The sequence below is a fragment of the Paenibacillus sp. PAMC21692 genome, assembly GCF_014303795.1.
Taxonomy (GTDB): Bacteria; Bacillota; Bacilli; order Paenibacillales; family Paenibacillaceae; genus Pristimantibacillus; species Pristimantibacillus agaridevorans.
In genome coordinates, this window is the sequence record NZ_CP060293.1 from 6472501 (window position 1) to 7395246 (window position 922746).

Consider the following 922746-nt stretch of genomic DNA (forward strand, 5'->3'; position numbering starts at 1 on the left):
GTCGGCTACGCATCGTCGCCTTGGTGAGCCGTTACCTCACCAACTAGCTAATGCGCCGCAGGTCCATCCAACAGTGACAGATTGCTCCGTCTTTCCCGATTCGGCCATGCGACCAAATCGCGTATCCGGTATTAGCATTCGTTTCCGAATGTTATCCCGGTCTGTCGGGCAGGTTACCTACGTGTTACTCACCCGTCCGCCGCTAAGCATCAGAGGTGCAAGCACCTCATCAACTCCGCTCGACTTGCATGTATTAGGCACGCCGCCAGCGTTCGTCCTGAGCCAGGATCAAACTCTCCATTAAGGTGTTTGACTTGCTCATTACGTTGTTGCTATCCAAACTTCCTCATTGGACAAGCCAATTTCGAAAGTTTGTTATTCGATTCAATCTTGCGATTGTATCGGGCAGTTTCGCTCGTTGTTCAGTTTTCAAAGAACAATCTTTTCTTTCGCTCCAACCAAGTTATCTCGGCCGGAATTAGAATATACCATGACACTGATAGATTGGTCAAGCCTTTTGCTAAACTTTTTTTTCAAAAAGATTAAATAACTCTTCGGCTGCCCATCTGTTCGATGTCGCATCGGACCGGATATAATAAAAACAACTATATAAAGGTGGTGTGCTTTATGAAGCTTACTGTAATGACTTTCAACCTGAGAGTGAATGTGCCCTCCGACGGGGACAATGCTTGGCCTAACCGCAAGCAGCAAGTCGCCGATACTATCTTGTCGTATAACCCGGCGATCATCGGCACCCAAGAAGGAAGATACGATATGCTCGAGGATCTAGACGGCCTGCTGCCGGCATATACCCGCATCGGCGAAGGCCGAGCAGGCTATAGAAGCGGCGACGAAAGTCTGGACGAATGCTGCGCGATCTATTACGACAAACGTCAGCTCGCCTTGCTTGAAGAAGGACAATTCTGGCTGTCGGAGACACCGGAGCGGCCTTCCGGGAAAGCTTGGGACGCCGATTACCCCCGATTCTGCACCTGGGCTCGGCTGGAATCCGTTCATCATTCCGGAAATCAACTTTATCTCTTTAATACCCACTTCGACCATATCGGCGAGCTGGCCCGCGCCCGAAGCGCGCAGTTGATTCTGGACAAGATCGTTGACATCATCCAACCTTCCGAAGCCCCTTGCATCCTGACCGGCGATCTGAATTGTCACCCCAATGATGCCGCTATCCGCTTGTTGGCCGAACAATTAACCGACGCTTATAGCGCCATTATCGAACCCTTGGGACGGACCTTCCACGCATTCGAGGGGGGGACCCCGGGCGAGCCGATCGATTATATTTTTACAAGCCCTAATGTGTCGGTAGAGGAGAGCAGCATCATAAGAAGCAACATAAACGGTCGATATCCTTCCGACCATTACCCTGTCGTCGCGAAGCTCTCGCTGTAATTCATTAGCGACTGCAACCCATTAACAAGGAGGCTCCATTTTTATGAGTAGTACGAACTTACCACATCAAAGCGAGGAGCTCGAACGACTTCGCGCTTTGTTGCCGGGCTGGGTGAAAACAAGCAAAACGATGTGCCAGGCCGGCAAAGTAGCCTCCTATATCCCGGAGCTGTCCAAAGCTCCGGCGGATGCGCTTGGCATTCATGTCATCGACTTTTCCGGCAATTCCGTAACTGCTGGCGATTGCGGACTGTCATTTACGATGCAAAGCATATCCAAAGTATTTACCCTGCTGCTTGCCTTGATCGACCGGGGTCCGGAGATCGTATTCGACAAGGTGGGGATGGAGCCGACGGGCGACAACTTTAATTCCATGCTGAAGCTCGAGCTGGTGCAGCCGAGCATTCCTTTTAATCCGCTTATTAACGCTGGAGCGATTGCCATATCGTCTCTGATCGGGGGTGACGGTCCCGAAGAGAAGTCCGAACGCGTTCTGCGGTTTTTCCGTCGGTTAGCCGGCAACCCGGAACTTGCTTACGATCTCGACGTCTACCGCTCAGAGGCGCTCAGTGCCGATTTAAATCGCTCCATGGCCTATTTCCTCAAAGATAAAGGCGTCTTGAAGGGAAAGGTCGACGACGTCCTCGACGTTTACTTCCGCCATTGCTCCATAGCCGTTACCTGCAGCGATCTGTCTCGAATGGCGCTAGTGCTCGCTAACGACGGAACGGACCCCCTGTCCGGCGAGGCGCTGATCCCTCGCAGATACGTCCAGATCGCCAAAACCTTCATGGTGACTTGCGGCATGTACAACGCCTCCGGACAATTCGCGATCGAGGTGGGCCTGCCTGCCAAGAGCGGCGTCGCCGGCGGCATTTTAACCCTCGTTCCGGGTCGATATGGCATTGGCATCGTCGGGCCATCGTTAAATCCGAAGGGCAACAGCATCGCGGGCGTCCATCTGCTGGAGACCATTTCCCAGTCCCTTGACTGGAGCCTGTTCTAGAATACAAAAACCTCTCGCCCAAACAAATCGGGATGAGAGGTTTTTTGCATTATTGTTCGAAGATGGCGTAAACCTTCCAGGAGCCGTCTTCGGTTTTTTTCATGTAATAATGGCCATCGCTTGATACGGTCTCCGCCTGTTGCTGTCCATCGTATGCATACTTGAACAACCATGAGCCTCCCGTCGACTTTACGATGGCATAACGGTCGGAGGCGGATACCAGCTCGATGCTGCGTTCCCCCGTCTCCTCGACGCTGATGGCAATGCCGTCGCCGACTAGCTCCTTCATGCCTTCAATATATTGCTCCAGCGAGGTGAGCTGGAATGCCGTATATTGTTTCCCCAGCAAGGACGACAGTCCCTCCAGTTCGCCTTGATTAATGGCTGCAAGCTCTGCTTCGTCCGCAGTCAGAATAACGGATTCCAGCTGCTCGACGCTTGGCAGATCGCCGTCCTGCTGATTCAATGTTCTCTGAAGCATGACGACGGCCTCCGCTCGCTTCGCATGTTGAAAGGGCTTGAATTCAAGCTCCGTTATGCCGTTTACGATGCCTGCCCGGTTCGCTGATGCAATGGCATCGGCTGCGAAATAACCGCTGGCGGGAACGTCCTCGAATGGCGCAGCCTCCGATTCCGTTCCATCCTCTGTCTCCATCACGTCCGTGAAAGCGCGAACGACCATTGCCGCAATTTCGCCGCGTTCAATGAGCTGATGTGGTTTAAATTCTGTCGTTGTTATGCCGTTTACGATGCCTAGCGAGCTCGCGATTTGCACAGAATCGGCGTACCACTCTCCCGACGGCACATCCTGGAAAGCAGCCTGCTCTTTTTCGCTCTTAAGTCCCAGCGAGCGTACGAGCAGCGTCACGAATTCAGCTCGGGAGATGCTCTGCTCCGGCCTGATCTCTACCTCGCCTTCGTCCGTGCGATATCCTTTCAGAAGATCGGCCACGACGAAGTTGTCGAGCTCCTGGTAAGCCCAATGGTTTTCTATATCCACGGGAAAATACATTTCAAAGGAATGCTCTGAAGCCGCGCTTGCAGCCGCAGGCAGTATCGAAGCAGCAATAAGCATCCCTGCCGCCAAAGCGACTGCGCCTTGCTTCATTGATTTTTTCATATCGAAGTCCCCCTTCAACTGCAGGATTATTGATTCCTTAATTGCGAGTTCAAAAAGTTCGGTTTTCAGCACCGAGAAGATGGAATGAAAGTAGAAACTGAGGAGCGGAGCGTAGTGGAAGCTACGTGAGCACCGGAAGTTTCGCTTGCGTTCCATATTCGATGTCGAGTATGCTTCTTGGCATACTTCGTGATCAAAAGCGGACTTTTTGAACAACCTCTAAAGAAGGATATCAGAATCCGCAAGGCAGGACTACAGGGAAATACAGGTCGTTTATTCCGAATAGAACACTTTGAAAATAATATCCTGATTGTAATTGCCAAAGCCGCTTCCGAATAAAGTAACGCCGCCAACATGCTCGGCATCGGGTTGAACGCCGATACGGACCGTCCATTGGTTCCGATGAAGGGCGATCTCTCCCAGCGTCACGTTCGACATTCGCTGCCCGTCGATGTAAGTCCCGTCCTCCTGTATCCGAATCAGCTTTAGCAGTCCATATTGATTGACGGATTCCGGCCACCAGCTGGGCGAGAACTTCCCTCGTTTGTTCCCATAGTCGCCAGGGCTCGTCCATGTGCCAAGCTCGCATGCATTCAGTTGGAAGCTAATATCGGAAGGCCAATGCTCATTGACGCCCGGCGCCTCGGAGCCGATCTCGAGCATAATCTCAAGTGCCTCCGGATGTTGGGAGGTCAGCAAATAATTCGGTATTTTGTATTCCACAAAGCCATGTCCGAACCATAAGATGCCCGCGTTCATTCGTTCGGGATCCAGGAAGTATCTTGGATCGTCGAATTGGCCGATAAAGTTCTCTCTCGTGGCGATGCCGCATGTCGGATGAATGTCGCATTCCGTATAATGGCCGATCGGAATCATGGTCTCATGCGATTTCATCGCTTGATCACGCTTGTGCGGGAGCTCGATTCGAATGTTTTGCTCCGCCAGCTCGCACATCTTGTGGGTGCCGCCATCCTTGCGCACCATACGCGTATGCAATAATCCGGCAGCCTCGAGCTTCCGGATGTGCATCGTGACAATCGCGCTGCTCAGGCCGAGCGCAGCGGCTATATCTTTGACGTTCATGGCCTCCGCCGAGAGCAAATTCAATATCGCAAGCCGCACTTCGGAAGCCAGCGCTTCGTATAACGGCAGCCACTTCGCATCCGTATTCGCCTGTATCATCTATCCAATCCCATCCTTCCGCATGCTACTATCATACAACAAAAGAGGACGGATAAGCAGCATCCCGGCTCCTTCTCCGTCCCCGTGAGAGTCGGCATTCAATTAGGATTGCAGTTTCAGGCGAATAACGTTCCATGACGCTTTGTTCAAAATGCTCTCCAGCTTGCCGCTTGCGTCCATTGTCGACCGTCCATCGGCATGGGGCCGCACTTGGTCAGGACGATGCTCCGTATTCGTCGCAAGCAGATCGTCGTTCTCGAGGACGATATGCTCTACGATTGATGCCGCGCCGAAGCTTCTCAGATCGATTTCGAACGGAATCGCTTCCTCCAGCGAACGGTTTACGGCAAACACAGTCACTTCGCTCTTTTCTTCGTTGTAGACGGCGACGGATTCTACGTACGGCACATCCGTGAAGTCTGCGCTGTCATACTTCGGCGATTGAATGAGCGGCACAAGCACTTGACCGCGTCCAAACACGCTCGCATGCATGTAAGGATAATAGATCGTCTGCTTCCATGCGGGACCGCCATTACGCGTCATAATAGGCGCAATGACGTTGACGAGCTGCGCCATGCAGGCCATCTTGACGCGATCCGCGCGCTTTAACAGGCTAATCAGCATACAACCGACAACAAGCGCGTCTTCGTGCGTGTAGACATCCTCGAGCTGCGGCGGAGCGATCGACCATGGGTCCAGCTTTCTGTCGTGATCGTGAGAATGGAACCATACATTCCATTCGTCGAAGGAGAGATGAATCTTTTTCTTGCTCCGCTTCTTCGCTTGCACGTAGTCGGCCGTAGAAATGACCGTATGGATGAACTGATCCATGCCGACGGACTGGGCCAGGAAGTTTTTCGCGTCGCCCTTCTGATTGCCGAAATATTGATGGATCGATAAATAATCGACCGTATCGTAAGTGAGATCCAGTACCGTAGCTTCCCATTCCGGGAACGTCGACATCGTCCGGCTGGAGCTTCCGCAAGCGACCAGCTCGATGCTTGGATCGACAAGCCTCATCGTCTTGCCCGCTTCGTTGGCGAGACGTCCGTATTCTACCGCCGTCTTGCTGCCGATCTGCCAAGGTCCGTCCATCTCGTTGCCCAGACACCAGGTCTTTACGGCATGCGGCGTTTCATAACCGTGCGAACGTCTCAGATCGCTCCAGTAAGAACCCGATGCATGGTTGGAGTATTCCACCAGATTGCGGGCATCGTCGATGCCGCGCGTCCCGAGGTTGACCGCCATCATGGCTTCCGTACCCGCCTTGCCGCACCAGTCCATGAATTCGTTGAAGCCGATCCAGTTCGGCTCGATCGTCCTCCATGCCAGCTCCAGCCGTCTAGGACGATCCGCTACGGGACCGACTCCGTCTTCCCAATTGTAGCCTGATACGAAATTGCCCCCCGGATAACGGACGATCGGCACCTGCAGTCCCTTCACCAGCTCAAGCACGTCCTTCCGGAAGCCCTGCTCGTCCGCGTCGGGATGTCCCTCTTCATATATGCCTCCGTATACGGCTCTGCCCAAGTGTTCGATAAACGAACCGTATATCCGATCGTCAACCTGTCCGATTATAAAGTCTTTGTCCACTATCATCTTCGCCCGTTGAGTCATACCTTTTCCCTCTCCTTTGTTCAAGTTCAAGTTCTAGTGAGTTGATAGCTCTATTAAACAACATCACATGAATTAATTCAACACCTAATTTTAACTATAATGAATTCATATTTTAGTTAATTTATTGGAATGTTAATTGCACATTCTCCTCGCAAAAAAAACCATCAACCTTATGGTCAATGGTTATAGGCATAGCGGCGGAACCGCTTCAACCGATTATATGATAGCCGGCATCGACGTGAAGAACTTCGCCGGTAACCGCTCTGGACAATGGACTGAGCAAAAACAGGGTGGCATCGCCAACCTCGTCCTGATCGATATTCCGTCTGAGCGGAGCCTTCTGCTGGATCGTCGACATTATATCGTTGAAGCCCGATACACCCTTGGCTGCGAGCGTTCGAATCGGTCCCGCGGATACCGCGTTCACACGAATGCCGAATTGGCCCAGATCCTCTGCCAAGTAGCGAACGCTGGCTTCCAGCGACGCCTTCGCCACGCCCATGACATTGTAATTGCGCACGACCCTTTCAGCTCCAATATAGGATTGAGTCACGATGCTGCCGCCTTCGCTCATCCACTTCCTCGCTTCGCGGGCCACGGCAACGAGCGAATAAGCGCTGGCGTCCTGGGCAAGAAGGAAACCTTCGCGAGACGTATTGGCATATTCCCCCTTTAACTCATCCTTGTCCGCGAATGCAATAGAATGCGCGACTCCATGGATGATCCCAACGCGCGCCCCTATTGCGTCGAAGGCAGCCTGTATGCTGGCGTCCTCCGAAATATCACAGCTTACGGTCATAAGCGGCTCAATGCCCTTCTCCTCCAGCAGCTGGGACAGCTTCTGAAAAGAACGTTCCTTCCGGTAGGTAAAGATGAGGCTCGCTCCTGCTTTATAAAGCGATTTGGCGATGCCCCATGCGATGCTTCTTTCGTTTGCTACGCCCATAACTACTATATTTTTGCCCGTCATCCAATTGCTCAATGCGATCACCTCGGATAAGTTATATACTTGAATTTAGTACCTGGATTTAGTACCAGATACCAATTTATAAATATTGAACTTATCTTATCAATCTTTAACGTTTGGTGTCAATCCGCACTTTGTCAACAAACCGGAGGACGAAGGTGATAGAATAGGTGCATCCATTCATTATAAACAGCTGAGGAGATTGCTCATGAAGATTCATCCGATTACCATTCTGCGCACGACGGGCCTGCTCGACGGGATATCGCTGCTCTTGCTGCTTGCCGTTGCCATGCCATTAAAATATGTATGGGGACATGACCAAGCCGTAACCATCATGGGTAGCGTGCATGGCGGCATATTCGTCTTGTACGGACTCTCTATTTTGTATGCCGCCCTGAAAGTGAGATGGAGCTTGTTATGGCCTCTTGCCGCATTCGCCGCTGCCTTCGTTCCGCTCGGCAACTTTGTATTGGACTGGCAGCTCAAAAAAGCTCAGTCGAAATATGCCGTGGGGTCGATCAACGTTACGCTGCTCGTATACAGCATCGTGTTCTTCTCGTTCTTCGACTTGTTTGCGCAGTTGCCCGTCATGAGTACGTTCGCCACTTCAGTAGGAGCCAGCGCCTTCGTAGCCGGGTTCGTCATCGGCTTGTATTCTTTGTCCAATACAATCGGCAACATTCTGTCCGGCTTTTTGACGGACAAGCTCGGCCCCTTCCGAATGCTCATGGTCGGCTTGCTCTTGTCCAGCGGCGCGCTGCTGCTCTACCATATCGTCGACAGTCCTGCTCTGCTCATCGCCGTCCGCATCATACACGGCTTCGTCGCCGGTTTGATCGTCCCTGCCGCCTTTACCTTTTCCGCCAATACGACGGCTGGCAACGAACAAGGCAAGAAGGTCGCTCTTACCGGCACCTTCGTCGGCCTGGCGGCCATTGTCGGCCCCGCTTTCAGCGGGATTACGGCAAGCAAGACGTCCGTGCCGTTCGTGTTTGCTTGCGTCGCGGCGCTTGGCCTGCTGCTTACCGTGCTATCCGCGCTGTTCCTCAACCATTTAAAGGCGGCGCCGAACAAACAAAGCGATGGCGCTCTAACGCCTCAAGCAAGACCGTTTATAAACGCAGGCATCGCGAAGGCTTATGCCGGCGCCTTCTTCCTCATGTTTTCCCAAGGCGTAATCGCCTACCTGCTGCCGCTCCATGTCCAATCGCTGGGGTACGACTCGAGGTTAAGCGGAACGCTGATGAGCGTGTTCGGCATCGTTGCCGTACTCGTGTTTGTCCTGCCAACCAATCGAATCTTCGACCGGGTCTCTCCTGCCATTACGATGGCTGTCGGAGTGGGACTGATGGGCGTCAGCCAGCTGCTCATCGGGCCATCCTCTTCTTCGCTTGCCCTGTATGGCGTTATGGCATTGTACGGCATTGGTTTCGGTTTCTTGTTCCCGTCCATTAACACGATGCTGATCCGCTCGACGCCGTCCGGACGAAGAGGAAGAGCCTACGGCTACTTCTACGCCTTTTTCTCGCTCGGCGTCGTGGCGGGCTCCTCTACGCTAGGATGGTTGTCCCTGGGCATACAGCAAGGGTTTTTGCTGACCGGATTCATTTTATTGGCGGTAGCCGTTATATCAGCCGTTGGCAAACGGAGCGAGCAGGCGCTCGGTTCCTAGAATCGCTTCATAACTTCTCCCCCGTCCACATAAGTATGGTATGAACCGTATTTCGGAATCCGGAGGGATATTTCATGAAACAAGAGGAGATTCGCGAGCTCGAACGAGCCATCGATGAAATAACGGAGATCGCCCAAGGTTTCGGTCTCGATTTTTATCAGATGAGGTACGAGATTTGTCCGGCCGACATCATCTATACGTTCGGAGCGTACGGCATGCCGACCCGCTTTAGCCACTGGAGCTTCGGCAAAACATTTAACAAGATGAAGATGCAATACGATTTTGGTCTTAGCAAAATATACGAGCTCGTCATTAACTCCAATCCTTGTTACGCCTTCCTGTTGGACGGCAACTCTCTCATCCAGAACAAGCTGATCGTCGCCCACGTGCTGGCGCACTGCGATTTCTTCAAGAACAATGCCAGATTCGGAGTCTCCAACCGCAACATGGTCGAGAGCATGTCCGCGACGGCCGATCGGATCCATCAATACGAGATGCAATACGGCTCGGAAGCGGTGGAGAAATTCATCGACGCGATCCTCGCGATTCAAGAGCATGTCGACCCAACCCTCATCAAGCCATATCAACTGGACAAAAAAAGGTACATCGAGATGAGCAGCAAGGAGTTGGATTCTCCCCCTGCCAAAGCTTCCGCTTCCGCAAGCGGGGGATCCTTCGACGATCTGTGGGACCTCGATACGGAAGCAGTCGCGGCTGCAGCGGCGCAGGCGGAAGCGAGAGCCCTGGAGGCAAAGCGCTTCCCTCCGCGGCCGGAGAAGGACATCGTCTGGTTCATCGAGGAATATTCGACCGTTCTGGAGGATTGGCAGCGCGATATTCTGACCATGCTGAGGGACGAAATGCTGTACTTCTGGCCCCAGCTCGAAACAAAGATCATGAATGAAGGCTGGGCTTCCTACTGGCATCAACGCATTATCCGCGAGATGGATCTGACAAGCGAGGAGACGATCGAATTCGCCAAGCTTAATTCTTCCGTCGTCGTGCCGTCCCGCCATAGCCTGAATCCGTATTATCTCGGCCTGAAAATATTCGAGGACATCGAGCGCCGTTGGGATAAGCCGACGAAGGAGGAACAAGAGCGGTTCGGCCGCGTGCCCGGCAAGGGCAGGGAGAAGATGTTCGAGGTGCGCGAGCTCGACTCCGACATCTCCTTTCTGCGCAATTACTTGACCAAGGAACTGGTCGATGAGCTGGACCTGTATATTTTTGAAAAGAAGGGGCCGGAGTGGAAAATTACGGATAAATCCTGGGAAAACATCCGCGAACAGCTCGTTTACTCCAAGGTGAACGGCGGTTTCCCCTCCCTTATGGTGAAAGACGGCGACTTCAACCGCGTCGGAGAATTGTACCTCACTCATCAGTACGAGGGGACGGAGCTGGATCTCAAATACGTGGAGCGCACGCTTCCTTACGTCGTGCAGCTGTGGGGCAAAAACGTTCACTTGGAGACGTTTGTGGAGGACAAAAAAATCGTGTTCAGTTGCGACGGAAAAAAAACGAGCCGAAAATTCGTTTAATGCGAAAGGAGCAATCTCGCGGGTCGACAATCGACCTTTGAGGCTGCTCCTTTTATTTGCCGTCTATTGAACCTCGACCGGCTTTTTCTTCGTAACGTGAAGATCGCCGGTATATAGATGGACGAACACTTCGTTAATGCCCGTACGGGTAAATGTGTAGTCTGTCTTAAAAGTGTTGTCTCCGGCAAACTCGGCATCTACGATTTCGGTCTCATCGCCGACGCGGATCTCGAAGGAAACGGTCGCCGACTTATCCAGCTCGATGCCCGTGAATTGTCCGGCCAGCTTTACAGCTTCGTTCCCTTTGGCAGGCGCCGGATCCGTCGTGACCGTAACGTCCACCGAGGCGGGATCGACGGAAGATGCCGAGCCTCCCGAAGAACATGCGGTCAGCGCAACAAACAGCACGAGAGCCAACAGTACAGGAGTAATTCTAGAGATGGGATTCGATGTCATCATGCACCAGCTTTCCAAATTAAAGTTCTGCTCCTATCTTACCATCCCCGCCGGCCGCTTCGCATGCCTACTACGGGCTATAGCTATGAACAACGGGTGAACATTGTCCGAATCGCCGCATTATGCCATGGATAAGCAAGGTCCGGCCGCAAATACTTCCCATGGCAGAAGTGCTCCAATCGCGGGATAGCGGCAGCGACTTTCGCCCAAGCTACTCATGAACCAATACTCCCATTTAGAAAGGATGTTTACGTTCATGAAGAAAGCAGGCCTGTTCGCAGCATTATTGACATGTTTCACATTGGCTTTCACGGCGCCGACCGCGGATGCCAATCGCTACGAGGGTATCGAGCCAAGCGGTAACGCCAATATGAACGCCACTCGCTACAATGGCACAGAAACGATCGGGGAAGAAATGCGGGAAGGCTACAACAACATGAAAACCGGCATGCAGCGTGCGACGAACCGGGTTGAATACGACGTCGAACGCGCCGCTAACAGCGTGGGGAACGGCATGAATCGCGCCATGAACCGTGCCGAGACGGGCGTGAACCGCGCAACCAATCGGGTCGAGAACGGCGTCCGCACCTATGATACACGAAATGACAATGGAACGGTCAACAATCGTTACCGCGCCATGAACACGACAAACAATGGCTACCGCGCTACCGCGACGACGACAAACAATAATCGCGGCTGGAGCTGGGGCTGGCTAGGTCTGCTGGGCTTGTTTGGCCTTGCCGGCATGAGAAGCCGTGATCGGGAACGCGATCGGGCGTAATTAACGAAACGAAAAGCCTCCATAACCGCGCAGCCGCGGTTATAGAGGCTTTCTTCCTTCATAATGCGTGGTTGTTATCGCTTGATGTGCTGCGGCTTAATCATCGTGCGGGCGATCTCGTCGGCGATCGCGGAAATTTCGTCGTTCATTGCGACCGACTGCATCCCGTATTGGCCGCCGTTCCGATTCGCGTTTCGCACCCGTTCCACCAGCGAATCATCCGAGGTTACATAATAATCGTATTCCGGATATTGCCACAACAGCTGGGACATCACCTGCTTTTCGACGATACGGCGCTTGCCGTAATCGTCCACCGATACGCCGACCACAACCGTGTCGCCATTTAACGCGACGATTGCTCCCTCGACACCCGGCACCTGCTCGGCGATCCGCGTCAATTGTTCGCTCCCAACCCTTGCCGTACCGTTCTGCGAACGTACGCCGAGCGGACCTATTCCTTTCGTTGCTCCCGGGCTCCTGGCCTCATAGCCGTCCCTCCGCTCCGGCGCCGTATCGCCGCAGCCGCTTTGCAGCGCGAGAATACCGGATAGGAGCAAGACGTACATCCCGTTTCTCCAAGGCATCATGGATTCATCCACCTCCGTCGTATGCTCTTAACATTCGCAGAGAGGGATGGAAATTATACATGACTTTCCTTACATCCTAAACGGCTGCTTCTAATCCGCCCTAAGGCTTTTTAAATCCTGCGTAACTTTATCCACCATATGAACGAAGGAAGCAAGCTCCTCCGACAACGCCGCTTGATTGCGCGCTTGCTCCGAGGTCTGCTCCGACTCCCGCCGGACCTCTTTCAGCTTCTTGTCGATTTCCTCCAGCTTCTGCCCAATCCCCTCCATAGCGTTACGGGACGAAGCGGCCAGCTTGCGCACCTCGTTCGCAACGACTTCGAATCCGCGTCCGTGCTCGCCGGCCCGCGCCGCTTCGATCGCCGCATTTAGACCAAGCAGATGTGTCTGGTCCGACAAGCCGCGGATAAGAATCCCCATCTCGCTAATGCCGTCAAGCTCGCCGCGCAGCTCTTCGAGCAAGATATGCGATTTATCTTGAGATTGCGAAGTCGATATCGCGGTTGTCGCAATTTGATTAGCGCCTTCGTCGAGCTCTGTTATCAATGATGCCAGCTCCTGCACGGCTCCCGTAACTGTCGTTAGCATGGAGGCACGGTCGTCTGCAAGGTCCTGGATTTTGACCTGCTCGTGCATATTGTAGGCTTCGAGTACGAATTGCGAATCCAGATTGAACATCTTGGTCAGTGCGAACACGACCTGCTGCCACCGATCTGGCAAGGCTTGTCTCATCACATCGGTCGCGATATCCAAATATATCATGTAAGTACCCAAATACCAGTCCGTCGTAAGTCCAATTCGCGAGTGCACGGCTCCGATCCGGATCCGATTTTCGATGTAAGCGTCGTCAATCCCGCCGTCGGCAAGCGACAGCCAATAAACGCGCTGCGTTTCTTTTAATCTATCTACAGTGCTGACCCTTTCGATTATGGCAACCAGTTCCGGCTCTTTCCCAATCCTGTCGTAGAAGCGGTCGACGACTTGCTTGACGACTTCCTCGAAGATTGGCCGACAGCCCTTCAACAATTGCAGATCCAACTCCGTAATTCCGGTAAAATCCAATTGTTTGCGACGTACAGCATTTACTTGTATCAATATACACGGCTCCTCTAATGTAGTGCGATCACTCCTATTATATCGGCATCCGGCAAATTTCTGTAGAGAATATTTGAGATTAAGTTCAACTTTCTTGACGACGGGCAGCCTCTACCCTCGCTTATGGAGAAGGTAAAGGCTGCGTATATGGACTATTAAATCGGAGAGGACTACTTATCGATTCAACAGGCTTCCCACATAGCGCAAGAGCTCATTCGCGCAGACCGGGCAATAGGAATGTTCGTCGATAAGCCGCTTCGATACCTCGTTAATGCGCTTAAGCTGGCTTTCATCCGGCGTTTTCGTCGATGTCGTAATCTTTACAATATCCTTCAGATCGGTAAACAGCTTCTTCTCCACCGCTTCGCGGAGGCGCTCGTGACTTGTAAAGTCAAACTTCCTTCCCTTTCGGGAATAGGATGAGATACGAATAAGAATTTCCTCGCGGAACGCCTTCTTCGCGTTCTCCGATACGCCGATTTGCTCCTCGATGGAACGCATGAGACGTTCGTCGGGATCAAGCTCCTCCCCAGTAAGGGGATCCTTGATCTTCGCCCAATTGCAATATGCTTCGATATTGTCGAGATAATTCTCGAACAAGGTACGGGCGGATTCCTCGAACGAATAGACAAACGCCTTCTGAATCTCCTTCTTGGCGAGACCGTCGTACTCCTTGCGCGCGATTGAGATAAAGTTTAAGTAACGCTCGCGTTCTTCCTTCGTTATGGATGGATGCTGATCCAGTCCTTCCTTTAAGGCGCGCAGCACGTCGAGCGCGTTAATGCACTGCATATCCTGCTTGATCAAGGCACTCGATATCCGGTTGATGACATAGCGGGGATCGATACCCGACATGCCTTCTTCGGCATACTCGTTTTGCATTTCCTTCAAATCCGCTTCCTTAAAACCCTCGACCTCCTGGCCGTCGTACATCCGCATCTTTTTGACGATATCCATTCCCTGCTTCTTCGTTTCCTTCAGCCGCGTCATAATGGAGAAGATCGCGGCCGATTTCAGAGCGTGGGGCGCGATGTGGATATGTCTCATGTCGCTCTGCGAGATCAGCTTGTCGTATATCTTTTCTTCCTCCGACACCTTGAGATTGTAAGGAATCGGCATGACGATCATCCGGGATTGAAGCGCTTCGTTTTTCTTATTGCTGATAAACGCCTTGTACTCCGATTCGTTCGTATGAGCGATGATAAGCTCGTCGGCGCTGATGAGGGCGAAGCGGCCGGCTTTGAAGTTGCCTTCCTGGGTCAGGGAGAGCAGGTTCCACAGAAACTTCTCATCGCATTTCAGCATCTCCTGGAACTCCATCAGGCCCCGGTTCGCTTTGTTAAGCTCTCCGTCGAAACGGTAGGCTCGCGGATCGGATTCCGACCCGTACTCCGTTATGGTGGAGAAGTCGATGCTGCCCGTAAGGTCCGCGATATCCTGCGATTTGGGATCCGACGGGCTAAATGTACCTATACCGACCCTGTTGTCTTCCGATATAAAGACGCGTTCCACCATAACGTTTTCGATATGTCCGCTGTATTCCGTTTGGAGCCTCATTTGGCAGGACGGGCATAGATTGCCTTCGATCCTTACGCCAAGCTCCTTTTCGATCTCCTGCCTCAGCTCATGGGGAATGAGATGAAGCGGATCCTCGTGCATCGGACATCCTTTAATCGCATAGACGGCGCCACGCTGCGTTCGCGAGTAACGTTCCAGACCTTTTTTAAGCATGGTCACGATCGTCGACTTGCCGCCGCTGACCGGTCCCATCAAGAGAAGAATCCGCTTGCGTACATCGAGCCTCCTTGCGGCAGAATGGAAGTACTCCTCCACCAGCTTCTCTACCGCTCGGTCCAGACCGAATATTTCCTGTTCAAAAAATTTATAAGTCTTGCGCCCTCCAGCGTCCTCGACCCCGTACGATTCGATCATTTCATACACGCGCGAATGCGCGGTCATTGCCGGGGAGGGATCCTGCCTGAGAAGTTCAACGTATTCTTTGAAGCTCCCAGTCCATGCCAACCTCTCGCTCTCCGCCTGGTATTCGGATATTCGTTTGAAAATGTCCATGCCGTGTCTCCTCCCATCGCTTCCAATCTCCGCTATTCCTTCTCCGCTCGGGAAACATTTCCGCGCCAGCCGCCTTGTAGTCCAACTTTTTGTGAAGTATTAAATACCTATGCTTATTTCACCTGGAAATTGACCATTATTTTGTTCGCTGCTCCGCAAATAATCGACAAGTTGCCGCAAGCCCCTGTTATAATAAGGAGATATGCAGATGCCGGAGCCTGCCGGAAGGAGTTGGGTAATAATGGCAGTTATAAAGGAAGAGGAATTGTACCCTCCTATTAAACGTTATTACGAAGCGAGGGGTTATACGGTAAAAAGCGAGGTGATGCATTGCGACCTGGTCGCCAATCATCCCGAGCGCGACGACACAGTCATCGTCGAAATGAAAAAGACGTTCAACCTCGCCTTGCTTCTGCAAGGGGTTGAACGTCTTCGGCTCCACGCCGACGTCGTGCTGGCCGTAGAACGCAATCGCAAAAAAAGCGGTGCCGTCAATCAACGATTCGGCGACTTGACGGAGCTGTGCCGGATGCTTGGTCTCGGTCTGATGACCGTCACTTTCTATAAGACAAAAGCTCCGGTCATTGAAATGTTATGCGAGCCTGGCGATCCTCCTGTTCGAGGAGCAAGGCATCGCAAGCGGGATCGGCTGCTCACGGAATTCAGGGAACGCAGCGGCGACTACAACGTTGGAGGTTCCACAGGCCGCAAGCTTGTGACGGCCTACCGCGAGAAAGCTCTGCGCTGCGCATACGTACTGCAAGCGCGAGGTCCGTCGGCGCCGAAGGCCGTAGCCGCCGCGACAGGCTTCAGCCGCAGCGGCCAGCTCATGCGCGAGAATCATTACGGCTGGTTCCGCAAGATCGATCGCGGCGTGTACGCCCTGCAGCCGCAAGGAGCGGAAGCGCTGACGCATTATGGCGACGTGCTGTCGCGCTGGATCGCCGAGACTAGCTTCGAACCGTGAATTCCCCGATCGCCTCGACCAGGCGTTCTACCCCTTGAACCGTCCGGGCTCCCTTGTTATGCGTGAAATTCAGCCGCGCCGTATTGCGCTTCGGCTCGCCGGCATAGAAGGAGATGCCCGGCACGAATGCCACGCCTTTCCCTACCGCGCATCGCAGCAGAGCCTCGGCATCCATCCCCTCCGGAAGATCTACCCACAGGAACATGCCGCCCTTCGGTTTTACCCATGTCAGATCAGACAACCCGCTCTGCTCCAACAGAGAGTGCATTTCCAGCATACGATCGCCGTATTCCCTGGAGATCAGCGCGATGTGCGCGTCGAGATCAAAGCTTCGCAGCAGTTGACTTAGAATTTGTTGATCCATCGTGCTGGAGTGCAGATCTGCCGCTTGTTTCGCTTTGGCCATCATCCTGATGACCCGGCTGTCGCCGATTGCCCAGCCCGTCCGAAGCGCCGGTGCTACCGTCTTGGAGAAGGTGCTCGTATAGATGACGGGATTGTTCTCTGCCGGGCCTGCAATGGAGAACATCGAAGGATAGTTCTCCTCGGACTTGAACTTGATGTCGCCATAAGGATCGTCTTCAATAACGAGAAGACCGTATTGCTTGCATAAAGCAACCATACGCTTGCGGCGCTCCTCGCTCCAAACTTTGCCTGTAGGATTGCTGAATGTAGGAACAGCATACAGCAGCTTGGGTCCGTACTGCTTGATCAATGCTTCAGCCGCCTCGGGGATGATGCCTTCCTCGTCGGAATCGGCGGCGACAACCTGGAGACCATGCAGAGCGAACACCTGCAGGCTGGCGAGATAGGTCGGTTTCTCTACTAAAACGATATCTCCCGGTTCCGTCAGTACGCCGATCAACAAATCGATGGCCTGCTGGGATCCCGTCGTCAAAATCATTTCGTCAGGCGTAGCCGCCATGCCTTTGGCTGCCATACGGCCGCACAGCTGCTCGCGAAGCGGAAGATAACCTTCCGTTAGTCCGTACTGAAGCGCCCCCGTTCCTGCCGTAAATACGCGATCAGCAGCTTCTCGAACGGCTTGTACGGGGAACAACTCTTCTGCCGGAAGCCCGCCCGCGAATGAAATCATGTCTTTCCCTTGAGTCAGCTTCAGAATGTCGCGAACGGCAGATGATTTTAAGTTCGCTACATTTGTCGAAAATCGGTAATCCATCGATTGTGCCCCTCTCCTGCATCTTTCGATAATTTTCTACATTACATTACTCATATCCTCTATGTTAACAATGTGTTCACAACTTTTAAAGTTTTCTTTTTCTCCACACTTGGTTATAATATCTATAGTTAACTGGAGGTGTCGATGGAATGCTTGGTTTGAACTTTTGGATCGTTATCACCGTGTTCGTGTTGTTTATAGCCGCAATCTTGACGAGCTCATACAACGACGACAAAACCAGCGGGCTATAATGCGCTTTTTTTCCGCAAGTACGAATGAAGCTTCTGAACCAAGATCAACTTGGCGCAGAAGCTTCATTTCGTTTGCGGGCATCGACCGGCAAACTTGCCGTTAGCGGCTATCGCTTGAGAAAGCCCATCTCTCCCATGCATCCTCCGCAAACATATCTTTCTTTAAACTCTTGAACTTCGTTCATGGAACCGCAGAACACGCATTTTGGGCGGTACCGCTCCAGAATGATGTGATCTCCTTGAACGAATATTTCCACGGGATCGCCTTCGTTCATCAGATACCGCTTGCGCAACGACTTCGGAAGAACGATGCGTCCAAGCTGATCTACTTTCCTTACCACTCCTGCTGGTTTCATCAGTTTCACCTCTTTATGCCTGAATTTATAGTTTTGCGAAACTTTTGCGGACCACCACAATTAATTAATACGTTCGCTATTTGTACAGATTCGACGACAGAAACAAATTTCCTTCCCCGCAAATTAAGTTGGAATTTTCGAAAAATTAATCCAAACCAATGAAATTGTTTTGTCGCAAAGCTTCATATATGACAATTGCAACTGAATTTGACAAATTTAGGGATCTCACATGATCGGTCCTCATCGGCATCTTCATGCAAGTTTCCAAGTTTTCGTCGATCAATGCTTGAGGCAGACCTTTCGTTTCCTTGCCGAACACAAAGAAGTCGCCATCCCGGTATTCGAAGTCCGTATAATATCGGGTGGCACGCGTGCTCGCGAAATAGAAACGTCCTTCGGGATACAGCTCTCTAACCTCCTGGAAGGAATCATGGTACATAATTTGTACGGAATGCCAGTAATCAAGCCCCGCGCGTTTTAGCGTTCTATCGTCCGTATCGAAGCCCAGCGGCCTGACCAGATGGAGGATCGTTCCCGTCGCCGCGCAGGTCCGTGATATATTGCCCGTATTCGCGGGAATTTCCGGTTCAACCAACACAATGTGAAATGCCATATGAATTGTTGCTCCCGTCTTCATGCTAGGGCGTGTCTGAGAACTCTGAGGAGAGCAAATTTTGCCGAATTTTCGTTCCATGCAAGGCGCGTTTGTGAAGGCGTACCGGGGGTACGTCAAGCAAACGGAACGAAGCAGGGGGCGAAAAGGCGGTGAAAGGTGCCACTGAACGGGTTTTCAGACACGCCCTAATCTGGTTAATTTAACATTCGCTTAACGTACCGTTAATCTTAAGCGAAATGTCGTCTCCCATAATGGTACTATAATTGGTGGCAAAGGAGACAAATTGATGCGAAAAAAAGTATTGGTCGTAGATGACGAACCATCTATCTCCATGTTGATCGAGTTCAACTTAAAGCTTGCCGGCTATGACGTCAGATGCGTCGGCGACGGAGAGGCGGTATTCGATTTGCTCAAGCCTTTCCGCCCTGATCTGATCGTATTGGATCTTATGCTGCCCAAGATGGACGGCATTCAGGTATGCAGAGAGCTTCGCAAGCAAAATAACGCGGTACCGATCATAATGTTAACCGCATTGCAAGACGTCACTGACAAAATCGCAGGCCTCGACAACGGAGCCGATGATTATATGACCAAGCCATTTAGCCCTCAGGAGCTCATCTCCCGGATCGGAGCCTTGTTCCGCCGTCTGCAGACGCTGCCTGGAGCAACGGAAGAGACCATCTATTCCATCGGCAGGCTTAATGTGCTTGCCGATCAACGCGAAGTCATGCTGGACGGCAAGCCGATCGAGCTGACGCCCAAGGAGTTCGAGCTGTTGCTGTTCCTCTGCAAGCACAAGGGAAAAGTACTCAGCCGCCAACAGCTTCTGCACGGCGTATGGGATTACCACTTCCTCGGCGATACTCGTATCGTGGACGTCCATATCAGCCATCTGCGGGACAAAATCGAGAAAAACGCAAGGACGCCGGAATATATTACGACCGTCCGCAACGTCGGCTACAAGCTCAACGGCCCTGCCATTACCGAAACCTCTTCGTTGGCCTGAGCAATGCACCGCATACGCGCCGAGACAAGGAAGCGCCCTCTCCTCGAATATTCGAGAGAGGGCGTTTCTTTTTGTTTTTAGCCGTTGCGCTTCTGGAAGTCGGCCATGAACTGAGCCAGCGCCTGGCAGCTTTCCAGCGGTACGGCATTATAAGTCGAAGCACGCAGACCGCCAACATCGCGATGCCCCTTAAGTCCAACGAAACCTTCCGCTTCCGATTGCTTAACGAACAGTTTCTCCAGCTCCTCGCTGCCCAAACGGAACGTAATGTTCATGAACGAACGGCTTCCCGTCTGAGCCGCGCCGCGATAGAAACCGCCGCTTTGGTCGATCGCGTCGTAGATCAGCTTTGTTTTGTCGCGGTTGTATTGCTCCAGTTGGCCAACTCCGCCCATGCCTTTAATCCAATTCAGCACAAGACCTACCATATAAACGGAGAAGGATGGCGGCGTATTGTAGAGCGAGCTTGCCTTGGCATGCGTATTGTATCTGAACATGGCAGGAATATCCTTTGGACTTTGTTCAATGAGATCGTCGCGAATGATGACAACTGTAACGCCCGATGGCCCCAAATTCTTTTGAGCTCCCGCATAAATGACGCCGAATTTGCTGACATCAATCGGTCTGCTCAGGATGTCGCTCGACATATCCGCAATCAGCGGGATATCGCCCGTATCGGGAAATTCATGGAATTGCACGCCACCGATCGTTTCGTTCGAGGTCAAGTGCAAATAGGAAGCATCGCTAGGAACGACAATTTCCGACAAGCTTGGCATTCTCATGTATTTGTCGGCTTCCGTCGAAGCCGCGACTACCGTCTCGCCAATGAGCTGCGCTTCCTTCATGGCCTTGTCCGCCCATGCGCCAGTCTTCACATATGCAGCAGGACGCCCCGCCTTCAACAAGTTCATCGGCAGCATCGCGAATTGCGTGCTTGCGCCGCCTTGCAGGAAGAGCACCTGGTAATTGTCCGGAATGCCGATCAATTCCTTCAACAGCGCCTGCGCTTCGTTGTTGACACCCTCGAACAGCGCGCTCCGGTGGGACATCTCCATAATCGACATTCCCGCGCCTTGGTAGTCAACGAATTGCTCTGCAGCCTGCTGCAGCACTTCCAGCGGAATTGCCGCCGGCCCTGCATTAAAGTTAAATGCTCTTGCCATCTTTCTCTCCACCCTTCAGCTTTGTACACGATATGGCTATAATAGCAAGTTTGAACCGCTCCTTCAAGTAAAAATGTCATGAACGAACCTCAAAGTCGAACAAAAACGATAAAAACGTCAAACATTATTCGGATTTGCACAAAACCTAACACCAAAAAACGAGCCCGACCGGGCTCGTTTTTGGTGTTGCGAATATTAGCAGCCGAAGTACAGGCTGTACTCGTGTGGATGAACGCGAATAGATACAGCTTTTGCTTCTGCGCGTTTTAATGCAACGTAGTTGTCGATGAAGTCTTGGGAGAATACGCCGCTTTCTGTAAGGAAGCCGGAATCGGCTTCAAGCGCGTCAAGCGCTTCGTCCAATGTGCCTGGAACGCTGCGGATTTCTTTTTTCTCTGCTTCTGGCAGATCGTAAATATTTTTGTCGAATGGTCCGTAGCCCAGAGCAACCGGGTCAAGGCCTTTTTTGATGCCGTCCAAACCGGCAAGCAGCATAGCCGCAAACGCGAGGTATGGATTGGCCGTGGAGTCCGGCGTACGGAACTCGATACGGCAGCCTTTAGGCGTTACCGCAGCAATCGGGATACGAACGGCCGCGGAACGGTTTCCTTTGGAGAATACCAGGTTAACCGGCGCTTCGTAACCAGGAACCAAACGTTTGAAGGAGTTCGTGCTCGGGTTCGTAATTGCGATCAGAGCCGGAGCGTGGTACAAAACACCTGCGATGTAGCTCATAGCGAGCTTGCTCAGGTTCGCATATTCTTTGTTGTCGTAGAACAGCGGCTCGTCGCCATTGAAGATCGACGTATGAACGTGCATGCCGCTGCCGTTGTCGCCGAACAGCGGTTTCGGCATGAATGTTGCCACTTTGCCCCACTGGCGGGCTACGTTGTGAACGATATATTTGTATTTCATCAGGTTGTCTGCTGTTTTGGTCAGCGTATCGAAGCGGAAGTTGATCTCGGCTTGGCCGGCAGTAGCAACTTCGTGGTGATGACGCTCAACGCGAAGACCCGTTTCTTGCATCAGGCGAACCATCTCGCTGCGGATATCTTGCTGGGAGTCCACTGGAGCGACAGGAACGTAACCACCTTTAACAGGAATCTTGAAGCCCAGGTTTCCGCCCTCTTCTTTGCGTGCCGTGTTCCAAGCCCCTTCCTCGGAATCAACCGAGAAGAAGGAAGTGTTCATGGAGCTTTCGTAACGTACATCGTCGAAGATAAAGAATTCGGATTCAGGCGCGAAGAACGCTGTTGTACCGATACCCGTTGTTTGCAGGTATTCTTCAGCTTTCTGAGCGATGCTGCGCGGATCGCGCTCATAACGCTTGCCGTCTGGAGTGTAGATATCGCACATCACATTCAAAGTTGGATGGCTGGTGAATGGATCAACAAATACGGATTCCGGGTCAGGCATCATAACCATATCGGATTCTTCGATACCGCGAAAACCAGGGATCGAGGAACCGTCGAAAGCTACGCCGTTTACGAACGTATCTGCGTCCACCTCTGTAGAAGGCAACGTAATATGATGCGCGCCACCGGCAAGGCTGATAAAGCGGAAATCGACAAACTGGATGTTATTTTCTTTAATTTGATCCAAAACCTTTTGAACTGACATCTAAACTTCCTCCATTTCCGAACATTAACTTGTGTTTTAAAGACGAACGTTCAACAATCGCTCCAAACCATGTCGTAATTATAAAACTACCTTTTCTCTCCGTCAATACTTATGTCAGGTATTTTTTATCGCAATGTGAGGAATACTCACAAGTTTAAATTTCTGTTCACAAAACGGCTTTTAAATGCAAAAAAAAGAACGCATGGACATGTCTGCCATACGTTCCGAATCCTTCTATTTGATCCATTCTACAAAAGCGTCTGCGGGAGCTTTATCCGTTGCGAACTCTTTGCCCACAAGGGGAGCCAGTTGCTCCAGCTCCTTTAACAGCTTCGCGAATTGATCCGGGAACAGCGACTGAACGCCATCGCCCGTCATGGAGTTATCGGGATCCGTGTGCATCTCGATAATAAGCCCGTTCGCTCCCGCGGCAACGGAGGCTTTGGACATCGGCTCTACCAATTCGCGTCGGCCCGTGCCATGGCTCGGGTCGGAAATGACGGGAAGATGGCTAAGCGATTGCAAGACAGGGATTGCGGACAGATCCAGCGTGTTGCGGGTATAAGTCTCAAACGTTCGGATTCCCCGCTCGCACAACATGACGTTAGGATTGCCGCCGGCAAGAATGTATTCCGCCGCGTTCAGGAACTCGTCGTACGTGGAGCTGAAGCCCCGCTTGAGCAGCACCGGCGTTTGAATCGTGCCCAGCTTGCGAAGCAGATCGAAGTTTTGCATATTGCGCGTGCCAACCTGCAGGATGTCGGCGTATTCTGCGCAGACGTCCACGTATTCCGGTGTCATGACCTCGGTAATCGTCAGGAGACCGTGTTTCTTGCCCGCCTCAGCCATCATGATGAGTCCTTCTACGCCAACGCCCTGGAAGCTGTATGGCCCTGTTCTGGGCTTGAAGGCGCCGCCCCGCAGTACTTGGCCGCCTGCGGCCTTGACCAATCTTGCGATCTCGTCGATCTGCTCCGGCGACTCCACCGCGCACGGACCGCCCATGATGACAAGATTGCTGCCCCCGATCTTGACGCCTTTTATATCGATGATCGTATCGTCCGGATGGAAGTCACGGCTAGCCAGCTTATACGACTTGGAAATTTTGATGACGTTCTCTACTCCCTGCATGGAGCGCAGATGCTCTGCAAGCGTAGGCATCGCATTGCCGATGATTCCGATAACCGTACGATCCGTCCCTTTGGATACATGAGCCTGAACGCCTGTATTCTCGATATAATGAACGATCTCACCAATTCTTTCGTCCGATACGCTGTTTTTAGTAATAACTATCATCGCTCTCTCTCCTTTTTTAAAGGAAATTCAAAAATTCCGATTTCCATCACGAAGTTTTTCATAAAGCATATCCGACATCGAATCTTGAATTCAGCCGAACCTTCCGTTTCTCACGTAGCTCTGCTACGCTCCGATACTCAGTTTCTAGCTTCATCCAATCTTCTCGGTGCTGAAAACCGGACTTTTTGAACTCTCATTTAAATTTTTTTTAAACAATCCATGAAACCAACTTTTCGCTTTCGCACTTAAAAGCTTTTAGGCTTTTAAGCTTTTATGCTTTTAATCGCTAAAGTAAATATACATGATGGGACGACGTTTCGTCAACCCCTGTCGTAAATCTTATTTTTGCAAAAAAAGCGGCAAGCGACACCGTAGTGCCCTTGCCGCCTCTCTCTCATCCCGTTATTTCGCCACCGAAGCGGATTCCGAGCTGCCGCCGCTTTCGTTGCTCGACTTGACGCGCACGTTCGGAAGCAGCTTGTTCATATTCACCGTCCGGTTGATCTCCCATGTGGATGGATCGCGATAATCGAACTGCTCCAGATAAGCGATCACTTCCTTCGTAATCGGAGTAGGCGTGGACGCTCCCGAAGTAACGGCTACTCGATCCAGGCCGTCCAGCCACTCGCGCTTGATCTCGCTGACGTCGGATACGCGATAGGCCTTGACGCCCGCAATCTCCTCCGACACTTGCGCAAGGCGGTTGGAGTTGTTGCTGCGCGGATCGCCGACGACGATACATAGCTGGGCTTCGCCCGCCTGTCCGGCCACCGCTTCCTGCCGAACCTGAGTAGCAAGGCAAATCTCGTTATGAATCTCTGCATGGGGATACTTCTCCTGCAGCCTCTTCATAATATGGCGAATATCCCACTGCGACATCGTCGTCTGGTTCGTAATAATGACTTTTCCTGCGGGCACTACCAATGATTCGATCTCCTCTTCGCGCTCGATGAGATGGACTAGGTCCGGAGCGACGCCGATAGCGCCTTCCGGCTCGGGATGACCCTTCTTGCCGATATAAATAATATGATAACCTTCCGCCGTCTTCGCGCGAATCAGATCATGGGTCCTGGTTACGTCGGGACATGTCGCGTCCACTAAGGTCAGACCTTTCGCTCTCGCGCGCTCGCGTACTTCGGGAGAGACTCCGTGCGCCGTAAAGATGACGGTTCCTTTCTCGATCTGCTCCAATATTTCCAGTCGGTTCGCGCCGTCAAGGGTGATGACGCCCTCCCGCTCGAATGCTTCCGTTACATGCGCATTATGCACGATCATGCCAAGAATATAGATGGGTCTGGGCATCTCCAAATTTTTGACCGTCTGCAAGGCGATGACCATCGCGTCGACGACGCCGTAACAATAGCCGCGAGGCGAGATTTTCACAATTTCCATGCTGCACCTGCTTTCTGCGGACCCCTCTGGCCAACCTCGCTCTAGTTTCTGAGGCTAATCCTCGTCAAGGTCCGTTCCTTCCATTATAGACGAATCAGACCTTGGGGAAAAGTCTATCGGCAGCCAAATGATAAACGTTGTGCCGGCCTGCTCCAAAGTAGTGACTTCAACAGATCCGCCATGCTCATCGAGAATCCATTTGGCGATCGACAGACCCAGGCCCGTGCCTACCGTCACCCCGCGAGATTCGTCCGCGCGATAGAAACGATCGAAGATATGCGGTATCTCATCCGGATTCATCCCGATGCCGGTATCGCGAATCATCCAGCCCACATGCCCTTCTCTACGAACCGAGCTCAGCTCCACATGGCCGGACGGCGTATACTTAAACGCATTTTCGATAAATATAAACAGCAGTTGCTGCACATAATCGTGATTTCCGTGAACGGCGACATGATCCAGCTTCGACAGATCGCCGACCTTCCACTCCGCATGGCGGGGCAAGAGCGCTGCACGGCGAGCGACATCCTCGGTCAGCGACCTCAACTGCAGCTGTTCCTTCTCCATGACATAACCGGCATCCGCTCTCGCCAGCGCAAGCAGATCATTAACGAGCGTGCTCATGCGCTTTGTCTCCGCAGAGATGTCCGATATGGCTTCGGTGGAGATGCCGAAGTGCTCCGACGAAAGCGGCAGTGCAGAAGCTGCCGCGGCTCCGCTGCCGTTCTCCGGCTTCGCCTGGCTCCACATCTTCTCCAGCAGGTCGATATTGCCGCGAATCGTCGTCAGCGGCGTACGAAGCTCATGCGACGCATCGGATACGAACCGGCGCTGCACCTTATAGGCATCGTCAAGCTCGTTGTAAGCCCGCTCCAGACGGGATAACATTTTATTAAGCGTATCCACCAGCGTTCCGATCTCATCCTGAGGACCGCCTTCCGGTATTCGGACGCTTAAGTCGGAGCCCTTCTCGATCTGGCGAGTGGCCGTAATGACCCTTTCGATCGGCCGCAGCGCCTGTCTGGCGATTAGCAGTCCTACGGTGAAGGCGATAAGCACGACGGCGACGGACAGGAAGATCAGTATCGTGCGCAGCCCGCTCATTTGTTTGTCTTCGTTGAAGGTGAACGCTCCTACTTGAAGTAGACCGAGTAGCTTACCTTTTACCAATGTCTTTTGATAAGTAATCATTTTATACTTATTCTTGCCAATGGTTACATGGGTCACCACAAACCCGTCCTGCGGACTGGATTGAACCTCTGGATAGGGAATAGAAACATTACCGAGCTGTCTGAGATTGCTAGAAGCGGTAATAACTCCTTCCTCATAATTAACAAGCTGAAGGTACATACTTTTCTCTAAAATGTTAGGCAATTCTGATATAGATTGATAGTTCAAATCCAAGGATAATCTCCCTTGCGTAATCGTTCCGTGAACGCCCAGTCTTTCCGCAGTCGATTTCAACTGATTCTTCACGTCCGCGTACGTATTCCAGTTCATAAAGACGTACAAGCTGATTCCGAACACAAGCAGCGTCGCCGCCAGAAGTCCCGAATACCATAATGTCAGGCGAAGCCGAATGGACATGCGTTACCCCGCCTCTCCTCTCAGCACGTAGCCCGTGCCCCGAACGGTTTGGATAATTCGTCTCCCTCCGCCTTCCTCCACTTTCTGGCGAAGCATGGCGATATAAACCTCCAGGACATTGGATTCTCCGCTGAAGTCAAAGCCCCATATTTTCTCCATGATGGCGTCTCTCGTCAGCACCCTGCGAGGATTCTGCATGAAAAACAGCAGCAAGTCGTATTCCTTGCTTGTCAGTTCAATCCGTCTGTCACCGCGAATGGCCTCGCGCGCGTCCATGTCGAGCACCAGGTCCTCGAAGCTGAGACGGCTTCCCGCATCCTCCAGCTTGTCGGACTTCCTGCGAAGCAACGCGCGCACTCGCGCCAGAAGCTCCTCCAGCGCAAACGGCTTAACCAGATAATCGTCGGCGCCGATATCCAGCCCCTTGACCCGATCCGTAATATCATCCTTGGCGGTCAACATCAGAATCGGCACGGCGCTGCCGCCCTCCCGCACTCGCCGACAAACTTCCCAGCCGTCAATCTGCGGCATCATTACATCCAGTATCAGCAGATCCGGATCGATGCCGAGCAACGTCTTTAGCCCTTCGGCGCCATTTGCCGCCGTCGTTACCTCATATCCTTCGAATGCCAGGCTTCTGCGCAGCATCGATATAATTCTTTCGTCGTCATCCACAACCATAATATGATGTCTCATCTTTCTCCATCCCCCTTCCCCCGTATTGCAGCAAAAAACGCAGAGAATTCATGCTCTGCGCTTCATGCCTGCAAATCAAAGCTTCGTTGCTGCCGTGGATTACTGCGTAACTCCGAACTTGTTTTTATCGCCAATCGTAATCTCGAGATCCAGCTTCTGGCCTTGGCGGATAATATTGAACTGTACCTTCTCGCCGACTTCGCGTTTCTTAATCTCTTCGATGAGCGAGGTAGTCGTCGAATATTTCTTGCCTTCAACGCCCACGATCAAATCATATTGCTTCAGATCGCCGAGATAAGCCGGAGAATTGTAATAAACGCTTTGGACCAGCGAACCTTCCGACTCCTCGATCCCCAGTTGTTTCGCATAGTCTTCCGTCATGTCTCTCAGCTCAGCACCGATGAACGGAACCGGCTCCTTCGGAATTTCCGTATTGTTCTTCAGGTTATCCAACACTTCGTTGATCGTGCTTGTCGGAATCGCGAAGCCGATGCCTTGCGCCTGCGAGCTGACGGCCGTATTGATGCCGATAACCTCGCCCTTTACGTTGAGCAGCGGACCGCCGGAGTTGCCGGGGTTGATCGATGCATCCGTCTGGAGCAAATGCTTGTAATTGCGTTCGCCCTGTTGATCCTGAATGTCGATCGGTCTTTCCTTGGCACTGAGCACGCCTACCGTTACCGTATGATCGAAGCCGTACGGATTGCCGATCGCCACGACCCAATCGCCGATGTTGATGTCGTCGGAGCTTCCCATCGGCAGTGTCGGGAACGCTTTTTCTCCTTCCACCTTAATGACCGCCAGGTCCAGATCATAACTGGAGCCGAGCAACTTCGCCGTAAACGGTTTGTCGTATCCCTGCACCGTAACCCGAATTTCATCCGACTCGCCGATTACATGCTGATTCGTGAGAATGTACCCCGTTGAATCGAAAAAGAAACCCGTGCCGATGCCCGTCTGCTGCATCTGGCTGTCTTGTCCGTTCTGCTCCTCCTTTTGCTGCGGCGATGTGTAATTGTCGCCGAAGAACTGGCGGAAAAACGGATCGTCCAGCAGGCTGCCGCCGCCGCCGCGCGATTGCACTTTCGTGAACGTCTCGATCTTCACGACAGCCGGACTCGCCGTCTCAAACAATTGTGCGATATCGTCGGGGCGAGCAGCAGCGGTGGAAAGTCCCGAGCCTGCTCCAGCCTGGGCGGACTGGCTCGCGCCGTTGCTCTCCGTTTGCGTCGACATCGTCTCGTTCGACGTAAACCAATTGCGGACGTCCGCCGTATACATCAAGCCTCCGACCAAAATGACGCCCGCGAGGAAGGAAGCGAACACAGCCTTGAACGAAGTTCCGGCCTTCTTCTCCTTCTTGGCCTGCCACCCGTGTTTGCCCCCGCCATGAGATGGCGTGAACGGTCTGAGCTGCGTTGGCTGCGGAGGTTGTGCAGCAGCCGGCCCGCTATCCATTGAGGAACCGTATCGATCGGAATCCGCTGTGCCGCTGTCTCTAGGCTCGTAATCATAAGACGAAGCCGAAGTAGAAGAAGCAGAAGCGCCGGAGTCGTTAGACATTGGCCCGTAAGAGTAATAATATGCCGGCTTTGATTCGCGGGGGGCCTCCGGTTCTACCTTAGGACTGTGATCCGCCCCTACCCCTGAGTCTGAATCGTTTTTGCTATAAGTGTCGCCGGGCTCATCGCTGCGTCCCCGGTTGTCGGAAGAAAAAAACTCATCATACCCTTTTTTGTTTTGATCATCCATTGTCGTTCTCCTCCATCCCGTTACTAGGTACTTGTTATAAAATGAATATTCGTTTTGTTATTTCTATCATGCACATTCTACCTTAAAACAAACTTAAAAACACCTGAATTCTAGATAATTTTCGTTTTGGAAAACCATTATAATTAAAGTTTTCGCGAAGGATAAGCATAATCGCAAATGCGGATAATCGCTTTAATCGAGGTTGAAATTAAAAAACTCTCTATCGAATCGAATCCGACTCGATAGAGAGCTCTGCTTTAGAAGGGAATAGCGCCCTCCACCTCGCGCATGACAGCTTTGCCGCGTTCCACCCAGCGAGGCTCGATATCGGCATCCGGGTCGATCGGCGATTGGAATTGGTCGAATACGGCCCCTACGACGCGTACGGATGCTTCCGGATCATTGCCTTCATTGTAGAGATGCCTCAAGACGTAAGGCTGTTGAAACTGTATCTGCGCGTTGTTCTCCGACAGCTCGCTGTCGATATTTCCATCGATCACCTGGAACGGGATTCGCAGCCAGACCTTATTCTCGCCGTCGAGAGCGCGGTCGAACGAGCCATGATCGTAGTCCCAGTTGCCGCCGAGCGTAAATTGTCTATCCGTAAGCAGCGCCTGAATTTCCGTAAATTTTTTCTCCTGGCCTTCTACGGTGGAAGAGATTGGTATCATGACATTACCCTCCATCATTTGGTTCCTGCTAGTGGGTAGTATGTCCAGGCAAGCTTGCCGTTATGTGCTTTTGGCCCAGCCTTTGCGGTGAGCGAGGACGGCAAGCTGCGTCCGATCCTCCAGCTCGCATTTCATCAGCAGATTGCTGACATGGGTTTTCACCGTCTTGATGCTGATATGAAGCTCTTCCGCAATCTCCTTGTTGGATTGCCCATCCGCGATAAGAAGCAGCACTTCTTTTTCGCGCTCCGTCAGCTCCTCGTCGCCAGTCTGCGCATGGCGTTGGCGAAGTCCTCTTGTCAGCGCCTGGGAGACGTCCGCGGTCATGACCGGCATTCCTTTAAAGGCTCCGTTAATGGCGTAGATCAGCTCTTCGGCGGATACCGTCTTGAGCACATAACTGACCGCTCCCGCTTCGATGGCTCCATATACCTTGTCATCCTCCAGGAAGCTGGTAAGCATGACGATCTTCATCGAAGGGTAAGTCGCCATAATGCTCCTGGTCGCTTCGATTCCATCCATCTCCGGCATCATGAGGTCCATTAAAATAATATGAGGGCGATCTTCTTCGCTCATGGTCTTGAGTTGGTTGATAGCACCAACGCCGCTTCCCGCCTCTGCAATCACTTCAAACTTCGGCTCCAGCATCAAATACGTGCGAAGGCCGATTCGAACCATATCGTGGTCGTCTACAATCATAACTTTAATGTTTTCCGCCGCGCTCATCGAATTTGCTCACCTCGGTATATTTTCGGTATCGTAACCCGGACTCTTGTTCCGCTTCCCAGCTTGCTGATGATTTCCGCCGCTCCGCCGAGCTTCTGCGCACGTTCTTGCATGGTAGAAAGGCCGTAAGAGCCTCGCCTTACTTCATCCGCCTTAAAGCCGGCGCCGTCGTCGGATAACATCATGACGACCTGCCGCTCCGTATCGCTTAGCGTCAATGTGCAATTATTCGCCTTGGCATGTTTGACGACATTGGCCATCGCTTCCTGCACAATAAGGAACAGCTGATGCTCCTTCGCCTCGCTAAGCTGATCGTTGAGCCTCCATTCCAGCAAGCCTTGCAGCTTGTTCTGCCTGCAATAGTCGGGAAACCACTTATCGAGCGCCTCTTGCAGCGTCTTGCCTTCCAGCTCCATAGGGCGAAGCTGAGCGATGAAGTTGCGCATCTGCTTCTGGGCAAGATTAGACATCTCGATCAATTGCTCCAGCACGGACGCCGCCCGCGCAGCATCCGCCTCCAGCAGCTTGGGCAGAGAGGAAGCGCACATATGGATGGCAAACAGCTGCTGGCTGACCGTATCGTGAAGATCGCGCGCCATCCGCTTCCGCTCTTCCAATACGGCCGCCTCGTTGGAAGCCGATTCCGTCAATACCTTTTCTTCACCGAGCTGTTGAAGCAGCTTCATCTTTTCTTCCATATTTTTGGAAAGTTCATTAAACTCCCTGTACAGTTGGACGAAGGAGTTCGATCCATTTTCGGGTATGCGAACCTCGTAATTGCCGTTAACCGCTTGCTTGATCGCCAGGAATAATATATCCAGACGCCCGCCGAAGCGCTGCGCGGCCCAATAGCCAAACGCAGCGCTCACAAGAATGACAATGATGATTACCCCGATCTTCAGTTCCGCATGACCAAAATAATCTCCCATGAGATTCCAGAATAGAACAGCCGCCAGCAATGAAACGGAGGAAGCCAGGACGAACATGCCGACCAGCTCCCACTTCCCGCTTCGTAAGAATCGAACCATCATCTCGTTGTCTTCACCCCACCTTAATAACGCGGGTATCGCCGATGAAAGTGCTGACGACCAGCTTAATCTTTTTGTCCGACTCGGAATATTTAGGGGACTTCACGTTCACGTTCGTGAACAAGCCGCCTTCCTTCTGTCCAAGCACCTTTACGTCACCGATGAATGCAGAGGAGACAACCTGAATGCCAAGCTCGTAATCATTGGGCACATATACCTTGACATCGCCGATAAAGGAGGAGATGTTGACTTTCGTCTCGCCGTAAGGAATATCAGCCTTCGTCAAATCCAGTACCGTGTCGCCGATAAAGTGGGAAATATTGAGCGGCTTGAGCTCCCAATAATCCTGGCCCATATGGATGTCGCCGATGAAACCGGATCGATTCATCACATTGGGGTCGCTGTGATTCCACCACTCCACATGATCCCGCTGTCCTTGATTCCAGCAATCCTTCTTTCTGCCCTTCTTATTGTCATATCCGTCGTATTGGCTATGACGCTCGTCATCGCGATAGCTGCCCGACGCGCGTTGCTCGCGAGCATGCTCGCCACGGTGCGGAACACTCTGATCTTCCGACGGGCGAAATCCCTTCTCCTCCGCTTGGGGCGGGGGAACGACCGTTGGATCGGGATGCAGCGGGGGCGCAGGCGGGACATCCTCCGGATTTTTGCCGTATGGACGAAAAGAGGTCCAGTCGCTCTCGGGAGGAGCCTTCCGCTTCGGCTTTTCCGGCTTCCAGATCATGCGGAAACCTACGATGATGACGATGATGGGAACCAGGAACGGTACAATGTCGCCAATCGACCAAGTGAACCATTGCAGGTTGTTGCCCAGGAAGACGAATCCGATGAGCAGCATGACCGCCCCCCACCAGCCGGAGCCTCCGTGGAAGCGGCCGCTAAGCAGTTGGGCCACCCCGAAATACATCAAGATGCAAGGCCAATAAGTAGAAAACAGCTCGCCTATACTAATACTCTCGAAAGGGGCTACCCCCAATTGGCGAAGCAGGAAGAACAATCCAACCGCAACTACGATCAAGCCGGTAAACAGCCGGCCGGCGAAATTACCGTTCATTCCGCACAACTCCTTATGCATGTAACATAGTTTAATCATTTGTAAACCCAGTATAACGCATCCTTCGACGATCAAGTAGGGACGACCGGTTGAATTTCATCTCCGTCTCCAGACCGAGAGACTGTCACTCAATGGGAAAGGGCCGTTATACGGGGAGACAGCCGCCGGAGCACATAGGCTGCGGCGGCTGCAATAAATGAAGCTTGAACTAGATGAGTTATCGTTACCGGACCGACATATCCGCTCCGATCACGCCGACAACTTGTCCGCCGCCATCGCGGATCGGCACGGCTACCGTCACGCACAACTGCTTGGATATAGCGGAGACATAAACTTCGGAATGGAACGGCTGACCGGCTATCGCCCGCCTCCACCATTCTCTGTTTTTCGCGTTAAGCAGTCCAGCCTCCGGAAGCGAGAAGATAAAGGAGCCGTCCCCGCGGTTGGACCAGATGGCCTCGACGTCTGTTCGCGAAGCCAGCATCGCGGTCAGCTTGCGTTCATGCGCTGCTTCGTCCAGCGCGGCGAGCTCCGGATCCGCCGCCGCACCGCTTAGCCATTGCTGTACGCCCGATATATTAACAGCTTCCGCGCTTCCGGAGCGCTTGATACCGATCCTTTCCACGGCTGTCGACAGGGCGGCGGAAGAGCGGCCGAGATTTACCCTCACCCGATCGAGCTTGCGCACCTGCTCTCGCTGTTTGTTCGCAAGCGCCAGCGTCTCGTCGACGCTGTTAATCGTTTCATTGACGGAGTTCACAACGTCCTTCAGCATTGCAGTAGAGCCGTTCATATGTATGGTCTGCTCGCTGCTGGCGGTGGCTGTTCGGCTAACCAGCTCGTCCACTTCCGTAATCTTCATAAAGATGGCGTCCATCCGCTGCTTGTTGACAGCCATCTCCGAGACGCTGCGCTCCACGGACTGCTTCTCGCGGTCGACGGCTTCGACGACCTGCTTGACCCCGCCTTCGATCTGCTCCACCATGCCGGCGGACCGTTTGACCGCATCCGCGCTTTGTTCGGCCAGCTTCTTGATCTGTGAGGCAACGACCGAGAAACCTCTGCCGTACTCCCCGGCATGCGCGGCTTCGATGGAGGCGTTAAGGGCTAGCAGGGAGGTTTGGGACACGATCTCGTGTATGAGGGCGTTGATCTCGTTAATCTGTGACGTATGCTGAATCAGCTCCAGGATATGTTGCCCCATCGTTGCATTTTGTCGCTTTAGCTCATTCATGGCATCATCGGTGTCAAGGAGCGAGCGGCAAACGTCCAGCACAACTTCCTTCGTCTCCTTGCTCTTTTCGTTTAGATGCAAGGAAGCGCCGCTGATCTGCCCCGCTGCGGAAGCGACCTCCTGCAAGGAGGAGAAAGCCTCCTCGATCCTGCTCATCGCGACGGAACTGGATAATCTGAGCTTTTGCTCCTGCGATTGCGAAGCGTCGGCAATAGACGTCAGTTGATCGATTGCGCCGTCTACCTCGTCAACCGCTGCCGTCAGTTGATCGGATATGACTACCGATTCATGGAGCAGTTTATTCATTTGGTCCTGCTTGGCATCTTGCGAGTTAACGGTTGAACCCTTGGTGAACCAGCTTGCCGTTCGCATCCTTTTTCACCGCGCTTTCGTCGAATTATTGGGTAGAGAAATAACTGATGTAAGGTTTCCCTACATTATATCCCTGTTTTCGACAATTGAAAAGAAAAAAGAGGCGCCGCAGGGGCTCCTCTTTCGTTTCTTTCATCATGTGCGCGGCCGGTAACGGCCAATCGCATGTTATTGGTTTTGTTGATTTTGCTGATTTTGTTGATTTACTTTTTGGTTTGCCGCTTTGCTGTTGGCAGCTTTAGCCTGATTTAACTCTTCAGCGAATTCAGCATCGAACTGATTGTTTTGAACTTGACCTTGACCTTGAGCGGCATTATTGTTTTTGTTTTTAGCCATTGTATTCACCTCCCCGTCCAAGTTTAGTATGGCTTCGCCACCGCAAACTATGCAGTCGTTAAGACTCCAAATACGCTTGCGGAATCGGCTTGCCGACTTGAACGGCTTGGTTGATGCTGTGCAGCCAGGACTCCGTCAACTTGCCATTGCCCCGCCTCAGCACCTGTACGCTGACACTCCGCTTCCCCCACTGTTCGTACACTTCCTTGATGGTCTCGAAATACAGATCGATACGCTTGCCCTTGATTGCCGAGCCCGTATCCGCCACGACGCCGTAGCCGTAGCCCGGAATATAAAGCAGCGTGCCAATCGGGAACAGTTTGGGATCCGCCGCGATGGTAGATACCTGGTCCCTTCGCACCTTCACGCCTGAATATGTGATGCCATAGCCGGGGTGGCCCGGACGTTTGCCCGTCGATTCCACGCCTGCCGTGTAGCCTGTCGCAACCACTTCGATCTCGGCCGGCGCCGCGCTTGCCGGTAGAGCAGCAATGGTCGAAGTCCAGACAACAACGACGGCGAGCCATACGAGAACGTTCCTTTGAGCCCATCTTAACCATAACAAAAAGCTTGTAGCCATCGGGATACTTTCCTCCTCAGAGGTAAGATTGCCCCAATGGCACAAGCTTTATTCGCTCATGTTCGGTTATTCCTTGGACGAAATTTGACCTTTTAGCAATGCGACGAGCTCGGATGTCGGCATCGACCCGATATCGCCTTCTCCTCGTTTCCGTACCGATACGGCTTCGGCTTGCATTTCGTTATCGCCGACAACGAGCATATAAGGAATTTTCTCCAGCTGCGCTTCCCGAATTTTGTAGCCCAGCTTCTCGTTGCGCAAATCGCTTTCGACGCGAATGCCGCCAAGTTGAAGCTGTTCTTCCACCTTGCGAGCATACTCCTCGTAAGCCTGCGATACCGGGATCACCTTCGCTTGAACAGGCGACAGCCAAAGCGGCAGCGCGCCAGCGAAGTTCTCGAGCAGGAACGCTGTCATACGCTCCATCGTACTGATAATACCCCGGTGAATAACGACCGGACGGTGTTTCTTGCCGTCATCGCCGACGTATTCCAGCTCGAACCGCTCAGGCAGCAGGAAGTCCAGCTGCGCCGTGGACAACGTCTCTTCCTTGCCCAGCGCCGTCTTGATCTGAACGTCAAGCTTCGGACCATAAAACGCCGCTTCGCCTTCCGCCTCAAAGAACGGAAGCTCAAGCTCTTCTACGACCTCGCGCAGCATACGCTGAGACATCTCCCACATTTCGTCGTTCTGGAAGTACTTCTCGGTATCTTGAGGATCGCGGTAAGAGAGACGGAAGCGGTATTCTTTGATGCCGAAGTCCTCGTACACCTTGCGAATCAGACCGACAACGCGCGCGAACTCTTCCTTGATTTGGTCGGGTCGGCAGAAGATGTGGGCGTCGTTTAGCGTCATCGCGCGAACGCGGTGCAGGCCAGTCAAAGCGCCCGACATCTCGTAGCGATGCATCGTGCCCATCTCGGCGATCCGGATCGGCAGATCGCGGTAGCTGCGCATGTCGCTTTTAAAGACCATCATATGATGCGGACAGTTCATAGGCCGAAGGACAAGTTCCTCGTTGTCCAGCGCCATCAGCGGGAACATGTCCTCGCTGTAGTGCTCCCAGTGACCGGAGATCTTGTACAATTCCACGTTGGCAAGTACAGGCGTGTACACATGCTGGTAGCCCAGGCTTTCCTCGAGATCGACGATATACCGCTCCATCGTTCTGCGTACCTTGGCGCCATTAGGGAGCCACAGCGGCAAGCCTTGACCTACTTCGCGAGAAAAGGTGAACATCTTCAACTCGCGGCCCAGCTTGCGGTGATCGCGTTTTTTCGCTTCCTCCAGGAAATGGAGATGCTCGTCAAGCTGAGCTTTCTTAGGGAACGCCGTGCCGTAGATACGTTGCAGCATCTTGTTCTTGGAGTCGCCGCGCCAGTAAGCGCCTGCGATGCTCAGCAGCTTGAACGCCTTGATGCGTCCTGTAGACGGTAGGTGCGGACCACGGCACAAGTCGAAAAATTCGCCCTGATCATACAGCGTAATCTCGGCCTCCTCCGGCAGGTCGCGGATCAGTTCCAGCTTCAGATTATCTTCCAGTTTTGTAAAGATCGCCAGCGCTTCCTCGCGGCTGACGACACGGCGGCGGATATCCAGGTTTTCGTTTGCGATTTTGTTCATTTCCTTCTCGATACCAGCCAGATCCTCCGACGACAGAGTCTGCTCCATGTCGATATCGTAGTAGAAGCCGTCCTCGATCACCGGTCCGATGCCAAGCTTCACGGCTTTCTCGCCGTAGATGCGCTTTAACGCTTGCGCCAGGAGATGCGCCGTGCTGTGACGGTACACTTCAAGGCCGTCCGCGCCGTCAAGCGTCACGATCTCAATCGCGGCATCCTGCTCCAGCTTCGTATAGATGTCGACGACTTTGCCGTCGAGCTTGCCCGCTACGGCGTTTTTCTTCAGTCCAGGGCTAATGGAGCCCGCGATGTCTTCGATGGAGGAGCCTGCTTCGTATTCGCGCACGGCCCCGTCCGGGAACGTTACTTTAATGCTCATGTTCAACTTCCTTCCGGGTTCTGATAGGTATCAAGCATGGCAGTACGCCGGCGCGCACAAAAAAAGCACCGCATCCCGCATAAGGGACGAGTGCTTGCGCTCGTGGTTCCACCCTACTTCGACCATTCGGCTCCACGCTGCAAGGTGCAGGCGGACGGACAGTCCTCGTATGATCTGGTAACGGAGATAACCGGTACGGCTTACTGGCCACAAGGGCGGTTCAACCGTACAGCTATAGATGGGGTATATCCGACCGCGTCAGGAAGAAGCTTGCAGCCCAGGGCTTCTCTCTCTGCACAGGCGCCATGACGGATACTTGTCATCTGTCGTCGCTGTTAGACGTAAACTATATGTCGTCATTATAGAACGTGCAGTCGGTCCCGGTCAAGCGGACAATTCAAATCGAAGTAATATTCGACGTCGAATAAGCTTCTCGAGATGCTTCGTCATGGAAAGCGGACAATTCAAATCGAAGTTTAAAAAGTCCGGTTTTCAGGACCGAGAAGATTGGACGAAGCTAGAAACTGAGGAGCGGAGCATAGCAGCGCTATGTGAGCACCTGCAATGTTTCCGGAGGAAACATACTTCGTAAGCATATGCTTAGGTTCGGCTGAGTTCAATATTCGACGTCGAATAAGCTTCTCGAGATGCTTCGTCATGGAAAGCGGACTTTTTAAACATCCTTTTAAGGTTGGATCCATTCGTCGAGGGTGCTGGCGCAGGAAGAACATTGCACGCATACGTTGACCTTGCCGTCGAAGATCGTCTCGATCGTGCGGATGACCTGCAGCTCCGGATGCCTCGTATGGACCGTAATCTTTTTGGGAGACACGGAGATTAGCGAGCTGATCACCATGTCCTCGATGTTCATCTCCGTCTCCAGCATCTCAGCGACGATGCGGTCGGCCGGCGGCTTATGTTCCAGCGTCCGGAAGCTTTCGTCGTACATCGAGAAATCGTGACCGCCCTTATGCAGTAGATGAACAAGCGGCACCTTGGAATCCTGCATCTGGACAAAATACTTCAGAAGCGAGATAAACTCCTGATATTGCTTGTCGAGCACGTATTCATCCAGAGCGTATTCCGCGATCTCGGCCAGCTCCGTACGATAGGCATGCAATCGGAAAGTCGTGAAGCCCTGCAGTTGAAGCAGCGTCTGATCCTGCAAATAAAGCTCCAGTTCCTCCGCGATTTTGCCTCTCCGGCGCAGTCTGTCGGCTTCGTGAAACTTTCCGCCGAGCCCGTCCCAATCTTTCCCTTGCAGCAGCTCATGGCAATACCGTTCGATGATGGCCGTGTCCATGGCTGGATTGTTGCGATGCTTGTGTCCTATAATGTCCGAGAGCATGGCAGGCTCCAACTGCTCGATAATGTAATCCGCAATGGCCCGAGAGGCGGATCTGTAGACGAATTGTCCGTGCAGCTTTAATTGAAACGCAGGCAGTACAGCCCGGCAGGTAATAATGCCGTTTTCCAGCTCATACCGGGCAATTCCTCCCGACGCAGGATCTGCTTCCGTGTAATTATGTAATTCATCGTTCGTATGCTCCGTCATCAAGTCCAGCAACCGCTCGGCGGAATTATGCAGACTTGCCGGCAATGCCACTGTGAACAAGTCCATTCGCACTCACCCCTTTCCTTCCGTTACAGTATATGGTCCCGAGAGTCCGTATATACAAAGAAGAGATTGGCAGCCTGGATCATTCGCAAATCTTGATTGGCATTCGGACTAATACTTTGTTATATTAATTAGTAAGTGATCAACCACATATTAATAAACGAGGTGAATCATCGATGGCGAGACCGCGCGAATACAGCGACGAACGAATACTGGGAGGCATATACTCCGCTTTAGGCAAGTATGGTTACGCCAAGCTGACGCTTGACAATATCGCCAAGGAAATCGAGATTTCCCCAGCTGCGCTTTCCAAGCGATTCGGATCCAAAAAATCAATGATCCTGTTTTATCTCGAGGCAGTTAATGAAGGGATGTCTGCAAAGTTCGCCGAATTACGCCATTCGCGGAACAGCAGCCTTCAGTCGCTGCGAACGATGTTCGAAGACTCCGTCATGAAAGTGGACGATCCCGTCATGCTCGCTAACTTGACATCCGTCTATATCGAAAGCGTGTCGGATCCCGAACTGCTGGACCGTTCTAGGCGGAGGCTGCGGATTATCGACGAGACGGTCCATTATTTTATCGGTCAAGCGTTGGATCGCGGCGAATTGCGATCGGATAACCCAGAGGCACTGGCAAGAGTATTGCAATCGGCTATTGCGGGCTCGCTCTTGATTAGACTTAACGACGATACGCAGCCGCTTAAAAATTGGGTGGAGGAATGTTTCACTGTCGTGCTGAAGTCCACACCCGCTGCCGCTCCGACCGGAAAGGAGGATCCGCATGCCCGTTACCCGCATTAACGGTACCGATATCTATTTCGAAGTGAAAGGCACAGGGACGCCAATCGTGTTCACGCATGGGCACTCCATGTATCGCAAGCAATGGGAGCCTCAAGTAACGGCCTTATCGTCCCGCTATCAGACGATTGTTTGGGATGTGCGCGGCCATGGCGACTCCGGCTTGCCGCCTGGAGAGGTCGACCCCGAGGATTTCAGCCGGGACCTGAAGGGACTGCTTGATCACCTGGAGCTACGATCCGCCGTTCTGTGCGGCTTATCCATGGGCGGACATATTTCGCTGCAAACAGCCGTACGATATCCGGATTACGTGCAGGGACTTATTCTCATCGGCACGCCATTTACGAATAAGTTTAACCGTTTCGAACGATATGCCGCTCCGTTCAGCCAATTTTCTCTTCGTTATCTCCCCTTCGGACAAACGGCGAAATGGACGGCAAGCGCCATGTCTAGCCATAATCCATCCAATCGCGACTTCGTGCTCGAGTCTTTCGGCAAGATGACGAAGGATGGATTCCTGCGGCATTGGAGCGGCAATTTGCGCATGGAAAGCAGGGACGATCTTCATCGAGTAGCTTGCCTGACATTGATTCTGCATGGAGAGCATGACAACATGGTCGGCAGGCAGCAGCATTATTTGCGGGAGCACATACGTAGAGCCGTCTTTCATTCGATTCCGCACGCCCACCATCTGACGAACCGGGATAATCCGGAAGCCGTCAATCGTCACATCGAGGAGTTTATGATGCGGCTAACGAAAGTCTAATGAAATATCCAAGCACGCAAAGAAACACCGCTTAGGAAGCGGTGTTTCTTTTAAGCTTTCGCCTGAAATTCTTATGTCGCTACTTTTTAAATTTAGATTTCAAAACCACGATTAAACCGCCGATACAAATGCCAACTATGGCCCAACCTGCAATAAACAATACCGACTCCATGGTTCATGCCCCTCACTTGGCCCAATATTAGTTTTGCATGATAAAGTCCTTATCGGCCTTGTCGGCCTCGTGGAACATGCGCAAAATATTGTATTTGGTATCGCGCTGCGCCGGGATTTTGCCGGATTCGCGGATCAGTTGCAGAATCAGCTCGATGTTTACCTTATGTGTCGTGCCTGCAGCCGATACAACATTCTCCTCGATCATCGTGCTTCCGAAGTCGTTGCATCCGTAAGATAACGACAGCTTGCCCATCTCCGGTCCCATCGTGACCCAAGAGGATTGGAAGTTCTGAATGTTGTCGAGCATAATGCGGCTTACCGCCACTATACGGAGATATTCCTCCGGCTTCGCCTTCTCGAGCTTGAGATTCGTATTATCCGGCTGAAACGGCCAGGAGATGAAAGCCAGGAAGCCCGGCGAAGGATAACCCATCGCCTTTACTTTATCCTGCTCGTCCCGGATTCGCATCATATGAAGCGCACGTTCTTCGATCGTCTCGCCAAGGCCGTACACCATCGTCGCGGTTGTATTCATGCCATGTCGATGGGCGGAGTTCATCACGTCCATCCAATCCGTCCAAGAGCCCTTCATCCGGCTGATCTTTCTGCGCGTGCGATCATCCAGAATTTCGGCGCCGCCTCCGGGCAGCGAGTCCAGTCCAGCCGCATGCAGCTGAGCTACGACCTCGTCGAGAGACAGCCCTTCGGACACCACCTTCATCTTTTGAATCTCCGCCGGCGAAAAGGAATGCATCGTAATGTCAGGGAACCTCGCCTTGATTTTGCGAAGCAGGTCGGTGTAATAAGTGAACGGCAGGTTAGGATTCGTGCCGCCTTGCATCAAAATTTCCGTGCCGCCGACGTCGATCGTCTCCTGAATTTTGCTCAGGATGACCTCATCGTCAAGCACGTAGCCTTCCTTGGAGTTCGGTGCGCGGTAGAACGCGCAGAACCGGCAATAAACATCGCATACATTCGTATAGTTAACGTTCCGACCGACCACGAAGGTCGTTATCGGCTCGGGGTGGCGTCTCTTCATTATTTCGTTCGCAACGCGGCCCATCTTCTCGATCTGATCGGAGGCAAGCAGCTCCATGCCTTCCTCCTGACCGATACGCTCTCCGCGCAAGGCTTTATCTAATATTCGGTCGATTGTGCTCATTCGCCTTCATCTCCCCCATCCGTGATAGTCATAATACTTAATCCTACCATACATTCGCGGGGCTAGCTATCATTCTGGGCGAAGGCAATCGTGACAAATTAGAGACAGAAATCAATAGAATTGATTAGTTGCCCTCCGCAAAACAGCTATGGATGCCGAACGGCTTCCGCGGAACGAATGAGTCGAAACGTCTCTCCGACCGCCAGCTTTAACAGAGGCCCGGCTTGCTCTATGCATTGCGCCAGCTTCGAGGGCTCCTTCACGATGGAGAAGCAACCCGCGAAATGCGGAGCCAAATCCGTAATACCGTCCCCCAGGCTGCCCGACATGAGAATACAGCGTGCTCCGGACTGTCGCGCGGCTTCGGCAACTCGCATGGGCAGCTTGCCATGCAGCGTCTGCCTATCGCTCCTGCCTTCGCCAGTTACAATCCAGTCGGCGCCGCTCGCCCTGTCCGCGAACCCCGCTCGAGACATCATCCAATCCGCGCCGCTTGCCGCTTCTCCCCCGAGTGCCATGAGGGCGAAGCCAAGACCTCCGGCGGCGCCGGCGCCGGGCCTGTCCCGGAGGAGCGTTCGCGAATGCGAGCTTGATTGCGATTGCGAAGCCGCTTGCAGCTGCATCTTTGCCACATGCCGACTTCGATAGGACGGCAGTTCCTCTAGCTCCTCTTCCAGCAAAGAGCCGTACAACAACATCGCTTGATCCAGCGGAGCCGCCAGCTCTTCCGTAACGCCTTTCTGCCTGCCGTATATGTACGTGGCGCCAAGCTCGCCGCATAACGGATTATCCACGTCGGTCGCGATCGTAATCCGGCATTCGGATAACCGTTCGTCCAGTCCCGCCAGCGACATGGACGCCAGCTTCAGCAGATCGCCTCCGGAGCCGTTCAATCTGTTCCCGTCAGCATCGAGAAACTCGGCGCCAAGCGCGGCAAGCATACCCATGCCGCCATCATTGACGGCGCTGCCTCCCAGCCCTATCGCGAAGCGACGCATGCCCAGGTCCAGCAGTTCCGTAATAACTTCGCCGATTCCGGTCGAAGTGGCCGCAAGCGGGTCCAGCCTGCCTGCGGGCATCATCGTAAGTCCGCATATCGAAGCTGATTCCAGCACTGCCGTCCTTTCCCCGTCCCTATCGGGAATCAACGCGACAGGACTACTGACGGACTCTCTCAGCGGACCGGATGTCCGCAAGTTGATGAGCTCGCCCTTTGAGGCATACGCGACGGCCTCAACCGTGCCTTCGCCGCCATCCGCTAATGGAATGACGTCGCATTCCGCGTCGGGATTGATCTCCCGAATGGCTTCGGCCGCGATGGTTCCCGCATCCAGCGAGCTTAAGCTCCCCTTGAACGAATCAAAAGCCAGCAGTACCTTCATCTCAACACTCTCCCGTTTCTTATGCTCCTTGCCTGACGAGCAACACCGCAAGTTCACCTTTGCTTGACGCTTGGCGCTTTCGATCGCAGTCAGTATCAATCATCGCCACGCTATAGTTGTTGTCTCGAATATCCGTCTTCGCAGCTTCCTCATCATAACATGGGCGCCCAGTTCCGTGGCAATCACCGCGTTCGATTCCCCTTTGATTAAAGCGCGTATCGGCAGCTGCTTCTTCCCGTTTCCCCCTAGTTTGTCAGTCCCAAGCCAGGTACAAAGCATGCGTCCCCTTGTCCGCAAGTCCGGCATCCGCCAGACGTCCATAGAGTTCCTTTGCCAGCGACAATCCCGGAAGTTCGATGCCCATCTCCGCCGCAGCGTCCAGCGCGATCCCCATATCCTTAATAAAATGTTTTACAAAGAAACCCGGCTCGAAATTGCCGGCAATGACGCGCGGGGCCAAATTCGAGAGCGACCAGCTGCCCGCCGCTCCGGATTCGATGCTGCGAAGCACGCTCTCCAAATTCAGGCCCGCGTGTTTGGCGTATACAAGCGCCTCGCAGACGCCGATCATATTGGAAGCGATCGCGATCTGATTGACCATCTTCGTATGCTGACCCGCTCCGGGGCCTCCTTGCAGCACGATGTTTTTGCCCATGAGCGACAGAAGCGGCTGCACCTCCGTGAAGGTGGCCTCGTCCCCCCCTACCATGATCGACAGCGCCGCGTTGCGCGCGCCGATATCGCCGCCCGAAACGGGAGCGTCTAGGGAATGTTGACCTGCAGCGGCCGCAGCTTCATGAATGCGAACGGCAAGCGCGGGACTGGAGGTCGTCATATCGATCAAGTAGGTGCCCGGCTTGGCCGATCCGATTATGCCGCTTTTGCTCAAGTAGATGTCCTCAACGTCGCTCGGATAACCGACGATCGTAATAATGGCGCCGCAGACCGAAGCCAGCTCGCCCTGCGAATCATGCCAGACCATGCCCAGCTCCAGCAGCTCTGCCGCCTTTTCCTTCGTTCTCGTATAAATATGAACCTCGTAACCTCCGTTCAGCAGATGTTTCGCCATGCTGCTGCCCATAACGCCCGTTCCGACAAAACCAACCTTGGTCGCGGCAGGACTGATCGCCATCGCTATCCTCTCCTTTATCCAATTCTTCTCGAAAATCGGTTCGTTTTTCTGCCAACCTCATCATTGCTAACTTGCGTCTATTATCAGGCTAGCTTGACCGCTCCCCATACGTCAAGTCGTTTCACTGAAACTCAGAAAGGTGATTCAAAACCCTAAAACGTCCATTCGCTCATTGCGTTACGGACATGTATGACGATATCTTTCATTTTTTTAGGCTTTTGAAAATCTAACGGGCACACGCGCCCCTATTTGTACTATCCGAGCAACTTTTAGTTATATTTCGGCCATATAGCGGCGCTCATGTCCGTTAGAATTTGATCCTTGCGTAAAACGGGCTAATCGTGTTATATGGGAAACTGTCAATTATTGTGGACGGGAGCGCAGTTAAGAATAGGCTTAAATCGGACACCACAGTCGCTATTTCGCAAAAATGGGGCCTGATCAAATGGTAACGGACAAGACAACCTTACTTCCGTCAAAACCGCATAGAATGGGCGGAAATGCATCAAATAACGTTATCAGAGATTTTCAATATCGCGAAAATGCTGCAAATAAAGGCTCTGAGGAGGCCGTCGATTCATTGTGTGTAAAACTGGAAAAGAAGCTGCAATTCATCATCGCCAACGTGTTAACGGAAGTGAGGGCCCTTATTTGGATCTTTTAGCGTGATTTTAAAATCTAACGGAACTCTGCGACGTTATTCGTGAGAAAACCAGGCAAACCGAGGACTTTTGCCCATTATAAGGGTTGTCAGTTCCGTTAGATTTGCGAAGTACTGCTTTTGCTGAAATAACGCCTTTCATTTCCGTTACAGTTGCTCCCGTTCATTTCTTGCCGGACACTTGCCCGCAATTTCACCTTTGCACAATGAATAGACAGCCTCCTGAGGTCCGTTAGCGAAAGCAGAACGTTTCAGCTCAGTTACTCACAATGAATCGGCAGCCTCTATGGGTCCTTTAGATTATGAACCAGTCCATATTCTATGGTTGTAATACCGTTCGTTATCCACTTCCGAAAAGTTGCATCATTTCCTTAACGATAACAAAAGCCGCCCGGAAGGGCGGCTGCATCTACTTGTTGTTCATATAAATGAGCTTGTCTTGTAGCTCATATCTTGCACTTGCTCCATTATGGCTCTCTATTGCCCACTATTGCTCCTCTGCAGCTCCACTTTGGCTTCCACTATTGCTACTCTGTGGCTACACTGTGGCTCCTTTGTTACTCCGTTGTTGCTCCTCTGTTGCGCCTATTACTCCTCTGTGGCTCCACTTTCGCTCCTCTATTGCTCCTCGATCTCCAGCTTCGCCGCGTCGAGCGCCTGCGACAGATCGGCAATGAGATCCTCGACGTGTTCGATGCCGACGGAGAAACGAAGGAGTCTGTCGTCAACGCCGACAGCCTTGCGAATTTCTTCGGGAATGTCCGCATGCGTCTGCATAGCCGGGTACGTCATCAGCGATTCCACGCCGCCCAGGCTCTCGGCGAACGCGATCAGCTTGATATGGCGAAGGATCGGCTCGACATAACGGGCATCCTTCAGACGGAACGAGAAGATGCCGGTGTTGCCGGAGGACTGGCGATTTTGAACGTCATGTCCGGGATGATGCTTCAATGCCGGATAATACACTTCCTCGATAGCCGGGTGCTCCATCAGATATTCAGAAATTTTCGTCGCATTGAATTGATGGCGCTCCATCCGCAGAGCGAGCGTCTTCATGCCTCTCATAAGCAGCCAGGAATCCTGCGGTCCCAGTACGGCTCCGATGGAGTTGTGCAGAATGGCCATCTCCTTCGACAGCTCCTCGCCTTTCGTCACGATCAGTCCGGCCAAAACGTCGTTATGTCCGCCGAGATATTTGGTCGCGCTATGTATGACGATGTCAGCGCCAAGCTCGATTGGGCGTTGCAAGTAAGGCGTTAGCAGCGTATTGTCCACAATGGTCAACAGCCCTTTTGACTTCGCCCAGCCGCACACGCGCTCTAGATCCGTAATCATCATGAGCGGATTGGTCGGCGTCTCGATCAAGACCGCCTTCGTGTTTTCTTGCTGCAGAGAAGACATGCCGTCGATATCGTTCGTATCGACATAGGATGCCGTGACGCCAAATCGCTTCATAACCCTCTCGAGAAGGCGGTACGTTCCGCCATACAGGTCTAGGGATACGATCAGATGATCGCCCTGACTAAAGTAAGCGAAGATCGTCTGCAAAGCCGCCATGCCGGAGCTGCAGGCGAATGCTGCATCTCCGGATTCCAGCTGAGCTGCCGCTTCCTCCAGCACCGAACGAGTTGGGTTTTTCGTGCGGGAATAGTCGAAGCCCGTGCTTTGCCCCAATTGCGGATGGCGAAATGCTGTGGATTGATAGACGGGATAGCTGACCGCTCCCGTTACAGGCTCCTTGATGGAGCCGATTTGCGCCAATTGACTTTCGATTTTCATCTGTACCTCGCAACTCCCTTACATATCGAATTAAGATACCTCTACCCCAGCCTCTCTGAGATGAGCGGCTTAGCTTTGCAAAGCTAAGCCGCTTCGGAAGCAAGGTTGTTTTTATCGCCAAAAAGAAGGATCTTCTTCTTAGATGCCCGCGCCCAGCTCGTAAGGCGTCTGCTGGTATACGTAATAGTTCAACCAGTTGGAGAAGAGAAGATTCGCGTGAGCCCTCCATGTCGACAAAGGCACCCGTTCCGGATTATCGCCCGGGAAATAATTGCGCGGCAGCTCGATGTCCATGCCCTTTGCCACGTCGCGATCGTATTCGAATTTGAGCGAATCCGGATCGTATTCGGAGTGACCCGTTACGAAGATTTGGCGGCCGTCGCGCGAAGCGACGATATAGATGCCGGACTCCTCGGATTCCGACAGAATCTCCAGCTTCTCGACGGCTTCGATATCTTCGCGGCGAACCTCCGTATGGCGCGATTGCGGAACGTAGAACAGTTCGTCAAACCCTCGTAACAGCGACACGTTGCGTTTCTCGACGGTGTGCGGGAAGACGCCGAATATTTTGGCATCCAGATTGTACTTCGGCACTCCGAAGTGATGGTACAAGCCCGCCTGCGAGGCCCAACAGATATGAAATGTCGATGTGACATGGGTTTTGGTCCACTCCATGATTTCCTTTAATTCTTCCCAGTAGTTCACTTCCTCGAACGGCAGATGCTCTACCGGAGCGCCCGTGATGATCATGCCGTCGAAATAATAATGCGCAATTTCGTCGAACGTTTTGTAGAACGACTGCAGATGCTCTGCCGACGTGTTCTTCGAAGTATGCGTACGGGGATGGAGAAGCACGACCTCGACTTGAAGCGGCGTGTTGCCGATTAGGCGAAGCAGCTGCGTCTCTGTCGTTTCCTTTGTCGGCATGAGGTTCAATATCGCGATTCGAAGTGGACGAATATCCTGGTGGTAAGCCACGCTCTCGTCCATGACGAAGATGTTCTCGTTGTTTAGTATTTCCTTTGCTGGCAAGTGATCCGGCACTTTAATCGGCATATTGATTCCTCCTTGGTGTGCGAGCAACAAAAAAGACCCCTTCTGCGTGAGAAAAGGTCGTCTGCTCGGTAAAGAAGCCGTCTCCCTTTCTCATCTCTCAGAAACATTAAGTCTCCGCAAGAATTAGCACCGTGCTATTACGCCGGTTGCCGGGCTTCATCGGGCTGGTCCCTCCGCCTGCTCTTGATAAGAAAGTAGTCTATTCAATTGTTGCTTGCTTAATTAACTTACACTTTAATGCATTCCGTTATTCCCGTCAAGAGCCTCTTTTGCATATGCTGGTATTCGGTATGTCTTCCCCCGGCATAGGCGCTATTGTTAAGGCATTATTAATCCTTGAATGTTGTCTTCCCGCCGGAGTATACTAGACAAGGATTGGACCCGCATTCGACAAAATAAAGGAGTGAATGGCGATTATGGAAGGCGATAGACCAGAGCCCGAACCGAATCCCGGCATGGAGCCGGTTGGATCTCCAAGCGAAGCAATGTCCCTTCGATTACCCATACGCTCCGACTTCGATCTTATGCAACCCGGAATGTAAGGCTTAACGAAGCGCCGCTCCCTTCTCCTGGGCGCCAGCCTGTCTCCTGCCACACGAGAGGAGTAACAGACGATGAAAATCAGACATGTAAAAAACGGCGTGTTCACAACCGTCGACAATATTGAAGAAACGCTCGTCGCGCCTTCAGAAGGATTTTTCTGGATCGACGCCGACGTGGAGGATCTTGCCGTTCTGCAGCCTCTGTTCGGCATGCACGACCTCGCTGTAGAGGATTGCCTGCAGGAAGAGGAGCAGCGTCCCAAGATCGAAATATACGAAGCTCATTATTTTATCGTTATTAATAGCATCCGATTCGACGATGAAGAAATTTTTCTGCGCGCGCTCAACATCTTCCTGGGCCGGCATTACATCATTACCGTCACGAAGCAGAAGATCAACGAGCTCCGTACCGTAAAGCCGATTCTGTGGGAGCAGGAGGTCTGCCGCCCCGACCAATTCCTTTATTATCTGGTCGACCTTGTCGTCGACAGCTATTTCTCCGTCGGGGACCGGATCGATACCCGGATCGAAACGTTAGAGGAAGATATTTTGATGCATACCAAGAAATCGCATCTTAACGAAATCATCGGTCTGCGCGGCGAAATCCTTTGGGTAAAGAAGGTGCTGGGCCCTCAGCGCGAGGTCATCTTTACGCTCAACAAGAAGGAATTGAAGCTGATCGACGATCAACTGCAGAAGTACTTCAGCGACGTGTACGAGAATTCGCTAAAGATCGCGGAGTCGTTCGAAACCTACCGCGACCTGATGGGCAACTTGCGAGAGGCGTATCAATCCAGTCTATCCAGCAGGGCGAACGAGATCATGCGCGTGTTCACCGCGATTACGACCATCTTTATGCCGCTTACTTTCCTGACGGGCATCTACGGGATGAACTTCGACGCGATACCGGGCATCCATTATCGTTACGGCGCCTATGTCCTTCTCGGCATTATGCTTCTGCTGGGATGCAGCATGTACTTCATCTTCCGCAAAAAAGAATGGCTCTAGCAGCGCTGCTGCTGGAGCTTTTTTACCACATAAGAATATAAGTTTTCGGTCCTCGAAAACGGATTTCTTATTGGCGATAAAACCTTCCTGTGAACGCGGTCGCTCATCGTCGAAAGGCCTCGATAGAGGTTTTCTCATTTTTGTCCGAAATTAAACGAACTGCGCCACCGCCAAGGATAACGACGGACGTTTCACCTTGGTTTAAGGATCATTTCCCCTTTTGCCGAAATCTGCGGTTGTAAGTTATAATAGATAATTATGCCCAGTGACATTCGGCAATGTCGAAAGGGGGAATCAACTGGACATGAACATGAGTCAGCTGGAAACCTTGCTAACCATATCCAAGACAATGAGCTTTCGCAAGGCAGGGGAACTGCTTAATTTGACTCAGCCTGCAGTATCAGCGCAAATCAAAAGTCTGGAGGACGAATTCAAGACGATTTTGATCGACCGTAATCAGCCCGTAACGCTTACGGATCACGGACAAGTATTCCTGGAGCATGCCGAGCGCATACTGGACATCGTCGAGGAGCTTAAACAGAAGCTCGATGATCTCAATCAGACGCCTCAGGGCCATATTACGTTAGGCACCACATCATCCATCGCCATTCAAATATTGCCACGCGTCTTATCGTACTTCCAGAACCAATATCCGCAGATCAAGACAACCATTCATACAATGCCTTCCTCACAGGTTATGGCCAGCGTGGAGAACGGATCCGTTGACGTAGGAATTACTTATCTGACGGAGAAAACGCCAAGTATTGCTTCCTCCGTTCTTTATTACGACACTTTCGAGCTAGTCGTATCGCCTGATCATCCCATGAGCACTCTAACTCATACAACGGTCGACAAGCTTAAGGACATACCTATGATTATGCTGGCGCCGGATACGCTCGGACGGCGGTTCGTTGATGCAATCTTCCGTAAGTACAACATCGTGCCCAACATTGTCATGGAGCTGTCGAGCAGCGAAGAGATCAAGCGAATGGTCGAGATCGATCTCGGCGCCGCGATCGTATCGAAGCTGTCCATCCCGTCGGAACTGAAGCGCGGCACGCTCAAGCTCATCAAGGTTCACGAGCTCGAGACAACCCATCCGGTAGGCGTCGTCTACAAGTCGGGCAAATATTTAAATACCGCCATGATGCAATTCCTGAGCGATCTGAGAGGCATGCCGGAACATCAATTCATCAGCAGCGAGTAGGAGTGATATCCGTGAAATTCGATCTACATACCCATCATATTAGATGCGGACACGCAGACGGCAATATCGAGGACTATATTCTGGCCGGCATCGACGCCGGCTTGCAGGTAATCGGCATATCGGATCATTCTCCTTACTTCTATCACGAAGAAGACCAGCCGTCTCCCGGCATTGCAATGGCCCGAAGCGACTTCGCGAATTATGTGGACGAAGTGCTGCGGCTCAAGCATAAATACGAGGGGCGGATCGAAGTGCTGCTCGGGATGGAATCTGACTTCTTCCCGGAATTCGCGGACGATTATCGAAGAGCGTACGACGGAGTCCCCTTCGACTACTTGATCGGCTCGGTACATCAGGTCGGCGGCGTCAGCATCTTCAACCGCAATCGCTGGAACAACCTCCGCCAGTCCAAGCACGTCGAGGAAAAAACAAGCTATTACGAGCTGATCAGCCAATCCGCCCGAAGCGGCATGTTCGACATTTTGGGCCATATTGACGCAATGAAGGGATATTACCCCGACTTCTCCCATATCCCCGCTCACGATGCCATCGATGATTGCTTGCGAACGATCGGAGAATGCGGCGTATCCATCGAGATCAATACATCGGGCAGCACCAAGGATGTCGGCGGATGGTACCCTTCCGACGAAATCCTGGAGCGTGCGCTGCACTTCGGCGTAGGCGTAACGTTCGGCTCCGATGCTCACGTACCAAGCCGGGTCGGCGACGAATGGGATCTTGTGGCAAAGCGGCTGAAGGAGATCGGTTTCAAGCAGTGGCTGTTCTACAGAAAACGCAAGCCCGTCGCGGTTCCTCTTTAATAAAGGAATGGACGATTAACAAGCCGGATGCAAGGGCATTGCCTTGTGCATTCGGCTTATTCGCGAGCATGGGATGGCTCGCATATGGGCAAAAAAAAGCGGACCCGCCAGCGGCAGGTCCAAATTGATATATGAAAAGGGGGTCTTGCAACTATAATACCCCCGGCATGTAATGGGCGTGTCACAGCAACATTTCAATTGTGTAACAAATTCGGAAGCGTGGATCCTGCCATCGTTATGGACCGCTAACGGCGGCGGAATTTGATGGCACTTACTTTTTGTTCGTATATATGATACAATAGGAGTTACAAAAAGCGGGGTGATTTCGGTGGATTATTCGACAATGTGCCCAAGATACGAAGCAGCGGCCGATTTGTTAGGCAAGAAGTGGACAGGACGAATTATACGGGTATTGCTGGGCGGTCCAAAACGATTCAAGGACATGAAAGAGCAAATTCCCGAGATGAGCGATAAAATGTTGACCGATCGAATGAAAGAGCTGGAAACGCTTGGCATCGTAAACCGCCATGTGTATCCGGAGATGCCGGTAAGGATCGAATACGAGCTGACGGCCAAGGGTCGCGACCTGCAGCCCGTCATCGAATCGATTCAAGCTTGGGGCGAGCAATGGATGTAAATTCTTTGTACGCTTTAACCGCCAAGGACAATGTCCCCGGCGGTTTTTTCGTTTTTATTCCGGTCAGGAATCCGGGCTTGGAGGCTTCGGCTCGAATAGCCTGCCATTCTTGGCCTCTGCAATAACCTCCTCCAGCCATTCCTTCTCGGCCAGACTTAACTTCAGAATACCTCGAAGCAGATGGACAGAACCGCGCGGCAGCGCCCCGGCCTTGAGCTGCTGAACGGCCTCCATCATCGAAATTCTTTCTTTACACGCCCCCAGCTGCGTCTCCAAGCAACGAAGCGCTTCTGTATGATCGCTGTGCCGTATAAACGGCAGTGCCGAGAGTACTGGATGCTGCGGGAAGGCCGTCTCCCCCAACTGCTTGTTAAGCAGCTTCACCAGAGTCTCACGGCCTTTGGCGGTAATACGGTAAATCGTTTTGTCCGGTCTGTTTTGGCCGGGAGCTTGCACGATCTCCACCGCTTCGATATTGCCCTCTTCGCATAACTGGTCGACGGCATAATACAACGATCCGTCGCGCACGTTAAAGGTGACATGCCAATTCCGCGCTTTGATCGTCTGTCGAATATCGTAGGGATGACGATCCCGTTCCATCATTAGTCCCAGCACGAGCAGCTTTACCGACATGCCCTTACCCTCTGCGCAGCGATGGTTTCGGCGGACGTCCGCCGCCCTCTTGGCCGGATGTGGATGGAGACGGCGCGGCTTGCGACCTGGCGCTTCCCATTAAAATCGCGAATACCAGCGCGGCGAAAGGCAAAATAACAGACCATTGGAACACATGGACGATGGAATCGGCGAGCTTGCCAAGCAAGGAGGCCACGATCTCTTGGCTAAGCCCCATCTGGCTCTGAACCACAGGATCCAGCAGCGCTTGACCGCCTTTGATCTGTTCGGCGATCTCGGGGCTAATATTCGGCACCTCTTGCAAACCCGATTGGAAGCTCAACTTCTGGATAACGCCGAATACGGTGATGCCAAGAGCAGAGCCGATCGTCCGGAAGAAGGTAATCAGGGAGGTTGCAGATCCTTTAGATTGCGGCGGCACGGAGCTTAACGCCGATATATTGAGCAGCGAGAAAGAAACGCCCATGCCCAGACCTACGACGATCATATACATGGTGATAACGCCTCTGCTCGTTCCTGCATCCATTCCGTACCCGAGCAACAACGTGCCTGCGAGAAGCGTCAAGCCGGAGATGACCATCACGTTGCGAAACTTGAATTTGTCCGCCACGCGCCCGCCGATCTGGCTGCTCAAGACGACCGCCAGCATCATCGGAATCAGGACGGTGCTTGTTTCCGTAGCAGACTTGTTAAAGACCCCTTGAATAAAGATCGGGATATACGTCGCCCCTGCGATCATGACACCGCCATAGAGCAAGCTGATCATCATGCTGCTGGTAAATACCCGCCTTCCGAACAAGCCAAGGTTGACGATGGGATCCTTCGCCTTGGTCTCCGCGTACAGGAACAGCGCAAGCAACACGCCAGCGCCCGCGAACAATCCGATCGTTTGCAACGATCCCCAAGCCCAGCCTTCCGTCCCTCCGAGCTCCAGTCCGAACATGAGCAGCAGAATGGATACGGTGAGCAGGATCGCTCCCGCCCAGTCGATATGCTGTTTCTTCGTGGATTTGGTTTCGTGGTACGCCTTAAGTATAAATGCGAACGCAAGCAGGCCGATAGGCACGTTAATGTAGAAAATCCAGCGCCAGCTGAAGTTATCCGTTATCGCCCCGCCCATAATGGGACCGAATACGCTCGATATGCCAAACACGGCGCCGAATAACCCCATCATTTTGCCGCGTTTCTCCGCGGGGAACATCTCGAAAATAATCGTAAACACGATCGGCATGACCGCTCCGCCGCCGATCCCTTGAATCGCGCGGAAAATAATGAGCTGCTCCATGTTTACCGCCATTCCGCACAGAATGGAGCCTGCCACGAACAGTCCCAGGCCAAGCAGGAAGAACTTGCGCCGCCCGTACATATCCGACAACTTTCCGAAGATCGGCGTCGCCACGACCATCGCGATCATATAAGCCGAATAGACCCATATAAAATATTCAAAGCCACCTAGCTGCTTGATAATCGTCGCCATCGCGGTCGAGACGATCGTCTGGTCCAGCGACGCCATGAACAGGCCTAACATCAGGCCGGCTACGACCAGTTTCGTATTGCTTTTGTTTGCGTCCATCCTCTCACCTTTCTTTCATCGTTATCTCTTGTTTATCCTTTCGTAATTATACTCAAATTCGAGTTGTTTTCAACCTCAAATTTGAGTAAACAGTTTGTAAACCTTCGGTTCCCGATTGACAACAGGGTCGGTTTTTATTATGATGAAATCAATAATTGATAATAGTTATCAATATCAAATAGAGGAATCGTTTCATCCAAAAAAGCCCCGCAGCGGGTATCCGCATGCGAGGCTTGTGATTCGGCAGCTCCTTACGAGAGCGCCGCTTTTGTATGAAGGCTGGATTACATGCCGAGCCATTTCTTAAAGAGATGCGTCGTGGTGTCTTTGTTCATCGCCGCGATGGAAGTCGTAAGCGGGATGCCCTTCGGACAGGAGCGCACGCAGTTCTGCGAGTTGCCGCAGCCTTCGATGCCTCCGTCCGTCATCAACGCGTCCAAACGTTCGTGCTTGTTCATCTCGCCCGTCGGGTGAGCGTTGAACAGTCGAACCTGCGAGATGGCTGCCGGACCGATAAAGCTGTTCCGATCATTGACGTTCGGGCAAGACTCCAGGCAGACGCCGCAAGTCATGCACTTCGACAGCTCGTACGCCCATTGGCGCTTCGATTCCGCCATACGCGGACCGGGACCCAGATCGTACGTTCCGTCGATCGGAATCCATGCTTTTACCTTCTTCAAGGCGTTGAACATACGTTCACGGTTGATGACGAGGTCTCGTACAACCGGGAACGTGCGCATAGGCTCCAGACGAACGGGCTGTTCCAGCTGATCGATCAAGGCGCTGCACGCTTGGCGCGGTTTGCCGTTGATGACCATGGAGCAAGCGCCGCACACTTCTTCCAGACAGTTGGATTCCCAGCATACCGGCGAAGTTTTGACGCCGTCCGCAGTCGTAGGATTACGTTGAATCTCCATCAAGCCGCTGATGACGTTCATGTTCGGGCGATATGGCAGCTCGAACTCTTGCGTGTACGGCTTGGATTCCGGCGTATCCTGGCGGGAAATAATAAACTTGACGGTTTTGGATGCTACAGTCGTTTCGGCCATCGTTATTCTCCTTTCTTCTTATCAGTCTTTTTTCTTATCGGTCGAATAGTCGCGTTTGCGCGGTGCAATCAGGCTGACGTCAATGTCCTCGTAGGAGATCTTCGGTCCGTCCGGCGTCCAGTCTGCGATCGTGGACTTCATGAACTGATCGTCGTCGCGGTCCGGGAAGTCCGGCTTGTAATGGGCTCCGCGGCTTTCGTTCCGCATAAGCGCTCCAAGCGTCATCGCTTCGGACAGCTCGATCATATTCCACAGCTGACGCGTAAACGCCACGCCCGCGTTGTTCCATTGCGCCGTATCGTTAATGTTGATGTTCTGGTAGCGCTGCTTGAGTTCCTTGATTTTGCCGATCGTCGCTTCCAGCTTGTCGTTGAAGCGAACAACCGTCATATTGTTCGTCATCCATTCGCCCAGCTCTTTGTGGATGACATATGCGTTCTCCGTGCCGCTCATGCCGAGAATGCGATTGTACTTGTCGGCATGAAGTTTCGTGTCCCGATCGAATACGGAAGAGGAAATGTCTTCAGCCGATTTCTTGAGGCCTTTGATGTATTCCACCGCTTTCGGTCCGGCCACCATGCCGCCAAAGATCGCGGACAACAAGGAGTTCGCGCCGAGACGGTTCGCGCCGTGGTATTGATAGTCGCACTCGCCGGCTGCGAACAGACCGGGAATGTTCGTCATTTGGTTGTAGTCGACCCACATGCCACCCATGGAGTAGTGAACCGCAGGGAAGATCTTCATCGGAATTTTGCGCGGGTCGTCGCCCATAAACTTCTCGTAAATTTCGATGATGCCGCCCAGCTTTACGTCCAGCTCCTTCGGATCCTTGTGAGACAGATCCAGATAGACCATGTTCTCGCCGTTAATGCCGAGCTTCTGATCTACGCAAACCGAGAAAATTTCGCGAGTCGCGATATCGCGCGGTACCAGGTTGCCGTACGCCGGATATTTGTCTTCAAGGAAATACCAAGGTTTGCCGTCCTTATACGTCCAGATCCGTCCGCCTTCGCCGCGCGCGGATTCCGACATGAGACGAAGCTTGTCGTCGCCGGGAATAGCCGTAGGGTGAATTTGGATGAATTCGCCGTTCGCATACTTGACGCCTTGTTGATAGACGGCACTTGCGGCCGTACCCGTGTTGATAACGGAGTTCGTCGTCTTGCCAAAGATGATGCCCGGACCGCCGGATGCGAGAATAACCGCGTCTGCGCGTACCGTTACAATATCCATCGAACGGAGGTCCTGAGCGGATACGCCGCGGCATACGCCATCGTCGTCAAGCACGGCGCCGAGGAACTCGAAGTGTTCGAACTTGTTGACCAGTCCCGCGGCTTCCCAGCGGCGCACTTGCTCGTCGAGCGCGTAGAGCAGCTGTTGTCCCGTTGTAGCACCGGCAAATGCCGTACGGTGATATTGCGTGCCGCCGAAGCGACGGAAATCGAGAAGGCCTTCGGATGTTCGGCTAAACATAACGCCCATCCGGTCCATCAAGTGGATAATGCCGGGCGCTGCTTCGCACATCGCCTTAACGGGAGGCTGGTTCGCCAGAAAGTCGCCGCCGTATACGGTATCGTCGAAGTGCTCCCATGGAGAGTCGCCTTCGCCCTTGGTGTTAACGGCGCCGTTAATGCCGCCTTGCGCGCACACGGAGTGGGAACGCTTGACCGGCACAAGGGAGAACAGGTCTACGTGAATGCCCGCTTCCGCCGCTTTGATCGTTGCCATCAAGCCGGCCAGGCCGCCGCCGACAACGATGATTTTATTTTTTGCCATTACGCTTCGCTCCTTGTCTTCGATACTAACCGATATTCGTCCATGTCAGAGCCGCATTAGCAGCTTCTTTGAACTCGTCGCCCATGAACGCTACCAGCGAAAGAATGAACAGGGCAGATACGACTACGAACACGCCCATGCAAATGTAGGAAGAAATGCGCTGCGCCTTCGGTCCGATCGTAATGCCCCAGCTGATCAGAAATGCCCACAGGCCGTTGCTGAAGTGGAATACGGCAGCAAGAACGCCGATCAGATACAGCACGAAATAAGTAGGATCCGTTGCAATCTTATTCATGGTGGAGCCAAGCTCCTCGTGCGTGATATTGCCGAGATACACTTGCATGCGGGTCTGATAGACGTGCCAGAAAACGAATACAAACGTGATCACGCCCGTTACGCGCTGAGCCGTGAACGCCCAGTTGCGGCCATACTTGAAACGTCCCGTGTTGGAGTTCGACTGGTAGGCAACGTACAAACCGTAGATACCATGGAACAACAACGGTAGATAGATCACGAATATCTCAAGCAACGGCAGCAAAGGCAAGCTGTTGATCAGTGTAACGCCTTTGTCAAAGCCCTCCGGTCCACGCTCGAACGCTTGATAATTCGTGAGTCCGTGCACAACAATGAACCCGCCCAGCGGAATGATGCCGAGTAGCGAGTGCAGCTTGCGCGAGAAATACGAATTTCCTTTCATGTTTCCTTCTCCTTTCAAAACTTTAAGAGGTTGTTGAACTCTTACTTAAACAAACCATTCTACATTGTAACGCCCGCTCGTACCCCCGTCAACAAAAGTCGACACACATTTGCCACACTTCCATCCTACTCCTTTTCAACTTATAATGGAATTGCATATTTATTATAAACTCTTATAACCTAACGACATAAGAGGTATTCCTCAAAGGGGGCCTTACGCGTGTACGAAGAAATAGACGTGTTCCGTGTCATCGTGGAGCATTCCAGCATGAACAAAGCATCCGCGCAGCTCAATTTGTCGCAGCCCGCGCTCTCCCGCAAGATAGCCAAGATGGAGGATGAGATCGGAGCCAAGCTTTTCCGCCGCATCGGCAAGCGGCTCGAATTAACTCGAATCGGACAGCTGACGTACGAATACGCGCTGGAGCTGCAGCAGCTTCACCGCACTTATCTGCACAACGTGTCCGAATATACGGCGACGGGCCGAACCTCGCTAACGATCGGCGCAAGCTTGACCACCTTGCAGACGACGCTGCCGGACCTGATCCAGCGGCTGACATCCACGCATCCCGAATTCGACATTAAAGCCATTACCGGCAAGACTCACGAGATTGTGTCCTACGTCCGCGAACATAAGGTCGATATCGGAATCGTCGCTTCGCGAATCGACGATCCATCCATTCGCTGCGTCTCGCTATTCGACGATCATCTGCTGCTCGTGCTCCCCCGCAATCATGTCATCACGGACAAAGGCGAGCTCGGCATGGATGATTTAAACGGATTGCCCATGATTCTGTTCTCGAAAGGCACCTGGTATCGTATATTAACGGATGAGCTGTTCGAATCCCACCGGATATCCCCGGATGTACGCATGGAAATCGATTCGTTCGAAGCGATCCTTCGGCTCCTCCATACTTGCCGCGCTGCTACTCTGCTTCCGAAGTCGTACATGAGGCAGCAGCTGCTGGAGGATAACGATCTGATCGTCATGCCAATCAGGGAGCTGGAGGAGGCGAAGCGGACAACCTCGCTCATCCATGTCGATCCCGGCGTACTAAGTCCGTCGGTCAAGCTGTGCATTAACGAAATCTCGGCCGTATACGCCCAGCATCCTTCCATTTAGTTATTTCCATATGAGTGAAGGTTCATAAGGCGTCTGCCGCCAATCTTATGATGAGATCGACAGGAACGTGCGTCGTTGGAACTAATGCCCATAGATATGATATGGTAATGAAAGAATGGAATCATAATCCTACCAGAGGTGAAGCATGACTGAAATGATTACTCGCAAAGAGTGGAAGCGTTACGGAATCGCCGCTATTATATGCGGAATCCTGTTTACGCTGCTGGAAATCGTCCCTATGATCGTCTCGGTCCAGGATCATCCCTACGGAGGCAAGGTTGTCGATAAGGAAATCGTGCTCGAGAGGGCGGTCTCGTTCGCCGAAGAGTCCTCCGGTTATGTTGTTCGCGACGAAAAGGCCGTCCATCAATCCGATAAGCTGTTTAGCGGTTATCTGTCCAAAGAAAAGCTGTCTCAGAAATTCGAAAAAGAATACGGCGTCAACTTCCCGACCGACACGTTCCAGGTTAACTTGCGTTTCGAGGATCGTAAGGGTTCCGGGTTTGTGTATCTCAATATGTACACCGGCAGTGTAGTCGCCTGGAATTTTAATCTCAGGGATGGCGATACCGTTGCCGAACAGGAGCAACGCGAGTTGCTGCAACAGTATTTGCAAAACAAACCATTGCCGGGGAGCCCCCCATCCGACTTAACCTTAAACAATAAAGGCGAATGGAGCTTAACGGCGAGCGGCGATCCTTCCATCGTAGGCGAAGCCGATCTACACGTGTCGTTTAAGGTGCAGTCCGTCGACGGAGAGCCGATCATCACGAAATATAAACCAACCTTCGAAGTTCCGGCAAGCTATAAGTCTTATGTGAGCGGCCAAGATAAACTTGCCGGCTGGCTGACGGGGATCGGCTACGCGCTGATGAGCGTCATTCTCGGCATACTGGCAATCGTATACGCCATTCTGTACCGCAAATTCACCTCGTTCAAATATGGCTGGGTGCTTACCATCATCTTTACCATTGCTTACGTGATTATGAATGTAGGCGTCATTGACGGATTAATCGCGTCACAAGGCGAAGCGCCGTTCGATGACAGCATCCTGCTGGTCACAATGGTCATTACCGTGCTCGTCTCCATCCCGATGGCGGCTTCCGTTTATCTGTCCATCGTCGCCGGCGACGGACTATGGAAGGCGCAAGGACGGCAGCTTTGGCCGCGACTCGGCCAGCCGGGTTATGGCGACTACGTATGGAAGAGCATGGGATTGTCTTACTTGTTCGCGATTATTCTGCTCGGCATACAGCCGCTCCTTTTCCGTTTGCTGGAGGTTCTCATCGGGACATGGGGCACAAGCGACGTCACGATGTCTCCCTACAACTTCAGCGTGCTCTGGCTTATGCCCGTGCTGGCCTGGGCTGCGGCAATATCCGAAGAAGCCGTGTTCCGATTCTTTGGCATCGGCCTGTTCCGCAAGTGGTTCCGAAACACGTTCGCGGCTGCGATACTTCCGACTTTGTTCTGGTCGCTGGGGCATGTCCTGTATCCGTTCTACCCTTCCACGACCCGCCTGTTCGAGCTTATGGTCGTCGGACTTCTGTTCAGCTTTATTTTCGTCCGTTACGGCTTTATTACGGCGATGTTCACGCATGCCATCTTCAACAGCATAGCCGTCGGCAGCTCGCTCATCATGGTGGGCGGGGCGGCGAATATAACATCCGCGATCTTCTTTGTTCTGCTGCCGGTATTGATCGCTTACGTGCTGCGGTACTGGGATAGGCGGCGCAAGGCGAAAAGTCTACCTCGTCCTTTGGCGGAGTAGCGCGTTTCTTTCCGAGAAATTCAAAAAAAGGACGAATCCGCCGATTATGTCGACGGTTCGTCCCTTAGAGCCGCAATAATGTCTCCGGCGAGCTTGTCGCCGATCGAGAGAGGCCTGAAGTCTTCGACTGAGGCCTCTTTTATTTTTTTGAGCGAGCCAAAGTGCTTTAGAAGCTGCTTCCTGCGTTTCTCCCCGATGCCCGGGATGGCGTCCAAACGCGACTCGACCATGGACTTCGCGCGCTGCTCGCGGTGGAACGTAATCGCGAATCGATGCACTTCGTCCTGAATCCGCTGCAGTAGGTAAAATTCCTGGCTGTCGCGGGGCAGCGGCACAATCTCTGCGGGATCTCCCGTCATCAGCTGCGCCGTCTTATGTTTGGCATCCTTTACAAGGCCGCATACGGGGATGTACAAACCCAGTTCGTTTTCCAGCACGTCTAGCGCCGCCGAGATCTGCCCCTTGCCGCCGTCCACTACAATGAGATCCGGCTGCGTTAACCCTTCCTTAAGCACTCGTTCGTACCTGCGTCGAATTACCTCCCGCATCGTCTCGTAATCGTCCGAGCCGACGACGGTCTTTACCTTGTATTTGCGGTACTCCTTGCGGTCCGGCTTGCCGTCCGTAAACACAACCATCGCGGAGACGGGATTCGTCCCTTGAATGTTGGAGTTATCGAACGCTTCGATCCGGCGAATCTCATCCAGGCCAAGCCAACCGCCAAGCGATTGGGACGCCTTGACGCTTCGCTCCTCGTCGCGTTCAATAAGCCGGAATTTCTCGTCGAGACTCATACGCGCGTTGTCCTGAGCCATGCCCACGACTTCGCTTTTCTTGCCCCGCTGCGGCATAAGCACTTTCACCTTCAGCCAGCTTCCCAGGGAGGAGATAACCAGTTCCTCTCCCTCCTTGTCGGTCTCCGGCGGCAGCGGCAGCAGAATTTGCTTCGGCAATGCGGGATTGTCGCTGTAATATTGCGTAACGAACGTCATAAAATCGTCGTATTCTTCCCCATAATAAGGGAAGGTCGTACCATGCCGCTCGATCAGCTTGCCATTGCGCATGTACAAAATCTGAACAGCCATCCAGCCTTTGTCCACGGCATATCCAAAGATGTCGCGGTCCATGGAATCGGACATCGTAATTTTCTGTTTTTCCATAACCGCTTCTATTGCGATGAGCTGATCCCGGTATTCTTTGGCGCGCTCGAATTCCAGCGCCTCCGCAGCCTCCGCCATCTTGCGCTGCAGCTCTTCTTTGACGGCATCATGCCCGCCACCCAAAAAGCGTGTAATCTCGCCGATCATCGTTTCGTACGTCGCCTTCTCGATTTTATACTCGCAAGGGGCTATGCATTGCCCTAAATGGTAGTACAGACATACTTTGTCTGGAAGCGTCTTGCATTTGCGAAGCGGATACAGCCGATCCAGCAGCTTCTTGGTCTGCTGGGCCGCGAACGCATTGGGATATGGGCCAAAATATTTGCCTTTATCCTTAACGATGCGCCTCGTCACTTCCAGCTTCGGGTGCGCTTCGTTCGTAATTTTGATATAAGGAAACGTCTTGTCGTCCTTGAGCAGGACGTTATAACGCGGATGATGCTGCTTGATCAGGTTGCACTCCAGAATGAGCGCCTCCATGTTGCTGCCCGTAATAATAAATTCGAAATCGTAAATCTCGGATACGAGCCGCTGCGTCTTGCCGTTATGGCTCCCGATAAAGTAGGAGCGGACCCTGTTCTTTAGCACCTTGGCCTTGCCTACGTAAATGATGACGCCGTCTCTGTTCTTCATCAGGTAACAGCCGGGTTTGTCGGGCAACAGCGCCAGCTTGTTGCGAATGGCCTCCAATACTGCCTCGGGCCTGACCGAATTTTGTTCTCCTGTTATATCCATGCTTGTATCCTCCTCCCGCCAACCGAACACCTGTACACATTTTAGCATATTTCCGGGCAAATTTGCGTTATTATTGTCGCGGATGTCCTTTACAATCATTCGAAGTTTTGGGTATACTATTATCAGTATGTAGTCATAAGCGGAGTCTTACGACGATAAGTGGGACGTGCAGCTTTGAAGGGGGACGTTACGGATGGAAAATGTCAGAGATCCGCGCGAGCATGTTAATGAAGAACCGCGTGACGATTTGATGGATGTAGTGTTTGGATTCGGCGGTATGCTTGGTTTCATGGTCGTTGTTTTCGCCGTTGCCGTTATTGTGAAATTCGTCATTTCCTAATTTCGGATGACGTCATGGGGAGCCGTATCCGCCTATGCAGGCGGTTACGGCTCTTGTCGTTATTTCCTTATATAGAGTTAAGGAGGCTTGAACTGCGCTTATGCGAACCACGCTTGAGATGATGCAGATCTTCGTCGATTTCGCCCGCAACGATTCCCGCATTCGGCTGGCCGTACTGGAAGGTTCCAGGACGAACGTCAACATCGCGCCGGACGTTTACCAGGATTACGACATCTCTTATTTCGTAACGGACATGGATGCTTACAAATCCAGCGATGACTGGCTGGATGCTTTCGGCAAGCGCTCCATGATGCAAAAGCCGGAAGCCATGGAGCTGTTTCCCTCCGAGCTTGGCACATGGTTTTCCTACATCATTCTGATGGAAGATGGCAACAAAGTAGACCTGACGCTAATACCCGTAAACGAAGCAGATCGTTATTTTGAGGAAAGCGACGGGTTAGTGGAAATACTGCTTGACAAAGATGGGATAGGTCCGCCCGGGCTAGCCGCAACCGACCGGCAATATTGGCTTCGCCAGCCGACGGCAAGGGAGTTTGTCGACTGCTGCAATGAATTTTGGATGGTTTCGACCTATGTGGCAAAGGGGCTCGCAAGAGGGGAATTGCTGTTCTCGATCGACCATCTAAACGAGATTGCCCGTCCCAACCTGCTGAGGATGATGTCATGGGAAATCGGCGCGGAGCACGGGTACGGATTCAGCGTGGGGAAAAACTACAAGTTCATCGACCGTTATCTCCCGAACGAACATTGGCATATTCTTTTATCGACTTATCGGCTGGACGATGCGGAGAGCGTGCGGCGTTCCTTGCATAGCTGCTTCGACTTGTTCCGGTCATATTCCGCGACGCTGTCCAGGCGATTCGGCTACCCTTATCCGAATTACGACAACGTCGTAAGCACTTATGTGGAACGAATCTTGCAAGGCCGCTAACGAATAAACACGCCTCCGGGGAGGCGTGTTTGCTTGCTTGCTTGCGTTATGATGCTATTGAACGGCTCTTAACGTTTCGCCGGGCTTGCCGGATTTGCCGCGCGTTCTGTTTCCCGCAGCCAGTTGATCCTGGCCGCCGGCTTCCGCAACGGTTCCCCTTGGAGCCGGAGCGTCGTACCTTTTCCTCTCCGTACGGTCGATCTGAACGATTTTTCCGTCATGGACCGTAATAACCACCTGACCGTACTCGAGACCGTTTACCTGCTCCAAGATTCTTTCTTGCCACACCTCATCCACTTCAAGCGGCTTTGCCATTACAATCCCCTCCATCATTGATTTTCCTGCCACAATTTGGGCGTTAACATTCAACTTTAATGGTTGCCGGCATGCGATGCCCCCGACTTCCACTCGACAATTCCTTTCACGATCAGCGTAATGACGGCAAGCATGACGAGCAGCGATGCGACCGCGAACGATGCGGAGAATTGATACTCGTTGTACAGAATCTCCACATGCAGCGGCAGCGTGTTCGTCTGTCCCCGGATATGTCCCGATACGACGGAGACGGCTCCGAACTCTCCCATTGCCCTGGCATTACAGAGGATAATGCCGTAGATCAAACCCCACTTAATATTCGGCAACGTCACCCGCCAAAAGATGGAGCCTCCCTTCGCGCCCAGGCTTGCCGCCGCCTCTTCCTGCTGTACGCCTTGGGCCTGCATAAGCGGTATTAGCTCTCTAGCGACGAAAGGCACAGTCACGAAAATGGTGGCAAGCACGATGCCCGGTACGGCGAATACGATCTGTATACCGCGATCATCGAGCCAAGGACCGAAATAACCCTGCGCTCCGAACATGAGCACGTAGATTAGGCCGGCAATAACGGGAGACACCGCGAACGGCAGATCGATCAGAGTGATCAAGAAGTTTTTCCCCTTGAACTGGAACTTGCTGATCGCCCACGCCGCCGCAACGCCGAACACCGTATTTAGAGGTACCGCTATGGCGGCTACGATAAGCGTCAGCTTAAGCGCCGCAAGCGTATCGGGCTCCGTCAGTCCTTTGAAATACAAGTCCGCGCCTTTTCTAAAACCTTCCACGAAGACGGATACGAGCGGCAGCAGGACGACGAGTCCCAAAAATAGCAGCGCGATCGCGATCAGAATCCACTGCACATATTTGGGTTCTGTTATGTGTTTCGGCCTTTGGGCCGTTTCTTTGTTTCCATAGACGGTAATGGCGCCAGCCACCCGAATCAGCTCCTTTGCATCTCATTTCTTAATGATGTTCGAGCAATAACTGCACGCAGGCGTACAGCTTAATCCGGTATGGCGCGTCTGCTCATCCGCCATTGCAGCAGATTGATGATAAGCAGCAGGATAAAGGATACGGTCAGCATAACCGCCGCGATGGCGGTGGCGCCCGCGTAGTCGTATTGCTCCAGCTTGGTCATGATAAGAAGCGGAGCAATCTCCGTCCTCATCGGCATGTTGCCGGAGATGAAAACGACCGAGCCGTATTCGCCGATTCCCCTCGCGAAGGCGAGAGCGAATCCGGTCAGGAGCGCCGGCATAAGCTCAGGCAGCACGACTTTGAAGAACGTGCGCCGTCTATAGGCGCCCAGCATAACCGCCGCTTCCTCCGTTTCCTTCTCCAGGTCCTGGAGCACCGGCTGAACCGTTCGGACGACAAACGGCAAGCCGATGAACACAAGCGCGATAATGATGCCTAGCTGAGTGTAAGCGACTTTGATGCCCAGCGGCTCAAGCAGCGATCCTACCCAACCCGTTTTGGCGTAAATCGTAGTGAGCGCGATGCCCGCTACCGCCGTCGGCAGAGCGAACGGGATATCGACGAGACTGTCGATAAACTTTTTGCCCGGGAACGGATACCGCACGAGCACCCATGCGACCAAAAGGCCGAACACCGCGTTGATCAATCCCGCCCACAGCGCCGTCGTAAAGCTGATCCGATACGATGCCAGAACCCTTGGATTCGTAATCGTGTTCCACAGTTCAGCCCAGGAGAGCTCGAACGTCTTGAAGAATACCGCCGCGAGCGGGATAAGAACGATAAGACTAATGTAAAAGAGCGTGAAGCCCAGCGACAGTCCGAACCCTGGAAGCGCCCTGCGGGCTTTGGAACCTTTCATGAGAAATCAGCTCCGATCTTATGAGAGAAAACGTTCATGCCTTAAGAACCTGGCGTATAAATTTGGTCGAAGATGCCGCCGTCGGAGAAATGTTTCGTCTGCGCTTCCTGCCAGCCTCCGAAATCGGCGATCGTCAGCAGCTCAAGGCTTGGGAATTGCTCGCTAAACTCCTTCGCGATCTCCGGATCCGTCGGACGGTAGTAGTGTTTGCCCGCCAGCTTCTGCCCCTCTTCCGAATACAAGTATTGCAGATAAGCTTCCGCCACTTCCCTTGTGCCGTGATTGTCAACGACTTTGTCTACGATCGCCACGGGAGGTTCCGCAAGAATGCTGAGCGAAGGATATACAATGTCGAATTTGTCCGGACCCAGCTCGTTGATCGACAGATACGCTTCGTTCTCCCATGCCAGCAGCACGTCGCCGATTCCGCGTTCTACAAACGTCGTTGTGGAACCGCGAGCGCCGGTATCCAGAACCGGCACATTCTTGAACAGATCCGATACGAATTGCTGTGCTGCCGCTTCATCGTTATTGTTCTGTTTCAGCGCATAACCCCAGGCTGCGAGGTAGTTCCAGCGCGCGCCGCCGGATGTCTTGGGGTTCGGCGTAATAACCTCGACGCCTTCCTTCAGCAAGTCGCTCCACTCTTTGATGCCTTTCGGATTGCCTTTGCGAACGAGGAATACGATCGTCGATGTGTACGGCGAGCTGTTGAGATCGAATTGCTTCTGCCATTCTTCGTCCAATAATTTTCCTTCTTCTACGATCGCATCAATGTCGTAGCCCAGCGCCAGCGTCACAACGTCCGCTTTCAAACCGTCGATGACCGCTCTTGCTTGTTTGCCGGAACCGCCATGCGATTGGTCGATTTCGACTTTTTGATTTTTTTCGGCCAGCCAATGCGCCGCGAATGCTTTGTTGTATTCCACATAGAATTCACGAGTCGGATCGTAGGATACGTTCAATAATTTAACCGGAGGAAGAGGTTCTTTGCTTGCTTCCGGTGCTGCAGTCGCTCCGTTCGATGGAGATTCCGTCGGCGACGGGCTTGCCCCGCTGTTCCCCTTATTGTTTTGTGCGCCGCATGCGGCAAGTAAAGTGGAAATGACCAAGATAAGGACGATAGAACTGACGCGCGAAAATTTGTTTTTCATAGACGAACACCCCTATTCATTTAGTTTGCGTAGGGAAGTGTAAACTCCGGTTCGTCCGGTCATTTATCCATTATTCCTACCCGTTTAGTTGGTTATGAAAGAATATTACCAGCCGTCTCCGTACACTGTCAACCATTTATTTGCAAAAAATACAAGCTTCATAAGAGATGCTTATAATTCCGAAATCCCTTGATACATAAGGGTTTGAATCGCTTACATAACATTTTCGGACTTTATTCCAATATGAGAAAATGTGCAAACATGTCCCTTTCGACGTTCCCCCTCCATTAAACGAACCGAGAAAAATTTCTTTTTCAACGATACCGAAAAGAAAGTGCTTCATGTCAGGTTACATCGAGATTAGCGAAAAAAAAAGCATTTTCCGCAGGCTGCAGCCCTCGAAAGATGCTTTTTGCAAAAACAGGTGCTCCTTAAACAACATCATATCCATTATCGGAACAAGGAGAATGGATTCGCCGACAGCCGCGCGAAGTCCAGCAGAGCCGACTGCTCCGAATCATCGATAAGATCGATCACGAGCTTGCTATATTTCCGGGCTTCCCCCTCCCTGCCCGCCAGCAGCAGAAGGGCGACCATCTTTGCGTGCAGCCTCTCGTCGAGCGGCTGAAGTTGCACCAGCCGCTGCATGGGGTTAAGCGCGATCTCGTAACGAGACTGGGATACGTATACGTCCGCCAGCGCTTCCAGGAGCGTCGCGAAGCCGAGCTCAAGCTCGGTTTGCCTGGGGGCGGCCCAATCATACCCGCTGCCTGCCAGGAAACCTTCTCCGTAGAGTCCGATGGCGCGAACGAGCGGCGGCAAGGATCGGGTCTCCTTGTATTCCCGACATGCCTGCTCATAGAGAACGACATCGTCTTCGATAGCCTCCGGCCATTGCAGGCAGTAGCTGCCCCCGGATGTTTTCGCCAGCCCGATTGCGCCCTCCAGCCCGCAAGCTTCAAGATCTTTTCGCAGCTGGTAGACGGTGGTATGAAGGTTCACCTGCGTCCGCTCCACGTCCTGCCCGTACCAGAGACTATCCAGGATCTGCGACTTGCTCAGCGTCCTTCCTCTGGCATGATGCAAATGCGCCAGAAGCTCCCGTCCCTTGGAATTGCGGAACCTCACCCGCTCCCCCTTCTCCGTCGTCACGGAGAAAGGACCGAAGCTGCGTACGGCGAGACTCGGCCGCTCCGGCGAAGCGCTATCGGCCCGGCGTCCTTGCATCCGTTTCCCGGCCCGCTTAAGCGTTCTGTCCAAATCGGCTTCCGTAATCGGCTTGAGCAAATAATCGAGCGCCTCGACGTCGATAGCATCCCTCGCATATTCCTCGTACGCGGTCAGAAACGCGACGTGAATGTCCGGGCTGATGTCTCGCAGCCTCCTGGCGAGCTCCACCCCGCTGAGCTCCGGCATCTCGATATCGAGCAGCGCCAAGTCGACGGTGTCCGGCGACGCCAGCACATAATCAAGGAACGGCACAGAGCCCGCGAACAAGCCCGCCACTTGCACATCCGCCCTTCCCTCCAGCAATTGTCCTACTCTTCGCAAAGCAGGCTGTTCGTCATCTACGGCAATTACCCGGATCAACGCGGCCCCTCCTCAAATACGTCTATTATCTTTGCTGACCGTCGGTACACGAAGCGTTACCTTTGTGCCCGCTCCCTCTCTGCTTTCGATATCGAGTCCTCTGCCGTACAACTGAAGCAGCCGCTTATGAATGTTGCGCAAGCCGACGCCGCTCTCTCCTTCCGGTTCTTTGGCGAGCAGAACCGAAGACGCCTTGGAATCGGCCATCCCGATCCCGTCGTCTTCGACGGTAATGACCGTTTCCTCTCCTTCGGCCTTGACCGCAACGGCAATCGTGCCGCCCGCCGCCCGTTTCGTGACGCCGTGCCGGACGGCGTTCTCGACAAGCGGCTGCAAGGTCGTCGGAGGGAGCAGGCATGCCGCTTCGTCTTCTACATCGTAAACGACATTAAGCCTTTCGCCGAATCTCGCCCGTTCGATCTGCAGGTAGGCTTCCGTCAGCTCCAGCTCCTTCCGGAGGGGCACAAGCTTTTGTTTGTTTCGGAAGTCGAAGCTGCCTCGCAAGTAACGGCTAAGATGAATCAGCAAATTTTGTGACGTCCGCGGTTCGTCCAGCGACAAAGAGATGATCGTGTTGAGCGCGTTATATAGAAAATGGGGTTTGATCTGCGCTTGCAAAAATGCCATCTCCGAATGGATCGCCTCTTCCGCCGAACGTCTCATCTCCAGCAGGGTACGCGCCCTGGCCCGCAATTCATGCGGGTGGAAGGGCTTCGGCAAAAAGTCGTTCGCCCCCGCTTCGAAGCCGCACATGAGATCTTCCGGGTCGTTCCTTACCGTCGTTAACAAAATCGGAAGCTCGGACAACGCAAATGTCTCCCTGATGCGGCGGCAGGTTTCGTAACCGGATAATCCCGGCATCATAACGTCCAGGATGACGAGACGAATCCGCCTCCCCATCTTCTCCAGGAGTTCCAATGCCGCCGGTCCGTTCTCCGCCGTCAACACCTCGTAGGGTTCATCCGCCAGCAACGTCCGCAACACTTTGAGGTTCACCGGATCGTCGTCGACGGCAAGAATAGCCTCTGCGGAATGGCGACCGCTTTCGCTCACGCTCGGCGCCTCTCCCTCGGCGCGAACGGAGAGACGCGCCGCCCCCGATAACGCCGGCGCGCGCGACGCTTCGGAAGGCGAAGCGGAAGCCGCCGCGACTTCGGCCGAGCCCGCATGCAATCGCGGGCTCCCGCCGGTATCGGAAGCGCGGTGGGCTGCCTCGGTTGCCGAAACTTTTGCGTTTCTGTCCGCGATCGGGAGGGTGAACGCAAAGACGGAGCCTTCGCCGACGCGGGACGTGACCGAAATGCGGCCTCCGTGCAGCTCGACCAGCCGCTTGGCAATGCCGAGCCCGAGTCCGGTTCCGCCGTATTCCTTGGCAACGGAAGTGCCCACCTGCTCAAAGGAGCGGAAGATCGTCTCCAGCTTATCCGCCGGAATGCCGATTCCCGAGTCGGCGACGGCGATGTGAAGCATCCCTCCGTCCGCCCATCCGGATACGACCACTTCGCCTTCTTTCGTAAATTTAATGGCGTTTCCAATCAGATTGTACACGATCTGCAGAAGGCGGTTCTCGTCCGCAAATGCATCGGGAAGCGAATTCGGCCATTCGAGCCTTAGCCAGACGGGCTTCTGCCCGATGTAATGGCGAAATACCTCCTCTTGGGCGGACACCGCCGCGCGAACGTCGACAGCTCTCCTCGACAAGCGGATGCCGTTATTTTTGAGCAAGGACAGATCCAAAATATCATTAATTAAATTGGACATTCTGCGGGCGACCGACACGATCACCTCCAGTTGTTCTTGCTGGACGGCGTTAATCGCCCCCGATTTGCCTTCCGACAACGCTTGGGACAAGTTCAAAATGCCGTGAAGCGGCGTCTTGAGTTCATGCGAGGTGTTGGCCAAAAATTCATCCTTCATGCGATCCGTCGCGATCAGCTCGTCCGACATCATCCCGATCGTCCTATAAGCGTTTGTAAATCGTCTGGCCAGCTCCAGCGCCTCGATAAATACCAGCAGGATGAACCCGTAAGGTACGAGCTGCATATCGGTCCAGATGATCAGGCCGTTGCTGTACAAAATATCATGCGCCGCCGCCGCGACGAAGACGAGCCAGCCCGTCAACTGCAGCAGCGCTCCCGCCCGCCCCCGCCATAATGCCAGCGCGAAGCCAAAAAGAATGGAGGCAAGAGCGAATAACGAGAACGCTTTGAAATATCCGATCAAGCCTGTGTACGTCTCTGCGGGGAGCAGGATCACCGTCCCGATGAACCCTGCGCCGATCCAGGCAAGCAGCTTGATCAGCCTGCCGCCGAACTCCCGGGGATACAACTCTCTCACGAACCATAGAGCCATCGTAACCCCGCCGTAATAAGTCAAATACTCCAATTGAATAATCATCCGAATGGGGATATCCGGAAACAACTCGACCAAGTACATGCCCCCGACCGCCCCTTGCCGGATCGCGCCGAGCAGGCAGCATATGCCGAAGTATAACGTCGAACGCTCCGAACGGCGCAGAAGGAACACGGAGATTTGATACAAGCCGAGCAAGGCGCATCCACCGAATACGGCCATATCCACGAAGTAGCTTTGTTTCTCCCGGCTCAACATTTCCCGCTCCGTGCCGAGCGTCATGCTGTACCAGATGCCTCCTTCGGGGTAAATCACATTGGCGACTTGGATCGTCAGCTCAAACGTCTCGGACGGAGGAGAAAAGATTACAGTCTGCGGTTTGTAAGCGGAACGCGTCTCCGCCTTATCCGTCGCTACCGCTCCGGCATGGGCAATCTCCAAGTCGTCCACAAAGATCCGGTACGCCGGAGCGATGGCCGGAATATGCAAGCCGAGAGAACCCTGCATGCCTGCAGCCGCCACCTGAAGCCGGTATGTCGCATAACCGCGGCCCGGCAGGCCGTATGCCGTCCATTCCCCCGGCACTTTCGCCAACAAGCCGTTATTAGCCTCGGTTATTCCGCTTTCCTTCGTCTCGAGCCGTTCCCGGAACAAGGACCACTCGCCGTTCAGACGAACCGATCCATCCCGCTCCAGGCTCCATTCGCTCAAATCCAGCACGCCATCTATCGCCCTCGGTTCTGCCACGCCGATTGCCACCCCGGAGAGTGGGAGCGCGATCGAGGCCATCAGTGCGAGAACAATCGCAATCAGCGCCGCCAGCCTGACGGGCCGCTTCTGTAACATCGTGAATTTCACCGTCCAATACGATTACTCGAAGAAACCAAAAAACGGAAACACCCAAAGCAGCGGTATCGCGCCGATCCATGCGGCCTTCGTGAATCGACGTTTGTGGTAAAATATCCAGCTGGCGATAGGCGCTCCGATCGAAGCCACTGGGAATAGATACATCATGATCATGGACAATATCTGAATCGTATTGATATCATCCGCCTGGTCCATCATCAACAACGTCATAAGCACGAAAATCGCCCAAAATATAGTGCCGAATACGTACAAAAATTGTGTGGCAAGTAAAAAGAGCGCTGTTTTGACATTTTTCATAAAGTAGCTGAACCTCGATTCATTAATTTAGATATCAGCGGAACCGATCGCAATAGGCGACGAACGCCGGAAAGCTGGTCGCATACATGTTAACGGGGCCGTAGGCCGTATCTCTTGTCTCTATTTTATCGGCAATTTTGCTATAAAGTTTATTTGTATACCGGTTCTCGGCCAATGCCGGAATACGTACTTCCTGGACGCCGTCGCTCGACGCGCCGATCTGCTCGGCCAGCACCTGCAAGCCGCGGATAAATGTACGGGTGCTCCGATGCCGCTCCACGAAAAAACAATTTCCGAGCACCGCAATTTCTTTGCGGTCAAATTTCCGATCCTCGAGCCCGAGCACAAAGCTTCCAATCCCGATGATTTCATCCGGCTCCTCCAGAAGAATCGCTCCTCTGCCGTGCCTGATGAAATGTTTGACGTCGAGCATCGCGTTGCTCACTGTGTATCCAGCAATAATATCATGTCTATTCATTAAATAAAACTCCGTATATCGACTCCAGTCTGTATTATTTTCACATATTTTTATTTTCATCCGAAAACCTCCTGCATTATTTATAAAAATATTGGAATACGTATTGCATACTTTAATATAATAGTATATATTTCTATTAATTACTTTATAAGGTGGTGAACGATATGGGAGCTCCGGCTTGCAACGCGCCTATGGCAGGCACGATAGAACGCGACGAAGCACAGTATTAAAAACCTGCTTCAGGGTGAAACGGGCTGCGCCGCCAATGGACGGCGCAGCCGTTTCACCTCGCTTTACGCATAATCGAGCTTAAGCATACGGTCGAACGCGACTGTATAAAAGTCCAGCCTTCCGCATGGTGGTTCAGTCGTTTTGGTTAATTCCGCGCTTCCGCCGAACCTCCGCCTGTTATTTTCCGTGGCGGGCGCGAAGAACACGATCTCGCTCACCTCCGCCGGCTGCTCAAGCAGCTTTCGGGTTAATAAGCGGACAGCAGGCAGTACCGCCGCGCCTTTTCTCCGTCCTCCTTCAACAAACAGAAGATGAACCTCGATCCGGCTTCGATCCTTATAGCCGTCCTCCAAAGTTCCGACGGTATGCGCCAAGACGCCTATGATGCCGCCGTCCTGTCCCCTGCCGATCAGCAGGCCGTTATCTTCGATACAATAAACCAACGAATTCATTATGGTGCACCAGTTGTATCGCAGACCGAGCCCGGCGCTATGCTTGCAAATAAATAAAGCTGCCTCTTCCCTTTCCTCTTCCGTCACTGCAATCGTCCAAGTTGACACGCGGTTCACTCCCCTAATTTTTGCAGATCGTTTAAGCCAAAACGTGCTCTCGCGACTCCGTGCCGCGATTCCCTTCCTCCTTCTGAAGCTCCCACACGCGCCGGTAAAGCCCCATATTTGCCATAAGAGTTTCGTGTGTTCCCGTCTCCGCCACGCGGCCATGTTCCAGCACGATGATACGGTCGGCGCTAACGGCATGGGTCAACCGATGCGTAACGGATACGACGGCGCCGTACCGCGCATACGCACGGATTGCGGCCCGAACGGCTTGCTCGGTCTCTGCATCAAGAGCCGACGTCGCTTCGTCCAGCAGCAACACGGCCGGCTGCCGGATTAACGCCCTGGCCAACGCGATTCGTTGCTTCTGTCCGCCGGACAGATTCCCGCCTTGTTCGTGCACGTTTGTGTCGTAGCCATCCCGGAATCCGGCAATTGTATCGTGGATGCCCGCCGCGCGGGCAGCGTCCTCGACCTCCGATTGAACCGCCTCCGGTTTGCCGATACGGATATTGTCGCGGATCGTTCCGTCAAACAGCAGCGAATCCTGGAACACAACGCCGACTTGCCGCAGCAGCGAAGACTCGTCGCAATCCCGAATATCCACGCCGTCAAACAGAACGCGACCGATCGAGGGCTCCTCGAACCGAAGCAGCAATTGCAGGATCGTGCTTTTGCCGGAGCCGCTGGCGCCAACGATGGCCGTATACCCCTTTGCCGGAATGGCAAGATCCATGTTTCGCAATACGGGTTCGCCGGGGACATAACCAAACGTAACGCCGCTCAGCGTAAGCTCCCGGCTAATCGGCGCAAGCTTCCTCGCGCCTCGAGGAATCGCGCCCGGATCCGCGTCCATAACCTCCTGCAACCTCCGAAAACTTGTTTGGGAAGAGAGGAGATACGGAATGATCGCGGCAAGGCCGAACAAGGACTGCCCGACCGTAATAAAGATCGAATTATATGCGATAAAGGAGCCGATCGAGATTTGGTCCGCGAACGTCAGATATCCGCCATAGCTAAGCACGACCGCGCCCAGAAGCGACACCGCGAGCAGCGGAAGCCGCTTCAGGTTCGCATGGATGAAGCTTCTCCTCACGCCAATAGCTAACATAGCGCGCAGATTATCCTCTACTTTCTCTCTCATTGACTCTCTCAAATCAAACCCCTTAATGACGTTATGAAGCTTGAAATTTTCGTCGATAGCCCCGTTGAAGCGTCCTAACCTCTCCGAATAAGCGGTATTGAGACGCAGCGAACGGGATTTCAACAGCCGATAAGGGAGAACCAGCAGCACGGAACCGACGATTACGGCGAGAGTCAGCCTCCATTCGATCCCGAACAGAATTGCAAGACCGGCTGCAACGCTAAACGCCGATACGAAACCGGTCGAGACCGTCTGCATGACGGCATTATGGATGTTCGGGATGTCGTCCGTGTACCGGGCTATCAGATCTCCGACCGGGAACCGCTGGTAGAAGCGGGCGGTCCCCTTCTGAATATGCCGAAATAACCGTAATCGGTAATCGAATATCAATCGGCTGCCAAGCTTCGCTTTCGCGTAATCGCCTGTTAACCCGAGCACGACATTAAGCAGTCCAAGCAAGAGCAGCGTGCCGACGATAACCGTAAGCACCGATACGTCCTTCGGCAACAGCGCTTTGTCGATCAAATATTTGTAGCTGAGCGCGGACAAGTAGTGGAACGTTAGCTCGAACAGTCCCCCTGCGGCAATGCCAGCGAACAGGAATGGTGCCGAACGCATGTATGAAGCTATGACTTTAAACAGCATCGACTCGCCTCCTTCGACAAAAACCAGATCGCTATCTCCTCCATATTACCTATACACACTGATGGCAAACTGAAAAGAAAGCGCTTCATGTCAGGTTTAGTCAAAAATCTTTTTATTTCGAGCATTATGGACATAAATGACGCTATTCTTCGATTTTATAGGTTTTCGAAAATCTAACGGACACACACGACCTTATTCTCATCATAATCGCATAAATTGGCTCCATTACGACCAAATAGTGTTTTTCCTGTCGGTTAGATTTTTTTGAGGGGTAGCGTCAAGAAGTTTGTGTAAGTAGGTTTTTCCATCGGGACGATGGCATTCTTTTAATGGTGAGCGTAGCCCAAGCGAAGGCGCGGGAGGCTATTGGTTTCCATAACGCTCGTTGTACATTTTCTCGAAAGCAGCTTTCGTATCGACATCGACAAAGCCACGGATCGCTCGACCACACCATTTTTCGTTGTAGTCGGTGGCTTGTAGATAAATGATCTTCTCCGCCGCTTCAATGTTCGTTAAACTGTTCATCGGTTTGAGGCGCTTACGCAGTTCTTTGTTCATTCGTTCAATCGGATTTGTGGTGTAGATGGCGGGCCAAGTCAACGTCGGGTACTTGTAAAAGGTTAAGAGCGTCGAGAGTTGTTCCTCCCAGGACGCGACTTCCTTTGGATACTGCTTACGCCATCTATCCTTAAATCCGTCGAATACAGCGCGTGCCACGTCTCCATCGATGGCGGTATACACCAGCTTCAAGTCATCCAAGAACTCTGTTTTATCCGCTACACGGATCTTTGGAAAGGTCGCACGTACTTTGTGAACAACGCAATGCTGAACATCGGCCATGGGGTAGATTTCACGGAAGGCCTCTTCAAGCCCTGGCAAGCCGTCGAAGACACCTAGCAAGATGTCGGTAGCTCCGCGATTCTTGAGATCCTTAAGAACCTCGCGCCATCCATTTGAGCTCTCGTGGCCGCCTACGTAGAAGCCGAGGATTTGGCGAATGCCTTTCTCGTCGATGCCCATGGCCAAATAAACCGCCTCACTGTTTACGGTGTTGCGCTTCAGCTTCACATAAAGGCCATCGAGGTAAATGACAGAGTAGCGTTTCTCAAGCGGACGTTTCTGCCACTGCTCAATATCCTCCATAACCGTATGGGTAATGTTGCTGACGGTTGTAGGCGAGTACTGTGAGCCAAACATGCTCTCTACGAATTTTGCGACTTCCCGTGTGCTCATTCCGCCTTTGTACATGTGAATAATGGCTTCCTCAAGCCAGCCTTCACGGCGCTGGTAGGGCTGGAACAGTCGAGTTTGAAAAAATCCTTTGCGGTCTCGAGGCACTTGAAGCTCGTTGATGGCGCCGTAGCGTGTTTGATAAGTGCGCTTGTAGTTGCCATTTAACGTCGTACGCGGTCCCTTGTGTTCGTTACTAATGTAATTTTTAATTTCTTCACGCAGGAGTAACTCCAACTTCTCCTGCACAAGCTTAGTTACAGCATTTTCAAGTAGATCATTGAACGCATTTTCGGGTATAGTAGTCATCGAGTAGGGCTCCTTCTTGGTGATCTCAGCAATCCCGAGAATACCCTACTTTTTTGTTGCCTGTGAAGGCTCCAAATGTTGGTACACAAACTACTTTACTTCATCTTTTGAGGTTAAAAATCGGACAAATAGCGTCGCTGGTGTCTGTTAGATTTTTTAACCTTTTGTTCACTAGTCCGGGATTTGCATATTTTCCTGCACAAAAAAACGCGAGCTACTTGCGCCCGCGTTTGTTCTCTCCCGTCACCATGACCACTTCCACATAAGGACGAACGCGATCCATCAGCCGCTGTCCCTTGTGTAGCTCGTCTCCGTCCTTGCTCGTGAAGCTGAAATGCCGCTCCAAAGCGTCCAAATCATAGTTAGACGTATAGAAGGTCGGCTTCCGTTCCATCCGGTAATTTAATATCGCGCCTAACACATGATCGCGCACCCATGGATTCAAATTCTCCGCGCCAATGTCGTCGAAGATAAGCAGATCGGTCTCCTTCATCATCTCCACCGTTTCCTTCAGCTTGCCCGGCTCATGCATTAAAGCCTTCAAGTCCTCCACGAAATCCGGCATATAGACGATAACGCCGGAATACCCCGCTTTCGCCAGCTCCTGCAGCAGGTAACACATCAGGAATGTCTTGCCGGTGCCGAACCGTCCGGCGAGATACAACCCCTGCTCCTGCAGGCCGCTCTCCTTTGTCCGGTCGATATAACGCAGAACCTGGCCGACCGCCTTGGCGCGCTCCAGATCCGTCGTCAGAATTTCATCGGATGAGTAGCCTCTCCGCAGCGCCGAATCATCTACGTAGAAGCTGCGAATCCGGCTGCGAATAGCATCCTCTGTTTGGCGGGCCAAATATTTTTTGCAGGATACCTTGCGATCGTAAAGCTGGGTAAGCCCGTTCACCGTCTCCGAGCTAAGAAGCGTGTAATGGCCCTCGTAGTCGTTCGGACATTGGTCAAGTCCCGGACAGTTCGAGCAATTCCGGTATTCCGTCACGTATTGGTAGACGCGGTTCAGGTTCAGCCGGAGAACATCCTCGTTCAAATCGGGATACTTGTCCAGCAGCTTGCCGATGAGCGGCTCGCGCATCAGCTCCGCCAGCTTGCGCTCCGCTTGCTCCGTCAAGGATTGACCCGCCGGCCACGACTTCAGCAATTCGCCTAACGATTCCATCTTCCTCTCCCCCTTCGTGTCGCCCGTTCAACAAACAACAAGCTTTCAATCAACCCTTGCCGTCCAGCTTGCGAGCCAGCTTGCGCAGTTCCTCCAGCTCCGCGGCCGAAACGGACGACGTCTCCGCTTCTCCCACGATAGGAATAGACGGCTTGCGCGAGATGCCGGGCCTTCCGGAACCTCCGCGATTGCCGGCAGCCCTTCCGCCTCCGTAACCCCCGCCCGAACCAGCGCTTGCTTCCTTGCGTTTCTCCTTGTCCTGCTCCAGTTGGGCCTGCAGACGCACGTACTGAACGGCCTTTTCGAAGGAATCCACGCCCTTCATCAGCATATTGGACGCGACATGATCGAGAAATGCCTTCGTAATCCGGCTGTCGTCCGTTCCACCGATAACATAATGGATAAGGACATTAATGACGGGCTCCGCCAGCCGATAATTCAGATCGATTCGCTCCATCACTTGCTCCAGCCAGCCGGGAATGGCGCCGGGGAAGAAGCGGCGGATAAAGCGGGTGTGCGGCTCGTTGCGCATCAGCATATTGTACTGCTGAATATCGCAGCGGCCCGCAAGCGCGTTCGGCACGGGCAAATAATCCTGCTCAGCCACCGCCACTTCCTCCGCCTCTTCTTCCACCTGCTCAGGCTCCTCGAACACCTTCGTCTTGGCCAGCACGCGCTGGCGGTCATCCTCGCGCTTCCGATCCTGGCGGTACATACTGCTCGCCTTGAGCTGCAGCTCGTCCACGTTCAGCTTGCCCGCGGCATCGAAAACGCCGGATTCATCCAGCAGACGGCATACATTTACGACCGTCAGCGCATACTTGTAGGCAACGTAGTTCACTTGGGACATGGCATCCGCATCTCCGCGAAGCCGCTCCACGTAAGCGCGATTGCCGGAAGAGCGGGGGAAGTGGAGAATAAGCTCGCCATAAGGTATGCCTGCCGTGGCAGTCGGGTCCGACCTAACCGCCTGCCGCGTAGGCGCCACCTCCGTCAGCGCTTGTTCCAGCTCCGTATCGAACGACTGCATATTCAGCTTGAACAGTTCGTAGAAAGGCACCGATATATTTTCCTTTGTTAACTCCGCGCCGGCCAGCTCGTCGGGTTCGTTCGCTCCGAACGACTCCCTGAGCTCGATAACGGCATATTTGCCGATTTTGTCCCTTAGCAGCATCGCGAGATGCATATTCCGGAAAAATTCGATCGGCGACAACGGCTGCTCCAGCTCGTATTCGTAGACAACCTCCGCCAACTCGGAGCCGCCTAGCCTGGATGTCTGAAGCAAGCCGACCGCTTCCAGCTTGGACGTCTGTTCGACCACGAATTTACGGCTCTGCTCGTTCATCTCGAGACCGAGTCCAAGAAACAGTCGCCGCTGAGGCTCCAGGCGGGAGTACCCGGTTCGGTCTTCCGGAACGCCGTGATAAAGCTGTCTATACAAGGCGATTGCGAAGGCGCCGACCATAGGCTGATAGATGAGAGACAACATTTTGTCATCTGTGCTGCTGAGCGTGAAGCCGCGAAATATGTAATAGCGATGATGTTCCGTAAACTGCAATATATTCTGGATGCGCATTGCATCGACTCCATCCCTTGCGTACTACCTATCATTCTAGCATAAATGTCGATTCTTAGGACGGCTTTGAAAAATAGAAAAATCCCCCGGATGAGGGATTTTGTCGTCAAAACATTTTGTAGCCGCCTTTGCGCAGGGCCCGAATCGCCCAGCCGCTTACATAAGCGCCAATGAGCGCTCCCGTTATTGGAATATAATAGACAAGCGTGTAAGTGCCGATGTTGGCAAACGTCGGATTGTCCGCATCCGGCCACGGAGCCCAGATCGCAAGTCCGATCAGGACGACGACAAAAAGTCCGATTGGAAACCACGTCGTCTTGAGAAGCATATTCAGAATAAATCCGATGCCGAACATCATAACGAAAAACAGCACCGTCGCGATAATAATTTGGATGGCTTCGATCATTGCCTTACGACCCCTTTCAATCATTCCTTACAATACGAGTTCAAAAAGTTCGGTTATCAGCACCGAGAAGATTGGATGAAGGTAGAATCTGAGGAGCGGAGCGTAGTGGAAGCTACGTGAGCACCGGAAGGTTCGCCTGAATTCAATATTCGACGTCGAGTAAGCTTCCTGGCTTACTTCGTGATCATAGGCGGACTTTTTGAACAACCTCTTACAGTTTAATGAATGCTAAATATGAAGTCAATTGGCGCCCGCCAAATGTCACAAGTCCGTCATTTGCTCGCATGCCGCGGGTTACGTTACAATAGGGGCAACCAAATACAAGCAATCCGAGAGGAGCAATACGCAAGATGAGCGAAGCCGCACAAACATTAGAGGGCTGGTACGCCCTTCATGACTTCCGCAGCGTCGACTGGACCGCATGGCGCCTCGCGACGGAACAAGAACGAGCCACGGCCTTGGACGAGCTACATGGATTCCTCGCGCAATGGGCGGAGGTCGAAGCTCAGAAGAACGGCAGCACGGCTGTTTATTCCATCGTCGGCCAGAAGGCGGATTTTATGATCATGCATCTTCGCGAGACGCTGGAGGAGTTGAACGAGCTCGAGACGGCTTTCAATAAAACAACGTTCGCAAGCTTCACTTATCCCGTTCACTCTTACGTGAGCATCGTGGAGCTTAGCAATTATATGGCTCAGCCGGGCAGCGACCCTCTGGAGAATCCGGAAATCGTCGCTCGCCTTAAGCCGATCCTTCCGAAGTGGAAACATATCTGCTTCTATCCGATGAACAAGCGCCGCGATGGCAATGATAACTGGTATATGCTCGGCATGGACGACCGCAAGACGATGATGCGCAGCCACGGCATGATCGGCCGCAAATACGCGGGCAAAGTAAAGCAGATCATCACGGGCTCCGTCGGCTTCGACAACTGGGAGTGGGGCGTCACGCTATTCTCGGACGACGCGCTGCAATTCAAGAAACTGATCTATGAAATGCGCTTCGACGAAGTTAGCGCGCGATTCGCCGATTTCGGAGACTTCTACGTGGGCAACTTTCTGGATAGCGAGAAATTCGCTCATTTGTTGAAGATCTAGGCTCCTTTTGTCCTTCAATCGAAGGGGCGTTTTCGCCCAATAAAAAGCGACAGTCCGACCACCGTCAGACTGTCGTTTTTGTCGTTCCGGGCGGTGCCGAGGTAGACTCCCGGATGACCAGCTTCGCGGGAAGGGATACGCGCAGCCGCGGCGCCCCCGGATTATCGATCAGCCGGAGAACCATGGAGGCCGCTTCCCGGCCGATGGCTTCCGGCTGCTGCACGACGCAGCTCGGCGGGATTCGGAACCACTCCGAATTTTCGAAGTCGTCGAAGAACAGGATCGAAAGTCCCTCCGGTATGTTCCTCCCCGCTCTCTCCGCAGCCTTAATGACCCGCAATCCGATGTCGTTGTTGCAAGCGAACACGGCCGTAATACGGGGCTGCTCCTTGAGCAAGCGCTCCATCTTCTTCTCATCGAAGGGTTCGACGATCAGACTCCGGTCCACGGGGATCAGATGCTCCGACAACGCCTTCTCGTAACCCGTCAACCGATCCTCCAGACTGGTAGTGCCTTCAACGGGAGAGGAAACGAAAGCGATGGACCGATGCCCTAGCTCCAGCAAATACTTAACAGCCTCGTATGAGCTCTGCACGTTGTCCGTGCACACGCAATTCGTCTCAACCCCGCGCAGATAACGGTCGATAATGACGACCGGGAACGGGGACAACGCCATCCGAAGGATGTCCTCGTTATAGGCTTCCCCCACCGCGGGATAGACGATAACACCGCTGACGCCGAGCTCCGAGGCTTCGGCCAGCAGCTCTTTCTCTTTCTCCGGGGAATCATCCGTGCTGCTGAACATCAGCTTGCAGCCCGCTTCGTCCAAGGTACGCTCGACCCCTCTTAGAATGCTGCTCGTAAACAAGTTGTTTACCCTCGGCATAAGCAGCCAAACGAAGGATTTGCGATGCTGCAGTCTCTCGGATGCATACAGCCGGGGTTTGCCGTTTTCGGAAACGAAGGAGCCTTTGCCTTGAATCCGATAGACGATGCCTTCTTCGACAAGCCCGTCAAGCGCCTTTTTGATCGTGATGCGGCTGACCCCGAATTTCTCGGCAAGCTCGTTCTCGGAGGGCAGCTTCTCCTCCCCGCTCCATGTCCCGCCCTCGATTCCATCCAATAGATATTCCCGAATCTGCGCATACATCGGCATGCTTTTGCCATTTCTGCTCATGGTCTCTCCCCTTTACATTACAAGTATACAAGTGTTTGTAACATGCATCAACATTTTTATTTACAATGACGTCTTTATGAACTATTATAAAGCTTAAGTTGTCATATATTCAACATCCATTTAGTTGTATACTTGTATATTAAGGGGCGTAAAATCATGAAAAAGAAAATTCATATTATTTCGCATACGCACTGGGACCGGGAATGGTACATGTCGTACGAAAGGCATCACTTGAAGCTTATCCGGCTGATGGACAGCTTGCTGGAGCTTCTGGACCGCGATCCCGAGTTCAAGAGCTTCCATCTCGACGGGCAAACGATCATCATGGACGATTACTTGCAAGTCAGGCCGGAGCTTCGCGAAAAGGTCGAGCATTATATTCGGGAAGGCCGGCTCATTCAAGGCCCTTGGTACATTTTGCAGGACGAGTTCCTGACGAGCAGCGAAGCGAACGTGCGGAATCTTCTGATCGGGCATAGAGATGCGGCAACGTACGGTCCCGTGTCCAAAATCGGCTATTTTCCGGATTCCTTCGGCAATATGGGCCAGGCTCCCCAGCTTCTGCTGCAGGCCGGCATCGACAACGCCGTCTTCGGTCGCGGGGTAAAGCCGACCGGCTTTAACAATTCCGTCGGCGAAGCCGCCTATGAGTCGCCTTTCTCCGAAATGTACTGGGAATCGCCGGACGGCTCGCGGGTGCTCGGCATCTTGTTCGCGAACTGGTATCATAACGGCATGGAAATTCCGGTGGAACCGGAAGAAGCGGCTCCGTATTGGGAAAGCCGCATTCGGAATGTGGAGCAATATGCGTCCACGCCCCATCTGCTGTTTATGAACGGCTGCGATCATCAACCGGTTCAGATGGATTTGGCCGCTGCGCTGCGGACAGCCAGGGATCTTAATAAAGAATACGACTTTATTCATTCGAATTTTAACGATTACATCGAATCTGTCCGGGAAACGGCCCCCGACTCTCTGGCTACCGTGCGCGGAGAGCTTCGGAGCCAGCAGACGGACGGCTGGGGAACGCTGGTCAATACCGCTTCCGCCCGCGTGTATATCAAACAAGCCAATCAGCACTGCCAAGCTCTGTTGGAGAAAGCCGTCGAGCCTCTAGCCGTGATGGCCCAATCCGTCGGCGCCCGGTACCCCCATCATTTGCTCACCTACAATTGGAAGACGCTCATGCAGAACCATCCGCATGATAGCATCTGCGGCTGCAGCGTGGACGAGGTGCATGACGAGATGATGGCCCGGTTCGCCAAAAGCCGTCATATGTCCGAAGGTCTTGCGGAAGAAAGCGCGATGGCCGTCGCCGATGCCATCGATACATCGGCGTTCGCGAACGAAGAGGATGCCGTTCCTTTCGTCGTCTTCAACACCTCCGGCTGGGAGCGCTCCGGCCTTGTCAGCGTCGAGCTAGAGATTCTGAGGGAGGCGCTGTACGAGCCGTCGCCGGCGGAGATCGCAAAACGTCTGGAAACCGTCCGACTCCCTCTCGGCTCCGTAATAGACGCAAGCGGCAACGCGGTGGACGCGAGCATCGAAGACCTTGGCGTCCGTTTCGGCTACGATTTGCCGGAGAATCGTTTTCGCCAGCCTTATATGGCGCGTTGTTTCCGTATTACATTGGAGGCAAAGGATATCCCCGCTCTGGGCTACGGCACCTTTGCATGGATCAAGAAGGAACGGCAGCCAACCGCTTATGCGACGGTCTCCGCGGCTTCCGAACCGGCGGCGAACACGATGGACAACGATCATTTGAAAATCACGATCCAGGAGGACGGCACTTTCGAGCTGCTCGACAAAGAGACCGGGAAAGTATACCGGGATCTGGGCATATTCGAGAACGTCGGGGATATCGGCAACGAATATATTTTCAGGCAGCCTCAGAACGAAATCCCTCTGACGACCAAAGGGCTCCGGGCGGATATCGTAAGACTGGAGCATTCTTCCTTGCGTACGGTATACGAGATCGTGCATCGCTGGGCGATTCCGGCCGGCGCCGACGACTTGCTGTCCCGCGAGACGGCGACGATGGTTCTGATTCAGGAACGCCAAGCGCAACGTACTGCCGCGAAAGTCCCGCTTGTTATCGCAACGAAGCTGACGCTGGACAAAGGCGCCAAAGGGCTGTCCATCCAGGTCAGCTATAACAACCAGGCGCGCGACCATCGCCTTCGTATGTTGTTCCCGACCGATCTGACGTCCGAGGTGCATCATGCGGATTCCATCTACGAAACGGCCGTGCGCGACAACGAACCTTCGGCGATATGGAGCAATCCGAGCAATTGCCAGCATAACCAAGCCTTTGTCGCGTTCGACGAGCCGGAGGCAGGGCTCGCGGTTGCCCACAAAGGGTTAAACGAATACGAGCTGCTGCGGGACGGCCGCAACACGATTGCCATGACGCTGCTTCGCTCGGTTGGCGAGCTTGGCGACTGGGGCGTATTCCCGACACCGGGCGCGCAATGCCTGGGTGAACAAAGCGCGGAGCTGCTGCTGATTCCTTATGCGGGTGGCAAGAACCGGCATGTAGCCGCCATCGAAGCCGCCATGCTCCATACCCCGTGGACGGTGAGGCAAGCTGCCGTGCAAGCCGGCCAATTGCCTGCCGAGCACTCCTGGCTGGACTGGTCGGGCGAGACGTTGGTGCTGACCGCCTTCAAAGCCAACGAAGAGCGCGGCGATACGATCGCCAGATGGTACAATCCGACGCTTCAACCGCAGACGCTCGTTATCCAAGCTGCCGACGCCGAAGACTGGTACCGGAGCAACGTCCTGGAGGAGCGGCTGGAAGGACTCGATGCCGCGGATGGCATCATTACGGTCCCTGTCAAACCCGCCGAGATTTTGACGTTGGGCTTCAAGGCGACGACGAAGTAGCGACTGTACGGTACGGCTTGACATACTTCAATGCTTTTCGGTATGCAGTATGCGGTATGGTGGTATGCGATATTGGCAGTACGAAAAACGTGCTGCCTCCAGTCTAACGGACATAAACAACGCTAATCTTCGATTTTATAAGGTTTCTAAAAGCTAACGGACAAACGCGACGTTATTCGCCTCATCACCGTGCTGATTAGCTTGCTTACGGCAAAATAATGTCGTCCATGTCCGTTAAAGTTCGTTCCAGTCAAAAAACGGGCAAATAGTGTCGCTGGTGTCTGTTAGAGCTTGTTCAACCGAACCATTTTTACGAAACTCGCTACAGTTCAGGTTTGACCATGAGAAAGGACCACAGTCTCCAAGTGAGATAGGGGTCCTTTTATCCGTTACAGGGGAAGTTCCCCTGTCATACGTAAGGGGACATGTGCGCTGACGATGCCCGTTTTGCATCATTCCAGTAAACGCCCACGGCGTACGTTTGCATCATCATTCCAGTAAACGCCAACGGCGCACGTTTGCATCATTCCAGTAAACGCCCACGGCGCACGTTTGCATCAATCCAATAGACGCTCCCAGCACACATTTACGCCAATCCTGTTGACGCTCACGGCGCACGTTTGCATCAAACCAGTAGACGGCTATCAGCGCACGTTTGCATTAATCCAGCAGACGCTCACGGCGTCCGTTTGTATGAATCCAGGTTCCTCAGCCGCCCGAGGCCAACAATCGCAAAATCATCGTAACCGCTTCCGCTCGGGTCGTCGTGGCCGCCGGGTTCAAGAGGCCGTCCCCTTGTCCCTGCAGTATGCCGCGCTCCACCGCCAGCGCCGTTGGACCCGCGGCCCAAGGCGCCAGCAGGTGGCGGTCCCCGAAAGCGGACAACACGGCGGCATTGCCCGTTGCGGAAGCATTCATCGCGCGGGCGATGATCGTAGCGAATTCCTGTCTCGCGATCGGCTTGGCGCCGCGGAACGTCTCGTCATCATAGCCGTTCAGCCATCCGGCCCGAACGGCTTCCGCCACGTAGGGGAGCCCCCACAGCGGAATGGCTTCGACATCCGTGAAGGATAACGCCGGAACCTTCCCTCCCAAAGCCAGCAGCGCCTTCCCCAGCAATACCGTAGCTTCCAGCCTTGTCACCGGTTCGTCGGGCCGGAAGGTGCCGTCACCGAAACCCGTCACGAACCCAAGCTCCATCGCTTCGCGAACCGCCTCCTCCGACCAATGACCGGCGACATCGGCAGGAAGCTTCGCCACCACGCTCGACCTCAATATCATGTTTGAATTAGGCGCCAGATCCTCCTTTTCCAGCTTGCTGTCTACAAGCCTGACCGATTCCAGCTTCACATATGTATCGCCGCCTCTAATACGCTGAAATCCTACCACCGCCAGCTCGAGCATTCCGTTCCTGCCGGGCGTCTCGCCGACGCGGGTATGGGCAAGCCGCAGCTCGCCGCGGGACAACTTCGGTTTCACGGCAAAGCCGGGAAGCGATAACTTTGCATCTTCGTAAGCCAGCCTTACATGATCAAACTTCAGGACAAGGTCGTAAGCATACATGTCCTTGGCATTGTTTAACGTAACGGTAACGTCTATCCGATCCCCGACTTCGGCGACGGACAGCTCGAAGCCGTCCGCCTCCTTTGCCGATGTCTGCTGCCCCGGCGCGATAGCCAAGCAGAGGATCAAGAACACCACGATTAACAAACTACTTTTCCGAGCCATAGACCTGTTCACTCCTGTTTTATTGTCCATGGAACCAATCCGATAGAATCATACGGGCAACGGCCGCCAACGATTGAATCGTGATTTCCCCTTGATCCAGCATGTCTGCCGCCTCTATGTCGCTCCAGCCTTCATCCGAAGCGGTTAACCCGAAGTACCCCGCGACGATCGACAATGTCTTTAGCGTTACGTTCGACTCTCCCGCTACAAGCGTAATCCGGCTGCCGCGGAAGACGGATGCCGCTTGCTCCAGCTGTGCGGCAGCTTCGTTTACCGCGTGCTGGGACTGGCCGTCGTTGTATGTCGAATCGGCGGTCGCAATCGCCGCGCCCAGCGCATCAGCCGCAGCTTGCGGATATTGGCCGACCTTTGTCCCCGTCGACGAGCGTTCCATCAGCGAACGGGCCTCGTCCAGAACGGAACGCAGGTCCTCTTTGTTGACGGACGGCTGCTGAACGACGGCGTTTTTAAACAATTGAACTGCAGCCGACAACGACGCCAATGCTTCATTTACGGCAAGCTGGGTGGCATCCGTCTGCGCGTGGACGGCTTCGGCAGCCATAACGGCTTGCAGCAATGCGCCTTTCGAGCCGCTTGGATATTGTCCCGGCGAGGAACCCTCGACGGCTCCTTCATGTAAATCACGGGCAGCCGCGATCGCGCTTCCCAGCGCGGAACGATCTGCTGCCGTAACTTCGACAGCCGCATCTGCCGAATCAATCGGGATCGCATGAGACTCTCCGCCGCCATCGCCGATGATTTCGAATTTCGTCAATGACACATTTGTAGTACCGACGAGGGCATTCTCCGCCACTCTGCCATGCAGCTGGAACAACTCGCCTTCTGCCGCAAGAGAACCGCCGGTTCCGCTAAGCAATATATTGATCAAACCTTCCGCAGGCTTGACGGCCGTTCCTAGCACGGTCAGCCCCGTTCGGGTTGAAGTAATCGCCGTGCCGGCCAGCTCGAGCAAGCCGTCCTCCGCTTCGAACGTATCGAACACGAACACCTGAGGATCGTATGCCGCGATTGCGTTAATCGTCGAGTAGTCAAAGCCGCTCTCCGAAACAGAGACGGACAAATTAATCGTTTGACCGGCATAGGCTTCCGCAGGAGCACTCAACTGAACAGCCGGAAGCAAGTCCGGTTCCTCGGAAGCCGCTGCTCCGTAAACCTCGATTTCGAACAATCTTGCACGTTCATCAGTGGCCGGATTGCCTTTTGTAATCGCCAGTCTCAGTCGGCTCGTCTCCACGGGAGCAAAGCGGAGATCGGCATACTCGCCGACGTAATTATCCTCTTCATTGCCGACAACCGACTTAACCGTCACCCAATCCGTACCGTTCCATGACTGAATCTCGAAATCGGCGAGCTGCATGCCTTGAGAGTCGATCTGACCGCTCCAGAGCCTGACCCCGTTCACCTTCTGCTTCGTATCCCACGCCAGCTCGAGCCAGTGCGGGCCTTCCGCGCCGGATACCCAGCGATCGGCCCCTCCGTGTTTAATGCCGTTTACGGCAAGCGTTGGCGGGAAATTGCCGCTTTCGTGGCTGGAGCTCGCGGTCACGACCGCATTTGTCGCAATGTTGGAATTGGGCTGCGGCTCCGTGATGCGAATAATCGCCTCGCCTTTAACGCCGGAACCGTCATTGGCTTCGGCCACAACCTTGACGGCGCCAGGCGACATGGCCGTCAACAAGCCGTTTCCGTCGATGGAGGCAAGCGTCGTTGTCGTGCCGTCCAAACCGTTGACTCGCCAAGCTACCGTCCGGTCATCCGCGTTTAACGGCTTTACGTCCGCCGACATAAGGAGCGTTGCCCCTGCATCGAGCATGGTTCTCCGATTCTCGGAACCAACCTGCACGTCAAAGACGTATACGGGTGAGACTTCCGGTTCAACCGGGTTCGGCTCATGCTCCCATACCTGAATCTCGAACACGCGGGCTCCGTTATCGTTCGACTGCGCGGTTGTCGTGCCTTTCGTTACCCAAAGTCTGATCTTGTCGGTATGGATAACGGGAAACGCCAGGTCGTTGTGGGCGCCGGTGCGGCCATCCTTCGTATTACCCGTCACCGATGCGGCCACTTTCCATGCTCCGTCTTCCCAGTACTGAATCTGGTAATCGCGGATTTGCCATCCCTCGGATCCGGCTCCGGCGCCGCTCCAGAGACGGACGCGGTCGATATCGTAGCTTTCCTCCCAGCTCAACTCCAGCCAATGCGGAGCCTGACTCCCGCCTAGCGTAATCCATCTGCTGCTTCCGTCCATCGAGCCGTCCACGGCCAGCGCCGGCGGATAGAGTTGATTGCTGGAGCTCGCGGTCAACGCAGCGAAGCGAGAAAGATCTTGTTTGCCCGGAAGCGGCTCCGGCGGCAATGCCGGCGGCACGGCGGGCGGCGACACCGTCCCGTATTCGTACAGCAGCATGTCATCAAAAATCACGCTGCCCGTTCCGCCTTGTTTGTAAAGATAGACAATGGCCGTCGTATTGGAGCCGCCGGTCGTAAAGACGACTTCTCTTCCCGTGAACCCGGCACCGCTGACATGGACGTCCTTGGCGGGATTGCCGTAGCTCTTTACGCCGATGACCGCGGAGCCGCCGCCTTCGCTTCTCGCGAAGCCCGACAGCTTATAGATCGTATTCGGCTTGACGCTCACCGTCTGCTCGATGCCCGATACGGCGTTGCTCAGGACGGCGGCATATTCGCCGCTGCGAGCTCCGTCACCCACGATGGCCGCGCCGCCAAACGTATTGCTCCAGCCGCCGAACTCCCCGTCTTCGAAGCCGGGATTGGCTAGCAGATTCTCGATCTCCGCCCCGGGCGGGATCTCTCCGACGGGAATGCCCGGTCCCTCGTAAGCGCCGATGTTCGGGTTTCCGACGGCCGGAACCGGATTGCCGTAGAAATCGAGTCCGCCGTTGCCCTCGATGAATTTGCCCGCGCCGATAGCGGGGGAACCTTGCAGCAGCTGATAACCCGCCAGCGTATCCCTGCCGATTCGGCCCGTGCCCGGAGCCGCAAGCAGCGGATCGCCCACAATCTTGTTGGCATCGGCATTAAGCACGTTCTGCGGATGATTGCCGTAGAACAGATTGTTGTCGAACACGTTATTTGTGCTGGAGCCGAAGTTGTAGCCGCCTGATCCCAGATTAACGATCAGATTGTTGTTGTACGTCGTATTTTTCGCCCAGCCGCCCCAGTTCAGCGTGTCGACGACCTTGGTGCCGGAGTTCGGCGGGATGTAAACGGTATTGTTGTATATATGCGTATTCTCCGGCGTTCCGCTGAAGTTGAACACGGCGCCCAGATCGTTCTGGCTAATATTGTAGCGAATGACGGTATTCCGATTGAAGTTCGCGGGCTGCGTGCCGTCATTGACCGCAAGCGACATGCCCCCGGCGTTGTTGTGGCTGTAGTTGTACTGAATGATCGTTCCTTCGCTTTTGTAATCCGAATCGTACGCCATCGCGTCGCCGCCCGGATACGTATTGAACACCTCGTTGTTCTGAATAACGGAATCCCTGGATTCGAAAAACCAGAGCGGCACATGATAACTCGTCGATCGCTTATGCGTATCGTATACGACGTTTCGTTCGATAAGGCCGTTCGTCGTGTTCAAGATAAAAGCGCCGTCGCCGCCGATGTCATAGATGACATTGTCGGCAACCGTGTTGTTGAAGGAGAACGGCCTGCTGCCGCCGTTTAGATAGATGCCCACGCTGTCCAGCGAATAGATCCGGTTGTTGCGGATCGTGACGTCCGTGACGACGTAATTCCAGCTTGGATCCCAGATGATGATGCCTCCGTTATGGGCGTAATCCATGGCCAGGCTGCCTTTGACGCTATGAATGTCCAAATATTCGAACACGAAGTGGCGGTACACCTTGGGATTGTTCCAACCGCCGCTATGGCCGGCTACATGGATGCCCCGGCGTTCTCCGGCTGTATTCGCATAATTCGTAATTTCCAGATTGCGCACTTCCCAATATTCCTGACTGTAGAAGTAGACTGCGGCGTCCGCGCCGTCCCCGGCAATTAGAGGTTTCGGCCCTTCTCCGTATTTGTCTATCGCGATCGGATTGCCGGAAGCTCCCGAACCTTTGGGATGCAGCGTTCCTTTCCAGACGCCGCCGGCTTTGAACAGGATGCGGTCTCCCGGCTGGAATACCGTGGCATTTACCTTGTTCAGCGACTTCCAAGCAGTCCCTTCGCTGGTGCCCGCCGCCCCGTCATCGCCTCCTGCAGCATCCACGTAATACACATTCCCCGTTTCAGCCGCCGCAACTATTCCGGCATCTCCTGCAGGTATCGCGAATGCCAAGAATAAGACCGCCGCAAGCAGCAGATTCAACCATCCAAGCTTTTTTATTCGCAACATTATCCGTCCTCCTATGTCATAGAGCCTGCCTTATCGGCTCAAATTAGTAACCGCTTTCATTTTGTGGAATCCTCGTTTACTCCACGCCTAACTTTGATTCGTAATAGGCAGGCAGCAGATGTACGGCAGCCGCTTCTACCTTGGATTGCATATAAGCCGAATACCGCTCCTCCACATATAGTTTCCTGACAACGTCCCGCGCCTCCTCGAACTTGGGGACCTCTGCAGCTTGCCAATCTGTCACGCGTGCAATCACATATTGGCCCGCTATTGGATCGTCGATGACGGAAGTAATCGGCTGCCCCTCCGAGGCCGCTTGCAGCGCAGTATACAGCGAGTTGTTCGACTTGAACATTCGCGACGCATTGGATTCGTTCAGCTCCAACTTCTCCTCATAGGCTGCCGCCATCCCCGCCGGATAAGCTGCCTCCGCCAACACTGCCTCCGTTGCTGCTTCCCCTGTCAATAGTCGCTCTCGAATAACCGTTGCCATCCGGAACGCCTCTTCCATTCGTTTATCGCCGTCTTTCCCTTCATAACGATACGTAATGGCGATTTTGTCATACGTCAAACTGTTTGCCATTGGCGACAACATCGTGCTTATCCTTTCGTAAAAGGAAACCAGCTCCCTCTCGTCCATTGGCGCGAACTCGCTCTCCGCCAAACTTTCCTTCGACAATGTCGCCAGCTTGCCGCGGTAAAAATCAATGAACGTCCGCTCCTCGAACTTGGCCGGGCCATAAATCGGCTCACCGTTTGCGAAGGCTTTCGCCCTGCGCGCGTTCTCCTTTTCCATCGCCTCAAGCAGGGAGGCATAGGAAACGCCGCTTGTCAGTCCCAGCTCATGCGCCAACTGCAGCTCCGCCTTCATCGCAACCGCATCCTCCAAAGCCAGCTCTCTCAACTTCTCGATCGGCGAAACTCCCCTGATGTCACGCTGCCAGAATCGTTTATCCATCACCACTCCCTCCTCTGCCAAAAAATTTTCAATGACAGAAGCGCGATGAAGCCCCGCGAAGTAAGCTAGCTCCTCGGCGGTAATGTCGTCGCCATTGACCGTCGCCACGACGATTTCCGCGGCAGGCGCCGCGAATAACGACTTTACCAGCAGCGCGGCGCTAGCTAAAACGGCCATGGCAAGCAAGGCGATCGTTGACAGCTTAACGAACGTAAGGCGTCCTTCCATGGCGTTTTCCCCTTCCTTGTAGTTCGAATATTCAGTCTATTGATTTCAATAGTGGACCAGTCTCTCAGAAGGGGCCCACCGCTTCGCGCGGCGGGCCTTCCTTTTATTTTGTCTTTTGATACCACTCGTTGGCTTCCTTCGTAATGTCTTCGCCGCCGATGCTCTTCCACTCCTTGACGAAATTGTCGAAGTCGCCGATCGGCTTTTTGCCGTAGATCATGCTGATGAACGTGTCTCCCTCGAGCTTGACGAGAATGCCGCTCTTCGACTGCATAGCCGGCGTCGGAGATCCCGTAAATTGTTGAGCGATGGCATAGCCGTTTTTCCAGCCGTCATCTACGATTTCCGCCGCTTTCAGCGTGCTTGGATTCGACATGGCCGCGCGTTTCTCCGCCGATGTCTTCGGCTCTTCGCCTCTGCTGATATTCGCCAGCATTTCCAGATTCTTAAACGGATTTTTTAGATCGATCAGCACGTATTTCGCCACGCCGACCTTGCCGCCCTGAATATCCTCTTCGGCAACGGACACGCTTCCGTCGGCCAAGATCGTATAGTCGTAATCCTTCGCCCAGCCGTTCTCGAATTCGCCGCCAGGCTCTTGCGAGACGCGTCCGAAGATGCGGTTCAAGTACAGGAACAGGGCATCCACATGGTCGAAATCCTCTTTCACGAGCAGTCCGCCGCGCAGGAACGTCGTATCGCGGGCCGCGGATTTTCCGTTCATCGTCGGCAGCGGGTAAGGCAGCATATCCGCGCCTTCCACGTTTTTCTTTAGATCCGGAATCGGCCAGTTCGGCAGCCAATATGGAGCGACGACTATGCCTACTCGGCCTTGTCCGATCAGTTCGGCCAGCTTGTTCTCGTCATGCAGTCCCGCTTCCTGCGAAATATAACCTTTGTTGTACCAATCGTTTAACCGGGTAAGACCGTCCTTCATCTCCGGCAGCGTGGAGCCGTGAACGAGCTTTCCTTCTTTCTCCAGCCACTGATAAGGGATTGTTCCATAAGGACCGAATACCCAGGTGCTCTCGCCGAGCCAGCCCGCGAACGGGTTCGGGTTGTTGCCGCCGGATCCCAGGCTCAGTCCCAATGGAATCAAGTTATTGGTACCGCCAGGTTTTTTGTCGAGGAAGGTCTGCATAACCGTCTCCAGCTCCTCGAACGTCGTCGGCGCCTGCAGTCCCAACTCGTCGAGCCAGTCCTGACGAACCCACATGACCGCGTTATCGTTGCCGGCATGCGCGAAGTTCGGCAGCGCCATCTTTTTGCCTTCGTGCGTCACTTGGCTCCACATGAGCGGATGAGAGCTATACAGCTCTTTCATGCCATCGGAGGCGTACTTCTCGAAATCATCCGTAATATCGCGGTAATGCCCCGACTGGATAAGCTCGTTAATAAGCGCCATATCCTCTGTCATCAGCACGTCCGGCAGCGTCTCCTTGGACGTGAGCATAAGGCGAACCTTCGTTGCAAATTGGTCGCCGGGCGACTCCCAGAGGTTTTTGAGCTGAATGCCCAGTTCCTCCAACGCCCACTTCGTGTGAACGTTGTTTTCCAGATTCTCTCCGTTCTTGAACTTGAAGGTACCGTCCGTCGCTTTGACTGTCGTGATCGTAACGGGCGGATCGAACTTGTGCGTCCCGTTGCGGATCGCCTCGGCGTTGGAGTCCTCCGATGGGGCAGGCGATTGCGTAGCCTCCGCGCTTCCAGTCGGACTGCTCGCAGCGCCGCTTCCTTGTCCCCCGTTGTTCGAGTTCGACGAGCAAGCCGCCAGCAGGGTAATCACCATGATTGCCGCGAGCGTAAGTAACAATGATTTTTTGGCCATGTGTCTGCCTGAACCTCCCTTGAATCTGCTGTATTGAGATGCAACCTAATCTTATTACAGCGTTTTCAGCCGGGTAAGAGATAAAGTTTTAAGATCGTATAACAAATTGTTAAGGTTCACGTCCCATTGCGCTCGCGGTAATCCTGGGGCGTTACGCCGTAATAATATTTAAACAGCTTGCTGAAGTAAGGCGGATTCTGGAAGCCCAGCTGACCCGACAGCTCGTAGATTCGAATGTCCGTCGTGCGGAGCAGCACGCTTGCTTTCTCCATCCGGTATCGCATAATAAAGTCGCTGATATTCTCCTTTGTCTCTTGCTTGTAGAGCGAGGACAAGTAAGCCGGGTGAAGGCCGACATGATCGGCAATCGCCTGCAGGGACACGTCGCCCGCAATGCGGCTTTCGATAAAGCGGTGAATATTCGGAATAAGCATGCCCTTGCCGTCTTTGACTTCTTTTACGGTGGCGGTCTCCAAGCTTCGAAGCGCCATGTCCGCCCATTCCATCACCCCGTCGAGACGGGTGAACAGGCCCTGCTCCGAGAGAATGTCGGCCTCGAAGCCGGTCAGCTCCAAGAGCGTCTTCCCTTGCAAGTGGGCCGTATACAAAAAGGCGTTCATGAGCGCGTACGCGACCTCCGTCACATGCTCCTCCGTATCCAGCTTTTTCTCGCGCATCTCCTTCTCCAGTTCGGCAAGCTTCGAGCGCGCGTCTTGCCAACGGCCCGCCTCGAACAGCCCCTGAAAGCCTGGCGGCGCATAGAGGGAATCCAGAGAACGGTATTGCGAGCGACTGTCTCTCTCCAAAATAACGATACCTTGTTCGCTGCGGGGAACCTTTCGAAACCCGTTTAACGATTTGCGGTACTGGTCCACGATCTCCAACGGGAACAGACGGGGCTCGCCTACCAGCGCGGTGACGGTCCCGCGAAGGAATCTCCCCACTTTGGCTACCAGCTGTCCGGCTATATTTTCCAATCTCATGGCAGCATCTTTATCCCATGTACCGTCCGGTTTCTCCTGAAGCAGATAACACAGATACCCGAAGGAATCCTTGGTTCCCCAAACCTCGAATTCCGCTTCGAGAATTTCGCTTGCAATGTTGCGCACGGCATATTCGAGCAACGACGGATCGGGGATCGCGGATTCCGATTCGTCGATCCGAACCATCAGCATGGAGGTATGTCTACCTGTTAAGAAGCCCAGCCCGTATTCGTTCATCCGCTCGGCGAGAAGCGCGTTCGGCAGCCGAATGCCCGACAACAGATCGTTTAGCAGATTGGTCCTCAGCATAGGCAGATGGACTCGCAGCGTATGTCGCGCCCGCTGAACGGAATCCATCTCCTCCCATTCCCGCTCCAGCAGCTCTCTTAGGCGCCCCACCTCGTCCATTAACTCCTCATCCTTCACCGGCTTGAGCAAGTAGTTGGCCGTCCCGTAGGCGATCGCCTTCCGTGCGTATTCGAACTCGCCGTATCCCGACAGCAAAATGCATTTGGTCCGGGGGTAATGCTCTTGAATATGCTTGCATAGCTGCAAACCGTCCATGCCGGGCATCCGAATGTCCGTCACGACAATGTCGATCGGAGTGGAGGCCAGTATTCCGATAGCCTCCAGCCCGGATCCCGCCTTATGAACACCCTCAATGCCAATGCTTGCCCAGTCGTTCGCCACCATGCTGCCTACAATCATCGGCTCGTCATCCACTAACAACAACTGACTCATAACCCACTCTCCTCTTCCCCGTCTCCCATTCTTCGCTTCGCCACTTCAAGGACACCCGGAGTCCTGTAAGCGCGTCCGAATACGTAAGCGACACGCCGGCTCCTGTGCCGTATCGATGCTTGAGCCGCTGATGCACGTTCCACATCCCGCAGCCCGAAGCGTCGTCCATTGGGAGCTCCAGCCGTCCCGCAAGCGCCTTCATTTCGTCGTCGGACATGCCGTCTCCGCTGTCTTCCACGGTCAATTCGTTCCAGCCGTCCGCCATTATTCCCGTTATTCGCACAAATCCTTGCCCCGGTTTCGGTTCCACGCCGTGCATAATGGCATTCTCGACGACGGGCTGAAGAATTAGCCGCATCACATTCTCGTTAAGCATCTCGTCCGGGATGTCGATTTCGTAAGCGATTCTTTCCAGCCGGTATGTATAAATTTGCAAATAATGCCGAACCAAATCCACCTCTTCCTTGAGGGTGGCCTTCTGATTCTCGACGCGGGTGGTATACCTGTAATAACCGCCCAGATGATAGGCCATCTCCTTGATAACGGCCGTCTGGCCCGCTTTGGCGCTAGCCGCGATAAACGACAGGCAATTGTACAAAAAATGGGGATTGATCTGCGATTGCAGCTGCTTGAGCGTCGCGAGGCGCGAACGGTTTTGCTCTTCGTAGACGTTATGGACCAAATGCTGAATCTCGCGTCCCATATCGTTGAACCGATGCATCATGTAGTCGAATTCGTTATGGAATTTCTGACCGATCCGGAAGCCGTAGTCGCCGATCTCGAACTGCTTCAAACCCCGAATGAGGAGCGACAACGGTTTCTGCACATGCAAATATAGCAGATAAGACGCGGCTAACCCGAGAGCGATTAACAGAAGCATGCTGACGTAAAACAGATTGCGGCTGTCGATGACCGGCGCGTGAAATTGTTCGAGCGGAACGTAATCGACCAACCAGGCGTCCAACTGGGGCAAATACGCATAACTCAAATAAGTACGCTTGCCGTCCACCGTCCGATCGGCGTTGCCGATGTCGTTTAGCCCTTCCGCAAGCAAGCTCGCGCCAAGCTCCGCGTACATCGCATCGCCGCCTTTGTCGACCGAAAACGTCTGGCCGGACGCGGTCAACAGGAAGTTGTGGCCGGCGCTTTCCGCATTGTAGTGCTCGAGCATCTCCCGCACGTTGTCGAGATCGAAACGCACCTCGAACACGGCGTTGACGGAATCGGGATCGCTCTTCGACAGGTAGGGATCCCAGATCAGCATTTGATAATAGGCTGATCTGGGATCGCCGCCGTCATGGAAGCGCCACACGCCGTTCTCCGACAGCTCCAGCAGCTTGGGATCGTAGGCGCCGTTCGGACTCGTGGAGATTCGGCTTTCGGAGCTCGGCAAATAGACGGACAGCTCGTTCGACCAGTGGCTGGAGAAACTTTGGAGATACAGCTTCTCTTTGACCAGCGACTGGTATTCGATCATGCGGTAATAATCCTTCGTCAGCATGCTGATATGCAGATCCAGAATCGAGGAATCCCGCGCCAGCACGTTCGAGGATAACGACAACCGTTCGACGTTGGACTCGATCTGACTCTTGAGGAAGAGCAGTTGGCTCTCCTTGTACGCTTTCATCTGCTTGTCGATGACCTGAATGCTTGTCGTGCTGAAGTAGGTGTAAAGAATGACGGCCGGTATTAGCAGAATAAGTATGACGCCGGTCATCTTGATAAAGATCGGCCTGCTCCGTTTCACGCGGGGTCCCCCTTAATATATTGACAGCCACCTTTAAGATGTGTTCTATACATCGATTGGCGGATGCCATACAATTTTCCCAGACAGACGGCCAACATCCGCCAATGCCAGGCACGGTATTACGCTGCGTTCGCCTTCCCTACCATCACATTCAGGAGGAAGCCTTATGAAGAATAACGACATTATAGCATCAACCGGCCGATCGTCAACCGCGCTGCGTTCAAAAATGCCATTCCGCAAAACCTGGAGGCTGCATCTGCTGCTGCTTCCCGCCGTCTTAATCGCGCTTGTGTTCAAATACGCGCCAATGCCGGGCATCATCATGGCCTTTCAGGACTTCAAGCCTTGGCTCGGCATAGGCGGTTCGCCGTGGATTGGCTGGGACAACTTCGAGCTTATGTTCACCTTAAACGGCACCGTCCAGGTTATCTGGAACACGCTGATCATCTCCGTGCTGAAAATAATTTTCGGCTTGGCCGTGCCGGTCCTGTTCGCCCTGCTGCTAAACGAGGTTCGCAATATGGGGCTGAAACGCTCCATCCAAACGATGGTTTATTTGCCTCACTTTATGTCTTGGGTTATTTTGGGCGGTATTTTGCTCGATTTGTTATCGCTCGACGGTATCGTAAATCGTCTGCTTACAACGTTGAACATAAAGCCCGTAATGTTCCTTGGCGACGGAGACTGGTTCCGCGTTACGGTTATCGTAAGCGATCTGTGGAAGGAATTCGGCTTCTCGGCCATCGTGTTCCTAGCGGCGTTATCCGGCATCAACCCGGATCTGTACGAAGCGGCCGAGATCGATGGCGCTGGAAGGCTGCAGCAGACGATTAACATCACCCTGCCGTCGCTCCTGCCCATCATGGTCGTCGTGTTCACGCTTTCGCTGGGCAGCATGCTTAGCGCCAACTTCGACCAAATCTATAATCTGATCAATCCGCTCGTGCTCGGCAAAGGCGACATTATCGACACGTTTGTGTTCCGCTCCTTCCAGGACGGACAATACAGTCTCGCCACCACTGTCGGCTTGTTCAAATCGCTGGTCGGCTTCATTCTTATCAGCGGCGGCTATTATGTCGCTTACAAGTGGGCCAATTACCGCATTTTCTAAAATCGCAGCCGGACTGTTCGTACAACCTCGTTAAGTCCGTGTTCAAAAAGTTCGGTTTTCAGCACCGAGAAGATTGGATGAAGGTAGAAACTGAGGAGCGGAGCGTAGTGGAAGCTACGTGAGCACCGGAAGTTTCGCCTGAATTCAATATTCGATGTCGAATACGCTTCTTGGCATACTTCGTGATGGGAAGCGGACTTTTTGAACAACCTCTTTAACAACCCAACGACGGAGGTAGACCCGCCATGTATTACAAAGATCCATCGTACAGAGTGTTTTATTACATCAATCTGGCTCTGCTCATCGGGATTTCGATTCTGTGCATCCTGCCGATGATCCATATCTTCGCCGTATCCCTGAGCGGGAAATCCGCGGCCGAAGCAAATCTGGTCACCTTCTTCCCGATCGACTTCAACTTCGAGAGTTACACCAAAACATTCGAAAACGATAACTTCGGCAACGCCATTGTCACGTCGATTTGGCGCGCGATAACGGGTACCGTGCTTGGCATGATCGTGACGATCATGGCCGCCTTCTCTCTATCCCGGAGCTCCGCGGAGTTCCGAGTCCGCGCGCTTTATGTCTGGTTTTTCCTGTTCATAATGATTTTTGACGCAGGTCTCGTGCCCAACTACTTGCTTGTACAGAAGGTCGGACTCGTCAATTCGTTCTGGGTGCTCATTCTGCCTGGACTCGTCAACGTATGGAATATGATTCTGATGATGAATTTCTTCCGGGCGCTGCCCAAGGAATTGGATGAGGCGGCCATCGTGGACGGAGCGACCTCGTTCCGCATTCTGTTCTCGGTGTATCTGCCCATCTCGCTGCCCGCGATTGCGACAATCTCGCTCTTCACCATGGTGGGTCACTGGAACAGCTGGTTTGACGGCATGCTCTATATGAGGTCGCAAGAGCAATGGCCGCTCGCCACGCTGCTGCAGACGATCGTCGTCGTACAGGACTTCAGCAAAACCGGCATTACGCCGGAAGATCTGGAGATGATGTCCAACCGCAGCGTCAAAGCGGCGCAAATCTTCATCGCCATGCTGCCGATTCTCGCGGTATATCCGCTGCTGCAACGATTCTTCGTAAAGGGGATCGTGTTGGGGGCGGTGAAGGAGTAGGGGGTTTTGTCCCAAAAATAAAGACTGCCCCGAGGTCCGCATTGACCTATGGCAGCCTTGAGCTGCTTTCGTTATCCATTTTTGTTGATATTGATTTGCGGTCATGGATGAATTCAGCGGTTCGAACGGATCTGCACATGAACCGAACCTGCTATTCAAACGGAACTTGTTATTGATTCACCGGCTCTTTCATGATGAATGGCTTCATCGGCGCATGACTCGGATACCTTTATCGTCAGCGTTTGTTTGACGAAAATCTTAGTTATCGTCCCGATCATCGTCATACTGGTCGTCATCATCCCAGTCATCATCGTCGTCGTCATCCCAGTCATCATCGTCATCGTCGTCGTCGTCGTCCCAATCGTCGCGGTCATTGTCGTAATCGATGTCCAGCACTTTTCCGCTTGATGCGGCAATCTCCACCTCGACCGTGCCATTCGACGTTTTTAACTTAACTTCATATTCCAGTCTGCCGTCGTCGCGTTCCGTCTCCACTCGAATCAGCTCGCCCTTAACGGCTTGCTTGGCGATCTCCACTGCACGCTCGGCAGTAATGATATTGGCGGCAGTTGCTGCAGAGCCGCTGTTTGCTGCGCCTGCAGCCGTCTTCGAATCGGATGCCGCCGTCGATTGTGCTGGCTTGGTTGTCGTCGCAGGTTTCGAAGTCGCTGACGCGGAGGAGCTACCAGTTGCCGGCGCCGAAGGCTTCACTGTTGTTGCCGCCGACTGTCCCGCGCCGTTAGTCCCTTGTGCGGCTTGCGCGCCAATGCCTGCTCCGGATACAGATTCGGAACGGTGGTCATCGTCGTCGTCATCCTCTACAATGCGCAGCACTTTGCCGCTAATCGCATCGATATACACGTCCGCCTCCCGGAAGTCTTCCTTGCGGTCGATGTCGACCTCGTAGTAGACCGTTCCGCTATGGCGCTCCAGATCGACGTCGGTTACCGTGCCGGGCACCGCCTGCAGAGCAATCTGTTTTGCCTTAGCCTTGCCAATGTAGTCTCCCGCCGGTGCCCCAGCCGCGAATGCGGCGCCAGCTCCTCCCAGAACCGCCACCAGTCCGGCTCCGATTATCCAGCTTTTTTTGATCATCATGTTCCTCTCCTTCACCCATTATCGCTTCTGATGTCTCTCTTGTTGCTTACTTACACTTTAACCGGGCAATCTGAGGGGATCATTACAACAACATTAGAATTTGATGAGAGGATCATAGGCGAGCGTTTGAAAATGAAAAGAGGCTGTCGCATACGACACCCCCTTGACTGCTGTATGAAATTTCATACTCATGTGCCTCGAACGCACCATTCCAGCGACATTGTATATGAAATTTCATACTCTTGTGCCGCGAATGCAACACTCCAGCGCTATTGTGTATGAAATTTCATACTCATGTGCCTCGAACGCACCTCTCCAGCGACATTGTATATGAAATTTCATACACATGAGCCTCGAACGCACCTCTCCAGCGACATTGTATATGAAATTTCATACACATGAGCCTCGAACGCACCTCTCCAGCGACATTGTATATGAAATTTCATACACATGAGCCTCGAACGCACCTCTCCAGCGACATTGTATATGAAATTTCATACTCATGTGCCTCGAACGGACCTGTCCCGTGCCATTATGCGACCTGGCGGAGTCGCTATCGGCGTACATGGAGACGCGTCCTAGTCATCATCGTCATCGTCGTCCCAAGCTACGGATACGATGGCGCCGGACGCCGCGTTAAGCTGGACCTCGGCCTCCCGGCCGTCGTTCGTCTCGATTTCGACGTAATAGTACCAGACGCCGTTGTCATCGTCCTTATCTACGTCCGTCACGGTTCCCGCGATCTTCGCCAGTGCCAGCGACGCTGCCCGCTCCTCGGTGATATGGACGGACGAAGTCGACGAAGGCTTGCCTCCCGGCGTCCGGGTCGGAGGTTTCCCCGTGGCGCCAATGCCGTTCGGTGACGGTGTCGGCTTAACGTTCGGCGTAGCAGCAGGCGTCGACGTAGGCTCAGGCGAAACCTCGCTGCCCGAGTCCGAAGGTTTTGCCGTCTCCGACGGTGCGGTACCTGTTGGCCCTGGCTCTACTCCCGTACCTTCATCGCCTGTGAAGCGCTCCAGCAAACGAATACTGTCAACGCTGCCCTTTGCTCCACCTACCGTTACTTCGTATATCCCCTGCTCCGTTCTTAGTTCCACCAGATATCCGCCGTCTTGCGCCGAGCTGCCAATAATCTCTCCGCCATACTGCTTCAGCACCTCGCTCCTAGCTTCCTCCATCGTAAGCCCCGCAGCGCGGCCTTCTCTCGTTGAGAACAGCAGTACAGCGCCAATGAGAAGACAGAGTGCGACGCATGCGGCCGCGACTGTCGTTCCGGTTCGCCATTTGCCAGAAGACATTGCCATCATCCCTTTCCTCTATCTGCTGTACATTGTAAAACCTCAATATTACAATTTCATGAGAAAACGGGTCGCATCACATCATCTCCAATAGAAAACGCGACATACCTCATCATTTTCATGAGAAATCGCAGCGAATCTCAAAATTAGATTCTTTTAAGTGGCCGGAAGCCAAATCGTCGCGGTCGTTCCTTCCCCTTGAACGCTTGCCAGCGTCAGCTCCGCTCCAAGCGCCTTGGCCAGCTCCTTGGCCAAAGAGAGTCCGAGTCCCGCTCCGCCGGTCGTTTCGCCGTCGCGGCTCCGCGCCTTGTCTACCCGGTAAAACCGCTCGAATACATGCGGCAATTCGTTCTCAGGAATGCCAATGCCATTGTCGCGAACAGCCATATAGAAACGTTCCCCTTCACTGCCCAAGCAAAGCTCGATAGGACCATCGCTGTATTTGCGCGCATTGTCCAGCAAAATCAGAAGGAGCTGCTTCAGCATATCGGGATCCGTTTGAGTCGGCATGCCATCCTCCCGATCGACAACATCGCCCATCCGCTCAGCTTTCCCTTGCCGATCCGGCCCCGTCCCCCGCAACTCAACCGTCACTTCCCGCTCGTATACCTTGCCGAAAGTGGCAGCTGCCTGCCTCGCGAACGGCAGGAGATCCACCTTCTCCGTCTCCGCTTGCCACGCCCGTCTGGCGGTGGCGAGAAGCAACAGTTGCTCCGTCATTCCCTTGAGCCGTACGGCTTCGGAATGAATGGCTTCCACGGATTCTTCCAGCAGCTCGGGCCGATCCGCTCCCCTTCTCTTGAGCAGGCTCGCATAGCTCTCTATGATGGTAAGCGGCGTCTTCAGTTCATGCGAAGCGTTGGACACGAACTGCTCCTGGCGCACGAAGCTCTCTTCGAGCAAGCCGATCATCTCGTTAAACGTATCCCCCATGCCCGCGAGTTCGTCCTTAGACTTGCCCTTCCGATTCAGCCTCGCGAATTCGCCGCTCCCGATAATGCGGCGCATCGTGCGCGTCATATCCGATATTGGCCGCATCAACACCCTGCCGAGCACGCCGCTGGAGATAACAACGGGCACAAGTACGGCGGCGGAGACGCTAAGCAGGACAAGCCGAAGCAAACCCAGCAGCTCCATCAGCTCTTCCATGCTCGCCGTAGCTTGCACGTTCACGATCGATCCGTCTGCCGCAATAACCGGGAGCGAGACGAAGCCATAGTTCCGCGATCCGATAACAAGCTTGTCTTCCCTTCGTTCGGGATAAAAAACCGCCCCTTCGCGGCTTAACTCCGTCTCTTCCGCCGAGGTTACAAGATATTCGCCGCCTCGTCCGTCTCCGCTTACCAAGCGCAGCATCCCTTCCAGCGGGACGTAGGCGCGCATCAGCTCTCGGATCGCCGCAGGCTCTGCTGCATTACGCAAAGAGGCAGACGCGATTTCGGTCTCCGCGGCAAGCTTGCCGATCTCCCGGTCGACCATCATGCCAGAGAAGACGTAATAGACAGTCGTATTGGCCGCGATCAACAGAACCGCAAACAAGACGGAGGAGTAGAGATGGATTTTGCTCCCCAGCTTCATGTCGCATCACGGATGACGTATCCGATTCCTCTGATCGTATGGATCAACTCTGCCCCGAACCCTTCGTCGACCTTCTTGCGGACGTAACGGATGTACACATCCACCACGTTTGTATTGCCGGCATAGTCATACCCCCAGACTTCCTCCAGCAATTGGTCGCGGCTTAACACAAGCCGTTTGTTCCGAAGCAGGCAAGCCAGCAGGTCGAATTCCCGCTGCGTCATCGCGATCGGCACACCTGCCCTTTCCACCTCGCGCGTGCTTTCGTTCAGCCTCAGATCGGAGGCGCTCAGCCATTCGCCAGGCTCCTCATCTTGAACGTGCAGCGCCGCAACTTGAGCCGCAAGCGGTGCCGTCTGTCTGAGAAACGCTCGTATGCGCGCCAACAGCTCTTCCATCTCGAAAGGCTTCGTGACGTAATCATTAGCGCCAAGATCCAGCCCTGCCACCTTTTCCTTCACCGCGCTTTTGGCCGTCAGCATCAGGACCGGCGTCGCGCAATCCACTTCCCGAATGCGCCGCAGCAGCTCCAGACCGTCGATGCCGGGCAGCATGACGTCCAGCAAAATGAGGGCAACGCCTCCAGCTTTGTAGGCCGCCCAACCTTCCACTCCATCCGGTGCCAGCCTCACCTCATAACCTTCGCTCTCCAGCTCGATTTGCAGCAGGCGCGCTATTTTGCGCTCGTCCTCTACTACCAGTATCGTTTCGCTCACCGCATATTCCCCCCGCCTCGCAGCTTATCTTCCCCCAGCATATCGCAAAAAGCCCTGCTGCGTCTAATCGGCACTCTCAAAAGCTGAGCGCGGAGTAAAGTTAGGAATAAACGGAAATTTCTGTTTCAAGGAATGCGAGGATGGTTCATATCTATATCGCTTCATTGATAGTTCTACCGTGAACCCATACCGCTTGAAGCTCTAAATCCGGCGAAAGAAGGAGAACGTTAGCTTTTTTTCCATAGGCAAGGCTCCCCAACTCGGATTCAAGCCCAAGTAATTTGGCCGGATTCCCGCTTGCGAATCGACTTACCTGTGCGATAGTCAGTCCGACTTCTTGCACCATATATCGAAATGCTTCGATCATTGTCAATGTTGAACCTGAAAGATTGCCCCCCTCCTTTAATCTGGAAATTCCGTTCTGCACGTTCACGTCAAGTCCAGCGATATGATAACTCCCATCACTTAACCCGGCTGCAGAGATTGCGTCTGTAATAAGAATGACCTGATCACTGCGTTTCAACTTCGTTAGTAGCCGAATACAGACCGGGTGAACATGATGCCCGTCAGCAATGATTTCTGCACTAATCCCGTTATGGCTTAAAACAGCACCTACAGTTCCAGGATTGCGATGGTGAAACCCCCTCATCGCATTAAATGTATGTACCGCATGAGTAAGGCCGTAATTAGCTGCTTCATTGATACATTCATAGGTTGCATCCGTATGACCACATGCAGGTACAATTTTCTGCTCTTTTAACCAAGTGATTAGAGCAGTGGCTCCTTCTATCTCTGGCGCAAGTGTAAGTATTCGAATCAGTCCCGGATAATCACTAACCCATTTTTCTAACCATTCCATCTTTGGCGTAACGATATGTCTAGGATCCTGTGCCCCTGACCACCTTGAGCTTATAAAAGGCCCTTCAAGATGAACCCCAAGCAGCCTGGCATACGGCATCCCCCCTTTCTGATAGGCAGCTACAGCACGAATGACCTTTCCAATAGCGTCGTGTGAACCGGTTACTGTCGTAGCTAGCATCGTAGTTGTTCCCCGTTGTCCATGAAAGTGCGTTATCGCATCATAAGCTTCCGTCGTGGCATCCATGAAATCATGACCATAGCCGCCATGTACATGTACATCGATAAACCCCGGCAGCACCCAGCCTCCATGTGCATCAATTTCCTCAACATATGTCCCTTTCGCAGCAATAACCTCTGCCGCTCCTTCTCTAGACCCGATATAAACAATACGCTCATCTTGCCAAGCAATGGTGCCTGCTTTAATCGTGTTATTATCCATTATGATCGTACCGTTATTTACGACCGTCATAACCCCTGGATTCGTGTTCATAGCGCATCCCTCCCCCTGATAGCATCGATTTTCATTTAATGGTAAATTATTACATCATATCCGAATGTCTTAAATTATTGTATATATGAACTACGGAGCTAAACAGATATCCAATAAGCCCCCTACAGATAGAGCCCTGACTACAAACGTCAGGGCTTTGGGAACGAAACTTATTCAATCAAGTCAGACTTTTGAAGTAATCGCTTAACAATGACCGCAACCTCTGCCCTGGTAATGTTTGCTTTCGGAGCCAACTCCGAACCGTTTCTCCCCGTAATAATTCCCGTCCTTAGACTATCTGCAATACCTTCCTTCGCCCAAACCGAGGCCTCACCCGAATCTGTAAAGGAATCTAACGGTCGTCCCGCTTCTACCTCTTCAAGCTTCGCTTTCAGCCTAGTGATGGTCATCGCTTTAGCGATGATCGCCATTGCCTGTTCACGGGTTATCTTGTCCAATGGACGGAAGCTGCCATCTTCGTATCCGTTGATCAGGTTATAGGCGTAAGCGGTATTAATAACAGGGCTGAACCAATCCTTTTCCCTTACATCCGAGAATGGAGCCGGGCCGCTCATTGGCTTCAGTCCCAGCCCCCGAACGATAATAGCTGCGAACTCCGCACGCGTAATATCTTGATCGGGATTAAAGTTGTAGTCGCCAATGCCGCTTATGACCATTCTGGAACCCAAATCATTTACGGCTTCCTTGGCCCAGTGATTTGCGACATCCGTAAACGCAACAGGGTTTGAGATCACCGCGTAAGTGCTGTTCGTCAAACTGTTCACTTGCGCATAATATTTGCCCTCTGCATAAACGATCTTCGTCGGCACGTGACGGATGGAGCCGTCTGGATCAACCACTATGCCTGTAGTGATTTGCTTAGGATCTATGCCTACTGGAATCGCGATCATTCTTTCGATGTACGTATTAAACTCCGACAATTCGGTTAGGATATCCCCGTAGATGACTCTCACTGTAAAGTTGATCGGCGGGGTCACAATAGTGAACGTATTGTCAGCAGCCGCATTCTCGAAAATCCGAATCATTTCTGCAGTCGGCATACCGATTTCAATCTGGACTCTAAAGTCCTGTAGAGCTGCATGAACACCTAGCTGTTCCGATATGGAATCCATATTGATTTGTAGAGCTGGCAGCTTAAAGTTACCATTCTTCGTTTGAATTTCAATAATAGCTCCCTTGCGCTCCATGCTCTTAACCATCTGCCCATTAAACTCAACGATAGCGACGTCGGAATTCATCGTCATTGGAATCAGAATGACCGGATGCTCTCCTTCCGCCGAGAGCTTCTCTTCCAGTTGGTTTTGATCGACCGTTACCGTTGTGATCATTTGGCCATTCACTTTGGCAGTTTTTGCTTTTCCGGCAATTTCCGCCTTGCCGTTAACCAGGATTTTTATGCCATTATTCTCTACAGATGTAACAGGCGGCGTGATGATCGTACCGCTATTTTGCATGTAATATGCCGTATACGTGATATTGCCCGTCACCGCCTGGGCAGCTAAGGCCTCCGCCGATAACTTGGTTATGCCTCCGTCGCTGCTCCATCCAATGAACGTATAGCCGCTTTCGGCTGTCACAGTCGGCACTGCAGCCGGTTTGCCTCCAGCCGTTACAGTCTCGCTAGTTCCGCTAATCGTGCCATGCAACCCGGCTGTATAAGTCACTGTGTAGCTAATTACCGGTTCCTCAGTGGTAAAGATGACTTCATAACGTTCAGTCGTCGTTCCATCCTCAGCTGTTACGGTAATAACCGCTGTCCCGGGAATCGTGGCAGCTTGTTCGATCGACACCGCGGCAAGATCATCCGCTGCCGTGGCCCCAACAACAGGAACCTCCGTCGCGTCCTTATCCAATACAACCGTGTACTCCTTCAAGTCCATCGCGAATCCATCTACTATGCTGCCATCTACTGTAATATCATTTAATCTTGCATCGTGTGAAACAGCATCATGATAAACCTCAATGCTGTCAATACGAGTTATGCCAGCTATATCTCCTACGTAGCAGATTACTCTAATTTTCGATGTCATAATATCAGCGAACATGATATTAATAACCGATTTCGTGTTATCCTTTACCGAATAAAGATTTACCCACTGTCCGTCCCTCCAATATTGAACATCGAAATCCCTCATCTTGAAATAGGATTCCGTTGTATAGACATCGATATGGTTCAATACCGTAGGCTGGGCAAATTCAACCTGCAACCACTGTGGGTTGTTATAGGAGGTTCCTCCCACTGCATCAGAGCTCCACCCCGCGAAAGATCCATGCTTGCTAAGAATCGCTTTTACAGGGGTATAATCATTGCCGTAATCCGATGACGACGCTGTTGCTGTTGCTCCTACAAATAAAGGATTCGCGATTGTAAACTGAATATTGTAATCATAGGAACCCGTTACACCAGATCCATCCAGCGCAGTCGCAACAATTTTCACATGGCCTTCCTTCAATAACGTAAGAACGCCAAATGGACTAATCAGCGCCTTGTCTGTAGGCGTAACGCCATCCTGCTCAAAGACCGCCCATTCCACTCTTTGATCCCAGGTGTTGTTTGGAGTAAATACCGGCAGCATCTGTTGATTGCCAAGGAATTCGTTTCCGCCATCAATAACGGTCAGACTTTGCGCTTTGGCTGGAGGGGCAACCTTATCTTGCCTGGTAATGATAACCGTTTTGAAAGCCGACAGTTGGCCATCAGCGTTCTGTGTCGCCGTCACTCGGACAACTCCGTTTTTCAAAGCAGTCAATAAGCCATTTTGATCAATCGTCGCCGCATCCGTGGAAGAGCCATCCACGTTACTCACTTCCCAATCCACCGATGCGGCTGTATGCTCCACATTTACGGCAGCCAACAACTGCAGCGTACCATGCTGCACATTAATCGTTGTGGATTGATTCGCACTGGATACAACTAACTTCGGCGCAAGTGCCGATTGGCTTGATGTGACCAAGAGTACCCAGTCCAAGTTGTCGGGCTTTGGCGGGATCGCCCACTGCCCGTTAACCGGCGTTACCTGCTCCGATATCAACGTGTACTCGCCCGTTCTTGTGTTGTACCACTCCGCTTTGTACACCGTACTCGCCATCTGTTTAAGCGTACCCGTTGCTGTATTAGGCTCGGCGAAATAAGCGATATACGTTTTATTGCTATCATGCAACAGATAGGAGAAATCTTTCCCCGTGAAATCGGCATAGGTCGTATCCCGGAAAGCAGGCGTTAGCTTCCACCACTGCAAGCTTTCATAGAAGTTCTTGAAATGCGTCATCTGTGAGCCGCCCGCCGCATTTAACCCATCAAACCAGCGATAGTAGGGACCATAGGGGAACCAACTATCTGTCGAATCATTGATGGCCCAGACGCCTTGTACGCCATATCCAAAACCGAAGGCCCCGTTAGAGATGGCCCTGTACGGAGTGGAACGCGCTTCATCTGTTGTAATCCGATTAAATTCATAGCCTGTTTCATAGGCAACATAGGGTTTTGTTGCGTTATACTCCCAGAAGGTTTGATAGCCATCTTTTTGTAGATTGGATGGCTGCACAGCAAACCAAGAATGATAGTCCTTGTCTCCCCATCCTGTATTCCCCGCATCGCCGCCCTCCATATGGGCGGTTAACGGCTGATGATAAGCGTCATTATCATAGATGGCCTTTGCAATCCTATGCCAATAATCATTGAATTCATGGCCTGGATCCACTTCCTGCGCAGTCGTCCACAGTACGGGATAGGCTCCAAATCTTGCTTGCCAGTATTTACCTAGTTTCTCGAGTAATACAGGATCGGTTACATTCAGTATGGATCTGAAGGTAAAAGCAGCATTCGCATGAACAAGTCCGGCATCCGCGACATATTGAAACTTCCGGTCCAGATCCTGAAGTCGCCCCAGATGCCCGGATCCTATCCCCTTGGAGACATCGAGGTAATTGCCGGTCATATATAACGGCTGGGATTGATAGACTGTAAATCCTTGACTGACACGATGATCGACCGCATATTTGAATTGCGAATCGATTCCTTCTACGTTCGATCCTTCAAAACGCTCGGAAGGCATGAACCAATGGGTATCGCCAAGATAGAAAAACGGAGTTCCATCGTTGTAATTAAAGTGGCGATCATTGTCTCCGACTTGCAGAAAACCTCGCTTATACAAATCTAATGGACCGGAATAGGGGGTAGCATTAAAAGATAGGGCCTCGCTCCTGTTAAGTCCAGTGTCATCGGCAGATGGATTAGCTGCTACCGTCATACTCCATGTTCCCGTAACAGTAGGAGCAAATCTAACCTTCCATATGCGTCCCCCATCCCAAAATGCGGGGCGAGTGATTTGAATGCCGCCCGGTCCCGTAAAAGTTGCAACGACATCCACATCTGCAAAGGGATCATTGTACGTTTTCGAACTCATCAAGGACAGCTCCATGCTGCGCCACTGCTCAATCGCCTCACGTATCACGATATCTGTGGTTGCTACAACACCCGAGCCATCCAATGCCTCGGCTGTTACGGTGACCATTCCTGCTGAAATCGCAGTCAGGAAACCTGTAGCGGCATCGATTTCTGCCATTCCCGAAGATCCCGGTTTCGGATCGACACTCCACGTTACGGACTGATTCGTCGCATTGCTTGGTTGTGCCTCGGCTTTCATCTGTACCGAGAAGCCAGGGAGAACTTCCATTGAGACCCCGCCAGTTATATTAAACTGCTCCACTTCAATCTTGTATGAAGAATAGATTTGAAATTCAAAGAGGTCTGCCCAAGCCTTCGTAACAAAGCGGACGTATCTCCCCTCCGATCCCTCCGGCAAAAGCGCTCCAAATTCATTGAATCCAGCAGCGTTTCCAGAAGTAGTATTTTTGATATATTCATACTTGTTCATCCCGCCATCGCCAACTACAACAGGTGTCCAATCCTGGGCATTGTCTGAAATATAAACGATGTTGACCCCATCCCAAAATCTGCTAAAACTCGCTTTGACGTAATTTAATGGATAGCTCCGGCCCAAGTCAATATAGAAGTCAACCGATCCATTGGGATACCCGCCGCCCGCCATCGTGCCTGAATTGCCATCCGTTAAGTTTTCTTTTTCACCTGAACCAGGGTTAAACACCATATCGCCATATGCGAATACAGGTTTGCCTTGTGAGACTAAGGTTAGCCCGCTCGGTACATCCACGTATTCCTTACTAACAGCCGCTGGAGCGTCCATCGAATACAACTGGATTTCATTGATATTTACGTAAACCTGTTCCGCTCTGATTCTTACGTAACGTCCCTCTGTATTCGCTGGAAGCAATGCTCCGAATACATTGCGATCTGTGATTGAGGTTGTCGTCGTATTTTGCAAATACTCATATTTGCCTATGCTGCCGTCTCCGGTGACTACTTCCGTCCAATTCGTGGCATCATCCGATACATAAACCGTGTTTGTATGGTTCCAATGCCGGGCAAAATGGATGGCTACATAGTTCAACTTTTTTTTCTGCCCAAGATCCAAGTACAGATCTATAAATTCCGTTCCTCCTGATATAGTGTCCAGATCGCTATCCGTTAGATTGCTCTGCACGCCATCATGAACAACCATCCCGTTGTAGGGGGTAACCGGTGCTCCATGCGAGATCAAATGCATCTCCGATGGCAGTTCAGCATACTCCTTATTTACAGCCGCTGGAACACCCGGCGAATACACCTGGATTTCATTAATGTTCACATAATCCTGGTCCGCACTGATTCTGACATAGCGACCTTCTGTATGTGCCGGAAACATCGCTCCGAATACATTGTGATCCGTGATGACGGTAGTTGTCTTGTTCTGCAAATATTCGTACTTGCCAATGCTGCCATCTCCGGAGACCACTTCCGTCCAAGTCACGGCGTCGTCTGATACATAGACCTTGTTTGTTTTGTTCCAATGCCGGTTAAAGTCGATCTTCACATAATTCAACTCTTTTTTCTGACCGAGATCTAAATACATATCTATAAATCCCGGCCCTCCTCCTGACATCGTGCCCAAATCTCCATCCGTTAAGTTGCTTTGTACGCCATCATTAATGACCATTCCATTGTAAGGTGTGACCGTGGCTCCTTGTGAAACAAGAGACGAATCTGAAGGTACCTCTGTGTACGATTTAGCTATATTTGCTGATGCTTTGCCCATGGGTATAGTTGACAGGAACAATGCGACAGCAAGGAAGCAGATGTAAATGCGTTGTTTACTTGTACTGGTATTCATTCGCAAGTTACTTAACATAAGAATTTCACTCTCCTTAGAGTTATCCGGCATCCTTCGAATAGACCTGAATTTCATAAATGTTGACATAAACCTGGTCCGCACTGATTCTTACATAACGGCCCTTTGTATTCGCTGGAAGCAACGCTCCGAATACATTTTGATCTGTGATTGAGGTTGTCGCCGTATTCTGCAAATACTCATATTTGCCTATGCTGCCGTCTCCGGAGACCACTTCCGTCCAATTCGCGGCATCGTCGGATACATACACCTTATTTGTTTTGTTCCAATGCCGGGCGTAATGGATGGCTACGTAGTCCAACGTTTTTGTTCGTCCCAAATCCAGATACAGGTCTATAAATCCTGTCGATGCTCCCGAGAGCGTACCCAGATCGCCATCGGTCAGGTTGCTTTGCACGCCATCATGAATGACCATACCGTTATAGGGGGTAACGGGTGCCCCTTGCGATACAATTACGGAGCCTGGAGGAGCCTCCGCATATAGTTTCGAACCATCTGCAGATGTAATAGCCAGCGGTGCAGTTGACATCAGCAGGGTGACGCCAAGAAACCAAATGAACAATCGTTTGAAAAAACTTACTTGAATAACATCCGTAAGCGTTAACATAACTGGTTCATCCTCCCATGGCTGTGCCAATTAAAACTCAACCTTTCAAAGAACCAACAATAAGCCCTTTAATCATGTATTTCTGTGTGAATATAAACAGGAGTATGAGCGGTAATACAGCCAAAGCAGAAAGAGCGAATACTGGACCATAGTCCATCGAATGTTTATTGGCATAAAATTGTACGATCTGCGGCATCAACGTCATCTTCGACTCCGACTTCAAATACAGCAATGGCCCCATAAAGTCGTTATATATGGCCGTCACATTGGTAATCAAGATCGTCCCTGTGGCAGGCAATAACAGCGGCAGCACGATACGGGCAAAAGATTGCAATGGCCCACACCCGTCAATGAAAGCCGATTCCTCGATTTCCTTAGGGATCGACTTCATAAAACCTACATAAATAAACGTCGCGATCGGAATTGCGCCAGCGGCATAGAGCAGTACCATAAAGGTGCGGGTATCTATTAATTGAATGCTTACTCCCATTTTGAAGATGGTCACCATTGTCGTCTGCAGGGGTACGATCATCCCGGACAAGAATAAATAATAGATAGCTTGAAACCAGCGATTCTTGACCCTGGCGATGGCATACCCCGCCATAGAACATATGACCACAATGCTAACGAGCGAGAAAGACATGATGACAAGTGTATTAAAGAAGCCGTCAAGCAGCTTAACCTTCTCAAACACAATCGCAAAGCTGCCCCAATATAACTCTTTTGGAAAAGCGAAAGGATCGTAGAAGATAGCCGGCGACTTAAAGCTCCCTACATATAAAAAGTAAATGGGATATAACAATAAGCAGGCGAACAGGAACAGGCCGACTTCAATGGCAATATCTGTGGGGTTCCGGCGTTTCCTGACCATTACATCTCTACCTCCCTGCGTCTCGTAATCTGCAATTGTATGAAAGTAATGACCATAATAATGAGCATGAGCACGACACCTGCCGCAATGGAATACCCAGCGTTGTTTTCTCTGAAGGCCGCATTATAGATAGCCAGCGCCAATGTATAAGATGCGGTTCCCGGTCCTCCCGAAGTTAAGATGTAGGGAATATCAAAGAGTTTGAGTCCTCCGACGATAATGAGAAAGGTCACAATCGTAATCGTCGGCATGAGCAGTGGAAAGGTGATTTTCAGAAATCGCTGGATTGCCCCTGCGCCATCTATACGAGAAGCCTCATAAAGATCCGCCGGAATGGATTGCAATCCCGCAAGGTAGAAGATCACGCAATACCCTAACCCCTGCCATTGCGTCAGCAAGATGATGGTAACAAACACCGTTTTCGTCTCGCCAAGCCAATCTCTGATCCAGCCACTGAGGCCAAGCTGGTTCAGCACGAGGTTCAACGTACCTTCATAGCTAAGAATTTGGCTCCACACAACCGATAACACAACCAGGCTGATAATAACCGGAAAAAAAACAGCTGCTCGCAAGAAGTAACCGGTCGCAAACTTGCGATTAAGCAATACTGCAATCCAGATCGCTAACGGATTCTGAATGAACAAACCGAACAAAGCCATCTTAAATGTATTCATGGCGGCGGCAATCATCTTACGATCTTCAAAAAGAAATGTATAATTGTCCAATCCGATAAATACCGGCTTACGTATAGAATCCCATGTTGTAAACGAGTAATAGAGGCTTCGGATAAATGGATAATAGGTAAACGTAATGAATAACAGCAGAGCAGGAAGCACAAACAAAGCGGCCGTCCTTATCCATTTTCTTTCCAAATGCGTGGCACTTCCCTTCTAACCTTATAGATAAGGGATAACCCCCCACTTATAGCGTGTGAAGGTTATCCCCGAATGTAATTGTCATTTATTCTGGAGGCAAGACGCGTGTTGCTTTGTCCTTCTCATGTTTGGTTTGAGCATCCTTCAAATCAGCAGGGCTATATTTAGCGCCCGACACGATCTTGGTCATGGTCTCAATTAAAGAGGTTTCTGCAGAAGAACTAATAAAGGCCTCAAATCCGTACATTGTTTTCCCCTTGTTAACTGCTGCTAGAAATTCGTTCATCGCCGTATTCGAATAGGTTACGTTCATACCTTCCAGAGGTGGCAATGATCCATTACCTACGCTATACGGACCCAAAATATCTTCATTCATAATGACAGCGATGAGATCCTTGCCTTGTTGTTGCAGCTTGGACTTTGCATTAAGCGATAAAGTCTCGCTTGGAGATAAGTTAATGCTGTAAAATCCATTGTCGTCAGGGAATTCAAAGTATCCGATATCAAACCTGGAATGACCTTTTTTCGTGAAATTCTCCTCTGCCGCGCCTGGCAACCACGCTCCCTGTACGATCATCGCGGCATTGCCGCTAGTAAATTCATCGGACGATTGCGGCCAGTCGATGCTAAGCGCCGTTTTGTTGAAATAACCTTTTTCCGTCAAGTTCTGCACTTTGTTCAAGATAGCTTGAATTTCTTCCCCTTCCAGACTCTTTTCACCATCGTACAATTGTTTGTTGAAAGTAGGATCAATACCGTTCAATACACTTGAGAAGAAATTGGACATAAACAACCCGACTGTCCACGTATCCTTAAAACCGAGTACGATTGGCGTCTTGTCCGCCGCTTTAATTTGTTCGCAAAGGGCCAGAAATTCAGCATATGTTGCAGGAGCAGCCAGTCCAAGATCATTAAAAATCTGTTTGTTGTACCATACTCCTCCACCATTGAGACCTAAAGTACCCCCAAATATTTTTCCGTTAACCGTAGTCGCCGGTCTTGTTCCAGGGGATAACTGGCTGACCCACGCTTGATCCGATAAATCTACTAAATAATCAACTTCTGCATATTGATTAACTGTATTCTGATGAAAGAATACATCCGGAGCCGTATTGGAAGCCAACTCAGCTTTCAAACGATCGAAGTAGGTAGCACCCAGCAAGATATCCCATTGAATTGTCGCGTTTGGATATTTTTCTTTGTACTTCTTTTCGACGTTTGCTTTGAATTCTTGCATAAACGTGCGATCATCAATGAACCATCCGCCAAGTCGAATCGTAAATGCTTCATCGCTTCCCTCAGTGACTTTTGCCGTAGGCTCGGCATTACTCGTAGCTTGACTTGTTTCCTTTGCATTGCCAGAACCGTTATTGTTGTTACTCGAACATCCTGCCATAATCACTGCAACAATCAGCATCAGCGAAATGAGCAGCCTTTTTTGTTTAACCATTCTATGAAACCTCCTTTATGTGTCTGTTCTCATTATAGATTTGGAGGCTGAGGTTTTCATTGCGTACAGATGACTTGAATTTTCGTGTATATGACCAACTATTTTTTTACTCCTTATTTATTCCGGACATCCGATACTCTTTGGGACTGACGCCCACTGTCTTTTTGAACAGATGGCTAAAGTGCGCTGCATCTTTAAATCCTGTACTGTATGCCACCTCGCTCATCTTGACATCACCGGCTAACAATTTTATTTTGGCTCTATCGATTCTGTAACTCCATAGAACGTCGCTGAAGGTTTGGCCGGTTACTCGCCTGATTAGCCGACTGAGATACGAGGGATTCAAATGCAAATGATCCGCCAATGTATTGAGAGAAATCTCGTCCGTATAATGATCTGCGATATACTGCTTCATCTTGCGAATGACGATGCTGCCGTTATCTTGACCTGAGGCTCTGATCAACTCCGTCACCTCAAGCAGGAAGGATTCCAAAAACTTCATGAGATCAGCCAAAACATCGAATGCAAGGAGCTTCATGCGGATACTGTTAAAGTCCGGATAATGCTCCTTAACCGATAACTCGCCTAGCACCTTCTCTGCACGGCTAATAATTTCCATCATGTAATGCTGAATGAATGCTTTGTTTAATTGTTTGGACAGCAGTTCTCTATAGACTTCACGCATTTGAGGTGCAATCGCGTTCTTGTCAGCTCGCCGAATCAGTTCTTCAAGGCCAGCCAGCCGCTCCTGATCCCAATCCATTGTGTCATTGCTCAGCGAAGCAATTGCGCTGTAAGAGATAATGGATTGTTTCCCCAGCAACATGCGATAATCAAAACATTTCCGCACCTCTTCCCACCCTTGCGGAAGCTGAAGAAGCGACGGCAGCAGACTGCTGATCCCGATAGATACGCTGAACTCGAAAGCCTGACGTGACGCTTCCAATACTTCCTTCGCAATCTTCATGCTATCTCCGATTAATTCCCACTCCCCGTCCAACGGTTCGAACAATAGGACAAACAGCCCGCGATGGTCCATGTAAGTCCAAAAGAGATAAGGATATTTCCGAACCGCACAAGATATAACCTCCCTCAAGGAAAGCTGCGATAGCGGCTTACCCATCGTATGCAATAAGTCCACATTATCGATTTCCACAGAGAGAACGACAAGTCTGCGAGTAGTTCGATCTTCCCGATCGAGCCATTCTCTTTTACTATCAAGATTCATCTCCTCCGACAGCATGACATTAATGGTATTCTCCTGTTCCAGCGAATCCGCCTGATCGTTATGTCGTGCATCCTGCATAACCATTTCAACCACACTAAACAATTCTTCCATATGAACCGGTTTGGTAATGAAATCGATTACGCCAAGCTTAAACGCCTGCTTCGCATACATAAAATCATTGTAGGCAGACAAAAAAATAACCGGAAGATTGAGGTTTCTCTCCTTCAACTTCTCTGTAAATTCAATACCATCCATAACCGGCATTCTAATATCCGTAATAATCAGTTCCGGCTTCAACTCCGCTACCCGACTCAACGCCTCGAATCCGTTTTGTGCCGTACCTACAATTTCACAGCCCATATCCGCCCATTCGTCAAGTCCTGCCAGATGATTCCGCAGCATATCCTCGTCTTCTACAATCATGATTCTCATGGTGTTCATCAGCCCTCCGTAAATGTCATTGGCAGCAAGATACGGATAACTGCTCCTTCTCCTGCTGTATCTATGATTTCCAATCCATATCGTGCTCCGTATAGCAGTTTAATTCTGGTTTCCAATTGATTGAGTCCTGTTCCTAATCCCTTTTTCTCATTCATTGCTTCTGTTTGAGTGAAATCTTTTGTTTCCACAATCGATCCCGGTTCTTCTTGTTTTGTAACGCCGCCTCCGTTATCGCGCACTTCAAGAATCAAATCGTAGTCCAATTCATAGGCCAATACCTCAATATGGCCCGTAGTCATGATTTGACTGATGCCATGGATAACAGCATTTTCCACTAAAGGCTGCAAAATGAGCTTAGGCACTTTAACGGACAACAGTTCTTCAGGAACTTGTACAGTAAAGGTTAACCTCTCTCCGAGTCGATATTGATGCAGTTGCATATACCACTGCACAAATTGCACTTCCGTTTTTAGCGTTATAAAGTCATTGCCTGGCGTTATTGAAAATCTAAGTATGCGAGATAGGGTTTGCACCATTTCGGGCACTACTTTAATTCCCTCTGGACTCTTTGCAATGATTCCGACGATCTCCAGCGTGTTGTATAAAAAATGGGGAGACATATACATTTTTATCGCTTTAATCTCAGCATCTTTTTTATAGAGCTCCGCTTTATAAACCTTATCGATTAAGTCTCTGACCTCTGCGATCAGACTATTAAAACTTTCGCTCAGCATCCCGATTTCATCGTAAGATCTAATGCCTTTTATCGGCACAAAAACTTCTTTTTCCGCTTTGCGCATCAGCATCGTCAACTTGCGAAGCGGCCCTGTTACACGCTTGAGCAGGATAAAGGTAAGCAGCAATACCACTCCAAGCGAAGCAATGGTTGTCCAAGCTGCAAACCTGCCCAATTGAATGATTTCATAATACAGTTCAGATCGACTCACTACGTTGAAGTACACGAAACCTGAATAAAGGGAAACTCGTTTGTTTACAACAATCTGTTTGGACGTACGAGCCTGGAATAACTCTCCGACGGATTCGGGATCTCCGGCCGACAAAATAACATTTCTGTTGTTGGTAATGAAAAAGGAGCCCTCCGGATAAGAAGCATATAGTTCTTTTATGGCTTTAGGCTTGAGCATGACAGAGAGATATCCCAGCTTCGTATTCGTTGTATAATCGATAATTTGAATGGAACAGACAAGGCGGGAATGATCAACAAAAAATGCCCATTCCGGTTTATCCCGTTGAGAGAACGGAAGAACGGTCAACGCCAAATGGAATTCGGGATCCGATGCATTCTCCGTCTTATAGATTTTCCCCGCTTCGTTATATAAGTAGATAGCGTCGATATAATTAATGCCAAGATCGGTGTTCGTCAGCACGAAGTTTAGAAATGCAATTAAATTGCTTTCTAGAGACTTTCTCTCTGCAAGATTAATCGCTCCTGTCGATGGGACCTTATCATTTTTCAGAACACTGATCATGACTCTGTCGTCTGCATAACCTTCCAAATTCTCTGCAACCGCTTTCAAAATAATATCGATTTTATCCGAGGTCTCCACGAGCGTATGGCTTCTCGATTCGAGAAGCCTTGTTTCAAATATGCTCTTGGAACGCAGGTAAAAGGTCGTGCTGACAAGCGCAAGCGGTATAACAGTAAGCAACGAATATAGAATGACCATTTTATAGAATAGTTTGGAATTAATTTTTCGCCATACCGTACGAAAAAGTGATATTGGATTGGTTCGCAATTGGTTTCTCCTTTCTATCGATGTTCCCACGCTTGAACTAATTTTATTTTAGCAGGTTTATTCGTAATTACGTAAAGGTTATTTGACGTCGTTTGCAAATGGCTTTATCTATGAAAAAGCATGCTCTCGGCGGAATGCCGAAAGAGCATGCAGGGAACTTTCAAGTCTATCAACGACCTCTCTCTTCCATTATTGCTCCAACAAAGCCACCTCGGAAATCGTACCTTCGATTGGATTCAGCCGCAACGTCTTCACTTCAAATCCGGATAAGGTTACGGGAATGGACTTCCCGCTTCTTCCCAGGATGATCGCCGTTTCGCGAGCTTGTCCCGTAGGTTCAAAGAGACGCAAGATGTACCCATCGCCACGCTCTTCGCGTTTAAATGTCGTTAATTGCACGACTTCATCTTCAAGCTCGAACGGACAACCGGGCAACTCGCCAAGGCCTGACGGGAAAAAGGATAATACGAATGGTTTCTCGCCATGTGCAAGCGCTTCGCGGTCGACGGCCTCCAACCGTTCCTTCTTGTTCCCTGCATTGAGCCAAAACGTGAATTGGCGTTCTCCTTGATCCATTCGCGGCAAAAAACGATCCTGAACGACAAGCGGTCTATCCAGTATAGGATGCGCGCAATAAGCAGGGGATCGCAACAACGTCATCCTGATTTCCCCGTCCTTGAAATCCGAACCATACACACCGTCATTAACGACCGTAAAAGCTGAATGATCGTCCACCGCCGCAACCCATTTCTGAGCGACCGCTTCATGGCCATCATTCGGCAATTCGGCTACTCCGAACATCGTCTGTCCGCGATATGCAGCATGGTCGCCGATCGAAGTTGGAATCGACCACTTCAGTAATTTGTCCTTTTCGTTCCAGAAAACTCTGACATGAATCTCGATTTCGCTTCCTTGTTTCGGTAGTTTATAGGTTTGTACAATTTGAGAATCCCGATAGAAAAACAAAGCTTCGATGACCGTGCGCACTTCTCCATCCTCGATTACTCGAACCGATGGAAGCAGCCCTGCGTCCACCCCCGAGAAATCCGTTCCTTGACCCGATGGCATCAATTGAAAACGCCCAAGGACATCTCTAAACGCGTTGACGTCCATTCTCCACGGGTCTCCGTTATCGTTAACGACAAGGGGGACGCAAGCTCCCGGAGCTATTCTATTTATACCATCTACAGCATACTCGTCGATCAGTCCCGTCAAAGCATTAATGACGACGTGCAGATCGTCGGTCTGGAATACGAACTTCCCTTGTTCCGCCGTGAGCGCAGGACTCGGCTTCTCGGCAAGCAGCTCCATTCGGCATTCGAATCGGTTCATGGACATCGGCGGCAGCTCGGCTTCGAAAACCACTTTTTTTCTCCAATCCAGATTAAGGTTGCTATCCTCCTTCTCCGGTTGGGAAGGAACGCGCACTCCGTCCTTATAGACGATCGGCATAGAATATTCTTCTTTCCAGTTCTGATCTTCGAGCATGAATTCACATTCCCATACGCCGCGAACCGGATACGGATGAGGATTATAAACAAGGATAGGATATTCTCCTTGTTCAGCGGCCGGCTGCCCGGCAGCGAGCGCAAAGAAGGCGCGCGCCTTCAGCTTGCTTAAGATCTCCAGACCGTGATCAAGCCCTCTTAGCGAAGTTTCCTCGACGCTTTGTACCGACGAGCCCGGCAAAATGTCGTGAAACTCGCTCGTAAGCAAATCCCGAAGCGCGGCTTGCAGATCATCATAAGGATAGGAAAGCCCTGCTTCCAATGCGGCCGTCGACAGCATTTTTTCCGTCATAAATAATTCGTTCTCGAGCTTCCGGTGTTTTTGTTTGATCCGAATTTGCGAGGTGTAGCAGCCTACGAATCGCGGATTCAAATCCCCTTCGAACGCCGGCAAATCTTTGACTTGCGCGAGCTCCGCAAAATAAGTTTCGGGCGTCGAGTGCACGATCTCGAAATCCTTTCTTTCTCCCTGCAGCTCAGCTATTAGCTTCAGGTCTACTCTTGATGGTCCGCCGCCATGGTTGCCGACACCCCATAAGACGAGACCAATCGGCGCATCCGCATTCTCATCCATCCATTTAACGATTTTATCAACCGATTTGCCCAGTTGACAATTATATCCCCCCCAGACCTTATGCGCCATGACCGAGCTTCCATTAAAGCCTTTCCAAATAAAATCTTGTGCCGGTAAAGTCATCTCGTCCGGCCGCATGAAGATATAAGAATCGAAACCGGCCAGATTCAATATTTGCACAAGACCTTGGGAATGGCCAAACGGATCGAAGTTGATCGCCGTCGTCGGATCATGCCCTTCTCCAAATTTTTCACGGAAATAGGTACGCCCTGCGAGAATTTGACGCACCATCGATTCGCCGGAAGGCATATTGCAATCCGGTTGCAGATACCATCCCCCCATGATGTGCCATTTGCCGGAGGCAACCAGTTTGCGGATCCGCTCGAACAACTCTGGTTCATATTCTTCGATCCATTGGTATAGTATCGCTTCATTATGATTGAAGACATAACCTTCAAATTGCTCGCAGAAGTCGGCCGCTGCGCGGAAAGTGGACACCGCTGCGGCGGCGCCTTCTTCCCACTGCCATTGCCAGACGGGGTCCAGGTGCGCGTTGCTGAGCAAATGCAATTTTTTCATTTGTACACGTCATCCTCTCTTGTTGAACTCCCCCTATTGTGTCACAGCCAAACGTGCTGTGAGAATTGCGAGAAATGACTTCGATTTGCACTAAAATGATGTGGTTAGCAGGACTCCGAAGCTTTCGTAGCGAACTCTTTCTTTACGATAGGGGGTTTCATCCAATGGGGATACTCGAACGAAAATCGCAAACGCAATTTTTGACCCATCACGCATGTCGAACAATTACCTTAAATGATGTCGTCATCGAATGGATCGATATTTTATTCGAGGACTCTTCCGGAGTTTCATACTGCGCTCCCCATTCCCATGATTGGTACGAATTCAACTATGTCGTGCAAGGGACCATGCATACCGCCCTGGAGGACGGAATCATGCATCGGATGGATCAAGGTACATTCGTGCTCATCCCGCCGGGTTTCGTACATTCCCATCGTTACGAAGCATCCTCTCCTCATGAAGGTTTATGCCTAAGATGGCGGATGTTCCAAAGGACGGCAGATGCGGATACAGAATCGAAATTAGATGCGATCGCCATCTATGACAAATTGATGCGGTTAACCATTGGAGTAACTCCTCCCAAGACAGACGAGTTCGGCATCGGAAAATATCTCGAAACCCTGCTTGCGCAGTCGGAAGCTGGCGAGCAAGCTATCTTTTTGCAGATGTCTTTTGTACGGCTTTTGCTGCGCTTAACCGAATCGCTTCCTGCTGCCGCCCTTGCCTTTTCTCCTGTCAAACCGACGAATCGGCTTGTCCGCAAAGTCGATATTTTTTTGGGAGACCTGCAAGATAGGGAGTTGGACGTAAAAAGCCTCGCAGCCTCGTTGCATCACAGCTATGCCCATGTTGCTCGGGAGTTTAAGCGTCACACAGGCCGAACCATTATCGAGCGTATGACGGAAATCCGGCTTTACAAAGCGGAAGACTTATTGAAGCATACCGATCTGTCGATCAAAGAAATTGCCGACCGTGCCGGGTTTTCGAGCGCCTTTTACTTCAGCCGCGTGTTCAAATCGGCTTACGGGATTAGTCCTACTGCATATCGCAAAGGCTGTTTTTCCGATTAAACGGCCTTTATTTGGCATACACAAAAGGCCAGAGCCGAGAGACAGATAACCTCTCCGCGCCAGCCTTTATAGAATCCTTATTATCCCTCTAGCGAAGCGGTAGCCGATAACACGCTACCCCTTTACAGCCCCGATCATGACGCCTTTAACAAAATACTTTTGCAAGAACGGATACGCGCATAGAATCGGCAGCGTGGCCACGATGATCGTCGCGTATTTGATCGTTTCGCCGATCGGCATCTGGTCTCCCGAGCTAATATCGGTCATCATGCTGCTCGTATCGTTGACGATCAGTATTTCGCGCAGGATGAGCTGCAGCGGGAACAAAGCCCGATCCTGCAAGTAAATCATCGCCGAGAACCAGGAGTTCCAATGCGACACGCCATAAAATAGCAGCATAACCGCGATAACCGGCATCGACAGCGGGAAGACGACCGACCAGCAGATGCGAAAATCACTCGCCCCGTCCAGCCGTGCGGATTCCTCCAGCTCGACCGGCACCGCCTGAAAGGCCGTTCTCATAATAATGAGATTAAATGCGCTGATCGCCGTCGGGATGATGATGGCCATTCGCGTATCCAGCAGCCCCAGCTCGTTAATGAGCAAAAACGTCGGAATCAGACCGCCCTCGAAAAACATCGTAAACGTAATCATAAACATAATGGGATTTTTCCATAACACATCCCGTCTCGATAACCCGTAAGCCGCCATGGACGAGAGGAAAATATTAAGCGCCGTACCCGCGATCACGTAGAACAGCGTATTTAGATAAGCCGTGCCGATCGACGGATTCATAAATACCATCCGGTAGGCGTCAAACGTAAAACCTTTGGGGAACAAAAGAAGCCCTCTCGTCTGAACCAGCTGACCGGGATCGCTAAACGACGCGAACAATACGAATATGAGCGGATACAGAGCAGCCAAGGAAAGCCCGAATAAAAAGGTGATATTAAATACTCCGAATACCTTCTCGCCAGTCGTCGCCCTCATCTTACACACTCCTTACCATAGTTTGGTCTCGCTCGTCTTGCGAGAGACGGCGTTGGCGATGATGAGCAGCGTGAAGCTGATAATCGCATTGAACATGCCGACTGCGGCGGCATAGCTGTAGTTCGTCTCCAAGATGCCTTTCCGGTACGTATAGGTGCCGATAACGTCGGCCGTCGAATACGTAATCGGATTGTACATAAGCAGTATTTTTTCGCTGCCGACCGCGAGCAATTGACCAATATTGAGAATGAGCAAAATAATGATCGTCGGAGCGATGCCGGGAAGCGTCACGTGCAGCGTCTGCTTCCAGCGGCTGGCGCCGTCGATTCGGGCGGCTTCGTAGATGGAAGGATCGATCGTAGCGATCGCCGCCAGGAATATGATGGAGCTCCATCCGACGTTCTGCCAGATCCCGGAGCCGATATACAACGTTCGGAACCAGTCCGCTTCCCTCATGAAAGCGATCGGTTCAATGCCAAGCAGCGAATTCAGCACATTGTTAACCAGCCCGTCCCGCGCCAGGAAATCGAACATAATGCCGACTACGACGACGAGCGAGATGAAATGCGGCATATACGTAATCGTCTGAACGGTCCGCTTGAACCAGCTTTTGCGCACTTCGTTCAGCAGCAGGGCAAGCACGATCCCTGCCGGGAACGCGAAAATCAGACTATATAAGCTGAGCAGAATCGTATTCACGAGTATTCTTCCGAAATAAAAGCTGGAAAAAAAATCTGCGAAGTTATCGAAGCCCGTCCACGGACTTCCGTTAATGCCCAGTTTGATCGCAAAATCCTTAAACGCGATTTGCATGCCGTACATGGGACCATAATGAAACAACAGGAAATACGCGACCGCCGGACTTAACATCAAATAAATCAACTTGTTTTTCGCAAAATCCTTCCGGACACGTTGTCCGAAGCTTATACGGGAGCCGGATCCGCCGATCCCAGCCGATGATCCATTGGATTTCTCTATGACCGCCATAACGTTGCTCCTCCCTATCCCCCGTTAAATCGTCCGTGCCTGAAGAATGGACAAGACCATCTCTCCAGGCACGGACTGCCTGCTATCTCTTCAAGAACCGCTCCAGCGCCGCCTGCTCCAGCTTGATGACTTCTTCGATGCCCATCGCTTTAAGCGTCTCCACATATTCCTCGAACTTCTCAAGCGGTTCCGTGCCCATGATGAATTTCAGCATCATTTCCTCGTGATATACATTAAGGTCGGTCATGACGGAAGCCTTCTTGCGCCCTTCCTCGGCTGTAAGCGTCGTAAGCGGCATCTGCATTTTCGTCGTTGCTTTCTCCCAGTTCACAAGCGCTTCCTGCTGGGAAGGCAGCTCCAAATATTGTTCGATGTAACCGGGGTCCTGCACAAATGGACCGTTGTAGCTCGCACGGAAGTATTGCGCCATCGCCTGCGTAATCGGCAGATCGTCGGGATTTTTCATAATGACGTCCGTATATTTTTGTTTGCCGTCCACCATGGTAAAGCTTTCGCCTTCAATGCCGAAGTTGAACAGGTTGTGACCGTCCGGACCATAAGCATAATCCAGCCACTTCACGATTTGCTCCGGATTTTTGGCTGCAGTCGTAATAGCCGCTCCAATACCCGTGTAGGCGAAGTCGCGCTGTCCCCATACGGCGTTTTCGCCTTTGTTGAGCGTCGGATAAGGAGTCGATACGAGCTCGAAGGTTGGATCATCCTTCATGAGTCCCATATACTTGCCGATGCCGCTGCCGGTATAGCCCACAAATGCCGAGGTCTTGCCGGTCGTTATCTTGGAGTCCATCAGCTTTGTATCCATGGCAGCAAAGTCGGGATCCAGCAGCCCTTTTTTGTACCAGCGATTCATCACGGTCAAAAATTCTTTATATTCCGGCTGCATCGAACCGTATTTGACCGTACCGTTATCATTGTAAAATTCTAGCGGTATGCCGAAAGCGCCGATAAATCCATGACCAACTTTGATGTCGGAGATGCGCTGCAAAAATTGAGCTTCGCCGCCCGTCTGTTCCTTGATCGCTTCCAGCACGGTCTCCCACTCGTCGATCGTCTCGGGAATCGGCAGACCGGTCTTGTCCAGGAGATCCTTGCGGATGATAGGACCAAAAAATACCATCAGCTTCTCATGGCCGCGAATGAACGGAAAGGAATAAATATTGCCTTCGTCGGTCATAATCATTTTTTTAATTTCGGGATGTTCATTAAGATAAGCCGTCAAATTCGGCGCATGTTCTTCGATAAGTTCGTTCAGTCTCACAATGGTTCCGGATTTGATGGCATCATCCGGTCCCCGGGAGACGGTCAACCAGTTGCGTTCGATGACGTCCGGCAGCTTTTTGGAAGCCAACATCAGATTGAATTGCTCCTCGATCTGTGCGCCTTCTCCGGATGGATGCGTCCAGGTCACCTTTGTGCCCGTAACCTTTTCCAATTGTTGATAAATTTTACTGTCGCCGAGAGTTGCCATTGTCGCAGTCGCATTGGGGTTCATATGAATCCAATAGGAAAGTCCCTCCGGATACTCAACTGCAGCAGCCTCCTCAGGCGCTTTGGTTGAGTCCGGCTTGTTCGTAGCGCCGGTATTGTTTCCTTCGCCGTTGTTGCCGCCTGAGCATCCCGCCAGCATGACGGCCGCAGCCAAGACGGCCATGAACAAGGTCAACCATTTGTTTCTTCTTAACATAAGCGATTCAATCCCCTCTCGAATGTAATGAATGAATCTTTGCAATCGTATTGCCGCAGCAACTCCTGCTGCTGAATTCATCGTAGTTCTGGAGAGGTGATTACGAATACGGTCAATCTGTTAGAATCGCTATTCAATGTTCAGATCACGCATTATCTTCTTTCTAGATGGACCTCTATTCTTATAGAACAGCCTCGTTGTCAGGCCCGCTCCCGCCAGCGATTTCACGGTATTTGCCCGGTGTTATGCCCTCCGTCTTCTTGAACAGGCGGATCAATCCAATGTCGTTTGCGAAGCCGACCTTGACTGCGATGGCCGCGACCGTGAGCTCCGTCTCCGCGAGCAGCGTCTTCGCTTCTTTCATCCGCAGCGAAGTGATGTATTCCGTCACGTTATGGCCCGTCTGCTTCTTGTAGAAGGTCGACAGATACGAAGGGTTAAGGCCGACATGGTCGGCAATCGTCGTCAAGCTTAATTCGTTGCTGTCGTAATGGCTTTCAATATAACATCTGATCCGGGAAGCCAGCAGATCGCTGTGATCGCTTCTGTCTCCCGTCACCTTCGCGCAGATAGCATGATACAGCCGCTTGAGCGCCGCGTTCATCTCCTCTGCCGTGCCGATCTTTGCCAAATATTTAAACGACTCGCCTTCGCCGCCGAAAAACGTTTCATCGTCGATATTCAGAGCGCTTAGCAGCTTGATCACCGTGCTCATAAGCTCCGAGGACAAATATTTGGCCATCTCGGGGGAAATCGACCGCGATTGGAAGTTGATCTCGAACAATTGATCGAGCACCTTCTCGACGTTGCCGTAATCACCGCTCTTGGCGTAGTTCATCAGTTGCGCTTCCATCTCGAGCGAATAATAGAAGTAATGCCGCTCCATGCCTCGGATCGCATCGTAATAGATAATGCTCCCCTGCTCTTGCATCGACTTGTGCTCCATAGCCGTCACCGCTTCGCCGTATGCGACGGCAATGCCGTGTATGCCCGATTTCATGTTGCTTACGGCAATCGTGACCGACGTACGGAATTTCCCCTCCATCTGCGACTTGATGCTCTGCAGCAGCCTGTCCAGCTCGTTGCCTTTCTCCGCGATCGACTCGGTCGAATTGAGCAGGATGCCGACGCGGTCACGATCAAGCTCGATGGCATATCCATTGCCAGCCAGCAGCTCATTGCTCAGATTAATGAGAATAAAGCGGACCAGAGTCCATTCCCGCTCCGATTCTTCTTGCACGAATCGCCTGCAATCGTCGATTTGCAATAATACAACGCCATAATAGGGATGTGGAAGCGACACGTTCATGAAGGAAAAGTCGCTTTCCTTCAGACTAGACGTATCCACGAATCCCTTCATGAGACGGGAGATAAAGTCTGCCTGAATAACAGGCTTTTGCTGCGACAGCACGCCTCGCATTTGCTTCTCTTCGACGATGGAGGACAGCAGCTCATTGCGGATAAAAGCAAATTCGTTGCGGATAGCTACTCCGCTCATATTTTTGCCTTGCAGGATGGTATGAATCAGCTCCCGGATCGGCCGATGGTTTTTGTATGCGAGATAATACGACACCGCGAAGCCTCCTGCCATGCATAACAGAAGAAGCAGCAGCGCGAGAGACTTCGTTTCGTTTACTTTGGACAGAATGATCGTCTTGGGAATGACGGAAACATAGGTCCAATCATTTTGACTGGAAGTCGTATAGGAGATAAGCATGTCCGTACCGCCTATGGTTGCCGCGAGGTTGCCGTAGCCAAGGCCCATGCTGCTTCTCAAATCTTCCACCGCGCCGGAACGGTCCGACGTCGTGCTGATCACCTGTCCGTCCGCGCCGAAGATGTAATAATCGGTCTCGCGATGATCGGATTTGCGCAGTTGTCCGAGCAGTTGGGTCTCGTCGATGGTGACGACAAGGGAACCTCTCACCTCGGTATTGTCGCCCATGGGAAGCGAGGAGATCGTCGTAATCATACTTCTTTGCTTTTGATCATATTGGATAGGTTCGGCGGGCAGATAGGTTCTCAGATGATAGCTGTTAAGAAGCGATCTGATTTCATCGAGACTGCGGTTCTGATATTCGTTGATATAACGATAGAAGGTATCCGTATCCGTGCGAATCGTCGTTGTGACAATTCGGTCGGATTGCTTGAAGTAGACATAATAATCGTCGATGAAAGGGGATAAGGTGCGGTAACGTTTTAGATTGCGGATCAGTTCGATATAGGTGTAATCGTTAATGCTTGCGCGGTTGTTCTCCTCGTACAGGAACAGCTGGAGCATGGGGTCGAAGGCAATCTGGGCTGCCAGCTGATCCACCTCGTTCATCCGGCTGTCTACAGCGAGCCGCGTCTGCTGAAGCAGCGTTTGGTTGGAATCGTAGGCGTTTTCAATCAGCGCCTGCTCCATCCGGCCGTACAGCAGCGCTCCGATCACGAACGGTATCATCAGAATCGCCATGAACGACAGCAGCAGCTTGAAGAATACGGATCGACGGAACGTTTCCCCTTCTTTTCCGGAACGCCATTTTTGGATCATGGTTTTCTCCCTCCCGCATCCACCAAAGAATGCGCTTTCAACTTTTAAGGACGGCAATCGGTTGTTTTTTCCTTCTCTTACATATTACATGGAATTCGATTGTCGCATTTGTCGTATCATTGGCAGGCCTTGTGTTTTTTTTAGGTATGAGGGGGGAATCCCCCACCCCGCTGTGGCTTGCATCCTTCTCGTGCCTTAGCAACCCATCTCGGATGATTTCCATTTTTGTCGATACTTCTGCGGACTGAGATGGAAATGTTTTTTGAATATGCGGCTAAATTCCGCAGGATCTTTGTAGCCAACCTGTTCGCCGACAACGCTTATCGGAGCCGCCCCGGATAACAGCAGCTCCTGCGCTTTGCGAAGCCTTCTGTGCCTGACATAATCAACCGGCGACAAGCGCAGATCACGCTGGAACAGCGTTCTCAAATAATTGGGTGACAGATGGACGGATGCGGCTATGGAGGCGGTAGACAAGTCCTCGTGAAAATGAGCTTCTATAAAGCGGCAAGCCTCATCGACTTTGCCGTCATAAATTGATGAAGCTGTTGACAGCTGAATGGGCAGCTGGCTTAGTAATTGGTTTAGCCAGGCATACTGCTGGGACAATACTTGCAATTGCTCCGGAACTACGGCTTCGCCGGGTTCCAGAGACAGCAGGTAGTCGAGCTGACGAATCAGCTTGCGCCAGATTTGCTGCAGGTTTGCGGAATCAGCCAGCATATGATGAATCGGAAGCTGCAGCCAGGAGGCCAGTGAAGTGCCGAGCACGTCGGCTTCATAGCCGATAGACAGAAAAGCGATGGGCCGCTCGCTTGAGCCTTGCACCTGAAGCGGCAAATAAGCTTCTGCGCAGAATAAGCTGCCGGCTTCGAGCCGATACGCGCGATTGTCATAGATCACGTCCATCGTCCCTTCTGTGACAAGCCAGAAGAAGGGATATCGGTTTATTCGTTCAAACCGCCAGTCCGGGGGCATCTTCCATTCGTAGCCCCATTTCAAATAAAATCGCAAATGATCGATCGAGCTGAAGTGCAGCTTGTCCGCCATGGTGTCACCTCCACATCATCGTTACTATTCACAAGTATATCGTTATCTCGCGCCTAACGGCAATATGCCTGATTTTGCTAAGATATATGTAGTTCCAAGAAGAAAACTTTGGCTGCAACGATCATAAAATTGTGCAAATTCACAAAAATGAAATCATCGTAGCCGCATCTGATCGCACCAAATCCGTAAGATGGAGGAGATTGTTGTCTATGAAAACAGTTGTTGAAGCTTCAAGAGAAATACCGGTCATTGCCGAGCCGGATGTGCTGATCGTCGGAGGCGGTCCGGCAGGAATCGGAGCAGCGGTTGCTGCGGCCAGATCGGGAGCCAGAACCATGCTGATCGAGCGTTACGGCTTTGTAGGGGGCAACCTGACGATCGCAATGGTCAACCCCATGTTTACATTCCATGATGTCCACGGCAAGCAAGTCATTCGCGGCGTGGCCGGCGAAGTGGTGGATCGTTTGGTCAAATTAACCGCATCGCCCGGCCATGTTACCGATCTTACATTTGACAATGCCTCCATGACCCCGTTTGACCCTGAAGGGATGAAACTGATCTTGCTTGACATGCTGGATGAAGCCGGAGTCGAGTTGCTCCTGCACTGCGCTTTCTCCGACGTGTTGGTGGAGAACGGCAGGATCACGACTGTACTGGTCGAAAGCAAAAGCGGCCGTCAGGCGATTTGCCCGAAGTATGTGATAGACTGTTCGGCGGATGCCGATGTCATTGCCCGCGCCGGTGCACCGTTTGTTAAAGGCAGGGAATCGGACGGAGCGATGCAGCCGGTAACTCTTTTTTATCGGATCGGAGGCATAGATATTCCGGGGTTGAAATCGTGGATGAAGGCGAACCGCCACTTGCTCAAGGATTCCCCTACCGATGCAGAGATTGATGAACAAAGCGCATTAGCGTTTCTGGGCATGAAAGAAGTGATTAAAGATGCGATGGAAAAGGGCGAATATCCGCAAGATGCAGCACCGCGCATCCTGATGTATGAACTGCCGCGAGAAGGCCAATTCGCAGTGAATTGCACCCGTTTGCAAGGTATCGACGGTACGGATGTACGCGATTTGACCAGGGCCGAGACAGAAACGCGCCGTCAAGCATGGAAGGTTGCGGAATTTTTGAAAAACCGGGTTGGCGGATTCGAAGACTCGTACGTGCTGGATACCGGCGTGCAAGTAGGCGTTCGGGAAACGCGGCATATCATCGGCGATTATACGATGACCGAAGAAGATGTCCTGAACAGTCGAAAGTTCGAGGATGGCATTGCCTGCGGTACCTTCGCGATCGATATTCATCCGCCCGAAGGGGAACAACAAGTATTTACCGGCTCAGGCAAAGCGGTCTACGAAATCCCTTACCGCAGCTTGCTGCCGCAAGGGCTCGATAATGCGTGGGCGGCCGGGCGATGCATCTCGGCAAGCCACCACGCGTTCGGCTCCGTACGCGTCATGGCTACCGCAATGGGCATCGGACAAGGCGCAGGAACGGCAGCGGCGCTTGCGGCTGCCGAGGGCGCTATAAATCGTCAAGTTAATGTCAAACAGGTGCGTGCCATGCTTCTGGCACAAGGGCAATACTTGCTGGGAGAGGAGATTGACGATGCATTAGATGAAACGCTTAAACTTCACCGTCATGGAGGTTCTGGAAGCAGCGCCTCCCATCATAATCCATTTAGAGAGGTTGTTCAAAAAGCCCACTTTTGATTGCGAAGCAGTTCAGGTAGCCTATTCGACATCGAATATGGAATTCAGCCGAAACTTCCGGTACTCACGTAGCTTCCACTACGCTCCGTTCCTCAGTTTCTAGCTTCATTCCATCTTCTCGGCACTGAAAACCGGACTTTTTGAACTCTCACTTATATTAAAATCATAGCTAATTATGAGAAAAGAGCTCGCAGACATGCGAGCTCTTGACAATTCCGCTTCAACCCTTGATCGAGCCCAGCAATACTCCTTTGACAAAATATTTCTGCAGAAACGGATAAAGGCACAAAATCGGCAAGACGGTAATGATAATGGCAGCAGCCTTCATACCTTCCGGAGGCACAAAGCTCAGATCGGAACTGTCCAGAAGATTGCTGTCAGGCAGTTGGATCATCTGATAGAGCTTTACGGTAAGCGGCATTAAGGAGGAATCCGTAATAAAGTACAGGGCTGGCGCGTACACATTCCACAGTCCCACCGCATAAAAGAGGGAAATGGCGGCAAGCACCGGCTTTGACAGCGGGATGACAATCCGGGTAAAGATGGTCAGGTCGCTGGCGCCGTCAATGGTGGCCGATTCCTCCAACTCGCCGGGCAGCCCCTCGAAGGATGACTTCATGACAAAGAGGTTGTAGGCGCTGATCAATCCCGGCAGCCAGATCGCCCAGAAGGTATTGAGAATATGCAAGTTTTTTAACAGCAGAAACATCGGGATCAGACCGCTGCCGAACATCATGGTGAACAAAATCAGCAGCAGTGCTATTCGCCTGCCCTTAAGCCGGGTTTTGGACAAGGAGTAAGCGGCCAGCGTTGTGGCCGTCATCTGCATGATTGTTCCGGCAACCGTAATGATCACGGTATTTTTCATGGCATTCATCAACTGCCCGTCCTTGAACAGGTTGGAGAAGGCAGTCATGGTCCAATCCACAGGCCAAAGAAAGACCTCGCCGGACAAAATAGCCGTGCTTCCGCTAAAAGAGGTAGCCAGCACATTCAGCAGAGGGAAGGTGGTGGCAGCGGCGCACAGGATGAGAATCAGCCCGTTTAGACTCCGCAGACATTTGGTTACCATAATCCATTCTCTCCCATCGCCTTGGTGATCTTATTGACGGCAAACATTAGAATAAGGGCAATAACCCCCTGAAACAGCCCCACAGCCGTGGAATAGCTGTATTGTGCGGCTTGCAAGCCCATCCGGTATACATAGGTGCTGATGACGTCGGATACGCCGAATACCGCTTCGTTTTGCAAATTGTATACCTGTTCGAAACCGACATCCGTGATTTGGCCCATCTGTAGAATCAGCAGAATCGCGATGGTTGGACGGATGCCCGGCAAAGTCACATGCCAAATCTGACGCAGCTTGGAGGCACCGTCTATTTTGGCGGCTTCATATAATTGGGGATCAATGGTGGCCATGGCCGCCAGATACAATATTGTTCCCCAGCCGGCGCTCTGCCAGATGGAAGAGAAGGTGAACACCACCGGCCACCAGCCGGAATGGGCCATAAAGTAAACGGGTTCTATGCCGAACCCCTTCTCCAACAAGGTGTTGATAATTCCGGTGCTGGGGGACAAGACGGCCACGATGACGCCGCCCAGCACAACCCAGGAAATGAAGTGGGGCAGGTACAGCAGATTTTGGATCAACCGTTTAAAGCCGTTGAACCGAACCTCATTAAGCATTAACGCCAAAATGATAGGCGCCGGAAATACAAATACAAGCTTGTACACATTCAACAGCATCGTATTGCGGAATACCTGCCAGAAATCCTGGCTGGACAGCAGGTCATTGAAATGTTTCAGACCCACCCAGGGACTGTTCCAGATTCCCTTCATGATTTGAAAGTCCTTGAATGCGATCAGTTCCCCGTAAAGGGGAGAATATTTGAAAACTAGATAAAAGACCAGCGCCGGCAGCAGAAACAGGTACAAATACCGGTCCCGACCGAGATAATACAGCAGACGGTTTCTTTTCTTCCTGCCGGGAGCTCCCCCACCGGCAACCGTCTCCACAGTTGCAAGATCCTCCATTTTACCCCTCTTCCCCATATAAAATCGCTCCGGAAAGCGCCATCATGCCAAGCCCCTGGGTGAACGGGGAATAGGCATAGCCGATGGCATTGTAATCGGCAGCCGCAGGCATGACGCAGGTGCCGCCGGAGCCTTCCGCAAGTCGACCAAACGCGTCGATCCTGTGGAGCAGGGCAGATACGGCTTGGAATGCATTGGCCCGATGTGACCCGGCAAGTACTCCCGTGGAATTCCCCTTCAGAAAGGCATAGGCAAAAGCGGCGGTGCAGGAAGCTTCCGGATAGGACGCGGGATGATCCATTACCGTATGCCACATTCCCCCTCGGTCCTGGGTAGAGAGCACGCCTGCCATATGGCTAAGGAAGTCTTCGGCGATGGAGGAAGCGGCGGCAGAGTCCTGGACCAGCTCCAGCATATCGGCAGAAGCGGCCGCAAACCAGCCGTTGCCTCTGCCCCAGAGTACTCCCATCTGGGAATGGGTGTTTCCGTTGTAACCATGCACAATCAGTCCTGTAGCTGGATCGCGCAAAAATTTGTAATGAAGCGCAAACTGTCTGACAGCTTCATCGATATAACGTCTCTCGCCGGTAAGGGTACCCCATTCGGCCAGGAACAGGCAGCCCATAAACAAGGTATCCGCCCATATTTCTCCCGGATAGCGGTTCTCCGTACAAGAATGCTCGAATGCCCCGTCCACAGTGCGCGGCGCTTCGTGAAGACACCAGTCGGCGAATTCAGAGCAGACAGCGGTGTATTTGTTCGTTCGACGCTCTTTGATCAGCTTTACGGCTCCCAGGAGCGGCGCCGTCGTATTAATGCTTTTGCCGGGAGGATTTCCCGGCAGAAAGCTGTTCAGCCATTCCTCCATATAGTCGAGATAATGGGTATCTCCCAAAGCGTCGTATGTTTTGCCCAGGCCGTAAAGCGCCACCCCCTGGCCCCATTGCCACACCTTCATATGGGCGCTGTCCCGCTCCTGCGGACGCATGGTGTACCGGGCCAGCTTGGCCAATTGCTCCTTCGCGGTTGAGATTTGCAGATTCAACATGATCCATCATCCTTTGTCGGGCTGCCATCGCGGCAGCCGTTAGTTTATGCTGTGCAGCCTTCCGCTTTACCGCAGCGAATGCTGACTTTTGTCTCCACAGGGGTCAAATAGTTGGCTACTGCGCTTTTGACGCCGGGGTCCAGCCGATCATTGCGAAGAGCCTCGAAGCCGTGCTGGAAGGCGCCTCCGTCGACGGTAATCCAGTCCTCTCCGCAGCGGTAAATCAATTGCCCGGATTTCAGCCACGACGCATGGGCGTTTATTGGTTCCAGAGCCGTTCCTTCCAGCGAGCCTTCCGGAGCGAAGGAGTATACCGTTTGGGCAAAGAGGGGCGGAGCGCTGGCGTCTACCCGGTAATGAAGATCGATGCCCGCCGGGTCAAGGCGGATGCCTACACGGACAGGCAGGACGGTCACATTGGTTTTGGCGCGCAACGGAATGGTCTCGGCAAAGTGCAGGGGATCTGTCCGGACGACCGAATTCCCGTCAAGGGCATCCCGGTAGCTGCCCTCCAGATCCATGGACAGTTCATATTCATGGTCTCCGGTTTGACGGATGGCGGCAAAGGGAGTCCCTGCCACGCCAAACCAGCCCAAGGCTAGCCGAACGCCAAGCAGTCGCGCTTGCCCGAATTGCAGATACAAAAATTCCGGTTGCCCGGCGATCACCGTTACGCTCAGTTCGCCTTGCCTGAAGCGGATTAGCGGGGATCCGGCATGGAAAGCCGTTCGCTGGTAAGGGATGGTTCCCGCCACAGGCGCAATTCGCTCCCGGTTCAGGAACACCTCGTACCGGTCGGGCAGCGGTTGAAGGGGCAGCTCGGCACTCATTTCGTTTCGGAGAAACATCCGGTACAGCAGAGCTTCTCCTCCTGTGCGAAGAGATAGAAGCGCCTCCCGGGCAAAGCTATGGAACAGCGGATCAGCATTCCGGTCGGCCATAAGGCGGAATGCCACATAATAGCCGGCATTCAGCTTCATGATCTCGCCCCGGTCCTGACGGCTGGAATATTCCGTGGCAATTTCCGAACGGGGGTGGAGCATGTACTGCATCATGCGCAAATTTCGGGTAATGGGTTCATATAGATGTGTATATCCGAACACCCGAGCCGTTTGATACAGAAAGATGGAGCAAACAGCGTTATAAATCGCATTGCTTCGTTCCGTCCATTCCCCGTCCGGGTTGATATCCAGCCCTTCGGCCAGAAATTGGTCGACACGCGCCCGCAACCGTTCATCTTCGAACAGCTCATACAGGAGAGCAAGGGCTCCGCACAATACCCATCGATGATTGGGAGTATGGATTCCACCGGCCAGAAGGCCGGGAATCGTTTGTCTCAGAAATAGCCGCAGTTCTTGGCACAATTGCGCCGGTTCGTCACCATCCATTTTATCTAATATATGGTAACACAATGTAGTGAAATGGACGGCGAATCCCGTATCCGGGGGCGAGTCGATATTGCAGTTATGCAGGGAAATACAGCCGGAAGGCAGTTGGACTCTCAATAAAAAGCGAATTTGCTGGCGGATCGTTTCCAGCATGCTGGAGCTCCGGTAATAACGGGACTCGGGATGCGCATACAGCGGCACGCTCAAGTTCAGCATAGCGTCGCTGCTTGTCAGCCCTTCAAACGGCTTGCCGTTTCCGTTCTCGGTGAAGGCGCCATGCCAGTAACTGGACGAATCCCGTACCTGGCTATGCTTGATCTTTCGCCAATGCCGTTCCATCAATTCCAGCAATACAGCATCCTCGTTCAGCAGGTTTTGCTCCACTTCTCTCTCTCCTGTCCTTATTGTCTTTTCGGCGAATCGGGATAGAGGGACAGCCGGTTCCGGCCGTGCCTCCTCCCCATCCTGCCGTAGCCGGAAATTGGTTTATTTAAAATCCGCCTTGTTGCTTTCGTACCATTCCTGTACCTTGGCTTCGATGTCTTCGCCGTTTAGCTTTTGCCACTCGCTCCTGATTTGGCTTACGCCCCACTCGGCATCCAGGTCGGCGGTCATGGTAACTTTGGTGATAATCTCATCCCATTTCTTTTGGAATTGGCCGGATATATCCGTAAATTCATCCACCGCCGGCGTGTAAGGCAAGTCCTTCCGGAATTCGACGCTTTGCGCCACGGTTATGGCTTCCCCGATGGCCTTTTGCACCTTTTGGTCATTGGGATCGCTGCCAGCCCGGGCCAGCAGGAATTCCGGAGTCAGAGTCTGCTGGTGGACAATCCGATATTCGCTGGCATAGCTTACTTCCTTTTTCAGCTTATCCGCATCCAGAGTCACGGGAATATTGTCCTTTAACTGATAATGGGTGCCCTCCGTACCGTAGCTCAGGTCGTACCAGCCCTCATCCAGCATCCAGTCCACGAACTGCATGGCCGCCTGGGGATTTTTTATGTCCTTGTTAAAAATGGTGAGCAAGTAATTGGGAACTTCCTTTTGATAGCCGTTCTTCCCGAATTTTGTGGACAGGGGAGGAAGGGGAGTCAGTTTGGCATCCGGCTGGCTCTTGTAGAAGTCCGCTGTAGGCCCGCCGTTATAGGTATCGAACAAAATGCCCGCCTTGCCGGTAATCCAAAGTTGTTTTTGACGGGCCCAGTTTTTATCCGTCACGTACTCCTTGTCCACCAGTCCTTCGGAGTACAGTGTTTTGCGCAGCGTCAAGGCTTCCTTATAGCGGTCGGTAAAAAAGGACATCGTGGCTTTGCCGTCTTCAATGAACCAATCTCCGCCCCGGGCCATGAACAGGTCGTCCAATACAGCGGAGTAGGCATTGGACATGGCGATCGCGGTCGTATCCTTTTGGCCGTTGCCGTCGGGGTCTCCGTCCCGGAATGCCTTGGCTACCTCCACCAGTTCATCCACCGTGGCGGGCTGCTTAAGCCCCAGCTTGTCAAGCCAGTCCTGACGAATCCAAATCATGGTCGCGGCCTGGGTGTTCCGCATGCTGGCAATGGCGTACGTTTGGCCGTTAAAGGTAACGAAGGGCTTCAATTCCGGATGCTTCTGGATATATTCCTTATAACTAGTGCTGTACTTCTCGATATACTCGTCGATGGGCTGTGCTACTCCCTGGCTGACAAAACGCGACAACAGGTTACGGTCGTAGGAGGTAATCAGCTCCGGCGCCTGCCCGGATGCCACCAGCACATTAAACTTGTCCGCCTCCTGATTGCGGGGGACTGGGGTCCATTTGACCTCTACTCCTGATTGCTCGTTCATCCATTTGGTCCAGCGGTTGCTTTCGTAGGTGCCTTCCTCTGCCGGAACTGTCCCCCTGTCATAGATGGACGCGGTGATGGCCATGGGCAGGTTGTTGGAATTGGGATTGGGGCTGCCGCTTGTTGCCGGCTCCCCTTCCTTGTTGCTTCCGCAGCCCGCAATCAGCAAGATGCCGCTCAGCATCAGGACAGCCGTTGCTTTGGCGCCAATTGCTTTTGAATGTGATTCGGCGTGCTTTGTTCTCAAACTCGTGTGCCTCCCTTATAATGTTTATTCCCTCTTCGGGAAGAGGGGGGGCAGCTGTTGACCAACTGACCGCTCCTCTTTGTTCCCTACGGCATAATCGTACTGCAGACCACTGCGGAGGGGTAGTTACATGATTGTTGATCAGCTTGCAGTATTAGAGTTTTCCTCCCAAAACGTAAATGTGCAAGCTTTCGGCTAATCGGCAAGCGTACGGGCATTAGTGAGTCGCAGCAGAACAACCACCGCTTCTGCCCTGGTGACGGCTCTTACCGGTTCAAACCGGTTCCCGGAGCCGCCCTCCAAAAGCTGATCTTGCACAGCTTTGTAAACCGCAGGTTTTGCCCAGGCGGCAATCAGGCTGTCGTCGGCGAAGGTGCGAGAGTCTGCACGACTTTCTACGGATGCCGTTTTGCGAGGGAGTCGCGTAAGCAGTACCGCCAATTCCGTCCGGGTCATCAAGTCCCGAGGCCGGATCGTCCCGTTCTTGTATCCTTTCACCCAACCCGCCTGCGCCGCCAGGGTCACAGCCTGCTTCGCCCATTCGCTGATCTCGTTTGCATCGGCAAACGCAGCGGCCTCGGCCTCATCCGATTGCTCCGGTTGTACAGCCCGCGCCAGCAAAACCAAAAACTCCTCCCGGGTTACGGGGCGGTCAGGGCGAAAGGTAAAGTCTTCATATCCGCGCACCAGGCCCTCCGCTACAGCTTTATGGATGCTGTCCTCCGCCCAGTGGCCCTGGATATCGCTCAAACGGAAGACTTCCTGCCCGAGAATGGGGGGCGAAGGCTCTTCGGCGCTTTCGGTCTCGCCGTTCCCCTCGGCGGCAAGGGACTGCCCGTCAGTCACAGGCGGGGTTGAGGGAGGCAATGAGCTGCCCGGGGGTTCTTCTTCCAGAGGCAGAGCTCCCAGATCGAACAAATAAATTCCGTAAGGCGCCAGCTCCAGATGAGAGGCATCAACTGCCGCTCCCGTAATCAGTTCGTTGACGCTTCCGGCGGGCTGCCCGTTATAAACCGTCTGAATCTGCTTGGCTTCCCCTGTGTAGTTAACCACATTTAGCAAAAGCCTTCCATTATGTTCCGCGATCTGCCAACCCGCATCCCACACCAGTTGGCCCGTGGAAAGGTCCGTTAATGCAACCGGCAAAGCGTTCATTTGTCCCAGCAGTGGAAGCAGCGCGGAGCGGATATCGCCGCTTCCGGCCGAGGCGGACAGGATGACGGAGCGGCTGGCAAGTTGCCCGTGCAAGTTCATGTCCAGGGGCTGGTTATGCTCATCCTTCGTCAAAGACTCTCCACCGATAAGCACCACCTTGCCTCCCGCCCGGCTAAAGCTTTCTACGGCGGTCAGTGTTGCTGCGCTGACATGAGCGGCTGCCGGCACCACCAGCAGCTCATAATCGGTCAGCTTGCCGGCGGCAGCCTGCTTCTCCGTTACAAAGCCGATTCGTTGGCCGCTGTAGGCCAACGCCTGATAAGCCCGGCGGAGTGTTTCATCGTAATGGGTGTCGTACACCCCCGAGGCGAGGGAATACAAGATGGCCGTCCGCGGGACCACATTCTGCAGGGCCGTTACTTCTTTAGCCAGACGGTTGAGGTCGTGGTTGGTCCTGCCGATATCCACTACCACATCCGGTCGGTGAAGGAGACTCCCCTCGAAATCGCTTGTGGAATCATAGGTTCGCTCCCATACCCATCCGGTGGATGCGCTTCTGCCGTGGACCGCTCCCTGCCACAGCACGGCCCTTACCCGTTTGGCTTGATCTGGCATGTACTGGTCGTCCCCGTCTTTGATAAAATGATGCTCCGAGTTAAAAATCGGCGCCTTCTTAAAGGAACGCTGCAGATCATAGAAGCTCAGCTCTTTAATGAAGCCCTCCGGTCCATCTCCGATGAGATTGTAGGCATCGTTGCCGTTAATATCGCTTAGCTCGGAGAACTGCTCGTAGTCTACACCCCAGTTCAGACTGGACTCCAGATTGGCCATCACCTTGGCCTGCACCGGAAGATCGGGAGCCATGTCATGGATGATATCCGCCATCCATCGGTGCCAATCGGCAAACAGCCGGTTATTAAACGTCACCCAGTCATACACGGCTGGGGACGGCGCGATGGCGGACGGCATCAGCACTTCTCCAAAGGAAGCATAGGCAGTATCGTAGATCCGATTAAGCTCCTCTATGCTGCCATCGTACAATTCCTCTAGATAGGCTTGCCAGAATGGCAGATAATACGGATTACGATTGGACTGGTACACTGGCTCGTTGGTCAGCGTTATACTGTGCAAGGAGCTGTAGTCCTTTACCAGGGGAATCAAGGCTCGCAAATAATCCTCGATAATCTGCCTGGACAGCGGCTGGTCAATATTAAACTTAAGGAAACCAGTATGGGTGGCCGCCGTTTCCGGATGCTTCTTAAGCACCCAATCGGGAAAATAATGGGGAGACAAGAGCAGATTGACGGCAATATGGTTGTCCCTGGCGTTCTCTAGCACTCTGCCAATATCGTTTGCCACATTGGAGACAGACACCACGTAATCCTTGTCCGGGTCCGCTCCAGGCACCTCCGGAGACTGCTCAAACCCCGGATTGCGCACCAGATTCTCCACGCTTCCTTGCTCCGTAACACGCAGGTCGTCCAGCCAAAGGGTCTGCTCGTTTTCGGAAACCAGCATCAAGGTGAAGGATAACTCCGACGGGCCGGTCTTATAGGTGTAGGCGACTTCCTGCCAGTCATAAGTTCCCGTGGGCATGGCTTTCCTCAGCGCCCATCCCGGACCTCCCGGGAACCAGGCATTTTGTACATTCTCCCCTTTGACCCAAACCTTAAACTCGTATGTGGTATTAGGCTTGACCGGAATAGTTTGGCTGGCCATAAGATATATATTGGATTGCTTCGGAGACTCGTTTACCATCCTGAGGGACTGGTTCCCGCTGCGGCTGATCGATTCATCCAGGGCGATGCTCCCCTGGGCGCTACCGCTTGTTGTGAACTCGGGGATATAACCTTCCTTTGGAAAAATCATATGCCGCGGACCGGTTTCCACCTGAATCACGTTGGCGCCGTAGTCCTGAAGCTTGCCTATATCCAGCCTGGCTTGGTTAAAACCCAGGTACCCATTCAAGAAAATCGGCTGTTCTCCGGTCTCCCCGGTGCTGCGCACTTGGGCCGTCCCTGCAAAGCCATGCCCGGATTGCTCCAGCGGGCCCGTGACATAGCGGGGCGCCGTCTGAGGAGTTTTGGTTCCGTCCAGATAACCCTGCAATTGGGTCTCCGCCTCCAGATACAGCGCCTCCAGCGTTTCCGCCACATAGAGGGAGCGGGTCAGCCTGCCTTTGGCGGCATCCTCCTTGCCATAGACAACAAAATCCCGCAAAGCCGCATAGATGACCCGCTCGTAATCCGTGGACAGACCCTGAGCCTCTGCCTGCTCGAGTAAAGCCAGCAGTTGCGGCAATCTGGCCGACAATGCGTTCAGACGAACGGTCAGTTCGGCTTCGCTTGTTACTACCACCACCTTCTTCCTGCTTATTCTCTCCATACCCGTATCCCGGTCCGTCACCGTGGTTTCCGCCCAATACGCGCCTTGGACAGGAACAACATACGTGCCTTCTTTGGTAAATGCCATACCTGCGGGAACCGTCACATCCCGGTCAAGATCAAGCAACTGGGAGTAAATCGAAACGTTCCGCGGCTCGCCGCTGTAATTGACGAGATGAAGCTTGTAGGGAATTAGACTGCCGGTTTGTCCCTCGGCGGGGGTTTCCACCCAAAAGCTCCAGGGGTCCCCGACCGGTATCGGATACAGGTTTCCCAAGAGCTTTCCGTCCTTTACCTTACCGATGCCGCTGGTCCATTCCAGCCAGCCCCTGCGGCCGCCGCCGTCGTTGTCATTAATCAGAATGGAGAATGCGATCGGCCCTTCCGACGGCATGCCGGACGCAAAGATCGCCTGCCAGGGAAGCCGGGCTTCATAATACGTGTCATTGCCTGTCCTGACCGTATTGGCGACAACCGTTTCCTTGCCAAAGGAAGCGCTGCCGTTCCTCCAGCGCCACACCTGCGTTTGACCGTCTATCAGGTTAATACCGTATTCCGCGCCGTACACTCCATTTTCCCCGAAGGCAAATTGTATGCTGTCCCCGCTCCACATATCAATGCCGGCTGCGGCAAAATGGGTATTGTCCCTTACCTTTGCGGACAAATAAAAGTATTCCTGATCATATGCAAATTTTACATTGGCGGACAGATCCTCCGCTCCGCTCCATCCGGCCACCTGGTTCTGGTTGGTACCGGAATTTGGCAGCGCGATTCCGATGTTGCTGTCCCATTCCTCCAGGCTGCCGTCAACGACAATCCCCTCGGCCTGAAACAAGGGGGCATGGGCTCCAGCGCCCAGCCGCCCGAGGAAAAGGCTCCGCTCCTCCATGAGTTCGCCTTCTTCGCCCGTGCCTTCCTCCGTCTGCTTCATTCGGACGACGTTTATTTGATCCGCCAGATAATCAATGGATGCCCGTCCGTCCCACCCGGCAATCCCCGCTCCGGTTTTGGCATAGAGGGCAATCTGCACAATCCCGCTTCTTGTAGCGGATGCCGCAAATTCCAGCTTCACTCCGTTCCACTGCCCGGCCAGCAGCTTGGGCAGTTGCACCTCGTGCACCGAACCCGAGACATCCGTCAGCTTCAAAAAGATGGGCTCATTGCCCGAAACCGTTTGGGATAAAGGATAAACATCCATTGTAACCGTTGTCATTTTTGTCAAATTCAAAGGTTGAGTCAGGTTCAATATCATGCTCGCTTGGGTAGTTGGAACCCCTTCATTGGTGAAAGTAAGCTTGGCGGACTGCTCTCCCTCCGTTCTGGCATCATAAACCGTTTCCGCTGCCGTCATACCTGCAGGCGTCCATGCCGACAACTCTTCAAAACCGTCGAGGGGCATAATTTCCGCGATGCTGTCGAAGTCTCCGTTTTGGAGAAGATTCGCGTCTGCGTTCGCTTCCTTCAAGGAGATTTCATCAAGCCAAACTGTCGATTTGTCGTCCACAATAAGGCGGACCGTAAGCGTAGTTTCGTTGGGTCCTGTAGTGTAGGTTTGCGAGACATGCTTCCAGTCGAAAGTTCCCGTTCCCAGGCTGGTCCTCGCTCCCCAGTTCACCATCATGCTGACGCCTTTGACCCCGGCGCCTTTGCCCCATAAACTCAATTCGTAGACAGTACCGGGCTTGACCGCAACCGTCTGGGTCATGTTGAGATAGACCTCGGCAGCTTTTGCCGAGTTGTACGCTATCCGCAGCGAGTGCTCTCCCTCATGGGCTTCCATAGAATCCAACCCGAAGCTTGCAGCCGGCAGTCCCTTATAGGCGAAGGACCATGCCGGAATTATACGGCTTGTGTCTACTTGAGTATTTGCGTGGACAACGGCGGCGGCCCATTGCCCCGCTTGACCTGCCGTCCCCATTAGTAGCACTAGGGCCAAGAACCATATCATTGTTTTTTTACCCATTTTTTCGCCCTCCCGAGTTGATTTTGATTGAAACCTGTTTACCGGAATGCCGAAGCCCCCTTTCTTATAGCGATGGATAACACCTCCGAGGGAAGAACGAATGCGAACAATTCCCCCATACTCAATGTAGGGCAACCCGTTGGAACCGAGTAGTCGCAGTTTGTTGTCAAAGCTTGCCGGATGTTGGATTTGCCGTGAAGCATCAAAAATGCAAGCCCTGGCGTAAAATGCAAGTTGCCTTGTTCAGGCTCGCAAATTATGATGGATGGAGCGATTACAACCAAGGGAGGCGACAGCGGGTGAAGCGGAATATGGCATACAAGATCCAGATGATTTACGCTTCCCTCTTCATCCTGATTATTGCGAGCACGGTGCTGATTTCATATATAAGCGGAACGGAGCGCCTGGAGCGCGAGGTCATCGATTCCAACTTGCAGATGCTGAACCAGATCAATAAACGAATGGAGAGCACCCTTGAGGAGATCGACCGGGCGATCATCCAGATGCTGCAAACGGGGGATGCGGCATTTTTCTTTAATACGCCCCGCACAGGCGACCCCGAGTATCTGATCCGGCTGGACGGCATCCAATCCCAGATCAGCGGGCTCAAGCGCTCCTACCCCGTCATCCAGTCCATGTATCTGTATTCCCGGGCCAACGAAATGCTGCTGTCCGAAGAGCTGTATAACCCCACTTCCGAGGAAACGGATAAACATTGGATCAGTACGTTTTATACGGAAAACTTTTATTACAAATGGACGGCAAATCCTCTCTTTATGGAGAAAAACGTAAATCGCCACACGGTTACGCTAATCCGATTTTATCCCATGGCGGATAAGCCGAAGAACCGCAAGGGCGTTATCGCCGTCAACCTGCCCGAAACCATTCTGTCGGACATGTTCTCCGATTTGCAGTTCGGCAATAGCGGCAATGTGCTGATCACGGACGAGCAGGGGACCATCCTGTCCCACGCAGACAAATCCCGGATCGGCCGAAATATCGCCGAATACAAGCTGGGCGGGCAGGTGTTGTTCGAAAAAGACAGCGGCTTCACCAGGCACAAGAACGGCAAGGCTTCCGAGTGGGTATTCTATTCCTCTTCCGCCTATACGGGGTGGAAGCTGGTTTATGTGGTGTCTCAAGGCCAAATGAGCGGCCTGTTCCTCGCCATCCGCAATATTCTCTTGGCTTTAGCGGGCATAATGGTGCTGTTGTCGGTGGGATCCGTCGTGTTGGTCAACAAGACCTGGTTCACTCCCATGGAGCGGTTCATCAATAAGGTGGAGAGCCTGTTCAGCAAGCGCGACGGGGGGACGGCGACAGGGGCAGGCAGTTTGCGGCCGGATTTCAACCGCCTGGAGGGCACAATCCGAGATGTGTTGACCGGCTATTCCGATGCGGTGCGCCAGCTTCAGGAGAGCAAACCTGCTCTGAAACTTCAGATTTTGTTTGATATCGTCACGGGCCATCGGACCCGATATGATCTGGCCAAGCCCTACTTTGACCATATCGGCCTGGAGCTGTACCTCGGTCATTACATAGTAATGATTGCCGAATTGGACAACAAGGTCCTTCTGGAGAAAATATCCGACCTGAACCCGTATCTCTACGCAGTCGGCAATGTTGCGGAAGAGCTGATGAAGGAAAGAGGCGAGGCGCTTAAAGGCGGGGCTGTGCAAATCAACGAGTATCAGGCGGTGATTTTGATCAGCTTCCTGGAGGAAGATTCGGCTGCGAACATGGAGCAGGCCGTGACATTCGCCCATTCGCTGCTGGACGCTGTCCAGACGTATATCAAACATTCCGTAAGCATCGGCATCGGCAGCTACAGCCGCCGCTTCGCAGACATTAAAGACTCGTACCAGGCAGCCCAGCAATGCATCCATTACAAGCTGGTGGCCGGACCGGGCACGATTATTACCGGAAATGACATATCCGCGCTGGACGGGGCGGGTTTGATGGAGTTGTTCGATTTGGCAGACCAATTGCAGGAAGCGGTTTGGCAGACCAATCCGGACAAGGTGGCCGAGCTGCTGTCCGCAATATTCGTTATGGCCGCACAGTGCCGCTTCGCCGACAAAACCATGGTTCAGTTCGCCCTCCAGCTCATATACCGAACCGGCAAAAAAGTAGCCGACCCGGCTCTTTTGGAACGCCTCCAGTCCGGCCATACGGAAATCGAGGGGCGGTTGGCCCGAACCGGGAGCCTCTCCGACATGCGGGAGTATTTGCTTGAGCTGATGGAGAATATGGTAGAAGCCTTGGTCGAAAAGCGCAACTCCAAAACCAAAACGGATGAGCTGATAGCCCGGATCACGGCTTATATTTCCCTGCATTACGGTCAAAGCGGGCTGTCTCTGAACCTGCTGTCCGAGGAATTTGCCATCAGTTCCAACCATCTGAGCAAAATATTCAAACAAAGCACCGGCATCAATTTTGTGGACTATGTGATTGCCATACGGATGCAGGAGGCTCAAAGGCTGCTATTAGAAGGCCCTTCCACCGTTAACCAGATTGCGGAACAGGTAGGCTATACCAATGTGACAAGTTTCATGCGGAGCTTCAAAAAGTTTTCCGGCATGACGCCCTCGGAATACCGGCAGGCGGAGCGGGCGTAGCGGAGTCGCATAATATCCTAACATTAAAAAAGGGCTGTCGTCGGTAGTGTACCGACGACAGCTTCAGCGCACGCTTTTTTAATGTCTCCAAAAAATGGAGCTTGACCAGTGAGTAGCCTGGTTATGGGGTGATTGTTTATCTGGCTTGCAGCATCCGGTAGATCAGCGCTGCCGCTTCGGCTCGCGTGGCCGCCGCCTGCGGCTTCAGCTTGCCGCCGTTGCCGTTCACCAGCCCTAGCTCCGTCAATGCGATGATACTCTCCTTCGCATAGTCGGATACTTCCGCGGCGTCCGCGAACCCGGCGAGATTGCCCGCAGCGGAGGTTGCAGCTTCTATTCTCGCCGCATTCATAGCTCTTGCCGCTATCACTATCATTTCCTCTCGGGTGATGGCAGATTCGGGACGGAAGCTGCCGCCGGGCATGCCTTGTACGATGCCAAGGCGTTCCGCTATGCCGACTTCGCCGTAATAATAGGCTTTGTCGCTGACATCCGGGAACGACGCCTCCCCTCTTGCCGACAGTCCCAGCGCTCGGACGATCATTGTGACGAAGTCGGCCCGCTTCACGCTCGCGGATGGCTGGAAGGTTGACGCCGTCGTCCCCTTGATTATTCCTCTGGCTGCCAGAACTCCAATCTCGTCGCTAGCCCAGCTGTAGCCGTTTAAATCCCGGAAAACATGCTCACTCAGAACGGGCGCATACCGGCCGATATGCGTCGTCCGGAAGACGAAGGCAGCGAGCTCCGGGTCATAATAGGCATTGGAAATCGGCTGCGTGACCCCCGACTCATCCAGATGCCAGATCGTCAGCTTCTCCAGCAGTCCAGGATCGGAAAGCTCGGCGGCGCTTGGTTTGTATGGCAACTTAACAGTAACGGGAGAATCCGGATTGCTCCACTTCAGCGTCTGGCCGTCCGAAAGCACCTTTATATCCAGGATTGGACGATCGCCGATAGCGCGACGCGCCTCATTACTCAGACCATTCACATGTTCCGCCTTCAACAGCTCGAACTGAAATGTCGCCTTCCCGCTCTCGCCGAGCTCGCCGCTGGCAAACATATCTCCTGCAGCTTCAATGCTCGCCACCTCCGACATAATTATTACAGGTTTGTTCGTCCCGTCAAAGGTGGCTTCGACCGCAGCTGTAACAGGCGTGGGAGACGGACTTATCGTAGCCTTTGGAGTTGGCGTCGGCTGTATGATCGTGGACGGCGATGTTGGCGTCGGAGAAGCTGTTGGCCCCGGCACATCAGCAGGATGGAACCGAATCTCGCTTATGCTGTTCCATGCATTCGCCGAGTTCCCATAACCGACATACTTCACGAATCTTGCGTTCATTGGCGCTGCAAGCTCGAACAATTCGAACGTGCTTGTCGTTCCGTTGGAATTGCCGGCCGGATTGAGAGAGTAACCGGTCGTCCATTGCATTCCGTCCAGAGAGAAAGCCAGCTCAAACTTCGATTTGCGGGTATGCCCGTTGTAGAACGCGATACTGACTGCTCCTACATGATGAACAGCGCCCAAGTCTGCCATCATCCATTGCCCTTCGCCGCTGGCAGACCAGCGTGTATCGTAGTCGCCGTCGAGCACGTTCTCCACGACGTTGCCATCGTCACCGCTTGAACTGACCAGGGAGACGGGCAGTACCTCCTCATCCGTATGGACCGGCACTGCCGACACAACCGCGATCGTTCTTGTCAGTGTAACGGCTCCAAGCGTGACGCTGACCGTCACATTGGCCGTTCCGGGAGTGATCGCTTCTAAGGATCCGTCCACTCCTGCCGTGAGAACTTCTGGCTGGGAAGACGAGTACGAAATCGCCGCTTCATCCATATCCGCTTCTGTCCCGTCAGACATCAGCCCCGTAACGGACAAAAAGGCTTCCGTGCCTGCATCCAGCTTTAAGCCGCTTTTCCAGCCCGGTCTCGTCCTGTCCGGCTGAAGCGCGATTTCTGCCAATACGGCCGGCGAATCCGCTGCTCGGAGATGCAGGGCATACAGCGCCGTCGCTGCTCCGTCCGCCGAAGTGACTTGTAGGGTCGCCGTTCCGGGAAGCGAATCCGGAAGCGCGAGCTCTACTGCAGCCCCTGCCACGGAAGTCGTTGCCTGGATCGCGGGTACATTTACAGTGCCAAAAGGCAGTTCTATGTCGTAGACGCGTTTGCCAGGCTGAAAGCCTGTAAGCGGATTGCCGCCTAGCTTGATCGACTGCAGCTCCGTCGGCATCCGTTCCATGCGCCTGGCAAGCTGGTCCTCGTACAACGAGGAAGGAAACAGCCGGTCGCCTTGCCCGATGCCTTCGGCGAAATCGATTGGCGCCGTTATTTTACCGGAGTGAATATCCGGGGTTATGCGGATTTCGGCATCGTTGCCGCTTGTTCCGATGATGTATCCGTAGCCGTGCTGCCTGGAGTCGACGATAATGCCGGTGCCGTCCATCGCTTCATATCCTAGCGTATTCCAGATGACCGTCTGCGAAGTCGTATGTCCGTGCTTGTAATTGGGCTGCGAGGATGGATATGGCCTTACGCTGGCTTCGATCCGGTCTCCGTACAGCTGCATGCCGTCAAGCAGGTTGGAAGCGCTCAAATATTGATGAAAGTCGATGACATGCGTCGGTTCGACCGATATAGAATTTCGTATGACGTTGCCATTCGTCCGCATATGGGAGAACGTGTAGTTGTGGCGTCCTTCCACCGCTTTGGCATTCAGAATGAGATTGTCGTTGCCGACCAGCTCGAAGAGATAGCCATTGCCGCCAGCGCCGCGGAACAACGGCTTCTGCATGACGCAATCCACAATCGTCACGTTGCGCGTATTCGACGTATGAATGCCGCTGGACAGCAGATGGTAGTCATAGTCCTCATTGTTGGAAGCCGGTCTGTAGGAATGTACGTTCCGCGCCCAAGCATCGGCAACTCTCACGAAGTTGACCGCATTGGTGCCCGCCACTTGGAAACCGGCCGTTCCTTCCTTCGTATCGTCGCTCTCTCCGATGCCTGGCGTCAGGTTCTGCACATTGCCGATGGACAGATGCTCGACTCCGACGTCCGTGACGGGCGGATTCAGCTTATACACTCTCGCGGAGTCCCGCACCTTAAGCGGATATCGCGTCGGAATATCGATCGTCAGCGTATGCGTCTCGGCATCAATCGCCACGACTTGACGATAAAACGTAATCCCTTCGTTGCCGATATACGTCGCCCACCAGTCGGCCATATCATGCTCTGCGATAAAATCGGTCGTATACCGATTGCTAATCGTCACCCAATCGCCTGTCCGATAAGCCGATGAATCCTGAACGGGAATCGTGACCGTCGGCTCCGGCAGATCGGTACGAATATTCGTTTCCGTTCCAGGTACCGCCTGGAAGCCAGCGCCTTCCGAGATGACGGTAATAATATCTTTGCCCCTCATGACCGGCTCGTCGTTGAACAGAAATGTTTCCTTTGGGCCGGCTCCCCGAAGAACGACGCCGCTTCGGTTCAGCTTCAGCGATTGGTTGTTTGTGCCTTGCGGCTTTATTCTATAGGTGCCGGCAGGCAAGAATACGACACCTCCTCCGGCTTCGCCTATATCGTCAATCGCAGCTTGAATCGCAGCCGTTGCATCCGTCGTTCCCGTCTTGTCGGCGTTATACGGCGCCTCCGTGACATCAACGATATCTCCGGGCACAACATCCGGAATAGGTTCCAGCCCTTTGCGATACCCTGCATACGAGAAGTCGTGCAAGAATCGACCTTCCCCGTCCTTATAGCCGGGATACCAATCCTCTGGATACAAGCTGCTGCGCCCGTTCTCCTCCAGCTCCTTATAGACAGGATCCGCAGGCGGCTCAAGCTCGTCTGCGCTTAATACGAGCTGCGGCGGATAGGCGCCGCCCTCGTATTCTTTGCTGGCGAACGAAGTGAAGCCATCGCTTTGCACGACAAGGCCAAGCTCTGTCTGGCCAGCCGCGGCCTTCACGTATTCCGTTACATCCAGCTCGTAATATTTGGCGCCAAGCAGCCGGTCATCCGCATTGCCCGTTGCCGCGGTAGAGAACGTTACGGGACTGCCGTTCCGCTGGATCTCCCCTCCAATAGGAGGCGCGTTGTTCCAGGTTAGCGTCGATTCACTCCATGACGTGTCGCTCAGCTCATGAGCCGATACGACCCGATTATACCGCGTATCGTTGTTGAACAAGCGAAGCGTTGCAGATCCGATATCGGCGACCTCTTCGTCCTCCAAGTCGAATTTCAGGTAAATAATCCGTTCGTTAGCGTTGTTCGAGGCAACCTGAACGGAGGTGCTTGCTCCGTTGATCTTGTCTCTTCGCGCCTCGTCTTGTCCTTCGATGAACGAGTCATCCGTCGGGATCAATATGACGTTCTCTTGAACATCTGTAACGAGCGTGTTAAGTACAGGCACCTCTGTGCCGAGTCCGTAACTCGGAGCCTCCGATCCTGCTTGACTTGTTGCAGCTTCCGGGTCGACCTCGTTCGCATGAACCGGCACTGCGATACTTGCCAGCAGTGCGAGCGACAATATCGCTGCGGTCCCTTTCCTCCGCCACATACGGGTAGTTCGGCTTCCCTTGCTTCTCATCCCCAGTTCCCCTTTCGCCCATGCCAAGTTTTGGTTGACGGGGTTTATGGTAACGGATGGGCCACGGTAACGATACTATCAATTTGTTAGATTGGGGGTCAGCGGCTCGTAATCCTCACTATCTATTTTCTAGACGAACACTACGTTTTCCATATTGCTGGAATCAACACAAGCCAATCTGGAAAAAACACAAGTCTTCATAATTGGAAATCCCCCCCCAGAAGCTCAAACGCTCCACTGCAGCCACTTCCCATGTTCCAAGTCGGTCCCAGCGACTGGTTCCTTTACAAGAAAAAAGCCCCGAACAGCCCAATCAGGCTGTCCGAAGCTTTTGGTTAGCAGTATGGTCATGCGGTCTAGCGAACGTTAATCCTCGTCCTCGTCATCCGACAACGATTCGCCGCGTTCCTTCGCTTCCAGATATTCCTGGGTGGCGCGATCGCGTGCACGGCTCTTCTCCTTAAGGCGCTCGATGGCCGGAAGGATCAGAATGTCGATCTCCTTCTGCACCGTATAAGCCAGATCGTAACGGGTCTGCGACTCCAGGTAGGAGCCAACCTCGATCAAGGCGTTATAACGATCGAGCTCGTCTCTCGTTAACAAGCCGCGGACTTGTACGCTGCAGTGGCGCATTACAGGAATTTGCCTTTACGCAGGACAAGCGGAATGCCGCCGATAATGAACAGGTAACGAAGGTCGATTGCCTTTTTCAGCCAAGCAGCTACGCGGCCTTTGTATTTCTTGCCGAACGCGATGCCAATCGCTTCGCCTTTGCCCAGGGATGCAACCGTTCCTTTGTTGGAGAACGAGAACGTCTTAAGCGGCTGATTGCGAATGGAAGCTACCAGGTTGTTCGCGCAAATAACGCCTTGCTGCATGGCGATCTGTGCAGTCGGCGGATATGGACGGCCTTCTGGGTTGAACATCAGCGAGTTGTCGCCTACGATATAAACGTTCTCGGAGCCAGGGCTGCGCAGGAATTCGTCGACCTTGACGCGTCCGCGCATCGTTTCGAAGCCCGCTTCCTCGATCAAGCGGTTGCCGCGGATGCCGCCGGTCCAGATAACCGTCTGCGACTTGATTTCTTCGCCTTCGCCAACGATAACGCCATCCGGCGAACATTCTTTGATGGCCGTGCCGATGCGGAATGTAACGCCCTTCTTCGTCAGAACGTCCATCGCATATTCAACCAGCTCCGGATCGAAGCCTGGAAGAGCCGTAGGAGCGGCTTCAACGTTGTAGATCTTGACAAGCGTCGGATCAACGTCGAATTGTTTGCACAGCTCTGGAATGCGGTCGGAGAGCTCTCCGATAAACTCGATGCCGGTAAAGCCCGCTCCGCCGACAACGAAAGTCAGGTAATCGGTGCGATGCGGCTCGCGCTTGTAACGCGCGAATTGATATTCGATATGTTCGCGGATCAAGCGAACGGAGTTAATGCTGCGGATGTTCATGGCATGTTCGCCCAAGCCAGGGATACCGAAAGTTTCCGGTTCGCCGCCAAGACCGATTACAAGGTAATCGTAAGACAGCGTTCCGTCTTCCAGTATAACCTTTTTGTCTTGCGGACGAATTTGGACGACTGTCGATTTAACGAAGTCGATCTTAAATTCATCGATCAGCTTGGAGATGCTGACGCGCGCGTTTTCCGGATTGTCCGTGCCGGCTGCAGGCATGTGCAGATGCGTCGTGATATAGTGATAATCGTGTTTGTTGACCAGTGTGACGTCGGCTTCATTATAATTCAGCTCTTTTTGCAGACGAAGCGCAGTCAGCACGCCTCCGTAGCCAGCGCCAAGAATTACAATTTTCGGTATGTTGCTCATTGTGGGATCCCATCCATTCGTTTTTTTCTTTTCAATTTAGATAAACTTGTGAAAAATTACACAAACATAATCGAAAAAGTAAGATAACTTTCAGTAGTTTGTGTCCTCATAACCATTATCATGCAAAGGAGCCAAAAACGTTTTTGGAAATTTCGACGGCGTTTGCCGTTTTTCTCCTTAGACCATCTCACATATACATCAGACATATTACAGACTTTTGAACAAAGTTTCAAGGGTATTTTATACGAAAATGTTTAGAACACTGTACAAATGAAAAATCCCTTCTAAATAATGTTCTTGCCGATCATATCATTTGACTCCTGGCCTCGACCTCACAAATTTTATAATTGCAGAAAAGTTATATATATCATACTCTCAGGCAAAGGCTTATAATGATAACCGTAACACTCAATTTACGGAGGTGCAGACAGTTGTCGGAGCAAGTAAATGAAAACGCTGTGGTTGATATTCTCATTATCGGAGGAGGACCTGCGGGGATGTTCGCCGCGTTCTATGGCGGCATGCGCCAGGCATCCGTAAAAATAATCGAAAGCATGCCTCAGCTAGGCGGTCAGCTAGCCGCTCTTTATCCTGAAAAATATATATACGATGTAGCAGGGTTCCCTAAAGTGACTGCACAAGAGCTCGTCGATCGGCTTAAGGAGCAAATCGATCTGTTCAAACCCGAGATATGTTTGGAAGAAAAAGTCGTAGCCGTAGTAAAAAAAGATGAACGTTTATTCGAGGTGACGACGGATCGGACCGTCCATTATGCCAAAGCGGTTATTATTACGGCAGGCGTAGGCGCATTCGAGCCTCGTCGTTTGGATCTTCCGGAAGCGGCCAGGTTCGAGGGCAGGAACCTCCATTACTTTGTAGGGGACTTGCAGCGCTTCAAGGACAAGCGCGTTCTGATCAGCGGAGGCGGAGATTCCGCCGTGGACTGGTCTCTCATGCTGGAGCCGATCGCAAAGAGCGTCACACTCATTCATCGCCGCGACAAATTCCGCGCCCACGAGCACAGCGTGGAGAACTTGATGAACTCCAGCGTAAACGTCGTTACGCCCAAAGAAATTACGGCTTTGCACGGTGAGGATGTCATTACGAAGGTCACGCTCACAGACGTCAAATCGAACGAAACCTCCGATCTTGATGTAGATGCCGTCATCGTCAACTTCGGCTTTGTCTCGTCTCTGGGACCAATCGCAGAATGGGGCATCAACATTCAAGGCGGCTCTATCGTCGTCGATACGCGGATGGAGACGAACATTGCAGGCCTCTTCGCGGCAGGCGATATTACGACCTACCCCGGCAAGCTTAAGCTCATTGCCGTCGGCTTTGGCGAAGCCCCGACCGCCATCAACAACGCAAAGGTATATATCGATCCAAGCGCGAAGCTCTCGCCGGGCCATAGCAGCAATATGAAACTGTAGGTTGGCCCGCGCGGCCAACTCTGGCGCAACATACATTACAAGGTTAAGGGTATCCTAAACTTGGCGATACGGGAGCGCGGTACGGCATCAGCCGTCCGAACGCGAAACGTGTAAGAGGGGCAATTGCTGCCTTTTCGTCCGAGGAGGGTACCCTTATGTTATGTCCGTTATGCAACGGAATTGTTGATACTATACAACTATGCGATATATGCGGAGGCGTGCTTACGGAATGCGGCAGATTAACGGATTGGACAGGACCTTACGAGCCTTACGGCCCACTGTCTGCCGGTCCCGAGACCGGGAGACCTTATGATGCCTCTGGAGCTACATGCATCCATATTGTCTACTGTGAAAGCTGCGGGCATCTTGGCGAGGTCATGGTGGCCGGCTGGCCTGTAGGTTGATTGTCAGGTCCGGCATGGGAAGTCAGAATTCCCGGGAAATCAGGCCGGCTGTCTGCGATTCGCGTGAGCGGCGATATCCACGCCTCTGCGCTTTACTTCAATAGCAAGCATTCGTATGAAATCGGGCTCCAGCTTATATTCAATAGCGGCAAAATAGGTGTCAATAAGCAGGTCGTCGGATAATAATTCCATCATGAAACCTCCTTTTTTCCATCTCTTCCCTTTACAATTTTTAGTGTAGCATGCGACGAAATTCGGGACAACACGCCTTATTATGCACATAGGGATGTGGATACACTGTTAATGAAGTGTGAATAGATATCATAAAATGAGCAAAATCAGATGGTACAATGTGGATAGACTTATCCACATCCCAAATAAGCTTCTATTCAATAAAAAACTTTAATCACCTTTTATAGTTCTATTAACGAAACTATTAGCATAGCTGCTAATTTAGACTTGGAAAGACGAGAAAAAGACGGAGCCTCCTCCGTCTTCCGTTAATGCGGCCTCGTATTGACTTCAAAGATCCATATTTTCCCGTTTCTATCGATCCCGTAATCGAAACCTAATTGCCCGATTCCAGGATACTTCCGCTCCAGCACCCGGGTCGATATAACCGTCAGAGCACGCATCTTTGCTTTTTTCCCCTTCACCTGCGATGCGCCGAGCGAAGCACGAATGCCTTGTCCGGCAGTCACCATGTCTCCTCCCTGGCTGAGGTTGGTCACGAACAATCCCCGTCTCGCGATACGGCCGACAAGCGAGCGATACTCCCAACCCGAACGAGTCTTCACGTATTTGACACGATAATCGATCGGTCTGCCGTTTACGGTAGCCAGTTGAATGCCCTTTTGAATCAAATAGCCCCTTTTCCCCGTTCGGCTGCCAAGCGCATGGACAAGTCCATCAAACGTCTGGAAACGCTGTGTGCGATCGCGGTACGTATGCGTAAATCCTCCGAGGTCCCTCGTTACCTTGATGACACCGCCTCCGCCGGATCCGACGATCGGCTTGACGACCACCATGCCATGCTGCTGGAGCATGCTCATTAGAGCATAAGGGCTATATTTCCGCGTTGGCGGAATATGCTGCACGAGCGACGGCTCGGCGAGCAGCGCTTCCGTCTTCGCCCACTTGCTTGCGAGCTGCCTGCCTCCATGATTATGAATAATCATTTTAAGAGCTCCTTCCCTGCTAGAGGTTGTTCAAAAAGTCCAATTTTGATTACGAAGTAACTCGGGAAGTATCTCGACATCGAATCTTGCATTCAGCCGGGCCTTCCGGTGCTCACGTAGCTTCCACTACGCTCCGCTCCTCAGTCCCTAATCTTCTTGCAACCTTCTCGGTACTGAAAATCGAACTTTTTGAACACGCATTGCTACTCTTTCTCTCTAGTATATGGCAGGAATGTCCTCCTCTCGTGGATGATCGCCTTTAGCAGAAGCCCGAATTCCATAGAGAAAAGCGCCGCGACTGAACGTATCCGTTCCATTCGCGGCGCTTTATTATCATTCCGTTTCGCAGAAAGCTATTTGTTTTGCTTTGCTTCCAACGCGGCCTTCAGTTTATCCGCCAGGCTGTTGCCAAGCGGCGCGCTCTCGCTGTACTGCTCGACGAGCCGCTGCTGCTCCCGCTTGTTTATGCGGCTCCCGTCCTTGTCGCCAAGCATCTCAATGACGTTGCAAGGCTTACATTGCGCGTATTTGCCGGCCTTGCCGTCGTGAAGCTCCATCTTCTTGCGGCATTGCGGGCAGCGCTTGTTGAGCAAAACCGGCTCCGAATGTCTGCGGTAACCGCATTCCCGATCCGAACATGCCAGCGACTTGCCGCGTTTTCCTTTGATCTCGACCATCGGCTTGCCGCATTCGGGACAGAACGACCCCGTTGCGTTATGAGGCTTGTACTCCTTCGTCTCCCGCTTCACCTCCGCAACCCAGCTTGCGGCCTGCGTGCGGATTCCTGCCATAAACTTCGCGGGATCTCCCTTTCCCTTCGCGATCCGCTCCAGCTCGCTCTCCCATGCCGCCGTCAGCTCGGGACTGCGCAATTGCTCGACGACAAGCTCGATCAGTTGCTTGCCCTTAGCCGTAGGAGCCAACGTGCTGCGGATCCGTTCGATCGTGTCGGTGGAGAGCAGCTTCTCGATAATATCCGCGCGTGTCGCCGGCGTACCCAGCCCGTGCTTCTCCATATGGGTCAGCAAGGTCGCTTCCGTATACCGCGCAGGAGGAAGCGTGCGAAGCTCCTTGGCTGCAACGGTTTTAAGCGGCAGTGAACCGCCAACGGACAACGAAGGCAACGTTTGGGACGGCTGTCGATCGCGCGCGCTCCCGCCATCCCCTTCTTCGCTGTCATCGTCGTCTTGCAGCGGCTCGCTTCCGCCGGCGTATACTTCTTTCCAGCCAGCCGCCTTCTCTATACGGCCCTTCGCGTGGAAGGACATGCCTCCGGCTACGATCACAACGCCGGTCTCGTCGTAACGGTATGGCGGGTAGAACAGAGCTATGAACCTGCGCACGATAAGGTCGTAGAGTCGCCGTTCCTCGTTCGTAAGAGCGCCTAACTGCACGTACTGCTCTGTCGGAATGATGGCATGGTGGTCGCTGACCTTGCTGTCGTCCACGATCCGCTTGGTTACCTGCAGCGGAGCTCGCAGAAGTTTGCGCGCTAAAGCCGTGTACGGCCCGGTTGCGACGCTTTCAAGCCGTCCCTTGAGCGTTGCCGTCATATCGCTCGACAGATAACGGGAATCCGTCCGCGGGTACGTAACAAGCTTGTGCGTCTCGTACAGCCTTTGCAGAACGTTCGAAGTCTGCTTGGCCGAAAAGCCCAGCTTTCTGTTCGCGTCGCGCTGCAGCTCCGTCAAGTCGTAGGCCTGCGGATGCGGCTCGGAGCGCTCTGCGGTGCGCATTCTCTCCACCTTCGCCGTTCCAGCCTTCTTGGCCCGTTCGACAACGGCCTCCGCAGCTTCGCGCGTCCATAACCTTCCATCATGGGAATCGCTTTCGCGCCATTGTCCGCCAAAGCTGCCGAAGTTCGCCGATACGGTCCAATACGGCTTCGACTGGAATTCGGCAATTTCCCGTTCGCGCTCCATCATGATGGACAGCGTCGGCGTCTGAACCCGACCCGCGGCAAGCTGCGCGTTGTACTTGGTCGTCAATGCGCGCGTCATATTTAGGCCAATCAGCCAGTCCGCTTCGGCACGGCATACCGCCGACGCGTATAACGAGTTATAATCCTTGCCGGGCTTCAGAGCGGCGAAGCCGTCCTTAATCGCCTTGTCCGTCTGCGACGAAATCCACAGCCGCTTAAACGGTTTGCGCCAATGGACGAGCTCCATAATCCAGCGAGCCACCAACTCGCCTTCGCGCCCCGCGTCGGTAGCGATAATCAGTTCATTCAGATCGTTTCTTTTGCACAGATGCGCCACCGTCTTAAATTGATGGGATGTTTCTTTAATGACCTTCAGATTCATCTTATTCGGCAGCAGCGGCAAGTCCTCCAGATTCCATGTTCGGAACTTGACATCGTATTCTTCCGGCTCGGCCAGCGTAACCAGATGTCCAAGCGCCCATGTCACCACGTATTTCGGTCCCTCGAAGTATCCTTTCTGCTTCCCGCCGCAGCCGAGCACCCGCGCGATTTCTTTCGCTACGCTAGGTTTCTCGGCCAGCACCAACGATTTCATATGTCGCTTCCCCCATCTCTTACTATCATGGTGACAAGATACCACAAGGCACGCCGAAGACGCAACGAAAGTGCAGGAATATCGTTCTCGAGAGCCAATGTCGACAGCTGCCCCAGCCTTCTCCGCGAGCCGGATTGGAAGCCCCCTCTCGTGCTGTGCTATAGTATTCAACAGCTTCAACTCTACTTCTATTCATTTATCAGATTCGCAAAGGAGCCTGATCATTCATGAAAGCTCGCACTTTGTTTACGATTATCGTCTTTCTCGCGATCTATTCCGCCATTGCCGTCTATATCGGCTGGAACGGCTGGCTGCTCATGTCCGAGCTCACCGGCTGGAGCGCTTGGCCCGCTTACGCAATAGTCGTCGCATTGATCGCGTTCGCGTATATTATCGGACGGCTTGGTCAGTCCACGCCGCTGCGGTTTCTAGCCGAACCCGCCAAATTAATCGGCTCGTACTGGCTCGCCTTGCTGCAATACGGCCTGCTACTTCTGCCGATCACGGACGCAGCCGCTCTGGCGCTAAAGCTCGCGGGAGCGGACAGAAATGTCTATGTCGTCGGCGTAGGCAGCGTCGCCGCTCTACTGCTGCTGCTCATTCTGGCGGTAGGCACGCGCAACGCGTGGAGCCCCGTCATCAGGCGATTCGACATTGCCATCGAGAAAAGCGCCGGCGACAGAAGCCGATTAACCATCGCCGTCGCGTCCGATCTTCATCTTGGCTCTGTCATCGGTCATCGCCATCTTAATCGGCTGATCGCCAAAGTAAACGAGATTAAACCCGACATCATCCTTCTGCCGGGCGATGTGCTGGACGATGATCTGGAGCCGTTCGTGAGAAAAGGAATGGGAGCGACGTTTGGCAAGCTGAAGGCGCCGCTCGGCGTCTACGCCGTTACCGGCAATCACGAATACTTCGGAGGAAAGGTTCCGGAATATGTGAACGAGATGCGCAAAATCGGCGTACATGTCCTTATGGACGAAACGGTGGTCATCGAAGACAGCTTCGTCCTGATCGGCCGCAAAGACAAAGCTTCGGAAGGCCGCAGCCGGGAGCGACGCCGATCCATCGCCGAGCTGGTAGAGCCGCTGGATGCCGCCAAGCCGCTCATTCTGCTGGATCATCAGCCGCTGGAACTGCGCGAGGCCGAGGCAAGCGGCATCGATCTCAGCCTATCCGGCCATACCCATCGCGGCCAGATGTTTCCGAATCATCTCATCACGCGGAGAATGTTCGAGCTGGACTGGGGCTACAAGCGCAAGGGCAAGCTGCACGCGATCGTATCTTCGGGGTTCGGCTTCTGGGGGCCGCCTGTCCGAACGGGCAGCCGCTCGGAGGTGCTTCATATCGAGGTCAGCTTCTTATGAACATCGGCTCAGCACGGAGGCTGATTTCAATCATACGGCTCGTCCATTGTTAGTTCAAAGGAACCGCGGCGGGCAATCGCCGAGACCTCTTGCGGGAGACGGCTGTATATTATACATGAGAACCCTCTGCCGACAGGCGAGTACGTGATTTTCGGGATCTCTCCCGACTCCGCATCCATGTACAAGTACGAGGACGAAAGGTAGTCGATCGCAAGTGATCCATCAGTCATCCATAATCGCGGAAACACGATTGCTCGTCATATCCGACATACACGGACACAAGGATGGCTGCCAGAGACTGCTGGAGGCTGCCGCGTACGACCCGATCGTCGACACGTTAATGCTGTTAGGCGATTATATCGACGCGGATCAGCCCGCAAGCTGGAGCACGCTTGACTTTGTGCAGAAGCTTGTAGAAGGAGGCGCCAAGGCCATCCCGGGCAATCAGGAGCTAAAGCTAGCCTCGATGCTGAGGCGCAGAGGCTCAGCCTATCGCAGATATGCGAGTTGGATTGGGAGCTTGCCGCTGTACATTAAAGCGCCTCCCTATTTGTTCGTTCATGCTGGCGTAAGGCCCGGCCGTACGCTGCGATCTCAGACCGTAAGCGATTTGACGGAAATCCGCGAGGAATTTTATCTTCAGCCGGAGAGTAGGCTGCCAGGCAAATACCGTATCGTATTTGGCCATACGCCAACCTTTAAGCTGGGAGCTCCGTCAGGCCTGCCATGGGCGGATTCGAGAAGGATCGGCATCGATACGGGCGCGAAACACGGCTGTCGTCTGACGCTGCTCGACCTGTCCATGAGCATCGCTTATTCTTGCCAGACCTTTGGCGGATACGTCAGCGGCAGCGAGGTGCGGATGGAATCCGTAGCCTCGCTGCTCGCGTGAGAAAACCTCTATCGAGGCCTCTCGACGATGAGCGACCTCCAGCTTTGCAAAGCAAAGCCGCTTCGGAAGCATAAGGTAGGTTTTATCGCCAATAAGAAAGTCGTTTTCGAGAATCGAAAACTAACACTTTCTTATGTGGTAACAAAACCGGCCCGCCGCCACCCTCTAGGGGAAGCAGCGGACCGGTTTTCGTTGTCGGCATAACCTTTGTTCGGTTGCTTAAACCGCCGTTACGCGAGTCAAGCTGCGCATATAGCTGCCGCTTGCCAGCAAGAAGTACAGCGTCTGCATCACGATATAGGCGCCGATCACGACAAAGGAGTACAGCCAATTTGACGAACCCATCATATTGTCGAGCGATTTCATCGCGAACAGCGCGTGCACGATGCCGACAGCGCAAGGAACGTAGAACACGATCGCGATCTGGCTGACAACGATGCGCCGAATTTCCTTGCGCGTCATGCCGATGCGCGCCAGTCCCTTATATTGGGACTGATCCTCCTGCAGCTCCGTAAACAGCTTGAAGTAGATCATGCTGCCTGCCGCGATAAAGAACAATAAGCTAATGAACAGACCGATGAACAAGATCAGCGATGTCTCCGCCTTCATGTCGACAAAACGTTCGGAACGCGTGAAGTCCTTTTCGCCCCTCATCGTCTCGGGAACGAGCTCCGACAGCTTCGCGACAGTAGGCGCCGCCTTCTCCCAGTTTTTTAGCTCAATGCCATAGAAGACGCGCTGCTCCTCCTCCGGTATGCCGGAGATTAGATCTACGAAACTCAGGTCATCCATTACCATCGTATAGAAATTGGAATCAATCCAGTTGTTCGCGACGTTGACGTTCGCGGAATCCGCGACCGGCATCTCGAATCGTTTTCCATTCAATACGCCGACAGCCTTACCGGGGCCTAACGTCGTGCCGAAATTATCGGAATACAGCAAAGTCAACTTACCGCTTTCGACCTTAATGGCCGGTTCCCCTTGCTGCTTCGCAAGTTTGTTGTAATCCGTTGCGGATATGATGAAGAGGGATAAATCAGGTCTGGACTCCTCCCAGTTCTCCCATCCGATCTCCCGACTGGAGTTTTCAAAGGTGAGATGGTATTGTTCCAAAGCTAAACCGACCGTCTTCGTTTCTCTCGATATGGAGTAACCATCCGACTTCAAAATTTCGCGAAGCTGCTTCTGATCGATGACCTCCTGCGAATGGAGTCCTTTTTCAACGTAAGCAAGCGAATAAGGCGAGCTTTCCAGCATTTGCTCCCTGCTCTGAATCTGCATAATATAGACGGTTCCCATGGCGGTTAGAATAACGGCGCTCAGTATGGAGACGACGAACAGAATTCGCGCGTTGTCTCTGATCTTGTAGCCGAGCTGGGCAAAGATCAGCATGTTCGTGCGGCCATAGTAGATGCCCTTACGATTTTGAATCCATCCGATAAACAGGACGCTGAGCTGCGTAAACAGGAAGTAGGTGCCAACGACGACCGTCACGAGAATCGGCAGCGACAGCACGACGAACGAATTGGAGTCCATCATGTATGCCATTGCATATCCCGATAGCAGGCAAGCTGCGGCAAGCGTAACAAGCCAGCGCGAGTAGACGAGTTTGCCCTTCGGCTTTCTGGCCGCCTTAAGCATATCAATAATCTCCGTGCGGCCCATACGAACCACCGTCCAGAGCGAGATGGCAAGGAACAGGGCGAAGAACCCGCCGGCGGTTAACCATACGGCTTTCAGCGGAACGGCGAAGGCGATGCTCTCCTGCATATCCAGCAGCGCCCCCAGCGCCATAAAAAACAGCTTGCTGAACAATACGCCGAGCAGAATGCCCATGCCGATCGCGAATATCGCGATGACCATGTTTTCGTACACGACGAGCTTGCGCAATTGCTTCTTTGTCATGCCGAATAACGAGAATAGACCGAACTCCTGCTTTCTCGTCTTTAGAAACGCCGAATTGGAGTAGAGAATGAACATGAACGAGAAGATGATAATCAAGTACAGGCAGAACGTCATGCCGGAACGGACCTTGTCCGCTTGCAAAATATGTCCGCTTACTACATCGGGATGATAGATGAATGCCGCATAGATATAGAAGATCATGACCGAGAATACGCTGCTGAGGAAGAACGCTCCGTACGCTCTCCAATTGCCCTTTACATTGCTAAGCGCGAGCGAACGGAACGTCATCGAAATTCCCTCCCAACACGCTTAAAGCATCCAATATTTGCTGAAAGAACGCCTGACGGTTGCCGCCCTTGCGAATCTCGGAGAAAAGCTTGCCGTCTTTAATGAACACGATCCGCTCGCAATAGCTCGCGGAGAACGGATCATGCGTGACCATGAGCACCGTAGCCTTCAGCTTCTCATTCATCTCTTTCAGCGCATCCATAACATCCTTGGCCGACTTGGAATCGAGATTCCCCGTCAGCTCGTCCGCCAGCACGAGCGAAGGCTGATGAATGATGGCCCGCGCGATAGCCGCGCGCTGTTTCTGTCCGCCGGACACCTCGTAGGTGCGCTTGTTCAGAATGGCGGAGATGCCCAACATTTCCGCGATCGGGGATAATCGCTGCAAGATCGACGCCGGCCTCATGCCTTCCAGCACTAGCGGCAATATAATATTTTCCTGAATGGACAACGTATCCAGCAGATTGAAGTCCTGGAACACGAAACCGAGCTCCCGGCGGCGGAACAGCGCCAGCTTGTTCTCCATGAGCTTTACGGGATTGACGCCGTTAATCTCGATTGTTCCCGAAGTAGGACGGTCGATCGTCGCAAGCAGATTCAATAGCGTCGTCTTGCCGCTCCCCGACGGTCCCATAACGCCTACGAACTCCCCTGCTTCTACCTGGAGGTCGATATCCTCCAATGCCTTGTATACGACATTGCCTTTGCTGCTATATATTTTGCCAAGACCCTGCGCTCTTAGTACGCTCATCGCTTTCTTGCTCCTCCTCTAATGCCTCTTATTGATTTCCATACCGTTAGTATAGACCCATACCGGAGGAGCAACCCATCGATTTGCCTTTCAAAATAGTCCCCGCAACCTTACAGTGTTGTCACGTTCGAACTCGCCGCATGGTCTCCTTACGCCATCACGTGAATGCCAGCCGGCCGGAAAGTCAATATGACCGTCGTACCCAATCCCAGCTCCGATTGAATCTTTACTCCATGGCCGAGTTTATCAAGCACCTTCTTCGTCAAATAAAGCCCCATCCCCGTCGAATCGCCCGTCGTCCGTCCGTTCTCTCCGGTAAAGAAGGCGTCGAAAACGCGACTGATATCCTGCGGCGCGATGCCAATGCCCTCGTCGGCTATGGCTAGCTCAGCCTTGCCATTATCCAGCTCGCGCAGACGGAAGGCAAGCGTCATCGAGCCCGGCTTATGTTTGCTGTATTTAATAGAGTTGCTCACCAGCTGCTGAAGAACAAAAGCCATCCACTTCTCGTCGGATTCCACCCATAGTTCTCCCTCTACCTTGGGATAGATGGAGTGGCGGATGAGCAGCCGCTTGTGATTATTTATCGTCGTCCGTACAAGCTCATGCAGCGGCAGCCTTCGAATATGCGTATCCAGCTCGAACTTGTCCAGCCTGGCCGTATGCAGCATCATCTCCAGCCCTCGCGTCAGCCGCTCCGTCTCCTCCAGCACGCTGGCTGCCATCGCCCTCTGCTCCTCCTCCGTGCTCCAGCCCCGCTCTGCTCCTTCTTGCATGTGCAAGTGAATCACGGAGAGGGGAGTCTTCATATGGTGCACCCATTGGAGGGAAAAATGGTTATGCAGCTCCTGGCTGCGACGGTGCCGGCTAAGCTCGCCAAGGAATGCGCGGTGCTGCTCCTGCAGCAGCTCCATGACAAGTCTCTGTTCGCCCGTGACGCCGGCCGTTACGATCGCGCTGGCCTGCAAATCGTTCGTACGCGCAAGTGCTTCCTTCACTTGCTTAAGGAAGTATCTTTGACGGTAGTAATCCGCCGCGAGCCAGGCAATAAGCGCGACGAGGGCCAATAATAAAAAATAATAGACGGTCCCAGGCTCCACCATGCCGGGATATCGTGCCATCTCCAGCATCAACAAAGATACGGCGAGCAGGACAATGACGATTATACATACGATATAGAGCAGCCTGTCCTTTAAGAACACCCACAGCATATTTCCTTCGCGTCCGGTAACGTAAGTATCGGAGGATGCTCCGTCATGCCTCATGCCCGTCATCCTCCAGTTGTTCCATCGACAGCTTGTAGCCTTGCCCCCGAACCGTCTCGATGAACTTCGGCAGCCCCAGCTCCTCCAGCTTCTTGCGAAGGCGGGTGACGTTTACGGTCAATGTGTTGTCGTCGACGAACTGCACGTCATCCCATAACGCTTCCAGCAGTTGCTCCCGCGGAATAATATGTCCCGGCTTGCCCAAAAGGCATTCCGCCAGCAGGCACTCGTTTTTCGTCAGTTCGACGCGTTTCTTTCTCCACTCCAGCTCGTTGCGGCTGGGATACAGCTTCAATCCTCCCGCCGAAAGCCCTGCTACGCCGGATACCGCGATGCCGGCATTGACGCCCAATGCCGCTTCGCTTTGAAAGGGACCTGCGTGCTGCTGCGTTGGCGTCGCGTATTCCCCGTAAACCCGCCTGAGCGCGCCTCTCACCTTTGCCATCAACAGTTCCAGCGCGATCGGCTTCGTAATGTAATCGTCGCCTCCGTTCTCGATCGCCATCACCTGATCCATCTCTCCCGCCCGTGCGGAGATAAAGATGATCGGCACGCTGGAGCGCGTCCGAATTTGCCTGCACCAATAATAACCGTCGAAGTACGGCAAGTTAATGTCAAGCAATACAAGCTGGGGACCAAATGCCTCAAGTTGCGGCAGCAGGTCCCTGAAGTCCGTCGCGGCTGAGGCTTCGTAGCCGTATTGCTCCATTCTGCCCCTTAGAATAGCGGCAATCTTTACGTCATCCTCCACGATAAATATTTTGTACACGGCATCCCGGCCTCCTTGCCTCATTATTCGCTCTCCCGTCAGAGGTCAAGCTCCACCATGGTCTGCGCCCGCGCCGGATAGTCCGTAATAATGCCGTCGATCCGATATTTGAGCACTTCCTTCATATTGCGGCTGCTGTTGACCGTCCATACCCACACCTCGCGGCCATGACGATGCGCCTCGTCGACCAGCTTGTCGGTCAACATGACCTGCTCGATCGTATAGAAGTCAACATCCAGAGTCGTTAAATCTCCTAACGCGAAGTAAAGAATCTGCCCGATGCGGATGTCGGGGTTCAGCGCGCGGATGAGCGACAACGACTTGCTATCGAACGACTGGATGTAGACGTCCTCCTCCATCTCGAACGCGGTCACCAGCGCCACAACCTCGCGGACTAGCGATTCTCCGTCCCCGTATGGCTTAAGGTCCAGCAGCACTTTGATGTTTCCCTTGGCTTCCGCCAGCACCTCCGAGAGCAGCGGGATCCTCACAATCTCGATCTCGCCCTGCTTCTCTTCTCCGGCCTCCTCGCCTTCCGCGAGCTCCGGCGGAATTTCGTAGGTGCCGATGGTCAGCTTGGACAGTTCATCGTACGTAAGCTCGCTGACCCGCTTTTTGAGGCCCGCCATGCGAAGCAACTGATAGTCGTGATGCAGCACGACCGTTCCGTCCGCAGTCAGTTGAACGTCCAGTTCCACCGACTGGTAGCCCTTTTGAATCGCGGTGCGGACGGATTGCAAAGAATTTTCCGGCGCCGATTCGAAGTCGCCGCGATGCGCGGACACGAGGACGTTCCACTTCGCATAGACGAGACTGTCGTTCGCCTTGTAGCTGACGAGCAGCGCAAGGCAAAGATAGACAAGAGCCAGCGATGCATACACAATCCGCTTCCGCTTTACCCTGGACAGCAGCTTCGTAATACGCCGCTCCAGCCTTCCTAACAGCAAGCTGCGCGACATCTGCAGCCGATCCTCCACATCTATGCCGAAGCGCAGACCATATTCGTAATAGAGCCTTGTCAGATAGATCAGGTTAAACGGCATCACCAGCAGTGTCAGCATATAAGCAAGCAGCGTCGACAGCGTCAGCGTATAGTGGTCCGTAAACAGTTTAAGCACATTATTGTCCAGCCATGCAGGCAAATAAGATACCGTTGTAATCAGCACGAAGCCGATGCCGAGCACGAGCCCGTTGAACACGAACAGGGCGAAAAACAAATGGAGACGCTTGCCCTTCGTCATCGCCGAACTGCTGCGGATCGCCTCGGTAATGCTCTGACCTTCCAGCACGATAAAGTGCAGGACGAATATCCAGCGCAGCACAATGTACAATGTAACCGCCACGATCAGAATATAGATGGCAATCATCAGCTGCGATCCGTTAAACACTCGCGTATTCAGAAAGATCGGTACATTAAACAGCCGGTAAAACGCTTCCGATAACGGCGAATCGACGAACGGGATAAGGACCAGCAGCAAGAAGAGAAGCTGGACCAGACCGAAGCCGAACAACCTCGGCGTTCTGCGCAGCGTCGTCCAGAGCGAATCCGCGATAAGCACGTTTTGGCCAAAATAATGCTTCTGGGCAATCGTAATGACGACGCCCAGCTCGATAAACAGCACGAACGAAGCGATCACTCCGATCGCAAGCAGGCCGGCAACGCCTTCGTAGCTGTATCCCAGCCTGTAGATGTCGTTATTAAGCAACGATCCGGTGCCGACCACCCACATCACTTTGTTGAATATATAATTAAGCAGCGGAAGAATCGCGAAGCTTGTCAGCAGCATAAACAAATATTCGAAGACAAGCAACTTCTTGTAGATAAGGCGGAAATCGCGAATGCTCCTGCCAAGCGGTGTAATCATCGGCATTCATCCTGTTCTGAAGTAGAGTCTCCTATTATTATACGCTTACAAAGGTTGTTCAAAAAAGTCCAATTTTGAATCCTTAATAACAACAAACCTCCCTCGCCGCCCGGGAGGAACAACCCGGGACAGCTGGGAGGCTGGGGCGAAAAGTCCGCCAATCAATCTTGAGCTCCGATGCTTAGCACTCGCCTTCGGCAGCCGGCTTGCCCGCGTCCTTCGCCGTGCGGAAGCTGGAGCCGCAGCCGCATGTAACGCTGGCGTTCGGATTATCCATTGTAAAGCCGCCGCCCATGGCGGACTCTTGGAAATCGATGACGAGACCGTTCAAATATTTGATGCTGTCCGAATCTACGACCACCGGAATACCGCTCGACTCCAGCTTGTGATCGCCGTCGTTCACTTCATCGTCGAAGCCCATGCCGTACGAGAAACCGCTGCAGCCGCCCTCCTTGACACCGACGCGCAGGGACAATCCCGGCGTAGCTTCCTGCTCCAGCATTTCTTTTATTTTCTCAGATGCAAGCTCACTGATTGTGATCATGCTTCATCCCTCCATTCACTTACTTATCCATAGTATACTCCAGCGGGACGCGATGCTCAAGACGCAACGCGTTTTCCTGGCCTCTAATAGACGCTGGACGAGCCTCCTAGACAACTCCCATACTTTTTTAGGTTGCCCCTGCTACGTGTGAGGTTTATAATGGTTACAGAAAATCGAATGATTTTTTTTTCGAAATGAAACGCGCTGCGCCGCCCAATTACGGCATGGCCGTTTCATCTTGTGTTATTTTTTTCACAAACCAATAATAACAGTAACTATCGTGAATCCCAAGCCTTATGCGGATGGACCGCATAATCGGGCACGGGATCAAGGAGGCGTCGCCATGAACGTAATCGTACCTACGCAAGAGAAACAAATGATGTCTATTGTCGACAAAGTGCGTCATGGAGAGCGCTTGTCGCTTGAAGACGGCGTTTTCTTATATCAATCGGATGATCTGCTTACAATCGGACAACTTGCCAACGAGGTTGCGATTCGCAAGAACGGGAAAAAGGTATATTTTATCGAGAACATGAGCCTCTACTTCACCAACGTATGCGAAGCGCATTGCGCGTTCTGCAACTTCCGCAAGGACGAAGGAGATCCGGGAGCTTATACGCTTAGCGGCGAGGAAATGATCGCCTATGTGGAGCAGCACTTCCACCCGGGCGTGCGCGAATTCCATATCGTTGGCGGCCATAACACGCATGTGCCTTTCCAATATTATGTGGATTCGCTCAAGGCGCTTAAGGCTCGTTTCCCGGAAGTTACGCTGAAGGCATATACGGCTGCCGAGATCGACTTCTTCTCGCGGATCAGCGGCTTGTCTTACAAGGAGGTCCTGCAGGAGCTAATGAAGGCGGGACTGGAGTCGCTGACAGGCGGCGGCGCAGAGATTCTGTCCGATCATTATCGCAAGAAGATGCGCGTGGACAAAGCGGATGTATCGCAGTACCTCGACGTCCATCGCACGGCGCATAACCTCGGACTGCGCACTCACACGACCATGTTGTACGGATCCATCGAGTCGAAGGAAGACCGAGTCCGCCATCTTATCCATCTGCGCGAGCTGCAAGACGAGACGAACGGCTTCCTCGTGTTCATCCCGCTCTCGATGCAGCCAATCAATCCAAAAGCAGGCATTCGCCGCCGTAATTCGGCGTTCGAGGATCTTAAGACGATTGCGATCAGCCGTTTGATGCTGGACAACTTCCAGCATATCAAAGCTTATTTTATCAACATCGGCGTTCAGTTGACCCAGGTTGCTCTTACGATGGGCGCTTCCGATGCGCATGGCACGATCGTAAAGGAGAAGATCAGCCACGCTGCCGGTGCTCTGACACCCGAAGGCATTACACGCGAGGATCTGATCTGGTTAATCAAGGGAGCGGGTCGCATCCCGGTCGAACGTGACACTTTCTACAACGAAATCAAGATTTATGAATGAGTAATCCCTATCTCTCAGGCGCAACCTACTATCACACATCACGAACTCTTGGAGTTGGAAAACGAAATGAGAAATGTAGTTATATTAGGCGGCGGCTATGGCGGCGCTGCTATCGTGAACGAATTGATTGAACATGGGCTGCCGCATGACGTTTTCATTACGCTTGTGGATCGAATGCCATTCCAGGGATTGAAGACGGAATATTACGCGCTTGCGGCAGGAACGGTCTCGGATCTCGAGCTGCGCGTGAAATTCCCGGTCGACTCCAGGGTCCAATACGCTTACGGCGAGATTACGGATATCGACATGGAGAACGAACTTGTTTACGTGGAAGGCCATGAGCCTCTTTCCTATGACTGGCTCGTCATCGGTCTCGGATGCACGGACAAATATCACGGCATCGAAGGCGCCGAGGAGTTCTCGACAAGCATCCAGACATTTTCGGCATGCAGGAAAACTTATGCGCAATTAAATGATGTTAAGCCCTATGGGCAAGTGACGATTGTCGGAGGCGGATTAAGCGGAGTGGAAGTTGCTGCCGAGCTGCGCGAGAGCCGGCCCGATCTTAACATTCGCATTCTGGATCGCGGACCAAAGGTGTTGTCGGCATTCCCCGGCAGATTGCAGAACTTCGTCGCCGACTGGTTTATGGAGCACGGAGTCGAGATGCGCGGCCATGTGGGGCTGACCCGTCTCGAACAAGGCATCCTTTACGACGCCAATTCAACGGGGCCCATCTATACGGATGTTACCGTATGGACGGCAGGCATTCAGCCAGTGGAGCTTGTACAGCGCATGGACTTGCCTAAGGACAATCAGGGTAGGCTAATTCTGAATCCTTATCACCAACTGCCCGATCATAACAATGTGTACGTCGTAGGCGACTGTGCGGCGCTGCCGCTCTCTCCGAGCGGTCAAGCCGCCGGCGCTCAGGGCAAGCAGATCGCGGAGGTGCTGCACGCGATCTGGCACGACAAGACGCCGCGGCTTGGCAAGATTAAGCTGAAGGGCGTTCTTGGCTCGCTCGGCAAGAAAAGCGGCTTCGGCATTATGGGCGGCACGCCGATTCTTGGCCGCGTCCCCCGTCTTGTCAAGAGCGGCGTGCTCTGGCGTTCCAAGCGCCATCTTGGTTAATCGAGGTCGTCCAGCAGCTTGTCCAGCGCTTCGCGATCGGCTTGCTGCTGCTTGAGCGACTCGATTATCGCCTCGTATAATTGATCCACTTCGTCGACGGCTACGATTGTTCCGTCCACCAGCGCGTAAGGACTAAGATAACATTCGCCGCAATTGCCCAGACAGCCATATTCGGTCGTTTCATAATCGTCGTCTTCTTCGAAACGGCGCATAACCTCGTCCGTGCCATGGTGCATATTGCTGGCGCAAAATTCAATTAACGGTTTTATCATCGGTATCACCTGACTTTTAGGAGTGCGGATTGCGAACCATTTTCATTTGTTTCGCTTTGTACTATAATAGGGTAGAAAGGAGTGATTTGCAATGAGTGAACAAGTTCAAGAAACAATGTACGACGAAGTGCTGGACGTACTGGATAAACTTCGCCCCTTCCTGCAACGCGACGGAGGCGACGTAGAATTGGTCGACGTGGAGGACGGTATCGTAAAGCTCCGCCTGATGGGCGCTTGCGGCAGCTGCCCTAGCTCGACGATTACGCTTAAGGCCGGTATCGAACGCGCTTTGCTGGAAGAAGTAGACGGCGTCGTAGAAGTCGTTCAAGTATTCTAAGACGCAAAGAGTCTTATCCCCGGGGTATTGCCCTTGGCGGATAAGACTCTTTTTTTCGTTACTAACAAGAATTCACAGATCCTTAATATTCGCCCGGATCGGATCGAAGCCGCCCGTGACGTCTATGACGTTGCCCGTCAGGAAGCTCGACTTGCGCTCGCAGAGGAACAAAATGACGCGCGCGACGTCTTCGCCCGTGCCCGGTCGTCCCAGAGGCGATTCCGGATCATGTTCGGTCTCCGCTTCCTCGATGGAACGCTCCTTGTTGACGCCGCGAATATCGCCGGGGCCAATCAAGTTTACGGTAATGCCGAATGGAGCTTCCTCCACCGCAAGCGACTTCGTAAACGATACCAGACCGGTCTTCGCCGCCGCATATACCGCGCGATGCGGCCATGCCCGCGCTTCGTTGGCATGGCCGAAGCCGAAGTGTACGATACGTCCCCATCTTTGCTTCCGCATATGAGGAAGGAGACGATGATCCAGCAGCATGACGCTCAGCAGATTGCCGTGCAGCAATCGAATGATCGTCTCTTCGTCGTAATCGCTAAAGAGCCTGCGCTTGCGTACGAACGGGCCCGCGTTGTTGACGAGAATATCGACGCCTCCCGCCCAAGCCTCCGCTTCGTCCGCCAGCTTGTTCGCGCCTTCGATCGTAGCGATATCCGCCTGTACGGTAATGGCTCGACGCCCCATCTTCTCGATCAATCGTTTCACTTCCAGAGCTTCCTGTTCGGATTCCAAATAATTGATGATGACATCGCAGCCTTGCCCGGCAAGCTCAAGCGCCGTTCGTTTCCCCAAACCTTTGGCGCTGCCGGTCACGAGCGCCGTTTTGCCTTTCAGCTCCACGCATATTCACCCTCTCCCGGGATTATAAGCTCTTGCTCTTGAGCAGCGAATTGCCATAGCGGAAGGTCAGCCGTAACGATTCGATGACCATATGCAAACATACAGCCAGATCATCGCCTTGCTGACCGAGATTCTCCAGCTTGATCTCCTCGCCATACATGCGTTGACTTTGGATGAGATCGTCGTGCATCTCCGAATTCATATAATGAATTTCCGTATTGCGCCGCTTGCGCAGCCGATTAGTCGCATCTTTGGTTTGTTCTTTAACCTCGTTCAGCTTCCAGGTCAGCTTCGGGTGCGCGTTGCGTTCCCTCATATGCCGTAGAACAGTGAAGTAGGAGAAATGCGGCTTGATACGTTCCGTCTTCATCTCAAGCAATTCATTGAGCAGCGTGCCCAGCTTGTCCAGAAGCGAGAAGACGCGAATGAAAGCATTTTTGTCGAAATAGACATATCGATCGTAATTCAACCGTTCCTCGGGCGACATTTCCTTGACCGAATCGGAGCTGATCCTATTCTTGAGTACGCTGGCCGCGTATTGGCTCTGTTCCAGCTCCGCAAGCGAGGATCGCAGCCCTCTCGCCCATATCTCCAGCTTGCGCAGCCTCTCGCCATTACCAGCTCCCGACTTAATGCGCGAAGAAGCAAGAGAGGCGAACTCCTCCAGCAGCTCGTACGTCTCCCGCAAGCCTCCTGCCGGCTCTCTCTCCGTCTCGCCGAACATAAATCGAAGCATGTCGCTCGCGCCTCCTTACAGCTTGTATTCGCTCCAGCGGCTGTCCACCAGCTTCACGATGTCTTCGCGCGGGAATAATTCGTCAGGGTAACCCGGCTTCATCCGCGCGTCGATAACGATCGGCAGTTGATATCCGAAGTGGTGCCGCTTGATTTCCGCTTTGGCATATATATCGTCCGCAGGATTAAATCTTGTGAATACGGTCCACAGGAAGGATGTCTGTCCCTCTGCGATATCGGCATCGTCGGCCAATATAATAAGCGGCCATTCCGTTCCTCGTGCCGACAGACGCTCCAGCAGACGTTCTGCCAGAGCAGGCTCGCGTTCGTAAGATGCCCCGGAGACAACCAGACATCCCTTGCAATATGGTTTCGCGTTCGTAATTTCTTCAATAGCGCCTTCCGTATATTGCGAAGGCAGCTTGCGGATCGGTTCTCCGACGCCAAGCATGACGGCCTTGCTTCCGTGATTAAGTTTGCCGCTTGTGTAGTCGAGCGTATCATGCGACGTTTCGTCGAAGACGAACAAATCGCTTCCCGGCCGGAAGCGCTCCAGGACCGTCTCCATAAGGACGTCGAACCGAGACAGATCGATTGGTTGATCCGTCAGCATCAGGAACTTCGTAAGCGTAAGCTGTCCTTGACCCAGGATGCTAAACGCTGTGGACAGCGCTTCGCGGGAATACGACTCCCGCACAACGGCGGCAGCAAGCGCATGTACGCCTGCCTCCGCGTAAGCCCACAGCTCTCTGACGCCCGGCATGACCATCGGGAATGCCGGAGCCAGCAAGCGCTGCAGGAATTCGCCCAGATAATAATCCTCTTGCCGCGGTTTGCCTACGATAGTGGCCGGATAGATGGCATCCTTACGATGCCACATATGGCTCACCTGGAATACAGGGAAATCATGGACTAGCGAATAATAGCCGAAGTGGTCGCCGAACGGTCCTTCGGGTCTGCGAAGATGCGGAGGCACCTTGCCGCTGATGACAAACTCCGCTTCGGCAGGCATTCGATGGCCGCCTTGCGGATCATTAACGACCGGCAGCTTCTCTCCCAGTATAAGCGACGCCATCAGGAGCTCGGGAAGATGCTCTGGCAGCGGCGCGATAGCCGATGCGATCAATGCCGGGGGGCCGCCCAGGAACACGGATACGGGCAGCGCTTCGCCGCGCTGCTCCGCTTCGTAATAGTGGAAGCCGCCGCCTTTATGTATTTGCCAGTGCATCCCCGTCGTGGAATCGTCGAAAATTTGCATCCGGTACATGCCAAGATTATGTTTTTTGCGCGATTTGAGACTTTCCGTGTACACAAGCGGCAGCGTGACGAACGGACCGCCATCCTCTTGCCAGCTTGTTATAGCCGGCAGACCGGCAAGCGGCTTCGACTTCTTTAATTCGCCAAGGATAGGAGCGTTGCTGTTCGGCACCGTTTTCATTCCGACTTTCATCATATCCCAGATAAGTCCGCGCTCTCCCCAGATCGCCTTCGGCGTCGGAGGCATAATCCGTTCCGTCGCGCCGATAATGGTCTTCATCAACGCCTCCGGCTTGGGACCGAAAGCAAGATCGACGCGGCGATCCGTGCCGAACAGATTAGTAACGACAGGGAAAGGACTGCCCTTCACGTTCGTGAAGAGCAGCGCCTTGCCTTCTTGCTCTATTACTCTGCGATGAATCTCTGCAAGCTCCAGATAAGGATCCACCGGCGCCTCGATAATAGCCAGATCTCCGTCGCGTTTCAATACTTCTATAAATTCGCGCAAGTTCGCGAAAGTCATGCTTGTCCACGTCCTTCCCTCAGCCGCCAGGAACGAATGAGAATATCCATTAATAGTCCGAATAATGCTACGATAATCAAGTTATGAACAAGACTCGTGAAGATAAACCAGTTATCATTGCCTACCGTCGCGGTCAACCATGAGCCGCTCATAATTTGGGCGACTAGCAGCAGCGTTACCCAGCCGGCGGTTTTTGACAGGGACGAGTCCTCTCCAGTCGTTTTGCGAATGTACAGGTACAATCCGGCTACCATTAAGCCGAAAAGGATAGCTCCTACTCTGTGGATAAAGACGATACCAGTCGCGCCAGACAGCTCGGGGATCACTTCCCCGTTGCACAACGGCCAGCCCACGCAGCCGCCGGCTGATTCCGTATGACGGATATAAGCGCCCAAATAAATAATAACATAACAGAAAACCGACGTCGCCAGCGCCCACTTGTACACCGTTCCGGGAACGCGCAGTGGTTTCTCCCGTGCGGGCCGGTTCGCTCGATAGGTCCAAATGACGAGCAGCATGGTAGCGGCGAAAGCGATGATCGAAATGCCGAAGTGAATTGCCATGACCGGAGGCGATTGATACCATTTTACGGCTGCCGCGCCCATCAGTGCTTGAATAACGGTAAATAGAAGCGCTCCGTTTGCATAAAACATCGGCTCTTTGTAAGCCTCGCGGTTGCTGCGGTATTTGCGATACACCGCAATGGTCACTCCTAGCACGAGGATGCCTTCCAAGGCGCTTACGACTCTGTGGGATAATTCGATAGCGGTCTCAAGCGTATAGGCGGGGATAAATTTGCCGTGACACAGCGGCCAATCATCGCCACATCCGCGGCCCGAGTCGGTATTCGTTACTAAAGCTCCGGCTAACAGTACAAGAAGCATTCCGATGCACGATGCAATCGCAAACGCGCGAAAACGGCCGGTTACCATCATTCATCACCTGTTTCCATAAAAGTCCGTATAGATCAGTTCAATTATAGCCATTGGCACGGGCAAAAGCCATGTTGAAAATGTGAACTTGCCGCTTCCGGCAAGGACAGTCACGGGATTGACACAAGCTTGAAGAGCCTTCTTTAAATCACCGCTAAGCTGCCGTGCTTGGCGCGACATATCACGCTATTCGCAAGGAAAGTCCGCATCGGATAACCATGAAGCTCATGGCAAGTTCCGAACGGACTTCCTTTACGCGCGTTTCACATATCGTTAATCGCGATTTACCGACGCGCTAACCTCAATGGCCCTGTCCACGAACTGCTGTATTTCGTCGCGTGACTTGCGAAGCTTGCTGACGAACCGTATCAGCTCTTGTCCCGAATGAAAGGCGATGAAGCTGGGGATGCCCAGTATATTCAGCTCCGAGCACAGATCGGGCAGATCATCGCGGTCAATCTCCACGAACCGCGCGCGGCCTTCATAAAAAGCAATCAGTTCCGGCATGAAAGGATCGATGAAATGGCAATCCTTGCACCACGTCGTCTTGAATACGGCAATGGTCAGCTCCTTGCCCGAGACGGCTTCGCGGAATTCGGAGTCCGTCGTTAGTTTCTGCATGTCGTTTCCTCCTTACTCGCGTGTAATCGTTAATTCCTTCCAATCCTCATACAACGTATTCCACTCGATATCCGCGCCCAGAGCCTCCGCAAGCTTGCGGGCAGGCACATACGTAACGCTGTCGATCGTCATGACGGGGTAAGGCCATACTTCGTCCACGCCGTTTACCTTCACCTTATCGCTGCCAATCTGCATAATGATGCGGGTGTCTGTCAGCTCGTCGTATACGGATACCTGGCGAGTGAGCGAATTGTAGGAGACCGTTGCTCCAAAGGCTTCCGCTACATCTCGGACCGCCACAACCGTGACGTAACCTGGCATAATAATCGGCGGGTTGTAGTAATCATCGGCGAATGCATTATAGGTTTGACGCGTAATATGCAATCTGTTCTTGAGCAGCTCATACAGGTCGGAATCTTCATCTACGTATTGCAAAGCTTCATAACCTTCCATCAACTCCATATCCAGAATGGACAGTGAGTCTTCCGTCACGACAGGGTCAGCTGCCGTAACGGTTCCGTTCACATTCCATTGTTCGGATGATGACTTGACTGTAAAGCCCGTTACAACGGATTCGTAATATTCATCATTTAACGCTTCGCCCAGCTCGTAGTTTAATTCCCACGCCTGCTTGCGAATGTCGAGCTTTGCATCTACATACACATCGGCTTTCAATACTAGCGACTCGTTCAATAATTCGTTCAAGAACTCCTCGTCCTCGGACTCCGTCCATTCCATCTCTTCGCGGGCGGATTCCAGTAGCGTGATGATCTCTTCGACCGCTTCCTCCGCCATCTCGTCGGAGGTTGGCGCATCCAGAACATCGCCTTCGAACGGATTGATCTCTCCCAGCGCTTCCCAGAAGACCGGATTCTCCTCAAGCAGCTTCAGAATGCTGCTGACAGCGTTAGTCAGACCTTCGCGATCATCGATCAGCGCATTCACGTAGGTTTTGGCCCATTCCCAGATGCTCGGTCCGTCCATCGTGAATTGCAGCTTCATCATCGAGACAGGGCTGCCGCCAACCGTCTCTACAACTGGCGCCGCGGTCAGGTTGCTTGGATTCGGCAAGTTATCGATGGCATACCCGCTAACAAAATCCATGATCTGACGACCGACCTCAGTCAACGCCCCCTCTTGCTCCGCGGAGATCCCATTACCCGGATCAGTTTCGATGTCAAACATCGAACCGATTGCTTCGTCAGACAGGTCGAATACGATTGGCGCTGTCACGCCCTCGAGCTCCAGCACCATTGCCGTCTCCGACAGGCGCAGCTTAAATGGAACGTTCAAATCGCTTAAAGATACTTTACCTTCTACCGACATATTGGATTCATCCTCAACAGCGGCGTGGTCAATTGTCAGCTTCACATGAGATAATAAACGATATAAGTCCGCTTCGTCCTCGTCGTATTCCGCAAGCGCTTCTTCATTCAGCCTGAGCTGAAGCTCCAACGACGATTTGCTTTCGCCGGAAGTTACCTTAACCGCATTTTTCAGCACCGCATTCAAATCCAGCCCCGCAATCGCCTGGCAGCCCGTAACGATCATGACCGCCAGAGCAAGAGCGGCAACTGCCGCCCTCTTAAGCAGCTTGTTCTTCATCCCGCTTCTCCCCTTAACTCCATATTGGCATCCCTATAAAACTCTTATTCTCCCATGATTATTCAAGAACAAATCACCCGAAGGTGATCCAAAAACCCAATAATGTCCAGTCGCTCACTGCCTAACGGACATAAAAAGGCCGTCGATTCATTGTGAGTAACTGAGCTGAAACGTTCTGCTTTCGCTAACGGACCTCAGAGCCTCTATTTGCAGCATTTTCGCGGTATTGAAAATCTAACGGACTCAGATGGCGCTATTTGGTGCATTTCCGCCCATTCTATGCGGTTTTGACGTAAGTAAGGTCGTCTGTGTCCGTTACAATTTGAACAGGGCCCATTTTTGCGAAATAGCGACTGTGGTGTCCGTTACGCTCAACCTTTGCTTAACTGCGCTGCCGTCCACAATGAATCGACAGCCTCATAAATGGCGCTATTCTTCGATTGTGAATCTCCTGTCTGATAGGTTTATTCGAGGTTAAAAATCGGACAAACATCAAGAAAATTAATACTATTGTACTAGACTTGGTAAATGCTTGTAAATGATTGGAAAGGGGTTATCGCCAAATTATAATGTCCTGATTAAGCACGAGAAACGATTCGAAGTACTTTCAGGAACGGTTTACGCAGTCGAGCCGGCAATGAAGCTGCATCTTCCGCTGTCACTACCTTAAGAATGACCAGCATCGCGCCATACAACGCCACCACGGCAATGGAAGCGGCAGCAGCTGCGAAGAAGTAGGACAGCTTCGGAATCCAGCTGTCGGTTAAGGACAGCATTCCCGTCTCCGCGCCCCAGCCGCCAAGCGCGGCAACAGCGATGGAGACGAGGTACGGCATCCAGCGTTTGCCGAGTACTTTCAACTTGACTATTCCGTTAATAAAGCGCAGATTCATCATCGTCGTCACGACGAAGCAGACCGTAGAGCCGATGATGAGACCATATACGCCGAGGAACGGCGCAAGCGCGACGCTGACGACTACCTTCAATACTAATCCGATCAGCGTATGCCGCATGGAGATTCGTTGCTTGCCCATCCCGTAAAGAATGGAGTTCGTTGTCATCATCGTAATCTGCAGAATTGTTCCGGCCGCAAGCGCGGCTACCGCGCCGCTGCCCGTAGGGCCGGATCCGTCTTCCGGCAGCGGAAAGAGCACTCCGATGATGGAGTATGCCGCTACCGTGAACAAAAGCGCGAGCGGTACGCCCGTGAAACATACAACCCGCATAACGACGGATGCCTGCCGCTGCACCTCGCCCATATTCTTAAGCTTGTAGGCAGCGGCAATGACGGGAATAAGCGAAGAACCGAGTGCGATTGCCAAAATAGGCGGAATGCCCGCAAGCGATATTGCCTTGGCTCCGAAGTCGGCTAACGCTTCGATTCCTGCTTCGGCCGAATAGAACTCCCCCGTCAGTCTAAGGAATAACGTCTGGTCGAATGCAAAAATCAGATTGATCGCTGTGGAAGTTACCAAGGCGGGCAAAGACATCTTGAAAATTTCAGCGTATATCGACCGGAAGCGAAGATCGGAGGATACGCTCGAAACACTTCTGGAGCGCATGAGCGCAGCGGCTGCCTCGCCATTGAACCGAGGCGTCGTCGATGCATCTTGCACCTTCAGCTTCCGCGCGAATCTCAACATAACCGCAAAGGCGCCGATTGCTCCGAACACGCTGCCGAACGTAACCGTAGCGGCCACCCAATTGTCGCCCCAGTCGAGCGCCAATACGATAAGGCCGAGACCGATGCCGAGACCGACGCGAAGCAATTGTTCCACGATCTGCGAAGTCCCGCCTGCCGTCATGAATTGCCTGCCTTGGAAGTAGCCCCTCATCATCGCGATAACGGGAAAAACTAACAATGCGGGAGCGATAGCGCGTACGGAAAGCATGGTGTATTCTTCTTTCGAGACCACCGCAAAAACGGGGGCAAGCGCAAACAGCGCCACGGCAAGAATAAGCCCGGATACGGCTCCGAACACAAGCGCGGCATGATAGATTCTTCTGGCCTCGCCTTCCTTGCCGAGCGCATATCGCTCCGATACCATCTTGCTGATGGCGCTCGGGAAGCCTGCAGTAGCAACAAGCAGAAGCACGAGGTAGATGGAATTGGCGGCATTGAAGGCAACCATGCCTTTGTGGTCTAACATGTAGGCCAATGGTATTTTTTGGAACAGCCCCAGGAATCGAGCTATCAGCGCAGCTGCCGCAAGGATAATCGTGCCTTTGATTAATGTGTCTTTTTTTACCATGCTTTTCTTTCCATTCTCCTTAACCCTGGTTAGGCGTCTTGCCGCCGATTGGTTCTAGCGGCTGATGGTTGCCTCGTACTGGCGCGGCAGCGCGCGATGGAGCCGCCCAACGGATGCCATTCTGAATGACTTGCAGAATTTGCGGATTATAATAGGTCGGGAATGTCTCGTGTCCAGGGCGGAAGTAAAAAATTTTGCCTTGACCCCTGCTGAACGTGCAGCCGCTACGGAATACCTCGCCGCCCTCGAACCAGCTTACGAAGATCAACTCGTCCGGAGCCGGAATATCGAAGTGCTCGCCGTACATTTCTTCATGGTCCAGCGTTATGTACTCCGGCAAACCTGCGGCGATGGGATGCGCCGGATTTACGACCCAGATCCGTTCCTTCTCGTTCGCTTCGCGCCACTTCAGATCGCAGCCGGTCCCCATCAGCTTCTTGAATATCTTGGAGAAGTATTCCGAATGGAGAACGATCAGCCCCATGCCTTCCAATACGCGCTGCTGAACACGGTCGACGATGGCGTCTTCGACCTTGTCGTGGCCCATATGGCCCCACCAGATCAATACGTCCGTATTGTTCAGACGTTCTTCCGTCAGGCCATGCTCCGGCTCTTCCAGCGTAGCAGTAGCAAGCTCGATGTCCGCTGCCGCAAGCCCCTTCGCCAGTGCCTCATGAATGCCGTCCGGGTACACGGTCTTCACTTCATCATGAATCTTCTCGTGCAGGAATTCATTCCATACCGTAACTTTAACCATGTCTCTAACCGCCTTCTATGTGGGGTTGAACTACCTTATTAGAATACTAGCCAAAGGATGAACAGGATGATCATAACCGCTTGCAGGATGACCTTCACTACGACGCTTGTAAATAAACCTACTAGCGCTCCCCAGCCTGCTTTGAGCGACTGCTCGACGTTTTTGCCCGCGATCAGCTCGCCGATGACCGCTCCCGCGAACGGCCCGATGATAAGTCCGAACGCCGGGATGACGAACGGACCTGCGATAATGCCGATCGTACTGCCGATGACGGACGCCTTCGTCCCTCCAAACCGTTTGACTCCCCATGCCGAGACCGCGTAATCCGCAACGAACAAGACGACGACAATCAGCGTCTGGATCGTCCAGAAGATCCAATCGAAGTCTCCGAACGAGAAGAACCAGCCGTAGACGAAGAAAGCCGCATAGATCGCAAGAACTCCCGGAAGCACGGGGTAGATTGCCCCCGCCATGCCAACGACAAAGAGCAGAACGATTAGCGACCAGCCTAGAATATCCATTACGATTCGCCTCCGAATATGTACTTCTTGATTATTTCGGCGACTCCGTTCTCATCGTTCGTCAGCGTAACGGCATCCGCCGCCTCCTTCACGACCTGCTGTGCGTTGCCCATCGCCACGCCTAATCCGGCTTCGCGTATGGCCGCGATATCGTTTAGACTGTCTCCCGCAGCGATAACCTGGCCCATTTCGATGCCGAGCAGAGCGCATAATTCTCGCAGGGCGCTGGCCTTGGATACGCCCAGTGGATTAAGCTCGATATTATGGGGAGAAGAGTTGGTAATCTCGAAAGCTCCCCATGTGTTCGTCTCTGCCAATATGGCTTCCCTTGCCCGGTCGTCCTCGGTGTAATAGCCAAACTTGAGCCAGTGGAAATCCTCGTACTTTTCGTCTAGCCCGAACCAGCGCTCCTTGTTGTAGATCCGCTGGGTCGTATACGCCCAGTACCATACCTCGGGATACTGGAGCGCCAGCTCATGCAGCCGCTGCACGTAGATGGAGCTTAGCTCCGTGCGTTTATGCAGCACATGCGGACGCGACCACACCTCGCCTCCGTTGACCGTTATCATCGGCGTAGTCAGGCCTAGCTGCTCGGCAAAAGGCAGCGCGCTCTCGAAGCCCCGACCCGTCGAAAAGCTGACGATGACGCCGGCATCCAGCGCCTTACCAATCCATTTCGCGTTCTCTGCGCTAATCTCGGAAAGCTCATTAAGCAGCGTTCCGTCCATATCCAGCGCAAGCAATTTATAATTCGTCATGATGTCAACTCCTTCATTCGCACACCTGCCTATTTTATCACAAATCGGGGAGAAACCAAATGCTGGGGAAGATAAAAAGAGATGTTCCGCCCTTGCTCGATAACAAGGATGAAACATCTCTGCAAATTATGATAGGTCCCGTATTTAGACCGCTCCCGCCCCGTTGGCAGTCGTCTCGGCCGCCAGCTTGCGCTGTCGAAGTCTTCGGCTGATCAAGCCGTGCGATGGAGACAGCAGGAACGCCGCCACAAATAATAGTCCAGCCGCGCATACGATGCAACCCGCAATGGAGGCGTCCAGAATAATGGATGCGCCATAACCTGCGAACGTGCTGGCAACGCCAACCGCTATGCTAAGCGCGATCATCATGCCCAACCGATCCGTCAGCAGGTATGCGGTGGAAGCCGGGATGATGAGCATGCCCACGACAAGGATGGCGCCGACGCTCTCGAAGGAGCTTACCGTTGCCATGGAGACGAGCCCCATCAGGATGTAGTGGAACAGAGCAACCGGAATGCCGATGGCCGCGGCCAGCGCCGGATCGAATGCGCACAGCTTGAACTGCTTGTAAAACAAACCGATAACGGCAGCGATCGCGATCAGCGTAACTCCCAGCAGCCAAACGGCCTTCGGTCCCATGCTGACGCCGCCGACCTCCCATAGATTCCAGTGCACGAACGCAATTTCGCCATACAAAATAGCATCCTGATCGAGATGCACCTGTCTGGCGAACAAGCTCACCAGAATAACGCCGATGGCGAACAGTGCCGTGAACACGACGCCGATAGAAGCGTCGGATTGAATGCCGCTTCGCTGGAACAGTCCGATCAGGAACGTCGTCAGCAATCCGAACAGCAGCGCCGCGAACATCATGACCAGCGAATCTCGCGTACCGCTGATAAGAAACGCGATCACGATGCCGGGCATTACCGAATGGCTGATGGCATCGCCGATCATCGCCATCTTGCGGAGTACGAGGAATACGCCGACGATGCCGCAGCACGCCGCTACAAGGCTGCCCGTTAGCAAAATCCAGAAGTCGCTCATCCTGCCGTCTCCCCTTTCATTCGGTCCCCGGACGCCGTATGAAGAACTTCATTCTCCTTCAGGAAACTTCGCTTTACTCTCGCCTGTAAGATGCGTTTCGCAAGAAGTCCCCGCTCCGGCCCGAGCAGCACGGACAGGACGAACACCGCTGTCGCAGCCAGCACCGTGACGGGGCCGGTCGGGAGGTTCGACACGGAGGAGCTGATCCAGGTACCAAGCGCTCCGCTCAGGGCGCCGAAAGCGCCAGACAGAATGATCATCGTGCCCAGCCGGTTCGTCCAGTAACGAGCGGATACGGCTGGCGTTATCAACAGCGCGGCGATCAATACGACTCCCACAGCCTGAACGCCGGCCACGACCGCGACCACGACCAGCAGCATAAGAAGCTGCTCCAGCAGACCAACGTTATACCCGAGTCCCTTCGCGAAGCCGGGATCGAACGAGATAAGCTTGAATTGCTTAAACAATAGCGCGCATATCGTCACGAGAAAGGCGGACATAACCGACATCGTCATGACGTCGGAGCCAACCATGGCTGCCGCCTGGCCGAATAAAAACTTGTCGAGGCCGGCCTGATTGCCATAATCGCCATGCTGGATAAAGGTCAGCAGCACGATTCCCAGACCGAAAAACGAGCTAAGGACGATACCGAGAGCGGCATCCTGCTTCAGCCGGGAGTGACGGGTAATGTAGCCGATGCCAAACGTCGCTACGATGCCGGCGAGGGTTGCACCGATCAGGAAGATGCCGATGGACTTGACGCCGGTCAGCATGAAGGCGATGCAGATGCCTGGAAGCGCCGCATGGGCAAGCGTATCGCCGACCAGACTTTGTTTCCGCAAATAAGTGAAGCTGCCGATCACGCCAGAGCTTAATCCAAGCAGCATGCAGCCGAAGAAGATCCAACGCATGTTGGGATCGGCCAGCATCGTAAAGAAATTGCTCATGACCGCCCACCCCCGCCGCCTGCGCCAGAGACGGCAAGCGATCCGGGATCGAGGAACGAGAGTCGCCCTCCGTAAGTGTGCTGGAGCTGTTCCTGCGTAAATGTCGTTTCGGTCGGTCCGAATGCTTGCAGCTCCACGTTGAGCAACAGCACGGAATCAAAATATTGTTTTACGGTCGCCAAGTCGTGATGGACCACAATAACCGTCTTGCCTTGCCGCTTCAATTCCTGCAACAAGGTAATAATCGCCTTCTCCGTCGCTGCGTCGACTCCCGCGAACGGCTCATCCATGAAGTACAGCTTGGCGTCCTGCACCAGCGCCCGTGCCAGGAAGACACGCTGCTGCTGACCGCCGGACAGCTGGCTGATCTGCCGATCGGCGAAATCAGCCATGCCGACCTTGCTCAGGCAATCGAGCGCGAACGCCTTCTCCTTCGCGCCGGGACGTCGAAACCATCCCAACCTGCCGTATGTGCCCATTAAGACGACATCAAGCGCATTGGTAGGGAAATCCCAATCGACCGATTCGCGCTGCGGCACGTAACCGATCAGTTTGCGCTGGCTCTTCAGGCTTTTGCCATACACAAGCACTTCTCCGCCGATCGCAGGAATGAGCCCCAGTGCCGCCTTGATCATGGTCGATTTGCCCGCGCCGTTAGGTCCGATAACGCCGATCAGCTCGCCTTCGTTCACCTCGAAGGTGACGCCCCGCAGCACCGGCTTCTTCTGATAGGCTACGCTTAGCCCGTTTATCGCAAGCGGCGAGGCGCCCTGCGTCGCCGCCGCGGATGCTCTTGGAATCGCATTAGATATGCTCATCGCACTCGTTCCTTTCGTCTGTCGCCAGCGCCTCGCCTTCAAGCTACTTCAATGCGCTGACAATCGTATCTACGTTATGTCTAACCATTCCGATATAAGTACCTTCCACGGTGCCGGGATCACCCATGGCGTCAGAATACAGCTGGCCGCCGATCTTCACCTCGTGTCCCAGCTCCTTCGCGCCTTCGATCACGGATTCGATCGACTTGGAGGAGACGCTGGATTCGATAAATACAGCATTGATTTCGTTCTCCACCAGGAAATCCCGCAGCTTGCTTACATCCTTGGAGCCGTATTCCGACATCGTGTTCATGCCTTGCAGTCCCTTCACCTGCAATCCATATGCTTCGCCGAAGTAGCCGAAAGCGTCATGGGCGGTTACCAGTATACGGCTTTTCTCCGGAATTTGTGCAATCTGCTGGATCGCGTAAGCGTCCAGCTCCTCAAGCTCCGCGAGATAGGCCGCTGCCTGAGTCTCGTAATAATCGGCGCCTGCAGCATCCTTCTCCTTAAACGTATCTCTGACCACCTCAACAGCCGACATCCACAGCTTGACGTCAAACCAAATATGCGGATCATGCGTCCCGCCGCCGGCAACGCTGGAGTCGCCATGAAGCAAGGACTCGTCGATGTATTTCGATACGGCTACAACCGGCTTGCTGTTTTCCAGCTTCTCGAAAATTTCTCCCATCTTTCCTTCCAGGTGTAGTCCGTTATAAAAGATGATGTCGGCTCCATCCAGCTTCTTAACGTCGCCTTGCGATGCCTTGTATAGATGGGGATCGATTCCCGGACCCATCAGCCCCGTTACGGAGACACGATCGCCGCCTACCTCAGCCGCAATATCCGCAATCATGCCTGTCGTTGCGGTAACAACAATTTTGCCGTCTCCGCCCGTCATCGTGTTTCCTTCGCTTCCGCAAGCAGCTAATGCAATAGCCGACACCGTCAAGAACAGCAGCGTCATTATAAACCTTCTCATCGCGGAATTTGTTTTTGCCGTTTTCTTCATTCCGATTCCTCCACCTTTATCGTTTTTTACCCGGGACAATCTTCTTTCCCTCAGTAATAAGATTTTATTCAGCGCCTCTTTTTTTATAATACACAAAATTGTTTCCGTAGTGCAACATTTATTTTTAAAAGGGACATCAGCGGGATAATAAAGAACAGAAAAAACGGCTGCAAATCGGCATCGTTATACCGTTTGCAGCCGTCTCTCGTATTCTCGATATTACTGTTCGTTGCCCGCAGGCTGGTCCGTGCCCGCGACATTTGTTTCTTCTCCGCCCGTGCCAGTTGCGGCATTGCCGCCGGCAGCTGCGCCGAACAACTTCGCAGCCAGAGCCTTGTTAGGCGTGCCCGCGAGGCCAAACTCCGCGTCATAAGCATCGAAGATTTGGCGTGCGATTGGAGCCGCGCCGTAGCCGCCAAAGCCCCCGTCAGGTATAACGACGGCTACCGCCAGCTTCGGATTGTCGGCAGGCGCGTACGCGATAAACACCGCGTTCTCCGCGCGGCGCTTGGATACATCCTGCTCGGATGTTCCCGTCTTCCGCCGGAACTCGTGACCGAAGTCTTCGAAACCTTGTACGCTAACCTTTTCCATTCCCGTCTCGATTTCCTTCCAATAAGCCTCCGGAATATCGATCGAATTAAGTACGACAGGCGTATACCCCTCAACCAGATTGCCGTCGGAATCTTTGATTTCGTTAACGAATTGCGGCTTCATCCGATTCCCCCTGTTCGCAAGCATAGCCGTATATTGAACAAGCTGAAGCGCCGTATAACGCCCCTGCTGCCCAAACGAAGCTTGAATCAGAGCGGATTGGGGGCTGCCCACCTCCGCCTCATGGAAATACTCGATAACGCCGCGAATTTCGTTAGGCAATCCGCTTTCCGTCGAAACGCCCAAGCCGAACTGCTTCATGTAGTCGTCCCAAATCTCTACGCTGGACTTCCCGTTTACTGAACCTCGTCTAAATAATTTGTCTCCCACCATGGCCGCCATGAACGGGTTGGAGGAATGGGCGATGGCGCGGGACCCGTCGATAGGGCCGTAAGATTTGTTCTGGGAATTTCGGATATACGTTTCATAACCCTTCTTGCCGTACGTGAACAATCCATTGTCGTTGAACACTGTCGATGGAGTGAACAATCCTTCATTAAGACCGATGAGCACCGATAGCGGCTTCAACGTCGAGCCTGGCGGCAGAATCGAAGAAGGATGCTGGTCGCGTTCCGCCTTTGTTTCATAAGGACCATACACCGTCCGGATGGTGCCGTTAGGAAGCACGTTGCCGAAGTTCTCGTAATCCTCCGGACTTATCCGACCGCCGGCCCAGATGTTGGGGTCGTAATCGGGCATGCTCGCCATCGCGACAACCTTGCCCGTATCGACCTCCATCGCTACAGCGAAACCCGTTTGGGCGTACGGCGCCCGTTCGTATTTGTTGGGTGACGTCCGGATTTTCTCCAGATGCGACATGATCGACTTCTCGGTATGAAGCTGTACGTTTTTGTTGATGGTCAGGAACAGATCGGAGCCCTTCTCGGGATTGGTAATTTGCATGGGACCGATAATCTGCTCCTGGTTGTTGACGGGATACGATTTTAAGCCGTTTTTACCGCGAAGCACGTCTTGGTACATAAACTCCAGGCCATCGAGCCCGACTTCTTCTTCCTCCAAGTACTTGAGCTGAGGATCCTTCTCTTCCATCTTCTTGGTATAGAACTCGTTATTGACCCGCACACCTTTATATTTCTTTAAATATCCGACCAGTTGCACCGCAATCGAGCTCGTATCGTAATTGCGGACGCTCTCCTCCATAATATCGACGCCGGTAAAGGTCGTTCGATTCTCCATAAAGTAGGCGACTTCTTCCTTGCTCAGGCCAGACTTGATCCGGCGCGGCGTGGAGATGATGTTCCTGGTGAAGCCGAGGTCCATCTGCCAGATAATGTCGTCGAACGTCATCGTTTTCTCGGGATCGCCGAGTTCTTTAAAGATGGCCTCCAGCTGCTTGGCCGTTTCCTCAGCCTTGACATCGAAACCTTTGCCGGGCTGAATGCTGTAATAAAGCGATTGGGTTGATGTGGAATATGCGATGGGATATCCTGTCGAATCGTAGATATTGCCGCGGATCGGCGCAATAGCGTCATTGCGCGTACTCTTTCGCAGACCTTCCGCGCTGAGCGTCGGTCCTTCGACGAATTGCAGCACCGCCAGCCTGACGATCAGCAGACTGAATAAGGCGAACGTAATGAAAAAAAAGAAGTTCAGGCGGAACGAGAAGTTGCGCCGATTGTCGATCTCCCGCTTTTGCGGATCGTCTTGCATGAATGCCCACTCCCTTCATGCAGACCTGCCAGCCTGCATGTTAACCTTTTTGTTTCGCTTGCTCGATAAATGTTCGAATCGTCTCGTCCACTTGAAGTGTAATGGAAGGCGTTCCTTTGACGGATACCTTGACTTCGTTATCTCCGGCTTTGCCCGTCAGCTCCACATTCGTCGTCTTAATCGTAAACGTGCCGTCCGCGTTCGTTTTGTACTCCGCATTCTCCGCTTCGCCGATCATCAACGATACAGCTTCTTGCTTGACCGTGTCCACCACTTTCGTGCCTATCTCTTTAACATCATCCAGCGAATAGCCGCTGTACAGCACGACCCCGATAATGATGACGGCGGCCAGCGCCCACTTCACCATTGTCTTTACAACGCGAATGACAATGAGAAGAACGACTAGAGCGATAACGAGCACAAGCCAATTTTCTTGAAAAAAGGTCGTCCATGTCTCGGTATCATACGAAGAAAAATCCAAAAAATTCATAGGGAACCCTCCTTATTATATCTCTACCACATATGCGCTACCAAATATTATAGCCTACGGAGGAGGGGGGCGTAAACGGCATTGCCCGAAACGGGAGACATATCTTGTCCGGGCAGGGCGTACAAGTAGTTAAAGTGATAGCAAGGAGGAGCCGCCTTTGAAAACCGCTTTGTGGCTGTATTTATTTCTGTTCGTCGCTTTCTTCGACTTGCATGCCCAATATCCGATCCTGACGCCGTTTGCCATCTCAATCGGAGCTGCCCCGTCATTTATCGGTCTCATGATGGGCATGTATTCCATCACGCATTTGCCGGGCAATGTATTAGCCAGCTACGGCGTGGACCGTTACGGCAGCCGGTTGTTCATCGTCTTCAGTCTGCTTGGAGCCGGGGTCATCCTTCTGTTCCAGGCCTACGTGACGGATCCGTGGCAGCTGCTATTGCTGCGTTCCGTCAGCGGCTTTGTACTTGCGTTCCTCTCTCCCGCCTGCCTCTCCTTGCTGGCGAGACTGACCAATGATATTACGGAGCAAGGCAAGCTGATGGCAGGCAACGGACTTGTCCATACGCTCGCCTCCGTCGTCTCGCCCGCAGCGGGAGCATACCTCGTCGCCAAGATCGGGTTCTCCACCGCCTTCACGATTTTGGGTTGGGTGCTGATCGGCACGGCGATCTGCGCGCTCGTGTTCATTAAGGAGATTAACGGCAAGCTGAACAGGGTGCCGCCTCCGGAAGCAAATTCTATCGGTACAGCTGCATCTCCCGCGCAATCCTTGCCGATTCCTTGGCTCATCTATTTGCTTCCGGTTGCCTTTAGCTGCGCTCAGGGCATCCTCTCTTTCGAGCTGCCGCTGCTCGCTAAGAACCGCGAGGCAATGATGACGACCGGTCTGTTGTTCTCCGTTGTCAGCATTGGAGCGCTTATTACGCTCAGCATGCTGTTTCTTAATCGTCTGTCCGCCTTTCAACGAACGTTATGGGGCGCTTTAAGCCTGGCGCTTATTTATTTTGGCATGGCTGCAGACGTGCCGCTTCCGTTAGCGGTCATGCTGCTGTTCGTCGGAATGGCGAAGGGCGTTATTTTGCCGGCATTGTCTACGCTGTTGATCGAATTGAGCGGCGGGACGAAATACGGCAGAACTTTTTCGGTGCTTTCCATCGCCTTTTCAGTCGGAGCCTTTCTCGGCCCTATGCTGGCAGGGCAACTTCGCGATCAGGTATCGCCGTATTACATCGCCTTTATAGCACTCATGCTGGCACTGGCGCTGCTGCCGTTCTACCGGTTTCGCGTAATTGTGCCGAACACCCATTTTTCCAAGACTGGGTAATCGCACAGGGCATTCGTCTCCTCCGCTCATAGGATGGGAGTATCAGGCGGCAATCGACCAGAGGCTCCGGCTCACTCAACAAGCCGTCCGATGTTAACGCTAGCGTAGAGGGGTGACTCCATAATGACAGGCGCAGGCAGAGGTTTGGGGGGCTACGGTAACAACAACGTAGGCACTATTCTAGTATTGTTTATCTTGCTCGTAATCATCGTATGTGCCGGATTCTGGTAATCCGCATCTAACGGAGTGTTCACGCGATAAGGCCGCCGCAGCGCATAATGTTTGCGTCGCGGGCGGCCTTGTATCTTTGAAGCGGCATCTAGGAAACGGCATCTTAGAAAAACTTACGAACTCTTATGTGGTAAACTGGAGCTAATATTTCGTGTTCAAAATGTTCGTCTGAAAGGGGATTAACTATGGATCCGTACATAGCCATCGTGGTTGAGGGCAAAAACGACAGAAGCAAGCTGCGCCGCGTGCTCGATGAGCGCGTGCCGATTCTGTGCACATACGGGACGCCCGGCACCTCTCAGCTGGAGAACCTGCGCAAAGAAGCCGGCGACCGACATATCTTCGTCTTTACGGACAACGATTCGTCCGGCCGGCGCATACGCGGCATTTTAAGCGATCTGTTCCCCGATGCCGAACACATCTATACTCGGCGCGGATATTACGGAGTTGAGAATACGCCCGAAGAATATTTGATCGAACAACTGGAAAAGGCGGGACTAGACGCATACATCCTGTATCCTGCGTCCAATCCCGCCCCGAACTGGGACAAATTCTGATATGGAAGTTCCTTTTTGATATTCCAGTCAACTTCAATTACTTAAGCAGTCTGTCGACCTGGTCTACGATATCATTTGCGGTTAGATTTTCGTCGCTGCCTTTAATCAGTTGACGGATTTGGTCATTTTGGTCGATTAGAGCGATGAGGTTCATATGGGAGAACGTTTCGCCGCCTGGATCCTTCATAACCGATATCCTCATCTCGCTGGCCAGCTTAATTGTTTCATCCCCGTCGCCCCTTAGAAAGTGCCAGCCGTCGCCCAACTCGGCCGAGGTGCGTTCCGCGAAATTGCGAATGACTTCCGGCGTGTCCCTCTCCGGATCGAACGTGATGGAGATGAGCTCGACATCCGTTCCGAGTTTGCCTTGCTCACGAAGTTTCTCCTGAGCTTCCGCCAACAGGAATGTCGTAGGCGGGCACACATCCGGGCAGTTCGCGAAGTAGTAGTACACGAGCCGTACTTTCCCACTCGTCGATGCTAGAGATACAGGTTTGCCGTCGATATCGTTTATCTCGAAAGCCGGAGCTTGCTTGATTACGGGCAACGGCGCTTCCGGCTTCCAAACATAAGTAAATAATAAATAGATGCCCATCACCGCGCATAATGCCAGTACGGCGATCTTGAAAGCATGTTTGCGTAAAAATGCCACTTCCAGTCCACCTTCCATGAGGCTTTGCCTGTCCTTAAATTACTTCACCGTATTCGCAATCATCGCGACAAAGACGATCATCAAATAATTGACCGAGATCAAGAAATTGATCTTAGCCCACTTCTCCGTATCCTTCGTCATCAGTCCGCTGATGGTATGTACAAGCCATACGACGCTCAGCGCCGCGGAAATAATCAAGAAATAAATGCCGGCGTATCCATACGTGTATAACAATACAACAGTTGGCAGCAGAAGCAGTACGTAAGGAATCATCTGAAGCTTTGTCCTCTTGATGCCTTTGACAACCGGCAGCAGCGGGAAGCCCGCTTCCCGATATTCTTCAACCCTTCGAATAGCTAGCGACCAGAAATGCGCCGGCTGCCACAGGAACAACAGGGCGAACAGCAGCCACGCCCCTGCATCCAATTCATTTGTTACCGCGCAGTAACCGATAACAGGGGGCATTGCTCCGGAGACTCCGCCGATCGATGTGCTCCACGTCGAGCTACGCTTTAGCCACATTGTGTAGATGACAATATAGACAAACCAGCCCAACAATCCGAGCAGACCGGTTAATACATCCAATGCAAACAGAGTGGCGAGCCCCGCGATGCCAAGTATAATGCCGTAAGAAAGTACGGCCGTTGGCGACATTCGGCCCATGGGAAGCGTACGATTGCGCGTGCGCTCCATCTTTTGATCCAGCTCGCGATCCCAATAATTGTTTACGACCGTCGCCGAGGCCATTGTCAGCGTCGAGCCGACCAACATCCATAACATGAGCAGGATGTCGAGATCCCATTTGGAAGCTACCCAGAATCCGCCAATCGCAGCGAACATATTTAACCGGAGAAGCCGGGGTTTCGTTAAAGCAATCAAATCCTTAAGCACAGAAGCTAGCCTCCCGAGTTTTACGACAAGACGCCTGCAGCGTCTCTCTATCATTAATGCACCGTTTCTAATCATACCGAAAAATATGGGCGGTGACAATGTTCGCCATCTTTATTCATGAATTCGACACTTGGATGACAATTCCACCCAAATTCGATTTTGTCACCAATTCGCCCATCCTTCCATACATTAACCATGTAGTGTAACGCCTACTCCAAACCAAATCCCAATCAGCATGAACACGCATGAAAGCGAGGACGATTAGAAATGAGTACGTTCGGATACAAGCAACAAGTGAGCACCTCCGACGCAAGCATCGGCTTGACGTCGGCTCCATATGGTTATCAGCCATACGGTTATGGTTACGGATACGTAAACCGTGGCATACAACAAACGCCTTACGGCATGTCCCAGGGAACGATGATGCCGACCAGCGCTATGATGCCTCCCAGCTCCGTTCCCAGCGGATCGTATATGACGCCAGGCGGCGGCAACATGGTTACGTTGCCGGCTATGGAAGAATCCTATGTCGAAAACATTCTTCGCTTGAATCGCGGCAAGCTCGCGACGTTCTACATGACTTACGAGAACAATTCCGAATGGAATGCCAAGATATTTAAAGGAATTATCGAAGCTGCCGGCCGCGATCATATTATTATCAGCGATCCTTCAACAGGTATGCGTTACCTGCTTCTCATGCTTAACCTGGATTACGTCACGTTCGACGGACCAATCAATTACGAGTACCCGTTCCATGGTTCTGTTGTAACACCCAGCACTCCGCTGACGGACACAACCGGCATGAACGGACAATAATCCTTTATCTATCCAGCTCTCTAAGCCAACTGTCAATCGCATGGTTCGTTACCCCTGGACGACGTTGCGCGATGTCTCAGGAAGGCGAATGAGCAGGCTGGAACGTCCATACATGAAGTTTGGCTGAACCGCCAAGTATCATCGGTGTCAATACAGCCCAAGAAGAACGCTCGCTGCAGCGTTCTTTTTTGATTCGCTCTGCCTGTGCAACATCGGCTGCTCTCCAGATTTCGACGAACAAGCCCGGCTGATCCGTCCCCTCGTACAGCTCGACGCCCTCCGTTTCCGTCAATAATAATTTCGTTGCCGCCTCATATTGCTCCTGAAATTCAGGGCTGATCCGATATTCCGCGAAAGTAATAAACATCTGGCGCAAGTCTCCTTTCGATCGTGATAAAGTTATCCCACTTCGGGCGATACTATGCTTAATCGCACATCATGAAGGAGGTTGGCATACCGCCAATGGATACAGGAACACATTTGGTAATGGGTATCGGCTTGGCCGGTCTCGCCGCGGTTGATCCCGTTGTCGCCGCAAGTCCAGTCGTTCACACTGCCGTGCTGCTCGGCACGGTCGCGGGCTCCCAAGCTCCCGATCTCGACAATCTGCTCAGACTCAAGGGGAACGCATGCTACATTCGCAACCATCGGGGACTTTCGCACTCCATTCCGGCCATTCTGATATGGTCGGCAGCGATCACCCTTATTTTGCAGCTGTTTTACAGAGGGAGCCTGCCTTGGCTGCACGTCGGAGGATGGGTACTGCTGTCGGTCGTTCTTCATGTATTCACCGATTTGTTTAATGCATACGGCACCCAAGCCATGCGTCCCTTTAATGAGAAATGGATTTCCTGGAACATTATCCATATCTTCGACCCGCTCATTTTTTCGGCTCACCTAATAGCTATTTTACTGTGGGCAACGGGGCTCGTAAATCCCGCAATTCTGTTTCCGGTCATGTACCTGTTCCTTGCCGGTTATTTCGTCTGGCGGACGTTCGCCGCTAAAGCAACGGTCCGCAGAATTCGCAAGCTTGATGCGAGCCATCGGCCGAAAGATTCGTATTTCGCCATTCCGACCATCTCGATGTCAATCTGGAATATCGTCAAGCAAAGCGAGGACGGCACGTTCTACGTCGGCAATTTAAGGGGGAGCAAGCTTAGTTGGGTCGACAAAGTACGGTGCTCCAGCCATCCTGCAGTCGAGAAGTCCAAGAACGATGCGGCCATCCGTTCTTTCCTTTACTTTACAAGCTTTGCTTGCGCCGATGTCAAGGAGCACTCCTGGGGGTATGAAGTCCGATGGTGCGATGTCAGGTACCGTCACCGCAAGCAATATCCTTTCGTCGCCGTACTTCTTATGAACAAGCAATACGAGACGGTAGGCTCTTATGTGGGCTGGCTGAGCGAGGAGCGGTTGATGAAGCGGCTGCGCATGGATACGTATTAACGTATTAACGTCTTACGTCTTCGGCATGAGCGAAGACGGGGTGATTGACTTAAGCAGGCCCCTTCCCCCACAATGGTAAGGGGCTTTTATTTGGGGGGCTTTCCAAGTCGCTTCCGCCTATCGGACATAAATGACGCTATTCTTCGTTTATTTAGGTTTTAAAAAATCTAACGGACAAACACGACCTTATTGACACCTTCAAAGCACCATTTGGCTTCAATACGACCCAATAGTGTTTTTCCTGTCCGTTAGATTTTGTTTGTTGTTAAAATCGGACAAATAGCGTTGCTGGTGTCTGTTAGATTTTTTAATCCTTTGTTCACAAGTGGACAAGTCTGGGAATCGCATAATTCCCACAATAAAAAAACCCAAGGTTTCCCTTGGGTCTCTGACGATCGCTTGTGTATAATAGTCGCTTAACGGTATCCACCGGACAATTGTTGCTCGGCGATTTGGACAAGCTTCTTCGTGATATAACCGCCAAGCGAACCTGCATCGCGGCTGGTTACATTACCATAATAGCCATCTGCCGGAATTTGAACGCCCAATTCCTGTGCTGCCTCAAGTTTTAATTGCTCCAGTGCTTGCGATGCTTGTGGGACAATAAGTTGGTTGCTACGTGACATCAGGTATTCTCCTTTCGTCCTCTGCACTTGTTTGTGTGTTGCAAGCTTGCAAACTTATTATGTGCACATCTCTGCAAACTATGCTGCAAGCTTCAAAAATATTTTACGCTGTTTCAAAGCGTCAAGGAGAGTTTCTATTATGTCCAAAACATTGTCCATGTTTTTTGCCGTATTGTCCATTTTGTTCATGAGCGCGACGGCGATATCCATCAGTTATAACGGTTGGTTCGTCCTGTTGTTCGGCATGCTGTCGCTCTTTAGCATAGGGGCAGGTTTTATCGTAAAAGCAAAACTTCGACGCAAGGCGGAGAAGGCCCGTAACGGGGAATAAGCCTTCTCCTTTTTTTCTTTTACCGAATAGTTGTCCTATCGACAGACTTTTTCGCATAGGTTATAGTATGAGTACCGATCCATATCGTAATTATTACTAATTAGTCGCGAAGAGGAAGGATGTACATATGCGAACCGCGTTATTCCGGATAGGCACGCCTGCTCTAGCAATCGGCTGTTTGATCATGATTTTCCTAATTGCGACGAATCGCGAGCTGCCTGCCGTTGCATGGGACGTCATATTGAATCCTGCCCATTTTCAATCCTTCAAAATTTTATTTATCAGCATTATTTTGGAAGCATTCCCGTTCATCTTGCTCGGTATCTTGTTCTCCGCGCTGCTTCAAGTATTCGTTACGGATGAGATGATTCGCCGTATGATGCCTCGCAACCCCGTTGCCGGCGTCCTGGTCGGAGGACTGTTGGGAATCTTCTTTCCCTTATGCGAATGCGGGATGATCCCTGTCGTCAGACGATTGATTCGCAAGGGGATGCCGGCTTACATAGGAATCGTATATCTGCTTGCGGGACCCATCGTAAATCCCATTGTGTTCTCGTCTACCTTCATGGCTTTTCGTACAAGCCCGGAGATCGCATACGCCCGTATGATCGCGGCGTTTGTCATCGCCGTTTTGATTGGACTGCTGCTGTCCAGGTTTATGAAACAAAGCCCATTGCGGACCGATGGCAGACATGCCGCTCAAGGCGTCGCCCGCTTTCACCATGATGATAACGTTCATGCGCATGATCATGTTCAGTCTAATCCCCATCCACATAACACCACTGACGTTAAGAAGGGGCGGATCAGAAGCAAAATTTCCGCTACGATGTCGCATGCTTCCGAAGAATTTTTTGAGATGGGACAGTATCTGCTTATCGGCGCGTTGCTAACAGCCATGATTCAGACGGTCGTAGGCAGAGACGTATTGGTCGGCTTCGCGGGCGAGCCCATGTTTGCTTATCCGTTCATGATGGCTTTTGCATTTATTCTTTCCATTTGCTCTACATCCGACGCCTTTATCGCTGCTTCGTTCAACGGCATCTTCCAGCCGGGACCGCTTCTTGCCTTCCTGGTATTCGGTCCCATGGTCGATTTCAAAAATACGCTAATGCTGATGTCCACTTTCAAGCTCCGGATCGTCGCCTTGCTTATAGCGCTGACCGCTGTACTGACCGTAGCCGCAACTCTCATAGCCGAGGTGATTCTATGACGACGACCCAGCATCTTATCCGCTTCCTGCTTCTTGCGGGCTTTGCCATGTTAATCGTCTATTTGTTCCGCACGGGCGACATGACGCTTTTTATCGCTCCGAAAATGGAGCTGCTCGTGAAGCTATCCGCAATAGGATTATATGCGGCCGCCATCTACCAGCTGTACGCAGCGCTCAAAGCGCGCAGAAAATCGCATGCCGCGGATTGCGATTGCGATCATCAACATTCTTCGTCGAGGACAAAGAACATCTTCGTTTACAGTCTTTTTATCCTTCCTTTGGCTCTTGGCTTCCTGACCCCTACCGGTACTTTGGGCAGCGCACTGGCCGCGAAGAAGGGAATGAGCTTCACGGGCAACGAAACGATATCGCGGTCTGCGACAGAGACAAGCTCGGATCCTGTTTCGTTGTCAACGAAAGGCAGCCCGGGCAATAATAACGACAATACCCTGGACGAGTTGTTCCCCTATGACGAATATACGGTCGATCACGCCAGGCTCGCCAAGCAGCTGTACGAACAGCCCCTCATCGAGGTCCCGGAGAGCCTATTCATCGAAACGTTGACCGCGCTTGATTTGTATCGCGACGCGTTTATGGGCAAAGAAATCGAAATAAGCGGCTTCATCTATCGCGAGGAAGATATGGGAGAGGATCGAATGGCGATCAGCCGGTTCGCCATGAATTGCTGCTCGGCCGACGCGCTTCCTTACGGTCTGATGACGACATGGCCTAAGGCTAACGAGTACGTCGAAGACGACTGGGTCAAGGGCACGGGAAAGCTTTCTATCTCGAATTATATGGGGAACGATATACTTACGGTTGAATTGACCAAAATCGAACGAATTCCGGCTCCTGCTTCTCCATATGTGTATCCCGATCTGGAATTCGGATTCTAAGGGAACATAGCTTCAGCGACGGCTGGTTCCGCACCGCAACCTTGCGGTTAATTCCGCCCGCAGGGTTCAATGATGTTAGGCCAGCCGTCCTACTCGGATTCCATCCAAAAATACCGTCAAGCCAATCTTTGAGGGGTGTAGCGGCTGTTCCATGCAGCCATATTGTAATTGGATTCATACAAGACGCTTGCCGACCACGTATTGCTGCTGGGCTTCACTGCAAAATCATATAAAATTTCGCCATGCGTCCAGTCCCTCCTGTATTTCAAAGCTTCGATTGCCAGTTGACGGAATGCTTGTACCTGCTCCTGCGTTAACCCCCTGTCCTTGCCTTCAAGCTTGCCGTCCCTGCTTTCGATAGGATGATGTTTCATCCCGAACTTCCCCACTGCATTATTGCGAATGCAGATCTGCACGGTACCGGCTGCCGCATTCGTCAGCTCACCCTCCAACTGCCTGAATACGAAGTCTACTTGTCTTGCCAAAGATACCATTTCCATACCCGATTACCTCCTTTAGTGTTTCGACATTCTCACCTGCTGCTTCGACACCATCTGACGAAATCAAACATCGAATTGTCATTAATGGTAACATTGTCCATTATTTTCATCACCGAAAAAATACTTGGTAATTTCCGAAATTTCAATTGCGCTGAACGTCCTATATAGCTGAGCATAAAGTATCATACTTGCATTTCATTTATTAGGTCGACAATTATAGACCAAATTCGGGTCCAATGTTATAATGTGGTTATTCTAATAAAAGGAGCGCTTACATAATGATCCAATGGTACTACTCGCTTTCGGTGCGCAATAAACTAGTAATAACGACGTATTTCAATTTAGCGCTATTTGCCATTATTGCGATTCTTACGACAGCGCTCGCAGGCGGCCCGTTGCTTGCCATGATCCTGATTTCAATCGTGCTTGCAATTGCCGCATACCCTACCATTGTGTTCGTGGACAAGGCCATTACGGGATCTTACGACGAGATCTCCGGCGCGGCTTATCGGATTGCAAAGGGAGATTTCACCCAAAAGATCGATATGTCAGCCAACTCCGGAGCTGGAGAACTGGGCCACTCCTTTAACAGCATGGTTGACAAGCTTCGCGATATTCTTACAGAGACTTCCAACATCATTCGTCACGTAGCCGAAACAAGTCGTGGCATATTCGATAAAAACAACAGCATTCAGACCGCCATGGAACAAGTTGCCGCATCTGCAGGGGAGCTCGCTACAGGAGCAAACGAAATTTCCGAGGACGTATCGGATATGAGCAATTCCATTAACGAGATTGAGGAAAAGGTTGGAGCCTACGCCCATTCCACCAAAGAAATGAATGCGCGCTCCGATCAAACGATCGCCATCGTTGGACGAGGCAGGGAAGCATTGGAGATTCAAGCGGAAGGCATGCAGCGCAACATTGACGCCACTGCGCAAGTATCCGCTACGATTGAAGAGCTTGCTCGCAAGGCGCAAGGCATATCCGCCATTACGACTACGATCTCCGATATCGCCGAACAAACCAATCTGCTGTCCCTAAACGCTTCCATCGAGGCGGCACGGGCAGGCGAGCATGGCCGCGGCTTTGCTGTTGTAGCTCAAGAGGTTCGCAAGCTGGCCGAAGAATCGACGTCTTCGACGAAGCAGGTATTCACGCTCGTAAAGAGCATTGATGAAGGCATTCGACTCGCCATCAACAATATGAAGGTTAACGAAGATGTCGTTAAGCTGCAGAGCGAGCACATTCGCCAGTCCGAACAGATATTTCAGGAGATCGAGCAAAGCATTCAATTTATTACGAATCAAATTTACGCGTTCTCGCAAGAGAGCGATGCCATGCTGGAGAGCGCTCGCCAAATCTCCGGAGCGATCCAAAACATCTCGGCGATTACGCAGCAGTCCGCTGCCGGCACAGAACAAGTATCCGCTTCCATGAACGAGCAGATCGCATCCGTTCAAGCCGTCGTACAAGAGACCGAACGCATGTTGTCCATGGCGACACAGCTGCAGCGCACGATTCAAGTATTCAAGATGAAATAATACGGCTTGCTCATCCTATTCAGCACCCAGACCGGGTGCTTTTTCTTTTGCCAAATAATCGCTTGCGGGACGTATGAAGGAACCGTCCTGCGGGGAACCTACCCCATACACCATGCAAACAAGCTGCAAACAACACAGAAGAACGGATGAACCTGATTGATTATCAAATTTGGGAAACTCGCAGTAGCAGCCGCAACAATCATCGCGCTTCTATTTTCAGCCGTGCCTTCCAGGTCAGCTGTCGAAGCTGCTGCGCCACAACAGCAGAGCAAACAAAACGCTGCAGTGAAAGCGAAGCAAAAGAGCAGACCGCAGCAGAAGCGGCGCCAGAAACAAAAACAAAGGCAACGAAAACGGCCTGCGGCCCAGAAAGTGGATATGTCATGGGTCTCTTTGCATAAGCAGTACCCGAACGCCTTTTTGTTAAACGGTCCACGCAACCTCAAACGTGTAGCGCTGACGTTCGACGATGCGCCGGATCCACGGGTTACGCCTCAGATTTTGGATGTGTTGTCCCGCTATCGGATTTGCGCCACCTTCTTTGTTGTAGGAGAGAGAGCATCCAAACACCCGGATTTGGTCCGTCGAATCATTAGCGAAGGCCACGTCATCGGCAATCACTCCTACAATCATCCCGTCTTCTCCAAGCTGCCGCTGAGCAAAGTCCAGCATCAAATCTGGCAGACGGATGGCGTCATTAAACGGATCGCCGGCGTAACGCCGCTCTTGATCCGCCCGCCTTACGGCGAGCTGCTCCCGCAACAGATTCGTTGGAGTAAAGGCTCCGGTTATACAATCGTGAACTGGGATGTCGATTCCGAGGATTGGAGACGGAATCCTTCCAGCGCAAGGGTGCTTGCAAATATCCGCAAAACGTTGCAGCCCGGTTCGATTATTTTACAGCATGCAGGCGGGGGAGAGGGACAGAGCCTGGATGGAACAATCCATGCACTGCCTGTTCTGATCGAATCTCTGCAAGGCAAAGGGTATGAAATGGTGACGTTGCCCGAGCTGTTAGGCAAGCGGGCATATCGTTAATTCAGGATGCTCGCAAAGAACAAAAGCGCTCCCTCAAAGGAGCGCTCATTCATTATTGCAGGATATATACCGTTACATCTTGGAATCCGAACTTTTTGGCTTGCTGAGTCGTTCCGGGAACAAAGATATCGATCCGGTTGCCCTTGATGGAACCTCCTATATCCGTTGCGGTAGCGATCATGCCGCCTGCTGGCAAGCCATTGTAGCTGTACCCTTTTACGAACAATTTCGTTCCAAGCGGAATCATCTTAGGGTCAACGGCAATGGTACCAACCTTGAGCTTATTGCCGAAGTAATCCACCGCGCCCCATTTGCCATTTTCCGATGCTGCCGCCGTATAGGCCGTCGCTTTTACCTGCAATTCTTTTTTGTAGCTATGCGTCGTGCCGCCTGGCGCCGTTACCGTCATCGCAGCAGGCGCTGCTTCCTTTTTTTGAGCAGGTACGGGAGCGGCCTCTTTGCTTAAGGCAACAATTTCCTGACCGGGAATGACCATCTCGGATCCGATTTGCAGTTGATCCGCAACCATAGTATCGTTTGCACTCATTAGTTTCTTAAGAGGCACCTTGTATTGTAGCGAAATTTGCCAAAATGTATCATTGGGTTCAATCTTATGTGTTTGTTCCGCAGCTTGCGCGTTGCCTGCGAATAGGGCTGTAGCACAAGTTAATGCAACTGTAGTCAAAGTAGTCAACATCCATTTGTTCAAAACGTTGTACCTCCAAAAAATGATTTGCTGCCGAAGGAGAGAGGCCGCTATCAATGGCCAGTCTCTCCTTCAAGCCGCATGGAATCACATCACGAAAAACGAAACTTAAAGACTAGCCAGTAAACATTTGCACCCATTCGCCATTTACATATCCCACGCCAATCTTCGTAAAGCTCGCATTCAGGATATTAGCTCTATGACCAGGGCTGTTCATCCAATCCTGCATAACCCGTGCCGGAGTTGGCTGACCGGAAGCAATGTTCTCACCCGCGGATCTGTAAGTGACGCCAAAGGATCTCATCATGTCGAATGGCGAGCCGTAAGTCGGCGAAGTATGGCTGAAGTAGTTATTTACGTCCATGTCTCTTGCCTTCTCCGTTGCGACCTTGTTCAACAATGCGTCAGTCTGTAATGCTTTAAGACCAACCTTCGCGCGCTCCTGGTTGACTAATGTGACAACCTGCGTTTGAAACTCTCCCATTCCTGTGCCGGTTGTCGGCGCTGGAGTCGGCTTCACCGTAGGTGCAGGCGTCTTCGTCGGCGCTTTCGTAGGAGCAACGGTCGGAGCCGGAGTCGGCTTAGCTGTAGGAGCCGGCGTTACGGTCGGCTTTGGCGCGGTAGTCGGATTAGCCGTTGGAGCCGGCTTCGTTGCATCACCTGGCCACTTAATTACGATCCCGTTGTACGAAAAGTTGATTTTGCTAAGGTCGATGCCATATTTGGACGCTATATCGTTAATTAGAGTGTAATTGATGTAGTTCAATTGCATCTTGAAGCCGTTATCTCCGGCTGCAGCGTCCGCCTTCGGCACGGCTAAACCTGTACCGATCATCGTAGCCGCCAACAGGCTTGCTACCCCGATCCGAATGGATTGCTTTCTCATAAATCAATTCCTCCTAATTCTGCTAGAATTGTTCGGATATCCTTCCGACGTCCCTTATCTTAGCATGAGGGGTTAACCACTTCATGACACAATAATTGCCATTCGACACAAAAAAGGGAGCAATCCATTGTCCCGCCTGCTTTATTAGAATCTACTCATTGCGCAACAAATCTCGTATTTGTGATTTAAACACAAAAGAAGACCTCCGAAACATGCCACGGAGGACATGCGGAGATCTTCAGCTATACCGAAAACTAGTTGTTTACTTTAATGAATTGACCCGTTGCTTGGGATTCGAACGCGCACAGGATTACCTTAAGCGATTTGCGTCCGTCTTCTCCGGAAACAGCAGGCGTCGATTTCGTCAGAATGCTCGTCAGGAACGCATCTACAACACCGCTTGACTCTTGTTTATCGTTCGTAGAGATAGCGCCTACTTTATGTTTCTCGACTGAACCGTTGCGCAGCTCAACGATAACTTGATCGTCCGGATGCGTACCGATTTTCATAACGCCGTTCTCGCACCAGAGGATCGTGCTGTTGTCTTCGCCTCTGTAGTATGTCCAGCTGGCTACGAGCGTCCCGATCACGCCGCTCTCCATACGGAGCACACACGAAGCGTTGTCGTCGACTGCCGTACCCTTCTTGTCAAGCGTGCCTACGAGAGCCGCGATTTCCGCCACTTCGTCATTTAGCAGCCAACGGATCAAGTCGGATTTGTGTACGCCGAGATCGCCCATGGCGCCCATAATCGCTTCATCCTTGCGGAAAAACCAGCTGCTCGCGCCATCGATGCTCCAAGCGTCAGGACCCGGATGGCCGAACGAAGTACGGAACGTCAGCACTTTGCCCAGAATGCCGGATTCAAGAATTTGTTTAGCCTTCACATGCGGAGGCATGAACCGTTGGTTGTGCCCAACCATCAGATTGACGCCATTGCTTTTAGCCGCTTGAATCATCGCTTCCGCTTCGGCGTCCGTTGCAGCCATCGGCTTTTCCACAAGCACGTGAGCTCCGGCATTGGCAGCCGCGATCGACATCGGCGCGTGGAACGCGTTAGGCGTACATACGCTGACAGCGTCCGGCTTTATTTCAGCCAGCATCGTCTCATAATCGGAGAAAGCTTTGCCGCCATGTTTGGCTGCGTACTCTTCTGCACGTTCGATAATGGGATCGACGAAAGCGACAAGCTCTACGTCGGCGTGTGCAGCATATTCGGGAATATGACGATATTTGGAGATGGAACCACAGCCAATGACGGCTACTCGAACTCTAGACAATGATTTCCCCTGCTTTCTATAAGTGGTGGTTCAAAAAGTCCAATTTTGATTACGAAGTAACTCGAGAAGTATGTCGACATCGAATCTTGAATTCAGCCGGCACTTCCGGTGCTCACGTAGCTTCCACTACGCTCCGCTCCTCAGTCCCTACTCTTCATCCAACCTTCTCGGTACTGAAAATCGGACTTTTTGAACTCGATCTAATAATAGCTTTCTAATTAGAATTGGTTCAGATAATTATTTTTCAGCCACTCCATGCTTTCCGCAACGGATTCCAGCGGCGGATTCGCGCAAGTGTCCTGCTCGACGATGAGCCATTCGACGTTGGCTTCAGATGCTGCGCCGATAATCGGCACAAGCGGCAAGTCGCCCCGTCCCAGCTCCACGGTGTCGATGCCTTTACCCTTCTCGCCCGCACGGAAGTCCTTTAGATGAAGAAGCGGCAGACGGTCGGTATACTTCTTAATATAAGCAAGCGGATCCTTGCCGGAATATTGTACCCAGCCAATGTCCATCTCTACTTGCAGGTGCTCGGGGGCAATACGCGCATAAAGGGCGTCGAATACGATCTCGCCGTCGATCTCCACTTCGAATTCGAAATCGTGATTATGATAAGCGAACGTAATTCCTTCCTCGCGGAATCGTTTGCCGAACTGTTCGAATTTCACGAGATGGCCCCGCCAAGACTCCGAGTCGCGTTCCTCGAGCGGCAACCATGGGCAGATTGCGTAATTCGCGCCAATCGTTTTCAGGAAAGCGATTTCATTCTCCAGATTCGTATCCAGCGCCTGCAAACCGATGTGGCTTCCGATTGCCGTAAGCTTCAGCTCTTGCAGCAGATCACGCAAAGTCTCCGCCTCAATCCCGCCGTAGCCGGCGAATTCTACGCCTTCATATCCCATTGCAGCAACCTTGCGGAGCGTTCCCTCGAAATCTGTGGCCGTTACGTCGCGAAGTGTGTACATTTGCAAGCCAATGCCCATCCGTTTCATCATACCGCTCTCCTTTTATATGGATTTGTCATCACTTAACTTTGTGCTTGTACAACCTCTATCATTATATACATCTTATGGAACAAAAAACAGTTGGCATATTAGCTTATTTTTATGCGATTTTGCCTTCTCTCTCGCTTCGTATCCATGTATTATGGCTGCCGGGCGAGAACATATGCAAGTTTTTCCTCCATCCTATTGCAAAATGTAATGATTACGTTATACTGTAAACACATTGGTTACGGTCATTTACCGAATTATGAGAAGATTGTAACCATTTCATCACTTTTTTTTAATAAACATTTAAGAATTGTCCTTTACACTAGGAAAAACGATAGCCATTTCGACTTTTTTCCGCTAATGGCTAATATATCCGTCATAGGATGGAGGTTGTCCATAATGAAAACCATGCTGTTATTTCAGAATAAAACCATACCCGTTTACTTAACCGATACGAATAGGCAAGCAATCGACAAATTGTCTACTGTACTTAACAGGAAGCTGACCACCGGAAAAAACGCACTTAAAAAATGTATCAGCTCGCTGATAAGCGTCGAAATTATCGGCAGCGAAGCAACGCTGCATTCCTTGTACGAGCGGGATACGCTTACGATATCGTTGTATTGATGTCCGTCGGCGTTCATATGACAAATGAGAAAGAGACGAAACAGGCTCCAGTGCCCGCTTCGTCTCTTTTTTCGTCTCCATCTCCATCTAGATCAAACTATGCGCCTTGCCCCGGTTACCCCACACGAACAATAAGGTTCCGATCCAGCCGCAGATCGACGCCGCTATAAGCAGCGTGCTCATGGACACGCTTGAAGTCAGACCAGTGCCCAGAAGCGGTCCAAGCGACCCCCTGATTCCGAATGACATCAGATGTATGCCGAATATCATGGCCTCGCGGCCAGGAGCCAACCGGAAAACAAAAGCGAGAATGCCTATATCCCATATGGCATCTCCAATCCCTTGAATCGCGTTGCCCGCCAATACGGCCGAATAGGTTCCCCATACGCCATATAACATCGGGACGATAGCATAAGCGCTTATGCCAACCATTAACGTATATTTGATAGGAAATCGGTCGATCATCATTCCCGCAATAAAAAATGTCAGCAGCAGAGCCGTAAAATAGGCAACTCTCGCATAACCGATCTGGATATTGGACAGCTCCAGCACGTTCACCTGAATGATCTGGTACAGCGGAATGGCAAACATATTCCCGAACCCTGCGAACGTGGTAGCTAACAGGAATACACCGAGCGTTCGGTTATTGCTGACAAGCTTCCATTGCTCCTTAATGTCGAAGCTCGGCCTTTTCTTTCGATTATCCGTCTCCGGAGCAGGTGCATCCCTCTCTCGATCCTCGCCCGATAGGATTGGTTTCCGTTTCTTCGATAGCTTGAGCGTATTAAACAATCCCATCGACAGAACACCCATAAGCGAAGCTGCAATAAGCGGACCGCTAGGACCGTATGCTTCCGCCCAGTTGCCAACCAGATAGGCAAGCGGAATCATCAGCACTCCCATGGAGACTCGGACGTAACCCATAAGCCGTCCCCTGATTTCATTGGGGTACATCCGGGACACCAGCGATGCGTAAGCCGGCGCCTGAATGCCCATCAACAGCTGGAACATCATGGCCGCAGCTACATATACGCCGGGTTCGGGGAGAAAAGCGGGAAGCAGCAGCAGCAATCGCCCGATGGCGTTGGGAATGATGACGAACGGCTTGGGATTATCCGCTTTTTCGATCCAACTGGCCCATAACGGAGAGAAAATGAGTCCGACGGCGGGGGCAGCCGCAAGTAGTCCAACCTGCAATTTATCCGCTCCCTGTTGAAGCGCAAACGCAATGTAGAATTGATTCATGACAACGTTGAACATGCTGTATAACAAGGTTGCGCCTACGTCGACGCGCAGATTGCGCCAGACCCTTGCCGTCATGGGCATGCCGAGCCTTATCGTCTGATACTCTTTCCTCTGGATCCGTGCCATATCTGATCGATACCTTCTTCGCATAGTTGTCGGAACGGACGGAGGACCCTCTGCGCGGGCAAAGGATCCTCTACTCAAAATGTCTCATTCGACCCGATCTTACTACACTACCGATTCTTTGTACAGAAGAACTTTGCACGTCTGGGCATCGCTTTTTCGCGCCAATGATTTCCCCGTTCCTGCCGATATGATAGACTGGTGATTATAGTGTTTGAGCTCGCGCTTTTAGCATTTTTGTATTCGCAATCTTAGTTGGGGGAATTGAACATGAACAACATTGCAGTAGGAATTGACATCGGAGGCACCAAGATCGCAATCGGTCTCATTGCCGAGAATGGTGAAGTTATCGCCAAAAGTTCGCTGAAAACCGATCTCTCGCTGGAGCCGGGAGAGATGCTGGGCCAAGTGGCAGACGTCGTAAATAAGCTTGCCAATGAACAAGGTTTAGCCCTTAACCAGTTGAAAGGGATAGGAGTCGGCGCCCCTGGACCGCTTAATACGAAGACAGGCCGTCTGACCTGTCCTCCCAATCTTAAGAGCTGGTGGGATTTTCCCGTCGTCGAACGGCTAGCCGAGCTGCTGCCCCTCCCTATCCGCATGGAGAACGACGCGACCGCCGCAACGCTCGCCGAGAAGTGGGTCGGCGCCGCTCAAGACGCCGATCACTTCATCTTTATTACGATCAGCACGGGCATTGGGGCTGGCATCTACTTGCACGGGAAACTGATTACGGGTTCGACGGGCAACGCCGGGGATGCCGGATTTTTGATCGTACATCCGCAAGGACCAATCGCCAAGGACCAAGCTTCCGGTTTTTGGGAGCTGCTGGCTTCAGGCACCGCTATTGCGAAGCAAGCCAGCGAGCTGCTTGGCAAAGAGATTACTTCCAAGGAAGCCTTTGACCTCGCGGCGCAAGGCGATCCGGTTATATCTCCGCTGATCGAGAAAGTATACACTTATATCGGTATGGGCTGCGTGTCGCTAATCAACCTGCTTGATCCTTCCAAGATCGTTATCGGAGGAGGCGTCTCTCAAGTAGGCGAACCTCTATTTACCGCCGTGCGCTCATACGTTGCCGCCCATGCCTTAAATCCCAGCGGCAGAGAGACCGTCATCGTACCGGCCAAGCTCCGGCAGGATGCAGGTCTAATCGGTGCGGCTGCTCTCGTTCACTGCAACTACTAAACCTCGAATATAGCTGTTTAATACGAAGTGGATGCTGGCTTTCACATCTACCGGCATCCCGAATCCGCCCTTCTGTCCGATACTTGCAAAGCCGTGCAGAAGGCTGCGGAATCCCCTCACCGCATGGATCGCTTCTTCTCCGCCGATGCCCAAAGTTTGCATCGCCTCGATCATTTTTGCAACAAGGCTGCTCGCCAATTCCTGCTGCAAGTCCGTACCTCCCGCAGGCGACTTCAACGTCAATTCGTACATTCCCGGACATTCTTCGGCGAAAGCAAGATAAGCATCTGCATAAGCGAGCAATCGCTCCCCCTTCGGTGCTCCCTTTTCCGTTGCGGCGAACCTATCGTTTAACAACTTCAGCCCTCTCGTCGCAAGCAATTCCTTCAGCTCCGGCAATCCATTGACATGATTGTAGAGCGAAGGCGATCGAACGCCCAGTTCTGCCGCCACCGAAGCAAGCGTAACCTGCTCCAAACCTTTTGCGTCTGCTATGGCAGCAGCCGTGTTCACGATCGTCTCCAGCTGCAGTCCTTTTCTCGGCGTCATATTATGCTCCCTTCCCCTTCCGTATCCAGGTTTGCTCGGCATCGGCAATTGCCGCAAGCATCGCATCCACAGGATGTTCAAGGAGATTGCCGTGTCCTGCCGCCAGAATGGCAGGCTTACGATCCGCAAGCCGCTTCGCGGAAGCAAGACTAGCCTCGGCATTCCAAGTTGCCAGAGCGGGAAACGGGAAAGACCATCGCATGCGGCTAGTTACCGTTACCCCGCCTCGTGTATGGAATGCGTCTCCCGCGATAAGCAATCCCGTTCGTTCGTCGAGAAAGGCCATCGAGCCCGGCGTATGTCCCCCTGCTGCTATTGCAAGCAGGGAACCGATCTTGTCGCCGTCTTGCAGCAGCACATCGGGTCTAGTTTTCACGGCCTTCGGAACGCCGCCCCGGATTGGCGTTTGAGGTTCGCCGGCCGCAAGCGACCTGTCTCCGGCCAGAAGACGCGAATCCCTCTCTGAGATATATACGTCGATGGTTCCATTGCTCGCTTTGATCGCATCCAGCGCGCCGACATGATCATCATGCGCATGAGTGAGCACAATACGTTTGATTGGTTTACCCAGTTGATCCGCCGCATGAAGGATAGCCTTCGCATTGTTCGGCAATGCTGCGTCCACTAGTGTAAATCCGTCGTCTTCCTCAACCAGATAACAGTTCACAGGGAACAAGTTTGGCAAGTAAGTCAGCTGTACGAATCCGTTTCCTTTAGTTATTCTCATAGGTTTCCCCTCCAATAAAACTAATGATATTAGTTTTATGATAAACTAATGACATTAGTTTATCAACTCTTATTTTTCCTATCACGATAAAAACCGCGAACCTCCAGGTCCGCGGTTGTCAGCTTATATTCACTTAGCGTCATATCTGCCGTATGATGCGGCATATTCTTTCATTCGATCGTAGGCCGTTCGGTCGATCGCCTTCAAAGGGTGGAACTGCGGATGGTTGGAGTTGACCTCCAGTATCCACAACTTTCCGCCTCGATCTCTTGCGAAATCGATGCCCATCTCCCGCATGCCGGATTGTCTCGCGCTTAACGTCTTTGCGATCGTGATCGCCTCGGAGCGCAATTGCTCCTCCCGATAGTTGCTTTCTTGCGCATTCAGCCCAAGCCGCCTATGAAGCTTCCGAAGCTTCCAGACAGCGCCGCCTTGATAATAGTTGGTGACGATCTTGCCTTTGCCGCCTACTTTCACAATAAAGCCGGTACATGTCCATGCGCCTCCCGGCTTCCGCTGCACCATCGCCCGTATATCGTACGGCTTGCCATCCACTTTATCCAGCTTGATTGCCTGCTGGACGATCAGCTTTCCGCGACCTTTAGCCTTTAGATGGCGGTAAGCGGCTTCCAGCGTCCCTAAGCTTCTCGACCTCTGCGACTTGTTCCACGATTCCTTAAGCAAATACCCGCCGTTCTGCCGCGAGAGTTTAGATATCCCGATTCCAAGCGAACCTACATCCGGCTTGATATACAAGGAGTTATAACGTTTGGCCAGTTTACGCATATTCGCAAGACTATACGATTCCGTATCGGGTACCATGCGCCGGGTCGCGCCATTGTTCTCCAGATATCGGCATACTTTAAGTTTGCCCCTGATTCTACGACTAGCATATCTCTTAACAGACAATAGATTCACCTCATTATTACTGTATGAGGTGAATCTATGTTGGACTGTACGATGAACTATACGGATTTAACTATTTTCGCTAGTGTTGCTCTTATTGTCCCAGCAGGATCTTCGCATAAGGCGAATCGATTGGCATCATAATAACCGGCTGATTCTTCATGGTCACGATGTAGCTCTCCAGCGTTCTGTACAAATTGTAGAATTGCGGATCCTTGCCATACGCTTTGTTGTAGATAACCGCTGCTTCTTTTTCGCCTTCCGCAACGATTTTTTTGGCATCCGCCTCAGCCTGCGCCAATAGCTCGTTCGCGGTACGATCCGCCTTGGACGTCATTTTGCGCGACTCCTCGTCGCCCTCCGACAAGTATCTGGCCGCCATGGATTCGCGGTCCGAAATCATGCGGTTATATACGCTTTGTTTGTTTCCTTCGGGCAAATCCGTCCGTTTGATGCGTACGTCAACGATCTGTATGCCATAATCGTCGCGCTGCAATGTCGTAATCACATCGTTTGTGATTTCATCATTAATATTGCCTCTTTCGGTGTTCTCGCTTATGATGGCATCGTAATTCACTTCGGACAGCTTACGTCTGACGGAGTTGTAGACCGCCTCGTCGATGCGCTGCGTTCCGCCGCTGACATTATGAACAGTCTTGATAAACTTCTCCGGATCCACGATACGCCAGATCGTATAGTTATCGACGATAATCGGCTTTTTGTCCTTCGTCAATATTTGGCCCGGGCTGCTTTCCATTGTCATCTGGTATTTGGGCAGCGCGGTCGTATTCTCGATAAACGGTAGCTTGAAGTTAAGACCAGGAGACTTCACCGTTCGGATCGCTTCGCCGAATCGGAGCACCACCTTGTATTCGCCTTCTTTGACGATAAACATTGAGCCTGCTCCGACGATAAGCAGCAGGATGACCGCCGCGATTATACTCCAATGTTTAGTTTTCATCCTCTGTAGCCTCCTTGCGAAGCAGTTCGTTCAGCGGCAAGTAATTAACCGTGTCGCCGTCGCCGTTTGTAATGAAAATTTGCGCGTTTGGCAATATTTTCTCCAGCGTCTCCAAAATAAGACGGTTTTGCGTAACGCTAGGATTGCTTACATATTCGCTAAAAATCGCGTTAAATTTGGCCACGTCGCCTTCCGCGTTAAGAACGCGGGATTTTTTCTCCGCTTCCGCCTGCTCGATCAAAGCCTGCGCCTCGCCGCGAGCTTTCGGAATCCGTTCGTTCTCATATTTCATCGCAACGTTGATTTTTGTGTTTTTTTCCTCCCTAGCGTTGGTTACGGCCCGGAACGCCTCTTCCACTTCGCCGCCTGGAGGTTCGATATCCTGGAATTTCAAGTCGATAATCTGGATGCCCGTCTCGTATTTATTTTGTAATTCGATCAGCTTCTCGCGCACAAGATCCTGAATCGCCGTCTTGCCGTCGGTGATCGCGTAATCCAGCTTCTGCGAGCCTATGACCGAACGGATCGATGCGCTTGCGGAATTGCGAAGGAACTGCTCGGGATCGCTAATATTATGCAAATAATTGCGGATGTTGTGAATCTTCCAAGTGACTACGGCGTCGGCGGATACGATGTTCTCGTCTCCGGTAATCATCATGGCTTCGTCTTCGACCGGTGTAACCGTATTGCCTTTCTCCCGGTAGCCGATCGTAATACGCTGAGTCAGCTCGGCCGGCACAATGCGCACCTCCTGGATCGGACTCGGCCACTTAAAGTGCAGTCCGGACCCCGTCTCGTGCGTATATTTGCCAAACGTCAGCACGGCAGCCCGCTCTTGCTCCTGGACGGTATAAAAAGATGATGATCCCAAATAAAACAATACGATAACCGCCACGATGCCGATTACAATATTTCTTACGGTTCCCGGCTTTATCTCCGGCGGCTTTCGATTCGGATTGGGAACCGGCGTCGGTCCCGCGGCACCGCCGCCGGGTTCCTGATTCATGAAGTTCATTCACTTTTCTCCCCTCGTATCTTAAAGTCATACAAACTAGTACGGTTAAAACCTGAAATGGTCACAGTTTTTTAAGCTTATTTTAAGGTTTGTACCGATACAACTCTCAAGCAAACGTCAAGAAGCCGCTTCTCCAAGCCGTATAATTGCTCCGGCCTATCGAAACGGCTGCAGTCGGTACAACTTGATTATTGCTTCTTGGTCTCCTTGAGCATCTCGCCGATTGCGCCAATGCTGCCCAGCGTCTCGACGGCTCTTGTCGGGATGAATACTTTGTTAGCAGGGCCTTTGGCGATTTCGCCAAGCGCTTCAAGTGAACGGTACGTCAAGACCTGTTCGTCCAGGCCTGCCGAACGAATCATCTCGATCCGGCTTTTCTCGGCTTCGGCAATGGATTGAATCGCTTTCGCTTCGCCCATCGCTTCCAGCTCCTGCGCTTGACGTTGGCCTTCCGCTTGACGGATACGGGCTTCCTTCTCGCCTTCCGCCTTCAGAATTTTACTTTGCTTGTCGCCCTCCGCGCGCAAAATCATATCCTGCTTGGCCGCTTCGGCTTCCAAGACCATGGCGCGCTTGCTGCGCTCCGCCTTCATCTGTTTGTCCATCGCATCCTGAATATCGGCCGGCGGCTGGATGTCGATCACTTCTACGCGTTCGATCCGCACGCCCCACTTCTCGGTCGCTTCGTCCAGCGCGACGCGGATATCCGTCGAAATTTTTTCCCGTCCGGACAAAGTCTCGTCGAGCTCCATCTTGCCGATGATTTGACGCATCGTCGCCGTGCTGATGTTTCGTACGCCATAGACATAATCGGAGATGCCGTAAGTCGCTTGTTCCGGTCCGGTTACCTGGTAGAAGATAATCGTATCGATCTTAACCTGTACGTTATCTTTTGTAATAACGGTCTGCGGCGGCACGTTCGCCTGTTGAATGCGAAGATCGTGATACGTGCGCACGTGGTCGATGATCGGGATTAGAATATTGATGCCCGGCGTAAGCAGTCTGCTGAATTTACCGAGACGCTCCACGACGCCAACTCTTTGTTGCGGTATGATTTTAACGGATAATGCAATAAATACGACGGCCAATACGATTACAATTAAGGTTATTATCCATTCCATAATGATTCACTAACCTCCCCATTTGTTTACTTGCAGAAAAGCGCTTCCCCTATGGACCACGATAACCGTCTCGCCCTTGCCGATCTCTTCTTCCGACTTCGCGCTCCATGTCTCGCTGCCAACCTTTACGATGCCTGGCGCATCAGGATGGATATCCTCGACAACGGTCCCCTGCAAGCCGACTAAATCGTCCACCGCGTCCTTAAAGCCCTTGCCGTTGTGAAAACGCCGGGTCAGCGGCTTCGTGAACACGGTTAACACCAATGCAACTACGCTTCCGACAATAACCTGCAGCAATATCGCCTCAGGAGCTGCGATAGCTACTACGGCGGCAGCAAGCGTCCCGATGCCAAGCCACAGCAGATAGAACGTTAATGTCAACATCTCAATCACGATCAGAGCACCCGCAGCGATTAACCAAATTAACCACCAATCCATCTCCGGTCCCCCCTCTTCAGAGCTAATGTATTCGTTATCGATGGTGCTAATTCCTCTTGTATCAAGCAAAAATGTCGAAAACGGTTCGTACCTTCTTCTTCTACGTCTCAAAACTCCGCAAGTTCCAGTTGTCGCGCAAGCGGAAAAGGCCATCCTGCAGCTGCTGTCTGCCGGCTCCAGCTTTTTTTCACTCTTGCACCTGCTCCAGCTCCTCCAGCTTGCGCAGGAACAGTCCGCGAAGCGGCTCATCCGCTCTCTCGGCAAGTCCTCTTAGACAATGTGCCGCCTCATCCCGCATCTTCTGGCGTCTTGCGATCGCCCACCCGTAATATTCCGTATCCAGGTAGTCGCCTCGATACAACGAGAGAATTTTCTCTCCCTGCTCCAACGTAATGAATTGAACGCGGTTGAAGATCGCCATCAGCTCCGCATAATCGCTGCCGATGCGGTCGTCCGTCAGGAGCCAATATCTTTCGTCTCCGAAGCGGACGCAATCCTCGAATCCGATTTGCTTAAGAATCCTGCGCAAATTATAGATCGTCGTATGAAGCAGCGTTTGAGCGCGCTCCACCGGTACCTCCGGCCACAAATCATCCATGAGTCGAAGGCGGTATACCGGCTCTCCGCCCGCATGCCATAGATAGGCAAACAATTCTTTTGTTTTGCGCGTCCTCCAGGTAATCAACTGTCCGAGCGGGCCGTACAGCTCCATGCTGCCCATCACCTTAAGAACAAGCGAAGCGCCCCCGGCTTCGTCCAGCCTGGCGCCACCCCCTTCGGATCCGGACTCCTCCGCATGATCCGGGTACAGGCTCTCAGAGCCGAATTTTTTCTTAAATCTCTCCAGCGTCTGCGACAATCGGACGGCCGACACCGGCTTTAGCAAATATCCGAACGCCCCCGTCTCGAATGCGTCTATCGCATACTCCTGATGGGCCGTAACGAATATGATTTGGGCAGTCGGGCAACGTTCGGCGATGGCGGCGGCAGCGCTCAACCCGCTAAGCCCCGGCATCTCGATATCCAGAAAAATAATATCGGGTCCTTGATCCTGCACGTATTCGAGCGCCTCCAGCACATTTAAAAACTTGCCTGAGACCGTTACACCGCCCGCCTGTTCAAGCAATATTTCCATAACGTCAATCGCGATCTGTTCGTCATCAATCAGCATCGCTTTCAGCATCGAATCCCTCCGGTATGAGTAGCTCCATCTCCGTACCGATTCCCAGCTCGCTTCTCATCACGATGGGTTGACCGAAGATTGTTTTCATTCTGTAATTTACGCTGGCAACGCCTACGCCGCCGAGCGAGCCTGCCCGCAGCCGCTCCAAGTCGTCCTTTTCGATGCCGACTCCATTGTCGGCAACCGTTATCCGCACGCCTTCGTCCGAAGTCGCCGAGCTGATGCGAATCGTTCCTCCTTCGGGCTTGGGACCGATTCCATGTCTTACGGCATTCTCGACAATGGGTTGAAGCGACAACGGCGGAAGCCATACATTTTTATGCCCCTGCAATTCGTATTGAACCTCCAGCCTGCTGCCGAAACGCAGCTGTTCGATCTCCAGATAAGCTCTTACCAGCTCCAGCTCATGCTCCAACGGGATCAGCTTCTTTTTGAAAACGAATGTAAACTTGGCTCGAAGATAGGTCGTTAAGTGATGAATGGTTTCGCGCAGCTTGTCCGTATCCTTATAGCTTAATCCTACCAAAGCGTTCATGCTATTGTACAGAAAATGTGGCGTAATCTGGGCCTGCAAAAAGTCCATCTCGCGCTTCACCGCTTGCTCCGAGGATTTCTTCATGGCGAGCAAGGATTGAATTCTCGCCTTCAGCACGGAGGGCTCGAACGGCTTATGAATAATATCGTTGGCTCCTTCGCGAAGCGCCGCGATGATGTCTTCCCGATGCCCGAGCGACGTCATCATGAGCACCGGGAGCTCGGCGAGACTATATCTGCCCCGAATCGCGGAGCACAGATCCAGTCCCGACACGACAGGCATGAGCAGATCAATGACGGCCAGATCCGGGCGTTTGGAGCCGCTCAGCCAGTTTACGGCTTCCTCGCTGCTCCGCATCGCGACATGCGCGTAACCGAGCGATTGGACGACGTCGATCATCATTTTGAGGCTCGCGCCGTCATCATCGACGATAAGGATGGTAAACGGCGATTCCAGCCCCTCTTTGCCAAGCGGCATAAAAAACAACTCTTCTTCCGCAGCCGCGCTTTCCGACTCATAGAGCTGCTGCAATTCCATCTCCGGAGCCGCGACGTTAAGCGTAAAGGAGAATACGGTGCCCTCCCCGGGGGCGGAGATGGCCTGCAGTTCGCTGCCATGCAGCTCGACCAGCTGCTTGACAAGGCGGACGCCCAGTCCGAAGCCGTCCGTTTCGTACAGCTCCCGCTCCTCCTGCGACAGCTTCGTGCCGAACAAGCGGTCGATATAAGCTTTCGGCATGCCGGAGCCCGTATCCTCGATCGAGATAACGATAACGTCTTCTTGCGCGACGGCCCTGATGACGACATAACCCTCGGCCGTATATTTAAGCCCATTTTCGATCAGCGTATATAAAATTTGGCGAAGCCTGTTTTCGTCAGCCATTACGAATGGCAGCATATTGGGCAGCTCATTGCGGATTTCCACTCGATCGTTGATCGGGACGATTGCCAGTGAATTCAGCACGAAACGGACCATCATTGCTACGTCGACAGGTGCAAGCTTGAGATGGGTCTCCCCGTATTTGATCCGATTAAAATCCATCATATCGTCTACAAGCGTCGATAATCGGCGTCCGACCGCATGCAGCAGCTGAATATTTTCCCTATGGGGATCGAGCAGCGGATTTTTTTTGTCCTCTAGCAGCGATTGGGATAGATGAATAATGCCATTTAGCGGCGTATGCAGCTCGCGCGACGTTTTTGCCAGGAACTCGTCCTTTTGCCGATTTTGCGCCATGAGACGTTTCGTTTGGCCTTCGCTCTTCTGGAAAGCCTGCTGGAAGCGGTCGCTCATCAGAAACGACTGGGAAAACACGAGCAGCAGCGGCGCTATGAGCATGGAAAAAGGATTATCCAACGCGAATTGATATCTGATTTGCCCGATGATCCAGGCGAGAACGAAGTAGGATCCGCCTAACACGATATAGATCAAGCCTTTGCGGTTCTCCCGCCTTCCAAGCAGAAGCTCGCCCGCCACCACGCAGAATATGATGGCCTGCAGCACGATGTTGATATAGAACAGCATGGAAACGAAGGAGTTTGGCAACACAGCCTGCAGGCAGATGTAACTCACGCCGAATATTCGGAGTCCGCGGAACCATCTGGATTCTCGAATCCCCAGATACCGATAGGCGTACATGGAGAACGAGAGAAATGATATAAAAGGAAGCATGATGAGCAGCTTCTGCAGCCATGCGAACGGGAAGTCCGGCCAGAATGAGCCGAGAACGATTTCGTTATCGATCAAAGTAAACAAGCCGATCGCCAAGCAAAAAATGCTGAAATGCATAATATACGGTTCCTTGCGCCATCGCTTGGCCATTCCCGCATAATACAGCCCGAACACCAGCATCGTGGATATGAGCAAAATATCGACTAAACGAGAGTTGTCTCTGCGCGCGATAACATCTTCCGTCAGACCGAATTCCGGCGGCTGCACAAGTCCGCCACGCAAATTATTGTAGCTCGCGACCTGGATCAGAATATCCATATAGCCCGATTTCGAAGCCGCCGTCGCGAAGACCGGCATATTGCTCGGCATGTATGTAGCCGCTTGATCGGAGGGCTGGCCGCTGCCCCCGGAGTCGTCGCCGCCGAGGTAAACATGATTGGACAACCTGATTTTTTTGCCTCGCAGGCTGAACACGTCATCTTTGCCGATCTTTACGACCAGCCTGTACGTTCCGTATCCCGCGCCATCCCTGCCTCCGCTGGACATGATCCCTTTCCAGTCTCCGGGCACCGCCATATATTTTCGCTGCCTACTCAGCTCCTCCGGCCGTTCGCTAAAGTCCGCAGGCGTCAACAGCATTCCTTGATAGAACTCCCATTCTCCGCGCAGCAAAATAACGCCTCTCTCAGTAAAATCCCAATGAGAAGCGTCTAGTGCTCCTTTCTCGGCCACCGGCATGGCTTCCGGGTCTTGAAACCAGTTATAGACCGTCAACAATGATCCCACTGTCAACGTGATAATTAATATAAGTATGCTCAGTACGCGTATGTTCATAGTAAAGATTATAGCATATTGACGAGTTCCATAGCCGATGTCTGTTAGATTTTTCAACCTTTTGTTCACAAGTCTGGAGTCGCATAATTTCCTATGTGCAACAAAAACAAAAAGAAAGAAGCCCTTGCTTCGCAAGGACTTCTTGTTGGATGCGGTAGAGAGGACTCGAACCTCCACGGGTATACACCCACTACCCCCTCAAGATAGCGTGTCTGCCATTCCACCACTACCGCATATTATAATTGATGACCGACCCCGACATGCCAGCGTTCTCCGAGGGATGAAGAAACTGGTGAGCCATGTAGGACTCGAACCTACGACACCCTGATTAAAAGTCAGGTGCTCTACCAACTGAGCTAATGGCTCTCATGAACGGAAACGACTCCACGCAAGAGCGCCTTCGTAAAAGGTTGATGGTGACCCGTAGGGGATTCGAACCCCTGTTACCTCCGTGAAAGGGAGGTGTCTTAACCCCTTGACCAACGGGCCACATGCTGCAATAATGCATACATTCGCTTTTTTGCGACAAGAATTATTGTATCACCTTGTCTGCTCAATTGCAAGATTTAATTTCTTAATTCCTCAGTCCGCAAGTACTTGAACAAAATAAAAAGACCGATTACGTCTCGGCCTCTCGATGCCATGCGATGAGTCCTTCGGCAAAAAGAATGTGGCGGAGAAGGAGGGATTCGAACCCTCGCACCACTTACGCAGTCTAACCCCTTAGCAGAGGGTCCCCTTGAGCCACTTGGGTACTTCTCCATGAACTGGCTCCCCGAACAGGACTCGAACCTGTGACAACTCGATTAACAGTCGAGTGCTCTACCGACTGAGCTATCAGGGAACATCAAAAATTAACAGTGACAAGTAATAATTTATCATGGCGTCCTGGACTTGTCAAGCGCTATCAATTTTAATTTTCCACGGCATTTGCCGCAGGCGTAACGGTCGGGATCCAGCTTTCTTTTGCGCATGTATTCCATTCCGCAGCTGCCGCAGATCAGCTTGTACTTAAACGCGGCCGGCCCTACCCTTTTCCGCTCCGGCAAAGCCTGACAGTACCTGGAGCCGCCGACATGGGCGAGCAGCGTACGGAAGTCATGGTCGCGATGCCGGTAACCACGCTTCATCAGGTGCAGATGATAATGACAAAGCTCGTGCTTGATGATGCGCTCCGTCTCTTCCTCCCCGTACGCGGCAAGTTGATGCGGACTGATCTCAATATGATGGGTAAGGGTGAAGTAACGTCCTCCCGTTGCCTTTAGCCGTCCATTAAACGTCGCCTTGTGCAGGAACGGCCTGCCGAAGCACTCCAGCGAGACGCGCTCTACCCATTGCTGCAACGTATTGTTATCCATGCATACAACCTCCTTGACTACTTGAATTTTAACGCGGCTATAGGCTACACTGTCAAGTAGGAACGCCGTGCGAACGGCAACTGAACGAGGGGAGATCACGGAACTTATGGCTATCATGAGATATGTGTTATTGAAACAGGAACAGAACATCAGCTTTGTCGAGATGCCGGCATCGCATGCTTATCAACTTAGCGCGCTGAATTTGCGCCTGCATAAAGAGATCGACAAGCTGACGGCCGACCAGGTGCCCGTCCTGCCTTATGCGGTAGCGGAATGCGATAATGTGGAGCTGCATGATTCCTCCATCAAGATCGTATCCGGACTGGACTATCTTAATAGTCTGGAAAAGGAGTTTGCCGGCGTACAGGAGAAGTCCTACCCGCTGATTTCGCTTCTGACCGAAATACGCGCGCTGCAAGCTCAGCTCGAGCAATGGTACGAGGAGTACGAAGAAGAGCAGCTTGGCTAACCTGACTCGATATCGGTTGGACCTGCACGGATATTCGCCTATTGCCATATGTTTATAGAACAACAGGCGATACCGGGAGGAGGGCGATGCGCATGCCACAGTGGCTGTGCAACCAACTGATGCGCGCATTTCAACAGAAGGACCGCAGGCAGATCAAGCTGCTGAACGATTGTTGGTATTTCTACCGAACCAAACAAGGACATAAAGAACATGGCAGCGGTACCGTTATCCAATGAATCTGCCTGTCGTCCATAATTCGAGAAAACCCGGCTCTCCCTTATTGGGCGGCCGGGTTTATTCGTCGTGGAGCAGTTATAAAGAGATTAGTCCATCTTTCCGCCGTTAAAGTACGCGATGTTCTCAATCGGCAGACGCGTGGACGGGTGGCCCGGCGACGCCGCTTTGCCGATCGGAAGCATCAGTGTTGGCAGGTAACGATCCGATATGCCGAGCAGTTCCTTTACGCCGTCGCGGTTGTAGCCGCCCATCGGCACCGTATCGTAGCCTTTGGCGCGCGCTGTCAGCATAAGCTGCATGGCGACAAGCCCCGTATCGAACGCGACCAACTCGCGCAGACGGTCGGCAGGCAGCGACGAATACATCTTGGTATAGTTCGCGATCATATTTGTTTTCACTTCTTCCGACATATAACCTGCCTTAACGGAAGCGCCATAGATGTCTTCGGCCAGCGTGTACATCTCCAGATCGGCCATCACGATGATAACGGCCGAAGCTTCGGCAACCTGACTTTGGTTAAACGCGATCGGAACCAGCTTAGCTTTCAGCTCTTCGTCCGTGATGACCATGAACCGCCAAGGCTGCATGTTCGCCGAGGACGGCGCCTTCGCCGCGATCGTCAGCATCTCCAGCAGCTCCTCGTCTGCAATGCGAACGCTGTTGTCATATTTGCGCACGGAGCGTCGCTCCCCTACCACCTGGAAAAACGGAATATTATTATGTCCTGTAATCGACGTCTGGACTTTTACTTGAGAATCGATCAATTGAGTCATGTTTTGTCCTCCTCATTACTGCAACTGTAATCACATAATGTACAGTATAAATACCAGACGAACAATTGTCAATCAACTAACTTTTGGTTACTTGGTTATTTATTATGGGCCAATGAGATTCAAAAAAAAATGGCGGTGCCTGGGAGTTGCTCCCTGCACCGCCGCAACGCGGAAGGTTAATCCGGTTTTCTCATCGTCAGGCTGACTCTGCCCTTCTTGAGGTCGACACTCAGCACCCACACCGTAACGGTGTCTCCAACCGAGACGACATCCATAGGATGTTTTACGAATTTGTTGCTGAGCTGGGAAATATGGACGAGTCCATCGTTCTTGATGCCAATGTCTACAAATGCGCCGAAATCGATAACGTTCCGGACCGTTCCCTGCAGCTCCATACCCGCGCTCAAGTCCTCGATCTGCAGCACATCCGTGTGGAAGATCGGCGGCGGCAGCTCCTCGCGGGGATCGCGACCGGGCCTCAGAAGGCTCTCCACGATGTCTCTCAGCGTCGGAGCGCCTACGCCGAGCTTAACGGCCAGCGAAGCAGCGTCGACGTTCTGAAGGGCATTTCTGACCTCTTCGCTGCCAATGCGCTTCAAGTCCAGTCCAAGCTCGGCGAACAGCCCGTCCACAACGGCATACGACTCCGGATGGATCGGGGTCTGATCCAGCGGATTCGACGCGTCGGGGATGCGCAAAAAGCCGATGCACTGCTCGTAGGACTTCGCCCCGAGCCGCGGCACCTTTTGAAGCTGCGTCCTCTTCGAGAAACGGCCGATCTCTTCGCGGTACTTCACGATATTTTTGGCGATGGTGCCATTGACGCCGGCTACGTACGACAGCAGCGACGCAGACGCCGTATTGACATCGACGCCGACATGGTTAACCGCCGATTCCACTACGCCGCCAAGCGTCTCGTCGAGCCGCTTCTGGCTGACGTCGTGCTGGTATTGCCCAACGCCGATCGCCTTTGGTTCGATCTTTACCAGCTCCGCTAGCGGATCCTGCAGTCTGCGCGCTATGGATACGGCGCTGCGTTCCGCGACGTCCAGAGAAGGGAACTCTTCGGCCGCCAGCTTGGATGCCGAATAGACGCTCGCCCCCGCTTCGCTCACGATAATGTAGCGCAGATCGGGTCCGCTCCCGCCCTTCCGCTTGCCGATCAACGAGGCGATGAACTGTTCGGTCTCGCGCGAAGCCGTACCATTGCCGATGACAATAAGCTCCACCTTATATTTATCGATGAGTCCGTTAATCAGCTTCTCCGCTTCCGCTACCTTGTTGTTCGGCGGCGTCGGATACGATACCGCTACCTCCAGCAGTTTGCCGGTATCGTCGACAACGGCAAGTTTGCAGCCCGTCCGGAACGCCGGATCCACTCCGAGAACGATATGGCCGCGAACTGGCGGCTGGAGCAGCAGATTTCTCAAATTCGCGGAGAAGATCGTAATGGCGTGTTCCTCCGCCGTCTCCGTCAATTCGCCGCGGACTTCGCGTTCGATCGACGGTGCAATAAGACGCTTGTAGGCGTCCTCGATTACGCTATTGAGAACCGCCGATATTGCGGGAGCCGTGCCGCCGCGCAGCAGCTTGCGCTTCATCTGCTCATGAATGCGGTCCACCGGCGTATCCAGCGATATACGAAGCACTTCCTCCCGCTCGCCGCGATTAATGGCAAGCACCCGATGCGGAGGCAGCTTTTTGACCGGCTCTTGGTAGTCGTAATACATCTCGTAGACGGACTCCTCATCGGCCTTCTTTACCTCGGATCGAAGAAGCGATTGATCGAACGTAAACTTGCGGATCCACGAACGGATCCAGGCATCGTCCGCTATATTTTCCGCAACGATGTCCATGGCTCCTTGCAGCGCCTCTTCGGGCGTCGATACGCCTTTGTCCGCGTTCACGTATCGCACGGCTTCAGTAAGCGGATCTCCTTGCCGCGGCTGCGACCACAGCCAATCCGCCAGAGGTTCAAGTCCGCGCTCCTTCGCGACGCTGGCTCTGGTCTTGCGCTTCTGCCTGTAAGGTCGGTATAAGTCCTCCACTTCCTGCAGCTTCGCAGCCGCCTCGATAGACGACTTAAGCGCGCCCGTGAGCTTCCCTTGCTCGTCGATGAGACGAATAACTTCGCGCTTGCGCTCCTCCAGATTCCGCATGTACTGCAGCTTCTCTTCGATCGTTCGCAGCTCGTTCTCGTCCAGCTCGCCCGTCATCTCTTTCCGGTAACGCGCGATAAACGGAATCGTGTTGCCTTCGTCCAAAAGACTTACCGCCGCTTTCACCTTGCTGACCGGCAAAGCAGCCGCCGCGGATATCGCTGCTATAATTCTCCCGTTCTCCGCTTCCTTTTGCTCGTCCGTAAGCTTGATTTTTGTTCCAGCTTCTTCTATATCCACTCCTGATGCACCTTTCGACCATTCTGCCACTATCGCACGCACCGTCCTTGTTATCGTTACCCTGTATAAGGATTATTCGCCTTCTCGAATCCGATCGTCGTACGCCCGCCATGCCCTGGATAAACAATGACTTCCGGATTAAGCTTGTACAGCTTCGTCCGTATGGAATCGTACAGATCGGCCTCACGCCCGCCGGGCAGGTCCGTACGGCCAACCGACAGCTTAAACAGCACATCTCCCGAGAACAGATGGTTTCCGCATAAGAAGCTTACGCTGCCTGGCGAATGACCCGGCGTATGCATCACTTGAAACTTGTGGCCGATCATCGCTAACGTCTGTCCTTCATCCAGCGCAAATTCGGCCGGATCCGTCGATAATGGCGGCGTAACGTCCTGCCAACGCATCGATCCGTTCTTGCGCGGGTCCGTTAACCAGTCTGCTTCGAGATCATGGATGTAAACCGGACATCCGGCGGCTTTGCGAACCTCATCAACCCCGCCCATATGATCGAAGTGGGCATGCGTCAGCAGAATCGCTTCGATTTTCGTATTTGCAATGCGATCAAGCAGCCGCTTGGGATTCATGCCGGGATCGACAATGATGCCTCGTTCCTGCTCGCCATCGGTTACCGTTACCAGATAACAATTCGTCTGGATGGGTCCAAGCGAAAACGTCTCGACTTTAAACTCGGTTCCCATCGCTCTAGAAGCTCTCCAGAAGCTCGCGGAGCTCCTTAATGACTTCCGCCTGGTAGCCTGGCCCATCACCGTAACGCTTCATGATCTCCGCTCTTGCAATCGCCAGATTGTCCTGGTAGTCGGCAGCTTCCCGATCCGTATTGTCGCGTTTAAACGCCACCATTGGCTCCTGAATCCGAGTTGGCCTTGGACCCCATTGCCCAAGTACGGCGCCGCCTGTGTCCGCAAAAATCACGATAGGAATGGAGCGCCCGCCCATTGTCAGGAATTGATCCATCGTATCCAGATTTTCTTCCATGATGAGCACCTCGGTCGGGATGCCCGTTACTTCCAGCGCGCCGAATACGGCCGGCACGTTGCGAACGACATCCCCGCACCAGTCGGCCATTAAGATGAGACAACGCAGATCGTCCCGGTTGTTCATGGATTCGAACAGCTCCCGGTCCTCGTCGGAGGGCCAGCTGAACTGCTCCATCCAGCCAATAAACGTCTCCTTGTTTTTGGTCATCCCATCCACGAATTGCTGTGGGCTAATCCCCTTGCCCAGCTTGTCTGCCACACTTTTACTCATATGTAATCCGCTCCTTCATTTAATGTACCAAACTAAAATTTCCTGGCCCTGCGAATGTAAAGGAAGAGAACAACAAGCACCGCCAGCGCAATAATCGCATACACGATATAGGAATATACGTCCATAAATTCTACGATTTCATGCCAGTTTCCTCCAACCGCCGTACCGACAGAGACAAGAATCGTGTTCCAGATCAACGTGCCGACCGTCGTAAAGAACAGAAATGGAACCAGTTTCATACCAGACATGCCGGCCGGCAATGAGATCAGGCTTCGAATAAGGGGCACCATCCTGCACAGCAGCACGGCCCAATAACCATACTTGTCGAACCAGGCATCGGCTTTGCGCACATCTTCCTTCTTTACTCGCAGCACGCGTCCCCAGCGGTCGATAATTCGCTCCAGCCGTTCAACGCCAAGCAGCCTTCCGATTAAGTACAAAATAATGGCCCCGATCAGCGAACCCAGCGTCGCAAAGAGGATGACGCCTATTGGCGTTAGATTCGTGTACGTCGTCATAAATCCGCCAAAGGTCAAAATGATTTCCGACGGAATCGGCGGGAACAGGTTCTCGACCGCGATCATGAGCAATATGCCCATATACCCGTATTGCTCCATAAAATCGGTTATCCAGCTTTCCATCTTCACCCTCCACTTCGAATATCGCGGTTCCTCCTCCTCTAGCCGGGAAGCCGCCTCTGTTATTCTATCATATCGCAAGAGAAGCCTTCCACTCTAACCCTATCCTATGGTCCTGTCCATTCGGATATGTTCGGTTAAAAAGGGAGAAATACGGGCAGGACGGACAGTCCGAGTCATAGCGGTGACCACTGGACGAATGCCCGCATATTTTGGAGGGAGAGGAGTCGGTTCTATATGAAACCCCACGAGCAAAAGCACGCAGCCGGCTTGCCGTCCGCGCGCAAAATTCGCAGGTCATGCAGCAATGAGCTGTACCGCACGGCGAAGCGATTGAAGCTGTACGTGTCCAAGGAGAAGATGGAAAAAGCCGAGTCGCTGTACTTTCGTCAAGTGGCGCAGAACCTGCTGTGGATCGTCGATCATAAAAACAATCGCAAGGCTCAAGCAGACTGGTGGACGGATAATGTCAGCGAGGAAATAGCCGCTCTATGGGAAGTCGATCGCAAGAAGCTGTGCGAAGCATTCCGCGAAGCGTACGGGGGATAAACAGACAGCCCGCCGTGGAGCTTGTCGCTCCGCAGCGGGCTTCTCCCTCAAGCTTTACTTGCTTTCCTGCAGTCGATCAACCGACACCGTCACCGTATTAACCGGATTATTGCCAACGGTTACCGTCGCCATCCCGTTTGCTTCATCCACGTTCTCGATCCAGACGGAGTCGCCTTCCAGCTTTACGCCAATCGTATCCTTCGATTGGTATATTTGTTTCGCGCGCGTCGCATCCACGTTTTAATTAACCCCTTCCCATTCCGATGTCATCGTATCGGTCGTCGATTCGTCGATTTTTCCGTTGTGAATAGTTACGTTTCCGCCGCCCAGGCCTTCATTTACCATCCGGTCAATGTCCATATCGTAGACCTCGCGTCCTTCATTATTCGGCTCGACCGCTCCGCCATCGATACCTGATATTTGCTTGTCCTCATACATCGCAGCTTCCTCCTTAACATGGTGAGATGGTGGCGAGACGCCTTGACAGAAATATGCCCGAACGGCACGAAATTCATACCGCGGCCACAGTCATATTCGCTCTTCACAGGAGCGGCGACAACAGATGCAGCAGCGATTCCGCCGTTTTCTGTTTGGCTGGCCGACGCGAGAACTCGCCCGCATCAACAGCAACGCTGTCACGTAGATCATTCATGAAATCTTTCGTCAATCGACCTACGGGATCCGCCCCTTCAATTAAAGCCAGCAGCTCGTAATTGCTGTACAAGCTGCGCATATCCAGGTTCGCCGAGCCGATGGACGCGAGCCGTCCGTCAATAATCAAAACTTTGGCATGAATGAAACCTTTGCCATATCTGTACACCCGAACACCGGCTTCAAGCATGTCTTGGACGTACGAGAGCGTAGCCAGCAATACGAGCTTGGAATCGCTGATTCCGGGAATAATTAATTTGACGTCTACTCCGCTTCTAGCGGCGATTCTCAAGCTTGCCGCAATGGACGGATCCGGAATGAAATAGGGCGTAACCGCGTAAATCGTTTCCTTTGCTTCCGACATCGCCGCAAACAGGGCTTCCGAAATAACGGCATCGTGAATACCGGGCTTGCCAGGCACCAATACGATCCTGTCATTCCATTCGGCCTCCGGAGCAGGAACTACATCCCTTGACGTACTTCCTGCATCCACCCTTATGTTTTCTCCCGTCGCTCTTAACCAATTCTCTTGAAATATGGCCTGCAATTGACGGACGCATTCCCCCTCAAGCTTGAGATGCGTGTCTCGCCAAAACCCAAGCCGGGGGTCCAAACCCAAATATTCATCGCCGATATTAATGCCGCCCATAAAGCCGACGGAACTGTCGATAACTACGATTTTGCGGTGATTGCGAAAATTCAACCGTTTCTTTAGCAAAAACTCGCGGGGAGGAGAGAAACAAGCCGACTGTGCGCCGGAACTATGGAGTTTCTGCAGAAAATGTTCAGAGAGATGCAGACTCCCGATTCCGTCATATAATAACTTCACATCAACGCCTTCTCGCGCCTTGCTCGTTAAAACTTCCAGAAATCTGTTGCCGATCCCGTCGCACCTGATCGTGTAATAATCCAGATGGATGGAATTGCAGGCATGCTCTATTGCATTAAGTATGGTTTGAAATGTCGTTTCGCCATCCTGAAGCACTGTAGCCCGATTGCGATTTGTCGCCGGATAAGGAAGATGCTGCTCCATAAACGCATGAAATCGATTCATGCTGGCGCTGTTTCCAATTTTTGAAGCGGCGTGGCACTCCGACTTCAATGACGTTAAGGGCTTGACTCTCTTCAACCTTCGGCCAAGCAGCCAATAAGCAGCAAAACCTAAGTATGGACAAACCAAACATAAAAAAATCCATGCCGCAAGATGACTCTGTCTTCGATGTTCCAGCCATGTTATCGCGCCGATCTGGGCAATGTAGATGATGAGTGCTGCAATGGCCAGCATAAGCCAAACATACACGCGGCTCCCCCTTCTTTCCCTCGCTCTGCCGTAACGTTTAGTGTGCCTCCGGAAGCGAGATTTATGTGAGAAAGGATAACTTTGCAGGCATGTTTTATAGCTTCCGGGAATAAATAGTCATAGAACGTTCTGCAAAATGATTACGACGGCCGGAAGGAGTAAACCAGTGACAAGAACGCGGAAGCCAGCATGGTCCTTTGTTGTGATGCGCGGCCCGGACAAGACGGTAAGACAGTTCAAGGTATCCAAACGATCAGTCGTAGCAGCGCCAATGGCCGCAGCCCTTGCCGTGGCAGGTACGGTCGCGGGCTTGCAGTTGAAGGCGGCGTACGAGCTGAGACAATTGGAGTCCGAGCTATCTAATCAGTCTGCCGCATTCACTCAAACGATTGCCGGAATGGATGCCGTCATCGCCGGGAAGGATGAAGCGATCGTCACCTTGCAGCAAGAGATTTTGAAATTGTCGCGACAAACAGAAGATATGAAAATAAAGATGCAAGAGCTGGGCGAGCTCGAAGAGAAGCTGAAGCTTTTCATGGAGAAATACGGCGGCTCTGTGCCGAACACAGCTTCTCCTACAGCCTCAGACAGCAGTAAAACAAGCGCGTCGGGGAAGGATGCCGCCTCATTCCTCCCTTCGTTTTCCGCTTATTCTTCACTTTCAGACAAAGTTGCGCGATCGCCCATCAGATATCCCGTCATAGGAAATTTAGACGGGATCGTTCACCTTGCCAAGAACACCTCCATCGACCTCAAAGCTCTAAGCCGCATGGTCGACGCCATGGAAGAGTCCATGGCGCATACTTTGAAGCAGGCTCAGAATAGACGCATGACAGTGGATGCCTACCCATCTTCCTGGCCCACCCGTTCCAAGCAATTGACGTCCGGCTTCGGATACCGCCGCGATCCGTTTACCGGCCATGCGACTTTCCATGCCGGGATCGACATTGACGGCAAATCCGGCGATACCGTCTTTAGCGCGGCGGAAGGAACCGTATCGGAGACGGGATACGATTCGCAATACGGCAACTACATTATCATCGATCATCTGGGTCATCTCCAGACCGCTTATATGCATCTTTTGGCCATTGACGCGCGTGAGGGCGATACAGTCGTGCGAGGAGAGAAAATCGGACAGCTTGGCTCAAGCGGCAGAAGTACGGGGCCTCACCTGCATTTTCAGATTATGCAGCGAAGCGAGCCAGTGAACCCGCTCAAGTACCTAGCCTCCCGTACGTAACCGTGAGCAGCGGATTCAGGCAGCTTCCATCAATGACGAATGCCGAGGAGGTAATACTTATGTTTAAGGAGAACAAGCGTGTCGTCGCTACGGATACGTTAATCGGACAAGGAACAATCGTCGAAGGCAAGTTGATCAGCGAAGCCAATCTCAGAATCGAAGGCGAATATCGTGGCGATATCGAATGCAAGGGCGATATCATTATCGGGGAGTGCGGAATCGTTCGCTCCAATATTGAAGCTCGAGATATTACGCTTGCGGGAAAGCTCTATGGCGATATCGTGACCAAAGGCCGCTTGATCATTACGGGCACCGGCCAATTGAGCGGAAGCGTTGCGGCACATGCGTTAATTATTCAGGAGGGCGGCCAACTGAGCGGACAGTGCCGAATGGAGCAGCCAGCAGAATCCAAACCACGCTCGGGCGCGGCTGAATCCTCCGAAGCAGCCAATGCCAAAAAAGATGAGCTCAAAAACAGCGAATCGCAAGCCAAATCCCGCCAAGCGGGCTAATTCATAGCGGGATATTAAAAGCCGTCTCTCGGCGGGTTCAACTAAGTGAACTCGTTGAGGACGGCTTTTTCATTGGTTCCCGGATTAATTGTTTTTTTACGCGGCCACGTCCCGCTTGTTAAATACGTACCAGGTCAACGCGATAAAAATGATATAGTACACGGCTAGTACCGCAAGGGAAAATCCTAACGTCATCCCTTCCCTCATAGAGAAATCACCCAAATATTGCGTAAGATTCAAGTGGATAAAGAGGATGTAGTCGACCCACTTATAGTCCAGCAACGCCAACAATTGCATAAAGTTATTGACGACGAGCAGAAGAAACAATGCCATGCCGATGGCAAGACCGCTGCTGCGGAATATGGTCGACAACATAAAGGACAACGTCACCGTCACGATCGAAGTAATTAACGTAAGTCCGTAATACTTCAGCAAGTACACGAATGGCGAGTCATCGCTTCCCATCGGCAGAATGCCTCCGCCGGCATCCGCCGAATCGTTGCCAATACCGAACATGACCCAATTGACAAGCAATGTACTGCCGAATAACACGATAGCAAGCGTGACAGCGAACAACATGACCGCTATGTATTTCGATAACAATATTTTGGAGCGCGACCATGGCCTGATGAGCAGAAGTTTGATGGTGCCGGATGTAAATTCCTCGGCCACTGCCCCCGCTGCAACTACAACCGTAAAGATCGTGACCAGGAAGAACAGAATGGAGGACTCCATGAACGCGACTTCCCACATCGATGTTGACGACCGCTCGCCGAAGGCCAACCACAGGGCGGATATAATAATCGTTAAGCCGATAAGGATGCCGAACATAACGTAGGTTCGTACGCGCAAATAAATTTTCATGTTTTCATTGCGAATCAATCCGCCGAAATCACCCAATTTTTTCGCCTCCAGTCACTTCCAAGAATTGATCCTCGAGAGACTTCACGTCCTCTCGAATGCCGTAGACCCGAATACCCGCTTGAACCAATGCGGCGTTAGCGGTAGCAATGCCGTCCCTGTCTCCATAGATGATGACGACACCGGAATCCGCTTCTTGAGCCTTTTCCGCCAATTCGGCACTCTGTCCCGCTGTCTGAAGCGCCTGAACGGCTTCAGCCGGCCGATCTACCTGGAACAATACGCGGCGAGCGCTAAGCGCTTGCTCCCCATCCTGAAGCGAACGTACATCGATCAGCCTGCCGTTTTGAATAATGGCGACCCGGTCGCACATGAGCTCCATCTCGGACAGCAAGTGGCTCGATACAAACACGGCGATGCCTTCGTCCTTGGCTAGCTTGCGCAAATAATCGCGAAGCTCTCTTATGCCGGCAGGATCAAGACCGTTCGTCGGTTCATCCAATATTAGCAGCTTAGGCCTGTGCAGCATCGCTTGCGCAACGCCCAAACGCTGCCTCATGCCAAGCGAATACGTCTTCACCTTGTCGTGAATGCGAGCTTCGAGCCCAACCAGCGCCACTACTTCCCTGACCCGGTGCTCCGTTACGCCCGGCATCATCCTGGCATAATGGACCAGGTTCTGATACCCCGTCAAATATTTGTACATCTCCGGGTTTTCTACGATCGCTCCTACATGTTTAATGGCTCCCTCGAATTCCTTCTCGATGCTTTTGCCGTCGATCAGAATTTCGCCAGACGTAAGCGACATTAGCCCCACCATCATGCGGATCGTTGTTGTTTTACCTGCGCCGTTCGGCCCCAGGAAGCCGAATACTTCGCCGCGCGGCAGGTCCAGCGTCAAGTTGTCGATAATCGTACGTGTTCCAATGCGCTTCGTTACGCCCCGCATCTGGACAATGGTTTCCATCACCGTTATTCGTCCTCCTCTTCATCGCAATCTTGTTTCAATAGTTAGCTTGTTCCAACCATTCCAGTATATACGAAGCAGAAAACGTTTGGTAGCGCCCCCCTTTATCCAAGCGGGTACAAAAAAACTCGCGGTCAGGTAAATACCCGCCGCAAGCTTCATTCTCTTATTTGCCGCCGGTACGAGCAAGCTCTCGTTTGTTCGCTTCGAAGGCTGCCATGAGTGCTTCTCCGCCTTGAAGACCGGAATCTTCGGCTTTTTGAATTTGCTGAAGCATACGTTTGTAGTCTTTCGGAATAACCTTAACGAACTTCTCGAGGGAAGCTTCCCAATCTCCCAGCACCTTCTCGCCGATTGCGCTGCTAGTGTAACGTACATGGTTCTCGATCAAGCCGCGAAGCTCCGCGACATCCTGATTTTCCTCAACACGCTCCAGCAGCACCATCTCTACGTTGCAGTTGCTAAAGAATTCGCCTTTGTCGTCATACACATAAGCTACGCCGCCAGACATGCCGGCGCCGAAGTTGCGGCCCGTGCCGCCCAGAATGACGACTCGACCGCCCGTCATATATTCGCAACCATGGTCGCCCACGCCTTCGACAACAACGTCGGCTCCACTGTTCCGTACCGCGAAGCGTTCGCCTGCAATGCCGCGGATATACGCTTGACCACCCGTCGAGCCATACAATGCGGTATTGCCCGTAACGACGTTATCTTCTGCCGCAAATGTCGCTTTCGGCGATGGAGCCACAATGATCTTCCCTCCGGAGAGACCTTTGCCGAAGTAGTCGTTCGTGTCGCCTTCAACCGATAGCGTAATGCCTTTCGGGACGAATGCGCCGAAGCTCTGTCCGGCCGTACCAACGAAGTGGTACCAGATCGTATCTTCCGGCAATCCTTTCGCTCCGTAACGCCTTGTGACCTCGGAGCCCAAAATCGTGCCAACGACACGGTTCGTATTAAGAATCGGGAACGTGCCGCGTACAAGCTCGCCGTTCTCCAGCGCCGGCGCCGCGTTCGGAACGAGTTGCTGCATATCAAGCGACAGCTCGAGACCGTGGTTCTGTTCCTGAACATTGTAACGGAACGCCCCTTCCGGGATATCCGCTTCGTACAGGATGCCCGACAAGTCAAGGCCCTTCGCCTTGTAGTGTTCAAGCAGTTGCTTCGTCTCCAGGCGGTCTACGCGGCCGACCATCTCCTGGATAGTGCGGAAGCCAAGCTCGGCCATGATCTCGCGCAGTTCCTCTGCGATGAAACGCAGATAATTGACGACATGGGACGGATCGCCCATGAACTTCGCGCGAAGCTCCGGATTTTGGGTCGCCACGCCCACAGGACAAGTATCCAGTTGGCAGACGCGCATCATGATGCAGCCCAATACGATAAGCGGAGCTGTGGAGAAGCCGTATTCCTCGGCGCCCAGCAGCACGGCAATCGCAACGTCGCGCCCGTTCATCATCTTGCCGTCGGTCTCGATGACGACGCGGTCGCGCAGCTTGTTCAGCATAAGCGTCTGATGCGTCTCGGCGAGGCCAAGTTCCCACGGAAGACCCGCATGACGGATGGAACCCATTGGCGAAGCGCCCGTGCCGCCATCATAACCGCTGACCATGATTACGTCCGCGCGGCCCTTGGCAACGCCTGCAGCAATCGTGCCGACTCCGACTTCGGATACGAGCTTAACGTTGATTCGGGCACGCGGATTCGCGTTCTTAAGGTCGTGGATCAGCTCGGCGAGATCCTCGATGGAGTAGATATCGTGATGCGGCGGTGGCGAGATGAGGCCTACGCCTGGCGTAGAGCCGCGAACCTCGGCTACCCAAGGATATACCTTAAGGCCGGGCAGCTGCCCGCCTTCGCCAGGCTTCGCGCCTTGCGCCATCTTGATCTGAATCTCGTCCGCGTTAACCAGATAGTTGCTCGTTACGCCGAAACGACCGGAAGCGACCTGCTTGATGGCGCTGCGACGGGAATCGCCGTTGGCGTCCTTTACGAAACGTGCGGGATCTTCGCCGCCTTCGCCCGTATTGGACTTGCCGCCCAAACGGTTCATCGCGATGGCGAGACTCTCGTGCGCTTCTTTGCTGATGGAACCGAACGACATCGCGCCCGTCTTGAACCGTTTAACGATGGACTCTACGGATTCGACTTCCTCAAGCGGCACGGGCTTGCCGTCCTTTCTGAATTCCAGAAGCGAGCGAAGCGTCAGATGTTTTTTATTCTCGCCTTGGACAAGCGCCGAGAACTTCTTGTAGAGCTTGTAGTCGTTCGCGCGGGATGCCATCTGCAGCGTGTGGATCGTCTGAGGCGTAAAGAGATGATCCTCGCCGTCCTTGCGCCATTGATAGTCGCCGCCGGAATCCAGTTCCTTCTCGGAGCCTTCCTGTTCCGCGAACGCGCGGTTATGATGCTTGAGCGTCTCTTCCGCGATGACATCGAGGCCGATGCCTCCGATGCGGGAAGGCGTCCAGGTGAAGTACTCGTTAATGACGTCCTCGCGCAGGCCAAGCGCTTCGAAGATCTGGGCGCCGCGGTACGACTGGATCGTCGAGATGCCCATCTTGGACAATACTTTAACAACGCCTTTGGTCGCAGCTTTAATGAAGTTCTTTACCGCTTTCTCATGCGATACGCTTCTCAGCATGCCTTGACGGATCATATCGTCCAGCGATTCGAACGCCAGATACGGGTTCACGACATTAACGCCGTAGCCCAGCAGCAGAGCGAAGTGATGCACTTCGCGAGGTTCGCCGGATTCCAGCAAAATCGCAACCTTCGTACGGGTGCCTTGGCGGATCAAGTGATGATGCAGACCCGATACGGCAAGCAGCGCCGGGATAGCCGCATTCTCCTTGTCGACGCCGCGGTCGGACAAAATAAGGACATTATGGCCTTTGTCGATGACGCGATCCGCCGCTTCGCACAACGTATTCATCGCGGAACGAAGGCCCTCTTCTCCCTCGCTGGCGGTAAAGAAAATCGGAAGCGTGATAGACTTGAAACCTGGGCGGCGCACATGGCGCAGCTTGGCAAATTGCTCGTTGGACAAAATCGGAGTGTCCAGCTTGATATGACGGCAGCTCTCCGGCTCCGGATTCAGCAGGTTGCGCTCCGGTCCGATCGTCGTGCTCGTCGAAGTGATGATCTCTTCGCGGATGGCGTCGATCGGCGGGTTCGTGACTTGCGCGAACAACTGCTTGAAGTAGTTATACAGGCGCTGCGGACGTTCCGACAGTACAGCCAGCGGAGCGTCATAACCCATGGAAGCAATCGGCTCCTGGCCGCTGCCCGCCATCGGCTCCAGCACTTTGCGAATATCCTCGAACGTATAGCCGAATGCCTGTTGACGTTGCTGGACCGTATCATGGCTCGGCTCCGGAACCTCGGGCGCTTCCGGCAGATCGTCCAAGCCCACAAGATGCTCATCCAGCCATTCGCGATAGGGATGCTCCGCCACGATGGATGCCTTGACTTCTTCGTCGGAAATAATGCGGCCTTGCTCCGTGTCGACAAGCAGCATCCGGCCCGGGCGCAAGCGATCCTTGTAAAGGATATCCTCCGCCGGAATTTCTACGACTCCGGCTTCGGAGCCCAAAATGATATGGTCGTCCTTCGTTACGTAATAACGCGCAGGACGAAGACCGTTGCGGTCGAGTACGGCGCCGATTTGCGTGCCATCCGTGAATCCCATCGCCGCCGGCCCGTCCCATGGCTCCATAAGCGTGCTGTGGTATTCGTAGAACGCCTTGCGGTCAGGGTCCATGCTTTCGTTGCCGGACCAAGGCTCCGGCACCATCATCATCGCGACATGCGGCAGCGAGCGGCCGGACAGATGCAGAAATTCCAGCGTATTGTCGAACATGGCCGTGTCGGATCCGTCCGGGTTGATGATTGGTTTGATCTTCTCCAGATCGTCGCCGAACAGCTCGCTCGCGAACAGCGTCTGGCGGGCATGCATCCAGTTGACGTTGCCGCGAAGCGTATTGATCTCGCCGTTGTGGATGAGGTAATGGAACGGATGCGCCCGCTCCCAGCTCGGAAATGTATTCGTACTAAAACGGGAATGCACTAAAGCCATGGCGGAAACAACCGATTCGTCATTTAATTCCATGTAGAACGAACGGACCTGCTCCGTTGTCAACATCCCTTTGTATACGATCTTCTTGGAGGAGAGGCTGGAGAAATAGAACATGTTGCCCCCGTCCTTGCCCGCATAACGGATCGCGAGCTCAGCCCGCTTACGGATCACGTAGAGCTTGCGCTCGAAAGCAAGCGTCTCGGAGAGAGAAGCATTTTTGCCGATGAACAGTTGACGGACAAACGGCTTGACGGCCAGCGCGGATTCGCCCAGCTTTTCGTCATTTGTAGGAACCGTGCGCCATCCGATCAGCGTCTGGCCTTCCTCGGCGATAATGCCTTCCACTTCTCTCTCGATAGCGGCGCGTTCCGTCTCGTCATGCGGCATAAAGATCATGCCTACGGCATAGTCGCCTTCCGCTGGAAGGGCGACGCCCTGCTTCTCAAGCTCGGCGGAGAAGAATGCATGCGGGATTTGAAGCAGGATGCCCGCTCCGTCCCCCGTGTTCGGTTCGCTTCCCTGACCTCCGCGATGCTCCATGTTCTCGAGCAGATGCAGCGCCTGGCGAATGACCCTATGCGATTTGACCCCTTTGATGCTGGCTACGAAGCCCATTCCGCATGCGTCTTTCTCGAATTGCGGGTCATATAATCCTTGCTTAGGCGGCAATCCCAAAGTACTTTCTTTCATTGTAGTCTGCAACCTCTCTATCAGAAGATTTTTGGATAAGCGTATAATGGAGAGAAAAAACGCGGTTCGATCACTTATTAGCTTCATTTTTGGCTTGGATTATCATAGAATGGTAGGGGACGAGGCTCAACCGCCTGCTCCTTTCCATCCGGTTGCCATATACCGTTACTAAGCGATTATTCTATGATTTTAACATCAGGGCAAATGGGAAGCAATTTAATAATTCTATTAGTACAAAGAAGTTATCAGTTAGTGCAAGTTCAAAAAAAGTCCGGTTTTCAGACCTTTTGAACAAGCTCAGTCAGGACGGCTTTCGTCGAATTCCATTTTATCAAAAGGACGTGGACGGATTGTATAGTAAATTCAGGAACAAGCTCAAAATGACCGCGCTTGGCGCGGCATCCGCAGCATTGCTGGTGCAGGCGGGTTCGGCGTTAGCCGCTCCGGCATCGGTAGGCAGCACAGTCTCGTACGACATCGTCGTGCTTGGGGATTCCATCGCCGCAGGATACCAGGCGGGCTTCACGGAGCAGTCCGTGCCTTACGGCTTTGCCGAGCATGTTTTCGAACAGGCGCTGTTTCAGGGCTTGCGGGCCGAGTATGTCAATTACGGCGTTTTGGGTCTGAGGACGGAGGGATTGGCCAATTGGCTGGAAGCCGCGATCGCGGGAGAGAAAGTAACGGAAGCGGATGTGCAGGCGGGTTTGAGCGACAAGGATCCCAGGGCTAAACAGATGTTAGCCGAAATGACTGACACGCTTGCCGAGGATATTCGGGATGCCGAGACGGTGCTGATCTCGATTGGCGGGAACGATTTTCTTGGCCTCGTGTCGGAGTTGGGGACAAGCACGAACATAGACAATCTGTCCGCCGACAAGAAGGGAGCGATTCAATCGCAGCTGCAGGCGTTGATCGACAATTTCGAAGAGAAGCTGGACACTATTCTCGCGATGATCGGCAACATTCAGCCGAATGCCGATATCATCATTGCCAATCAATACTTGCCTCTCCCGTCTATAACGATTAAAGGCGAGACGTCCTACGTGAAAGTACCTTCCTCTACGGCGTTGTTCCTTAAGGGCGGACAAACGGAAGTGAACGTAGGGCTGGATCGACTTGTCGACACCTACCGGGACAAGGGCTTGAGCATCAAGATATCTGATGCTGCCACAGCCATCGAGAAGAGCATACTATCGAACATTTCCTTCGAGGAAGTGAACGTTGACGGAGTAATAAAGACGGACATCCATCCTACCAACCAAGGCTACGCCGCGCTCGGCAAGGCTTATTCCGAGCAGCTGTGGGGCGAATACAAGACGGTGCTCCCTCGCGCTGCCGGCGTCCCGATATCGGTCGTCGTAAACGGCGAGGAAATCGTCTCGAAATACGCTCCGGTTATCCAAAAAGGACGGACCTATCTTGCTGTCCGCGACATTACGGACGCCATGGGCGCCGAGCTCGAGTGGGACGCCGCTACTGCGACTGCAACCGTATCGCTGGATGGACGCACGGTCGATATTACGGTCGGCGCCGCGACAATCCGCGTAAACGGGGAAACCGTTCCGCTAAATGCCGAGCCCGCCTATCTGCAGCAATTCCCGGGCGAGAAGAAGACGTATCTCCCGCTCGCCGCGCTGTCCGAAGGACTCGGCTTCCAGGTGGAATACCGCCACGAACAGAAAATCGCATTTATCAACAAATAAAAATAAGCGTTCTGGGCAATAAAAAGTTCGAAAACAATGGTGCGGAACTCAGCGATCTTATTTCTGCGATTCGTAGCCTTCTCGGGAGGCTAACGGAACTCAGCGCCGCTATTCAACCAAATTGAATCCCGTTTCATGTGAAATGACGGCAATAGGGTCTCTTAGTTCCGTTACCGTCCAAAAATGGCGATATTTCGGCGAATAGCGTCTCGCAGTTCTGTTAAGCGCTGAATATGAAGCCAACGCATCAGTCCAGCCTGGGAGTGTTGCCTCACCTAAGCAGTTTGGAGCAACCCCGATCCGGTCCAAGCAAGCACCCCATCTACTTCAAGCAGGATTCGCCTTTGCCGAAGAGGTATTGGCCCTGTATCATTAAAGCTTGTAATCCTTTTCGAGCTGCCGGATCGATTCCAGCGCCTTGGCCGTCCAGCGATTAAGACGGTCAAGGTTTTGGATCGACCGCGCTACCGCCGCTTTCAACGATTCGGCATAATCCGGCACTTCGCCGGAGAACGGCTCGAGATCGCGAAGCAGCACCTTTGTCTTCTCCGTGTAACTTAGAGCGCGGCGCTCGTGAAACATGGCGACGTCGGGATTATACGGCTGGTGCAGATCTCCTTGATCGGGATGCTCCAATACCGCCAGTACCTTAACCAGCGCTCGCGGACCGTCCAGCTCCAGCAGCTCGGCCGCGTAACGCCCGGATCTAACCTCCGCCTTTACGATATCTCCAACATGATATTCCTTTGCTTCTTTGTTCATCATCATGTTCTCCCCACTCCTTTCACCTTGTATGGTAAAATAACTTGTATTTTTAAACAAGCTTCATATCCATGCTTGTATTAACCTGACACCAGAAGTAATATGGAAATAGAAAAGTGGGTGAGGATATGCGCAAGAAGAGAGTGCTTCTGCTTTCGGAAGGCTTTGGGTCAGGCCATACGCAAGCAGCATATGCGCTCGCTGTTGGGCTAAAACAGCTATGCCCTAGCATCTCCGCCAGGGTAATCGAATTAGGGAAATTTTTAAATCCCGTCATAGGGCCATGGATCGTTTCTGCCTATCGCAAGACGGTAAGCAGCCAGCCCAAGATGGTTGGGCTCATGTATCGCAGCAATTACAAGAAGCCGACGAACCGCTTCGCTCAGCTTGCTCTGCATCGCATGTTTTATACGCAGACCTCGCAAGTCATCGCACAGTTGAAGCCCGACTTGATTATATGCACCCATCCCGTGCCGAACACTGTCGTAGCTAGACTTAAGCGCTTAGGGCTCGACATGCCGCTATATACGCTCATTACGGATTACGATGCCCACGGCTCCTGGGTCAACCGGGAAGTGAACCAGTATCTTGTATCCACGTCCCAAGTGAAGCAAAGGTTGATCGAGAAGGGGGTCGAGCCGGAGCGTGTCAACGTAACGGGAATACCCGTGCACCCGAGCTTTTGGAAGCAGCATGATCGAGCGGAGGTAAGACGCGAATTCGACCTGCGCGACATGCCGACCGTACTGATCATGGGCGGAGGCTGGGGAATTCTCTACGAGGACAACGCCCTCTCCTATATGACCAAGTGGCGCGAAACGACACAGCTTATTTTTTGCGTCGGCTCCAACGAGAAGATGAAGGAGAAAATGCTTGCGGACCCTATGTTCCAGCATCCCAACATCCGGATTACGGGCTTCACGCGCGAAGTGAGCAAGCTGATGGACGCAGCCGATCTGCTTGTCACCAAGCCGGGAGGCATGACATGCACCGAAGGAATGAGCAAGGCGCTGCCGATGCTGTTCTACGAGCCGATCCCGGGACAGGAAGAGGAAAACTGCGAATATTTCATTAATAACGGATTCGGCGAAATGCTGGACTCCAACGATACCGTCGACAGATGGTTCAAGCTGATCCACGACCGCGAGCAATCCAGCCGCTTCCGCAAGCTTCTGATCGAGAAGCGCGATGAACAATACGATGCCATAAAATGTCCAAATGCCGTTCTGCAACAGATGCAGTAACGGCATTATTTTTCCATAAGCAAGGGCAGATTAAGATGCAAGAGACCAATCCGAAGAGGAGTTGATGGAACATGCATACGCCAATGACCGACGGGAAAACCATTATTCTAAGACTGGAAATCGATACGGACGTCGCGCAGTTCGGCAAAGCCGCCACCGCGATCGAGCAAGTCAACGGCGACATCGTCGCAATCGACGTCATACATACCGACAGGAACAAAAGCGTGCGCGACCTCACCGTAAAAATAACGGAGCAAGGCGCATCCGAACGGCTGACGGAGGCTCTGCAGCATGTAAAAGGAGTACGTCTGCTTCATGTCTCCGACCGTACGTTCCTGCTTCATCTGGGCGGCAAAATAACGATACAGCCCAAGACGCCGATTCAGAACCGCGACGATCTGTCCCGCGTCTATACGCCGGATGTTGCCCGCGTGTGCGAAGCGATCCGGCAGGAGCCTTCCAAGGCGCATACGCTAACGATAAAGCGCAATACGGTAGCCGTCGTCTCCGACGGGAGCGCCGTTCTGGGGCTGGGCAATATCGGTCCCTACGCGGCTATGCCGGTCATGGAAGGCAAGGCGATGCTGTTCAAGCAGTTCGCCGATGTGGATGCCTTTCCCATCTGCCTTGACACGCAGGATACGGAAGCTGTCATCGCCGCGGTCAAGGCGCTTGCCCCGGCTTTTGGCGGCATTAATCTGGAGGATATCTCCGCTCCGCGCTGCTTTGAGATCGAACAGAGGCTGCGCGATGAGCTGGATATTCCTGTCTTTCACGACGATCAGCACGGCACCGCCGTTGTCTTGTACGCGGGACTGCTGAATGCGCTCAAGCTGACAGGCCGATCGTTGTCCGAGGCGAGGATCGTTGTCTGCGGCATCGGCGCGGCGGGCACCGCCTGCACAAAGATGCTGTTAGCCGGCGGGGCCCGTCATGTCGTCGGGGTTGACCGGGCCGGCATTTTGAATGCGGACGAGCAATATGACAACGCGACATGGCAATGGTACGCGGAAAACACGAATGCCGAACGCTGCAAAGGCGGGCTGGCAGAAGCGCTTGCGGGAGCGGACGTGTTTATCGGCGTCTCCGCAGGCAAGCTTTTGAGCAGGGAGCATATTTTGAGCATGGCGCCGGAGCCTATCGTCTTTGCTATGGCCAATCCGGAGCCCGAGATCAGACCGGAGCTAGTCGAAGATATCGTTGGCGTATTCGCGACGGGGAGATCGGATTATCCTAACCAGATCAACAACGTGCTGTGTTTTCCCGGCATCTTCCGCGGAGCGCTGGACAGCCGTTCGACGGTCATCAACGAAGAGATGAAGCTCGCTGCCGCGGAAGCGATTGCCTCCGTCATCGGCGAAGACGAGCTTAACCGGCTATATATCATTCCGAGCGTATTCAACAACAAGGTTGTCGAAGAGGTTCGCCGCCGGGTAAGCACAGCGGCCCGAAAGAGCGGCGTCTCGCGACGCAATCTCCGCGATTAGCTCACCGAGCTCGGCGCGTAGAGCTTGGCGCGTAAAGCTCGGTGTGTAGTGCTCGGTGCGTAATGCTCGGCACGTATGCTCTACGCGTTAAGCTGGCGCATAGAGCTTGGCGCGTAATGCTCGGCACGTATGCTCGGTGCGTAAATCTGGCGCATAGAGCTCGGCGCGTAGTTGGGCTGCCATTCACCCCTACGGGCGAATGGCAGCTTCTAAAGCATACGGTCTCCCGTCCCGTCTAATGGACAAACAAGTCGCTAAACTTCGATTTCGTAAGGTTTTTAAAATCTAACGGACACAAGCGACTTTATTTGCATCCTTCCAACGCCAAATTAACTGATATCGACCAAATAAAGTCTCTCCTGTCTGTTAAAGTTTGTTTGGGACAAAAAACGGACAAATACGTCGCAGGTGAGATGTCGATTCATTTGTGAGTAACTAAGCTGAAACGTTCTGCTTTCGCTAACGGACCGCAGAAACTCTATTTGCAGCATTTTCGCGATAATGAAAATCTAACGGACTCAGATGACGCTATTTGGTGCATTTCCGCCCATTCTATGCGGTTTTGACATAAGTAAGGTCGTCTGTGTCCGTTACAATTTGAACAGGCCCCATTTTTGCGAAATTGCGACTGTGGTGTCCGTTACGGTCAGCCTTTACTTAACTGCGCTGCCGTCCACAATGAATCGACAGTCCCCTGGTGTCTGTTAGATTTTTCGAAAAAGGCCAAAAGTGTCGCTCATCACTCATCACTCATCGCGCTGTCTGTTCTATCACCTTACTCTCGATTAAGTGGAAAAACGCCCTCTAGTGTCCCCGTCTACGTCTTTGCTTACGCTTTAGAGGGAAATCCTACCTCTAATCCAGGTCGAATCGCTGGATTCGGGCAGAATTCACTAAAAGAAAGGGAGTTTTTACCTTTAAATCGAATGGACAGCCCGTTTTATTCAGATTAAAGGGAGTTTTTCCCTCTAGTTTCCGATGCAGGTATATGACTGACCACCCTTCACACTTGCTGCGACAGTGCGGATAACCCGATCGAATTCTCTCGTGGAAGAGCAATCGCGCTGTGATCAAACCTCTAACCGTGTTATTCAAGGATGAGCAACCTCCAGCTTTGCAATGCAAAGCCGCTTCGGAAGCATGAGGCAGGGTTTAATCGTCAATAAGAAATCCGTTTTCGAGAACCGAAAACTTTACTTTCTGATGACGTGGAAAAAAGGGGCCCCTCCAAAAGCCAATTTGTGATTTTTCGAGCCCCACGTCAATTCGTTTTTTTTCAAGAAAAAGGACCTCACCACTTTACAGTGGAATTCGAGGTCCTTTTACATATAAATCGGAACGTTCCCCTATCATTCGAACACTTTTTGGGACAACCCCTTAATAATCGCTATCTAGCTGCTGCGTATAGGCGACTTGATGCTTTCCGTTCTTCTGCGGCTTAACATGATGGCCAGACCGGCAAACATCATAATCACGCCTGTAGCGACGAAGATCCAGTTCAATCCCAGGAATAACCCCAGCAGACCTCCCAGCAGCGGCCCAAGCATGGAACCGAATTGGTTCGCGCTCGCCGTCAGGCCGAAGGAACGACCGCGGAATTGTTCGTCGGTGTTCTGCACCATAAGCGTATTGACGATAGGCACGACGCCCGCCATAAAGAGGCCGAACAGAAATTGCACAGCGGCGAATACCCACAGCACTTCCACGAAATACTGCATGCAGACGACCGTGCCCGCCGTGAGCAAACAGAACACGAGAATGCGATAATAGCCCTTTCTCTCGCCTAATCTGCCCCATACGGGAGAAGCGATAATACCCGCTACACCGATCAAGGACAAGACCAGACCGGCAGACAACATGGCTCCCTTTTCTCCGCCAAGATCCGCGATATGAAGGGCAAGCTGAGGCTGTATCATATTAATGGACAACTGGAACACGACAAGCACGAGCAGCATGCCCATAAGTCCCTTGTTCCGGAACGCCATCCGATAAGTGTAAGGCTCCAGTTTCTTAACCCCTGAGCCCTCCGAAGGTTTAGCCGCAGGCGAGTTGCCTTCCTTAACCCAAAAGATGACCGCGACGCTCGCTGCCAAAATAATGAGGGATGCCGCAATAAAAGAGTGGCGAATGCCGAACAACTCCGCCAGCGTACCGCCGAACAGCGGCCCTAAAATGCCGCCTGTCATCGTTCCTGCCTGCATCAGGCCAAGGCTTGAGCCAAGTTTCTCCTTTGGCGCGATCGATGCGACAATCGACATGGACGCCGGCACGAAACCGCCCACGAAACCTTGCAACATCCGAACGCCGACCAATTGCCATGGCGTCTCCACAAAGGCGAACAACGCATAAATGGCCGCCAGACTGACGCCCGCCCGAATAACCATTTTGCGCTTGCCGTATTTGTCGGCCATCATTCCCCACAGCGGCGCCATCACGGCCCCCATCAGGAAGGCCGAGGAGTGAACGATACCCGCCCACAAGTTGACCGAGCTCTTGTCTACTCCGAGATCGTAGAGGAACAACGGCAAAAAAGGGATCGACATCGTATAGCTGGAGCTGCAGAACAAAACGCCAAACCACAAAATCCACATCGTACGTTTCCACGGTTCTAAAGTCATATGCTGTTATTGTTCTCCTCTCTCCACGCGTGAAATCAAATAAAACTTGTCCGCAGCCGATTTACAATACTTCAACTATACGCGTGTCGACGCCTTACTTCAAAGCCGAATTAAGCAGGAATTGCAAGAAAAACCCGCTTCCATAGCCGAAGAAGGCTGATTATCGAAGTATTCGCATAAAATAAATTGAAACCAACTGCCAGTGTTCCACGTATCACCGAAGTGTTCCTGTGTGTTATACTGAACAGGCAGCCCAAGGTGAAACGACGTCGCCGAAGCGATGCGTTTCAATCCATACAAAGGAGCCTACTTCATGTTTCAAGCCGTCATTGATTTTCTGGAAGACTACGGCCCCTGGGGATTATTCGTTCATTCCTTTCTGGATGCGGTGATCTTTCCGATCCCTGCCTTTTTCCTTCAAGTATCTTTAAGCATTCTTAATCCTTCCAACGCATTGTGGCTCGCTACCTTCGGATACATCGCATGTCTGCTCGGTACGCCGGTTGGTTATCTTATCGGCAAGGTCATGGGCAAATCCGTTCTGTATCGCTTCCTGAAAACGGAGTGGATCGACGCTGCAACTTCCCGGTTTCAAAAAAACGGAGAAGCTGCCATCCTTATCGGTTCATTTACCCCGATTCCGTTTAAAGTATTCACGATTTTATCGGGATGCCTGAACTTCCCGTTATGGCGTCTGATCGGATATGCTGCCCTGGGAAGAGCCGTCAAGTTCTATGCCGTTGGCGCGTTGTTCTACTTTTACGGCCGTGCAGCGGAGTCAATGGTTAAGGATGTATCGTTGTATATCTTCATCGGCGGCGTTCCGCTGATTGCTCTCTTTCTGTTTATTCGAAGCCGTATCCGCAAGCGGAAGGAAGCAGCAACTGCTGCCGCGGAACCATCCGAGCAAGCAACCGCTAAGACCAAGGCCGTCGCAAGCACATCCGACAGTACCGATCTGGGAAGCCAATTGTAATGGCAAAAAGCTATCCGTATTCCGCTCTCAATATCGAGCGGAATCGCGAATAGCTTTTTTTAAGCAAAATTTATGATTTACTGCTGCTGCTTGCAGAAGCTTGTCCCTTTACAGGGCGCTTCCGCCATACAGGAACCGATATTCCCAATGCGTGCCCGTGATATCGTTCGTTCTGACGCCGCCGCTTTCTTTGGAATAGGTATGCAGAACTTTGCCGTTGCCGAGGTAGATGGCTACGTGCGTGATTCTCTGACTCGACTTGTTTACGCCGCTGTACGACGATTTGCTGCTGCCCTTGTAGGACATGAAGAACATAAGATCTCCACGTTTAAGCTGGCTGATGCTGGTGACGGCATTGCCTTTGTTTTTCACGTACGTGCCTTGCTGACGCGAATCGGCTGGAAGCGTTACGCCGAGAGCTTGCTTGAAAATATGCTTCGTGAAGTCCGAGCAGTCGAACGTTGCCGTCGTATTGCGATTAGAGCCAAATTCATATGGCGTTCCCAGATATTTCATCCCCGTCGCGATCATCTTCTCGACGGAAGTATTGGTTGCTCCTTCCTGGGAAACCGAATCGCCTCCCGTAGAGCCTCCGCTGCTGCCAGTTTCCTTGTCGGAACCCGAACCCGTGCTTGGTTTGCCATTAAGCGTAATATATTGCGACTGCGAGGAGACATAGCCTCTCACGCCATTAGAGTCCATAACCTCGTACCAATTGCTGCTTGGCTGGGAGATAACCTTTACTTCCTCGCCAGTCTTCAGATAGCGGACTCGCGTATACGAAGTTCCCGGTCCTTTGCGGAACGATACCGATTTTTGGATAACCCCTGTCAGCGTAGCAAGCGCCGGAGTATCCGTTCCCGATTCTGTACCTCCGCTCGGCGCTTTCGAGCCAAGTTCCGTATATTTCGAGGATGATGAAATGTAACCCGTCTTGCCATTCGTATCGCTGACTTTGTACCAGCTGCCAGACTCCTCCAGTATGGATACTTGTTCGCCTTTCTTCAGCATCCGAATGACCGAAGCCGTGCTGGATGGGCCGGACCGCAAGTTGACTCCCCATATCACTTCTGCAGATTGCGCTGCATGCGCGACTGGTGCCGGCAACGCAGCCACAGACCCGAATAACAACGCGGCGGACAATGTTGCAGTAACTACTTTATATTTGACTGATGTGTTCAAAATTGTTTACGCCTCCTCTGGTTTCTTGGTTGAACAATGCCTTGTTTGGCGCCCACAATCATTGTAAGTTGGCGCTCGCAGGACAGGCATCGTCCCAAGTTCCTAAAAGGCGGGGTCCCGGCATGGGTGCAGCGCATTACCCTTTTTTGCTAAGAAAAAATTAATAAAAGGCATCCCCGCCCATGGGGATGCCTTCCTTGGAAATGGATGTATAACGTCTCGCCCTTACAGCCGCTTCAAGGGCGGCACTGTGAATAACCTAATAAAACATTAGGACCTTCTCATAAGGTTGCTGGGACTTTAGAATCATTTTTCGCCGTTTGACCAGAGGCATGGTCTTAATTACCAATAGGACTCTCGAGCGGCTCGACATGGACATGCACGCTTAGAATGTTGTGCTTTCGTCCCAGCCTGTGCTCGATCTCGTCGCAAATACGGTGGCTTTCGATGAGCGTCAGCTCCGGATCCACCTGTACAATGACGTCGACAAGCACGTTGCTGCCATGAATGCGCGCCTTGATGTCCTTAATGGTCTGGACGCCCTTCGTGCGGGCTATCGTCGTCCGCAAGGTATGCAGCTCCTTCTCGTCGAAGCCGTCCGTCAGCGCATGCGTAGAGCTGTAGAAGATGCCCCAGGCCGTCTTGCAAATGATTAGTCCCACGGCAATCGCTGCGACCGGATCCATCCAAGGCATGCCGAACTGCGATGCAATGATGCCGACGGCCGCCCCGATACTTACGAGGGCATCGGACAAGTTATCCTTGGAGGCAGCAAGCAGCGCCATATTGTTGATCCGCTTCGCGAGCCTGCTGTTGTACATGTAAACCGCGCCCATGCATACGGCAGAGAACAAGGCTACCCATGCCGTTATCAGATTCGGCGTCTCCTCATGCCCTTCGAACAACGATTGGCCCGCCGTTATAAGCACCTGCAAGCCTACGCTTGCCATAATAAACGAGGCGACCAGCGCCGCGATCGTCTCCGCCCGGAAGTGTCCGTATGGATGATCTTTGTCCGGCGGCTTCTGCGAGATCCGCAGGCCGATCAGGACCGCCACCGATGCCACGATGTCCGTCAGGTTGTTAAACCCGTCCGCGACAAGGGCGCCGGATATGTACCAATAACCCGCTCCAAGCTTCAATGCCGTCAGAGCAAGATAAGCGCCGATACTGACCCAAGCACCTTTCTCGCCTTGTTTGATTTCATCATACTGATTCAACTTTCAAGCCCTCCTGCCACTCTGCTATCGCTTGTTACCATTATCTCTCTAGGGCGTGTCTGAAAACCCGCTCTGGGGCATCTTTCACCGCCTTTCCGCCCCCTGCTTCGTCACTTTTGCTTGACGTACCCCCGGTACGCCTTCACAAAAGTTCCTTGCATGGAACGAAAATTCGGTAAAATCTGCTCCCCTCGGAGTATTCAGACACGCCTAATATCTAACGGTTATCATACCCGACGTATATCGTGTGGGTCTAGAGAAACAGTGTTGACCAGATGCGCGCTTTTATGCACGAGGGCAACACACTTGGCTTGGACCACATGGCTTTCGACAAACAACAAGCCGCCCGGAGATCGCTCCGAAGCGGCTTGGTCGAAACCTATTTTTTTAGACCGAATACATACGCTCGCGCAGTTCTTTGATTTCCGCGCTCTCGAGATACTCGTCATACGTTGTCATTCTGTCAATGATGCCGTTAGGCGTAATCTCGATAATGCGGTTGGCTACCGTCTGAACGAACTGATGGTCATGGGACGTGAACAGAATCGTGCAGTCCGTATCGATCAGGCCGTTATTGAGCGCCGTGATGGATTCCAAGTCCAAGTGGTTGGTAGGCTCGTCGAGAATAAAGACGTTGGCGCCTTCCAGCATCATCTTGGACAACATGCAGCGAACCTTCTCGCCTCCTGACAATACGCTGGCTTTCTTCATGGCTTCGTCGCCGGAAAACAGCATGCGGCCCAGGAAGCCGCGGAGGAACGTCTCGTCCGGATCCTTGGAATATTGGCGAAGCCATTCGACCAGGTTCATGTCCACGCCCTCGAAATACTTCGAGTTGTCCTTAGGGAAGTAGGCGCGGGTCGTCGTTACGCCCCACGAGTAAGAGCCTGCATCCGGCTCCAGCTCGCCAGCGATCAATTGGAAGAACGTCGTCTTCGGCGTGCCGTTAGGCCCTACGAATGCGATTTTGTCGCCCTTGTTGATCGCAATCGTCATGTTGTCGATGACCTTTTCGCCATCGATCGTTTTGGTCAATCCGTCCACGAGCAGCAGTTGCTTGCCTGCTTCGCGCTCGCCCTTGAACAGGATGAACGGATATTTCCGATTCGACGGGCGAATGTCGTCGAGCGTGATCTTGTCTAGCAATTTTTTACGGGAAGTCGCTTGCTTCGACTTGGATTTGTTGGCGCTGAAGCGTTGAACGAACGCCTGCAGTTCCTTGATCTTGTCTTCCTTCTTTTTGTTCTCGGAACGCTGCAAGGCAAGAGCCAATTGGCTGGACTCGTACCAGAAGTCGTAGTTGCCGACGTACATGACGATCTTGCCGAAGTCGATGTCCGCGATATGCGTACATACCGTGTTCAGGAAGTGACGGTCATGGCTGACTACGATAACAGTGCCTTCGTAGCGCGAGAGGAAATCTTCCAGCCAGCGAATGGATTCGATGTCGAGATGGTTGGTAGGCTCATCGAGCAGCAGAATCTGCGGCGATCCAAACAATGCTTGCGCCAGCAAGACACGGACCTTCTCGCTGCCGTCCAGCTCCGACATCAGCTTGTCGTGCAGCTCCGTCGTAATGCCGAGGCCGTTAAGCATCTCGGCGGCTTCCGATTCCGCTTCCCAACCGTTCATCTCCGCGAATTCGGCTTCCAGCTCGCCTGCGCGCATGCCGTCTTCGTCCGTGAAGTCCGCTTTGGCATAAAGGGCGTCTTTCTCCTTCATGACTTCATAGAGCTTCTTATGGCCCATGATGACCGTCTCAAGCACTTTGAAGCCATCGTATTCGTAATGGTTCTGCTTGAGGACGGCCAGCCGCTCGCCTGGCGTAATATGAACTTCGCCGGAGGACTGTTCCACTTCGCCCGACAGAATCTTCAGGAAAGTCGACTTGCCCGCGCCGTTAGCGCCGATCAAGCCATAGCAGTTGCCCGGCGTAAACTTAATATTAACGTCTTCAAAAAGCGGTCGCTTCCCGAAACGAAGCGTAATGCCACTTGTACTAATCATTTCTCCAATCCCATCCTTTACACATTATGCTCGCACTATTATAGCATAGTCTGTACTGGAAACGAACGCACAAATGACAGAAACCTCCCCGCCGTACGAAGTTTACTTCCGCTCGCCGTTCCCGGCAAGCTTCCATGTCTCTCCGTGCGGAAGGACGATGATGCGGTTTTCCTCCAGCTTGCGTCTGCAGCGCTCCGCCTCCAGCCGCTCCAGCGCTTCCAGCGGCGTATCGTCCGCGAGCTTGAACGCGCCGTAATGCATGGGTACGAACCAGCGGGCTCCGGTATCCTCGAAGGCTTGCAGCGCTTCCTCCGGCGTAACATGCTGCGGTCCCATAAACCATTCCGGCTCGTACGCGCCGATTGGCATCAAGGCCACGTCGATGTCAAAGCGGCGGCCGATTTCCTTAAAGCCGGCAAAGTAGCCGCTGTCGCCTGCAAAGTAGATCGTCGGCGCATCGCACACCATCGGTCTGCCGTCGCAAACCGTCATCTCATCCGCCGAATAACCCGCGGCGATCTCACGCCGCATGATCTCCGACTCGCTAGACGACGTTCCGCCTGTGCCATGAAGCGACACTTTCCTGGAAGTTCCATCCGGCCTCAACAAGCCCGGTCCCGAATCCGCCCCGCTTTTCTGAATAATCCAGCCGCCCCAATGCGAGCTGTTCGTATCCCATGGGTTGCGGCGGGTCCAGTGCTGGGACGGAACGAACGTAAAAGTCGTTTCGCCGATTCTCGCCGACTCCCACCAATGCAGCTCCTTTACGCGCGAGAACCCCTTGAACCGCAGCTTGGAGCTGAGTCCGGCAGGAACAATAATTTGTTTGGCCCCGCTCAGTCTGCGAATCGAGCCGATATTAAGATGATCGTAATGGGAATGCGAGATCAAGATAACGTCGATAGGCGGCACCTGATCGATGGGGATGCCCGGCGGGGCAAGACGTTTCTGGAACGCCATTTTCCCAGCCCATACGGGATCCGTCATAATATTAAGACCTTCGATTTGGATAAGGAAGGTGGAATGTCCGATCCAGGTAATCGAGGGCAGCTCCGTATTTCCTTTCAGAAACTCGATATCGGGTTCCACGTTCGGCACTTGATACGAATAATCCTTGTTCTTTATCTTCCTGACTCTTTCCTGTCTCCACCTGTTGAATTGCTTATATGAGTTTTGCTGCACGACTTTATTCTGATTAGAGAAACGCCTGATACGCACACTGCCGCCTCCTCCCTTGCTTCTGTCTTACCAATAAGATACCAAGGGCAGGGCATGGTTTGCAAATAAAGCTTTCTTCATAACAAGCCCAATTTGAGTCGGTATTCCATGCCATTTTTAGAAAATCGATGCCATGCGTGGTATAGTAGGAGGAAAGGAGGTACGCGTTTATGAAACTATTGTCGATAGAACCGACGCCAAGCCCAAACTCCATGAAGCTCAATGTAGACGAGTCGCTGGCGCGCGGAAGAAGATTAACATATACCGTCAAGGAGGCGGATGCCGCGCCTCATCCCTATAACGAACTGTTGCGGATTGACGGGGTGCGCAGCGTGTTCCGCACGGCCGACTTTATTGCGCTCGACAGGAAGCCGGGCGCCGACTGGGCCCGAATATTAGGCGAAGCCCGCGAGCTGTTGCAAGGCGACGGCATCCCGGCCGACGGTACCGACACAGGCAAAGGCATGGGCTCCGGGTACGGTGAAGCTCAAGTGCTGGTTCAGATGTACAGAGGCATTCCTATGCAAGTGCGAGTGCGGATGAACGACGGAGAGACGCGTTCGGCGCTGCCCGATAAATTCGGAGAAGCGGTAGGCCGGGCGGCGGGCTCCTCCATGATTCGCGAACGGATGCTGGAGGAATTCGGCGTCAGGTACGGCGAGCCCGAAGAGATAGCCGCGGAGATTGTGCGCGAGTTGGACGCGTCTTATACCGATGACAGGCTGGACGCTCTGGTAGAAGCAGCGCGAACAGCCGGCACGGACGGACAAGAATCGGCGCCCGTCGCTCCCCGTCCTGCTCCGCTCAGCCTGGAGGAAGCGACTGAGGCGTTTGGCGCTCCGGACTGGCAAAGCCGCTATGCCGCTCTGGACCGTTATGTCAGCGCTCCGGAAGGGCTGCCGCTGCTGGACCGGGCGATACGCGACGAAAATGCGTCCGTGCGCAGGCTGGCCGTCATCTACCTCGGCGATCTTAAGTCGCCGGAGGCGATGCCGCTCCTGTTCGAAGCGCTACAGGACGCTTCTGCTTCCGTTCGCCGCACCGCAGGCGACACCTTGTCCGATCTCGGAGATCCCGCCGCGATTGGACCTATGATCAAGGCGCTCGGCGACAAAAACAAGCTCGTGCGCTGGCGCGCGGCCCGCTTCTTGTACGAGGCAGGCGACGAGACGGCCGTGGAGGCTCTCAAGGAGGCGGCGAAGGATCCCGAATTCGAGATCCAGCTGCAGGCGCAGATTGCGCTGGAGCGCATCCTGCGCGGCGAAGAGGCTGCCGGTTCCGTATGGCAGCAAATGACGGCAGCGCGAGGCGGTCAGGGTTAAACTCCTGAAGTTTTTAGACACAAAACCGTCTGCCGGAGTCGGCAGACGGTTTTGTTGCTGTTGCCTGTCAGTTAAGTTCGAATCGCCGACGTCCATCCCCAAAAAAACGCGTCCCGATCCCAAGCCGCTTTGCCGCCATGCAGCTTCTTGAACGCCTTCTTGACTTCCTTGTCGATGGAAGCATGACCATTGTCGTTTACGTAAATATACTGTTCGCCATAACGAGACGTAATGTGCTCAACGGCAGCTGCTTGATACAAGATCCCCGCATTTTTTAGTTCATTGAACATCCATAACGCAATTTCGTCCGCCACCGCGTGATTATCGCTCATGTCTATTCCTGCCTCTCAAGGGTATTCCAGTTGGATATTGACAATTAAGGAATCATCGCCGGCGTAAGGCTCGTAGCTCGCCCGATAGCCGACAGCCACCGGGGCATCATCGAAAGCTTCCTTTAGCGCTGCGGGAAAGCCGTCCGCATCCGTATAACGGAATTGCAGGCTGCCTGCCCCGTCGTGGATGGCGCCGGCGATCGTCGTCTTAAGCGCGTCCTTGCCGCGCACCGTATTTTTCTCTTCCAGCCAGTGAAGTCCGATAGCAAGCTTAAGCTTCGCCGCTAGACGGGCTTGCTCGCCGTTGCCGCCGTTCTCCATCGCCTGCAAGGCGTCCGCATAAACGTTTTCAGCCGCCGGATATTCGCGCGTCCACCCATGGTCGAGGCGAAGCTCTTCATCCGTTTTCAAATAATAGCTGTAACGAATCGGAGAACCCGGCTCGGCTCCAACCGGATCGTCCCAAGTCAAGTCGAGGTGGTACCAGATCCCGTCGAGCTTGACCATGTTCCAGGCATGTTCTCCCGTATTGACGGTCCCTTCGGCGATCCGCACTTCCAATCCCGCCTTCTCCAGCATCCTGTACCCCAGAAGCGAATAACCTTGACAGACAGCCGTACCAAGCGTAATCGCCTCATATGCGGTGTAATAAGAGAGCGACTGATCGTATTCTACATGCGTAACGATCCAGTCATGGATCACCTTGACCTTCTCATGATCGTTCATGCCCGGAGTTATCAGCTTCGCCAGCGTAGCTTCAACATGGGCGTCGACCTCGGCCGACTGCTCCTTCGTCTCGCGGAACTTCGCTTCTATGGCAATCGTCGACTTGTTGCCCCAGCTCCTGATCGTATACAGATAGGACTCCAGAATATAGGCGGAATAATCGTCATGCATAAGCGCTGACCGAATAATGTCCGTCATATTATCCGACAGTTGCTTCCGATTGCCCGTGTAGGTGACGGAGAATTGCCCGGAACGGGCTTGAAATCCCGCGGCCAATTCCAGCTCCAGCTTGTCGTAAGGGCCTTCCCCGGCGACGGACGACTCCTTGACCGTTCCGTCCAGCGTATTCAACTTCACTTGTTGCTTGCTTACGGCCGCGACCGGCTCGTCCGGATCCGATATGGAGGGAAACAGATCCAGCTTCAGCTCCAGACTATAAGCCGCCAGTATAATTATGGCCAACACCAGAAGTCTCGACGTTACGTTTCGCATACCCGCCTCCTTGCTCTTGCTCTCTTCCTTCCATCATATGGCTTGTATGACCGTTTCATACTCGGAAGGGTTCAATTGATCGAGATTCGCAAGCCATGGCTTTGGTAAGTGGCGGCAGTATTCATAAGTCCCGTACAGCCTCGGTGAACTGACGAGCCCGCTCCGTCACGAGATCCAATTTGCCTTCCTTCACCCAATCCAGCGAGATCAGCTTGCCGCCCATCCCGACCGCATTCGCTCCCGCCGCGAAATAATCTCTAATGTTGCTCAAGTCCACGCCGCCCGTTGCCATAATCGGAACGGCGTCTAGCGGGCCTCTGATCTCCTTTAGATAACCAATGCCCAGCGTGCCCATAGGAAACAGCTTGACTGCGCGAGCTCCGGCCTTCAGCGCCTTTACGATTTCCGTCGGGGTCATAACTCCCGGCCAAACCGCGACTCCGCGTTCATGACCGTAGGCGATCACCTCTTCGTCGAGGTTTGGCGAGATGAGAAATTGCGCCCCCGCATCGATTGCACGCTTTGCATAGTCGACATCCAGAACGGTTCCCGCTCCGATGGATGCGGCATTTCCATATTTCGTGCGCCAGCGTTCGATAATGGTCGTCGCTCCGGCGGTATTCATCGTAACTTCCATTAGCCGTATTCCGCCCTCTATAAGCGCCTCGGCAGCTCCATCGGCCGTGTCGTCCTCAATTCCGCGCAAAATAGCTACAATCTTGTGCTCCAGCAGCTTCTCCAGCATCTCGTTTATTGATGTTGCATTTCCCATCATTCATTCCCCCATTCGTTATAATCCTTTAAACTCCCCAATATTGTCCAAGAATGCGAATGAAAACATTCGGGAACGGCAGCTTTTCCATATCGGCCTTACCGATCCATCGGTATGTCATGCCATCCTGACCAGCGAACGTTGGCTCCACGCTCTCCGTCATAGTACTCGTCGTTGTCGACGTTGTATAGGCGGATAAGGACTCAGCCGCAATATCTCCGCCGCCTCCGCGGCTATCCATTGAACCCGGGAATCCGATTAGCCCCAGATCTGCTCCGAACACCCTCAGCCGCCAATGAATATGACTGAACACATGCTCGGCATCCATTACCCATTCTTGCGGTCGAATGAACAATCCGGAAGCTTCTTCCGTCTCCCGTACCAGTGCCTCCGCCATGTATGGCTGCTTCTTCGGTGCATCAGCGGCGAACATCGCCTTAGCCGTGTCTGGCAGCAGCACATGCGGGAGTTCCCACATCTGGGCCAGCAGCCCCGTGCGGGGACGCTGCCTTACGAGCACCTTGCCCTCTTGCTCCACGATCGCGACGACCCGGTATTCGTCGCGTGGAGGCTTTGCTTTCGTCTTGATCGGCAGCACCGTCTCCTTGCCCGCAATCCGGCCCGCGCAATGCTCCATGACCGGGCAGGTCAGACAGCCTGGCGACTTGGGCGTACAGACTAACGCGCCAAGCTCCATTAGCGCCTGGTTGAAATCACCCGCGGCTCCTTCTGGTATGAGAGTGACCGCAAGCTTTTCAATTCCGACTCGCGTAGCCGGCTTGGCGATATCGTCATCGAGACAGAAGTATCTGGACAAGACGCGCATTACGTTGCCGTCAACCGCCGGATACGGACGGTTGAACGCGATGCTCATGATGGCCCCGCTCGTATACGGGCCAACGCCTCTCAAGCCGGATACGGCTTCATGGCTGTCCGGAATAACGCCGCCGTACTGCTCCATCACCATCTTCGCGCCAGCTTGCAAGTTGCGGGCGCGCGAATAATAACCGAGCCCCTCCCAGCGCTTGAGCACTTCTTCTTCCGGCGCCTCGGCAAGAGCCTGCACGGTCGGGAATTGCGCCATGAATGCCTGATAATAAGGAATGACGGTATCCACCCTTGTCTGCTGAAGCATAATTTCGGACACCCATATCCGGTAGGGATCCTGGTTCTGTCTCCAAGGCAAGTCTCGCTTCTGAAGCCTGTACCAGGCTAGCAGTTCTGTGCTGAAATATGTTTTTGCATCCTGTAATTCGGTTTGAGTCATAGCTGTGCCGTTCCTTCCTAATGCCCCGTCTGTTATACGCAGGGGTTGTTTCATCCATTCGTCTTTGACTATACTCTATTAGAGGTTGGCCGAAAAGTCCACTTTTCCAATATGCTAGATGTCGAAGGAGGGGCCGAGATGAAACCCGGTCTGGGAAATAAACAAATAATTGCAGTGTCGTCATGCGTAATGCTGCTTGCTATATTAGCCGGTTGCGGCGGCCCGATGCAGGGCTCGAAGACAAGCAAAGCATTAAGCGACGCCCCGCCCGAGACGGCGGCGCTGTTCCAATCGCGCTGTCTTTCTTGTCATGGGAGCGAGCTGCAGGGACGTGTAGGCGAGAAGACGAATTTGCAGCAAATAGGAGCAAAACTCTCCGTTGCTGATATTGCTTCGCGAATCAGGGACGGGAGCGATGACGGCATGATGCCTGCATTCGGCAAGCAGTTAACGGAAGAAGAGATCGAGGGGCTCGCCGGATGGCTGGCCGGGAAACAGTAACGGGTTGGCAACTGGAGTGGCCAACTCCGTAAGCGCAAAGACTTCTTGAGGGTTACATCATTTCTCAAAACACAAAAAAAGCCGGCCTCCCTTAGTCCAGGAAACCGGCTCTTCGCGCAGCGGTATGCCGACCGCTTCGATTCGAAGCTTTCTCTAATCGCGCGGACGGTGCATATGTCCTTTTGTAGGTCCAGCAAGTATGTCCCATATGCGGATGCATTGGGAACACATCGCCTGGCAGCAGCAGCAATGACCCGCCCCACTCATCGTGGTATATGCCTTCGAACTGAACCCTTTGTCCGGATTTATATCTGCGTTTCGTCTCGGGACCAAGGTTGCCGATCTTCTGACCGTTAGTCATAAGCATAAGCAACTCCTTCCGCATCATACTTGTAACATTACATTCCAAGTATGGGCGGAAGGTTACCGCTTTATCCTCTCCACGACGACAAATGCCGAAGCAATGGCGCGCTCATGCGTAATCGTGACGTGAATCTCGATATATTCGGGATTAAGCCCAAGCCTTGTCCAGGCTTCCTCCGACAATCCGCATATCGGTTTGCCGTCCTCGTTTCGGTAAATATCAATGTCATGGAAGCCAAGGAGTTCGCCGATTCCGCAGCCGAATGCTTTGGAGATGGCTTCCTTCGCCGCGAATCTGCCCGCCGTGAATTGATGCAGGCGGGCCCCTGCGTATGACTTCGCCAGCTCCCGCTCGCCATCCGTCAACACGCGCTTTAGAAATCGTTCGCCACGTTCACCGTCCAGCAGCGATTCGACGCGCAGCACATCCGTCAGGTCGTGTCCGATTCCAATAATCAAGGCAACACCCCCGAATGTATGTGCACCTAAATACCCGGAATTCCGGACCTCTTGTGCTCCGTCTTCAAATATTGCTTTTCCAGCTTCTCCCGGACTTCCTGGGAGATTTGCTTGCCTTCGAGATACGCGCTGTTGTCGTCGTATAAAATACCAAGCTCGCCTTCATCCGTCTGACCGTCCCATAGACCGGCGGTAGGCGCTTTGTCCAGCACGCTTTTCGGTACGCCGATATGAGCGGCGATCTGGCGAACCTGACGCTTGTTGAGCGAGCTGAGCGGAGTAATGTCGACCGCACCATCGCCCCACTTCGTATAGAAGCCCGTAATGGCTTCGGAAGCGTGATCGGTGCCCACGACCAACAAATTCAGATCGAATGCGAGGGCGTACTGCATGACCATTCGCGTTCTCGCTTTCACGTTGCCTTTGCCGCCTCGGCTAATATGCCGCGGAATGCCTAGCTGCTTGAAGCTGTGTTCGACCTCCAGGGCAATCTCGTCAACAGCTTCTTCGATATTGGTCTCGGCCTTATAACGAAGATCAAATGCAGCCGCTACGGCATAGCTGTCCGCAATGTCGGATTGGTCACCGTAAGGCTGAAAGACGCCTAACGTCAAATATTCCTTGCCCGACTCTTCGCTCAATTCGTCCGTCGCGATCTTGCACAATCCCGCAGCGACAGCGCTATCGAGGCCGCCGCTAATCGCGATCAGCAGTCCGGACGTGCCGGATTTCAACACGTATTGCTTCAGGAAGTCGACGCGCTTACGCACTTCGGCTGCTGGATCAATAGTCGGCTTAACGCCGAATCGTTCGATGATTTGTTGTTGTAGGCTCATCATTTAGCTCCTATTTCGTGCAGTATTTGTCGAAGGCATCCGTCAGATCTGCCGCGATATCCGCAGCGGAACGATTTTCAATTTGGTGACGTTCGATAAAGTGCACCAGTTCTCCGTCTTTCATCAAGGCGATGGAAGGCGAGGATGGCGGATACGGCGCAAAATATTCGCGGGCTTTAGCCGTCGCTTCTTTGTCCTGACCGGCGAATACCGTGAACAGATGATCCGGCGTCACTTCATGATTCAGCGCATCAGCCACGCCGGGACGGCATTGTCCCGCCGCACAGCCGCATACGGAGTTAATGACGATCAGCGCCGTACCGCTTGCGCCCGGAACGTTCTCTTCGACCTCTTCGGGCGTGCGAAGCTCCTTGATACCCAATTTCGTTAAGTCGTCCCGCATCGGTTGAACCATATCCAGCATGTATCGTTCGAATGACATAGACATAATGAACACTCCTTTATATTGTGGTGATTTTTGCTACTATTATAACGCTCCTTACGAAAATAAAGCAACCGGAGCACTTGCTCCGGTTGCCAGCTTCATGATGAGCGGCTGAGACTATTCTAAATGGGAGGCCGGTTAGGACCGCTAAGCTACTTAGCATGTCCGCCTGAGCTTTCCCTTATGTCGAAGGAGACGACAAACGTCGTTCCTTCTCCTTCCCGGGTCTGTATCTCTATGCGACCGTTATGTCGTTCTGCAATGCTCAGGCATAAAGGCAAGCCTAAACCGGTTCCGCGCGTCTTGGTCGTATAGAAAGGCTCAAACAGATGGTCAAGCTTGTCCTGGGGAATACCGACCCCTTCATCAGCAATATGAATTCTAACCTCCTCGGCCGTCCAGGCCGTATGTATGCGCAAAACTCCTTTGTCTCCCATCGCCTCCATCCCGTTGCGTGCAAGATTAAGCAACAGTTGCTTCATTTCTCGGTCATTAAGCAGCATATCGGGCATATCTTCGCATAAGTCAATTTCCAGCGTCTGACCGCGCAGATTGGCATCGGCGCTAATCAGCGGGACTAGATCGTTGATAGTGTGATGCAGATTCGCCCTCTCCATCTTGAGCTCCCGGTTTTGCGCAAGCGATAGAAAGTCGCTGATAATGAGATTAGCGCGATCAAGCTCCTCCATAATAATTCGGAAATATTCGAATTGACTCTGGGGGCTGCGCTCTTGAATCAACTGAACGAAGCCCCGAATAACCGCCATCGGATTGCGGATTTCATGCGTAATGCTGGCTGCCATTTGACCAACCAGGCTGAGGCGCTCCATCCTGCCCCGTTCGTCGCGCAATTGTCTAAGCTCTGTAATATCGCTGGCAATTAGCGCTGCTCCCGTAATCCGATTGTCTTCCATCTCCCTTAGCGTAAGGGTCGTCAGAATAAGCGTCCAACCTTCGTCATCGATCGACAAAGTGGGCGTATCCATGCCATCCAGCGCCTTGTGCAGCAGATCGGCGCCTTCTTTCATTCGCTGCGGATCGAAAGCTTCCGGAAACGGCGTATTTTTGAGCCTGGCCACCTCTCGGAATTCCTCCTTGAAGCCAAGCAGCTTGATCGATTCCTCATTGGCATGGGTTATAAAGCCGTTTCCGTCCACGATGAGTACAGCCAGAGGCGCGTTATCGATAAATTGCTGCAGCTTCTGCACCTCGTTTCCGTAGCTGACAGACAGCTGACCTACTTCGTCGTAGAGCTGCTGCTTCTCCTTGATGCTCTCGATCATATAGATCGACAGCCAAAATGCGAGCAGCAAGCCTACTATCGACAATGCTACTTCGAAGCCTGCCAACAAGGTCCATTCCATCTGATACGCGTCCGAATAATATTTGGTCAGCACGATACGAACCAGCGCCACGATTCCTACCATGACGAGGCCCATCCGCTCCTTGCTAACGCTGGAGGCGTTCTCAAATTTCCGAATGACCGTCAGCAGCATGATGGAAAATACGAGCAGCGAAATAATAAAACCGCCGAATTCGTAATAATTGTCCAGCGTCGGCAGCCTCAACAGCACGCAGAGGACAAAAAGCGCCCCGAAAGCTCTGTAGCCTCCGTACAGGGATCCCACCAGAAACGGAACCGTGCGATAATCGACGTCATAGTCAAAAACAAGCGAAGTTGTAAGCGCGCACATCACCATGGCTACGCCGCTTGCAATCGCGATGAATGGCTTGAAGCCCTTCCAGCCCCGCTCCTTGTCGTGCCAGAGCAGAAACGCGAAGATAGGAAGGACCGATAAGAAGAATTGCAGCAATAAGTCCTTCAGCAAAGATGGCAGGCCTCCTTATCGACGACGTATAATGCTTTCTATAATTTGTCGTTCATCCATGCCTTAATACAGGCGATGGCCTCTCCGCCTTGAAGATCGTTATGCAGTTCATGAAGTCCATCCTGCCACGAGTTCCAGTCGCAGCCCTCCCTCATTCCATCCGCCAGCTCCTTGCTTGCGGCGTACGAGGTTACCCTGTCTGCCGTTCCGTGCAGAAGTAGAAGGGGTACATGAAGCTCGTTGCCGTGCTTGATCGCCCACTCGCCGGCATCCTGAATTTCGGTGAATGCCCTTGGCGTAATAGTGGTATGACTCAGCGGATCCCCCTTCATGGATCGGGATCTGGACGCTTCCGTACCGTTCTGTCGGAACAGGTCTTCCTCCTTCAGTCCAGTGGACATCGGCAGCGCGGGCCAGAACGTCGCCAACCTGCGCCCGAGCCATTCTTTTACTGCAGGAGGTTTGAAGGCGAGTCTTAGCCATGGGCTTGTCAGCACAAGCCCTGCAAGGTCAGGTTTAGTCCGGATCGCGCAATTTAACGCGATATTTCCCCCCATGCTGTGACCGTACAAGAAGATCGGGATCTCGACATGGCGTTTCGCGCATTGCTCTAGCATCAACGTAAGATCGGCGATCGCCGCCTCCATAGACAGCATATGCCCCCGCTTTCCTTGCGATCTGCCGTGGCCGTAATGATCGTAGGCGATAATGGCGTATCCGTCTGCCGCCAGCTCCTTTGCAACATGCGCATACCGTTCGCCATGCTCGCCGTGCCCATGGGCCAAACAGATGACTGCTTTAGGCTTGCCTGCGGCAGGCAGCCATTCGCGCACAAATAAATCGTTTACGCCGGTACCGAGCACTCTCCACTCCGTTCGACGAACCTTATCCGAAGCTTCGATTTCATCATCTGTTATGCCTTGCTGCACATCATCCCTATCGTTATAGCTGCCACGTTGACTCATCCTGTTACAGCCCCTCGCATTCATGTATAATAATTAAATTATACTGTAAACGGCCGTCGTGAATAGAGCCTTTTTTGGTTATTATGAATAATCGTTAGGAGAATAGATATGAGTTACGATGTAATCATTGTGGGCGCGGGTTCGTCGGGATTAATGGCTGCCGTATCCGCCGGAGAATCGGGCGCGAAAACCCTGCTTCTGGACAAAGGGGACAGGCTTGGCAGGAAGCTCGGCATTTCCGGCGGGGGGCGATGCAACGTGACGAACGCCAAAGAGCTGGACGAATTAATAAAGCATATCCCCGGGAACGGCAAATATTTGCACAGTGCGCTTGCCGTTTTCAGCAATCGGCATATTATGGACTTTTTCGAGAGACTGGGCATTGCTCTTAAAGAAGAAGACAACGGCCGCATGTTCCCCATTACCGATAAAGCCAAGACGGTTGTCGATGCGTTAGTAAACAAAGTTCGATCGCTAGGCGTAGATATCCGGGTCAATAGTCCGGTAGAACGCGTGTTATACGAGGGCGGCAGAACAGTCGGGGTGCAATTGAAAACCAAGGAGATTATTAAAGCAGGCAGCGTCATTGTCGCCGTGGGAGGCAAGTCCGTTCCTCACACGGGTTCGACGGGAGATGGATACGCGTGGGCGGAGGAAGCCGGACACACCGTTACGGAGCTGTTCCCGACCGAGGTGCCGCTTACGTCGAGATCCTCTTTCATTCTCGGCAAAGAGCTGCAGGGGCTCTCTCTTCGCAACGTCGCACTGACGATCTTAAACGCCAAGGAAAAACCCATTATCAGGCATGAAGGCGATATGATCTTCACCCACTTCGGCCTGTCGGGTCCAATCGCGCTTCGGTGCAGCGGATTCGTCGTCAAGGAACTGCGAAAAAACGGCGGCGGCGAAGTAAAAGCTATTATCGATCTCATGCCCGAGCGGACAGCAGATGAGCTGTTCTCCGAGACGTTGGCCCTGTGCAAGGCCGATAGCCGCAAAACGATAAAAAACGTCCTGAAGGGTTATTACCCGGAGCGGATGCTGCCTATTATGTTCCTCAAGTCCGGGCTGCGGGACGATATCACGTACGATAACATTCCCAAGGGAGCTTGGCTTGCGCTGGCGCGGGTTGCCAAGGCATTTCCGGTACGCATCAACGGGACGTTGTCGATCGAAGAAGCGTTCGTGACGGGCGGAGGCGTGCATCTAAAGGAGATCGATCCAAGGTCGATGCAGTCCAAGCTGATGCCCGGACTGTACTTCTGCGGCGAGGTGCTGGACATCCACGGTTATACGGGCGGCTACAATATAACAGCCGCGTTCACGACCGGGTATAACGCCGGAAGGCACGCGGCCGAGAGGGCCATGGAGCTGGCACGGTAAAGATCGACATGCACGAGCGAGGGCTCTCCTCGACCTTGGAACCAAGGTTAAGGGGAGCCCTCTTCTTTCGCCGCATATGAGCGGGACGGCATGCCGGCCTAGATGTGGACGTCGCCCGAAAAATGATTGTAGCTTCCGTCGTCAGGCAGCAGTTCTTCGCTCGTCATAACGCTGTCTTGATCCCTGTTGCGAGCCCCCTCCGCGTCTATCCAATCCTCATTGACGACATGGGCGGGAATAGTGATTGCATCCAGCGCGTAGGCAGAGCTGGTCACGGCTTCTTCGGCAATATGAGCTTGTTCTACGAGTTGCCCGCCATGCGCCTGCGCAATTTCGAGAGCCGACGTCAAGTCGCCTCCCTCCACATGAATATGCATGCGGCTTTCATGATGCATAACGGGATCGTAGCCAAGCTCCAGCAGCAATTCGCGAGCCATCGCGGCGCTGCTGCTATCGCTGAAGTCGAACATTATCGCCGATAAGTGGGACAACCTGCATCTTCCTTCCGAGTGTAGCTGTAATTGGTCATTTCCTTCTTTTAGAATGCCAAATCACGTGTAAATCATGCCTGCCTGATGCTCGGAAAACGCGAATAAGCCGTTGGTTCCCTGATCGCAGGGAATCAAACGGCTTATTGCTTATCATTCGTCGGGGCTTTCCTCGGCTCTTACGCCCGGTATGCAGCGAGCGTTTCGTTAAGCTCGCGCGTCGCGCCGTAAACTTGCTGATAGGCACGGAACAGGCCAACGTATGCATTCGTTGCCTCTTGGTTCGGAACGTATTCCGATGCGTACTTCACGAACGCCGCGGAACATGCCTCCAGGCTGTCAAACCAGCCGCATCCATAAGCTGCGAGCATGGCCGCTCCAAGTCCCGGTCCCTGCTCATTTTCCAGCGATACAACCGTCGCGCCAAAGATGTCGGCCTGCATCTGGAGCCAGACGGGATTCTGCGCTCCGCCCCCGATGGAGACGATGCGTTCCACCTTCTTGCCGGCGCTGCGGAACATATCTACGGACTCGTTTAGCGAGAAGGTGATGCCCTCCATAACCGCCCTGGCAAAATGCTTGCGCTCATGCGAGCCGTCGATGCCCACGAAGCTTGCGCGGATCAACGAGTCCGCATGGGGCGTCCGTTCGCCGACCAGATACGGCGTGAAAAGCAGACCGCCGGCTCCCGGCGGCAGCTCGCCAACCTCGGCCAGCAGCTCGTCGTAGGACTCTCCAGGCGCGAACGTTTTCTTGAACCAGCTGAGGCTGTAGCCCGCCGCAAGAGTTACGCCCATGGCATAAAAAGAGTCTTCCTTCCCGTGGTTGAAGAAGTGGACCTTGCCTCCGAAGTCCTTCGACTTGTCATCCTCGTAAGAGAGAATGACGCCCGACGTACCAATGCTGCACAGCGTCAGACCTTCCGACAGAATGCCGGACCCGATCGCGCCGCAAGCATTGTCCGCCCCGCCTGCGAATACTTTGGTGTCTGCGTTTAAACCGGAACGCTCTGCTGCTTCCGGCAGCAGCGTGCCCGTCAGCTCATGAGATTCCACAAGAGGAGGCGGAAAGCTTGTCGGCAAGCCGAAAGCCTTCAGCACCTCATCGCTCCAGCGTTTCTCCGCTACTTCAAGCAGCAGCGTGCCCGCCGCGTCGGAATAATCCATATGGCGATGTCCGGTCAGCCGATACCGTACATAATCCTTCGGCAAGAGGAATGACTCGGCCGATTGGAACAAAGCTGGCTCGTTCTCTCGAACCCACAATATTTTGGGCAGCGTGAACCCTTCCAATGCGGGATTGCGAGTCAATCGAAGCAGCTTGTCGCCAAGCACCCGCTCGATCTCCCGGCACTGTTCCGTCGTGCGTGTATCGTTCCACAAAATGGCGTTGCGAACAGGCTTGCCTTCGCCATCCAGCAGCACCAATCCATGCATCTGTCCCGAGAAGCTGATGCCTTCGATAGCGCCGGCATCGATGTTTTCATTGGCAGCAAGCTCGCGCAGCGCTTCATACGTCGCGTCCACCCAATCCTCGGGCCGCTGCTCGCTCCAGCCGGAGCGCTCATGATAGAGCGGGTAACTGCGCGAAGCTTCCGCGACAACCGTCCCCTCCTTGTTCACAAGAAGCGCTTTGACCGCGCTGGTGCCGAGGTCGATTCCGATCACGTAACTCATATTCAGAGCCTCCCGTTTATACGCTAAAAATAACTTCGCTTAACATAAGACGAATACGCTCTTGACGGCCGGACTCGTTTACGATCGGGTTGTTTTGCAGCGCATATTGCTCAAGCGACTTCAACGTAGCGCGGCCGGCTACAATGTCGGCGCCAATGCCTTCCTTGAAGCTGCGGTAACGGTGATCTACGATGCTGTCCAGCGTGCGGTTCTCGATCAGCTTGGCAGCTGCTTTCAGTCCCCAAGCAAAGCTGTCCATGCCCGCGATATGTGCAAGGAACAGATCCTCGTCTTCGAAGGAGCCGCGGCGCACCTTAGCGTCAAAGTTAACCCCGCCGCGGCCCAGGCCGCCGGCTTTCAGCACCTCGTACATCGTCAGTGTCGTGGAGTACAGATCCGTAGGGAATTCGTCCGTATCCCAGCCCAGCAGCAGGTCGCCTTGGTTTGCGTCAAGCGATCCCAGCATGCCGTTGATAGCCGCCGTGCGGATCTCATGCTCGAATGTGTGGCCGGCAAGCGTAGCGTGATTCGCTTCCAGGTTCAACTTGAACTTGTCTTGCAGACCGTACTTCTGCAAGAACGAGATTGTCGTTGCCGCGTCAAAGTCGTATTGATGTTTCGTTGGCTCTTTCGGCTTCGGTTCAATCAGGAATTGAGCATCGAATCCGATCTCGTTCGCATAGTCGATCGCCATATTGTACAAGCGGGCAAGGTTATCAAGCTCGAAGCCCATATCCGTGTTCAGCAGCGTTTCGTAGCCTTCGCGGCCGCCCCAGAATACGTAGTTCTCCGCACCAAGCTCCTTGCCTACTTCCAATCCCTTCTTCAACTGCGCGCCAGCGTATGCGTACACGTCGGCGTTGCAAGTCGTGCCTGCGCCATGAACAAAGCGAGGATTCGTGAACATGTTAACCGTGTTCCAAAGCAGCTTTTTGCCGGAAGCGTTCATAGCTTCCTTCAGCAACGCCACGATGACATCGAGGTTTTTGTTCGTTTCTTGCAGCGTTGCGCCTTCCGGAGCGATGTCGATATCATGGAAGCAGTAGTAAGGAATGTTCAGCTTCTCCATGAATTCGAAGTTCGCTTCTACGCGGGCTTTGGAACGATCCAGACCGTCGAATTGATCCCAGCCGCGCACCATTGTGCCGGAACCGAACGGATCCGTGCCGTTAGCGTTGAACGTGTGCCAGTAAGCAACCGCGTAACGAAGATGTTCTTCCATCGTTTTGCCAAGCACGACCTGGGACGGATCATAATGTTTAAATGCAAGCGGATTGTCGGAGCCTTTCCCTTCGAATGCGATTGCCGGAATGTTTTTGAAGTAACTCATAAGCAATAACTCCTCCTTTGGGATGAATGCGTTTTCCTTCTACATGAAGAATAACACAAACATACTTTGTTTGTCTATTAAACAAACTAAGTATTATGGTATACTTTCCGTACGAGAACCATCGACTACGGATAATCATAGACAGGAGAACGTTACACGTGCCAACGAAACCGACAGGCGACCTAGCCCTCATCAAAAAAATGAACACTTCTATCGTGCTCGATGCCGTGCTTAAGCATGCGCCGCTATCGCGTGCAGCCATATCGGAGCGGACTGGGCTAAACAAGGCTACCGTATCCAGCCTTGTACTGGACTTAATCGATGCCAATCTTGTCTACGAGATCGGACCGGGAGAGTCCAGCGGCGGACGCAAACCCGTCATGCTTTTATTTAATGCGAAAGCAGGCTATGCGGTGGGCATTGATCTCGGCGTCAACTATATAAGAGGCATTCTGACCGATCTGGCGGGAGGAGTCATTGCCGACACTCATCTCGAGCTTGGACGAGCCAATCAGGAATTACCGCTGGAGCAGTTGACCGGCTGCATCGACGGCCTTATGAAGCAAGCGCCGGATAGTCCCTATGGCATCGTAGGCATCGGCGTCGGCGTGCCGGGCATCGTGGATGATCAAGGCGTCATCCTGTTCGCTCCGAATATGAAGCTAAAGCAGGTTGCCTTGAAGCAAATGCTGGAGAGCCGCTACAGCCTCTCCGTCACGATCGACAACGAAGCGAACGCAGGCGCGCAAGGCGAGCAAACCTATGGAGCCGGTCGCGGGATTCGCAATCAGATCTACGTGAGCGTCGGAATCGGGATCGGCACCGGCATCATTTTAAACAAAGAATTGTTTAAAGGCGCTTCCGGCTTCTCCGGCGAACTTGGCCATCTGTCCATTCAGTATGACGGCAAGCCCTGCAGTTGCGGCAACCAAGGCTGCTGGGAGCTGTACGCCTCCGAGAACGCCTTGCTCGAGCAGGCTTCATCGCTTGGTTACGCAAGTCTCGGTCAACTGCTCAAAGCCGCGGAGCAAGGGGATGAGCGAGTACGGCAATTATTTAGCGACATCGGGTCCTATCTGGGTGTCGGCATCGCCAACATCGTTAACGTGTTTAATCCCGATGTTGTCATCGTCGGCAATCGCATGAGCAGCGCCGCGACATGGATCGGCCCCGCTATGCGCGAAGCCGTCGCCGCCCGGTCGCTTCCCTACCATCGGGCGCAGCTAAATATATTATTCGCGGAATTGCAGGAGCAGTCCGCCGTAAGAGGCGCCGCTTATTATGCCATTAGCGATTTTTTCGCCAAAGTGCGAAGCGTGTAGTTTCGTTTAAATTCCGTTTACATGAGGGATGTATTCTTCTAACATAAAGACCAACTATAACAGGGAGAAAGCTCACTGTTTGGAGGTGCGTTAATTGGGATACATTTTGGTCGCTGACGATGACCCTCATATACGCGAGCTTGTAAGGCTCATCCTGGAAAAAGAAGGGTATTCGGTCAGCGAGACGAGTGATGGAGCAGAGGCTATGGCGCTGATGGAAGCTTCGCCGGCCGATATGGCCATCATCGATCTGATGATGCCGAATATGGACGGATGGGAGTTATGCCGCCGCTTGCGCAAGGATCATGACCTCCCTATCCTGATGCTTACGGCCAAGGGAGAACTGAACGACAAGCTTCGCGGCTTTCATATCGGAGCGGACGATTATCTCGTGAAACCTTTCGACCCAGCCGAATTAGCCGTGCGGGTAAGAGCTCTACTTAAGAGATATCGTATTGCCTCTTCTCAGCAAATAGCGGCTGGCGGGATAATGATGGATCGCGGAACCTATCAATTGAAAGTGAATGGCGAACCTCATAACATACCTCCCAAGGAATTCGAGCTTTTGTTCATGCTGATGAGCCATACCGGCAGAACGCTGTCGCGGGGTTCTTTGATCGAATCGGTGTGGGGCTACGACTTCGATGGCAACGAACGTACGCTTGACGTGCATGTTAACCGCCTGCGCGAACGATTCGCCGACTGGAATGCCTCGATCAAGATCAGTACGATTCGCGGACTCGGCTACCGGCTGGAGACGGAGGCGGCGGGATGAGAAGAACGGACAAGACGAATCGCAAACCGTCGCTTGGCCTCTTCATTTGGAAGGGCGCAATTGCAATCATCGCAGTCATCTTGTTCTGTGCCGCCGTCTACACGAGCGCTTACTTCCTGTTCATGTGGTTCTATGATTACCGAGGACTAAACTGGAACGATTATTACGTTCATTTGGCAGTATGGGGGCTCGGCGTTCTCTTGTTCGTCATCACGGCGCTGCTTATTAACTTTATTACACGCCCGAAGCAGATGATTGTTTGGAACGAGATGCTTATCGCTTTTCGCAAAATCGCCAAAGGCGACTTTAGCGTCATCGTCGACCAGGAAGGCAAATTCCGCAATCACTCCCAGCTTGGAGAGTTCGTCGACTCCATTAACGAGATGACGCAGGAGCTGAAGCAGGTGGAGCAGCTCAGGCAGCAGTTTATTTCCAACGTGTCGCATGAGATCCAATCGCCGCTCACCTCTATTCGCGGATTTGCAAGCATGCTGCAACAAGACGGGCTGACGCGCGAAGAACAACAACATTATTTGTCCATCATCGAAAAGGAGACGATTCGCCTCTCCGGGCTTAGCGACAACTTAATGAAGCTGACTTCGCTCGAGTCGGACCATATCCAATGGGACATGGCGCCGTTTAGTCTCGACAAGCAGCTAACGGATATCGTCCTGGCTAGCGAACCACAATGGCTGGAGAAGGAGCAGGACATCGAGCTCGAGCTGGCGGAAGTTATCATGCACGGGAATGCGGAGTTGCTTAGCCAGGTTTGGCTGAATCTGCTGCATAACGCTATCAAGTTTACGCCTCCCCATGGACGAATCACCATCCAATCGGTAAAGAACGAAGGTACGATTACCGTACGGATCAGCGATACGGGAATCGGTATACCGCGCGAGGATCAGGCCCGCATTTTCGAACGATTTTACAAGGGGGACAAGCAACGCACGCGAACCATGGAAGGCAACGGGCTCGGCTTATCGATCGTCAAGCGAATCGTTGAGCTCCATCAAGGGTCGATTCGAGTGGAGAGCGTCCCCGGCGAGGGAACGACTCTCGATGTCAAGCTTCCGCTGCAGCCATTATTGCCGGCTAAATCCGTTATTTGACCCGATGAACGCCAACCGTATCGGATATATTCCCTTCGAAAATAATGGAGACGTTGGTTGTCTTGGTCGTGCCATTGCTATAATAGGCGACGAATGTAATCGTTGCGGGACCGTCCGGGAGCTCCTCCATCGCATCGTCCCACATCTCCCCTCTCCAAATGCTGCTCGTTGATCCTACTGAGCTAAGAGTTGTCTTCCGATTGCCGAACGTCGCCTCCACCCTGATCGCTTTCGTTGCGGTCGGGGTCGCTGTCGTAGCCGCCTGCAGCATCAGTCTCTCGCCTGCCCAGAACACATTGTATCCTCTAGGCGACTCCAGCTTCCCGCTTTCCTTCAAGTTATAAGCCTGCCTTCGCTCATTCCATGCATCCGTATGTCCTACGTTCCCTGACACCGTCAGAGGAAGCACTTGAATAGTTTGATTAAGCGTAACAGGCGCGGAGCGCCCGTCCGTCACGGTCTGCCGCATTCTCCATGCTCCCGTTTCAGTCATTCGACTAACCGGAGCAGCAGTCGAATAAGGATAGGTCAAATTATAGCTATAGCTTTGACGAACACCGGTTGGGCTCGTCAATTCATAGGCCACTGTAATCGGATCACGATCCGGATCGCTCGCCAGGCTGCGGAATGTCGCCGTATCTCCCTCGTAGACTGGATTCGGCGACCAACTAAACCCCGGCGTCGGCGGACGGTTATTCATTACAACGACAGTCTTCGCAACCGTCTGCACATTGCCATTCGGCGTTCTTGATGTCCATTCGAACGTATAGGAGCCGTCAGGTATCGCCGCAATTGTCAATTGATTGCTCCAGCTCTTGCTTCCGATCCCCGTCGTGGAGTTCGTCGTCGAGGTTAATGTGATCGTCCGTTGGTATGGCGTGCCTTTGAAAGCTGTAACCGTCGCCGCGTTGCCGTTCACTGCGGAATCCGGATATTTGGTGGTGGAAGCCGCGAGCCTATACGATTCTCCAACGGTTAAGGTAAGAAGATTGCGGCTTAAGCCATTAAGCGAATCGATACTGCCGTTAAGATTAATCGGAGTACTTACGCGAACGTTATACGTATTCTCCGCATAAGAACCTGCCACGGACCCGTTAGCCCGTATCTTGAAGCTGTACAAACCATCCGGCGTCGTATTAGGAATAACGAGCGTCTCATCATTCCAGGCAATATCGTTGCCGCTCCTGCTTCCCGTAAAATACGGAACGGACTTATTAATATAACCTCCCATAGAAAGAGAGAGGGCGACGGAATAGGGGAATCTGGTCCATAGTTCGTGAGCTACAAGCTTCTCGCTTGCAGGAATGTTATTCAGCGAAAAACCTTCATCTTGCGTCCGCAGGTTAGACTTCAGCTGAACGGGAACCGTCTCTGGCAGTACATAGGTCCGCACAATCGGATCCGACCATTCTCCTTCGATATCCTGGACTCTATAGTCCAAGATGTAAGTCCCCGAAGACAGCTCGGAAGGAATTCGCGTCAATACTTCGCCGCTTCCTTGCTTCGTAAGCTTGATCGATCGCACTTGAATGCCCCGATCAGTCGCCGCTCGCGTTATATTATGATCCAGATCATAACTGGCATCGATCCATGTCGTCTTGTACATATTCGATGCAGGCACGTAGTCGAAATCCAGGATGACATCTGGGATGGGCTTGCGATGCACGATCACTTCAACGACGGATTCGTTGGAAAAATAGCCGTATTCGCTGAAATTCGGATCGGTCGTCGGTCTATCCTTTACGCGCCGAATGAACTGATATTTGCCCGGTCTGCTTAACGTAACCTTGGACTGATACGCAAACCAATTGTTATTGTTTTTGACGGCGATGAGTTGCTTTCCGTTAATGGTTTCAAAGCCCATGCTGTTGTCATAATATTGAGGATCCTGAATGATTTGAAGCTGGTCGCTAACCGTCGGTATAGGGTCGGACTCATAGTCGAATGTCGCTGTTCTCGTTTCGATTTCATCTCCAACCAGCTTTAGAACTTTAGGTACGGCAGGATTGCTTTCAGCTATGTAACTGATGACGGAAGCTACAACATCTTCTATCGTCCCCGTATTAGAGATAAAATGGTCATGCGATATCTGCGATCGGAAAACATTCGAACCCACGATGATGAGTTTCGCATCGTTTTTGTTAATCACATTTTGCAAATCCGAGAGCTGCGACGCCTGGTTGTCAGAGATGTAGATCACATATTTGGCTGGCACGGATCTCATAAATGAATTGTCGTACCGTTGTCGAATAGCCTTGGATATGCTCCCGCTATAGAAGCCAGTATAGCTATCGTACGATACTTCTCTAGGTTCCCACACATCATGAGTCCAATAAACCGTCCCGCTATAGTAGGCTGTCCACCCCCGTGAACACGAACCATTCGGAGTGCCTGTTGGTCCGCAGCTCGGACCATTTGGCGACTCGCCAGACCGGCTGATAGTACCTGAGTATTTACCGTCGCTATAATACTGAGAAGATCCGCAATTATTCCATGAACTCGAATCTAGGTAATTGCCTTTAGAATCATAGTAGGTCGTTACTGTACTCGGACAAGTTCCTGTACCGGTTTTGGAGTCCGTCACTGAGACGAATTTACCCTCATCTCTCGTATAAGGACTGTTGGATGTGCTGTATAGCGACAACGTGCCTGAATAACCATTCGATGAATAGTAATAAGTGCTGCTGGGGTAAGAAGTGCCAGTACCATTGCTTGTACTAGCAGATATAGTATCTGTATAGGTCTTCATATCCCAAATGCTTAGATTCGCTAGCATGTTCGCTTGGGTGAAGGCATTCGTAAGAGTGACGCCGTTTCCTCGAATATAATCTGTCGATGATTGCTTTAAGTTGGAATCCAACATGAAATAAATGTCCAAATCGGGCTTTTGCGTTGGAATGTCCAAGTATAAGTCGCTTGAAGGAGAATAATTGTCGACAAAGAAATACGATTCTATTGTTTTCGTTTTGTTGTCACCAGGCGCAATAAATTCCATTAGCCGGTCTTGGTTTGTACTTTCTTTTGCATAACCGACGATTTTATACTGACCAAGCTTCTCGAATACGGGAAGTTCCGAAAGATCACCATTGGACTGGAAGACGATTTCGTCCATGGCACCATCGTTGTTTGAATCGTAGTGGACCTCTAATCGTTTCTCCGCAATAAAGTCGCCATCCGTGCTAACCGCTTCATAAAAGAGCTTGAGTTGATCCAAACGGCTAATTTGGGTTTCGTAAGCATGAGCTATTACTGCTGGTTCATGGTCGGGCAATATTTCATAGTCGACCACATATGGGTCAGAATAACGAGTAATGGATTTTCCATTGCCATACGGAATGACCCGTTTTGCTGCTATGCTGATTTGATAACTGCCCGTTTCCTTATACATATATTGTTTTTCCGATGTGTTGGATTCACAAAAGCCTACTCGGCATTTTAAATTCAGATCATTTGGTTTGACGAAACTAAACGATGTGATTTCAAGAGGCGCGTTCTGCTCCACCCATTGATCGTTGCTTGCTTTTGACTGGTCAAGTGCGATCATTGTTCTGTTTTGCTTATAAAGTCCTTCGAGTTTAATAGCAACGTTTGGTTTCGACTTATGAACAACCACATGTTGAATCTTAAAAGATTCGCTTCCGTCCGGTGCTGTAAAAGTTGTCTTAACCTCGCGTATTCCAAGCTTGTTTTCTCCGAAAATATAATCCCCTCGGTAAAAGGCAGTTGCGTTGATCTCAGAACCATCTATAAACACGCGTTTTGTAAACTCATCATAACCTGCAGGATCTTCGCAACCTCGATGAGGAATTATATTTGGTTCGCCATCAGTCACGGGAAATGGAACTACATCATACCAATCAAGCGGCCAGTCCGCTTCTGGCGTAATAAACTGTGGCGGTGCCGGCCAAGCTTCCTGCTCACAGCTGTACACATATGGTACTTGTGTAATGACAACAGTACGAATCCTTTCAGATGATTGATTAACGGCAGCATCCTTATCTACAATCTTTTGTTTGATTTCAAACGACTTTTTTACAGGCTCCGTTACCATATCTGCAACGAATTTCGATGCCATAAAGTTGTAGAGCCATTGTTCGACAGCCTTTTGATCCAAATGCCCTGCTTTTGGCGCTTTTACTTCGGGTATGGCAGGATCGTATTTACGAGATACTGTTGTTCCATCATCTTTATTTTTAATTTCGAACTCGTAGTAATCTGCATCAGTACCATAAGAAAAATCTTCATAACCTACCATTAGGCCAGTGAATTGGGATTTTCGATCAAATTGAATCTCAGGGATGACGCCAAAATCGCTGAGCATTGGCTGTTTTTCCGTGGGTTCGAATTCAATTTGAAAATTGCAATATTGTCCTGCGGTAGACGGTGTATTGTATGTATGGTTCGTGTAGACGATGAAGGCTCCTGCGTGGGATTTGTACAACCAAACGTCATCGCTGGTTTTATCGAGCTTCGAAGTATCTACTTCAATCGTGAAGGTCGCACTTGATTGATTGCTCTTCAATACAACCCCATCGCTGTAATTGTTTGAAGCTTTCTGAATATATTTACTTGCATTTGGATCTTTCATGTCAATCCGCCAGTAATCAATGTCCTTGCGGGTATAATACTCCGCTTCAGTAGCACGACCTCCAAAATACATGTCATCTTGAAGCGTGCCGGTTACTATCATTTCTACTTTAACGGTTTTGCTTTTGCCGATCGGTATGGGATCTTTGCTCACTGGCTTTGCCGTACAAAGTGCTGGTGTTTGCTTTTTTTGTTCAGGTGCAAGTTTGGGTAAAGCGTATGTATGATACCACGTAGAGTGCGATTCCCAGCTATAATGATACATATTCCCGAACCCGCCCGCTCTTGCGGATGGCTCTTGGTCGATGGACATGTAGTTTCGGGGGTCGGTGTTCTTCGCATCTTGAGTAGACAAGACTCTGTATCGATCGACATATTTTACGCCTTGTGTGATGTCAAAACCAATACCGGCCCTAATAAATTCCGCAATATAATCAAAGTTTCCTAGTAGTATCTCATCTTCTCGACCTTCGTAAATCGCGCCCGGTGTGTTTGGTCTGTATTTATAATCAGCGGGTAACTCCGCCCAAGGTCTATAAACCCAATGTTTAGAAGCAAGTGCATTCCCAGAATCCGAATCAACAATGAAATGTATATTCGAAAACAAGTTCCCGTCTCTCGTGTAACCTAAATACCGATATTCTCCCCGAACATTCTTGCCTGTCTTGGGATCTATACCCACGAAGTGTCCATTATTATAATTAATTGTAGAAGGCCCACTTGGTTGATATCCTTTTTTGAACTCTTGCATCTTTGCAGGTACTGATGAAATATTGCCGTATAGCTCCAATCTACGTTGTCCAGCCACGGGATTTGTGCTTCCAGAGGGCCACTCAGTTTGATAATAGTATTGAGCGTTAAATTTGTATCCATCTTCGTTACACGGCGGTACTCCTAAAGGAATATATCCATCAACACTTGGTATTGGGTTATATCCGCAACGATTGGAAAAACCATTTATGGTGGCAGGGGGAGGGGTGTCGGCAGCAGAAGCTGTTTCGACTGTCCACTCCGTAAAATTAAATAAGGAGAAGAAACATATAATTGCCATTGTTGCAAATATAGTTCTCTTTAATTTACGCAAAGATAGCCCTCCTATAATTAGTATTTAAGCTTGAGTTCATAACGTGATCCAATCTCACGATACGAAAAGATCTTTCCGTTAAAAGTAAAGTCTTTTTTTGCTGTATCAATGATGTAAGCCTCAACTATTTTTCGCAGTTCCTTTCCTTTACCATCTCCCGCAAGTAATTCGTAAAGTGCATTTAAATAGTCGTTACTAGTTTTAAATGACGAAGTAATAGGATAATTAAATCCCATTTCTCGGCTACCATCTCTTTTCACAAAAGCTACAAGTTCATCTTTTGGTCGCAAATCAAATTGTCCTGTTTTAGAGTAGTAATCATACTTATCAAAATCATCTTTATTTGAAAACACCTCAATTGTGCTTCCACCCAAACGATTTACATAACCTTTTATAACATGTTTTTGGGCTAGTTCTAACATCTTGTTATACGTGTCCAAGGACTGCTTATCATTGTACAAATATATTTTTCCGTCATTAGTTGTATAGTGCTTGCCTGATAAATTAAGCTGAATGGGTTTTCGTAGCGTTTCATCCCTTAACCTTAAAACCATAGTTAATGCTTCTGCCCTTGTAACAAAACGTTGAGGATAGAAATAGCCACCGGGATACCCATTTATTAAACCGGAAATTAGAACTGTCCCTCTATGGATTCCTGTATGTTGTGTGAAGTTTTCAAGATCACTAAGCCCACTGTTTTGAACAACATATTGTGAGTACTCATGATCGTAACTGTCTACCAATTTATCGAACCACGATCCTAGTAAATAGGATGCTGCATCACGCTTAAGTTGTTTTTGATACATATCAAATTTTTTTGAAAATACAAGTTCAGATGGAATGACATTAATATTAAAAAGGAAATTCAAATATGGGGCTGCCCAGTATCCAGAGGAATCGTTTTGAAACTGGAATTTTGTAGTGTTCATAGCGTTTCTAATGTGATTAGAATAGAGAGGGTTGTTTTTTTCCAAGAAAGCCAACCACTCCGGATCAAACTCCGTCTTTCCATTTTTCGTCACGCTATGAGCGCGCAAAATCATTACGATAAACTGGTCAGCTTTTACAATATCGTTCGGCCGGAACGTCCCGTCCTCGAATCCCTCAACAAAGCCAGCTTGATACGCTTGCAATATAGCATCCTTCGCCCAATGCTCCGCTATATCCGAAAAAGGAAGTGCAGCCCCCCCGGCTGCATCCTCGGCTGCGCCATCCTGCTCTGCACTAGCTGCTCCTGTTCCTCCAAACGTCAGAGAAAATACCAAACTGATCGTTAACATCCATTTCATACGCTGCATTCCTTGCTTCCCCTCTCAACTGGTCAAATAAGATTCTAATCGCGATAACACCTTTACCGCTTCCGCGCGGGTTACTGCTCTTGCTGGCTGGAACGTTCCATTAGGATAGCCGCCAAATATCGCAAAATGACTCGCCAGCGATATCGCATCCTGCGACTCACGCGATAATGACGACGTGTCTTTGTAGGTATGCTCTTTGGGATGTTTATCATCTATAAGCCTCATAACGTCCGCAATCATCAACGCTACATCTTGCCTTGACATAGGCTCCTTTAAGCTGATAGGCATATGTACGCCAAGATCATCAATCGCCGCTACATAAGGCTTGGACCATACAACACCATGATCTGCGGCAAAATCATACTCCTGCTGCCCTAATAGGTTTGCTCTCTCTTCGTTTGTCATTCTCCAACGAAATTCTCGTCTCCATTGCCGCTTCCCATTCGGTAGTTCATCGGTAAGCGTCATGACGAGCAGTTTCGCCAGCTCTTCGCCCGTCACGGCTGAATCAGGTCGAAACGTGCCGTCTCCATAACCACTTACAATTCCTCTGCGTACATAATCGGATACTTCCTCACGGCCCCAATGCCCCACCATATCCCGAAACAGGGGAATATCCACGGACAAATTGTAATAGCCGCTTTGCGGGGCTGTAATCGTAAAGGTATATCTGCCCGACGCCGCCTTTTCCATTCCCCAGCTAACGCGCCAGTTTTCCTGGCTGTCTAATGTCGTCCTCTTCCCCTCCAGGTTGTCCACGCGATGACCGTCCGGCAGTTGAACCGTCACCACAAATTCGCCCTGACTGCCTTCGATCATGAATTCGACATAGTCGACTTTATTCGTCAATTCGTATTCCTTCACGATTGTGACAGTCTCGGATACTTCGGCAGAAGCCTTCCTGATACCGTTACTCATGCCTACACAGGCCCCGAGCAGCAGTGCAGCCAACCCAAAATATACAATATGTCTATGTTTTAACATGTTTTTACACTCCCTGCCAATTGTTTTTTCTTGCATAACGACAAAAAAGCACGCCTCTCCCTGAGTTTTCAAGGAGAAAGCGTGCTTCGCTTCCTGTAAAAGTTCTCTCTATTTCGACGAATATCTACTTCGATGGTACGTCATTGGCTCAGCTTTTGTCAATCATTTCCTCAAAGTAAATTTGCGATTGCCGCGTTTATACTTCTCTGCGGTCCTTAGGGAGCATTATGGCCAGCAGTCCGATGACAGGCAGGAAGCTTGCGAGCGTCATAACAAACGCCATCCCTTGAGCATCGGCCACATTGCCAAGCACAACCGACCCCAACGCCCCCATACCGAAGGCAAGTCCGGTAATCATGCCGGATGCCATACCGACTCTGCCCGGCATAAGCTCCTGGGCATATACGACGCTGACGGAGAAGCCGGATTGCAGAATGAAACCCATAATCGCCATGACCGGATAAACCCAGAACAAAGTTAGATGAGGCAGCAGCAACGCGAACGGAGCGGCTCCGAGAATAGAGATGAGCATCATTTTTTTGCGGCCGATCCTATCCGCCATCAATCCGCCCGTAAACGTGCCAAGCACGCCGAAGATCATGAACAGGAACAGCGGAATTTGTGCAGCCTGAATCGTCAGGCCGTATTCGTCCCTTGCATAAAATTGATAGAAATTGCCGATTGCGGCCGCATACCAGGATCTTGCGAATACGACAAGCAGGAGAATGGATAAAGCTATAACGATGACTTTGCTTCCCGTACCCGCTCCCGCTCCTGCTGTACCAGCGGATGCTGCTTTTTTCTTCGGCACCCTCCCGCCATGCTCCGCCAGCCGAGCCGTATACCACGGCACAACCTTAAAGCATATTGCAATGGCTACCGCCGCAAGAAGCATGCCCCAAGCCGCACCACGCTGGCCAAGCGGTACAAAGATCGCCGCCGTCATGATGGGACCCAGCGATTGCCCGAAGTTGCCGCCGACCTGGAAAATCGACTGAGAGAAGCCCCGGCGATTGCCTGCCGCAAGATGCACGACGCGCGAGCCCTCGGGATGGAAGACGGCGGAACCGATGCCGACAAAGACGACAGAGAGCAGCAGCAACGCATAATTCGGCGCGATTGCTAGCCCCGCCATGCCTGCCATGCTGCATAACATCCCTGCAGGCAGCATCCATGGAGTCGGGCGTTTATCCGAGAAGATGCCAACGACCGGCTGCATGATGGAGGAGGTCATATTTAACGTGAAGGCAATCCACCCGATCTGGCCGTAAGAGAGCTTCAGCGTATCCTCAAAAATAGGGAACAGCGCAACGACGACCGTCTGCATCGCATCGTTAAGCAGATGGATAGAGCTGATCGCGAACAACATGGTGTAGATGGTCGCCTTCTTTACCGCGCTTGCGGTTCCGTCGGCTCCCATAGATCTTGATGACAAGGAACAGGACCTGCCTTTCTTGATAGATGATTGTTGTGTTGTGTTGATTAAGCGAAGCGAATGCACACGGGAGATGGAAGCTCCAACTGCTGCCCCGCTGGGGCAAGCTTTCCGCTCACCGGATCCCTACGGAATACGACGATGGTTCCGCTCCTCTGATTTGCGACCAGCACATAGGCTCCGTCCGGCGTAATGCCGAAATTCCGCGGCTGCTCTCCTCCACCGCCGATATGCTGTATATTTGCCAGCTCTCCGCTCGTCTCATCCACGCGAAAAACGGCAATACTTTGATGGCCGCGGTTGGAGCAGTATAGAAACTTGCCATCCGGCGACAAATGGAGATCCGCCGAATCATTATAACCGTCGTAATCAGCTGGAATAGAAGAATAGGTCGCCCCTTGCGCCAGCGTTCCGTTTTCTTTGTCGATATGCATCAAGGTTACGCTCGACGCCAGCTCGTTCGTCACATAACCGACGGGAAGGTCTGGATGGAAGACGATGTGGCGAGGCCCGTAGCCGCCTGTCAGCTTGCACTCATGACGCTTGCTCAGCGTCCCGTCCGATTCTCGATAGGCATAAGTTATAATGGCATCCATGCCAAGATCAACGGCGCACACATAGTTCGTTCCGGGCATAGGGGCGATACAATGCGCATGCGGCTTCTCCTGTCGATCCGCGACGGGTCCCGGCTCGCAATCGTGCTGCATCAGCGAGCTAATCTGGCCGATGTCGCCTGCATCATTCAACTGCAACGCCGCAATATTGCCGCCGGTATAATTGGCCGCGAAAACCGCCGTTCCGCCCGCATCGACGCTTACATAACAAGGATGCTCGCCGGCCGTGGACGCGCTGCTTGATACGCTGCCCAGCAAACCCGTAGTGGAATCAATCGCAATTGCCGCCACGACGCCTCCTCCGACTCCGCCTGACTCTGCAACCTCCTGAACGGCGTACAGCTTCGTCCCATTGGGATGAAGCGCGAGGAAGGATGCATTGTCGAAGCCATCCATCTTCTGAAGAATCGTCAGCCTTCCGTTCGACGGATCCAATCGACATACATGAATAGTAGGCTCATGGCTCTCTCCGTAGGAACCTACGTACAGTATTCCGTTATCCCGTACGTATCCTTTAGAACTCATTTCGTTCATCCCTTCCCCAGTTACATCGATTCATTAACAACTAAAGTGAACATAGCACAAATGTCACTTCCAGAACAAACACTTTTTTTGTCAATACCTCTTCACTTTTATTGGGAGATATGTTATGATGTAAGCGCTAACATTTCATGAGTTCAATTCTTATAAGGGGGATTTGGGATGATGAGTGTGGCGCTTAGCGAGAGGAACGTATACGAGAATTTTGATCAAGAGTCGGATGTCCTGTACTTTAAGTTGGGCAGTCAAGGTCTCGTAAGCTTCCATGGCAGAAACTACAATAAAAAGAAGAGTATGTCTGTAGAAGAAGTTCGCAGCTTAATGAAAGAAAAGAACTATTTTCAGATCAGTTCGGATTGTTTCATTAATCTGAGCAAGATTAGATCCGTAGCGGACGGAACGGTATTTTTCGGATCGCAGCATACCGATTGCAAAAAGCTTCATGTGAACCGTCGCAAGCAATATGCAATCGAGCAGGTTTACCGGCAGTTCTCGCATAATTAATCCACAATTTCATGCAGCATCGGCATGGACAAACAACCGCTCCCTTCCAACTTGGAAGTGGGCGGTTGTTTGCTTCGTCCGGCGCTGGTATGCTAGAGAAGTGAACTTATATAATTACCTCATAACCGCGTAATTGAAATCAAGGAGGATAATAGGCAATGACGAAGCAAGGACAAACATACGAAGGGCAATTCCATGATGAAGGCGCCATCTGGCTGAAGTGGGGCTCCTACGAGGCGGCGGTGCTGCCGAAGGTAGGCGCGAATTTGATCGCATTCCGCGACACGGCCAAAGGATATAACCTACTTAGAGAACCTTCGCATGAAGAAATGAATGAATTCCGTGCCCGCCCTATCGTGCATGGCATCCCGGTTTTATTCCCTCCGAACCGATATGAGGATGGTACTTTCACATGGAACGGCCGCACCTATACGTTCCCGGTGAACGAAGAGAACACGGGCAATCATCTGCACGGCTTCCTGCATGATGCCGCTTGGAATGTCGATGACTTCGGCGTAAACGGAACCGAAAGTTATGTACAGTGCAGCATTACGGTTGACGAATCGCACGCCATTTATCAATTCCTGCCGCATCGCTTCACCCTTCGCCTGCGTTATTCGCTGAGCGACAACGGCTTGCTTCAGCATGTTATGGTGATCAACAACGGCGAAGAAGCGATGCCTTCGATGATTGCATTCCATACAACGATTAACGCGCCGTTCGTGCCAGGCAGCACGTCTGATGACTATACCTTTACGATGACGACAGGCAAACGTTGGGAGCTAAATGAGCGTATGCTGCCAACCGGCGGTCATCAAGAGCTTCTCGAGGAAGAAGTCGCGATGCAGACAACCGGCATCTCTCCGTTCTGGCAGCCGATGGACAACCATTACACAAGCGCTACACGCGACGGACGCAACAAAATGGAGCTTACGGACAATCGCGCCGGCGTTACGCTGGTATATGACGTCGGCTCGGCCTACAAGCAATGGATGATCTGGAACAACAAAGCGACGCCGGGCTTCTTCTGCCCAGAGCCGCAGCTTAACCTCGTGAATGCGCCAAACGTTAATCTGCCGGCGGAAGAGATCGGTCTCGTAACGCTTGCGCCAGGCGCCATCTGGGAATCCACCAGCCGTCTTTACTTGCGCTAAACAGCCAAGTACGGAGGCGCTCTACCGCGCTGTCGTCCCGGGGCTTTATGGAACGCTAACGCGAGCTGCAATGCCAATAAGGACCGAACCTCAGCTGAGGTTCGGTCCTATTTACGTGCTATTGCTTCAGAAAGTCGCTCCGTGGCGCCTCGTAACCCGATTTTTCGGGCTGCAGCTCCGAAAGTTGCTTCGCAGCGACCTGTAACCCGATTTTTTCGGGCTACAGCTCCAAAAGTCGCTCCGCATCGCACTGTAACCCGATTTTTTCGGGCTACAGCTCCAAAAGTAGCTCCGCATCGACCTGTAACCCGATTTTTTCGGGCTACAGCTCCGAAAGTTGCTACGCTGCGACCTGTAACCCGACTTTTTCGGGCTACAGCTCCGAAAGTCGCTACGCGGCGACTCGTAACCCGATTTTTTCGGGTTACAGCTCCAAAAGTCGCTACGCAACCGTCATCCTTCGTAGACGCGGATTTCGACGATCTGGGCATACGGACAGCCGTTGGTCGACTCCGCCACGACCCTCAGCTTATCCGTTGCAACCGTCTCAGGCAAGACGTGGACGCGCTTGCGGCGGCGGTTGTCGGTCTCCCTATGCAGCACTTGCCAGTCGCCATCAACCCAGGCTTCGATGCGATAGTCCTTGACGAGCTCCGGCATGGTCTCGAAAGGCGTCGTATGGTGATGCAGATTGATCAAATCCTCGTTCACATCGTCGTTAAAAGTGAGATGCACCTCGACAGCGCCGACCGGCTCCGACCAGCTCAGCTCCAGCCATGGCTGACGGCCGTCCGTGATGATGTCCGACGACCAAAGATGCGGACCGCCGTACGGTCTGACGTAGCCGTCCGTCGCCTTCTCCGCCCCGTAAGCAGAGGTTTCGGCGTTTAACCTGATGCAGAACGGCTGTCTGACGATGCCGCCCATACGCCATTCGACGATCGGCTGGAGCTTCTCGTCCGTGTCGAAATCCTTCATCGCTTGCTGCTTATATTCGAAGCCCAGCACTCCGAATAAGGGCTCCTCGGATAATCGCAGACTTACGAAGTCGTTCTCGCGGACAATAACAAACGCATTTTCCGGCTGCGACGGTCGCCATGACAGCGGGATGTCCACCCATTGAGCCTCTCCTGCTTCTAGCGCCACTTCTATAACATCGATCCGCTCGGCGGGAATGTAATTCTCGAGGCGTCCGGTTCCCCACAGCTCCACCGTCAAGCTTGTGTTCGCGGATGCGTCCAGCAGCAGCGAGAACCCTTCTAGCGCCGGCTCGACCGGGAACAACATGCCGACCTGAGACTGGAGCGGATACGCCGTTGACGGACGCTCAACAGCGATTCGCCGCAAAGTGTCGGAAGCACGCACGGCGGCATTGCGGGCACGATCAAGGGAATCCTCGTTGCGAAGACCAATGATGGAGGCATCCTGCTTCAATAATTGCTGCTGCACCGCGCTCCAGGCAAGCTCTCGCGGCGCTACGCCTTGACTTGCGGCCAGCGCCGCGCCCGTTCCCGCCGCTTCGCCGATGACGGCGCAGGTCGCCATGACCCGCGTCGTGCCGAACGCGATATGGGATGCGCTGATGTTCCTGCCCGCCATCATCATGTTCGTCACGTTGCGCGAATAGAGCGAGCGGAACGGAATATGGTAGATGCCGTCCATATGGAAGTGTTTCGACCCTTTGCTCTCCGCGTACATGCCTTGGGGCGGATGCAAGTCGATCGACCAGCCGCCGAACGCGACTCTGTCCTCGAACGGAAGCTGCGCTACCACGTCGTTCTGGTTCAAAATGTAATCGCCCTCGAAACGTCGGTACTCCCGTTTGCCCGGCAATGCCCCGACCCATTCCAGCGTAAGCGTCTCGGCTTCGAACTTGCCCGAATTTTTAATGTAATCCCAGATGCCGTAAATAACCGCCCACAGCTCGTCCCGGATCTCTTCGTTGTCGTGGACCGTGTCCTTCTCTCCGCCCCACTCGATCCACCAGTAATGGCATCCGGAATCGCCGCTGCGGATGACGCGTTTTAGCGGAATGGAAGTCTGAGTAATGTCTTTGGCAAAAGAAGGGGCCAAATACCGAACCGGTCGTCCCGTATCCTTGGTGTAAAAAAGTATCGTGCTGCCCAGCGTAATATTGTCCCCTTGCTCCGGCGCCCATGCTTCGCCGAATTCCGCATGCGCCTCTCGTCCGATTCGGAACGCCGCGCCCGCCAGGAAGCCAAGCAAGCCGTCGCCCGTACAATCCAGGAACATAGGGCTTATGAACGTAATGCGACGTTCGGATCCCGCCATCCAGCCGGTAACGGACTTAATGATCCGATTTTCCCCTCCGCCCGCAATCGCCTCGGCGTCAACCTCATGAACATCCGTGTTCAAATACAAGTCAAGCGTTGGTTCCGCTTTCACCTTCTCCAGCAGCAGCGCGTCCCAAAGATAAGGATTGCCTTCCGGATTACGATACTGATTCTCCACGAACAGCTCGCCCATAATTCCGCTCTCGCGGGCATATCGGTTGACGCCATGCCCCGTGGCGCCGCATACCCATACGCGCACCTCGCTGCTGGAATTGCCCCCTAGAACCGGTCTATTCTGTACGAGCGCTACTCGCTGCCCCAGCCTGGCTGCCGCGATCGCCGCGCATATTCCGGCAAGCCCGCCGCCGACTACCGTAATATCATATGTTTTCGTTTCTGTTCTCATCTCTTGCACCCTCCATTTCTGCGTATCCTTAATTTCATGTTATACTAAGATCGACACGTATAAAATAGACTTTATTTCATAATGAATATCCAAAATTTCGAGATAGGAGGATCATGCCTTGACATCCTCATTCCGCATGCCGGCGCTAAGCGAGCATACCTTCTGGAAATCCAAAAGCCAATTTCTTCTGGACGTCGATACGTACGAGGATTGGGCGCTGTTTCTTGTCGAACATGGCTCTTTCCGTTATCTTGTAGGCGAATCAAGCGGCGTAGCTTCCGGAGGAGACTGGATTCTGTGTGCTCCGAACACGCCTTTTCAACGCGAAGCGCTGACAACGCTCGACTTTCACTTTATTACATTCGCGTTAGAGCCTTCGTACGAAGTGCAATCCGAGCCTCCATTGCCGTCGGGCCGTTATCGTCCGGAAGAAACGCCGCGCCTCAGGGATACGCTGAACCAGCTTCGAGCCGGCATCCATGCCATCCATCCCGCCTATGCCCAGACGCTAAGGCAACATTGGATAAATGAGCTCTGGCTACATCTGTACGCCTCCGTCCACGAAACGTCGACCGGACTTCTGCGGCAAACCGCCGACCCGCTCATGAGCCGGGCGTCGGAGCGAATCCGGGAGCAGTCGAACAGCCCTTTCGCTTTAAAAGAGCTGGCCGCCGAGCTCGGATTGACGCCCGTTCAATTCACGCGCCGCTTTCGCGCTGCATACGGTCTCAACCCGCTTCAATTCGCAACCGATATCCGGATGCGAATCGCGAAAAAGCTGCTCGCCGAGACGAATCTGACGCTCGACGCCATCGCCGAGCGTTGCGGCTACGAGAACGGCTTCTACTTGAGCCGGATATTCCGGAAACAAACGCAGACAACCCCTTCCGAATACCGGAAGGAGTCGCTGAAGGCCAGGCCGATTTTGTTGTAGTTCTTTTATTTTCATCTGTTCTCGCAGCCCAACTCGGATTTTTTTAGTTCTCCTCTTCTTCGCCTTCGGGAGGCAAAAGCATGATGCGCCCTTCGCTTAATTCGACGCGAACTTTGTTGGTGTTTTTTACGCCGATGGATTCCAGGTAACCAGCCGGCACCTGAAGCCTGCCGGCTTTGTCCAGTATCGCATATTCCACATGCGACTCCTCTTCGGCCGCTTGCTCCAGCGCCAGCTCCGCCATTTCTTCGACGTAGGAGCGCCTGCGCAGCATCTCCGAAGAAATCTTGCCATCGCGTATCGCCGCGACGCGGTCCACTTTCTTAGCCAGCTCCGGATCATGCGTGACGATAACGATCGTAATGCCGATGGAACGATTAAGCTCGCGGAACAGGTCCAAAATCTGATTCGACATCTTGGAATCGACGGAGCCCGTCGGTTCGTCGGCCAAAAGCAGCTTGGGATGATTCGCGAGCGCGATGGCAATAGCGACCCGCTGCTGCTCCCCTCCGGAGAGCTGATACAGCTTGTTCTTCTCGCGGTGGCTCAGTCCTACGGCCTCGAGCAGTTCCTTCGCTCTCCACCGTCTGCGCCGTCCCGTTAACAGGATGGGGAGCTCTACATTTTCGAGCGCGGTGAGATACGGAATGAGGTTGCGGGCATTATTTTGCCAGACGAAGCCGACGCTCTCCCGCTTGTAGCGCACAAGATCGCGTTCGGTGAACTTGAGCATATCCTTGCCGTCGACGGTCAGCTTGCCCGCCGTCGGCCGATCGAGTCCGCCCAGCATATTGAGCAGCGTCGATTTGCCGCTTCCGCTGTTGCCGATAATGGCCATCAGCTCCCCAGATTCGATGCGGAGATCGAGACCTTGCAGGGCGAATACCTCGAGATCGGCTGTTTTGTATATTTTCACAAGTCCTTCGCAATGGATCATCGATTAGTCCTCCCCCAGCTTAAGCGCTTGATGCACGCGCAAGCGCGACAGCATATACGCGAGAATGCCCAGCCCGATCAGCAGCATGAGTCCTACAAGTATATAGATGCGGATATAGTCCGCAGTTTCGAACTTGACCATGAACGGCGGCACCAGACTGCCGGGATTGAAAGCGATCTGGAAGTTAGGCACATACAACCTGCTCGCCAGATTGCCCACGAGAACGCCGAGAAGCACGGCCACGCCCGATGTGAGGAGCTGCTCTACAGCCAACATGGAAATCAGGTTCCGGACCGATAAACCGATAGCTCGCAGAATGCCGTTTTGCAACGTTCGGCCCCTCAGCGACAACACCCAATAGAGCAGGAAACCTACGAAACTGACCAGAATCGCCAGGACGAAACCAAGCGTAAGCACGCCGTTTAGCGCGAGCAGGAATGGATCGTTTTTGGCCTGGACCAAATCTTCCCGCGTATTGACAATACGGGAGACCGACAGTCCGCCCTCCTCGATTCCCTCATAAACCTCCGATGTCGATACATCTTCGAGAAGCTTGAGCCACACATCGTATGGCTCCAGCGCCAGCTGCACCTGGATGCGCGGCAGATGCCCAACGATCAGCATAGGAGCGTTGTCGGCTGCCTTGTCGCTGACGTTGACGGAACCTAGCGGCGGGTTGGGATTAAATGTCGGGAAATAATCAATGACGCCGTATACCTTGAAAGGCTGCTGGGAAACCTCCTGCCAGCCAATCCAGATCGTGTCGCCGGGCTGGATGTCCTTCTGTTCGGCAAGCGTGCGGGAGATCAGGACGGAGCTCGTATCCGGGGCGATCAGATTCAAATAATCATTTAGCGTATAATCCAGCAAACCGTCGCGGAACCAGGTCGTCATTCCGAATTCGTCGGTATCGATGCCGATAAGCGTTGCCGTGCCGGACACTTCGTTGGCGTAAAAGCCCGCATCCTTTTTCGTAAATACCTTGGCCGCATGCTCCACGCCGGGGAGCTCGCGAAACGGCTCGAACGCCGGCTCCAAGTAATGGATCTGGGCCGGCGGCGTTGCGGGGGCGCCGCCCGGAGGCCCGCCCGGGCCTTCCGGCGGGGGCGCATCGTTTACCCAATTGACGCTCAGCACCATGTCGGCGCCGTTGCCGTAACGAATCCGGTCTTCCGTATTGGAGTTGATCGTCCGGGCCGCGGAAGCGCTGAATACTCCAGTCGCAATCGTCATAATCAGGAAAATCATAAGGAATTGATACTGGCTGCTGGAGCGTCCAACCTGGATGAGCGTCGCGTATAACGACGGCGGCCACCACTTCTTGCCGATCCAGTAGATCCCTTTAAGAATCCATGGATACAGTCTTAGCAGAAGCAAACCAGCCCCCATAATGAAAAGCGCCGGCACGATAAATTGCAACGGGTCGATCGCCAGATCCTTTGCGCTCAGCCCAAGCGTCTGCAGATCCTCCTGCCGCTTGCGGAAAGTGTACAAGCCATAGATCGCCAGTCCCAACGTAATGACGTCCAGAAACATTTTGTGCCATAGCGGGCTGCCCGTCAGCCTTGCGGATTGTTGTTTATGATTGACGATGCTGACTCGCGTCGCTAGCACGATCGGAATGATGACGATGACGAGACAAGAGGCGGCTGCCATCGCGGCAAACCGATATGCCTCTTCCGTAATCCGAACGGGCAGACCAACCCTTTGCACAAAGGCCAGAAAACCGTTCGAAGCGCCCAACATTTCCGTTAACACCGCGCCTAGCAGCGGTCCAAGACCGAATGCCGCGCCGCATAACAGCAGCCCCTCGGTCAAATAAGCACCGATCACTTGCCATCTCGAGGCGCCGCGGCTGCGGAGTACGGCAATCTCGTTTTTTTGCCTTCCGGCGATCAGATTGGACACCATGAACATATAGAAAGCCAACATGAGCAGAATCGGCACGTTCAGCGCCCACATAAGCGTACGCAGCTGCTCCGCCCTCTCTAGATAAACGCTGATCGTATTCAGCGCACGCGTCTCCGAGCCCATCTGGTACAACGCGAAGCCCTTCATGATCTCTGTTCTCATGGATTCGTGCGCCGTTACAAACGGCTCAACCGTCTGCAGCTCCATTTTCGTATAGTCCATGACGATATACCATCCAGCCGCGCTTAAAGGCAATTGTCCCTCGCGCAGCAGCAGGCGCTCCCCCGTCTCGAACGGCATGAGGAAGGCGCTGTTCATGTCGCTCAGATTACCGTAGCGGAAGTAAGGATCGTCATCCTCCGTCTTCCGGATAACGCCAACCGGCTTCAGTTGAATGTTGGCCGCCGCTTTCTTGTCTTCGATGACGAATACTTTGTCCAGCACTGTCTTGTAGTGGCTAAGTCCGTTTTCTGTCAGAAGCACCTCGTAGACACCGTCGACCGGCATCTTCGAGGGCAGTCTACCGTCCTTAAGCGTCACATGCTCCTCCAGCCCCTCGTATGACTTGATGGTCACCCATTGCTGGTTGTCATCGGAGAGTGGATTGGGATCATCCGCTCGCTTCATGCGGAGCGACATGGATTGGAAACTCCCCACAAGCTCCTGCACGGGCAGCCCGAACGAGCTTGCGCCCGTCGTGCGCACGTAACCGTCGATTCTATCGTACTTATTGTTAATCTGCTCCGGAGTCTCCTTCGTAGCAAATACATTGGAGTAGTGCGTCCCCGGATACTGTCCCGAGTTGGTCTGCAATTTTTCCAGATCCTTGACCAACATGCGGGACAGTACGGCCTCGGAGTAGATCGGCATGCTGCTGACGAGCGCCACGGAGATCAGGATGCCCATGAACAGGCTGCCGAGCAGCCACTTGTTCTGCACCATCTTGCGTATAATCATGACGAATAATGCCATAGACAAGTCACCAAGGCGTCCGGCAATACGAATTCGCCGATATTCGCGGCGATCCGCATGCTGCCGCAGCTCGCGCTACGGTAGCACGATCTGCATGCCTTCCTCCAGCCCTTTCGTAATTTCGATATCCGTCGATCCTTTAATTCCCGTCTCTACGTCAACCTCGCGGATCTTGTCGCCTTCCTCCAAAATCCGCACGAACGTGCGTCCCAGATAGCTGCGAAGACCGCTGCGCGGAATAATGATAACGTCGCTGCGTTCCTGCAGCAGCACCTTTACATCCGCGCGAGTGCCGATTTCCGCATCATCAGGCAGCTTCTCGAGTTCGACGAAAATCATCTTGGCGTTGCGATCCTTAGTGATCGGGTCGTCCGAATACGGAGCCGACGACGGCGTCTGAGTCACTTTGCCCTCCAGCAGAACATTGCCCGCGAACGTCAGCTCCGCCTTGGAGCCGACGTTGACGAGGCTGACGTCCGGCGAACCGTCCGTCTGGAAGGCGATGCGCAGCTTGCCGGGATCCGCTACGACGACCAGCGTCTCGAATTCGCGGACGGCATCTCCCTCCTTAAGCTCGGCTACATATGTCACTTGACCATCCATCTCGGCAGTCAGCAGCTTGCCAGTAAGCGCTGCAGCCAGCCTCTCGTGTCTCAGCTTGTCGATATCGTACTGAAGCTGGGCAACTCGAATCCCGTCCTTGTCACCTGCATCCTTGGCCGACTTTAGCGCTTGACCGGAGCGAACCAGATTCAGCTCCATCTGCTTTAGCTCAATGTCCATATTGCCGGTATCCAGCCGTATGAGCGGGTCGCCATTCTTGACGATGTCACCTGCCTTGACAAGCACTTCCTTGACTACGCCGCCTCCAGCCTTGAATTGTACCGAATCGGTGAAAAAGGACTCCAGCGTGCCGTTCCCGCGAATTTCCTGCGTAATTCTACCCTTTACAACCTCGACGGTCCGGTAGTTTTCCTGCGGCGGCTTGACGAGCGGAGGCTTGAGCGGCGCCTCTTCGGCAGGCAGCAGCGAACAGCCTGCAAGCGACAATGCCGCAGCCATCGCAGCCGTCAGGACGACGATTTTGCTTTTACGTTTAGCTCGAAACGACAATGACACCATCCTCCAATTCGTACACGCGGTCTACGATCTCCATAATGGCGGGGTCATGCGTCGTCATGATGATCGTCATTCCCGCCGTCTCAACCAAATCGCGAAAAATTTTCATAATTTGCAGCCCCGTCCGGCTGTCCAGCTCCGCCGTCGGCTCATCCGCCAGCAAAAGCCTCGGCTTGTGGGCAATCGCCCTCGCGATCGCCGTTCGCTGCTGCTCGCCCCCCGACATCTCGAACGGTCGATGGGACATGCGGCTCTTGAGCCCAACCTGCTCCAAAGCTCCCTCTGCCGCCGACTTTCGCTCCTGAGCCGGATACCCGGACACTCGCAGCACGAACTCAACATTTTCATAGGCAGACATTAATGGGATAAGGGCGAACGACTGAAAAATAAGCCCCATCCGCGTTCTACGGACGCCGTCCCGCTCCTTGTCCGACATCCCCGTCAGGTCATGACCCTCGAACAACACTTGACCGCTATCGGGCCGGTCTAGCGCGCTAAGCAGATTAATGAGCGTCGTCTTGCCGGAGCCGGAGCGCCCCTTGAAGGCGATCAGCGCCCCCGAAGGGATGGCGATGTCGACTCCTTTCAACACTTGCACGGCCGCTGATCCGCGCCCGAACGACTTCGTGATACCGCTTCCAATTACAATATCGGATACCGCGGGTACGCTCTCTATCGGTGCCCCCTCCAATCCTATGTTGCATTATCATCTTTTTCCATTTTATATCCGTGCTGGGACTTACACAATATCAAAAACTTCAGAAATGGTGTGTAATTTATCGATGGTAAAGACTTGATCGGTGGCAGCGACTTAAAGCCCGGAAAATATGCTACTGGTGAGAATTAGATCGGTGACAACGACTAATAACTCTGAAAACGTGCTGCCGGGAAGGATTAGATCGGTGCGAGCGACTTAAAGCTCGGAAAATGTGCTACTGGTGAGAATTAGATCGATGTCAGCGACTTAAAGCTTGGAAAATGTGCTACTGGTGGGAATTAGATCGGTGACAGCGACTTATAACTCGGAAAATGTGCTACTGGTGGGAATTAGATCGGTGGCAGCGACTTAAAGCTCGGAAAACGTGCTACTGGTGGGAATTAGAACTGTGGCAGCGACTTAAAGCTCGGAAAACGTGCTACTGGTGGGAATTAGAACTGTGGCAGCGACTTAAAGCTCGAAAAATGTGCCGACAGAGGGAATTAAGTCGATGTCAACGACTTATAACTCGGAAAATGTGCAACTGGTGGGAATTAGATCGGTGACAGCGACTTAAAGCTCGGAAAACGTGCTACTGGCGGAAATTAGATCGGGTGCGAGCGGCTAATAGTTCGGAAAATATGCCGACAGAGGGAGTTAAGTCGATGTCAGCGACTTGAAGCCCGGAATTGCTCGAAGTTCAGTGCCCCTTTCTCAATAGAAAAAGCATCTCCGGCCAGACAGAACCGGAAATGCCCTCTACTTATCTATGGAATTTGAATGTTTAAGAAGAAAATGACGACCGTAATCGTGAGAATGCTGAGCAACGTCGATAAAAATACCGCTTGCGAGGCAAACTCCTTCTCGTTGTCGAATTCCACCGCGAGCAGCACGCTGCTCAGCGACGTTGGCACCGCCGACGAAACGATAAGCGCGGCAGCCGTAAGTTTGTCGAGCGGCATAATTCCAACGGTGTTCCATAGCGTTATGATGCCCCAGGCAAGCAGCGGACCCGCCACCAGCCGTAACACGACAGCTATGGAGACGTCGACGGCAAGCGTCCGCTTGATGCGCCACTCCATGCTTCCCAGCTGAACGCCGAGCGTAATGAGCGCCGTTCCGAAAAACGCGTCCGCCAAGTAGGTTACCGGCATTTGCAGTGCATCCGGAATCGGAACGTTTAGCCATCTGAGCGCCAACGCACCCGGAATTACATAGATGACCGGCATGGACAGAATGGTTCGCCATACTTGCTTCATATCCGCCTTGTGCGCGTTCACATTGTAGATGCCCCATGTATTCGGTATGAGCGACTGGACGACCATGACGATTATTTGAACCGCCAGCGTGTGACTTAACCCGCCGAACGCCAATTGATTAAGCGGTATACCGTAGTTCGCGCTGTTGTAGAAAAGCACGCTGTTCTTCATGGCGCTTCTCATGCTTGCCTTGTAGCCCTTTACGCGAATAACGATCTCGACGATGGCATACTGCGCGAACATGAAGATCAACAGAAACAGGAACACTTTGCCGATTAGCGATAACTCTAGTTTCTGATTGTACAGCAAGTTAAACATGAGCGCGGGTGAAAACAGATAAAAGTTCAGCTTGGACAGCGTCTTGATATCGAGCTTGAATGCCCGCATCAGCACGATGCCGAGTCCGATCATCACGCCCATCGGAAGTACGTTATTCGTTAGAATGTGCATAAAAACCGTCATGATGATCTCTTCTTTCCAAGTCGGTGATGCGCTAAGCATGTCAGCGTGATGAATGGGCCAGCCGTGCAATTGCCGCTATCGGCCTTAGTTCCCCTCCAACTTCGAGGCAAACCCTTCCCCGCGAGCCTTCCTCCCTCTACGACGGAAGATCCCCAATAAAGTCTACCAGCATAAACGACTCCTGACTATACTTTTGGCCAAATTCGCTTGCGAAAAAAACATCCTGGCCGCTCATGCTCTGCATTCCCTTTCCTTGCCAAACATAGTCTGACAGATTTGCTGCGTTCAATATTCGATGCTCGTCCTCATAAAGCTAGCTCTACGTCTACCTTCCTCCCCCGGACAGAACCCGCCTTCTGATCCGCGGCAACGCTCTACTCCAGACTTGCCCCAGTCTCGTAGCCAGCACCGGCTCCTGCCTCCGCTTGCGGGAATTGCAACTCGTACAGTCGGCTATATCGTCCTTGCCTGCGAAGCAACTCTTCATGCGATCCGCTCTCGAGAATGCGGCCTTGCTCCAGCACGTAAATGCGGTCGGCCTGCTGGATGGTCGACAGTCGATGGGCGATGACGAGACAAGTGCGGCCCTTCAGCAGAACGGCGAGCGCATCCTGAATATGCTGCTCCGATTCCGAATCCAGCGATGCCGTCGCTTCGTCGAGGATAATAATGCGCGGATTTTTCAGAATGGCTCTCGCAATGGAGATACGCTGCTTCTGTCCCCCCGACAGCTTGACTCCGCGCTCTCCTATTCCCGTATCGTAGCCGTCCGGGAACGCGCTGATAAATGTATCCGCATTCGCGGCTCTCGCAGCCGCGATAACCTCCTCATCCGAGGCGTTCGCGTTGCCGTAACGGATATTTTCGCCGATTGTTCCGTTGAACAAGACGATGTCCTGAGACACGATGCCAATCTGTTCTCTTAACGAATCCAGCTTAACATCCTTCAAGGAGTGGCCGTCTATAGTGATGTCGCCCGACCTCGGATCGTAGAAACGCGGAATCAGATGCGCGATCGTCGTTTTGCCGGAGCCTGACGAACCGACCAGAGCCGTAATGCGTCCCGCTTCCAGCTCCAGATTGAAGCCGCTCAGCACCTTCGCATCTCCCGAATAAATAAAATCCACATCGCGGAAAACGATATGTCCGCGTACCGGCGGAAGCACAACCGCATCCGCCTTCTCCACGATATCCGCTTTCGTGTTCATCACTTCCATGATGCGTTCGTAGGCGGCTGCGGATTGTTGAACCGAATTAATAATGCGGCTGAAGTGGCGAATCGGATTCTGCAGCAGCCGCAAATACGCGATAAACGCCACGATCGTGCCGACGGACATATCGCCCCGCATCGCCAGCCAAGCTCCGAACACGAGAACGATAGCCAGGCCGACGAAGTTAAGAAAGTCGATGATCGGCTCGTAAGCGGCCCTCAATCGGACAACCTGGATGTTGGCGTCCATATTGATGCGCGTCCTTTCGGAGAACCGTTCGGACTCGTATTCCTCCTTCGTAAAAGATTTGATCAGCCGAATGCCGGTCAACGAATTCTGAAGATGATCGCTGACGTCCGCCACCGACTCCTGCACCTTGCGGAACGATGACCGCATCCGCCTGCCGAACAGGCGCGTCGTCATAATCATAAGCGGGAACGTCGCGAGCAGCAGCAGCGTCAGCCGCCAATCGATCCACAGCATATAGACGGCGATCGCCGTAAAAGTGAAAAAATCGGTAAATAGCTGCATCATGCTCGAGGAGATAAGCTGCTGAAGGATGCCAACGTCGTTCGTGACCCTCGACATCAGATCCCCGGTTCGGTTGCGGTCGAAAAAAGCAATGTCCAGATTCTGCATATGGCGATAAAGATCGTTGCGGAATTTGTAAAGCACCGTCTGCCCTATGGTCGCCATTAGCGACGTGCTCAAGTACCGCAACAAGCCAAGCGCCAGAGCGGAGCCGAGCACGCCTGCTCCGATGTAGAACAGCTTGTCGTACTGCTTGCCGGGGATAACCTGATCGATCGTATACCTCGTAAGCTGCGGAACGATAAATTCCAGAAGCGACACGCCGATGACGCATACGACGGCCAAAGCAATCGCGCGCCACTCCTGACGCGCATGCGAATAGATCCGGGCGAACATGCCATAGATGCTGGCGGGCTTCGCCTTCTCGCCGGTGCCGAACCTGCCCATGCCCATACCTCTGCCGGGACGGTAGGCGCCTGTCGGATTGGCATTGCCGCTCATTCCGCTACCTCCCCGGGATCTCTTCCCGCCTCATCGCTTACAGATTCAACAACTGCTCCCACGATCTCGGAATCCGTCTCCCCCGTAATCCCCCGCAGTTCGCTCCTCAATGCCGCGAGCGTCTCGCGAAGCCGCGTTGCAAGGGCCGCGTCAGCAAGCGCCGCCCGCTCCGCCGCTTTAAGCAAATGGATCAGCTCCTTGCCGGCAGGCGTCAGCCTGCGATTGCGTCGCACACCGCCCGGCTCCTGCGATTCGCTCTCCTCTTCCTGTCCCTCTCGTTCTCTCTCCCTGGTCTCCCATTCTCCCGATGCGCCGGCTTCGGACGTTTCGGCGCGGCTCAGCTCCTCTTGTAAGTAGCTTCTGCCTTCTTCCGTAATTTGAAAAACGCGTTTGCCATCCTTTTTGAAAGGATCGATCAAGCCTTGATCACGCAGCATCTGCAGCGTCGGATAGATGGAACCCGCGCTGGGCTTATACGTGCCGCCGGACTGATCTTCAAGCGCCTTCATCATTTGATAGCCGTGCATATTCTCTTGCGTAAGCAGCTCCAACAGCGCATATTTCACGCCGCCTCTGGTGAAGTAGCGCCTGCCGGAACCGCTCGTGTCGCGTTCGTTGCCCAGATGGAGAAACAATCGTTCCTCCGGTTGCCAATGCTCGCCCATATCGCGAACACCTCCAATGCGATATATCGTATTATTTAAAATTCTATACGATATATCGTATTATGGCAATGAAATTTCTTATTTCAAAATAGATAAAATATTTTTCAATTCTTGACGGGCAACCTCGTCTAATCCTTGCAGTGGCAATGGAAGATTGGGAGTGTCGGTTAGTCCCTGCATTCCTGCTATTGTTGCAACTACGCGCAGACTTCCATACTTTTGAAACATCTGCCACAGTGGTTCAAGTCGTTTAGATTGATTGTCTGCATACTCGGATAACCCAGCTAGAGCCGCTCGTGTAATTCCTAAGCATATATCGGGATACAAACCACCAAGAACAGAGTACCAAGCATCACATCCGGCATTAAGGCCCATCGCACCAAAAGGATCTCCGCTAACACCAATTGTTACATCCCTTGGAAGAAGGGTACGTAATTGTTTCACTCTGTCCTTAGCCTTATCTAATTCATTGGGAACTCCAGGTATCTTGATTGAACGGACTTGTTGTAAACTTGCTATTTTACCATGAAGTTCATCACTGAACCGAAAGTGAGTAGTAGTTGGATTATCGTACACACACAACGGCACAGACAGTGATTTCGATACCATTTCATATAGCGAATACACCTCAATATCGGTTAATTGCTGATAGGAAACCGGAGCAAGAAGCACGCCGCTCGCTCCTGCCTTTTGAGCGTCTTCCGCTAATTGGAGTACATCGCGGGTTCGCAAAGCGCTAATTCCAATAACGATAGGGATTCCTTCGGAATATTCGACCGCAAGTCGAGTAACACGTAAACGTTCTTCGCGACTGAGATAAACATAGCTGCCAGTCGAGCCTAATACTCCGATCGAATCTACTTTTGCCGAGGTTAGACGTTTTAAAAGACGAGTAAAAGCCGCTTCATCTATTCCTGTTTCATTCATAGGCGTTAAAGGAAATGCAGATAACCCGGTAAACATAATAATCACCCTCCCTTTTTTACCTCGTAAATCAAGACAGTAGAATACTAATATGGAAAAAAGTTAGTTGAGTGTTTTAGTCATTATAAAATCTAATTGTTCTTCATCGCCCATAAAGAAAGAGTGGCTTCCTGATTGAACAAACCCCATTTTCTTATAAAAAGCAATTGCATTTTCATTTACTTCCCAAACACCTAACCAGATTTTCTTTTTGTAACGTTCGATTGCGGTTTCTATCGCCTTATCCAGCATGTTCTCTTATTATAAAGGCTACATGCCATGTGATACAGAGTTACTGGCTTGCATAGCCGATACTTACAAATTCGATGCACGATTCAATAACTACTTTAACGGTCTCCAAAATGGAACGGAGGCCCTCTGGCGAGGACCTCCGCAAGTTCCGTTTCTTACCCTTCTACCTTGATTGAACGCTCTCCTTCGCGGCAGCGTCATGCTCCCCCTGGGAATGACGATAAAGCTCCTCGTAATAGCCGGCCGCGTCCAGAAGCTCTTGATGCGTCCCCTGCTCTACGATCTCGCCCTTGCTCATGACCAGAATGCGGTCCGCCCCCATAATCGTCGACAGTCTGTGGGCGATGACAAGCGTCGTGCGGCCGACGGCAACCAGATTCAGGGCATTCTGAATCAGCTGCTCGGTATGGGAATCGAGATTGGCGGTCGCTTCGTCGAGAATCAGAATTTTCGGCTTGAACACGATGATCCGCGCGAAGGAGATCAACTGCCTCTCCCCGGCGGACAACCCGCTGCCGCGTTCGGACAGCCGCGTGTCGTAGCCATCCTTCATCCGCCCGATGATCTCGCCCGCTCCGATAAATTCGCAAGCCTCGATGACCTCTTCGCGGGATATGCCGGGATCGAACAAACGCACATTGTCGAGCACGGTGCCCGAATACAGGTAAGGCTCCTGCTGCACAAGCCCGACGATTCGATGAAGATCCCGCTGCGGCATCTCCCTCACGTCGTGGCCGTCAATGAGGACGCTCCCCGCGCTCACGTCATAGAATCGGCATAACAGACTGATCAGCGAGCTTTTGCCCGCGCCGGTCGTGCCGACAATGCCGACAAGTTCTCCTGCGCTCACATGAAGATCGAGGCCCTTGATAACGGGAGCTCCGTCGCCATATGCGAACGTGACCCCGTTGAAATCGATTCTCCCTTTTATCTCTTCCCTCTTAAAGGGAACGGTCTCCGCCTTATCGTCTACTTCCGGCTTAATGGCGAAGATGCTCCAGACCCGATTGATCGCCACCGTGGCGGACTGCAGCGTATTCCATTGCTGCGTAATCGTATTGATCGGCTGGAAGAACATGCGAATGTACGTGATGAAAGCATACAACACGCCAAACTCCAGCTCCTGACCGAGCACGGCCCGGCCTCCGAGCCAGACGACGAAGGCGATCGCGATGTTGTTCAAGATCTCGAACGTGCGGTTGAATACGACATTGGTCCGGATTTCCCTTACGTTCGCGCGGAAATAGGAATCGTTCCGCTCCCGGAACTGCCGCTTCTGCTCCTCCTGCTGATGAAAGACCTGGATCAGGTTCATCCCGGACAAGTTCTCCGCCACGAAAGCTACAAGCCGGGACAGCCGGGTTCGGGCCATCTGGTACGTTTCGCGCATGAAGGAACGAAAGGCGACCGCGATGCCCGCTATAATCGGAACGAGAATGAGGCAATACAGCGTCAGCTGCGGGTCGAGCTGGAACATGAGCACCAAAATGAACAACAACGTCAATCCGTCGCGGAACAAGCTCAGCACGACCTGGTTAAAGAATTGGTTGATCGCCTCCGTATCGCTGGATACGTGGGTAATAAGGCTGCCGCTCGGGACGCGGTCGAAGTAGGACATCGACAGCTTCCCGATATGCGCGAACAACCGCTTCCGTATGCTGGCGACGATGCTTTGGCCGGCCTTCTGGAGCAGGTTATTTTGCAAATAAGAGAAAATCAGGCTTAATATCGACAACCCCATATAAATGCCGCAAACAAGCAGCAGCCCCTTGTAATCGTTCCTTCCCGACATCAAATTATCGTCGATCGCGACCTTGACCAAGTATGGCTGAAGCAGCTCCGCCGTAATGGCGATAAGCGTACAGACGATAAATCCCGCGAACGTCAGCCGATGTTCTTTGATATAACCGGATAACGCCTTGAACGTCGAGATGTACTTCGGCTTGACCTGAGGCGCGGACAGATCGGCCTTCTGGTCCATCTGCCAATTGTTAATGGCCTGCGCCATTCCGCATCGTCCCCTCTTCCTGTATGTCGTGCAGCGTCCGGTACAAGCCGTTCCTGGCGAGCAATTCCTCATGGGTGCCGCGCTCCACGATTGCGCCTCCGTCCATGACGACAATGGCGTCCGCATGCTTCAGAGCGCTGATCCGGTGGGCGATGACGATCGTCGTCTTGCCCCGGCGAATCTCGCGGATCGTCTCCATGATCTCGGTCTCGGTCACGGCGTCCACCGCGCTGACGCTATCGTCCAATACGAGAATCGGCGCGTCCTTAATGATCCCCCGGGCCAGGCTGGTACGCTGGCGCTGTCCGCCGGACAACGTGACGCCGCGCTCGCCGAGCCGGGTCTCGAACTTCTCGGGGAACTCGATAATATTGTCATAGACCCGCGCAAGCTTCGCCGCCCGCTCCACTTCGGCCAGCTCCGAGTCGCGCTTGTAGAACGCGATATTCTCCCGAATGGTAGAGCTGAACAGGAAGCCGTCCTGCGGCACATAGGCAATGCCTTCCCGCAAACTCTTGAGACTGAGACGGCGAACGTCCTCCCCGCCGATCCATATCGTGCCCGGAGGCGGATCATAGGTGCGGAGCAACAGCTTCATGAGCGTCGTCTTACCGCTGCCGGTTCTGCCAATGATGCCTAGAGTGGTGCCAGGAGCCACGCTCAGGTTAATGTCGCGCAACACCTCCCGCGAAGCCAATTCGCCGCTCAAGTCATTGCCGCCCGGGCCGAACTTCCGATTGCTATCCGCCACCACGGCACTCCGGCCCTTCTTGTCACCGGTACCCGAGACACTGTCCGCCTTCATGTCCCTCTCACCTTCGACAGTCGTCTCGGGCTCTCCGTAAGCGAAGGTCAGCCCCCTTACCTCGATGCCCGCACTGGAAGAATCCAGCCCCAGCGCCTCGTCGTCCTCGGTGATGTCCGGCCTCTGCGACAGCAGATTGTTAAGCCGCTCCAGCGAAGCGCGGGCCCGCTGCACGACGTTGATAACATTGCCGATCTGCTGCAGCGGGTTCATCAGCATGCGGATATACAGCGTAAGGGCGACGAAACCGCCAAGGGTTATCGTCCCATTGATCGTCAGGTACCCGCCGAACGCCAACGCGATGATCAGCGACGTCGCCCCGAGGAAAGGGACAAGCGACTGGAAGAAGGAGGAGACGCGCACCAGGCTGAGCTGCCTGCTCCGAATGCGGTCCACCGTCACCCCGAACCGCGCCCCCATCACTTCCTCGACCGCAAACTTCTTCGTCACGCGTATGCCGCCGAATTGCTCCTCCGCCGATTCCGTCATCGCCCCGAGCGCTTCCTGCACACCCATCGAACGTTTTTTGATCATGGGTCCGAACCAGGCCACCACGACCGGGATGAGAAGCAGGGGGAAGATGCTGGCCGCGACCAGATAAAGCGGAACATCCGTCAAAAGCAGCATAACGACGGTCGAGATAAGAAGCATCGACGCCCCTGCCGTCTGATTGACGCCCATGGAGATCGACTCCCTCACGGCCGTGACGTCGTTCATGAAGTAGCTGAGCAGCTTCCCGACACCGTTGCGGGAGTAGAACCGTTCGCTAAGCCCCGCGAAATGAATAAACAGCTTGCGGCGGTTCATGAATTCGAAGAATCGGCCCGTGTACATGACCAGATATTGCGCGAAGCCTCCGATAATCGCGTACCCCGCCCCGATCGCGAGCAGAATCCAGCTGTACTGGATGACAGAATCCAGAGTCAAGACTCCTTCCTTCAACTCGTCGGTGAAATTCCCCAGTACGCGCGGGAAATTGACATGCACGATGCTGGCAATCAGATGGAGACTGATGGACAAGACGTAATACAACCAGGTTTTACGGAAAAAATCGGCCAAAATGCGTTGTGAATCCAACCTCTGTTCACTTCCCGTCTCAAGGGCGTGCATGCATACACGCCCTAAAAAATTATTCTACCAGCCCCGTTCGCTCCACGCCCTCCACGAACCACCGCTGAGTGAATGCATACAGCACGAGCAGCGGCAGAATGATGAGGAACGCCGCTCCCATTTTGACTGGTTCAAGGAAAGCTCTGAGCCCTCCCTCCTGCGCTTCCATCGCCAATTGGGCATTTAGCTTGGATAAACCGACGGACAGCGGAACATCGGATGCGCCGAACATGTACATGGATGGGAAGTAGGCATCGTTCCACGCCCATACGAACGAAAACAAAAAAACGACGATGATCGCCGAACGCGAAATGGGAAGCATGACCCGAAAGAAGATGCGGAGCGCGCCGGCTCCGTCGATGCGGGCCGCCTCCTCCATCTCCTTCGGCAGCGTGGAGAAAAACTGGCGGAAAATCAAAACGAACAATGCGCCCTTAAGCCCGTGTCCGAATAACGCCGGCACGATAAGCGGCCAGAACGTGTTGATCCAGCCCAGCTCCTTGAACAACAGGATGGACGGCAGGATCGTCACCTGCGGCGGCATAATGAACGTGAACAACAGCGCGGCGAACCAGAACTTTTTGAACGGAAAATCAAGACGCGCGAACGCGTAGCCGGCTACGGCGCACGAGAATACTTGCAGCACTGCGGACAACGTCGATACGGTTAAGCTTACGCCAAAACTCTTCGCATAGTCCAGCATTTCTATCGCTTCCGACAGATGTCCCCCGTACACGCCCGTTGGCACCCAGATGACGGCGGGGTCCAGCAAATCCGGTGCTCCCTTAATCATCGTGGTGACCATATAGAAGACGGGCTTCAAATAAATAAAAGCCACGTCGATCAGCAGCAGGTACATAAGAAGGCGAAACAGCAGTCCTTTGTCCGCCTCCCTGCCTAGCAGCTTAAACTTCAGCCCGGCGAGAATCCCCTTTCTGCCAAACCCGGCTGGAGAGGACCTGCGCCTTGTCTTGATCCACGGTATACTTTCAAGCGACAGCTTGGCCATAATGCCCTCCTCTCTATTGACGTCTAGGCGATAACGAAGCGTTGATTCGCGAGTAGATCAGCAGCGCAAGCGCGACGAACAGCAGCACGATCATGAAGTAGATCCAGGCAAGCGCGCTGGACAGGCCATAGTTCTCCGTCGTCACCTTGCTGATGATGGGGTTGGACGGATACGTAAACAGATCCACGATGGTAAAGATCACGTTCAGGAAAATAAAGGGCACCATGCCCGGAAGCGTGATCTTCCAGAAGGTGCTCCATGGATCGGCGCCGTCGATGCGCGCAGCTTCGTACACGGTTCGCGCGATGGTCTGGCGGCCGGCGAGGAAGATCAGAATCTGGACGCCGGAGTACCAGAGCACGAGCACGAAGGAGCCGATGACATTGCCGATCGGTCCCGCCCAGGAAGGCGGCAAATAGCGGGCCAGCATATAATCGATCCGAAGCGACGAAATAATGCCGAGGGACCCTTCGCCCTGCGCGATGAATTCGCCGATGATCTGCCCCGACGCGAAGATGACCGGCAGGAAGAAGATGACGCGGAACGCCGTTCTTCCCGCGAATTTCAGATTAAGCAGGATCGCGATCATCAAGGAGAATACGATAATGATCGGGATCATGACGAGCGCTTCCCTTAGGAACGGCACCAGATCGTCATACAGCAATCCTCCGTCGGCGAACAGAATCTCGCGATAATATTGCACACCGATGGGAGTCGTCTGCACGCCCGTCACCGTAATCCGCACCTGATGGAAGCTCATGTACAGCGAATAGAAGAGAGGGAACGCCACGAACGCGAGGAAGCCTAGGATCCACGGCGCGATAAACATCGAGCCTTCCAGCTTGCGTTGCACCGTCTTCTTATTCATAGACCTTTCCCTCCTTCCTGATGTCTTCCTTCCTGATAGCGAAATCGGAAGCGCCTACGACGTAGCCGTCTCCTTGATATGGCTCCGCGTTGTAATTGACGATAACGGCATGACCGTTCTCATAGACCGTTTCCTTGACGCCTGGCGCGAGCGTCGCGTGATCGACGATGAACGCGTCTTGGACATCGCGCAGCGCCTCGTTCAACCTCTCGTACTGTTCGGCCGCCACGTCGATCCAGTCCTTGTAGTTCATACTGTAATACCAGACGGAATAAGCCTTCTTGAACGCTCCGGACGCTGCCGCCGTGAACACGTAAGCCGGGTATGCACCGTACTCCACGCTCTTTAAGTAATCGCTTTTGTATTCGTCGCGCAGATTCCCCCACTCCGATGTATACGTCACAAGTCCATGCAGGGCGATCTGGGCGAAAGGAACGGCTTCGTCTACGAAAATATCGTAGGAGTAGTCGTCGGCTATACGATGAATATGGGAAATGCCGGGCAGCGAATAGAACGAAGCGTTCTCCGCCGCGGCATATCCGATCGTCTCCGCCGTTGCGGCGAGCACGGCTTGCTGGCCGTCCAGCACCTCCGACCTCGTCGCCTGGTTGCGGCTGTTGAAGTCGGTATTCAGCGAGCTTCCAATGCCGCCAGTGAACAAAATTCCGTCCACGCCCAGCTTCTCGTACTCCGGCAGATCGCCCAGCGCCTTGCGGAACGAATACAACGGGCTGACGATCGGCACATCTTCTTCCTTGGCCGGCAGCGGCTGATAGAGCAGCGTGCCCGCCAAATTCCGAAGGCCGTCGTTCAAGCTCCAGAAGCCGCCCCGCCCGCTGTTGTTGAGCGAGTAATTAGCGGCCAGGAGCAGCTTGCCGCCGAGCTCGCCTGCCGTATTCGCCAGCGACTCCAGCCCCTTGTTGCCGCCGATTCTCCGATCGGCCGGGAGCACTCCGCCATGCGAGCTGTAGCCGTAACGCTGCCAGCCGTGATAGATGGCCGTAATGCTGCCAATGCCCGCATCCGTCAGCTCGCGCAGCATCCTCTCCGCTTCTCCCGTCGTCGTGCCCACGATGTAATCGTCCCATAGCGGACCTTGCTTCAGATCCGCCGCCACGATGTCGGCGAAGAACGGAATGTCGCCGTCCCCGGAAGGCAGGCGCTGCAAACCGCGTTCCTGAATCAAATAATCGCGGAATTTCGCGGCCATGGCGGGATAGCCGACGTCTTCTCCCTCCAGCAAGTAATAACGGACGCTCCGCTCCGCGGCTTCGAACCGCTCCTTGCTGAACGTGTAGAAACCTTCGACGCCGCGGCGGTCGGTGCTTTGGAAAAATTTGATTCGGTACTGCCACTCCGCCGTGATCCAGTTGCCGTTGCCAAGAGAGCCCGCCGGCGCCGCGAACAGCTTGGCGTATTCCTCGCCTTCCGTCAGCACGCCGAGGAACGATTGTTTGCCCGACTTTAAGCCAAAGACGGGCATCTTGACTTCGCTTCTGTTCGTCACCTCGTTGTAGAAGGCCAGATCGGAGCCGTATACCGGCTCCCGATAGACGGACTTGTCGTTGCTCCGGTTCTCTTCGAAGCGGGCAAGCGCGCCCGATCCGTCCGGCAGCAGCAAGTAACCTTCCTTGTCGATCGACGGCTGCGAGCCGAACATCGGATAAGCCTTCAGGTTAAGGAGACTTAGCGCTCCTTCCGTAATTCCGCCGTCTATGATTCTCACCTCGACGTAATCCTCCCGAAGCGTCACCTCGACGGGAATCTTGAAGCCCGTAGAGTTAAAATGGTAGGTCGCGCGGAAACCGTCCTCCATCTCCTCGAACGCCAGGACGCCGCGCTCTTCCATCCAGTTCGTCAGCTTCGTCTGCGACTTGGAACTGGAAGCGTCGATATATTCCAGCATGACCGGCGACAGCAGATTGCTGCGCCAGACGCCGCTTGTCGCTTCATCCTCCCAATAGGCCGGCTCCGGGTAGGAACGCCAGAAGTTGCCGCTGTCCTTGCTCTCCGCCTTGAAGTGTCCCGTCTCCGCGTCGGCCCATAGAATTAGGGAATCCGACTCGGCTACCCTCGCGAAGCTTCCCTCGTTCGGCAGCCTGGGTTCGATTGGAGAAGACAGATTCGTCGAAGCGGAAGCCTCGTCTTGGACAGCTTCCCCGGCTGCCGTTGTCGCGTTGCCCTGCTCGCCAGCTGTTCCATCGCGCTGAATCAGCCAGAACATGGCACCGAGAAGGAGGATGATAGCGACGCCAACCGAAGCCAATGCCAGAACCCTCCGTTTCATCGAATGGCCACCTCCTGATAGATGGAATAGATAAAGCCGATGAGTTCGCTGGTCAGGCTGAACGTGATGAAGATGAGAATAGCCATAATGAACATGGTGAGCACGGTCAGGAACAAATTTTTGACGGTCTCCCCGACGCTGTAATTCTGAACGCCCTGCACTTGCCAGAACAGCAGCAGTCCCGCCCAACCGTACAAGCCATATTCCAGAAATCCGTAAATAGACGCTTCGTTAAGCGTCATGACTCCGGACAAAACGGTGAGCGGCACGCCGACGATCGCGAAGGGAAACATCGCATACGCGCTCGCCGTGTAGACGTCCCGGAATCGTCCTTCCCCTTGATTAAGCGAGCTGACCAGGTAGCTGGCGACGACGAAGCCCAGCCAGACGACCGCGAATTGCAGCAGCGGCGTCAAGACGCTGGCATCTACTATAATAGAAGGATTATAGATGAAGTTCGTGCCGGAGCGAATGAAACCGTACGAGGCAAGCGCGATCAGCAGCACCGCGCTCCCGCCGGCCACGCTCCCCTTGCCCTCGTGCCTGATGCCGTAGAAGCCGTCAAGCGGGTGGCGAATCAGATACGACACAATGCCTAGCTGCGTCGACATCGCCTTCCATCCTCGCCAGAATTCTCTCCGCTTCCGGACACGCTCCTTCCCGTATCGCCGTCCCAGCTTCTTGGCCAGCAGGAAGATCAGGAAGAAGACGATGGCGGCGTTCATGAACAGCCCGAATTGGCTTTGGAACCACAGCAGTCTGTTCTGCCAGAAGGAATCGGAGTAGCCCTGCGCGAGGCCGATATCCTTGAACAGCCTTTGCGCCTCGGCGTAATCTCCGCGCTTGTAAGCGGCCTTTGCCAATCCCAGCACGGCCGGGGCGTAATAGGCATTCTGGCGATATACTTCCCGCCATAACGGCTCGCTGTCTTCATAACGTCCGTCCTGCGTCAAGCCGTTGGCCTGGTGCACCAGTGCTCCGAATTCCGTCAACTCATACTTCTGAATGACGTTGTTCTCGCTGTCAAGAATGTACAGATTGTTGGCGGAGTCGTTCGCGACGGCCGCCGGGGTCTTTACGAGGCCCAGCTTCGTCGTCGTGTCTCCCGCGGCGCCGCCCCAGAAGAACAGCAGATTGCCGTTGCCGTCGTATTGGCTGACGACGTTCAGCCGGGAATCGACCACCGTCATGTTGCCGTCGGCGTCCACGGTCAGATCGTTTAATTGCGGAGCCGTCTGCCGTACGGCGTTCGGGTCCCGTATCGTTTCTCCAAAGCGGCCATCCGACAACGAATCGGCGAACTCCCCCTTGCCGGACAACTGATCGAGACCGGCGATGTTCAGCTTTTTGAGCTGACCCTGCCCTACTTCCTTGGTGACCGTATAGATGAAGCCTTCTCCGTTCTGATCGACGCTCGTAATGGATCCCGGCAGCTTGCTAATCTCGCGCTCGTACATCTCCCGCGTATACAAAAGCCGCTTCACGCTATCGACGAAGGAGAAGCTTGTGCGGTTGGCGCCGAAGAAACCTTGAAATTCGCCCTTGGGATCCAACTGAAGCAATCCTTGATAACCGCCAAGCGTGGCGATGTACAGAAATCCGCGTTTGTCGACGACGAGCTTGACTGGGTCGAACTTAAACGAATCCGGGAGCAGCTTGGAGTCCGGCCTGCCGTATTCCGCGAGCACTTCTCCTTCCGCGCTGACGCGGAGCACGCGATTATTGCCCGTATCGGCAATGTACATATCGCCGTTCTCATGCACGAACAGCCCTTGCGGACGATTTAGCGGATTATCGGGAAAGGTCAACATGCGCACGAGTTCTCCGCCGCTGTCCAGATGTACGATCCGATTGTTGTTCGTATCCGCGATATAGAGCTCATCCTGAGCATCGATAAACAAATCCTGCGGCTGATTAAGCGGAGAGTGCTTCAGCCCCCCCTCGCTTTCGGGGTCTGCGATGAACAGCTCCCGGCCAAGCGCGCCTTCGGGGCGATATGCCGTCTGAATGCGATATTGCTGATGATATTGGTCTTTGTAGTACGTCTGGTATGGCACATCCGCATGAGCCTTGCCCGGATAAACCGCAAGAAATGCGATCGTCGCCGCTGCGGTCAGCTGCAACGCGCGCAGCGCTAGCCGTCTCTTCATCTCTTCTCCCTCCGCTCTTATTTGATTCCGGAATGCGCCATCGTGGCGATCACCTTGCTCTGAAGAATGACGAACACGATGAGATTCGGCACGAACATAATAAGGGAAGCCACGGCGGCCGCGCCTTGCATCGCTACGTTGTTCGCGAGATTATTCGTCAAAGTCGACAGGAAAAACGCGAAGCTCTTCATCTCGTCGTCCAGCATGAACAGCGCCGAGGTTTCGATATTGCCCCACGAATTCTGGAAGGCCAGAATGGCGACCGTCGCGATGGCAGGCATGCAGACCGGCACGACGATGCGAAGGAAAACGACGAATTCGCTCGCCCCGTCGATCCTGGCCGCTTCCAAAAGCGAATCCGGTATTTGGTCCACGAACTGCTTCAGCAGGAAAACGCCGATCGGCATCGCCATTAGAGGCAGCAAATGTGCGAAATAGGTGTTCATGATGCCGATCTCGCTGACGACCAGATAACGCGGAATCTGCACGACCTCCGGCGCGAACATCAGCGTCAGAAGAATGGCGGCGAACACGAAGCCCGCTCCCGGGAAGCGGTGCTTGGAGAGCGGGAAGGCGCACAGCGCGCTGACGCCCGTCACGAGCAGCACCGCGAGCGCCGATACGAACACGCTGTTGAACAGGTACCGTATCATAGGGACGGTGGAGCGCGCCGTCACGGCGAGCAGCTCGTTCACATTCTGCAGCGAAGGCTCCTGAACGAAGAACGTCGGCGGATACAGGAACAGCTCGTGGTAGGGCTTGAAGGCATGGTTAAAAATATAGACGATCGGCAGCAGCATAAATACCGACAACACAATAAGCAATAACGTGAGCAGCTTCTGGAACCCGTCCATCGCCGACAGGCGGGGACGTCTCCGTAGCTTCAGCAGCGAGCGCAGAGCGTTCATCTATTCATCTCCCTTCGAGCCGAACAAGCCCCAGCTTAATTTGTTGGACGCGTACATTAATAGAAGCAGGAAAACCGAGATAGCCGCCGCATATCCCATCTCGAACCGGATGAAACCAAAGTCGTCGATATGGTTAATGATGAGATGGCCGGAATAGGCGGGCGTCGGATTGACGCCGGACAGCTCCACGCCGATTGCGCCAGTCTTAAAGGTCGTCACGATCGCCATGACGGCGCCGAACAGCATCTGCGGCTTCATGGACGGAATCGTGATATACCAAATTTCCTGGAGACGGCTCTTCATGCCGTCGATGCGGGCGGCCTCGTAATAATCCTTGTTCACGTTCAGTATGCCGGCCAGCATCGCGAGGAAACCAACTCCCATGCTGGACCATAACGTCACGCCGATCATGGCATTCATCAGATAGCTGGGATCGGTGACCCACAGCTGCGGCGTGTCGATCCAGCCGAGCCTGAGCAGCACGCTGTTGAGATAGCCGATCCTATCTCCCGTCAGCAAGGGCAGCCAGACGATGGACATAGCGATGCCGATCGTAAGCGACGGCGTATACATCGCCAGCGCGAACCACTTGCGCGTGACCGCAGGAAGCTGCGAGATGAGCCAGGCGAGCAGGAAGGCCGCGATGTAGCCGCCCGGACCTACGATAATGGCGAACTTGAACGTATTGGGCAGCGCGTGCTTCAGGAACAGCAAATCCTGCGAGATGAGATATTGAAAGTTCTGCCAGCCAATGAAACGCGGCGGTTCGATGGCATTGAAGTAAGTAAAGCTTAACGCGATCGCGGCAAGGACGGGAACGACGATAAATGCGACGAAACAAAGCATGAACGGCGCGATAAACAGATAGCTCAGGCGATAATGCCACATTTCGTTCAGCAAGGTTCTGAAGCGGCCGGCGGAACGCATTGAGATAGGCTCCGCATGCGATTCTGGCAGTGCGCCTTGCCGGGCGGGAGCCAACGCAGCCGCCAGCTCCCCCGCCCCATCGCGGCTTCTCTGCAGATGATCTCGGCGCTCTCCACCTCCGGGCTGGCTGCTCTCGGCTGCGCGAGCTCCCGGTCTCGTCTCGCTCAGGGCGGCCGCGCCTCCCCCTCCGGTCTTACTTGACATATCGATTCACCTCGTTCCATGGCTCCTTCACGATTGGGAAGTCCAACGTCTTGAGGGAGTTGCCCTCCGCGTCTACGAAACCGAACTCTTGCTGCTTCCGCAGCAGCTCCCGGTTGATGTCCAGAATGGACGCCTCCAGCGACGCCCTGTAGTTCATGCCGTCGATGACGGAGCGCACCCACGCGTTGTTGAGCTCGCGCCCCATAAAGTATCCCCCGGGCGGATTCTCCTTCTCCTTGTACCAGGCCCACTGCCGCAGAATAACGTTGGCGTCCTCCCGCTTCCAGGGCAGCTGGACGAAAGCTTCGATATTGGCAGTGTTCCAGCGGAAAGACACGCCGTTGATCGCCTCCAGGTCGGAGCCGTAACGCACTTGCGTCTCCGTGGACACCCACCATTTCAGAAACTCCCAGGCTTCATCCTTCTTCTGCGATTCCTGAAAGACGACGCCGGTCGTCTGCTGGCCACCCGCCCAACGCTTAATGGAGCCGTCCCCCTGTTCGACGCCCGGAATGAGCGCGATGCCCCAACGACCGTTCAGCTCCGGCGCCGCCGCGGAGAGCTGCACGTACATGTTGTAATCAGAGATGCCGATGGGCATCTTGCCGCTCCGGAAGTGCTGATAGAAGCTCGGCACTTGCTTCTCCAAGGCATACATATTAAACAAGTCGGTCCACTGCTTGAAGGCGGCGAAGCCCCCCGGCGTATCCAGTCCCGTCGCGAAGCCGTCCGGCGTATAAAATTCCACGTCGTTCTGCGAGATGAACGGGAGGAATTCCCCCGGATCGATATAGAAATTCATGAAGTGCTGCTGCAGCGTCGGCAGCAGATCGTATACATCCTGCCACGTCTCCGGTATGTCCAGCCCAAGCTCCCTCATAATATCCTTGCGATAATAAAGCACCTGGAAGGATTGCGTCTCGGGCACCGCGTAGTACCCCTTATCGTAGTAAAGCGCCTGCCAGGAGCCTGGGCTATACTGATCGTAGATGTCCCCGAAGTCATCGAACTGGGACAAATCGTACACGCTGCCCCGTATCGCATAGTCGACGGGCAAATCCTGGTTAAGGCCGAGCGCCACATCCGGCTGCAAGCCGGCCGCGTTCGACATGACGAGGAGCTGCGGGTTCGGCAGCAGATTGACCTTTACTTTGATGCCGGTGAGCGGCGTAAACGTCTCATCCGCAAGATCCTGCAGTTGAGTCACGTAATCGCGGCCGCGCAGCACCCAGACGTTAAGCTCCCTGTCGTCCATCTCGCCAAGACTTTGACGCGTGTTAAAGGAATAAAAGAAGTTCGCAGCTACTCCAGCCGCCTTATCCGCCCACGATGCGGTCATATTCGGAAAGCTCTTGTCGCTCGGAGCGATAAAGATCTCGTCAAGCTGCAAAGGCTGCTTGTGCATATTGACCACGAAATTGTTGATCTTCTCCGTAATGGAGGATATTTCGTCGATATGGTACGGAATTTCGTCCGGAATACGCAGCAGGCTGCGGATATCGCCGGCCGAAGAGCGGAAGCCTTCGCTTGCGCTGTCCTTGCGGCCGTTCACTTCTTCCATGCCCGCCGCCAGCGCATCCAGATTGGAAGCCGCCTGCTCCAGCTGCTCCCGCAGCCCCGGCAGATCGCGATCGATCTTCCAGGTCCGGTTGCGGTCGGTCTGGCCGCTGGTCATGGAGCTGAGATCCTGCTCGATGTCCCGCAGCAGGGCGCTCAAATTTTCGATGCCCCGCACGATAGGGCTTACCGCTGCATGCGTCAGCGCGATCGACAACGTGTGCTTGCCCTGCTCCAAATATACGAGGAAGGGTTCCCCCGCATCGTCGGACAAGACGACTTCCTGCCAATCGGAGTGATACGGGAATCGATACGTCAGCCATTCCCGGAACGGCACTTCGCCGTCGATCCGGATCGTGCGGAACGAAGCCTTCTGGGAGAAGCGGTTCTGCAACGCCCTCAGCCCGATCTTGTAATAGCCGCTCTCCGAGACGTCGAACTCCCAGCCTACCTCCTGGTTCGGCCAGTCCCAGCGCACGCCGCCCATCGTGTTATAGGTGATGCGTCCCTCGGCTCTGGGAATGGTGCGCCAGTCGCGATCCCACATCATGACGACGGACGGATCGTTTTTCCATGTCATTCGCTCGGCTTGAATCGTCAGCACTTCGGCGTCCCCCGATGCGGCTGCGCTATACGCCGCGGCAACCTCCCCGTACGAAAGAGGAGTACGCGGCGGCTCAAGCGTCAGCTCGGAGATCGCGATGGGCTCGTAGCCCTCCAGCCGGATCGTATGCGTGCCCGGAGTGAAGTGCCAGCGGAACGGTTCGGCGTAATTCGCTCCCGAATCGGCAAGCGGATGGGTTGACCATCCCGTTATATCCTCGGCTACGGGGCGGATTTCATCCCCGTCTTCGTTTTTTTTCAGCTCGTCCTTGTCCCTCCACAATCTGTACAGCGTAATGGAAGAGGCCTCGCGGAACGGGCGAGCGCCGTCTATCGTGACATCCAATACGATTGGACGGGTGTAGCCATTTCCCATTAGCGGATGATAGGACGCGTAAATTTCATATAAGCCCTCCTCCGCCACAGTCACCTCGTACTCCACCCAGTTCGTATCCTTGGATTCCCATATCAGGACGCCGCTCTTTCCCTCGTATTCGCCTAAGGTCAGCGCGCTGTCGCTTGATCTGGCGGATGGCGTACCGGCAGGGATCGTTATGCGAGACTCGGCGTTCTGTATGCCTTCCGACTTAAACCCCGCCAGCACCTTGGCATAGTAGGGCTCCAGCTCCGCTTCCGCGATGGAGCGGTCGTCCCATTGCCGGAAACCCGCGAGCTCGCCGGTCGGCTCGTAAGTCCCCGACAATCCCTTTGCTCCATTCGCCGGCGCCATAAACGCGGCCAGCAGCAGCAGCAGCAGCACGGCGACCGCCAGCGCGATCAGAATCCCGTAAAATACCCTTTTGCCGCCATATGTTCTCGTCATTCGTTATCTCTCCTTTCCGCCATGACTTCGCCGTCTTCAATAGAACTTTTCGAACGACCTCATTTAGTGCGTCAGCCTTTGTCCGCTGTCAGCATCGAAGAACAACGCCTTCGACATGTCCATGACGATTCTCAGCTTCTCGTTCTCTTCGCAGCGATAGTAAGCCTCAACGCGGACCACCAGCGGCTTATCTTGACCGATATCCAGATGCAGGAACCGATCGGCCCCCATCAGCTCGCTGACTTTGTAGATGCCCGTCAAGACGGAGTCCGAATACAGCCCCTCGGGGCCGATATGCTCCGGACGTATGCCAAGCGTAATCCGGCGGCCGATCTTGTTATGCTTGCGCAGCAGATCGGCGGAATCCTTCGGAATCCGAAGTCCGAACCGCGAGGTGTTGAAGAGCAGGTTGCCGCCGGGCTCCTCAACAACTTTTCCTTCCACGAAGTTGATCTGGGGAGAACCGATAAAGCTGGCGACAAACGTATTGCTCGGCGTCTGATAGACGGCCTCCGGCGTATCGATCTGTTGAATGATGCCGTCCTTCATGACGACGATCCGGTCCGCCATCGTCATCGCTTCGATCTGGTCATGCGTCACGTAGATGAAGGTCGCGCCCAGCGACTTGTGCAGCTTGATCAGCTCCATCCGCATCTGAACGCGCAGCTTCGCGTCCAAATTGGATAAAGGCTCATCCATCAGGAACACCTTGGGATCGCGCACGATCGCCCTGCCCAGCGCGACGCGCTGGCGCTGGCCGCCCGATAGTTCCTTCGGCTTGCGATTCAAGTAAGGCTCTATCTCCAGCACCCGGGCCGCGCGGCGCACCGCAAGATCGATTTCGTGGCGCGGCTGCTTTCGCAGGCGCAGGCCGAATGCAATATTTTCGTAGACGCTCATGTTGGGGTATAACGCGTAATTCTGGAATACCATGGCGATGTCGCGGTCCTTTGGCGGCAGATCGTTGACGAGTTGCTCGCCGATGTAGACCTCGCCCTCCGTAATGTCCTCCAGTCCCGCTATCATCCGCAGCGTCGTCGATTTGCCGCAGCCGGAGGGGCCGACGAAGACAAGGAATTCCTTATCCCTGATGTCGAGATGGAAGTCGTCCACGACGTTCTGCTTATCCTTGCCGTATCGCTTATACAAGTGCTGAATCGATATGCTTGCCATCCCGCCCGCCTCCTATGAGATGCAAAGGGACCGCCGCTTGCTTGGCGACGATCCCGCTTCGCTTGCTTACTTGCTCGTATTGTTCAACGTCTCCAGTTCCTTCTCGATTCCTTCCTGGGCCACGCGCAGCGCCGTATTGACGTCCATGCCGTCGACGGCGATACTGCGTTCCGCCTCCGTCAGGAATTTGCGCACTTTGCTTTCGAATTTGTGAGGTTTGATCGCGTTGCGCGGCGGCGCTTTGAAAATATTCTCGACCGTCTTGCCTTCCAGCACCGGAATATCCTGTCCGTACACTTCCTCGAATTGCTTTCCTTCCACCGTTGGCACTCGTCCCGCCTTCGCAAGGGCAAGCTGCGATTCATCCGTCAGCAGATTCGAGATGACTTGGAAGGCCAAGTCTTTATGTTTGCTGGCTTTCGTCACGACGAGCGAATGGACGTTGACCGCTTTGCCCGTGCCGAGGTTCTCCTCGAAATTCGGGAACGGCGCGAAATCCCAGTTCAGCTCGATTCCCTGCTGGCGCAGCTCCTCGAGAGGTCCCAGCAAGTGGGCGATATTGTAAGCGACAATGGCCAGATTCTGTTCATTAAAGAAAATATCGTCGTCGTTCGCATATTGGTATCGACCGTCGGGACCGATATATCCTTGCACCTCATAGCTCTTCTTCAGTTGCTCGAACACTTTGCGCCATTGCGGCGTCGTCACGTCGGCTTTGCCCGTCTCCGGGTCGATAATGAACAGATCAAGTCCGGTCGCGATGTTGCTGGAGCCGAATAGATCGATGCCGACATAGTCCACGCCATTGTCGCTGCGCGTTACCGTTTTGCCGACCTCGATCGCTTGATTCCAGCTCATTTGCTCATTCGGCGGATACGAGGCCCCGAACTTGTCGAAGATGTCCTTGTTATAGAAAATAACGGGCAGGTTCACGGAGAACGGGATAGCCGCCACTCCCTCTTCCGGCGAATACTTCTGAACGACGTCCAGCACGACCGGCTTAAGTCGGCTTAGATCCACGTTATGTTTCTCGATATAAGGCGCCAGATTCTCCACAAGATCCAGGTCCTTTAGCGTCGTGGCAATTGAAGTCGTCGACACGAACATAATGTCGGGAACCTCGCCCGACGTAATGAGCGGTTCAAGCTCAACATCCTCAGGCGCGTCCACCCACTCCAAGGTGACATGCGGGAATTTCTCCTTCGTCTGCTGCAGCAGCGTCTTCTCGAATTCCGCTTGCGTGACGGTAATGCCCGCCCGAAGCACCTTCAGCGTGACGGGCTCCTGATTGTCTTCCCCCTTCTCCGTGGCCGTCGGCGTCGTGCCGCCGCTTGTATCGGCTCCCGAACCGTTTTTGGTTCCGCCGCTGCATGCCGCAAGCATCGTGATCATCATGATTAACAACATTAGAATAAGTCCAGCCCTTTTCATCTTTCATTCTCCTCTTGTGGGTCGATTTTATATATTAATAATTCGCATTGAAATAGTTGGAATTAGTTAAATGAAAAAAGGACACGCGAGCGAGGCCTGCTTCGCTCCGCTCGCGAATGTCCTTATGTCTCGTATTGATCCGTTATTTAATTAAGCACCAAATCGCAAGCTTCTTCCGGCATCCACCGTTTATCCTTGCCCTCCCATTTCACATTGCAGCCGACCGGGTTGGTCAGCGGTACGGCAACTTCCCGCCCTGCCAGATAGTCGTCAAGCGCGTTCTCCAAATCGTGTGATGTAATTTTCTCCGCATCCTTGGGAGAGTCGACCGCACGGCCCGTATAGATCAGCTTGCGCTCGGCATCGAACACATAGAAATGCGGCGTGCGAAGCGCTCCGTAGGCCAGTGCCGCTTCCTGCCGCGCGTCGTGAAGATAAGTCCACGGGAACTTATGCTCATCGATGCGTTCAATCATCTTCTCGTAGGAATCATCCGGGTTAGTTGTTGCGCTGTTCGCATTAATCGCGACGAAGGCGACGCCCTCCGGTCCGTACTTTAATGCCGTCGTCCGAGTCACCTCGTCCGAACCTTTGACGAAGGGGCAATGATTGCACGTGAACCATACGACAAGCGCCTTCGCATCCGCGAAATCGTTTAAGGTATAATGTTTCCCGTCGGTCGCAAGCAATTTAAACTCCGGTGCGTTCTCACCAATTTGTACTGTGTATGCCATTAAAATCATCCCTTCTCCATTTCAATGTTGTATAGCCGCTTCCGCCATTAGGGGGAAACAAAAAGAGACATGACTGCCCGATTCGGGAAGCCGTGTCTCTGGTTGACCAGTCGAACGCTTCTTTTATATTTGTGAGAGTTCAATTCAATATTCGATGTCGAATACGCTACTTGGGTTACTTCGTGATGGAAGCGGACTTTTTGAACTACCTCCATCAAGCTTGTTGTTCCTCCGCATATAGCACCGTCGACAAATAACGTTCTCCGTTGCTCGGCACGACGGCGATGACACGTTTGCCGGCGCCCAGTCTCTCAGCCAACTGCAGCGCTGCATAGATCGCGGCTCCCGACGAGATGCCGCCCAGAATCCCTTCCTTCTTCGCTGCCAGCCGCGCCGTCTCGAAGGCTTGCTCGTTCGTCACCTGAATCACTTCGTTGTAGATGTCGGTGTCCAGAATAGAAGGAACAAAACCCGCTCCGATGCCCTGAATTTTGTGCGGGCTTGGGCTTCCGCCCGACAACACCGGCGATGCGGCCGGCTCCACCGCGGCGATAATAATATCCGGGAACGCGGTGCGAAGCACTTCTCCGGCTCCCGTGATCGTGCCCCCGGTACCGATGCCGGCGATGAAACCGTCCAGCTTGCCGTCCAGGGAGTTGATCGCCTCCACGATCTCCGGCCCCGTCGTCTCCCGGTGAATCTTCACATTGGCGAGATTGTCGAATTGCTGAGCAGGGAAGTAGTCGGGATTTCGGTCTAAAATTTCTTTGGCGGTCCGAATGGCGCCCTTCATCCCTTCGGTACCGGGCGTAAGCACCAGCTCCGCTCCGTAGGCTCGCAGCAGATTGCGCCGCTCGAGACTCATCGTCTCAGGCATGACGAGTATGGCTCGGTAGCCTCTCGAAGCCGCCACGAGGGCGATGCCGATTCCCGTATTGCCGCTCGTCGCCTCGATAATCGTAGCGCCGGGCTTCAGTTTTCCTTCGCGCTCCGCTTCCTCGATGATGCTGATGGCGATCCGGTCCTTCACGCTGCTGCCGGGGTTAAAAAATTCAAGCTTCAAATAAATTTCCGCGCTGCCCTCGGGAACGATTTTGTTCAAACGAACGAGCGGCGTATCTCCGATCAAATCGGTGATATGATTGACGATGCGTGCCATTAGAGCTTCCCCCTTCATGGTTTCGAAAATAAAAATGCGCCTCCTTAATAAAAGGAAGCGCATCTCCGTTTGAACGGTTGATTGCTTAATACCCACTATTCCAAGTGACTTTGTAAACTTTTTTATTACTATAACATGAGTCGTCTTTGTTGACAATACGTAATTATTTATTTGTTTGGAGAGACGATACGCCTATTGATAGCCCTTAACAGTCATGATACCTTATTACCAAAATATCCGACTACACCCGTAAGAATAGTGTGTATGTCGAATGGACCAGTCATCTGGACGTCTGCCGCAAGCGCGGCGAATGTCCGGATGGCTTATTTTATTGTCAGGAGAGGTGGAGATGGTTATGAGCGAATCACTGCAAAGTTCCGGAGGAATGTCGCTGTCTGCCGACGTACTTATTATCGGGGGAGGTCCTGCCGGCACTTGGGCAGCCTTGTCCGCGGCAAATGAAGGCGCCAAGGTCGTGCTTGCCGACAAGGGTTATTGCGGTTCCAGCGGCGCAACCGCGCCGTCCGGAACGGGGGTCTGGTATATCCAGCCCGATGCCGAGGCCCGATTGGAAGCGAAGATGAGCCGCTACGAGCTTGGCGGCCAGTTGGCCGAGAACGCCTGGATGAACCGCGTGCTGGACAAAGCCTACGAACGCATGCACCATCTGGCGGAGCTGGGTTATCCCTTCCCGCTGGACGTAAGCGGCAAGAGCGTTGTCCGAGGACTGCAGGGGCCGGAATACATGAAGCTGATGCGCCAGCTTGTTCTGAAGGCCGGCGTGAAAATACTGGATCATAGCCCCGCGCTCGAATTGCTTGCCGACGAGCATGGCGTAGGAGGAGCGCGCGGCATCCGTACGCAAACCAGCGAAAACTGGGAGGTTCGTGCCGGCGCCGTCGTGATCGCGACGGGCGGCTGCGCCTTTCTAAGCAGGGCGCTTGGCTGCAACGTATTGACCGGCGACGGCTACTTGCTGGCCGCCGAGGCTGGAGCGGAGATGTCCGGCATGGAGTTCTCCAATGCCTACGCGATCTCTCCGAGCTTTGCGTCGATTACCAAAACCGCTTATTACCGTTACGCCTCCTTCTATTACGAAGACGGCAGCATCGTGGAAGGCGCAGGCTCGCAGCGCGGCCGTTCCGTCATCGCCCGCAATCTCCTTCAGGGCCGCCAGGTGTTCGCGAGATTGGATCAAGCGCCGGAGGAGATCCGGCCTCGGCTTCGCGTCGGCCAGACCAACTTCTTTCTGCCGTTCGACCGTCTCGGCATCGATCCGTTCCGGGACATGTTCCCCGTCACGTTAAGGCTGGAAGGAACCGTGCGCGGGACCGGCGGCATCCATATCGTGAACGAGGATTGCGGCACGGCCGTACCCGGATTGTATGCCGCGGGCGATGCCGCAACGCGGGAGCTTATCTGCGGGGGCTTCACGGGAGGAGGCAGCCATAACGCCGCATGGGCGATGTCCTCGGGCTCCTTCTCCGGCAAAGGCGCCGCCGCTTATGCAAAATCGCTGGGAGCGAGATCCTCGGACCGCGCCTTAAAGGGATTATCCACCTCGCAACTGACCCGACAAGAAACGTCGACTGGAGGCAAGACAGGCGACATTGTCGAAGCCGTCAAAGTCGAGGTGCATCCGTACGATCGCAATCTGTTTCGGACCGAACAAGGACTGGTCTCTTCATTGGAGAGACTGGATCAACTATGGAAGGAAGTCCGGGCAACGCCGGTTACGCTCGATAACCGCGCCTACAAGTTCCGCGAAGCCGCGGCCATGACCGCAACCGCCCGCTGGATGTATCGTTCCGCCCGCTTCCGCACCGAAACGCGCGGCATGCACAAGAGGGTCGATTATCCTTCGCTGGACGGCAGCCAGCGGCACCGGCTCATTAGCGGCGGACTGGACGAGGTCAACGTTAGAACCGAAGAGGTTTCCAAGGAGGTCGTGCTGGCTTGATCGAGATCGTAAGCGAGTCGAAGTGCATTCAGTGCAACCTGTGCGTATCCGTGTGCCCCACCAATGTGTTTGATAAGGTGGACGGAGATATCCCCGTTATCGCTAGACAAAGCGATTGCCAGACCTGCTTTATGTGCGAGCTTTACTGCCCTGTCGACGCTCTGTATGTATCGCCGAATTCGGAAGGCGGCGATCTGGTAGAGGAAGAGCTGTTAGAAGAGAACGGCCTCCTGGGCAGCTATCGGGAAAAGATCGGCTGGGGATCGGGCAGAACGCCGATTACCCGCCATCCGCTCATGCTGGAGGGCCGCAACTGATCCTTTTGCGTAACCGACCGTTAAATCGGAGGCGTGCTTCGTTCCTGGAAGCGCGCCTCTTTTATTATGATAGCAATAATCCAGAGCCATCCATTACGACGAGGAGCGTGTTGCCATGCGAATATCCAAGCCATCCCTGATTACGTCCATCTTCCTGTCCTTTCTGATGATCGCCGCCTGCTCGCAAGGAACGGGAACGAACCCCCTCGAGAACGTCGAGCAAGGGAAGGCGGACGATCCGGAGCCTGTAACGCTAAAATTTTACGTTAACGGAATCAATTTGTCCGACACCGAATTTCGGCTAATGGTGGAGGAACCAACCAAAAAGAAATATCCGCACATTACGGTCGAACGCATCGTTCCGCCGCAAGGAACCGGCTTGCCCGAGCTCATCGCATCCGGCGAGATCCCGGACATCATTTATGCCAGCGTCGGTACCTATTATCAGCTGCGGGATTTAAATCTCGATTATTTGCTGGATGATCTGATAGCCAAACACAAATTCGACGTCAACCGCATTAAGCCCCACATATTGGCATCGATTACCGACTACAGCGAGGACGGCACCAGTCTCCACGCGCTTCCCTTTAATGACAACGACACGATTCTCTACTATAACAAGGACATTTTCGATAAATTCGGTGTTCCCTATCCTCCTGATGAACAGATGACTTGGGAAGAAGGGCTTGAACTGGGCAGGCAATTGACTCGCAACGATAACGGCGTTCAATACATCGGACTCGAGGTCGCATCGGGCCCCGCGCATCTCCAAAGCAGCCTGGCACTCGGGGCGCTTGACCCCGATACGGGGCAAGCCGTCGTCAACACGCCGGAGTGGAAGGAGGTATTCGAATTTCAGAAAAAGGTGTTCGAGGTACCCGGCACCGTACAGGGAGAAACTTATCTGTACAATAAAGATGCCTTTATAACGGATCGAATATTGGCGATGAGGCCGAGCTACATCGCCAACATGGTGGGCACGCTGGAGGAGCTGAGGCAAGCGGGAGATCCCATCAACTGGGACATAGCGCCGGTGCCGAATTTCCCCGATGCGCTCGGAACGAGCAAGGAGGTCAACATTCACTCGCTATACATTTCCAGCCAAAGCAAACATAAGGACGAGGCCTTCCAGGTCATCGCAAACATTCTGTCGGACGAGGTGCAAACGATCTTGTCGCGGAACGGTCGGCTGCCTTCCATCGCCAATGACGAGATCGACCGCCAGTTCGGAGCCGACGTCCCCGATCTGCAAGGCAAAAAGATCGACAACCTCTTCAAGGCGCGAGGCGTTCAGCTTCACAAGCCGCACGAATACGAATCCAAGGTGGCCAAGTTCGTCACGGAGGCATATCAATCGCTCGCGTTGGACGGCGTCGACATCAATACGGCATTGCGGACGCTCGAGGAGAACATTAACGCCGAGGTCGCTAGGCTAAAGGCTACCTCCAACAATTGAGGATGCAATCGACCATCGCCAACCTGTTAACGGAAATAAGAGACCTTATCGAGACCGTTTGGCGTGATTTTAAAATCTAACGGAACTCTGCGGCGCTATTTGTGACAAATCCAGCCAAAACGCGGACTTTGGCCCAGCATAAGAGCTGTCAGTTCCGTTAGATTTGTAAAATGGTGCTTTTGGCTTAAATAATGCCTTTCAGTTCCGTTACTGTTACTCCCGTTCATTGCTTGCCCTTATCGCGGCTGTATGCGTACGTAATAAATAAAGGCCAGCATCGCGGGGTGTCTCAAGTCCCGAGCCTGGCCTTTTTTTTCATTTTGAATCATCAAAATTCATCCCCTGTCATCATTACGGCGTTTCATTCATTTCCCTCAACTCATCAAGCAGAGCCAGCCAAATAGAGGCATCTCGCTCTTCTTCAATCGTTCGCTCCGTCTTGTCCCTAATGGTCATTTTGTAAGTGCCGCGATACTTCGTGGTAATGGCTTAGAGCAGCATGTTGTTAGCAGGTATTATTTTCTATACATAGGCCTAACGGCATGGTATAGTCGATTTGCAAGGATTGGTATTTTATCCAGTCGCAGTGGCGAAGTTCGTAGATAAAACGTTATACGACAGGATGAAATTTATGTTTGATAACTATTTTTCAGGGAGATGAAATATGAAAAAAAGACCACTACCAGTTACTATTATTTCAATTCTAATCATGCTAGTAGGAGTTTTTGCTATCATTTCTTACACATTAGCTTTATCAAAAGGGGCACAAATAAATGAAGGACTTAATCTAAAAGTTCCTGGCATTATCAACATAACTATAAAGTACATTGGAGCGGTACTGTTAATAATCGGATCGACTCTAATTCTCAGGGGCAATAATTGGGGGAGATCGCTTGTAATAGGCTGGTGTGTCTTATCATTAATATTATTCGGAGATTATGTGGGGCCGAGAATTATTTACATAATAATTATGTATCTTATGCTATTTAATAAACGAGCAAATGCCTTTTTTTATTCTAACCCCGATTTAAAAAATAAAGAAATGTAAGTGTCTCGGAGTCCCGTGGCTCTTAAGACTGCCGCGCTCAGCGTATCCTGCGCTTGGCGCGGCCGTCTCTGCAAATCCAATTAAACATCTCATCTTTTCCCGTAATAACCTGATACTTTCCGTATACCTGCCGCCATATCTTCTATGTCTTGATCGGTGAAAAACTCGTTAATCGGCAGGCGAATTGCAGTTTCCAAAATTTGTTCGGCAACCATACAGTCGCCCTCTTTATATTCTGCAGACGACAGTTCGAAAGGAAAATGGCTGCCAGGATAGGCTTGTCTTTTTTGGAATAAGGGCTGCATATAAACAACCTGCGGAATATATCCCGCGGAGCATGATATCCCTTCCTCCGCGAGCGCTTCCACGAACTCATCCCTCGTGCAGTCGAATTGCGCCTCGTCGATACGCAGCATGTAGAACCAGTATGAACACCAGCCCCCATTCGTCACTTGATGCGGATGAATCCCCGGCAAATCACTAATTAATTTCGTCAACCAATCGCCGTAACGATTACGCTGCTCACATATCCAATGCAGTTTTCTAAGCTGGGCAACGCCAACTGCGCCCTGCAACTCAGTCATTCTATAATTTGGAGCGACTTGATGCAAATCCCTAATCACGCTGCCCTCGAAACGTAGATAGTTTTTGTCGGCAAACGCATGTGTCTTCTGATAATCTTCCTTATTACCGGAATTTACCGTCACGATGCCTCCGTCCCCTGTAGATATATGTTTGAAGTCATTCGTGCTGAAGCACCCGTAATGACCAATCGTACCAACCCGTTTACCTTTGTAAAGGGTCAAGTAGCTCTGGGCGCAGTCCTCGATCACCTTTAATCCCCTACGCTCCGCGATGTCCATAATCGCATCCATATCACACGGATTTCCCGCAAGATGGACAACGATAATCGCTTTTGTCCGGGAGGTAATACTCGCTTCAATCGACTGCGGGTCCAAATTGTATGTGTGAGGATCCAGATCGGCAAAAACCGGGATCGCATTCTGATATAAAATTCCGACCAACGTCCCTTGATCCGTAATCGGACTCGTAATCACCTCATCGCCAACAGTAATGCCGCAGGCGCCAAGCGCCACGTGAATCGCCGCTGTCCCTGACGATGCCGCTACGCTATATTGCACACCGTAAATCGCATTAAAGTCGTTTAAAAACTGTTTGACCTTGTTTCCATTATGATAAAACAGCGTATTTTGCTCCAGAGCTTCCACCAGTTCCGCAACTTCGTCCAAACCGAATCTTTTACCGCTGCCAAACTGGATCTTCTTTACCTTTTCTCCGCCGAATATTGCCAACTTGCTCGTATCCATCCTCTTTCCACTCTCCTATAAATTCGCACCTTCAAATTTTGATCAGTCTCTTATCCAGCTTAAACAAGATGGATTTCCAAGCGAAATACAATTCACCGGTATTCGTCAACACAGCCGCTTCGGCAAGTCCCGGCAACGGACATATTCGTTCCGTCAACCCTGTTCGAACATTTAGTATCATTAGTTGTTCGCTGCCGAAGACCGCAGCCCGATCACCCTCCAGCATGACCAGAGCGCCAATTGGCTGTCCTATCCCGATCCGATTAACAAAGGTCATGGAGGTCGTATCGAATACATAGATATCATGACTTGCCGGTACGAGGACACGGGCTCCGACAGCAAGCACGACCCCCAGCTTAATCCCTTGCGGGAACGAATGCTTGTAGACGATACGTCCTTCCGGCGACCAGACAGCAAAATGGCAGTTTATTTTTTCATTGTAAGGCAGCCCACTGGCGTATCCATTCGTCACAAAATACAAATATTGGTCGTCGGCTGCCAATCCGCACACTTGCTGACCGGGAATGGGATCATACCAGTCCAGCACTTCATGCGTACCTGGATCGATACGAGATAAACCGCCGCCGTACTTTCCGTATTTCGCTGACCAACCCGTCCATATGCCGCCATCCGGTCCGACAATCGTCCGGCCTGTCGGTCGGACCAGCTCTGGAGCAATCGAACGGAGCGTCTTGGGATTAAGATTATTAATCTGGTCCCACGGCTGTAAAGGATCGTATACGATATGATCTCCACCGGAATAGGCGGACATATACAACTTTCCCCCGGCAAACTGCATCCCGTACACTTCTCCAGATCCATTGCAAACGATTGAGGAATTCCAGCAGCTGCCTTCTTCCTGGTCATAGCTAAATATCGTCTGACCGAAAGCGGTCGCCCCCATATCCGCCCATCTTCGTCTGAGGTAAGTTCATGGATGGTTGTCGGCGGGGCAGGCACAGGAATGCGGCGCAAATCCGTCTGTCCGGTACCCGGGTCGAATACAAAATACTCCTGTCCGCGAACCCCTGCCAATTTCCCGCTCGCCAGCTTGACTGTCTCACGCATGATATTGTCCGCAAGCGCAACCTTATGCAGCTCTAATTGTTCAATAAACCTTTCACCGGAAATCCGGGCAAAAGTGCCCGGATCAAAAAACTCAAAATCCCCGTGAAATTCCGTGCAAATAAATTCATCCGTAATCTGCCTGATCTCAGCCTCCTGATTGCCGAATTCGAACAAAGAACCACTATCGATGTTGTAAGCCCGCAAGAACGGGGTGTCATATCCGCCTTTAATGACAATATGGCCCGGAACTTCGCCATACACCGTTCTACTGTACTGATCGAGCGGATTGTCGGATACGCGCCCCAGATTTTCCAACGTATGATGTTCCGGATCATAACGCAGCAGAACACAGCCGGGATACGTTCCCCCATACACCATTCCATCCGAACCAAGCGTTATATTCCATATATACAGTTCGTTTTCGTCTTTTAACGGCTTCGCCCATGTCCGTGTTTTCAAGTCGAGACTAAGAAGGTAGCCGTAACTCTCGCAGGTGCTGACCTGCAGCCGCTCGTAGCGGTCCAAATACAAGATTCCCCATGCTCCGGAATCTCCGGGAAACCGCAGTTCTTCTCCCTCTCCCGTCTCCGTGTCGATGATCACCAGATTACCGGTAGAACCTTCGACATAATTGGATAAAATAAACTTCTCGCGTCCGTCCATAGGATCGATGATTACGATCATACCCAGAATGTTGAAATTACGGCATGGCTCTGCCACAGCAGAGTACAGCCCAGTTGGCGCATTTATCATCTAAATAACCACCTTCTCTTTTTACAGTCACACACCTTATACGCCCTGTTCCTCTACAACAACGGTATGTCTGCCGATCGGAATAACAAAGCTGAGCAGCTGCTCACCGGAATTGTAGGATACATCGCCGACTCCCAACGGTTGACCGTCTATTGTCACTTCGACCCCAGCCGTTGCGGAATGAATGTCGAATATCAACTGCGTGTCGGTTTCAACTGTCCCGGTCCATACTGCGCCTTGTGCGCCATATTCGAACACAGCGTTAAATGGCGCTTGGGCCTGCAGGAAGGTCACGCTGTCATACTTGACAAACTTCCCCTGCGTTAAGGATATTCCCGCCAGAGTTCCACCCGATTCCTTGGTCACAACCGCCTGGTCAGCGTCGCTTTCGACGTCAAGCGCTTGATAGCTGCCAGTCCCCGTCTTGAACAGTACAAGATCGAGGAGGGGATTGCTCCCGCTGCGAGCCACCGAAGCTCCGATCACACCTGTTCCCTGAATCAGTTCGGCATCAAGTTCCTTCTCAAATTCCGGTGCCGGCAATTCGGTTTCCCCAAACTCAATCAACTTGATTGCATCTATTCCCATAAAGTAGTTACCGGAAGCCGCATTCTTGCCGACAATTTCATACCGAATCGTATGCGTTCCTGCCTGGAGCGTTACATCACCATGGCGGAACGGTGCTGCCGCCTGAACTTCTTCATCGTATCCGTCAAACACGCTGCCGATCAGTACATCGTCGAGGTATGCTTGAACCTTTCCATACAACGGCGATTGGATAAACAACGTATCAAGGGAATACGTCCCCGCCGTCTCGACATCAAATTCGAACGTCATGTAATCCCCGATTTCTTCCGCACGATAAAATACAAGCTGCGTATCCACAGCTTCTACCACCTTCAAAACTTTGCCGCTTGATTCGAATTCAGGCAGCAGATTCGTCGCCCGGTACAAACCCGGAATATGAATGGGTGCGGCCTTAATAACGGTCATATACTTGTAGTCAGTCGCTGGAGCCTGGCTCGTTATTTTTGAGAAGTAGCCGTAGCTTTCCGCACCTGTATACTGCTGAGTCGTAATCGGCAATGTGCCGGAACTAAGGAACTTCGCCGTTAGCGACGCCCGGTCATTGTGTATAAACAGGTTATTGCCTTGCGTTGTCTGCCCAGGCGCCGCAGCCTCCCCGTCCACGGCAAATTCCGAAAGCCTGCCGCTGTACAAAATCCAATCGAACGTTCGTGGAACATTCGCTTTCAAGTCGTCAAAAATGACGAAGTACTCCGAATTTACATACACGACATGACGATCAAAGCGCTCCAACTTCGGATTTCCGTATGCGTCCGCCGCCGAGCCTTTGATGTAATCGTATGAGGGCGATAACATCCCCTTCGCAAGACTTCCCCCGCCCAACTCCGATTGTCCCTGGCCATCTACCAAAATCGTGCTGTGGCCCATACGGGTAGTAAATTCATTTATGGGACCGGGAGAAAAGTCTTGATAGCCGGGATCGGCCGCTATCCATGACCGGTTTGTCGCAATCTGGAAGCTGTTCTGATCATAATGGTTATGTCCGAGCTTGGAATTATTGCTTACGAACGCAAACAATGTATCTTTTTTGTCCCAGCCGGAGCGAAGCGCGGCCCATCCAATTTCATCAAGTACGGTTGAAGAGGGCATATCGCTTGGTTCGGTAATCGTCGACTGAGGATTGAAATACAGAAAACGCATGAACGGCGTGGATTCGGGCCGCGTTTCATTGAGATACCATCCGGAATGGCCGTTGTCTAACCAATTGTTGATAATGCTCATTGTTGGTCCGAAGTAGTTGTCATACTGGGAATCAGAAAATGCAGCAAGACCGCCGCCCCCAGGCGCAAGGAAATAATTGGCCCAACGGACAATAAAATCATTTAGCAGCGGATGATTGATAAATTCGGTTAATCCCGTCGTCCGTGAAATGCTGTCGATCGCCATCAGCATATTATCCATGGAGTAGCTTGAATATAATAGTCCTTCCGACTTTCCGGAATTCATCCGTTCATCCATATACCAATTCATGTAATTAGTCGCTCGCGTCAAATACTTCTTGGCATTCGGCAGCTTGCCAAGCATAACCGTCGCTCCTACGCCTAACGCGGAAGCGCGCAGCATCTCTATATTATTATCAAGTCTATAAGTCGAATCTACATATAGCGGGATTAATCCGTTTGTTTCAAGCGCCGTCTCGACCTGGGTCCGTTCAGTGCTTGTGAGTTGATTGTACAATACGTCATAAGCCATGCTGACTCCCAGTGTGATATGCGCCGTGTCCAGGCATGTATAGCCCGCATCGCATTCTGTAGTACTGTCATTCCAGGATTCCCATCCCGCCATTGCCAACATATACGCCTTCGCCTTGTCGGCGAAATCCTGATCCTGCGTTACGGCATACGCCAAGCTGAGTGTTTCCAACCGGACCTCGATCGCCCGGCTCAACGCCGTCCAATATGGATATTGACCTGCGTTGTAACCAGGGGGATTTGCGAGCGGCCCGGGCTCTTGCGGCGGCAGCGGGAAAGTAAGCGAATAATCATTGTAATAATCTATCGTAACACTCGTTTCATTTAAGTAGACTTGAGCTTGTTTCTCTAATATTTCCCACAATTGATTGCCGGTAAGTCCATAGACCTTATTAACTGTATCGTTCGCTTTAGCTCGAAGGTCACTAAGCTCGCTGCTTGTGAAATATAACCGAGGATGATCATTTACGACCAAAGAAAATTCACGAACCGGCTCAAACGCCGCGAGTCCGAACTTTGCTTCGTCGAAGTAAACCGTTCCTTGGTTAACGCCATGAAGATAAATGAGAATCGTCGCATATGCAGCATCCGGCGGCGCCACCCGATTAAGTTTGATCTCCTGCCATGAACCGATCGTTGCATTTGTTCCAATTACGACATCGATTCGCTCGTTCTCGCTATTCCAATATTCCAGGTACAATTGCGATACCCCGGAAACGTTATAGGCCATGACGGAGGCTTCGTATTCCTCCCATGGCGTTACCGGTTGCTGCATGGAGCGCAGGCCAGTCGCATTTACGGCAGATGGATCAACCAGTTTGACACTGTGTGTTCCCGAATAGACGGTGCCGGACTCCGCTTGATACAGACCGTTTCCTTCAAAATCGATCCAATTCGTTGGTTTGTCGGCAAGAACTTCCTCAAACCCGAAGTTCGAGCCTTGTGCGTTAACAAATCCGAACGCAGCTTCATCGAAGTATGCAGTTCCGACGTTGACACCGTGCAAATAGATAAGTATTGTCGCGTAAGCTGCATCCGGCGGCGCCACCCGATCAACAACGAGCTTCTGCCAAATTTCGGTCGTTGAATTCGTTCCAATCCCTACATCGATCCGTTCATCCTCGCTGTTCCAGTATTCAAGGTACAATTGCGAAACGCCGGCAACATTATAAGCCATGACGGAAGCTCTATACTCTTGGTTTGGCATGACCGGCAGCTGCTTGCTGCGCAGACCCGTCGAATGGATAGATGATGGATCATCGAGCTTCACGCTGTATTCGCCCGAGTAGACGATGCCCGTCTCGGATTCATAGCGGCCATTGCCTTCAAAGTCGCTCCAATTCAACGGTTTTCCATCGAATTCTTCTTCAAATCCCAGGTTCGGACCGAGTGACGATGGAACTGCCTGCAACGATGAACTATCAAAATAGGATGTGCCTACGTTCGTCTGGTGCAAATAGAGCAATACAGTCGCATATGCTGTGCCGCTCGGCGCTTCCCGCATAATGTCGAGTCGATTCCACTGGTTCTGCGACGGATTGCTAACATATTGAACATCGATGCGTACATCAGAGCTGTTCCAGTACTCCAGATAGAAGTGAGACGTCCCCCCCACATCGAAAGCGTATACGCTTGCGCGGTAAGTCGTCCCAGGCGTAACCGGAATATGGGAGCTCTGCAATTCCATCGACGTGACTGCGCTCGGATCGTCCAGCCTGACGCTGTAGCTGCCGCTTCGCACAAATGCACCATTGGATATGGACTCGATAGAGCCAGTCCCTCTTCCTGTCCACTGCTCCGGCAAATCATTTGAAACAACCTCGAAATCAGGGTTCGGCATAAGCTCGCCATCTGCATCAACTTTCAAAGGTCCCGTCGTCAAAACAAGCGAATTGCAAACGATTAACATAATCAAGAGTTGATAGATAAACTTCTTTTTCATCATTTTTCTACTCCCCTTATGAATGATCTGCTTGCGTTAACTGTATTGCTTACCCTTTTACTGCCCCCAGCGTGGCGCCTTCCATAATTCTGCGTTGGAATGCCATATATAAAACTAGCGAGGGTATCATCGTAATTGTTACACCTGCAAATAAAGTGACCCAATCCGCGTTGAACTGCAATTTCATATTGGCTTGATACATGGTGACAGCAATCGTATATTTCGATGGATCGGTTAAATAAATGAAAGGCCCCAGGAAATTGTTATACAACCCCAGAAATTTAAAAATCGCAATTGTCACGATTCCGGGGGTAGACAATGGCACAATCACTCTTAAAAAAGCTTGAAAAAAAGATGCCCCGTCAATTATAGCGCTTTCCTCCAATTCTTTTGGAAGCGATGCCATAAATCCACCCAGCAACATGAGTAAAAATACGTTCTCGCCGAAACTGTCCAGGATGACCAACCCGGTTAAGCTGTTGATCAGATGCAAATCCTTCATCAGTAGATATTGTGGAATCAACGCGTTGATTCCCGGAAGAAACAATGAAAACATAATCGATGCCCAGATGAGCTTCTGAAAGCGGAACTTCAGCCGAGTCAATGCGTAAGCATTCAACGTTGTCATGAACGTGCCCAGCAGCAAGCTTGCCCCGACATAATAAACGGTATTGAGCAACGTTGTGCTTAACTCATACGAGGTCCAGGCCCTAACATAATTTCCCCAATTCATTTGCTTCGGAAATGCCCATACATCCTGAAAAAACTCGACATTCGTCTTGAGTGACTGGTACAACACCCATATTAGCGGAAATAAAATAGTCGATGCACAAACGAGAAGAATGAAGCGCCAGACGTAATCCATCGATGAGGCTTTCTGTTCCATATGATCTAGTCCTTTCATCCAATCTAATATTCAACGTCATCTTTCGGCATAAATTTATCAAGCAACAGCTTGGCAACAACCAGAATAACGAATAAGAACATGCCGATTGCCGAAGCATAACCATAATTGTGATAACCCTTGCCAAAGGCAAGATTAAACATATACAAGCCGATAACATCCGTTGAACCAGCTGGACCGCCGTTAGTTAAAATGAGTATCATCTCGAAACCTTTGAATACTCCGAGAATCGTAAATAATACCCCGACCCGGACTACTCCCCTAATGAGCGGAATCGTAATTTTAAACAGCCGCACATAATGGCTTGCGCCTTCAAGAATGGCTGCTTCATACATGGATTTGGGCACAGCGCTCATCGCATTCATGAATATGATGATATACAAACCTATGCCAGACCAGACCGATGGCGGAATAAGCGCCCACAGCGCCAAACTTTCTTCTCCCAGCCAATATAATTCACCGACATTAATGCCGATTGCTTTCAATATCCCGTTTAACAAACCGAAACTACCATCGTAGATGAACGCCCATAATAGAGAAATTACTATAATAGACAGTACATTGGGTAAAAAAAACAGCACTTTATAAAACTTGTACTCTGCAAATGAGTTTTTGGATAACAAATAAGCGATAATAAGTGAAATAACAATAACCAAAAATGGAATTGTCAGCATCAAGAGGATATTATGATATAATGCCCTCCATACGAATTCATCTTTGAACATATTGATGAAATTATTAAAACCTATATACACGGGCTCATTGAACCCGCTCCAATTTAAGGTAGAATAATAAACACCCAGGGCATTCGGGTATAGGCCAAATAGCAAATAACCAATATAACTCGGCGCAATGGCTATTATAATAAATAGCATTTTTTGAAATGCTGTTTTTTGATACCACGACTGCTTGTATGCAATCCCGATTCCGGATGTCAATTTAGCCTTCAATGAACCTTCCTCCTCGTTGATGAACCTGCCCGGAGATTATCGTCTCCGAGCAGGCCCCATATATATGCTGTTCCTATTGCTGTTCTTTCCAAGCTTGCTTCATATACTCATCGGCTTTCTCCAATTCGGGAAAAGGTTCTTTCTTTCCTGTGACAATTCCCGTAGTTGCCTCCGCTATGACCTTAACAGCTTGACTGACAGCAGAACTGCTCATGGTAGTCCGACGTAGCGGCTCATAAAAGACGACATTATTATTGGCCGCGTAACTCGCAACAGCACCGGGTACGGTATCCAAAGAAGCTATACGAGCCGGATCATCCCCAAAATCCAGACGTGTCGGATATATACCCGCTTTAGCCAGTTCCGTGAGAACCTCGAAATCATAAAGGAATAACAAAAATTCTTTCGACCATTTCTTGGATAGTTCAGGTTTATTCTTCCAAACGATCATTGAGTTGGTGGAAGCTGCGGATTGAATGTAAATTTGAGCGTTCGGATCATTGCTCACCGGCAACCCCATGAATCCCCAGGAGAATCCTTCCGGCGTAGACTCTTTCATTTCATTGCCGATCCAATCCCCAGATGCTACCATCGCCGCTTTGCCCTGCAGCACTTGCATTTGCGATTGCGTATGATTAAGAGCTGCTACTCCTGCCGGGAAATAGCCTTTCTTCCCTAATTCAAACATCCGGTTGTATTCCTTTTTAACCAAATCATGCGTATATACCGGTAAGCTTAAGCTGCCATAATGCTCCTCGTATTCCTTAAATGTACCTTGTTCAGCGGCCAACGCCCACGGAATCATGTCGAAGACAAAGCCTGTCAAGTACTCCGGATAAATTCCCGGGAAAGTAATAGGTATGATCCCGTCTTGTTTGATCGTCTCCAACAAAGCGACGAATTCATCCCATGTTTTCGGATTTTTATTCCAGCCCTTCTCGTTGAACAAATTTTCATTGAAGAACAATCCCGCCGTATAAGATCCCATCGGCAGGCTGTACGTATGTCCGTCAGGCGCCGCCCCAATAACGCTCTCAGACAATACGGATCTTAATGTTTTACCCGGTTCGCCGATTAATTCGCGATCAAACAAATCTTCAACGGGTTCAATTTTCCCTGCATTTCTTATCTCCTTCATGGTTTCGGCGCCTGAAAACGCCGGATAGAACAAGTCATACATTTCGTCGTCGTCATTCGCTGCGATTTTGGGCTCCAATATTTGGGCAAGTGCCGGTGACGATGTAATATCGAACTTCACATTCGGGTACCTCTCACTGAACTTCTGTACGGCAAATTCGAACCATTCCTTACCATAGCCGCTTTCCCAGAACCCGACTTTGAGCGTTACTTCCTCATCTATCGAAAGTCCGTTTTCAGGATATACCCTCGGCTCTGCAGACTTATTCTCTTCTTGTGTTGCAGTATCCGTGGTCGGCTGACTCTCCGGGCTTGATTGTGTTTTTGTCGCCCCGTTGTTCCCATTGCTACTGCATGCAAACATAACCATCGACAAGGTCAAAACAATTGCAAGAACAGCTGACAATCTAATTCCTTTTTTCAAGAATAATCTCCCCTTTTCCGATTCTGAAATTTGAATTCATACGAGTACTATCATGATTCAGAGAATTGTCGGCAAAGTTGTCTCTTGGCGAAATATCGCTTTTTTGCATTTCACGCCAAAGCGTATCTCCGCATCGGGATACGTCGTGCAATCTCCATGCGGGATGGGCAGCCAAACCACTGGTTCAAAATTCGATTTGAGATCGTCGGTTTGAATTTCATAGCAAACTTCAAATATGTTCGTATTAAGCGCTTTCAAAACAAGTTTTCTTTTATATCGCTCCCACTGTTGAATCTCGTCGCCCGTCCAAAAAGCAAATCCCCTCTTTCTGGCTTCCGTCACGACCTTCCGCAAAGCGCTTCGCACTTCCTCGGAATGATGAATATGCCTTTGATGAAAGAGAAAATGAGCTACGCCTTTAACCAACGCTACTTGATCCAGAAAAGGAATAATGACAGAACTATCCGCTAATGACGGCTCTTCTAAATCTTGAGTCAAGAAGCTGATTTCAACAACATCATAGAGACGGTTCTGCTCATCGACCCACGCGATAGGAAAATAAGGATGACAGGTGCCAAACAAAAAGCCTATATTCCCTCGTTTGCTTGGACCTCTTGTTTGATCGGATGCAATGCCGAACTCCTCGCACCACGAAAAAAGCTCACCCCAGCCTTCTATTCGGGTATAATGATTTTTATTGCTGGCAACGTCAGTCGAGGATATGGATTGATGCAACCAGCTAATCTGTCTGCGGAACTCCTCCTTAGACCACACCCCATTATCCAGATCGAGCGAGTTGTAGTGAAATGCCAGCTCATGTCCGTCGGCCTTTACTTTCTCATAGACGGCTTGGCTGTAACCCGGCTCCATCATGCACCAAGTCGATGTAATTCCCAACTCTTCAAGAACGGATAACGCAGTGATGGCATGATCGTCCATATTCTCATCGCTGTCATGGGAAATTAGCGCAACGGAGGGAATCCCTTCAGGCCAGTAATCCATAAAGGGCAACACTCCTCCCTGCTCAACTGCTCGTTGAAGCAAGTGGGAAATGATGACCTCCCTCCATAAATCTGCATAGGGATATGCAAAATAGGGAGCGCCCGTTTCCGTCTGAAGTCTGTCGTTACTCCAATCCATCTCGTAAACGTCATCGGCCTTCAATATTCCGTCATTAACCGAGGCGCTTCCATCCTCTGCAGGAATACCATCCGCAATAACCGGCTTGCTTCCTTGCTGGAACTGTACAATCATCGTGATTGGATCTACAGCCCAACGATCGATCCTGCCACTGCCCACTTGTGCATGTATCAGTGCGGCTCCGCTATGTTCCCCATTGGGGCCTCCTATGTGCAGACTTCCAACGCCAGTGACTGCTCCAGCATAATCGGACTTGATCTTCCATGGACTAGCTTGCAAATATCTCATTGCATGCTGTTTATTAAAAAGCGGAGCAAGTTTCGCATATCCCGCCCCTGTCTCTCCCGATTCTTCGCAGCCTATTCGATCCTTAAGACCGGCTAAACCGCCGTAAGCAATAACCGTACCTCCCTTCTCTGCAAAATTCCAAATAGCCTCTTCTGTTTCTTCCTCTTCCGAGGCTACAGCTACAATCAGAATGTCCAGATCATTTAGTATCTTGTCCGCACAATGATGAACGGTAAGGAAAGGAATGCCTAAATGCTCGAAAACCTCCCTTATATAAAGCTGAAAAACATTGTGACCTCCTTCCCATAGAGCTCTGACTGCCTTCTCTTCAATAAATACACCTACTCTTGTTAAACTCATTGCAAATTCTCCCCCATTTGGTTACCTGTATCATACTTGTTATGTTATACGAAAAAATCCGTTTCGTCAACTAAATAACACCGTTGCTGTGGGGGAAATTCACATACAACGGTGTTATTATTTATTCATCCCTAATTAGATCCATCATTCTTGACAATAATCGTTTTGAGCCGTTCAACTACCGTCTCCGGCCTTTCCATTCCAGCCCAATACATGCGCATCTCTTCATTGACTTCATTGACTATCTCCATATTTTCAAACACATCGTTTATAAACAGGTATCGATCCATTCTGTCATCATGTAATTGCAGGGCTTCGATTTCGTTCGCGTCCCTCGTTTGACGGTTAACACTGTTATAGATTGATAAAAGCCCGGTTTCTTGGGCCAAACTTAACTGAACCTTCGGCTCCAAAGTAAATTGGATGAAAAGTTTGGCCAGTTCCGGATTAGTGCTGGACCTGCTCATAAGCATCCCATTAGCTATCATTAACCCGCAGCTATTGCTGTTATCGGGGAAGTGAGCCACTTGCGGTTTAAAAACATAGTTAGGGGAAGATAAAGAAAGCGTAGTCGTTAAAATCATTCCTATCCGGCCTTCCTCAAATAAACGTTGCGCAAAATCCTGATCGCTAAGAGCGTAGATCGGACTTACTTTATCACGGTAAAACAGGTTCTGGAAAAAGCTAAGGAAACGTACCAATAAATCCGTATTAAATCCGCCAGGATCATCCGTGGAAAAGCGGACACCTTGATTCAATGCGAGCGCCAACCATCTATTAATAGATGAAGACAAGGCTAATCCGTAAATATCAACCAATCCGTCATCGTCATTGTCCTTGGTAAGTCGCTTCGCTGCTTCTACAAGCTCAGCAAGAGACCATGTCGATTTAGGACACTCAACGCCGTTCTGTCTGAATAATTCAGGGTTATAGGCAAGAAAAATGGGAGAATACGTAAGCGGTGCTGCGTATACTTGTTGTTGATGTGTAAATGCTTGCAAAAGCTTCCTCGGGATATCTATATTTTCAAATATTTTTTCCTCCAGGGGGTAAAAATCATCAAGGTAAATTGCCGGAAAGGAGCTGTCAAGAATAATCATCAGGTCAACTTCAACTCCGAGTCCCCTAATATCCTCCAACACCGTATTTGCACCGAGCGGTACGGACAATACCCTGATCGTAACGCCGGGATAACGTTCCTGAAACATTTGAATTAATCGGGGCAGAGCTCTGTCCGAATATGCAGATGGAAACGGCGAAGCAATAAGCAGAGTCTGCTCTTCGCCTTCCGGAACAACCAGATTTGGGGACACGATCGTTCCTTTGCCCGCCATCTTCACGATTAACCCTTCGCCCAGCAGTTCGTTCAATGATTTCCTCACAGACGTTCTACTCATCCCATACTTTTGACACAAATCATTTTCCGATAATAAGTACTCGCCTGACTTAATAAAACCTGATAAAATTTGAGAACGCAATATGCCAGCTAATTCCATATAGCGAAATTCATTTTCCCTTTTCACACTCACCCTCCTAATCAACCGCTCCTACCAGTATAATACTTGTATTGTTTCTGGGAAGCAAGTGTCCTGGCAATTCTGGAATATGACCTTATATAATAGTAGGTTCGTGCTGTTCCATGCACGCTAACAGCCCGACTTGTGATCACGTCACAAGCCGGGCCGTATTGTAATTGACATCAGTCGTGCCGATCATCCCTCAGGAAATAATTTTACCGTTGCGCCGCTCTGCCGGCTTTCGTTCGCGCATTCCAGGAATCGTATGATTTCGATCGTCTCTTCCGCTTCTACATCCGGCTTCCCAGTCTGGAATGAATGCATAATCCTGCTCAGCAGTCCGGCGTAGATCGAGTTGCCTTCAAGGCGAATATCGACTAAGCTCGCGGTGGATTGCCGATGTATCAACGCGCCGTACTGCCAGTTTCCTTGGCGATTGCCCCTAACCGTTCCGATCCGTCCGTCCTGCCATACGCCAACCATGCAGTCGTACCCTTCATTGCTTGTAACGGTAACCGATACGCAACCCTTCCCCATAATCCGGTAAAGCATCTCAACGGTATGAATTCCGTACCAGTAATACCCCGGCAGTGGAGGTTCGAACTCGATCGGACCGTAACAATCGGCTCCCAGAATAGCCTCGGTATCATCCCGCTGCAATTCGGCAACCAACTCATCCGTATAACGAAGCGATGAGCAGCTCATGAGGGGCACTTGGTAGCGAGCGGCAATTTCGAACATTTCCGCAGCCTCCGAGCTGCTGACCGCAAACGGTTTATCGATAAACACGGGCTTGCCGTACGGGGCAATCCGCTTGAATAATTCCAGATGAACTCTTCCGTCCACAGACAGAATCATCACAGCATCGCATTGCTCCGCGACTGCTTCGGCTGAATCGACAATCGGCACGCCGAACCGATGCTTCAGTTCATCTGTAATCCGTTCCACTCTTCCATAGCTTACAGCCAGGTCAGCGGATGGCTCGCCTGGATACGCAGCGACGATACTTCCGCCTGGCACGTGTCCCGGCAGGAGCGAGTCACTCAGCAGAGCGGCAAATTCAGGGGCATGTGAGGTGTCTAGTCCGATCATGCCAAGTTTAAGAGAATGGGACACGAATCAGGCCTCCTTCTTCTTCAATTTGGCAAACATGTTCCATCCGCCCAGAAGGGAGGGATTCCCCTGATCGGACTCCAACAACCTCTCGTAATTCAAGGCCGCTTTGCGGTAAGCGTTTGCGTATTGCTCGATTTCCGATTTCCGAAAATGCTTGAACCAGGGAATCGTAAATAATCGGGCGGATATCCCTTCCGTCACCGGCAATCTCGAGTCCAACTGTCTGACGTCGCGATGGCTGGTCGCTATCCGTGTCGGTTTTCCGTGACTGTATACGTCTGCGGTTTTGTTCAACAGGTGAGTGTGCAGGGGAATATTGCAGCCGGGATAGCAGTCTTCCACACCTTCCGCTCGCACGGCTTCGGTAAATCGCGTAATAGACAATCCCCCGAGTTCTTCGGGAACGTAATGACCCCGAGCGGCGTACCAACCGCCCATATAGATGCCGGATCCCTTCTCCGGACGATGCGCTCGCAAGCCCGGCACATCCTCGAGCAGGTCCCAGAAGTAATTCATTGCCAGGCTGATCTGCTCATGCCTGGCATCGTAATGGCGAAGCTGAACACGCCCGACTGCCGAGCTAAGCTGGTGCATGCGGAATTTATATCCCCCGAGCGGAAGCTCGATAAAGGGCTGCAAGCTTTTCGTCTCGATTCGTTGGTCGTAGCGCTCATAATGCCCCAGCGCAATCGCACGCTCATAAATTTCGCGATCACGCGTCACAAGCATGCCTGCTTCGCCAACTGCAAGCGCTTTGCCCGACATCATCGACATGCCGGCGACATGACCGATCGTGCCTAATTTCTTCCCCTTATAAATACCGCCGTGCGCGTGCGAAACGTCCTCGATTACCTTTACTTGATACTTGTTCGCGATAGCCATAATTTCATCCATAGCGGCTGGATGGCCTACGTAATGGACAACGACAATAGCCTTCGTGCGTTCGCTTATACAGCGTTCGATGTCCTTCGGATCCATACAGAGCGTAACAGGGTCGATGTCTGCGAATACGACAGTCGCGCCAAGCGAGTATGCAGACGTGCACGACGCCCAATACGTAATACTAGGACATATAATTTCATCGCCGACTCCGACGCCGCAGCCATACATAGCGGCAAGCAGCGCATTCGTTCCGTTATTGAACCCTAGCGCATAGTCCATGCCGAGCCAGTCGCGAAAATCCGCTTCAAACTGCTCCGTCACCTCTATACCGGACATCGCGCCTTTGCGTAGAACGTCCAACGCCGCTTCCTCATCCTCCTGCGTAATAATCGGCCATGTAAACAAATCGCCTTGTTCGGTAGCTACGGCTTTCGTACCCCCAAATAACGCCAACTCTTCGCTGCTCATGCTGCTCATCCTCTCCAAATGCTAATCGATTTTGCCCGTATGATCCGTTCAGAATCGCAAGCGAGCAAGTCAACTTAAGTGTACGTGACCCCGAACCCGAAATTCTTTACCTTTCTTCTCATTGACTTACCGTATCCGACAAATTAGCGGGCAAACTCCTCAATCCCTATCCCGGCATCATATATCTCGCATTACCCTTTGACAGCCCCGACTGTCGTTCCCGAAATCAGTTGTTTCTGGAACACGGCATAGAACACAATAACCGGGACCAGCGTAATTATAGAGGCGGCAAACAAGGTCACCCAATCGGCCTTATACATCATCTGAATATGCAAGTTGCTGATTCCTACCGCTATCGGATATTTCTTCTCGCTTGTTATGAAGAGCAGAGGCGCCAAGTAGCTGTTATACACGCCCAAGAAATTAAAAATATTGATCGCAATCAAGCCAGGCTTACACATCGGCAGCAACACACTGACGAACGTTCGGGTATAGGAGCTGCCGTCGATATACGCGCTTTCCTCCACTTCCTTCGGAATGGTCTTCATGAACCCTGTCAACAGAAAGACAGAGAAAGGAATTGCCGTCGCTGTTAAGTAGATGCTCAATCCCCATAGGCTATCGGTTAAATGCAATTGCTTCATTAAAATGTACTGTGTAGTGATGGCATTGATCCCGGGCAACATCATGCTGATCGTAATCAGCCAGAAAATCGGGCGGTTCATCGTAAATTTAAATCGGGCAAGGATATAGGATGCCATTGCGGCCAGGGCCGTCGCCAGTAGGAGAGATACGGCGAGGATAAACAACGTATTGCCCATGTACGTCATAATGCCAGCGCTCTTCCAAGCCTTAACATAATTGCTAAACTGCAGCTTGTTCGGCAGAGCCCATATATCCGCATAGAACTCCTGATTCGTCTTCAGCGACTCATATAGAAACCAGAATAGTGGAAGTATGATCAGTATCGCCCAGATCAACAGGCCGATTCTGATGAGAATATCCCAGTAATTCAACTTGTTTTTCATCTGTTTATCCCTTTCTATGCTCTGCGATGGCTAATACTGAACAGAATCTCTTTTCATCACTCTCGTCAATATAATCGTCACAATCAAGCTGATAAAGAACGTAGCGACGCCGATCGCGGAAGCGTAACCGTAAGCAGGAACAAATGCGCCAGTTGCGCCAATCAGCCGCGGCATCATATAACTCATCATATATGAACCGAGTAGCTCGGTCGAACCAAGCGGACCTCCCCCGGTTGTAACCAAGATTAGCTGGAAAGAACCGAATACATTAATGATTGCAAAAATAAACGACACCTGAATCATGTCCCATACGAGCGGAAGCGTGATTCGGAACGTTTGAACCCACTTACCCGCACCGTCCATAGCGGCTGCTTCATACAACGTTTTCGGAATTCCGTTGATCGCTGCAATCATTAATACCATATAGAAGCCTACGCCGACCCATACTTGCGGCACGATCAGCGCCCAAAGCGCTGTATCCACATTGCCTAGCCAAGGGAAAGACTCCAGTTGACGGATGCCGATCATTTCAAAAATACTGTTCAGTATGCCGTTTCGCGGACTATAAATGAACACCCACAGCACACCGACCAAGGAAACCGCCATAATGTTGGGAAAGTAGAACAACACTTTATAAAATCCGGCTTCTTTAAAATTCCGTTGACTTAATACAATCGCGAAGAAAGTTGCGATCGCGAACGTCAGGATGGGAATGGTAACGAGGTAAATCAGGTTGTTCCATAGCGCGTTGTGAAAATAGGCGTCATGATACAGATCGTTAAAATTTTTGAAGCCGACAAATTCCTTGACGGTAGACAATCCGTCCCATTGGAGCAAGGAGTAATAGAAGCTAAGTACGTTCGGGTACAAAATAAACAAAAAAAAGAGCACGAGAGCGGGCAACAAATAAAAGCTGATGGTTAAGTTTTTTCTTCGCTTGATCGTTAGAAATTCACTACGCTTCTCCATTCAGATCCTCCCGGGAAACGGTAATAAAAATAGAGGGTCGTGCATAACGCCCTCTATTTTTTCACACCGTTATTGTTGCATCTTGTTGCGATTGCCAGCTTATCGCCCGCCGACTTCCGCCCACACCTTCTCGATTTCGGCATCCGCCGCAGCTCCGACTTGTTCAGGCGTCTTGATTCCCATATACACTTCGAGAAAACCATTGTTCATGACCTTTAGATCCGCATCCGTATATTTGGGATTGGCAGCGAGCTTATCCGGCGGCAGTTTCGAGTAAGCAAGGTTTAATTCTACATTGCCCGTCAGCAGCTTCATCACCTCTTGATTGAAAGGACTGGCGAATTGGGTCAGAGATTCATCCTTCTGAACAGACTTCACGACCGGGATCCCCCCGCTTTTGATGAACTCTGCTTGTACTTCCTTGCTGTAATAAAATCTCAAGAATTCCTTTGTCCAAGTTTTGTTCAATTCCGGTTTCTTTGCCCACGCCCATATCGAGTCGCTATATCCCATAATATACCGGGGATCGACCGACTGATCGTTGGTCGGCTGAATCATAATGCCATATTCGAAATCCGCGGGCGCCGCATTCTTCATCTCATTCTCAATCCAGCTGCCCGAAGGAATCATAGCGGCATTACCTTGCAGGAACTCCATCTGGCTTTGCGTATGGTCCAGCGCTTCAGTCCCATTCAGGAAATACCCTTTATCCTTCAATTCATTTAATTTAACTAGCGGCGCGATATTGGCCGGATCGGAATAAATGCCCTGCTCCCGCTTTACATACCTCTCTTCCCAACCATTGTGATAGATGGATGCCATGTTGGTCAGCCAAGGCAGATAGCCTACCGTCCCGGCAAATGCGATTGGCGCCGTTTTGCCTGAAGCCTTAATTGTATCGAGCAATTGCAGAAATTCTCCCCACGTCTGCGGATTCTCATTCCAACCATTCTCCGTGAACATCTTCTTGTTATAAATAATCGATATCAACGAGATATCGGCAGGCAACAGTCGAAGCTTCCCGTCGTAGACAAACAGCTCTCTTGACGATTCCATCATATCCTGGCCCATGGTCATATTCGGATCGTCCCAGGTCGGCTTGCTCATCAAATCCGACAAATCCTCGACAACGCCGCTTTTGATCAGGTTGGGGTTAAATCCGGCTCTGCCGAGCATCAGGTCAAACATATCGTCATCATCGTTTGCTGCCACCTTGGCGCCGACAATCTCCGTAATCTTCGGGCTGGTCGTCAGCTCAATCTTCACATTCGGGTAGATCTCCATAAATCTACCAACCGCAAGTTCGAACATTGCGGTGCCGAACCCTTGATCCGGGGCAGCCATCTTTAATGTGATCTTATCGTCCGGGGATAAACCTTCCGGATAATCGGATGATTGGGTTGATTGCGGCAATGAAGACGCACTGTTACCCGGCGAAGCAGACTGACCTTCCTTGTTCTCATTGCTCCCGCAACCTGCCAGCACAGTCGTTAACAGCAAGCAAATGACAGCGAGCAAGGTAGACGTTTTTTTGATTTTTTTCATACCTGGACCTCCCTCAGTTTCTCCAAAGCACTTGTAAGCGATTTCATTATAGCACTCATTCGACTGTGGATTCTTTACCTATTATACGTTTGACTTAACGTATTCGACGAAACCTGGCCACGATAATCCTCCGAGAGTGCTTGAGCAAGCTGGCCGATGATGATGTCCTCGATCTCTGGCACAAAATTGCCGTGCAATCCGAAAAAATAGTTGCACTCCGCTTCGTACCCGCCTTCCCGGAGCATCTTGCGAGTCGGCACATAACTAAACACGCCATTCGTGTAGCCGAGTACGATCATGCCGTCCTTCCCGCGGCCAAACAACCGCTTGATCAATAGGGAGTATTCAGTGGATACCTCGCCCTCCAAGCTAATTAAGCGTGTCTTATCATCAAGCTGCCATATTGAAATGTAGTATGGAATCCGATCCTTGATCGTTCCTTCCTTTATCGCTTGGATGGAACGCATGCCAGCACTTGCTTCGAAAGTCCCATTCTGAGGATCGTCTATAATAGCCCGGAAATGCGCTTCTGCGAAACGCTCCGTATAAAGCAAAGGCGACCGCAGATCCGCCTGGAAATGGCAATCAACCTTTCTGAATTGCCCGCTGTGCATGAGTTCGCCGACTTCTTCCGCCAAGACGGTCCCTACTTGCCGAATCTCCCGGCTGTCGCTACCGGTGAAGCCGTGCTCCGTCGTGTTCATCCGGGGCTTCAATTCTCCTGCGCAGCCTTGCAGGAACATAGCGACTGCACCCGGATGGTTCATCTCCAGAATCTCGGAGGTATACCCGGCAAAGTCGTTCGACAGCAAATAATTATTCGAGCTCATCGCCGTTGTATGGCACCCATAGCTGTATAAAATCCCTTGGACCGCGCCGGCACGGTCAACCAACTTCAGCACGAACAAGTCCCGGTCGAGCTCTCCCTCAAAGTATGGAGCCCAATCTACACCCCCTTGCGCGTTTGGCCTTCTTCGACTAACCGCAAAGTCGGACTCCGCGCACCCGATCCAAAGCTCTCCCTCTTGCATACGATCGTAGCAATCGCTCACCATGCGCAGCAGCGTATCCCGCAACGTATGGAATAGCGCCTCATCCTCCGTATAATCCAGTTCGCTTTCTTCCTCGGCCCAGCGGTTCTGGGCAATGCTGTATCCTCCTCTGCGAAGCGCAGGGTCAACTCCCGTCAAGAAGAAGGAATGATGCGTGTGGGAGAAATTAATCAGTACCTCTTCATGCTTGAGACCAAAGCGCTCCCGCAACCCCTCCTTGATGCCGACAATAAAGCTATGATCTGATCCGAGCGCGTCGATCGTCACGATTAGCAGCGGGCGATTCGCCACCAGAAGCGCCGTCTTCATGTACAGGGGGTCAAGTACACCTTCAGACTTGCGCGTTCTGTCGCCGAAGCCATGCATAACGATCGGCTTGTCAGGCGTAATATCTTCTTTAGCCAGGCTAAATTGCATCGCTTTTCCTCTTTTCCCCAAGCTGGCCGCATACGGCCTATTCGGCCGCCGACGTCACTTTCGTGTTATTCTTGAAACGGCAAATTTGCTTATATTCATTCGGGGTCATCGACGTCAACTGCTTGAACATGCGGTTGAAATGGGTAACGTTGTCAAAACCCGTCCGGATGCTGATGTCAATCACCTTGTTGTCCGTTTTCTTCAAATATTCCTTCGCTTTGGACACTCTAAACTCATTCAAATAACGAATGAACGACTTGTTTGTCATACGCTTAAATACCGAGCAAAAATAAGAATGGCTCATCAATGATACGCGAACGGCATCCTCCAAACCTATTTTTTCGGCATAATGCGATTCTATAAATTCGATGACCCGGCGTACCGACTCCCGATGCTTGTCAGCAAGTTCTTCCTTCGGCGGTGCTTGGAGAGCAGCTTCCCGGCTCACCAAAACAAGCAGACGCAGCATGATCGATTTGACCATCAGCTCGAACCCGCTTTTCTTCTCGCGGAACTCCTGCATAAACTCATTCAGCAAGTTCTCGATATCGATTTCCACTTTGCCGGATAAGCTAAGCCGCGGCTGCACGACCATGAACGGCTCGATATACATAAAGTCCATGAATGATCCGGCATCTACATCGGAACTGAATTGCTGATTAATAAGTTCCGGCAAAAATTCGATTTCATACGCTTCGCAGCCCGCGCTGCCGCTTGCGACAACGCTGTGGGGAACATAAGGCGGGATCGCAAACATATCCCCTTTGATCAACTCGAACTCCTGACCGTTGATGCGATGCTTAAGCTTGCCTTTCGTAATGTAATACAACTGAAAATACTTGTGCCGATGAAGGACGCCTTCGGAATAGTCCAGCGTTACGGTTTGAATAAAGAAAGGATAACTGCCGTGAGCGTTCTCCTCAATCGTATAGAGCAATATATCCCGATATTCCTCGATATCAAACTGATCGAATCGCATAATATCACCACTCCTTACTTATGACCTCCAGACCGGAGTCATCCGGCCGATTGCATCCGTGCCCGTTCCCCATCATTTCTCTGCCTTCGCGAAGACAATTTCACCCGTTCCCTGTCTCACGTCAAGAACAAACTCCATGTATGCACAGCCAAACCGGCTCACAAGCCGGATGCCGTTGACCGAACATCCTTGCGATTGACGAATCGCCAATTCCTCGCTCTTCCCTACCGACAGCAGCACAGTTAAGCCGCAGACGTCTTCCTCCGACGCAATCGTTACCGTCAGCGCATCGTCGGCGTTCCTGCGTACTTCCATCCGCACTTGGTTTCTTGTTTGACGCCAACGCCATATTTCCTCGCTCGTCCACCATTCCATGCCGCAGTTGCGACCATGCTCCGCCAGCTTGACCAACACTTCCCCCATCGCGCCCTCCGTCATCAAGCCCATTGCGGCCGGATGCAGAAGAAAGTGGGTGACGCCGTATACATCCCGGCAGCGTTCCAGCAATGCGAACGCCTCGAGCTCCGTGCAACGGTCCGCATCAGGCGGATCCCAAGCCAGCGTCGGCATGCTGATCAGATCGAAGCAGCGGTTACCGTCTCCGGCGCCGCTCATCGGCGCATACGGATGACAGGTTCCTGCAAGAAATCCTTTGTTGCCCCGCTTCGTGCCGCCTTTGCTTTGCTCCACCTTGATGCCCGCGCGCTCGCACCAATGATAGAACTGGACATCGCCCTCCCATCGCAAATAGTGGTTCTTGTTCGAGACGATCGGCCGGCCGGGAAATTGCGCCTGCAGCATCGTGTGCTGAACCTGAAAATGCGCTTCCGACCAGCAGCTTTCGGCAATCTCCTCGCCCATTGCATTGTAATGCAAAGCAACCTCGTGTCCGTCAGCGACAATTCGATCGTTAATCTTCTGTTCATACCCGGGCATGATGATGCACCATGTCGATCGAACATCGGCCCGTTTAAGCCAATTCAGCATCATCTCAGCCTGTCCTGCATCATTCCCGTCGGTGTCGTGGGAGATATGGCCGATCGCTGTTATCCCGCTCGGCCAGAACCACTTCTGAACTATCCGCTCTCCCGCATGATGCGTCAGATGAACGAGAAGCCGGTTTAACAGACAGCGCATCTCGTCAATAATCGGGTACAAATAAAACGGAGTCTGTTCCACTGCCGCGCGGTCTCGAACCCAATCCAGCACGCTGCCGTCGTCCGTCTTCAGAATGCCTTCGTCAATGCCTCCGGTGCCGTCCGGGGCGACGACGCCGTCCACAATCACGGGCATACCCTGTTGAATCAAAGTAACCGTTTTCATAAGATCGAAATTAAGCATAGCCGCAAGACCTTGGCCCCGTTGCACCAGCGTCAACGCCGGTGATGTCGTTCGTACGCCGTTCCTGCGCGTCAACGTTCCGTACTGCCGAATATCGGAGTCGACGCCTTCAAGAAACTGAGCGCCGAAACAATGAAAGGAGCTGCTTAAACTTTCCGCTATCGGCGCATCGCCCCATTCGATCCAGCCTTCCGTTATGCAGCCCTCCGTCTTGACGCCCAGCAGCTTCTCGAGACCGTACGTCCCTCCAATCGTCAACAGGCTATTGCCGGATTCTACATAAGCACGACAAGCGCCGCCCCATCCGTCATGTTCAATGCCGCCAATGACGATTGACACTCCCTGCGGACGGACATCGATCCAATCTACGCAATTCCACAGCTGATATCCAATGCCCATATCGTTTAATATTTCTTTCAAATAAGGGGCGTAGCAGTCCCGCCCTTCCCGGTTCAGCCGTTCTTTATCTTCCGGATTCCAGATCACATGCAGCATTTCCGTTCAACCTCCGCTGTCCCTAATTATTGCCTGTACAATTCCAGATTTCCGGCCATCACGTTGCACAAACGTTCTCTCACCCAAACTATATATACCCTATTTTGTATTGTCAATAATTAACTGCAGAGACTGCTCCAGCGAAATTCATGATTTCGGAGCAGTCCCTTTTAGTTAGGTCATTTGGCTAGCATCAGGTTATAAATCGTTTGAGCTGCTTCGGCCCTGTTAGCCAATCCTTTCGGAACAAACGCATTTCCGCCTCTGCCATTGATCAGCCCTAAAGCCGTTGCCGCATCCAAGGATTCCATTGCCCACCCACTTGTTTGATCCCGATCCTTGAATCCGGCGATCTGCTTAGGCAACAAGAGTTGGCCGCTGTGTTTCAACCCATAAGCCCGTACGAGCATAACGACCATTTCTTCACGGGTTATGCTCCACTCAGGCGCGAAACGATAGTCTCCTTTTCCATTGACAAGTCCCGTGGCGGCAGCGGTGGATACCGCATCGGCATACCAAGTCGATGGATCGACATCCGAGAATGTTTGCCCTTCTACCGCTTCAAGTCCGAGCATGCGGATGAGCATAGCAGTATACTCGGCTCGCGTCACCTCCCGGTACGGCTCATACTTCGTTGGACTTACCCCATTAATCATGTGCTTAGCCGCTATTTCCTTCAGCATGCGGTAAGCCCAATGGTTTGTTTCAACATCGTCGAACTCCTTGTCGTATGACAGCACGATCAATTTCCCCGGGGCTGACAACTGCAGTTCTATCGTACTTCCCGATATCGTACCGCCCAAATATTCCAGTTCTCCATTCTCGCCGAACCTGTAGACGCCGAGCAGTCCCGTATCCGCTTGCGGATCGAAAGCAAGGCTAACCGTAACCAGAGATGCAAACGACTCTCCTGCCGATCCGGCCGGCATTTGAATGTCATACACCTTGCTTACTGCCGTCAATAAGGCATTGGCTCGATCGCCTGCCTGCGCAATTGCCTGCATCTGGGCATTTCCCGGATCGGATTGTACGATTGTTGCATCAGGATTCGAACCATCGTCCGAGCCATTCGAATCTTTCGGATCGCCCGGATCTACCGGCACTACTGGATCGACCGGCAAAGGACTAACAACCTTCTCATGCGACAAAGGAATACGGAAATTAGCATTCTCTGCGATATCGTACTTAAATCCTTTGCCGTAATCATTGTCATCCACGTAACTGCGTATCAGAGTCGTATCGTCGATAGAGAGCGCATATCGGCCGTCGCCCATGTCCGTAATGCCTTTGATCGTGTACACCGCATTGCGCTCCCCATCATTTTCAACATAGATGGTGCGATTAACAAGATCACTTAACGTAAAGCCCTGGACATCCATGTCTACAATGATTTCATTATGAACGTTCAGTTGTTTCGTAAAATCTATGACCGTTCCCTGTATACTTCCGATCGTTTGATTGATTTCCGGCAAAGCAATCTTGCCGATCACAGTGCCGTCATTCACGTAGCTATACACGGTTTGACCTTCCTGTTCGGCATACATGCCGAACGTGCCTTTGAATTGCAGCTTGTCGTCAATCGTGTACACAATATCCGGATCAAGCGCACTGATGATATAATCAACCCTGCCGTTAGCAAGAGTTACTTTTACTGCCCTGACATCCATATCCTCCACAACCGTACTTCCAGACTTAACTTCTACAGATGTGATCGCGCTAATAAATTGTTCGTCCTTGTACGGCTGAATAACAGAAGTAAACGTGCTGCTCAAATTTTCTCCTGTCCGCTTGGCTATCATATAGCGCAAGCTGTCCGGATTATTACGATCGGTTCGACTTGGGATCCCATCGGCTAAAGCGACTTCATCCGTCGACGTTAGCATTGTTAAGCGAAGATGAATATCCTCTGGTTCGGCTAACAGTTTCCAGGTGTCCTTGATGTCCCAATCTACGCTGAATTGATCAGCCGGGCTCGAGTCCCGTTCAACACGCTGCAAATAATGGAAGCCGGAACCGCGATACTGATAACCGCTTCCTTTCGTATCATCCGGGCGAATGCCGTACTCCGTATCGTCCCCTTCATATGTGCCCGTCTCTTGAGCGGTCAGGGACAACCCTTCTACCGTCACATCCCCTTCTGCTGCATGGAAACTGAAGTGATGCTCGCTGCCGCCTTGAACACGGAAAAAGTCAACGACATACGAGTTCGCTTCATCCACCCGAATCATCGCCGAAGTACGTTTGTACAGATCGGTCTGCGGATACACTTCCGGCGCTTCAACATCCATCATTTTAACCATTGAGCCCTCATCAAACTGTCGCGGTTCACCAACCCAGTGAGCGGTTTGCATGGACTGGTCGACCATAACCGTATTATGCGAAATCGTATTGCGTATCCACTCCGTAAAATGCGTGTCCGTATCCAACGTCGATTCGGGGTACCCCAGATCCGGCATCAAATCCAACCCAAATGCTGTCAGGCCCAAGTTAAGCGTATCTCCATGTCCATGACCGTAGTTACGACCATAATACATCCACAGATCGCGCAACGTATTGCGGTCAAGCTGTTGCTCGTACTCTGTGTAATCGTCTGCTCCTAACAATCTTATCTCATGCAATGCCATATGATATCGGTTTACAAACGATTGCTTGCCAATTGCTTTAAATGTAATGGTGTGCGTGCCGGCCTGCAGCTGATGCTTGCCTAACGACTCTAGATTTTGGCTGTTGCCATAAAAATCAAGCTGTTTAATCGGTTGATCGTCAAGCGAAATTTCGTAAATCCCCATGCCGCCGTACCAAATCGTCCTGGCAGGTTGTATCAGCACATCATATTCACCTGCACTCGACACATCAAACCTAAAAGTGATTTGGTCACCCACATTCGCAGCCGCGTATTCAAGCAGACTATTTTGAACCTTCACACTCGTGCCAGGAGACATCTCTATTACAGGAAGTTCGACGAAACTCTTGCCTAAGCCCGCTGTCAAGGGCGGGTTGTCGCCATCGCGCAAGATTGTTGTCCCGTAGCCGGACAACATCTGACTATCTAATCGCAAAGTGCCGTGCTCGGCAATCACTGATTCAATATCACGCTTCAATTTCTCCGGATCTTCGGAGAAGATGCTGTCATGAATACCCGTTGTTCGGTTGCTATTTAGAAAATAGATAAGCTGGGCAAAGATGGGGTCGCCGTAGTTTTTGAAGGCTTCAATCATCTCCTTCATTGAAAACGCAAACCAAGGGTTGCCTGTGCTGCTGGCATCTCCTATATTGGCCGTAAATCGCTGGCTCAGCATAAGCGGATACAAACCCGAAAACATCTTGCGAAATTTGACATTATCGTACAGATCTGCGCCGATGAATCCGTCATACCCCTTTAGTATATCTGCAATCTCCAGATAAGCGCCTAACCAAAGCTGATTGTATCCAGGCGAGGATTCGTGTCCAACCCCATCGCGATCGACAGCATTGACAAAGGTAACCCCCATATTTCCCCCAGTCACCTGATGAGGCGGACCGACCTGATAACCGGATTTGTAGTTGAAATCCATCCATTCCTGTGTCTCAGGCAACTTGTCATAAACGACGGCGGCCATTGCCAGCGCTCCCTGGTGGATCCCATTATTGCTAGCAATCTGCGCCCGTCTTATACCAGGATAGATTTGCCTGATGATGCCGTCCTCAATGTTTTTTCGGATGCCCGAGGCAGAGCTTTTATAAGGTCCTAATTGAAACGTCTCTGATTTAGCCGATAAAAATTGAATTAATTCCGGATCATCCATCGCAGGGAAAAATGCATCATAGGAACTGATAAAATCTTTTGCTAAGATCGGTTCCCATATGTTCCCTACTGCTTTTCCCAGTCCTGTAAAACCGTCCGAGTTGATATAATGCTCTCTGCCGTGTTCGGATATGTCCAGACTCGGATATACATCCGCTATTCGATCGATCAGAACCGTACCTGCGCGCGCATACTTTACATCACCGGTATACAGATAAGCATCCCGAAACGAGCTCAGCGCCTGCTGGATGAAACTGCGGCCATTATAGCCCCAGAGTGCCCAATGCACATAATAAGCAATGAAAGTGTAATAGTTCCCATCCTCATCCACCCAACCGTAACCATCATCGACGCCCCACAGATGGAGGGGGTCATCCGGATCCGGATGATCGGTATTGAACAGCAGCGTTCGATCGGCAAGCTCCGGATCAAACAACCCATTCATATCCAGGCCGCTATTATAGTAGCTTTCAAAATCATTGGTAGGAAAATACTGGCCGCTGCTAGGGTCCAACACTTTCCACGGATGGTTGACCGGATCAAACTGATAAGGATAGATGCCATATGCATCAATGTCTCTGCCAGTCAGAGGGCTCCCTTGCTCCTGGTTGACAAAAATACTTCTCGGCAAGCTTTGGGGAGGTACGATCGACCATAAGTAGTCAAGCCCTTGATCAAGATAATAGTCGGCCTTGTCTACGGCATCTTGGTGCATGCTCGCGGCCCATTCATAGGTTTGGATATTGGTTCTGGCCGCCAGTCTCTCTTGTTCGGTATACAGCGTCACTCTCTGTTTGGCAGGAGCAATCGATTCAACAACCAAGTTGAAGGAATCCGTATAGCTTCGCCCTTCATACTCGATTTCGGCACTTAAAGTCGTCGATCCGACTTGCAGCGCTTTCAATAATCCGCTAACCGGTTCCAGCACAGCGACCGTCTCGTCGGAAGAAGATTGTGTGACCGTAGCGCCGATTGCAGGAAGCTTTTGTCCGTTTGTCAACTCTACTTCCAGCTCCAACTGAACAGATTCGCCTGGCATCAGACGTTCCGGCTTGTTTTTCCACTGGATCCGAGCAACGTCAAGCGGCTCGGTTCTTGGTTCAAGCACAAGCGTTAAAGGAAACATATTGCGGCGTGTATGCCCGGTCTCATGACCCTTGGCCCGGATCGTCAAGTCGTGCATACCGCTGCTCAAGTATACGATACCGATATCTCTGATCTCGCTGGCCTTCCATTGCCCCCATTCATACGGACCATAAAAGTTAAAGTCTCCTACTGCCTCCCCATCCACGATCAATTCGCCAATTCCGCCAAATGGCTCCATCAAGATCCCCTGAAACTTCATGTCATAGAACCCGGCTTCATGCACATAAAACCGGAAAGATCGAGCATGTCCGTCAGCATAGGCTTCTATATTAGCCGATCCATCTGAAAAATTGACGCCAATCTCATACTCCCCATAAGGAGCGCCTACCAGATGCCATTTATCCGTTCCCGGCACCAGATCGTCACGGCCAAAGGAATAGACATGCCCAGGACTCACCGCCAGATCCAAGTTCGCGACATATTGCTGACCGTAGTATTCGATCGTTGCCTGGATAGTTGCCTCCCCAGTACCGACTGCTTCGAAACGACCAGTGGCCGCGTCAATCTGAATGACATTCTCATCCGTGCTGACGTATACGGCTGTCGTTTCCGGCAAGCTTAACTCCGGCCCGCTCTCAAGAGCGGCAATCACTCCCACGGTGCCGTATGAGCCGACATAAAGCTTCTCTGAGGCATACTTCAGCAGAAACTCTTCTACGTCCAGTTCGCCTTCATTGAAGAAATAAGTCACGCTTTCGAGCTGATCCACGGCCTGGTTCCCCGTCGCATCCGCCGAAGCTGCCGGGTATGCAGGAGTAATAAGCAGCAGTATGAGAAACCAAATGATACAAACGTTAATCTTGCGTTTAGTAGATGGAATTAACATGTTGTTGTTCCCTCCGCTCTCATATTTAGTTCCCTTAATACAGTATTTTACAAGCTTTGCGCCATCAATTCTTAACCTATCGTTTATCAGGGTTAACAAAATGTACATTTCATCGGGGACAACCGGAAACTATACAGGGGTAAAAATGAGCAAAAAAAATCCACAGACATAGAGCTGTGGACAATAGGAGGAGCTGTAAATCATATAACTAGCGGTTATCTTCCCTATACTCTTTGGGAGTCATGTACATGAGTTGTTTAAATGTTCTATTAAAGTGAACGACATTGTCAAACCCGGCCTTACTGGATACGTCAATAATTTTGACATCCGGCTTTTTCAAATATTCCTTGGCTTTAGATACTCTCAACTCATTTAAATATCTGGTAAACGACTTGTTTGTCACACTTTTGAAAGCAGTGCAAAAAGCAGTGTGAGAAAGCAATGCAACTTTTACAACGTCTTTCAGGTAGATTTTCTCCGAATAATGCTCCTCTAAATACTTGATGGCCTTCAGTATGGATTCCTTGTGCCGATTGACAAGCAGATTCTTCTCCGAAGCATTATATTCGTGTGCCATGACTCTGCCGACAAGGGCAAGCAATCGCAAAATCAAGGATTTGAATATGAGTTCAAACCCTGGCTCTTTCCTGCTTAATTCGCAAATTAATTCATTCATAATGCTTTCTACATCCGTCTCAATTTTATCGGCAAGATTGAACCTTGGCCTTACCTTGCTCTCGTTAACCATAAATGGCTGAATATACATAAAATCCATAAACGATTGCAACTCCGCTTCGCTTGCGAAGCTTTGATTGATCAATTCCGGCTTGAACTCGAGCTCGATTGCCTCGTAGTTCACTTTCTCATACGCGGCAATGCTGTGAGGGACATAGGGAGGGATAACGAACAAATCTCCTTTAATTAATTCATATTCTTTATTATTTATGAGGTGCTTCAGTTTGCCTTGCGAAACATAATAAATTTGGAAATAATCGTGTCTGTGCGGAACATAATGAGGGACGTAATAATGCATGTCATAAGACACTTGCTGGATAAAGAACGGATAATCGCCATGGCCATTCTGGTCGATTGTATACATTTCTATACCCTGATATTCCTCTTTATCGAGTTGCTTGAATCGCATACAAACACCTCTTACGTATAGATTTCAATTGTTAATGACTCTGAGCTATTTTCCCCTCACTCATAAGCTGTTCGAGCACATAATGGCAGTTCATTGCCTTTTCCTTCAAATCCTGGGCTGTATAAAAATAATGATTGGACGCCTCGAAGCCGATTCGCGAATCCTGTTTAACCAGTGCATACAACGCCAACGCATTATCTAATTCCGTTTGGGCGATATCGATAAGAACGACGCCAAGCTTAGATTTCTTTTCCCAGTCGGTTGCGGCAAGATAGCGTTTCCTGTTTTTCACGAATAAAATTTGCATGTAAGCGCTGTAGAAATGCAAGTAAGAGGCGCTGGCAATCCGGTACAAATCGTCGAAATCCGCTTCGGTGCTAGCTGTAATATGCTTCCTTGCCTTATCGAGCAGCTTCAATCCTTTTTTCCAGCCGGTTGACAGCTTTTTGAACTGATTGGCAAACACGGTTTCCGAATATTGCGCACGCCACCGATCAAGATCATCATAAGGAATGCCTACCATCGTAGCTTTATAGTTAGTAGGTTCCATATAAAGCAGATTCGCCGGCCCTATATTTTGAGGCGCCAAATAAAGCACTGAGACATCAAACGGAAATTGCCGGAACGCTTCGCTGAAAGCAAGAGATGCCTGCGTAATTATTTTTCCTGTGGCGGTTCCAAATTGATCCTCGAGCAATTCGTCAATGCCTCTCGCTTGATCACCCTCCGCTGACCAATAATGCTCCGCGGCTAGTCTCAATGTGAGGGAAGGATAGCCGCCCAGCGTCCAGCTTAGCATTAGCCCGCTTACCCCCGATGCATTCAACCGCCGTAGATGCTCTTCAATCAATTGAAATACCGGCAAGTAAGGAACAGCCGACAGCTCCCATGAATTATTGAATTGCACCTTTGCCGCCGTCTTTAATCCGTTATCCTTTGCCATCTGCCAGACACGCGCTGTTTTTTCGCTCGGACCGACAACAGAAATGGAATAATCGATTACTTTGCCTGGTGTGTTCCCAATATTCGTTTCTTTTTCATCCTCGCTGACGGAGAGAATCGTAACATTGCTTGGCAACTGCTTAATCGCCGACAATATCTCATTATCGTCCCAACCCAGAGATGCGGTCCATGCCCATGTGTAGCAAAGCACCCGGGCAGCAGGAGCTTCCTTGGCGACGGCATTAGCTACCAAATGGATGACTTCTGAAATAACGGCGCTCGGACTGCGCTTGCTGCAGCGCGGACAATTCGTCTTGCCGCCATAAGCTTTCGAGTAGCAGTTCGTCAAGTTCTCAGACATCGTTATAGCGAATATACCGCCAAGTCCGGGAACCTCTCTGAATAAGGCGGACACAGATTCGCTCAGAATAGCTTGCACCTCCGGAACGGATGTGCATAGCGCGGCATAACCTTCCTCCTCATGCCCTTTCCAATCTGGTTTATTCTTGAAATAGGAAAGCGGCATGGAGCGTGGTTCATTGAAATACAGATAAACGCGAATACCGTATTTCAACGCTTTTTCAACCAACTTCCTTAGTCCTTCTATCCTTTGTTCCCAATTGACCGACAGCTCCGGAGCCGCCCGCCAAGGAGCGAGCTGATAAAGAACGCTCTGCATCCAAATCCCGTTTACGCCTACTTCCGATAAACGCTCCAACTGTTCATCCGGGTAAGGATCCAACTCCGTCTCGAGCAACGGATCGCCATACACCGCGCTATAGGAATAAATATAGCGGAGATCGAACTTGTTGGTCCGCTCATATTGTCCCTTCTCAAAGTAAGGCAACTCCGACTTTTGGATCGTTTGCTCGATCCATTGCAGACCGCGCATTATACCGTCTTCATCGGACGCCTGAAGGACAATTTCATCGTCCGAAACGATGAGCGTATAGCTTTCCTTCGCTAATTGAGCGGCAGAATCAAGCTTTAATTGAAGAACCGGACTCTCCGTATGCGAGGCTGCAACAGACCACTCGACTCCCCAAAGCTTTGCATGCTTGTCGACAAATCGCTGCGCGTAGATATTTATATTGCCTTCACCCTTGTTCTCGTCATGAAGAATCTGAATCGTCCATGGCACATCCAGTCTGACTTCGCTTGCCAGCGGCCCCCTTCTTGGAGAAATCCTTGGCAAATCAGGCTGCTTGAATCGTTCCAAGAAATCAAACGGCTTCTCCTGAAAAGTAGAATCAAGTTGTTGCTCAATGGGATCGAAAGTTTCCGACACACGCTGTTTCCACTCAAGAGTGAGCTTCTTCTCTTGGGGGCTTAAAGGCTTGTAGCGTAAAGGCGTTACAAACGGCTTTAAATAGCCCAGCTTTACCCACAAAAAGTCATCCTCTTTTAGCGTGAATTCCAGCTTTTCCTCAGTCCAATCCAGAAGGATTAAGATCTGCTCGTATGTAAGCAAATGCCAATTGGCCCGTATGATCGTGATGTAACCCCTGGAGAGCCACTGTGAATCTACATTCTGAGGCACCTTCAGTCCCATATGACCGGCCGCTTCTTCGATTTGATGAACGGTTGCTCCCAGTACAACGGCGATGCGTTCCGTAGGCACCAAGCCGTAATTTCTCCAAATGACTGCCTGCATGCGCGTTGGAAAATGTGGAAGCGGGATCGGAATCATTTGCGGATTTGCTTCAAATTCATGTATCATGGTTCAATTTGCTCCCCTCACATCAATATAATCAACAATGAAATAACCCCCAACAAATATTTGATTTTGTTGAGGATTATTCAAGAGATATTACAATCCGAAAAACTTCACGGCATTCTCTCGGGAAATCTTGTTAAATACGGTTTCGCTTATTTTTTTCGTATCGCGCCATTGAATCAGCGTATCCACCAAAGGCACAGGCATCGTCTTCGTACAAATATCGGTTCCGAAAAATAACCGGTCCTGGAATTCGGTCAGAAACTTCGGGCCATATTCGGGATCGCGAGCAATTGCGTTATGAGCCGTAAAATCGGATAAGTCGCCGTACAAATTCGGATACCTGCGGAACAGAATGGGTACGACACCTTCTTCCTCGATCGGTCCGCTAGGCACTCTTCCCACTTGCCCGCCTTTCAAGTCGAAAATATACGAGCGTTCTCCCGGGGTCCGAAGTCGGCCAATTTCCGCCCAGAACACCGGCCCATGCCCGAACATGATCAAGTCGGGAAATCTTTGCAGCGTATGCTCGAGCTGCGGCAAGCCTGGATCGTCATATAAGCCGAAATCGCCTGTCTTCTGATCGGAACCGTCAAATACGACCGGGAGCCCTACCCGCTCTGCATGCCGGAACAGATTTTGCACCAGCGGATCCATCAACGGCACATTAATCATGATCTCCCCAATCCCCTTGCAGCCCTTCTCCTTATAGTAGGAAAGAACGCTGTCGAGCGGCGCATCAGCCGAATTGGTTAAGATGCGCGGATCGATGTTGCAGTACGGGATGAACCTGTCGGGATATTTTTCGGCCATGTCCAGAATGTCCTCGTTTGCTTGCGGGAAATAGATTTCGGGACTGACGATCGGGAGCAGTACCCCCTTCTCAATTCCGAGCTCGTCATAGCGCTGAATCAGTTCCTCCGCCGTGCAGAACTCGACGACGAAAGGCACCGGCTTTCGGTAAGCATGGGCATGAATGTCGATAAACATAAAATTCCTCCTTGAGCATTCGTTTTACAAGCTATAAAACATCATTCTTCAACCATGCAAGAAATTCGTCGTTGAACCATTGACCCGGATTTTCCTTAAATGCCGCCAGTACATTGTCGACATACTCGTCGGCCTTGATGCTCGTGAACAGCGAATTGCCACACCGGGCATAACGAATGAGGCCAAGTTTGTCCAGCATCGCTTGCGTCTTGACGGCATCATGGAACGGCCATACTCCCGGAACGTTATGCCTCGCTACCTTCGACATGGCTATGCACTTCTTTCCGGGATCGTCGATCGAGCTGCAGTAATGCTCCACAAGCGCATATTCTGCAAAATGCTTGAACGTATTGTACACCGTATCAATGCCGATAAAGACAATTTTCGCTTTATGTACATACATCTTCTGCCACGGTGACGAATAGGAGAAACAATAGTCTCCGAAAACGCCCATTCGCGGACCATAGGCGGAATGCTCGCCGGTAATCTCGGCGGCATTGCTCCCCCATGCGGCAACCGAATGCGTCGCCTGATCGCTTCGGATACTGTCAGGAAGCAGTCGGAATGTTTCGCTAATGTGTCCAACATCGGAAGGTGACGTATGGATATTCCAATTGCGATAAGCATTGGCGAAGTCCTGCTGCACAAGCGTCGGAAACACGACGGTTCCGCTTTCCGTTACCGCTTCTTTTATGGCATCGATGACGCTAAGGGAGCCGCCGGCCACTTGGCCGAAGCTTCTCAGCGAAGAGTGAATGATAACAATATCTGACGGGACAAGGCCAACTTCTTGAAAAGCGCGGACGATATCCGCTTTGGAAACTCGAGGCATCAATTCGGAACTCATATCCCTACCTCTTCCTTATGAAATTCTGGCTGGACTCGTTAATGATCAGCGTCGGTTCCAGCACAACTTTTTCAAACATTTTGAGATCCTTTTTTTTCTCTTTCCGCATAATGATTTCGGCGGCTATTGATCCGATCTTATAGGCCGGCTGGATGATCGAAGTAATTTGCGGCTTGACGAGGCCGGTGTCGTCGCTCGCATCGAAGCAGGCGGCCGCGATGTCGTGAGGCACGCTTAAACCTTTTTCCATAATCGCTTCTATCGCGCCGTAAAGCAGATAATCATTCGCGGCGAATATCGCCGTTGGAAGCTCATCCTGCAGAAGCCAGTCTTTCATGATCGTATAGCCGCTTTCCCGCTTGAACTCGCCGATTCCGATCCATTGGTCGCGAACCGGAAAGCCGCTTTCTTCCAAGGATTTACGAAAGCCCTGCAGACGTTCCGCAGCCGTCGATTGATTTTGCGGACCTGTAATGATCGCCAGCTTCTCGTGGCCTTGATCGATCAGATGTTTGGCCAGATTGTAGCCGGCTTTCACGTTATCGATCGTGACAACGTCGAAATCATCTTGCGTTTGCGGCAAATTATCGATGAATACGAAAGGAATTCCCGACTTATTGTATTGCTCGAACAATTCCATGTTTCCGCCGACTGTGGCGACTACCAGACCGGTTACCTGTTTTTGAAGAAGAAGCTGAACGTACTCCTCTTCCTTCTGAATATCCTCGTCGCTGTTGCAGACGATAACGGAATGATCATTTTCTCTGGCGATCTTCTCGACGCCCTTAATGACTTTTGCATAAAAGCGGTTCGAAAGATCGGGCACGATAACGCCAAGGATGTTCGCGCTTTTGCGCTTCAGGCTGCGGGCGATTTCGTTTGGCTGGTAGCCTAATTCCTTAACCGCCTTCAGGATGCGTTCCCTCGTATCCTTGTTTACTCTTCCTGTATTGTTCAGCACTCTGGAGACGGTGGAAATGGAAATGTTCAAATGCTTGGCGACATCTTTAAGCTGGACTGACAAGAAAATCCCTACCTTTTTGAGAAAACGTTCTCGCAAAATTCATAAAAAAAAGATACCGATGAGATGTTTTTGATCAAAACAATTGGAATACTGCTGATAGCGTTTTCATCACTTAATAAATAATAATTCTCTATTGAATTTCGACTTGCTTCAGCGTGGTTTGTAATCGCTTTCTCAAAAGCGATTTGTTCAGCGAGAACAGATTAGGTGATTCAAGTTGCACAAACGTTCTCTCAACTTGAATATTACATGATCGAGATTTTCTTTGTCAATACCATTTTGCATGGAATTACCCTGCTTCTAATCGAACAACCTTCTCCGCAGCTTCTTGGTGAATTATATTGCCTATTTCTTATCTATTCTTAATGTAAACGTCAAATAGCCCCCATCCCCGTTGTCGCCGGATGGAGGTTATTTGCGTTGCCTTTACTCTGAATTATACGGCTTTGCCCAACCATTCGTTCAGGAAAGCAGCCGTTTCCTCGAATGCGGCGTTCAGCTGCTCCGTCGCCCCTTCGTACGGATGCGTCACGCCAAACGTATGGTTGGCGCCTGGAATGGACACGTACTTCTGTCCCGGAGCCAGCTCTTTCAGCCGCTCCACGAAGTCGAGCAGCCGCTGGCTGTCGGCATCTCCTTGCACGATAAGAGCAGGCTGCTTCAGACCGACAAAATGGTTCGTCACTTTGAAACGTTCCGAATTCTTCTCCTGATCCAGTGCTACTGCGCGCTGAACGGCCGTTAGATCGGGATCCGTGGAAACGTTGACGGGTGAAGCGCCGCCGTTCCATACAATAACCGCCGACACCGCTTCGGGATGTTCGCCGGCATGGATAATGCTGCTGCCGCCCGACCGGCTGTGGCCGAGCAGCGCAACCTTCCCGGCATCCGCCTCCTCTCGCAGCGGCAGCCCTTCATTCTTGATTTCTCCCAGCAGCGCCTCAAGATCCCTTAATTCTTGGCTTACGGTGCTCGCTTCCGCTACCTGCGTTTCGTCAAGCCCCTCTTCTTTCGCCGTAATCCGGGAGAAGTCGAAGCTTACGGCGTAATACCCCAGACCGGCCAACCTCTCGGCGACTTCCGGCCAGAACGCCCAATCCTGGAAACCTCTGAATCCGTGGGCAACGACCACGACGGGTTTGCGGACGCCGTCCGGAATTGTCCTAACTCGCCCTCTTACTTTCAATCCTTCGCCCAACCCAATTTCGAATGTTTCAGATGCAATCGCTTGCTTCGACATTTCTCCTCGCTCCTCTTCTTAAAATAAAAAAAACAGAAGTTTCGTCTTGCTGGCAAGACAACCTCCGTTTGAACGGTCAATTCCATTTTCAATTACAACAATACCAATTATATTACTTGGTTATTTGATAATATGCTATCAGCATGCTTTTCCTTTGTCAACCCGTCTCTTCCCACATTTTTCCCCTTAGGCCTACCCTTATAATTTGTTCTTGACCTCATCAGAATGGGAATGTATGATACCGATATATCCAAGTAAACTAATATGAATAATGTATATCGGTTTGCCTATCAACCGTTTGAGCGGAGATGCCTACAGTCGTAGCGCATCTTTTTTTATTTGCGCCTAAGCCTGTAGTGGCGTCATACACCATGCATACCCTTATACGCACAAAGGAGGCAGAAAGGAAATTGATCGAGCTGGTTAGCGAGGAGAAATGCATTACCTGCGGGATATGCGTCAAGGTGTGTCCGACCTTCGTGTTCGATGCCGACGATAGCGGCCTTCCCGTTATCGCGCGCCAAGAGGATTGTCAGACTTGCTTCGTCTGCGAAGCCCATTGTCCCGCCGATGCGCTGTACGTTGCGCCCTACGCCGATACTCCCGTATCGGTAGACGAAGCCGAGCTTGCCGCTTCGGGAGTTCTGGGAAGCTGGCGCGCAACGATAGGATGGGGACCCGGCCGCACCAAGCTGGCGTCTATTGATTCTACCGAATTCATTAATCGTATTCTTCCGCCGCGTCCGCAGCAACGGACATATTGACCGGCTTGTTCGTTCTTGGAGCGACAAACTTGAGATTTCAATTCCCATATGAAGAGAGGGGTATTACCCATGAAAAGAAAATCAAAGACAACCGCGCTAACTATGGCACTTATATCCGCATTCGCTTTATCGGCTTGCGGGAGCGGATCCGACAACGCTCCGTCATCCACTGCAGGGGCAAGGCAACGGATCAGCCAAGCGAGACAAAAGCTTCGGAAGCTCCCGTTACCGAAGCCGCGCCGGAGCCCGTTACGCTCAAATTTTACGTCGGCGGCGGAACGCTGACCGATACGGAATTCAAATTATTTTTCGAAGAACCGACCAAGGAAAAATTCCCGCATATTACGCTCGAGAAGATTGTTCCCGCCGATGGGGTAAAGCCGGCCGAGGTATTAACCTCGAACGATGTGCCAGACATTATCTATCAGACTAGCGGATCCTACTATACGTTCCAGGAGCTTGGCGTATTCGCCGACCTGACTCCCCTGGCGGAGAAACACGGGTTCGATACCGAGCGGCTAAAGCCGGTATTGCTGGACTCCGTCCTGAATTTCTCCAAGGAGGGAGAACTGTTCACGCTCCCCTTCTCATCCAACGTCGCCGCGCTATTTTATAACAAGGACATCTTCGACAAATTCGGCGTTGCCTATCTGCCCGATGAACAGATCACATGGGATGCCTTGCTCGACATCTCCCAGAAGCTGACGCGTTCCGATGGCGGCGTCAACTACGTCGGCACCGATCTGAACAACGGCCCTGCCACTCTGCAAGGAAGTTATGGCATCTTCGCTCTTGATCCGGAGAGCGGCGAGCCGACGCTTCAATCCGAGCAATGGCGGCGGGTGTTCGAGACCGTGCAGAAGAACGCGCAGCTCCCCGGGTTCGTCCAAGGCGAACAATATCAATATGACCGTGACTCCTTTATCGTCGATCAGAATCTTGCCATTCGACCGACGCTGCTCGCTAATCTGATCGGCCCTCTGGAAGAGCTTCGCGCCCAAGGCAAGCCATTGAACTGGGATCTGGCTCCAATCCCGAACTTCGAGGATAATCTGGGGCAGGGCAAAGTCGCCAACGTGCATTCGGTATCCATCTCCAGCGTCAGCAAGCACAAGGACGAGGCGTTCCAGGTGCTCGCCCATATTTTGTCGGACGACGTGCAGCGGATTCTGTCCCGAAACGGCCGTGTGCCCGCCATCGACAATCCGGAGCTGGAGAAGGAGTTCGGCGCCGATATCGAGGTGCTGAAGGGCAAGAAGATCGAAAATATATTCAAAACGACGCCTCCCGTTTTGGATCAACACCGTTTGGAGGGTGATATCTCCAAACATGTAACACAAGCGTTCGCGGATATCGCGCTCAAAGGAACCGACGTCAATACGGCGATCCGAGCGGCCGAAGAGGCCATTCGCAAAGACTTGGAAACGTTAAAGATTACGAAACCTTAATGCAGAGAGGAGAGGAAAACATGAGCGAACTGGGACGTAAATTGACCACGGACGTTCTCGTGCTGGGAGGCGGCCCCGCGGCCGCTTGGGCGGCGTGGAGCGCTGCCTCCCAAGGCGCGAAAGTCGTACTTGCGGACAAAGGGTATTTGGGGACAAGCGGCGCGACCGCACCCGGGGGCACGAATCTGCTTTATTTGCCGCCCGATCGGGAATTGAGAGACAAAGCCGTGGAGCAACGATACGTCGGCGGAGGTTATTTGTCCGAGCGCTCATGGACTTATCGCGTATTGGATCAGGTCTATATCAATCTGGAGCGCATTGAGCAATGGGGCTACCCGTTCGTGCGCGACGAGCATGGCGTTCCGCAGCGCGGGCATCTGCAGGGACTCGAATATATGAATTTGATGCGAAAGGTCGTTCTGAAAGCCGGGGTCAAGGTACTCGATCAGCATCCGGCGCTCGAGCTGCTGGCGGATGAGCACGGGGTCGGCGGAGCCCGAGGCGTATGCCGGCCGGACGGGACCGACTGGGAGGTCAGAGCGAACGCCGTCGTCGTCGCCACCGGCGGATGCGCCTTCCTGAGCAAGGGACTCGGCTGCAACGTGCTTACGGGCGACGGATTATTGATGGCCTCCGAGCTTGGCGCGGAGCTGTCCGGTATGGAATTCAGCCGAGCCTATGCGCCAAGCGCGGCGTTCGGCACCGTCACGCGCGGACGATTGCTCGGTTGGGCGACGTATTACGACGAGGCCGGCAACGTGCTCAATTCGGACGGCAACCGCGGCCAAATTCTGCACAAGGCGGTTAGCGAAGGCCGGACGGTCTATGCCATGCTCAACAAAGCCGACACCCCGGAGAAGCAAGCCATTCTAAGAAGATCACACGCGATCTTCTTCCTTCCTTACGATCGGGCCGGCATCGACGTGTTCACGCAGAAGTTCCCGCTTACGGTCAGGGGAGAAGGAACCGTCCGCGGCACGGGAGGCATTCGGCTCGTCGGCGAAGATTGTTCGACTACGGTTGCCGGCCTGTATGCAGCGGGAGACGCGGCTTCGCGCGAGCGACTGATGGGCGGCATGTCCGGGGGCGGGGCATTCAACGCTTCGTGGGCCATATGCTCGGGCACATGGTCCGGCGAGGCGGCGGCTGCTTACGCGGCGGCGCAGCCTGGCCACGCAGGTCAACGCAATCTGCGGCCCGTAGGCCGATTCGGACTGCAGCCCAAGTCGGGCAGCGGCGACAGCGAAGCCGCCGCGATCGCAGACATCCAGCGTCCGAATAACGCCGAGCTCCTTAAAGCGGTTCAGCACGAAGTATCGCTCAAGATCAACTACTTCCGCCGGGAGTCGACTATTCGGGAATCGTTGCAACGTCTGAACGCGTTATGGCCGATCGCCGGCAGCGCCGCCGGTTACGAGGGCTTCCAGCAGCGAATTAGAGCGCGAGAGATCGCGGCCATGACGGCTACCGCGCGATGGATGCACACCGCCTCCCTTCAGCGAAAGGAGACTCGGGCCATGCATACGCTTGCCGAATATCCCGAGCAAGATCCCTCGCAGCTGCACCGCATCGCCCTATGGGGGCTGGATCACATCTCCGTGCGATATGACAAAGTACCTGTCTAAACGCGAATCAAGAACTCAGTTTGTTACAAAAAAAGACGCAGGCATCATCCCTGCGTCTTACGATCTCCCTGCATCTTTTAGTCTTCCCACTCCCCCCGCTCATTCGCTACTTCGTCTTTCCCAGCGTCTCCAGGTCTTTGTTTATTTTGTCTGCCGCCGTGCGAAGCGCCGTGTTGACATCCACGCCGCGAATGGCGAGATCCGCCGCGGCTTCGCCGATGTATTTTGTAATTTTGCGTTCGTTCGCATTTTCCGCATTCAACTCGCGCGGGTCGGCTTTGAAAATATTTTCGATCGTCTTTCCTTTCAGCACTTCAATATCCGCGCCGTATTCCAGCTCAAGCTCCGGATTATTTAGTACGGAGACGCGGCCGTTCCGGCTGACGAGCCGTTGTACTTCATCGGACAACAATTCGTTCAAGACCTGATAAGCCTCGTCCTGATATTGACCGCCTTTCGTTATCGCGAATCGATGCACGTTAATCTCCACGCTGGTGCCGAGCGCTTCTTCGAAGTTCGGATGCGGCGCGAAATCCCAATTAAGCGTGACCCCCTGCTGCCGAAGCTCCTCCAGCGGACCGACAAGCTGGGCCAGGTTGTGAGTATAGAGCGCCAAATTCTGATCCGCGTAGAACACGTCATCCTTGTCGTCGTGACGGTAATCCTCCCCTTGCACGAATCCCGGAATGGCATACAGCTGCTCCAGCGTCTTAAAAACCTTGGTCCATTGCTCGTTAGTTACCGCAGCTTGCCCCGTGACCGGGTCGATAATATCGAGCGACAAGCCGCTACCTAGCCGCGTAGGAGAGAGATCGATGCCGACATATTGAACGCCTCCTTCGGACCTGGTCAAGCGGCTAGCTATTCCGATAATCTCGTCCCATGTTTTTACTTCATTAATATACGGTTCGTTGAATCGATCGAAGATGTCTTTATTGACGTACAAGACGGGCAAGTTGATCGAGAACGGGAATTGATTGCCTTCGGAGGACTGATTGATCGCGCTGACGACTTCCGGTTTCAACCGGCTTTCATCGTATCCGTACTTTTCCTTTAATGGCGCGAGATCCGCGATCAGATCCTTTTCCTTCAACTCCGCGTAACCGCCGCCGAATATAAGATCGGGAATCGTCCCCGCCGTTATAAGCGGTTCAATGGGATCGCCCTCCGGAATGTCGAGAAGCTTGATCTTGATGTGAGGAAATTTTTTCTCCACCGGCTTGAAATACGTCTCGACCTCCGTGTTCGTCAAGGTAACTCCGCCGTATTTGAATATCGTCAGCTCGATTTCCTCCTGCGTGGTCTCGGTTGCTTTCTCTGTCGGCGATGCAGAGACCGGAGCGTCTTCGTTCGTGCTTCCTGCGGCCGTCTTGCCGCCTGTTCCGGAAGCGCATGCCGATACGACGAATAACGTCAACACGATTAATCCAATCCATGATCGCTTCATACATATCCACCTTTTCATATAATTATAGTTGGTTTTAATTGAATAAAAAAAGGAGACAGCGTCCCGTCAAGGTACGCCTATCTCCTCCGTTTACACGGTCGTGATCCATTTCTCGCTATGCAATTGCAGCATGACTCTTTCATTGTCCGTTCATTGCGCTCTGCCGATCCCGGACCTCATCCTTCTTAGAATAGGCGTCGTATCCGCTGCAGCCATCGATACTTTGCCGCCGCTGCCGAATCCGATCACGGCCCGCCAACTGCCAAGCAGACCGCGCTCGATCAAATCTTGTTCGTTCACTTCCACCTTCTCGTCGGCATGATGGGCAACATAAAGCGCGTCGGCGGGACAATGGGCTTCGCACATAAAGCAGGTCTGGCAGTCCTCCTGCCTGGCAATGACCGGCAAGCCTGAATCATCGCTGTCGAAGACGTTCGTTGGACATACTTTCACGCATAACCCGCATTGAATGCAGCGGTCCTCGCTCACCAGCTCGATCATACGGATTGCCGCTCCTTTACGATGACCGGCGGGATATGACGGCCTTGATGCCCGGGAACTTGCTCCGCGCGAAACGTGATGGTATCGGTCCCGGACAATAACAACCGGTGATTCAACCGGTCGTCCAGCTCAGGGTATTCCTGCATCGTATGCATCCCCCTTGTTTCCTTTCTAAGCAGAGCGGCGGTATACATCCATCTGGCATTCGCGACCAGCGCGGCTGCTTCCCGGGACTGCACGCGATTGGTCGCGGTAGGCCCGACTTCTCCTTGCACGAGCGGCCATAGTAGATTCAGCCTCTCCAAGGACGCCTTCAACACCGGCTCGCTCCGGAAGTAATTAATGCGAAGCGGAAACATCTCCCGCTGCACGCGCTCAATCACCTCGCGAACCGGAATTTCGACGGTTGCGGATGCGGTATGGGCAAGTCCATGCCTGCCTGCAGCCTGCAGATTGCGCTGTCGCGCTTCCTTGGCTTGCTCCAGCGCGTATTCCGCTGCCCCTTGGCCCGACCAGGTTCCCGACGCAATCGCCCACGAAGCGTTATAGGCGCCTCCGCCGGAGCGCGCTCCCGCCGTCTTCTCCCGCGAAGCCGCATCGCCGGCGGCATACAGACCTTGAACCGTCGTCGAACAATCCTCGCCCGTAATCCGAATGCCTCCGGTTCCGCGAATCGTCCCCTCGTATCTCATCGCAATCGGGAACTTCTGGGTGAAGGGGTCGATGCCCGCACGATCGAACGGGACGAACCACAGGGGCGTGGAAGCTCTCAGAATATCCCTTTTCTCTTGCGTGTCGGCCTGGGTAAGCATGGCGTACACCGGACCCTTGTCGAGCTGCACCGCAAAAAAATGGTCTCCGCGCGGGCCGCCCTCGTGAATGATCCGACCCTCCTCGTCGTAGAAGGACGCGAATCCCAGCAGACGGTTGCGCGTAATCGTGCCGAACGCTGCCGTGGTCGCGTACTGCCGGCTGAACTCCATGCCTGACATCTCCACGCCAAGCTCGGCTGCCATTAACTGTCCGTCGCCGGTCTGAACATTGCAGCCCAGCCCTTTGCTAAGGAACGCGCAGCCGCCGGTCGCGATAATGACTGCGTTTGCCCGCACTTCCCAGGAACGGCCGTTCAGCCGGTTGACGCCGCGAGCTCCTCCTACACCGTGCTCGTCGGCAAGCAGCTCCAGCGCCGGGTGTTGATCCAGAATTCGAACGCCGGCTCTCCGAACAACCCTCCGCATTAACTCCATGTACTCCGGCCCTTGCATATGCGCCTTGTATAAGTTGCCGTTATCGTCCAGCGGGAAACGATAGCCCCACTTCTCCACCAGCTGTATATTGATATACGCCTGCTCCATCAATCGATAGATCCATGGCCCCTCGGAGAGAAAACCGCCCGATGCAAGCCGCTCTTCCACCGCCTGCTCCCGCTTTCTCTCGTCCGGCTCCACGTACAGGAAGTTCGTGCCGCCTGGCGCCGTCGCACCGCTCGTTCCCAGATATCCCTTGTCCGCCAGAATCGTTTTGGCGCCGTGCGAAGCCGCGCTCCATGCCGCCCATGCGCCTGCAGGACCGCCGCCGATAACCAGCACGTCGGCGGTTAACGTCTCTCCTTCGCGGCCGCTCACTTCCTTCTCGTTCCGCCGACCTGCGATTTGGGAACATCGAATCTGCTGCGCTCCGTCCGGTCGATCTGGACGATTTGTCCGTCATGCACCGTTATTTGCACCACGCCGTAAGCAAGACCTTGCACTTGCTCCAATATTTTTTTCAACCACTCATCCGTCACTTCTACTGAACGTCCCATCCACGTTCTCCCCTCTCGCATTGGAATTAATCGATTAGTCCATCCGTCTTCACCGGAAGGATGCTGTCGGCCAAGGGACGCCTTCCGTTCGGTTTCTCCTGCTCGCGAAAGGCATCGTCCAGGCTGCCCGCTTCCCCCTTGTAACCAAGCGCGATTACCGCATGCAGCGCAAGATCATCAGACGTCTGCAACGTCTCTCTGGCGATATCGTGATCAAACCCTCCGATGGCTCTGGTAGACAATCCCAGCAATCTGGCCTGAAAGGCCAGCGTAGCCCATGCCGCGCCGGCGTCAAAGGCATGTGCGCCGTTCGGATCTCCGTTGTCCCGGACCTTGACGGATGCAAGCAGCAGCAATACGGGCGCCTTTGTAGCCCACTGACGGTTGCGCGGCTTCAGGAACTTGTCGAATGCGGCATGCTCCTCGGCCGTCCGGGCTACATAAAATCGCCAAGGCTGTACATTGCCGGAAGAAGGCGCCCAGCGGGCAGCTTCAAGCACCGTGAACAGCACTTCGTCGCTAATAGAGCGATCCTCGTACGATCGCGGAGACCAGCGGTTAAGAATAAGCGGATGTACCGGATGATCGGGCCGGCGCGCCTCGGCGACCTCGGCGTTATAGGCAAGTTCGGATAATGATGCGTAACCTTCCAATGGGTTGGCGGATATACTCATGCTTCACTCTTCCTCTCGATTATATGGAATGATAAATAACAAGCGGCTCTACCCCGTAGTCGGAGATCCGACATCGGAGATGCCGGCAGCCCTGATCGGCCTGGCCGGCAAAATTCGATTAATGAACGGCGTCTTGTCGACGGCAGCCAGCTTCGTCCTGCCCGGTCCCCAGCCAATCGTCGCCCGCCAGCTTCCCAGTATGCCGTCGGCGGCAAGCCCCTCTTCGTCCACGGGAACCGCCTCGTCCGCATACGGCGACACATACAGGGCGTCCACCGGACAGTAGGCTTCGCAGATAAAGCAGGTCTGGCAATCCTCCTGCCGCTTTATGACAGGCGCATGATCCGTCTTGTCGAATACGTTCGTCGGGCATACTTTAACGCAAATGTTGCAGCCGATGCATCGTTCGGCGCTTACTAGCTCAATCATCCGATTCCCGCCTTTCTCTCCGACGGCTCGCTCGACGACGCCGGCCTTGCCGCCGTCAGGAATGATCGGTCTCTTTTTACTTCAATATGCTCCAGACCCGAGACTAGCAGCCTGTGATGTTGATGAGGGTCCAGCTCCGGATATTCCTTCAACAAATGAAGACCGCCTCCCCTCGTTTCCTTCCGCGCCAATCCCGCCGTATAAATCCATCTGGCCGTCGCCGCCATTGCCGCCGCTTCCCTCGCATGAACCCGCTCATGAACATCGCCGGGCGCCTGCCCGTTCACATGTTTCCATAAACCGTCCAGCTTCTGCAGCGCCGCGGTCAATCCCGTCTCGGTGCGGAAATAATTGATTTCCAGCGGCAGCACTTGATCCTGGATCGCCTTGACGAACTCCCTCGTTGCGACAGGCTCGGCTCCCGATGATGCTTTATTGGAGGAAGCACCAAGCCCGTATCGCCCTGCGGCTCGCAATTCGCGGCCCGCAGCGGTCTCCCGATGAGATAAGGCATGCTTGGCCGCGCCCTCTCCAGCCCATGTGCCGGAGCAGATCGCCCAAGAAGCGTTAAAGGCTCCGCCCCCGGAGGCCGCGCCGGTTATTCGCTCTCTCGTGGCGGCATCGCCGGCTGCATACAAGCCCGCGACGGTCGTGCCGCAATCGTCGGTAACGATGCGGAGGCCTCCCGTCCCTCGAACCGTCCCTTCATAACGAAGCGTGAGCGGGAACGGCTGAGTAAATGCATCGATTCCCGCTCTATCGTAAGGAAGGAAGAAGATAGTGTGCGACGAGCGTAAGATGGCTTGCTTTTCTGGCGTATCCGCCTTGTTCATGATGGCATATACCGGCCCCTGGAGGAGCCGCTTCGCCAGGAAATCCCCGTCCCGCTGCCCTTGCAGTTCATTGCCGTATTCATCGTAATACGTCGCCCAGCTAAGCAGACGCGAACGCGTATTGGAGCTGAAGGCCGGCGCCGGCGCGTATCTTCGCGAGAACTCCATGCCGGACAATTCCGCTCCGACTTCCGCGCCCATCAAATATCCGTCGCCGGTCAGCACGTTGCAGCCTAATCCTTTGCTTAAGAAGGCACAACCTCCCGTAGCGATAACGACCGCGTTAGCCCTTATTTCCCAATCCTTGCCGTCCTGACGAAGCACGCCTCTCGCGCCGCCCACGCCATGATCGTCTACCAGCAGCTCCAGCGCCGGCGCATGATCCAATACTTTGACGCCGGCCTTCTTGACCACCTTGCGCATAAGCGCCATATATTCCGGTCCCTGCAAGTGATTGCGCTGGGGAACGCCATCTTCATCCCTGACGAACGGATATCCCCACTTCTCGACCAGCTCCAGATTGATGTACACCTGATCCAGTACTCTATGAATCCAGGCAGCCTCGGACAAATATCCGCCGGACTTCATTCGTTGCTGCACAGCTTGCTCCCGCAGTTCCTCATCCGGAGGCAGATAAAGCAGATTGGTCCCGCCCGGTGCGGTCGCTCCGCTGGATCCGAGATAACCTTTGTCGACCAGCGCCACCTTGGCGCCTTGCGATGCCGCGCTCCATGCCGCCCAAGCGCCAGCCGGCCCCCCTCCGATCACAAGCACATCCGTTGTCAGCTTCAAAGCCGTTTCCCCGCTCATTGCAACGCCTCCATGTTCGTGTTGTCGCAGCGTTCGTCGCTGCGTTATGGCCTTGTTTTCTCCCAAGCTTCAATGATCCGATTGCTCTCCTCCTCCGCGCCCCGCAGAGCGGAATTGACATCCTTGCCATTAAGCGCGATCTCCTCCGCAGCCTGGCTTAGCACCTCCCCGAGTTGATTATCCAAAGGATGCGGCGGATTGTTGGGTTTGGCCTCCAGTTTAAACACATTCTCGATCTTTTTGCCCTGCAAAACGGAGACATCCGCGCCAAATTCCTTCTCCAGCTCAGGATTGACGATAGAAGGCACGCGGCCATTGCGCGCGACCAGCCTTTGCGTCTCGTCCGACAAAATATTGGCGATAACAAGAAATGCATCGTCCAGATGTTTGCTCTGATTGGACAAAATGACGGAATGAATGCTTCCGCCGACCTTGTTGTCGCCAAAATGCGGGGCAGGCGCGATGTCCCAATCCAGATCGATGCCCTCCGCCTTAAGCTCCTCCAGCGGTCCGACCATGTTCGCTAGAAACGCGGGCCTGATCGCAAGCCGGCGGTCCTGCATGAAAGTAACGCGGTCGTAGCCGATCTCGTTGTTCGATCCGATGAAGCCCGGAATTTCATACTGTTTCTTCAGCAGCTCGTAGATCCCGTTCCATTCCTCGCTCGCGAGCGTCGATTTTCCAGTAGCGGAATCGACATTGCCGATGTCCAGGCTTCTCACGATATTGCCGGGTCCGCCAAGATCAACGCCCACATACTGTACTCCGTTATCCTGAATCGTCAGCTTTCGCCCAAGCTCCAGCCATTGTTCCCAGGTTTGCGGTTCGTCGGAGGGGTACGGTATATTGAACTTATCGAATATCTCCTTGTTGTAGTACGTAATCAACAGATTGAAGGAGAGCGGGATGGCGATCAGCTTGCCCTCCTGCGTAAAGCCTCTGATCGATTCCAGAATGGCCGGCTTGATGCGGGTTGTGTCGACATTATGTTTCGCGATCAGCTCATCCAGATCCTGAATAATGCCGATATCAAGGAAACGGTAGTACGAGGGTCCGCTGCTTGTATAGATAATGTCCGGCACTTGTCCCATGGACAACAAATCCTCCGGCGTCGTATCGGCTTCCGTCTTGATTCTCTCTAGCGTAATATGCGGATATTTAGCCTTGGTCGGCTCGACGATCAGTTTATTGAACTCCGTATCCGTAATCGTGTTCCCATAGTTCCAGAACGTAATCGTCACGGGCTCCTTGCGGGTCTGCTCCCCGACCTGCCCTTTCGCACCCCCGCCGTTCCCCGTCGTTTCCCCGGATGGAGGCGTCGACTCAGCGGCGTTTCGCGTAATGCTCGTATTGCCCGTTCCTCCGCAAGCCGCCAGCATCACCATCATGATCGCTAGCAGCAGCGCCAAACCTCTTCGTTTCTTCATCCTCCAGCCTCCTCGTCCAGTCGTAGCCGCGCTCCCGCACAGCATATCAAATAAAAAAAGATGCACGCCGCACGGCTTCCCGTCCCTCTTCGAACCTAGGGGCAGAATGCTATGCAAGCATACATCTCCATTTGTATGGTCAATGCCATCGATATAACCTATAAAGCCAATTGATTTACTTTGAATTATATAAAACCAATCTTAGCACCCTCGAAAGAAACTGTCAACAGGTGAAAATACACGGATGAAAATGCCGATTCTCGAAGATTCGCCGCGCTATTCCCAATGAATAAACGAACTTAATCAACGCAGTTTGAGGATGATGCTTGCATGTGCTTCTTAACAGCTGAAGATCGTTATCCACAGTCCGGTATGTCGCATAATTTACTAAACAAGGCAAAAAAAATCCCGCTGCACGCGCCGCAGCAGGATTCCCTAAGCCGTTCTCAAGCCGGTTCGATATCGCACACTTGCCGTTCTCATACTGTTCTTACGCCATTTCGATATTACACTCTTGCGCCGTTCTAATATCGTTCTTATGCCGTTTTTTTGCCGCCAGCGCCCGACACGCGTTCTAACTCGGATACGAGCGTATCCAGCTTGGCGTATTCGTCGACCATCTCGTTAATTTTGGCATGCTGCGTCTCCATACTCGCCTGCACCTCTTGAACGGACGCCATGTTCTGCTGCGTCGTGGCTGCGATGCTGTCGAGCTCCTCCGCCAGAGAACCGTAACGAAGATGCAGGCCGCTCGTGCTGTCGCCTACCTGAAGCGCCTGCTCCTTGGCTAACCTGGCGTTATCGTTAATGGTGCCGAACGTATCAAGCGCGCCTCTCGCCGCCGCATCGCCCCGCACCACTGCTTCCTGCCCGCGTTCTACATGGCCATACACATCATTAATGCCTGTGCGGATCGTCGTCAAAATTGCGCCGATCTCCTCGGCGGAGCGGCGGGAATGATCCGCCAGCTTCCGCACCTCGCCGGATACGACCGCGAAGCCCCGGCCATGCTCGCCGGCGCGCGCCGCTTCAATCGCGGCGTTCAACGCAAGCAGGTTCGTTTGCTCGGATATGTCCCGGATCGTATCGACGATATCGGTCACTCGATCGTTCTGCTCCTGAAGCGTGCCCATCTTGTCGACCGTGCTCATAATCATGACGCGAAGCCCTTCCATCTCGAAGGACAGAGCTTCCAGCTGCGCCTTGTTGCGCTCCGCCAGCTCCGCATTGGAATCCGAATATCCGCGAAGCAGATTCGCTCCGTCCAGCAATCGTTGGATGGCCTGCTCGATTTCTTGAGCGGATTCGTTAATGGACAAGACGCTGCCCGTCTGCTTTTCGATCGCTGCCGCCATCTCGACGAAGGTGCCTGTTACTTCGCGGGAGATAACGCCTGTGGAGATCACATGCCCTTGCTGGCCGGCGCTGAACGATGTCAGCATCCCAATGGATCCGCGCAGCTGCGACAATACGCCTTCCGCCAGCTCCTTCGACGCCAAGGCTTCGCTTTGGCGGGCGCCGACTTCGCGCTGCAGCTTCTGGCTGTAATGCGCGGCTACGGACAAGCCGGCCGTGGCAAACGCCAGGTACAGGAACAACAGCACAAGCGAATCCGAAGGGAATAAACGCTCCTGGAAAAATGGATCCGCGAACAGATATGACGAAAGCGCAGCGCCCAATACCCCGGTTACGATGATAGGGCGATAATCCGAATAAAGAGCGATGATCGCCATATTGACGTAGACGAGAAAGTAGGTGCTGACAATGGGGTTAGGATCCATCAGAATCAGCATCGCTACGATAATCGTCAAATTGCAAGGCATGATGTACTTAACGAGGCCGCTGCCGACTTCCCGATACGTCATGAACGTTACGACGGTGCCAAGCGCGGCGCCAACGCCCGCCAGAAGCAGGATCATGTCGGCGCCAAGACCAATCATGATATCCGTCAAAATGCCTAACAGAAGCATGCCCCAATATATTTTGACCAAAAGTCTATTGCGCTTGTCCAGTTCCGATAGCTGCTTCATGAGCCTGCTTTCACCTCTATTGTTGTATTCATAACTTCGGGATTAGACAGCCACTCGTAGCGTTGTTTGTTTAGATACATTTCCGACATGTCAAACAAGACGGGCACGACATAATCCCCTTTGTAGAACAGTCTTTCTCCCAGACGCTCGACCGGTACTTTGAACGAGATCTTGAGCGCGCGAAGAAATACAGGCTCCAGCAGGGAAACAAAGTAGTCCATTTCATGCTGTTCGGCGCTGTACACGGCGGAGGACAATATCCAGGGCAGCATGTTACCTTTGCCGCGGTATGAGCCTAATATGGCAATCTTGTCGATCTCCGCGACACGTCCCTCCGAAGCGATCACTTTGGGATGATCCCGGAAAGGGGCGATTTCGTTAATGGGACTGCTATCCCTGTCGTACGGCTTAATCTCCGAGGTGCCAACGCAGTAGCCTTCTTCATTCATCACAACGAACCGATCCAGGACATGGTCCGCGAATTCAAGTTCATATCCCTTTTCCCGCCAAACCGTCGTCCAAATGCCGTTAAACATGGCCAATTCCAGCTCATTCTCCACACGTTTAATCATCGATACGATACGTTCTCCTTATCCAATTATATTGATCTCTATTTGGAATGATATGTATATCGTATCGGATTACTTAACAAAAATCATTAGTTCCAAAGCATGGTTTACAAAAATTTCAAATTATCCACCATCCTCGTTATCCCCCGAAAAGCCGCATGAGCAAAATGCCTGCGAGCGACATAAAGATGCCTGCGAGCTCCGTTTTGCTAAACCTCTCCTTAACGACGAATCTAGTATAGAGCAGCACAAGCGGCACGTTTAGAGCGACGACCGCAGAAACAAGACCCGCTTTGCCGAGATCGAACGCGGGCACGATCAGCAGCATGCCGGCCGTATTCGTCAGGCCGACCGCAAGTCCGGTCACGAAAGTGCGTCGGATGCTCCAGCCCGCAACAGCCCGGTTAGCGGTAGATGCCGCTGCCTGCTGCCCATCCGCTGCCTCGACGGAGGCAACCGCCGCCGGCGTTGGCATCGACGAAGACACCGTCGCCACAGAATCGGAAGCTCCGCTGGATGGGGATGACAGCGCCCTGCCGGCAGTCTCGGAGGCTGCAGCTTGAGCACGGGCGTGCATCATGGCCGCTTCCCGGCGGAGATCCGCCAGCCACCACAGGCCGAAGCAGAGCATCCCCGTCGAGAACATAAAGAACAACGTCGGCATGAGATCGGCTCCCAACAGCGTCGACCATTTGCCCGAAAGATCGTTGCACGCGAACAGCAGCATAGCCAACAGTCCCCACTGGGCTCCCTGCAGATTGCGTAGCGACAGCTCATTAGAGTATCGGACAAGCAACACGCCTCCCACGATAACGGCAAAGGCCGCAAGCTGGGCTCCGTTAATCCGTTCATCCCAAAGCAAGTAGGCGGCAAGGACAACGACGACCGACGGCAGAGCGGTAAGAATCGCGACGAGCGATGCCTTGCCGACGGCAAAACCTTTGAACATGCTGGCGTTCGCCCCGAAGGAGAACAATCCCATCTGAATGCCGACCAGCGTGCTGACCGTCCAGTCCGCGGACGTCGCCAATGCGCCTCCAAGATTGATGATGGCCCCGATGGCGAATACGCCGCACAGCATCAAATTCCGATTGACCGGCTTTTGGCTGGTCCAATGATAGAGAATCCCTCGCAATCCGAATGCAATGGCGGCAAGCAGAGATAATGTAAGCCACATCATGATGTAATAAAGCTCCTTCCTTGATTTCACAATAATATTCGCTGCTGGATCGACATCCCCGTAAATGCGAGTTCAAAAAGTTCGGTTTTCAGCAGCTGCGGTATGAGACGAGACTTCATCCCTCGTCCTGAGAAACGCTGGCATGCAATTGCCGGTAAGCTTGGGGAGTGAGACCTTCTGCCGTCCGGAACTGCTTTATGAAATAACTGGCTTGGCCGTAACCGCATCGCTCTCCCACTTCTCCGACCGGAAGCTCGGTCGTCGCTAGAAGCAGCTTCGCGCGTACCATGCTGCTTTCCGTCAGGAACACATTAGGCGTCCTTCCTGTCGCGAGCCGGAACAGCCTCAGGAAATGATATCGGCTATAGCCTGCCAGAGCCGCCATCTCGCCAAGGCTCCAGCTCTCCTCGCAGCGGTCGCGAATCCCGTCGGCGGCCACCCGGATGGCGTCGCGCTTCCGAAGCTGGGATGGAGCCTCCAGCCGCTCCGTCTGAACCGCAAGCAGCGACAGCGTCTCGTAGAGCAGCGCGGACAACGCCGGCTCGTCTGCGAGCGTTATTTTGCGGCCCAGCCCGTACATGCGCTCCGACAACTCGACGAACCGTTCCCGCGCCGAGAAGGAGAACAGCCACATACCGTATTCATCCGCTTCCCTGAGCAAAGGCAGCGGCAACCCGGCCGCGAAGTGGATCCACCGGATATCCCAGGGCTCAGAAGGATGAGCGGCATATCGCTGATACGCCTCCTTGCCGTACAGGAAGCCATCCCCCGCCCCCAACTCGATCCGTTCTCCCGTCTCAAGCACAAAGGAGCCGCGCCCGCCGAGCACAAGATGCAGATTGTACTCCTTGAGCGCTCCTCGCTCTCTGTGCTCGGCGTGCTCCGGTATGCCGGCATATCTGCCGAACATATCCGGATAACAAGCATAATGCAGGTATGATGGTTTCGGCACAATATAATGCTGCCTCACCTTCTGCCCTCCCTCTCCGCGATACTGGAAAAATGCGCAATTTTCTCATATGAAAAGCAATATGTTGTCATATACCGTTCATGATCAATAAACTTAAAATTAACATGAGACGTAGAATACCGCAATATCCTCATATTTTTCCCGCAGGGAGGTTCTTATTGATGAGCAAGCTTACCCCACTGGACCAACTTAAGCTAGGCGTCTGCTACTATCCAGAACATTGGCCGGAGCAGCTCTGGGAAGACGATTACCGCAGGATGCGCGAGCTTGGCATATCCGTCGTACGCGTAGGCGAATTCGCCTGGTCGATCTTCGAGCCTGAGGAAGGCGTCTTCTCCTTCGATCTGTTCGACCGCGCGCTTGACCTCGCCCATAAGCACGGCTTGAAGATTATACTCGGAACGCCTACGGCGACGCCGCCTGCCTGGCTTACGCAGCGTTATCCCGAGGTGCTCAACGCAACCTTTGACGGCGTGACCATCCAGCACGGGCTGCGCCGCCACTATAACTATAGCAGCACGAAATACCGCGAGTTATGCGCAATCATTACGCGTACGATGGCGGAACATTACAAGGATCATCCCGCGCTCATCGGCTGGCAGATCGACAACGAGTTCAACTGCGAGACCAGCGAATTTTATGCCGATGCGGATCATGCCGCATTTCGTCAATGGCTAAAAAAGAAATACGGCACGCTCGACGCGCTTAACGCAGCCTGGGGCACCGTCTTCTGGAGCCAGACCTACTCCGACTGGGAGCAAGTCCATCTGCCCCGCCAGACAACGGGAGGCAAGCAGCCGAATCCGCATCTTGCGCTTGACGAGAAACGATTTATTTCCGATAACACAATCTCCTTCGCGGCCGTGCAAGGCAATATTCTGCGCGAAGTTGCGCCGAATCACTGGATTACGACCAACGGACTGTTCGGCCATCTCGACAACCATCGCATGACCGACGAGCTGCTGGACTTCTTCAGCTACGATTCCTATCCGCAGTTCTCGACCATCTATTACGACGAGAAGGAGGAGAACCGGCTTGCCGACCGGGGCTGGAGCCAGTCGCTTGGCGCAGTCCGCTCCATCTCGCGGAACTTCTGCATCATGGAACAGCAGGCAGGTCCGGGAGGCTGGGTGAACAAGATGGACATGCCGTCGCCCAAGCCGGGCCAGATGCGGTTATGGACCTACCAATCGATCGCACACGGAGCGAACATGGTCGTCTATTTCCGCTGGAGGACGGCAACGTTCGGCCAGGAAATCTACTGGCACGGCCTTAACGATTATCATAACCGGGAAAATCGCCGCATTCGCGAAGCGCGGCAGATCGGCGGCGAGCTGACCGCCTTCGGCGAGCGCGTTGCCGGCACGACCTATGCGGCAGAAGTCGCGATCGTGCGCGATTACGACAACGAGTGGGACGGCGAATACGATGTCTGGCACGGAACTTTCCGCTGGAAGAGCAACACGGAATGGTTCAAGGCGATGACGCGCCGCCATATTCCCAGCGATATTCTCTTTATGCGGGCGACGACTTCAATCGAAGACTTGCGTCAATACCGCATGCTCGTTTACACGCATCCTGCCATCATGACCGACGAAACGGCCGCGCTGCTGGAGCAGTACGTTAACGAGGGCGGCATTGTCGTCTTTGGCTGCCGGACCGGCTACAAGGACATGCGCGGTCACTGCTATATGCGTCCGTTCCCTGGCGCCGCGGCCAATCTGTGCGGCATCTCCATCGAGGAATTTACGATGGTAAAGGGATCGCGCGCTCCGATGTTTATGGCTTGGAGCAAAGCCGGCATGTCCGGAGAACCGGTCGTCACAGCCGCGAACGCGTTCAACGACGTTCTGTTGCCGGAGTCGGAGAACGTGCAGGTGATGGCAACGTACACGAGCGAGCATTACGCCGGCAAACCTGCCGTGACTCGCCATTCGTTCGGCAGCGGCGAAGCCTGGTATTACGGCGCCGTATTCGATGAAGCCGCGGCCGCTCTCGTCCTGGATGCCGCAGGCATCTCATCGCCCGTGAGCGACTGGCTAGAGCTTCCGCCGCAGGTGGAGCTTTCCATCCGGCAAGACGAGAGAGGCCCTCTTTACTTCCTGCTCAACTACGGCGAGGAGCCTGCCGCCATCGCGGTTAAAGGGCTCAAACGCGACCTCATTAGCGGCTCCGAATTGCATGGCGATGCCGTGATCGAGCCGTTTGGCGTCATGATCCTGGAGTAGCGGCAGGCACAGCGCACCTCACATAGACAAGGGACTGTCCTGACGGGACGGTCCCACTTCTACTTTCCCGACTATATGCATCGGATTATATTTAAATATACATTGACGCGGCAGCCGACTGCCCTTAAAATGTAACATGGCGTAGAAGTTTTAGCCCCACAATCATTCGAAAGAAGGTTACGCATTCATGCTTCGCTTCAAAACATATGCGATCTGCGTATATCTCGTCTTGATCTATTGGATTTCACTCCATATTCCACATATGAATGCCTTGTTCTTTCCGACGCTGGGCGCGTTCAGTCTTTTGTTCATCTCCCGACCATTCGGCAAAGCCGAGGTTGGAAGAATCGCCTTGGGGGCTGTCTCCGCTTCGCTCGTCGGTTCCCTGCTGGGCTATTGGAGTGCCGGAGCGCTCTCCCTGCTGGCTACGCTGTTGATCGTCCTTGCGCTTATCAACATCTTTAAATGGAACGCCCCGCCCATTCTTGCCGTGGCGCTTATTCCTTACTTCACCCAGCCGCCGGTCTTTTGGGCCATCCCCTTGTCCGTGTGCGGAGCGCTTGCAGGCTTACTGTTGACTTTATCCGTCGCCGACTATTGCGAACAGCTTATCGTGGAGTCCCGCTGGCTTGGCGCCAAGCAGTCCAAAACCGAGTCCGACACGGCGGCCTAAGATTTGTAGTAACTCTCGATCAGCTTGTCCATGACGACGTTCGTGCGAATGCCGCTCGTCCCGTCGCTAGGGCTGGCCGGGCCTCCTCGCAGCTCATCAACGATCATTCCAATAAGACCCTGCTGTATATGCGGCGGTTTCTCGAAAGTGAACTGCTCGCTGCCTTCCGCCGTCTCCAGCGTAATGATCTCGTTGCCGAAGGTGTCGAACAAAATGCTCCCCTTCTCGCCGACGATCTCGTTTACGTCGACAGGTTTGTACGCGCTGAAGCACCAGACTCCGACGCCGCGCACGCCCGACTGAAATTCGAAGCTGCCCGTCACGATATCCTCCGCCTCGTACAACCCCGCTTGATTACCCGCTCCCCCTGCCGCCTCGGCGATAGGACCAAGCAAATAATCCATTATATCCAGCGTATGGCTGGCCAAATCGACGAACAAACCGCCTCCGGATTCCTCGGGGTTAAGCCGCCAAGGCAGCTGCTCTCCCTCATTTACTCTGGCAGGCTGGTATTGCTTCATGGAGACGAAGCAGACACGGCCGATAGCCCCACTATCCAGCAGCTCCTTGATTTTGCGGAAATAATCCAGCCCTCTCCTATAATAAGCCACAAATAGCGGTACGCCCGCTTCGCGGCATGCGTCAATCATTGCCTTGCATTCCGCCGAGCTGCGCGCCATCGGCTTCTCTACATAAACAGGCTTGCCTGCCGCCGCGCATTGCAGCACGTATTCCATATGAGAAGAAGGAGGCGTGGCTACGTAAACCGCGTCCACCTCGGGATCGTTAATTAGATCATCCGCATTGTCATACCACTTGGGCACGCCATGCCTTGCCGCATAGTCCGCCGCGAGCTCGCCGTTGCGCCGCATGACCGCCGCTAGCTCGGAGCCCTCCGTCTTCTGGAAGCCCGGACCGCTCTTTACCTCCGTCACATTGCCGCACCCGATGATCCCCCATCTTACTTTATCAAGCATTGCCGCACACTGCCCCTCTCGATTACAACGTTAGAATTTTTCTAATAGAATACTCATTCGCTGTCTCTTCCCTTTTCCCTTCTTATCGGTCTCCAGACGGAGGAGAAAAAGGTTCCTTGGACGGTTTAGCAGCCTTCCTGTTCCTTATACAATCAGAATAGATGTGGGGTTCAGGCGACGCCTGACACAATACCTGAAGGAGTGATATTGCGATGCCCGTATTGGAAGTTTCGCATTTAAAGAAGTCGTTCGGCGCCGTGCATGCCGTCGAAGACATCAGCTTTACAGTGGAAGCCGGCGAAATATTTACGATCATCGGCCCTAACGGCGCCGGCAAAACGACAACTTTGGAGATGATCGAAGGTCTACTCCCTCCGGATGAAGGCGACATCGCGTTCGGCGCGATGAAGTGGTCGCGCAACGAAGAAGCGATCAAAAATGACATAGGCGTGCAACCGCAGTCCAGCGCTCTGTTCGATCTGCTCACCGTGGAGGAAAATCTGAAGCTGTTCGCCACCTTTTACGACAAATCCCGGCCGGTCGCGGACATTTTGGAGATGATTAACCTGACGGAACATAAAAACAGACATGTTAAGAAGCTTTCCGGCGGACAAAAGCAACGGCTGGCGATCGGTCTCGCGATGGTCAATGATCCGGACATTATTTTCCTGGACGAACCGACAACGGGTCTAGACCCGCAGGCCAGACGCAATATTTGGGATATTATTCTGAGACTGAAGCAACTAGGCAAAACAACGATTTTGACGACGCACTACATGGAGGAAGCGGAGAAGCTCAGCGACCGGGTGTGCATCGTGGATCAAGGCAAGGTGGTGACACTCGACACGCCGAGCGCCCTGATCGACCGACTCACGAAGGAACGCGAGGTGCGTCTGTCTTTTCTGGACGGCGAAAAAGCCGCCATCGAGACGGAAGCGATCGTGCAGCGGCATCCTGCCGTTGTTCGTACGGTGCGGGAAGGTGCCGCGCTTCAGATATGGACGACCCAGCCGGAGGATACGCTGTATGAGCTGTTCGGCTATACGAAGGATTGTGGTTATCGAGTCGAACAGATTTCGATCCGAGAGCTAAGCCTCGAGGATGTATTCATCGCCTTCACGGGCAAGGAATGGAGGGACTAAGCATGGCGGCCAAGCAATTCGGTGCAATGTTCGGAGCGCATCTCAAGATGATGTTCCGCGAGAAGCAGGTGTGGTTCTGGAGCGTATTTTTTCCCGTTATTTTAATGGTGTTGTTTATGATTATTTTCGGCGGAGGGGGCGGCAGCTCGGAGTTCAAGGCGAAGATCGCCGTCGTCGACGCGTCGCCGAACGTTTCCTCCGGCATGCTTCTGGAGCAGATCAAGTCTATTCCGATTTTCGAGCTAACGGAAGGGGAGCCTGTAACGCTGGAAGCGGGCCAGACGCTGGTCGAGGAGAAGGAGATCGACGCGTTGATCGTCTTGCCGGAGGTGGAAGGGACATCCGAGGTTGGACTCATCGTCAACCGCGAGAACGAAGGCGGCGCCACCACGCAAGCCATCTCGAGCATCATGAGCAACTTCGTCCAGCAAGCTAATTTAGCAATTGCGGGCGTCCCTCCGACTTATACGCTGGAGCTAGAATCCATCACGACCGCATCCGAAGATACGAGCTACTCCGACTTCCTGTTGACCGGCATGATCGGGTTGTCCATTGCGCAAGGCGGCTTGTTCGGCATGGGCGATCTCGTCGATATGCGCAAGCGCGGACTGCTCAAGCGGCTTCGCATGACTCCCGCTCGCATGGGGTTGTTCGGACTATCCAGCATGCTGGTTCGTCTTATGCTCGGCATCATACAAATCACGATTCTCGCGCTTGTCGGCGTCTACGGCTTCGGCGCCACGCTGCATATTAACTTGCTGAGCCTGTCCGTGGCGTTTTTCGCCGGCGCTCTCGTCTTCAACGCAATGGGCTACTTGTTCTCCTCCTTCAGCAAAACGATGGAAGCGTACATGGGCATGGCCAACATTACCAGCATGCTGATGATGTTCCTGAGCGGCATCTTCTTCCCGGTCGCCAACTTGCCGGAATGGCTGCAGGTTGTGCCGAAGGTGCTGCCGCTGTCCTACTTCGTCGAAGGCATGCGGGACGGCCTGATTTATGCGGAAGGCATCGCCTCGTCCAGCTTCTGGATAGGCATGTCGATTATGGCGGCTTGGGGCATTGTCTGCTTCCTGATCGCCTCGCGGCTGTACAAATCGCAATCGATCGCGGCAACCAGGTAAACTGAAAAGGGCAGTCCCGAGTCTTTGGTGACTTAAGGGACTGCCCTTTCTTGCTATGACTACGATTTCATCTTTTTAACTCTTTCAATGATTTCCGATATGGCGCTCATGCTGACCGGCTTGCTGATATAAGCATCCATACCTTCGGATAGATATTTTTCGCTGTCTCCTTTGATTGCGTGGGCCGTAACCGCCACAATATAGGGACTTTTCTTGCCGTGTGTCATTTCATTGATTATCTTAGTGGCCGTCAATCCATCCATCGAGGGCATTTGAATATCCATAAAAATGATATCGTAAGGATAATGTTTAACAGCTTCCACCGTTTCATTTCCGTTTTGTACGATAGTCGTTTTGTGTCCGAGTTTCTCTATCATCTTTTTTAACACAAGTTGATTCACTTCATTGTCTTCTGCGATTAGAATTTTCAAGGACGGTTCGGCTGCATGATCGACAACGTCAACTTGTTGGAGCCACATATCATTTTGTGACGAGTCGGAAATATTGAATTGGGCCCGAAAGTTGGCTGTAAACAAAAATGTTGATCCTGGTTGATCTTTGGAAGCTTCATGCCAGATTTGACCGTCCATGAGCTCAACAAGCTTTTTGCAGATCGCTAATCCTAAACCCGTTCCCACCGTTTTCCTGGTCATAAAATGATCCGCTTGATAAAAGGGTTCAAATAAATGAGCGACCTGTTCCTTCGAAACGCCAATACCTGTATCCCGGATCGCAAATTGAAGGCGTACCGTCCCCTGCTCCCGCGACACGGTATCAACGACGATCGAAATCGAACCTTCAGGCGTAAATTTTATGGCATTGCTAAGTAAATTAATAAGAACTTGTCTTAACTTCGTACTATCTCCATAAACCATGTTAGGAACCTTAGGGCAGACGGATGTAGTAATCTCCAAATTTTTCTCAAGAGCCTTGGACATGACGATATAAAGCGTTTCCGATAATATCGTTCTCACGTTCAAAGGTTCTTCGATTAATTCGGTCTTGCCGGATTCAATTTTGGAGAAATCCAAAATATCGTTGATAATGGCAAGTAGCGTATCGCCGCTTTTTTTAATAATGTGTACATATTCAAGCTGCTCTTCATCCAGCTTCGTTTCCAAGAGCACATCCGTCATGCCGATAACTCCGTTCATGGGCGTACGGATTTCATGACTCATCATGGCAAGAAACTCGCTTTTGGCTTTATTCGTTTTTTCAGCGGCTTCCTTCTCGATGATCAGCTTCTTTTGTTCTGTCATGTCTTTCGCTATGAGGTAAAAGCCCATGGTATGAGTCTGGATAATGATTGGAGCGAGCGTCACCAGCACTTCAACGGAACGACCATCCTTGTGATCGATGAAAGTGATGTCTTTTTCAACTTTTTCGATTTCTTCATGATCGTTTAAAGCCAGAAGCAAACTGGATAATTTTTTTTCGCCAATTAATATGGACATTTTTTTGCCGATTAACTCTTCGATGAGATATCCGGTCATCTGCTGCACCATATTATTGCCATTCATAATGATGCCGTCTAATCCAAAAGAAATAATCGCATCGTGATTGTATTTTTTTAACGACGTGTATCGTTCGATGCTTTCCTGCAGCTTTAGTTCCGCCAGCTTGTTTTTGGTTACGTCGATAAATTGGGTAATGTAATACAAAGGTTTCCCGTCATGATCACGGACTAATGAAACATGTACGGAGGTCCAAACGATGTTTCCATTTTTATTAAAATACCGATTTTCCAATTCAAATGACGGAATGGCGCCATCCAATAATTCGATTAATAAATCGCTGCTGTTGCCGCTATCATCAGGATGTCGGATATCATCTATGGTAAAGGACTTAAATTCTTCTTCTTCGTAGCCGAAAATTCTGCAAACCGCAAGATTAACATTCATCCATTTTCGATCCAGAGAAATTAAAGCGATCCCAATGGGAGCATTTGTATAAATATGTTCGAATAAAACCTGGGAATTAAATACCTTTATATCCTGCATCCACGCATCCCTCCATTTGAAATAACGCGTTAGCAGCCTCATGTTTTCACCTTGGCAGCTAATCCTATATTAACATAGTTTAAGCTGCCAATTTAATTTAGCTGGCACAAACACTCGATTCTTCAACATTGCTATAAGTTAAAAAACGCATGAAGTCCACGCTCAAACGCGAGCAATGGTCTTCATGCGTCCAGGACCGGAGCCATAAGAGGCCGGCAAACCGCTGGTTATTCGTGCCGCAGATGCTGCAGCGTCAAGACGAACAACTGCTCGACATGATCGTCGTCGAGCGAATAAAACACCGTCTTGCCTACCTTGCGCCGCTTGACGAAGCGCATATTGCGCAGCAGCCGCAGCTGGTGCGAGACGGCGGATTGCCCCATCTCCAGCACTTGCGTCAGATCGTGTACGCACAGCTCGGATTGCAGCAGCGCATGAATAATTTTTACGCGCGTCGGATCGCCGAGCGCCTTAAACAAGTCTGCCAATTCCGACGCCGACGTATCGTCGACCAGCTTGGCCTTAACTTCAGTAATATCCGCTTCCGTGCCGGCGCATGTATCGTCGCATGCAGCCGTTGACGTTACATTGTCCATTCGGGCATCCCACCATATCGTTCTTCGATTATGCCCCATTATACCATGAGTGCGGCCAATGTCACACGTTGCGGCTACCTGTACGCCGGCACCAGAATCACCGACTCGCCTGCGCTTAGCGTCAGCCTGAGTTCGCGGGATGCCATTGCCTCCCTTCTTATTGCTTGCTCTGCTGCGGCATTGTCTTCACCGCCCGCTCTCATGCGCGATTCATCATCGACTGCAAGCTCCGCACCTTCATACCGGATCAAATAATTGCCGCCTTTCTCCGAACGAAGCACCGCTCTTGCAAGCGCCCCGCCGCTCCATTCCAAATCGACGACACAACCGCCTCTACCCCGCAGTCCCGATATTCTCCCATCCGGCCAAGCCTGCGGCAGCGCCGGGAGCAGCAGGATCTCTCCGCGATGCGACTGAAGCAGCATCTCTGCTAGGGCGGCCGTGCCGCCGAAGTTCGCGTCGATCTGGAATGGCGGATGATCGCCGAACAGATTAGGGTGCACCGACTTTGAGAGTAGGGCGGACAGATGCTGGAGCGCAGCCTCTCCATCGCCGAGCCTTGCCCAGAATTCGACGATCCAGGCACGACTCCAGCCCGTATGTCCTCCGCCATTAGCCAGTCTGCGTTCCAATGTTGTACGAGCGGCCGCCGCCAGTTCCGGTTCGCCGCGCGGCGTAATTTGTTCGCCCGGGTGCAGCGCGAATAGATGCGAGATATGACGATGACCCGGCTCCACTTCCTCATAGTCCTCCGACCATTCCATCAAGCCGCCGGCACGGCCAATCGCCGGCTTCGGGAGCCTGACGATCGCGTCGGCAACCTCCGTCCGGAAGTCGCGCTCCCGCGTGTCGCTGCTGAAATCCAGCACATCGATCGCTTCCAGGCATGCAGTAAACAACGCATGCGCGATCTGGGAGTCCATCGACGGACCGACGCATAATCTTCCTGTCTGACCGCTCGGCAGACGGTACGTATTCTCAGGAGACAAGGACGGAGCTGTCACAAGTCTGCCGTCAGCATCTTCCACGAGGAAATCCAGCAAGAACAGCGCCGCTTCCTTAAGCGTCGGATAGGCCCGCTCGCGCAGGAACGTCTCGTCCATGTTATAGCGGTAATGCTCCCATAGATGCAGCGCGAGCCAAGCCCCGCCCATTGGCCAAATAACGGCTGGCATGTGTAAGCCGATAACATTCGTCTCGGCCCACAAGTCGGTCGCATGATGTGCCGTGAAACCTCTTGCGCCATAAATCTCTTTGGCCGTGACGCTTCCTCTCTCCCTCAGTCGATCCAGCAAGTCGAATACGGGCTCGTGGCATTCCGCCAGATTGCAGCTCTCGGCCGGCCAATAATTCATCTGAAGATTGATATTCAGATGATAATCGCTTTCCCATGGCGGCGTATGACTGTCATTCCACACTCCTTGCAGATTGGCAGGCAGCGAGCCCCGCCTTGAGCTGGCGATAAGCAAATATCGGCCGTATTGATAGAAAAGCGCGAGCAAGCCGGGATCGGCGCCTCCTTCCCGGAATCTTGCTAGCCGCTCGTTCGTCGGCAGCCTCTCCGCTTCCTCTTCTGCGCCCAGCTCCAGCGATACCCGCCCGAACAGCTCGCCGTAATCCCGGATATGATCACGGCGTATGTCCTCATAACCTTTGTTTGCTGCCGCGTCCAGCGCATTGATGCAGGTGTCGACGGGATCCTTGCAGCGAAACGTTGTAGCAGCCGCAATATACAGCGTCGCCGCATCCGCGCCGTTAACGGAGAGAAAATCGCCAACGACGCAAGCCTCTCCTCCTTCGGCAACGACTCGTGCCGCCATGCAATACCGGACGCCATTCGGACCGCATTGCCCGGTCATATAGACCGTTGGCGACTGCTCCAATCTCCCGGCTTCGCCTTCGAATGGCCTGCGAATAAGATTGGCGTCGAACGTTAATGCGCCCGGCGTCCCGGCTGTCAGGCGAATGGCAATAACGCCATCTACATGACTGGCCAGCACTTCCCTACGATAATCGCGGCCATTCAGCTCGTAACCGACGGTAACGATTCCTTGATCCAGGTCAAGCTCTCTTGCGTACTCGCTTGTCTCGCTAATCGACGAATGGAAGCTGAGCTTGAGATCTCCCAATGTCTGATAAGGCGCGATATGCTTCGGCGTTGACGTTAGCGACAGCCTGGCCTTCCGCTCCGCCTCATCCAGCTTTCCTTCGAACAGCAGCCCCCGAATCTCGGCGAGCGCCTTCCCCGCTTCCGGATTAGCCCGCTCCATAGGGCCGCCGTACCATAACGAATCCTCGTTAAGCTGAATGCGCTCCTCGAGAACGCCGCCGAATACCATTGCCCCAAGCTTGCCTGATCCGATCGGAAGCGCCTCTATCCATTCGCGGGCAGGCTTTGTATACCATAATCGATTACGTGTCGTCGACAAGTCCAACATCTCCTCGTTTTGTGATTTCTCTCATTATATAAACTTTGCGAATGGACAAGGAGTGTTTTACAGGACTTTGACGGGTAAATTATTGACTTTTATAATGATAGTATCAGGAAGGACAGAAGGAGGGGCGGAGATGTTTACATTAAAAGAGAAAATATACCTGCTCAAGCTGCTGCAAACGCAGAAACGCAAATCATGGCTGGGAATCGGGCGGAAGGATCCCGTGCACGACAGGCTGGTGGAGAAGCTCGAGCAGATGGTCCGCAACGAGCAGGTCAATAAGGAGCATCTGTAAGCCGGCTGTAACCTGCAAACCAGATCATCCGCGACATGTAGCCAAAGTCAGTTAGTCAGTCACAAGAAGGGACAAATAGAATCATGACAGGGAAGACTCATCTCATCATCGGGGCGGCCATTGGCGCCCTCGCGTTTGTCGTACATTCGCCGGACATGGAGGACAGCCTCCTGTATATAGGCGTCGCGGCATTTTCCGCCTTGGCCCCGGATCTTGACGGTCCAAGCATGCTTAGCAGCAAGCTGACCAAACTAAGCAAACGAATTCGGGAGCTCGCCCTATGGGGCGGCATCCTGTATCTGGCGATTACGGCCTACTTGTATTTCAGCGGTCAGCCGCTGTCTCCCATTTGGGCTGGGGGCAGCATCGCCGCTATTTTGGCGGGTCTCGTTATGAAGCAAGGAGCGATACGAAATGCCCTTGTCAGCGCCGTCGGCATTTATTTGATCTATCATGGTTACATCCACGAAATGATATGGTTGATCGGATTGGGCGCCTTCGTCGTATGGGCGCCATGGCTCAAGCATCGCGGGATGACGCATACCGTCTGGATGCTTCCCGTCTGGTTGTGGTTAGGCTGGGGATTGGAGGAGCAACTGAAAGCGCCCGGACTTGGCATAACCGCCATGCTGGGTTACCTCTCCCATCTCGTCGCCGACACTCTGACGCCAAGCGGCGTCAAATGGCTATCCCCGCTGGTCAAGAAGTCGTTCAAGTTCCGTTGGTAATAAAGCTGCAGGCAAGCCCCGGTTCAAACCCGTCTTACGAAAGACGCGCTTGAACCGGGGCTTTTTATTTTGATCGGATGGTTTCTGACGTTCTCTGCAAATCTCTCTTTTCGGAGGTTGTCATGTCTCCGCCATTGCTTTCGTAGAATAGTAGTAGGAAGCCGCAATAGTTCAAATCGTTTTGGAGGGATTGCAATGAAAATTACGTCCGGAGGATTCGAGGTCGTCTATCATGGCAGGGTATTCGCCTATGAAATGAATCCGATCGAAATCGTGTTGTCGGAGGAAAACGATCCGCTCTCATTTGTTTTTTGCATCGAATACATACAGGAGCAGGATGATTTCACAACGGATATCCGACTCGTTAAATACAATGAGGTACGAATTACATGCGTCAACTTCCCGAGAGGCAAACCGATCGGAAGCTCGGACATGATTCATCTCGGCATTTTGAATAATCGAAAGCTTTCGCTGCGCTATGAGATTACCGTTAATTCCGATGCTTCTTCTTGGGCGCTGACCTTTACGTTTTATGCAGGCGAGGGGGTTCCTGCCCATGAATAAACTCGAAATCCAGGACCCCAAAGTCGCCAGCAAAATCATAGCGGCAAATGCGGAAAGCGAGAAACGCAAAGCGGAACTCGGTTTTCTCGGCAAATTTTTCGGATCGGGCGACAATGTTCGTCTGTATATCGTAGGCACGATCGCATTATTTGTCCTTCTCATTGCGCTCGTCTATACGCTGACGCCGGAAACCTACCGTTCCCCCGGCTTCGGCTTAAAGGAAATGTGGACGTTGGTCGTGCTTCCCGTCGAATCAACCATTATCGGCTATTTGATCGGATCGAGATCGAAGGATAGCGGCGGTTAGGGGTATTTTATGAACAATTAAAACCGCTCCGATACGACCTTCGGCTGCGTAAACAACAGCAGGTAATCTCTGCCGCCCGCCTTGGAATCCGTGCCGGACATATTAAAGCCGCCGAATGGATGAACGCCGACGAGCGCCCCCGTACACTTGCGATTGAAGTACAGATTGCCGACGTGGAATTGCTCCCGCGCTTGCTCCAGCCGGCTTCGATTACGCGAGATGACGGCTCCGGTCAGTCCGTACTCCGTATTGTTCGCAATGTCGAGCGCCGCCTCGAAGTTCGCTGCCTTGATAAACGCCAGCACCGGCCCGAATATTTCCTCCTGGGCGATAACCGCGTAGGGCTCTACATCCTTGAATATCGTCGGCTCGATGTAATAGCCAGAGCTGCTGCCCATGTTGCCGCCGCATACAAGCGTTGCTTCCGATCGGCCGATCTCGATATATTTCAGAATCTGAATGTAAGCCCGCTCGTCGATAACGGGACCGATGTACGTCGATTGCTCCGCTGCCTTGCCCATGCGAAGCGCAAGCGTCCGCTCCACGACTTTCCCCAACACTTCGTCATAGACCGCCTCGTGCACGACCGCTCTGGAGCAAGCCGAACACTTCTGGCCGGAATAACCGAATGCGGATGCCGTAATGGCGTCCGCCGCCAGATCCAGATCGGCGTCCTCGTCGACGATAATCGTATCCTTGCCGCCCATCTCCGCCACGACTCTCTTGATCCATTTCTGATCCGGCCGCGTCGCCGCTGCCTTCTCGTTGATGCGCAGGCCAACCTCGCGCGAGCCTGTAAAACAAACGAACCTCGTCAGCGTATGCTCCACCAGAAAGTCGCCGATTTCTCCGCCCGCACCCGGCAAATAATTGACCACCCCGTCCGGCAGCCCCGCGTCTTCCAGCAGCTCCATAAATTTGGCGGCGATAACGGCCGTGGGGCTTGCGGGCTTTAGCACAACGGTATTGCCTGCCGCAACGGCCGCCATCGTCATCCCGACCATAATGGCCAAGGGGAAGTTCCACGGCGGAATAATGACGCCTACGCCGAGAGGCAGATAAACTAGCTCGTTGTCCTCTCCGGCAAGCGGCACCAAGGGCTGACGTTCCGACAGGCGTTCCATCTCCCTGCCGTAGAACTCCATAAAGTCGATCGCTTCCGCCGTATCGCCGTCAGCCTCGGCCCAACTCTTGCCTGCTTCGTAGACCAGCCATGCGGAGAATTCATGTTTGCGTCTCCGCAAGAGAGCCGCTGCCTTGTAGAGCACTCTTGCGCGAGCTTGGGCCGGGACTCGCTTCCAACCCTCGAAGGCCGCCGCGGCTGCCTGTATCGCTTTATGGGCATGCTCCTCATCGCCTTGAGAAACCAGGCCGATCATTTGCGTAAATTGCGACGGATTCAACGATTTGCGTTTGTTCGTCGTTTCGATCCAGTCCGCTCCAATCTTGAGCTTGTATTCCCGCCCCAGCTCGGCTTCCACCTGCGCAAGCGCAGCTTGAAAGTCCGCGATATTGTCGCTGACTCCGAAGTCGGTAAACGGTTCGTTGCGGAACGGCTCTCGCATACGCTTCTCCCCTTTGCCGATAGAGATAAAGTTCACGCTGTTTGTTTGAAACAGCTCTTCTTGAACTTTATGCGGCGAAAGGGGCGAGCATAACAAATACCACATACATTGTTCAAGCTCACCCTTCTTTATTTGTCCCGTCCGCTTTTTTCGGCAAGATACGCCTTCTGTACTCCATCGGGCTCAAGCCATAATAATCTTTGAACAGCTTGGAGAAATGGATGCTGTTGTCGTAGCCTACCTTTTCGGCAATTTCATAGCTCTTCAAGGAGCTGTTCAACAGCGCCTTGGCATTTTCCATCCGGATGACCAGCAAATAATTCCAGACCGTCATCCCAGTCTCCTGCTTGAACAAGTTAGCCAAATACGTCCGGCTGAACGACACGGAATCTGCGATGTCCTGCAGCGAGATCTTCCCTGCATAATGCGCTTCCATATATCGTTTGACTTGCTCTACCATCAGATGGGAATGATTGCCTCCGATGCCTCGGAGCACAGTGAACATTTGCGTTGCCCCTTCTTCCAGCCTTCTACCCGCAGCATCCCGGAACACACGAAGGATGTCCGCATTGGGAACGGCTTCGCGCGGCGCTTCATCCGAATCGTTCGAGAACGACAGCTCTCCGGCTCGCTGCAGCGCCATGGCCTGGATCAACTTGCCCCATACAAATTCCAGCCATGCCTCGGACAATTCCTTTATCAAGTAGAAACGATGGCCAACCCACGGCTCCATCGTACTAAGGGTTTCCTCGATTAACGTTTTGGCTTCATCCACACGCATTGCCTTCAGGATCGTTATCCATCTTTCCACCAGGAAGGCGTGTTGCGCAATATGCTTCATCAGAATGTCCGTCGCCTGATGGCTCCGGCTTCGACGCAATCGTTCCACCGAAACGTTCAGCGCCTGATTCAATGCGCTTTGTTCGATCGGCTTCAGAATATAATCAATGGCGTTCAACTGCAGGCTTGTTTTGACATACGAAAAATCGTCATAGCTGGAAACGACAATGCAAACCATCCAAGGATAACGAAGATTGATCTGATGAATTAATTCCAGGCCGTTCATGTGCGACATCTGGACATCCGTAATGCAAATGTCAGCATAAAAGCTATCCAGCCAATCCAGGCATTTGTAGCCGTTGGCAAAAGCCTCCGCAGCTCTGATAGCGGGATAACTGCCCACTTTCCGAGTCAGGCTCCTGCGAATCAGATGTTCATCGTCGACAACAACCGCATAATACGACATGACGCGCCTCCTTCCTGCCGAGCTAACGTCGCAACGGGAATCGGATCTCCACGACCGCTCCGTTATGACGATTGTATACTTTCATGCCTGCCAGTTCGTCTTCCTGATAATACATTTTCAGACGAAAGTGAATATTCAGCAGGCCGACATTGGGATGGGCATATTGCAGCGGGAACACGTTCATCTGCTGAATTTGTTTATTGATCCAGTCCAGCTTCCCTGCCTCGAAGCCTGAGCCGTTGTCGAAAATGCGAATTTCAATATAATCGGCGCTCCCCTGCTTAAGCTTGCGGACGGCAACCTCGATTCGCAGCGGCTCGTCGAGCGGCACCTTTCCGTGCTTGACGCTATTTTCCACGATCGGCTGCACGATGGCTTTCAAGCATTCGGCTTCTTCCGTCTGCTCTTCGATATCAATTTCGTATTCAAAATCATCGCTCAGCCGTATTTTCATAATATCCATAAAATTGTTCAGATGGGCCATTTCATCACGGAGCATAACAACAATGCCATTAAACTGCGAAGTATAGCGAAGCATTCGGGACAACAGGATCGTAATTTTTTCGATCTCCGAATTCCCCGACATATGGGCTAAAGAATTGATAGATTCCAAGGTGTTGTACATAAAATGCGAATCGATCTGGGACTGCAAGGCAGACATAACCGCCTTCTCTTGCTTGATCTTCGAATTGGCCAGCTCGTCCACCGTATTATTCAAATCGTCCAGCATTGATTTGTACGATTTGCCTAGCTCCGCCACCTCGTCATTACCGTTGATCGCGATATATGAGTCCAGCTTGCCGTTTCGCGTGTTCCGCATCATTTTGCGAAGCTTCTCGATCCTTCCTGTGAACGAAGACGATATGCCTGCAGCTATCAATACGGCTGCCGCAAGTCCGGCAAGCGCAATGATGACCGTCGTTCGCCCGATATAAGAAATAATCGAGACGAATTCGCGGTAAGGCAATACAACGACCGTCACCCAATCCGAGGAAGGAATGGAGCGGTACAATATGATTTCTTCCGTCTCCTCTTTGAGGGAATATCCTTGCGTCTGTCGCCCTATTCGTTGCTGCATATCCTCCGAGAGCGGCTTTAATACAAGGTCGGGGTCATGGTGAGCCACGATTTGGCCAGCCTCATTGCTTATAAAGCCGTAGCCTTCCTCCCCCAACCCCATCTCGTTGACGATGTCCAGCGCATGCTGCAAATCAATGTCTATTTTCATATAGCCGTCATGCTTGCCGCTCCGTATTGCTTTATAAAGCGTCAATACGGGGATCTCTAGCGACTCTCCGCTCACCGACACATATTCGCTGCTGAGACGCAGCTTCTGGACAAAGCTTTGATATGCTTGCAAATCCATTTCGTCCGGGTCAAAGCCATGGTTCAGCCTGAAACCGTATTTGTTCGCAAAATGAAAGGCGTTGCCGTTGTCGTGCACCAGACTGATGGATATGACATCCGGATATTGAAACATATACGGCTTCACATAAATATCGATCATTTCCTGAAAGTGATAGTAGGCATCCAGACGTCGCTCCGCCCCCATTTTGAGCCATTGCTCCGCGGCCGGAGACGAGGAGATCAGCAGGAACCATTCCGAATATCCGCTCAAATATCTCTCCAGATTCAAATTGGCCTGCTTCAATATATGATCGCTTAATCGAATGACGTCGTTCTGGACCTTGCGGGTGGTCTGTTGATAAAATAAATAGCCTGTGGAACTGACAACAAACAAAATAAGTAATGAGATAACCGCAATCAGCTTCCGTTTCATTTTTTTGCCAAACCAATTTACGATATACACTTTATCGACCACCCGCATCGAGCCGCTAGGGCGTGTTTGCAAACTCCGAAGGGAGCAGATGGTGCCGAATTTTCGTTCCATGCAAGGCGCTTTTTCGAAGGCGTACCGGGGTACGTCAAGAAAAAGCAACGCAGCAGGGGGCGAAAAGGCGGTGTCAGATGCCCCTAAGCGGGTTTGCAAACACGCCCTAGTTCAGCTTATTTTTTGTTATTATTATACCAGTTCGTCATTTCGTCAATAAGTTCTTGGCCGCCCATCGCACGCCAGGACTCCGCGAACTGATCCCATGTCTCGTCGACGGGCGCTCCATCGATAATGATTTTTGCGGCTGGCTCGTGATATTCGTAATAGAGATTGAATAAATTTTGCCCTACTGCCGGCATGCCCATCGTCAGGCTCGGAATGCCTTCCGCATTGGATATTTCAATGGCCGCCTGCATTTTCTCTTTCATCAGGCCCGTATATTTGGCGGCAAAAGCTTGCTCGTTATAGCCGTGCATTTTGAATTGCTGACGCCATTCCGTTTTCTGCTCCACCTCGGATTCGGCTTTGTAGAAATAAGTCCCGCTTTCTTCCGCATAGTTGATTCCTTTGACGCCCAGCTCCGTGAACAGCTGCCCCTCTTCGGTGTACAACCAATCGAAAAACTTGATGATGGAAGCCGGGTCCTTGGCCGTTTTCATGATCAGATACGACTTGTCAACCGGGAATACCGTTGCACCGATAGGCCCGTCGTATCCCGTTCCACGCGGTGTCGGAATCGTGATGACATCCACGCCTGCGTCCGGTAAGCTTTCCGTCAGGCTTTCTTGCCACTTGTATCCGTCGGAAGGAACATGCCCCCAGACACCAGCCAATCCCGCATTGATTTTTTGCGACCAGATCGGCGTGGAGTTTACCAGAAATTCGGCATCCAGCAGTCCCTCGCGGTACATGATCTGCATAAATTCCAGTCCTTTTTTGAAATTGGGATGAAGGAAACCCGGAACGATCTCGCCGTTTAGTTCAATTCCCTCATAAGGCGATATGCCCCACATGCCCCAAATGTTATCGCCGGTCCAGGAGAAGTTCTCGCGCATCGTAAACGGGATTTCATCCTTTTCTCCGTTCTGGTTCGGATCGCCGTCCCTGAATTTGCGAAGCATGTCCAGCAGCTCATCCGATGTTGTCGGAATGGCGGTAACGCCTACTTTCTCCATCCAATCCTTACGAACGTACAGCACGCGGGAAGAAGGCGTGTGATTGGGCTGCGGAATCGCCATAATTTCTCCGTTAACCGTTACGGAATCCCATACCGATTGCGGAATAACCCGCTTCATATTGGGGCCGTGCTGTTCGATCAGGTCGTTGAGAGGCATGATCAGACCGTTCTCCAGCGCGCCATCGCCCTGGGAAAGTCCGTACCCGAGATAAACATCGGGAAAGTCGTCCGATGCAAATTTCAGCTTCAACTGATCGACATAGTTGGCGTGCGAGAAAAACGTGATTTGCGGGTTAATGCCCGTCTTCTCCGCCATATACTTGATTGTCCGATCCTCCAGCAGATTGCCCGAAGGCACCGGCTTGTTCACGTCCGACACATACAGCTTGAAGCTTGGCGTTTCCTTCGGACTTGCCGTTTCCGGCTGTTTGGCGTCATTACGCGCATTGTTTTCTCCCTGAGTATTTGGCTGCTCGCCCGAACAAGCCGTTGCAGTCAACGCAACCGCAAGCACCAATGCACCCATCGTCTTAATTCCTTTTTTCATCTGAATTCCCCCTCAATTACTCCATTTTATTATGTCAGGCTTAAGCCGTGGACATCAAATGAATCTTACTCCTTCAAGGAGCCGAGCATGGCGCCTTTAATGAAATGCTTCTGCACGAAGGGATACACCAAAACGATCGGCAGAGTGGCCACGATAATGGTTGCCATCTGCAACCCTTGCGGCGATACGTCCATGCTGACTAGACTGCTTGCACCCGTCTGCAGATCGCTGGTGTCGAATTGGGCCATCAGAAAGTACAAGTACAGTTGCAGCGGCCTCAAGCTTGTGTCCGTAATGTAAAGAAGCGCCGAATAATAATTGTTCCAATGGCCGACCGCATAAAAAAGCAGCAGCGTAATAACGATCGGCATGGACAGCGGCAAGGCGATCGTCCACACCATTCTGTACTCCGACATTCCGTCGACCCTTGCGGCCTCGAACAACTCCTCGGGCAACGAGCGGAAAAAGGTGATGCACAATATGAGATTAAACGCGCTTAGCGCGCCCGGTATAATAAGTCCCCATATGGAATTAAGCAAGTCCAGATTTTTGACCAGCAGATAAGTGGGGATCATCGGCGCCTGGAAAATCATCGTTACGATAATAAACAGGATAAACAGCTTTTTCCCCTTCAAATAGGACTTGGACATCGGATACGCGGTTAGCACCGTCAGAAACAGGTTGATGCTGGTCCCTATGACGACAATAAGCAGCGTGATCGCAAACGACCTCCAAAACGGCTTGCTTTCAAATACCAGCTGATAGTTATCCAGATTGAACCCGACGGGCCACAGCCCGACCTTCGAATGGATCAGAGCGTTTGTATCGCTGAAGGAGCCCGCCGCGACATGCAAAATGGGAATGGCGACCAAGAGACAAGTCAGCAGCATAAAGATGATATTTCCCGTATCAAATGCTCTTTCCGCCAACGTTTTTTTTATTTTCATGCGAATATCCTCCCTAATATAACCCTTCGCCCGTCGTCGATTTGCTCACCCTGTTCGCTACGACCAGAAGCAGGAAGCCAATGACAGACTTGAACAATCCGATGGCGGTTGCAAGACTATATTTGCCGCCAAGAATTCCGATGCGGTAGGAGTAAGTATCGAGGACATCTCCTACGCTCATGGTCATCGGATTAATAAACAAATAAATTTGCTCAAAACCCAAATCCATAATATGACCGATTTTCAGCAGCAGCAAAATCATGATCGCGGGCAGCATGCCGGGCAACGTAATGTGGAGAAATTGTTTGAATCTTCCCGCGCCATCCATTTTGGCCGCTTCGTACAGCCCCGGGCTGATGCCCGCAATCGCTGCCAGAAAAATAATCGCGCTCCATCCCATCTCCTTCCACATGCCGGTCGCGATGATGACTGTGCGGAAGTACTCCGCCTTTTGCAGGAAGTTGACGGCCGTTCCTCCGAAGCTCTCGATCGATTGATTGACGATTCCGGTGCGGACGGACAGCAGCATGTACACAAACCCGAATACGATCGTCCATGACAGAAAGTGAGGCAAATAAACAACCGTTTGCACAACCCGCTTGAAGACGATATTGCGTAATTCATTCAGTAGAACGGCCAGAAGAATCGGCGCAGGAAACGAAAATATGATTTGGTAGAAACTGATCACCAACGTATTCTCTATCAATCTTTGCAAGTTTGGATACGAAAAAAATTGAATGAACCATTTGAGCCCTACCCAGTCGCTGTTCATAAACCCGCGGAAAATATTAAAATCCTGAAACGCGATGACGCTGCCCAATAGCGGGACATACTTGAACACCAAAAAATACAGCAAACCCGGCAGCAGCATGACATACAAAGCCCGGTTTTTAACCATAAAACGCATACCTCTCCGCACCACCTGTCTTTAGTCTCTCAATATAGCTAAATGATACCGTTTGCACTCAAAATCCAACAATGAGGCGATGTTTGTATTTGATGTGAAATGTTAAGATGTTGTAATTAAAAAAACTCCGAATCCGCGGTTGTACGGATTCGGAGTTGCATGAGAAAGTTCTTATGCGGTAAATAAAGTCAAGTCGTTCCTCGTATTCTGTATGCGGCCAACGCAATATCTTTTACGTCTATCCGGCCGTCTCCGTTCAGATCGTACCGCGCCGTTGCCGCGTCGACGGCCATGCCGGCATGCTGCGCCACATCCGAAATATCCGCATCATTCAGCAGACCGTCCCGATTCGCATCTTCGGGCTCGTAGACGCCTGCCGCCCATACCCTGTCCTGTCCGACAGGGAAGAATCCGCCCGTAATATGCGCATCGTCCGCAAGCAGCAGACTGCGGCCGTCAAGTCGAACGGAGGCGCTTGGGTCGCCGTTCAGCGCCGTCAAATGAAGGATAGCAGCTTCCCCGTCCGAACGGATGCTCCTCGCCCCTGTCAGCGTCAACACCAGCTCAATGCGTCCGGGCACCGTCTCCCGATAGAACAGTTCGCCGTCGCGGAACAAGCTGCCGGCAACGACGCCGTCCCAATGAAATACAGCCGGATCGTAATGAATCGTCGCCTTAAGCGCGTACAGCGAATTCGCTTGATCGGTCAGCAGCGCCATTGACGCCTGCCGGCCCGTCACAAGCTCCGAATCCCCTTCCAGGCTCAAAGAACCTGGATGTACAGGGGCATTCGCTCTGGCAATCTGAATTTTTTTGAGCTCGGTGGCTTCCGCGTAATAAATATTGCCGTCTTCGCCCAGCTCGAATAATGGCGTGATCACCGGCAAAGAACGATGCTCCATCGTCGCGGTATCCACTATGGTCAATTGGCCGTGCAGATCGGTATAAAGCAGGCCGTCGCTTCCCCAGCGCATATGAATGGGCCGCCATTTCCCGTATTCGGTCACGCCCGGATAAATGACTTTGCTTTTCGCCACTTCCAGCGTATCCGGATCAAGCGCAAAAATAATGCCGTCGGCAGCCGCCCACAATAAACCGTCCGGCCCAAAGGTCAGGCCGCTTATCATGATGGGGGCTTTCAAAGCGCCCGGAATGTCCGGCTCGAATTCGGAGATTTTGCCCCCGCCTTCGACATCCCAGACAAACATCTTGGCCGATGTCTCGGTAGGCGTGCTGCCCTGGCCGCCATGAATCGAACTGGAGCCGTAAATTTTGCCGTCGCGATAGGCTAGGCCTACGATGCTTTGATTATTGACCACATGGCGATACACGTCCGTTTGCAAGGATAACGTGTCATGAACCACCAATGCGCCGCCAAGCTTGCCGTAATCCGGAATCGTTCCGACAAACAGCTTGGTCCCGTAAGATTCCATCACATAAGGACGATCTTGCTCATTCCCGATATGAAAGGTCAAGCGAGGATTCTGATCCGGCTGCGACGCCTCCGTCTGAAGCGGCTTGGTTGTATCCCATTCATGGACGTAGGCTCCCGGATAAACGCCGAAATAAACGCGGTTGCCGAGTACGCCCATGCTTTCCGCCTGCCCCATCGGGAAGGAAAACGACGAGGCTGTCGCCGGATCGTAGCGCACCCCGGTAGAGGACATGAACGCCCCCATATAAAGAGCTCCGTCAGGACCTTTCTCCAGCGAATGAATTTCGATCGGTTCTCCCTGTACGACAACCGGAAGTTGGCCGGAGCGTCCCGATTGCGGATTCAGCTTGGCAACCGTTCCATTGTATTGAATGGAGACAAGCGTTGAACCATCCGCCGGCGGATCTCCCGGAAAACTCACCCATCCTGTATGGCGCAAGCCGACGGAATAGGATATTCCGGTAGTCTGGACGGTTCCGGTCGTCAGATCGAAGGACGCAAGCATGCCGTCCCAGACAAAATACGTTTTCCCGTCGTAGACAGCCGACATATGCAGCCCTTTGACGCCGGTATAAACATCATTCAGCCATTGTCCGTTTATCAAGTCGTATATAATCAGACTGTCAATGCCGTTCCCGTACAAATAAGCAAACAAATAATCTCCTCTTGCATCGAGGCCGTACACAAACGGATATTCGGCTACACCTTCCAAAACGGGCAAGGCAAGCTCCTCTTTGGCTCCCGTGGCGGGATTCAGTTGGATAATGGCGCCGTTCGGTCCAATTCCGGCGTACACTTTGCCGTTATAGTAGGCGATGGACCGCGCGATCTGATTGCCCGGCACCATGGAGCCGTAATCGGTAAACTGCGAGGTTGCAGGATCGTATCGGAACACCTTGCCGCTAGGCGATGTCCCCCCGTATACGCGTCCTCCCTCGTCGATCTCGATATCGTAAATAAGCGATTCGCTGGCAATGGCTACGCCGAGATCCGTCAACTGCCCGGTAGACGGCGAGTAGCGGAACAGCTTGGATGTGGCCGCAATATAGACGTTGCCGCTCTGGTCCACGGCATGTGACCAGGCATTGACGCTTCCGTTTAATGGAAACGACTTCAGCAGAGCATTATTGTGCAGATCCACCACGTTGAATACGGCCGGATCGCCCGAAACGGTCGTATACATAACCGCAATCCCGTTTTCATAGCCGTATGCGGCATCCAAGGTGGCCACATTCTGCACGGGCGAGCCCAAGCTTTCCGGCTCTCCGAAACGGAGATCCGCGATGGCGGTCGCCGATGCCGCCACAGGGACAACATCTTCCTCGGCTTGCCAGGTTGCGCCTGCAGCCGCTTCGTCCTCGTCCATCCATTTGTACGCAATGGTTTCCATATCCGCTCTGTCGATGACTCCGTCTCCGTTTACATCAAGATGACGCGTTTGATCCGTCAAGGCGGCCCCTGCCCGCTTCGCCGTCATCATCAGATCTGTCTGATCGATCCGATCGTCCCGATTGACATCCGCCGGATCGCCGATGACCTCAATTCTGATCGTCTGATCGCTTGGCAGCGTATAGATACGTCCGGTTTGACCGGCATCGCTTTTGCCCAGCGTGGAGCTTTCGGACAATGTCAGTTCCCCTCTCCCCTGACGAACGGCTTTGAAACGGATTTCCGCTACGCCGCCGTCTCCATTGACCGCATTGCCCGTGTCTGCCGACGCATGGACGACGAGCTGACCCGGCGCAGACGTATCCAATGAGCTTGCGCCCGTGTCGAAGGGGGCGGTGAAATTCACGTCCACGACCTCGAACCGACTCGAATCGTAGCCGACAATGGCATTGACAGTCTGCAGCTGCGCGGCATAACGTACGCCAAGCGATACTGTCAACGTCTCCTCGGACTGCAGGACGGGATCCGCTTCAATCGCAAGAACACCCGGTATAGCCTGCTCCTGTGCAAACCTGCCGGTTATGCTGAAATCGTCGTAATAAGACTTAGCCATCCACAGGGGAGATATCGAGGCGAAGATACGGACATACGCCGCGTTTGCAGGTGCTTGCCCCGAAACTTTCACCTGTTGCCAGGCCCCAAGGCCTGTCTGCTTGTGGTCGACAATATCGCCGACGCCGTTGCCGCCAGCATCAAAAAAACGCATATAAAAGCTGGATCGTCCCGATTCGATAAATAACATGCCGGTCGCTGTGTAGGTCTCGAGCGGCTTAACCTGAATCGGCACGCTGCCGACGGCAACCGTCTCCGTCGTGGAGCCGTCCGTCAATTGGAGACTCCGGCTTCCGTTGTAGCTCCTCTCATCGCTTACGGAAGCCGTCACGCCGGCAGTCAATGGCTGCAGAAGGGTCCATTGGCTGGCGCTTCCATCCGGCTCGCTTTCTTCAAAGCTTGAATTAGGCAAGTCATAGATTCCAAACACAAGATCGTCCGATACCGGATCTGCACTCGCCGTTAAATCACTGTTGGCGAACGGCCACAACACCATCAACGCAGCCATTGCCGCCATTAATCGCCTGCTCCAGTTTCTTCTTGTCACGCTGCGTCTCCCCCTTTCTCTGCCGCTTGATCGAGAATATCCAGCATATTGGCGAAAATAACCGCCGCCTCGGAGCGTGTAAGCTTAGCGGAAGGCCGGAAAAGGACGCTCTCCGCATCGTCAATCAATCCAAGCGCCTTGGCCTGGTGTACGGCCGACCTGGCCCAGTCCGCAATCCGATCTTCGTCCTTGAACGACTTCTCTTCGAACTCCGGCGCCATCCCCGATATGGCATAAGCTCTCATCATCATGACTGCCATCTGCTCTCTGCTGACCGCTTCATCCGGAGCGAATCGCCCATTGTAACCCTGAATAATTCCCGCTTTATGCGCCGCCGCCACATAGTCGGCATGCCACTGACCGGTATGGACGTCGGCGAAACTGTTCGAATACGGCTCCCGCTGCAGCCCGAACACAAGCGTAATCATTTTGGCGAATTGCGCCCTTGTCATGACGTCGTCCGGTGCGAATCTGGATTCGCTTTTGCCTTCCATCAGTTGAAGGCGACTCAACCGTTCAATCGCTTGGCGCGTCTGTTTATTGACATGGCCGATGTCCCGATACGGCATGTCATATCGCAATATGGCGTATTGACGATAGGCAACCGTCTCCAGACGGAACATGTTTTTCGTACTGTCGTTTTTCGCGTTCGCCATATAACGCCATCGTCCCGTCTGCTCGTCCCGAGCGTACAGACCAAGCTTGTCTGCGCTTTCTTCGCTGAAGCCGGTCAGTTGAAAGCGGATTCCGATATTGTAATCATCCATTAACTTAATGAACGGTTCGGAGAACGTCACGGTTTCCCCCAAGATAACGGCATCAATCAGCAAATCATTATGCGGAGCGATTGCCAGCCGGTGGCGTTGCGCCTCCTGGCGAAGCTCCCGAACCGTTTCGAGCCTTTCCCGCACAAGCTCGGGCAGCTTCGCCGCGTCCTTCCATTGCTCCGCCGATATCGAAAGCAGCCAGTCGGCAAGCTTGTCTATTACGGACGGCAATTCGGTTGCGGCAGAGTCGGCAATGACAACCTGGCGATCCGACAGCAGCTTGATCAACTGCTGCGCAGAATCGACTGAATAAGGCTGCGTCTGCCATTGGGTCAGAAATTGCTTGTCCAGTACCTTCCCGAATGGCCCCGGATTAACGGCGGAACCGTTCGTCGGCTCCGTAATGCTCAGAGTAATGCTCCCTTCCACCGTTAGCGGAATTTCCTTCATGTCCTTGTACCCGAATTCGTTGAAGCCCTGTTCGGAGCTGACGGCTGCCGCGCTGACCAGCCGTATCTCCCCGGTTCCCGCTTGTTTGGACACGAATTCGAATGAAGCCAGCGTAACGCTTGGCTTGTGTTCTGCATCCCGAATATCTTTTCGAATCAACGGGTAATAGTTAATGCCAGACTGGCCGAACCATTCGTTCCCGCCTCCGAAGAACTCATAATCCTCCGACATAGAAAACCCTTTCATTTCGAACTTGGCGCGATCATACGCCAGTTGAAATTCAATCCCGTACAAATCGCTGACATCCTTCGCCTTGATCTCGACGGTATAGGATTCCCCCACTTTAACAGCAGAGCTTTCTCCGGTAAGCGTAACCAACGTATTTCCGTCCCCTTCGGCATGCGCAACCGTAAACCACATACACAACGCGATGAACACCGTCATAACCACAGCAAATTTTGTTCGCAACCCGAACACACTCTCCTTTCATTCGTCTGTTAATTCTCCGTTAGCGGACAACTTGAACGATTGCCGGACGTATTCGTCCGCTTGTAGAAAGTGTACCGCTGCTATTCGGTTACCAACAATATAGCGATGTTAGGATTTCAACTGATATGTTAAGATGTTTGAACTGCGGCAAGGAAAAACCGCTCAAACGTCAAAATTCAGGATTTTGACGTTTGAGCGGTTTCCGTTTTCCTTTTGCGATATCGTTTATTCCGCAGTCGGTCCAAACAGTTCCTTATGGCATAAGGATCTCACCAGTGCCAATTCTTCCTCTTCCAATTCCATATTGATGTATCCGCCTGTAGTGGTTTTCTGAAATTCATATTTGACGACGCGTTCTTCGTTGTTATCCTGCATATAAACAACCCGAAGCGATACCCCTTCGTCATGATAAAGCTCGTCATCTTCCTCCACTTCCAGCTCCAGCACAAACTCATACCGTTCGCCGGGCAATATGTTAAACGGGTCCTTTAATTTCTCCACCGTGTAGGATGTCACAGTAAACACGGGCCATCAACTCCTTCTATCGTTATAGATTCACGTCGCCAATAGCAAAGGGCAGCCCGATGCCTCCTTCCGAAGACCCGGACTGCCCGTCCCCCTTCTACTCTTCTAGGGGCTTTGATGGCTAACCATTTTTTGATTACTCCGCGCTCAGCGTCTCCGTCAGCGGAGGAACGATCTGGGATTTGCGGGACACGACGCCCTTAAGCAACGCTTTGTTGTCGCTCAGCGACACGTTGAACGCCTTCTCTACGCTGCTTGCCTTGGAGCCCAGCGCAAGACCGATAGAATCGTTGTTGAGAATATCGGTTACGACGAGCAGGAACAGGTCCAGCCCTTTGGAAGCGATAATGCCGTTAAGCGCTTCTTCCAGCTCCACCTGACGGCTCAGCACGTCGTTCGTGTCAACCGCGTTCACTTGCGCGATCTCTACCTTGTAGCTGCCCATGGAAAATTCCTTGGCGTCGATAGAGATTAGCTGCTCGATCGTCTTGTCGCTCAGGTCAGCGCCAGCTTTGAGCATGTCCAAACCGTAAGCATCAGCGTCTACGCCCGCGATTGCAGCCAGCTCGCGAGCCGCCGCAACGTCTTGCTCCGTGCAAGTCGGGGATTTGAACAGCAGGGAGTCGGAGATGATTGCAGAAAGCATAAGGCCCGCGATTTCCTTGCGGATCTCGACGCCGTTCTCCTTGTACAGCTTGTTCAGGATCGTCGCCGTGCAGCCAACCGGCTCAGCGCGGAAGTACAGAGGACCCGCCGTCTCGAAGTTGGCGATACGGTGATGGTCGATCACTTCCACGACGCGTACTTTGTCGATATCGTTGGCGCTTTGTTGGCGCTCGTTATGGTCAACCAGAATAACGTCCTTGGCTTCGTCAGCTACGTTTTCGACCAGGCGAGGAGCCTCGATGCCGAAATAGTTGAGCGCGTATTGCGTCTCGCCGTTGACTTCGCCAAGGCGTATTGCTTCAACGTCCGCGCCAAGCTTGCTCTTAAGCTCTGCATAGGCTATTGCCGAAGTAATCGTGTCCGTGTCCGGATTTTTGTGTCCGAAGATTAACGTTTTTGCCATGATTCAAACTCCCTTAATCGTTATTGATCCGCTGGCTGAGGACTCCGCCTCCGCGCCGGACCTGTGAGAAACGTTCTCCACTAATTTCGATTATAACCTTAAGTCCACCGTATTCCTATACCTTTACACCGAATTATGCAAAAAAGTAGTGACCGTATACATAAGTGCGAGTTCAAAAAGTTCGATTTTCAGTACCGAGAAGGTTGAATGAAGATAGGGAATGAGGAGCGGAGCGTAGTGAAGCTACGTGAGCACCGGAAGTCCCTGATGAATTCAAGATTCGATGTCGATATACTTCTTGGACTACTTCATAATCAAAATTGGACTTTTTGAACAACCTCTATAAGCATACGGTCAACCTGCGTCCAGCGCCTCTGCTAGACGGTAAATCGCTTGTTCAAATAATCCAGCTCGGTGGATATATGGCGCAGCATCTCAGCAGATGACGCCACCTCGTCCATCGAGGCGATCTGCTCGCCGGAGCTTGCGGCGATACCCTGGAAGTGAATGGCCGCATGGCGCGAAATTCGTTCCATCTCCTCGACGGAAGCCGCTACTTCCTCTGACTCGGCGGTTACTTCCTGCGATGCCGCGGATACCTCCTGCAGCTGCTGGTTGACCAACTCCAGCCCATCCGCAATCGCATAAAACGCTTGGCCGGCTTCTTGCACGATATCGAGGCCGGAACGAACCTTGTCCGTATTGCCCTCCATCTCCGAGGCAAGCCTCATCGTCTCTTCCTGCGTAGAAGCGATCAGCTCCCCGATCTGAACGGCGAAGGTCTGGGACTGCGCAGCCAGCTTGCGCACCTGCTCCGCGACGACTGCGAAGCCCCGGCCCTGTTCGCCGGCATGAGCGGCTTCGATCGCAGCATTAAGCGCGAGCAGATTCGTCTGTGAGGCAATATCCGCCATAACGGAAGTAATCTCGCCGATCTCGATCGAACGAGTTTCAAGCCGCTTCATGGACTCGAACATCCGGTCCGCTGCCGTGCCGATCGCGTTCATTTCCGTTAGCGCGGACCCTATAAGTACGCGCCCCCTGTCGGAATGCAGCTTCGTCTCCAGCGCCGCGTCGGAGACGATCGACGCCGACTCCGTTATCCGCGACATGCTGCGGGCGACGCCCTCTACCGCTCTTGTCATATCGGACGCTCGGCTTACCTGCGTCTGAGCGCCGCTCGAGGCATCGCCGATGCTTGCCGCGATCCCCTTGCTCGCTTCGCTTGTCGATTTGGCATGCCGCGACACATCCTCCGAAGCCATCAGCAGCCGGTGCGAGCTGTCTCGCATATTGCGGATGGATGTCCGCGTACTTGCGACAAGCTGCTGAAAGGTTTGTGCCAATATGCCGACCTCGTCCTTGCGCGTTACCTTGATGTCGACGGTCATATCGCCTTCTCTCACCTTCGCGACTGACGAAGTCAACCGCTTGAGCGGACGGGTCAGATAGCTCGCGAGCGCAATGACCAACAGAATGCCCGCAACTACGATGGCCACGGCGATGTAGATCGTCGTCCGGGTGTTGGCGGACATTAGCGCGAACACATTCGTCGCATCAAAATCGGCGCCGACGACCCCGATCAGGCTGCCGCTATTATCCATGAGAGGCACATAAGCGGTAATCGTTGCGCCATACTCGTCGTCAGACAAATCTCCGATTACGGACTCGCCGGACTCGAACGCGGAGATCATGCCGGGATATTCATTTTCTTCCCTTGTTCCGATCGGTGAGAAGTCATCTTCTGCTACATCTGCCGGCGCACCGTCCACCATATAATAGTAGTAGTTTCCCCCGTTTTCTTCGCCTTTCGCAAGCGTATACAGATATTTAAGTCCGTTCGCCTCTCTGAGCTTATTAAGCGACTCTCTCAGCTCCCAATAATATTCGCTCTCCCCGCCTTCCGGCGTTAATTCCGCGTAACTGGCAGGATCGATCGTTTTCGCCGCGCTCTCCGCCACGAGCTGCGCCTGCGCGCCGAGCGAATTCTCGACCAGATTCATGGATGAGCGATAGATAGTAAAGCCAAGCACGGCAACCGCCGCAAAGATAAGGCATGAGAAAAACAAGACCATTCTCGTAAGTAAAGAATTCAAAGCCTGGTGCCCCTTCCCCGAATATACGATTATCTGACACTATCTTACAGGATTCGATCCGGGTTGCGCTACTGAAACTTGCAGAATGGAACGCTTTTCGCTATCTATTGGCGATGCTATGCAGTCGCTTATCCGCTCGGAACGCGTTGTACAGTAATAGGGGCCTGATCAGTTGTTCCATATGAAGCTCTGTAACGGATAGTACTAACGGCTACCTTGGGATATAATGCAAACAAAATCATCACGCCGACCAGTGAAGCTACACAGGCGGGGAAAAACGTCAAATAGTCCCCCACCATGTAGGATGGAGGCTGTTTGACGTTTACGATACTCCGGCGGGCTCTGTAACCCGATTTTTTCGGGTTACAGCAATCGAAGTTGCTCCGACGAGCTCTGTAACCCAATTTTTTCGGGTTACAGCACCTGAAGAATGAATGTTTGTCATTCTGTTTCTGTGTTTTGTCATTCCGTTTCCGGTTATGGCGTGCTTTCCATCAAACGAACCAGCAGCGTTACCGCCTCTGCGCGGGACAGCGGGGAAAGCGGATGAAATGCGTTGTTCGTTTGCCCTAGCAGCAAACCGCGCTCCCTTGCCGCTTCGACGGCCCCTTTACTCCAGGCCGGAATAAGTCCGTCGTCGGCAAAGTCCGTCCGCTCGGTCGGCTCAAGCTTCAGAGCCAGAGCACGCGCAACAATGACCGCAACCTCCGCGCGACTGACAGGATCATTGGGACGCAAGGTACCGTCCGAATAACCGGTAATCCAGCCGGCCTCTACCGCCCGCAGCAATGCGGAACGAGCCCACTCGCCAGCCTTATCCAGATCGGCAAAGGTTCCGCTCGCTTCTTTTCCTTTGCTCTTGATCGTCCGCTGCAGCATGACAACAAATTCCGCCCGGGTCACTTGCCGATCCGGTCTAAAGGACCCGTCCGCGTAACCATCGATAATTCCTTTCTCCCGCGCCGAAACAATAGCTTGATAAGCCCAGTGCTGGCCGACGTCAAGGAAGTCGCGCTGACCGCTCGTGGAGGGATTCGACTGCTCCGAATCCTTATTACCCGGTTCCTCCGACGGGTCTGTCTCCTCGGAAGGGTCTGTTTCCTTCGGATCGTTTTGTCCCGAACCGCCGCTAACAGGAATATATACGTATTCGCTTCCGCCGTCTTGCTTGATATGGCTGGCCGACAGCTCGAAAGTAGCGAACTTCACCACTCGTCCAAGGGGATCCAGCTCATAGGCCGCGATATGTTTGCCGGAAGCCGCCGCGCCGATTTCGATTCCAGCCGGGGAGGCAGCGGGAGCCTCCGTTGCATGCTCTACATTCCCTCCGACGGACGGTACAGGAACGGCTTCGTCTTCTAGCGATACGGCAAGAGTGTTCCCGTTCGCTATTAGTGCCGATATCCGGGTGGTGCCCGTCGCCGTACCCGGAGCAACCGTTACAGCCAGTTCCGGCGTCAAGAGAATCGTTACTGTTGCAATGTTGGAATCCAGATTGCCGTCGTTCGCCCGGAATGTAAACGTATCCGAACCCGTTGCCGCCGTGTCTGGCGTGTAGGTAAACGCGCCGGTAGCCGCGTCGACGATCGTAACGGTTCCTTTCTGTCCATTAGAAACGATGGAATACGTAAGCGAACCATTTTCATGATCTGTCGCTTGCAACATGCCGACGGCAGCATGGTTTTGCAGCACGTTCATTGTTTGATTAAGCGCTGCGGGAGCGTAATCGTCGGGCTCTTGGTCGATGGCGAACAATTTGCCCTCGCCTGGCAGGAAGTCGCCTGCGCGCAGTACGCCGGTTAAGTAGTTATAGTCCGCTCCAACATCCACTCCGCTGGCCTTTGATACCTCCGTCACCTTCCCAGGGGCGGTCGACAATGTAAAGGTGCCGGATTGGCCTCCTTCTTCGTTGCGGTTGACGACCATTACATACTTGCGATCGTTCTCGTCCCGAAAGTAGGAAATAATCCATGGCTGCTGCGCATCCGCAGGCTGCCAGAAAAACTCTCCCGGCAACGCATTCGTCTTCGCCGGAGCTGCGCCCGTATGATACACCGCCAGCGACTGCAGCCTGTTCAACGTATCCCCCAGCCCAAGCACTTCCGCATTTAGCTCCTGCGCCCAATAGTAGGATGGATTCCGATTGCCGTTGGGATCGATAATGGAGCCGTTAAAGCCGTCATAAACCGGATGCCAATACGTAAAATAAATCAAGCCTTTTGAGCCGTAAGCCAGATTGGTATAGATGTTGTGGCGAAGATCGTCTTTGCTTGGCGATCTCAGCCAATTGCCAATGCCGACGGACTGCACAAACGTCCAAAAATCAATTTCGCCGGCCAAGGATTGTCGCCGTACAATTTCCAAATTGTTATAATACTCATCCGATACGGTGCCGTCGGAATAATACGGATAATAATCGTGCAGCATGACATCGGGATCGGCTCTAACCCAGCGGTAGACGTAATCCTCATAGGAAAAAGGTTCGACGTCCAGATTAAAGGCATGCCAGAAATCGGATGTCAAGGCATTGCCGCCAGAATAGGCTTGACCGCCGGCATACCATTCCACGCCCGGTGCGGATCGCCATACGCCAAAAAAATTGTCATGACCGCCGTTGTGCGTCAGCTCCATATAATAGGAAGCGTTAGGTTGAACCTCCGCGTTAAGCTCAAAGGTCTGATGCAGCGATTGCGACGTAGGCGCGCCAAGCGTAGCCTGCGCCAACTGCTGGCCTTTGCTCACAGAATCGTACAACGTCAAAGTGACAGCTTCCCCCGGTCCCCATTGATCGTAAGGAATCGCCCATTGCACGGTTCTAATTTCATCTTCGTATGCTTTGGTTGTAAAGGTCTGTCCTACCGGAGTGGAGGTGCTAAGAACCGAACCGTCGCGATTCAACTCCATGCCGGTCAAGCTGACGTCCGCGTCGCTGGGCCACAGGTTGACCAGGGACATGGCGTCGGTGTCCAGTCCGCGCAGCGTCCTAACCATGTTGCCGAGCTGCGGCATCAAAGTGGAGTTCGGCTCGTCATAAAGGTTGTAGCCCATCAGAGCGGGATGATCGCCATAATCGTCCACGATCTGCTGCAGGGTTTCGAGCGACGGCTGGCCTCCGTTTTTGAAAGCGGATTCGGAAAACAGCACCTTAAATGCCAGATCGCTGCCCGTCTCCAGTACACCGTTGCTGTAGGCGTCGCCATCCGCATACGGATTCAAGTCGCTAAGCCGAAGTGAAGCGCTTACCGGATTGTCGCTCGTTAGCTCCATATAATATTGCGTCCCCATCTGCACGCGCGTCAGCAGCCAAAATACCGTAGGTTCGGCGGCGGGAGAAGCCGGCGTAACAAGCGAGGCCGATGCAATCGTCGTTCCTTTGGCCGGGCCGTCGTACAAGGTCAACGTCAAGTTCGTATTGGCCGGCCACGTCGACTGGTCGATATCGAGCGTAGCATAATTGAGTCCCCAATCCGTGCCCCGATTCGGAGCATAGAAAGTTTGGCCCCACGATTGCGACTGGCTGACCGCAACGCTTCCTTCTCCCTCGTTCTGTTCGACGGTTGGTTCGTCCCAGGCAAAGCGCGCATCGGATACCAAAATCTGCAGTCCGTTCGCCTCCGCCAAATCCAGCGCGTTGTGATTTACATCGTAATAATGATTGCTGTTGCCGCCTACGATAAAGTTGACGTTCATGCCGGCAATATCCTCGTATGTCGCCTGATTCGTATGGATGGGAGCCGGAGGATTAAATATTCCGATATGAAAAGGATGGGTCGGCGGGTTCGTGCCGCCTGAATCTTGGGATGTCTGTCCCTCGGCAAAGCCGTAGGGCATCATCGAAACAAACATGGCCGATGCCGCGGTTGCGGCAACAAGCTTGCGCAGCTTGGAATAACGGATCATAAATGTAACAACTCCCTTTCAAGTGGTTGTTGAAAAAAACTTTATCCTCGGATTTCTAACGGTCACGAGAGACGCTTACAGCGCCAAGTGGACGGTATTCCGCCACTTTTGACGCGCTAATGCTCTGATTTGACCGTTAGAATCGTGATGACGGAAAAAAAATATCTAAGGCGCTCGTGGCCGTTAGAATTCCCGCGGCCGGGTCATTAAACTGAAGTCAACGATCTATCGCCTAGAAGCACAACGAAACTTTATTGCCTTGCGCGAGGATAAACATGGAACCGGAAGTCGCATGGACATCGTCTGCAGCTATTGCGACCGCGCTATCCTGCGTCTTCATTAGGTCGTCCTCAGCTGATGCTAACTTGCAGTCCTTCGTCTCCAATGGATCGTCGATCAACATAGCCCCATTTACGTCCACGCCGTAGGACATGCCTTCGTACATATACTTGATCCGATCAGCCGAGTAATGGATCTCGGCCGTGGCGTTGCCCCAAACCAGCTGCAAGCCCCAGTCCGGGAAGTCCGACCGAATCGTAATCGACCGTTCCTCCATGGCAATCGCCATCTCCGTTCCGTCCGCGAGGATCAGCGCCAGCGCCAATCGGTCGCAGTCGGCTTCGACTCGTTCGAGTCTATCCACTTCCGCAGGCGAAAACTCGCCGTTCCCGTTTCGTACGACCGGCACAATGCCGGGCCGGACTTGCCCGTCCGTCCATCTGCCGGCGTCCATGACCGGCAACGTATCGTACCAACATTCCTCGGTCTCGCACACATCCCGCAGATAACGCTCCTCGTAGTTTTCGTCGAACAGATGGACGTCGCGCAAACAAAATTTTGACCCATCCTTTAGAAGATTGACCCGGTAGAACCGGCTGCAATACCAGAGCGACTGCTTGCCAGAATTTCGCCAGTCCTTGAGCGCGATAATCGACGAAGCCGGCGTAACCGGATACGTTTCCTTGAACCACGCCCCCGACTCCGCCAACGTTTCTACCCGTACCCGTTCCTCTCGCTGCCAGTCTGCTAGCAAAGCAATCTGATCGATCAAGCCGGCCGATATACGCTCCCAACCGAATGAATTCTCCTGACCGATCTGCGTGTAGCCGAAGGAAAGCTGCGGCACGCCAAAGCTGGTGTCGAAAAACCAACGCACCCACTCCGGATTGCCTCCTCCTCCCTCTGCTCCCGTATAGACGGGCTCAAGCGTAATGACGGATTGACCATAACCGTAATCGGCAGCGTCATATTGGTAGATAGGATCGCTGCCGAGCATTCGGAACACGGGCACGGGAATTTGCCCCTTTGCAGTCTGGGCTGGCATAAATCCGTTTAGGCGGCTTGGATAATACGCCTGGTTGTAGTAACCGCCCCAGAGCGTGTAACCATCGGTGCCCCATTGATCCTTGCAGTTACAGGAGGCGACGATGCCATATCGATCGGACAAATGGCCAAGCAGATGCGCGTCCATAAACCAGGAGCCCGCTGACCGCGGGTAATAGCCGAATTGCCGGTGGAATTCCTCCATGAACAAGTCCGCCAACAATACGCGCTCATCCGGCGTATAGCCGATCGAAAACCCGACATTCGCATGCCAATCCCACGGATAGCGGCCATGCCAGGCCAGGCCGGCCCGATCGGTCAGCGGCTGCACGACTTCAAACCAGATGCCGATTTCATGCCGGTCGTCCAACTCCTTCAATACGTCCGTAAACTGCGGATCGATCAAAGCATCATATTGAATAAGCCAGGTTGCCGGCAGTTCGTATTGATTGACCAGCGCAATTTCCCGTTTCAGCGTATCAAGCAGATCGATTGGCAGCCGGGGCTCGACGCCCCGGACAAAGTTAATAATATTGACGCGATTGTTGGCGTTGTTCATCGTTTTCGCTCCTAATAATGTTGAATTAGCGGCCCACTGCCTCCGCTTTGTCGCTAAATACGTTGCGCGGCATCGATCGCGTTACCTCAATTTTCACCTGGCCGGCAGGCGTCGCCATGTAAGCCGCATATTGCTCGTTAAACTCGGCGATTGTTTCTTCGTCGTGGCCGCGCACCTTCATCTCGTTCAGGAATTGATTGTATACTTGCTCGAATTCCGCCTCCGACTTGGCCAGCAGCAGCTTGGCATAATATTGCAGGCGAATGTCGGTTTGAACCGGGGTATACTTCTCAACCATCCCGCCGACAAGCGCTTTTGTACGGAAAGTCGCCGGCAGCAAGCCGAATGTCCCTTGCTCCTGATTGATTTGCTCCGCCTTGTACAACATGGCGTTGGTAGCAATCCATGGAGCTTCGAGAGTCGGAATATGCGTGCTAAGCGTACTGCCCAGTTGCTTCCACCAGAAAAAACCTTTTTCCGTCACATTGGTCATGCCTTCGCCGCCCCAGAATTCCGGTCCCTGGAACACATCCTGATTAACGACAACTACGCCGTCCTCCATCTTGTAAGCGCCCATCGATTCCTGGCCGTATTCCATCAGAATAAATGCCTCCGGCGTTTGCAGCCAATCCAGCCCCTTCATCAGAGCGTCCGGATTTTTGGTGTCTTTGCCGACACCGGTTCCCAAGCCTCCGAATGGGTTAAAGTTTGCGTATTGGGCGGGCTTGATATTGTCGACGGTCGGCAGCTTGACCGGCACGAACCAGCCTTCCGGGAAACCTTGCTTCTCCAGCTCGCTATAGGTAATGGAAGATGGCAAATTATTGTTAGCCAAAATCGTTGCGTTCGGGCTATCCCAGCCGTTGGAGATCATGGCGCTAAAACGCAAGGAATTCGTTTTTTCCAGGAACAGATCGCGTTTGTGGAAAGCCGTTTCCGGATCTAGCAATCCTTGCAGATGCATCTTGTTCAGCCATTGAAAGCCGCGTTTGAAACCTTCGGTCCGATAGTCGGGTACTTGCGTGCCGTCACCGCCCTCGTTCCAAGCCGCCACGCCGAACATCGACATGACATATTCCAGGCCGGCAAAGTTTTCTCCGCCGAGCGACAACGGAATAAGATCGCGGCCTTGCGAATCCTTTAATTGCTTAACGGCCGTCAGGTAAGCCTCAAAACCTTCTATTGTGCCAAGGCTGTCCACGTTAAGACCCGCCTTCTCCGCAAGACCGCTCTGAATCCACAATCCCTGCGCGTTGCCCTGCCATGCCGAAGGCTCCTCCGGCTTCGGCTCGTAGCCCATCGGTACAAAATAAATATGGCCATCGGTCGCGCGCCAGTTGTCGATGATGCGCTTGTCGATTTTCGCCAGATTCGGATATTCGTCAGGCTGATTAAAATAATCGTCGAGCGGCAGCAATCGGTCTTCGTCAATCAGTCTGGACCAGATCGGGCTCTCTGGACTCAAGATAATTGCATTCGGGAAATTTCCGCCGACCAGCTTCAAGTTGACCTGCTGGGCAATATCGCTGCCGTTGCCAATCTCGATTTTTTCAAATTCGATGCCCATCTTTGCCAATACTTCTTTAGTAACGGGGCCGTTAAGGTCAATCGGCGTCGTTTGATGCGGATGATAAAGCGTATACTTTTCTTTGACGGCCGGCGCGCTGCTTTCCTGTTCCTTGGGCTCGGCGGTGGCATTGCCCGTCGCAGGGCTATTGTTGGAAGTACATGCGGCCATAAGCGAGATGACAAGTCCAAACACAATGCTTTTAAGCAAATATTGTTGTGCGCGTTTTCTCATGTCTGCGTCCCCTTTACGTAATCTTCTTTATATAATCGGCATCATCCGGAGCAAACCTAGCGCGACAATGCTGCGGGCCCTGCATCATTATCATAGTGGCTCCCCGGCTATCCGGCTATACCATTGGCGATTGTCTTGCATGCAGCACTTGTTACCCTTACTCTTTCACAGAACCGATCAATACACCTTTGACAAAATAACGCTGCAAAAACGGGTACACGAGCAAGATGGGCAGCGTTGTCAGCATAATCGTCGCCATGCGGACCGACTTGGTCGTTACGGCAGCCGGATTGTACATGCTTGCCTCGCGAGCTGCATTTATCTGGCTGGCGCTGATCATATTGGACGCCTCCACCGAGCTCATCACGCGCTGCAAATAGGTAGGCAGCGGCTGCAAGTTGATGTCTTGGACGTAGAACGTGCCGGTAAACCAGTCATTCCAGTGGCCAACTGCCGTAAACAATCCCAGGGCGGCCAGCAGCGGCATCGAAAACGGCAATATTAGCGTAAAATAAATCCGCACATAGCCTGCGCCGTCAATTTTCATCGATTCCACGACCGTTTCCGGGATGTTGCTTCGGAATGACGTGCGCATGACAAGCATGTTCCATACGCTAAACAAGCTCGGAAAAATGTAAACCCAAAACGAGTTAATTAGATTTAAATCAATCAATTGGATATAGAAAGGGATAAGTCCCCCGCTAAACAGCATGATGAGCAGAAAAAAAAGCGTAATCGGCCTGCGGCCCGGCAGCTCCGAGCGCGACAACGCATAAGCGACCATGGAGGTGACCAGCAAAGAACCTACCGTGCCGATGACCGTCCGCAGCACGCTGATCCAGAAGGCGCCCGCGATAATGCTGTTGGACAGCACCACGATATAGTTGCCCAACGTAAATTCGCGCGGCCACCAATAAATCCCGCCCATCATGGCATCTTGCCCCTCGTTGAACGACAGCACCAGAATGTACCACATGGGATAAGCGCACAGGAACGAAAAGAGCAGCATGCAAAACGTGTTCACGACTGTAAATGTGCGATTGCCAAACGTCTGACCGAGTCCTCGGCGTCCTTCTACCATATGCCTTCTCCTCCCGCCCGTTTTGACAAATAGTTGCTGCCCAGCAGCAAGGCGGTAGCCATGACGCTGGTTACGAGCCCGATTGCGGTTGTCATCGAATATTGAGCTTGGCCGATGCCCAGCCGCAATATATACGTATCGATTACCTCGGCCACTCCAATGTTGGCCGGATTAATCATCGGATAAATCTGGTCGATGCCTGCGCTGAGCAGACTCGGGATCTGCAAAATAAAAACGATGGAGATAATCGGCAAAATGCATGGGAGCGTAATGCTCCACATCTGGCGCCAACGGCCTGCTCCATCCATCGAAGCGGCTTCGTACAATGCCGGATTGATGCCGGCAATCGCTGCCAGATACAGGATCGTGCCCCAGCCCAGCTCCTTCCACATGCCGCTCAGCAGAAATATCGGCCTGAACCATGCTTCGGAGCCCATAAAGGGAACCGGCTGCAAGCCGATGCTTCTGAGCATCGAATTGGCCCCGCCGCTGTCCAGCGACAGAAAGGCATCCAAAAACCCGATAACGACAATCCAGGAAATGAAATGCGGCAAATAGCTCATCGTTTGGACAAACCGCTTGAAGGCAAAGGACCGGATCTCGTTAATAAGCAGCGCAAAAAGAATCGTTGTTGGAAAAACCAGCGCCAATCTCAGCCCCGTGAGCAGAAACGTATTGCCGGTCGCCCGCCAGAAATCGGCGCTCGCCGCAAATTCCTTAAAGTTCTGCAACCCCACCCAGGGACTGCCCCAGACGCCTTCTCTGAAGCCGTAATCCTTGAAGGCGATCTGCAATCCCAGCAGCGGAATGTAATTGAACAAAATAACCAGCACGATTCCGGGAATAAGGAAGAAGTAAAGTGGCAGCAGCGCTTTCCACCTTATCCAAGACCATTTCACCACATGTTTTCCTCCTTGATGCGAAAGTTGATTCATGAACCTGAAATAAGTATAGTCAACAAACGTAAACGCTCTCAATAATCGATTGGCATGAAAAGTGCTGCTTTCGCACGAAGTTGCTTTTCTAAAATCAAGTAGAAACGGCTGCGTCGTCCTTCGGCGGCACAGCGCGTTTCATTGCGAGAAATAGAGAGAAAGTATGGCAGCTCCAGCCTGCCGAGCGGGGGGACGAACGGACTCGTATAGCGGGAAATATAGCGGGTAAACCCGCGTAAAATGCGACTTTGGCTGTAGAACGCCGCCTTACAATCCGAACTATTCGGGTTGCAGCTTCAAAAGCAGCTCCGCATCGCCCTGCAACCCGATTTTTTCGGGTTGCAACTCCGAAAGTAGCTCCGCAACGGGAACAAATGTGTATGAAAAAATGAGTACAATGCGTCGTTGTCGGGGGCACGAGGGCAAATGTGTATGAAAAAACGAGTACAATGCGTCGTTGGCGGGGGTACGAGGGCAATTGTGTATGAAAAAACGAGTACAATGCGTAGTTGGCGGGGGAGCGAGGGCAAATGTGTATGAAAAAACGAGTACAATGCGTCGTTGGCGGGGGTACGAGGGCATATGTGTATGAAAAACCGAGTACAATGCGTCGTTGGCGGGGGGACAAGGGCATATGTGTATGAAAAACCGAGTACATTGCCACGTTTGCGGAGGGACGAGGGCATATGTGTATGAAAAACCGAGCACAATGCGACGTTGGCGGGACACGAGGGCAATTGTGTATAAAAACCGAGTACAATGCGACGTTGGCGGGGGCACGAGAGCAAATGTGTATGAAAAACCGAGTACATTGAGTCGACAAAAAACCGCCGCCCCCCTCTACGACATCCAATTGCTGGATAGAAACGCTCCAGCGATTGAGATACCCTTTATGAGAAGCTGGCGGTTAAGATGCCCCTTGCGAAAGAAGGGCGATTCAATGGCGCGAGAGCCGTTATTCGTTGTCCGGCATACTTTGAAATTGCCGGTAGTCTTTGGGCGTAAAGCCGGTCATGCGTTTGAACAGATTGGAGAAATGGCCGAAATTTTGATAACCGACCCGCTCCGCCACCTCGTACAGCTTTAAATCGGGAGCGAGCAGCAATTCCTTGGCGCGGGCAACTCTTATTGTGACCAGTTGATCGGTAAAGGAGGTGCCGAGCTCCGAACGCAGCAGCGCGCCCAGATAGTTGGGACTCAAATAAACGGCGTCGGCCACGGACCGCAGACTGAGGTTGTTCATGTAGTTGTCGTTCATGTAGTCGATCGCGCGCTGGACAATGCTTTGAGCATGGCTGCGCTTGCGATCGCCGATCAGCTGATCCCAGTTATACAGCGGTCCTTTCACCCCGAGCTTTCGCTGATTGACAGCACTTACTGCGTGGCGGTAGCTGTTTGCCAGTTCGGACGGCGAAGCGGCGTCCCCGCCGATGCCGATGGCAATGCCGGGCACTCCGGCTTCCCTCAGCGACTCCGCAAACCGCTCCAACGCGTTCCCGAACCATCCGTCCCGCATCCCTGCGCGCACGATAAAAGCCATTTGCTGCCGGGCAGTCATCACATGAGCTTCCACCTGTCCGTCAAACGCCATCTGCGCGCAATCGCCGATTACCTTCGCCCACTCCCCATCATCCTCGGAGCAAACCGCAACGATGACCGCGCGGGGGGCTGCATCCGCAAACAAACCATGCTGCGCCGCTTGCGTTTCCAGCGAGTGGTCCTCATCCTCGTTCAGCAAGCCGTGCAACAAATCGTCCAAGAAGCTTGCGCGCTCCTTGTATGCGTACCCCTGCAGCTTCGCCTGCAACTGCCGCTCCTGTTCCAGCCCGTCGGCAATTTGAAGCAGCACCTGCTCCAGACGCGCGAAATCGATCGGCTTGACCAGGAAGGCCTCGACACCAATATCGAGCGCCGTCTTCGCATATTCGAACTGTTCGTAGCCGGTCACCATGACTACCTTCAGCTTCGGATTCCTATGCCTCATGTCCGCCGCCAGCTCCAGACCGCTGCTGCCCATCAGCCGAATATCGGTGATGAGCACATCCGGCGTTTCGAATTGCTTCAGCGCCTGTTCCGCGTCCTCCGCTTCGCCAATGACGTTCATCCTCAGCTCCTGCCATCCCACATGTTTGATAATCGATTGCCGTTGGCGAATCTCGTCGTCCACAACTAACACCTTGATCATGTCGTCGCCCCCTCTGGTTGAATGTTCGGCTGCGGTATTCTCAAACTTACGACCGTTCCTTGTTCAGGCTCGCTTGCGACCGTCATTTCGAAGCCGACTCCGTAGAAGCGAGTGAGCCGCTCCCGGACGTTGTACAATCCGAATCCTCCTCCGCTCTCTTGCATCGGCGGGTTCATCAAATCTTGGAGCTGAGCCTCATTCATCCCTTTGCCGTCGTCTTCGATGCGAATAAACAGGAAGCGCTCCGCAAGTTTTGCGGATATCGTTATTTCCCCTCTGCCCCCACGATGAGTAAAGGCGTGCATCAGTGCATTTTCTACGATGGGCTGCAATGTAATTTTTACGATCTCGCAAGGGAGCGTCGCCTCGTCAATATCGTAACGAACCGTCACCTTGCCCGGATAACGCCACTCGTGGATGTCGAGGTAAGCCTGAATATGCTCCAGTTCCTCGCGAAGCAGGAGCACATCGCGTCCCTGATTAAGCGCCAGTCGAAAAAACTTGGCAAGCGCGTCCACCGTTCCGCTGATCTCCGCCGATCCAACATCCATGGCCATGCTTTTAACCAGAGCTAACGTATTATACAAGAAATGGGGATTGATCTGCGCTTGCAAAAGCCGCAACTTCTCCGTCTCGGCGGCGCTTCTGGCCGCAGCGTTTTCCAGCATTGACGTTTCCAGTTGCCGGGACATCTGGTTAAACGTCTCCTCGACATCGCCCAATTCATCCTTGCCATTGATTCTGACCGTCAGGCCAAGCGTTCCTTCCCTTACTTTGCGCATGCTGCGAATCAGCACATTAAGTCGGTTCGTAATTCGTTTTCCGAAGCTGATCAAAACAACAAGCGTCAACACAACGAACAGGATGCTTGCGGCTATCGCGGCTTGCCTGACGAGCTGCAGTCTCTCCCATAACGCCTCCTGGCTGACAATCGTTATGATTTTCCATCCAAGCGATGTCGTTTGATAGACGATCAGATGGTTTTTGCCGTCAATGCGCTCGGTATAGGAGCCGGATTTACTGCTGTAAGAATCGTTTAAATACGTTAAATCGGCTATGGAATCCCCGGTTTTGAGCCCTCTGTAGTCAATCAGCGCCTTGCCGTTTTGATCCGCGATGACGATCCAGCTATCTTCGAATTCCAGCGGATTGGCGAGATTTTCGAACAGCGCCTGTGTTGTCACTTCATAATCGATAATGCCGTAATCATCGTTACTCATGTAATCGACAAGCCACTTGCCGATATGAAAGGCCGGTTGGGGATTGTCCGCATCAAAGTACCAGTAGAAGGGCTGACGGGATTCGGACATTGCCGCAGTCCAGGGAAGGCGATCGGCCCTCTCCAGGTTAAAAACAGCGCCGCCATCCTCGCGAAGCGTCGGGTTGCTTTTGTAGAAACGAATCGTTTTGATGGGGAAATAGGAGCGGACGCGGCTGATCGAAGCGTTAATCTGCTGCAAGGCAAACACTTCGTCCTGCAGCTCCGAATACGTCTGCGTCAGGGAAGCCGAGAGTCTTGGATCCACAGCCATCTGCATCAGCATGTTCTGATAACCCGTCACCCGATATTGTACGTTCTCGTGCAATTGATCCACTACTTTACCCAGCATGTCCCTCGTTTCGCGCTGCGCAAGCGGCAGCGTAATGGAGAACAAACTAATGCCTGCCACGAGCACGGGAACGATTAGAAACACGATTAATACAATAATCAATTTTTGCAGCAATCTGATCTGAGACCACATCTACGATCACCCTACCCCTTGCCTTCAATCGGTTAAGCGCATTGTAAACGCTCGCAGAATCGTCGTCAAGACATCCGGCGAGCCGGGGCTTCGCGCAGGACCGCATTAAACTCGGCTACGGATAAAGGTTATTAAGAGTTTGATTCAAAACGGATTGCCGGTACTGGTGCGGCGACGTGCCCGTTTTCTTTTTGAACAAACGGTGGAAAAATTTCATATCTTTGTAGCCGGATAAATAAGCGATTTCCTGCACCTGGAACTCCGTATGCCGGAGCAGCTCGCAACTCTTTTCGATGCGCAAATTCTGAATGTATTCGACGATCGTTTGCCCCGTGGCACGTTTAAACAGACGCTGCAAGTAGGGAATGCTGAGCGATACGAGGCCGGCGAGAGTTCGCAGCGCGATCGGCTCTTGGTAATGTACCGCGATATGTTCGAATACCGGCGACAGCTGGCGCAAGGATAGAGACTCCTCGCCGCCCTTATCGTTACGGTGCATCGAGATCAGCAGTTGCATCAGCAGACTAAGCAGCGCCGCCTCCGTTCCTGGAAGACGCAAGACATGTTCTCGATACAGGCTTTGCATTAGTGTGCGATATTCGTCATTGCGATCGGAGAACGAGGCATAACCTCTCTCCCCCCTTGTCGTCTGTGAGAAGACTTCATCCTGTGCAGGAAATGCAATTCCTAAGCGCTCGATCAATTCAGGCGCGAACAGGCAATTGTATACGATAAGCTCGTTGCCGTTCCGTTCGGTGAGCGGGCGATACACATGGGCGGTACCCGTCGGAATAATAAACAGATCGCCCCGCTTCACTTCCAGGCTATCTTCGGCAATATAGTGCATGCCCCGTCCTTCGGCAACAAAATTGATCTCGACAAAGTCGTGGCAATGGAGCGGCAAGGAAAAAGCCTCCTTCTCCCGATTGACATGCAGCGGGAACTGATCCTCATTCCAGTAAATGTTTCCCTGCAAGACAGGGTGAGATCGAGGCTCTTTCATTTTGAACACTCCCCAGTGAAGGTATTGTAGTATGTAATCCACCTATAAATATAGCATAACAGCCCCTGTCGCGGATCAACTCTCTGGGCTACGATAGCAGAAACGACACTTGATGCAATCGCAAAGGAGAGAGTGACATGGCGCTCATACATCACCTGCACGTCGACGGACAAGATTCCCCAACCGGTATAGACGTGACCGATCTTCAAATATCCTGGCAACTGGATTACGCGCGAGGGGAGGCGCAGCCTGTTGCAGCCCAGCTCCTCTTAGCTACGCGGCGAGATCTGCTTTCCCCCGGCCAAACCGATATCTGGGACAGCGGCATGATGACCGGACGGCTGACAGATTGCCGATATGGCGGGCCAGAGCTGCAAGACTGCACCCGTTATTGGTGGAAGGTACTCGCCAGAGACGTGAAAGGGGATGTCATCGCATCGGAACCCGCCACTTTCCTGACTGGTCTGAACGATGCGGAAGCTTGGCGCGCTCAGTGGATCTGGAAACCGGGCGAATTGCAAATCAACGATTTTGCCTATTTCCGCAAAGATATCGAGCTGCGAGGGCCAATCCGCCAGGCGCTGCTGTTTGCTTCGGCTCATCATGCCATGCGCCTGTTCATCGACGGAAGCCGAATCGGCGGCTATGGCTCCCCCGCGCCGACCAATCCGGAACAGCGCAAGCTGTATACGGCCTATGAGGTAACCTCGTCTCTTCGTCCCGGCAAAGTATGTCTGGCTGCGATTGCCCACTATTTGGGAGGCGGCGGTCAAAACTATGTCGACGGCTTGCCCGGCTTCCGCCTGCAGCTCGAAGTGATCTACGAAGACGGCTCAAGCGAAACATTCGGTACGGACGAATCTTGGCAGATCGTACAGGAAATTCCGCATGCTTGCGGAACCCCCTACCAGCAAAACAGGCGCGTATCCGCCATCGAAGATTATGATGCCCGCAAGCTGGATCCGGCGTGGAACCGGACGAACTTTGCCGCAGAAGCATGCCAGCAGGCCGTGCCGTCGGGGATTCCGGCTCATCGCTGGCCGATGAAGCGGCAGCGCCTGCAGGAAGGCGCCGAAGCGGAGCTGATTGTGCCTACCCTCGTCAAGCAAGCGTTGACGCCGGGGGATGACGGAGCGCCGGAGACGCTTCGGCAAGTGTTCGACGCCGGTCAAATCCTGTCGGGCTGGCCGCGGATTACGCTGTCCGGCATCTCGGGAGCGACAATTCGGCTGCGGTACTCGGAGGACCTGGATGAGCATGGCTTTGTCAAACATCATGTAAGCAACGAAACATCCCATCATTATTACGATCAATACACGATGCGCGGCGATGAATTGGAAATCTGGCAGCCGGATTTCTCTTACAAGGCGTTTCGATATATCGAGGTGACAGGTTATCCCGAAACGATTCGGCCGGGAGAGCAGTTGTCGCTTGTGCTCGCTTATACGGGAATGGCCGAGCTCGGCTCGTTCGACTCGTCCGACGAGCTTCTGAACAAGTTGTACGCCGCCTGCATCCGCACGCAGAAAAACAATGTGCTGGGCCAAATCGTCGATTGTCCGCATCGCGAGCAGGCGCAATATCTCGCCGATTCTGATCTTCAGGCGGAGACGCTGCTCTACAATTTCGATGCCAGGGCAGCACTGGAAAAGGTGCTTACTGATTTCGCAGGAGGGCAGCTGGATGACGGAACCTTCCCGTTTGTCTATCCGACGAACTACGATAAGCCGGACTTCAAGCTGCAAATTCCCGAATGGGATCTGCACTTCTGCTCCCTGCTCTGGAAACTGTACATGCATACCGGCGACGATCGCCTGATCGTAAGGTATTACGATACAGCCAGACGCATGGTCGACTACTATCTCGGCATTCGCGACACAAATTCCGGCCTTGTCCCGCTCGACAAAGGCTGGCATATCAGCGATTGGCCGTATCCGTCCGTCGATCACGGCTCCAATTCGCTGGAGCAGGAGAACAGCTCCGCACCGTTTGCGGTGCAAAATATGAAGCTGCATCTGGGAGTCGACGTCCTGTCGCGGATGGCCGGCCTTATCGGCCGGGACTGGGATGCCGCGCATTACGATGCCGAGGCGCGTCTGCTGCGGGAAGCGATAGTCGAAAGTTTGTATGATTCGGCTGCCCGCCGGTTCCGCTCCGGCCTCGGTACCGGCCAGATCCATCAAGGCATCAACGCGCTTGCCTTGCATCTCGGACTTGCGCCAGCCGGCGACGCCGCCGATATCGTCGATTATATCGCGAACTCCCCGTGGGAAAGCCGCACGGTATTGTCGCTGCCGCTGCTGCGGGCACTCTTTGAGAATGGACAAGGCGAGGCCGCATATCGGCTGATAAGCAAAGAAAGTTATCCCGGCTGGGGTTATATGATCAGTCAAGGGGCACCTACCATGTGGGAAGGCTGGGACGATATCGAATCGCATTGCCACGCATGGAACGGTTATCCGGCCAGGATGCTCCAGGAATACGTGGTGGGCATACGTTCGATGGCGCCTGGCTTCGCAGAAGCCGAGATCGCGCCTTTTATGCCGGAAGGTCTCTCGCACGCGAGTGCTGCCATCTCCACACCGTTGGGCGCCTTGTCCGCCGGGTGGGAGCGAGGAACGCAAGAGTCGCCTAATGAGTATAGGCTGACGCTTCATGTGCCGACAGCCATGAAGGCCAAGCTTGTATTGCCAATGTTCAAGCCAGATGGAAGCTCCAATGCCGTCTTGCTGGAATCGGAGCAAACACTATGGGCCAACGGTACAGCATGCGGACTTACGACAGGCGTCCGTGGAATCGAATATGTGAACGGATGCCTGGAGGTTCAAATCGAATCCGGAACTTATGATTTCGTTATGAAGGGCGTATAACTTAAATTCATATACTCGCAGCGTCATCCGGTCAACCAATGACCGGATGATTGCTGCAGCAGAACAGCCAGCCCGGCGTCCGGGCTGGCTGTCTTTATTATAGGCTTGATGAAGCTACATATTCAGCACCGACTTCAACAAGCGAGTTTATTGGGGCGCTGGCAGCCGTGGATGAGCGATTGTGTATGAAAAAGCGAGTTCATTGGGGCGCTGGCAGCCGTGGATGAGCGATTGTGTATGAAAAAGCGAGTTCATTGGGGCGATGGCAGCCGTGGACGAGCGATTGTGTATGAAAAAGCGAGTTCATTGAGGCGATGGCAGCCGTAGATGAGCGATTGTGTATGAAAAAGCGAGTTCATTGAGCCCTTGGCAGCCGTAGATGAGCGATTGTATATGAAAAAGCGAGTTCATTGGGGCGATGGCAGCCGTGGACGAGCGATTGTGTATGAAAAAGCGAGTTCATTGAGCCCTTGGCAGCCGTGGACGAGCGATTGTGTATGAAAAAGCGAGTTCATTGGGGCGGTGGCAGCCGTGGACGAGCGATTGTGTATGAAAAAGCGAGTTCATTGGGGCGATGGCGGCCGTGAATAAGCGATTGTGTATCCAAAAAAGCCAACCCGTCAAAAGACGAGTTGGCTCGTTACTGCATTATGTTACCCTCTGTAACGTTTCAGGAATTGCACGGCCAACTCGATGTCCTTCTCCGGGCTCGTGCCTACTTCGCGTTCGATGGTGAGATAACCCTTATAGCCGATATCGTTTAAAGCCTGGAGGTAACCGTTCCAGTCGACTTTACCCTCGCCGAGCGGCACCTCGCGGAACGTCTCGCCGGTCTCCGCCTGCTGTGCGATGACATCGTGGTCGAGACCCTGCGCCTTCTCGTAGCCAAAGAAGCCATATACATCGCGCGGATCAATATTGTCCACCAGCTTAACGCCGTCCTTGGCATGCGTATGAACGATATAATCCTTCAGCGTGTACACGCCTTGAACAGGATCGTCGCCAGTCACCATGACCATGTTCGCCGGGTCGAAGTTGACGGATACGCCCCTTGAGCCCAGCGTGTCGAGGAACGACTTCAGATGCGCGGACTTCTCCGGTCCCGTCTCGATTGCAAAGAACGCGCCCATTCCAGCCGCGTAGCTGCTCAACTCCACGCAAGCCTCATGCATGGAACGGTAGACGGCGCTGCTCTGGTCATCCGGCACGATGCCGATATGCGTCGTTATAATATTGGTGCCGAGGTCCAGGCCAAGCTCCATAATCCGCTTCGACTTCTCGATCTTTTCGCGGTTGACCGACGCATCCTGGAAGCCATGGCCGCCGAGATCGCCTACCAATGCGGAAATTTCAAGACCTAGCGATGCGATATAATCCTTCAGCTCCCGACGGGCAGATGCCGACAGGTTGGCGGGATCCATCTCGCCGTTGACGGCATAGATCTGCACGCCGTCGGCGCCGACCTCCTTCGCCTTGACTAAGCCATCGCGAACGCCTAACTTAAAGCTGTCGACGATAACGCCGATTTTGTTCGTCATAACTGGTTGTGCCATTGTCGCTCACTCTCCTCGATTAAACAATTTCGTTCCATATGCGTCTGACATTGTCGAGCGCAATCTTCGTCCCATTGCGGCATTCTTCCATGCCTTCGAACTCGATGGAAATAAAGCCGTCATAGCCGCTGCGTTTTACGATGCCTAACACGCCAGGTATGTCGATGTCGCCTTGGCCTGCGATCGCGCCACGCAGGTATTGGCCTCCCGTTGACTTGAACCAGCCTTCACCGGGATTACGATTTGCCGGACGAATATAAAAGTCCTTAACGTGAACCATCGAAGCCAAGCCGATATTATTTGCAACCGCCGTCAAAGGATTCTCGTCCGCGCACAAAAAGTTGCCTATATCGAGCGTCGTGCGGAAGTTGTCCCTTCCAACCGAATGGACAAGCGCTTGTACACGGTCGCTATGCTGGATGAAGTAACCATGGTTCTCCACGCTGGTCGTTATGCCGAAGCCGGCTGCGTAATCCGCGATCGTCTGACAAGCTTGCGTCAATTGCGGGAGCTGCGCCAGAAAATTGCCGATGGACAGATCCTTGGAGGAAGCAACGTCATGGCGCATCCGCTTGATGCCAAGCGCCGCGCATACGTCGACTTCCCGCTTGACCCGCTCGACCTCGTCTTCGAATTCCGCGCCACCCTTGTCCGCAAAGTTCGCGCCGATCGCGTAACTGGACAGCTCCAGCCCGTTTGCGGCAGCCGCGTCACGGATCGTTTCGATCAGCGACGGATCTTCGATCATGCTAAAGCCAAGCGGCACGATCTCCACATGCTCGGCTCCGATGCTGGCAATGTAGTCGATGACGCCAGTTAACGAGAGCTCGCCCGAGGAGAATGCCCTGTGCAGGCTGTATGTGCTTACTCCCAGCTTCATAGTCTCACCTCAGCGCCTTTTTCCGCCGATTCGTAGATGCCGCACAAAATTTTCATCATTTCGACGCCATCTTCGACCGGACTGATCGGCTGCGTGCCGTTCTTTACATTGTCGACGAAGTGGTTGATCTCGTTCTGGAAAGCCGCCTCGAATCCAAAGCCCTTGTGATCCGTCTGCGGGATCACGTTGACGATACGGTTGTTGATCTCCGTCACAAACGTTGTCTCCGGCTCGATCTCCATGCCGCCTTTGTCGCCATACAAGCGAATCGCCGTCTCGTCCTGCTTTCCGTGGAGCGTAAAGCTGACGTCAACCATCAGGGAAGCCCCGTTTTCGAAACGGATGAGCGCGTTGGCCATATCTTCGACGGTATTTTTGCTTGCGTCGTAGTCTGCTGCTTTATAGAAGGAAAGATCCTGGACATTGGAGCGGTTGCCCAGCTTGCGATAAGTGTTTGCGCTGACGGAAACTGCCTTCGGACGCCCCATCATATACCAGCAAATATCGATGGCGTGGACGCCGATGTCGATCAACGGGCCGCCGCCGGAACGTTCGATATCCGAGAACCAGCCTCCGGGATTGCCGAGACGGCGCAGTATCGACGCTTTCGCATAATAGATTTCACCCAGTCGCCCATCTTCGACAAGCGAGCGAAGCAACTGGCCGTTAGGATCATAGCGGCGCACATATCCGATTTGAAGAATTTTGCCCGTCTCCTCGACCGCCTTCTGAATGTTAAGCGCTTCTTCAACAGAGCGGCAAAGCGGTTTCTCCACCAGCACGTGCTTGCCTGCGCGAACCGCAGCGATGCTGATCTCCGCGTGCGTATTGTTCCAGGTGCAAATGCTGACGGCTTCCACGCCGGGATCCGCGAGCAGATCGTTGTAATCCGTATATACTTTGACCGCGCCGTATTTCTCCGCTGTTTCCTTGGCGCGCGCCTCGTTCAGATCGCATACCGCGTAGATGGTAGCGTCGGGATTGTTCTTATAAGCGTTTAAATGCAACGATGAGATTGAGCCGGTTCCGATAACTCCGATTTGTACAGTTGACATTTCCGATCTCTCCTTGTCATTTCGAGAATACGGGGGGTGTAAATTCCCGTTAGCCTTTGGCATGTATACACTTCCGTATTATAATGGAACCAGCCATGTAAGCCATGCAAAGCCGTGCGGATTATTTGTACATTTGTGCTCTAAGAGGTTGTTCAAAAAGTTTGCTTCCGATTTCGAACTAACCGAACCTTTTGAACACGTACTTTAACAAACTGGAGGAGAGCGGATGACCGATTCATTCGATAATTTCGAGAATTTGCGCGAACCCATGAACATGCCGGATCCCCGGTTCCCGATCAAAGTGCATCGTACCCACTTCGAACATGCGGACACGACGCTCTTTGCGCACCACTGGCACGCGCATCTGGAATTCCATTACATCGAAGCCGGCGAAGCCGTTATGGAGTGCGGCACGACGGCCTATGAGGTTCAGCCGGGCGATCTGATCGTCGTCAACAGCAACGAACTGCATCATGGAGTAAGCAGGTCGTCCGATTTGTTCTACTATGCCCTAATCGTGGATACTTCGCTCTTGCACAGCCAGTTCGAGGACGCCGCCGATACGAAGTTCATCGCGCCTATTATTCAGAACCGCATCCTGTTCCGCAACCATATCAGGGGCAACGCGGAGTTGAACGCATGTGTCCTATCCATCGCGCATGAGCTTAAGACCCGCTCCTTCGGCTTCGAGCTTGCGGTCAAATCGGAGCTGTACCGCCTGTTGACGCTGCTGATGAGAGGGCATGTCGCAAGCGTTCTCACCAAGGATGAATATGCGGAGCGGATGAAGAACATCGAACGCTTCGAGCCTGTTCTGCACTATATCGATCTCCACTTCAATGAACCGCTGGGCGTCGAGCTGCTCTCCGAGATTGCCGGGCTAAGCCGCTTCCACTTTAGCCGGGTATTCAAGCAATTGACGGGACGTACCGTCACCGAATACGTAACGGCAACCCGCCTCGACAAGGCGGAATACATGCTTCGCCATTCGCCTCTGACCGTATCCGAAATTGCGGCCGCGACGGGGTTCAACGATATCTTCTACTTCAGCCGCACGTTTAAAAAACATAAAAAACAATCGCCGTCGAGGCTCAGGGACCTCTAATTGGATCGCGCCTGAAATCGGCCTCTCTGCACATTTGTGCATTTTTCCCCAATTTCTCAAACAAACGAAGCCCTTGCACAGCAAATTGTACGAAAATACACAAATTCTCGCTTCCTATCTTCGATAGGTACCTCTTTGAACCCATATTCGTGTATATATGTACAAATGTACGAATAAATAGCTCTTCCCTCCTCTTAATTGTGTATTTTCGCTCAATTATTGTACCGTTTGTGTAAGCTCCCCATCCCGAAAACTTTTACATTCTAAAAAAAAGGGGCTGTATCACCCACAGGTGATTACATCCCCTTTTATTTAAACTTATAGAAATCAGTAATGCCGGATGCCAATTACTTCTTCACGTTCTCAGCTACCCAAGCATCCAACTGCTTCTGCAGCTCCGCTTGCACTTTCTCGGCGCCGGCGTTTCTCAGCTTCTCCAGGTACTCAGGCAAATACTTGTCGGGATCCACCGTACCGGTCATCAGAAGCGGCTGATATTCCGCTTTTACCGCCATCACGTTGGCGTATTCCGCTTTGACGTTGGTGTCGTCGAATGCAAAGCCGAAGGTTGGCTGCACAAACGCCGATTCGTTAAGCTTTTTCGTTTCCTCCCAAGTGTCCGCCGCCTGTCCCTCGACCAGATAGCCGTTGAATACGTTGCCGAACACCCAGTTCTGGGCTCTGTATCCGGCATTGGCGCCGATCTTGACCGTATTGTCCTCCACCTTCTCGTAATGCTTCCCTTCGATTCCGAAGCTAAGCAGGTTATACAGTTCCGGATCGTTGTTCACCAGCTCGATCAGCATCATTGCGCGATCCGGGTTCGCGGACGTGCGGCTTATCGCGGTCAGCGTCGTAATATTGGAGGTGCGGCGGGTCGTCGCTTCCGTAAGCGGAACGCCGATCACGTCGTACCCTCCGTTGGAGGCTTTTTTCTCCGCTTCGTAGCCCGGCTTCATGGCGCTTTCCAGACCGGCCGCGTATTTGCCGTTGTAGATGGAGTCTATCTGCTTTACCGTCGAGGCGTCGTCATTGATATAGCCTTTCTCGAACCAGCCGCGCATCAGCTCCACGAAACTTTTATACTCCGGCGTCTGCTCCAGCCAGTTGCTCTGGAACGTATCGTCGCCGATCCGGACGCCGCTGTCGTCGAAGCCGTACATAAACGGCTCGAACACTGTGCCCGGGCCCGTCAACATCAATGGCACGATGCCCTTTTCGTTTTCCTTCACCTGCTTAAGGAACGGCTCCAGATCCTCCAGCTTCTTGACGCTGCTCGTATCGAAGCCGTATTTGTCTACAAAATCCTTCCGCAGGCTTACGCCATAACGCGATGTGATCGTCTGATAGTTCGGCACCGCGTAGATCTCGCCCTGATACTTGGTCGCGTCCCATGTAAACGAAGGGATCGCTTTCAGCGTCTCTGGCGCATGCTTTTCCAGCAGCTCATCCAGCGGGATAAATGCGCCTTTCTTTACGTTTTCGTCGTAATTGAATGCCCAGTTGGCGGTCCAGACCAAATCGAATTTTTCGCCTGCTGCGCTCGCCGTATTCAACTTTGTCGTATAGCTGCCGAAATCGACCGGCCGCAGTTTTACGGTTGCATTGATTTTTTCCTTCACGATTTTGTTGACCTCGTCTTCGATCAGCTTCTGATCCGGCGATACTTGCGATACCCCGTAATACCAGATCAGCTCCACTTCGGACAAGCTCTCGTCCTCGCCGCCTGCGCTCCCGTTGTTGCTCGGCTGGGCAGTCTCCCCGCCATTGCCCGCCGGTTTGTTTCCTTGACCGCCGCCGCTGCAAGCTCCCAGCAGCAGGGCGCCGCACAATAGCAGCATCGACACGTATTTCATCTTTGTCATGGTTATTCCCCCTGATTTGAATTTAACCATCTCCATGCCGGTTAGCCCTTCAACGAGCCGACCGTCATCCCTTGCACGAAGTATCTTTGGAAAAAAGGAAACACGAACATCATCGGTCCGGCGACCATGACGACCAGCGCCATCCGCACGGATTCGTTCGGGAACTGGCTCATGTCGATGCCAAGCCCCTGAATGTATTCGCTGTTGTTGCGAAGGAAATCCAGCGTGTTCATAATTCGCACCAACAGCAACTGCAGCGGCACCCTTCGGTCATCATCGATGAAGAGCAATGCGTTAAACCATTCGTTCCAATAGTTGAACGCGATAAACAGTCCCAGCGTCGCAAGCGCCGGCGTGGACAACGGCAGGATGATGCGGAAGAAAATCCGCCATTCGCCGGCACCGTCCATCTTGGCCGACTCTATGATTTCATACGGGATTTTGCTCATGAAACCTTTCATGATCAGCACGTAGAAGGGTGACAGCAATCCAGGCAATATGATCGCCCATAACGAGTTCTTAAGGTGCAAATATTGCGTGACCAGAATATAAAACGGCACCAGCCCGCCCGAAAACATCATCGGAATAAACACGAATACCGTCAGCGGAGAGCGCAGCGCGTAGTCTCTTCTGGATATCACGTAGCCGATTATGCTCGTCAGAAGAATGCTGAGCAGCGTGCCCGCGAGCGTAATGAACAAAGTGTTGCCGTACGCCCGAAGAATGACCATCGGCGTCTGCAGCAAATATTCGTACGCAAGCGTGCTGAACCGGCTGGGAAGAAACGAATAGCCGAATGACGCCAGCGCGCTTTCATCCGTCAGCGAGACGGAGACGATCAGAATGAACGGTGCGACTATGAGCATGGACAGTACGATAAAAAAAGCGTTAAAAAAGATATTGGCCATGCCGCCGCGTCGGTTTGCGTAAGTTTCCATCGGTCGTTCCCCTATCCTACCATAACGAGTTTTCTTCGCTTATTTTTCGAACCGTATAATTGGCCCCCACCACGAGCAGCAGCCCGACCACGGACTGATACAGGCCGACGGCCGTAGCCATTGGGATATCGCCGCTGACGCTGAGCGCCCGGTACACGAACGTATCGATAATATCGGTGGTGTTGTACAGAAGAGGCGAATTGTTCGAGACAAAGAAGTGCAGGCCGAAATCGCCTCGGATCATGTTGCCGATCGCCATGATCATCAGAATAATGATGAGCGGCGACAGCATCGGAATCGTGATCTTGCGGGCCATCTGGAATCGGGACGCCCCGTCCATCTTCGCCGCCTCGTAATAGGACGGATCGATGGCCACAATGCCCGCGTAATAGACAAGCGCCGAGAAGCCGATCGATTTCCACAGATGAGCCAAGGTCAGGATAAGAGGCCAATAGTTGGCTTCCAGATACCAGCGGACCCTGTCAAGGCCGATAGATTCGTACAAGCGGTTTAGAAACCCGTAATCGTGGCTCAGGAACATTTGCGCCAGAAACATAACGACGACCCAGGAGACGAAAGTGGGCAAAAACATCGTGGTCTGATAATATTTGCTCCACTTCCGCGATATCTCGTTGAGCAAAATGGCCACGATCAGCGCGCCGAGCGTGGTGACGACCCAGAACCATAGACTGTACAGCACCGTATTGCGGGTCACGATAAACGCCTTTTCGGAAATAAAGAAAAATTTAAAATTATCGAAGCCCGCCCAGTCGCTGCCCAGAATGCCCTTGTCGTACCTGTAGTTTTTGAACGCGATAATCGCGCCGAACATCGTCAAATAACTGAAAACAAAAATGTACAGGACCGACGGGAGAGCGAGCAAGCTGAGCTCTCTGTCTCCCTTGCCGAAACGGAAACGGCTTTTTTTCATAGTTGTTCACCCCCTTATCCATGATGGATCGCAGTGCCGTCTTGTCACACATCATGGCATAAGGAGGAGGTAAAGATAAATCTTAAAATGGATACAAAATATCAATTACAGTACCAATTTTTAAGCAAAATGATGATTATAGAAGTTTCAGCAGATTATAAACGACTTGTGCCGTTTCATCCCGATTCGCGAGACGCTTCGGCTTGAATTCGCCGTCCGGGTAACCGGTCATCAGGCCCAGTCCGACAACCTCGCTGATGGGAGTCCGCGCCCATTGCGACGCGGCCGTCAAGTCCTTCGGCCCGCTCACGCCAGCTTCCAATCGGCCCTTACCGGAGGCGTAGGCGTAAGCCCGCAGCAGCATGACCGCCATCTCCTCCCGCGTAATCCGTTCGTTTGGCGCAAAGACATCCTCCTGACGTCCGGATACCAACTTGGTCTCGTAGGCAGCCGCAATGACTTCCGCATGCCAGTCGGACGGTCTTACATCCCGGAACGGAAGCTTCGCCGATCCTTCGCTCTGCAATCCTAGCGTCCGTACGAGCAATGCCGCAAATTCCGCCCTTGTCGTCGTTCCGTCAGGATCAAAGCGATCTTCCGACTTGCCGGTGACGATGTGTTTCGCGGCCAGCGCCTTGACGGCGCCGTTCGCCCAATGTCCCGACGGCAAGTCAGCAAAGGCCGCTTCGTATTCCATCACGGCGTATACGCTAAAGTGAGGCAGCTCCGCCGACAGCGTCCGGCTGGCCGGATCGAACTCGCCTCCGACATACTCCCACTTTCCGGCTTGATTCTCATAGTAGATGCCCAGCCATTCCTCATTGACGTTAACGCCGGATGGCTTAACCGTGTATGCCAATGGAATCGGCGCCGGGAAGTCCGATAGATAGCGTGGCTCCTCGCCTTCCGCCAGCGCAAGCAGTTCAAGACGGTACGGAACTCCGACCATTTTGTAGCTTGCAGAAGGTTTCGACGCAACATTTTCTTTGGTCAGAGGAACCATCTTGATCGCCAGCTTGGCATTCTGCGGCTGCTCCTCCGCAAGCTTCCTGAGAAGCTCCGGCTCAAAGGTAAGCTTCAGTTCCCCGGACCGTACCTCAATCGGATGCTCGAGCAACTTTAGAATCCCTTGCGACAAAATCACGCCGTTCTGACCGGGCTCCAGCTCGAAAGCAATGATGCCGTCCCCGCTCCCCGAGGTCAGATCGCTCTCGCGGACAACGACCAACTCTTCGTCCGGCTCAGGCTTGGGAGTTACGATTGGGCCGGTTCCCGTTCCAGGGTTCGTCCCCGGGTCGGTGCCAGGGTCCGTTCCAGGGTCTGGCTTGCGCGACGGTTTCAGCTCGATGGCATCCTCCGCTCCCGCATAGTTGTATACATTGAGGTAGCCTTCGGATGGAATCGGGTTGGCCGGATCGGTGTCCAGTACGTTAAGTACAGCCTTCCCGTCCACCTTCAGGATAAACCGGACGCCTCCTTCGACATCGATGGCCCCGATTTCGATCAGATGCTCTTGATTGGGCAGGACGGATGTATTCGGGATAATGTCCACCATCGTTTGTCCCGGCTTCCACGTCTGGAATTCGATAACATCTTCCTTGATGACGACCAGATAACCTTTATTTTCTTTCACCCAGGTTGGATCCCCGGTCCGAACCGATCGCAGCGCGAATCCGTACCAGCTGGAGTTGAAGTCGTCGAATTTCGCCTTGAACGTAATCAATCCGCTACCGAACTTCTCTCCTCCATAGCCGAATACGCCATCCCCGAATATACGAACCGTACCTTCGCCGAATTTCACCGCGTCTGCTGCCGTCCAGCCCTCTGTATCGCTGAGCTGGCGGTCCAGCTCAATAACGGGATAAACGGGCGCCGCTACCGTGACGACGATGGCGGCTTTAACGTCCGCATTCTCGCGCGATGCAACCGTCACGACAGTCGTACCCGGCGATACCGCTTGGATCGTTCCGCTGCTGTCTACAGTGGCCGTCTCCGGATTGCCGGAGCTCCAGACCAGCTTCTTGTCCGTCGCGTCCGGCGGCGACACCGTTGCTTTCACTTTCACCTTCTCGCCCGGCTCCAGCGACAGCTCCTGCCGATCTAGCACAACCTCCGTTGCAGGCACCCTCGCCAGTTCGAAGACGATATCGTCGAGCTCCAGATAAGCGAAACCTTCTACATAGAAGCCGACTTGCCCGGTTGGGTTGTAAGACGTGTTCTCCCCTTGCAAGCGCAGCTCGCCGTCAACGAAGACACTGATGTCCGCGCCTTGAGCAACCACCTTGATTTCGTATTCCTTATTCGGCAGCAGATCGTCGCTATCGAAGGTCGCCTCCTCCTGCGACTGCCACTCCGAATTCATAATCGACCAGGATGAGCCTGTTAGGTTCTTCTTGTAGCTGATATATCCCCGCCCGCTCGCGCTATCGCGATCATACATGAGCAATGTCGCTCCGACCGGTATCTCCTCCGGCGTTCTGAGCTTGTAGGTCAGCTTGTAATTGGAGAAGTTGACGGGAGACTTGGTGCTGGCCCCGTCGACGAGGCGATACCAGTGATTGCCGTCACCATCCTCCTCGATACTGTGATTGGCGTCAACAAGCCATCCGCCGCCGCCCGACTCGAAGTCGACGGCATGCAGCACATCCGATACGATAACCGTTGTTGCGGCGTACACATCCGAATTTTGCGCCGACCGCGCCGTGATGACCGCTTCTCCCCTGCCCGTCGCCGTTACGAATCCGCTGTCGTCCACGGTCGCTACATCAGGGTTGCTTGAGGACCATAACACCGATTTATTGGTGGCATCATCCGGCTTCACGACTGCGCGAAGCAGCTTTTGTCCTCCCTCGTTGAGATGCAATATATCCGTTTCAATCGTAATGCTCTCTACCGTTTTCCGCGGCAGCGAGAATTTTACGTCATCGAACCACAGATTCGCAATTTTATTCACATAGAAGCCGACCTTGCCGGACACGCTATGTGCCGGATTCTGGCCCTCGATGACCATTACGTCGTTCACATAAACGCTGATCGACGAACCCTGGGCCACCACGCGGACATCATAGATCGTATTCGGTTTCAAGAACCCGCCTGCGACCTTTTCTTCTTTTAACGTCTGCCATTGCGCATTGTAAATAATCCAAGTCGAATCCGTCGTCGTTTGGCGATATTGGATATACCCGCTCCCCTTATCGCCGTTGCGATCATACATGATCAGTTCAGCACCGTCCGGAATCGTTTCCGGCGTCTTCAGCCGATATTCCAGCACATAATCGGAAAAGAGGCGAGGATGCTGCGAGTTCGCTCCGTTAACGATGTAATACCAATGGTTGTTCTCTTCATCCTTCACAATGCCGCGATTGGCATCGACCGGCCAATCGTTGCTGCCCGACTCGAAGTCGGTAAAATGCATGACGCCGTCGCCTTCGGTCACCGTAACGACAGTTTCATCCTTCAATTCCGGATTAGCCATCGACACTGCCGTAATGACAGTAACGCCAGGCTTTTCCCCGAACACCCGGCCGTTTGCATCCACCGACGCAACCGTTACGTCGCTGCTGCTATACGTGACGGCGGGATTGCTCGCGTTCCATGGCACCACCTCGGCCTGAAGCGGCACCGTCTTGCCGATTTCCATCGTCAGATTGTCCGTTGGCAAGTAAACGCCCGATACGGCGATAGAGTCTACCCCATGGGGGAGCCCTACTTTGCCTTGGGTACCGATCATCTCGAACGGAATGGCCTCGAAGTCCGGAATCTGCTTGAACACTTCCGCATCCGGCTTCAGACTGAAATCTCCCGTCGCCAGATCGACAAAGCCGGGATCAACGTTAGCTACCCAATTGTCCTTGTGGTTCATCAGATTGTTTATATCGCGTACGCCATGCTCGTTTGTCTGGCTCGAACGCGGGAGCGTCGGATTATAAATGACATTTCGTTCGAAGTTATTCGTCGTCGGTTGATAACGATCCTCTTCGAAAAACTTCAGAAGCTCGGGATACTTTTCCGCATAAGGCGTGCCTATAAAGTTGTTGTTTTCCTCGAATAGCTTCTTCCATACGGGCATATAATCCCGGTCGACCCGGTTGCCCGGTTCCTTGCTCATAAACATCTCATAGTTGTCGTAAGGTACATAAGTATCTACAAAGATATTGTTGGAGGTATAAATATAGGCGCCGGTACCGCTTTTGATCGCGCTGTTCCCCATCTTGTAGAAAATGTTCCCTTCGATGGTCAGATCCATCGTCATATTGTCGGGATAGACGCCTTCGACGCCATGCAGATTCTCCCCGATATGATGGAAGTAGTTGTGCCTGACGATCGTTCCTCTCTCCTCGGGATCCATGCCTGCATTCATGTAGATCGCGCCCAGGTCCTGGAATTGCTTGCAGATGTCGTAGATGTTGTTGTATTCGATCAAATGGTCGTTGCCATACACGATGATGCCGGGATGAGGCGCGTCATGAATTTCATTGCCGATCGCCTGATTGCCGACGCCAGCGAACAGCACCCCGGGATTGTAAGCCTTGTGATAATAGGCAAAATCATGAATATGCGAATTTTCCACCCGGTTGTTGCCGGGCTCCAGCGTCTTCGTATCCCCGCCATGCAGGGTGACTGCCGTCCCTCCGACATGCCGGATATGCGTCGAGACGACTGCATGGTTGCGCCCGTCCAGTTCTCCCTCGATGCCGTCATAGGCGTAGCGGCCTGGCGAATTGATCAGCACACCTCCGTTTGTGAAGTTGCTGATCTCGCTGTTGGTGATCGTAATATCGCTGCCGCCGAGAATGACCGCCGCCGTATCGCGTCCGTACTCCATCGCCAGCTCTTCGAACCGGATATGCGAAGCGCCGATCGCGCGGATCATCGTCTCCTTCAGCATCGTTACAGTGATATCGCCTTGTCCGTTTCGAAACGCGGCATTGGGCATCAAATACAGGATTCCGTTTGTGCGGTCAATGTAATATTCGCCGGGAGCGTCAAGCTCCTCCAGCAGATTTTGGGCAAAATGGAAATCCGGATACCAGTTCGTGAGCAGGCCCGACATTTCGCCGTATTGCAACGTCATGGTTTTTTTCGCCGTATCGATGGCCGCGACTTTGTTGTACGACCATTCCCAGCTGTAGCCGAATATGCCGTCCAGCCAAATATCGTCTGCCTGGGACCAATACTTCGGCCTGTCGTGCGTATACGCGAAGGTGCCTCCGCGCTTCTGCAGGTCGGCATCGTCTACCGTCGGTCCCGGATCGAGGATTTCTCCCATCTGTACGGTACCTTCGTTCGGCCAACGGGCAAGCGTCATCCCTTGTCCGTCAACGTACAGCTCCATCGGCGGCACGAGACTGACATCGTTTGCCTTCCAGTAGCCGTGACGGCTCATCTGGCCATAATCGGTAATGCCGAGCGAAGGCAGATTGACCTGCAGCACTTTACCGCGCGCTTCTTCGTCGATGATCCGCCCAAGCACCTCTTGATCGCTGACGGGCTCGAAGCTTTCGTGATCCAGCTCCTTGCCGCCCGTCAGACGAACCGTTTCTCCAGGGTAGGAACGGTACACGATCGGGGAATCGGCCGTTCCCGAATCCTCCTCTTTTAGCTCGAACGTCGCGTTTCGCTCGTAGACGCCTTCCCGCAAATAAACGGTAATACCTCCGTCGGGAAGCCCTCCATCGTTTTTCATAGTCCTGATTGCATCCCGCGCCCCTTCGAGCGTTAGCAGCGGCTCGTCCTCCGTTCCGCTATTGGAATCGCTTCCAACCGTAGATACAAATAAAGCCGCCCCCTCCATCTGCTCTGCTTGGTCTGCTTGCGCGATTGCGACGGGCATGCCCATCGCGAGCATGCACACAATCAGCCAAGCCGACAAATACTTCTTTGCCACAGTCTTCACCCTTTCGCATGGTTCATATTGGCCTGCGACATTATTGTGGCAAAGGGAGGCGGCGAACGAAATCACAAAATCGATGAAACGTCCTTACTTTTGTTTCGTTTTTTGTCAATTGTTCCAATTTCCATAACTGAAACAAGATTTTTTATTTGCCAAGAGCCGCATTCAGGCGGTATTCCTTGGGCGTAACCCCGTATTTTTTCTTGAACAGGGTAATAAAATAGCTTGCGTTGTTAAAGCCCAGACAATCGGCGATTTCCTTTACGTTATAGCTGCTGCCAATCAACAGTTCGCACGCTTTGTCCAAACGATAACCGTTTAGATAATCGCCGACGGACCCTCCTTCGTATTGCTTGAAGATCCGGCCCACGTACGCGGGAGACATCTTTAGGTATGCCGCGATGGACTGCAAGCTCAGATTGATGTCCGAATAGTTGTTTTCGATAAACTCCTTAATGGTATCCACGATTATAAGGTTCCGGTCCTCCTTGAGATGGGACGGATCCTCCTCGCACAGCTGCTGCAGGAAATGTCCGATGATCTCTCGCATAGCGGTCAATGACTCGGCTTTGATCACCTTCTGATTCATATTTTGCAGCTCGACCGAATTGGCGTAGGAGGCGAACGCCGGCTCGCGCATGATTGCCTTGACGAGCAGCACGACCTGAATGACGGCGTACGTCATGTAATCGTAATGAATGGACGCAATCAGCTCGAATACCCGCGACAAATGTTTGTCAATGGCATCCGCATCCTTCGTCCTGATGCTGTCGGCCAGCTTTCTCTCCAGCTCCGCAGGCAGGGTAAAATCGCTTCGCTCCATATTGCCCCGCACGTCGTCGGGCGTAATGATCGTCTCCGGTCCCAATGCGAGACGATACAAAAGCTGCTGCACGGTCCATTCGTAGACCTGCGTCAGATCCTTGTAATCCTCGACCGCATCGCTGACGGCCGCCGAGAAGGTTCGCTGGCGGTAAAATTGCTTGAAGATTCGCCGGGCCTCCGCCAGCAGTTGCGTTAATGCGGGTTGGTCGGCCTCCCCTTCCATGACACGGATAATGACTACAATATATTCGTTGTTCATATCGACTACCCGGTTCGAATAATGCCGAGCGACCGTCTCCTCCACAATATTGCATGCCGCGAACCGATACAGTTTCTCTTGCGTAGCGGATTCCGGCGTTTTTTTGTCCGTTATGGGCTGCTCCAGAGAGAGAACGGCCAATTGCCACACGGTTGCGCCATCTCCTCCCGCCTCAAACAGTCCCGGGCTCGCTTCGGCGCAATGATGCAGTTCCTCGGCTGTCATGGTACGGCTGTCGGTTAACCATCGCCGCAAATAATAATCGCTGACGATTTGCTTTTTCCCGCTTTCCTCGCGATTAACCTGACGCAGCTTATCGAGCGTAAGCCGATACACGTCGGATATAAAGCTCATTTCGTCATGGCTGCCCGACTCCGACTCGTCCGTCCGCACATCATTGCGATGGAACAATTCGAACAGCTTCCCGATCGGGCGATACAGCCGGCTTGTAATGACCAGCGACAGGATGAAGCTTGCGACCAGAAATACGACAATGAGCGCCAGCGTAATATCGCGCAGCGTCTCCGCCTTGCCCATGACCTTCTCGTACGGCAAAATGTTCATGACCTTTAATTCGCTTACATCCATGTTCATTTCCGAAATGACGTATTTCCTTCCCTCGATTTTCTGAATCGAGAAGTCATGCGTCGAGTCTCCCGCCGAATGGACCATACGGTCCAGAAGCCGCTGCACATCGGCGGCATACGGCGAACCGATCCCCTCCGTTTGCAGCAGCTTCCCCTGCTCGTCGAGAAGCACCATGCCGTCGCTATTGTCCGTTACATTATCCAGACTCTTAATATTATCGAAGATCCACTGCGGTCTAATATTAACGATGACGGCGTTCGGCAACTGGCCGCTTCCCGGATGATTTTCGGTCAGGATAAACGAAAAGAGATCCACGTCGGGACTGCTCTCGTCCAGCTTGAAAGGAATCAGCTTGGCATCCGCATATCTCCCCATCGATTCCAGCTGCTTCGTCAACTGCTCCTGCAGTTCTGTCCAGTTAGTGCGGCTCCATGCGCCCGATCCTCCGCTGTAAAATTTTCGCTCCGCACCGTTAACAACGACGATGGAATCAATAAACGAGGTAGAATCCGCCAGCGTGTCCATCTTCCGAATCGTCTGGAACTTCATCACAGGCTCCGGGACCGCCGCATTCATCAGATAGACGATGTTGGGATCCATGCTGGCCGTTATCCCGATGTTGCGTACGATATCCGTAATATAAGTAATGTTGTGTTTGATTTGCGCCAACACTTTGCGGCTAGAATCCTTCTGCGTTTGCAGAATGATCTGCTGGGAGTAGAGGTAGAACGATACCGCCGCGATAACGAGCAGCCCAGCCATGGATAAGTTGACATAGAAAAAAATCCGCTGTAAATACTTCCGGTTAGCCATGGTTCGAATGATATGCATAGTCCGACAACTCCGCTCCGGTGGATTCGGCAGGCGTGCGAGTAAGCGGATGAACGCTCACGAATGTCGCTTCGCGCAGGGAACAGCCGATTATGTCAGAGTGTACCCTCCCCTTGCAAGTCAGGTCAAGGCGGAACGCAGCATTTTATAACAATGTACGGAATTTGGTATGGAGAATGCTTACGTGCCAATGCCTGCTGCCTATGGCTAAGTCGGCTAGACCCATGAGGGTTGCAACAAACGTTACATCAACAGTGCGATTGGATGTTTCTCATAGTAGATCAATTATTTTACAGCCTCTTTTTGAGAGAGTGAGCCAAAAACGCAATCCCTACCTAGTTGTAGTCACATTCTCCCAATAATTGTGTTAATTACTTTTTTCTATGTCACTTTACTTTTCTTGAACATGCCTAATTCCGTTCGCAACGGGGGTACTTCTCTTGATGAACCCCTTTTCTTTCCTGTGGATGTTCGTGTAGGCGCTCGGAATAGAGCGTTTAGGAACTGGATCCAAGGATGAAACATATGAATACGGAACAACTCGAGGACGCGCCAAACGCTTTTCTTCGTTTCTAAGTGTAACTGCATGTACTGTGCAAGCATAAAAGTGATCAGCGTGAGGTAAATCTGGTTCCAAATCGCTTGTGGTTTGTAGCTATGCAGTTTCTTCAGCCTTAGATGTTGTTTGATCCATTTGAAAAAAAGCTCGATTAACCATCTGCATTTGTAGATATGAGCGACTTCTTCGGCCGTGATGTCTAGTCGCGAGGTTAGCAGACGGTAGAAACGCCCCTGCTCATCATAAAACTCCACGAGTCGAATGCGTTCTTTCATGGAGCGGAAATCGCCGCCTACGCTAACGATCGCATCTCGGGTGATGGAGCCATCTGGCGTTACTTGCCTTTCTTCTACAACGGTGGTCAGGGCACGATCCCGCATACGCATGACGAAACGAATGCCTCGCCGGATCCAGTTATCCATGTTTTTGTAGTTATCGTAGCCACGGTCCATGACATAGGTCACGGTGGACTCGGTCACAAGCTCAACGGTAGCCGCTCGATCTCCGACGTTTAACGTCGATGGGATCACGGCATCGGGATAAACGACATCAGGCGAAGCAGTCAAGAGACGTACGTGCAGTTTGACACCGCTGGACGTAGACGAAACTCTGGCCCAGTCTCCAAGCACAAGCGGCAATTTCACCTTGGATGAGTCAATAAGAGCTAGGCGCCCAATGCTAGGTGAAATGCCCTTCAGATTTGCCGTCAGCTTCTGGATATGAACCAAGCCATGGAGGAAGAGTTCATGCAGCATTTCCGTTGGAATCTGGGCCAATTTACGCGAAAGTTGTGCAGCGCTAATGCAGGGTAGATCGAGAACGGATCGTAATTCGGAGTGCGCGTAGATTTGTTCTTCCATCTCGACATAACTCTGCCAATTATTGAACTGAGCAAGAACGAACACCAAGATGCTTTTGCTAATCGTAAGCTTCTTCGCATAGCGATCGGCGTAGAGTAGACGATCCTGTACATCCAAAGGCAGTAAAGAAAGTAGTTGACGAACGACAGTGTTTTGGGTTACGTTATCCATGGTTTGGACTCCTTGTTTAGAGGTCGTGGACAACGTGCTACGTCTCTAAATGTAGGAGCCTTTTTCTGTTTTGTCCATGAAAAACGTGTAGGTAATTACAAATATAGTAACTTCTGTTTGAATCATGTGAGGTTTACTGCAACGTTAATGGGCTAGACCGACTTAAATATGTGAAACGGCTCGGGCGGTGGCAGATAAGTCGTCGTGACCGACTTAATTATGCGATACGGCAGCGGTGTGGCAGATAAGTCGACGAGACCAACTTAATTGTGCAAGCCGGCGGGTTTTTAGGCAGATAAGTCGACGAGACCGACTTAATTGTGCAAGCCGGCGGGGTGGGAGGAGGCTAAGTCGGTGATACCGACTTAATTATGCGAAACGGCGGTTTTTTAGGCAGATAAGTCGGTGTGACCGACTTAATTGTGCAAAGCAGTGGGTTGGAAGGCAAATAAGTCGGCGAGACCGACTTATCTGTGCAAGGCGGAGGTTTTTTAGGCAGCTAAGTCGGCGAAACCGACTTAGCTACGCAAAACGTTGGACAGGCGGTTGACGTCTCTGACGCGATAATATAGCAGATGCGTTACGCGTTATAAAATTGAACGAGTTCCTTCGTCACGTCCTCCAGCTTGCCATCAACGAATGTCTGACGCTGCGGCTTTTCGAACAAGGCTCGAATCTCGGCCGGGAACTTCTGTTCAATGCCGCAGAGACGGATCGCCTCGTCGAACTTCGCGGGATGCGCAGTAGCCAGCGCAATTGTCATCTCGCCCTCTTCGCTGCAGCGATCTGCCGCGGATACGCCGCAAGCGGTATGCGGATCCAGCAAGTAGTCGTGCTTGGCTTGGTAATCGGAGATCGTGTCGAGACATTCTTGTCCGCCGACGCCGTGCGCCGCGAATTCCGCCTGCACCTTGCGATGCGCTCCTTCGGGAATGCTGATCTCGCCTTCCGTCTTGAATTGGTTCATCAGACGTTCCACTTCGGCCGCGTTTTCGTCAAGCACGTAATACAGATAACGCTCGAAGTTGCTCGCTACCTGAATATCCATGGACGGGCTGTACGTCATGCGGAAGTCGCCCGGCATATAGACGCCCTCGTGGATGAACCGCTCCAGAATATTGTTCTCGTTCGTCGCCAGAATGAGCTTGCCTACCGGCAATCCCATCCGCTTCGCTACGTAACCGGCAAAGATATCGCCGAAGTTGCCCGTTGGCACGCTGAAATTGACCGGCTCCCACTTGCCTGTTGCCTTCGATACCTGGAAGTAAGAGTAGAAATAATAGACCGTTTGCGCCAGTATGCGCACGAAGTTAATGGAGTTAATGGCCGCCAGATGATTGGCCGACTTGAAATCCAAATCCGCGAACAGCTCCTTGATCATACGCTGGCAATCGTCGAAGTTGCCCTCGACCGACAGATTCAGCACGTTGTCGTCCTGTACGGTCGTCATCTGGAGCTCCTGTACTTTGCTGACCTTGCCCGTCGGGTGCAAAATACAAATTTTGATGCCTTCCTTACCCTTCACGCCTTCGATGGCGGAAGCGCCGGTGTCGCCGGAAGTAGCGCCCAATATATGAATTTTTTTGCCTGTTTGGTTTGCGACATAGGAATAGAACTGACCCATGAATTGCAACGCAATATCCTTGAAGGCGAACGTCGGTCCATGGAACAGCTCGAGCAAGTACAGATCGTCGCGGATGCGGCGAACAGGCGTCACTTCCGGATTGCGGAATGTGCCATAGCTCGCGGCGATCATCGCTTTAAGATCCGCTTCGGGAATTTCTCCGTTGGTGTAGTGCGAGAAAATCGCGAACACCAGCTCCTGGTAGCTGAGCGATTGCCACTCTTTCAGCGTTGCTTCGGAGATGACGGGAATCTCGCTTGGAACAAGCAGACCTCCGTCGTCCGCAAGTCCCATCATAAATGCTTCGATAAATCCGATTTTGGCAATTTTGCCTCTAGTGCTGATATACTCCATTGTCGTCCTCCTACTTGCCGGCGCACCATGCGCGGAATAGCTCTTTTATGCATTCTATCACAGATGGGACGTGATCCGCGACCCCTTGATGCATCTCGCCTGCACAGTAGCAAAAAAATCCATCCGGCTCCCTTCTTGCAACATTCCGGGAAAGGGTACCGTCTGTAGCGGTGTGCACGCAATATTATGTCAACAAATTACAACTACCAAGGAGATGGACACAATGAAGAAAAAAAGAATGTTGAATATGCTGATGATTCTCGCCATGGGAGCCGCGCTCGCGGCTTGCGGCGCGGACAACAATAAGGGAAATGCCGAGCCTACGAATACGGTCGCTCCAACCGAGACAGTCGCTCCGACCGAGACTCCGGATGCCGGCAACGGGGCTGGCTCGGAGAACGGCGATGGCGGCGAAGAGGGCGGGGAACCTGCAAAAGAAGGCACTTCGCGCTACGTGATGGACGCTCTCGTTAAAGAAGACGAACGCCCCGCGTTTATTGAACCGGACGCAGCGATGTTAAAGGACATGTACCACCTCGACGAAGCTTTGTTCCAGGACTACGTCGTGCTCATGCCTATGATGAATATTTCGACGACGGAGTTCGCCGTCTTCCAAGTGAAGGACGCCAAGGACATCCCGGCCGTTGAGGAAGGCATCAAGAAACGCGCGGAAGCGGTGCAGAAATCGTTCGAGCAGTATCTTCCGGATCAATACGAAAACGCCAAAAACTATAAGCTCGTGACCAAAGGAAACTTCGTCATGTTCGCAATTGCCGAGGACGCGGCCGATGTAGCCGCCAAATTCGAAGAAACCGTGAAGTAATACCGCCGTTATGGTATTCAGCAGCCTGCTGTTCCTGATTTTGTTCCTGCCCGGCGTTCTGATCTTGTACTATTTGTCGCCTCGGCGAATCAAAAATCTGATGTTGTTCCTGGCGAGCCTCGTGTTTTATGCATGGGGCGAGCCCATCTACATCGCGCTTATGCTGTTCTCCACGCTGACCGACTACCTGTTTGGCCTGCTGCTGGATAGAAAAGGCATGAGCGACAGAGGTCGGAAAGCCGTGCTGATCGCGTCCGTTATCGTCAACCTGGGCGTGCTTGGCTTCTTCAAATATGCCGATTTCCTCATCGCGAACGTAAATGCCGTGCTCGGCACGGCCATTCCGCCGACCGACCTGCCTTTGCCGATCGGCATATCGTTTTATACGTTCCAATCGATGAGCTACATTATCGATGTTTATCGCAGAGATAGTAAAGCCCAGCGCAATTGGATCGATTTCGCGACGTTCGTCTCGCTGTTTCCTCAGCTTGTTGCCGGGCCGATCGTGCGTTACAACACGATTGCCGAGCAGCTGAAAGATCGCCGCGTCGACGCCCGTATGTTCGCGGAAGGCGTGAGGAGATTTTGCATCGGTTTGGCCAAAAAGGTGCTGCTCGCCAACAATATCGGTCTTCTCTGGAACGAGGTGTCCGCGGCCGACAGCTTGTCCGGTCTTCCCGTATTGACCGCGTGGCTGGGTATCATCGCGTTTGCTTTCCAAATTTATTATGACTTCAGTGGATATTCCGATATGGCGATCGGTCTGGGACTGATGTTCGGCTTCCGCTTCAACGAAAACTTTAACAAGCCGTACACGGCGGTCAGCATGACCGACTTTTGGCGGCGCTGGCATATTTCCCTCGGCACCTGGTTCCGCGAATACGTCTACATCCCGCTGGGCGGCAACCGAAAGGGAATGACGAATCAGCTTCGCAACATTTTGATCGTGTGGCTGCTGACGGGCATATGGCATGGAGCAAGCTGGAACTTCCTGCTGTGGGGACTGTACTTCGGAGTCATTTTGATTGCCGAGAAGCTGTTTTTGCTTCGCTTGCTTGCGCGGCTGCCGCGCTCAATCCGCCATTTGTACGCTGTGTTGCTCATTTTGATCGGCTGGGTTCTGTTTGCCTTCGAGAATATCGGAGACGTTGCTGCTTATATAAGCGCCATGTTCGGGGGGAACGGCATTTGGTTCGACCGTCACAGCCTCTATTTGCTGTATACGAATGCCATTTTGCTTCTCTTGCTTGTGCTGGGCTCGCTGGAATGGCGGCATTTGATTCGCTCCGTCCAGGCGCGCCTGAACGGTGGAATTCAAAACCGTTCGGCTGCAGATGATATAACTGGCAGCGATGCAACTCGGACAGCTGTCAACGGCAACCCCGCATCCGTAGTGCTCCCTTTGCTCGGTTTTGGCTGGCATGCGGTTTTGCTGCTGATGTCCGTCGCCTATCTCGTGGATGCTACCTTTAATCCGTTTCTTTATTTCCGCTTTTAGCCTGGGAGGCCTCATCTATGTCCGGCAAATGGATTGATCGCATATATATCGGGGGTTTTCTTTCGCTGCTTATCGGATTGCTGCTGTTTTTTATCTTCGAGCCGAAGACGATATTCTCCGAGCTTGAGAATCGCAAGCTTCAGGAGAATCCGGAGCTTTCCTGGAGCCGGATTTGGTCTCAGCAATACGCCAAGGATGCGGAGCTGTACGTGACCGACCATTTTCCGTTCCGGGCCGAGTTTATCGCAACGAAGTCCCTGCTGGAGCAGGCACGGCTGCAGAAAGAGAACAACGGAATTTTCCTGGGAGAAGACGGTTATTTGTTCGAAAAGTTCGGAAAACCCGATTTGGATGAGTTAGGCTCCTACGTAGACGCGATAAACAAATTCGCCGCCAACCATCCCGAAGCGCGGCTCTCCTTCCTGCTTGCGCCCAACTCCGTGGGCATGTACCCGGATCGTTTGCCTTGGATGGCGGAGGCGTATTCTCAGCGGGAAGTCAATAAGTGGATCGGCGGGAAACTGGGCGGCGGATTGGCGTTTCTCGACGGCTTCGCTTTTCTGGACCATGCGGAAACCGGGAGCAAACAAGACGATCGCCAGCTCTATTACCGCACCGACCATCACTGGACGACATTCGGCGCTTATCTGGCATATCGGGCGTATGCCGAATCATTGGGCTGGAAGCCTCTCGCCGAAGAGGACTTTCATATTCGCACTGTTTCCGACTCGTTCCTGGGCAGCTATCATACGAAGGGGCAATACGGCGGTCTGCGGCCCGACGCCATCGAAGTATACGAGCCTAAAAATCCCGTAGCGTACGAGATGCACATCGTCGATACCGACGAGACAAGAGACAGTCTGTACGACGACAGCTACTTGGGCAAAAAAGACAAATACAGCTACTTTCAAGGCGGCGTCCACGCGCTGGTCACGGTAACAAACGAGATTGCATCCGAGGATGCCGATTTGGAGAAGCTGCTGATCCTAAAGGACTCCTACGCGCACAGCATGCTGCCATTCCTGACAAATCACGTAAAGGAAATCCATATGACCGACATCCGCTATTACAACGGCAACATCGGCGATTATATGGAGGAGAACGGCATCCAGGACGCGCTGTTCCTCTTCAACACATCAACGTTTGTTCAGGAACGGAATTTGCTGAAGCTGAAGTATTGAGTCGAGGCTGCTCCTTTATTGTGAATGAGAACATTATAGTCGGAAACTCCGCCTCAGCTGCAATCGAAAACTGTGCACTGCTGGCGTAGTGAAGTTCGATCAAGACAACATCAACTTACAACCACCGAACATACAATGCCCACAACGCTATGAATAAAGATCATTCAAAGGAACATTAAGTAACAGGAGACAATAGCTTATTAAAACATGGAAGTAGCCGGCTGACGACCGGCTGCTTTTTTTGTTGTTCAGGAAACCGTAACGGAAATGAAAGACGTTATTTCAGCAAAAAGCAGCTCTTTTAAAATCTAATGGAACTGACAGCCCTTATGATGGACAAAACTTCGCGGTTTGCCTGGATTTCTCACGAATAACGTCGCATAGTTCCGTTAGATTTTAATATCACGCCAAACGATCCATATAAGGGCCCTCATTTCCGTTAACAGGTTGGCGACGATTGATTGCGGCTGCAATTCCAGTTTTGCGCACAATGAATCGACGGCCTCGGTATGTAGCGTCACGGCCGGAGTAGGATGGATCAACATCAAATGTTTAATAACGATGGAAACAAGTGTACTAACATACAAAGGCCATGAGGGGGCGATTTATCCCATCGTTCTTTTAACGCACCAATTGAACCACAAAAGTACAGAGAAAAGGAGCTGACCCCGTGCAATTAGAGAGCATCTACCATTCCCCCAGCCACAGATGGGCGTATGCCTATGATCCCGAGACGTTCCATTTGCGTCTTAGAACCAAACGTAAAGATGTCGAGCGAGTTGTTGCGATTGCTGGGGATAAATACGACTGGGATCATCATTGCCAAGAAATCGAAATGGACCACATCGCCGCGGATGGCCTGCATGATTATTGGGAGGCCGTCATCCGGCCGGAATTTAAACGATTCAGCTACGGATTCCGTCTGCACAGCGGCGAGGAGACGATCTGGCTGACGGAAGAAGGCTTCTCCTCCGAGCAGCCTGCGCCTGCCGGCGGGTATTTCGAAGGACATTACATCCATGCCATCGATTTATTCGACGCTCCCCAATGGGCCAAGGAAGCCGTCTTCTATCAGATCTTTCCCGATCGTTTCGAAAATGGAGACGCGTCCAACGATCCGGAAGGCACCTTGCCTTGGGGAGAAAAGCCGGAGAGAGATTCCTTTTTTGGAGGGGATCTTCAGGGCATCATCAATCGCATCGGCCACTTAAGCGAGCTGGGCGTAAACGCCGTTTATCTGACGCCGATCTTCCGCTCTCCCTCGAATCATAAATATGACATTACCGATTACCGCGAGGTTGATCCGCAGTTCGGAGACAAGGAACTGCTTAAGAAGCTGGTCCAGCAATGCCATGAGCGCGGCATCCGCGTCGTCATGGACGCCGTTTTCAATCATGCGAGCGAACAGTTTCTCCCGTTTCAGGATGTCCTGGAGAAAGGCGAGCAGTCGGAATACAAGGACTGGTTTCATCTGGGCGGATTCCCGGTCGAAGTAAAAGATGGCGTCTCGAACTATGACACGTTTGGTTTCTACGGCCATATGCCAAAGCTGAATACAGCGAATCCTGACGTCAAGCAGTACTTGATCGAAACAGCAATCAACTGGATGAAAGATACGGGGATCGACGGCTGGCGGCTCGATGTCGCCAACGAAGTGGACCATCACTTCTGGCGCGACTTCCGCAAAGCGGTTAAAGGGGTGAACAAGGACGCTTTTATTATTGGCGAAATCTGGAGCGATTCGCTGCGCTGGCTGCTCGGCGACCAGTTCGATTCGGTCATGAATTATCCATTGACGGAGCTGATGCTGGGCTTTTTCGCCGATCGAAAGCTCTCTTCCGCCCAATTTGCGGAACATGCGAACAAGCTCCTGATGCGATATCCGCAGCAAACCAATGAAACGCTGTTTAACCTGTTGTCGAGTCATGACATTCCGCGTTTGATGACCCGCTGCGAGGGCAATGTCGGGAGAGTAAAACAAGCCGTCGTCTATATGATGACCACCATGGGCTTACCTTGCGTGTATTACGGCGACGAGTTTGGATTGGACGGAGGCGACGACCCCGATTGCCGCAAATGCATGATCTGGAACGAGGAAGACCAGAACCGGGACCTGTTTGACTTCTACAAATTAATCATCGCGCTAAGAAAAGAACATGCCGTCCTGCGCAGCGGCCGTTTCCGCGTATTGTCGGCACAAGCTGACGGCGGCTCTCTTATTTACGAACGGCTGGACGACAATGAGCACTTTACGGTATGGATCAACCGTTCGGATGAATTCGTCGAGCTTCAACACCCCATGATAGAAGGCGGATGGCAGGATGCATTAACCGGCGAGGGGATCGACAATCCGGACGGCAAGCTGGTCATCGGACTTGAGCCGAATGGATACCGGATCGTATGGCGGAAGATCAAATAGCGCAACGGTCAAACACCTAACTTGTTTCAAATACAGGAAATAACGTGTAAGTAATGGTTACCAATACAAATGGACGAGGGCGTGTCTGAATACTCCGAGGGTAGCAGATTTTGCCGAATTTTCGTTCCATGTAAGGAACTTTTGTGAAGGCGTACCGGGGGTACGTCAAGCAAAAGTGACGAAGCAGGGGGCGGAAAGGCGGTGAAAGATGCCCCTGAGCGGGTTTTCAGACACGACCTAGCGATACCAACCCAAATAAAAAAGCTTGGAGGACGAGATAATGACGCAAATGGTTTGTATGGCCATGCTCCTGGCAGGCGGCGAGGGCAAACGGCTGGCACCGCTTACCGCTTCACTTGCTAAACCGGTTGTACCGTTTGGAGAACGGTATCGGATGATCGATTTTCCGCTTAGCAACTGTTTGAACTCGGGCATTCGCAGGATCGGAGTTTTGACCCAATATTGCGCCGACACGGTTCACCGCCATATCGGGGATGGTGGCGCTTGGCTTAATGCTATACCGACCAAGCATCTGGGCGAAATTGCGATGCTGCCGGCTTCCGAACATTCTCCGAGCGGCTGTTACACAGGAACTGCCGACGCGATTTATCGCACTTTATCCTACATCGAGCCCCGTAATCCGCAACATGTTCTCATTTTGTCCGGCGACCATATTTATCAGATGGATTACCGCCCCATGCTGGAGGCGCATATCCGCAGCGGGGCTTCTGCTACAGTAGCGGTTAAGCGGGTGCCCTGGCATGAAGCAAGCCGCTTCGGCATTCTGAATGTAAACGATAATTACGGCGTCGTTGAGTTTGAAGAGAAACCATCCCGTCCAAGAAGCAACCTGGCTTCTATGGGCATCTATTTATTTCGTACGGACAAGCTGAAGGAGGTGCTGGAGCAAGATGCATCCAACCCGGCTTCCAGCCATGATTTCGGCAAGGATATTATACCGAAGCTGCTGCAGGATGGCGAAAGCCTTAACGCATATCCTTATGAAGGCTACTGGCGCGATGTAGGCACGGTAGACAGCTTGTGGGAAGCCCACATGGAGCTGATCGACGGCACGCTCCGGCTGTCAGAGTCTCATTGGCCGCTTCTCTCGGGCTACGCGCCGGCCTCTGCCCGCCGCGATCGCCGCAACGGGATCGCGCCTCATGACTGCATCGTCGATCCTCATTGCCGGATGGAAGGCGCCGCGCAACGTTCGATTATGGGCACGGGTTCGGAAATCGGCAAAGGCAGTCTTGTCTACGAGAGCGTCATTATGCCTGGCGCAAGGATTGGACGCAACGTCCGTATTCATAATGCGATTATCGGCGAAAACGCCGTCATCGAGGACGGCGCCGTCATCGGTGTTCCGCAGGGGGAGAGGATTACGGTCGTTGGACCGGGAGAGCGTGTAAGCGCGGAGCGCATATCGGTGCCTCAAAGCCGCGATACCTTTGCGGCATTACTCTCTGGCGCTGGACGCCGCGATCGCGAATTGCATGCAAGCAAAGCTTTCGGGTATTAATACGATACGAAGCTTTTCCGAACACGCAATAACATGCCGGCAATTCGGCACCAAATACAAAAGCCGTGCCCCTGTCATCAGGCGCACGGCTTTATCGTTCCATCCTCGATCCCGTTCAGACTACCTTCCGCTCCACGATAAGCTTCATATTTTCGGCAATGGAGTGATGGTACGTTCCCGGCTTCTGCCCGGTTATGCGCGAAATATAAGCGTCATGGCCGACCGCTCTCTTTAAGATGCCGCCGATCCGGTCCCGCTGACCCGGGCGATCCCCATAAATTTTCAACAAGGCCATAATGGCATGGGAGAAAAATTGGAAATAAATTTCGTTGAATTTTTTCGGTTTAAAGATATCGCTGGTATCCACACCTTGGTAAATCGGCTTGTTCAGCTCCTCGGGCTCGCATACAAGCAGCTCCAGCTCGTCGATGCTGCCTTCGTCCCTGAGCTTGCCCAGCAGATAAATTGCCATATAACCGCGCATCTGATTGTTCTTGCGGCAATCCTTGAGCTGGAAAGCGTCCCGCTCGGCCAACATCCCACGCAGCTCGGGCAGCGCCGCCTCGTCGCCCAGCAGTCCCAGCGCGAACGCGCTATGCTTCCGAAGATAGGCGTCATCATCGCTCAACCATTCTCGAAGCGCGGCTCCGACCTCGGCATGCCCCAGCCGGAAAGCGGACCAGATGGCGATCCCCGGCGAGTCGGATGCAAGCCCGCTGCGAATTTCCCCGAGGTCCTTCAGCCATTTGATGCGCTGCGGCGGCTTGCGATCGGCTGGATACGCGATCTGATATCCCTTGTCGTTAGCGGGATCGTAACAGCCCGTCTCGGTCAAATAGCCGACCAGTTCCTCGTAAGGCACGTCTTTAACGGGCACGCCCTTGCCGATCGCCAGCCAGGCCGCCGTCGCTGCCGCTTCCCCGCACTTCTGCATGTCGCGGTTCATCCGGACGCAGGTGGATAAGCTATGGTCGACCGCGAGACAACGGCCGGCAGCCATCAGTCCGTCGAATCCCCGCGGAATCATTGCGCCGAGCGGCACGGGCACCGTCACATTGATCGCCCCGAGATTGCTGCCTACGAACCAGTCGGCAAGCTCCTCGGATTCGAAGGCGTGATCTCTGCCATGTTTGTCGATATCGGCATAGGCGTAGAACAAAGGCTTATCGGTAACCCGATCCGCGAAAAAGCGATCCAGCGTGATCGTCTCTTCCCCTTCGATCAAACGCCCTTCCCTGATGCCGAGCAGCGGCGCAAGATACAACATGCGCCCCTTGCCATCCTCGTACTTTTCCTCCAGATGCTGCGAATGGGAGAATAAAATCGCTCGGGACAGCTCCACGCCGTCTCTCTGATCCGTGCAGCCCGAATCGAAATTAATCCAGCTCACCTTCCGGTTCGCCGCATAAACCTTTACGCTCGTAAACGGCTGCGTTCGATTATCGAGCTCCCGTCCCACGCTCGTTGCGCAACCCGCCATGGAACAAACCTCCGCGTCGCCCGTACAGTCGATGATAATCTTGCTGGCGGCGCTCCGGATGCCGCTTGGACCGATCCACTGTATGCCCGTTGCCCGTCTCCCGTCGAGATACACGCCAGTAATGGAAGCCTCGAAAACAAGCTCGGCTCCTGCAAGGACCGCTTCCTGCTCCAGCACGTATTTTTTGGCTTCCACGTTGTAGGCGCCTGACTTCGCGTAGACCGATTCGCTCAGCTCTGCCGCTTCCCGGTCCAACGTCTCGTAGAGCCCGCCCTGCGAGCCGAAATAATATCCGTTTACAGAACCGGAAGTGCCCATGCCGCCCATGCTGTTCAAACGCTCGATGCCAAGCGCCTTCAGCCCTCTTTTCGCTGCCGCGATCAGCGCCATGGAGCCCGATGTCCCGAGTCCCACGACGATAATATCATAGGCAAGCGGGAACTCGACCTCCCCGACTTCCTCGGCGACAGCCTTGCCGTCTATTCGTCGAGATAGCAGCATCTTCAGCTCACCTTCCTTCCCGTTGCTCTGATGCCGGCCTCGTAAGCCTCGAGCGGATTGCAATAAGCCGCGGACGTCAAACGCTGGATACGTCCCTGCTCCGATGAGTTGCATGCAGCCACCTCTACCTCGAAGCATGTCGCCACCGCGCAAATCCGCCAGTCCAACCACTCCCCCGTCCTGTCCGTCCAGACCCGGTTCAGCTTGCTTCTTGCCTGCACCCAATCGTCCTCGTTTCCGATTACAAGCTTGAGAATTATCTCTCCGTCAAGCTTGCCCTTCACGATCTCCGTCTCGGCATCCGGGACGACAAAAGTGTCTGGCATGACAGCTTCAAGCGGCGTCTCCCCGACATACAGCAGCATGGCGTTAATCCGTCTGGCCGTTTTATCGGCGTCGGCGTCCATAACCGCTTCCGTCCGCGTATCGATGAGACGATCGGCTCTAACGACGCTTCGTCCCGAAGCATGATGAATCGTCACTTCCACATAATCGTTTTTCTCTTCGACATGGAGTACCTCCGTCAAAAGAAGAACGCGAAGCCCGGACTCATAAATCCGGTTATACAACACGGGAGCCAAGGCGGGAAGATGGACGAGACCATCATCGGACAAGATCCCTCTCTCCCTCAGCTCCTCTCTCAACGAGGCGCCGGAAGCCGATAACGCCGTATCGTTCCAGCCTCTCCCCGGATTAAAGCTATTAATAAATTCGTGACCGACAAGCGCCGTCCGCTCAATGACCAAAGTGCCGTCGGTATCTTCCAACGCTGCGCCCAAGCCGGTAAAGGTCGCTCCAAGCACAATGGTTCGATAATGACTGATTTCGGTCCCCATGGGTTCTCTCCTCCGCTAGTCTTGCGCGTTATGGATATCGCGATAAGCGCTTGGCGTAATCCCCTCGTATTTCTTAAACAAGCGGATAAAGGTGCTTATGCTAAAGAAACCTACCCTATCGCTAATATCCTTAATATAAATGTCATCCTGCAGCAACAGTGCCTTGGACTTCTCGATACGCCATTTGTTGATGTATTCCGTCAGCGTTTCACCTGACTGCTCCTTAAAGTAACGGGAAAGGTAGGACGGGTGAACCTCGAATTGCTCCGCGATCATGTTAATGCCGAGGTTATTATCGCCATACCGTTCTTCGATAAGAGCAAGCACCCCATCGTACAGCCGATATTTGCTCTTTTTCCTCCGCTGCTCCGCCAATGCGCATATACGCTGAAGAAACTGGGACATGCGCTCGCGCATGACCATTACCGTGCTTCCGCTCGACAGCTCGCGGATCGCGGCAAGATTCTCTTCATAGAGCTCCTCGCGAGAGAGGTTTGCCTCTATGCCCGCTTTCATCATCGTGCTGCACATATCGAACAGCAGACAACGGATCAGATCGGCCGATACGTTTTTCTGCTCCAGATTACAATCGATGATTTCATCCAGCGTCGACTTGGCCGCCTCGTAATCGCCGGCATTGACGCAATTAATAAGCTGCTGCTCCTTCTCGATGGAATAGACGTAGGCCAGCTCGCGAACAGTGGTCTGCTCGTACCATATAATGGACTGCCCGCTCTGGAGCATGCGGTATTCCATCGCCTCCAACGCTTCTTGATACGCTGCGGGCAGCTCCTGGGCAGAATGGCGCATCGAGCTTATGGAAACCGTAAACAGAATACGGAATCTGCTGCCGATAAAGCGCTGCGCTTCTTCGGCCACGCCCTTTAAATAAGCCATTGCGGCTTCCTGGGACGTCTCGGGATTAAAATTGACGATACACGCCAGCATGTCGTCGATATCCGTCATCCAGCCTTGATGTTCCTGGCCCGCCAGCTCTTCCACGATGTTCGTCATGACAAGATGGACAAACTCCCGCTTCTTCTCGGCATCCTGCTCGTCGATTCGGAAAAAGCCGCTATAGTCTTCCAGATAGAACAGCATGACGGCTACGCCGCTGCCTCTCAGACTGAGGCCGTGATCCGGCAATACTTCGGCAATAGGAACGCCGTCCTTGATCCTTCCTTTGAGCAGCCTGGCAAGCAGACTGGAGCGGAGCGCCTGATTTTGGCGTTCGATCGTCTGATTCATCAGCTTGTAGCGATCAAGCGTGTTGTCCAGCGCTTCCTCCAGATAGTCGTATTCGGTTCCTTTGCTCCCTCTCGAAGGTTCGATTTCACTGCGCGCCGCTACATTGCGAACGAGCCGCTGCAGCGGGTCATAGTTCCGTTTGGCCATCCATACAGATAAGATGGAACCAAGTACAGCGGCAATCGCCAGCATGAGAACGGATAAATTGCGGATGTATTCCGCCTTTTGGCTATACAATTCGGACGGCAATGCGTAGATGATCTTCCAGCCCGTCGTCTCCGACTTAATGTAGGACAACGTCATCGGCTTTCCATCCCAATCCTCCGTTACCGTGCCCGAGCTGTCGTTCTTGCTCTCCGGAAGCTGAAAGCTGCGCTCTTGCGCGCTTGCTTGTTCGGAGGAGGCAAGAAGTCTGTCCTCATCATCCAAAATGTAGACGCTGCCTTGATTATAGGACTGCAAATTCCGGATGGATTCCATCAATCGACTTTGATTAAGCTCGATGACCAGCGTCGTCCCTACAGATTCTCCTTTGCTTGGAAAGTGCAGCGACTGCGCGTACATAATGCCCGGCCGCGCGCCCTGGCTGAATTCTCCCAGGCTCATAAAGCGGCCGCGATGCTCCTCTGCAAGGTTGCTTCTCCAAGACGTGAGCGACAAGTCCGATTGATTATAGTTCAACTCGTAATAGAGTTCGTCTTCGTAATAGGAACTGTCGGTCAATACAAAGTTGCCTGCGCTGAAATAAATATAGAAGTGGTCCACGAACCGATTCGCGATATTGTACGATTTGAAGTCGGCGATGGCATGCTTCATATTAAGCCTATCCTTGGCGTCGATGTTTTGCTGGTTGCTTATGATCGATCTGACTTTCGGGTTAAGCGAGATCATCTCGGACAATCGATACACGTAATCCGTGTAATTTTCGATTTCCAGCTTGAGCTGGGAGAGCAAGGCGGAATTGGCCCGATGAATTTCGTCGTTGATTACATGTCTCGTTTGCCAGTAAGTGGCCGTCATCATTATGATCGGAATCAGCAGCACTATGGCATACGATTGCAGCCATCTCCGCTGCACCCCTTTCATCCTCCAACCCCGCATCCCATCACGCTCCGATTCTTCGCTACCCTTTTATTGACCCAATCATAACACCTTTTACAAAGTATTTCTGCAAGAAAGGATATACCGCCAAGATCGGCAACGTAGCCACGATAATAGTTGCATATTTGATGCTTTCGCCTACTGCCTCTACATCCGATGCCGAAGCGTCGCCCGACATGTAAGCTGTGCTGTTTTGGATCAATATCTCGCGCAAAATCAATTGCAGCGGGAACAACTCCCTGTCGCGAAGGTAAATCATGGCGCTGAACCAGGAGTTCCAATGGCTGACTCCGTAAAATAGGACCATCACGGCCATAACCGGCAGCGAAAGCGGGAGGACGATACGGAAAAGGATGGTGAAATCCTGTGCGCCGTCCATACGGGCAGACTCGATCAAGCCATCCGGAATAGCCTCGAAGGATGTACGCAGAATGATGAGGTTCCATGTTGAGATCAAACCCGGAATGATGAGGGCAAGCAGTGAATTCCCTAAATCCAGCCAGTTATTGACAAGCAGGTACATAGGAATGAGTCCGCCCGAGAAAAACATCGTGAAAACGATTAACAACATGACGGTTCGGGTCCATGGAACGCCCTTGCGCGAGAGCACGTAAGCTCCCAGACTGGTCATGAATAAGTTAAGCAGCGTTCCTCCTAACACGATGACAATCGTATTGAGATATCCGCCGATAATATTGGGATTCTGGAACACCTTTACGTAAGCATCCAAATTAAAGCCTTGCGGCGCCAGCAAAAGACCGGTGTGGGAAATCAATTGTCTAGAATCGCTTATCGATGACAGCAGTACATAGATAAACGGATATAAGGTGATCACGATCATGAATAACATGAACAGGACAAGTATGGCCTGGAAAATACGTTCACCCTTTGTTTTTTTGACGGATGTTGTCTCCATCTGTAAGGCCTCCTATTGGCAAATTACCGCTTGAATGTCATTACGCGCCGTTACCATAGGCTGTTCTCGCTTACTTTCTTGCTGAATCGGTTTGCCGCGAGCAGCAGCATAAAGTTGATGGCCGATTGGAAAAGGCCGATTGCCGTCGCATAACTGAATTCATTGGTCCCGCCCAAGCCTTTCCGGTACACGAACGTGCTAATAACGTCTGCCGTCACGTACGTGCTGGGATTATACAGCAGTATGATTTTCTCGAAACCGACATCCAGCATGTTGCCGATCTTAAGAATGAACAGAATTGTGATGATGGCAGCCAGTCCCGGCAAAGTAATATGAAGCGTTTGCTTCCAACGATTCGCGCCGTCTATGCGGGCAGCTTCGTATAGCTCGGGATTGATGCCTGATATGGCCGCTAGATAAATAATGGAGCCCCAGCCAACGCTTTGCCAAATATCCGAAATGACGTATACCGCACGGAAATATTCGGGGTGGCCGAGCAAGGCTGTACGATCCATGCCGAACCAGACTAAAATATCCGTAACTACTCCTTCTCTGGCTACGAATTGCGTAATCATCCCGCAGATGACGATCATGGAGATGAAGTGCGGCAGATAAGTGACGGTCTGCACCATGCTCTTGAATTTTTTTCCAGCGATCTCGTTGATCAGCAAAGCGAAAAGAATAGGCGCCGGGAACGAAAACAACAGCAAATAAAGATTGATGAGAAGCGTATTTTTGAGCAGCCTCCAGAAATAATAGCTGTCGAAGAAACTGATGAAATGGCTGAAGCCCGCCCAGGAACTACCCAGAAAACCGTCGGCGATCCGGTAGTTTTTAAATGCAATAATAGCTCCGTACATAGGAACGTAATGAAAAATGAAGTAATAAAGTATGACCGGGGCGATCATGAAATACAAATATTTGTGCCGCCGGTAATCCTTCGCAATGAATCGCATATGATGCCTCCTTTATGCCTAACCAGCCGGAGAAGCGCATCGGCAGCGCTTCTCCGACCCGATTCTACCGCTGGGTGTAACGTTCGTAAGCCGATTGATAAATTTCAATCGCGCGATCGATCCCCATCTTCTTCAATTGCGCCGTGTAGCCGTCGAACTCGGCAATTGGCGCCGCGCCCATCACGAACTGCATAAACATCTCTTCGAAGTATGTGTTAACCTCTGCCATGATGGAGGATAACTCCTGTCCTTCGCTGTCCGTCGGCGTTACGCGAGGCAGACGGGTATCCTTCAGGTTGTCATAATATTGGTTGAAAACGGTAACCGCATGTTTCTGCTGATCGAAGCTGTAATATTGTTCGGTGTAACGATCATCGCCGACAAAACCAGGGGATGGCGTAGATACGCGCAAATATTTGGCCATCGCATCGCCGATGGACAAGCCGTCCGGATTGTTTACGATCAGATCCGTATACTTGGGATAATCGCCTTCGAGCGTGTAGGTCGTGCCTTCTATGCCGAACGACTTCAATAAATTGCCTTCCTCGGAGTACAAGTAGTCCAGCCATGCGGCAGTACGTTCCACGTTTTTATTCGCCGGCGTAATCCCCGCGCTGTTTTCGCCGCGGTAATCATAAGCCGCCGTGAAGAATCGCGGCTCGTCTCCTTTGTTCAGTACCGGATGCTGCGCCGCCACCAGATCGTAGTCCGGATTGCTTTCCTTGTTGGCGTTCAAGTATTTGCCCATGGCCGATCCGATAAAGGCCGGGAATGCGCCAGCCGAGCCGTTGGTCGCTTTAGCATCCTTGGCTGCTCCGTCTTGCGTAGCGAAGTCGGGATCCAGCAAACCATCCTTATACCATGCGCTTAGCTGGGCGAGATAGTCTTTGTAGCCCGCCTCGATAGGACCGTATTTCACTTGGCCGCCGTCAAGGTAGAAACCAACGCCGATGCCGAACGCTCCGTTAAACCTTTCGCTTTTGAATTCAGCGAGCGTCATGGTCAGGGGCGTCTTTGCGCCTTTCTTTTCTTTGAATTGGGTGAGGACGTTCGTCCATTCCTCGATGGTTTCAGGAACCCCAAGCCCCAGCTCATCCAGCCAGTCCTTGCGCAGCACCAAGCCGCCGCTAACGTTGGAATTGCCTGTACCGAGGGCGGGAAACGCGTAGATCGTTCCGTTATCCGTGCTGATCTCCTTTTTCATCTCCGGATTGGCGTCCAGGTAAGCCTTGAAATTCGGCGCATGCTGCTCGATCACGTCGTTCAAAGGAATGATGACTTTATCCGAGATCGCTTTTTCCGGTCCGCCGGGGTATGTCGTGAAATTGTATTCGATAACGTCCGGCAGCTTGCTCGATGCAATCAATAAATTAAATTGCTCGGCCTCGGAGCCGACGGCCGGATGGTCGAACTTCACGCTTACGTTGGTCCGCTTTTCCAATTCTTGATAAAATAAAGATTCGCCGTATTCTTTGAGCGATCTGGCCGCGCCTGCATTTAAGCCAGTCCAATAAGTCAATGAAATGGGTTCCGACGATGCGGACGAATCGCCAGGCGACGGCGCCGCGGAATTGGTCGGTGTGCCCGTGTTCGGTGCGGAATTGTTGTTATTACCCGTGTTGCCCGAGCAGCCCGCGATAAGCGCCGATGCCAGCACCAGCATCACGGCTTGCTTCCGCCAGAGCGGACTTCTTGTGTTGTTAGCCAATGTAGATGACCTCCTGTTTATATGGGTTTGAACCGGTCCTGATTGCGCTCCGGATTCGACCTTAGTGTATCCCGGCTGCGGAGCGCGGTACAATCGACAACTCTTGATTGTGTAAGCGCCTGTTAACCTGGTCATGAGATGGAAAGCCGGGTTATTAGATAACAATCCTCTATCTTCAATGATAAGATCGAATCCGCAGGTAAGGCTTATTCGCTGCATTCTCCTTGCTGTTTAAAGTAGCAAAAGCGCCCGCCCCATCATTCAAAACAGCCAAAGTGGCGATTTGGTCTCCCGTTGCTTCGCCTTTAACGTAATCCGTTATATCGAATTCGCGATACATCGGCTGGTTATCCATCATTGCCGATAATAATAAAGCTCCAAGCGCGGGCTTATTGTTCCAATTCAGACTAGACTCGCTCCAGCTGTCATCCGCAACTCTAAACAGTCTGCTGTTTCTGGTCTGATCTGCATCCGTTATGGCTCCGTACAAATATAGCTTTGCCGAATCCATCTCGCCTTCTATTTCACTTAAATCGAACTTTAAAAAGGTTTGACGATTAAAGTTCCCGCCGGCATTATTTAGCTCCAGCAATACTTGGCTTCCATAATTGTCGGCAGCAAAGGTTCCGCTTCTTGCATGCGCATCTTCGGTTGGAAGAAGATCCGTCACTATTTCTTCATAATAGACGCGAATCGCAATCATCGCCGATTTGGTTACGCTGCCCAATGTTACAGAGGCGGTTAGATGAACGGAACCTGCCGCAATGGCCGTTATTTGGCCCGTTTGATCAATTGCGGCAATGGATGGATCGTCGCTGCTGTATGCGATGTCGGCTTGGCTTAAATCGACCGGAGCGCCCGTCTCCAGCTCCGCTTGCACTTCCAGCACGGCGTTTTCTCCTACGATTAGAACGGATTCTTCGGAATCTAAACCAATGGATACATCGAAGTCCTCCGGCTCGAACAAATAAGAGCTGACCCGCAAATACGGTTTATTGTTCGCGCTTTCTCTGCTGTTAAACGATGTGTATTGACCGGTACCGTCCTGCATAATGGCTAAGCTTGCGATCTGGTCGCCGGCATCTTGGCCGAATATATAATCCGTTATATCAAGCTCATGATACGCGGCCGCCGCATCCGTAAATGCCGATGCCAGATAATCGACTTGCGCGGGTTTGTTATTCCAATTTACGGCTGTCTCCGTCCAATTGTCATTTTCGACGCTATAAAGCTTGTTTTCCTTTGGATTGCCGGAACCGTAAACATAGAGCTGCGAAGAAAAAATCTCGCCTATAATCGGGCTTAAATCATATTTCAAATAGGAACGGCGATGGAAATCTCCCCCGCCTCCATTGACTTCAAGCCTTGTCGAACTTCCATAATTGGTTTCGGCGTAGGCTCCGCTTCTGACGAAAGCGTCTTCAAAGGGGTGCAGATCGACAACGATGGCTTGACCGTATGGGATACGTATCGTTACCGTTGCCGCTCTTGTAACGGCTGCATGTGTTACGGTGGCCGTAAGATGGACGGTGCCTCCATTTAATGCCGTCACACTGCCGGTCTGATCGACAGTGGCAAGCGTTGGATTATCGCTGCTGAATTCCACAACCGCATTCGATAAATCAAGGGGTTGACCATCATCCATACTAGCGGAAACCTCCAATGCGGCGCTATCGCCGACAAGCACGACGGACTTGTCGGCCGTCAAATGAACTTGACCCAATTCCGGCCCCCCGAATCCCGGTGCAGGGGCTGCCGTGTCGTAAGCCAGCTTGAAACTGTGAGTGCCGCCGCGCGAATCAGCCGTGTTGACTTCGACTTTGATGTTCGGCGTCGTACGCAGAACGGTAACGGATGGATCCGCGCTGATGACCGATGTTCCAACCTTGTCGATTTCGAACACAAGCTTGTCGCTCGTATGCGTAGGGTCGGATACCGCAAACGTCAGTTCTCCGGCGGCATCCTTCATCATAACGGATGACGGCTGATACGACCACACATCTTCATACATGCCGCCTTCCCAGAAATTAATGCCCGTGAGGCCAAGACTCGTTTCCGATACGGCCTGAATTTCGCTCGTGTTTTGCATAATTTGTATGGTTGGATTTTGGCTGTAGCTCTCCGTACCCGCCTCGTCCCGGTTCGGCAGCAATACGTAAGCATAGGTAGCATCATCCGGATTATTGCCATGATCGAACCATAAAGAAAGATAGTTTCGTGTAACCAGAGGATCCGGGCTTGGCAAACTGGATGTCGAGATATCTCCCCATCGTCCCGATCTTGCTTCCCTCAAGCTCTTGATGGTCGGCGAGTCAGGGAAATAGTAGCCGATGTCCGAACCCGGCACGCTTCCTCCCAGATGAGCCCAGTTAACGCCCGTCATCGTCTCCGACCAGCCAAGCGCATCCGATTTCACTGTCCCGTTAACGGTCAACGCATTATCGCCGATGGCGTTCAGTTTTCTATTTTCGACAATCGTCTCGATCGTGCGGTTATCCGTGCTTGTAATTCCGGCGCCGAGCGCAACCACTTCATCGTCAAACATAAACCAGGACTTTTTCGCCGTTAAGGAACTCGGAGTAATGACATCGCCGTTTGCATTAAGATCGCCCGATGCCTTCAGATCCATGCCAACCGCTCCGTAAAGCCCATCGAACACAGAACCGCCTACCCACGTATTGGGACTCAAATATTCCTTTTGATATGGGATGCCGGTCACCGTTCTCGCAAGCGTGTCCACAGTCGTTCCCGGCATCCGATAAGGATTGACCGTAGACCAAAATTCTTCGCTGTATTGCGACAAGTCATTGTTATACAAATAAGTCATTCCATCGGCCGTGTACCACGCCTTCATGTTTACATTGCTGATCGACTCGTAATTATAAATGCGGTTGGAAGACATGCTAAGCCCGATTCCGAATCCCGGCCTAAGATGAACGGCCCGATCCATATTGGAGAATTGCTTATGCTCGATCAACTCTCCTCTGGGGACTATCGAATGATCCGCCATAATCTCTTTCGCCAATATCGTATTGTCTATGGGACCGCTTGCATAAAAATTTCTAAACGTATCCGCCTGAATCCAATATTTCAGCATGCTCTTCATTCTTGCCGCATCGGCTGGAGGAGCAAATTGGGATATACGAAGAATAGCCGCCATCGTCAAATGGCCAACGGCATGATCCTGGAACGAATATCTGGAAATCTCTCTTCCGCGAACCATATCCATCATTGCGCCCTTATAAATCAGGGGCTCGAAGGATTGATAAACCCACTCGTAGATATGACTTAAATTCGGGTCCGTCACTTCCCATCTTGACCCATGCAGCAGGTCCACGATGACTGCGATCTCCCCGAGCAGCGACTTTCCGTATCCACCGTTATAGGGGTGCTTGATATGCTGGATAAAGGAACCGTCTCGATAAAAACCATCTCCGCCCTCCGAGTAAGGAAGGATCAGACTGACACGATCTCTCGCGATTTCCAATAATTCCTCGGACTTTACGATAATGCCGTGATAAGCCATAATTTGCGTTTTCCACATCAGGTTGGCGCCGGTCATCAATCGGATGTTCGGATCGGACGAAAATTTGTAGACGGCATTCATATAGTTTGAAATTTGCGTGTTTGTGAACTCGTCGTACATTAACATGACGACAGCAGTTATGCTTTGCGGCGCCCCGATCTCCCAATGATACCAGCTGTTGTCTACGGTTTCCCATCCGGAGGACAGCGTATCGTTATATCGATTATCATGCAGCCAATCCATGGCCGATACAATGTCGTCTCTAAGCATGTTATTCCCGTACAAGGACGAACCTATCGTCGAATAGGCAACCGCCATCGCTTCGACCCGAGAGTAGCTGGATGCCATATGGTGCGATCGGATCGGATTGTTAAGATCGTTCCATAAATAGGTGCGTGCCGGATCTTTAATTAACGTATCCCAGTGAAGCTGTCCCGTATTTGATATTCTGGCCAGCTTGGTTGCGATATCCGGATCATTGACATCGTAGGAAGTATCGCCTACGAATTTAATTCGCAGCGCATCGAATTCGTCTAACGTTACCGCATTGGCCGATGTTTGGCTTGACAAGCTTCCATAAGGATTAGGGATGGCGGCCGTCATAAGAAGCAGCACCGCAATCAAAATTTTACAGATAAATGATTTCATACACGAATATCCTCCTGTCAATCCTAATTTTGTAAGTGCTTTCAAGATTTGAGTCGACATTCCCTCCTACCATTTGCACCCCTTTCTAAAAACCGGATCCGCTATAAATTTCTGAACCCATTGAAACAATCTGACTTATCTAAGCAGCTATTACTGAGTGTAGCCCCGCTTTTACGGCCTGCACAATCGACAACTGTTGATAACGTAGGCGTATGCTAACCTGGTCATGAGATAGAAAGCCGGGTTATCAAATAACAATTCCTTGCGCATGACGCCATTTTCCAGAGCATGAGCCAAGATGAAAAAGCCGTCGCCCTCTTTTCCGGCGCAGCTTGTTTCATACCGAGATTTAACCTGTATTTCAAAATAACTCGAGCTGCTCAGGCTCGGGAGGCGGCAGCTCAAGCGGATCTCCTCCGCCCGGCTTTCGCAATCCCAGCATGGACATCATCGTCTTGGCATTGCCTGCGGCATGCCCGCCGGAATTGTTGTTAAAAATGACGGCAACTCGTTTGCTTTGCTGCTCCAGCTTTTGCAGCTTCGACTTCCACTCCGTCAGCTCCTGCTCCGAGTAATGGTACAAATATCGGACCTCTCTCCAGTTCGGTCCGCCGCCATTATTCCAGTTCGCGACATTTCGTCCATGAAACCGGACGATCGTCGTTTCCGCATCCGTCGTCTCCAGCACCTCGGGAATGCTGCCGATCCCCGCCTGAGGTTCGTCGCAGACGCTATGAATCCAGCCTTCCTCCCGCATAAAATCGAGCGTCCTCTCCCGCATCCCGCCATCGAACCAGCTTTGATGCCTAAACTCGAGGGCGCAAGGAAAACCCTCCATTCTGCGCTTTATCTCTCGCAGCTCCCTGACATTGCGGCTCGTGCAGTCAAACCAAGGCGGATATTGGAACAACGCAGCCGTCAATCGCCCGCTGCTTTGCGCAGGCTCCAGCATGCGGCAAAAAGCATCCGCCATCGCTTCGGGATCGTTGCTCGCCGCCGCCTGCCCCCGTTGGTGCCCCGTCATGCCTTGATAGGCTTTGACGACAAAGGACAGGGTGGCAGGCGTGCCGTTAACCCAAGCCTCAAACCGCTCGGGCGGCTGTATGGCATAAAACGTGCTGTCCACCTCGACAACGGGAAAGTGGCTGCCGTACACGTTAAGCTTCTCTCCTTGCTTCGTTCCGGCGGGGTACAAGGTATCGTGATCGCCCCACCCGGCAAGCCCGATCATTATGGTCATCCTGTATCCCTCCTTCGTGCCTAGATATATGTAAATGCCGAGAAAGTCGCCGCTTGTCCGCGATTAGCCCCATAGTCATCCACTAGATTCCATACCGTTGCATTTACGATATAAAATCGTTTGCCCGTACTCGAGATGCGTATGCCCGTATAATCGTCGACATACCCTCGTTCAGCGACTTGCGCAAGGAAACGCGCCCGCTCTTCGCGCTCCATAGGCTCAGCCGTCAGCCGCGACGGTGTCCGGACGAAGGTCTCCATATCCATTTCCCAAAGCGCTCTCGCCGCTCGGTTGCCATAGTTTAGCACGGGGTCCTGCTCCGTGTCGTGAGACAGCACGATGATCTCTGCCTCCTCGATGACGGCCGCGGGATCGGCTCCGTCCGGGACGCGAAGCAGCTCCTTGCCCGTGAGCCGACGGTAACTGTCCAGCAGCAGCCGGGCATGGATCTCCCTCGTGCCGCTTCCCCTTATCTCCTGTGTCAACGTCCTATCTCCCCTCTTAACCTGTTGATTCCATCATGCCGTATCTGGAAGGCTATATCAAGTGCAAGAGCAGTGCGGAATAGTTCCCACACGGCTCGATTCGTCAGCTTTCCCCTATATTCACCCACATCACGCGAATCTTCCCTTCCAAACAGGTCAGGCGCAAACTCTGGGTTCCTTCCGAATGGGCAACTCGACAAACAGTTTGTCCTGTATGCCAATCGCGCTCTTGCACGTCCAGGATAACGGCGCTCCCGTCGTTAAGAGCCAACCGAAGCTTCCCGCTGCCGTCTATCGACTGGAGTCGCAGAGCCACATCCAGCTTCGGGTCTTCACCCGTCCGCTCTCCTTCGCTGCTTCGTTCAAAGTCGTAAACAAACCAGTCTCCGACAGTCATCTCCACGCAAAGCCATAAGTCGGGTGTCCACTCCTCCCCGCCTCCGTGCGCGAAGGAAGCCGTCTCGCGATCACTTTGGGCGAACGAGATGCGCGTTCTGTCCGAGACGCGAAATTGAACGCCCGCCTGCGCAGTGGATGCAGACTCAGCCGCAGCGCGGTTGACGAAAGTTGGCCTCTCGGCCGAGCCAAAGCCAAAGCTTGTGCCTTCTCCCTTGTAGCCGTAAAAAACGGCAGGAATACGTACAGGCGCTCTACGCATAAGCGCCCGGACGACCTCGGGCTGGTAATCGCAACGTTCCAGCGCCATGTTGTCAAGATATTCCCATAGAATGGTCCTCGCGACAGTCGGCTCCGGCTTCTCGCCGCCTTGCAGATAGTCGACGAGCAGCGGCCATTCCTCCGGCTTGCGGATGGAGCAAGGCGAATTCGTTGTGTCCATCTTTTTCCACGTCCAAAAATTCCACGAAATATCGTGGTCGTCGAACATCCGGAAGGCGCCCGCGTACCAATCCTTGTTGTTCTCCCCGCCTTCGCCCATAAAGATGGGCACGTTCCATCGGTCGCGAAATTCCAGGTACTTCGCGATGCTCTCCGTGTCGGGATTGTTCCAATACTTGTGGAATTGGAGCAGCACGTTGCGGTCGACAGGATCGTCGCCGAAGGCATGCTCGAAGATGGACCAGTCCGTGGACCAATGAACGCCTTCCAGAATGATCATATGCCGCTCATCCGCCTCGCGGATCGCCGCGATCATCTCCTTGTACAACGGCATCACCCGATCGTTGTAGTTCGAGAACCAATCCGGGAGCGGCTCGTTGAGCAGGTCGTATCCCGCGACGATCCATTCGTCCTTGTAACGTTCGGCGAGCGCGCGCCAGATCGCGACTGCTTCTCGCGCGCGGATTTCGTCCGTAAAAAGCTCCGGCCGATCCCGCTCGGAGTCGTCGATATTCGTACCCGTCTGCCCGCCAGGCGCACCGTGAAGGTCAAGGATGACATACAGCCGATGCTCTCTGCACCAGCCGATGACGCGGTCGAGCAGCACGAGCCGATCTTCGCGAAGCTCAAGCGGCGCGCGCGTCTCGGATTCGTGGTCCGGTGCGTCTCGATTGCTGATTGAGTCCTCTCCTAACGGATAGATATTATGACTGGCACGGTCCGTTGACGACGTAGCCTCAACTTGGGTCGATGTCTTGCCCTTGGTTTCATTCGGGCCAGCTGCTACGTCGACATGCGCTTCGGCTCGGCCGCCCCGCCCTTCTCCCGTCAGAAATCTCGCGTTGATCGGCACCCGCACCGAGTTGAAGCCTTCCTCCGCGATCTTGGCGACATCCTCCTCGGCAATGTATCTGTCATAGTAGGCGGACCAGAATAGATTCGCTTCCTCGGAACCGACAAGCGACTCGATCATGGCTTCGATTCGGCGAGGCCGGTCGCCTCCTTCGGGGAATCGCCACATATAACCTTCCGGCAGCAGCCAACTGCCGAAGCCAACGCCCCTCAATAAGATGGGCTCTCCTCTGCCGTTAACCAGCCTAGGGCCGTCCGCTTTGACGAAACCGTATACTTCTTCGTTTCTTATTGCGCTCATCTCTATTTATCCTCCCTACGACTTGATCGCGCCTTCCGAGATGCCATGCAGAATGTATTTCTGCAGCAGCAAATACAGCACGATGACCGGCAACATGGCAAGCACGAGCGAGGCGAGAATCGCGGACCAGTCGTTATTGTATTCGCCGAACAGCATGTTGGTGGACAGCAATAACGTATAGCTTTTAAAATCGGTCAAAATAAGAAGCGGCAGCAAAAAATCGTTCCACATCCATAACATGTTCAGAATCGCAATCGTGGCCGTAATGGGCAGCAGGAGCGGCAAAATGACGACGAAATAAAGCTTGAATTCGCCGCAGCCGTCGATGACCGCAGCTTCGTCCAGTTCCTTCGGCACGGACTTGACGAAACCGTGATACAGGAAGATCGCTACCGCTACTCCGAGACCGATGTAGAGCAGGCCGAGACCGACGGCGGATCCTTGCAGCCCCATGTCGCTGCTGATCCGAACCAGCGAAATCATGATGGAATGGAACGGAATCAGCGTCGACATGACGAACAGTCCGAACAGAAAGCCGCTGAGCTTGCCGGGCGTCCGCGACAGCTTGTAGCCCGCCATCGACGCGAACAGGATAATCCCTGCAAGTCCGACCGCCGCGACGACAACCGTGTTCCACAAGCTTCGCATGTAATCCGTCTTGCGGTAAGCATCGGCGTAGTTACCGAATTCCAGCGTAGTCGGGAGCGCCAGAATGTTCGTCAGCATCTCCCCCTGCGTCTTGACGGAGTTCAGCAGCGCCATGTAGATCGGGAACAGCGTCACGACGGCCGCCAGGATCAGAAACAGGAACATGAAAGCGGAGCCCAGACGGCGCATGGTTTTGCCGCTCCTGTTTTTGGTGCTGTTGGTGGTGCTGTTGTTGGTGCTTTTGTTGGTGCTGTTGTTGGTGTGAGCATTGGCATGGTAGGAATGCACAGATGCGCTCATGCTCTCACCTCCCTGCGCTTCATGACGGCCAGTTGGATGATCGTGATGATCATGACGATGCCGAACAGAATCATCGCCTTCGCGCTGGCGTAGCCGTAACGATTGGAGAAGCTGAACGCCTCTTCGAAAATGTTGATCGCGATAACCTGCGTCGATCGGCCCGGCCCGCCCCCCGTTAGCGAATAAACCGCGTCGAACACTTTGAACGAGCTGTTCAGCGTAAGGAAAACGCCGATTGTCAGAGCCGGGTAGATCATCGGTAGCGTCACGTGCCGGAACAAGGTAAACTCCCCTGCGCCGTCGATCGAAGCCGCTTCCTTGAGCGTTTTCGGCACGCCTTGCAGCGCCGCAATGTAGATGACCATCAAGTATCCGACCCCGCCCCATAACGACAACGCCAGAATGGAGAAAAACGAATACTTGGGATCGCCGATCCACGATTGATCAAGCAGCAGCCAACCCGTTTGATCCGCCAGATAGGGGAAGACCCGCGTGAAAATAAACATCCACATGAAGCCGCCGATGATCAGGCTAAGCATGTTAGGCATGAAAAAGATCGTGCGGAACCAGACCTTGCTCCGTCCCATGGCTTCGATGAACAAGGCGAGCAGTATCGCAATCGCATTTTGCAGCACCAGCATGAACGCGACGAATTTGAACGTGAACCATAATGATTTCAGGAAAAAACGGTCCCCCATCGCCTCGACGTAATTGGAGAACCCCACCATGCGGTAAGCGGGGTTCAGTCCGTTCCAATCCGTCAAGCTGTACCAGATGCCCCCGATGGCGGGGGCTAAAGTAAAGGTACAGTAGAACGCAAGCGCAGGGAGGACGAATAGGAGCAGCATCGCGGATGGCTTTAACTTTCTGGTTCTCGTTGTCATCATTTCTTTTCACTCCCGGTCCGATCCGGACGGGTTCTCCCGCCCGCTGCGCAGTCCTAGTTGCTCTTGACGGCGGTCTGCCATACTTTGTCGAGCGCCGCGATGATGTCGTCTTGCGTCACGTCCTTGATGTAATAGCTCTGGAGCAGCTTGGCCGTCTCGTCCGTCACGCCGTTTGGCAGTTTGAGATCCAGATAGGCCTTGCCTTCGGAGACGTAGGCGCTCGCTTCGTTGACCCAAGGGAATACCTCGTACTGATGCACCGTTGCGATAGGATTGAACTTCAATTCTTCGAACAGGGCCGAGGAATCTTTGTCGTCCAGAATGTAGTTAAGCAGATCAAGCGCTACTTCTTTGTTCTCGCTTGTCGGGGACAGGGCGAGCGAGGTGGATGTCGCCAGGTTGATCATCGCGCCCTCCGGATTGTTGCTGACCGGAAGAGGGGCGACGCCAAAGTCCATGTCGGGATTGACTTTCAGAATCGTCTCCGCGTTCCACGAGCCTTGCACCCACATGGCGGCTTTGCCGTTTGCAAACTCCGCCGAGCCTGCTTCGTTGCCCGTCTCGAACGGCTTATCCGTACCGTTTGCCATAATAATATCGATAATGTCGAATACCGAGCGCACATCGCCATAGGAGGCGGTGCCTTCGTTCATCTTTGTAATCCAGTCGGGATGCGCCGAGGATACCGTGCCGCCTAGCGACAAAGCCATCATCAGTTGCGGAATCCAGGATTCCTGGAAGGCGAGCAAAAACGGCTTGATTCCCGCAGCTTGCAGTTTCTCCGTCACGGCCTTCATTTCGTCGAGCGTTTGCGGAGGCGTCAGGCCCTGCTCCTTAAAGATCGTTTTGTTGTACAGATATCCCCACGACAGGCTTTCCAGCGGCAGCGCGGCCACCTTGCCGTCGTATTTGACCGTCTCCGTCACCGCTTCGTACAGCTTGCCGACGAACGGCTGGCCCGTCAGATCCGCGACGTATCCGGCGTCGTAGTAGGTTGGAATGTCGTTGGCGTGCAGCGTATACAAGTCGGGCGCGTCGCCCGAGGACAGACGCGATTGCAGGATTTGTTTCGCCTGGTCGGCGTTAGGCATTTCCAGCTGGATCGTGACGTCGATGTTTTTCTCCGCCAGCTGTTTCTCTTTGAACTGGGCAAAATATTGCTCGAACTGATCCTTGAATCTCGGGAAGCTCATAAACACCTTCAGCTCCACCTTCTTCGGCGGCTCCGTCGTCTTGACCTCGCTGGTCGGGCTGCCGCCCGTGGTCGGCTTCGCGCCGTTGTTCGCTCCGTTGCCGTTATTCCCCGAACTGCAAGCCGCCAGTACCGCGATTACCATCGTCAGCGTCAGCAGCAGATGAAGCGCTCTTTTCATTGTGAATTCCCCCTATGAGTTAGATGCAGCTTCAGTATAACGAAGAAATTAAGCGCTTTCTTTCGAGGATTTTAACGTCGCTATTTGTACAATATTGATGTAGGGCGACGTCGCATTGTACTCGGTTTTTCATACACGTTTGCTCGTCCCCGCCTGCCAGCGCCCCAATGAACTCGCGTTTTCATACACATTTGCCCTCGCGCCCCCGCAGCAGAAGGGAAATAGCACTTACTCTCCCTCTTTGCGGAGCTCTCCCGGCGTGATGCCGAAGTGTTTTTTGAACACTCGGTAGAAATACGCGATGTCTTCATACCCCGACAGTTGAGCAGCGTGCTTGATAGGCAGACGATCCACTGCAATGAGAGAACGTGCCTTCTCCATCCGTTTGCGCATGATGTAATCCGAGAGGTTCTCGCCCGTACGTGCTTTAAACGCGCGGCTGAGATGCTCCCGGCTGATCAGGAATTGCCCCGATACCGTCTCCAACGAGATCGCGTCCTGAAAATGGGCGTCGATGTAGGCAACGACATCCTCCATATCCAGCTTGCTGCGGGACTGACGCAAGGAGAGCAGACCATCGACGGCCAAAGCGTATATCTCGCCAACAGCCAGCACAGCCTCTTGCGGAGAAGCTGTGCTCCTCAATGTAACGGAGCCCGTGGCCGTGTCGATTTTACGGTTCTTCTTTATGTTTGAGGAGGAATCGCTTCCCGGAAAGATACCGGCAACAAAGTCTGCAACGGTGGCGCTACTCCTGTTCGTGCCCTGATCTGCACCTTCGTCGGTAAAAGAGCCAGCATCCATGGATCTGCTCTCGTTCACGCCCGGGCCTAAGGCACCGTCGGCACCGGCAACTGAACCAGTGTCGATGACCCTGCTTTTGACCGCGCCCGGACCCACGTCTGCATTGGTAACGGTAGCTGCAGCGGCGCCAGTTCCGGAACCAGCATCCTTCTCCGCATCCCCGGCCCCGGCGACGCCCCTGTCAAGGAGCAGCTGCTCCAGCGTCACTTCCTGCTCGGACAGGAACTGCTCCAGCATGAATAGCAAATCGCTCGCGATCCGGGATGAGCCGCCGGCTTCCGCCACGCTTGTCTTTGCGCTTGCAAGATCGCGGGCAAGCGTCTCAAAGGCGCCTGCGACCCGCCCTTTGTCCAGCGAGAGCAAGCTGGCATAGATGCGGGCGCGGTGACCGGCGTAACGCTGCACGTCTTCGCCGCTCACGAATATGGAGGAGCGGGTGCCCGCTTCGCGGTCCAGCTCCTCCTTGCATCTCGCAAGAGCAGCATTCAAGTCCTCGGGGCTGATCGGCTTGAGCAAATACTCCATGGCTCTGGACCGGATCGCCCCCTTCGTATAGATGAAATCGTCATAACCGCTCATGACGATCAGCTTCGTGCCGGGATGGCGCACATATAGCGCCTGCAGCAGCTCAGCACCATCGATGCCGGGCATTCGCATATCCGTTACAACGATATCGGGGAGCTGATCTCCGATTTGCCGCAGCCCCTCCGTGCCATCCTCGGCTTCTCCCGCCACGCGGAGCCCAAGCTTTTCCCACTCGCCAAGCGACTTAACGACCTCCCTCGACCACGGCTCGTCGTCCATGATAAATACGTTATACATGCCGCTCCCCCTTCTCGCTTGCGCCTTCGCCAGCCAAGCCGTCGGCCGGCATCGTCAGCACGACTAGCGTGCCCTTGCCTTCCGAGCTGAACAGCCTGACTCCGTACCGTCTGCCATAACGAATTGCGATTCTCCCGTGCACATTGGAGAGACCGATGCCGCGCCGGCTTCGCCCTTCTTCGGAAGCAGAAGCGGACGAGGATGTCCGTTCGCCTGAAGCCAGTTCTTTCCGCAGGTGTTCCAGCTTATTCCGTCCCATTCCGACGCCGTCGTCCTTCACCATCAGCACCAGCCGCCCGCGAATCAACCTTGCCCTTACCTGCAGCGACCACTCGCCTTCCTTGCCTTGCAGGCCATGCTCGAATGCGTTCTCTACGATCGGCTGCAGCGTGAACTTCGGAATGTCGACGCCACCCGTACCTTCCTCCGCATCCATCTTGACCGAGCATCGCTCCGCGAAACGCTGCTCCTGAATAAACAAGTAGTTGCCGGTATGTTTAAGCTCGTTGCTTAGCTGAACCGTCTGCTCCATCTCCGAGCTAATGGAATAACGAAGAAGATCGCCTATCACATACGTGACTCGATAAATTTCCGGAGCGCCCTTCGCGAGCGCCATTCCTCCGATCATATGCAGCGTATTGTTGAGGAAATGCGGATTGATCTGCGCCTGCAAAGCGATCAACTGCGCGTTTTTGACATCGATTTCGTGCTGGTACTCATTCTCGATGAGCGCCTTCATCCGGGCCATCATGAAGTTGTAGCCCGCCTCCAGCAAACCGATCTCGTCCTTGCTCTGCACGGACTTCATCTCGAAGTCGTGAATATGCGACTTCCTCATCGTTTTCGCCAGACTGACGATAGGGCGGCTGATGCGAAGCGATACGACGATAGACAGCAAAATGGAAACCGCCGTAAACAACACCCCGGTCCATAGACCAGCCGTCATTGTTCTGTGTGCGATGGCATCGATCGTCGCGGCCGGTATCGCCTTGATAACCTGAAGCTCACCGCCGCTGACCCGCTTAGAGAACACATAATCGTGTTTCGTCCTGACGAACGCCACATCCGAAGAGCGCGGCTTGTCTCCTTCCAACACGCGAAGCAGCTCCGGGTCGTCCGGCAATGGCGAAGAGCCGGGAAGCAGCTCGCCCTCGTCGCTGACGAGATAGATCGCGCTTTCTGGCTCCGATTTCAACAGTTCTCCCGCCTGCTCCCATACTTTGCCGTCAATTCGTACGGAGATCCCGCCGATCAACTTCTGTCCCTGGAATTCGTTCATAGAATGGTACGCGCTCAGCATGTCGCCGGACGCCTTGAAATATAAACCTGCCGGTTCGCTCAACATACGGCTCCACGGACTTTCCCTAATTTCCAGCGAATGGGTGATGCCGCTATTGGCATAATTGACGGAGTACGCCCGCTTCGTGGCATGGATGTACAATGTCAAATTGTCGATCTTGCGGGAGAACGAATAGTAGGCCGTGTTCATAGCCGCGAATAAAGCATTCTGCAACCGATAACGCTCCCCCGCTTCCATATCGTCGATACTTGTCAAATCGCCAATCAGGTCGGAACGGATATGAAGCGCATAAAACAACGTATCCACCTGCTGGATCAATTCGTCCAAATATTGGCTCGCCCAGATCATTCGGGATTCGTTGGCATCAATCATCTCCTTCTCCACGGAGCTTCTCGTATTGTTCGTAGCCTGCCAGGTTACCGTAATAACCGGCAACGTCGTTAACGTGATCATAAGCACCATTAGCCGGAAGCGGATGCTGATTCGTTGCAGCGGCATAGTCTCCTCCTGCTCCCGCGATCCGGGACGTACTGTTAATCATTCTCTTCTATTTTGAAGATTCGATATTCTGTAAGCGTTCTCCTCCCAGATCATGCATCCCACAAGATCCGCTACACGCTGCTCGACTGAAAGAAACGGATTCGGGTAATCATACGCGCAAGCCATGCGGATTGCCTTGATGACAACGCTCTCATTTTCCAACAATAGTATACTGCAAGCGCGGGATTCGCTCATTCGATTCTGTTAACCTGCCTCATTGCACTATATTGATGGAGCTCCGGCAAAAAATAGAGTTGTGGATTGGCATTTGAAAGTATTAGACTGTAGATTGAGATCATACTGCAATATAGAGCCTATTCAACAAGGAGACCATATGAATAACTACGATTTTTTACCTATCATACTTGGAAGCGACGAGAACGCATACGGAAATGTCAGACTGATCCACGAGGCATACGGAATCAAACCGCTGCTGCTGTGCAGCCGCCTGCTTATCCCGACCATGAACAGCAAATTGTTCGATCTCGTTCGAATCGACGATTTCGACCGTGACGACATATTCCCTGGCGCTCTGCTGTCGGTTTTGGAGGGGCAAGCTTCCAAGGGCCGCAAGCTGATCGTCATCCCGTGCTCCGACTATTACGCCGGCATGCTGTCGCGTCATTACGACAAATTTAAAGGGCTGATCGCCAACCGTTTCATCTCGCACGAGCTGCTCGACACGTTGGATACGAAGGACAAGTTCTACAAGCTATGCGAGCAGTACGGTCTGGATTATCCGAAAACGATCGTCTGCGAGCCTCATGAGCGGGAGAAAGCGCTGGAACATATGGATTTCCAGTTCCCGATCATCGTCAAGCCCGAGAACAGCAACGCCTACGACTATTTGCACAGCCAGTTCGAAGGCAAGAAAAAAGTGTTTTTCTTCAAGTCGAGGGACGAATATTTTACAATGGTCCGCAGCATGAACAAATCCGATTATATGGGCAAGCTGATCATCCAGGAATTTATTCCCGGCGAAGACAGCTCGATGCGCGTCATCAACAGCTTCTCCAATAACGAGGGCGTCGTCAAGATGATGTGCTTGGGCCAGCCCGTGCTGGAGGAATACGCGCCGAAAACGCTCGGCAATTACGCTGCGATCATTTCGCGCTCCGACATGGCTATTTATCGCAAAATCAAGGAGTTCCTCGAAAAAATCGGTTATGTCGGCTATTCCAACATCGATATGAAATACGACAACCGTACGGGCAAATATATGCTGTTCGAAATCAACCCTCGGCTGGGGAGAAGCAGCTTCTTCGTGCGTGCGGCCGGACTCAACATGATCACCGCTATGATCGACCAAGTCGTCTATGGCAAAAACACGGATTGCGTCTACGGCAACGGGACCGGCCTTTGGACCAATGTCCCTAGAACGGTACTGCGCAAATATGTTACGGAGCCGGCCTTGGCGGCCGAAATAAAGGGGCTGTACAAGGATAAGAAGGTGCTTTACTCCATCTGGTACAAGAAGGACCTAAACCTGAAACGGATCATTCGGATATCTCGTTACTACTACAGCCACGTCAAAAACTTCAAACATTACTACTTTGATAAGAAGCAGGCGAATGCTCTGACTGAAAGAGCCCCCTACTGACGTTCTGCTTATGCTTGAAGTATCGGCGAGCCCACGAAGAGAATGACCGTATACGCTCGAAAGAAGAACAAAATCCGCTCGACTTTCCCCAACGGACAGGAGAAGCGTAATTCCTTGATTTTATTAGTTTTCTAAAATCTTACGGACATATTCAACGCTATTTGTACCATTTGAGTCGCTTTTTGTTTCAAATTGGTCAGATAGCGTCTCTCCCGTCCGTTAGGTTTTTGAATATAACTAAAATTGTTAAATAACGCTTCTCGTGAGGCTGTCTATTCACTGTAGATAAGAACGAGTTGCGTGCTGGAATGGGGCAATTGTGTGCTGGAGGGAACCGCTGAGTGGGATAATCGGAGGGCTGGGGAGTCGGATTCTACTTAGCAACTAATGGCATTTCGACGTCGAATAAACCCAGGTCTTTGAGGAAGTAGCTTCCTCAACGTGAGTTTCAAATTAACGACCATGGCAGCCAAGTAACCTTTAAGCTGCAACGCTTTTCGGCTTTTCGTTAAGGGTCTCTCTAAACCACAGTCATTCTTCAATTCTTGGTTCTTTCGTTCAACCAGCATGCGCTGTTTACGATCTAATTTGCCGCTTATCGTAGCGTTGTAATCCTTGGCAGCCTCGTACACTTCATAATAGTCACTGTGAAATACCCGGCGCTCTGCTTTTCCTGTTGTACATGCCGAGCGTAAGGGGCAACTTTCACAGTCTGTCTTTTCAAAATAGTATTGCCAACCGCTGCTTTGAGGAATATGACGCTTTTTTACGGTATCCTTTTCGTTCGGACAAGTGTAGCAGTCCTTTTCCTTGTCATAGCTAAATCGGGCGAGGTCGTATCCCTTTGAGGGGTTACTGCCCAGGATGACAGGGGCTACTACAGGGATGCCAATAGTGGCAAGCATAGTGCGCTGCAACCCGTGGCCGTAGGCGGTGTCACCTAACATGGCGCGTGGCGAAATTTCGAAAAAGCTTTGTACATCTTTGGCCATCGCGTACATAGCTTCTCTGTCATGTTCATTCGCAGGCACGACGTTCACATTCAGCACAACGGAGCTGGTCCCACACAAATTTTGTAGTTTGTAGCCACATGTGACGGTGGATGTATTCTTTCTCCCGACTCGAGCGTGCGGGTCAACAGCGCTCATAAGACGATCCTTTGCTCTTTCATGGCTCGGGATTTTTTCAAACACAATCTCTTGTTCGGTTTGGTTCCGCGCAGAGTCAATCGGGTCGCCATCAGTCGGCGGTACAGGTCTGCTGTTCTGCTCTAATATGTCCTGCAGAATGCGTTGCAAATGCTGAGAAGTCTCGCGCTCTTTTTCCGTGAGTTCTTTTTGCAACAAAGCAGACACATCCTCGAGTTGAAACCATTGAAGCAAACCATAAGCTTGTGCCACCAACTTGCTGAAAGCGAGCATGTGACCAGCAGTAGATGGTTGTACGGAGGTACGAGCGTAGAGTCCATCGGTCTCAACCGAAGCGAGTGCGAGTTGGTATATCGCACGATGGCTACGTTTTAAATGTTGAAGGACCCGGATCATAGCATGTTGAATCAAGCGATAGGTGCGCGGCTTGGAGAGTGCGGGATTTGAGGCAAACGAGTCGATGATCCATTTCTCCGTGTGATCGCCCCAAAGGCCATGGCTGTACATTTGGGCAAGAATGTAGAAGTGGCAGGCTTTAAACATGGCGGTTCCCATACGTGAGCGGTCCAAGCCAATCGTACTGTGATCAAACCCAAAGAAGTCGACGGGCAAGCCTAAGAAACGCTTGATGAACAAGTCGCTAATTATGCGCTCTTCCACCTGGCGGTCGGAAAGACCGTAGTATATCTGAATGAGATGGACTTTAAGCTTCAGTGAAGGCGCATATGGGTGCTGTCCGCGCCCCGAGTAGAGCACGGAGCACAGTGAATCTGCAAAAGAAAAGTCTATCTTCTTCTCTAAGTGACTCCAAAAAGGATGCTCAGGAAGCTTGGAGTATACCATCATATCTGCAAAAGACATTTGATCGAACTCTTTGTAACGCACACGTCTATTCAACACAGCACAAACCCCCGGCCCAAGTATATTTTCCATTATACCTGGGTTCGGGGGGGATGGAATATGGAATTTCAGTTACTCACAATGAATCGACAGCCTCCTCGTGTCTGTTAGACAATAAACGCTTATTGTCTATAGTTCCACTCGGTTCGTTATGCACGCTTCTTCGTCGCTCATCCCGCCAAATTGCCGCCTATGTCCGTTAATTTTCCGCCCCCACCCGCCGGCACAACTGCCCGTTTTGCAGCTCACTGGGCGTTTTTGATACCCAATCCCCACTTGGGCGAAGGGCTCTCCTAGGGTCACGTCAACGCACCAAAAAATCCCCGGCTAAAAAAGCCGGAGATTTCTTGGTTTTAATATGGATTTAAATCTAGCTTTACTTGAAACGCTGCTTACGTTACTTCTCTTGGTACAGCTTCTCCTCGCCGTTCGGCAAGTACAGGTAGTCATGATCCTGCGAAGCTTCCTCCACTTGCTCGTATGCCCAGTGAGTGCTCGGCACGTCCGGCCAAGTAGGATCCGTTACTCCCGTAAGCGGACCTCTGCCCAGCAGGCGATTTATAATCGTTACAGCCTGCGCGCGAGTGAGCAGATCATTGGTGCCGAAGGATCCGTCCTCGAAACCAATCATGATACCGGCCTCGCTGACAATCGCGATAGCCGTTGCCGCCCAGTGGTTAGAAGATACATCGGCGAAGGAAGAAGATTTCGCAACGCTCAAATCGGCTCCCAGCCATCTTGCCGCGATCATGGCCATCTCGGCGCGTGTAATGCGGTCCGATGGGCGGAAGTTGCCTTTGTCGTCGCCGACAAGCAATCCAAGTTCCTTCAATTGCTCGATGTAGGAAGCCGCCCAGAAGCCTGCCGCAACGTCTGGATACAGTCCTTGATAAGCTGAGCCGTCCTCCAGACCTTTATTGCGAGCCAGCATGGCCGCCATCTCTGCTCTCGTAATCGTATTCTGCGGGCGGAAGGTTCCGTCCGGGAATCCGTTCACGTAAGCCTCGTGATGTGCCGGATTGGCAATCGTCAGTTGCTCGAACGACGCGAGCGATCCGATGAATGCGCCTGCTCCTTTGTAGGACACGATGGCCTCATAACCTGCAGAAATGCCGTCTTTCAGCTTAATGGCGACTTTGCTGCCGTCAATGCTGACTTCTTCGATCTCGGCAGCTTTACCGCCGATTGTCACCGTGAAACCGGACTTGTCGATGTTGTAGCCGGATTTGTCCAGCTCCAGCACGATCGTGCCTGCTTTCGGATCAACAGTCGTTGTTTTGATTTGCTCTTTGCCGTCCTTCGCTGGTACTTGCGGCGTACCCGTATACGGTACGTCTGTCAGTTTAATGATGGAGAACGTACTGAACTTATCGATGTCAATGCTGATGCCGAATGGCACGCCGTCTTTGTTCACGATCGTTCCCGTACGTACGACCTTCTCTCCGTCGCTATGCTCGATGTAGACGCGAAGCGAGCTCAGGAAGCTTTCCACATTGCTGGTTGGCAGAACAATGCCGTTTTTCGCGAACGGGATCACCAAAGTCGTCGAATATCCGCTGTAATTCGTTTCGATGGTCATCGAAGAACCAAGGACCTCCACAATTTTGCCTGCTGTCGCCGATCTGACGACAGACTCGCTCGGGATGCTGCGGTTCAGCGCCTCTTGCCGATTCTCATCCTTCAACGGAATCAGGCGGAAGAAGAGATCTAGGAAGCTATCCTTCATATCGCCGAGCACGCCTGCAGCAATCGTCAGAATGCCGTAATCCGTGCGAATTTCGAGCGAGTTGCCATTGCCGTTAAGAAGCTCCACCGATTGTCTCGGAATCTCAATCGCGAATTCGTCGGCAGCGTCGCCCGGCAGCTCATTTACGTAAATACTGGAGATGCCGTTCGACGTTCCATCAGTTCCCGTGAACACCCCTGCTGCAATGGCATCGAAAATGACTTTGTCGATCTTTAATCCGTTCGTCATGAGAACTCGATCAATGCCAACCTTGTTAATCGCATCGTCTTCCCCATTGGTTACGTCGATCTGGCGAACGCCGGGGCTTACCTCTTTCGTCAAGCCTGCAGCCATAACATTAAGAAGGAAGGTCCGGCTCTTTGACACGCCGTTCTTGGATACTGTCGCAGTCAAAATGACGCTTTCGTCATTGGCTTGACGGTGTACTAAACCTTTAATTTCCGATTCTACTGGAGTCGTGATCTCGATGATGTTCTGCTTGCTGGAGCTCCAAGCAACTTCGGTATCATGAGCTCCAGCCGTTACGCCGAAAACCGGTTCCGTCACGCTTTCCCAAGTGTCCGGCGATGTAAAGCCAACGCTCAGTCTGCGCAAAGCATCGTCGATCGCTTCGTTCGTATTGAGCGCGATATCGATAACGAGCGGATCGCTCTCGTGTTTATTGGGCTCCGTAAATGTAACTGTTATTTCCGTCGTCACAATCTCTACGTCTGTAATCGCAACGTCATTTGTCTCACCAGAGCGGTTAGTGCCTTCTCCGATTTTTTTGCCTTTGTTGTCATAAATGGTTACCGTCGTTCCCGGAGGAACGTTGCCTATCGTTACCGTATCCTTGCTGACATCGATAGACTGGAAATCAACATTGGACGATGTCGGAGGCGCCGACTGCGGAAGCGCCGTTATGAGTACGCGTTCGCTTACCGTTTTACCTGTCTCTTGCAGGGATACGTTAAATTCATCGCGATCTCCAATCGAAGGAGTTACATGGAATTCGAAATCAAGCGATGAAGCTGTCGTATTCTTGCGGGTCGCAATCAGCTTGCCCGTCTCGTCATAGATGCGGGCCGTCGCGCCTGCCGGTACTTTGGCTACCGAGATCATGCTGGTCGTGGCATTCGCCTTCAAGTTGGATAGCAGCGGAGCAACGGTTTGGTCGATGACGACCGTTACTTCCAGCTTTTCACTTTCCAGCTTTCCATCTTCGCGAATGGACACAAAGATTTTTTGGTCTCGAGTCAGCTTAGGAGTTGTATCAATAATCAAAGTAGATGCAGTCGTTCCACCGCCTGTTCCTTTGCCGATCAAGTTGCCATTAGCGTCATACACATAAACCTCGGCGCCAACAGGGACATCGACTACTGTGACGGTGCTCGTCGACGAGCTTGCCTTCACCTTGCCAACCGTTAGCTTCCCGCTTGGAGAAGTCGGCGTGACTTCAATTTTGTCGCTCTCGTTGGCATCTTTGCGCGTGATCGATACTTGGATCGTTTCAGCATTTCCGTTGCCCAACTTGTGAGGTTCGTCTATTGTCACCTCGACTTCTTTCGCCTCGGTACCATTGTTGGTAGCCTTGCCAATCTCGACTCCCTTACTATCGTATACCGTAATCGTAGCCCCTGGAGGTACGTCGCGGACGATGACTTTGTTCGTTTCCGTATTCGCCGCAACATCGCGCGGGTTTAATCCGGCGCCGTCATTTTTGCCTGCAGTAACCGTCGTTGGTTCACTCTCGGACTTGTAAAGTTCATTAATTGTAACTTTAACTTCCTGGTCAGGCTCTAAGCCGCCCTCAATGTCGACGGACAACGGCCCATTTTCCGTTCCCTTGTTCGTCGCTTGGCCAATAATCTCGCCTTTCGAATCGTATACTGTTACGGTTGCGCCTGGCGGAACATTTGGAACCGTCACCGTATCGGTTGTCGCGTCGGCAACCAGATTCTCATCCTCATTAGATGGAGAAGCGCTTGGCAGCAATGGTACCACGACCGGCTTGCTTTCCAGCTTGCCCGTTTCCTGGATCGTTACCTTTACTGTATCGCTGTCTGGGTCCAAGCCATTTAGATCAATTTCTACAGTACCATTAGCATTGCCCTCACCGCGTCCCAACTCATTACCATCTTTATCATAAACGATAATCGTCGAGCCTGGTGGCACGTTCGGCACAGTCAGCTTGCGATCTGTTCCGTTGGCGATGATATCCTTTTTATTCTTATCGTCAAGCGGTCCTTCTGACTTGTCTGTCTGTTCCAGTACAGTCACTTCTACTGGGGCGCTTTCGTTAAACTTAGGCAGCTTGATCGTCACTTCAATCTTCTGGCCAACTGTCAGCGCCGGATCGATGGGTATGACGAAATCCTCTTCAGTTGCTCCGTTGTTTGTAACGGTACCGATCACGATATCGCTATCCTTCGCGTAAACATTGATCGTTGCCCCTGGCGGCACATCCCGAACCGTTACCTCATTGTCGGTTGCGTTAGCCGTAATGGAGTCACTGCCTAGTCCACCGCTGGAAACGTTGACCGCGGCAACCTCTTCCGATCTTTCGCTTTCGGTCTTGTAAGGTTCGGTTATGGTTACATAGATGTTTTGGTCGGTAACAAGTCCCGCTGGAATCGTAACCTTTACCTTGCCGTTGTCGTTATTCGTTTCCGTGCCGATCTCATTTCCCTTTGTTGCATCGTATACTTTTACCGTCGCCCCTGTCGGCACGTTGATTACCGTAACCGCATCTTTAGATGCATTTGCGCTTACGTCTTTAGAGCCTGGAGCCTTGCTTTGTTCAAACGTCGGAATAACAACGGTCGGGTTGCTTTCCAGCTCGTCCTTTAATGTAATCGTTACTTGGACGGTGCTGCCAGGATTCATACGAATAATGTCCAGTATCAATTCATCCGTACCATCATCCGTTTTGGTGCCTTTCCCCAGCTCATTGCCGTTCGAATCATAGACAATGATCGTTGCTCCGACAGGGACGTCGGACACCGTCAATTCGCCAGTTGTTCCGTTGAATGCAAGGTTATCCTCGTCTAACGAATTGCTTTCTTCCTTCGCTTCAACATTGATAGGTAAGCTCTCTCCGTGTTTCGGACGCTTAATCGTCACTGAGAGCGTATCGCCGGCTTCAAGATCACGAGTGACATTGACGATCACATGATCTACCGTATCATTGTTGTTCGTCGCTTCTCCAATCGGGTCCTCGCCATCATATACGGTAATCGTTCCGCCAGGCGGTACATTCCGTACACTGACCGTGTCATCTGTCGCGTTAGCTACAATATCTTTCGGATCAAGTTCTTCGCTTGGGTTGCTGACAGCCTTAAATTCCAAACCATCGCTTTCAGCTTTGCGGGGCTCTGTAATCGTGACAATAATAATTTGGTCAACGTCAAGGCCGGATGAAATTTCTACTTCCACCTCTTGCACCGAATCCTGATTGTTGTTAGTAGCCGTTCCAATGACTACTTTGGTATCTTTTTTATATACCGTTACGGTTGCGCCTGCCGGCACATCTTCTACCGTCACCGTATCGGTTGTTGCGTTCGCGCGTACGTCCCCTTTGACAGGAGCGCTCTGTTCGAAATTAACGGCAACTTCAACCCGCTCGCTCTCCAGCTTGTCCTTGTCCGTAATCGTCACAAAAATGTTTGTGCCAGGTGGAACAATTACAGGCTTTATCACGACATCGCCGGGATCCTTAGGACCCGGATTGGTACCTTTGCCCAACTCATTGCCGTCCTTATCGTACACGGTGACAATCGAATTTAACGGCACATTCGGTACCGCAACCTCTTCTTTTATTACGTCGGTGACGATATCTTCGACGATTTCATCGTTCAAAGGCGAGGTCTGCTCCACTGCAGTCACGGCAACCTGTTCACTTTCGTATTTGTTAAGCTCGGTCACCGTCACGAACAGTTCATCGGCTTCTTCAAGACCAGCGACTGGAACGGCTGTTTGACCGCCTTTGGATACGATAGTACCGATCAGGTTTTCGCCATTTGTGTCGTATACCTTCACTGTTGCGCCTTCCGGCACATCCTTTACAACAACTTCGTCTTTCGTAGCGTTCGCCTGAACGTTGGCCGGCGCCGCGGTTGTATCGAACGAAGCCGTTACCCCAACAGGGTAGCTCTCGATATGTCCCATTGTTTGGACAGTAACGCTCACATTCTCTCCATCAGCAAGTCCCGGTTCATCGATTTCAACGGTAATATTGGCCGCCGAACCGCCGTCCTTCTCTTTCACGCCTATGAGTTTGCCGTCCATATTGTAAACGCGGACAACCGTCCCCACTGATACATCGCTGACATGGACTGTATCGGTCGTAGCATTCGCCTGGACATCGTCCTCCTCGAGTGCCTGACTTTGTTGCTGACCCAGCGTCGATACTTTGACGCTTTCGTATTTGTTCACCTCGTGAATCGAGACCATGAACTCGTCCTGCGTACGGATATCCGACGGACGCATGGAGATTTCCACAACGCTGCTTGCTCCCGTCCGATTCACTTCGGATGCAAGTTCATCGCCGTCCAGGTCGTAAACAATAACGCGAGCCCCACTTGGTACAGACTTGACTGAGATCGTATCTTTATCGGCATTAGCGATAGGATTTACCGGCGCGGCGCTTGTTTCGAGTTTGGCTTGCACATCGGGATTTGTCGGATAGCTCTCCAGTTCGCCTTCCTCCTGAATGGTCAGCTTAACCATTTGAAGATCAGCCAGGTCTATTGGCTGCAGCGGAACGATCAGAGTTCCTGTTTCCTCTGTTTGTTTGGCTTCGCCTAACTTTACATTCGTAAGCGCATCGTACACACGCACGATTGCTCCATTCGGAACGTTGTCTATTTGAGCTACGTCCCGGGTTGCGTTGGCGAATATATTATTATCATCATTTAAGATATCGCTGCGCACCTTTGGCGTTACTCTCGTCGCATTACTCTTGAATTCTCCGCTTCTTGCAATCTTGACCAGAATCGGTTCATTAACCGAAAGTCTATAATCCCCTACATTGGCCAAATCAATCATCACCGTGCCGTCTGCATCGGCGGCAGCCTCGGCAACAAAGTCGCCGTTTTCCTTGTAGACAGCAACTACAGAGCCGGCTTGTTCGCCTTCAATCGTTACGATATGATCTGTAGCATTTGCGATGACATCCTCCGGATTCAATGCTACGGATTGTACGAAACTTTTCGTGACGGATGTGCCGCCGTTATGAGTAACGACTGTTATAACGTTTTCTCCATCCTTTAGGCCGCTTGTATCGTCGAACTTGTAGCGAAGTTTGCCTTCCGAATCGGTCACATGTTCGCCTGGTATTACTTTTCCATTAATCGTAATCGATACTCTTTCATTAGGCAGATTAACGTCTGCGCCACTGCCCTTGACGCGGATGTCGAGTCCATCCCCCTCAGGCGTCGCTTCCGCCGTTACTGTGCTGGGACCTTGCTTATAATTGCCATCAGGCTTAAGTCCGCCCAGTACGTACGAATCCTTGAAATACCAGGCGAGGATGTCGTGATTCGCGGTCGAGCCGCCGGTGCTCGCGCCAAATCCGACGAATACGTCCTTATTCGTAAGAAAATTGCCTACGTTGTGCTTTAACGTACTCGCTTTGGTTCTATCGGCCGTCTTGCCGTAGCTTGCCGTAACAAGACCGTTAGCATCGTAGTCCACCCAAATATGTACGGTTTCACCATGAAGCTTAAAGACGGTTCTGTCAATTGCTCCATTTTCATCGCTTGTATGTCTGTTTTTACCGTTGGTAACGATGGCCACGTGATTGGCGTTAATATCTTGATGACCGCCTTCAGTATTATGCCAAATATCGAACTCCACGCCGATGGAATTCGGAATGCCCGCATAGCCTACTCCGATACCTACCTGTCCTATTACAGGTGTTGGATTGTCCTGAATGATGAAGGTCAACCCGTCCGCGGGACTGCTTGTGCCTCCATGCAAGTTCATTACAAAATAAGTGCTGAATCCGCCTTCCAGCTTGATTTTGTTCGTCCGAACGACGATTCCGCTGGCGCCACCCGTAGCTGGCACAACTCTTAATTTGCCGTTAGAGGTCGTGGCCGCATTGTTCCTGCCAGGTATATTCAATACCCGGGTACCATCAGTGGAGACATTGGCATCCCCCCCTGTATGGCTGAACTTATCCATGCCCACATAAATGGGCAATACCATGGGTTCTTCGGGCGCCGCCGTCGCGGGTCCAGGAATCATCGTCAAGACCAGCATTATTGCCATGACCAGAGCTATGATTCTTTTGGCTAGAGGCGCCTCATAAGTTCGTTTCTGTCGCATTGTTTGTCCTCCTACTAGTTTCGCCGAAAATACGATTGGATCGTTTTCGCCGTAGTAGGCCTATTATACTAGACCGCTATGAACAAACTCTGAACACTTTCACCTTTTTCTTACAAAATAACCTCTTTTTCGATATCGTTTACGACAAAAAAGCCGCTCTGCGGGAGCGGCTTTTTGCAAGCTTGTCCAATATTGTCGATACCGGGTTCATTCTAATTCCGGCGATTGAAAAGCTTTGTTGTAACACTTGCGACAAACGGGTTTATAATCCTCATTGCCGCCGATTTGAATCTGCTCTCCCGAATTGACTGGCTGGCCGTCGCGGAAGCGGATGACCATCGTCGCTTTGCGGTCGCAGTACCAGCAAATCGTCTTGATCTCTTCGATCTTGTCTGCTTGCACCAATAAATTATAGCTGCCTTCGAACAACTGGTTCTGGAAGTCGTTTTTCAGACCGAACGCCATGACGGGTATATTAAGCTCGTCTACAATACGAGCCAGCTCCAAAATGTGATGCCGCTTAAGGAACTGTGCCTCGTCGATCAATACGCAATAGATGCGGCCCGTCGACTCGACCCTAGCTTTAACGTTCTCGAACATGTTCGTATCTTCATCTACCGGAATCGCTTCCCGCTCGAACCCGACGCGAGAGCCTACCCGGTCCGTGTTCCCTCTCGCGCTGAGTGATGGAGAATAGATAAGAACCGCCTTGCCTTGCTCCTCGTAATTATGGGCTACCTTAATAATTTCGAACGACTTGCCGCTGTTCATCGTGCCGTATTTGTAATAAAGCTGTGCCAACCTGCGATCTCCTCCACTGTCCGACTCGTGGATTTTATTATACCGCTTCTACCTGCTTCTTGTCTTTATCCTGCTTGCTGCTCGACAGGAACCAACCGCAGAGCGCAATTGCTACAAGCACGGCATAGAACGTCAGCTTCCAGCCCGTCGATTCGGCAAAATCATGCGGAATGACATGCAGCGAAGGATGCGCCAGAGTATGAACAGCCAGCTTGACGCCCACCCAGCCAACGATACAGAAAGCAGCGATCTCGAGGCCTGGTCTGCTCTCCAGCAGCTTGACAAACAAGGTTGCAGCGAAACGCATAATAATTAATCCGATAAAGCCGCCCAAGAAGATAACAATGAAGTGTCCGCCATCCATGCCGCCGAACTTCGGCAATCCCGATGCCGGGAGCGCAACCGCAAGTGCAACTGCCGCAAGAATAGAATCGATCGCGAACGCGATATCCGCCACTTCAACCTTGAAGACGGTCATCCAGAAGCCGCTTTGCTTTTTCTCCTTGCCGGCCGACTTGTCGGCAGCAACTTCACCCTTCTTGACAACCACTTTCCGGAAGATGTGATTAAGCGCGATAAAGAGAAGATACAGAGCGCCGATCGCTTGCACTTGCCATACGTCGACGAGGAATGAGATAACAAATAACGACAAGAATCGGAATACGAATGCGCCGGCGAGTCCGTAAAACAATGCGCGTTTCCGCTGCTCGTCGGGCAGATGCTTAACCATAATCGCAAGCACGAGCGCATTATCCGCGGCGAGCAATCCTTCCAGCGCCACTAATACCAGCAGCACCCAACCATACTCCAACAATAATCCTAATTCCATTTCCATGCCCTCCACATTTTTAATATTTCCTTCCGTAGTACCTCTTACACGAAAAAAAGACCTTTGCCTCTCAACGCGATAGATTTTACGCGTTTGATGGCAAAGGTCTCGCTAACAATACCCTATCGGCATTGCCAATAAAGCCGGAGAAGCAAGCTTCTCGTAATGACGACTTTACTGTTGCAGCTACTCCCCTTTGAAGGGTGATCATACGTTTCCGTGTTGCACAGGGATACATACGGCGAGCAGATTCAAATGGTTTCAATATTTTTTTACCATAATAAAAATAATATGATTTCGAGAGGCTCCGATAGAAGTTTTTTCATTTTTTTTGCAGCCAAGCGAAAAGTGCTGCTATGATTAGAAACGAAAACATTCTCATGCGAAGGAGTGCCCGACATGCCGCTACAGGAATTAGACGAATATCAATTGAAGCGACTGGCCGCTGCGCAAGTAGGCAGAACTGCAGTCCTGTTTACAACGCCGTTATGCGGCACCTGCAAAGTCGCCGAGCGGATGCTTGAAATCGTCGAGGCGGCCGGGTGTGACTATCCTCTGTACAAAACGAATATTAACTTCACACCCCGGTTGCGCGACGACTGGCAGATCGAAAGCGTTCCGTGTCTTGTTTTGCTAAAAAACGGGAAGGTTATATCTAAAGAATATGCTATGCGTTCGGTGGACTATTTGTATTCGCTTATGAAATCGTCCAATTAGCCGAGCGCCTAGATACAATATTATGCTTTAGTTCATAATATCTGATAACTGCTTCGTACTCGCGACGAGATGGATGCCTGTCATTGTTCGAAGCGATCCTGACACAATGCCTGCAAGTTGTCCGTTCTCGTCAAGAACCGGCCCTCCCGACATGCCGCTCGCGATCTGGGCGGAAATCAGAATCCGCTCTCGGTTATTAATTTCGGCTGCCGGAGCATTCACGATTCCTTCCGTAATGATTGGCGTGTTTTTGAGAGGATAACCGATCGCGAATATCCTCTCGCCGTGCGGAACAGGATCTTTTCGCAGAGGGATGGAAGAATACGATTTGCCTGAGGCAAGCTTCGGCATTGAAAGTTGAAGCACGGCAGTATCGGTCTGTTCGTCGTAGGACGTTACCTTGACGTTCTTCACGACAGTACCGTCCGCCAGCGTTGCTTCAAGCGACGCCGCCCCCTGCACGACATGGTAAGCGGTAGCCGCCTTTCCGTTCCCCGATAGGAGGAAGCCGGTACCAACCGATCGCAGAGTTCCCGATTCCGTCACGTTCCTCAGATAGAATACGGCATTCTGGGCTTCACGATAAACTTCTTTCGCAATCAACGGTTCCGTTTCAAGCGCCTCTGTTTGATTCATATAGGTTGTCAGACCGACCAAAGTAACTGCGATTAGAAGCATCCACCAGATACTCATCTTTCGGTTCATTGGCGATTCCCCCTTCTCCTTTTCATCGAGATGGCCCCCGGCCTTCATAGCGACCGGGAGCCAACTTGTATCCTCGTCTCAATCTCTTAGCGCTTCGCCGCTCCCATGATTTCATCGTAAGCCCAATGATCTTCAGGCACGTCATGGAATCGAATCGACGCATTGGCTTTCGTGGCCGTATGCAAAATATTGTTCAGCAGCACGATAGCCTCGGCGCGCGATAATAGTCTGTCCGGACGGAACGTTCCGTCTGGATAACCATTCACGTAACCAGCCTCCACGAAGACTCTCACATAATCCCCCGACCAATGTTTCTCCGTATCTGAGAATGGCGACTTGCCGCCCTTCCCGATATCCAATCCCAAGATTCTGGAGAGCATGACGACGAACTCCGCTCTCGTTAAGCCTTTCTCCCCTTGGAATGTGCCATCCGGATAACCTTGAACGATTCCTGCCGAAGCAAACTTCGCTACCGCGCTTGCGTTCTTCCTGGTTACGTCCCCGAATGTGGAGGCGATCGGCGTTGCCTCAAAGTCGATTAACAGCGCCAGCGCCGTAATTAATTCCTGGCGAGTAATGGCTTCGTTCGGACGGAACGAGGTTCCTTTGCCCGCCATGTAACGAATCTCGGACGCATTCTTCTTCACTTCGTAGTCAGCCGGCTTCGTAGTGTAGCGAACGCTATATACGGTGTCGTCTTTGCTCGTCATGAACTTAATCGTCATGTCGCCCGTTACCCAAATTTCGCCCGTATAGACAGAACTATTCTTCGTAGGTTCCGTGCCGTCAGTCGTGTAGTACACGATGGCATCATCCGGAACGGACAGCTTCACGATGCTATTTACGGCAGCTTGTACAGCTTCTTTGCCGTCAAGCGGGATATCGCGATCGCCTATCGTCATCTTCGGCTCCACGGGAGCAGGTGGCAGCATCGGTACTCCGCCTCCGCCAAAGACGGCTTTGAGAGTCCATTTGCCCGTCGACGTCGCGCTTAATTCCTTGTCATCCGCAAAAGTGATCGCCCTCACCGTTGTCGTGGCCTTAAGCTCCAATGGAACTTCATATACTTTCGTTCCTTCTTTGCCCGGCACCGGTTCGGTTCCGTTGACCGTGTAATAGATAATTCCATCCGGTTCTGTCGTTGTCAGCCCGACAACGAGCGTACCTTCGAACTGTCCATCGGGTTGGTTGAAGGCTGGAGCGGCGGCCGTCTCCTCAAACAGAAGAGCCGTGCGACGAATCAATACTTCGCGTTTTGGTTGTCCCACTGCCGCAACGCTCAAGACAACGTCGCCGCTAGGCGCGGTCACTCTGCCCGCCATAGTTGCTCCGGAAGCCGTAAGACTCGCACCTGTCGCGCTCCAAGGAATATCGGAAATTCGCGTTAGCGAGAACTGGCCGATGGCTCCGTAAATTGTCATTCCGTCTGGCAACGCGATTGCAACCGCGCTTACACGGGAACGAGTACTGTCAGCGAATGCTTGCAACTGCGGATAATAGCCAGCCGCTGCTTTCCAATCAGCGGACGCGAGACCATTAGGCAAAGCATTGGTCGATAGCGCAGCACCGTTCACGCCCAATGCCCCTACCGTGCTTCCACCCGCAACGCGCTTGCCCGTTCCGTCGTAGAATGCGGTGTCCGTCTTCAACATCTGACGGTTGTAGAATCCGTCCTGAATCGTAGCTGCATCTTCTTTCTGACCTGCGATACCTCCAAAGAAGGTCTGGTTGCGAGCAATCTTGCCATTGGTCCCAGCCACGGCTTCCGCCGCGTTTACAACATCTGAGATGCTGCCGCCAACAGCATGTCCGACGATACCGCCGGCTCTTGTCAAGGCACTGCCGGAAGCTGCAACATTACCCGAGAAGAAGGCATTGGAGATGCTTCCTCCGCTGATTCCAGCGATACCTCCGGCAGCAGCCTCACCGGCATCTACCGCCGTTACCTTTGCATAGGAGAATACATTCTCGAGCTGGCCGGATGCAGCATGATCGCCGGCAATACCGCCAGCCGTTACTCCGCTCACGGTTCCCGTCGATGAAGCTACCGCGATGGAACCCTTATTGATTCCCGCGATTCCGCCAACGACTCCCCCGTTAACCGTACCCGAAACGTTAATGTTTTCGATCTCTCCGTCGAGTTCATTGACGCCGGCCACGATGCCGACTGCATCCGTGTTCGCCGAACCGGAAGAGAACTCGGCGTTAACGAATTGCAGGTTGGCAATCCGACCGTAGTTGACTGTCGCGAAGCCCTGCGGACCGCTTTGACCTGCCAAACTCACGCCGGTAATGGTATGTCCGGCTCCATCGAATGTTTCACGGAAATCCTCGAAAGGCGTCCAGATCATTCCCGTCAAATCGATGTCCGCTCCAAGCAGAATATCGGAATCAGGCGTCTCCGTAGCTGCACGGTTGTACAGACGATAGAAGTCCAAGCCCGTCGAATCATTCGCCAGCAGCACTGCCGTGAACAATTGGTAAGGGTTCAGAATGAAATAAGGATCTTCTGAAGCACTCATTAACAATGTCGTATCCGTACGCAATTGCCAATCGCTAAGCCGTAGCTCCGCGAGCTTGTTCTCGTTCGCAAGACCGGACAAGCTGCCGAGGTTGTGCCCGATTGCCGGGATGGCCGCCGCATGGCTCGACTCCTCGATGCTGCCTCCGCGATATTGGTAGCCTAAGAGCGCGCCCCTATAGGCGCTTGCTCCTGCCGCGGCAAGCGAAATCGATTCCGCATGCGCATATACGTTATCGAGTTCCCCGTCGTTATAGCCGGCAAATCCGCCGATATACGCGCGAGTCGCATGATTAACGCCAGTTGCGGAGAGTGTTGTTTGGACGGCATTACCTTTCTCTACCCTTGCCCCGCGCTCAATGGCACCGGCAAACCCGCCTGTACGCGTATCGAAGCCGGTATTGCTTACGTTACCGGAAGCATAAGCTTGTGATACGTCATAACGATTGATTGAACCCGCAAATCCGCCAGCAAGCGCGGTTGTTTTAATGTTGGAAGTTACGCTGCCCGTCGCATAAGCCCATTCTAGCTGCGCTTCAGGCAACGCCGAGTTGTATCCGAGCACGCCCGCGAAACCGCCGACTTGAACAGAATCCTCTTGGTTTGCGCTTGTTACTCCAACGGCCAAATTCGTGCTGACATGACTCATGTCCGTACCGCTTGCTTCGCCTACGAAACCGCCGACATGCGCGGCTGGAAGCTCGGGGAGCCTGGTAACCGGCTTCGAAACTTCGATCCCCGCATCCTGCGCGGAGGTCACGAACGTGTAATGGATAGAGCCGCCAGACGCAAGACCTACTGCTCCGCCAACATAATTAATCGTATTTTCGTTGGCATATGCTCCGCCATGCGTATCCGTAGATACGATAATGCCGTTGCTTATGCCTACAATGCCGCCAAGCGCGGCCAATTTGGCGCCGTTAACCGATACGGTTGCGTCGGTTTCGCTGAAATAAATCGAAGCGCTCGATTTCCCTACGATGCCGCCGATCGCAATCTCGGCTGTAGTGCCACTCCCGCTTGCTTTAATCTCTATAGCAGGAACGACCGCTTCATAGACGCCTACGTAATAAGGCAATTTCGAACCTAGATCAAAGTATAGATCGCGATCGGTTGCCAGCATCTCGCCTGCGATGCCTCCGATTGCAGACTGTCCGCCGCTCGCCGTGAATGCAAAGACTGGCTGTACGCTGGCCTCTCGCAACAGGCTGTCCTGGCCTTCGCCAGTAATGCCGCCGATATTGGCTTGAACGCTTCGAGCCGTCAGGTTGCCTTCAAATGATAGATCAAAAGCCGCAGCATTAGTAATGGAGCCGAAAATTCCGCCGACTGCACCTTCCTCCGCTCCTTCCGGCGTTGTCAAGGATACGCCGTTCGCCTTGAGAGATTCCACGTCGTAATGATCCGCTGCTTGTCCTTCCTTCTTTCCTATTACGGCACCAACCGTGTTTCCGATGACAGGCGCTGCATTCTCGTCTGCCGACAATGCCAGTCGTTTCACCGTGTTGCCGTCATCCGACACTCCTACGATGCCGCCGGCAACAGAATTCGCGCCGATTGACTTAATGCTGCCTTCTTGCAGTCTGAATGTAATATCCGTCAACTCGCCGTCTACGTATTGACCGATAAACCCTCCCGCAATGCCGCCAATGCCGCTAGCCGATATTTCATTTTGAAGTACGATGTCGAAGCCTGCTACATTGCCTGCCGATTGACGGCCGACATGCCCGCCGATCACCGCCCCGTTAGCTGAACTCCGAACCGTTCCCAGCAGAACAAGCTCTGTCCAGTCCGACGGTGTCAGGTCGCTGCCGTTGTCGCCGAATAAGGCGCCGCCTGCGGCTTCCGTTCCGACGGCTTCAATAATCGCACCTGCACGGAAAAGAATGGTGATGTCTTCGATGGAGCCCGTATTGCGTCCTGCCAGGCCGCCAACCGACTGTCCCGTTAATGTCGTCTCTTCCGTTAATTCTACTTTGATGTTGGACAAAGAACCATGGTTGATTGCGGCTACAGTTCCTGTATACCCGTTGCCAATAATCGTGCGAGGCTCAAGGACGACATGATCCAGTACGCCCGACTCGCCGATGACTCCGAACAAGCCGCTCATATCCTGTCCCGGTTCTACGGAAAGCCCGTCGATCAAATGTCCGCCACCGTCGAATGTTCCCTCGAACGGAGTCGTTTCGCTTGCGCCCACGGAAGTCCAGTTCTCCGATTGAATATGAATCGGATTAACAACGCGAATGGTTTTTCCAGCGAAATCCTCGCGCTCTCGTCCCAAAACCGTTCCGTTAACAAGCTGCGCCAAGCCCGCCAGTTCGGCTTCGCTGCGAATCTCGAATGTGATCGCATCCGGATTGCGAGTGTACCAGTTCAGACTGGCGTTTACGCCCGGCGTCGCGCCTCCGCCGCTGTTCGCCTTGCGAATCAGCTCAGGGTACAAGTATCTTGCGTTCACGGAACCATAGCGCCATACCGCAGTCTCCTCGTTGCCCGCTTCGGCGAAAATCCATCCGGATAGTGCCGGGAAGGCCGTACGATCGCGTAGCGTTTCTTCCAGCAACGTGCTTAGACGAGCCGGTACGTTCAGCCAACGAATATTGCCCTCTGCGAAGTCGGGCAAATCTTTGTTAATGCCTGCCGCGTCATCCTTCAAGTAATACGTCTTATAAATCAGGTTCGTGCTGGTATTGTCATATCGTCCCGCGAAACCTCCGCCTTCGGCGCCTGCCGTGGCTTCCACGCTAACCGCGGAATAGCTTTCGGCAATTTCGCCCGCTACGATTCGGCCTGCGAAACCGCCTGCCAAGCTTCCCGTCTTGCTGGCCAGAACCCGCCCTCCGGAATAGGAATGACGGATCGATCCGCCGAGCTGTTCGCCGACAAGCCCTCCTACAAGACTATAGTCGCCGCCGGCGGTCACGTTGGACACGCTGTACGACTTGGCGATGCGGCCTTCATTCACGCCGACAAGACCGCCGACAGCGACCGCCTGGGACGAGGTGCCCGTGGCTTGCGATGTTACATCGATATCGATGTAAGAAGATAAAATTGAACCTTCATTCAAACCTACAAGACCGCCAAGCGTAATATTCTGCCCCTGAACGGAGAGATTTGCGTTGGCATACGTGTAGTACAATGTGCCCGCTTCGATATTGACACCCGTATGACCGCCAACGATGCTGCCATCGCCTCTGGCGAGAAGCACGCTCTTGTCGATAACGCTGTTATTCGCTACCAGGCTGCCGTTCACGCCTACAAGCCCGCCTACGACCGCATTCGGACCGCGGCTATCGATCAGCGGAGAGCTTGCGTTATTGACATTGCCAATCAGCCTCGTATTCTGAATCGTGCTTGGCGTAGATGCCGGATCGGCGCCTGCATCGATCGATCTGGTATCGTTGACGCCTATCGCTCCGCCAAGCACGGCTTCATACGCCGCTGCCAGACCGCGAATGCCCAGCGTCTCCAAATAGCTGTCTTTGATGACGGCCGTACCCGTACCCTCATAGTAACCGGCGATGCCGCCAACTTTGTTCTGCGAACCATTGATGCTGATATTGACGACCGAACCATAGATGGAGTCGATTGCCGTATGGACGCCGTGTCCCGTAACGCCGCCTACGAGCGCGTTGCCGGCATTCGTCGTTGTCGTCACAAACAACTGTTGAAGATTCAGATTGTCCAATCCGCCAATCCCCTCGATGCTGCCGCCTTCCGATTGTCCGGCAATACCGCCCGCGTATATGTCAGGCGCATTGATCGTCAGGGTAACGTAATCGGAATTTTCCGCTTTCGTTACGGGATTGGTAATCGTAGTATCATTGGCTACGCCCGCGATTCCCCCCATGCGAACGTTCGCCGCGTTAGCCGTCAGGAGAGGTGCTTCCAACGATAACGAAGTTGCATTTTCAATAACGGGGTCCGTCGCTGCTTCATCAAGCGGTTCCGAAACGCCGGTAATACCGCCGATGATCGCCCCTTCTGCATTGGCTACCAGTGCCATGTTTACGGAGGTTACGTCCGCAAGAGTCCCATGATGGGAAGCCGCTATACCGCCGCCTCGGTTCGAAGCTCCTTCCAGAGCAATACTGCCGTCGGTTGCCGTAGTATTGACGATCGTACCGTCATTGCGTCCCGCTATTCCGCCAGCCTCAATATCCTCGCCGAGTGCCGTAATTGTCGCACGAAGACCTTCTATCCCCGTAGACTCCACAGTCTGAGCGCCCTCGTTCCAGCCGATAACGCCACCTGCAACAATGTCGTCGCCTGATGCATCGACAGTTATATCCGTCGTTTCCGCAACGACTGACGATGAATCGCTGCGGCCGATCGCGCCGCCGATAACGACATGAGATGACTCTGCCGCTACAGTAAGCGACTCCACCGATACCGGGGACTCGATCGTACCAGCGATAGCCGTATCCGTCAGTTGTCCCGCAATGCCGCCAAGCGTATAGCCGCTGCGTCCCGTCTCATTTAACAATGCCAATCGGGCTGCCGATGAGCCTGTGATCGTCAAGGAATTGGTGTTGACGCCAATGACGCCCCCCGCGATGAATGCAAGCTCGTTGCCTGCGACCGCATCGGCTCCAATAATAACCGTATTGTCGATGCTGGCCGTTCCATCGCCGACAACGGCATTATTCACGAGACCTTGCGCTTGCGCCGCTACGCCGCCTGCAATGCCGCTTGCCGTTAGAAGCGTCATATCCAAATAAGCGATATTCGCTCCGTCCAGTTCGCCGTTCAGGTAACCTGCAACGCCGCCAAGCTTGCCGTCGGAAACGATGGTGGCATATTCCTCTGCGGATTTTCCTGCCGATGCATTCTTAAATAGACCAAAACCGGCGTAACCCGCGATGCCGCCGGAGTAAGTGTATGCTCCGCCGCCTCTTGCATCCAATACACCGTTAAACGATAACGATGTCAGCTCCGCCAAGCTCCCTTCCGGCTTCGCGTAATAGCCGACAATGCCGCCGGTCGCAACATAATCGTTTTCGGTCGAAGTCGTTGCCGTTACTTGGATGTCGCTGCCAAACGTCAAGCCCGCCATGCCGTGATCCGCTGCATCGGCAAGTAGCGTGCCGATGTACCCGCCGGTATGAATCCGGCTATCGCCATTGACGATAATATCGCCGGTACTGCTAACGTTGCCTGCGGCTCCGCCTATGCCGGCGAATGTCCGGTTGCCCGCGATGCCTCCCGTGTATAAGCCCATATTTCCTTCTACCGTGACGGCTCCGCTGTTTCCGTACACGCCAAGCACAACGCTCTCCAGCAGAATCCGGTCTCTCGAGAAGCCGACGAGACCTCCGGTGTAAACTTCGTTTAGAATGCCCTCTGAAACTTTAGGCGTTACGTTAATCGTTCCGCTATTTCTCGCTCCTGTCGTCCACTGCACTTGTTTCTCCGCATGGCCGACAAGTCCTCCCGTATGCACTTCTTCGCTTCCCGTTGCGACTATCGCAACCGAAGACGAGGTATCATTCGTGAAGACAAGCGTCGTATTGAGATATCCCGCGAAACCGCCCGTATATACGTTCGATCCGCCGTTATTCGTCACGCTTCCGCTATTCGCGAAGTTCAACCGGACGGGGTGCTCTCCCGTCTCTCCCAACATCGCTCCGACCAATCCCCCTGCCGCCGACTCGATCGCTTCGGGAGCGTCGATCAGCACGGCGCCATTGTTCGTCGTAGACAAAGAGAATGTAGCGATACCGTCCGTCTTGCCGACGATGCCGCCCGCGTAACTCCAATGTCCGTTCCGTACCGTTACAGCGCCCGTATTCAGAATCGGAGTTTCATCCTGTTCCATTCGCAAGAAACCAGCCGAATGGCCGACGATGCCGCCGGCAGCCATGTCTCCGTCAAGCCCGACCTTCTCAACCGTCACGTTGCTGTTATTCGTAACCCGCAGGACGGTAACCCCCTGCGGGCCGCCGTAACCGATGATCCCGCCTGCAGCCGCGTCTTGGGCGGTTGCTTCAAGCGATCCCGAATAAACGGATCTGGATACCGTGCCTTCCGCATATCCGGCAATGCCGCCAGCATAGACGTCTTTTCCCGAAGCGTTTACCGTGATCGGCACGCCGCTTTTAATGTCGTAGACCGTGCCCAGGCCGACAATCTTGCCCACGACGGATCCGGCATAGACGGCATCTCCGGTAGCCGTTACATCAATCGAGGAACTCGCCCCGTCGATGGAAAAGCCGCCGATTGTTGCGTTTTCCGCGTTGCCAACCAATCCGGCATATGTCACATCGCCGAGAACGTTCATGCCCGAGACGGTGAAGTCTTGTCCAACAGGCGTGAACAATGTACCGCGGAACGGATTGTTCTCCGTGCCGATAGGCACCCAATCATGCGCCGACAAATCGATGTTCGCCGCGATCTGCAGTATTTTCCCTTCAAAGCCGTTAACGCTTCCCGCGTTGACCAGCTTGGCTATGCCTGCCAGCTTCTCCGCGGAGTCAATCGTATACGTGTCATTGCTCGGATACGAATCGTACCAGTCCGTCTGCGCGTAATCCGTCCATTTCGTGCCGCTTGCGCCCGCCGCGAGCATCCATACGCCAAGCATTGCCGCTACCAACGCGCCAACCAAAGACAAGCGGATCGTCGTCTTGCTCTTCCCCTTCATTCATACACCGCCTTAACAGAATAACCTCATGCAAGAACGGCATTGGCAGGGCCCCATCAGGTGCCCTGCCTCCGCCTCTTCTAGTTTTTATCCTTCGTAATTGTCAATGCTGTTCCGTCAGCCATTGCTGGAGACGCGTTGCGATTAACGCAGCTTGCGCGCGACTCAGTACGCCGCCCGTATTGAGATTACCGTTCGAGTCACCGCCGATAATGCCATGCTTGACGGCCAGTGCAACGGATGCTCTTGCCCATTCCGGAACGCTGGATCCGTCTCCGTATCGAGCCAGCAAATTCGCAATCTCCGATTCCTCCAGTCTTCCTTTAGCATCGTATCGCTCTAGCAGTCTTCCGATCATGGCCATGCCTTGCAGGCGGGTCAGCGTCTGAGCAGGCGCATAACTTCCATCTTCCATGCCGGTAACCAAACCTAGCTTGCTTGCGATGCCGACGCTGCGGTTATACCAAGCGTCGGAAGCCACGTCCGGGAATGAAGCGTTCGACCCTTGCGTCATCAAGCCGGCTGCACGAAGCAACATCGTCGGGAACTCGGCGCGGGTTACGCGGCCGTTAGGATCGAATTTGCCTTGGCCTTTGCCCATGACAAGAAGCTTGGAGGCTGCTTCCCCGATTCCCGCTTTGCCCCAGAAATCGTCGGGAACATCGGAGAATCCTGTCGTTCCAGCTAGGAAGTACAGACTTCCCAGTCCTGTCAGCGCGACGTCCGCATATGCCTTGCCGTTAACCATGACAAGCTCCCATGGCACCGGAGTCCAATTGCCATCCGCCGACACGAGCATAACGGAGGTCAATTCTCTCAGGCTAACGCCATTCGGAATTGCGATGCGAGACCAGCCTTGCCCCTCCCAATCGTCATCGTTCACGTTAATCGCAATGCTTACGCCAGCTCCCTTGCCCAGTAGCTTCGCTTGCGCGGAGCTCGCAATTACGCCGGCATCGCGAATGCCTTCAATGCCGTTTGGCGTGATGGCAATATCCAGGTCTCCTTGCACCTTAAGCAACTGTTCCGCGCTAAGCGTCAACTTCGCTCCAGGAAGATCGATAACGACCGACTTTCCAGCCGCTGCGGTTGCTTGGACCACATCGCGTTCGACGCGGATCAAATACCCCGTGGACTTGGCGTTGTCGGAGCCGATACGCAGATCGCCATCGTTATCCTTGACATGCTCGGACTTAATGACCGCCGACAACATATCTCCGATCCACTGCGCTTCAACTTGCGCTTCGTTGATGGACAGGGAACCCGGCTCAACCGATTCTTCGCCGCCCTCTTCGCCTTTTCCAGGACCGATCGGCCCAATTGGGCCACCTGGACCTCCCGGACCGAAACCGCCGCCCGGCGTCCAGACAAGCGCATTAATCGCATTCGAAGAAGAAACGGCTTTTTTATCCAAGGAAGTACGTTTGGCAACGATGATTTTGTCGCCCGACTTCGCTTCGATCGCCCCGCCTTCCGGCAACAGCGTCCAATTCGCGAGATCATCGCCGAATGCGGGTTTGGAAGGCGTCGCGCCGTCCGAGAACAAACGGTAAACCAATTGATAGCCGAGCGTTTCGCCTGCATCCGTCACAACGACTCGAGTACGCCCACTCTGGCCATTAACCAGATTTGCGTAGGCCGAGACGGACTGAAGCGTTGTCGGCTCTACCTCTTGTACCTGAATCGGAAGGTAAGACGTTAATGTTACGTCCTCCGATACGCGGTAGGATACCTCGACTAACGATGCTCCGGTCGAAAGACCAAGCGCGGAGCCATCCTCGTCAAGCAACACGCTCTCTCCCGTCATTAGGCGGTATTCCAGCTTGGACAACTCGCTACCTTTAATCGCGACCGTTTTGAATAGCTGCTTGCCGTCACCCGATTTGCCATCCGGATAACGAAGTCCAGCTTCAATTGCTTTCTCTTGGCCAGGGGCGACTGTCATGCTCCTGAGCACAAGACCGACTGGTACGGCAAAACCATCGTTGGTCACGTTGACGATAGCGCTGTTCTCGTTGCCGGCTCCATCCTTCGCCAATAACGTCAGCGCGATGTTCGGCTCGGACGAATTGACCGGTACGTTGCCGCTGAAGCTGCCATCTTCCGCCGGACGGATCGTTACCCCTCCGACCATCAAGACGGCGTCGTTGCTTGTCCTTCCTGCAACCCTTATCGTTCCGCTCGATGAACGGGCTCCCGTCTGTGGCTCCGTAATGTACAGAACAGGCGCTTCCGTATCCACGGTTACGTACAAGATCGTAATTCGTTTATCTTTGGTAACGGTGTTCCTCGCCATTAACTCTACTGCGTAGATACCATCAGCTTGGAAATGATCGAAACTCAGCGTTCCTCTGCTTCCGCTGCCCGAATTCGTCAGCGCAGCGCTGCCGATCGTTTGCCCGTCGAATTTCGCCTCGATTTCGATGTTCGGCTGGTCGGAAACGATCGTAACGGTCTGTTTCGTCTGATTCGTCAACAGCTCCATCATCGGGCCGAACCCGGTATCGCTCGATAAACGCAGTTTCGGTTCAACTGGCTTAGGCAAAAGTGTCAGCGCGCTTGCCGTTGCCTCCGCGAAATGATAGTTCTCGTTTTTGTCGACCGACTTCGGAGGTTTCGTCGCGGAAGTGACGCCGACCATGTAACGAGTGCCGGTTTTCAGCCCCGTGAATTTGGCTTCTCCGTCCGTTCCGGCGGATACTTCGGTCCAACCGCCGATCATAATGCCTTCATAGCGGCCGGTCGACGCGTTCCAATAAGACGCCAGTTCGCTTTCCGTAAAGAGCAATTCTCCGAAGTTCTCATACGGCGCCGACTTGCCATCCCGCATCGTTTCCGCATGAATGACATAGCTGTGTTCGTAGCCCTCATGTCCTTGCTTCTTCGCCGTAGGCTTGAAGGAAAGGGAGAACATGCCGTTCCCTGCCGGTTCCACGCGTACGTCGCTAACCGCGTTCGGAGCAAGCGGGTCAATAATTTCGAACTTCTGAGCGGAAGTCATCGTATCGAACGTCGCATAGGATTTCAGCTCGGCCCTTAAGTAGTAATCGCCTTGCTGCAATAAACCGCGTATATCCTCCGTATCGCCAAGGAGTTGTACCTTGGTCACGTCAATCGTATGACTGCCTCTGCCGCCGGTTCCAACGGGGAGGTCCTTCGCAATCAAAAGCCCTGGATCTCCAGGCTCCAGAATTTCTGCGGAATCCGCCCCCGGCTCTGACGTAGAGACGGAATCCTTGCTCAAATAAAGACTTACCGTGTCTCCGTCCTTTACGTTGCTCACGTTCCAGGAAGCATTAAACTTGTTGGAGTCGTTAGAATCGATAGCCAGATCTACGCTTGTCAACTCTGGAAGAGTCGGCACGGATAGAAGCTTGCTGTCGACAGGCGTCTCGGAAGTCAGCGTCCAAGTTCCCGTTGCTTTTGCTTGCGGCACGATAACATATAGCTTGCGGGAATCCACCCCGTCGCTTGCCTGTTTGGCAGGAATCCATTGCGTAAAGGCGTTGGCCGACGGATCCGTGTTATCGTTGTCGATGATGATCTGGTAAGGCTTCCCCGTACCGTCCTTAAGCGTCAGCTTCGGAAGCTCTGCCTGATCGTAAGTGATCTCGATCAAAGCGTTGCCGCCTACTTGCGTCATCGGAATCTGATGAGTCCGGCCGCCGTTGGTCGTCGTAATGCCGCCAATGCCGACGTTCATCGTGCCTTGGTCGATCATCGTGACGCCGTTGCCCAGTTCGCGATACACGATCTCTTGATTTTCTTGTTCAGGGGACAACCATGATGTTGCCACGGTCTCAATGCCCTGTCCGATTACCATAAGCTGCGAGCCCTTCTCGGGATCCTCGAGAATCATATGCATGAGTCCATCCGGCAAATCTTCGTTGGACGTACCGAACTCGACTCCGCCGCCCCAATAGTACGTAATGCCGAGGCTGATGAACAAAATGCCCACGCTGCCCCAGATTTTGTCGTTGTTAACGCCAAAGAATACGCTCGATAGCGGCATGCCGCCTACGATTGGAACGCTGCTCGGCACCTGAACCTTCGCGCCGATGAAGCCTTCAAAGTCGATTCTGTTCTTCTCCAGGTTCTGTCCGACGAATATGCCTGCTTTGCCGATAATGACATCCCAGCCCATAACGTCGACCTCGGCTCCGACCCGTACGAACCATGGAGTGACCCACTGGGCTTCAAGCAACGCCTCCGTAATCATCGGCATCAAGTCATCCCCATCTGGATTCGTGGAGAAGTCCAGCTTGCCCACAATCTTGATGCCGGTTCGTTTCAGCGTCAAGTCGATATCGCCAAAATTATATGCTGGAGCGATACCGAATCTCAGGGATACCCCGGCCTCCAGCGTCAGCGGGAACGGATCGTCCTTCGTACCGCCCGCGATCGTGTCGGCCAGCTCTCGAATCGCGCCGCGAATCGCCGTCAGATAAGTGGCGCCCGTAATCAATACGCCTGGTTTTGGAAGTGTCGAGCTGAAGCCGATCACATCCGGCAGAATTCGGCCGTCATCGACCTTCTTCAAGGCAAACTCGACTCCAACCTCCATCATGTTGCTGAGCTCGGCATTGAATTCCAGTCCGTAATAGTTGTTAATGCCCTCTACCTTCTGCTCGTAGTGGGTAATGTCAATCTGACCGCCTACGCCTTCCGCCTTGCTGTCTGGCTTAAGGAGACCCATCTCCTTGTCCAGCTCGAACTTCAAGCTGGCGTCAACGCCGACAAAGCCCTTGCTGTTAAAGATAACGTCCTTGATCTCCGCATCCACGACCTTGAACGAAATGCCCCCGCCGAACGAGATGCCTCCTTCACGCAATATAAAGTCGTTGAATTTAAACGTAAATCCGCCAAGAGACAGAGGCATTACAGTAAACAAGGATTGACGATTGAAGTATACGTCCTCGATCATAACCTGACGCATAGGGTTCAAACGGGAGCCGATTGCGCCTTGCGCCCAAGCGAGAGAACCGTTAAGCGTATCATCCTCCGGATTGTCGTTCTCTTCTTCGTCTCCTTCTTCCTCTTCTTCTTCCTCTTCTTCCTCTTCTTCCTCTTCTTCTTCCTCATCTTCGCCTCGAGGCAAGCTCTTTTGGAAGCCGTTATAGAAGTCTAGCGTCCATTCGCCCCTGTGGAATACGAATCCGCTGCCCGCTACGCTCAATGTACCGTCGCCTTTGGCAAACAGCGTGTCAAGCAGAGGAATGTCCGGATATTTCGCGCCGAACACTTCCAGATTGCCCCTCGCGAATACAAGGTCCTTGCCTTGATAATTGACGGCATCATTGATAATGGCAGGTTCCGTCGAGGTGTCAATGATAACCTGCAGATTCTCGTCCTTGCCGATTTCTCGAACCATGCCCTGAATCGTTACCAACGATTCCAGTTCGTCCCGATCCTCGAAGAATTCTTCCATCTCTTCTTCGGATTCGAATGCCCTGTAATTGTAGAGCGGGAATTCTCCGAATACGTCCCCATTGTTGGTTGCGTCAACGAACAGATCGTCTACTTCATGATCAGGGTCGACCACCCGGCTTTTCAAAGCCATATCGGCCCAAGCCGGCACAAGCGCCAACTTGGCGCCGTACAGATCGGCTCCCGGCTTGAACGGCTTGTGGTACATGATCTCGTTGATTTCCTCGAGTTCCTTTTCGCTCATATTTGAAGATACGAAGGACAAGTCTACCAGATGTTTATAGATGACTAGCAGGTTGGCATTGCGGATACGAGCTTCGTCGTTTTCCGTAACAAGGAAGGTCTGGGATGTGACAATGTCGTATAGCGCAGCTTTCTCCTTTTCTATCTCCGCATCTACGACTTCATTTTCTTCTTCATCTGTGCTTCCATTTCCGCCGGTATCTTCACGGTAATCAATCTCCACTTTGTATTCGCCAATCGGCAATTCCGGTCCGAGATCGGCTTCGATCTCGTTGCCGTTCGCGTCCACCAAGGAGCCGCCGCGGTAAGTAATAATCATATCACCCGTAGACCCATCATCGGTTGGTTGGATGAGCACGGAGCCCTGCACAGGAACCTTGTATCGCGCACCTGTAACAATTTCTTCGAAATACAAGTCGAAGTTGGGATCTGCATCATCGTTCCCAGTCTCATAGGCCTCAACGTTAGACATATTAAGAGTGATATACTTCTCATCCGTCGCGAACGCTTCGTCCGGCGATAAGCCATACACGTACGTCGCGCTTGCTTCCCCAATCGGAGGCAGCAGGATGAAATTGGCTTTGTTGGACTGGTATTGGGCCATGATACCTTCATCTACCGGCTCCGCCACCTCTTTGCCATCCTTATCTTTAACAATCTTAACGGCATCCGGGCGATCAGTAGCCAGTTTTGCCATCGTCTCTTTACTGCTAACCGATAACATATATTGTTTGGTCGTCGGCCAAGGTCTTCCTTTGGCTTGAACCTTGTATGTTACCGTTATCGTGTCCCCTGGCTTGTATTTCGGTATGATGCCCTGCTCCGCCTCTTCGAATGTTGGAGTCTTTTGTCTTGTAATATTTTTTGTTCGCACGTTTTCCAACTGCGCGCTGCCGTCGGGATTTCGTACGATATTGCCAAGCTCGTCAAGCCTTACGAAGCTTAAGCCGCTTTCCAATGTCATATCGATAATCATATTGGTATGTTCCATATTAAACGATGGAAGGTTCTCAATTTCCGCCGTAATGTCGAAGATCCCTTCGTTTGCATAGGCGCTAGCATCATCAAGTGTTGCAATCTGCATTACGGGATCCATGTAACGGATCGAGAAAACCTTATCGGGCGCTATAATCTCTCCAAGACCGTATACGGTCTCGAAGGATTGTGTTTTACCATTAGCGAGAGGCTCAGGCAGCCAGTAGAAAGCTACTGCGGAGTCTGCACTCCCGTAATCGTTGGTATCGCGCGTGAAATCCAGGTTCCGATTAACCTGGTAATCCCACTTGGTGTTCGCCAGTCCGTTCCAATGGCCCACGATCATCTCGTCCACGATGTTGGTCGCGTTCTCGGAGAAGTTATTGAAGCCGTAAGCAATTACATTGGTCGCCAAAGGGTTCGTGTAATCCAGCTTATCTCGCATGACCCAATATGCCGGTATCTTGTTATTGGCGATATCCTCAGTCGGAACGCCGATAGCAGCTGGATCATGCACGAGCCTATGTTCTACAGTTAGCGGCGATTTGTATATGGTTCCATTCTGGAATTCCGGACCATCCTTGCCCGCTACCATTGTGTCAAGCAGGATCCTGGTTCCCACCTCCACTTGGGCGCCGCTGCGGTTCGATACTTCGTAACGCACGTTTACATTGCCCGCGTTTTTGAGATCGGCCGAATTGGAGTATAACATTAGAATTTGTTTGATCTGTACGCCTTTAATGGACCAGATCGTCTCGATCTGCTGCGTGCCGTTCGTATTCGTTACAATTCTCGGCTTCGTCGTTTCAGAGAAGAAATTCACTCCGAATTTATATGGATTACCGAAAATATAATCTGTGCCGTCAATTCGGAACGTCGTGAACGACGTCTCCGGATCGTCTCCGCGGAACAACATATTGACATTATCGTCGTTCTTGCGAATCGGCTGACCGTCTACCGTACGAATGCCGAAGCGGCCTGTGGCGTTGTCCACGGTTATCTTGATATAACCGTTGGACAACTGCGTAGTATTTGGCGCAACTGCCGCCTCGATAGCATACGTGATCGCGCCGCCATGCGTAGTGATGAATAAAACGAATACGAGCGATGCGATCAGAATTTTTTTGACTAACTTCACCTTGGCACCTCCAGCCATTCTTTCTTACTTGACCGAGCTAACGAAGAACGTCGCGAATTCGCGTTCGCGCTCCTGCGTGCGGACGATAATCGTATACCAGCCCGCTTTCGGGAATTCCACCGCGAAGCTTTTGGAAACAAGCTCATCGTAGGTAAGCTTCGTCGCTACCGTCTTCAACTGTCCTTCTCTGTACAGACCGGATTGGTACAGAACATCGAACGTGCCCCATTCGTTGATCATATCGGTTCCGCCTACGTTCATACGGTTGAATCCGCTAATCGTGAACGTCAGTTTGTTGGAATCGAACAACGCTGTCTGACCTAGAGACGATGAGATCAACATGCCGTTAGCAAAAATCAGAAGTCCATCGCCGTTGACGACATACACTTCTTGCGTTACGGAAGAGGAGTTTCCTACTTCGTCGGTAGCCGTATAAGTAATCTCTTTGTGTCCCAGGGTGCTCAGATCCAGCTCTGTGACGGTTACAGTCACATTCGCAGCTTCGGAAACATTGTCGCTGACCGTGTATCCGCCCAGATCAACCTTCGCATCAAAGTTCGCCTTGTTTCTGACGACCCCGGCAAATGGCTGCGACAACGTGATGGACGGCGGCGTATTATCCAATCCTTCAATCTTGACTGCTAATTTGTTTGTCAGTCCAAGAATATCCGTCAATGGCACTACGATTGATCCATTGCCCTCGATTATGCGAGTTAACGTATACTTCCCTTCGTTATCGCTAATCAAGTTCGTATATTCGCCAGCTTCGTTCAATGCTGGCTTAACTCCGCTGAATACAAGATTACCCGGCATGGTCTCGCCGCTAATCGACAACTGGACCTTGCCTTTCGCATAACGTTTGCCACCGATCGTTTTAATCATACTCTCCGGCAAAGGAACTCCATTCACGTCCACGAACGTCGTCTCTACGCTAGCAGGAATCGGCGCGGATTCAACAACGTAATTAATGGTGTCGCTCACTATAGTCGTATTGCCGAAGCTATCGCTAACCGTAAACGAGTAAGTGCCGTTTTTGTTCGTTACAATTGAGGACTGACCGCCGACCACGTTAAAATCCTTTCCTTGCGGATCGCTTTTCTCCACCGTCAGTATCACTCCGGAAGCCAAGCGCACATTTCCGTTTTCCCCCAATATCGTACCGAAGGAGACGTTAGATCCTGCTTGTCCTTCGTAAGTGCGTACAATCCGAACGCTCGGAGCGGTCTTGTCGATATTCGATACCGTCGCTACGGCCATCGCTTCGTTGCCCGCTTCGTCGGCAAACCGGAAAGTAAATGAACCATTATCGGTAAACGTGTAGGTATTGCGTCCATTGTTGTTCAGAACCCGCACGGCTTCATTACTTTCGAGCTTAACAACGGCATTGCCATTCGTAGGCATCACGCTCATGTAATAGATGCTTCCCACAGGAGGCGTATCGTCGATGTTGTCGACGACTACGTAGAGCTTGTCAGTCCGTGAAGTATCGCCAAGATCAGTAAGATCGAAGGCATAATAGCCATTTGCCCTGACCTTGAAAGTATTGCCGCGCTGTTCGACTCCGGATGGCGGATTATCCGCTGCCGGCTTGACTCGAACGCCGAGCGGCGGCGTAATTTGAATGTCCACTCCAGTGGAGGATTTGACCGGCTTGGTGTTGCCAAGCTTCGCAAGCGCGTAAACAGGCTCCCGGTCAGGCAATTCCCCGATGATCAGGTCTTGTAGATCTCCGCTCGGACCGCCATTCTTTCTGAATTTAAGTTGAATTTTCAGAAGTGTCGTATTGTCGGTTGGCAGCTCGACCGATACAAAATTCGTATAAGGCTGCCATCTGGACCAGATTGTCCCACCATCGGCAGAGATCGAGTATTCATATCCGCGTTTATCAGGCGAATCCAGATCTAGCTTTATGATGCCGGTATAACCATCGTTCGAATCTCCGTAGAGATGAATCAGATTAGTCTTTCCACCTGACGGAATCTCGGAGTTATCCATCGCTAACGCGAATAGTCCCGTAGAGGTAATCGTCATATTTCCTGCCGCGTCCGCGGCATATGCGAATAAGCGGAAATTCACGGTTTCGCCCGGTGCGATAAGACCTTCGGCATCAATCTCGACTAGACCCGAAGCTGGCAGGTCCAGCCATGCGCCAGAGAGTGCATCGGGATCGGCGCTTCCCTCTTTAACCCATTGATATTTACGAATGTTGATTGCAGCACGGCCCGCTTCCTCGGCCACGGCAACAGTCACTTCATGCTTCTGCTGCGGATAAGGCACGGCCGTGCGGCTAAATCCAACCGTTGGCGGCTGGTTGTCAAAGTAATAAGCCTTGGCGAACGTATATAGTCGGCTGCCGTCGCCAGGGTCGGCAACGACATGAACGTATACCATGCCGTTCAAAGCCGGATCGATCGGCAAGACGTAACCGTACTCGCCGCCAGCTACCGGCGCAGTTACGGATTCCGAATCGCCTGCTTCTCGGATGATGATTGGTTCTACCGTCGTGTAAGCCCCATCGTTGGTCGGACGGGCAACGCTGGAAGTAACGGCATACTTGACGTTAGCCGGAACAATGCCGCTGAGATAAAATTCCACTAGATGCGTGTTTACGTAATTTGGGTCCGAAGCCGGCAAGAATGCGGATCGGACCGTGGACGTGGAATCAATCGTAATCGACTGATCCAGCGGCACTGTTACTTCGTTGCCCGCTTGGTCGGATGATTTCACGAATAGCGTGTAGTTCCCGTCCTCATAGACTTGGTTCAGCGTTGAAATCGTTGCGATACCGCTGCCGTTCGGCGTTAAAGCCTGCCAGCTTGCGTCGCTTGGTTGCTCGTCTGTTTTGACGAATTGGAAGGCTGCATCCCGAAGTCCGCTATGAGGATCCTCAAGCCGAACGGTGATAACGGCTTCCGCCGTCGAATTGCCGGCAATATCCGTAAACGATACTTCCGGTACGCGATTATCAAGCAAGAATGGCGTCATGCCGTATTGCCAGTTGGAATCGTCTTGCTTGAAATCGTCCAAACTCCAAACATCCAGATCGGCGTAATCGCCGACCGCTGCGAGCGCCTTTGAATCCGCATATATAATTTTGTCCGCTTCGGAACCGTCGCGTTCGTCCTTCCAGGCCTGATATTGATCAGGATGGTCGGCGATATAGGTTTTCATCTTTGCATACTGCGCAAGCTCCCTTGCGGAATCCCACGTCATGTCTGCTGTCCATGCATGCATATACCAGACGCCGCTGTTTTCGGGGAGCAATGCTTCCGACGGCGGAGCAATCATGCTTGTTTTGTTGTTGACGACCGCCAAATTCAAGTCCGCATATTCGCTCGGATACAGATCCTCGCGCGGCTGTTTTCCCGTAAGCGAGAAGCGCTTAAGCGCGGCATACTCGTCGATCCCCTTGTCTCCGAACGGATTGGCTTGGCTTTGGCTCCACACGTAGTAAACCAAACCAACCGACGGCGCTGCTTCCCCCGTCATGTTAGACGGCCTGTATATACCGCGGCTCGGAAGCACAGTAGGCATCTCGATCCCCGGAATAGTCGGCTCGAGAGGAGGCACCTTGATAACGGGATCGTCTGCCGCGATCGTCACCTTGCCGTTCTTCCGGTACGTATCGGCCGTCGCTCCCTCATCCTCGAAGAAGAAACCGATCGTTGGCGACGTGTTATCGATCATCAAGTTCGCCCAATCAATGGTAGAGTCCATATAAGACGTATCGCCGTCGACATGATTTCCTTTGTAATTCGCCGGTTGGAACAGCAGGTTGCCCGCATAATCCTGAACGACCAGCGTATCCGTAGGCTTGTTGTCATGCGCTAGCATAATGACTTTGAGGAGCGGCGTCTCGAGATTAATATCGTCTGTCAACGTCGTGCTGAACAACCAGGTTTTCGTTCCCACGCCTGTTCCAGGACTTTCCTTATAGTAGGCTTTCATGCCGTTATTAAATTGAAGGAACATTCCTGCGGGGTCCCATGAAGAGGTATGGTTGCGCCAAGCGGTAACCTCTTCCGTGAATTGAACTGCGAAGTCGATCGTATCATTGTCGTTGATTGTCACTCCGGTCAGTATCTCAGGTTGAATTCCGTTGCTCGTTTTTGAGTATTTCGGACGAACCGCATCAACAATGACGCGGAATCCGCTGCTGTTAAAGTTAAATGGGTCGTTTAAGTTTTTCCCCCGAAGATGTTGATCGCTAGCGCTATCCGGGCTAATATCCACATATTTAATGATTGCACCGTTACCTGCCGCATCAATGAATTCCGCTTCCTTCAGCTTTTCTCCAAGCGGCATTCCGTTGTTTGCATCGGTTGTACCGCTAATCGCGGGCTCCAGTGGCAAATTGCCGCTGGTATGGTAACGAGTCCCCGTATAGTTGTATGTAATCGATTTATAATATTTTTTCAAACTGTTTTCAGTACTGTCATACTGTTGGTTAATCAGATATTGCTGTTGCCCCTGGGCAGGCAACCCCGTTCCGTCTTCGTTAACGAATAATTCGTGACGCAGGAAAGCGTCCGTATCCGGAGGCAATACATTGCCGGTCTTTGGTACAATACCGTAAGGACGAACAGGCTCGCTAAACTGATAAGTCAAGTTAATGTACTCATTTTCTTTGACATATAGTTCTTGTTGACCTGTATTAGGATTGGTTCTTTGCAATCCGTTTCCACCGAACGTATAGGCGGTTAGAACTGGAGCGACTTCGTCCTTAAAGTGAACATACATTCTGTCAACTCCGACTGGCTTTTCCTGAATGTGGTCTCGCACGCCAGCTACGCGGATCTTAATCACCGAGTCGGCCGTTATGTTGGCTGTCAAGCTGCGAGAACCTACTCCGCCGTGCCATGCTTCCTCTTCCAGCCTCTCCACTTCGATGCCATTGTTCTCGACGATCATGTGCGCGTAGGTCCCTTGGTAGTTATAATTTGGGAAGCCTTCTTCGGACCAAAACAAATTAGCCCAGCCCATCTCAACTTCAGCGTGGCCACTGGCGGCAAGTTGCCTGAGAGTTTCATTCTGTCTTACATTTATTTCTAATTCAATCCAACCACCTTGGCGCATCCTAATGGTGCCACCGCTTAATCCGGCAGTCTCTACAACGTGAGTTCTATAAGAAAACCCCGGAGTATTTGCTGCAAAGTTGGAAAACATGTTGCCCGGGTCTTCAGACTGATTGCCTATCAAGGCATTACCTACCAAAACAGCCACATCCGGGATATTGTCCTTTACCGCAGCACTCACTTGTGAGATAGGCCACAACGACAAGACCAGACTAATCGCCAGCAGGATCGATATTCCTTTCCTGCTCTTCTGCATCAATCTCAACGCCGACATTCCATTTCTCCTTCTTCCATTTCGACAGGATTTGCTAGATCCGGACGAAATTCGATTTTTTTAAAAGTATATCAGTGCGCGTTGAACACATACTGAACAAATGATGGTCATTCAGACCCAATTTACGCATACTCATGGTCTTTTGGACTATTTTTTTTCAAAACTTTAAATAAGTTTTTGTCAAACTGGTATGGTGTGTAAGGAATTTGATAATCAGAGTTGTCTGGTAGAAGGAGCCATAGATGCTGGTTTGTTGAATACGATATACTGAACTCGTGCAATCGTGGTGTTCAGAATATGTTTAACGGCCTCGTGTATGATAGAAGCAGAGAACGTCAAAAAATGTCGATAACGCCAACATTGTAGGGAAATGGCTCGAGGCTTTGGTGTTGAAAGGTGGAATTCAAGATGCTTTTTATTTTATGGAACGCACTCGGCGGCCTACTGTTTATAATGTGCTTATTACTTAGCTTTCGTATGATGAGGGGCTCCAAATACGAGCAAGAAGAGGTTAAACCCCGTCGCAAAGACATCGCCTGACTATTGAACTATTCATTCCAACGTCTAGTTTTCTCCTCGCTTTTCCAACTTCACTCTTACTCTCGCTTTCTAACAAATAGAATAAACTTGCCTTTTCCTCGTTGATTTTTCTCGTGGATCTTTTTTCGTTCTACCGCTGCCGCTTGCAATCCCCTACCTCCGTTCAGTTGTATCCTCCACCCCCAAACCTTTATAGTAAAAGAATCACTATTACAGCTAACAGTTAGGAGATTCACGATATGCCCGAATACAGACCGCAGCCCACGCAACATCTCCAGCCTTCTGGCCCATGGCCGCCGCCGCATCGTCGCAGCACCAGAGGAAAAAGCAGGAGAATTCGCAATTGGCTGGTTCTTCTCTTCCTATTGATGTTTGTTGCCTCCATGCTTGCAGTCCGCACAGACGAACTCGGCAGAATACTGCCGTTTATACAAAAAGACGCACCGCCCGTAACGGGTCTTCATCCCATCGTTTTAGCCAAGAGCAACGAGCTTGTGGAAGAAAGCGCAAAAATCGGCATCGAAATTCTTATTACCGACGACTTCCGCAGCCATGTCGATCAGGATGCATTGTTCGAGCAGGGACGGACGGCCAAAGGTCCCATCGTCACGCATGCGCGGGGAGGAGAATCTTTTCACAACTACGGACTCGCGATCGATTTTGCCCTTAAGACCAAGAAAGGACAGGTCATTTGGGATATGGAATATGACGGCAACAGAAATGGGGAACCAGACTGGCTTGAGGTCGTAAACATAGCAAAGGGGCTGGGGTTCAGCTGGGGCGGCGACTGGAAGGGCTTCAAGGACTATCCTCACCTGCAGATGGATTTCGGTTATTCGATCAGCGAGCTGCAGAGAGGGTATCGTCCGTAAAGCTTATTAATCTCCTAAAGTGCAAGTTCAAAAAGTCCGGTTTTCAGCAAAGTTATAGCCCTCAGCCTCGATTTCGATTACTATAGTAGGAGATTATGTTGGGACGATTCTCCAACTATTTAAAGAGGTGACAGTAATGGCATTAATCGATGTTGTCAAATATGATGGTCCTTCCGATGTTTATGCCTGGAAATTCCCGGATCAAGAGTTGGGAACATGGACCCAATTAATCGTTAATCAATCCCAGGAAGCCATCCTGTTTAAAGGCGGCAAAGCGCTGGACAGCTTCGGACCTGGCCGGCATACGCTTAGCACGGCGAACATTCCTATCCTTAATCATGTCATTAATCTCCCTTTCGGCGGCAAATCTCCTTTTACGGCCGAGGTCTGGTATGTCAACAAAGCCAGCTCGATCGATATTAAGTGGGGAACGAGTACGCCGCTGCAGATTAAAGATCCGAAATACAATATTATTGTTCCGGTGCGCGCATTCGGCCAGTTCGGACTGACCATCGAGGACAGTCGCAAATTTTTGCTCAAGCTGGTGGGCACGATGCGCGAATTTAACAGGGAAGAGTTGAGCCGCCATCTGCGCGGAGTCGTCATGATGAACATTACGGGGATTCTGACGAGTTATTTGATCCAGAAGGGAATCAGCACGCTCGAGATCAACGCGTTCGTACGGGATCTTTCCACGCACGTGGAGCGCGAAATTGCGGTGGAGCTTCAGGATTTCGGCATTAAAGTACATAATTTTTACTTTGAAAATATTAACGTGCCCGAGGACGATCCTTCCATCTCTCAACTGCGCAAGGTGCTGAACAAACGTTTGGAGATGGATGTCGTCGGCTATTCTTATCAGCAAGACCGCTCTCTGAGCATATTGGAAGGAGCCGCGAACAACTCCGGCGGCATGCAGCCGTTATTTATGAGCGCCAGAATAGGAGATTCGCTTGGCAACGCATTTGCCCCCCAAATGACGCAAATGGCAGGAGCCATGGACGTGGCGCCGCCCGGAATATCCTGTTCGGACTGTCACACGATGAATATGCAAGGCGCGATGTTCTGCAGCGGCTGCGGCAAAAGTTTGACAGCCCCTGCGGCGCCGCCCCCTCTCACGGTGCTTCCGCACAATTGCGACAAATGCGGCAAGCCTCTGGTCGCGGGAGCGAAGTTCTGCGCGCATTGCGGCGACCGATACCACGCCTGCCCGTCTTGCGGCGCCGATACGCCGGAAGGCAGCTCCCACTGCAGGGAGTGCGGAACTTCGCTGCCCAAACCTTGCGTGAGCTGCAAAGAGACGATTGACGGCAGCGCGCGCTTTTGCAATCATTGCGGCGCCGGGCAAGCGCAAGGAGGATAAGCCGACATGAGGTCCAGAAACTTTGCGCCGATTGCGGCGTTTATCATCTTCGTTGCCATAGCCGCCCTTACATTGTTTATCGTATGGACCGCAAGCCCGCATCCAGCAGGAGATGTGCGGTCTCTGGCCGCGCTGTTCGCTTTGCTGCTGGCAGAGACAGCCGCATGGCTGTACGTCTCTCGGCTTCTCCGAGGCGAGCTTCGCTCCTCTATCGCGGCCTTTGCGGCATTTGGCTATGTAGTTGCTGCTTATTGGCTGGGTACCATTATTGCGGCTTTTCTTATCTTTCTTCCGGCCGTGCTCTACTTGGGCATCCAGGCGCTGCTGCTCGTCGGAGCGACTCTAGCGGGAGGCATTCTGTATTTGTCGAACAGGCACATCAGCGGCGGCGAGCGCAGGGACGAACGTCGTACCGCCGATTGGAATGAGCTGCTAAGCGACGCTCAGCGAGCCAGGGATATGCTTCAGCTATGGAACGAGGGAGAGCGGCGCATGCTGGCGAAGGAGATGGACCAACTGGTCGACTCCGTCCGCTACAGCGATCCTGCCACCGTGTCCGAGCTTGCCACCGTCGAATATACGCTTCAGATCGATTTGCGTCTGCTAACGGATAAGCTTGAATCCCGAAGCGGACAGAGCGCCGCCGAGCAAGCCGCCTCCGTTCCCGAGCTGCGCCGCGCCATCATCGGTCTTAACAATGACATCAAACAAAGAAACCGGCAGCTAGCGGCAAGCAAAGGTTAGGAAAGGAGAAACGACGTGCGCGTTCTCGGAGCTATTATGTTTATCGTTGGGGTATTGGCGACCGTAACGATGTTTCTGCCCGTGCTCATATTTATTTTTATTGAAAATGACGACATGGCTACTAAAGTTGCGGCAGCTATTATTTTATTGATTTTTTTAGGAACCCCCTGTTTTCTGCTTATTTTTTTCGGAGCCCGATTGTTTCGAAGAAAGAAACCAGCAGTTGAAGCTCCTCGTCCCTACGTTCCGGAGCCTCCGACGGCTGCTCGGCCTGCAAGACCGGCACCGGCACCTCCATCCGACTCTTATTCGAGCTATGAACATAGCAATAACGCATCGGATCAAGTGGATGAGTGGTTGGACACTTTAAACAGGCGGGCCAAGGAATTGAACCAACAACGAAAAGCATCTTCCAGGTCGACTTCGGAGACTTCGGCAGCCCCTTCTCCTCCTCCCGAGCCAAAGACGGCCGTATGCAAAAACTGCGGCGCCTCCAAAAATGTGGCCGGCGGAGAAAAGGCCGTTTGCGATTATTGCGGCACTGTCCTGAGCTAAATGGCGCTATCTGAGAGAGGAGGGACATCATGCGCGTATGGGGCACGATTATGTTAACGATTGGCATTATTATAGGAGCTCTGATCTTTCTTCCTGTATTCATCGGCGTTCTTATTACCGAAAAGGAGACGCAAAACGTCAACTATTATTTAACTTTTACGGTTATTTTCTTCGGTGTTCCCTCCCTTCTTCTTATTCTGTATGGGAGAAAGCTTCGCCGTAAAGGGCAACTGGCAGCAGAAGAAAACTTCCGTCAGCAGCAATTGCGAAACGGTGCGTCGGAATACGCGGCATTTGGCGACAGGGCAAGGCAAGCTGTACGCCGACCGGCTATGGAGACCATGCAGAACAAACATAACGTTCCGCAAACCGCACCAAAGCTGGTTGTACCGAAAGTAACTGCGTCTCCTAAGACGGTCATATGCCGAAACTGCGGCGCATCCAAAAATATGGTCGTCGGACAAGAAGCAGCCTGCGATTATTGCTCCACCATATTAAAAGCCTAAGGTGAAACGGCTGTCGCCATCCTTTAGTGGCGCAGTAAGTTTCATTTCGAGAATTATAGGTCAAGTATGGGGAAAACTATTAAAAAAGGAGCTTTCCAATAAGTCTCAAAAATAAAAAGGTTGGGCGAGAAAACGCAAGGTTTTCCGCACAACCTTTTTGTGTGCCTGCTTTTTCAGGAAAGTGGCGATGTTGGTGTTTGCCACTTAACACTCAACCAATACGGGGTGTCCAGCATTCCGTTTTCACTGATTTTTTGGATAGCCATTTTGCCAGGTGCCGGCCTGTTTGGTGAATTGTATATGAATTTTCATACACGTTTGGCCAGGTGTCGGCCTATTTGGTGAATTGTATATGAATTTTCATACATGTTTGGCCAGAAGCTGGCCTATCTGGTGAATTGTGTATGATTTTTCATACACGTTTGGCCAGGAGCCGGCCTGTTCGGTGAATTGTATATGAATTTTCATACACGTTTGGTCAGCCAGGAGCCGGCCTATCATACACACTTACCCCGGTGAAGCCACTTGTGTTGAATTTTGTATACAAGCCTCCGTATAATCGAGCCATAAGGACAACGGGCTACCTTAAAAGTTCACTTCTCGGACAGCCCCTTCTTCTTATAAGCCCGCAATAATTTCGTACGACCGAACGCGCGCGGCGTGATCGAAGATATGGGCGGCGATCATAATCTCGTCTGCGCCTGTCGCTTCGATGTATTGGGACAGCTTCTCCTTCACCGTCGCGGGACTGCCCGCGATGGAGGAACCCAACTGCTGCTGCAGCATGTATTTCTCCTGCTGCGTCCACAGCGACTCCATATCTTTGACCGGCGGCGGCAACGGTCCCGGTCTCCCTCTGACGAAGCCCAGAAACAGCTGCTGCATGGAGGTAGCCAGATAAGCGGCCTCCTCGTCGGTGTCCGCTGCCACGACGTTTACCGCGACCATCCCATAAGGCTCGTCCAGCACGGCTGACGGCTTAAAGGAGCTGCGATACAGCTTCATAGCCGGCACGGTATACGTTGGCGAGAAGTGGCCTGCGAATGCAAACGGAAGGCCCAATTGCCCCGCCAGCTGCGCGCTGAAATCGCTGGAGCCAAGCAGCCAAATCGGGATGTCGGCGCCTTCGCCCGGAATGGCGCGAACGGCCATCGCTTTCTCGAAGCTCTGCGGGTCCAGAAACGCTCGCAGCTGCTCCAGCTGATCCGGGAAGTTGCCGCCATTGGTCCCTCTCTCTCCCCGAAGAGCGGTTGCCGTTAGCTGATCCGTGCCTGGAGCGCGTCCCAGCCCGAGATCGATGCGTCCCGGGAACAGCGCCTCCAGCGTTCCGAATTGCTCGGCAATGACAAGCGGTGCGTGGTTAGGCAGCATAATGCCGCCGGCGCCGACGCGAATATGCGAAGTGCCGCCCGCTACATGGCCGATGACGACCGATGTGGCGGAGCTTGCGATGCTTGGCGAGTTATGATGTTCCGCCAGCCAGTAGCGATTGTAGCCCCAGCTCTCGGCATGCTGCGCCAAATCTAGCGAGTTGCGAAGCGACTCCGCGACCGTCCCGCCTTGCACGATCGGTGCAACGTCCAGAACGGAAAACGGGATGCCATAGGAGGCGTGCGGCTTGTTAGGCTGCGACTGAGGTTCTTTTTTGGCCATTATCATTATCACCTGCTGACTTTAGAATACTGTAATTTTATTATATACAGTTTATGAAGTCAAATTTTCCTTATCGACTTTCCTTACAGGCGGAATCCAGGGAGCGAACAGGATCGAAGCGACTATAATGCCCAGCAGAGTGCCGGAGATGGACGAAACCACGAACATGCCTAGCTGATTCGCGCTGCCGAAATAAGTCCATTTAACAATTATGGCGAGAATAGCGACCGCAAAGACCACGCACCAGTATCCCGTTTTCAAGCCTCGCGAGACGGAAGGTTCGAAGGGAACATCGGCAGAAGCTTTCTTTAATGTTGCAATCATAAATAGGATAATAACGCTAAGGCCAAGCAGCGAGCCTCCGTGCTGCAATAGCTTATAAATAGGAAATCCGAGAAGCTCCTCCCTCAGCACCCCCCACCTGGATACGAAAAAACCGGACTGGTGCGTAAAGGCATCCACAAACACATGCGAAAAAAAGCCGATCGCAATGGAAACGAGAAGCTTCAAGATATCCCCGAGCTTCCTTAGACTCCATTCTCTCTCCCGAATCAAATTCCTCGCTCTGCTATCTAATCCGAATCGGCTTGGCAGACAAGTCGACAGAGGCTCTTTGATCAGGTAATGGAAAAGTAGCGCCAAACCACAACTGACAGGCAGCGCAAAAAGATAGAGCCCTTCCAGCGAATGCCCGATCGTCTCTCTTGGCTCGAATGCCCAAAAATATTCGAAATCGGGCGACATGCTTCCCAGCACGAGTCCAGTCAAACTAAACAAGCCGGGCTTTACCAGCTTGAGCGGAGCCGCATACAGCGGATGCGCGAACGTAAATGGCATATCATACCTCCCAGGAATGTGATGACTGTCTCCTTATTGTCCTCTCATTGTACTATAATGAGATTAACTGTTGCGATGGCGGGACGCCTTAATCCATATCCATTACCGAATGAAGCGTCAAAGGAGAACATCATGTCCGTTTCACTTACTCGAAATCAAATTATAAACCTGTGCGGCCTGGACAACTATGAGAAAGGCGCCGCCTATGCAAGCGAAGGCAAGGTTTCCGTAGAACGCTCCGGCAGCCGTTATTCGGCGACCGTATCGGCCAGTAGGCCTTATGTCGTGCATGTCAGGCTTGGAACGGGCGGCAGCGTCGAGCCGGAATGCGGCTGCTTGTCCAGTCTGGCGGAGGATCAGCATTGCAAACATATTGCCGCAGCGCTTATCTCTATCGTCGAAGCATCGAGAAAAGGCCGGCTTCGTACAAAGCCAGCGGAGAGCGCAGGCGCCAAAATCTATTTGCAAAGCGCCCCGGATCGCGAGCTCGTCGAGCATCTGCTTGGGCTGTTCGGCGAAGATGCCGCCGTACCCGTCAGCTTCGGAAGTCCCTTGCGCGACGACCGGATGGGGCTTAACGTCGAATTCGGCATCCTGCTGCTCCCCGCCAAGGACGGCAGGCATACGATCGGCCTGGATATGAAAATCGGGCTGCAGAAGCTTCATCCCGTCCAGCATTTGGCGGGTTTTCTGCGCAGCGTCGAAGAACAACGGGAGTGCCAGGCGGCCAAGCTCTTCCGATATACCCCCAAGCAGCATCGCTTCTCTCCCCAGGACGAGCCTGTCATCGAAGCGCTTGTCTCTTTACTAAGAGAAGACGAACGATACCGCTCTGCCATGGCATCCGGGGCTCTTCCCTCTTCGGGACCGGGACTGGAGGGCAACGAGCGTCTCCTTGTCGTTCCGCCGCATAGCTGGGCGAGACTTCTGGCCGTGTTAGCCCAAGCATCAAGCGCAAAAACGGAAGTGTTTGACGTTCAAGGAAGAGAACGTACCAGGCAATCGACCTTCGGCAAGCCTGTGCCAGGTCCTTCGCATGGCCGCTTGCCTCTGCAGTTCAAGCTTGATCGTTCCCGTGAGGATGAAGGTTATTCCCTTACGGCCAGCGGCATCAGAGAAGCGATCGTGCTGGAAGCTTACGGAATGGCCTTTATGGGAGGCGTCTTCTACCCGCTCCCCTCCGCCCGTCTTGTTCAGCTGGCCAAGCTGAAGCGGCTGCTGTTTTCCGGGATCCGCGATACGGCCGACGAAGAATCGGTAACAATCGCTGCGGAGCAGATCGACCGCTTTATGGACAAGGTCGTGCCCAGCTTGACGAAGCTCGGGGAGCTGCAGCTCGCCCCTGCTGTCGCGGATAGAATCTGGGTACAGCCGCTAAAGGCGCGTCTCTATCTGGATCGGATTCGCGGGAGACTGCTGGCCGGGCTGGAATTTCAGTACGGCGATATCATCATCAATCCGCTTGAGAACGGGGATAAGCCTCGCGGATCCGAGCGTATTCTCATGCGAGATTCCGAGAAGGAGAAGGAAATTCTGAGGTTATTCCAGCAGGAGGGGTTCGTAAAAACAGAAGGCGGATATGTGATGGAGGGAGACGACGACGAATTTCTGTTCCTTCACGAGATCGTCCCGCAGCTGGAAGAGCTGTTGACCGTCTATGCAACAGCGGCCGTTAAGCTCCGTATCCTTAATGAAACGATCCCGCCCAAGCTGTCGCTTACCTGGGACGAAAGAACGGACTGGCTGGAATTCAAATTCAAGATGGACGGCATCTCCGCGCAGGAAATCAAAGCGGTCGTGGAGGCGATCGAAGCGAAAAAGCCCTATTACAAGCTGGCGACAGGCGCCTTGTTGCCGCTTAGGACGGAGGCGTTCGAAGCGATGCTGCGCGTCATGAACGGCGTCGGTCTGCATCATCTTGCCCTTCATGGCGATATGGCCAGGGTGCCGATCGGCAAGGCTGCCGCGCTCCTGGATATGCCGGGGTCCGATGCGGTAAAGCTGGGGCGCTCCCTTAAGGAGCTGCTGGACAGCCTACGCGATCCCGAGCGGCTCGATTTCCCTTTGCCGGAAGCTCTCGGCGGCATCTTGAGAGATTATCAGAAGATCGGCTATCAGTGGATGAAGACGCTCGCCGCCTATCGGTTCGGCGGCATACTGGCCGACGAGATGGGACTCGGCAAGACGATTCAGAGCATCGCCTTCTTGTTGTCCGTCGCGGATGACATCCGTGCCTCCGGTCGGCCGGCTCTGATCGTATGCCCCGCTTCCCTGATGTACAACTGGCGAGGCGAGCTGTCGCGATTTGCACCTGGCTTGCGCACGGTTATCGCGGACGGAAGCAAGGAGGAGCGGCTGGACGCCTTGGATTGGACGATTGCAGGCTGTGATAGTGCCGGTGACGGCTTCAGTCGTGGAAAGCCCGATTTTGATAAAGACGGCAAAGGCGACGGAAGGCCTGACGTCGTTATCGTCTCTTACCCGCTGCTGCGGCGGGACTGGGAGACGTATGCCGCGCATTCGTTCCATACGCTCATCCTGGATGAAGCCCAGGCGTTCAAAAACGTAAATACGCAGACGGCCGGAGCCGTACGTTCGCTGAAGGCCGAATACCGCTTCGCCTTGACGGGCACGCCGATCGAAAATCGGCTCGACGAGCTGTGGTCGATCTTCCGGACCGTATTCCCCGCGCTCTTCCCGGATCCTCGAGGCTTCGGAGAGCTATCCCGCGAGGAAGTCGCCAGGCGCAGCCGTCCGTTCCTGATGCGCCGGCTTAAGTCCGAGGTGCTAAAGGAGCTGCCCGAGAAGATCGAGACGCTTCAGACCAGCGAGCTGTTGCCGGAGCAGAAAAAGCTTTACGCGGCTTATCTCGCCAAGCTGCGCGAAGATTCGCTCAAGCATCTCGACAACGGCGACGAATTCGGCAAAGCCCGTATCCGCATATTGGCGGGCATTACGCGTCTTCGCCAGCTATGCTGCCACCCTGCCTTGTTCGTCGAGGGTTATCAGGGCAGCTCGGCCAAGTTCGAGCAGCTTCTGGAGATCGTCGATCAATGCCGCAGCGCGGGCAGACGCGCGCTCGTGTTCTCCCAATTCACGGAGATGCTCGGTTTGATCAGCCGCGAGCTTGGCTACAAGGGCGTACCCTACTTCTACCTGGATGGCAGCACGCCGGCCGCCGAACGTGTCGAGCTATGCAGCCGATTCAACGAAGGGGAACGCGATCTGTTCCTGCTCTCGCTAAAGGCGGGCGGCACGGGGCTTAACCTGACGGGGGCGGATACGGTCATTCTGTATGACCTTTGGTGGAATCCGGCGGTGGAGCAGCAGGCAGCGGACCGTGCGCACCGGATCGGTCAGCGCAATGTCGTTCAGATTATACGGCTCGTCTCCGAAGGAACCGTGGAGGATAAGATGGTGGAGCTTCAGCAGCGCAAATTAACCCTGATCGACGATGTTTTGTCGCAGGACGGCCTCTCCTCCTCCTCGCTGACGGAAGCGGATCTGCGGGAACTGTTGTCGCTCGGCAATCGCTAGACGGTTGCGTCTCTACATTTCGACAGCTTTCCCTTATAATAGACAATAACAGCAACACTAACGGAACGGTCTTACTTCGCAATTGGGAGGAACGAATGGAATGACTGTCATGCACGATCGCGCGGCTCTTGCCAAAATCACGTTGCCCTCCAGAAGAGGCAGATTCGTGACTCGGGAACGGCTGCTTCAGGCTCTGAATCGGTCCCTCGCCGGCAGGCTTACGATTGTCCGCGCACCGGCCGGCTATGGCAAAACATCGCTTCTCGCAGAATGGGGAAAACAAGCCGGACGACCTGTCGCGTGGCTCTCGCTGGACGGCGCCGACAATGACAGCAACCGCTTCTGGCGATGCCTGACGCATGCGCTGGCTGCTTCCGTAGACGAGCCTGTCTCAGAACGTTTATATTTGCTCGCGGAGGGAATGAACTCCGTGTCCCGGCTGACCTATATCGATGCTTTGCTGAACGAGCTCACCCAGGTCTCAAGCCCTCTCCTGTTTATTATCGACGATTATCATGCCATCACAAACGAGCAGTTGCACGAGCACATCGCTTATTTCATTCAATACATGCCGGAGAATCTGCATCTCGCCATAGCAAGCAGGCAGCCGATTCCATTCCCCACGATGAAGCTTATGATTAGCGGCGAAGCGGCGGAGCTGACCGTCTCCGAATTACGTTTTACGCTGGAGGAGACAGAGCTCCTGCTGTGCGACTCCGTCCCGGCCCCTGTCGATAGCCTCATCGAGCTGTTAGATCGGACAGAGGGCTGGATTACCGGCATGATGCTCGTCCGGGTGATGCTGCGATCCGGTCAGACCATGGAACATGCGCTACGCTCCTTCAGTGGCCACGAGCGCCATGTGTCCGATTATTTATTTCAGGAAGCGGTAGCCTCGCTCCCTATCGAGCTGAAAGACTTCCTGCTGCGCACATCGTTGTTAACAAACTTCGATGCGTCATATTGCAACGAGGTGACCGGCCGGGATGACGGTGATGTCATGCTGGAGCAAATCCATGAGCTGAATTTATTTCTGCTTCCGATCGGCGAGCGTTCCGGTTATTTCCGGTATCATCGACTTTTCTCCGAATTCTTGGCGGAGACGTTCCGGATGGAACAGCCGGAGGAGTGGCGGCGGACGCACGGCAGAGCAAGCGTCTTGTTCGCCAGGCACGGCATGCTTCATGAAGCCATCGACCATGCCTCGTTTGCCGGTGAATATGACAAGATGGAAGAGCTGCTGGGCAGACACATCCCCGATGTCCTGCGCCGCGGCGAACTGGTAACGCTGCTCCGATGGTTCGGCAGCTTCCCGGACGATTATTCGCTCTCCCATGAGATGTCGCTGCTCCATGCCTTCGCGCTCGTGCTAACGGGACAGCTTGCGCCGGCGGAGAATCTGCTCCAGCGGTTGGAGCGGGTGCTGGAGCAGGCCGGCGGCTTGCAATCAGAGAACAACGAAGATCTGAAGTCGGGCATCCTGTTCGTCCGATCGAATCTCGTATTCATCAGCGGCGATTATGAGCGTTGGCTGGCATACAGCACTGGCATTTTGGATGAACTTGTCCCGGAGAATCCGCTTTTCTACAACTTTAACTACAACCTCAAGGAGCCTTTCGTCCGTAGAACGGTAATGGGGATGAACGGCGTATTATCGCCGACGACCGAGACGATCGCGGAGCTGTTCAGCGGCACGCTGGATTCCCACGGCTGGGACCGCTCCCTTATCAATCTGTACGTCAAACAATCATTGGCGGAAGGTTACTACGAATGGAACCGGTTGAAGGACAGCCTCCGCCTGTTGAGAGGTATCGAGCAAGCGGTGGCGAGCCGCGGCATTCCCGGTCTGCTCATTCCGCATCGGCTTACCGAAGCATCCGTCCATATGGCGCTCGGGGACATAGCTCAAGCGGAGCAAGTCGTCGAGGATGCGTTGCGATTCGCGTCCGGTCTTGAGGACAAACATTGGCTTATCGCGGTATACGCATACCGGACGAGATTGGAATTATCCATTGGCCGCTTGTCACAAGCGAAGGATACCGCCAAACATATGTCGGTAACGGCCAAGGAGCTTCCGATATACGCGAAGGAGTACGAATATGTAACGCTTGCCCGCCTGCTGGGACGTCAACGCAAGGAGAAGGAGGCGTTGCGTCTCCTGGAATTATTGAAGCCGCAGGCCAGAAGGGAAGGCCAGTTGAGCAGTCTTGTGGAGCATGCCGTGCTGCATGCCCTCTTCGAATACAAGGTCGGCAACCGGAACTCGGCCTTTACATCGCTTGAAGAGGCGCTCATAATTGGCGCCGAGAACGGATATGTCCGCAGCTTCGCGGATGAAGGAGCGGAGATGACCGAGCTTCTGCACCGCTACAAAGAATACGCCGTGGCCCATGGCCGCATTTATTATCCGCGCAGAGGCCGAAAGAGCAGCGGAGATGCGCTGCCTGGAGTAACAGGCTCCTACCTGGATGAACTGCTTGCCGCCTGCCCGGCTCCTGTTCTCCCGCAGACTAAGAAAGGACGCGCCTCGAAAGAACCGCTCACGCGCAGCGAGCTCGAGCTGCTGCGCCAGTTGCGGAAGGGAGCCTCCAACAAACAAATCTCCGCCGCCCTGCATCTGTCGGAAGGTACGGTGAAAGTCTATTTGTCCACGCTGTACGGCAAGCTCGGCGTCTCCTCCAGAACGCAGGCGCTGATTGCCGCACAGGAGCGCAAGCTGCTCTAGAACCTGGCGGACGAATTTCAAATAACTCTGATAGTCCCTTTGAGTGTTGCCAGTCTGCCCATAACATCCATTCGGATGGACGCCGAATAACCCGTTAAGCCCTGAGGTGCACGTGTCATCTCTTCGCCTAACGGGTTATTTTGTTGTGCATTTTGCTCAATATACGGTAGTAGGGTATTCTAAAGAAGTGAGAGCAATATGGATTGATATCGAGATGAGGATGATAATATGGAAATAATAAATTCATCTATAAATCAGTTTCTGGAACAGATGAAATTTGCTTATCGGACCAAGGATCAAACGGAGCAGATGAGATGCAACGGGTCTACGGGCGATGGGTTCGTTATGCGACTGGTTCCCAGGCCTGATATGCTGATCATAATAACCAATTGCACATTAGCTGAACATACGCAGGTCAACTTTGCTTTTGAAGAAGCGATGGTCGAGTTGATGATATGTTTTCAAGGAGAGGGATCGGTTGAGGCAGCAGGAGTGCATGGCACAATGCGTCCCAATACGATAACGCTTGGGCTTATGAACGACATAAAGGGAACGTACTTTTTTGCCGGAGATCGGTCGATGATTACGTTAGGCATTCATATTTCGGCTGCTACATTCGATCGTTATCTTACAGGGTTAGACGGATCTCGATCGACGGATTTCAAACAATTGATCAGCAATCGGCCGCTGTTTCAGCTCCAGCAATCTATTCTTGATACGCCGATCTTACAGTTGGCCAGTCGAATTATGAATATTCCCTACACCCATAATATCCCTAGTATTGCGCTGGAGAGCCTAGCTCTGGAGATACTATCCTATTCTTTTCAGTCCTTCGTATATGGTTCGAATCGTTCTAACCTGCCGGCCGCGATAACCAAAAGCGAATTACAGAGGCTGCAGCATGCTAAAGAAGTGTTGCTGCAGCGGATGGATAATCCGCCCTCACTGCTGGAGCTGTCCCGCATCATTGGGATGAATGATTTCAAGCTGAAGCATCACTTCAAAGCAGTATTCGGAACGACAGTATTTGGTTATCTGCGAGATATACGGATGGAGAAGGCTATACTGTTGCTGCAAGATGGAATGACGAGTGTAAGTATGGCCGCTGCGCATGTAGGGTATGCCAACGCGAGTTATTTTGCAAGTGCATTTCGTAAGCGGTATGGGATGAATCCAAGTGAATTTCTTCATTACGCAAATAATATCCGCTGAGCATTGCTGCTATCCGTGAGAAGGTAGCATCCATGTTATCCGTATTCTACACTAAAGCAACAGGTAGAGTATGCGTAGACAAGGATGGGATAAGATGGTGAAAATAGTGGCTGACGATGCAGCGGTTTATAAACTTGACGGAAAAAAAGCCGTTCCATGGATTTTGTTCGTCATGTTCTTCGGCGTGTTAAATGAAACGGTGTTTAATATATCAACACCCAAGGTAGCGGCTCAATATGACTTGTCTTCTACAGGAGTCAGTTGGATTATTACCGTCTTTTTTATTACCTTCGGTATTGGAACGGTCGTATATGGGAAGCTTGCCGATATGTACAGCGTACGTTCGTTAATTGCGAATGGGCTTGTCATTTATGCTCTCGGCGCTTTGGTAGGATTTCTTATGCAGCAGTGGTATGCGGCCGTCATTATTGGAAGGGCTATTCAAGGTGTGGGAGCTTCGGCAATTCCTGCGTTGATTATGATTGTGACAGCCAGATATTTTACACCGTCGGATCGTAGCAAGTTGTTTGGCATTCTGGCTTCGACCTCATCTTTTGCCATCGGCATAGGTCCCGTTGTAGGCGGCATCATCTCAGCTTATATTCATTGGTCAGCTTTATTTCTACTTTCGCTCATTCCGCTGCTGTCCATCCCGTTCTTCCTCCGAAAGTTTCCTGTTGAGGTGAGACGAGCAGGAAGTATGGATATACCGGGACTTCTGATGCTTGCCGTGAGTGTGACCTCATTTGTAATCTGGTTCACAGATCCGTCATGGCTGTTGCTGCTGTTGGGAATAGCGGCACTAGGCGCCTTTATATGGCGGATACGCACAGCGGCAGAACCCTTCATTCAACCTGAACTTTTCAGAAGCCGTTCTTATCGCACGGGACTGCTGGCAGGAACGCTCTTGTTCGTCGTAATGACCGGAATGCCATTTGTTCTTCCGCTATTCTTAAGCGGCGTACATGGATTCAATACAGATCGGATCGGCCTCATGTTGTTCCCGGGTTCGATAAGCGCGGTCGTCTTTGGAACGCTTGCCGGACGGTTGGCCGCGAGAAAGGGGGCCAACTATGTAGCGTATATCGGACTACTGCTTGTTGGAGCAGCCTTGCTCGGAGTCATGTTTATGATGACACAATGGATTTGGTATATCGCGTTCATGTTGATCCCCCTATATATAGGTTTCGCATTCGTCCAAACCGGGCTCTATGACAAGCTGGCCCAAGTTATTCCACTGGAGCTGATGGGTGTCGGAATGGGGCTCTTCGGGCTTGTTTCTCAAATATCTGGAGCGTTCGGAACGGCTGCGATTGCCCAGGTGCTAAACAAGGAGTGGCTTGGCCTCAGCATTGTTCCGATGTTTGACCTGGGTGCATCGACAGCCTATTGGAATTTGTTAATTGGATTTATAGTGCTGATTATCTTAGCCTGGCTGCTCTATCGGTTGGCATTCGGTTACAAAAGGGATGTTAGTTGACCTACTACATAACTGTCAACAGATCAGCCAATTCTTTATAATCGGCAACGATGTGGTGGGGCTGATCGTCGCTCTCCGGCTGAGCTCCCCGGTAATTGAACCAGACGACGGTCCAACCCGCGCCCAAGGCGCCGACTACGTCGTTGCGCCAGGAATCGCCTACATAAACGCATTGCTCAGGCGTCGTTCCCGTAGCCGCGTTAATGTGGCGGAATAGCCGAATGTCGGGCTTGTCCCACCCCGTCTCGCCGGAAATAAAGATACGCTCCGGAGAAACGAACTCCTCTAGCCGCATAGCCTCGATTTTGCGTCGCTGGTGGTTTCCTGCTCCATTCGTGATCAATCCTACTGCGATGCCCGATGCCGCCAACTTGGCAAGCAGTTCCCGCGAGCCAGAGAACATCTCGATGTCATACTGGCAGCCGATATAAGCCGCCTGCACCTCCGCGGCCTCTTCGTCGCTCAGCTGAATGCCGAACTCGGCCAATGTCAACTGAAAACGCCGCCTTCTCATCCCTTCGGTCGCCGCTCCCGCTTCCATCGCTCCTGCGCCGCCCAGCTCTAATGACAACTTGTCGCTATAATATCGGAGCCGGTGATAAGCTTCCTCGAAGGGGAAGTCCGGCCTATCGCTCGTCAAACCTTGTATCGCCTTCCGAAACGGCAGTAGGTGGTCGTACAGCGTATCGTCTACATCAAAAAATACCGTTGTATGCATAGTAGCGCTTCCCATCTTTCCTTCTTTCCTTCTTTCTTTCTTTCTTCTTGTTCCAGTATATCAAATATCCCTTAATCCCGCCCTAACCTCCACTACCCCGCCTCAATAGCTGAGGCAGGGTAGAAAGGCAGGGTACTCGGTCAACAGAAACGTCCATTACGCAGCTTTCCCGGCTCAGGTTATCAGGTCAGAAACAGCATCTACGCCGCATCAGGCCAGACATCCACGGATATCAAGCCGACATCAGCATGGAATACGAGGCTTGCGGCCCCATCGAGGTTGTGCCATAGCTTGGAGACTGTACGCTCCAGCCAATAACCTCCAGCGGTCCCGCTGAAATCTGAGGCACATACAGCAGCCGTATTAACTCGTCGGTTCGGCCAAAAACGTAGGCTTCCCGGACTTGCCGCACCATCGCTTCCGTTTCTAAATCATCCGTTCTCAAAACGTGCCCCTTATCGTGTTCGCTATCTTGAAGCAACGCCGTCCTTATGTCCCCAAGCGCACGACGCGCTCTGTGCAGCGCAGCTTTTACCGCTCCTTCGCTTGTATCCAGCAAGTCTGCAGTCTCCGCGATGGAGTAACCGAGCGTGTCTCGCAGCATGAATACGGTTCGCTGGATCGGCGACATCAGCCGATAGATCGCGGCGATCGCCCGATCCGCTTCCTCCGTATCCGCCTGAGGCGGCTGACCGCCAGTCTCTTGCAGCTGCCCGATACGTTCCCGCAGCATCCGTCTTCGGCGGCATTCGTCGACCCAGCCGTTCTTGGCTACCCGGATTAGGAACGCCTCCGGATTAACGTGACTCTCTATCTTCCGGCTCTGTATCGCCTTCAGCCATGTCTGCTGCGCGAGGTCCTCCGAATCGGGGATAGAGCCCGTCAGCGATATGCAGTACCGGTACAACGAGGCCTGCAGCGCTTCCAGCTCCATACTTGCATCCCGTCTCTCGATCCCTCTACCCGCAATGCCATCTTTGCTTATCATTGTCCAGCCTCCTTCACCCGCTGCAAGCGAAGCGGATATCGTCCTTATGGGGTAAACGAACGAATACGCTCAAAAGTTACTCTCCTCGTTATACTTATATCCTATCCCGAACTCGCGTATCCTTCCAGCCCCCTGGATCGTTTACCCGGCGTAATCCAATTCCAACCTACGGGAGGTTACCCCATGAACATTCCAATACCTTACGTCGTCGAGCAGACGAACCGCGGCGAGAGATCGTACGATATTTATTCGAGACTGCTGAAGGACCGCATCGTCTTTGTCGGCTCGGAAATTAACGATGCCGTTGCTAACAGCATCATTGCGCAGTTGCTGTTTCTAACGGCGGAAGATCCCGACAAGGACATCCATATGTACATCAACAGTCCGGGCGGCTCCGTGACGGCAGGTCTTGCCATCTATGATACCATGCAATACGTGAAGCCGGAGATTAGCACCATCTGCACGGGCTTCGCCGCTTCATTCGGCGCCATTCTTCTGCTGGCTGGCCAAAAAGGCAAGCGATTCGCGTTGCCCAATAGCGAGATCATGATTCATCAGCCTCACGGCGGCACCCGGGGACAAGCGAGCGATATCGCCATTACCGCCAGACATATTCTTAACACGAGGGAAAAATTGAATCGCATTACCGCAGAGCGCACCGGTCAGTCGTTGGAGAGGATCGAGCGGGACATGGACCGAGACTATTACATGTCCGCGGAAGAAGCTGTCGAATACGGCATCATCGACAAGGTGATTTTTCAGCGCTAACGCCGTTCCTGCAACCTGATTCCATCAACTCTTTCTATCAAATCGTCTCTATCGGGACAGATCGCCTTCGGCAAAAGTACAAGCAAATGCTAGAGCTGATTCATAGCATATAGTACTTTTACAAGAAGAAGGTGAAAGCATTTGGCTAAGAACAAATTGTTGTTCAGTACACCCGCTGAAGGCGTATCGATCCGTACGGGCTCGAGCAGAGTATTGACTCGAAAAGACTGTCACCATCATCATCATCATCACCATCACAAAGACCGAGGCATCGAAGTAAAAAAATATGAAACCATTCGCCTGTTCGCTGAGAATCGTGGCACATCCGCGACGTCCGTTACTGTCGCCATGACCAGCACGCAGAACGGTAGAACCAACAACTATAGGCTCGCAAGAGTGAGGCTCGCTCCGGGACAATCGTATACCGACACGTACAGGGTGCCCGGCAGATATGTCAACATTACAGCCTACTCAACGGGATACTCCGGCGGCTGCGGCGGAAGAGGCAGAGGCAGAATCGACACAATCGACGTGCAGCTTTACGGTCGCAAATAGAAGGTGCGTTCGCGGCATCACCGCAAAGGTGAAACGGCTGGCGCCGTCCTTTGACGGCGCAGCTCGTTTCATTCCGAGAATTATAGGTCAAGTATGGAAATAACTTATACTTTCTTATAAAGTGAAAAAGGTCGAGCAGAGGTGCCCCTTTGCTTCGACCTTTTCCCTTGTTACCTGTTCGAAATGTTCTCTTTGGTGCGTTCGTATTGCGCTATTATTTGGACCACAGTTCCACGCGGGCTTTGACCATGTTCGAGAATTCCTCGTTCAACTTGGCCACGCCGGCATCGTCCAAATCCTTCAGGAAGGCGTCATAGATTTTGTCGAAGTCTTCCGGCTTCGCCAGGATCGCTTCGGGAATACGTTTTTTCATAATGTCTTGCGTCTTCTGGAAAATAACGTTGGCCTGCGATCCCGTCTCAAATGGAAGCGTCCAAGCCGCTCCGTATTTGCGCTCAGGGAACGCGTCGTTAGCCGGCCACAGATCTCTGTACGTCGTTGCACCGTAAGCCGCCAGCGTCTTTTTGTCCGCTTCGGAATAAGCCGTGACGATCTGCTCCGGGAAGTTCGTTGTATAGTAGTTGCCGCTTGGATCCATAACGCCGTCGCCATAACGGGCGGAGATCAGGTAGTTGCCGATGCCCGTCGTTTTCTTGAACGTATTGTTGTCGTTCGACTTCTGCGCTTGTACATCGGCAGGAATAACGCGTTTGCCGTTCTCTACGTTGTAATGCTTGCCTTCGATCCCCCAGTTGACGAGAACCTGGCCTTCATCCGATGCAAGGTAGTCCAGGAACTTGATCGTGCGGACCGGATCCTTTGCGTCTTTCGTGATCGCGATGCCGTAACCGGACAGGTAACCCGTTCCTTGGAAGGAATGGTCTTGGTAAGTCTCGTCAAGCGTAACCGGGAAACGTGCGTACGTGGAGTCGAATTTGCCTTCGGCTTTCAGCGCGTTTTCGGCATCCGCATAGTCCCATTGTTGGTCAACCAGACCCAGAACGCGGCCGGAAGCGATTTTTGCTTTGTATTGGTCATACTTCTGGACGAAGCTCTCGGGATCCAGCAAGCCGATATTGTTCATGTGGTTCAACCAACGGAAGTATTCGCGCTCTTCGGGACGTTGGTAATGCATGATAGCTTCGAACGTTTCTTGGTTGATGTAGAATTCGCCGTCATCCGGAGCGCCCGTCGCGTAGAACGCGGGGTTCGTTACGGAGATTAGGATCTGCCATTCGCCGCCGTTCAGCGACATGCCGATTGTAGGTTGTCCATCTTCGGTTTTCGGATTTTTTTCGATGTAGGCTTTGATTGCGTTCTCGTAATCTTTTACCGTTTTGATCTCGGGGAATCCCGCAGCTTCAAGGACCTTATGCTGCAACTGGAAGCCGCCGCCCGCTTCGAAATAAGTGTGGCCTACACCGTCTTGCGGCAATACGTAGATCGCGTCGTCTTGCTCGCTCCAACGAAGACGGTTGAAATATTCGCCATAAATTTTCTTGAGGTTCGGAGCATGTTCTTCGATCAACGGACGAAGGTCGATCAGCGCGCCTGCGTCAACCAGCTTGCCCGCGTTGCCCTTCGGCATAACGAGGTCCGGGTATTCGTCGCTTGCGACCATCAGGGCGAACATGTCGGCATCGCTGCCGCCAACGGGGAACTCTTGTTTAAGCGTTACGCCCGTTTTGGCCAGAATCTCTTGGCCGACTTCGCTTTTCATGTCATCCCAGTTCGCGTTTACGTCGCCGGATGCAAGGCGAATCGTAATCGGTTCAAGCGATTCCTCGCCTGCATTGTTGGAGTTGCCCGAATTGCCGCCGTTCGCCGCGCCGGTATTTCCGCCATTGCCTCCATTGTTGCCGGAGCAAGCCGCAAGGAAAATGAAGACGAGGACAAGCAGCGCGCTGAACATCATTTTAGCTTTCTTTTTCATCTGAGTGTTGCCTCCCTTTTAATAATGTACCTAACTATATAGAACAGGATACCCCGTCACTACCATCATGGATGTTCAAAAAGTCCGCTTTTGATCACGAAGTTACTCATGGAAGCATACTCGACGTCGAATCTTGAACTCAGCCGGAACTTCCGGTGCTCATGTAGCGCTGCTACACTCCGCTCCTCAGTTCTCGGCTTTCGTCCAACCTTCTCGGTGCTGAAAACCGGACTTTTTGAACTTCATTGGATTTTCAAAACTTAAGACCTTGAGACCTTTAAACTAAACACCTTCAACCTTCAAACCTAAACACCTTCAAACCTTCTATCCTTCCATCCTTCCATCCTTACAACATTAGCTTTTGACCGCGCCTAGAGTCATGCCCTTGACGAAGTAACGTTGAAGGAACGGGTAAACCATCAGGATCGGAACCGTGACGACGATGGTGATCGCCATCTTGATGGATTCCGGAGATACCGAAGCGATAGCTTGCTGCGCGTTCGGATCGCGGTAGTTGTTGCCCGATTGCGTCGACTGCAGCACCTTCATAAGTTCGTACTGCAAGGTCGTATTTTCCGCCTTCATGTTATTGAAGAGGTAGGTATCGAACCAAGCGTTCCAGTGTCCCACCGCCACGAACAAAGCGATCGTCGCCAGCACCGGCTGGCATAGCGGCAGGATGATCCGCCAGAAGATGGTCCAGTCGTTCGCGCCGTCGATTTTGGCCGATTCCTGCAAGGCGATAGGCAGATTATCGATATAGGAACGGACAACGAACACGTTCCATACGCTCAGGATAGCCGGAATGATATATACCTCGAAGGTACCGATTAAGCCCAGATGTCTCATCAGCATATAGCCCGGAATCAGGCCGCCGGAGAAATACATCGTCATCGCGAACAGGACGGACATCCACTTTCTTGCTTGGAAGTCGCGGCGGCTCAGCGTGTAAGCCATCATGGAAGCCGACAGGACGCCGACGATCGTGCCGATGACGGTCCGCAGGACGGAGTTTTTGAAGCCCGTGAGCAATCCGTCGAACGCGAAGATCGTCGCGTAATTGTCCAGCGTGAATTCCCGAGGGAAGATGGTAATGCCTCCGCGCACCGTATCGACCGAGTTGTTGAACGAGATGGCGAGAACGTTCAGGAACGGATAAAGCGTGACGATACCCGCAATGACCATTAGACAATAGAGGCCGATGTCGAACAATTTGTCGCCGTATCTGCGTTGTGAAACATTCATGCAAAGGCCTCCTTATATCACCGATTCTTTGGTAATGCGTTTGTAAATGTAATTCGCCGCAAACACGAGGATGATGCTGACGACGGAGTTGAAGATGCCAATGGCAGTACCGTAGGAGTAGCGGCTGAGATTGATGCCGTAGTTCAACGCGTATAACTCCAATACCTCGGAATAATTGCTGACGAGCGGGTTGCCGAGCAAGAACTGCTTCTCGAAGCCGATGCTGATCAGATGACCGATCGAGAGGATGAACAGAACCATAAAAGTTGTCCGGATGCCGGGCAGCGTGATGTGCCACATTTTGCGGAAGCGTCCCGCTCCGTCCACCGTCGCCGCCTCGTATTGCTCTTGATCGATGCCCGCCATGGCCGCCAGAAAGATGATGGAGTTCCAGCCCGTCTCTTTCCAAGCATCCGATGCCGTGACGATGCCCCAGAACCACTCGCCCTTGGCCATGAACTGGATGGGAGCGTCGATGATGTGAAGCGCCATCAGCAGTTGGTTGACCGCGCCGCCGTCTGTCGATAACATCTTGTACACCATACCGGAGACGACGACCCATGAAACGAAGTGAGGCAGATAAGAGATCGTTTGGATCGAACGCTTAAAGAATTGATTCTTGATTTCATTAATGAACAGGGCGAAGATGATGGGAACCGTGAAGCTGACGATCAGCCCCATAATGCTCATGCCGAGCGTGTTCCGCAATACGAGATAGAACCTTTCGTCGGTGAACAATTCGATGAAATTATCGAGGCCGACCCATTGCTGGTTGAGGATCGAGAATCTCGGCTTGTAGTTCTGGAACGCCATCAGCCAGCCCCAGATCGGGACGTAACTGAACACGATGATCCACGCTACGAAAGGAAGCGACATCAGATACAAGTACCGGTGCTCGATCATCCTCCCGAGAAAACGCTTACGCTTATTGACTGCCGACGAGCGGCCGTGTTCCGTGGACGGCATTGTTTTCATCTGGCATGTTTCCTCCTCTGCTGACGCCATGCGACCTGCTTTTGTTGTTGTCCTAATCTTAACGGAAAATACACATCCCCCGACACCGTCCATATCGGTCATAAAATCATATCAAAATCGGCGATGCTCCCCACTGCTTTTCGGTCACGCTACTACGCCGGGCTTGCCGTGTGCCGTCTTTACGCCTAGCTTATCGTGTGCCGCCTTTACGCCTAGCTTGCCGCGTCACGCCTCTAAGGGACAACAGCGACGCTATTCCCTCCAAAATGAGCCATCGCCAAATCTAACGGACCTCAAAGACCTTATTCGCGTAACTGCACGGGACCCGAGGGGATTTTCGACCAAATAGCGCTTCTCTTGTCCGTTAGATTTCGGAAATGGGCATTTCCGCCGAAATAGTGACGCCTATGTCCGTTACAGACCACGACTCCAGACGCAGACCTCGAAGATCCGGCAGGTTGACGGCCAGGCAACGCTCGCATACAAAAAAACCTCCAAAACCACACGGGGAGTGGTTTGGAGGCTTTTAACCGATTCGCGGATTTTTCGCACGGGCACTGACAGACACCCGTGTATTCCAACAGGGTAAAATGGAGTGGGGGTACGAAGCCGAAACCTGTTTGATTACGTTCGGAATCGTGGAGCCGGATTCGGCACGGCGTTCAATAGAACCCCGCGAGATACAGATTCGGATCTGGACGCCAACTTCCGTCATCGAGCTCTCCAGAGTTCCCGCCAGGAAAGGGTTCCTGAGCCGGCGGCAGCATTTTCTGAACCGAGTGCACCATAGCCTCAGCACGGTACAACGACGGTTTAACGTTCCGCTCCCCACCAAAGCAAAGCTACTTTTCCGCCCCGCTCTTGAACGACGAGGGGGACACGCCTTTATACTTCTTAAACTTCGCATGGAAATAATCGACATTGGCATAACCTACGCGCTCCGCGACCTGATGCACCTTGTGGCCTTCGCGCAGTAGCTTGATGGCTTGCTCGATACGCACCTTGTCGAGGTAGGTGTTAAAGCTTTCGCCCGTGTGGCTTTTGAACAGCTTGCCCAGATATCCGCTGTTGTAATTAAAAAGCTCGGCAAGCGTCTCCAGCCGAAGCTGCTCGCTGTAATGTCGCTCGATAAAGTCCGTCACCCGCTTCATGGTGCCGCTGCTGTCTGTGCCTCCGATCTTGGCGGTAAAATCCGTCAGCCGCGTCTTAAGCTCATCCAGCATTTCTTCATAGTGGTGGGCCAAGTACAGCCTCGTTACCATATAGAGATCGTCCTTCAGCGACAGCTGAGGGTGGAAGGCTGCGGCTTTGTTCAGCATAAGCGTCAGCAGCTGAGCCCAATTGCTTTTGAGCGTCTGCTCGGAATCGCCCAGCCGGACAAGCTCCTCCGCGAACTCGTCGACCTGCTGCAGCACGTCGTGTCCATTGCCGAGATCAACTCTGTAAAATAATACTTGCGCCATCTCTTCGATGCTTAGCGGCTCGCGTTTAGCCTTCGCCCCGTTCTCGTCCGATGGCTGCGAACTGTAGATTTTTCCGCTGCCAAGCAAGAAGCGGCGCCTGAGCCGCGCCTTCGCCTCGCTGCTTGCGCCGGGCAATTGTGTTAACGCCTTCATAGTAGGTCCCGCTACAGCCGTGAAACGAATCCGGCCGCCGCATGTTTCCTCCAGCGTCTCTTGTATCGGGGTCATGTCGCCGCGCAGCCATGGACCGTTCTTGAGCAGCAGACCGATATACGGTTCCGTCGAAAATACCCAGCCCAGCCCCCGATCCTCGATCAGCTCCGTCAGTTTTTTTTTCGCTACCGCCTTCATCGTGAGAGAATGCTCCCGACTATATAACTCGATCAGCAACAGACGGCTGCCCGCAAGCGAAGCTTCCGACCCGAACAGGCTGGGAATATCGATATCCGAGAACTTGATGACTCTCGCTTCCTCTACCTCTACTTCAGCCTCTTCCCTTAACTCTTCCTCTAGCTGCGCCTTGCCCTCCGCCAAGCCTTGAAGCAGCTCTTCCCGAAGCAGCGACGCATTACGTTCGCTCAGGCCCGAGCCGACATCCTTGCGCAAGCCCAGTTCCTGCGAGGCGCGCTCGACATAGCTCTCCAGCTCGTCCTCGTCAATCGGCTTGACGACATACCCGCTGACGCCGTGAACAATGGCTTGCTTGGCATAATTAAAATCCGCATAGCCGCTTAAAATAAGAATGCGGCAATCGGGATCGCTTTGCCGGATGCCTTCGATGGCCTTCAGACCGTCCATGACCGGCATTCGGATATCAATCAGAATCAGATCCGGGCGCAGCAAGGCATGCTGCTCGATGGCATCCTTGCCATTGGCGGCCGTCCCCGCAATCTCGAAGCCAAGACGCTCCCATTCGATCAAGGTTTGCAGTCCTTGCCGGATCATCGGTTCGTCGTCCACGATCATTACCTTATGCATGACGTAATCCCCCCGTCGGAATATTGAACGTAATACGCGTTCCCTCGCCAAGAACGCTTTCTATTCGCAACCCGAATGATTCGCCATAAATCATGATTAACCGTTGATGTACGTTGCGAAGGCCAATCCGATATTGTTCTTCTTCTTCCATATCGTCGAACGAACGAAGAATGCTCCCCATCCGCTCCTCGTCGATGCCGGAGCCGTTGTCCTTGATCTCGATCCCGACACCCTCCTCGTTCCGATAGACGCGGACGGATACGAAGCCGCCCTGCTCGACATGGTCGAGACCATGCACGACGGCATTCTCGACAAGCGGTTGAATAACGAGCGGCGGAAGCTCCGCCGAAGCGCAGCTTTCATCGACATCCAGCAGGAAGGAAAGCCGGTCGCCGCCGTAACGGAATTTCTGAATTTCCAGGTAACACCGCACGACCTCGATTTCGTCGCGGATCGCGATGCGTCGATTGCCGACCTCCAGGTTTTGCCGAATCATCTTGCCGAGCATCCGAACGACGACGGAAATTTCCTTTTGGCCGTTCATATGGGCCTTCATCCGGATGGATTCCAGCGCGTTGAACAGGAAATGCGGATTGATCTGGCTCGCCATCATCTTGAGCTTGATCTCCCGTTGGCGGAGCAGCAGCTGCGCCTTCTGACTCTCGGAATCCGCAACCTCGTCCATTAATCCTCTGATGCTGACGACCATATTATTAAATTGACGGGACAACATGCCGATCTCGTCGTTGCCGCTGACGGAGGAAATGACGTTTAAGTCGCCCATCGCCACCTTGTTGAGATCCTTGTGAAGGAGCAGCATTCGCTTGGAGATTAACGTTGAGGTCAGATAGATAAGCCCCCATGCAACAGCGAGACTGACTAACATGATGGCCAGCCCAAGCAAGCTGATCCGGTTCGCTCCGCCGACAATGCTGTCCACGGCGAACACGGAGACGACCCGCAGTCCGTTCCGGCTCGAAGTCGGAATAAGCTTCTCGATAACGACGCGGGAAGGTTTGCCATCATATCGGAATTCATAGGTCCCCTCCGATTTGCCTGCTATGGGACTGTTAAAGGTCGCGTCATTGATGTTCTTGCCGACAAGTGCGCCGTCCTTCGCCGCTACGATGTAGCCATTGTCCTCGATGATCATGGTGTCGAACGCTTCCTGACGCATCATGCTGCCCAGCACCTCGGGGTCGATCGTGATGACGAGCACTCCGCTTGTCCGATATAGCGGAAAATTGACTTTGCGCACCAGACTGAGATATTTCCGATTGCCCTTGGTCTCGTCCCCGACGTATTGCCAGCGGATGCCGTCTTCGGTCATCGCTTGATGGAACCAAGGTTCGCGCGTCTTCTCCGGCGTGATTCGGAGGAATTCCCAGTTGTCCAGCATCGTCGGGTTCGTATAATAGAAGCGGATATTATGAATTTCGTTATACAGCTTGACGGAATCGCGGATGTCTCGGTATTCCCGGTATGCTTCTACAACCGAATACGTTGAAGCATACTGCGTATTAACGACGTTCATCAACCGAGCGTCGCTGAGTAGATTATCCGAAACTTCAAGCGGCATGCGGACGATGTTCGCAATCTGCGACTTCACCCTGTCAACGTTGCTGCCTACTTGCTGCGTGGCTTGATCCAGCACATTTTGGCGAAACGCCAGAGTCAGAAATACACCTACGATAAGAACCGGGACGAACACGACCAGAATGAAGGAGACGATCAGCTTTGGCTTGATTCGAATATCATTTGTACGGTTCGCAAGCCGTCTGAAAAATTCAATGAACATGCTGCTATCGTCTCCTTGCCGCCATGCCGGCTAATATTTCCTCCATTCTAGCATAACCGTGATGGCTCCGCTTTCCCGCTTAAACAAGTTTGAAGTGGCTTAGCTTCACTTCTCCGGTCAAAAGGATACGCACGGCTCCGCCATCGGCGTGCGGTGTCAGCTTAAGCCCGGTCGGCAGCGGAATTTCGATATCCTTCCAGATGCCGCTGTCATCCGGAGACAAGTCGATGCCTCCTAACACTGCACCGCCAACTGAAGCATGCGACACCGCCAGGTATCCTCCGCCAGCACCAACGAGAACTCGACCGGCAAACACCCGCGCACCGGAAAGCGCCTCCGCGTCTAGCTGTTCGAAGCTGATCCAGCCGCTCCCCCCGGACTTCGGCGTCACGCATGACCCGCCTTCCTTGCACTCGTCCAGCATGATGTTCTCATAATCGTCGTAATTGTCTCCGCGCGTCGTGACGGTCAGATCTCTCGGAGCAATCGTCGTACCGCCGGCAAGCCTTGTCGTCTCGGATACACGAATGTCCGCGCTGGACGCGCCAGCCATAAACACATATTCGGCTTGCTCCAGTACGAACCGGTCGCTGGTCACATCCCACATCGCCAACTCCTCGGCAGAAATGCAGAATGCGATATTCTTGCTTGCTCCAGCCGCAATACTTACTCTCCGAAATGCGATCAGCTTCTTAAGCGGACGGCGTACGCGAGATCCTTCTACGCGTACATACAGCTGTACAACCTCATCCGCGTCAATCGCCGAGTCGTTGGTCACGGTTAAGGTTACGGACACCGCTCCTGCCGAATTTACATCGTTAGCCTGAATCGTATCGTCTTTAACGCTTAAGCTGTCATACGCAAAGCGCGCATACGACAAACCGTGGCCGAACGGATAGAGCGGCTTATCCTCCAAATACAAGTAAGTCCGTTTCGTCTTCATAATGTCGTAATCCATAATATCGGTCAGCTGATTTGCGGATTTATACCAGGTCATGTTCAGACGTCCGGCCGGCGATTCTTTCCCGAACAAAATGGCGCCTAGCGCGTGCCCCAGCTCCTGTCCTCCATGCGACGTATACACGATGGCCGGTATCTCCTTCTCCAGCTCCTCTCCTAACGTGAAAGGATAACTGCCGACGATGACGACGACCGTGCGAGGATTGGCTGCAAGCGCAGCGCGGATCAGAGCTTGCTGAGCATGCGGCAGCTCCAAGCTTTGGCGGTCTATCTCTTCTTTGCCGTTGATGAGCGGATTGTTGCCTACGACGACGATCGCGGCGCTTGCTTCCTTGGCGGCCAGAGCAGCTTCCTCCAAGCCGTCCCTCTCGACGTTCTTGAGGACGCGAGCCGTTGCAGGATGCGCTTTGTCTTCGCCATGTACCGTTAGCGCTCCAGCAGCCTCGGGGACGATTATGCCCTTGCCATTCCACGTCGCAAGCCCGTAGCCGGATTCACCATCGCCTTGCGGGGCGAGCCCAATGATCTCCTTCACGAACCAGCCGTAAGCTTCGTCGGCATTCGCCGCGAGATGGGTATCGTCGCTGCTGGACAACAGCTTGCCGTTCGTCAAGCTGCGCAGCGTGTGGCTGCCCCAGCCCCAATCGGTCAGCTCGAAGCGCTCCGTCTTTGCTGATGTTTCTGCGGTGGTGGAGAGCTTGGCCCCATCCTCATCCAATACGAGCGCACGCCCGTCAGCTGTTCTTAGCGAGACGATGTCGTTGCCGCTGTGGAACGTGACGCGCTCCGAACCTGCGGCTGCCACGATGCCTTCGAAAGGCGTCACTTGATAAGCAAGCGTGCCGGAGTACCAGTCGCGGTATACGACATCGCCAAGAGGACCCAGGACCGCGATGCTGCCGGCGTCATCGTTATCGAGCGGCAGCATAGGGTCGCCGCCAGGCAGCGGATCGTTTTTCAACAGCACCGTCGATTCGATCGCCGCGCGGCGAGACAGCTCGCCATGCTCGGGATCGCATAGTTTGCTTTCGGGCGTATTGGCGTAAGGGTTAACCTCATCCGGATCGAATTCGCCCAGCCGAATCCGCACTCCGAACGTGTTGCGCAGCGCTTCGTCGAGATCCGCTTCCGCTAGCAGCCCTTCGGCAAGCGCCTCGCGAATAGCGCCGCAGCTTTTCTCCTTGTCGTCGGTAATACTGTCGATCCCCGCCTTGACGGCATGGGCGACGGCTTCCTTATACGTGGCGTAATAATGATGATCGTTCACGATGCCCAGCAGATCGCCCGCGTCGCTGACGATGAAGCCGTCCATGCTCCACTCCCCTTTGACCACTGCCTTGACATCCCCGTGAAGGATCGTTGGCGTGCCGTTTACGGAGTTGTAGGAGGTCATCATCGACTTTGCCCCTCCTTTGACGAACGCCGGCTTGAACGCCGCCTGGTAATACTCCTTCATATTGCGCGGATCGATGCTGGCGGAGCAGCTTCCCCGGTTGATCTCGTTATTGTTCCCGATAAAATGTTTCAGCGTCGCCACCGTCTTGAACAGCCGCGGATGATCGCCTTGCAAGCCTTGCACGAGCGCGGCTGTAAGCTCACCTGTCAATACCGGGTCCTCGCCGTACGCCTCCTCCGTCCGGCCCCAGCGCGGGTCGCGCTCCATATCGACCGTCGGCGCCCACAGCGTAAGTCCGTTCGCCTCGGGATTGCGCTGGTAAAATACCCTTGCCTCGTCGCCGATCGCGGAGCCGATGGCCTTCATTAGCTCCGGATTCCATGTGCAGCCAAGACCGATCGGCTGCGGGAACGCCGTGGCTTCGCCGAGCCACGCCATGCCGTGGGCGGCTTCCGTTCCGTGTTTGTAAGCGCGGATTCCGAGTCGCTCGATAACGGGCTGGTATTGCATCATCGATTCGATCTTCTCCTCCAGCGTCAGCCTGGAGACGAGATCCGCTGCGCGCGCCTTGGCATTCAACTCTATATTCATAAATGGATAATGATTCACCGGGTTCATAGTTGTTCCCCTTTCTTTATGAAAAAACGCTCTCCTGCTTTGGTCGCAATGGGGCGTTCGTTATCGATTTCGCGTCCTTCGGCATCCAGGATGACATAGGCGGCATCCAACTTCAGCCGTAGCTCGGAGCCGTGGAAAGACGTAATCGTAGCCTGCTCCAGCTCTCCTCCGCTCCATTCGATGCCGATCTCAAAGCCGCCTCTCGCCATCAAGCCGCTTACGCTTCCTTCCGCCCAAGCATCCGGCAGCGCAGGCAGCAGTTGTATATTGCCGCCGTGGCTTTGCAGCAGCAGCTCCGCGATGCCCGCCGTGCCGCCAAAATTGCCGTCGATCTGGAATGGCGGATGATTGTCTAACAGATTAGGTAGCGTAGATCGCGACAGGAGCGTTTGGATGAACGTGTAAGCCTCCGCCCCGTCTCCAAGACGCGCGTATAGGTTGATCAACCATGCGCAGCTCCAGCCCGTATGCCCGCCGCCGCCGCGGATCCGCTTGCTTAGCGTCAACTTGGCCGCCTCGGCCAGCTCCGGGGTTCCCTCCGGCGTGATGGCGTCTCCCGGGTACAGTCCGTAGAGATGGGAAACGTGACGATGGCCCGGCTCATGCTCCGCGAAGTCGCCTCCCCACTCCCGGATCGTTCCTTCAGCCGTAATGACCGGTTCCGGCAGCCGAGCGGCAGCTGCCCTTATTTGCTCCAGCAGTGAACGCTCCTCTTCGTCGTCTTCGGCCACGCCGATCAACTGTGCCGCTTTAAGCAGATGACCAAACAGCTCGCGGATGATTGAAATGTCCATCTCCGAGGAGATGGCGACGCTGGCGGCTTCCCCTTCGTGTGTCAGAAACTTGTTCTCGGGAGAGGTCGACGGACTGCTTCCCAGCTCCCCGCCAGGCATCTCATGCAGCCAGTCCAGGCAGAACAATGCCGCCCCGCGCATGACTGGATAGGCTTCAAACGCCAGAAAGTCGGGATCCGGGCGGTGCAGATAACGCTCCCAGCAGTGGCGGGCCAGCCACGCGCCGCCAAGCGGCCAGAACGCCCAACTGGGATGTCCGCCGGAAGGGCTGGACATCCGCCAAATATCCACGTTATGATGCGCCGTCCATCCTCTGCAGCCGTAATGAATGCGCGCCGTACGAGAGCCCGTCTCGCTGAGCTCCCTGATCAGACGCATCATCGGCTCGTGGCATTCCCCTAGATTTGTGGACTCCGCCGGCCAATAATTCATCTGAACGTTAATATTTGACGTATAATTGCTGTTCCATGGCGGTTGAACGCGTTCGTTCCATATGCCCTGCAGATTGGCGGGCTGCGTCCCTTGCCTGGAGCTTGCGATCAACAGATATCGCCCATATTGGAAGTAAAGCGCCTCCAGCCCGATGTCTCCGCTTCCGTTCCGGTAAGCTTCCAGACGTTCGTTTGTCGGCAGGCCGGCCGCCGATTCGGAATCGGCGGCTACGTCTTTTGCCTCTTGCGACGCGTCTCCCCTGCCAAGCTCGAGCGATACTCGGCCGAACAGGGCACGGTAGTCATCGTTATGACGCTTAAGGAGCGTCTCGTAATCCATGGTTCGCGCCTTCAACTGACATTCCGAGTTGCGTGCGTCCAGCTCCTCGATAAGTTGGCCCGGCTGCTCGTCGAAGCCTCGGAAGCTGCTGGCAGCGCACAGCCGCAATTCGGCGGTGCTGGCGTTCGTGATTCGCAGTCGCCCTTCTTCGTCGACTGCAGCTCTGCCGTCCGTAAAGACCTCGAGTCTTGCATTGAATATAATGCCTCGACCGTCTTCGTATTGAACAGCCCATGGGTGATCGCCATGGTAATTGTCCGCGATATGGACAGGACAGCGCCCGCTTAGGCGAAGATTTGCCGAGCCCGCCGCCCTTCCGAGCGCTGCGGATTGTTGCGCCCTATGCGGACTCTGCAGAGTGACCGTTAGCGACAATGCTCCAGGTGCCGAAGCTTCGTAACGGCTGACCAGCAAATCATCCGGAGCGCTGACCCAGTTGACGCGTCTGTAGTCGACGCCGCCGTAGCTGAATGCCACCGAAGCTGTCGCTTCGCAGATATCCAGCTCGCGTCGATAGCCGTTCGTCCGCACCAAGACAATTTCCTTGCCGTCCCCGTTCAGCTGTTCTATGATCAGGTCGCCCAGAGGCTGGTAGGCCTGTGAGTTGACGCCAAGCATTTTATCTCCGATTAATGCCTCCGCTTCCGCATAGCGCCCTTCCGCCAACAGCTCCCTAGAGCGCTTTAAGTAGCGCAGCGCCTCGTAATTGTTCGTATCCCGAGGGAAACCCGACCATAACGTATCCTCGTTTAGCTGAAGCCGCTCCGTCCCGATACCGCCGAATACCATCGCGCCCAGTCTGCCGTTGCCGATCGGCAGCGCCTCGTTCCAATCCGCTGCCGGCTCGTTGTACCACAATTTCATCGTCTCATCACCTCCGTCCAACTTCCCTTACAGTCCATCATAACGAACGTCGACCAACCGCAATACCGCTTTCATTCCACATAAAATCATATGGAAATTAGACATGGCCAGCACGGAAACTATTCCGCCAAATTCCCTTCTTATCGAAAAAACGGACAACAGAGCCGCTATTGCCTCGATTTAACGCTTATGCGCGCTTCAACCGACCAATAACGTCCCTGTGGTCCGTTACAATCGCGATACTTCTCCGCCCAAGAACGGCGGGGATATCCTTGTTGCTTCCGTCTTCCAAGGGTAAGACTAGCCCTTCAGCGTTACAGCGAAGCTCTCGCACGCGCCACCCGCCGGCACCTCTACTTTGCTTCCTTCTTGGCCCGCGATCTCGAACGCGAACGCATGGCCCGCCGAACGCTCCACCTTAACGGTGACTTCATTGCCATTGCGCGTTGCAACTGCGCTTAGCGAGACGCCGCCCTTCGTATCGTGCGCGGTCGCGGTTGCCGACTTGCCGTCTTCCAGAGCGAACAGCTTTAGCGTCACGCCATCCGCATATTCGTAGTCCGGCACGTTGTCGTTCGCGCCGATCGCAAGTAGCGTATTCGGCCTTACGAATAGCGGCAGGCTCATAAAATCATGGGTCTCCTTGCGCCACGAGCCGCCTTGCACCGTCTCTCCCGTAAGCAGATGCGTCCAAGTGCCTTGCGGCAAATAATACGTGACCCGACCTTCTTCGTTAAAGATCGGCGCAACGAGCAGGCTGTCGCCAAGCATATATTGGCGGTCGATCGTCTCGCAGCTTGGGTCCTCGGGGAATTCCAGCACCATCGCGCGCATGGACGGCACGCCTTCTTCCTTTGCCTGCACGGCCGTGCGGAACAGGTAAGGCATGAGCGAGCACTTGAGCCTTGTGAAAAATCTCGTTACGTCTACCGCTTCCGTGTCGTACGCCCATGGCACCCGGTACGATCTGCTGCCATGCAGCCTGCTGTGGCTGGAGAGCAATCCGAAGGCTAACCAGCGTTTAAACACATGCGCCGGCGCCGTGCTCTCGAAGCCGCCGATGTCGTGACTCCAGAAGCCGAAGCCGGACAAGCCGAGGGAAAGACCGCCCCGCAAGCTTTCGGCCATGGACTCGTAATCCGCATAGCAGTCCCCGCCCCAGTGAACCGGGAACTTCTGCCCGCCCGCCGTAGCCGATCTCGCGAACAACGCCGCTTCGCCTTGGCCGAGCTTATCCACCAAAACGTCGAATACCACTTCGTTATAAAGGTACGTGTAGTAGTTGTGCATTTTAAACGGATCGGAGCCGTCGTGGTAGACGACATCGGTCGGAATCCGCTCGCCGAAGTCCGTCTTGAAGCTGTCCACTCCCATGTCCACCAGCTCGCGCAGGTAGGAGGCGTACCACTCGCAGGCTGCCGGATTCGTGAAGTCGACCAGCGCCATGCCCGGCTGCCACATATCCCATTGCCAGACGTCGCCGTTTGGACGTTTCACCAAATAGCCGTTTTCCTTGCCTTCTTTGAACAGTCTGGAGCGCTGGGCGATGTACGGATTGATCCATACGCAGATCTTGAGTCCCTTCTCCTTCAAACGCTTCAGCATACCGACGGGATCGGGGAAAACGCGTTCGTCCCATTGAAAGTCCGTCCAGTGGAATTCTCTCATCCAGAAGCAGTCGAAGTGGAAGACGTGAAGCGGCAGATCGCGCTCCGCCATGCCCTCGACAAATGACATAACCGTCGATTCGTCATAGTTGGTCGTAAACGACGTCGTCAACCAGAGGCCGAATGACCATGCCGGCGGCAGAGCCGGCTTACCCGTCAAGTCGGTATAGCGGCCCAGCACTTCCTTCATGCTTGGCCCGTCTACGATAAAGTAGCTCAGCGATTCGCCTTCGACGCTGAATTGCACCTTCTTCACCTTTTCCGACGCAATCTCAAGCGAAACAAGCTCCGGATGGTTGATGAACACGCCGTACCCTTTGTTCGTCAAATAGAAAGGAATGTTTTTATAGGATTGCTCCGAGCTTGTGCCGCCGTCCTTGTTCCACAGATCGACCGTTTGGCCGTTTTTTACGAACGAGGTGAAACGCTCGCCAAGTCCGTATACCCATTCGCCAACGCCCAGATCAAGCTCTTCGCGCACGTACGCCTTGCCTTCGCCTTCGGCTTTGATATAGGCCATGGACTTCTGGGCGCTGCCCGTCAGCCGCTCGCGGCCCCGGTAAAAATCAACGCGCCATGTGTCTCCCTTGCTAATGCGCACGCTAAGATTGCCCGTCGTCAGCGTTGCCGCCTCGTCCGTCTCCTCGATGACCGCGTGGCCGCCGTCGCTTGCCAGCTCGAATGCGGGACCGCGTTCCACCACGCCCGCATGGTTAATCAGCTTAACCCCGATCACGCCTTCGATCGGCGAGTGGAACTGGACCGTGAGCAGCATCGTGTCCAGCATATTGGAGCGCGACAGAATGGGCCGAGGCGACGCGTAGGCCGTTAATTGCCCTTCCGACTTCTCGAAGTCATGCGCCTGCACCGCGCTTAGTACCTCGTACCCTTTGCGTATCATCCAGTTGCCGTCTGTAAATTTCATGTGTAAAGCACCGCCTTTATTTTGATGAACAACCGTTTATTGTTACAGTTGCTCCCATTCATTTCTTACCGGACACTTGCCCGCAATTTCACCTTTGTACAATTAATAGGCAGCCTCTTGGTGTCTGTTAGATTTTTTAATTTGTTGTTCACAAGTCTTGGAGTTGCATCATTTCCTCTACAAAGAATAAAATAGAATTATATTATACTTGCAGTATACTGACTAGTAAGCGTTTCATCTAACAGAATTATGCCTGTTTATAGCACGATTCTGATGCATGGGAGGGGGATGTATAATGGATCGTTCGCAGAAGGAATCGCTCAAGGAGAATCGCCTGCATGGAACGGAAGCGTTCCCTCTGGCGGCGTACCGCATCGGTCCCATCCCCCCTGGAGAGCCGGTGCTGGAATGTCATTGGCATGCAGAAGCGGAATGGTTCTATATGCTGGAGGGAGAAGTACTGTTTCAGGTCGGGACGGACTACTTCCCCGTCCGGGCGGGCGAGGCCGTCTACATCGACGGCGGGGATATACATGCCGGTCATGCGCTTGGGGATTCCCCGTGCTCGTATTGCGCCGTCGTCTTCGATACAGAGCTGCTTGCGAGCGCGGTGATCGATGCCGTGCAGGAGCGTTACGTCGTTCCGCTGCGGGACAAGTCCCGCACCTTCCCCCGCCATCTGAAGCCGGGGACGGACTGGAGCGATGCCGCACTGGGCTACTTGTCCGGCTTGATCGACGCAAGCGAAAGACAGCAGACGGGATACGAGGCCGCGGCGAAAGGGCTGTTATTTTTGATGCTGCACCAATTTGCATCCTCGGAGCAGCTCGTTAGCCGAAGCGACCACGGGGGCAACGCTCCACTTCAAATCAAGCTTGAACGGCTTAAGGCCGTCATCGGCTATATGCAGGAACATTACGGCCGACCGATCCGAATCGCCGAGCTGGCAGAGCAGATTCCGATGAGCGAAGGACAGTTCAGCCGCTTCTTCAAAAGCATGACCCACCAAACTCCCGTCGAATACTTGAACGGCTACAGAATCAAAAAAGCGGCCGAGCTGCTGCTCCAGCCTGACGCCAAGATCGCGGCTGTCGCCATGGACGTCGGCTTCGATCATATCAGCTACTTCGTAAAGGTGTTCCGGAGCCGTATGAAATGCACGCCGTCCGAATACAGAAAATCGCATATGATTGGCTAGGCCTGAGCCGGTGCCGGGGTTATAGCTGCCGGAACATTCGCCGTCGCTCAAATCCAATCTCTAGCATGTCCCGAACTTCCCATTAGTAATGAAGGAGGCCTTATTAATGAAACAAAACAAATACGACGAAGAGGAATTTTTTGATGCTTATGGCAAGATGGAGAGGTCCTTGAAAGGTTTGGAGGGCGCCGGAGAATGGCATGTACTGCGATCGCTGATTCCCGAGCTTCGTGACCGGAGCGTGCTGGATCTGGGCTGCGGCTATGGTTGGCATTGCCTGTACGCGCATGAGCAAGGCGCAAGCGACGTAACCGGCATTGATATTTCGGCGAAAATGCTGGAGAAGGCGTCAACGTTGGCCCAAGGAACTGGCATACAATATATGAGGTTGCCTATCGAGGATATCGTGTTCCCGCCAGATCGCTTCGACGTTGTCATCAGCTCTCTGGCTTTTCATTACGTAGAGGATTTTAGTGCAATCTGCGAGAAGATCTACAATTGCATGAAGCTTGGAGGGACGTTCCTCTTCTCGGTCGAACATCCCGTCTTCACCGCCCGCTCAGAGCAAAGCTGGGAGTATGGAGAGGATGGCAAGGCGCTTTATTGGCCGCTGGATAACTATCAGTCGGAAGGACAACGCGTCACTTCATTCTTAACCGATAACGTCGTGAAGTACCACCGGACGCTGGCAACTTACATAAACGCGGTCATCCAAGTCGGCTTCGTCGTGACGGCTGTCGCGGAGCCGAAGCCGGCAGAGGATAAGCTGGACATCCCCGGTATGCGGGACGAGCTGCGTCGACCGATGTTTCTCATCATTTCCGCCACGCGGTGAAGCGACTGTGCCATTCTATGGCGGTGTAACCCGATTTTCTCGGGTTACAGCTCACAATCTCGCTTCGCGACATGCTGTAACCCGATTTTTTCGGGTTACAACTCACAATCTCGCTTCGCGGACATGCTGTAACCCGATTTTTTCGGGTTACAGCTCGCAATCTCGCTTCGCGGCAGGCTGTAACCCGATTTTTTCGGGTTACAGCTCGCAATCTCGCTTCGCGGCAGGCTGTTACTCCACTGGCATTCGTACCGTCCAGATCATTACCCGACTTCTGCTACCATTGTATTCGTTAGCGAACCCAGCTTTTCGATCTCGATCGTCACGACGTCGCCTGGCTGCAAATAAACGCGCTCATCGACTGGCTTGCCAAGGACAACACCTTCAGGCGTACCCGTCAAAATGACATCCCCTGGCACCAGTGTCATTAGCTGCGAGATATAACTGACAATTTCATCGCAATAAAAGATCATGTCTGAAGTGTTGGAGGCTTGGCGAACCTCTCCGTTAACGATGCATTTGATCTCCAACTGATTAGGGTTGCCGACTTCGTCCGCCGTTACCAGATAAGGACCGAGCGGCGAAAACTTGTCACAGGATTTGCCCGTCAGCCATTGCGACGTACGGAACTGCAGATCCCTGGCGGACAGATCGTTGACGTTGCAATAACCAAGCACATAGGACAACGCGTCTTCCTTGGCCACGTTTTTGGCCTGCTTGCCAATCACGATTACCAGCTCCGCCTCGTAGTCGACCTCGCTTGATACCTTCGGCAGCGGAATCTCATCTCCCTGACTTGCCAGCGTATTGCTGAATTTATTAAAGAGGACGGGATAAGTCGGAATCTCTGCGCCGGTTTCCTCCGCGTGTTTGCGGTAATTGAGCCCGACGCAAATCATTTTGTTAGGATGAGTAACGCAAGGTCCAAGCGTAAGAGTCGACTCCTGGCGAATATAAGCAAAACGGTTGTCCGCGCGGAGAGCAATCTCGACAAAGGTCCGAAGCTTATCCATTGCATTCGCACCGCCTTCGATAACCGCCTGCAGCGTGACAGGTACTCCGTCTTCTACGTCCATGCCTGATACGTTGCCCAGTGCCGCGGCTATGTCCAATATTCCCTCTCCTTCCCCGCTATGTACGCCAAGCTTATACGTCTGATCCTCGAAAAAGGTTAACAATTTCATTATCCATTCGCTCCCTTGTCAAGTTGTGATTGTGTTTTGCTATCGCTAAGCATCTTTGCCAAATACGGCACCGCCGTCGATATAAAGCGGCGATCCCATCATAAACTTGGACTCCTCGGAGGCCAGGAATACTGCTGCGTGCGCCACATCCTCGGGCCGCCCCATCTCGCCGCTTAATTGACGTTTTTTGAGAGACTCAATGGCCGCTTCGGGATCGTCATACGATTGCTTGAGGTAATTCTCGACAAATGGTGTCAAAATCGTGCCCGGAAGCAAAGCGTTAACGCGAATGCCATAGGACGCGTAATCCACTTGCATCGATTTCGTTAGCGCCAGCACCGCCCCTTTGGTCGCCGAATAAGAAGCGCGTTTAGCCAGTCCGATCTCCGCCACGCAAGAAGACATATTGATAATTACTCCGGACCTGCGTTGCATCATGGAGGGTAGTACATACTTGCTCGGGAGATATACGCCTCTTATGTTGACTCTCATGACTCGGTCCCAGACATCCGGCTCCACTTCGTGCAGGGCGCCCACTCCGCTAATGCCCGCATTATTAAACAACACGTCGATTTGGCCGTGACGCTTGATCGCTTGTTCGACCATCGTTTCTACCGAGAACGGATCCGTCACGTCCGCAACGATTAACGATGCCGAGCCTCCGGCAGCCCGAATCTCCTCTACCGTCTCTTCTCCCTTGCCTTCATCCAGATCGTTAACAATGACCGTCGCCCCTTGCATGGCAAAGGCGATTGCGGAACACTTGCCGATCCCGGATCCCGCACCTGTAATCAACGCCGTTTTATGCTGCAATCGATGTCCCTTTATGCTCATGATAACCTTCTCATCTCCTTTTGGTTTATTATAATAAACCGTGTTTTCTATATTAAAATAGTAACACAGTCATTCCGATTCCACAATAAAAAAGAGGCCGTTATAAACGGCTGCCTCGTAGATCAGTAGGTTGAGCGAATCCGTATAAGTCTCTCTCTTGAATCTGAACAAATGTCAATGCTTTACTAAGACCAACGGTCGTGAAGCACATGCCGCTTTGATACTTAAGTGTATCGAAGCGGCATTTTTATGTTTAAGCGAGAAAACAGGAGAATACATCACTTTATAGTGGGAGGATGGGTTTGTGTTTAAAAAAGAATACGAATTATGGTTGCAGAAGCAGATTAATCAGGAGAAGAACCATCGTAGAAAAGAATTATTACAGAAGGGACTAAGTCATGGATCCTTTGAGATGCTCCGGCTGATCTGGTATCCTGTTGTCGGTAATTTCGATCATTTATATCCCGAATGGGAGGTCCGTGATTTTAATAACGGCTACCGCTATCTTGACTTTGCCTTTTTGCGGGGCGGTGTCAAGGGCAATATTGAAATACAGGATTATCGATCCCACGCCAGAGATTTGGATACACTTCGATTTAAAGACTTATGTCGACGACAAAGTTTGTTATCGCTCGATGATTGGGTCTATATGCCGGTCGCATATTCATCAATACGTGATGAACCAGAGTTTTGCAAGCAGTTAATATTATCGTTCGTTGGCAAGTTCCTATCAATCAATGTGGATGCCGGGTTAAATGGCCTGGAAGCGGAAACGGTACGATTCGCGCGACGGAAGCTCAGGCCGTTTACACCGAATGAACTCGCCGTACATCTTCGAATTACTGACCGTTATGCGCGAATGTTGCTTCATCGTTTAGTCGAGGGGCAACAAATAACAGTCGTTGGCGGAAACATAAGATTTCGGACGTATCATTTGAATATGGGAGGGCTGTTGGGGCCGTCGGAGGACTATGAAAGACCAGAATAAGAGCTTGCGGAACTGAGGGACGTTATTACTCGCAGAGGAACTTGGAAAGCCGGTTGAAGCTTGCGGAACTGAGAGACGTTATTCGTCGAAAAAGAGGGCTTTTTTGATCCATAGCGGAACTGAGCGCCTTTATTGCTTTCAATTTTAATGGAATCACCAGTAAAATAGGCGAATAGCGGCGCTCAGTTCCATTAGCATTAAAATAACGGAAGAATCCTCCAAATAAGGCCCCACATTTCCGTTACACTCGCAACTCGAGCAATTCAACTGGAGTAATGCAACGGGAGCAATACATCTCAAGCAATACAACTCGGCAATGCAACTCAAGCAATGCAACTGCAGCAACGCAACGGGAGCAATACATCTCAAGCAATACAACTCGGCAATGCAACTCGAGCGACGCAACGGGTGCAATGCAACTCGAGCAATTCAACTGAAACAATGCAACTGAAGCAATGGAAGTTCTTTACTTGCTTGCATGGCGCCTGTCCGACACTTGACGACGCCAACCGCAAAGATCAATTTAAACGCACTACTCGCCTTGAACGCAGTACTCGCCCTGCGCGCCGCGCTCATGCCGTTTGAAACCCAATGATCATGCCTACCGCTTCCTTTACGCGAATGGCCATCTGTCTTCGCAATACATGAAAATCCACCCTCAGCCTTTGGCAACGGGCAAACGCGTACTGAGGCAGTTTATCCGCAACCGGGCAACAGCTGGAAAGGCCAACACCCCGAAAGGCCCGTGCCCGTCTACGCGGGTCTTTCCGTCAAAACGATAATCTAGCCGATAATTGCTTAAGCTCTTTAAGCACATTGGATCCTTTAGTCTCCCACCGATGCTTGAGCATCGAACAACTGACGGCAGAAACCACTTGTCCGCCTCGGGTGATCGGAACGGCGATGCAGCAGAAACCTTGCACCGCTTCCTCCAAATCCTCTGCGTACCCTCTTTCTCTTACTATTGTCAGCGCCTTCTCTAACGTGTCGAGATCGGCGATCGTATTCGGAGTCATTCTTTGTTGCCAGGCATAGGCGCTATACAGCTCCGCAACCTGCTCGGGAGATCGTGCGGCTAAAAGCACTTTTCCCAGCGCCGTCGAAAGAGCAGGCAACCGCATGCCCGGTTCGGACATCAGCTTGACGGGACCGGGATACTCTTCTTTGGCCAAATACAGCACCTCTGTGCCTGCCAGCTCCGCCAGTTGTACCGTCTCCTCGATGACGCTTTTCGTTAGCGCCGCTTCTATATGAAAGGAGTCGATTAGATCATGATATTGAACGTATCCGCTCACGAAGGAGCCCATCGCTGGGCCAAGCCAATACATATCGTCTTTGTCTTTACGAACCCAATTTAATTTCTCGAGCGTGTTAAGCACGAAAAACATCGAGCTCTTATTAATTTCCGTTCGTTTGGATAACTCCATAAGCCGCAGCTTGCCTGGATGCTCTGCCACAAGTCGCAGCACGCGATCTGCCCTCTCAATGGCCGGCACCCAATATTTATTATCCGTCATTACTGCCCGCCTCGATTTCTTAGCCAAATATAGCTATTTTTGCGAACCATTATAACAAGTCCAAATCCCCGATTCAATAGCTCTCACCCTTTTGGACCGCCAAAATAAGAAATCGTTTTTTCAATGAACAATTTGGTTGCTTGACCTAGATACCGGTCCGATTGATAGATGACGCAGAGATGCCTCTCAGGCGCCCCGCCTTCGATTTTTATACACCGGAACGCCGGATCGTTAATGCTTTCAATCAGGGCAATGGGCTGCACAGTCGCGCCGATATTGGCCTTTACAAGCTGCAGGATAGATGTGACCGAACCCGTCTCCATTATCGTCTTCATGACGAAGCCGTGCGACTTAAAGGTCATGTCCACGATCGTTCTTCCAATCGCGCCGATCGGGTACATCACCATGCCGATCTCCTTCAGCTCGGCGATCGCAATCGAATGGCGATCTGCCAAAGGATGATGCTCCGATACCACTAATCCGTATTCCTCCGTACAAACCGGAATCGTTACGAGCCGCTCATCCTTTACGGGCATAAGCCCGACGCCGATATCCGCCTGGCCGTTCAGGACGAGCTGCAAGATTTCAATCGATGGCGTTATGCTAAGCTTGATTTGGGGATATTCTTGATGATACTCGATCAGAAGCTTGGTGATCCGGTAATCCAAATCCGAAGGCAGGACCCCGACGGATACCGTTCCCAGACGAAAGCTTTTTAGATCATGGATGGAGTCTCTCGCATATTGCATCCTTCGCAAGATGTCTTCTCCCTGCTCTCTCAGCATTCTCCCCGCCTCGGTAAGAGCGATTCGTTTGCCGATTCGATCGAATAACGTTACCCCGAATTCATTCTCTAAGGCGCGAATTTGCAGGCTAAGCGTCGGCTGGGATACGCCCAGCTTCTCCGCCGCTTTCGTTACGTGCAATTCCTCGCTGACCGCCAGGAAATATTCCAGCTGACGAAACTCCATCGTCATCCCCCTCAATCATTGTCTTAACCTATCATCATCATAGTTTTCATTGTATTGATTAATCGGTATGATCGCAATACACTAGATCATATTCCACAAAGAGCGAAACAGGAGGACCGCCATCATGCGCAAAACAACATTGCTTCTTCTAGCGTTATTTCTCGCTTCCCTTAATTTGAGGCCTGCGATTACCTCCCTCGCTCCCATGCTGGAGACGATTCGGGAATCGCTAGGCATTAGCGGCACGACCGCAAGCTTGCTCACCTCCATTCCGGTTCTGTGCATGGGCTTGTTCGCGCCAACCGCCGTTATCTGGAGCCGGAAGTGGGGATTGGAGCGCACGATCATGATCGCGGTGACGCTCATAGGTATCGCCACGGCCGGCCGCTACTTTGCCTTTTCGTCCGGCATCCTGCTTGCCAGCGCGTTTGCTGCGGGCGTCGGAATCGCGGTGGCCGGTCCGCTACTATCCGGCTTCATCAAAAAAAACTTCGCCGACAAAGCTTCCTCCATCGTCGGCATCTATTCCATGGCGCTGGTCTTTGGCGCCGCGGTCAGCGCCGGATTTGCGGTACCGTTGCAATCCAAGTTCGGCAATTCCTGGCAAGCGTCCGCCGCCATTTGGGCCTTGTTCGCTTTTGCCGCCCTGCCGCTGTGGATCTACCTGACCAAGAAGAACCGGATCGCGCTGGCTTCGCGCCCCTCCTCTTCGGGAGGCATCAGGCTGCCAATACGCAATAAACGCGCGTGGCTGCTCACGCTGTATTTTGGCCTGATGGCCTGCGAATTTTATTCCATCACCGCCTGGCTGGCCCCCGCCGTGGAGAGCATGGGCTACGATGCCGGTTTTGCGGGAGCCATGTTGACCTTGTTTACGTTCATCCAAATACCGGTCAGCCTGCTCATTCCGTTTCTCATGTCCCGGTTCCCGCGAAGGTTGGTATGGCTGCTCGCCTGCGGATCGCTGGAACTGATTGGTTTGGCTACGCTCGCTATGTCCGGCAACCCCTGGTTCTCCACGATCTTGCTTGGTCTAGGCGCCGGGGGACTGTTCCCGATCGCGCTGATGCTGCCGATCGAGGAAACCTCCGATGCGGAATCCGCGAGCTCCTGGTCTGCCTTAAACCAATCCGGCGGATATGTGATTGGCGCGATGGGCCCCGTTCTCGTCGGCTGGACGCATGACGCAACCGGCGGCTTCACGCTCGCCTTCGCGGGACTTGCCGCCATTGCCGTCGTGATGATGATCGTGCAACTGCGGATTGGCAACAGAAAGCCGGTTCCTACAGCAAAGCGCAGCGCCGCCTAACGACAATTATTGCCGGGGAAATAGTCCTTTCGGCATATGCCGCTCTTCTAAAAAAGAGCTCATCTCCTACTTTGGTTTCGTAGGAAATGAGCTCTTTTTGTTTAAACGGAGCAGTCTTATTGTCATCGACACTTTGAGCAAGCTCCTATGGATGATGCCGTCATACGAGTCTTCGCGATGGTTACACCATCACTTTACAAATATCGTTCGTAAATTCCACAGGATCCTGGAGTGGAAGTCCTTCGATCAGCAGAGCTTGGTTGTATAGCAGCTGCGTATACAAATTAAACTTCTCTTTGTCAGAGCCGTGTGCGTTCTTAAGCGATTGGAACACGTCGTGGTTAACATTAATTTCCAGAACCTTGTCCGCTTTCACATCGCCGCTGTCCGGCATCGCTTTAAGAATTTTTTCCATCTCGATGGAAAGCTCGCCTTCAGCGGAGAGGCAGACGGGATGACTTCTCAGACGTTTGGAAGCTTTGACGGACTTCACTTTGCCGGAGAGCAGCTCTTGCATGCTGTCGAACAATTCCTTGTTCGTGTCCGCTTCCGTTTCGGACTCCTTGTCTTTTTCATCCTGCTCGAAACCAAGATCTCCGCTGGAGATGGAGCGGAACTCTTTCTCCTTGAAGTTCATGATCATTTTGATCGCGAACTCGTCGATATCGTCCGTCAGATACAGAATTTCGTAACCTTTCTCCAGCACGACTTCGATTTGCGGGAGCTTTTCGATCCGCGCGATCGATTCGCCGGCCGCGTAATAAATGTACTTCTGATCCTCCGGCATGCGGGATACGTATTCTTCCAGGCTGACCAGCTTGCTCTCCTTGGAGGAGTGGAATAGCAGAAGCTCTTGCAGATCGGCTTTGTTCATGCCGTAATCGTTATACACGCCGAACTTCAGCTGACGGCCGAACGCTTTATAGAACTTCTCGTAGTTGTCGCGATCATCCTTCTGCATCCCTTGGAGCAGGCTTTTGATTTTGTTCTTAATGTTCTTCGCGATCAGCTTCAACTGGCGGTCATGCTGCAGCAACTCGCGGGAGATGTTGAGCGAAAGATCCTCGGAGTCGACCATCCCCTTAACGAAGCTGAAGTAATCCGGCAGCAGATCGGCGCATTTGTCCATGATCAAAACGCCGTTGGAGTACAGCTCAAGACCTTTGGCATATTCCTTCGTGTAATAATCGAACGGCGCGTTCTCCGGAATGTACAGAATCGCGTTGTACACGACGGCTCCGTCGGCGCTGATATGAACATGCTTAAGCGGCTTGTCGAATCCGTAACGTTTCTCCGCATAAAATGCGGCGTAATCCTCGTCCGTCAGCTCGTTTTTGTTCCGGCGCCAGATCGGCACCATGCTGTTGAGCGTCTGCTCTTCGATCGTTTCCTCGAACTCGCCCTCGCTGCCTTCCTTCGGACGCTGGCTCGACATATCCATCTTGATCGGATAACGGATAAAGTCGGAATATTTTTTAATAATCGCGCGCAAACGATACTGCTCCAGGAACTCGTCGTACTGCTCGTCCTCCGTGTTCTCCTTGATGCGAAGCACGATCTCCGTTCCGACCGTCGCTTTCTCCGCTGGCGTAATCACATAGCCGTCGGCGCCTTCGGAAACCCATTGGTACGCTTGCTCGCTGCCAAGCGCCCTTGTCGTCACTTTCACTTCGTCGGCCACCATAAACGCGGAGTAGAAGCCTACGCCGAACTGACCGATTATGTTATGACCTTCCTTAGCTGCATTCTCCTGCTTGAACGCCAGCGATCCGCTCTTCGCGATAACGCCGAGGTTGTTCTCCAACTCCTCCTGCGTCATGCCGATGCCGGTATCCGTCAGCGTCAGCGTGCGAGCCGACTTATCCGCCGTCACTTTAATGAAATAATCTTCTTTATTGAACACGAGGCTGTCGTCCGTCAACGCTTTGTAATAAATTTTGTCGATGGCATCACTCGCGTTTGAGATCAGCTCCCGCAAGAAAATCTCCTTTTGCGTATAGATCGAATTAATCATCATCTCCAGCAGTCGTTTGGATTCCGCCTGGAATTGCTTCATAACCATGAATGCGCTCTCCTCTCAATTGTGGAACTATGTAATCGGGCTCCGTCATCGGCTTGTCCGACACTTCGTGTTAGCACTCATTCGTCAGGAGTGCTAATCCCTCCTTTTATATACCATATCTATAATTTTGATGTCAACTCTTTCGTTGGTTCTTTCATTGGCTTCCGTTAGTATCACTGTTATCCGTTTGCCTCTCAATCGATTCTACTTCTGCAGATGCAACTCCTTTATCCTCCGTTTGAAGCCAAGCATAGTTTTCTAAATCAGAACAAAAATCACCCTTAAGGGTGATTGGAAGTTATGTCTGCGAGTACGCGTCTCCTAAAAACCAATGACAAGGCAGAGGCGCTATTTTGTCGATTTTCGACATTTTCGTATTAAAAAAGTCCTTTTTCGATTCGGTTAACACCGCCCTGCGAGTGGAGAGCGAATGGGCTATTTTAGCGGAAATATCCGCTTTATTGGGCTGAGCCACAAGGTTGTACTGCTAACGGACAGGAGCATCGCTATTCTTCGATTAGATGATGTTACTAAAATCTAACGGACACACGCGCCTCTATTTGCGCCATCCGAGCGGCATTTTGCTATAATTCGGCCATATTACGGCGCTCCTGTCCGTTAGAATTTGATCTTTAAGCAAAACAGGCTAATAGTTTCCCGTGAGTCCGTTAGCTTCTGGACCGGCCCTTTTTCTATATGGCTAACTTTCTTATTTGGCAAAAAAAGCTGCCGCATCAAAGATGCGGCAGGCATAATTATTCCAAATAATGTTTTTTTGATAAATTTCCAATATCGAATCGAACGGACGATCCTCAGTCAACGTTTTCGCTCTCGCCCGGCTTGATGCCGCGTTCTTCGAATACGCGCATTGTCACGAACAAGCCGCTGATCGACTTAGGAAATCCTGCGTACGGCAAACAATTCATAATGGCCTCTATAATTTCATCGGGCGTGAGCCCTGCGTTCAGTCCAGCGTGAATGTGGAAGTCCAGCTGCGCATCGGAACCGGATGCGATCAGAGCGGAGATCGCGACGAGCGACCTCTGCTTTAGGTCCAGACCAGGCCTGGAGTAAATCATGCCATACGGGAACGATACGATCATATTTGCGAAATCCGGACTAAATTTTTTCACCTTATCAACCGTATCTTGCAGAACATCCGGGCCAACCATCTTGCCCAGCATCTCGATTCCTTTGTCATAAGTCTCCGAACTCATCGTACTCCCCCTTCTACCTATCTCTCAAGCAAAACCTTTTATGGTATGTTCTTGCGGCGGTTTACAGCCGAAATTACGCCATCGACAACAGGCGCGTCAAGATCGGCGGGATTTCCAGCGGATCGACCATCACTTCGATCACTGTCGGTCCGTTCGCGGTTAGCGCCGCCTGAACGGCTTCACGGATATCTCTCGGGTGGTGGCAGCGATAGGCCGCTGCCCCCATCGACATGGCGAATCCGCTGACATCGAGAGGATGCTCATATACCGCGCCTACGGAGCGCCCCGTATTGTAGGACATCCCCTTATCCACCATGTCCAGTCGGCCATTGTTCAAAACGAAAAAGATAACGGCCGCGCCATGGCTGACTGCCGTCGATATTTCGGTTCCTTGCATCAGGATGCAGCCATCGCCGGTAATACAGACGACCGGCTTATCCGGCTGCGCAAGCTTCGCGCCAATGGAATAACCGATTGCGGCGCCCATCGCGATAAATACTTCATCGAAATAAAAGGTACCCGTGCAAGGCATATCCAGATGCTGCACGGCATAGAAGGAGTGGCTGCCCGCATCACCGAACATAATCGCATCCTCGGGCAACGAAGCGCGCAGCGCGCGAAACGATTCTCCTGCTTCCATCGGGACACGCTGGTAAAGCTCCGGATCGTAGCCGGGCAGCGACTTCAATTTGTAATCGTCCGGTCTGCCTTTGGCGCCGGCCGTATGTATGACTTGACTCAGGTTTGCCTTCAAGTCGCCAAGCACGATCTCCGTATATACATCCACCGACTTGCCCGCGAATGTCAGATCATATTCGAATTGCAGCATATGCTTCGGCTTCATCTCTTCCGTAAAACCAGACAGCTGCATGTCGCACAGCTTGCTGCCGATGACGATCATCAGATCGATCCCCGATACCATATAGTCCATCGCAGTCGGTGATCCGCCCAACCCGTAACCTCCATGGTACAAAGGATGCGTTGTCGGAAAAGCGCTCTTGCCTCCTGGTGCGGTGACGACGGGAATACGCCAATGTTCGGCTATGATACGTATCTCCTCGAACGCTTCCGCCATCACTGCGCCTTTGCCGAGGAATAACACGGGACGGACTGCCTCGTCCAGCATCGCGACCGCCCGATCAACGCTTCGGGCGATGACCGGCGATGCGTAGTCCGGCATCATGACCTGGAAGTCCTCGATCTCTTCCATTAATACATCGAACGGGATGCAAAGATGGACAGGCCCCTTCTCCCCATGATAGGCTCTTTCGATAGCATGTCTTAGATATAGCGGAAGCAGATCTCCGCGTTCGACCCTTGCGCTGAATAGTGTGACCGGCTCGAACATCTTAACAAGATCCATCCCGAATTGGCTGGAATCCTGGCTGAGCGCCTTGCCTGTATCCTGCATGGAAGGTTGTCCGGTAATAAACAGCACGGGAACCCCGAATTCCTTGGCCTGCCCGGCGGAAGTAATCATATTGGTGCCGCCGGGCCCCGATGTTGCGATAGCTACGCCTAACGAGCCGCTCGCAAGAGCGTAACCCGAAGCCTCGAAGCCGCAGCCCGTTTCATGACGGCCCAGCACATATTGAATTTCCTGACTGTCCAGCTCCAGCATGAGCGGGGAAATCGATTTGCCCGGGATGCCGAATACATGCTTTACACCCCAGCGTTTGAAATGTTCTACTATGATCGAATATACCTTTTTTTTCATTTGGTCTCCTTCATCTAATACTCGTAATGGCCATACGGTTTCAAAATGCCTTCCAATTGCTCGGCAGGCAGCGGCCGGTGGAAGTAATATCCTTGCACCTCCCGGCATCTCAGCCGCTTTAAATAATTTAATTGATCCTCGGTCTCCACGCCCTCCGCGATGACGTCAATTCCCAAGTTGTAGGCCATGGCGATGATTGTAGACACAATGTCGGCGTCGATGGAATCCGTCATAATATCCCTTACGAACGACTGGTCGATCTTAAGCCTGTCAATCGAAAATAACTTCAAATAATAAAGATTGCTGTAGCCCGTGCCGAAGTCGTCGATGCATACATGGATTCCCAGTTTTTTGAGATCTCCAAGCACTTCGATCGCAAAATCAACATCCATCGTCATCGATTCCGTAATTTCCAGTTCCAGCAGCGAGGGATCGAGCCCCGTCTCCAACAGGATTTTCTGCACGGTCTCCACCAGATCACGCTTTAAAAATTGCCTCGTAGACAAATTGACGGATATTTTCATCGGAGTCACGCCTTGATCGATCCACGTCTTATTTTGAAGACATGCGGTTCGCAGCACCCATTCTCCGATGGGCACAATTAATCCCGTCTCTTCGGCGATGGGGATAAACTTGGAAGGCGAAACCAGGCCCAGCGTAGGATGGTTCCAGCGCAACAGCGCCTCCGTTCCGATAATATGTCCGGTCTCCAGCTCGATCTGCGGCTGATAATGCAAGACGAACTCATTGTTCTGCAGCGCCTTCCGAATGGAGCTCTCCAGCGTGAGCTGCTCCATGCCGATACTGGTCTTTGCGGCTTTATAAAGGGCGTAATTGTTTTTGCCCCCGTCCTTGGCCAGGTACATCGCGATATCCGCGCGTTTCATCAGCGTCTCCGCATCTGTTCCATCTTGGGGATAAAAAGCAATGCCGAGACTTGACGTAATGTAGAATTCGTATTCGTCAATCTCGAACGGCGTCTCGAATGCCTTAATGATGTCATCCGCTACCTTGATAATCTCTTCCTGACTCTTCATGTCCTTTACGACGATCGTGAATTCATCCCCGCCCATGCGGGCCACGAAGTGCTTGGAGTTGCGACAGCAATTTTTAAGTCGTCCCGCGACCAGCTTTAGCAAGGCATCCCCGTTGTTATGACCAAGATTATCATTGATTTTCTTGAAGCTGTCGAGGTCGAGGAACATTAAGCCGAACGGGCTGCGCTCGCCCTCTTGCGAGTCCAGGAGCTTCGTCAGATGCTGTGTAAAGAAGCGGCGATTCGGCAAACCGGTCAGATCGTCGTGATACGCGAGATGATTAATCTGCTTCTCGGCCTTGGATCTCTCGGTGATATCGCGAAATTGAGCAAAGGCTCCCATAATCAGGCCCTTCTGGTCATAGATCGGGAAGGCGTCGAACAGGCAGACGAGCCGCTCGTCTTGATTCTTCTGCTTAATGCTGATCTCCATATCCTCATAGACGATGCCGTAATGGAGAACCTCGTTGATGTATTGGCTAATCTTAAGCTCGACGATCGACTTGTGAAGCACGTCCTGCTTCTTTAGATCCGTAATATACTCGGCGAACTGATTATATTCGGTAATTTTGCCCTCGCGGTCGGTAATGATGATGCCGTTCCTCGTCGTCTCGATGACCACTTGATTAAGAATATGTAGTCTTCTGTTCTGCTTTTTGAGCAGGAGCTCGCGCTCGATGGAATCCACCACCGTGCACAACATCGCCAGCAGGAACGGATTATGCTGGTCGATCGTCGTCATAATGGTTATCGTGCCTAAGAGGCTGCTAACATCCGTGTGTTGGAACGGAACGGAATAACAAGCACTTTCTTCCAAGAAGTGAAAGTAATGATCCCTCCCGATCAACTGGAACGGCTCTCGATGATCCAGTGCCAGGTTTATACTGTTCGTGCCGGCTTCATGCTCCGTGAAGACAAGTCCGACCTTGATGCCGGACTGGCTGACGATGGTTTTGATCGTCTCGTCTCCGGCCATCTCCAGAATACATCCGTTCTCGTCCGAGATGAGAATCAGCAGCGGCAGCCCCTTCATGAGCTCCAGCATCTTGTTGACAAAAAAATTAATGACGGACAAAATCTCCTCGTACTCCATGCGCTTGCTCGCGAGCTCCGCTTCTGTCAGTAAAGTCGTGAACGCCGGCACGACCTCGGGGTTTATGCCGAGCAGCTTGCACCTGTCTTGCGATTGCCGCAGCCAAATCTCGTTATTCATCTTGATCCTCGCTTCCAACCATCCATCTATGAAATCACAAGGTGAAACGGTTGCGCCATCGTTGGGCGGCGCAGCGCGTTTCATAAAAAAAACATAATCTATGAAAAAAGCCAGCCTCATAGACTATGCAAGGTTAGTCGATCTGGCTGACGTTAGGCAATGAGTAATAAGGGTTTAAGGGATTTATAGACTTTTTGAACTTGTACCTATATCTTTCATCTATTTTACTTCACGGATTGTCAACGTTCAACAGTAATATGCAGGAATTTGCATGAAATTTGGGGAATTGGCGATTTTTTCAAAAATATCGACCCGAATACTTTCGCTTTTATTTGTTTGGCGCCGAACGCGTCACCTGTGATACCATAAAAAAGAGAATGATCACGAATGGAGGACATCCTTCATGCAGTTGGATTTGACGCCGTACATCTCGTTAATTACGACCTCGGGCGTGCTTAACACCTTTCTCTGCTTATACGTCTTTTTCAAAAAAAGAGAATTCCCCGAAGCCCGGCTGCTAGTTTGGTGGACGGCGCTGCAATCGGTCTATATCTTCGCCTTCGCCTTCGAGCTTGCCAGCGATACATTGGAAGAAATAAAGAGATGGGGAGTCGTCGAATATATCGGCATCGCCTTTACGCCCGTAGTGGGACTGCTCCTTATCATGCGTTATATTGATTGGAACATATCGAGAAGAACAGCTCGCGCGATGTTTATCATACCGGCCATCACGTTCCTGCTCGTCGCAACGAACGAGAGTCATCATCTCTTCTACAAGGACGTTTACCTCCGTTCCGACACGCCCACGCCCATGGCCGACATCGTCATCGGAGATTGGTATATCGTACATGGAGCCTATACGTTCGGTTGTCTGTTCGCAGGCGCCATCCTGCTGCTCAAGCAGTGGTTCAAGACAAAAAAAACCTTCCGTATCCAATTGCTCACTTTGCTCTGCGGACAGAGCTTGCCCATGATCGGAGCCTTCCTCTATCTGATCGGCGCTACTCCATATGGCACGGATCCCGTACCGTTCATTCTCAGCATCACCTCAGCCCTGTATATATGGGCCATTCTATCTACGCGCCTCCTCATGATAGTACCTATAGCCAAGGAGAATATATTCGAGAGTATGAGAGAAGGCGTCATCGTGCTCGATCGGTCGGGACGTCTGATCGATTATAATAAAGCTGCTTCCCGGATGATTCCCGCGCTCCGCAGAAGTTTGCTCGGCAAGAGGCTTGTCGATATATGGGAAAATCTGACCGGCTTGCCGCACTATGGACTAAAGCGTCCTGGAGCAGATGAGACGGTGCAGGAGCTGCAGTGGGAGAGCGGCGGCGTCCTGTCGATTTACCAGGCCAAATTATCGATCGTCAGAGGCCGGGGCGGCGATGTGATCGGAGATCTGCTTATGCTGGTCGATGTTACAGAACAGAAGCGGCTTGAGGAGCAGCTTCGTCATATGGCTTATTACGACGGCTTGACCGGCATCTATAATCGAACGCAGTTCATCATTCGCGCCAAGGAACAGCTCGAGCTGTCCGCATTGCGGGAACGCGCGACCTCCGTCATCCTGTTCGATATCGATAACTTCAAAGCATTTAACGACTCGTACGGTCACGAGACGGGCGATGATGTGCTGCGCCACGCAGCCGCCATCTGCCAGCGCGAGCTGAAGCCGGACATGCTGTTCGCGAGATATGGCGGCGAGGAATTCGTCGTAGCGCTGTATGGCGAGTTGCCGGAGAACGCGGACTTGATCGCGGAGCGGCTGCGTATCGCCCTGTCCGGCAATACGCTGGACTCTTCTGCACACGGAAGCCTCACCGTGACCGCCAGCTTCGGCGTCGCTTCTTCGGCGGACAGCGCCGCAAGTTTGGAGACACTCCTTAGGGAAGCGGACGCTGCCCTGTACGAAGCGAAGCGGGGCGGACGCAACCGGGTTTGCCGCTATCAAGGACGTTTGGCGGCGACTTAGACAAACAAACGAGGGGCTGTCTCAATGGTCAATGATAGACCTTTGAGACAGCCCCTGTTTTAGCCGCGCACTGGCAGCTTAATGAGAATAGCGCGATATTACATTGTTGAGAAGCGATGCCACGTATTGCGGTCCTTGCGCAAAATCGGATTCTTTGACTACGAGCTTCACAAAGCTTTCGTCCGTATCCATAGCTTCGGCGAACAAACCGAACAGATTTTTCGCACGACGGTCAATCTGCAGCAGCAGCTCCAGCTCGCTGCCTCGATTGCGCAGGAACACGAGCTCCACCTCGTCCAGCTGTCCGCGATAAGCACCGCTGTACGGCACCCATTCGAACTCTTGCACGAACGGAGAAGAGTCTCCGATTCGAGGCGCGTAGACCGTTTCCGCTTCGCGGAGCTTGAAGCCCAGCGATTCGATCGCCTGCAAAACCATGTGCATAGGCTGGGTCGGCACAACTTCGATATAATCGTTGTCCGTAGGATCCACGGAGGAGCGAATATCCGCCGACGTCTTGATCCACACCGGCGATCTGCCGATGGACAGCGGCGTATGCGGAGCCAGGTAGAAGCTGAAGCCGATTTCCCTGTTCTCGCCCGCGCGCACCGTTATAGCTGGAGAGACGCGTACCTTGCCAAGCTCCACGTTCTGCTTCAACTTGCTATCGTTCACTTCTTTGATGTAATAAGTCATGATGGATAAATCAATGCCTTCGATCTGCTGATCGACCGAACCTCCAAAAATGCGCACTACACCGCGCACCTCGTCACCGGGACTATAGGATGTGCGCTCCAGCAGCGTATCCACCTTCGCCGCCCCAATTCCCACGCTTGCCATCATGCGGTTGAACAATGACATGGAATCCACTCCTTCTCGTATCATTACCTCATAACCAACTATTACGAAACACCCTAGCAAATGGTATCAGCAACATCATAACAAATTTTCACAATTTGTGAACGGTTACTTGAACAGACTTTCCGGCAGACTTTCCGGTAGACTTTCGCGGCAGGGAGTCTTCGTATATAATTTTCGGAAAACGGGTGCGCTCGGAGGGGAAGATCGATTTGACCAATAACTCCATTAAGTTGCTTTATATCGAAGACGACACGGAAATAGGAGAGCTTGTAACGGAGCAGCTCCGCTCCAAATCATACGAGGTGAAATGGCTTAAAAGCGGCGAGGAGGCTTTGCGGGAAGCCGAGGGCTGCAGCTTGGTCGTGCTGGACGTCATGCTGCCCGGGCTTGACGGCTTCACGATCGGACAAAGACTGAAGAAAGCATATCCGGATCTGCCTATCCTGATGCTGTCCGCTCGAACGTCCATCGATGATAAGCTGCAAGGCCTTGAATTCGCGGATGATTATGTGACCAAGCCATTCCATCCCGACGAATTGTCGGCCCGGATCGAAGTGCTCCTCCGCCGCGGCGGAAGACGCTCCAGCGAACCGACCAAGGTAAAGCATCTGCTTGTTTATGAGGCAGAAAACCGGATCGAGCATGCGGATACCGGAGAAGAGCTCGCCCTCGGGGGCAAGCAGTTCCACATCTTCATGTTTCTGTTCCGCCATCTGGGGCAAATTCTGACCAAGGAGCAAATCTACGAGGCGGTATGGGGCGAATCTTATCTGGATGGGGATAAGACGCTTATGGTACATATCCGGCACTTGCGCGAGAAGATCGAGAAGGACCCCGCTTCGCCCGAAGTCGTCGAGACGATTCGCGGGCTGGGTTATCGGGTACGGGCATGAACAAACGCAACGATTCGCAAGCTTCCGTACGCAAGTCGCGTCTCCTGCCGGGCTCGCTGCAGGGACAATATTTGATCATCGTGCTGGCCGCATTCCTGTTCATTCCCGTCATTATCCCGCTTGCCAGTCTCACCTACACCATCGTTCAGTGGAGCTCGAAATCAGATATGGAGAGCGGCGCCAAGTATGGCGGGACGTCTGGTCTTTTGTCGGATTGGCATGCGCATGCCGCCAATATGGAAGGCAAGTCGGATGCGGCCATCGACGAAGCTCTCATCGAGCTGAAAAGACGCTATCCCGAAGCCTCCATGTTCTGGGTCGATGCTAATGGCGCGACAAGGAGTCAACTGCCGCCTCAGCTCGATATTCCGGCGCAATGGACGCCGGAGGAGGCCATCCGGTTTATGAAGGCAAGCATCGGGAAAGATCCTTATACGGTCATCGCATTCCTCGGGAAGGAAAATGCCGGCCCTTCCTTTATGACGATTCGAATACCGCGCGAAGTGATCTCCACGGGCAATCCGAACGGCTCCGGGACGCCGTATTACATCGCCTTCGTCTTTGTCATGTTCTCGGTGTTCGTAGCCATGTCGCTCTTGTTCTTCCGCCACATCCGCAGACGGCTCCTTCGCCTGCAATCCGCTATGGCGCAGCAGGATGAGCACGGCATCCCGGAGCCCGTCGCGATCAAGCGCTGGGACGAAATCGGAGCGCTGGAATACTCCTTCAACGGCATGGTCGCCCAGCTCAGGGACAGCCGGCAGCGCCAGAGCGAAGAAGAACAGCTGCGCAAGTCGCTCGTCGCGAATCTGTCGCATGATCTGCGCACTCCGCTCACGATTATGCAGGGGCATCTCTACCAATTGCGCGAGGAGCCGCTTAGTCCGAAGGGGCAGCAATCCGTATCGGTCATGCAGGGCAAAGCCGAAGGGTTGGGCGAGCTTATCGACAACCTGCTTGCCTATACGCTCATGACCAGCGGGCGCTATAAGCTGACCCTGGAGGCTGTTGACATCGTCCGGCTGGCGAGAGAATCCGCCGCAAGCTGGTATCCGCTCTGGGAACGGGAAGGTCTCGAGGTCGACGTTCGGCTACCCCATGAGCAGCTGATATGGCAAGGCGATCGCGCGGGCTTGCAGCGCATACTGGACAATTTATTCCAGAATGTCGTTCGCCATGCCCGGGATGGCGGTTATATCGGCTTAGCGTTGGAGAAGCGGCACGGACGGCCATGCCTGGTCGTCTCCGACAAAGGCCGAGGTCTGAACTCCGAATCCTCTGCCACAGGGGCAGGCGTCGGACTAGCCATCGTGGATTATTTGGCCGACAGCATGGGACTCGTCCGCGAAACGGCAAGCTCGGAGGAAGGGACGCGGGTGTATTTGTACGAGAAGACGAAGACGAACGACGGGCGCGGCTTTTTTTAAACGAAATTTAACCTTCGCCGTACACGGGACTTAACCTTGAGACGTTAATCTGGATCTCGAGGTGATCGACTTGAAAGAATGGATAATCGAGACAAGAGGTCTCGGCAAGAGGTACAAGGGGCGCTATGCGGTGTCCAACCTGAATCTGCAAATCGCAAAAGGAGAAATATACGGCTTCCTGGGACCAAACGGCGCGGGCAAGACAACGACGATCCGCATGCTGCTCGGTCTGATCAAGCCATCCGGAGGGTCTATTCGGATCTTCGGACGACCGCTGGAGAAGGACCGGCTGTCTATTCTGAGGAAGGTCGGCTCGCTGGTGGAATATCCGTCGAACTATGGACATCTGACCGCCGTTCAAAATCTCGAGGCGATTCGCCGCATCATCGGCGTGCCTGCGAGCCGAATCGATGAGGTTCTCGCTATCGTCGGATTGACGAAAGAAGCGAAGCGGCCGGTTAAAGGTTATTCGCTCGGCATGAAACAACGGCTAGGTATAGCGAGCGCTCTGCTTGGCAACCCGGAGCTGCTCATCCTCGATGAGCCCACCAACGGCCTCGACCCGTCCGGCATACTGGAAATTCGCGAGTTGATCAAGGAAATGCCGCGCCAATACGGCATTACCGTGCTCATTTCCAGCCATCTGCTGAGCGAAGTGGAGCAAATGGCTAGCGTCGTCGGCATCATCCGTCGCGGGGAGCTGGTGTTCCAGGATACGATAGACAGCTTGCGCACGCAGTCGCAGAGCGCCGTCACGCTCCGCGTCTCGGAACGCGAAGACGCCTTGAACGTGCTGGCGAACCGCGGTATCGAAGCCGCGATCGGCGCGGGCGACTCCACGCTGTCGCTTGGCAGTGCCGAAGACGCCGCCGTAGCCCTGGCCGTCAAAGAACTGGTGCAATCCGGCCATGCCGTCTATCGGGTGGAAGAAGATCGCAAGACGCTGGAGAAGCTGTTCCTCGAAATCGTCGGGGAGGATGGAAGCTTATGATCGTTCAAGCGATAAGATCCGATCTGCTCAAGATCAATGGCAAAGGACTGTGGTTCCTGACCTTCCTCGCCCCGGTCGGCTTAATCGCGATGCAAGGGCTGAATTACGGTCTCCGCTACGATTATATGATAAAAGCCTACGCCGACGATCCCTGGGGCGGCCTGCTGAACAACATTTTGATGTTCGTTCCCATCGCGCTTTTGATGGGCATTACCATTCTGAGCTCCATGCTGGCCAATGTCGAGCATCATACAAGCGCGTGGAAGCAGTTGCTCGCGCTGCCGATTTCGCGATACGCGGTGTTCGGCTCCAAATTCGCCATCGTGGCGTTGCTACTTGCCGTTGCCAGCATCGTGCTCGCGCTCGGCGCCTTCGGACTCGGACTGCTGCTCGGCTTCGATGCGGCGGACTTCCCCTTGACCGATGCTATTAAGCTGGCGGCTTATCCCTATCTGGCATCCTGGACGCTGCTGACTCCGGTGCTGTGGATGTGCGTGACTTACCGCAACCAGTCTCTGCCGATTACGATCGGAATCGTTGCCGCCTTGATTTCGGTGTTCCCTCTCTCGGAGTGGGTGCCCACCAACTGGCCGCTTGCTTCCTACAAGGCAGAAAACGGTGAAACCTTCGTCCTCGCGGGGCTAATCATCGGACTTGCGATTTTGCTGCCGGCAGCCGTCCACTTCAATCGAAAGGACGTGAACTGAGATGGGATTCCGTTCTTTCCTGGGGCTGCTCGGCGCTGAACGATTAAAGCTTAGCCGCTCCTTGATTTGGCTGCTCGTCCCCATTAGTCCCCTGCTGGCCGCGCTGATCGGCGCCATGTCGAATTTGACGGACGTACCGGAAGCAGCGCGATACGATCTGCTGCAATCCAACGTCTTTATGCTCCATGCCTTGCTTCTGTTGCCCATATTGACAGGCATCTTCTCGTCCTTCGTGTGCAGATACGAGCACAACGGAGGCGGATGGAAGGCAACGTTTAGCTTGCCGGTATCGCGCACCGCTTTGTACGGCGCCAAGTTTATCATGGTTGCTTCCTTGCTTGCCGCCGTGCAGCTAATCATGATCGGCGCGCTTCTGGCGGCATCCGCCGTACAGGGAATTACAGGCAGCATCGACTGGCAATCGGCGCTCGTCTCCCTCCTTACGGGATGGATTGCCTGCTTGCCTCTGGCCGCTTTGCAGTTGTGGGCTTCCATCGGCTGGAGCAGCTTCGCCGCGCCGCTGGCCATCAACGTGTCCATGACGATTCCGAACATACTGATCATCAACTCCGACAAGTATGGACCGTTTTATCCATGGGCACAGCCGGCGCTCGGTATGCTTGTACAAGGCGGCGAGCAAAATTTCGGCGCCTTTAATCTGCCCCTCGAGAACATTCTCGTGACGGTAGGCTGCAGCTTCGTGTTGTTTGTCGCTGGCGGACTTCTTTATCTTCATCGAAAAGAGATTTGATTGTTTTGAGCGACCTCGCCGGGACGGGCTGCTGGAACAGACGCGATTAAGCAACATCCCGTTCATGAACGGAGAGAAAAACCGTCAGGATTGATCATCCTGACGGTCCTTTGCGTTTGAGTATGACAACATGGTCCGAGCATTAAAGACTTAACCGATCTATTTAAATGAGTGCGACCAACGGAACGGAACTGAGTGCCGCTATTTGCGCCATATCAACTGGTTTTGGAAGCCTAACGGAACTGATCGCTCTTATTCCAGCCCAACCGCCCGCCATCCCCCTTTTAATCGACTGATTAGGCTTCTGAGTTCCGTTAGCCCCGCCATCCCCCCTCCATTTGGCTGAATAAGGGCGCTGAGTTCCGTTGTATCTTCATACACGTAAATACACAAGTTCGCAGACACGCGATAGCGACTACGACTGAACCGGTGCAGTCCCTACACCCTCACCTGCAGACGAACCAGCGACAACCTCTTCCCGCCAGCTCCTCTTACTCGCTCCTACGTTCGGAACAGTCCGTAGCCGTTTAACGGGACGATCGGCGCAGTGTCCTTAAGCAATCCCGCCGATTGACCGCGGAACGCGATATCTGCTAGCCATCTGGTAAACGGCGCGACGTTCATCTCCGCCATCTCGTCAAGCGTGAAAAAACCTGCGGCATCCACCTCATAGTCATCTGGCCGCGGCTCGCCGCCGACATAGTCCATAGCAAACGCGATGTAGACGTTGTGAATGTCCCTCGGCTGATCGCGCAGCGCAGCGACGCCGGTAACGACGGCCTCTATCCCGCTTTCCTCCATCACCTCGCGCACAATCGTTTCTTCGATGGGTTCCAACTGCTCGATGTATCCGCCAGGATTGGTCCAAAAACCTTTGCCTGGATTTTGCGCGCGGCGGACGAGCAGCATTTTGTCGTCCTTCTTCACGAGCGCCCCGACGCCGATGCTATAGCTGCCCCAGTGCACGAAGCTGCACGTCGTACACGCTTGTCGCGAATGACCGTCCATCTCCCTGTATTCCATCGCGCTCCCGCAGGCTGAACAAAACTTTACTTCCACTCCCATACCTTCTCTCCATGTCGTCGATTATTGCTTTCACTATGTTTGCACATTCTTAAACTGTTGGTCAAACATGCCGTAATATACGCCTCGCCGCTCCATTAGCGCGTCATGCGTACCCTTCTCCTGGAGCTTGCCCCGGTCGATAACCATGATCGCGTCTGCGTCCCGGATCGTATTGAGCCGGTGCGCGATAATAAACGTCGTCCGGCCCTTCATCACCTTGAGCAGCGCCTCCTGAATATGCAGCTCCGTCCGGGTATCGATGCTGCTGGTCGCTTCGTCGAGGATTAAAATCGACGGCTTGGCCAGGATAACTCTGGCGATCGCGAGCAATTGCCGCTGCCCCTGGCTCAGATTGCCGCCGTTCTCGGTCAGCTCCGTACCGTAGCCGTGAGGGAGCCGCCGAATGAAAGTATCGGCATTGGCCATGCGCGCCGCCTGCAGCATTTCCTCCTCCGTCGCATCCGGCTTCCCGTACAAAATATTGTCCCGAATCGTGCCCGAGAACAGATACGTATCCTGCAGCACGATGCCAAAGCATTGGCGCAGGCTCTCCCTCGTATAGTCCCGAATATCGCGACCGTCGATCAGAATGCGGCCGCCCGTCACATCGTAAAAGCGCGTAAGCAGATTAACGATGGTCGTCTTGCCCGCTCCCGTCGGCCCTACCAGCGCCGTGCTGCTCTCTTTTGGCGAATCGAAGCTGACATTGTTCAAGATCGGGACATCCTGGCGATAACCGAAATTGACATTCTCGAATACAACATGTCCCTTAGGGTTAGACAGAACTATCGCGCCAGGCGCATCGGGTTCTTCTTCCTTTTCGTCCAGCACCTCGAACACCCGCTCCGCGCCCGCTACGCCTGACAGCAGAACATTGTAGATTTGAGCCATCTCGTTAAGCGGACGGACAAACTGCCGGGAATAACCCACGAAGCTCGCGATCAGACCGACGCTAAGATGTCCGTTGACGGCCATCACGCCGCCGACGATTGCGATGGTCGCGATCCCGATATTGTTTATCACGCCGAGGAGCGGCATCAGGAAACCAGACCAGATCTGCGCTTTGAGCGACACCTGAAGCAGCTTGCCGTTCACTTCCTCGAACTGCTGAATCGACTTGGCCTCGTGATTGAACGCCTTTACGACCTGCAAACCCGTGATCGTCTCTTCGATATGGCCGTTAAGCTTGCCCAACTGCGCCTGCTGCTCCTTAAACAGCACCCCCGTCCGGCTCGTCACGAATTTCGCAAGCAGGTAGACGAGCGGCACCGTGATCAGAGTAGCAAGCGTCAGCAGCGGGCTTAAAACCAACATCATGACAAGCGAACCGACGATGCCGATGAAGCCCGACATTAGCTGCACCGTCGATTGCGATACCGTATTGCTGACGTTGTCGATATCGTTCGTCACCCGGCTCATTAGCTCTCCATGCGACCTGGAGTCAAAGAACCGCAAAGGCAGCTTCTGCAGCTTGCCGAACAGCGAGCCCCGCAGCTGCTTTACCACACGTTGGGACAACCCTGCCATCAGCCAGCTCTGAAGGAAAGACAAAGCGCCTTCGCTGACATATGCAGCAACTAGAACAAGCAGAATGATTTCCAGCAGGCCGAAATCGACGCCGCCATCATCCGCCGCGCTCATGGCGTCGATGGCGGATCCAATCAGATAAGGCGCCGCCACAGCCAGCAGGGAAGTCGCAATGACGAATGCGAAGATAACAATAAGACGCTTGCGCTCGCTGCCGAAGTAACGCCAGAGCCGAAGCATCGTCGCTCGCATTTGCTTCGGCTTGACCGGCTTCCGGCCTGCCCCGCCCGCACCGGGCCTGCCGATCCCCGGAATAGCCGGCGGCACCTTGGCTTCGCTTGCGCCACCTTGACCTTGGCTTCCGCTCGAATTAGACGACATCGCTCTTCAGCTCCTTCCCGATCTGGGAACGATAGATTTCCTGGTACACCTGGCAGCGTTCCAAGAGCTCATCATGCGTTCCTTTGTCCACGATCTTTCCTTGATCCATGACGATAATGTTGTCCGCATCCATCACGGAAGTAATTCGCTGCGCGATGAGCAGGCAAGTCATGCCTTGCGCATAAGTTTTGAGCGCGGATTTGATGCGAGCCTCCGTCACCATATCGACCGCGCTGGTGCAATCGTCGAGAATAAGAATGTCCGGTCTGCGGATCAGCGCTCTCGCGATGGAAATTCGCTGCTTCTGACCGCCGGACAGATTAACGCCGCGCTGTCCTAACAGCGATTGATAACCTTCAGGCAGCCGCTGGATAAATTCATGCGCCTCGGCAAGCTTAGCTGCCTCCATCACTTCTTCGTCCGTCGCCTCTTCCTTTCCCCAGCGGATATTGTCCATAATGGAGCCCGTGAACAACATGGTTTGCTGCGGCACGATGGCGATGCGTTCCCGAAGCGACGACGGATCGAGCTCTCTGATATCCGTATTGCCTACCCGGATCACGCCGGAGTCCGCATCGTAGAAGCGGGGAATCAGCTCCACCAGACTGCTCTTGCCCGAGCCCGTGGAGCCGACGATGCCGATCGTCTCGCCGGGACGGCATGCGAAGGTCGCATCGTCCACCGCCGGGCTGCCTTGTTCGCCGCCGTAGGAGAAGGTGACGTTACTGAATTCCACAGCGCCTTTGGCTGTCGGATTCCAATCGCCCTCTTCCCGCCAAGTCATGCCGTTCTCTTGTTTGAATACCTCGCCGATCCGCTGCGCGGACGCCTTGGCCCTGATGAACATCGTGAATACCATCGTCAGCATCATGAGCGCAAAAAGGATCTGAGTCATATAGTTGACGAAGGCCACGAGATGCCCGACCGGCAGCAGATCGGCATTTAACCACCGCCCGCCAAGCCAGAGCACCGTCACGATACCGAAATTGACCGTCAGCATAATCGCGGGATTAAAGATCGACATCGCCCGCATCGCGTTCGTCGAGCGGGCGCGCTGCTCCTCGTTCGACTTCTCGAATCTCTCTTCTTCGTAGTCGAATCGGTTGAACGCCTTGACGACCCTGACGCCGGATAAGTATTCGCGCACCGTCGCGTTCACCTTGTCCAAGGACTTCTGCACGTTCATGAACCTCGAGAACCCGATTCGAATATTAAGCGCTACCAATACAATGACGATGGGAACAATAACAAGCAGAATAATGGACAAATTCCAGTTGAGCCGGATCGCCATAATAAGCGCGCCTATCCCGATAATGGGAGCCTTTACGAAAATCCGCATCATCCCGTTCAGAAAGTTCTGCACGAGCGTTACGTCGTTTGTCAGTCGCGTAATGAGCGATCCGCGGTCGAATTGGTTCATGCTGTCGAAGGACAACGACTGGATTTTGGCAAACAGATCCGAGCGAAGCTCCGCTCCGAATTTCTGGGAGACATGGCTCGCCACAACATTGCGGATGGAAGCCGCTATCGCCCCCATTGCGGTAATGAGCAGCATAAGCCCTCCCATTTGGAGGACATGGTTCATATCCTTCTCCGCGATTCCCTCGTCGATGATGTTCGCGAGCAACGTCGGCATCATCAGATCCGCGCCTGCTTCGATCGTGACGAACAGGATGGCGAGAAGAAAGCTTTTCCAATATTTTCGAATGTAGCGACCGTAAGGCATTGGAGTTAGTCTCCTTTCCTTGGCAGATGCGACGACAGCTTCTCCATCAGGGCCACAAGCTGCCGCTTCTCGTCTTCGTTGAAATGGGCGAATGGCTCCTCGAGCGATTCCAGCCAGGCCGCTTCCATGCCGGCAATAGTCTCTTCGCCGCTCGGCGTCAGCTTGACGAGCTTAACCCGCGCGTCCTCGGGACTGTTCTCCCGCACGACGTGTTTCATCAGCTCGAGCCGATCGATCATCTGGGACATCGTGCTCGCCCGCACGTCCAGATGGGCCGCGAGCTGCCCGATCGTCCTTCCCTCCGTGCAGCGCAGATGGCGGAGGAGCATCCATTGCACGCGCGTCAGCTCCGGCTGGTTCCGATGGAAAGCCTCCGAGCGCAGGTAACGCTGAATGCGTTGCATGTGGCCGACGAAATGTTCTAGCGTTACGCGGCTGTCCGGGTTGCCCCTTTTAGAATCGTTCAAGTTGCTATCCTCCACGTTCTCCCCTCCCGCTTCGATTGTTTATCGCTAAACATATTATATAGCGAACCTAAATAAAATTGAAGATGGGGCTTTAAACTCCACCTGCGACATATTCGCATCAAAGCCTGTAATAATGTCCGCGATAGGGTATAACATCCCCTCCGATTGATCATCTGGGACATCGTGAATATGCTTAAACAGAGCCCCAGTTCTAGAAAATATCTAGTAGACGGGACTCTGCCTTTAGACCTTCTCTTTTTTAATATGGCTTTCGCAAATTCAAGCTCAAGGGCACCGCATCGTTTCTTTGCTAAACCACTCCCACAGATTCGTAATTGGCGAATTCGATAACGCTTGTGTTGAAGCAAAAATCAGCTTGCAGCCATGAGGCGGCATCGTAACAACAAGATCTTGAACCGGATGCTGCGAGTTGATCCCAAAACGCCCCTCCCGAATATAACAAACAGACATGTCGATTAGCTTCTCAAGCTGATATTTCACCGTTAGCTGCTCCTCCGACGGGTTAAAGAACAGCAGGAGGGCGCGCTCTTCTTCCGGCCAGACATGCGTCAACACCAGTTCCTTGCCCGGCCCGGCCAAAAGCGGCTGCTTCGCTTTCATCGCGCCTCTCGGTTGAAGGAATTGGAACAGCTCTAGCCGCTCCGGTGACAGCTCGTGCAACGGATCCGACGTATACACCGCCCCGCCAGATACGGCCTGAAGCAGAGCCAGCGACTCGATTTCAGTATCGGTCAATTGAATATGGAAATGTCTAAGCATGACGGCATCGGGATCGTTTTGCCAGAATACGTGATTGAAATAGTTGCTTCCGCCGATTTCACGAATCATGTTGCGCGGACCAAAGCTATTCTCATTCCATTGCGCTCCGACATCATCGGCTATCCTCATCGCATCGACATATCCGACAAAAGGCAAGAAGGGGGCAATACAGCCCAGCCAATAACTGTCTTCGCCTATTTCCTCGCGGATTACATGCATGAATTCACGGAAATACTGAACGGATGTTTTACCTGGCGTATGCCGCTTTACTTTACTGCTATCCTGCAAACCCCAGAGCATAAAATCGGTTTTAAATAACCGCACACCCTGTTCTTTGAAAGTCCGAAATACATGGCGCATATACGCCATCGCATCCGGATGGCTTGTGTCGAGAACGTAGTACTCTTCATCCGCGTATCCCCAGGCTCTCGGCTCATTATAGCAGCGCCATTCGACAACCGGCTTATCCTCAAGATCGTGCAGGACCCAATCCGGATGTTGCCCGTAGAGCTGACTCCGATTGCCTACCATGTACGGGCCGATCCATATCCCCGGCGCGTAGCCATACCTTTGAATGTCAGCGAACGCTGCCCCCATTCCTTCTGGCCACATCTCATTCGTAATCAACCAATCTCCTGCGGAAGGGAAGTAGCCCGCATCAATCTGTATCGATTGCAGTGGCAAATCAGGAATCGCCGAGAAAGCATTCAGGTACTCACGCAGGCGCTCATGAGTAAACCGATGATACCAGTAATACCACGAGCACCAATGATAGGCAGGTTTACGATGAGTCCTGGCTCCCATCGCTTCCGCTATAACGCCAGCCGCTTTCACGAGCCCTTCTTCGAGTTTGTTCTCCCCGCGGAACTCCATGTCCGGAAGCTTCCAGGACCCTTCCCCCGATACGCGCTCCATTCGAAATCCTGCCGTAAATTGTGCGGCTTGCGTAATAGGATCACTAATCTGCACCTCATACTTAAGCATGTATGAGTCATGATTGGCCGCGGAACTGAGTAGATAGGCTTCGTTGTCATGCAGGGCAATTATTCCGAAGCTTTCCGTTCTTTGATATGGCTCCTTGAGCAGTTGGCTTACGGTCGTTAATCCAGATGGCCCGCCTATTCCTAGTCCTTGACGATAAATATCGGAAATGCTTCCAGCATCGGCTCTAAACACAGGATGGAACCAGAGAGGAACTGTCTCAAATCCAAATAATTGAGAACGGATGGCTACTGCACCATCGACATGCGCAAAACATAATGAAATTCTCTTCTCTCCGCCAGCTAATAGGTAACCGATTTCACTGCTGTCTTGACGACGATCTACCGTGACTTGAACAGGTCTAACCGGCCTGCCGTCTATTCCAGGGAAACAATCGGCCACCAGCAAGTCTCCCATTTGTATGTCGAACGCTCCGTGATCATATATATGCACCTTTATCATCTAGGTCATCCTTTTACATGGTTTCTTCTCCATAGATCTCTATCGCACCGATCCGCGCAATCCCCATCATATCTCCCTTGTAGCACAATATACGCAACTGAACGCTCGATACGGGAGCAAACGTGAGGATGACCTCCGTCAGATTGTTGTCTCGCACTTCCGCCAACACCGACCATTGTTCCCCATCCCAATTCTCAATATCGAAGTCGCGTAATTGAAGTCCAGCCCCGGTTGTGTACAAATCCAATCGTTTGATCACTGTCGGCTTCTGCAATGCAATCGCCAACCATTGCGGACGTTCTGGCGACGGGAGCTCTCCATCATGTTCCGGGACCTTGGTGGTCCAGCCCGTGAAGTTGCCCCGCTCGCTCGCAATTGCTCTGCTTGGACGATAGCCGTTGACCCAGTCGGAGGAAGACGCCGAAGCCACGGCTCCTCTCAGCAAAGGGTTCACAATTTCGTCGTAATGGTTCGGCACATCATAATCATAATCGGCCGTCAAGCCCGAACCATCCATTGCCGCAGCAACAACTTTCACCGGCCCGCCCTCCATGCAGCTTAGCACTCCGTACGGGCTAATATAAACTTTGTCCGTCGACGTTCTCCCATCCTGCTCAAATACAGACCAAACGACCCGTTGGTCATGTGTATTCGGTGGACTAAAACGCACAAAAAACTGCCCCCCTTCTCGATCTATGGAGATGGATTGTGCAGCTTGCATAGGCTCTCTGCGATCTTGAGCAGCTATAATAAACGTCCTGCTTGCAGCTAAACCTCGATCGGCAAGCTCCACGGTGACCCGAACGTTGCCGTTTGCACGAGCCATCAACACCCCTTGAGCATCGACATCGGCCGCTATCGTCGGCCCACCATCGAGGTTCGTAACGCCCCATACAGGATGGATTACTTCTCCGCCTGGCAACATAACAGCAATCAATCGCAATATTCTGTCCTTGCCGAAGATGATTGTCGCTTGATCCTCGGATCGAATGGCCAACCTAGGCTGTATGCCTGACGCATCGCTGACTACGAGTAGTAGCCAATCTTGTTTGTCCGGCTTAGGCGGAATAACCCATTGGCCATTTTCGGGATATATAGGACCAGGAATAGCTTTGTAGAGGCCTGTACGTGGATCATACCAACTCGCCTCATATGGAATAGCCGCCATTTGCTTGAGAACTGCCCCGTTCACATCGTCTCCGGTGAATAACGCTACATAGGTACGATCCCCATCCACCATAAGGAAGCTATCCAAACTCTCGCAAAAATCCCCGTATTCCGTATTTCTGAAGCAAGGCTTCAGCCTCCACCACTGAAGAGATTCAAAAAACTCCCTAAAATAGGTCATCTGCTTGCCCGCCTCCGCATTCAAACCGTCAAACCAGCGATAATACGGACCGTAATGGAACCAATCTTCTGGAGAATTATTCAACGCCCATACCCCTTGCACACCGTACCCGTATCCATATGAGCCGTTAAGAACCGCCCTGTATGCCGCTGTTCGTGCGCCGACCGTGGGTTGGTTATTATGCTCGTACCGTGTTTCGTAAGCAAGATAAGGCTTGGTACCCTCCCCTTGCCAGAAGCTTTCCATGTAATCCTTGGACAAATCCAGCGGTTGAAGTGCAAACCAGTTGTGTCCTTCCTCGTTCGCCCAACCGGAGCTTGCATTGTACTGCATATGAGCTGTCATCGGATGTTTGTAGCAGTCATGACGATGGATAGCCCTGCCGATCTGCTTCCAGTATTTTGGGTCCAGTTGGTTATAGAAGTCAGGATCGATCTCCTGGGCAACCGTCCACAAAACGGGGTAGGCACCATAACGGGCCACCCAATAGCGGCCAAGCTTGGCCAGCAGGCTCGAGTCCGTGACCTGCAGCATGCTGGAAAAGGTCAGTGCCGCGTTGGCATGTACAAGTCCACAATCGGCGATATAAGCAAACTTCCGATCGAGATTACGGAGCAGCTCAAGCGATGATTCGCGTATGCCCTGATCACAGTCCAAATGCGGTCCCGATGTCACAAGAGGCTCGGATTGATAGACCGTGAAGCCTTGGCTGACTCGGTGATCCACCATATGATGAAACTGCGATACGACTCCGACCACATTAGAGCGTCCCTCCGCTTCCGACGGTAGAAACCAATGTGTATCGCCCAAATAAAAGAAAGGCGTTCCGTCGGCATAGGTAAAATAACGATCTCCTTGTACAACTCGCAAAAACCCTCGACGATACAGCTCCCATACGCCCGTATAGGGTACACAATTGAAGCTCCACGGCACATCGACATTTAAACCTGCATTATGTTTATCGTTACAAGTCACCGTCAGGGACCATTTTCCAATAACGTTAGGAGCAAATCTAATTTTCCAGCTCGCCTCTCCATCCCAAAAGGCTGGACGGACCAGCACACTGCCATCGGGGCCCCGAAACGTGGCAGTTACCTCCGCTTCAGCGAACGGGTCCCCATACGAAGCCGTACTCATTAGTTCCCACTCCATGCAGCGCCACTGCTCAACCTCTCGAGTCGCGCTCTCCCATCGTAGCTGCACACTTGATTCCTCCCCCCTCATATACACTCCGATCATATATTGCTAATTGCACGCTTGCCTCCTATCGATTCCTTATGGCAGAGAAGCTAAAAAAGCTATTCGACAACGCGTGCCTTCGCAACGCATGCCGTTCCCATGTACAATCTCAAGCTCCGCCACGTGTTCCCCCTCGTCCAGTTCCTCTGCCAGCACCTCGACATGGTACAACCCTTCGAGAGGACACCACTCTGCCCGCTCCGGCTTGATTTCCACCGGCTCGGCGCCGTCGATGCTGCATCGGAAATCGGCGTACAGCCGTCCGAATTCGAATCCCAATGCCGCCCCCCTTCCACGGAAACGGAATCTTAGCTTCGCACCTATCGCCGATGTTGTCAGCATGCGGTCTATCCAAACGACATTCGCGCTGCGCTGAATCGTCCAAGGACCTTCAAGCTGCACATCGTAGAACGGAATAATCTGCGCCGCCCCCCAATGCCTCTTATTCAGAGGCTCCGGCAGCGCTCCATCCGGTACAATTCCACCTCTTGATGTTATTAGGGTGCTTGTTGCCGTTTCTTCATGGACAGCTATATCGCCGGGTGCTTTCTCTAGCTCTTCCTCCAAGAACGCTATGACGCTCTCTGCGTAACTGTAGCTGCCGCGATGCGTCGGATGCAGGCCATCCGGCAGCCATTCCTCCCAATTCATACGTCCCCTCTGCACTTCATTGAAAGCGTAAAGTCCCATCCATACCGAACTCAGAAGGTACAGCTCTCCTAGCTGTTCGAGTTCTGCAATAGAATCCGGCACGCCGCCCGTTATCATCTCTGCATACATCGCTTGCAGGTATGTATAGACAAGCACCACATCGGCTTCGCTTTCCACTAACAGCCGCCGAAGCAGCCCCTCTCGAGAGCGCTTGCGCCGTTCTTGGTCGCCGTAATAGTCGTTGACCGCGTATTCCACAAACACAATATCGCATTGATGACGCAGAATATCCCGCTCCAAACGAAATATGGCAAGATTGCTTCCGGTTGCTCCAATGGCTGCATTTTCAACTGTAAAGCGAACATTCGGGTAACGCTCCACCAGCCACGACACGATTTTCTCAGGCCAGTTATGTCCCGGTCTGGCTTCCGTAATCGATCCTCCAAGAAATCCTAACGTAACCGAGCCCCGGTCAATTGCTTTCCGCAACGAGGATAAAGGTGTACGTTGCTTCCAGATCCGAGCAGCGGTTTGATCCCGCTCCGGGTCGAGCCTTCTATTCATTATTTTGTTCATGAATACACAATCTCCTTAAGCAGAAGTTTGTTGCGAATCCAGCATCAAGTCACGTAAGCAGGAAATGTCGGATCCGACATCTCCAGCTTTGCGTTCGGCCTTGACGTTCCTGCGCCTATACGATATGTTGACTACTCATACAGCTCCAATTCACGGATCGCCGCCCAATTCACGCTATCCGTAATCGTGATTCGAACGTAACGGTATGAACCTGACAGCGTATCGGCAGTCATTTGCCCCAATACGCCCGAAGCCGTATGGTCGGCCAGTACCGACCAGCTGCTGCCGTCCGTCGAGCCCTCCAGTTTATATTTCCACGAGTCCAGACTATAAAAGTGAATACGAGCTTCAGATAAGTCGTGCAAAGATCCTAGATCCACATTCAGCCACTGCGGCTTCGTACCATCCGAAGCGCACCAATAAGTCGAAGCGAGACCGTCCAGCGCCTTGTCTTCCTCGTAGCCAATCCCGCTTATGGACGAAGCCGTAGCGAGCTTGCCGGAAGCCGCATTCGGCTTGCCGTAAACGTCGAATTCACGGATCGCCGCCCAATGTCCAGAATCTGTAATCGTTATGCGTACATAACGGTAGATGCCGCTAGCCTCGTCGCTTGCCGTCTGCCCCGTTACTCCGCTGACCGTTCTGTCAGCCAGCGTCGTCCACGTTACACTGTCCAACGATCCCTCCAGCTTGTATTTCCATGTCGTGTGTCCGTAGAAATTCATAACGATTTTCTCCAGCCTGCTTGGCACGCCCAGATCGACTGAAAGCCATTGCGGCATGGCAGCATCTTCCGCGCACCAATAGGTGACGTCGTTGCCATCTACCGCTTTGCCGCCGCTGCACCCCGTGCCGTTATCGCTCGAAACCGCCGTTGTTTTATTACGCGAGAGCAGCTCGGACTCATCGTAGCCGAGTATCCGGAACTCGGATATCGCGACCATTGAGGGGGCAAGAAAACCGGTCACCGTTATGCGCACGAATCGATAATCGCCGGTTACGCTGTCCGACATATCCCTGGCCGTTCTCCCCGCCGCGGTATGATCCGCCAGCGTCGTCCAAGAGACCTGGTCAAGCGAGCCCTCCAGCTTGTAATTCCAGGTATCCTCGCGATTAAAGCCGGTTTCGATCGACTCCAGCTGCTTAATGCCGCCAAGATCCACCGTCAGCCATTGCGGGACAACACCTGAACCGGCTATCCAGCTCGTATCGTAGAGGCCGTCGACAGCCAATTCAGAGCCGAAGCCTGCACTGCTGCCGGATACAGTGATCGGTTTGTAAGCCGCCTGGTTCGTCGCTCCTTCATTGCTTGCGGTCGGCTCACTGCTCACAAGAAGCATCCATTCATCGGATGTAGGACGATTGGGAACCGTCCAAGTACCGGACGGGGCCTTAAATGTATCGAGAGCAGTATACTGACCGTTACGCGGATCGTACCACTTAGCTGTATAGGTTGCGGAGGTCGACATATTTTTTAGAGTGCCGGTCGATGTACCCGACCCGAAAAAATAAGCGACGTAAGTTTCGTTGCCGTCCGTCGACAACAGGCTGTGCTCTGGCGTGACAAAAGCGGACCAGGTACTGCTGTCAAATCGGGGCGTCAGCTTCCACCATTCCAGACTCGTATAAAATTGTTTGAAATAAGCAAGCTGGTCTGCCGTCCGCAAATTGGCCCCGTCGTACCACCAATAGTAACGTAGCGGCAATTCGTATTCGGTTCCATAGTCCGCAGGCTCTCCCGGTTTGGAATAGATGTCGTTCCATACGCCCGCAGCGCCGTAACCATAACCAAAAATGCCGTATTGGAAAGCTTTGTAGCCCGCGCCCAGCGCACCTTTGGCATCGGCCCAGAAGTTTTCGTATCCAGTTTCGTACAGAACTGCCGGCTTCGCGATTGGCGCCTCCCAAAACGTTCTGGCCGTACTCATTCCGTCCATGCCGATGGACATTTGGGTGGCCCACCCACCGTGATACGGCTGGTCCACCCACCAGGAATTCGCCGCCGTAGTCACGCTCGTTCCTTCCATATGCGGCATGATTAAATGACCGTAGCTGTCATGATCCGCAATGCCTTCGCCCACCGCAAACCACTTCTCGATCGTTGAGGCGTCGTATGCACCGTACAGATTTTTATCTATTTCCTGGCCGATCGTCCAGATCACCGGGTAAGCTCCATATCTTGCAACCCAATATCGGCCGAGCTTGGCCATAAAATCTTCTGTAAAGACAAGGGGGAAATTCGCCGGGTCTCCCACCCAGGACACTTGGGCCGCCGCATGCACGAGACCCTGCTCCGCAATATAGTCGAATTTACGATCTAGGTTATGAAACCCCGCCAGATCGGCAGCGGTAAAGCCGTCAGTCAAATTGGCCACAGCTTCTTCGTCGCTTCCCGAGTGGCTGCCTCCTCCATGGGGTTGCCAAATCGGCTGCGACTGATAAACGGTGAAGCCCTGCTGTACCCGCTTGTCGACCGTATATTTGAATTGGGAGGCCACACCAGGTACATTGGAAGTGTCGAATCGCTCATGCGGCATGATCCAGTGTGTGTCACCCAGATAGAAAAAAGGCGTCCCGTCTGCATAAACAAGATATCTTCCGTTGTCGCTAGCTTTCAAAAAACCACGCTCGTAAATGTCATGACTACCCGTATAGGCGTTGCTCTGGATCGTAAGCGAAATACCGTGAAGTCCCGTGTCCGACGGGTCGGAAGCTGTTGTCGACATGGTCCACAGACCTGTTGCCGTCGGAGCAAATCTGATCTTCCAGGTGCTTCCTCCATCCCAGAATGCCGGACGAGTAATGAGCGCTCCCCCAGGTCCGTAGAAGCTTGCTTCAACAACTACATCGTTAAATGGATCGGAATACGCTTGGGTACTGGTAAGCGTAATTTCGGAGACGTTCCAAACCTCAACCGAATAATCGGCTGCATATGTCCGATTGTTTTCAAGCATTCCCCCCATAACGATGATCAGTGCCAACATGCTTACCAGAATCATGATATTTTTGCTTCGTTTCACCATGCACAAGCCTCCTTAATGTTGGATAGTCTTGCGGCGCTCGCCTTAGCAGCCCGGCTAGAAGTAAATCTCCTTTCCCGTTGCCCCGGATTCATAGATAGCACAGAGCATTTTCATCACTTCAACGCCATCCTCGACCGTGCTGAGAGGTGTATTCCCTGTCCGGATGCAATCGATGTAATGATCGATTTCATTCTGAAACGCCGAGTAGACATCAAGGTGAAGCGTTTTCAACTGAGGCTGGAGATTAAAGATCGTGTCGTACTTCTCCGATACCACCAAAAGAGCTGGATCCACTTCCATTCCTCCCTTGTCGCCGAACAGCTTCAGATACGTTTCATCGTTTTTGGCATGCAACGTAAAGCTGGCATCCAAGACCAAGGTTGCCCCGTTCTCGAAGCGGATGAACGCAGTCGCCAGATCCTCTACCGTGTTGCTACTCGCGTCGTAGTCAGCCGCTTTATAAAATTCCAGCCCTTGAACATTGGCACGATTACCCAGATCATAATGAACGGAGCCGCTGACCGACTTGACCTTGGGCCGGCCCATCAGATACCAGCTGAGATCGAGAATATGAACACCGATATCGATCAACGGTCCGCCGCCCGAGCGCTGCTTGTCTGCGAACCAACCTCCAGGATTGCCCAGTCTGCGCAGACAAGAGGCCTTGGCATAATACACATTGCCGAGATCGCCGTTGTCCACAATTTTTTTAGCGATTAGGGCATTGTTGTCGAAGCGCCTAACGAAGCCCATCTGAAATATTTTCCCGCTCTTTCGCACGCTTTCTTCGATTTGCTTCGCTTGCTCCACCGTCTGGCACAGCGGCTTCTCCGACAGCACATGCTTGCCGGCTTCCAACGCTGCAATCGCAAATTCAGCATGGGTATCGTTCCAGGTGCAGATGCTGACGCCATCGACCTCCGGATCGGCCAAAAGCTCTTTGTAATCGGTATAAACGTTTTTTATCTGGTACTGTGCCGCTACTTGTTCAGCGCGTTCGCGATTGACATCGCATACGGCTATCACCTCGGCATGCGTATTGGCGGTATAACTGCTGAGGTGCATGTTCGAGATGCTTCCTGCACCGATTACGCCTATTCCAATCTTCCCCATTCGTTGTAGCCTCCCTGTTCTATTCCCCGTGATAAATTACGCTTCATTCCACATTCTGCGGGCGTTATCCATACCGACCTTGGAACCATAATAACAAGGACCGTGCCCCTCGTATTCGATCGAAATATAGCCCTGGTACCCGGATTGCTTGATCAAGCGGATGACCTCATGCTGATCAATATCCCCTTGACCGACGATCGTGCCTCGGAGAAGATTGCCGCCCAGCGTTGGGAAGAAGCCTTCTCCGTAATCACGGTTTCCTGGACGAAGATGAAAATCCTTGAGATGAATCATCGAAGCGATCGGCAGGTTTTTTTTGACCGCTGTCACCGAATCTTCGTCCGCGCACATAAAATTGCCTACATCGAGCAGCGTACGGAAGTTCGGCCGGTCCACCGCGGAAACCAGCGCCTGAAGCCGGTCGCTCGCTTGTACGTAATAACCGTGGTTCTCCACACTCGTCGTCATGTTATATTGGCTCGCATAGTCGGCGACTTCCCTGCATGCTTCCACGAACAAGGGCAGATCCCGATTGAAATTCTGAATCGTCGATTCTGGAATGGGTCGCGAGCCGATATCATGGCGCATATGGCTCGTTCCCAAAGTATGGGCGATATCTACCTGACGTTTCACGCGGTCGATTTCGTTGCGATAGCTGTCTTTATCTGGCTGCAGGAACGTGGCGCCAATCGCGTAATTGGAGATGTCGATTCCGACCTCCTCCGCCTTGCGCCGGATCCGTTCGGCCAACCTCGGGTCTTCGTCTAACGAAAATCCGATCGGCACGATCTCGATATGCTCACCCCCATTGTCCGCCACCCATTGCACTAAATCGATAATGGTCGTACCGCCTTCTCCTAGAGCTCTATGCAAGCTGTATGAGCTGATCCCCAGTTTCATCGGACTTCTCCTCCCTGTAATACGTAGTCTCAGCGACCGTTCGCCGTGACGGCTTATCTCGTCGCATTAAACCGATCCGCAGCTGGAATGAATATCTCATTGATCGAAGCACCATCGAACAGGATTTGATCCAATCCACCATCGATAGCAGTCACGTATTCGCCATAATCGACAACATTCATGCCCTGTGCGGCGCAGCAAGGCTCTCCGTTATACAATTGTTTAATCGCATCGATGTTTTTGCCCTGCCAAGCCGAAGCATTCGTAAACAAATACTCCTGCAGCTCCGCGCTCAGTCCCCACGGCGAATCCCCCCAATCGATGGAGAACTTTAAGCCTTCTTCGGACATTAAATATTTGTAGTACAACAATGATTCTTCTTTGTGCTTAGAGGCGCTCAGCATAACGAATGGAGCAGTCAACAGCAAAGTCGCTTGTTTCTCTGTTCCGTACGGCAAAGAAAGCACATCCCATTCGAAAGGCGCATCCTTGTAGACGCCGGTCATCCATGGTCCTTGTACGGTGAACAGTGCTTTCCCTTGCATAAAGGCATCGCTTAACCCTTGCTCGGTCGCTTGCTGGCGGTTCGGAACGACATGATGTTTGGTTTGCAATTCCTGCACCCATTGCACATCCGCCAATACGGCTGGCGTATTCGCCACGCTTTCGGTCCCTTCGGCGTTCATGAACGAATGGCTGCCCGCGCTGCCATTAGCAATGGCTAGACTGCTCGTTAGAATACGGGCTACATTCGGAGAGGAATCCAAACCCCACTCTCCGGCTGCCGGGTCGGTTGCCTGCTGTGCCATTTTCAGCAAATCGTCGTAGGTCCATTCCGCGGCCGGCATCTCCAGACCATGTTTCTCCAACAGATCCTTATTGACAAACATCAGGAAAGGAGCCGCATTGGAGCCCGGCAACGCCAACTGCTTGCCATCCACTTTAAAAGTGTTCATAAAGCTAGACGGGAAAGGAAGATCACGAAGATCGGGATCGTTCTCTATATAAGGAGTTAAATCTTCGTACAGCTCCGCGCCGGATGTCAGCTCTCCTGGCATAATCATATCTGCAGGCGTGCCGGCAGCTTGTAATGCGACAGCTTTCGCAACGATTGCGGCTGCCCCCTCCAGCACCGTCTCGAACTTCACTGTGATCCATGGATAGAGCTTGTTGAAGTTCTCGAACATGGCTTTTATATTCGGTTCTTCTCCCGTCCAGTTCGTAACCAATGTCAGCTCTACCGGATCGCGGTTTTCAGGCGCCACAGTCGCTTCGGGAGTATCTTCAGTCGGTTTAACCTCTTGAGTGGCTGCAGGAGACGGCGGTGTATTCTCGCTGTTGGCGCCCGAACAGGCAGAGATGGATAATGCAATTAATAATACTGTCAGAATCAATGCAAGTTTGTTTTTATAGATTACTTTTCTTTTCATTTGTATGACCTCCAAATTTTATTTGTATTCCCGCTCTATTCCTGCTGCTGCGATTACATCCTCCTCACCTCCCGTTCATTGCCTCCGTCGCTACTCCACCAGCCCTGTCCGTTCGATACCCTCGGTAAACCAACGCTGCGCAAACATATATAACAACGTTGGAGGAAGCAGGATCAGGAATACCGCCGACATCTTTGCTCCTTCTGTTACCGGGTTTTGCTTGATGTTAAAGTGGGTCATCGTATTCCCGGTCAGAACCTGCTCCAAACTATCCAACCGGATCGACAAAGGAGTAAAGTCACTGGAAAGAAACATGGATGCTTCGTAATACATGTTCCAGTACCATATAAAGGAAAACAAGAATACAACTATACAGGCCGACGAAGCGAGCGGCAGCATAATTCGCCAAAATAGCCGATTGACCGTCGCACCATCCAGCTTGGCCGCTTCCTCCAACGCCTTCGGCTGCCCAAGGAAAAACTGCCGGAAAATGATAATAAACAGCGCACTTCGCAGTCCCTGCCCAAATAAGGCCGGAATCAGAAAGACGAAAGGCGTATTCAAGAGTCCCAGCTTCCCATAAATGACGAATAGCGGGATGACGTAAACTTGAGGAGGAATCAGAAAAGTCAACACGACCAAAAAAAACAACAGCCCGCGTCCTGGAAAACGAAGCCTGGCCAAGCCATAACCGGTTATGGCACATACAATGACTTGGATGATGGAACAAAACAGCGCAATGACGAGCGTGTTCGCAAACGCACTCGGATATTCAAGTCCTACCCAAGCCTTGGCGACATTACCGAGGGTCCAGTCACGGGGCAAATACTTGACCGTCGGATCGATAAGATCGCTTAAGCTTTTAAACATGGTCGATACAACGTATAACAATGGCTGCAAGTAAAGAAATGCGACAATGCTGAGTACGGCATACAGCAACAGCTTGGCGATGAGACCGTCGTTCGTATGCTTGCCTAGCAGCACAAGGCGTACACGCTGTCCTTGCTTGCGCCGAGCGAATGCAAGCAACGGCTGCATACGAGTTTGCAACTTCATATGGGATACTCTCCTTTCACTTCGCTTGACGCGTCCGGCTCGTAAACCAGACAACGATTAACATCAGCACGAGCACGATGGCAAAGTACATCCAAGCCATTGCACTGGAATAGCCGTATCCGGTTTTCTGCAAAAACATATGTTTGCTTACCAGTTCCATGATCGGATTGAACGGAAAGGTGAACATGTCTACTAGCGTGTACAGCGTGCAAAGCCCAATAAACGGCTTCATGCCAGGCAGCGTAATTTTCCAAAAGCTCTCCCAAGGCGAAGCACCGTCAATACGGATTGCTTCATAAATAGATTTCGGAATGGTCTGAAAACCGGAAATAAAAATAAGAATCTGCACGCCTGAATACCACAAAATAATAACTGCCTTGCTCATTACTCCCAGAACTGGTTCAGCAAATTGTCTTCCCACCGCTTCATATACAATACCTTCCAGTCCATATTGTGCGATGAAGGGGAGCTCCCCCTGCCCTTGACTAAACAGCTCCATAAGCACCTGTCCGGTTGCGAATATAACCGGTAAAAAGAATAAAGCTCGATAGAACGTACGCCCTCTGAACTGTTGAGCAAGCAGAATCGATACCAGGAACGAAAAAATAATAATAAGCGGCACCATTAATACAATTTCCTGAAAATACATCAGCAACTTTACAGAATATTCACTATCCTCCACCAGCACTCGCCGGAAATTTTCAAGCCCGACGAAAGTATACGCCATGCCAGTCGATTGAAATGATACGTTATTCACGCTCATAAACAGCGACCATCCAATCGGAAAAGCCATAAAAACGATAAATCCGATTGTCCAAGGGAGAAGGAACAGATAACCCGCGCTGTAGTCCTTCCATTTGTATAAAAAGCGTTCTCTTTGGGCATTGAATTGTCGTGCCATACTCAATCCCCCCCGATTACTTGAAATGTAGAGGCGTTATAGTCGACAATGACCCACGCACCTCCCTCGTATTCTGTCTCATACACACCGTCCTCCAGCCGACGATGTGAGACGATTGTTTTCCCCTGCAATGGGGCAAGCTGACTGAATGCCCGATACTCCTCGACGATTCGATCCTTCCATTTGGCGAAATGTGTGCTATACAGATCATTGTCCAACGTATAGCGAATGGAGATTGAAGGCTCATGGGTTACAACAAACGATGGAATAGCTCCGTATTCAATCGCCTTCAAGAAATGATCGTCATAACGAGCGCGCATGTTGCCCGGTGTAAAAGAATATGGAATCAAACCGTGAAGGACAATGGGATAAAAGGGAACCGTCTCATCCACGTTTAAGTCATAACTCGTTTCGAAAGGCAGCTCTTGAATGAGTTCTGTATGGGACAAAATATAATCGCTTCCAGTTTCAGCCACTGCTTTTCCTAGTCGTTCGCGAGCATAATTCATAGCCGCGCCAAACAGATGTGCAGTTTGCTCGCGTGTGACCCCCCGATCAGATTGACGATCGCTATAAATCCGCTTGCCGAATTCTGAAAATGCGACACCATCCGCTCCCAGCTTCTCCAGCCGATTAATAGCCTCATACGCTAAACCAACTGACTGGCTAGGCGTCATCACAAACATTCCCGAGTACGTAAAAACAGTGCCATCCATTGCTCGAATACCATCGGTCCTCGCTGAGATGCCGGATGCTTTGTCGCTGTACCAAATAAAATTTTGATCAAACAACACTTTGTATCCAAACGAATGGGCCATGTCTATAAACTTTTGGGCTCCGGCAGTACCGCCCAGCTTCCTTTCAACAGGGAAGATATCGGCAACGCCAGGTTCTCCCCCCTGCTGCCAGCCCTTTAAAATAACCTCTATGTTATCAATTCCCTCGGCTTCTAATTGTTCAATGATTTGTTCTGCCTGACCAAATGTAGTGGCTGTTTCATACTTGTCACCTACTGGCGACTCGCCCGTGCTGCCGCCAACAATGGTTAGAAGCAACGGCATCTCCAACGATGGTCCAATAGATGCGCTCGAGCGCTCTGTAATTGCTTCTTGATCTGGCAACTCTCCCGCTTCCTGCAAATATTCCCGATAGGAGTGAGCCATCTGCACATATCCGGCCCCCTTCCCATCAAGCAAACGGTATTCAATTACTCGATCACCAGATATTCGTTCCTTCTGGATCGTATTTATGGGGGGAGTAAGCTTGCTTAGCTTCTGGCCGTATTCCTCACGGTAAATCCATTCCGCGACAGCCGTGTTGTAACTCGATACAATCCCTGCCGGTTGTCCTTTAATACGGCTTTCGAATCGTCCCTCCTTGAGCACTGCCACGAATGCTTCATCCCGATGCTTGATACCGAAGACAGGATAAGTGACCGGACTCTCGCGCACATTCTCAGTACTCGCTGCTCGAATTGTCCAGTCTTCTCCATATGCGTTGTAACGATAGCCCCGGCCGGCAATGGTTCGATCAGCGTCAAAATAGATCAGGCCGCCAGGGCCATCCGGTACAAACAAATAACCTTCCTGCTCTTCATTACGAGTTGCTCCAAAGAAAGGCAATACCTGTAGGGATACAATGAAATTCGCACCCTCCTCCCGGATGCTCGCATCTGGTACTCGAACCTCCATTCCGGAAGCCGTAAGGCGATATTGAAGACTAAAGCCGATGGCTTGCTTGTTGAACCAATAGTTTACCTGCAGCCTCTCGTCGTCGAGCTGGTAATCGATGGCCAAATCTTTATCTGCGTTATTGACAATCAACCGCTGGCTCTTGCCCTCTTCGTGATATTCCAACATAAATGGCGACTTCAAATTTGCAAGCAGTGTACCTTTAACCGTCTCGCTCTCTAATTTCTCCTGCGGCGGATTGCTTCGCCATACATAACCGGTCTCGTAATTGAGGAGCTTGATCGCGCTCGTAATCGAATGGATGGACAACGCATACTTTCCATTATCGATGGCCACTGCATAACCTTCACCATCTATAGCTCCTGGTTGCCAGGATGAAGCGTCTGACAACGGTTTCAACTCCGGCTCAGCGAGTGCGAGGCCCATCTCCCGAAGCGAAGGAATTCGCTCCTGACCAGCAGAGATCAGCCATCCTCCGGCAAGCAATACAACGGCCGACGCTACGGCCAGCATCAACTTACCTTGCTTCGTTCTCGTCATACGTCTCGTATGGCTTGCGACATGAGCCTTGGCTTTCTGCTCAAACTCTCGATTGACCTGCGGCTGCTCATCCATACTGGATTACCTCCCGCGAGAACTCATAGACAAAGTTGTAAACGTTGTAGCCGAGCGCCGTCAAAATTGTGAGCATAATCCAAATGACTCCAATCGTCAGCAGAGTTACTGCCGAGTTTCGTATAGCTTCCATGAAATCGAAATTGTGAATGACCTGGGTCATGACTAACATAAGCATGGCTATCCACATCCACATGACCGTAAGCAGTGAATCCGCTACAACCCTCTCTTCCAGTACGATCACATTCGTCAGAACCAAATAGATCGGCATAAACGCGATATAAGGGACAAACGCGAACGTACTTGCCTGCATCACCTCTCGGAACCGCCCTTCCCCATCCTTGACCGTACTCACGAGATAATTGGCCACTGCCCAGGTCAACCAGCCTCCGAGCACGATCAGTATCGGCCATATCGGGTCACGAAGCTCCACTGGTGTCGGATCGAAGGAAAACCCAGTCCAATACGTCCTTCCGATGGTGAGCAGTATAACCCCAAGCATAATGGTCATTAACGTCACCATGGATATACGGCGTTCCTTCAAGCGATAGAAGCCCTCGTATGGATGCAATAGCAGATATCGAAAGTCTCCCCACTCTTGGACATAAGTCTGTATTTGCGGTCTCTCGGTGATTCTCTTCCACCATTGTTTCGTAGCTTGCCTGCGGAGCGACAAGGCCGATGCGGCCCAAATCATTATGATGATGGCAATCGCCTGCAACAAGTTCTTCTGGATCCAATCTAGACGCACTTCCCAGAAGGCATCCGAATAACCTTCGGGATCTGTCCCTTGCTTGAAGTAGGTCAATGCTTCATCGTAATCCCCTTCCTTCAAGGCCGCTTTACCTAGTCCGCGATAACCGGCGTCGAGCATTTCATTAAGCGCGATAGCTTGCTCCCAATGCGATTGTCCATCCGTATAATATCCCTTGTCATATAAGTCCATTGCACGCAGCACCGAATCACCGAATTCGGTTCGTTCAAAAACTTGCACTATATTCAACTTACTGTCTGCCACCCACAGCTCTTGACGTGAATTAAGTGCGATAGACGTCGGAAAGCTGAATAGGCCAAGCCGCTCTGAATCTGTGCTGATACCTCCAAAACGAAAGAGCGCCTGACCTTGAGGATCGTAGATGTTAATAGCTCCATCGCTATGTCGATAAACGGCATACATGAAACCATTGGCATCAATTGCTACATCAACTAATTGATCCAGATTCTGAAAGCTTCTATTTTTCAGCATATCTACTCCGCCAGCGTTCAATTTCTTAATCTGGCCGCTGTTTACACCCGAGTTAGCCGTCAATAGAAAACCATCGGACACAGGCGTTATATTGCTGGATTCTCCTGGCCGGACTGCGGTTACTCTTGCTAACTGCTCAGCAGACAGAATCTGACGCTGCATCCATTGCGTGAACGTGATCGTCGACCTATTAGCTCCGAAGAAGCCGGTAAAGTCGCCATTCGCATTCATGCGTACAATCCCTTGATAGGAGCCTGCTGATACGATGTATAGTGTTCCTCTTGTATCCACGACGATCTTTCGGGGCACAAAGAAATAGGAATCCGGCAGCAGCTCCGTTACTGGTTTGCGATACTCCTTTAGGAAGCTGCCCTCGTTATCAAATACTGCAATTCGCTGATTTCCAGTATCCGCCACATAGACGGTTCCATCTCCCGTGACGAATACACCCTCAGGCTTACTGAGCCTTCCTTCCCCTTCCTCAGGTGCAATCTGTCTGGCAAAGTCGCCATCCGGATTTAGAATCACGATTCGATTGTTGCCAGTATCAGCTACGTACACTTGATCGTTATGAGATATAAATAGATCATTAGGTTCCGAGAAGGCAGGTTGCCCCTCTTTTCCTTTGCCTGTCATTGCAACTACCGGTGTATATACGGGCTGGGTCTCCCATACATCATGCTGATCCGGGATAAAATACTCGGTCCAATATGGCAATGAGGCGAATGCCGGCGCCGGACAGAGCAGGCACAGAATGCCTATCAAACCGATTAATCTTCTAGCTGTCGGCACTGTAGCTCCTCCTTCCTGTTTGCTTAGCCGAACGGTTATTCTTTAATTCCCGAGCTGACCATCGTTTCCATTACACGATTCTGAAACAGCAGAAACACCAGCAAATTCGGAATAAACAGCAGCAGTCCAGCCGCAGCCATCATGCCTTGGCCGGAGACGACATTCTGTGCGGCATTGCCTAAGGTCTGCACATAATAAGGCAATGTCTTAAGTGTTTCTTCATGAATAAATAAGGTAGATGCTTCCACATCGCCCCAGGAGGCCTGAAAGGTAAGAATAGCAACAGTTGCTATGGCTGGAGCGGTCAGCGGTATAACAATCCGCGTAAACAACGTCCATTGCTTCGCTCCATCTATCTTTGCTGCCTCCAGCAGAGAATCCGGTATTTGCGTAATAAACTGAATCAGTAGAAACACCGATACAGGCGCTGCGATAAAGGGAAGAATATGCGCGAAGTAAGTATCGCTGACCCCGATTCCGCTAATGATGAGATACCTCGGAATTTGCACCGTTTCCGCCGCAAACATGAGCGATACATAAATCAGTGCCATAACTATTGTGCGAAAGTGAAATTTAAATTTGGCGAGCGCATAAGCTGCCATCGTGCTGACTGCCACAACAGCGATTAAAGTTGCAACAACCACAAGCATGCTATTAAACAAATAACGCGTAAACGGCACCAGGTCGCCGGAAGTGGAGCTCCATAGCCGCTCGAAGTTTTGTGATGTCGGCTGACTGACAAGAAACCGCGGCGGGAATAGAAACAACTCGTTAAGCGGCTTGAATGCATGATTGAATAAAAATACGATGGGCAACATCATAAATGCAGCCAAAGCCGTCAGTCCCATCAACAACATCACTTTGTTGAATCGCAATTTTCGTAACGTTAAAATCATCGTTATTCATCCTCCTTGGGCAAGAACAACCGGTAACAGAACCGGAGCACCAAATAACTGATAACGAGGAGGATAACGCACAACGCGGAAGCATAGCCGAGCTCGAACCGCAAAAACGCATAATCGTCTATATGGTTAATCATCAAATGGCCCGCATATTGGGGGGTAATCATCTGACCAGTAAGCTGTACGGAGATTCCACCTGCCTTGAGCGTGCCGACAATCGCCATAATGGCGCTGAAGAGCATTTGCGGTTTAATCGCCGGAATGGTGATATAGAACACCTCTTGCAACGGATTTGAAATACCATCCATCCGCCCTGCCTCGTACATCTCTTGATTAACGGTTTGCAGTCCAGCAAGTATGGCCAGGAAACCAATACTGAAACTTGTCCATAGCGACACGACGATCATGACTCCGAGCAAGTATTTCGGATCCTGCAGCCATAACTGCGGCGTATCGATTAAGCCCAGATTCAACAGCCAATTATTCAAATATCCAACACGGTCGCCGCTAAACGCGGCCCCCCATACGACAGACAATGCTACCCCGCCAGCCAGAGAAGGCGCGTAAAACGCCAGCGTATAATAATCCCGAATACGCTTAGGCAGTTGGTGAATAAGCCAAGCAAATGCAAAAGATAAAATATAACCGCCCGGCCCAACAATAAGCGCGAATTTGAGCGTATTGGCCAGCGCAAACTTCAGAAAGATCAAATCCTGCGAAATAATGGCGATAAAGTTGTTCAGACCCACAAGTCGCGGGAATGTGAAGCCATTAAAGGATGTCACGCTGAGCAATGCCGCCAATAATACAGGGATAAAGATAAAGATTATAAAACTCAGCAGGAAGGGAACTAAAAACAGATAGGCCGCCCGATCTCTCCACATCTCCCGTACAAATTTACGCAATCTGAGCTTCCAATCCGCACCGGCTTTACGATGGGAAGTGGAGGGAGGGACTGGAACATCAACTGTTTTCATCGGCTATCCCTTCCTTCCCTCACCACAGGGTCGGGATCATCCGGCACCTGCAGATCAATGTCTATAGGCAAGCCGAAGTCATCCAGCTTCCTTCTAATTTCTCGCTTCAGACTATTATCGCCATCCTCCAGCGCTTCTTTGGCAGGAATGCCTCTCAATATCCGATCATTCCATGCAAAGTCCATCACACGAGGCAAGAAATAATGTCCAGGCACAATCGGAATATTATTAGCCCAGCGGAACTGCTCTCTTAGTACGCTCAGTTCCTCCTGTGGCCATGGCATGTTTAAGATCGCTTCTACGTTGGCAGAGTTCCATCGATATTCCAGACCGTACAGCGACTCCACGTCTTCACCATATCTCAGCTGAATATTAGCTGAAGTCCACCAATCCAGAAATGCCCATGCCTCTTCCTGCTTTTCGCTTTGCTTCATAATCATCGCTCCTGCCGTCGACTGCTGCGCCCAACGCTCCGTTTCTCCGCCTTCGCCAGACATTCCAGGTATAGGTAGCATCTTCCAGTTCCCTGCAATATCAGGAGCAGCCACATTCAACATGACGTAGAATGAGAAGTCCGCAATACCAATCGGCACGCTGCCTTTACGGAAATGCTCGATTAACGAAGGCACATCCATGGGAAACAAATATTTGTCGAACAGCTCCGTCCATTCCGTGAAAGCATCCAGCGCAGCCTTCTCTCCCAGCATTGAAGTATTACCTTCCGACGAATAAAAAGGCGCCTTATTCTGCAGGAAGAAAACGCTAAAGTCTTTGGGCGGAAAATAAAACGCCATCCCCTGTTCCTGTAATGTCGGCAGCATTCTGTAAACATCCTCCCATGTGTCAGGAGGAGTAAGTCCAAGACTGTCCAACACATCCGTACGATAATACAACGCGCTAAAGTTCTGAATTTCCGGAAGCCCATACGTGCCGCCATTGTATTGGTAGCTTCGCATAACACCCGGCTGAAAACGCTCTTCTACCTCTTCATAACCTGGAAATTGCGATAAATCCGCTACTGCATCACGCATCGCATAATCAACCGGCATTTCTCCTGAGACACCGAGCACAACGTCGGGCTGATCCCCGGCAGCATTGCTCAATATAAGCGCATTGGGATTCGGCATAAGGTTGACGTTAACCGTAATCCCCGTCTCTGGGGTGAAATATTGTTGAATCATCTGGTTCAATACGTCGACATAATCGCGACCGCGATGTACCCATACGGTAATCGCTTCTTCTTTATTCGTTGATTTGTCGCTATACGACATAAAGAAGGTTCGGGCAAAATCAACGGCTGAGTACCAGACAAATTCCAAAGCCCCGGCCTCTGGAAGCATCGTCTCTTGACCAGGCAACCGCACCTCGATTCGATCGAGTAATACCATCTGGCCGTCCAACTGATTCAACCAAGTTGCCAGGCTGTTCTGAGCTACTGTCAGCTCCGTAAGACGATTAGGGATATCTTCAACGTGATTGTCATAATACTTAAGCGTATCCACTGCAACACGAATAGCAGAAGCTGTATCTGTCTCCGTCTGATACAACCCGTTCAAGTAGGCCGCCGTTTTCTCCAACCGTTCGATCATCTTTTTCAAATCTTCGTGAATGGGCGGATAATACTTGACGATGTCCCATGTCCGGTTCTGATCCGTATTAGGCGTATCCCGACCAAAACCAAAGTTGCCTGTCAGAGTCCGGAGCTTGCGGTCCAACTCGCTCATCTCTTTCAGTGTTTGTCTTAGCGCCAAAGCCGCCGGTTCAACCGGAGCTGCATCAGCTGTCATTCGCAGTACATGGTTGCCTTTGGTCAAATAAAAAAGAAACGGCATGCCATCCTTGTCTTGGACCGTCAGTGGGCTAAGACGCCTATTCGAAGGCAATTCATAAGCATACATTTCACGGAAGGGCACCTCGCCGTCAATCGAGATTGTCCGGTAAGCCGAAACCTCTCCCCGCCATGTTTGCAAATATTGAATCGCAAGCTCATAGTGACCATCCTCAGGCACCTCGATATCCCATTCCAGCCAATCCCCTGCTTCCTTCCAGCGATCCCCGCCGATAGCATTGTATACAATTCTCCCCTTGGGGTCTGGCGTTACATTGGGCTCCCGCAGCGAGACCGACTGTATGCCGGGCTTGGACTTGGCAGCTGCTTGCTCCGCCTCGTAAATGCGGGACCAATCTTCCTGTTGTCGAGTTAAGGTTGCTCCGCCATGCAAAACTCTGTATTCCTCATATGAAGGAACAACCTTCGGAGCTGTCAGTCGAAGCTCACCCAGCGCAACCGGCTCACGCCCTTCCGTCATGCGAATCGTATGCCGCCCTTGCTCCAAATACCATTGCAGCGGTTCGGAAGAAGTTCTGAAGCTGGCTGCTGCTATTGTTCGCAGCCCCTCCAGCTCCTTCTGCACGGGCCGCATCTCATTGCCCAAGGCATTGCGGGTATATGGGAATTGACCATCCTTCCAATATCGATCCAGTATAATAGCCCCCGCCTCCCGGAAAGGCTGTTGGCCGTCAATCTTAAACCCTCGCACGACGGAGGAGAAGCTTCCAGGAAGCGGCTCGTAATCCAGCTCCAGGGTGTATAATCCCGTTTCGCCCACCTCGAACTCCCACTCCACCCATCCTGAATCATTATTCCAATGAAGCACAGGCGGGTTTGAAGAAGTTTGAGCGATCTGTGCTAGCTCGGCATCTGGAGAAGCCGCAATATAACTCACTGCGGGAATAGAGATTGACGAAGCCTCTTTCGCGGGTCTAGCCTCCAACGCCTGGTACCTTCGCACAACATCCTGATAATAGAGAAGCTCGCCTTCTTGCTCTTCCATAAAGCTGCCGCCAATCGCCAGCTCCTCAGCATCGATCACCGTGTAACTGCCAACATCGGAAGACAGCGAACGGAACAATAAAAAAATGGCGGCGACCGCGATGAAGAGCACTATCGTAACGCCAGGCTTCCTTGCCGATCCCGTTCGGAACACGGTCATTATGAATCATCCCCCATCCGGATGGCCTGCCCATCATCGGGATGAAATAAATGGGCTTTATTCATCAGGATCATCACTTCTACCTCATCACCGCTCGTAATTTTTGTGTGCGCTTCCATTCTGCAAACCAACAACTGCTCGCTGCCGATATTGAGATAAACGTAGGTGTCGGAGCCCATGAGCTCGACAATTTCGGCTTTACCGTTAACCTTCCACTCTTCTAGATCTTGCTGATCAGTAGATTTTGCTGCAACGTGTTCCGGGCGGACACCCAGTACCGCCGTGCGCATCATTCGCTCGCTATTATTCAGTGCTTGCTCCATTCCGGGCGGAATTGCAAGACGCAGCCGCTTCGTTTCGAAATACAACACTTCATCTCTTCGAACGATCCTCCCATGGATGAAATTCATTTGCGGACTGCCGATAAAGCTGGCCACAAACTGGTTCGCAGGTTCGTCATAAAGCGTTTGCGGCGTTGCCACCTGTTGAATGCAGCCGTCCTTCATCACCACAATACGAGTCCCCATCGTCATAGCCTCTGTCTGGTCATGCGTAACATAAACAAAGGTTGTTTGCAGTTGGCTGTGCAGCTTAATGAGCTCCGCCCGCGTCTGGGCCCTAAGCTTGGCATCCAGATTGGACAACGGTTCATCCATCAAGAAAACCTGCGGTTCTCTAACGATTGCACGGCCAAGCGCAACCCGCTGTTTTTGACCGCCGGAAAGCTGATTTGGGCGCTTAAGAAGCAAATGAGAGATTTCCAATATTTTAGCGGCCCGCTGTACTCGCATTTCAACTTCATACTTCGCTACCTTTCGCAGCTTGAGGCCGAGCGCCATATTTTCAAATACAGTCAAATTAGGATATAAGGCATAATTTTGGAATACCATAGCGATATCACGGTTTTTGGGAGATACGTAATTGATGTATTTATCTCCAATATAGATATCTCCCTGCGATATATCCTCTAACCCCGCCAACATACGCAGAGTGGTCGTTTTGCCGCAGCCCGATGGCCCTACCAGCACAAGAAACTCTCCATCCTCCACGTTCAAGTGAAAATCGTTGACGGAAGGGCGTTCTTCTTTTCCGTAGTATTTATAGACATGCTCGAATGTTACAGCCGCCACTTCAACACCCCTTTTCGTCAAGCATTCCTTACTCTCATCAACAAGCTTATCATTCACACATTCGCGCTCGAATGGCTCCGTTTTACTTTATTAGGGGGTTAGCTTTACTTTCGACCTAGGGAACATAGTCTACAAAACGCAAAAAAACCCTGACTGCAATTCGTCAGGGCCATTCAAACCTATACGATCAAGGTTTTCTTTTATTCGCTTTGTCTCTATAAGTGAATCATGATAGATCGCCGTAGCGTCTACTTCTCAGTCAACGGACTTAAACACATCTTTGACCGCATCGAGATAACCATACCCATACAGGTCATCCGGTTGCAAATAACTGGTTTCCGTCCATTCGTTCCAACTGTTAATTACGATCAGTGGATACTGATCTGGATGCGCATCAGCATATTCTTTGGCTTTTTGGAACGCTCTTCTCACATTTTCCGGTGTGTTGTTCTTCACGATGCCCGGACGGAATTCTTGGAATCTTGGATTGTTGTCCCAACCGATAGAAATGTGCGGATAATAGGGAATATCAAAGGTTTCGTCAATACGTTTCCATTCGCCGAGAACATCCTCCATAATCTCATTGTAGTCTCTATCGATATCGACAAAATGAATGAATTGATAATGGGACAAGCTATCGAATTCGAGAAACTTCACGATCTCGCTCGTCGTAGCCGATTTCCCCCCATCAACCCCGCTCAGATTGAAATCCCGCTCGCCCCACAGGGTCAATTGCAAGTGAAGTCCCGGTAAACCCGCTTGCACCGCACGCTCTCGAAACCACGCAAATGCAGCTTTAGTTGCATCTGCTCCCCCCAACCCCTCCATTAGAATGGCAAGGTCGTAAATCATAAATACGGGTTTCCCATCCTGCGTATAGTAAGACGGATGCTTGAAGTACTTTTCTATCAACCTGTCTGCAATTTTTTCGAATTCCTGCCGATCCACCGCGGCATTCCAAATGATATTATCATCCTCCACATCCGAGATCCGAACATCCCATATGTTCGGGACATTGTGATTTGCCCACATGAGGTAAAATTTCACTCTATCGTTATTGCTGGCTTTCAGGTATCCGTTATTCAGACACTGCTCCAGAAACGGCCTCTTGTCGTACCAATACCAATCATAGATGAATACATTAACCCCATGGTCGGCAGCCGCATTAATTTGCATCTCCATTACATAGGGATCGGCTTCATTGACATATCCCCAAAGCGGCTTCCGCGGCCAATTATGTTCAGGAAACTTCTTTACCGCATTTTTTACCGACTGCCATTCGCCATATCCTTCCGGCCAGAACATTCTGGTTCTGGGTTCATCCCCCGTATAAGATGGCCAAACATATGCAGCTACATCATACTTCTTCATATATTTCCCTCCGTTTGCCTGCAGTTAATAGATTCCGATAGTTACTCGGCATCGTAACTCATTGTATAATGGACAAAAGGATTTTTTATAATGGGAAACAGGACACATATCCGGAATAAATGACAAATTTAAGGGGTGAATATATCAATGATCCCTAATCGAACGAGGAAACATTATCCGACTAATGAAGTTTTAGCTGATTATGAATTTCTGACTGTCATGGATGTCTATGAGAATTACTGGCTTCTTGAGCATACGCATGATTTCCCGGAGATGATTTGTGTATTAAGCGGTCATGGAACACAATATATCAACGGAACTGCAGTCACCGCGAAGCAAGGGGAAATCTATATTATCCCCGTTGGAATCACACATGTCTTTCGGCCGAATGCAAGCCCCTCAACCACAAGCAACCTGCATGTGAGAAATGTTATTCTCCGGCCCGAATGGCTGCTTGAACTATCTCGTATATTCCCAGATTCGGAGATAAGAGAGTTGATTTCTTGGTTGTTGGGTAAGCCGGATACGACTGAGCGGGAAAGAACTCCATGGCTTAAAATCATCGATGCGCGATCCGAATTCCGTTTGCTAACCGAACATATGAGAACGCTCGTTCAGCAGAAGCCTCCCTTATTCCAGACTCTTATAATCGGGAGAGTGGCCGATCTTCTCTCTAAGTTATGCTTGACGACCGATACGGGGAAACTCCAGCAGTCTGAATGGCCCCCTAAGCTAGATATACATCCAGTAAAGCTGCAAATTCTCGAAACGATTCAGGCCCTGCCACTGTCTACGGTATCCTTAAAAGAAATTGCACGAATGACCAACCGTAGTGAACGTCAGCTCTCCAGATTATTCCAACGGCATTTCGAAACTCCTTTTAAGAGCTATATACAAGATTATCGGATTCAGACAAGTATGAAGCTGCTCAAAGAATCCTCACTAACTGTGAAAGATACGATGAACCGGATCGGCTTCGAGGATGCCAATCATTTCTATAATCTCTTCAAAAGCAAGACAGGGATGACGCCTGGACAATATCGGAAATTTGCAAAAATGACATCAAGCTCAATATAGGGCCGATTATTGCTTCAACTGCTTGAGCACGGCAAGCTTTTCTTCCAATTTTTTCTGAGCTGGAACTAGATTCACACGTTCAAAAGGGACACCCATCAATATATTTTGAGCCTCTTCCAGTAACAAGTTATGGGATTCTGTACTTATAAATGATGTCCAGCGCTGGTTCGTTTCCGCTTGCTCGGCATATCGGAACACTTCTTCCATAACCGGGTTGCCAAAGCTCGGTCGTAATCCCTCAATGGCGGGAAGCAATCCATTTTCCCGTGCAAAAGGAAGATAAGCATCGTCGCTGAGCATCGCCCCTATGAGCGCCTTTGACTCCTCCTGCAACTTGGATGCAGCATTAACCGAAACGTACTGGTCACTTACAAATTCAAGATCATAGTACCCGTTCTCGTCCGATATCGGGAAAAATCCCAGCTCAAAACGTTCGGCATCAGAGGATATTTTGCTTTCCACCGTACCAGGCAGCCACGGTCCCTGCATGATCATTGCTGCCTGCTGTGAGGTAAAGAGCTCCAACGATTGCATCCAATCGATGCTAAGCGCATTTCGATTCAGATATTCCCGTTCGTATAGCGTCTCGAAAAATTGCATTGTGCTTGCAACCTCGTCCCCATCTAATCGGTTTCGTCCTTCAGTCAGCCCTACCCCATAACTCAGATCCGCACCGTATCCGACCGATTGCAGCAGTGTTTCAAAATGCATAACCAGCGACCAACGATCTTTGTGTCCAGCGGCGAGAGGCAAATAGCCGTCTTTTTTGAGTCGTGCACAAATCTCCAGCAACTCTTGCATATTTTTCGGCGCCTTCAATCCCAGCTGCTCGAACAACGTTTTGTTGTACCAATAACCTCTTATGCCTACACCCATGGATGCAGCATACACCTTGCCGTCATAAATCTTAAATTCATCCTTATCGGAATTGTATGTCAAAAATTGCTGGATCTGCGGAATAAACCGAAAGGCCCATGGCTCGCTGCTAAGATCCGATAAATACCCGGCTTCGATCATGGAAACGACTTGCTGATGGAAAATTACATCCGGAGCCGAGTTAGAAGCCAACTGGGTTTCCAGCTTGCCAAAATAAGCGTTTCCGAGCGTAATTTCCCATTGAATGGTGGCGTGAGGGTACAGCTTCTTGTATGCTTGCTCCGTATTGGCTTGAAATTGCTTCATAAATTCACGGTCGTCAATAAACCACGCACCCACCCTAATTGTAAATGCCTCAATGTTACTGCCTTCCTCCACTTCTCGAGCGTCACCGCAAGCCGTTGCAGCCAGCATCCCGACCGACAGTATCATCACCAAGGCTCTTTTGACGAGCCATTTCGGGCCGCCTCTAAACACCTTCTCCACTCCTTCCCTTACGAATATCTTCTCGATATGCCGACGGCCCCTTGCCGTACTGTTGCTTGAAAGCCTCACTGAAATGCTGCGGATCCTTAAAACCGACTGCGTAAGCGACCTCATAGGCTCTGAGATCCGAATGAATCAACTTTTTGCGAGCCTCTTCCAGGCGTATTTCTCTAAGCAAATCCCGAAAGTTACGATCCGTCTCTTTTTTTATTGATCGGCTAAGATAGGAATAATTGACGTTGATTTTCTCTGCAATCATTTGCAAAGTCAGGTCCTCCGCATAATGATTTCGAATCAGCCGCATGACATCCATAGTCAGGCTTGAAGTATAATCCTCTTGTTTCGCTCGAATCAGCGATTCGGCTTCTTGCAGGTAACTGCCAAGCAGTTGCATCATCTCCGTCAGTATGGTGCAACTAAGCAAATTCTCACGCCGCTGTACAAAATCTGCTGAGGTGGGTTCGATACCATATTGTTTCAGCTCAGCCTCCAAAATTTCCAATATTTGTATATTCGAACTTTGAATATCGGTTTTATTGAAGCCATCAAGCAACATCCGCTTATAATAGTTTCGCAAATAATGGTTAGCTTGCTCCCACTGACCGGCACTGATCAATGCACCAAACTCTTGTCTCGCTATTTGACGACGTTCTTTTTGTTCAAGAAACATACGGTCCAACGCCTCATATGCAATAATCGAGCCTTTTCCCAGCAGCATACGGTACTCCATACAGCGGTTGATTTGACCGATTGCCACAGGCAGCTGCAAATAAGACCTCATTTTTGCGCTAATCCCGATTGATACGCTTTCCGCACCACCGACTTGAAGCTCGGATATGATGTTCCGCGCCAGCCCGATCTCCCGTCCCGTCTCAGAACTGGATTCTCCATCAGCCTCAATAGCCTCGAATAATAGAAAATAGATGCCGGATGCGGACAGTGCGGCCCAATACGTGTACTGGCTTCGCTCAATTTCCATCTCGATTCTCCTCTTCAAACCGAGTCGGGAGCTGCGAAATCCATCAGTAGGCACAGCAGCGTCTGCCTCTGCATAAAGTAGAATATAGGAGCGGTCGACAAACTCACGCTGCGCAAGCCAAGCCTGTTTGGCCTCATCCGAATTGGACTTGCTGTAAAAGAAAGCAAAAAACTCATCCTGCCACACCCAGGCGCTCTCGTGACGAGCCGAAGGCCGAAGCAGTTTGACACTGTCGACCAACGCCTGGGGATGAAAGGGCTTTGTAATAAAGTCCATAATACCGAGCTTCACAGCTTGTTGCGCATATTCAAACTCATCATGGGCCGTAAGAAAGATTACGGGCATTCCCGGCCAGTCTTGTCGGATATGTGCAGCCAATTCGAGTCCATCCATCACGGGCATACGAATATCCGCTACAACTAAATCGGGACGCAGCCGATCGATTAATTTCAGCGCTTCGGCTCCATTAGCCGCCTTGCCGACAATTTCATAACCGACCTCCGCCCATTGCGGCATATTAGCAATAAAATCTAGAAGTTCCTGTTCATCATCCGCAATAATGATACGCATGTTCGTTACTCGTCTCCTTCAATGACAATCGGCAGTCGAACGGTTACCGTTGCATAGTTGTCGTTTAGAACTATGACTGCGCCGTATGAAGCGCCATATTGATATTTGATGCGATCGTTCACATTTTTTAATCCCGAACCGAAGCCCCGCTTGCTCTCCCCCGGCCGATTTGGGATTAGATTACTTTTTACAGTATTCTGGGTTTCTTTATCTTCAATTGAATTTTCGATTGTAATAACCAAATCGAAATTATCCTCGTCGACTATGATTCGGATCTTGCCACCTTCCGCACAACGGTCAATCCCGTGAATAATGGCATTTTCTACCAGCGGCTGCAACAGAAGCTTCGGAATACTAATCGAATGAAATCCCGGTGACAGTTGAATTTCGTAAGCCAACCGGTCCTTGTAGCGATATTTATGAATTTGCAGATACATCTCTACGATGGACATTTCTTTGACCAGCGGCACCGTGTTGTCGCCAGTCGAAATTGAAAATCGCAAAATATTTGTAAGGCGCTGGTTCACATCTGGAATATGGCGTACACCTTCGGGAGTGGCGGACAGAACATTAATATAAGCCAACGTATTGTACAGGAAATGCGGATTAACATACATCTGTATCGACCTTAGCTCCGCCTCGTGCTTCAGAAGTTCCGACTTATAATTTTTCTCGATCAGCTCACGCGTAAGGTTGACCATTTGATTATAACCATGGCATAACAAAGCTACCTCGTCACGAGATGACACCTCATCCATAAGCACATACTCTTCCCTACCCGCACGCCGCATTAATCTTGTTAGCTTCGTTAGCGGAATTGTAATCCGACGCATCAACCAGTATGTAATCAAGATAACGCCTGCCCAAGCGAAGAGTGTGACATAAAAGGAGAACAACGTTTGTTTCTTCATGATCGCAGCAGGCTTCGCATCAGCCACATATACATACTGCAAACCCGAGAAACGAGATTTCTGAATCAATTTGACAACGCTTTCATTGAACTTCATCGAAAACAATGAACCGATTCGCTCCGACGCCGTCCCTGATAAAATGAGGTTATCTTCGTTCAGAAGCTGAAAATTCGCGAGCTCCAGATTGCCGTAAAGAGCCGTTAGCTTGTCGGTGTCAAGCGCCAGCACCAGTATTCCAAGCTGTCGCCCCGTCGGATCCTCAAGTTTCAATCGGCATACCATTCTGTTCTTATCGGTAAAATACGCCCATTGTGGAGTATGATCGTATTCCGCTGGCATAATTTCAAACGCTTTCAAATATTCCAGCGGGTAACCGTCTCCGATTTGGAAGAGAGTATCCGTTCCATTAATCAAATGCAGGGAATCCACATAATCGCCAATCGTAGCAGAAGCTTCCTCCAACCTATATCGGAGTTGCTCCTCTAGGGCCTCTTTCACTTCCAACTTTCCCGGTTCAATACGTTCCATTAAATACGAATGTAAAAGCTTGTTTCTGCTAAATTGGTACAGCTCCTGAGCATACGCTGCCAACAAATCATCCACGTGGCTTGAGGCCCGATTAAGAACCTGTTGCGCCTCCTCCGTTGACCTCCGTTCCAGCAAATCCTGTGATCGCGAGTAGAACGCCAAACTAACAACGGACAGCGGGATTAGCGTCAACAATGAATAGAGCACCACTACTTTGTAAAGCAATCTCGAGCGGATCCAGCCTAGTAAGCTGGATGTTATCGTCATTCTGCCTCTCCCCGCATTTCGTGAAATAAATTACCCCAATTTTATACCTTATTGGACAAAAAATCTAGCTGCATTTTTCTTTATACATGACAAGATTTCGGAAGTTAATGTTCTTTTATTTGTAATATAATGTTACTACTTTCGTCAGGCTTTTTATTGAAGTGGGATTGGGTAAATCCGATTTGCGATGCTCCATTAAATGCAAAAAGACATCTGTCGGATTACCTCCGAAACAGATGTCTATCCATTCTTAATTTTCAATTCGATAGATCCGGCACCCGGCTCAGAATGGCTCCCATGGTAAAGGACACGCACGGGATATGATTCGAATGTACCGTCATCTCCGAGGTAAATATCTCCGACAGCAAGTAGGCCTCACCATTCAGCTCATATCGTTCGAGCGCGCCTAATGCGGGATCGACGATCCAATATTCCGGAATGCCGTATTGTGCATAGCTTCGCGACTTATCTAGCTTATCTCTTCGAAGAGTGGAGGGTGACAGGATTTCGACGACCAGATTGGGCGGTCCTTCGACACCGCGATGGCTCACGATGCCTAGTCGACTGCGATGTATCATCATCAGATCAGGCTGACGCACCTCAACCGCGCTTAAGATCAAATCGACGGGCGCGCTTAGAATCAGATAGTCCGCATCGCAAGTGTCCGCCATTCGTTTCAATATTTCAGCGCTAATAATTTGATGGGGAACGGAAGGACCAGGCGACATTAACTCCAGAACACCGTTTGCAAGCTCATATCGGTTGCCGTCATCCAAAGAAGCATAGTCCTCGTACGTGACTTTATCTTCTTTCACTCTATCCGGATATGAATTGCCCTTGCGCTTAATCTCCTTGTCACCCATCATGCCGATCCGCCTCCCCATTACAATCTCATTGGCTACAAAAACGAACGTACATTCTCTATCAATTGTATCATGAGCTCGTATGGCGGACAATTCCTGTCATTCCTTCGCTCTATCCGCCCGAACCCATTCTTTTAATTCTTCCATGCTGTCAGGGTACTCATCCGCCAACTCGGCATGCTCCATTAAGAACCTCTCTCCTTTTTCCGACAGCCTGGCCGGCTTTAGAGAGAAGCGATCTCCGACTCGCAATACCCGTTCCAAGTAACCTTGTTTCTCCAGCAGCTTTACCATTCGTTCGAATTCGATATCCTTTATTCCATACACTTGTCCGCTAATCGCGGTTCTTTTGTCTTTTATTTCTTTCAGAATGCTGAATCCTACTCTCATCGTTCTCCCCTCAACTTAAAGCAAGGAAGTCCACGGCCTTCATCTATGATGGCAGTGGACTTCCATTTGGATTTAAAAGAACTGACCTTTAACTTTCTGTATTATTATCACTCATTTATCGTCTAGTCTCAACATAAATCCCCGTCCCCGCAAAATAAAGCCCCGCTTCCTTAACCGGGAAACCAAACGTCTTGCTCCACTCCTCAGCGTACGCAAGCACTTGCGGACGATAGAAGTCGATAAACGACTGCAGCCTCCCGTCCGGCACGGCGTCCGTCTTGAAGTCCACGATGACCCAGCCGTCCTCCTCCTCGAAGAGGAAGTCGATGACGCCGCGTAGAAGAAGGTCCGTACCCGCGTACCCCGCTCTCACTGCAGCGTTCGCATGATCCCCTACGCGTATCGGGTCTATCGCTTCGATAGATACCCGCTTCCGGATCATGAGCGGCACTTCGAACAACCGCCGCTTTGCCCGCAAGCTTCGCTGCCACAGCTCGCTCCCGAGGATGGCTCGAACGATTGCCGCAGCATCGGCGATATGCTCGGCCGCAAGCCCCTCTTCTTCGGCGAACATCCTGACGCCAGCCTCTACTCTCTCCTCCTGCAGCCCTTGGCCTGCGAGCTCGATCGCACGATGCACGACGCTGCCGAAAGCGAGCCCCCTTCCCGTCGCCGTCCATTCCGGGATTTCTCCACCGTTTTTCGTCTGCCCCGTTACCGATGTCAAGCTGTAGGTTGGAGCAGACAACCGCCGCAGTCGCTCATCTCGTTTCTCTTGTATCCGCCCCATATCCGGCACCGTCGTCACAGCTTCCTTGCGTTCCGGTTCCAGCTCCGGCACGTCCAGCTCGCGCACCAGATCCATGCCATGCATAAGCGGCGTCCACGGGCACTTGGCGGGTTGTTCCGGGTACAAGCTGACGACCAGCATTTGTTTGGGCCGTGTAGCCGCCACGTACAACAGCCTATCCTTCTCCGCATTTGCGAACAGCCGCTCCCGCTCATTCATGTCACTCCAACCTGGAGGCTGCGCAACGACCTCGCGACCGTACTCCCCAACTTTCAGGCTCATCGTAAAATACCCCTTGGCGGTCTCCCCCGATCGGTCGATATATTCCGTCGCGTCATGATCCGTCTCGCCGCTGGGGCAAGCCAGGAAAACGACCGGCGCTTCCAGCCCTTTCGCCTTGTGCAAGTTCATAATGCGTACCGCTCCATTGCCGCCCGCGTACAAGCTGGAAGTTTCCATGCCGCGATCCGCCAGCAGCTCGCCGATCATTCGGCTAAGCGCCGGCCAGCTGGCCGCAGAGCCGGCGTCGTTTTGCAAAAGCTGCATCAATCGCACGAGCGTCCCCGCGCGAACCGCTCCCGCTTGAAGCGTCGAAACGTACGGCAAAATGCCCAGATCCTCGATCATTGCCGCGAATACCGACATCGCGCTCGAATCTCCGCGAAGCCAATCCCGATACATGCGAAGCTTCGAAAGCGCCGCACGAACGGGACGGGCTTCCTCGGGGCACGCCTCCGCATCCGGAATGCCATGGAGCGTTATTCGTCCCGCCGCCTCTTTATAGGCCCATAACGCCCGGTCGCTCACGCCGAACAACATCCCCCGAAGCACGCCTAACAAGGCGGCGGAATCGCCGGGGTCATCGAGGTAACGGGAAAGCTGCCAGAGCGCAACCAGCTCTTCGTAGACCGTCCGGCTGCCCGACGTATCGGATGGCACGCCGTACAGATCCAGCTGCTCCGCGTACAGATGGATAAATTCGCGCGTCTTCGTCAGGATGAGGAAATCGCCCGGCACCGCGGCGCGGCTTTCCCCGTCCCTCTCCGCGATGCGAATGCCGCCCTTGCTTTTGCCTGCGCCGCCGCAAGCCCATGCGATATAAGCGGCGATCCGCCCCGCGTCGAGCTGAGCGACGGCGGCTTTGCCCCCGGCTATTTTCGGATACGCAAGCGCGAACACGCCGAACGGCGAGCTTTTGCCCCCGGCTGGATTAGCCGCTCTCGTCTCCATATGCACATAGGCGGCTTGATGCGCCGTTTCCTCCTGCGGCAGCTTGCCGACGAATTGGCCTTTGATGAAATCGCCGATGGCTTGCGCCGACCGGAAGTTCGCCGTCAAACGAAGCACCGCCCCGCATCCTTCGATTCGCGCCTTCACTTCATTATAGATAGAAATATCGGCCCGCCTGAACCGGTATATCGATTGCTTGGGATCGCCCACGACGAACAGCGAGCCAGGCCGCGGCGTCAATCGGCGCCAATCGCGTTCATGATCGCTCCCGGCTGTTTCCCCCGTCAGCAAAAACATAAGCTCCGCCTGAATCGGATCCGTGTCCTGAAACTCGTCGACAAGCAGCCTAGTATACCGTCCCGCATAATAGGCCCGAACCTCCCCGTTCTCCCTGACAAGCTTCGCCGCTTCCATAAGCAGATCCTGGAAATTCAGCTTGCCTGCCGCGAATCTTTGCTCCCGGCATTTATCAAGCGCAGGACGCACGAAAGCAATCAGCTTGGGGTACAAATATTCCCGCCACTCCTGAAGGAACGGGAACAACACATCGCGCTGCCATTGGGGGAAGCGCTGCTTCATCTCGCTCGCTTGTTCCTTGGAGGTCCACCTGTTTAATGTCACGTCAAGCTTCCGGTCGAACGACTTGGCGAGCTCCAACACGAACATATCATTCTTCAAATTTTCGTACTTCAGCTTCTGCAGGCTTTGGCGCACCAGCTTCTGCACCGCATCCCAGCCGCTTGCCGGCTCGGTTGTTGGAAGAAAAGGAGCAGCGGCATCCAGCAATGGAAGCAATGTCGCTCTAATGCGCTCGCAATCGGGACGATCCCGTTCCTCCGCCGGCAGGTCGACGTCCATGAAACCCGATACGCGATCGTATACGTCCCTGAGCGTATTTACGTCGACGCCAAGGCCGATCAGCTCCTCCAGCTTGCGGGTCTCCGACTCGTTTAGTGCAGACATATAAGTGTCCCAACAGAGCTCCCGGAACGACTTGTCGCTTTCCTCATCCATCTCTTCGAATGAAGGGTCCAGCCCCGCTTCGATCGGACGCTCGCGCAGCAAGGAACCGCAGAACGAATGAATCGTGCCGATAAAAACAAGATCGAGGTTCGCAAGCGCTCCGGCGTATCGTTGTGCGCGAAGGGAGCCCGCGGCAGCAACAGTTGATGCGTCCAAGACAGCGGCGGGGGCGTCCGCGGCAGTAGCCGGGGCGCCCGCCGACGCTTGCCGATAGGCATTCTCCAGCGCCAGCCGGAATCGTTCCTTCATCTCGTCGGCCGCCTTGTTGGTGAACGTGATGGCGGCAATCTCTCCCACGCTCACTCCTGATTCGATCAAAGCAAGGAGCCGCCCGACGAGACTTGTCGTTTTGCCCGAGCCCGCTCCCGCCTCCACTAAAAGCGTCGTGTTCAGATCCGTCAAAATGCGCTCGCGATCCTGCAGATCCGCCATTCTTTCCATCCCGTTTGCATCAGCCATAGCTCTCCACCTCCAGCAGCGTACCCAGCAGTCCTCCATTGCCTTCCAACTGACGTTTCTCGACCATTCGCGTCGCATGGGCGCCGCACACCGAAGCATAGTCGCACCATCGGCATTGCTGAATATCGGACGCCGGGATAAACAAGCCGCTCTCGCGGGAGTCGAGCAGCCCTTTGATAACGACGGCAAGCTCCGATCTGCGATTCTGCTCCCTTCGCACGAATTCGCCTCGCCCCTTCGCGGTTGGAAATCGGTAATCGGCCTCCGTGACCGCCGCTTCGGCATCGTAACCGGATGTCCGCAGCCACTGCTCGGCCGCAACGGAGTAGATCGCATGCTGGAGCTGCGTCCCGCCGCTGAAATATTCGGAAGGTTTAAACTTGGCCGGGCTTCCGGTTTTGTAATCGATAATCCGGTATTCATGCGGTCCGATCCGATCGATCCGGTCAATAAAACCTTTTAGCCTGAAGCGCATCCCGTTCGCCAGCTCGACCTCCATGGGCTCCCCATCCTCCGTCTTCAGCTCCAGCTCGAAAAATAGCGGTTGATCGGCATTAACGGATTCCACCTGGTAGAACACATCCGCATCCCGCCGCAGCTCCTCGGCTTCCTTATTGAATACATGGCTGCTCGGCGCAGGAATCCGTGTCGCAAATGCCGACAGGACCTGTTCGAGCTGCCGGTACAATCGCTCGCGATCGTGCACGGCTGCTCTCGCGCCGCTCCCCGTCGCTTCCTCCATATACCGCCGATACGTCTCGTGAAGCAAGCTGCCTTTCTCGTTCGCCTGCAGCCAGCGCGTTCGATCCAGCTCTGCCGTCTCCTTGGGAGGTAAATTCAACACATAGCCGAAGTAATATCGCAATCCGCAGCTTGCGTACTGCTCCAGCTCGCTGACGCTGATATAATCGCGCTTCGGCACAATACCGGGGAGCGACTCGCCTTGGCGGCCTCCCTGCTCCATCACTCGATTATGCTCGCCGATCCAGCCGTCATATGCCGACAATCCGTCCGCCTGCCTAAGCGCGACTGCCCGATACCCTTCCGCCAGCGCCGGATAACTTCCGCGTATGGCTTCGCGTCCGTCCAGCCGCTCGCCTCTTGCGTTCGCCAGCAGCTTCGCCCAAGCGTCGATTCCGTTTAGCGGCAATCTGGCAGACTCGGCATTTGGCGGGGCATGATGGGCGGCATTCTGGGGTCGATTCGCTTGCCCAATATGGCCTCCGGCAGCCCAGCGCATATCCAATACGCCGTACGGTTCGCCAAGCGCGTTCGACAAAGCGCCAAAATCTTTGATCGCATCTCCCCTCTGGAGCCGAAAAAGCTGAAGCATTTCGAAGGCAGCGCCATGACTTTTCTGTTCGCCGGGATCGTAGGACGAATAGCTGAGCCACAGCTCGCCCCGAAGGAATCCAATTCGGGATTCGCGCTCCAGCCTTTGGGCGCTTGCCCGTTCTCTCCTTGTCGTCAAATCCGGCGATAGCCGGATTCTCTCCTCGTCGAGGAGCACGGGATCCTGCCTGGCCGATACGCTCCAGGAGCTTTCGTCCATGCCGGGAATCCAGAACAGTCCGCGTCCGCTCCATCCTCCGCCCGACAGCGAGCTGACGTGAATCGCTCCAGGCTTCGGCGTCGGCGATACGCGTATGCGAATGCCGTCAAGCATCCCCCGCACGTAACGGATCGCAAGTTCCCTGGTCATGCTCCCGGATGGAGACTTGGCATGCGTAAACGCCAGCTCGCGCAGCGACGAATGTACGCCGGCATCCTCCGGCGATCGTCCCGCCGCGTAGATCGCCACGTTGCGAGCCAGCCAGTTCAACAGTTCGAAAGGATGCCATTGGTCATTGTCCGGCAGTGAGCCGAACCATTGCAACGCATGGGCATGCAAGGCGGCGCCTTGTTCCCTATCCCCCTCGGCCAGTCCCGAAGGCTCCAGCAACGAGATATATCGGTCCTTGCCCCAGCCGATTCCGGATTGCTCGAGCAGACGGATCCAGCTGTTTTGCGTGAAACGTTCGTCTTCGATTCGCAAGCGCCCATACCGGAGCAGCTCCGTCAGCTTGGATACGGGATATCCTTCCTGTATCCAATCCAGCAGACCAAGGGCTGCTTGCCCCGCCGGGCAATACCCGATCGGCAGGCCGCTCGACAAAGTACAGGCAAGACCCAGCGCTTTCGCGTGATCGTATACGATAGGCGCGTAACGCTCGTAATCCGCCGCCATAATCTCGATGCCGTCAATTGAATCGGCCTGCCCCAGCATTCTTCTCAGACCTTCCCTCACTTCCGCGATGGGCCCGGAAGCGCTGAACAACGCAAAGGAGTTTCCCGCGAAGCCTGCATTTTGACCGAATGTCGCCTCCGCTTCTAAAATCTCTAATCGTTCTCCCGCGATCCGCACCGTCATCTCCCGCTCCGCCCGCATCCATCCCGTCGGCTCAATCGCCAAATACAGCGTATCCTCGTTGTCCGGCGTTACGAAATGTACGAGTCCCGCGAAATCCGTGGTCCGCTGCTCGGTTAGATACAACTCGTATCTCGACAGAAGCTGCCGCATATACTCGGCTTTGCCGGAATGCGTAAACGCTTCTGCCCGTATATCTGCAGCCGCAAGCCGCGCAAGTCTAAGTTCGCCCAAGGAGCGATTTACTCCATCGACGATTCCGGGCTTCAGATTGCCCTCATGGATGTAGCCGGTCGGCGCGTCAGTCGCCAACTCCTCCATCAGCATTCGTACAATCCAAAAGACTTGCCCCTCCTCAAGCAGTGTAATGCCATTCAGGAACAACTCCAGCTTCGCTCTCTTTGCCGCAAGTCCGCGCACGGTCTCGATCTCCACATTCGCAATCGCGCCGGCACGGGCGCACAGTCTCTCCAGCAGTTGCTGCCCTTGCGCGTAGGAATGCGCAAGAAGCACCTTGCGTCTAAGCGGCTCCCCGGTTACTGCCGCCAACAGTCGATCCATCAGATCCTTGGGCATGACGGTCACCTCAACTTTGCAGGAATGGAAATTTCTCTCTTCCATTCTAACATTTGAACGGAAAACGTCACATGCCGAATTTGAATCGGGAGGTCTGATTCATGAGGGGGCCGGGACGAGCGTATGTGTATGAAAAAGCGAGTACTTGATAAAAAATAACAACCGGCAAGCCCTTACTCTTGGGCTTGCCGGTTGTCGTAATAAAATGACTATAAGTTCAGAAACCTGAAATTAAGAATCGCTAATTGCTGCCAGAGAAGCTGGCGCGCATTACCGCTTGAGCTGCACAATCGCGTGAATATGCAGCTTCGGCACGGTGAAAGCGACGCCGTCATCCGTGCGGCGCAGCGGCAGCTCCAGCCCTTCCGGCTGCAGAACCGCCTGCTTGATCGAGCTGTCGCGTACCGTAACGCCAATGTCGTGCATCGGCGTAATCGTTTCGATCGGCGCATAAAACGCCGTGCTTTTCTCTCCGACCTGCACGCTTTGGTACTGGATAAGATGCAGGAACCGGTCGTCGCCGCGTTCCATCAGGTTCGCCTCGACATGTGCCGGAGCTTCCACCGTAAACGGCTTCTGCGTATCGTAGGCGTTAAGCAGATTGCCCACGATGCGGCGCACCCAGAAGTGGTTCGAATGCCAATACGACCGGAATACCGGCGCGGCGATGTAAAGCGCTGTTCCTTCTCCGTAGCGGTTAACCGTAATCGCCGGATAATCGCTTTCAAGCCCTGCCGGCGGCAGCGGGTGGCGGAACGCGCGGTTGCGAGCCGGCACGGTGAGCGGCCACTGGATACGGCTGCGCGTTTCGGCCGTCGTCGGCGTTACCTTGAGGAACGGCTCCTCGACCAGTTGCGGGATGCGGGCAATACCTTGCCACAGCTCCTCGTCTTCGGTCATATACGCAAACGGATACGGCGTCCGCTCCCGATACTCCACGCCGAAGACGTCGGCAAGACCGAAGCGCAGGAAGCCGGCCTTCGACAGACCCGATGCACTGCTGCCAGGCACTGCGCTGTCGCGAACAGACACCGCGCTTGCCGAAGCCGCCTCTATTGGCGCGGCGGCTGTCAACGCGGCGCCTGTTGTCGACGGGACAACAGGCGCCCGACCCAAAGTGGCCGCGCCTTCCGCCAGCAGCAAGCCGCCGCGCGCGACGAACCGGCGAATACGCTCCTGCGCCGCCTCGTCCAACTCCACCGTCTCCGGAAGCACGACAACCTTATAGCCGTCCAGCTCCGGGAATGCGCTGTTGCAGTAGATGTCGAACTGGTGATGTCCCTCCAGCAGCATTTTGGCCGCGCCGAACGTGGAAGCGTCATCCTTGTCGTGATACCAATTCGTCGTATTGTTGCCGATCAAAGCAATGTGCGCCACGCTCCGCGCTCTCAGACAATACGCTTCGCGCTGCTCGACGAATTCGAACGCTTCGCCGATTACGTCGTAAACGCCCTGTTGCAGCGTTCCGTCCGGCAGCACCTGGTCGCCGATATTGACAATGCCGCCGTTCGCCAAAATCGTCGCGAACTCGTATTTGAGCTGCTCCGGCGTCTTGCAAGACATAAGGCCCCAGCCTTCCGTAAACCGCACGGTCATGATCTGCACCGGCACGTCCAGCGTGCGAATATGGCGGGCGCGGATGGAATGGTTGTAAAACGTGCCCGTCGCCGACGGCTGCGATTCCCACAAGCCGTAATCGCTCGTCAGGTTCAGCTCCTCCGGCTCGCCCATTCGCCAGGCGCCGTTGCAGTTGACCAGCACCTCGGGCCGGATCGCCTTTACCAGCTCGCGGATTTCCTGCATCGTGCGGATCGCCGTGCGGCGGCCGAAGTCCCTGACCGTCTCCGGCTCGTCGCGGTACAGCTCCGTCGTCAGCTCTCGCCCCGTCTCCTCGCGGAATTTTTTGCGGCAGTACGCGCAGAAGCATGTATGGTTATGCTGGTACGGAATATCGAACAAGTAGCCGTCGAAGACATACTTCTCCGTAATCTCGCGCACCTGCGGAATAACCAGTTCCTCGCGGTAGGGACTGTTGAGGCAAGGCAGCTCCCATACCGTTCCTTCCGAGCCGCGAACGTTGCCGTTCTCGTCGATCTGGTACCAGTCGGGATTCTGCGTCACGGCGTAGGCATCCGTGCCCAGCGAATAATAGGCGATAACCTTAAGATCGTATTTGCGCGCCTCCGCCAGCACTTCCCCGAAGAAGTCGCCTTTAAGCCCGTTATGTTTGTGTCCGTAGTAGTTGTCGTAGAACGCATTGCCAAAATGGCATTTCGTAAACACGCCGATTACGTTGGCCCGGGCGCGCACGAAAGTTTGCACAAATTGTTCGGCATCGAACTTCGCGATCGCGCCGACCGGAAATTCCGGCATATGAAAGTCCACATGCACCTGCCTTGTATAATCCCAGAACCAGTTTTCTCCGTCTCTTGCCATTGTTGTCATTGCTCCGGCTCCTCTCCTGTTGATGAACGTCTCCCTACAGCCCCAGCCGTACCGCCTGCTCGGGCGGCGCGCCCAACTCCGCGAGCTTTTCGCGCAGCGCCCCTCGCATGACGGCGAGCTTGTCCGGATGAATCGCCGCCCGGTTTACCGTTTCGCCCGGATCCTCCGACAGACAGGTCAGCCATGTCGGCTCCGGCCATGAGGCCGTAACGACGGCCCTGCGGCCTTCTTCGACGGGACCGAGCTCGTATTCGATAAATTTGGCGGCATGATGGCTGTACCAGTACAATGGTTTGTTGCTTGCTATAGGCGTCTGATGAAGCATCCATCGCCCGTCCGTCAGCGATACGCTGCGCCCGTACATGCCGGTGATCGCGTAAGAGCGCGTCGGCGCATCCGGCGACATGACGGCCGGTACAAGATCGACGCCATGTATCCCCTCCGGACACGGGATTCCAAGCACGCTAAGCACTGTCGGGTAGATGTCGACAAGCTGCGCGAGCTGCTCGCGCCGTTCGCCCTGCGGACCTTCAGGATGCGCGATTACAAGCGGCAGCCTGCTGCATGAAGCAAAGTGATGCGTCTGCAGCTTGCCGATGCGGCCGCGGTCGCCGTTGTAAGTGCCATGATCGGTCGTGAAGATCAGCACGGTGGACTCCCACAGCCCATGCTCGTCCATCTTGTCCATCAGATGGCCGAGCCACTTGTCGGTCAAGACAACCTGCGCCGCATACCTCGCCTGCACATGTCTCAGCTGATCGGGCGTCATATGCCGCTCCCATTCGTCATACGGCACCATCGAGTTCCAACGTTCCACGTCATAGCCGCGCGGGTCGAACATCTTCAGCAAATCTTCCGGCGGATCCCAAGGTTCGTGGGGATCGAAGCAATCGATGTGCAGATAAAACGGATCATGCGTATGGTTGCCGTCCAGCCATTCGGCCGCGCTGCGGAATACGCGCTCCGCAAACGGAGCGCGCTCCTCCGGAGGAAGCGCCGCGAGGTTGCGGAAATGCCGCTCGACCTTATGCGTATCCCCATCCGGCACCTCGAACTCGACGGGATCGGTCTTCCAGGCGTCTGCTTCGTGTCCTCTCACAAACTCGAAGCCGCTGTAGCCCATATGATAGTTGCCGGCGCCCCGCTCCCACAGATGGAAGTGGTCGGTCACAAGGTAGCTGACCGGCCGTCCTTCGCGAAGCTGCTGCGCCAGCGACTGGTTGGACGAGCCCGAGATTACGCGCGGCAGATCCGCGTCATCGTCCTCGAGCGGTCCCCAGCCGCGCTCAAGAAATTCATAGCGCCCCGTATAGATGTCGCGGCGAGCCGGCATGCAAGGCGTAGAGCCTGCCCATGCCTGGTCGAACACGACGCCGCGCTTCGCCAGCCTGTCCATATTGGGTGTCGGCACGACCCAATCGGGCTGCTGCGCATGCGTCACGCCGGATAGCGGAAGGCCCCCGTGATAGGGGCCGCAATGATCCCGCCGCAGCGTGTCGCAGACGATGACGATGCAGTTCATCGGCCGCGAAGCGCTCATGGCCGGCTTATTTGGAACCGTAGCCATTGTCCTTGTTCCAGCTGTTCTGCGTGGCTGCCGCTGCCATGTCCGTCGTAAGCGTATTGTTCATTTCCGTCGTAAATTTCTCCAGGTCGATCGAACCTTCCAGATACAGCTGGCCGATTCTCACGAGATCCTCATTGAGCTTCTTGTCGATATGGGCCGCGTAGAAGTTGACGAGGATACGGTCGCCGACGAATTCGAAGCCTTTGAGATTGTCAGGCAGCTTAGCGCCCGACAGCGTCGTCGTCAGGTACAGCTTGTTGCCAAGAATCGACGCGACATCCGGCGAGGTCAAATATTTCAGCACGTCTACAACGACGTCAAGCTTCTCGCCCGTCACCGTCTTAGGCACCGTATACACGCCGTCCGGGTAGCCGCCGAGCTCGTAGTAGCGCTCCGAAGCGTCCGGATGTTCGGCCTTCGTCAAGTAAGGAAGCGCGAACGTGCCGTATTCGAATTTGCGGCCGCTGAAATCCTGAATCGATTTGAGCTCGAAGTTGCCCGCCATCATCATCGCCACGTCGCCGCGCAGGAACATCTGCTTCGCCGTGTCGCCGTTGACGCCGTTGTAGCCTTTGGCCCAATACTGCGACCAGTCCTTGATGATCGGGAATACCCCGTTCCACTCCGGGCTCGTCAGGTCGATCGTCTTCTCGGAGACGGCGCCGACGATCTCGTTGAGTTCCAGCTGCTTGTTTCCGTTATAATCGTACGAAGCCACCTTATCGGCCGCGATCTGGTTAGTCAAAATATTCGTCGCCCACAACAAGTGGTTGTCGCCCGGCTTCGAATTGGCAAAGGCGAACGGAGTAACGCCTGCGTCTTTCAGCGTTTTCTGCACGTTCAGAAATTCGGTCCATGTTTTCGGAACTTCCAGATTATATTTGTTAAACAGATCCTGGTTGTAGAACACGCGGATCGCCAACGTTTGCAGCGATATGCCCGCAAGCCTTCCGTCTACGGGGTTTTTCATCTCATTAAATACGGTTGGCGCAAAAGTATCCTTCCATACCTTATCCTCGTTGTACGGGTTCGGCTCGTCGTAGCGCGCCGTCAAGTCGGTCAGCAGATCCTTGTTCAGATCCTCATGCGTCCAAGTATAACGGCTTGGGAAAATATCGGGCGCCGTGCCGCCAATCAACGCGGTAGTCATCCAAGTGCGCGCGGCGTCGCCGTCATTGGGCGTATACTCGATTTTAAACGTGACATTCGGATGTTGACTGGTATAACCGTCGAGAATTTCCTTCCAGACCGTCTTCGTCTGCTCTTCCTTCGGCGTCTCCATCGCGAATCGCAGCTCGACCGGCGCTTTGTCTTGACCCGGCTCGGCGCCGTTTGAATCCGGTTTGTTGTTTCCGTTGCTGCTGCAGCCTGCAATGACGACCGACAACGATAAAGCTGTTACGAGTAACGATTTGAACCAACGATTGCTTTTGCTCATGTGCTGAACACCCCTAGTTTATATTCCTAACCTTTGACCGCGCCGGACGTAATGCCGGAGATAAAAGGTTTGGTAGCGAGAAAGAAAAATGCGAGCAGAGGCAGCGACGAGATAACGTAACCCGCCAGCTTGACGCTGATGCCTTGGTCAAGAGTACCGGTAACCGTCGACAGCGCGAGGATGACCGGTTTTACCGAATCCCCGGTTGTGGCAACCAGCGGCCAGATATAGTTGTTCCATCCCGCCAGGAAATTCAGAATCGCGACGGTCGCGATTACGGGCAGTGACAACGGCATCACGATGCTTGCATAGATGCGCCATTCGCTGGCGCCTTCCGTATCGGCTGCGTCGAGCAGGCTTTTCGGAATGCCTTCGAAGAACGCCCGCATGAGGAACGTCGCCATCGAAGCGCCGAACGCCATCGGCGGGAAAATCTGGCCTTGATACGTGTTGAGCATGTCCAGCTTCTGCACCAGCATAAACTGCGGAATAAGGAGCAGGAAGCCGGGAATCATCATCAGCGATAAAATAAGCAGGAACAAGGCGTTTTTGCCGGGATAATCGAAACGAACGAACGAATAGGCGGCCAGGGACGAGATTATGATGACCCCGACCACGATACAGGACGAGATAAACACCGTGTTCCAGATAAATGGCGCGATCTGGCGGAACGCCGACGCGTAATTGTCTCCGTGCAACGGGAACGACGGCGTCCAGAACTCCAATATCATTTGGTCAAAATGTTTGAACGAGCTAATGAGCAGCATATAAAACGGGAATAGTGTAAGAACGAGCAGGAAAACGAGTCCCGCGTACACTCCCCACGACGTCTTGCGGTCCGTCATGACGGCGATTCCTCCTTCTGTGCGGATATGGCGCGATTTGGCGCGCGCGGCATGAGCCTGTTTCACCCGTTGCGGTCGCACGGTCAATCGATTTTGTCCGTGTCGCGGATAAACCGCTGGTTCACCCAGGTCAGTAGCAGCACGACCGCAAACAACGTCACTCCGATAGCGGAAGCATAACCGAGCCGGCTGTAAGAAAATCCTTGGATGTATAAGTACAGCGCCGGCGTCATCGTCGACGTGCCGGGACCGCCGTTCGTCAGGACGAGAACATTTTCAAAGCTTTGAATTTGATTAATCAGCGTAAGCACGAGAATCAGCTTGATCTGGCTGCGCACAAGCGGCAGCTCGATGTGTTTGAACCGTTGCCAAGCGTTCATGCCGTCCAGCTTTGCGACCTCGAACAGTTCCCCCGAGATGGCCATCAGACCTGCAAGATAGAGCAGAAAATTGATGCCTCCGATCCAAGGGAAATTTACGAAGACAATCGACGTAAACGCCGTTTTGCTCTCGCCAAGCCAGGCATGCGTCCATGATTCCAGGCCAACGACTTTAAGAAATTCGTTTAGTACGCCGTATTCGCCCGCAAATATCCACTGCCATGTCAAAAACACGATGATAGACGGTATAACGAGCGGCACGACAAACCAAACTTTGAAAAACTGCTGCAGCTTCCGGTTCGTTACATGAAAGACCAGCACGGCCGCAATTAGTGGCACGATTAGTTGAATGATGACCGCCGCGAACGTAAATCCCGCGACGTTGCCGAGTGAATCCAGAAACGTGGCGTCCCGGACCAGCTCTTTGAAATTGGCCAAACCTACGTAAGACTTGACGTTTGCCCCGTTCCAATCGTACATCGACATGCGCAAAGCGTCGAAAAACGGGATGAATTTAAAGGATGCCAGTACGGCAAACACGGGAATCAAAAACAAGTATCCCTTCCAATTGCGGCGCAAACGCGCCAATGAAGCGCTCATGATGCGTATCCCCCCTCCTGTCGGCTTCACGCCGATCTCTTATCCATTCCCTTGCGGCGATGTTCTCAGTATAAAGAAAGCGGTTCAATTTCATAAGGGCGCATTCTTTGACAATAGGAGGGTCGTTTTTTGGCGTATCTTGCAATCGGTCCCGCAAGCGGTATACTTGTGGACAAAGGAGGGAGCTTGCTATGAACGTGCTTATTGTAGACGATCAGCGGCTGTCGCGCTCCCGGCTGATCCAGCTGGTGGACTGGCAGGGGCTTGGGATCAAGCTGGCCGGCGAAGCCGCGAACGGGCAAGAGGCGCTTGAAAAAATCGGCGACACGGATGCCGATCTCATCTTGACCGACGTGCGGATGCCGATCATGAACGGCTTGCTGCTCATCGAAAAAGCTCGCGAGCAATACGGCGACGATATCGGCTTTATTGTAACAAGCGGCTACGACGAGTTCGAATACGTGCGGCAATCGCTGCGTTTGACGGTAGCCGATTATCTGCTCAAACCGGTCGACGGCGGAGAGCTGAATGCGGTGTTGTCGCGAATCATCGAGGCTCGCAGGGAACAGACGGCACGGCAGGAGGCCCAGTTGCGTCACCGGCAGGAACAATGGTTGTATTATGTCGTGGAGGGCGTGTTCGAAGGAGACACGGCGCTAATGGAAGCGGAGGCAGCCGACGCCGGCTTTGTCGAAGCGGGGCGGGCGTACGCCGTCGCGGCGCTTGAGCCGGATGCGGGTCTTGGCGCCGATGTCTTGGCCAGCGCGCTGCCTGCCGGGGCGGTGCGGATCGTCATCCGCACTCGCGGCGCATGGCTGGCGGCGATAGCGCTGCCTGCGGGGAAAGCGGACGATGCCGGCTCGCGTTGCCGTGCAGCCGGTTTAACGATATCAAGTTTCGAAGACAAGCTCGCCGAGTGGCCTCGATTGATTCGCGGAACAATCGGTCGGACGGCTGAAGACGGCGTCCGTCGATCGACGGACGGGCGGACGGATGGGCAGACGGGTGAACAGGCGGATGACGTAGTCGCAGGAACGAGAAGCGGGTCTTTCGCCAACCGGGGGACGGAGGCGGATTCAGACGGCGGCTACGGCGGAATTGGAGCGGAGCGCCCGGACGCTGGGATGCCGGATATCCGGCAAGCGATGCTGGAGATGAAAGCTTATATCGACGTGCACTTCCGAGAGTCGCTTACTCTCACGGAATTGGCCAAGCGGCTGTATATTAGTCCCGGCTACTTCTGCTCGCTATTCCGACAGGCTACAGGGGTGAACTATTTGGAATACATTGCCTCCTTGCGCATGGATTTCGCTAAGCGGCTGCTGACCGAGGATCCTAGCCGGCGCATCAACGAAGTGGCGGAGCTCTGCGGCTATCAGGATCTGAAGTACTTCCGCAAGCTGTTCAAGCGCCATCACGGCATGACGCCTATGAAGCTCAAGGAGGAAGCTCAAGGAGGAAGCCCAGCATGATCCGCCGCTCGATGCATAAGCTGAGAAGCAGCATTAGAGCCAAGCTGCTTCTCACCCTCGTATTAATCGCGGCTTTGCCGCTGACCGCGATCGGAGTCATTCTGTACAGCTCCACCGTTCGCTCGTCGGAGGAACAGACGATCCGCAATCGGCAGCAGGAAATGCGCATGCTTGGCGTACAGCTGGCCGCTTTCGTCGAAAGGATCGAACGTTATACCCGCGCCATCTACACGGGCGAAGTGCAAGCTTTGCTGAACGAGGGTCCGCCAGAGGATCTCGTCCGATATAAACGATGGGAGAGCGAGCTGTTCCAGCGATTCGACGAGTGGTACGGATATATGAACATCCAAACGCCTGTGAACAACGTCGTCTGGGTCTCGGCCGACGGGCGCATCGTATCCAAGGAACGCAACATCGAACCCTACAACTCCTGGATCAAACAGCCCTGGTTCGACAACGTGATGGCCCAAGGCGGACAAGCGGTCGTGGCGGGCCCCTTTCATCGTCTTGAGCCTTACGGCCAGCCGGATCGATTGCCGTACGCGGTCGTCATCGGCCGCAAAATCAACAATACGCAATCCACGGCTCCGCTAGGCGCCGTGCTGGTCGAGCTCAATCTGAGCACGATCGCCGCGCTGATGGCCGAGACCGACACTTCCAACGTGCTTGTGCTGGACAATGCAAATCGAATCGTCTACAGCAGCGATCTGGACGAGATCGGATCGAATTGGCTGTTGTCCACCGACTGGGATAATCTTTCCGGCAAGCGGCTCCTCTGGAAAGGAGAGGAAATGTTCGTCAATCAGACGTGGCTGTCCGGCATCGGCTGGCGAGCCGTCAGCCTCGACCCGGTCAAAAAGCTACACACCTATGCCGATTCGTTCCGCAATACAACGATTCAGGTCGGGCTTGTCGCGCTGGCGTTCGCCGTATTGCTGGCGGTGCTCGTAGCCAGACGCGTATCCCATCCCCTGCGAGAGCTCAAGGAGCGGATGAAGCAGCTCCAGTCGGGCCAATTCCCGCCTGCCGTGGAAGTGCACAGCACCGACGAAGTCGGGCAGCTCGCGCACGGCTTCAACCGGATGAACGAGCGGATCGAGAATCTGATCAAGGACGTCTACCACTCCGAGCTGATGCGCAAGCAAGCGCAGCTTCAGGCGCTTCATTCGCAAATCAACCCGCATTTCCTGTACAACACGCTGGATGCGATGAGCGCGCTTGCCATCATCGAGCGCGTCCCCGTGCTGTCGCAAATGTCGGTGATGCTGGCCGATATGTTCCGCTACAGCATTTCCTCCGGCGAGTCGCTGGTGTCGCTGCGGGACGAGATCGAGCAGGTGCGCCGTTACTTCGAGATCAACCAGATCCGATACGATTACCGATTCCATCTGCATATCTCCGTACCGGATTCGCTGATGGGGACCCCTATCCCCAAGCTGACGCTGCAGCCGCTCGCGGAGAACGCGATCTACCATGGACTGGAGCTCCGCCCGGATGACAATGGTTTCCTCGCTGTAACGGCTTATGTCGCCGACGAATTTATCCGGATCGAAGTATTCGACAACGGCATCGGCATGTCCCCGGAGACGCTGGAGGCGCTGCGCGCGAAGCTGGCGATGGCAGCCAAACACCCTGACGCCGAACATATCGGACTTGCCAACGTGCAGCAGCGGCTGCAGCTTCATTACGGCACGACCCACGACATCGAGGTGGAGTCGAAGGAAGGCGCCGGCACCAATATCGTGCTGAAGCTTCCGCTTCCGAACGAGTGACGTTCCAGGAAGGTCCGCTTATAAATACGGAACAGGGCTGTTAACGCCCGGCTCTGTAACCCGATTTTTTCGGGTTACAGCTCACAATGTCGCTCCGCGCGGCTCTGTAACCCGATTTTTTCGGGTTACAGCATCCAAAGTTACTCCGCTACGCCCTGTAACCCGATTTTTTCGGGCTACAGCATCCAAAGTTACTCCGCTACGCCCAGTAACCCGATTTTCTCGGGTTACAGCATCCAAAGTTACTCCGCTACGCCCTGTAACCCGATTTTCTCGGGTTACAGCATCCAAAGTTACTCCGCTACGCCCAGTAACCCGATTTTTTCGGGCTACAGCTTCCAAAGTTACTCCGCTACGCCCTGTAACCCGATTTTCTCGGGCTACAGCATCCAAAGTTACTCCGCTACGCCCTGTAACCCGATTTTCTCGGGCTACAGCATCCAAAGTTACTTCGCTACGCCCTGTAACCCGATTTTTTCGGGTTACAGCATCCAAAGTTACTCCGGTGTGCCCTGTAACCCGATTTTTTCGGGCTACAGCATCCAAAGTTACTTCGCTAAGCCCTGTAACCCGATTTTCTCGGGTTACAGCATCCAAAGTTACTCCGCTACGCCCTGTAACCCGATTTTCTCGGGTTACAGCATCCAAAGTTACTCCGCTACGCCCTGTAACCCGATTTTCTCGGGTTACAGCTCACAAAGTTGCTCCGTGCGGCTCTGTAAACCGACTTTTTTGGGTTACAGCTCACAAGGGGCTCGTGAATGGACAGATGTGTATGAATTATCATCATACACAAACGGCAACACGGGTTCGTGAGTTACTAAGGGGTTGTCCCAACAGTCATCTAGCAAGACTGTTAGGACAACCCCTTTCGTTTCCGCGCGATCACGATGATCCTTAATGAAGCAGTCGTGCTGATAATTTGACTCATCCTGCTGCGGTTTCTTAACATCGCCGCCTGCTCTGCTCGTTCTGCTCGTTCTGCTCGTTCTGCTCGTTCTGCTCTTTCTGCTCGTTCAGATCTGCTCTGCTCTGTCTTGTTCTTTCCTCCTGGCCCGCTTAGCCATAGCCCGCTACCTCTTCGCGTTCCAATCGAAGCCGATCCGGTGCTCGCCTACGCGGGTGCCGGATCCGTTGACGATTTCCACCGGACATAGTTGCAGCAGCCGCTCAATCGTCCGCTCATCCTCGTAACCGATCTGCATGAGGATAGAAGCGACGACGAACGGCCACTTGTCCTCGCTGCCGTCCATCACTTTAAAGGCGAAGCCGATCCCCTGCTCTTTCAACGCGAAGCAATAGATGCCTTTGGCCCCGCCCTTGGCTACAATGTTGGAATCTTCCAGCAGCGCCGGACAGATAAGATCGCTGCCCGACACCCACAGCGGACGCGCATGCATCGCTGCCGTCAGATCCGCCGCGGCGGCGGACAGCTTTCCGTCGCCGACCGTCTCCGGACGCGCCAGCCGCAGAAACGCCCGCGCCATATGATAGATCGGCATGCCGAACACCGGCAAGCCACAGCCGTCGATGCCGATCGCGATATCCTCCGCGTCGATGCCGGACAACACTGACAGGAGGCCGATAATCTCCTGCTGTAGAGGATGCGACGGCTGCTCGTACCCTTGCTCCGGATAACCCGCGGCTCGGCACACGGCGAGCATGCCGAGATGTTTGCCGGAGCAGTTATGGTACAAACGTCGCGCGGGCGCTTCTCGCTTCAGCAGCTCAACCCGGCTTGGCCCGTGCAACGGGTAGGCCGTGCTGCACGCCAGTTGCCGCTCTTCTACGCCGATCTTTGCCATCAACGATTCGAGCGTCTCGACATGGAACGGTTGCGATCGGTGCGAAGCCGTCAAAATCGCCTGCTCGTCCTCCGTGAGCTTCAACTGCCGGTGCAGCCCTCTTGCAAAGAAGGGCAGCGCCTGAAAAGGCTTGGCAGCCGACCGCATGTAAGTTACATGACGAGGATTGCCGATCTCCCTTACGATTGCGCCATTTAAGTCGACCGCAACAAGATGGCCGACATATTCGCACTCGACCAGCGGCCCCCTATGCTCTTCCACGAGCAGTCCTGCTTTCTCCGTCATTGCCCCTCGACCTCCTCATTGATGTCTGTCATTCGTTCTGTCCGCCGCGAAGAAGACGCGCGCATGCCTCCACCCGTTCGGGATCGATCGGCGAATCCTCTCTGCCGCCAATCCTTGCTCCGGTCCCGAAATGAACCTCGTTTACGCCCTCGGCATCCTCCAGGAACGCTTCGAGCTTCTCTACCGTCAAACCTTTGGCCGCGATTAGCTTCAGCGGCGTAACCGCCTGCAGCTCGCGGAACTTATGTCGCGCGTTCCATGCGCCGTCGGCGTGGCCGCCTGACGTCAACACGCGGTCGACGGACGGGATCCGCTCCAGCTCGCGCAGCGCTTCTGCGATGTCCCGCGCTTCATCGATCGCCCGGTGGTAGGTCACCGGCAACATCGGCGCTTCCGCGCATAGTCTCTCCACTGCGGCAACGTCGACTTGCCCATCCGGCGTCAGCACGCCAAACACCAGCCCCGCCGCTCCTGACTCGCGGATCATGCGTATATCCGCCGCCATCGTCTCCAGCTCGTCCGATGTGTAGACGAAGCTTCTGCTATGCGGCCGCACCATCACGCGCACGGGGATGCGCACGGCTTGCACGGTCCGCACGATCGTGCCGTAGCTAGGCGTCAGGCCGCCTTCCGACATGGCTGCGATCAACTCGATGCGATCGGCCCCTGCCCGTTCGGCCGCCAGCGCTTCAACAGGCGAGGTCGCTATGATTTCCAATTTTCGCAACATGATTGATTCACCCTCAATTTAACTTTCGTCGAATTTCGATCCTTGTAGCAGGGCTTCTGCCGCTATTTGCGGCAATCCCGCTCTCCTTACCATAGCGAATGCATATACCGTTTGCCAAGGGGACGTTTTGTTCTGGTAGAGGGGCATTTTTTGGAGCATGCCGCAAGCATTGCGGAACTATTGGAGCGCCGGAATATGGAGATAGCGTTAACGGATTGGATGATGGACTCCTTCGCGCTTGCGCCTCTCACAAAAAATCGTCAAAGTTGTCCGGTGTCAATCCTTGGGCAGCGATGCGCTACGGCGCAACGGCGATCTCCCATGATTGTGCCCCTGCCTATAGGAGCGAAGGATCCAACCAACCATTGCCTTGTATCAGCCCTTTCACCCGCTTGATCGTATCCGCCTTTCGGAACGTGCCGCCCCGCTTCATCAGGAAGAGCCATCTCAGGATGCCAAGCGCCTCGAACGCCTCCAGCTCCTCCCGTTCCATCGGGTTCTCTTCCAGATAAGCGGAACGGAACAGGGCCGCGTTCCTCTCGGACAGATAGATGCGCATGAGAACAAGCGACCAGGCAAAGTCGTACCGGGCATCTCCCCGCTGGACGTTCGTCCAATCAATGACGGTTAGCCGCTCTCCGTTCTCCACGATGTTGTTGAGATGATAGTCGCCATGGATGATGGCGTCTCTCCTAAGTCCCGCCTGAGGCAGGATCGCGTGCAAGGCTTGGTCGATAGGCTCGTATTGTTCGGCTTCGGCGAAAAAATAGCTTTTAAACTCGTAGCTTGGCAAGAAAGAATCGATCTCCGTTTCGATGCCGATGCGATGGATGGCCGATAGAAGTTTGGCGAGCTCCGTTATTTTCTTCGGATCCGCCTTGCGGATGCTCGTTCCGTCGAAAGTCGTGAGCAAGACGGGGTTGCAGTCGGCATCCTTGCCCCAGCCGAGCGGACGGGAAACGGCAATGCCTCTCTCCGCGAGGATTTGCAACAAATGGTACTGGACATCGACGCGCGGCTTCGATTGTTTGTTCCACACCTTCCATACGAAGCTGGCATTGGCGGAACGCAGCTCTTTCACTTCGGCTTCGAAGCCCTGCGCCATTTCATGAACGGTCACGCTCTCTCCCTGATGGATGAGCTCCTCGATTTCCTCGTTTCGTGCTGACCATTGCACGGTTGCCAGGGGGTTCCCCACTCTACATCGTCCTTTCATGGTGAATACGGGCCGGCGTCCCATCGCTGTTCCGTCCTGACCTCGGTTGCAATCTGTCCTTCACCAATTCGAGATCGGGGGACTTATCCCCTTCCGGGGAGGCTCATGAATTGTGCATAAAGCCGGCGAGACCGACTCATTCCCGCGCAGCATATGAAGCTGCAGCCAGCCGAATTCTCGCCAATGCCAAAAGGGCCGTAGTTACCGGATCATCCGGTTTCTACGGCTCTTCCCTTTAACTGCGATTAGACGCTCGTTCCGCTCCCGATACGTTGCCGCTCCCCATGCGTCCCCGCAGGGCAATGGAAGCAGCGAGCAGCGCGATGACGGCGCAGATCAAATACATCGAGGAATACGACGCGAGGTCCGCGACCGGTCCCATGACGATGCCGCCGAGGGATACGCCGAGATCAGCCGTCGCGATGAACAGCCCGATCAGCACGTTGCGCTCCGTCTTCGGCAGCACGAAGCTCAAGTAGGTCGTCAGCGTCGGATACAGCAGCGCCTGCACGGTGCCCATCAGCGCGGCGCCGGCATAGAACAGCGCCGGTCCCCCCTTCGCCGCCAGCCCGACGGCAACCGAAGCGGCGACAAGCATGAGCATCGTCCCTCCGACGAAGCGGTTGCTCCACTTGCCGTCCGACGGGATGCGGGACCGGAGCAGGAACCGGGCGGCTACGACAACGGCCGCCTGAATGACCAGATAGACGGCGGCGCTCACTCCGTTGATCTGGCGGGCATACAACGGCACGAACGCCGTCACCGCTCCGAACACGAGCGAAGCGGTCAGCATGAGCGTCCCGCAGCGCCGAAGATGGGGATTGCGGACCAACTGCCCCATGGCTTGCCACATCTGGACGGCCGGATTGCCTGGGGGAGCCGCTTCGCCATCGCCCTTCTCCTCCGGAGCGCGATGAATCCTGGCCGTGAACCCGACCACGCCGGTCAAAATAGCAATGGCGACCATCGACAGCGTAAATGCGTGCATCTCCCCCGTCCGCCACATGCCGATGGCAAGCAGCGGGCCGAATATGCCCGGCATATAGGAACATAAGGAATACATGGAGATGCCTTGCGAACGATCCTTATCCGGCAGCGCGTCGATGATGCCGAGCTGCAGCGCCATGGAGAAGAAGGCGGTGCATACTCCTTGCAGCACGCGAGCGAACAGGTAACCGCCGAGACCCGTGAACGAGTAGACCAGCAACGCCAGTCCGTTGACGATCAGAATGATCCGCAGCACCCGGATGGGGCCGTAACGCTGGATGACTTGTCCCGCCCAAGGGCGGAAGACCATCGTCGTCAGCAAGTAAGCCCCCATGATGATGCCGATGGTCGTATTCGTCGCCCCCAGCGCCTCCCCTTGGAGGGGAATGATGACGTTCAGGATGGAATTGGCGCTGAAGTAGAGCAGCGTAAGCATATAGAGCCGAATAAACGGCCAAGACAGCGCACCTTTCACCGACACGTTCTCCTTTCCGATCAAGCTGGGACAATCCGCGAGCGACGCCGCCATCCTTTATACAATCACCTTGCGAAGCAATGCCTTGGCATAATCCGTCTCCACGTGCCCTAGTTGCTCCGTCTCGACGGTTTCCACGATTTCGCCGCTTTGCACGATCATGATCCGGTCGCACAGATAAGCAGCCGCCATAATGTCGTGCGTGATGAAGATATACCCCATACCGTAAGTATCTTTTAGCCCCTTCAGCAGCTCCAGCACTTGCATCTGGACGGACCCGTCCAAGGAGCTTATGGCTTCGTCCAGCAGCATGCATTGCGGGTTCGACGACACGGCCCGGGCGATGCAGACCCTCTGCGCCTCTCCCCCGGACAGCTCGTGCGGATATTTGTCCAAATACGATTCGTCCAGTCCAACCTGGCGCAGCAGCTCCGCGAGCTTCCTCGCATCCCATTGGCCGCCTATGAGCTTCAAGGGCTCCAGCAGCGCTTGGCGCACCGTGTAGAAGGGATGGATCGACGAGGTATAGTCCTGGAAGACGGCGCTGATCGTTCCGCGTCTCGCACGGCGGTCAGTGACGGGACGTCCTCCCCACGTCACGCGCCCTTCATCCGGCTTCTCGATGCCGAGCAGCAGCCGGCCGAGCGTCGACTTGCCGCTGCCGCTCTCCCCGATGATGCCAAGGGACTCGCCCTTGTTCCATTCCATATGGATCCGTCGCAGCACTTGCCGACGTTCTCCGCCAAGCCAGCCGTTCCCGCGGTACGACTTGCTCACGCCCTCAACCTTCAACAACGCGAGTCCCCCCCCATCAGTTGCAAATAACGGCTCCGGAGCGCTTCCTTGGACGAAACCAAATAACGGGTATAGGGATGGCTCGCCCCGCCGAAGATCCCGTCGATTCCCCCGCGCTCCACGATGAGCCCGTCCTTCATGACCAGCACTTCGTCCGCGATTCGGCGCACCACCCCCAGATCATGCGACACGAATACGATGGCGCTGCCGATTCGTCCCCGCAGCGCCACGAACTGTTCGACCACTTCGTATTGCGTGACGGCATCCAGCGCCGTCGTCGGTTCGTCCGCGATAATGACGTCGGGCTCCAATACGATGGCAAGCGCGATCATGGTCCGCTGCAGCATACCGCCGGACAATTCGTGCGGGTATCGCCCCATTACGGCGGATGGATCCGACAGTCCTACGCTCATCATGGCGGCAGACAGGCCGGCGACCATCTCGCTCCGGCTCCAGTCGCCATGCAAGGACAACGCCTCCAGCAGATAAGCTCCGACGGGACGCGACGGATCGAACGCGCGCATGCCGTTCTGCATGATCATGCACATCCGTTTGCCCCTGTAAGGGCGCATCTCCTTATCGGACAACCCCGTCAGATCGACGCCGTTCAACGCAACGCGTCCGGTCTGGCGGATAACGGGACGATTGAGCCGCATGAGCGCTTTGCAGGTCAGCGACTTGCCGCTGCCGCTCTCGCCGACGATAGCCAGGCACTCCCCTTGCGACAGCCGGAACGAGCTATCCGGCACCAGCACCTCGCCGCTTCCCCCGTCCCATATTCGCAAATGTTCCACTTCCAGCAAGCTCATCGGCTTCAGGCCGCCTCCTTCTTGCGCAAGCCGCGCTTGATTCCGCCGGCAAAGACGGAAGTTCTCTTGCCGGAAACGGCAAGCTTGGGATCCAGCGCCTTCTGCAGCGCGTCCGACAGAAAGTTGACGGCGGATACTACGGCAATGATGGCCAGCCCCGGCGCGAGCATGAGCTCCGGACGCGTGAACATGACCGACCGCGCTTCGTTCATCATCATGCCCCATTCCGCATGCGGCGCCTCGATGCCGAGCCCCAGGAAGGAGAGGCCGGAAATTTGCAGGATCATGGAGCCGAAAGCGCTGCTCGCGATGACCGCGATTTCCGGCAAGGCCGCCGGCGCGATATGGCGTCTCATGATGCCGAAATGCCCCATTCCCAACACTTTGGCGAATTTCACGTAGTCGGCGTCGGCGTATTGCATCACCGCGGTCCGAATGACCCGCGCGAACCATGCCCATTTCATGACGACGAACGCCAGCAATATATTCGCGAGCCCCGCCCCCAGCATGCCCACGATGGCAAGCGTCATCACGTAGCCGGGGAACGACAGCATGGCGTCGCAGACGCGCATCAGGATGGCGTCGATCCTCCCCCGGAAGTAGCCGGCGACAAAGCCGAGCGCGGCTCCGAAACACGCGGCGGCTCCAAGCGCGGCCAGCACCCAGAGCACGCTGGGGCGTATGCCGTAGATCAGGCGCGACAGAATGCAGCGTCCCAGATGGTCGTTGCCCAGCCAATAGCTCCAGGAAACTCCCGCGAACCGGAGCTCCATGTTGGCTTCGTTCGGCGGATGCGGGGCAAAGAGCGGGGCGAAGAGCCCGATCAGCAGCGTCGCCGCGACCACGGCGAGACTCGCGGCCGCCAGCCTATCCTTCAACAATCGCTTCAGCAGCTTCATCTAGAGCTCCTTCCTTAACCGGGGATTCATGGCCGCGTTGAGCACGTCCGATCCCGTATTGAACAGGACGAACGCGACCGCGAGCACGAGAACGTAGGCTTGAATGATGGGGAAGTCCCGGCCCAGAATGGAGGTGACGGTCAGCGTGCCGAGACCCGGCCAGGCGAATATATTTTCCACGACGACCGTGCTGCCCAGTATGATCGGTATGGCGAGACCGAAGACGGACACGGCCACCTGCAGCGAATTGCGAAGCACGTGCATGGTAAGCCTCCTCTCCGGAATGCCGCAGGCTCTTCCGTACAGGACGTAATCCTCGTTCAGGTTGCTCAGCATGGAACTTCGAACGACCCGGAAGTAGATGCCGGCGTAGCCGATCACGATGACCGCCACCGGAAGCACGAAGCTGCTCGCCGAATCCATTCCGCTCGTCGGAAGCAAATCCAGCTTCACGGCGAAATACCAGACCAAGAGCGCCGCCAGCCAATAGGCCGGCATGGAGGTGAGCAGGAAGGAGACGCCCCTGACCGAAAGGTCCAGCCACCTCCCCTCCCCCAAGGCGCACAAGACGCCCAGAACGATGGAAAGCGCGATGATGAACAGCGAGGAGACGATCGTAAGCTTCAGCGTGTTCATCAAGGCCGGACCTAGCAGGGACCATATCGGCTTGCCCGTTATGTAGGAATCCCCGAAGTCCAGCTGAAGGCTGGCGAGCAGCCAATCCCAGTACCTTGCAAGCAGCGGACGGTCCATGCCGAGCTCCGTCCTCGTGGCCGCGATCAGCTCTTCGGTGATCGACGGCACTCCTTGCGCATGCAGCACGACTTCGGCGGGATCCATGGGCGAGAGCCCGTTCAATATAAACGTCAAAAACGAGATGACGACCAGGAGCGGCGCAAGAGCGCCTACCCGCTTCAACACGTACAGACCCACGTCTTTTCCTCCTTTCTCTTCCCTTTCTCCCTTGCCCGTCTAACCGCAACCTTTCTGCTCAGGCCGCAGCCTTATTCGAAAGCCATTCGTTCAAACGGCAGTTCGAATTGCGTTTGCTTGAAGGAGATGCCTCCCAGATCCGAAGGCGCCACGACCGTCACGCTGCCGTTCGTAAGCGGGATGAACACGGCCTCCTCGTGCACGATCGTCAAAATATCCTTGTACAAGCCTTTCCTGGTCTCTTCGTCCGTGGACACCATGACCTGCTCGATCTTCGCGTACAGCTCCTCCGCCCGAGGGATGCCGCTCGTCGTGTGGAGATAGGCGTTGTCCGACGCGAAAGCCGTAATCGTGCTCTGCGGGTCGTAAGCAAGCCCCCACGTCTGGTTGAATAACAGATCGTAATCGCCCGACGATCTTCGGCCCGCGATCGCGGAGGATTCCTCGCCGACAAGGTCCAGCTTCATGCCGATCTTGAGCACTTCGCTCTGCAGCAGCTCCGCCTGCGTCTTCTGCGACGACGAGTTCACGTCGTAGTACAGCTTCATGGTCAGCTGTCGTCCGTCCTTCGACCGGATTTCGGCATCGCCGGCCGCCGTCCAGCCAGCCTCCTCCAGCAGCTTCGCGGCCGCATCGGGATCGTATGCCCTCTTCTCCAGTCCGACGTCCGCATAGTTGACGTTGGGCGAGAACAAGGCGTCGGCCGGCGTTTCCGTGCCGCCGAAGATGGTTCGGCTGATCGTCTCCCGGTCGATCGACTGCCAGATGGCTTCCCTGACGGCCTTCTCGCTGACGGGACTTGCGGTCTGGCTGCTGTTGGCGACGATCATCTTCGTATTCATGGGCTCGCTTCGAACGATTTGGTAATCGCCCGAATCCGCCAATCGCTGCATGGCGTCCACATCGATGCTGTCCGTTCCCCGGTCGTCCGTGAACACGAAGTTCACCTCGCCCTTCTGAAGCGCCAGCAGCGTCGTCTCCCCCGCAGGCAGTACCTTTGCCGTAAGCTTCTTCACGGCAGGCGCTCCGCCCCAATAGTCTTCATTCGCCTCGAAGCTGGCATATTGCTCCGTCACTTGCTCTTCAAGCCTGTAAGGGCCCGTTCCGTGATAACCCGTCACGCCGTCCTTCGTTTCCCCGTTCAGGAAGTCTTTGGGGGAGATGAATACGTAGGGCCGGGTCATGGACAATTCCAACAGCGTCGGATAATACGTTTCCGTCAGCGTCAGCTTGACGGTGAATTCGTCCACCGCGCTTACCTCGGCCAGCTTCGTGGACAGCTTGATCCAGGCGTGCTTGCTTCCGTTCCGTTGCACCGCGTCGATGTTTTGTTTCACGGCTTCGGCGTTGAACGGCTCCCCGTCATGAAACTTCACGTCCTTGCGCAGATGGAACGTATAGCTCTTGCCGTCCTCCGAGATGTCCCAGGATTCCGCCAAGAGCGGCTTGATGCCTTCCGGCGTATTCTCGACGAGCGATTCGTAGATGATCCCCTGCGCCGGCATGGATCCCGGGTACAAATGCGGATTCATGTCGTTGATGTCCTTGGCCGTCGCGTATACCAGCTCGCGAACCTCCGCCTCTGTGCCGGCGCTCCCGCCATTCCCTTTGTTCCCGCTGCATCCCGCCAGCATCGCGACCGCCAGAACGAATGCAAGCAGCACGACAATCTTGTTTCTTCCCATATGTAGAACGCCTCTCCCCACAAAAAGTAATGATTACAATTTTTCAACCTCTTTCGCCTCTTATCGCGTTTCCCTGTGAATCGTATATTTTTTGAGACGGGGAGAATATTTTCTGAACTCCAGCCGATCGGGATTCGTACGTTTGTTTTTGGTCGTCGTGTAATTCCGATCTCCGCACTCCGTGCAAGCCAACGTAATGGTCACTCGCATGATTTGCTCCTCCTTTCCCTTGATCCGGTTAGTTCAGCTGCTTTCGGATTTCCGCATAACGCGCAACCGTCGCTTGCCGTTTTTGCTCCTTGACGACCTTCGATTTTTTGGCCATTCTCATCATCTCCTTTTGTTTAATCGTAATAATTACATTTTATTAATAGTAATTAATACGATTTAAATTGTCAACCTATGAGAATGAAAAAAAAGGCGAGCGCATCAAGGCGCTCACCCATTTCCAGCTATATTTCTTTGCGCCCGAGACGTTATTCGCATCGTCGCTTTATGATTTGACGTTTCCAGCCAAGACCGGCACACGTCCGCCACCCAATCAGGCCGGGACTTGGCCGCATCATTTAACCAATTGGCGACCGAATCCTGAACGTACTTGGACGGGTCGGATTTTAACGGTTCTAGCAGCGGAAGCCCCTTCTCGGGATATTCCTTTAATTCCGTTATATGACGAGACCAAACACCTCGCGGACGTGTCACTTCAACGGCAAAACGTCTAACATTGGCATCCTCTGCCTGAACCCACTCACTCAACCTATGTATAGCGTGATTCAACTGCTCCGATACGGATTGACGGACGGCCATCCACGCGATTTCACGTACTCCGAAGTGACTATCCGCAGCAAAACGACGCATCTGATTTAGCTTATGATCCAGATCGAATTGGCTTAATCCAACTATGAAAGCTGCCCAACAGCGCACACTGTCGGAACGGTGTATTGCCAATTTTTCGAAATGCAACGAGTCCCCGTCGGTTTGTAGACCGATGGTTGTAAGCCACTTGTTTGCGATAGCAGGTATTACTTTCATAGTCGATTGTCCGTTTACCCTCTCCAGCTCCGAAAGCAGTGATTGGGTGTGTTGATCCAAGCCTAACTCGAGCAGAATCCGTTCGAGCAATTGAAAATGATCAACTGCAAGCCATTCCGTCAAGTTAACCGTTTCGATGCACCCGCTATTTAATAGATGGAGGACTTCCGGTTGAATTTCACTGGCCCTAACAGGTCCTGTCCGATTTTTGACCTCGCTTGGTATGGAGAAAACTTTATCTGTATTCATTTTTCATTTTTTTCCACTCCGGTATACTTTGGCTTGTAATTTTGGGGATTCATCCATTTTTCTTTGCTCCTTCATCATAGGGACAAATGCAAAAAATAGATGTAATGTAGATTACAAAACCCACAGCATCCGAAATTAATTCCGCTCGGGGGCAAGCAGATCATGCCTAACCGCTACGGTGCGGAATCCTGTACGGATTGCGCCAATTTCCGCAAGCTCCTTGAGCGCTACAGAGACAGCTTCTCGCGAAGCCCCCACCAGGCTGGAGATTTCCTGATGAGACAGATTCATCTTTATCCGGCTGTAACCGTCGTCTACTGTCTGAACTCCAAGGCGTTTGGACAAATCAACCAAGATGTAAATAATCCTGTCGTGCAAATTCCCGAGAGCCAGATTCTGCGCGAGACTGCTCAAATGGGATAAACGTTCGCTCATTGCCTTTATCATATTCATCATAAAATGCGGATGGCTAACCAGGTAGCTTTCAAACCGATCTTGATTCATCACGCAGATATCGCTTTCTTCAACAGCCTCGATAAATAGATCTTTTGTACCTAAGGAAATATCCTTCATATCCCCAAAAATATTTCCCTCGCCCAAAATATCCAAAGTGAAAGGTTTCCCCTCCCCATTGATGCGATACAACCGTACCTTCCCTCTCTTAACAAAATACAGCGATTCCGTGTTGGAGTCCGGCGTCTGGATCAAAGCCTGCTTCGGAAAGGTAGTAATGATCGTGAGCTTGTCCATCTCAATTAAGTCCTCCCTGGAAAGGGAATTCATCAAATTAAATTGGGACAAAAATTGAATCCGATCCATACTAGTACAGCTGTTCAACATCACTCAGTGGCCTCCTCCAACACTACGCCCGCTTCTTTGCAAGCGCGGAGCAGCCCCTCATCTGGAAGGCGATTCGTTATAATTCGATGCGCACCGGACAGGGGAGCGAATGAAATCAGAACCTTCGCGCCAAACTTGGTATGATCCAGCACAATATTCGTCTCCGTCGATTGGCGGATGGCGATCTGCTTGACTTCCGCTTCATTGATATTGGAGTTGCTGAAGCCATGCTCGACGTTAAGGCCTGTCGCGCCTAGAAAGATTCGGTCGAACGCCATGCCCGACATGTTTTGCGCTGCGATCGGGCCGACGAGAGAGCTCGTAGCCTCGACCAGCATGCCTCCGGTCATCAGCACGGGAATTTGTTTGCCGGACAGCTCGGCCGCCACATTCAACGCGTTCGTAACGACCGTTATATTCATGCCTGGCGTCAAATATTTAGCCACCTGCAATGTTGTCGTCCCGCCATCGATAAAAATCGAATCCCCCGGCCGAATCAAACTTGCGGCATGACGGCCGATCCGAATCTTCTCTTCCGTCAGAATGCCCGCCCTCTCTTGCAGAGCGATATCCTTGCCCACAAAAATGACTCCTCCGAAGGTCCGCTTGACCGCGCCGGTCTCCTCCAGCTTCTCGAGGTCGCGGCGGATTGTCATCTCCGTCACCTGGTAGGTTTGCTTCAGCGCCGCAATACGAAGCTCACCCTCCCGGGATATATGCTCCAGCATTTGCTGCTGTCTCGCATTCAAGGTTTGGTATATGTTCTGCCTCATTCGTTCCTGGCCTCCGATAATCTGGTTTCCCGCTATGCCTTCATTATCTCCGGCAACTACCCAACAATCAACTCCAACTTGTACGTTGTCGACTCCCCGGGCTGCAGCATAAACGGACCGCCATAACGCTGCTCGGCAGCTCGTCCCTCCACTCGGCAATTCGCCGGCTCCAGTCCAAGCACATGCTCGCCCGCCCCGGGCATCCGCCATTGAACAAGCAGCGGCAACGTATCCGCCGACCAACGCAATGTGACGCTGACCGGCCCCAGCACTCCGCCCGTGGGAAAAGAAGGATTGGCAATGGTCGCCTGGGCCATCCCATCCGCGTCGATTGCTTCGTTGCGCAATTGATGATAGTAGACGGTTTCCGCAATAGAGGCGTCCGGCGTTTCCCAGCGAGCCGCCCGGGCTAATACATCGGTCATATCGCTGATGCCGTCCATCGCGGGGGCCCCGCTCTCTCGAACCTCGCGATCGGCGGCAGGCAATACAATTTCCGTATGCTCTCCCAACAGCGGATAGCCAAAGTTAAAGTGATACAACATCATATGCGACGCCGGCTGGAAGCCGACGTTTTCCACCCGGTCGCTTATAACGATCCGGTTGTCGCCGAGCTTCCCGGTCAATTCGCGCGTAAGTCTAAGCTTGCTGCCAAACATCGCGGTCTCCTCGACAACGCCGGATACTCCCCATATCCGCTCATCGTCGACCCACTCCTCGCGGACGCTCACCAGAGAAGCCGGAGTATGATGGGCTCTGCCGTGCAGGCCGTAGCTTCCGGATTCGTCGACGGAAGGAGAACCCGCATGGGATAACCCGCAAGTCATCAGCAGGCCGCCGGAAGCGGTGCGAAGCCAATTCGTGCCGTCAGCGTCGTAATGCCCGGGATGAACATCGCCGTTCGGCGATTGCCAGGACAAAGGAACTCCCCAAAGCTGTGCCAAAGAGATGTCCATCCCTTTAGACGGAGTCACCTCGAACGCAAGACCGGCGCCTGTACGCACCTCTATGATTTCCACTCCCGCGGATTTGCCTTCCGTCAACGTCATCCGCCTTACTCCGCCTATTTGCCCCAGCTGTCCCACTCTGGCTTCTACCTCGCGGCGACTCCGTTTTTCTCCGTATAGCTGCATGCCGTTCGCTCCTTTGCCCAAGTACTTCTTCGATGAAAGGCTCCCCGGACAACCCGATTCTACTCGTCCTCAACCGTCACGGGCATTCTTACAATCGCAGGATCTGTAAAGATGTCCAGCTCATCCCGGCTGGTGCTGGAAAATTCCGATACGACCGCGCCTTCGGGTCCTCCCTGGAACCAGTGTTTCGTCCCGGGCGCAATCGTATACTGCTCGCCCGGATGGAGAACGATTTCATGAAATACCGTATAATGCGGCTCGCTTGCCGCAGGTACATTCGCCTGAGTGCGCGGAGTCGCTTCTCCTTCTACATACAGAAACACTTTCCCAGAGCGGCAGCGGAACGTCTCCATCTTGCCCGGCAAACCGTCCACGTCCGGATGAAGATGCTCCGGACATGTCTGCCCCGGAAATAACACAAGATCCTTCGCGCAATACCGATCCGTGTTCACGTACGTAATCAGTTCCAGTCCTTGCTCCTCCAGATGGCCAAGTCCGAAGCCCGCCACCTCGATCCCCGCGCGCTCCTCATCGGTCAATACGATTCCCGCTGCCGCAAGCATCTCCGCTGCGCGGGTTTGCGCCTTCCTCACTTCGCTTCTTCGTAACGTCATCTTGTCGCCGCCTCCTCCATGTTCAGCTTAGATCGTTCTCCCAAATCCCATACGATTGGCGGTGTGTCCAGCCGGGCAGAGGTAATGTCGCCTCGCGCTGCGTCCAACCCGATGCAATCCGACCCTGCACAGTCTCCCAGTCCGGAATGCCGCTGACCGCATCCGCTCTCTCCACATTGCAAGCTCCGACGCCTACCGCCCCTAGCAGCATCTTTTCGATCGTCAGTCCCTTGACCAGACCTGTAAGGAAGCCGGCAATCGTACAATCGCCCGCTCCAGTCGTACCGACGACATTGACGGAATAACAAGGAGCCAGCAGTTCCTTGTTCAGCCAATTATCCAGCCGTTCCGCATCGGGCGCGCACTTGCCCAAGCCGCGCAATCGCTCGGCGCTTGCCGTCGTCCGCACATACAAGCCGTGTTCGCCAAGCTTGATGCCAACAATCGCCGCTCCCATATCCAGCAGCTGCTGCGAAAGCGAACCCAGCAAAGGGCCTTCCGCCCAAGCCAGCAACTCCGTCGTGCCGTGCCGCTCGCTCAGCTCATTGTATTTGTCCGGCCGCAGCATATACAAGATCTCCTCGAAGCTCGGCAGGAACACGTCCACATACGGCAATGTTTCGGCGAGAATGGCCGCCCAATCCGCTTGCCCCGCCGGAGAATCGGGATCCGGCCTGGCGAGGTCGAGCGATACCGTCAATCCTTCCTCCTTCACGCCAGACAGCAGCGTCTTTAGCTCTGCTCCCTGCCGTTCGTACATCCGTCGCATAAGAGGCGGATAGCCGAAGTGAAACAGCTTTGCCCCCCGCAGCGACTCCATCGCGACATCCTCCGCCGTAAACGTATCGTTAGCTCCCGTACAATGCAGGAAGATCCGGTCCACATCGGGCGGACTGATGACAAGCGTATAGGAGCTATGTTCGTTCGGAGCGACAATCAGGCCTTCGGCAAGATCGTCCCCGTATTCACCAAGTATACTCCGTATGGCATCGCCGAACAGATCTTCCCCTATCTTGCCCATGAGCTTGACGGAGATGCCAAGGCGATGCAAGGCCAGCCCCGTATTGGAGACGGCTCCCCCAGTCGACAGCTGAGCCGGGCCAATGTCAACCAGCTTGCCGGGTGCAAGCAGATCCCCGATTCGCCCATGACCCTGATGCCCGCCTGGAGCATTTTTGTGTCCGCCATGAATCGCGGGGATGACATCCAGGCAAATATGTCCGGCTACGACAATATCCGGATTTGCGGCGCCTCGGCTGCTCACGCCAGCGTCCCCCAGTCGACAACGGCCGTTCCGCCTGTCCGCCCGGATTCCAAAGCCGCAGTGAACAGGCAATGGCTACCCGCCGCTTCCTCAGGCGTCGCGCAACGGAAGGGCTGCGAAATGCCTTGTTCGCCATGAACGACCTCGTCGCAGAAGGCCGCCCACATCTGCAAAATGGAATCCGTAAATCCGAATTCGAAGATCCCGCCCGTAATCGTGCCATAAGCGGATTTGTATGGCGCATCGACGATATGCCAAGCCTGCTGTCCGCCCGGCTTGTAAGGGAGTGAAGCGACCTGCTTCGGATTTTTGGTCGTAAACTCGGCCGACAGCTCCGTTCCCTGGATGCGAATAAACCATGTATTGGCATGACCCGGCGCAATTCGTTTGGTAGACAGAACCATCGGGAACTGCCCCTTGTCCGACTTCACCTCGCAAGCCAAAATCGCATTGTCCCAAGTCTCGCAAGGAGCGCTTCCGCCTTTTCCGTCAGGACGTTCCTCGACGATCTTGGACAGCAATGCCCGCACGCTCTCCGGCTTCCAGCCGAATCGAAGCGGCAAGTGAAGCACATGAAGCCCCAGATCGCCCATGCAGCCATATTCGCCGTTCGTTGCAATACGCCGCTTCCAGTTGATCGGCTTGCCCGGATCAAGATCGCTCGAATGCCAGAAGCCGGCCTCCACCTCGATTATTTGGCCGAATTTGCCTTCATTGACCCATTGTACGATCTGCTGAGCCCCCGGGTAAAACGGGAATTCGGACGAGCTCCGCACAACGACCTGCGGATTGTCCCGAATCGCCGCCATAATTTCTTCGTTCGCGCTGCGGTCGATGCCAAACGGTTTCTCGCCGAGCAGATGTTTCCCCGCACGAATAATATCGATATAGATTTGTTTATGAAGATTATGAGGCACGGCGCAGTATATCGCTTCAACCTTTGGATCCGCCAGCAGCTCCTTATAATCGGTATACGCTTGCTCCACAGTAGGAACATTGTCCTGGAACCACTGCGTTGCAGCCGGATTCGCGTCGCATACCGCCACAATGCGGGGCTCGAAATCCACGTCCGTCAGATGGCACCAGCGCGCCGCCGCGCTTGCGAATTCCTTGCCCATCAGCCCGCAGCCGATGACGCCGAACGAAATGATCGTTTTACTCATTGGTTGTTTGCTCCCTTCAGAATAGCCAGCGCTTGCTCCGCCGCAGCGCCTTCATGCACAATGCTCATCAGAGCGGCTGTCATGCCTGCAGGATCCGGATGCTGAACGACATTGCGCCCATACACGATTCCCGAAGCGCCTTGCTTCATCAATTCGACCGTACGATTGATAATCTCTTCGTCGCTTGCCCGTCCGCCGCCTCGAACCAATACCGGGATGCCGGAAGCGATCTCGATCACGCGGTGATACTCCTCCACGTTATCGCAAGGATCCGCCTTGATGACATCGGCGCCAAGCTCCACGCCTTGGCGGACCAAAGGCATGATCTTTTTAATGTCGCCGTCCACCATATAGCCGCCTTTCTCTTCGTTCGGCAGCATCACAAGCGGCTCAACCATCAGCGGCATGCCATACTTCTCGCATTCCGTCTTAAGAAGCGTGACATTGCGCACGCATTGATGATGCAGCTCCGGCTGTCCCGGAAGCAGCAGCAAATTCACGCACACGGCGACGGCGTCGAGCCGAACGGCTTGTTCGATCGCGCGGTCGATCAGCTCGCTGAATAGAAAACGCGGAAGCACGTTTCCGTAGATGTTCGCCGCATCCGTTCTCAGGACAAGCCCCGGCTTATGTTTGCCTGGAATATCTTGCAAATGCCTCGCCTGGCCTGCGCTTAACTGAATGCAATCCGGCCCCGCCTGAACAACCGTCGCAACGGCGTTTTTCATATTTTCAATGCCCGACAGGAATGAGAACTCGTTAAAAAAACCATGGTCAATCGCTACATCAAAACATTTTCCTTGCTCGCTAAACATCCGGTTTATTCTTGCTTTTGTAGACATGTCGATAACCTCTCCTTTTCGTTTGTAAAGTTTTATGTTCGTTTATAACATTATGATATACAAAAAGAACATGGATGTCTACTGGATTTTTGAGAGGCATCAAACTTTTCCAATTCGATGCTCTCACAGCTTCCGCAACCTTTTCACCCAAAAAACGTCTAGTGAATGTAGAAAAAATTCACTTTACAGCCGAGGTGATCCATCATCCATCCTTTTAAAATGAAACAACCTTCACTTTTTATCGGGAAGGTTGCACTCGCTGCCACAATCGTATTTGGCAGTACCAGTATGGCACCAAGCATAACTTCTCATCATGTCATACACTCAGCAGCAGCGGTCAATCCATTGACTTCGGAAGAGGCGGTAAAAGCTGCCCGAGATACGCGCTTAATTCCCCAGGATGCTGAAATTCGCTCAACCCGTCTTGAAGCAACCAGAAATAGATGGGTCATCGTTTATGCTCATTCGGATACAGAAGGCAACTTTCGCGATGGAACTTTGGAGTTGAACGATTCAAACGGAGACTTGTTGTATTTTTCCGAGAGATTAAATTATGAACGACTTTTTGGCGATATGATGGCGCCGCCGTTTGATCCCGCTGAACAAAAAGTCAGTTTCTCCGAAGCTGTCGGGATCGCTCATGATTATGCAATCTACCAAACATGGCCAATCGAACATCAATGGAAAGAAACGGTTATTCCCCAATCCGAGTATTCGCTCAGAGCCGTAAAAAGAGATTTGCATGCCGTATCGCTTAATCGCGCTTATAAAGGCGGAAGGTACCTTGCCGATAAATTTGACGTTTATGTCGATCGTAAAACCGGAGAAGTGATGGGACACGAAGTTCACTGGAGTAAAACCAACTTTATTATTCCGGGAGACATCATCGCTTCCCAGGCCGCAACTGCAAAATACAAACAATTTCAGCCTGTGCTGGACTGGACGGAAACAAACAATAAGAGGCTTGCCTATTCTTTGGATGGTCTAACCGGTTATCTGACAGAGAGTGAAAAAAACAAATGGAGTCCGAAATATAACCAAAATCTTGCCAAGAAGAGGCTCCTCGCCCTGTATGAGCTGGAGATGGTGTTTACGCCAGACTTCAAAGGAAATGCTACCGCAAAATACGATTTCGTCATAAAACAAGATGTCCCGCTGTTCTACAGCGGCGTGGTCCCAGCGATTGATGCCAATACTGGCGAATGGGTCGATTTCCTGGGAAGCGCCATAAGCCAACCCATTCCTCCCGCAAGCGAATGGCTCGTCGATCAAGCCGTTCCAGTCGGCCAAACGGGTTACAAGGCTGCTGTTACCTGGAACAATGAACTACTAACTTTGAACAACGAACCGTTGATTCACAATGGCTCGACGCTAGTGCCGTTTCGAGAGCTATTAAACAAGTTGAATGCCAAAATCGGGTGGGATCCGGAGAAGCGCAAAGTAACGGCCAGCAAAGATGTCACATCAATCGAGTTTACAATCGGATCATCGACTGCATACATTAACGGCAAAGCTCGCCAGCTTGGAACACCTGCCATTATTCAAAAGGGGCATACGTATATACCCGCACGAATTGTTCTGGAGGCGTTCGGAGCCAAAGTCGATTGGGATAACGATTCGAGACTCGTGTTAGTCAATACGGATAAAGCAATTCCGAAACTAACCCCTCTTCAACTAAAACAATTCCGCTTCCAAGCGCATATTAATTGGGCGGAGAAGCAGTAACAAAAAGAGCCGCTCCATTCGCAAATGTTCATTCGCGGCTGGAGCGGAACTCATTTAAACAATCGATATCACTAAGCAACCTCCCTCCGTTTCATCGTATACAACAGAAGCCTCATCGCCGCTATCGACAAAACCGCCATTACGACAATCGCAGCATACGCATATAACACCGGGTATCCGAACAGATTGAGCACTTCGAATCTATCGAACAAATCGCTTACTCTCATTACATTCGTATAGGTGAAGTCCAGTATATTCTCATACATGCCCAGGTCTATTTTGAAAAAAACAACGATCGCAATCGGCAAAGAAAAAATGGCTCCCGATACAAGAATCGAAAGGATGGTATGCCTGCACCATGCGGAAATCAGCAGCACAAGCAGTGCGAAACCAACTGCTCCTAATGCATGTATGCCCAACTGTATGAAAATATAAGTCAGCATATCAAAGTCATACGGCGAGTAGCGATACTGGAACAACTGTTGAAGCGGCGCGCTCCAACCTCCATCTCCGTATACAAAGATTCGCTGGACGAGATTGAACACGCCCCAAACTACAATGACAAATGCGGTATAAATGAGCGCGGCTGCGATTTTGGCATGAATCCCCTTCCGCCTGCCATGCCTCGTGCTTAACTGCAATTGATCCATTCCCGTCATATATTCATTCGAGAATATGGGGGCAAGGCCAATCAATAGCAGCGCTCCCGTAAGCATGGTACCAAAGGTTCTAACAAAGTCGATCATTTCAGCCGGTGCCTTATGATAATACAGCTTATTGACATTTACGTTTTCCAGCATCCGCAAATGCAACGCATCTTTTCTGTACTCGAAAGTTTGTTTCTCTATTTCGGTCAGATGACTTCGCAGATAGTTAATGCTCATATTGTTTGTTTCATCGAGCCGTTTCGCCACGGCTATCTGTTCATATACACCTTGCTTCCTCATGTCTTCAATCCTGGGGCGATTCTCATTCCAATTTTTCATCAGCTCATCGTGAGCTGCTTCAGCTTGCGTGTATTTTTCGCTAGTCAACTCTCCCTCCCAGTCTTTATAGGAAACGGATTCCCCTACCACATACTGGGCACTGAGGCTGATCATAACAAGTCCAAGAAGTACAACGTAAACGACGTATATGCTTTTTTGCCGAAAAATTTTATTCAGCTCAAAGGCCAACAACGATTTCATCTTACTTCGCAGCCTCCTCATCAAAATAATGCAAATAAAGATCCTCGAGGTTAGGTATCGCCTCTTCTGCATGAGGAGAGGGCTTGTTCTCCGAAAGGATACGAAGCTCCGTGCCATTTTCTCTCACCAGCATGCTGCTCACCTTGTGGCTGGCTTGCCATGCCGCCAGTTCATTCGGACTTGCCATAACGGTCCAGACTTTGCCGCTAAGAGCGTCCAGCAGATGCTGCGGCTCTGCCTTTTTAATCAGCATGCCCCGTTTCAAAATAAGCAGTTCCTTGGCTATATACTCGATGTCGGATACGATATGCGTAGACAATAATACGATTCGATCGGCCGCGATCGTAGACATCAGGTTCCGGAATCTGATCCGTTCCTTAGGATCGAGGCCTGCCGTCGGCTCGTCGACAATGATGATTTTCGGATCGTTTAACAGCGCTTGGGCAATGCCAACTCGTTGCTTCATGCCGCCCGACAGCTTGCCTACCTTCGTGCGCCGCTCCTCTTGCAAGGATACGGCCTGCAAAAGCTCGTCTATCTTGGCTTTGGCTCGCCCCTTCTCAATTCCCTTAAGCGCGGCTATATAGAGAAGAAATTTTTCGACGGTGAAATTTTTATAATAGCCCATGTGCTGCGGCAAATAGCCGAGCAGATCGCGATACTTCTCGTCCAGCAACTCGATATCAACGTCGTCCAGCAGCACTCTGCCCGAGCTTGGTCTGGCGACAGAAGCCAGTATGCGCATTAGCGTTGTTTTGCCGGAGCCATTTGCGCCGAGAAAAGCGTATACTCCCTCCGTCATTTCGAAGGATACGTTATCCAGCGCGCGCTTTGCGCCGTACTGCTTGCTTACTCGTTCAATGGACAGCTTCATAGTAGGCAAATCCTTTCTTTAATCGTTGTATTTGCTTGGCGATAAAAGCTGCCACAAAAACGGTTGCAAGTCCGGCTATATAAGGAAGCTCCGATGCTTGTTCATAATATTCGAGGCCGGTAAGAAAGCCGTAGGCAATAAACAGCCAAATAACGAGCGCAATCGGAACGGACAGCACATTTCGAACACGGCTGGCAACGGCCAGTCCAACGCTTACCGCAACCGCAAATGGCGCAGTCCAATACATGAGGAGCTTCGATAGCAGCAGCGGCTCGCCTAATAGTCCAAATACGCCGATCAATGTCAGGCAAAGCAGTATATTATAGGCGCAAATAACGATCAGCTTCATTAACAGCAGTTGCTGAGCCGAATATTTGCAGGAGATTTCAAGCTCCAGCAGCCCTTCATTACGTCCTCGAAACACTTCAAGCAACCCAAGCAAAAAAGGAATCGGCGAGAGCAGCAGCATGATTTTGTAAGGATCCCCCTCCCAGACGTACCATACGAGCAGCCCCATACAAAAAAACAACAGGTTGGCCAGCCAAAATAACGGTTGAAGCTGCATAACGTGCAGTTGCCTGAAAAAGGAATACCTGCCCCGTGGCACAGCTGCCTGAGTTACATAAGGGCGCATGGCGTCAATTGTGCGCGTAATTGCGTCCTCGCTTGGATATTCTACCGTGAACTCCTCCAGCTTAAACTGCTGAAACTCCTTATCCAGCTCGATCAGCTCATCATCGTGATTGCGAGCTCCGAGCGAGCTAGTTGCTTTCTTTTTGCTCATGCCGATCTCTCCCTAACATGGTTTTGAGCTTCCCAAGCCCTTGCCTGAGCCTGGCTTTGACCGTATTTTCGTTCGCCCCCGTTACAGAGGCGATTTCGCGTATTTTCAAGTCATGATAGTACTTCAGCAGAATCGCTTCGCTTTGCGTCTCCGGCAGCTGACCGATCGCTTCTTTCAGTTGTTTTCTCGTTTCCTTGTTTTCGAAAATATAGGGTATGTCGTCCCCGTTGCTTGGGCGCTGGGCCGCATGTTCCTCGTATGATTCGGTGCCGGCGGTCCGGCGATAGGCGGCCGACCGGTAATAATCGCGGCAAATGTTTACCGCAATCGTATACAGCCAGCTGCTGAAATTGCCTTCGTTTGCATACGTTGAAATGTTCCGAATCATTTTAATAAATACATCTTGCGTCAAATCGTAAGCCATATGGCTGTTGCTTGTTTTACGATAGATGTAGGCGTAGATCCGCTTGTAGTAACGCTTGGTCAGCACCTCCATCGCAGCCTGGCTGCCATTATTAATTTCCTGTATCAACTGCTCGTCAGTCGGCAATATCATCACCTCGGCTAATAAAGGATGTTCAAAAAGTCCGCTTCCCATTACGAAGTAATCCTAGAAGCATACTCGCGTCGAATATGGAATGCAGCCGAACCTTCCGTTTCTCACGTAGCTCTGCTACGCTCCGATACTCAGTTTCTAGCTGCCTCCCATCTTCTCGGTACTGAGAAGCAAACTTTTTGAACACGTACTTAATGGAACGGAATGGGTAGATGAAAAGTTGTAAATGGTTTTAAAATATACGATAAACATTCGTAAGAATAAAAGCTAGGGCGTGTCTGAATACTCCGAGGGGAGCAGATTTTGCCGAATTTTCGTTCCATGCAAGGAACTTTTGTGAAGGCGTTACCTAAGGCTACGTCAAGCAAAAGTGACGAAGCAGGGGGCGGAAAGGCGGTGAAAGATGCCCCTGAGCGGGTTTTCAGACACGACCTAGTTTCTTTGCCAGCACAGAGGTTGCGGCCTACAGCTGCTCGTTCGCCTACTTTTTGGAGCCATAAGCGTTATTAACGCCTATGGCTAATAATCAGAGTTACTTTTCGGTCCATCGGCGTTTTTAACGCCTACAGCTGCTCGTTCGTCTACTTTTTGGAGCCATATGCGCTATTAACGCCTATGGCTGCTAATCAGAGTTACTTTCCAGTCCATCGGCGTTTTTAACGCCTACAGCTGCTCGTTCGCCTACTTTTTGGAGCCATAAGCGTTATTAACGCCTATGGCTGATAATTAGAGTTACTTTACGGTCCATCGGCGTTTTTAACGCCTACAGCTGCTCGTTCGCCTACTTTTCGGATCCATAAGCGTTACTAACGCCTATGGGACGTTAATCAGAGTTACTTTACGGTCCATCGGCGTTTTTAACGCCTACAGCTGCTCGTTCGTCTACTTTTTGGAGCCATATGCGCTATTAACGCCTATGGCTGCTAATCAGAGTTACTTTCCGGTCTATCGGCGTTTTTAACGCCTCTCTGCACATTTGTGCATTTCTCCCCAATTTCTAAAACAATTGGAGCCCCTGCACAGCAAATTGTACGAAAATACACAAATTCTCGCTTCACATCTTCGTTTGGGGCCTCTTTGAACCAATATTTGTGTATATATGTACAAATATACGAAGAAATGGCATTTCCCTCGTCTTAATTGTGTATTTTCGCTCAATTGTTGTACCGTTTGTGAAACGATCCAAGGGCGCACACTAGCACTAGCACCAGCACTCCAGCACCATCCATCCGCCTCCAATCTGCGCCCAGCACCAGCTACTCCAGCACCATCATCCGCCTCCAATCTGCATCCAGCACCAGCACTCCAGCACCATCCGCCTCCAATCTGCGCCCCGCACATAGCCGTTATTTTGGAGTAAGCTGCCGAGATTATCTGCTTCCGAAATCAAAATTCATTAAAAAAGAGGCCCAAGCATCTCTCTGCTTAGGCCCCTCTATTTCACAACGATTCCTTAATCACCCGCTTGTAATACAGGACGGAGAGGATTCCGAAGACGGAATACAGCGCCGTGTACAGCACCATAACAATAAGCATGGGAGCCGTAAGCTCCGTGCCGAACAGGAACCAGCCGGATTTCACGGCAAAGTAACCATGGCTCAAGCCGACAATAAGCGGAATGCCGAAGTTAAACAACTGCTTGTACGCGATTCCGCGAAGCAAGTCGCCCTGCGTAAAACCAAGCTTGCGCAGTATCGTATAATTCGGCTTCTCCTCCTCGCTCTCATCCATCTGCTTGAAGTAAAGGATGCAGCCTGACGTGATCAGGAACGCAAGTCCGAGAAATCCGACGATGAACATGATCAATCCCATATTCAAGCGTCCGTTCATCATAAGCTCATACTGGGAAAACGACTCCTCGGAAGGGGATGGCTGCGTATCCGCATAGGCCTGCCGCGCCTCTTCCATCCGCGCTGAATCCCGGATGTTCACGCCGTAATAATCCAGATATTTCTCATTTTGAATAGCCGGATCAAAACTTTGCAGGAGCTTCTCGTACACGCTGTCATCGACGATCGTCGTCGGTATTCCCTGTCCGTATCTGTAAAACAAGACGCTTTGTTCCTTGGTGCCGACGAGCTTTTGTTGAAGGCTGCCGTGAAGCCCCATGAATTGAAAATCGCCGGTCGACTTTAGCGACATGAAATTCTGCATCGCTCCGCTGTAGCCCATAAAAATCGCTTCGCTCGGCTCCAGCTCTACTCCCTCGACCATGGCCTCGCTGAGTACCGGGGAGATAAACGTGTTGCCCTCCAGCGAGTCGAGCACGTTGGAAGACGCGATGCCCGAAACGTCGATTTCCATGTAAATCGGTACTCTGCGAATAACGTCGTAGGAAACTTTCCTGGCATCAAGCTCCGCGATAAAACGATCCTTCGCCTCAGTGTTCGCGAAGGCAAAATCATTCGGAACATCTCTTTGCGCCTGCGCTTCGGCCGAGTAATAAGAAATATAACTTAACGACAATAATCCGATGGCTAGCGCGGATACGGTCGTAATGACGGTGAGCAGCAACGCGTTCGACTTCATCCGAAACATGATGGAGGATAGGGACAATACTTCCCCGATGGACAAATATCCTTGTTTGCTTCTGCGGACGGCGTTGAAGATGACGCTGACCGAACCTTTGTAGAACAGGTAGGTCCCGATAATGACCGCTGCCAGAATAAAGATCATCGCCATCATGAGCTCGCCCATTCCCATGAACCGTCCTTTGAACAGCTCTGCGGAAACGTAATAACCGACCAGGATGAAGACAATGCCGCATAGTCCGAACACGAGTTCCAGCACGGACCGCTTCTGAGTCCGCTGCTGCGCGACGGATACGGCGCGGAACAAGGAGAGAATCGTCTGCCTTCTAATGAATGCATAGTTCATGAGCATGATCAGGAGGTAAATGGCGGCAAACACGATAATCGTCTGAACGAGCGCTTCCGAAGAGAAACGCAGCTTGGCCATCTCATCGACGCCGATAATGCGGAACAGAATCATCAGAATCAATCTGGAAACCGCGAATCCGGCCGCGATGCCGACGATCATGGATCCGAAATACAGAATCAGGTTTTCGGCGGTCATGATTCTGAAGATGCGTTCCTTCGTCAGACCGATCAGCTGGAATAACCCGATCTCCTTGCTTCTTCGTTTAATGAAGATCGTGTTGGCATATAGCAGGAATACCGCAACGATGGCCACGAGCAGCACGGACGCCGCTCCGAGAGCCGCCGCTCCCTTGACCGAACCTTTAGCTTCGTCCATGGACGGATCGTATTGCAGCGTAACGAACGAGAAATAAAGAGCGACGCTGAAAATGAGCGCGAATACATAAAGAAAGTAGTTTTGAATGTTTTTTTTCAAATTCCGCAAGATGATCGTATTCAGACTCACCCTTGAACACCGCCCAGCACGCCTTGGGTTTTGATGATGTCGCCGAGCAGCGTCTGCCTGGATTCCTCGCCCTTGTGAAGCTGGCTGTAGATTTGGCCGTCCTTGATAAAGACGACGCGGCTGCAATAGCTGGCGGCTACCGGATCGTGCGTGACCATAATGATCGTCGCGGCGTGCTTCGCGTTCATGTAGCTGAGCTTATTCAGCAGGTCGGATGCCGACTTCGAATCAAGCGCCCCGGTCGGCTCGTCCGCGAAAATAATGCCGGGATCGTGCACGAAAGCCCGTGCCGCTGAGGTTCGCTGCTTTTGTCCTCCCGAAATTTCGCTAGGATATTTGTCGGCAAGCTCGTAGATGCCCAGTTCGGTCGCAATCTGCTTGAATTTTTCAATCGCGGCCTGTTTGGATACATCTCGGATGGATAACGGCAGAAGCACGTTTTCCTTCACGGTCAGCGTGTCCAACAGATTGTATTCCTGAAAAATAAAGCCGAGGTGATGCTTTCGGAATTCCGCGAGCTTCTTTTCCTTCATGCCCGTAAACTGTTTTCCCTGGATCTCGATAGTCCCTTCGCTCAGTTGATCGATGGAAGAGAGCACGTTAAGAAGCGTTGTTTTGCCGGAACCGGACGCTCCCATAATGCCGACGAATTCTCCTTTGGTTACCTTCAGGTCGATCCCCTTAAGCACTTCCTGCCTGTTGAATTTATTGCCGTATGTTTTGTGAATCTTTTTGGCCTCTAAAATAATCATGGGATTACACTCCTTCTTTCGGATGCCTTTATCGTACCCCAACGGAACCTGGATTTCCTGCGATTTAACGAACAAAATAAATAAGCATGTGACATTGTTGTCACATGCCCATCATTACATCAAAATCGTTGGCGACGGGGAACAACAGCCGGAACGTCGTGCCGCTGCCGTAGGTGGACTCCGCCTCCATTCGGATTCGAAGCGAACCCGCCGCTTTTTGCGCCAAATAGAGTCCCATGCCGGTGGCCGCGCTATCCTGATGCATCGTCGTGGACGTGAACCCCCGTTCGAATATGCGCGGCAAGTCCTTGGCGCTAATGCCGCGGCCTTGGTCCTGGATCTCGACGACGACATGCCCGTTCTCCTCGTAGCTCCTCACCTTTATATCGGAGGACTCGCTGTATTTAACCGCGTTGGTTAACATTTGCCTCAATATAAATCCCAGCCATTTGGCATCGGTCAGCACCTGCTCGGCTTGGAGGGATACGTCAAAGCCGATCCTTTTTTGCATGCACCAGGATCTCAAATCCTTAATTTCCTGGAACAGGATCGGCTCTAGCTTCGCGGACTCGACGTACAGGTCGTTCTCCATGAAAGGAATCCGCCTTTGATGCAGCTGCCGATCCAGCAGATAATGGATGCGAAGCCATTCGTATTCCAGCTTGCTTTTGGCCGATTCTTCGGTTAAACGGTCGATCACGAGCCGCATGGCGGTAAGCGGCGTTTTTACCTCATGAATCCAGGCCGTCAATTCGTCCTTCTCTTGTTCCAGCAGCAGCAGATGGCCGGACGCCTCGCTCTTGTAATGGAGAGCTTGCGCGGACATGGACTCCTCCACCACCCGTTCGAACGGGCTGCCGGCCTCCTTTAGAGATTCCGGTCCGCAAGTGTGATCCCAAGCCTCCAACTGCTTGATGAATTTGGTTTCCTTATAGTATCTGGCAACAAGAAAGACGATGCAAACCATCGAGGACAACAACGTCATGTACAAGATCGGCATCAGCGGGATGGAAACGTCAATGGACGCTATGAACAGAGGCAGCAGGTGGACGACGGCAAGCAGCAGCAGCCAGCTTCGTCTTTCCGCGATGTATTTGCGAATCATGCCCCCGCCTCTTCCGTTGCCATGTAACCTTGGCCGACTTTCGTCTCGATATACGGGTCCAATCCGATGCTTTCGAGTTTTTTCCTCAGCCGGTTTACATTGACGGTAAGCGTATTATCGCTCACGAACTGCTCGTTGTTCCATAGGCTCGCGATCAGCTCGTCGCGGCTCACGATTTTATTTTTGCGTTCAACGAGATAAGTCAGAATAAACATTTCGTTTTTTGTCAGCTCCGCCGTTCCCTCGTCGTTCGCAATCGTATTTTTCATGTAGTCGACGGCGGCCCCCCGCCACGTTTTCAGCTGGGTCGGCTCATTATTGTAGTTGTATGTTCTGCGCAGAATCGCCTGTATTTTGGCAATAAGCACGTCAAAGTGGAACGGCTTCTGCACGAAGTCGTCGGCTCCGAGCTGCATCGACATGACCATGTCCATGGGATGATCGCGGGAAGAAAGAAAGATGATCGGCACATTGGAATGCGCGCGAATCATCCGGCACCAGTGGAAGCCGTCGAATTTCGGCAGTTGGATGTCGATGATGACAAGTTCGGGCCCCGCCTCCGCGAACTCCTGCATAACTTTATCAAACTGCTTGACGCCGAAGACCTCGTAGGACCATAAGGACAACCGCTCCTTGATTTCCTGGAACAATGTCGTATCGTCTTCTATGAGCATGATTTTGAACATCGTTGGTCACCACGTTTCTTAGGCAAACTCTTCTCGCTTACCTTACATTTCGCTCTTGCGATTCATATTATAGTAGACGCCGTTCAGCATGCCGTGCAGGATGCCCGCAATGGGGAATACGGCCCAATTGACGTCCCAGCGATGATAGACAAAGCCAGTGAACAGGAATATAATCGTCGCCAGCGGCCATATTACAGCTCCCACGGCTCCCGAAATTCTTTCCTCTTCCTTCTTGGCGGCAGCGAGAATCGGCTCTTCCAGAAGTTTCGTATATGCTCCTTGAATATTCCCGTAATAAACAAACAGGAACACCGCAACGGCCGCCAACAGCAAGAAAGCGGCAACGCCATAAGGAGCGAATTCTTCGTTGACATAAGATGCGGCGAAGATCAAGATGGGTGACAGCACGCTCAGGCAGACCCCTGTTATAAGAGAGAAACGATAGGTCGGAGCGAAATGAGCTTGACCTTGCCGCAGCTCCATCTTGAGCGCATAGGATAATTGAAAACCTTGCTCCAAAATCTTGAACCGGCTGAGCTTCATGCCGCTGTTAATGAACATCCCGACTCCCACGGCGGCTAACATGAACATACCGATCAGCCCCAACATCGAACCTCGTTCCGAGTAGGCCGTTGTTTCGAATAGCGTATCCAGTATAATCAGCAACGCCACACCGCTTGCGCAGAAGAAAATACCTAGACCTACCCACAGTCCGGCGCTTCGCTTGGCAGCCGTATAAGCGAAAGTCTCATGCTCCGTCAGCATAGGTGCTGCCCGCTCCGGTTCGACTGACCGAATGCCAAGTTCGGAAGTCACTTCCTCGATATTGCCGAATTCCGATATGACGATGCCGATTGCCTCGTTCTCCGACTTGCCAGCCTCCTTCAGCTCCCTGTACTTCTCCTCCATCCCGGACAACAGTTCCTGCTTCATGCGCATGACTTCCAGTGTCTTGGGCAGATTGGCAAACATATGGTCCAAGTAGACGCTGATCGTTTCCATGTTCCTCACCACTCCTTTATAAATTGATTGACAACAGTCTGCGTAACCATCCATTCTTCGCATTTCTCTTTGTAGTAGGAGAGACCCGGCGGAGTAATCCGATAATACGTGCGCCGTTTGCCGAGGCTCTCATCCCGGTAAAAGGATTCTATATAGCCGTTCTTCTCCAGTCTAGCGAAGGCGGAATACAGCGTGGTTTCCTTCATGACGTACTTCTCCTGCGTCAGCTGCCGGATCTGCTTGGATATCTCGTATCCGTAGGATTCCCCGCCCAGCAGCATGTAGAGGATCATCGTATCGTTATAACCGCGTATAACATCACTGCTGATCACTTCCGGCATCCTCCCCGATTACTTCATCTGTCGTAGTAAATGCAGTATAACATAATTACTACGACAGGTGAAGTAGCGAGGCACGAAATGTTGGATTTCTTTCGCTTGCGGTTCCCAGGCGCAACTTAGGAAGCCGCAAAATCATACTTCGACTAAACGTCTCTCATGTCCGTTAGAACTTTCAACGCCACTAGCCCATGCCTGTTGTCTCCGTTCAGAAGCGCCGCCTCGTTTTCTCCCATGAAAAAGAGGACATACCGTTTGGGTACGCCCTCCGACAATGGGTTTTTGTAACCGATCCTTCATTACCTGCTACTCGACGAAGTCATCCTCATGCTTTTGCCTGGCAAGCTGAGACTTGGGAAGCCCCGACTCCCTCGTCTTGATCCTGCAATAAGAACAAGAACAGTGAATCTTGCCTTTCGCAAACTTCCCCGTGTGTTTCGCGAACCATCCGATTTGTTTGGCAAGTTTGCTTTTCCGCAGGATGATCCAATAAGCTCGATCGTCGGTCAGGGAAGCCCGGCGCTTGAGCTTTTTTAAATGCCGAAAAACGCAGCCGCCGTCTTCGTCGTCGCCTTGGCGACCTCTTCGGCAGGTCTGTCGACGCACCGCGCCACGGCTTGCAGAATATGCGGCAGAAACGCGGGCTCGTTCCTTCCGTCCGCCGGCTTTTCCTTCAAGTCCCGCGGAGTCAGGAACGGCGCGTCGGTCTCGATCATCAACCTGTCGAGCGGAATGAGACGGACGAGCTCCTTGAGATGCCGGCCCCTTCGTTCATCGCAAATCCAGCCGGTAATTCCGATATGGAAGCCCATCTCGAGGTAGCCCTCCAGCTCGGACCGGTTCCCCGTAAAGCAATGGACCACCGCTTGTTTCACCGCATGTTCCTTAAGGATCGCCACAAAATCCGGGAATGCCTCGCGTTCGTGCAGAAACAGCGGCATGTTAAGCTCAGTGGCCAGCCGAACCTGCTCCGCAAACCATCGACGCCGGACGTCTCTCGGCGAGAAATCGCGGTTATAGTCCAGGCCGCATTCCCCAATGGCTACGACCTGCGGCAGCGCCGCCAGCTCTTTTAGTTTCGCAATTGTCTCTAGCGTACAACTCTTCGCATCATGCGGATGGATGCCCGCAGTAGCGTACAGCTGTCCGCGGTATCTTGCCGTATAGCGGGCAGCGTCTACGCTGTTTCTTAAACTCGTTCCCGTAAGGATAAGCGGGGCAACGTTGCTTGCTATCGCCCTTGCGACAACCTCGTCGCGGTCTTGATGAAAGTTGCGATGCATCAGATTGACGCCGATATCAACGATGGGATGATTCGTCATTTCCGTCCTCCTCCCCCTTGCTCTCTGCCACCGAGCAGCACTCCGGCGGCACATGATCGGCCAGCCATACTTCGTTCCCCGCATAATAAAACGGAACGCCCGACTGCTTCGCTATCAACGCGTCAATCTCCAGCATGACAAGCTCTCCTCTGCGGCTTCCCGCGAGCGTAGCGAAATGAGTGCCTTCCGACAAATGGACATATTGCCGGGTCATCGGTTTCAGCCCTTCCTTCACTATCGTCGGGAGCGCCTTCCGATTCGTTCCGTGGTAGAGAATGGACGGAGGGTCGGCGGGTGCGTAGGCGACTTTATTATGGCTGTGGCCGTATCTCGCTCTGATGCGGCCGTCCTGTATGTCAAATCGTTGCTTGTCCGAATGACGGACCACCTGCTCGATATCCTCTTGTTTCACCCAATCCCATCGGGGCTGAGCCCGAACGGCTTCCAACAATATATCCAACGGACACGAGCCGTCCACAGGATCGAGGACGACGCCGAATTGCTCCGGTGCGTGTCTAAGCAGCTTGGTGATCATCTTGCTGAGGCTTTTTTCCGCCGATTCATCTATCATGATCCACGCCTCACTTCCTTATGGCTATCATACTAATCTCGATATTCGCATTATAACCTTTGCTTTTGCCCGCGAGGAGGGATTATTTGGTTTGAAACAAACATTACGAACGAACGCAAGCCTCGCGGCACAGGCGCGCCGGCTTTATCTCCAACCGCCCTCAACGCCTTGCTTGCGGTAGTCGGAGGGAGTAAGCCCCGTGTCCCGCTTGAAGAGCCGGTTGAAGGAGCGGTAATTCTCGAATCCGATTTCCTCCGCGATCTCGAACGTCTTGCGATCCGTCGTGAGCAGCAGCAGCTTCGCTTTCTCCAGCCGAAGCTTGTTCAAGTATTGCACGAAACTATCGCCCGTCGTTTTCTTGAACATGCTGCTGAAGTAAGGCACGCTGTAATTGATGGACGCCGCGAGTTCCTCCAGCTTGAATGGTTCGTGCAGATTTTCGTGCAGCCTCTGCACGATCTTGGCAATCCAAGCATCGAGCTTCCGATTGTCTCCCTGCAGCAGCTTAAGCTTGCGGAAAAAGGCGACCGTGGAATCGTGTACGGCGTCGAAGGTCTGGCATTGCTCCAGCCTTTTGCGGAAAGCCGCTTCCAGATCGGCCATCCCCTCGGCTTCGTTGGTGAACTGGCTGAGATCAAGGAAAATGCGGAGATACAGCGACTTGATCTGCTCGGGCTCCCAGCCGTGTTCCATAGCTTGCTTGCGGAAGGAGCTTCGTTCATGCTCCACCGCGGAGGAAACCAGATGCGACTCCAGCAGCGCCCCCTTCAGCACCTTCCCCCAGAAGCGGATGTATTGTTCCGGGATATGGACATACGCGATACGTTCCGGCACGGGGGATCCGCCCCCAAGATCTGGAAGGCTATCGTAAAAAAACGGGTAAGCGGCGGACACCCACGCTTTCAGCTCGCCCATCCGATCCCCCAGCCCCGACGGGAACCTCCTGATTATGGCGAGCGAGTCCATCTTCAAATATTTCGAGAAGGAATCCACGACCTGATCCAGCAGCGTCTCGAGCGGTGACTCGTTTGTCGGGGCAAAGATCGCGACGAACCTGCCTTTGTCCAGCGCGATCACTTTATGAGGGCCCAGCGCGCCGAGCAACTCGTTGAGCACGTTCACTCCCGCGAACTGCCATAGCTTGAGTTCCTGCGGCTGCTCGATCGAGAAACGCAGCGAGCTGCGATCCAGCTCCAGCATCAGCGCAAACGACTGGGAGCCGCGAGCCGGGATGCCGATTCTCTCCAGCGATTGCAGCCATTCGTCTCCGGCTGCCGGATTTCGGAGCATCTCCAGAAACAGGTTCTGCTCGATCACGATTTCGTTGGACCGCACCTTCTGCTCCAGCTCCAGCTGTTTCTCTCTCGTCTCGTCCCGGCCGACGACCTGCTCCGTCAGCTCTTCTAGCGTACGAGCCAGCAGTTCCGGATCGTTCAGGCAATCATCCTTGATCAGATAAGCAGCCGCCTTGAGCTGAATGGCCTGCTGCGCGAACTGGAAGTCCTGGTGGCAGGTCAGAATAACGACTTGCGGCATCGTCCCGCCGCCGCTCTCGATCGCCCGTAGCATCTCGAGTCCGCTCATGCCCGGCATCGTAATATCGGTTACGACCAGCTGCGGCTTATGCCGGTTGTACAGCTCCAGGCCATCCGCGCCATCCTCCGCCTCTCCCACAAGCTCGAACAAATCGCCGCGTTCCTCGATCATTCCGCGAAACACCGTTCTGGCGGGAATTTCGTCTTCGACGAGAAGTACCTTATAGCCGCTCATGCTCTTCCTCCTTGATCACGATTTGATCGGCCTGCAATTCGATGCGAATGAGAAGCCCCTCTCCCTCGCAACTGTTCAGCTCCATGGCCGCCGACTGGCCAAACATCAGCTTCAGCCGCATCTTTACGTTCTGCAATCCGATGTTTTCGCTTGACTCCTCGCGCAAGAGATGTACCCGCAATTTCTCCATCTCCGCTTCCGGCAGTCCGAGGCCGTCGTCCCGAATCTCGACGACGATTCGTTCCCGTTCCCGATCGGCGAATGCCCTGACGGAGATACGTCCGGTCTCGGACTTCTTCGGCAATATGCCGTGGAACACGGAGTTTTCGATGAGGGGCTGCAAGCTGAGCTTCGGGATCTGCATCCTGCCGAGCGGCTCCTCGATCTCGTAATCCAGGACGATCTGGCATTTGTAGCGCATATTAAGCAGACCGACATAATCCTTCAGATAATCCAGCTCTTGACCGAGCCGGACGGTTTGGTCGTAATTTTCCATGGAATAGCGCAGCAACCCGACGAAGCGCCCCATCAATGTGTTAATCTTGTCATAGTCCTTAAGCATGGCGAACATTCGAATCGTATTCAAAGTATTGTACATAAAGTGCGGGTTGATCTGCGATTGGAGCGCCCGGATTTCGAGACGGCGCTTGAGCTCCTCCGAATCCTGCAAATCGTTCACCAGCTCCTGGATTCGGATGGCCATCGAGTTGAGCATGCGCCCGAGATCGCCGATCTCATTGTTCGCGAACGTGTCCACCCGGGCGTCGAACTGTCCCTTCTTGATCGCGTTGACCTGCCGCTTTACCGCCTGAAGCGGCCGATACAAGTGATAACCGAAGCCGAGAACGGACGCGGCGCCGAGAACGATTAAAATCGCCAGAAAATATACGACTGTCTCCCGGATAATGCCGGTATTCTGGGTCAGCTCTTTGGACGGGATCTCGGAGACGACAATCCAGCCGTCATAGGTTCCGGTCTGCTTGACCGAAATAATCGAAGAGGCTTCAGCGAATTGATTGGGCTTGCCAAGCTCCCGCCAATGCTCGAGGATCGTTGCGACCCGGCCCTTGTCGTCCTCGTCGCTCAGCTTGCTCGTCGTGGCGATCGGACTTCCGGACGGCGTGAGCAGCGTAATGGAGCCTCGCGAGCCGAGCTGGATATTTTCGATCTGCTGTTGAAACTGGTTGTTCTTCATGGAGATCATAATAACGCCCTTCATCTCCTCGTACTTATTGTACGGAATCCGCGCCATATAGACGCTGGAATCGCGGAGCATCTCCATCTCCGGCATGGAGCCCTTGTCGAGAAACAGCTCCGTTCTGGGGGAGCTCAGGAAGTGTTCGATCAACGGCCCGTTGATCGAATGCTCGATCCGGGACGGGGCTTCCGTGGAGGACAAAATTTCGCCCGTAATGGCGGAGTATACCTGCAGTCCTTCCACGTTGCCGATCACGACCGAAGCCGTGGTAAGCACCGAAATCAGCTCCCGCTTCAGCACCACGTCTTCATAATACAACTCCGAGGGGGAGACGAGCGCGTTCTGAATCGAGGACAAACCCGAATATTGCACGCTCAGCTCGCGGAACCGGTTCATGGACAGCTCTACCCGGTCGATGAGCTGATTGACCAGTTGGGCGTTCAGCTTGTTCACTTGCTTCTCCACCGTCGAACTGGATACCGAGATCGATATATAGGCAAGCAAAAGCAGCGGAATAATCGAAACGGCGAGCATGATCAAGATCATGCGGACATAAAAACTCCGCGTCAAAAAACCAAAAAAAGGTGACGGCATCCTTCTATCCCCTTCGTCAAACATGGTTGGCACGAGCGCCTCATCTCGCGCTCCGTGTCGCCGAAACCGCGTTTTAAACGGCCGCCTTCGGCTAACCTAAGTATAGTACAATCTATCCGGCCAATGATACTCGTTACGCTCATCATCTTAAAAACGGTGACACTTTCGCTTGTTTCCGTCATGTCAAAGATGACTGCCGCTCCACTATAATCGAAATTGTAACCGCAAGGAAAACTTTGAAACGGGGGATAAACATGCAAATCAAAAAAAATCTCGCGCAAGTCGTAACCGCATCCGTGTTGTTGACGACCGTGCTTGCCGGCTGCTCCAGCAACGGCAACAGCAACGAAGACGGAACGACCAGTCCAACCAATGCCGCAAACGGTCAACAAACGGCCGCTCCAAGCACAGAGCCGACTACCATCAGAGCGATGACCATTACGTTCGGCGATCCGCCGTCCGTGGACAACAATCAGGCGAAAGCCGATCTCGAGAAACGCGGCAATGTCAAGCTGGATATGACCTTCGTTCCATCCGAGGCCTACGGAGACAAGCTTTCCGTCGCCGTATCGGCCAACGATTACGATCTGCTGCTGATCGACAGCGGCAAGGACAACAAATATACCAACCTTGTTAAGATGGGCGCCTTTCACGACCTGACGGATTACATCGAAGGCACGCAAAACATCAGTCAGATCGAAGAGGCGGTATGGAACAATACGAGCGTACAAGGCAAAATCTATGGCATTCCAAGACCGCGCGGCCTGTACGGCGGCGGGGAAGCCAGCGTGATGATCCGCAAGGATTGGCTGGACAAATACAACCTGGAGGTTCCCAAGACCATCGACGAGTTGACGAACGCCCTTCAGGTATTCAAGGACAACGACCCTGCCGGCGGCGGAAATACAGTGCCTTTGACCGTCTATGGCTCAGACGGCGTAGCGGGTCCCGGTCCGTTCGGTTCCGTCTTCCCGATGCTGTTCGCTTTCGGCGTGCCGCATATTTGGGCGCTTGACGACAACGGCCAGCCCGTTCGCGACTTCCAAACAACCGAATACAAAAACTATCTCGAATGGCTAAAAGACGCATGGAGCAAAGGTCTGATCGATAAGGACGCTCCCGTGCTCAAAAACCAGCAGCAGGCTCGCAACAAGTTCCAGGCCGGCGTAGCCGGCGCGTTCGTAACGAACGTTGGCGACATCTCGGAGACAAACCTCGAGAAGATGAAGCAAGTTGACCCGAACGCCGAAATCGCGGTCATTGACGTGCTGGAAGGCCGCGAAGGACAGAAAGGCGTAGCGCTGATTGGCGGCTACTACGGCATTTGGGCGATTCCTAGCTCCGTGCCGAAGGAAAAGGTTCAAAAAATTATCGACTTCCTGGACTTCACTGCTTCCGAAGAAAATATCGCATTCTCCAAAGCAGGCGTTATCGGCGTACATGCCAGCGACTTCAAGGATGGCCTTCCGGTACAAACCGAGGAGCAGAAGGCACTCTTTGATCTGGAGAAACCAAGCACATTTGTACTGGAAAACCGCGTAGATCCTTACATCTATGCCAACTCCAAGGTTCCGGAAATTTTGGAGGCGCAGAAAGCGTCGCTCGACGTCATTGCGAACTACGGCATTGCGAATCCGTTCTTGAGCTACAGCTCGGCAACGGCGGCCAAAAATCCGGATACTTATAAAAAAATGAGCGCGGTCATGACGCAATTTGTCCTGGGCGAAGCAACCTGGGAAGCCGTACAGAAGGAAATCGACGCGTGGACGGCAGGCGACGGCGCGGTTATCGCCAAAGAACTGCTGGAAGAATATAACGCAGATCAACAATAAAGACAAAGTCTGCACAGAGACAAAAAATAGGGGTGCGAGACCCCTATTTTTTGTCCATGGATAAGGAGGAACGAGAGCTCATGGTGAAAAGTCATCGCTTTAACCGATTCAGTCAACTATGGCCCTTTTATTTGCTTGCCGCCCCGGGCATCTTGTATTTTCTGATTTTCCATTACGTTCCCATGTCGGGACTGTTGCTTGCATTCAAGGATTACAGCCCGTTTATCGGCATGATCAAGAGCCCATGGGTCGGCTTCGAGCATTTTCAACAATTTTTCAGCACCAACAACTTTTTTGTCCTCTTAAAAAATACACTTATGATCAGCCTGCTTAGTCTCGTCGTCTATTTCCCGTTTACGATCCTGCTTGCGATCATGCTCAACGAGCTCCGCTTAAAAATGTTCAAGCGCGTTTCCCAAACAATCGTCTATCTGCCACACTTTCTGTCTTGGGTCGTCATCTACGGCATTACCATTTCTTTTTTTGGCCCATCCGGGGTCATCAACCACTATTTGGAACAGTGGTTCGATACGAGCGCGAACTTCCTGGTCAGCAACGACTGGTTCCGGCCGTTGATCACCTTCCAAGCCATCTGGAAGGATGCGGGATGGGGCACGATCATTTTTCTCGCCGCGCTGGCAGGCATCAATCCCGAGCTGTACGAAGCCGCCAAGGTGGACGGAGCCAACAGGTTCCACAACATTTGGCATATTACGCTGCCGGGAATCAAAAGCACCATCGTTATCTTGCTGCTTCTAAGGTTAGGATCTTCTCTGGACTCCAACTTCATGCAAATTTTCCTGATGACCAACAGTCTCAACTTGGATGTCTCGAACGTGTTCGACCTGTTCGTCTACCATACCGGGCTGCAGCAATTCAATTACAGCTTCGCCATTACGGTCGGCATGTTCAAATCCGTCGTCAGCCTTATTCTGGTGCTTGGCGCCAACTATTTGGCCAAGCTGATGGGCGAGGACGGCATTCTCTAAGACAAAGGTGGGACATCACATGAAACTTCGCATCACTTGGTTCGACAGCGCGCTGGCAGTCATCATCCTTCTGATCAGCTTGATGGTCGTACTGCCTTTTCTATATATCATCGCGGTATCCTTCAGTCTTCCGGGTCAATCCATGTCAGGCGCGTTCTTCGTCTGGCCCAAGACTTGGACGCTCGATGCGTACAAATATTTGCTTAACGCCCAAACGTTTATGACCTCGGTCAAAAATTCCGTTTATATTACCGCGCTTGGCACCTGCGTCAATTTGATCGTATCGTTGTCGCTGGCATACGCGCTCTCCAAAAAGATCATGCCGGGACGGAAACTGATCCTGCTGTTCATCCTTTTCACGATGATTTTCCATGGCGGCATGATTCCGAGCTACCTTGTCGTCAAGGGACTCGGACTGCTGGATTCGTATTGGGCGATCGTACTGCCCGCCGCCTCCAGCGCCTTTAATATTCTGGTCATCCGAACCTTCTTTCAGAGCCTTCCCGAGAGTCTGGACGAAGCGGCGCGCATCGACGGCGCGGGCGAATTCCGCATACTGTTTTCCATCGTGCTTCCGCTGTCCAAGCCGATCATCGCGACGTTCACGTTGTTTTTTATGGTCCAATACTGGAACGAGTTTTTCTCGGCCGTCATCTACATCAACGACACGACGAGGTGGCCGATCCAGCCTCTTCTTCGGCAGATGGTCGCCATCAGCTCTTCCAACATATCCGCTGATGCCGCGCTCGACGCGCAGATGGCCGCCAATCTCGGGCCGAACGTACAGAACGCCGCCATTCTGCTGGCCATGCTCCCTATCGTCATCGTTTATCCGTTCTTGCAGAAGTATTTCGCCCAAGGCGCTATGCTGGGCTCCGTCAAAGAATAGCAGTTTATTGGAGGTATACAAATGGGATACAAAGATCTACGGCACGACCCGCGCTACACGCAGCCGCTCCCCTCGGACGAGTCGTTCCTTCGCGACGAACTGGATCTCGAACGTCCCGGCATGGAAGGCGTACGCGAGAAGCTTAACGCCGGCGATATCGCAGGCGCCCGGGATGCCTATCTGGCGCTGATCGCATCCGGAGCGACGAAACGGTATTACTTCGAAGCATCCGATCTACCCGAATTAGCCGATTACTCCCGCAAACGATACGCGGATGACCCGGAAGCCGTTCTCGCACTCGAAGAGGCGGAGCTGCTGCTGAAGAGCAACTTCCCCCTCTTCAAGGGAAGACGGATTATATTTCCCGAAGGAACGTACGACTGGAACGGCTGGCTGTTCGACAGCTCCCAGTACCAGCTGCATCTTACCCGCTTCGGCTACCTGAAGCATCTGTCCCGCGCGTACGCGCTCACGGGCAACGAAGCCTACCCGCGTTGCTTCAACGACATGATGAAGGATTTTCTTATCGACAATCCGATGCCGAAGGACGGCACCTTCCGCTCCGAGCATTGCACATGGGATCCGCTGTCGGTCGGCGTCAGGCTATTCGTGTTGCCGGAGCCGTTCATGGCGATGTTCGGCTCGCCTTCCTTCGAGCCGGAGGTCAAGATGATGATGATCAAGTCGTTCCATCAGCACGGCGTGTATACCCGAAATTACCACGCATCCCACGGAAACCACGTCTGCATGCAGCTTCGCGGCTTGATTACGCTGTCCCTGCTGCTGCCGGAGCTGAAGGACTCCCGGGACTGGCTGGCGTACGGCATGAAGGAGCTGCCGGGCTACATCCGGCAGAACGTATACGAGGACGGCGTGCAATTCGAAGCCAGCCCCAACTATCATCATATCGTCATGAGAGACTTGTACGAGCTGGTCGCGTTACTGCAGAAGCTTGGCATCCCGGCGACGGAATACGACCGGACGCTTGAGGCGATGTTCGACGTGCTCATGCATCTTATGACGCCGGACGGACAGCTCCCGAGGTTCGGCGATACGGACGTCCAATCGTCGCATGATCTCCGCGCGGTCATGAGTCTTGGCGCGTACTTGTTCAATCGACCGGATTACAAATATCTCGGCTACGAGGAATTGCCCTTCTCGCTGCTGTGGAGAGTCGGCCCGGGCGCGCCCGGAAGCTACGCGAAGCTTGAGGCCCGAGCGCCGGAAGCGACGGCGGCGTGTTTCCCCATCGGCGGTTATCTCACTTCCCGCCAGGATTGGGGCGGCGAAGCGCTGTATATGGCGGCGCGCGCGGGAGTCGGCGTCGCCGGGCACGCGCATGCCGACACGCTGAGCGTCATCGCGTTAGCCGGCGGCCGGGAGCTGCTCGTCGACTCCGGGATCGGATTGTTCGAGTGGAACAAGGAGCGCAAATATGTCATTTCGACGCGGGCCCACAATACGGTCGTCGTCGACGGCGGCGACCAGCATGTCCGCAGCGCCCATTGGAACACGCCGCAGACGGCCCCTTGCCGCATCTGGGATTTCCGCAGCACGGAACGGTACGATTATTGGTTTGCCAGCCATTACGGCTATACGCGGTACGACGATCCCGTGATCCATTCCCGCAAGGTGCTGTTTGTCAAAAACAGGTATTGGCTGATCGTGGATCTTCTCGAAGCGAGGGAGCTGCATACTTACGAACAATATTTCCATCTGCCTCCCGGCGCGGCTACCGCCGACTTCGGGCGCGGCCGCGTTTGGACGGACCGAGAGGACGGCGGCAACGTGCTGCTGGCCTACCCGGAGCTGGCTTCCGCCCAGCTTTCGCTGGAGTCGGGCTTGTATTTCATCCATGGGGAATACCATGACAAGCCGGTCGTCAAACGGACGTTGCAAGCCACGGGAAGGGCGGTTATGGAAACGGTCGTCTTGCCTTGCGGTTCCGCGACGCCAAAGCTGGAGCTATCGCGGATCTCCGCCGTCTCGGATGGCGCGGAACTGGACCGCCTGGACGCGACCGCCCTTCGTATCGAGGGCGACGGCTGGACGGACGAGATCTGCCTCGACCACCGCGGGCTGCGGGTCGCCGATTATCTCGACCATACGGGCAATCCCGTAACGGAAGGACTGCTGCCGAAGCCGACGGTTCGCGAGATCGAATACGGCGGACGGCGCGGCGTCGACGATGTTCTGCTTCATTCTCTGACGTAGCATGCTATATTTTCCTGTAATTGAATAAACAAAAGCCCCGGACTCGCGACTTGATCGCTTGCCCGGGGCTTTTGCAACTATCATTATTGGCGAGACGCGTCCCGCTTCATTACCCGAATGCCGTTAACAGGCAACGGGACGAGCGTTCCCATGGCTTCGCCGCTTTCGAGATCGACGTAGGACCGTCCGTCCAGCGCCACCTCCGCCGCCTTGTCGCCGAAATTCATCAGGAAAACAAAATCCGAGCTGCCGTCCGTTCGCTGCTGCGCGGTAACGCCCGCCGGCAGCTCCGTATCCAGCACGCGCGTTACGCCGGCTCGTGCCGTCACCGCTCGATAGAATTCAAGAAGGAAGTCGCCTTCAAAACGACTTGCCATATAATACGCCTTGCCTAGTCCCAGGCTATTGACCGTGAGAGCGGGCCGCTCCGCGTAGAAATCGTCGGTGTAGCAGCCTAACGCTTCCGCTCCCTCCAGATGAATCAGCTCGCACAGCTCGCGGGATTCATACCGGCCGGACAGCCCCAGCGGATTGCCTGCTATCAGGGACAAGCCGTTGCGCTCGTGATCTTGCAGCGCGTCGATCTCCTCCGCCCAGATGCCGAGCGTCTTGCGGAGCGGCCCGGGGAAACCTCCCAGATGGCATAGGTCATGCTCGTCGACGATGCCCGACCAATAGGTAACGACAAGAGTTCCGCCGCGCTCCACGAACGACTCCAGCTTGCGTCCGGTCTCTTCTCTGCACAGGTAGAGCATCGGCGCAACGATCAGCTTGTAAGGCGCAAAGTCGGCCTCGCTGCCGATCACGTCTACGGGAATGCCCTGATGCCAGAACGCGCGATGATGGTCCTGCACCGTCTCCTCGTAATGCAGTCCGGCATTGCGCGGGCCCTTCGCGTCCTTGACCGCCCAGCGGTTCTCCCAGTCGAAGAGGATCGCGGTTTCCGAAGGAGTAAGCGCCCCCGCCACTTCCGAGAGGTCGGCCAACGTGCCGCCCAGTTCCGCTACGTCGCGGAAAACGCGGGTATGCTCGTGACCGGCATGGTCGACGACCGCGCCGTGCAATTTCTCGCTGGAGCCCCTGCTTTTCCTCCATTGGAAATATTGCACGGAATCCGAGCCGTGCGCAACCGCCTGCAGGGAGGACAACCGGTGCATGCCCGGCTTCTTCAGCTTGCTCACCGCCTGCCAGTTGGTCATGCTGGGCGTGCTCTCCATTAATAGAAACGGCTTGCGCAGCATGGAGCGGAACATGTCGTGCATGAAGGCGAACGTCGAAGCTACCTTGACGTTATCCGGCTCGCTATGCCAGTCCGGATAGGCATCCCATGAGATGACGTCCAATATGGCGGCGAATTTGCGATAGTCCAGCGTCTCGAGCGTATACATGTTGGTCGTAACCGGCAGGTCGGGATTGGCCCATTTGACGGCATCGATCTCATGCTTGCAGAAGGCGACCGTCCCATCCGTCACGAAGCGGCGCCAGTCCAGATTCAGGCCGTGAACCATCCGCTCCCCGTGCGGGGCAGGGGATTCGATCTGCTTCCAATCCGTATACGTATGCGCCCAGAAGGAGGTCCACCATGCCAGATTCAACGCGTCGAGCGTGCCGTATTGGCGCTTCAGCCAGCTCCGGAACGCCTCCTGGCACAGGTCGCAATGGCATTCGCCCCCGTATTCGTTGGAAATATGCCAGCCGACGACCGCGGGATGCGCCGCGTAACGCTCTGCCAGCTTGCGATTGATCGTGGCGACCTTCTCCCGGTAGACAGGGGAGGTAAAGCAGTGGTTATGTCTCCCCGCATACAAATTGCGAACCCGGTTAGGTCCTACCCGAAGCACCTCCGGGTAGCTCTCGGCCAGCCATGCGGGACGCGCGCCGCTCGGCGTTGCCAGCCAGGCGTATATGCCGTTGTTGCTGAAGCGCTCCAGCACCTGGTCCAGCCACTCGAACCGGAATTCGCCTTCGGAGGGCTCCAGCGCCGCCCACGAGAAAATGCCGATCGCCATCACGTTGCAGCCGGCAAGTTTCATTAGCCGTATGTCTTCCTCCAGCACGGCGGGATCATGCAGCCATTGGTCGGGATTATAGTCGGCTCCGTGCATGAGCACGGGAAGCTTCGGGCTTACCGGCGCTTTTAAAATTGTCATATACGTTCCACCTCATCATCTTATATTTCGCTTATACCTTGATCATAGTCCATAATGGAACGCCGATCATTGACCAGAACCGTCAATAAATCGTCCAATCTTATCATATAAGGAGTGTCGTAAACGATGATGCCATTCTTGTTCGCCGACAACGCCAATCTGGAGCATCGCCTGCCGCTGTACGTCCGGTGCGTGGGCAGCCATGAACAGAGGGAGATCGACAGGCTGGGCCGCGGCTACCCTGCGCATCAGTTGTTCCTGACCCGGAGAGGCAAGGGGAGCTTCCGCATAGCCGACGGGCAAGAGTACGGGCTGTCGGCGGGCATGGCGCTGCTGATGCCTGCGCATACGAGACATCTCTATCAACCCGATTCGTCGGAGGATGCCTGGAATCTCGGCTATATCGCCTTTGGCGGCAGCGCGGCTGACGGGCTGCTCTCGGAAGCCGAACCGGTCGCCGTCCACACGCCAAATTTTGAAGAGCTATGGCTGAAGCTGGAAGGCATCTGGCATACGATACAGCAGGACCGCGAGCATGCCTACAACGCTTCAAGGCGGATGTACGATCTGCTGATCGCTTGGATGGAGGGGCAATACCCGGCCGCGAAGGCGTCCAGAAAGCTCGCGCCGTCGGATCTGCCCAATTCCGCCTTGCAGGCGGCCGTGCAATGGATGCACGACCACCAGGCCGAGCGGCTGCTTCTGTCCAACGTAGCCAAGGCGGCCGGGTACTCGGTTCAGCATTTTCACCGCCTTTTCGTCTCGGGCTACGGCATGACGCCTCAGCAATACATGCTGCAGCTGCGCATGAACCGGTCTTTGCAGCTTTTCAAGGATTATCCCGGCATTACGGTGGATCGGGTCGCCGAGAAGCTCGGCATGGACGCCAGCCACTTCATCCGGGTGTTCAAGCGCACGTACGGCAAGACGCCGAAGCAGTATGCCCTTACGGGCAAACCCCCGAAGCCGATGTGAAGCTCGCCTGAGCAGGGCGCGATCAAGTTCAAGTCTATTGGCAGCGAGGAAGTGCAAATTAGAGGCACACCATAAATAGGACTATGAGAAAAACAGGCTGTCCAGCAGCCAGTTTCCACTGGTTTCTGGACAGCCTTCTCTGGTGATCAAGTATTCCTCACGGTTACGCTCCTGATTGCACTGGAAGTCACCCCGGCATCATTAACAAGCTCCACGCGATACTCATACGTACCGGCTGGTCTGCCATTGATCTGTGTCTGTGCTGTCTGCGCACCTGGCGTTGCCGCAACAAGAGACTGCTCGTCGATCAGCACTCCGTTCTCGTACAAACGATATGCGGTTCCATTCGTTCCCCACCACATATTCATTGTAATCTTGTAATTGCCGTCTCCATCCCAATTATCATCAGTGAGAACCGGAACACCCGGCGCTGCATCAGTCACTGTGACTGTCAATATATTGCTGGTCGTCACTCCAAAACCGTTGATCAATTCTGAGCGATACACATAGCTACCGTTCGCCCGGCCGCTAATAGCGGTTGCCGTGGTTTGCACTCCCGGCGACTGATCGCTCAGTAATTTTGTTTCTATTAATACATCATTCTCATACAAACGGTAAACAACACCATTGTTTCCCCACCACATATTCATTGTGATGGTATAATCGCCATCGCGAAGCCCTGTATCCTGACCATTATTATCGGCCAATATCGGCTTGCCCGGAGCAGCATTGCTTGCCGCAGTACCGATGACTTCAACCAACGCCGCCTCTGCTGTATGCGTGCCGTAGGCTGCACTAATGACTGCTGTACCTGCTGTCTTATACAAGACGATCCCGTCGAAGAGCACTTCAGCAACTGTATGATCTGAACTTGAATACACAACCTCTGTGCTTACATTTTCATCTGTACCGTCACTGTAAATAGCATGAACCGTTATCCGTCCTGAGCCGCCTGCCGGGGCAGACAAGTCCAGACCGCTCAACTCCAGACGAAGCAACTCCGGTTCTTCATTCGTTTTCACAACAACCAGCTCATACGAATCCGTCAATCCCTCATATGTCGCAGTTATCGTCGTTGTTCCCGCAGCCTTAGCTGTAACAACACCGCTCGCACTTGCTTCTGCTATCTCCGGATTGCTGCTTGCATACGCAATACCGTCAGCATCCGTTAAGTCTTCGCTGCTGTCATCACTGTACGCAGCTATCACTTGCAACTGCACAGTCTCAGTGACTTCCATCGAAGCAAGGGGACCCGCAATTTGAATACTTTGCAGTATCGCCTCTTCCTCTTCAACAACGATTTCCAATCTCATATCATCAAACCACACCGGAGAACCATCATATGCCGGTATGCGGAAGTACAGTTGTAAAATTTCGGTCTGGCTTCGAGGCGTGATTTCTCTTTCATAATACACCCAATCATCGACAGCTCGAACACCCGCTAAATACGTATAGAGAATGGTTTGACCGCTTGTATTCGTCTCCCGTATCCCGAATTGCCCTTGCCCTGACGGACTGTATATCCAGCCGCTAACGCGATATGTTGCACCGGGCACAACTGCAACATTGTTTGATCGGCTCTGCTTTACCACGCTCGAATCCGGTATAAATTTAAACGAATAGGTTCCGCTATGCGCTTTTTCGTCCACGCGTTTGGCACCGGTACTCCCCACTGTCCAGCCAATCGGAATCGTCGGATCGTTGGGATCGCCATTCTCAAAACCCGGATTTCCAATCAGGTTGCTGGTATACTCCGCTTGAAAATCGATCGTTTTTATCGGCACTCCGCCTATCATGATTACCAATGCAGCATCATACCGATCTTCTTCCAGTTCCGGAGTAATGGTCAGATTGCCTGAAATGGTCAATTTCTGACCGGCTGGTATCTGAACTGGGTTGTTGAACGCCAATTGCATTCCTTCAGGCACTATACCTTCCAACGAGAGTTCAAGCGGCTGCGTTTCTTTGTTGTGCAAGGTAACCGCAATCGGATGCGCTCCTCTGACACTTACACGTATAACCTTTGAATCCAATTGGACGGCAAGAGATTGGTTTAATATTTTATTGCCATCATTATAGAGGACATCGACAAGCTCGTTCGGGCCCCCCTCTTCCATCCTCTGTTCCAATAGGGCTAAGAATTGAGCTAACTGTTGTATATAAGACGCCAGTTCATTTTGATCATAATGACCTTCCGCCAGATCGAGATGCTGCAGCAAGGCTGACGCCAACACTTCTTCTTCTTCAGCCAAACGATCGACGAGCGGCCTCAAATCTCCCACGGAAGATGCGGATTGATAAACAACTACATCATCTAAATGTACAACAACATCTTCCGTATTGCTGACCTGTGTATTGATCAAAATGCTGGTAAGATCGCCGCCATTAAAATGCTCCGGCAATTCTTCCAGGAAATTCACAGTTGCCCATGTTCCGGCTGTATCTGCAAAAGCGACTCTGTCCGATCTATATACAAGTTTTTTTCCGGCAGTATTATAGGCCTCGATAACAATTTGCAGTGTTCCGCCGCTCTCCGAGCCCTCAGGGGTATAGTAACGAACCGAAGATGCCAGCAATCCTGGCGTGACCGGGATCGTCTGATACACCCCGCCAGCTTGCGTATTCTCAAAACGCATACTGCTATTTCCCTGCTCATCAGTCACCCTCGTAATTTGTGCGGATTGATGCGGATTCCAAATGTTCCAGGAATCGGGCTTGGTGCCGCCCCACGTAAAAGAAGGATTCATCGACAAGGATGTCACTGAATCAAGCGCCAGCAGCAATCTTGAAAACTCTCTCAGTTTAGGCGTTTCAAAACTCTGCAATAGGGATTGCAACGCATTCGTTATCATCCCGCCCTCGGGCTCATACTGCTCAATATATTTCACCAAGTTCCAAAATTCATACGCGTTCCATCCCGACCAACTCTCTCCAACCGGAGTGGCAGGATATCGCAATGCAGGGATCTCTTCGTATTCTGCAAGCAACTCATTACGGCGTTGAACCACGTTCAACCGAAATTCCAACGTCTGCTCCAACTCATCCAATATGTCCAGAGCTTCCTGCTCCGTTGTTGGCATATCTATTTTACCCGGATAGCTCAAAACTGAAATTTCATAGTATTCAAACTGATGAAGCAACTGCTCCGCCCGTAATTTTTGCTGTTCCGTTTCTGCTTTGGCGAGCACCGAGTCAAGTAATTCTCTGCTCCTCCGAATCTCATCTTTCGCCAAAGCAAGGTATCCATTTTCATTAAATGATAAGTAAATATAATCCTTGGAAATTTGGAACCAACCGCTATTTACCGCTTTCTCATACCAAAATGTTTCCCATATTTCAAAATATTCTTTTAGATCGGCAGCAGCTTCCTCGCCAACAGCGCGTTCATACCAATGTTCCAAAAGTTCATCTACATCTTGATCCCGATTCCATTGCAATTTTGCAATAATCCATGGCTGAGGTCCATCTCCCAGTACAGGGTGCATATCCCAATGATGCACCAGAACATTGTTTTCTTCTGCATATTCGTACAAATCAGCCAGTAAATGCGGATACACGCGAGGCAATGGGTAGTGGTAACTCAACATATAATCATACCAGCCCAGTTGTGAAGCAACCTCGCCCCACTGATCCATCAGATCCTGTTCTTTTTGCCTGACCTCATCATCCATCCAGGCAAGACGGTCTTTCGTAATTACCGGAATCACTCGTTCATTCAATTCAAATTGAGGAGGCTCTGCAACTTGATCGTAAGCGTAGACGCCAAACCATTTATCCGGATGTTCGACAAGCACGCGCTCAACCACATCATTAACCCATTTATAATAGATTTCAGACATATGGGTTCTGCCGTAAGAATTTATCCTGTCAGGTCTGTCCGGATGACCGGGCACATCTTCACAATAACCTTGTTTGTCATTGACGGCCAAAGAATACGAGGTTGCTTCAGGATTTCGATCAAAATAAGCGTTAATTCTTTGAACAGCTACGTCCACCGTTCCCGGTACAGTAAAGCAAGGCTGCCAACCGTGTATCACTCCCGGTGCCGGAGGAGTATTGTTTGGATAGAACTCCGGATTGGTTTGCCCATATATTTCTACTGGAAACAAAGCATACAGATTATGCCCCAATGCAATGGGTTGTTCCGATACCGTCCTGTTCCGTACCAGCCACTTCTTGCGAACATCTCCGTACTTGCTTGTACTTCCCATATTTATCGTGCGGCGCAAAGTCATGAAAGTGGGTTCATCGCGTACATCTTGCTCGGGAAGCAACACTTCATTTAGTTGCGGCACATCTTCCCAGTCCTCAGTGGGCATCAACCAGGTTACTCCCACATAACGTTCAAGGAAGTCAACTACGCCGTTGCGTGTTCCGATTGATGTCGGACCCACAATGGTAAGGGAATCACCGTCCGGGTGGATGAAAAAACCGTCCGGATGCAAATTTTCCAATCCGTCGGCAACATGCTGATCTGCCGGATAAGAGCCGGCGCCGATTTGAATGCGAACGACGGACTCATCATAAGCCGACTCATCAAACTGACCTAGCTTATGCACAGGCAGTTCTACTCCTGTTGACTTATATAAATATTCGACCAAAGTGTCGGCGGCATCTTGCGTTACGGCATCAGCATCGTCCGCAATAAGAATAACAGCATGAGCTTCACTGTCACTAATAATCACCGTCCCTGCTATCTCTTCCGCATGCACATGTGAACGGTCCATCATTGTAAGCGATAACAAAATTATGATTAAAAATACAAAGAAAAATAGTACGACAGAAGGCTTCTCTGATACTCTCTTCAAGTTCATCATTTTTTTCCTCCCTGTAATACAATATCGTTACTCTCAAAACACCCATGCGATCCCCTCAGATCAAGTCATATAACTTTCGTTTCCCCTCCCTTGCTCTTTTGGTGGACTGATCATTTGCTCGCAAACATAAAAGAAATCGTTTTCTTTTATGTCAGTACAAACCCACTACTTTAGTTGTCTCCTCCAACCTGCTGAATACCCCCTAGTTTGATAGCTTATATCCCAATTTTTTAATTCAAAGATATACTCTTCAAACAGAAAGCACTCCGCTATAAGTCCTTTTTGACCAAATTGTGGTTAGAAATAACAGAGAATAAAGTAATCGATTTCTGAAATATATTACCATGAAAGCGCTTTTTTGTACATGTTTTTTTTGTTTTTCGTGATCAATTTACCAGAAAACATGCGATTATAATTTACAACAAAAAAACAGGGTCTGTTCCACAAGTCAAACTTCCCTTGCTATCGAACAGACCCATCGAATAGTTATTAAGTTACCCTGTGAACACCGACTCTCCTGACACGACAGTCTCTCTGACCAAAATCTTACCGCTCTGTTCATCATAATCGAACAACGTTAAATCGGCCGGACTGCCGACTTGCAATCGCCCTGCCTGCTCATCCCGCATCACCTTCGCCGGTCTTAACGTCACAGCTTCGACCGCTTCTGCCAATTCCATATCCGTATAACGAATCGCATTAGCGATACCAGTGTCGAGAGAGGCGGCGGAACCCGCCAAAATATCCGGATTCGCTGCCGTATGCAGCCAGCCGTTCTCATGCAGTACAACTTTACCGCCGATCAGACTGCTGTATTCTCCAGGAGGCATGCCTCCGAATTGTGTGGTGTCGCTCACCAGGATGCTTTTCTCCCGCTTGGCTCTGAGCATGGCCTTCAGCACCGGCGGAACCAGGTGGTGGCCATCCGGAATAAACGCCGCCCATAGCCGATCATCCGCCAATTGATGCCAAATGTAATTCGGATGGCGCGGCAGCATCGGATGAGAGCCATTGCCAAGATGCGTGCAAAGCGTGGCGCCGGCGCGAACAGCACCATCCAACTGCTCGGCAGTTGCCGCCGTATGCCCGATAGCCACCACTACACCGGAGTCCGCCAAGCGTTCGATGAACGCTATAGCCCCAGCTCGTTCCGGCGCCAAGGTCACCATGCGGATTCGTCCCTCGGCAGCATCCTGCAATCGCATGAATTCCTCCCAGTTCGGGTCTCTGGTATGAGCCCGCGGATGCGCCCCCCTGCTTCCGTCCTCACTGGATAAATACGGTCCTTCCATATGAATGCCGCTTATCGAAGCAGCCGCATATTGATTTGTACGGCTATAGTCGGCAATAACCGACATCGCTTGATGCATCCGCTCAAAGCTTCCGGTGATCACAGTAGGCAAGTAAGTGGTCACGCCTTTGGCATGCAGCGTTCGGGTCACGCCTTCCACGTCCTCAATGGTCGTCCGCTCTGCATTCAAGTCATATCCGCCAAAGCCATTCACTTGCAGATCCGTCCAACCTGCCGAAATCCAAGGCAATGACTGGTTCAACAGCTGCTGGCCTACCGCCGATGGCGAGGAAGGGGCGGCTAACGGGGTCACCCCCGTAATCACACCGCGCTCCGCCTCAACTTGCACAGCTTCGCCTGTAGTTGTCAGCTTCCCTTGCCATTTCATCTCCATAGCCTCCGCTTCAGCACCACGCATAAATGAGCGAAGAAGACTGTTTATCCAGATACAAGCTCCAATTGGCATGGGTTTTCATAATCGTGGCTGGAGTATTCACGTCAACTTCATTCTTCAACGTGTCTTGAATCGCACGCGCTTTCGATTGACGAGGCACAACCGATATAATATTGCGGCTCTTCAAAATTTGCTGCACCGACATCGAGATGGCTTGCTTCGGCACGTCTTCCATCGTTGCGAACCAGCCTTCGCCAACCTGCTGCATTTTACAAGTGTCCGATAAATCCACCACTTTGAACGGCCGCTCATCCTCAAAGTCTGCCGGCGGATCATTAAACGCAATATGCGCATTCTCTCCAATGCCAATCAACGCCAGATCGACCGGAGCCTTGCTGATTTCCCGGTTCAAGTGGTCAAGCACTTCACTGGTATCCCCTTCGCCATCCACCAGCCAATACGTTCCTATATTTACATGCTGCAAGAAGCGTTCTTTCAAATATTTGCGGAAACTGGCGGGATGCTCTACCGGCAACCCGATATATTCGTCAAGATGGAACATCTCCACCTTCTCCCAGGCGATATCCATTTTCACAACATGCTCCAAAAATTCAAACTGCGATGCTCCCGTCGAAAGCACAATTCTGGCTGTGCCATTCACCGCTATCGCTTCATTGATGATTCTTGCACTCTCGCGAGCTGCCTCCAACCCGGATTGATCTGCTGATTCAAAGATATGAATTTTCACTATAATTGCCCTCCTACATAAAATTCCTCTAGCTGCACCATTCTTTTTTCTACTCTGGAACGTTCTGCGGCAAACGCAATCAGATGACTCTGTACCGATACTTTGGCTGATGTTCGTCCCTCACTCGTCCCCTGACCCGATTCCGCAGTTCGAACAGTTCGCCCAAAGTCCTGTACAAGCCGAGCATCGCCGCCGCCATGACCAACATGTCCATCCGCTTCCTCAAGCTTGATTACATCGGTTCGGTCGGCTCCGAACGTACGAATCTCGATTTCATTCGTTTCCATCGTCGCCCGAATCTCGCCCGTTGTTCCCATCAGTTTAAGCGTGCGGTTGCATTTCTCCGTAAATGCGGTCATCGTAAACACGGCTGTCACTTCATTATCGAATTCCATCGCCACGACTTGATGATCGACGACATCATTGTCGCTTTGGAATACACAACGCCCGAATGGACCTTCTTTCATTGCTTGATACATCGTTTCGAAACGGGGATCGGCACTTGCCGCTTCCGCTTTCCACCCGCCATTTTCGATCATATACGTATCCGGCGCGTAATAGACGCACGAATCGGCTACCGGACAACCATCGATACAATATTTAGGAGCCCCTTCCGGAGCATTCTCTTTGTTGAAATAGGACAGATGTCCATAAGATGAAACGCTCAAACACTTTCCGCCTGCGAACCATTGAATAATATCTGTATCATGACAGGATTTGGCCAGAATCATGGGACTGGAATTGTCCACACGATTGAAATAGCCGCGCACGAAGCTATGAGCCTGATGCCAATACCCGACATTCTCATTGTATTGAATCGACATCAAGCGGCCAATCCGCCCTTCATCCAGCAATTGTTTGATCGTCTGGAAGAAAGGCGCGTAACGCAGCACATGGCAAATAGTCAGAATACGATTATGTTTATCCGCTACACGCTCAAGTTCCACACATTCTTCCCAATCCGGCGACATCGGCTTCTCCAACATGACATGATAGCCCGCTTCCATCGCCTTGATAGCTGGCACATAATGATCTTTATCTCGCGTGCAAATAAATGCCGCATCCGCTTGCTTGCCGGCAGCAAACAGCTCATCCCACGTTTTGAAGCACCTCTCTTCCGGGATATCAAATGCTTCTTTTGCGCGATTGCGCTTAACATCATCCGGTTCAGCCACAGCTACAATCTTCATCTCATGCGATCGCTTGCTGGCATATTCGCCGTACCTGATCCCTCTAAGACCCGCACCGATCAATGCAATTGTAATTGGCTTCATCGAGCTCCCCCCATTTCCTTCCTTATCCTGAACCTATAGCTGATCTATTTGCACGTCATAATATTGCAAAATTCCAGGTATAATCACGCTCATTACGTCGCGGTCATCCACTATTCCCTGCGCCAACCAATCAGACAAAGCGATAGATCGCGAGTTGCCGTCTGCCGACAAAGATACTTGGTGAAGTCTTGCATCCAGTTCGGCAGCCAGTTCAGCATAAACGCGAAACAAACCTTTTGCGTACAGTTCAATCTGACCGCCGCCGTTGTTGAACAAAGAAGCTGCAAAATCTGCTGCCCGAAGCACATCATAAGTACGCAGCGCCGCCAAGCTGTCGCCCAGCCAAATCAATTCATCCGTAAACTTATGAAGCATGCCAAAGAATCGGTCATTGGATCGTCCATAAAGCAAGCCGGACGGTTCATGCGGTCCCACGGCAGATACATTAAGAACCAGTACCGTACGCCCCGAAGCGCACATCGATTGAATCCAGCTCCACTGCCAATCCAAATTGGCCGTACCGCCCGGCCATAACGCAATTGTGATTGGTGTTGAACAGCTATGCCCATCTGCAACTTCCGCATGCTCGCTTGAGCTGAACAAATATCCGCTGTTCATGACTTCCGGCTGCGACCACCATAACGCATACCTGATACGCAGACCATCGCGAGACGGCAATTGGACAAAACGAGCGTTCAACTCGCAACGTTCACGGTCAGCCAGCACGATGCGCTTCAACCATTCTCTGGCCGCACCCTCATTTTCAGCAGAAGCACGGGTCACTGCAAGCCGCGCGGCATGAACTGTGAAGGAATCACTAACCGTCTTGGCATCCGCATATTCCCGATTCGCCTGACCGCTAGCCGTACACTTCAATTGCTCAGCCGTAAGCGGAGCAAGCTTGCTTCGCTTCATCTCGTTTCGATACAAATTCCGTTCGGCTTCATTACGCCCCAGCAAATGCTCAGCGAAGAAATCCGCCGCCTCTATAGCCAGCACATCTGTGTATTTATGCACGGAGTCATCTTCGGCCAAACGCAATCTTTTCCCGTATCCGAGCATTTCCCAGAACCGACAGCAACGCTGAACTGTGCGACGTGTTGCTTCAATCGGGAAAAAATCATATTTCACGGCACAGACAAGCAGCGGCTTTGGCGCAAAAGCCAGAAGCAGATCCTCATGATCAAATCCAAGGCCGCTTAGTCCCGGCCATACTTGCTCCGCATCCTGCACACCTCCGGCATGCATATACTGTTGTCTGTTCATAATAAAGGTCGCAGGCGCAGCGGCAGCAATCCGCTCATCGCATACCATCATCATCGCCGTCTGCGTCCCGCCCCCGGAATTGCCTGTCACTCCGATTCGGGTATGATCCACATCCGGACGCGATTCCAGGTAGTCCACCGCACGCATCGCATCGTGAATAAAATAACGGGCAACGCTTTGCCCGAGCGCATGACACTGAACGCCCAGACGCTGATGTTCTGCCGTACCCCATACCTCTCGCCCTTCTTCATCATGCAGCAATGTCATACGTTCTCCTTGACCAATCGGGTCAACAGCGAAAACGATGAATCCTGCCTGCACCATACGCAAACACACCTCATGGTAAGTGCTGTCATGTTTGGCTTCCAAGGAATGACCGCTCAAAAACAAAATAGCGGGCGAGACTTCGGCTCTCTGCGCAGGCAGATACATATTTCCCGTCACATATTCCTTCGGTCTTGATTCGAAGACTATCTTCTCCACGGTATAGCCTTCGGCAACGACTGTATTCACAACAACAGCGTTCAAAGGAGCATCAATGGCAGGCAAGCCGCCAATCGACCTGATGAACGCCTGCTTCATTGCTTGTCGGCGTTCTTCCAAACTCTCGCAGTTATCTATGCGATCCCGCTGCTCATCGCCCGCTTCAAAAGCTTGATCGGCACGCTTATAGATATGTCGCGGCAACTGCTCCTTTGTCCAATACAACGAACACACATAACGTTCAAGCTCCATGATCTGTTCTGTCATCTCCAACGCTCCCGTGCATAGGTAATTGAACCCCGTCGTCTTGTCTTAGTGATGCAACAACCGAAAGTCAGGTACCTGCAACAGTTTTCCTTCCGCAATAGAACGGTTCGCAGTCGCTCCGATCAAGCAAGAATACGCTCCCGCCAAACTGTCCGCTTGTTGACCGAGCGGGTCTTCCACACCGCCAGCGAATATCGCCGCGCGCAGCTTGGCATCGCCGCCGCCATGCCCGCCAATTTGCGCGGACACCTCAATAAGTTCTGAAGTGCCATCCAACTTATAGTGTTTGATTGTGTCGACACCCACCGCGCTCATATTGGCATCACGATATATATTGCCGACTTCCAGCCTCCCCTTGCTTCCATTAATAGTCGCTCTCCACCCCTCGTACGGACTGTAAGCTACCAAGGAATAATTGAGGAATACCCCGTTCTCGTATTGCAAGTTGACGCTCATCGTGTCATAAATATCTACACGTTCATCGAACACGCAGCGGTCTCTCCAATAGCCGTCTTCATGCTCGGCTTCTGCGTAATATTTTGTCATGAACGGATCTTGCGTAATATCCTTGTAAAACTCGCAGGTTGCTGTATATTCACACGTCATGCAACGCTCGCCTTTTGGCTGACCTTGATCACCGTATACTTGCAGGGCGCCAAAAGCTTGAAGCTGCTTCGGTCTGCTGTCCACCCACCAGTTGATAATGTCAAAATGATGCGTGGACTTGTGCACCAGCAAGCCGCCGCTGTTCTTCATCTCGGAGTGCCATCTTCTGAAATAATCCGCACCATGATCGCGGTCAAGGAACCACTCCAAATGGACATGATGGACCTCGCCAATCGTCCCGCTCATGATTAATTCTTTTATTTTTGAAAAATAAGGCGCAAACCGCAAATTAAATGTCACCGTTACTTTTTTGCCGCTCTTCCGCTCAGCCTCCAGAATGGCCCGCGTCTTTTCTTCATCAATCGTCATCGGCTTCTCGGACACAACGTCGCACCCGGCTTCAAGCGATTCAATAATATATTGATGATGCGTGTAATCTGTAGTAGCAACCACAACGACATCCGGTTTAACTTCACCAAGCATATGATGGAAATCATTATACACAGGCACTCGACCGCACTCTTCGCTTAATAGTCTCGCACGCGTCTGATTGGTATCAAACACACCTTTAAAATCCACATACTCCTGCAATTCCGTGGCCATCGGCTTTGCGAACATATACAGCGACCTTCCGCCCGCACCGACAATCACGTATTTTTTCTTCGTCATGGTGACCCTCTCCTCGTCCTAACCTTTCATACCTGTAGATGCAATTCCTTGCACGAACTGCTTCTGCGCAACCAGATATACAATCAATACCGGCGTTGTCGTAATCACCGCACTGGCCATAAGCAACGCCTGATTCACATTTTCTGATTTCAAATACAAAATCCCCAGCGGCAGCGTATATAACTCTTTCGATTGCAAATAAATAAGCGGTCCCAACGTATTATTCCAGGCGCCCATGAAAGTGAACACGCCAAGCGCCGCAAGCGCCGGTTTGCATAGCGGCAAATAAATTCTGGCGAATATGCCCGGAGGACTGCAACCATCTATGACAGCCGATTCATAAAGCTCTTTAGGCAGCGCCTTAATGTATTGATGCATCAGGAAAATACCGAATGCACTCGCCAGAAAACTTGGAATAATAAGCGGATAATAAGTGTTCAGCATGCCGAACTGTTTCCAAATAAAATAAGTCGGGATCATGGTCACTTGACCAGGAATCATCAGAGTTGCCAACATAATAGTGAAAATAAGAGAGCGTCCCCTAAACTGAAACATCGCTAAACCGAAAGCAACAATGGCACAGGACAGCAATGCTCCGATCATATCCAGGGTGACAATAATAAAGCTGTTCAGCGTATAACGCCCAAAATTGACTTTATTCCAAACTTCCGCAAAGTTCCCAAAATCAATTGGATTGGGAATAAGCTGCGGCGGCATCGCTGCCACTGCCCCGCTTGTCTTCAACGATGTTGAAACCATCCAGACGAAAGGAAAAAACATGACAATAGCGCCAACTAATAAAAACAGGTAAATTATGATTTTAAGCGGCAGGGGAGTGGTCTTAGTCATAATGCACCCACCTCTTCTCAAAGCTGCGTTGGACTAATGTCACCGCAAGAATGACAAAGAATAGGATCCAGGCCATTGCTGATGCAGGTCCCATCTTGAATAGCACAAACGAGTCTCGATACACAATCAAGTTCGGCACCACACTTTGTTTCGGAATACCGACTTGAATACTTCCGAATAAACCAAGGAATACATCGAATGCTTGAAATGCAGAAATTGTAGATAGAATAACAACCAGGTAAACCATTGGCGTCACAATCGGGAAGACGATATGAGTCAGTTGCTTCCAGCCGGAGGCGCCATCAATCTGCCCTGCTTCCAATACTTCCTTGGGAACATTCTGCATGCCTGCCAACAAAATAATCATCGATTGTCCCAAGCCTTTCCACACGCTTACAAGCGCAACACTGGTAATAACGACAATCCACGAACTACTGTCCAGCCAACGAACAGGATCAATATTCACCAGACCGAGAAACCAGTTAACAACACCATATTGATAGTTAAACATCCAGGCCCAAACAACGCCCCCTGCAAGCCATGGAGTTACGACAGGCATGAAATAAAGTAATCTAAATAGTGCCTTGGCGCGAATCGCCTGATTGAGCAGGAAGGCGATCAGGAAAGCAAAAAATGTTTGAAGGGGTACGAAAATAAGCGCAAATGCGAATACATTTCGCATAGCAATCCGAAATTCTTCCTTATTAATAATGTTAATCCAGTTCGTTAACCCCACCCACTTGGGAGCATTAAACAAATCGTACTGAGTAAACGAAATATACGCGGAAAAAGCAACTGGAAATATCAGAAATACAACAACATTAATAACAAACGGCAGCGTAAATATATAACCCCAGTAATTTTGTTTACGCATGAAGTACCTGCCTTTCTATACATTGAAAGGTGCTAGTCCTAGCGAGCCAGCACCTTTCAACCATATAAAACTAGTTAATTATTGATTCTCATCCAATACTTGTTGCACACCCTTATGGGCGGAAGCCAGAGCATCTTCCACACTTTTGTTTCTGTGTACAATCGCTTCATTCACTTCTTGCTGAACGAGCAATCTCCACTCTGCCCAGCTAGCGTTCTCATCCAGTGTTGTACCACCTTCGGACACACCTTCTGTGAACCCTTTCTTATTCAGCGGTTTAGTCGTGCTGTTGTCAATCACACTGTAAGCAGATTGTTTTACTGGCAGTGATGCGCCGCTTTCGGCAAGAATTGTTTGCGCTTCATCACCAAGATAGAACTTCAGGAACTGCCACGCCGCTTCTTTGCTGTCATCCGATGCCCGGGAAGAAACCAGCCAGGAATTCGTAACCATCGGCACATAGCGTTTGCCATCTACCGCTTTCGGCACCTTTACAACATCCCAATCCGTATCCGGGAAATTCGTGTTCATAGCCACTTGCTGGCTGTACTGCATCATATACAGGGGTGACTTGCCGGTTGCGAACACTTCCAGCTCGCCGCCATTTGCTTTTATATAATCACCATTCGTAAAATAGCCTTCTTCAATGCCTTGACGCAATTGATTCAATCCTTCAAGCGTTTTTGGATCATCAAGCATCGATTTGGTTTTAGTGTCATCAAGAACCATGCCGCCAGCTTGCTTTATCCATGGAAACCAGCCTGTTGTAATAGAAGAACTGCCAATGAAACCAAATTGTTTTGTGTCTTTGCCTTCTTTAACCGTCAGTTGCTTAGCTGCTTCTATCAAATCCGCATATGTCCAGTCATCTGTCGGCAAATCAACACCAGCCGCTTCGAATGCGCTCTTATTGTAAGCAAGCGCCACTGAATTGATGCCGTGAGGAATACCCCACACATTGCCTTCCAGTGTCCCCGCCGCGAATAAAGCGTCAATATATTCCGAAGCATCCAGATCACGCTCGATATAAGGCTTCAAATCTTCAGCAACTCCGCGTTTGCCATAACCAAGGATCGTGGCGTTCTCTTGAAACCACACATCAGGCATGGTATTGCCTGCGATTTGTGTTGCAATCTTGGATACAAAATCTCCCCAAGGCGCTTCTTCAATCTCCACCGTAATATGCGGATGTGTTTCAATGAACTTGTCAATAATCTCTTTCTTCGTAACTTCATAACTGCCCGGCAATCCAATCTTTAGCGATAATTGCTTAGGCGGTTCTTCTGACGGAGCAGAGGATTCCCCCCCTGGCGAAGGAGCGCTTGATGGCGAAGCAGTCGAACTACCGCCGCCAGACGAGCATGCCGTGAACACTAACACCAACGCTAACAACATCATCCACAAACCAATCCTTCTCTTCAAACCATACCAGCTCCCTTTTCGTTTAATGAACCATGTTTAACGTATATTTCAGAAATCGTTACTATGTTTAGAAAAAAGTTTAAGCAATCGATTTCTGTTTAAATTGTATCATGAAATCCCTTACATAGCAATTTTTTTTGAAGAATCGCCTTTTACTCGCGCATTCCAGGTTAAAAATTTGATTCTATCCCGGATTTTTAAGTAATCGAGTACTTTTTAGACTTGGATTATAGCACACTAATTTCTATAATCCCTATCTAAATGCCCCTTCGCTCTGACGAATTTACTGCCTCCGACATTGACCGACTGAACTTCGTTCCAGCAGTTCAGGCTGCAGAATAATATCGAACGACGGAACGTCTTCCCCATTCATTCTATCAAGCAACATTTTGCAAGCCAGTTTCCCCATCTCATAATCCGGCTGTTTGATTGTGGTCAGCTGCGGATTCATCATCTGGCCAAAGTCAATGCCGTCAAACCCCATCACGGATATATCTTGCGGTACTCGAATATTTTTTTCCGATAATTCATTAATGACGCCGAACGCCATCATATCATTACAAGCAAATATCGCTGTCGGCGGGTTCGAGGCATCCAGCAGCTTTCTCGTCAGGAGCTTGCCGGTATCGAATTCAGACAACGCATCATCCGAGAAATTTGTCTTCGACTCCTCCAGCATAGGAGTTAGTCCTTCTGCTTTCATGGCCTCCATATAACCATTCGATATACTTTTGCGGCTGGGACGGTCAAGCTTCGAGGTCACATAACCGATCTGTTTATGTCCTTTCGATAGAAGATGCTTCGTCGCCAAATATCCGCCTTTATGATAATCGAATTCGATCTGACTGATCCGATCTTCTTCAATTTTTTGATCAATTGCTATGACTTGAACACCGGCTTTGATCATACTTTTGAGCTGGGATTTATCGCTGGAGATCGAAGATATAATAAGCCCCTTAATTTGTTTCTCCATAATGGTTTGGATATACTCATCCTCCAATAAGGGATCATGAAGCGAATTGCAGGCGATGACAGTAAAATTATTGTTCCGGGCGATCTCCTCGATTCCGAACAAAACCGACGAGTAGAACGGATTCATGATGGAAGGAACAATAACCCCAATTGTCGTACTTCTGCTTCCTTTCAGCTGCCTGCCAAGCAGATTGGGAACATAATTCATTTCCTTGGCAAGGAATAGTATGCGCTCACGCTTTATTTTGCTAACCGGATAACTGCTATTGCTGAGCACTCGCGACACCGTCGCCGATGAGACATTCGCCGCTTTGGCTATATCATGTATTGTTGTTGGCTTACTCATGGTACCCTCCGTTAGAATCAATATTTGATGACATGTATTGTCCCCTACACATAATTTAGTCCTACCGTGTATGGGAATGGCAATGGCAATCCAGTTATTCCCGATCCATCGGCGGCAGGCATGTTGAACAAAGCTTGAATACGCTGCTCATCATCGAGCAATTCGAGCCGTCTTGTCAGTTCCGCGGCCGATCCTCCTCTAGCTCTCAGATAAGGATCCAATTGAGCGCATAATTGCTCTAGATTGACCAGATGAACCAAACCCGAATTCGGCAGAGACTCGCCGGGAATGGTGGTTAGGCATTCCTGCAGTTCGTTCTCATACCAATTCACTTGAAGTTGCAGCCGCTTCACTTCCTCCGTTGCGATAACATGAGCATAAATAGCGCATAACGCCTCAACGCCGCCAGCCCACTCTACTACAAATGACGGACGCTCTGATTCCTTGCCGTTGCCCGGTACGGCAATAACAGCAAAAGCCGCTTCCTCCCCATCATGTTCCGCGACCCATACCTGATGGCGAAAACTCACATTGCTGGCATAAGCCTCGTTTTGAATCAATGCGGCCAAATCCGTCAAGCTTTGCTCATAGCGGCTGGACCTGGACCTTGCCAATTCGGTCAGTCGAAACCAATCCGTCGGCTGCAGCTTTCTCACGTGAATTCCGGAAACGGCGCTCTGACCATTCCGAGCAGGCATATGGCTTGCATCCAGCACATATCGTTTCATGCTGCCGAACGGATAACATGCGGCACGCGCATAAATGGACCGATGACCCGACACCAGAATAAGCGACGCCCCTGATGCCTGAGCGTGCTCAATGACTGCGGACATCAGCCGGCTCGCGTAGCCTCTGCCTCTTGCTTCCTCATGCGTGCACACCGCTCCAACAGAATAGATATGCAATCTTGCTTTCTCAATCTGTATAATGGCTGGAACAAATCCCATAAAAGCGACCAGCTTGTCGTCTTCGAAAACACCGAACGACTGTCCCAGGCTTGGCGAGAAGACAACAGGATAGGCTGTTCCCATAGAAACCTGTCCATTAGTGCGAAACACATGATCGGCCAATTGTATCGCCTCTTCTAACTCAGCAGCACCTTGCAGCAAACATATGGTTGCCATGTCTGTTCCTCCTGAATCTATAGATACGCTTCTATAGCTTCCTTGATTATAGCAATAGAAATCGCACGGAAGCAATCGTTTTCTGTTTTGTTTCTATTGAATGCGGACAACTCACCCACTCGGCATTTGTGATTCGCTGCAGTTTTTTTAGATATGCAAAAATATCCCCCTAGGTCTGACCGAGGAGGATATATTCATGGACGTTTTTCGAATGAACTTGATTAGAAGTAACCGGCTTAACCTTCCCAAGAGTAACCTAAAGCTTGAAGCCATGCACGGGCAATAATCATATGACCGCTTTGTGTAGGATGCACCCGATCCGAGGCGATTTCCAATGAATAATGGTGCTCCAAATATTGATCGAAGGCCTGCTGCACATCAACCAATATTGCATTATGACGCTGAGCGACCCTCTTGGCCGCTTTTCCATAGTTGTCCGTCATCTCGCGAAGTCGATCGCTGCTATTTTGTTCTATAAAGAATGGCGTCATTAGGATCACGCCTTCCACCTTGCTTTGTTTGGCGGAGGTAATCAATTCATCCAGAGTATTTTCATACTCTTCTACCGAGATATGCATCTCTCGCAAGTGGCGGCGATTGAAATATCGCATAACATCGTTAATCCCAATCATAACGGACAGCCAATTCGGAGATAAATCCAATACGTCGGTTTGCCAACGCTGTTGTAACTCACGAACAGTATTACCGCTCACCCCCATGTTGACGATACGGATTTCATGCAAGGGATATGTAGCTTCTATTATTGCATTAATGAGGGAAACATAACCATGACCCAAAGTGTCGCCTTTGCCTTCGCCTATCGGTCTTGCTCTGTCGCAATCCGTAATCGAATCGCCAATCATTACGAGCTTGGAACGTTGAGGGATAATCATAGCGGTTAATCTCCTTCTTTTAAATGCGAGTCTAGAAAACCGGCAATATATGCCGCTTGAAGCCGTCTGACTTCTTCCGTGAAATGCACATGATCGTTATAAGCAGATTCACCGAAGATGCGCGAGAACCGATATAAATCCAGGATGGGTACATCGCGTTGTCCAAAAACCTGATCGGCAATTTCGTTGTAAGCAACTACATCCCGGTGGTATCGGAAAAAAAGCTGACTCCGCTCATTATGAATCCGGTCCACTACATCCGTCGTTCGAACCCATACGGTTTCCTTCGCCATTCTGCTTGATAAAGCAAGTATCTCTTCCAGATTCGCTCGATACTGTTCAGCCGTTATTTGGATGGAGCGAGTACTCATATCCGTCTTGATATCATGCAGCCCGCAATTGAGTAACAAGAGATCATAACGAGTTCCCTTCTCATCTTCCTTCTGCAAATATTCCAGAACTAGCGAGCTGTCTCCCCCGTTCGCTCCTGCCGGTCGATCCAGATCGGCAAGCGCTTCTTGTTCGCCTCTTTTGCGGTCATAGCGATAAGCGCCTTCAACCATCCATTTTAAATGAGGACCATACTGAATGGATATACTGTCTCCAATAACAAACAAAGATCGCATGTAAAACCCCTTTCTATTTTTCGTAATTACGTCAGTAAATATTGCTGCGATGCCTAATGATAAAAGAATAGCTTAGAAACGAAAAAAAGTAATCGATTTCTCGAATAGGTTATCACAAAACGCTTTCTTTTACACACTTTTTTTCGAGACCTGTCCATTATTGCGAAACACATCAATTGAGCCGCAGCTCATAAAAAAACTGTACAACGGGATGCTTTAACTTCATATTATCGGCCATGTTCAATAATCGTTTTTTTCCTACGCGTCTGTCCATCAAAGCCAGAACATTTAACAAAATATCATTGCTCTCCATGCTTTCTTCTATAGGGCTGGACAAAAATTGATTGGCGACAACGACAAAATTGGATTTGCTTAATGCCGACTGCGCCGACAAAAGCTCCTTTGCATGCTCCGTTATTTTTCTATTTCTCGCAATGACGATCAGGCGATCCTCCGGAACGGCCCCTTTGGTCTCTTTTCTGATTGCTTCGATTTCCTCATGGTTAACGGGTATTCGGATATCCGGATCATTTTTAATCTCCAGCTCTGTTTGATACCATCTAATCAAGTTCGTTGTATCCGTCATATTAAATACATTCTTTTTATCGACTGCAATATAACAAAGCCCTGCTTTGTCAGGTAAATAACGGTAGCTGGTCGAACGGTATTCGAACCTTCCGTTCAACGCAGGACTAAGAAAACTCTCCAGATTTTGTTTTAACTTGCTCCAGGACATATGCTCCTCCTTGTTCTTCATGCAATACTCTACAGATAGGTCGCACTTTCACTTTACCAAACAAAGCGGTTTTTTACTATTTTGCAATATCGTCGTCAACGTAAAAAGCGTCCGCTAACTGATAGAATCAGTAGCGAACGCTTCCGTTCGTGCGATTGCAGTCTTAAGGAGTCCCATCCTTTGCAATATGAAGTAGACGATTGACAATCATTGTAGCCATCGGCTCATGTCCATACCGTTCGATCAACTTCCAGGTCACGACCGTCACATAACCTTTGCCAAGCGGATGGCGAACGATCGAACCTCCGTTTTGTCCAAGCCATCCCTGGAAGTAGCCGGAAATAACTTCCCCGGCTTCCGCGGTGCCCGGATTGCCAAACATATTAACCGTCCGTTTTACGCCTACCTTCTTATAATCGCCGAATGGCAGCACATAGTCCGGATACAAACCTTCCAGCTCCCAGCCCATCTCGGGCAGCAGCGGCAGTCCATCGAAGCAACGGGAATCCACGTAATTCATGGAGGATGCTCTCGGCCAGCTCTCGCCGGGAGCGAGCTGCCTAAAGGTAAATGGGCCAGACGCCTTAAGTCCGTCACCCTTCTCGGCCAGGAACAGCACGCTACCGCCCTGACGCGCAAAGCTCTCCGCGTCCTTGTCCAGGCAGTCCGTCACCATGACGGCCTCGTCCGTTAGGGTATCGGCCGTATGCCAACGGTTGGCTTCCAACGCTGCCTGGAAACTCGCATTTAACCCGCGAATCGCCACGGCGGACTCCCGATCGGCGTTTACTAGCTGCTTCGGAGTGAAGGTCAGTTCGTATTCGTTGCGGGCCACGCAGCTTCCTTCGACGATCCATTCCAGCACCAGACGCTCCGCGAGTACCTCCTTGCTCTCAGGCACGGTAAACGCAATCGCGCCGGGAAGCTGCTTCCATACGTCGTCGAGCTCAACTTGCACCGTGCCTTGCATAGCGCTGTTCGCCAAGGACCACTTGACCTCGCCCGACATCCGTTTTCCGTCGTCGTTAGTCAGCACCAGCTCCCAGGAGACTTGTTCGCCCGACCATAGATTCGCACGCTCCACCTCGGCAAATACGCAGCAGGCGCCATTGAAGTCGATCAGGCGATCGAAACCTTCCTTAGGCTGACGCAGGAAATCCAGCCATCCGTTCGTTTCCCACTCGATGTCGGTAAATTCGGTGACAACGTAGCCGCCGATGGCAGGACGCTTCCGCATCTCCTCAATTAACGACTTGACCGCGCGGAACATGCGGCGCTGCGAATGAACGGCTAATGTTTCGAAATCGCCGAAGGCGCTGGCTAAGCCGAACTTGTCCATATTGTCCAGAGCCGTCGTAGGTTTCTTATAGTCGTCCTGATGGGTCTCTTCGCCCTGATTGATAAACCACCAGGGTTCGTTGCCGTCATAAAAGTCTTTCAACCGCTCCACGCTCGGCAGTCCCCAGACGCCGAATTCGGATACAATGATCGGCTCCCCCTGGGATCGATACGGCGCTACAAAGTTTTTATCCGGGTTGCCGATCAACAGCTCATCCAGATCCTCTCTCCACTCATCCAACTGCTCGGGGCAGGCAAAGTAGCGGTGATGGTCATTGATGTCCGTTTTGATATGCGTCCATCCGCTGTTATCGCAGATCAGGCGGGTAGGATCCCATTCCTTCAGCCAATCGTAAAGCTCCGCGACATGCTTCTGCTTCTCGGGATCAAATTCCAGATCCCATTCCAGGCCCCATTCTTCGTTATAAATGGACCATATAATAATGGAAGGATGATTGTAATCCCGTTTCAGCATCGCTTCGATCTCCGACACAAATCTGGTTCTCGCCGCTTCGGTCCACTTTACAAAGTTCGGCGGCTCCGCCCAGATCAGCATGCCTAGTCGATCCGCCCAATACAAGTACTCCGGGATTTCCACTTTGATATGTTTGCGCAACAGATTAAAGCCCATCTGCTTGGCCAGCTCGATCTCTTTGCGTATCTCATCAACGGAACCCGCCGTGTAGATGGAATCGGGATAAAAGGCTTGATCCAGCGCCCCCCGAATATATACAGGCCCGTTATTGACATAAATGCGGCCGTCTCTTTGCTCTACCTTGCGCATGCCGAAAATCGTAACAAACCTGTCGATGACGCCGCTCGCATCCGATAAGCAAACTTCGATCTCGTATAAATGCGGCGCTTCCGTCGACCAGAGGAGCATTCCGGGAACCGGCTTGTCCCAATTCACTTGAATCGAGCGGTTAAGCCCCTCGGAGCGGATCTCTCCCGGTTCGCCCAACTCGCCACTATAGCTGGCCGCCTCGAAGGTGTTCTCTTCGCCCAGCGCATGAGGGCGAATCGTATAGTCAAGCTTCAAGTCATGCCGGCCGCCGACAAGCAGCTCTGCCCGCAGTCCCAGCTTCATGCCGTCCAGATCAGGCGTGACCAACACGCTTTCTACGTAGGAGGATGCGCGCTCTTCCACCTTAACCGACTGCCATATTCCGCTTACCCGGGTATACCAGCTGCCTTGCTTGCCAATCGGAATCTCCGCATTATCCTTCGGATCGAATACGCTCAGGACGACCTGATTTTCCTCTTGCATCAACAGGGCAGGAATGGAGAGCTCGAACGGCGTAAAGCCGCCTTCGTGTTCGCCGATATAGGCTCCGTTCCACCATACAGCGCAGCGGTAGTCTACCGCGTCAAAGCAGATGCATTGCTGCTTGCCGCTGTCGCGGCCGGGCAGGCTGATCGTCTTGCGGTACCAGGCCACGCCGTGGTAGCCGACCAGCTCTCCGCCTTCCCGCTGCCAGATATGAGGAACAGTTACCTTTCTCGACTCGTTCCATGGCTGTTCATTGTCGTACCAGCTTTCTCTCTCTCCCGCTTGAAGCGGATCGATCAGAAATTGCCATTCTCCATCCAAACTCCAACTTTGTCTCATTTCTCTCTCTCCTCGTCTCAAGGTCCGGTTCCAGACAGATGCATTTCCTAACACGTATTTCGAAATTAAAATAATCTTCATCCTTATTATTATATCATTCATCGTTTTATTTCAAGTATTATTATAATAATAAAATAAAGAAAACAATTCGAGCAAGGAACGTTAGCTCCTTGCTCGTCTCGGGCCGTATTTGATTTTCATCAAAAAATCCTGCTCGTAATTGCCGAACTTGCGTCCAAAAATATTGATTCCCCCAACGTTCGCCGCATTCTTTTTTACGCCTAATCGCACGGAAATGTATGGTTTGTCCAGCATCGCAAGCTCGTCGACAGTTACTTGAGAGATCGGCACCCCGTCGATAAAGCTGCCTTCGCCGCTGATTCTCCAGCTCTTTAGCAAGCCGTATTGCGTATTCATCGTCCTCCACCACGAAGGTGTCAAAAACCCGCGTTCGCCGCCGAAATCGCCCGGCGATGTCCACGTTCCGACCTCAATGCCGTTGACCCAGCAAGTAATATCGGACGGCCAATCCAGCTTATGATAGGGCGCTTCCGAGCACAGCTCAAGCGAAAGCTCAAGCTCCTCTACCTGCGTTCCATACGGGATGCGGTTGGGAAAATGGTATTCGACATAACCCGAACGGAACCACAGCAGCTGCGCGCGCTTGCGCTCCGGCTCATAAAAAGAGCGCGGATCGTCCTGAACCAGCAGGATGCCCTCTTCGCTCAACAAGCCGCAGGTAGGCTGTATGTCGCAATGGACAAAATCGCCGATCGGAAGCTCGACGATAAAGGAATTGTCCTCCTGCTTTCCCCTGTCCGTCAAATTGATAATAATCCGGTCATACTTTTTGGAATTGACTTTCTGGCTGCCCCGTCCCGGCACAATCTCCGTCGAGATGATGCCCGCATCTTCCAGTTTCTTAATGTTAACCGCGGCCGTTGAAAAAGGAAGCTCCATCCGTTCGGAAATTTCATTGACATTAAGCGGCCCTTCACTCAAAATCCTCACAATTTCCATCCGGTGCTCATGGGATAATGCTTTGCATATTTCCAATGCTTCTTGCAAGGTGAGCTCTAAAGTTCTCATAAGGACCTTCCTTTATAACAAGTTTTATTATTATAATAGTAACTGTACTGATAAAAGTTCAAAATAGCAAGCGGAGGGGAATAGTAATCATCCCAACAAAATGATAAACCTAATGGAGGTTAACGCGATGGAAAAACAGACCGGCCTGAAACTGCTCGAGCAGACGAAAATTATTGCTATTGTTCGGGGAATTCAGAGCAAGGATGCAGAGGATCTGGCTCAGGCGCTGCTGGACGGCGGCATCCGAGTCATGGAGATTACTTTGAACACGCCCGGGGCGGAGGGGATGATTCAGACGCTTCAAATGAAGTTCGGGGAGCGCATGTATATCGGGGCCGGCACGGTGCTGGATTCGGACGACGCCAAGCGGGCGCTTGACGCCGGGGCGGATTTTTTCGTGACGCCGAATACCGATGAAAGCGTGATCCGATTCGCCGTGGAGCACGGAAAAGCGATTTTCCTGGGGGCCATGACGCCAACAGAGGTTGTCCGGGCTTGGAAGGCCGGCGCCACGGCGGTTAAAATTTTCCCGGGAGCAAGCTTGGGACTCGGATACTTCAAGGAATTGATGGGTCCTCTTAACCATATTCCCATGGTAGCGGTTGGCGGCGTTCACGCGGGCAACCTCGGCGAGTTTCTGAGCGTCGGCTGTTCCGGCGTTGGCGTTGGCGGTTCGTTGGTGAACCTCCAAGCAATCGCATCCGGACAATGGGATCAAATACGGGACAATGCCAAGCAGTTTATCCAAGCTGTCGATGAATCAAGGAACGCCTAGAGAAACATGTGAAGCTGTACTTTTGTCCTTAACAAGCTAACAAGCAAGAGCTGCCCTGGAAAGTCCGTTTCCACAGACTTTCTAGGGCAGCTCCATTTGTATCAGTCGAGTGGCGTTATGGCTGGTTATGACTGAAACGGCGGGAGCAAACGATTAGCTGTCGCAAACCGGAATAAAAATCGAAAACATACTCCCTTTTCCCCATTCCGAGCTCACCTTTATATAGCCGCCTTGCTCCGTAATGATTTTCCTGGCCAAATATAGGCCAATTCCCACTCCGTGCGTATCAACCGCATCGGCTCCGCGATAGAATCGTTTAAAGATTTGGCTTACTTCATGCTCCGGTATGCCCTTGCCGTTATCTTCGATGTCAATTCTCGCGAACATCTCGTATTTATGAATCGAAACTTTGATGACGCCCGCTTCATCCGTATATTTTACGGCGTTGTCCAGCACATTTACGAGTGCTTCTCCGGTCCATTTTACATCATGCTGCAACTCGATACTCTGCTCGCCGCTAAATTGAATTTCTACGTTCTTCTTCTCTGCGTGAGGATACATTTGTTTGATTGCGGCAAAAACCGTTTGGCCAATATCGTGCTTCTCCGTTTGGATCTTAATAATGCCGCTTTCGAGCCGGGACATCTTGATCAGATTATCCATAAGCCACGTCAGCTTTTCCGTCTGGCTTAACAAAATACGAGTAAATTCCTGACGCTTATCCGCAGTCAACCCGCTATCCATTAATAAACCATTATAGATGGTCAAGTTGGCTAGCGGCGTTTTCAACTGGTGGGCAATATCCGAGATGAGCGATTTCACTTCCTCGCTTTCCTCTTTGTACCGCTGCTTCTGCATCCTTAAAATTCCCGATAGCTTAAGCACTTGCTCCTGCAGCTTGGACAACAGATTATCTTCTGAAACGGGAAACAATTCGCTGTCCTGTCTATCGATAATAGATTGAATCGTTAACGAAAGCTTGGACAGGATCGAGGACATTTGATTTCGAATGCCCAACATAAAACCCGTAAATATGCCAGCCGCCGCCAAAACGAAAAGAACCGACAGCGCAATAACGGTCCGACTGGCCTCATATTGCATTAATAAAAAAATAAATAGGCTGCATGCGATTGCATACAGCGCCGAGCTAGCGATGATAATTCGGGTAAAGGAGCTTCTCAACCTTCACTCCCCCAAGTATATCCGATGCCAAAAACAGTCTTGATATAGACGTTTTGTTTCGGATCGTCTTCAATTTTATTACGCAATCTTTTGATATTTACGCTTAGCGTATTTTCATCCACGAAGATCCCATCCAGATCCCATAACTTTTCGAGTATCATCTGTCGGGTTAGCACCATCTTGTTATGTCGGGAAAGGATCGTTAAAAGTTTGAATTCCGTTGTGGTCAGCTTAATCTCCCGATTATGTTTATACGCCTTCATCTTATCATAATGGATGATTAAATCCTTATACGAAAACAGCTGCGGATTTTCTTCTCCCCCGCCTCTGCGAAGAATCGCCTTAATTCGCTGGCTTAACACCGCCATGCTAAACGGCTTCGCGATATAATCATCCGCGCCGGATTCGAAACCCGCGATCATATCCTGCTCTGTATCTTTGGCTGTTAAAAATAGAATCGGGACCGTCGAGATTTGGCGAATTCCCTTACACAACTCCATACCGCTCTTATCGGGCAGGTTAATATCAAGAATAATGAGATGAACCTCATGGCTGCGATAGGCGATCAACCCCTCTTCACTTGAGAAAGCGGATAAAATATCGTAATTTTCATTCCCTAGCGCATAAGCCAGTCCTTCATTTAATAGCCGATCGTCTTCGACAATGAGAATCCTCGCTATGACGTTCACCTCCTTCTTTAACTCGCTTCTCTCAAACGTTCCACGATGCTCATCTTCTTTGATCTATTATAAGCGATTATCGGTACGCTTAGGCAAGCTGCGAACACAAACACCAGCGCGATCAGCAACGGAAGGGTTGGGAACGTATAGATGGCATAATCGGCTTCTTGACTAAACACATAATAAGCACCATAGCTGATCAACGACCCTAACGAAATAATCAGCAACGTTGATATAACTCCATAACCCGTTCCTTCGAGCAATAACATTTTGCGCAATTGACGTTTCGTCATCCCGATGCTTTCCATCATTGCAAACTCATGCTTGCGTACCACGACACTCGTTAACATGGTACTGATGAAGTTGAGAATGCCGATAGCGGCAAGAATCAGCGTAATAGCTCCTCCTAGAATGTAGAAGATGATCTTGGCAGACTCCATTTTCTCCGCCCATTGCAGCTTTGATGTCAGCTCAATCTCGCGGTCGCCTGCAATCAACGCCTCCAATTGCTCCTGAATTCGCTCATGCCCGCTCTTCTCGGCCTGGATGTTCATTTTATACAAAAGCGGATCTTTAATGATTTGCTTAAAAGCGTTATGACTGACGTACACATTAGGCGCCAGCCCGCCGAACGAAACCTGGAATTGCGGGCTTACAAAGCCGCCTATCTCAAGTTCCCGCTCGACACCATCCTCCTTGAAGTTTAACGGAAAGCGATCCCCCCTATTAAAAAGCTCTTCACTTGCGCTCAGCAGGGCAATCTCGCCTTTCTCGAATCGTTCGACATCAATGGGCGTTTCAAGGCTTTTGTTTAGCTCAGTTACATATTGGGTATCGATCCCAATCAGCACGGACCAAAACATTCCCGAATCCTTTAATTGCTCGTCCGTGGGTCGCTCCATCCCGTATCTCATAACGATATCATCGACGAACTTTCCAAACACTTCGGGCGTATAACCGAGACTGCCGCCCCTATCGATATACGTTTTCCTGACGTCCTTAATCCCGCTCATTTGCCGAACGGACTCCGCCAACTCCTCCGTCAATTTCTGTTTTTGCTCTCCTTGAAATCCGAAATCGACCGTCTTGTTCACTAATTCAAAATCATTATCAACATAGCTGGCAATAAAATTGTCCGTGTCCATGCTAAGCACAAGCGTATTGACCGTCAGGAACGTAGTGAGACCTATAAACAGCGACAGGAATACGGTTAATGCCCGCTTTTTATCCCGGAACATATTGCGTAATGCCATTCGATATAGTTTGGAGCCATGTCTCCCTTTCTTCGTTGTCGTCCTCACATACTTTGCGGCTTCAACCGGGGAAATCTTTGCTGCAATTCGGGCCGGCTTCCTGCATCCGGCCATTGTCGTCAACCAGGCGAACAACGCCGCTCCCGCATAGATAACCGGATGAAATGAAATCTCGACTTCCGTATCCAAAGTAAAGGCCTCAATCGCCAACGGCACCGCAACTAATGCTGTGATCATACCTGCTGCAACGCCTATCGGTATCCCGATCCACGCCAATCGGACAGCTTGGCCGTTCACCATTTTTATAATCTGTTTCCTCGTCATCCCAATCGTCTTTAACAGCCCGTAAAATTTTGTTTCTGTAGCTACTGAAATATATAGCACATTATAAATGAGCAAATATCCGCTAAACATGATAAACACAATAATGCCGGCGATACCCAACGCGGTTGTCATTTTCGAGTTGTTCTGGCTTTCTGTCGTCGAGTAGCTCACCAAATTCTGATCCTTGTTCAGCTTCAGATCTTGTTCCAACCTGCTCATGTTTTGGTCAATGCTGCTTCCGCCTTTAAAGGCAATGGATGCTACTGTACCTTTGTCGCCAAAGCCCGCGCCCACGGATTCGGCAAATTCACGCGATACAATAATCACCCCGGCATTGCCTGAACGCAGTTGAGAATAATCCGTATACCAGCCGCTTAGAATGAAGGATTCCGTGCTCTCCCCCGCTTCGCTTCGATACGTTAGAGGCAAAGTCATCCCGATCGTCGGCTCTGTGATATTTAACTTGTCCAATATCCAGGTCGGGACGATCACTTCGTTGCGCTTCTCCGGATAAGAATTTACTTTGTTTCCCAATAGAGGCGCTCTCATCTTGTCCCATTCGGACTCGTCGTACACGTGCATACTGATATCCAGATCACCCATCTCTTGCGTTGGGATCACTTGGCCCACTTTCGTATCGAGTCCTACATGGCTCACATACGGAAGCTGCTTCAACCGTTCAATCTGTTCTTGTGAAGGATTGGATAGTGCCACATCCGCTGTCGTGCCAATCATTCTTATCTCCTGCATGTCGAAGGTTTTTATAAAACTCATGCCAAGAGTAAATACCGTTGTGAGCAACCAGGTGGTTAAAATGACGGCCAAGATGACGTAACGGTTCCTTGTCCGGTTTGCTTTTAAGCTTTTGCGAGTCAGTTTTTTAATGATATTTTTATTGGAATTAGGAAACATCATCCTTGTTTCCCCCCAACCACCTTACCGTCGCCAAGGCGGATGATCGTATCGGCAAGCTGTGCAATTTCTTCGCTATGCGTAATCATCACCATCGTCTGATTAAATTGTTTACTCGTTACCTTAAGCAGTCCGATGACCTCCTGGCTTGTACGGCTATCCAAGTTGCCGGTAGGCTCGTCCGCGAGAATAATAGAGGGCTTCGTAGCCAATGCGCGAGCAATAGCAACCCTCTGTTGCTGTCCTCCGGACAATTGACCGGGCAAGTTATCCAGCTTCCCCGCCAAACCTAACGTTTTAACAATATGCTCCACATACGATTTATCGATCGTATTGCCGTCCAGCTCAATCGGCAGCACAATATTTTCATATACATTAAGGATCGGAACAAGGTTGTAATGTTGAAAAACAAACCCGATCTTCCTGCGCCTAAATACCGTTAGCTCGTCGTCGTTCATATCGAATATAGACTTCCCGTCCACGATAACCTGTCCGCCGGTCGCTCGATCCAGACCGCCCAGCATGTGCAACAACGTGGATTTTCCGCTCCCCGAAGTACCGACGATAGCCGCAAACTCTCCTTCTTTGATCTCTATATTTACGCCATCCAGCGCCTTCACCTGATTGGGCTCCTTGCCATAGATCTTCCTTAAATCAACCGTTCGCAAAATACTCATCCCGATCCACCCCATCCTGCATTTTTAAACTATAGTCTGAATGATACTCGCCACTTCTTACATTCTCGTGACAGGGATGGCCAAACACAAATGACCCACAAGAGGGTCACCTTTTTCAAGGTGTCCTTCTTATGGGTCACAGTTCAATCGAATCAAGTTTTTTGAATTTTTACGTCCAGTAATCGTTTATGAATATTAATGGCGACAATCGCCATTTGCGCGCGAGTCAACTCCGCGTCCGGGCGTATGGTTCCATCGCCGTAGCCTGCGAATATTTTATACTTCACACCTACTGCGAGCGCATTCCTTTCCGATACGGACAAGGCTGCAACATCTGTAAACGGCGCCAGCCATTCATTAACCTCCGCCTTGGATAAGGTTGTATTTACTCCGGAAAGCTTTAGCGCGGCAGCCGCAATTTGAACGGCGGATTTTCGCGCAATATTGCTGTTTGGCGGCGATGCTGTTATCCCCTCCGTTAAGCCCTTGCTTTCAGCCGTTGCCATTGTTTTGCCAAACCATTCATTAGTCGTTGTTTTTGCGTCGGGATTGACGGCAAAACCTAATGTGCGCATAAACATGGCGATCGACTCGGCTACGGTCACGCTGTCGTTCGGTCTGAACGAGTTGTTATAACCGGAAACAATAAGCCGGTTTGCTGCCTGCGCAACGGATCCTGCATACCATGCCGATGATTCAACATCGTTAAATCTTTTGTTTACCGCGACAGGGAAATAATCTCCGTTACTGCTTACAAGCAACGTAACGGCGCCTGTTGCGCGGTCAATCACCGTAGGAACGGGAACGACCGTTCCATCGCTTTCCATATACGCGTATGTCGTAACTTTAGCTGCAACTGCGGGAGAAATCGTTAACGATACCGGCTGCATCGCTTCTGTGCTCCTTAGCGTAATTGTGCTGGCAGGTCCGGCGACAGTAATAGCCGCATCCGTTTTTGGAGCGTCCTGCGCAATTTGTTTCTGGCGCTGAGTCGACGTTCGACTAACTTTCGGCGTCGTGCTTGGCGCAGGCGTTACAGTAGGCAATGGGCTAGAGGTCGGGGTAGGCGTTGGCCCCGTTCCGCTTGGCGGACCGCCATTATTTGTGCCGGGATCCGGCGTTGGCGCATCGATAACTGCAACCGTTGCCGTACCGCTCTTTGTGGTATCAACAGTCGATGTAGCTGTAACGGTAATGGTAGAAGCAGTTTCTGCTGCGCTGACCGTAACAATTCCGTAAGAGCTGATTGTGGTGCCGGCGTTAAGCGCAACATTGCCCTCAATCGTCCATGCAACAGTTTGCGCCGGATTGTTTATTCCTATAACCGACGCTGAAAATGCCTTCGTACCTCCCTTCTGCATAGTCGCGGTCGAAGGTGAAACCGTCACGGATGTCACGGACGTGGCGTATGGCGTCGCAGTAATCGCCAATGTCAGCGTAACCGTTGTTTGCGGCGTACCCCCTTCCTTGCTTAGGGCTACTGTAAAGGTGTAGCTGCCGTCCGTTCCCCTCTCATCGCTCTCCGTGCCCGCGACCGCCGCCGTAAACGTATCGTCCGAAACCGTTGCGGTCACGCCGTTTAAATTCAGGCTGCCGATGAGCGTTTCCACTGCCGATTTCGCCTGAGCGATGTCGGCTACATCCGCCTGTTCAGCCCTATAGGTTGTGCTTTCCACTGCAGCTTTGGCCGCATCGATGATCTGATCGACCGGTATTTCGACCTCATTAAGATTAACAATATAAAACACGTCTTTTCCGTCCGTGCGACTTATTCGCACAACTGCGGTTTTTTCTTCGGCGGTCGCTTGAATAATGTCAATCTTTGCGCCAGCGGCTATCGAATCCGAGCTAAGCGTCGCCGCTACCGTCGGGAGCGGATGATTTGCCGCCACATCCCACGTGTAGTTTTTGGTGCCGGGTTCGAACTCTGCAACCGGCACGCCGTCGACCGTCAGCGTCTCCAGCACCATCAAATCCGCGAGATCGTCATGCAACTCGCCAATGACGGCGAAGTCCAGAAATTGCATCGGGCCCGGCGAAGATCCGCTAACTGTCCCAGGCGGCCCGGCGACCGACGAGAAGAAGTTAAGCTCGTTTACGACCATCACATACCGCGCGGTAATCGGCTTGCCGTCATTGTTGGCCAGAACATCGGTTGCCCGGCGCCCCAGCGTGTAGTTGGTTCCGAGAGTGCCTCCTTTTAACGCCTCTTGGGTTAATGGATTCCAGTTTGATGCGGCGGACGTGCTTTGGCTATTGACGTTAGCAGGCTGGCGCCCGCTGCCCGCAAAGTAATTCCATGGACCGCTGTACCCCACCAAATTCTCGACGCCAAAAGGATTTTTCGTCGGCCAGTTGTTGGCCTCATAATACTGGCGATCCGGCTCCGGTTGTCCGGCCGCGAGCGCCGGATCTAGCGGGTTATAGAAATTATTGTAGGATTCTATAAGCGACTCATAGGCCTCCGCGTCGTTTGTCCACCAGGCGGAGCTGTTCCTTGAGCGCCCGGGAGAGCCCATCGTGCCAAATTCTATTTCGATGCGCGAAATATCGATCTGCCTGCCCAAATCCAGGGCAACCCAATAGCGCCAAGGGGTTCTGCCCGCGTTCATCTCGAACGACGAGCCGCTTTGGAAAAACGCGTACCCTTCCGAAGTCGTCATGGAGGTGCGGTCTTCCTCAAGGACGTTCCCCTTCGGCGCCTCCTCGTTATGCGAAACGATTTTGATATCCGCGCCCATCACGGCTTTACCCCAATCATGCACCGTGGAGTTGTTGATTTCGAAGTACGGCTTGTAATAATCGGGATAATAATTGTCGGGAGCGGCGGGTATTGTGATGCCTGATGCTTCCGAAGGCTGCAACTCGCCTAAAATTCTATAGGTCCCCGGGACGGTCGGCCTGTAGCCGGACGTATCCCACTTGACCGGGACTTTAATGGTATGGCCGTTGGATAAGGTGACGTCCAGTTCGTCCTTTAGCGTTAAGTCCGTAACCTTGGTGCCCAAAGACACTTTCATCTGGTTTTGATGCTCCCAGCCCATGATGCGCAGGTTGCCGTCCCTGTCGGTCGGCTTGTAGCCGTTCGGGAACACGTATGTATCGCGGTCGCGCTTGATAATCGTGATGTCCGCCATGTAAATCGTCGATGACTGCCACTCTTGGCGGCCAGTGCCGGTGGCGGGGAAGCTGCCGTAAATGCCCCACTTGGAACGCCCGAAATTAACGTTGTTCCCCTGATCGTCCTTCAGGGTATTGTAGTTCCCTTCCCTGTATACAGGTCCGGGGCCGGATGGGTTGGGTGCGGGAAGCTGCAGCTCCGTGTTGCGCCTTAACATATCGGCTTCATTAAGCGTTCCCTCTCCGAGCAGCTCGCCTGTATCCGTATCGGTTACCCTTACGTAGAGATGCCCGTAATCCGCCGTTTCGGTTGTCAACTCGATATCGATCCAGCGGTCTACGAACTCTTCTTTGGACAGCGTAAGGAAGGTTCCCGTGTTTGTTCCCCCGGCGGATTGCATGCCGCTCGGCGTCGAATTGTTGCGACTGTGTTCGAATGACAGGGTGCCGCCTGCTCTAAGCCCAATGCCTACAGTCGGAGATCCGTTGGCGTTGCCTTTGGCCTCCTTAATCTGATAAATATAATTGTAGTTGTTGGGAGACCAGGTTCCTATGGCGTTGGCACCGACCTGCTTTTGCCGCTTCACTGTTTCCGAGGGAACCAGCAGCCGCCAAAAATGGGTCGTTACCGTTCCCGGACCGTCATTGGCGACGACGTTGTCCGGCGTGTAATTGGTTTTCATCTCCAGTCGCTGGGTCGTGCTGCTGGCCGCGCCGCGGTCTCCGTCCTCGTGCCCGGGAGCGGCGGCAGGCGCGTCGAACTTGTGGATACGGATAATATCCGACTGGAGTTTATCGAACCCGGAGATTTTACCGGCTTTTGTCATCGTGCCGTCGTATTTTACGTCCACCCCGTAGGCGTCAATTCTGCCGTCGGAATTGTCCTTGGCGATCGTCTGTACGTACATGTTATCGCCGTACCAAGCGAGCGGAATCTCTCTGTCATCCTTGGGCAGATCGTTCGAAACGCCGGCGGGCTTGAATTTATTGAGGTCGTTTGCCGTATGGACGTAGACATCCGGCCCCCAGAACGAGTCGTACCAATCTTTCCCGCTATAGGAGGACGGCTTCATCGGCGCCTCAATGGAGTTTAAGCCCGTGTCTCCATAGCCGATATAAGTGGAGCCCCAAGTGTCCATACCGTGCTCGTTCGCGCGGATGTTCATCGGCGCGACCAGCTCGCCCGGCTTATTTACGGCCTCCGTTTCCCCGCCTTGCACGCTTCGGGTTAATGTAAAATTCGATAAGGCCTGTATGGTTACAGTGATCGTGTATCTCCTTGTGTTTTGACCGTTTGCAACATCCAGGTAATAGGTTCCGCCGGTCCAGCCCGGCACGACTCTATTCCCCTGCGAATCCTTTAGCCCAAGCTCGTAATCGCCATTGTTAATGCCGGCAAGACGGACGATTTCGGCGCCGTCGCTCTCATAAACCTTGACAGTCGAGCCCGCGTTGACGACCGGGTGCAGCATCTGATAAAACGTGCCGTACGGCAAATCAATCGTAATGGTGCCCGTGGTCCCCGATTTGGTTACCGCCTGGCCTCTGTAAGGCTTCGTGAGCACCACGTCCAAAGGATCGTCCGGGTCGAGCGTTTGGTTTGCCGCAGTCGAGTAGATATCCGTACCTGCTGCCTGGACAGTTGCATCGGGCAACACCATGCCGCCGAAAACCTGAAAAACAAGCGTTAATGTAATCAGAAAACTAATCGGCGCAATAAAGATTTTCCTTTTTCGCATGTTATCGTTTCCTCCTCCATAATAGGCTTTTTCAATGAAACCAACTTTGCATCAATGCAATGGTTCAAAATCTTTTGTAAAGCGCTTTCAATCTCTTATCCAGTATATTTTGAACCTTGCGGGGTCACAATGGACTGCGTTTGTATTCGTTTGTCATTTTTTTAGAATAATAATCGGCGCGGTCGCCATAAACAGCCTTCAACGTGGAAAGACGCCTCCCGCACCACGATTAACGTGATACGGGAGGCGTCTCTTTTTGCCCCGTTCTGTAAATCATGAACAACCGTTAAGCTCTACGAAACGGCAGCCTTCAGAACGTTAACGCTTCTCCTCGATCGCTCCGATATCCGTCAGTACCCGCAGCAGCATAACCGCCGTCTGGGCCCGGGTCGCCTGCCGCTTGGGAGCCAGTTCCGTGCCGCTTACGCCTTGCACCCAACCGTTGCCGACAGAGATTGCGACCGCCTCCGCCGCCCAGCCGGATACCTGATCTCCGTCCGCGTAACGCCGCAGCACGGCGATATCCGGCGATTTTGCATCGCTCTCCAGCAACAATTGCACGAAGCGGACAATCAGCACCGCAAGCTCCTCGCGCGTTACCGGATCGTTCGGACGGAAGCTCCCGCCCGCTCCCTTTACCAATCCCAGCTCATAACCCGCTGCTATATACGAGGCAAACCATGCTCCAGCGGGCACATCGGCGAACAGCGAGCTTCCGCCTTTAACCGAAACCAGCGCTTCCGCACCGCCGTTCCCCCGCAAATGCTGGACCAGCAGCTTCACAACCTCGGCTCGCGTAATCGCCCGATCCGGAGCGAAACGATCCGCCGATGTGCCGTCGACAATATGCCGGCTGACCAGCACCTCGACATCGAGCCTGCTCCAGTGGTTGTCGAGATCCGCGAAGGTACGATCGTACAGCATGACGGCGTATTCGCCCGGTTGCGCAACGGTCGACGCTACCATACGCTGCCGCGTATCGACAATGCCGCCGACATAACGCCATCCTCCCGGCGCCGCGGCATCCTTGCGGTACAAGCCAAGCTTGCGCGCATCCGCTTTGCCAAGCGGCTTGCTCCTATATTGCAGCGCCAGCCGGAACGGCTTCGCAGGCACGGCATCTTCCGTATCGATCGCATAGGAATCGGAGACGGGCTTGTAGCGCTGCGAAGCCGACGGTTCTCCAAGAGGATTTCGGGTTACGACCAGCCGCGTACCTTCCGCGAACACGCCATCCCCTGCCCTCAGCACGAACGCCCCGTCAAAAGCGGTATATTCGCCACCTTCTGCTTCCATCCGCCATTCCTCCGCGTCTTCCGTCGGAGTCGGTTCCGGCTCGCCGCCCGGAGCCGAACCTCCGCCGCTTTGGCCGCCTCCCCCGCCCCCGCCCGTTGATGCGGCGGTGCGCGCCTTCAAGTACATGGGACTTGATACATTCCCGCTTCCGTCAACGGCCGATACAGCAAACGTATAATCCGTCGACGGCTCCAGTCCCTCAATCCACGCCGTACGCGTACCGGCAGCCACTAGCGTCTCCCGAATGAGGGCAGGATTGTTGTCCGGCGTCCATACGATCGTTGCCGACGACATCTGTCCCGGCTGGGTCGGCTCCTCCCAAGCGAGCTGCACTTTTCTTGCCTCCGTCGCCGTCGCCTTTAACCCCGCTACGGGAGGCGGAGGCGATACATCAACTTCGTCGCGCGCCCCCGCAAGCCTTAGTAATGCCGCCTCCGATTCATTACCCGCCGCATCAATCGCGATTACGCGGAAATCGTAATCCGCCGACGGCGACAGCCCAGTTGCCTCCGCCCATTGCCGTTCCCGGCCGATCTCCAGCGGTTCGCCGCTGTATGACGTTTCTTCGGCCTTTTTCCACCAGAGCTTCACCGCTGCGAAATCGCGATCCCCGGGCCGCTCCCAGACGAGGACGGCGCCGTTATCGCCGGTCAGGCTGCCGTTAAGCCCGCTTACCGGCGCCGGAGGCGTCGAATCTTCGACAATCGCCGTTACGGCATGCTGCACATCATCGCCAATCGGAACGCCTGCATAGCTGAATATGTCGCCGCTGATGACGACCGTATAGAGAGCCCCGTCGGTCAACGCCGCATCCGGCGTAAATTCGGCGGTCATTGCAAGCGTTCGGCCATCTGCGGTCTCAGCGTCAACAGGGCTTACCGTTCCCTGCACGCTTGCTCCGCCGGCAGCCGTCAGCGTGATGGCATCTTCCGCGAGCGACTGAATATCGATCGGCTTCGTAAAGCCTGCCAACACGCCGCCGCCCGGCACAGCTTCCACATAAGCCACTTCAGGCGGCAAGTTCGACACCATCCCGATGTTGACGTCAAAGTGAGGCGGCGGAACTTCCAGCTCGTCGCTAAACGTAGTTGCATACCCTTCCTTCTCGTATTTGACCTTCCAGCGGCCCGGCGGAACATCCCAGCCATATCGTCCCTGCCCGTTCGTCCAATGCGGATTCAGCTGCTCATACCATTCCGCGTCCCATATTTCCCAAACGCCGGTGCCGGCATTTTGCTGTAAGGCCGTCGCTTTGACGCCCTCCAGAACATTGGACATCATGCCCTCGTAGACAAATCCGCTAGGGTCCCAAATATAGCTCGGCTCCGCTACCGGCGGATCGTAAGGTTTCACCTTGCATTTGTTCTCCTTCAGGTAACGCTCCAGCGTATCCAGCTCTTCGGCAGCCAGCTCATCCAGATGCAAACCGATTTCGTACGTGACGTACCAGAAGCCGATACCGGGCAACCCGGCTCCCTTTACCGTGCCCGCTACGCCGATAGCGGTTTTAAACGCTTCCTGCATCGCAATCATGGCGCGGACCTCTTCCGCGAAGCTCGTGTAATACTCTCTTGCCTGCGCATCGCAAAGCCTTCTCGCGTCTTGCGCGGCGCGTTTCGCCCGTTTGAACAGATTGCTGTCATCGTCGAGCCCTTTGGCGTTTACGACCACATCTCTTGCGCCGAGCAGTTGATTCGCCGTTGTAAGAGCAACTTCGAAGGTCGATTTGACCGCCGGCGCGTTCAACGAAGCCAACCGGCGTTGTCCGGCCGCGTCTCCGTTAGCTCCATCCGCCTTCGCCGAAGGCAGCTCCGACCTTGGAATCGTTACCGTAACAGACATGCTGGCGCTGTTGTTATGCCATTGCCTGCGAACGGAAACATCATACACGGGCACTAACGTCCGCTCCACCCGTCGCTGCTCCGCCGCCGAAGGCGCAAAGCTGTCGATCATGGAGCTTGAAGCGCGAATCGTAGCGACAAGATCGTCCGACAAGCTCACATCGGCATATACGCCTCCAGCTGGCACAACCGTGCCATCCGGCTCTTGTTCGCCGCCCGCCGCGGCCCGTTGCAGCTCGAAATCCTCATAGGCAACAGGCACAATAAAGCGCAGTTCGTCTTCCGTAGGTTCCTCCGTTTCCGATATGACGGCATCGGGCTTCTTGCGGTAAGTGACCCATACCGGTCCCAGATTGTAGGATGCGGGAACAACCGCTTCGTATACATCGCCTCTCAGCGTCGCCGATACCGACCGGTCGCCGAGATGCACTTCAACATCGTATACACGTTCCGGGCTGCGAAACTTCATTTGAAAAATAAACGGATACGATGGTATGACGACGTACGGGAATACCGCTACGCCATCATCCGGCCGGAACGTCACCAGCCGGCCGTCCATTTGGCGCATCGCCACCTCCGCAAGTCCCGGATCGGAAGGATCGTAAGCGACAGTGGTCCCCTCGCCCGCCAACATCTCCCCTTTCCAGACAATGCCAACCCTCAGCCGATGCTTCTTCCTGGCATTCTCGACCAGTACGACAGGCAGGCTCCATGTACCGAAGGAAGAAGCGGTCGTACGTCCCAACTCGGCAGCTCCATCGTATACGATCACCTCCGCACCCGCCGGAGCGGTGCCGCTCGCTTCAATGCCCGGCTTCGTCGTCAGCTGCGGCGCGCGAATCGTTGCAGGCGTCACTTGCAGCAGAGCCGTGCCGATAATTGCCTCTTGCGCTTCCTCTCCAAGCTTGTAGCGAATGCTCGCCTGTATGGGGAGATCCGGCTGCGCAAGGGATGATCCGGCTTTAAGCTTCAGCTGGAATGCGCCTTTCTGGCGATACGCAATATCGCCGAGCGGTACGGTTACCGTCGTTCCGTTAAGCTCGGGTGCGACTGGATTGCCGTTCAGCATCGCTGATCCCGGCAAGATCTCAACCCCCTCCGGCAGCTTGAGCACCAGCATGGCATCCGTGACCGCATTCGCATTGTATTGCGAATGCTCGTAGAACGCCCGAAGCGAGAGCCGCCCTTCCGGCGTCGTCCATTCCGACGATGCTTGCAGGCCGTTGAGGGTGAAATCGCCGAACGCTCCCGGCTTCCGCAGCTGTATGACGCCAAGCTCGGCGGTATCGCCCGGACGCGCATGAAACTCGACGATCGCAAACTCGCCGGATGAACGGATAATCAACCGTTGGCTGCCGGTAGACGCCACGGGCAGCGTGAAGCGGGAGTACCCCCGGTCCATGATCAGCGAATGACCGGTCATGCTATTGTCCTCGTTGCGGTACAAAGACGCATTCGCGGAAGTGACCTCCCGCCCGTTCGAGTCGACTAACCTGAACTGCGCCTGGCCTCCGGCGTTTTCCAGCCGAAGCTCTACTTCCCCAACTCCGTCCTCGCCGATTACGGTTTCATTGCACGCTTTCGGCAGCTTTGCTTCCACGCCGTCCGCACATACCCTTACCGTGTCGCCCGCGACCGCTTCCACGGTTGCAGGCGGTCCGTGATTCGTTATAGCAGGCGTCGACTTAATGCGATAATGAACGCCGCTTGACCAATCCACCTCCAGCGGCCCTTGCCATCCTCCGTCTATTTTCGCATACAGCCGGATGTTCAGCTTCGCTTGCTCCTTCAAATGCAGATCGGCCTGTACAGGCTCAGATCCACTCGCCAGCACGGTTACTCGCTGCGACGCATATCCGCTGATGTGGTTGCCCGTTGCGCGCATGACCGCCTCGCCTTCCGGCAAGGACAACGTGTATGCGCCTTGCGCGTTGGCGTTTGCCGTATAGGTCTTGGACGCTCCGTCCAGGGCAACGGTCGCCGTCACGATGGAGCCTGCCGCCGGCTTGCCGTCAAGCGCGTATACCCGTCCGGATACAACGGCCTCGGGTCTCCTTCGGAACGCCGTATCGAATGCGATCTCCTTGCCCGCAACGATCAGATCGATCCATTCGGCGATAAAAGCCGGATCCTTCGGCATCAGCTTCACGCGGAGCTCCTGGTCGGGCACAGTTGTCAATGTCGCGTTTAACGGTCCGTAGCTGGAGCCGGACAGCACGGCATTGCCGCTGCCGTCGCGCACTTCGTAGCTGTATTGTCCCGCTCCCGTGGCAGAACCAAGGAGCCGGACGGCAAATTCCGGCGACAATGTCACAATGGCCGTGCGGCCCGGCGAAGGTGCCTCCCGCTTGATGGACAAAGGCGGATTCTCCCGCTTAACCGGCCTGCTCGAAATGGTGTATACGCCCGGCAACGGCGCATTGAGCCTGTATATCAGCGACTCCGCGTCGATGGCTGCGCTGGTCCAATGACTGCCCCAATCGTAATCGATGGCCGAGGCTTCCAATGTCCCTCCCGCCAATTCCTGGTGCCAGACCGACTGATCGGGCACATTCAACCGAACTTCGTAGCGGCCGGCAATCTCTTTGTTGACCGGATAAGGCGCTCCAAGCCAATTTCCATCTATCTGAAGCAGCGCGGAATCGATACGCGCGATTCCCTCCGTAATCGGAAAAACACCCTCATACTCCCCCGCGTTTAGCTCTGCGAGATCGATAATCCGCGAAGCTGGCCCCGTCTTCTCCTCCGATATCCACTCCGTATAGTCGATCCGCGCCTTGAGCGCGAGCCCGGACTGGCTGCGCACCTTGACGACAGCATCGGAATCAAGCACCGGGAGCATGCGTTTCTTGTTGCCCGCCTGTTGCGAATAGTCGATCCGGAACGACAGGACCGTGTTCGCCAGACTTCGCAAAGGGACCCTCAGCACGGATGGGCCGAGCGTCAGTGTGACGGTCTGATCCCCCGCGGGAACATAATCTCTCTCCGGAAGCACGCTTACGACAATTTCATCGCCGGCGTAATGCTCGCCCGGCAGAACCGCCGCTCCGCTCGCATCCGTCACTCCTTCGTGGATAATCCGGCCGCCGTCCTTCTCCTTGAATACAACCGGTATCGAAACCAGCGGCATCCCGGTCCGTTGATCATCGACCTGTACTTTCAGCGACGCGGGGAACACCGGCGTCAACTGAACCTCAGTCCCGCTGCCGCTGCTTACAGTCACGCCATCCCTGCTTGCGAGCAGCAAACCTCCTGTCTTGCTCTCCATCGCAAGCCGTACTTCTCCCGGCTGCAAGTACCGCTCGTAGCGCGTGACCGCCGACTCCAGCGGGAAGAGGGTACTGCTTCCCCCGACCGTAATCGTCAGGTTGGCCGCCCCAAGCAGATCGGCTCGATCCGTCGCGATTTCCACTACCAGCTTGCCTGCCACAAAAACCGGAAGATTGGCTGCCGTCCTCGCCTCGTCCGCGCGATCCTTCGGATACGCGATGATGCGGTCGATCCGCGCCATGCCTTCTTCGACCTCGAATACGGCTCCATAATAACCCGGCGCCGTCTCGATTAGCTCGACTATGGCTTCCCTGGGCACAGCTTCTCCGTTGCCGCCTTCCGTCACCGACCGGTAATAGACGATCGCCTCCACGTTCAGATCCCGCTGACCGATCGCCTGGATCGCTACTTCCGTGTCCCACTTCAACAGTCCGTCGACCTTTCCGTCTTCCGCAACCGACCAGCGAACGCTTTCGATCCCTTCTGCCGGAGCCTCGTCGCAAGCTTCGAAACATACGCTATAAATGCCGTAACCGGAATAATTGCTTTCGCCGCGCAAGTACACGGCCTTGCTCCCGTCGCCGCTCAAGCCCACTTGCGTGGTCGACTCGCGAAGAGCCCCTATCTGCCGGAAGCTTCCCTCCTGCACGTCGAACCTAACCGCTCCGAATCGGGATCGGATGGGCAGCGGGGCTTCCGTCGGGTTAAGGATTCGGTAATCAAACGCCACATATCGCCCGTCATCCGATAACGAAGGAGTGCCCATATAAGCGCCGATATTGCGGTTCTCCGCCCACGCCACCGTATGCTCGCCCGTCTCCCGGTCATACAAACCTACCTGCTTCGCCATTTTGTCGGTATACGCCACATAACGTCCGTCCGCGGACACGGCCGCCACGCCGATGGAAATCTCGCCGTTTTCCGTGTCGTTATTGCGTATCGGAACAGAAGCCGTCTCACCCGTATCCGTATCGTACAGATACAAGCGGCTGATGCCGGCGCTCGCCCCGCCAGGCGCAAGCTCGGGGGCCGCGGTGACGAACACCGCGTATCGACCCGCCCCGCTTATTGCCGCCGCGCCGCTCAGTTGCGACAAATCCCCGCCGTCCGCCTGCTCGCTGATCCGTGCAATGCGAATATCGCTCCAATCTGACAAATCCGCCACGAAGACGTCCTGGAGCCCGTTGGCGTCCCCCGCCATCAAAGCGCCGGAGGCCGATTCGAACAGCAGCTTGCCGCCATCGTCGCTCAGCGACAAACCGGACAACCGCCCGGACGCCACCGCCGCTACACGCACCGCAACCTCATTCGTCCGATCGTACACATAAAGAGAGATTTCCGTCCGATCTTCATTGGAATCCTCATAGGCAACGAATCTGCCGTTGCCGCTGACCGCAAGCCCTTGATCGATATAGGCCTTGTTCATATTCCCGATCACTTGCTTCGTGCCGGCCGCAGCGTCGTATACAACAATGCCTTCCCGCTCCGGATGCCCGGAGTAATAAACGGCCGTGCGGCCGTCCCGGCTTATTGCCGGCAAGGTGTAGACTTCTTCTTCGCCGCTTTCGATTGCCGTCAAGTACCGGTGAGAAGTCGCGGCATGGATCGGGAGCGGATCCGAGCGGTTCCCGGCTTTGTCGATGGCATAGAAAACATAATCCACATATGCCGCCTCGGGCAGGCCCGCCTCAAAATATTGCCGATCCGCCGTTTCCGTCACCAGCGTGCCGTCTCGCCGCTCCAGCCGGTATCGGTCAATCGACGCATCCGGAACGTAATTTCCATGCTCGTCGACCCGGTATGGCGGCTCCCACTGCAGCATCACTTCATTGTAAGCGATGTTGAACCAGCGGATATCCATACTGTACGCATCCGGCTCCGTCAGGTCGACCTCCACCGTCGCCTTGTCGGACAAGGCGCTCCTCTCTCCACCCAGCTCCGCCGCCGCGGCAAGCTCGTAACGCCCTTCCGTAAGCTCTAGCGTCATGCCGAATCTGCCGTCTCCAGACGCCTCCACCGCATCCGTCGCGACCGGGGTTTCGCCTGGCCGGTTGTAATAGACGGTGACGGTCGAGCCGGGTGCCGCCGTTCCGCCAACCTCCACTGCCCGCTCGTTCGTAAACTCCGGCAGCGGGTCGATGATCGGCGGAGCAACCCCCGTGCCCGCTTGACCGCCTTCGGCCGCCTTCACGCCGCCTCCCGCAGGCAGAACCAATTCAATCAGCAGAGCCGCCGCAAGCACGCATGCCATCATTTTCCTGAATATCACCTTTGCCTCACTCCTCTCGCCCTCCGTTATCCATTCGCCTCATAATTGCATACAGAATAATCCAATTGTAAGAGAAGGCCATCGGCTGCAATAGTTACAGGCCGTCATCACTTTTGTCACCGATGTCACTATAGTCCCAGACCGGAACGGCAGCATGTGCCTGACGCAAAAACGCTCACGTCAATGACGGTGATGAAAACACCGGCACAGAACGTGAGCGTTACTATCGGACGAGTCCGATTCGCAAATGATGAGAGATTTTAATCGATAAATTCGACATATTGCAAAAACCGCCTTAACATCACAGCGGCTTGCGCTCGAGTCGCAAAGTTAGAAGGCGCAAATAAATCATCTGCCATGCCCGAGATGATGCCTGCGTTTACGGCTTGAGCAACCGCCGCTTTGGCCCATGGGGATATAGTCGCATGATCCTCGAATTTGTCCAGAACAGTCGGCGCTTGATCGGGATGGATCGGGGCATAGCCCAAAACCGCCAATGCATTACTCAGCATAACGGCCATCTGTTCTCTTGTAATAAAGCGGTCTGGCGCAAATTCATTCTCCGTAACCCCCTTGGCCAATCCAGCCCTGACGCCTGCTTCAATGGCCGCCGCATGCCAATCCCCTTGGGCTACATCATGGAAGATGGCGCTCTGCGCGGATTGCCCGACATTCAAGCCCAAACCGCGCACCAGCAAGGAAGTAAATTCGGCTCTTGTAATTGAGCTGTTCGGCGCAAATTCAGTAGCGGATACTCCGTTTACAATAAGTTTGGACGCCAGCAGTTCCACGGATGTTTTCGCCCAGTGACTGTCAAGATCGGAATAGGATTTATTATCGGCTTCCATAATCGCGTAGATGCTGTTGTGCGGTACTTTGATCGCCATTTCCGGCGTACCGTCATCCCTTGCTCTGGTCACGGCCGGTGCAAAGGTCAGCGTTCCCGTAGCGGGATCGTACAAGACGGCAACGATAGGTCCGTCTGAGCGGCCCTCGTCCAGCACGATGGCGCGAACGATATATACCCCGCCAAAATCCCTGATTTCCTCGATTCGCCCATCAGACGAAACGGTCACCTCATAACTAACGGCATGACTGATCCGTTTAAGACCTGCGTTGTTCGCGGCACGCTCCAGCGACTCTTTTTGTTGTCCGGCAATTTGTGCGATCGCTATATTCACATGTGTGGCAGACGGCTCCAAGGGCAAAGCTTTAACCTGCAGCTCATAGCTTGAAGCGTTTAATCTGACTTCAAATGTGGCGGCGGGATAGGCCGCCTTCAACTTGAACAGCGAAGAAGCGGGAAACTGCACTTGCACGGCCTGTTCAGAATCGTCGACTACTATGGAGACAAACGTTCCAGCCGCCTTGCCAAGCGCATCAAGCACCCGTTCAAGGATTTTGTCAGTCAATTCGACATGCTCGACAACAGTGCCGTCATCAAGCGTTTTCTTGCTGATGATCGAAGAATCAACAATCAGTTGAATACCGAAATCCGTATAATTCAACTGCAGTTCCTGGTTTTTGATGGGCACAGGATAGAAGACAGGGTTCCAGATATTCGATATCCGAATTTCCGCCACCGCTTCATTCCCTGCCGCGTCCTTTACATACACGGTATAAACGTCATTTTCCGTAACGATAAACAACCCATCGGTCATGATATCGGTTCCGCTCGTCCCGTCGGCGAAATCGGCGACGGAGCGGCTCCCCGGCATCCAATTCAGTTTCGTAATCCAATTGATATCGCCATGAGCCTCAGCCAAGGCGCTTACTGAAACGGACCGGCTCCCTTCTGCGAGAGTGGGAGTCAAGGATATTTGCGGCAACGTTTTAATGATATTGCCAATCTCGATTGTCGCAACGAAGCTGTTCCCCGCTTCGTCCTGTGCGAAAACCGAATATGTGCCGTTGGCGTCCGCCCGGAAGCTATCCTCGCTCAGCTCAATGCCTTCTTCTGCAAAATACGCCTTGGTTCTCAGCCCTTCCGCCCACTTTACCGCTGCAATAGCGCTGCCCGTGCCGTCTGCATTCACCGTTATTGCGATGGCTTCGTTGGTCGGCACAGTATTCGCAGGCTCCTGCGTTAACAAGATTTCCGGCCGGACAGCATCGATAACAATGCCCGTTGTCGCCCTTGTCGGCAAATTCCGCTGAACGGCAATATCCGTATCCGCAACATGGATTTCGGCTCCGTCCGGCAGTCCGATTTCCGTTCCGATTTCAATTGCGTTGTCATAGGCCAAGCCTTCCTGCACGTCATACGTAAAGATCAGCTTGTTTCGTTCGCCGGCAGGCTGCCCGGCATAAACGGCGTAAACGGTGGTGGCATCCGCCCCTTCGCCGATCATTACAGGAATCGTTGGCGCTCCTGCGACATCCACATTGCCTGCGTAGCTCACAATAAACGTCAATGTATCGCCGATGCCGTAATAACCTGCTGCCGGCACATCAAACCCGGTCAACTGCGTCATTCCGGCAACGATATTGTCAATCTCGATTGTCGCAACCGCGTTATTGCCTGCTTCATCTTTTGCAAATACCGAATAGGTTCCGTTCTCGTTCGTCTGAAAGCTGTCTCCGATCAGCACAGTGCCTTCTGTGGCAAAATACTCCGGCGCTCTCAGTCCTTTCGCCCACTTTTTCGCTGTTAATGCGCTGCCCGTGCCGTCCGCTTCTACTTGTACTTCAACAAAATCGATCGTTGGCACTGAAGGCTGCTTCGTTAACGTAATCTCCGGACGGACGGCATCGATAACAATGCCCGTTGTCGCCTTTGTCGGCAAATTGCGCTGAACGGCGATATCCGTACCCGCAACATGGATTTCGGCTCCATCCGGCAGTCCGATCTCCGTTCCGATCTCAATGTCGTTGTCATAGGCCAGGCCCTCCTGCACGACATACGTAAAGAGCAGCTTGTTTCGTTGACCTACTGGCTGTCCGGCATAAACGGCGTAAACGGTGGTGGCGTCCGCCCCTTCTCCGATCATTACAGGAATCGTTGGCGCTCCTGTGACATCCACATCCACATCCACTCCATAGCCGACCGTGAAAGCAAGCGTATTTCCGATACCGTACAAACCGGCTTCAGGTACTTCAAAGTCGATTAATTCCGGGGCGGGAACCTCAATAATTAGCCGATATTCACCGTCAGGCCTGCCGATGACGCCTGTCGTTGTCACCACAATCTCATTGCTTCCGACTGCAACGACCATCTGCTCCGAGACCGACTCCGTTGTGCCGATTGTCACCTTTGCATTGGAATCGGCCGGAGCCGTCGTAATCGTAACGGAATTCGTATAACGATCGGCCAACAATTCGTATACGCCTTGATTCGGCGAGAAAGCGCCGGAAGTCCAGGTCAATTCGGCATCGCCGGCTGTTGCTGCCAATGATTGAAGCTTCACGGCATCAAAGCTGTCGACAAACATCGGATAAGTGGTGCCTTTAATCATGGCCCAGCTATCGTCCCAATCCCAGCCCTCATAAGTCGCGGGAAGCTTCATGTCCGCCGTTGATTTTCCTTCGCCGCCGCCGGAAATCAAGAGCGAGCCGATTTCGGCATCCCAGTACGAATCGTCGACGACCCCTGAAGTGGTTCCGCCAATCAGCCCGCCCGTATGCGCGTTGCCGCTCACGTGCCCTGCGGCATAGGTAAAGGTCACGTTAGCCGCTCCGCTGTTTAACCCGACTAAGCCTCCAACATGCTCATCTCCGGCAACGTTGCCCTTTACATAAGCGTTCGAGATGATTCCCGTATTGCTGCCGACCAGGCCGCCAACCCGGTTTCCTCCCGATATAGCCGCATTCTCGAGGCCAATATTGCGGATGCTTCCCGAAGAGGCTCCGAATAATCCGGCGTAGTCATCCGAGCTGTCGACGGTCAAGTGGCGAATGACATGCCTGTTGCCTTCAAAAGTCCCCGCAAACGGTTGACCGCCGTCTCCGATCGGGTTCCAGTCCAGACCTGCCAAATCCAAATCGTTCATTAGCTCATAGATGCCGCTTAACGCATAAGGAGCGGTCCCGATCGCCGCCAGCTGAGAAGCGGTCGTGATGCGGTGGGCGTAATCTATTCCGTCCTCGCGAATCACTTGAAGCGTATAGGCTGTTTCGAACGGATTAGCATCGGCTCCTGGTACGGCTACGTCGGTCGAAACCGTGATTTCGACGTTGTTTGCGCCGGGAACCAGAGAAATGACTTTCGAGTCCAAATCCTCGCCGTCGATCAATACGTTTGCGCGGCTGCTGCCGGAGGATGCCGCCACCTTCACGCTATCCACTTCGCCTGTTACCCGGCTCGAATACGTCGCTATATGGGGGGCGAACTCCGGCTCGTATACCATTTCGCCATCGTTGATCGCCAGCTCGTCCAGCACGATCTGATCCAGCGTGGTGCGATGCATCGGGAAGGTCATGCCCTCCAGAATGCCCCATTGTCCCTGCGCGGAGAAGTCCCACGAGAGGAAGCTGGCTGCATGCTTCATTTGCGATGTTGTCAAACCTGTTCCAATCTCGGAAGTGCCGGTCAAGCTGCTATTGTAGTAGGATTCCGTTATGCTGATGTTGGATCCTTGCTTGTGGCCGACGAGCGCTCCGACTTGACTTGACTCGGGACCGGTTACTATAGCGGAAACGTAAGAAGAAAGAATCTGGCTGGGCGCTGTGGGAACTCCAGTGCCATAACCGGCCAATCCGCCGATATTTTGCACGCCTTTCACGGTTCCGGTGACATAGACATTTTCGATTGACGAACCATTAAATTGTCCTGTCAATCCACCGACATTGCTTGTCCCCCCGGTTCCCAAAACATTTACGTTGATCAAACCCACGTTTCGAATCGTGGCTTTTAATATGGAACCAAAAAATCCGACCGCGCTTGAGCCGTGAATGATTTTCAGGTTGGAGATCGTATAACCATTTCCGTTAAACGAACCCCTGAATGAATTCATTTCGATTCCGCTTCCCCCAATCGGCTCCCAGCCATCCCCGTCATTGTATCCTGCGCCCGTCGGGCTTAAATAGTCTGACAAATCGATATCTGCGCCAAGCGCATAATGCCCCGCCAGATTATTCCGCATTGCATCAAGCCCGGGGGCGTCCGTAATGATAGCCGGACATGCGGCGCTGGATCCTGGCGTTACGCCGTCGCAAGCAGAAGCCGACACGCGCCTTTCCGGACCAAAAGGCAACGCAACGGTCGTGAATAAAAAGACAACCAAAAACCTAGCTAGCCATTTGCGATTCAAATTACTTTTCATTGTTCCCCTCCAAGTATGTTGTTCCAAACAAACATGACTTGGGACTGCTAGAGTCTACCATATTCCGCCGCTACGTCAGGATGTGTGTCTAGTAATCCCGTTTTTAAAACTAAATCCAATTATACTATATTCTAGAATTGCTTAGCACGATAAAATGGCAAGGGAGCTGTCCGAGAAGTGAACGTTTAAGGTAGCCCCGTTGTCCTTTTGGCTCGATTATATGGGTAGGTTTGTTCAAACGTGTATGAAAATTCATACACAATCCACCAGATAGGTCGGCACCTGGCCAAACGTGTATGAAAATTCATACACAATCCACCAGATAGGTCGGCACCTGGCCAAACGTGTATGAAAATTCATATACAATTCACCAAATAGGCCGGTATCTGGTCAAACGTGTATGAAAATTCATATACAATTCACCAAACTGGCCTGCACCTGGCAAATGACTATCCAATAAATCAATGAAAACGGAGCGCTGGACGCCCCGTTTTGGTTGAATGTTAAGTGGCAGGCATCTACCGCGCCATTTTCCTGAAAAAGCAGGTACACAAAAAAGTTGGACGGAAGACATACCGCCCAACTTTTTATTTTTGAGGCTTATTGGACAGCCCCGATTCGTTTGCTTTCGCGTATTATTCCAGATCCAAAAGTCGAATCAGCAGTACGCAGCCCTCGGCTCGCGTCAGCGGTTCGAGAGGCGCGAACCGCTTGGCGCCGCGTCCCTGTAGCAAACCATTCGCTACAGCGACTTGGACCGAATCCATCGCCCAATCGGGGATCTGCTGCGCATCGTCAAAGTTATGATGAGTCACATCATTCGCAGGATCGGCAAGTTTACCGGCATATTTCGCGGCCCTGACAAGCATAACCGCCATTTCCGCACGGCTGATTTCCCGCGCTCCCCTATACGTGCCGTCTTCGTAGCCCTTTAACAACCCTGCTTCGACCGCGCTGTATACGCCGGAACGCGCCCATTCCGGCAGTTGCCCGTCATCCGCGAATGGAACGGCAGCGCCGCTCTCCGGAAGCTCCAAAGCCCGTGCAAGCATAACGGCAAATTGCTGGCGCGTCACCTTATGCTCCGGTCGGAAGGTTCCGTCTTCGTATCCGTTTACAATGTTGTGCTTAGCCGCCAGCCTGATGGCATCAGCTGCCCAGTGCCCCGCAATGTCTTGCCACTCCGGAAAATTCTCCGCTTCCTCCGTGCCATTGCCGGATTGTTCAGTTCCTTCGGCTTCTTCGGCACCATTGTCCTCATCATCATTTGAATTGCCTTGCTCACCGCTGCCGTTCCCGTTTCCGTGGCCATTTCCATTGCCGCCGCCTGATTGCTCTTCCTCCGCCGTCACTTCGAGCAAATAAGGCGTCAGCGGCTCCAATACGATAGCTGTACCACCCAGCGATTCTCCGCTTATCAACTCCTTAATCGAGTCGATCTCATAAGGGGCATCGAGCGTAACCGTAACGGGCCCTTCCGAATAGTTGACGATATTGACCAGCGTGCGGTCATTATATTCGGCCGATTGCCAATGCACGCCGTAGACGGGTTCATCTGAGGCAGCGGATGCGTCGTTTAACATAATGCCGGTCAATTCCAGATCATCCAGCACCGGCAGCAGCGCCGAACGAATCGCTTGCGCGGATGAACTCGCCGCCAGCGCTGCATCCGCTCTGTCGAATACGCCGGTACGAACGCCGGTCGACAGCAATTGATCATGTTCGTTGCGAGACAGCGCGTTTTCGCCGATCACGATCACGCGGCCCCCGTTGCTGCTGAATTCGGAAATTTCATCGAGCGTGCTCGCCTGCACATGCGTTGCATTGGGCACGATCAGCAGCCGATACGGATCCAGCCCACCTGCGGCAATCTGCTTCTCAGACACAAAACGAACATGCTGGCCGCTATAGACCAAAGCTTCATAAGCGCCATACAACGCATAATAATACTCCTGAGTGTACAGCCCGGACGGCCAGGCATACAAAATGGCCGCCTCCGCCGGAGCATTCTGCAAAGTGGTCACTTCATGCGCCAGCCGATTTAAATCATGATTGGTGCGGCCGATATCGGCGACAACATCCGGCCTGTGCAACAGACTGCCAGCAAAATCGCTGGTTGGATCGTACGTGCGCTCCCATACCCAGTTCGTGGACGCTGTCTTGCCATGCACCGCACCCTGCCACAGCACCGCTCGCACTCGCTGCGCCTGTATCGCGGTGTAGTCGTTGTCGCCATCCTTGATAAAATGATGCTCCGAATTAAAGATCGGCGCCGGATTGAACGAACGCTGCATATCATAGAAACCAAGCTCGCGAATAAAACCTTCCGCGCCGGAAGAAATCAGATTATAGGCATCATTGCCATTAATATCGCTTAATTCGGAGAACATCTCGTAATCGATTCCCCAATCCAGACTGTTCTGCAAGGACGCCATCACTTTGACTTGAACGGGAAGATCCGGGGCGATTTCATGAATAATGTCCGCCATCCATTGATGCCATTCGGCAAAAAGTTTGTTATTTAACACAATCCAGTCATAAACTATCGGTTTGCCTTCGATATTTTGAGGCATCTGCACCTCGCCAAAGGAAGCGTAAGACGAACTATAGGCTGCGTTTAGAAGCCCAATGTCGTTATCGTACAGCTCCCTCAGATAATCCTGCCAGATCGGCGCATAATACGCATCGCGGTCCGTCTGGAATACCGGTTCGTTGCTTATAGTTACACTGTGCAACGACTTAAAATCTTTGACCTGCGGAATCACATAACGCAAATATTGTTCGATTATCTCCTCGGCAAACGGATGCGAATAAATAAATTTAATAAATCCGTTGCTGTTGCTCCTCACCTCCGGATGATTGTTTAATAAAAATTCCGGGAAATAATGCGGCGACAACAGCAAGTTGACTGCAATATCCTGCTCTTCCGCCATCGCAAGCACGTTAAGCACGTTGGCCTCCAAATTCCTGCCGGTCAAGAAATAATCAGCGTCGGGATCTACGCCGTCAAAGTTCGGCAACATTTCGAATCCGGGATTCAACAACAGATTTTCGGCAGCGTCGGTCTTCACCATCGACAGATCGTCGATCCAGATCGTTTGCGCATTTTCGGACAAAATGATCAAGGTAAAGACGGTCTCCGAAGCGCCTGTCGTATACGTATAGCTTACTTCCTGCCAGTCGTAGGTGCCGATCGGCAGCGCTTTGCGAAAATTCCAGTTGGGGCCGCCGGGGAACCAGGCTTGCTGCACGCCGTCGCCTTTCACCCACAACTTGATGGCATACGTTGTGTTCGGCTCCACCGCAACCGACTGGGATACGCTTTTATACACATTGGGCTGCTTGGGCGATTGATTGACAATTTTCAACGAATAGTTGCCGGAATGCTTGATGTCCGCATCCAGCGCAATGCTTCCCCGCGCGCTTCCGCCGGTACCGTAATCGTTAACATATCCCTCTTTTTGGACAAAAACTTTATTTGGACCGGTTTCAATTTGAATGATGTTGGCGCCATAGTCCTGGAATTTGTGCAAATCCGCGCGGACCTGGCCAAAATGACCGTAGCCGTTAAAAAATATCGGCCGTTCCTCTGCGGCTCCCGAGCTTCTGACCCTTGTATTTCCCGTATAACCGTAACCTTCGATCGATAAGGCGCCGACTTCGTCCGGCGTCGTATACCGCGGCGCGGCCAGCGGCGTCTTGCTGCCGGAGAGATAGTCCGTCAGCGCTGTTTCGGCTTCCTCCAGCAACGATTGCAGCGTATCGGCCACATATCTCGCCCGCTCCAATTGCCCGCGGCTGATGTCCGTCCGGCCATACGCAATAAAATCCTTGGCGGTCGTATATTTTACCCGTTCGTAATCTGTGGAAATAGAGTGCGATTCCGCTTCGGTCAGCAAGCTTTCCACTTCGGACAATGCCGCGTCCAATTGATTAAACCTCAGCTGCAGCTCCGCGGCGCTTGGCAATACCGTGATCCGTTGTCCCCGCTCCCGGATTTTTTCGTCCCCAGGGCTTGTTGCGACAACATCCAGCTGATACTGTCCTTGCGTATTGAATTGAACCTGTCCGCTTTCGATCCAGATCTTTCCTGGCGGAACGCTCGCCTCCTTGTCCAGTCCGATCTCGGGCGATTGCAAGCGCACGGTGACGGAGGTCGTGCCGTAATTGGGCACAAATATTTTATAAGGTATGCTTTGGCCGGACTCCGCTTCCTTAAGCGTCTCCATCCATAAGCTCCATTTGTCGCCTGCGGGTACGGCATCCAGTTGTGCAAGTTGATTGCCGTCCTTCACTCTCCCTATCCCGGATGTCCATTCTATCCAGCCCCGTCGGCCGCTGCCGTCATTGTCATTGATCACCATGGAGAAATGAAATGACTCTCTAAAGCCCGCTTCGCCGTAGATGGCCGCCCACGGAATAGCCGCTTCGTAATAAGTACTGTCGTCTGTCCGGCTAACATCATAATTGACGCTGCTCTTGTCCATTGTTGCGCCGCCGTTGTTCCAGCGCCAGATTTGCGGCTGGTTGCCCGCCGCCAAATTAAAGCCGTATTCGGGACCGTACACTCCGTTGTCGCCAAAGCCGATTTGCACGCTGTCTCCCGACCACATATCCGCATTGGCAACCGGATGATGGACGTTGTCCCTCACCTTTACCGCCATGTAGAAATATTGCTCGTTATATGCAAACTTTGCCTCTGCCGATAAATCCTCCGCACCGCCGTACCCGGCGATCTGGGTTTGCTCCGGCCTGGAAGGATGCGGCAACGAAATGCCCGTAAATGCTCCCCAGCTCTCCCAATGATCCGGCTCTCCGCTCAATGCCATATCCTCGGCATAAAAAATCGGCATATGCGTCCGACCTCCAAATCCCGCCGCAAAATCGGACCATTGCTCCAAATGAACCCCAATAACATATTGAAACACAGCTTCCTCGCTGTCGATCATGCCCGGCATCGAAGCAATCGCGCGAATCGTCGTGTTTTCATGTATCGCGATAGGACCGGAATAAAGCAGACGGGTAGCCGAGTCCAGCGGGTCGCTATTATCCATCGTATAAACAATGTCGGCTCCCGCCGTCGCAGTGCTTAACGTCACCTCGGTTCCCTCCGGCACCGTCCCAGAAGGCATTGAAGCGCTTACGCCATCAACTTTAAGCACCTCAAAACCGCCGTTTCTGATCAGATTTGGCGCATTAACATCCTCCTTCTTGCGCAAAGTCACCTCGTCGATCCATACTGCATCCGCATAGTTCTCGATCAGGATCCGAACGGTAAGCTTATTCTGATTGGAAGCTGTCTTAATCGATTTGCTGACCGGCTTCCAATCGAAAGTTCCGCTGCCTGCTCCGTCCCTCGATGCCCAATCAAAGCCGAAGGTGACGGCATTAACGCCATTGGTTGACTGTAAATTTTCTCCTTTAATCCGCATGTTCAATACATATTCGGTATTGGGCTCGACATCAACAGCCTGATTGATGTTAAGAAATTGATTTGATGTTCTGGGCGACGAATATTGTACATGCAACGAGTGCGAGCCGCCGTATTTCACCTGATCATCCAGCCTGTAAGCAACAACGGGCGGCGGTGAACCGCTGGTTCCGATAGACCAGTATGTCGGTTTTGCACTCTCCGTCATCGATAAAAGATTGTCCGACGCGTTAGCGCTAGCAGTTCCTGCAGGAGCCAGTACGGCTCCCACCAGCATCGCGCAGATGATCACAATAGCTGTACATCTGTCCAAAAAATTGTTCATATGCATCACAAACCTCCCCATAATAATACCTCGCTTTAAGCGCCATCTCGTATCGCAGGATTACGCTCGCGATATTCCGAAGGCGTCAGCCCGGTCAATTTTTTGAAAATGCGTACAAAGCTGTTAACGTTCGTATAGCCGACTTGCTCGGCGATATCGCGTACCTTGCCGTCTGTCGCGGACAATAACTCCTTAGCTTTGGCCAAACGAATCTCCATCACGTAATCGATAAAGTTGATCTCCGCCTTCTCTTTGAACAGCTTGCTCAGATATGGCACGCTAAGTCCGAATTCGCTCGCCAGCAAATTCAGCGACAGATCGCTGCGCATATAATTCGTCTGGATAAACACCAGCGACTGATCGATCAGATCGTTCCGCTCGCGTTGGCTTCGCTTGTCCCGGATCAGCCCGATCAATCCCGTCAGCCGATCCAGCGCGAAACGCTCCAACTCGTCCAACTGCTCGTAGCGGTTCAACATCTCATATTGGTTCAAATGATCGTACATATCCTGCTCGGGGAACAAGCTGCCGGCGTCTACGCCGATATCGACCGCATCCGTAGCGGCGCGCATCAGACATTGGACGATCAGTTGGGCGATCACCTCTGGCGGCACCTGCTGCTCGGCAAATGATACGAACCAGCGGGCAAGCTGCGCTTTCAGCATCTCCCCGTCGGCAGCTTTTACGGAAGCAACGATCGTGTCGATCGATGCGAACAGCTTGTAGTAGCGCGGACTTTGTTCATTTACAATATCGTCCATTGTGATAATGGCGTTGCCGCCCAACACCAGCTTGTATCGCAGCGCTTCGCAGGATTCCCGGTACTTAGCGGCAATATCGCCCGGCGAATGCGCTACATTGCCGATGCCGATCGTAATCGTCCGCCGGAAATATTCCTGCACGAATTGCTTGAGCAAATCGGCTACCGTAACAGCGCGCATAATATAACGCTGATCGTCATCCCCTTCGTCAAAGCTCATAATAATCGCTGCTTTGCCGTGCTCCAGCTCGGCGGCAATTCCTTTGCTCTCTGCATTCACCAACTCCTCCGCCGCATTGCAAAGAGCATACGTATACAGACGTACATCGCGTTGCGAGGGGATTGCACTCTTGTTGTCCAGCTCGATACTCATCACGACGAAGCGGCTGCCATATAAACGGATATTGAACATATCCTCGTACGTTTGCAGCATTTCAGTACTTTTGCGGCGGCCCGACAGCAGCTCGGCAACGAGTTGCAATTTGATAAACGGTTTGCCCTCCGACACCTGCCGCGACAGTTCCTCGCGATCGGTAAGTATCCCCTGTACCGTATGCTCCAAATAATGAAAGTCGTCCGTATAGCGCCGGCCAGCCATCCCCGCTTCCGCCGACTTCTGCTGCCCCGTCAGTTTGGAGCGTACGCCCCGCACAAAACGATTGATCGGAAGGTAGATCCATCTTCCGGCGAAGGCCGTCGAAGCGGCGGCGATGACAAACAGCAGGAGCGACAAGCCGATCAGCGTATTGCGGATAACGCTCATTTGTTGCGACATCTGCGACGCCGGAATGACGCGCACGATCCGCCAGCCGGTATAATCCGATTCCATATAGAACACCCAGGACGGCTGCCCGTCAATCCGCGCCGCAAAATAACCGCTTGCGGCATCGCTGCCGAATATCCCCCTCACGAACGGTAATTCGCTGATATCCTTGCCCAGACGGGTTTTGTCGTCATGCAGCGCCATAACGCCTTCGCCGTCCAACACGAAGGTTTCTCCGCGGTCATCCGACTCGGTATTCCGAATCAAACTGTAGAGCAAATCCTCCTTGACATTGACAGCCACCGCGCCTTTGCGCCCGCCCGGTTGATGCACCAACGGATAAGCGCGTACCAAAGTGACTACATTGCGGTATACCGACTGGCGCGCGTTAAGCGCAATTTTGCGGGTGGTCAACCATTTGAACAAGCCGGCCTCCTCTTCGAACTCCGGAATCCAGCCAAAATCCTGAACATTATTGTTGAGGTCGGAAGACACGCTTCCGGTCAGCAGGCGCTGTTTCGTATACGAGTATAAATCCATAGAGAAGATGTATTCCATGCTGCTGGACGTGCGGTTAATTGTATTGACCACATGAAATTCGTTGTTGATATTCACATCGGCGTTTCGTCTTTCACTGAAAAAACGGACAACGGCATCATTTTTCATAAATTGAATCGCGGTTTTGTCGATATGCTGAAGCGTCAGCTCCAGCTTATGATTCTGTTGTCCGAGCAGCTCCATGTTGGTCGATATCAGCTGCTCCTTGAGCTGCTTCGTGAACAATTGATAGGAAATCGCCATCGCGGCAAAAACAAGCAGGAACAAGATGATGGACACCGCGCCCCAAGCAATCCATAACCGTCGGTTTTGCCGTATATTCATCCTCTTGTTCCCCTTTCCTCAGAAGCTTGCTTTATTCTCCTCATACCACCGCTGCGCGATTTGCTCCGCTTCCGGGCCGCCAAGACGCTCCCATTCCTTGCGAATTTCCTCTAGCGCCCATTTGCCGCTATATTTGTCCCCTTGCTGCGTAACCGCCTCCGCACGGGTTTCCCTAATAAATTGGTCAAGCGACGAACGGATATCATTGATTTCGTCGAAGTTTGGCTGATAGGGGATATCTCTGCGGAATGGATGCTTCAGCGCGGTAGTCAGCGACTCCGAGTTCAGCTTCGCGATGCGCTGCGACAACTCATCATCCGCCGCCATAATGGACAAATACTCCGGCTTGACAACTTCCTGGCGCAACACGGCGTATTCCCCTGCGTAGCCGACTTCCTTGGAAAAAATGTCCGCATCCAATTTTTTAGCTACTCCGTCCACCATTTCATAATGCACGCCTTCCTCGCCGGATACCAACGTTCTCCAGTTTTCGAACACCCAGTCCAGGTATTCGATCGCCGCTTTCGGATTGGCTGCATCCTTGCTCATGGCAACGAACATAAACGGAGCCGATTCCTGATACGAGCCATAATGTCCGTAAGGGCTGGATACCATCTCCAGCGGTACCGGCTCAGCGGCAGGTACGTTGGTCAACAGGTCGCGATTCAAGTTATCGATGTTGCCGAGCCCCCACTGTCCCATCAGAATACCTGCCCGTCCGGTCGACCACAGCTGCGCCGCGCGCTGATTGTTGCTGTCGGTCAAATATTCGCGATCGACCAGCCCTTCCTCGTACAGCTGCTTCTCAAGCTGCACCACATCGCCAAAACGATCCAGCGTAGCGCCGTATTGCATCTTGTCGTCCTCGACATACCACATATTGTTGAAAGCGCCATAACTTGCGGAATAGATGTCAAAGGAATTCTGCCCGACAATCGGCGCGATGTCGGGATAACGATCCTTAAACGCCCTCGCCACCGCAATCAATTCCTCAATTGTCGTAGGGCTCTGCATGCCAACCTCATCCAGCCAGTCCTGGCGGATCCACATCCCATGGTTGGCGATGGACGTAACCGGGCGTTTCGTTGCAACCGCATACATTTTTTCCTCGAACGTCAGATACGGCAGCAAATCCTGGTTTTCCTCCAAATATTGTTTGTAGCTTGTGCTGTATTTCTCGATATACTCTCCTATTGGCTGCAAAACCCCTTGGGTCACCAGCTTGCCGATATAGGTGTGATCATATTCCCAGATCAGATCCGGCGACTGTTTGGATGCGATCAGCACGTTAAGCGAATCCTGTGCCTGGCCGCGCGGAACCGGAACCATCGTTACATCGATGCCCGACTGCTCGCGAATCCAATCCACCCAACGGTTTTTCTCGTACGTGCCTTCGTCGCTCGATACCGCCCCCCTGTCGAAAGCGGAAATACTCACCTTGCGCGGCATAGCATCGAACGGATCGGCTTCCGGCGCGGTTGACTCGCCGGAACTTGCCGTCGGACTCGTTCCTCCTATTGGTGTGCCGGACGTGGTTTTGCCTCCGTTCGAGCATGCCGCGAGCAATACAACGACCGCAAACGCAAGCAACAGACCTTTCATTGTTTTTCTCATGCTTTGACCTCCTGCATGTATGGCGTCAAGACTGCTCCCCTTTTCCTGTTTGACATGTCGAACTGCTGCAGCGGCTCTTGTACCACGAATGTAGCACGCCGCTTGAGTGCCTGAAACCTCCACTTTTTACCTTGCTATTCCATGCGTCACCTATGCGGACATTCTTTTTTTGAGATGATATTCCTTTTTTTCGATGAAGGACATGCAACGACGCGCGAACTAGAAAGGCGTACCCGGCAAAAAGTGAAACTTTCGGGCCGGAAACATCCGTGTTACTTTGATGTGGAAACGTTTATCATGCAGAAGGGATGCGAAACGCCAATGAGCTTAAGCGAAACAACAGAGGGTTACCCATCGGCCAAAGAGGAATTGGAGCTGTTAAAGAGAAGCGTCTCCATGCTGGAGAGCGAGTTTAATCCGGAGCTAAATCTGTTACGCGTCAAATATCACACCAACGGGTATCACACCATGCTGACCGGCGTGGAATACGTCCATTCAACACGCGCTTCCGTCGAATACGCGCTAGCCCTGCTCGATACCGGGCTGCCGGAATATGAGGCGAAAGCCTTCAAGATTATTGAACAAATCATATCCCTGCAGGACTGCGACCCGTCGCGCGATACGTACGGCATCTGGTCGTACTATTATGAAGAACCGCTGGACAAGATGGCACCGCCGGATTGGAACTGGGCCGACTTTATCGGCAAGGTGCTGGTGATGATCGCGATTCGTCATGGCGAGCGGCTGCCGGAGATGTTGGCGGGGCGGCTGCAGGAGGCTGTCTATCACGCCTGCGAATCCATTATTCGCCGTAATATGGGGCCGCATTATACCAATATTGCCATTATGGGCTCCTTCGTCGCGATTGCCGCCGGAGAGCAATTCGGGCATAGAGGCTATCTGGAATATGGTTTGGGGAAATTCGAAGCTTTTCATGCCTATACGAGAAGATTAAACACGTTCCAGGAGTACAATAGTCCGACTTATACCGTAGTCGCCATTATCGAGCTTTCCAAAATCCGATCCTATTGCCGATCCCCGCGCGCTATTGCTATCGCCGACGAAATGCTCCGACTGGCATGGACGATGGCGGGAGAGCATTATCACCCGGCTACTGGGCAATGGTCGGGCCCGCACAGCCGTTGTTACCACACGCTGCTCACCGATGCAACTCACGCCTTCCTCCGGCGTTGTCTTGGCAAGGAATGGACGGAACTAGCCGCAGACTATCCGGTTCATTTGCTGGAATGGCATCGCTCCGGCGCCAGCTGTCCCGACGACTTGCGCAGCCTGTTCCAAGAACCTGCCGACAGGGAACTGCGGGAAATCTATTATCGCGGAGAAGACGGATACGAAAAGACCGGCACGACATGGATGACGCCCTCCTATTCGGTCGACTCCGCCAGCAAGGAAGTCATGTGGAATCAGCGCCGGAACCTGCTGATCTACATGGACAACGGCGGCAAGCCCGCTTATGCGTCGCTGCGAATGCTGCACGATGGATACGACTTCTCCGCGCCGGTGCTGACGGCGGTTCAGGACAAAGGCCATGTGTTATGCGGCATGCAATTTTCGGTTAACGGAGGTGATACGCATATCGGGTTGGACCGGATCAATGGCTCGATTCAAGCCGAAGATTTGCGCCTACGCCTGGAATTCGGCGGCGCCTTGGAAGGCATGGAGCTTAATGCCGCGCAGGAACACGCCGTATTGACGATCGGCGGCACTCGCGTATCGCTGTCGTTGCTCTCGCTGGTGTTTGACGGCGATGTTCCCGAGGTGGAACCCAAGTGGACGGTGACGCGCGAGGGAGACTTGCTTGCTCTGGATCTGTTGTTGTACAGCGGCTCCAGACGGCTCATCGACTTCGCGGGCATGCGGCGCGCGGGCATCTGCTTTGCCGTGTCTGCCGAGGCTGCGGAAGCGGCAACCGCGCATGACCTGGCCGGGATGGAAGCCTCCGCGGATGAAACAGACCTAAGAGCCGACTGGTCTCCTGCCGGTCGCAGGCTGTCGATGATGCTGCCACTCAAGCCCGATCGTGTGGAGACGCTTCGCGGGCAACAGTAAAATGCATCCCACTTGGGAAAAATCGAAATGGCGGTTACAGGGATGTTCACCCTGTAACCGCCATTTCGACTGATGGGATATTATGGACCACAAGGACAACGGCAACTCACGTTGTCCTTGATAAAAAAACCGCGGCAACCCACGTTGTCCTTGATAAAAAACCGCCTATACCGTTTTTCCTGGCTTGAACATTTTCCCTTCTTCAAGTTGATTTTCTTTCGCCGTGATTTGATGGGGATCAATTCGGTATACCCGAACCGGACCCCCAAATACTGTTGATCGATATTTGTCCACATGCTGCTGGGGAAGCGGTCGATTGTAGTACCCGGGAACATACTTATCAATCATTTCTTGCAGCATACGTGTTGCTTCATCCAGATCGTCGACGGGATGTGCCTTGCCAAAAATCATCACGCTCATATATGCGGTGTCCGTCTTGGCTGGTACGGGATCTGTAATTGTCCCGTATTCTTCACTAACCGTAAAACAAACCTCGGGATTTGCTTCCATAACCTGATTTCGTCGCCCGCCTGCGGCCCCATGAAAATATAGCTTCCCGTTTGTCCAAACAAAGTTAAGCGGAACAACATACGGCAAATGACCGTCGGCCATGCCCAAGTGTCCAATTCGGACTTGTCGAAGAAATGCCTCGATTTTATCCTTGTCCAGCACTTCTCTTATTTTGTAACGTACCCCGTCCATTTGTTCACTCCTCGAATTGAAGTATTGAGTAAGTTTATCAATTATTGGAGTGAATAGAAATGTCCATAACTATACAAATGGAGCAATCCATATTTACATCTGCTGCACCATTCGAACCGCTATCGCAGCAGCTTCCGCTCGGGTGACCGTTCCCAGCGGCTTGAACTGGCCGTCCCCAGTTCCTTCCATCAAGCCGCTTGCCAGCACCTGCGCTACATATCCTTGTGCCCATAATGGGATTTGCTTTGCATCCTTTAAGCCGTTCAGTTGCATTTCTACACCGGCACCTTGACCTGCTGCCTTACCGACTGAAGCGCTGATGCGCGCCAGAACCGCTGCGAGCTCGATCCTTGTCATTCCTCCCTGCGGTCGGAAGCTGCCATCTTTGTAGCCCGTAATCCACCCGTCCGCTACAGCTCGCTGTACCGCCTCCAGCGCATACTTGCCAATCTTCGCGTCGTCCGTGAAGACTACCGCTCTTTCGGCAGGTTCATCGGCTGCTTCTGAATGACCTTCCAGCAACTTCATGCCTCTTGTCAGAATCGCAACCAATTCCTGGCGGGTAACCGCTTGGTCAGGACGATACGTATGATCCGGGAAGCCGGTAATAAGTCCTGCCTCTACTGCACGCTCAATCCACGCTTGTCCCCAATGTCCGGCGATGTCTGCCAGCTCTTTTTGCGGCTTTGGCTCCTCCTTCGCGAAGACTGCCACAGCAAAAGTACCTAGCTCTTTGATGTCTGCTGTAACGCTCAGCTCGCCAGATTTGCCTCCTACCTTCACCCATGCTTTTTGCTGCTCATCGTATCGAGCAAGGACGGCCTCCTCGCCTGTTTTCAGTTGACCTTCATAGGCGATGCGAAGTACAACCGGTTTGCTTAGCTCGGCATTCCCATCCTGATTTAGCAAGTAAACAGGGCTTAGAAAACGAACCCCTTTCTGAACTGGCAGTTCTTCCTTCCTCTCCTCGATCTTGAAGAGTGCGCCGACTGTGGTCGCACCTTTGGGGATGCTCAGCTTAATTCGCTGGCCCTTGCTTACTTCACCGCCCATGCCTGCAGGTACATACAGTTCCCCGTTAAAGGACTCGTTAGGCGTCACTCCTCCCGGAAATACAGGCGGATCGGTCGGCTTCGGTTCGCTAGTGATAGCCAGCTTGACCGTTGCCATATTGGAATAGCCATAACCGTCATAAACACGGAATCGAAATTGATCCTCTCCCGATGCTGACACTTTGGCAACATAGAGAAATTCGCCAGTTGCAGGATCAATCAGCTCAATCGTTCCTTGCTTAGTCGCAGTTACAATTTCATAGGTTACTGCACCTGCTGAAGCAGCCTCATTCTTAAGCATGCCGCGCAGTTCCTCCCCTGCTTTCACACGATATGAAGCGTCAACTGCAACCGGAGCAGGCTTCGTATGCATCCACTGCATGGTGCGGAACAGGCTAGCTCTCTTCGTAAGACCGATCCCCGATCCCCATTCCATCCAGCCTCGTCGGCCCTCGCCGTTGTTGTCATTAACAAGCAAGGAGAAGCTCATGACTTCATTTCGGAGCGGAAGCACCGGCGCAAGTTCAGACCATGGCAGCGACATTTGATAAACGGTAATCTTTTTCTCCTCGTCACGTTTTACGACTAGCTTGCCAGACTTGATTGCACCTTTATCAATACCTGGCGGAGCAGCGAATCGATACATTTGCGGGCCTTCGGGCGTATCGGACAATCCAATTTCATACCAGCTGCTGCTCTCGCCAGGTACACCTGATGAAATCGCAAATTGCAAGCTGTCATTATTCCAAATCTGGTTGCCGGTTGCCTTTGCAGAGTGAATCTCATCCTTAATTTGTGCTGTCAGATAGAGATGATCACGGTCATAGTTCATCCACATCTTGCCGCGAACATCGATCTTGCCGCTAAAGCCGGATAACAGTACTTGCGTTCCTTTTTCCAAGTCGATGGTTGGAGCTGTTGCTTCAAGCTCCGGCTCAATTTCTCCATTCACCTTCACCGTTCGCTCTGTAACCGGGTTAAAACCGAAATTACCTTCGTATCGATACGCATCACTATTACTAAATTTTACAAGTACGGAAGCCTTGTAATTATCCCCGAATCCGAAAGAAGGAAGAGGAATGTTAATTTGCTTTGACGCCTGAGGTTCGATACTGGTATTCAAAGCCTGCTTACCGGATTGGTTCCCAATACTCCACTCCACTTCCTGCACATCAAGTGCGTGAAGCTTGCTGAAGTTGGCAACATCAATATGAAGCGATTGCTTATACTGTCCTTCCGCGCCTTCCGCTTGCTCCATGATCGGCCGTACTTTTACTTCCTTGGCTTTCTCAACCTTCAGCTCATAACCAAGCTTACCGACCTTTTGGCCTCCTGCCATTAAATAAACCGGAATGTATCGATAGCCGTCACGCGTGTCCATTACTGTAATTTCTTTGTTAATCGTTTGGCCAGGCTCTATCGAAATAGGGTGCTCCTTCCCTTCAACATCCATAGTAAGGGAGAGCTTCGATTTGCCCGTATTGGTCATTGAGATTGCGAATTGTCCTTCATCCCCTACAACGGTAGCTGCGCCGCTAATTGTAATATTAGGCTCAACAGCAATTTGACCGATGTGGCCTTTCACATAATACGGCTCTCCAGTAAGGGAAAGCATTATCTTTCCGTTGAGCGGAGAATACAGCTCGGTATTGCCCATCATATCCGTGATCTCGATTGGAGCATCCGCCGCAATCTGGATAACGGTATCCTCCGTTGCCCAGACCACTCGAACAGGCTGCTGATCCTGGACAAAGCGATAGCTGTGAATCGGCGCTTCGACTGCCTCTACTTCCTCAAATTGTGCGTCGGTCAGCTCTCGCGTCATTACCGCATAGCTCAGATAAGCCGGCTTGGCTGTATAGGCCCCCAACAAGCTTTTTTCATTTCGGATCATTCCAAAATTATCTTCGTTCAAATCCGCTATCATGCCATCGTCCATCAGATCGTACCACATCATTTTTTCCACGCCGCTGCTTAATGCGATGACATGCCCACGCAGCAGGTAATTTGCTTGCAGCTTCTCATTGATTCCGCGTGATCCAACAAAGGTTGGCCATCCAAACTCCGTCAGCCAAATCGGAACCAATTTTCCGTCATTATACTTTTTAATCAATGTTTTCAGATCTTCCAGCTTCTCTGCTAATTCCTCAGGAGCGTTGGGGTACACATATTCTTGTACTGCAATAGCATCAAGATAATCCATGCCTCCCAGCTCGAGCACTTTTTCGATCCAGTCTAGACTGATGCCGGCAGATACAATACCGACAATCGGCAAGTCCGGATGCTCCGCATGTACGACCTCGTAGGTTTTCTTCAATAATTCAAAGTAATATTCCGGTTGTGAATTCGCAGGGCTATTGCCGCGTTTGCCAAATCCGCCGTTAAACTCGTTGTACACATTCATGGCGAAAATCTGGTCCTTATACTTCTCCACATATGCCTTTGCGTAATTCGCCATGCCTAGTCGCCCTTCATCTGTATAAGGGGTTCCGTTATTATCGTAAAATTGGTTATTATAAGCGGCAACAAACAGCAGCGGAATGCCTTCCAGCTTCAATCTAGCCATATAATTTTCGAGATCAGGAAAGTAGGTATATACTCCTTTTTCTTTTTCAATATATTGCCACTCTATACCATCACGAACAAAGCTGGCGCCTGCATATTTTACAAGCTTCACAAGATCTGCATTCCAGCCGTATCCTATGCGATGCAAATGCGTATTCATCCCGAACGGTGAATCGCCATTCGCTGGTGCTGTGAAAGGTGTAAGCACAGAATAGGTTGTTTCCAACATTATCGGCAAGCTGCCGCCTTTTTCGGCCCGTGCTTCGAGCGTGAAATATCCTAGCCCACGATCGGGAACTGTAATCGTCGCCTGCCCATTATGAGCTTGTGCCGTGCCTTCGGCGACCTTCGTGCCATCCAGATTGAAGGCTTTCCAGCTCACATTCGGTCTGACAGTCTCAACGATGAACTGAACAGGCTCATTATTCAAAAACACATTGCCAAGCACAGTCTGTTTGAACTTCGTGTCTGGCGGAGTAACGGTTAGAATCGGACCATCCTGACTCCACTCTCCTGCCGCATTTCCTGCTTCTACTTTATAGGTATAGCGTTCGCCAATAATAAGACCTTCAACAAAGTAGCTCTCCTCTTGGCTGCTTATGGTATCCATTAATGTTCCATTTTGATAGATCCGATATTGCGTAACGCCTGTCGGATCTACCGCTGCCCCCCATTGGAACGCCACTCCTTCCTCTTCCATGCTCTGCAGTTGCAAGGTGCTGCCCGTTGGCCAGCTTGGAGCTGCCGCATTTGCACGTGAGCTGTTGATGGATAAATAAGGCCGATTCTCTGTATTTTCCTTACTATTAATAATTGCTACGAGTCCGACATCTGCTAACTGTACTATACCAAAGCTGGCATTTGTCTCTCCTTTGCTCATCTGATCCTTTACATAGGTGGTAACATCAACCTGATGCCATTTCCAAGTCGTATTCGTCGGAACCTTGTTCAAGAAATGTATAACATTCGGTTTCGTGATCCAGGTCATTTCCGCTTCTTTCCAGGAATGATCCTCCAATCCATACACAACCATATCGATCTCACTGCCGCCGCCATCTGAAACAGCTCCATAGAAGTTAAGAGTTGCAGTGCCGACCTCTTCTGGCAGCGCTTCCATTTCGAATTTCATAAAAGCTTGGCGAGTCACATTAGGGTCGGCCTTCATATTTTTGACGATCAGCTTGTCACTCGTGCCATAATTCGACTGACTTGCACTGCCTGAGTTAACATGGGTGTCCTCAACAACCGGAAGTCTAACAATGCTTGGCATAGTTACGACTGCTTCCGGTCCATCCTGTGACCAATTGCCAGATGAATCTCCCGCTTCCACCCTAAAGGCATAAGTTTGCTTTTGTGCCAACCCCGCTGCATGGTAATGCTTTTGAGTTACTGGCACTGTGGCGATCAGCACATCATTCTGATAAATCCGATAGGATACAACCATTTGATCGTCTATAGCCGGTGTCCACTGCAATTCAACTGTATCATCTGCAGTCTGAATCGCTTTTAGTTCACTGCCATTTGGCCAGACAGGTGCTTCATGATCCACTGGCGCCCTATATTTCACTTCCACATAGGGTTGATGACTGTCACTTTCCTTACTGTTTAAAACGACGGCTAGTCCTTGCCCTCCCGGCATTTCAGGCTGAACAAAGGCAATACTAACCTTCTTATCTGCTGCCAGCTGATCTATTGCCAGATCTGTAATATTGGCCTCATAACCCCTTGCTTCTTTGCCCAATGTAATAGAAGTCATTGCATCGGATGTATAGGAAGGCTTGTTGTTCCAAGTGATTGTCTCTTCTGTCCAATCATTGTTTGTTGCGCTATGAAGCTGAATACTTGCTTGGCTTCCTTCCCCGACAGCGCCGTACACGACCAGCGTGACGGATTCTACTTCTCCGGAAAAATCGGTGAAGTCAAATTTCATGTAGCTCTCGCGAGTTAATTCCGGGCTCCCCTTCTTGACTACCAAAGACTTCTCTTTGCCAAAGTTGCTATTAGCAAAAGCATTCGAGGCTCGCACATATGAATCATCCGATGGTGATATCTTGAGCGTATGAAGCTCTGTTGCTCCACTTTGTATGACGTCTCCCGTATCATTAGCATAGACAGACATGTTGTTTATCTGAAATAGCGTGCAGATCATGGCCAGAATAAGCAATTGGACTAATGCTTTGGTTGAGCGTTTCCTTCTCCTCATCTTCCGTCCTCCTAGAGTGAGATCATTGGACTGCTGTCGCTTCACCTGCAGCAGCTGCAGGTGAAGCATCTTTGATAGCCAGCTCCTTACAAATTGCCCTTATTGGCTTCGTACCACTCTTGAACCATAGACTCGATATTTTCTCCGCCAAGACGTTTCCACTCTTTACGGATCTCATCTATCCCCTGCTGCGGCGTCATTGCGCTCCCGCCTGTTACGACTTTCGTTTCAATTTGCTCGGCAATCGGCTTGAACGTGGCAATTAATTGGCTCAGCTCAGGGAGATCCGGGTTATAGGCAATATCTCTGCGGAAATTATTTTTAAGCGCAGTTTCAATCGATACAGACTGCTGCTTGGCATACGCTTGCGCTACATCATCCTGCGCCGCCAAAATCGGGAACCACGAAGCTTCCGGACTCCATTGATGAACGACGGCATACTCGAATGCATATAAAACCTCTTTGCGGAATTGTTCGCTATCAAGCGTTTGCGGCACGCCCTCTACCAGCTTGTAATGCTCATTTTCATTCCCTTTTTTCAGCGGCAACCAGTTATCTTCAATCATCCAATCCAAGTAAGCAATCGCATCCTTAATTTTTTCCTCGCTCATTTCGCTGTTGAACATAACATAGATGTTGGCCGGTGTTTCTTGATACAATCCTGTTTTGCCATATTGTGTTGCGAACGGCTCGAGCGGAACCATCTTCGCATCCGGTACATTCGCCATCAAATCGCGGAATTGATTAGGCATATCCCATGCGCCGAACATAATCGCCGCTTTGCCCGTTACCCAAAGCTGGTTGGCACGTTCAAAATTGTTGTCCGTAATGTACTCCTTATCAATCAGCCCTTCGTCAAAAAGCTGCTTTTGAAAGGCCAGAGAGTCGCGATGGCGATCCAGCGTTCTGCCGTTAACCAGCTTGCCTTCCTCTAAATACCATTGATCCGAAACCGCTTGGAACAACGTTCGCATAATCGGGTTTCCGTTGCCGTTAAATGCAATAGGTGTCATTGTCGGATCGTCTTCCTTTATTTTACGCGCTACTTCAAACAGCTCTTCTACAGTTGTAGGAGCCTTTAGCTGCAAGCGGTCCAAAATATCCTGGCGAACCCACATCGCATGGTTGGCAATAGCATCTACTCCACGCTTGGAAGCAATCGCGTACACCTTGTTGTCCACGGTCAAATAAGGCAGCAAGTCCGCATTTTTCTCCAAATAAGCTTTGTAGGAGGTGCTGTACTTTTCAATATACTCCCCGATCGGCTGTATAGCGCCCTGCGCCGCCAATTGCGTCATATAGTTGCGATCATATTCCCAGATAAGGTCGGGAGCTTCGCCCGAAGCGATCAAGGCGTTCAGCTTGCTTTGCGCCTCGTTTCTAGGTACCGGAATAATCTCTACCTCGGTAGGGGAATTTTCGTTGATCCACTTCGTCCAGCGGTTACTTTCATAGGTACCTTCATCTGCGGCAACCCATCCGCGGTCAAACACCGAAATGCTGATTTTTCCTTTTGGTTTATTGGGCTCGTTTCCTTTATTATCCGTTTGCTCGCCCGTCGGTTTTACGCCTTCATTTGATGGCTTAGGCGTCTCCTTATTGGAGCTGCATGCAGCCAATATCGACAGCAGCATGATTACAGTCGCCAATACAGCACCTGTCTTCTTCCATTGCATCATATTTCTATCCCCTTTTTTTCAAAATTAGCCTTTCACTGAACCAATCAAAACGCCTTTAACAAAATGCTTCTGTAAAAACGGATAAACACATAAAATCGGCGTTATCGCAATGACTATCGCGGCAGCTTTAATCGCCTCCGGCGTCAACATCGCTTGCGTAACCCCTTCGGATCCGCCGGCAGGGTTAAGCAAATGCTGATCCACCTGCCTGATCATCTGATAAAGCTTGAGCATGAGCGTCTGTTTATTGGATTTTCCAATATAGAGCATCACCTGAAAATAATTGTTCCACCAGCCCACCGCATAGAACAGAGACAGCGCAACTACAATTGGCTTGCACAGCGGCATAATGATTTGCGCAAGTATCCGCCAGTCCCCTGCACCGTCGATCGCCGCCGACTCTTCAATCTCTTCGGGCAGCCCTTCCATAAAGGTCTTCATAACAAACATGTTGTAGGTGCTTATTAACGCAGGCAGCCATAGCGACCAATAGGAATTCATCAACCCTAAATATTTGACCAAAATAAAGTTAGGGATAAGACCCGACACAAAAAGCATGGTAAACGTTATAAACATTAACAAAGCACTTCGGCCAAGCAGCCGCTTCTTCGATAGAGGATACGCTGCAAGTATCGTCAGCACGATATTCAGCAATGTGCCTACAAACGTAACCCATATCGTATTTTTCATAGAAATGAACAGCTGTCCGTCTTCAAATAAACGCTTGTACGCTTCGATATTGAATTCGACAGGCCAAAACATCACTTCGCCTGATGTAATCGCTCTGCTGCTGCTAAATGATGCTGCCGCCTCATACCAGAATGGATATAATGTAGCCAATGAGAAAAGGCCAAGAAAAAGCGCGTTTATCGCTCCTCCCAGTTGCGGCAGCCATCTCTTTTTGTCTGTTCTAGCGTTCATAGCTACCACAACCCCCGCTCTCCAGATACTTTAATCATTCGATTTACGCTAATAATTAGAATTAATCCTACAATTGATTGGAATAAGCCGATCGCCGTCGTATAGCTGTAATTCATATTTTGCAATCCAACCCGATAGACGTAAGTGCTTATTACATCCGCAACGTCAAGCACAGAGCTGTTTTGCAAAACCAAAGTCTGTTCCAGCCCCACGTCCATCATGCTGCCCATGCGCAAAATAAGCAAAATCGCTATCGTACTGCGAATACCCGGCAATGTAACATGCCATATTTGCCGAAGCTTGTTGGCACCGTCGATTTTGGCAGCCTCATACAGCTGCGTATCTATGGCCGCCATTGCCGCGAGATATAGAATCGTCCCCCATCCCGCTTCACGCCAAATTCCCGATAATGTGTACATAACCGGCCACCATGAAGAATTAGCCATAAAATAAATCGGATCGATGCCAAATACCTTGTTTAATAGCAGGTTGATTATCCCGGTACTTGGCGACAGCATCGCAACCAGAATACCGCCCAGCACTACCCAGGATATAAAATGCGGAACATAAAGAAAGTTTTGCACGATGCGCTTATACCATTCTCTGCGAACCTCATTTAATAGAAGAGCCAGAACAATCGGTACCGGAAACCCAAAAACTAAGCTGTACACATTCAATAACAGAGTATTTCTTAATACACGCCAAAAATCCGCACTTTCAAAAAGCAATTCAAAATGCTTTAACCCTGCCCACTTGCTTCCCAATAAGCCGTCGGCGAATCTGTAGTCCTTGAATGCAATAATTTCGCCACCCATAGGAAGATACTTAAACACGATGTAAAAGACGATTACAGGCAACAGCATCGAATATAAATACTTGTCCCTGATCAATCTTTTCGTAATTGTGCCGTTCTTCTTCGTTCCGACGGGCACTTGGTCCACCGGGATCATCCCCTTCATTGCAATCCTCCTCCCTGCATCGATTAAGCTTGGCTGGTCATTCCGCCTCGCAACTCGATTGTATGCAGCTAGGCAAGATTGGCGAAAGAGACTCGTTTTAAAAACGTGTCATTTCTTGCAAAAGCTAGGTTACAATTATTAATTCAGGTTCATTTTCTTATGATTTAAGCGGCTTTTGCTCTCTAAACTCTGTAGGCGTCAGTCCTGTATACTTCTTGAAGGCTCGCAGAAAGCTGCGCGTATTCGTATAGCCGACAGCTTCTGCGACATCATTGACTTTCATGCTCCTGTCGAGTAAAAACTGCTTGGAAGCCGCAATCCGAATTTCAATTAAATAATCGATAAAATTCCGCTCCGTATGCTCTTTGAACAGCTTGCTTATATACGGAGGAGACAGCTCGAACTTATCCGCCAATTGATCCAGTGAAAGCTCGCTCTCATGATAATGCTCCTGAATATAGCTAAGTATGCTGTCTACCGTTTTATTTTTGCCGCGACTGCTTCTCTTTTCCGCGATATTTGCCGCTATTTGCTCCAACACGCTTTCAACTATGCGTTCGATGTCCTGCCAATTGTCGCAGGCCGTAATGCGTTGATGTAAATTGCCGAGGCTTGCAATCGTCTCTTCCGGGTCTATGCCGATAAAAGAGATCATTTGCAGCGACTTCATAATCAGTTCAAACGAAAGCTGCTTAATCAAGTCGGGAGATAAATTGCTGCCCAGCGCATCTGCAAACATCTCCTTCACGTACAGCTTCACGCGTTCGTCATCCGACAGCTTCAACGACTCCGTAATCCGTTCAGCCTTTTTGACGATGTGGTAGTAATCCTGATTTTGAGAGGTGGAAATATCCTCTATCGAAATGACCGCATCGCTGCCGAACAGCAGCTTATATTGCAGAGCTTTAAGAGATTGATCATAGGATTTTGGAATATCCGCCATATCCGGATAGCAGCGTCCAAGCCCCACTGTTACGGAAAGCTTGAACTCCCGCTCCATCGCCTTCAGCAGCAAATCCAGCACAGCCAGCGCGCGCAAATGGTTTTGCTCCTCATCGCCTTCAGCAAAGCTGATTAGAATAACCGCCTTTCCGCCGCCCAAATCAACGGCTATTCCGGCATGCTCCATATTAATCAGCTCTTCCGCCACATTGCAGAGCATAAATGTATAAAGCGCCAGGTCTCTGCTGCTTAGCTGCTCCCCCCTCTCGATTTCAGCGCTGCAAACCATATAGTACCTCGGGTACAATTTGATTCCGATATACTCCAACTGATGCCCAACAGCAGCATACTCTGTTTTATTGCCAGTAAGCATATCCATCATGAGACGCCACTTCAGCACAGGCTTAAAATCCCGCACCTGCCGCTCCAGATGCTCGCGATCCAACGAAATTTGATCAAACATCGTCTCCAGCGAGCTAAAACCGTGCAAACGCCTTGCGGCCTCCGTCTGCGGCGTACGGTAGACGCCGAACATTTTGCCGGCCAGGCGCTCGATCGGTTTAAACGTCGTATGGTTAAAATAAAAGAGCACCAATAAAGCAACGACAATCATGCCCAGCGCAACGACGATGAGCAGATCCCGAGTCGATGAGATCGGCTTGTAAACATCGCTATTGGGGATGACCGTTACTATATTCCAATCGGTGTATTCCGACTTCATGTAGAACACCGAGTGCTTCGTCCCATGCCAGTCAATCGTAAATTCGCCCTTCGCGCCGCCTGCCATGATTTGTTTCGCAAACGGAAGGGAATCGGCGCTGCCATATCGTTGCGAACGGTCGCTATGCGTGACAACCTGGCCATCCTGATCCATAATGATCGTTTGGCCGCTGTATTTCGATTCGTAGATGCCTGCGATCATGCGCTGCAGCAGCAGCTCGTCTATATTGACAGCCACCAGTCCCTTGCGAAAACCTGGCTTGCTAATCGCAGGATAAGGGCGGATTAAAGTGACAACATCCCTGGAAACAGCCCCTTCCCATATTTGATGAGTAGGCAGCCATTTTATATAGCCATCCATATTAATGTGATCCACTAGCCATTCTTCGTTATTTTCCGAACGGGGCACATACAACTTGTTCATCAGGATGTTACCGCTTACATCAGAATAGACATAAACCGAGGTCAACTGTGTATTGGAATGGGTAAAGCTTGTTACTTTATTGAATAGGCTGTAAAAGTTGACATACTTCTCCGACTCGTCGATATAGCTGTCATACATGAAATAAACAAACTCCATCTCATTCATAAGCTTCAGCAAATTTCTTTCCGTCTCCCGGAAGGACAGCTCGATTTTATTATCGATCTGATTGAGCAGCGCATAGTGAACATCCTTCAAGTCTTTCTCCAGCCTCCCAACTGTGCCTATAAAGGACAGCCAAAAGCTGAGTGCAATGATCACCATTAATACGATGCTGTAGGTGAGCTTGATTCTTCTCGAAATATGAACCGACATATAGTCCTCCTTTAGTCCGTGATGAAATAGATCGTCGCTCAAAATGAGCCAAGCCTTCCGAACATCTTACGTTTCGAAAGGCTTGGCGCGCAGTGCAACCCTTTATAGGCACTTTTTGAGCTTGGATTTGGTATACTCGTACCCCAACGCACGATCGTATTATGATTCAATACTATTTACTCTTGTTTATGTTGTCAATTTATTTCTTTTTAGTTTCGAATACTTTTCTTTTAGGAAACGTTTGAACCAAGACAAAAAAGAAATAGAACGGTTCTCGACCCTCGACATTAGCGATGTACAGGTCTTGAAACACGTTCTAAAAAGGGTAACGTTGCTGCCGGCGATGCAAACATCACGTATTAACGCTATGTACGCGTTTGTAACGGACTTCTGGCAACCAGCATATATCCAGCCCCCCGAACCGTAATAATTCTCTCAGGATTGGCAGGATCAGCTTCAATTTTTTTGCGTAAGTTGCTGATGTGCACAGCGACCGTTCTCGTATCCTCCAGACTCTCCATTCCCCAAATGAGCTGAAACAACGCATCACTACTAACGACACGATTGACGTTTTGTGCCATATAGGACAGTAGACTAAACTCTTTTTTCGATAAAAAGATGGTTTCGCTGCCCATGTTGACGGACTGGGCGTAGAAATCCAGCGTCAAACCCGGCAACTCCAGCAGTTGTTCCCTTCTGCCCGTCGACACTCTGCGAAGATGAGCTTTGATCTTGGCCATGAGTACGCCAGGACTGAAAGGCTTAGTCACATAATCGTCGCCGCCATAAGATAATGCGCTGATTTTCACCTCGTCTTCCTCGCGGCTGCTCAGGAACACAATCGGCGCATCCGTGCGGCTGCGTGCGTTCATGCACCAATCTATGCCATTTTCATTAGCCAGCAGTACATCCAGTACAATCAAATCCGGCTCGAACGAAGCAAGCAGCTTTGTTGCTTCTGTCCCGCTGTGGCTAGAGGTGGATATAAAGCCTTCCCGCTCGCAATACACCTGGATAATCTCGCATATATGGGGATCATCATCGACGATCATTATTTTGTATGTGCCCATCCACCGTCACCCTCCCTCTTCTCGAACACACGGAAGCGATACATAGAAGGTCGTCCCCGTCTGACCATCGCTTTCCGCTCGAACCGTCCCTCCATGCGCTTGTACGATTTCCCTGCAAATCGCCAACCCGAGCCCGCTGCCCTCTACTCCCTTATCCATGCCCGGTCGATCATACCTGTAATTGCGATCGAAGATTTGCTCGAGCTGCTCTGGGGGAATACCCATGCCTGAGTCTTGCACGCTAATGATCGCATAGCGGGTATGATCCACCTCGTCCACAGCTAGCGCAATACGCACCACCCCGCCACTAGAGGTGAACTTCATTGCGTTCGACACCAGATTGAACAAAGCCTGCTCCATTCTTTGCGCATCCATCTCGACAACAGGCATGTTGGGTCCTTGATCCTCCGTATCTCCGGTATCCAGCTTGAAATGGAGCCCTGCGTCGCGCACAACCAGCTCATATTGTTCATAGAACCGTCGCAAAAAGTGAACCGTATGGACCGGCTTCATTCGGTACGAGACTTGTCCCGTCTCCAAATGCGACAAGAAGGACAACTCCTCGATCATGCGGTTAATCCTTATCGTGTTATCCCGGATATACTCCAGGTACTGTTTATTGCGCTCGGGCTTGACCATGTCCTGCACAGCCTCGACATATCCAAGCATGCTGGACAGCGGCAAACGAAGGTCATGCGTAATATAGGCAAGGAGTTTTTTCCTCCCTTGCTCGGATTGAAGCAACTGGTCATACGATGTGCGGAGATCGTCATGAGCTGCGGATAAGGCATGTGTACGCTCCTGTACGATCCGTTCCAAATTCATATTCATTTCTGTCAGCTTGTCGTTAGAGTCCTGCAGCTCGCGCGCAATTCTTTCTTCATTGGATGCCGCCCTCGTAAATCTGGAAGATAGCAGAATCATCTGCGCGATCGAAAACACCAACAGGCCTAGAGGAGATGTATTCCCGATTCGTGACCATTCGTTGTAATACAAAAAGTCGTTGATAACCGTCACTAAAGCAACCACCGATGCCAGCAGGAAAATCAGCGCTCCCTCCATGCGTCGCAAAGCGGCTAGGCCCAGCCCGACCATCAGATAAACCATATGCAGAACAACGATCACACCGATCATCAGTAACATTTTGGTATATAGAAGTGCAGGGGTCACCACAACAACGATACAGAATGCGCCGGTAACGATTCGCGTGCCAAGATGAAACCAACGCGACACATAATTCGGAAAAACGCTATCAAAGTACATCGTCATGATATAACCAATACTGCAAAGAATCAGATACTCGATCTTGAACTGCAATCCCCATGGAAAAGATGGCCACAATTGTGTGAGCAAGAGCTCGCCGACCAGCAGGGATCGGATACCGGACAACGTGGTGAACAGACCAAAATACAATGGAGCCTTGTCTTTGCGTCGCAGGATGAACAACAGCAGGTGATACGCGCCAATCACCAGCAGGCTCGCGGTGATGAAGACCTCAGCCGCGATATCCAGATTTCTCCTGACCGTTAATACATCACTGCCGCCAATCTCGATATACTTAGTGATGCCGCCTCGCTTATGATGAAAGTTGGCTACTTGCATAACCAGCTCCACCCTCTCATGCTCGGGCTGGAAGAACACCAGCTTCGTTGCCAGAAGCGGGGTCACGCTGCTCTTGTCCTGACCAACCTCACCGACTTCTGCCAGCAGCTCACCGTTCACCCATAATTTATACGCATGAAAGATGGTCGGCAGCCGCAGAGCAAGCCTCTCGTTCTTATCCTGCTCGCTAAGCTCAATGACCACACGAAAGGTTGCGAAGCCTGTACCGCTCAGCTGCTGACCATCTAACCGATAACCTAGCCAGGAGCTCGGTATGCTGATCCAGCGGTCACGATTTCCGTCCTTCGCTAAGCGATTCTGTATGTCCTCGGGCGACAGCAGCTCTTGCCAGTAGAACGCCCACTCCCCTTTTAAATTTAGCGGGTTCTCACTGACATGAACCTGCTTTAAATCCAGAATGCCTTTTTCACTATGTAAATTAGGAGATTCCGGTACAGAGATGACGGCATAGCTTATAACCAAACCAACAACAACGGCAGCAACGATATGAAACAAGATCGTACGAGAACCGAATCGGAGAATACCCTTCATTATGAAACAGACCCCAATCTGCAAGAGCACCATAAGTAAGTTGATTATCTAGATCATATCATCATTACAGGAAAATGTGCCCTACAAATATCTGCGAGGCGTTGAACACCAACATTACGGCGGGATCCATGTTTTAAACGCACGAAAACCGTCCCACGGACGGTTCATTAACGTGCAAACCCTAAGACTCACCGATGCGGATCACTTTTGATCGCCTTGCCGATTATCCGTAGACAGAGCTGGATCTTCTACTTCGTTAAAACACAATAGGCGATACGATATTTCGTAAAACAGCGACTACGCTCCAGCCGGCGATGTTGCTCGTTCTGGAATAAATATTAAGATCCGTTTTTACTTCTCCGCCTTCAATCTCTATCTTATATTCATCTCCTACAAAGCCAGGAACCGCATCGATATTGAGTGTAGTCCGTTCAGGACCCGCGCTGGCAAGTGCTGTAGCAACCGCCACGTTAAAATGAAAAGGGAGCATTTCAATGGCTTCCTTCGTATTTCCGCTAAACACTTGCTCCGGCTCCGTTATATTCATGAGCTCTTCTTTAAAGAGCGGTGTGTAAAACAAGGAGCGTAACGATTTTTTAGATGTCATGGTCGCTTTGATAGGACTCATCAGGGCAGCAGTACGGAGAACATCAAAACCCCCGACAGCGCCACTGGCGATGTATACCTTTTGATTATTTTCGGCTGCAGTCTCTCTTACTCTATTATATAATGCCGCATCCGCAAAAGCTCCTATAGACAGTACGACCAGGCTTGCTCCGCCTTTCAGAATGGTTTCGCTGTACTCTCCGACTGCTTGCGGCGATGCAGCTTCTGCGATAATATCCGGCTTTAATGCCAACAGCTCTTCCATACTGTAACATGCCTTGCAATCGTGACGTTCGGCAAAAGTCGTTGTCCGCACGGGATTCCTTCCAAATGCACCAACGAGCTCATATTCAGGAAGATATCCGTTATGTAAAGCGTTAGCCACGATCTCATTTAAAAATCCACAACCCAAAAATGCCAGTCTCTTTTTTTCCATCGTTTCTTAACCCCTCTCCTATTTTCGCCTTTTATTGACATGTTCAGAAATTTTTCAGTTTAGTATGATATTATTGTCACTTAGCATTCTACATTATACGACAATTTTCCGTCCTTAAAGAAGAGTGAGGGATAGCTGGATGAATGAAGTCTTTAGACAAGAAAAGAAATACCTGATATCTATTGATGAATATGTGAAGCATAGTCACTTTTTAAGTCAACTGCTGCATCAGGATCCTCATAACGGAGCGGATGGATATATGATCCGATCCCTTTATTTTGATACGCTGGACGACCGGGACTTTTTTGAAAAAGTAAACGGGATTTACATCAGAAGGAAAATACGGCTTCGAGTCTATGATCCTTCCAGTGAGTTTGCCGTTCTTGAAATGAAACAAAAACAGGGCCCCTATCAAAAGAAACGTTCCTTGCGGATCCAAAGAGCTGACGCTGTACTATTATGCAAAGGCAACTACTCGCCTCTGCTAAAGTATCCCGAACCATTTGCAGCGGAGTGTTATGCCTATATGAATATGTATTGTTATCGACCGACTGCAGTTATCCAGTACAATCGCAAAGCGTTTATTGCAAAGGAAAACAAAATCAGAATTACCTTTGACAACCAAATCGAAGCAACGGAAAGTTGTTTCGACATATTTTCCGATCATCTAAAAATGAACCCCGTGCTCGATCGTTTTAACGTCGTCCTCGAGGTTAAATATAATCATTTTTTACTCAGCTATATCCGTAACATGATTAACCAGTGCACTAAAAGCGAATTAGCAGTCTGCAAATATGTCCTGGGAAGAAGAAATTTATTAAACCATTTATCGTAAAGGCGGTTAACGTTTATCATGAGAGAATTTTTATCGAACATGCTGGAGCAGGGTAAAACATTGGATTTAGAAGGGATTTTAACAAATTTAGGAGTCTCCATTATAATTGGACTCGTTATTTTTCTGTCTTACTGGATTACTCATTCCGGTACGATTTATAGTAAGAAATTCAACGTTTCATTAATAATGCTCACTATTTTAACGACAAGCGTCATGGCAGTTATTGGAAATAACGTAGCTCTTTCCTTAGGTATGGTCGGTGCGCTGTCTATTGTTCGTTTTCGAACGGCGATTAAGGATTCCAGAGATACCGTGTACATCTTTTGGGCGATTGTGGCAGGCATCAGCAGCGGTGCCGGCGAGTTTATGGTTGCTTCCTTAAGTTCGGCTGCCTTATTTATAATCCTCCTCTTCTTGGGAAGAATAAAAAACGACAACAGAAGGCTTCTTATCATCAGAGCAGCCAAAAGCCAGGAAAGAAATATCGAATCCGTGGTGTTCTCCTATTTCAAATCAAAAGCGAATTTAAGAGTATTAAACTCGACAAGGGAATCCGTGGAGTTAATCTATGAGTTATCCGGCAGAACACTGGCCGAGGCGGCAAAGGGAAATAAAAGCATTACTGAGGTTCTCTATGAAATAGACGATGTTGAATATGTCAATGTGGTCACTCAAAATGATGAGATCGATGGTTAACGGTAAAATAGATGAATAAAAAATGGATTTATTTTGGCGTGATCTGCCTGGCCCTATTCTTTACTTTCTATAGTTCGGTTGCCCTGTCGGACACCATTACGAGAGAACATCAGCACTTGTCGGCGCTCCCGCCTCAAACCTGCGTCCAGAAGGCTCAGGTTTTCTGTACACATCTGCCGATTGTTTCTATTAATACCAATGGAGCAAGCATACCTGGTGCGAGAGGTCAAAAGGAAATGCTTAGAAGCGATTTAAACCTATTTGATACGCAAGGCGAAAATAACTATCTTACCGATGAACCTGCACTTTCTACCTTAGCCGATATCAGATATCGAGGAAATTCGTCGCTGCATTTTGATAAGAAATCGTATCTTGTCAAACTGGTGCATGCGGATGGAACGGAAAATGAACAAGAGGTAGCAGGCATGCCTGCCCATGACAATTGGGTTTTAAATGGTCCCTTTTTGGACAAAACCTTGATGCGTAATTATTTGAGCATGAACATTTCCGCAGAAATTATGGGGTATGCGCCCAGGGTTCGTTTCGTTGAACTTTTTGTCAATGACCAATATCAAGGTGTTTATGTGATGATGGAGACGATTTCCCAAGGGACGGAACGAGTAAATATCTCAAGCTACAAAGATGGTGATCCATTTACCAGTTATATCTTAAGGATAGATCGGGGCGACACTCCGGAAAATGAATTAGATAACTTTTCCAAATATATCAAACGGATACCTCCGAACACCGAAACGAATCGATATATGATGAATGTGGAGTATCCTGCAACGCGAAAGCTTACGCCAGCGCTGAAGGAATATATTGAGCGTGATTTTAGCAAGTTCGAAAAATCGCTTTATTCCTATGACTATGATGATGATGATTATGGCTATGAAAGCTTTATTGACACGCAGTCTTTTGTTGATTTTTTTATTATCAACGAGTTTTTTCAAAACTATGACGCCGCTATATACTCTACTTATTTCCACAAGGATATTCGAGGAAAAATTCATATTGGACCTGTCTGGGACTTTAACAACGCTTTTGACAATTATATGGAGGCAGTCCATGATGGCACTGGGTTTGCGCTTCATGATCGAACTTGGTATTTTATGCTTACCAAAGAAAAAGCCTTTGTCGATGCAATTGTCCATCGATATAAAACGCTTAGAAAATCCATATTAAGTGATGATTATCTCATAAACTATATCGATGAAACGGCCGCTTACTTGGGCGATGCGCGTCATCGTAACTTTGAAGTTTGGGGCTACAGCTTCGATCCGTCAAAGCTCACATATCATAGCTTGCTTCAACCGATCGAGCGCAATATAAAAAGTTATGAACAAGCTATAGAGCAATTGAAGGGCTTCATTAAAAAGAGAGGCGGTTGGATGGACGAGCACATCGAAACCCTCTACCAGTACAGCCATGAATCTAGCAACAAAAAGTTTAATCATTAGCAGCTAACTTAGAAAGGAGGAACGCTAATTGAAAAAGTTTATTATCATTTGCGTATCCATCCTCCTGTTGTACTTTATTGGCGATTATCTGTATTACAATAAGGGAATTTATATTTCTTTTTCCACCGATAAGACTGTAACAAGTTTTACAAAAACGGAGGGCAAAAAGATCTATGTCGATCACGGTATTGGAAAGGGCTTCGAGGAATTCCAAATTAAAGGCGTAGATATGGGCGTTGGGATACCAGGTTATTTTGCCACAGATTATGCGATCGATAAAGCTACCTATCTTCGCTGGTTTCAATTGATTCAAGAGATGGGCGCGAACACCGTTCGGGTTTATACGATTTTGGACGATACCTTTTATGATGCCGTAAGTGAGTATAATACAGGAAATGAAAATCCGCTGTATATTATCCACGGGTTATGGGTCAATGATTATGTTCAAAATTCCCGCGTAGATGCCTATGATGAAAGTTTTTTAGATCAGATGATCGAAGACTCCAGGCTTCTTGTCGATGTTATCCATGGCAATCGAAAACTGGAACTCGGAAGAGGCCATGGTTCTGGCAGCTATACAAAGGATATCTCTCCATGGGTAATCGGTTATATTCTGGGTGTCGAATGGGAAGATATTACCGTTGCCTATACGAATCGCATGCAGAAAGACAAAAACATCTATATAGGGAAATACTTTAGTACCACTGTAGATGCCAGTCCGTTCGAAGCAATGTTGGCACAGGTTGGAGACAAGATTATTGCGTATGAAAGCGACCGATATAAGCAGCAGCGTATGGTTGCATTTTCGAATTGGGCTACTACAGATCCATTTGATTATCCAGATTACATCTCCAATTATTTCTATAAGATAGCCAAGGTGGATGTCGAGCATATCCAGCCAACCAGAAATTTTCTGTCGGGCACTTTTGCTTCCTATCATATTTATCCTTATTATCCCGACTATCTTAATTATATGCTAGATAAAGAAAAGTATGTGGACAAGGCAGGCAAAATAAATACGTATTACGCTTATTTAAAAATGATTAATGATCATCATACGATGCCAGTAGTCATCTCGGAATTCGGTTTTCCTACATCAAGAGGAATGGCGCAGAAAGACTTTAATACAGGGCGATCTCAAGGAAGATTGTCGGAACAGCAGCAAGGACAGGCCATTATTGACAGTTATAACGATATTATGGCCGCAGGCTCGGCAGGCGCTGTTATTTTTACATGGCAGGACGAATGGTTTAAACGCACCTGGAACACGATGCATGCGGTGGATTTGACAAAAACACCTTATTGGAGCGATTACCAGACAAATGAACAGTATTTCGGTCTGCTATCCTTTGATCCCGGCAAAGAGAAGAGTATCAGCTATGTAGACGGTGATCTATCCGAATGGAAAGATACAGATAAAGTAATAGACACCCCTACCTCTTCTCTTTCTATGAAATATGATGAAAAATTCATCTATTTTCTTGCATGGAATAAGGGTTTTACAGAGGATGACACACTCTACATTCCAATCGATACGACTCCGAAGACGGGCAGCAATTACAGCCAGAATGAAGATGTGAAATTTGAGCGTGATGCAGACTTTCTGATGGTTATCAACGGAAAGGAAAATAGCCGTGTGCTGGTTCAAGAACGATATGAAGTGTTACGCGCTATGTTCCGGCACGAAGTAGAGGGCAAAGATGCTTATTATGATCCTCCTGATAAAAAGACGCCTATTTTCAAAAATATCAATCTGATTCTGCAAACAGCACTGTTAGATCCAAAAGAAGCAACGCAACCTAAAAATAATGCCCAAACTAAAGCGTTGAATATGGAGATCTATGAAACCGGAAGACTGACTTACGGTAATGCCAATCCTGAATCGCCGGATTTTAACTCGCTTGCGGATTTTCACTTTAGCGGTGAGTATATCGAGCTAAAAATTCCGTGGCAACTTTTCAATTTTTCCAACCCTTCGGAAATGATGATTCATGATGATTACTATGAGCATTATGGCGTGGAAAATATCAGAATCGACAGGCTGTATGCAGGAATCGGCAAAAAAGGGGAAATCAATCAACGAATTGCGATGAAACCTTATGCATTAGACGGTTGGGGACGAAAAGTAACCTACCATGAACGATTGAAGCAATCTTATTATGAAATTCAGAAAGTCTGGGTAAAGAATGAGTAGGGGTGATACATACACATGATCATTACAGTCGAAGAGATCGTTTATATTTATATAGGTGTATGTATCAGCATGCTCATTTTCAATGTTTTCATTATTTTTTTCCGCAAGTCGCAATACAAAAGGTTTAAAACTCGTACCCAAGATATCTCAAAACTAATCGATGTGCAGCTTGAGCATATTGCCCGCAAACAACCCATTAAACGAACGATACAAATCAAGTTGGACAAGATGTTGACCGCGCCAAACAAGCTGATGGCTTTTCATGAAGCCATAGAGGCTGCCCTTGAGCAAGATGCCGTAGTCGTTCAACAGTATCTGCTCTTAAGCCGCCCCCTGTTCGGCAGCCTGGCTGTAAAATATATGCAGAAGGATGATATAAGAAAAGCCTATTTTGCCTATTTGATGTCGAGATACAAGGTTTGCAAGGATATTGAGCAAGATGAGATCATTAATAGCATGCTGCAGCTTATCGATACCAAATCAGCTTATTGCAGGGAAAATTCGCTCAAAGCGCTTTACAGCTTTGGTAATGAAAAAAATGTGTTATCTGCGATTATGTTAATAAATAAAAATGAAATATTCCATCATGAAAAATTGTTATCCGATGGTCTATTATCTTTTGAAGGCGACAAAGCTCGACTCGGTGCCTTGCTGTGGGAGCACTTTAACGAATTTAACAATGACATTCAGGTTTCCATCGTGAAATTTTTGCATGCTGTTTCGGATCAATTTAAAGAGGAGCTTTACTCCTTGTTAATACGACAAGAAACAAACAAGGAAGTTAAAGTGGCTATCATTCGCTACTACGGGAAATATGTATATGAACCTATGTATCACTTTTTGCATACGACTTTGACAGAGGCTTCGGACGACTGGGAGATTATAGCGATATCAGCAACGGTAATCCGAGCATATCCAACCCCTGCATCTATAGAAGCATTGAAGATAGCCATGCATCATTCCAATTGGTACATTCGGTTTAATGCTGCTGAGACTCTTAATGTATTGCGAAAAAATTACAATGAGCTTGCATCCATATACAATGGTACTGACCGCTTCGCAAGAGATATGCTGCTGTACCAAGACCAGCGAACCCGTATCAAAGCACAGGCTCAACAGCAGGAGGCAGTGAGGGTATGATGGATTCCATCAAGTTATTATTCGAATATGTAGCCATTTTTTTCATTTGTTATATGCTGGTGTATTCTACATTTTTATTTTTGTCTGTTACGGTCGGAACCTCCGTGCTTTACAAACAGCTGCAAAGGCGGCAAATGAAAAATGAGCTCCAACATGACTATTATATTCCCATTTCGATCATTGTACCTGCTTATAATGAAGATGTTACCGTTGTAGATACCGTCATATCGTTGCTGAATTCTAAATATCAGTTATTTGAAATTATTGTCGTCGATGACGGATCAAAAGATAACACATCACAGGCCTTGATTGATTACTTCGAATTGAATCCAATCGAGCGCCCGATCCGCAAGCTGATTCCATGTATGCCTGAGGAGGCTTGTTATCTCGGCTATCGAGATAATATCCAGATCACGCTGATTCGAAAGAAAAATGGCGGCAAAGCGGACAGCTTAAATATGGGAATTAACGCTTCACAATTCCCCTACTTTATCTGTATGGATGCAGACTCCATGCTGCAGGATGATGCACTTGAAAAAATTATTCAGCCTGTACTTGAAAACCGCGACGTTATTGCTTGTGGCGGACTTATCAACATTGCGAACGGTGTTACGATTATAAATGGAAAAGTAATCAAATATAAACTGCCTAATAATATTTTAATTATTATGCAGGCATTGGAATACAACCGCTCTTTCCTGGCATCCCGCATTTTTTGGGATCAATTTAATGGAAACCTAATTATTTCTGGCGCCTTTGGCTTATTTAGAAAAGATATGGTCATCAATGTCGGCGGTTATGATCACGATACTCTAGGCGAGGACATGGAGCTTGTAGTAAAGCTGCATTCCTTTTGCCGTTCTCATCAAATCCCTTATTCTATTAAATACGAACCCGATGCCATATGCTGGAGTCAAGTACCAGAAACGATGTCGGATCTGATTAAGCAGCGAAGACGATGGCATCTCGGACTGTCCCAAAGCCTTTGGAAGCATAGAAATTTAATTGTAAATCCAAAATCCGGTATTGTCGGTCTAACATCTTATTCTTACTTTCTGTTTTATGAATTATTATCACCTTTTATTGAGTTGTTTGGATTGCTGACCATCATGCTGGCCTTCTCGGTTAATATCATTAATGTACAATTTATGATTATATTTTATTTGATATACGCAGGCTTTGGCGCAATCCTTTCCCTGACTGCTTTCTTTGCTCGTATCCATACACAAAATTTAAAGCTTGATCTAATTGATGTCTTAAAGGTCATCAGCCTATGTTTGCTGGAAAATGCGGGTCTTAGACTCGTTATTGCATTTGTTAGAATGACTTCTTTTTTCCGATATAAGAAGAAGAAAAACCATTGGGGCGAAATCACACGCCAGAAGATGAATATCGATCTCTAAAAATTGGATCGTATTGAATTGAGGAACTGATGATGACAAAAATGTTAGGGAAGCATTCATCGATAATATTATTAACATTGTTGCTCTTATTGGGTGGTAGTCCAGTAACTGTAGACGCAAATACGAACAGCGCATCTGTAATAGAAGGAAATCAGGCCGCATCAAATACGGAAGCGGTCGTTTACGTAGCAGGTAATCCGGATCACTATCCCATGGAGTACTTTGATAAAAAAGATCAAACCTTTAAAGGTATTGCGCCTGAGCTGCTCGAAATCATATCGAAAAAAACAGGCATTCAATTCATCTATATGGATGAAAATGTCGAACAAAATAATTTGATTGAAAATCTTCAAGTAGATATGGTATCCGCCTTTGCCTTTAACCAGGAGCAAATCGACAACTATAACTTAACGCTCAGTGAGAAATATTTCTCCATCCCCAAAGGGCAAGGTGCAGACGATATTTATATTGCTTTTACACCAATAGCGGATCCAGTAATGATATCCCGTATAACTGACGCCTTGCAATCCATTACGAGCGAACAAAAAGAACAGCTCCTGTGGTCGAAAATACCTAAGGAGCTCGAGACTGCACATAAAAGAACGGATATCATCATCCTGGCCTTATTGTTTGTTTCCGCTGTTCTTGTAATCGTTATGATCTTTATCGTTCTCAAGTATAAAAAGCGTTGGATCCACGTGCTTCAAACGGATCCAATAACGGGCTACGGCAATCACATTAAACTTTTTAAAGACTATGATGCATTTATTACGGATGATAATCGTGTCAGTTACAGTGTTGTAAATTTAAAAATCGACAATATCTCTTCGATCAGCGAAGTGCATGGTTATGTAGAACGAGACCTTACCCTCACGCATATCTCACAAATCATACAGTCGCATCTTAGCGAACACGAGATGTTTGCCAATGTATCGGAAGACAGTTTTATAATAGTGATGCAATATCTCTCCCAGCAACAATTAACGAAAAGACTGGGACCGCTATATTTGGACATCGAGAGCTTATTAAAGCAAAAAACGAAGGATGATGCGACAACGCTTAGGTCTGGCATATATGGTTTGGCGATTTACGATAAAGAATTAAACCTGGCCATCAATCATGCTATACAAGCTCGGGAATATGCACAGAGCAATAACCTTAGCTATGTCTTTTATGATAAGGCGATCTTCAAATCGATCCATTTGGTTAAAGAATTGGATCAAGAAGCGATTACAGGTCTTGATAACAATGAGTTTATTCCATACTTTCAACCAATGCTCGATTTGGACCAAATGGAGATTGTAGGATTTGAAGCCTTATCACGTTGGCAAAATAAAAAAAGAGGTCTGTTGTTCCCGGATCAATTTATCCCCATCCTCGAAAAGAATGGGCTGCTTGGCAAAGCGGATATCGCATTGTTTCGCAATGTATGTCAATTGCTGGGTCAAAGAGTTAAGGACGGGCAGGAGCTGATCTACGTTTCCTGTAATTTCTCACGTTATAGTATCTATCAACCTGACTTCTGTACAACCTTAAAAGAGATTGCCGCAGAACAACAAGTCCCTGCAAGCTGCTTGCAAATTGAAATTTCCGATACGATTTCCGCAGAAAATATGCCTGAGATTATAAGCAAAGTATCAGAATTAAAATCCTATGGCTTTACAGTAGCCCTCGATCATTTTGGAGGTGGCTATTCCTCCATTATGGAACTAAAAAACTTTGCTATTGACATCTTAAAGCTGGATAAGGAAATGATCAAAGATATTGAACATCCAAAAATACAATCCATCATGGGCAGTATAGTGGAAATGTGTCATGGCATTGGCGTAGAGGTTGCTTGTCAAGGGGTAGAGACGGATGCACAGCTGCAATTGCTTAAACAAATAGATTGTGATTATGTGCAAGGTTACCTTTTCTATCAGCCTATGCCTTATTCTGAGCTGGATAAGCTTATGCGAGGAATGCAGATATGAAAAAGCTAATTTATTATACTGGATTGACACTGATCCTGGTTATAGGAATTATCCTGATTGTTAATCGTGTTGCGCAAAAGTCAGCTGAAACACACAGCAAGCATAGTATCTTTTCTTGGTCAGATGAAGTCGTATTAGCCGAAGAGCGCCCTGCATTGCTATCCATTCTTGATCGGATGGATATTGGAGCCATCTATCAATCATTTTCCAAAGAATTACTTGCATCACAAGAAGCAGAATCTTTTCTTTTACAAATGAATGAACATACGATTGATGTATTTTACCTGACTGGAGAAGCCAGATGGGGTTTGGAAGCAGACGGAGCATCTCTAAAAGAAGAAATCATGAAAGTAGAGCTGCTCAATCAAAAAGTAGACAAAAAAGCTAGATTAAAAGGTCTTGTTATCGATGTAGAGCCTTATCTTTTGGAGGAATGGGATGCAGCTGACAAAAAGGGAAAAGTAAAAATAATAGAAACATTTATTGATGGTTTGGAAGCAGCTTATCAGGTGGCAAAGGATAAGGATTTAATTATGATTGTTACAATTCCTAATTTCTACGACAGATATTCTCTGTATGAACTGGATCGCTTGATTTCTTTGGCGGGCGATGGGATTGCCGTCATGAATTATGATCGTACAGACGAATATTCTCAAATCGAGAACGAAGTTCAATTTTCCAAAAAGCATGGCAAACCGATCGTCAATATCGCCGAGCTGCAACAGCCAGGAAAACATAAACTCGAAGATATCAACACCTATTATAACGCCGGCCTTGATGAGCTCCAAAAGTCTTGGGCCAGTCTGGACGAACGCTTCAAGTATCCCAAATTAAGCTTTTCCTATCATTATTATGATACTTTGAAGGAATTGCTCAAGTAGTAAGATACGTGAGCCGTGCTCATTACTTTCTGCAAGAGAACAAAAAGTTGGACGGAAAGATTCCGCCCAACTTTTTTATTTTCGGGACTTAAAAGACAGCCCCTTCCGAGGAAATTAATCGCCAATCCTTCGTTGCTTTCATTGGTCGATTGTCTCGATGAGGCCGGCCTTCGATAGCAAACGCCGAATCACAACCGCCGCCTCCGCACGCGTGATGCTGTCCTTGGGCGCCAGCATATGCTTCGCCCTTCCGGCAAACAATCCCCAGTTGACATTGTTGGCAGCTGCCGGGACGGCCCAGCCCGACACTAGTTTGGCGTCCGTGAAACGTTCAAGGACCGCCATATCGCTCGGGACAGCGGTAATCTTCTTATCATCGGCCAGAATCATAGCTCGGCTGGCAATGACCATCGCTTCCTCGCGATTAACCGGATTGTCGGGACGGAAATTTCCATCGTCATATCCGGCTATCAACCCGCTTTTCCAAGCAGCTTCCAGCCAGCCCGCATACCAAGCCGTAGCATCGACATCGTTAAATACACTATCTCCCTCTATTGGCTTCAAGCCCAAGCCGCGAGCCAGCATAACAGACAGTTCAGCTCTTGTCACTGCTGCATCGGGCTTGAACTGACCGTCCGCGTAACCGGAGACGACTAACCGTCTAGCCATATCCTCGACCGCCTCTTGTCCCCAATGACCCTTCATATCGAGAAAGGCAATATCCGAAATCGCCAGAGTATATAGGCTATTAGTCAGGCTGCGAATTTGAACGAAATTGTGGTCATCCGTCGTGTCAAGGATGGCAGGGACCGGACGTACTTCGCCTTGTTCATCGACAACAAATGCCGCCGCCTTATCGAATCTCTTCTCCGCTTCTGACGGAAGTTTGATTCCTCTCTCCACGTAAAAATCAAAAGTATCAACAGGGTCCATTCGCCCTTCCTGTCCCAGCATCAACTCGAAGCGAATCGGCGAACCGATCAATTCCAGTCCATTCCGCTTGAGGGACTTCGCCACCTGACTTCTCTCGGATTCTGCCACTTCAGAAATAACAACTCGCAGCAACAACCCGTCGCCGTCCGCCTCCGCTCCGCTTAGGAATTGTTCCTGCAGTTGCGCCGCATTCAGCGTGTAGTAAGCGCTCGATGTTTGCAGTGTAATAAAAGCTTTGCGGTTACCCAGCAATTTTAGCGACTTTCCATCCAACTCCAGCACAGCTTCGGAGGTATCCAGATCCAGCGCAATTTCAATTATCGGCCCTCCATCCCCCACTAGGCTCGACAATAGCTTGTCATAGTCCAACAAGTAAGTTACGGAAAAACCATTCGACGATTGATCGCGCTTCTCTCGGCCCAGATCGGCGGTGCGCCCGTTCAATAGTAGCTTTACCCGTTCAGGCTCCGTCTCGCGAAAGTACGATTGCCCGGCAGGCAGGACATATTGAATCTCACGCACAACCGTTTCCTTGCTTCGTTCTCCCCATTCGTTAGCCCCGGTCAGCAGGAAGCGGTAAACTCCCTCCTGATCCAACGGCACCTCAATCACGAATTCGCTGCCATCAGTCAAGTGTTTCGTTGCGGCCAGCTTATCCCAGCTGTCCACCGAACCGTTGCCGTTGGAGTCCTGCCATACTTGCACCAAAGCTCCGTTCATTGCCGTTCCTTCAATTGTCACATTCGCTTGGCCAACGGTTCCGGTTGGCTCTGATACCGTCGTCACAACAGGCGGAGTCATAACGGCCTCCCGACGATGCGGGCCGATGTAGAAATAGGGAATATCCGCCTCCATTAGCGAGAATTGCGGCAGCCGCTGCACACTTGTCCAGCGATAGGGATCGGCCGATTGCCCCGAAGACATTCCCTCTGGTCGTACCTCCACCACAACAAAGGTGCGCATCGGGCCCATATCAGCTTGCACAACTGCAACTCCTGGCTGCAGCGCAGCGATGACACCATCGCTGCCGACCGTTACCGTATCGTTGTGATTGGTGGACCAAGTTACCGTTTCTGCAGGTTGCCGCAAGTGTCCTTGACTGTTTAATTCGGTGACCGTAAGCGTATCTTGGCCGTTTACAGGCAGTACCAGATGCGGACGATCGGCGATGAGCGCCACGGGTTTGCCGACATCAGGCGGCAGCATTCGGAAGGCCAGCTCTGTAAGAGCGATCTCCAGCGACGATCCTTCGCCGTTTTCTTTCCACAGATAGATATCCGTTGTCTCCAACGTCTCGCCTGCAAAAGCCGAAATATCAATCTCAAACGTAGACAGTGCACCATCATCGGCTACTGTATATTCTTGATAGAAGGGATTGCTGCCGGTAATGCTCGTATCCCATGATCGCATAAAAAACTTCGCTTGACGCTGCACGGCTCCGGACTCGCCCACAAATCCGAACTTTCCTGTCAAATAGACAGACGGTTGATCCGGTACCTCCAGGCTGATCCGGCCGTTAATGCCGGTGCCGCTATCGCTTCCCGCGAGCACAATGGGATGTTCATAGCTGTTGCCATCCTCCATGACCACGCTCTCCGGCCTCGAGGCGCCGCCGTATTCTGTCCAGCTGCCGAATGGGAAGCCCGCATAGGTCGGTTCCGCCGTCCAGCTTCCTTCCTCTTCATACACGTCCAGCAAGTCCTCATACACATAACCATCATCGCTTACATGCACATATCCTCTGGTTAACGTATGATCAGTTACCAGCGTTATTTGAGCTGTCCCTTCCTTGAGCGCCAGGAATTGACCCGTATTGTCCACTTGGACGATATCCGGCCGACCATTGTAGAAATGGGCATTCTCTTCCTGGAGCCATACGCCGCGAGAACCGTCGCTATACACCTCGTTGATCTGCAGATGACCGCTCGTTCCCGGTTTCACCGTTGTGTTAACCTTATCGAATTCCAGATGCGTGACGGAATTGACCGGCGTCTCATCTTCATACACGAATTTATAGTCCGTCAGCAGCACTTCCGCATCCTCCCAAGAGGTTGCGCCTTTGTGACGCACATTCAGGTCGATCCTGATTTTCTGACCCGCATAAGCGGATAAATCCACCTCCACGGAGGTTCCCTTTCCCGTCACGGGCAAATCCTTCTGTACCACGAATATATTGCTGCCGCCGCCTTCCGTATATCCCTCCATAATAACGGAATTGTATACGCCCTGCGTCGCTCCTTGCGGGTATCGGAAGGTTGCAATCGCCTTTACCTTTGTTTTATTGGGCACCTGCAGGGAGTCCAGCGATCCGCTGATCTGTTCTCCGTTCTGCAGCGGCGCATAGCGGAAAACTTGAGTATAGTTCTCTCCGTTTTCGGCTGTAGCCGTATCCAATTGTTCGCCTATGCCATATTCGTTACCTGCTCCGAAGGTGAACGGATGCCAGCCGTTGGCCATCGACCAGGTGCTCCAGAAAGCCGTCGGCATACGCTGCATGAGAGACTCCTCCAAAGGCGCGCTGATCGTCAACAACGCGCTTGCGACAACTCCGCTTGAGGTAGCCGTTATAACCGTCTGCCCTTCCGCAAGCGCCGATACTCGCCCTTCCGAATCGACAATGGCGACATTTTCGTTACTGCTGCTCCAGAGCGGAGCTGCTTCAATCTCATCCTCGTAGAAATAATAGCCCTCCGATGTAATCCCGGTCAGTGCAAAGGAGATATCCGAGCCCACAATTGTTTCAAACTGACGGTCTGACAGGCTTTCCAGTTGCTGCTCCTTCAGTGTTTCGCCCTCCAGACGGAGCACAAGCCGGTCCAGATCGGTAGCATATTCTCCCTGTCTGTTCAGCTTCAGATCGGCAGGGTTGCCCTTGAAGAAAGCGAAGGTAGCCGCGCTATCCGTTGACAGCTCGACATCACCTTCCGAATCGGGAAATATAAACTCGCCAGCTATAATATCGTAGCGAGGCGATGCATCCGGGAACCGAATCGTTTCTGTGCCGGCCTTCGGCAATGTGACGAATACAAAGGATTCGTTGGCATTCACCTGCTTGCCGCTTCTCGAATACAAATGAACGCCGGCTAGATCAGCCAAATTGCGATACAGTTGCTCCGATGAAATAGAGGGTGAGCCGATCCATACTTCCGCTCCGCCTGCATGCTCTTTATATACAGCGGTAGCATGTGAGCCTGTCTGTCCCAATAATTGATACCCCGCCGCTTCGTATCCAACTGACGCATACAGCGGTATAGCCGGCGCTGATCCGCCGATGGGATCGGATGCGTCTATTCCCGCCAGCAGCGGCGACGTGCTGCCTCCAGCAGGCAGAATCTCGAAGCTCTGCGTCCCGATCTCCACGCTCGGCACACCGGTTACCGATGCCATATGCCCTGCGGAACGACTGTCCACTCCATCTGCATCCCGCTTCCAGTATCCTGCCGCATACAGCCAGACGAGCGTCTTGCCCGTTTTATCCCAATTCTCCAGCTGCGCAAGTCGTTCGTTATCCCAGGCATAAGCATTAGCCATAATATACAGCTTGTACGGATCGATTTTGCCGGCTAACACATCGGATAGCAGCACGATATCGTAAGGCGCTCCAACGGCGGACAACTCCTCCCGAATGAGCCTTACCCGTTCATTGACCGGCGAACCCCCGGCAGATTGAATCAACTGGGAGAACTCGTCCAGGACCAGCGCGATTTCGGTTGTTGACTGCCTCGGTAGATCAACGGCTGCTTCTGCTAGCTGATTCATCAGTCGAATGTTGTTCATCATTCGCGCGTTATGAAACCCGCCATACCCGGCGTCGTCATACCAGTGAATGCCGTAGTTTTTGGACAGCGTAAATCCAAAATTGCGCCACAAGAGAGCAAGCGATCCCTCAATGTCGTTGGCCAATGGCGGAGCGCCATGGGTATCGGTCCCCATATGCGTCGCATAGTCGTCTTCGCCCACGTATAGCTTGCCGTACAAGCGAGCCGAGTCCATCGCTCCGTGGACACTTGTGAAGCCGTCATCCAGATCCCTGTGCGTATAGTCCAGCGGCGAATACAGCAGATCAATATCATCGTTACGAAGTAAAGTCTCAAAATCCAGCATGCCCGACAACGGTCCGTATTGTCCGAATGCCATCGTGTAGCCGCCGTATACGGCAGCGAGCTTCTGGCCTTCCACTTCTTCCTTCACAACATGGGACAAGTAAGTCATCCGCTCGGACACAATCTCGTTGTGGTAGACGGCATAATCAATCAGGTCGCTCTGTGACCCTGGATTTAGGAACGGATCACCGGAAGCCTTCGATGGAATGTCAGCGCTTTCAAACGTGACATACGCATCGTTCCACGCTTCTCTTAGCTTGGCGACATCATGATTGTACCTCTCTTGCAGCCATTGCCGGAACTTCGCCGTATTGCTAACGCTGCGATCAAAATCCCGATTGGCCCAGGTATCCACATAGAACCACTCTGCTGTACTGCCCGCGCTTAACATGTACCCCAAAATGCGATCGCCGACAGGACTTGCCTCATACCTGCGAATTTGCTCCCGCAGCAGCAGCTCCGCCCGATTCTGCCATTCATCCGAGCCGTAGGATATCGCTCCCCAGGAAGCCCCTGTGTCGGTATGCACATCCGAACTGTTTTTGTCGTCAAAGCCGAACGGGGTATTGGATCCCATCCAGATCACGGGCAGGAAGTAGGCGTTGGGGTCCTGTTCGGCAATCTCCTGCATGTGCGGCAACCACACTTCAAGCGTCGGATAGCCGGTCGTATGTCGCGGCTGATAGATCCGAATACCCGCATAGTCGGCGGATTGCGTCATTCCGGGATACCAATCCCATTGAAACCAGCCGACTAGCGGCTGCGGTTGATTGTTAATATGCAGGGTTGGAATACCGTCGATACTCTCAACCGACGCATTCTCTACCGCATCATAATCGTTTTCCTCCGCTGCCGCTCCGGCCGTCTCGCCCGCCAAAGGCGGCAGCAAGCCGACCGTAACGATCAGCGCTGCCAGAAAGCTTGCAGTTAGTTGCTTAAATCTCATACACGATTCACCCCAATATTGTATATTTGCGCTTTACCCCTTAACCGCTCCCGCTGTCATTCCTTCAATAAAATAACGGGAGAAGAACAAGTAGACAAGCAAAGATGGTAAAGTTACGATTGTAAGTCCCGCCAGAAGCACGCCATAATTGGTGTTGTATTGCGATTGAAAATTCAACAGTCCTAGCGGCAGCGTCTTCAATTTGTCATCCGTAATTGTAATCAAAGCCCAGAAAAATTCACTCCAAACTCCCACGAAGCTCATAATGGCAACGACTGCAAGCACAGGCACAATCAGCGGCAGATCAATAGACCAGAACACCCTCATGTAGCCCGCCCCGTCAATTCGGGCCGCTTCGTCCAGCTCCTTGGGCAGCGACAGTACAAAATTGCGTATCAAATAGATGGCCATGCCGATCCCTCCCCCAACATAAGCAAGGATAAGTCCGGGATGCGAATTGAGCAGGTCCAAATCGCGCAGCATCAGAAAAATCGGAATGGTTGTCATCTCTCCGGTTATCATCAGAGTGGCCAGAAATCCGACAAAGAGCACCGAGTGGCCCGGCGGTTTCCACTTGCCGAGAGAATACGCCGCCAAGGTTACGACCGCAAGCGTAAGGACAAGCGAACTTATCGTCACGAATGCACTGTTGGCAAAATACACCGATACTTTGCCGATCACAAAAGCCTCCGCATAATTCGACCATTGCGGCCCCGACGACGACCACAGCCCGGACGGCTGCATCATGATTTCACGGGTTGTCCTCAAGGAATTAAACACCATGTAGAACAAAGGGTAAACGATGATAAGGAAAAGTCCGCATAACGGCAGCATACGAAGCGTTCCGAATAATCTGTTGTTTGTCATTGCTCGTCCTCCCTTGCGGCTATTAGCCTGCGGCTAATCAAGGTTAGCGTCAAAATAACAATGAACAGGATTATTCCCATCGTAATCGCTTCGCCGAACCGGAAGGAAAGAAACGCGCGTCGATAGATCATGATCCCGAGCACAGTGGTGCTGTCCCCCGGACCTCCTCCTGTCATCATGTAGATAAGGTCAAACGCTTTCAAGCCGCCTATCAGCGATAGAATAAAATTAACTTCCGTAATCCCTTTTAGCAGAGGCCGGAATATGTGCCAGAGAAGTGTGCCGCTTCCTGCTCCGTCCATCTTGGCACTCTCTATAAGATCTTTCGGAATCGCCAGCATCGCAACAATATAAAACGTAATGGTCATGCCGATGAACTTCCATGTATTTACGATCATAAGCGTATTCATCGCGGTCTCGGTGCTTCCCAGCCATCCTCTTGCCCACGTCTCAAGCCCAATTGCTCTCAGCACTTCATTCACCAGACCGAAATTGGGGGATAACAGATTGCTCCAAAGGAGGCTAACGACCGCTCCAGGCAAAATGACGGGAATATAAACGGCGACGCGCATCAGTTTTCGCCACCGATCGGATACGAGCGTATAGATGAAAAATGCCAGCAAAAAGCCGAGTATAGTCTGCACAATGGTCGTCACAAAAGCAAACCGCAATGTGCGTCCCGTTGCCGCCCAAAAATGATGATCGCCAAACACATTTTTATAGTTGCCCCAGCCAACCCAAAGAAATCCGGCATCAAACCCATTCCAATCCGTAAAGCTGCGTACAACGCTTGTCAGAACGGGATAAATGTAAAAGGCAGCCAGCAGTGCGACTGCCGGCAATAGAAATAAGTATGCGAGCGTATATTTGCGCGCTATCATGTATGTCTCCACTCCTTTATGGGCGAACCGGCAATCTCTCCAAGATTGCCGGCTCCCCATACCGCTAGTCGGCCTTGCAGCCTGAAATATTCCGACCTATCTCGCCCAACCCAAGGGCTGACGGCTATTGGCTGCTCTCAATAGCTTTTCGGTGATCCGCTTCCATCTTCTTCGCCGAAGCGGTCACATCCGCATTGGCGTTCAGCAAATATTCTGCGAAAGCCGCCTGCAATTGCTTCGATAGCTCCGCCGGATTATAGGTGAGCTTCTGCACGGGATAATCGGTTGCGCTTGCCGCAATTTGATCAATCAGACCATCCAGCGTTTCATCACCTGTATTCAAGTTTTGAAGCACAGGCATGGATTTGCTTTGGGATGCCCACAGCTTCTGGACTTCTTCGCTGGTGAGATGCTTAAGGAACTCAACCGCTTCATCCGGATATTGCGTCGATTTCAATACGAAGAATCCATCTGCCGTTAACGGCGCCTGAATTTTCAAGCCTTCGGCAGCCGGGAACAAGAAAGCGCCAAGCTCGTCGTCGATCTGCTCTTGCAGCGTAGGGATTTGGTTGTTATTGCCGAGAATCATCGCTGCGCGTTTAGTCAACAGAAGATTGGCAATTTCGTCGTTGCCTACCGCGAAGGCGTCTTTGCCGAAATATCCTTTAGAGAACCATTGCTTGGCGAGCTCCATTGCTTCGATATATTCCGGAGATTCATAGCTTTCTTCGCCTGCCAGCCATGCGCCTTGCGCTGTGCCGTTCTTGACAAAATTCATACCCGCGAAGGAATCCTTAAGCATATCGATTTGTCCGTCTTTGCCGCTGGCTGCAAGGGGAATGATGCCGTTTGCAGCCAGCTTTTCCATGGTTTGCTCCATTTGCTCCCGCGTTTGCGGAACTTCTAGCTGGTGGTCGCTAAACATCTTTTTATTGTAGATAACAACCTGGAAGGATAACTTAAACGGAATATTGGACACAAATGGTTTATCCGCGTTCACGACGCTTATATCGAGCAGGTCGCTGCGAATAAAAGACTGCTCCCAGGCCGGATCTTGCTGCAAGTAATCATCCAACGGCATTGCGGCGTCCACCTCGTTGACGAATGGAGCCATCCAATGCGTCCAGCCAAAAGACACGTCCGGCGCCTGATTTGCAGCTACCTTGGTCTGCATAACCTCGATTGCCTTGTCCCAGGGCACAATTTCCGGCTCGACCTGGATATGTGGGTTTTTCTCTTCGAAGAGACGAATTGTTTCATTCATAATCGCTTCATATTCTGGCCAGATATACAGAAACTTCAGATTGACGGGATCCTTTACCGCCTCCGGAGTTGCATTAGACGCAGAGTTTGTGGAACCAGGCCCGGCATTCGACTGCTTTCCTTCATTGCTCGCGTTATTGCCGCAAGCCGCCGCCAGCAGCAGGCCTATCAACAGCAGGCCTTTCAGCAGCATCGGTAACGATTTCGTTCCCATTTCTTTTTTCATTGTCATTCTCCCCTTAGATAACAATTTATTTTTAATGCCTTGGCATCAAAAATCATGTGAAAACGCAGTCTATCACGCTATATTGAAGCGCGACCGCCCCGAGCCAGTTCGACAACCCGACCATCCGGCAGCTCCAATCTTGCCGGAATTTGTTCCGGACAATCGATCTGGCAAGCAATTGTCCCGTCCTCCCGACGCCGCCATGACACGTGCACGACACCATCGGCTGTCGCCACTGCTCCTTCGGCCCATTCCAGGTAAGACGTATCCGGCCTTATGAGAATCCCCCGGCTGCCGGGCTCCATGGGACTCACCCCTAGCACGCAAGCGGTAAACTCATACAGCGGTACAGAGCCCCAGCCATGGCAATCGCTGCGTTGCGATACAGGGTCCTCTACCCAAGACGTTAAATTCATCGCCGCAAGATCTCGCCAGGTATCCCATAATCGATAGCTCTTGTCATACAGGCCGGCTTTCTCCAACGCACGGAACAAATAAAAGGACATCGCATACGAAACGGTCGGCAAATCCCGCTGCTCCAGCATATGGCTCAGCAATTCACCCGCTTGCCCATCCGGCACCGTCCGGGTTAGTACGGCAAAAATTTGACAATGCTGCGAATACAGCTGCACGGTCGGCCCGTCGGCAAACAACCTCCGCTCAGCGGACCAACAATTGCTCCGTACGGCCTCTTGTACCGCTGCGGCGCGATTCATATATTCCTCAGCGGTGGAGTGCCTGCCGCAAACCTCATTCAACTCAGCAGCTGTCTGAAGCGCCAATACATAAAATAAGCTGTAGGCGGTCAGCGGACCGTACTCATTTGCCGTCGGCACACCTCGGCCTTCGCGCCATTCCTCCACCCAATCAACAAAAGACCATACAGATCGAGGCATTGCCCCCATCAGACCACACGCTTCTACATGCTGGGCAAACCAGTGAAGCACCGCGTCGATCGTCGGCAAGTAACGGCGGACCAGCTCGGCATCCCCGAAATATCGATAATGATCAGCCACCATCATGATCCAATAGATCGAGAATCCTGGAATAACTTGAGGGTATACCGATGGATAACGGCTCTGAATCATCCCATTCGGCATAAGTGAACTGTGAAAATCGAGTATGGCTTTGCGCGCCAGCCGATCGTCCGCCGATATCTGATAGGTAAAAAGCACCTGAAGACGAGTATCCATAATGTATTGAAGCTGCTCATAATAGGGGCAGTCCTCGTACGTTTCGTGCATGCAACGCCGCAAAGTATTGATACTAATTTCCCACAAAAGCAATAACGTCGGGTCCGAGCTGGCGAAGGACGCCTTCACCTCAAGCGGATATCCGGTTTCACGATAATTGAAGCGGTGAAGGCGAATATCTTCCTCTCCGGCCCGTACCGTCAATCTGACATAACGAAAGGTGCGAAATTCAAACGGCTCGTATCTCTCGTAGTTCTCCTTGCCGGTCTCCCCTAGTCCCGCAACGATATAACGATCGACCTCGCCGTAAAGGCATCTTCCTTCAGGATCGTCCCGTATATCCTTATTGCGCCGGATCGTCGATTCCGCTTCCCTCTCATAACATTCCGAATACAAAATCTCTACCGTTGTTCCTCTCCCGCCGGTTAGGTCCAGATAGGGATATCCGGTAGTCAGCCCCCCCGCATCCAATTCGACTTCCAACGTCTCACCGGCTCGTACCAGCCATCCGCTTCCGTTTGAGTCTCCATCAAGAAGGTAGAAATCAGGCAACGCGTTCGAAGGAAGAATTCGCTTCACACCTGCGTAACCGTTTTCAATCTCATACAATGGTGGAATGGCACGAGCCTCAAGCGGCCATGGCGTCAGTTGCCCATACAGCACATCCATAATTTCCGACACCATTACCGCCGGTCGCCAGCCCTGGGCTTTATCCCGCATTTTTAGCCAGCCGAACGGCAGCAGACGACCGTCAGTTTGCTCTGTGCCTCCGACATAAAGCGTATCCTGCCCTCCCGCTACGAAGCGGGTAGCCGCGTCTCTCAAACATTCCCAACGATTATCTGTCGATAAATTAATGGTTGCGCTACCATTTATCGCGATCAAATTTCCTTCCAGCAAGAAAACGCCTTGCCCCGAACGCCACACGGATGCCGGTCCACCGATTCCAAGACGGAAAGGCTCGCATGGGCGGTAATGAACGACTTTGGCAGCCAGCACATTCATCCCTTCGACAAGCTTATCCGTAATATCCACCGTTTCGTAATAGCGAGTGAATCGGTCCCCCTTGCAAGGGCCCACACTAACTGATTGACCATTCAGATACAACCGATATCGGCTGTCGGCCGATACGTGAACGACCAGCCTGGAGGCAGCCGGTTCGGCCACCTCGAAGCAACGGCGAAAATAAACAATCTCGTGTTCTTCAGACCTTTCCCGGACATCCTCGGACTCGCTCCAGATCCATTGTGCCTTCCATTCTTCCGGTTTATGGTTCAACTCTTCTTTTCCTCTCCTCTGCCCCGTAGAGCGCTTGTACTTTCGCGGACTTGCAATTGCGATTTTACGATGAGACTGGGCAGGTCTTCCTGGGCGTTCATAATTTGAACAAGTAGATCTACCGACTGCTCACCCAGCGAATATCGCGGATGCACCACAGACGTCAGACTCGGATAGCTGTACTGCGCCAGTTCAATTCCGTCGACGCCGATAATGGACAACTCGTCAGGAACGCGAATCCCCAGTCTGTGCGCGGCCTGCAGCACTCCCACGGCCAAAATGTCATTCGCCGCAAAAATCGCCGTAGGCCTCTCTTCTACCTGCAGCAGTTGATATGCTCCCTGTTCTGCCTCTTTTACTCTTTCCTTCTCAATCAACCGGATATACTCACTCCTGAGCGGCAGCCCTCTGGCCAACAAAGAATCCTTGTATGCACGAAAGCGATCCATCCAGACGCTCGCATCGCGGTTTAGCGACAGATGACCTATTCGTGCATGTCCCAATTCCAACAGATGCCTCATCGCGATCAAACCGTCCAAATAATTATCCGTCTGAATCACCGGCAAGGAGGTATGGGCTGGGGACGGATTAAACAGCACCACCGGCACCGTATGATTTTTCCGAAAGTGCAGCTGTTCCAGCTCTTCAATAAAACGTTCCTGCATTCGAATGGAATCAAATTCGAACGAGGTGAAAATAATTCCATCCACTCTCTGCATCAATAACAATTCCAGATTGCTCTTGGCTCCGACATAATCCAGGCCATTACAGATAACAACACTTTTGCCGAACTGCTTCGCTTTCGTCTCAATCCCCAGTATGTAATCTGCATAGTATGGATTGGCAATATTGGAGACTACTACGCCTATCATATTGCTTTGGTTGGTCGCAAGACCGCGAGCGAGCTGATTCGGACTATACCCTAATTGTTCAATAGCCTGCTGCACCTTGCTTCTTGTTTGCTCCTTGACGGTATGTGGTTCGTTAATCACCCTGGACACCGTTATCGGAGCAACGCCGGCCAGCTTCGCCACATCCTTTAACGTAACCAAATTACAAGCTCCCCTTCCACAACAGAATGGTTGCGCTACCATTTCGTTAGTGCTATCTTAGCACAGGTTTTGAAAGATGGCAATATCTTCGTATATCTTCGTGCAGTCCATAATATATTCTGACTTTTGACTACCGTATCTCCTCCTTTTTTTCTAAAAACGCAAAAAACTCGGAATTATGTCCCCGAGCTCCTTGCAAGCTATGCAATTTCAACCCATTTTCGAGTACAATGTCACGGCCGAGATTGATCCCATCTATCTATTCCAGTCCGCAATTTCCCGAAATATATCCTCCATTACAAAACCGACGCACGGAATCTTATCCGATACAACGGTATCCTTCCCTTCGAATAGATTCATAAGCTCATATCGTCCGTCTTCGAGCAAATGGTGCTGCTCCAGCGTACGAGCTTCGATGTCGACGATCCAATATTCCGCAACTCCATGCACGGCATAAGCCTTACGCTTAACGAGCTTGTCTCGCTTATGAGAGCTGGGCGACAAAATCTCGATGACCAAATCCGGCGGTCCTTCAATCCCTCTCTTCGTTACAACATGCCCGCGGCTGCGATGAATCATGAGAATATCCGGCTGGACGACCGTCGTTTCGCTCAGAATAACATCGATTGGCGCATGAAACACTAGATAATCCTTTCTGCAGCTTTGCTTAAAGATAAACTCTAATTCTCCGCTAACAGCTTGATGCGTCGTCGAGGGGCCCGGCGACATCAACTCCATAATCCCGTCAACAATCTCATAACGCTGCCCGTCATCCGGCCATTCGGCATACATTTCATAAGTGACCGGAGGTTCCAGCACTTTATCGGCCGTTTTTTGTTTCGGATTACGGTCCATAACATCCGCTCCTCTCCATGTAAAAAGCACCTTCAATAGCAACACAAATACAATGTGTGTCTACGAAGGTGCTTCCTTGTTATCCCTATTATGATCAGTCCTGTCGCTATTGTCAATGAATCCATCGACACCACGCTGACACCATCCCGGCACCAGAGCAAGCAAAGCTGCCCAACGTTAAGTCAGATTTATTTACATAATATTAAGCTGCAATTTATGTTTCAAAAATAATCCATCCCTACAATAAACATGATCACAACATAAAGGAGAGATTTATTTTGAAAAGAAGATGGATTGGTCTGGGCGTAGCAGCCATCATGGTTTCTTCTTTAAGCAGCCCCGCAGTTGCACTTGCCTCCGAATCTTTCGATTTAACCATCATGCACCTGAATGACCATCATTCGCATTTGGAAAGTCAAACTTACGATCTTAGATTAGACTATGACGACGCGCAAGATGACGAAAAAGTACGATTGGAGTTAGGCGGCATGTCTTACATATCGTCGTTGATTAATGAATACAAAAACGACGGCTCCTTGTATTTGCAAAGCGGCGAAGTGAACGGAACGCTATATTTCAGCCTCTACAAGGGCGAGACGGACATAAAGGTGTTAAACGCCTTGCAGCCTGATGCTTACATGGTTGGCAATCATGAGTTTGACGAGGGCGACCAGCGCCTTGCCGACTTGTACGACATGGCAACATTTCCGGTCTTGTCAGGAAATATTAAACCGACTAAAAAATCCCCGCTCTTCGGAAAACTGAACAAGCCGTACATGATTAAAGAAGTAAACGGCGAGAAGGTTGCCATTATCGGCGTTGTAAAAATTGAAAAAACAAAGGAATCCTCGCTTGTTAGCGACGATGTTGATTTTATTAACGAAATCGAGTTTGTTAAGTCCGCCGTTGAAGAAGTAAAGGAGCAAGGTATCAACAAAATTTTGATACTGAGTCATCTGGGTTATGACTTTGATCAGGTTTTGGCAGCTGAAACCAGCGACATCGACTTGATTATCGGCGGAGATACTCACAACTTGCTAGACTCTTCGGGTGCGATGCAAGATCTTGGTTTGCCTGTGACCGGCGAATATCCAACGGTTGTTACAAATGCGGACGGAAAAGACACTTACATCGTCCAAGCATGGGAATACGCCAAGGTTCTGGGTAAAATTGATTTGACATTCGATGAGCAAGGCGACGTCATCAACGCAGCGGGGAAGCCCATCGCTCCCGTTAACGGTCCTTATCAGATTAACGTAGACGGGAAGTGGGTTGACGCGGACGAAACTGCATTGGCCAAAATCAAAGATGCGATTGCGAAAAGCCCGGTTTTGGTAGAGGGCACTACCAATCCCGTTGTGGAGGAAATTATTGAACCTTACCGGGAAGCGGTAGAGGCGGAGATGGCGACCGTCATTGGCACAGTGAAAGAAACATTGACCAACGATCGTATCCCCAAACCTTTTACAGCTATGAAAGATGCAAACGGCAGCTTTGCAGCACAAGTTGTTGCCGACTCTTTCTTGTACGGCTTGCCGCAAGCAGACCTTGCCATCCAGAACGCTGGCGGCGTTAGGTCCACCTTTTTACAAGGCAATTTTACAATGGCCGACGCCTACACCATGCTGCCGTTTTCCAACACAGTGACTACGCTTAAAATAACCGGCGAAGAAGTAGTCAATGTTCTGGATGACGCCATTCGCTACTCGCAGGGCATCACGCAATCCACCGGCGCCTTTCCTTATGCGTCGCACTTGCGATATGACGTTTATTTAAATGCAAGCGACAACGTCAAGAGCGTATATAACGTAGAAGTAAAAGATAGAAAGACAGGCAAGTGGTCCCCCATCGACAAGGATAAATCTTATGTTGTAGTTACAAACTCCTTTACGGCTCTTGGCAAAGACGGCTATGTCACGTTTGAAAAGGCTATCGAAAGAGATCCAAATGTAAAGGAAGAAACTCATATTGAATATGCCGTACCGCTTGTTGAGCTGTTTACAAAATACCTAAACGGCGGAGAGCTTGTTAAACCGAACGCGGACAGCTACTCCATAAAATCGGTAAAAGAATGGCAATCCGAACCATCCGAAGGATCGGAATCAACCGAGGCGCCTGACGGCGAGTCCACGGATCCAGCAGAAGAAGTAAAAACATATACGGTAGCAAAGGGAGACACACTCTACAGTATTGCGAAGAAAACCTTAAAGGACGGAAAACGCTGGAAGCAGATTTATGAATTGAACAAAACTACGATCAAAAATCCGAACTTCATTTATCCAGGACAAGTAATCGTACTGCCGTAAGGAAAAAGCCGCTCTTCCGTAATGGGAGAAGCGGCTTTTTTCTGTTTTGAAGTCCACTACACTAACCACCCGCGCTCAATTGCTTTTTCCGTCGCCTGCTGACGAGTCTCCACACTCAGCTTTTGAATAGAAAGGGACAAGTAGTTGCGGACCGTGCCTTCCGTCAAAAACAACTCCTTCGCAATTTCACGGGTCGATAACCCCGATCCGGATAATCGCAGCACATCCCGCTCCCGCTCGGTCAACGGGTTGTCCTCCTTCAGAAACAACACCGCTGCCAAGTCGGTGCTGACGACTCGCTCGCCTTGCATAACTTTGCGAATGGACCTAATTAAATAATCGATCGGCTCATCCTTAAGCAAATAGCCTTCGACCTTCAAATTCATAGCCTTCTGGAGAAACCCGGGACGTGCAAAGGTCGTGACGATAATGATTTTGACGGATCGCCCCTCTTGCCTAACGATCTCCGCCACCTCCAGACCCGTCCTGCCCGGAATCTCAATATCAAGCAGACAAACATCCGGCTCATGACTGCAAATCGCATCATATGCCGCCAAGCCGTCCTCCGCTTCAGCAACGATCTCCATATCTTCCTCCATAGCGATCAAGGCGGATAATGTTCCGCGCAAAAGCTTTTGATCCTCTGCAATGACAATTCGAATCATGTTGACGAAACCCTCCCATTGCTAACTAGCGGTACCTGCAACACGATAATCGTTCCTTTTCCTGGAGTTGCCGATAAATTTGCTTCACCTTGCAGCATAAACATCCGCTCCTTCATGGATGGAATGCCGTTGCCCGCCCCCTGCTGCAAATTTCCGTTCCCATTGTCGATTACCTTAACGATGTAATGCTCCCCGTCCGTGTATAGTACAATGGTACAGCGGCTCGCTCCGCTATGCTTCATTATATTGGTTATCGCTTCCCTCACGGAAATCGCCAGCATCGTTTCCGCCACATTGGATAATGGCGGCATCGCTTCTTTGCGCCAATCGGCAGCAAGTTCAATGCCGACTTTGCCGAGCATGTCCCTCGATAATTCAATCTCCTTTTTTAAAGATATAAATTTCATATCGCTCACAAGTTCTCGAACCTGCTTCAAGGCATGGCGAGAGTTATTTAAAATATCATGCAGCTCCTCCTTGGCTTTCTGGGGATTTTTATCTACCAGCCTCATGGTAAGCTCACTTTTCAGCTTGATCATGGTCAGCGTTTGTCCAAGCGTGTCGTGCAAATCTCTGGCAATTCTGCTCCGCTCTTCTTCCTTAATATAACGTTCCAGATGGGCATCGGCGAGTGCCAGCTTCTCTTTTAGAATGCTTGCATTTTCCCTTGTATGCACCACAATCGACAAAGCAAGCTGAGCCACCATAACGGGAAGTCCCAAGGTGGCAACAAATGCAGCCGGATTGTCCGCATCCAACCAGCTGAACAGGGCGAACATCGCGACAATGCCCGCCATTCCTCCGGCAATCATTCCTTTGCTGCTCGCTCTTCCCAGCAAATCAGCAAATACAAATCCGTACAACAGCAGCCAGTTGCCGAAATAGCTGCCCATTACCGCAAGCAGCAAACATCCGATAAGACAGGCGCAAAGCAGCCTCCAGTCCCGATGCCAGAGCGCGGCATAATAACAGGCCAGGAACAGCAAAAGAAAAGCCAGTCGCCCCCACAGAAGCACGTCTTCCTCATGAAACAGCACCCGATAAACGAGCACCATGATGATAAAAACATCAACCATCAAATATCTTTCGATCTGATCGGCAGGATATATTTTTTTCAGCAAAACAAACCCACCCACTCCATTATTAGTTCCGATTATGACTTGCTTATCAGACCGGAAGCGAACCTTCTCGCGGATTCCATAGGACCCAGCCTGAATCGCTTCAGCCATAGAGTTGCAAAAAGAATCTGAATGCAGCTTACGGCAATCCATAAGCCGGCAATCGCCGCGGAATTCACCTTGCCGCCTAGTCCGAAGCCCCATCCGTAGAAAATGACGGCACACATGACATTTTGCATCACATAGCAGCTTAACGACATTTTACCTACCGCTTCAAGCTTGCTCCACAACCACCATTGTGAGTACATCTCATACAGCTTCGCAATCAATCCTAGATAGGCAAGCGACATTAGCGGCGCAAACAAATACCGGATGGGCAAATCAAAATATCCGCTCGGCACAAAAATCAGCAAATTAAGCGGAATACCCGCATAAAGACCGATGCGAAGAAGCTTTCGCCGATGCCGCCGCCCCCGTTCATCCATAGCAAACACGCCCGACCTCATCAGACGGATCCCTAGCAGGAACAAAAACAGATTCATAGGAATGACAAGAATCGCCTCGGAGCGCAGCGGCAGAAAATTCGCAAGCCTGTTAGCTGCCTGTTCTTGCCAACTGCCTTCCCTATATAATAACACTGTCTCCTTCATGTCCCCCATTGAAAAATGAGCGCCAGAAAACGCAAGAGATACGAAGTAAAATAGAATGAGCAGCATAACTGTTCCATGCAAGCCACCCACTATTTTCATGGCCAAATTAATCGCCTTGTCACCATTCTTCACGATAAATGCAGCCAAAATCGCGGTTATGCCGTAGCTCATCAGAATATCGTACTCCATGACAAGTGTAAAATGAATAAACCCCTCCGCCAATAAAATAAGGGAAGTCCATATATACATGCCAGGCCACGCGTGTCCTTTTCTCAACGTCTGCCGATACTTCATCTCCAGTCCTACCCCGAACATAATGGTAAGCAGCCCGAGCAGCTTTCCATTAACAAGAAAGAGGACAAACACTCGAACAAAATCCTGAATTGAGCTCCACCATTCTGTATTTGTAAAAGTAAACATATAATTCACGTCGCCCAGATGGGCAAACAGCCATATATTCGTGCCAAGCGTTCCGAGCACGGCGAATCCTCGCAATATGTCCAACAGCCTTAACCTGCCAGCCGCTTCCTTCAAAGTTACCATCCTTTCGCACCAATAAGTTGCCTTTATCATATATCCGGCCTCGACCAGTGAATATTCACAGCAATCAGCAAATTAATATGACAGTGTCATAACGCTTTCTAATCATTTGCAGAACAATTTACACTCCACTATAATGATAAAATTAGACCACATACAATGAAAGTGATGATACCATGCAACTGAAGAAAATAAGTCGCGATCTGTTGATTTTGATGTTAGGCTCTTTTTTATTTGCGCTAGCCGTCAATGTGTTTATTATTCCCAATGAGCTTGGCGAAGGCGGCGTAACCGGAGTAACGATCATTTTGTATTATTTGTTCCAATGGTCGCCAGGTTTGATGAACTTGATTATAAATGCCCTGTTGCTCCTATTCGGATACCGATTTTTGGACAGACAGTTAATTGTTTATACGATTATTGCAGTATTGTTCAATTCCTTGTTTCTTCATTTGACGAGGGATTGGAGCATTGCTTCTAACGAAATTATCGTCAATGCTATATTTGGCGGGGTATTGACCGGCATCGGCATCGGGATCATTATCCAAGTTGGCGGAAGTACGGCGGGAACTACCATTCTCGCCCGTATCGCGAATAAATACTTAGACTGGAATATTAGTTATGCTCTGCTGTTTTTCGATTTAATTGTTGTTTTCGCCTCCTATTTCATTATTGGGGCTGAGCGCTTGATGCTCACCATTATTATGCTTTATGTTGCAACTAAAGTGATGGACTTCATTATTGAAGGGCTTAATCCGAAAAAAGCAGTTACCATTATTTCCAATTATCAGGATCAAATTGCCGAGCGAGTGACGCTTGAAATGGACAGGGGCGTTACCGTGCTTCAAGGAAAAGGCTACTATTCTAAAGAAGCGAAAGAAGTTCTATATATCGTCATTACGAAACAAGAGCTCCCCAGTCTGAAGAAGATAGTAAAGGCTACCGATGCGGATGCCTTCCTAACGATTCATGATGTTAGAGATGTGTTCGGCGAAGGTTTCATGAAGTTGAGCAAATAGGCTGGCTTAGATCAAAAACAACCGGGCAGTTCGTCTTCCGACGATCATGGCCCGGTTGTTTTCATGACAGGTCTCTTCCCGCTGTTGAACGAATTAAAAAGTTTGCGCCGTATCCATATCTTCCAAAAATAATATCGACTTGCCTTCTTTGATATCCAAATTCACTTCCAAATAGCGACAGCCGAACCTTTCCACCTGCCGCATACCATTCAAGCTTGCATCGTTAGCAGCCGGATGAAGTTTGACTTTGTCCGTTACATCTGCCAACAAAATCGCCAGGCTCCGAACAGGCGAACCGGACTCTATTATTACTTCCAGCACACGCTCCCGTTTTTTCAGACACTTTATCCGAACTTGTCTTCGCAGATGAAACCACTGCCCAATTTGTTTGCTGGTCCACCACGCTATTCCTCGTTGCACCCCGTAATGCACAAGCTCAACGAGCATCTTCCCAACCCGATCTTCGTCTTCAATGCCCGCGGCTGGATGAAATAAAAAATGACTTATGCCATTAACGGTGATCGAACGCTCCAATAAAGCCCGCGCCTCCTCGGCTGTACAACGGTTATCCATCGGCGGATCCCACGCAAGCGTAGGCACGCTTAGCGTGGATATGAGACGATTCTGTTCCGTCGCGCTGATCGGCAAATAGGGATGGCAAGTGCCTACCAGAAAACCTTTGTTGCCCCGCTTCGTTCCTCCGCGGCTTTGGTCGACGCCAAGTCCTGCCCGCTCACACCATTGATAGAACTGGACATCTCCCTCCCAACGCAAATAATGATTTTTATTGGATACGATGTCCTGATCGGGAAACTGTTCTTTTAACATGGCCAGTTGAGCGTTGAAATGTTGTTCGGACCACCCGGACTGCGGAATTTCTGTCCCCATCGCATTATAATGCAGCGCCACCTCATGGCCTTCCATGACAATTTGCCGATTAACCCCCTCCTCGTAACCGGGCATAATGATACACCAGGTCGACTTGATCCCGGCTTCCCTCAGCCTTTGCAGCATGCTCCTTGCATGCGGCGCTGAATTCAAGTCCGTGTCATGAGAAATAAGTCCGATGCCATCAAGTCCGTCAGGCCAAAACCAGGTTTGCGCCAAATTCAATTGCAGTTTTCCGGTCAGTTCATGCAAAATGCGTATCCACACAATCCGCCACTCATCCACGACAGGATGCAGGTAGTAAGGAATCCCGTCTTGCACCGAACGGTTCCGATCCTGCTGCCAATCCAATACACAAGCATCATCCGCTTTCAAAAAACCTTCATCAAGAGGCGCTGAGCCATCAGGAGCGGGATAGCCATCCCGGTATACGGGAATTCCATGTTGAATCATATAGAAAGTTTTCATCAGATTGACCGTTAACAACGCGGCATAACCTTTGCCTACCTTACGAATCGTAAATGCGGGATCAGACCGATTTAGCCCGTTGCGTTGTACGGTCACTCCCCATGCTTGCACATCCGCAGCCGAAACTTCCATGCCGATTGCCTCGAAAAAGTGAAACGAGCTTTGCAACCCTTGAGCCAGCGGCGCTTCGTCCCACCGAATCCAGCCTTCGTTCACCGGTTCGAGCGTTGTAACTCCCAATAAATCTTGCAAGCCATACATGTTCCCGACAGCAAGCAAACCGTTGCCTTGTTCGCAATAATCCATACAGCTCTTAGTCCATAGTTCGCTTTCCGTACTTCCTATAACGATTGTAAGTCCGGACGGCTGTTGAAGCAGCCATTGCTTATGATCCCATTTCTCATAAGATAGTCCGATATAATCCATCATCTCGAATAAATAGGTCGTAAAGTCGTGCCTGCCTTCACTCCATGCCCGCTTGCATTCGGTTTCATTCCATACAATGTGCAGCATCGTAACTAGTTCCTTCTTTCGTTAGTTTTTACGAGTGAAAGGAAAATCCGATCTTGCCACGTTCGAAACGCGGACTTCATCTATAAAGCCATTGAAAATATTGCCGCCTCCCCAACCGTTCGAATCTCTGCCGATCGCCAGCCATTGGTTATCGGTTTGAATCTGGTACGTGTTCAATCCGGACAGCGTAGTCGAGGCTTTCAGCTCCCCGTCCACATACAGATTGATCGTTCGGCTCGCAGCGGAATACGTCATCGCTACGTGATGCCACATCCCGATCGACAACGGGCTTGTCGACACCGCCGTTCTCAAAGCGCCATCGACATAGACCGTTGCGACCAAATAGCCGTTGCCATCCCCGACCTTCAGTCCGTATGCATAGCCCTTCTGCAATAAATATCCTGTGCATGGAGCGCTATTGCATTTCACCCAGCCTTCGATCGTCAATTCATCCGTTATATCCAGGCTGCTGCTATCTTCCACTCGAATATAACCGGTTCCGCCGTTCGTCGTCAGCGCATCGCCGAACTTGCTGGACGTCCAATTAGCGGTTCCCGTAACGGCACCATGGTTTGCACTGCCGGAAGAATCATTGAGTACGCCTCCTTGACCTTCATCAGCATGGAGCAACAATGCGGTGTTAGCATCCGTCGTGTAGGGCTTATTCAATGAGAAATCCGATCTTGCCACGTTCGAAATGCGGACTTCATCTATAAAGCCATTGAAAATATTGCCGCCTCCCCAACCGTTCGAATCTCTGCCGATCGCCAGCCATTGGTTATCGGTTTGAATATGATAAGTGTTCAATCCCGACAGCGTAGTCGAGGCTTTCAGCTCCCCGTCCACATACAGATTGATCGTTCGGCTCGTAGCGGAATAAGTCATCGCAACATGGTGCCACGCCCCGATCGACAACGGGCTTGTCGACACCGCCGTTCTCAAAGCGCCATCGACATAGACCGTTGCGACCAAATAGCCGTTGCCATCCCCGACCTTCAGTCCGTATGCATAGCCCTTCTGCAATAAATATCCTGTGCATGGAGCGCTATTGCATTTCACCCAGCCTTCGATCGTCAGTTCATCCGTTATATCCAGACTGCTGCTATCTTCCACTCGAATATAACCGGTTCCTCCGTTCGTCGTCAGCGCATCGCCGAACTTGCTGGAGGTCCAATTAGCAGTTCCCGTAACGGCACCATGGTTTGCACTGCCGGAAGCATCATTCAGTACGCCTCCATGACCTTCATCCGCATGCAATAACAATACGGTATTAGCGTCGGCCTCATAAGCTGCCTCGCCGACAATAACATAGCTGCCGATTGTTTGGAAGCTGATCTCTTGGCCGTTCACTTGCACGCTTGCGGCGGAAGGCGCATAAACTTTTAAACTTTCGGAACCGGGCAAGTTCAACGAAGTATCGATCTCCAGCGCCGTTCCGTCATAGACCACCGTCAAGTTTGCCGCCACATGCGGCGAAAGAACGGTAACGAGTTCATCCCCGGTCGATGTATCTTTTAATACGGAGCCATTCGCGAGCGACATGCTGAACAGGTTCCCGGTCGCGTCTTTGCGAATAAAAGCGACTTCGGCATCTGTTGCATAATCGCCAAACGTCTTATCGCCGCTGTCCGGCTCGCTAAGCGCGATATAATCGGTTCCTTCGCTTCTGCTCACCGTCATCGCGGAACTTTGCGAAGCGGAAGCCGGACTGCCGTTTATCGTGACGGGCAATCGATTGACGGTGACGGAGGGAACGGCACCGGCCGGACTCGGATACATGACAAAGTCCATATGATCCGGGAGGTTTGCGGCTTGTTTTACATATTGCACTTGCGGAGCAGCTTGCTTGTCCACATAGAGCGGACTATACCACCCGCCGATTTGCGGGAAATCGCGAATGGTATCGGAAATCCGCACGTCATCCACATTACCGGATAGACTGTTCCCGTAATAATCCGTGCCGATTCGCAGTTCAAAGTCGCTTGCGTTAATCGCATAGCTGCCTAACCCTTGCGGCAATACAATCGTTCGTTCTTTCTCTCCGTTAACATACAAGTTTAACTGCCTCGTCGACGCCGAATAGGTCAACGCAAGGTGATACCATTGATTAGGCACAGTTGCCCTATAGGACTGAATCGTTCTGACAGCTCCATCCACATAGACCCAAGCAGTTGGCAAACCGCCTGTATCTACGATTGCCAGACCGTACGCATTTCGTTTATTGACGCCATAATTCAGTCCTTTTGTACCATCCCACTTAAACCATCCTTCAACCGTTATTTCATTCGTAATGTCCAGACTGTTGCTGTCGGGAACACGTATATAATTTGTTCCATTTACCGCAACGCTGTCGCCGAACTTTCCGCTTTCCCAGTTCGGTGTTCCGACGAATGTGCCATTGTTGCCATAGGATGAAGAATCGCCGGCCACTGTTCCCGTACCCTCGTCGAAACTCATGAGCAGACGGGTATTCGCATCATTGGCATAAGCAGAGGCAGGAGGTGCCGAATCTTGTCCTTCCGCATAACTGACTGCAAGCCCGGAAGGATCGACAGGTATAATTTGAAGATTGGCATCAGAAACGTTAGTAGTCGTTGTCGCTTTCGTAATCGGATCGATCGATATGCCCATCGGCTCGAATTGAAACCGGTTCTGAAGTGTATGAGTGCCTGTCCCCGTAACGCGATCCCGTATAATCCAATAATCCGGCTTGGCGAAGAAGATCGCTCGCTTCTGAATGGCGCTTTTATCCAAAGCCGGCCCGTATCCTTCGGCATATTGTCCGCTGGCATAATCGAATCCGGTACCGCTCAGCCAGCTTGTATCGGTGACGGGAGCCGTTACCGCAAACGGACCCGAGCGGCTGCGGTTCTGTCCCAATCCATCTACCATCATCGTATTGTGCGCAACCGTAGAAGCAAAGTATCGGGTCCACTTGTCCCCGTCATAGGTAAACAGCCCCGGGTCGGAAATAAAGTTTTTGCCGTAGGCGGACAGATCGAACGACAGCTTGTCCTCATGATAGTGGGAAACGCCCATCGGGCCGGCATCGAGCGCCAGATATAGCGCGTTCGCATCCCATCCGCTCCTCATAACGTATTGGCCTGCATAGGGGAAGCCGTATGAAGTGTAGACGGGTGCCAAGCCTTCCGTTCCTTTGGTTGCGACATATTTCATATCCTGGCGATTGAATAAAGCCGCCCCCTCCAGCAGTCTGCCGCGCAACAATGTCCGATTGCTGTCATTGATCAATGGCGCTGTTCCATCCGGCTTCGCGATGTACATCAGATACTGATACATTTTTTCCAAACGGTCCTTGTATGAAGGCGGGAAGTTATTCCACTGATTCAGCTGCTCCAACCTGTATGGCGTCAGAAATCCATTTGCAATCGTGGCTACCTGATACAAAGTGGTTAATTCGATTTCCGCGCCGTCGGGATAAACCAGATTTTGGATCAAGCTGTTCAACATCGTAACACTATAGCTCTTCCATTGCGCGGAAGCTTGAAACTCGGGAAACAGCACCGCAAATTGATACAAGTCGATCATTTGAGCAATTGCTCCATTATCCCCGGTTTGATGACGATGACGCAGGTCCTCCGCCTGTTCGTACATGGATTTAAGCAAGGCTACGAGCGCTTCGGATGTGAGCGAGCTCGAATCTCGCACGCTGTTGAGCAGGTTAATCCAGTTCTGCAATCGAATTCCTTCCGTCAGCGATTGCCAACCTGGGTGGACAACGGCGCTGATCGGCGATTCTTTCGCATAAGCGGGATCGGAGGCAAATTCGTTTTCTCTGAAATGGTTATCCTTATACCAATCCAACATTAGATCAATCGTCTCTTTCGCGTAGACTTCTTCTCCTGTATACCAATAAGCGTCGGCAAGCGCGCCGGGATAAGGAGAAGGCCCTGTCAGGGCAAAGCTGTCCTTGACGATGTCGGCAATCGCAATGCCGTCGACTGCGCCGGTAAATATGTGGCTGGATGATGAGGCATCTCTTCCGATTGCCAGCGAATTTGTGCTGTTGTTAATTTCGTACGTATTCAGCCCGGCAGGCAAAACCGTCGTTTGATTCAGTACGCCATTCACATAGAGCTTGATTTCTTGCGCAACCGCGGAATAGGTCATCGCCACATGATGCCATACGCCGCTGGTAAGCGCCTGATCGGCCACCGCTTCCCGCCATTGACCGTCTACATAAACTCGCGCCGCCGGATGGCCCGATCCGTTGACCACTTGCAGGGAGTAGGCGTTGCCCTTATGAATGCCGTACCCGTCATAAGAGGTTCCGTCCCACTTAAACCAACCTTCCATGCTTAATTGATCGGATAAATCCAGACTGTTGCGATCCGATACCGTCACATAGGTACCGCTATTTACGTTCAAGCCGTAGTCAAACTTGCCATTCGTCCATGCCGGCGTACCCTGGATCGCGCCATGATTCGCTTTGCCCGATGCATCGCTCGCAATCGCACCTGCATTTTGGTCCAAGTGGAACGCAAGCATGGTCGTCTCCGCCGGGGCGGAAACTGCGAAATAATTTTTTACGGCAAGCGTGGAAGTGGAACCGTCCGGCGCAAAGGCCGCCCAGTTTACATCGCTGCCCATGTCGAATCGCTGGCCGTCTCTCTGCGTCAAATAATGCTCCCGCATAAGGTCGGCCATGTAGGTATCATAATGAACATCCGCCGGCGGTCTGGCACCGTTACGATCTCCCAATTGCAACGGCGCTGTTCTGGCCTTATAGTAGGCTAGCAAATTCGCTTTGGCGAGCTCCGGATCGTTGGCTTGGACAGCCGACTTTACACTCGCCAAACCCGGAGCATCCAGATTTAATTTGCTAAAAAATTCGCTGTCGGACATATAGGCATGAATGGTTTCGAATCCGGGATTCTGAACCAGATTCGTTGTTGGCGCTTCCGCGCTTGCGACCGAAACGTCATCGAACCAGACGCTGCCTTGACCGGTTTCCGAGACCAGCTCGATCCGTACTTTGGCTGTACTAACCGGAAGCGTGAGTGTAGCGCTGATTAACTGCCAGTCATGATCGCCGGATTGCCCGACGATCGTTTGTTGCGAATCGGCATAATTCGGAACGGGGGCGCCCCATCTGCTCAAATACATAACGTTTAGCTTTGGCGTTCCTGTATAGCCGCCCGAAGTTTTATGCCATACCTGGAAAACATATGATTTGGAGGTTGTCAGCGGAACCCATGGTTTGTCCAGCACAACATAGGTTCCTGTCGATGCATTTCCGGTCATCAGATTGGAACGGGTTCCCGATTTTGAAGTCGAATCGACCAGTTCATTGGTCCCTCCGTCCACATTCAGGGACCACTTGTCGGGAATATTCGTCCACGTTTCCGGACTGGACACCCAGGCAAATGCAGAGTATGCGAATAAGATGCTTAACAAAGCAGATACGATTAGGGCTGTTGCCGTTTTTGTCATATCTCTTTTCACTTTCAACACCTCGCACAATGATTTTAATGGAGCATTATGTCATGTCCGTCCGATCACTTGAAATACTTTGACGATGCCGGTGATGATTTCATCCAGATCCCGTGTTTGCAACATCGCGCTGACAGGCAGGAACAGCGTGCGATTTACAAGATCCTCGGCACGTGGGCACATATTCTCCGAATAACGAACCGGCTGCTTGAACGGATAATGAAATGGATTATGACGTGCTTCCGCAGTACGCTGCCAAAAAATTTGCGGAAAACGATATACCGCTTTACCGCCGTATAACAGAAATGTCCGAATATTCTCCGCTTCCAACGCATGATTGACCCGCTGCGCTTGGACAGCCGAAGGAACAATGATTCCGAGGCTGTATCCGATATCGCCATCCTTATCGACGTCACAACGGAACTGCATATCAGGAAGCGCGGCTTCCAGCGCATGACGAATCGTTAGGAAATTCGACTTCATGGACGACAGAATGCCGTCCAACTTACGCCACTGTTCAAGCAGAACGGCTCCTGTCAGTTCGCTCATCCGGTAATTTTGCCCGCAGAAAGCGTTGATCTCCTCGTCCCTGTCGCCGATCCCATATCGACTCTGTTCTCTAAACTGCCCCTGGTCATGATAACGCACGGCCCGCTCGAACAATTCCGGCGAACGGGTTACGATCGCGCCGCCTTCTCCAGAGGTCAGCAGCTTGTTCATTTGAAAGCTGAATACGCCAATATCTCCAATTGTTCCTCCTGGCTTTCCACGATACTGCACGCCGCATGACTGGGCGACATCCTCGATAACGGGAATACCGTATTGACGGGAAAACTGCATCAAACGATCCATCTCGCAAGGATGTCCCATCAGATGCACGGCGATGATCGCTTTAACCTCTTCGTCGTATACGCGTTCCAGATCATCGACGTTTATGTTCAAGCTGTCGTCGACATCAACAAATACCGGAACCGCCTGACAAGCGATCACCGCGCCGGCTGTAGCGATAAACGTAATCGCCGGTACGATCACTTTATCGCCATAACCGACGCCAAGCGCTTTCAAAGCGGTAATCAGCGCCGCTGTACACGACGTCACCCCCAGCGCATACGGCGTTTGCAGACGGGCGGACATTTCATCCTCAAACATCGATACAAACCCTTGGACATTGGGACCATAATAACGAAACGGAGAATGCCCTTGTATCACTTGCGCGACACGTTCTATCTCCACTTGATCCATTGCCATCGCCCCGGGAAAGTGAGGAGGAAGCGGCTCCATTCGCGCCGGCTTCCCCCCGTTTATGGCCAGTTGTTTCACTCCGGCTTCATCATGATTCGAGGGGAATTTATCCTTTGACTGCACCGATCATTACCCCTTTTATGAAATATTTCTGAATAATGGGAAACAGGATCAAGAGAGGAATAACGGAAATGATAATGGTCGCGTATTGCAGACTGACTTGTGCGTATTCGTTAACGGCCTCCATCCTTTGGTTTTCCATCAGCGAACTCGTACTAATTACCATATCTTTAAGTACTACCTGTAGAGGGTATAGCACTTTCTTATTTAAGTAGATAAGCGGAAGAAAGTAACTATTGTAATGATACATGGCAAAAAATAACGACAATGCCGCCGCGAGAGGTTTGGATACCGGCATGATGATTTTAAACAAAATACCGTAAACAGATGCCCCGTCAATCATCGCGCTCTCTTCGATTTCCTTCGGAATCGCCTGGTAGAAAGTAATCGTCATAATAATAAACACGCTGTTGATGGCCACTGGCAGAACAAGCGCCCACATCGAGTTGTACAAGCCGAGCTTGAGAATCAACAAGTAATTCGGAATAATGCCGCCGTTAAAAATCATTGTGAACACAATGATTTTCATAAATAGTTTGCGGCCAAAAAACTCTTTTTTGGAAAGGGGATAGGCCGATATCATCGTCAACAAGACGCCGACCGCAGTGCCGATTACCGTATATTTTAGAGTATTCAGAAAAGCAAGCCCTATCGTGCTGCTGGACAGCATATACGAATAAGATTTCAAATTAAATCCGCGAGGGAACAGAAATACGTTGCCTTGCATAACCTCTATCTTGGCGCTTAAAGAAATGGCCAGCATATAAAAAAACGGGAATAAAATCGAAATACACAGCAGGCTCAAGAGAGCGGCATTTATACAATCGAACCATGTAAATTTTTTTTTCAATATGTTCCCTCCCTTCACCAAATGCTTACTTTGGATACTCGTTTGCTGAAGTAATTCGCGCCGACCAGCAGCAACAAAGAAATGACCGACTCAAATAATCCGACCGCGGAAGCAAAACCGTAATTCAACTGTTGGATGCCTACTCTGTACACATAAGTTCCGATAACATCCGATACTTCGTAAGTGGCCGGCGTTTGCAGCAGCAACGCGCGTTCAAACCCGATCATGATAAGGTTTCCGACTGTAATGATCATCATCACCGCAATCGTTGCGGAAATGCCCGGCAGCGTGACATGAATGATTTTTTTAAATCTGTTGCATCCGTCGATTTCCGCCGCATCAAACAGATCCTGCGATATTCCCGTAATTGCCGCGACAAAAATAATGGAGTTATACCCTAAATGCTGCCAGTTCAACGTAAAGATATAAATCGAACTAAACCATTCCGATTGCGCCATAAAATATTGGGGCGAAATCCCGATCCATCCGATCATACGATTGATTAGACCGCCGTCCGGCGACAGAAAGCTCCAGGCCATGCCGCTGACCACAACGATAGAAATAAAAAAGGGCAGGTAGCTGATGGTCTGAACCGACTTCTTAAACCATTGGCTTCGCAATTCGTTGAGCAACAGCGCGAACACAATCGCGATCGGATAAGTGAGGACCGACAGCAGACCGAGTGCCAAGGTGTTTTTCAGTATGACTAAAAAGTCGGGATTGTTAAAAAAATTGATGAAGTGTTTGAAGTAAATAAATTCACTTCCGGCAATTCCCTTTGAAATTTTGTAATTCTGAAAAGCAGTAACGTTCCACAATACGGGCGTGATCTTAAAAACAACTAAATAAATCAGGCAAGGTAAAAATAAAATCATTAAATGCCTGTCTCTGTACAAATGCCGCCAATGATGCAACCTATCATTCGATTTAGTCTTAACGGTATCCATCTCTCTTCCTCCAAGGCGGATCGAGCGGAAGTACGACAATCGCAAACTCCCGCTCGATTATTCAAGCCTTTCTAAAGTGATTACTGGTTGTTATATCTTTCATATGCCGCATTGTAAATATCGACTAGCTTCTGATAACCCAGTTTCTCATTTTTCTTCACCCATGATTCCCAATCATCAATCGATTCGGTTCCCATAATGACTTTAGTGGAATATTCAAAAACCGCTTTCAACAACGCATCTTCGATAGGCGTTTTTGTCGAAATTTCATCTTCCGTAAAACTCATGACCGGTTGTTCTTCCTGCCAGAACGGATCTTGCAGCAATTCGACGGCTTCCATATATTTCGGAGATACGTTCTTGGTAACGCCTCGCGGGTCCGACCTGTTGAGGAAACCCGTCATATTCAATCCGTACGCTATCTCGAGCTCCGTTCTATTCAACGCCTTGCCTTGCAGCTCAGGATAACTGATCGTGCCATCCGGCTCCACCTTGAATGTAACATCTTCGACACCCATGGAAACCAATGTGCTGCCGGACGGGCTATATAAGTAATCAATCAGCTTTAATGCATCCTCTATATTCTTTGATTTGGAGGACACGCTAATGCCGAAATCGAGCACTCTGGCTTCAGCCATGACTTTTCCTTTAGGTCCCACAAAGTAACCGGGAGAAAGCTCAAATCCTGGTATTTTCTCGGTCGCGCTGTTGACAAGCGAGTCGATTCGGCAGAAACAGCCCTGGAATACAAAGCCGGCGTCCGGTTGCAAGATAAGCGAATCAAATCTGTCTGCCCTGCTGGTCATAAATTCGGGGTCCATCAACCCTTCTTTATAAAGCTTGGCCAAATAGACGAGCATATCTTTATATTCATCGCTTATCGGCCCATATTCCCATTGGTTACCTCCGTCCGGCACAAACATCTTGTGGAATGTACCCCAGCTTTGACTGAACAGTTGAACGATCTCCTCGCCATAATAGTTAATCAACGGATAGCTGTCGGGATAGAGCTCCTTCAGTTTCTTCAGCGCTTCGTAATATTCATCGGGGCCGTTAGGCAAAGCGATATTGTGTTTATCCAAAATATCTTGGCGGAATATCATGCCGTAATTGACTTTCGGAGAAATCTCATGGGCCAAATAGTTAAACGTATACAGATTGCCGTTCGCATTCCTGAATGACTTCATTATTTGCGGATTTTCTTCAAGCACCTTGCTGTAGTTCGGCAAAATATCCAGGTATTGATTTATTGGCACAAACATGTCCTCTCCCAGCCTGCTGATCATTGTCCCTGATGTCGCCCCCACAATGTCCGGCAAGCTGTTCGAAGCAACCAACAAACCAAGCTCTTCCGTTGGGTCGGTTGACTTGTATCTTTCAATTTGCACATTCAAGTTTGTTCGCTTGGCCAATTCTTGGGTAAAGAAATTTTCCGGCAGCGGGGAATCCGGATTCGTTGTAGTAATCGCCTTCAAATTTTTGCTCTCTTGCGTAATCGGCAGCGCCAGACCTCCGGTATCGCCATAATCAACGACCGGCTGATCCGAAGGCTGCGATGCTCCTCCGTCTGTCCCCCCCGAAGTCGGCGGAGACGTCTCTTGTTGCTCCGCCGAATTGTTACTGCATGCCGCCAATAGGCTCACCAGCATAAAAACCATAATTAGCAACACCGTAAAACTTCTCTTCCTCATCTTCAAAATGGATGACCCCTCTCAACGTTTGATTGAGTTATGTTGGATAACAACTCACATCAAACTATACATAAACATGGGGTAAACGAAACATATCTTAATTATTAGATGGGTTATCTTATTCTCGTTTTTCTATTAATTATTCGAATTTAAGGCCTGTATTTCCCTATTAAATAAAACAAAAGAGGCGTTTTCACGCCCCTTTAAGGATTTATTCCATTCATCATCCGTTACTTTTGTTTAAAACGGTCAAATGCGGCTTGCTTGATACGAATCTCCTCTTCGATCCCCAGCTTGTGCAACGTATGAATGTACTCCTCGAATTTATCCAACGACTCGATTCCCATAATGAATTTGTTCAGCATCTCATCTTGATATCGAAGCAGATCCGTCATGATCGCGGCTTCCTGCATTTGTTCTTCCAGCGTCAAGGACAGCTTGGGTAACAAGCGATTATGATCGGCCTTCACCCAGTTCTCTTTGGCCTCTATTTGCTCCGGAAGCGCATTATATTGCGAATAGCCTTCCGCGCTGTATTCGAACGGCGCTGCCGAACCCATTCTCGTATACTTGGCCAATGCTTGACTTACAGGCAGTTGATCAGGGTTGCGCAGAATCAAATCCGTAAACACCGGCTTGTCGTTCACGATTGTATAACTTTCCCCTTCAATACCGAAATTGAACAGAAGATGTCCTTCCTGACTGTATCCGTAATCCAGCCAAGCCGCGATTTTTTCGGGATTTTGAGCGTTAGCGGAAATGGCAGCACCGAAACCTTCGTATTTATCTTGCTTTTTGGCAATCACTTGATCTTCAGGGCCAAGCTTTGGGAATACCACGCCCATGAGTTCGAATTCCGGATGTTTATCTTTCATCATGGCCGAATACTTCCCGATGCTGCTCGCAACCCATCCATTAAAAGCACCAACCTGATTGTTTTTGACTTTGGCGTCCATCACGTTGATATCCGTCGTCAAATAATCCTTATCAATCAAACCTTCTGCGTACCACTTGTTCAGTAAGGCCAAATACTCCTTAAATTGCGGTTCATACGGGCCATACTTGACTATCCCATTATCCTGGTAAAATTCCGTCGTAATGCCGAATGCGCCAGCGAACGCATAGCTGATAAAAAATGTATCCTTGTTGTATATCAACGGAATTTCATCTTGGATACCATTGCCGTTAGGGTCTTCATCCCGGAATGCAACGAGCATGCGCTCCCATTCTTCTATGGTCGTGGGCGGCTGCAAACCGAGCTTATCCAACCAATCCTTGCGAATGATTAATCCATTAAATACAGAAAGACTCGGATCATCGGCAATCGTCGGAAATGCGTAAATATTCCCTTCGTCCGATGTAATTAATTTTCGGATGTCCGGTTTTTTCTTCAACAACTCGGACAAGTTGGGAGCATATTGTTCAATCAGTTCGTTCAAGCGAATGATCTTTCCATCCCTGATCAGCTTGTCCGGTTGCGCCATGGACCAGTTCGAATCAATAACATCCGGCAGCGTCCTTGATGCCATAAGCATCGTTAAATTAAATTGATCCGTCTGCTGCTCCACGGTATGGTGTTGAAACTGCACCTTAGTGCCCGTAATCCGCTCCAATTCCTTGTACATACCCATTTCATTATAACTTTTCAATACCGCATGTTCTTCCGGATTCATGGCAACCCAATACGTAAGCGAAGACGGATATTTCGAAGGATGAGCGGATTGAAGCCGGTCCGAATAAGGGGCATCCGCGCCATCTTCTTCCGTTGTGCCAGCGCTTCTATTGAACAGGACATATAAGACAAGCAGCGCAACGCATAACAACACCACTACCGCTGCGCCTTTCTTCCCGTGCAGGGCCATCAACCGTCAGCCTCCTCCATCATATTCGTCAACCGGCTCGCTATTTCTCTGTACTTCCCAGGCGTCACGCCTTCATGTTTCTTGAATAACCGGACAAACCCGATATCGTTGGCATAACCGATCTTTCCGGCGATTTCCGCCAGAGTAAATGATTGTTCGATCAACATTTTTTTAGATTCTTTTATACGAACTTCAGCAATAAAATCCGATATTTTTTCCCCGCTATGTTTTTTGAAGTACGTGGAAAGGTAGGATGGGGTGATTTGAAAATGATCGGCAATTGAGGCTACGCTTAAGTTCGCATCTCCGTAATGATGTTTGATATATACGACAATTCGCTCATACATTTGATCTTTATATTTATTTTTTTCCTCCTGCATGTGTCTGCAGATGTCTTCATACAACGCTTTGATGAATTGCAGCATGTCCATTGCGGTCGCGCAGGAGGACAACCTCTTCACGAGTTCCGACATATCCTCATACGCATTATGTTCATTCGTCTTCAGACCATTCCTCAGCTTTAACACCGAGCTCAACAAATCGTAGAACAAACATTTCCCAAGTTCCGGCGATATATCACCCAACAGAAAATTGGTTTCATAGATTTGATCCAGCATTTTCTCCACTTGATGATAATCTCCGCTTTTGGCATAGTTCATCAATTGAACTTCCGTTTCTATTGCAAACTGATAATCACGCTGCTCCAGACCGCCAAGCTGCTCGTAATATATCCCCTCATCGGAATCGAACACCAGCCGGGAATCGAACGCAACAAGGGCTTCGCGATAACATCGTCCGATTTCCGTCATGCCGGGATGAAATTGACTGACCGCGATCGTAATTTTCAGCTTGAAGCGTTGCTGCGCATAATTCTTTACATTTCTGACGAATGTATGGCGGTCGGCCAAGGTTTGATCGTCAGGAGCGGAAACATTGAACAGTATGCCCAGTCGATTGCGATCCATCTCTACCACGTAGCCGTCTTCACCAATCAATTCTCGACTTAAATTGGAGAGAATGAATCTGACTAACGCCCACTCCCGCTCTGTATCGTCCGCAACGAACTGGCTGCAATCATCGATTTCAATAATATGAACGCTAAAATAATCCTTCTTAAAATGTACGCCCATGAACTGCAGCGCATCCTCGTTAACATCCGACACATCCACGTGGCCTTTAATCAACCGCGCAAGAAAATTGGCTTGAATCACAGGCGTTTGCTGCGTTACGGTTTCCTTTAAATGATTCTTCTCTTCAAAAGTATTGGAGATCGCTTGCTTAATAAAATCAAACTCGTTAATGGCGAGATTTTTCGTGTAATTGTTCTCCTCCATAATCGTCTTGACCACATCGCGAATGGGATTATAATTGCGCCTTGCCAACACGATGGAAATAATGATGCCCGCAAACAGCAACAGGAGAATGAGTGATAACGCCCAGTTCTTCAGCATGATAATTTGCTTCAATACGACTTTCTTCGGCAAGACCGATATATACTTCCACCCGTTGTTATCCGTCGTATGACTCAGGATCATCGATTCATTATTTTGACGGAATGAACTGTAACCGCTTTCCATGTTAATCAATGGAATGATTGCCTTATTCAACTCGTTCTCTTTGGACGTTGACATAATAATTTGTTGATGTTCATCCACGATGTAAATATCGCTGTGATACAGTTTCTCTATCTGCTCGATCAGTTGGTCAATCTCCTGCTCGTTGATCAGCATGACCAAATAACCCGATATATTGGATATTTCCCCGATCGGAAGCGATTGAATATATGTAATGACCCTGCTGGTTTTCTCTTTCTCCCTGACCTCTGCAGAAGGCAAATAAGTTCTAAGATGATCGCCGGTAAACAGTTCCCTCTTGACTTCCTCCGTGCTTTTCCCTGAAAACCGGAATATATCGTCGAAATACATGTTCAAATCTGCTTTTCCTGTCGCCGTCAAGATAGAGTCCGTGTTTTTGAAATAAACAAAAAAGTGGCTGATAAAGCTGTTCGTATTTGTTACGCTGCGAATACTGTTCATAATTTCCAGAAGATTGATTTGATTTTGGGCGTACTCTTCGTCTATATGATTTAATGACCATTGCAGCTTAGGATCGCTTGCGAACTGCAAGGCGATCTTATCCACTTCGTTGAAGCGATTCTCGGTAACGAGCTTGACCTGCTCCAATAGCCCCAAGTTGGCCTTATTTTCATTGATGATCATTGTATTCTCTACCCGCTGGAAAATGTATGCCCCGATACAAAGCGGAAAAAGCAATATAATGATATAGGAAATAAGAAATGTTTTGAAGACGCTCCTTCGGCGACCCTTATCCATCCATTTCATAAAACGTCCCCTTCCATGTATAACTAAAATAACATGGCAAACAAGGAGATACAAGGGATTGCGTTATTGAATCCCCCTCATAAAATCCCTGAATTTTTCAGCGATTTCCTTCGAATGGGAACGATATAGATGATGTCCCGCGTCCAATAAAATCATTTCTCCATGTAAAGACTCTTCTATTTGCTTCTCATGTTCAGGGATCCATTGGTCCGTCACGGGGTGATTCGCTTGGACAAAAAATAGGACAGGTAAATTCGATGGAAAAGTTAGCTGTTCTGCAGCTTTAAAGTTGGAATACATACTCTCTGCCTCATTTAATAGAGTTGTATTATACATATTTTTGCGTATCAGAATGTCCAATTGTTCTTTAGTTTGTTCATCATAGGGCAGCCCTTTATAAGGGTCAGCACTCAGTTTCAATTGTAGACGGGCAAAGCCCAAGTTTCGGAACCATTTAATCGGCTCTGTTACTGACGAATCAATCTTCTGTTCACTCAGCGATGGAACACTGCTATCCAGCCCGATAAAAGCTCTCACTTCGTCTGGATATTCGTTCACGTAACTCAGACTATAGAGCCCCGAAATAGAATGACCCATGAGGATATAACGATTAATATGGAGGTTCTGCAACGCTTCATGAATTTCGCTTACGATATTTGCCGTACTGCGCTCCTTCTCGGTCTGATCACTTAATCCGTAACCAAAAGGCTCAATCACGACGACTTTATAATTGGGGGATAGCTCTTCTATTAATGGCTTAAAGTCCAGTACGGGTGCCGCTGTTCCAAAACCGGGTAGAATCACGACGGTTTCTTCTCCTTGCCCCTGAATGGAAACATTCATTTGTTTCCCATCTACAGATACATGTTGACCGTATTGCTCCATTCTTTTTTGTTCTGAATGACTGCTGATTTTGTTAACCGTAAACACGATAGCAACAAAAAGCAGCATCGCTATAACTATTGCAACGATTATTTTAAGCAAAATGTGTAGCACTCTCTTAGTTTTTGTAACACTCCGTATTTCCTTCCCTGCTGCTTGTATCAAACTCATCCACTCCTGTCGTCATCTGTTTAATGGCGTAGCAGACCGCTAGTGCAAGTCTAACCAATCAAGATGTCCTTTCCATGACGACAATATGAACTGAATATGAACGAAGCAAAAAAAAACTAACTATCGGTTGGTGCAGTTTTTGGCAAGGTGACAATAAAGGCCGTTCCTCGGCCAAGCTCGCTTTCCACTTGGATATCTCCTTGATGAAGCGATACGATCTGTTTAACGATGGTAAGCCCCATGCCGCTGCCGCTATACTGGCGACTATGGGATCGATCGGCTTTAAAAAACCGTTCGAAGATACGTTTCTGATCCTCGGGGGAAATACCAATTCCTGAATCGGATATTCGGACTGTCACATTTTTGTTATCTTGTTTCATGCTGATGGCAATAACGCCGCCATTCTCGGAAAATTTGATGCTATTGCCGATTACGTTTGTCCATACTTGACTCAACAGATCATAATCAGCCATGAACGGAACGGACTTCAAATGGAGTTCAAAGGAGATGCTGCGCGCAGACCATTGCGGCTGGAGTGCCACGATGACCCTCCGGATTTGCTCATCAAGGCCGAACCTGGCGGGCCGAAGCTGCTGTGACTGCGATTCAAGCAAACTCAGTTTGAGCAAGTTGTCGCTCATCTTGGACATCCGATCTGCTTCAGCGATAATAACGTCTAGATAACGGCTTCGCTCTTGATCTGAGAGGCCATCTTGCTTAAGCACAAGAGCATAGCCGGATATGGAGGTGAGCGGGGACTGAACCTCGTGCGACACGTTCGCTACGAATTCCCTGCGCATCTGCTCAAGCTGCTGTAGATCGTGCATCATTTCTTCGAAACTGCGAGCCAAAGTACCCAGTTCACCTTCCTGCTTAATATTCAGCTTGATGTTATAATCTCCAGCTGCTATACGCCTTGTAGCTATAGTCAGCTTTTTGATCGGACTTACCAAGAAGACAGAGGCAACCAGCATCAACAAGCTTCCCGCAACCAACGAGCAGGCTGCAAAGATCAAAGCCCACTTGAAGACCAAGGAGGCGGAAGGGGGAGTCATCATCTCCAAGAATATCGCCTTCGTTCCCGCTTCCGTTTGCAGCGGCAATCCTAAAAGGATCGCAGCAATGCCATTCGGATTGTCTTGAACAACACCACCATTTAATACTTTATTTAATTGCTCCGTCGTCACAGCGGCAGGCTTGTGCCCGTTAAGATTCCCATAGGACTTGAACTGCCCCGTTGCTTCGTAAATTCGAATATGATAAGCGTCGAGCTGCTTCATGCTACTAACGAATAAGTCCGCGTCGCGTAACGGAAGAGCCTTGTAAATCCGTACGACGTCTTGGCCGAAGTTACGCAGATTGATTTGAGCGTTTTCATTCAATTTTTCTTCGAAGATCCAAGTCGTCACAAAAAAAGAAATGACCGTGCCCGCGATGACCGAGACAAGAAAGGTCAGGACAACACGTATATACAGTGATTTGATCATTCATATACCTCAAGACGGTAGCCAAGCCCACGCACCGTTTCGATCCGAAAATCGGGTGTCGTCGCGAACCGTTCGCGCAGGCGTTTAATATGAACGTCTACAGTTCGATCATCTCCGTTGTAATCGATCCCCCAAATTTGATCAATCAACTGCTCGCGCGTATAGACTTGCCTGGGTGTTCCGGCGAGCGTATACAGCAGTTCAAACTCCTTGAGCGGCAATGTGAGCGACTCCGTACCCATCATCACTTTAAAAGTCTGCCGATCAAGTATGATGTTGCGTAATTGAATTGTCTGTGCGGAGCCGATCCGATATCGTTTCAATAATGCTTTGACGCGAACCGTCAATTCTAACGGATCGAATGGTTTCGTCAAATAATCGTCCGTCCCAAGTTCAAATCCCATCACTTTCTCCCATGTTTCGCCTCTCGCGGTCAACATCAGTATCGGAAGATCAGGATTGGCTTTTCGGAGCTCCTTGCATAACGTCCATCCATCCATTATCGGCATCATAATATCGAGCACGACAAGATCAATATGCGCCCCGGCAAAGACGGTCAGTGCTTCCTTGCCGTTCGTAGCTTCGACTGTTTTGAATCCATCGTTACGTAGAAATAAACAGACGAGTTCGCGAATGTTGGCATCATCATCAGCAACTAGTATAGTCGGCATCTTATCCCTCTTTTCCATTCTTATAGCCGCGCCCGGGTAAAAGCTAAAGGCACCCGATCAGGTGCCTTCGATGTCCTTCATATTGCGCTTATTCCGACAGACTTGGGTCGCGAAGTGTTTCCTCCAGAGCGGAGGTGTGCTCATCGCATTTTCGTTATCATATCATGGGTGTTTCATTCGTGCAATTTGCCTTTTAGACGATTCTAACCCTAATCCGCCGCAACATATTCAAAATCATAACAACCGCTTCCGCTCTTGTTGCTTCTCCACAAGGATTAATTCGTCCCTACAAATGTCGGCATATCAGCAGACATTTGAAATTTGATTAATATAACTATAGAAGCTTATGGAAACGACATGCGGAGGAAACAAATTCACCTGCACCTGAATTTCCGATTTTGTTTAATAAATTTAAGGATCGGAAATCGTCGCTTTTCAGTTCAGCCCGCTCCGGCCACGTTCTCGCAAACGCTTTTGCTTAAAGTTTCATATTGCTGCTATGTCCGGGTGACAGCTTGGCATCCGGATCGATGTAGACTTTCGCGTTGTTGATGGCGGTCGGCGCTTCTCCGAAGCCGACGGCGATCAGCTTCAGCTTGCCCGGATAAGTCGATATATCTCCGGCCGCGAAGATGCCGGGAATGTTCGTCTCCATCTTCGTATCGACAACAAGCGAACCGCCTTCGACGACAAGTCCCCACTCTCTGATCGGTCCGAGAGAGCTGACGAATCCGAAATTGACGATGACCTCGTCGACCTCCACCAGCGTCGTCGCTTGGGTTTTCAAGTCGGTCAGCTCAACCCGCTCGATACACTCCTCTCCATGAAACGCCGTAATCTCGGTCGGAACGACGACGTCGACTTTGGATTGTAACAGCATCTCAACGCTATGCTCATGAGCCCGGAATTTATCGCGGCGATGAACGAGCGTCACTCGCTCCGCGATCGGCTCGAGCATCAGCGACCAATCCAGCGCGGAATCACCGCCTCCGCTAATGAGCACTTTTTTGCCGCGGAATCGCTCCAAATCTCTGACGAAGTAATGAAGATTCGAATTCTCGAAGCGCGCCGCTTCCTCCAGTTCTAGCCTGCGAGGCTCAAAAGCTCCGACACCTGCAGTTATAATGACGGCTTTCGATTGGTGAATTGCGCGATCCGTGATGATCTCAAACGATCGTTCGCCGAGCTTGCGCACAGCGAGCACCTTCTCCTCAAGTCTGACGTCGGTTCGGAACAGCTCCATCTGCTTCTTTAAATTGTCGACGAGCTCCTGGGCCTTCACTTTAGGAAAACCGGCCACGTCGTAGATGTACTTCTCCGGATACAATGCAGCAAGTTGGCCGCCGAGCTGCGGCATGCTCTCTATTAGCGTAACCGACATCTGTCTCATGCCGCCGTAGAAAGCGGCGAACATGCCGGATGGACCGCCGCCGATAATGGCTACGTCCGAGTTCGTGATGATGTTTTCGTACATTCTAATACCTCCGAGGCTATTCTTTATTCTCTATTTTAAATCAACGCAAATGCGTATCAGATCATGATGATATGAACTATGATTTCTTCAGTAAAGGTTGGGGTAATTTAGCAAACCCGGTCGAGCTTCGACCGGGTTCCCTCATTAACCACTGATTTTTTCATCTATTAGTTCATCCCTTGCTCACCGTCACACCACAACGTTATATCCCTTTTTCTGAATGGCTTCCTCAATATCGGAAATCTGGACTTTTTCTTCGTCAAACCGAATATTGATCGTGCCTTGCTCAAAATTCACGTGCCCTTCAGCTCCGATTGCATGGATCGCGCTTTCGATTCTTGGAACACAAGAACGGCAATTCATGCCTTGTACTTGAACGGTTGCCTCTTTCATTGTTTTCACCTCCTTTCAAGTGGATTCCTTAATCTGCGGTTACATAACTGCCGGCCCGTTTGTTTCCCCAGGCTTAGGAGAACGGATAAACAGAATGGCCAGGATAGCACCCGCGAAAGCGAAAATCCCTGACCACAGGAACGCTTGCTGGAATCCTTCGTTTAATGCAGTAACCGGATCAGCACCAGCTTGGGAAGCTGTACTTGCTGCAGCAATCGCAGCCATGATGGCTAGACTTATCGCTGAGCCGATCTGATAACTTGTATTGGCAAGGCCGGATGCGAGCCCAGCCTCTTCCGGCTTGGCACCCGACATGGCGGCCATGGTAGCCGGAATATAAGCAAGCGACATACCGAGCGCGCCTAGCAATGCGGCTGGAAGTATATGTGTTGCGTAATTGCCATCAACCGGCGTGTTTGTTGCGAAAAGCATTAACGATCCACCAAGGGCTATCAATCCGATGACCAAATTGGCTTTCACGCCAAACTTTCCGATCAATTTGCCGGAAATGAACATCATACAGATGGCAGTGAGTACTGTCATCGGCAACAAACCGAACCCACCTGCTAAAGCTGAAAACTTCAATACTTGCTGCATATAGAGATTAAGGAAAAACCATAACGGAATCCACCCGGCGGACAGCATAAAGAGCGAGATATTACCTGCAGCCAAGTTTCGCGCCTTAAAGATCCCGAGCGGAACAAGCGGTTCTTTTTTTACGGCCTGAATGATCAAGAACAGGATAAACAATGCGCCACCCGAAATTAGTGTCCATAACGTGGTCGGTGCGCCCCATCCATTGTGTTCCGCAGTAACAATGCCATATACCACCAATACCAATGCTGCTGTTACGAAGATAGAGCCGATAACATCGATGCTTCCTTTTCCCCGTACCCCTTTCGATAAAATTCCAGGGGCTACAAGCATGACGATGATACCGACCGGTATGTTAATCAGAAATGTCCATTCCCAGCTTAACCACTCGGTTATAACACCTCCTAGAAATACGCCAGCCGATCCGCCGGCAGCAGCCGAAGCGCCCCAAAACCCTAATGCTTTACCTAACTCCTTGGGGTTGCCGCTAAACAACATCATGACTATGGTTAATGCTGAGGGGGCAATTAATGCGGAACCGAATCCTTGCAATGCACGCCCGATGTTAAGCGACTCCTCGTTCCAAGCCAAGCCCGCAAGCAAAGAGGCTAACGTCAGGATCGCAAATCCCCACATGAACATGCGCCGCTGCCCAAACAGATCGGACAAACGACCCCCGAGTAACAATAAGCCGCCAAAGAAAATGACATATGCATTAAATACCCATTGTAAATTAGCTTGTGAATAGCCTAGAGCTTCTTTTATTGCGGGCAGCGCAACCCCAATAATCGAGGTATCCATAATAACCATAAAGTTTGCTAAGCATAACAAAACCAGTGCTTTCCAACGCTTTGGATCCGGTTGAGAAAGAGCTTGATTCACCATAAATATACTCTCCTTGTAAAGTATCTTTTGAAAACCTGTTAAGTCAGTTTTCCGAACCGGCAGGAAAATTTTGAAAGTGAATTTGCTCCGACGGCCGTCAAAAGCGAGATCAAAATTATTCCAAAAGTTTCATTTGCCGACAACTTTATAGTATAGCCCCCTACCCTATTTGTCAATTTGTTTTTTTAAGCGCCGTGAAAGCCCAGCGAATGAATTGGTCGGACATAAACGACACTATTCTTCGATTTGTGTCTGTTAGATTTTTCAACCTGTTGTTCACAAGTCTGGGAATTGTATAATTTCCTATAACAAAAAAGCCGACTGTGCTGAACACTCAAGCGTTCAGACAATCGGCTTTATCCGCCCTGTCGGCAGGCTATGGCAGGATCTCTATTAAGGTTTTGTGCTTTTTACAATATTTCTTTAGTTAACTTGATATCCATCCAAGGTTGCCAATTAGAATCGTCACTTAATAATTCCCATTTCCCCTTTAAGGTGTTACCATCACTGCTGAATTCGCCCGTAAAGCGTTCCAATTCACCATTAATCGTCCAGAAACGATCTTGTAGATTTGCTAGGTAGGCACCTGCGTTTCCTTGATTGTCGAAAGAACGAGTGAAATACGTCTTTTTCGAAGAATCATAGCCGATGATCTCCGTTGTTTTGACTACCTCATTCCCCATATGTCCATCCACTTTATGAATAAGGAAAAACCCCCCAGGTAGCCATTCGTAAGTGTCCACTGCAATTAGTCTGGCTGCAGGGCTGGATGAAGTAGCCTTAATTTCCCCTTCCGTATTCCACTTACCGACAAATATCTCTAGAAGTCTGTGCTCAGGACCAGGAACAGGTAAATGCTGTAGATCTTGGGTTTTGTCATTCATTGTCATGAAATCATCCTCTTTTCTTTGTTTTTATAAGTTTATCTTTGCAAAGCATTGAACCCTTAAATGTCTTTGAAATTGACCTGTATTTTCACCCCCAGAATAGTGTTTTTAATTGTGCAGGCCTATTATAGCAAAAATATCCATGCATCATTTCTCATGGATTGCTGTTTAAAATCATATTTATTTATAAGTTACTCGATTGAGAAACCTTTCCATCAATAGTGGAAGTGAAATTCAAATTGGAGGATCGTCCACCTGATTCGGTTATGATAGGATCTTTTGTTCTCGTTCGCAATGTGCTATGTGGGAGTATGAAGTCTACGCAAAGATAAGGGGCCGACCGCGATTCTCCCACAACGGTACAGCCCCCAATCATTCCTAATATTTCATGTACATATCATCGGCACGAAAGTTAAGACTTGAATTATAGAAATAGAACTGGTAGCGCAAGATCCTGGTATTAGACAGGAGGGCGCCCGACTTATCGAACGCTGCCCAACTTGGTCCCACGGACAACATATATTGATCCTGTTTCAATACGTTATAGTTGATATCCAATTGAAATACGCTCAAGAGTATGGAGTCCGTGCCTCCCACGGCCATAAATTTCCCGCCGAATTGGACCGTGCCCGCAGTCCCTCCGGGGATCGTCACGTCTTGATAGACACTGTTAGCCCCTGTACATGTACCGCCGCAGTTAAATTCCATGTACTGCGTTCCATCCCAAGAATTGTTCGGCGCCCGATACACAACCATGTTCGTACTCGGCGCAACTTTCGTCCAATTGGATGCATCGGCTGTCCATAGATCGCTGTTCTTCAACAAATTTTTGCTCTTCTCCAAGCGATACCAGTATACGCCTTCGTAGTTCGGATCCGCCGACCTCCGGCCGTAGGACAAATAGATGAAGTCGTTGGTCGGATCCTTGAACATCCCCATATAGGCCGCGGGGCAATAACTTTGACCTCCGGTCTCTACCTTGCTGGAGTAGACGATCGGATTACCGGCCGGGAACGGAGTCCAACTGGTATTCGTAAGCGAGGTGCTTCGATAAAGCCCGAAATCCCAGTTTTGATTCGGCATGCACGACAAATTGATATCGGCAGCTTCGACCAAATTGTAATAATAACCGCCCTCCTGCAAAATGACCCCCTTCCCGCCGCCAATCGATACGCCGCCGGACCAGTCTTCGCGCCAGCTCTGGGAATCCAGGCGATCGAAAATCGCATCATTCGGCACCCCTTGGCTCGCGTCTCCGGCGATCCACGTCTGAAAATCCGTCGTCTTGGCGAGCCCTTGGTAGCCTCGAACGCCGTCATAACCATGGAAGACCACCCAATAATAGGTGCCGTCAAACTTAAAGATATTGTAGGTTCCTTCGCCGTCGACCTTGCCGGGACCGCCGGCCAAGGTCGAACAATCATCGATTGAGACATTACAGATTGAATTCCAGAGTTCTCCCGGATCGACTGTCGGATTGCCCCCGGTTGGCTGGATCGTGAAGGCGCCCATCGGGTTGGAGCCGGACCGCTCGAGTTCGCATCCCCTCGAGGTCACGCCATCCCAACATTGGAACAGATAGTGCCACTTGTTCTCGATCGGATTGTACCAAGCGTCTCCATCGGTCGCATAACATGAATACGCTGTTCCGGCGGTTGGCGCGATGATCGTGACCGGCGCGGACCACGTCAGCCCTTTGTTAGTCGACTTCCTCACTTGGGTGCCAAGTCCGTCGTTATTCGGGCAGCCCGCGTTATAGGTTTTAATCAGTATGCGATTGAAGTAATACCAGGTGCCGTCGGGCATGACTTCGGTGTGGTTGCCGTAGGAATAGTTCTCTTGCCCCGTACTCGTGAAGGTATCCTTTTTGAGATAGACCCAACTGGCATTTCCATTCCAATAATCATCCATCGTGCCGGGAATTCCTTCCCCAACGGCTGCTTCTGCGGTGCTCGATAATGGGGGCACAGTGGGAATAAACCCGCATAATGCCAGCGTAAATATCATGACGGACATAACCATACGTTTCATCATTGATACCATCTCCTGATCATTATTGGATGTTATTATCGGCTATATATTCATCCAACTGCTTCTGGGCTTCGGCCAGCACTTTCTGCATGCCGGCTTTGTTTAACTGATCGAGAAGCTTCTGATAGTCATCATCGGATTGTACAACGCCTGTCATCACCGGCATGGCAAGCTCCTGCACAACTTTCTGGATTTGCGCATATTCCGTCTTTACGGGCTCCGCATTAAACGAGAAATTCATGAGCGGATTGTTGGCGATTTCTGCCGTCTTCCAGAACTGAAATGCCTCGGTAAATTCGGCCGGATCCGTTGTTAACGCCCGATGATACGCCGTATTATAGATAAACCAAGGTGTCGGGTTGTAAGGCCGGTTCGCCAAATCGGTGTCCGCGGGCAGCTCAACCAGGTCCCCCTTGAGCGTGTAATGCTTTCCTTCGATTCCGTACATAAACAGATCGTAATTTTCCTGGTTTTTCAATAGCCAGTTCAGGAACATCATCGCCCGTTCCGGATGCGCGCTCGTTGCGGAAATTGAAGAATAGTTGTTGGTCGGCGTTAAATTCGTCAACGGCATATCCTTCTTGAACATGACCAATTCCAGCTTGGCCCCCGGGATGTTTTGTTCCAACTGCGGCACCATGTTCGACATGCTGAACAAATCGCCTGTCACAGCGCCGGCTTTACCGGATGTGAAATTTGTTTGATCGTTTTTCTCCATCAAAATGTCCCGGGCGAACCAACCGTTCGAATACGCTTTTCTTCCCCAATTCATCGTTTGCTTGAACCCGTCGGTTTCAAAATTGTTGACGACTTTGTACGGCTTGGAGTAAATATCGATCGTAAAGGGCGGTTGAGTGTCGGAACCCCATGTAAACCAAACTTTCCCGTTATACAGTTCTCTCTCGGTGACGGAACCAAACCGTCCTTGATTCGCGACCAACGGGGTCATGCCCGGCTCGTTTTTTTTGACGGCATCCAGGTACTGTTCGAGTTGAACAAGAGTGGTAATTTCCGGAAATCCGTATTTTTCCCTCAAATCCTTGCGAATGATCACCCCGGCGCCTAGTTCCGCCCGCGGATAAATAGCGGGTATCCCGTAGATTTGGCCGTCTATGGACAGCCCGTTGAATTCGGCCTGGGGAATCACTTTTTTCAGATCCTGTCCGTAATTATCCAGTAGCTCGTTCAGCGGTATCGCCTGTTTGCGGGCAGCCGCGGAGGACAAATTGCCGAAAAAGTCGAGATAAATATCGAATGAAGCCCCGCCTGCCGCCATCACTTTAATTTTCTCCTGGTAGTCGGCCCACGGGATATACTGCACCTTCAGATTGATATTCAGTTCCTGCTCCGACCGTTTGTTGATTTCGGCAAGCACCTCAGCCTGCTGCGGCGGCTGATCGCCGGCCAACAGCAGGGTTAAATCCACTTTTTCCAGCTTGGGGGTTTCGGATGCGCCGGCTGTGCTGGAGGCAACGGAAGAAGTCGGCGTATTCTGCTCATTTTTTGTGCTGCAGCCCGCTGCGACTATAGCCGCCAAACAACCGATGACGAGCAATTTAGCGAATTTTGACACCCTTTTCAATTGAATCGCTCCTCTACTTATTTATCGCTAAACCGGCTAATGCCGGATAAAGCCTATCCTTTCACCGATCCCACAATCAAACCTTTGATAAAATATTTTTGGATAAACGGATATACGAAAATGATCGGTCCGACCGTGAGCACGCAGGTGGCCATTTTGATGCCTTCCGCCGGAAGCTGCCCTACGTTGGTTACCATGCTGTCTGAGGATGTCGCGTACAGCACGGTGGACAAAATTTGTCTCAATAGAAATTGCAGCGGATACAACTCTCTGTCATTGATGAGCATCAGCGCATTCCACCAATCATTCCAGTAACCGAGCATGTAAAACAACGTAATCGTGGCCAAGCCCGGCAAAGCCAACGGCATAATGATCTGGAAAAAAATTCTCAAATCGCCGGCTCCATCGATTGTTGCGGATTCCACTATCGCATCCGGGATCGCCCTGAAATAATTCCGGATCAGAAAGACGTTCCATGCATTAACCAGCAGCGGGACAAACAGTGCCAGGATATTATCGACCAGCCCCAGTTTGCTTACAATGATGTACCACGGCACAATGCCGCCATTAAAAAGCATCGTAAAGTAAACAAATAAGGCGATTTTGTTGCGGTATCTCAAGTGTTTGCGCGAGATGGCGTATGCCAGCAGACAAGTCACAAGAACGGACAGCAACGTTCCCAGTAATGTGATCATGATTGATATTTTGTAGGCTTGGAGAAACGTTGATCCGTTCATAAACAGCGTGCGATACGCCTCCAACGACCACTGATCAGGAAACAACTGATAGCCGCGGAGAGAAATGCTTTTTTCATTGGTGAGCGATACCGTGACAACCAAATAGAAGGGAATAAAAGCAGCCAGGGACAACAGTGTCAAAATGCCGTAATTGAAAAGCCTGAAAATTTTATAGCCTGCGCTAAGCTGCAAGATCATCCACTCCTTAATAAAGCGCCATGTCTTTGTCGTATTTTTTGACAAGGAAATTGGAAGCCGAGACCAGCGCAAAACCAAGCACCGCTTGGTACAAACCCACTGCCGTGGCCATTCCGAATTCCCCCGATACTCGCATGGCCCTGAACACATAGGTATCGATCACATCAGTGACGGGCAGCAGCATACCGTTGTCGCCCACCAGCGAATAAATCATTAGGAAGTCCCCGTAGAATATTCTGCCGATGCTAAGCAGCAGCATGATCACAATCGTCGGGAGAATGCCGGGAAGCGTCACATACAGAATGCTCTGGAATCTGTTCGTCCCGTCGATTTTCGCGGCTTCGTACAATTCGCTGTCGATTCCCACAATCGCGGCAAGATAGACGACAACAAAAAATCCGGTTGATTTCCACAAATAAGCCAGCACCAGAATCATCCGCCATTTGTCCGTTTCATTAAACCAAGCCACCGTCGGCAGGTTCATGCTCTCCAACAGGGAGTTTAAAGTGCCATGATCCGAGAGCAGATTATAAACAAAAGCGCTTACAATAATCCAGGATAGAAAGTAGGGAAAGAATAATGCAGACTGAAACCATTTCTTCGCCGCCGCGCTCCCGATCTCGTTTAACAGAATGGCGATCGTCACTTGGACAACAAGACCAATTCCGATGAACAGCCCGTTCAAGAATAGCGTGTTAAAAGTCGTTTGGGCGGCATAAATCGATTTGAAATAAAATTCGAAGTTTTTTAATCCGATCCAAGGGCTGCCGAAAATGCCGTCTTGGATATTGTAGCTTTTGAAAGCGATTAACAATCCGTACATGGGAACGTAGTTAAAAATCAAAAAGAAAGCGATTCCCGGCACGGTCATCAAGTACAGCATTTTGTTTCTCATCATTTCCCTCAAAAACCCGTCTTGCCTTCTCTTTCGGTTCGTAACATAGGCCATAGCGGCCCCCCCCTCCTTCTCGCCCCGACATGACCTTATCGTAATCGGGATACCATTTCGGGGTAAATCCAAATGTTTGATGATTCTTTCGGTTTTTCAGGAAAAACGGCTTATAATTTTTTCGGATTTTATCATTTTCTGATCTTAATGGTTCGTTTTCCGGTGCTCGGAGCGATACTGATTCGGTGTCATGCCCGTATGCTTTTTAAAAATGGTCGTAAAGTAGGCCGGATTGTTATAACCCACACTGGCCGAAATTTCAACGATGGGATGAAGGGTTGTCGCAAGCAACCGTTTGCTCGTCTGCATCCGTAAATCCGTAATATATTCGTTAACCGTCTTGCCTACGCTTTCACTGAAGATTTTGCCGAAATATCCGGGAGAAAGACAGGCTCTTTCCGCAAGCTGCTCGATGCCGATATCGCTTCTGCGGTAATTATCGGAGATGTAGTCCAGAATATCCTGAACCGTGGACGTTTTTCTGTTTGACCGTTTGCTCTCGAGCAGCCGCATGATCTTCTCGCACAAAGTGATGAACCATGTCTGCAATTCCGCCAACGTGTCCACCTGATTCAATTCGCGGTAGATGCCGTTGAACTCGAGCTCCTCGAAATCCGAATCGAACCCCGTCTCCACGGACTTCAGCAAATCCAGCGAAAGTTGGTTGAAAATAAGCAGGATATAATGCTGAGGGTATCCCCTCATCCCCTCCACGATGCCTTCCAATTCCCGCTTGACCTGCTCCATATTCGACAGCATGCATCCTTCGATGAGCCGCTTCTTTCGCTTGTCGAGGGAAGCGAAATCCACTGTCCGTTTACGTTCGATGATGTCGTTGTACAATACGGAATTTTGGCCGTGCGCGAACCGGTATGGCAGGAGCTCCAGACAGTTGCTGTAAGACAAGTAGGCGTCCTCCAGACTGCTTACACACTGTCCGATCATCACGGACACCGAAACGCCCAAAGTCAGCCGGATGTTTTGTTGAATATCGGCCGCCGCGCTTTGCGCATCGGCGCAATATGCCGTTTCGTCCTCCACGTCCACGATGATGGTATACATCTCCTCGTCGAAATCAACCGGCTCGAAAGCAAAGCGCTGCGGCAGAAGCTTCCGCACGATGAGTTCGACGGAAGTTTTGATTTCGTTCTGCTTCTGTCTGTCGTGGAGTTGGACAAACCGGGAATAATCGTCCAGGCAAAAGGCGATTACAGCAACTTCTCTGTCCTGCATATCCTTCTCCATTTCGATATGTCCGGACAACAGGCGCTTCAAATGCTCTCTTTTCAAAATGGCATTGCTGTCTTTGACCGAACGCTCCAAATGATCCGCATGCTCCAAAACATTGGTGAACGCGTCGGAAATATAACGGACGTCGTCCGATGACGCGCGATCCGCGCCTAGCAATTTGCGCGTAAAGAGCTGGTTGTCGATCGTCTGAATCAGTTTTCCGAACGGCAAATAGATATTCCTGGCCGCCAGCAATGACAAAATGATGCCTACGAACAGAATCGCTCCGCAGATGATCGCGATTGTAAGCAGAAGGCTCCGCTGCTTGTCGAACAGCATGCTGTACGACGAGACGTTGATGAAAGTCCATGGAAGCGATTCTGAGCGATAGTAAGATACGACCGCCTTGTCCCCGTCGATATGCCTCACTTGATAACCCCAATCGGCATTCGAGGACAAAATGTCGGAGATATAGCTCTCGCCGCTCCTATTTTTACCGAAGTTCCGGAGGTTGGAGTCGCTGACGACCAGGCCGTCTTCGTCGATGACCGCCGTGTAGGAGTCCCCGTCTTCCTCCGCCAGGTTCATGCTGTTCAGTACATCTTCCGATTTCAGATTGATGACGAGCGCGCCGTCTGCCGGAAGCTTGGACGAACCCTCGTCGGAACGTTTTTTTTGACCGACCCGATCCGTAAAGATGACCGAGATGATTTTCTCTTCCCCGTGTCCTCCGCCAGGCTTTTGAACGGCTACGGAACGGGGAATGAACCGGAAGGTTTGCCCGGCATCCACTTCGGAAAGCGCTTTCAATATTCCGGGATCTTCAAATAAGGGCGTATTGCGGGACAAGTCGTACTGGATGTCTCCCGTTTTGGCATTATACAGGTAGATGGAATGGATGATCGGATTGGAAGTGACAATATTGGCGATTTTCAGCGAGATCGTATATTTTTTAATTTCCGGCACTTCGCTGCTGTAGATGACGCTCATTACCTCCGAATCGCGCAGCGTCTGCAATCCCAGAGAGAAAACATACTCCCTGATGAAGCTCATATGCTCCGCCTCCTGACGCAAATTCTCCCTTTGGTTCAATTGAATTTCTTCCAGACTGCTTCGGGAAAATTGAACGTACAGCACACCGGACAGAAGCGTGATGGATATCAATACGATAGCCAAATAAGAAATAAAAAATTTGGAAAACGTCCTGTTCAAACGGATTTTTCCTTTTCCGGAAAACCTGCTCACATGATCTCCCCCTTGCGTACTTTGTCAAACCTGTCCCTCTTGTCTGTCGGCCGCATGCGGCGCCGGTCCGGTAGAGGCTCTTACGAGCAACTGAGTCGGCAGAACGATTCTGGTGCGCGTCGATACCGTACCGTTACATAAGGAAAGCACGAGATTCGCGGCTTTCCTTCCGATTTCCTCCTCCTGCTGGATGATACAGGTCGGCGGCACCCGCGAAAGATCGGAATTCTCGAAGTCGTCGAAAAATACGAGAGAGAGATGCTCCGGCACTGTCATTTTTGTCCCTTCGAGAGCGCGGAGAATACAAGCGCCGACCCAATAGTGGCTTGCAAAGATGGCGGTTATTTCCCGGCGTTCCGCCAGGAAGGTACGGATCTTCTCCTCGGCATCCTCCGTGCCCGAGAGGGTCAGCTCATGCGTGCGAGCCGATGGTAAGCTTTTCATTGCACTCGAGTAGCCGTTCTTCCGATCTTCGAGGCTTGTTGTGCCCGAAAGCTCCGTGGAGGCAAACGCGATGTTGCGGTGCCCCAGCTCCAGCAGATGGCTGACGGCTTCATAGGCTCCCCCTTCATGATCGGACAGCACGCAATTCGTTTCCACGCCCCGCAAGTAACGGTCGATGACCACGATCGGGAAGCTCGTCAAGGTCAGCCGCAGAATTTCCTCATTATAGCTCTCGCCGGCGGTCGGATAGATGATAATGCCTGACACGCCTGATTCCACGGCATCGACAAGCAGCCGCGACTCCTTGACGGGGTCATCGTCAGTCGCTGCAAAAAACAGCCTGGCTCCCGCTGCCTGTACGACCGCTTCTATCCCCATCAGCAGCCTTCCGGTGTACTGGTTACTCACACGCGGCATAAGAAGGGCGATGATCGGCTTCGTTGCGGCGGACCGTACCGGATCATAGAGGATCGGTTTTCCGTCAGCCGATACGAATGACCCTTTTCCTTGAATTCGGTATACAACTCCCTCTTCCGCAAGCAGATCCATGGCTTTCTTGATCGTGATCCGGCTGACTCTGAATTGAGAGGATAAGTCGTTCTCCGAGGGCAGCATTTCGTTATGCTTCCATCTGCCTGCCTTGATGCCGTCCAGCAGGAACGAGCGAATTTGCATGTAAAGAGATTCCGATTTTCTCTTATTGGCCATTGAATTCTCCCATATGATCATTTTTAATACAAGTATACATGCTGCTTTAAAATCACTCAATACCCCATTAGATTTTCCGCTGTATGATGCAGCTTTTGCATATAATATGACCGTTCACAAGTTGTATACTTGTAATATTATAATAGGATTATGCAAAAGATTGTGCAGGTCATTTCCCATCAGAAAAATGTTTAATTAAAAAAATAACGGCGTCAGGGAGTATCCCTGCGCCGCTATTTTTCGATTTTTATCTACCGCTGCCTTCTTCAACAGATTGTGAGAATGGGAAAGCCACCCGCCTCTAGTAGTGCATAGACTTTGTCGAAATCGTTTCACATCCGTTAAATAACGCAAACTTGTGGAAACAATCGTCCAAGGCTGATCGCAATTGCTTGGTTTGCTTTACGTCGTTCTCATACCATATGTTTTTAACGTCGAGCGTCCCGGCTTTTCGCTCGACGATTACCTCGGCTCGTCCTATAAAGCTCTCTCCGAATAATAGCGGCAGCACATAATAGCCGAATTTACGTTTAATTGCCGGTGCGTAAATCTCCCAGGTGTAATCGAAGCCAAACAATTTGTTGATTAGTTTTCTGTCCCACATCATATTGTCCAGCGGGGCAATCAGCTCGCAACGAAATTCCGGCGCCGGATTTTGCAGGACGGCTTCAATAAGCGGCAAATCTTCCGCGCGGCAGTACAGCATATCCTTTATTTGTTCCACGGTAACAGCAACAATGCGATCCTCGTGCAACAACTGGCGGAAAACCTCGTTTCGCTGCTCCGCCTTCAATCCCCATATGTTCAGCCAGGCGTCGGATGCGCGATTCCATAAAAGGCCAACAGCGCCGATCCTGCGCAATACCCGCCACTTGTGATGCTCGAGCTCGTCAGGCAGCGGCTCCGGCGCATTCAGCAGATTTGGCTGTATATACTTCTCGGCGATATCGTAATACTTACGGGTACCTTTTTTGTGATGGATAATCAACTCGCCTGTCGAGTACATCTGCTCCAGCACCGACCGGGATGCGTTGTTTCCGCCGCTCCAGTGGATAGCCGATTGCCAAACGAAATTTCCATCTAATTTTAAATCATCCGAACTAACCGCACCGTGATTTTGGATGTGAGTCCGTACTTGTTCTGTCAACGCCCCCATTTCGGGATAACGCTTGGCATGTTGCCTTGCAGCTTGCCTGTATCGCTCAAAATACGGCCAGTCTTCGAGAGGGATAATGGCCAGGTTCTTGTCGGGATAGTCGACCAGACTTCTATCTTTATACAGCAACTCGTCGAGCATGCTTTTGGTGAATCCTTTGATTCGCGACTGCAGTGCCAATTCGGCGTTTTTTCCGCAAACATCGATGGGATCGTATTGAATACAGCCGACCTGCTGCACAAAATCCAATACTCCCTGCTTTCCAGTAAATCGATATTCGCTCAACAGTCCGTGCTTTAATAACAGGAATTGCCGTGCCTGGCGGTTCGTCAATTGGATCATGTGCGCATCCGCTCCTCTTTATTTCGACAAGATAAAGTTAGGGAGATTTTTTTCAAGATACTTCATTCTTTCCGAATAATCTTGTTTTGCATGAGCTTCCGAAAGTATATTGTTGGACACTAACAAGTCATAAAATGATTTCAGCATCTGGGGTGATATTGCGGAAGTAATCATCATTCTTTGACCGTCGATCAGAACAGAAGATATTTTTTCAGGCTGTACAAGTTCAATCTGTACGCCGTTCCTGTCGATTATGAAATACATCTCTTTTACATTTTCAAACACTAAATGTTTTACTTCTGCCCCGTTTGCCAAGCGAGTCTGAACTTCTTTCATTGAATAGCCCGGAATCGGATCGTTTATCAGCAGCCATTTTGCAAATTCTTTTGCATCGATTTCATCTGTATCATATTTTTTCCAAACCGCGCCATTATCTTTGCTTATCTGTATTGTGTTATCCATCATGACACGAAGATATATTTCGTTGTCCATATAAACTGCACGATACTTAGAAGCCATAAGGCTGTCTATCAACTTCGGTACATCATATTTTTTGTTGAATGTTAAATCGTGCGGCATTAAATCCGTAGTGGCGGCGCCTTGAGATAAGGTGGGCACTATTTTGGTTGTGATGGCACCTTGATATAGTGAGGGCTCACTATAGGCTATAGGTTCGTCGACACCTTTAGCAACTTCCGTTTTATCCATTGCAGAAGTTGCAAAGATGATAACGGCACCGGCTGCAAGCCCAATAGCGAGAAGCATCGTGGTGATCGTGATTTTTTTGGTTTTCATGATCGATATAATCCTTTCTTCGGTCGAGTTTTTGGAAAAGCTACTAATCATCGGCGACAAACCGATTTTCTTTTCTTCCAGACGTACAAGTGCCCTGGCATAAGTAGGTTTCGTGTCTTCCCCCAATTTTCGTATGACTGTTTCATCACAGGATAGCTCAATATCACGGTTGGCAAGAATATACATGACCCATACAAAAGGGTTGAACCAATGGACGCATACGCTAGTGGCAAGAATCCATTTTTTTAGTATGTCGAATCGCTTGATGTGCGTAAATTCGTGGGTCAGGATAAGCGCAAGCTGTTTCTCATCGTCATAATCCAAATTTTTCGGCAAGAGTACAACAGGCCGGAAAATACCGTATGTAAGCGGAGTTGAAATATGATCTAGTTGCCTGATTTGAACATCTCGCCATAACAAATTTGAAAGCTGCCATTTTCCTATAAAATCGTTTCTAATAGGTACAGCCATTTTGTAGATTTTGCGATACCTTAAATGCGGAATGATAAAAAATAACGCACATAACGTAAAACCAACTAACCACACCCATACAAAAGGCGATATTTGTGAAGCCGTCTTCAATGGCATAATCGGAACGGTCAAATGTTCTGTTATTGGTGGCATGATAACCGCAGATCCATTAATAAATGTTGAACTTTCTGGCGCGGAAATCAATTTTGGCGCTGTAAACATTCCGCTTATATGTTCCGCTGCCGTAAAAATGCTAAATTGCGATTGAACTGAAACAGGTACAAGCAATTGAATTAATGCAACACCCCAAAGAAACATAAAAGTCATTTTGGGCAGCTTGTGAATAAGCAAGGAACGCAAGAAAATAACTGCAAGAATAAAGACGGAAGCCGAGATGCTTATTTGAAGTAACGACATTCCCTCACCTCATTCCATGCTATCGATAAGATGTTTCAAGCGGCTAATTTCTTCTGTCGACAGTCGTTTCTGTCCCAACAATGAAGCAATCAGTCTGTCGGGGGCGCCATCATACATTTTATTTATCAGCTCCGTTGTTTCGTGTTCTTGAGCCTGCTCTCGTGTAACAACCGCATGGCAAACGAAATTAGGCTCATACCGCTCGATCGCCCCTTTATCAAGGCATCTCTTGATGATGGTATACGTTGTTGTTTTACTCCAACCTACTTTCTCTTTTGCAATTTCTGCAATTCTTTTTGCGGGGGTATCGCCTTCTTTCCACAAGATTTCCATAATATTAAGCTCGCTATCGAATAACTTCATAACCAAATGAAAACACCTCGTTCATATATATTCTACTGCTGTAGAATCGCATATGAACATTCTACTGTAGTAGAATTGTTTTGTCGATAGAGAGCGACGACTGGCGTTGCGAATGTGGGGGCAAGTAAACGAGTTGGAGCCCGTCAGGAAATTCATGACGGGCTCTTGGAGTATTATGGCAGGTTCATGATGAAGAATACTTGTGGCGGCAGGGTTCCGTTCAAGGAGCATAGACTTCCGGATTATCGTTTCTCCAGGCGCCTATGCAGCCAATCAAACAGGCCGTGTAGCTTCTCATCTCTCTAGCGGATTCATTATCCTCGTAATCCATAACAATGTTTATGCCGGACTTGCGCCATGCCAATATTCGGCCTGAATAGCCAGGGCGCCAACACTCCTCATCCAATGCAGGCGGTCCATATTCGCGTATGGATTCTTCGGGCGTTGAGCTCATCGTCATCCCCCCGGGCAGGCTTCCGGGGAACGGAGCTTTAATTCGATCATCTGCCCCTGGCGCAAGAAAATGCATGGCGCCAATGATCCATCCATCTTCAGCTGCATATTGGAGCCCGGTCAAATCATTTATTTTGGGTGCGCGATAGACATCAATGCGTAGCGAGGCTTTCGCCGACCAGATTATATCGTCGTTGAAATAGCTGTTCGGTGCCGGCATCCGCTTGACGCCGAATGATTGCAGCAAAGCTTGGACTTGTTTGGGCTCGTACGGATGCCCAAGCAATTGGATGAGCTGCTCGGATGCTTCTTTCATGCTTGCATTTCATTCCTTTCGATTGGAAAAAACTTTTATATCTTGGGTTTTAGCTGCTTAATCACTGACGTGATCAGTATGATCATACCGACTCCAAAGCCTGACATGGATAAGGGAGCAAGTAAAAATCGCATGATTTCCCCTTGTACAAAAAAGCTAACAAGCATGACTACCATACATATAACGGTAAAGATGCCGACTGTAAAAGTCCCAATAAAATCATTCAAATTATGATTTTCCTCACGAGCAATAGTGATTCTATTGTCTTTAAGAATAGGCAGCTCCAGTAATTTCGGGATATAATCCTCTAACTTTCCCTTGACCTTACTTAAACGTTCCTTGGCCAATTGTCCTTTATTAATCTGGCTGGCGTATGATTGACTCGCTGTTGATAAGGAATATGCTTCATTTACGGATGACAACGTCCCGTCTAGAGTAATGATTGCTCTGAATGCACCGGCAACGGTTGGTTTTAATGACAGCCCCGCCTCGGTAATCAACGACATCAGCCGTCTCATCATGACACTCGTAGGATCATGTGAAAAAGAGGCTTCTGACAGAAGTCTACTGAGGCGTCGTTCCATCATATCTTCATCGAATAAATGTCCTTCCTCACAAACCCTCGCCAAGCCATGCGCCATCTCTTTCGTATCATTATTGCTGTAACCAACCAAGAAGCTTAACAGACCGCCTCGTTCATCATCTGATAAATAGCCAACTGAACCAAAGTCAATAAGCGCAACTTCCCCATCCGTTGTCAACATGATGTTCCCGGGATGCGGATCCGCATGGAAGATACCTATCATCAGGATTTGATCTAAAAATGCGTGCATGATCATTTCTGAAACATCGGTTGTCACTTCTTTCGTAAAACGGTTTCCTTCGATATATTCCATCGTTAGTATTTGTTTAGTCGAATACTCGGAATAAACTTTAGGCACTCTTAAAGGGATTCCATGTTCTTTAAATGCTCTTTTTAACATGTTTGTATTCAGCGCTTCGATATCAAAGTCGGTTTCTTCGATAAGATTATTTTTAAATCCTACTGCGAGTTGTATTAAACCGAGTCTTTTGATTTTAGAAGAACGCTCTGATAGCCATGACACAAATTGAATTAATAAATCCAAATCCACTGTCATCTTTTGCTTAACATCAGGTCTTAAAATCTTAACGACGACTTTCTCTCCGGTTGACTTAAGCCTAGCCAGATGAACTTGTCCGATAGAAGCTGCTGCGATGGGTTGCATCTCGAAGGTTTCATACGTTTCATTCATGTTGCCAATTCTGCTATCAATGATTTTTTTTAGCTCCTCTTGACTGAGCGGCTTTACTTGGTCATGCAAATTAGAGAACGCTTCGATGAAATGACTAGGTAAAATTTCCTTTTGGGTTGATAATACTTGTCCAAACTTAACAAAAACTCCCCCCATATCATCAAGAATTTCGGCAATAACATGTGGGAGTTTCGCATGATCTTGCTGAATCAGATGACTCAGCCCTTTTCGCGAAGCAATCCAGAACAAACGAATCATTCGCCTGAAGCCGCGAATTTTATTCACAATATATAGGAACGGGTTTGAGGTTTGCAGTATTTTAAAATTGAAAAGGCAAAGAAGCATATATGTATAACAAGATATAAATATAATTAATAGCGGGTAATAGATAAACATCACTCTAAAGATCTCGGGATCGGATGGCGTAGAATTTTGATTGAAATAGGTAAACGATAGTACAAGTGTCACGGTGGCCGTACCAAATAATATAGCAACCATCAGCTTGAGCTGATCGTTTTTAAACGTATGGATGTTTCCTATTAAAAAATACAAAATGACGGCAACGACAATGATGCTGGTCAAGTAAAATTGCTCAAGAACTTGAACCAACACACTAACAACCAGCGCGCTGACTAACGATCTAATGACTTTATGTTTCTTGTTAAATAACGTAGCAAGAACTATGAATACGATGAAACACACAAACCATACAATGAAAAAGAACATACTCCATCCCCTCCGGAACTTCCCTATCACTACTATAGCACACGCGGCTATTAATCTCTCCAACCACGCTAAACAAGAGGCTCCCCAATTATCTAAGATAACTGGGAAACCCCTTGACTAATTCATATGGGTAGTGACTTCGCAGAGCTATTAACTATTCATTATAATGGCCAGCCTGGGAATCCCCCACCGCCACCGTCATCCGAGTAGTCGCCAAGAATCATTCCATAGGTACTGGCGGTTACCGCTTTGCTTCGACTATGCTGCAATGCGTCCTCATACGCTTGGCGTTCCATCGAAAGGCTCATTGCTGGATTGTATAGATTGAGATCTTGTCGTTGTAAGCAGTCCATTACAATTTCGTCACATGCAACGATGCCTTGGTAATAGTATCCATCTGCATCTAACTTCTAATTTATCATGGTAGATTGTTATGTAAATGAAATGTAAAGAAAACTTTATGTTCGCGCTTGCAACGCACCAATAGTAACGGGCATATATCCTGTTCCTGAACCGTAACAATTCGAATAGTAACATGATTCCTCTTACACGATTATTCCAATTTTCTACAAATCTTCCATGCAAGAAATGTCATATTTTGATATAATGCTAGTGTGCAACAGACTTGGGTGGGGAAGTATCGCCTCCAGAGCGGAGGTGATGCTCATGACATTTTCGTTGACTGAAGTGATAATGATCGGCATGTTCTTGCTGGCTTTGCTCACTCTCATGAATAAACGAAAATAACCCGCCCAGGTTGACCGCCTGCGGGTTATTTTCTAGCTTTGACTGGAGGTTTCCCACCCAAATTGTTGTGCAGGGAGTCGGATGGCGGTCCGGCTCCTTAGTTCTATCCTAATCATATCACGGGTGTTTCATTCATGCAATTTGCCTTTGAGACGATTCTGACTATGAAATAGTGTATATCGTTGATCGATTTCAGCTTTATTTACTAGCGAACTCTAGCGCTCTAAGCAGAACGACCACCGACTCGGCTCTTGTTGCCGTTTGATTCGGAGCGAACTTGTTGCCGCCGACGCCTTGAACGAGCCCGTTCTCAACAGCCGCTGCAACTGCCGCTCTAGCCCATGCCGGGATCTCGGCGTCATCCGCAAATCCAGTTGTCGCCTTGGAGTTGTCGGCGAAACCAAGCGCATTCACGATCATCGTAACCATCTCGACGCGGCTGATCTTCGCGTTCGGTCTGAAGCTGCCATCGGAGTAGCCTTTCACGATTCCAGCTTGCACAGCTTGAGCGATGCCTTGTTCCGCCCACGAGCCGATGGCTGCCTTATCGTTAAACTCCAGCTCGGCTCCGTTTCCTTGCAAGTTCAGCATGCGAGCCAGCATGACTGCAAACTCGGCGCGGGTAACCTCGCTCTTTGGCTTAAATGTGCCGTCGGCATAGCCGCTGATAATGCCCTTAGCCGCTGCAAGTTTAATACTTGCTTCCGCCCAGTGGCCTAGAATGTCGCTAAATTTGACTTCAACGATCTCTTCAGGCTTAGGTTCCTCTTCTTCGGTTACCGGAGCATTTACATTTACAACGCAAGTTGCAGTCCTATTTCCATCTGTGGTTGTTACTGTGATGATTGCCGTGCCGATGCCTTTTGCTACAACTCTACCTGCACGATCAACAATTGCAACATTTTCGTTGCTGGATTTCCATGTCACCTGCATAAAGTCGGCATTACTCGGACTAATAGCTGCTGTCAGCTGAGATTCATCGCCAATATTCAGTTCCAATGTCTGCTTATCCAGACTTACACCTGTAACATGTATCGGAACATATATCACTTCAGGTACTGGTATTTTTGCGGCAATAAATCTTGCTACAGCACTTTTTAAGTTTACAGTTGCATTATCGATGTCTTCCTGGGTCTTTGCATCCGCTTTGGCCGTTAATGCAGCTGTTATTGCAGCTTCCAAGGCATCTTTTGCACCTTGCGGATACTGCCCGGGATTTGTACCGATTCCTGCCGTGTCTATTAAATCTGCAGCTATTTTTATTTGATTATCCAATTCCGTTGTATCGATTGTCTCTGATGGCATGCTTACAGTTACAACAGAGGTTGCCGTTTTATTTCCATCCTCAGTTGTCACTGTGATAACAGCTATACCCTCTGCTATTGCTATAACCTTGCCGGTGTTATCAACTGCTGCAATTCCATCATCGCTTGATGTCCATGTTACATTCTTATTAGCTGCTCCCGATGGAGTGATAGTCGCCTTTAATTGATAAACACCGCCAACGTTTAATTGAAGCGTTTCTTGATCAAGGCTCACTTCCTCGACTTTAATATTCGGATCAACTATTTGTGCAGCCTTAAAGCTTTCTACTGCGGCTTTCAAGCCTTCCGCTGCACGATCAATCTCTTCCTGGGTCTTTGCATTAACCTTTATAGCCGATGCAATGGTTACTGCAGCAGTTAAGGCATCTATTGCCTCTTGCGGATACTGCCCGGCTTCTGTACCAACCTCAGCATTGTCCACTAGTTCCACAGCTGCTACTATTTCGCTGTCCAATGCGGATGTGTCGATCATTGGTGATTGAGTACTTTCATTTGACGGAATACTTTCGTCGCTCAGCCTGTTTAATGCAGTCACAACATAATTACTTGTTGGTTTCCCTGTCTGATCGGTAAAGCTTTGCAGACCTGTCTCAGTCTTACGAACTTTAGCAATCAGTTTAACAGGATTGTTAATGTCTACAGCCTCATTATCTTCAAAACGATATAGTGCATAGTACGCTGTATTTTCATCATTATCCTGCCAGCTAATTGTATGGCTCCCGTCTTCAAATGTCGCACTTACTAATACCGGAGCTTCAGGCGCGACTCCACCCTTCCACGGCATTGCCGGCATAAGGGCTTTGTTCGCCCATAAGTCGTTCTTAATCAGCGATGCAGCAGAAATAGCGTTAGGAGAATTAACTTTAAACGAGTTATACGTAAAAATCATAGTACCGTCTATATTGGGGTTTGCAGCATTAAACTTAAGCTGGCGTGCAATTTCCTGATCCCCAACACCCGGGGTATTCCAATATTTATCAGTAGTTCCTTCATCAGGATTTAGCCAGTACAAACCTACACCCATATATAGCTGTGTTTGTACATCAGGGTTGTTTTTAAGCAAATCGGACCACCATGATGAAACAACTCCATACCCTGCAGCTGAATTTGCAAATGTCCAGTACACCTGTGGGGTTATATAGTCGATGATTTCTTCTAAAACCCACTTCTTGGTATCTGCATAAGCACGGTCATAGTTTGGTATTCCGGCCGAAGTTTCAGAACCGTCCGGATGCCCGTCTTTCATGTTGCCCCATACGCCTGCCGGGCTAATCCCGAATTTAACCCACGGCTTTGCTGCGTTTATTCTATTATGCAGATTTTTAACCAGCGTATATGTGTTATTTCTGCGCCAATCCTCAATCTTCGGAAACTCGGTTTTGTCGGCATAGGTATCATATGTGCTCTGATCACTATACCCGGCATCAAAACCGCCATTGCTGCCAACATAGAAATAATCGTCAAAGTGTATGCCGTCAATATCGTAATTCTCGACTATTTCCATTACGGAGTCTTCAACATATTTCGCAGCTTCCGGAATGCCTGGGTCAAGGACAAAGCGGTTTGTGCCAACCTTTACCCATTCCGGATGCTTGGCATAGATACTATCAGGCACCTGGCTCAACATATTTCCTACTGCATTTAAGTCCGATAAAGGCTTTCCTGATTCGTCCTTATACATGGCCGCCGGCATGGAAACGCGGTATGGGTTAGCCCACGCATGCAGTTCGAGATTTCTTTTATGCGCTTCTTCAATTGCGAACTGCAGCGGGTCGAATCCCGGATCAACATCCTGTTTTCCTGTCAGCCAGTATGACCATGGTGCAAGCTCTGATTGATAAAATGCATCTGATGTCGGCCTTACCTGGAACATCACTGCATTGGCACCTGTTTCCGCAAGATCATCAAGAATTTTTATAAGGTCTGCTTTTTGCACCGCCGCACGGGCTTGCGTGTCTTCAATCTTCCATGAATCTGTTGATGGCCAGTCAATATTAACAACAGTGCTTATCCAGGCAGCACGCATCTCGCGTTTGTTTACCGGCGTTTCCTCTGGAACATTATACTTATCCCATGGAGCTGCTATTCGTGCTGCAAGATATTTTGCTACCTCTGTATTTAATGCGTCTACAGCCGCATCAATAGCATCCTGGTCAGCATGAATATCGCCTACAACTACTTGTGCTGCTGCAATTGCGGTTGTAACAGCCGTTTTTGCATGTTGCGGATACTGTCCGCCAAGTGTCCCTATTACTGTTGAATTAACCTTAGCCTGTGCATCTGCTATAGCCTGATTCAGTTCAGTTTTATCAACATTTAATGGAACCATTGCATCCTCAAAAGCCTTAATTACAGCATTTAGATCTTGTAATATACGATCAATATCTGTCTGGGTTTGTGCATCAGCTTTAGCAGTTGTTGCAGCCGTTATTGCCGATAACAAATCATCCATTGATTGTTGCGGATATTGTCCAGGTTCTGTTCCTGCATCTGCTCCATCATGCAGAGCTTTAGCCTTTGCTATCGCAGCATCCAAATCAATTGTCACTAAAGGTGGAACCACCATTTCGTCAAAAGCAGCAACAGCTTGTGCTAACGCCGTTTTTGCCGCCTCAACCTCTCCTTGTGTTGCGCCTGCATTTTTATATACTGTGTTTGCTGCATCTATAGCAGCTTCCAGTGCTGCCTTGGCTCCGCTTTGATATTGTCCTGGCAGTGCTCCTTCAACTGCGAGATCATGTTTTGCCTTTGCGGCATCTATCGCAGCTTTTAAACCTTGAATATCAATTAGCGGAATTTGTGAAGTTTTAAAGGTGTTAACTGCAGCATTTAATGTTTCTGCTGCACGATCAATATCCGACTGTACTGTGCTGCTTACCAAAGATTGTGCAGCAATGAGAGCATCATTCAAAATTGCTGTGGAGCCTATAGGGTACTGGCCTCCCTGTGTCCCTTCCACTGCGCCAAGAAGCAAGGATTTTGCAGTTGCAATAGCTCCTATCAGTCCTGTTTTATTTAAGGTTGCAGCCGGAGTTACATTATATATTGCAGTAAGGTCGTCCATGTAGATCGTACTGTTTACTCTGCCAGCAGCAGAGGTTTCAACTAATCCAGGCATAATATTTAGTAAAAGGCCCGTTGATGCATTAAAAGTTGCTTGTGGTACATCATAGGTTACAAAATTCCAGCCTGATTTCATCACGGAATTGGCTGGCAAGAAATTGGCAGTTGTGGCTGAAGTACCGTCTGCCTTTCTTATTTCTGCACGTAAGCTGAAAATCGTCTCATCATTGCCATAAAGCCAAAAACCAATTTTGTTTGGTGTATTCTCTCCGGTAAATTTCAATTTTTGGTTAGGGTAGGATGCACCTTTTACATAAGCACTGGCTGTCCCGGTAGTTCCCGCAAAATTATAATCAATCTTAAATGATCGATTTCCGTTTTTCACGTAATGGGGATCATTATTATATGAAATAGTGGGCTTAGTGCTTCCTCCATCATTAATCCAGTCAACGATGCTCTTTCCGCTGCCATGGTCTTCATAGTCCTCTATGATCTGATGCCGCTCGTTTACAATCTGTGCAGCAATATAGGCATCCACTGCTGAGTTAAGCAAATCGGTAGCACTATAAAGATCTGCCATAACGGCTGCAGGATTGTTCATAACGCTAGCTGCAGCATCAATAGCGGCATTAAGCCCCATGCGCTCTGATAAAGGATGCTGCCCGTGGCCCGTACCGGCAGTTGTGCTGTCATAAAGGCTTTGCGCAGCTGCAATTGCCCCGCTTATTTCTGTCGTATCCTTTGTTTCGCTTCCATAAACAGCCACAAGATCATCGATATAAATGGTGCTGTCCACCTTATCATTGGTTGATGTGGCAACGATACCGGGCAGAAGTGTTATAGTAAGGCCCGTAGTTTGATAGGACGGAGCCACCGTGTACTCCAGATACTTCCATCCAGTAAAATTCAGCGTATTAGAAATGTTTTGATTTGTATTAGTGGAACCGGTAGTAATTCCTGCACGGAACTCTGCCCTTAGAGCAAAAGTTGTAACATTATTTCCATATACCCGGAAACCGATCTTTTGCGGTACTTCCCCGGGTTTAAACACAAGGCCCGTACCTTGGTTCGGTCGAACATAAGCGCTTGCAGTACCTGCAACTTTGGATAACTTATAATCAACCTTCAAGGAACTATTTCCACTATGTTTTATAGCGGTATCATAGGACAAAGTTGGCGGTGTGCTGCTGGCACTGTCGCCTGTCCACCTAATCATGCTCTGGGCAGCGCCGCCGTTAACAACCCCATTTTCAAAGTCGTCCAGCACTATGACTGCAGCTACTTCAACTGTAGCCGTAACAGTAGTGGATGTACCGTTTATTGTCCCTGTAACCGTAAATCTGTGTGTCGTTAAGCAGTCAACAGCCGGATCCACACTTGGCCAGGTTACTAAAACAGTGTCCTTCGTGCCATCATCATAGGTGACCTTAACGGTATTTGGAAGCTTTGGCGCTACGCCGATACCTGTCTTCACATATACCGGATCAATGCTTGCTATGTTTACAGCGCTTTCAACAGTTACCGCAGCTTCTACCTTCATTGCGGCACCTTCAACTGTTCCCTTAACGGTAAAGTTATTCATACTAGCGTAGTTTTCCGCCGGAATATCATCCCAGACTACTGCTACACTTGAGCTTGTACCGTCAGTGTATGTGGCATTAACGCTAGGGGGAAGTATTGGAGGTATTCCCACCCGAGTTGAAACAGCTATAGGCGCATATAAGTTAACTGCCGGATATACGATATAATTGCCTTCTGCTTTTAGATTTGTTCCATCGACTATTCCCTGTATGCCTTTCACGCTTGGATTTCTGTATTCATCGAAAGGTGCTGCGTTTTTATAATCTTCAGGATCCGGTGTTTCCCATACAACAGGAAGTGACGAAACTGTATGGTCTGTATATATTACATCTACGGTAGCTGGAAATACCGGAGCCGTATTTTGTTCTGTTCTTACAATAACAGGATTAATATATTTGATAGCCGGTGCCACAACTGAAACATGAGCTGTTACATTCATTTCTGTTAGTGTTCCGTTAGTATGAATAACTGTCCCGGTTACATCAAAGCTATTTCCGGCAGCGGAATAAAGATTGGCGTCAGTTACTTTGTCCCACTTTACCATCATATTAGCCGGAGAACCTGATGTCATATTAACCTTTACGGATACCGGAAGAACCGGGGCTGTACCGACTGCAGTAGTAAGGTCTGCATCGATTGCGCTAACCGGTGTCGGTGCATTTGGCGAGCTCTCGTTCTGGAGGCGGTCAAGTGCAGTGACAACATACTGTACCTTGCTTGGATCTGATACAGCTGTATCGGTATAACTTGTTATATCCTTACCGTCACTATCAACAGTCTTACCAACAACTGCAATTATTTTCGTTGAATCTGACGTATCAAGATTTTCATCCTGTGAAAATCTATAAATCGCATAATATGCAGTGCTGCCTGTTTCATCGCTAGATGTCCATGCAACTTGTGTAACGCCATCTACAGCCTCGGCAGTAACGTTTGTGGGCATCGCTGGAGCAACGCTGCTCTTCCAGGTCAATTTTGGAGCTATCGCCTTATTCGCCCAAGCCGTTCTTACTCCCTCTTCTACAGCTTCCTTTTTATAAATTCTCGAACCTGGAACAATGTTGCTGCCCTGGTATAGGAATGAACCATCGATCCCGCGGCCTGTCATTTCACTTATATAATTTGTATTGAGTTGTATCTCCCTGATAATCTCGTCTTTGGCATAGGGATCTAAAAATCCTGTTTCAGTTGAATTGGTTGTATCATTTACCCTATACAATCCCATACCCATATAAAGCTTTGTATTGGGATTTGTAAGGTGATCCGCCCACCATGTTGCTATTACACCGTAGGGAGCCACATCACGGCCAAAGGGCCAGTAAACCTGTGGAGTCAGGTAGTCGATCAGCCCCTCGTTCCCCCATCTTAATGTATCTGCAAAGCTCCTATCATAGTTTGGTCCACCTCCGGCAGTTGGAGAACCGTTAACATGCCCGTCTTTCATATTGGCCCACATGCCGGCAGGGCTGATTCCAAACTGTACCCAAGGTTTTGCTGAACGAATTTTTTGGGAAAGATCGCTGATAAGCTTGTATGTATTATTTCTTCGCCAATCGCCTATGTCTGTAAAACCGCCCTTATACTTTTCAAATGTAGCTTTGTCATCATAATCATAGGCTTTGCCTTCATGGTAGAAATAGTCATCGAAATGAACGCCGTCAATATCATACTTATTAACAACCTCCATAACGCTATCCGCTATCCATGCTTGTGCTTCAGGTATACCTGGATCTACTACATACACACCATCATAGGCTTTTTTAATCCAATCAAAATGAGTGTTGAAAATACTCTTTGGCAGTGCCTTGAGTTGAGCAACCATGGCATCATTGATCGCAGTTGCAGCACGATATGGATTAAACCATGCGTGCAGCTCTATTCCGCGCTTGTGCGCTTCATCTATTGCATATTCAAGCGGGTCAAAGCCTGGATCGCCGCCTGGTGTCCCTGTCATAACGATAGACCAGGGAACGAGATCAGATTTATATAGCGCATCGGAAGAGGAGCGAACCTGAAACATAACTGCATTCAAATTGCTGGCAACTGCCGCATCCAAGATATTGCTTAGTTCTTGCTTTTGCTTTTCCACCCTCTCTGTAGCATCAGAAATAGCTAACGATGCCGAGGATGGCCAGTCTGAGTTGTAAACGGTTACAATCCAAGCCGCACGCATATCTTCCTTCTTGGAAACATCCGAGTTTAAGTACTGTTGATAGGGTGTCCATGCATCTGAATCCGGAGGAGTAACCCCCGCCGCCGAAACGTGAATAGCAGGTAACATGGATGTTAGCATGACTACTATAAGCATCCAGCTGCATATTGCTTTACAACGCGCAAATAAACGATTCATTTTCACTGCTCCTTTTATTCATTTTGGTATTTCTCTCCAAGCCACTGAATAGATTCGCCTTATTTTTCTCCCGATCCCTCCCTATATAGTAACTTCGACAGCTTAAAATCGCTTTGCGGATCCTAACTGAATATTATACAAATTCGAATGTTTCGTCAATAAATTTCACAAACAAATTTTATTATGAAATTTTATTTCGACTTATAAAATTATAAGACAACTAGCCCTACTCTGCAGAATGCGGCATCCGTTGCATAAGAAAAGCCCAAGCGCTAACACGCTTAGGCTCAAATATAGAAGGTAAATGCGGCTCAGTTATATAACTCTGCACGGGTGATGACGCGATCCGGTTGGACGCTGCCATCCGAGTAACCCTGAACAATTGCTTGGAAACTCACTTCGATGCGGACAACTTGGAACGCCCATATCGGCGTACGCGCAGAAGCGCCTGCTCCCTATGCCCCATGAATCGTTCGATCTCGCACAATCTGGCGGCATACTCGCCGACCAGTGCGCTTGCTTCCGATGTGCACGACTGATAGGTACACGTTTTGAGGAACTTGCCTACCCATAGCCCTCCGGTATACCTTGCCGCTCCTCTGGTCGGCAGCGTATGATTGGTGCCGATCACTTTGTCCCCGTAGGCCACATTCGTTTCCGGCCCCAAGAACAATGCGCCGTAGTTCGTCAAGCGTTCCAGGAAATATCGAGGATTCTCGGTCAGCACCTCCACATGCTCGTAGGCCAGCTTATCTGCTTCAATTACAGCCTCTTCCAAGCTGTCTACCACTATGATAATCCCATTATTATTCCAGGCCACCCTTGCAATGTCCGCAGTCGGCAAGGTCATAAGTTGTCTATCGATCTCGAGCAACGTTTCATGCGCAAGTTGCTCCGAAGTCGTAATTAGTACCCCGGGCGAAGTCGGCCCGTGCTCGGATTGACCGAGAATGTCGCAGGCTACCATTTCCGCGTCCGCCGTATGATCGGCAATGATCATTACCTCCGTCGGGCCCGCGAACAGGTCAATGCCAACTTGGCCGTATAGCTGCCGCTTGGCCTCGGCCACGTAGGCGTTCCCCGGACCGACAACCATATCCACCGGCTCGATCGTTTCCGTGCCCAGCGCCATAGCCGCCATCGCTTGCACTCCGCCGACAATATAAATCTCATCCGCTCCCGCAAAATCCATAGCGCAAACCGTGGCTTCTGGAATTTCGCCATTTATCGGCGGCGTGCAGCAAATGACCCGTTTCACACCGGCTACCTTGGCGGTAAGGATGCTCATATGGGCGGACGCCACCATCGGATATCGTCCGCCCGGAATGTAACAACCCACGCTATTGACAGGGATATTGCGATGCCCCAGAACGACTCCGGGCAACGTCTCTACCTCCAGATCGCGGATTGTAGCTCGTTGTTTTTCTGCAAAATTGCGTACTTGATCCTGAGCAAAACGAATGTCCGTCTTGGTTTGCTCGGGTACTTTGGCGATGATTTCGTCAATTTGCCGTCGGCTCAGTCTGAACTGCTCTGGAGACCAATTGTCGTAATGCCGGGAGAACCCGCGCACCGCTTGATCTCCGTTCTTTTTTACCTGTTTAAGAATGTCGCACACCGTTTCGTAAACCCTCTGATCCTGCTCTTCCGCTTCCGCTTGGCTTTTTCCCGTCTTCAGATACTTTGCCATTTGCAATGATCCTCCTTCATTCTGACCTGTATCAACGCTCGCTTACCGAAGAAGCTCGAGAGCCGGTTCGAAGCTTAAAATCCACAAACTTCACGGGAATGCTGCCGTTAGCTGCGGATTGAACGGATAGTGGAAATACCGAGCTCCAGGTAACCGCGTCGTAGACATCGATAGCCGGCTTTCTTTGTTCCTGAATGGATGACACAAACTCCTGCATGACGAAGAAATCTCCGCCCCCATGTCCCTAAATTCAGCGAGAGGTTAAGCTGTGCGGTCCCTTCACCCAGTCGTTCCGATCGGGCGTAAGAAAGTAACGATCAAGAAATTCGTCCAAATCTTCCTCCAGCATCCCCAGAACGGTTTGAATCGGTTCTGCCGAACGTTGGTTTTGTTGATCCTCTTTCAATAACGCCGTCAGTTCGGCAAGAAGCCGCTCCGGCACCTCCCGATGGTCTTCGCGATAAGAGCGAATGATGCGAACCAGATTCGTTTCCCGTAAATGATACGCATAGGACATAGCCCGTCTTTGGAAACCGTCTAACTCGTCCAAGTTTTTCTTTAATACGTCTCGAAGCGACGCGGAAACCCTTTCAAGAGCATTCCGTCCTGTTTGAATGGCCGCTTCCGCCCGCTCAGCGCTCAATTTGCATCGAAGCTGAATATCCTCGATCATCCAAGGGTCCGGCTCAAGATCGTCGGTTTTCATGAAGATCGACCTACGCGTGGATTCCCATGAGGGGGTATGGCATTGCTGCCCCCGGATAAACGCGGCAGTCATGGAATGCGACACGTCGCAAAGACCGATTTTGCGGACAAACCAGGAGACATCCCACGGAAACAGCTCGAACGATTCCGAGCTCAGACGCCAGAAAGCCTTCATTTCTTCTGCTGCCATCCCGTAAGGTTCGGCAAGCTTCTCCAGCGCTTCGTCGTCCCCGATGCAGGGATTCCGAAAGAACAGCTCCGTAACCCGTAAATTCGGATCGGGCTTGATCATATCTATGCCGAAGTATTCCTTAATCCCCACTGCGCCGGGAGTACCGGCTATCGCCCTGAGCTGGCGCAAGGTGACAAGCGGGTAAGCGATATGTTCGTAAGGCTCGACTTCCTCCGTTGCGGAAGTAAAGAACCCTTCCACGACAAACGGGATATTCCGTTTGACCGCAAGATTGGCGGCATTTTTCAAAAAACGGTCTACCGGAAGCGTAACGGTAACTTCGGCAATATTCGAATGCAGCGCCAGACTGACGCAATCCGCGTCTAGCTTCTCGATCGACTTAAGCACCTGTCCCGCCGACAATTCCCATGGCTCCCACCAAAGACGTCCTCCGGTCAGCCGCTTCCATGTTCGGGCGAGCAGATTAACGAAAGGGACGACGCGCTCATCCAGAGGAATTCCCCTGCACGACTCGCAGTTTCCGAACTCGTTGCACAGCCAAGCGTCCTGATCGTAGGTGTAGAGCAACAGATCGTCAACCCCGGGAAACTCCTCGTTAAACCGTTCTAGCAGTGCTACATACCTGTCGGGCGTTACGCCGTCCAGCAAGCAATTTTCGAGGGGCAGATCTCGATAACCATCCTGTCCGTTGTAAGGGGCGCCAAAATGGAAAATAGAGCGCATTCCCGCCTGCTTGCATAACCGTATACGCTCTCTGAGATCGTTTCTTCGCCGCTCCCATGCGCCCGAAGAGGAATCGCCGCCTATCGGAATCTTCTGCTCGTATTTAAGCGATGCTTCGCCGGATAACGCTACGACGTCCTCCAAATTTAACGGTTCGTCGTGCGGACGCCCTCCCCAGGCGATATTCAGCTGAAGAGCGTTAAATCCGATTTGTTTCATGGACATTACCGTCTCCTCCGTCCATGAGACAAACTTGACGGGACTTCCGATCAATCCGATTTTGAACTTCAAATTTGCCATTGAGTAGCGTTCTCCTCTCTTCTCTGCAGCGGGTTCAAGATTTAAGCGCTCCCGACGTAATTCCTTGCACGAAATATTTCATACCGAACATAATGACCAGTATCATCGGCAAGCTGCCGATGATATAGGCGGCGAAGGATAATCCGAGATCCGGCCTGCCATTGGTCGTCATATTAACCGCTTGGATCGTAAAAGTAAGATGAGGCTCTTTCAATATAATCAGCGGCCATAGATAATCGCTGTAAACGCTAATAAAGGTAATGATCCCCAGGGTCGCAATAACTGGCATACTCAAGGGAAGCGCGATGCGCAAGTACAAATAAGCTTCTCCGGCGCCGTCCATTCGCGCAGCTTCGAACAGCTCTTCCGGAATTCCTTGAAAGAATGTCCGGCAAAGAATGATTCCGACCAATTGCGTTCCCGATATATAGGGTAAAATCAAGCCCCAGAAAGAGTCCGTCAAATTTAACTGTGAAATAATCGCGTATAGCGGAACGATATTCAACATGGACGGAATCAGCATCACGCTGATAATAAGCATAAAGAGGATTTCTTTGCCCGGGAAACGGTTGCGGGCGAAAGAGTAACCGGCCATCGAACTAATGAGGACTGCCCCGGCTACCGTAACGCAGCAAATGAACAGAGAGTTGCCGATGCTCCCGGACACGGCGCTCCAGGCCGTAGAATAGTTCTCCCATTTGATCTCTCCCGGAATTCCCCAGAAGTCGATCACAATATCGAGATGATCTTTGAACGAAAGGAACAATAGCATGGCAAACGGAACAAGGGTAAGTAGCAGTAGAACCGAAAGGCTGAGAACGACGCCGACTTCCGCAACTCTGTAATTTCTCATAGCCCGGATTCACTCTCTTTCAGACTTGAAAATTTTTGATACCAACAGCGTTAGGAGGAGAATGCTCACGAACAGGAAAATGCCGACCGCGCTGCCGTATCCATAATTGGAGTTTTTGAAGGCCGAGTTGTACATGATGAGCGACGGCACCGTGGTCGATACTCCCGGTCCTCCTCCGGTCAGTACGATAATTCGCACAAAGTCCTGCAAGCTGCCGATGATCGTCAGCAGAAGCACGACTTTGAACTGCGGCGCGAGCAACGGCAGATGCATTTTAAGAAAAATATTCCGAAACTTGGCGCCGTCCATTCTGGCCGATTCGATAATTTCCTTGTTGAAGCCCCCGATCGCTGCGAGAAAGATAAGAAACGGCAAACCTGTGATATAAGGAAATCCCATGAGAATAACGGCCCATATCGCGGTGTCGCTCTCCCCGAGCCACGGCCTTGCCAGAGAATTCAGACCTGCGAACGACAAGAAATGATTCAGCAATCCGTTGGAAGGGTTGTAAACGGAAAGCCAGATCAGAACGAAAACAATTCCGGGGATAAGCATCGGAATCACGAAACCCGTACGATACAGATATTGAAGCTTCGTTTCGCGCAAGGACAAAATCAACTCCGCCGCCAATAAGGGGAATACGATGCTTTTGACAATATCCGTGACGGTAAAAAGAAGTTGATTGGATAGCGCGATTCGAAACGTATTGTCGTTAAACATGCGAATATAGTTGTCCAAACCGATCCATTCCGCTTGAGCTAAATTCCAGTCCGTAAAGGAATGATAGATGGAAGTCAGCATCGGATAATAGAGAAAGATCAAGACGAACAGGAGCGAAGGAACGATAAAAAAATAAGCTTTTAACCAATATCGGATTCTGTCGGGACGAAAGGGCTTGTCGATCATAATCTCACTCCATGTAAGCAAGCCGTCGAGGGAGAACACATCGTTCTCCCTCGGCCTGTATGATGAATTCCGTTTGCAGCTTATGGATTGGTCTTCGGATCCAGATCGTATTGTTGAGCCTTGATATAGATATCCATATCCCGGTTCAAAATTTTGTCCTGCTCGGCCAAAAATTCTTCCAGCGATAGTTTGCCTTCATAGTATTTCAATTGAGCGGATTGCTTGGCTTGATTCGTGTCCGAGGAAGGAACGGCATTGGCGATCGCGTAGCCCATGCTGCCATCGACTTTGAAGCCCGTAAGATATGCGTTGACTTCGTCTGGCAGCTTCACCCCAAGCACCAGGCTAGGACCTTGAACGAACTGTCCTGCCTCAAGCGTCGTCTCGAACACTCTCTGAGCGACTTCCGGCGAATAAAGATACATCATGAAATCCTTCGTCCGGCTCTCTTGCTCCGGGTCCTTCTTATCCGCGATTCCGAGCAGATGGCCCGGCACCAGAATGCCTCGCGGTTTTCCCGGAAACAGCGGGTCGGCCTCGGCGAACTCGGGGAATTTAAACGTTCCCCATCCGAAGGATTTGTCGCCCAGCTTCTTCATATCGTCGAGCAGCGTTCCCACTTGCCAACTGCCGTTCCAATAAATCGCCGCTTTCTGCGCAATGAACAGTTGGTAGACGTCCGGATCCTGCATCGTTGCGTAGCCGGGTTGGTAATACGCGGACAATTCCTTCATGACCGTCCAGATTTTGCGTTGGGCAGCCCCTTGCATATCGTATTGCTTGTTTTTGAGAGCAAGCAATTGCTTTTCCGGATCGTAACTCGCGCCGAAATCGAAGTTTCCATTGTCGGCAGAGTAGGCAATGCTCGTATTCAGTTTATGGATTTTCTCGTCGTAGCGAGCATCTTCCGGCTGAATTAACAACTCCGGGTAAAGACTTTTGGCGCTCCAGTCGAGAAACGCCTGTGTGATCGTCGACTCGAAGCCGAAAGGCATCGTAATCGGAATATAGCCGGCATCTTGCAATTGCTTGCACGCAGCGAGCAATTCCTCCCACGTTTCCGGTTCGGAAATTCCCAGCTTTGCGAAAATATCCTTGTTGTAGTAGAATCCTGTGCCTACCAGATCGAATGGGAGATAGGCAACGTCCCCGTCCCGGCTATACGTGTTCTGATGGTATTCGGGATCGATTCCCTCGAATACGGTTTTGTCGCCGCTGTAGGGATTCGGTTGGTTCACGTAATCGTTCAGCTTCAACAGCCAGCCTTTATCGATCGCATCGGCCGAGCTCGTTTCCCCGATCAAATTAATGTGAACGATATCGGGAGCATCCTTCCCTCCCGCCGCCATCTTGGCTTTGAAGTTCGCTTGATACGTATCGTTATCCTTAATGACATCGATGACGACTTCGGTTTCCGGATTCAGCTTCGTGTACTCTTGGGCTGCCTCCTTCAATCCATCCGTGTAATAACCGGCGATCGTGGCGAATGTGACCGTACGCTTTTCTTTGCTTGCAGCGGAGCTTTGCGGTTCATTCGATTGCGACGCATTCGTGCCGGAATTCGAACCTGAACAGCCTGCCGCCATCACCAGGACGAGCGAGAGTAGAATGAACCCGATCAGCTTCTTCCTCATTTCTGTGTTGCCCCCTATATTCGTATTGAGTTAACCTAATTCAATCTTAATTTTGAATCGCTTTCATTTATATACAGAAAATCATCGTTTTCTTTAACAGAATCACTTTCCTTATACTTCGGTATGTTTGAACTCGCCCGGCGTAAGACCTTCTATTTTTTTGAACACCCTGCTGAAATACGACACGCTTTCGAATCCGGCCATATCGGAAATTTCGGAGACGGTTTTAATGCCCTCCCGAATTAATTTTTTCGCATATTGAATACGAACTCTGGCGACATATTCTCCGGGCGTAAAGCCCGTGCATTTCTTGAAATTCGAGATAAAATAGTTCAAGCTCAGGTTGGCTTTCAAGGCAAGTCCCTCTACTGTCAGCTTGGAGGCAAACGAGCTATGAATATGTTCAATAATGACCGCGATATGGGGATCGGCAATTCCGGTACCTGTCCGTTCTTCCTCTACCGTCACTTCTCTGTACAGGTGCGTGATCATCGATTGAAAATAAGACCGCGAAGCCAGCAGCCAGCCGGTTTTCTCGGCCCACACTTCCTCCAAGATCGACTTCATCAGACTTTTGATCGTGTAGTAATTGCGGGGCTTCATCAGAATCGGCAGCTCGGGAAGCGCCTCTTTGAACGATACCGCGCCTTTGAAAACGGAGATTTCGTCTCCGGGCGACAGAGGCATGATCGGGATCGACTGCTCCGGCACCAGCAGCTGATAATGAATCCAAATATATCTAAGCGGCACGCCGGTCGCGGAGATATGATGGGGCGTATGCGCAGGAATATGGATCACCCTGTTTTCTTCCGCGAGATAAGATTCGTCGCCGATATGATACGTTACGCTGCCTTTGAGAACCATCACGATAAGATGAAAGGGAAGCGAACGCACGTAGTGAGTGCGGGAAAAGTCGTATTGCACGTTAAGTACCTTCCCTTGGTGTACGGCCTCCGGGTACTCCCACTCCTCCTCCCGATCCTCGTAACCGACGTGATAGATGATAGGCAACATTAAACTATGATGTTGAACATGCAGCTTCTCCAACTTCATTCATCTCCCGGCCTAACAAAAGCGGCGGTGCAGACGATCATCTGCACCTCCATTTTGTTTTCGTTCTTCACGGATTACCGCCGACTTTCGGCTTACGGCCGAATCACGACGGGGAACCGGAAATCTTTTTGTCGTCCGCCCAAAGCTCACTCAGTTGAAACACGTAATTGTTATTGTCGTCTTGACCGAGCTGTGTTGCGTAAATACGCACATGCTTAGCCGTCACGGGCGAGCTGAACGCGAACGTCTCCAAGCTGCTGCCCGGGTTCGAATAACCGGTATAGGCTTGACCCGGAACGTCCGTCCAGTTTGCGCCGTCCATGCTCGTTTGAATTTTGAAATCCACCGGAAATCCGCTGCCGCCCGGCCGCGGCTTCAACCGCACTCGCTCGATCGTATGGGCTTTGCCCAGATCAAGCTGAATCCACTCGGTCGCATTCGCGGTATGCGCAGTACTGGACCATACCGTTGCTATATCGTCGTCGATCGCTTGACTAGCTTCCCACCCGCTGCTGTAAGCGGAAGACGCCGAGATTCCGACGCGATCGGCCACGTCGAAGTCGCCGTCCAGCGACTTCAGTTCGATCCAATCGATGCTGGTCGTCCCCGTCGCGTTCGTCGCCGGGTCGAACCGCAAAGCCGTAATCGTGCCGTGCCATTCGGGATGGCCGGTCAGATCGACCTCGTACGTCGTATAATTCGGGTCATTGGCAACGATCGTAAAATCGACGCGCTTGCTCTCATCCATGCCTGATAGTACGGTCGCCCAATACAGTTGCGCGGTCGTGCTGGCCGTACCGTTCTTCATGCGCACGACGAACCGCTTCTTTTTGGCCGCATCGACGTTAATCGATTGGGTCATGCTCGGATCGTTGCCGCTAATCTCCGCGTTAAACGTATCTCCGACCACCTTCCGGTCAAGGAGGTGCGTGAATCCCCCCCATTCCTGTTCGTCGCCGTCATAGTTAAAGCTCCAGTATTCATCCCAGTTGAACGTCTTGCGAAGCAGCAGCCATGGCGCTTGTCCGGTGCTATCCCATATCCAGTGGGCATCAGATCCGCCCGGGAAGTTGACGACGGGTCCGCGAGTTGACGAACTATACGCCCCTTGGCTGGTCGCTTGCGTCCAATTGCCGTCCGCCAAGGCCAGGCCGTCGTAACGATCCTCTCGTTCACTCCTGATTTTCCAGCTAGCGTCGGATACAATCTTGCGTCCGTCCGGCAACGTGAAGTCGGCAAGGAATCCGCCGGTCGAGCCGGGAGCGTTCACTGCTTTGACGGTAATGACGTTCTTGCCCTTCAGAAGAGGCCATTTATACCGGACGGAATCGTCGTCACCGTTATGCCCCCCGATACCGCGTCCATTAATGCTGACCGGGTAATAGTCTCCCGAAGCCCAGCCCACCATCGTATCATACTCGATAGTTTCGAGATTAACGCCCAATCCCGCTTCCCGAGTCAATGTCACGTTCTGCCCGGGACTGAGGCTAACGGTGATGTCGAACAGCCCGCTCACCGCCGTTCCGTTGACTTCCCAGTCCGTATACGGGCTTTCGTTCTCCAGCACCTGAAGGCGCACAGACGAATTGGAAACTGTAAGCTTTAGGTTCATATCCCAATAACGGAAATTCGTTACGCCGGCTTGCGTTAATCCGGTCGACGGCATATTGGGCTTAATCTGCAAGCCGTCTTTGTCCATCTTGATGCCCATGAATCCGCGAAGTAGCGCGACGGGGACAAGGGCGCTTTCCGGGAATTCTCCCCAAGTGCCGACGCTGCCGGCATAAGTGTGCTGCACCGTTTCGCCGTTATACAGCGTTTTGCCACCGCTGAGATGGTCCAGCGCATAACGGTCGATGATATCGGAGAAACGGCCGTAGGCATTGTTGGCGCCCAAGTATTGCGCGCGGCTGGCGATTTCGTAGAACGTAGTGTACAGCGCCGCGCCGCCGTCCTGAATTTGGTCTCCGTAAGCTCCGTAATTATCCCACGCCGATACCCACCACCCGCCTTGCGCTTTGCTCGGGTTGGACGTAACGGTCGCGCGGGGAGCGAATACGAACTTGCTGAACACGTCCGCCTCTCCGGAGGAGGTCGTCACCGTCTCCGCCCAATTGAAGAAGGTCGTCGCTTTGGTACTGTCTCCCAATCCGTAATAGAACGCGGCAACGTTCAGATAGATTGGGCCGTAGTCATGCTCTACTCCGTTCACGTCGATCGTCTGAATGTAGTGGTTCGTCCGCCAGAAGGTCGTGTCGTACGCCGCCTTCAAGTCGTTCGCATAGCCGTTCAGCTCTGCGGCTCTGGCGGTATTTCCGACCAGTTGTTCCAGTTCGGCCATGGCCGTTAAGGCCGCATAGCCGTGCATGTTGCTGTATGCATCGATATGCCCGTGCGGCAGGATGTCCCAATAATCGCTCCCGTTCTCCGTTACGCTAATGCCTTCATGATCGGACTGGGTAATGATGAAAAGCTTTTTCGTAGGATTGTAATAGTCCAGCATATAAGCCAGGGCCGCGCGCATCCGATCGATCTGAGTGGATAGCAGTTCCCGATCTCCTGTCGCGACATAGTAACGGTAACCGCCTAGAATAAAGTTGGCGGGCGTATCGATATGATGAAGCGTGTCGCTGCCGTCACCGGGGAACGGCCACCCCTTTGAGTTGTCCCAAGTCCAGGGATAACCGTCCGGGTCTTGCCGCTGGACGAGCATCGAGTACTTCTCACCCGTTCGCCATGCTTCGTCTTGCAACCAGTCACGAATCGTACCCATCCACTCCCGCCAGGTCGGGCCGCTGCCGATATGCCGCTCGTAATTGCGCTCGTAAAACATCTCGGTGAGCGCGCTCGTCATCGCGGCGTCAGTGCCTTCGAACACAGGAAAACCAGCGGGAAGCCAATCGTTGTTCGGCTCGACCGTGAAGTTCAACTCGCGAACCAACGTTTCGCCCGTATTCAGCACGTACGGTTTGAAATAAGGAGAGCCTGTCCCTTCCGCCGCAAAAAACGGGAAGGTCATCGAATCGATCCCGACGGCCACTTCCACGGTCGGCTGATTGTATTCGATACGCAAATCGTAATCATGGCCATTCGCTCCGTGAATATAAAGCGGACTTTGCCGCAACTCGAACGCGGGGCTGTACGTTCTTTCCGCGCCGCGCTTGTAGACATAGCTGGAATGGTACTGGTTATCTCCCCCGATCATGTAGTCGAACGGCACGCGGTTGCGCACCGTCACGTCAAAGCCGGGATCGTACCATTGCATCGGCATAATATATCCTATATTGTGAAGGGGAATGTTGTTCGCATTGGACGTAATCGTGAACGTGTTGCTCCACTTGTTGCCGTCCAATTCGATCACCCAGTTGCCGGTCACGTTCAACGTGCCGTACGCCCCGAACGTAATATTGCTCAGCGTCAGCGTGTTTCCGGAAAGCGTGGAGGTAACCGCGGTACCCAACCCCGGCAGGGTGTTCGTTCCGCTGCTCGCCGTCAAATATAAGTTGCCCGCAAGCAGGTTCTCACCGTAGCTCCCCGTACCGGTCGGATCGAACTGAACGAGATCGATTACTCCGTAAATTCCGGAAAGCTTTACATAACCGTTGGCCAGATTGTAGCGGTCCGCCGTTGTATTAAGAATGCGCATATAATCGATTTCGAACGTGCCGCTGCTTCCCTGACTCGGATCGAAGCGGAGTTCGGTAACCGTTCCCGTCCACGACGCGGGAAGCTGCACGCGAAGCTCATGCCACTCGTTGTCCGTCTGAACGGTGATCGGCAGGCTATAGGCTTCCGAGTAACCGTGTCCGGTCGTTTTCCAATACAGCTGCGCCGTTCCGTTTCCCGTGCCGTTTCGGTATTGCAGCACAAGTAACTTGTTATCGGTCGCGTTTATGGACACCGCAGGACTTGTTAACTGCGAATCCGCGCCGCCGAGCGTTACTTGCAGCATACCGTCGGTGACGGAAGAACTCGCGATATCGTTGCCGGGCGTCCACCCTTCGTAATTGCCGTTCGTCTGCCAGTTCCACTCCGCAGTCGCTTGCGCCGAGCCATACTCGGGACGGACGAGAGCAGCGAACGTAAAAATTAGGGCCGACAGAATGAATGTTCGAATCGCCTGTTTCATTAAACCCCTCCTAATGATGAGTTGCATGGATAGATAAAACGCTTTCATATCTCATTATAGGAGGTTAATATCGTCCAATCTTCTCCTATTCTCGTTATTGTTTGCACAATACTACGATATTCGGCCGGGTATCGACAAACCGATTTCATCACTCCGAATGATGGACATCGGTCCGCAATTTGTACGACTTATACTCGCTTGGGGGTATGCCCTCCAGTTTCCGAAACATTCGGCTGAAGTAGGAAAGGCTTTCGAAGCCGACGCACGCGGCGATTTCTGTCAGCCTCATGTCCGTGTCGCGCAGCAGCATCTTCGCATGCCGGATACGGAAGCGGAGAATATATTCGTTCGGACTGATTCCGACGATTTTGCCGAATCGCGAAATGAAGTAATTCTGGCTTAAGTTTACGAGGGCCGCGAGGCTCGATATGGTCATTTTGGTATCATAATGCTGATGGATGTGGTCCAGAGCTCTTTGGATCGCAGGGTCGGACACGATCGCAGGACTGCTCCGGTCTGTCGCTTCGCGGAACAACGCGGTCAGCAGGCATTGGAAGTTGGCTTTGGAGGACAACATAAATCCAGGAGGCTCGAGCATGAATTCCTCGACTGTCGTCGTAAACAGCTTGCGAACCAAATTCGGATTTCTGGGTACAATTATTGAAGGAAGATCGACTACGGCTTCCTGGAAAACCGTTTCTCTGCCGTACCGCGCTACTTGCTCATCGGGATACAACGGCAGCAACGGCTCCTCCTGCGAGGGGAGCAGCATTTTGTAATGAATCCAGATGTAGTTGGCGGGCTGATCGGCGCTGATATGATGCGGTTGATGGGGCTGGAAGTGCACGACCCCATTCTCTCCGATCGTCGTTCGAAAATCGCTGCAGGTGACGACGACTTCGCCCTGAAGGACCATCATCAGCCAATGATAAGGAATTGTTCGGACGTAACATGCGAGCTCAGAGACGTAACGGGCCTGAAATAATCCGCTACTCATTTCACGTTGCGGATAACTCCAATGCCCGTCCCGGATCTCCCAACCTGCGTGATAGAGCATCGGAAGAAGTAAGTTGGCGGTAAGAAAGCGTTCTTGCGTGAAAATTAACTGATTATTGGCGTTCATATCCGGAATGCTCCCCGTGTTAGGATGATGTATTCGATGCAAATTTACGATGGTGTTTGTCCAGAACAACATCTTTTCTATTCGACATGGTTTTTGCAATATCCTTTAAAATTCAAAATGCCGTATCAGAGGGCGCGGAATGTGAGTTACGGATAAACGCCAGGTCCAATAATAATCGCCGCTGTACTTCAAATACTCCAAATGCTGAAACACCAATGACTTATCAAAAAGCCGTCTTCTCTCACAATCGAGTCCAAAGAACGAAAGAATTCCTCCAAAGCCAAATTTAAGCTACGCGAAATTTTATATAAATTGTCAATGGTTAGGTTTTTCTCTCCCCGCTCCACTTGCCCAATATATTTTTCACTCAATCCGGCGAGCTCACTCAATTGTTCCTAACTGAGTCCTTACGAATATGTCGAACTCGCTCCCCGAGCAGCTTAACATCAACCACCTCTAAAGAAAGCTTAACCGAGGTGCAAAGAAAATGACGCTGGGTTGATAGTTACCCAACGTCTTTTAACGTTGACTGTCTCGCCTGCTTCATAAGCTTCACTATCCACAAGCACCGAACCGCCTGTGCTTCCGTTTGCGTTATACGTCATCGTTTACGTTGGGTTCTCCGTGCACTGTGCATAAAGCGTGACGTTCGCTGCTCCCATCGTCAGTGTCGCGCCAGACGCATAGTTCGTGCCACTTCCGTTAGCCAGCGTATTCAGCCCGCGAACGTGTGGCCTGTCTTCACAGAGTGCCTTGCCCCAGCACGACAACTGCCTCGCCTGCTTCATACGTTTCACTGTCCACAGGTACCGAACCGCCAGTGTTTCCCCTCGTCCCCTTACTTTTTATTCGAATCAGGGCGCCGCGGATTGACCATGCCAAAGATATGATACGGTGTTATCCCATTTGCAAATAGGCTATCTATCAACTTGACCAATTCTTCCAACGATAGATCTTTGCCGTTGCGTATCCAAAGGCGAAACATAGATATTAATGTTGATATGTAAAATTCAATTATGTATGGTGCCAAGACATTATTTGTTGGAAAGTCCACAATCAATCTCTCAAAGGGAATTTCTCTTTTCAGGCGTTCAACAAAATGAACAGAACCATAGTCGCCCAAGAGGGCTTTAAGGACTGAAATCTCCTCCGCATTTTCCAAGCATTGAAGTGCATCTTGGAAAGTATGTGTAGAAAACTCTCTGCTTGCCATTTCCTCGTTAATGGATTTCATGACACGTTTTTCAACGTAGTCCAACAACTCATAGATATCCGTAAAGTATTGATAAAATGTACTGCGATTATATCCTGATTGGTTAGCAATCTCTTGAATCGATATTTTTTCAATTGGTTTTTGGCTATATAAATCACAAAATACATTTAACGTCAAACTGCATGAGGAGCTGAGCCCGAATTATGATCTCATTATTGTGAGTGTCAACACGGAACAACTTCCAGAAGCAGCACAATTACTATTAACTGTTGCCGGAACCACCCCTGTCCTACTATTCAATAACGTTTGGCAAGATTTGAAATCATCGATCTCACCATTGTCTATGAACAATGTTGTCTTTGAGTTTCCTGGAGCAGGAGGCGGCATCGCGGACAATAGGCTTAGAGGTGGCTTTTTGAAAATGCTATTTCTGGAAAAACCACGGGCAGGCACTGAACATATTAACAACAAGGTCAAAGAACTATTTGAAAGCGCCCATTTTAAAATTAGTTGGGTAAAGGATATGCAAAGCTGGCTATGGAATCACTTTGCCATGAATGCGGCTATGGAAACCGAGGTGTTGAGACGGGGAAGTTTTCCAGCACTCATGAATCATAGCGACTCATTCGCAAATGTTGGCAAGAATATGAGGGAAATTGTCCCTGTACTTAAAGCAAGAGGCGCAACCGCGACCTCTACCTCACCGTTTGATATGATGAGGGCTGTATTCAATTTTATTTACAAGAACATAATAGCGAACATTGAGAAGGGCAAACAATGGTATATAAAGTATATTAGCCTCACTCCCCGTGGACCGAATATGTATACTTAACAAAAAAAGAGAGCTTCTAAAGCTCTCTAAAGGCTGGATGGATTGACCCTTATTATTTCTTCGTTACTTGCTTGCCGGAATTCAGTTGCTCGCGTTCAGCATCCGTATAGTCGGCAATTTTATTTTTAGCTTTTACGCTGCTCACATTAATTTTGTACTCTTTTTTCAAGTAAGCATGCATTTTCTTCATATCCTCTTCATTAAGCTCCACCAATTGCTTCTCACCGTCGATTTGGGCAAGAATAATGCCGATTACTTCTCCAGCAAGTGAAGTATTCGCTTGAATACGAGCACTTCCGTAAGCTGCTGCTGTAGCACCTACGTTTTTACCAGCAACAATAACGTTCGCATAATCTTTCAAAATAAATGAACGCAGCGGCATACCGTATTTATCCGGATTTCCTAACCCTACGCCCCAAGGGCTGCTCTTTATCCCTTGATTATCGAGCGGATAACTCGCAATGCTCACGTTATCCCAGAACATTTCGCCGCCCATTACATCCGTAGCTTGCAGAATATAATCGGTTTCATAACGGTCAAAATCACGAATATACAAATAATCAGGGTAGCCGTTTACTTCGGCGTTTTCCCAGCCTGGAAGCATGTCACGCAAATGGTCAACAATTAGATCAGTCTCTTCCTGACCTAGTTTAACGGCTTCTGCAATACGCTCATTGTCAGATGGAACAACATCATAGATAAGCAACGCATTGATCAGTACCTCACCATTCAGTTGGTTCAATGCATTCAGACCACGCAAGAAAATATCGTCTCGTGTAGACTCATACTCTTTGCCCACATTGCCAAATCCCCAAGTAAATGTATCGGTTACAGTCGTTTCCCCTCCATATTTCTCAAAACGTTCTTCTTTTCCTTGTGCCATAACTTCACTCTTGAACTTATTCCAGTCTACGTCTTTAAATTTCATCATGATAGAGCTTGCCATATAATCAACATCTGGAGCATTAAAAATCGTTTCAACTCCTGGAAGACGTTTGCCGCCTAGTAAATGAGTCAAAGCAGTAAAGTCAGTGTTTTCCACAAAATAATCCGCCGTTACTGTCTTCTCTTCACCAGCTGCTGTTTTGTAAGTCAGACCGCTCACCTTCGTGCGACCGTTCTTCTCATCTTTTTCTTTCTTCACATCCACAATCGTAATGCCCAATTCCAACGGAATACCGTCCATCACTTCATTAAAATAGGTAGTAAAATGCTCAATATTGCGAATTTCTCCCTTTTTAAAACGATCAAATAATTTTTTAATGCGTCCTTGCGTCATTGTTTTCTGTGCATCATCCGTAGGCTCATCCAGAAACAGCATTTCTCCCTGTATCAATTGACCGCCCGGCTTTTCACGCGGATCAAGTACAAGGACAGACAGTCCTTCATCTTTAGCCGCTCTTGCCAAATACATGCCTTCAATCTCCGTACCGATAACAACAACATGTGCGTTTTTGCCTTCCGGTAAAGGTTTTGGATCTTTCTCTTTAATTGTCGCATTATCCGAAGCAACAGGCTTCTCTGTTCCTTGGCCGCCCTGCGAATTCGTTCCGTTCCCTGTACTGCATCCCCAAATAAAAACCAACACAAGTAATAACAATATTAGCTTCTTCACTTCCACACCTCATGTACTATCATTTAAATAGACTCAGAGTCTTTATCGTCGTCTTCTACATAAAGATTGCAAAGTCAACTTCATATAAAAGAACAAAAAGAAATAACTTCAACGCGCCTCCTTTCATGGGCTTGTTCCCATTCACTATACCATTTTTGTTTTCAGCTAGTTCATAATAAACTCTTATTATTCTTTTAAAAATTGTCTTAAGAATATTACCTTTTCCTTTAGATACATGAAAAGAACCCCTCGATTACATAATCAATAACTGTTGGTTTTTATTTCCGCCAATACACCTCAACTATTAGTCTTTCCTGACCAACAATGAGCAACACTCCACATGTGTTGTTTGGGACATGGGGACACACCGCCTTCTGTCAGGCCGATAGAAGTTGTACACCTCAACGTAATCGTAATCCTCGTCAATGTAAATTGATTTGCACCGGAACGCCTGCAACAGCCGTTGTCTGGGTGCTCATCGTCAGCTCCGTACCCGAATTATCGTTGATCCAGATTGGAGCGGATATCGACCAGTCCCCATCCGTCTGCTCAGAAGAGAACTACTCGTATGTAAATTTCTACTTGTACTCGATCGGATTAAAAACCCGCCCAGTTTCACATTGTTAAGAGACTTGGGCGGGATCTGTTAATCAAGCTGAAATTCGATTTCCTACCCTTTAACCGCGCCTATCATGACGCCTTTGACGAAATATTTTTGCAGAAAAGGATACAGCAGCAATATCGGCACAGTAGCCACGATGATCGTCGCGTATTTGATCGTTTCTCCGACTGGCATCTTGTCTCCGCCGCCGACGCTCGTCATCATCGAGTCTGTGTTGTTCGTAATCAAAATTTCTCTAAGCACGAGCTGCAGCGGGAACAACTCGCGGTCACGCAAATAAATCATCGCCCCGAACCACGCATTCCAATGCGCCACTCCGTAAAACAGCACCATCACAGCCACAACCGGCAGCGACAACGGGAGAACGACCCGGAACAAAATCGTAAAATCGTTCGCTCCGTCCATCCGCGCGGATTCTTCAAGGCCGGCAGGTATTGCCTGGAACGACGTTCTCATAATAATCAAGTTCCACGTACTGAGCAGCGAGGGTAAAATGATCGCCCAACGCGAATCGAGCAGTCCTAGATTGTTAACGAGCATATAGCTTGGAATAAGCCCGCCGGAAAAAAACATTGTAAAGACGATCATGAACATGATCGGATTTTTGAGCAGCACATTTTGCCGGGAAAGCCCGTATGCGCCGAAAGAGGTAAGCAAAATGTTCAGCGACGTGCCGACGGCGACGTAGAAAAGCGTATTCATATACCCCGTATAGATCATCGGATTATCGAACACCATCAGGTACGACTCCGCGCTCAAGCCGATCGGCCTGAACAAAAATCCTCTCGCTTGCATCAATGCCGCCGGATCGCTAAAAGAAGCGAAAAGCACGTATAGTAAAGGATAAAGCGCCGTCAGCGACAACAACGACAGCAGCAGCAAATTCACGGATTCGAAGACGGTCTCGCCGAAGCTTTGTCTAATTCGCACGTTCCTCCTCCTTACCATAGCTTATTTTCGCTCACTCGTTTGCTGAAGCTGTTGGCCAGGATGAGCAATGCGAAATTGATCAAGGAATTGAAAAGGCCGACTGCCGCGCTGTAGCTCATGTTTGTCTCCAAAATGCCCTTACGGTACACATATGTCCCAATCACATCTGCCGATTCGTACGTTGCGCTGTTATACATTAGCAATATTTTCTCATCGCCGACCGCCATCATCGAGCCGACTTTCAAAATAAACAAAATCACGATGATCGGAATCATGCCGGGAATCGTAATATGCACGATCTGCTTGAACCTTCCTGCTCCATCGACCTTCGCCGCTTCGTACAGCGTCGGATCGATATTGGCGATCGACGCCAAATAGACAATTGAGCCCCAGCCGATATGCTGCCAAATGCCAGAGCCGATATAGAGCGTCCGAAACCAACCTGGCTCACGAAGGAAAGGAATCTCGTCCAGTCCAAGCGAGGTCAGCAGGTGATTGACAAGACCGTCCGTGGCCAAGAAATCGGTCATCATCCCTACGACAACGACGATAGAGATGAAGTGCGGCATGTAAGTCAGCGATTGCACGGTCCGCTTGAACCTAGGCTGCCGTACCTCATTAAGCATGATGGCGAGCAAGATCGACGCGGGAAAAGCGAACAACAGCTCGTAAAGGCTGATCAGCACCGTATTGCGAACAATTCGGCCGAAGTAATAGCTGTCGAAAAACTGTTCGAAATATTTGAACCCGATCCACGGACTGTTCCACATTCCGCCTGAAAGCGAATAGTCCTTGAATGCGACTTGAATTCCATACATCGGCCCGTAATGAAACAGCAAATAGAAAGCCACGACGGGTGCAAGCATCAAATATACATACTTGTTCCGTTTCAGATCCTTCCCCAAGTTTGAAAGCATGCGAAAATCTCCTATCTTCCGTTACTTTAATCCGAATTAACGCGTGGATGAATCCGAGCAACCCGAGTTGACTTAGTTGACCTAGCAACCCGGGTTGCCCGTACCGACTCTCCTACTTGCCGGAATTATACCGATCCAGCGCGGCTTGCTGGATTTTGGTCGCTTCGTCGATCCCCATGCTTTTCAGCGTCTTGATGAAGTCGTTGAACGTATCGAGCGATTCTGCGCCCATGATATACTTCGTCACTTTCTCATCATAGAAGGTGTTCACGTCGTTCATGATCGAGGAGAACTTGGAGCTTTCGTCGGGTGTAAGCATCACGATAGGCATCAGCTTCTTGTTTTCCGGCTGCATCCACAGCTCGATCGCCTGCTTCTGCTGGGGCAATTGGGCATACTGCTCCATATAACGCCGATCTTGTACGAACGGTCCCGTCGAATACGCCCTTATATATCTTCCCATCGCATGGGATAGCGGAAGTCCGTCGGGATTTTTCATGATCAAATCGGAGTAGGTGGGATATCCATCCACCATGTTGTAGCTCTCGCCTTCGATGCCGAAGTTGAAGAGCATATGCCCTTCCGGCCCGTATGCATAATCGAGCCACTTGACGGTCGCCTCCGGGTTTTTATTCGAAGTCGTAATCGCCGTAGCCATTCCGTTATAAACAAAATCCTTCTGGCCGAGCTCCGGACGATCCCCCGCCTTAAGCACAGGATACGAAGCGGCAACGAGGTCGAACGATTTGTCTATGTCCTGCATCAGTCCCATATACTTACCGATCCCGCTACCGCTAAAGCCGATCATCGCGCCCAGTTGGTTCCCCGTAACCTTCGAGTCCTTCAGCTTTCCCTCCGTCGTTGCAAAATCTTTATCGATCAACCCTTCCTTATACCATTGGCTCATCTTTTTAATAAATTCCAGAAATTGCGGCTGAACCGCCCCGTACTTGACGACCCCGTCCTCTTGGTAAAAGCCTTTGGCCGTAATCCCCCAGGCGCCAACGAATGCATGGCTGTTGTTAATCCCGCTAAGCTCGAGCAGGAACGGAATTTCATCCGCCTTGCCGTTGCCGTTCGGGTCTTTCTCTTTAAAAGCGCGGAGTACAGTCTCCCACTCGTCAATCGTGGTCGGAACCTTCAAATTCAGTTTGTCGAGCCAGTCCTTGCGAAGAAACAGGCCCTGTGCGGTCAGCAAATAATCGTCGCCCCGAATAAACGGAAACGCATAAATATTGCCTTCTTCCGAGGTAATCATCTTCTTGATGTCCGGTCTTTCTTTAAGCAACTTCGAAAAATTAGGCGCATATTTCTCGATCAGCTCGTTCAAACGGATGATGCGCTTTTCCTTGATGTAGTTGTCAGCCCCCGGCACGACCTTCCCCCAATTGGCTTCCACTACATCCGTCATATTGCCGGACGTCATCATCAAGTTGAACTGGTCGTCCGAAGAGGGATGCATAAATTCCACCTTCGTCTTCGTAATTTCCTCCAGCTTCCGATATACGCCGACCTGAGACAAGTCCTTCAGCGTAGCGCTCACATTCGGATCCAAATAAACGAAATAACTCAGTTTGTCCGGATATCCGACCTCCGTCGTCTGCGACTGCCCGTCGACAGGTTTCTTTTCCGTTTCTTTGCCTGTCTCTTTCCCGCCGCTGCAGCCCGCCGCCATTAAAGCCGCCAGCAAAAGCGAGAGCGATGCCATCCCTATTTTTTTTGTACCCCTCAACATACTCGTGCCTCCCTGTGTGCTTTCCGCTATGATAACCGGCCGCCAGCCGATTTCATGAGTTAGCATATCGCGGCCGGCTTTGTTCGGATAGGATGAGGTTTATGCTTTCGTTAACGAATATTAAGAATGGACGCATTCATTATTTAATCTTCGTTAATAGAATTAGGCTGCCGCAGCTGCTCCCTGTATTTTCCGGGTGTAATGCCTTCGATTTTTTTGAAAACGCGATTCAAGCTAATGTTATTTCCGAACCCTGCCATTCCGGCAATCTGCGCCAAAGCAAGCGGAGACTCCGCCATGAGCCGCTTGGCCTCCTGCACCCGAACGTGCGCAATGTAGTCCGTAATGTTCTGTCCGCTCTGTCTTTTGAAGAAGGTAGATAAATATTGCGGGGTAATGTCCAGTTTCTCGGAAATGGTTGTCAGACTGAGCATGACGTCGTCGTAGTGTTCATCGATATGCTTCGTGATCGCGCTTAGCAGCCGGTCTCGATGGTCGGTTCTGCCCGCAGCGAGATAGTCACAGACCCCTATATACCAATCCAATGCGAGCATGTGCATCTCTTGAAACGTCTTGCAGTCGCCAAGCCGCAGAATCGGATTGATCCCGTCGCCGAATACCGAGCTGTACTCGATATTTAGGGAATGCAGCGTCTTGAGGAGCGTTCCGATGATTTCATAATATAGGCATCTGCCCATTTCCAGCGTAATGCTGTCAGCCTGCAAATTCGTTTCGTACAATTGGGCGAGCGTCTTCGCAATCTGCTCGTGCTCTCCGCTCTTCGTGAAATTCATCAACTGCACTTCCATTTCAACCGGGTAGTAGTAGTAGGCGGAAAGCTTCGTCTGAAGCGACTCGTAAAAAAGAATGCGGTTCTGCCTGGCAATGAGCTTGTAGTCGAGCGCCTTTCCCGCTTCCCTGAAGCAGTGTCCGAGCGAATCGACTCCTTCCCGCACGCCGCTTACCGCGATTGTTATGAACATCCGAAAACTGGTTTCCGCCGTTTGGCACAATTCCTCCGCAAAAGATCCGGCTGTTTCGCTTCCGTGCTCAGCCTGTCCCTCTTCATTCATCACGACAGCCAGACGCCTCTGGTCAAGCTCCAGCACGTATCCTCGACTGTCCAGCAGTTCTCCGGCAATGTTCCCGATTGCAAATCTTGCAAGAGCCCATTCCTTCTCGTTCTCTCCTTGGACAAAACGACTGCAGTCATTAATTTCCACGAGCAGCACGCGGAATCGGTTCGAAGCGAAACGGATGCCCATATCGGCCAAAGAACTTTCCGTTAACGACGAGGAATCCACCTGACCGCGAATCAGACGGCCCAAAAAATTGGCTTGCACTACGGCAGTTTTCTGCGTAAGCGCCGCTCTCAGCTTTTTCTCGTCGTTGAAAGCCGTTTGCATCGTTTCTTTAATAAAATCGAACTCGTTCCACGCATCGGTTTCCGTTATGCTTTTTTTGTTGCGAATAAGACTGACCAGCTCCTTGACCGGACTGTAGTTCCGGTAGGCCAGCAAATAAGAGATGACGGCTCCCCCGATCAAACAGAAGGCCAACAGGAAGAGCGCGCGCATTTTCAGTTCGTCGACGACCTCCAGAAATGCGTTTTTGGGCACGACCGTCATATACTTCCATCCGTTGCGATCGGAGGACGTGTAGGAAACCATCTGCGCCCGCCCTTCGGATTTCATTTCCGTCAAGCCGGAACGCTCGGTCAGCCTCGGAATGATCTCGCGGATCGAATTCGTCACTTCTCCGGTGTTCATCAATACTTCGTTACGGTCATTGACGATATATACCGATCCCTTGCTTCCCCATTCGATTTTTGCGAGAAGCTGTTTGAATTGCTGCTCGTCCACAAGAATGACAAGTGTCCCTTTATTTCCGGACATCGTATCGATCGGCAAAGATTGCACGAACGTAATCGCGTTACGGGTCATTCCGGCATGGCTAACCCGTTCCGCAGGCAAATAGCTTTTGTAATAGTTCGTTTCGAACAGGCGCCGTCTCCATTCACCCGCCGTCATATCTTCATAGCTCAGAGACAGTCGATAAAATGTTTCGGGAGATGTCTTCATATTCGCCGTGACGATTTGGTCGCCCTCTTTGACATACACGTAATAATCCAAAATCATGCTGTCCGCGTTGCGGAATTTTGTCAAATCCTGCATGAACTCGACGAACTTGTATTGATCCGCAGGACTTTCCGACGCGCCCTTGCTGAGCAGAAATTGCAGTCTCGCATTCAGCGTGATCTGCTCCGCCATATACTCGAGCTCCTTCAGCCTGTTGTCCGCAACCAACATGAGCTGTTCCATCATCACGAGGTTCGAGCGGTTTCCTTGATCGGTCATATTCCTCTCGATTTTCCCATACATGACGACCCCGATCGTGACCGGCAGCAAAAAAATAAGCAAATAGGATGAAAACAGCGTAATAAAAGCGCTATTTTTATTTTTGAGCAAGCTTCGTTTGGCAGCGCCCTGTCGCATATCATCTCTCCTCTATCCGCATCTCGTATAGCTGATTATACATCGGTTTCCAGCTATATTTCTCCAAATTTCGCAAATTTCCGCCCGAAAACGGCTCCGCGCTTCCTCATCCGTAACAAACACGAACCGCTATAGCTATCCACCCGAAGGATAGCCATAGCGGTTCACCCGCCTGAAGCGAGGCGCGCAGCCGCCGGCCGGCTATTCGCTTGCCGTGCGTCGAAGGGGAGGCCTGCTGCTGCCAAAGCGCTCCTAGCTCCTCATTGCTGCCTGCTTTTGCGAAGCTAATTGGTTACGTACACGATCATCGTTTCGCTTGCCGTCGATCCTTCCCCGTTCACAATCTCGCAGCGGTATGTATATGCGCCGGGCGCTTTATTGCGGATCGCGGTATGCGCGGACTGCGCCTGAGGCGTTTGCGGAGTCAGCGTTTGCGTATCGATCAGCACGTCGTTCTCGTACAAAAGATACGACGTACCGTTCGTTCCCCACCACATATTCATGCTGATTTGGTAATTGCCGTCGCCGTCCCAGTTGTCGTTCGCAAGAATCGGCTTGCCTGGCGCCGCTTCCTTGACGGTAATGGTAAGAACATCGCTTCGAGCGGAGCCGTATTCGTTAATTAATTCCGCATAGTAGCGATAAACGCCATTCTTCCGGTGCTTAACGGCGGAAATCGCGGATTGGGCATTCGGCGTCCGATCCGCCAAAAGCTGAATATCGATCTGAACGTCGTTCTCGTAAAGCTTGTAAATTGTGCCGTTGGCCCCCCACCACATATTCATCATGACGTTGTAGTTGCCGTCGCCGATGCCTGAATCGTATCCGTTGTCGCCGGACAGCACCGGCTTCGCGGGCATCCCCACATTTCCGTATACGTTATCCGTTACGGCAGACTTGATACGTAGATAAGGCTTGTTTCCCGCATGGTTAGGCCCGTTAAGAACGGTCATCAGCCCGATTCCGCTTTGCTTAAGCGCCAAGCTTGCCTTTCGGTCGCCCGCCGCCTGCGAACGGATGTAATCCGTCAAATCGATTTCGTGCCATTCCGCCGTTCCGGTAAAATGCTCCAACGCTAGCTGCTGCCCGACTGCCGGACTGTTGTTCCAATTTAACCCGGCCGCCGTCCAGCTATCTTCGGAGACCTCATGAACGCCCACGTCCACTTCGCTACCCTGCGAATCGTTCACTTGGCCGTAAACGTATAGCTTTGCTTCATATACGGCCGTCTGTACGGTGCTAAGGTCGAACTGTAAATACGATATCCGGTTGTAACCCGCGGCCCCGGCTTTAACGGCTAGTACCGTATCCTGAGAAAAATTCGTAACCGCATAATCCCCGTCGCGAACGTACGTCGCTTGAACCGGTTCGAGCTTGTTTTGGTCCTTGGACTCGAGGAAAAGGCTGGCCGTTTTCGCAAACCTGTCCTTCGTAACCCGGACGCTTACGCGTGCAATGCCGTCTCCGACGCCTTCCGCGATCCCTTGCGGCGATACGGCGACAATGCCGGGATGATCCGAGATATATTCCACCGTCGCCCCTACTAGATCCGCGGGCGTATTGTCGCTCATAAATGCTGCCGTGGCCAATTGTACCGCTTGGCCGATATCCAGCGACTCCTTCTCCGCGGAAAGCGTGACGCGCTGAAGACGGTTTGGCGTCGCCGGTACGGTGAACTCCCGGTCGTATACTTTCAATTCCGTTATGCTGTTGAATTTGTTCTGCGAATTTCCATAACCGATAATCCGCAAATATCTGGCCGTCTGATTGCCTATATTGTAATTTTCTGACTGCATCGATTTTCCGCTGCTCGTGCCGCTATATACCGTCGTCCATGCCTGCCCGTCGTTCGATACGGCGATATCGAAAACGGCCGACCGTTCATTCCCCTTGAACCATGCGATGGAAGCGCTCTTGAATGTCTTTGCGGAGCCGAAATCGTATTGTATCCATTGTCCGTCGCCTTCCGCGGACCAACGGGTGTTCAGATCGCCGTCCGCCACATTTGCCGGAACGTTTCCGTCGTCGCCGCTCGCCGTTATTGCCGCCGCAGGGACGGTTTCGATCGGTGCAGCTGCCCTGTCGATATGAACCGCATAGCGAGTTGCATCGGCTGCGCCCGGATCGGTTACTTCAATCCATGCCGTTCCGGGAATCGTGGCCGCTTGCGTGACGACGACTGCAGCGCCGGGATTAGCCGGCACGGCCTCGACATGCGGGACAATTGTTTCCTGCTCGGGAACAATTGCATCGTAGGTAAACGTATTCCCCGCGAATCCCGCAAGCGGAGTACTGCTAAGCGTAATCCCGCTCAATTCGGACAGCGTAAGCTGATCATTGGCCCAAGAGGACAATTGGGCAAGCTGCGGCAATACGGCCGGTGGCGTCTCCCACTCTCTTAACGGCACCATCAGCACGGCGAGTTGCAAGCTTTGCGTATTCTGCGAATGAATCGCCAGCTTGACGGCTCCCGCATTCGCGTTCTGGCCTTGGCCGGTCGGCGACTGCGGCAGCGGCTGTGCGTCCATTACTGTAAATTCGCCTTGCGCGGAGACGATTCTAGCCCATAAACGTTTGCCGTCCTGCCTCAATACAGCTGTTTTGCCTGCGGCATCGATCGATTCCACCTCGGCGGCCGTATTCATGAACCACCACATATCGGCGGGCGCGGCCATCTCAACCTCGTCCTGAATCAAAACCTGCCTCCTCTCGTCGAGCAGCTTGATCCCCCTTGCCGCCTTGCTCGCCCCAGCGTATAACGGCGTCAAATCGGCAATTGCGAACGCCTCGCGGTCATTCGAACGGAATGACGTTATTCGGGACGCTTTCAGAGGATCCTGATCAGCGGATGTTCCCGGGTTTACGACGAGCGTATTGCTTCCTTCCGCCCGGTTCCGGTAATAGGTCCAGCGCTGCGCATTCGCCGCCCCGCCGTCAAAATACCCGGGCAAATTATAATCGTCGCTCCATAACAGCGACCCCCAGCGGACGCCAAGCGCGTCAAGAACGAAGGAGCCGCCGTCCAAACGCTTATGGGCAGGGTCCTCATGAGCACCTTTAAAGCCGACAAAGAGCGCATTCGGATCCTCCCAGGAGCTGCGGAATGTCGCGGTTTCGACATTCGCGAAATAAGCGTCGCGCGGCATATTCGCCGCCTTCGGTCCGGTATACGCCATCGGCTTATACCATAACAGGCCTTGCGGCGCCGCGCTCTGGCTGCGGAACCATTGAAGCTCCGGCTTGTTGTACTGCCCGGCCATCCAGAACAGCTGCGGCGTTTGGGAAACGCCCGAGGTGCCATCGGCGAAATTGAACGTTTGATTGACCGGGCTATCCAGATAAATCGGGAAAAGTCCCGCCTCCTCGAGACCCGGTTTCAAGGTTTGGCCGAAATCCGTCCCGAGCGCCGTTTTCAAGCCGGCAAGGTGCACCGTCAAGTACTGCGTCGCATAGTCCCAATATCCGTATCCTTCATACCAGCCGCCATCGGGGGCCAACTGGGGAAGGACCGCTTGAATCGAATCCAGCCCCGTGCGCAAAAGTTCTTCGGCCACGAATCTGGCGGACGGCTCGTCGCCGATCGCCAGCGCTCCCATCGCAAGCCCTCCGTTGGAAACAAAATTCCAGTTTCCCAGCGCCACGGACCATCCTTCGCGATTGCGATAGCCGTCCAAGCCAGGGGTCAAGCCAAGCTGCAAAATGGCATCGCGAATCGTTTGCTTCCGCGCCTCACTGAAATAATCGTAAAACCAATCGTAACCGATCGCGACCCCGTGCGTCATTTCCGCCGTATCCAGAAAATGCCGCGGATTCCAATCCGGAAAGCCGGCGACGGCCTCCAGTTCCCTCCAGGCCCTTTCCGCGTAGACGGAATCTCCGCCAATGCGGTACACCATTCCCAGCGTGTACATCCGCTGTATAACCTCACGGCTCACTTCGAGCAGACGTAGACCATCGGGGGTCTCATACGTGACGACAGGCTCGTTAAGCAGCCGATCGGCCGCCTCCTTCACCTTCGTGTACCAGTCTGCAGCGCGGGTATCGGAAGCTACGAGCTGGCGGGTATACAGGAAATCACTCGCCGTTCCGAGCAGCCTGGGATGCTCGCTTCTCAGCATGTCGGTCAAATAAAGGCCCTGCGAAAGCTTTGCGCTGTCAAACCAAACCGTTCCCTTGGCCCCCCAAATGAAATATTCGACCATCACTTTTGCCGTACCGGCAGGCGTATGGAGATTGTGCGTCACCTTCGTCCAGTCGCGGGTGCCTTTCCAATCGCCGATATGAGTCGTATCGCCGATCTTCGCGCCGCCGGCATTGAACAAAATATAGCGAATCGTTACGCCTCTGTCATTCGAAACGATATTATCCGTTTTGAGCCAAACGCTCAGCTCGTAGTCTTTGTCACCCTGCACGTTCATCGTCTGATTGATGCTGGCTCTAGCCGAAGTGACGGCCCTCAACCTGGCGGAAGCGCTTCCATCTTTGTGCACGGCCGAATCGATTGAAATTTCAGGCGTGCCTTCCGGTACGAACTTTTGCCAATTAGCGGGAAAACCGTTTACCGCCGATTCGAAGCCGGGGTTGACGATCTGGTTCGCCGGTTCCCATGGTTTCGCGGTCGCTTCCGCCGCTTCCGCCGCTTGCGCCGTCCGCTCGCCCACTCCCGTATGCAGAAGTCCGCTGAACGCCGTAGCCACGACGATAACCGCCGTCAATACTTTCGCCAAATGTCCGCCAATCGAAGCCGAAAAGGACAACTTCATCTTTACCCCTCCTTGAACATATATGATCTTTGTTTCGACCCTAAATATAAAGGATGGCCCGCCCGAATCATAGTTCTTTTATTATGCACCGGCTAACGCTTCTAAAGATTGCCCATTAACATTTTTACATCTGCATATTCAAAATTATAGAATATCGAGGAGGCCTATGCTCATGCGCATAGGCCTCCCCCAGATCGGACGTGCTGAGCATATATCGGTAGGATACCGTGTCCGCCTCCATCACGTTTTGCTTATCGCAGCCGCTTAAAGTGTTGATGTAAATTCTTCTTTAGTTTAAGTATCTCAATATTATTTATTAGTGTGTTTTCATGTTTGGAATATGCCTGTAATAATTGATCAACGTATTGCATTCTTAATTCTTCATCTTCAATATCTAGTTTTAGCGAACTGTTCCGATCCCTCACAAGTAACAGGGACATGGAACTAGAATTGATTTACATAACCCTGTGCTCCACATTAGTTCCAGTAACCACTGTGGAACGCAAAAAAATTAAAGCCCAAGCGCCAATAGCGCCTGAGCTTCATCTGATAGGTAAATGTGGCTCTAGATCAACGCGTTCTCACCAGCGACACACAGCTCTCCACATGACTCGTCCAAGGGAACATATCCACCGGAGTCACTTCCACCGTCCGGTAACCGCCGTCCTCCAGGACGCGAAGGTCGCGTGCGAGCGTGGAGGGGTTGCAGCTGACGTAGACGACGCGTTCCGGCTGCATCTTCAGGATCGTTTCCAGCAGCGCGGAGTCGCAGCCCTTGCGCGGCGGGTCGACGACGATGACGTCGGCCGTGGCGCCTTCCTTGCGCCAGCGGGGGATGACGACCTCGGCGGGCCCTGCTTCGAAGGTGGCATTCTCGACGCCGTTCAGCGCCGCGTTGCGCTTGGCGTCTTCGATCGCTTCCGGTACGATCTCCACTCCGTATACATGGCCGGCCTTGCGTGCCAGGAACAGGCTGATCGTACCAATGCCGCAATAGGCGTCGATGACGTTCTCGTGGCCCGTCAGCGCGGCGTACTCGACGGCTTTGCCGTACAGGGCAACCGTCTGGGACGGGTTGACCTGATAGAAGGAACGCGCCGAGATGGCGAAGCGAATGCCGTCCAACTCGTCATAGATCACGTCGCTGCCCCACAGCGTGCGGGTTTCGTCGCCGAAGATGACGTTCGTGTTGCGCTCGTTAACGTTCTGCACGATGCTCTTAAGGCCCGGCAGCTCCGCGCGAAGCGACTCGATCCACTCCGGCTGGCGTGGCAAACGCTGTCCGTTGGTGACAAGGACAACCATGATTTCACCAGTAACGAAGCCGGTGCGCACCATGACATGGCGCAGTACGCCTTCTCCCGTCGTCTCGTCGTACGGCCTCACGCGCAGGTAACGCGCGATCCGCTTCACGACGCGCAGCGCCTCGTCGTTCCGATCATGCTGGATGAGGCAGTCGTCCATGTCGATGATGCGGTGCGTGCCGCGTTCGTAGAAACCTCCGACCAGCTCGCCGCTCGCGATTGCCGTTCCGATGGGCACGGCTGCCTTGTTGCGGTAGCGCCAAGGGTTCTCCATGCCGATCGTAGGATGGACGACGATGCCGCACTCTTCTCCATCCCCCGCAACCGTCAGCTTGCCGATTCGCGTCAGGTTGTCGATGACATGTTGCCTCTTCCAGGTCAACTGGGCCTTGTAATCGAAATGCTGAAGCTGGCAGCCGCCGCATTCTTCGTAAATATCGCAAGGTGGGTTCAGCCGATCCGCGCTTGCCGTTAGAAGCTCGTCCAGTTCGGCGTAGCCGTATTGTTTCTTCTGCTTCGTAACGCGCGCGCTGATCCGCTCGCCGGGCAAAGCACCGGGGACGAACAGCGTATAACCGTCGACTCGGCCGACGCCTTCTCCGTCATGAGTCATGCCGCTGACATCCAGCGTCACTTGCGCATGATGCGCAAAAGGTCCAGCCGGCGCCTTCGCGGAAGCTTCCCTCCCGCGACGTCCCGTTCCCGAATTTGCCGTGGCAGTCCCCGTAACCGCGGCAGTTCTCCCCTCGGCTCCGCGCCTGTCTAAGCCCATTCTCTGCTCGGATCCACGCTTGTCCCGTCCGCTTCCGCCACGTTTCCCGCCAGCCTGCGATCTACTGCCTTGCGACTTTGCACCATGGGCTCCCGCCTGCACTCTGCCGCCCTGCGGCTTCGCTCCTTGAGCCCCTGCCTGGCCTCTGCCCTTCTGTCCTTGCTTTGCTTTCTTCATAACACCGTTCTTCCTTCTCTTCCTGCCCGGCAGATCCGCGCCGCGCCTCTCAGCGAAAAACAGCTAGCCGAACGCGACTAGCTGTACACAGCGACTACCGGATAGGTTTATGTGGTCCGCGGCACGGGCCGCGGCGTTCTATTGTAGTGAGGTCTTTCCCTGTACCGAGGTTTTACTGATACGTCGACACTCCGCTTTCGTCCGCGAATATCCGAAGATGGGATGGAAGAACGGAGAAGGTGCACGGCAGCGCCCCGCCGTATTCGCCGTCGAGATTGATCTGCACGTAATCCGGCGTCTTCACCTTAAGCTCGTTCGTGCGGAAGTGGATGACATGCGAATCGCTCAAATGTTCGCCGCGCAACGCGAGCGTGACCAGCTTGATAAATTCGGCCAGGTTCATCCGCTTGATAAGCAAGACGTCCAGCAGCCCGTCGTCCAGCTTGGATTCCGGCGCAAGACGCTCGAAGCCTCCGACAGAGTTGCTGTTGCAGATGAGAAACATCATGAATTCGTCATGGAAATCGCCGACGCCGGCCGCTTCGAACTTCAGCTCCGTGGGACGCAGACGCGTCATTTTCTCCAGACCCTTCATATAATAGGCCAGTTGTCCGATCATCGTCTTAAGCTTGCTCGGCACGTCGTAGGTCAGCTCTGTCAAAGAGCCGCCCCCGGCAATGTTAATGAAGTAACGGTCATTGGCTTTGCCTACGTCGATGGGTCTCGTATATTGCCCGATAATGAGATCGCAGGCGTATTCCCAATGTTTCGGGATGCCGGTCGCTCTCGCGAAATCGTTTGTCGTGCCTACCGGAAGTATGCCAAGAGGCGGTCGATTCGGCTTGTTCGCCAGTCCGTTGATGACCTCGTACAACGTGCCGTCTCCGCCAGCCGCGATGATCATATCGTAGTCTCGATCGGCAGCGTCTGCCGCAGCGAGGGTCGCGTCTCCTTCGCCGATCGTCGCATGACAGGTCGCCTCGATCCCGCCCTGGTCAAGCCGCTGAAGAATGTCGGGAAGCCTGCGCTTCATCTCTTCCCTACCCGAAGTGGGGTTATAGATTAGTCTTGCCCGTTTCATCGAAACCTCGCTCCTCCTCATGAAATGTCTCCTGCTTATGTCAGGTATCCGCTGTCGCGCAGCCAATCCGTCATCTGTGCCTTTATCCATCGGGGTATAGCCGGATGGGGCAGCATCGCCCTGCCATTGTATCTGTAATTCAACCCTTGCAGTCTGGATGGGATAACGTGATTGCAAAAATACCCCGGGCTCAAAAACAACGGCACGACGATTACTTCGCGGTCCCGTTGTTCTGTTTGAAGCATCCTCAGCATGTCGGCCGCCATATCCGGCAGCAGCATGGCAGAATCAGCGCGTCCGAATCCGCCCAGCAGGCGCAGCCGTTCCGCAAGACCGGACAACCCCGCTTGCCAACGCTCGTGGAACACGGGCTCCTTGCTTCCGTGTCCGATAAGCAGCAAAGCCTCTCTGGCAGGGTCGGTAGATAACTCCGCAATATTCGCCAGCAGCAGCTCGGCAATCTCAGGATCGTCGTCGATCGGTTTCCCATAGGTTACGCGCGCATTTACGCGGAACGTCCCCAGATCGCCCTCCAGCTTCGACAGCGGCGGCAGACCGAAGGCTTGGCCGATCTCGTCCACATGCGTACTCCCCGATGAGACAAACAAAGGGACAACAAAAATATCGTTCACGCCTTGCCGTTCCAGCTCGTCGATGCCATCCTGGATCAACCTTCCCGCTACGATCTCCAGGAACGACGAAACGACGGGGACTTTGGCATCCATTGCAGCCGCATTCACCGCTTCGTCAACAAGCTTGATCCAGTTCTCCTCGCGCGAGCCGTGGCTAACGACCAATATGCCGGGTGTATGCATCCGAAACGCCCCCTTATTTGCCGAGACGCTCCAATGCCATCTTGTAACCGTCGTTGCCGTAATTGAGGCAACGCTTTACGCGAGAGATCGTTGCCGTGCTTGCGCCCGTCTCCGCTTCGATCTGGTTGTATGTACTCCCTTTGCCCAGCATGCGCGCTACTTCCAGGCGTTGAGACAAGGATTGGATTTCGTTTACCGTACAGAGATCGTCGAAGAAGACGTAACATTCCTCTACCGACTTCAAGGTAAGGATCGCCTCGAATAGTTGGTCAATTGCTTTATCGTTCAGCTTCTTCAGCTGCATGCGCATTCACTCCCATAGTCACTATAAATTCTATTGTATCCTTTTGTCGGCGTTTGTTCAAACACAACCGTTCCCCTTCGCTGTAATTAGGAAGAATGTACGGGCTAATAACTATAAATTTATTAGGGAATCGGGACATTCGTCCAATCCAAGCGTTTGCCTATGCCATAAGCTAGTAGAAAAGAAGGGTTGTGATCCGTTGTGAATCCTTATCAAACTCCCGGAGCTGGCGGGCGCGGCAACAGCCACGGGAACGGTACAAGGAACATGCAAGTCAGCGAACAAGGCTTCTCGCATCGACAAGGCCAAAGCATGCTGAACCGTCCATATAGCGGCTTGCATGGCGGCTTCCAATATGACGACATGCCAACAAGGCAGCATCAGCCGCAATCGTACCCGACATATCCCGTCATTGTCCACCAGGAATCACCGCGAGAGGGCCAGTCGAACCTGTTGCCAACCGTCTTGCCGCCGACGCAGAACAGTCTGCTGCCGGCTCCCCCACCGTCCTCAGGAGGAGGCGGCAAAGGGTTCTCGCTTGCGAATTTGCTCAAATACGCGAATCCAACCGAGATCAAAGGTTTTGTTGACCGTATGGGCGGGCTAGATGGCATTCTCTCGACGGTGACCAAGGTGCAGAAGGTCGTCGGAAGCGTCTCCCAGATGGCTCCGCTCATGAAAGTGTTTATGGGCTCCTTCGGCAAGAAATCCCAGCCTGCACCAATCGACAACGGAGGTTCCGGACTGTCTCGTCCGCGACCTCGCAAACGCCGCACCACTAACAGCGGAAGCGGAAGGAAGTCGTCAGTGAAACGCCAGAGCCGCCCGAGACGCAGAAGGTGAGAAAACCTCTATCGAGGCCTCTCGACGATGAGCGACCTCCAGCTTTGCAAAGCAAAGCCGCTTCGGAAGCATGAGGTAGGTTTTATCGCCAATAACAAATCCGTTTTCGAGGACCGAAAACTTATACTTTCTTATTTGGCAAAAAAAATGTAACGACACAAGGGACATTCCGATCATCGTCTAGTCCGGAGAGGATAACGATGAGGGAGTGTCCCTTGTTTGTTGAGAAAACCTCAATCGGGGCCTTTCGAAGAAGGCCGACCCCGTATAGAGGCAGGTTTGTGTTGAAGTGTTGTACGGCTCACAGGAACAATGTTTTGATGATCCAGAAGAAGAACATCGCAAGCACCGCCGTAATCGGGATCGTAATGAACCAGGCCACCACGATTCTGCCCGCTACGCCCCAGCGCACGGCCGAGAAACGTTTCGCGCTGCCTACGCCGAGAATCGAGGACGTAATGACATGCGTCGTGCTGACGGGAAGGTGGATTAACGTTGCCGTTAGGATAACAACAGCGGATCCGATATCAGCCGCGAAGCCGTTGATCGGCTCGATCTTGAATATCTTGGTACCCATCGTCTTGATGATCTTCCAGCCGCCGACTGAAGTACCGAGCGCCATCGCAGTTGCAGCGGAGAGCTGCACCCAAAACGGAATATGGTCCGTGTTTTCTTGGACCCCGGCAGCGACTAGCGCGAATACGATAATGCCCATCGCCTTCTGCGCATCGTTTGTACCGTGCGAGAACGATTGGAACATCGCCGTAATGACCTGTCCGCCCCGAAAGCCTTTGTTGATGGTATGCGGGCTACTTTTCGCGAACACGCGCTTAAGAATCCACATCAGCAGGAAGCCCATTGCGAACGCGATAAGCGGAGACAGAAGAAGTGCTTTTAGAATATCGATGAATCCGCTGGCATTCAGCGAATTCATACCCGCTCCCACGATTACCGCTCCGGCCAATGAACCGATGAGCGCGTGCGAGGACGAGGACGGAATGCCGAACCACCAAGTAATCAAGTTCCATGCAATAGCAGACAGCAAGGCGGCTATAACGATCTCGATGCCGAACTCCAGGTCTGCCGGGTTGGCCACGCCGCTGCCGATCATCTTGGCTACGCCCGTAAACGTAATCGCGCCGAGGAAGTTCATGACTGCCGCCATAAGGACGGCAAGTCTTGGCTTGATGGCGCGAGTCGATACCGAGGTCGCGATCGCATTGGCCGTGTCGTGGAACCCGTTAATAAAGTCGAAGGCTAGCGCCAGGAAAACGACGATCCATAATACATATATCTCCATGTGTACGACTCCTGCTCCTCTGGATTAGCTGTTACGCATAATGATCGATTCCAGTATATTGGCTACATCCTCGCAGTAGTCGGTCGTCTGCTCAAGACGCTCGTAAATTTCCTTGCGCTTGATAAGCTCAATAGGATCCTTTACGTTAGCGAACAGACTTGTCACGCTGACGCGAAGCAGATCATCGGCTTGATTCTCAAGTTCGTTAATGGCGATTGTATGCTCTCTCATCGCAAGCAGCTTCTTTTGCGTGAGCAATTGAATCGCTTTGCGAATCTGATGAGTAGAACGTACGATAACGTCGGCGAACAACGTAATATATTCGTCCTTCTCACGAACATTGTACATTTCGAACCGGGAAGCGCATGCCTCGATTCCGTCCAGGACATCGTCCAGCGAGGTCGTGAGGGCCATGATGTCCTCGCGTTCGATTGGCGTGATGAAGGTTTTATTCAGTTCTTTCAAGATGGTGTGCGTAAATTGATCGCACTGGCTTTCCAGCTCTTTCATTCGCTTGGCGAATGCCGTCAAGTTCGACAGATCCGACACGCCTGCAGCGAAATATTCGGTGGCTTCAACCAACGTATCGCCCATCGCTTCGAGCGTTGTAAAAAAATGTCCTTTTTCTTAAACATGTCAATCCCCTTATCCACTAGAAAATGGTATGCCGATGCAAGACAAAAACTCGCCCTAACGTAGTGTACACCACAATTGTTAAGGGAATGTAAACGTCCTTGAAAAATTTAAACATATTTTTTCGCGTACCACAATAGTCAAACGTAATTTGTGATGAGAAAATCTCAACGAAAACGCTCCTTTTGCGATAAATAACAGGAAAAGAGGATTCCGCAGCGGAATCCTCTTTTAACGTTCCGCCTCCTTAGCTTATCCAGCGCTGGCGGATTGTACCCATGTCACGTGCTCGGCGAGCGCCGGCTTGTTAGGCACGATATGTATATAAGTTTTGCCCGGCACCAGCGAGATCTCGGCGCCTTCCTTCGTTGCGAACCGGATCATGTCGTCCGGAGCAGACACCCAGTCGATATCGATCTTCTTTCCTTTCTGGAACAGGTAGGCATTGCCTCCCGACACCAGGTCGACGGACAGTCTTCCGACATCGTCAAGCGTCCTGTGCTTTGTCTCGAATACAATCAGATTGGCCGCGGCAAGCGTAGCGTTGTTGTTCAAGTCGATATGTGGTTCGCCGTTGATCGACCGGCTGTACAGACCGGAGGCCTCATCGTAGATATAGCCTACCTTATAGCTGTCCATCAGGAATTTGATCGTAATGTCGCGCGCATCTTCGGCACCGGACGCGCCGGCGACCGTCCCGTTCTCCGAGAATTGATAGACCGGGACCGGCTTGTCATCGCTGTACTTCTTCTTATCCGCGCCTTCGCGAAGCTTCTCCAACGAGGAATACAAATTATGCGGAGCTTTGCGGTCCTTGCTTCTCCAGAAGTACGAGCCGGCGTTCGTGATTTCGTCGAGATAAGGTTTGCCTTGCTTCTGCAGAATGCCATAAGCCTCCGGACTCCCGCCCGCATGGGCCATTACCGCTCCATAGCTGTCGGCGATATCGATCAAATATTTGCGGTTGCTGCGAATAGGACCAATCGTGTCGGAGAGCGACTCCGTGCTTTGGAAGATCGCGACAAGCCTGGTAATGCCGCCTTCGGCGAGCACTTCCCAGATGACATCGGCTCCCGTCAAGCCGGACTGCGGCCTGGCCGCGGAGAAGTTGTTGATCATAACGGCCATCGGTCTAAACTTCGCCTCTTGCGCAAGTCCGATGCCGGATAAAGGCGCTGTGTAGGGAAGCGGCGCAACAGTCGGAATTGGAGTTGCTTCCATCGTCGGAGAAGCCGTCGGCTCCGGCGGTACGTTAACGGGAGCAGCATTACTGCCGCTGCATGCAGCCGTCATCACGATTGTTGCCGCAAGCATGGCTGCGAGACTTCCTCGCAATCGGTTGTTCATGAATAACCCGCCTCTGCTAGAAAGTTGGTAATCATAGAATCTTTTACCGTCTATCTATTATTTAAGCACAGGTTAGGGCGAGATGTCTCGACAAAAATTATCTTTTTTCCGTCAAATCGACCAGTGAAGCCAATCCTGCTGCTTGCGGTCAAGGCCTGACAGCCACTCCGCGGTCACGCGAATCGCCTCTTCCTGATGCTGGTTGGAGGAGTAGGTATGGCCCGCCTGGAAAATAATCTCTTTGTCGCACAGCCCCTCGCTTCTCGTCCAGAACACCTTTTGATACAGGAAGCTGTAGTCGACGGGAATAAGCTCGTCGCTAGTGCCATGAACCAGCAGCACCTCTCCGCCGAAGCGTGTCGCCGATTGAAACGGCTGATGCTCCATCAGGGATTCGAAGAACACAGTCTGGAGAGAGTAACCGGCATAGTCGGTTCTGCCTTTCGTGACCGCCTCGTCATAGCCGGCTTTCCCGACAATTCGAACGATGTCGGTAAAAGGATAACCGACGGCGGACCACATGATAAGCCGCTTGACCCGCTTATCTTTCACCGCGGTCAACAAGGCGACGGCGCCTCCCAGGCTGTGACCCAGCAATACAATACGGGAAGGATCCACGCAATCCATTCCATAAACATAATCTATGGCTGTCCTCGTCTGATCGATCATGGCATTGAAGCCAAGCGCCCCGTAGTCCCCGTTGCTCTCCCCGCAGCCGCCATAATCGAAGCGAAGCACGTAGGAGCCTTGCGCCGCAAGCTCCCTTGCCGCCTTTACGAATAGACGGTCCACGCCGACCCGGCTGCCGATAAATCCATGGCATATGACGATGGCCTGACGTTTCTCGTCCAGTTGATGTCCTCTCGTTGGATAGTGCAGGGTAGCTTGCAGATCCAGATCTCCGTGCTTAAGAGTCAATTGCTTCTCCATGACCATTCCTCCAATACAAAAAATCTATATATAATAATTCCTATAAGATAACTATGAATTAGATGCATTCATCCTAACATTTCCACGGGCAGACTGTCAACGGGTATCCCGCATGGAGTTGGCAATTGCAGCGCACACTAATACAAAAAAGCCGATCCTCCCGCAAGAGATTCGGCTTGGCGTGCAGTAAAACAATATCAACATCGGAGGTGAACGAAATGCCTGAAATGCCATTGTGGATTGCATGGCTTCGCGACAACTGGCTGTCGATTATGTTATGCGCCGGCGTTATTATCGCCGTCATATACGTAATAGCCAATCGGAAGCTGCTTTTCTTTAAGGAGTAGACTGCCTCAGCTCCTAGCTTCATTCAATCTTCTCGGTACTGAGAACCGAACTTTTTGAACACGAACTATAAGGTATCGTAATCGTCGCGATCGTTCCCGCTCCCCGCTCGCTGTCGATTCGAAGCTCGCCGCCATGAAGCTCTATGATTTCCTTGCAAATCGCCAGCCCCAGGCCAGATCCGCCTTGACCGGAGCTGGCTTTGTAGAATTTCTCCGTAACATGTGGCAGATCCTCCGCTTCAATCCCGCAACCCGTATCCGAGACCGTAACCCGCGCCACTTGCAACTCTTCCGATACTGTAGTCGCCACGCGAATCGTCCCTCCCGGAGGCGTGAACTTGAACGCGTTGTCGATGAGATTAATAACGACCTGCTTGAGACGGTTCGCGTCGCCGCTGACGACAATCGGTCCCGCCGCGTAAGACGCCATCAACTTCACTCGCGTCCCTTCTTCCCGCACGGCCAACTGTCTGACCGTTTCCTTGACAGGGCCGTTCAAGTCCAGCACCTCGGTGTGCAGCTCCATAGAGCTTGCGGACAGCTTGGAGAAGTCCAGCAGATCCTCGACAAGACCGGTGAGCCGTTCCGTTTCCTTGCTAATGATGGAGAGACCGAGCTTGACCTCTTCGTCGTCGCGGTCCGGCTCGCTTTCCTTCAACGTTTCGCTCCAACCCTTGATTGAGGTAAGCGGGGTTCGCAGCTCATGCGATATCGACGATATAAAATCATTTTTAAGCTTCTCCCGTTTGTTCAGCTCGCTCACCATCACGTTAAAAGTCTCGGACAGTTGACCGATTTCGTCCCCGCTGCGTTTCATCGCCCGTTTCGTCCAATCTCCCTCCGCCATATACCTCGCCGCCCGCTTCAGCTCCTGAATCGGTCCCACGATGCGCTGCGCCAGGAACAGGCTTAAGCCCAGAAACAACAGGATAACGGATATTCCCGTGATGACGGCCATCTGGATCAGCTGCCCCACCATGCTGTCCACCCGCTCCAGCGACGACGTATACCGCAGCAAAGAAACGACGCGCGTATCCCCGCGCAGCGGAATCGTGACGGATGTCACCCGCTCGCCGTAATAAGGATCCACGCCGCTCCAAGTACCTGTTTGTCCCCCCATTGCGCTTCTAACGTCGGCCGACGAATAGCGAATGCGGGGAGCGAATCCGTCCGAGTCAATACGCAGTTCTCCTTCGCTGCTCAGCAGCTGGATTCGAGTGGGACCGCCGTCGGCCATATTTTGAAGCAAATAATCGGCCTGGTCATGCAGACTAAGCGAAGTCAGCGACCGGCTGTGCTGAGTAAAGGCAGATTCGGCGCGCTGCTTCACGGAGCTCTGCGCGCTGCCGTAATAATAATTCCAGATGAGTATGACGAAAGCTGCTCCCAGCACCGCGACTACCAGCGCAATCAGCAGCAGATAGCTCCATACCATCTTCGCCTTAATGCTTCTCATTCCGCAGCTCCCCGTCTCCAGCGATAACCGAACCCCCAGACCGTCTCGATGAACGCCGGTTCCGAAGGACTTGCCTCCAACTTCTGCCGAATGCGCCGGATATTGACGTCCACAACCTTAAGATCGCCAACATAATACCGACCCCATACCTCGGTCAAAATATGATCCCTGCTCACGCTTTTCCCCGCGCTCTCCATAAGCAGCCTTACCAGCGCCCACTCGGTAGGGGTGAGCACGATCTCCTGGCGGTTTTTCCATAACCGCCGCTGAGATACCGACAGACGGAACGGACCGCTGACGACCTCATCGGACGGACTCTGGCTATTTTGGATACGGACCGGCAAGCTTTCCTCAGGAATTGCTTTACCGCCGGATTGCGTCAATGCTCCGTCGATGGCGCTTGCTGATTCCGATGCAACAGCCGATTCCGCCTGAGAAACGGCTTCTCGATCTAACGCGGTCACCGGCTGCGGCTCCGCATGCATCCGACGATAGAGCGACTTGATCCGGGCGACTAGCTCGCCAGGGCTAAACGGCTTCTGCACATAATCGTCGGCGCCTAGCTCCAATCCTTTGATCTTGTCCTCTTCTTGCGACTTCGCCGTCAGCATGATGATACCCATCCGGGGATATCGCGCTCTAAGTTGCTCGCATACTTCGAACCCGCTGATTGTAGGCAGCATGACATCAAGCAGCGCGATATCGAACGGTCCGTCGTTTTCGGCGCAAGCAAGCGCTTGTTCGCCGTTCTCCGCCTCGGTGACGATCATATCGTTGCGCCTGAGATTAATGCGGACAAACCCCCGTATCGATTCTTCATCCTCCAGCAACAAGATTCGCATTGGGTAATCCCCTCCTTCCTCCGCCTATTCCGAGAATTCGATCCGAATCCGCTCCAGAAACTGCTCCTTCTCTTTCAGCATCTCCTCGGCCTCCGCCCTGGAATGCGCAGTTAATGAAGTCGCGTCGCCGAGCGTTTCATCGTACAATACTGCCGCATATAGGTTGCCACCGTACGTGCCCAGCGTTCGGAAGGTCCGCTTCTCTTCCCGCCACACATGCTCCACGCCATCCCACTGGTTTTTCGGTACGACATGGATGGAGACGAGATCGGCCCTCTCCGCAGTGTCCGGATTGTAGTATTGAAGCGCGACGACTCCATAGCTTGCTCTTGGCGGTTTCTCCAGCGTGTACTTCCCTTGCCAGGCCTCAGGAATGTCGAGAAGCAGACCGTAGCTCTCGTCTACGTATTGCTCTGCTATCTTCCGGAATTCGTTCCTGCCGTCCCATTGCAGCCACTCCGTAATCCACAACGAATCGGAATAAGGGACGCCCTCTTGTCCCGGGGCCTCCCATGTCCGCTGAAGCTCGATGATACCGTCGCCGTTCATATCGCGGCTGACCGTTGGCTTGCCGGCAAAGCCGTAGCCCAACTTTTCCTGCTCGGGCGTCGGGAATACAAGCGACAGATCGCGCCCGTTCCAGGCATACATATAAGTGAGCATGCTGTGCGCGCCAGTGCCGCCCTCCAGCAGTATCCCTTGATGGCGTGGAGAGATGCTCCCCATCTTTATGCGCTCGAACAGATTGACGCCTTCCGGCAGCGTTGTCTTGGCTCTTGATGCCAGCTTTCCGTCTTCCCACGTGTAGACGGCCAATTGAAAGACGGGCATGATGAGCTCCGCCGTCGTACCGGAGAAGGAGGTTCCGCTTATAACCGCGAGCACCTGCTTGCCGTCGCGATTAAGGTCCGCTGTATCGGCGAGACTAAACGGCAATGAGGCTGCCGGCACCATCGTCAGCTTACCCTTATCGTTGCGCGCCGCCTTGTTAGAGAACGAATACATCTCCAGCATCGACGGACTGTCGAACGCGCCTGCCCAGCCTACCGCGAGCTCCATGACGCCGTCTCCGTCCATATCTATGATGCTCAGCCAAGTCATCTCGCGAGCAAGAGGCTGCTGGACGAGCAGCCATTGCCGCCAGCCATTGTCCGTATGACGCAGCGTCATAATCTCCGGCGAGCTGTATTCATTGTAGTAGGTAACGACCGCTTCGTTTTTGCCGTCTCCATCCAGATCGATTAACCGGACCGCTTCCATGACATCGTTGCTATGCGGCAGCATGAGAATGCTGAACTCCGGCAACGCCTTCGTTACAGCTGCCAGCAGTTGCTCCTTGTCCTCGCCGATTTCCGGCTTCAGCAGCAGATCTGCAGGAGCCGCCGTATATTGGCAGCCGGCAAGCATCAGCAAGCTTAACATCGCTCCCAGCGGCATCAGCCTCATGAATACCTTCAAGCTGCCGCCGCCGGATTTCCGGGAAAGGCTTACGGCTCCTTTGCTCGTAGCGCTCTCGCGGTATGCAGTTGGAGAAGTCTGGCTGGCATGCGGCATAGCTGATGATCTCCTTCTTCTCTTCTTAGGGTTGTTCAAAAAGTCCGCTTTTGATCACGAAATATACCATGAAGTCTATTCGACATCGAAGATGGAACGCAAGCGAAACTTCCGGTGCTCACGTAGCTTCCACTACGCTCCGCTCCTCAGTTTCTACTTGCATTCCATCTTCTCGGTGCTGAAAACCGAACTTTTTGAACCTCACTATAGGAGGTTGTTCAAAGGTCAGGGCAGCTCGTCCACCGTAACGAGCGTGTAACCCAACTTATGCAAGTCGTCGATAATCCCCGGCAGAGCCTCGACCGTATTCTTAATATGCTTGCTTCCGAATGAATGCATTAATATTATACCATTAGGCTTCGTGTCTTGAATAATCATCTTGCGCATGTCGGCGGGAGAAGTCCCCGCCCAATCCCTCGTGTCCACCGTCCAGCCCGTGTGCACCCGGTCTTGCGCCTTAAGAATCTGCTTTACCGTATCCGACATCGACCCGTATGGAGCCCGGAACAATGTCGGTTTCTCGCCGATAACGTCCCGGATCGCCTCATCCGTTTTATTAATCTGCTCCAGGATGACCGATTTCTCTTGTTTCTTGAGATCTTTATGATTTTGCGAATGATTGCCGATCGTATGTCCTTCGTCCGCAATGCGCTGCAGCACCTCGGGATATAACTTCACTTGCTGGCCTACGACAAAGAACGTCGCTTTGACCCCTTTTTCCTTCAAAATATCCAAAATCGCCGTCGTATATTTTTTATCAGGACCGTCGTCGAAAGTGAGTGCCACCAGCTTCTTGCCATTTTCGCCATTTCCTTGCTCTGCCGGAACGGATGGTTTGTCCGGCTGACCGCCGGCATTGGCGCCTTCGCCAGGCTTGCCTCCGAAATTGCCGGAGCCCGTTCCTCCGTTAACGGAGCCATTGCCGTTACCTGCTCCGGTTCCCGCACCAGTTCCCGTGCCGCCGCCTGCTCCGATTCCAACGCCGTTGCCCGTACTGCCATTCTTTCCTCCGTCACCATTCCCGTTTTGGCCGTTTGCTCCCTCTGTTCCGTTGCCGCTGGCATTATCGCCACCGGTGCCCGCACTTCCTCCCGAGCTGCCGTTGCCGGAGGAGCCGCCCTGATTTCCGCTTCCCGTTCCATGCCCGTTATGCTGCTCGCCAGAGCCGCCCTGGTCTCCGGAGCCTCCAACGCCGGTCAGCGTACCGTCCTTATCCGCTGCCCCTCCGCCTCCGTTACCCGAGCCTGAAGCCGTTCCGCCTTGGATCGTCTCTCCGCCCTTAACGACGGACGGGATGATTGCCGACATCCCCATCGACATCGATTTCCCTGCCGCGCAGCCGGCAACCCAGAAGAATACCGCCACAATAACCATTAATAGAACCAATCTCCGACGACGACGTTTTTTTGTCCTGTCCATCCTTCTCACCTTCTAATCTGCTGATAGTTTAATCTTATCGGAAGAATAGATTTAGAGAGTTACAAAAGAGTAACATCATTCGGGAAATAATGACAAGAAATATTGACAGGGGGAATGGAATCAAGCAGACGGTTAAAAGCCTCCATCTGCAGCATACCCTGGCGGACCGCAGCCAGCCTTTCCTCGCGATAAGGGTACTGGTCGATGGACAACCAGCCTTGGTAGCCCAGCAATTGATCTCCCAATTTACTAAGCCAAAGGACTCTTGTTGATGGAAAATTATTCATTTATAATAATCGTTGATATTTTCATAATTTTCAGCCAGGAGTGTGAGCGTATTGAAGAAAAAAGCATTTGCAGCCATTATAGGTGTATCCATGCTGGCCAGTATGGGAACGGGGGCATTTGCGGCGACGAAGCTGCAGGAGATTAAAGCCTTTCTAAATCCTGAAATAAAGGTACAGGTCGACGGAACTTACGCTGATCTGCGTGACGTAAACGGCAACGCCATTGCGCCGATCATCTATCAAGGCGCCAACTATTTTCCTATCCGCGCTGTGTCCGATGCGCTTGATGTAGCGGTTGATTATGACGAGGCAACCAAAACGATTATTTTGGGCGAGAAGGTTGATGGGACCTCTATTGCCAAGGGATTCGATGATATGTATCACACGAAGGACCCGGTCCAAACGACCTATAAAGGCAAGGATTACAAAGAAGCTTATTTCAACAGCGCTTCCGGCAATCGCAGCGTCAGCTTTATGCTCTATCCGGATAAAAACTATCAAACGTTATACCTTCAGATTGCAGCTGTCGGCGGCGATTTGACAGACTTTACGATTAAAGACTCGGAAAACGATATTATTCTGAAACAAGAAAATGTCATCAAATCCGAAAATGGCCTGGTCACCGTACAGGTTGATATCGGAGGCGTCGAAGAGCTGTACATCTACGGAAGTGCCGATAAAGACACAGCTGTCTTTATTCCTTTGACTACATCCTATTATAAATAAGATTTATCTTCCTAACGGATAACAAGAAATAATTGGCAGTTGTTATCTCCAAAGCAAAAAGACCTCAACCCCTATGTTAGGGATCGAGGTCTTTTTATTTTGAACCGTTCAGTAGGGCAGCTAGCTCCTAACGAAGAGCCTTCGCCGCGATGTCCGTGCGGTTCTGCATCCCCTCGAAGGAGATGACGCTAACCGCCTCGTAGGCGCGCGCGCGAGCTTCCGCGATGTCGCGGCCGCGGCCGACGATGCCGAGTACGCGACCGCCGTTCGTCACGAACTGGCCGTCCTTGAGCGCCGTACCCGCGTGGAATACAAGCGCGCCTTGCGCTTCCGCTTCCGCGATGCCCGTAATGACGCAGCCTTTCGGATAGGAAGCCGGATAACCTTCGGATGCCGCTACGACGCATACCGCCGCTTCGTCGCTCCATTCGATGTCGAGATCGCCCAGACGTCCGTTCATCGCAGCCAGCACAATGTCGACAAGATCCGTCTTCAGCCGCGGCAGCACGACCTGTGTCTCGGGATCGCCCATACGAGCGTTGAACTCGATCGTCTTGGGACCGTCCTTGGTCATCATCAAGCCCGCAAATAATACGCCGCGGAACGGACGTCCTTCGCTGACCATTGCCTTAGCCGTTGGAATGATAATGTTCGTGATGGACTCCTCGATGATCGCCGGATCGATATGGGGCAGCGGCGTGTACGTGCCCATGCCTCCCGTGTTCGGTCCTTTGTCGCCGTCAAAGATCGGCTTGTGGTCCTGAGCCGGAACCATTGGTTTTACGGTTTCGCCGTCCACGAACGCCAGGATCGACATCTCTTGCCCTTCGAGGAATTCCTCGATGACGATCTGGTTGCCCGCTTCGCCGAACACCTTGTCGACCATCGCTTCGCGCAGGGCCTTCTCAGCCTCTTCCATAGAGTAGGCGACCGTTACGCCTTTGCCGGCAGCAAGACCGTCCGCTTTGATAACGATAGGAATGGACTGCTCGCGCAAGTACGCGGAAGCCGCCTCGTAGTCGGTAAACGTCTCGTACTTTGCTGTCGGGATGTTGTATTTTTTGAGCAGATTTTTCATAAAAATCTTGCTGCCTTCAATCTCCGCGGCCGCCTTGTTCGGGCCGAACGCCGGGATGCCCGCCGCTTCGAACGCGTCCACGATACCATCCGCAAGCGGATCGTCTGGACCAACGAATACGAGATCGATCGAAGCTTCCTTGGCGAAACGGGTCAGTTCGTCGAACTGGGATACCGGAATCGGCACGCATTCCGCGATTTGCGAAATGCCTGCATTTCCTGGTGCGCAGAACAGCTCCTTCACTTTATCGCTTTTCTTGAGCGACCAGCAGATCGTATGCTCGCGTCCGCCGCTGCCAATGACTAAAATACGCATAATGAGTGCAAGCCCCTTTTCACTTTGGAATCTGGACGGCGACGATTGCCGCTCCCTCCCTAAGCCGTATAAGCCGTCGACTAAGGCGGTGTATCCAGGTTATCTCTGAGGATCGTCCGAATGAGTTGCTGTGTGCTGCGATTGATTCTGGAGCTCGCGCTCAAGCAACCGTCTATCCAGGCATGGCTAGATGGCAAGCCGAGCGCACATCTGTAATTGTCGTAATTAATGCTTGAAGTGACGAACGCTGGTAAATACCATTGCTATGCCGTTCGCGTTCGCCGCAGCGATGGATTCTTCGTCCTTGATGGAGCCGCCGGGCTGGATGATCGCTTTGATGCCGGCTTTCGCCGCAAGCTCAACCGTATCGCCCATCGGGAAAAACGCGTCGGAAGCCAGTACCGCGCCGACAGCTTTCTCGCCTGCTTGTTCGATCGCGATCCGCGCCGCGCCGACGCGGTTCATTTGGCCTGCGCCTACGCCTACCGTCATGTCGTCCTTCGCGAGCAAAATCGCGTTCGACTTCACGTGCTTCACGACCTTCCATCCGAACAGAAGCTGTTTGAGCTCTTCCGGAGTCGGCTGCCGCTCCGTGACGACCTTCAGATCCGCTTCCGTGATGCTGTGCACGTCGCTCTCTTGAACGAGCATGCCGCCGTCAACGGACGTGACGACCCACTCGGATTTGCGTTCGGCCGCAGCCGTCAGCTCGCCGAGCTTGAGCAGGCGGATGTTTTTCTTCTTCGCAAGAATGTCGAACGCTTCCGGCGTGTAGTCCGGCGCGATGATGATTTCCAGGAAGATGCCGCCCAGCAGCTCGGCCGTATCGGCTCCGATCGTGCGGTTAGCCGCGACGATGCCGCCAAAGATCGAAGTCGGATCGGCTTCGTACGCTTTTTGGTACGCTTCGTGGATCGTGGCGCCGATGCCTACTCCGCAAGGATTCATATGTTTGACCGCAACGACCGCGGGCTCGTCGAATTCCTTCAGGATGGAGAGCGCGGCGTTCGCGTCGTTAATGTTGTTGTAGGACAGCTCCTTGCCGTGCAATTGCTCGGCCGTCGTGACGTTGCCCGTTGCCGCCAGCGGCTTGCTGTAGAAAGCTGCTTTCTGGTGCGGGTTCTCGCCGTAACGCAGATCCTGTACCTTCTCGTAAGTGACCGTGTACGTCTCGGGAAGCGGCTCGCCCGTTTGTTTGGAGAGGTAGTCCGAGATCAGCGCGTCGTAAGCCGCCGTGTGACGGAAAACTTTTGCGGCCAGACGTTTGCGCGTCGCGAGCGTCGTATCGCCGCCCTCTTTCAGCTCTTCCGCAACGGCAGCGTAGTCGCCGGCGTCGACGACAACCGTAACGAACGCGTGGTTTTTGGCTGCGGAACGAAGCATGGTCGGGCCGCCGATGTCGATATTTTCTATTGCGTCCTCGTAGCTCACGTCAGGCTTGGCGATTGTTTCTTTGAACGGATACAAGTTAACGACTACCAGGTCGATATACTCGAGTCCCAGCTCTTTCATCGCTTTCTGATGTTCTTCGTTGTCGCGAACCGCCAGCAGGCCGCTGTGCACGGCCGGGTGCAGCGTCTTCACGCGTCCGTCCATAATCTCGGGGAACCCTGTTACATCGGAGATGCCGATGACGGGAACGCCTTCCTTCTGAAGCAGGTTGAACGTACCCCCGGTCGAAATAATTTGCACGCCTTGCTCTGCGAGTGCTCTCGAAAACTCAACGATGCCCGTCTTGTCGGACACGCTGATCAACGCTCTGCGAATAGCCACTTTTAACGTCCTCCTTGGATTGGTTGGATTGGATTGAGTTGAATAGGATTGCTTGTTCTCTTATTCCTATTTGGCGATTTTAGCGCTTTGAGCGCTATTGGCGCTTATGGATGCAGGTTCTATCCTTTCACGGCCATACAGCTCCCGTTGCCCGTTAACGGGCAACAGCGATGCTGATTGCGTGTTTTCTAACGGACAACAACGAAGCTATTTACGCGATTTCTGCCGTTTTTCAACTTTAACGGACAGGAGAAACGTTATTAGAACGTAATCAAGGTTAATATTGCCCAGATCGTGCAAATAAGGTCGCCTGTGTCCGTTAGATTTTAGAAACCTATCAAAATCGAAAATTAGCGTCTTTCTTGTCCGTTAGGCGGGACATCTCACGCATTTATGATTCATAGAGCGTCAATCAACTGCTGGCTGTTTTTGGCTCTACGTTCTGCTTCTGGTTAAACTATGATACTACTACGATACGGTGACATGCCGCCCCTCGAGCTTGACTCGACCAGCCGCGATTGCGCCGACCACATTAGGCAGCAGTTCCCGTTCAACGGCTTGGATACGGGGAGACAATGTTTCGATGCCTTCTCCGTCGCCGACAGGGACAACTTCTTGCGCGATAATCGGACCGCTGTCTAGCCCGCCGTCGACATAGTGTACCGTAACGCCGGTCACCTTTACGCCGTAGTCCAGCGCCTGCCCAATCGCATTTACGCCGGGGAATGCCGGCAGCAGCGACGGATGCACGTTGATCATCCGGCCATAATAAGGCTCGACGATTGTAGGAGTGAGAATGCGCATGTAGCCGGCAAGCACGATGAGATCCACGCCGCGCTTCGTGAGTTCGGCGACGATTTCCGTTTCGTAAGCTTCGCGGTTCGGGTAATCCTTGGGTTTGAATACGAAGGCGTCTACGCCTGCCTGGCTCGCCCGTTCGACGACCGACGCAGACGGCTTGTCACAAACAAGAAGCTCGATGGTCACATCGAGCTTCCCCTCCCGCACCGCATCCGCAATCGCCTGGAAGTTCGTCCCTTTTCCCGAAGCGAATACCGCAATGCGCAGCGGCGCCATTATACTTCCGCTCCCGTAAACGTAACGACGCGGTTGCCTTCCGTAACCGTGCCGATTCGGTAAGCCTTCTCTCCAAGCTCTCCGGAGACTTTAATCGCCTTCTCTGCTTGGTCGGCTGGCACAACGATAACCAGACCGATGCCCATGTTGAACGTCGTAAACATGTCGCGGTTCGAGATCGCGCCCTTGTCTTGCATCAAGCCGAAGATCGGCAGGATCGGCCACGAGCCATAAGCGATGTCTACGTTCACGCCGTCAGGCAGCACGCGCGGGATGTTCTCGATAAAGCCGCCGCCTGTAATGTGCGCCATGCCTTTTACTTGCACTTCCTCGATCAGTTTAAGGGCTTGCTTCACGTAGATGCGAGTCGGCTCGAGCAGCACGTCGCCCAGCTTGGCGCCGTCTAGCTCGTCCAGCTGTTGATCCAGGGAGTAACCTGCTTCTTCGAGCAGCAGACGGCGAACAAGCGAGAAGCCGTTGCTGTGGATTCCGCTGGACGCGAAGCCAAGCACCGCATCGCCGGGAGCGATCGTGGAGCCATCGATCATTTTTTTCTTGTCGACGATGCCGACCGTGAAGCCGGCGATGTCGTATTCTTCTTCGGAGTACATGCCAGGCATCTCTGCAGTCTCGCCGCCGATCAGCGCGCAGCCGGATTGGACGCAGCCTTCGGAGATCCCTTTGACAATCGCTTCGATCTTCTCGGGAACAACTTTGCCGCATGCCAGATAGTCGAGGAAGAAGAGCGGCTCTGCGCCTTGCACGATAATATCGTTCACGCACATCGCTACCGCATCGATTCCGATCGTGTCATGCTTGTCCATTGCGAACGCCAGCTTCAGCTTCGTGCCGACGCCGTCTGTTCCGGATACGAGCACGGGCTCCTCGTATTTGTCCTTGTCCAGTCCGAACAGGCCGCCGAAGCCGCCAAGCTCCGCCAGAACCTCCGGACGGTAAGTGCGCTTCACGTGTTTTTTCATCCGTTCGACCGCTTCGTTGCCCGCGGCGATGTCGACTCCAGCCTTTTTATATGCTTCTGACAAAAGGTTCCACTCCTTATTTCGTTCTCAGAAAAGTATCTTATCCCGCAAAATGCAACTCAAGTGAGCAAACTCGCAGGTTTGGTAGACTAACTTTCGTCTCGTAAATAGGTCGACTACGCCGACTTATTTGCTCCGCGCAGCCGCTTGGCGCGGCATTAAGTCGGTATCGCCGACTTATTCGCTCTACGCATCCGCTTTGCGCGAGATTAAGTCGGTATCGCCGACTTATTTGCGCCGCGCAGCCGCTTTACGCGAGATTAAGTCGGTTGCGCCGACTTATACGCTCCACGCAGCCGCTTGGCGCGGCATTAAGTCGGTATCGCCGACTTATATGCTCCACGCAGCCGCTTTACGTGAGATTAAGTCGGTTACACCGACTTTTTTGCTCCGCGCAGCAGCTTTGCGCGAGATTAAGTCGGTTGCACCGACTTATTCGCTCCGCGCAGCCGCTTTACGCGAGATTAAGTCGGTCTCGCCGACTTATTTGCTCCGCGCAGCCGCTTGGCGCGAGATTAAGTCGGTTGCACCGACTTATTCGCTCCGCGCAGCCGCTTGGCGCGAGATTAAGTCGGTTGCACCGACTTATTCGCTCCGCGCAGCAGCTTTGCGCGAGATTAAGTCGGTTACACCGACTTATTCGCTCCACGCAGCAGCTTTGCGCGAGATTAAGTCGGTTGCACCGACTTATTCGCTCCGCGCAGCAGCTTTGCGCGAGATTAAGTCGGCATCGCCGACTTATTCGCTCCGCGCAGCCGCTTGGCGCGAGATTAAGTCGGTTGCACCGACTTATTTGCTCCGCACAGCCGCTTGGCGCGAGATTAAGTCGGCATCGCCGACTTATTTGCTCCGCACAGCCGCCACTCCGCCGCACGGAGCGCTGAAGCAGCTGTCCTAGCAGCTGCAGCTTTTGTCCGACTCCTCATTAACCGGAGTCGGGTAATCGTTGTCGAAGCAGGCGAGGCACATGCCGCGGTTGTACGCACCGTCGTTGCCGCCCACGGAGTCGACGAATCCGTCATCGCTCAGGAAGGATAAGGAGTCAGCATTGATTTCCTGACGGATTTCTTCGACTGTGCGGTACGAAGCGATGAGCTCCTTGCGATCCGGCGTGTCGATGCCGTAGTAGCAAGGGTTCTTGAACGGCGGCGACGTAATTCGCACGTGCACCTCCGTAGCTCCCGCTTCGCGCAGCAAGTTGACGATCCGGCGCGACGTTGTGCCGCGCACGATGGAGTCGTCGATCATGACGACGCGTTTACCCTCGACGACTTTGCGAACAGCGGACAGCTTCATTTTGACGCCCTTTTCGCGCAATTCCTGCGAAGGTTGGATGAACGTCCGGCCCGTATACTTGTTTTTGATAAGCCCCAGCTCGTACGGAATGCCCGTCTGCTCCGCGAATCCGATCGCTGCCGAGATACTGGAGTCCGGTACGCCGGTTACGACATCCGCGTCGACGAACGCCTCGGTAGCCAGCTGACGTCCCATCCGTTTGCGCGCGGAGTGGATATTGATGCCGTTAATGTCGCTGTCCGGTCTCGCAAAATAAATATATTCCATCGCGCAAGTCGCGCGGCGTTCGATCTTCGCGTAACGATCCGTGCGTATGCCGTTCGCATCCAACACCAGGAGCTCTCCCGGCTGAACGTCGCGAACGTACTCCGCGCCGATTGTCTCGAACGCGCAAGTCTCGGAAGAGAACACGTACGCATCGCCCAAACGCGCCATCGCCAGCGGACGAAGTCCGTTGGGATCGGAAGCGACGATCATTTTCTCATTGGTCATGATGAGGAAAGCAAAACCGCCGACGATTCGCTGCAACGCTTCCTTGGCCGCCGTCTCGAAGTCCTTCGAGGAACGGGCGATCAAGTGCGCGATCACTTCCGTGTCGCTGGATGTCTGGAAGATGGAGCCGCTCATCTCGAGCTCGTGTCTAATCTCGGGCGCATTCACAATATTGCCGTTTGTCGCAACGCCGAGATCGCCATCGCGGTATCTGAATATAAGCGGCTGCGCGTTGCCGAGTTGGCTCGAGCCCGATGTGGAGTAGCGGACATGGCCGATAGAGCGATCGCCCTTCAGCATGTCCAGCTTGTCCTTGTCGAACACTTCCTTCACTAACCCCATGCCGCGATGGTAGTTAAACGCATTGCCATTGTCCGTATCAACCGTACAAATTCCGGAGCTCTCTTCTCCGCGATGCTGCAGTGCATGGAGTCCATAATAAGATAGTCCTGCGGCGTCGGGATGACCGAACACGCCAAAGACTCCGCACTCCTCGCGCAATTTGTCAAAAATATCGTCCCGACCAATACCCTCGTTGTAATGATCGCCGGTCCAAAGCACCTGGCCATCTAATGTTGCACCGTCGCGTACCCGGCCGCCGAGAGCCGTGCGATTAGGCACAGCACTCGCTTGCGCAGAACGGTCGATTACTTCATGAGACATGGAATCGCATCCTTCCAAACCTTCTCCAGTTGTTGTACCGGCGCTGCGATGCCGGATTTGCCATTGACGTTAATGGTGAGGCTGCTACCCGATACTTTCCCGATGACCTCAAATTGAACGCCTTGCTTGCTCAAAAGGGCTGTCAATGCGTCCGCCTGCTCCGGTTTCGCCGACAGCAGAATGCGTGATTGCGATTCGCTGAACAGCAGGTGGTCCGGACGAAGGTCGCTGGTCAGCGATACTTCCGCGCCAATGCGGCCGCTGATACAGGACTCCGCCAGCGCTACCGCGATGCCGCCTTCCGACAAGTCATGCGCCGAAGCGACGAGCCCTTGCTGAATAGCGCCCAGAACAGCATCTTGAACTTGCTTCTCGACGTCGAGATCGATGACCGGAGGACGTCCCGCAGGAGCGCCGCTCAGCACGTATTGCAGCTCGCTGCCGCCAAACTCCGCTTTCGTGTCGCCGAGGAGCACGATGACGTCTCCTTCGGACTTGAAGCCTTGCGTCATGATGTGGTCGACGTCATGCACCAGGCCGACCATGCCGATGACCGGCGTCGGGTAGATCGCGCCTTTGGCATTCTCGTTGTACAAGCTGACGTTGCCGCCGATTACCGGCGTATCCAGCTTAACGCAAGCTTCGGACATGCCATCCGCCGATTTCTCAAGCTGCCAGAAGATTTCCGGCTTCTCCGGGTTGCCGAAGTTAAGGTTGTCCGTAATTGCCAGCGGCTCCGCGCCGGAGCATACGATGTTGCGCGCCGCTTCCGCGACCGCGATCCGTCCGCCCATCTCGGGGTCAAGATGCACGTAACGTCCGTTGCAATCCGTCGTCATCGCCAGCGCTTTGCGCGTACCGTCAACGAGAACTACCGCTGCATCGGAGCCCGGGCGCACGGCCGTAGCCGTACGAACCATGTAGTCATATTGGTTATATACCCACTCTTTGCTCGCAACCGTCGGGGAAGCCAAAACTTTCTCGAGGGTGCCGTTCAGATCCGTAATTTCGTCAAAAGCAGCCGTGTCGATCGCCGCGCTCTCGCGGAACGATGCAGGCTCGCTGGACGGTTTGTTGTACACCGGACACTCGTCGACGAGCGCTTTGACCGGCATGTCGGCTACTTCTTCGCCTTGGTGGAACAACCGAAGACGTCCGTCATCCGTCACTTTGCCCACTTTTGCGCAAATAATGCCCCAACGATCAAAAATTTCCTTCGCTTGCGCCTCATGCTGAGGCTCGACAACGAAGAGCATACGCTCTTGCGACTCGGACAACATCATCTCGTAAGGCGTCATGCCCGTCTCGCGCTGCGGCACCTCGTCGAGGTACAGCTCAAGACCGTTGCCTGCTTTGGAAGCCATCTCCGCGCTGGAGCAAGTAAGGCCAGCCGCGCCCATATCCTGAATGCCCAGAACGATGCCGGAGTTGATCAGCTCGAGCGTTGCTTCCATAACCAGCTTTTCCATAAACGGATCGCCGACTTGAACCGCCGTACGTTTCTCTTCGGACTCCTCGGAGAGCTCGACGGACGCGAATGTCGCGCCATGAATGCCGTCGCGCCCCGTTGCCGGGCCAACGTAGAAGACGGGGTTTCCTACGCCTTTGGCGACGCCGCGCTGGATTTTATCATGGTCGATCAGCCCGACGCACATCGCGTTGACGAGCGGATTGCCTTCGTAGCTTTCGTCGAACATCACTTCGCCGCCAACCGTTGGAACACCGATACAGTTGCCGTAGCCCGCGATGCCGCTGACGACATTTTCGAACAAGTATTTAACGCGTTCATTGTTCAAGTTGCCAAAGCGCAAGCTGTTTAGTATGGCTACAGGACGCGCGCCCATAGAAAAAATATCGCGAAGAATGCCGCCGACGCCCGTCGCCGCGCCTTGGTAAGGTTCAACAGCAGATGGGTGGTTATGGGATTCGATCTTAAACACGACGGCCTGGTTGTCGCCGATATCGACGATGCCCGCGCCTTCGCCCGGCCCCATCAGGACGCGTGGTCCGGTGATCGGGAATTTTTTCAGAATAGGCTTGGAGTTCTTGTAAGAGCAATGCTCCGACCACATGACGCTGAATACGCCGATCTCCGTGTAGTTGGGCTTGCGGCCGAGGAATCCGCAAATCAGTTCGTATTCGTAATCCGTAACGCCGAATTGCGTGTAAATGCGCTGATCCGCGATTTGCTCCGCAGTCGGCTCCTTAGCTGTTAATTGCTGCGCCATGTTGTTCCCTCCATGCATTCAAAATCGATGTAAACATTCTCAGTCCGTCTTCCGAGCCCAGAATCTGGCTTACCGCGCGCTCCGGATGCGGCATCATGCCGACGACGTTGCCCGCTTTGTTGCTAATGCCCGCGATGTTGTCGACGGAGCCGTTTGGATTTGTTTCGCCCGCGTAACGGAATACGATTTGATTGTTCGCTTTGAGCTCGGCCAGCGTTTCTTCGTCGCAGAAGTAGTTGCCTTCGCCGTGAGCGATCGGAATATCGATAATCTCGCCTTGCGAATATTGATTCGTGAAAGCCGTATTGCTGTTCACCACTTCAAGAGGAGTACCATGGCAACGGAATTTCAGGCCCGTGTTGCGGATAAGCGCGCCAGGGAGAAGATTTGCTTCCGTCAGGATCTGGAAGCCGTTGCAAATGCCAAGAATATATTTGCCTTCGTCTGCCGCTTTCTTCACTTCGTTCATGACGTTCGCGAATTGCGCGATAGCGCCGCAGCGCAAGTAATCGCCGTAGGAGAAGCCGCCTGGCACGAGGATAGCGTCGTAGCCGGACAGGTCCGTAGCGGTGTGCCAGACGTAGTCGACCTGCTCGCCGATCGCTTCAACTGCCTTGTAGCAATCGATGTCGCAGTTGGAGCCGGGAAATACGAGAACCGCAAATTTCATGATCTTAACCCTCCAGCTCGAAGCGGTAGTCTTCGACCACTGTGTTCGCGAGCAGCTTCTCGCACATCACTTTCAGGCGGGCTTCCGCTTCCGCGCGATCGTTTGTGTCAAGCTCCACCTCGAGATATTTGCCGATGCGCACTTTGCCAACTTCCGCGAACCCCATGGAATGGAGCGCGCCTTGTACGGCCGTTCCTTGCGGATCCAAAACGTTTTCCTTAATCGTAACGTAGACGGTTGCCTTCATAATAGCCTCCTGAATGTGTTTATAATGGTAATTCGTTGAACATGCTTGTTGGATAGTTGTTGCTGTTACTGTGTGGTGCTCGTTTGGTGCTTCTATATCCGCTTTCTACGACAGCTCCTGCCCCGTCAAGCGACGGTATATCTCGCGGTAGCGCGCCGTCGTGGCCGCAACGACAACCTCCGGCAGCGGATCCGGCATGCTGTCGCGGTCCCAGTCCGAGCCCAGCAGGTAAGTTCGGACCGGCTCCTTGTCCATGCTGTCGATCTCCACGTCGTAAGCGTAGCTGCCTTCCGACCAGAAGCGCGACGAGTCCGGCGTGAATATTTCGTCGATCAGGATGACCTTGCCGTCGATCAGGCCGAATTCGAACTTGCAGTCCGCGAGAATGATGCCGCGCTCCTGGCAATAGTCATGCGCGAAGCGATACAGAGTCAGGCTGCGGTCGCGCAGCTCCTCGGCCAGACCTTCGCCTACCAGCTCCGCCATCCGCTCGAACGGGACGTCTTCGTCATGGCCGACGTCATTTTTTGCGGCCGGCGTAAAGATCGGCTCAGCGAAATGTTCGTTCTTCCGCATGCCCTCCGGCAGCTTGATGCCGTTGATCTCGCCCGTGCTCGTATACTGTCTCCAGCCGCCGCCCGTAATGTAGCCGCGCACGACGCATTCGATATCGATGCGTTCGGCTTTGCGAGTCACCATGATGCGGTTCTTAAGCAGCTCCGGCTCCGTCACGATATCGCCCAGCAACGCCACGTCGGTATGCACCACATGATTTTCCTGCAGCTCCTTCGTTACCTCGAACCAGAAAGCCGACAGCCGATTCAGCACATTGCCCTTATCGGGAACAGCCGGGTCCAGCACGTAGTCGAACGCCGAGATCCGGTCGGTCACGACGATCAGGAAGTGCTCCCCGAGATCGTACAGCTCCCGCACCTTGCCCTTATAAACCAGCGGCGCCTTTACGTAATCGACAGCCGTTGATAATGCCTGCGGTCTTGCGCTTGCGCTCATTCCATTCATCCCCTCGTTCCTCGCCTAGTTCAAGCCCAGTCTTGCGAAAATCGTATCAACATGCTTGAGATGCCAAGCAGGGTTGAAGCAGTCGTCGATCTCCTCGGAAGACAGCACCACCGTAATTTCCGTCGTTTCTTCCACGATGGATCGGAATTGGCGCTGCTCTTCCCAAGCCTGCATCGCACGCGGCTGCACCGTGTCGTACGCTTGCTCGCGGCTGAAACCTTTGTCGATCAGCTTCGTCATGACGCGGCCGGAGAACGGAACGCCGTAGGTCGCGCTCATGTTGCGTTTCATATTTTCCGGGAACACCGTCAGGTTCTGAATAATGTTGCCCAGTCTGTTTAGCATATAGTTAAGCAGCATCGTCGAATCAGGCAAGATGACTCGCTCCGCCGAAGAGTGGCTGATGTCGCGCTCATGCCAGAGCGGCACGTTCTCGAATGCCGTCAGCATATGGCCGCGAATGACGCGGGACAGGCCGGACATGTTCTCGCAGCCGATCGGGTTGCGTTTGTGCGGCATCGCCGACGAGCCCTTCTGGCCTTTGGCAAACGGCTCCTCCACCTCGCGGAATTCGCTCTTCTGAAGCGCGCGGATTTCCGTGGCGAACTTGTCCATCGACGTCGCGATCAGAGCCAGAACGCCTACATACTCGGCGTGACGGTCGCGCTGCAGCGTCTGCGTGGAGATCGGAGCGGCCGTGATGCCGAGCTTGTCGCAGACGAATTGCTCAACGAACGGATCGATGTTCGCGTACGTGCCGACGGCGCCGGACATTTTGCCGAATTGAACGTTGTGCGCCGCGTGCTGGAACCGCTCCAGGTTGCGCTTCATCTCTTCGTACCACAGCGCCATCTTGAGACCGAACGTCGTCGGCTCGGCGTGTACGCCGTGCGTGCGCCCCATCATCGGAGTGTCCTTGTACTGAATGGCTTTCTCGCGAAGAATGCCGATAAATCTTTCGATATCCTTAAGCAGGATTTCGTTAGCTTGACGGAGCAAATAGCCCATCGCAGTATCGACGACGTCCGTGGAGGTCAGGCCGTAATGCACCCACTTGCGCTCCGGTCCTACCGTCTCGGATACGGCCCGGGTGAACGCGATCACGTCGTGACGAGTCTCCTGCTCGATCTCGTAGATCCGGTCGATGTCGAAGCTGGCCGAAGCTCGCAGCGCTTTAACATCTTCCTGTGGAATAATGCCAAGCTCGGACCAAGCCTCGCATGCGCACAGTTCAACCTCCAGCCAAGCTTTGAATTTATTCTCTTCCGTCCAGATGGCTCTCATCTCGGGTCTGCTATAACGTTCTAACATGATGGCATCACACCTTCCAAATCGTAGTTTCTTCTATCCATTGCAATGCCGCCTCCACGTTAGGGGCCAGCACGTTCACATGACCCATCTTCCGCTTGAATACGGCGTCCTTTTTCCCGTACAAATGCACCTTCGGAGCAATGCCGGCATGAGTCGCCGCATCGTCGCCTTCCGCCAGCCTTTCCAGCAGCGGCTCCACATGCTGCCCCAGCACGTTGACCATGACGACGGAGCTCATCAGCGACGTATCGCCCAACGGCAAGCCGCAGATGGCGCGGACATGCTGTTCGAACTGCGACGTGCGGCAAGCCTCCATCGTGTAATGCCCGCTGTTATGCGGACGCGGCGCGAGCTCGTTGACGTACAGCCCGCCGTCCTCCGTCACGAACAGTTCCACCGCGATGAGTCCGACGACGTTCAGCCCTTCCGCGATCCTTACAGCTAGCCGCTCTGCTTCCGCAATCACGTCTTCGCCGACGCGAGCCGGCACGATAGACAGATGCAATATATTATCGACATGAATATTTTCCGCAGGAGGGAACGCTTTTATTTCCCCTTTGGAGCTTCTTGCCGCAATGACCGAAATTTCTTGTTTGAACCTGATGAACTGTTCCAGCACAAGCTGAGTGCCCGCGCGGGATAACGTCTCGTAGGCTTCCGGAATTTCATCCTCGCTGCGAATGACCCATTGTCCCTTGCCGTCGTAGCCCCCGGTCGCCGTCTTGAGCACGCAAGGCGTTCCGAATGCGGCAACCGCATCCCGCAGGCTATCCTCGCTTGCGATCTCGCGATACGGCGCCACGCGGACGCCAGCCGCTTCGATCGCCCGTTTCTCGCGGAGACGATGCTGCGTCGTGTACAGCAGCTCGCTGCCTTGCGGCACATAGGATCGCTCCATCAGCTTTGCGGCCACGTCGGCATCAACGTTCTCGAATTCGTATGTGATGACGTCCGACGCTTCCGCAAGCGCCAGAGCCGCATCCATATCGTCGTACGCCGCCACGATCTGTCGGGATACTTGTCCCATCGGGGAATCCGGCGTGGGATCCAGAGCGACGAACCGGTAGCCCATTGCGCTGCCAGCATTAGCAAGCATTCGTCCGAGCTGTCCGCCGCCTAAAATCCCGATCGTGCCGCCAGGCAGAATCGTCTTGGCGCCATCCGATCCAGTCGTTGCGCGCGTCATAACGTCTCGCTGCTTTCCAGCACTTCCTGCTTCACGCGATCGCGCCTGGATTGCACGCGCGCCGCGATGTCGGGCTCGAACGCTCCCAGCATCTGGGCTGCCAGCAAGCCGGCGTTCGTGCCTCCGGCGTTGCCGATCGCGACCGTCGCCACCGGGATTCCGCCCGGCATCTGCACGATGGAGAGCAGCGAGTCGAGGCCGCTCAGATTCGAGGATTTGACGGGAACGCCAATAACCGGCAAAGTCGTCTTCGCGGCGACCATGCCGGGCAGATGCGCGGCGCCCCCCGCTCCCGCGATAATGACCTTAAGGCCGCGCTCCGCGGCGCTTTCCGCGTATTCGAACATCAAATCCGGCGTGCGGTGCGCCGACACGACCTTCTTCTCGTACGTAATTTCGAGCTCCTCCAGGATGTCGCAAGCCAATTTCATTGTATCCCAATCCGACTTACTGCCCATGATGACGCCTACCTTAGCAGACATTGGTCCAAACCCACTTTCCTTTTTTATAGAATACATTGGTTCCAGGAAATAGAAAAAAGCCCCAGAGAGATCGGTTGCCGATCTGCCGCAGGACCATAGCCGAGAACGTCCGCCATGGAGGGCGATATCGTTCTTTTTCGATGAATCCGGGCAGGACCGCGCAATCCACCAGCCTAAAGACAGCATAAGGCTGCCCCATGCGGGAGCAACCTGTCATGCAGCCCCTTGGCAAGGGCGTTGCGTCAATGTTCCGTCTATCGTTCCTATGAACTTGCCGAATTTCCGATTCATCTAGCTCGTAGTCCAGAAATTAAGGTTTCCAGGTAGAAACATTCGGGCCAATCCCGAAAATATACGAGTTAATAGGTTGTTCAAAAAGTCCGCTTTCCATTACGAAGTATTCCCTGAAGATTACTCGACATCGAATATTGAATGCAACCGAACCTTCCGTTGCTCACGTAGCTCTGCTACGCTCCGCTACTCAGTTTCTAGTTGCCTTCAATCTTCTCGGTACTGAAAACCAAACTTTTTGTACTTTCACTAAAAGGGACAGCCTTTCGTCCCAAACCTTCTCTAGTTTAAACAATCGTTCTTCCACTGTCAACAAAATACGAACATTATGAAGCTTCTATATTTTAAAGTTCGTTTTTTTCTCAATATTGCTCAATAGCCCCGTCATTCGCCTCTTCTTTGAGGCTCGAATCCCCATTTCTTCCATCCTTCGTCTAGGTACATGCTCTTCTGAATACATATAGAGATAAGGTTTAACGGGACGTACCAAATATACAAGGAGGTCATTGTCTTGATCATTCATACCGTCAAGAACGGGGACTCGCTATGGAAGCTGTCTCAGAACTACGGCGTTCCTTTATCGCATATTCTCGTCGCAAACGGCTTGTCTGAGCAAAGCATATTGGTCATCGGGCAGGCTGTCATCGTGCCGACGGAGCCGTCTCCCGCTACTCACAAGGTGCTTGCGGGCGAATCGTTATGGCAGATTGGCCAACGATACGGAGTCACGCTCCAGGAGCTCGCATCCGCCAACGGCATTCGGAATCCCGCCCTTATTTATCCCGGCCAGATGCTGAAAATTCCGGCCACGGCCAAGCCGGTTATCGAAGTCAATGCCTATACCGAGAAGCTGGAGCAGAACGGCGTGGCCATCGTGAACGAAATCGGAGAATATTTGACCTTTCTGAGCCCGTTCAGCTATCGGGTTCAGCCCGATGGAAGTCTCAGGCCGCTGGACGATACGGCCGTCATCGCCGCGGCATACGCAAAGCGGGCCGCTCCCATGATGGTGATCACGAATTTCGTGGACGGCAACTTCAGTCCCGATATCGCCCATGCCGTCGTAGCCGAACAGGAGGTTCAAAATCGCGTCATCGCCAATATCGCCGGCGTTATGGCGCAGCAAGGCTATATGGCTTTGAACGTAGACTTCGAATATGTACCGCCTGCCGACAAAGAGTTGTATAACGCGTTCCTGCAAAAGCTTGTCGACACGCTGCGCCCGCAAGGCTATCTCGTCTCCTCCGCGCTTGCGCCCAAGCTGTCCGCCACGCAAACGGGCACGTTGTACGAGGCGCATGATTACGAGGCGCACGGACGCATTCTCGACTTTGTCATTCTGATGACCTACGAATGGGGCTGGTCCGGGGGACCGCCGAGAGCCGTCGCTCCTTTAAACGAAGTGCTAAAGGTCGTCAATTACGCGCTTAGCGTCATCCCGGCTGACAAGATCGTCATGGGCATGCCGCTGTACGGCTATGACTGGACGCTTCCATACGTCTCGGGCGGCCGATGGGCGCCGACGGTCAGCCCCTTCGCGGCCGTGGAGCGAGCGGCGAAATACGGCGCCGAAATTGAGTACGACGAGGAGTCTCAGTCGCCGTTCTTCCATTATTATGACGAGCAGGGCAGCGAGCATGTCGTCTGGTTCGAGGATGCGCGCAGCGTCCAGGCGAAGTTCGACGTCGTAAAGCGGCTTGGGCTGCGCGGAGTGAGCTATTGGGTGCTTGGCGTCTCTTTCCCGCAGAACTGGTTCGTTCTAGGCGAGAACTTTACGATCAAAAAATACGTCCGGTAATTCGTAAGAGAAGGTAAAGACAAACAAGGCTGTCCCATGAGGTCATAAACCCGAGGGCCAGCCCTTTTTGTTGCCATTTCGAGGTTGAAACAATCAGATACGGGTCACGGTGTAGCCCATCTCTTCCAGAAGCGCGACTACCCCGTCCTCGCCGGGCAGGTGCAGAGCCCCTACGACGACAAAGAACGTTGAAGCCTCCTTATTGTTCAAGTAGCCATCGATGCCTTCCGCCATTCCCACGTTACGGTCCCTCAGCACAGCGTTGTAATATTCCTCGTTCGACTTCGAATCTTCCGCAAGCTCGGTCAGCATCTCGATATCCCCGTCCACCCACATGGAAGATAAATCCTGCACGCTGTCGCTTTCGTTATAGAAGCCATAGACGGAACCCATGAGCATCCCTTCCTGCAGCTCGGCCGAGAAATTATCGAACATTCTGTATTGCAGCTCCGCCGACTCCAGCTCCAAAATCGGAATTTCCTTCTTGATAGCTTGATCCATAAAATATTGATCGATGCCAAGCTCCGCTTCGAATTCCGAATCCTCTTGAAGCCAGCTGTCCAGAACAAACGATGCGAACCAAGGTTTGAGCGTATCAAGCGTATTGGTTTCCAGCTCCAGATCCGTCAAGAGCTGCACGACTGCCTCGTATCCTTCGGTAGACAAATGATTGCGAAGCGTCGTACCGTCCCTATAGTAACCAAGATTACCTAGCAGCTTCTCATAATCAACCTCTTCGGATTCTCCATTCACTTCCACTGACAAGAAGTCCGCTTCCTGGAAGGCATCCGTGATTTCGTCGCGAAGAGGATACATCGCATCGTTGCCGACGTGGATGGAACCAAGCAGATAAACGACGTTTTCGCCGTTTTCCACCTTGTACATAAAACCGCGGCTCTCTTGGATCGTGTCAATGAGGACCGCGCGAATGTCCTCCAGCCATTCGATCTCGTAGCCGGATGCGCTAATGATAAATCGCAGCGGCACGTATGTAGTCTTGTTGAGGATCTTGGGTGCAGCGTCCAGCTCTTGCGGCTTGGAATTGACATACGCCGTCTTGCGGTCGATCTCCAGGATGATGGTTGCCTTCTCGCCGGTCGCCGTAACGACCCTCAGCTTTTCGTTCCAGTCCAGCTCGAAAGCCAGCTCCTCCAGCAGCATGCGTACCGGGACGAAAGTAACGCCGTTTTCGATAAACGGCTTCTGTTCGCCGAACTTTATCGGCTGTCCGTCAATCCAGATGGAGGGAGGCGTTGGTGCGGCCGCCGATGCGCCGATGGCCAAGCTTAAAGATAGTAATAGTGCTGCGATAAATGCCGTAAAACGTTTCATCTGCCGGCTCTCTCCTCTATCTATCGAATAGGTCTTTGGTCTTATTCAAACCAAGACAACTCCATTCTATCAAATCTTTTCCATATTTGATAGAGTGGAGATGGTAAACAGGAGCGTCGCTAAAACGCAAAAAAGCCCTACCCCCGCCACCAGGCGGGAGTAGGGAATTCCTATGCAAATTCTCCAAACGATCAGCCTTCCAGCCAAACCGTCTTCTCTGCGATTGGCGCGCGCTTCTGCGCAGGAGGCGCCATGTCCGGGTAGCCGAGGTAGATCAGACCTGTAATCTCTTCCTTGCCTTCCGTTAAGCCAAGCGCGCTGCGCATCAACGGATTGTACATCGGCTCGCCCGAGCGCCAAATCGCACCCAAGCCGTGGGCGTGAGCAGAAAGCAGCAGGTTCTGAACGGCAGCTTGGGCAGCCGCCAATTCTTCCGAGTAGACGGCACGCGCGTCATCCGACTTGGAGTACACAGCCGCGATGACAACGGGCGAACGGTATGCTTTGGCCCGCTCCTTCTGCAGCTTCGCCTCTAACTCCTCGGCACTCATCTCGGGCCAGCCCGCCTTCGCCACATTGGCGTACCCTTCGCCAAGCGCCGCTCTTCCGTCGCCCGTCATGACGATGAAGCGCCAAGGCTGCGTGTTGAAGTGGCTGGGCGCCCAGCTTGCCGCTTCCAGCAGTTCCTCGATGACCGCGCGATCCACGGGATCGCTTTTCACTCTGCCGATGGAACGGCGCGTGCGTATGGCCTCCAAGACATCCATAGACTTGCGCTCTACATGCGCATTCGTTGCGGGTGTTTCCATGCTCATTGCTCCAGTCTCCTTCTGTGCCCATGTTTAATCATTATTTCAAATATAGCTTGCATTTGTTATTGGATCATTGCAAGAATAAACGGCTTCGCCGCAACAAGGTGAAACGGCTGTCGCCGTCCTTTGGCGGCGCAGCGCGTTTCATGCCGAGAATTATAGGTCAAGCATGGAGATATCTTGTGCTTTTCTAGCCATTGAACAAATGGGCGTATTCGCCATATCCTTCTGCGACAAGCTTGTCCTTCGGCACGAAGCGGAGGGAAGCCGAATTAATGCAGTACCGCAGACCCGTAGGCTGCGGACCATCTTCGAAGACGTGGCCGAGATGGGAGTCGCCTTCCTTGCTCCGCACCTCGACGCGAACCATGAAGTGGCTCGAATCCGTATGCTCCGTCACCGCGGCTTTCTGAAGCGGCTTCGTAAAGCTCGGCCAGCCGCAGCCCGCGTCGTACTTGTCCTTGGAGCTGAACAACGGCTCGCCCGACACGATGTCGACGTAGATGCCGTCCTCCGTATGATCCCAGTATTCGCCAGTGAACGGACGTTCCGTCCCGTTCTCCTGCGTCACGTTGTATTGAATGGGGGTCAGCTTTTGCTTCAGTTCCTGCTGGTCCTTCTTTGCCGACCAATGCTCCGCGATGAAGGCGTCGCGGCCGGAGCCTCTGCGGTACATTTTGTAACGGAACGGATTCTTGTTGTGATAATCCTGATGGTACTCCTCTGCAGGGTAAAAGACATCTGCCTCCGTAATCTCCGTCACGATCGGCTTGTCGAAGCGGCCGCTGCTTGCAAGCTCGGCCTTGGAAGCCTCGGCCTCCTGCCGCTGCTCCTCCGTGTAATAGAAGATACCCGTGCGATATGATTCGCCGCGGTCGTGGAACTGGCCGCCTGCATCGGTCGGATCGATCTGCTGCCAGAAGATGCCGAGCAACTTCCGGAACGGGAATACCGCCGGATCATAAGTGATCAGCACGGCTTCCGCATGTCCCGTCGTTTCGGAGCAAACCTCCTCGTACGTCGGGTTGACGGTATGACCGCCTATATAACCGGATACGACCGAGACGATGCCCGGCATTTCCTCGAACGGCGTCACCATGCACCAGAAGCATCCGCCCGCGAATGCGACCTTCTCGTACTGGTTCGATTGTTGTTCTGCCATGGTTGCCACCTCACCTTTCTGCTAACATGTCTCTATTATAAACCAACATTTGCACTTTCGAAAACCAAGGACGCCGCCGCCCCTCTTTGTTACAATAAGATGACATTCGCAACCTTTCGGCATAAAAAGCGTCCTTACTGGTAGGCAAAACGGGACAGGGGCAATATTGCACACAACGGTTCGTTCATCCGCGGCGACACAGAATTCAGGCTTGAGAGGTGAATGAATAGATGAATGAAGTAAGTTTGGAAAGCAACCTTGCAAGCCGTCAGGAGCATGCGACGCGCAAGCGCAGAAGCGTAGTGTCGCTCGTCGTGTTCATATCCGTATGGGCGGTGCTCATCGGCGGCGGCTTCTATATGGCGAAGTGGTACACGGATCGGATGCAACAGGATATTACGGCGGATATCGAACGGCAAACCTCCGCTCAACTCCAGGTGATGCAGCAGGCGTACGACGCCAAGCTTGCGGATCTGGATGCCGGCTATGCAGCCGAAATGACGGAGCTTAAAGGCAAGATCGACGCTTTAAATGAACTGCTTACGTTTACCAAGGATAACGCTGATACCAAGACCGATAATAGCAACAAGCTATATACGCAGCTTAACGAGGTCAAGAAGCAACTGGACGAATTGAAAAAGAGCTTGGACGTGCTTAAATGAACATCACGGCCAAAACGTTGAATCGCACGGCGCTTCTCGCCTTGTCGCCATTCGTCGGCATCTTGATCTGGCTTATCGCCAGTGGAATGGCCGTCCAGCTCTCGGGACTTGACGGAGCGGAGTTTGCCTCCTCCGAACCGCTCGCCAGACCGGAGGCTCTGTTATCGGAAGCTTACGGCGGACTGGATGCCGCTCGCGAAACGGCTATAGGAACCGGAGAGTCCATCAAGAAACAGCTCGACTTGTACAATAGAACCAACGCGGAGATGACCGCCATTTCCAAGCTTGCCGCCACGCAAGCGGCAAGGCCGCTCGCTATCTACGACGCGAAGATTACGTCGAAGCTCGGCAAGCCTTCCGCCACGATCGATACGGACAAGCTTCGCGCTCAGCTGTTCTATCTGAGCAACGATTCGTTTAAGAGTTACGCGGTCAAGATCAAGCTGAAGTCAGGCGATGCCATGAAGATGGTGCTCGGCGGTTCCGAGATCGGACAAGCCCAGACTACGATGCAAGCCGTCCAGTCGCATAAGGCGGCGGTCGGCGTCAATGCGGGCGGCTTCGCCGATGGCGGCGGCAAACGTTATCCGCTGAGCAACACGATCGTGGACGGCAAATATGTGACCGGCTTCGAAGCTTCTTATTCGGATTTGTTTTTTGTCGGGATGAACGATAAAAACAAATTGATCGGCGGCAAATTCGCCAGCAAGGACAAGTTGGACGCCCTGAAGCCAAAATACGGCGCTTCCTTCGTCCCTGTCTTGCTGCGCGGGGGAGCCGCCCAGAGCATACCGCTCAAGTGGCAGGTCAGTCCTCGCCGCGCGCCGCGTACCGTCATCGCGAACTACAAGGACGATCAACTGCTCATTCTCGTTACGGACGGGTACAATGAAGCAGGGAGCTCCGGCGCGACGCTCGGAGAACTCCAAGACTTGCTAAAAGGTTATGGCGCGATAGACGCTTATAATCTGGACGGAGGCGGATCCTCATCGCTTGTCTTTAACGGCAAGCTTATTAACAAGCCGTCGGACGGATCGTTGCGCAAGCTGCCTACTCATTTTTTGTTTTTCAAATAAAACTGCCCCGGAAAAACGGCGGTCGCGCTATCGTAATTTGAGCGCGATCGCCGTTTTTTTAGCATTCCCGTCTACATATATGGCTTCTGCGATCTCGTCCGCTAACCCTGCATCCTTTGCTGCCGTGTTGTACAGCGCGGCATGCGGCTTCACATGCGTTCCCCGCACGAACTGCGCAAACTCAAGTAACAACACTTATATGCTATAAAACAGATATTATTTATTGTTTTACGATAAATTATATGATAAACTCAACCTAACATTAAAGAACCGAGGTGTTGTTTTTGAAACGAGAAACGTTATTTTTAAAGGCAGCCGTCATCGTGATGGGAATTCCGATTCTTGCTTTATGCGTCTTTGGCCTTCCGGCGATCGCGAGCGATCCCGCCGAACGTTATCCCGCATATTGGCTGTATGCCGTCATCGCTGGTATATACGCTGCGGCAATCCCCTATTTCATCGCGTTATTTCAAACCTTGAAGCTTCTCGCTTATATTGACAAAAACCTGGCGTTCTCGGAGTTGTCCGTTACGGCACTGCGGAACATCAGAAATTGCGCCCTCGCCGTCAGCGCCTTGTTCGCGGCTTGTCTGCCTTTCCTCTATTTCATAGCGGACGTGGACGATGCTCCGGGTATGATCGTAGTTGGGATGGTACTCGTATTCGCTCCGCTCGTCATTGCGGTTTTCGCTGCCGTGCTGCAGAAGCTCCTTAACAACGCCATTGCGATTCAAGCAGAAAACGACCTAACGATATGAGGTGAATGAAATGGCTATAATCATTAATATTGATGTCATGCTTGCGAAGAGGAAGATGAGCGTAACGGAGCTTGCGGAGAGAATCGGCATTACGATGGCGAACCTGTCCATCCTGAAGAACGGCAAGGCCAAGGCGGTTCGCTTATCGACATTGGAAGCAATCTGCAAGGCGTTGGACTGCCAGCCCGGAGATCTGCTGGAATATAGAGCGGATGAATAATCATCGTTTCACAGCAAAAAAGCGGCACCATAGACATGATTTCTTGTCCTTGGCAGCCGCTTTCTCATGGATCCATCCATTGTCCGGGTACGAGAATCGTCAACTCATTAAGATACTTCAATGACTTCTCTCACATCCGTCGCGGTTCCTTCTGCAGGATACGTATTGGTGAGCTCTCCCGCGATCTCGACGTTGACCTCGTCTCCTACTTCAATACCTTCCAACAGCGACTCGTCCGATACGGTCACCCATACGGCATCCGGCTTCACGACGTCGAGCAGCTCTTCGAGAGCTTCCTTCGTCGGCGCCAGCTCCAGATCGGTAATGTCCGCACTCTGCACGACTAGCAGCTTGGGCACATCAATGGCAACGACTCGCCCTTGCTTGTAATCCCACTCTTCGTTAGCTGGATCCGTTGCCCGTTGTTCTTGGTGCTGCTCCTCCTGCGGCTGATCCTGGACGTTGCCCGCTCCTGTCTCGTCCGAACACCCCGTAAGGAACAGCGCCCCCGCCAATACCGTTACTCCAAGCTTAATCATATGGATCACCCTCCATGTACAAGAAGTATGTTGCATTCTCTTACATAGGCTTACCCCAACATGAGCGATGAGAAACAGGCATTAAAGAACTACAGCTGCTCGCTCGCCTACTTTTTGGCTCCATAGGCGTTTCTAACGCTTATGGACGCTAATCTGAGTTGCTTTCTGGTCCATCGGCGTTTTTAACGCCTACAGCAGCTCGCTCGCCTACTTTTTGGCTCCATAGGCGTTTCTAACGCTTATGGGCGCTAATCTGAGTTACTTTCCAGTCCATCGGCGTTTCTAACGCTTATGGACGCTAATCTGAGTTACTTTCCGGTCCATCGACGTTATTAACGCCTACAGCAGCTCGCTCGCCTACTTTTTGGCTCCATAGGCGTTTCTAACGCTTATGGGCGCTAATCTGAGTTACTTTCCAGTCCATCGGCGTTTTTAACGCCTACAGCAGCTCGTTTGCCTACTATTTGGCTCCATATGCGTTTCTAACGCTTATGGACGCTAATCTGAGTTACTTTCCAGCCCATCGACGTTTTTAACGCCTACAGCTGCTCGCTCGCCTACTTTTTGGAGCCATCAGCGTTATTAACGCCTACAGCTACTCGTTTGCCTGCTTTTAGTCGCATATTATCCTAACTCCTTAACGACAAAAAGGGCTGCCATCGTACTTGAACAGAATATTGCCGTTGGCGGGATCCATCCCGATGACCCGGCCGCGTTCGGCGACCTGGAAGAGGATGCCGTCGGCATAGACGAGTCCGCTGTTGACCGAATATTGCTGCAGGTCCGAATCGGTAGCGCCAGCCCGCAAATCCTTGATCCAATCGACCGTTCCCGTCGCTGCATCGAATGCGTATAGGATTCGTCCGTGATGCGTCGCATAAAATACATTCGTACCGTCCGTCGCACCGCCGCGCGAAGAGAAGCTTTTCCCTGTGGAATCGGACCAGGTGACCGCTCCTGTGGCGGGATTAAGTCTGCTGATCTTGCCCGGCATAGGATTGATGACCCATAGCTGTCCGCCTGCATACAGCGGCTCCACGTCGGCGATGACGAATAACGAATCGTCCGTGTTGGCGTTGCCTCGCCAGTACAAGCTGCCGTCGCTTGCATTAAGCGCATACCACACATGTTTGTCGCGTACGTTGGCATACAGCTTGCCGCCCACCAGAATTGGCGTCTGGCGCAGCAGCCCTTCGGTCAAGTAGCGCCACATCAGGGTTCCGTTATCCGCATCAAGAGCATAAATGTACAAATCGCCGGCGCCGAAATAAACGATGCCGCCCTCAACAAGCGGATTGGAGATCACGCTGCCGCCTGTCGCGTATGTCCACTCGGGCACTCCGGTGTCCGCATTCAACGCGTATAACTTCTTGTCATGGGAGCCGATCAAAATAAGGTCGGACTGCGGCGCCGCGCGTTCGTAGACCGCCGGCGATGAGAGGATGTCTCCGCCCGTCTGGTACGACCATGCGAGACTGCCGTCGCTGTCGTTGATCGCATATACCTTGCCGTCCTCGGACCCCGCGTATACGCGGCCTTCGTGATAAGTCGGCGGCGCTTGTATCATGCCGCCCGTCTTGTACGTCCACTTGGTCGCAACCACTCCTCCGCTCCACTCGTATTCCTTATACGTTTTCCAAACTTCATCGTTCAAGTCGGTCATTCGTACAGCAACAAAGTGCTTGCCATACGGTATTTCCGGCGAATAGGAGGAGATGTCGATTGTCCCTGTCCACGTTTGGGTGCTCCCCAGCCTGTTCAACGTCGTCCATCCGCCGTAATTGTCAATGTTGGCTTGAACCGATACGATGCCGTCCGGCAAGTCGTTCATTTGAACGGCCACGTTAACGTCTCCGTTAGACAGGGCCGAAGCGGTTGTTATTTCCCACGAAGGCTTGCGCTTATTGCGCATATCTCCCTCGAGGTACGCTGTTTCATTGCCCGTTGCCGCATCTCTGCGCGTAATATAAAACTTGTTGGGCGTGATTTTTACCCGGATATACTCCTGGTACTCCTTCAGTTGACCGATAAACACCCATGGCACGCCGTTCTCCACCGACTCGTCCCAGCGGTGCATATGCCCGCTCAAATAAGCCACGATGTTATAATTCCGGAATCGATCGAGCAATTCTTGTTTGGCCGTCACGTTGCGCAAAATTTCGAATGGATGATGGGCGAAAAAAATGATCGGCGTATCCTGGGACACGTTTGCCAGATCCGACGCCACCCAATTCAGCAGCTTGGGCGACAGCTTGCCGTCGTTCTCCAACGTTACCGTGGAATCCAGCAAGACGAAATGCACGCCCCCGTAGTCGAATGACTGATAAAGCGGTCCAACCTTCTGCTCGTAATCTTTTTTGCCGTTGGAATTCCACCAGCGCACATCATGGTTGCCCGGCACCTCGTACAGAGGAAATTCAATTAACGCTCTGTCGATCGCATATTGGTCGAATTCGGCCGGGACGCCATGGTCGGTCACGTCGCCCGTATTCACGATAAATGCCGGCTGGACAACGGTATTTAGATCATCAATGACGGACAGGAAGTTGTTATGTCCAACGAGTTCGTGAACGTCGCTGATCATCGCGAATTCGAATGCGGTCACATCCCCGTACTCCACTGCGAAATGGAGCAAATCGGTTGCCCTCGTATAGGCAGGCGTAGCCGACACCGCAGAATTGTATACTCTCGCCCGGACCTCCGAAGCGTCGGAGATATAGCTCTCCAGGTGCAACGGATCGGTGACGGTAAAGCGGATCGTCTCCTCTTCTGTCCGCGTCTTCATCGTTTTCTGCACTTGCCAGGATCCGGTATCGAAGTTCCAGAGGGATATATACATGGGATTCGTTGCGCTTGTACTGCTGTTCATCGTCATCGACACGGTGAGCGAAGTCACCTTGCGCTTATCAACGCCGGTCAACCCCGCTTCGCTTGTCCAGGCTATTCGCTTGCTCGCATCGCTTGCGATTACGAGCTTGTTCAAGTCGCGTTGCGCAAGACTCGCCGCGTTGCCGCCGGTCGCGGTGCCGAATTCGACAGTCGCCGCGTCGGGAGAAAACGTCTTGTAGCCAAGGGTCGGCTCATAATAGACGGTAACGTTTAAGTAGTCGGAATGCCGTACGAACGCGCCGGATCCGGAATTGTAGAGACGCACGCGGATATCGTTGTTAGCGGAGACGTAGCGCCCGATCGCGACTGCGTCCGATACCGCCCATCTTGCCGCGGATCCTTCCAGCCGCGCCGGCGTATCGTACACGACCTCCCAGTTGCCGGTCTCGTAGTTCCAGAGGGACAGCCACTGCGTATTCGCTTCGGCGGAATAGTTTCCGTCGTATTCGACAACTAACGTCCGGATCTGGTCGGCGGCTTGCTCCAGGGTGAATTGCGTTTGCCAGTCAGCCTTGTTGGCCGCAGAGGACACGGAATAAGCAATGCCGTCCCGATCGGCTAGCTTGGATGCATCATTGGCCGAGACCGTTCCTTCCGCCAGACGAACGGTGTCCGCATCATAAGAAGCTGCCAGCAGGTTCGCTGCATCACTGTATTCATAGAGGATATTGATATAATCCGAAGAAGCGGTGAAAGATGCGGCGGATGTCAAAGTGTGCCGAACACGCACTTCGGATGACGAGGACACGTAAGGGGCAAATGCGGTCGGGACATTGGACGAATAGAGAAGCTCGCTGTCGGTAATGCCGGTTGTCGAACTAGCGACCACATCCCAATTAGACGTGCCGAAGTTCCATAGCAAAGTTTCCCGAGATACACCGGCTAGCGATGATTTGCCATCGATCGGAATAAGAAGACTTCGAAGCCGGCTTTTCTCCGCTCCAAGCGTCGCCGAGAACGAGTAATCGACTTCGTAGCCCGCGCCGGCAGCACCCGCTTGTATGACGTAATAGTTCTGATCGTTGTTCCGCAAAGACTGGTGGCTGCCGCCCGTCACCGTCCCGTCATGCACGGTAATGGCGCCTGGAGCAAGCGATCCCGTCACCAGCGGATTGGCGGCAAGCTCGGCCGCATCCGCAGTCGTCGGCGGCAACACGTACAACATCGCGGCCAATAGGACCGTTGCAAGCGGCGTGGTCCAACTTTTGCTCCTTCTTCCCGACTTTCGTAGAACGTTCATTGTCATTCATTCCTCCCCGTACCCGTTTCTAATCGAGCTCGATTACCACTCGTATTGCTTCATCTCCTCTGCCGTCTCCGTGTTGTCGAAATAGGCCTGCGCCTCTCGGAGGCACTCCTCTTCCTTCTCATCGCACCAAAAATGCGTCAAAATAAGCTGGCCGACGCCGGCTGCCCGCGCGGCATAACCGGCTTCCCCCGCCGTCATGTGAGGCAGAGCAACGGCGCCTCTCCGCGCCGTTGTCGCCTCGCATAGCAGCACATCCGCTCCCTTGGCAAATTCGATCAAACCTTCGTGCAGCGTCGTATCGGAGGAATAAACCAGCCTCTTGCCACCTCCCCAAGAAATTTCCACTGCATAGGTTTCGACAGAATGCATCATTGGGGCAAATCGGAAGTGCAGATCGCCGATAACAAGCCGAGTACTCTCGTTGATCGTACCGGTGTCAAATGCTTCTGGATAATGCAACTGACCCGCTTCCGCTCCCGGCGAAGCCGGCATATAGACGGGGATAATCCGCTCCATTGCGCCCAGCGCCCGCTTCGTCTCCACGGCATACTTCATTATGCGCAGGTCCCCGCAATGATCGTCGTGAAGATGCGACACGACGATGCCTTCCAGCCGGTCGAGCGGACATAGCGTCTGCACTCGGCTCAACACGCCGTTGCCGCACTCCAGCAGAACGAAACGTCCGCCATGCTCCAGCAAATACCCGGAGCATGCGCCACCCGGCCTCGGAAACGTGCCGTTGTTCCCCAGAACGGTCAGCTTCATCGCGCGTTCACCACGATGCAGCTCAGCTCCGATTCCGGCAACGCCATTCTCAGCCTGCCGTCGAGCCACTGCCAGGAAACCTCTCCTTCTTCGCCTCCCAGCTCCGCCGTCCATAGTTGCAGCCCGCCATCGTCTGCACTCTCCTCGACAGCTCCGACGCTCGCCGCCTCGACCTCGAAGTAACCCGTCGCCTTGCCCAGATTGTCGATCACGTACAAATGTCCGCCATCCTGCAGTGTCCAATGGCTGACCTTAACGGTCTCCGAAGCGCGGATGGACGCGATTCCGTCATCGTCGACATAGACGCCCTGGCGAACGAATGGCTGCAGCTTGCCGCGCAGCTTCACCGCCTGTTCCATAAAGCGGAGCGTGATATCATCCGCGTCCTTGAACTTATCCATCCCGATCCAGAATACCGCCCCTAAGAGCATCGCCCTAGCCGTATCTCTCCGAAGCTGCTCGTACCGCTCGCTGCCGGACAACCCTCGCCTGGGATTGACCATGTTGATTTGGACGTATTCGGGGAAGGTATATTTGTACAAATTAAAAAATTCGTCGTACTTCTCGCCGTTCCAGGTCAAATTCCCCCACACGTTGCTGCCGTAGATGTCGCCGCAATTCTCGATCATGAGAAAGCTGTCCGGGTTCATCTTCCGCATTTCGGGCAGCAGCTTCCTCAATACCCGCAAATAACCGGTATTAAATTCGTCCGGCCGAACGTGGGAATGTCCGGAATCGTAACACGGATAGGGGTCGGCGGAGCCCAGTTGATCGAGATAGATGCCGGTTGCGCCGTAGCTGCGCACCATCCATCGCGACATGTCGAGCAAATAATTTTGCCATTCGTCGTGAGAGGGACAAAGCGCGACGAAGCGGTTCGGGCCGTATTCTTCGTGCATCATCCCGCCTTCTGGATCCTTGATCGCCCATCGCCGGCCCAGCGTCGGGAAAAAATCCGAATCCACGTCGAAGATTCTGGCATTGATGTAGAACGTGACGAAGCCGTTCTGTTCCTTCACGTAGCTGCAGCCTTCGAACAGCTCCCATGGCGTGCCCAGCTCCATGTCGGGCTGAAATTCGGGATAATCCCGGTCGAAGCCCTTGCGGTTCCAGGAAGCGAGCAGCATATGTCTCATATCGAATGCCGACTTGCCTTGATCGAACATCGCGGGAATATCGGCAAACCGCTTGTCGATGTTCTCCTGCCTCTTGAAGTTGTAGCATTGATGAAGAACATATTCATCTTGCAGGAAGGAAGGGTGCTCTGGCATCGCGATATGGCCATCGATCCACTGTCTGTATCGTTTGGCTCCCCAGTGCCAATCGCAATTGGTGAGCGCAAGGCAAAATTCGCCGGAATGCCACTTCTCCCCCGCGCCGACGTGCGGGAATTTGCGGAAAGACAGGCCCAGCCATGGCTCCTCGGGTCCTCCTGTCTCGACTCGCAAGCCCGTCAACGGAAACCGCTCGTCATGCGAAGAGAAATAAAGGCCTTGCTTCCGGTCGTGCAAATACATCCATGTCATGGAGGCAAGTCCGCAATAATTGATTTCCCGATAATAGCAGTCATCCGAACGGAAGGACTGCGCCCGCCAGAAATTCATGTATTTGTCCGAAGCGTAATGCAGAACGGGATCGCCAATCTTCTCCCCGGCATGATGCGGGTACACGAGTTGGTTCTCGCTTCTGTTCGAGCCTAGCTGCATACCGCCGAGATACGGGAATAACACCTCCGTCACGTCATAGTCCGCATCTTCGTTGCGGAGCTCGAGACTCCAATAACATTCTCCGCTGGCCGGAGCAAGACGAATTCGGACGACCGCGCCGATCGCCGCATTCCTCCCCGGCACGTTAAGTACGTTGCCACCGCCCCCGTCAAGTTCGTTGCTCACCGCTCCTCCAAGCTCGTTGCCGCCGGCCACGTCCAGCTCCCTGCTCACCGCTCCTCCAAGCTCGCTGCTCCGGATGCCGCCGGGATCGGCTTCGAACGTCAACTCCAACATCTTGGAGCCGTCCGCAGTAGCTGCGGATTGGCAGGACAGCAGCCTTATGCCCTCCAAAGGACTTGTGGGACGCCCGGTTTCTCCGCGTTTTGACGTCCAGAGCGCCAACAAAGGCCGAACCTGTTCGTGCTTGACGCAGTCATCGCCAGTCTCTTTGTTAAGCAGCGATACAATGCCGAGACTGCTTTCGTCGAAAGTTACGGCGATAAAATCGTTCTCCAGCTTGTGTTGCATGGCGTCAATACCCTTCCTTTTCGTAAGTGGCCCATGCTTCGCTGTTATGCGTGCCCGCGCCAGGCATATGATTGCTCTTATAGATGCTCGGCTTCTTCCCTGCCGCTACGAGCAGCTCCACCACTCTCGCTTCGATCGCCCAGAACAAATACGAAGCCGCGATGCCGGAGGAAGGACATAAGCCAATATCCAATTCGTCCACATGGAGCACCGTATCTCCGACATTGGAGCAATTGTCCACGACGATGTCGGCGGCTTCGAACAACCGTTTGCCGCTCTTGTGCGCCGAGGTCAGGAAGCTCGAATATTCGACGGCGGTAATCGCAATGACGGTCAGTCCGAGTTCTCTGGCATACAGAGCCATCTCCACGGGCAATACATTGATGCCCGACACCGACCCGATCATCAAAATATCGCCGGAGAGCATATTGCTTTTGTTTACTATGAATGCGGGCAATCCTTCGATCTCATCCATAAAAGCCTTCTTGCGCGTCCGCGTGATGTCCGCTTCGCGGTAACGCGTCGGATTGGAAACATCGACGGCAACCCGCACCGGACGCACCGCCATCATGCCGCCCGTTCTCCCCACGCCTTCGTACATCAGCATATGGCCGGTATCCAGCAGATGCCAGATGCCGCCGTTCTCCAGGCTGCCGGCAATGGCGCGCGCAGCTTGATCAATTGCATTTAGTTGCGTGGACTCGATTTTGTCGAGCACGTTCCTCATGTTCTGAAAGTAGGTAAGGGGTAACATGCAAATCCGCCTCTCGATTGAATTCTATATGCCAATTCTCAGGTCAAAGCAAGGTCATCTTTAGACTGCTCAGCAGATCGTCGCTCCAGGGCACGCCGGCAGCGCGATAAGCCAACATCAATGCGCCTGCTGACGGGGGACCGAACGGCGTCCCGATTGTAATGCTTGGACATTCTCTGCGCAATGACGCGGTGAAGGCGGATAATAAAGGATCTCCGAATACCGTCATCCCGCCGGTCAAAACAACCTTGTAACGGGCATCGTCCATATCCAGTCGCTTGATAACGGCCTGCGCCAGCTCTGCCAACTGCTCCCCCGCCTCGAAGATCAGCTTCTTCGCAACGCCGTCGCCTTCGCATGCAGCCTCGCGCACGAGATAGGTCAGACTGCCTGTGTTGTCCGCCGAGATGACGGACTTAAGCTGCGCGATATCCGTGACGCCATAATGCCGCTTCAGCTTGTCGCTAATCAACGTGTTCGGTCCTCTGCCTTCATGGGCAAGCGCGGCGGCCCGCAAGGCGCTTGCCGACACAGCATAGCCGCTTCCGGGATCGCCGATGATGGGCCCCCACCCCCCGACTACGAAATTATCGCCATGCTCGTTAACGCCCATTGCGAACGAACCGGTGCCCGCAAGCACCGCGATCCCTTCCTTGGCGCCAAGCGCGCCAAACAGCGTGCTCTCCATGTCGCTGTCGTATAAGACCGACGCCAAGCCCAGCTCATCCTCCAGCAGCCGCGACAGCTCCTCCCTATGCTTTTTCATCCCCGGGATGCAGCAAGCTGCCTCCGCTATACGGCCCGGGGATGCCGAAGCCGCCTCCAGCGCGCCGCGGACGGCTGCCGCAACCGCATGCGCCGCCGCTTCGAAGCCGACAAAATTCGGATTCGAGCCGCCGAAGACGGCTCTGCCGAGGCAGCGGCCGCCCCTGTCCGCGACGACCGCCTCCGTCTTTGTTCCTCCGCCATCGATGGCAAGGAACAGCATAGATTCGCCAAAATCGTTAACCATCGTCACTTGCCGCCCGACAGTACAGAAGCCGCGTTTTTTTCGACCGCGTCGACTGCCTCCTGCACCGACTTCTGGCCCAGCCACATCAGATCGAATTGTTTGGCAACTTCCGTGTTAAACGCTGCTCCGTGCACCGGCGTCGGGAACGGGACGCTATACGACAGCGCTTCGATCAAATAGCGGTTATCGGGATGCTTCTCCAGGAACGACTTCATATCGACGCCTTGCACCGCCGGCAAGCCCATGCCCGTATCCAGGGCGATTTGCTGGGCTTCCTTCCCGCTCAAAAATTCAAGTACGCGCCACGACAAATCCGGGTTATCGGCCCCCTTCGGAATGACCCATGCATTAACGAAGGATGTGCTGAGCTTCTGCTTCCCTTGCGGCAGCGGACGAATCAAATATTCGACCCCTTCTTTCTCGAACGTAGCCGTATAGGACAAGCCTCCCGCGATCATTGCAACCTTGCCCGCCACAAACGTCGATACGTCGTTGGAGCCGAATTGCTGAGCCTGGCTTTCCGTAGGCGCCGACTTATCGACATGCACGAGATCGTGCAGGAACTGAAGCGCCTCCACGCTCTCCGGCTTGCCCAGCATCGACTGGCCGTCCTGCGTCACGAGCCCGCCGTCATTTTGCATGAGCCAAGACGTATAGCCGTCCGCGTATTTCGGGAAATAAAAGCCCCATTGGCCTTCGCCCGACAACTGCTTCGAGATCGCCCTAAAGTCTTCCCATGTCCAGTCTTCCTTGGGATAGGCCACGCCGGCGTCATCGAACATCTTTTTGTTTAAAAACATGACTTTGCTCGTAATATCCCTCGCTACGGCAAACGGCTTGCCTTCAAATGACAACGCGTTGGAGACGACGGGATACGCGCTTGAGAGATATTCGTCCGAAACGTAGCTTTCCAGGGAAAGAATCGCTCCTTTCTCCGCGTATACCGGAATTCTGTCCATAGCCAGCATCATCACCTCAGGCATCTCGCCTCCGCCCGCGATCATCGTCAGAACCTTGTCTGCATAACCCGAGCCGATCTGAATATATTCCATCTCCAGATCCGGATTCAACTCTTCGAACTTGGCCTTCAGTTGCTTGAGCGGCTCCGACTGGGTGAAGTCCCACCACGACAGAACCTCAACTTTGGTTCTTTCCTTCGGCGGCTCGGGCTTCTGCGTCGCCGCACTCTCCTCCGGTCCTGCAGAATTGCTGGGACTCGGCGGGGTATTTCCTCCGTTATTGCCGGAACATGCGGTTACAATCACCATCAATGCCGTCATCAATGCCACTAAGGATAATTTCGTTGCTTTCATGGCCAAAAACCTCCTCGATTGATCAAATGGAATACTTCCGGATCATGCTCAACCCATCTTTTTATATCCTCCAAACCAACAACCCATCCCATAATCCTGTCTGTTCCGTTCGCATCACATCCTCTCAAGCCAGTTCAAGGCCTCTAACGAATAAGTAGCCCAAGCCGTTTACTTGCCGCTGAGTCCGGAGGTCAGCATGCTCTTGATGAAGTGGCGCTGGAACACCAGAAAGATGATAATCAGCGGAAGGATCGACATGGAGGCGGCAGCCATCAGCATGCCCCAGTCGTTGTTTGTATTGCTTTGCAAATAGGTGATCCCGACTTGAATCGGCATCTTCCAATAATCGTTCATAACGACTAACGGCCATAAGAAGGAATTCCATTCGCCCACGAACGACAAGATCGCAATGGTTGCCAGTGCCGGCTTCGCATTGGGCAAAATGATTCGACGCCATATGCCGAATCGGCTGCAGCCGTCCATAATCGCGGCTTCGTCCAAATCTCTCGGTATCGCAAGATAATATTGCCGCATAAAAAATATATTAAAAACCAGCGATGCGCCAAATATCGACGGAACGATAAGCGCCTGATATTCGTTAATCCATCCGAGCATTCGCATAAGCGAATAATTCGGAATCAACGTAATGTGACCAGGCATCATCATCACGCCCAATAAGATCAGAAATACGGCATCCCGCCCTTTGAACCGCAGCCGCGCGAACGAATAAGCGGCAAGCGAGCTCAGCGCGATATTGCAAAAAGGCACGATAATAGACAGCATCAACGAATTTAGCAAAAATCGGTAGAACGGCAATACCGTCCATACTTGAACATAATTATCGAACGTGAACGGTCTGGGCAGCAGATCGAACGGATTTCCATTAAAGATCTGCGCGTTCGTCTTAAAGGAGGCCGTAATCGCCCAAACGAACGGGTAAATCATGAGCACGGCAATAGCCGTTAATCCCGCGTAGAGAATGATCCGGGATATCGTTCCACGAAGCTTCATCCACTTGTCTCCTTCCTCTGGTGACTTACATACGAGCGCCTTCGCTTTTTCTTCGATGCCAGAACTGGATCAACGTCAATACGAACAAGATAAAAAACAGCACCCAGGCCAGCGCGGACGCATAACCCATTCGATAAGACTGGAATGCCTCCGTATAAATGTAGTAGAGCAGCGAATTGGTTGTACCGCCGGGACCGCCTTTCGTCATTGCCAGAATGGCTTCGAAAATATTAAACGATTCGATCATGAGCAGAACAGTGACGATAAATGTCGTGTTTGCCAAAAGCGGCACGGTTATGTATCTCGTCTTCTGCCAAGGGCTGGCTCCGTCAATGGAGGCTGCTTCGTACAGCTCATCCGGAATCGTCTGAAGTCCCGCGAGGTAAAGGATCATATAATAGCCGCTAATCTGCCAGATCCGCATCAACACAAGCGCGGGCTTCGCCCAAAATGTGCTTTCCAGCCAGCGGGGCGGATTATCGATGCCGATATACGACAATACGGTGTTGATGCTGCCGATATCCGGATTGAAGATCCAGAGCCAAACGACTCCAATCGCAATCGTTGACGTGATGTGAGGCAAGTAATAGGACGCTCTAAAAAATCCCGCCCCTTTTAGCGGCCTGTGGATCAAGATGGCCAGCGTCATGGCGCTTACAATGCCGATCGGCACCATCGTAACTACAAAAAACAACGTATTGCCAAACGTTTGGTAAAACTCGTCGTCGCGCAAAAGCATGCCGTAATTGCTAAATCCCGTCCACTTGGCGGGAGTCAACAGATCCCAATCCGTCAAGGAAATAAAAAAGGAATACACCAGCGCTCCGTAAGTAAATACCGCAACTCCAGCAAGAACGGGCAGGATGAACAGCCAACCCATTAATGTTTCATTGTCGCCCCATCGTTGTCTTCGTAAGACCCTCGGCCGCTTCGCGCGTTCGGAAGCTGTGTGCTGCATGCAAGCAACCTCTCCTCTCGTTATGAGTCATTTTTCTACTTCTGCATATCCGTACGGACGGCAAGACGAACAAATCCATCCGATCGATGCAGAAGCTCTTCCGCCTCCTCCGGCGTTACGCGCGCAAGCAGGCTTACGACGGCCGTCTTAATGCGCCAGTCTGCGCTCTCGAGCGCAAGCTCCGACTCCTCTTGTCCGGCACCGGTTGCTTCCCTGACAATTTGAACGGCGCGTCTCTTCAGCTTCGAGTTGGAGGGCTGCATATCGACCATCATATTGCGATACACATGACCCGTACGAATCATGCTGGCCGTGCTCAACATGTTCAAGACGATTTTTTGCGCGGTTCCCGCCTTCAGACGCGTCGAGCCCGCAAGCAGCTCAGGACCGACGATAACCTCGATGGACAGACCGGAAATTTTCCCCATGACCGTCTCCTTATTGCAAGACACCGAGATCGTCGCAGCTCCCAAACCTGCCGCATATTTCAAAGCGCCTATGCAATAAGGCGTGCTCCCGCTTGCGCTCAAAGCTACGACACAATCGCTGCTGGCCAATTCGAGGGCGAGCAACTCGCGAGCTCCCGCTTCTTCGTCGTCCTCCGCGCCTTCAATCGGTGCAAGAAATGCATCCGGACCGCCTGCAAGCAGGAACGATACCTGCTCGGGAGAAGTGCCGAATGTCGGGGGACATTCAAGCGCATCAATAGCCGCCAGCCTGCCGCTTGTACCTGCGCCGACATAGATCAATCTGCCGCCTTTGCGGAATCGGTCGACGATAATGTCTACTGCCTGCGCAATGTCTGGAAGCGCCTTCTTAAGCGCCGGCATGATGGCATGATCTTCGTCGTTCATTAGTTGCAGAATCTCCAAGCTATTCATGGCATCCATGTCCGAAGAACGGTTATTTCTCTGTTCGGACACTTCTGCTTTAGATTGTCGCTCTCCCATCTCTTCTTCGCTCCTTCTCTTAATCCGCGATGCGGAATCGAGTCTAATTCATCATACTTCATATGAATCTATACATCCATATGTATAGACCACTTTAACGATAACTTCATATTCTGCGGAAGCGCCAGGCATAAAGCGCGGGCTTCCGCCGCAAGCCGTCTTTCGATTGTACGTTAAAATCGCGTATCTCTTGGTCATGTATCAACTCCTCCAGTTGCTAAAGCGGTTACAATTAAACGTTTATCGCCAGCTCTTATCGAGCCAGCTCCGAATGGAATTTGTAACGGTCGCCCGGATAAACGGATTTGACATATTCAAAGGGATGGCCGTCGCTATCGAATGTGACTCGTTTAATCAACATCATAGGAATGTCCGCTCTCACCTGAAGCAGATTTATTTCACGCGCCGTCGGCATCCCGACCTCGATGGTCTGACTTGCTCTCGCAGGCGCAACGCCGTACCGCTCGGATAACAGACGGTATAACGACACGCCTTCAAATGATTCATGCGCCAATTCCGGGAAGCGATCCACTGGAAGATGGGTCGTCTCCAGCGCCATCGGTTTCTCGTCAGCAAGCCGGACACGGGTAAGAATGACCGTATTCGTATTTTCCTCGAGCCCTAGAACTTGCCGAACGTTTGACGGAGGCGTCGTCACATCCACATCGACAACATATGCCCCTGGCTTCAATCCTCGGCTAGCCATGTCTTCGCTAAAGCTCGTTAATTTGTACAAGCCTTGATCGATTTTGGGCTGGGCTACAAAGGTTCCTCTGCCTTGCTCCCTGATCAGCTTCCCTTCGTTAACCAATTCCAGGAGCGCTTGCCTGACCGTCATTCGGCTGATACTGAACATCTCGCTCAGCTCCCGCTCGGACAATATGCTGTCTCCGGGCTTTAACTCCTCTCTTTCGATTTGTTCGATCATATGCTGCTTCAATTGAAAGTAAAGCGGTATGGGAATGTTCTTGTTGAGCTGATACTTCATAATCAATAACCAACTTTCTTTTTTTGCTAATTTGTAAAGACGTATAGACCACTTAACATTAATACATATTCGCTATTCATTTACAAATTCCTTTTTGGATTACAAAATATTTTTTTGTACTTTTGGCACGTTGAAACGCCTGACGGCGTCCCCTTTTCGGACGCTATTGTTTCGGCGAAACTTATATAGAATGTGGGAGCAAACTCATTTACACTAATCAGAGTTACTTTCCGGTCCATCGGCGTTTTAAACGCCTACAGCCGCTCGATCGCCTACTTTTTGGAGCCATAAGCGTTACTAACGCCTATGGACGCTAATCAGAGTTACTTTTCGGTCCATCGGCGTTTTTAACGCCTACAGCTGCTCGTTCGCCTACTTTTTGGAGACATAAGCGTTATTAACGCCTATGGGCACTAATCAAAGCTACTTTCCGATCCATAGGCGTTTTTAACGTCTACAGCTGCTCGTTCGCCTGCTTTTTGGAGCCATAAGCGTTACTAACGCCTATGGACGCTAATCAGAGTTATTTTCCGGTCCATCGGCGTTTTTAACGCCTACAGCTGCTCGCTCGCCTACTTTTTGGAGCCATAAGCGTTACTAACGCCTATGGACACTAATCAGAGTTACTTTACGATCCATCGGCGTTTTAAACGCCTACAGCTGCTCGTTCGCCTACTTTTTGGAGACATAAGCGTTACTAACGCCTATGGCTGCTAATCAGAGTTACTTTCCGGTCCATCGGCGTTTTAACGCCTACAGCTACTCTCAGTATCTGCAGTCCGGTATGTCGTATAATTTGCTAAACGGCAAAAAAAACAGCAGCGCCGGTCCAGCGCTGCTGCTTTCCATTTGATTATTCGCCGCCCATAAATACGTAACGGCAGACGATCAGTACCGCCAGTATCCACATGAGCCAATGTACTTTGTATTTGCCTTTGCCAGCAATATTTGCAACGGATGCGAGCAAGACGTAGGATACGATACCGAAGGAGATACCGTTCGCGATGCTGTAAGTGAAAGGCATCATCGCAAGCGTCAGGAATGCCGGAATCGCATAGACCATATCGGAGAAGTCGATCTCCTTTACGGATTGCATCATCAGCACGCCGACGATAATCAGTGCCGCCGCAGTCGCCGTTCCGGGCACAAGCGCTACGAGCGGCGAGAGGAAGATCGCCAGCAAGAAGCAGATGCCCGTCGTTACCGCCGTCAAGCCGGAACGTCCGCCTTGCGCGATACCCGCGGAGCTCTCGACGAAAGCCGTTACCGTGCTCGTTCCAAGGACAGCGCCGCCGCCAACGCCGATCGCGTCGATCATCATCGCTTTGCCCACAACTTTTTTCCCCTTTTCGGGGTCCTTCATGATGCCGGCGCGGTTAGCCGTGCCGACTAGCGTACCGAACGTATCAAACAGCTCGACGAAAGTGAAGGTCAGGATAACTGTAATCAAGCCTACTTCCAGAACGCCCGCGAAGTCGAAATGCCATACGTTCATCGTGGAGAAGTCGGGAATCCAGGTTTTCCCTTCAAGCGCTTCGCTAATGTTAACATGACCTGAAATCAGCGCGATAACCGTAGTACCCAGAATACCGAAAAGAATAGCTCCCGGCACGCGCAGGACCATCAGAATCGCGATCAGAGCGATCGCAATGACGGTAAACACCACATTTTCATTGTGGAAGCTTCCGAGGGAGATAAGCGTATCCCCGTTCTCGAAGGCGATAATGGTCATCAGACCGCTGTTCTTAAGACCGATTACGGCGATAAACAAACCAATGCCGACCGTAATCGCGTGCTTCAGGCTGTCCGGTACGGCGGTAATGAGCATCTGGCGGATCTGCGTGACCGTCAGGATGATAAAGATAATACCGGAGATGAACACCGCCGTCAGACCCATAGCCGGGGATATCGGAGTATCCGTGGCGGCCGAAGCGAGAATGACCGATGCAAAGTATGCGTTAAGCCCCATGCCCGGCGCGAGCGCAACTGGGAAGTTCACGAACAAGCCCATCGCGATCGTGAAGATACCTGCTGCCAGTGCCGTAGCCAAGAAGACAGCCGTCCAATCCAGACCAGTCGGCGACAAGATTGCCGGGTTGACGGCCAGTATGTAAGCCATCGTCATGAAAGTCGTCAGTCCGGCCATGACTTCAGTTCTGACATTTGTTCCCAGTTCCTTCAAACGAAAGAAACGTTCCATTTTGAATAACCCTCCCAAAATTGTGTTGGAACAAACAAAGAAGCCTAGTAAAAAATGCATAATGGCATTTCTTCTAGGCTCTGCAAAAAGGGAAGAAAACATTCGCCGGACCGCAGCGAACTTGCTTTCTTCACCCTTTTCGTAGCCTGATCATTTACGGTGACCGAGTAGAGACTCTCAAGCCGATTCTTGAGATTATACGAAAAGTTCCTATGCGGTTGTTGTCTTCCGACTTTAATTCTAATGAGAGAGCAAACGTTTTGTCAACATTTTTCACGAATATTCGACTCGAAATTTATTCCATTATTCGTAAATGGAACGTTTTCATTTAAATTCCAGTTGCCAATTGATCGGAACTGCCTACTCGATGATCAAAGGCAGCCCTACAGCAACCAAAATGATGAGAACAACAATGATCCACACGACCGGTCTTGCCATATTCATCGTCCATCCGATGCCGAACCGCTTTTCCACAAACAGCGCCGGGTCATTGGGGTTAAAATAGATAACTCCCAGCTTCCAATGGCGATCGTGATCTGCGGCCGACGCAACCGTTGTTTGCGGCTTGCCTCCGCTCTCCGACTTGAGCCGGCTTCCGCCTTGTCCCGTTTTGACGGACAGCGCCATGGAGGACACCACCAACAGTCCCACCACCAAAATCGTGGCTAACGCAGAAACATTGCCGGACCAGTCGAGCAACATCCCCACAGGTATCATGCCGATGGCTGCCATAATCATAAATCCGAAGATGATCAAATAAGCGGACCAGATTCGGCGGAACCTCAGGTTGCGATGCAACGATCCTTCCGGATCGGATGCTTCCGCCACTTGTTTGCTGCGCCCGATGACGACATTCGTAAAGACGAAAACAATCAGAAGGAAGGCTTGCACGAAAACGGGCCAAAGGACGGAAGTGTAGCTTTTTGCCACGCTGCGTGTCACTTCTCCGTTAAAATCGTATTTCATCGGCATGAGCTCCGGGAACCGGTCGTAACCGAGCACGCAGACGAGTATCGTCCCCATAATAAGCAGCAAATGCGGGATAAACCAGTAATGAGGCTGGGTAAGCTTTTCCGTGCGGAAGGCCGTGCTGACCATAATGCGCTGAGGCGCCTCTTTAAGCCATTGCTCTTTTTCTTTGATGGCCTTTACGGCTCGATGAATCTTGTAATAGATGCCAAAGGAAACGATTATATACAATACGGTATGGGCGGCGAGCGCGATTCCCCAGGCGTTGTCGCTGGAGATCCGGAACGTAAAAATCATCAGCGAAGCCGTCAGCAACACGCCGAGCCCCCCGTTCCACCACAAGTAGCTTTTGCGCAGCGCTCTGATGTCCGGATGGTTCTGCCCTTCTTCCGGAATCGTCACGCCGAAGCTTTCGATCCTCCTCGTCAGCAGCGGAATGACGGTTGTCGTCAGCACGACGGGAATCATAATAACAAGTACCAGCAGCAACATCCAATTATTAGCCATTCGTATTCTCCTCTCTCCTCATGTCTTCGAACACTTCGTGGCATAACGCGCCGAACTGCTCCTTCGTCAATCCCCGACAGATCGCATCCGCGATCAGCGGCTTCAGTTGTTCATTCAGTCGTTGATGGTAAGATTCGTCGGCGGGGGGCATTGTGTCCGGATGTACGACGACGCCTTGCTTCCGGTTAATCTGCACGTACCCCTCCTGCTTCAAAATTTGGTACGCTTTGTTCACGGTGTGAAGGTTGATGCCCAAATCCGACGCGAGACTTCGAACCGATGGCAGCGGCTCGCCGGGACGCAGCCGTTTCCTTGCAATGCCCTCCACAATGGCATTAACGAGCTGCGTATACAGCGGCACCTCCGATTGCAGATCGATTTCCAATAGCAATGGCTTCACCTCCGAAAATATATCGATTAGTTGTTATATATCAACTATAACAGTTGGTACTATAAGACGCAATAGGCAAATGAAATACGCAGACTGTTGGGCCAAAGATGACCAACATATACGCAGCCTATTGACAGCTCGAACAATTAAACGGAATTCCTCCCTCTATTGCTGAAGTCTGCTGTCTTGAAGACGAAATAAAGGGAAAAGTGCCCTATATTCCAAGATATTTTAGGCTCCGCACGTGATAGGCCATGGATTAGATGGAGAAATTCCCCTTATTGTCTCAGTACCAGCTTCTGACGCCAGAATAGAGGGACTTTTTCCCTTTAATTCGCTTCGGCTATAACTCCGCTGCGCTCAACTTTCCCATCACCCCGCAGTTTACTACCCCATCATTGCAACCTTGCCGGTCTGCGGCAAGATGTTGCTGCCGAGCTCAGTCCGTGGACATTCGGTTGAAAGTAGGTCCGGGAATGCGGGGAATGCGGGGATTGCGCGAGCAAATAAGGGCACAAAAACCAGCTAATACTTGTCAAGCATTTAGTATTGGAGTGGGGCAGTTTAATTGGTATACTGATTTCTAGGCACGACAAATAACCTTCATTGGCGTGAAGGTTATGGGTAAATTTGGTTTTTAGTTTCTGTAGGGCTGCTTTTTACTAAGGATGGCGTACACGTGATGGAGAAGCTTGTTGGCGCAAGCGATCACGACCACCTTGTATGGCTTGCCCTCTTTTCTTTTCTTGTCGTAATATTCTCTAATCCTCTTGTTGGTGCTTCCCCGGATCCCGCATTGCACAGCTAAATACAACGATCGGCGAAGTCTCTTTGAACCCCGCTTAGTAATTCGTGAACTTGTGGCGGTAAATTTCCCGGAACTAAAGATTCCAGGGTCTAATCCCGCATACGCCACAAGCTGTTTAGCGCCTTCAAATTGTCCTACATCTCCAACTTCCGCAACAATTGCTGCAGCTAATTTATCCCCGATCCCAGGTATGCTTTTCACCAGTTCTACCTCAGGTAAATCAAATGCGAGTTCATTCATCTGTTTCTCAAGATCACTTAATTGCTCCGTGAACGAAAGCAACAAGGAAACCATACCACTTAAGGCTACGGTCTGAGATTGGCTTCTAGGCTGTGCTCTCCAATCTAACAAGATCTCTCGAAGTCGTCTTGCTTTCTCATCAACCCAACGTCTCGAACGGGATTTTCCAGCGCATGCCTGAATAGTTTCAACAAGATCCCCATCATCGCCCTCTAAACAACGCTCCAACACGCTTAGCGACGTGACAGAGAACAGGGCATAAAAGATCTCCTCATAAGCCGGAAAGACCTGTTCGAGCAATGCTCTCGCGTTTAACTTCGCTTGGACGAACATTCCCGTCACAAACTCATGCTGCCTGGTCACATGCTGCAGCTCTGTAAACGTTTCGTCCCATGTACGATGCGGTAAAACGTCCCCGCGGTAGTACATATCGGCTAGATGCCAAGCATCCGCAGCATCTGTTTTTACCTTCCTAAGTTGAGTTCCTTTCGCACGCTTAGACTGTAACGGATTAACGATGAAATGCGTCCATCCACTACGTTCGAGATAAGCTACAAGCCCCCGATGATAATGTCCTGTCGCTTCAAGAATAACTACAGGGGCAATTGCCATCCTCGCCTGTAACTCCGCTAAGAGCTCCCCTAGCCGCTCGAATCCGCTATCCCCGTGAGAGATGCTCTCCAACTTCCCGTACGGTTCGTTCCTCCTTGTAAAAGCTTGTACTACGCTAGATCCTTTCGCTACATCCACACCTACGACTGGCTGCATAACAACCTCCCTAATAAAATTGCCGGCACTCCCACGATGGTTCCAAACCCATAGCTTCGCTTGTGATGCGAGGTCGTTGCCTCTACCAGCTCAAACATGGTCATTGGGGGTAGTGGGAGAACAGTTTTTGTGACGGGGTCTGACCCCTAAAAGACGCACGTTCTCCCGGCTACCGCCATCGTATACCGACCATAAAAAAAGGCCAACCAGTAATAACTGGCTAACCTGATAATACGAAAAGACGTCCGGCTTGCCAAGGCCAAGAGCCTCGACAAACCGAACGCCAGGGAAACGCGCCACCGTTATTCGTTTTCGTTTTTAAAGAAATTCGGCAGATAGGCGCGATTCGCTTCCAGCATCTCTTCCAGCAACGCCTTCGCAACCGTCACGCTCGGCACCAGCGGATGATGGACGAGCGCCTGCAGGGCGATGCCTCGATCGCCTGTAATCGCCGCTTGGATCGTGAGCGACTCGTACGTCTTGACCGCATGAAGCAATCCCGTCACATGTTCCGGAATGGTGCGCAGCGGTATCGGCGTCGGACCTTGCGCCGTCACGACGCAGTTGACCTCGATGCTGGCATCCTGCGGCAAAAACGGTATGATGTTGCCGTTCTTCACGTTCAGCGTCTGGATGTCGCGCTTGTCCGTATACAACGAATGCATCAGGTTTACGGCCGCTTCGGAATAATAAGCCCCGCCGCGCTGCTCCAACTGCTTCGGCTTCTCCTTCAGATGGACGTCCTTGTACAATTCGAACAGCTCCGTTTCGACGCGGCTTACGATGTCGGCGCGCGTGCCGTCCTTTTCCATCGACGCCGTCATGTCCGCCAGCATCTTGTCCGTCATGTAGAAGTAACGCAGATAATACGTCGGGATGGCGCCGAGCGAGCTCAGGAAGTCCGCATCCCAATCCAGCGCGGTCACGTTGGAGGCCGTATACTCCCGGCCTTTGCCGATCAGCTCCGGCAGCTTGTCTTCGCCGTTTACGTACGCCGCGGTTACCCAATGCAGATGATTAATGCCTACAAATTCCGGCAGCACCTCGCGTTCGGTCACGCCGTATTCCTTGGCCAGGAACTTATAGAAGTTGATCGGCGAATTGCAGAGACCCACCGACTTGACCTTCGTATGTTTCAGCACGGCTTCCGTTACGATGCCTGCCGGATTGGTGAAGTTGAGCAGCCAGGCGTTGGGAGCGAGCTCCTCGATATCCTTGCAGATGTCGAGAATGACCGGAACGGTGCGCAGCGCCTTGAACATGCCCCCGGGCCCCGTCGTCTCTTGGCCGATGACGCCGTGACTGATGGGAATATGCTCGTCGCGGCGGCGCGCCTCGAGCAGGCCGACCCGCATCTGAGTCGTCACGAAATCCGCGCCTTTGATCGCTTCTCGGCGGTCCAGCGTCAGATGAACCTCGATCGGCAAGCCGGATTGTTCCACCATCCGTTTGGCCAGCGCGCCGACGATGTCGAGCTTATGTTTGCCTTGTTCGATGTCGACGAGCCACAGCTCGCGAATCGGCATTTCGTCGTACCGTTTAATAAATCCTTCGACAATCTCCGGCGTATATGAGGAACCTCCGCCGATCACGGCGACTTTGAGCGGTTGTTTGTTCATTGCAATACCCTCCTATAAAGTGATTTTTCGTAATCTTGCGTCCATCTCCACGTCTATCGACAATCCCGCGCTGTCCATCGCGCTCATAACCGCGCCGATCACGGGGTCGATCGTAAGCTTGACGACGGAAGCACCCGGCGCCTCGGCGCGGATGGCCTCCCGGATGGCGTCGACCATATGCGGCGAGCTGCCTCGCATCATGACGCTGCCCGTCAGCACGACGTCGAACGTATCGTTCTGCATGCCCAGCCTGCGAATAAGCGCCAGCACGGCATTGGCATGCTCGCGGCCCGTTTCCTCCAGAATGCGGATCGCCACGTCGTCTCCTCCGGCTGCCGCCTCGAATACGAGTCTCGCCAGCCCGGCCGGCGGACGCAAGCCCTTGTAGAGCGCGTCGTCGTACATCGCCTCCACGGACGGATAACCAAGCTTGGCCGGGACGGTCTCCGACAGCACGGACGGTTTCTCGCGCCCTTCCCAAGACCGGATCGCCGTGCGGAACGCATGAATCCCGAGATCGGTGCCGGACCCTTGACCGTCCCCGAACATATAGCCGAAGCCGCCATATTGCAGCTCGTCTCCCGCAACGTTGCGTGCTGCAGCGTTAAAGCCCGTTCCGCTGATGATCACTGCTCCGTAGGACTGATGCGTGCCCGCGCGCATGCCGATCATCGTGTCGCAGGCGATTGCGTACCGCTCATAACCGAGCGAAGCGATCATCGGCCGAAGAATTTCGTAATCCGGTTCTCTGTCGGCTCCGGCCAGCCCGAAGTACGCGAACGTCACTTCCCGCTTCGATACTCCCGCTTCGGCCAGCGCCGCGTCGCAAGCCTCCTCGATATGGGTTCTTGCCTCTTGGAACGCCGTCTGATGGTTGCCGTTGCCGCTATGTCCGCGACCCAGCGCCTCGCCCCGTTCGTTTACCAGCAGGGCATGCGTTTTTGTTCCTCCCGCATCTATGCCTAAGTATAGGATAACCTTCACGCTCCTCGTTCATGGGGTATTGGTAGAGATTACTCCTGTATTAGCTCCACTTTAATAAAAAAAACACCGTCCCTCTACGCTAAAGGAACGATGTTCTGATATGATCTTACTGTTTTTGCTCGAAATCGGGATATTTAATCAAGCCCTCAGCTCGGAGGGCAGCTTGCCGATATGGCTCTTGAACAAACGGTTGAAGTTCGACAGATTGCGGAATCCGCATTCCGCCGCAATATCGATCATTTTGAGCTCCGTCGTCTCGATCAGATCGACCGCCCGCGACAGCCTGAGCTGGATCAGGTAGTCCATTGGCGAAGTGCCGACGATGCTTACGAACAAGGCGCTGAACCGCGACGGGCTGAGATGGGCCAGCTTCGCGAGCTCGCCAAGCGTCCAGCCCTGCGCTATATCGCCTTCCATGGCGCGCAGCACCCGGCGGATTGTCTCCGTCCCTCTGGCAAGGCCTGTCTTTACCCTGGATTTGTTGACAAAATATCGGTTTGCGTAAGCTAGAAACCTTACGAGCTGCGACCTTACAACGGCCTCGAAGTGAGGCTCTTTGCGGCCGTATTCGTCCTTCATCTCCTCCAGCAGCTCTCTCAGTCTGGGCAGCTCCGGATTGCCCCGGTCAAGCACGTGATCGAACGTTCTGCCGGTTCCCCGAAACGGCAGCAGCAGCTCCGTATCATACCTCTGTTCCAGCGCGAGATAGGCCGGATCGAACATGATAACGCCAATCACTAGCCCGTCCGTATCGAATGCGCGATGCAGATCGCCCGAGTGGATGAGGACGATGTCGCCTTGCATCAACTCGTACCGGTTGCCGTTGATGAGGATGTAGCCGACGCCGCTCACAATGTGGTTGATTTCCAGCGCATCGTGCCAGTGAAGCCGCTGGAAAAGCGGGCTTACGCCCTCCGTTTGCGACACAAGCAACGGAAAGTCCTGCGGCATCTCGATCCGATCCCGGATGATCGGCGGATTCGGTTTCATCGTCCCTCTCCTCTCCTTCCTAATTCTTTATAGGAAAGTATAGCAGAGTCGTACGAAGCGTGTCGCCTGATCCGTGGGCGGCTGCACCATCATTTGGATCGCGCTGGCAGTCTTTGCTGTTGAGATCGCGCCCCGAGTCCATTACAATGGAAACAATACTTACTTAGTTAAAGAAAGGACTTTCTCCATGACCGAACAATCCAAATATCAAATCTTGTTGTATTATAAATTCGTTCCGGTGCCCGATGCGGAGCAGTTCGCTGCCGAGCATCTGGCCTACTGCAAGGAACTGAATGTGAAAGGCCGCATCCTGATCGCGGACGAAGGCATCAACGGGACGGTTTCCGGAACAGTCGAGCAGACCGAGCAGTATATGCGGGATATGCACGCCAATCCGCTGTTCGCCGATATGGTGTTCAAGGTTGACGAAGCAGAAGAACATGCCTTTCGCAAAATATTCGTCCGCTACAAGAAGGAGCTTGTAACGCTCCGTTACGAGAAGCCGCTTGATCCCAATACGCTCACAGGCACGCATCTGTCTCCCAAGGAGTTCCACGAATATTTGCAAAGAGAAGATGTTATCGTCTTGGACGGACGCAGCGACTATGAATACGATCTCGGACATTTCCGCGGAGCGATCCGGCCCGATCTCAAAACCTTCAAGGAATTCCCGGAATGGCTTCGCGAGAATATGGCGGATCTAAAAGACAAGCCGATTCTGACCTACTGCACCGGAGGCATCCGTTGCGAGAAGCTGACCGGCGTCATGCTGAGCGAGGGCTTCACGGACGTCTATCAGCTAGACGGCGGCATCGTCACTTACGGCAAGGACGAAGAGGTAAAGGGCAGACTGTTCGACGGCAAGTGTTACGTGTTCGACGAGCGAATCTCCGTTCCCATTAACCGCACGGACGAAAGCATCGTGGTCGGCAAGTGTTACCATTGCGGAACTCCTGCCGAGACGTACATCAACTGCGCCGACGATACCTGCCACCGCCAGCACATCGTATGCCCGGACTGCGAAACATCGCACAATGGCTTCTGTTCCGCGGAGTGCGAGGACAATGTTAAAATCGGTTAGTGTATATAGACATGCAAAAAACTCTCTTCCATTGCCAATGGAAGAGAGTTTTTTTGCAAATGCGCTTCAATTCGCTTCTTTTAAATTACGTTCAGCCGGCGTCATTACCCGTATGGCTCCTGCACGTTCATTCCACGTTATGTATTGTTTCTCCTCCAGAGCCCGAATAGCCGTTGCAATTCGCAATTTCGATCGACCGGTCAATCGCGCCAACCGATCCATATCGATATGTGCCGCTTCGAACCGGTATAAAGCGTAAAACATCCGGAACAACTTACGCGCTGTCTCGTCCAACATTCCGAATCACCTCCACGTCCACAATACGTTTAAGGTAAAATAAACGGATAGACTGAGCTGAGTAACAGTACGCTTTCATTACATCCTTTACTATTGAAATAACCCGTATGTTCCGAATTGAAACGTTGCCGTTCCGGTCATTATATATGAGCTGAACGGTCTTGCCGACGTATCCTTCCATAGAGCCCACCTCATCGAGTATTTGATAGTACGTTCATTATACACGAACACTTGTTCCTGTTTCAAGTCGCAAAAATAAAATCCGCTAACGCAAATAAACCTCCTTCGTTCTTTCGGGTCGAACCGAAATCGAAGGAGGTTACATGGACTCATTCGTTTATTTTGCCGATTGCTCCTTTAATCTTACAACGATAGCCGCAGCTTCTGCGCGGGTAACGATACCGGCTGGCTTAAACAGCCCTGCTCCCGTGCCTTCCATCAACCCGCTGGCTGCAACTCGGGCTACATACGATTGCGCCCACAAAGGTATTTGCTCCGCATCGCGAAACTGGCTAAGCCCTGCATCGCCTCCAACATGATCCGTTCCGGCTATGACACGCGCCAGCACTGCGGCCAGCTCAACCCGTGTCATGCCTTTCTCCGGACGGAAGCTGCCGTCGTCGTACCCCGCAATCCAGCCTGCTTCCACAACAGACGTTACTGCATCAGCGGCCCATTTACCGATCGTTTCTTTATCAGTGAAACTTTGGGCTTGCCCAGTGCCAGCTTGCGGCGTCAGAGTCCGTGCCAACATCACGATCAGTTCCTGACGGGTCACAGCCTGATCGGGACGATAAGTTTGATCGGCATAACCCGTAACAATACCCGCTTGCACTGCCTTTTCAATCCAGGATTGCCCCCAGTGGCCGGCGATATCGTTCAGTTCTTTCGTTGGCTGCGGGCCGGCCGCCTCATCCTTCGAAACCATGACAGCATAAATCCCCAGTTGATCAACCTCGGCAATAAAGCTGTCGCCGTCCACTTTGCTCTCTACTTTAATCCACGTTTTTTGTTTAACATCATAACGCATAAGAGTTGGTTTTTGCTCTTCCCCTGATTTGCCTGCATCGAATGCGATGCGAAGGATAACTTTCTTTTTGAATGCGCCTGCCGGATCCTGACTTAACTCGAATACCGGACTAAGCAGGTTTTCTGCTTGCAAATCCTGCAGCTTTTGCTCTTCCAGCTTGGCAATTGCAAACTGCCTGCTCGTATCTGTAGCTCCGGCCGGGATTGTCAGCTTAATTTGCCGGCCAAGGCTGACCTCCCCAGCCCCTCCGGCTGGCAAGAATAACTGTCCCGAAGTAGATTCCGTCGCTCCCGGATAGACAGGCGGATTCACGACTGGCGATGCCGCTATTGTAATGGTCGCAATCGCCGTGTTCGAGTAACGATTGCCATCGTGAACCCGGAATGTAAACGAGTCTTCTCCAGTTGCGTGACCATGCGGCGTATACACGAATTCCCCTGTCGCCTCATTACGGAGTTGCACCGTCCCCAGCTTACCGTTTGCAACAATTTCATACCTTAAATCCGACATGCCCTCAGCTTGCAAAGTACCTTCTAATTGTTGATCTGCAGCTCCTGCTTTAAGATTAAGGGTAAAGCTGCTGTTATGGGCAATCGGCGCCGCTTCCTCCCCCGTCAATGGCAGTTCCAGCAATACCGGTTCATGAGCGACTAGCAGCAGGGATTCGCCTTCCGAATGTGTCTCGCCGGTGATAAGATTTTTCCAATTGGTCACAGTCTCGCCGTTAACGACAACGCGCACTGTTTTATCGCTCCATTTGTAGTTCGTCGCATTGATCAGCAATTTGCCGTTATACTGGACGGAACGCCACTCCGCCTCGAATGCCAGCTCGTTGCTAGCGGTATCGATTAACTGCACATGAATTAGCCCCTGCTCCTCAAACTCGCCTGTCATGGCATTGCGCAAATCGAGCGATGAAGAAGCGGCAGGGAAAATTAGCGTCTCTTCATGCTGTAACAGAACATCGCGCTCCACAGTCGGCAATGGACGATCATACTCATCATAAGTTAATGATTGGTCACCGATAATGACGAGTTTGCCTCCATTGTCCACAAAGGGTTGCAAAGCATCGAAGGTACTTGCCTGCACATGTTTCGAATTTGGGATAAAGAGCATTTTGACGTTCGCAAGCGCCCCGCTCGCGATCTGATTCTCAGATACAAATCCGACCTTCAGACCGTTGTAACTAATTGCCTCATAAGCTTTATTGCTTGCGGCAGGATGGTCAACGTCATACATGACAGCCGGGATCGAATAGAGAATAGCCACCTCGGTTTTATCCTGTTGAAAAGCCGTTACCTGATCGGCAAGCCGGTTCAAATCAAGATGCGTCCGACCCACAGCTGCGATGACATCGGG

At 52.1% G+C, this 922746-nt stretch carries 643 protein-coding genes, 5 tRNA genes, 1 rRNA gene, 3 pseudogenes and 3 riboswitches (2 of these 655 cut by a window edge); of the genes and pseudogenes, 137 read left to right on the forward strand and 515 right to left on the reverse strand.

The window, feature by feature from the left end; genetic code table 11:
* Positions 1–304 (reverse strand): 16S ribosomal RNA (locus tag H7F31_RS26355); it reaches 1251 nt to the left of the window's first position.
* 323 nt (positions 305–627) lie between these two features.
* Between H7F31_RS26355 and H7F31_RS26360 the strand changes: the two genes are divergently transcribed.
* Complete coding sequence (locus tag H7F31_RS26360) at positions 628–1410, forward strand: endonuclease/exonuclease/phosphatase family protein (protein ID WP_187101218.1); 783 nt, start codon at positions 628–630, stop codon at positions 1408–1410.
* A 43-nt stretch (positions 1411–1453) separates the two neighbouring features.
* Entirely contained in the window at positions 1454–2416 is a 963-nt protein-coding gene (gene glsA / locus H7F31_RS26365) for a glutaminase A (RefSeq protein ID WP_187101219.1), read from the forward strand.
* 49 nt (positions 2417–2465) lie between these two features.
* On the opposite strand, the gene H7F31_RS26370 is transcribed toward glsA, so the two are convergent.
* The 4 genes from H7F31_RS26370 to fabI form a co-directional block, all read right to left on the reverse strand.
* Positions 2466–3536, reverse strand: coding sequence for an S-layer homology domain-containing protein (locus tag H7F31_RS26370; protein ID WP_187101220.1), 1071 nt, complete (start codon positions 3534–3536; stop codon positions 2466–2468).
* 273 nt (positions 3537–3809) lie between these two features.
* Positions 3810–4718: an ArsR/SmtB family transcription factor gene (locus H7F31_RS26375; RefSeq protein ID WP_187101221.1), complete on the reverse strand. Its 909-nt coding sequence runs from the start codon at positions 4716–4718 to the stop codon at positions 3810–3812.
* A 102-nt stretch (positions 4719–4820) separates the two neighbouring features.
* Positions 4821–6335 (reverse strand): arabinosylfuranosidase ArfA, encoded by a 1515-nt coding sequence (locus H7F31_RS26380; protein ID WP_187101222.1) that lies wholly within the window; start codon positions 6333–6335, stop codon positions 4821–4823.
* 208 nt (positions 6336–6543) lie between these two features.
* Complete coding sequence (gene fabI / locus H7F31_RS26385) at positions 6544–7305, reverse strand: enoyl-ACP reductase FabI (protein WP_187105553.1); 762 nt, start codon at positions 7303–7305, stop codon at positions 6544–6546.
* A 205-nt stretch (positions 7306–7510) separates the two neighbouring features.
* Between fabI and H7F31_RS26390 the strand changes: the two genes are divergently transcribed.
* Complete coding sequence (locus H7F31_RS26390; protein WP_187101223.1) at positions 7511–8974, forward strand: MFS transporter; 1464 nt, start codon at positions 7511–7513, stop codon at positions 8972–8974.
* Between the two features lie 74 nt (positions 8975–9048).
* Positions 9049–10512 carry a SpoVR family protein gene (locus H7F31_RS26395; protein WP_187101224.1) on the forward strand — a complete coding sequence of 488 codons (1464 nt, stop codon included), beginning with the start codon at positions 9049–9051 and terminating at the stop codon, positions 10510–10512.
* Positions 10513–10575: 63 nt separating this feature from the next.
* Here H7F31_RS26395 and H7F31_RS26400 read toward each other — a convergent pair whose 3' ends face one another.
* Positions 10576–10971, reverse strand: coding sequence for a hypothetical protein (locus tag H7F31_RS26400; RefSeq protein ID WP_187101225.1), 396 nt, complete (start codon positions 10969–10971; stop codon positions 10576–10578).
* Positions 10972–11224: 253 nt separating this feature from the next.
* Here H7F31_RS26400 and H7F31_RS34055 point away from each other — a divergent pair, with 253 nt between their 5' ends.
* The gene (locus H7F31_RS34055; protein ID WP_222622726.1) at positions 11225–11749 is read left to right on the forward strand and encodes a WGxxGxxG-CTERM domain-containing protein; all 525 of its coding nucleotides are present in this window, start codon (positions 11225–11227) and stop codon (positions 11747–11749) included.
* A gap of 74 nt (positions 11750–11823) precedes the next feature.
* Here the strand turns inward: H7F31_RS34055 and H7F31_RS26410 are convergent, their stop codons facing one another.
* The 3 genes from H7F31_RS26410 to H7F31_RS26420 all read right to left on the reverse strand — a co-directional run bounded on the left by H7F31_RS26410 (position 11824) and on the right by H7F31_RS26420 (position 15501).
* Positions 11824–12336 (reverse strand): YhcN/YlaJ family sporulation lipoprotein, encoded by a 513-nt coding sequence (locus H7F31_RS26410; protein WP_187101226.1) that lies wholly within the window; start codon positions 12334–12336, stop codon positions 11824–11826.
* A gap of 90 nt (positions 12337–12426) precedes the next feature.
* Positions 12427–13431, reverse strand: a complete 1005-nt coding sequence (locus H7F31_RS34510) for a globin-coupled sensor protein (protein WP_187101227.1) — start codon at positions 13429–13431, stop codon at positions 12427–12429.
* A 174-nt stretch (positions 13432–13605) separates the two neighbouring features.
* Positions 13606–15501: a PrkA family serine protein kinase gene (locus H7F31_RS26420; protein ID WP_187101228.1), complete on the reverse strand. Its 1896-nt coding sequence runs from the start codon at positions 15499–15501 to the stop codon at positions 13606–13608.
* Positions 15502–15742: 241 nt separating this feature from the next.
* On the opposite strand from H7F31_RS26420, the gene H7F31_RS26425 reads away from it, so the two are divergent.
* Positions 15743–16468, forward strand: a complete 726-nt coding sequence (locus H7F31_RS26425) for a DUF2161 domain-containing phosphodiesterase (protein WP_187101229.1) — start codon at positions 15743–15745, stop codon at positions 16466–16468.
* On the opposite strand, the gene H7F31_RS26430 is transcribed toward H7F31_RS26425, so the two are convergent.
* The 3 genes from H7F31_RS26430 to trmL form a co-directional block, all read right to left on the reverse strand.
* On the reverse strand, positions 16452–17648 hold the full coding sequence (locus H7F31_RS26430; protein WP_187101230.1) for an aminotransferase-like domain-containing protein: 1197 nt from the start codon (positions 17646–17648) through the stop codon (positions 16452–16454). The two genes, H7F31_RS26425 and H7F31_RS26430, sit on opposite strands and share 17 nt — an antisense overlap.
* 358 nt (positions 17649–18006) lie before the next feature.
* Positions 18007–18255, reverse strand: a complete 249-nt coding sequence (locus tag H7F31_RS26435; protein ID WP_179215969.1) for an AbrB/MazE/SpoVT family DNA-binding domain-containing protein — start codon at positions 18253–18255, stop codon at positions 18007–18009.
* Positions 18256–18400: 145 nt separating this feature from the next.
* Positions 18401–18868: a tRNA (uridine(34)/cytosine(34)/5-carboxymethylaminomethyluridine(34)-2'-O)-methyltransferase TrmL gene (trmL, locus tag H7F31_RS26440; RefSeq protein WP_187101231.1), complete on the reverse strand. Its 468-nt coding sequence runs from the start codon at positions 18866–18868 to the stop codon at positions 18401–18403.
* Between the two features lie 289 nt (positions 18869–19157).
* Between trmL and H7F31_RS26445 the strand changes: the two genes are divergently transcribed.
* Positions 19158–19877, forward strand: coding sequence for a response regulator transcription factor (locus tag H7F31_RS26445; RefSeq protein ID WP_187101232.1), 720 nt, complete (start codon positions 19158–19160; stop codon positions 19875–19877).
* A gap of 77 nt (positions 19878–19954) precedes the next feature.
* Here H7F31_RS26445 and serC read toward each other — a convergent pair whose 3' ends face one another.
* The 16 genes from serC to H7F31_RS26525 form a co-directional block, all read right to left on the reverse strand.
* Positions 19955–21040, reverse strand: coding sequence for a 3-phosphoserine/phosphohydroxythreonine transaminase (gene serC / locus H7F31_RS26450; RefSeq protein WP_187101233.1), 1086 nt, complete (start codon positions 21038–21040; stop codon positions 19955–19957).
* A 195-nt stretch (positions 21041–21235) separates the two neighbouring features.
* Positions 21236–22660 (reverse strand): type I glutamate--ammonia ligase, encoded by a 1425-nt coding sequence (gene glnA, locus H7F31_RS26455; RefSeq protein ID WP_187101234.1) that lies wholly within the window; start codon positions 22658–22660, stop codon positions 21236–21238.
* Positions 22661–22894: 234 nt separating this feature from the next.
* Positions 22895–23956, reverse strand: coding sequence for a 3-deoxy-7-phosphoheptulonate synthase (aroF, locus tag H7F31_RS26460; RefSeq protein WP_187101235.1), 1062 nt, complete (start codon positions 23954–23956; stop codon positions 22895–22897).
* A 402-nt stretch (positions 23957–24358) separates the two neighbouring features.
* The gene (locus tag H7F31_RS26465) at positions 24359–25348 is read right to left on the reverse strand and encodes a 4-hydroxy-3-methylbut-2-enyl diphosphate reductase (RefSeq protein ID WP_187101236.1); all 990 of its coding nucleotides are present in this window, start codon (positions 25346–25348) and stop codon (positions 24359–24361) included.
* Between the two features lie 54 nt (positions 25349–25402).
* Positions 25403–26935: a sensor histidine kinase gene (locus tag H7F31_RS26470; protein WP_187101237.1), complete on the reverse strand. Its 1533-nt coding sequence runs from the start codon at positions 26933–26935 to the stop codon at positions 25403–25405.
* A gap of 3 nt (positions 26936–26938) precedes the next feature.
* Positions 26939–27631, reverse strand: coding sequence for a response regulator transcription factor (locus tag H7F31_RS26475; RefSeq protein ID WP_187101238.1), 693 nt, complete (start codon positions 27629–27631; stop codon positions 26939–26941).
* Positions 27632–27730: 99 nt separating this feature from the next.
* Positions 27731–29383 carry a S1C family serine protease gene (locus H7F31_RS26480; protein WP_187101239.1) on the reverse strand — a complete coding sequence of 551 codons (1653 nt, stop codon included), beginning with the start codon at positions 29381–29383 and terminating at the stop codon, positions 27731–27733.
* A 257-nt stretch (positions 29384–29640) separates the two neighbouring features.
* Positions 29641–30054 carry a YugN-like family protein gene (locus tag H7F31_RS26485; protein ID WP_187101240.1) on the reverse strand — a complete coding sequence of 138 codons (414 nt, stop codon included), beginning with the start codon at positions 30052–30054 and terminating at the stop codon, positions 29641–29643.
* Between the two features lie 60 nt (positions 30055–30114).
* A complete protein-coding gene (locus H7F31_RS26490) occupies positions 30115–30780 on the reverse strand; it encodes a response regulator (protein ID WP_187101241.1) in 666 nt (221 codons plus the stop codon).
* Complete coding sequence (locus H7F31_RS26495; protein ID WP_187101242.1) at positions 30777–31811, reverse strand: sensor histidine kinase; 1035 nt, start codon at positions 31809–31811, stop codon at positions 30777–30779. Before H7F31_RS26495 ends, H7F31_RS26490 begins: the two co-directional genes overlap by 4 nt.
* Positions 31812–31821: 10 nt before the next feature.
* On the reverse strand, positions 31822–32883 hold the full coding sequence (liaF, locus tag H7F31_RS26500; RefSeq protein WP_187101243.1) for a cell wall-active antibiotics response protein LiaF: 1062 nt from the start codon (positions 32881–32883) through the stop codon (positions 31822–31824).
* 223 nt (positions 32884–33106) lie between these two features.
* Positions 33107–34489, reverse strand: a complete 1383-nt coding sequence (locus H7F31_RS26505; RefSeq protein WP_187101244.1) for a methyl-accepting chemotaxis protein — start codon at positions 34487–34489, stop codon at positions 33107–33109.
* A 168-nt stretch (positions 34490–34657) separates the two neighbouring features.
* A complete protein-coding gene (locus H7F31_RS26510; RefSeq protein WP_179215971.1) occupies positions 34658–34825 on the reverse strand; it encodes a hypothetical protein in 168 nt (55 codons plus the stop codon).
* 58 nt (positions 34826–34883) lie between these two features.
* Positions 34884–35405, reverse strand: coding sequence for a 3D domain-containing protein (locus H7F31_RS26515; RefSeq protein WP_187101245.1), 522 nt, complete (start codon positions 35403–35405; stop codon positions 34884–34886).
* Positions 35406–35471: 66 nt separating this feature from the next.
* Positions 35472–37406, reverse strand: a complete 1935-nt coding sequence (thrS, locus tag H7F31_RS26520) for a threonine--tRNA ligase (protein ID WP_187101246.1) — start codon at positions 37404–37406, stop codon at positions 35472–35474.
* A gap of 685 nt (positions 37407–38091) precedes the next feature.
* Positions 38092–39027, reverse strand: a complete 936-nt coding sequence (locus tag H7F31_RS26525; protein WP_187101247.1) for a putative sporulation protein YtxC — start codon at positions 39025–39027, stop codon at positions 38092–38094.
* Positions 39028–39200: 173 nt separating this feature from the next.
* Here H7F31_RS26525 and H7F31_RS26530 point away from each other — a divergent pair, with 173 nt between their 5' ends.
* The gene (locus tag H7F31_RS26530) at positions 39201–39827 is read left to right on the forward strand and encodes a TetR/AcrR family transcriptional regulator (RefSeq protein ID WP_187101248.1); all 627 of its coding nucleotides are present in this window, start codon (positions 39201–39203) and stop codon (positions 39825–39827) included.
* Positions 39808–40590, forward strand: coding sequence for an alpha/beta fold hydrolase (locus H7F31_RS26535; protein ID WP_187101249.1), 783 nt, complete (start codon positions 39808–39810; stop codon positions 40588–40590). Before H7F31_RS26530 ends, H7F31_RS26535 begins: the two co-directional genes overlap by 20 nt.
* Before the next feature lie 199 nt (positions 40591–40789).
* Here H7F31_RS26535 and mqnC read toward each other — a convergent pair whose 3' ends face one another.
* The 3 genes from mqnC to H7F31_RS26550 all read right to left on the reverse strand — a co-directional run bounded on the left by mqnC (position 40790) and on the right by H7F31_RS26550 (position 44458).
* A complete protein-coding gene (mqnC, locus tag H7F31_RS26540; RefSeq protein ID WP_187101250.1) occupies positions 40790–41926 on the reverse strand; it encodes a cyclic dehypoxanthinyl futalosine synthase in 1137 nt (378 codons plus the stop codon).
* Positions 41927–42072: 146 nt separating this feature from the next.
* A complete protein-coding gene (locus H7F31_RS26545) occupies positions 42073–43308 on the reverse strand; it encodes a glycerate kinase (protein ID WP_187101251.1) in 1236 nt (411 codons plus the stop codon).
* Between the two features lie 253 nt (positions 43309–43561).
* Entirely contained in the window at positions 43562–44458 is an 897-nt protein-coding gene (locus tag H7F31_RS26550; protein WP_261800564.1) for an NAD(P)-dependent oxidoreductase, read from the reverse strand.
* A 427-nt stretch (positions 44459–44885) separates the two neighbouring features.
* On the opposite strand from H7F31_RS26550, the gene H7F31_RS26555 reads away from it, so the two are divergent.
* The gene (locus tag H7F31_RS26555; protein WP_187101253.1) at positions 44886–45104 is read left to right on the forward strand and encodes a hypothetical protein; all 219 of its coding nucleotides are present in this window, start codon (positions 44886–44888) and stop codon (positions 45102–45104) included.
* Positions 45105–45719: 615 nt separating this feature from the next.
* Here H7F31_RS26555 and H7F31_RS26560 read toward each other — a convergent pair.
* Both H7F31_RS26560 and metA read right to left on the reverse strand, forming a co-directional pair.
* Positions 45720–46880 carry a PLP-dependent transferase gene (locus H7F31_RS26560; protein WP_187101254.1) on the reverse strand — a complete coding sequence of 387 codons (1161 nt, stop codon included), beginning with the start codon at positions 46878–46880 and terminating at the stop codon, positions 45720–45722.
* A gap of 138 nt (positions 46881–47018) precedes the next feature.
* On the reverse strand, positions 47019–47936 hold the full coding sequence (metA, locus tag H7F31_RS26565) for a homoserine O-acetyltransferase MetA (RefSeq protein ID WP_187101255.1): 918 nt from the start codon (positions 47934–47936) through the stop codon (positions 47019–47021).
* Between the two features lie 87 nt (positions 47937–48023).
* Positions 48024–48129, reverse strand: a riboswitch (SAM riboswitch).
* A 421-nt stretch (positions 48130–48550) separates the two neighbouring features.
* On the opposite strand from metA, the gene corA reads away from it, so the two are divergent.
* From corA to H7F31_RS26585, 4 genes are all read left to right on the forward strand, one after another.
* Positions 48551–49486: a magnesium/cobalt transporter CorA gene (corA, locus tag H7F31_RS26570; RefSeq protein ID WP_187101256.1), complete on the forward strand. Its 936-nt coding sequence runs from the start codon at positions 48551–48553 to the stop codon at positions 49484–49486.
* Between the two features lie 304 nt (positions 49487–49790).
* A complete protein-coding gene (locus H7F31_RS26575; RefSeq protein ID WP_187101257.1) occupies positions 49791–50693 on the forward strand; it encodes a LysR family transcriptional regulator in 903 nt (300 codons plus the stop codon).
* 11 nt (positions 50694–50704) lie between these two features.
* On the forward strand, positions 50705–51514 hold the full coding sequence (locus tag H7F31_RS26580) for a histidinol-phosphatase (RefSeq protein WP_187101258.1): 810 nt from the start codon (positions 50705–50707) through the stop codon (positions 51512–51514).
* A 328-nt stretch (positions 51515–51842) separates the two neighbouring features.
* Positions 51843–52151 (forward strand): winged helix-turn-helix transcriptional regulator, encoded by a 309-nt coding sequence (locus tag H7F31_RS26585; RefSeq protein WP_087572396.1) that lies wholly within the window; start codon positions 51843–51845, stop codon positions 52149–52151.
* A gap of 63 nt (positions 52152–52214) precedes the next feature.
* On the opposite strand, the gene H7F31_RS26590 is transcribed toward H7F31_RS26585, so the two are convergent.
* The 5 genes from H7F31_RS26590 to H7F31_RS26610 all read right to left on the reverse strand — a co-directional run bounded on the left by H7F31_RS26590 (position 52215) and on the right by H7F31_RS26610 (position 57879).
* The gene (locus H7F31_RS26590; protein WP_187101259.1) at positions 52215–52784 is read right to left on the reverse strand and encodes a PadR family transcriptional regulator; all 570 of its coding nucleotides are present in this window, start codon (positions 52782–52784) and stop codon (positions 52215–52217) included.
* Between the two features lie 4 nt (positions 52785–52788).
* The gene (locus H7F31_RS26595) at positions 52789–54357 is read right to left on the reverse strand and encodes an MDR family MFS transporter (RefSeq protein WP_187101260.1); all 1569 of its coding nucleotides are present in this window, start codon (positions 54355–54357) and stop codon (positions 52789–52791) included.
* 284 nt (positions 54358–54641) lie between these two features.
* Entirely contained in the window at positions 54642–55406 is a 765-nt protein-coding gene (gene sdhB, locus H7F31_RS26600; RefSeq protein WP_087572385.1) for a succinate dehydrogenase iron-sulfur subunit, read from the reverse strand.
* A gap of 21 nt (positions 55407–55427) precedes the next feature.
* Positions 55428–57182, reverse strand: a complete 1755-nt coding sequence (gene sdhA, locus H7F31_RS26605) for a succinate dehydrogenase flavoprotein subunit (protein ID WP_187101261.1) — start codon at positions 57180–57182, stop codon at positions 55428–55430.
* 25 nt (positions 57183–57207) lie between these two features.
* Entirely contained in the window at positions 57208–57879 is a 672-nt protein-coding gene (locus H7F31_RS26610) for a succinate dehydrogenase cytochrome b558 subunit (protein WP_087572383.1), read from the reverse strand.
* A gap of 219 nt (positions 57880–58098) precedes the next feature.
* Between H7F31_RS26610 and H7F31_RS26615 the strand changes: the two genes are divergently transcribed.
* Both H7F31_RS26615 and H7F31_RS26620 read left to right on the forward strand, forming a co-directional pair.
* The gene (locus H7F31_RS26615) at positions 58099–59001 is read left to right on the forward strand and encodes a LysR family transcriptional regulator (RefSeq protein ID WP_087572382.1); all 903 of its coding nucleotides are present in this window, start codon (positions 58099–58101) and stop codon (positions 58999–59001) included.
* 145 nt (positions 59002–59146) lie between these two features.
* The gene (locus H7F31_RS26620; RefSeq protein WP_187101262.1) at positions 59147–60772 is read left to right on the forward strand and encodes a CPBP family intramembrane glutamic endopeptidase; all 1626 of its coding nucleotides are present in this window, start codon (positions 59147–59149) and stop codon (positions 60770–60772) included.
* A 44-nt stretch (positions 60773–60816) separates the two neighbouring features.
* On the opposite strand, the gene uvrC is transcribed toward H7F31_RS26620, so the two are convergent.
* Entirely contained in the window at positions 60817–62667 is a 1851-nt protein-coding gene (gene uvrC / locus H7F31_RS26625) for an excinuclease ABC subunit UvrC (protein ID WP_187101263.1), read from the reverse strand.
* A 193-nt stretch (positions 62668–62860) separates the two neighbouring features.
* Here uvrC and H7F31_RS26630 point away from each other — a divergent pair, with 193 nt between their 5' ends.
* Positions 62861–63007, forward strand: coding sequence for a YqzM family protein (locus H7F31_RS26630; RefSeq protein WP_087572379.1), 147 nt, complete (start codon positions 62861–62863; stop codon positions 63005–63007).
* Positions 63008–63107: 100 nt separating this feature from the next.
* The gene (gene ant(6) / locus H7F31_RS26635) at positions 63108–63959 is read left to right on the forward strand and encodes an aminoglycoside 6-adenylyltransferase (RefSeq protein ID WP_187101264.1); all 852 of its coding nucleotides are present in this window, start codon (positions 63108–63110) and stop codon (positions 63957–63959) included.
* Positions 63960–64013: 54 nt separating this feature from the next.
* Here the strand turns inward: ant(6) and H7F31_RS26640 are convergent, their stop codons facing one another.
* The 14 genes from H7F31_RS26640 to H7F31_RS26705 form a co-directional block, all read right to left on the reverse strand.
* Positions 64014–64274, reverse strand: coding sequence for a YezD family protein (locus H7F31_RS26640; RefSeq protein ID WP_187101265.1), 261 nt, complete (start codon positions 64272–64274; stop codon positions 64014–64016).
* Positions 64275–64330: 56 nt separating this feature from the next.
* Positions 64331–65209 carry a sulfate ABC transporter permease subunit CysW gene (gene cysW / locus H7F31_RS26645; RefSeq protein ID WP_187101266.1) on the reverse strand — a complete coding sequence of 293 codons (879 nt, stop codon included), beginning with the start codon at positions 65207–65209 and terminating at the stop codon, positions 64331–64333.
* 68 nt (positions 65210–65277) lie between these two features.
* The gene (gene cysT, locus H7F31_RS26650) at positions 65278–66111 is read right to left on the reverse strand and encodes a sulfate ABC transporter permease subunit CysT (protein WP_187101267.1); all 834 of its coding nucleotides are present in this window, start codon (positions 66109–66111) and stop codon (positions 65278–65280) included.
* A gap of 41 nt (positions 66112–66152) precedes the next feature.
* Positions 66153–67265: a sulfate ABC transporter substrate-binding protein gene (locus tag H7F31_RS26655; protein ID WP_187101268.1), complete on the reverse strand. Its 1113-nt coding sequence runs from the start codon at positions 67263–67265 to the stop codon at positions 66153–66155.
* Positions 67266–67715: 450 nt separating this feature from the next.
* Positions 67716–68855, reverse strand: a complete 1140-nt coding sequence (locus H7F31_RS26660) for a response regulator (RefSeq protein ID WP_187101269.1) — start codon at positions 68853–68855, stop codon at positions 67716–67718.
* A gap of 12 nt (positions 68856–68867) precedes the next feature.
* A complete protein-coding gene (locus tag H7F31_RS26665) occupies positions 68868–72053 on the reverse strand; it encodes an ATP-binding protein (protein ID WP_187101270.1) in 3186 nt (1061 codons plus the stop codon).
* A gap of 24 nt (positions 72054–72077) precedes the next feature.
* Positions 72078–72371: a hypothetical protein gene (locus tag H7F31_RS26670; protein WP_187101271.1), complete on the reverse strand. Its 294-nt coding sequence runs from the start codon at positions 72369–72371 to the stop codon at positions 72078–72080.
* Positions 72372–72405: 34 nt separating this feature from the next.
* Complete coding sequence (locus H7F31_RS26675) at positions 72406–72849, reverse strand: hypothetical protein (RefSeq protein WP_187101272.1); 444 nt, start codon at positions 72847–72849, stop codon at positions 72406–72408.
* A gap of 293 nt (positions 72850–73142) precedes the next feature.
* Positions 73143–73640: a hypothetical protein gene (locus H7F31_RS26680; protein WP_187101273.1), complete on the reverse strand. Its 498-nt coding sequence runs from the start codon at positions 73638–73640 to the stop codon at positions 73143–73145.
* Between the two features lie 31 nt (positions 73641–73671).
* Positions 73672–75426, reverse strand: coding sequence for an ABC transporter ATP-binding protein (locus H7F31_RS26685; protein ID WP_187101274.1), 1755 nt, complete (start codon positions 75424–75426; stop codon positions 73672–73674).
* Positions 75427–75789: 363 nt separating this feature from the next.
* Positions 75790–76965, reverse strand: a complete 1176-nt coding sequence (locus H7F31_RS26690) for an IS256 family transposase (RefSeq protein ID WP_187101160.1) — start codon at positions 76963–76965, stop codon at positions 75790–75792.
* Between the two features lie 214 nt (positions 76966–77179).
* A complete protein-coding gene (dnaI, locus tag H7F31_RS26695) occupies positions 77180–78136 on the reverse strand; it encodes a primosomal protein DnaI (protein WP_187101275.1) in 957 nt (318 codons plus the stop codon).
* 49 nt (positions 78137–78185) lie between these two features.
* A complete protein-coding gene (locus tag H7F31_RS26700; RefSeq protein ID WP_187101276.1) occupies positions 78186–79712 on the reverse strand; it encodes a replication initiation and membrane attachment family protein in 1527 nt (508 codons plus the stop codon).
* A gap of 106 nt (positions 79713–79818) precedes the next feature.
* On the reverse strand, positions 79819–80118 hold the full coding sequence (locus H7F31_RS26705) for a YuiB family protein (RefSeq protein WP_087572365.1): 300 nt from the start codon (positions 80116–80118) through the stop codon (positions 79819–79821).
* A 350-nt stretch (positions 80119–80468) separates the two neighbouring features.
* Here H7F31_RS26705 and hemQ point away from each other — a divergent pair, with 350 nt between their 5' ends.
* On the forward strand, positions 80469–81215 hold the full coding sequence (hemQ, locus tag H7F31_RS26710; RefSeq protein WP_187101277.1) for a hydrogen peroxide-dependent heme synthase: 747 nt from the start codon (positions 80469–80471) through the stop codon (positions 81213–81215).
* A gap of 64 nt (positions 81216–81279) precedes the next feature.
* Here the strand turns inward: hemQ and H7F31_RS26715 are convergent, their stop codons facing one another.
* Positions 81280–82392, reverse strand: coding sequence for a GntR family transcriptional regulator (locus H7F31_RS26715; RefSeq protein ID WP_187101278.1), 1113 nt, complete (start codon positions 82390–82392; stop codon positions 81280–81282).
* A 156-nt stretch (positions 82393–82548) separates the two neighbouring features.
* Between H7F31_RS26715 and H7F31_RS26720 the strand changes: the two genes are divergently transcribed.
* Positions 82549–85278, forward strand: coding sequence for an alpha-mannosidase (locus tag H7F31_RS26720; RefSeq protein WP_187101279.1), 2730 nt, complete (start codon positions 82549–82551; stop codon positions 85276–85278).
* Positions 85279–85986: 708 nt separating this feature from the next.
* Here H7F31_RS26720 and H7F31_RS26725 read toward each other — a convergent pair.
* From H7F31_RS26725 to H7F31_RS26750, 6 genes are all read right to left on the reverse strand, one after another.
* Complete coding sequence (locus tag H7F31_RS26725; RefSeq protein ID WP_187101280.1) at positions 85987–87006, reverse strand: S-layer homology domain-containing protein; 1020 nt, start codon at positions 87004–87006, stop codon at positions 85987–85989.
* Between the two features lie 19 nt (positions 87007–87025).
* Positions 87026–91387 carry a galactose-binding domain-containing protein gene (locus H7F31_RS26730; RefSeq protein ID WP_187101281.1) on the reverse strand — a complete coding sequence of 1454 codons (4362 nt, stop codon included), beginning with the start codon at positions 91385–91387 and terminating at the stop codon, positions 87026–87028.
* A gap of 76 nt (positions 91388–91463) precedes the next feature.
* A complete protein-coding gene (locus H7F31_RS26735) occupies positions 91464–92573 on the reverse strand; it encodes a hypothetical protein (protein WP_187101282.1) in 1110 nt (369 codons plus the stop codon).
* A 103-nt stretch (positions 92574–92676) separates the two neighbouring features.
* Positions 92677–94401 (reverse strand): type 2 periplasmic-binding domain-containing protein, encoded by a 1725-nt coding sequence (locus H7F31_RS26740; protein WP_187101283.1) that lies wholly within the window; start codon positions 94399–94401, stop codon positions 92677–92679.
* Positions 94402–94517: 116 nt separating this feature from the next.
* The gene (locus H7F31_RS26745) at positions 94518–96125 is read right to left on the reverse strand and encodes a response regulator transcription factor (RefSeq protein ID WP_187101284.1); all 1608 of its coding nucleotides are present in this window, start codon (positions 96123–96125) and stop codon (positions 94518–94520) included.
* Positions 96100–97872, reverse strand: a complete 1773-nt coding sequence (locus tag H7F31_RS26750; RefSeq protein ID WP_187101285.1) for a sensor histidine kinase — start codon at positions 97870–97872, stop codon at positions 96100–96102. The genes H7F31_RS26745 and H7F31_RS26750 overlap by 26 nt, the downstream gene beginning before the upstream one ends.
* Before the next feature lie 226 nt (positions 97873–98098).
* On the opposite strand from H7F31_RS26750, the gene H7F31_RS26755 reads away from it, so the two are divergent.
* Both H7F31_RS26755 and H7F31_RS26760 read left to right on the forward strand, forming a co-directional pair.
* Entirely contained in the window at positions 98099–98983 is an 885-nt protein-coding gene (locus H7F31_RS26755; protein WP_258234852.1) for an ABC transporter permease, read from the forward strand.
* Between the two features lie 245 nt (positions 98984–99228).
* A complete protein-coding gene (locus tag H7F31_RS26760; protein WP_187101286.1) occupies positions 99229–100107 on the forward strand; it encodes a carbohydrate ABC transporter permease in 879 nt (292 codons plus the stop codon).
* 258 nt (positions 100108–100365) lie between these two features.
* Here the strand turns inward: H7F31_RS26760 and H7F31_RS26765 are convergent, their stop codons facing one another.
* The 13 genes from H7F31_RS26765 to H7F31_RS26825 all read right to left on the reverse strand — a co-directional run bounded on the left by H7F31_RS26765 (position 100366) and on the right by H7F31_RS26825 (position 122307).
* Positions 100366–101205 (reverse strand): PepSY domain-containing protein, encoded by an 840-nt coding sequence (locus H7F31_RS26765; RefSeq protein ID WP_187101287.1) that lies wholly within the window; start codon positions 101203–101205, stop codon positions 100366–100368.
* 578 nt (positions 101206–101783) lie between these two features.
* Complete coding sequence (locus tag H7F31_RS26770) at positions 101784–102503, reverse strand: PepSY domain-containing protein (RefSeq protein WP_187101288.1); 720 nt, start codon at positions 102501–102503, stop codon at positions 101784–101786.
* Between the two features lie 156 nt (positions 102504–102659).
* Positions 102660–104081 carry a HAMP domain-containing sensor histidine kinase gene (locus H7F31_RS26775; RefSeq protein WP_187101289.1) on the reverse strand — a complete coding sequence of 474 codons (1422 nt, stop codon included), beginning with the start codon at positions 104079–104081 and terminating at the stop codon, positions 102660–102662.
* Positions 104078–104797 carry a response regulator transcription factor gene (locus tag H7F31_RS26780; protein ID WP_187101290.1) on the reverse strand — a complete coding sequence of 240 codons (720 nt, stop codon included), beginning with the start codon at positions 104795–104797 and terminating at the stop codon, positions 104078–104080. The genes H7F31_RS26775 and H7F31_RS26780 overlap by 4 nt, the downstream gene beginning before the upstream one ends.
* A 151-nt stretch (positions 104798–104948) precedes the next feature.
* A complete protein-coding gene (gene nagA, locus H7F31_RS26785; RefSeq protein ID WP_187101291.1) occupies positions 104949–106148 on the reverse strand; it encodes an N-acetylglucosamine-6-phosphate deacetylase in 1200 nt (399 codons plus the stop codon).
* Between the two features lie 170 nt (positions 106149–106318).
* On the reverse strand, positions 106319–112486 hold the full coding sequence (locus H7F31_RS26790; protein WP_315970526.1) for an S-layer homology domain-containing protein: 6168 nt from the start codon (positions 112484–112486) through the stop codon (positions 106319–106321).
* Positions 112440–113024 carry a discoidin domain-containing protein gene (locus H7F31_RS26795; protein WP_187101293.1) on the reverse strand — a complete coding sequence of 195 codons (585 nt, stop codon included), beginning with the start codon at positions 113022–113024 and terminating at the stop codon, positions 112440–112442. Before H7F31_RS26795 ends, H7F31_RS26790 begins: the two co-directional genes overlap by 47 nt.
* Before the next feature lie 37 nt (positions 113025–113061).
* A complete protein-coding gene (locus H7F31_RS26800; protein ID WP_187101294.1) occupies positions 113062–113895 on the reverse strand; it encodes a carbohydrate ABC transporter permease in 834 nt (277 codons plus the stop codon).
* The gene (locus tag H7F31_RS26805) at positions 113895–114767 is read right to left on the reverse strand and encodes a carbohydrate ABC transporter permease (protein ID WP_187101295.1); all 873 of its coding nucleotides are present in this window, start codon (positions 114765–114767) and stop codon (positions 113895–113897) included. The genes H7F31_RS26800 and H7F31_RS26805 overlap by 1 nt, the downstream gene beginning before the upstream one ends.
* Positions 114768–114855: 88 nt before the next feature.
* On the reverse strand, positions 114856–116220 hold the full coding sequence (locus tag H7F31_RS26810) for an ABC transporter substrate-binding protein (RefSeq protein ID WP_187101296.1): 1365 nt from the start codon (positions 116218–116220) through the stop codon (positions 114856–114858).
* A 106-nt stretch (positions 116221–116326) separates the two neighbouring features.
* Positions 116327–117880, reverse strand: a complete 1554-nt coding sequence (locus H7F31_RS26815; RefSeq protein ID WP_187101297.1) for a response regulator transcription factor — start codon at positions 117878–117880, stop codon at positions 116327–116329.
* 8 nt (positions 117881–117888) lie between these two features.
* Positions 117889–119457 (reverse strand): sensor histidine kinase, encoded by a 1569-nt coding sequence (locus H7F31_RS26820; RefSeq protein WP_187101298.1) that lies wholly within the window; start codon positions 119455–119457, stop codon positions 117889–117891.
* Between the two features lie 378 nt (positions 119458–119835).
* On the reverse strand, positions 119836–122307 hold the full coding sequence (locus H7F31_RS26825; RefSeq protein ID WP_187101299.1) for a glycoside hydrolase family 38 N-terminal domain-containing protein: 2472 nt from the start codon (positions 122305–122307) through the stop codon (positions 119836–119838).
* 74 nt (positions 122308–122381) lie between these two features.
* Between H7F31_RS26825 and H7F31_RS26830 the strand changes: the two genes are divergently transcribed.
* A complete protein-coding gene (locus H7F31_RS26830; RefSeq protein ID WP_261800566.1) occupies positions 122382–123377 on the forward strand; it encodes a helix-turn-helix transcriptional regulator in 996 nt (331 codons plus the stop codon).
* 114 nt (positions 123378–123491) lie between these two features.
* Here the strand turns inward: H7F31_RS26830 and H7F31_RS26835 are convergent, their stop codons facing one another.
* From H7F31_RS26835 to H7F31_RS26855, 5 genes are all read right to left on the reverse strand, one after another.
* Entirely contained in the window at positions 123492–124367 is an 876-nt protein-coding gene (locus H7F31_RS26835; RefSeq protein ID WP_087570576.1) for a carbohydrate ABC transporter permease, read from the reverse strand.
* A gap of 12 nt (positions 124368–124379) precedes the next feature.
* On the reverse strand, positions 124380–125354 hold the full coding sequence (locus H7F31_RS26840) for an ABC transporter permease (protein WP_187101301.1): 975 nt from the start codon (positions 125352–125354) through the stop codon (positions 124380–124382).
* A gap of 82 nt (positions 125355–125436) precedes the next feature.
* Positions 125437–127059 (reverse strand): extracellular solute-binding protein, encoded by a 1623-nt coding sequence (locus H7F31_RS26845; protein WP_261800143.1) that lies wholly within the window; start codon positions 127057–127059, stop codon positions 125437–125439.
* Between the two features lie 181 nt (positions 127060–127240).
* Positions 127241–129595, reverse strand: coding sequence for a helix-turn-helix domain-containing protein (locus H7F31_RS26850; RefSeq protein ID WP_187101302.1), 2355 nt, complete (start codon positions 129593–129595; stop codon positions 127241–127243).
* Between the two features lie 195 nt (positions 129596–129790).
* A complete protein-coding gene (locus tag H7F31_RS26855) occupies positions 129791–130645 on the reverse strand; it encodes an AraC family transcriptional regulator (protein WP_187101303.1) in 855 nt (284 codons plus the stop codon).
* Between the two features lie 209 nt (positions 130646–130854).
* Between H7F31_RS26855 and H7F31_RS26860 the strand changes: the two genes are divergently transcribed.
* On the forward strand, positions 130855–132357 hold the full coding sequence (locus H7F31_RS26860; protein ID WP_187101304.1) for an FAD-dependent oxidoreductase: 1503 nt from the start codon (positions 130855–130857) through the stop codon (positions 132355–132357).
* Positions 132358–132577: 220 nt separating this feature from the next.
* On the opposite strand, the gene H7F31_RS26865 is transcribed toward H7F31_RS26860, so the two are convergent.
* The 6 genes from H7F31_RS26865 to H7F31_RS26890 form a co-directional block, all read right to left on the reverse strand.
* Positions 132578–133429 carry a carbohydrate ABC transporter permease gene (locus H7F31_RS26865; protein WP_187101305.1) on the reverse strand — a complete coding sequence of 284 codons (852 nt, stop codon included), beginning with the start codon at positions 133427–133429 and terminating at the stop codon, positions 132578–132580.
* Positions 133423–134409, reverse strand: a complete 987-nt coding sequence (locus tag H7F31_RS26870; RefSeq protein ID WP_261800145.1) for an ABC transporter permease — start codon at positions 134407–134409, stop codon at positions 133423–133425. The genes H7F31_RS26865 and H7F31_RS26870 overlap by 7 nt, the downstream gene beginning before the upstream one ends.
* Positions 134393–135439: a glycoside hydrolase family 88/105 protein gene (locus tag H7F31_RS26875; protein WP_187101306.1), complete on the reverse strand. Its 1047-nt coding sequence runs from the start codon at positions 135437–135439 to the stop codon at positions 134393–134395. The genes H7F31_RS26870 and H7F31_RS26875 overlap by 17 nt, the downstream gene beginning before the upstream one ends.
* Positions 135440–135483: 44 nt before the next feature.
* Positions 135484–137211, reverse strand: coding sequence for a hypothetical protein (locus tag H7F31_RS26880; RefSeq protein ID WP_187101307.1), 1728 nt, complete (start codon positions 137209–137211; stop codon positions 135484–135486).
* Positions 137212–137313: 102 nt separating this feature from the next.
* A complete protein-coding gene (locus tag H7F31_RS26885) occupies positions 137314–138903 on the reverse strand; it encodes an extracellular solute-binding protein (protein WP_187101308.1) in 1590 nt (529 codons plus the stop codon).
* A gap of 195 nt (positions 138904–139098) precedes the next feature.
* The gene (locus H7F31_RS26890; RefSeq protein WP_187101309.1) at positions 139099–144405 is read right to left on the reverse strand and encodes an S-layer homology domain-containing protein; all 5307 of its coding nucleotides are present in this window, start codon (positions 144403–144405) and stop codon (positions 139099–139101) included.
* A 299-nt stretch (positions 144406–144704) separates the two neighbouring features.
* Between H7F31_RS26890 and H7F31_RS26895 the strand changes: the two genes are divergently transcribed.
* Complete coding sequence (locus H7F31_RS26895; protein WP_187101310.1) at positions 144705–147023, forward strand: helix-turn-helix domain-containing protein; 2319 nt, start codon at positions 144705–144707, stop codon at positions 147021–147023.
* 136 nt (positions 147024–147159) lie between these two features.
* On the opposite strand, the gene H7F31_RS26900 is transcribed toward H7F31_RS26895, so the two are convergent.
* The 3 genes from H7F31_RS26900 to H7F31_RS26910 form a co-directional block, all read right to left on the reverse strand.
* Positions 147160–151611 carry an S-layer homology domain-containing protein gene (locus H7F31_RS26900; RefSeq protein ID WP_187101311.1) on the reverse strand — a complete coding sequence of 1484 codons (4452 nt, stop codon included), beginning with the start codon at positions 151609–151611 and terminating at the stop codon, positions 147160–147162.
* Between the two features lie 366 nt (positions 151612–151977).
* Positions 151978–152244, reverse strand: coding sequence for a hypothetical protein (locus tag H7F31_RS26905; protein WP_087570562.1), 267 nt, complete (start codon positions 152242–152244; stop codon positions 151978–151980).
* Positions 152244–153437: an NAD(P)/FAD-dependent oxidoreductase gene (locus H7F31_RS26910; protein ID WP_087570561.1), complete on the reverse strand. Its 1194-nt coding sequence runs from the start codon at positions 153435–153437 to the stop codon at positions 152244–152246. Before H7F31_RS26910 ends, H7F31_RS26905 begins: the two co-directional genes overlap by 1 nt.
* Before the next feature lie 431 nt (positions 153438–153868).
* Between H7F31_RS26910 and H7F31_RS26915 the strand changes: the two genes are divergently transcribed.
* Both H7F31_RS26915 and H7F31_RS26920 read left to right on the forward strand, forming a co-directional pair.
* Positions 153869–154870 (forward strand): NAD(P)/FAD-dependent oxidoreductase, encoded by a 1002-nt coding sequence (locus tag H7F31_RS26915; protein WP_261800146.1) that lies wholly within the window; start codon positions 153869–153871, stop codon positions 154868–154870.
* A gap of 155 nt (positions 154871–155025) precedes the next feature.
* Positions 155026–155274, forward strand: a complete 249-nt coding sequence (locus tag H7F31_RS26920) for a hypothetical protein (RefSeq protein ID WP_187101313.1) — start codon at positions 155026–155028, stop codon at positions 155272–155274.
* A 39-nt stretch (positions 155275–155313) separates the two neighbouring features.
* On the opposite strand, the gene H7F31_RS26925 is transcribed toward H7F31_RS26920, so the two are convergent.
* The 3 genes from H7F31_RS26925 to H7F31_RS26935 all read right to left on the reverse strand — a co-directional run bounded on the left by H7F31_RS26925 (position 155314) and on the right by H7F31_RS26935 (position 158968).
* A complete protein-coding gene (locus H7F31_RS26925) occupies positions 155314–155466 on the reverse strand; it encodes a sporulation histidine kinase inhibitor Sda (protein ID WP_087570559.1) in 153 nt (50 codons plus the stop codon).
* A gap of 308 nt (positions 155467–155774) precedes the next feature.
* On the reverse strand, positions 155775–156452 hold the full coding sequence (locus H7F31_RS26930) for a YheC/YheD family protein (RefSeq protein WP_187101314.1): 678 nt from the start codon (positions 156450–156452) through the stop codon (positions 155775–155777).
* 353 nt (positions 156453–156805) lie between these two features.
* Entirely contained in the window at positions 156806–158968 is a 2163-nt protein-coding gene (locus H7F31_RS26935) for a DNA topoisomerase III (RefSeq protein ID WP_187101315.1), read from the reverse strand.
* A gap of 227 nt (positions 158969–159195) precedes the next feature.
* Between H7F31_RS26935 and H7F31_RS26940 the strand changes: the two genes are divergently transcribed.
* Both H7F31_RS26940 and H7F31_RS26945 read left to right on the forward strand, forming a co-directional pair.
* Positions 159196–160338 carry a metallophosphoesterase gene (locus H7F31_RS26940; protein WP_187101316.1) on the forward strand — a complete coding sequence of 381 codons (1143 nt, stop codon included), beginning with the start codon at positions 159196–159198 and terminating at the stop codon, positions 160336–160338.
* A 214-nt stretch (positions 160339–160552) separates the two neighbouring features.
* On the forward strand, positions 160553–161230 hold the full coding sequence (locus H7F31_RS26945) for a metallophosphoesterase (RefSeq protein WP_187101317.1): 678 nt from the start codon (positions 160553–160555) through the stop codon (positions 161228–161230).
* Between the two features lie 219 nt (positions 161231–161449).
* Here H7F31_RS26945 and H7F31_RS26950 read toward each other — a convergent pair whose 3' ends face one another.
* The 6 genes from H7F31_RS26950 to erpA all read right to left on the reverse strand — a co-directional run bounded on the left by H7F31_RS26950 (position 161450) and on the right by erpA (position 168617).
* Positions 161450–163423 carry an ABC transporter permease gene (locus H7F31_RS26950; RefSeq protein WP_187101318.1) on the reverse strand — a complete coding sequence of 658 codons (1974 nt, stop codon included), beginning with the start codon at positions 163421–163423 and terminating at the stop codon, positions 161450–161452.
* The gene (locus tag H7F31_RS26955) at positions 163398–164174 is read right to left on the reverse strand and encodes an ABC transporter ATP-binding protein (RefSeq protein WP_187101319.1); all 777 of its coding nucleotides are present in this window, start codon (positions 164172–164174) and stop codon (positions 163398–163400) included. Before H7F31_RS26955 ends, H7F31_RS26950 begins: the two co-directional genes overlap by 26 nt.
* A 149-nt stretch (positions 164175–164323) precedes the next feature.
* Positions 164324–165439, reverse strand: a complete 1116-nt coding sequence (locus tag H7F31_RS26960; RefSeq protein WP_261800147.1) for a sensor histidine kinase — start codon at positions 165437–165439, stop codon at positions 164324–164326.
* Entirely contained in the window at positions 165429–166208 is a 780-nt protein-coding gene (locus H7F31_RS26965) for a response regulator transcription factor (protein WP_187101320.1), read from the reverse strand. Before H7F31_RS26965 ends, H7F31_RS26960 begins: the two co-directional genes overlap by 11 nt.
* 38 nt (positions 166209–166246) lie before the next feature.
* Positions 166247–168073 carry a glycerophosphoryl diester phosphodiesterase membrane domain-containing protein gene (locus H7F31_RS26970; protein WP_187101321.1) on the reverse strand — a complete coding sequence of 609 codons (1827 nt, stop codon included), beginning with the start codon at positions 168071–168073 and terminating at the stop codon, positions 166247–166249.
* Between the two features lie 181 nt (positions 168074–168254).
* The gene (gene erpA, locus H7F31_RS26975; RefSeq protein ID WP_087570552.1) at positions 168255–168617 is read right to left on the reverse strand and encodes an iron-sulfur cluster insertion protein ErpA; all 363 of its coding nucleotides are present in this window, start codon (positions 168615–168617) and stop codon (positions 168255–168257) included.
* Positions 168618–168960: 343 nt separating this feature from the next.
* Between erpA and mqnE the strand changes: the two genes are divergently transcribed.
* Together mqnE and H7F31_RS26985 are read left to right on the forward strand one after the other, a co-directional pair.
* Entirely contained in the window at positions 168961–170064 is a 1104-nt protein-coding gene (gene mqnE / locus H7F31_RS26980; protein ID WP_087570551.1) for an aminofutalosine synthase MqnE, read from the forward strand.
* A 66-nt stretch (positions 170065–170130) separates the two neighbouring features.
* Positions 170131–171198: an NAD(P)/FAD-dependent oxidoreductase gene (locus H7F31_RS26985; protein WP_087570550.1), complete on the forward strand. Its 1068-nt coding sequence runs from the start codon at positions 170131–170133 to the stop codon at positions 171196–171198.
* Here H7F31_RS26985 and H7F31_RS26990 read toward each other — a convergent pair.
* Positions 171195–171470, reverse strand: a complete 276-nt coding sequence (locus H7F31_RS26990) for a YuzB family protein (protein ID WP_187101322.1) — start codon at positions 171468–171470, stop codon at positions 171195–171197. The genes H7F31_RS26985 and H7F31_RS26990 overlap by 4 nt on opposite strands.
* Before the next feature lie 91 nt (positions 171471–171561).
* Here H7F31_RS26990 and H7F31_RS26995 point away from each other — a divergent pair, with 91 nt between their 5' ends.
* On the forward strand, positions 171562–171807 hold the full coding sequence (locus H7F31_RS26995) for a NifU family protein (RefSeq protein WP_087570549.1): 246 nt from the start codon (positions 171562–171564) through the stop codon (positions 171805–171807).
* A gap of 72 nt (positions 171808–171879) precedes the next feature.
* On the opposite strand, the gene H7F31_RS27000 is transcribed toward H7F31_RS26995, so the two are convergent.
* The 16 genes from H7F31_RS27000 to H7F31_RS27075 form a co-directional block, all read right to left on the reverse strand.
* Complete coding sequence (locus H7F31_RS27000) at positions 171880–172653, reverse strand: SDR family oxidoreductase (protein WP_187105558.1); 774 nt, start codon at positions 172651–172653, stop codon at positions 171880–171882.
* A 28-nt stretch (positions 172654–172681) separates the two neighbouring features.
* A complete protein-coding gene (locus H7F31_RS27005; RefSeq protein ID WP_087570548.1) occupies positions 172682–173395 on the reverse strand; it encodes a Cthe_2314 family HEPN domain-containing protein in 714 nt (237 codons plus the stop codon).
* Between the two features lie 15 nt (positions 173396–173410).
* Complete coding sequence (locus H7F31_RS27010; RefSeq protein WP_108994565.1) at positions 173411–175174, reverse strand: UbiD family decarboxylase; 1764 nt, start codon at positions 175172–175174, stop codon at positions 173411–173413.
* Positions 175171–176109, reverse strand: a complete 939-nt coding sequence (locus tag H7F31_RS27015) for a COX15/CtaA family protein (RefSeq protein ID WP_315970527.1) — start codon at positions 176107–176109, stop codon at positions 175171–175173. Before H7F31_RS27015 ends, H7F31_RS27010 begins: the two co-directional genes overlap by 4 nt.
* A 270-nt stretch (positions 176110–176379) precedes the next feature.
* On the reverse strand, positions 176380–176727 hold the full coding sequence (locus H7F31_RS27020; RefSeq protein WP_187101323.1) for a thioredoxin family protein: 348 nt from the start codon (positions 176725–176727) through the stop codon (positions 176380–176382).
* Positions 176728–176739: 12 nt separating this feature from the next.
* Positions 176740–178332, reverse strand: coding sequence for a copper amine oxidase N-terminal domain-containing protein (locus tag H7F31_RS27025; protein WP_187101324.1), 1593 nt, complete (start codon positions 178330–178332; stop codon positions 176740–176742).
* 578 nt (positions 178333–178910) lie between these two features.
* Positions 178911–180584, reverse strand: a complete 1674-nt coding sequence (locus H7F31_RS27030) for a putative polysaccharide biosynthesis protein (RefSeq protein ID WP_187101325.1) — start codon at positions 180582–180584, stop codon at positions 178911–178913.
* A gap of 19 nt (positions 180585–180603) precedes the next feature.
* A complete protein-coding gene (locus H7F31_RS27035) occupies positions 180604–181341 on the reverse strand; it encodes a ThuA domain-containing protein (protein ID WP_187101326.1) in 738 nt (245 codons plus the stop codon).
* Between the two features lie 38 nt (positions 181342–181379).
* A complete protein-coding gene (locus H7F31_RS27040) occupies positions 181380–181862 on the reverse strand; it encodes a DUF456 domain-containing protein (RefSeq protein WP_187101327.1) in 483 nt (160 codons plus the stop codon).
* Positions 181862–182620: a Cof-type HAD-IIB family hydrolase gene (locus H7F31_RS27045; RefSeq protein WP_187101328.1), complete on the reverse strand. Its 759-nt coding sequence runs from the start codon at positions 182618–182620 to the stop codon at positions 181862–181864. Before H7F31_RS27045 ends, H7F31_RS27040 begins: the two co-directional genes overlap by 1 nt.
* A gap of 144 nt (positions 182621–182764) precedes the next feature.
* Positions 182765–183667 carry a metal ABC transporter permease gene (locus H7F31_RS27050; protein ID WP_187101329.1) on the reverse strand — a complete coding sequence of 301 codons (903 nt, stop codon included), beginning with the start codon at positions 183665–183667 and terminating at the stop codon, positions 182765–182767.
* On the reverse strand, positions 183664–184614 hold the full coding sequence (locus H7F31_RS27055; protein ID WP_187101330.1) for a metal ABC transporter permease: 951 nt from the start codon (positions 184612–184614) through the stop codon (positions 183664–183666). Before H7F31_RS27055 ends, H7F31_RS27050 begins: the two co-directional genes overlap by 4 nt.
* Positions 184611–185432, reverse strand: a complete 822-nt coding sequence (locus tag H7F31_RS27060; protein WP_187101331.1) for a metal ABC transporter ATP-binding protein — start codon at positions 185430–185432, stop codon at positions 184611–184613. Before H7F31_RS27060 ends, H7F31_RS27055 begins: the two co-directional genes overlap by 4 nt.
* A 43-nt stretch (positions 185433–185475) precedes the next feature.
* Positions 185476–186444 (reverse strand): metal ABC transporter solute-binding protein, Zn/Mn family, encoded by a 969-nt coding sequence (locus H7F31_RS27065; RefSeq protein ID WP_315970528.1) that lies wholly within the window; start codon positions 186442–186444, stop codon positions 185476–185478.
* Positions 186445–186663: 219 nt separating this feature from the next.
* A complete protein-coding gene (locus H7F31_RS27070; protein ID WP_187101332.1) occupies positions 186664–188769 on the reverse strand; it encodes a peptidoglycan D,D-transpeptidase FtsI family protein in 2106 nt (701 codons plus the stop codon).
* A gap of 40 nt (positions 188770–188809) precedes the next feature.
* Positions 188810–189259 carry a hypothetical protein gene (locus H7F31_RS27075; protein WP_087570534.1) on the reverse strand — a complete coding sequence of 150 codons (450 nt, stop codon included), beginning with the start codon at positions 189257–189259 and terminating at the stop codon, positions 188810–188812.
* A 157-nt stretch (positions 189260–189416) separates the two neighbouring features.
* Between H7F31_RS27075 and H7F31_RS27080 the strand changes: the two genes are divergently transcribed.
* The gene (locus tag H7F31_RS27080; RefSeq protein ID WP_187101333.1) at positions 189417–190586 is read left to right on the forward strand and encodes an MFS transporter; all 1170 of its coding nucleotides are present in this window, start codon (positions 189417–189419) and stop codon (positions 190584–190586) included.
* A 416-nt stretch (positions 190587–191002) separates the two neighbouring features.
* Entirely contained in the window at positions 191003–191374 is a 372-nt protein-coding gene (locus tag H7F31_RS27085; RefSeq protein ID WP_187101334.1) for a ribonuclease M5, read from the forward strand.
* Positions 191375–191411: 37 nt separating this feature from the next.
* Here the strand turns inward: H7F31_RS27085 and H7F31_RS27090 are convergent, their stop codons facing one another.
* Both H7F31_RS27090 and cyoE read right to left on the reverse strand, forming a co-directional pair.
* Entirely contained in the window at positions 191412–192026 is a 615-nt protein-coding gene (locus tag H7F31_RS27090) for an SCO family protein (protein ID WP_187101335.1), read from the reverse strand.
* A gap of 39 nt (positions 192027–192065) precedes the next feature.
* Positions 192066–192971 (reverse strand): heme o synthase, encoded by a 906-nt coding sequence (gene cyoE / locus H7F31_RS27095; RefSeq protein ID WP_087570589.1) that lies wholly within the window; start codon positions 192969–192971, stop codon positions 192066–192068.
* Positions 192972–193184: 213 nt separating this feature from the next.
* On the opposite strand from cyoE, the gene gerQ reads away from it, so the two are divergent.
* Entirely contained in the window at positions 193185–193733 is a 549-nt protein-coding gene (gerQ, locus tag H7F31_RS27100) for a spore coat protein GerQ (RefSeq protein WP_187101336.1), read from the forward strand.
* A 76-nt stretch (positions 193734–193809) separates the two neighbouring features.
* On the opposite strand, the gene H7F31_RS27105 is transcribed toward gerQ, so the two are convergent.
* Positions 193810–194100 (reverse strand): hypothetical protein, encoded by a 291-nt coding sequence (locus H7F31_RS27105; RefSeq protein ID WP_187101337.1) that lies wholly within the window; start codon positions 194098–194100, stop codon positions 193810–193812.
* Positions 194101–194195: 95 nt separating this feature from the next.
* On the opposite strand from H7F31_RS27105, the gene H7F31_RS27110 reads away from it, so the two are divergent.
* The gene (locus H7F31_RS27110) at positions 194196–195182 is read left to right on the forward strand and encodes a metal-dependent hydrolase (RefSeq protein WP_187101338.1); all 987 of its coding nucleotides are present in this window, start codon (positions 194196–194198) and stop codon (positions 195180–195182) included.
* Positions 195183–195598: 416 nt separating this feature from the next.
* On the opposite strand, the gene H7F31_RS27115 is transcribed toward H7F31_RS27110, so the two are convergent.
* Positions 195599–195808 (reverse strand): alpha/beta-type small acid-soluble spore protein, encoded by a 210-nt coding sequence (locus H7F31_RS27115; protein WP_187101339.1) that lies wholly within the window; start codon positions 195806–195808, stop codon positions 195599–195601.
* 139 nt (positions 195809–195947) lie between these two features.
* Here H7F31_RS27115 and H7F31_RS27120 point away from each other — a divergent pair, with 139 nt between their 5' ends.
* The 3 genes from H7F31_RS27120 (at position 195948) to H7F31_RS27130 (ending at position 198245) form a co-directional block, all read left to right on the forward strand.
* Positions 195948–196139 carry a DUF5325 family protein gene (locus tag H7F31_RS27120; protein WP_087570527.1) on the forward strand — a complete coding sequence of 64 codons (192 nt, stop codon included), beginning with the start codon at positions 195948–195950 and terminating at the stop codon, positions 196137–196139.
* A gap of 127 nt (positions 196140–196266) precedes the next feature.
* A complete protein-coding gene (locus tag H7F31_RS27125; RefSeq protein WP_187101340.1) occupies positions 196267–197349 on the forward strand; it encodes a permease in 1083 nt (360 codons plus the stop codon).
* On the forward strand, positions 197346–198245 hold the full coding sequence (locus H7F31_RS27130) for a TIGR03943 family putative permease subunit (RefSeq protein WP_187101341.1): 900 nt from the start codon (positions 197346–197348) through the stop codon (positions 198243–198245). Before H7F31_RS27125 ends, H7F31_RS27130 begins: the two co-directional genes overlap by 4 nt.
* A 116-nt stretch (positions 198246–198361) precedes the next feature.
* Here the strand turns inward: H7F31_RS27130 and H7F31_RS27135 are convergent, their stop codons facing one another.
* Positions 198362–198745, reverse strand: a complete 384-nt coding sequence (locus H7F31_RS27135; RefSeq protein WP_087570524.1) for an O-methyltransferase — start codon at positions 198743–198745, stop codon at positions 198362–198364.
* Between the two features lie 281 nt (positions 198746–199026).
* On the opposite strand from H7F31_RS27135, the gene H7F31_RS27140 reads away from it, so the two are divergent.
* Complete coding sequence (locus H7F31_RS27140) at positions 199027–200289, forward strand: methyl-accepting chemotaxis protein (RefSeq protein ID WP_261800568.1); 1263 nt, start codon at positions 199027–199029, stop codon at positions 200287–200289.
* Between the two features lie 156 nt (positions 200290–200445).
* Positions 200446–201327, forward strand: coding sequence for a polysaccharide deacetylase family protein (locus tag H7F31_RS27145; protein ID WP_261800149.1), 882 nt, complete (start codon positions 200446–200448; stop codon positions 201325–201327).
* Positions 201328–201379: 52 nt separating this feature from the next.
* On the opposite strand, the gene H7F31_RS27150 is transcribed toward H7F31_RS27145, so the two are convergent.
* From H7F31_RS27150 to H7F31_RS27165, 4 genes are all read right to left on the reverse strand, one after another.
* Complete coding sequence (locus H7F31_RS27150) at positions 201380–202036, reverse strand: 3D domain-containing protein (RefSeq protein ID WP_261800150.1); 657 nt, start codon at positions 202034–202036, stop codon at positions 201380–201382.
* Between the two features lie 112 nt (positions 202037–202148).
* Entirely contained in the window at positions 202149–202919 is a 771-nt protein-coding gene (locus tag H7F31_RS27155; protein ID WP_187101343.1) for a CAP domain-containing protein, read from the reverse strand.
* 254 nt (positions 202920–203173) lie between these two features.
* Positions 203174–204199 (reverse strand): Gfo/Idh/MocA family protein, encoded by a 1026-nt coding sequence (locus H7F31_RS27160; protein WP_187101344.1) that lies wholly within the window; start codon positions 204197–204199, stop codon positions 203174–203176.
* A 218-nt stretch (positions 204200–204417) separates the two neighbouring features.
* A complete protein-coding gene (locus H7F31_RS27165) occupies positions 204418–205191 on the reverse strand; it encodes a sugar phosphate isomerase/epimerase family protein (protein WP_187105563.1) in 774 nt (257 codons plus the stop codon).
* 399 nt (positions 205192–205590) lie between these two features.
* Here H7F31_RS27165 and H7F31_RS27170 point away from each other — a divergent pair, with 399 nt between their 5' ends.
* Complete coding sequence (locus H7F31_RS27170) at positions 205591–205818, forward strand: 3-dehydroquinate dehydratase (protein WP_087570519.1); 228 nt, start codon at positions 205591–205593, stop codon at positions 205816–205818.
* Between the two features lie 87 nt (positions 205819–205905).
* Here the strand turns inward: H7F31_RS27170 and H7F31_RS27175 are convergent, their stop codons facing one another.
* Positions 205906–207189: an MFS transporter gene (locus H7F31_RS27175; RefSeq protein WP_187101345.1), complete on the reverse strand. Its 1284-nt coding sequence runs from the start codon at positions 207187–207189 to the stop codon at positions 205906–205908.
* Positions 207190–207456: 267 nt separating this feature from the next.
* On the opposite strand from H7F31_RS27175, the gene H7F31_RS27180 reads away from it, so the two are divergent.
* Positions 207457–208374, forward strand: coding sequence for an ROK family protein (locus tag H7F31_RS27180; RefSeq protein ID WP_187101346.1), 918 nt, complete (start codon positions 207457–207459; stop codon positions 208372–208374).
* Here H7F31_RS27180 and H7F31_RS27185 read toward each other — a convergent pair.
* The 15 genes from H7F31_RS27185 to H7F31_RS27255 form a co-directional block, all read right to left on the reverse strand.
* A complete protein-coding gene (locus H7F31_RS27185; protein WP_187101347.1) occupies positions 208336–208923 on the reverse strand; it encodes a TetR/AcrR family transcriptional regulator in 588 nt (195 codons plus the stop codon). The genes H7F31_RS27180 and H7F31_RS27185 overlap by 39 nt on opposite strands.
* A gap of 1 nt (position 208924) precedes the next feature.
* Positions 208925–209650 carry an MBL fold metallo-hydrolase gene (locus H7F31_RS27190; protein WP_187101348.1) on the reverse strand — a complete coding sequence of 242 codons (726 nt, stop codon included), beginning with the start codon at positions 209648–209650 and terminating at the stop codon, positions 208925–208927.
* Positions 209651–209779: 129 nt separating this feature from the next.
* A complete protein-coding gene (locus tag H7F31_RS27195) occupies positions 209780–210559 on the reverse strand; it encodes a YheC/YheD family protein (protein WP_187101349.1) in 780 nt (259 codons plus the stop codon).
* Positions 210560–210650: 91 nt separating this feature from the next.
* On the reverse strand, positions 210651–211517 hold the full coding sequence (gene hflC / locus H7F31_RS27200) for a protease modulator HflC (RefSeq protein ID WP_187101350.1): 867 nt from the start codon (positions 211515–211517) through the stop codon (positions 210651–210653).
* The gene (hflK, locus tag H7F31_RS27205) at positions 211507–212532 is read right to left on the reverse strand and encodes an FtsH protease activity modulator HflK (protein ID WP_261800151.1); all 1026 of its coding nucleotides are present in this window, start codon (positions 212530–212532) and stop codon (positions 211507–211509) included. The genes hflC and hflK overlap by 11 nt, the downstream gene beginning before the upstream one ends.
* Before the next feature lie 188 nt (positions 212533–212720).
* Entirely contained in the window at positions 212721–213653 is a 933-nt protein-coding gene (locus tag H7F31_RS27210; RefSeq protein WP_087570512.1) for an SPFH domain-containing protein, read from the reverse strand.
* 9 nt (positions 213654–213662) lie between these two features.
* A complete protein-coding gene (locus H7F31_RS27215) occupies positions 213663–214091 on the reverse strand; it encodes an NfeD family protein (protein WP_087570511.1) in 429 nt (142 codons plus the stop codon).
* 187 nt (positions 214092–214278) lie between these two features.
* Positions 214279–215274, reverse strand: a complete 996-nt coding sequence (locus H7F31_RS27220) for a response regulator (protein ID WP_187101351.1) — start codon at positions 215272–215274, stop codon at positions 214279–214281.
* A complete protein-coding gene (locus H7F31_RS27225; protein WP_187101352.1) occupies positions 215252–218254 on the reverse strand; it encodes a hybrid sensor histidine kinase/response regulator in 3003 nt (1000 codons plus the stop codon). The genes H7F31_RS27220 and H7F31_RS27225 overlap by 23 nt, the downstream gene beginning before the upstream one ends.
* Before the next feature lie 210 nt (positions 218255–218464).
* A tRNA-Leu gene (locus H7F31_RS27230) sits at positions 218465–218547 on the reverse strand.
* Between the two features lie 57 nt (positions 218548–218604).
* Positions 218605–218680, reverse strand: a tRNA-Lys gene (locus H7F31_RS27235).
* Between the two features lie 48 nt (positions 218681–218728).
* Positions 218729–218803: transfer RNA gene (locus H7F31_RS27240), tRNA-Glu, on the reverse strand.
* 182 nt (positions 218804–218985) lie between these two features.
* Positions 218986–219076 (reverse strand) — tRNA-Ser (locus H7F31_RS27245).
* Positions 219077–219082: 6 nt separating this feature from the next.
* Positions 219083–219158, reverse strand: a tRNA-Asn gene (locus H7F31_RS27250).
* A 34-nt stretch (positions 219159–219192) separates the two neighbouring features.
* Positions 219193–219672, reverse strand: coding sequence for a SprT family protein (locus H7F31_RS27255; RefSeq protein ID WP_187101353.1), 480 nt, complete (start codon positions 219670–219672; stop codon positions 219193–219195).
* Positions 219673–219778: 106 nt separating this feature from the next.
* On the opposite strand from H7F31_RS27255, the gene H7F31_RS27260 reads away from it, so the two are divergent.
* On the forward strand, positions 219779–220141 hold the full coding sequence (locus tag H7F31_RS27260; RefSeq protein WP_187101354.1) for a hydrolase/acyltransferase: 363 nt from the start codon (positions 219779–219781) through the stop codon (positions 220139–220141).
* A gap of 92 nt (positions 220142–220233) precedes the next feature.
* Entirely contained in the window at positions 220234–220377 is a 144-nt protein-coding gene (gene cmpA, locus H7F31_RS27265) for a cortex morphogenetic protein CmpA (RefSeq protein WP_087570506.1), read from the forward strand.
* Positions 220378–220464: 87 nt separating this feature from the next.
* On the opposite strand, the gene H7F31_RS27270 is transcribed toward cmpA, so the two are convergent.
* The 5 genes from H7F31_RS27270 to H7F31_RS27290 form a co-directional block, all read right to left on the reverse strand.
* Positions 220465–221151: a nitroreductase family protein gene (locus H7F31_RS27270; protein WP_187101355.1), complete on the reverse strand. Its 687-nt coding sequence runs from the start codon at positions 221149–221151 to the stop codon at positions 220465–220467.
* A gap of 176 nt (positions 221152–221327) precedes the next feature.
* Positions 221328–223544, reverse strand: coding sequence for a Tex family protein (locus H7F31_RS27275; RefSeq protein ID WP_187105565.1), 2217 nt, complete (start codon positions 223542–223544; stop codon positions 221328–221330).
* Positions 223545–223606: 62 nt separating this feature from the next.
* Positions 223607–224248 (reverse strand): MBL fold metallo-hydrolase, encoded by a 642-nt coding sequence (locus H7F31_RS27280; RefSeq protein WP_187101356.1) that lies wholly within the window; start codon positions 224246–224248, stop codon positions 223607–223609.
* A 4-nt stretch (positions 224249–224252) separates the two neighbouring features.
* Positions 224253–224819, reverse strand: a complete 567-nt coding sequence (locus tag H7F31_RS27285; protein ID WP_087570502.1) for a thioredoxin family protein — start codon at positions 224817–224819, stop codon at positions 224253–224255.
* A 32-nt stretch (positions 224820–224851) separates the two neighbouring features.
* Complete coding sequence (locus H7F31_RS27290; RefSeq protein ID WP_087570501.1) at positions 224852–225460, reverse strand: DedA family protein; 609 nt, start codon at positions 225458–225460, stop codon at positions 224852–224854.
* Positions 225461–225694: 234 nt separating this feature from the next.
* On the opposite strand from H7F31_RS27290, the gene H7F31_RS27295 reads away from it, so the two are divergent.
* Positions 225695–226006 carry a dehydrogenase gene (locus tag H7F31_RS27295; RefSeq protein WP_187101357.1) on the forward strand — a complete coding sequence of 104 codons (312 nt, stop codon included), beginning with the start codon at positions 225695–225697 and terminating at the stop codon, positions 226004–226006.
* A 54-nt stretch (positions 226007–226060) separates the two neighbouring features.
* Here the strand turns inward: H7F31_RS27295 and H7F31_RS27300 are convergent, their stop codons facing one another.
* The 3 genes from H7F31_RS27300 to cls all read right to left on the reverse strand — a co-directional run bounded on the left by H7F31_RS27300 (position 226061) and on the right by cls (position 227957).
* Entirely contained in the window at positions 226061–226243 is a 183-nt protein-coding gene (locus tag H7F31_RS27300) for an H-type small acid-soluble spore protein (protein ID WP_187101358.1), read from the reverse strand.
* A gap of 3 nt (positions 226244–226246) precedes the next feature.
* Entirely contained in the window at positions 226247–226444 is a 198-nt protein-coding gene (locus tag H7F31_RS27305; RefSeq protein WP_187101359.1) for a hypothetical protein, read from the reverse strand.
* Between the two features lie 103 nt (positions 226445–226547).
* Positions 226548–227957, reverse strand: a complete 1410-nt coding sequence (gene cls, locus H7F31_RS27310; protein ID WP_187101360.1) for a cardiolipin synthase — start codon at positions 227955–227957, stop codon at positions 226548–226550.
* Positions 227958–228123: 166 nt separating this feature from the next.
* On the opposite strand from cls, the gene H7F31_RS27315 reads away from it, so the two are divergent.
* Together H7F31_RS27315 and H7F31_RS27320 are read left to right on the forward strand one after the other, a co-directional pair.
* Positions 228124–229197, forward strand: coding sequence for a peptidoglycan DD-metalloendopeptidase family protein (locus H7F31_RS27315; protein ID WP_187101361.1), 1074 nt, complete (start codon positions 228124–228126; stop codon positions 229195–229197).
* A 59-nt stretch (positions 229198–229256) separates the two neighbouring features.
* Positions 229257–229709, forward strand: a complete 453-nt coding sequence (locus H7F31_RS27320; protein WP_187101362.1) for a bactofilin family protein — start codon at positions 229257–229259, stop codon at positions 229707–229709.
* Between the two features lie 96 nt (positions 229710–229805).
* On the opposite strand, the gene H7F31_RS27325 is transcribed toward H7F31_RS27320, so the two are convergent.
* From H7F31_RS27325 to gltB, 3 genes are all read right to left on the reverse strand, one after another.
* The gene (locus H7F31_RS27325; protein WP_187101363.1) at positions 229806–230609 is read right to left on the reverse strand and encodes an ABC transporter permease; all 804 of its coding nucleotides are present in this window, start codon (positions 230607–230609) and stop codon (positions 229806–229808) included.
* On the reverse strand, positions 230602–231537 hold the full coding sequence (locus H7F31_RS27330; protein WP_087570493.1) for an ABC transporter ATP-binding protein: 936 nt from the start codon (positions 231535–231537) through the stop codon (positions 230602–230604). Before H7F31_RS27330 ends, H7F31_RS27325 begins: the two co-directional genes overlap by 8 nt.
* A gap of 166 nt (positions 231538–231703) precedes the next feature.
* Positions 231704–236308 (reverse strand): glutamate synthase large subunit, encoded by a 4605-nt coding sequence (gene gltB, locus H7F31_RS27335; protein ID WP_187101364.1) that lies wholly within the window; start codon positions 236306–236308, stop codon positions 231704–231706.
* 350 nt (positions 236309–236658) lie between these two features.
* Here gltB and H7F31_RS27340 point away from each other — a divergent pair, with 350 nt between their 5' ends.
* On the forward strand, positions 236659–238011 hold the full coding sequence (locus H7F31_RS27340; RefSeq protein ID WP_187101365.1) for a stalk domain-containing protein: 1353 nt from the start codon (positions 236659–236661) through the stop codon (positions 238009–238011).
* Positions 238012–238383: 372 nt separating this feature from the next.
* On the opposite strand, the gene H7F31_RS27345 is transcribed toward H7F31_RS27340, so the two are convergent.
* Entirely contained in the window at positions 238384–238779 is a 396-nt protein-coding gene (locus tag H7F31_RS27345; RefSeq protein WP_261800152.1) for a kinase-associated lipoprotein KapB, read from the reverse strand.
* Positions 238780–238901: 122 nt separating this feature from the next.
* Between H7F31_RS27345 and H7F31_RS27350 the strand changes: the two genes are divergently transcribed.
* Together H7F31_RS27350 and H7F31_RS27355 are read left to right on the forward strand one after the other, a co-directional pair.
* Positions 238902–240017 (forward strand): MGDG synthase family glycosyltransferase, encoded by a 1116-nt coding sequence (locus H7F31_RS27350; protein ID WP_087570490.1) that lies wholly within the window; start codon positions 238902–238904, stop codon positions 240015–240017.
* Positions 240018–240088: 71 nt separating this feature from the next.
* Positions 240089–241504 (forward strand): NAD-dependent malic enzyme, encoded by a 1416-nt coding sequence (locus H7F31_RS27355; protein ID WP_187101366.1) that lies wholly within the window; start codon positions 240089–240091, stop codon positions 241502–241504.
* Positions 241505–242895: 1391 nt separating this feature from the next.
* Here the strand turns inward: H7F31_RS27355 and H7F31_RS27360 are convergent.
* Positions 242896–244122, reverse strand: coding sequence for an MFS transporter (locus H7F31_RS27360; protein ID WP_187101367.1), 1227 nt, complete (start codon positions 244120–244122; stop codon positions 242896–242898).
* A 313-nt stretch (positions 244123–244435) separates the two neighbouring features.
* Between H7F31_RS27360 and H7F31_RS27365 the strand changes: the two genes are divergently transcribed.
* Positions 244436–245098: a YqaA family protein gene (locus tag H7F31_RS27365; RefSeq protein WP_187101368.1), complete on the forward strand. Its 663-nt coding sequence runs from the start codon at positions 244436–244438 to the stop codon at positions 245096–245098.
* Between the two features lie 108 nt (positions 245099–245206).
* Here H7F31_RS27365 and H7F31_RS27370 read toward each other — a convergent pair whose 3' ends face one another.
* From H7F31_RS27370 to H7F31_RS27385, 4 genes are all read right to left on the reverse strand, one after another.
* Positions 245207–246280 (reverse strand): C40 family peptidase, encoded by a 1074-nt coding sequence (locus tag H7F31_RS27370; protein ID WP_187101369.1) that lies wholly within the window; start codon positions 246278–246280, stop codon positions 245207–245209.
* 338 nt (positions 246281–246618) lie between these two features.
* Positions 246619–247500, reverse strand: coding sequence for a cation diffusion facilitator family transporter (locus H7F31_RS27375; protein WP_187101370.1), 882 nt, complete (start codon positions 247498–247500; stop codon positions 246619–246621).
* Positions 247501–247887: 387 nt separating this feature from the next.
* On the reverse strand, positions 247888–249507 hold the full coding sequence (locus H7F31_RS27380; RefSeq protein WP_187101371.1) for an ABC-F family ATP-binding cassette domain-containing protein: 1620 nt from the start codon (positions 249505–249507) through the stop codon (positions 247888–247890).
* Positions 249508–249609: 102 nt separating this feature from the next.
* Positions 249610–250725: an MBL fold metallo-hydrolase gene (locus H7F31_RS27385; RefSeq protein ID WP_187101372.1), complete on the reverse strand. Its 1116-nt coding sequence runs from the start codon at positions 250723–250725 to the stop codon at positions 249610–249612.
* Positions 250726–250895: 170 nt separating this feature from the next.
* Between H7F31_RS27385 and H7F31_RS27390 the strand changes: the two genes are divergently transcribed.
* A complete protein-coding gene (locus H7F31_RS27390; protein WP_187101373.1) occupies positions 250896–252047 on the forward strand; it encodes a conserved virulence factor C family protein in 1152 nt (383 codons plus the stop codon).
* A gap of 71 nt (positions 252048–252118) precedes the next feature.
* Here the strand turns inward: H7F31_RS27390 and H7F31_RS27395 are convergent, their stop codons facing one another.
* From H7F31_RS27395 to mutY, 4 genes are all read right to left on the reverse strand, one after another.
* Positions 252119–252379 carry a DUF6953 family protein gene (locus tag H7F31_RS27395; protein WP_187101374.1) on the reverse strand — a complete coding sequence of 87 codons (261 nt, stop codon included), beginning with the start codon at positions 252377–252379 and terminating at the stop codon, positions 252119–252121.
* Positions 252380–252394: 15 nt separating this feature from the next.
* Positions 252395–253597: a transglutaminase domain-containing protein gene (locus H7F31_RS27400; RefSeq protein WP_187101375.1), complete on the reverse strand. Its 1203-nt coding sequence runs from the start codon at positions 253595–253597 to the stop codon at positions 252395–252397.
* A 121-nt stretch (positions 253598–253718) separates the two neighbouring features.
* A complete protein-coding gene (locus H7F31_RS27405) occupies positions 253719–254369 on the reverse strand; it encodes a bifunctional 4-hydroxy-2-oxoglutarate aldolase/2-dehydro-3-deoxy-phosphogluconate aldolase (protein WP_261800153.1) in 651 nt (216 codons plus the stop codon).
* 28 nt (positions 254370–254397) lie between these two features.
* Complete coding sequence (mutY, locus tag H7F31_RS27410; protein WP_187101376.1) at positions 254398–255636, reverse strand: A/G-specific adenine glycosylase; 1239 nt, start codon at positions 255634–255636, stop codon at positions 254398–254400.
* 138 nt (positions 255637–255774) lie between these two features.
* Between mutY and H7F31_RS27415 the strand changes: the two genes are divergently transcribed.
* A complete protein-coding gene (locus H7F31_RS27415; RefSeq protein ID WP_187101377.1) occupies positions 255775–256137 on the forward strand; it encodes a c-type cytochrome in 363 nt (120 codons plus the stop codon).
* Positions 256138–256228: 91 nt separating this feature from the next.
* Here the strand turns inward: H7F31_RS27415 and H7F31_RS27420 are convergent, their stop codons facing one another.
* From H7F31_RS27420 to H7F31_RS27445, 6 genes are all read right to left on the reverse strand, one after another.
* Complete coding sequence (locus H7F31_RS27420; protein ID WP_187101378.1) at positions 256229–256498, reverse strand: hypothetical protein; 270 nt, start codon at positions 256496–256498, stop codon at positions 256229–256231.
* Positions 256499–256560: 62 nt separating this feature from the next.
* Positions 256561–256959: a holo-ACP synthase gene (acpS, locus tag H7F31_RS27425; protein ID WP_087566116.1), complete on the reverse strand. Its 399-nt coding sequence runs from the start codon at positions 256957–256959 to the stop codon at positions 256561–256563.
* A gap of 26 nt (positions 256960–256985) precedes the next feature.
* Positions 256986–257795 carry an ammonia-dependent NAD(+) synthetase gene (gene nadE / locus H7F31_RS27430; protein WP_187101379.1) on the reverse strand — a complete coding sequence of 270 codons (810 nt, stop codon included), beginning with the start codon at positions 257793–257795 and terminating at the stop codon, positions 256986–256988.
* Between the two features lie 10 nt (positions 257796–257805).
* Entirely contained in the window at positions 257806–258243 is a 438-nt protein-coding gene (locus H7F31_RS27435) for a BrxA/BrxB family bacilliredoxin (RefSeq protein ID WP_087566114.1), read from the reverse strand.
* Positions 258244–258392: 149 nt separating this feature from the next.
* Positions 258393–260069, reverse strand: coding sequence for an ATP-binding protein (locus tag H7F31_RS27440; RefSeq protein ID WP_187101380.1), 1677 nt, complete (start codon positions 260067–260069; stop codon positions 258393–258395).
* A gap of 38 nt (positions 260070–260107) precedes the next feature.
* A complete protein-coding gene (locus H7F31_RS27445; protein ID WP_187101381.1) occupies positions 260108–261034 on the reverse strand; it encodes an alpha/beta hydrolase in 927 nt (308 codons plus the stop codon).
* A gap of 108 nt (positions 261035–261142) precedes the next feature.
* Here H7F31_RS27445 and H7F31_RS27450 point away from each other — a divergent pair, with 108 nt between their 5' ends.
* Positions 261143–262417, forward strand: a complete 1275-nt coding sequence (locus H7F31_RS27450; protein ID WP_187101382.1) for a BaiN/RdsA family NAD(P)/FAD-dependent oxidoreductase — start codon at positions 261143–261145, stop codon at positions 262415–262417.
* A 98-nt stretch (positions 262418–262515) separates the two neighbouring features.
* On the opposite strand, the gene H7F31_RS27455 is transcribed toward H7F31_RS27450, so the two are convergent.
* The 3 genes from H7F31_RS27455 to xylA form a co-directional block, all read right to left on the reverse strand.
* The gene (locus H7F31_RS27455; RefSeq protein WP_261800154.1) at positions 262516–262908 is read right to left on the reverse strand and encodes a hypothetical protein; all 393 of its coding nucleotides are present in this window, start codon (positions 262906–262908) and stop codon (positions 262516–262518) included.
* Between the two features lie 176 nt (positions 262909–263084).
* Positions 263085–264581 (reverse strand): xylulokinase, encoded by a 1497-nt coding sequence (gene xylB / locus H7F31_RS27460; RefSeq protein WP_187101383.1) that lies wholly within the window; start codon positions 264579–264581, stop codon positions 263085–263087.
* 16 nt (positions 264582–264597) lie between these two features.
* Positions 264598–265911 carry a xylose isomerase gene (gene xylA / locus H7F31_RS27465; RefSeq protein ID WP_187101384.1) on the reverse strand — a complete coding sequence of 438 codons (1314 nt, stop codon included), beginning with the start codon at positions 265909–265911 and terminating at the stop codon, positions 264598–264600.
* 200 nt (positions 265912–266111) lie between these two features.
* Here xylA and H7F31_RS27470 point away from each other — a divergent pair, with 200 nt between their 5' ends.
* The 3 genes from H7F31_RS27470 (at position 266112) to H7F31_RS27480 (ending at position 269117) form a co-directional block, all read left to right on the forward strand.
* Complete coding sequence (locus H7F31_RS27470) at positions 266112–267233, forward strand: ROK family transcriptional regulator (protein WP_261800571.1); 1122 nt, start codon at positions 266112–266114, stop codon at positions 267231–267233.
* Between the two features lie 94 nt (positions 267234–267327).
* Positions 267328–268008: a response regulator transcription factor gene (locus H7F31_RS27475; RefSeq protein WP_187101386.1), complete on the forward strand. Its 681-nt coding sequence runs from the start codon at positions 267328–267330 to the stop codon at positions 268006–268008.
* Positions 268005–269117, forward strand: coding sequence for a sensor histidine kinase (locus H7F31_RS27480; RefSeq protein WP_187101387.1), 1113 nt, complete (start codon positions 268005–268007; stop codon positions 269115–269117). Before H7F31_RS27475 ends, H7F31_RS27480 begins: the two co-directional genes overlap by 4 nt.
* On the opposite strand, the gene H7F31_RS27485 is transcribed toward H7F31_RS27480, so the two are convergent.
* From H7F31_RS27485 to H7F31_RS27505, 5 genes are all read right to left on the reverse strand, one after another.
* A complete protein-coding gene (locus tag H7F31_RS27485) occupies positions 269110–274788 on the reverse strand; it encodes an Athe_2463 domain-containing protein (RefSeq protein ID WP_187101388.1) in 5679 nt (1892 codons plus the stop codon). The two genes, H7F31_RS27480 and H7F31_RS27485, sit on opposite strands and share 8 nt — an antisense overlap.
* Before the next feature lie 17 nt (positions 274789–274805).
* Entirely contained in the window at positions 274806–276086 is a 1281-nt protein-coding gene (locus H7F31_RS27490) for an S-layer homology domain-containing protein (RefSeq protein ID WP_187101389.1), read from the reverse strand.
* A gap of 15 nt (positions 276087–276101) precedes the next feature.
* Positions 276102–277070, reverse strand: coding sequence for an S-layer homology domain-containing protein (locus H7F31_RS27495; protein ID WP_187101390.1), 969 nt, complete (start codon positions 277068–277070; stop codon positions 276102–276104).
* Between the two features lie 196 nt (positions 277071–277266).
* Positions 277267–278490, reverse strand: a complete 1224-nt coding sequence (locus H7F31_RS27500; protein ID WP_187105569.1) for an MFS transporter — start codon at positions 278488–278490, stop codon at positions 277267–277269.
* 62 nt (positions 278491–278552) lie between these two features.
* Positions 278553–279644: a lactonase family protein gene (locus H7F31_RS27505; RefSeq protein ID WP_187101391.1), complete on the reverse strand. Its 1092-nt coding sequence runs from the start codon at positions 279642–279644 to the stop codon at positions 278553–278555.
* 177 nt (positions 279645–279821) lie between these two features.
* Between H7F31_RS27505 and H7F31_RS27510 the strand changes: the two genes are divergently transcribed.
* Entirely contained in the window at positions 279822–280163 is a 342-nt protein-coding gene (locus H7F31_RS27510) for a hypothetical protein (protein WP_087566099.1), read from the forward strand.
* Between the two features lie 158 nt (positions 280164–280321).
* A complete protein-coding gene (locus H7F31_RS27515; protein ID WP_187101392.1) occupies positions 280322–281317 on the forward strand; it encodes an aldose 1-epimerase in 996 nt (331 codons plus the stop codon).
* A gap of 453 nt (positions 281318–281770) precedes the next feature.
* Here H7F31_RS27515 and H7F31_RS27520 read toward each other — a convergent pair whose 3' ends face one another.
* Positions 281771–284017, reverse strand: coding sequence for an FAD-dependent oxidoreductase (locus tag H7F31_RS27520; RefSeq protein ID WP_187101393.1), 2247 nt, complete (start codon positions 284015–284017; stop codon positions 281771–281773).
* Between the two features lie 118 nt (positions 284018–284135).
* Between H7F31_RS27520 and H7F31_RS27525 the strand changes: the two genes are divergently transcribed.
* Positions 284136–284951, forward strand: coding sequence for an AraC family transcriptional regulator (locus H7F31_RS27525; protein ID WP_187101394.1), 816 nt, complete (start codon positions 284136–284138; stop codon positions 284949–284951).
* A gap of 43 nt (positions 284952–284994) precedes the next feature.
* Here H7F31_RS27525 and H7F31_RS27530 read toward each other — a convergent pair whose 3' ends face one another.
* The 22 genes and pseudogenes from H7F31_RS27530 to cysK form a co-directional block, all read right to left on the reverse strand.
* The gene (locus tag H7F31_RS27530; RefSeq protein WP_187101395.1) at positions 284995–285888 is read right to left on the reverse strand and encodes an ABC transporter ATP-binding protein; all 894 of its coding nucleotides are present in this window, start codon (positions 285886–285888) and stop codon (positions 284995–284997) included.
* A 3-nt stretch (positions 285889–285891) separates the two neighbouring features.
* Complete coding sequence (locus H7F31_RS27535; RefSeq protein WP_261800155.1) at positions 285892–288771, reverse strand: ABC transporter permease; 2880 nt, start codon at positions 288769–288771, stop codon at positions 285892–285894.
* 75 nt (positions 288772–288846) lie between these two features.
* Complete coding sequence (locus H7F31_RS27540) at positions 288847–289884, reverse strand: efflux RND transporter periplasmic adaptor subunit (protein WP_187101396.1); 1038 nt, start codon at positions 289882–289884, stop codon at positions 288847–288849.
* Positions 289868–290488, reverse strand: a complete 621-nt coding sequence (locus tag H7F31_RS27545) for an ABC transporter ATP-binding protein (protein WP_397373188.1) — start codon at positions 290486–290488, stop codon at positions 289868–289870. Before H7F31_RS27545 ends, H7F31_RS27540 begins: the two co-directional genes overlap by 17 nt.
* 866 nt (positions 290489–291354) lie before the next feature.
* Positions 291355–292308, reverse strand: a complete 954-nt coding sequence (locus H7F31_RS27550) for an AEC family transporter (RefSeq protein ID WP_187101397.1) — start codon at positions 292306–292308, stop codon at positions 291355–291357.
* Between the two features lie 374 nt (positions 292309–292682).
* Positions 292683–294551 (reverse strand): ABC transporter ATP-binding protein, encoded by a 1869-nt coding sequence (locus H7F31_RS27555; protein WP_261800156.1) that lies wholly within the window; start codon positions 294549–294551, stop codon positions 292683–292685.
* Entirely contained in the window at positions 294548–295216 is a 669-nt protein-coding gene (locus H7F31_RS27560) for a PadR family transcriptional regulator (RefSeq protein ID WP_187101398.1), read from the reverse strand. The genes H7F31_RS27555 and H7F31_RS27560 overlap by 4 nt, the downstream gene beginning before the upstream one ends.
* Positions 295217–295294: 78 nt before the next feature.
* Positions 295295–296179 carry a dihydrodipicolinate synthase family protein gene (locus H7F31_RS27565; protein WP_187101399.1) on the reverse strand — a complete coding sequence of 295 codons (885 nt, stop codon included), beginning with the start codon at positions 296177–296179 and terminating at the stop codon, positions 295295–295297.
* Between the two features lie 63 nt (positions 296180–296242).
* Positions 296243–296437, reverse strand: a pseudogene (locus H7F31_RS27570) (GNAT family N-acetyltransferase); the annotation flags it as partial.
* Between the two features lie 157 nt (positions 296438–296594).
* Positions 296595–298439 carry an ABC transporter ATP-binding protein gene (locus tag H7F31_RS27575; protein WP_187101400.1) on the reverse strand — a complete coding sequence of 615 codons (1845 nt, stop codon included), beginning with the start codon at positions 298437–298439 and terminating at the stop codon, positions 296595–296597.
* Positions 298423–300321 carry an ABC transporter ATP-binding protein gene (locus tag H7F31_RS27580; RefSeq protein ID WP_187101401.1) on the reverse strand — a complete coding sequence of 633 codons (1899 nt, stop codon included), beginning with the start codon at positions 300319–300321 and terminating at the stop codon, positions 298423–298425. The genes H7F31_RS27575 and H7F31_RS27580 overlap by 17 nt, the downstream gene beginning before the upstream one ends.
* A gap of 52 nt (positions 300322–300373) precedes the next feature.
* Entirely contained in the window at positions 300374–301363 is a 990-nt protein-coding gene (locus H7F31_RS27585) for a carbohydrate ABC transporter permease (protein WP_187101402.1), read from the reverse strand.
* A 13-nt stretch (positions 301364–301376) separates the two neighbouring features.
* On the reverse strand, positions 301377–302231 hold the full coding sequence (locus H7F31_RS27590) for a carbohydrate ABC transporter permease (protein WP_187101403.1): 855 nt from the start codon (positions 302229–302231) through the stop codon (positions 301377–301379).
* Positions 302224–304518 (reverse strand): DUF5696 domain-containing protein, encoded by a 2295-nt coding sequence (locus H7F31_RS27595; RefSeq protein ID WP_187101404.1) that lies wholly within the window; start codon positions 304516–304518, stop codon positions 302224–302226. Before H7F31_RS27595 ends, H7F31_RS27590 begins: the two co-directional genes overlap by 8 nt.
* A complete protein-coding gene (locus H7F31_RS27600) occupies positions 304515–306668 on the reverse strand; it encodes a YIP1 family protein (RefSeq protein WP_187101405.1) in 2154 nt (717 codons plus the stop codon). The genes H7F31_RS27595 and H7F31_RS27600 overlap by 4 nt, the downstream gene beginning before the upstream one ends.
* A 17-nt stretch (positions 306669–306685) precedes the next feature.
* Entirely contained in the window at positions 306686–307576 is an 891-nt protein-coding gene (locus H7F31_RS27605) for a carbohydrate ABC transporter permease (protein WP_108994487.1), read from the reverse strand.
* Positions 307577–308503, reverse strand: a complete 927-nt coding sequence (locus tag H7F31_RS27610; protein WP_187105573.1) for a carbohydrate ABC transporter permease — start codon at positions 308501–308503, stop codon at positions 307577–307579.
* A 193-nt stretch (positions 308504–308696) separates the two neighbouring features.
* Complete coding sequence (locus H7F31_RS27615; RefSeq protein ID WP_187101406.1) at positions 308697–311690, reverse strand: extracellular solute-binding protein; 2994 nt, start codon at positions 311688–311690, stop codon at positions 308697–308699.
* Between the two features lie 63 nt (positions 311691–311753).
* Positions 311754–312863, reverse strand: coding sequence for an ABC transporter ATP-binding protein (locus H7F31_RS27620; RefSeq protein ID WP_187101407.1), 1110 nt, complete (start codon positions 312861–312863; stop codon positions 311754–311756).
* A 66-nt stretch (positions 312864–312929) separates the two neighbouring features.
* Positions 312930–314294 carry an ABC transporter substrate-binding protein gene (locus tag H7F31_RS27625; protein WP_187101408.1) on the reverse strand — a complete coding sequence of 455 codons (1365 nt, stop codon included), beginning with the start codon at positions 314292–314294 and terminating at the stop codon, positions 312930–312932.
* 146 nt (positions 314295–314440) lie between these two features.
* Positions 314441–315028 carry a thioredoxin family protein gene (locus H7F31_RS27630; RefSeq protein WP_187101409.1) on the reverse strand — a complete coding sequence of 196 codons (588 nt, stop codon included), beginning with the start codon at positions 315026–315028 and terminating at the stop codon, positions 314441–314443.
* A gap of 214 nt (positions 315029–315242) precedes the next feature.
* Complete coding sequence (gene cysK, locus H7F31_RS27635) at positions 315243–316187, reverse strand: cysteine synthase A (RefSeq protein WP_187101410.1); 945 nt, start codon at positions 316185–316187, stop codon at positions 315243–315245.
* 355 nt (positions 316188–316542) lie between these two features.
* Here cysK and H7F31_RS27640 point away from each other — a divergent pair, with 355 nt between their 5' ends.
* The 4 genes from H7F31_RS27640 (at position 316543) to H7F31_RS27655 (ending at position 320968) form a co-directional block, all read left to right on the forward strand.
* A complete protein-coding gene (locus H7F31_RS27640) occupies positions 316543–318147 on the forward strand; it encodes an FAD-dependent oxidoreductase (protein ID WP_397373194.1) in 1605 nt (534 codons plus the stop codon).
* Positions 318144–318464 carry a 4Fe-4S dicluster domain-containing protein gene (locus H7F31_RS27645; protein WP_187101412.1) on the forward strand — a complete coding sequence of 107 codons (321 nt, stop codon included), beginning with the start codon at positions 318144–318146 and terminating at the stop codon, positions 318462–318464. Before H7F31_RS27640 ends, H7F31_RS27645 begins: the two co-directional genes overlap by 4 nt.
* A 115-nt stretch (positions 318465–318579) precedes the next feature.
* Positions 318580–319920: an ABC transporter substrate-binding protein gene (locus H7F31_RS27650; protein ID WP_187101413.1), complete on the forward strand. Its 1341-nt coding sequence runs from the start codon at positions 318580–318582 to the stop codon at positions 319918–319920.
* A gap of 664 nt (positions 319921–320584) precedes the next feature.
* The gene (locus H7F31_RS27655) at positions 320585–320968 is read left to right on the forward strand and encodes a hypothetical protein (RefSeq protein WP_187101414.1); all 384 of its coding nucleotides are present in this window, start codon (positions 320585–320587) and stop codon (positions 320966–320968) included.
* A gap of 89 nt (positions 320969–321057) precedes the next feature.
* Here H7F31_RS27655 and H7F31_RS27660 read toward each other — a convergent pair whose 3' ends face one another.
* The 24 genes from H7F31_RS27660 to H7F31_RS27775 form a co-directional block, all read right to left on the reverse strand.
* Entirely contained in the window at positions 321058–322296 is a 1239-nt protein-coding gene (locus tag H7F31_RS27660; RefSeq protein ID WP_187101415.1) for a DegT/DnrJ/EryC1/StrS family aminotransferase, read from the reverse strand.
* Between the two features lie 31 nt (positions 322297–322327).
* Positions 322328–322798, reverse strand: coding sequence for a hypothetical protein (locus H7F31_RS27665; RefSeq protein ID WP_187101416.1), 471 nt, complete (start codon positions 322796–322798; stop codon positions 322328–322330).
* Positions 322765–324117 carry a ligand-binding sensor domain-containing protein gene (locus H7F31_RS27670; RefSeq protein WP_187101417.1) on the reverse strand — a complete coding sequence of 451 codons (1353 nt, stop codon included), beginning with the start codon at positions 324115–324117 and terminating at the stop codon, positions 322765–322767. The genes H7F31_RS27665 and H7F31_RS27670 overlap by 34 nt, the downstream gene beginning before the upstream one ends.
* 36 nt (positions 324118–324153) lie before the next feature.
* On the reverse strand, positions 324154–328341 hold the full coding sequence (locus H7F31_RS27675) for a heparinase II/III domain-containing protein (RefSeq protein ID WP_187101418.1): 4188 nt from the start codon (positions 328339–328341) through the stop codon (positions 324154–324156).
* A gap of 46 nt (positions 328342–328387) precedes the next feature.
* Positions 328388–329224: a carbohydrate ABC transporter permease gene (locus tag H7F31_RS27680; RefSeq protein ID WP_187101419.1), complete on the reverse strand. Its 837-nt coding sequence runs from the start codon at positions 329222–329224 to the stop codon at positions 328388–328390.
* Between the two features lie 23 nt (positions 329225–329247).
* Positions 329248–330192, reverse strand: a complete 945-nt coding sequence (locus tag H7F31_RS27685; protein ID WP_261800157.1) for a carbohydrate ABC transporter permease — start codon at positions 330190–330192, stop codon at positions 329248–329250.
* Positions 330193–330265: 73 nt separating this feature from the next.
* Positions 330266–331753 carry an ABC transporter substrate-binding protein gene (locus tag H7F31_RS27690; RefSeq protein ID WP_187101420.1) on the reverse strand — a complete coding sequence of 496 codons (1488 nt, stop codon included), beginning with the start codon at positions 331751–331753 and terminating at the stop codon, positions 330266–330268.
* A 57-nt stretch (positions 331754–331810) separates the two neighbouring features.
* Positions 331811–333541, reverse strand: coding sequence for a polysaccharide deacetylase family protein (locus H7F31_RS27695; protein ID WP_187101421.1), 1731 nt, complete (start codon positions 333539–333541; stop codon positions 331811–331813).
* A gap of 131 nt (positions 333542–333672) precedes the next feature.
* Positions 333673–335064 (reverse strand): extracellular solute-binding protein, encoded by a 1392-nt coding sequence (locus H7F31_RS27700; protein WP_187101422.1) that lies wholly within the window; start codon positions 335062–335064, stop codon positions 333673–333675.
* Between the two features lie 189 nt (positions 335065–335253).
* Entirely contained in the window at positions 335254–336174 is a 921-nt protein-coding gene (locus tag H7F31_RS27705) for a Gfo/Idh/MocA family protein (protein ID WP_261800158.1), read from the reverse strand.
* A 3-nt stretch (positions 336175–336177) separates the two neighbouring features.
* Positions 336178–337524 carry a DegT/DnrJ/EryC1/StrS family aminotransferase gene (locus H7F31_RS27710; RefSeq protein WP_187101423.1) on the reverse strand — a complete coding sequence of 449 codons (1347 nt, stop codon included), beginning with the start codon at positions 337522–337524 and terminating at the stop codon, positions 336178–336180.
* A 191-nt stretch (positions 337525–337715) separates the two neighbouring features.
* Positions 337716–338552 (reverse strand): carbohydrate ABC transporter permease, encoded by an 837-nt coding sequence (locus tag H7F31_RS27715; protein WP_187101424.1) that lies wholly within the window; start codon positions 338550–338552, stop codon positions 337716–337718.
* Positions 338553–338582: 30 nt separating this feature from the next.
* Positions 338583–339521 carry a carbohydrate ABC transporter permease gene (locus H7F31_RS27720; protein WP_187101425.1) on the reverse strand — a complete coding sequence of 313 codons (939 nt, stop codon included), beginning with the start codon at positions 339519–339521 and terminating at the stop codon, positions 338583–338585.
* A 99-nt stretch (positions 339522–339620) separates the two neighbouring features.
* Positions 339621–341066 carry an extracellular solute-binding protein gene (locus H7F31_RS27725; RefSeq protein ID WP_187101426.1) on the reverse strand — a complete coding sequence of 482 codons (1446 nt, stop codon included), beginning with the start codon at positions 341064–341066 and terminating at the stop codon, positions 339621–339623.
* Between the two features lie 74 nt (positions 341067–341140).
* Positions 341141–342535, reverse strand: a complete 1395-nt coding sequence (locus H7F31_RS27730) for a neutral/alkaline non-lysosomal ceramidase N-terminal domain-containing protein (RefSeq protein WP_187101427.1) — start codon at positions 342533–342535, stop codon at positions 341141–341143.
* 37 nt (positions 342536–342572) lie between these two features.
* Positions 342573–343514, reverse strand: coding sequence for a helix-turn-helix domain-containing protein (locus H7F31_RS27735; protein ID WP_187101428.1), 942 nt, complete (start codon positions 343512–343514; stop codon positions 342573–342575).
* Positions 343515–343586: 72 nt separating this feature from the next.
* Positions 343587–345350, reverse strand: a complete 1764-nt coding sequence (locus H7F31_RS27740) for a polysaccharide deacetylase family protein (RefSeq protein WP_187101429.1) — start codon at positions 345348–345350, stop codon at positions 343587–343589.
* A gap of 179 nt (positions 345351–345529) precedes the next feature.
* Complete coding sequence (locus H7F31_RS27745; protein WP_187101430.1) at positions 345530–351106, reverse strand: S-layer homology domain-containing protein; 5577 nt, start codon at positions 351104–351106, stop codon at positions 345530–345532.
* Between the two features lie 208 nt (positions 351107–351314).
* The gene (locus H7F31_RS27750; protein ID WP_187101431.1) at positions 351315–352250 is read right to left on the reverse strand and encodes an AraC family transcriptional regulator; all 936 of its coding nucleotides are present in this window, start codon (positions 352248–352250) and stop codon (positions 351315–351317) included.
* A gap of 31 nt (positions 352251–352281) precedes the next feature.
* Positions 352282–354912: a glycoside hydrolase family 20 zincin-like fold domain-containing protein gene (locus H7F31_RS27755; RefSeq protein ID WP_187101432.1), complete on the reverse strand. Its 2631-nt coding sequence runs from the start codon at positions 354910–354912 to the stop codon at positions 352282–352284.
* Between the two features lie 90 nt (positions 354913–355002).
* On the reverse strand, positions 355003–355899 hold the full coding sequence (locus H7F31_RS27760; RefSeq protein WP_187101433.1) for an amidohydrolase family protein: 897 nt from the start codon (positions 355897–355899) through the stop codon (positions 355003–355005).
* Positions 355900–355930: 31 nt separating this feature from the next.
* Positions 355931–356746: an AAC(3) family N-acetyltransferase gene (locus H7F31_RS27765; protein WP_187101434.1), complete on the reverse strand. Its 816-nt coding sequence runs from the start codon at positions 356744–356746 to the stop codon at positions 355931–355933.
* Between the two features lie 4 nt (positions 356747–356750).
* The gene (locus tag H7F31_RS27770) at positions 356751–357770 is read right to left on the reverse strand and encodes a LacI family DNA-binding transcriptional regulator (protein WP_187101435.1); all 1020 of its coding nucleotides are present in this window, start codon (positions 357768–357770) and stop codon (positions 356751–356753) included.
* A gap of 436 nt (positions 357771–358206) precedes the next feature.
* Complete coding sequence (locus H7F31_RS27775) at positions 358207–359010, reverse strand: alpha/beta hydrolase family protein (RefSeq protein ID WP_187101436.1); 804 nt, start codon at positions 359008–359010, stop codon at positions 358207–358209.
* Between the two features lie 410 nt (positions 359011–359420).
* Here H7F31_RS27775 and H7F31_RS27780 point away from each other — a divergent pair, with 410 nt between their 5' ends.
* Genes H7F31_RS27780 through H7F31_RS27790 form a run of 3 tightly spaced genes read left to right on the forward strand, consistent with a single transcriptional unit; the run spans position 359421 to position 362847 of the window.
* Positions 359421–359774: a 4Fe-4S dicluster domain-containing protein gene (locus tag H7F31_RS27780; RefSeq protein ID WP_187101437.1), complete on the forward strand. Its 354-nt coding sequence runs from the start codon at positions 359421–359423 to the stop codon at positions 359772–359774.
* 29 nt (positions 359775–359803) lie between these two features.
* Positions 359804–361222, forward strand: a complete 1419-nt coding sequence (locus tag H7F31_RS27785) for an ABC transporter substrate-binding protein (protein ID WP_187101438.1) — start codon at positions 359804–359806, stop codon at positions 361220–361222.
* Between the two features lie 20 nt (positions 361223–361242).
* The gene (locus tag H7F31_RS27790; RefSeq protein WP_187101439.1) at positions 361243–362847 is read left to right on the forward strand and encodes an FAD-dependent oxidoreductase; all 1605 of its coding nucleotides are present in this window, start codon (positions 361243–361245) and stop codon (positions 362845–362847) included.
* Between the two features lie 106 nt (positions 362848–362953).
* Here H7F31_RS27790 and H7F31_RS27795 read toward each other — a convergent pair whose 3' ends face one another.
* From H7F31_RS27795 to H7F31_RS27850, 12 genes are all read right to left on the reverse strand, one after another.
* The gene (locus tag H7F31_RS27795) at positions 362954–364294 is read right to left on the reverse strand and encodes an ABC transporter substrate-binding protein (RefSeq protein WP_187101440.1); all 1341 of its coding nucleotides are present in this window, start codon (positions 364292–364294) and stop codon (positions 362954–362956) included.
* A 150-nt stretch (positions 364295–364444) separates the two neighbouring features.
* A complete protein-coding gene (locus H7F31_RS27800) occupies positions 364445–364795 on the reverse strand; it encodes a 4Fe-4S dicluster domain-containing protein (protein ID WP_187101441.1) in 351 nt (116 codons plus the stop codon).
* Positions 364792–366420 (reverse strand): FAD-dependent oxidoreductase, encoded by a 1629-nt coding sequence (locus H7F31_RS27805; RefSeq protein ID WP_187101442.1) that lies wholly within the window; start codon positions 366418–366420, stop codon positions 364792–364794. Before H7F31_RS27805 ends, H7F31_RS27800 begins: the two co-directional genes overlap by 4 nt.
* Complete coding sequence (locus tag H7F31_RS27810; RefSeq protein WP_087566059.1) at positions 366417–366599, reverse strand: YezD family protein; 183 nt, start codon at positions 366597–366599, stop codon at positions 366417–366419. The genes H7F31_RS27805 and H7F31_RS27810 overlap by 4 nt, the downstream gene beginning before the upstream one ends.
* Positions 366600–366625: 26 nt before the next feature.
* Positions 366626–367273, reverse strand: coding sequence for a nitroreductase family protein (locus H7F31_RS27815; RefSeq protein ID WP_087566058.1), 648 nt, complete (start codon positions 367271–367273; stop codon positions 366626–366628).
* A gap of 48 nt (positions 367274–367321) precedes the next feature.
* Positions 367322–367702, reverse strand: coding sequence for a 4Fe-4S dicluster domain-containing protein (locus H7F31_RS27820; RefSeq protein WP_087566057.1), 381 nt, complete (start codon positions 367700–367702; stop codon positions 367322–367324).
* Positions 367699–369345 carry an FAD-dependent oxidoreductase gene (locus H7F31_RS27825; RefSeq protein WP_187101443.1) on the reverse strand — a complete coding sequence of 549 codons (1647 nt, stop codon included), beginning with the start codon at positions 369343–369345 and terminating at the stop codon, positions 367699–367701. Before H7F31_RS27825 ends, H7F31_RS27820 begins: the two co-directional genes overlap by 4 nt.
* Positions 369346–369389: 44 nt before the next feature.
* Positions 369390–370772 carry an ABC transporter substrate-binding protein gene (locus tag H7F31_RS27830; protein ID WP_187101444.1) on the reverse strand — a complete coding sequence of 461 codons (1383 nt, stop codon included), beginning with the start codon at positions 370770–370772 and terminating at the stop codon, positions 369390–369392.
* Between the two features lie 536 nt (positions 370773–371308).
* Positions 371309–372802: a methyl-accepting chemotaxis protein gene (locus tag H7F31_RS27835; RefSeq protein ID WP_187101445.1), complete on the reverse strand. Its 1494-nt coding sequence runs from the start codon at positions 372800–372802 to the stop codon at positions 371309–371311.
* Complete coding sequence (locus H7F31_RS27840; protein WP_187101446.1) at positions 372799–373374, reverse strand: hypothetical protein; 576 nt, start codon at positions 373372–373374, stop codon at positions 372799–372801. Before H7F31_RS27840 ends, H7F31_RS27835 begins: the two co-directional genes overlap by 4 nt.
* 136 nt (positions 373375–373510) lie before the next feature.
* Complete coding sequence (locus H7F31_RS27845; protein ID WP_315970530.1) at positions 373511–374551, reverse strand: EamA family transporter; 1041 nt, start codon at positions 374549–374551, stop codon at positions 373511–373513.
* A gap of 115 nt (positions 374552–374666) precedes the next feature.
* A complete protein-coding gene (locus H7F31_RS27850; protein ID WP_187101447.1) occupies positions 374667–375521 on the reverse strand; it encodes an AraC family transcriptional regulator in 855 nt (284 codons plus the stop codon).
* A 161-nt stretch (positions 375522–375682) separates the two neighbouring features.
* On the opposite strand from H7F31_RS27850, the gene H7F31_RS27855 reads away from it, so the two are divergent.
* Both H7F31_RS27855 and H7F31_RS27860 read left to right on the forward strand, forming a co-directional pair.
* The gene (locus H7F31_RS27855; protein ID WP_187101448.1) at positions 375683–377749 is read left to right on the forward strand and encodes a beta-galactosidase; all 2067 of its coding nucleotides are present in this window, start codon (positions 375683–375685) and stop codon (positions 377747–377749) included.
* Between the two features lie 187 nt (positions 377750–377936).
* Complete coding sequence (locus H7F31_RS27860) at positions 377937–378422, forward strand: hypothetical protein (RefSeq protein WP_187101449.1); 486 nt, start codon at positions 377937–377939, stop codon at positions 378420–378422.
* Here H7F31_RS27860 and H7F31_RS27865 read toward each other — a convergent pair.
* Positions 378419–379399 (reverse strand): Gfo/Idh/MocA family protein, encoded by a 981-nt coding sequence (locus H7F31_RS27865; protein ID WP_187101450.1) that lies wholly within the window; start codon positions 379397–379399, stop codon positions 378419–378421. The genes H7F31_RS27860 and H7F31_RS27865 overlap by 4 nt on opposite strands.
* A gap of 212 nt (positions 379400–379611) precedes the next feature.
* Here H7F31_RS27865 and H7F31_RS27870 point away from each other — a divergent pair, with 212 nt between their 5' ends.
* Together H7F31_RS27870 and H7F31_RS27875 are read left to right on the forward strand one after the other, a co-directional pair.
* Positions 379612–380541, forward strand: coding sequence for an ABC transporter ATP-binding protein (locus H7F31_RS27870; protein WP_187101451.1), 930 nt, complete (start codon positions 379612–379614; stop codon positions 380539–380541).
* Between the two features lie 2 nt (positions 380542–380543).
* Positions 380544–381665, forward strand: a complete 1122-nt coding sequence (locus H7F31_RS27875) for an ABC transporter permease (RefSeq protein WP_261800159.1) — start codon at positions 380544–380546, stop codon at positions 381663–381665.
* Between the two features lie 59 nt (positions 381666–381724).
* On the opposite strand, the gene H7F31_RS27880 is transcribed toward H7F31_RS27875, so the two are convergent.
* The 3 genes from H7F31_RS27880 to H7F31_RS27890 form a co-directional block, all read right to left on the reverse strand.
* Positions 381725–383665 (reverse strand): PAS domain S-box protein, encoded by a 1941-nt coding sequence (locus H7F31_RS27880; protein WP_187101452.1) that lies wholly within the window; start codon positions 383663–383665, stop codon positions 381725–381727.
* A gap of 227 nt (positions 383666–383892) precedes the next feature.
* The gene (locus H7F31_RS27885) at positions 383893–384261 is read right to left on the reverse strand and encodes an ArsR/SmtB family transcription factor (RefSeq protein ID WP_187101453.1); all 369 of its coding nucleotides are present in this window, start codon (positions 384259–384261) and stop codon (positions 383893–383895) included.
* A 74-nt stretch (positions 384262–384335) separates the two neighbouring features.
* Positions 384336–386699, reverse strand: coding sequence for a glycoside hydrolase family 95 protein (locus H7F31_RS27890; protein ID WP_187101454.1), 2364 nt, complete (start codon positions 386697–386699; stop codon positions 384336–384338).
* A gap of 130 nt (positions 386700–386829) precedes the next feature.
* Here H7F31_RS27890 and H7F31_RS27895 point away from each other — a divergent pair, with 130 nt between their 5' ends.
* From H7F31_RS27895 to H7F31_RS27910, 4 genes are all read left to right on the forward strand, one after another.
* Positions 386830–386991, forward strand: a complete 162-nt coding sequence (locus H7F31_RS27895; protein ID WP_179215307.1) for a hypothetical protein — start codon at positions 386830–386832, stop codon at positions 386989–386991.
* Positions 386992–387074: 83 nt separating this feature from the next.
* Positions 387075–387719: a metal-dependent hydrolase gene (locus tag H7F31_RS27900; protein WP_187101455.1), complete on the forward strand. Its 645-nt coding sequence runs from the start codon at positions 387075–387077 to the stop codon at positions 387717–387719.
* 195 nt (positions 387720–387914) lie between these two features.
* On the forward strand, positions 387915–388283 hold the full coding sequence (locus tag H7F31_RS27905; RefSeq protein WP_187101456.1) for a DUF6864 domain-containing function: 369 nt from the start codon (positions 387915–387917) through the stop codon (positions 388281–388283).
* Complete coding sequence (locus H7F31_RS27910) at positions 388276–388590, forward strand: hypothetical protein (RefSeq protein ID WP_187101457.1); 315 nt, start codon at positions 388276–388278, stop codon at positions 388588–388590. Before H7F31_RS27905 ends, H7F31_RS27910 begins: the two co-directional genes overlap by 8 nt.
* Before the next feature lie 17 nt (positions 388591–388607).
* On the opposite strand, the gene pruA is transcribed toward H7F31_RS27910, so the two are convergent.
* From pruA to H7F31_RS28005, 19 genes are all read right to left on the reverse strand, one after another.
* A complete protein-coding gene (gene pruA / locus H7F31_RS27915; protein WP_187101458.1) occupies positions 388608–390155 on the reverse strand; it encodes an L-glutamate gamma-semialdehyde dehydrogenase in 1548 nt (515 codons plus the stop codon).
* Between the two features lie 118 nt (positions 390156–390273).
* Positions 390274–391401, reverse strand: a complete 1128-nt coding sequence (locus H7F31_RS27920; protein ID WP_187101459.1) for a response regulator — start codon at positions 391399–391401, stop codon at positions 390274–390276.
* Between the two features lie 22 nt (positions 391402–391423).
* Positions 391424–393211: a cache domain-containing sensor histidine kinase gene (locus H7F31_RS27925; protein WP_187101460.1), complete on the reverse strand. Its 1788-nt coding sequence runs from the start codon at positions 393209–393211 to the stop codon at positions 391424–391426.
* 197 nt (positions 393212–393408) lie between these two features.
* Positions 393409–394959, reverse strand: coding sequence for an extracellular solute-binding protein (locus H7F31_RS27930; protein ID WP_187101461.1), 1551 nt, complete (start codon positions 394957–394959; stop codon positions 393409–393411).
* Positions 394960–395024: 65 nt separating this feature from the next.
* Entirely contained in the window at positions 395025–395906 is an 882-nt protein-coding gene (locus H7F31_RS27935) for a carbohydrate ABC transporter permease (protein WP_187101462.1), read from the reverse strand.
* A 13-nt stretch (positions 395907–395919) separates the two neighbouring features.
* Positions 395920–396804, reverse strand: a complete 885-nt coding sequence (locus tag H7F31_RS27940) for an ABC transporter permease (RefSeq protein WP_246608756.1) — start codon at positions 396802–396804, stop codon at positions 395920–395922.
* Positions 396805–397001: 197 nt separating this feature from the next.
* Positions 397002–400796, reverse strand: a complete 3795-nt coding sequence (locus tag H7F31_RS27945; RefSeq protein WP_187101463.1) for a cohesin domain-containing protein — start codon at positions 400794–400796, stop codon at positions 397002–397004.
* Positions 400793–402481 carry an S-layer homology domain-containing protein gene (locus tag H7F31_RS27950; protein ID WP_187101464.1) on the reverse strand — a complete coding sequence of 563 codons (1689 nt, stop codon included), beginning with the start codon at positions 402479–402481 and terminating at the stop codon, positions 400793–400795. Before H7F31_RS27950 ends, H7F31_RS27945 begins: the two co-directional genes overlap by 4 nt.
* Before the next feature lie 246 nt (positions 402482–402727).
* The gene (locus H7F31_RS27955; RefSeq protein WP_187101465.1) at positions 402728–403027 is read right to left on the reverse strand and encodes a DUF6509 family protein; all 300 of its coding nucleotides are present in this window, start codon (positions 403025–403027) and stop codon (positions 402728–402730) included.
* A 136-nt stretch (positions 403028–403163) separates the two neighbouring features.
* Positions 403164–404096 carry a manganese-dependent inorganic pyrophosphatase gene (locus H7F31_RS27960; protein ID WP_187101466.1) on the reverse strand — a complete coding sequence of 311 codons (933 nt, stop codon included), beginning with the start codon at positions 404094–404096 and terminating at the stop codon, positions 403164–403166.
* Positions 404097–404473: 377 nt separating this feature from the next.
* Positions 404474–406192 carry a methyl-accepting chemotaxis protein gene (locus H7F31_RS27965; protein ID WP_187101467.1) on the reverse strand — a complete coding sequence of 573 codons (1719 nt, stop codon included), beginning with the start codon at positions 406190–406192 and terminating at the stop codon, positions 404474–404476.
* A 477-nt stretch (positions 406193–406669) separates the two neighbouring features.
* The gene (locus tag H7F31_RS27970) at positions 406670–410092 is read right to left on the reverse strand and encodes an S-layer homology domain-containing protein (RefSeq protein ID WP_187101468.1); all 3423 of its coding nucleotides are present in this window, start codon (positions 410090–410092) and stop codon (positions 406670–406672) included.
* A 232-nt stretch (positions 410093–410324) separates the two neighbouring features.
* Positions 410325–411974, reverse strand: a complete 1650-nt coding sequence (locus tag H7F31_RS27975) for a hypothetical protein (RefSeq protein WP_187101469.1) — start codon at positions 411972–411974, stop codon at positions 410325–410327.
* A gap of 25 nt (positions 411975–411999) precedes the next feature.
* Complete coding sequence (locus tag H7F31_RS27980; RefSeq protein WP_187101470.1) at positions 412000–413775, reverse strand: type 2 periplasmic-binding domain-containing protein; 1776 nt, start codon at positions 413773–413775, stop codon at positions 412000–412002.
* A gap of 157 nt (positions 413776–413932) precedes the next feature.
* Positions 413933–414856 carry a carbohydrate ABC transporter permease gene (locus H7F31_RS27985; protein ID WP_187101471.1) on the reverse strand — a complete coding sequence of 308 codons (924 nt, stop codon included), beginning with the start codon at positions 414854–414856 and terminating at the stop codon, positions 413933–413935.
* Positions 414850–415758, reverse strand: coding sequence for an ABC transporter permease (locus H7F31_RS27990; protein WP_258235106.1), 909 nt, complete (start codon positions 415756–415758; stop codon positions 414850–414852). Before H7F31_RS27990 ends, H7F31_RS27985 begins: the two co-directional genes overlap by 7 nt.
* Positions 415759–416746: 988 nt before the next feature.
* Positions 416747–417976 carry a response regulator gene (locus H7F31_RS27995; protein ID WP_187101472.1) on the reverse strand — a complete coding sequence of 410 codons (1230 nt, stop codon included), beginning with the start codon at positions 417974–417976 and terminating at the stop codon, positions 416747–416749.
* Positions 417973–419718, reverse strand: coding sequence for a sensor histidine kinase (locus H7F31_RS28000; RefSeq protein ID WP_187101473.1), 1746 nt, complete (start codon positions 419716–419718; stop codon positions 417973–417975). Before H7F31_RS28000 ends, H7F31_RS27995 begins: the two co-directional genes overlap by 4 nt.
* A 115-nt stretch (positions 419719–419833) precedes the next feature.
* Positions 419834–420721, reverse strand: a complete 888-nt coding sequence (locus tag H7F31_RS28005; protein WP_187101474.1) for an AraC family transcriptional regulator — start codon at positions 420719–420721, stop codon at positions 419834–419836.
* A gap of 137 nt (positions 420722–420858) precedes the next feature.
* Here H7F31_RS28005 and H7F31_RS28010 point away from each other — a divergent pair, with 137 nt between their 5' ends.
* Positions 420859–423591, forward strand: coding sequence for an alpha-L-rhamnosidase (locus tag H7F31_RS28010; protein WP_187101475.1), 2733 nt, complete (start codon positions 420859–420861; stop codon positions 423589–423591).
* A gap of 653 nt (positions 423592–424244) precedes the next feature.
* Here the strand turns inward: H7F31_RS28010 and H7F31_RS28015 are convergent.
* Genes H7F31_RS28015 through H7F31_RS28025 form a run of 3 tightly spaced genes read right to left on the reverse strand, consistent with a single transcriptional unit; the run spans position 424245 to position 427079 of the window.
* Entirely contained in the window at positions 424245–425144 is a 900-nt protein-coding gene (locus H7F31_RS28015; RefSeq protein ID WP_187101476.1) for a sugar phosphate isomerase/epimerase family protein, read from the reverse strand.
* A 19-nt stretch (positions 425145–425163) separates the two neighbouring features.
* Positions 425164–426024, reverse strand: a complete 861-nt coding sequence (locus H7F31_RS28020) for a sugar phosphate isomerase/epimerase family protein (protein ID WP_187101477.1) — start codon at positions 426022–426024, stop codon at positions 425164–425166.
* Positions 426021–427079, reverse strand: coding sequence for a Gfo/Idh/MocA family protein (locus H7F31_RS28025; RefSeq protein ID WP_187101478.1), 1059 nt, complete (start codon positions 427077–427079; stop codon positions 426021–426023). Before H7F31_RS28025 ends, H7F31_RS28020 begins: the two co-directional genes overlap by 4 nt.
* Before the next feature lie 226 nt (positions 427080–427305).
* Here H7F31_RS28025 and H7F31_RS28030 point away from each other — a divergent pair, with 226 nt between their 5' ends.
* Entirely contained in the window at positions 427306–428184 is an 879-nt protein-coding gene (locus tag H7F31_RS28030) for an AraC family transcriptional regulator (RefSeq protein WP_187101479.1), read from the forward strand.
* Positions 428185–428531: 347 nt separating this feature from the next.
* On the opposite strand, the gene H7F31_RS28035 is transcribed toward H7F31_RS28030, so the two are convergent.
* The 7 genes from H7F31_RS28035 to thrC all read right to left on the reverse strand — a co-directional run bounded on the left by H7F31_RS28035 (position 428532) and on the right by thrC (position 443882).
* Positions 428532–430049: an ABC transporter substrate-binding protein gene (locus tag H7F31_RS28035; protein WP_187101480.1), complete on the reverse strand. Its 1518-nt coding sequence runs from the start codon at positions 430047–430049 to the stop codon at positions 428532–428534.
* 41 nt (positions 430050–430090) lie between these two features.
* The gene (locus tag H7F31_RS28040; RefSeq protein WP_187101481.1) at positions 430091–430987 is read right to left on the reverse strand and encodes a carbohydrate ABC transporter permease; all 897 of its coding nucleotides are present in this window, start codon (positions 430985–430987) and stop codon (positions 430091–430093) included.
* A gap of 16 nt (positions 430988–431003) precedes the next feature.
* Entirely contained in the window at positions 431004–431918 is a 915-nt protein-coding gene (locus tag H7F31_RS28045) for an ABC transporter permease (protein WP_087566005.1), read from the reverse strand.
* A 136-nt stretch (positions 431919–432054) separates the two neighbouring features.
* Positions 432055–437805, reverse strand: a complete 5751-nt coding sequence (locus H7F31_RS28050; RefSeq protein WP_187101482.1) for an Ig-like domain-containing protein — start codon at positions 437803–437805, stop codon at positions 432055–432057.
* A 151-nt stretch (positions 437806–437956) separates the two neighbouring features.
* Positions 437957–440314, reverse strand: coding sequence for a helix-turn-helix transcriptional regulator (locus H7F31_RS28055; RefSeq protein WP_187101483.1), 2358 nt, complete (start codon positions 440312–440314; stop codon positions 437957–437959).
* 381 nt (positions 440315–440695) lie between these two features.
* Positions 440696–441904, reverse strand: a complete 1209-nt coding sequence (locus H7F31_RS28060) for an IS4 family transposase (protein ID WP_187100809.1) — start codon at positions 441902–441904, stop codon at positions 440696–440698.
* A gap of 580 nt (positions 441905–442484) precedes the next feature.
* Positions 442485–443882 (reverse strand): threonine synthase, encoded by a 1398-nt coding sequence (gene thrC, locus H7F31_RS28065; protein ID WP_187101484.1) that lies wholly within the window; start codon positions 443880–443882, stop codon positions 442485–442487.
* Positions 443883–444105: 223 nt separating this feature from the next.
* Between thrC and H7F31_RS28070 the strand changes: the two genes are divergently transcribed.
* The 5 genes from H7F31_RS28070 (at position 444106) to H7F31_RS28090 (ending at position 451325) form a co-directional block, all read left to right on the forward strand.
* Positions 444106–444705, forward strand: coding sequence for a DUF4358 domain-containing protein (locus H7F31_RS28070; protein WP_187101485.1), 600 nt, complete (start codon positions 444106–444108; stop codon positions 444703–444705).
* A gap of 10 nt (positions 444706–444715) precedes the next feature.
* A complete protein-coding gene (locus H7F31_RS28075; protein WP_187101486.1) occupies positions 444716–446203 on the forward strand; it encodes an MBOAT family O-acyltransferase in 1488 nt (495 codons plus the stop codon).
* Positions 446204–446220: 17 nt separating this feature from the next.
* Complete coding sequence (locus H7F31_RS28080) at positions 446221–447384, forward strand: DHHW family protein (protein WP_187101487.1); 1164 nt, start codon at positions 446221–446223, stop codon at positions 447382–447384.
* 670 nt (positions 447385–448054) lie between these two features.
* On the forward strand, positions 448055–449803 hold the full coding sequence (locus H7F31_RS28085) for an alpha-glycosidase (protein ID WP_187101488.1): 1749 nt from the start codon (positions 448055–448057) through the stop codon (positions 449801–449803).
* 280 nt (positions 449804–450083) lie between these two features.
* Positions 450084–451325 carry a sugar phosphate nucleotidyltransferase gene (locus H7F31_RS28090; protein ID WP_187101489.1) on the forward strand — a complete coding sequence of 414 codons (1242 nt, stop codon included), beginning with the start codon at positions 450084–450086 and terminating at the stop codon, positions 451323–451325.
* A 115-nt stretch (positions 451326–451440) separates the two neighbouring features.
* Here H7F31_RS28090 and H7F31_RS28095 read toward each other — a convergent pair whose 3' ends face one another.
* The 15 genes from H7F31_RS28095 to H7F31_RS28165 all read right to left on the reverse strand — a co-directional run bounded on the left by H7F31_RS28095 (position 451441) and on the right by H7F31_RS28165 (position 474592).
* Positions 451441–453306, reverse strand: coding sequence for an FAD-dependent oxidoreductase (locus tag H7F31_RS28095; RefSeq protein ID WP_187101490.1), 1866 nt, complete (start codon positions 453304–453306; stop codon positions 451441–451443).
* Positions 453307–453308: 2 nt separating this feature from the next.
* Complete coding sequence (locus H7F31_RS28100; RefSeq protein ID WP_187101491.1) at positions 453309–454142, reverse strand: hypothetical protein; 834 nt, start codon at positions 454140–454142, stop codon at positions 453309–453311.
* A 15-nt stretch (positions 454143–454157) separates the two neighbouring features.
* The gene (locus H7F31_RS28105; RefSeq protein ID WP_187101492.1) at positions 454158–456467 is read right to left on the reverse strand and encodes a helix-turn-helix domain-containing protein; all 2310 of its coding nucleotides are present in this window, start codon (positions 456465–456467) and stop codon (positions 454158–454160) included.
* A gap of 46 nt (positions 456468–456513) precedes the next feature.
* Positions 456514–457407, reverse strand: coding sequence for a carbohydrate ABC transporter permease (locus tag H7F31_RS28110; RefSeq protein WP_187101493.1), 894 nt, complete (start codon positions 457405–457407; stop codon positions 456514–456516).
* 50 nt (positions 457408–457457) lie between these two features.
* A complete protein-coding gene (locus H7F31_RS28115; RefSeq protein ID WP_087565992.1) occupies positions 457458–458363 on the reverse strand; it encodes an ABC transporter permease in 906 nt (301 codons plus the stop codon).
* Between the two features lie 64 nt (positions 458364–458427).
* Positions 458428–460071 (reverse strand): extracellular solute-binding protein, encoded by a 1644-nt coding sequence (locus H7F31_RS28120; protein ID WP_187101494.1) that lies wholly within the window; start codon positions 460069–460071, stop codon positions 458428–458430.
* Between the two features lie 175 nt (positions 460072–460246).
* The gene (locus H7F31_RS28125; protein ID WP_187101495.1) at positions 460247–464245 is read right to left on the reverse strand and encodes a CBM96 family carbohydrate-binding protein; all 3999 of its coding nucleotides are present in this window, start codon (positions 464243–464245) and stop codon (positions 460247–460249) included.
* A gap of 361 nt (positions 464246–464606) precedes the next feature.
* Positions 464607–465485, reverse strand: a complete 879-nt coding sequence (locus tag H7F31_RS28130) for a DUF72 domain-containing protein (RefSeq protein ID WP_187101496.1) — start codon at positions 465483–465485, stop codon at positions 464607–464609.
* A gap of 20 nt (positions 465486–465505) precedes the next feature.
* Positions 465506–465970: an MEKHLA domain-containing protein gene (locus H7F31_RS28135; RefSeq protein ID WP_187101497.1), complete on the reverse strand. Its 465-nt coding sequence runs from the start codon at positions 465968–465970 to the stop codon at positions 465506–465508.
* 103 nt (positions 465971–466073) lie between these two features.
* Positions 466074–467960 (reverse strand): glycoside hydrolase family 5 protein, encoded by a 1887-nt coding sequence (locus H7F31_RS28140; protein WP_261800160.1) that lies wholly within the window; start codon positions 467958–467960, stop codon positions 466074–466076.
* A gap of 15 nt (positions 467961–467975) precedes the next feature.
* Positions 467976–468797 (reverse strand): carbohydrate ABC transporter permease, encoded by an 822-nt coding sequence (locus H7F31_RS28145; protein ID WP_187105580.1) that lies wholly within the window; start codon positions 468795–468797, stop codon positions 467976–467978.
* Between the two features lie 107 nt (positions 468798–468904).
* Positions 468905–469795, reverse strand: a complete 891-nt coding sequence (locus tag H7F31_RS28150; protein WP_397373229.1) for a carbohydrate ABC transporter permease — start codon at positions 469793–469795, stop codon at positions 468905–468907.
* A 53-nt stretch (positions 469796–469848) separates the two neighbouring features.
* The gene (locus H7F31_RS28155) at positions 469849–471168 is read right to left on the reverse strand and encodes an ABC transporter substrate-binding protein (protein WP_187101498.1); all 1320 of its coding nucleotides are present in this window, start codon (positions 471166–471168) and stop codon (positions 469849–469851) included.
* 228 nt (positions 471169–471396) lie between these two features.
* Positions 471397–472794: a response regulator transcription factor gene (locus H7F31_RS28160; RefSeq protein ID WP_187101499.1), complete on the reverse strand. Its 1398-nt coding sequence runs from the start codon at positions 472792–472794 to the stop codon at positions 471397–471399.
* Positions 472787–474592 carry a sensor histidine kinase gene (locus tag H7F31_RS28165; RefSeq protein WP_187101500.1) on the reverse strand — a complete coding sequence of 602 codons (1806 nt, stop codon included), beginning with the start codon at positions 474590–474592 and terminating at the stop codon, positions 472787–472789. Before H7F31_RS28165 ends, H7F31_RS28160 begins: the two co-directional genes overlap by 8 nt.
* 376 nt (positions 474593–474968) lie before the next feature.
* Between H7F31_RS28165 and H7F31_RS28170 the strand changes: the two genes are divergently transcribed.
* A complete protein-coding gene (locus H7F31_RS28170; RefSeq protein ID WP_187101501.1) occupies positions 474969–476234 on the forward strand; it encodes a carboxylate--amine ligase in 1266 nt (421 codons plus the stop codon).
* Positions 476235–476611: 377 nt separating this feature from the next.
* Here H7F31_RS28170 and H7F31_RS28175 read toward each other — a convergent pair whose 3' ends face one another.
* The 4 genes from H7F31_RS28175 to H7F31_RS28190 all read right to left on the reverse strand — a co-directional run bounded on the left by H7F31_RS28175 (position 476612) and on the right by H7F31_RS28190 (position 487968).
* Positions 476612–478282, reverse strand: coding sequence for a transposase (locus tag H7F31_RS28175; protein ID WP_261800138.1), 1671 nt, complete (start codon positions 478280–478282; stop codon positions 476612–476614).
* 397 nt (positions 478283–478679) lie between these two features.
* Positions 478680–486338: an S-layer homology domain-containing protein gene (locus H7F31_RS28180; RefSeq protein ID WP_187101502.1), complete on the reverse strand. Its 7659-nt coding sequence runs from the start codon at positions 486336–486338 to the stop codon at positions 478680–478682.
* Positions 486339–486545: 207 nt separating this feature from the next.
* The gene (locus H7F31_RS28185; RefSeq protein ID WP_187101503.1) at positions 486546–487139 is read right to left on the reverse strand and encodes a thymidine kinase; all 594 of its coding nucleotides are present in this window, start codon (positions 487137–487139) and stop codon (positions 486546–486548) included.
* A 37-nt stretch (positions 487140–487176) separates the two neighbouring features.
* Positions 487177–487968 (reverse strand): TerC family protein, encoded by a 792-nt coding sequence (locus tag H7F31_RS28190; RefSeq protein WP_187101504.1) that lies wholly within the window; start codon positions 487966–487968, stop codon positions 487177–487179.
* 399 nt (positions 487969–488367) lie between these two features.
* On the opposite strand from H7F31_RS28190, the gene H7F31_RS28195 reads away from it, so the two are divergent.
* Positions 488368–488685 (forward strand): thioredoxin family protein, encoded by a 318-nt coding sequence (locus tag H7F31_RS28195; RefSeq protein WP_187101505.1) that lies wholly within the window; start codon positions 488368–488370, stop codon positions 488683–488685.
* Between the two features lie 27 nt (positions 488686–488712).
* Here H7F31_RS28195 and H7F31_RS28200 read toward each other — a convergent pair whose 3' ends face one another.
* The 4 genes from H7F31_RS28200 to H7F31_RS28215 all read right to left on the reverse strand — a co-directional run bounded on the left by H7F31_RS28200 (position 488713) and on the right by H7F31_RS28215 (position 511689).
* Positions 488713–489390, reverse strand: coding sequence for a S1 family peptidase (locus H7F31_RS28200; RefSeq protein WP_187101506.1), 678 nt, complete (start codon positions 489388–489390; stop codon positions 488713–488715).
* Between the two features lie 86 nt (positions 489391–489476).
* Positions 489477–498557 carry an S-layer homology domain-containing protein gene (locus H7F31_RS28205; RefSeq protein WP_187101507.1) on the reverse strand — a complete coding sequence of 3027 codons (9081 nt, stop codon included), beginning with the start codon at positions 498555–498557 and terminating at the stop codon, positions 489477–489479.
* Between the two features lie 103 nt (positions 498558–498660).
* Complete coding sequence (locus tag H7F31_RS28210) at positions 498661–506340, reverse strand: S-layer homology domain-containing protein (RefSeq protein WP_187101508.1); 7680 nt, start codon at positions 506338–506340, stop codon at positions 498661–498663.
* A 24-nt stretch (positions 506341–506364) separates the two neighbouring features.
* On the reverse strand, positions 506365–511689 hold the full coding sequence (locus H7F31_RS28215) for a DUF5011/hyalin repeat domain-containing protein (RefSeq protein WP_187101509.1): 5325 nt from the start codon (positions 511687–511689) through the stop codon (positions 506365–506367).
* Between the two features lie 779 nt (positions 511690–512468).
* Here H7F31_RS28215 and H7F31_RS28220 point away from each other — a divergent pair.
* From H7F31_RS28220 to H7F31_RS28235, 4 genes are all read left to right on the forward strand, one after another.
* Entirely contained in the window at positions 512469–513101 is a 633-nt protein-coding gene (locus H7F31_RS28220; RefSeq protein WP_397373235.1) for a M15 family metallopeptidase, read from the forward strand.
* Between the two features lie 136 nt (positions 513102–513237).
* Positions 513238–514464, forward strand: a complete 1227-nt coding sequence (locus H7F31_RS28225; RefSeq protein WP_261800161.1) for an SPFH domain-containing protein — start codon at positions 513238–513240, stop codon at positions 514462–514464.
* A gap of 6 nt (positions 514465–514470) precedes the next feature.
* A complete protein-coding gene (locus H7F31_RS34370) occupies positions 514471–515208 on the forward strand; it encodes a hypothetical protein (RefSeq protein ID WP_261800162.1) in 738 nt (245 codons plus the stop codon).
* 584 nt (positions 515209–515792) lie between these two features.
* Entirely contained in the window at positions 515793–516269 is a 477-nt protein-coding gene (locus H7F31_RS28235) for a hypothetical protein (protein ID WP_187101511.1), read from the forward strand.
* A 618-nt stretch (positions 516270–516887) separates the two neighbouring features.
* On the opposite strand, the gene H7F31_RS28240 is transcribed toward H7F31_RS28235, so the two are convergent.
* Both H7F31_RS28240 and H7F31_RS28245 read right to left on the reverse strand, forming a co-directional pair.
* A complete protein-coding gene (locus H7F31_RS28240; protein WP_187101512.1) occupies positions 516888–517922 on the reverse strand; it encodes an LLM class flavin-dependent oxidoreductase in 1035 nt (344 codons plus the stop codon).
* Between the two features lie 51 nt (positions 517923–517973).
* Positions 517974–518759: a DUF4184 family protein gene (locus H7F31_RS28245; protein ID WP_187101513.1), complete on the reverse strand. Its 786-nt coding sequence runs from the start codon at positions 518757–518759 to the stop codon at positions 517974–517976.
* Positions 518760–518891: 132 nt separating this feature from the next.
* On the opposite strand from H7F31_RS28245, the gene H7F31_RS28250 reads away from it, so the two are divergent.
* From H7F31_RS28250 to H7F31_RS28265, 4 genes are all read left to right on the forward strand, one after another.
* Entirely contained in the window at positions 518892–522296 is a 3405-nt protein-coding gene (locus H7F31_RS28250) for a DEAD/DEAH box helicase (protein ID WP_187101514.1), read from the forward strand.
* 100 nt (positions 522297–522396) lie between these two features.
* Positions 522397–525021 (forward strand): winged helix-turn-helix domain-containing protein, encoded by a 2625-nt coding sequence (locus H7F31_RS28255; RefSeq protein WP_187101515.1) that lies wholly within the window; start codon positions 522397–522399, stop codon positions 525019–525021.
* A 228-nt stretch (positions 525022–525249) separates the two neighbouring features.
* Entirely contained in the window at positions 525250–526233 is a 984-nt protein-coding gene (locus H7F31_RS28260; RefSeq protein WP_187101516.1) for an AraC family transcriptional regulator, read from the forward strand.
* 94 nt (positions 526234–526327) lie between these two features.
* Complete coding sequence (locus H7F31_RS28265) at positions 526328–527713, forward strand: MFS transporter (protein WP_187101517.1); 1386 nt, start codon at positions 526328–526330, stop codon at positions 527711–527713.
* 4 nt (positions 527714–527717) lie between these two features.
* Here H7F31_RS28265 and H7F31_RS28270 read toward each other — a convergent pair whose 3' ends face one another.
* Together H7F31_RS28270 and H7F31_RS28275 are read right to left on the reverse strand one after the other, a co-directional pair.
* Complete coding sequence (locus H7F31_RS28270) at positions 527718–528431, reverse strand: HAD family hydrolase (RefSeq protein ID WP_261800163.1); 714 nt, start codon at positions 528429–528431, stop codon at positions 527718–527720.
* Positions 528432–528663: 232 nt separating this feature from the next.
* Positions 528664–529419 carry an RNA polymerase sigma factor gene (locus H7F31_RS28275; protein WP_187101519.1) on the reverse strand — a complete coding sequence of 252 codons (756 nt, stop codon included), beginning with the start codon at positions 529417–529419 and terminating at the stop codon, positions 528664–528666.
* A 183-nt stretch (positions 529420–529602) separates the two neighbouring features.
* On the opposite strand from H7F31_RS28275, the gene clpP reads away from it, so the two are divergent.
* Together clpP and H7F31_RS28285 are read left to right on the forward strand one after the other, a co-directional pair.
* Positions 529603–530187, forward strand: coding sequence for an ATP-dependent Clp endopeptidase proteolytic subunit ClpP (gene clpP, locus H7F31_RS28280; protein ID WP_187101520.1), 585 nt, complete (start codon positions 529603–529605; stop codon positions 530185–530187).
* A gap of 141 nt (positions 530188–530328) precedes the next feature.
* A complete protein-coding gene (locus H7F31_RS28285) occupies positions 530329–530742 on the forward strand; it encodes a hypothetical protein (protein WP_187101521.1) in 414 nt (137 codons plus the stop codon).
* Between the two features lie 214 nt (positions 530743–530956).
* Here H7F31_RS28285 and H7F31_RS28290 read toward each other — a convergent pair whose 3' ends face one another.
* The 8 genes from H7F31_RS28290 to yicI all read right to left on the reverse strand — a co-directional run bounded on the left by H7F31_RS28290 (position 530957) and on the right by yicI (position 547129).
* Positions 530957–532675: an ABC transporter substrate-binding protein gene (locus H7F31_RS28290; protein WP_187101522.1), complete on the reverse strand. Its 1719-nt coding sequence runs from the start codon at positions 532673–532675 to the stop codon at positions 530957–530959.
* A gap of 354 nt (positions 532676–533029) precedes the next feature.
* Complete coding sequence (locus tag H7F31_RS28295) at positions 533030–533860, reverse strand: carbohydrate ABC transporter permease (RefSeq protein WP_397374756.1); 831 nt, start codon at positions 533858–533860, stop codon at positions 533030–533032.
* Between the two features lie 72 nt (positions 533861–533932).
* Positions 533933–534823 (reverse strand): ABC transporter permease, encoded by an 891-nt coding sequence (locus tag H7F31_RS28300; protein WP_397374758.1) that lies wholly within the window; start codon positions 534821–534823, stop codon positions 533933–533935.
* Between the two features lie 914 nt (positions 534824–535737).
* Positions 535738–537336: a response regulator transcription factor gene (locus H7F31_RS28305; protein WP_187101525.1), complete on the reverse strand. Its 1599-nt coding sequence runs from the start codon at positions 537334–537336 to the stop codon at positions 535738–535740.
* The gene (locus H7F31_RS28310) at positions 537329–539134 is read right to left on the reverse strand and encodes a sensor histidine kinase (protein WP_187101526.1); all 1806 of its coding nucleotides are present in this window, start codon (positions 539132–539134) and stop codon (positions 537329–537331) included. The genes H7F31_RS28305 and H7F31_RS28310 overlap by 8 nt, the downstream gene beginning before the upstream one ends.
* A gap of 79 nt (positions 539135–539213) precedes the next feature.
* The gene (locus tag H7F31_RS28315; RefSeq protein WP_187101527.1) at positions 539214–542108 is read right to left on the reverse strand and encodes a glycoside hydrolase family 3 C-terminal domain-containing protein; all 2895 of its coding nucleotides are present in this window, start codon (positions 542106–542108) and stop codon (positions 539214–539216) included.
* A complete protein-coding gene (locus H7F31_RS28320) occupies positions 542105–544537 on the reverse strand; it encodes a glycoside hydrolase family 95 protein (protein ID WP_187101528.1) in 2433 nt (810 codons plus the stop codon). The genes H7F31_RS28315 and H7F31_RS28320 overlap by 4 nt, the downstream gene beginning before the upstream one ends.
* Positions 544538–544837: 300 nt before the next feature.
* On the reverse strand, positions 544838–547129 hold the full coding sequence (gene yicI / locus H7F31_RS28325; protein ID WP_187101529.1) for an alpha-xylosidase: 2292 nt from the start codon (positions 547127–547129) through the stop codon (positions 544838–544840).
* Positions 547130–547424: 295 nt separating this feature from the next.
* On the opposite strand from yicI, the gene H7F31_RS28330 reads away from it, so the two are divergent.
* Together H7F31_RS28330 and H7F31_RS28335 are read left to right on the forward strand one after the other, a co-directional pair.
* Complete coding sequence (locus tag H7F31_RS28330; RefSeq protein WP_187101530.1) at positions 547425–548327, forward strand: AraC family transcriptional regulator; 903 nt, start codon at positions 547425–547427, stop codon at positions 548325–548327.
* Between the two features lie 106 nt (positions 548328–548433).
* A complete protein-coding gene (locus H7F31_RS28335) occupies positions 548434–549162 on the forward strand; it encodes a class I SAM-dependent methyltransferase (protein WP_187101531.1) in 729 nt (242 codons plus the stop codon).
* Between the two features lie 263 nt (positions 549163–549425).
* On the opposite strand, the gene H7F31_RS28340 is transcribed toward H7F31_RS28335, so the two are convergent.
* Both H7F31_RS28340 and H7F31_RS28345 read right to left on the reverse strand, forming a co-directional pair.
* Entirely contained in the window at positions 549426–550346 is a 921-nt protein-coding gene (locus H7F31_RS28340) for a fumarylacetoacetate hydrolase family protein (protein ID WP_187101532.1), read from the reverse strand.
* Positions 550347–550391: 45 nt separating this feature from the next.
* On the reverse strand, positions 550392–551180 hold the full coding sequence (locus tag H7F31_RS28345; RefSeq protein WP_187101533.1) for an SDR family NAD(P)-dependent oxidoreductase: 789 nt from the start codon (positions 551178–551180) through the stop codon (positions 550392–550394).
* 304 nt (positions 551181–551484) lie between these two features.
* Here H7F31_RS28345 and H7F31_RS28350 point away from each other — a divergent pair, with 304 nt between their 5' ends.
* Positions 551485–552168 (forward strand): transcriptional regulator, encoded by a 684-nt coding sequence (locus H7F31_RS28350; protein ID WP_187101534.1) that lies wholly within the window; start codon positions 551485–551487, stop codon positions 552166–552168.
* A gap of 770 nt (positions 552169–552938) precedes the next feature.
* On the opposite strand, the gene H7F31_RS28355 is transcribed toward H7F31_RS28350, so the two are convergent.
* Positions 552939–553685: an IclR family transcriptional regulator gene (locus H7F31_RS28355; RefSeq protein ID WP_187101535.1), complete on the reverse strand. Its 747-nt coding sequence runs from the start codon at positions 553683–553685 to the stop codon at positions 552939–552941.
* Between the two features lie 83 nt (positions 553686–553768).
* Complete coding sequence (locus H7F31_RS28360; RefSeq protein ID WP_187101536.1) at positions 553769–554656, reverse strand: LysR family transcriptional regulator; 888 nt, start codon at positions 554654–554656, stop codon at positions 553769–553771.
* A 124-nt stretch (positions 554657–554780) separates the two neighbouring features.
* On the opposite strand from H7F31_RS28360, the gene H7F31_RS28365 reads away from it, so the two are divergent.
* Positions 554781–555965 (forward strand): MFS transporter, encoded by a 1185-nt coding sequence (locus H7F31_RS28365; RefSeq protein WP_187101537.1) that lies wholly within the window; start codon positions 554781–554783, stop codon positions 555963–555965.
* 181 nt (positions 555966–556146) lie between these two features.
* On the opposite strand, the gene htpG is transcribed toward H7F31_RS28365, so the two are convergent.
* The 4 genes from htpG to H7F31_RS28385 form a co-directional block, all read right to left on the reverse strand.
* Positions 556147–558027 carry a molecular chaperone HtpG gene (gene htpG, locus H7F31_RS28370; protein ID WP_187101538.1) on the reverse strand — a complete coding sequence of 627 codons (1881 nt, stop codon included), beginning with the start codon at positions 558025–558027 and terminating at the stop codon, positions 556147–556149.
* Between the two features lie 812 nt (positions 558028–558839).
* Positions 558840–559244: a carboxymuconolactone decarboxylase family protein gene (locus H7F31_RS28375; RefSeq protein ID WP_187101539.1), complete on the reverse strand. Its 405-nt coding sequence runs from the start codon at positions 559242–559244 to the stop codon at positions 558840–558842.
* A gap of 73 nt (positions 559245–559317) precedes the next feature.
* The gene (locus H7F31_RS28380; RefSeq protein WP_187101540.1) at positions 559318–560961 is read right to left on the reverse strand and encodes a thiamine pyrophosphate-binding protein; all 1644 of its coding nucleotides are present in this window, start codon (positions 560959–560961) and stop codon (positions 559318–559320) included.
* A 14-nt stretch (positions 560962–560975) separates the two neighbouring features.
* Positions 560976–563210 carry a putative bifunctional diguanylate cyclase/phosphodiesterase gene (locus H7F31_RS28385; RefSeq protein WP_187101541.1) on the reverse strand — a complete coding sequence of 745 codons (2235 nt, stop codon included), beginning with the start codon at positions 563208–563210 and terminating at the stop codon, positions 560976–560978.
* A gap of 403 nt (positions 563211–563613) precedes the next feature.
* Between H7F31_RS28385 and H7F31_RS28390 the strand changes: the two genes are divergently transcribed.
* A complete protein-coding gene (locus H7F31_RS28390) occupies positions 563614–565188 on the forward strand; it encodes a histidine kinase N-terminal 7TM domain-containing diguanylate cyclase (RefSeq protein ID WP_187101542.1) in 1575 nt (524 codons plus the stop codon).
* 78 nt (positions 565189–565266) lie between these two features.
* Here the strand turns inward: H7F31_RS28390 and H7F31_RS28395 are convergent, their stop codons facing one another.
* The gene (locus H7F31_RS28395; protein ID WP_187101543.1) at positions 565267–566049 is read right to left on the reverse strand and encodes a sporulation protein; all 783 of its coding nucleotides are present in this window, start codon (positions 566047–566049) and stop codon (positions 565267–565269) included.
* A gap of 209 nt (positions 566050–566258) precedes the next feature.
* Here H7F31_RS28395 and H7F31_RS28400 point away from each other — a divergent pair, with 209 nt between their 5' ends.
* The 5 genes from H7F31_RS28400 (at position 566259) to H7F31_RS28420 (ending at position 570818) form a co-directional block, all read left to right on the forward strand.
* Positions 566259–566942 carry a response regulator transcription factor gene (locus tag H7F31_RS28400; RefSeq protein ID WP_261800164.1) on the forward strand — a complete coding sequence of 228 codons (684 nt, stop codon included), beginning with the start codon at positions 566259–566261 and terminating at the stop codon, positions 566940–566942.
* On the forward strand, positions 566939–568369 hold the full coding sequence (locus H7F31_RS28405; RefSeq protein ID WP_187101544.1) for a sensor histidine kinase: 1431 nt from the start codon (positions 566939–566941) through the stop codon (positions 568367–568369). The genes H7F31_RS28400 and H7F31_RS28405 overlap by 4 nt, the downstream gene beginning before the upstream one ends.
* A gap of 70 nt (positions 568370–568439) precedes the next feature.
* The gene (locus tag H7F31_RS28410; protein ID WP_187101545.1) at positions 568440–569360 is read left to right on the forward strand and encodes an ABC transporter ATP-binding protein; all 921 of its coding nucleotides are present in this window, start codon (positions 568440–568442) and stop codon (positions 569358–569360) included.
* The gene (locus H7F31_RS28415) at positions 569357–570067 is read left to right on the forward strand and encodes an ABC transporter permease (RefSeq protein ID WP_187101546.1); all 711 of its coding nucleotides are present in this window, start codon (positions 569357–569359) and stop codon (positions 570065–570067) included. Before H7F31_RS28410 ends, H7F31_RS28415 begins: the two co-directional genes overlap by 4 nt.
* A 1-nt stretch (position 570068) precedes the next feature.
* Positions 570069–570818 carry an ABC transporter permease gene (locus H7F31_RS28420; protein ID WP_187101547.1) on the forward strand — a complete coding sequence of 250 codons (750 nt, stop codon included), beginning with the start codon at positions 570069–570071 and terminating at the stop codon, positions 570816–570818.
* 501 nt (positions 570819–571319) lie between these two features.
* Here H7F31_RS28420 and H7F31_RS28425 read toward each other — a convergent pair.
* The 20 genes from H7F31_RS28425 to H7F31_RS28520 all read right to left on the reverse strand — a co-directional run bounded on the left by H7F31_RS28425 (position 571320) and on the right by H7F31_RS28520 (position 602161).
* Positions 571320–571883 (reverse strand): NUDIX hydrolase, encoded by a 564-nt coding sequence (locus H7F31_RS28425; protein WP_315970531.1) that lies wholly within the window; start codon positions 571881–571883, stop codon positions 571320–571322.
* Between the two features lie 33 nt (positions 571884–571916).
* The gene (locus H7F31_RS28430; RefSeq protein ID WP_187101548.1) at positions 571917–573791 is read right to left on the reverse strand and encodes an ABC transporter ATP-binding protein; all 1875 of its coding nucleotides are present in this window, start codon (positions 573789–573791) and stop codon (positions 571917–571919) included.
* A complete protein-coding gene (locus H7F31_RS28435) occupies positions 573781–575517 on the reverse strand; it encodes an ABC transporter ATP-binding protein (protein ID WP_187101549.1) in 1737 nt (578 codons plus the stop codon). The genes H7F31_RS28430 and H7F31_RS28435 overlap by 11 nt, the downstream gene beginning before the upstream one ends.
* 5 nt (positions 575518–575522) lie before the next feature.
* A complete protein-coding gene (locus tag H7F31_RS28440; RefSeq protein WP_256975457.1) occupies positions 575523–575984 on the reverse strand; it encodes a MarR family winged helix-turn-helix transcriptional regulator in 462 nt (153 codons plus the stop codon).
* 285 nt (positions 575985–576269) lie between these two features.
* Positions 576270–578207, reverse strand: a complete 1938-nt coding sequence (locus H7F31_RS28445; protein ID WP_187101550.1) for a glycoside hydrolase family 36 protein — start codon at positions 578205–578207, stop codon at positions 576270–576272.
* A gap of 13 nt (positions 578208–578220) precedes the next feature.
* The gene (locus H7F31_RS28450; protein ID WP_187101551.1) at positions 578221–580758 is read right to left on the reverse strand and encodes an apiosidase-like domain-containing protein; all 2538 of its coding nucleotides are present in this window, start codon (positions 580756–580758) and stop codon (positions 578221–578223) included.
* Between the two features lie 72 nt (positions 580759–580830).
* Positions 580831–582021 carry an SGNH/GDSL hydrolase family protein gene (locus H7F31_RS28455; RefSeq protein WP_187101552.1) on the reverse strand — a complete coding sequence of 397 codons (1191 nt, stop codon included), beginning with the start codon at positions 582019–582021 and terminating at the stop codon, positions 580831–580833.
* A gap of 131 nt (positions 582022–582152) precedes the next feature.
* A complete protein-coding gene (locus H7F31_RS28460; RefSeq protein ID WP_187101553.1) occupies positions 582153–585044 on the reverse strand; it encodes a discoidin domain-containing protein in 2892 nt (963 codons plus the stop codon).
* A gap of 54 nt (positions 585045–585098) precedes the next feature.
* On the reverse strand, positions 585099–586157 hold the full coding sequence (locus H7F31_RS28465; protein ID WP_187101554.1) for a Gfo/Idh/MocA family protein: 1059 nt from the start codon (positions 586155–586157) through the stop codon (positions 585099–585101).
* Positions 586158–586193: 36 nt separating this feature from the next.
* Positions 586194–587057, reverse strand: a complete 864-nt coding sequence (locus H7F31_RS28470) for a sugar phosphate isomerase/epimerase family protein (RefSeq protein WP_187101555.1) — start codon at positions 587055–587057, stop codon at positions 586194–586196.
* 53 nt (positions 587058–587110) lie between these two features.
* Positions 587111–588487, reverse strand: coding sequence for an ABC transporter substrate-binding protein (locus tag H7F31_RS28475; protein ID WP_187101556.1), 1377 nt, complete (start codon positions 588485–588487; stop codon positions 587111–587113).
* A gap of 90 nt (positions 588488–588577) precedes the next feature.
* Complete coding sequence (locus H7F31_RS28480; RefSeq protein ID WP_187101557.1) at positions 588578–589543, reverse strand: carbohydrate ABC transporter permease; 966 nt, start codon at positions 589541–589543, stop codon at positions 588578–588580.
* A gap of 16 nt (positions 589544–589559) precedes the next feature.
* The gene (locus H7F31_RS28485; RefSeq protein WP_187101558.1) at positions 589560–590444 is read right to left on the reverse strand and encodes a carbohydrate ABC transporter permease; all 885 of its coding nucleotides are present in this window, start codon (positions 590442–590444) and stop codon (positions 589560–589562) included.
* 2 nt (positions 590445–590446) lie between these two features.
* On the reverse strand, positions 590447–592750 hold the full coding sequence (locus H7F31_RS28490; RefSeq protein ID WP_187101559.1) for a DUF5696 domain-containing protein: 2304 nt from the start codon (positions 592748–592750) through the stop codon (positions 590447–590449).
* Entirely contained in the window at positions 592743–594788 is a 2046-nt protein-coding gene (locus H7F31_RS28495; RefSeq protein ID WP_187101560.1) for a YIP1 family protein, read from the reverse strand. The genes H7F31_RS28490 and H7F31_RS28495 overlap by 8 nt, the downstream gene beginning before the upstream one ends.
* 35 nt (positions 594789–594823) lie before the next feature.
* Complete coding sequence (locus H7F31_RS28500; protein ID WP_187101561.1) at positions 594824–595684, reverse strand: carbohydrate ABC transporter permease; 861 nt, start codon at positions 595682–595684, stop codon at positions 594824–594826.
* A gap of 2 nt (positions 595685–595686) precedes the next feature.
* Entirely contained in the window at positions 595687–596667 is a 981-nt protein-coding gene (locus H7F31_RS28505; RefSeq protein ID WP_256975456.1) for a carbohydrate ABC transporter permease, read from the reverse strand.
* A complete protein-coding gene (locus H7F31_RS28510; protein WP_187101562.1) occupies positions 596664–599660 on the reverse strand; it encodes an extracellular solute-binding protein in 2997 nt (998 codons plus the stop codon). Before H7F31_RS28510 ends, H7F31_RS28505 begins: the two co-directional genes overlap by 4 nt.
* A complete protein-coding gene (locus H7F31_RS28515) occupies positions 599660–600790 on the reverse strand; it encodes an ABC transporter ATP-binding protein (RefSeq protein WP_187105586.1) in 1131 nt (376 codons plus the stop codon). The genes H7F31_RS28510 and H7F31_RS28515 overlap by 1 nt, the downstream gene beginning before the upstream one ends.
* 255 nt (positions 600791–601045) lie before the next feature.
* Complete coding sequence (locus tag H7F31_RS28520) at positions 601046–602161, reverse strand: glycosyltransferase WbsX family protein (protein ID WP_187101563.1); 1116 nt, start codon at positions 602159–602161, stop codon at positions 601046–601048.
* A 147-nt stretch (positions 602162–602308) separates the two neighbouring features.
* Here H7F31_RS28520 and H7F31_RS28525 point away from each other — a divergent pair, with 147 nt between their 5' ends.
* Complete coding sequence (locus H7F31_RS28525; protein WP_187101564.1) at positions 602309–603238, forward strand: AraC family transcriptional regulator; 930 nt, start codon at positions 602309–602311, stop codon at positions 603236–603238.
* Positions 603239–603244: 6 nt separating this feature from the next.
* On the opposite strand, the gene H7F31_RS28530 is transcribed toward H7F31_RS28525, so the two are convergent.
* The 12 genes from H7F31_RS28530 to H7F31_RS28585 form a co-directional block, all read right to left on the reverse strand.
* Positions 603245–604591 carry an ABC transporter substrate-binding protein gene (locus tag H7F31_RS28530; RefSeq protein ID WP_187101565.1) on the reverse strand — a complete coding sequence of 449 codons (1347 nt, stop codon included), beginning with the start codon at positions 604589–604591 and terminating at the stop codon, positions 603245–603247.
* Entirely contained in the window at positions 604584–606149 is a 1566-nt protein-coding gene (locus H7F31_RS28535; RefSeq protein WP_187101566.1) for a response regulator transcription factor, read from the reverse strand. The genes H7F31_RS28530 and H7F31_RS28535 overlap by 8 nt, the downstream gene beginning before the upstream one ends.
* A gap of 5 nt (positions 606150–606154) precedes the next feature.
* A complete protein-coding gene (locus tag H7F31_RS28540; protein ID WP_187101567.1) occupies positions 606155–607855 on the reverse strand; it encodes a sensor histidine kinase in 1701 nt (566 codons plus the stop codon).
* A 257-nt stretch (positions 607856–608112) separates the two neighbouring features.
* A complete protein-coding gene (locus tag H7F31_RS28545; protein WP_315970532.1) occupies positions 608113–608721 on the reverse strand; it encodes a Uma2 family endonuclease in 609 nt (202 codons plus the stop codon).
* 96 nt (positions 608722–608817) lie between these two features.
* Entirely contained in the window at positions 608818–609108 is a 291-nt protein-coding gene (locus H7F31_RS28550) for a hypothetical protein (RefSeq protein WP_187101568.1), read from the reverse strand.
* A 115-nt stretch (positions 609109–609223) separates the two neighbouring features.
* Positions 609224–612610 (reverse strand): UvrD-helicase domain-containing protein, encoded by a 3387-nt coding sequence (locus H7F31_RS28555; protein ID WP_187101569.1) that lies wholly within the window; start codon positions 612608–612610, stop codon positions 609224–609226.
* A complete protein-coding gene (locus H7F31_RS28560) occupies positions 612603–615593 on the reverse strand; it encodes a PD-(D/E)XK nuclease family protein (RefSeq protein WP_187101570.1) in 2991 nt (996 codons plus the stop codon). The genes H7F31_RS28555 and H7F31_RS28560 overlap by 8 nt, the downstream gene beginning before the upstream one ends.
* A 270-nt stretch (positions 615594–615863) precedes the next feature.
* Entirely contained in the window at positions 615864–618038 is a 2175-nt protein-coding gene (locus H7F31_RS28565) for an alpha-L-fucosidase (RefSeq protein WP_187101571.1), read from the reverse strand.
* A gap of 34 nt (positions 618039–618072) precedes the next feature.
* Positions 618073–619605 carry a sulfatase gene (locus H7F31_RS28570; RefSeq protein ID WP_187101572.1) on the reverse strand — a complete coding sequence of 511 codons (1533 nt, stop codon included), beginning with the start codon at positions 619603–619605 and terminating at the stop codon, positions 618073–618075.
* A complete protein-coding gene (locus H7F31_RS28575; RefSeq protein ID WP_187101573.1) occupies positions 619586–621043 on the reverse strand; it encodes an ABC transporter substrate-binding protein in 1458 nt (485 codons plus the stop codon). Before H7F31_RS28575 ends, H7F31_RS28570 begins: the two co-directional genes overlap by 20 nt.
* Before the next feature lie 26 nt (positions 621044–621069).
* Positions 621070–621888, reverse strand: a complete 819-nt coding sequence (locus H7F31_RS28580) for a carbohydrate ABC transporter permease (protein WP_087565904.1) — start codon at positions 621886–621888, stop codon at positions 621070–621072.
* A gap of 83 nt (positions 621889–621971) precedes the next feature.
* A complete protein-coding gene (locus H7F31_RS28585) occupies positions 621972–622868 on the reverse strand; it encodes a carbohydrate ABC transporter permease (protein WP_187101574.1) in 897 nt (298 codons plus the stop codon).
* Between the two features lie 191 nt (positions 622869–623059).
* Here H7F31_RS28585 and H7F31_RS28590 point away from each other — a divergent pair, with 191 nt between their 5' ends.
* Both H7F31_RS28590 and H7F31_RS28595 read left to right on the forward strand, forming a co-directional pair.
* On the forward strand, positions 623060–624340 hold the full coding sequence (locus H7F31_RS28590; protein ID WP_187101575.1) for a response regulator transcription factor: 1281 nt from the start codon (positions 623060–623062) through the stop codon (positions 624338–624340).
* Positions 624337–626112, forward strand: coding sequence for a sensor histidine kinase (locus H7F31_RS28595; protein ID WP_187101576.1), 1776 nt, complete (start codon positions 624337–624339; stop codon positions 626110–626112). Before H7F31_RS28590 ends, H7F31_RS28595 begins: the two co-directional genes overlap by 4 nt.
* Before the next feature lie 1073 nt (positions 626113–627185).
* On the opposite strand, the gene H7F31_RS28600 is transcribed toward H7F31_RS28595, so the two are convergent.
* From H7F31_RS28600 to H7F31_RS28685, 19 genes and pseudogenes are all read right to left on the reverse strand, one after another.
* The gene (locus tag H7F31_RS28600; protein ID WP_187101577.1) at positions 627186–628202 is read right to left on the reverse strand and encodes an asparaginase; all 1017 of its coding nucleotides are present in this window, start codon (positions 628200–628202) and stop codon (positions 627186–627188) included.
* 28 nt (positions 628203–628230) lie between these two features.
* Positions 628231–628932 (reverse strand): copper homeostasis protein CutC, encoded by a 702-nt coding sequence (locus H7F31_RS28605; protein ID WP_187101578.1) that lies wholly within the window; start codon positions 628930–628932, stop codon positions 628231–628233.
* Between the two features lie 337 nt (positions 628933–629269).
* The gene (locus tag H7F31_RS28610) at positions 629270–630130 is read right to left on the reverse strand and encodes a phosphotransferase family protein (RefSeq protein ID WP_187101579.1); all 861 of its coding nucleotides are present in this window, start codon (positions 630128–630130) and stop codon (positions 629270–629272) included.
* 253 nt (positions 630131–630383) lie between these two features.
* Complete coding sequence (gene cntE / locus H7F31_RS28615) at positions 630384–631610, reverse strand: staphylopine family metallophore export MFS transporter CntE (RefSeq protein WP_187105588.1); 1227 nt, start codon at positions 631608–631610, stop codon at positions 630384–630386.
* Between the two features lie 57 nt (positions 631611–631667).
* Positions 631668–632405 (reverse strand): ABC transporter ATP-binding protein, encoded by a 738-nt coding sequence (locus H7F31_RS28620; RefSeq protein ID WP_187101580.1) that lies wholly within the window; start codon positions 632403–632405, stop codon positions 631668–631670.
* On the reverse strand, positions 632399–633214 hold the full coding sequence (gene cntD, locus H7F31_RS28625) for a staphylopine uptake ABC transporter ATP-binding protein CntD (protein ID WP_187101581.1): 816 nt from the start codon (positions 633212–633214) through the stop codon (positions 632399–632401). The genes H7F31_RS28620 and cntD overlap by 7 nt, the downstream gene beginning before the upstream one ends.
* Positions 633215–633219: 5 nt before the next feature.
* Entirely contained in the window at positions 633220–634113 is an 894-nt protein-coding gene (gene cntC, locus H7F31_RS28630; protein WP_187101582.1) for a staphylopine uptake ABC transporter permease subunit CntC, read from the reverse strand.
* Entirely contained in the window at positions 634114–635046 is a 933-nt protein-coding gene (gene opp1B, locus H7F31_RS28635; RefSeq protein ID WP_187101583.1) for a nickel/cobalt ABC transporter permease, read from the reverse strand.
* A gap of 71 nt (positions 635047–635117) precedes the next feature.
* Complete coding sequence (gene cntA / locus H7F31_RS28640) at positions 635118–636731, reverse strand: staphylopine-dependent metal ABC transporter substrate-binding lipoprotein (RefSeq protein ID WP_187101584.1); 1614 nt, start codon at positions 636729–636731, stop codon at positions 635118–635120.
* 60 nt (positions 636732–636791) lie between these two features.
* Positions 636792–636941: a 50S ribosomal protein L33 gene (rpmG, locus tag H7F31_RS28645; RefSeq protein WP_187101585.1), complete on the reverse strand. Its 150-nt coding sequence runs from the start codon at positions 636939–636941 to the stop codon at positions 636792–636794.
* Between the two features lie 34 nt (positions 636942–636975).
* A pseudogene (locus H7F31_RS34375) lies at positions 636976–637056 on the reverse strand (30S ribosomal protein S14); the annotation flags it as partial.
* 113 nt (positions 637057–637169) lie between these two features.
* Entirely contained in the window at positions 637170–638012 is an 843-nt protein-coding gene (locus H7F31_RS28650) for a DNA alkylation repair protein (protein ID WP_187101586.1), read from the reverse strand.
* Between the two features lie 135 nt (positions 638013–638147).
* Positions 638148–638831 (reverse strand): Crp/Fnr family transcriptional regulator, encoded by a 684-nt coding sequence (locus H7F31_RS28655; protein WP_187105589.1) that lies wholly within the window; start codon positions 638829–638831, stop codon positions 638148–638150.
* Positions 638832–638851: 20 nt separating this feature from the next.
* Complete coding sequence (locus tag H7F31_RS28660; RefSeq protein ID WP_187101587.1) at positions 638852–639625, reverse strand: DeoR/GlpR family DNA-binding transcription regulator; 774 nt, start codon at positions 639623–639625, stop codon at positions 638852–638854.
* Positions 639626–639681: 56 nt separating this feature from the next.
* Positions 639682–640758, reverse strand: a complete 1077-nt coding sequence (locus H7F31_RS28665) for an aldose 1-epimerase family protein (RefSeq protein WP_187101588.1) — start codon at positions 640756–640758, stop codon at positions 639682–639684.
* 59 nt (positions 640759–640817) lie between these two features.
* Positions 640818–641321 (reverse strand): D-lyxose/D-mannose family sugar isomerase, encoded by a 504-nt coding sequence (locus H7F31_RS28670; RefSeq protein ID WP_261800573.1) that lies wholly within the window; start codon positions 641319–641321, stop codon positions 640818–640820.
* Positions 641322–641394: 73 nt separating this feature from the next.
* Entirely contained in the window at positions 641395–642636 is a 1242-nt protein-coding gene (locus tag H7F31_RS28675) for a carbohydrate kinase family protein (protein ID WP_187101590.1), read from the reverse strand.
* Positions 642633–643799, reverse strand: coding sequence for a Gfo/Idh/MocA family protein (locus H7F31_RS28680; RefSeq protein ID WP_187101591.1), 1167 nt, complete (start codon positions 643797–643799; stop codon positions 642633–642635). Before H7F31_RS28680 ends, H7F31_RS28675 begins: the two co-directional genes overlap by 4 nt.
* Positions 643796–644641: a class I fructose-bisphosphate aldolase gene (locus H7F31_RS28685; protein WP_187101592.1), complete on the reverse strand. Its 846-nt coding sequence runs from the start codon at positions 644639–644641 to the stop codon at positions 643796–643798. Before H7F31_RS28685 ends, H7F31_RS28680 begins: the two co-directional genes overlap by 4 nt.
* A gap of 504 nt (positions 644642–645145) precedes the next feature.
* On the opposite strand from H7F31_RS28685, the gene H7F31_RS28690 reads away from it, so the two are divergent.
* Positions 645146–646366, forward strand: a complete 1221-nt coding sequence (locus tag H7F31_RS28690; protein WP_187101593.1) for a copper amine oxidase N-terminal domain-containing protein — start codon at positions 645146–645148, stop codon at positions 646364–646366.
* Positions 646367–646437: 71 nt separating this feature from the next.
* Here the strand turns inward: H7F31_RS28690 and H7F31_RS28695 are convergent, their stop codons facing one another.
* The 14 genes from H7F31_RS28695 to H7F31_RS28760 all read right to left on the reverse strand — a co-directional run bounded on the left by H7F31_RS28695 (position 646438) and on the right by H7F31_RS28760 (position 662441).
* Positions 646438–647553 (reverse strand): ABC transporter permease subunit, encoded by a 1116-nt coding sequence (locus H7F31_RS28695; RefSeq protein ID WP_187101594.1) that lies wholly within the window; start codon positions 647551–647553, stop codon positions 646438–646440.
* Between the two features lies 1 nt (position 647554).
* Entirely contained in the window at positions 647555–648427 is an 873-nt protein-coding gene (locus tag H7F31_RS28700; RefSeq protein ID WP_187101595.1) for an ABC transporter ATP-binding protein, read from the reverse strand.
* The gene (locus H7F31_RS28705) at positions 648411–649211 is read right to left on the reverse strand and encodes a hypothetical protein (protein WP_187101596.1); all 801 of its coding nucleotides are present in this window, start codon (positions 649209–649211) and stop codon (positions 648411–648413) included. Before H7F31_RS28705 ends, H7F31_RS28700 begins: the two co-directional genes overlap by 17 nt.
* Positions 649189–649809 (reverse strand): RNA polymerase sigma factor, encoded by a 621-nt coding sequence (locus H7F31_RS28710; RefSeq protein ID WP_261800165.1) that lies wholly within the window; start codon positions 649807–649809, stop codon positions 649189–649191. The genes H7F31_RS28705 and H7F31_RS28710 overlap by 23 nt, the downstream gene beginning before the upstream one ends.
* A gap of 1398 nt (positions 649810–651207) precedes the next feature.
* On the reverse strand, positions 651208–653151 hold the full coding sequence (locus H7F31_RS28715) for an FtsX-like permease family protein (RefSeq protein WP_187101597.1): 1944 nt from the start codon (positions 653149–653151) through the stop codon (positions 651208–651210).
* Positions 653148–653903 (reverse strand): ABC transporter ATP-binding protein, encoded by a 756-nt coding sequence (locus H7F31_RS28720; RefSeq protein WP_187101598.1) that lies wholly within the window; start codon positions 653901–653903, stop codon positions 653148–653150. Before H7F31_RS28720 ends, H7F31_RS28715 begins: the two co-directional genes overlap by 4 nt.
* A gap of 100 nt (positions 653904–654003) precedes the next feature.
* Entirely contained in the window at positions 654004–655008 is a 1005-nt protein-coding gene (locus H7F31_RS28725; RefSeq protein ID WP_187101599.1) for a sensor histidine kinase, read from the reverse strand.
* Positions 655005–655694: a response regulator transcription factor gene (locus H7F31_RS28730; RefSeq protein WP_187101600.1), complete on the reverse strand. Its 690-nt coding sequence runs from the start codon at positions 655692–655694 to the stop codon at positions 655005–655007. Before H7F31_RS28730 ends, H7F31_RS28725 begins: the two co-directional genes overlap by 4 nt.
* 42 nt (positions 655695–655736) lie before the next feature.
* Positions 655737–656696 carry a permease prefix domain 1-containing protein gene (locus tag H7F31_RS28735; protein ID WP_187101601.1) on the reverse strand — a complete coding sequence of 320 codons (960 nt, stop codon included), beginning with the start codon at positions 656694–656696 and terminating at the stop codon, positions 655737–655739.
* A gap of 5 nt (positions 656697–656701) precedes the next feature.
* Positions 656702–657028, reverse strand: a complete 327-nt coding sequence (locus H7F31_RS28740) for a PadR family transcriptional regulator (protein ID WP_187101602.1) — start codon at positions 657026–657028, stop codon at positions 656702–656704.
* A 539-nt stretch (positions 657029–657567) separates the two neighbouring features.
* Complete coding sequence (locus H7F31_RS28745; RefSeq protein ID WP_187101603.1) at positions 657568–658356, reverse strand: TatD family hydrolase; 789 nt, start codon at positions 658354–658356, stop codon at positions 657568–657570.
* Positions 658334–658927, reverse strand: a complete 594-nt coding sequence (locus tag H7F31_RS28750; protein ID WP_187101604.1) for an RNA 2'-phosphotransferase — start codon at positions 658925–658927, stop codon at positions 658334–658336. Before H7F31_RS28750 ends, H7F31_RS28745 begins: the two co-directional genes overlap by 23 nt.
* 144 nt (positions 658928–659071) lie before the next feature.
* Positions 659072–660697 (reverse strand): response regulator transcription factor, encoded by a 1626-nt coding sequence (locus tag H7F31_RS28755; RefSeq protein WP_187101605.1) that lies wholly within the window; start codon positions 660695–660697, stop codon positions 659072–659074.
* Positions 660684–662441: a cache domain-containing sensor histidine kinase gene (locus tag H7F31_RS28760; protein ID WP_187101606.1), complete on the reverse strand. Its 1758-nt coding sequence runs from the start codon at positions 662439–662441 to the stop codon at positions 660684–660686. The genes H7F31_RS28755 and H7F31_RS28760 overlap by 14 nt, the downstream gene beginning before the upstream one ends.
* Positions 662442–662743: 302 nt before the next feature.
* On the opposite strand from H7F31_RS28760, the gene H7F31_RS28765 reads away from it, so the two are divergent.
* From H7F31_RS28765 to H7F31_RS28780, 4 genes are all read left to right on the forward strand, one after another.
* Positions 662744–664321 (forward strand): extracellular solute-binding protein, encoded by a 1578-nt coding sequence (locus H7F31_RS28765; RefSeq protein ID WP_187101607.1) that lies wholly within the window; start codon positions 662744–662746, stop codon positions 664319–664321.
* A gap of 80 nt (positions 664322–664401) precedes the next feature.
* A complete protein-coding gene (locus H7F31_RS28770; RefSeq protein ID WP_087565870.1) occupies positions 664402–665310 on the forward strand; it encodes an ABC transporter permease in 909 nt (302 codons plus the stop codon).
* Positions 665311–665329: 19 nt separating this feature from the next.
* A complete protein-coding gene (locus H7F31_RS28775) occupies positions 665330–666199 on the forward strand; it encodes a carbohydrate ABC transporter permease (protein ID WP_187101608.1) in 870 nt (289 codons plus the stop codon).
* A gap of 21 nt (positions 666200–666220) precedes the next feature.
* The gene (locus H7F31_RS28780) at positions 666221–668413 is read left to right on the forward strand and encodes an alginate lyase family protein (protein WP_187101609.1); all 2193 of its coding nucleotides are present in this window, start codon (positions 666221–666223) and stop codon (positions 668411–668413) included.
* Positions 668414–668496: 83 nt separating this feature from the next.
* Here H7F31_RS28780 and H7F31_RS28785 read toward each other — a convergent pair whose 3' ends face one another.
* Positions 668497–670563, reverse strand: coding sequence for a beta-galactosidase (locus H7F31_RS28785; RefSeq protein WP_187101610.1), 2067 nt, complete (start codon positions 670561–670563; stop codon positions 668497–668499).
* 126 nt (positions 670564–670689) lie between these two features.
* On the opposite strand from H7F31_RS28785, the gene H7F31_RS28790 reads away from it, so the two are divergent.
* Entirely contained in the window at positions 670690–671538 is an 849-nt protein-coding gene (locus H7F31_RS28790; protein ID WP_187101611.1) for a helix-turn-helix transcriptional regulator, read from the forward strand.
* 146 nt (positions 671539–671684) lie between these two features.
* Here the strand turns inward: H7F31_RS28790 and H7F31_RS28795 are convergent, their stop codons facing one another.
* From H7F31_RS28795 to H7F31_RS28870, 16 genes are all read right to left on the reverse strand, one after another.
* Positions 671685–676355, reverse strand: a complete 4671-nt coding sequence (locus H7F31_RS28795) for a DUF4838 domain-containing protein (protein ID WP_187101612.1) — start codon at positions 676353–676355, stop codon at positions 671685–671687.
* A 494-nt stretch (positions 676356–676849) separates the two neighbouring features.
* The gene (locus tag H7F31_RS28800; RefSeq protein ID WP_187101613.1) at positions 676850–678034 is read right to left on the reverse strand and encodes an N-acetylglucosamine-6-phosphate deacetylase; all 1185 of its coding nucleotides are present in this window, start codon (positions 678032–678034) and stop codon (positions 676850–676852) included.
* Positions 678035–678050: 16 nt separating this feature from the next.
* Complete coding sequence (locus H7F31_RS28805; protein ID WP_187101614.1) at positions 678051–678788, reverse strand: glucosamine-6-phosphate deaminase; 738 nt, start codon at positions 678786–678788, stop codon at positions 678051–678053.
* Positions 678788–680062 carry a Gfo/Idh/MocA family protein gene (locus tag H7F31_RS28810; protein WP_187101615.1) on the reverse strand — a complete coding sequence of 425 codons (1275 nt, stop codon included), beginning with the start codon at positions 680060–680062 and terminating at the stop codon, positions 678788–678790. Before H7F31_RS28810 ends, H7F31_RS28805 begins: the two co-directional genes overlap by 1 nt.
* Positions 680063–680095: 33 nt before the next feature.
* Entirely contained in the window at positions 680096–682078 is a 1983-nt protein-coding gene (locus H7F31_RS28815) for an alpha/beta hydrolase family protein (protein WP_187101616.1), read from the reverse strand.
* A 45-nt stretch (positions 682079–682123) separates the two neighbouring features.
* Positions 682124–683353, reverse strand: a complete 1230-nt coding sequence (locus H7F31_RS28820; protein WP_187101617.1) for a Gfo/Idh/MocA family protein — start codon at positions 683351–683353, stop codon at positions 682124–682126.
* Positions 683354–683371: 18 nt separating this feature from the next.
* Entirely contained in the window at positions 683372–684202 is an 831-nt protein-coding gene (locus H7F31_RS28825; RefSeq protein WP_187101618.1) for a carbohydrate ABC transporter permease, read from the reverse strand.
* Positions 684195–685076, reverse strand: a complete 882-nt coding sequence (locus tag H7F31_RS28830) for a carbohydrate ABC transporter permease (RefSeq protein WP_187101619.1) — start codon at positions 685074–685076, stop codon at positions 684195–684197. Before H7F31_RS28830 ends, H7F31_RS28825 begins: the two co-directional genes overlap by 8 nt.
* Positions 685077–685154: 78 nt before the next feature.
* Complete coding sequence (locus H7F31_RS28835) at positions 685155–686498, reverse strand: ABC transporter substrate-binding protein (protein ID WP_261800166.1); 1344 nt, start codon at positions 686496–686498, stop codon at positions 685155–685157.
* Between the two features lie 283 nt (positions 686499–686781).
* Positions 686782–687816 (reverse strand): LacI family DNA-binding transcriptional regulator, encoded by a 1035-nt coding sequence (locus H7F31_RS28840; RefSeq protein ID WP_187101620.1) that lies wholly within the window; start codon positions 687814–687816, stop codon positions 686782–686784.
* Between the two features lie 44 nt (positions 687817–687860).
* On the reverse strand, positions 687861–688940 hold the full coding sequence (locus H7F31_RS28845; RefSeq protein ID WP_187101621.1) for a GNAT family N-acetyltransferase: 1080 nt from the start codon (positions 688938–688940) through the stop codon (positions 687861–687863).
* 236 nt (positions 688941–689176) lie between these two features.
* Positions 689177–689833 (reverse strand): SGNH/GDSL hydrolase family protein, encoded by a 657-nt coding sequence (locus H7F31_RS28850; RefSeq protein ID WP_187101622.1) that lies wholly within the window; start codon positions 689831–689833, stop codon positions 689177–689179.
* Positions 689834–689838: 5 nt separating this feature from the next.
* On the reverse strand, positions 689839–690459 hold the full coding sequence (locus tag H7F31_RS28855; protein ID WP_187101623.1) for an SGNH/GDSL hydrolase family protein: 621 nt from the start codon (positions 690457–690459) through the stop codon (positions 689839–689841).
* Between the two features lie 172 nt (positions 690460–690631).
* Positions 690632–691195: an SF0329 family protein gene (locus H7F31_RS28860; protein ID WP_187101624.1), complete on the reverse strand. Its 564-nt coding sequence runs from the start codon at positions 691193–691195 to the stop codon at positions 690632–690634.
* Between the two features lie 163 nt (positions 691196–691358).
* Positions 691359–694142 carry a glycoside hydrolase family 2 protein gene (locus tag H7F31_RS28865; RefSeq protein WP_187101625.1) on the reverse strand — a complete coding sequence of 928 codons (2784 nt, stop codon included), beginning with the start codon at positions 694140–694142 and terminating at the stop codon, positions 691359–691361.
* Between the two features lie 162 nt (positions 694143–694304).
* On the reverse strand, positions 694305–695231 hold the full coding sequence (locus H7F31_RS28870) for an ArsR/SmtB family transcription factor (protein WP_187101626.1): 927 nt from the start codon (positions 695229–695231) through the stop codon (positions 694305–694307).
* 127 nt (positions 695232–695358) lie between these two features.
* Here H7F31_RS28870 and H7F31_RS28875 point away from each other — a divergent pair, with 127 nt between their 5' ends.
* Positions 695359–696006, forward strand: a complete 648-nt coding sequence (locus H7F31_RS28875; RefSeq protein ID WP_187101627.1) for a bifunctional 4-hydroxy-2-oxoglutarate aldolase/2-dehydro-3-deoxy-phosphogluconate aldolase — start codon at positions 695359–695361, stop codon at positions 696004–696006.
* A gap of 153 nt (positions 696007–696159) precedes the next feature.
* Here the strand turns inward: H7F31_RS28875 and H7F31_RS28880 are convergent, their stop codons facing one another.
* From H7F31_RS28880 to H7F31_RS28925, 10 genes are all read right to left on the reverse strand, one after another.
* Positions 696160–697188: a sensor histidine kinase gene (locus H7F31_RS28880; RefSeq protein ID WP_187101628.1), complete on the reverse strand. Its 1029-nt coding sequence runs from the start codon at positions 697186–697188 to the stop codon at positions 696160–696162.
* The gene (locus tag H7F31_RS28885; RefSeq protein ID WP_222622727.1) at positions 697185–697877 is read right to left on the reverse strand and encodes a response regulator transcription factor; all 693 of its coding nucleotides are present in this window, start codon (positions 697875–697877) and stop codon (positions 697185–697187) included. The genes H7F31_RS28880 and H7F31_RS28885 overlap by 4 nt, the downstream gene beginning before the upstream one ends.
* An 8-nt stretch (positions 697878–697885) precedes the next feature.
* Positions 697886–700360: an FtsX-like permease family protein gene (locus H7F31_RS28890; protein ID WP_187101629.1), complete on the reverse strand. Its 2475-nt coding sequence runs from the start codon at positions 700358–700360 to the stop codon at positions 697886–697888.
* Positions 700357–701034, reverse strand: a complete 678-nt coding sequence (locus H7F31_RS28895) for an ABC transporter ATP-binding protein (RefSeq protein ID WP_187101630.1) — start codon at positions 701032–701034, stop codon at positions 700357–700359. Before H7F31_RS28895 ends, H7F31_RS28890 begins: the two co-directional genes overlap by 4 nt.
* A 152-nt stretch (positions 701035–701186) precedes the next feature.
* The gene (locus tag H7F31_RS28900) at positions 701187–705893 is read right to left on the reverse strand and encodes an S-layer homology domain-containing protein (RefSeq protein WP_187101631.1); all 4707 of its coding nucleotides are present in this window, start codon (positions 705891–705893) and stop codon (positions 701187–701189) included.
* A 318-nt stretch (positions 705894–706211) separates the two neighbouring features.
* Entirely contained in the window at positions 706212–714569 is an 8358-nt protein-coding gene (locus tag H7F31_RS28905) for an S-layer homology domain-containing protein (protein ID WP_187101632.1), read from the reverse strand.
* A gap of 260 nt (positions 714570–714829) precedes the next feature.
* Complete coding sequence (locus H7F31_RS28910) at positions 714830–719830, reverse strand: S-layer homology domain-containing protein (protein WP_187101633.1); 5001 nt, start codon at positions 719828–719830, stop codon at positions 714830–714832.
* 635 nt (positions 719831–720465) lie between these two features.
* Positions 720466–725586, reverse strand: a complete 5121-nt coding sequence (locus H7F31_RS28915; protein ID WP_187101634.1) for an S-layer homology domain-containing protein — start codon at positions 725584–725586, stop codon at positions 720466–720468.
* A 35-nt stretch (positions 725587–725621) separates the two neighbouring features.
* Positions 725622–727991 carry a helix-turn-helix domain-containing protein gene (locus H7F31_RS28920; RefSeq protein WP_187101635.1) on the reverse strand — a complete coding sequence of 790 codons (2370 nt, stop codon included), beginning with the start codon at positions 727989–727991 and terminating at the stop codon, positions 725622–725624.
* 18 nt (positions 727992–728009) lie between these two features.
* Positions 728010–729605 carry an extracellular solute-binding protein gene (locus tag H7F31_RS28925; protein WP_187101636.1) on the reverse strand — a complete coding sequence of 532 codons (1596 nt, stop codon included), beginning with the start codon at positions 729603–729605 and terminating at the stop codon, positions 728010–728012.
* A gap of 321 nt (positions 729606–729926) precedes the next feature.
* On the opposite strand from H7F31_RS28925, the gene H7F31_RS28930 reads away from it, so the two are divergent.
* Entirely contained in the window at positions 729927–731675 is a 1749-nt protein-coding gene (locus H7F31_RS28930; RefSeq protein WP_187101637.1) for a hypothetical protein, read from the forward strand.
* Between the two features lie 165 nt (positions 731676–731840).
* Here H7F31_RS28930 and H7F31_RS28935 read toward each other — a convergent pair whose 3' ends face one another.
* From H7F31_RS28935 to H7F31_RS28975, 9 genes are all read right to left on the reverse strand, one after another.
* The gene (locus H7F31_RS28935; protein ID WP_087565846.1) at positions 731841–732377 is read right to left on the reverse strand and encodes a pyridoxamine 5'-phosphate oxidase family protein; all 537 of its coding nucleotides are present in this window, start codon (positions 732375–732377) and stop codon (positions 731841–731843) included.
* A gap of 93 nt (positions 732378–732470) precedes the next feature.
* Positions 732471–738242, reverse strand: coding sequence for a CBM96 family carbohydrate-binding protein (locus H7F31_RS28940; protein ID WP_187101638.1), 5772 nt, complete (start codon positions 738240–738242; stop codon positions 732471–732473).
* A gap of 41 nt (positions 738243–738283) precedes the next feature.
* On the reverse strand, positions 738284–739876 hold the full coding sequence (locus tag H7F31_RS28945; RefSeq protein ID WP_187101639.1) for an extracellular solute-binding protein: 1593 nt from the start codon (positions 739874–739876) through the stop codon (positions 738284–738286).
* A 24-nt stretch (positions 739877–739900) separates the two neighbouring features.
* Positions 739901–740797, reverse strand: a complete 897-nt coding sequence (locus H7F31_RS28950) for a carbohydrate ABC transporter permease (protein ID WP_187101640.1) — start codon at positions 740795–740797, stop codon at positions 739901–739903.
* Positions 740798–740799: 2 nt separating this feature from the next.
* Positions 740800–741756, reverse strand: coding sequence for an ABC transporter permease (locus H7F31_RS28955; RefSeq protein ID WP_261800167.1), 957 nt, complete (start codon positions 741754–741756; stop codon positions 740800–740802).
* A 157-nt stretch (positions 741757–741913) separates the two neighbouring features.
* Complete coding sequence (locus H7F31_RS28960) at positions 741914–744214, reverse strand: helix-turn-helix domain-containing protein (RefSeq protein WP_187101641.1); 2301 nt, start codon at positions 744212–744214, stop codon at positions 741914–741916.
* A 365-nt stretch (positions 744215–744579) separates the two neighbouring features.
* Entirely contained in the window at positions 744580–745284 is a 705-nt protein-coding gene (locus H7F31_RS28965; protein WP_087565841.1) for a response regulator transcription factor, read from the reverse strand.
* Positions 745285–745290: 6 nt separating this feature from the next.
* Positions 745291–747438 (reverse strand): ATP-binding protein, encoded by a 2148-nt coding sequence (locus tag H7F31_RS28970; protein ID WP_187101642.1) that lies wholly within the window; start codon positions 747436–747438, stop codon positions 745291–745293.
* A gap of 256 nt (positions 747439–747694) precedes the next feature.
* Positions 747695–748480, reverse strand: coding sequence for an aspartate dehydrogenase domain-containing protein (locus H7F31_RS28975; RefSeq protein WP_187101643.1), 786 nt, complete (start codon positions 748478–748480; stop codon positions 747695–747697).
* Positions 748481–748619: 139 nt separating this feature from the next.
* On the opposite strand from H7F31_RS28975, the gene H7F31_RS28980 reads away from it, so the two are divergent.
* Genes H7F31_RS28980 through H7F31_RS29015 form a run of 8 tightly spaced genes read left to right on the forward strand, consistent with a single transcriptional unit; the run spans position 748620 to position 759062 of the window.
* A complete protein-coding gene (locus tag H7F31_RS28980) occupies positions 748620–749315 on the forward strand; it encodes a polyphosphate polymerase domain-containing protein (RefSeq protein ID WP_187101644.1) in 696 nt (231 codons plus the stop codon).
* An 18-nt stretch (positions 749316–749333) separates the two neighbouring features.
* On the forward strand, positions 749334–750011 hold the full coding sequence (locus H7F31_RS28985; protein ID WP_087565837.1) for a DUF4956 domain-containing protein: 678 nt from the start codon (positions 749334–749336) through the stop codon (positions 750009–750011).
* A gap of 11 nt (positions 750012–750022) precedes the next feature.
* Positions 750023–751471 carry a CotH kinase family protein gene (locus H7F31_RS28990; RefSeq protein WP_187101645.1) on the forward strand — a complete coding sequence of 483 codons (1449 nt, stop codon included), beginning with the start codon at positions 750023–750025 and terminating at the stop codon, positions 751469–751471.
* Between the two features lie 28 nt (positions 751472–751499).
* The gene (locus H7F31_RS28995) at positions 751500–753665 is read left to right on the forward strand and encodes a hypothetical protein (protein WP_187101646.1); all 2166 of its coding nucleotides are present in this window, start codon (positions 751500–751502) and stop codon (positions 753663–753665) included.
* 15 nt (positions 753666–753680) lie between these two features.
* Positions 753681–754805: a HEAT repeat domain-containing protein gene (locus tag H7F31_RS29000; protein WP_187101647.1), complete on the forward strand. Its 1125-nt coding sequence runs from the start codon at positions 753681–753683 to the stop codon at positions 754803–754805.
* A complete protein-coding gene (locus tag H7F31_RS29005; RefSeq protein ID WP_187101648.1) occupies positions 754802–756208 on the forward strand; it encodes a glycosyltransferase family 2 protein in 1407 nt (468 codons plus the stop codon). Before H7F31_RS29000 ends, H7F31_RS29005 begins: the two co-directional genes overlap by 4 nt.
* Before the next feature lie 32 nt (positions 756209–756240).
* Entirely contained in the window at positions 756241–758181 is a 1941-nt protein-coding gene (locus tag H7F31_RS29010) for an EAL domain-containing protein (protein WP_187101649.1), read from the forward strand.
* Positions 758178–759062: a hypothetical protein gene (locus H7F31_RS29015; protein ID WP_187101650.1), complete on the forward strand. Its 885-nt coding sequence runs from the start codon at positions 758178–758180 to the stop codon at positions 759060–759062. The genes H7F31_RS29010 and H7F31_RS29015 overlap by 4 nt, the downstream gene beginning before the upstream one ends.
* A gap of 138 nt (positions 759063–759200) precedes the next feature.
* Here H7F31_RS29015 and H7F31_RS29020 read toward each other — a convergent pair whose 3' ends face one another.
* The 7 genes from H7F31_RS29020 to H7F31_RS29050 all read right to left on the reverse strand — a co-directional run bounded on the left by H7F31_RS29020 (position 759201) and on the right by H7F31_RS29050 (position 772659).
* Positions 759201–765044: an S-layer homology domain-containing protein gene (locus H7F31_RS29020; RefSeq protein ID WP_187101651.1), complete on the reverse strand. Its 5844-nt coding sequence runs from the start codon at positions 765042–765044 to the stop codon at positions 759201–759203.
* Between the two features lie 33 nt (positions 765045–765077).
* Positions 765078–765911 (reverse strand): carbohydrate ABC transporter permease, encoded by an 834-nt coding sequence (locus H7F31_RS29025; protein ID WP_087565829.1) that lies wholly within the window; start codon positions 765909–765911, stop codon positions 765078–765080.
* Entirely contained in the window at positions 765908–766792 is an 885-nt protein-coding gene (locus H7F31_RS29030; protein WP_187101652.1) for a carbohydrate ABC transporter permease, read from the reverse strand. Before H7F31_RS29030 ends, H7F31_RS29025 begins: the two co-directional genes overlap by 4 nt.
* A 124-nt stretch (positions 766793–766916) precedes the next feature.
* The gene (locus H7F31_RS29035) at positions 766917–768281 is read right to left on the reverse strand and encodes an ABC transporter substrate-binding protein (RefSeq protein ID WP_187101653.1); all 1365 of its coding nucleotides are present in this window, start codon (positions 768279–768281) and stop codon (positions 766917–766919) included.
* Between the two features lie 77 nt (positions 768282–768358).
* Positions 768359–770752: a family 78 glycoside hydrolase catalytic domain gene (locus tag H7F31_RS29040; protein ID WP_187101654.1), complete on the reverse strand. Its 2394-nt coding sequence runs from the start codon at positions 770750–770752 to the stop codon at positions 768359–768361.
* Positions 770749–771804, reverse strand: a complete 1056-nt coding sequence (locus H7F31_RS29045) for a LacI family DNA-binding transcriptional regulator (RefSeq protein WP_187101655.1) — start codon at positions 771802–771804, stop codon at positions 770749–770751. Before H7F31_RS29045 ends, H7F31_RS29040 begins: the two co-directional genes overlap by 4 nt.
* A gap of 255 nt (positions 771805–772059) precedes the next feature.
* On the reverse strand, positions 772060–772659 hold the full coding sequence (locus H7F31_RS29050; RefSeq protein ID WP_187101656.1) for a Uma2 family endonuclease: 600 nt from the start codon (positions 772657–772659) through the stop codon (positions 772060–772062).
* Between the two features lie 278 nt (positions 772660–772937).
* Between H7F31_RS29050 and H7F31_RS29055 the strand changes: the two genes are divergently transcribed.
* Complete coding sequence (locus tag H7F31_RS29055; RefSeq protein ID WP_187101657.1) at positions 772938–774965, forward strand: 5'-nucleotidase C-terminal domain-containing protein; 2028 nt, start codon at positions 772938–772940, stop codon at positions 774963–774965.
* Positions 774966–775021: 56 nt separating this feature from the next.
* Here the strand turns inward: H7F31_RS29055 and H7F31_RS29060 are convergent, their stop codons facing one another.
* From H7F31_RS29060 to H7F31_RS29070, 3 genes are read right to left on the reverse strand one after another with little or no spacing between them, the layout of a single operon-like run.
* Positions 775022–775630 carry a response regulator transcription factor gene (locus H7F31_RS29060; RefSeq protein ID WP_187101658.1) on the reverse strand — a complete coding sequence of 203 codons (609 nt, stop codon included), beginning with the start codon at positions 775628–775630 and terminating at the stop codon, positions 775022–775024.
* Positions 775627–776751, reverse strand: coding sequence for a sensor histidine kinase (locus H7F31_RS29065; protein ID WP_187101659.1), 1125 nt, complete (start codon positions 776749–776751; stop codon positions 775627–775629). The genes H7F31_RS29060 and H7F31_RS29065 overlap by 4 nt, the downstream gene beginning before the upstream one ends.
* 32 nt (positions 776752–776783) lie before the next feature.
* Positions 776784–777932: a DUF418 domain-containing protein gene (locus tag H7F31_RS29070; protein WP_187105594.1), complete on the reverse strand. Its 1149-nt coding sequence runs from the start codon at positions 777930–777932 to the stop codon at positions 776784–776786.
* Positions 777933–778114: 182 nt separating this feature from the next.
* Between H7F31_RS29070 and H7F31_RS29075 the strand changes: the two genes are divergently transcribed.
* Positions 778115–778957, forward strand: coding sequence for a YitT family protein (locus H7F31_RS29075; RefSeq protein ID WP_397373291.1), 843 nt, complete (start codon positions 778115–778117; stop codon positions 778955–778957).
* A gap of 93 nt (positions 778958–779050) precedes the next feature.
* Here the strand turns inward: H7F31_RS29075 and H7F31_RS29080 are convergent, their stop codons facing one another.
* From H7F31_RS29080 to H7F31_RS29270, 39 genes are all read right to left on the reverse strand, one after another.
* Positions 779051–780826, reverse strand: coding sequence for a polysaccharide deacetylase family protein (locus H7F31_RS29080; protein ID WP_187101660.1), 1776 nt, complete (start codon positions 780824–780826; stop codon positions 779051–779053).
* 21 nt (positions 780827–780847) lie between these two features.
* The gene (locus tag H7F31_RS29085) at positions 780848–786292 is read right to left on the reverse strand and encodes a LamG-like jellyroll fold domain-containing protein (protein WP_187101661.1); all 5445 of its coding nucleotides are present in this window, start codon (positions 786290–786292) and stop codon (positions 780848–780850) included.
* A 39-nt stretch (positions 786293–786331) separates the two neighbouring features.
* On the reverse strand, positions 786332–787645 hold the full coding sequence (locus tag H7F31_RS29090) for a DegT/DnrJ/EryC1/StrS family aminotransferase (protein ID WP_187101662.1): 1314 nt from the start codon (positions 787643–787645) through the stop codon (positions 786332–786334).
* Positions 787629–788492, reverse strand: coding sequence for a carbohydrate ABC transporter permease (locus H7F31_RS29095; protein WP_261800168.1), 864 nt, complete (start codon positions 788490–788492; stop codon positions 787629–787631). The genes H7F31_RS29090 and H7F31_RS29095 overlap by 17 nt, the downstream gene beginning before the upstream one ends.
* A 14-nt stretch (positions 788493–788506) precedes the next feature.
* The gene (locus H7F31_RS29100) at positions 788507–789439 is read right to left on the reverse strand and encodes an ABC transporter permease (RefSeq protein ID WP_187101663.1); all 933 of its coding nucleotides are present in this window, start codon (positions 789437–789439) and stop codon (positions 788507–788509) included.
* 80 nt (positions 789440–789519) lie between these two features.
* The gene (locus H7F31_RS29105; protein ID WP_261800574.1) at positions 789520–791130 is read right to left on the reverse strand and encodes an extracellular solute-binding protein; all 1611 of its coding nucleotides are present in this window, start codon (positions 791128–791130) and stop codon (positions 789520–789522) included.
* A 230-nt stretch (positions 791131–791360) separates the two neighbouring features.
* Complete coding sequence (locus tag H7F31_RS29110; RefSeq protein WP_187101665.1) at positions 791361–792992, reverse strand: extracellular solute-binding protein; 1632 nt, start codon at positions 792990–792992, stop codon at positions 791361–791363.
* Positions 792992–795211: a helix-turn-helix domain-containing protein gene (locus H7F31_RS29115; RefSeq protein WP_187101666.1), complete on the reverse strand. Its 2220-nt coding sequence runs from the start codon at positions 795209–795211 to the stop codon at positions 792992–792994. Before H7F31_RS29115 ends, H7F31_RS29110 begins: the two co-directional genes overlap by 1 nt.
* A gap of 186 nt (positions 795212–795397) precedes the next feature.
* Entirely contained in the window at positions 795398–796387 is a 990-nt protein-coding gene (locus H7F31_RS29120) for an alpha/beta fold hydrolase (RefSeq protein ID WP_187101667.1), read from the reverse strand.
* Positions 796388–796503: 116 nt separating this feature from the next.
* Entirely contained in the window at positions 796504–797874 is a 1371-nt protein-coding gene (locus H7F31_RS29125; RefSeq protein WP_187101668.1) for a sensor histidine kinase, read from the reverse strand.
* Positions 797871–798545, reverse strand: coding sequence for a response regulator transcription factor (locus H7F31_RS29130; protein ID WP_187101669.1), 675 nt, complete (start codon positions 798543–798545; stop codon positions 797871–797873). Before H7F31_RS29130 ends, H7F31_RS29125 begins: the two co-directional genes overlap by 4 nt.
* 478 nt (positions 798546–799023) lie before the next feature.
* Positions 799024–800019 carry an NAD(P)/FAD-dependent oxidoreductase gene (locus H7F31_RS29135; protein ID WP_187101670.1) on the reverse strand — a complete coding sequence of 332 codons (996 nt, stop codon included), beginning with the start codon at positions 800017–800019 and terminating at the stop codon, positions 799024–799026.
* 189 nt (positions 800020–800208) lie between these two features.
* Complete coding sequence (locus tag H7F31_RS29140) at positions 800209–800412, reverse strand: heavy-metal-associated domain-containing protein (RefSeq protein ID WP_187101671.1); 204 nt, start codon at positions 800410–800412, stop codon at positions 800209–800211.
* 39 nt (positions 800413–800451) lie between these two features.
* On the reverse strand, positions 800452–801891 hold the full coding sequence (locus tag H7F31_RS29145) for an MFS transporter (protein ID WP_187101672.1): 1440 nt from the start codon (positions 801889–801891) through the stop codon (positions 800452–800454).
* A gap of 410 nt (positions 801892–802301) precedes the next feature.
* On the reverse strand, positions 802302–802781 hold the full coding sequence (locus H7F31_RS29150; RefSeq protein ID WP_187101673.1) for a DUF1579 family protein: 480 nt from the start codon (positions 802779–802781) through the stop codon (positions 802302–802304).
* Between the two features lie 375 nt (positions 802782–803156).
* Entirely contained in the window at positions 803157–804812 is a 1656-nt protein-coding gene (locus H7F31_RS29155; RefSeq protein WP_187101674.1) for a hypothetical protein, read from the reverse strand.
* A gap of 19 nt (positions 804813–804831) precedes the next feature.
* Positions 804832–806382, reverse strand: a complete 1551-nt coding sequence (locus tag H7F31_RS29160) for an extracellular solute-binding protein (protein WP_261800575.1) — start codon at positions 806380–806382, stop codon at positions 804832–804834.
* Positions 806383–806444: 62 nt separating this feature from the next.
* The gene (locus tag H7F31_RS29165; RefSeq protein ID WP_261800169.1) at positions 806445–807320 is read right to left on the reverse strand and encodes a carbohydrate ABC transporter permease; all 876 of its coding nucleotides are present in this window, start codon (positions 807318–807320) and stop codon (positions 806445–806447) included.
* A gap of 13 nt (positions 807321–807333) precedes the next feature.
* On the reverse strand, positions 807334–808275 hold the full coding sequence (locus H7F31_RS29170; RefSeq protein ID WP_187101677.1) for an ABC transporter permease: 942 nt from the start codon (positions 808273–808275) through the stop codon (positions 807334–807336).
* A gap of 144 nt (positions 808276–808419) precedes the next feature.
* Positions 808420–810750, reverse strand: a complete 2331-nt coding sequence (locus tag H7F31_RS29175) for a helix-turn-helix domain-containing protein (protein WP_187101678.1) — start codon at positions 810748–810750, stop codon at positions 808420–808422.
* A gap of 24 nt (positions 810751–810774) precedes the next feature.
* Positions 810775–811902 carry a GntR family transcriptional regulator gene (locus tag H7F31_RS29180; RefSeq protein WP_187101679.1) on the reverse strand — a complete coding sequence of 376 codons (1128 nt, stop codon included), beginning with the start codon at positions 811900–811902 and terminating at the stop codon, positions 810775–810777.
* Between the two features lie 301 nt (positions 811903–812203).
* A complete protein-coding gene (locus H7F31_RS29185) occupies positions 812204–813400 on the reverse strand; it encodes a winged helix-turn-helix domain-containing protein (RefSeq protein WP_187101680.1) in 1197 nt (398 codons plus the stop codon).
* An 18-nt stretch (positions 813401–813418) separates the two neighbouring features.
* Positions 813419–815083, reverse strand: coding sequence for a M56 family metallopeptidase (locus tag H7F31_RS29190; protein ID WP_187101681.1), 1665 nt, complete (start codon positions 815081–815083; stop codon positions 813419–813421).
* Positions 815084–815092: 9 nt separating this feature from the next.
* Entirely contained in the window at positions 815093–815446 is a 354-nt protein-coding gene (locus H7F31_RS29195; RefSeq protein ID WP_261800170.1) for a BlaI/MecI/CopY family transcriptional regulator, read from the reverse strand.
* Between the two features lie 220 nt (positions 815447–815666).
* On the reverse strand, positions 815667–816215 hold the full coding sequence (locus H7F31_RS29200; protein ID WP_187101683.1) for a hypothetical protein: 549 nt from the start codon (positions 816213–816215) through the stop codon (positions 815667–815669).
* Positions 816216–816250: 35 nt separating this feature from the next.
* Complete coding sequence (locus H7F31_RS29205; RefSeq protein ID WP_187101684.1) at positions 816251–818215, reverse strand: ABC1 kinase family protein; 1965 nt, start codon at positions 818213–818215, stop codon at positions 816251–816253.
* A gap of 945 nt (positions 818216–819160) precedes the next feature.
* Positions 819161–827281, reverse strand: coding sequence for a family 10 glycosylhydrolase (locus H7F31_RS29210; protein ID WP_187101685.1), 8121 nt, complete (start codon positions 827279–827281; stop codon positions 819161–819163).
* A gap of 311 nt (positions 827282–827592) precedes the next feature.
* Positions 827593–827679, reverse strand: a complete 87-nt coding sequence (locus tag H7F31_RS34630) for an S-layer homology domain-containing protein (protein ID WP_373271279.1) — start codon at positions 827677–827679, stop codon at positions 827593–827595.
* Complete coding sequence (hisD, locus tag H7F31_RS29220; protein WP_187101686.1) at positions 827676–828971, reverse strand: histidinol dehydrogenase; 1296 nt, start codon at positions 828969–828971, stop codon at positions 827676–827678. Before hisD ends, H7F31_RS34630 begins: the two co-directional genes overlap by 4 nt.
* Before the next feature lie 31 nt (positions 828972–829002).
* Positions 829003–829188, reverse strand: a complete 186-nt coding sequence (locus H7F31_RS29225; RefSeq protein ID WP_087568920.1) for a hypothetical protein — start codon at positions 829186–829188, stop codon at positions 829003–829005.
* Between the two features lie 33 nt (positions 829189–829221).
* Positions 829222–830892 (reverse strand): hypothetical protein, encoded by a 1671-nt coding sequence (locus H7F31_RS29230; RefSeq protein WP_187101687.1) that lies wholly within the window; start codon positions 830890–830892, stop codon positions 829222–829224.
* Positions 830893–830926: 34 nt separating this feature from the next.
* Positions 830927–831745, reverse strand: coding sequence for a carbohydrate ABC transporter permease (locus tag H7F31_RS29235; RefSeq protein ID WP_108991046.1), 819 nt, complete (start codon positions 831743–831745; stop codon positions 830927–830929).
* Positions 831746–831754: 9 nt separating this feature from the next.
* A complete protein-coding gene (locus tag H7F31_RS29240; protein WP_087568923.1) occupies positions 831755–832651 on the reverse strand; it encodes a carbohydrate ABC transporter permease in 897 nt (298 codons plus the stop codon).
* An 80-nt stretch (positions 832652–832731) separates the two neighbouring features.
* Entirely contained in the window at positions 832732–834285 is a 1554-nt protein-coding gene (locus H7F31_RS29245) for an ABC transporter substrate-binding protein (RefSeq protein ID WP_187101688.1), read from the reverse strand.
* A 111-nt stretch (positions 834286–834396) separates the two neighbouring features.
* Positions 834397–835332 carry a helix-turn-helix transcriptional regulator gene (locus tag H7F31_RS29250; RefSeq protein WP_179215612.1) on the reverse strand — a complete coding sequence of 312 codons (936 nt, stop codon included), beginning with the start codon at positions 835330–835332 and terminating at the stop codon, positions 834397–834399.
* A 109-nt stretch (positions 835333–835441) separates the two neighbouring features.
* On the reverse strand, positions 835442–839467 hold the full coding sequence (locus H7F31_RS29255) for a discoidin domain-containing protein (protein ID WP_187101689.1): 4026 nt from the start codon (positions 839465–839467) through the stop codon (positions 835442–835444).
* Between the two features lie 148 nt (positions 839468–839615).
* Positions 839616–840590 (reverse strand): AraC family transcriptional regulator, encoded by a 975-nt coding sequence (locus H7F31_RS29260; protein WP_187101690.1) that lies wholly within the window; start codon positions 840588–840590, stop codon positions 839616–839618.
* 188 nt (positions 840591–840778) lie between these two features.
* Positions 840779–840979, reverse strand: coding sequence for a helix-turn-helix domain-containing protein (locus tag H7F31_RS34635; RefSeq protein WP_397373305.1), 201 nt, complete (start codon positions 840977–840979; stop codon positions 840779–840781).
* Between the two features lie 449 nt (positions 840980–841428).
* Complete coding sequence (locus H7F31_RS29270) at positions 841429–841980, reverse strand: TetR/AcrR family transcriptional regulator (protein WP_187101692.1); 552 nt, start codon at positions 841978–841980, stop codon at positions 841429–841431.
* A 40-nt stretch (positions 841981–842020) separates the two neighbouring features.
* Here H7F31_RS29270 and H7F31_RS29275 point away from each other — a divergent pair, with 40 nt between their 5' ends.
* Positions 842021–842635 carry a ketopantoate reductase family protein gene (locus H7F31_RS29275; RefSeq protein ID WP_261800171.1) on the forward strand — a complete coding sequence of 205 codons (615 nt, stop codon included), beginning with the start codon at positions 842021–842023 and terminating at the stop codon, positions 842633–842635.
* Between the two features lie 52 nt (positions 842636–842687).
* Here the strand turns inward: H7F31_RS29275 and H7F31_RS29280 are convergent, their stop codons facing one another.
* The 10 genes from H7F31_RS29280 to H7F31_RS29325 all read right to left on the reverse strand — a co-directional run bounded on the left by H7F31_RS29280 (position 842688) and on the right by H7F31_RS29325 (position 860165).
* On the reverse strand, positions 842688–844250 hold the full coding sequence (locus H7F31_RS29280) for an FAD-dependent oxidoreductase (protein ID WP_261800172.1): 1563 nt from the start codon (positions 844248–844250) through the stop codon (positions 842688–842690).
* A gap of 670 nt (positions 844251–844920) precedes the next feature.
* A complete protein-coding gene (locus H7F31_RS29285) occupies positions 844921–845802 on the reverse strand; it encodes a carbohydrate ABC transporter permease (RefSeq protein WP_187101693.1) in 882 nt (293 codons plus the stop codon).
* A gap of 11 nt (positions 845803–845813) precedes the next feature.
* Complete coding sequence (locus H7F31_RS29290; protein WP_187101694.1) at positions 845814–846719, reverse strand: ABC transporter permease; 906 nt, start codon at positions 846717–846719, stop codon at positions 845814–845816.
* A gap of 112 nt (positions 846720–846831) precedes the next feature.
* Positions 846832–848454 carry an extracellular solute-binding protein gene (locus H7F31_RS29295; RefSeq protein WP_261800173.1) on the reverse strand — a complete coding sequence of 541 codons (1623 nt, stop codon included), beginning with the start codon at positions 848452–848454 and terminating at the stop codon, positions 846832–846834.
* Positions 848455–848597: 143 nt separating this feature from the next.
* Complete coding sequence (locus tag H7F31_RS29300) at positions 848598–850949, reverse strand: AraC family transcriptional regulator (protein WP_187101695.1); 2352 nt, start codon at positions 850947–850949, stop codon at positions 848598–848600.
* A 284-nt stretch (positions 850950–851233) separates the two neighbouring features.
* Positions 851234–855712: a CBM96 family carbohydrate-binding protein gene (locus tag H7F31_RS29305; RefSeq protein WP_187101696.1), complete on the reverse strand. Its 4479-nt coding sequence runs from the start codon at positions 855710–855712 to the stop codon at positions 851234–851236.
* A 570-nt stretch (positions 855713–856282) separates the two neighbouring features.
* Positions 856283–857965 carry a 23S rRNA (uracil(1939)-C(5))-methyltransferase RlmD gene (rlmD, locus tag H7F31_RS29310; RefSeq protein ID WP_261800174.1) on the reverse strand — a complete coding sequence of 561 codons (1683 nt, stop codon included), beginning with the start codon at positions 857963–857965 and terminating at the stop codon, positions 856283–856285.
* A gap of 172 nt (positions 857966–858137) precedes the next feature.
* Positions 858138–859046: a diacylglycerol kinase gene (locus tag H7F31_RS29315; RefSeq protein ID WP_187101697.1), complete on the reverse strand. Its 909-nt coding sequence runs from the start codon at positions 859044–859046 to the stop codon at positions 858138–858140.
* Positions 859047–859081: 35 nt separating this feature from the next.
* Entirely contained in the window at positions 859082–859861 is a 780-nt protein-coding gene (locus H7F31_RS29320) for a sirohydrochlorin chelatase (RefSeq protein WP_187101698.1), read from the reverse strand.
* A gap of 13 nt (positions 859862–859874) precedes the next feature.
* Entirely contained in the window at positions 859875–860165 is a 291-nt protein-coding gene (locus H7F31_RS29325) for a YerC/YecD family TrpR-related protein (protein WP_087571445.1), read from the reverse strand.
* 201 nt (positions 860166–860366) lie between these two features.
* Here H7F31_RS29325 and H7F31_RS29330 point away from each other — a divergent pair, with 201 nt between their 5' ends.
* The gene (locus tag H7F31_RS29330) at positions 860367–861008 is read left to right on the forward strand and encodes a hypothetical protein (RefSeq protein ID WP_187101699.1); all 642 of its coding nucleotides are present in this window, start codon (positions 860367–860369) and stop codon (positions 861006–861008) included.
* A gap of 301 nt (positions 861009–861309) precedes the next feature.
* On the opposite strand, the gene H7F31_RS29335 is transcribed toward H7F31_RS29330, so the two are convergent.
* From H7F31_RS29335 to H7F31_RS29350, 4 genes are all read right to left on the reverse strand, one after another.
* On the reverse strand, positions 861310–862308 hold the full coding sequence (locus H7F31_RS29335; protein ID WP_187101700.1) for an inorganic phosphate transporter: 999 nt from the start codon (positions 862306–862308) through the stop codon (positions 861310–861312).
* Between the two features lie 24 nt (positions 862309–862332).
* The gene (locus tag H7F31_RS29340) at positions 862333–862902 is read right to left on the reverse strand and encodes a DUF47 domain-containing protein (protein ID WP_187101701.1); all 570 of its coding nucleotides are present in this window, start codon (positions 862900–862902) and stop codon (positions 862333–862335) included.
* Between the two features lie 291 nt (positions 862903–863193).
* On the reverse strand, positions 863194–864288 hold the full coding sequence (locus tag H7F31_RS29345) for a DUF3048 domain-containing protein (RefSeq protein ID WP_261800176.1): 1095 nt from the start codon (positions 864286–864288) through the stop codon (positions 863194–863196).
* Positions 864289–864399: 111 nt separating this feature from the next.
* Positions 864400–865218 carry an alpha/beta hydrolase gene (locus H7F31_RS29350; RefSeq protein ID WP_187101702.1) on the reverse strand — a complete coding sequence of 273 codons (819 nt, stop codon included), beginning with the start codon at positions 865216–865218 and terminating at the stop codon, positions 864400–864402.
* Positions 865219–865436: 218 nt separating this feature from the next.
* On the opposite strand from H7F31_RS29350, the gene H7F31_RS34380 reads away from it, so the two are divergent.
* A complete protein-coding gene (locus H7F31_RS34380) occupies positions 865437–865565 on the forward strand; it encodes a hypothetical protein (RefSeq protein WP_256976009.1) in 129 nt (42 codons plus the stop codon).
* A 19-nt stretch (positions 865566–865584) separates the two neighbouring features.
* Here H7F31_RS34380 and H7F31_RS29355 read toward each other — a convergent pair whose 3' ends face one another.
* The 5 genes from H7F31_RS29355 to H7F31_RS29375 all read right to left on the reverse strand — a co-directional run bounded on the left by H7F31_RS29355 (position 865585) and on the right by H7F31_RS29375 (position 871069).
* Positions 865585–867021: a sensor histidine kinase gene (locus H7F31_RS29355; protein WP_187101703.1), complete on the reverse strand. Its 1437-nt coding sequence runs from the start codon at positions 867019–867021 to the stop codon at positions 865585–865587.
* A complete protein-coding gene (locus tag H7F31_RS29360; RefSeq protein WP_187101704.1) occupies positions 867018–867863 on the reverse strand; it encodes a response regulator transcription factor in 846 nt (281 codons plus the stop codon). The genes H7F31_RS29355 and H7F31_RS29360 overlap by 4 nt, the downstream gene beginning before the upstream one ends.
* 24 nt (positions 867864–867887) lie before the next feature.
* Entirely contained in the window at positions 867888–869417 is a 1530-nt protein-coding gene (locus H7F31_RS29365) for an FG-GAP repeat domain-containing protein (RefSeq protein WP_187101705.1), read from the reverse strand.
* Positions 869418–869642: 225 nt separating this feature from the next.
* On the reverse strand, positions 869643–870836 hold the full coding sequence (locus H7F31_RS29370) for a polysaccharide deacetylase family protein (protein ID WP_187101706.1): 1194 nt from the start codon (positions 870834–870836) through the stop codon (positions 869643–869645).
* Between the two features lie 59 nt (positions 870837–870895).
* The gene (locus H7F31_RS29375) at positions 870896–871069 is read right to left on the reverse strand and encodes a hypothetical protein (RefSeq protein ID WP_187101707.1); all 174 of its coding nucleotides are present in this window, start codon (positions 871067–871069) and stop codon (positions 870896–870898) included.
* Between the two features lie 96 nt (positions 871070–871165).
* Between H7F31_RS29375 and H7F31_RS29380 the strand changes: the two genes are divergently transcribed.
* A complete protein-coding gene (locus tag H7F31_RS29380) occupies positions 871166–871849 on the forward strand; it encodes a stalk domain-containing protein (protein WP_261800177.1) in 684 nt (227 codons plus the stop codon).
* A 127-nt stretch (positions 871850–871976) separates the two neighbouring features.
* On the opposite strand, the gene purD is transcribed toward H7F31_RS29380, so the two are convergent.
* The 4 genes from purD to purM form a co-directional block, all read right to left on the reverse strand.
* Entirely contained in the window at positions 871977–873242 is a 1266-nt protein-coding gene (gene purD, locus H7F31_RS29385; protein WP_187101709.1) for a phosphoribosylamine--glycine ligase, read from the reverse strand.
* Between the two features lie 225 nt (positions 873243–873467).
* On the reverse strand, positions 873468–875015 hold the full coding sequence (gene purH / locus H7F31_RS29390) for a bifunctional phosphoribosylaminoimidazolecarboxamide formyltransferase/IMP cyclohydrolase (protein WP_187101710.1): 1548 nt from the start codon (positions 875013–875015) through the stop codon (positions 873468–873470).
* A gap of 468 nt (positions 875016–875483) precedes the next feature.
* The gene (purN, locus tag H7F31_RS29395; RefSeq protein ID WP_187101711.1) at positions 875484–876092 is read right to left on the reverse strand and encodes a phosphoribosylglycinamide formyltransferase; all 609 of its coding nucleotides are present in this window, start codon (positions 876090–876092) and stop codon (positions 875484–875486) included.
* Positions 876092–877135 carry a phosphoribosylformylglycinamidine cyclo-ligase gene (purM, locus tag H7F31_RS29400; RefSeq protein WP_187101712.1) on the reverse strand — a complete coding sequence of 348 codons (1044 nt, stop codon included), beginning with the start codon at positions 877133–877135 and terminating at the stop codon, positions 876092–876094. The genes purN and purM overlap by 1 nt, the downstream gene beginning before the upstream one ends.
* A gap of 127 nt (positions 877136–877262) precedes the next feature.
* On the opposite strand from purM, the gene H7F31_RS29405 reads away from it, so the two are divergent.
* A complete protein-coding gene (locus H7F31_RS29405) occupies positions 877263–878030 on the forward strand; it encodes a hypothetical protein (protein WP_187101713.1) in 768 nt (255 codons plus the stop codon).
* Here H7F31_RS29405 and purF read toward each other — a convergent pair.
* From purF to purE, 8 genes are all read right to left on the reverse strand, one after another.
* Positions 878027–879583 (reverse strand): amidophosphoribosyltransferase, encoded by a 1557-nt coding sequence (purF, locus tag H7F31_RS29410; protein ID WP_187101714.1) that lies wholly within the window; start codon positions 879581–879583, stop codon positions 878027–878029. The two genes, H7F31_RS29405 and purF, sit on opposite strands and share 4 nt — an antisense overlap.
* On the reverse strand, positions 879568–881811 hold the full coding sequence (purL, locus tag H7F31_RS29415) for a phosphoribosylformylglycinamidine synthase subunit PurL (protein ID WP_187101715.1): 2244 nt from the start codon (positions 881809–881811) through the stop codon (positions 879568–879570). The genes purF and purL overlap by 16 nt, the downstream gene beginning before the upstream one ends.
* Complete coding sequence (gene purQ, locus H7F31_RS29420) at positions 881789–882481, reverse strand: phosphoribosylformylglycinamidine synthase subunit PurQ (protein WP_087571428.1); 693 nt, start codon at positions 882479–882481, stop codon at positions 881789–881791. Before purQ ends, purL begins: the two co-directional genes overlap by 23 nt.
* A gap of 4 nt (positions 882482–882485) precedes the next feature.
* Positions 882486–882731 (reverse strand): phosphoribosylformylglycinamidine synthase subunit PurS, encoded by a 246-nt coding sequence (gene purS, locus H7F31_RS29425; protein WP_179215887.1) that lies wholly within the window; start codon positions 882729–882731, stop codon positions 882486–882488.
* A 102-nt stretch (positions 882732–882833) separates the two neighbouring features.
* Entirely contained in the window at positions 882834–883739 is a 906-nt protein-coding gene (locus H7F31_RS29430) for a phosphoribosylaminoimidazolesuccinocarboxamide synthase (RefSeq protein ID WP_187101716.1), read from the reverse strand.
* Between the two features lie 24 nt (positions 883740–883763).
* Positions 883764–885059 carry an adenylosuccinate lyase gene (purB, locus tag H7F31_RS29435; RefSeq protein ID WP_187101717.1) on the reverse strand — a complete coding sequence of 432 codons (1296 nt, stop codon included), beginning with the start codon at positions 885057–885059 and terminating at the stop codon, positions 883764–883766.
* Between the two features lie 7 nt (positions 885060–885066).
* Positions 885067–886245 (reverse strand): 5-(carboxyamino)imidazole ribonucleotide synthase, encoded by a 1179-nt coding sequence (gene purK / locus H7F31_RS29440; protein ID WP_187101718.1) that lies wholly within the window; start codon positions 886243–886245, stop codon positions 885067–885069.
* Complete coding sequence (purE, locus tag H7F31_RS29445) at positions 886242–886727, reverse strand: 5-(carboxyamino)imidazole ribonucleotide mutase (protein WP_187101719.1); 486 nt, start codon at positions 886725–886727, stop codon at positions 886242–886244. The genes purK and purE overlap by 4 nt, the downstream gene beginning before the upstream one ends.
* 279 nt (positions 886728–887006) lie before the next feature.
* A riboswitch (purine riboswitch) is annotated at positions 887007–887105 on the reverse strand.
* Positions 887106–887529: 424 nt separating this feature from the next.
* Between purE and H7F31_RS29450 the strand changes: the two genes are divergently transcribed.
* Positions 887530–888816 (forward strand): LysM peptidoglycan-binding domain-containing protein, encoded by a 1287-nt coding sequence (locus tag H7F31_RS29450; RefSeq protein ID WP_187101720.1) that lies wholly within the window; start codon positions 887530–887532, stop codon positions 888814–888816.
* Positions 888817–888909: 93 nt separating this feature from the next.
* Here H7F31_RS29450 and H7F31_RS29455 read toward each other — a convergent pair whose 3' ends face one another.
* From H7F31_RS29455 to msrB, 3 genes are all read right to left on the reverse strand, one after another.
* Positions 888910–890148, reverse strand: coding sequence for a TraB/GumN family protein (locus H7F31_RS29455; protein WP_187101721.1), 1239 nt, complete (start codon positions 890146–890148; stop codon positions 888910–888912).
* Positions 890149–890339: 191 nt separating this feature from the next.
* Positions 890340–890963, reverse strand: a complete 624-nt coding sequence (locus H7F31_RS29460; protein ID WP_261800178.1) for a nitroreductase family protein — start codon at positions 890961–890963, stop codon at positions 890340–890342.
* A 187-nt stretch (positions 890964–891150) separates the two neighbouring features.
* Positions 891151–892122 (reverse strand): peptide-methionine (R)-S-oxide reductase MsrB, encoded by a 972-nt coding sequence (gene msrB, locus H7F31_RS29465; protein WP_187101722.1) that lies wholly within the window; start codon positions 892120–892122, stop codon positions 891151–891153.
* Between the two features lie 230 nt (positions 892123–892352).
* On the opposite strand from msrB, the gene H7F31_RS29470 reads away from it, so the two are divergent.
* Both H7F31_RS29470 and H7F31_RS29475 read left to right on the forward strand, forming a co-directional pair.
* Positions 892353–892784, forward strand: a complete 432-nt coding sequence (locus H7F31_RS29470) for a hypothetical protein (RefSeq protein ID WP_187101723.1) — start codon at positions 892353–892355, stop codon at positions 892782–892784.
* Positions 892781–893860: a phosphodiester glycosidase family protein gene (locus H7F31_RS29475; protein WP_108994713.1), complete on the forward strand. Its 1080-nt coding sequence runs from the start codon at positions 892781–892783 to the stop codon at positions 893858–893860. The genes H7F31_RS29470 and H7F31_RS29475 overlap by 4 nt, the downstream gene beginning before the upstream one ends.
* A 75-nt stretch (positions 893861–893935) precedes the next feature.
* On the opposite strand, the pseudogene H7F31_RS29480 reads toward H7F31_RS29475, so the two are convergent.
* Positions 893936–894019: pseudogene (locus H7F31_RS29480) on the reverse strand (LamB/YcsF family protein); the annotation flags it as partial.
* Between the two features lie 167 nt (positions 894020–894186).
* Here H7F31_RS29480 and H7F31_RS29485 point away from each other — a divergent pair.
* Positions 894187–894618, forward strand: coding sequence for a DUF2975 domain-containing protein (locus H7F31_RS29485; RefSeq protein ID WP_222622771.1), 432 nt, complete (start codon positions 894187–894189; stop codon positions 894616–894618).
* Positions 894619–894628: 10 nt separating this feature from the next.
* Positions 894629–894838 carry a helix-turn-helix domain-containing protein gene (locus H7F31_RS29490; RefSeq protein ID WP_087571415.1) on the forward strand — a complete coding sequence of 70 codons (210 nt, stop codon included), beginning with the start codon at positions 894629–894631 and terminating at the stop codon, positions 894836–894838.
* A gap of 107 nt (positions 894839–894945) precedes the next feature.
* Here the strand turns inward: H7F31_RS29490 and H7F31_RS29495 are convergent, their stop codons facing one another.
* From H7F31_RS29495 to H7F31_RS29585, 19 genes are all read right to left on the reverse strand, one after another.
* On the reverse strand, positions 894946–895377 hold the full coding sequence (locus tag H7F31_RS29495) for a DUF3221 domain-containing protein (RefSeq protein WP_187101725.1): 432 nt from the start codon (positions 895375–895377) through the stop codon (positions 894946–894948).
* Between the two features lie 637 nt (positions 895378–896014).
* Entirely contained in the window at positions 896015–899506 is a 3492-nt protein-coding gene (locus tag H7F31_RS29500; protein WP_187101726.1) for an outer membrane protein assembly factor BamB family protein, read from the reverse strand.
* Positions 899507–899548: 42 nt separating this feature from the next.
* The gene (locus tag H7F31_RS29505) at positions 899549–900349 is read right to left on the reverse strand and encodes an MBL fold metallo-hydrolase (protein WP_187101727.1); all 801 of its coding nucleotides are present in this window, start codon (positions 900347–900349) and stop codon (positions 899549–899551) included.
* Complete coding sequence (locus H7F31_RS29510) at positions 900277–902517, reverse strand: DUF6259 domain-containing protein (RefSeq protein WP_187101728.1); 2241 nt, start codon at positions 902515–902517, stop codon at positions 900277–900279. Before H7F31_RS29510 ends, H7F31_RS29505 begins: the two co-directional genes overlap by 73 nt.
* A 4-nt stretch (positions 902518–902521) precedes the next feature.
* Positions 902522–903271 carry a sugar isomerase domain-containing protein gene (locus H7F31_RS29515; protein WP_187101729.1) on the reverse strand — a complete coding sequence of 250 codons (750 nt, stop codon included), beginning with the start codon at positions 903269–903271 and terminating at the stop codon, positions 902522–902524.
* Between the two features lie 43 nt (positions 903272–903314).
* Positions 903315–904283 carry an N-acetylglucosamine kinase gene (locus tag H7F31_RS29520; protein WP_187101730.1) on the reverse strand — a complete coding sequence of 323 codons (969 nt, stop codon included), beginning with the start codon at positions 904281–904283 and terminating at the stop codon, positions 903315–903317.
* Positions 904284–904285: 2 nt separating this feature from the next.
* Positions 904286–905596 (reverse strand): ABC transporter substrate-binding protein, encoded by a 1311-nt coding sequence (locus H7F31_RS29525; protein WP_187101731.1) that lies wholly within the window; start codon positions 905594–905596, stop codon positions 904286–904288.
* A gap of 168 nt (positions 905597–905764) precedes the next feature.
* A complete protein-coding gene (locus H7F31_RS29530) occupies positions 905765–906607 on the reverse strand; it encodes a carbohydrate ABC transporter permease (protein ID WP_087571408.1) in 843 nt (280 codons plus the stop codon).
* 25 nt (positions 906608–906632) lie between these two features.
* Positions 906633–907565: a carbohydrate ABC transporter permease gene (locus H7F31_RS29535; protein ID WP_187101732.1), complete on the reverse strand. Its 933-nt coding sequence runs from the start codon at positions 907563–907565 to the stop codon at positions 906633–906635.
* A 35-nt stretch (positions 907566–907600) separates the two neighbouring features.
* Complete coding sequence (gene murQ, locus H7F31_RS29540; RefSeq protein WP_187101733.1) at positions 907601–908515, reverse strand: N-acetylmuramic acid 6-phosphate etherase; 915 nt, start codon at positions 908513–908515, stop codon at positions 907601–907603.
* A 51-nt stretch (positions 908516–908566) separates the two neighbouring features.
* Positions 908567–908713 carry a hypothetical protein gene (locus tag H7F31_RS29545; RefSeq protein WP_187101734.1) on the reverse strand — a complete coding sequence of 49 codons (147 nt, stop codon included), beginning with the start codon at positions 908711–908713 and terminating at the stop codon, positions 908567–908569.
* Between the two features lie 55 nt (positions 908714–908768).
* Positions 908769–909503: a GntR family transcriptional regulator gene (locus tag H7F31_RS29550; protein ID WP_261800576.1), complete on the reverse strand. Its 735-nt coding sequence runs from the start codon at positions 909501–909503 to the stop codon at positions 908769–908771.
* 853 nt (positions 909504–910356) lie between these two features.
* Complete coding sequence (locus tag H7F31_RS29555; protein ID WP_187101736.1) at positions 910357–911703, reverse strand: NCS2 family permease; 1347 nt, start codon at positions 911701–911703, stop codon at positions 910357–910359.
* Positions 911704–911825: 122 nt separating this feature from the next.
* Positions 911826–911926: riboswitch (purine riboswitch) on the reverse strand.
* 137 nt (positions 911927–912063) lie between these two features.
* Positions 912064–913179: a DUF1648 domain-containing protein gene (locus H7F31_RS29560; RefSeq protein WP_187101737.1), complete on the reverse strand. Its 1116-nt coding sequence runs from the start codon at positions 913177–913179 to the stop codon at positions 912064–912066.
* A complete protein-coding gene (locus H7F31_RS29565) occupies positions 913172–913570 on the reverse strand; it encodes a GntR family transcriptional regulator (protein WP_087571402.1) in 399 nt (132 codons plus the stop codon). The genes H7F31_RS29560 and H7F31_RS29565 overlap by 8 nt, the downstream gene beginning before the upstream one ends.
* Positions 913571–914207: 637 nt before the next feature.
* Positions 914208–915386, reverse strand: coding sequence for an IS110 family RNA-guided transposase (locus tag H7F31_RS29570; protein WP_187101738.1), 1179 nt, complete (start codon positions 915384–915386; stop codon positions 914208–914210).
* Positions 915387–915688: 302 nt separating this feature from the next.
* Positions 915689–917005 (reverse strand): 6-phospho-beta-glucosidase, encoded by a 1317-nt coding sequence (locus H7F31_RS29575; RefSeq protein ID WP_187101739.1) that lies wholly within the window; start codon positions 917003–917005, stop codon positions 915689–915691.
* 12 nt (positions 917006–917017) lie between these two features.
* The gene (locus H7F31_RS29580; protein WP_187101740.1) at positions 917018–917989 is read right to left on the reverse strand and encodes an N-acetylglucosamine kinase; all 972 of its coding nucleotides are present in this window, start codon (positions 917987–917989) and stop codon (positions 917018–917020) included.
* Between the two features lie 138 nt (positions 917990–918127).
* A complete protein-coding gene (locus tag H7F31_RS29585) occupies positions 918128–918979 on the reverse strand; it encodes an AraC family transcriptional regulator (RefSeq protein ID WP_187101741.1) in 852 nt (283 codons plus the stop codon).
* A 187-nt stretch (positions 918980–919166) separates the two neighbouring features.
* On the opposite strand from H7F31_RS29585, the gene H7F31_RS29590 reads away from it, so the two are divergent.
* On the forward strand, positions 919167–920060 hold the full coding sequence (locus H7F31_RS29590; protein WP_187101742.1) for an oxygen-dependent tRNA uridine(34) hydroxylase TrhO: 894 nt from the start codon (positions 919167–919169) through the stop codon (positions 920058–920060).
* Between the two features lie 66 nt (positions 920061–920126).
* Here H7F31_RS29590 and H7F31_RS29595 read toward each other — a convergent pair whose 3' ends face one another.
* Together H7F31_RS29595 and H7F31_RS29600 are read right to left on the reverse strand one after the other, a co-directional pair.
* Positions 920127–920357, reverse strand: coding sequence for a hypothetical protein (locus tag H7F31_RS29595; RefSeq protein WP_187101743.1), 231 nt, complete (start codon positions 920355–920357; stop codon positions 920127–920129).
* A 337-nt stretch (positions 920358–920694) separates the two neighbouring features.
* On the reverse strand, positions 920695–922746 hold the 3' portion of the coding sequence (locus H7F31_RS29600) for an S-layer homology domain-containing protein (RefSeq protein WP_187101744.1). 3621 nt of this gene lie beyond the right edge of the window; 2052 of the gene's 5673 nt are visible here — the last part of the coding sequence; the start codon falls outside the window, past its right edge; its stop codon occupies positions 920695–920697.

What these genes read in the sequence shown, in the direction of transcription:
- hisD (WP_187101686.1), bottom strand. Translation starts at nt 828,971, where the DNA reads ATGGCAAAGTATCTGAAGACGGGAAAAAGCCAAGCGGAAGCGGAAGAG.
- H7F31_RS26470 (WP_187101237.1), bottom strand. Translation starts at nt 26,935, where the DNA reads ATGTCCATTCGGCTTCGCCTGACATTATGGTATTCGGGACTTCTGGCG.
- H7F31_RS29130 (WP_187101669.1), bottom strand. Translation starts at nt 798,545, where the DNA reads ATGCCGACTATACTAGTTGCTGATGATGATGCCAACATTCGCGAACTC.
- H7F31_RS26775 (WP_187101289.1), bottom strand. Translation starts at nt 104,081, where the DNA reads ATGAAGCTGGGGAGCAAAATCCATCTCTACTCCTCCGTCTTGTTTGCG.
- H7F31_RS26835 (WP_087570576.1), bottom strand. Translation starts at nt 124,367, where the DNA reads ATGAGGGCGACGACTGGCGAGAAGGTATTCGGAGTATTTAATATCACC.
- H7F31_RS29500 (WP_187101726.1), bottom strand. Translation starts at nt 899,506, where the DNA reads ATGAACGTTCTACGAAAGTCGGGAAGAAGGAGCAAAAGTTGGACCACG.
- H7F31_RS26765 (WP_187101287.1), bottom strand. Translation starts at nt 101,205, where the DNA reads ATGATGATCAAAAAAAGCTGGATAATCGGAGCCGGACTGGTGGCGGTT.
- H7F31_RS27025 (WP_187101324.1), bottom strand. Translation starts at nt 178,332, where the DNA reads ATGAAGAACAAGCTGCTTAAGAGGGCGGCAGTTGCCGCTCTTGCTCTG.
- H7F31_RS28600 (WP_187101577.1), bottom strand. Translation starts at nt 628,202, where the DNA reads ATGACGGAGAAAGCAGGACTGCTCGTGGAAGAGCATAGGGGGCCGCTG.
- H7F31_RS28660 (WP_187101587.1), bottom strand. Translation starts at nt 639,625, where the DNA reads ATGAGGCAGAACATATACCAAACCTTGAATGCGAGACAGCAGCAAATG.
- pruA (WP_187101458.1), bottom strand. Translation starts at nt 390,155, where the DNA reads ATGCGAGAGCCGTTCCGCAACGAACCGTTTACCGACTTCGGAGTCAGC.
- H7F31_RS28685 (WP_187101592.1), bottom strand. Translation starts at nt 644,641, where the DNA reads ATGTCTACAAAAGCAAGAATAAACCGGATGTTTAGCGAGCAAGGAAAA.
- H7F31_RS27585 (WP_187101402.1), bottom strand. Translation starts at nt 301,363, where the DNA reads ATGGCCAAGCTGTCGCTTGAAAGTATACCGTGGATCAAGACAAGGCGC.
- H7F31_RS26360 (WP_187101218.1), top strand. Translation starts at nt 628, where the DNA reads ATGAAGCTTACTGTAATGACTTTCAACCTGAGAGTGAATGTGCCCTCC.
- H7F31_RS27505 (WP_187101391.1), bottom strand. Translation starts at nt 279,644, where the DNA reads ATGAGTTCTAAAGGATACGTACGGGATAACGGAATACTGTACGTAGGT.
- H7F31_RS27055 (WP_187101330.1), bottom strand. Translation starts at nt 184,614, where the DNA reads ATGAGCAATTTCTTTACGATGCTGGCCGATCCCAACATGCGTTGGATC.
- H7F31_RS27355 (WP_187101366.1), top strand. Translation starts at nt 240,089, where the DNA reads ATGCATACGCCAATGACCGACGGGAAAACCATTATTCTAAGACTGGAA.
- H7F31_RS28090 (WP_187101489.1), top strand. Translation starts at nt 450,084, where the DNA reads ATGACGCAAATGGTTTGTATGGCCATGCTCCTGGCAGGCGGCGAGGGC.
- H7F31_RS27605 (WP_108994487.1), bottom strand. Translation starts at nt 307,576, where the DNA reads ATGAACGCTCTGCGCTCGCTGCTGAAGCTACGGAGACGTCCCCGCCTG.
- H7F31_RS28405 (WP_187101544.1), top strand. Translation starts at nt 566,939, where the DNA reads ATGAACAAACGCAACGATTCGCAAGCTTCCGTACGCAAGTCGCGTCTC.
- H7F31_RS28765 (WP_187101607.1), top strand. Translation starts at nt 662,744, where the DNA reads ATGCAAATCAAAAAAAATCTCGCGCAAGTCGTAACCGCATCCGTGTTG.
- H7F31_RS26690 (WP_187101160.1), bottom strand. Translation starts at nt 76,965, where the DNA reads ATGACTACTATACCCGAAAATGCGTTCAATGATCTACTTGAAAATGCT.
- H7F31_RS26700 (WP_187101276.1), bottom strand. Translation starts at nt 79,712, where the DNA reads ATGCGCATCCAGAATATATTGCAGTTTACGGAACATCATCGCTATTAC.
- H7F31_RS28225 (WP_261800161.1), top strand. Translation starts at nt 513,238, where the DNA reads ATGGCATTAATCGATGTTGTCAAATATGATGGTCCTTCCGATGTTTAT.
- H7F31_RS27395 (WP_187101374.1), bottom strand. Translation starts at nt 252,379, where the DNA reads ATGAGCGATAATCACGCGGTGGCGGACGAAATTGCGTTATGGATGTTC.
- H7F31_RS26900 (WP_187101311.1), bottom strand. Translation starts at nt 151,611, where the DNA reads ATGAGAAGCAAGGGAAGCCGAACTACCCGTATGTGGCGGAGGAAAGGG.
- rpmG (WP_187101585.1), bottom strand. Translation starts at nt 636,941, where the DNA reads ATGCGAGTGACCATTACGTTGGCTTGCACGGAGTGCGGAGATCGGAAT.
- H7F31_RS28725 (WP_187101599.1), bottom strand. Translation starts at nt 655,008, where the DNA reads ATGATTCGCAAATACATCGCGGAAAGACGAAGCTGGCTGCTGCTGCTT.
- H7F31_RS28390 (WP_187101542.1), top strand. Translation starts at nt 563,614, where the DNA reads ATGCAGTTGGATTTGACGCCGTACATCTCGTTAATTACGACCTCGGGC.
- H7F31_RS27330 (WP_087570493.1), bottom strand. Translation starts at nt 231,537, where the DNA reads ATGGAAACCATTGTCCAGATGCGGGGCGTAACGAAGCGCATTGGAACA.
- H7F31_RS26655 (WP_187101268.1), bottom strand. Translation starts at nt 67,265, where the DNA reads ATGAAAAACAAATTTTCGCGCGTCAGTTCTATCGTCCTTATCTTGGTC.
- H7F31_RS28195 (WP_187101505.1), top strand. Translation starts at nt 488,368, where the DNA reads ATGCCGCTACAGGAATTAGACGAATATCAATTGAAGCGACTGGCCGCT.
- H7F31_RS28750 (WP_187101604.1), bottom strand. Translation starts at nt 658,927, where the DNA reads ATGATAGATGAATCGGCGGAAAAAAGCCTCAGCAAGATGATCACCAAG.
- H7F31_RS27295 (WP_187101357.1), top strand. Translation starts at nt 225,695, where the DNA reads ATGAAACCCCACGAGCAAAAGCACGCAGCCGGCTTGCCGTCCGCGCGC.
- H7F31_RS26640 (WP_187101265.1), bottom strand. Translation starts at nt 64,274, where the DNA reads ATGGCAAAGCCGCTTGAAGTGGATGAGGTGTGGCAAGAAAGAATCTTG.
- H7F31_RS27885 (WP_187101453.1), bottom strand. Translation starts at nt 384,261, where the DNA reads ATGGACAATGTAACGTCAACGGCTGCATGCGACGATACATGCGCCGGC.
- H7F31_RS27070 (WP_187101332.1), bottom strand. Translation starts at nt 188,769, where the DNA reads ATGCAAGACGATCCGCAAAAGCGGGAGATCGACAATCGGCGCAACTTC.
- H7F31_RS29495 (WP_187101725.1), bottom strand. Translation starts at nt 895,377, where the DNA reads ATGATTAAGCTTGGAGTAACGGTATTGGCGGGGGCGCTGTTCCTTACG.
- H7F31_RS27210 (WP_087570512.1), bottom strand. Translation starts at nt 213,653, where the DNA reads ATGGAATGGATAATAACCTTAATTGTAATCGTATTGGCCGTCGTATTT.
- glsA (WP_187101219.1), top strand. Translation starts at nt 1,454, where the DNA reads ATGAGTAGTACGAACTTACCACATCAAAGCGAGGAGCTCGAACGACTT.
- H7F31_RS28375 (WP_187101539.1), bottom strand. Translation starts at nt 559,244, where the DNA reads ATGAGTTCGGAGACTTATGACAAAGGAATCGAGATGCTGGGCAAGATG.
- H7F31_RS27655 (WP_187101414.1), top strand. Translation starts at nt 320,585, where the DNA reads ATGAAAAAAAGACCACTACCAGTTACTATTATTTCAATTCTAATCATG.
- H7F31_RS28165 (WP_187101500.1), bottom strand. Translation starts at nt 474,592, where the DNA reads ATGCCGCTGCAACGAATCAGCATCCGCTTCCGGCTAATGGTGCTTATG.
- H7F31_RS27035 (WP_187101326.1), bottom strand. Translation starts at nt 181,341, where the DNA reads ATGGTTAAAGTTACGGTATGGAATGAATTCCTGCACGAGAAGATTCAT.
- H7F31_RS28795 (WP_187101612.1), bottom strand. Translation starts at nt 676,355, where the DNA reads ATGATGAACTTGAAGAGAGTATCAGAGAAGCCTTCTGTCGTACTATTT.
- H7F31_RS28695 (WP_187101594.1), bottom strand. Translation starts at nt 647,553, where the DNA reads ATGAAATCGTTGTTGGCCTTTGAGCTGAATAAAATTTTTCGGCAAAAA.
- H7F31_RS26380 (WP_187101222.1), bottom strand. Translation starts at nt 6,335, where the DNA reads ATGACTCAACGGGCGAAGATGATAGTGGACAAAGACTTTATAATCGGA.
- H7F31_RS29475 (WP_108994713.1), top strand. Translation starts at nt 892,781, where the DNA reads ATGAACATCACGGCCAAAACGTTGAATCGCACGGCGCTTCTCGCCTTG.
- H7F31_RS28580 (WP_087565904.1), bottom strand. Translation starts at nt 621,888, where the DNA reads ATGACGGACCGCAAGACGTCGTGGGGAGTGTACGCGGGACTCGTTTTC.
- H7F31_RS26510 (WP_179215971.1), bottom strand. Translation starts at nt 34,825, where the DNA reads ATGGCTAAAAACAAAAACAATAATGCCGCTCAAGGTCAAGGTCAAGTT.
- H7F31_RS28020 (WP_187101477.1), bottom strand. Translation starts at nt 426,024, where the DNA reads ATGAAGCTGGGAGTAAGCACATACAGCCTGCACAGGGCATTCTCCTCG.
- H7F31_RS27185 (WP_187101347.1), bottom strand. Translation starts at nt 208,923, where the DNA reads ATGACGCCGAGAAAAGGACTGCAGCTGGAGACGATCGTGAACACGGCT.
- H7F31_RS26825 (WP_187101299.1), bottom strand. Translation starts at nt 122,307, where the DNA reads ATGAAAAAATTGCATTTGCTCAGCAACGCGCACCTGGACCCCGTCTGG.
- H7F31_RS29025 (WP_087565829.1), bottom strand. Translation starts at nt 765,911, where the DNA reads ATGACAAACAACAGATTATTCGGAACGCTTCGTATGCTGCCGTTATGC.
- H7F31_RS27810 (WP_087566059.1), bottom strand. Translation starts at nt 366,599, where the DNA reads ATGGGACGTTCAGTAGAAGTGACGGATGAGTGGTTGAAAAAAATATTG.
- yicI (WP_187101529.1), bottom strand. Translation starts at nt 547,129, where the DNA reads ATGAAATTTACAGACGGCAACTGGATGATACGCAAAGGGTACGAGGTA.
- H7F31_RS26475 (WP_187101238.1), bottom strand. Translation starts at nt 27,631, where the DNA reads ATGAGACATCATATTATGGTTGTGGATGACGACGAAAGAATTATATCG.
- thrS (WP_187101246.1), bottom strand. Translation starts at nt 37,406, where the DNA reads ATGAGCATTAAAGTAACGTTCCCGGACGGGGCCGTGCGCGAATACGAA.
- cntD (WP_187101581.1), bottom strand. Translation starts at nt 633,214, where the DNA reads ATGAGCTTGCTGGAAGTGGAACATTTGCGAATATGGGACGGGGGAAGC.
- H7F31_RS27610 (WP_187105573.1), bottom strand. Translation starts at nt 308,503, where the DNA reads ATGCGTTCCGCCGGCCGCTTCAGAACCTTGCTGAACGAAATGTGGCAT.
- H7F31_RS26630 (WP_087572379.1), top strand. Translation starts at nt 62,861, where the DNA reads ATGGAAAATGTCAGAGATCCGCGCGAGCATGTTAATGAAGAACCGCGT.
- liaF (WP_187101243.1), bottom strand. Translation starts at nt 32,883, where the DNA reads ATGAACGGTAATTTCGCCGGCCGGCTGTTTACCGGCTTGATCGTAGTT.
- H7F31_RS29315 (WP_187101697.1), bottom strand. Translation starts at nt 859,046, where the DNA reads ATGAAACGGGCAAGACTAATCTATAACCCCACTTCGGGTAGGGAAGAG.
- H7F31_RS27660 (WP_187101415.1), bottom strand. Translation starts at nt 322,296, where the DNA reads ATGGATACGAGCAAGTTGGCAATATTCGGCGGAGAAAAGGTAAAGAAG.
- H7F31_RS28710 (WP_261800165.1), bottom strand. Translation starts at nt 649,809, where the DNA reads ATGGGAAGCGGACTTTTTGAACATCCTTTATTAGCCGAGGTGATGATA.
- H7F31_RS28150 (WP_397373229.1), bottom strand. Translation starts at nt 469,795, where the DNA reads ATGATGACAACGAGAACCAGAAAGTTAAAGCCATCCGCGATGCTGCTC.
- H7F31_RS27755 (WP_187101432.1), bottom strand. Translation starts at nt 354,912, where the DNA reads ATGATACATGAATTTGAAGCAAATCCGCAAATGATTCCGATCCCGCTT.
- serC (WP_187101233.1), bottom strand. Translation starts at nt 21,040, where the DNA reads ATGGCAAGAGCATTTAACTTTAATGCAGGGCCGGCGGCAATTCCGCTG.
- H7F31_RS27730 (WP_187101427.1), bottom strand. Translation starts at nt 342,535, where the DNA reads ATGCAATTTAGCCTGGCTAAAGAAGATATTACGCCTGACAAGCCGATC.
- H7F31_RS27820 (WP_087566057.1), bottom strand. Translation starts at nt 367,702, where the DNA reads ATGATTGAGCTAGTAAGCGCCGAACGATGCATCGGCTGCAACATTTGC.
- H7F31_RS28820 (WP_187101617.1), bottom strand. Translation starts at nt 683,353, where the DNA reads ATGACGAAGAAAAAATACGTGATTGTCGGTGCGGGCGGAAGGTCGCTG.
- H7F31_RS27650 (WP_187101413.1), top strand. Translation starts at nt 318,580, where the DNA reads ATGCGAATATCCAAGCCATCCCTGATTACGTCCATCTTCCTGTCCTTT.
- H7F31_RS28255 (WP_187101515.1), top strand. Translation starts at nt 522,397, where the DNA reads ATGACTGTCATGCACGATCGCGCGGCTCTTGCCAAAATCACGTTGCCC.
- H7F31_RS27045 (WP_187101328.1), bottom strand. Translation starts at nt 182,620, where the DNA reads ATGACGAATTATAAATTGCTTGCGCTGGATATGGACGGAACGCTGCTT.
- metA (WP_187101255.1), bottom strand. Translation starts at nt 47,936, where the DNA reads ATGCCGATTAAAGTGCCGGATCACTTGCCAGCAAAGGAAATACTAAAC.
- H7F31_RS29030 (WP_187101652.1), bottom strand. Translation starts at nt 766,792, where the DNA reads ATGATAGCGCGCAAATATACGCTCGCATACTTATTTCTATTGCCGGCA.
- H7F31_RS26890 (WP_187101309.1), bottom strand. Translation starts at nt 144,405, where the DNA reads ATGGGTAAAAAAACAATGATATGGTTCTTGGCCCTAGTGCTACTAATG.
- H7F31_RS29235 (WP_108991046.1), bottom strand. Translation starts at nt 831,745, where the DNA reads ATGAGAAATTACAGAGTTGCGGAAGTCGGCGTCGTTCTCAGCCTTTCG.
- H7F31_RS27115 (WP_187101339.1), bottom strand. Translation starts at nt 195,808, where the DNA reads ATGTCACGTAGCAACCAACTTATTGTCCCACAAGCATCGCAAGCACTG.
- H7F31_RS26850 (WP_187101302.1), bottom strand. Translation starts at nt 129,595, where the DNA reads ATGATCCAAAAATGGCGTTCCGGAAAAGAAGGGGAAACGTTCCGTCGA.
- H7F31_RS28005 (WP_187101474.1), bottom strand. Translation starts at nt 420,721, where the DNA reads ATGAAAGAGCCTCGATCTCACCCTGTCTTGCAGGGAAACATTTACTGG.
- H7F31_RS26445 (WP_187101232.1), top strand. Translation starts at nt 19,158, where the DNA reads ATGCGAAAAAAAGTATTGGTCGTAGATGACGAACCATCTATCTCCATG.
- H7F31_RS27220 (WP_187101351.1), bottom strand. Translation starts at nt 215,274, where the DNA reads ATGCTGAAAGCGATGCTGATTGATGACGAACAGATCGCGATTGACGTT.
- H7F31_RS27435 (WP_087566114.1), bottom strand. Translation starts at nt 258,243, where the DNA reads ATGTCTATGTCATTCGAACGATACATGCTGGATATGGTTCAACCGATG.
- H7F31_RS26860 (WP_187101304.1), top strand. Translation starts at nt 130,855, where the DNA reads ATGAAAACAGTTGTTGAAGCTTCAAGAGAAATACCGGTCATTGCCGAG.
- H7F31_RS28430 (WP_187101548.1), bottom strand. Translation starts at nt 573,791, where the DNA reads ATGTCGTCTAATTCGAGCGGAAGCCAAGGTCAAGGTGGCGCAAGCGAA.
- H7F31_RS28305 (WP_187101525.1), bottom strand. Translation starts at nt 537,336, where the DNA reads ATGCATAAGGTAATGATCGTGGACGACGAACCGATGATCCGGCAAGGA.
- H7F31_RS29530 (WP_087571408.1), bottom strand. Translation starts at nt 906,607, where the DNA reads ATGAAGCTTCGTGGAACGATATCCCGGATCATTCTCTACGCGGGATTA.
- H7F31_RS29320 (WP_187101698.1), bottom strand. Translation starts at nt 859,861, where the DNA reads ATGCATACACCCGGCATATTGGTCGTTAGCCACGGCTCGCGCGAGGAG.
- H7F31_RS27670 (WP_187101417.1), bottom strand. Translation starts at nt 324,117, where the DNA reads ATGATAAATGCGCCAACTGGGCTGTACTCTGCTGTGGCAGAGCCATGC.
- H7F31_RS27400 (WP_187101375.1), bottom strand. Translation starts at nt 253,597, where the DNA reads ATGCGAAACGTAACGTCGAGACTTCTGGTGTTGGCCATAATTATACTG.
- H7F31_RS26400 (WP_187101225.1), bottom strand. Translation starts at nt 10,971, where the DNA reads ATGATGACATCGAATCCCATCTCTAGAATTACTCCTGTACTGTTGGCT.
- H7F31_RS26725 (WP_187101280.1), bottom strand. Translation starts at nt 87,006, where the DNA reads ATGGCTCGGAAAAGTAGTTTGTTAATCGTGGTGTTCTTGATCCTCTGC.
- H7F31_RS28785 (WP_187101610.1), bottom strand. Translation starts at nt 670,563, where the DNA reads ATGACAATTTTAAAAGCGCCGGTAAGCCCGAAGCTTCCCGTGCTCATG.
- xylA (WP_187101384.1), bottom strand. Translation starts at nt 265,911, where the DNA reads ATGAGTTACTTCAAAAACATTCCGGCAATCGCATTCGAAGGGAAAGGC.
- H7F31_RS28665 (WP_187101588.1), bottom strand. Translation starts at nt 640,758, where the DNA reads ATGCAGCTATACGGAGAAAAACGGAGTCGCCGCGAGGTAGAAGCCAGA.
- H7F31_RS28850 (WP_187101622.1), bottom strand. Translation starts at nt 689,833, where the DNA reads ATGATTATCCCTCAACGTTCCAAGCTCGTAATGATTGGCGATTCGATT.
- H7F31_RS27615 (WP_187101406.1), bottom strand. Translation starts at nt 311,690, where the DNA reads ATGACGAGAACATATGGCGGCAAAAGGGTATTTTACGGGATTCTGATC.
- H7F31_RS27590 (WP_187101403.1), bottom strand. Translation starts at nt 302,231, where the DNA reads ATGAATAAGAAGACGGTGCAACGCAAGCTGGAAGGCTCGATGTTTATC.
- H7F31_RS26940 (WP_187101316.1), top strand. Translation starts at nt 159,196, where the DNA reads ATGAAAGCTCGCACTTTGTTTACGATTATCGTCTTTCTCGCGATCTAT.
- H7F31_RS28345 (WP_187101533.1), bottom strand. Translation starts at nt 551,180, where the DNA reads ATGAGCATAAAGGGACATCGATTGCAGCATAAAACGGCGTTGATTACA.
- H7F31_RS28840 (WP_187101620.1), bottom strand. Translation starts at nt 687,816, where the DNA reads ATGAGTAAGCCAACAACAATACATGATATAGCCAAAGCGGCGAATGTC.
- H7F31_RS28215 (WP_187101509.1), bottom strand. Translation starts at nt 511,689, where the DNA reads ATGTCGGCGTTGAGATTGATGCAGAAGAGCAGGAAAGGAATATCGATC.
- H7F31_RS28730 (WP_187101600.1), bottom strand. Translation starts at nt 655,694, where the DNA reads ATGTTCAAAATCATGCTCATAGAAGACGATACGACATTGTTCCAGGAA.
- H7F31_RS29295 (WP_261800173.1), bottom strand. Translation starts at nt 848,454, where the DNA reads ATGTTGAGGGGTACAAAAAAAATAGGGATGGCATCGCTCTCGCTTTTG.
- H7F31_RS26485 (WP_187101240.1), bottom strand. Translation starts at nt 30,054, where the DNA reads ATGATACCAATCTCTTCCACCGTAGAAGGCCAGGAGAAAAAATTTACG.
- H7F31_RS27825 (WP_187101443.1), bottom strand. Translation starts at nt 369,345, where the DNA reads ATGAGCGGGGAAACGGCTTTGAAGCTGACAACGGATGTGCTTGTGATC.
- H7F31_RS27415 (WP_187101377.1), top strand. Translation starts at nt 255,775, where the DNA reads ATGAAACCCGGTCTGGGAAATAAACAAATAATTGCAGTGTCGTCATGC.
- H7F31_RS27765 (WP_187101434.1), bottom strand. Translation starts at nt 356,746, where the DNA reads ATGAGTTCCGAATTGATGCCTCGAGTTTCCAAAGCGGATATCGTCCGC.
- H7F31_RS27815 (WP_087566058.1), bottom strand. Translation starts at nt 367,273, where the DNA reads ATGAGTATATCCGCCAACCCATTGGAAGGTTACGCATCATTATCCGAA.
- H7F31_RS28550 (WP_187101568.1), bottom strand. Translation starts at nt 609,108, where the DNA reads ATGAGAGTAGGATTCAGCATTCTGAAAGAAATAAAAGACAAAAGAACC.
- H7F31_RS28510 (WP_187101562.1), bottom strand. Translation starts at nt 599,660, where the DNA reads ATGACCGTGTTCCGAACGGGATCGGCAAGGAAGCCTGGCGTTACGATA.
- H7F31_RS27495 (WP_187101390.1), bottom strand. Translation starts at nt 277,070, where the DNA reads ATGTTAAAACATAGACATATTGTATATTTTGGGTTGGCTGCACTGCTG.
- H7F31_RS26465 (WP_187101236.1), bottom strand. Translation starts at nt 25,348, where the DNA reads ATGGAAATTGTGAAAATCTCGCCTCGCGGCTATTGTTACGGCGTCGTC.
- H7F31_RS28360 (WP_187101536.1), bottom strand. Translation starts at nt 554,656, where the DNA reads ATGGAGTTTCGTCAGCTGGAATATTTCCTGGCGGTCAGCGAGGAATTG.
- H7F31_RS26905 (WP_087570562.1), bottom strand. Translation starts at nt 152,244, where the DNA reads ATGCGCCACTGCAGCGTACAAGTCCGCGGCTTGTTAACGAGAGACGAG.
- H7F31_RS28900 (WP_187101631.1), bottom strand. Translation starts at nt 705,893, where the DNA reads ATGCGAAAAAGGAAAATCTTTATTGCGCCGATTAGTTTTCTGATTACA.
- H7F31_RS27490 (WP_187101389.1), bottom strand. Translation starts at nt 276,086, where the DNA reads ATGCAGCGTATGAAATGGATGTTAACGATCAGTTTGGTATTTTCTCTG.
- H7F31_RS28155 (WP_187101498.1), bottom strand. Translation starts at nt 471,168, where the DNA reads ATGAAAAGAGCGCTTCATCTGCTGCTGACGCTGACGATGGTAATCGCG.
- sdhA (WP_187101261.1), bottom strand. Translation starts at nt 57,182, where the DNA reads ATGGCAAAAAATAAAATCATCGTTGTCGGCGGCGGCCTGGCCGGCTTG.
- H7F31_RS29545 (WP_187101734.1), bottom strand. Translation starts at nt 908,713, where the DNA reads ATGACCAAGAGATACGCGATTTTAACGTACAATCGAAAGACGGCTTGC.
- H7F31_RS27560 (WP_187101398.1), bottom strand. Translation starts at nt 295,216, where the DNA reads ATGGGCGAGCATTGGCAACCGGAGGAACGATTGTTTCTCCATCTGGGC.
- H7F31_RS29120 (WP_187101667.1), bottom strand. Translation starts at nt 796,387, where the DNA reads ATGAGTTTGATACAAGCAGCAGGGAAGGAAATACGGAGTGTTACAAAA.
- cysK (WP_187101410.1), bottom strand. Translation starts at nt 316,187, where the DNA reads ATGGCACGCATCGTCAATCATATCACCGATTTGATCGGAGATACGCCG.
- H7F31_RS27625 (WP_187101408.1), bottom strand. Translation starts at nt 314,294, where the DNA reads ATGAAAAGGGCTGGACTTATTCTAATGTTGTTAATCATGATGATCACG.
- nagA (WP_187101291.1), bottom strand. Translation starts at nt 106,148, where the DNA reads ATGAACACGAATCCAGGGGTTATGACGGTCGTAAATAACGGTACGATC.
- H7F31_RS26795 (WP_187101293.1), bottom strand. Translation starts at nt 113,024, where the DNA reads ATGTTAACGCTTACGGATGTTATTCAAGTAAGTTTTTTCAAACGATTG.
- H7F31_RS28915 (WP_187101634.1), bottom strand. Translation starts at nt 725,586, where the DNA reads ATGAACAATTTTTTGGACAGATGTACAGCTATTGTGATCATCTGCGCG.
- H7F31_RS26425 (WP_187101229.1), top strand. Translation starts at nt 15,743, where the DNA reads ATGGCAGTTATAAAGGAAGAGGAATTGTACCCTCCTATTAAACGTTAT.
- gltB (WP_187101364.1), bottom strand. Translation starts at nt 236,308, where the DNA reads ATGAAAGAAAGTACTTTGGGATTGCCGCCTAAGCAAGGATTATATGAC.
- H7F31_RS27190 (WP_187101348.1), bottom strand. Translation starts at nt 209,650, where the DNA reads ATGAGAATAACTAAAGGAAACGGATTCGTACAGCTGACTTACTTGCCA.
- thrC (WP_187101484.1), bottom strand. Translation starts at nt 443,882, where the DNA reads ATGGAGTATATCAGCACTAGAGGCAAAATTGCCAAAATCGGATTTATC.
- H7F31_RS27565 (WP_187101399.1), bottom strand. Translation starts at nt 296,179, where the DNA reads ATGTTTACCGGGTTATCTGCATTTCCTTTAACGCCTATGAATGAAACA.
- H7F31_RS28205 (WP_187101507.1), bottom strand. Translation starts at nt 498,557, where the DNA reads ATGAAGGGGAAGAGCAAGACGACGATCCGCTTGTCTTTGGTTGGCGCG.
- H7F31_RS28830 (WP_187101619.1), bottom strand. Translation starts at nt 685,076, where the DNA reads ATGCGTAAACAAAATTACTGGGGTTATATATTTACGCTGCCGTTTGTT.
- H7F31_RS27420 (WP_187101378.1), bottom strand. Translation starts at nt 256,498, where the DNA reads ATGACTAACGGTCAGAAGATCGGCAACCTTGGTCCCGAGACGAAACGC.
- H7F31_RS26720 (WP_187101279.1), top strand. Translation starts at nt 82,549, where the DNA reads ATGAAAAAGAAAATTCATATTATTTCGCATACGCACTGGGACCGGGAA.
- H7F31_RS26535 (WP_187101249.1), top strand. Translation starts at nt 39,808, where the DNA reads ATGCCCGTTACCCGCATTAACGGTACCGATATCTATTTCGAAGTGAAA.
- H7F31_RS28110 (WP_187101493.1), bottom strand. Translation starts at nt 457,407, where the DNA reads ATGGAGACAACATCCGTCAAAAAAACAAAGGGTGAACGTATTTTCCAG.
- H7F31_RS28320 (WP_187101528.1), bottom strand. Translation starts at nt 544,537, where the DNA reads ATGAAATTGTGGTACAACGAGCCGGCAGCGGATTGGAACGAGGCGCTG.
- H7F31_RS28200 (WP_187101506.1), bottom strand. Translation starts at nt 489,390, where the DNA reads ATGAACCGAAAGATGAGTATCTGGTGGATGCTTCTAATCGCAGTTACT.
- H7F31_RS27740 (WP_187101429.1), bottom strand. Translation starts at nt 345,350, where the DNA reads ATGCTGCATGTGATCTGGAATCCGGAAGATAAAGAACGGCTGAACCGG.
- H7F31_RS27390 (WP_187101373.1), top strand. Translation starts at nt 250,896, where the DNA reads ATGAAACTATTGTCGATAGAACCGACGCCAAGCCCAAACTCCATGAAG.
- H7F31_RS28770 (WP_087565870.1), top strand. Translation starts at nt 664,402, where the DNA reads ATGGTGAAAAGTCATCGCTTTAACCGATTCAGTCAACTATGGCCCTTT.
- H7F31_RS27165 (WP_187105563.1), bottom strand. Translation starts at nt 205,191, where the DNA reads ATGAAACGGATGGGCATTGGCTTGCAAATGTACACACTTCGCGACGTA.
- H7F31_RS28395 (WP_187101543.1), bottom strand. Translation starts at nt 566,049, where the DNA reads ATGTCATTGTTCAACCGCATGATGGCAAGCGTGGGAATTGGGGCGGCG.
- rlmD (WP_261800174.1), bottom strand. Translation starts at nt 857,965, where the DNA reads ATGAAGAAAGCAAAGCAAGGACAGAAGGGCAGAGGCCAGGCAGGGGCT.
- H7F31_RS27830 (WP_187101444.1), bottom strand. Translation starts at nt 370,772, where the DNA reads ATGAAGAAACGAAGAGGTTTGGCGCTGCTGCTAGCGATCATGATGGTG.
- H7F31_RS28295 (WP_397374756.1), bottom strand. Translation starts at nt 533,860, where the DNA reads ATGGTCATTGCGGGTATCGTCACGCTTTATCCGTTCCTGAACGTTCTC.
- glnA (WP_187101234.1), bottom strand. Translation starts at nt 22,660, where the DNA reads ATGTCAGTTCAAAAGGTTTTGGATCAAATTAAAGAAAATAACATCCAG.
- H7F31_RS27985 (WP_187101471.1), bottom strand. Translation starts at nt 414,856, where the DNA reads ATGGTAGAAGGACGCCGAGGACTCGGTCAGACGTTTGGCAATCGCACA.
- H7F31_RS26685 (WP_187101274.1), bottom strand. Translation starts at nt 75,426, where the DNA reads ATGCTGTTTAAAGTCATAGCTTCATACATGCGTTCGGCACCATTCCTG.
- H7F31_RS26620 (WP_187101262.1), top strand. Translation starts at nt 59,147, where the DNA reads ATGACTGAAATGATTACTCGCAAAGAGTGGAAGCGTTACGGAATCGCC.
- H7F31_RS29035 (WP_187101653.1), bottom strand. Translation starts at nt 768,281, where the DNA reads ATGAAAAAAGAAATGGGAACGAAATCGTTACCGATGCTGCTGAAAGGC.
- H7F31_RS27170 (WP_087570519.1), top strand. Translation starts at nt 205,591, where the DNA reads ATGAAAACCATGCTGTTATTTCAGAATAAAACCATACCCGTTTACTTA.
- H7F31_RS28860 (WP_187101624.1), bottom strand. Translation starts at nt 691,195, where the DNA reads ATGTCCTGGAGCAAGTTAAAACAAAATCTGGAGAGTTTTCTTAGTCCT.
- H7F31_RS28250 (WP_187101514.1), top strand. Translation starts at nt 518,892, where the DNA reads ATGTCCGTTTCACTTACTCGAAATCAAATTATAAACCTGTGCGGCCTG.
- H7F31_RS29100 (WP_187101663.1), bottom strand. Translation starts at nt 789,439, where the DNA reads ATGGATACCGTTAAGACTAAATCGAATGATAGGTTGCATCATTGGCGG.
- H7F31_RS28680 (WP_187101591.1), bottom strand. Translation starts at nt 643,799, where the DNA reads ATGAGTAAAACGATCATTTCGTTCGGCGTCATCGGCTGCGGGCTGATG.
- H7F31_RS26910 (WP_087570561.1), bottom strand. Translation starts at nt 153,437, where the DNA reads ATGAGCAACATACCGAAAATTGTAATTCTTGGCGCTGGCTACGGAGGC.
- H7F31_RS27060 (WP_187101331.1), bottom strand. Translation starts at nt 185,432, where the DNA reads ATGAGCATATCTAATGCGATTCCAAGAGCATCCGCGGCGGCGACGCAG.
- H7F31_RS26670 (WP_187101271.1), bottom strand. Translation starts at nt 72,371, where the DNA reads ATGAAAAATGTCAAAACAGCGCTCTTTTTACTTGCCACACAATTTTTG.
- H7F31_RS34055 (WP_222622726.1), top strand. Translation starts at nt 11,225, where the DNA reads ATGAAGAAAGCAGGCCTGTTCGCAGCATTATTGACATGTTTCACATTG.
- hemQ (WP_187101277.1), top strand. Translation starts at nt 80,469, where the DNA reads ATGAGCGAAGCCGCACAAACATTAGAGGGCTGGTACGCCCTTCATGAC.
- H7F31_RS28500 (WP_187101561.1), bottom strand. Translation starts at nt 595,684, where the DNA reads ATGATTTTAACGTTACGAAAATTGCGATTCAACAAAGTGATGTTGTTG.
- H7F31_RS27715 (WP_187101424.1), bottom strand. Translation starts at nt 338,552, where the DNA reads ATGAAAAACAAGTTGAATTACTGGGATATTCTCATCAGAATCGGCCTG.
- H7F31_RS27030 (WP_187101325.1), bottom strand. Translation starts at nt 180,584, where the DNA reads ATGGTAAAAAAAGACACATTAATCAAAGGCACGATTATCCTTGCGGCA.
- H7F31_RS28490 (WP_187101559.1), bottom strand. Translation starts at nt 592,750, where the DNA reads ATGGATGAGCAGCCGCAGGTCAATCGAGAGTTTGAGCAGAAAGCCAAG.
- H7F31_RS27520 (WP_187101393.1), bottom strand. Translation starts at nt 284,017, where the DNA reads ATGAGAACAGAAACGAAAACATATGATATTACGGTAGTCGGCGGCGGG.
- H7F31_RS27630 (WP_187101409.1), bottom strand. Translation starts at nt 315,028, where the DNA reads ATGGCATACACAGTACAAATTGGTGAGAACGCACCGGAGTTTAAATTG.
- H7F31_RS28565 (WP_187101571.1), bottom strand. Translation starts at nt 618,038, where the DNA reads ATGACAACAATGGCAAGAGACGGAGAAAACTGGTTCTGGGATTATACA.
- H7F31_RS26930 (WP_187101314.1), bottom strand. Translation starts at nt 156,452, where the DNA reads ATGATTATTCATAATCATGGAGGCAGGCAGCTCGCAAGCAAGTGGGCG.
- H7F31_RS28870 (WP_187101626.1), bottom strand. Translation starts at nt 695,231, where the DNA reads ATGAGAACTTTAGAGCTCACCTTGCAAGAAGCATTGGAAATATGCAAA.
- H7F31_RS29210 (WP_187101685.1), bottom strand. Translation starts at nt 827,281, where the DNA reads ATGAATCGTTTATTTGCGCGTTGTAAAGCAATATGCAGCTGGATGCTT.
- H7F31_RS29125 (WP_187101668.1), bottom strand. Translation starts at nt 797,874, where the DNA reads ATGATCAAATCACTGTATATACGTGTTGTCCTGACCTTTCTTGTCTCG.
- H7F31_RS28815 (WP_187101616.1), bottom strand. Translation starts at nt 682,078, where the DNA reads ATGACAGAACAGATCATGGAGCTTGAACGTTATGTGTGTTCGTTGTAT.
- H7F31_RS28950 (WP_187101640.1), bottom strand. Translation starts at nt 740,797, where the DNA reads ATGAACGCTAGAACAGACAAAAAGAGATGGCTGCCGCAACTGGGAGGA.
- fabI (WP_187105553.1), bottom strand. Translation starts at nt 7,305, where the DNA reads ATGACGGGCAAAAATATAGTAGTTATGGGCGTAGCAAACGAAAGAAGC.
- H7F31_RS26590 (WP_187101259.1), bottom strand. Translation starts at nt 52,784, where the DNA reads ATGTCGGTAAAGCTGCTCGTGCTGGGACTAATGATGGAACGGGATCGT.
- H7F31_RS28990 (WP_187101645.1), top strand. Translation starts at nt 750,023, where the DNA reads ATGAATAAAAAATGGATTTATTTTGGCGTGATCTGCCTGGCCCTATTC.
- H7F31_RS28540 (WP_187101567.1), bottom strand. Translation starts at nt 607,855, where the DNA reads ATGACGATAACATCCAGCTTACTAGGCTGGATCCGCTCGAGATTGCTT.
- H7F31_RS28330 (WP_187101530.1), top strand. Translation starts at nt 547,425, where the DNA reads ATGGATCGTTCGCAGAAGGAATCGCTCAAGGAGAATCGCCTGCATGGA.
- msrB (WP_187101722.1), bottom strand. Translation starts at nt 892,122, where the DNA reads ATGGCAGAACAACAATCGAACCAGTACGAGAAGGTCGCATTCGCGGGC.
- H7F31_RS28735 (WP_187101601.1), bottom strand. Translation starts at nt 656,696, where the DNA reads ATGGAAACGATCAGCGTCTACTTGGACCATATGTTTGCCAATCTGCCC.
- H7F31_RS27905 (WP_187101456.1), top strand. Translation starts at nt 387,915, where the DNA reads ATGAAAATTACGTCCGGAGGATTCGAGGTCGTCTATCATGGCAGGGTA.
- H7F31_RS27840 (WP_187101446.1), bottom strand. Translation starts at nt 373,374, where the DNA reads ATGATTAAACGTGTGGAGAATGAGCTGGAATTGGCCATGTTTAACGGC.
- H7F31_RS26870 (WP_261800145.1), bottom strand. Translation starts at nt 134,409, where the DNA reads ATGGGGAAGAGGGGTAAAATGGAGGATCTTGCAACTGTGGAGACGGTT.
- H7F31_RS29115 (WP_187101666.1), bottom strand. Translation starts at nt 795,211, where the DNA reads ATGATCATCAATGAAAATAAGGCCAACTTGGGGCTATTGGAGCAGGTC.
- H7F31_RS27845 (WP_315970530.1), bottom strand. Translation starts at nt 374,551, where the DNA reads ATGATGTGGCTTACATTATCTCTGCTTGCCGCCATTGCATTCGGATTG.
- H7F31_RS28825 (WP_187101618.1), bottom strand. Translation starts at nt 684,202, where the DNA reads ATGACTAAGACCACTCCCCTGCCGCTTAAAATCATAATTTACCTGTTT.
- H7F31_RS29430 (WP_187101716.1), bottom strand. Translation starts at nt 883,739, where the DNA reads ATGAGCGCAAGCGCAAGACCGCAGGCATTATCAACGGCTGTCGATTAC.
- H7F31_RS26705 (WP_087572365.1), bottom strand. Translation starts at nt 80,118, where the DNA reads ATGATCGAAGCCATCCAAATTATTATCGCGACGGTGCTGTTTTTCGTT.
- H7F31_RS27675 (WP_187101418.1), bottom strand. Translation starts at nt 328,341, where the DNA reads ATGATGAAAAAGAAGTTTATCTATCAACTCTTGATTATGTTAATCGTT.
- H7F31_RS27760 (WP_187101433.1), bottom strand. Translation starts at nt 355,899, where the DNA reads ATGTTTATCGACATTCATGCCCATGCTTACCGAAAGCCGGTGCCTTTC.
- H7F31_RS28235 (WP_187101511.1), top strand. Translation starts at nt 515,793, where the DNA reads ATGCGCGTATGGGGCACGATTATGTTAACGATTGGCATTATTATAGGA.
- htpG (WP_187101538.1), bottom strand. Translation starts at nt 558,027, where the DNA reads ATGGTTATGAAGCAATTCCAGGCGGAATCCAAACGACTGCTGGAGATG.
- H7F31_RS26410 (WP_187101226.1), bottom strand. Translation starts at nt 12,336, where the DNA reads ATGATGCCTTGGAGAAACGGGATGTACGTCTTGCTCCTATCCGGTATT.
- H7F31_RS28485 (WP_187101558.1), bottom strand. Translation starts at nt 590,444, where the DNA reads ATGGCACGACAATTCAATGCCCAAAGAGAACGCTTTTTATACAAATGG.
- H7F31_RS29455 (WP_187101721.1), bottom strand. Translation starts at nt 890,148, where the DNA reads ATGAAACGTTTTACGGCATTTATCGCAGCACTATTACTATCTTTAAGC.
- H7F31_RS29150 (WP_187101673.1), bottom strand. Translation starts at nt 802,781, where the DNA reads ATGACAATGAATGACAAAACCCAAGATCTACAGCATTTACCTGTTCCT.
- H7F31_RS28545 (WP_315970532.1), bottom strand. Translation starts at nt 608,721, where the DNA reads ATGATGGGTGACAAGGAGATTAAGCGCAAGGGCAATTCATATCCGGAT.
- H7F31_RS27695 (WP_187101421.1), bottom strand. Translation starts at nt 333,541, where the DNA reads ATGAGTTTAACAAGAGTAGGTGTATTTATTGAAGAGAAGGCAGTCAGA.
- H7F31_RS29370 (WP_187101706.1), bottom strand. Translation starts at nt 870,836, where the DNA reads ATGGACAGGACAAAAAAACGTCGTCGTCGGAGATTGGTTCTATTAATG.
- H7F31_RS27065 (WP_315970528.1), bottom strand. Translation starts at nt 186,444, where the DNA reads ATGAAGAAAACGGCAAAAACAAATTCCGCGATGAGAAGGTTTATAATG.
- H7F31_RS28180 (WP_187101502.1), bottom strand. Translation starts at nt 486,338, where the DNA reads ATGCGACAGAAACGAACTTATGAGGCGCCTCTAGCCAAAAGAATCATA.
- H7F31_RS27405 (WP_261800153.1), bottom strand. Translation starts at nt 254,369, where the DNA reads ATGGGAAATGCAACATCAATAAACGAGATGCTGGAGAAGCTGCTGGAG.
- H7F31_RS26575 (WP_187101257.1), top strand. Translation starts at nt 49,791, where the DNA reads ATGAACATGAGTCAGCTGGAAACCTTGCTAACCATATCCAAGACAATG.
- H7F31_RS26665 (WP_187101270.1), bottom strand. Translation starts at nt 72,053, where the DNA reads ATGTTACAGAAGCGGCCCGTCAGGCTGGCGGCGCTGATTGCGATTGTT.
- H7F31_RS28930 (WP_187101637.1), top strand. Translation starts at nt 729,927, where the DNA reads ATGAGCTTAAGCGAAACAACAGAGGGTTACCCATCGGCCAAAGAGGAA.
- H7F31_RS28700 (WP_187101595.1), bottom strand. Translation starts at nt 648,427, where the DNA reads ATGAAGCTGTCCATTGAACGAGTAAGCAAGCAGTACGGCGCAAAGCGC.
- H7F31_RS28025 (WP_187101478.1), bottom strand. Translation starts at nt 427,079, where the DNA reads ATGTCAACTGTACAAATCGGAGTTATCGGAACCGGCTCAATCTCATCG.
- H7F31_RS29300 (WP_187101695.1), bottom strand. Translation starts at nt 850,949, where the DNA reads ATGCGACAGGGCGCTGCCAAACGAAGCTTGCTCAAAAATAAAAATAGC.
- nadE (WP_187101379.1), bottom strand. Translation starts at nt 257,795, where the DNA reads ATGAGCCTACAACAACAAATCATCGAACGATTCGGCGTTAAGCCGACT.
- hflK (WP_261800151.1), bottom strand. Translation starts at nt 212,532, where the DNA reads ATGAACTTCATGAATCAGGAACCCGGCGGCGGTGCCGCGGGACCGACG.
- H7F31_RS27270 (WP_187101355.1), bottom strand. Translation starts at nt 221,151, where the DNA reads ATGACTCAATTGATCGATTCTCAAGTAAAAGTCCAGACGTCGATTACA.
- H7F31_RS27860 (WP_187101449.1), top strand. Translation starts at nt 377,937, where the DNA reads ATGCTTCGCTTCAAAACATATGCGATCTGCGTATATCTCGTCTTGATC.
- H7F31_RS27075 (WP_087570534.1), bottom strand. Translation starts at nt 189,259, where the DNA reads ATGAATTTTTTGGATTTTTCTTCGTATGATACCGAGACATGGACGACC.
- H7F31_RS26730 (WP_187101281.1), bottom strand. Translation starts at nt 91,387, where the DNA reads ATGTTGCGAATAAAAAAGCTTGGATGGTTGAATCTGCTGCTTGCGGCG.
- H7F31_RS28920 (WP_187101635.1), bottom strand. Translation starts at nt 727,991, where the DNA reads ATGAATATACGGCAAAACCGACGGTTATGGATTGCTTGGGGCGCGGTG.
- H7F31_RS29555 (WP_187101736.1), bottom strand. Translation starts at nt 911,703, where the DNA reads ATGGAACGTTTCTTTCGTTTGAAGGAACTGGGAACAAATGTCAGAACT.
- H7F31_RS27940 (WP_246608756.1), bottom strand. Translation starts at nt 396,804, where the DNA reads ATGGTTAAAAACCGGGCTTTGTATGTCATGCTGCTGCCGGGTTTGCTG.
- H7F31_RS28170 (WP_187101501.1), top strand. Translation starts at nt 474,969, where the DNA reads ATGAATAACTACGATTTTTTACCTATCATACTTGGAAGCGACGAGAAC.
- H7F31_RS28575 (WP_187101573.1), bottom strand. Translation starts at nt 621,043, where the DNA reads ATGAGCAAAAGCAATCGTTGGTTCAAATCGTTACTCGTAACAGCTTTA.
- H7F31_RS27005 (WP_087570548.1), bottom strand. Translation starts at nt 173,395, where the DNA reads ATGCTTCGATTTATGTTCGGCGAGACGGAGAGAGAGCCGGCAGGAGGC.
- H7F31_RS29570 (WP_187101738.1), bottom strand. Translation starts at nt 915,386, where the DNA reads ATGCAGCCAGTCGTAGGTGTGGATGTAGCGAAAGGATCTAGCGTAGTA.
- H7F31_RS26760 (WP_187101286.1), top strand. Translation starts at nt 99,229, where the DNA reads ATGTATTACAAAGATCCATCGTACAGAGTGTTTTATTACATCAATCTG.
- H7F31_RS29585 (WP_187101741.1), bottom strand. Translation starts at nt 918,979, where the DNA reads ATGAAACCGAATCCGCCGATCATCCGGGATCGGATCGAGATGCCGCAG.
- H7F31_RS27135 (WP_087570524.1), bottom strand. Translation starts at nt 198,745, where the DNA reads ATGGAAATGGTATCTTTGGCAAGACAAGTAGACTTCGTATTCAGGCAG.
- H7F31_RS26490 (WP_187101241.1), bottom strand. Translation starts at nt 30,780, where the DNA reads ATGAGCGCGGCGGAAAACATTAAAGTTATGATTGTAGACGACCACGAT.
- H7F31_RS28425 (WP_315970531.1), bottom strand. Translation starts at nt 571,883, where the DNA reads ATGGGAGTGGAAGTAAAGTTTTGTTCAGCCTGCGGGAGCGCGATGGAA.
- H7F31_RS28290 (WP_187101522.1), bottom strand. Translation starts at nt 532,675, where the DNA reads ATGAAAAAGAAAGCTAAAATGATGTTCAGCGCGCTGCTTGTCCTCGTC.
- H7F31_RS27040 (WP_187101327.1), bottom strand. Translation starts at nt 181,862, where the DNA reads ATGGATATTCTAGGCTGGTCGCTAATCGTTCTGCTCTTTGTCGTTGGC.
- H7F31_RS29365 (WP_187101705.1), bottom strand. Translation starts at nt 869,417, where the DNA reads ATGCCGCATGCCAGCCAGACTTCTCCAACTGCATACCGCGAGAGCGCT.
- H7F31_RS26515 (WP_187101245.1), bottom strand. Translation starts at nt 35,405, where the DNA reads ATGGCTACAAGCTTTTTGTTATGGTTAAGATGGGCTCAAAGGAACGTT.
- H7F31_RS26755 (WP_258234852.1), top strand. Translation starts at nt 98,099, where the DNA reads ATGCCATTCCGCAAAACCTGGAGGCTGCATCTGCTGCTGCTTCCCGCC.
- H7F31_RS29190 (WP_187101681.1), bottom strand. Translation starts at nt 815,083, where the DNA reads ATGTCGTTACTTCAAATAAGCATCTCGGCTTCCGTCTTTATTCTTGCA.
- H7F31_RS28145 (WP_187105580.1), bottom strand. Translation starts at nt 468,797, where the DNA reads ATGCGCCGTCTGGGCTCCGCTTTCATGTTCCTGTTTCTGATCCTGGCG.
- H7F31_RS28605 (WP_187101578.1), bottom strand. Translation starts at nt 628,932, where the DNA reads ATGTTGCGAAAATTGGAAATCATAGCGACCTCGCCTGTTGAAGCGCTG.
- H7F31_RS26745 (WP_187101284.1), bottom strand. Translation starts at nt 96,125, where the DNA reads ATGAGTCAGTTGTTGTTAGTGGATGACGAGCCGATGATTGTAGGCAGC.
- clpP (WP_187101520.1), top strand. Translation starts at nt 529,603, where the DNA reads ATGAACATTCCAATACCTTACGTCGTCGAGCAGACGAACCGCGGCGAG.
- H7F31_RS29560 (WP_187101737.1), bottom strand. Translation starts at nt 913,179, where the DNA reads ATGGCTAATAATTGGATGTTGCTGCTGGTACTTGTTATTATGATTCCC.
- H7F31_RS27365 (WP_187101368.1), top strand. Translation starts at nt 244,436, where the DNA reads ATGTTTCAAGCCGTCATTGATTTTCTGGAAGACTACGGCCCCTGGGGA.
- H7F31_RS29230 (WP_187101687.1), bottom strand. Translation starts at nt 830,892, where the DNA reads ATGGCAAATTTGAAGTTCAAAATCGGATTGATCGGAAGTCCCGTCAAG.
- H7F31_RS28080 (WP_187101487.1), top strand. Translation starts at nt 446,221, where the DNA reads ATGTCCGGCAAATGGATTGATCGCATATATATCGGGGGTTTTCTTTCG.
- mutY (WP_187101376.1), bottom strand. Translation starts at nt 255,636, where the DNA reads ATGACTCAAACCGAATTACAGGATGCAAAAACATATTTCAGCACAGAA.
- H7F31_RS28355 (WP_187101535.1), bottom strand. Translation starts at nt 553,685, where the DNA reads ATGACGGATAATAAATATTGGGTGCCGGCCATTGAGAGGGCAGATCGC.
- H7F31_RS26935 (WP_187101315.1), bottom strand. Translation starts at nt 158,968, where the DNA reads ATGAAATCGTTGGTGCTGGCCGAGAAACCTAGCGTAGCGAAAGAAATC.
- H7F31_RS27105 (WP_187101337.1), bottom strand. Translation starts at nt 194,100, where the DNA reads ATGTTTATTACTTTCGCGGAATATCGGATCAGCCCTGAATTTCAGGAG.
- H7F31_RS27960 (WP_187101466.1), bottom strand. Translation starts at nt 404,096, where the DNA reads ATGGCAAAAACGTTAATCTTCGGACACAAAAATCCGGACACGGACACG.
- H7F31_RS29195 (WP_261800170.1), bottom strand. Translation starts at nt 815,446, where the DNA reads ATGAAGTTATTCGATAGCGAGCTTAATATTATGGAAATCTTGTGGAAA.
- cntA (WP_187101584.1), bottom strand. Translation starts at nt 636,731, where the DNA reads ATGGGAAGAAACAAGATTGTCGTGCTGCTTGCATTCGTTCTGGCGGTC.
- H7F31_RS29360 (WP_187101704.1), bottom strand. Translation starts at nt 867,863, where the DNA reads ATGCGAATCTTGTTGCTGGAGGATGAAGAATCGATACGGGGGTTTGTC.
- H7F31_RS27995 (WP_187101472.1), bottom strand. Translation starts at nt 417,976, where the DNA reads ATGATCAAGGTGTTAGTTGTGGACGACGAGATTCGCCAACGGCAATCG.
- H7F31_RS28130 (WP_187101496.1), bottom strand. Translation starts at nt 465,485, where the DNA reads ATGACCATAATGATCGGGCTTGCCGGGTGGGGCGATCACGATACCTTG.
- H7F31_RS29200 (WP_187101683.1), bottom strand. Translation starts at nt 816,215, where the DNA reads ATGAAAGAAGCATCCGAGCAGCTCATCCAATTGCTTGGGCATCCGTAC.
- H7F31_RS28585 (WP_187101574.1), bottom strand. Translation starts at nt 622,868, where the DNA reads ATGAGCGCTTCATTGGCGCGTTTGCGCCGCAATTGGAAGGGATACTTG.
- H7F31_RS29000 (WP_187101647.1), top strand. Translation starts at nt 753,681, where the DNA reads ATGATCATTACAGTCGAAGAGATCGTTTATATTTATATAGGTGTATGT.
- H7F31_RS26560 (WP_187101254.1), bottom strand. Translation starts at nt 46,880, where the DNA reads ATGAAAATCGAAAGTCAATTGGCGCAAATCGGCTCCATCAAGGAGCCT.
- H7F31_RS29590 (WP_187101742.1), top strand. Translation starts at nt 919,167, where the DNA reads ATGACCGAACAATCCAAATATCAAATCTTGTTGTATTATAAATTCGTT.
- H7F31_RS26545 (WP_187101251.1), bottom strand. Translation starts at nt 43,308, where the DNA reads ATGAAGGTACTGCTGGCTTTTGATTCGTTCAAGGGGAGCTTAAGCTCG.
- H7F31_RS27875 (WP_261800159.1), top strand. Translation starts at nt 380,544, where the DNA reads ATGGCGGCCAAGCAATTCGGTGCAATGTTCGGAGCGCATCTCAAGATG.
- H7F31_RS26420 (WP_187101228.1), bottom strand. Translation starts at nt 15,501, where the DNA reads ATGGACATTTTCAAACGAATATCCGAATACCAGGCGGAGAGCGAGAGG.
- H7F31_RS29060 (WP_187101658.1), bottom strand. Translation starts at nt 775,630, where the DNA reads ATGATTCGAATTGTCATTGCAGAGGATCAAAAGCTTTTGCGCGGAACA.
- H7F31_RS29340 (WP_187101701.1), bottom strand. Translation starts at nt 862,902, where the DNA reads ATGGGCGATACGTTGGTTGAAGCCACCGAATATTTCGCTGCAGGCGTG.
- H7F31_RS27970 (WP_187101468.1), bottom strand. Translation starts at nt 410,092, where the DNA reads ATGATCCGTTATTCCAAGCTGCGCAAGCTTGTTGCCGCAACCGCGGCA.
- H7F31_RS28060 (WP_187100809.1), bottom strand. Translation starts at nt 441,904, where the DNA reads ATGGATAACGTAACCCAAAACACTGTCGTTCGTCAACTACTTTCTTTA.
- H7F31_RS28100 (WP_187101491.1), bottom strand. Translation starts at nt 454,142, where the DNA reads ATGGGGACCGAAATCAGTCATTATCGAACCATTGTGCTTGGAGCGACC.
- H7F31_RS28895 (WP_187101630.1), bottom strand. Translation starts at nt 701,034, where the DNA reads ATGAGTATTTTGCGAACGGTTGATTTAAGGAAGATCTATGGCAAGGAG.
- H7F31_RS29185 (WP_187101680.1), bottom strand. Translation starts at nt 813,400, where the DNA reads ATGATCCAATTGACGAACCGCCAGGCACGGCAATTCCTGTTATTAAAG.
- H7F31_RS27360 (WP_187101367.1), bottom strand. Translation starts at nt 244,122, where the DNA reads ATGACTTTAGAACCGTGGAAACGTACGATGTGGATTTTGTGGTTTGGC.
- H7F31_RS29350 (WP_187101702.1), bottom strand. Translation starts at nt 865,218, where the DNA reads ATGGAGAAGCAATTGACTCTTAAGCACGGAGATCTGGATCTGCAAGCT.
- cmpA (WP_087570506.1), top strand. Translation starts at nt 220,234, where the DNA reads ATGCCACAGTGGCTGTGCAACCAACTGATGCGCGCATTTCAACAGAAG.
- sdhB (WP_087572385.1), bottom strand. Translation starts at nt 55,406, where the DNA reads ATGGCCGAAACGACTGTAGCATCCAAAACCGTCAAGTTTATTATTTCC.
- H7F31_RS29525 (WP_187101731.1), bottom strand. Translation starts at nt 905,596, where the DNA reads ATGAAAGCAACGAAATTATCCTTAGTGGCATTGATGACGGCATTGATG.
- H7F31_RS27575 (WP_187101400.1), bottom strand. Translation starts at nt 298,439, where the DNA reads ATGGCGCAGGCCATTAACAATTGGCAGATGGACCAGAAGGCCGATCTG.
- H7F31_RS28890 (WP_187101629.1), bottom strand. Translation starts at nt 700,360, where the DNA reads ATGATGTTTCCTAATTCCAATAAAAATATCATTAAAAAACTGACTCGC.
- H7F31_RS29345 (WP_261800176.1), bottom strand. Translation starts at nt 864,288, where the DNA reads ATGAACAACCGATTGCGAGGAAGTCTCGCAGCCATGCTTGCGGCAACA.
- H7F31_RS34370 (WP_261800162.1), top strand. Translation starts at nt 514,471, where the DNA reads ATGAGGTCCAGAAACTTTGCGCCGATTGCGGCGTTTATCATCTTCGTT.
- H7F31_RS28775 (WP_187101608.1), top strand. Translation starts at nt 665,330, where the DNA reads ATGAAACTTCGCATCACTTGGTTCGACAGCGCGCTGGCAGTCATCATC.
- H7F31_RS29260 (WP_187101690.1), bottom strand. Translation starts at nt 840,590, where the DNA reads ATGAACGCCAATAATCAGTTAATTTTCACGCAAGAACGCTTTCTTACC.
- H7F31_RS28310 (WP_187101526.1), bottom strand. Translation starts at nt 539,134, where the DNA reads ATGTTCATTGAATTTTTCAGACGGCTTGCGAACCGTACAAATGATATT.
- H7F31_RS28800 (WP_187101613.1), bottom strand. Translation starts at nt 678,034, where the DNA reads ATGAAATGGCAAGGGAAGCTGACAACTACAGGCGAAGCTGTGCAAGTT.
- H7F31_RS29490 (WP_087571415.1), top strand. Translation starts at nt 894,629, where the DNA reads ATGGCTATAATCATTAATATTGATGTCATGCTTGCGAAGAGGAAGATG.
- H7F31_RS28910 (WP_187101633.1), bottom strand. Translation starts at nt 719,830, where the DNA reads ATGAAAAGTAATTTGAATCGCAAATGGCTAGCTAGGTTTTTGGTTGTC.
- H7F31_RS29050 (WP_187101656.1), bottom strand. Translation starts at nt 772,659, where the DNA reads ATGGACCGTAATCCGAAACAAAAAACGGCCGATAAAGTGCTGGAACCT.
- H7F31_RS26790 (WP_315970526.1), bottom strand. Translation starts at nt 112,486, where the DNA reads ATGTCAACATTTATGAAATTCAGGTCTATTCGAAGGATGCCGGATAAC.
- H7F31_RS26855 (WP_187101303.1), bottom strand. Translation starts at nt 130,645, where the DNA reads ATGGCGGACAAGCTGCACTTCAGCTCGATCGATCATTTGCGATTTTAT.
- H7F31_RS28070 (WP_187101485.1), top strand. Translation starts at nt 444,106, where the DNA reads ATGAAGAAAAAAAGAATGTTGAATATGCTGATGATTCTCGCCATGGGA.
- H7F31_RS26715 (WP_187101278.1), bottom strand. Translation starts at nt 82,392, where the DNA reads ATGAGCAGAAATGGCAAAAGCATGCCGATGTATGCGCAGATTCGGGAA.
- corA (WP_187101256.1), top strand. Translation starts at nt 48,551, where the DNA reads ATGAAAATCAGACATGTAAAAAACGGCGTGTTCACAACCGTCGACAAT.
- H7F31_RS29245 (WP_187101688.1), bottom strand. Translation starts at nt 834,285, where the DNA reads ATGAGGAAGAAGCTGATCGGGTTCATTCTACTCTCGCTCGTCCTGGTG.
- mqnC (WP_187101250.1), bottom strand. Translation starts at nt 41,926, where the DNA reads ATGAGCACAATCGACCGAATATTAGATAAAGCCTTGCGCGGAGAGCGT.
- H7F31_RS26950 (WP_187101318.1), bottom strand. Translation starts at nt 163,423, where the DNA reads ATGACGTTCCGTTCGCTCGCGCTTAGCAATGTAAAGGGCAATTGGAGA.
- H7F31_RS28975 (WP_187101643.1), bottom strand. Translation starts at nt 748,480, where the DNA reads ATGGAAAAAAAGAGACTGGCATTTTTGGGTTGTGGATTTTTAAATGAG.
- H7F31_RS28055 (WP_187101483.1), bottom strand. Translation starts at nt 440,314, where the DNA reads ATGCATATCATTCGAACCATGGCTAACCGGAAGTATTTACAGCGGATT.
- H7F31_RS27015 (WP_315970527.1), bottom strand. Translation starts at nt 176,109, where the DNA reads ATGATGGTAACCGGCCGTTTTCGCGCGTTTGCGATTGCATCGTGCATC.
- H7F31_RS28655 (WP_187105589.1), bottom strand. Translation starts at nt 638,831, where the DNA reads ATGGATCGGATTCAATTTTTGTCCCAATTTAATTTGATGAATTCCCTT.
- erpA (WP_087570552.1), bottom strand. Translation starts at nt 168,617, where the DNA reads ATGATCACAATCAGTGAGCTTGCATCTGAGAAAATAAAAGAAATGCTG.
- H7F31_RS29205 (WP_187101684.1), bottom strand. Translation starts at nt 818,215, where the DNA reads ATGTTCTTTTTCATTGTATGGTTTGTGTGTTTCATCGTATTCATAGTT.
- H7F31_RS26595 (WP_187101260.1), bottom strand. Translation starts at nt 54,357, where the DNA reads ATGGACGCAAACAAAAGCAATACGAAACTGGTCGTAGCCGGCCTGATG.
- H7F31_RS27745 (WP_187101430.1), bottom strand. Translation starts at nt 351,106, where the DNA reads ATGTTAATTCCATCTACTAAACGCAAGATTAACGTTTGTATCATTTGG.
- purE (WP_187101719.1), bottom strand. Translation starts at nt 886,727, where the DNA reads ATGTCTGCTAAGGTAGGCGTCATCATGGGCAGTAAGTCGGATTGGGAT.
- cyoE (WP_087570589.1), bottom strand. Translation starts at nt 192,971, where the DNA reads ATGATAGAGAGACGCTGCAGGCGTCTTGTCGTAAAACTCGGGAGGCTA.
- H7F31_RS29240 (WP_087568923.1), bottom strand. Translation starts at nt 832,651, where the DNA reads ATGATCGACAAGCCCTTTCGTCCCGACAGAATCCGATATTGGTTAAAA.
- H7F31_RS27600 (WP_187101405.1), bottom strand. Translation starts at nt 306,668, where the DNA reads ATGAAGAGACGGCTAGCGCTGCGCGCGTTGCAGCTGACCGCAGCGGCG.
- H7F31_RS28040 (WP_187101481.1), bottom strand. Translation starts at nt 430,987, where the DNA reads ATGGAAACTTACGCAAACCGACGCGGCGGCATGGCCAATATCTTTTTT.
- H7F31_RS27175 (WP_187101345.1), bottom strand. Translation starts at nt 207,189, where the DNA reads ATGGCACGGATCCAGAGGAAAGAGTATCAGACGATAAGGCTCGGCATG.
- H7F31_RS28315 (WP_187101527.1), bottom strand. Translation starts at nt 542,108, where the DNA reads ATGAACCCGGTGAATCATTATCCATTTATGAATATAGAGTTGAATGCC.
- H7F31_RS26840 (WP_187101301.1), bottom strand. Translation starts at nt 125,354, where the DNA reads ATGGCGGTCATAGAGAAATCCAATGGATCATCGGCTGGGATCGGCGGA.
- H7F31_RS27470 (WP_261800571.1), top strand. Translation starts at nt 266,112, where the DNA reads ATGAACACTTCTATCGTGCTCGATGCCGTGCTTAAGCATGCGCCGCTA.
- H7F31_RS27640 (WP_397373194.1), top strand. Translation starts at nt 316,543, where the DNA reads ATGAGCGAATCACTGCAAAGTTCCGGAGGAATGTCGCTGTCTGCCGAC.
- H7F31_RS29170 (WP_187101677.1), bottom strand. Translation starts at nt 808,275, where the DNA reads ATGGCCTATGTTACGAACCGAAAGAGAAGGCAAGACGGGTTTTTGAGG.
- H7F31_RS26375 (WP_187101221.1), bottom strand. Translation starts at nt 4,718, where the DNA reads ATGATACAGGCGAATACGGATGCGAAGTGGCTGCCGTTATACGAAGCG.
- H7F31_RS26920 (WP_187101313.1), top strand. Translation starts at nt 155,026, where the DNA reads ATGTTATGTCCGTTATGCAACGGAATTGTTGATACTATACAACTATGC.
- H7F31_RS27680 (WP_187101419.1), bottom strand. Translation starts at nt 329,224, where the DNA reads ATGGAACAGAAAGCCTCATCGATGGATTACGTCTGGCGCTTCATTCTT.
- H7F31_RS29520 (WP_187101730.1), bottom strand. Translation starts at nt 904,283, where the DNA reads ATGGTTAACGATTTTGGCGAATCTATGCTGTTCCTTGCCATCGATGGC.
- H7F31_RS27870 (WP_187101451.1), top strand. Translation starts at nt 379,612, where the DNA reads ATGCCCGTATTGGAAGTTTCGCATTTAAAGAAGTCGTTCGGCGCCGTG.
- H7F31_RS27535 (WP_261800155.1), bottom strand. Translation starts at nt 288,771, where the DNA reads ATGGCATTATTCGTCATGATTATACGCAAGATGGTGCAGAACAAGTGG.
- H7F31_RS28755 (WP_187101605.1), bottom strand. Translation starts at nt 660,697, where the DNA reads ATGAGCGGCTATAAGGTACTTCTCGTCGAAGACGAAATTCCCGCCAGA.
- murQ (WP_187101733.1), bottom strand. Translation starts at nt 908,515, where the DNA reads ATGGGAGAGCGACAATCTAAAGCAGAAGTGTCCGAACAGAGAAATAAC.
- H7F31_RS28265 (WP_187101517.1), top strand. Translation starts at nt 526,328, where the DNA reads ATGGTGAAAATAGTGGCTGACGATGCAGCGGTTTATAAACTTGACGGA.
- H7F31_RS27380 (WP_187101371.1), bottom strand. Translation starts at nt 249,507, where the DNA reads ATGATTAGTACAAGTGGCATTACGCTTCGTTTCGGGAAGCGACCGCTT.
- H7F31_RS29515 (WP_187101729.1), bottom strand. Translation starts at nt 903,271, where the DNA reads ATGTTACCCCTTACCTACTTTCAGAACATGAGGAACGTGCTCGACAAA.
- H7F31_RS28475 (WP_187101556.1), bottom strand. Translation starts at nt 588,487, where the DNA reads ATGAAAAGAAAAGTAATCTATAAAAACAAACTTGCATTGATTCTGACA.
- H7F31_RS28480 (WP_187101557.1), bottom strand. Translation starts at nt 589,543, where the DNA reads ATGAAGTTGCAAACTCGTATGCAGCCGTTGCTTGCATTCGCTCGGCGC.
- H7F31_RS26740 (WP_187101283.1), bottom strand. Translation starts at nt 94,401, where the DNA reads ATGGCCAAAAAATCATTGTTACTTACGCTCGCGGCAATCATGGTGATT.
- H7F31_RS28875 (WP_187101627.1), top strand. Translation starts at nt 695,359, where the DNA reads ATGGAAAAACAGACCGGCCTGAAACTGCTCGAGCAGACGAAAATTATT.
- H7F31_RS28420 (WP_187101547.1), top strand. Translation starts at nt 570,069, where the DNA reads ATGGGATTCCGTTCTTTCCTGGGGCTGCTCGGCGCTGAACGATTAAAG.
- H7F31_RS26770 (WP_187101288.1), bottom strand. Translation starts at nt 102,503, where the DNA reads ATGTCTTCTGGCAAATGGCGAACCGGAACGACAGTCGCGGCCGCATGC.
- H7F31_RS28455 (WP_187101552.1), bottom strand. Translation starts at nt 582,021, where the DNA reads ATGAACAAAATAATGAATAGAAGGCTCGACCCGGAGCGGGATCAAACC.
- H7F31_RS27795 (WP_187101440.1), bottom strand. Translation starts at nt 364,294, where the DNA reads ATGAAGCGATCATGGATTGGATTAATCGTGTTGACGTTATTCGTCGTA.
- H7F31_RS27450 (WP_187101382.1), top strand. Translation starts at nt 261,143, where the DNA reads ATGAGTTACGATGTAATCATTGTGGGCGCGGGTTCGTCGGGATTAATG.
- H7F31_RS28365 (WP_187101537.1), top strand. Translation starts at nt 554,781, where the DNA reads ATGCGCAAAACAACATTGCTTCTTCTAGCGTTATTTCTCGCTTCCCTT.
- H7F31_RS26925 (WP_087570559.1), bottom strand. Translation starts at nt 155,466, where the DNA reads ATGGAATTATTATCCGACGACCTGCTTATTGACACCTATTTTGCCGCT.
- H7F31_RS28965 (WP_087565841.1), bottom strand. Translation starts at nt 745,284, where the DNA reads ATGGGCACATACAAAATAATGATCGTCGATGATGATCCCCATATATGC.
- H7F31_RS27855 (WP_187101448.1), top strand. Translation starts at nt 375,683, where the DNA reads ATGAGCAAGCTTACCCCACTGGACCAACTTAAGCTAGGCGTCTGCTAC.
- H7F31_RS27895 (WP_179215307.1), top strand. Translation starts at nt 386,830, where the DNA reads ATGTTTACATTAAAAGAGAAAATATACCTGCTCAAGCTGCTGCAAACG.
- H7F31_RS27920 (WP_187101459.1), bottom strand. Translation starts at nt 391,401, where the DNA reads ATGTCGTATTATGCGGTTGTTGTCGACGATGAACATCTGATTCGCAGG.
- H7F31_RS27835 (WP_187101445.1), bottom strand. Translation starts at nt 372,802, where the DNA reads ATGAAGCAGCTATCGGAACTGGACAAGCGCAATAGACTTTTGGTCAAA.
- H7F31_RS26525 (WP_187101247.1), bottom strand. Translation starts at nt 39,027, where the DNA reads ATGGACTTGTTCACAGTGGCATTGCCGGCAAGTCTGCATAATTCCGCC.
- H7F31_RS27020 (WP_187101323.1), bottom strand. Translation starts at nt 176,727, where the DNA reads ATGCAGAAACTAACGACGGACTCCGAATTCCGCGAAGCCGTCTCGGGC.
- H7F31_RS27345 (WP_261800152.1), bottom strand. Translation starts at nt 238,779, where the DNA reads ATGATGATGAACAAAGAAGCAAAGGAATATCATGTTGGAGATATCGTA.
- H7F31_RS27750 (WP_187101431.1), bottom strand. Translation starts at nt 352,250, where the DNA reads ATGCGATTCAAGCAACTCGATAAAGAGGAATATCAGGGTATAGAAATG.
- H7F31_RS28570 (WP_187101572.1), bottom strand. Translation starts at nt 619,605, where the DNA reads ATGGCTACGGTTCCAAATAAGCCGGCCATGAGCGCTTCGCGGCCGATG.
- H7F31_RS26480 (WP_187101239.1), bottom strand. Translation starts at nt 29,383, where the DNA reads ATGGATGATCAAAACAAAAAAGGGTATGATGAGTTTTTTTCTTCCGAC.
- H7F31_RS29575 (WP_187101739.1), bottom strand. Translation starts at nt 917,005, where the DNA reads ATGAACAAACAACCGCTCAAAGTCGCCGTGATCGGCGGAGGTTCCTCA.
- H7F31_RS29355 (WP_187101703.1), bottom strand. Translation starts at nt 867,021, where the DNA reads ATGAGAAGCATTAAGGCGAAGATGGTATGGAGCTATCTGCTGCTGATT.
- H7F31_RS27280 (WP_187101356.1), bottom strand. Translation starts at nt 224,248, where the DNA reads ATGGGAACCGAGTTTAAAGTCGAGACGTTTTCGCTTGGACCCATCCAG.
- H7F31_RS27260 (WP_187101354.1), top strand. Translation starts at nt 219,779, where the DNA reads ATGGCTATCATGAGATATGTGTTATTGAAACAGGAACAGAACATCAGC.
- H7F31_RS28240 (WP_187101512.1), bottom strand. Translation starts at nt 517,922, where the DNA reads ATGGCCAAAAAAGAACCTCAGTCGCAGCCTAACAAGCCGCACGCCTCC.
- H7F31_RS27620 (WP_187101407.1), bottom strand. Translation starts at nt 312,863, where the DNA reads ATGGCAAGCATATCGATTCAGCACTTGTATAAGCGATACGGCAAGGAT.
- H7F31_RS26955 (WP_187101319.1), bottom strand. Translation starts at nt 164,174, where the DNA reads ATGAGCGTACTAAGAGCGCAGGGTCTTGGCAAAATATATAGCAGCAAA.
- H7F31_RS27010 (WP_108994565.1), bottom strand. Translation starts at nt 175,174, where the DNA reads ATGACTTTCGCGAACTTGCGCGAATTTATAGAAGTATTGAAACGCGAC.
- H7F31_RS26815 (WP_187101297.1), bottom strand. Translation starts at nt 117,880, where the DNA reads ATGAGAATCATGATTGTAGAAGACGAGGATATGCTGCGGAATCATCTG.
- H7F31_RS28650 (WP_187101586.1), bottom strand. Translation starts at nt 638,012, where the DNA reads ATGAATACAGATAAAGTTTTCTCCATACCAAGCGAGGTCAAAAATCGG.
- H7F31_RS27215 (WP_087570511.1), bottom strand. Translation starts at nt 214,091, where the DNA reads ATGGATTGGTGGTTAATTTGGTTAATCGCTGCGGGTGCTCTGATCGTG.
- purL (WP_187101715.1), bottom strand. Translation starts at nt 881,811, where the DNA reads ATGGCGCAGCAATTAACAGCTAAGGAGCCGACTGCGGAGCAAATCGCG.
- H7F31_RS27085 (WP_187101334.1), top strand. Translation starts at nt 191,003, where the DNA reads ATGGATCCGTACATAGCCATCGTGGTTGAGGGCAAAAACGACAGAAGC.
- H7F31_RS27500 (WP_187105569.1), bottom strand. Translation starts at nt 278,490, where the DNA reads ATGGGAGCCGACGGAACCGCAAGCGCGGTAAAGAAGGCGACCATCTAC.
- H7F31_RS28075 (WP_187101486.1), top strand. Translation starts at nt 444,716, where the DNA reads ATGGTATTCAGCAGCCTGCTGTTCCTGATTTTGTTCCTGCCCGGCGTT.
- purK (WP_187101718.1), bottom strand. Translation starts at nt 886,245, where the DNA reads ATGACGCGCGCAACGACTGGATCGGATGGCGCCAAGACGATTCTGCCT.
- H7F31_RS28845 (WP_187101621.1), bottom strand. Translation starts at nt 688,940, where the DNA reads ATGGCAACCATATGTTTGCTGCAAGGTGCTGCTGAGTTAGAAGAGGCG.
- H7F31_RS29135 (WP_187101670.1), bottom strand. Translation starts at nt 800,019, where the DNA reads ATGTACGAAAACATCATCACGAACTCGGACGTAGCCATTATCGGCGGC.
- H7F31_RS27480 (WP_187101387.1), top strand. Translation starts at nt 268,005, where the DNA reads ATGAGAAGAACGGACAAGACGAATCGCAAACCGTCGCTTGGCCTCTTC.
- H7F31_RS27790 (WP_187101439.1), top strand. Translation starts at nt 361,243, where the DNA reads ATGAGCGAACTGGGACGTAAATTGACCACGGACGTTCTCGTGCTGGGA.
- H7F31_RS27910 (WP_187101457.1), top strand. Translation starts at nt 388,276, where the DNA reads ATGAATAAACTCGAAATCCAGGACCCCAAAGTCGCCAGCAAAATCATA.
- H7F31_RS28030 (WP_187101479.1), top strand. Translation starts at nt 427,306, where the DNA reads ATGACCGATTCATTCGATAATTTCGAGAATTTGCGCGAACCCATGAAC.
- H7F31_RS27935 (WP_187101462.1), bottom strand. Translation starts at nt 395,906, where the DNA reads ATGAAAATAAAAAAAACGTTGGCGGAAAGAGCATTTGATACGGGAAAT.
- H7F31_RS27975 (WP_187101469.1), bottom strand. Translation starts at nt 411,974, where the DNA reads ATGAACAACGCCAACAATCGCGTCAATATTATTAACTTTGTCCGGGGC.
- H7F31_RS27930 (WP_187101461.1), bottom strand. Translation starts at nt 394,959, where the DNA reads ATGAAAAAAGGAATTAAGACGATGGGTGCATTGGTGCTTGCGGTTGCG.
- H7F31_RS29510 (WP_187101728.1), bottom strand. Translation starts at nt 902,517, where the DNA reads ATGCAACACAAGCTGGAGAACGATTTTATCGCCGTAACTTTCGACGAA.
- H7F31_RS29225 (WP_087568920.1), bottom strand. Translation starts at nt 829,188, where the DNA reads ATGCAGGAGTTTGTGTCATCCATTCAGGAACAAAGAAAGCCGGCTATC.
- H7F31_RS27130 (WP_187101341.1), top strand. Translation starts at nt 197,346, where the DNA reads ATGACGACGACCCAGCATCTTATCCGCTTCCTGCTTCTTGCGGGCTTT.
- H7F31_RS28960 (WP_187101641.1), bottom strand. Translation starts at nt 744,214, where the DNA reads ATGTCGGTTCATATTTCGAGAAGAATCAAGCTCACCTACAGCATCGTA.
- H7F31_RS26505 (WP_187101244.1), bottom strand. Translation starts at nt 34,489, where the DNA reads ATGCGAACGGCAAGCTGGTTCACCAAGGGTTCAACCGTTAACTCGCAA.
- H7F31_RS28925 (WP_187101636.1), bottom strand. Translation starts at nt 729,605, where the DNA reads ATGAGAAAAACAATGAAAGGTCTGTTGCTTGCGTTTGCGGTCGTTGTA.
- H7F31_RS29015 (WP_187101650.1), top strand. Translation starts at nt 758,178, where the DNA reads ATGAAAAAGCTAATTTATTATACTGGATTGACACTGATCCTGGTTATA.
- H7F31_RS28220 (WP_397373235.1), top strand. Translation starts at nt 512,469, where the DNA reads ATGCCCGAATACAGACCGCAGCCCACGCAACATCTCCAGCCTTCTGGC.
- H7F31_RS29105 (WP_261800574.1), bottom strand. Translation starts at nt 791,130, where the DNA reads ATGAGGAAGAGAAGTTTTACGGTGTTGCTAATTATGGTTTTTATGCTG.
- H7F31_RS28015 (WP_187101476.1), bottom strand. Translation starts at nt 425,144, where the DNA reads ATGGCACAACCAGTTATGACGAACAAAATCGGCGTTATCGTCGACAGC.
- H7F31_RS27320 (WP_187101362.1), top strand. Translation starts at nt 229,257, where the DNA reads ATGTTTAAGGAGAACAAGCGTGTCGTCGCTACGGATACGTTAATCGGA.
- H7F31_RS26735 (WP_187101282.1), bottom strand. Translation starts at nt 92,573, where the DNA reads ATGGAAGGACGCCTTACGTTCGTTAAGCTGTCAACGATCGCCTTGCTT.
- H7F31_RS28745 (WP_187101603.1), bottom strand. Translation starts at nt 658,356, where the DNA reads ATGACGAATCATCCCATCGTTGATATCGGCGTCAATCTGATGCATCGC.
- H7F31_RS27110 (WP_187101338.1), top strand. Translation starts at nt 194,196, where the DNA reads ATGGATACAGGAACACATTTGGTAATGGGTATCGGCTTGGCCGGTCTC.
- H7F31_RS29255 (WP_187101689.1), bottom strand. Translation starts at nt 839,467, where the DNA reads ATGAAACAGGCGATTCGAACATTCATTCTGTCGGCCCTAATTTTTACG.
- H7F31_RS26675 (WP_187101272.1), bottom strand. Translation starts at nt 72,849, where the DNA reads ATGAATAGACATGATATTATTGCTGGATACACAGTGAGCAACGCGATG.
- H7F31_RS28300 (WP_397374758.1), bottom strand. Translation starts at nt 534,823, where the DNA reads ATGATCGAGCACCGGTACTTGTATCTGATGTCGCTTCCTTTCGTAGCG.
- hflC (WP_187101350.1), bottom strand. Translation starts at nt 211,517, where the DNA reads ATGAAAACTAAACATTGGAGTATAATCGCGGCGGTCATCCTGCTGCTT.
- H7F31_RS28270 (WP_261800163.1), bottom strand. Translation starts at nt 528,431, where the DNA reads ATGCATACAACGGTATTTTTTGATGTAGACGATACGCTGTACGACCAC.
- H7F31_RS26960 (WP_261800147.1), bottom strand. Translation starts at nt 165,439, where the DNA reads ATGAGGCATGACGGAGCATCCTCCGATACTTACGTTACCGGACGCGAA.
- H7F31_RS28125 (WP_187101495.1), bottom strand. Translation starts at nt 464,245, where the DNA reads ATGAAATCATTTATCTGTAAAATTTTGATTGCGGTGCTGCTTCTTATG.
- H7F31_RS29485 (WP_222622771.1), top strand. Translation starts at nt 894,187, where the DNA reads ATGGGAATTCCGATTCTTGCTTTATGCGTCTTTGGCCTTCCGGCGATC.
- H7F31_RS28595 (WP_187101576.1), top strand. Translation starts at nt 624,337, where the DNA reads ATGATCCGCCGCTCGATGCATAAGCTGAGAAGCAGCATTAGAGCCAAG.
- uvrC (WP_187101263.1), bottom strand. Translation starts at nt 62,667, where the DNA reads ATGGATATAACAGGAGAACAAAATTCGGTCAGGCCCGAGGCAGTATTG.
- H7F31_RS28095 (WP_187101490.1), bottom strand. Translation starts at nt 453,306, where the DNA reads ATGCTGCTATCTCGACGAATAGACGGCAAGGCTGTCGCCGAGGAAGTC.
- H7F31_RS28045 (WP_087566005.1), bottom strand. Translation starts at nt 431,918, where the DNA reads ATGAAAAAAAGCCGTTTCCGTTTCGGCAAGGGAGACAGAGAGCTCAGC.
- H7F31_RS26995 (WP_087570549.1), top strand. Translation starts at nt 171,562, where the DNA reads ATGAGTGAACAAGTTCAAGAAACAATGTACGACGAAGTGCTGGACGTA.
- purB (WP_187101717.1), bottom strand. Translation starts at nt 885,059, where the DNA reads ATGTTAGAACGTTATAGCAGACCCGAGATGAGAGCCATCTGGACGGAA.
- H7F31_RS28535 (WP_187101566.1), bottom strand. Translation starts at nt 606,149, where the DNA reads ATGCGTATCATTATTGCGGATGATGAACAGGAACTTCTAGATTTTATT.
- H7F31_RS29075 (WP_397373291.1), top strand. Translation starts at nt 778,115, where the DNA reads ATGCAACTGAAGAAAATAAGTCGCGATCTGTTGATTTTGATGTTAGGC.
- H7F31_RS29335 (WP_187101700.1), bottom strand. Translation starts at nt 862,308, where the DNA reads ATGGAGATATATGTATTATGGATCGTCGTTTTCCTGGCGCTAGCCTTC.
- H7F31_RS27290 (WP_087570501.1), bottom strand. Translation starts at nt 225,460, where the DNA reads ATGGAAAGCTGGATAACCGATTTTATGGAGCAATACGGGTATATGGGC.
- H7F31_RS29595 (WP_187101743.1), bottom strand. Translation starts at nt 920,357, where the DNA reads ATGTTGGACGAGACAGCGCGTAAGTTGTTCCGGATGTTTTACGCTTTA.
- H7F31_RS28470 (WP_187101555.1), bottom strand. Translation starts at nt 587,057, where the DNA reads ATGAAACTGGGGATCAGCTCATACAGCTTGCATAGAGCTCTAGGAGAA.
- H7F31_RS29460 (WP_261800178.1), bottom strand. Translation starts at nt 890,963, where the DNA reads ATGAGCATGGAAACACCCGCAACGAATGCGCATGTAGAGCGCAAGTCT.
- H7F31_RS26530 (WP_187101248.1), top strand. Translation starts at nt 39,201, where the DNA reads ATGGCGAGACCGCGCGAATACAGCGACGAACGAATACTGGGAGGCATA.
- H7F31_RS27445 (WP_187101381.1), bottom strand. Translation starts at nt 261,034, where the DNA reads ATGAGTCAACGTGGCAGCTATAACGATAGGGATGATGTGCAGCAAGGC.
- H7F31_RS28670 (WP_261800573.1), bottom strand. Translation starts at nt 641,321, where the DNA reads ATGCTTGCGGCAGCGGGAATCGTATTGACCGATGAGGAGCGCGCGGGG.
- H7F31_RS29005 (WP_187101648.1), top strand. Translation starts at nt 754,802, where the DNA reads ATGATGGATTCCATCAAGTTATTATTCGAATATGTAGCCATTTTTTTC.
- H7F31_RS28115 (WP_087565992.1), bottom strand. Translation starts at nt 458,363, where the DNA reads ATGCGATTCATTGCGAAGGATTACCGGCGGCACAAATATTTGTATTTC.
- H7F31_RS26830 (WP_261800566.1), top strand. Translation starts at nt 122,382, where the DNA reads ATGACTTCGATTTGCACTAAAATGATGTGGTTAGCAGGACTCCGAAGC.
- H7F31_RS27725 (WP_187101426.1), bottom strand. Translation starts at nt 341,066, where the DNA reads ATGAAAAAAATCAAAAAAACGTCTACCTTGCTCGCTGTCATTTGCTTG.
- mqnE (WP_087570551.1), top strand. Translation starts at nt 168,961, where the DNA reads ATGAACGTAATCGTACCTACGCAAGAGAAACAAATGATGTCTATTGTC.
- H7F31_RS29550 (WP_261800576.1), bottom strand. Translation starts at nt 909,503, where the DNA reads ATGAAGTATCAGCTCAACAAGAACATTCCCATACCGCTTTACTTTCAA.
- H7F31_RS27125 (WP_187101340.1), top strand. Translation starts at nt 196,267, where the DNA reads ATGCGAACCGCGTTATTCCGGATAGGCACGCCTGCTCTAGCAATCGGC.
- H7F31_RS28380 (WP_187101540.1), bottom strand. Translation starts at nt 560,961, where the DNA reads ATGAAAAAAAAGGTATATTCGATCATAGTAGAACATTTCAAACGCTGG.
- aroF (WP_187101235.1), bottom strand. Translation starts at nt 23,956, where the DNA reads ATGATAGTTATTACTAAAAACAGCGTATCGGACGAAAGAATTGGTGAG.
- purQ (WP_087571428.1), bottom strand. Translation starts at nt 882,481, where the DNA reads ATGAAATTTGCGGTTCTCGTATTTCCCGGCTCCAACTGCGACATCGAT.
- H7F31_RS26610 (WP_087572383.1), bottom strand. Translation starts at nt 57,879, where the DNA reads ATGAAAGGAAATTCGTATTTCTCGCGCAAGCTGCACTCGCTACTCGGC.
- H7F31_RS28560 (WP_187101570.1), bottom strand. Translation starts at nt 615,593, where the DNA reads ATGCCCAAGGATCTGATGGATCGACTGTTGGCGGCAGTAACCGGGGAG.
- H7F31_RS27120 (WP_087570527.1), top strand. Translation starts at nt 195,948, where the DNA reads ATGTCCAAAACATTGTCCATGTTTTTTGCCGTATTGTCCATTTTGTTC.
- purN (WP_187101711.1), bottom strand. Translation starts at nt 876,092, where the DNA reads ATGGCGCCGCTGCGCATTGCGGTATTCGCTTCGGGAAAAGGGACGAAC.
- H7F31_RS26435 (WP_179215969.1), bottom strand. Translation starts at nt 18,255, where the DNA reads ATGAAACCAGCAGGAGTGGTAAGGAAAGTAGATCAGCTTGGACGCATC.
- H7F31_RS27735 (WP_187101428.1), bottom strand. Translation starts at nt 343,514, where the DNA reads ATGCGATTCGATCAGTTTGATATCGAGGAATATCGGGATATATTGCTC.
- xylB (WP_187101383.1), bottom strand. Translation starts at nt 264,581, where the DNA reads ATGAGTTACGTGATCGGAATCGACCTCGGCACCAGCGCGGTCAAAGCG.
- H7F31_RS27800 (WP_187101441.1), bottom strand. Translation starts at nt 364,795, where the DNA reads ATGATCGAGCTGGTGAGCGAGGACCGCTGCATTCAATGCGGGTTATGC.
- H7F31_RS27285 (WP_087570502.1), bottom strand. Translation starts at nt 224,819, where the DNA reads ATGAGTAAAAGTGTGGCAGACAAGCTGGGCAAGGGGATTAGCCCACAG.
- H7F31_RS29535 (WP_187101732.1), bottom strand. Translation starts at nt 907,565, where the DNA reads ATGCAGCACACAGCTTCCGAACGCGCGAAGCGGCCGAGGGTCTTACGA.
- H7F31_RS26845 (WP_261800143.1), bottom strand. Translation starts at nt 127,059, where the DNA reads ATGTTAAGAAGAAACAAATGGTTGACCTTGTTCATGGCCGTCTTGGCT.
- H7F31_RS27255 (WP_187101353.1), bottom strand. Translation starts at nt 219,672, where the DNA reads ATGGATAACAATACGTTGCAGCAATGGGTAGAGCGCGTCTCGCTGGAG.
- H7F31_RS28160 (WP_187101499.1), bottom strand. Translation starts at nt 472,794, where the DNA reads ATGTATAACGTATTTATCATGGACGACGAGCCGTGGTCGAGGGAGGTC.
- cysT (WP_187101267.1), bottom strand. Translation starts at nt 66,111, where the DNA reads ATGAAAGGTTCCAAAGCCCGCAGGGCGCTTCCAGGGTTCGGACTGTCG.
- H7F31_RS27900 (WP_187101455.1), top strand. Translation starts at nt 387,075, where the DNA reads ATGACAGGGAAGACTCATCTCATCATCGGGGCGGCCATTGGCGCCCTC.
- H7F31_RS27510 (WP_087566099.1), top strand. Translation starts at nt 279,822, where the DNA reads ATGATGAGTGTGGCGCTTAGCGAGAGGAACGTATACGAGAATTTTGAT.
- H7F31_RS28780 (WP_187101609.1), top strand. Translation starts at nt 666,221, where the DNA reads ATGGGATACAAAGATCTACGGCACGACCCGCGCTACACGCAGCCGCTC.
- H7F31_RS27775 (WP_187101436.1), bottom strand. Translation starts at nt 359,010, where the DNA reads ATGTCGAAGCAAGCGATTGCATCTGAAACATTCGAAATTGGGTTGGGC.
- dnaI (WP_187101275.1), bottom strand. Translation starts at nt 78,136, where the DNA reads ATGGAATCGTTAGGCGAATTGCTGAAGTCGTGGCCGGCGGGTCAATCC.
- H7F31_RS27530 (WP_187101395.1), bottom strand. Translation starts at nt 285,888, where the DNA reads ATGATCCATTGCGAAGGACTTGTGAAAATATACAAAACAGCCGATCTC.
- H7F31_RS29010 (WP_187101649.1), top strand. Translation starts at nt 756,241, where the DNA reads ATGACAAAAATGTTAGGGAAGCATTCATCGATAATATTATTAACATTG.
- H7F31_RS28705 (WP_187101596.1), bottom strand. Translation starts at nt 649,211, where the DNA reads ATGAGCAAAAAGAAAGCAACTAGCTCGCTCGGAGCTCGCAATCACGAT.
- H7F31_RS28505 (WP_256975456.1), bottom strand. Translation starts at nt 596,667, where the DNA reads ATGAAAACAGTTGATGTTCCAGTCCCTCCCTCCACTTCCCATCGTAAA.
- H7F31_RS26390 (WP_187101223.1), top strand. Translation starts at nt 7,511, where the DNA reads ATGAAGATTCATCCGATTACCATTCTGCGCACGACGGGCCTGCTCGAC.
- H7F31_RS28810 (WP_187101615.1), bottom strand. Translation starts at nt 680,062, where the DNA reads ATGAAGCCAATTACAATTGCATTGATCGGTGCGGGTCTTAGAGGGATC.
- H7F31_RS28865 (WP_187101625.1), bottom strand. Translation starts at nt 694,142, where the DNA reads ATGAGACAAAGTTGGAGTTTGGATGGAGAATGGCAATTTCTGATCGAT.
- H7F31_RS28435 (WP_187101549.1), bottom strand. Translation starts at nt 575,517, where the DNA reads ATGCCTTACGGTCGCTACATTCGAAAATATTGGAAAAGCTTTCTTCTC.
- H7F31_RS28415 (WP_187101546.1), top strand. Translation starts at nt 569,357, where the DNA reads ATGATCGTTCAAGCGATAAGATCCGATCTGCTCAAGATCAATGGCAAA.
- H7F31_RS28555 (WP_187101569.1), bottom strand. Translation starts at nt 612,610, where the DNA reads ATGGCTGATGCAAACGGGATGGAAAGAATGGCGGATCTGCAGGATCGC.
- H7F31_RS28935 (WP_087565846.1), bottom strand. Translation starts at nt 732,377, where the DNA reads ATGGACGGGGTACGTTACAAAATAAGAGAAGTGCTGGACAAGGATAAA.
- H7F31_RS28335 (WP_187101531.1), top strand. Translation starts at nt 548,434, where the DNA reads ATGAAACAAAACAAATACGACGAAGAGGAATTTTTTGATGCTTATGGC.
- H7F31_RS26370 (WP_187101220.1), bottom strand. Translation starts at nt 3,536, where the DNA reads ATGAAAAAATCAATGAAGCAAGGCGCAGTCGCTTTGGCGGCAGGGATG.
- H7F31_RS27890 (WP_187101454.1), bottom strand. Translation starts at nt 386,699, where the DNA reads ATGTTGGACTTGTCGACGACACGTAATCGATTATGGTATACAAAGCCT.
- H7F31_RS28275 (WP_187101519.1), bottom strand. Translation starts at nt 529,419, where the DNA reads ATGATAAGCAAAGATGGCATTGCGGGTAGAGGGATCGAGAGACGGGAT.
- purF (WP_187101714.1), bottom strand. Translation starts at nt 879,583, where the DNA reads ATGTCTCATGAAGTAATCGACCGTTCTGCGCAAGCGAGTGCTGTGCCT.
- H7F31_RS27155 (WP_187101343.1), bottom strand. Translation starts at nt 202,919, where the DNA reads ATGAGAAAGCAATCCATTCGGATCGGGGTAGCAAGCCTGTTGGCGGCT.
- H7F31_RS29140 (WP_187101671.1), bottom strand. Translation starts at nt 800,412, where the DNA reads ATGAAAGAGGCAACCGTTCAAGTACAAGGCATGAATTGCCGTTCTTGT.
- H7F31_RS27710 (WP_187101423.1), bottom strand. Translation starts at nt 337,524, where the DNA reads ATGAGCAGCGAAGAGTTGGCGTTATTTGGGGGTACGAAAGCCGTAGCT.
- H7F31_RS28035 (WP_187101480.1), bottom strand. Translation starts at nt 430,049, where the DNA reads ATGACAAAGATGAAATACGTGTCGATGCTGCTATTGTGCGGCGCCCTG.
- H7F31_RS26970 (WP_187101321.1), bottom strand. Translation starts at nt 168,073, where the DNA reads ATGATTACACCGCTTGGCAGGAGCATTCGCGATTTCCGCCTTATCTAC.
- H7F31_RS27880 (WP_187101452.1), bottom strand. Translation starts at nt 383,665, where the DNA reads ATGCAGGATATAAAGGTATTTAATTCCCAGGTTTTATTCGAACATATT.
- H7F31_RS28790 (WP_187101611.1), top strand. Translation starts at nt 670,690, where the DNA reads ATGATGCCATTCTTGTTCGCCGACAACGCCAATCTGGAGCATCGCCTG.
- H7F31_RS27350 (WP_087570490.1), top strand. Translation starts at nt 238,902, where the DNA reads ATGCGCAAGAAGAGAGTGCTTCTGCTTTCGGAAGGCTTTGGGTCAGGC.
- H7F31_RS28720 (WP_187101598.1), bottom strand. Translation starts at nt 653,903, where the DNA reads ATGATTATTTTAGAGGCCAAAAAGATTCACAAAACATACGGCAATAAA.
- H7F31_RS27720 (WP_187101425.1), bottom strand. Translation starts at nt 339,521, where the DNA reads ATGGAGAAGCGTAGTGAATTTCTAACGATCAAGCGAAGAAAAAACTTA.
- H7F31_RS34380 (WP_256976009.1), top strand. Translation starts at nt 865,437, where the DNA reads ATGCCTGAAATGCCATTGTGGATTGCATGGCTTCGCGACAACTGGCTG.
- trmL (WP_187101231.1), bottom strand. Translation starts at nt 18,868, where the DNA reads ATGGCATTTCACATTGTGTTGGTTGAACCGGAAATTCCCGCGAATACG.
- H7F31_RS28520 (WP_187101563.1), bottom strand. Translation starts at nt 602,161, where the DNA reads ATGAAGAAGTATGATGTAGCTGCATATGTTTGGCCATCTTATACGGGG.
- H7F31_RS27980 (WP_187101470.1), bottom strand. Translation starts at nt 413,775, where the DNA reads ATGAGAAAACGCGCACAACAATATTTGCTTAAAAGCATTGTGTTTGGA.
- H7F31_RS28445 (WP_187101550.1), bottom strand. Translation starts at nt 578,207, where the DNA reads ATGATAAAGGTGCATATATATGATCACGGAGCGTTCGACATACAAATG.
- H7F31_RS26430 (WP_187101230.1), bottom strand. Translation starts at nt 17,648, where the DNA reads ATGGATTACCGATTTTCGACAAATGTAGCGAACTTAAAATCATCTGCC.
- H7F31_RS29470 (WP_187101723.1), top strand. Translation starts at nt 892,353, where the DNA reads ATGAATGAAGTAAGTTTGGAAAGCAACCTTGCAAGCCGTCAGGAGCAT.
- H7F31_RS27515 (WP_187101392.1), top strand. Translation starts at nt 280,322, where the DNA reads ATGACGAAGCAAGGACAAACATACGAAGGGCAATTCCATGATGAAGGC.
- H7F31_RS27050 (WP_187101329.1), bottom strand. Translation starts at nt 183,667, where the DNA reads ATGAGCGACTTCTGGATTTTGCTAACGGGCAGCCTTGTAGCGGCGTGC.
- H7F31_RS28245 (WP_187101513.1), bottom strand. Translation starts at nt 518,759, where the DNA reads ATGCCATTTACGTTCGCGCATCCGCTGTATGCGGCTCCGCTCAAGCTG.
- purD (WP_187101709.1), bottom strand. Translation starts at nt 873,242, where the DNA reads ATGCGTATTTTAGTCATTGGCAGCGGCGGACGCGAGCATACGATCTGC.
- H7F31_RS28760 (WP_187101606.1), bottom strand. Translation starts at nt 662,441, where the DNA reads ATGATCTTGATCATGCTCGCCGTTTCGATTATTCCGCTGCTTTTGCTT.
- H7F31_RS29110 (WP_187101665.1), bottom strand. Translation starts at nt 792,992, where the DNA reads ATGGCCCTGCACGGGAAGAAAGGCGCAGCGGTAGTGGTGTTGTTATGC.
- gerQ (WP_187101336.1), top strand. Translation starts at nt 193,185, where the DNA reads ATGAGTACGTTCGGATACAAGCAACAAGTGAGCACCTCCGACGCAAGC.
- H7F31_RS28465 (WP_187101554.1), bottom strand. Translation starts at nt 586,157, where the DNA reads ATGGGGAAGATTGGAATAGGCGTAATCGGTGCAGGAAGCATCTCGAAC.
- H7F31_RS28000 (WP_187101473.1), bottom strand. Translation starts at nt 419,718, where the DNA reads ATGTGGTCTCAGATCAGATTGCTGCAAAAATTGATTATTGTATTAATC.
- H7F31_RS29080 (WP_187101660.1), bottom strand. Translation starts at nt 780,826, where the DNA reads ATGCTGCACATTGTATGGAATGAAACCGAATGCAAGCGGGCATGGAGT.
- H7F31_RS27550 (WP_187101397.1), bottom strand. Translation starts at nt 292,308, where the DNA reads ATGACGGTTTTTATGCACATTCTAACGAATAACGTACTTCCGATGGGC.
- cntC (WP_187101582.1), bottom strand. Translation starts at nt 634,113, where the DNA reads ATGAAGCTGCTGAAGCGATTGTTGAAGGATAGGCTGGCGGCCGCGAGT.
- H7F31_RS26985 (WP_087570550.1), top strand. Translation starts at nt 170,131, where the DNA reads ATGAGAAATGTAGTTATATTAGGCGGCGGCTATGGCGGCGCTGCTATC.
- H7F31_RS28945 (WP_187101639.1), bottom strand. Translation starts at nt 739,876, where the DNA reads ATGATGCAATGGAAGAAGACAGGTGCTGTATTGGCGACTGTAATCATG.
- H7F31_RS26990 (WP_187101322.1), bottom strand. Translation starts at nt 171,470, where the DNA reads ATGATAAAACCGTTAATTGAATTTTGCGCCAGCAATATGCACCATGGC.
- H7F31_RS27865 (WP_187101450.1), bottom strand. Translation starts at nt 379,399, where the DNA reads ATGCTTGATAAAGTAAGATGGGGGATCATCGGGTGCGGCAATGTGACG.
- H7F31_RS28385 (WP_187101541.1), bottom strand. Translation starts at nt 563,210, where the DNA reads ATGAATAACGAGATTTGGCTGCGGCAATCGCAAGACAGGTGCAAGCTG.
- H7F31_RS28140 (WP_261800160.1), bottom strand. Translation starts at nt 467,960, where the DNA reads ATGAGCGCAATAAGAAACGAAGAAGTATACGGTTTCGTCAAAGCGGAC.
- H7F31_RS28955 (WP_261800167.1), bottom strand. Translation starts at nt 741,756, where the DNA reads ATGAAGGGGATGATCCCGGTGGACCAAGTGCCCGTCGGAACGAAGAAG.
- H7F31_RS28590 (WP_187101575.1), top strand. Translation starts at nt 623,060, where the DNA reads ATGAACGTGCTTATTGTAGACGATCAGCGGCTGTCGCGCTCCCGGCTG.
- H7F31_RS27305 (WP_187101359.1), bottom strand. Translation starts at nt 226,444, where the DNA reads ATGTATGAGGACAAGCAAATATCAGGTATCGATGGCGGAGCGGTCGAG.
- H7F31_RS26865 (WP_187101305.1), bottom strand. Translation starts at nt 133,429, where the DNA reads ATGGTAACCAAATGTCTGCGGAGTCTAAACGGGCTGATTCTCATCCTG.
- H7F31_RS28010 (WP_187101475.1), top strand. Translation starts at nt 420,859, where the DNA reads ATGGCGCTCATACATCACCTGCACGTCGACGGACAAGATTCCCCAACC.
- H7F31_RS29180 (WP_187101679.1), bottom strand. Translation starts at nt 811,902, where the DNA reads ATGGCCAATAAGAGAAAATCGGAATCTCTTTACATGCAAATTCGCTCG.
- H7F31_RS27555 (WP_261800156.1), bottom strand. Translation starts at nt 294,551, where the DNA reads ATGAGCGGCAATGCCAATCCGACAGGCGCCTACCGTCCCGGCAGAGGT.
- H7F31_RS28855 (WP_187101623.1), bottom strand. Translation starts at nt 690,459, where the DNA reads ATGCGATCTTTGTTTGTTATTGGAGACAGTATATCCATTCAGTATGGT.
- H7F31_RS29155 (WP_187101674.1), bottom strand. Translation starts at nt 804,812, where the DNA reads ATGATGAAACGTATGGTTATGTCCGTCATGATATTTACGCTGGCATTA.
- H7F31_RS29145 (WP_187101672.1), bottom strand. Translation starts at nt 801,891, where the DNA reads ATGGTGAATCAAGCTCTTTCTCAACCGGATCCAAAGCGTTGGAAAGCA.
- H7F31_RS28985 (WP_087565837.1), top strand. Translation starts at nt 749,334, where the DNA reads ATGAGAGAATTTTTATCGAACATGCTGGAGCAGGGTAAAACATTGGAT.
- H7F31_RS28340 (WP_187101532.1), bottom strand. Translation starts at nt 550,346, where the DNA reads ATGAAATTGTTAACCTTTTTCGAGGATCAGACGTATAAGCTTGGCGTA.
- H7F31_RS28980 (WP_187101644.1), top strand. Translation starts at nt 748,620, where the DNA reads ATGAATGAAGTCTTTAGACAAGAAAAGAAATACCTGATATCTATTGAT.
- H7F31_RS28970 (WP_187101642.1), bottom strand. Translation starts at nt 747,438, where the DNA reads ATGAAGGGTATTCTCCGATTCGGTTCTCGTACGATCTTGTTTCATATC.
- H7F31_RS26555 (WP_187101253.1), top strand. Translation starts at nt 44,886, where the DNA reads ATGGTAACGGACAAGACAACCTTACTTCCGTCAAAACCGCATAGAATG.
- H7F31_RS28460 (WP_187101553.1), bottom strand. Translation starts at nt 585,044, where the DNA reads ATGGTGAAACGAAGCAAAAATATCATGATTCTGGTAAGCATGTTGGCA.
- H7F31_RS26800 (WP_187101294.1), bottom strand. Translation starts at nt 113,895, where the DNA reads ATGGTCAGGAAACGCCGGAACCCCACAGATATTGCCATTGAAGTCGGC.
- H7F31_RS28190 (WP_187101504.1), bottom strand. Translation starts at nt 487,968, where the DNA reads ATGGAATTAGGATTATTGTTGGAGTATGGTTGGGTGCTGCTGGTATTA.
- H7F31_RS26495 (WP_187101242.1), bottom strand. Translation starts at nt 31,811, where the DNA reads ATGATGGTTCGATTCTTACGAAGCGGGAAGTGGGAGCTGGTCGGCATG.
- H7F31_RS26395 (WP_187101224.1), top strand. Translation starts at nt 9,049, where the DNA reads ATGAAACAAGAGGAGATTCGCGAGCTCGAACGAGCCATCGATGAAATA.
- H7F31_RS29020 (WP_187101651.1), bottom strand. Translation starts at nt 765,044, where the DNA reads ATGAGATTTAAGCAACTAACTGCAAGCTTTCTGGCAGCGCTGATCGTT.
- H7F31_RS28525 (WP_187101564.1), top strand. Translation starts at nt 602,309, where the DNA reads ATGATCCCTAATCGAACGAGGAAACATTATCCGACTAATGAAGTTTTA.
- H7F31_RS27595 (WP_187101404.1), bottom strand. Translation starts at nt 304,518, where the DNA reads ATGAAACGGAGGGTTCTGGCATTGGCTTCGGTTGGCGTCGCTATCATC.
- H7F31_RS27180 (WP_187101346.1), top strand. Translation starts at nt 207,457, where the DNA reads ATGAACAACATTGCAGTAGGAATTGACATCGGAGGCACCAAGATCGCA.
- H7F31_RS29290 (WP_187101694.1), bottom strand. Translation starts at nt 846,719, where the DNA reads ATGCTTTCAAACTTGGGGAAGGATCTGAAACGGAACAAGTATGTATAT.
- H7F31_RS26810 (WP_187101296.1), bottom strand. Translation starts at nt 116,220, where the DNA reads ATGGTTAAACAAAAAAGGCTGCTCATTTCGCTGATGCTGATTGTTGCA.
- H7F31_RS29325 (WP_087571445.1), bottom strand. Translation starts at nt 860,165, where the DNA reads ATGCAGCTGAAGAAGCTGAACGATAAAGCAATTGACCAACTATTCGAG.
- H7F31_RS26875 (WP_187101306.1), bottom strand. Translation starts at nt 135,439, where the DNA reads ATGTTGAATCTGCAAATCTCAACCGCGAAGGAGCAATTGGCCAAGCTG.
- H7F31_RS28260 (WP_187101516.1), top strand. Translation starts at nt 525,250, where the DNA reads ATGGAAATAATAAATTCATCTATAAATCAGTTTCTGGAACAGATGAAA.
- H7F31_RS29305 (WP_187101696.1), bottom strand. Translation starts at nt 855,712, where the DNA reads ATGAAGTTGTCCTTTTCGGCTTCGATTGGCGGACATTTGGCGAAAGTA.